Below are 922,746 nucleotides of genomic sequence, written 5' to 3'. Positions count from 1 at the left end.
TATTTTAAGTCTTGAAGGACATGATGTTGCTACTAATTTAAAATGGGTGATGTCATCTAATTCTATTGCTGTTATGCCTACTCCTGAGTATGAAACTTGGTTTATGGAAGGAACCTTGATACCTGACTATCATTATATTCATATAAAAAAGGATTATTCTGATTTAGATGAAAAATTGAATTTTTATCTAAATAACCCAGAAAAAGCAGCGGAAATTATAAAAAATGCCAATGCTTATGTGGATAATTTTAAAGATAAAAAACAAGAAAGGTTAATATCACTTTTAATTCTTAAAAAGTATTTTGATCTTAACAAGTAAGTGTTTCCAGCCATCCTTTATGGATGGCCGGGGTAGTATTTCTTTTATAAAAAATGACGTTCTTTTTTATTTATTTGATTGGTAGTTATTTAAGATAATATCATATATTTTTTTTATTTGAACTGGTTGGTTGTAGTTTTTTTCAATATGCAATCGTCCATTTCGACCCATTTCTTTTGCCTGGATAGGATTTTTACAAATTTCGATCATATATTTAGCCATGCTATCTTCATCGTTTTCTTCAATTAAATAACCTGTTTTGTTGTGTATAATGGCCTCTTTTATACCTCCATGCAGAGTACTTACTACAGGTAGTCCTGTTGCACTGGCTTCTAAAATACCTAATGGTGTTCCTTCCATATCTCCATTGTGAGCAGTGATGGAGTGCTGAACAAAAGCCAATGAAGATCTCATTAACGCAGCTATTTCATGGTGTGGCAGTGCTCCTGTAAAAATTACAGAATCTTTAATTTTTAATTCTTGTACCAATTGTTCGCATTTTTCAAATAGACCTGTTTTTTTTCCTACTATAGTAAGTGTAGCGTCTGGGAATTTTTTTAATACTTTACTAAATGCCGAAATTGTTGTGAGTGGTGCTTTTTTTGCGGTTAAACGACCCACTGCAAGAAATTTTTTCTGTGTAATAATTTCGTTGTTGGGTTTAAATTTAGAAATATCTACACCATACGGAATTACTTTAATTTTTGAAGGGTTCGCATCCAGCGCAATAAGTTTCTTCTTCATTTCTTCTGATACAGCTATGATACTTGAAGCGTAGTCAAAAAGCTTGTGGTACTTTTTTCTAAATTTTCGGATGATTTTGTTTTCTGTGGCATCATATCCATGAAAAATGACAATTAATGGAATATTTAATGTTTTGCATACCGGAACCATATATGAGCCTGACATTCCATAATTGGCAAACACCGTATCAATTTTGTTTTCTTGTAAATATTTTTTTACGCCGTAATTACCGAAAAAATTGTTTCTACCAACAAAAACTTTGACAATTTTGTGCATGATCCATAATGGCTTGGGACTTAAGAGACTGCCATCTTCTTTTCTTTCAGGGTATATTCCTCTGTATATTGTATATATATCTGCTAGTTTTGAAAATTGGGTAATCTGATCATGTATAAAGGTTTCTGAATACGCCTTTTTAGCCGTTCGTGTAATACAAATACGCATGTTATTATTTATTAGGTTTTAAGTGTGTTGAATTAAGTTTAAAGCTTTATATCTTATTAAAATACTTATTATAAGTTTGTTTTAAAAAAGTATTTTTGTAGAACCAATAAGGAAATCAGATCTTCTCTTTCTTTGTTTTTGAATTGATGAATGTATTTGTTGGCATTTTTACGTATTTCCTCCGTTTTTTCAGGGTGGTGGATATAGTAGTTCAGTTTATCGTTTAAGTCTGAATAATCGTCCTTAATGTGAATATAATGGTAGTCTGGAATAAGTGTCCCTTCCATAAACCAGGTCTCGTATTTGGGAGTTGGCATTACTGCCACTGAATGAGATGACATGATCCATTTTAAATTGGTTGCCACATCGTTTCCTTCCAGCGAAAGAATAAATTTATAATTTAGTTGTTCCACTATATTTAGTTTATCAACTTGCCATTTACTTTCTAGGTCTGCTTTATTTACATGGCCAACATTACAAAGTGGATTGTTAAAATGTTTTTCTAAAAACAGTATTCGTTGGGGTTGGTGTTTCCAAATATTACCTCTCCATACGAGTTGATCTTTTTTTTTGGAGAGAGACTTGCTTTCATTTACATAAATAAAATGACGTATTTTGTTTAAGTTTAATAAAACCGCATTTTGATTTTTACCGTTGATGGGTCTACTTTTTACAATAGCGGGTTCATCAGGTATTTGGGTGACATCTCCAAATCTATAGGCAAATTTATATTCTGGTTTAAAAAAACGGGTGTATTTCCAAGTGTCAAAAAAATAAGTTTTTTCTTTTCCATCAAATATAAATTCTTGTAATGTGCCTGTACTTTTTTTTAAGGCAGTTTCATTTTCAAGTTTATTGTAATAGTTGACTCTATTTTGAATATAGTTTATATCGAATTTTTTAATTTTTTTTAATTTTTTATCTAGCTTATTATGAGTGAATTGTGGTAGTATTTTAAGCTTTAAAAAGTTTTTTAGATAGTAAACAGGCTTTAAATTCTTGTGTTTGGCTGTTACTATGTTGGTGTATGTTTTTTTTAAGCTGCTCATATCTAAATCATATTGTTAAATGGAGGATTTTGAAAATACAGAAATATTTTTTTTAATTTCTTCTACAATTTGTTCTGGTGTAATATCTACCAAACATTTTTTAATTTCCTGCAATTTACATTTGGTATTTCCATGTTTACTACAAGGTTGACATGGTAACTGTAAATCAAATATTTTCATTTTTTCTCCTGTTGGATAGCCAAAGGCTGTTGGTCCTATTATGGCGCAACCAGGAACATTAAAAAGATCTGCAGCATGTAAAAATCCAGTATCGCCACTTACCACGTATTGAGCTTTTGAGGTAACACAAAAGCTTTCTAGTAAAGAGGTTTTACCGGCTAAATTCAACACTTGTTCGGGTGCTGTTTCCGCTATATCGTTACAAAAGTTATCTTGAGGTCCGGCTAATATGGTAAAATGAAAATCAGGTAGTAATTCTATCAATTTTTTCCAATAGGAAACTGGCCAGCGTTTTAGTTCCCAAGCGGCCGAAGGCACCAGGGTAATTGTTTGTGCAGGTTGATTTTTTAGTAGTTGCCTACATTTATCTTCTGTTTCTGTGGGAAATACCCAATTGTTTTGCGGGGTGAAGAAATTATGAATACCCCATTTTATTAATGGCTTTCTAAATGATTCAAATGCTCTGAATGGTTTAGGAAGTAAGTTAATTCTGAAATTGAACAATAGTATTCTTTTCAGTCTGCTTTTTTTTCGGGTAATTTGTTGAATATGTGTTAGTGGCGGACAAATAATAGCCTTTAAAATATTAGAACGTATGTTGCTGTGTGCATCATAAACGTGCGTATATTTTTCTTTTTTTAGCTGAAAAGCGAGCTTGATAAGGCCACCTATCCCCTCTTCGCGATCAAACGCAATGAGCCGATCAATCCTGGGATCGATTTTTAAAAGTGATGCTAAATCCTTACGTACAATCCAATGTACCTCTGCATTAGGATGGTGGTTTTTAAAACCTCCTGTAATCGACATGCATTGAATGATGTCCCCTATGGAACTTAATCTGATGATTAATATCTTTTCCAAAATATATTGTTTACAAGTACCCGTATCCATTATGTAATTATTTGGACACTTTCGTGAATATGGTGTAAAGTTAATTGTTTTGTATGGAATATTAGATTCTTTGTTTTTTTAAGCAAAAAAAAGCCGTAATCGGGTGTGATTGCGGCCTATATATTCAATATAATGTTGATTGTTATTCTTTCATTGAGCTCATCAATATGGACGCTTTATTGTTTTTACATTCAAAAACACCACCATTACAGTTAAAAAAATGTTCTTTACCATCTTTGGCAAATATTCTTATTTTACCTGGAACTAAGGTTGAAACAATGGGAGCATGGTCTTTTAAAACGGTAAAACTTCCATTAAAACCTGGTAATTGAATAAATCCCACATCGGCCGAAAAGAGTATTTTTTCGGGTGTTATGATCTGTAAATTTAAGTCCTTCATAATAGTTAGTACTTGTCAACTAATAATTATATTATTTTGCTTCTGCCAATAGTTTTTCTCCTTTTTCGATGGCTTCTTCAATGGTTCCTACCAAGTTAAATGCAGCCTCAGGATATTTGTCTACTTCTCCATCTATAATCATATTAAAGCCTTTAATGGTATCTTCAATGCCAACGAAAGTACCTTTCAATCCGGTAAATTGTTCGGCAACATGGAAAGGCTGAGATAAGAAGCGTTGTACCCTACGAGCTCTGTGGACTACTTGTTTATCTTCTTCCGATAGTTCTTCCATTCCTAAGATGGCTATAATATCTTGTAGTTCTTTGTAACGTTGAAGAATTTCTTTTACTCTTTGTGCAGTGTTGTAATGTTTATCTCCAACAATATCAGGTGATAAAATTCTGGACGTAGAATCCAATGGATCAACGGCAGGATAAATACCTAGCTCTGCAATTTTACGACTTAGTACGGTGGTTGCATCCAAGTGGGTAAATGTGGTGGCTGGTGCCGGGTCAGTAAGGTCATCAGCGGGTACATATACAGCTTGTACAGAGGTGATAGAGCCACTTTTTGTAGAAGTGATACGTTCTTGTAACTCTCCCATTTCTGATGCCAATGTAGGTTGGTATCCAACCGCAGAAGGCATGCGACCTAATAAGGCAGAAACTTCAGAGCCAGCTTGTGTAAAACGGAAGATATTATCAACAAAAAGCAGGATATCTTTACCAGTTCCGGTACCATCACCATCACGAAAACTCTCGGCAATACTTAAACCTGATAAGGCAACACGGGCACGTGCACCAGGGGGTTCGTTCATTTGGCCAAACACCATGGTTACCTGTGATTGATCCAGTGCTTTTTTATCTACCTTGGATAAATCCCATCCGCCTTCTTCCATACTTTTCTTAAATGCTTCGCCATAGTCTACGATGCCTGCTTCAATCATTTCCCGGAGTAAATCATTACCTTCACGGGTACGTTCACCAACACCTGCAAATACTGATAATCCATCATATCCTTTGGCTATGTTGTTGATTAGTTCTTGAATAAGTACGGTCTTTCCTACCCCTGCTCCTCCAAAAAGACCAATCTTACCTCCTTTGGCGTAGGGTTCAATCAGGTCAATTACTTTAATACCGGTAAAAAGAATTTCAGTTTCAGTAGATAATTCTTCAAACTTGGGAGGTTCTCTGTGGATGGGTGTACCATTTACTTTTGTAATATCTCCAATACCGTCAATGGCTTTTCCGGTCACACTTAGCAATCTACCTTTAACTGTATTGGCAGGAGGCATTAATATTGGTTGTCCTGTTGGTATTACCTTCATGCCACGTACCAAACCGTCCGTGGTATCCATTGATATACACCTGATGGTTTGCTCTCCGATGTGTTGTTGACACTCAATGGTAACTATTTCACCATTCTCGCGACATATCTCGAGTGCATCTAAAATACTAGGAAGTTCTTGATCTTCTAAATCAAAACTAACATCAATGACAGGACCTACTATCTGGATGATTTTTCCTTCTAATTGTTTCATGTGTCAAAAATTTTGTTTTTCAACGGCCACATGAAATTCCCATGAAATTATTTATCCACTTGGGTGTCAAAATTCCTTGGCATGGTCGTTTCATATTGTAAGTTTACCTTTGTGGCAACCAGAATTATATTGGTTAATTACTGCTTAAAGAGATGTAAATAATCTTTTAGCAATGCTATAATGTGGGCAATGCTAAAATAGCAAGATTATTGAATAAGAACTAATTAATTCTTTGCATTAGTTGTGAAGCAAAGTTTTTTAATTCTTTTTTTACGGACTCATTCCCCTTAATTTCTCCTAGGCATTGAATCGCTTTTTCATAATACTCGTTCATTTTGTTTTTTGAATCCGTATCAACTGCTAATTTTTGATATATCTTTTTTACCTCTTCAATTTTTAAGTTATGATTGTCATGTTCTACGGTAATCCAATTAATTAGGTTTCTTTTATCTTCTTTTTCTGCCTTTTTTAACGCGGTCAACAGTAAAAAAGTTTTTTTATTGGCAATAATATCACCTCCTATTTTTTTGCCAAAAGTGTCCTGATTTCCAAAAGTATCTAAATAGTCATCTTGTAGTTGAAAGGCCAATCCTATATTCATTCCAAATTGGTAGATAAGGTCGGCTTCTTCTTCGGAAGCATTGGCTAATATGGCTCCCATCTTTAGGCTTCCGGCTAATAAAATAGCGGTTTTGAGGCTGATCATTTTAATGTAGTCTTCTACCGAAACATCTTTGCGTGTTTCAAACTCCATATCGTATTGCTGACCTTCGCAAACACCCAAGGCTACTTCATTAAAAAGTGTGATAACTTTGGGTAATTTAGAGTCCTCACAGTTGCAAATAAACTGATGTGCTTTAATCATCATGGCATCTCCTGATAATATAGCTGTATTGGTGTCCCATTTTTTATGTACGGTGGGATTGTTCCTGCGTACTTCAGCATTGTCCATAATATCGTCGTGCAACAAGGTAAAATTATGGAATATTTCCAGTCCTAGTGCAGGGTATATGACTTTTTGGGGTGCATGACCGAATAATTGTGCTGCCATAAGACATAATACGGGTCGAATACGCTTTCCACCTTGTGCAAGGGTATATTCTATAGGTGCATATAGTGCCAGAGGCTCAGTTGTAAAATTTATTTTTTTTAGTTCAGCATTCACCAGTTGCTGTGTTTCTTTTATATTGAGCATTTTTGTTGTGTCTGTTTAATTTTCTTCTATTGAGTTAACTTTTTCTTTTTCTATTTTCAACTCGTTAATTTCAATATCTTCATCTTCATTGAAGATATGAAGCAATGGTTCTCTAAAGGATTTATTGGTAATTTGTTTTTCTAATGTTAATAGTAACGAAGGTAACAATATTAAGTTTGAAACAAGGGCTATTAATAAGGTTACTGCTACCAGTATACCCAGTGCTACAGTACCTCCAAACTCTGAAAATCCGAAAATACCAAAACCAAAAAATAAGATGATGGATGTATATATCATGCTTACGCCTGTTTCCTTGAGGGCTAGGACTACCGCTGCTTTAATACTCCAGTTTGTTTCGCCTAGTTCTTGACGGTATTTGGCCAGATAATGGATGGTATCGTCCACTGAAATACCAAAGGCAATACTGAAAACCAATATAGTTGATGGTTTGATGGGAATGCCAAAGTAGCCCATTAGGGCAGCTGTCATTAGTAAGGGTATTAAATTAGGTATAAGTGAAACGATAACCATACGTTTTGAAGAAAACATCCAAGCCATAAAAGAGGCTATTAAAATGATGGCCAATAGTAAGCTGACAAATAAATTACGAATAAGATATTTGGTTCCCTTAAAAAATAATACACTGGCTCCAGTAACCGAAGTGCTATACCTCTCTTGTGGAAATATTTCGTGCATGGTTTCACGTATTGATTCGTTGAGCTCAGTCATTTTTGTGGTACCAATATCTTTTAGACGATAACTCAGCCTTGTTTTTTGTTTGAGGGAATCGATAAAGGTACTAATAACCTGCTGTTGTTCTCCTTCTCCCTTGGATACGTAGGATAATAAAAAGTTTCTCTCTTGATTACTTGGAATGCCATAGTATTTAGGATTACCGTTGTAAAACCCTTGTCGTGCAAACTTAACAACCTCTGTTAGAGATAGGGCATTGGATATATCAGGGTGAGAAGAAAGCTTTTTATTTAACAAGTCCATCTTTTTTAGGTTGCTTGCTTTAAGAACACCATTGGGTTTTTGGGTGTCAATCATTATTTCCAGCGGCATTAAGCCATCAAAGTTTTCTTCAAAAAACTTAAGATCGAGGTAGAGCGGATCTTCATGTGGTATATCATCGAGCATGTAACCCGTCGTTTTAATCTTAGTGATTCCTATAATACCGAGTATCAAAATGACTCCAGTGGTAATGTACACTGTATTTCGATGATTTAATGATATATAAACTAGTTTATCTACTATTTTATTAACGGCTTTGTTATCCAGGTGGTTGAGATGTCGTTTTTTAGGAACTGATAAAAAACTAAAGATAATGGGTATCAGTAGTAATGATAGGATAAATACACCAATAATATTGATGGCAGCGATGATTCCAAATTCAACTAATATACGGCTACTGGTAAATATAAATGTTGCAAACCCTGATGCTGTTGTAAGGTTGGTTAAAAAGGTTGCATTCCCTATTTTACAAATAACACGTTGTAATGCTTTTATTTTATTGCCGTGTTTCCGATATTCCTGATGGTATTTGTTAAGGAGAAATACTGAATTAGGAATACCAATTACAATAATAAGTGGAGGTATCATACCTGTTAGTATGGTAATCTTAAAGCCAAATAAGGCTTGTGTGCCCAGTGCCCATATAACAGCCATTCCTACCACTAGCATTGAAAACAACATTACCTTAAAGGACTTGAAAAACAAAAATAGAATGATGGCTGTAATTCCTAAGGCCATGAAAATGAACATATTCAGTTCTTTTTTTACCATTTCAGCAGTGGTAACCCGGATGTAAGGTAGTCCTGAATAATGAATATTTATTTTTGTTTTAGAAGTGTACTCATCCCCCATTTTTACGATTTGTTCAATAAGGCCTACCCGTTCTGGACTTTCTAAAATATGAGGTTCTAGGGTAATGGCCATTAAATATGCGTCCTTACTTTTATTGTAAATGTTACTCTGGTAAAAAGGCAGTTGATAAAACTTATTTTTAATGGAGTCAAGTTCATATTGTGATGATACCTTGCCTGCGAATAAAGGCTCTATTTCAAATCGTTTTTCCTTGGTGTTTTTAATGAGGTTATAGGATTCTGAAACAGAAAATACAGAGCTGACACCTTCGATAGAGTCAATACGGGCACTTAATCTGGTCCAATTTTTATAATTGTTCAGTTGAAAGAAATCTTTGTCCTTAACACCTATTACCATTAAGTTTCCTTCGTTACCAAAAACTTCAGCAAAGGCTTCGTATTCAATATAGGCAGGATCGTCTTCAGGTAAAAGAGGCGCATATTGGTACGACATCTGAATATCTTTGGCATGGTAAGCCATAAAAGCGGTAAACAGCGATAAAAGGGTTAAAAACAATATTCTGTTTTTTAATATGGTGCGAGCAATAAAAATCCACATGTTATTTAAACTGTATTTTAGTGATAATATAAGCGATTCTGGTAAATATTCTAATTAATACGAAATTAACCCTTCCATTTCTACTAAATTATGATGTTGATTCAAGGCTGGACAGGTGATGACCGTTTCAACATTAGGTAATAGTCCTTTGATTAATTCTTCCACTGTTTTGCAGTCCTCGCTGTTTTTAATTTTTACTTTAATAAACTTACAATGATCCTGAATATTTGGCTCTACCTTATATTTCTCTTTTAAGGTGAAAATATTTTTTAATGTTTGTATGGTTTGTTGCTCAATATCATGTGAAATATGGTCATGATCTGATGCACTTGTAAACCAATACTCATGGCTGTCGTTGTATATAAATTTGCTCTTTATACCTGTATTTTCTTGGGTATAATTTTCCTTGTCTTTCAATTTTGTATGGGTGTTTTCCGGATACGGACCCAATGCATTGAAATCGATGGATAGCCTGCGGTCTAAATTATTGATATCGCTTTCCAATGGATTTCCGTTAATTAACAAGGCTTCTTCGAAAAATATATTTTTTATTTCGTTAAATATATAAATATTAGCTCTTTTTTGACGGTCGTAATCCGATAAACCATTTATTTGAGGAATATAATTCCACTGTCGATAGATATGACCAAAATTTAAGTCTTCAGCCATCAAAATCTGTTCCGCAAAATCAAAACATCGTTGTGCAGAAAATAAAAGTGAGTCTTCTTTGAATGATATAGCTCCCGAAAATAACTCTATTCCAGCGTCATGTTTTACTGTAACGTAGTGATGATTTAGTAATTTTTTGTATTGAATATTTGTATTTTCATATACTTGGTAGTGTATGACAAATTCTTCATTTCCGGGTATATGCTGAAAAACAATGGAGTGGGCAGGCATCTTATCTTTAAATACGGTTTTCATTGTCTCCACAAAACACTCGTATTCTTCATTAAACTCCTCTTCCACCTCATTATTAATGATGATATCCAGTTTTACAATGGCCTGTTTGTTATCTTCTTTTAATATATGATGGAGTGTGTTTTTAATCCTGCTCTCAAATGTATTTCCGGCTTTTGCGCTTATAAATTTTACAATTCTCATTCCTTAAATATTAATACGGGGCAAATTTATTTGTTTTATTGATTAAGGTATCATTTAGTGTAGTTAATTTTTAATACTTAGGGTTTTTTTCAACATTTTATAAACAAAAAAAGTAACCTATTCATCATACTAACCGTAACAGGGGGAGGAAAACAAATATAAAAAGTGTTGTGATATGAGGAAAATCTTACTGCTCTTAATACTTATGGTGGCGGTTCCAAAGATTGGTTCCAGTCAAGTTGAAAAGTACAAGTCTGTATTTACACTAAACTTTATCCGTTATATAGGATGGCCAGATGATGCCAAACAAGGTGACTTTGTTATTGGTGTCTTAAAAAATTCGAAAATTGCGGATTGGCTGGTTAAACAATCAGGTGGTAAAAAGTTCGGTTATCAGAATGTAGTCATTAAGCAGTTTAATTCTGTGGATGAAGTGACTGATTGCCAGGTGTTATATGTTTCTTCTAGTGTTAATTTTTCGCGTCATTCGGAAACTTTGTTTTCAAAGATTGGTAAAAGTTCACTGGTAATTACCGAGGCCGAAGGGGCTACCAAACACGGTTCAGTTATTAACTTCGTAGTTAGGGATAATAATTTGAAGTTTGAAATTCATGATTTAAACGCAAAAAATTTAGGTCTTAGTATAAGTTCCAAACTTTCTAATATGGCGGCTGCTATTAAAAAGTAGGATTAGATGAAAGGGGCTGAGAGTATTTTTTACATTGAAAAATTTCTTATGACCTGATTCATGTGACCATTGAAAAACAATTTTAGACAAATGAAAATAAAATTAAATATCGCACAAAAACTGATTGCTGGTTTTAGTATTCTATTGCTGGCAATTCTTATTAATGGAGTTTCTACTTATTTTACCCTAAATAATAGTCGTTCTTTAAGTGATCAGATTACCGGAGTGTATAGTCCGTCAGAACAAAATATACAACAGTTGAAGGACATGGTTATTAGTTCCAAGGCTTTGATAAAAAGTTGGGTTTTTATTGACAGACAGCCTGGTACTTCCGATAAGGTAGTACTTGAAAATTTGCACACAAAAGATTATCCTGCTTTAATTGAAAAGCTTACTAAAAATCAAAAGCAGTGGGATAAATCTGATCAGGATATCTTTAACTCAATTAAGTTAAAAACCGATTCATTGTTTACCAAACATCAATATATCATGAGTAGTTTGAACTCGTTTGAGGCTTATGATGATGTTATGGTGATATTTGAGGTGGAACCTATGGTTCAGGAAGACGGTGAAATCATCACATTGAGTAACGAAATTGTGGAGGAATTAACGGTATTGGTTGATAAGTTTAATGGATTAAATACTGCATCTCTTAAAGAAATGGATGATTCATTTGCTTGGTTCAACGGATTTGTGTTGATGATGGTTATTATTTTGGTGGTTGTTTCTGTTGTTATTGCTTTTTGGTTGTACAAGAGTATTGTGGAGCCTTTAACAAAAGGAGTTGCTTTTGCGCAGGCCATTGGAAAGGGTGATTTAACAGCTGAACTTGAGATTGAGCAAGATGATGAAATCGGAAAATTAGCTGATGCTCTTAAAGCTATGGCTTTAAATATCAAAAATATTGTAATAGCAATTAAAGAGAATGCAAACGATCTAGTATCTAGTGGAAAGAGCGTTAAAGATAGTTCAGTACAGTTGTCAAAAGGATCTGCTGATCAAGCAGCCTCCGCTGAGGAGGTGTCTACCTCTATTGAAGAGATGGTTGCCAATATTGATCAAAACACGGAGAACGCTGTTCAAACAGAGAAAATTACTGTTGAAACCGCACAAGATGTAAATGTAGCAGATAAGCTGTCGTCAGAAGCAGCTAGTTCTATGAAGAGTGTGGCTGAAAAAATTACGATTATTGGGGATATTGCTTTTCAAACCAATATATTGGCACTGAATGCTGCCGTAGAGGCTGCTCGTGCCGGAGAGCATGGTCGAGGTTTCTCTGTAGTAGCTGCCGAAGTACGTAAGCTGGCTGAGAGAAGTAAAGTGGCTGCAGATGAAATTCATAGCCTGGTGAATGGCGGACTAAAAGTTTCACAAGAAGCGGGTGAGAAATCGCGCTTATTGGTGCCAGATATTGAAAAAACAACTCAGCTCATTAAAGAAATTTCAGCAGCAAGTTTAGAGCAAAAAACAGGGGCCGAGCAGATTAATATGGCTATGCAGCAGTTAAACCTGATTACTCAGGAAAATGCTTCTTCATCTGATGAGTTAACACAAAGCGCCGAGCAGTTGGCCGAGTTAGCAGATAGGTTAAAAGAAGCTGTTAGTTTCTTTACCATCGGCGATGAAGGTAATGAACAGACAAGTACTGTTAATCAGGATTTGGATAGTCACGCGGAAACAAAGAAAAAAGCGTCAGGTGTACAAAAGAAACCTCGCCAAACCAATGTGTCCGGAGGAAAAGATGACTTGATTAACCTGGAAAGAGAAATGGATATGGATAATTATGAAAAATTCTAGGGCAATATACTATTAAAGCTGCTATATGGAGAAACCATTTTCACTTGAAATAAAGCATGATGACAATAAGCAGGAAGTGATTCTTTCCGGCGAATTGATCATTAACCATGCGGATATTATAAAAGAAGAGTTGATGAAAACAATTGACTTTTCAAAACATCTTAATGTAAAGGTTGACAACCCAACCGGAATTGATATTACCTTTATACAATTTATTCTTTCGATTAAATTGGCTTATGAAAATAAAGGGCTCCCATTTAATTTGGAGGGAACATTCAGTGATGATATGTCCGCTCTGGTTGTAAATGCAGGTTTTAGAGACCTTTTTAAACTATAGAAAAATATTAACAAAATTATGGCTAAAACAGTTCTTATTGTTGACGATTCTGAAAGTATCAGGGAAGTTGTAAATTTCACCTTGCAAAACGAAGGGTACGAAGTTTTGGTAGGTATTGATGGGGAGGATGCTCTTCAGTTTTTAGATGGAAGAACCATCGATATTATCATTACCGACTTGCATATGCCTAATCTAGATGGCTTGGGTTTAATACGTAAAGTAAGGGAAATAGATGCCTATAAGCATATTCCTATTTTGTTTCTGACAACAGAATCGCAAGCGGCTAAAAAGATGGAAGCGAAACAAGCCGGTGCGACAGGGTGGATTATTAAACCATTTGTTCCAGCTAAACTATTAAGTGCTATTTCAAGAGTTTTAAGATGATAGAAAAGATAAAAAAAGGTTTTATCAACGATACGCTTAATGATCTAAAGACCATCGAAAATGATTTAAATGCCGATATGGCAAACAATGCACCTGAGGGTGTTGTTGAAAAGGTGTTTATGACAGTGCACAAAATTAAAGGTACTGCACCAATGGTTGGCATTGAAGGTCTCGATGATATTGCCGTGAAAATGGAACGGGTCTATAATGCGATCAGAAATGGTAACCTTTCTTTGTCAGAGGAAATAGTATCCAATACGATGAAGCTTATTCCTGCTTTGAAAGCAGAATTGAGCAATATCCAACAGAATAACCTTGATTCGGAAGACGTTAATAAATCATTACGTTTTTTTGAGTCTCTAATCTAGTAAAAAGCAGGCGGATGATTGATAAGTTTAGAGCCAAATTTGTTGAAGAATCACTCGACAATGTGCATGACCTCGAAGAAGCTTTGTTGCTACTTGAAAATGATAGGTCAGACAAAGAAATAATTGAACGTATTTTTAGAGCTATGCACTCTCTGAAGGGTGGTGGAGCTATGTTTGGTTTTAATGATTTGAGTGAGTTTACGCACCATTTAGAAACTGTTTATGACTGGGTTAGGAATGGAAAACTGGCTGTTTCTGAAGAGATTATTTCGGTCACTTTTAATGCTATTGACCAAATAAAATATCTGCTGGATGTGGGTGATTTATCCGATAATTCAGATAAACAGGAATTGGCAGCATTAACACGTAAAGTACAAGGATTAGTATCCGATTCTGCGGTGGAAAAACCGGTTGAAGAATCCAAGGATAACAATATTTCGGAAGAGAAGCCTTCTGATCACTCCAAAACATATTTAATCAACTTTAAGCCTCATGCAAACATTCTGCAAAATGGAACCAATGTTATGTTTTTGTTGGATGATTTACATGCCTTGGGTAAGGCTGTTGTCTTGTTCAACGATGAAAAGGTTCCTGAGTTAAGCAAATTAGAAGCACAAGAATGTTATGTTAGTTGGGATATAGTTTTAAATACGAGTGAGGCACTTAACGAAATTCAAGATGTATTTATCTTTGTGGAGGATGAGTGTGATTTAGTGATTACAGAGGTATTTGATGGTGATATTATCGATCATGTTTTGTTTGAGGAGATTATATCTAAGTGCCAACGTAAGGAGGAGAAATTAAGTGCTGCATTACTTAAAGGAATATCCTGGGGAGGAGAAGAAAAAAAAGTATCCGCTGAAAAAGCAAAGAAACCGCAATTAAAGGAACATAAGATTTCCAGCATCAGGGTGGCATCCAATAAAATTGATGAACTGGTTAATTTGGTAAGTGAGTTGGTGACCATTCAGGCACAACTAAATTTGTATGCAGAAAAGAAAAGCGGTGATCCACAAATCATTATGCTTTCTGAAAATATACAGAAGTTAACTCGACAATTGAGGGATAATGCCTTTGAAATTAGCCTGATTCCTATTCAAAATGATTTGATGAGGTTTCAACGGCTGGTGCGTGATTTATCTAAGGAACTGAATAAGGAAATAGATTTTATCATTGAAGGTGGCGATATTGAGTTGGATAAGAATATTATTGAGCACTTAACCGATCCATTACTTCATATGATACGAAATTGTGTGGATCATGCCATTGAGATGCCTGATGAACGTATTAAAAAGGGAAAGAATCCCAAAGGAAATATCATATTCAGGGCCTATTACGAAGGTGCTAATGTAATTATAAAGATTATTGACGACGGTAAGGGTATTGATCCTAATTTCATCTTGAATAAGGCCATTAATAAGGGGCTGGTTGAAGAAGGGGTTGAGCTAAGTAAAAAGGAGATTCTAGATTTGGTTTTTAAGAGTGGATTCTCTACCAAAGAACAAGTATCAGACCTGTCGGGTCGCGGTGTTGGAATGGATGTCGTTAAACGAAAAATTGGTGAAATAAGGGGAGAAGTCTCCATTGATTCAGAAGTGGATAAGGGGACTACAGTAACTTTAGAGTTACCCTTAACGCTATCTATCATTGATGGACTACTGGTTACAGTTGCTCAATCGCAATATGTCATTCCTATTTCTGCGATTGAAAAAATTTATCCTTTGGAAAAAGAGGATAAGAAAAATATTTTCAATGATGTGATTACTTTAGGTGGAGAACAATTCCCTGTCATTGGATTGAGGAGTGTTTTTAAGGAAGCGATTACGGATGAAAAGGAACACATTATTCAAGTCAAATACGAGGATAGACAAATTGGTTTAATAGTAGATGAAGTAATTGGAGAATACCAAACAGTGGTTAAACCATTTGGAAGGCTGTTGAAAGATCAGGAAGTGATTTCTGGAGCTTCTATTATGGGGGATGGTTCTGTTGCTATGGTGATAGATACTAATAGGTTAGTTCAATTTCATTCGAACCAAAAATTACATAAATAACTATGGAAGGTGAATTTGTAACAATAATTTCCTTTGGTCTTGGCGAACAAACATTTGCTTTTGATAGTCTTAAGGTACGTAATATACTCCCTTACGAAGGGAATTTGACCAAAGTGCCCAATACACGTGAGTTTATCTTAGGTGTTATTAATCTGCATGGTAACATTGTACCAGTGACAGATATGAGAAAAATAATGGATATGGAAGATGCGGAACGTACAAAGGATACGTCTATCATTATAGTGTCGCCTGAAGATAAGTTAGAATCTCAATTCGGTATTATGGTTGACATGGTTAAAGAGGTTTTTGAAGTACCTTTGGATCAAATAAAACCAGCCGTATTTGAAAATAAAATGGGTTTGATCGAATGCTTTGAAGGTACGGTTAAGGTAAAAGATGAATTTGTTCATCTGATTGATTTAACGCATGTTGTATCACAAATTGAACGAAAAAATTAATTGATATGGAAGATATTAATAATTCATATCTGTCTTTTAAGGTGGGGTCGGAGACCTTTGCAATTCATGTAAGCAAGGTGAATGAAATACGCGAATATGAAGTGCCGCGTAACATGCCAGAATCTATTTCCTTTATGACTGGTGTTATCGATCATAGAGAAGAAGTGATTCCTGTGATTGATACAGGTGTTAAGTTTGGGATGAAACCCATTGAAATAACACCTTTGACCTGCATCATTATTATTGATGTTAAAAGAAAAGATGATGATTCTACTTTAAAAATGGCCATTCTTACAGATGCCGTAAGCGATGTTTTTGAGGCTGAAGAGAAAGATTTTAAGAACATTGATAATGATTACAGTCCTAATTATATTCAGGCTGCAATTAATATAGATGAACAGTTTTATTTGATTTTGAACTCAGATGAGGTGTTCAGTCAAAATGAGATTATAGAACTAAGCAGAATTGTTGATGAAATAAAAAAATAGTGACAGATCCAAGTAATATATATTCAAATGAACTTGATTGTTTCAAGGCTGAACTTTCTGAAAAAGACTTTTCAGCATTTAGTAGCTTCATTTTTAATGAGTTTGGTATTAAAATGCCACCCGTTAAAAGAGTGATGTTACAGGGACGTTTGCTCAAAAGAATCAGGCAGTTGAATATGAAGTCGTATAGTGAATATAAGGATTATTTATTTAGTGCAGAGGGCCAAAAGGAGGAAATATTCAATTTTTTAAATGTGGTAACAACCAACAAAACTGATTTTTTTAGAGAACCGGTTCATTTCGATTTTTTAAAGAATGACGTTTTGCCTATGTTTACTGAACGTGGAACAAGAGAAACCTTTAAAATTTGGAGTGCTGGTTGTTCCAGTGGTGAAGAATTGTATACCATTGCGATGACCTTAAACGAGCATAAAAGGGAAAATGCCGGATTTACCTATAAAATGTTGGGTACTGATATTTCTCAGAATGTGTTGAGTAAAGCAGCCAAAGGTATTTATGCCAGTAATAAGGTGGATATTGTTCCCTTGGAACTTAAGAAAAGATATTTACTAAAGAGTAAAGACAAAGAAAATCCTACTGTAAAGGTGCGTCCTGAATTACAAAGTAATTTAAATTTGAAGTATCTAAACTTAATGGATTCAAATTATGCCAATATTAATGAGCTGTTTGATGTGATATTTTGTAGAAACGTTTTAATATACTTTGATAGGGATACACAAGAAAGTGTAATCAATAAATTAATTACGCATCTAAAACCAGGAGGAATATTTTTTATAGGACATTCGGAATCGTTGACCGGAATGGATGTACCATTAGAACATATTAAACCAACAATTTTCAGAAAAAAACAAAGCACAAAACTACAACCATGAATAATTTATCTGACAGACAATTGCTAAAGGAGCTCAGACAACGGCTTGAAAAAGGAAAAAGCAGCGAAAAGGAGATTAAGGATCTTACATTAGAATTACAAAGTGTTTCTAAAAAGCTGAAAGATTCGGAAGCATTAAAAAGTCACTTTATATCAAATATATCAAATGAAATAGTTAACCCCTTTACATCTATTCTCGGGTTGTCAAAAGCCATACTGTCTGTTGAAAAACACGATTGGAAGAAAGTGGTGTCTATGGTTGCTTTGATTCATTCAGAAGCGTTTAACCTGGATTTTCAGTTGAAAAATATATTTGTAGCGGCTAAAATTGAGGCGGGTGAAATAGCACCTAATATTGCCAAGGTAAATATCAGAAGTTTGCTTCAAACGGTGGTTGATTCATTTAATATCATTAGCCGTAAAATGGGTATCTCTTTTGATATTCAGTTTAATATTGATCATGGTTTTGGTAAAAACTTTTATTTCAAGACTGATTCAGAAAAATTGAAACTTATTTTAAGCAATCTTATTAATAATGCTTTAAAATATAGTTATAAAGATAGTAAAGTTATCATATCTATTTGGTTAGACGATGATGATGTATTAAAGATCTCGGTTCAGGATTTTGGAACTGGTATCTCAGAAAAAAATCAGCAAACCATTTTTCAACGTTTTAAAAGGTTGGATACCGGCATTAATTCTATCAACCGGGGTCATGGTTTAGGACTGTCAATTACGAAGGCTCTTTTGGATGTATTAAGTGGTGAAATAGAAATTTCAAGTAAAAAAGGAGATGGCTCAACCTTTACCATCAGTGTTCCGGAGGCCAAAAATATTGTAGATGGTTTTAGTGGTGATGGTAACGATATATTCTTCGATGAAGAGGACGAGATTTTTTAAGGATAAATAGATGAGTCAATATTTACAACATTTTTTATATCCTTCCTCTTTGTTTGCAAGTAAGGAGCCACACCTGGTTAAAACAATACTGGGTTCGTGTGTGGCGGTGTGCTTGTGGGATTCTAAATTGAAAATTGGAGGTATTAACCACTATATGTTGCCCAACTGGAATGGTAATGATTTGGCATCTCCAAAATATGGCAATATAGCTATTGATAAGTTAATTGATAGGATGCTTTTTTTAGGATCAAAAATCGAAGACTTGCAGGCAAAAGTATTTGGGGGAGGTGAAATGATGCAGACAGGGAGTTCTAAAGCCAAGATTGGCGAAAGAAACATAAGGCTGGCTATGTTAATGCTGGAGGAAAGAAAAATTCCGGTGGTGGCATCCAGTACTGGAGGTAGAAAAGGAAGAAAAATAATATTTTTTACCGATTCTGGTGAAGTAAGACATAAGCTGTTGGATAAAAATAAGGATTAGAAGATGATCCTTAGGGCGAACAGTTGGATTATGTGAAGCAAATGACTTTTTAACGTTGTGATATGAGGATGAATAAAATACGGGTATTAGTAGTGGATGACTCAGCGGTAGTTAGGCAGAGTCTTTCATCAATATTGGGGTCTGACCCCGAAATTGAAGTGATGGGGACAGCGGCAGATCCGATTATAGCAGTAAAAAAGATCATGAAAGAGGTGCCGGATGTTATCACCTTGGATATTGAAATGCCTAGGATGGATGGATTGACATTTCTTAGAAAGATTATGTCGCAGCATCCTATTCCGGTGGTTATTATTTCTTCATTAACGACCGAAGGTACCGAAGTTGCCATGAAGGCATTGGAGTATGGAGCATCTGAAATTATTGGTAAACCTGCCATGAATGCAGCTAAGTTTATCAATGAATCAAAAATATTAATCTGTGATGCGGCAAAAGCTTCAGCTCAAGCTAAACTGTCGCGTAAAAAAATTAATGGGGGTATATCAACTAATCCTCAACCGAGTACGCCCAAGGCCCGAAAGCCGGCAACACGCCTGCTAGAGGTTGCTCCCAAGTATTCAGCCGATGTTATTTTGGAAAGAGGATCGGCTTATGATAGAATTGCTATTACAGAAAAGGTTATCGTCTTGGGCGCTTCCACAGGTGGTACTGAAGCCATCCGAAACTTCTTAAAGAATTTACCGGATAAAATGCCGGGTATTGCTATTGTTCAGCATATGCCAGAGGGGTTTACCAAGTCCTTTGCTAATAGCCTTAATAATATCTGTCAGCTGGAAGTGAAAGAGGCCGAAAATGGTGATAAATTATATCAAGGTAGAGTTTTGATTGCCCCAGGTAATCACCATATGTTGTTGAAAAGGGTGGGTAAAGAGTATTTTGTGGAGATTAAAGATGGTCCGCTGGTTAATAGACATCGTCCTTCGGTGGATGTTCTTTTCAGGAGTGCAGCACGGTATGCTGGAAAAAATGCTACAGGATTGTTACTGACAGGGATGGGTAACGATGGAGCCAAAGGCCTTCTTGAACTTAAAGAGTCTGGAGCTTATACTATTGCACAAGATGAACGTAGCTCTGTTGTTTACGGAATGCCGAAAGAAGCAGCAAAATTAGGTGCTGCCAGTAAAATATTGTCCTTAGATGAAATGGCACCGAGCCTCTTAAAATTATTATAAAACATTACCATTACTTTTGAGTGGTATTGTGAGAAAGTTTATAATTTCGCCGGGCTTATAAAAATAGGTCTGTAATTTTTAATACAATCATCGTGAAAAAGCTTGAATTATCGCGTATTTTAGGAAAATATACTTTTAGGGGAATCTTATTTGGGTTGATCGTTGTGATAGGCGTAATCTTAATGAATAGAAACTCTGAAGTTTTTTTGCAATCCAATAGGAGCATAGCTGATATGTTCTATCTGTTTCCAGGAATGTGGTTATTGCTGTTGTTACCTTTTGCCACAGGTGCCATAGGGTATGCACTTGCGCTGTCTTTTACAAAAATTATTCGTAAACAACGTAAGTCTATCAAAGCGGAAGCCAAACGTTCTGATATGGTACTTAAGTTTATTAATAACTTGAGACAAGGGAATCTGGATACTGTAAATATTGGTTCTGGAAAGAAAGATCAATTGAGTAAATCCTTACTAAAGCTGCGTGACTATCTGATAAAAAGTAAAAAAGAGCAGGAGCAAGGAAGGCTGGAGGAAGAACAGAGAACCTGGATTACGCAAGGATTGGCGCAGTTTGCCGAAATTTTGAGAAGGAATAATGATAACCTGGAAGTCTTATCCTACAATATTATTAGCTACATGGTTAATTATTTGAAGATAAACCAGGGAGGTGTGTTTTTGGCTAATACCAATAATAGAAATGAAAAAATTTTTGAGCTCACGGCCTGTATTGCTTTTGATAGAAAAAAATATGCCGATAAGTATGTGCCATGGGAAGATGGTTTAATTGGTCGCTGTGCATTAGAGAAGGAAACCATTTATATTACTGATTTACCTGATGATTATATTAATATAACATCTGGCCTTGGAGAGGCAAACCCTAAGGCTTTGTTAATTGTACCGCTAAAGGTTAATGATGAAATTTATGGTGTCATTGAGCTGGCCTCATTTAGTGAATTTGAGCCTTTTGAAATAGAATTCGTGGAGAAAACAGCAGAAAGTATTGCTTCTACCATTTCTACGGTTCAAATAAATATTCAAACAACTAAACTGCTACACGAAACACAGATTCAGGCCGAAAAGATGTCGCAGCAAGAAGAAGAGTTACGTCAAAACTTGGAAGAGATGCAAGCTACTCAAGAGGAGTCTGATAGGCGTGAAGTGGAGATGAAAGGTATTTTGGAGGCTATTGATAACTCGGCTATTAGTTGTGAGTTTGAAACGGATGGATCACTTATTTCGGTGAATCAGCTGTTTCTACAAACTTTTAAATATCTCCCCGAAGAGGTGGAGGGGCAGAACCTGCGTATTTTCTTCTTTCAGGATGAGGTGGAAGAACTTACAAATATATTATCAGACTTAAAAAGTGGTCGTAACTTTAAAGGTAGGGTGCGTAGAAGAACGAAATTGGGTGAAGAAATATTTTTGTTAACCACCTATACCCCTGTTATTGATAACAATGGCGATATTGTTAAAATATTAAGTCTTGAGAATGATGTGACTGATCAGGTTCGCATGGAAGAGCAAATGAAAAGCTCTAAAGAAGAGTTGGGTGTTCTCTTGGAACAGGCTCGCGATGAGATGAAAGAACAGTTTAAAGAAATAGAATCGGTTAAAATACGCAATGAAAAAATGTTAGAGGGAGCCCTGGATGCCATCATTACTACCAATAAAGAAGGTATTATGGAGTTCTTTAACGAAGCTGCTGAAAAACTTTGGGGCTACGAAAGAAGCGAAGTGCTCGGACAACATATCTCCATGTTGTTTGCTCCCGAAACAGCTAAAAATGATGCCTTTGTTCATGCCTATGTTACGACTGAAGAGAATAAGGTGATAGGAGAACGTAAAGAGGTGCCTATTAAGAATAAATTTGGAGATGAGATACCTGTTCTGTTCTTACTTTCCGAGGCGCAGGTGGGTGATGACCACTCGTTTACAGCGTTTATCCAAAATGTGGAAGTTGAGTTGTTTTAATTTTACACCAGAGGAAAGTGAGTAATATTACATTTAGAGATTTCCTTCAGGAATTAAAAAGACATACACCTTATAATTTTTGTGATTATTCTGATAATTCCATTCAAAGGCGTATCGATAAAATCCTGAAGGATCAAAATATAAGTATGGATGAGCTCTTAAATAGGGCGAAAAGTGATGGGGAATTTTGTGAGCAGTTGGTAGATGATATTACTGTAAATACAACAGAACTTTTTAGAAATGAGGAAACATGGGAATATTTATATAAAAATGTTTTTCCAGCACTGAAACAAAAAAATAAAATCAATATTTGGCATGCAGGGTGCTCCACCGGACAGGAGGTGTATTCTAATTTAATTTTATTCAATGAGATGAACTTATTGGATAAGGTAAACGTGGTGGCTTCCGATTTGAATAATAAGGTGCTGAAGGCGGCCAGGAAAGGGGAGTACGACTTAAAATTTAATGCGCAATATATTGATGTTTATAATGATTTAATGCATAAGATTAAACCCAAAGGAAATCCCTTTGAGCATTATTTTGAGGTGGATAGGGAGAATGATAAAATTAAAATACGGGATTTTATGTCCGCTATTCCTAAGTTTAGAAGGCATGATTTAGTGGTGGAAGAAATTCCTTTTTATCAGAAATTTGACATTATTTTTTGTAGGAATGTTCTCATATATTTCAATCCAGAGTTGCAACTAAAGATTGTTAGAAAGTTCTTTGATAAGTTATATGATGGTGGTGTGCTTATTTTGGGTACCCACGAAGCTTTGCATGGTTTTTTTAAAACACGCTTTGTTAAACATGGAATGGTCTATACTAAAAGTAGTACTTTTCATTTAAAGCTTAAATAGTAAAATGGCTATTGGTCCAACGATTAATGATATAAGGGAAATAACCTCTGTGTTATCTGAAAAGCTTAAGATGGATTACAGCAATTATGCATTTTCGTTTCTAAGGAGAAGATTTGCTTTTTTGTTTGAGGAGCTAAAGGTAAAAAATACCAGGTGTTTTTTGGAGGCATTGGATAGTAATGACCTCATGGATGAATTTTGTTATTTATTTCCTGTGGAAGAGAAGGAAATGTTTCGAGACCCTTCGTTTTGGAGAACCTTACGGGGGAAAATTATACCCGAAATACAGAAAGAAAATTTGTCGTTTTGGTTTCCTGAATTGGTTTCAACGGAGGAGCTTTTGTCTTTAATAGTGATTTTGGATGAACAAAATTTGCTGCAAAAATCAACCATATATTGTAATGTGGGTAGCTCTAAACGTGTTGAAGTAATAATGGAAGGGAGAATACATGGTAAGTTTACTGAGCTTAATAAAAGTAATTTTAAGCGTTTAGAACTAGCTTGTACTTTTGAAAAGTATTTTGTTGAGGAAACAGGGTATATACGTATGGCTTCTGATAAATGGTTAGATCATGTGGTCTTTTTGTCGGGTAATTACTTTAATCATTTGCCTGATAAGGAGGTAGATGTAACTTTTTTTAGAAATAGAATGCTATATTATAATGCTAAATTACAGGCAGAGGCCGAGAGACAGTTGCATCGTAGTTTAAATAAAGGTGCTTTTGTGGTTTTAGGTATTAAAGAAAAAATATTGAAGGAGAACGAATTGAATTTTGTTCTTTACGATCGTGGGGAACAAATTTACCGTATTTCTTAAAATTGCTTATGGTATTAGCTAGGGAAAGATATTATAAAGGTATAGTTATTGGAGGATCGGCAGGAAGTTTTTCAATTGTGTCTAAAATCCTCTCGCATATTAATGCAGATTTTAAGTATCCGATTATTATATGCATGCACCGTTTAAAACATATACGTTCCGGACTGCTGGAAGGATTAAACCTTAAATCTAATTTGCCGGTTGTGGAGCCTTGTGATAAGGATAAAATAGAGGGAGGAAAAGTGTACTTGGCTCCTTCTAATTATCACATGTTTATTGAATTTGATGCAACGTTTAGCTTAACAACCGAAAATGTGTTTAATCATAGTCGTCCTTCCATTGATTATACCTTATCCTCGGCAGCTAATGCTTTTAGAGATAAGATGGTGGGTATTATATTGACTGGAGCGAATAAGGATGGCGCCAAGGGAATGAGAGATGTGAATTTAAAAAAAGGGTATACTATTGTTCAAGATCCTGTTACCTGTGATGTGGATACAATGACAAAATCTACCCTTCAACTTTTTGAACCCAACGAGGTTTTGTCGCCAGATGGTATCATCCGTTTTTTAAACAGTCTTCATTGAGGTATGTATACAAGGATAAAGATCAGCTATTCATGAGTTGAATGTATAGTAAGCATAAATGTGTTTGAAAGAATTCATAGGACGATTGAAAGAAAATATAAGCATATGAGAAAAGCATTAAATAGATTATATTATTTTTCTGCAGGAGCATTTCTATTGGCTCTGGTTAAGTATTTTTTTGTGTATGAATTTGTGTTCATGCCTAAATTTTATATTGTAGAGTTTCTTTCTTTTGGTTTTTTTTTAAGTATCGTTTATCTTTTCGACCGTCATATCCGTGTGAGTTTTAAGGAAAATTCGCAACATGAAGAGCTGCTTAAGTCAAAAGAAGATGCGCATGCGCAGGAGATAGCCAAGCTCGAAGAAGAGATGGCTGCTATAAAAAATGAGGGTAGTCAAGGGAGTACCAGTGAGAAGGAGTTTGTGAGATTAGGCGGGATTTTATCAAAGGGTCTTAAAGAATGCGACAGTGAGACTGCTTTTGCAAGACTGCTTTTGAAAAATATGGCCAAGCTTTACGAAGTTGGATTGGCCGTTTGTTATATTTATGACGAACCTTCTGATGGTTTTAGCGTAAAGGCTACTTACGGTCTTGGTCCCGACATGCAACCGAAAAAAATTGTATTAGGAGAAGGATTAAACGGTCAAGCAGCTAAGGATATGGAACCAATGGTCATTGAAGATGTGGATCCGGATTATTTTAATATAGAGTCGTGTTCTGGATCTTCATTACCAAAATATATTTACCTTTTACCTATTGTAAAGGATAACCATTGTATTGGATTAATAGAAATTGCCACCTTTGGAAATATTTGTATCAACAGCCAATGGGAACAATTGAATAATTATATTGCTGACGCAATGTCTTTATAAATTTGAATTATGCCTGCTAAAAGGATCAGTAAATACATACGAGATTATCTCAACTTTGCACTCATCAAAGAGCACGAAAAGTTTTTTATCACTGTTTTTTTAATGGTGATATATTTGGTGATATGGGCCGGATTCATTGATTTCATGCGCTTGCCCTTTTCCATGAAAACGATTGTTAAAATTCATACTACCTGGTTGGTGTGGTTGGTGGATTTTTTAGTCGCCTGTGTTTCATTGGGAGCTGTTATTTTTATTAATCATGATAGGAATATAAAAAACAAACAGAAAAAGGAATTGGCTAAGCTTAAGAGCCAGTTGGAGTCTAATCACCAAGTTGCTGAGCTGATTCGTAAAGGGGAGTACAATAAAATCATGCACATTACCGATCATCATTCCTCGTTGTTAGATCTGGCCAAAAACTTAATGGAAACCAACCAAAAGGAAGAGGCGGTCAAATGGATTACCAAAGGAAAAGATATTATCAACGAGGTTTTACGTAAGTATCGTAAAATTGACGAACTTTCTATTGAGATCATTAAAGCCATCATTCAATATACGGATGCCATACAGGGTGCTTTTTATTTGTTAGAAAATGATAAATTGGTGAGCAGAGCAACCTATGCTTTTAATCGGCAGCGTTTCGTGAAACAAGAATTTGAAGTGGGGAGAGGACTGGTTGGACAGGTGGCCTATGAAAAGGCAATGATATACCGTACTGAGATTCCAGATGATTATTTTACCGTCACATCCGGATTGCTCAATGATGTTAAACCTAAAAGTCTACTCATTTTACCTTTAATGCAAGAGGATGAGCTACAAGGTGTTGTGGAAGTTGCTTTTTTACAAGACCATATACCAAGCTATAAACTCGATTTTGCCGAAGAACTTAGTTCTATGATTGGTAGAACTATTTATGCTCAAAAGATCAATGCTAGAACAGAAGTGCTGCTTAAGGAATCGCAGGAGATGACTGTTACTTTGCAACGCAATGAAGAGAAGTTAAAAGAGAATGCCAGAGAAATGATGATTGCCCAGGAAGAGCTGGAACAATCAAATGAATTATTAGAGTCTAAAATACAGGAGGTTGAAAATGGTCAAAAAAGAATGGTGGCCTTACTTACCAATGCTTCAGAATTTATTTCTATATATAACGAAGATCAACAACTTGTTTTTGAAAGTCCTTCTGTAAAACGAATTTTAGGTTATGCAGATGATGAAAATATTGTGGGAATGGATCCTGAATTGATGACACCTAAGGGATACAAAACCATTAATAAGCTATTTGAATATCTTAAACAAACGCCTGGAGGGGAGAGTGTGGCTCAGTATGCCTATCTTAAAAAATCAGGTGAGAAATTGTTTTTGGAAACCAAAGGGAAAAACTTGTTGCATGACCCTGCCATAAAAGGTATCATCTTTAATACGCAGGATATCACCGAACGTATACGTGCCGAGAAAGAGGAAAGGATGAAAAGTAGAATGCAGTCACTTTCTGAAAACTCTCCGGATATGATTATCCGTATTAATACGACAGGAAAACTGGTGTATGCCAACCCCGTGGTATCTGAATTTATGGGGCTTTCTATTCAGGAGATCACCAAAAAACGAATCAACGACTTGCATATTGATGAACGTTTCATCGAGTTTATCAATAATGTGCTCAAAGAAATTAAAAATAACGAAGAGCAAATTATCGATGAATTGGAAATTGCTGCACCAGAAGGTAGCAAGATTATGCAAATCAAAGCGATACCAGAACATAGCGAAGACAACGTGTTGGAATCTATATTGTTTGTGGCGCATGATATGACCGAGATTAAGATGATTGAGCAGGAAATTAAGGAGAAAAACAAGAAGATTTCCGATAGTATCAATTATGCGCAAAGAATACAAACTTCTATTTTACCAGATACTTCGTTTATTCAACGTCACTTCCCTCGCTCGTTTATTTTTTATCGTCCAAAAGATGTTGTCAGTGGTGATTTTCCATGGTTTGTAAAAAAAGATGAAACTTTTTATGTGGCAGCCGTAGACTGTACTGGTCATGGTGTACCAGGCGCTTTGCTTTCTTTCATCGGTTATTTCTTGTTGAATAACATCGTAAATATTGATGATAATTTTAATGCAGCCAAAATTTTAGATCTGCTGCATGAGGGTGTAAGAACTACCTTAAAGCAGAACGAAGAAGGAAACAACGGGCGCGACGGAATGGATTTGGCCTTGTGTAAAATAAATAAAGAAAATAAGACCATACAATATGCGGGAGCACATAATCCTTTATATTTGTTGCGAAAAGGTAAGCTTATCGAGTATAAAGGAAGTCGTAAAGGTATTGGCGGTAAACCATTGTTGAAGAAAAAAGAAAAGGAATTTGAGAACCACGAGATAGCTTACGAAGAAGGAGATAAAATTTTTATATTTTCGGATGGTTTACCTGATCAGTTGGGAGGAGAAAGAAGACGTAAGTATCAATCTAAGAGAATCAGAGAGGCGCTGACTGAACGCGAAGATTTGAGTATGGCACATTTTGAACGTCACTTTTCGTCTGACTTTTATGAGTGGATGGGAAAAGAAAAACAGGTGGATGACGTTCTTTTAATTGGAATTGAATTGTAAATTTGCATTTTAAATAATTGTTACAATGGGAAATATTGATAACCATAGTTTTTTGGATTTTGCCTACCAGCTGTATCGAACTATGAAAACAAATGAAATTAGTTTAGTATACGAAGGGGAAGTAACGCAAGATATCACTAAAACATTTACCTCGTTAACGGAAAGAAATTTGGCCAAGAGCGAGGAATCTAATGCTGTTCAACGTAAAGTGTTCAACGTTATGGTTGAATGTTTGCAAAATATTAGTAAGCATGCTGATTCAATGGGCGGGGAAGATGGAGAAGAGAGACGAGGCATTGTAATGGTAAGCAAAGGAGATGATTCCTATAATATTATTACAGGTAATATTATAAAAAATTCTAAAGTGCCGGGGCTTACTGAAAACCTGGAACAGGTAAATTCTTTGGATAAAAAAGGCCTGTCGGAACTTTATAAGAACCAAATGCGAGATGGAAAACTCTCAGATAAAGGTGGAGCCGGATTGGGACTGATAGATATAGCCAAAAAGACCGGTAGTACACTGGGCTATCAGTTTAAAGAACTGAATGAGGAAGTTTCATTTTTTATTTTAACATCGACAATTAAACGAAGTAAGTAATTAACACATAAAAAACTAACCATGGAAGTTATCAATATTCAGGGAACCGATGATACTCCTAATGTAATTCTTGATAAGGACAACGGAAAATTCGAAATTTCAGGGCGCTCATTACCAGAGGACGTAAATCAATTCTATCAACCAATCCTGGATTGGATTGATGCGTATGCTGAAGGCGGACCAAATGAAGAAACACGTTTTAATTTTAAATTGGAGTACTTTAACACGGCTTCTTCAAAAATTATATTGGATATTTTATTGAAGTTCGAGGAGATTGTGGAAAGCGGTAAAAACGTTAGAATTATTTGGCATTATCACGAAGAGGAAGAAGATATGTTGGAAGCAGGTGAGGAATATGCCGATATCGTTGAGATTCCTTTTGAATACGAAGTTTATACAGACTAACCCGATTAAGTAGTTGTTGATCATTTAACATATGAGTGAGGAAATATTAAAAGCCCTAATGCAGCTGTTTGGTTTAATTGCCAAACAGGACGGTGGTGCACAGGATACCGAGATAGAGTATGTAAATAGCTTTTTAAAAAGTCAGTTAAGTGCCGAAGCTGTTGAGGAGTATTTTGCTTTGTTTCAAAAACACTCTGTTGATAAAAAAGTTAATAGTAATCGCAACGAAGAAGGTAAGGTAAAGCTTACCTCCATGAAGGATTCCGTAAGAATTATCGGGATCTGTAAAAAAATTAATAAGCAGCTCAACAAAGAACAAAAAGTAGTTGTGCTGGTTCGGATGTACGAATTGATTAATGCCGATAGAAGGTTTACAGACCAACGAATGGCCATTATTAATACGGCAGCCGATGTTTTTAGAATGCCCGAAGAAGAGAAGAAGGGCATTGAAGCTTTTGTGGTTAATAACAACCTTCAAGATCTCGATATTGAAGGTTTAATGGTTATTAACTCCAATGAAGATAATGGTGTAAAACGCGAACATATACAGTGTGGTAAGCTGGATGGTGATGTCTTTATATTAAGAATAAAAAGCGCCGATCTTTACTTTTTGAGGTATACCGGTAGTCAAGAGATATTTTTAAATGGACTTATTATCAACCAGCGGAGAATCTACTTATTTCCTAAGGGTAGCTTCTTAAAATTCCCTACAGGTGCCCCCATCTATTATACCGATGTGGTCGGACATTTTATGAGTGATGCTTCTACGGCAAAAATATCATATGTGGTGGATAATTTGGGTTTTACTTTCAAAAATGGAGGCATTGGTCTGCGTGATGTAAACCTGGCAGAGGAACACGGGCGATTGGTTGGTATAATGGGCGCCAGTGGAGCCGGAAAAACCACCTTGCTTAATGTACTATCAGGTACAGAATCCCCAAGTGCAGGTGAGGTTCGGATTAATGGACTTAATTTACATACAGAGAAGGAAAAGCTGGAAGGTGTTATCGGGCTCATTCCTCAGGATGACTTATTGATTGAAGAGTTAACCGTATTTGAAAATCTTTATTACAATGCTAAGCTTTGTTTTAAGGATAAAGGTGAAGAGGAAATTACCGGAATGGTGAATGATACACTGCAAAGTTTGGGCCTCTTTGAACGTCGTAACCTAAAAGTTGGTTCTCCATTAAATAAGATGATTAGTGGTGGGCAACGTAAGCGTTTGAACATTGCTTTGGAACTGATTCGTGAACCGGCTATTTTGTTTGTTGATGAACCTACCTCGGGATTGTCATCCAGAGATTCAGAAAATGTAATGAACCTTTTGAGAGAGCTTACCTTAAAAGGAAAGTTAATATTTGTGGTGATTCACCAACCATCCTCCGACATCTATAAGATGTTTGATAAGATGTTTATCCTTGATACGGGTGGTTATCCTGTTTATTATGGTAACCCAAGTGAATCACTGATCTATTTTAAACAACTCGACGAACAGATTAATAGCGATCAGGGAGAATGCCCACAATGTGGTAACTTGAACCCTGAAATGGTGTTTAATATCATTGATGCCAATGTGTTGGATGAGTATGGTAATTACACCAATAAACGAAAAACGAGTCCGCAGGAATGGAATGATTTTTATAAGAAAAATATAAAGATACCAGAGGTGGAGGAGGTTCATTCGGCTCCCCCACAATCATTAAATATACCGGCTTGGTTTAAGCAATTTAAGATATATACACTTAGGGATTTTTTCTCTAAAGTGGCCAATAAGCAATATATTTTGCTCAACTTGTTAGAAGCACCTATATTAGGGCTTATTCTATCCTTTTTGATTCGGTATATTGTGGATCCCGACTCTAATATTTATATCTTTAGAGATAACGAAAATATTCCTCCCTACATATTTATGGGTATCGTGGTGTCTTTGTTCTTTGGTCTGATTGTGAGTGCCGAGGAAATATTTAAGGATGCTAAAATATTAAAAAGAGAATCGTTTTTGAATCTTTCCCGATCGAGTTATTTAGTATCCAAAATATTGATATTGTTTACTATATCTGCATTGCAGATGGCGCTGTTTGTGGGAGTAGCCAATACTGTTTTGGGTATTAAGGGTATGTATTTTGAGTTTTGGTTGGCCTTGTTTTCTGTTTCGGCATTTGCCAATATTCTGGGACTTATTTTGTCGGCATCTTTTAACTCTATTGTTACAATCTATATTCTTATTCCGTTGGTGATGATACCACAGATGGTATTGGGTGGAGCTATGTTTACTTTCGATAAGTTAAACCGAGATATATCCAGTGCCGATAAGGTTCCATTGATTGCTGAGTTTATGCCATCGCGATGGATATATGAGGGACTTATCGTTGACCAGTATAAAAATAACAAGTTTAAAAAGTTATTTTTTGACGTTGAGCAAGAGGAAAGTGCCACCGATTATAAAATTGTACATTACCTTCCTGAAATGGAAGATATATTGGATGCCTGTAAAAAGTATGTGGATAATCAACAATCCAGTGAAGAAGCGGAAAGTTTTGAACAGGATTTAGCCCTGTTAAAAAATGAAATAGGGAAAGAGAATGTTCGGGTCAAAGAAATACAATTTGCTGATCTCGATAAGCTTAGTTCAGCCGGTTTTACCCCGGAAGTTTATTCCTTATTGTTAAGCCATATTGAAAAACTGAAGGATTATTATACACAACGTTTTGTAAAAGCCACTACCAAGAAGGAGAAAATGATTAACTTGGCAATGGATAAATATGGTAAAGAGCAGTTTAATGCTGTAAGAGATCAATATCTCAACGAAAGTATATCAGATATTGTTCGTAAAGTTTTTGAAAAGAATAAAATTCTTAGAGAAGGGGATAAACTGATTCAGAATGTAGATCCCATATACCAGATGCCTGAACCAGAAAATGCACTATCGATGCGTACTCACTTCTTTGCACCGCAAAAGCATTTTGCAGGTCATTATTTTGATACGCTTTGGTTCAATATCTGCATGGTTTGGATATTTACTATCTTCATGTATATTGTTCTTTATTTCGACCTACTTCGCAAGTCATTTAAGTTTTTTGGAGAATTAAAGTATCTTAAAAAGTAACCTTTTACTAGGTTTTATAGTATAAATCAGAAGTTTTTATTATTTAAACAAGCTATATCATGCTAAAGAAATTATTTTTTACAACAGCTATATTTGGTGGAATTTTGTTATTTTCTGCTTGTTCAGGAAATTCAAGTAAAAGTCAGGAGTCGAATCAAGATGATTTTTCTTTATCTGACTCTGACGTGAATAGTAGTGATGCGCCATTGGAATTGTCTGAAGAAATTATGGGCGATGTAATTCAAAATATCTCTTCTCCTGTTGAGATGGCTTCGCTTATTAAAAAATCCGGTGCTGGATTCTCTCAAAAGACATTGAATAAGCCTGAAAAGGTAGACGACTATAATACCAGTTTTAAAAGAGCACTTAACTTGGGTGTTTTTAGTGCCGATTTGGGTTACATTAATACTTTTGATAAAAATAATATTGTAGTTTCCTATTTGTTATCTGTAAAGGAGTTGGCTGAAGGGATTAAGGTTGGTCAGTTTTTTGATTTTGCCGCTTTAAAAGAAATGGCTAGCAGTAGCAGTAACCTGGATTCATTAATGGAAGTTTCTATTAATAGCTTTAATAAAATGGATTCTTACCTTAGAGATCAAAACAGAAGTAACGTGAGTACTCTTATTGTTACAGGTGCTTGGGTCGAAGGATTATACATTTCAGGTAAGGTTATTCAAGAAACACAAAATGAAGATCTTATCAATCGTATGGGTGAGCAAAAAGATATTATTGATATCTTGTTAATCATTCTGGAAAACTATAGTGCGGATCCTAACTTTGCTGAACTTGTAAGTAGAATGGAACAGATTAAGCAAGCGTATGCCGAAGTTAAAATTACTACTGAGTTTGGAGAACCCAAAAGGATTGAAAAAAACGGTACATTAATTATTGTGCAGGATGAAATTAGTCATGTAGAAATTACCCCTGAGCAGATTAATAAGATTGTTGTTGAAATTACTAGCTTAAGAGACTTCATTGTTTCATAGATATTTTATTATAAACAACTATCTTTGCCAAGATTAATAAGCAAACGATATCCTGTTGATATTCACATTTGTAATTGATGTTGTTGGTTTATATGTTTATTAGGTAGAAAAATAAATTTGAGCAGATGAAAAAATTATTAGTTATAGCAATCCTTTTAGTAACCGTGTTTTCGGCATCAACTTATGCGCAATGCGGTGACGATTTGCTTAAGACAGCTTTGAAAGAAATGGGCGATGCCCAATATATGAAGGACTTTTCTATTGATTTAAAAAAGGCCAAAAAAGATACCAAAACCGGGTTTGTGAAGTTCAGTGTGATATTAAACAGTAGAAGCCATTATCGTTTTAATACGGTTAATGGTGCAGGTAACCCTGAAAAGGTAATTATGCAGCTTTACGATGGCGATAAAATGATGGTTAGTAATTTTGAAGCTGGAAAGATGTATGGTTCTTTTGAGTTTGTTTGTCGAAAATCAAAAGTTTATAATATTGTTTTCTCGTTTAAAGGTGGAGAAGAGGGGTGCGCAAAGGCTGTGATGTCTTTAGTGAAACAATATTCTGCTGAAGAAATGAATTTTTAAGAGCTTAGAGATCGAATATATAGAAAGATATTAGGATCTATATAAAAAAAGTCGGGAACAACTTCCCGACTTTTTTTATGCTTATATTTTTGTTAAACCCGGATGATGCTGTAGAGCTTCGTAATAGATTTTCTACTGCATCATCCGGGTTCATTTGTTTTGTTTCATGATTCGGTATGAGATAGTGGATATGTTATATTCTTGTGTAAAAATACGGCGAGTAACGTTTCTACAGTCCTTCTTTCTGGGTTTTAATCTTACAGTATATCATTCTTTGCATACGGATTATCATTAAAGGAGAAGCCTTAGGGTAACGAATAATTACATATATCCAGTTATTGTATACTTGGGGCATTAAAAGGGAAAATCTTCTTCTAGAGGCTTATATTGGCCTTTTTCCTCCTTGGGTTTTTGAGCCATTTGGTGAATGGTATTTCCTTCTACATATATGGCCTTATGTGGATAATCCACCGGACAGGGATGTTCACAGGCTCCACAGCCAATACATAAATCCTGGTTAACTTCTGGAATAACCAAACCATCGCGGTAGGGAACCATTGTTACAGCTTTTGTTGGACAATGTTCTGAGCAGGCGCCACAATCGGTTCCGTCTCTATGAACCACACAATTACGTTTTACAAATACTGCTTTGCCCAGTTGTGTTAGTTGCTTTTCCTCTATCGGCAATGGTAAGATAGCACCTGTAGGGCATATATCACTGCATCGGGTACAATCAAAATTACAAAAGCCGGCGTGCGCATAATTCATATGTGGTTGCATAAAACCTATTAATCCATATTCCATAATAGCGGGTTGTAACACATTGGTGGGGCAAGCTGATATACAAAGACCACAGGCTGTACAAAGGCTGTTAAATCTTTCTGTACTTTTTGTTCCTGGAGGAGTAACGGGATGTTCTCTTTTGGATAGCTTATACGGAGGGCGATGGCCAAATCCGCCTTTTCCTTTACCGTGTTGATGGCCTTTTCCGTGTTCATGTCCTCTTCCATGTTGTGCCAAAATTGTTGTGCTGGCAGTAATAGCAAGAAGTGTTGTAAGCGCCCCCCTTCGATCCATTTTTTTTTCGCCTTTTATAAGGTTTATTTTTGATGTATTGTTTTTGGAAGGAAGTGAGTAACGGATCGCATTATCTTTACAAACAGGGAGGCAGTTGTAACATGCTACGCACCTGGAGTAGTCAATTACCTGATTTTTCAAATCGATACATTCGCTTTTACAAGCGCTTGCACATTTTCCGCATTTGGTACAGCTATCTGTTGAAAGACGCACTTTAATAAGGGCGTTCTTAGAAATCAATCCTAACAAAGTACCCACCGGACAAATTAAATTACAAAATAGTCGGCCTCGTTTGTATGATAGATAGGCTATGCTCAATAAAAATAGTAGCACATAGCTTGTGATGGCCCATGATGTTTGAAAAAGTTCAATAATATGAAAGCTGTATATTTTTTGTTCTTGTAGTATCCCCGCAACTACATTATTTATCCACACAAATACGGGTTTAACGAGGTAGGTAAATATACGCCCGGCGTTACTGTAGGGATCCAGTAGGTTTATGAGTAGTGAGCTACCAGCTATAAAGCTTGCTATTGCGATACTTAATAATACATAACGTACATAAGGGTACGCTTTCTTGAATTTGAGGAAAACCTTTTTTTTATTTCTTTTTCTGGCCACAAAAGTAAACATGTCCTGCAATATTCCCAGTGGACAGATAGTAGAACAGTATACACGCCCCAACAGGAAGGATAGTAAGATAACCACTATAAATCCACCTGCTGATAATGATAACACTTGAATGAATCGAAGGACAGAAGGCGCAAATTGTATGAATATTATATTTGAAGTCCATGCTTCCGGCATAAACTCATACATATCTATAAATGAAAATAGAGTAAGTGAAAAGAACAAGAGTGCGACAATGATTCTTGTTTTTTTTAAAATCGAGTAATGCATTCCTAATTATATTTTAATGCGATGAATGTTTAGTTCCTGAAGGTTTTTATTTCCTAAGCCCATTTGGTGTGCTATTTTTATGTGTCCTACATCATCGGGTTCAAGACCAAACATTTTAGTGGCAGCCGCATCTGTGGCTACTATATCAGTGGAGGCAATCAAGGCTTTCAAATTGACCACGTCAGCGGTAGAAACGCCTCGTGGACCATTTTTGGTCATCATATTATAGCCGTCAATAATGGTTAGATCTGGTTTACGGAATGAAATAAAATCCGCAATGCATTGGTGAAGATCGTTACTGTGGTAAAATTTTCGATCCCAAATAACGCCCATTAGATTTTTCATGCCCAAGGACAATTTGGTGGAGGCGTGGTGCTTTAGTACTGGTACGTTAATAAATACATCGCTGCTTTGTACCAAATTATGTACTTTCACGCTTTTAAGGCTTTTTCCTGCGGGCACTTTTACTTCCTTGTAATAGCTTTCGGTGTTGCCGGGCACCATTGTTCCGCCTGCTTGTTTTACATATTTTTCTATTTGACTATTGCTGTAGCATCTATCCCATTTGTTGCATGTTTTGTCGAATACGTTTACTTCGGAAGCGCCTACTTCATAGCAGCGTTTTACAATATGTCCCACCAATTTGGGATTTGTATTGGCTGCTCTTTCTGGTGGAGCATCCCAACCTATGTTTGGTTTAACAAGTACCGACTGCCCTTTAGAAATAAATTTGTCCAAGCCACCTAGCGCTTCCATGGCCTTGTCAAACATTTCTTCGGGTTCACCTCCTCTGACAGCTGCCAAGTCTGTTTTTTGCGTGTTATTATTTGCTACTAATGTATCCAATCCTCCCCAGAAGGGGGCGACTCCTGTTAATAAACTTAATCCTACCCCTGTTCTTAAAAAGTCTCTGCGTTCCATATGTGAATATTAAAACTCCTTTATTATTAATATATTGGAAAGTTATAATTTTTATGGATTCTTCTTACAGATAAGCAGCAATTTATAAATGGTTTAAATAAAAAAGAGGGAGATAAAACTTATCTCCCTCTTTTGGTATTTAATTATATGTTTAGAATTCTTTTTTTTCGGTCAGTTTACCTTTTTCATCATAAATCTTCCATACACCTGACTTTTTACCATTAGCATAGAACATGTCATATCTTAAAACGCCATTTTCGTCGTATATTTTCCAAGCACCGTCTTTTATACCTTGTTTATAACTGGCAACAGCTATCTTGGTTCCTTTTTCATTCCATGTTTCCCATAGACCATCCATTTGGTTTTGGTCATACGAACGAATTTCTTGTTTTGATTGATTGTCAAAGTAATAGGTAGATACGCCTTGTTTTTTACCTTCCACTACTTTCATCTCAACCCGTTTATTACCACTTGGGTAGTACTCTACATAGGTGCCACTATATAGCACCCCGTCGGCATTGTAGTAAAGTCCGTCTTCTTCATTCAGTGTTAACTGAGCTTGGCTGAAGGTCACTAGACCCACAAAAAGCAATAATGTCATTAATATTCTCATGGCTTTTAATTTAAATTGTTAATAATAAAAGCCTCCCGGATTTAAAGTAGCTGTGTACTACTTGTAGATTAAATCCTCATGTGTACCATAATATTAACTTCAAATTAACATGAAAGTTACATTAATAGCAAGTTATCCATGTTAAGTTTTAATGTTTTTCTATGGTGTTTTTTTTATGTACTTGGTTATCAGTAAAAAAGCCATCTTTATGCAGATGGCTTTTTATTAATTGCATGTTAATTTATTGTTAACTCAGTGTTGTAGAGAGTCACTTTTCTTTTTTGGGAGCTTGGCTCTTCCATATTTTTGGTTTAATGGTCATTTTTATTTGTTGGCTTGTTTCATTTTAAAGGCTATGTGGTTATGGGTACTTGCTTCTACTTTTAGTTCGCGTCCTTTAATTTCATTGTATGATATTAATTTAGCATTGACAGTATATTTTCCAACGCTTACTCCATCGAAAGTAAAATGGCCATCAAAATCGGTATATGTTTTTAAATCGGTACCTTCCAATATTACTTCTACGCCTACCAGTGTCTCTCCGGTGGTCTCATCCATTACAGAACCATTAATACTCGTTTTTGCCACTACGGTAGCTTTGGCCTTATTGTTTTTTTCTCCAGTGAAGCTACTCATTGACATAAACGTTACCATTGCGAATAATAATAGTGCTTTTTTCATTTTGCTTTTTTTATTAGTATGTGGTTTTTTATGTTTTTGCCTACATTAATCATTTTCATATGACAAACATATGCCTTAATTGTTAGCTATAGATTATGCTCTTCTTACCTGTTCATTAATAAATTGTAAACATTTGTGTTCTTTTTGAAAAATGCTTAATTTTTTAAGGTATAACTGCTACCAGATATGTAAACTACATGTTATGAACTATATCAGTGATTTTTTTCAATTGTTTTTTCCCAGAACTTGTCCCATCTGTCATTTGGCGCTGTTTAAGCATGAGAAAAGCATCTGTACCAAGTGCTTGCGCAAATTACCGCGTACCTATTTCCATTTAGCGAAGCATAATCCCTTGGATTCAATATTTTGGGGCAGGGTAGATATAGAAAAAGTTGCTTCTTTTCTGTTATATACTAAGGGTAGTATGGTTAAGTATATTTTGCATAGCCTTAAATATAAAAATCAAAAAGAATTAGGTTATGAACTAGGTAAGCTATATGGGCATGAATTGGCCAAAGTGAATTATTTTGGACCCATGGATTATTTATTGCCTATTCCTTTACATCCTAAAAAGCTGGCGCAACGAGGATACAATCAAAGTGAATGGATAGCCCGGGGTTTGGCTGAACATATGTCGGCTCAGCTGATGATAGATAATTTGTACAAATGTACTTTTACCAGTAGTCAGACCAATAAGGGAAGATATAGGCGTTGGGAGAATATTTCCAATAGCTTCGATATCAGAAAACCTTCCTTGTTAGAGAATAAAAGAGTACTATTGGTGGATGACGTGTTAACCACCGGTGCTACCATAGAAGCATGTGCTGCTCAGCTGACCAATATCAAAGGAGTTAGTGTGAGTGTGGCAACCCTCGCATATGCCACAACCCAATGAGCTTATAGAAATTGGCGTTCAGCTGGTGCTTTATGGGTTAATATGAATTATTTTTTATCTTTCTAAGTATTTTTGCATTGATCATCTTATATATAAATGGACGAATTAAAACTATTAAATAATTATTTAATCAGGGAGGTTGCTGAAAGGAAACGGGCCGAATTATACGCAGCAGAACATGCCAACAATTATAGAACACTTTATAATAACAGTTACGATGGGTATCTTATCTTGTCAGAAGATTATCGCGTTATTGAATTTAATCAGGCTTTTACTGAAATTACCGGCTATACCGAAAAGGATTTGGTGGGGAATTGTATTTTAGATGTAATAGGGGATAATTATGTGTCTATTATTGAAAAAAGAGGAAAATTGTCGTTGGCACAAAAGAAAATGCCAAATCTCACTTTAGATATCAAAGATAAAAAGGGGGATAGATTGGTTTTACAGACTCAGCGGGTTGTTATCAATCAAAACAATGACAGCTACGTTTCTTTGGTGATACTAAAAGACGTTACAGAGCAAACCATAGCGACAGAAAAATTGGCGCGCAGTGAAGTGCTATATAGAACCTTGTATAGAAATACCAATGATTCCATTTTAATTATGAACAACGATGTGCTTGTTGATTATAATATAATGGCTCAAAAACTCTATCCTAATATACAGGTTAGTAATAAAGACATCCCTTATGTAGATGTAAATAAGGATTTTGGCGTGTTAAATGAGAGCGTTCATCTTGGCCATAAACTTTCATTGGCTTTTCGAGGTAAGACGCAGATATTTGAATGGGTGCATACCCATGTTGACCCTCAAAAACCGGTATATACCCTGGTGAATATTACCCCATTAAAGGAACTTGGCGATTATTTTTATATGGTGGTTGAGCGGGATATCACAGAAAGTAAAAAAAGTCAGAATCTAGTGTTGAATTCTATTATTCAAACCGAAGAAAATGAACGAAAAAGAATTTCCTCGGATTTACATGATGGAATTGGGCCCATCCTCACAACAATTAAGTTATATACCCAGGCCCTGATGGATGAAAGTTCATCGGATAAAAAGGAGTTCATTAAAACTAAATTAACAAGCTTGGTGGATGAAGCTGTTAACTCTATTTCTGAAATCGCTTTCAATATTAGTCCACATATATTGGTTAATTATGGAATAATTGCTGCCATAGAATCGTTTATAGCTAAACTAAATTTGTCAGAGAAATTTAAGATTATATTTTCGCATAATGATGTTCAACGTTTGGATAAAAACAAAGAAATTACTGTTTACAGAATTTTTACCGAATTAATTAATAACGCGATTAAATATGCCAAAACTACCAAAGTGACTTTTCATATAGAAGAAAATCAATATGGGATTAACCTACATTATAGAGATAATGGTATTGGTTTTAATAAGGAAGAGATTGGAAAGAAAAAGGCTGGTATGGGATTGCAAAATTTAAGGAATCGGGTACAGTCTTTTAATGGTAAGTTTGTGTTAAATAGTGAATTAGGTCGAGGTGTTGAAGTAAAAATGTGGTTACCCAAAGCAAATAGACTATGATACGTGTTGCAGTAGTAGATGATCATGAACTGTTTAGAGAAGGATTGGTGTTGGTTTTAAATCAAATGGATGATGTAGATGTATGTGCTAATTTTGGTTCAGGTCTGGATTTTTTAAATGCTATTGATGGTTTGAATATTGATCTGGTGTTAATGGATATTAATATGGAAGCCATGAATGGAATTGAAACCACCCAAAAGCTGAAGGCAATAAAGCCTGACGTAAAAGTGATTGCGGTAACGATGTATACCGAGGATTCCTATTATATGCAGATGATCAATGCCGGAGCCCATGGTTTTGTACTCAAAAAAGCCGGTAAATATGAGCTCGCACAAGCGATTCATGAAATTCATAAAGGTGGCAATTATTTTTCACAGGAGATCCTGCAAAAAATGGCCCTTAAAGCCATTGCTAAACCTGAAGAAAATGAATTAAGTGTGAGAGAAATTGAAGTGTTGCAGTTGATTTGTAAAGGTCATTCAACCAAAGAAATTTCAGAAATGCTTTTTTTAAGCCACAAAACCATCGAAGTACATCGATCTAATATTCTTCGTAAGTCAGGACAAAAGAATGTTGCCCAGCTTGTTATGTGGGCACTCAAAAATAATTATGCAAGCATTTAGCTTCATTTTCATATGTCTAAATTTATCTTTCAATGCTCATATGGAACTTGGCTAGCCTAATCATTCCCCCTGCGTGTGAAACAATTTCCATGACTCGCTTCATGTTAAAATAGCATTTATTATAGAAACTTCATTTATGTACTAAGGGTAAACCCTTAATGCTATTAGGTAGTTAATTGCCTAAAATGCAGATTTATCCTATTTCACACTTTTATATTCTGTTGCACCTTTGCAGCGACAAAAGATAAGGTGATGAAACAAGAAATAACAGTTAAGCTAGGGGATGAAAATTTATATGCATCCACAATGAGTTAGCAGAACTTCTTATGAACTCTATTTTGCAACTATCAATTTATCAATAAGTTGTCTGGATAGGTATGCCAAGACACGATGAGGTAGTTATTCAATTAATAAAATACAACACAGCAATTTTACTAGGTAATAGAAATAGTGCTTTACTGCTACTCAAGTGGTAAGTGGTTGAGTATATTATAAATTATTTTGAAAGATTACTATTATTAAAAACGTAAATATGAGAACGATCAAAAAACAATTATTAGTACTTACGGCTGTTTTGGCTTTTTTTGGTGTGCAAATAAATGCACAGGATCAATGGGAGCCTCAAACCAAAATCAGCGGGTATCTCTCTACTGAGTTTAATTACTTTAATGACCTTGATGGTTATGATAAAGAATACGGAGTAGCGCTTTCTGAAGCAGGAATCTTAGCCAGTTACCAACCTCTGAAGGACGTTTCCTTAAAAATGGTATTTGTGTATCGCCCTGATTATTCTATAGATCAAATGATTAACGAAGCGAATATTCAGTATCGTCTTTCTCAAAATGTGAATTTCAAGGTGGGTCGTTTTCTTACGCCACTAAGTCCTATGAACACCTACTATTATGCGCCTGTTAATATTAGTGCTACTTTACCTGTATTAATATCAAATCATGAATTTTTCCCTTTAAATATGGATGCCATTTCTTTAAATGGTAAGTTCGGAGATGATGTGAGTATAAGCTACGATGTGTTTGCAGGGGGATATAACAATGCAATGTGGTTGAATACAGGTGCTGTTGGATTTTTTGGTAACGAAGTGTCCTATTATGGAGCCTTATTGAACAGCCCCTTCACCATAGATGATTCCTATAAAGCAACCCGTAACCTGGCTGTTGGTGGTAATATTCGTTTTGCGTATCAAGATTATGTAAATATTGGTTTGAGCATGTTTAACTCGCAAAAAGAAAAAGTGCCTGCTATGGTTATGGGTAACAACTCTGTACTAATTTTTGACTCAGAACGATTTAGTTATGGCATTGATGCCAAATTATCCTATAATAACACTCAGTTGATCGGAGGATTCTGGAATTCTGATCTTACCATTAATAATAAATTTATAGACCATAAAGGCGCTTTTGTAGAGTTAAATCATTCTTTTGTTAAAATCACACCTTATGTGCGATACGAAGATCAAACTTCATTTTATATCGAATTTCAGCGTTATACGGGTGGAGTGATGTATAAGCCTAGTTTCGAAACCACGCTTAAATGTGAGTATTTACATTACGAGCAAGAAGTTCAAAATCTAGATGGCTTTGTTGTATCGCTTATTTATTCCTTCTAATATCTTATAGACTAATTTAAAAATGAAGAAATTAACGGTATTATTTATATTGGCTGTGAGTTTGATGCTAGGTAATGTTCACGCTCAATCTTATAAGGTCATTGTTAATAACATAAATGAAATTGGCTCTATTAGTAAAAAGGAGCTAGCGATGGTTTTTTTGAAGAAAAAGAAGAAGTGGGAAAATGGGGTTATGATTATACCTGTTGATCAGTCAGTACGCGCTAAAGTAAGAGCTTCTTTTTCGCAGGATGTGTTTAATAAAAGTGTGGCGGCTATCCGAAGTTATTGGCAACGCGCTATATTTTCGGGTATGGCGACTGCTCCTGTTGAAAAACCGACGGACAAGGAAATAATAGCGTTTGTTAAAAATAATAAGGGAGCTATTGGCTATGTTTCATCCGCTACCAGTACTGCCGGCGTGAAAACATTGGTCATTAAAAAATAAATATTATGAGACTGTTAAAGGCATTAAAAGTACGTGCTAAAGTAGCTGTCTTTCCAGGACTTTTTGTTCTTGTTATCGCTATTCTTTTTTGTATTATTCAATGGAGTAATAACAATAGTCGGCATCACTTGAACGAGATCCATAGTGCATATATACCTTATAATGAAATTTGTAACAGTTTGTTAATCGTTCAGGAAAACATGCAACGGTCATTTCAGGATGGGGTGGCTGCTATGGATGAATCTTATATTGATGCAACTATCCAATGGCACGATGAATTCTATTCACTCTGTGATAGTGCAGTACAATTACTTGAAAATGTAGAGAGTGTAAAAATGGATAGCGCTCTTCTTGTACTTGATAAATATTATCCTTTGGCAGTCTCCACCTCTAAGAATATGATAGCTGGTAACATGGGTGAGGAGGTGAGTCGTGATATGGAGTTAATGATCACAGAGCTGAATATATTTAAGCGTTTGTTGAATGAAATGGCGGTTTCGTCAGAAATATTATTACAACAGGCTTTTGAAGAGGCTAATGCGCAATCCTCTAACTTAGCAATGATTATAAATGGGGTATTGCTGTTTAGTTTAACTATTTTTATTACTGTATCTGTAGTTATATCCAGATCTATCGTGAAGGGTTTGAAGTTGTCTATTAATTATCTGCTCAGGTTGGCAAAAGGTGATCTAAATTTTAGAATAGATGATGAGATAACGAGTAGCAAAGACGAAATAGGAGATATTTCCAGGGCCATTAACATGCTTGTGTCAAAGCTTTCTGAAATTATTGTTGGCGTTCAAGAGGAAGCCAATGAAATTAATAAGGTTAGTGGGCATTTGAGTGTTACTTCTGAAAAAATTTCAACAGGGTCTAATGATCAGGCAGCATCGGTAGAGGAAATTTCATCTACGATGGAAGAAATTGCAGCCAATATTGATCAAACATCAGAGTATTCCGTAAAGACTGAAAAACTTGCTGTTTCGTCTGCTGATGATATGCGGCGCGTCAGTGAAGCAGCCCTTAAAAGTTTGAATTCTGTTACTTCTATTGCAGAAAAGATCAATATGATTACTGATATAACTTTTCAGACGAATATTTTGGCTTTAAATGCTGCCGTGGAAGCGGCGAGGGCAGGAGAGCATGGTAGAGGTTTTTCTGTGGTGGCTACAGAAGTACGAAAATTGGCCGAAAGAAGTAAGGTAGCAGCTGATGAAATAGTGGCTCTCGCAAGATTAAGTGTTGAACAAACCACAGACTCCAAAGACCTAACAGAGGGTTCTATACCTCAGATAAAGACTACTGCGGATTGGATTCAGGAAATCACATCGGCCAGCTTAGAACAAAAGAATGGTGTTCGTCAGGTGAATGAAAGCGTTCAGCTTTTGAGTGTGGTGGCACAAGAGAATGCTTTAAGTTCGGAGGAGATGACATCTACCTCTGAAGAATTGAAACATAAAGCAGAGAAGTTTTCAAAATTGATCGGCTATTTTAAGGTCTCGTAGTATATTGAGTGCTTTAATCGGTGTTAAATTTTATTTGCCTACTGGTTAGTGTTTTGCCTAAGTTGTGATGGATCATATTTTGAAAATAAAGTCGATAGGTACCATTGGCTTTGAAAGTGGGGAAATAATGATGCATCAGGGACAAGCACTTGGGAATCAATAGCATAATACAGTAGCGAAAGAGAGGGAGAAGGGAGGGTTCTCCCTCTTATTGGTTATTGTTGGGTATATATTCATGTAATTCGTGCTTAAAATGATACATTTGTTCAAACGAATTTGTGATGTTAAAAATTATTGCCGATAACAAAATTCCTTTTCTGGAGGGTGTACTGGAACCCTATGCCCATATAAGCTATTTACCAGGAGCAAAAACAGATGCCTCTGTTATAAAGGGTGCCGACGCATTAATTACGCGCACACGTACTAAGTGTGATGAAAAAGCTTTATCTGATAGTGGTGTGAAAATGATTGCAACAGCCACGATTGGTTTCGATCATATAGATACTGCTTATTGTGATAAGAATAATATAAAATGGGTCAATGCGCCCGGTTGTAATTCTGGTTCAGTATTGCAATACATAGCGGCTACTATTGCTACACTGACCAGCAAGCTGTGTATAGATGCTACACAACAAACCATCGGTATTATTGGGGTAGGTAATGTGGGTAGTAAAGTGGCTGGTTTTGCCAATAGTATTGGAATGAAAGTGCTCCAGTATGATCCCCCTAGAGCCGAAAAAGAGGGGCGTGAGCAATTTGTTGACTTGCCTGAGTTACTTGCTCAGGCAGATCTGATCACTTTTCATGTACCGCTTCAGCGTACTGGAATATACAAGACTCACCACTTGGGTGATGCCGCTTTTTTTGAGCAATGTAAAAAGAATGCGATTATTATTAACAGTTCCAGAGGAGAGGTAATCAATAATGATGATTTACTAGCTGCTTTAAACAAGCAAACCATTGGTCATGCCGTGCTGGATGTATGGGAAAATGAGCCTGATATTAATAGAGGTTTGTTAGACAAAACAATGATAGCTACTCCTCATATAGCTGGTTATTCAGCCGACGGAAAAGCAAATGGTACTTCCATGAGCGTTCAGGCTATTAGTCGACGTTTTGGATTACCGTTGGAAGACTGGTACCCCAGTAATATTCCTGCACCTGCTCATCCGACCTTACAAATAGATGCACAGGGTATGACAGATCAGCAAGTGTGGTCCAAAGCCATCCTTCATACCTATGAAATATTAGAAGATGATCAACGTTTTAGAAGGGAACCAGCGACCTTTGAATATCTGAGAGGATCATATCCCATTCGTAGAGAATTTCGGGCCTATTGCATTCAGTTAAAAAATGGGTCGGAGAGATTGGTGGAGATGTTGAACAAAATAGGATTCGGGCATGTTGAATTAATTTAAAAAAACTAGATAATATGGCTTAAAACCTTAAATTTGAGCTGATATAAATAATTTACTAAAATGAGCAAAAAAGCAGATATAGGATTGATTGGGTTGGCCGTGATGGGCGAGAACCTGGTTTTAAATATGGAGAGCAAAGGTTACACCGTGGCTGTTTATAATAGAACCACCGAGAAAGTGGATAAATTTGTAAATGGACGTGGTAAAGGAAAGAATTTTGTTGGAACACATTCCATTAAGGAACTGGTGGATTCGCTGGAACGTCCCCGTAAGGTGATGATGTTGGTTAAAGCAGGTAAGCCTGTTGATGCGCTTATAGATCAAATTATTCCTCATCTAGAAAAAGGTGACATTATTATTGATGGTGGTAATTCCCATTTCCCTGATTCCATACGTAGAACTAAATATGTTGAGGAAAAGGGTTTGCTATATGTGGGATCAGGTGTCTCTGGTGGAGAAGAGGGCGCCTTAACGGGACCATCATTGATGCCGGGAGGTTCTCCGGAGGCTTGGCCTTTTATTAAAGATATCTTTCAGAATATATCAGCAAAGGTAGAAAATGATGTTCCCTGCTGCGATTGGGTTGGTCAAGATGGTGCTGGTCATTTTGTGAAGATGGTGCACAACGGTATTGAATATGGCGATATGCAGCTTATTAGCGAAGCATATCATATCATGAAAGATTATGTTGGCTTGTCGCACGACGAGATGCATGATATTTTTGAAGAGTGGAACAAAGGAGATTTAGATAGTTACCTCATTGATATTACGCGTGATATAATGGCTTACCGTGAAAATGGAGAGCCATTGGTTGAGAAAATATTGGATGCTGCTGGACAAAAAGGAACAGGTAAATGGACCGGAATATCAGCATTGGATTTGGGAGTGCCATTGACTTTGATTGGAGAAGCTGTTTTTGCCCGCTGTTTGTCTGCTCAAAAAGAAGAACGAGTGGAAGCAGCCAAAGTGTTGGGGTCTCCCATTAAAAAGTTTCAAGGTGATAAAGCCCAATTTATCAGTTATATTAAAGATGCTTTGTTTGCATCTAAAATTGTATCTTATGCACAAGGTTATGTGTTGATGCGTGAAGCGGCCAAAGAAAATAACTGGGATCTTAATTATGGAGGAATCGCTTTGATGTGGCGTGGTGGTTGTATCATACGTTCTGTGTTCTTGAAGAATATTAAGGATGCATTTGACAACAACCCTGAGTTACCTAACTTATTGCTGGATCCTTATTTTAAAGATAAGGTTGCAAAGGCCTTGGCAGGATGGCGTCAGGTGGTTGGCCAGGCCGTTATGAATGGTATTCCGGTGCCAACTTTTTCCAGTGCCTTGAGTTATTTTGATGGCTATCGTACAGCTAGCCTGCCAGCTAACCTTTTGCAGGCGCAACGTGATTATTTTGGTGCTCATACCTATGAGCGGGTCGATAAACCTAGGGGTGAGTACTTTCATACCAACTGGACTGGTAGAGGTGGTGATACGGCATCTTCTACTTATGATGTGTAAGGTTGGTCTTTGTGAATATTGACTAAAGAATGAATGATGGGCTGTTCATTTTTTGAAGAGCCTTTGTTATGTTCTGATTATAGCTTTGTATATGACAAAAAAAGACCTTGGTTGACTAAATAACCAAGGCCTTTTCATATCTAATTGTCAATCTATTATCCAGCAATATATTTTGCCAACCAATCACCTACCTCTGAGGTTTTATAAGGTTTTTCTTTGTTGATATCTTCGGTTACGATACCTTCTTCCAAAGATTTATTCACGGCTTCACGTACCAATTGAGCTTCTTCCAATAAATCAAGAGATTCCAATAACATAGCTGCAGAAAGAACGGTGGCTACCGGATTGGCGATGTCTTTACCAGCTGCTTGTGGGTAAGAACCATGTATGGGCTCAAATACAGAAGTGTGTACGCCTACCGAAGCTGATGGCAATAAACCAAGAGAACCAGTAATTACAGAAGCTTCATCACTGATGATATCTCCAAACATATTTTCAGTCACTATCACATCAAATTTCTTAGGCCATTGAATCAATTGCATGGCTGCATTGTCTACAAACATATAGTCAACTTCAATGTCTTTATAGGCCGGTTCCATGGCTTGTGCAGTCTCTCTCCATAGGCGTGAGGTAGCTAACACATTTGCTTTGTCAACTACCGTTAAGCGTTTGTCTCTTTTACCAGCATAAGAAAAGGCCAATTTTAAAATGCGTTCAATTTCTTCTGTGGTATATGTGCAGGTATCAAATGCTTTTTTGAGGTCTTCGGAGCGACCTTTCTCGCCAAAATAGATACCACCGGTTAACTCACGAACAACAACCATATCTGCTCCCTCTACAATATCTAGACGCAGGGGGCTCTTGTCCAATAAGGATGGAAAGGTAGCAACAGGACGAATGTTGGCATATAAACCCAGTTTTTTACGCATTGCCAAAAGTCCTTGTTCAGGACGTACTTTCGCCTTGGGGTCATTGTCAAACTTAGGGTCACCGATAGCTCCAAATAAAACCGCATCCGAATTCATACATACTTCATGGGTGGTTTCCGGGTAGGGGTCACCAAGCTGGTCGATGGCAGTAGCTCCTACCAATGCTGGCGAGTATATTATTTCATGGTGGTACTTGGCTGCAATGGCATCCAATACTTTTTGTGCTTGTGTTACTATTTCGGGACCTATCCCATCACCGGCTAATACCGCAATATTTAATTTCATATGTTTATAATTTGTTTCTTAATGGTCATATGGAACTCGCCGTGATAATCATTCACCTGTGTGAGAGATCACTCTCATGGCTGGTTTCATATGTTTAATTTTATTTTATACTCTATTTTTTTAGGGTGAGAAGAAGCTATTTATTCCTTGAATATTGACTCCTATTCTCATTTTGACACTATTTTGCCATTTTTTCTTTCCAGTCGGCTTGCCGTGTCAGGGTACCTTCTTCAATAACATTTAGTACTTTTATGGTGGCTTCTATGGCAGCCTCTGTCTGGTCGGCAGAAAGGCCTCTCGACTTAATTTCGACACCTTTGTAATCCCATGTTATCATTGTTTCTACCAGTGCATCAGTTTTTCCTCCAGGGGGAATACTCACCCAGTAATCTACCAACACAGGATGTACTTTTTTCAGTTTATTGTAAATACGCCATAAGGCCTTCATAAATGCATCATACTGACCATCACCTACGGCCGTTTCGTCATATCGTTTACCATTAATCTCCAGACTAATGGAAGCTAAAGGACGTAAATCATGGGCAAGAGAAAGGTTATAGTTTCTTATTTTGATGGCATCTTTAACAGATGAACTTTTTAATACATCAGAAATAATAAAGGGTAAATCCTCAATGGTAACCATCTCTTTTCTATCACCCAATGCAATGACTCTCTGTGTTACTTTTTTCATGGCCTCAGCATCCAGTTCTATACCGAGTTCCTCCAGGTTCTTTTTAATATTAGCTTTGCCGGAGGTTTTCCCTAAGGCATATTTACGATTTCTGCCAAAGCGTTCAGGCATCAGGTTATTGAAATATAGGTTATCTTTGCTATCGCCATCAGCATGAATACCACTACACTGTGTAAATACATTATATCCTGTAATGGGCTGATTCTCCGGGATTCGTAATCCAGATAGTTGTTCAACGACCTTACTTACCTTAGTGATGTTTGATTCATTGAGCTTATTTTCCAGTTTAAGGTGGTCATTCAAAATACCGATTACACTGGCCAAAGGTGCATTACCTGCTCTTTCTCCCAGGCCGTTTACGGTGGTATGGATACCTTTGATTCCTGTTTTTAATGAGGAAAAAACATTGGCTACGGCCATGTCATAATCGTTATGGGCGTGAAAATCAAAATGGACATCGGGAAAGCGGGTTACCATGTCGGTGCAAAACTGAAAGGTTTGATCAGGATTGAGCACCCCCAAAGTATCCGGCAGCATTATGCGTTTTACATTCATTTTTTGTAATTCACCAATCACGAAATAAACATATTCCGGAGAAGAAATCATTCCATTGCTCCAATCTTCCAGATAAACATTTACCAGCATGTCCATTTTACCAGCTGTTTTCACCAGTTTTTGTACATCTGCCATGTGTTCTTCCGGTGTTTTATGGAGTTGACCTTGTACGTGCTTTAAAGAGCCTTTGGTAAGCAGGTTGATTACTTTTGCTCCGGCATCATGAATCCATTTCAAAGAAATATCTCCATCAACAAACCCCAGTACCTCAATTTTCTCCAGGCAGTTTCTTTTTTTTGCCCACTCAGTAATTCGTTTAACAGCCGCAAATTCACCATCTGATACCCTGGCAGAAGCTACTTCAATCCGATCTACTTTTACTTCTTCAATCAACAGACCGGCCATTGCCAGTTTTTCTTCTTCGTTAAATGAAACTCCGGTGGTTTGTTCCCCATCTCGGAGTGTTGTATCCATTACTTCAATTTTCATGTTTACCTTCATTGAATGATGAACACAGAATTACTGCAGTACAGTGTTTTTTAAATATGTTATCTGTAGCAAATTCTGCTTTTATATAATTAATTGCGGTCAAGATTTATAAAATAACGACATAAACATGTTATTGTTTATGTCGTACATTATTTATCAACCCCTATTTTGCTCGTAAGCTTCTATCTCTTCTTTTGAATTAATCAGATAATCAATGTCGTCATAACCATTTAATAGGCAATTTTTCTTATAGCCATTAATTTCAAAAGACTCGGATTTACCCAATGCTGTGTTGGTAATTGTTTGATCTTTTAAATTTACAATCACCTTATTGTTTTCGTCAGCAGCAAATAACTCAGCCAAGAAACTTTCAGAAACTACTACCGGTAATATACCGTTATTGAGAGAATTGTTTTTAAAGATATCGGCAAAAAAGCTGGATACTACCACTTTAAAGCCGTATCCATGAACGGCCCATGCGGCATGTTCGCGGCTTGATCCTGACCCAAAGTTTTTTCCTGCCACTAACACTTCACCTGAATATTTGGGGTTATTCAATACAAAATCAGGCTTAGGAGATCCATCTTTATTGTACCTCCAGTCAGCAAATAAATTATCGCCAAAGCCTTCTTTGGTGGTTGCTTTTAGGAAACGGGCCGGAATAATTTGGTCGGTATCCACATTCTCAATGGGAAGAGGCACGTATGTTGACTCCAATGTTACAAATTTATCTATTGCCATTTTCTACAGATTTAAAAATTATAAAGTTCGAGGATCAGTTATTACTCCGGTAACAGCACAGGCTGCAGCAGTCAATGGACTTGCCAATAATGTTCTGGAACCAGGTCCCTGACGGCCTTCGAAGTTACGGTTGCTTGTTGCCACCGAATATTTTCCTGCTGGCACCTTATCATCGTTCATAGCCAAACAAGCCGAGCAGCCCGGTTGACGTAATTCAAAACCGGCCTCTTCAAGGATGTCTTTCAGTCCTTCAGCAATGGCTTGATCTTCTACTTGATGTGAACCAGGAACGATCCATGCAGTAAGGCCTTCTGCTTTCTTTTTACCTTTTACGGCGTGTGCAAATGCCCTTAAATCCTCTATGCGTCCATTGGTACAACTACCTACGAAGATCCAATCTACTTTTTTTCCAAGCATCACTTCTCCGGGGGCATAGCCCATGTACTCAAGTGATTTTAAATATGTTTTTTGGGATGATTTTTCAACCTCATCCAATGTTGGAATATTTTGCGTGATACCTACTCCCATTCCTGGGTTTGTGCCATAAGTAATCATGGGTTCGATATCAGCAGCATCAAAGTTGTACACTTTGTCAAATTGAGCATCCTCATCACTTACTAATTTGCGCCACTTAGCAACAGCCTTATCCCACTCTTCACCTTTGGGGGCGTACTCGCGACCTTTTACATATTCAATGGTTTTTTCGTCGGGTGCAATTAATCCACCACGGGCGCCCATCTCAATGCTCATGTTACAAACGGTCATACGGCCTTCCATTGATAAGCTGTGAATGGCTGAACCAGCAAATTCAACAAAGTAACCAGTCCCACCACCGGTTGTTAGTTTAGAAATTACATATAAAACAAGATCTTTAGCTGTGACTCCGTCAGTTAGTTTCCCATCAATATTAATCTTCATGGTTTTAGGACGAGGCTGCATGATACATTGTGTAGAAAGTACCATTTCAACTTCAGATGTTCCTATTCCAAAAGCAATACTACCAAAAGCGCCGTGGGTAGAGGTATGGCTATCTCCACAAACAATGGTCATACCAGGTTGTGTGATACCATTCTCTGGTCCAATTACATGTACAACGCCATTTTTAGGATGTCCCAGACCAAACAGCGTTACCGCATTATCTTCGCAGTTCTTTGTTAAAGTATCCACTTGAAAACGTGAAATCTCATCTGCAATGGGAAGATGCTGGTTGATTGTTGGAATGTTGTGATCAGGTGTAGCAAAGGTGTTTTGCGGTCTGAATACTTTAATTCCTCTTGCCTTTAACCCTGCAAATGCCTGCGGGCTGGTTACTTCATGAACCAAATGGCGGTCGATATACAATACGGAAGGACCATCCTCGATAGTCTTCACTTCGTGCATATCCCAAATCTTGTCGAAAAGTGTTTTCCCTGCCAATTTTCTAATATTTAAAAGTTATTATTTATTTTCTTTTTACTGACTGAAATCAAATAAGGAGATGGATAAGCTATCTTGTACCTCCAGGATGACCTTGTTATCGTCTTATATTATTTTTGAAAGCGCATCCAAATAGGCCCAGACAGAAGCTGTAAGTATGTCCACATTAGCACCGAAGCCATGAACCGTTCTTCCATCTTTGGATAGTTGAATATGTACTTTTCCTATTTCGGAAGATCCTCTGGTAACAGCCTGTACCAGGTATTCTTCTAGTACAGCATCTTCTACTTGAAGCATGGTTTTAATGGCCGAAAAAGCAGCATCCACAGGTCCATTACCGATGGCATTGTGCGTCATGATTGTTCCGTTATGGTTAATGGTAACTGTGGCCGATGGAATGCATGACTTTCCACATATCACTTGAAAATTATCTAATTTCAGGACGCGTTCTTCTTTCTTCTCATGGCCAACCAGTACTTCTATATCTTCATCACTGATATCCTTTTTTGAATCGGCCAATACCAAAAAGTTCTTATAGACATGGTCTAGCTTGTCTTTGTCTAACTTATATCCAAGTACTTCGAGGCGGTGTTTGAGGGCCGCTCTTCCGCTTCGTGCGGTTAGTACAATGCTGGATTCTTTTACCCCTACATCAGCGGGATCTATGATCTCATATGTCTCACGGTTTTTTAGTACACCATCCTGGTGTATACCTGAAGAATGAGCAAATGCGTTACGTCCAACGATGGCTTTGTTGGCCTGAACAGGCATACGCATTAAGGTAGAAACCAACTTACTGGTCTTGATGATTTGCTTGGTGTCAACACCTGTCTCATAGTCGAGGTCTTTGTGGCTACGTAGGGCCATTACTACCTCTTCCAGGGCTGTATTACCAGCTCGTTCTCCCAGTCCATTGAGCGTTACTTCCACTTGTCGGGCACCATTCACTATACCAGCTAAGGTATTTGCGGTGGCCATACCCAAGTCGTTGTGACAGTGCGTTGAGATGATGGCACGATCGATATTGGGTACATGATTTACCAAGTATGCAATTTTTTCGCCGTATTCTTTAGGTAAGCAATATCCTGTTGTGTCGGGTATATTTACCACTGTGGCTCCTGCTGCAATCACAGCTTCAATTACACGTGCTAAATATTCGTTTTCACTACGTCCGGCATCCTCTGCATAAAACTCCACATCATCCACAAACTGACGGGCATATTTGACTGCCGCAACGGCACGTTCTATAATTTCCTCTGGATTAGAGTTTAATTTTTGGTAAATATGATAAGGCGATGTTCCGATACCTGTATGGATACGACCCCTTTTTGCGAATTTAAGGGCCTCGGCAGCCACTTCAATATCTTTTTTAACAGCTCGTGTTAAAGCGCATATAGTGGGATTACTGACCGCCTTTGAAATCTCTACAACCGAATTAAAGTCGCCGGGACTTGAAATTGGAAACCCGGCCTCTATGACGTCAACACCCAGTTTTTCCAGTTGCTTAGCTACTTCTATCTTTTCAATAGTATTTAACTGGCAACCGGGGACCTGCTCCCCATCTCTCAAGGTGGTGTCGAAAATATAAATTTTATTGCTCATAACTTTATTCTAATATTTAATGGCAGAGGCCGGGAAGACCCCTTACCGATATTCATTAAAATGTTTCTATACCTCTAATTTTATTTTCTGTCCTAAGTTTCTTTAGGTATTTTTCGAGAAGTTCGGTTCTTAGCTTGGTAATGGCCACTCTACCAGACCGAATAAATTGAAGTACTCCGTATTTATCTAGCTTAACAAATAGTTCTTGTGTTTCTGCCTTGTGTCCTGTTTTTTGTATCACCGTATATTCTGGTGTTACTTCCATGATTTGGGCTCCATAGTTACGGACGATTTGCTCAATCTCATTTCCATTTAGTAAGGCTTCTGTTGGTACTTTGTATAAAGCAAGCTCTTGGTGAATGATTTCGTCGTTGGTAAATACAAATACCTTGAGTACGTCAATCTTTTTTTCCAGTTGTCCGACCAATTTATCCATTTGTTCGCGTGTGGTGAATACCACAATGGTAAATTTATGAATTCCTTCAAGTGATGATTCTGAGGTGTTTAAACTCTCAATATTGATGCTACGACGGGTAAAGGCTGTAGTTATCTGGTTGAGCAGACCTACGTGGTTTTCGGAAAATATGGTAATTGTGAATTCTTGTTGCATAGTTTCAATCTTTTTTTGGCTGAAATAAAATACTACTCTAAACGTATATCGGATACGGAACTGCCAGCCGGAACCATTGGGAATACATTACCTTCTTTTTCAACTTTCACCTCCAGGAAGAATGGCCCTTCATGTTTGGCCATTTTATCAATGGCTGCATCCAAATTTTCTCTCGAGTCCACTAAGGCACTTTTAATTCCAAAGCCATTGGCAATCATCTGAAAATTAGGGTTCACCAATTCTGTTGATGCATATCGTCCATCAAAGAACAGTTCTTGCCATTGACGTACCATACCTAAGAAGTTGTTGTTCAGTACAATGATTTTTACTGCAGCCTTCGTTTGAAAGATGGTTCCCAACTCTTGAATGGTCATTTGAAAACCACCGTCACCAATAAACACACATACATCGCGATCCGGGGCACCCAGTTTGGCACCTAATGCAGCAGGAAGACCAAAACCCATGGTTCCTAATCCGCCGGATGTGACATTACTTCTGGTCCGTTTAAAGTTAAAGTAGCGTGAGCCCATCATTTGATGTTGCCCCACATCCGTTACTAGAATTGCATCGTCATCAAAGGCTTTGGATACCTTATGAACCACTTCGCCCATGGTTAATCCTTTCTGTGTTGGAAAAACTTCATTGGCAATCACCTTTTCGTTTTCAATTTTATGACAGGCTTTAAACTCCGATAACCATTCAGGATATGCATTTCCATTGACTTCTTTTGTGAGTGCAGGTAATGTATCTTTTACACTTCCTAAAACAGCCACATCTGCCTTTATGATTTTATTCACCTCCGCGGGGTCTATTTCAAGATGTATGACTTTGGCTTGTTTGGCATAGGAGTTAACATCACCAGTAACCCTATCGTCAAATCGCATACCGATGGCAATCAATACATCACATTCGTTGGTTTTTACATTGGGACCATAGTTTCCATGCATGCCTAACATACCCACATTTAATTCGTAGTCTGAGGGCATGGCCGATAGTCCCAACAAGGTCCAGGCTGCCGGAATACCTGTTTTATCTAAAAATGCTTTCAGCTCTTCTTCAGCGTGACCTAGGATTACGCCCTGGCCAATGAGCGCAAGAGGTTTCTTGGCAGAATTGATGATCTCAGCCGCATCCATAATAGAATCCGGTTTTGTGAGTGGAACAGGAGTATAGCTTCTAATATGTTTTACCTTTTGGTAGTTGAATTCCACTTCACCAAACTGAGCATCTTTTGTGATGTCGATCACCACAGGTCCTGGTCGGCCGGTGGCTGCAATATAAAATGCTTTCGCGATAGCCTCAGGTATCTCCTCTGCTGTTTTTACCAAATAATTCCACTTGGTAATAGGTTGGGTGATACCCAGTACATCGATCTCTTGGAAAGCATCAGTGCCCAGCAGGGGTGATGCTACCTGACCAGTGATCACTACCAGTGGGGTAGAATCGATCATTGCATCCGCTATTCCGGTTACCGTATTGGTGGCTCCGGGACCTGAGGTGGCAAAGCAGACGCCCACTTTGCCTGTAACTCGTGCGAATCCTTGGGCTGCATGAACGGCTCCTTGTTCATGGCGAGTGAGTACATGGTTCAGTTTATCTTGATAATCGTAAAGGGCATCATATACTGGCATGATGGCGCCTCCAGGATATCCAAAAATTAAATCCACACCCTCACATAATAATGACCGAAGCACTGCTTCTGAACCGGAAATTCTCTCTTTCGCGTTCTTGTTCTTTTCCATGAGTAATTGGCTTTGTGGTTCCATAATTTTATTAGATTGTTAGTCATCAGATTAAGATATCATAAGCTATTTATATTTTACTTGTATGTTTGATTCTTAAAATATGATGGTCTGTTAATCTCCTTTAATATCTATATTATTCTTACTGCCCCTTTATCGGCAGAACTTACTAAATGTGCATATGCCTTTAAAGCTTTAGAAACCTGTCTCTCACGAGGCTCGGGCATAAATGCATTATTTCCTTTTGCTTCTTCTTTTTTTCTACGGACTGTCAATTCCTCATCGCTGACCAATACGTTGATTGATCGTTGGGGAATATTGATCTCTATTTCATCGCCTGTTTGTACCAATCCAATGTTACCGCCTGCTGCAGCTTCTGGAGATACATGTCCGATTGATAAACCAGATGTTCCGCCCGAAAACCTTCCATCCGTAATCAAAGCACATTTTTCACCTAGGTGACGCGATTTGATGTATGAAGTAGGGTAGAGCATCTCTTGCATACCTGGGCCTCCTTTGGGGCCTTCATATATGATCACAACCACTTCTCCTGCCTTTACTTCTCCCGATAATATACCATCACAAGCGGCATCCTGAGATTGATAGACCCTGGCTTTCCCTTTAAATATAAAAATAGATTCGTCTACACCTGCTGTTTTTACAACACAGCCATCTACTGCAATATTTCCTTTAAGAACAGCTAATCCTCCATCTTTGTTGTAAGCATTTTCAACAGACCGTATGCAACCTCTTTCTCTATCTAGGTCGAGTTGTGCATAATGTGTTTTTTGTGACCCCATTTTTAGGTTGCGAATACCTGCGGGGGCACTGGTGTATATATCTTTTACATCTTCTGGAATAGAAGGCTTGGTTACATCGTATTTGTCAACCGCTTGTTTTAATGTTAAACCATCTACTCTGGATACATTATGGTCTAATAGTCCTGCTCTATCTAATTCTGCCAATATACCTAATATACCTCCTGCGCGGTTTACATCTTCAATGTGGTAATCTGAGTTAGGTGCTACCTTTGATAGTACAGGCGTTTTTCTGGATATCTGATCAATATCATCCATGGTAAAGTTGACACCGGCTTCGTGGGCAATGGCCAGAATATGAAGAACAGTGTTTGTTGAACCTCCCATGGCCACATCCAACGTCATGGCATTTGTAAAGGCTTGAAACGTAGCTATATTACGCGGTAATATGGAAGCATCTCCGTCTCGGTAGTACTTGTAAGTATTTTCTACAATTATTTTGGCAGCTCTCTCAAACAGATGTTTTCGATTGGCATGAGTGGCAACGATTGTTCCATTGCCAGGTAAAGCTAGTCCGATGGCCTCATTTAAGCAGTTCATGGAGTTGGCTGTAAACATGCCTGAGCAAGATCCGCAAGTTGGGCATGCGTTTTCTTCTACGGCACTTACCTCTTCGTCAGAAACGTTATCGTCTGCTGCCATTACCATGGCGTCGACCAAATCAAGTGCCTTATCACCTACTTTTCCTGCTTCCATTGGACCTCCGGAAACAAATATGGCCGGAATATTTAAACGCATGGCAGCCATTAACATGCCGGGGGTAATTTTATCGCAATTACTGATGCATACCATGGCATCGGCACGGTGCGCATTACACATGTATTCAACACTATCGGCGATGACATCGCGTGAAGGTAAAGAGTACAACATACCATCGTGCCCCATGGCTATGCCATCATCCACTGCGATCGTATTAAATTCGGCCGCGAAACAACCTTGGGCTTCAATTAGTTTTTTAACCTCTTGTCCTATCTCGTGCAAATGTACATGACCTGGAACAAATTGGGTAAAGGAATTAACAATCGCAATCATAGGTTTTCCGAATTGTTCTTCTTTAACTCCGTTTGCCCTCCACAAGCTTCGTGCTCCAGCCATCCTTCGGCCTTCTGTTGTTGTCGCACTTCTTAATTTGTGTTTCATATGTTTATAATTTTCTTTCAATGGTCATGGGGCATGCTTAAATTTTGTTGAACATCCCAAATAAAAAAAAGGCCTTCCTCAACATTGTGAGAAAGGCCTATATAAAATATCCTATATGATTATTTTATGCACAGCATCCTCACGTTCGCTTGGTAATGACCAAGAGAATGACGTTAATGAGAATGAGTGATAAAATATAATTCATTTCGTTTTGCTTTTGTTGACACCAACGATTACAAATGTAGCGTTTTTTTTCAATCCTCAAAAAAAATAACGCAATTTTATGCATCTGATCTTACTCTCTTATCGCCACGTTTCAAGCAATTTCGACATTGAATTGTATATTTTTCCATTTTCAAGTGCGTTCCATGCATGTTTATGCAATGTCTTTAAATGCTGTTTAGCGCCCTGATGATGCGGTTTTTAACACATGACAAAAGTCATTTTTATGCAAAAAAGAAAGCTCTTTAATAATGGAATAAATAAACCAATAATTCAAAAAAGTATTATTTTTTTCACCCATCCTTTTCATGAAAAACTCCTATTTTTTTTCAATAGTTTGGATAAATGAAACCCTGTTTCGATCTCATCATCAAAACAGGGTTTGTGTATTCATTGTAACCTTTAGATAATTGCTTTCATGGCGGTCATTGCGTCGCGTAGCTCTGCACCCACCATTTCCACATCGTGGAATCGGATTGCTTCGTTTACTTCTACCAACTCCTTATTGCTAACACTGGCTTGTAGTCCTTCGTTAAAGTTTTTACCAATGACATTGGTTTCTACTTTTTTCATAAAATCAGCCAGTAGTGGTTTGCAAGCATGGTCAAACAGGTAACAGCCATATTCAGCTGTATCTGAAATAACGCGATTCATTTCGAACAGTTTTTTGCGTGCAATAGTATTGGCAATCAAAGGTGTTTCGTGTAATGATTCGTAATATGCGCTTTCTTCTTTGATACCTGCTTCTGTCATTGTTTCAAAGGCCAACTCCACACCTGATTTAACAAAGGCAACCATTAGGGTACCGTTGTCGAAATACTCTTGTTCACTGATCTCAACATCTCCAGCCGGTGTTTTCTCAAATTCAGTTTCGCCTGTTTCGGCTCTCCAACCCAATAGGTTTTTATCTCCATTGGCCCAGTCTTCCATCATGGTAGAAGAAAATGCTCCACTCATAATATCATCCATGTGCTTTTGAAACAGTGGCCGCATAATGACTTTTAGTTCTTCAGCTATTTTAAAAGCTTCTATTTTAGCAGGATTGGATAGACGATCCATCATATTGGTAATACCACCTATTTTTAATGCTTCGGTGATTACTTCCCAGCCGTATTGAATTAATTTGGAGGCATATCCTTTATCGATTCCTTTTTCAACCATTTTGTTGAACGAAAGAATGGAACCTGTCTGCAATAATCCACAGAGTATGGTTTGTTCACCCATTAAATCAGATTTTACCTCAGCAACGAATGAAGAGCGTAAGACCCCGGCTTTGTGCCCACCTGTAGCCACTGCGTATGCTTTTGCTATTTCAAGCCCATCTCCATTGGGATCATTTTCGGGGTGAACGGCTATGAGCGTTGGAACACCAAAGCCTCTTTTGTATTCTTCGCGTACTTCAGAACCAGGTGACTTAGGAGCTACCATAATCACCGTGATGTCTTTTCTTATTTGCATTCCCTCTTCAACAATATTGAAGCCGTGTGAGTATGATAGGGTGGCTCCTTGTTTCATCAATGGCATGACTTCTTTTACCACATTCGTGTGTTGTTTATCTGGTGTAAGGTTTACTACCATGTCGGCCGTTGGAATCATTTCTTCATAGGTGCCAACTGAAAAATTGTTTTCTGTGGCATTTTTCCATGATTGACGTTGCTCTTTGATGGCCGATTCGCGTAATGTGTAGGAAACATCTAATCCTGAATCTCTCATGTTAAGACCCTGGTTAAGACCTTGTGCTCCACAACCAACAATCACTACTTTTTTGCCCTTTAGCTTCTCTACTCCATCGGCAAATTCTGAGCTATCCATGAATTCACATACACCTAGTTGGTTTAATTGTTCACGTAACGGTAATGTATTAAAATAATTAGCCATTTTGATGATTTTTTTATGTAATTTATTTCTTGATATCTAACACTAAATACCTCGTATTTGGCGCTCATTTTTAATGCGCTAACCAAGATACGTAAGTTCATGATACAAATCAACAGATAAATACATTAAGAAATATCGTAAAAAAGCTCTTTTTTTAGGTACTTTTCATGGATATTATAAATATACAGTGCTTGTGTATATATTTTCATCGTTCAAATTTGCTCCTGAATTGAATGGGTGTAATGCCAATTTGTTTCTTAAAAAACTTGGTAAAATAAGACTGATCTGCAAAATTTAGTTGGTCAGAAATTTGCGTGACTGTAAGGTTTGTATGGACAAGTAGCCTTTTTATTTCAAGGATCTGTTTCGATTGAATGATTTCGTTGGAAGTGCGCCCTGTGAGTTGTTTTAAGGTTTGGGTAAGGTGGTTGGGGGTGATAGCGAGCAATTGAGCATAGCTGTTTACACTTAAATTATTTTGGTAATTTTCCTCTACCAACTGAAAAAATCGTTTTACAATCAAATGTCCTTTCCCGGATGCCAGTCCTTCTTCCTCGGTGGGATATAAGCGTGCGGTATAGTTTAAAATGGTATCCAATAGGGAACGAAGCAAGTCGATGTCTCCTCCGTCTTTTCTACCTACTTCTTCTATACCTTTCACAAATAATTGTTTTAAAAATTCTTGGTCAGACTTGTCCACTAATTGCAATGGTGGGTTATCTTGATGTATGTTAAAGAAGAAAGGAAACTCCAGCAGGCGGTTTTGGTTATTCTTATCAAAAAGATAAAATTCGGCTGCAAAAATAAATAGATATCCTTCTATGTCATTAGAGAATTCAATTTTATGTGCCTGTCCTGGCGACATATAAAAAACACAAGGGGGATTTATTTTGTATTCGCTGCTATCAATTATATGATAGCCGGTACCTTTGGTTAAATATAAGACTTCGAAAAAGTCGTGGCGGTGCGGATAGCTTACTGTAAAATGTCGATTGGCTTCAAAAGGTTCCACGTGAAAATGTCGACTCGCATGTTGCGGATGACTAAATGATCGTAGTCCGTATGTTGGTATGTTTTGCTCTTTCTTTGCCACGGAGTATACCTGAATTGAGGTTTATAATAAGCTGCGTTTTATATGTAAAAGATATTATTTTTTTGCTAGAGAATCTTTGTCAGTTCATCGTTATTGCTGATGTAGCAAAGTTAGTAAATTATATACAAAGCCTATGGTTTATGCCTTATGTGAAGCAAATAGTCGATAAGTAGCTTACGTGTGTGTTGTTCAAAGAGGCTGTGGACGTCTATTTGTTTTTTAATGAGTGGGATGGGGGCCTAATCAACTATCATATTCTATTTCTAACTGATGTTTGTGTAGTAAGCCTTCGAGGTTGAAGGCAGAAAATTTTGCTTTTTTCAGTTTGTTGGTCTCTGTATCTATTGAAAAGTTGTTTGCAGTTCTAAAATCTGCCTTTTCTAGTATGGTTCTTGAAAATATGGTTCCGGATAAGTCACATTCAGAAAAAACAGAAGCTGTTAGGTTTACTTCTGAAAAATCCGTTTCCCTCAATGTGCACTTGTTAAATTTTGTTTTCTGTAATTTTGTCCCAAAAAAGTTTGAGTAATCTAAATGACAATTATGGAATGAAAAAGAGAACATAAATTTATTGCATTCAGAGAAGTCGACACCTATAATCTTGCAATCTTTAAAGCTGGCATTTCTAAATCCAGCCCCTTGAATTTTGGTCATCGAAAAGTTGCAATTTTCAAAAGTACAGTCTTCGAAATCATTACCGATAAGGTCACTGTTTGTGAAAATACAGCCTATAAATGTACATTTATAAAATTCTCTATCTCTTAGTGTTTTTCCTGTATAGTCTATTTTTGTAAAGGTTTTTCTTTCGTGATTTGTTATTTCACCCGTCATATGGCTTGTTTTAGTATGGATGTGTTTAAATGAGTATACAGGTAATCGTCCGTATTTAATACTTTTTTAATATTATACTTTTTGTGAAATCATATAAGCCACGGCGAGTCTTAGTTCTCCATAGCTAAATTCCTTACCCAATTCTTTTTTAAGGGGTGTTAAAGCAAAGGTATCCAGTTTGTGAATAGTTTTTTCAATCATGGCGAGTTTACCCTGCCCAATAAAATCGAGTACATTGAGTTCTCCAAGCTGAACAAAGTGAGCCAGATGACCTTCTATCGTACTTTCGGTTAGAGAACGTTTTTTTGCTATTTCTTTTATGCTTTGTCCATCTTTATATAGTTGATAGCTAATTTGTTTGGTGTCTTCTTTTTTTTCTTTTTTCTCTTTGGGTAGCTTTTTCTTTGGTGTAATATTTTCACGGCTTTCGGTAAAGTCAGGTTTTTTAATCGTATTACGGTCAAATTCTGTTCCGTCAATGGCTGTTTTGATGAGGGTTTGTGCTTTGTAAATCATTTGAAGTTGACCATAATACAAGTTGGATAAATCGATTAGTTCGCTGTGGTATGTTTTGGCTCCTTTTACACCTTTAATTTCATTACACAATGTTCTAATATGATCGTGAATACTTTTAATAAGAGGTTCAAAGTACCCGGCTGCTTTATTGACTCTTTCCAGTAGATGAGGAAGGTAATTGACATGATCGGTATTAATAATCCGATTCACCTCTACTCTAAATGAATCTGCTACCTTACGTAATGGTTCTGTTTCTTTCATCCATTCCAATGCCTTGGACTGGTGTTGTTGTTTAATGGAACGTTTGGCATCTTTGGTGTAGGACGAGATATGAAAACTTAAATCTTGCATCAAGCCTGAAAAATCAAAGGCCTGCGCTACAAAGTGATTAAAGTAACTTCTGGATTCCTTTTTTAGAAGGGGCTGTAAATCTTTTTCATCTTTTTTTAAACTAGCGAAGGTTTCCAATGATGGATCTAAGTTAAACCCTTCTTTAGGTATGGGAGAGGTTAGTATCAGTCCGTCCAGACTCCGGAGTCTGGAAAGTGCCACATAAATCTGGCCTGGCGCAAAAGCATTCTGTACGTCGATGATGGCCTTGTCGAATGTCAGACCTTGACTTTTATGCACTGTTATTGCCCATGCCAATTTAAGTGGATATTGTTTAAAAGTGCCAACGATGTTTTCTTCAATTTCGTTGGAGTCTTTATTTACCGTATACTTTTTGTTTTCCCAAATGTATGGTTCAGCAATGGCTGGTTCATCCCCGTTATTAAAACTTACCTCAATCTCATCCTTGTGTAAACGGGTAATGGTGCCTATTTTGCCGTTGAAGTATTTTTGTTCTCCCGAGTAGTCATTTTTGGTAAACATGACCTGTGCACCTTTTTTAAACTCCAGTTGTGCTTCGGTAGGGTAGTTGTGTTCAGAGAAATCACCAATGACTTCAGCCTTAAAAAAGACCGATTTTTCTTTTATGTTTCGTAGGGCTTTGAGGTTTTTATCGTTGGCAATTCTATTGTGCGTGGTTAATAGAATGATTTCTTCATTGCTTTTTTGTTGATAATTAGGTCGGTAATATTTATTAAGAAGCTTCACATCAGCATCGGTCACTATATTGTTGCGTAGATTATTCAATAAATTGATAAAAGTATCATCCGACTGACGGTATATTTTTTCGAGCTCAACATATAGAGGGGGATTTTGTCTTAATACCTGTGAATGAAAAAAGAAAACGCTGGGGTAATAGGCGCCAATGGTCTTCCATTCATCATCTTTAACAACGGGAGGTAACTGCAATAAATCACCGATGAACAATACTTGTACGCCTCCGAATGGAAGATCTCTTTGGTGTCGAACACTACGTAAAATCAAGTCGATGGCATCCAGTAGATCGGCCCTTAGCATACTTACCTCATCAATGACAAGCAGTTCCATTTTTTTGAGCATATTACGCTTGTTCTTATGCATTTGAAAAGAACTTAATAGGGTGCGTGGAGTGTTGATAGGAGTGCTGATTGTTTGCTGAGGCAAGCCATTATTATCGGGAACAAAAGCACCAAATGGCAGTTGAAACAAAGAATGCAGGGTGACCCCTCCGGCATTAATGGCCGCGATACCTGTGGGGGCAGCCACAATTACACTTTTATGAGTGTGCTGGGTAATACTCTTTAAAAAGGTTGTTTTACCGGTACCTGCCTTACCTGTCAGGAATATGTTTTGCTGGGTGTTATTAATAAATTTGGCCACTAATTGTGGCAATGAATCTAACTGCTGGCTCATGCTATTGGATTACTGTTTATGCAAACTGCAAATTAAGAAAAGATTTTGCATAGGTCAATCTTTTTTTTGCTGAGATTTTTAGATTCTATAATGAGATAAGCATGTGATTGTTACAGCTTTTTAGTCTGCCTGTGCGCATTAATCTGTAGGCAGTACAAACCAGTCTTCTTCACCTTTTAAATCTTTAAAGTTAGCAGAGGCTCTTAGGATGGAACTTAATAATTCGTATTCTTGCATTTGGTAATGAAGGTGATAACTGGTATTAAGAAATACCATGAATGAATCCAGGCATGTACCTTTGTAATCTGTTAAGCGCGCTATGTTGTCACGAGATACAAAATAATTAAATCTTTTGCTTTTATCTTGAATATCCAGCAAACGATCTACTTCTTTTCTTTGTGCTACTACTTTATCTTTGGTGCCCATCGATAAACTTACTCCAAAAGTTCCACTGGCCACCTTGGCATCAGATTTACCCCAGGCAATAGCATCTGCAAAACTTTTCTGCCAAGTATCAACTTTTTCTTTTGCCTTTTCTTTTTCTGTTTTTTCCAGTTTTAAATCTTTAAAGGCTTGTTTAAAATGTGCATATGAATAATATCGAACCACGTTTACTTCACTTAAGGAGTAAATATTGGGCTGTACTTTTAATTGTATATCTTCTTCCATGGCAAACCAAATACCTGGAATGATCCATGTGGTATCTCTATAGCCCAGACTGTGAAAACGCAAAGTATCTCCCACAGATCCGTATATTTCAAAATATCCTTCTTCATTGCTGAGGGTTACCTCTCCTGTTTTTATATTTTTTACAGCGCCAAACTGAACCGCTTCTTTGGAGGGGTCTTCGTTAAGATGGGCGCCAAATAGTCTTAACTCACTTTTTTGAGCGATGGATACGCTGATTGTTGTAAAAAAGATACTTATTACCAGGATAGTTCTTATTCTCATTTTCATTCTATTATTGGTTGTTGTTCTTGGGCTTCAAATTTTTCTTTTAATTTTAGAATGCGTTCTTTCACCAGCAAGGCATTATCACGGGAGTTAAGGTGAAGGTTTACATTACAGTATACAATAAAATCATTTAGTTTTTTCCCTTCTTCGTAGCCCGATACTTCTTTTATAATGTCTCTATTATAGAATACATTTATTTTCTGCTGTTCGGCGTCTTTAGCTAATTCTTTTATGGCATTACGTTTTCTTTTTTCCTGTTTGCTGGTATAGTAATGAATAAAACTCAGGGGATTAAAAACGGCTGCTAAGACTGGAGGTTTGCTTGAAAAATTTCCGCTTCTTAATGCTATAGGTTTATCATCATCCTTTTTCTCGGCCAACTTGATATCGCTGGGAAGGTGCAAGTGTAATTCTTGTTTGGCGGGAACATCTACAGAACGTATCATATAGGTGCGTCGAGCCAACTCCAAGGTCAATCCATCTTCGATATTTTCAAATTGTTTTACTTTAATCACCACTGCCTCATAGCCCAAACCAAATACTTTTAGGGAGTCTGTGGCGTTAAAAACGTTTCGGAAAGAACCAAGCGAATCTGTTGCGTAGATATGCATGGTTTCGTAACTAATGACTTGTGCATTTTCAATAAAACGATCATCTGTTTTATCTTTTACGATGAGTTTAACCCAGACGGTAGAGTCCATACTCGTTTGTCCGTACAATATATACGAATAGAAAAGAAGAAGAAAAAAGAAGCACAAGCGCATAAATCAATGGTTTCTACAGTCGAAATTAAAAACAAATGTGGAGTTTAAATGTTTTTGGGGTAAAATTAACCAAACTTTAACAAAAATGTTTTGTTACAAAGCCATACCTTACCAATTATTTGCATATGGAAGGCTTTCATTATATTTTAGCATCAAATTATTAAATACGAACAATCATGTTAGATGAATACAAAGAAGTTGTTGAGCAAGCCTGGGAGAATAGGGATTTGTTAAGCAAGCCTGAAACACAGGATGTTATCCGTGAGTTAATGGAGATGTTGGACAAGGGAAAGATTCGGGTGGCAGAACCCAATGGTAACGACTGGAAAGTGAATGAGTGGGTTAAGAAGGCCGTGATATTATATTTCCCAATACAAAAGATGGAAACCATTGAGGCCGGTCCAATGGAGTTTCATGATAAAATGGCCCTTAAAAAAAATTATGCTGAACTAGGTATTCGTGTTGTTCCGCATGCTGTTGCTCGCTACGGTGCTTATATTGCGCGAGGTGTTGTTCTGATGCCTTCTTATGTGAATATTGGTGCTTTTGTAGAAGGTGGTACGATGGTGGATACTTGGGCTACAGTGGGTAGTTGTGCACAGATTGGTAAGAATGTTCACCTAAGTGGTGGTGTTGGTATTGGTGGTGTGTTGGAACCTATTCAAGCGGCTCCGGTTATCATTGAAGATGATGCTTTTATTGGTTCTCGCTGTATTGTGGTTGAAGGATGTAGAGTGGGCAAAGAAGCTGTGCTAGGTGCCAATGTGGTACTAACAGGCTCTACCAAAATTATTGACGTAACAGGAGAGGAGCCGATTGAGTATAAGGGATACGTTCCTCCACGGTCAGTGGTGATACCAGGAAGCTACACTAAAAAATTCCCGGCAGGCGATTTTCAAGTTCCTGCAGCATTAATTATCGGAAAACGTAAGGAATCTACTGATAAGAAAACCTCATTGAATGATGCCCTTCGTGAAAATAACGTGGCTGTGTAAGTTAAAAATAAGGATATGGAAGATGGGAGATAAAAAGGCGATAGCTGGTCTGTCATCTTCTGTCTCTTCTATTTAAAATCCAACGCATGATTGACGATATAAAGAGAGCCGTTGAAGTATTGCAACAAGGAGGCTTGATACTTTATCCCACTGATACCATATGGGGTATAGGTTGTGATGCGACTAATGTGGAGGCTGTTAAAAAAGTTTACCGACTGAAAAGGAGAGAAGATAGTCAAAGTATGTTGGTGCTGCTGGATAAGGATGCCAAGCTAAACTCTTATGTGACTGAAGTGCCAGAACTGGCATGGGATCTGATTGATCTTAGTACGAAGCCAACCACTATTATCTATCCCAACGCTAAAAATTTGGCTGAAAACCTTTTGGCAACAGACAAGAGTATTGGTATTCGCATAAGTAAAGAAGAATTCTCTCAGAAACTTTGTGAGCGGTTCAAAAAGCCTATTGTTTCAACCTCGGCCAATATAAGTGGAGAACCCGCACCTGCCCATTTTGCCGATATCACGGCGGATATTATAAATGGAGTGGACTATGTGGTAGGCTTTAGACAAGATGATAATTGTAAAGCTGTTCCTTCGAGCATCATAAAACTGGAGGTTAATGGACAGGTAAAAGTAATTAGAGAATGAGTGAAGAAAATATAGACTTCCGTCATCAAGATTCTATTCAAATACGTTTTAATGATATTGATGGTTTGGGGCATGTGAATAACACCACCATACAAGAATATTTTGATTTGGGACGTTTGGGATATTTCAATAAGGTGTTTGATAATAATGTTAACTGGTCCCGATTTGGAGCTGTAGTTGCTTCCATTAAAACAGACTTTTTAGCTCCTGTTTTTCTTAAAGAATCGCTGGTTGTGAAAACCAAAGTGAAAATGATAGGAGATAAGAGTATGCAACTAATACAACATATTACCGACAGTGAGGGGGTAATAAAAGCTACTTGTAGTTCGGCAATGGTAGGTTATGACCCTAATACGCACACATCCCGTGTGATTCCGGAAGATTGGAGGAAGCGTATTGGAGATCTGGAGGGATGGGAGTAAAAAACACCCTTACGAAACGACTTTATTTTTTAAGGCGATTGGGATTTTTTCCGATAAATTCTTTCCAACTCTTCACCGATTTACCGGTGTTTAAAGATTGGTTTTGAAAGAAATGGCATAAGGCCGCAGCAACTCCATCGGTGGCATCCAGGTATTTAGGTGTTGTTTCTATTTTAAGATATTGAGAAAGGATGCGAGCTACCTGTTCTTTACTGGATGCGCCATTTCCTGTGATAGCCTGTTTGATTTTTAGAGGGGCATATTCAAATACAGGAATGTCTCGTGATAGTGCAGCTGCCATTGCAACGCCTTGGGCACGTCCTAGTTTTAGCATCGACTGTACATTTTTACCGAAGAAAGGAGCCTCAATCGCCAATTCGTCCGGATGGTAATGATCACAAAGTCGAACGATGGTTTCGTATATCTTTTTTAGCTTGATATAATGATTGTCGTATTTTTTTAGTTCGACAACGCCCATGGAGACCAAAGATGGTTTGTTGCCAACTATCTTTAGAATACCATACCCCATTACGGTGGTACCTGGGTCAATGCCTAAAATAATACGTTCTTTAATCACAAGGTAAATTATAATGACTTTAATATAGTGCTGAAATATAGGACATCTTGTCCAAATTCAGAGCTCATTTGTCCCAATACCATGGGAGATTGCTTGTGGATGGTTTCTAGATCGGAGGGAGTGCTTACTTTGCATTGCACAGATACGGTTCTTTCGTCTTTGTTTTCGCTTGTCATTACCTCGTATGTTCCGATGTCGCACATGGGTATCATATTCTTGGTGAGTGGCTTATATGTGTTGTTCAGCCATTGTTCCCATTGTTGAAATTTACTTGCCTGGATAACAAAAGTAGTATTAAATACAAACATTTATTTTAGCTGTTAATTAAAAAAAAGGAAAGCTTTTTCAACAGTAAAATCGTTTGTTACTCTTGAAAAAGCATTTCAATAATTTTGGGGGTGAACCCTGTTATTTTATCATGTCAAAGCCACAATAAGGGACCAAAACATCTGGTATTTTAATTCCTTCGGCTGTTTGGTTGTTTTCTAATAAAGCGGCCAGAATACGAGGCAAGGCCAGCGCACTTCCGTTTAATGTATGTACCAATTCCGGTTTTTTCATGTCCTTACCTTTGTATCTGCATTTTAGACGGTTAGCCTGATAACTTTCAAAGTTGGATACGGAGCTGACCTCCAGCCATCGTTCTTGTGCTGCAGAAAATACTTCGAAATCAAATGTTAAAGCCGATGTAAAGCTGATATCACCTCCACATAATCTTAAGATACGATATGGCAATCCTAGTTTGTTTACCAATCCTTCGACGTGTGCTACCATACTTTTGAGTGCTTCATAAGATTTTTCGGGATGCGAGATTTGTACGATCTCCACTTTGTCGAATTGGTGTAGTCTGTTCAGGCCTCTCACATCAGCGCCCCATGAACCAGCTTCTCTTCTAAAGCATGGTGTGTAGGCCATGTTCTTGATGGGTAGGTCATCTTCCTTCACTACTTCATCGCGGTACATATTGGTTACTGGAACTTCAGCTGTGGGTATCAGGTATAAATTATCAGCGGTTGCATGATACATCATTCCCTCCTTATCGGGCAATTGGCCTGTACCAAAACCAGAATCTTCGTTCACAACAATTGGAGGAAGTACTTCTTGGTAACCGGCTTTCTCTCCTTCATCTAAGAAGAAACTAATTAAAGCACGCTGTAATCGTGCACCTTTGCCTTTGTATACAGGAAATCCTGCTCCTGTGATTTTTGTTCCCAACTTAAAATCGATAATATCATACTTCTCAATCAATTCCCAGTGGGGTAGCTTATCTCCTTCAATGGCGGGTAAATCTTTTTCCCAAGCCTTTTCTACCAAATTATCTGCATCGCTATTTCCTTCAGGTACAGAGGGATGAGGTATATTGGGCAGTTTTACTAACTCAGCCTCCAAAGAAAGCGTTGTTTCATTCAACTGGCCGTTTAATTCCTTGATGGTTTCTTTTAGATCGGCTGTTTTTGATTTTGCCTCATTAGCTTCCTGTGTCTTCCCTTGCTTAAAAAGCATACCAATTTCCTTGGATAGGGTGTTCATTTCGGCTTGTCGCTGATCAAGCGAGCTTTGTGTTGCCTTGCGGGTATCATCAAGGTTTATAATGGCTTCAACCACCTCTGTGGCTTCGAAGCGTTTTATTTTAAGACGTTTAATCACCTCGTCTTTGTTCTCGAGGATAATTTTTAGCGTAAGCATTATATGGTGTTGTTTTTTTTGTAATACAGATAAAAAAAAATCTCCTGAATCCGTTACGAAAGTAACAAAAACAGGAGACTCTTAAAATCTTTACAAATCTTTTTTATTCAGCAGCAAAAGGCTCAACTGAAACGTAAGATCTGTCGTTTCTTTTTTTACGGAATGTTACTTTTCCATCAATTAAAGCAAATAAAGTATGGTCTTTTCCCATACCTACATTATCACCTGGATGATGTTGAGTCCCTCTTTGACGAACGATAATGTTACCGGCTTTGGCAGACTGGCCGCCAAAAATTTTAACACCTAAACGTTTACTTTCGGACTCCCTACCGTTTTTCGAACTACCGACTCCTTTTTTATGTGCCATCTTATTCTAATTTTTTTAATTATCCAACTAAAATGTCTTCAATTTGAATTTGAGAAAATTGTTGACGGTGACCGTTTTTCTTTTTGTAACCTTTTCTTCTTTTCTTTTTGAAAACGATTACTTTATCACCTTTAACGTGTGATAGTACCTTAGCGGTAACTTTCGCTCCTTCAACAACGGGTGCTCCTACTTGAACAGTTCCATCGTTGTCGATGAGCATCACTTTTTCAAACTCAACAGCAGCTCCTTCTTCTTGAGCTAGACGGTGTACATAAATCTTACTGTCTTTTTCTACTTTAAATTGCTGTCCTGCAATATCTACAATCGCGTACATCACTAATTGTTTAAAATTTTGATCCAGGAGGCGGGCTTCTATCTCACAATCAGCCACTTTACCATGCCCCTCGGGAAACATTGGAGTGCAAAAGTACACATTAATTTTATTTCTGCAAAAATAATTTATTTAAAAGCATGAATCTCAATACCGTTGGCCCATTGTTAAAGTAGTTCTGCGGTGCGTATAAAGTTTCGCAAGAGTGGATGGTTTTAGCTTGCTGAAACGAAGGGTTTTGTTGATGGGAACTGTCTGTTTTTAGCTTATATGAAGGTTTGTATAAGCGTGCATGAATGTGTCTTTTGTGTGTTGTATACTTTTAATCCATGGAGGATGTCCTTTTAAAACTGCTGATATATGTTAGAACTTTGTTAAAAACATTTTGTTATATTTGTTCTTATATTATAAATAATATGTGTCTTCGCTATCGAAGTTAGTCTATGAGCAAAAAGAAAATTAAACTGAATATACTTGGCTTGTCCTATAGTCAAACCCAGTCGGGTGCTTATGCTTTGGTTTTGGCCGAAGAAGAGGGGGAAAGAAGGATTCCAATTATTATTGGAGGCGTAGAAGCGCAATCTATTGCTATTAAGCTGGAGGGGCTTGAACCGCCTCGTCCACTTACGCATGATTTGTTCTTAAATTTTTCTCGAGCGTTTGACATTGTCGTTACAGAGGTGGTGATATATAAACTGGAAGAGGGTATTTTTTATGCTGAGTTGGTTTGTAAAAAGGGTGATGAAGAGTTAAGGATTGACTCTAGAACTTCGGATGCCGTGGCTCTATCGTTGCGCTTTAATTGTCCTATTTATACCTATGAATCGATTATTCAATCTGCGGGTATTGTGTTGGATGTGAGTAAGGATCAGGAGATTGAATTAGATGTGGATGAACATGCTGCCAAAGCAGGAGAATCGAAATATGCAAATAAGTCCTTGGACGAACTTAATTCCTTGTTAAATGCGGCCATTGAAAGTGAAGATTATGAAAAAGCTTCAGAGATAAGGGACGAAATTCAGAAGAGAAGTGCTTCTTAAAACTTAATATCATCATAAATCTCATATAAAGGTATTCATGAGCAAAAAAATGTTTCCGGCTATTGTTGTGTTTTCATTGCTACTAGCGCAACCGGCTATGGCCAACTCAGTGGTGGATGTAGCACAAAGTGACGGAATATCCATGATCAGTATTTTTAGAGGGATCTTGGGTATGATAGTTTTGATTGGCATAGCCTGGGTTTTTAGTAGTAACAAAAAGGCGATTAACTGGAAGGTTGTTGGAATCGGACTTTCTATTCAGCTCCTGTTGGCTGTTTCTATTCTGAATATATCTTTTGTGCAATCTTTTTTTGAAATAGTAAGCAGAGGATTTGTACAGGTTTTAAATTTTACGGAGGCCGGAACTTCTTTTTTATTTAAGAGTTTTGGGTCGGGTGAGATTGAGTCTCCCTTGTTAAACTTTGCTGTTACCATATTGCCTACCATTATATTCTTTTCGGCTTTAACCAGTTTATTGTTTTATTATGGCATTATCCAAAAGGTAGTTTATTTTTTGGCCTTGGGTATGACTAAGCTCATGCGATTGTCAGGTGCAGAAAGTCTCTCTGTAGCTGGTAATATTTTTCTTGGACAAACAGAATCGCCCCTTATGATTAAAGCATATCTGGATAAAATGAATCGTTCGGAGATGTTATTAGTCATGTCTGGTGGTATGGCTACTCTAGCGGGAGGCGTTCTTGCTGTTTATATTAAAATTTTAGGGGGAGGGGATCCTGTTCAGGAGGTGATGTACGCCAAACATTTGTTGGCAGCTTCTATTATGGCAGCACCAGGTGTGGTGGTAATATCAAAGATATTATTGCCTCAAACAGAAAAAATAAACAATGAGGTGGTTGTTAGTAAAGAAAAGATAGGTAAAAACGTGTTGGATGCTATCTCAAATGGAACAACGGAAGGATTGAAGCTAGCTGTAAATGTTGGTGCCATGCTATTGGTCTTTATCTCATTTATTGCTATGGCCAATTATATTTTTCTTAAAATAGGATATTATTCCGGCCTCAATGAAACCATCGCCGAGGCCACAAATGGCGAGTACGCTGCTTTGAATTTACAGTTTATACTTGGGTATTTGTTTTCTCCTTTAATGTGGCTCATCGGTGTTTGTAAAGAGGATATGGATCTGGTGGGGCGAGTGTTGGGAGAAAAACTTATAATGACTGAATTTATTGGCTATGTCAGTTTGGGTGATCTGAAAGATGCGGGCGCTTTTGTGCAGCAAAAATCTGTCTATATTGCTACCTACGTATTGTGTGGCTTCGCTAACTTTGCATCCATAGGTATTCAAATTGGTGGAATCGGAGCCATTGCTCCAAGTCAACGTGTAACTTTAACTCAACTGGGAGTAAAGGCTTTACTGGCTGGTACCTTAGCTTCATTGCTCTCGGCTACTATCGTTGGAATGATATTGGGTTAGTTGCTATGTTCGACGAGCTTCTTATATGATTTGAAAAATTCTTGGATAGTTGGAACTGCTTTTATTCTTCATAACCCCACTGGACGTTATTATATATTAAATGTAAATTTAAGGTTGCTTTATAGAATATTTATTTTTTACTTTTCGGTATCCAGATAAGATATAAATATTTTGCAGCTTTGGAAATCAGAGAGATAAAGCAGTGCTTAAGCATCTTCACAGTACTGAAACACTACGGTTTGTACCCCTATAAAAACAACATGTTAAAATGCCCTTTCCATGCCGATGACAAACCAAGCTTGAAAGTTTATCCCAACACGAACACTTTTAATTGTTTTGGTTGCGCTGCAAATGGTGACCGGAAACAGCAAAAAACTTATCAATAGCAAACTAAGGAGTATCAGGAACTTTTATGAATATCTTCAAAAAGAGAATGCAAACATTATTAACCCTGCAGCAAACTTGGTTTTAAAAGGTGTAAGACAAAAACTACCATCCAATATTATCGACTTTACAGAACTTGAAAATATTTACCAATCCTATCCGTCAAAAGCCGGACAAGTTAAAACCAATGGTAACCGAAGCAAAAGAAACAAAGTAACCTTAGGTTTATTGGTTTATCAAGGTCTGACCACAGAAGAACTGCACCAATTAGAGCCGGAACATCTAAAACTCAAACAAGGTAAAATCCATGTGCCAGGCAACAGGAAAAGAAACGGCAGAACACTTGATTTACAACCTTGCTAGATACTGGAACTACACGAATAAGTAAGTAAAATAAGGCGTAAAATCAAGCGCTTAAACAGCAAACAACTCTTTGTGAGTATGGAAGGAAACAACAACCTTAAGAACTCTTTGCATCATATGTTTAGAGCCATTAAGAAGAATAACCCTGAAATACTTCATCCCAAACAAATCAGGTCATGCGTGATAGTCTATTGGCCTAAAAACTATAATCTCCGAGAGGTGTAATATATGGCAGGACACAAGTATGTGAGCAGTACAGAGAAATACCAGATAAACAATGTATTTAAGCTACAGGGAGAAGTAAACAAATATTATCTGTTAATCATGAACAAATGAGACCGATAAATCGTAACTTGGTAGAAAATAGAATGATTACATAGCCGAAGACTCTATTCCTGCAGCCAGAAAAGTAAAGAAAACCCTATAGAACAAACTAATCATACAGAAAACTTGTCTGGTCACTGCCGGATATGGACCAAGATATTTACCTACTTTAAAAACGGTTTAAATACCGGAACTACCAAATGCTGTAAAGAGTATCTTGTAAGCAGAGCCTTTAACGTAAATATGTGGTTTGCTACATATTCCAAAAGATTCCAGTAGGACTTAGAGGATTCCAATGCTTAAATCGTTCTCCCGAATTGTAACTTTCTTTTTGGGTGCAGCGTCTTATGTCCATATGTATATTTTTTTAAATCTAATTTTTTAATCATGCAAAAACTTAAAACTTACTTAATCGTAGTTGTTGTTCTATGTTCTTTAAACAGCTGTATTATTAATAATGTGAGTGGTCAGGCCAAGATTGTTATTGATCAGGCCGAGGCCAATTTCGAAAGTGTGTCAGAGTTGGTGGTAAAAGGTTCATTTTGTAATGTGAATATAGATAGCCATAGTTCTGAAAAAATACTCTTTAAGGGTGAAGTGAAAGCCAATAAAGAGCGTGATGACATCAAGATTAGGTATAAGCAAGATGGTTCTTCGTTGGAAGTTTGGATTGAAAGACCAAGATCGTTGCGGGGGTCATTTGGCGGTTTGCTTGGTTTCAAGGTGCCATCTGGTACACACATTCGGGTTGACAATACATCAGGAAGTGTTCATGTGGCGAATATGGTGTCTAGTAAGGTTCATTTGATGGCTAGTTCAGGCAGTATTAACGCGGAGAATATGGACTGCGACATAAGTGCCAAAACCAGCTCAGGAGGTCTAAAATTGACCAATATTAATGGTGATTTATCTTGTATATCTTCTTCTGGTAGTCAGTCCTTCACAAAGATTAAAGGTAATGTTGTTTCTAAGCTATCTTCCGGAAGAATTAGTATGGAGGAGATCAATGGTGATGTGGATTCAGAGAGTTCTTCCGGTTCGCAAAGTATAACGATGGTCATGGGCAATGTACAGGCCAGTGCTTCATCGGGTAGTATTAAAATGAGTGATGTTCGGGGAGACGTACAGGCCCGTGCCAGTTCAGGCAGTATAAAACTATATAATATAAATGGTGCATTGAATCTTATTACTTCCAGTGGAAGTCAGTATGGTGAGGAAATTATGCTAAGTGGTAATTCTTCTTTCAAAGCCTCTTCGGGCAGTGTGAAGATGAGTTTGAGTAATCAAGCAGATGAATTATCTTTTGATTTAATGGCCTCTTCTGGTAGTTTAAGTGCCAAAGGGATGAGAGGTAAAAAACAATTAAACATTAAAAAAGGAGAAATTTTAGTACTTGGTGTTTCTTCGTCGGGAAGCCAACATTACTATTAATTCTTATGACGAAGTTTTAATCCAGCTTGGGGGTAATGTTTCCAGCCGGTGTACTACTATCTCAAGTATGTTCAGGAAAGCATTTTGCCAATGTCGCTATGCTTCTTATTGTTTTGACCAACCTGGTAGTTGGTGAGGGTGAGGATTGGTTTTGTACATTGTTTTTTATCTAAATAGATGGTAAAAAAACGAAGCCCGAAGATATGTCTTCGGGCTTCTAATATAAATATTCTATTGTCTAAATACCAACTATTACAATTTTGCTTTAATAGCTGCAGTTTCTGCTTCGAACCCTGGTTTTTCCAATAAAGCAAACATATTCTTTTTGTAAGCTTCAACGCCTGGTTGATCAAATGGGTTGATATCTAATATATAACCACTAATACCACAAGCTATTTCGAAGAAATACAATAACTGTCCCAAGTAATACTCATTGAGAACTGGGATTTCAACTTTGATGTTAGGAACACCACCGTCAACATGTGCCAATAGGGTACCTAGCTCAGCCATCTTATTCACATCATCCACCCTTTTTCCGGCCAAGAAGTTAAGTCCATCAAGGTCTGCTTCATCTGTAGGTACTATCACCGTTTTGTTGGCTTTAGAAACGGTAATGATGGTTTCAAATATGTTACGAACGCCCTCTTGAATCCACTGTCCCATAGAGTGAAGGTCGGTTGAGAAATCAACAGCAGCAGGGAATATACCTTTATTTTCTTTTCCTTCGCTTTCGCCATATAATTGTTTCCACCACTCTGCCACAAAGTGCAGTTTAGGTTGGTAGTTCACCAATATCTCTGTTGCTTTTCCATTTTTGTAGAGCTCGTTACGAACGGCGGCATAAGTTGCAGCAGCGCTGTTTTCACCTTCTTTGGCGGTAATTTCTTCCATGTCTTTGGCGCCTTTTACCAAAGCGCGGATATCAATTCCTGCCACGGCAATAGGCAACAAACCCACAGGAGTTAATACAGAATAGCGTCCACCCACATCGTCAGGGATTACATAGGTTTTGTATCCTTTTTGATCTGCCAGAGTTCTTAGTGCACCTTTTTTTGCATCGGTAATAGCCACAATGCGGTCTTTGGCTTCTTCGGCCGAATATTTGCTTTCGAGCAAGTCTTTTAGTAAGCGAAATGCCAATGCAGGCTCCGTTGTGGTTCCTGATTTAGAGATGACTACCAAGGCAAATGATTTATCCTTTAAAAGTTCTAATAATTCAGCGGTATAATCTTCTCCAATATTTTGACCAGCATAAATAACAACAGGGTTCTTTCTCTCGGTTATTAAATGATCAAAGCTATTTGACATGGCGTCGATCACAGCTCTGGCTCCCAGGTAACTGCCACCAATTCCGATGACCACTACCACGTCAGCCTTGGATTTTAAGTTTGCAGCGGTAGTTTCAATATCAGATAGTTGTGCTTCATCAATGCTAGATGGCAGGTTTACCCAACCAAGGAAATCGCTTCCTCTTCCTGTTTTTTCGTATAACGACTTGAGGTGAGAGGCGACCTGACTTTTGTATCCGTTTACTTTTTCTTCAGATACAAAAGTGAAAGTTTTTGAAATATCAATTTTTAAGTTTTCCATTGTGAAATTGATTTTTATGAATAAGGACTATTTTTTATCGTAAATTTTCTATGAGCAAGCGTATTTCGATAGATGGCGAAATGCGTTCGTAAATAATATTATAAACAGCATCGGTAATGGGCATGTTTACCTTGTATTTTTCATTGATTTCCTTAATGCTTTTAACTGCATAGTATCCCTCGGCCACCATCAACATTTCCATTTGTGCATATTTCACAGAGTATCCTTTCCCGATCATTGTTCCAAAGGTACGGTTCCTACTAAATTGCGAATATCCTGTCACCAACAAATCGCCCAGGTAAGCAGAGCTTTTTATATCGCGTGTTATGGGATGAACCGTATCCACAAAGCGCTTAATTTCTTGAATGGCATTAGACATTAATACGGCTTGAAAGTTATCTCCATATCCCATTCCGTGGCAGATTCCAGAGGCCACAGCCATAATATTTTTTAAAACAGATGAAAATTCCGTTCCGTAAATGTCGTCAGAAATTGATGTTTTGATATAACCGCAACTTAAAAAAGAAGCAAAAGCACGGCCTTTCTTCAAGTCCTGACTGGCAATAGTCAAGTATGAGAGTCGTTCAAGCGCCACTTCCTCCGCGTGGCAGGGGCCCGAGATAACGCCAAAATTATCCAGAGGTACATCATAAAATTCATTTAAAAATGTACCCACAATCATATTCTCCTCAGAAACCAGTCCCTTCACTGCTGAAACCATGTATTTATCCTTCAAAGATACCGACAAATCGCTTAAGGTATTCTTTAAAAAGGCTGACGGAATAGCAATGATAAGTACATCACTCTCTTCAACAATGTGATTGATATCTGAGTAAAAATGTATCTTATCGGTCTCAAAATCAACACTAGTGAGATAATTAGGATTGTGTCCATGCTTTCTGAACTTCTTAACATGTTTAGGATTTCGGAAATACCAATTAAACTCCAGCACATTGTTGGTGAGCATTTTAGCTATTGCTGTAGCCCAACTCCCACTACCAATTATACCAATTCTAGATGATTCGTCCATATATTGTGATTATCCGCTCCTTGAAATTAATACTTACCCCCATTACTTGTTGCTGTGTTGTTTTTTGTCAGCTTTCACCAATCATTTGGGTTCATATCAAGCAAACCAAGCCTTCACTTCATCTTGCGAAGGGTTTTTATATCCTAATTTATTTTTTTTGTTGTACCCACAAATATCCTGATGTAATTTGGTATGTTTTACTTCTTTAACATCATCTATTTTTTTGTATCCTAGTTTAATGATTACTTCAGCCCATTCTTCGGGGACGCCGATGGCTGTATATTTTTCTACTCCATCTGCCTCCACTTTTTTCTCTGGACGCATCTGAGGGAAAAGCAATACTTCCTGAATGGAATGCTGGTTTGTCATCAACATAGCCAGGCGATCAACGCCGATACCCATACCTGAGGTTGGGGGCATACCGTATTCAAGTGAGCGTACAAAATCCATATCGATAAACATGGCTTCGTCATCTCCTTTCTCCGATAATTTCAACTGATCCTGAAAACGATCTAGTTGATCAATAGGATCATTTAATTCTGAGTAAGCATTGGCCAACTCTTTACCGTTCACCATTAATTCAAAACGTTCTGTTAGTTCAGGGTTTTCACGGTGTTTCTTACACAATGGCGACATCTCCACTGGGTAGTCGGTGATAAAGGTGGGTTGAATATAGCTACCTTCACATTTTTCGCCAAATATCTCATCAATTAATTTTCCTTTTCCCATGGAAGGATCGGTTTCTACACCTAGTTCGTCGCATACTTTAAAGAGCTGTTCTTCATTCATGCCATTGATGTCAATTCCTGTATGTTCTTTGATAGAATCTATCATCGAGATACGTTTAAACGGACGTTTGAAATCAATTATATTTTCACCCACCTGCACTTTTGTTGTTCCATGTAGGGCGAGTGCTACTTTTTCTATCATCTCTTCGGTGAAATTCATCATCCACTTATAATCTTTATAAGCCACATAAATTTCCATTACCGTAAACTCCGGGTTATGGGTCCGGTCCATTCCTTCGTTTCGAAAGTCTTTCGCAAACTCATAAACACCATCAAAACCACCCACTATGAGTCTTTTTAAGTAAAGCTCATTGGCTATACGTAAGTACAGGGGTATGTTTAAAGCGTTGTGATGGGTTACAAAAGGACGCGCTGCGGCACCTCCCGGTATTGCTTGTAATATAGGTGTTTCTACCTCTACGTATCCTTTTTCATTGAAGAAGTTACGCATGGTATGTATGATCTTTGTTCTTTTTAAAAAGGTATCTTTTACTTGGTCGTTCACAATCAAGTCAACATAACGTTGACGGTAACGTGTTTCAGGATCTGTAAATGCATCATAGGTTTTTCCATCTTTTTCTTTGACGATGGGAAGCGGTTTTAGGGATTTGGTAAGTACCTTGAATTCTTTAACATAAACAGATGTCTCACCCATTTGTGTTTTAAAGACGTATCCACGCACACCAATAATGTCGCCAATATCCAATAGTTTCTTAAAAACAGTATTGTACATGGTTTTATCTTCTCCCTCACAAATATCATCGCGTCGGAAATATAATTGTATGCGGCCTTGTTTATCTTTGATTTCAGCAAACGAAGCATTACCCATAATCCTGCGGCTCATGATTCTTCCCGCCATAGTAATGTCTTTCAGCCCTTCTTCATCTTCCTCAAACTGCTTCTTGACATCTTCTGAGTAATGGGTAATTTTAAATTCTTCTGCGGGGAAAGCATTTATTCCCAATTTGTTTAATTCTTCCAGACTATTTCGTCTGATAAGTTCTTGTTCGCTTAGTTCAATGGCACTCATACCAATTATTATCGATTAATATATTTAAGTCTTCTCGCTGCAATTATGATGCTTTGAAAGCAAATAATCAGTGAGATAGCATGTGGGATTTTTCTTTAAATTTACTGAAAAATCGATGCAAAGATAATCATTACGGGTTAATATTGAAGACATAAAACAATCCAGACATTGAACTTTAACTTATTTTTTAATGTTTAAGGTTGATATTATGCCTTGTATATGTAGGCAAAGCTAACAAATTTCATAGGTATCACTGAACAATTTTTGTACTATTGTATATTATAAATATCGGTATTATACCTAGCAGATAGGCGCAAGTTATTTGGTATTAAAAATAAAGGCCTTTTAAAAAGAGAAGTGTTTGAATGATGATTTGGATTGCTTCGGGCCATATTGCTGTTTTTAAAAAAATGAAGAAATGAATATAACAAAAAGAAAGCCTGATTGGTTAAAGATACAACTCCCTAATACTGCTGATTATAAATGGATGAATCAGACGATACGGGACAATAAATTACATACCATTTGTACCAGCGGAAAATGTCCGAATGCTGCCGAATGCTGGGCTGCAGGAACGGCTACGTTTATGATTTTGGGTGATATTTGTACCAGAGCCTGTAAATTTTGTAATGTAAAAACCGGGAAACCATTGGCAGTGGATACCAAGGAGCCATTACGCATTGCTCGATCTATAAAAATAATGAAACTTAAGCATGCAGTTATTACCTCTGTTGATCGTGATGATTTGGAAGACGGTGGTGCTGGTATTTGGCACGAGACCATATTAAAAGTTAAGGAAATGAGTCCAGGTACAACGCAGGAAGTTTTGATTCCGGATTTTAATGGACTTCATCATCTTATACAAAAAGTAATTGATGCTAAGCCTGAAGTTGTTTCGCATAACTTGGAAACCACGCGTAGGATAACACCTATTATCAGAAGTAGGGCCAAATATGATATCAGTTTGGATGTGTTAAAATATATAGCTGATGCCGGCGTGGTGGCAAAAACCGGTATTATGGTGGGTATTGGTGAAACAGAGGAGGAGGTATTGGAAACGATGCGGGATGCTTATGCTGTTGGGGTTAAGGTGTTTACTATCGGACAGTATCTTCAACCAAGTAAGGAGCACTTGCCAGTTACGGAGTATGTTACACCTGAACAGTTTGCAAAATACAAAGCAGCAGGTTTAGAAATGGGCTTTAAATATGTGGAGAGTGGCCCCATGGTGCGCTCATCTTATCATGCCGAAAAACATATTAATGCTTTAAAAGATTAAATATGAATGCAAATACCATATTTGAGGACCTTGGTCTGATTGAATATAAAAAGGCCTGGGACTATCAAGAAGAGAACTTCAATGCTATCATTGACGCTAAGCTTTTTAACCGTGAAAATATTGATACACCTCGTGCTATTACACATAAATTATTGTTTTGTGAGCATCCACATGTGTACACTTTAGGTAAAAGTGGAGCAGCTAATAATTTGCTTATCAATGATGCTTTTTTAAAACAGATTAATGCCTCTTATTATAAAAGTAATCGAGGAGGAGATATTACCTACCATGGACCCGGGCAAATAGTTGGATATCCTATTTTTGATTTAGAAGAAATGGGATTAACGGTGAGGTCATATATAAATAAATTGGAAGAATCCATCATTAATTGTATAGCCGATTATGGTATAAAAGGAGAGCGCTTGGCGGGCGCAACGGGTGTTTGGATTGATAAGGATGTGCCAGGTAAAACACGTAAGATATGTGCCATTGGTGTAAAAGCTAGTCGTTTTGTGAGTATGCATGGTTTTGCGCTCAATGTAAATACCGATCTTAACTACTTTAATCATATCAATCCATGTGGATTTATCGATAAAGGGGTTACTTCTATGCAAAAGGAATTGGGCGAAAAACAAGATTTTGAAGTGGTGAAGACGAACTTATTGGGGCAACTGGAAAAAGTATTCCAATTAAATATAAATAAACAATAATCTACCCTAAACAGTTGATAGTGCTTTGTTTATCAAAGGACTTTTGGTGATTATACGGTTATATAAAAAGTAAATGACGGCATCAGGTTTTGAAAATCCATTTTTTTTGGGAAAATTTAACCTCGGAAAAAAGCCCTCATAAATAATATGGAGAAGAGATGGAATATTAAAGAAACTGGTGACAAAGAAAAGGTGGAGCACTTGTCAAAGGTTTTAAACATAGACAGGTTTCTATCAAATTTACTGGTGCAAAGAGGGGTTGAAACATTTGATGAAGCAAAGGCATTCTTTCGTCCGTCGTACGAGCATCTTCACGATCCTTTCTTGATGAAAGACATGAACAAGGCTATTGACCGGTTAGAGCAAGCGATAGAAAAGGATGAGAAGGTGGTTGTTTACGGCGATTATGACGTGGATGGAACGACTTCTGTATCGTTGGTATACTCGTTTTTAAAGCCTTACTTTAAGAATATTAGTTTTTATATACCGAACCGATACGAAGAAGGCTATGGGATATCCTATAAGGGAATAGACTATTTTGCGGAAGAAAAGTGTACGTTGGTGATTGCATTGGATTGCGGCATTAAGGCCGTGGATAAGATGATTTATGCCAAGGAAAAAGGTATTGAATTTATTATCTGTGATCATCATACCCCAGGAGATATACTGCCGGAAGCAGCTGCTTGCCTGGATCCCAAACGACCTGACTGTAATTATCCCGATGAAAACCTTTCGGGCTGTGGCGTAGGTTTTAAATTCTTGCAGGCATTTTGCAAAAGAAGAAATCTGGATCATGCTAAATTATATGACTATCTTGATTTGGTGGCGGTTAGCATTGCATCAGATATTGTACCTATTGCTGGAGAAAACAGGGTGTTAGCTCATTTTGGATTGGAGAAGTTGAATACAAATCCCAGTATGGGATTAAAGCATATTATCAAGGTGGCAGGGATGCAGGGACGGGAGATTACCATCAGCGATATAGTGTTTAAAATAGGTCCAAGGATCAATGCGGCTGGTAGAATCGATTCGGGCAATGATGCGGTTAATCTGCTTGTGAGCACCAACGAAGCAAATGCCTCAAGTATGAGCATCGACATTGACAAGTGCAACGATACCCGCAAAGGATTTGATAGAGATATCACCCAGCAAGCATTGGATTTAATAGCCAATGATGCAGATTTAAGAAACAGAAAGTCAACCGTACTATATGAGCCGCAGTGGCACAAAGGTGTGATTGGGATTGTGGCATCCCGGTTAACCGAAACCTATTATCGCCCTACTGTTATACTTACGGAATCAAAGGGCTTTGCCACTGGTTCTGCTCGATCTGTGGAAGGTTTTGATTTGTATAAGGCGATTGATGCTTGTAGCGATTTGCTCGAAAATTTTGGAGGACATATGTATGCGGCCGGTCTCACTCTAAAAATAGAAAATATTCCTGCTTTTAAGGAGCGGTTTGAACAGTATGTGGCAGAAACAATCACTCCCGATCAAATGATACCTCAAATAGAGGTAGATGAGGAAATTGGACTGAAGGATATCAATGATAAATTTTTTAGGATACTTAAACAGTTTCGTCCTTTTGGACCAGGAAACCTGAGACCTGTTTTTGTTACAAAAAGGGTATTTGATTATGGTACCAGCAAAAAAGTGGGCAAGGATCAAGACCACCTTAAGGTGGAACTCATTGAAGAAAAATCCGGTTCTATTAAGCAGGGCATTGCTTTTTCCATGGGTGATTATCTCGATAAGTTACAAACCGGGAACCCTTTTGATGTATGTTATACCATAGAAGAGAATGTATACAATGGACGTTCTACTTTACAAATGATGCTAAAGGATATGAAATTTCCTTATGCTGAGGAATATTCTGATTAATTGATAATTTGTTGGAAAAATAAAACAACAAAAATCAATTTCTTTTTGAAATAAATTATATTTGTAGCTAGTGATAGTGAGCTAATAAATGAATTACTAATTAACCGCTGTCAAAAAACGCTGATTTTACTTAAAGAGTAATACCTACACATATGAAGAATACTATAAAGTTTTGGGGTTCAGCCTCATTGTTGTTAGCCGTAATGATCGGTTTTGCATCGTGCAACAGCTCGTCCAAGAAAAGCAAACAGTCTAAACCTGCTCTTGTTGAAAAGGCCGAAGTAGAAACCAAAGTGAGAGAATTTGTTTATCCGCTTCCTACTTCTTACGAAATTGTTGAAATGCTTAACAAGATTGAAGCCGGTTATATTTTTGATTTGGCCAATAACCCAGCCAATGCCGATAAATATTCCACTGAAAAATCCATGGCACTTAACCTGGGTGTATTTGGTGGTGACCTAAGTTATGCCAGTACTTATAATCAAAAACAAGAAACTGCCAATTTTATTGAAGCCTCCAGAAAAATGTTGGAAGGACTTGATTTGATGGCGGCTGTTCGTGAAGATTTGCCTGAGCAGGTAGAAGCCAATGAAGACAATAAAGAAGCATTGGTGAAGTTGATTACCGACTCGTTTTATGATACCTACGATTTCTTACATAGAACAAATAGAGCACCCGTATCTGTGTTAATCATGTCGGGAGCTTGGGTCGAAGGGTTGTATATTGCTACGCATATTTCGGAAGAGACATTTAACAGTAAAGAGATGGTTGAAATCATCCTTAAGCAGAAAGAACCATTGCTTAAATTAATGGAAATTTTAGCTGAATATAAAGATGATCAAGGAGTTGCGGAAACAATTGCTGACTTGTCTAATATAGCCAATATCTATGCAGGTATTGAAAGTTCAGCCATCACTCAAGAGCAAATGATTCAAATTGCCGAAGAATCATTAAAAATTAGAAAGAAATTTATTGCTACCAAGTAAGCATAACAAATAAAATATCTTAAAAGCGATCAATCTTTGGTCGCTTTTTTTATAAATACCTATATATTTACAGGTATATTGTATTTTTATACCAGAAACTTCGGTTAACCAAGTATAATAATGTTATGAGTGAAACTTTACTGGATGCATTAATGAAATTATATGCTTTGCTAACTAACGTACGCAAAGAGAGTAGATTAGATAGTGCACGTAAGCTGATTGAACAGGAGTTGCTCCGCAATTTTAACAGGGAATATGTGGATCAATATCTGCAACGATTCAATTTTTACATTCAGTCTTTTCATAAATATACATACAGTCCCATCAAATCGAAGGCTGAAAAGCAATCCTCGGATAATTATAACCAGCTGAATTCAATTTGCGATGAGTTAAACAAGGAACTGGAAAGCGAATCTAAAATATGGCTTTTTGTTCAGCTCTTTGAGTTCATGCGCAAAGAGGAGAAAATTAGTACCATTGCTAATGAGATAGTGGATAAGCTATCCAATGGAATGATGATTGACCCAATGGATTATCAGTTGTTGAAATCGTTCATTCTGCAAGGTCCCATGGAGGTTAGCAATCCTGAAAAAGTGCTTATTATTAGTGGACAGGAAGAGCCCCCCATGCCCAAATTTAAACATATATATAATCCTAAACAGCAGGTGTATGTATGGGTATTACATATAAAAAGCACGCACACTTTTATTTTTAGATATTCAGGTGATAGAAACCTTTATTTAAATGGCCATAAAGTTGAAAGAAATAACTCCTACATATTGTCTGTGGGATCTGTTATTAAAACTTCGAGGATGGCGCCGGTGTATTATGGTAAAGTGGCCGAAGTTTTTGTGCAAAAAGCTGAACGCGGAAGAATAATGCTTAAAGCTCGTGATATTGTTTATAAATTCAATGATAAACAAACCGGCATTCATCCCTTTAGTTTTACAGGTAGGTCAGGACAGTTGGTGGGTATTATGGGTGGTAGCGGAACAGGCAAGTCTACCTTGCTGAATGTGCTTAATGGTAATTACAAACTCTCAGAGGGGTCCTTACATATTAACGGGCTTGATGTGCATAAACATAAGGATGCACTTAAGGGTGTTATTGGGTATGTACCGCAGGAAGACCTTTTGATTGAGGAGTTAACGGTTTTTGAAAACCTGTACTTTAACGCCCAGTTGTGCTTCAGTAATTTTAGCAAGGAAGAAATAGATGAGCTGGTAAATAATGCCATTAAGGATTTTGACCTTCTGGAAGCACGAGATCTGATTGTGGGTAATCCGCTCAATAAAATTTTAAGTGGAGGACAACGTAAGCGTTTGAATATTGCACTCGAACTAATTCGTGAACCTTCCATATTGTTTGTGGATGAGCCTACTTCCGGTCTTTCTTCTATGGATTCGGAAAAGGTAATGATCTTGCTGAAACGGCAAACGTTAAAAGGTAAACTGGTGATCATCAATATACACCAGCCTTCATCCGATCTTTATAAGTTACTGGATAAGCTGTTGATTATTGACAAAGGAGGATATATCATTTACAATGGTAATCCGATGGATGCTATTGTGTATTTTAAACAGAAGGCCCAATATGTAAATCCTGAAGACAGTGAGTGTTACCTTTGTGGTAATGTGAAGGTGGAGCAGCCTTTACGTATTATAGAAGGTCGTATGGTTAACCCCAATGGTAGGCTGATTCGTGAAAGAAAAATTAAGCCCCAGGAATGGTACGAGAACTATATTAGCGATATTGAAAGTAAATTTGATTGGAAGGAGGCAGAAAAGCCTGATAAAGTGGAAGATCTTCCTCCTAACCTTTATAATATACCCGGTAGATTAAAGCAGTTTATTATATATACCTACCGGGATAGTCTATCTAAATGGAAGGATCGTCAGTATGTGATGATTAATTTTTTAGAGGCACCTATACTTGCCTTGATCATAGGTTTCTTTACCAAGTATATCGTTGGTTCAGATGCGGATCCTAGCCTTTATATTTTTAGTCAAAACGATAATATTCCAGCCTATCTGTTTATGGCAGTGGTGGTTGCTTTATTTTTGGGTTTGAATGTAAGCGCAGAAGAAATTATAAAGGATAAGAAATTATTACAGCGCGAGAAATTCTTGAATTTAAGTAGGTTTAGCTATTTGAATAGTAAAATTACCATTCTCTTTGGAATTTCGGCCATTCAAACCCTTAGTTTGGTTCTGATTGGGAATTATATCTTGGAAATTAAAGGTCTTAATTTTAGTTATTGGTTGATATTATTTTCTACAGCCTGTTTTTCAAATATGCTGGGGCTGAATATTAGTAGTGGTTTAAAATCTGTGGTGGCTATTTATATATTGATACCATTAATTTTGGTGCCACAGCTTTTGTTAAGTGGGGTGATCGTTAATTTTGATAAGCTGCATAGTTCCATCGCTACCAAGGATTATGTACCGCGTATAGCAGATGTGATGACGTCACGCTGGGCTTATGAAGCTCTGGCCGTAAATCAGTTTGCTAACAATAAATACGAAAAATATTTTTTCGAAGATGAACAAATAATTAGTCAGGCTTCATATTATTTGGCCTTGTTGATTCCTAAGTTGAAACAGCACAACAAAATTTGTAAAGACTTTTTAAAGGCCGGTGATGTAGAAAGAGCAGAAGCCAATCATGCACTTATCATGCATGAGTTATCTAAGATTAATGATAGTAAGGTTGTGGATTTAGAAGAGGTGATGGTTGTGCAACCTTCTAATCTAAGTGAGTATTCCATCGAAAAAATGGGCAGTGTATTGGATAGTCTGGAGTCATTTTTTCAAACGCAGTATAACACTACCCGAAAACATAAGGATGATTTTTTCATGGAACTGGAAGCGCAATTAGGTGGCTCTGATAAACTTTTTGAGATGAAGCAACAATACCAGAATCGAAAATTGGCGGCTTTGTTGCTGAACAAAGGTGAATTAAAGCAGATTATCTTTAAAGATGGTGAGTATATTCAAAAGAAAGATCCGGTGCTGAGAGATGGTGCTTCGAATTGGGGAAGGGCACATTTTTTTGCGCCCAATAAAAAAATGGCAGGTATTAAGATACCTACACCTCTGTTCAATGTTCTTGTTATATGGTTAAGTACATTCTTTTTGTATATTACCTTGTATTTGGATATACTGAAACGTATTATTCGTTATTTCGAGAAATTTAGGTTGCGGCGAAGTTTTCGTGTTCATTTAAATAAAGTGTAGCTACCATCGTAGTGATGGAGTTGATGGGAAGGGTTGTTGAATTTTATGATCATTCAAGATCTGTGTTAGACAGGGATAGAAAGGTATGTGTATCAATAGCAGGTATTTAAGGTAGATTTGTAGCGTTAATGAAGTTCTGTTGGTTGGCGTTTGTTAATTTGACTTTTGTATAATTCCCATTTTTTAAAGTAATTTTGCCCACAAACAATTTAGTATATAATGAAAGTTTATTCCGATCCGGAATCATTTTCTGGCAATAATGTAACGGTAACTATTGGTATGTTTGATGGGGTGCATTTGGGGCATGCCAAGTTACTTCAACACTTGGTGCAAAAGGCAAAAGAGAATAAGGGACAATCCGCTGTTTTGTCATTTTGGCCGCATCCCAGGTTAGTGCTCAATCAAGAACCTGAATCGCTCCAGTTTATTACCACGCTGGAAGAAAAAACTAAAATAATAAGCCGTTTTGGAATTGATCACCTGATTCTCATTCCTTTTAACAAGGAATTGGCCAGCTTAACAGCTGAACGATTTATCGAGGATTTCCTTATTGATAAAATAAAAATGAGTCATTTGGTGGTGGGATATAATCATCGGTTTGGTAAGGATCGTTTGGCGGATTTTAATGTTTATACCAGTTTGAGCAAAAAGTTAAATTTTGGTATTTCGCGGGTCGACGCCGTTTATATGGAGGGAAAAGCCATTAGTTCTACCGTAATACGCCAATTACTGAATGAAGGAAAAATAGAAGAGGCCCGAAGGATGTTAGGCTATGATTATTCTATTTACGGAACCGTTACGGGAGGACAAAGATTAGGTCGTAGGTTGGGCTATCCAACAGCTAATATTAGACCCAATGAGAATTATAAATTAATACCTTCATCAGGGGTTTATGCTTGCACTATTCAAGTAATGGGTAAAAAATATGGAGGTATGTTGAACATTGGTGTACGTCCTACAGTTGATAGTAATAATGAGCTTACCATTGAAGCACATATCCTCGATTTTAATCAGGATATTTATTCTGAAGAAGTGGAAGTAACTTTTATTAAAAAGATAAGAGAGGAAAAGAAATTTGATGGTGTGGATGGTTTAATTGAACAGTTGCATAGCGATGAAGTAAATATTCGAAATATTTTGCGTTCGCTGGCGTTATAATAAGGTGTAAAACAACTGAGTTTTATTACATTTGCTCAGAAAATAAAAAACGATAATATGTCTGGAGTATTAACGGATACACTTCCTTACAAAGTGAAAGATATGGCCGAAGCAGATTTCGGTAGAAAAGAAATTGAGATTGCAGAAAAAGAAATGCCCGGTCTAATGGCTTTGCGTGAGCAATATGGCCAGCAAAAACCACTCAAGGGAGCCAAAGTAATGGGGTCGTTGCATATGACTGTTCAAACGGCTGTTTTGATTGAGACTTTGGTTGAGCTAGGTGCAGATGTGCGTTGGTGTAGTTGTAATATTTACAGTACCCAGGATCATGCCGCAGCGGCCATTGCAAAAAGCGGTGTTCCGGTATTTGCATGGAAGGGAGAAACATTGTCGGAATATTGGTGGTGTACTGAGAGAGCATTGGATTTTGGTAATGGAGAAGGGCCTGATCTTATCGTTGATGATGGTGGTGATGCTACTATGATGATACATTTGGGTCGCGAAGTGGAATTGGATAAATCAATTCTTGACAGAGATTATAGCGCCGAAGGCGAAGATTATAGAGAGCTCGTGGCTCGTCTTAAAACGGAGTTTGAAAAAAATCCTACTCGTTGGACAAAAGCAGCAGCAAAATGTAAAGGTGTGAGTGAAGAAACCACCACAGGAGTTCATCGTTTATATCAAATGATGGAAAAGGGTGAGTTGTTATTCCCAGCAATCAATGTGAATGACTCAGTTACCAAATCAAAATTTGATAATCTTTATGGATGTAGAGAGAGCTTGGCCGATGGTATCAAGCGTGGAACGGATGTAATGGTGGCTGGTAAAACGGTGCTGGTATGTGGTTATGGCGACGTGGGTAAAGGATGTGCGCAGAGTATGCGTGGTTTTGGTGCTCGTGTGCTTATTACTGAAATAGACCCAATATGTGCACTGCAAGCTGCTATGGAAGGCTTTGAGGTAACAACTACCGAAGATGCGCTTTGTGAAGCTGATATCTACGTTACAACCACAGGTAATAAAGATATCTTGACCATCGAACACATGGAGAAAATGAAGGATCAGGCTATTGTTTGTAATATTGGTCACTTCGATAACGAAATTCAGGTTGAGAAACTGGAAAATTATCCAGGTATCAAAGAGAAAAATATTAAACCTCAGGTAGATATGTTTGAGTTTCCTGATGGACACGCTATTATCCTACTCTCAAGAGGTCGTTTGGTGAATCTGGGTAATGCAACAGGGCATCCTAGCTTTGTAATGAGTAACTCATTTACCAATCAAACATTGGCTCAATTAGAGCTTTGGCAAAAAGATTATAAAGTGGGTGTTTACACCTTGCCTAAACGTTTGGATGAGGAGGTAGCTCGTTTACACCTTGGTAAATTGGGGGTTAAGTTAACTCAACTAACAAAAGAACAAGCAGACTATATTGGTGTGCCACAGGAAGGACCTTTTAAGCCTGATCATTATAGATATTAATATCAGAATCTGTAAGTTATTAAAAATGGCCAGTGATCTCTCACTGGCCATTTTTGTAGTGTGCCTGCATGGTAACTAACTAGATGATGCAAGTTCATTAGGTGGGTTTGTAGTAGCCATCCATTAGCCAACGGCAAGGGTGCTTACCGTGAGGTATAATCTGAAGGAAGCCCAGTCATAAATGGACCGAATCACAGAAAGAACGAGCCAATATCTTATTCAATGTGTATCCAGACATAGAATATAACATATGATTTATCACATCATCTGTATTTTATTTACAGCCGAAATATTACTAAACCCGTTGTCATGACTCATCTGGCAAAATGGTTTAATCAAATAGAATTAACAGATATAGATTCTTTTCAAATCCTCAGAAGAACCTTTGAGAATCATTATCAGAACATCATTAATTTCTTCGATAACAGAAGTACCAATGCTGCAGCAGAATCTTTCCATGCAAAAGTAAAGGATTTCAGAAGACAATTTAGAGGTATTAAAATGATTGGACATTCTGTTTTATTCGGACACCCATTCCGGTTTTATCCGGACACTTTTTAGGTCTGCGATTTTTTCAAAAATAGGTATTATTTTTTTAACGTTTTGCTATCATTTTTCTCATTGATTCGCCTTGCATTTCGATACGGTATGACCCGTTAACCAACCTATCCATTACTGCATCGGCAACCACGGGGTCACCTATGGATTCAAACCACTGTTTTAAAGGAACTTGAGATGTTACCATTGTTGGTTTTAGGTTATGTCTGTCGTCAATAATTTCAAGCAACATATTTCTTGAGCCGGTGTCCAAAGCTTTGAGGCCAAAATCATCTATAATAAGTAAATCACATTTAAGTATTTTCTTTATTTCTCTGGGGTAACTACCATCTGCCTTGGCATACATCAACTTGTCAAAAAGCTTGTTGGCCGTTACATAAAGAGTACTCATCCCATTGGTGCAGGCATGATATTCCAGGGCGCACGCAACAAAGGACTTGCCCACGCCCGTAGATCCCGTTAATAGGATGTCGCGGCCTTTTTCTACCCATTGGCACATCTGGAGTTTTACCAAAAGATTTTTGTCCAGGTTCCTGTGGGTATTAAAATCAACCTGATCTATTGATGCGCTTTGTTTCAGGTTGGCCATTTTAATATAGCGTTCGAGCTTTCTATTGTACCGTTCGTCATACTCCGCATCGATTAATATAGCGAGCAGTTCGTCGAAGGTTAGACCTTGACTGCTGCCTGATTCGAACACTTGGTTGTACGCTCTTTCTATACCGTACAACTTCATTTGCTTTACTTTTTCAATAGTTTGTGCGTTCATCTTTTTTAGTTTAATATGTCCAGTCTTCTGGTTTCGTTATCATCCATAATTCTTCGTATCTCCTCCTCGGCATCAAGGTTAAAGGTTTTATATTTCAGTGTGTTGCGGATAAATTTGCAGGTGTAAACTTTCATCTCCAGAGCCTTTTTGCATGCCCTTCCAAAATCTTCGGGTGCGTGTTTCTTACTTTCCGATAGTATGCCCATACATGCTGAGAAGGCCTGTTCTGGGTGTGCTTTGCTTTCTATTAGTTCCTTGATGAAGGATTCCGTTTGGGGTGATACCTTGGCAGCCCAGCGGATAAAACGGTCGGCATCCCATTCCGACACGAATTTGTGTTGGGATGGCCTATGTTCCCCGTCTGTGGTATACCCGTAACGGTGCGGGTTACGTTGGTGTATGGCCACACGTACGTTGTTATAGCTTACCTCCACCACACGGCTGTTGTAACTGAGTTGTACTTTTTTCCCCGTCAACTGGAAGGGCACGCTATAATAGTGACGATCTTCCCTCAGGTATACATGGTGGTTGTATTGCACTTTGACAATGGCAAAAGCACGCAGGTCGTAAAACGACACGGGCAAGGGCTGCAGCTCCTCCTTTTCAACAGTATCGAACAAATACTCGCGGGAGTAGTCCTTGCCCTGAAAAGGCATCCCGTTGTGCTTATCAAGCTCTTCCCACATGGCATGGTTGCACTCTTCCAGCGAAAAGAACGGTACGTTGCGTAAGGGTGCAAAAATTCGGGTATATGCTGTTTTTACAAAGTTCTCGGCCAAGGATTTGTCCTTGGGGTGCAAGGCCCTGGCAGGCAAGATAACCGTGCTGTAATAGTCGCCAAAGTCTTTGTAGGTCGCATTAATCTGAGGCTCGTACCGATCGGCCTTCACAACTGCCGACTTGAGACAGTCGGGCACGATGCAGCGCGGAACGCCCCGAAAGAACCGCAATGCATTCTCGTTGACCTTTATCCAATCCGCCTTTTTCTGACTCTCGACGGCTTCTATGTAAGCTTTTTGGCTGCTGCCCAGAACACCAACAAAGACCTCTGCCTCCCTAATTTCACCAGTTGCGGCATCTATAATCTTCTGCTTTACCCCGGTAAAATCGACATATAGTTTGTCGCCTGCCTTGTGTTCCATGTGCATCCCCACTTTCTGCTTCTTGGCCCATTGTTGATAATGGAAACAAAATTGGGAGTAACTGTACGATTTTTCACGTGCTGCAAAAAGCTCCTGCCACAGAAGCTGTAGAGTAACACCCGGACGTAAGAGTTCTTTTTCTATATATCCGAAGAGGGAAATCAAATGGGCATAACGTTCGTTTGCCTGCTTTCCGTTGGGTCCGGTTATGGCCTATAGTAATACACTGTCGGTCAGCTTCGACATTTTATCCAGTTCTATCCCGCTCGTTTTGAAGCCGCTGACATACTCGCTGGCACTGCTCTTGCTCATGCCGGCAATCTTGGCTGCCTGACGTGAACTATGGCCTTGGCCAATAACTAGATGCAATAATTCGCGTACTTTTTTCATGTCTGTTTTTTTCATCGCTTTCCCTTTTTTGGAAAAGCAAGATAAACAGACCTAAATCAATGTCCGGATGTTTCCGGAACGACTGTCCGAATGTTTCCAGAATGAGTGTCCGAATAATTCCGGAATGCCTGTCCGGATGTTTTCAGAATGGGTGTCCGAATACTTCCAGAATATGCACATATGGATATGCCTCTTGAAAAAAAATAATTATTTATTTGTTTTAGTCTTAGAATACGGGGGGGGTTACAACCAGCCATTCTTTATTATTTTTCTATAATAATATATTATATAAAATCCATGCAAGAACAATAGTAAAAAGAATCTGACTATGTTTTTATCTTTGTTCTTCCAAACAATTATACACTTTATTAATAAGATAAATAATAACAACAAGGAAACACCTCTAAGTGAAATTGCTAGAGGGCTATAGAATACAGGTTTAATTATATCTACATCACTTAATATTGATGAAGATACAAGCATAACCAATGTCAAAATTGTAGATACATAACATATATTAAAAAATATCAATCTTCTTTTCATACTAAAATTAATTTATTCTTCTTTCTTTTCTTCTTCAGTACTTTCTTGTACAGACAAATTTATTCCTATTCCAGCTCCATAAAATGCATTAACTTCAGGATTTAACCCAAGAGCTGCCTTATATCCCTCTCCTTCTTTTTCCGTCCCAGTATAGATCCCAACAGTACCTTCTCCGACATCTTTGAAATCTTCATCTTCTATTTTATCTGCGTCTGAAACAAATTCACCTTCTTTAAAATTAAAACCAATTTTCACTTCGCCTCCTGTTTCCTTTTCCGTTGTTTCTCCACCTCCAACAACTCCACCTGCTGTTAATTCATCACCTCCTTTTTCTCTTTGCAAACCAGCTCCTCCTATAGTAAACTCTTTTGTAACTGCATCAAATGAAATATTAATTGACACTTCGTACTCTTTAGCACCTTGGAAGCTATACTTAATTCCTAATGCTTTTATTCCAATTCCAACAAAACCAGAATTAAACTTTAGATGGCCTTGTAATTTATATTTCTCTTCTCCATTAGGATCTACAAAAAGAATAGGATTATTCCCTGCATAAATAAATGGTGATTCGTGAAAATATTTTTCTGCTTTAGGATCTATCACGTGCCACCTCCCCAAACTCGGGTCATAGAACCTAGCTCCATAATCGTAACTATTTAGGCCAGCTTTTCACTACTTTTTCAAGCTCTTACCACCTCCAAAACTGCATCTCAAAGAATGTCCAACGCCACCAAAAATAGTATCTTTTTTCTTTTAATTGAGGTTTTTAATTGAAGATTATGTTTTCATATATTCAGTTAAAAGAAAAAACAATGTGCTGCTTGTGGGTCGGACAAAAAATAAAATAGAAGGGTTGGCGCAGGGGAAGGACAGAGGGATTCCGAGGCATTTCGGAAGGCTGGGTTTTATTTGCGGGGAAGTGGATTGAATCCTTTATTTATGGCCGTAGTGTCCCCAGGTACTTAATACATGAACTGTAATTTTCTCTTCTTCAATCGAGTATACCAAACGGTGTTTACCATTGATTCTTCTGGAATATATTCCTGTTAGACTATGTTTTAACGGCTTAGGTTGACCAGTTCCTATAAGGGGTGCTCCATCAGTTCTTTAAGTAAGTTGTCCATTTTTCTCAAAACAGCCTTGTCGCCTACCTTTCTATGCTTTTTGATATCTGCCAATGCCGTTTTCGTAAACTCTAAAACATAACTCATAGTCCTAATAAATCGCTTATTCCCTCAGGTGTTGTAACTTGTTTTACTTTACCCTGTTTTACTTCTTCTATGCTTTGTTTTATTTTCTGCAGCATTTCTGCATTAAAATAAATATCATCCTCATTGACTGGCGTTAAAGCATAAGACTTATCTTTTCCTCTTTGAACTATAATTTGTTCTCCGCTGTCAGCTCTCTCAAAATACTTTTTTTGATTTTGCCTAAATTCTCTACTACTGATTACTAACATGATATTTCGTTTTGATGTGTACCAACATGGTACAAAGTTAGTAATTATTACGCATATTACATTCATAATGTTTAGGTTATTTGGACTTCCTTTTCAAATCATTTTCTCTTATAAATTTCTGCAAACGTCTTATTTATTCTGCTCTTTCTTTGCTAATCATTATTTCATGGGCATTACCATCCAGTGTTATGGTGGCTTTTACTGCTTTCTATTCCATATATTTTACCTTCTTTGAGTTTTAGGTGGTTTGGTTCAAGTTGTTTTATATACCCACCCCCCGATTTTAAATGTTTTTCAAGAAGCTCTCTAAAAATACCCATCTCTGAAAACCGACCTTCAGGAGCTTGTTAAATTATTAAAGGAAGAACCTGATTCAGGTATCCATTTAGGACAAGCATACATGATTGACTATAACCTCTAAAGGCAAAGGAAAATCTGGGGGTGCAAGGGTAATCACTTATTTGATTAGTGAGGACAACAAAGTTTACCTTACATACATTTACGACAAGAGCCAGCTCGAAAACATTACCAAAGAACAAATTATTGAACTGCTTAAAAAAGCAGGTTTTGTTTTATAATAATGCAATCACCAAGAATCATTAATAGTCAGTAATATATATTTTTCTACTAACATACCACTTTCTTTCATTCTTATTTGCAAAAACTAATGCATCCCAATAATCAGGACCTTGCCCTCCCTCTATAAAAAAACAAGCATTTTTATTATCATTAGATATATAAATATGAGAAATAAAAAAAACTATCCTTTTGCTTGGTTTTATTTCTTTGATGATATCATCACTTATTAGACCATATTGGTAACCACAATTAGAAATTAGTTGGTTAGTATCTAACTTAGTATTTACTCCTAATGATTTGATAAATCCTTCAAATGTATTTAATTCTAGGTCGTTTAACTTTATAGAATTAACATTAAAAAACTCCCTGTCTTTGATGTCGGTTGTCAGTTCTGCATCGAAAAATACAACCTTCTCATTTGTTGGAAGCTCAACCCTATGCTCAAGATAAAAATCTTGTTCAACAGGTAATGAATCTATTCTTTCACAAAATGATATATAACTCTCATATTTATAACCTTCTCCAATTACATCACAAAGCACATCATTTAAAATCAAATAAGATTCATCTGGTTTAGAGCAGCCAATTATAAATACAAATAGAATTGTAAAACTTATTATTTTTGTCATTTATCGGTTCCTCCATAATTAAAAGCATCATGTTTAATTGACTCTTTTGATTTTTGTGTTTTTAAGATACTATGTACCTTATAAACTGCAGGTAATCCAATTCTTCTAAATCTAGAATTGGTTTTCTTTGCATTATCATGGTCTAATTTTGCATTTATAACCGGTTTTTTACCTAAAGATGCAGCATCTATATCCTCAAGGCCATGTATTACTAATTCGTGTATGATAGTTCCTGCTCTGCTCGCTACATAAAGCATTCTTGCAGCTTCAGCATCTTCTGCACTAACATTATTCTTACCGTATTTATATTGTAGACTTTTATTATTAAATTCACTTGCAGCATCATTACGACCTACGTTTAATTCTGTATTTAGACGGATTTTAGCTTTCCATCTTCCACCTTCATTGTTCATCTCCCATGAACCATTAGGGCCGTAATCACCTCTTTTTTTCTGTTTTTCTGTGGGACCTGCAAAACTTAAATCAAATCCTTTATCATGTAGTGCTCCATTCTTCTCATATTTAACACCCAACTCGCTTATTTCCTGCCCCTTTTCTGCAAAAAGAGAAAGATATTCTGAACCTAAGTCTGTTTGAGCAAAAGCTAAAAATGCTTGAGCCAATTCAGGCCTTTTGTATTCGCCTTCCTTATTCTTCTTTAGAATCCAGTTCAAATCTAATCGCATTCCGTCTGGGTCTATAAAAAGGATAGGATTATTAATTGCATAAACATATGGCCCATAGTTTAAGTATTTCTCAGCTAGCGGGTCAACAGCATTCCAGCGTCCAATCGCCGGGTCATAAAACCTAGCCCCATAATCGTACCAGTCCAAACTCACGCCTCCAAGATCGTCATCCTGAAGTTCTTTTCCGTTGTAAAGATATTTGTTTTGTTGGTAATTTGCACCTGCTGTATTGTATTTTTTTTGCGCCATGACCATTCCAAATGGATAGTAACTACTTGTTTGCACAATGTCGGCACCTCCGGGTATCATACTTCCTCCAAATACAACACGGGTATTTCCTAAGTGATCTTTTAAATTGTACTCAAAGTGCCAGCGAGTATTATCGCCTTCTTTTATAGGAACAGCTCGTCCTTCTTCTGTGGAGAAAAAACTCTTTTTACCATCAGTATAAACCAAGTTGTCAACATAATCAGTAGACTTATATGTTCCATCATCGTTAATATATTTGGCCAACTTGTTTCCTGCCGCATCGTAATGATAAAAAATCTTTCGTGTGTCACTAACTTTAACTTCCTGAGGTAGATTTAAAAAGTTATACTTGATCACCATTCCCCTTGATGGATCATATTTCATATTGCCAGCATCGTCGTACTCATAATTTCGGCTTGGTTGTTCCAACTTAAAATCTGCCAGATCTATATCGCCAGCCATAGCTGTTATATCTCCAGCAGGATCGGTAACCTTCTTCAACCTATTACTTTTTTCATTCGTATTTTCGTAGGTGTAAGTCAAGTCATCAGCTAGCATACCATTAAAATAGCGCTTTAATGTCTGTATATTACCATTCTTATCGTAAGTAATATCACTCACATTATTCTTATTCTTGTTATTGGCTAATGCACTTCCCTCACCATAGCGAGCATATTTTAAACGGTTTAAACTATCGTAATCATATCCAAACCCATGTACCTGGCTGTTTTCACCCATTGTTCCGCAAACCATTGCAGCAATATTACCATTAAACTGTTGGCTTGCAGTTGGCACAATAGACTGGTTTAACGAACCTAAATTATTATAATATAGTTTCATTCCAAACAAATCATTGTCCTCGCTTAAGTCTGGATCGTTAATCGAGGTTAACCAACCACGGATGTTATAACGATAGTTTACTTCTTGCACAAATGTTTTAGAACTGCTATTGCTAGCATCCTCTGAATGCAGGTATTTCGTAACCAATTCTCCTAACTCATTGTAGCGTGATGCATTGAGCACAAACTTATCTTGGTTATTCACCTTACAGGTGGTTTCCAGCAATCGCCCCATATGATCGTATTTAAAACCTTTTACTACTGTCAAATCTTCCTGGTTAGGAATTTTATGCACTTGCGTGGTTTCTTCTACTTCATGAGTTATTTTTTTATATTTACTACAAAGCCTGTCAACACCACCCTTGTGGTTTGTTTTAGCAATCATAATGACGTTGCCATATTTATCGAAATAAGATACAGTAACTAGCGTTGTGTTAGCCATAATTAAGCCCGATCCTCCAACTGGAAGTGCTTTAACCATGCTTCCTATAGCTACTCCCTTGGTATAACTCGATTTGTTTTGCTCATAACCATCAGGCATGTAACTTGAGTTAAATTTTAGCTCATCGCTATAACCAAGGTTTTCGATAAAATCATAATCCTTATCATCATACCATGTTACCGTTAATATATCGATGGTATTATTATCTACCGCCAATGATGGATAACTCTGACTTGTCGTATAGCCGTATGTGTTCTTATTTTTGCCTTTCTGGTATTCTTCATACATCTTTTCGGATGATACATCTCCATAATTATCAAAATCAGTTCTTAATTCAGAAAGGCTTTTCTTAGCCACAATGGTTCCAGTTAACACCGGACGATTCAACTGGTCGTACTTAGTAAATAGGTATTTGTTTCCGTTTTCGGCGCGCATATTACCATCTTGAGTCAACACTAGTCTGTCCCTGTAGTCATAAACCATATTAACTATTTCTGCCCCAGGTATCTTTTTACTTATCATACGCTTACGTCCATCATAGCAGTAATAATAACAAAGGTCTTCATCTTCTGGAGAATCCGCCAATGGCGGCACAACTATACGTAACAATCCAAAATCATCGTAGATATAATGAGTCCTAAGGGTTTCTGATTCATTCATAGATTCCTTTAAAATAACCTGTCCAAGTTTATCTTTGTACTCTTTAGTGACATGCCCATTTTCATCCATTATTTCTGTTACATATAAAGAGTATTTTCGGTAAGAAAAAGCTCTTCGTTCTTCATCCCATGAACTAACTGTTTCTGTATTGGTAGTATATTTATAATTTACTGCCTTATTTTTTGTATGCCAGTCACTTCCTGCTCCCAGCTGGCTTTCAACTCGGTTTAGCGGTGAGTTTTCAAAACGAGTAAAAGCAAAAGGATTAGAGTCATGTTCTTTACCTTCAATTCTATTGGCTGTTTTATAAAAGTTTACACATTCTGATACTGCATTTTCAACAAACGCCCCGTTGTTATTAATATCAATATACGGAAGGTATTTTTTTGCTTCTCTTCCAAAATCATCATAAACAATGGGCTGCACAATATCATGACCTTTGGGTGATGCATCTACTTGTATTATTTGGCTAGGCCTGCCCAGTCCATCAAAATACTGTATCTCTTCGGTATGAGCATAACTTCCTGAAGGAATGCTTGAATGAGGCTCCCTGAATGCAATGCTTCGAATATAGTTTTGACTTGTAGTCGTGGAGGTTCCGCCAACAGTTACAGATGTCGTTGCTGTTGATGTTGGGTTAGGCGATGCCGCAGAAGCATCGGGGTCAATATAAGCATGAAAGTCCGCTCCTGCTACCGCATGAAATCCAGGCTGTAAAACGATACTCTTTTGAGCCTTTAATATGGTCTTCCCTGTTATCACATCATCTACTGTGATATGCTCCTGAGCTTGCGAGGGTAACAGATCTACCAACAGGAACATGAGTATAATATATATTTTATTTTTCATTTATTTCTACTTTAGTATAAAAGCTTAAACATTTTTCCCTTAAGCACTTGTCTTTATAAGAGCACAAGATTCTACACACAATTTTATCAGAAGAGATAATTATCAGCCTGAAAGCATTTTGTAATACTCTCTAGTAGTACATATCAGGTAATATCAGCATTATGCTTGTTATCTTTTCCTATTATACTTTTATTGTATATCTAATTTTTAACAAACTTCTTAGTTAATCTTTTACCATTACTTATTATAGTAAAGAAATAGATACCTGGATTCAAGTTTCTGGCTTCCACTTTTTTTTGCTCACCGGGTAAATAACGATCAATCTTTTGATGGTAGTGTATAATTCCTGCTCCATCTACAATCTCTACTGTCATCTTTACTTCTTCCGTAGTTTCAAATCGCCATGTAAATGATTCTTTTACAGGAATTGGGTATATAGTTACCAGACGTTCCCCTTCAGTCAAGTCAGCATAATCTAGTTCCTCGTAAAACTCTATACGAATACTATCACTCCACTGACATCCGAGGCTATCGGTTATTGTAAGCTTATAGCCGTAAATTCCAGCATGGTTATTGCTATAGGCAATCTGGGTTTGAAGGTTCGTATTATCATTCCACAAATAGGCAAAGGCATTGTCAGGACCTATCAACTCAAGTTTTTCGCTTATAAGCATAGCGGTATCGCGACCCAGACTAAACTCTAGAGTTGGTACTTCTGTAATGGTAACTGTATCAGATATTACACAGCCTCTTTTATCCACCATGGTAACATAATAATCGCCCGGGGCATCGATATGTATAGATTCCACATTCTGGAGTGTATCATTCCATATTATATTCATATATCCTTTTCCTATGCTTAACTCAGCTATACTACCTTGACACAAATATCCTGGACTGTTTATTGCTGAAGCTACCGGAGGGCAATTGTAATATTTGGCCACAAAAATATCTTCATCGCCCAGTGTTTCTATTTCGGAGCCCCCGGCACTTAGGCTGCCATTGAAGCTTCCCATCAAATACAAATTACCTTTTGTATCCAAAGCTCCACCATTACTGGCGCTGCCACCTTTACCATGCATGGCTTCTGCCCAAATTACCATACCCGATGTATCTAACTGTGCAATAAATGCTTCAGAATATTCACTCACGGTATTTATCTGTATTGAATCCATCTGCAAAGTATCATTAAAGCTCCCGGTTACCATGGCGCCTCCAAACATATTCAATTTCAGATCGCGACAACGATCGCTATATTTACCTCCAAAGGTTTTTAGCCAATTTATATTTCCTGTTGAATCAGCTTTACATACAAAAAAATCTGTTAGTCCCTTACTGTCAAACTGCAGGGTATCCACCAACAGTTCCTGATTAAAACTGCCCGATAACAGCAATTGGTTTTGTTTGTCACAAGCCATTCCCGTTATATCAACATATGAGGGACTGTTAAAAGGTTTTGACCATATGCCCATGAGCATACTATCCAGCTGCATGATAAAACTATTGCTTTTTTGTTGTTTACTGCTTGCTGTAATTTCCAAATAACCAGCTTGAAAAGCCTTTTCGTTTTTGCCTGCAATATAAATATGGTTTAGACTATCTACGGATAGTGCGCTCAGCTTTTCCTTTCCTTCCCCGCCCAATTGCACAATATTATCTACTGTTCCGTCTGGCATTATGCGGGCTACAAACATGTCGTTATGCCCTTTACTGATCAAATCTCCAGTTGCACAATGGAGCGTATCGCTAAATACTCCTCCAACAATCACATTGCCCTGAATATCCGCATCCATCAAATATCCAGATGCTGCATAATAAAACGGAATGGTATGAACCCAATCGGCCTTACCTCGCTTATTAATACGGGCTACAAACAGCTTTTTGCTTTCGCCTTGTATCTTTTGCTTGCCAAACTTCATCTCTCCTTGTATGATTCCAGTTATGTATAGGTCATTATCGGGTGCCGGATAAATAGCCGATATATTGTCCATATATAGCCCTCCGGCCTGCCAAAGCCACTGCAATCTGCCGTCTTGAGTAAAACGAGCTACATAGATATCGTGATTTCCTTCGCTTTTTATTTCCTTTTTGTTGCATTGCAGCCTTTCAGTAAAACTCCCTGCCACGTAAACATTGTTTTTGCTGTCGGTGGTTATACTTGTGGGTATGTCCCAGCCAGGCCCTCCTAATTGCTGCATCCAGTGGTAGATTTTCTGAGGGTTTTGCGCATTAACTGTAATGCTAAGCATCAATAATATCCCAACCCAAATTGGTGTTAGATTTTTCATATTAGGTGTTTTAGTAAGATGTTTCTGTAGCATATTTGTAATCGTATTTTTGAAGGATGTTATGATCCTGATCTTTGATATATTCTAAACGACCGAAAGAATCGTACTCGTAGTAAGTAATTCGGCCGTTGGGGTCTGTTATACTGGTTATACCTATAAGAGGATTGTAGGTGTAAGTGGTAACTAAAGCACCTGGTATTTTTCTTAAATTGGTATTTTGAATATCATTCAACCCTCCACTTCCAACACCATCGCTTAAATGAGTCAGCCCCAAAGCTCCTTCGACTTGGGATATTGCTGCGTTAATAATTTTTGCAACTGGGTATTGGTTATTGTATCCCCATACATAACTCGTTATTTTGCCACTCTTGTCTTCCATCTGCAGAACTTTACCCTTATCATTATACTTAACAAACTCCATCTCTGGAGTTTGGTTATATTCAGCTTGAACACTTCCTGAAAAATTAGAAAATCCAGATATTGGTTTTGCATTATTCAATGTATAACGCTTATATGGTAAAAATAAACCGTTAGCCTCTTGGTAAGTGGTTAAATTACTATCTACTAATTTACCATCGACATATCTTCTGATTTCAACTGGAAGTTCGATCATGTTTGCTGTTTTCATCCCTTCATATACTCCGTTGTCATCAAGAATATCGCAAGTATATGTAATTTCTTGGGTCGCAACTCCACCATCACTAATTGGATTAGTAATTTTGTTTACTAGAAGATTCTCTTCGTTATATAAGTACTGATATACTTCTTGGATACTATCATTTGATAAGCTGTAATTAGTCATCGTTTCGGATTCTAATTTCCACCATTCCGAAGAAAGATTATAGTCAGCCAATAAACAAGCTTCTTTATCTGGCCCAAAGTATTTTTGTAATACTATTCCCTTTACATATTGATTAAAATTTTCTGATTTTTTATAGACGTTTATCTTTTTTCGTAACAAATTATCAGATTCATCGAAGATATATTCTTTCCTTAAAATCCCATTGCTTAAGTTAGCAGTACTAGGCACTCCTGGTATGTGTCTATACTGATTTTGATCAGCAGTGTTCAAATAGAACATGACTTTTTTTCCTCCTTCTCCACCTTTAAAAGATTCGGAGACACAAGAATAACCAATACTTGAACCAGCAGCAGAATACCCTATAGGAGTATAACTATTTGACATTCCTACCAGATATTTATATCCTGTTGTAACATTCATTACCCCAGTTGTTCCATAAAGATATATTGTACTCATATACAGATCTATATATGATATGAATTCAGGGTCTGTCATTAATATTCCACTGGACTCTTGCCCATACAATGAAGAATTATAAGTAAATTCGCGCTCAATTTGTTCTTCCCCTGTTGTATCTGTAATTTTCTTTATCCTTAAACCTCCTCCTTTTTCATTTATATTAGGAATCAGGGTAGAGTCAGAAACATAATTTAAACGAACAAAATTACCCTCAAGGAATACACCCCTAGCCAAAACTTTATAAGTTCCTGCCTCAAGATAGGTTGAGTCCACGTCCACAAATTCCCATAATAAATTCTCACAAATCGTCGTTTCTTCAAATAGATATTCGCCAGGATACATACTGTATGATCTTATCGTATCGACAGACTGATCATCATTTATTTTTATAATAGCTCCATATTTTCCTCCAACCAATAATGTGAAATCGCAATAACCTACTTCTTCAGCACCTATTGTTAATTTGGCCATCTCACTTTCAAGAGCAGTGAATCCATGTTGGATTTTTACAAACTCTTCTTTTTCCAGTGTAAAATAATCCTCATTTTCAGGAATACTACCTATTGCTCCGTTTGTTTTAGCATAACTATTCGTCTCTTCATACTCATAGTAAGACTCTTCTGGATCGAAATAGTCGTTTGTTTCGTACTCGAACTCACTATTGCCTCCTGTGGGATATGTAATAGATTGCAAAATTCCCATTTGATTATAGACAGTATCAACATCTCTATCAGCTCCATAAATTGTTTTGGTCTGTCCCTCCTCTCCTGTATAGGTATATTGAGGGATTAAAGTTCCTCTACCTGGATTATAAGTAGGAGAAGTATACCCCCATTTATATAGGTTGCCAGTACCATTATTATAGTAGCCCCACGTATCAATTTTTACTGTTGTCTTAGATGGCCAACTAAAACTTTTATTATATGTAAATAAGTATGAGTTACCGTTAATACCCTTATTATATTTATAGATAGAATCTAATAATAGCCTATTACTTTCATAACTGAAGTGTAACTTGTATTGCATTATGGTATCAGTGTCAGTCAAAACAATAATCTTATCTAATTTATGAGCTTTACCACCCGTAGTTGTATACGGAGAACCTGAATCCAAATCATCTCTATCAGTTACTTCAAAGCTAACTTTACCCCCCTTAAAAGTGATTTCTCTTAAACATAGCTCTTGATGTTCTGTACATGAAACAGAATATGTACTAGCCCTCATAGGTAGTACCGAAGGATAACCGCGTTCCCCTCCTAACCAAGTCCTAATTACATAACATAATTCACTATAGGATCTTGGTGTTTTGAACCAATGTTTGTTTTTTATATATGAAAAATTAATTGAGTCGCCTATTGAAGAAACAATGGCATCCAAATACCATGAACTTACAGCGTCTGGATGATCGGAATGCAATGGTAATACAGAAGGATTATACGGAAAGGAAGTCGTCATACCTAGGCTATGAGCTAATTCTGTGCTTTCAAAATAATACTTATTCCCTTCTCCATCAATTATTACCCACCTTTCTTCTTCTGGATAATATTTTATATCTAAATTGTTTCTTTTTTTACATATGGGGACTGCATAATCTTCTGTACTATTTCTTTTTCTGTCAAAATAAAATGTCCCGGTAAAAGTCGCAAAATTAAAATAAAAAACATCTGGTTGTGAATCATAAAGACCATTGGCCATGTTTTTATAATATGCTAGATCGACTTGACTTATATCAGTTAAATCAAGATCCTCTGTTCCATTCTCAGTACCAGGAAAATCCTGGTTGTAGTAGTAGCCATAACTAAAAGCATTTTCAACGAAATTAGGATTCTCAAAATCATTATACCCCACTATTGATCTTGTTATGACACCCCCTGAATTTAAGACCCAACCTAAACCTACCCAAGTTGCATCCTGATTAGGTCTAATACCTCCAGCATAATAACTTAAAGATAACGGTAATGATAGAGACCCTGATTTGATTTCATATAATGGTATGCTTATATTAGGAACACCTGTATAATAACCTACTGGAGTACTTCCATAAATCCCTAAGCCTGATGCATTGGGAGAAGGTGAAATAATTTCATTTTGAGAGAAGCCAAATGTTGAAAAGCAAATAATCAAAATTAGATGTATCGTTTTTTTCATAATGTAAAAATTTATTTTTTCATATCTGTGATAGATTTTGAAAATTCATCAAAGAATTTAGCAAATTTTCCTACTCTCTGGGTTCCTTTAACTGATCTTCAAACACTGTAATGTAGCCCGAATACTACCTATTTACAATCAACCGCTCGACTGTTTAACAACACAATCTCCAACCTTTCTAGCCTTTCTTCTAGATTCTCCCTTTCTTTTTGTTCCTTGCTTTTCGCGTTGTCTAACTCTATTGCATAAAGCGTCAACTCCTCCACCTTCTGCAACAACAGTTTATTCATCTCCGCCAAATTCACACCTTGCTCTTCCATTTGGGTAGCACTAGGTATATCCGGTAAGTGTTTATGGGTAAGAATGTAGTTTTCCACTTCGGAGAGAGGAGCTAGGTAATAATCATCTGCAAATACAAAGTCAGCGGTTTCACCGTTAGCGGTAACGATGATATTGTTGGCGGCTAGGTTGCCGGCAAGGTTAAGGTTATTGGCAGCAATGTCTTCTACACGGATTTCTTCTGCAAGGATATCTCCTGATACGTGAAGTTTCGCTTGCGGTGAGGTTGTGCCAATACCTAGCTTTGTGCGAAAATATCCAATCCCAGAACCTGTTATTGAAAAATTTCTATACCATTTATAACTTTCTAAATAGTAATTATATCCAACCTCAAAAAGAGAACTTGATTCATCACCCATTCTAAGTTTAAGCGTAGCGGCATCTTTTGAATCATCATTTCTATAGAGATAGGTCGGATCTGTATTATCTGAACCGTCTGAGTTAAGCCAAATTATTTTGTCAAGTGTTTCTGATTGACCTAAGACGTTTATTGTTGCAGTGACAATACATAATAGTGTAAATAATTTCCTCATTTTTTCTATTTATTGCTTAATATAATTTTTTCTAATTTGGCAAGTCTTTTTACCATTTCCTTCCTTGCTCTTTGTCCTTTGCTCAATACTTCGTCCAATTTCTCTTTTCCCTTTCTTTTTTCTTCTTCCAGACTTTCGATTTCTGCCTCTAATCGTTTTACTTCTTTTTCTTTAGTAATTTGGTACAGCACAAGCTCCTCCACCTTCTGTAACAACAGTTTATTCATCTCTGCCAAATTCACACCTTGTTCCTCCATTTGGATAGCATTTGGGATACCTGGTAAGTGTTTATGGGTAAGAATGTAGTTTTCTACTTCGGAGAGAGGAGCTAGGTGATAATCATCTGCAAATACAAAGTCGGCGGTTTCACCGTTAGCGGTAACGATGATATTGTTGGCGGCTAGGTTGCCGGCAAGGTTAAGGTTATTGGCAGCAATGTCTTCTACACGGATTTCTTCTGCAAGGATATCTCCTGATACATGCAGTTTCGCTTGCGGGGAAGTGTTGCCAATGGATACATTTCCAGATCCATCAACATATAAATTGTCTATTTCATATCTTGGTTCTGACATAAGCTGTTCACCTTCAACAACAACAGAATCCGGATCTCCCAACGTAATATCGACTCCTCCTGCAACTTTTATGAGATTAATTCTCATTGCCATATGATTATACGGACAATTAGCAATTAAGTGAATCTTAGAATCGGTTATCTTTCTTAATCCAAGTATGATTTTTGAAGTCTTTTCATTTTGCACTAAATCATATGCAAGTCCTCCTGAAAACCTGACATAAAGTTTAAAATCTGAGACAGAGGGAAGATTATACCCCCAATTACCATTATTGTCAACTATCTGCCCAATTATTGCAACACCAGTATATCTCCCGATTGTGCCCGCATCTAAAACTGCAACTATTCGTTCTCCAGCCTTACTGCCTGTATTTTTAACATTCCATTCAAACTCCTGTGCATGTAGTACTATTGTGAAATTTATTGACAATAATAATGGTACAAATAAGCATTTCATTTTATGTTGTTTGATGTTATAATTTGTTTGATTTTTTGAAGATCTTCTTTGACATTTTGCAACTCTTTATCTTTCTCAATTAAGTGTAAAGTCAACTCCTCCACCTTCTGCAACAACAACTTATTCATCTCTGCCAAATTCACACCTTGTTCCTCCATTTCGGTGGCACTTGGGATATCTGGTAAGTGTTTGTGAATTAAGATGTAGTTTTCTACTTCGGAGAGGTTGCGAAGTTGATAGGAGTCGGAGAATACAAAGTCGGCCGTTTGCCCGTTGGCTTCAACAAGAATTTCTTCTGCCCGAATGGTTCCGGCAACATCGAGTTCATATTCTGGTTGATTTTTACCAATTCCGATTTTCCCAGTGTTTCCATTTATAAATAATCGCTCTATACCAGCTCCTGCTGCGAAAATTAACGAATTAAAAGCTTCGCCATTCTCACCATCGGATGAACGGATATACGCTCGATCATCACCATTTTCTTTCTCTAGAAACTTGAATCTATAGGTTCGAGACATTGCAATATCTCCATTAACTTCAAACTTAGCTATGGGATTATTAGTCCCAATACCAACATTACCGCCTGCGTCAATAATCATTTTAGTATTTCTGTCAATAAGTTCTTTGTCGGTCATTGTTTTGCCACCTTTATAGGTATCATCATGATGAGAAATAAAACGAATGTTAGAGAAGATATCCATGTTGATTAATCCGATAGACGATCGAGCCCCATCCCCATATAGTTTCCAAACACCATTTTGACGAATTCCATTTAAAGCAACAGATGAATTAGTATGACCTAAACTAGAATTAAACCATTCAAACAGGGCCACTCTTTTTGTTTTCAAATTTCCAACAATATCTAATCGTTCAGATGGGTTAACTGTTCCTATTCCAATATTTCCATTTGTATTAACTCGTAACCTATTCTTACATTCTGTAAAAAAATCAATACCGAAAAAACCTGACAGATAGGCATTTCTTCCATTTAACGCACTGCTGTTATCTCTAAAATCATGAAAACCAAAACCATAATTATTTAGATATTTACCATCATATAAAAAATCATCATTTAATCTTACTGTAATCCCAGGCGAGCTATTATCAATTGAATTGGCCATTTCAATTTGAACAAGTCCATTTAATTTTTCCTGCTGCCCCCATACACTAAGATTCAATAAGATCATTACACCAAATAGGCTAATTTTTTTCATCATAATCATTATTAAATAAGCACCAAACACTTACACGACTGATTCATCACAATTAAACACTCTTTTTTGTATCATATACTTGATGCGAATAAAAAATTCGCCAGAATTGCACAAGAATAGCAATATGGTTTGATCAATGTATTTCACCTAAACATTTAAAATCTATTTCAACTTCTTACTTAGTTCTACTTTAACAGATTAAAATGATCACTGAAAAAACGATAATTTAGTATTGTTTTTCTTTCGTAATAAACAGTAAATTAGTATATTGCAATTGAAACAAAGAACAAAACTCAAGTTTGCAATGGGTAACGGGCGAAAAACTTAAAAAAATATACGAATAATGGTAAAACACTGCTAGCGGTCAACAACCGACTTGAAGTGTATTTATCTGAATTTCAGCACCATTTTAAAAATAGAACAAAATCCAACTTCGACAAAGCTACTCAATACGTCGAAGGTCTAGCTTTAAGCGATTTGAAAAACATCGAACGCATCACTGAGACATTAAACGCAGACTACCATAAGATGCAGCATTTTATCACCGAATCCAATTGGGATGCAAGAGCTGTCATCGACCAAATAGCAAATCAGGTAGACCAATCACTCCCAAACCAAAATTAAAAGGATTACTCATAGACGAAAGCGGATGGGTGAAAAAAGGTGACAAAAGCATTGGTGTTGATCACCAGTATTGCGGGAACGTTGGGAAGACTGCAAACTCGCAGGTTGCAGTTTTTGGTTGCTTGTGCACGGACAAATATGCAGCGTTGGTCGACACGAGACTGTACCTTCCAAGGTCATGGTGTACTAACAACGCCAGGTGTGAAACTGCTGGCATCCCCAAAGAGGACAGGGTTTTCAAGACAAAACCGGAGCTGGCTACAGATATTGTGAAGCACCAACTGGAAATGGGTATCGAGTTCGATTACGTTGGGGGGGATGGACTTTATGGCAATGACCTTGCGTTTACCCGTTCGGTTGAGGATATGGGTTTGGTGTACATGCTTGACATTCATAGCGATCAAAAAATCCACCTTGAAAAACCAGAACTACATATTCCAGAGCGAAAGAGCAATCGTGGGCGCCCACCCAAAAGGCCGAAGGCAAGCACCCCATCGGTAAACGCTAACGAATATATAGAAACGCTTACAAACAAGGACTGGAAAAAGCTTGACATTCGTGATTCTGCCAAGGGAAAGCTGAAGGGATTGTTCCATTTTAAGACAGTTTACATTTGGGATAAGGTTCAGAACATTGTTGAGAAACGGTTGCTGGTCATTTCGAAAAGAAAGACAAAGCAGGGAGTAGAAATAAAATATTCGTTCACTAACGCAGAACTTGCTCAATACACGCATCAGGCGCTGGCATACATGCAGGCACAACGCTTTTTCATTGAGCATAGCTTCAAAGAGCAAAAACAGATAGTAGGCTTGGATCAGTTCCAAACCCGCAAATGGCTGTCATGGCATCACCAAGTAGCCCTCAACTTAATGGTGGGCAGCTTTATGCTGAAAGAAAAACTATTGAATCAAGACGAAGTCCCATTGTTGTCGGCAAGAGACATTATGGATTTTATGGTATACAAATTTTATCGTGAAATGACCGATGAACGGATGCTGGAAAAACTGCAGCAGCGACATGAAAAGCGACAGCGTGACATAGACCTCTGTTATTCAAAGCAATAAATCTGTTAAAGTAGAATTAGTAATAAGTCTTTTAATCAGTGCGTCCAATTCGTTTAGCTTTTCACCTTGAATTACCAGTTCATTCTCCAACTTCTCCCGCTCCTTTTTCTCTTTATTCCTAGCATCCTTCAACTCACGAACCTCTTTATTTTTTGCAATTTGGTACAAAGTCAACTCCTCTACCTTCTGTAACAGCAGCTTATTCATCTCCACCAAATTCACACCTTGTTCTTCCATTTCTGTGGCACTTGGAATATCCGGTAAGTGTTTATGGGTAAGTATGTAGTTTTCCAATTCGGAGAGGTTGCGGAGTTGATAGGAGTCGGAGAATACAAAGTCGGCGGTTTGACCGTTGGCTTCAACAAGAATTTCTTCTGCCCGGACGATTCCTGCGATTTCGAGGCTTGAAGCATAAATCCCCTTCTCAGAAGTTATATTCCCACCAACAACAATACTTGGGTCAGATTTATCCCCACCTCCAATACAGTCTTTAAAATAGAATGTATTCGATTTATAACCTATAAAATCTTCTGAAGTTCCCGGGTCTCCAAAAGAGATATAATTATCATTTTTATAGTACGCCTCATCGGGTGAGAAAGAACCTTTCATGCGTACACCGCCTGCAAATGCTAAATGTCCTCCTACACTATTAGAGACCAATTTTAATATTGCCAAATCATTAGCCTTTGCTCCACCACCATATTCAGTATCGGTATTTTTAATCCGAAACTCAATACAGCCAACGGACTCATCATTTTGATATAAGAAGTGAAGTTTAGCATCTTGAAGATACGTTCTCAATGATTCACTATCATAATGAAACCTTCTAATAACAAAAGGTCTATTATCTTCAGGTTCTGAACCTTTATTTGCATATGTGTTATTTAAAACAAAGCCTGGCACACCAGCTGCTGATAATGAATTATAAATCTCAAATTTGGCAATAGGATCAGAAATACCAATTCCAACATTTTCATTCTTAATATAAATGGGAGTAGTAGTATTGTTCTCATCTTTTATATTGGTCTGTCCCAAAACTGAGGAGCCTATAACTCCAAACACCAAGAGTGTTAATATTCTTCTCATATTTATATTTATACGAATTAATATTTAAGTAAGTATTTAATCGGTACAATTTGCAATCATGATCGCATATCCCTTAAGTATTAGCTCCTGACATTCCGTCTTTATATACTCTATTTTTTATTTATAATCAAGAGTTGGACAACAGCAATCACTTGATCATGAAGGAACAATATCCGTAAAATGTATCTCATCCCTACTTTTAAAATAGTCAAGTCAAATACAATGGTCTCTGGCGTACAGCCTTCGCTTAAAATTATAGCTCCAAGATTATTGTATATTAGTTTGCATATAGATCAAAAACATAATACAAAAATACTTCCTAACAGTATAGGTATTTTTTTGTAAAAAATCGATTCAGTAATTACATAGAACATATTCGTTCAGCCTTTAAGTTAAAACAAGAGAATCGTTTATATAACAAGCTTGAAGTGAATGAAAAATATAATCGGTTAGAAAAGTTACAAAAGATATTCAAGTATAGAAGTATCATTGGATTAAAGTGTGGTTTTCAGTTAAGTTTGATTAGTAAAAAATAAAAGTTTATTGTGATAATATAATTGATTATTTGATTCAGTACAAATAAAGTTAAAAAACATAAATAAACCAAATTAATCATCTCATAGACTAACTAAACAACTTTAAATTAGATGATTTGTATTATGAAAATATATAATAATATTTTACATTGTTAGACACTGTAAACTCAACTCTGTCCATAATTTTGAAATTATATTATTTCAGAATTATCAATAAAAACATATTTGTTGATGTAACTCATCAGTTGCCACCTTATGGTAGACACCATGTTTTTTAACAGACCCAACTTTGCTCTTTACAAACGTAATTAATAAGTCGGCCAACATTGTCTCCCACATCTTTATTTCATCTGCGTTTTCTTTGTTCCCTAAGCACTCCGTCTTACCTTTTGTTCCTGCGCTTTGTTCTTTCCCTAATAAAGAACTACTTCTTCACCTTTTGCGTAAGTCTTCGGTCTTTCACATATTGCGACCTTCATACTAGAGCTGTTTCTTTGATGGCAAAAAATGAGAATGACATTAACAACATTTAAGCGTTTGTATAAGGATTACCAGGAATCAGGTTTGAACATAAAAGATTTCTGTACCAACCAAGATTTGGCTCCTTCCACTTTTTACTATTGGCGAAATAAATTGGAAGAGGCATTAGCACATGAGCCAGATAGCTTTGTTCCACTAGAATTTGACAGTAATCCGTTAACGACGAATAACCAATCGAGTCCATCTATCATCAAGAGTAAGCCTACTTTAAACAATGATGCTCCCATTGAATTCGTATTTCCCAATGGCACCAAGATGCTACTAAGGGATAATATAAACACGCAAGTATTAAAAACAATTGTTCACTTATTTGATTAAGTCTGATGTTTCATTTACACGATAAACTTAAATACTTTCTATATCCGGCACCAGTGGATATGCGTAAAAGCTTTTACACACTCAGCGGCATTGTAAGCTCCTTAATGAAGCGTAATGTTCAGGACGGTGAAGTTTTTATATTTGTCAACCGTAGGCTGACCACCATGAAAATACTTCATCTAGAACACGGCGGGTTGGTAATTTACCATAAGAAGCTCGACAGTGGTGTTTTCAAACTTCCTGCATTTGATGAAAGCCTCACATCTCACATTATAAGTTGGCACGATTTAATGTTGATTGTACAGAATGTGAAGCCAAAAAAAGGCTTTTAAAGAGGTGACAAAAAGAAGCAATTTTTTAGGATTTTTAGATCGATAAAATTGGCTATAAGCCTTGATTTTACTATCTTTAAGCTCGTAATTAAGCAGTGATAAATGAGCGATTTTTCAAGCAATAAAGATGTGTTAATACAGGAGCTTCTCCAGGAACGTGACGAGATGTTTCAGGAGCTTTCCCGCTTGCGAAAAAATGACAATAGGGTTCTGGACACTTTGGAAGCTAAAAACAAAAAATTAGAGGCTATAGTCGCTAAAAAAGAGCAGCAAATTAAAAAGCTGATCGACCAGCTTGCTTGGTTTCGCCATAAGTTTTTTGGCAATTCTAGTGAAAAGCATATTGCCGAAGATCCCGATCAACGAAAGATCGATTGGGACGGACTGGAGGTCGTTGCAGAAGAGAAAGCTATCATTGAAAACGCAGAAAAAGAGCTTATCGAATATGAGCGCCGCAAGCCTGTAAAAAACAAGCAGAGGCCAGTTCGTCAACCACTTCCTGACCACCTTAGACGAGAGGTAGAAGTTATTGAACCGGAAGGTAAACAAGATAACTGGGTGCGTATTGGCGAAGAAGTAACAGAAATACTCGAACACAAGCCCGGAGAGGTATATGTACGTCGTATAGAACGTCCTAAATATGCAGTAAAGCAAGAATCAGTATCACCGGATATTGCTACAGATCAAAACACCGAAGAAGCATCAGCTATCCGTATTGGTTCAATGCCATTATTGCCTTTGCCACGCAGCAATGCAGGGCCTTCTTTATTGAGCGAGCTGATGATGAATAAATATTATTTCCACCAGCCTTTTAATCGCCAAATGGCCATGTTCAAAATGATTGGTATAAAATTACCTGCATCCACCATTAATGGTTGGTTTCAAGGAAGCTGTGATTTACTAAGAGCTCTTTATGCACGTTTAAAAGAAATTGTTCTAAAATCTGATTATATTCAGGTTGACGAAAGTACCATTTCGGTTATTAGCAACGAAAAGCACAAAGCACAAAAGGCTTATCTGTGGATGGTTCGATCAGTAATGAATAACTTGGTTTTCTTTCACTACGACAAAGGCTCCCGAGCACAAAAAGTGATACTTCCTTTATTAAAGGATTTTCAGGGAGCTCTTCAAACCGATGGATATCAGGCATATTCAATCTATGAGCAAAAGAAAGGTGTTTTGCTTCTGGGTTGTTGGGCTCATGCGCGCAGGAAATTCTCCGAAAGTCTAAAAGAAGACAAAACGGGGGCTGAATACGCATTGGCACAAATTGCTAAAATCTATCAAGTTGAGCAAATGGCCACCGATCAGAACATGAATTACAAGCAAAGAGCTGAACTACGAAAGCGCTTGGCTTATCCAATCATGCGTGCTTTTGAAAAATGGATCGAAGGCTATTACCCCAAAGCGCTACAAGGAGGAAAGATGAGTAAGGCGCTGGCTTATACATACAATCTTTTCTTACGTCTGTCTCGCTATCATCTTGATGGCCGATATCTGCCTGACAACAACGGAGCTGAAAATGCAATTAGGCCGGTAGCTGTTGGAAGAAAAGGCTATCTGTTTTGTGGCAACCATGATGCCGCAGAAAATGCAGCAATTATGTACTCACTACTGGGATGCTGCAAAGCCAGTGATGTAAATCCTCGCGAATGGCTTACAGATGTATTTTCTAAGATTGCGTTATACAACAGCAATTATGATTTAGACTTGGCTGATCTTTTGCCGCACAATTGGAAAAAGTCTAATAGTTGTCAGAATATTCCAAAAAACACCCACTAATTTCGATTAATTCCAAAAGATTCCAGTAAAACTTAGAGATTTCCAACGCTCCAATCGACATCCGGATTGGAGCATTTTTTTACTTTGCAATATGTAGCAGACCGCATATTTACCCTTTTGCCACACCAGAGTCGGCATCATCTGAAATATCAAATTCCTCCTTTGACTTATATTAAGCATTAAACTCAATAGGGTCACATAGCATATATGTTTCTCAAAAATGCTTCATAACGTGAATAATCAACACATGCTTTTTCAAATGTAATGATTAAACTTGAATGCAAATTCATAACCTCATTTAGAAAAATACTCTTCTGTCTTTCCTGCTTCGCTATCCATTCACACCAAGCAAGGTACATTTTCGCTTGCTTTTATTATGGTGTTTACTTCAACACCTCTCCTTCTTGCTAATTGCCAACTGCTTAGGATATTCTTAAAAAAAAGGGTTATGATTGTTAAATCTTTGATATAAGGTTGCTTTAATTCTACGTCGCTAAAGCAGCTATCTACTATACTTGACAAATATTTCTTATACACATTCATGTAGATGTCCTAAAAAACCTTACTACCCTGTCATTTATTTACCTCAGAAAAGATACTGCATCTTACCAACCAAACAGCTTAACCCTATATAAGATATTTATAGGCATCGGCAAGCAAATCTAATATCACTTTCGCGAGTCAAATGATAACCTTCAAAAACGATAAACAACATAACTACAAAACAATAATATATTAATATTTTTTATGCAACATCAATAAACATATTATCTAACTGTCTTACAGCCAAGCACTATTAACAAACCCTAACACTTAATTAAATATAGATTGCCCACTAAAATTTGCACTTAGAACTATGTCTTACTATTTCTGTTGCAACTCTATAGTCAACAAACCGAGTAGTTCTTGGAGATATTTTGCATAGATAATTCTTAATAGACACTAGTGATAATTATATTCTATTTTTTTTATGATGTTCCAGTCTTGGTCGCGCAAGTTTATTAGCCTGCCAAAACCGTCGTAACAGTAATATATTGTTCGCCCATTAGGGTCGGTTTGTGAGGTCATACCCACCAAAGGAATATAAGTGTAGGTGGTAATTGACGCACCATCAGGCAAAGCATTCCTGATGTCGTTGTTGAGATCAGTCAAGTCAGACTTGTTTGAAATATTAATTTCACCGAAAGTTTCTAATTGGTCGAGATATTCTTTTAGCATTGGGTCATTATCGATTACCGTCGATTTTAGATTATCCATCTTAGCCATAACATAAGATGAACCGTGCCCCCAATAATACGAAACTAGCTCCCCTGTTTTCAACTCGATCTGCCTCGTTTTACCATTAAAGAAATACTGGACGCAAAGCTCGGGCAAGCTAGGGTACTGAATCTGGTTATCTCCGTTAATTGAACTGTTCTGTAAGTCCTTTTTGAAAATATCCCGAACATTTATGTTCTCGTTATGCTTGGCAAAAACGTAAAATAAAGATTCTTTGAGGCTGCCTCCCGATTTACGGACTACCTCAACAGGACGATCTACCATGTTCTTTCCTACCATATCCTGCATTATACTCAGGTTGGCATTGTCGTCCTCGTATAACATTGCAAATCCGTTCGTGTAATCCAAAGGATATTTCCATATGGTTTCCTTGGTTGCCCCTTGGCTATCTATTGTCTTTGTTCTTCCCGGGAAAGAATAATTTGGATTGTCATAATAACTATAGTTACGAACAACAAGGTTGCCATCTTCATAAATATTGGTTACCACTGTACTATCAAGATGCTTCCAGCCCGAAATATAGTCAAACTGTACCGGATGCTTATATGCCGTATAAAAAGCTGAGCAACCATTACATTTTCCTTCGACCGAACCGTCTTTTATCAGCCTAAAACTAGACGATTTGGAATTTTGTCGGAGATCTATACTATAATAGTTTGATATCATTTTAACCGAATCGTAAACACCTTCATTATTCTTGTAAATAGTTTCCCGTATTAATTGTCCCCTCTTCCAACTATTGGAAACAATAGGGTATTCTTCACCTATATACTTATCTTTACATATATCAAACTCATAGTTTACATATCCAGTGTTATTCCCTTCTGAATCTTTATTAAAAACCTGAACATATTGGTAATTAACACAATTCGAATACAAGCCGCTTATCGGGTTACTGTGACTGAGGATAGTTGTATTTACCGCCAGTCTACATCCGGGTATAACCGACGGATTATCTAAATCTGATTCTGAATAGTCTGGCTCCACCCGTACATCATGTCTACTCGAGGTAAACGTTAAAGTTCTTAAGTTGTTGAGCATCCCACTTGACTTATTTGTATTGGGAATGAGATAAGTGAAATTTTGTTCGTTAATCTTCGCACCATTGGTATCACGATTCACAATATTCTTGATTCTTAACCCACCTATTGGGTAATTATACTTATCATCAAAATAGTCATTCCCAGCATAACTAAAGTAGATACTACTTTTGATGTTATGGCAATTGGAACTAACACGAAAGTAATATTTATGCCCTTTAATAATATTCACAGTTCTCGTTCTTGTAAAATCATTGGCTTCCCTTGTTGCGGATATTAATGTCCTCCCCTCTGTCAAGTCACTGATCTCAATTTCAGCCTGATCATATTTATTGTGCTGATTATTGTAGTCAATTTTACGTTGAATGCTATATGTAACATCAATTGATTGAGAATACCTTGCTGTAAACAAGTAGAAATCACTGCCAGGGAATTTTACAACGCTATCAATTGGCAATAGAATATCTCCATCCTCACAACTTAATCCTTCGGGATAACCTGTTGTCATTGAAACGTCTTGCGCATTTTTTTCAACAACTATAGGATCTTCTTCACCGTACCTGTTAGACTCCCATTCAAAAACCGTCCGCCCACCTGTCGGATAAATAATCTGCAACAGACTACCGAATTTTGATGAACTTTCATCAACATATCTGGACTGAAAACCAACTGTGCCCGGAATAGGTGACATATTGTTCACACCGTTGTAATACCCCCAGTAATCCTTTGAAAAGCTATTTTTATCGGGACAGTAATCTCCTGAATAAACAAAAGAAGTGACTTCTTTTTCGGTGTCTCCTGATCCATATGCCAATTTTGAAACACTATCCAATTTAAGACGTAACTGGTCTATTTGTTCCGAATCAGGAGAGGAAGTATAAAAATATGAATAATGAAAATCAAAACTATGATGTGGGATATAATCATTTCCAATTTTATTTTCTATAAGGATTTGCTTTAAACGTCTTAATGGAGGCACCGCACTCGCACTAATGGGCGAATATGCTTCAATATCCTTTCTTTGTTCAAGTATAAACGTGACCCTTCCGTTAGGAAATGTAATCTGGTATGGTTTTTGGGCCTTAACCATTTGGTTGGAAACACTTTTTTTAAAAGATATAAGTGTTTCCTTCGGCAGTATGTTATACTTTGAGCATTCATATTTCATAACAGATTTACCTTGGCTATACCCAAATGTTTTGGTCGTGATGCTCCCGTCGGGTTGGTAAACATAGGAGATCCGATCATCTGTTCCCTGACCTATTATCTCTTTAACATGCCACGTTGAGATATATTCTGGAATGCCTGCATGAATAGGATAAACAGATGTTCTATCAACACCATCGTCATTAAATAGGTATCTAATTCCGTTAGGGGCAACGATAATATCATTTCCCGACTGTTTCTGAAATAAATAATTACCAAACGGTATCTGCATTTTTTCGCCAAAGTTATTATAAACAAAAGATCCATTATACCCCGCTAGATTAAAATGGAAGACATCGCGGAGGAAAGAATAAGCTGGTGATTTCTCACCTGAAATATTGTCCAAGTATAGGTTGTCGTCAGAATTTACATTCTCCAAATAATCAACCACTTCGTTAATATCCGGGATAGACCAGTTTTGGCTCGGTTCATCTGGATAACCGTTCACCTCTCTTGTGATTTGACCTCCGTAAAACAAGTCCCATCCCAATCCAACCCAGGAAGCTTCTTGGCTAACCTTTATTCCACCTCCATGATAACTCAGCTTAATCGGAACTTCGATATCACCCGCCCTTATCGTATAAAGAGGTATTTCAATTGAAGGTAATCCTGTGCTATAGTTAACAGGGTAAGTACCATATGTGGCTATACCCGCAGCAGAAGGCTCTATAGGTTCCAGATGTCGCTTAATTTCTAATATGTCGTCTTGTGCAGTTATGCCTGCAAAGATGTTTATAATCAAAAAAAATAGAACAATGTTTTTATTTTCCATAGAAAATATAGATTTAAGAGTTTGTAATATTTATTTTTTTCGTTAATACATATTAATACCTAAGATATTTATATAAAAACACATATCCCTATATATGAACATATTAAATTTACAACACTTATTCATCCTTTAGTAATAACTCTTCCAATCTCACTATCCTCTCTTCCAATTTAATTCTTACTCTCCGCTCTTCCTTCAAAGCCTTATTTAAGACCTCCATTTCCCCCTTGTTCTTTATACGTTCCTCTTCAATCTTTTCAATCCTTTTCTCCTTTTTAATAGCATAAAGCGTCAACTCCTCCACCTTCTGTAGGAGTAACTTATTCATCTCCGCCAAATTAACACCTTGTTCTTCCATTTGTGCAGCAGATGGTATTCCGGGTAATCGTTTGTTAGCGTTGATAAAGGTTTCTACTTCGGAAAGATCTCGCAATTGATAGTTTTTATCGAAAACAAAGTCGGCAGTATTACCATTGGCTTCAACAAGGATTTCTTCGGCTTGTATAAGTCCACTAACTCTTAATTCCGTCATTTCTACCCTGGTTGATCTCTGACCAATAACACTTGCTAATTTAATTGCATTACTTAAATTATCAGGCTCTTCCGCATCAATAAGGATGCCTCCTTTTTGATATTCTGCTTTAATATGTGGAATCCACCCCTTATGAATGTTTTTATATTCACTCTTCCACCAAAGATGAAAATGTAAATTACCTTCCAATAAATAGTAAAAAGTACCACCAACATTATTATACAATTCATTTAAAGAAACACTCCTCCCCCACCTTCTTCCAATTAAAATTTTCCATCCATTGTAATTCGCATCATATCCTTCGATATTGGCAGATAGTTCATATGCTCCAAGATAGAATTTTCCTATATAAAAAACGCCTTCGGCACAGTCCTCTTCTGGCAAATCATACTCTACAACCTTCCCATTTTCAAGCGTCTGCGCCAACGTATTCCCTCCAATAAATCCAATAAAAAAAAGTACAATAATGCTTCTCATATTTTTAAATATTATCAAGTCCTAATCTTATAAAAAACTTATTCCTGACTATTTCCCATGTCTTTTTTCTTCAATCAATACTTTATTATAGCTCTATTAACATTCTGAACCAAGTCATTTTTAAAATTTCAGAGAATTTAATATTCATGCTAAAATCTGAAACAGTTTATAAATTATATCCCACAATTACGATTATCATCAACTGCTTAACCAATTATTGCAACTCCATCATATCTATCAATACGATTAGCATCAAGTATTACAACAACTCTCTAGCCTGGATTAGATCCTATATTATCCAGTACTCATCCAAACTCTTGACCTTTAATTTCTAAAAAGACAATAAAATCATAACAACAATATACGTTCTGCATACAACTTTAGCATGAAATATAGTTGCTATAACTACATCAATATTGCATACACTATTTTATAGGATAACATTCAAACATGAAAACACGACACAAAACACCTCTATGAACAGAATACATTAATTAGTTAAATCCAATTCAACAAATAGGCAATCTACAAAAAAACAACCTCTACTTCACCACAAAACAGTCTACTGTAAATTACACTTGAAACCAATAGAAAATATAATCTAACAAAAAACTTTCGGAAAATATTTCGGTAAAAAAAATATAGTTTGGTTAAAATATTTCATTCTGGAGCTTAAAGTATAGTTGATTTAATTATATGAAAAGAACCTTCATTATTTTTTAACAAAAGAGATTTATTTTGTTCGACACAAATAACGTAAAAAATAATAATAATACAAAAAAACATTAATATATCAGGTCGAGTTAAGAATAGTTAAATGATTTACTGCAAGGTTAAATTCACTTCAAAGCCTGGCTTTTCATATAATCACTCTACAGGTATAATATAAATGCGAATCAAGGGTTGAAAATTATTGAATATCATTCGTGTAATAAAATGGTAACAACCCAGGTATCAAAGAGTACTTCGGAGAAAAACAAAAAGGTAAACACACTGTTTTTCCACTTGACCATTATTTTATGAAAGGCAGCCAGCTTTTTAAGGTAAATTTTTGGTGAAGAATCCAATAATTTTTGAAACTCCTGCAATATTTCATCCCGCATCTTTAAGGACTATAAATAATGAGATTGACATAAATTCTTTTTGAAGTCGATGGCTTTCATGAACAATTCTTTCATCTGAACAGGTCATTTATTTTCTGTAACTTCAATAAAGTCGTTAGGTTCTCAGAACACCTGATCCAGGCACAACAATTGTGTGTAGGCTCTTGTTTTCAAATGTGCACTTAATGAATCTGACACCAACACGGCATTGGCTAACCCTTGCGGGAACTCATTTTCAATCACACTTTTTCAACTCAGAAACAAATAACGCAAGGAAACCATGTTACTTATATTTGGTTTTTGCTTACTGAGTAGTTACCCGAAGGTATATTAGGGGTCTGCAAGATACAGCGATCATTCCAAGTTGAACTACAGCCTATTTTTAATACTTACCAAAAATTTATTTTTTTCAGAATCTTTTTTTCTATTAGCATAGAAGAGAAATGTTGTGCGCATCCCTGGAGTTACTAATGTTTCAACAATTTTTAGGAATATACTCACTTTTTTATGAATATTTCAAATTAGAGGGGTATTTTTGAAAAACAAAAATGCTGATATTGTACATAAGTATGATCAAATAAGAAAGATTAATAATACGCCAAATAACCGGACAACAATATGAAACAATATACGAAATGAGAACGATAACATTATTAGCTCTAATTTTTATGAATATAATAAAAATAAATAGTCAAACTCTAAAAGGTGATAAATTGGAGTTTAATTCTTCAGCAAATAAAAAGATAGAATGGTTTACATCTAGTTATGAAAATGGTTTTGGTCATAAAATTTATAATTCTGACCCAGGAGGTAAAACTCTTTTAAATATTGACGCAAGGCATAACAGTAATACTTGGACTAATGCATTGACAATAACCTCACAAGGAAAAATAGGAGTCGGAACAATGGATCCTGCATATTTGTTTCAAGTAAATGGAACTGCAAGTTTCTTAAATATTGTCACAATTAATAATAAGCTTGGAATAGGAACTAATGAACCTGCTGCAAAACTACATTTATATGAAAGTCAAGAATTAGGTTCTAATTTGAATGATACAAAACTATTGATTCGTATTTCTGGAAAGTGTGGAGTAGGAAATACAGTTATGAATAATATTTGGTTAAAAAGAGATTTTCAAGGCTCTGATTGGTTATCTACTCGATTGCATAATGGTATTTCGATTGATGCCTCGTATCTATCCCCAGGGACTGATACGAGGACGTGGTGGGAAAGAGATCCATATAATAATATACAATCATGGGGGAATGGAAATAAAGTTTATATGACTTTAAAGTCTGGTAACCTAGGATTAGGAACAGAAGAAACAGGTCCTCATAGATTTGCTGTTGAAGGTTCAATTGGCGCAAGAGAAATTCAAGTGGAAGCAAGTGGTTGGTCAGATTTTGTTTTTACAAATGAATATGAGTTAATGAGTCTCGAAGAAACAGAACAATTTATCTTAAAAAATAAACACCTTCCAGACATACCAAAAGAATCAGAAGTTTTAGAAAAAGGCATTAATCTCGGAGAAATGGATGCCAAATTATTGCAGAAAATTGAAGAACTAACCCTATATATTATTGAGCAGAATAAATTAAACCAAATTCAGCAAGTAAAAATTAAACAACTTGAGAATAAACTAAATTCCCTAAAGAAAAAATAAAAGCGATAACACAACTGTAACAAGGCAGCCTGAACTTCATAGAATATTGTAGGTTTTATTCTACCCTGTCAGGCCGATTGGTCTGAAACTTTTGTAACTTGAAGAAATATGTATTAGAACTTCGTTATGAGGGTTGAAATGGCAATAAAAGCAGACTTTTCTGAGACGAGGCATAGCACCGCTATGGTGAGTTGAAAAAAAGAAACAAAATGCCCTTTTTAACCATATAAAACAAAAACCCGGTCATTGCCGGGTTTTTGTTGTTTTATCTTATTCACAATGTATTAGTAGAAAAGTATAAAATGAAAGTTAATTGGTTGTCCAATCAACGGCATTGTTCGTGTGAAAGCGTGGGGTTGATGTAAAGTCCTTCTGGTTTAAGCCAACTTTACTTCAAAATTTTTTCTGAGAAATCAACAAAGTCAATGCCTGAAAAATTACCAGAACTCATAAACAAAAGATTGGTATTTTCCCATGTTGACTGGAGTAATAATTTTTGTAGTTCAGTTGTATTGGAGAAAACACTTACATTGTTTGTGCCAAATGCATCATGGACCAGGGTCTGGTTTATTGCAGGAAGATGTTTGTGTTTAAGTACCTCCGGATTAAAATATACGTAGGCTACATCGGCCGCGGCCATCGTGTCTTTGTATTGGGGTAAAAAATCTTTGTTGAGACTACTAAAGGTGTGTAACTCCATACAGGCCACCAATTTTCTTTCGGGATACTGAAGTTTTACAGCTTCAACGGTAGCTTTTAGTTTCGATGGTGAATGGGCAAAATCAAGAAATACAGCTGTATTCTTTTTCTCCTTTAGTGTTTGTAGCCTCTTGGCAGCACCTTTAAATGAGGATATACACTCAAAAAAATCATTATCATTGATACCCAATTCTGCACATATCATTCTGGCACCATTTATATTCTGAAGGTTATGGGCTCCAAAGACTGACAGCTCATAGCTAGTGTTGTTAAATGTGACTATCGATTTTCCATTTTTCAATTGTGCAGGCAATTCTTTATAGGCCAGGCTTTTGATATCTTTTCGCAGGTCTTGGGAGATATCTTGTAGCTCTTTATCCATGGTATACCAAATGAAAGTTGCATTTTTTGATAATGAATCTGCAAATATTTTAAACTGCTCCACATAATTCTCCCAAGTAGGGAATACATTAATATGATCCCAAGCTACTCCAGTCAATAAGGCCACATGAGGTTTGTACCAATGGAACTTAGGACGTAGATCAATGGGAGAAGACAAGTACTCATCTCCTTCAAAAATAGCAATAGGGGCATCGTGCGATAGCTGAACCATGGTATCAAAACCTTCAATCTGTGCGCCTACCATATAATCGAATTGATAATCGAGTTTCTTGAGCACATGCATCACCATCGAAGTGATGGTTGTTTTTCCATGGCTACCTCCAATAACAATGCGTTTTTTATCTTTGCATTGTTCGTATAAATATTCCGGATAAGAATATACTTTTAGTTGAAGTTCCTGTGCCTTCAATAGTTCCGGATTATCTTTTCGGGCATGCATTCCTAATATTATAACGTCAATATCCTGATTGATTTTATGGGGAAACCAACCATATTCAGGGGGCAATAGGCCGTATTGATTTAAGCGACTGCGTGAGGGATCAAAAATTTCATCGTCTGATCCAGTCACCTGATACCCTTTTTTATGTAATGCGATAGCCAAGTTGTGCATAGCTGCACCTCCAATGGCAATAAAATGAATATGCATAGTAATATTTCTATCTTTGTTGATTAGCTTATAAGTTGGTATATCCAACAAATAATAACAAATATAACCAAATGCAAGTAAAACCATCCTACATAAAAAAAACAATCGCATTTATATTGCTGGCTGTGACGGTGCTGTTGCAAGTATTTTTTAAAAATAATGCGGCTTATACCGAAGAAGTTTATTCTCATGGTATTTATCCATCTATCGCTTATGTGTTATCTAGTGTTTCTGCATGGGTACCCTTTTCTTTGGATGATGTTTTTTATGTGACTCTTGTACTTTTTCTTTTGATTGGCTTGTGTATGGTTGTTTTTCGCAAGTTAAAGTTATGGAAGTATTTGCTCTTTGTTTTTCAAACAGGGGCAATGATTTATGTTTTATTTTACTGTTTGTGGGGTTTTAACTATTATCGTGAGCCAGCCCATCAGCGTTTTCAGTTAAGTCAAAGTGTGGCCAATGATTCGGTATTCATTTCGGTATTCAAGCAGGTTATAGATCATACCAATAAGAGTTATACTTCTACCGCTTTCTTTGAGAGGGAGACAGGTAATATTGCGTTGGAGAAATCTTACCGGCAGATGGCTGCCTATCTTCATTTGCCTCGTCGCATGCCCAGGTGGAGCGCAAAGTACGTTACCTTTAGTGATTTTTTTGCGAAAGCTACCATACTTGGGTATTTTGGACCGTTCTTTAATGAGATACATATCAATAGATATTTAACCGCCTGGGATATACCGGTGGTGACTGCTCATGAGAGGTCTCATCAACTGGGTGTTACCAGCGAAGCTGAAGCTAGTTTTTATGGGTGGATCATTTGCGTGAATAGTGATGAACCTTTTGTGCAATATTCGGGTTGGTTATATGCCTTGGATTACTTTTTGTATCAATCTAAGCACCTAGAAACGAGGGCGGAGCTTATCAAACAGATCAGACCCGAAGTGGTGGAAGATATTAAAAGTCAGCATAAGCATTGGCGTCACTGGCGAAATGCTGAAATAGACAAAGCTGCTTCTAAGGTGAATGATGCTTATTTAAAATCGAATAATATTAAAGAGGGGATTGACGATTACAACGGTGTTGTGCAGTTGATTATTGACTATACACTTCAAAAAACATTAATATATGGTGCAGATTAAACTAATTGTAGCAGACATGGATGGTACTTTATTGAACTCCAACCATGAATTGTCTCCTAAATTTGAAGCTACCTATAAGCAATTAAGGCGTCTGGGTATTCGATTTGTGGTAGCCAGTGGCAGACCTTATTATACCTTGTTGCCGCAGTTTGAACATATGGAGCATGATATGATTCTTATTGGAGATAATGGTGCTTACATTGGTACGCGCCCTGAACCTGTGGTGATGAAGGCGTTTGCGCATGATGAGGTGGCTGAAATTGCGGCTTTGGGACGTTCATTAGAAGATGTGTATCTGGTGATTTGTACTCAGGATAGGCCCTATACCGAATCGGACGATCCTTATTTTATAGCTGAGGCCAAAAGGTATTATCCTACATTAAAAGTGGTGAACAATACGGATGAACTGGAGGAGAAAGTTCTGAAAATCGCGGCGTTCGATGCCAAAACATGGCAGTTGAATAGTGGAAAAGCCTGGGACGTCTTTCAGGATAAGTATGTGGTTGCTAAATCGAGTAATGTTTGGATTGATTTAATGCCACTGGGTATTAATAAAGGGGCCGCAGTTAAATACCTGCAAGAACAGCTTGGAATCAGTAAGGAGGAGACCATGGCTTTTGGTGATTTTCATAATGATATAGAAATGCTGCAAATGGCGCATCATAGTTATGCCATGGAGAATGCCCATGATGATGTTCAACAGGTAGCTCGCTTCAAGGCCCCAAGCAACGACCGCGATGGTGTAATAAAGGTGATTGAAGAAATTGTGTTGAAGAAGATATAGCTATGGGTAGCTTTTAGGTAGAGGTGGTGCCTAACTACTTAATATTAAAGAAAAGAACATGTTGTTATTATAAAAATATTACTTACATTTGCAGCCGCAAAACAGAGTTTTTGCATCATTTGTTAAACAAATAAAATTTAAACACATGCCAGTAAAAATTAGACTAGCAAGACACGGACGTAAAAGGCATGCTTTCTACCACATTGTGGTAGCTGATAGCAGATCACCACGTGATGGTAAGTACATTGAGCGTATTGGATCTTATAATCCAAATACCAATCCTGCTACTATCGACTTGAACTTCGACAAAGCCTTAACTTGGTTAAGTAACGGAGCTCAACCTACTGATACAGCAAGAGCAATCTTGTCGTACAAAGGGGTTATGATGAAAAAACACTTGCTTGAAGGTGTTAAAAAAGGCGCTTTTGATGAGGCTGAAGCTGAAAAGAGATTTCAAGCTTGGTTGACTGAGAAAGAAGCTAAAGTTCAGGCAAAAGTTGACGGACTTGCAGGAAAAGCTGCAGACGAAGCTAAAGAGCAATTTGAGCGTGAAGCTAAAATTAATGCTGAAAGAGCTGAGGCAATTGCTAAAAGAAAGTCGGAATTGGCTGCAGAAGCTGAGGCTGCTAAAGCACCAGAAGCAAGTGCTGAAGGTGAAGAAGCTGCAGAAGAACCAGCTGCTGAATAAGCAAACGATCTTAATAATCTTTTATAAAAGAAACCCTCATTTTTTATGGGGGTTTTTTTATGGCCCATAATTATCTACTTTTATATGCTCAATAGTTTATGATATGCTTTTAAAAGAAAATACTGTTCAAATAGGTTTTATTCAGAAAACACATGGTGTTAAAGGAGAGTTATCTCTTGCTCTGATGGATGGGTTTTATACTGAGGATATGGATTGGGAGTTTCTGCTCCTGGATATTGATCACGGATTGGTTCCTTTTTATGTAGAATCGTACCGCGTGAAAAGTGCTCAAAGTATGTTGGTGAAGTTGGAGAGTATTGATAGTGAAACAAAGGCTAGTGGGGTGTGTGGTACGCAAGTGTATGTGGAAAAGTCAGAGATGGAAGAGGAGCAGGAGTTTACTAGTAATGCTTTTGTAGGGTATAAGGTATACGATAAGAGCAAAGCTTTTATTGGTGAAATAGTTGAGGTTCAGGATATATCCAATAACCCTTTGTTTGTATTAGATTACGAGGGTAAGGAAATACTTGTCCCTATCAATCCTGATTTTATTAAGGAGGTGGATGCTTCACAATCGATGTTGAAGGTTGATTTGCCTGATGGATTGGTTGATCTGTATCTTGATGAAGACAATGATGAGCTAGACATGTGAAGTTATACCTGAAAATGCATTAGAAAATCCATTGCAAAGGGCTAATGATTCATCGAATTAAAGTGTAAGATAAAAAAAGGTTGAATGTTATTGACATTCAACCTTTATCTATAAAAATATATTTCAACAAGCCCTATAGGCATTGCTTAATCTTTTGGGCGATTTCATTGAACTGTTCAGGGCTAAACTTAAGTTTGGGGTTGGAAAAATTAATGTCACCCTCACCCTGAAGAGGAACCAGATGGATGTGAGCATGAGGAACTTCCAGTCCTAAGACAGCCACACCTACCCTTTTGCATTCCATGGCTTTGTCCAGTGCCTGCGCTATTTTTTTAGCAAACACATGTAAGCCTGCCAATGTATCGTCATCCAGATCAAAAATGTAATCTACCTCATTTTTAGGAATTACCAGTGTATGTCCTTCTTGTAATGGGTTAATATCTAAAAACGCAAAGTACCTGTCGTCCTCCGCGATTTTATATGAAGGAATTTCTCCTTTCACTATTTTTGAAAAAATGGTTGACATAAAGTATGAATTAAATAGATATTTCTACAATTTCAAAAGTCATAAGCCCTGAGGGCACCTGAATTTCGGCTTGGTCACCAACTTCTTTCCCTAATAAGCCTTTGGCGATGGGCGTAGAAATAGATAACTTACCTTCTTTGAGGTTTGCTTCACTCTCGGGAACCAGGGTATAGGTCATTTCTGCATTGTTCTTCAGGTTTCTGATTCTCACTTTATTCAGGAGTTGAACCCTTGAAGTATCAATTTTAGATTCGTCAATAATCCTGGAGTTAGCCAATATGTTTTTTAGCTTGGAAATTTTCATTTCCAGCAGTCCTTGTGCCTCTTTGGCCGCGTCATACTCTGCATTTTCCGACAAATCTCCTTTATCTCTAGCCTCGGCAATCTGTGCCGAAATACTGGGTCTTTCCACCGTCTCTAATTGGTGAAGCTCTTCCTTTAATTTTTTTAAACCCGCTTCGGTAAGATAACTTACATTTGACATCTTTATTCCTCCTTTATGTATTCTATATAAAAAAATAAAGAATCCCGGAAACCGAAACTCTTTGTTGCAAAGATATAAATTATGTGATTAAATTGAAATGAACTTTTTATTTAAAATTCTGGTCGCTTAAGAATTTCGGAATAGATAACAGCTTGTTTTAAGTCAAAGTCCATTGTGCTTGCTTCGAGATCGGCCTGTTCTTGCAATTCTACTTCCTGGACTTTTTGTTTTGTCGGGGTATTTTTTACCCGGGTATAGCTGTTGGCCATCTGTTTTTTCTTTTCTATCATCGCTTTATCCGGCTCCCGTTGTTTTGCAGGTTCCCTGACAAAAAAATCTTTTGGACGCTCTGAATATTTACTCACCGGTACTTCTTTCTGAAAAACCGGGGTTTCTGTTTCTTCCTTCTGGATAATAAGTGGTTCTTCGTCCCAAAAATCATCCTCCTCAGCTATGATTGGTGGGGGTGTTTCTTGCGCTTTTTTGTTGTTCTTTTTCGCAATACTATACACAATTCCTATAATGGCAACAATGATATATAAAAAATCTCCTAAGTCTTCCATTTATTTTAATTTACGAACAATAAAAATATAAAAATATCTGTTGAATTTATAATAGTCATTGTCCTTTTTTTAGCAAGATACATTATACTAGTGGTTTTTTAATAAATTTGTATTGAATTAAACTTTTTACATCATGAAGTTCAAGTTGTTTTCAGCCTTCATTATTGTTTTTTTGTTGGGTACGCATTCTTGTACCGATACCGAAGAAATTATACCTCAAGTTAGTTTTTTTGCACGGCTTAAGTTTATAGCAACTGACCCAGCATATAACCAGGAGAATCCTTTTGTTGTTAAAATTGATTCGTATAATCAACTGATAGGAAATGCCGGCGTTGTAATCTATAGATTGAGTGACCAGGAGTATTATGTCTTTGATTTGATGTGTCCCAACGAAAAAAGTAGGAGTAGCCTGGTGGAAGTGACGGAGGATGGTTATTGTAAGTGCCCCACCTGTGGTTCTTTGTTTGCTGTTTCTATCCCCGATGGGGCTTTGTTAGATGGCCCCTCGCATTACGGACTCTATCCGTATAACGCTGAAGTTGTTGATGGTAGCTTGCAAATAAGTAACTAACACATCTTTTTACCATAAGGATTATGGAGTTGTATGAACGATTTCTTATTATTGCTCAGGCACAAGTAGGTCGTTTGTTTTATCTTTTGCAAGGGGGTGGTAAATGAGGGTAAAGCGTCTGTGCCGTCTCTTCACAAACGGCACAGTTATTTAACAATTATTCTTATTGATTTACTTTTTCCCAATGATGTGTTTCGCTGGATTTAAACACAGCGTCAATCACTTTCATATTATACACTGCATCTTCCGGTTCAACCGGGCTTGTTTTAGCGTCCATAATGGATTTAGCAAAAGCATCAAACATCAGCCCGTATTGGTCACATACATCAAATGTTACTGTTCTTTCACCTTGTCCGGTAGAAATAGTGATTGCTGCGCGTGTATCCACGTAAGTATTAAATGGTATCTCAATACGTATGCGGCCTGCACTACCAATGATTTCCACAAACTGATTTGCATGACTTAGTGTAGAGACAGTATAGCAGGCATGTGTACCTTTAAAATCTAGTATGGCTGAGCTGAGTACATCTGTGCCAAATTCTGCATGTTTTTCATGTATGGAAATTACCTGAGAAGGCTCTTTACCTATAATAAAACGCGAAGCAGAAATTGCATAGCATCCGATGTCCATGAGTGCACCCCCTCCAAAGTCCTTTTTATTTCTAATATTATCAGGTGCTGGATTATTATACGCAAATGATGCGTTTATATACATTAGCTTACCCAATTGGTTGGTTCGGATGGTGTTTTTTGCATGTATCCAAAGGGGGTGGAATTTGTACATAAAAGACTCCATGAGTTTAACATCCTGTTTAGAGGCTAGGTCTGCACATTCCTGTGCTTCTTTTGCATTTAGTGCCAGTGGTTTTTCACATAGAATATGCTTTTTGGCCATGGCTGCTTTTTTTATCCACTCTAGGTGTAAGTGATTTGGTAAAGGGATATATACAAAGTCAATGTCAGGATCCTGCAATAAATGCTCGTAACTATTATGCACTTTGGGTATACCAAACTCCTTGGCAAACAGATCTGCTTTCTTTGCGTTCCGGGAGGCGATGGCGTAAAGCTCGCAATGTGTGGTGTTTTGTAGCGGTAGAACGATGCGTTTTGTTAAATGGTTTGAAACACCAAGAACTCCAATTTTTAATTTTTTCATATGATTATATTTATTTTTCAATGGTCATATGGAACTCACCAGAATTAATGATACTCCTGTGAGTGAATCCATTCCCATGGCTCGTTTCATATGTTGGTTCTGATGACTAGATGCTGCGTTACTCTATTTTATAGTTGTATAAGTAATTATTGGCACCACCAACAATCAGGTTAAATTTAGTACTTTCATTATTTAAAAAGCCTATACTGAATCTTGATTCCCCCCTTAATGGGAAATTTTTATAGATGGTACCATTACTGTTAATGAGATATATTTTGTTATTTTCTTTGTCAAATACTCCAATTTTTTTATTGTTACTTGAAAACAGATAGCTATCCGCAGTAGGTAGTAAATCGCCGTCTATTTGAACCTCAAAAAGTTTTTTTGAGTTGGCTTTATAAGTGTATACCTCTTTACGGGTCACAATAATGTATTCCACCCCCTTGTCTTTTGTTATGTCACGGGCTATAAAATGATGGTCTTCTTTTGAATGAAGGAGTTTAGTCATTTTGCATTCGCCTGTGTTTAAATTAATTTTACGCAAATTTCCGTTGGTGTCGGTTGTCACCAGTGAAGGAATATTATTTTCTAATAATAAGTAAAATAAGCTATTTTCATTACGGACAAAATCTGATTGGATGAGAACCCTATTTTCTCCTTTTCGATTCAATATATAGTTGCGTTTGTCATCTGCAAATACAATGTAATCTTTTTTCAGTGCTCTAATGTGTTGAATAGGCTGACTAACCTGACCTTCGGTTGCCTTAGCTTTCCAACCGGTAATTTTTCTTCCATATTTGTCAAAGACATAGGTTTTTCTATTGGCACATGCCACAAATATTCTGTAGTTTCGGTTTTTGTCGTAATCAAATACGGCGATTGAATTAGTGGCTTTATGCGCTAGGTCGATGGGATATTTTTCAACGTTATTTCCATTTCTGTCCAATAGGTAAATCCTGTTTTCGGTGTTGAAAATGTACTGTAATTTATTGTTTCTGTAAAAATCTATTTGGGTGACTTCGCCTTTTATTTGTGCATCCAGTTTCTTTTTCCATAACACCCTGCCCGAGTTTGATAATAGGTAGAGCATGTTAGACTTGTCTTGAACCATGATCTCTTTTTCTTTGGTATAATGGTTGATGACCAGTGCAGGTTTTCCAATAATGGTGCTGTCAAGTCCACTTTGCCATACTGTTTCAGGCTCGCTTTCGCGCATGGGCATGTAATGCACACAGGCATTTAAATATATGAGGTAGTTTGCTGCTGTGGTCAGTTGAATACCCAAACCATAAAACTGGTTTAGGCTTTCTTGCTGTGTTCTTGTAGGATTAAGAAGTGTTAGATGACTGGCTCCAGGTAGCAGCGATTTTATTTTTGAAATGTCGCAATAAACAAACATATTTTGTTTGTATGAAAACATATCGGTAAAATCCTGGTGGTATTTGCTATTGCCTAAGGTCTTATTTAAAATATGGGCATAAATTAGATCTGACAGCTTTTGGGTAGAGTTGGAGAACACCAGGTAATTATCTACGAATGTGAAATATTTTTGAGGGGGTTCAGGACAAAAAGGACTTAGCAGAGTGGGGAATACTTGCGCTGCTTTGGATTGATAAATGGGATACTTGACCTGTTGATCTAATTGGTAATATGTTATTGGTTCTATGTCTGAATTTAGCAAGTTCGTTAATAGCTTCATGGTTTTTGACTTGCTTTTGGTGCGTACAATAAGATAGCTATTGTGATTGTTTTCAGTGTCGTTGTTAACGATGTAGGAAAATTCTTTGTCAATGATGTTAAATACTTTTTGCTGTGTTGATTCCAAGGGGTCTTTTAGGTCCAGGTTCTTATAGTTACTTTGAACAGCCTGATATGAACCGTTTTTTTGTAGATAACTTTTTAGGTTGATGCGTAATTGCTCGTTGTCATCAAAACTGTATGACTGCACAAAGCTTGCATTGTCGGGTATTACCTCATTTATTTTTGTGGAACCTGGATCTATATCCTTAAATAAAGCATTTATTTTGGTTTGGTTTTCATCTGTATATAAAAAACCATTGGATAATATATGTGTGTCGTTGAGGGTGAGGTCAAATTCTCCCCAAGAGGCAATGTGAGATAAGAATGATAGCTTTTTTTTGTGCGCTGGACTAAAAGCTTTTGACAAGGTATGTGCGATGTTGTTGAAATTAATAAATAGGTTTGCGTCGCTATTGTTTCCTATTGTTTTAAAAAGCTTGGCAAATGTTTTATCCGACATAAGTGAGAAGTCGGATCTAAGTTGTCTCAGGGCATTTTCTATGAGCAAGGAGGAAGGGCTAATCATTAGTAGTCCTCGATAAAAGCTGACATATAACTCAGTTTTTATGCCTGTGGGTTTTATAGAATAGATAGTGGAAGTATTGTATTTTCGTTTATGAATGATCCATTTATCCGGATTTTCCTCAAGGTAATTGATAAATCCATTTTCTTGTGCTTTGTTACTGATAGAGTAGGTGAACAGAGGTTTCACATCATCTTTACCAAGTGGGTGAAGTGATATGGTGATGGGTTTAGATTTAATAAAGTGAGAGATGTGTTCATTTAAAATAAGCGTATCCCCCTGCGCTTCTTTTAAAAAAGTAAAGAAGCTTTTGAACCAGTGAAACTTAAGGAGAGGCTCGTTATAACTGATGCCATTTAGTATGATGTTGCTTACACGGCTGGGTTTTTGCACCTGTATAATAAGCGAAGCATCGGTGGGTATGGCCTGAATGGTTTGGTTGTTTTTAAAGTTCTTAAGATTGGAAAAATGAACATATGAATAAACAAGTAATCCTACAAGAACTATTGATATAATTATAAATGTAATTCGTCTGGTCATAAAATACTTATAAAACTTTTAAAGGTTACTAAGGTACAAGTAAAATATTTTTGGTTCTTATCTGATGATCATTATTTTGGTTACCATTTTATTGGAACCCTCATCGTCGGTTGCAAATACGAGGTAAACACCACTACTGACTTTTTCATTGTATGTGTTTTTGCCGTCCCAAACCATTTGACCACCTGTTGAGTTTGCCTGATATACTATTTTGCCACTGATGTCAGTGATTCTTACCTCCGAGTCTTCCATCAAGCCTGTTACAGTAATTAAGCCTTGGTATTCTGGTTGAACCGGATTGGGAAAAGCTTTTGCATTTGAGAAGTTCGTTTCTCCTTCAGTTGCTGTTCCTCTGTACGACATAATTCCTTTGTCTGTACCAATAAATACCTCACCACTTTTGGGGTTGATGGCCAGAGAAATGATTCTGTCAGATAATAGAGGGCTGTTGTTTGTGTTGAACTCTTCAATCGTTTCTGTTCCGTCGGCCGATATTAGATATACACCATTGGATTCAGTGGCAATCCATTTTCTGTTGGCGCCGTCAACTGCTATAAAGTTAACTTGCACATTCTCTAGTAGATAGTCTGCAAGGCCACTTCCATCGTTTCTGGATATCTTAATCCGAGATGCAATGGGTTTGTCTATATCAAAAATGTCTCGTGCACGATAATAAACCACGATTCCGCTGCTTGTTCCTACCCATATATATCCGTTTTTATCTTCGGCCAAACAGATGGGATCCATATTTAATACATTACCGTCTTCGTCCCAGAGTAACAGTTGGTCATTGCCTGAATTGTTCACCTCGCCGGCATATCTATAATTATCGTCACTATCTGTTTGTATGGTATTGGCCGTGTCATAAACAAAAAGACCTACGGGATTACGGGCTGAAATGCTCCATAGATGTCCCCAGGAGGTGACAATTGTTTGCCATAACCATGGATCAGAGTCGGCAATGTCAGATGTTTCATAGTCATACAGATACCATCCGTAATAGTTGGCGCTATCGGTGTTTAATAAAACATCTGGTTTTACAATAACAGGTATAGAGTCGCTCATGTTATTGGCATATAAATTACCATTCTTATCCATTACTACACCGTTTACGATGCTCCATATGTATGCCAGGTCGATGGGGGCATTCTTTTTTTCCCGCATATAATGGTTTACAATTTCATCATCCAGCCATTCAAATATACCTGTATGTGCACTGCTGATGAAAACATGATTTTCATTTCTTGGATCTATGGCAATGTCATTAAGGTTATATGCGTCAGTTAGATACGTATTGTTTTGTTTTGTAAAGTGTTTCCACTCATTGTTTTTTAGGAGGGAACATTCGGCGGGGTGAAATTCAGGAGCTACGTAATGATTAATACCAGCTACCACCCATAAGGCATTCTCTGATGCTGCCATTTTGTAGGCCGTGTTGGAACTAGGGCCATCCGGAACCAGGAGCAGGTCATTGGGACTAGATATTTGAATCAAGCCATTGGATGCATCGCCCACCCATTGATGATTAGATTCGTCTATGTAAATAGATGAAAAATCAGGGCTGATCTCTTGTTCCTCAAAGGAATATTGTTTAATACTATCGAGCAGATTTAGATTTTTATCGTATATATAGATTATTGAATTACTAATTATATATGGCTGCGAATTATAAAACTTTAGATCAACAAAATTTGTATGCTGGAATAAAGACTCCCATTGACCGTGATTGTATTGCATGATGTTACCGGAGTTATTATTTTTTTTGACAGCAATTAATTTGTCCTCGTTGGTAACTATGGCTAGATATTCCTCGTTATCGGAACTCACGGTTTTCCAGGTTTCATAGAACGAGAGTGAATTACTCTCCAAAGGTGCACCAAGAACTCCATTTTTAGTGCTGGCGAAAATGGAGTCAGTGGTTGTAGTTATTTGGTTTACCGTTAAAAAGGTTGAGTTGTTACCTAGTAAATAGGTATCGGCTATTTCCTTTTTTATCAGATTGACTACTATAATTCCAAAAGTTGTAGAACAATAGGCCAAGTTATCGTGAATATGTATATGGTTAATTTTTTTCTCTGTTACAAGTGCCTTCATTTTAAGGTCAGGAATATTCCATACCTCATCGTCAATAAGCAGATCAATATTGCCGTTGTTGTAACCAATAATAAGTAGGTTTAAACTGTTTGATTTGGCAATGGCTGTTACTTCGGTATCCGATAAGCCATTGAGTTTGGTGAACTTTTCAATTACATTTTCTTGTGTGTCGTAAACAAGCAGTCCAATGTCAGTAGCTGCATATACCTTGTGGTTCAGCTTCTCTACGCTATTAACATGGGTAAAGGACAGATAGTCTTGCCAGCTCCCAACCGCTACCTGAGCCTTACATATATGAAGACCAAGTATAAACAAACAAAATGTTATGAATAATTTCATAGTAAAAGATATTGTATCTATCGTGTTTTTAAAAAATGAACCAGTTTTTCAACGGCTCTAGCGCGATGACTTATTTTATTTTTTTCCATTGAATCCATTTCGGCAAAAGAAATAGGATATCCTTCCGGTATGAAAATAGGGTCGTAGCCAAATCCTTTGGTTCCTGATGCCTCGGTTTTAATAAGTCCATTGACGATGCCTTCGAATTGGTACTCCGTTTGGTCTATGATCAACGAAATAACAGTTCTGAATCTTGCTTTTCTGTTTTCTATGCCTTGCATCTTATGCAGAACTTTATGCATATTTTTTAGTGCATCCTTTTCTTCGCCAGCATAGCGGGCGCTGAATACGCCCGGCTCACCATTTAGTGCTTCAATCTCCAGTCCTGTATCATCTGCAAAACAGTTGAGATGATAGTTGTCGTAAATATATCTTGATTTCTGGGAGGCATTTGCTTCGAGGGTCATTCCTGTTTCAGGAATCTCGGTGTTGCAATGAATATCATCTAAGCTTTTTAAAGCTATCGCTGTGCCCAAGATTTCTTGAAGTTCTTGGAGTTTATGATGATTGTTGGTTGCAAAAACAAGTTTCATGTTAATATAGATAACGTTATGAATGAATGCAAAAATATTTTATTACTTAAAAAAAAACAACGACTGCATGGTCGTTGTTTAAGGATGATCATTTTTTCTTAAAATTAAAATCCACCTCCGTAACCATATTTCATTAAATCGGTTCTTGGGTTTATCACCATAACAGGTACTTTGTAGCTATTGGCGATGATTTGTTGTTCGTTGGCTCCAAGTATATAATCATGAAAAGCAATGTCTCTGGTAGTCATGATTATGATGGCAGCCGCCTCAATGTTGTCCGCAAAATTAATGGTTTCTTGTGCAAAGGAGCCTTTACCTTCCGATAAGGATAGTTCGTAGTCAATACCCTTTTCTTCGAAGAATTTTTTACAAAAAACCAAGTTAGCTTTTGTTCTGGGTTCTATAACACCGTCTTTTGTGGAACTGCTTAAAAGATATATTTAGGTGTTAACTAGTTTAGAAATAAATTCTGCCCAGTATAATTTTTCTTTATTTTCGGTTTTAAAATCTACGGGGAAGACAATTTTTTTCACTTCGCAGTCGATCGGTTTTTCTTGAACCACAAAAAATGGTATTTTAGAACCAACAATAACCTTTAGAGCCCAGCTCCCGGTCAGTTTTTGCATTCCTCGGATACCATGTGTTCCCATAATAACCATAATAGCATTCATTTCTTGCGCTACTTCGTTGATGGTTTTAAAGATGGTTCCCTCTCTTACAATACCTTGGGTTTCTATGTTGTATTTATCCTTTATAAGAGCCGTTTCTTCGTTTAGTTTTTGAAGGGAAGGTTCAATGTCGCTATCTTTTTTAACAATATGCAACAGGCAAATTTTAATATTGTTTTTGCTTGAGATAGACTTGGCATGGTCTACTGCATGCATGGCAACTTCGGTGAAGTCATACGGTACCAATATTATGTTTTCAGAGTTCTCCATGAGGTTTATTTAAAATATACGGTTTATTTTGCGAAATAAATATACTACTTTTGGTAAAAAATCAAGAATTATAGATTAAAACAATCTGCTGTGACTAATAAAGTTTTAATCAAAAGTGCCCGGAGACTTGTTTTAGTTGTTCTATTTCTCTTAACATTACAGGACTATAACTGCTTTGCAAAGGAAGGTATTTTTAATAAGAATATAAGAAAAAAAATAATAAGTTCTATTATTCTTTGTGGAGATACCATTCCGTTATCAAGGATATCGGACACAATAGAGGTAAATGCGAATAAATTTACATTTGTGGAGTTCAATTTTGTGCCTCCCGATATTAATCATGTGCAGTTGGTGCGCTATTATCTGAAAGGATTGGATGCGGGATTTGGGGAATGGACATTAAAAAACAGTGTTAGCTATGGTGGTTTAGATCATGGAACATATGCATTTGTGCTGGAATCAAAGGTTTGTACACAAACTGTTTACTTGGAAATAAAAGCACCATACAACAGATATTTGTTTTCGACTATTCTATTGTTGTTGCTGATTGTTTTTGGGATTACGATCTTAAAGATAAGTTTGAGAGGTAAAGGTGATGCCCATTCCTGGCAACGTGATTCCATTGCACCCTTGTTAAAAAAGTATATTATTCGTCCTCAGCCTCCACTTACAGAAGTGCCCAAGTTAACACAAAGGGCATCTGTTAAGTATGAAAAGACAACAGTTTTGTTTGCCGATATACAAGGATTTACAAAGATTGTGGAGCATATGAATCCGGAGAATTTAATTGATGAGCTGGATCGTTTTTTTGTACATTTCGACGAGGTAGCAGATAAGTATAGGATAGAGAAGATAAAAACCATAGGCGATGCTTATATGTGTGCCGGTGGATTACCAGAGAAAAATAGGACCAACCCCATTGAGGTTGTGATGGCAGCCATAGAAATGCAACGTTTTATGCAAGAGAAGGGGCAGAATGCACCCAAAAGTGGAAAAGATTTCTGGGAGCTACGCGTGGGTATTCATACCGGTCCGGTAATTTCCGGTGTGGTAGGGCGAAAGAAGCTGTCGTTTGATATTTGGGGTGACACGGTAAATATAGCCAGTAGGATGGAGTCATCAGGTGTGGCAGGCAAAATAAATATTTCAGGTGTTACATATCAGCTGGTGAAAGATTTTTTTGAATGTGAATATAGGGGTAAGATGCCTATTAAATATAAGGGAGAAACAGATATGTATTTTGTAAAGGGTATCGTGCCACACCTTTCTGTCAAAGGTGAAGGTATTTATCCCAATGAAGATTTTTTTACGAAGCTTCAATGGATTCGTTATAATGATTTGGAGGAAGTGGTATTGGGTCAGTTGCGTATGGAGCTTCCTTCGTCTTTTAAATATCATAGTATAAAACATACCATCGATGTTTGTACCCAAGTGGAGGTTTTGGGTAGAGCTGAAGGCTTAAATAGTAAGGAGTTATTGCTGGTTAAAACCGCTGCTTTGTTCCATGATACAGGTTATATGATGAACCCAATGAAGCATGAGGTTCAAAGTGTGAGAATTGCAAAAGAAATATTACCTCATTTTTTATATACTAAAAGTGAAATTGAAGCCGTTAGTCAATTGATTATGGCCACCGAAAGTAATACTGAACCAACTTTGTTGATGGAGAAAATTATTAAAGATGCAGACCTTGACTATTTGGGAAGGGCTGATTTTATTCCATTATCAGAAAAGCTTTGGGAAGAATTATGTAACTATAAGGGTAAAATTTCACAAAAGGAATGGAACAAAAAGCAGCATGCTTTTCTTAGTAAGCATGTGTACTATACCGAAACCGCTAAAAAGTTAAGGCAGGTGAATAAAGAAATGCAATTGAACAAGATTGAGAAATTATTAATGTAAGATAAGGTATGGATAGCATAGAAATACTTTTGATAGGTATTTTTTAAGGGAAGTATATTAATATTACATCATTTTTTTATTTTCTTTGACATTGGAAAAATTATAAGCAACAATTAAAATCATAAAATATGGCAAAGTCTTACGAACCCGAAACTAAATTACATAACCTAATTGGTTCAGGTACTAAAATTATAGGTAATATCGAAACCACTGAAAGCATCCGAATTGACGGTGAAATAGAAGGTAATATTGCATCTAAAGGAAAAGTGGTGATTGGTGCTAAAGGAAAAGTTAAAGGAGAGGTTAATTGTCTTAACTCAGAGATTGAAGGTGCTTTAGAAGGTAAAGTGATGGTGAAAGAATTGCTTTCATTAAAGGCAACATCAAAGTTGGTGGGAGACATCGAAACCAGTAAGTTGACCATTGAGCCAGGCGCGGTGTTTACTGGTAAATGTCAAATGGGAGGTAGTTCTGGTATGGTAGAACCTCAGGCAAACAGTGCTAAAAAATAATCATAGCACATATAGTAGATGGCGATTGCCCCTCTATTACCTGATACTTTTTTTTGTATTACTCTTGTTAAATGGTGTTGTCACTTATTTTTTCTACAAGGATTTATGGAAAATTGTATTGGAAGGACAGATATTTCTCTTTCTGATATTTGTTTTAACAGCTCTGCTCACCAAATATCGCAACAAAAAGATTATTATATATAGCGTTAGCGTTATTTTGGCTGGAGTTGTTATAAAAATGGTGGCCGCGCTTATTTATATTCTTCCCTTTTTATTGGGCGATCATCACCAAAAAGAGGGCATTGCTTTATTTTTCATGATAAATTATTTGGTTTATCTTAACTTTTCGGTTGTTATTGTCGTAAGAAATGATTGAAATAAATGTTCGATTGATTTAAAATTGTGATGAGGAAATTTCTTTGTGTACTAATGTTGCTCGCGAGTGTCTTTTATTCAAGCATGTATGCTTCCGAAGAAGAGGTGCCTTCAGAACCAAGTGAAAAGGCTTTTGATCCAACCAGTTTGATTATGCATCATATATCGGATGCGCACGTATGGCACATCCTTTCATGGGGTGAGGGTGAGCACGAGAAGCACATTGAGATACCTTTACCTATTATATTATACGATCAGGGTCAAGTACATTTTTTCTTATATTCCAAGTTTGACGATGACACGCATATAGCCGAAAGTAAAGGGAGTTACTTTTTGTATCACCATGGTAAGATTTATAAAACAGATGCAGAGGGTACTATTTATAAAGATGCGTTAGGACATATTAGCAATGATGTGCCATTGGATTTTTCTTTGAAACGAAATGTTTGGTCCATGTGGTTGTCTATTGCTTTGATTATATGGATATTTGTGGCTTCGGCAAGGGCCTATAGAGCTGGTCCGGCAAAGCCCAAAGGAATACAGGCATTTGTGGAGCCTATTATCTTGTTTGTGAAGGAGGATATTGTGGAAGCCCAAATTTGTCCTCAAAAGGCACATAAATTTGTGCCTTACTTGCTGACTGTTTTCTTTTTTATATGGATTAATAATTTGTTGGGTTTAATACCATTTTTCCCTGGAGGAAGTAACTTTACTGGTAATATATCGGTAACGATGGTATTGGCTGTTATCACATTTTTATTGACTAATATTAATGGCAGTAAGGGCTACTGGAAACACACATTAACAGCTCCGGGAGTTCCCTTTTTTGTAAAGTTAATATTAGTTCCCGTTGAAATTATAGGACTGTTTACGAAACCATTTGCACTGATGATTCGTTTACTGGCTAATATAACAGCCGGACATATCGTTATATTAAGTTTGGTTTCACTCGTCTTTATTTTAAAAACAATTTATATTTCCCCGGTATCCGTTATATTGTCTGTGATTATGCTATCACTTGAATTATTGGTAGCTGTTTTACAAGCTTATATTTTTACATTGTTATCGGCTTTATTTATTGGAATGGCGGTTGAAGATTATGAACATTAAGGAATCATTTAATATACATTTATAAAATTATAAAATTATGACACTTTCTCTTACAGCTGTAGGTCTGGGAATTATCGTATTAGGTGCAGGCCTAGGAATTGGGAAATTAGCTTTCGGAGCGATGGAAGCAATGGCACGTCAGCCCGAAATTTCCTCAAAAATACAAACTGCTATGATTATTGCAGCTGCACTTATTGAAGGATTAGCCCTATTTGCTATTGTAGTTGCTCTTCTTAAAGGATAACTTTCTTTAGGTGTTTGATTATTTAAAACGAGGCGTATGGATTTTATATTAACACCCGATCCGGGTTTAGTTTTTTGGACTACTCTTTCTTTTGTTTTTTTGGTATTTATCCTAAAGAAATATGCATGGGGACCTATCTTACATGCTTTAAATGTTAGGAATGAGACCATAGAGCAATCGCTGCAAGCTGCCGAAAAGGCCAAGGCTGAAATAGATAATCTGGTCAAGGTTAGGCAGGAGATGATGGATGCTGCTAAAGATGAGCGAGACGAGCTGTTGAAGGAAACCCGTGAGCTGAAGGATAAAATCATAGCGGAGGCTCGCCTTGGTGCAAGTCAGGAAGCCGATAAAATAATCGATTCAGCGAGAAAACAAATAGTGGCAGAAAAGGTAGCTGCCATGAAGGAATTAAAAAAGCAGGTGGCCGAATTGTCGGTTGATATTGCTGGTCTTATCATCCAATCTGAATTAAAAGACGACAACAAGCAAAGAGCTATTATTGATAGCTACCTTGAGAATGTAAAATTTAATTAATTACGGAGTGGGGAAATGATATAGCCTTAAGATTTAATTTTTAGCCTAAGTTTTAACGCTGCAGCATGTGACCTTAAATGCACAATAAATAACACATGAACAACAGTTTAATTTCCGTAAGATATGCAAAGGCTTTATTTCTTTTGAGTAAGGAAAAAGGCCAGGTGGAGAATGTGTATAAAGACATGACTATGCTCTGGGATTATTGTAATAATACAGAGGAGTTTAATGAGCTTTTGAAAAGTCCGGTGATTACCCCCAGTAAAAAGAAAAAGGCGCTAAAAAATATTTTTGATAAGTATGTAAGCGATTTAACCATGAATTTCTTAAATATCATGGTGGATAATAGGCGCGAACTTATGTTGGCTTCTATAGCCCGAAATTATGTTGACTTTTATAAGGAGGAGAAAAATATTAAGTCTGTATCGTTATATACTGCTTTTGCGTTGGATGAGGACTATCTGCTGGCTATTAAAGAGTTGCTTCATAAAGAGTTGGGGTCTCAGATAGAACTGACAGTGCGGGTTAGGGATAACCTGATTGGTGGTTTTATTTTAATGGTGGATGGAAAGATGATGGATGCTACGGTGGCCAATAAGTTGAAGCAAATTAAAAAGAGACTGTTGAGTTAGTTAATTACTACCTGTTAAAATTGTATGAATGGAAAATATTAGACCTGCCGAGGTTTCGGAACTATTAAAAAAGCAAATACAAGGTTTTACAACAGAAACTAACCTGGAAGAGGTGGGTACAGTGCTCCAGGTGGGTGATGGTATTGCGCGTGTATACGGGCTTAACAACGTGAGAGCTAATGAGCTGGTTGAATTTGAGTCCTGCAAAGGTGTTGTTTTAAACCTGGAACAAGATAATGTGGGTGTTGTACTTTTGGGTGCGTCACATGAGATTAAAGAAGGGGATATTGTAAAGCGTACCGGAACAATTGCTTCTGTTATGGTAGGTGATGGTATGTTAGGCCGTGTGATCGATACCAATGGTGACCCGATTGATGGTAAAGGTAGTATTGACGGAGCGTTGTTTGAGTTTCCCTTGGAGAGAAAAGCACCAGGTGTAATTTATCGACAGCCTGTTCAAGAACCTTTGCAAACAGGTTTGAAGGCCATTGATTCAATGATTCCCATCGGTAGGGGACAACGTGAGTTAATTATTGGAGATCGTCAAACAGGAAAGACGGCTGTAGCCATTGATACTATTATCAATCAACGTGATAATTTTGAAAAAGGAAAGCCTGTCTATTGTATTTATGTGGCCATCGGACAAAAGGGTTCTACGGTGGCTCAGATTGTAAAAACACTGGAGAAGTACGGGGCAATGGAATATACCACCGTGGTGTCTGCTAGTGCTTCTTATCCTGCTGCCATGCAGTTTTATGCCCCCTTTACGGGTACTGCTCTTGGTGAGTATTTTAGAGATACGGGTAGAGCTGCCTTAATAATTTATGATGATTTGTCGAAGCAGGCTGTATCCTACCGTGAAGTTTCCTTGTTGTTACGTCGTCCACCTGGTAGAGAAGCTTATCCGGGTGATGTGTTTTACTTACACTCTCGTTTGTTGGAAAGGGCTGCAAAAATTATCGATTCCGATGAGATTGCTGTTCAAATGAATGATCTACCGGAGTCTATCAAAGGGAAAGTAAAAGGAGGAGGTTCTTTAACTGCGTTGCCTATTATTGAAACGCAGGCAGGTGATGTATCTGCTTATATTCCCACCAATGTGATCTCCATTACTGATGGTCAGATATTCCTGGAGGGAAATTTGTTTAACGCAGGTATTCGTCCGGCGATTAACGTGGGTATCTCAGTCTCACGTGTGGGTGGTAATGCACAAATAAAGTCCATGAAAAAAGTGTCGGGTACTTTGAAGTTAGATCAGGCACAATATAGAGAACTGGAAGCTTTTTCTAAGTTTGGTTCAGATATGGATGCAGCTACTAGAGCTGTTCTTGACAAGGGAGGTAAGAATGTGGAGTTGTTAAAACAGGCGCAATATGCACCGGTAAAAATAGCACACCAGGTGGCATTGATCTATTGTGGAACGCAAGGGTTGTTGTCGGATGTGCCTCTGGTAAAGGTTAAAGAGTTTGAGCGAAGCTTTATCGATGACCTGGAAATGAAACATAAGGAAGTGATAGAGGCTCTTGGAAATGGAATAATATCTGATGCAGAAACCAACGTTCTTAAGGAAGTAGCTGCCGATATAGCCCGAAGATTTAAGGTGGTTGAAGAGGAATAAGAATTATAATAATATGATTAGCTGATGGCTAGCTTAAAAGATATACGTACACGCATAGATTCGGTTAAAACAACTCGACAAGTGACCAGTGCCATGAAACTGGTATCCGCTGCTAAGCTGAAAAAAGCACAGGATAATATTGTTCGAATGAGACCTTATGCAGATAAACTCAATGAGATTATCTACGACCTGATTAACTCAGTGGAAGATGATAGTATAGAAATTGATTTGGCCGATGTGAGAGAAACCAAGCGGGTGCTTGTAGTAATGATTACTAGTAACAGGGGCTTGTGTGGTGCTTTTAATTCCAATGTTGTGAAAGAGGTAACAAAGCTGATAAAGGAAGAATATGCATCGCTCTTTAAAAATGCATCTTTGGATGTGCTGGCTATTGGAAAGCAAGGTGAAAAGCTCCTGAAATCTGCAGGTATTCTTTGCGTAGATGAAAAAAATGATATCTATAATCATCTTAGTTATAGTGCGGTGGAAGATATATCAAACCGTATTTTTGATGACTTCCGAAAAAAGAAGTATGACCGTGTTTTTGTTGCGTATAATGAATTCGTTAATGCTGCAGTCCAAAATGCTACGATCCAACAGTTTCTCCCCCTTCAGTTACCTGAAAAGGATCCGAGACATGCATCTGTATATTTATATGAGCCAGATGAAAAAACGATTGTGAGTGAGCTTATTCCGAAAGCCTTGAAGACTATCTTTTTTAAAACTGTGTTGGATTCTGTGGCTGCTGAGCATGGTGCCAGAATGACTTCGATGCATAAGGCAACCGATAATGCTTCAGACTTGATAAGTGAATTGCAGTTAAGTTATAATAAAGCGCGACAAAGTTCCATTACAAATGAGATTCTTGAAATTGTTAGTGGGGCAGAGGCCTTAAGGAAATAAAGTTATATATTAAGTAAGATATTTAAAGGTTGGTATTGATTGCCGCCTTTTTTTGTGCGCTAAAGATTGATATTATGAGAATAGAAAATGAAATTAAATTAGGTTTTAAGGATGTTATGTTTCGGCCTAAACGATCTACATTAAAAAGTAGATCACAGGTTTGTTTGGAACGAACATTTAAGTTTTTGCATAGTAGTGTGCAATGGACAGGTATTCCTGTGATGGCAGCTAATATGGATACTGTGGGAACCTTTGAAATGGCCATTGCTTTGGGTAAGAAAAAGCTTTTTTCTGCGATTCATAAGCATTACACAGTGGAAGAATGGAATACGTTTATAAATAGTGCTCCCAAAGGAATAGAAGATTATATCGCGGTAAGTACAGGTACCGGTGAGGCTGATTTTGATAAAGTGACTCAAATATTAGACTTTAATAAGTCGTTAAAATTTATTTGTATTGACGTGGCCAATGGTTATTCAGAACATTTTGTGTCTTTTGTAAAGAGAGCAAGGACCCAATTTACTGACAAAGTGATTATTGCAGGTAATGTGGTAACCGGAGAGATGGTAGAGGAACTTCTGCTGGCAGGTGCTGATGTTGTTAAGGTGGGTATAGGACCTGGTTCGGTTTGTACTACACGGGTTAAAACCGGCGTGGGATATCCTCAGCTTTCGGCAATTATTGAATGTGCAGATGCAGCTCATGGTCTGGGAGGGCTGATTATCAGTGATGGAGGTTGCTCTGTTCCAGGTGATGTATCTAAGGCTTTTGGTGCCGGAGCTGATTTTGTGATGTTGGGAGGTATGTTGGCCGGTCATGACGAGAGTGGTGGCGAAACCATCGAAAAAGAAGGTAAAGTATATAAGCAGTTTTATGGTATGAGCTCTGCCACTGCCATGGATAAACATGTGGGAGGTGTTGCAGAATATCGAGCTAGCGAAGGTAAGACGGTGGAAGTAGCTTATCGTGGCCCTGTAGAACATACGCTGCAAGATATTCTTGGTGGCCTGCGTAGTACATGTACATATGTGGGTGCGTCAAAATTAAAAGAGCTATCTAAACGGACTACTTTTATTCGGGTAGCGGAACAAGAAAATAAAGTGTATTCAAAATAAAACAAAGCCCTGGTGAATTGTTGTTCATCAGGGCTTTGTTGATGGTGTTGATGGGCTGCAAGACTTTATTCTTTTTTTTCGGAGAATAGTCTGTTTCTAAGTCTGACAGCTACTAAAAACATAACTGGCGACATGATCAGAGTGAGTACGGTAGAAGTGCTCAAGCCAAAGATCACAGTCCATGACATAGGTGACCAGAAATCGGCGTTGTCACCTCCAAAATATATGTGTGGGTTTAGTTCGTTGAGTAAACCAAAGAAATCGAAGTTAAAACCAGTGGCCAAGGGTACAAGTCCGAGTATGGTGGTGATGGCTGTGAGCAGAACCGGACGAAGTCTTGTTTTACCGCCTTTAATAATACATTCCACTTCATCTTCCATGGGTAATCTTTGGTATTCTTTCAGTCCTTTTTCTTTCTTCTTTTCTTTTCGTAGAATATCGATGTAGTCGATTAGGACAATACCGTTATTCACCACGATACCAGCCAATGAAACAATACCCACACCTGTCATCAGAATTACGAAATCCATTTTAAAAGTAGCCAGACCCATAAATACGCCGATGGTGCTTAAAAGTACGGTTCCTAGGATAATCAAAGGTTTAATGGCTGAGTTAAATTGGGTGATAAGTATCATGGATATCAAGGCAACGGCCAATAGCAAAGCTCCCACCAAAAAGTCAGAAGTCTCTTGTTGGCTTTCTTGTTCTCCTGTCATCTTCCACTTGCAACCCTTCGGTTTGGGGTAGTCGGCCAATAGTTCTTTGATGCGTGCGTTAATTACATTGGCATTGTATCCTTCGTTAACATTAGAGTAGACTGTTATGACCCTTGAATTATCAATGCGATTAATTTTTTCGTAGGTGGATGTGTATTTATAATCAGCCACTGATGAAATAGGCACATAATAGGGTGTTCCGTCATGCTCCACTCGTATCTTTAAGTTTAAGAGTTGGGTGGTACTGCTGCGGTATTTTTTTGCCAGTCGCACCATCATTTCAAATTCATCTTCTCCCTCTTTGTATTTATCTACATTGCTACCGTATACGGCAGTACGGATAGTGCTGGCAATCATAGATGTTGATAAACCGAAACGGCGCGCTTTCTCCCGGTCGATCTCCAGTAGCATTTCGGGCTTGTTGGGGTTGATATCCATTTGGAGTTCTTCTATGCCAGGTATTTTGTCTTCATTGATGAGGCGTATGATATCCTGCGAGGTAGCAATGAGCTGCTCAAAATCATCCCCAGACACCTCTATATTAATGGGTTTGCCCACTGGAGGTCCTTCGTCTTCTTTCTCGATAAATATTTTGGCACCCACAAAACCTTGAAATGATTTGGTGAGTTCTTGCATAATAGCGGTAGTGCTAATTCCATGTCTGTCTTCGTACTCCACAAAAGTAATGGTGGTTAACGATTTATTAGGTGAGCGGTCGCCTTCGAACAAACCGCCTTTGCCTTTACCGATCGTTATACCAACCGACTTAACAATATGTTCGTATTGGTTGAGTGTTTCGTATATTCTATCCTCAACTTTCAGAGTCAAAGAATCGGTCATATCCAAGTCTGTACCGAGGGGCAGTTCGGCTGTTACGTATATTGTTTTGGGTTCATTCTCAGGGAAAAATATGACGTTGGGGTTGCTTCCGCTGAAAAATATGATGGAGAAAATAAATAACAGAACAGAGGAAATCAGCAATATAACGGATGTGTTTTTAGTCAATGCCTTTCTTAAAGTTTTCTCGTACATATTCTCCATGAGAGGAATGCCTTTTTCCTGAAACCATATGGCAAAAGGTTTTGTGGCCAATATATTAATGGAAGTGATTAGCAGGGGGAGTATAAAAATATTGCCCCAAAGTATGGATCCTAAAGTGTAAAATATCAGACCCAATAGGGCCATTCCACCAACGATAGAAAATAGTACTTTTCTGTTTTTCTTGGCTCTTATGTCTTCAATTTTCATGAAACGGGCTGCAAAAACAGGATTTAGAATCAAGGCTACAAAGAGTGATGAAGACAGGACTATGATGAGGGTTATGGGCATATAGCTCATAAAGTCGCCTACGATACCAGGCCAAAACAGCAAGGGTAAGAAGGCGGCCAAGGTGGTTGCTGTGGAGGAGATGATGGGAATTGCAATTTCACTGACTCCATTTTTAACCGCTTCCATTTTAGACAAGCCTTCTTCGTGTAAACGGTATACATTTTCAACCACCACGATGGCATTGTCTACCAGCATACCCAGTGCCAGTAACAGGCCAAATAAGATCATGGTGTTTATTGTATAGCCAAACTGTGATAGCAGCCAAAAAGAAATAAACATAGACATGGGGATAGCCAGTCCCGAAAAAATAGCATTTCGGATACCCATAAAAATGTAAAGAACCAGTATTACCAATAGCATTCCCATGATGATACTGTTTTCAAGGTTACTGATCTGGTCTTTGATGCTGGTACTTTGATCGTCGGTGATAACGATCTTAATATCTTTAGGGAGCAAGCCATCGGCTTGTCGCTCGTTTATGATCTTATAGATCTGTTCTGTGGCATCCAGGAGGTTTTCTCCGCTTCTTTTTACGATAGATAGTGTGACCACAGGCTGTCTGTTTAGAACTGATATGGAGGTTTTTTCCTCAAAACCATCCACCACTTCTGCTACATCTTTGATGTAACGGATATGTCCTTCTTTTGCGCTGACAATGGTGTTTTTTATTTCTTCGATGGATCGATAATCGGCCTGAGTGGTGATGGATCGTCGGGTTCCATCTATCCGGAGCTCACCGGCTCCTATGGTGACATTTTCAGCGATGAGGGCTTGCTCCACATCGTAAAATGTAAGATCCATGGCTTCTAGTCTGAATGGGTCTACATTGATTTGAATCTCTCTTTCGTCCACCCCAATGATGTCCGCTTCTCTCACTGAACGTAAGGCTTCAAAGTCATCTTGCAGGTCCTCGGCAAACTTTTTTAGTTCGTAGATGGAATAGTCTCCCGAAAGATTAATATTAAGGATGGGGAATTCGGTGAAATCAATATCATCTACAACGGGGTCTTCGTCTAAGTCATCCGGAAGCTCTGTTTTCGCTTTATCCACTTGGTCCTTGACATCTTGTAAAGCTTGTTTAACTTCTACGTCTGTTTCAAATTCAACAACAATTAAACTATAATCCTGGTAAGAGGATGATGACATTTTTTTTACGCCGTTCAAACCTTTTAATTCTTTTTCTATGGGTCGTGTGATCAGATTCTCCATGTCTGAGGGACTGTTACCTGGGTGAAGCGTACGGACCATAATATATGGAATGACCACTTCAGGAAACAGTTCACGCTCCATGGATTGATAGGAGGTGATACCGGCAATAAATAGGAAAAAGGTTAATAGATATATGGTGTTTTTATTTTTTAAGGCAGCAAAAGTGGGCTTAAATTTTCTATAGCCATGCTCTTCTACATCCTCGTCTTTTCTTTGAGCCATAACAGTATTGCTTAATGGTTTACAATTGATATTTCGGTTCCGTTCACAATTTGGTCGTAGCCTTGGGTGATAATGGCATCGCCATCTTTTAGTCCTTCCTTAATAATAGATTTGTTATCGGAGTTAAAAACAGATTGAACGTATTGTTTTTTTGCCCATGTTTTTCCGTCCTTTACCTCAGCTATAAAAATAAATTCGCCTTTAAAATCTTGTTTAACCAGTATGGATGGAACAATAAGCACATCTTTAGCTTTATACACCTTTAGTTTCACAACGGATATCAGATTTGGTTTGATCACATGATCTGTATTTTTTAGGTTAATGCGTACCCTGAAAGTTCTGGAAATATCGTTGATTATCATCGACGATCTGAAGATGGTGGCATCAACAGTTTTTTTGAGGGCTGGAAAATATACCGTTGTGGTGTCTCCTTTATTGATTTGGCCTAAGTAACTTTCACCCACCTCCGCATTAATATAAATATCATCGATATTTACGATGCGAGCAAAAGGTATTGCGGGTCCTGCAATTTCCCCTTTTTTCTGAAAAACCTCGTCTACAATACCTTCTATTTGAGATTTTACAGTTGACATGGCCAGTTGTGCTTGTAACGCTTTTAGGTTTTGCTCTTGCGATTCTTTATTGGATTTGGCCTGTAAGTATTCTATTTCGGATCCGATATGTTGATCCCAAAGATTCTTTTGTCTATTGTAGGTGGTAACGGCCAATTCTACACCTGCCTTGGCCTGCATAATTTGGCTTTCTATGGCGTCGGTATTTAAATATGCCAATACTTGTCCTTTGCGCACCTTGTCACCTTCCTCCACTAAAAGTTGGGTTATTTTACCGGCGCCTTCAGGACTGATAATTGTATTTTCGTCGGCCTTTACCTTACCTGTCACTTCGATATAATGGTCATAGGTTTTAGGTCGTATGATGTCTGCGGTCACGTTTACCACGTTGGCAGATGTTCCTTCTTCTGCTTGTAATTGGTTTTCTAGTGAGGATATCTTCTTTTTAAGTTCAGTCATTTGTTTTTTGTATGCCGCAAGTTCTGTAGGTTTGTCTACAGAGGAGCCACATGCCGATGCCGTCATTATCAGTATCGTAAGTATGGTGTTTTTTATAAGGTTTTTCATGAGGTAGCGTATTTTTATAATATTACAATTGCGATGTTATCTTTTGATAATTGATATACATATTAAAATAATTGGAAGAGGCTTGGCTTAGCGTGATAACAGCCTCTATCATGCTATTTTCAATTTGCGATAGTTGGAGACTGTTCATGATACCATTTTTGAATTTGACCAAGGATTTGTGATATATTCTGGTTGAAATATCCAGTGCTTCTTTTGCGTTGTCATATTGTATTTTTCCGTTTTTGAGGTTGGTCTCTGCAACCAGCAAATCTCTTTTTAAGCTTTGTTCCAGCATTTGCTTTTCAACAGTTAGCTTGGTGAGTTCCAGTTTTTTTTGTTTGAGTTGAGCAGATCGTGAGCCGCTGGAAAATATGGGTATACTCAAGGTTAGTCCGATAGCTGCTGCATCCGTATTGATTAGGTCGTTTAATTGATCGCCCAGCATGGTGTAATCATAACTTGCAAAACCTGTTAACCTGGGCAGTGCTAGTGTTTTTTGGTTTTTAATATCCAAGCCCTGAATGTCTATCTGTGTGAGCAGTGTTTTATAATCAATGTGAGTGTTCATTTCAAAATCTAACTCCGGATTGAGAGGGATGGGAGACAATAATTCGGTAACGCTCTCTGTAACTATTAGTGGCTTGTCAATGTCGTAGCCCATTGAAAATTTCAGGATGGCCATTGTGATGGCTTTTTGTCGCAGGGCTTCTTGGTACAAACGTCTGGATTCATTTACCATTAACTTGATTTGATCCACATCAATATCCTCTTTCATACCATTGTCAAAGTAGACCTTTGTTTCCTGGTATGTTTTCTCGTTTATTTTCAGACTTCTTTCAAATTCTTGGATGTTTTTTTCGGCCATGGAGGCTAAAAAATATACCTCAGCAACAGCTTGTTTAATTTCGATATCGGTCTTTTCTTTGGCATTGTCTGATAAACGTACGTATACTTTGCTAGCTTGTAGACCAACTAGATAAGAGCCATCAAATAATAGCTGTTCTGCACGTGCTCCAAAGGAACTGCTGTAATTGGTTCCCATTTTAAATCGTTGGGTTTGTCCGTCTATCTGTGCAACGATTTCTTGAATAAGCAAGTTCTTGGTTAGGGAACCACTGGCTGTTATCTGCGGTAAACCAATAGAAATGGTTTCATTTACTTTTTTTTGTGCTATTTCTATGTCGTGTTGCGCATTGATACTCTGGTAGCCGAACTCGGTGGCATAGGCCATGGCTTGTCTCAAAGAGACTTTTAATGTGTCTGATTGTGCACTTCCTTCAAGGGAAATGCCAGCTATCCATAGAATAAGCAGTAGTTTGATATTGGATGTCATATCTTGTTGGTTTATTATATGTTTAAAGCGAATCTTTATGTATTAGTTCATTAAATAACTTGCGTCCTTTTTCAGAACAAATACCATTCATATGATAAATAAAAAACTGATTGGAAAAATGTTTAGATGTTAGGTCTGCTTCTGATATGGTGCTGACTTCAGGATAAAATACTGCAAAAGCCAAGGTTATGGACAGCTTACTTATAAAATCAGCATCTAAATCCTGTCTGATGAAACCTTGATCTTGCCCTTCTTCAATAAATGATCTGGTTGTTTTTATGATCATTTTATTTTTGTGTTCCACAAAATCGGTGAATATTTGCGGGTAAAATTTTTTTAAATCAAATAAATATGTCGGTTTAATTTTTAAGTAGGTATCTATGTATTTTTTACGTTGATGGACCTCCTTCTCAATGACATTTAGAGAGGAATTGTTAAACTCTTCTATGATTTTGTCCATCTCCTCAAGAATATGGTTAATGCTTTTTTTTACTAGCTCTGTTTTGTCACTATATATTTGGTAAAGTGTTTTTTTTGAAATCCCCAGTTCTTTGGCTATGTCATCCATGCTCACACTCTTAATACCATATTGTAAAAAAAGCTGGGTTATCTTTTCTATGTAATCTTTCTTCTTCATTGTGTGTAAATGTAAGAAAGGTATTTCTAATTGGAAACTATTTTTACACTAAAAGTTTTTAGAGTTTTTTGTGACTTGAATGCAGAAATTCTTGTATTCGTTAAAAAGGAGGTATAGACTAGTAATTTGTTGATGATTGTTTTTTGTCTAAAATCCATCAAAATATTTTGGTTTTCTTTTCGTTTTATTAACTATGTAATATTATATAGGGTGTAATGATGATGTAACGGGTCTGTAGGCTTTGTAACTTTGAAGGAGGACTATGCGGATGGTTAAATGTCAGGATGGTTTCATCGAAATAAATGGATCGCTAAAACTACAACGGGATGAATAGTTCATTTAAATTGTTTTTCATGGTACTGGTGCTGCTTGCCAGTCAGCATTCCTTTTTAATGTCGCAAAGGAGGAATAAGGGAACCAGTAAACGCGAAATTCGAAAAAGACAGGAGGACGCCAATAAAAAGAGTGAATATAATAAGTTTAATCCGCTGCAGCCGATGGGCTATAAGGCTTCCAATGTTCGTACCGATTTTGTTTGGAGTTATGAGACAGCTGGTGTGGTTCCTCAACGGGCCGGTGATATTAGTATTATTATGCCATCACGGTTTTCTGTCAGAAAAGGTGTTGAGTTTGGTACTTCATTGGCTGGTTTGGGAGTGGTACCGGCTTTTTACGTAAAAAAAGAATGGTTGGGGGGTGAATGGTATTTTGCTTCACGTCATCAAGTGTATTCGTATGCTCCCATGTTATATTGGGGACAAAAAATGGAATACTCCAGCATATTTCCACTGGATAGAAATTTGCCTATTAGTATTGGGGTTAAGAATGAACTTATTTTGAGTAAGCCTTTTTTAAAGGATATTCAGTGCGGAAGTGTTGAACAGGCCTATATTGTTGTTACGGGTGCCATTGCCTATGATTATGGGTTTGAGGTAGAGAAGACTGATGTTGAATATATGCAACGAAAACTCCTTCGCCAACGAAGCAATGTGATTCTGGGGGGAGGTGGTTTTGGCTCGGCTAGGCTGCAAGGCGATTTTTATGTTCGCAAAAATTTGTATGCCACAGTGGCTGTAAGAGCTTTGTTCTCTGATGGTAGTGCAGGCAATTCTCTGGAACAGAATTCGTCGCTCAGATTGAAGATAAGTCCTCATTTTTCACTGATGGCTGGTTATTGGCTCACCTTGGGTAAGGGAACAGAAACGCCTGTATTGCCTATTGTAGACCTGACTTATCATTTTGGACTTAAACAGGGGCGTGAGGAAGGACTCTTCAAAAGATAATTGCTTGAAGGCTGCCTTTTCATGTTTAACTTTGGAGACAGCCTTCGGTCTTTTTGTACTATAAGGCTATTAAAAAAATAGCTGCCATTAGCACGAGCACTTGTAGTAGTAGGAATCTTACGGGGATGTCTAATTTGTTGATTTTGAATAATTTTGTAAATAGGACATTTTTCATAGTTGGTGATTTTTTTAAATGGTTACAGTTACTTAGACTTGTATTTTTGTAAAAGGTTGCGTTATGAAATTAAAAAAAATGGAAAAGCCTATTAAATAAGATGATAAACTCTTTTATTTGTCTTTATTATTTCCTTTATTTGTGTAAACGAAAATTTATTGTGATTCGTATAAATTATATATCTACTTCTACTAATGCCAATAGCTTTGGTTCAAAGGCTATTACAAATCATTCTTTTATGGTATTGGATATGATGTGTCGAATGATGATGACATTGTAATGTCGCGACGCATTGTATTTGAATAATAAAAACAAATAACTTCTTAATATAATGCGTCACGCATTCAGAAGTGGAATTGCTATTGTTTTATTATTTATTAAATATTATATATCATGGCTGATTTAAAATTTGAAACGCTACAATTACATGCAGGACATCAGGTTGATTCTGACACTAATTCGCGTGCTGTACCCATTTATCAAACCTCATCTTTCTTGTTCAATGATTCGGAACATGCAGCTAACCTGTTTGGTTTGAAGGAGTTTGGAAATATCTACACGCGTATTATGAATCCCACTAGCGATGTTTTTGAAAAAAGAATGGCGGCTCTTGAAGGGGGTACAGCTGCCGTTGCTGTAGCTTCAGGACAAGCGGCGCAGTTTATTGCATTAACCAACATTTTGCAGGCGGGAGATAACTTTGTGTCTACCTCGTATTTATATGGGGGTACTTTTATTCAGTTTAAAGTCCAGTTTAAACGTCTGGGTATCAATGTTCGTTTTGTAGAAGGTGATGATCCGAAGGATTTTGAGGCTCGTATTGATGAAAATACAAAGGCTATTTATGTTGAAACCATTGGTAATCCAAGGTTTAATATTCCTGATTTTGAAAAACTGGGTGAGATTGCCAAACGTCATGGTATCCCTTTGATTGTTGATAATACCTTTGGAGCAGCGGGTTATTTATTTCGTCCGTTGGAACATGGTGCTAATGTTGTTGTGGAATCTGCTACTAAGTGGATTGGTGGTCATGGAACATCTATTGGAGGAGTGATTGTGGATGGGGGTAATTTCAATTGGGGCAATGGTAAGTTTCCTTCATTGACCGAACCTAGTGAAGGTTATCACGGACTGAAGTTCTGGGATGTTTTTGGTGAGGGTAGTCCATTTGGAAATATCGCCTTTGCTATTCGTTGTCGTGTGGAAGGTTTGCGTGACTTTGGTCCTACATTGAGTCCTTTTAACTCATTTTTGTTGATACAAGGACTGGAAACGTTGTCGTTGCGACTAGACAGAACAGTGGAGAATGCCCTGAAAGTTGCATCGTGGTTAGAAGGTCATGCGGAGGTAGAATATGTAAATTATCCAGGATTGGCTAGCTCGAACTATCATGAACTGGCTAAAAAGTATTTGAAACGTGGTTTTGGTGGCGTTATGACTTTTAAGATCAAAGGAGGCAACGATAGAGCCGATAAGTTTATTGAGTCGCTAGAGTTGGTGAGTCATCTAGCAAATATTGGTGATGCAAAAACACTCATTATACATCCCAGCACAACCACTCACGAACAATTATCTGTTGAAGAACAAAAGGCAGCAGGTGTGGAGCCCGGATTGCTTCGTTTGTCTGTTGGTATTGAGCATATTGATGATATATTGGCTGACTTAGAACTAGGTTTTAAGAATTCATAATTTTCATGGGGTATCATCAAATGATTGTACCCCATATTATTCTTAATTTAATAGATTCATTATCCTGATAAGATGAAAAAAAAATTAAAAATTGGATTGGTCGGTTTCGGCGTAGTTGGACAGGGCTTATATGATGTGCTTCAAAAAAGTCCGGCTTTGGATGCTGAGATCGTAAAAATTTGTGTAAAGAATAAAAGGCAACGTGCTTTGCCTGAAAGTATGTTCTGCTATTCTGGTGAAGAGTTGGTGAAGGATGAAAATATTAATTTGGTTGTTGAGTTAATATCGGATGCAGATGCTGCGTTCCATATTGTCGCCGCTGCTTTAAGAAATGGGAAAGATGTCGTTTCGGCTAATAAAAAAATGATTGCAGAAAACTTGGCGGAACTCATCAAGCTTCAAGAAGAATATGGGGTTTCTTTGCTGTATGAAGCTTCTGCTTGTGGTAGTATACCTGTTATTCGCAACCTGGAGGAGTATTATGACAATGATTTGTTGCTGTCTGTTACCGGAATTCTTAATGGATCCTCAAATTATATACTGTCAAAAATATTTGAAGAAAACAAGGGCTATGCTGAGTCGTTAAAAGAAGCGCAGGAGTTGGGGTTTGCCGAGGCGGATCCTAGTTTTGATGTGGATGGTTTCGATTCCTTATTTAAGCTAGTGATCTTAACGGCCCACAGTTTTGGTACGGTAGTGAATCCGGAAGAAGTGCTTCATTATGGCATTTCGAATATCTCGGATTTTGATATTCGCTTTGCCCGAGAAAAAGGTTACAAGATTAAGTTGGTGGGGCAGGTTGAAAAACTCGAAGAGAATAAGATTTCTTTGTTTGTATTGCCTCGCTTGGTGAAGAAGGATAAGTATATATACAATGTGGAGGATGAGTTTAATGGTGTTGTGATTAAGGGATTAGCTTATGATAAGCAGTTTATGTTTGGTAAAGGAGCTGGAGGTTATCCAACCGGTTCTGCTGTTCTGTCTGATATTACTGCCATTGGTCATGATTATAAATATGAGTACAAGAAAAAGAATTTTTATAAAGAATTTTTATATGTGCAGTCGGGCGAGATCGAAATCTATCTTCGGTATCGAAAGGATGAAGATTTAGCTCACTTTAATTTTATTAGTATATCAGAGGAATATACAGGTCCGGAATATAATTATAAGATTGGCTTAATTTCTATTAAGGAATTGTTGGCCATCAAAGATCACCTTAGGGAGATGGATATTTTTATTGCGGTGACCCGAAAGACGTTAAACTATTAATTAGAAAATCTGTTTCGAATTAAAATTACTGCCAGTCAAGTAGGCAGTTAACTTGTTTCAATTCACCATAGCGGTGCTGTGTCTCATTTTAATAAGTTCTTGATTGATTGTGTGTTTAGTTCTCGAGAAGAACTAAAGGAATTGGTTTCGGGTGCAAAGAAATGCTTTGTGTCTATTGTCCACAGAAGAATGCTTGTTTTAGGATGTAAAACAAAATATTTTGCCGTTTTAACAAGCAGTATCTGTGGACAAAATATTATAATTTAGCGCTTGGTTTCGAATAAGGCCTCAGATACATTGATGGCGTAATTTCCAATTTTCTCACATTCGTGAAAAATATCGGTGAAAACAATTCCTTCATCGTAGGAGTAATCGTCATTTTTTAGGCTTTCCAGGTGTTCAGACTTTAGTTGGTGGTAGTATTGGTTAATTTGTTGTTCAATTTTATTGGCTCTTGTCAGTTCAATTTTTTTCTCTTCGGTGTTTAAATTCTGTCGCATGGCTGTTAAGGATTCTTCTACCAAATTAAACATCAAATCTAATTTATCCATCATGGTGGGTGAAAATTTGATGTGGTTTTTATGCATGCGATTGATGATACGGGCCAGTGTAAAGCTGCTATCACCGATACTTTCCAAATCACTGACCAATTTTAACATGGCTCTAATTCTTGCGCGGCTTTGTTCGCTGAGTTTTCCCTGTGAAACTTTGGCCAGGTAATTGGCGATTTCCACTTCCACATCGTCACTGATTGACTCATATTTTTCTATATTGGCATAGTGTCTGTTAAATTTCTTTTCGTTTTCCTCCAGTAATAATTTTCTGTTGAATCCTAGCATTTTATTGGTATGCTTGGCATAGGACTGTAATTCTTTTTTAGCTTGTAAAATAGAAAGTTCGGAGGTGGAGAGCATGCCAGTGGTAATATATCTAAGTTTAAACTCTTCTCCTTCTTCACCTTTATGAGGAACAAGTTCAATAATGACGCGGTGTATGAATGGAACAAAGCCTATAAAGAGAAGTAGGTTAATGATGTTAAAGGAGGTGTGAAACAGGGCCAGGGCGAAAGGAATAAGAGCCTGTGGGTTTTTTACAGAAACAGCATTAACGTTACTAAGGCTGTCTTTAATAAAAGAAGTATAGGGTGTGAAAACGCATAACATCCAGACCACGCCTAGTAGGTTAAATAACATATGAACGCGAGCAGTTCGTTTGGCCGAGATATTACCTATGGTGGCTGCAATATTGGGGGTTATGGTGGTTCCTACATTTTCGCCTAAAATCATTGCTGCACCAAGTTCATAGGGTACCCATCCCTGGCTACAAATGACAAAGGTAATGGCTATGGTAGCGCCTGAGGATTGTACGATGATGGAAAGTAGGCTGCCAATAAGAAGAAAGAGTAGGATGGATGCAAAGCCTAAGTTGGTATAGTCGGATAAGAAACTTAAAATTTCGGGGCTGCTATTGACGTCCGGGAAGGTGGTTTTGATGAAGTCAAGACTCATAAATAAGATGGAGAAGCCAATAATGGCTTCACCCCATGACTTATGACGGGTACTCTTGGAAAATACCAGAGGAAAACCTACAGCCATTAAGGGTAGTGCATATTCCGTAAAGTTAAACCTAAATCCGAACAAAGATATGAGCCAACCGGTAATGGTAGTGCCCACATTGGCTCCCATTATTACACCGATAGATTCCATCAACGAAACCAAACCGGCATTTACGAAACTAACGACCATTAAAATGGTGGCACTGGACGACTGGATGGTAGCAGAAACTAACAAGCCAGTTAGTACACCCAAAAAACGATTGGAGGTCATCGCGGCAAATATGCTTCTCATCTTGGAGCCTGCAACCTTCTGAAGGGCTTCGCTCATGAGCTTCATTCCATACAGGAAGAGGCCTACAGCTCCTATCAGTTTTAGTAAATCTATTAACGAATAATCCATTTGACAATTTTAATCGTGAAGTTGGCGCTATAAAAATAGTAACATTTTCAGATTGAAGTTGTTTTTAAAGATAAATAGATGATGAATTATTCAGAAAAGTTTACGATTCGCTCTTATTTTGGGGCTATATGTACGAAAGATGGCATTTATTCATAAACAGTATGTTAAAGTAATATAAAATTTGTTGTGGCTGTGGTTTTATCCTTGGCTTCCATACCTTCGTGTTTGATATGAAATATATTTAATAAGCATCTTCATGATAGCGTTCTTCTTGCATGAGTTTGTCCATATCTTCTGATGTTCCGGTGAGTAATGCTGTTAGGGTATGTTTTACATCGGCGGCCATTTTCATGGAGCCACATACATATAGATGGGCACCTTGCGATAAGTAGTTAATTATTTCGTTGGTATGAATGGGTAATAGATCTTGTACATGTTGTCTTTTATTTCCGTCTCGTGAAAAAACAAGATCCATGCGTTGCAGTATTCCTTCTTTTTTAAAGTGTTGAAGTTCATCTTTATATAAATAATCGCAGGCGTGGTTCTTGTCGCCCCAAATAAGCCAGCATTTATTTTTAATATTTCTGTGTTGATAATTCTGTAAGAAGGCTCGGAATGGTGCAATGCCGGTGCCTACACCAATCATAATGAGCGGGCTATCTTGTTGGGGAAGCCTGAACTCCAAATTGGGGTAGTGTTTGAATGTTAATGTATTTCCCTCCTTTAGTTTTTCTGTTATCTGTATGGATGCGGCTCCTTCGTGTATGCTGTTGTTAAATAAATAGCGGATAGCCTTAACTGTGAGGTGTATTTCGTTAGGATAGGTTTCTGTGCACGAGGCAATCGAATAATAACGATTTTTAATGCTGGGAGCGATCTCTTTTAGCTTCTGAAAATCCAGGTGGGCAGGGAAGTCATTTAAAAGATCTAAAAAATTAGCCTTTGATAAATAGCGCTTGGCTTTGTGCTGATTGTTAAGCAATGCTGCTAAATCCTGATTTTCTGATGCCTCGCAATAGCGGCGGGCCGTTTTTTCTGAAACCGAAGTTAGCTCTACATTCTTTTGTAAATACATGTAAGAAGGGGTTGCGGTCATAATGCCTATTTTTTCACCCAACGCTTTTACAATCCAATGTGGATTTTCTGGTTTTATTTCAATAGAATCACCAGGTTTTATATGGGTGAGGCTATCATGTGTTTGTAAAACAAGATGATAACAGGGTTTCTCAGAAGTGCCATTGGTAATGGGCTGTACTTGTTTTATCCTTGCAACTTGTTCGGAGATAGCGTTTATCTTTATATCCTTTGATAGGGTGTTGTTGTACTCGTTGTGATTAGTTTTTGCTACTACTTCTTTGATCCAGGCCGTAGCTGGTTTTGCGAAATCTGTATCACAGTCTACTCGCGATAATATTGCTGTGCCTCCTAGTGCTGAGAGTCTGGTATCTAGCATTTTACCTGCCTGACAGAAATATGCATAGGAGGAATCACCCAGTGCACATATTGCATAATTTAACTTGTCTAAGTTAGGTGTGTCATGATCCAGATAGTGAAAGAAAGCATTGGCCGATGGAGGCGGAACGCCTTCTCCATCTGTACTGATGACTATAAATAGTTTGTCGAGGTGGGGTATGGTGGTCAGATCAACCTTGGATATACTTTTGCATTTTATTCGTATTCCGTGATCTGAAAAATGCTGTTGTGCTTTTTGAGCGACTAATTTTGAGTTTCCGGATTTGCTGGCATAGGCTATTAACCAATTGTCTTGAATATTTTTATGTGTCTTTTTTGTTTGCGTATGTGATTTGGCTGGCATTTGAAGTCTCCATTTGTTTTTGAGGCGTTTATACCATAGCCAGGTTCCGGTAACCGGTAATGACATTGCTACCAAGCAGGTTATAAAATAGAGTATTAAGCTTGGCCAGCCTAATATTTCTCCTGTGTGCATGGGAAGTGACAATGCAATAAATTGTTCGCTGAGGGACTTGTCTCTGAATAGTTCCATGTTTTTGAGCTCTCCTTTTTTGTTGAGTTCAATAAGGTCTGGAAGTAAAGCGTTTAAAACGTTTTCACGGTTTATTTTTGTTACGCTTATCCAGCTATTGTCTTTATCCGGTAGCTTTATGGTGGTAATAGCTTGGTAGGGTAGTAGTTTGTTGCTAATGCGTGTAATACTATCTAAAGAGATGATGGGCTGTGGAGTTTCCTCTTTCGCATCTTCTTTTTGTGCCATGATTTTGGCCAGAGATTCTGCAAAGGATGCCGAAAGTTCACTGTTTACCTGAGCACGTTCGTCTCCGGTACTTTGTGATATAACCGGATTTCCACCTAGGGCAACAATCAGTGCACTTTTAACCCAGGGAAAGGATATATACAGACCTAAGATGGATATCCAAAGCATTACAGGAATAAAGTAAAATCCCAAAACATTGTGTAAATCAAGAATAAACCTGGAGTTTCCTTCTTTTCTTTTGATTGTTAGTGCCCTTCTTAGTCCTTTCCATCTTTTGGGAAACCATAATATCCATCCAGATAATAGCATAAAAACAAATATTAAAATGGATATGCCCACGATTGTTTTGCCTATGTTGTTTATCAATAGGTTTTTATGTAAGGATAGTATGAGGCTGAAAATATTTCCCAATGATGTATTTCGTTTGCCTAATATATCTCCCGAATAGGGATCTATAAAATACATTCCTGCGTTTGCTCCTTCAATCGAACTATAATGGACTTCAATACTCCTGTTTTTAGCATTGTAATTGGTGATGCTGTTTATATGGAGTCCTTGTTGATGAAGCCTTGACGAAATGCTGTCTAAAGAAATAAAGGCCTGATCCCTTGTTTCTATATAAACTTTTTTATAGTTGATGGCATTTTCTATTTGGGTTCTGAAGGTATATAAAGCACCTGTTAAGCAAACTAGAAATATAATTAATCCGGCTGCTAAACCTAAATATAAATGCAGGTTGTATATTGTTTTTTTGATGGAGGGTGGAATGTTCATCACTTTCGGGGCATGGATGTTAAAAGTTTGTACTGTAGGTGTTTAACTTTTCTTTGTATGATAGACTCGTTTGCTGCAACAAAATCTTGATACATAAGTAAGAAAAGCAATATCCCCCAAAGTCTATTCATTAAACCCGAATGAGGCATTAGAACTTCGTAATAGATTTTCAAAGGCATTTTACGGGTTAAAAATATGAATAGATTTTGGGGTGGACTAAGTAGTTAAAATAATAATAAGATATTATTGTTTTCCGTGTTCTCCACGAAAGCTAACCTCTTGTACAATTTTTAAATACTGATTGTATTGTTCTTCGTTGAGGATATTTTTAATGGCATCCTTACGGTTTTTGTCAAATTGCATCCAATATGCTTTGGCTGCTTTGTGATCGCCGTGATATTTATCGTGGGCATTCACATATGATTTTTCAAATGCTTGATCAACAGCCAGCACTATTTCATATTGTTCTTCGGTCAGTTGGAGTTCAGATTTGATTTGAGCCAGTATTTTTTTTGTGTAACCAGCTTTACCAGGGATATTGTTTTCCATAAAATCAGCATATTTTTCGAATTGTTCTTTATTCAATATCTTATGGATTTCTTCCCCTTGGTCTGCAAAAATCTGTTTCATCTGTGCCATCACTGCTTCTCTGTTCATGTTACCGGCAGATCGAGCAGCAGCAAATGTTTCTTCACGTTTTTTTTGATACGCTTCGGTTATGTTGTCAAACTGTTTTTCTTGTTCAGCATTTAACCCTAGTTCTTTTTTCACGACAGCATAATCAGGTCCTCTTTTGCCTTTCTCTGAAGAACAGGCCAGCATGCTTAATACAAGCATGGATATGATCACAATATTTTTCATATGTTTAAATTTATCTTTTAATGGTTATATGGAACTCGCCTAAGTGATTCATTTTTTTGTGAGTGAAGTATTTATCATGGCTCGTTTCATGTCTTTTTATTTTATAATCAAAAATGTGTGTATCTTCTCAAAATGCTAATACACACCTATGTAAAATGAACTTGCACCTGTAGTCACCGAGGCTCCTATTTCAAATCCGTCGGCACTTTCAGAGGTGGTATCAAAAATATATACGTTTCCGCTACCGCCGATGGGCGCAAGAACCATATAAACTTTTCCATCTTCAATCACTACATTTTGGTATTCCAGTAGGTATAAGCCGGTTGGAACATTTAACTCGATGGCTGTTTTATTGATCAGATCTACCCTTGCTACACCCCAGTAAATGTTTTCATAATCTCCACTTGTTGAGTTGTATTCGTCCACATCATAGTAGGTGACATAGCCAATGCCATCACCGGCATAGAACCATCCTGTAGAGGCTATATTTCTGCTGAGTGCCTCATTCAGATTAAATGAATAGCTATTGTCGTAATCTCCGTTGCTAAGTTTTAAAAAGTGTGTATCTTTTCCTTCCACCTTATGAACCAAAGGACCTGCGCCAGTTAGTTGATATACATCTCCATTTTCACTGAGGTGCATGGTAGGAGTTCTGTATCCATTGGTAGCCCCTACGACACCGTCGATAGTTGATTCTATCAGCACCGGATTCTCCAACGAAGGGTAATCAAGTACCATGGTTTGTATGTTTAGATGGTTTCCTCCAATGCGGTTTCCATCGGCATCATACTGATATCTTTGCATCCCGTAATAGACCTTATTCCCAGAAACAATGGGTGCGTCAATCCGAAAGGTGTAAAAATCGTTCTCTGTATCCGTTGTACTTTTGGGAATTGTAAACTCCTGAATAGAACCAAAAGAAAGGTCTTCCAGATTCACTGACATAATACGGGCTGTTGCTACTTCCTCCACATAATTACCATCTTGGTCTGTTATGGTTTCTGTAGATACGTTGTGCATGAGGGCAGTGGTGCTGCTCACTGCTTTCCAACGTGGGAAGGCAGTGCCTATGGCATATTCTGCAGCGGCTTCGTCTTCAATAGAAAAGTTGGTGTTTGTTCCCACCGAAAGTTTGGAAATATCTGCGCTACCATAGTCCATGTTATAGATGAACCCATCGTTTACAGAAAATAAACGGGCTGCATTGGTTGACTGTATCTCGAAACCATTGCTGGCCACATTGATATTTGTACCGGTTGTTAGGTCTGTAAAGCCTTGCAAATATGCTGTGGCTGTATTGTCTCCATTGTTGATCTCCTGAGCCAGGGTATAAATTTTTGTGGAATCATCTTCTTTATCAGCTGCGTCCTCATCGTCACTACATGCGCTATTTAAAATTAGACATCCCAATAGGGCTGCATATGCAAAGGTTCTAAATGGTTTTGTTTTCATGATGATAAATATTAATGAATTGAATAATTAATTTTAAAAAAAATAGCTCTGCCCGGTTTCTGCAGGGCAAAATTGTCGTATAATGTTTCGTTGAAAATATTTTTTGCATCCAGACTTATGGAATAGTTCTTTTGTGGAAAAGAAATGTTAATGCCGACATTATGCGAAAGCTGAGAGGGAATCATATCCTTATTGGCAGAACCACTACTGGAGTAGTTCCTGAAATACTCATGTATGTATTTTGCGCCGTAAGAAATATTGGTTTGGCTATGATTGAATATGATATTCTCCAATGAATATTTTATGCCGTAGTTAAAATGAAAATAGGGTTCATTTCGGAGTCTGTCTTTATAGTAGGAATAGGCGGCACCATTTTCATCATACTGTGTGTTGAATCTGGCGTTTAATACAGACATGGCCATCTTAATGCTTAGCTTTCGGTTGTACATGTAGTTGAGGTCTAAGTCAACTCCAGTGCTTAAGACATCATCTAAGTTTTCAAAGGCGTAATCTTCATCACTCACCGAGTTGGCCTGACGTATCATGTCCTTTGTATTTCGGTAGAAAAAGTTTGTGATGAACGATAAGTAATGTTTGTTGATGGCTGAGGTGCTGTAGTTAAAGCCCATATTGGCATTCAAACTTCTTTCGGGTTTTAGGTTATAGTTGGTGGTGATATTTTCTGTGTTGTTGCCAAATATTTCTTCAGACTCTGGCAGTCGGACACCATTTTCGATCGAAAACTGCCCTATAAAATCTTTGAATATTTTATAGGATGAGGCCATACCAAAGCCTGTGTTTTTATAATTATTTTTTACATGTTCCTGTTCAATGGCATTGTTGAAGTCTGAATTTCTGTATAAGGCGTTCACATCCAGGTTGTAATATTTTATAAAAAATGAAGATGTGAGACCAGGGATGAGTTCATTCGTTTCAACGGTCAGACCTGCCACATTTTTAATGTAGCCTTTGTCATCTAGTAGTTCTCGTTCTTTGAGCGTTAATAGTACATCGTCTCCTGATCTGTTAAAGTCGGTTCTGATGTAATTAGCACCAAGTTTTAGTTGGTGGTTTAGCTGGTAGGTGATGTTTATACGATTGATTAAACTGGTTTCTATGTCTTCGTTTAATGTGGGATCACCTGCTTCTCCTGGTGTTGTATAGTCAATAATGTCACTGTGTATACGTCCGCTCCAGTCGTACTCCTGAGAGGTAGTATCAACAATTTGACGTGTTAAATGAGAATACATCGTAAATAAGTTGATATCTAATCCCTCGGTTAAGAAGTTGGACTGGATATAATTAATGCCTGGAGCTATGGTAGACGAATTATATTCTCGTTCACCATATACTACTTCCATGGTTGATCCCGTTTGGATTTCTTTATCCATATGGGAGAATACTAAATTGAACAAGAGCTTGTCGGCCCATTTTTTACCAGTAAAACCAATGTCAAATTTTCCGCCATAGGATAGGTATCCGTCGTTAAACCGTTGGGCATCTATCCGTTTGATTCTTCCAAGAGCAGGATCGCCATCGTAGGCTTCCACATCTTTAACCGTGTAGTTGTTGTCGGAGTAATTGTAAAATGCATTTCCTTTAATAGTGAATCCTGTTTTGTTATCTCTTCGAACTCCGTTGATAGATGCCTGATGGGTATTAAAAGAGCCGATGGAATAGGAAAAATCTAATCCGTTTTTGGCATCATCTTTTGTGGCAATGTTGACCGCTCCGCCCAAGGCATCATTGCCTAGTTTTACGGGTACTACGCCTTTGTAGACTTCTATTCTGTTAATGGAGGAAGGCGGAATGCTACTTAAAGAATAGGAAGGTCCAAAGTAGTCCATGGGGATGCCATCGATAAAGAAACGGATTGCATTTCCACTTAAGCCATTGAGGTTGTAGGAAAGCCTGGAACCCAGTCCTCCTTCCTGTTTCACCTGAATGCCTGCCATCCGATCTAAAAGTTCATTGGATTGTACGCTCTGTAAACTAGCGCCTTTGGTTTCTACTGTGTTTACAGCGAAACCTTTTTGTTTGATGAGTGTAGATTTGCTTTTGGTACTTACCACTATCTCATCGATGTCCTGAGTGCTTTCTTCCAGTGTTTCGAATATGTTTATGTTCTTACCTTTTTTGAGGTTAATGGTTATGGTCTTTTGTTTGTATCCCATGCTTCGGATGGTAAGGCCTGCTTTGCCATCGAACTGGGTTGCTAGCTGAAAAGTGCCTTGGGCATCAGTCACTGTTCCATTTCCTGTGTTATTAATGGCAACGGTTGCGAATGATATGGGTAATCCTTTTTGATTGAGAATGGTTCCTTTTACGACACAAGGCTTGTTTTGTGCCTGTATATTGAAGCAAAACACACTGCCAAGTAAGCACAGTAAGAGTAGGTAGTACATCCGGTTCTTCATCATTGCGATCATGGTGATTTGTAGAATCAATCTAAATAAGTTAGGGCAAAAGTAAAGGAGTGGTTCAGAGTGATCAATCCCAATAAATAGGTATTTCATTACCTAATAGTAATGATGCTCAAGTGATGGGCAATATGAATGGAGGTCTTTGTGTCTGTAAAACAGTCATATACGAAAGTGGTGGTGATGGCTAATAGTGGGGAGGAGGAAGCTGATTGCATGCTGCATAAAGAGATACGTAGCTTGCTATTGCAATGGAGCAGACTTAAATATGTTTATCTGATTATTATTAAGAAGTGATATTCTTGTCCTAATTATTGATTAAATGTATAAAATATGTCATTATTGTAGGTGTATACATTTATTGAATGAATCAGGATATTGAATGAAACATATTTATTTAACTTTAATAGTGCTTTTGATTTTTACGAGTTTGATGGGTCAAGAGCGAGACACCATTCGTTTATGGAGCGGAGAGGTTCCAAACGAACCCTTGCCCAAAGGTGCAGCTGTGGTGAGTGATAATGATAAAGGAAATGTACTTCGATTGTCGCAGATTACTGATCCTGCAATGGTAATTTTTGAGCCGGAAATGGCCAATGGTAGCGGTGCAGGCATCATTGTTTGTCCTGGCGGAGGGTATTCTATTTTGGCAGTGGACAAGGAAGGATATGAGATTGCAGAATGGTTAAATAAACTGGGTTACACTGCCTTTGTATTGCAATATAGGATACCAAAAAAAAGGGAGGCTGCATTGATTGATATTCAACGGGCCATTCGAGTGGTTCGGTCTAAAGTTGATATATATGGGCTTCATGCTGATAGAATAGGTGTTATGGGATTTTCTGCCGGAGGAAGCTTATGTGCTAGAGCATCAACTCATTTTAGTGTAGATACTTATGCGAAAAGTGAAGCGTTGGATAGTCTATCTTGTCGTCCTGATTTTTCCTTGTTGATTTATCCTGCTTATTTGGATGAAGGATTGAATAATAGTTTAAGTCCCGAATTGGATATCACAGAGCAAACACCTCCATTTTTTATATTTGGTACAGCGGATGATAGGTATGGAAATAGTCCACTGGTGTTTACAAAAGCTTTGAGAGATCATCAAATACCTGTTGATCTTCATATAATATCGAAAGGTGGTCATGGCTATGGTTTGCGACCAGGTAATGTGGCTGCTCAAACATGGCCTGCATTGGCTGAAAAGTGGTTGTCAAGAACTATTCGCTAATGACAATCATACTGGATTGTGCATGAAATTACACTTGCAGAATCAGAACGATGTATTGGTACTTCGTAATACATTTTTTGGCTTAAAGAATGTGTTTTTTAATTTGTTTCATATGATGTTGAATCAGGTTAGAGAGGATCATGTTTATATCGGAAATAACTTATGATTTGTGCTGAGTAGAGATGACTAAAACGGTGTAATTTGTACTGGGAAAAAGGGATGTTTCAAGAGAGTATTGCTCTGGATATAATCCTTTTTGGGCATCTTTAAATCCTAGCTTATTATAAAAGAGAAGAGCCCTTTTATTGGAGTTCAATACGAGCACTACTAATTCTTTAAGCCCATTTTCTTTTCCCAGCTGAAGGCATTGCGCTATTAAGGTTTTTCCTATCCCGAGGCGTCTGAACACCGTTGCTACTCCCAAAGAATAAATGACTCCGTAGGGATAATGATCGGCAGAATAATACCGGCCAATGGTTAACCATACCCATCCAGCAATCTTTCTTTTAGCAAAAAGGGCATGGATCTGGATGCCATCTTGATTTTGGCCTGCAATATTCTTCTTTTTATTAAAAGAATGTACTTGCCAAGGGATGGGAAATAAGTAATTTATAATTCTTAATAAGTAATTACACAACCAACGAACATATTTCATACACCAGCTTATAAATAAGCAAAAGTAAGATTCTTTATATATAAATGAGCATATTTTAGCATCGTATTGGGGTTTCACTCATACCTCAATGCTTCCACAGGATTTTTTGTGGCTGCACGCCAGCTTTGCCAACTAACCGTGAGTAGAGCAATGGCTAAGGTGATGACTCCAGCCAAGGCAAATATCCACCCATTGAGCGTTGTTTTGTAGGCAAAATTTTGGAGCCATTGAATGGCCCATAAATAAGAGATAGGGATAGCAATGATTAATGCTATGAAGATCCATTTCGTATATTCTTTTAATAGCAGAACTATAATCTGGTAGGAGTCGGCTCCATTGACTTTACGTATGCCCACTTCCTTTGTTTTACGAAGAGTGCTGTAGGATGATAGTGTATACATGCCGATGGATGATATTAGAATGGATATACAGGAAAAGATCATGATTGCATTTTTTTCCTGGTATTCATTGCGGTACATTTTGTAATATAAATCTGGTAAGAATTGATAATCAATAGGGTATTCTGTGTTTATTTTTGACCATTCTTTTTTTATTACTTGTAAAGCTTCTTTTTTTCGATGAGGATCTATCTTTATTATAAAGGTGCTATTCATGATTTTTTTTGCAGTCAAAACGATGGGCTGTTCTTTTGAAAATATGTTTTGATAATGAAGATCATCAATTACCCCAATGATTTCACCTTTGGGTAGTAGGTATGGAGCTATAAATTCGGGTTTTAATTGTTTACCTATTGCATCAATGGCTTGTTGTATGTTAAATAATTTTAAAGCTTCTTTATTGATCACATACTTTTCTATATGGCGTCCATGTTCTTGGTTGTATTTTTCTAGAATCTTCACGTATTCTATGTTTTTTGTTTGCACATTGTTTGCCTTAATAGCTATATTTTCCCATTCGTAACAGGAAGTTGTTCCCATGTCTAGTGTTCCTGCGATGGGTTGTATGTCAAACAATAAAAAGAAATCTTTGTCTATAGAAAGTAGGTTTATTTTTTTTGTTGGGTCGCAGGGAGCACCATCCAGGCTATAAGGACAATTAAAAGCAAGTATGGCCCCTGGCTCAAGTAATGAACCACTAACGTTTCTTATTACAGAATGTTGTAATAAGTTAGACTTGAATGTTTCATAACGTCCGATAGCTTTGTATGGAACATTGGGTATAATTATAATGGATTCCTTTTCTTTTCCAGGATGAAGGTTCCCAATTAATTTTATTTGTTGAAAAATAATGATTGAAAATATAATGGCTGAGGAGGATAAAGCTATCTGAAAGATGGTGGGATAAATAAATTTTTGTGTGCCATATGTGGGTTCACCATAGAAGTTTTTCTTTACCTTTTCAGATAGGAGAGGTAAAAATGAAATCGCTGCATACAAAAGGTAGAATCCCAAAGCGCTGATTGTGATCCATTTGATAGGGCTGGAAAATAGAAATGAATAAGGCGTTGAGTAGGATATATAACAGATAATGATAGTTCCAATTATGATGGCTGTTGACGTTTGGTATAATGATTTTTTAATGACGATTTTTGCAATGTTAAAAAAAGAAGCCCCATTTATTTTGCGAATTGTATATTCTTTATGGTCTATGGTAAATCTAATATAATTGAGGTTTGAACTATTAATGAGTGCTGTTAAAAAAACAACAATGGCCCCGCATAGTAGTACAAATAAAGTATTTATACTTCCATTTTGTTCTAATTCATCCCATAAATTACTTTTCAAGTGAATATCTTGTAACGGTTGTAAAAGGAAGTTAGGTTTTGTTTCGTTTGCTCTCGTTTTTTCTTCCCAATAGTGATTTAGTGCTGAACTAAAATGGTCGATTTTACAATTCTTCTTCAGTAACAAGTAAGTGTATGCAAAATTATCTTCGGTCTTTATTTCTTCTTCTGGATAAGACAATAAGATTTCTGCTTTAAAATGTGAATTGGTAGGGAAATCTTCCAGAATAGCCATGATTTGGTACGTGATTGGTTCTTGTTGCCATTGTGTTTTTATTTGCAATGTTTTTCCAGTCACATTCTCTGTTCCAAAATATTTTTTGGCGGCAGAACGGCTTATGGCAGCTTCTCTGGCGTTGTCAAATAAGTTCTGTTTGCTCCCATATATAATGGGAAAATCAAACATTTTAAAGAACGAATGACTTGTTTTAAATACTTTTGTAGGATAAAATTTTTCGTCTCCACTTATGAGGATAAGATGTTGTGCAGGTATAATCTTTGTTATGCTTTGAATATCAGTGAATTTATCGTATAGTGGTTGATTGTACTTAGTTGATATTCGACAGGAAAATTCACCGTCTTTATCTTCGTTTTTGTCACATATTATCCTATAAATAGATTTGTATTGAGTGTGAAATTTGTCATAAGAGAGTTCATTGCTAATTCTTGAAACAGTGAAAACCGTGATCATAAAGGCCAGAGATATACCAATGGAATTAGCAATGTTATATTTCTTTTTTTTCATCATTAGTTTTGTTTATTTATTTTAGTCCTGTGCTGTGTAATCGTTTTTCATTTTGTTAATTATATCACTCATACCTCAATGCTTCCACCGGATTTTTTGTGGCTGCACGCCAGCTCTGCCAACTAACCGTGAGTAGAGCTATGGCTAAGGTGATGACTCCGGCCAAGGCAAATACCCACCAGCTTAGTGGGGTTGTATAGGCAAAGTTTTGGAGCCAATCATGGGCGATATAATAACCGATGGGAAGAGCTATGATAAAGCCTATGATCACCCATTGCAAGGTGCTTTTTATCAGCATCCAAACAAGTTCATGTATTTTAGCTCCATTGGCTTTACGTATGCCTATTTCTTTGGTTCTGCGTTGTGTGGTGTAATGCGTTAAGGCCACTAAGCCTGTGCTGGTGATCAATAGGGCAATCATCATTCCCCATGTGACCATTTGTCCTGATTTTATCTCGTGCTCATATAGCTGATAGTAGGTCTGATCCAAGAAATGATATTCAAAATCAAGGTTTGGATTATATGTCAACCATTGTTTTTTCAGGGCTTTAAGGGCTTTGGGTGTATTACCTGTTGTTTTAATTAGTATAGGGTAGGATGATTTTACTGTGTCTGTGGGTATGTAAATCTGAGGATCTGTTTTGCTGTGCAATGATTTGGTTTTTGCATTGGCCAGAACGCCTTTAATGATCATGGGTTCATCATACACAGTAATGCTTTTACCGATGGGTTCGTCAAGCATCAATACTTGAGCGGCACTCTCGTTTATCCACACATAATTCTTGCCTTCGTCGTGCCTGCTTATATCTTCTCCTTGAATTATTTTAAACTTCAATACATCCCAATAGTTAGCCTTAATTTTACAAATCTCCATTATATATGGATCCTTTGAAGAGCCGGGAACTGATACTGCACTTCCTGTTTTCCATTCGTTTGGCAAACAGCTTTTGGAACTTACTTGTGCTATATAGGGGCTTTTTTCTAATTTCTGCTTGAATGATTGGTAATGACTAGAAATATCTTGAGCAGTGCTTAAGTAGATGATGTTATTATGATCAAAACCCAGGCTTGTGTGCTGCATGAAGTATACTTGTTTTTTAATGGTTATCATCGTTATTAACAGTACGATGGAGGCGGCAAATTGTATGATCACTAAGCTTTTTTGAAAGCCAGAGAATACTTTGTTGGCGCTTTTGCCCTTTAATGTGTTCACTATATTGAGTTTTGAAAGTGAAAATGCCGGAAATGCACCTGCAAGTAGCATGGTTATGAGGCCTATAAGGCCTAAAAACACATAGAGCTTTGGACTCAGGAGATGGAAGCTTACTTGTGAATTCACCAGTTGGTTAAATACTGGTAAAAGGTTAATGGCTAAGAGTAAGCCTATCACTAACGATAATAGTACGTACAAAGAAGTTTCGCTGAAAAATTCAAAAATCAATTGCACTTGAGTGGCTCCATTGCTTTTTTTGATGGCAATGGACTTGGCGCGAAGGAATGAAGTGGATATATATAAGTTGGTAAAATTGATACATGCAATGCATAAAATGGCCAAGGCCATAAACGACAAAATAAATGAAAATCGTTTATCACCTTTTTTTACTGAATCAAACCTAAAATATTGGGTGTCGAAATAGATATCGGTGAGGGCCTGTAGCTTATATTCAATGGGTATTTCTCTAAAAGGAGGTATTGCCTGATGAAGTACCTTTAACATATTTTTTTCGAGTAAGGGTATAGAGGTGTTGGGTGCTAGTTTTATATAGGTCTTGTAAATATCATTGCCTCCCCATTGTTCTTGGTTGATCCTCGGTATTCCGGTAATGGGTACCAGAAGATCAAACTGCAAATGGGAGTTGGTAGGCACATTTTTCATAATAGCCGTAACCGTCCAAGTTTTTCCTTCATAGGTGATTATCTCGCCCATACAATTCCCATTTGGGAAGTATTTTTTTTGTGCTTTCTCTGAAATTACTATGGATGAAGGAGACGACAAACAGGTGTTTTTATCGCCTCTTATTAAATCGTACGTAAAAAAATGAAAGAAATTTGAATCAACAGCAAATACAACATCTTTGCCTTTTATTTGGTTTACTTGTAACTTAGCCTCAAATTGATTGACTACCCTGACTACTTCTTGTATTTCTGCAAATTTTTGTTTAAACGCTGCTGCTTCTTTTCCGTAACAAGAGCCTATTTTAATAGACTCATTATTTATGTATCCGGCTCGACAAATGCGATATATGGAGTCTTTGTCTTGGTTAAATTGATCGACACTGAACTCATGTAAGCTCCACCAGCCAATGATCAGTGTGGTGGCCATGGCGATACTTAAACTTCCGATACTACAAATACTCGTTTGTTTATATCTCCAGAAATTTCGTAGGTATTGTTTAAAAATAGTCATTCTGTTTGTTTAGTAAGTGTTTTTCGTACTGGTAACCATGTGAAGGATGTTTGTAAATTGATTTTTTTGAATGACATTGAGAATGTTGGAGCCATTTACATCAAGGCGATGTCTCCAATTTCTTTTTTCATTTCTTCGGTTATCACTTGTCCGTCGAATAGGTTGACTACCCGGTGAGCATAGTCTGCATCGCGCATGGAGTGAGTTACCATTACTATGGTGGTTCCTTCGCGATTTAATTCGGTGAGTAGTTTCATCACTTCTTGTCCGTTTTTTGAATCCAGATTACCTGTGGGTTCATCAGCCAATATTAGTTTTGGGTTGGCGATTACCGCACGAGCGATGGCCACACGTTGTTGCTGTCCTCCAGAAAGCTGTTGTGGAAAATGCTTGCGACGGTGTCCTATCTTCATTCGATGTAGTACTTCTTCTACCATTTCTTTGCGTTCTTTGGCTTTGTATTTTAGGTAGATCAACGGTAATTCTACATTTTCAAACACATTGAGTTCATCAATTAGGTTAAAGCTTTGAAATACAAAACCAATGTTTCCTTTGCGGAGTTTGGTGCGGTTCCGTTCTTTTAATTGCCCTACTTCTTCTCCGTCAAATAAGTATTTTCCTTCTGTTGGGTTGTCTAACAGTCCTATCACATTTAGGAGTGTAGACTTACCACAGCCCGAAGGACCCATAATGGCCACAAATTCACCCTTGTTAATATGGATATTCACATTGTTCAGCGCACTAGTTTCAATTTCTTCGGTGCGGAATATTTTCTTTAGCTTTTCTATTTTTATCATTTTTTTGTTTTTGGTTAACAAGATAATAATTTGCAAGCGTGCATAGTCGCTTTTTTTATTGTGTTTTACTTTATTGTAAGTCTATTTTGTCATTGTCTCCGAATAATTCGTAGCTCGAGGTAATTACCTTTTCACCATCTTTTAAACCTTCTAATACTTCGTAATAGGCGGGGTTTTGTTTGCCAATCTTGATGTTGCGTTTTACTGCTTCTGTTTCATTTTTGTTAAGTACAAAAACCCATTGTCCGCCAGTGCTTTGAAAAAATCCGCCTCGGGGAACTATAATGCTCTGTGTGGGCTGTCCCAATTCTAATTTGATATGGTAGGTCTGGCCTGTTCGAATGTTGTTGGGGCGTTGTTGCTTGAAAATGAAGTCTACTTTAAATTGACCATTTCTTACCTCGGGATATACTTTTTTTATACTTAAACCATAATGTTCATTATTTCTTTGAAAGGAAGCGTTGAGTTTGCGTTTTACACGGTCGATATAATGCTCGTCAATTTGGGCATTTATCTTATAATCGGTGAGTACATGTACAAGACCCAGACTTTGTCCCCGTTTAATGGATTGGCCAATTTCTGCATCCAGCAAACCTAGCTGGCCATCCACAGGCGCTTTTACGTGTAAGTTATCTAGTCTTTCATGTGCCATTTGCAGACTGCGTTGGATATTATTTAAACTCACATCCATTTGTTCCTTCTGAAGTGACATGAAAATGGAGTCCTGAATCATTTTTTGATATGCTAATTCTTGTTCTTTTAATGCCAACTCGTAATTTTCTTTCGCCTCTAAAAAGTCATTTCGGGCAATCAGATCATCTTTAAAAAATTGTTTATATTGTGTATAGTGCCTTTGGGTCTGAATCACTTTTAAGTCGTATTGCAGTTTTTGCTGTTTGTTGGTAAGCAGTTGTTGCTCCATTAGAATTTGTGTGTTGCGCATTTCGTTGGCATGATAGGCCAATTGTGATTCACTATTCATGATGGAAGTGTTTAAATCGGTATTTTTAAGTTGAAGTATTATATCTCCTTTTTTTACCATTTCACCTTCTTCTATAAATATTTCTACTACCTTTCCACCTTCTTCGGCATCCAGATATATGGTGGAGATTGGTTCTACTTGTCCTATGATTGTGATATAATCATTAAATAGTCCGTGGGTGACTGTACTAATGGTCAACTTGTCTTTTTCGGTTTTATATATGGTTTCACCACTGTTCAATACTATTTGTGCCATTAATGTTGCAAACAGGAGAGCTCCTATGCCCCAGAGGATGTGTTTCTTTTTTAGGCCTTTTTTCTTTTCTATAATCTTATCCATTGACATCCATTGATCATTTTTATTTCTAACCTGTGCTATTCATAAATCTGCTGTTACCAACATTCATGAATAATTCAGGTTAGCTGATAAACCAAAGTGATGCCAAATTTATAAGTGGCTATATGTGAGCGTTATAGGAAATTTAAGAAAAAGGGTGTGTTAATTTATTTTACAAACGAGTGTAAAAATAAATTACAGTCATTTGTCTATACGAGGGGCTTGCTATACATTTGGGAATAAATTTTTTAACGAGATGAAGGGAAATATATTAATTGTTGATGATAACAAAAGTATATTAAGTGCCTTGGATATTTTGTTGTCTGCTCAGTATGATTATGTAAAATGTCTTTCTTCGCCTAATCAGTTGATATCGGAGTTGCAAAAACACGATTATCAAGTGGTTTTGTTGGATATGAATTTTAAGACAGGAGCCAATACAGGTAACGAAGGTTTATTTTGGTTGCGAGAAATAAAAGATCAGTCACCGGCTTGTTCGGTGGTTCTGATTACTGCCTATGGGGATGTGGAACTGGCAGTGAAAGCCCTTAAAAATGGTGCAACTGATTTTGTTTTAAAACCCTGGAAAAATGCCAAGCTATTGGCTACCATTCAATCAGCCATCCAATTGAGTTTTTCTCGTCATGAGGTGAATCATCTTAAGCAAAAGGAAAGGGAGTTAAAGCGGGAGATGAATACGAATGAAAAATTTATGATTGGTTCGTCGCCTGAGTTGATGTATGTTCTAAAAATGGTGCAGAAGGTTGCACGAACCGATACCAATGTACTTATTACCGGCGAAAATGGAACAGGAAAAGAGCTGGTTGCACGTGAGATTCATCGTTTGTCAAAACGAAATAATGAGATGATGGTTTCGGTGGATATGGGAGCTATTACAGAAACGCTTTTTGAAAGTGAACTTTTTGGTCATGTGAAGGGTGCTTTTACGGATGCGAGGGAGGCACGTTGTGGAAAGTTTGAAGTGGCGAATCATGGTACTTTATTTCTGGATGAGATAGGTAATTTGCCCATTCATTTGCAGGCCAAGCTTTTGTCGGTGTTGCAAAGCCGAGAGCTAACGCGTATTGGATCCAATGAATCGGTTTCTATTGACATAAGGTTGGTATGTGCCACCAATAAGAATCTTTCACAAATGGTGGCAGACGAGTTGTTTCGTGAGGATTTGCTTTATCGCATTAATACCATACATATCGAAGTTCCTCCTTTGCGTGCACGAGGAAATGATATTTTGGTTTTGGCCGATTTCTTTCTGAAAAAATATGCGTATAAATATGATAAAATAATGCCCCGCTTAAACAGACAGGCGCAAGATAAACTATTGAAATATCAATGGCCTGGCAATATCCGTGAGTTGGAGCACTGTATTGAAAAGGCCATTATTTTAAGTGATCGTCATGTGTTAAAACCCGATGACTTTTATTTGCGTCCTCTGGCTGGTGATCCGATGGATTCTAGGTCTTTAAATATTGAAGTAATGGAACAACGACTAGTGGCTAAGGCCTTAGATACACATCCTGGTAATATTTCTGCGGCAGCACAGGAACTGGGAATTACACGTCAGACCCTTTATAAAAAAATAAAAAAATACGGTTTGTCATGAAGAATTATTTTGGGTGGCAGTTGGTATTTCGAATACTCATTATTCTGGCGTTGACAGTAGTTGCTGTTATCTGTTTTGTGAATCAGGGTTTGTATACGGTTTTGGGGATTCTGAGTTTTTTAGTGCTTATTTACTCAATTGTTAGTTTTGTGAAGTACTTAAATCGTGTGCATGAGCATATTAATTTTTTCTTTGATGCAGTTTTGAATGAAGATTTTAATTCGGTTTATTCTTTTCATAGCAAGAGTAAGGTTTTTACGCAGTTGAATTATAAATTGGCAAAATTGAATCATAAGATTCAAGATGCTTTGATGGCCAATGCGCAACAAGAACAGTATTTTAGGGCCTTGATTGAACATATAGGAACAGGAATATTAACGTGTAATTCAGATGGATTTGTGATTGATGCCAATAGCGGAATGAGACAATTGTTGGGACTGGATCAATTGACCCATACCAAGCAATTGAAAAAAGTGGATGAGGGACTTATGTGTGCTGTTTGCAATATAAGACATAAGGAGCAGAAGGTGGTCCGTTTTAAGGGGGGTGTACATCAAAGTGCTGTTAAAATATTGCTTAAGGCAGTAGCTTTTCAAACAGGAAAGGAAAGGCTGATGTTGATTTCTGCCCAGGATATTAATAAGGAGTTGGATGAAAATGAGCTGGATTCATGGACGAAGTTAATTAGGGTGTTGACGCATGAAATTATGAATTCCATTGCCCCTATAACATCACTGTCGGAATCCATTGCTTCGTTCTATACGAAAAATGGAATGCCTGTTGCTCGTGAACAAGTAACTGATAAAACCATTGAAACAACCATCCGCGGATTAGATGTTATACAAGAACAAGGAAAGGGATTGATTTCTTTTGTGGAGTCCTACCGATCGCTCATGCGTTTACCTAAACCTAAAAAGGAAAATATTGATTTGTATTCCTTTTTGGAGAATCATATGATCATTCATCAAAAAGAAGGGGTGACCATGTGTTTGCATTGTGCCGATGAGGACCGCGGATTAGTGTTAAGTGCCGATAAAGATCAAATATCTCAGGTGCTGGCTAACTTGATCAAAAATGCATTCTATGCGCTGAAGAAACAAGATCATCCCTTGTTGGAGCTTAAGTGTCGCTTGAACGATAAAAAGCAAGTAGAAATAGAAGTGAAAGATAATGGACCCGGTATTCATGCTGATATCCAGGATGAGATTTTTATTCCTTTTTTTACTACCAAGGATGAAGGGAGCGGTATCGGATTAAGTATATCCCGACAAATTATGCGCTTGCATGGAGGGTGGTTAAAAGTGTATTCAACAGTGGGTTTAGGAGCTCGGTTCGTTATGTTGTTCCCAAAAGAAGATGTTTGTTAATGGGTGCATGCGGAATAGGACTTTATGAATATAGGTCGTTTGTTTTATTTTGGGATGATTAAAATAATGATTATGTTACAGCTCTGTTGTCTATTTATTGGGAAGGTTGAAATTCAAAATGATTGATTAACGTAGTATTTTACAAATGAAAAGATTGGTCTTAATAGCTTGTTTTTTTGTAGTGTGGTAAATAGCCAAGGGCAAGAAAATAATTTAGAAAACAATTTATTTGGAATACAAATAGGTATCTATCCTTTATCTGTTTATAATGAATATCGGATCAATAGAGCATTGGTTTTGAGAAGTGAGCTGGGTTTTTCATACGCTTGGGTAGGAGGAACAGGAATAGATGGTTCAGATCAATGGGCATTAACTCCTGATGTCGTCTTAGAACCAAGATTGTATTATAACATAAATCGACGAATTAGTAAAGAGAAAAGAATAGACGGCAATAGTGGTAATTATTTGGCAGTTCATTTAGGATATCGTATTGGAGAATTAGCCATTAGGTCTAAGAATATTACTGTATTCCCTTCTTTTTCCGTTTTACCGATGTATGGATTAAGACGTAATTTGGGAAAACATTTTAATTTTGAGTTTGCCTTTGGGATTGGGCATTCGTGGACTTTTCAGGAGTTTGACTATGTTGATTATATGACGAGCGAAACAGAAACCTATAAAGGAACGAACTCAGAGCTTGTTTATGGGCTTAGATTGGCTTTTGGATTTATATTTTAGAATTTTTTCTGGATCTGCTGCACAGCTTCAACCCACATAAATCGTAAAATTTTTTGCTTTGTTCGCTATGATAAAGTTTCAACTTTAGTGTATGCAGGTTCTGATAGTTTGTTTTTTAAAATCTATTTGGTATTTTTGCCAAATAGAAAAATGCTTATTAGATGAACTACTCATAAGAATACCGTTCTTACACAGGAAGATGTTTAAGCCTAGTAAGATCCTTGTTATTTGAAAATTATATTTAAGCGCATGAATAAGGATATAGAAATAGAATTTGCAGAGAAAGCAGAGCTATTTAAAGCATTAGCTCATCCTACCCGTTTGTTTATTGTTCATGCAGTAAAAGATAAAAAATTGTCGGTAAAGGAACTTACGGAGGAGGTGGGTATTGATATCTCAACCATGTCAAAGCATCTTGATATTCTTAAACGACACAAAATAATTGAAGGAGAAAAGGATAAGAATTTTGTATATTATCGTTTAGCGATTCCATGTGTGCTTGATTTTATGAGCTGTGCAATCAAAGTCATCAATAAGAAATAAAAAATTTTATACATCTATTTGGCTATTACGCCAAATAGGAAATTATTTATTATGCATGATTTAGAAAAAGTAATTGAAAAAATGGATTTCCGTTATTTTGGTACAGGACAACACAAGATGGAAGCGGAAACTTTTCTTGCATCAGAAAATGCTGTTTTGCTCGACGTAAGGGCAAAAGAGGAAGTTGAAACGATAAAACTGACTTTGGTTCATCATGTTCAAGTTTTGGAGATTCCTACGCATGAAGTTCCACAGCGGATTCATGAAATACCCAAAGACAAATTGATTGGGGTTTTTTGTTCGGCAGGAGTAAGGGCTGTCATTATTTTCACCTATCTAAAAAGCAAGGGATATGAACAGGTAAAAATAGTTCTTGGGGGCTATCCTCCGTTGATGGAAGCTGTGATGCCTGGGAAACTTTATAAAAAATTGAATAAATGAATATTTGGTTATTGGCAGTCGTAATAATGCTCATTGCATTTATTATGACTATGACCGGACGGGGAGGTGGGAATTTTTATGTGCTCACACTTGTGTTCTCCGGTATTGGTATGAACCTATCGGCATCCACAGGTCAGTTTATCCTGATGTGTTCGTCATTAATGGCTGCTATTTTATTTAGCAAGCAAAAAATGAATCATTGGAAATTAACCATTTTGTTGGGTATATTTATTTTTATATCAGCGATGGCAGGTGGTTTCTTTGGACATTGCTTTAATGAAAAGGTATTAAAAGTAATTTTTGCTGTAGTAATGTTTATTGCTGCATTACTAATGTTATGTAAACCCAAAAAGAAAATGAAGGCTGATTATAAATGGGTTGTTTCTTTAACATCCAATGGAGATACATTTGATGTGAATTTATTAGTAACCGTACCCATTGTACTTTTAGCTGGTTTTTTATCTGGTATGGTAGGTGTTTCGGGAGGGTCTTTTTTGGTTCCTCTCATGCTGTTGACGATGAATGTGCCCATGCATATTGCTGTAGGTGTATCAACTTTTTTGGTGTCTATGTCTGCGGCAGCTGGATTTTTTGGACATTGGGAAGCCGGAATCTTTGATTTCTCCATGGCCATACCTTTAGCTTTGGGCGGAGTTTTGGGTGGTTTTGCAGGGGCTAAAATGGCGCTTAAATCAAAACCTAAAAACTTAAAATATCTTTTTGCAGGTACCCAGTTGCTTGCTTCTGTCATCATGATTTTTAATGTTATATACTAAGTGTAATCGTATGAGAAGGCAGTCCCGAAAAAGGCATTAGAAAATTAACGACCAATTAAAATCGTTCGCTATCATTTTTTTGTGTCTTTTTTTAAATAAAGGCTTTAATTGAGAATATTCTCACTATTTTTATATCATGAAATGTTTCAGACCTCATGTTCATGTTTTGAGTGTACTGTAGAAACTATAAAAGTATCGTTATGAAACGAGCCATGATAAAGTAATTCACACACTGGGGATGATTAATTATGGCGAGTTCCATATGGCCGCTGAAAGATAAATTTAATCATATGAAACGAGCCATGAGAGTGATCTCTCACACAGGGGGTTGATTATCACGGCGAGTTCCATATGACCATTAAGAAACAAATTATAAACATATGAAAATTAATAAAGCCCAATTAAATCTATCGATAGACATGCTTATGTTTATTTTGATGGTTCCCATTGCAGGTATCGGTTTTTTAATTAAATACGTACTTGTTCCTGGATTTAAGCGTAACGCCATATATGGTCGCGATGTTGAACTATATTATTGGGGAATGGATCGACATCAATGGGGAGCGATTCATTTAATATTGAGTTTTATTTTGCTATTCCTGTTATTGTTGCATATTGTGTTTCATTGGAAGCAAATTGTAGGGATATTTAAAAGGATGGTGCCTGTGAAGGCATTAAGAGTTATTCTTAGCGTCTTATTGGTGATATTTACTTTTGTATTTGGAATCAGTCCTTTTTTTCTTACACCAGAGATTAAGGAAAATGTTTGGAATCATGAAGAGCATTCCGAAAAGGGCAAAGCTTACTCTTCAGAAGAAAGACAGCATAAAAAGCGAATAGAAGCACAGCCTGTTATTGATAAACCGAAGGAGGCTGTGTTCAATGAAAATACGCCGCCAAAGCGGGAGAATCACCAGCATAAACACCGCGCTGAAATAGAAATATATGGAAATATGACCATTAATGACGTGGCCCAAAAATATAATGTTTCTGCGCAAGAACTGGCCAAAATTATACATGTGCCGGATGGCCATAATAATGAAAGATTGGGGAGGTTGAGAAAAAGCTACCCTTTTCAGCTAAATGATTTGCGTGACTTTATAGAAAGTGAAATTAAATTGAAAGCTATTTCAGTGCCAAACAATCGCAAATGAATCGCTTGCTTAACCTTGTATAAGCAAATTAAACGCGGATGATGCATGAGAATTTTGTCATGAGCATAAAAAAAGCAAGCCCTTATTGAGCTTGCTTTTTATGATTATCTGATATGATATTCACCATTGATAGAATATCTTCATCAGTTTGCTTTATATATGTTAAATGAAAGTTATTGATGGACTTTCATTATTTACTCAACAATTCAACAACTTTGTTGAAAACATTTTCAGCGGTGAAGCCGAATTTCTCATCGAGCACAGTATAAGGGCCAGAATAACCAAAATGGTCTAATCCCCAAACGGAGCCATTGGCACCTACTAGGCCTTCCAGTGTAACGGGTAAACCAGCTGTTAAACCAAAGCGAGGCACATCATTGGGTAGTACTTCAGTTTGATAAGCTTTGTCTTGGTTACGGAATACACCTTCTGAGATGACAGAAACAATTTGTATTTTCAATCCTTTTTCAGCTCTTAATTTAATGGCGCCTTCCACCAGTGTTGCCACTTCAGATCCGCTGGCCAGTAAAACCACGTCAGGTTTGTCAGCATCTTTTTCCACAATGTAAGCACCTCTTTTGGCTTGGAGAGCTTGTTGGTAATTGCTTCCGGGCAAGTTTTTGATGTTCTGGCGTGATAGGATTAGTGCCGTTGGTGTTTGCGTGTTATTCAATGCCATTTCCCATGCTACAGTTGATTCTTCCACATCTGCAGGACGAAGAACCATCATTGAATTATTGCCATGGTGATTTTTTAATTTCTCCATCAAACGTATTTGCGCTTCTTGCTCAATTGGCTGATGAGTAGGACCGTCTTCTCCCACGCGGAAGGCATCGTGTGTCCAAACATATTTAACAGGTAATTGTTGCAATGCCGCAATTCGTACTGCCGGCTTCATGTAATCAGAGAACACAAAGAAAGTACCCACAACCGGAATTACTCCTCCGTGAAGTGCCATACCATTTGCTATAGATGCCATGGTTAACTCGGTTACTCCCGATTGTAAGAATTGACCTGAGAAGTCACCTTTTTCAAAGGCTTTGGTTTTCTTCAGGAAACCATCTGTTTTATCTGAGTTAGCAAGGTCGGCTGAAGAAACAATCATATTCTCCACTTGATCGGCAAATACGCCCAGTACGGTTGCAGAGGCAGCTCTTGTAGCAGCTCCCGCCTTTTGCTCAATGGCACTGAAGTCTACTTCGGGAGCTTCACCGGAAAAGAACTTAGCGAATTTGGCTGCTAATGCTGGATTGGCTTTTTCCCACTCTGCCTGTTCTGCTTTTTTTGCAGCTGCATAGGCTGCTTTTTTTTCATTCACAGAAGTGTAGTATGCTGCCACATCCTCAAAAACTAAGAAAGGATTTTCTGGGTTTCCGCCTAAGTTTTTAATGGTGTCATCAAAGGAGGCTCCAGCGGCAGACAATGGCTGTCCGTGCGTTGAAACCATTCTTTCGAATGAAGAACCGTCTGCTTTAACAGCGCCTTTACCCATGATGGTTTTTCCGATGATAAGGAATGGTTTTTCGGTTTCTGCTTGAGCAGCATCCATGGCTTTGCGTATTTCATCGGCATCGTTACCATCGATTGTCATTACTGACCAGCCCCAGGCCTCATATTTTTTAGCAGTGTCTTCGGTTGTTACCGCATCCGTTTTGGTGGATAATTGGATGTCGTTGGAGTCGTAGAACATCACCAGGTTATTTAAGCCAAGGTAACCTGCTATACGGCCAGCTCCTTGAGATATTTCCTCTTGGATACCACCATCCGAAATAAAAGTGTAAATGTTGTGGCTCATCCATTTTCCGAAACGCTCCACTAAGAATTTTTCAGTAATAGCTGCACCTACAGCCATAGTATGTCCTTGTCCCAATGGGCCGGAAGTGTTTTCCACACCACGAGAGAAATCCACCTCTGGGTGTCCGGGAGTGGGACTTCCCCATTGACGAAAATGAGCGATTTCTTCCATGGTGTATGCGCCGGTTAAAGCCAACTGGGCATATAACATAGGCGACATATGACCCGGATCTAAATAGAAACGGTCTCGGTTTACCCAATTCCTGTCATTAGGATCATAGTTAAGGTATTCAGAAAAAAGAATGTTAATAAAATCGGCACCGCCCATTGCACCTCCAGGGTGGCCTGATTTTGCTTTTTCTACCATGGCAGCTGATAGAACTCTAATGTTGTCTGCTGCTCTGTTCACAGTTACGTTACTCATCTTTAAATAATAATTATGGGTTTAACTTTCCATCTACGGTTTTTACCCCTATGATCCTTGAAATGAAAATCGTGACAAAGTTAATTTTTTTTTGTGATTGAGAAATTTTATAACTGTCTATCTTGTGTTTTCATTCCGCTAAGAGCCCAATTTTAGGTGGATCGTTTTGTTATTGCTCCATAGTGGGTGGGTAATGCTGAGTAATGACTGTAGGGACTACCATCCGGAAAGGATATTTATACCAAAGTTAGCCTTATGTATTTTACCTTGATGGTATGGAAAGGCATAGTATGGTTCGATGATCAGAGAGCCCAGTAAGTTGATTCTTATTGCAGCACCTGTGCTCATGATTGGTATTCTCTTGTTTTCGTTTGTGGTAGTGAGACTCCAGACGAGTTCTGAGTCATTATCCCAAGCCAAACCAGCATCGTAGAAAAGGGCCAACTCTGAAAATAGAAAGTTAGACCTGATCCAGGCGTATTTAGCGGGGCCGGTAAAGGGAATGCGCATCTCAAAGTTAGAAACCATTACCTTGGATCCCAGCAGTTGGTTGGTTGATATTTTGCCTTCTTCTTCACTACCATAGAAATTTCCAGTCTCGTAACCTCTTACATACCATGGATAGCCAATGTAAATACCCAATAGCTTGTCGCTGTCACTTTCTTTTCCATATCTTCCATAGTGGTAAAAACGGAAGGCAAAAGTGTAGGGTTTAGCCCTAAAGTATTTACGGTAGTCTACCAAGAGGGTATTTATATTAATGCCGTGCAGATATCTTTCATAAGCGAGTCTTATTCTTTTGCCTTCGATGGGAGAGGCCAATCCGTACTTTGAGTTATCGATGACATACGCAAGGTCAATAATACCTACTCCAAAAGGCGAGGGGGAATCAATGCGATGTTTCTTTTGTGTGCTAGTGGAGTAAAAGGAGGTAGGGTTGTCGATGCGCTCAGTTCTGTAGCTATAGTGAGCTGCAGATATTCCTGCTTCGATGCGGTGTGCCTTGTTGATGGGATAATAGCTAAATAGAGTGAGCTGATCTACAAAGGTACGCTGAAAGATATAGGAAAGCTCGTTTTCTTCATCGCTTTCATTTCGATAATAACCCGTTCGATAAGGAATGTGTGATATACTCATTCCTAACTTAATAGGATGTTTTTGTTGAACATAAGCAACTTGAGCGCCGAAATCATAAATCTCTCCGTTGATATTTATCCCGCTATAAATGACATGCTCACTTAGAATGTCACTAAATCGGGCCTCTATGCTGCCTGCCATGCCCGAACCAAACCTGCCAGTCATCACACCTACTCCTGTGTTGCCAATGTAATCGAGTTTGAACTTGGCTTTCATATGATCCTTGTAAAAGCTATCTGAATCAGTGGGTTGAATCATATTGTTGACCATTAGGTTAGCGTCAACCTCCGAAGGAAGTGTTGAATAGGGCATCAATCGGCATGCGTAATCATTATAGTAATGGTTGTTTACGTCAATGGCTGTTTTTTCTATCTGACTTAAATTTGTTTTAAGGATCGAGAAACGTCCTTCCCATAACATGTTATAATATAAATTTTTACCTGAAATGGATAAGGCAGGGGAGAGCATGGTCATCCCTGTGATGCCCGTAGGGTATTGGGTGAGTTGTTTGATAGAACCTGAATGAAGATGGAGTACATACAAATTGCGCTTACCGTCACGATCTGATAGAAAATAGATTTTTGAGTCCTTTTCATCTATTATAGGATTTACATTTTGTGCACCATCGAATGTGGTATAAATTTTTTTAAGGCCCGTTTTTAGATGAATAGAAGCCAAGTTATATCGCTGAGGCCTATGTTGATTTGCACTGGGCGAAGGAGCGTCTGTAACATAGTATAAGCGGTCTGCAGTGTGATTCCATACTGCCTGTAGATTACATGCAGGATCGTTGGTGATATTACGTAGTTTTTTTGTCCGCATATCATATACATATAAATCGGATACCCCATTGTTAAGTCCGGTAAAGACAATTTTATCGCCGAGTGGCGACCAGGCCGGATAGGCAATCCCATCCACATCCTCAAAAGAAATGGTCTGCGATATGTCACCACTTTGTGTATCGAATATTACTAATGCACTTTTACCCTTAATGAATGCTACGTAAGCAAAGTGTCTACTATCATTGGACCAGGTTCCTGCCGTTTCTAGAAAACTAAGGGCATCAATTTCATCGCTGTAGGTGGATGTGTATATCTTTTTTATCAGCTTACCATTATGTGCATCAGCTATAAAAAGGTCAAGACTAAATAGATCTCTTTCTGATAAATAGACTATTTTTTCACCATTGGGACTCACCGAGGGTGCAAGATTATAGTTGCCGCTGTTTTTGTGTGATATTATTCGTTCTCCATGAATTGAGAAGGTGGAGTCGTTCACGTTTTTGAGTAAATGACTTTTAAGTTTGTTCTTCCAAGCGGTCGAAAGGGAGTCCATGGACAGCATGAATACATCTGAAATGGCTTTTTCTACTCCTTTGTTGGCGGTTTCCAGCATGAGGTGTTTAATATATTGTTCGCCATAGGTGTGTGCAATATAGCTCCAAAAGGCCTGGCCGTAACGATAGGGTGAATAGTTGTAATTCACCGTCATCTGTTTTAATGTTGGAAATGTATTGTGAATTAAGGCATCACGCATCCATAAAGCGGTGTGGCTATCTGTGTTCCCGATGGAAAGGTATTCTGCCATACCTTCTATCATCCATAGGGGTATATTTTGAATGGCTGAAAGACCTAAATTGGCCTGCTCTTGAATCATGTGATATTGAAAGGCATGTACCATTTCGTGCCCTAAAACATGGTTGGTTTGTTGTGCCGAAAAATTAACCGGCATCACAACTCGGCGTTTCATTCCTTCTGTAACCCCACCGGTTCCTACACTGATGTGACCACTAATGGCTGTGGTCTGTTGAAAATCAGCGTGGTTGCTGTAAATAAGTAGAGGGTTTCTGAGATGAAAGGTGTCTTGTAGTATCTGTTGGTGGTAGTGATACCATTTCTCGCTTTGTTGGGCCAAAGACTTTACCAAGCTGTCAGACTGAAAATAATGGTAAATTTCAAAGTGAGGTGTTTTGTATAACTCAAAATTAAATTGCTTGTAGTGTGGTTTGTTTTGTCCAAAATATTGCGCACCCAGCGTGAATGGTAACCATAGAGTTATCCATGAGAGTATGTATTTTAGACTGTTGTTCGGCATGGTAAAATTAACTTGTTCAACTAAGGTACAACCGGAAAGCCTTATACGCAATATGAGTGCCTAGGTTTGTTTTGAAAGGAAGAAGCTTTCATCTTTTTTGATTCTAATTGGTGGTTCACGTGAGTATTGGTATTAAATATTGACAAAATAAGGTATGTATTTGTTAAAAAAGGTAAATACAGATATACGCATCTTTAACTACATTTGAATACCAAATCAATCATAATGCTTGCAGCTATGTGTTGAGACAATTTTTGAACATGTCTTTTTATGGTGGTAGGTTTTTTATGTAAGTAATTTAAAATATGAAATGAGCCATTAGAATTGTTTCACACACAGGAGCATGATTAATTTCGGCGAGTTCCATATGACCTTTGAAAGATAAATTTGAACATATGAAACGAGCCATGAGAGTGATCTCTCACACAGGTGAATGATTATCACGGCGAGTTCCATATGACCATTAAGAAACAAATTATAAACATATGAAAAAAAGTACGATTTCAGATCCCTTTGAAGATGCGCGTAATCAAACAGGCTATCGTGACATGGATGATCAGGACGATTCAGTGAGTATGATATTGAGACATAAAGATGTACGCAAGTCTGCTCATGATTGGAAGACATTTCAATCGGGGGCTAAACCCGGACGAATTGTTGTGCCATCGGAAGTACACATACGCACCTTGCGACAAATTCCTTTTGAACTTGATCCCCCTGAACATACTGGATTTAGAAATCTGGTAGAGCCTTGGTTTAAAAGACCTCTGGAAAAGGAATACCAAGCGAAATTAAAGCCGATTATTGAATCAGAAATTGACCAGGCCATTGCTAAAGGAACTGTTGAGGTGGTTCATGATTTTTCTTTACCCCTGCAATCGAGAGCGCTTACGGTATTGTTAAATATGCCCGAGGAAGAAGCCGAATTATGGATTGGTTGGGGAACGCACGTCTTTCGTAGTGAGGGAGATCCTCTGGATAGTGATAAAGCCAGCGGCTTAGCCGAGTATTTGGATATGAAAGTGGAAGAGTTGAAGAAGAATCCAGGAGAGGATTTGTTTTCGGTATTGCTCGGTTCAGAGGTGGATGGGAAGAAGTTGACCGATGATGAAGTGAAAGGTGTTTTGATGTTAACCTTTGCTGGAGGTAGAGATACGGTCATTAATACCTTAACCAATACCATTGCTTACCTGGCAGATCATCCTGAATCGATAGAGAAGCTACGTAATGAGCCGGAAACTATTGAAATGGCTATTGAAGAGTTGGTGCGCTATTTTTCACCACTGACCCATATGGGGCGTGTTGCTACTGCCGATACCACCGTTTGTGAACATGCCATAAAAAAAGATACCCGGGCTTCGTTGTGCTGGGCCTCAGCCAATCGTGATGAAAAAGTATTTGAAAGGCCGAATGAGGTAATTCTAGATCGTAAAATGAATCCTCATGTAGGATTTGGGTTTGGGGCTCATAATTGTCTGGGTGCTACCCATGCCAGAACCATCATGAAGATATTTATTGGATTGCTGGTGGAAAAAATTCAATCCATGGAGATTTTAGATTGTGAGGATAATATTGAGAACCTAGATGGTCTTGAACGCAAAGTTGGCTTCCATAAGATTCATGTAAAATTTAACCAAAGAAAATAAGTGATGGTGGTGCTTGGGGCACCGTTATATTAATTAAAGTAGAATATAAGATGGCAAAAATAACTTTTATTACCCGTGACAATGAAACCATAATTGTTGAAGGAGAAAGTGGCTCTGTAATGCAGCTGGCTAAGCAGAATGGTATTAAGGGCATTGATGGAGAGTGCGGGGGTGTTTGCTCGTGTGCGACATGTCATGTGCATGTGCAGAATGGTGCTTTTGACAAAACGGGAGAACAAAGTGTCAATGAACAAGATCTGTTGGAGTTGAATGAGCATGCCGACGAAAATAGTCGTTTGTGCTGTCAAATGCAATTGCATGATGGCTTGGATGGACTGGTACTTAAGGTAGCAGAGAAAAGTACTTTTTAGATTGGAATTAAATCACAGAAAAATGGATACATCCAATTTAAAATGTGTAATCATAGGAGCCAGCCAGGCCGGAGTCAGCTGCGCATTTGCTCTCAGGGAAGAAGGATGGAAAGGTGAAATCAGGCTATTTGATGCGGATTCGAAATGTCCTTACTCTCGTCCTCCATTGTCAAAAGGTGCACTTACGGGTAAAGACAATATGGATGACCATGTGTTAAAGCCATTGCATTTGTACCAAAAAGAAAATATTCATCTTCATCTGGGATCCAAAGTAGTATCGTTGGATCCTATTGATAATCAGATTGTATTAAGTAATCAGGCAGTTTATGAGTTTGATAACTTAGTGCTTGCTACCGGGGCAAGGGCTTTTGTTCCGCCTATTCCTGGAATTGATTCTGTGGAAAAGGTATTTGTTTTAAGAACCCAGAGTGATGCAGAAAATATTAGGAGAGAGGTAAGTCATAGTACTGATAAGGAGGTGCTGATTATTGGTGGTGGTTATATCGGGTTGGAAACGGCTTCTTCATTGAGTGCGATGGGTGCTAGAGTAACAGTGCTGGAAAGAGAACAGCGCATTCTGGAACGAGTGACTGCACCTGTGATGTCTGCTTTTTTTATGCATTTACATACCCGTCACAAAGTGGATATAAAACTGAATAAAAATGTCGTCTCAGTGGATCAGGAGGATAAGTGTCGGGTAGTTTGTGAAGATGGTTCTACTTATCAGGCTGATATTATTGTTGTGGGGGTGGGTGTTATGGTAAATACAGAGCTGGCAGAGCAAGCTGCAATCAAAGTGGATAATGGTATATGGGTGAATTCATCCATGCAAACGAGTCGTAAAAATATTTATGCCATTGGTGATTGTACGCGCCATTACAATCCTTTTTATGATAGGTATATTCGGCTTGAGTCTGTACAAAATGCCAATGATCAGGCAAAGATAGCTGCTGCTTCACTGTGTGGAAATAAAGGGGTATACGATGTGCTACCCTGGTTCTGGTCTGACCAATACGATGTGAAACTTCAAATTGTGGGACTGTCAGAAGGCTACGATAATCTCGTGGTAAGACATGAGGATGGAAAGGAAAATGCTTTTTCGGTGTGGTATTTCCATAAAGAGCAATTATTGGCCGTTGATGCGGTTAATAATGCCAAAGCCTATATGATTGGAGCAAAATTTATCAGACAGAAGATTGGTGTTGATAAAAATAAATTGGGGGATAGTCGTATTCCTTTAAAGCCTACCAACCTATTAAAGGAGTAGCTATAAAATAAATATCAGCTGTACTTAATGGTTGAATTCATAGGAGCGCCCGTATTCTTTTTTATAATGATAGGGGGTAATGGATTTGTATTTTTTAAACTGCCGATGAAAGAAGGGCAGGCTATCGAAACCACTTAAATAACAGGCTTCCGATACGGTTACGTCCTTTTCTTGGAGAAGCTTACAAACTCTTTGTATTCGGTATTCATTCAGAAAAGAGAAAAAGGGCTTGCCCATGGCCTTGCTGAAGAATCGGGAGAAAGCTGATTCCGATAAACCAACAAGTTTGGCCAACGTCTGTAAGTGAATCTTATTTTGATAATTAGACTCTATATGGCTAAAAATGGTGTTTAAACGGTCGCTTGTTGTGGTGGTGATCTTTTGGCTTCTGATGGAGCTGCATATAAAACGTTTGTGAGCATAGGTGCTCAAAATATATAGTAACTGTAAAAATAGAATATGTTGATGAAGCCCTCTTTCTTTTATTATCTTTTCCATAAGCTCGATGATAGAGGGGGATGCTTGAATTTTTAAGCCTCGTTGACTGTCTTGTAATAGAGGAAAAAGGTCTGATAACTCAGGTCTGTCATCCACCAAAACCGGTTTCCATTGTATCACCAGTGATTGACACCTGGAAGAAGAACCTACCTCGTTTTTCCAGCAATGAACCATGTTGGGAGACATTAATACCAAGTCTCCCTTTTCAAAAGGCTCAATTTTATCGCCTACATATCGTGTCCCGGAACCCTCCAGGATATATACCAACTCGTATTCGGGATGAAAATGTAATGGATCAACAAAATTATCTTGGCTGTATTGGTAGGCTAGTAATAAGGCTTCTTGATCGATGGCTATGTTTTCTAGTATTGCTTTCATGTAACAAGGGTTGATCTTTAAATAATATGATACTATTATATAACAGTTTTGTTATAAAAAGGTTAAGCTTTATAGCTATAAATCATGCAATCTCAACGAGTGTTGAATGAAGAGTATCATTGACATAGCCACAGGATAAAAACTGGAACATAAATTTCTCGACATTCTCGCTTAAAAAGCTAACTTTGTGAGTTGAGTTCAATGCGAACTGTTTGACTATAAAGAGCTGATATACAATGTTTTTAATATTTGATACTGAAACTACTGGACTTCCTAAGAATTGGAAAGCACCTATAACCGATACTGATAACTGGCCCAGAATGGTACAGTTGGCATGGCAATGTCATGATGTGGAGGGTAACTTCTTGTTTGCCAAAAACCATGTGATTACACCTGATGGGTATACTATTCCTGAGGATGTGGTAGCAGTGCATGGTATCACCACTGAAATAGCCTACGAAAAGGGTATTCCTTTGAAAGAGGCGTTGGAGGATTTCATGGCCGATGTGGAAAAAAGTAAATTTATCATTGGTCATAATGTGAACTTCGATATTAATATTGTTGGTTGTGAGTTGATTCGCTCTGAGATGGATGAGCAGACCTTGGTGAATGCGCCCATGATTGATACTATGACGGGTAGTAAGGAGTTTTGTGCTTTAACACGGGGCGGGAAACTTAAAAATCCAACACTTACGGAGTTACATATAAAGCTTTTTAAAGTTCCTTTTGAAGAAGCGCATAATGCTGCGGCCGATGTGGAGGCTACTTCCAGGTGTTTTTTGGAGTTGATTCGGGTAGGAGGACTGCCTTTGCAGATGCTGCAAATGACAGATGCTGAGCTGGAGGCTTTTAGGAAGAATAATCCCCGTGAGATTGCTTTGGTGGGTATTAAGTACGAATCTTTTAAAGTGGATGTTTTTGAAGATATTCCCTTGGAGGAAGAGGAACGTATCATTACCGAGGCCGCTAAAGATGCGGAGATATGGCCCTTTGTTCATCTTCATGTTCACACACAATATTCTATTTTGGATGGAGCCAATAAAACAGGTGCCATCGCTGCTAAAGCCAAGGAAGATGGTCAGCCTGCTGTGGCTATTACCGATCATGGAGGTATGTTTGGTGTGAAAGAGTTTCATGAGGCATGTAAAAAGAACGATGTAAAGCCAATTCTTGGTGTTGAAGCTTATGTTGCTCAACGCGGCCATCTGCGTAAGGATGACAAAACAGATTCCTCAGGACATCATATCATATTATTGGCTAAAAACTACAAAGGCTATCAAAACCTATTGCAGCTCACTTCCATTGCACATACCGATGGTTTTTATTATAAACCACGTATTGATAAGGAGCTGCTTGAAAAATATAGCGAGGGTATTATTGTTACCAGTGCTTGCCTGGGAGGAGAGGTGGCTCAACATATTATGCAGGGAAACCTGGATAAAGCCAAGGAAACCATTCGGTGGTTTAAGCGGGTGTTTGGAGATGATTATTACCTGGAGTTGATGCGCCATATTAATAATGATCCTATTTTAAGGCGTGATACCTGGCAAAATCAAGCCAAGGTGAACCGTGTGCTGATAAAATTGGGAAAAGAATTGGGGGTGAAAGTGGTTGCGACCAATGACAGTCACTTTACCAATGAAGAAGACGCCGAGGCGCATGATATGTTGGTATGCTTAAGTACCGGTCGTGATTATACCGATCCTACACGCATGCGCTATTCTAAGCAAGAGTGGTTTAAATCTTGTGAAGAGATGAGTAAGCTCTTTGCTGATATTCCGGAAGCGATTCATAATACCATTGAAATAGCCGACAAGGTTGAGTTCTTTGAGCTGAATAGTGATCCTATTATGCCTCCGTTTGATATTCCTGAGGATTTTGGAACTTATGAAGGATATTGTGAAAAATATGATGAGGCAGCACTGATCGAAGAGTTTGGTGAAGATTCGTTTAAGCGTTTGGGTGGATATGAGAAGGTGGTGCAGATTAAACTGGAAGCTGATTATCTAGAACATCTAACCTACGAGGGAGCTAAATTGAGATATCCCGATAATTTTACGGAGGAAAAAAAGGAACGTATTGTCTTTGAGTTAAATACGATCAAGACCATGGGTTTTCCAGGGTATTTCCTGATTGTGCAGGATTTTATTAACTGGGCCAAGGATAACGGCGTTCTGGTGGGACCGGGAAGGGGTTCTGCTGCCGGAGCCGCTGTTGCCTATTGTATTAAAATTACGGATGTGGATCCCATTAAGTATGATCTGCTGTTTGAGCGTTTCTTAAATCCGGATCGTATCTCCATGCCCGATGTGGATATTGATTTTGATGATGATGGCAGGCAAAGGGTGTTGGATTATGTAACTGGAAGGTATGGAAAAGATAAAGTAGCCCATATTTGTACTTTTGGTACGATGGCTACTAAAAGTTCCATTAAAGATGTGGCCAGGGTGCTGAACCTGGATTTGTCGGAGGCAAACCGTCTGGCTAAGATGGTGCCAGAAGCTCCTAAGATGAATTTTAAAAAGGCCTTTAAAGAAGTTCCCGAGCTGGAGCTGGAGAAAGAGTCGCCCGATCCTTTGGTGGCTCAAACAATGAAGTTTGCGGAACAATTGGAAGGAGCCGTTAGACAGACAGGCGTGCACGCTTGTGGTGTTCTGATTGGTAAAAATCCTCTGGTGGAGCACCTGCCGGTGATGCCTACCAAAGGGGAAGAATTGCTCACAACGCAGTACGATGGACGTTTTGTGGAGAATATCGGTTTGTTAAAAATGGACTTTCTGGGACTAAAGACTTTGTCCATATTTAAAGAAGTGTTGGGTAATATCAAGCTGTCCAAAGGAATCGATGTTGATCTGGCAAATATTCCTTTAGATGATGAAAAGACTTTTGAGCTCTTTGGTAAGGGTGAGACAACGGCCGTATTTCAGTTTGAGTCTCCGGGCATGAAAAAGCACTTGCGAGGATTGCAGCCAAACCGTTTCGAGGATTTGGTGGCCATGAATGCCTTGTATCGTCCGGGTCCTATGGAATATATTCCTTCATTTATTGAACGTAAGCATGGACGAGAGAAAATCATATATGACCATCCTTTGATGGAGCCCTACCTAAAAGATACCTATGGTATTACGGTGTATCAGGAGCAGGTGATGCTCCAGTCGAGAGCATTGGGTGGCTTTACAAGGGGTGACTCCGATTCGCTACGTAAGGCCATGGGTAAGAAGGTCATTGCCATGATGGATAAGCTGAAGCTTAAATTTATTGATGGCTGTTTGGCGAGTGAGGACTTTGTGAATCCTTGTAAGAATGGAGAAACAACCATTAGTAAGCCCGAAGATCTCATTGAAAAAATATGGAAAGACTGGGAGGCTTTTGCCAGTTATGCCTTTAATAAATCCCACTCCGTGTGCTACGCTTTTGTGGCTTATCAGTCGGGATATTTGAAAGCGCACTATCCTGCAGAGTTTATGGCCGGGGTTTTGAGTCGTAACCTTACCGACATTAGCAAGATTACCACCTTTATGGAGGAATGTAAGCGGATGGGAATGGAGGTTTTAGGTCCTGATGTGAATGAGAGTTACCGTAAATTTACCGTAAATAAAAGTGGAGCCATTCGTTTTGGAATGGCAGGAGTAAAAGGTGTGGGAGCTGGTGCAGTAGAAGAAATTATCAGGGTACGTGAAGAGGGCGGACCTTTTAAGGATATATTTGATTTTGTGGAGCGTGTGAATCTGCAGACAGTCAATAAAAAGAACCTGGAGGCCTTGGCCGCTGCAGGTGGTTTTGATGGTTTCACCGATTTACATCGAGCGCAGTATTTTGCTTCGTTACCCGGAGAACAAACCACTTTTGTGGAAAACCTAGCCCGTTATGGTAACTTGTATCAAAATGATCAGGCCACAGCGGCCAGTTCTCTCTTTGGTGCAGCTGGCGCCAATGCGGCCATTACCAAGCCGGTAGCACCGGTCTGTGAAGAGTTTTCCATACTTGAGAAACTAGCCCGTGAAAAGGATCTGATCGGAATTTACCTTTCTGCACACCCACTGGATGTTTACAAGCTGGAGATAAATCATTTTTGTACAACCAAATTTAAAGATTTGGAAGACCTGGAAAAGATGAAAGGTAGAGATGTGACTATGGGCGGAATTGTGACGGCGGCTCGTTCCGGTACCACCAAAAAAGGGAATCCATATGGTATTATGACAGTGGATGATTATACCGGATCGTATGAGTTTGCCTTTTTTGGACGAGATTATCCTGAATTCGCCAAGTTTATGGTAGAGGGATATTACATTCTTATTAAGGGAAAGGTGCAGGAGAAACAGTGGAGTAAGGATGGAGAGCTAGAGGTGAAAGTTAATAAAATTGAGATGTTGGATGGGGTTCGTGAATCTCGAATATCGGGTATTAACATTCAGATCCCCTTGCAGTCGCTGGACGATGCTTTGGTGACCGATTTGGCTGAACTTACCAAGGAAACCGAAGGAAATGTGACACTTCGCTTTTCGATATATGATAAGGAAGACCAAACACAACATGCGCAGTTTTTTTCCAGATCAACAAAAATAAATCTGAGCGATGAAATAGTGGATTATTTGGATTCCCATCCCGAAATATCATTTTCATTATCTTAGTAATGAGGGTGCTACGTTGGACTTCTGCGCTTGTTTTGTAGAGAGCCAATGTAAGATGCTCGCAGAGAGAAAAATGTGGAGGTGTGAAATAATTTTTTATTTTTGTGACTCATAAAAAAGCAGTACTTTGTATGTCTGCTAAACTTGGTAAATAACTATGCAACAATATCTTGATTTATGCCAACATGTGTTGGATCACGGTGTTTCAAAAGGAGACAGGACGGGGACAGGTACCATTAGTGTATTTGGACATCAAATGCGCTTTAACTTAAAGGATGGTTTTCCCTTGGTGACTACCAAGAAGCTTCACCTTAAGTCCATTATTCATGAACTAATTTGGTTTCTTAAAGGTAGTACGAATGTTAAGTATTTGCAGGATCATGGTGTTCGTATCTGGAATGACTGGGCTAAGGAAGATGGTGAATTGGGGCCTATTTATGGTTACCAATGGCGTTCGTGGCCCATGGCCAATGGCGAGTATGTGGATCAGATTAAAGAAGTGATTGAATCCATAAAGAACAATCCCGATTCTCGTCGTCATATTGTAAGTGCCTGGAATGTGGGACAGCTGGATGAAATGCAATTGCCACCTTGTCATATCTTGTTTCAGTTTTATGTGGCCGAGGGTAAACTGTCGTGCCAGTTGTATCAGCGAAGTGCTGATTTGTTTCTGGGTGTTCCGTTCAATATTGCATCTTATGCCTTACTCACTATGATGGTGGCACAGGTTTGTGGCTTGGAGTTGGGTGATTTTGTGCATACCTTGGGTGATGTGCATATCTATAAAAATCATATAGATCAGGTTAAATTGCAGGTTTCACGTGAAACGCGCCAGTTGCCTACCATGACTATCAATCCTGCCATTAAAAGTATAGATGATTTTAAGTTTGAGGATTTTACATTAAGTAATTATGACCCTCATCCACATATTAAAGGAGCTATCTCCGTATAAATTAATTTAGCCAATGACAAAAATTTCAATGATTGTAGCTATAGCCAAATTGCAGGCTATAGGTCAAAATAACGATTTGTTAGCTTATATTCCCAAAGACTTAAAAAGGTTTAAAGCACTCACAACAGGGCACACCATCATAATGGGTCGTAAAACATTTGATTCATTGCCCAATGGAGCATTACCAAATCGCCGAAATATTGTGATATCCAGAAATGAAGCACTAAAGATTGAGGGTGCTGAAGTTGTGCATTCTCCTGAAGCTGCCATTGAACTCTGCAAGAATGATGAGGAGGCTTTTGTGATAGGTGGTGCAACTGTTTATGAAGCTTTTTTACCCAAGGCAAATAAGCTTTATCTTACCTTGATTGATCAGTTTTTTAATGATGCGGATACTTTCTTTCCTGAGTTTGATGAATCTGAATGGAAAGAAACGTATAGGGAAGAGGTGGCTGATGATCACCAAAATGACTTTAGTTATACCTTCTTGGATTTAGAGCGTAAATAGCCGCTTGTTAGCCACGGTCTGGCATTATTACTATAATTTTTCACCACAGAATTTACAAAAACGCGCGTCTTTATCATGTCCTTCTTTTAAACACGAAGGGCATACCTGTGTGGTGGTATCTGCTTCTCGTTTGCGTGAAAGCTCAGCGGTAACAATTCCTGTGGGTACGGCTATGATGGCATAGCCCATAATCATAACCAAGCTTGATAGGGTTCTTCCCAAGGCGGTAATGGGTGCAATATCGCCATAACCTACGGTGGTGAGGGTAACAATGGCCCAGTAAATACTAATGGGGATGCTGGTGAAGCCGCTGTCGTTGTTTGATTCGATGATATACATCAGGGTACCTAAAATAACAACCAAAATCAATACGGTGAACAAAAAAATGCCAATCTTTTTTCGGCTGGCCATCAGGGCTTTCCAAAGCTGAGATGATTCGTTGATATAACGTGTTAGTTTCAGTACTCTAAAAATACGTAGTAAACGTAAGGCTCTTAAGACCAATAGCATGTGTGTGCCACTAAATATTAGTCCTAAAAAAGTGGGTATGATGGCCATAAAATCAATAACACCATAAAAACTAAGAGCATATTTAAGGGGTTTTCGAACCACCCAGAGACGTGTCGTATATTCAAGCAAAAAGGCAAAAGTCACTATCCATTCCAGTATTTCTAAACGGTGGTAAAATACATCCGATTGATCTTGAAGGCTTTCCAACATCACGCTGGCAACACTTAAAAGAATAAGAACAATTAAAGAGATATCGAATATTTTACCTGCTTTGGTGTCTGCTTCAAATATAATGTCGTATAGTTTCTGTTTCATTTGATTTTTGTGTGTCAAAAATGTATTCTTTATCCTTATTTATTTTCCAGAACAAAATCACATTGTATATTTACCAAAAATAGTAACATTAATGAGTATAGACAGCATAAAAAATAATTTTAAGGAGTCCAGGCGCGTATTGACCGATTTTATAGAGGATGACAATAACTGGGAAAACATGAAGTTGGCCGGTGATATCATGGTGGATTGTCTTAAAAAGGGAGGTAAAATAATTTCGTGTGGCAATGGTGGTTCGATGAGTGATGCTATGCATTTTGCCGAAGAGCTGAGTGGTCGGTTTAGAGAGGATCGCAAAGGACTGGCTGCAGTCTCTATTTCTGATCCTACACATATTACCTGTGTGGGTAATGATTATGGGTTTGATGCTATTTTTTCGCGGTATGTGCAGGCGGTTGGAAAACCAGGAGATGTGTTGCTGGGTATTAGCACAAGTGGTAACTCTGTCAATGTGTTAAAAGCAGCTGAAGAGGCCAGAAGAAGTGGAATAAAAGTTATTGCTTTAACCGGAAAAAAAGGTGGAAGGCTCAAAGACCATTGTGATGTGGAACTCAGGATTCCGCACGATAATTATTCTGATCGTATCCAGGAAATGCATATTCAAATAATCCACTCTTTTATTCAATATATTGAGATGGAATATTTTAAGTGATTTTTTTCGCTTACGAACATACTAGAACTGCAAATTGTTTGTTATTAGTTAAATGGCATTTGTTCAATTGTATATAGTATGATTTTCAAAGAAAAACTTATTGCGCTGTACTTAATGGCACTTTGTGCATTGTTGCAAGCTTGTGTAAAAGAAGACTTAAGTAAAATATCTTCCGATTATGAATGGAATGGTAAAGTTTCATTACCATTGAGTGCCAAAGAAATTACCTCTGATGATTATGTTGGTATTTCGGGTTTAGTGGATGATTATATTAACTCGGGAGGATGGGGAGTGGTGCTAACTAGTTATGCCGACTTTAACTTTTCGGATAGATACACCCAGCCTACGTATGTGGATAGTATGATGCTCCGCTTTGAAATAAGCAATAATTTTCCGGCTAATTTAAAGATGGGTTTGTATTTTATGGATGAATCCACCATTCTTATGAATGCGGTGTCTGATTTGCCTTTGGTAATGGAAGCGCCTCTTGTGAATGAGCTAGGAGAACTCAACTCTCCACCTTATCTCATGATTGATCAATGGTTTGCTGGTGATGATATTGCCACATTGATGAATGCAAAGAAGGTAGCTGTCCGTATTATTATTTCTGATATTGACTTAAGAGAGGTAGTGACTGACCAATTGGAAACATATGGTATAGATGTCCGTATTGCCTTACGCTCAGTGGTAACCATGCCCTTGGATGAATTGTAAGCTGATGAAGCAAGCTCTGGTAATGGTTTTCACTCATAGGGGGGTGATTAATTTCGGTATATTCCATATGACCATTGAAAATGAAATTTAAACGCATGAAAAAACTTCTACTGGCTATTCTCTTGTCTTGTATCTCTGCTGCGTTTTTCGCACAACAGAATAACACGTTGTTTTTGATGCACGAACTTCCTCAGTCCAATATTGTAAATCCGGCGGTGCCCATCGATTGTAAGTTATTTGTTGGTTTTCCTCTGGTGGGATCTACCCATGTAAACGCCTACTCATCTGGGTTTGCTTTAAGTGATATACTTGTTTCGTCCACGGACGATTCATTGAAGGTGGACCTGGATGGGGCGCTTTCAAAAATGGATGTTCGTGAAATGATCGCCACTGAAATTCATCTCTCACTTCTTTCTGTTGGATATATGTACAAGGATCATTATTTTACCCTGGGTATCAATGAAAAGGTAAATACCTATAGTACTTTAAATAGAAATGCAGTACTTCTTGTGAATGGGGGTAATACGCCGTTTGAAGGGCAACGAACCCAGATGGATGGGACTCGTGTGAATGCTATCCACTATAGAGAATATGCATTGGGGTGGGCGCGAGAATGGAGCGAAAGCTTTAGTTTGGGTGTGCGGATCAAATTTCTGTTCGGAAAATCGAATATATATACCAAGCCGGCACAAGTGAGTTTATATACCGATGCCATTTCTTTTGATACCTATGTTGCTGGATCCATGGAGGGAAATATGTCTTTACCTGTGGATGTGAATAGGGATGCCGATGGGCGGTTGGATAATTTTGTTAAGCGTGATGAGGTGGCGCTGGGGGATTATTTGATGAATAAAGAGAATAAGGGTTATGGTGTTGATTTGGGTTTTATTTACCAGCTCAACGATAAAACAACCTTATCCGGAAGTCTGTTGGATTTGGGTTATGTGAATTGGAAATCGGATGCTTATGCCCTAAGCAGTGCTGGCTCTATGGATATTACAGGGGAAGCGGTAGAAGAAGGATTGGGTAATCTGGATGCTGTTATTGATTCTTTGGCTGAGGTGTTAAATCCAGAGGTGGCTGACCAAGCTTATTCTTCGCCACTGGTGCCTACTATATACCTGGGCATAAGTCGACAAATGAATTCGTGGCTACAGACCGGTGCGGTTCTTCATACTGAATTTTATAGAAATAGCCTTCATTCATCATTTAGCCTCACTGGCAATGGCAGGATTGCTTCGCATGTATTCGGTAGCTTGTCTTATACCATACAAAATGGTCAGTTTAATAATGTAGGTGCGGGAATAGGCGCCCAATGGGGATTTATTCACATTCATGCACTCAGTGATAATATCCCGGCTTTTTTTAATTTGATGGATGCAAGAAATGTTAATCTTCGCGTTGGTATTAGTATGTTATTAGGGTGCGGAGGAGAAAAGAAAAGCTATGGTAATGATAAAGGAATACGTGCTCTTCCTTGTGTAGGGGATCCTTATAGTGCCATTAAAAGCCGAAAGAAAAGAAGGCGAAGATAGTGCGACGCTTGTATACCACATGATGGGGTTCTAGTAATTTTTTTGGGGTGTAGGTGTGTATAGCCCAATAAGCTCAAAAACAGGTAGTCTTTTAAGGATTAACTTCAACATAGCTTTATTATATGCTATGTTGAAGTAAGGATTTTGTTGATGTCTGGCAGGTTGATTGTGTCCCGGTTTGTTTTTAGGACGGTTTATAAATGGTGAATAAAGTCATCGATCATCTGACTGAGTGTTGGGTTGCCAATCACCTGCAGCGAATAATGCACCCTGGTATAGGGTTTCTTAATTTTGATCATGGAGCCTAAGTCTATGGGTGTTGCAAGAACAATAGCATCGCAAGGTGTGTTTTCGATGCTTGCTTCCAGATCTTTTATCTGCTCTTTGTTGTATCCTATTGCCGGCAGTACCTTGCCTATTTCCGGATATTTTTCGTAGGTTTCTTTGATTTTTCCCACGGCATATTCTCTGGGGTCGATGATTTCTGCTGCTCCGTATTTTTCACTGGCCATAAGTCCTGCTCCTATCTTCATTTCTCCATGGGTGACGGAGGGGCCATCTTCAATAATCAATACCTTTTTACCCTGAATGATGTGAGGGTTGTCTATTTCTATGGGTGAGGCAGCTTCAATAATGATGGCCTTGGGATTGATCTCCTGTATATTTTTGCGCAACTGAATTATATCGGCAGCATCAGCACTATCTATTTTGTTGATGATCACTATGTCTGCCATGCGAATATTTACTTCTCCGGGGTAGTAATTTTTTTCATCTCCAACCTTAAGGGGGTCGGCCACTGTGATCCACAAATCAGGTTTGTAAAAAGGCATGTCGTTGTTACCTCCATCCCATACGATTACATCGCATCCGTTGTCGTCATCTTCGGCTTCCCTTAAGATATCATGGTAATCAACACCTGCGTAAATGACATTACCATTCATTATGTGGGGCTCATATTCTTCCATCTCCTCAATGGAGCATTGGTGTTTTCGTAGGTCTGAGAGTGTTGAAAAACGTTGAACGGTCTGTTTTCTCAGGTCTCCATAGGGCATTGGGTGGTGGATTGCTACCACTTTTTTTCCACGACTGGTTAAAAAGTCAATCACTTTACGCGTAGTCTCGCTCTTGCCACATCCGGATCGTGTGCCACAAACGGCAATGACCGGTTTGAGGCTTTTTAGCATGGTGTTGTCTGGTCCCAGCATCCTGAAGTCTGCTCCGGCTGCCTGTACCACTGAGGCCAGACTCATTATGCGTTGATAGGATATGTCGCTGTAGGAGAATACACATACATTGACGTTGAATTTTTTTATCAGGTATGGTAAATCGGCTTCTTCCTTAATGGGTATGCCATAGGGGTAATGTTTACCTGTTAGTTCTAAGGGGTAGGTTCTGTTTGCAATATCAGGAATTTGTGTAGCTGTAAAGGCTACTACTTTATAACTGTGGTTGTTTTTAAAATAGACATTAAAGTTATGAAAATCGCGTCCTGCGGCGCCTAAAATAATAACATTCTTCATTGTTCATACATTTGGCAAAACTACCATAACCGTAAAATGTTTATACTACTTTTAGTAGCTTATGGTTATGTAGCTTTTTGGTTGGTTCTCAATTATAGTGTTTAAAGTAAATAAATTTATTTGTTAGAGATTATAATTTTGGGAGTAAATTTTTATCCTAGTGTATTTTGCTGGGCGATATTTCTAACTTTACATCATGAATTTTTTGGCACATATCTATTTATCGGGTGATCCTGGGCCTTTGATGATTGGTAATTTTATAGGCGATTATGTGAAGGGGAACCAGTTGGAACGTTTTTCTCCTGAGATTCAAAAGGGGATTCGGTTGCATCGTATGATCGATGATTTTACCGACCACCATGCGATTGTTAAAAAAAGTACGGCGCGTTTTAAGCCTTGTTATCAACGTTATGCTTCAGTGGTAATAGATGTGGTTTACGATCACTATCTGGCAAAAAACTGGGAGCATTATTCTTCGGTGCCATTGAGTACTTTTGTAAACCAAGTACATGCTTATTTTATTCGTCATTATTTCACCTTTCCTAACAGGGTAAAAGGTTTTCTTCCTTTTCTGGTAAAGAGCCGAAGGCTAGAGAATTATAAGCATATTTGGGGTGTTGAAACATCCTTGTCTATTATGTCTAATCATACTTCATTACCTGCAAAATCAGCCTGCGCTACTAAGATTATGCTAGAACAATATGAGGCTTTGAATGCTGAGTTTGCTGCCTTTTTTGAAGAGGTCCAGCAGATGGTAAAAGACCATCTTTGAAGTTAAAAACCAGCCTTTACCATTCGGTCTTTACCAAACAAATCCTTACGCAATTCAATCGATGTAAAGCCAATTTCACGGAACAAAGCACAGGTTTCCTTGCCCAATGCTTCATTGATTTCGACATATAAGAAGCCATTGCTTTTTAAAAACTGATAGGCCAACTGAGCTATCTTACGGTAAAATATGAGGGGGTCGTTGTCAGCTACAAATAGAGCCAAGTGAGGTTCGTATTGTAATACATTGTGGTGCATCCATTCTTTTTCCAGTATTCGGATATAAGGGGGGTTGCTGACTATAATATCTAGTTTTTGTGTGGGAAACACAGTGGGTTGTAGCGCGTCGTTTAATTGATAAGTTATTGTAAGGTCGTTTATTCTTGCATTGTCTCTGGCAATGCTTAGCGCCTCGGGCGATATGTCCCAGGCACTTACTTCTGCCTTAGGTAAATTCTTTTTTAGAACCACGGGAATACATCCTGAACCAGTACCAATGTCTAATATGCTGGGTGCGGGAATGGTATTGTCTTGGAGTATCCACTCTACCAGTTCTTCTGTTTCGGGTCGTGGTATTAATACATGGCGGTTTACCTTAAATGTCAGGCCGTAAAAAATAGTGCTTCCTATGATATGCTGTATGGGTTCGTATTGCGTTAGTTGATGCAGTGCGTGACGGCAGAAATCTTGCTGCTCTGCATTGAGCGTTTGTGTTTCCTTCATCATAATATCTGTTTTTGTGAAACCAAGTAGGTGCTCAAATATGATCCAGATGAAATTTCTTATCTCCTCTGGAGGATAAATACCTTCCAGTTCTTTTTTAAATTGGGCAGATATCTGTTTGATGTTGGAAAAATCCATGAATTACAGCTAATGTTTTTGTAGTGGCGCAAAATTAACCATTTTTGTATAAGATTATGCATTGATCTTTTATTTCTAACAAAGTAAAGTACTTGTGATGGATACCAATATGATATATATGCAGCGTTGCCTTCAATTGGCGCAAAATGGATTGGGAAATACCTACTCCAATCCGATGGTGGGCTCGGTGATTGTTTATGACCATAAGATAATAGGCGAGGGTTTTCACCATAAAGCCGGGCAAGCGCATGCCGAAGTAAATGCCATTCATTCTGTAAAGGATAAGGAACTGTTAAAGAAATCTACCTTGTATGTCAACCTGGAACCTTGTGCGCATTACGGTAAAACACCACCCTGTTCTTTGCTTATCAAAGAGAGTGGTATACCCAAAGTGGTAGTGGGTTGTACGGATACTTTCTCAGAGGTGGCTGGAAAAGGTATTGAGATGTTGCGCCAAGCTGGTGTGGAAGTTATCGTTGGTGTGTTGGAGAAGGAAAGTCGGGAGCTGAACAAACGTTTTTTTACTTTTCATGAAAAAAAAAGGCCTTATGTTATTCTAAAATGGGCTCAAACGCTCGATGGCTTTATTGATATTGATCGAACAGTAGAGCATTATGGCCAGCCCACATGGATCACCAATGAAATAGCCAAAAAATTGGTACACAAATGGAGGAGTGAGGAGCAGGCCATACTGGTGGGAACAAATACTGCTGTAAAAGATAACCCATCACTGACTACACGTCAATGGCCCGGTAATAATCCACTCCGGATACTCATTGACAGGCAAGGTAAGGTGCCGAACGGTCATCATATTTTAGATGGAGCCACTGATACCATTGTTTTTTCTGCGCAGAAGGCTGGGGTACACGGAAAAACGAAATATGTACAGATAGATTTTCGGCAAAATATTATTCCTCAAATACTTCACGTCCTGTATGCACATCAACTTCAATCTGTAATTGTTGAGGGTGGACGGCAAGTATTACAAAGTTTTATAGATGGTAATTTGTGGGATGAGGCGCGGGTATTTATTGGAGATGTGATGTTTATAAATGGTGTTGAAGCTCCAAAACTGAATGTGTTGCCTTTTCATGAGGAAGAGGTGGGTAATAGCAGATTGCAATACATGAGAAATTTCAGTATGCAATAAGTGGTTTTAACCGTAATTAGTTTTATTTTTAAGATCAAAGAATTTATAACCGTATCTGTTTATTATGTGGTGGACCGAAAATTGGGATTCTTTAGTCTATTCTTTAGTCTTGCTATCTTATCTGATATCTATTCTTGTGGTTATTGGAGTGATGGTATTGGAAAACCGTAGCCCCTTAAAGTCGCTTTCGTGGATATTGGTGCTTTTGTTACTACCCCTGCTAGGTGCTGTGCTGTATTTCTTTTTTGGGCAAAATTTGCGCAAACAAAAAATTATTAGCCGCAAAGGACTTAAAAATCATGACTATATCAGAGAAGTGGCCGATTTGCAGACCAAGGATCTTTCGCAGTTTTATGGACTAAATGATGAAATACTGGAAGAGAAAAAGCGAATTATTCAGTTACAGTTGAATAATAGCCATTCGGTGATGACTGCGGGTAACAAGGTGCAATTGTTGAACAATGGAGGGGATAAATTTAAAGTATTGTTTGAAGAGCTTGAAAAAGCCAGACATTTTATTCACTTGCAATATTATATCATTGAAAAGGATGAGGTAGGTAAGCGTTTAATGGATTTGTTGGTGCGTAAAGCCCAAGAAGGCGTGGAGGTGCGGGTAATCATGGATGATGTGGGTTCTTGGGAATTTAAGAGAAAGGATCTGCAGGAGCTGCGGGCATCTGGCCTGGAGATTTATTCTTTTTTGACGGTGCGTTTTCCAACCTTTACCAGTAAACTCAATTATCGCAATCATAGAAAGATAGTTGTTATTGACGGTTTGGTTGGTTTTTTGGGTGGTATCAATGTGGCCGACCGTTATATTCATGGCGATCCTAAATATGGAATATGGCGCGATACCCATTTGAAAGTCGAAGGTGATGCGGTGAATAGCCTGCAAACGATCTTTTCTATCGATTGGTATTTTGTAAGTCAGCAGGAACTCTCTGATGAAAAATATTTTCCAGCCAAGGAGCCTTTGGGTAATAAGATGGTGCAGATAAGCTCCAGTGGTCCAGATACGGATTGGCCTGGTATTATGATGGGGTTTTTCAAGATTATTACCACCGCCAAAAAATACGTATATATTGCGTCTCCTTATTTTATGCCCAGTGAAAGTATCCTGATGGCTTTGAAAACGGCCGCCATGGGAGGTGTAGATGTTCGGATTATCATTCCTGAAAAATCGGATGCTTATATTACTAAGCTGTCGTCCATGTCGTACCTGAAAGAGATGATGCTAGCAGGGGTGAAGTTTTATTTTTATAAGAAAGGTTTTATTCATTGCAAACTGATGGTGTCAGATGATATGATTGCCTCGGTAGGCTCTGCAAATATGGATTTTAGAAGCTTTGAGCAAAATTTTGAGGTGACCGCCTTTGTCTATGATAAAGACTTTGCTTTGGAAGTGAAAGAATCTTTTATGGGGGATTTTGTGGATAGCAATGAAGTGGTGTTGAGTGAGTGGTTGAAAAGACCTGTCAGGCAGAAGGTCAAAGAATCACTGGCTCGCCTGTTAAGTCCTTTGTTGTAATAGCATTACAAGGGAAATTATGATGACTTATCGTTCTGTGTGTTTGTGCTGTTTGTGCTGTTTTTAGCTATGAGAGCTGCTACCACGGCAGCTCGTAGACCTCCGTCGATATTCACCACGGTAAGATTGGGAGCGCAAGAGGCTAGCATAGATGTGAGTGCTGCTTCCTTGGCCCTGAAACCATACCCCACGGATGTGGGAACACCAATGGCCGGTAAGGAAACTAGTGAAGCTACAAATGGCGCCAATGCTCCTTCCATACCTGCTACCACAATAACGGCTTTCACATTTTTTTTGATGCCCTCTTTAATCGCTTCCAAAACACGGGTGGGGTGCGCAATACCTCTGTCTTCGAAGACAATGGGGTTTACGCCAAGCGCCTTTAAAACTATTTCACACTCCTCACATATCGGATGATCAGCCGCTCCGGCACTTACCACTAAAATATGGCCATAGGCCTGAGGAAGTTCACCTATAACAAGCACTTTGTCCCCTTTTAGGAGCGGATGATGATTGTCAAAATGTTGAGCTACTTCATCATTAAATGGACTACGGGATATCACTACACGAGGATGTGTGTTTAGGATCTTGCTTGCGAGTTCAATAGTTTGATCTAGCGATTTATATTCCCCATAAATAATTTCCGGGATATTGGTGCGCATCCCTCGGTTTACATCTAAAATAGAACGACTGGCTGTTTCCATCCACTCTAGGCTAAAATGCTGTTGGGCCTCTTCTTTACTGATTTCACCTGCTTGTATTTTATTGAAAATCTCGTCAAATGTCATTTTATGGGTTTTATCTATACTTTGATGCTGTTTCAATTCCCTCTTGGCCAAATTTAGTGAATTTATAATACATTTTTCGTTCATGGAAAAATATGGCGTGGTTTATAATCCGAAATATCTGTTCGAATGATAAAAGGATGTATAGCTATCAGGGCTAGGTCGCTTAATGAATAAAATAAATTTGAGCTATGAACAAAGTAGTTAATAATTAGTTAGATACGAGTGGTTGCTTGTTAAAATGTTGATATTATCTTGCTTTATTGCAATGGTTTTGCAATTTTTGACGCCCCTATCCCGAGAGATAAATTATATATTATGGAGAATAACGGATTTATTGGTATGGTTGAGCATGCCTTGAAAAAATATGGAAATCGCTCAGCCTTTAGTGATTATCAGGGGCAAACATATACTTATCTTCAAGTTAGCGAACGGATATATTGGATACAGGAACTCCTAAAGAAGTGTGATATTCAAAAAGGAGATAAGGTAGCGCTTGTAGGGAGAAACCTCAGTAATTATGCCATTACCTATTTAGCCACCGTATCCTATGGAGCAGTGGTTGTTCCAATATTACCGGATTTTGGAAGTAACGAAATTCATCATATCGTCAGCCATTCTGAATCAAAACTGTTGTTTTCAACAGAGTTGATCTTTAATAAGGTGGATGAAAGTAAGATGAAAAAAATTGTGGGTATAGTCAATATAGAAAACTTTAAACCTTTGGTGAATTGTAAGCTTCATCTTGGAGAAGTGATCGATTCTATAAAGATACCTGCAGATTTTACACCCGCGCTTATTGATTTTGCCAGCATAGATGCAGAGGAGATGATGGTATTGTCGTATACCTCAGGGACCTCTGGTTTCTCAAAGGGTGTGATGTTACCGCATCGCAGCATATGGTCCAATGTGTTATACGCTCAAGATAACCTGCAATTAGAAGTAGGTAGTAGGATGGTATCGTTTTTACCTTTGGCGCATGCTTATGGTTGTCTCTTTGAATTTTTGTGGCCTTTTACCGTGGGTTGTCATATCACTTTTTTAAGTAGAACTCCTTCACCTCAAATTATCACAGAGGCGTTTCAACAGGTGAAGCCGCATTTAATTTTGGCAGTGCCTCTTATCTTGGAGAAAATATTTAAGAGGCGTATTCTTCCTGCACTGGAGAAAAATCCTGTGAAAACCCTTAGCAAAATACCTATCTTAAATCAGTTGGTTTATCAAAAAGTTAAAAATCAACTGACCGAAGTCTTTGGTGGCGAATTCCAACAAATTGTTATCGGTGGGGCGGCATTGAATAAGGATGTGGAGGATTTTTTACGTAAGATAGGTTTCCCTTTTACCATTGGTTATGGTATGACCGAGTGCGGTCCTCTTATTAGCTATGAAGCATGGGATGCTATTCAACCCCGGTCGGCGGGTAAGTTGGTACAGCGGATGGATGTGATGATTGACTCCTCCGACCCTTACAATGAAGTGGGAGAGATATTGGTGAAAGGAACCAATACCATGTTGGGCTATTACAAAAATCAAGAAGCTACTGATGCATCATTTGATAAAGATGGATGGTTGCGTACCGGTGATCTGGGACTTATAGACGAGAATAACTTTATATATATTAAGGGACGGAGTAAAAATATGATACTCAGCGGTTCTGGCCAAAACATTTATCCGGAGGAGATAGAAGCCAAACTGAATAGCATGGATTATGTTCAGGAATGTTTGGTCAGAGATATGGGAGATGGAAAATTAGAGGCGCTCGTTTATCCTGATTATGAACGTACTGATGCCGAAAACCTGTCAGAGAAGGAGATCGTTACGACTATAGAGGGACTGAAAAAACCATTGAACGATGAGCTGCCCGCATATATGAACCTTTCAAAAGTGACTTTATTCCCCGAGGAATTTGATAAGACTCCTAAGAAGAGTATTAAGAGGTATAAGTATATGAAGTAGTATCGCTTTGTTACAAGTGCATGTTTAAACGAGATGAATAGAAAGAAATTATCTTGATGATAGAGATAGAAAAAGAGGTTGCTCAAACGAACAACCTCTTTTTTAATTTTAAATACCCGTGTTTTTATTAGAGTTTATATTTTACACCTATGCTAAAAGACTGACCAGGACTGTATTTTTTAAATGTTTGATCTTGGGCTTTGTAGGCTTGATATACTTCGTCATAATCATTGTTGAGCAGATTAGATACTTTAAATTCTATCAGTAATCGTTGTGTTTGTCCGAATTTTTTATTGACACTAAGATTTAGGCTATTAAAGGGTTTTACATATACATCCGGAAATATGCCTCCTCCTACAATAGATAAGGTTTCTCCTTTTACATTGTAGAAGATGCCTGCATCGAATCCTTTTGAGCGCAGGCCATAGGTAATACCCGCATTTATCACATAGGGTGCTTGTCCGGCCATTACACGTTTATTATCGATGTCTTCTCCGTTTCGTTCCAGGCTTTTACGAGAGTTGTATTCTGTATCAGTCATTTCCACTTTTGAATCCACTAGGGTTAAGTTACCACTCAGGTTGAGGTTGTTAAGTGACATAAAAGCTAGGTTTTTCCTGAATTCCAATTCCAGTCCCATCAAATTTCCATCTCCCACATTTCGAGGTTGGTACTCTGTACTGGTTTGTTGTTCTGGAATACGTACCAATTCAATGGGGTCTTCAAATTGTTTATAAAAGCCACTCACGGAAAACATCTGACCTTCCTTTAAGAATACTTCCCAACGGAGATCGTAATTGTTGATATATGTAGCACTTAGGTTTCCACCGCCATCACCATAAACATGTAGAGCTCCATTAAAAATAGTATTGGATAGAGGATCAATGATTTGTGCAAAAGAAAGCTCTTTGAATGATGGTCTGGCCGTCGTTCTGGAGAAGGATGCACGTAGGTTTTGCTCATTACTTAATGTGTATATTAAGTTGATGGAAGGGAACATGTCAAAGGAGTTTAGTACTTTTTCATTTTTCAGTACCTTTCCAAAGGAGCTTCCTTGAGCGCCTGCTTGATCCCTGCCAGTATGGTTCATCACAAAGCTCTCGAAGCGAAGACCTAATGTGGTCTTCAGCTTAGCGAAGACATTAAATTCATTGGACAGGTAAAAAGCTATATTGCTGGAGTTTGCACTGTATTCGTTGGGGTTAGGGTTGCTATAGTCGGTTTGGTAATAGAAGTTTGCCCCATAGGGATAAATATTTTCAGGAATGAGTACCAGATTTGCGTCAAGAGAGTTCCAGGTGGGCTGTCCTCCAAAATTGACCAGGTCATATTTGATAATTTCATAGTCCCGATCCTTATAGGTATAGCTAGCCCCGAATTTTAAGGAGGCATCATTGCCTTTAAACTTGTATTTTTTGGTAATGTCAAATTTACTGGAGAGGCTGATTTCCTTCAGCTCTCTCCAAATTCGTGTTGGATTACCGCCGGCACCGGCACTAAAGGTGGTGTCATTTTCTCCGAAGGTAAAGGCAGTTTTTCTTATGTCAGGATCATTGGAAATTGATAGGGTGGGCGATATACGCCAGTCTACTTCCCAGCCTGTATTGTTTAGTACGTGCTTGCCATTAAGCAAAGCGTTGGTCAGCGATCTCTCGTTGTATTGAAGGTTATTGGCATAGGCGAGATAGCCAGACTGCCCCAGTGCCAAACTGTTGTTGTCAATGTAAAACTGTCCGGCTTTGCTTTCACCACTTTGTAATCTCATTACGGTGAACCTTAGTTTGGATAGATTTGTTTTGTAGGCTACGCCTCCAAGTAGTCCTATAAGTACTTCATGTTCTCCTAGTCTGCCATCCTGGGTGGTGGCATTGACCATTTCGAATTTACTCTTATCCTTGTTCAGTTGATAATCACCGTACTCATACTGGTCGTAATACTTATACTTTGATTTATAGGAGGCGGAAAAAACATAACCTAGTTTTGGTGCTTTGTCAGCATAGTTTTCTTTGTTGCTACCTAAGTCTATTTGGTTTCCATAAGAAATACCTATGCTAAAATCAGTTGGACTGGTTTTGCTTTTAGCGCCCAGTTCCGGATTAAAACTATTGATAAAAGCATTGGCTTCCTCGCTGCTGTGTCCACTTATGGGAGATGGAATAGCTTCTTGTCTGGCATTTGATGGGAGCTTTCTGGTGCCATCATCCATGCCTAAAAAATCAAGGTCTCCACCCTCATAGGTCAGGTAATCAGCGTTGAAATGCATATCCGGGTTGTAAGAGGTACCCACCGATACGCTAAATATTTTTCTCTCGGGGAAGTCCTTTGTTTCTACATTCATGACTCCTCCAGTAAAATCGGCCGGGAGATCAGCCGTAAAGTTTTTGCTGACCATCATATTGTTGATCAGGTTGGTTGGGAAAATGTCCATTTGGATACTGTTCTTGTCGGGATCAAGACCGGGAATATCCATTCCATTGAGTGTGGTTTTTGAATATCTGTCGCCCAAGCCACGAACATAAATGTATTTCCCATCTTGTATGGAAACACCAGTAATTCTTTTTGCTGCCTCCACTGCGGTAGCATCTCCTATTAATTGAATTTTACTAGCAGAAATACCGTCTAACATAACGGTTGATTTTTTTTTCATCGTTTGTAGTGCTGTCTCCGTTGTTCTCATGACTTTGGCTTTAATCACTACCTCTTCAATATCTTGTACGTTCTGTCCCAGATGCACATCATTCATCACTGTTATATCGTTGGCTTTTACCTCTACTCCTTCCACAATAATTGTTTCATATGAGATATAAGAGATCTGTATATCATAAGTTCCGGCGGCCAGATCAATTGAATATTTGCCATCCAAATCAGTAATTGTCCCAGTGGTTGTACCTTTCACAAATACAGTTACTCCCACCAGTGTTTCTCCATTAGTACCATCGATAACCGTACCCCTAATTTTTCCATTCTGGGCTTGAGCCCATACAGAAACTAAAACAAAAAAAACAATGAATAAGTTTTTCACAGTGTAAATTATATGTGTTTTAAATAAATGAAGCAGACCCGCATGAGTATGCGAGCCTGCTTTTGAATATCTTATTGTGCGTGATATAATCGCATATTAAAATTTTCCAGCTATATAAGCCCAAGTCCATGAAAATACAGATTTATCTACTGTACTGGTTGTTCCGGCTGTTACTGTAGCTGGTACTTCAGTAGCATCTTCCAGGTGAAGAAGAAGGTCTTCCTCTGCTACGTCTAAGACAATATTTGAAATACTCACATCTGCAGCTTCTAATATGTCGGCATCTATTGTTTGCGTGTTGATAGCTGTAAAGTTGATATAACTTAAAGAAACCATAGAGTTTGCATCTCCATTGATCAAATCTTCACATTCACGTTCAACTTCACCCTCTGAATCAAATTCACTCGCAATTACAGTACCGTTTGAAATGGAGTGAGAAGCAAAAACAGACTCGTCGGATCCTTCAGGTCCGTCTAATTCGAAAGCATGACCAGCAGGTGTAATAACAATAAAGTTATCAACAGACCCAGACCAGGCTTGATCGGTATCCAGACCGTCGTCACCTACGTTCCAAACAACTACGTTTTTAACATCCACTGATCCACCAAACCACTCGATACCATCATCCTGGTTGGCTACAATCTCAATATTTTCAATGGTAGTTTTGTTTCCAACTCCACCCAAAGAAAGTCCGTTAATTTCATTTCCTGAACCGATATTCGCACCACCGTGACGAATGGAAATATATTTAAGTATACCAGAGTTATCTTCTTCATCGTTACCTCCATAAAGACCGTTGGTGTCAGATGTAGGTATTCCTTCAATCTGAATTTCAGTAACGTCTTCATCGCTTTCGTTGGCCGCTGATATTGGTGCTTTCCCCAATACAATCACCCCGCCCCAAAGACCGTTGATGTCATTGTCTAGGTTCGGAGAAGCAAAGTTACCTGCAGCGATATCTTCGGGTAATAGTTCGTCGGCAACGGATGTAAAGATTATGGGAGCCGATGGAGTTCCTTCTGCTAGTAAGGTGGCACCGCGAGCTACCAAAAGAGCTGTTGCATTTGAACCGGTACCTGCTTCTCCTTTGATGATGGTTCCTGGCTCTATTGTTAATGTTACGTCATCAAGAACCGTGATACGTCCGCCTAATTGGTAAACGCTGTCGGCATCCCATGTGGTGTTCTCGGTAATGTTTGAGGATACCTTTACGATAATGCCATTGTCTTCGATAATTTTCTCAACAATTTTTTCATCATCTTCACTACAAGCAGTAAACAAAGTGGCTACTGCCAATCCGAATAATAAAAATGTCTTCTTCATTTTCTAATGATATTTAAAATATTAGTTGTTTCAATTTTTACTCCTCACAATCCTTTTCATGTGAGTTTTAATTTCGTTAGCAAAAATATGTTCCTAAAGTGGGCAATCCGATAAGTGAATATTAAGGGTGTATGAAGTATGTGTTAACTACAAAGGTGTTATATGTTGTTGTTATTCAGGTGTTAGTGTGTTTTTTGCTTTTGTTTCTATATGTTAATAAATAGCGCACTTAACGTTTGCGTAATCTTTGGGTAACATTTTGTGCTATTCGGTTACTTTGGAGCTTATTTGAGTTCTTTATTCTGCTATTTTCGACGCCCATGACGAAGGTTCCATAAATCTTTCTGGGACAATGAGCGGGGATGTATTTTTGGGAAGGGTAATGGTTTAGTATACCAATTGGGGAGCACTCCTGTTGTTTTGATCTCACTATTAGAATGCTGTGAAGTGTATTGGGGTGAGCAGGATGTGTTGTTTACTTGCTGGACGTGTAGAAGGTCCCACTGGTAATGGTGTATGAATTAGTCTGGACGCCTCATTAATGCTCTTTTGAATAGCTGGCATGGAAATCGCGATGTGACTTCAACAAGTTAATGGTATACAGAATGAGATTTTTTGATTCTGCATAGCATTCCAATAAAAGAATACTCGAGCGTGTTTTGCCAACTCCATCCATGATACGTTTAATCTGTTTTTTGCGTAAGTCCTCGATTAAATCAACGATGTATTTTTGCTTTTCAATCATCTCAGGAACCGAATCAAACTTTTGCTCTTTTTCTATGTGAACGAGATAGTTAAAAAAACCTGTTACTTCTTCCAGTAGAAGTAGGATGTCTTCTTTTTGGCTTTTAGAAAGTCCTTTGTGTTGATTTTCGACATGATTAAAAATAGGAACTGCAATTTGTTTCAAGGTGCTGGATAGCTCGCCCAGATAGTCTATGGCCTGAATAAAATAGTGGCTTGAATTAAAAGCCCCGGCATCCATCTTTGAGAAGGTCTCAAACAAATCTTCTTTGATGTTTTTCGATACTTTTTCCAGATATTTAGACTTCTCGCAGGTTTCTTTAAGCTGTTTTACATTCTCATCTACAAAGCCTTGTATGATTAAGATGTAAATTTTTGAGGTCTCTAGGATGTGTTTTCGAATTCGTTCTCTTCCGAGGCCTGCCATATTTTCTTTGTTATCGGCTATTTGTTGCTTTCTTTCGCTTTTTAATTCAGTGCGCTGTAGGCGTGCTTTTTTATGTATGCCATTGGTTTTGTACAACACATAGGGAATGATTAATGTGAGTAGTATAACCGCATATAACTCTCCCCACCAGATAAATACAGTAAGCACAAATGCTCCTACAAAACCAGCGCTGGCAGTAATAAACCATCCCCCCAAAACAGAGAGCACACCGGATATCCTATATACTGCACTTTCGCGTCCCCAAGCTTGATCGGCCAATGATGTACCCATGGCTACCATGAAAACCACAAAGGTGGTAGATAGCGGAAATCTAAGGTAGGTGCCAATGGCTATTAGAATACTGGCTACTACCAGGTTTACGCTGGCCCTTACAGTGTCAAAGAAAGCTGGTGTTGTGGTGCCGTCGGTCATTGCTGGTGCGGCATCGCGCTCATATCTCTGTGAAAAAAAGGAAGTGATTTTTTCGGGCATTTTATTGCGTATGTATGTATATAGCGTTAAAAATATCCTAACCAGAAGCTTTGATAGATGCGATGGTTCAAAAGATTCTTGTCCGGATTCCTGTTTGCCCAAATATAATTCAGTATTGGTTACCGTGCGTGCTTTTCGTGAGTAGAAGAGTGCGATGGCCATGATGAGACCGGCAGCGAGATAAATAAAACGATACGTACCTTTTTGCCAAGAGGTGTTGGCCAATATTCCATCACCCCAAATATTCATTAAGAAATGGCTGGCATCACCACTCCCCTCAGCGGAAAAAATATGGATGCCTTCAAGCGCTGATAAAGGAACTCCAATGAAATTGACTAGGTCATTGGCTGCAAAAGAAAGTGCGAGGGCAAATGTTCCGCAGAAAACAACAATGCGGGGTATGTCCGCATTAAAAACGTAGGCAAGAACTGTAAACAAGGATAACGATAGTGCAAAGAATATCGCTAAGACGGTAGCTAAATGCTCATGAACAAATGTATCCATGGCGCCAGAAAGAAGATTGGCAAAGGCAATATCTTGTTTTGCCAATAAAAAAACAATGGCGGTCAGAGAAACGGCACCGGCAACGGAAAATAAAAATTTAAATTGGTTTTTATATTGGAATGTAAATATTACGCGTGTAACAAACTGAACAATGGCACCTGTGATGAATGCCAAAAAGATGGATATGACGATGCCTCCTAAGATGGTAAATATGCGTTGGGTATTTATAAGGTCGTCAATGATCAGCTTGTCAGGATTATCTCCTCCGATGATTAAAAGCCCCATCGCCAAAGCAGCACCCAGCATTTCGAATACAATTGCGATGGTAGTAGATGTGGGAAAACCAAAGGTGTTAAATAAATCCACCAATAATATATCGGCTATCATCACCGCTACAAAAACCATGAGTAGCTGATTTAAATAAAAGTGTTCGGGGTAAAAGACTCCTTTGCGCGCTACTTCCATCATTCCTCCTGAAAATCCCGCGCCAATGAGTAAGCCGGCTCCTGCTACCAAATACACATAATGCCTCTTGGCTACTTTTGAACCCATTGCTGCGTTTAAGAAGTTAACGGCATCATTAGAAACCCCGACTACCAGATCTACAACGCCCAGTAACAACAAGATCACAATTATAAGGTATAGGTACTCCATCTATCTATTAAATATTAGGTGCAAATATAATGGTGTAAACCAACAAAGTTACTATCATTTTTTCAAAATGATAAAGCTTTAATGATTTAATCACATTGCATGGTTTTTAATTCACATAAAATTCACTTTGCATCCATGTAATAGTTGGTTATTTCGTGTTACATTTGCCAATTAATTGTTATATCTTTTTATTGTCAAACATTTTTATTTTCATGGGAGTTCCGTATGGCATTTGAAAATTAATTAAATCATATGAAGAATATTACGTCTAAAAAGTTAATTGCCCTTTCATCATCTATCTATTTTTTTCTTACCATATCTTTCTTTCTGGTTAATTATTTTTCGTCCAATATCATTGTGTCATTAATCATATCTATTCCGGCTTTGCTATTTATTTATGTTTTTTATGCCGGATATTTTATCAATAGTTTTATTAAATCTAAGGTAAAGCCAATTTATAAGACCATACATCATTTTAAGCCTTCTGCATTAAGTATTATACCTGATAATAATAAAGATCCTTTTACAGAGGTGAATCGTCAGGTAGCCAATTGGATGCAAGGTAAAACAAAAGAAATACAACAGCTCCGGCAGATGGAGAAGTATCGGAAAGAATTTTTAGGCAATGTATCGCATGAACTGAAAACTCCGATATTTAATATTCAGGGTTATATATTAACTTTATTGGATGGAGGAATTGAGGATAAGGATATAAATATGTTATATCTTAATCGGACAGAGAAAAGTATAGATCGAATGATCTCCATCATCGAGGATCTAGAATCTATTTCTAAACTGGAAGCCGGTGAATTGGAAATAAAAATGGAGGATTTTAATCTGTTTCAGCTGATTGAAGATGTGTTCGACCTCCAGGAGATACGGGCTACGCAGAAGAAAATAGAACTAAAGCTAAATAAATCGGGCGAAAAGCAGTTGATGGTTGTGGGCGATAAGCAACGCCTGTTTCAAGTATTCAGTAACTTGGTTGTTAACTCCATCAATTATGGTAAGCGTGGCGGTAAAACAAGTATTAACTTTTACGATATGGATAAGCGTTATTTAATCGAGGTTAAGGATGATGGAATAGGAATTAAGGATTCTGATCTGCCGCGTATCTTTGAACGTTTTTATAGGGTCGATAAAAGTAGATCTCGAGAACAGGGCGGTACCGGATTGGGATTGGCTATCGTAAAACACCTCATAGAAGCACATAATCAAACCATTAACGTTACCAGTACTTATGGAAATGGAACTAGCTTTACCATCACATTGGATAAGTCTAAAAATTAGACTTTTATTTAATAGAGTGCTTGATGTTTAAATTATATAACAATATATTTACGGTCACTTAACAATGCCAAAGTGTAAAATTAAATCATTTACGTACCTTACCGGCCGAATTCAAACGCCTTAGAAATGATAGAAGCAGATAATTTCAAGATCTTATTAGTAGATGACGAACCAGATATTTTAGAGTTTGTCAGTTACAACTTAAAAAAGGAAGGTTTTCAGGTTCTTACTTCTCAAAATGGAAGTGAGGCCATAGAGATGGCGAAGAAAGAACTTCCTCAACTGATTATTCTCGATGTGATGATGCCTGAGATGGATGGTATAGAAACATGTGAAGAAATTAAAAGAATACCTCTATTGAAGAACACGATTGTGGCATTTTTGACTGCAAGGGGCGAAGATTATTCTCAAATTGCAGGTTTTGATGCCGGGGCTGATGATTATATCTCCAAGCCGATTAAGCCAAAGGTGTTGATATCCAGGGTTAAGGCGCTGCTGAAGAGGTACAATCCGGAAACGAAGACGGCTCAGGAAGAGAAGTCGGATGTGATACGCATAGGAGAGCTGGTGATCGATCGTGAGAAATATATCATTATTAATAAAGGTGATGAGCTGGTATTACCCAAAAAAGAATTTGAGTTATTGATGCTCTTGGCTTCTAAACCTGATAAGGTGTTTACGCGCGATGAGATATATCACTCTGTTTGGGGTGATAGTATTATCGTAGGGGACAGAACCATTGATGTTCACATTCGAAAAGTGAGGGAAAAAATTGGCCAGAATCATATTAAAACTATAAAAGGTGTTGGTTATAAGTTTGTTGAGTAATGACGTGAGCGAGAATAATGTGTGTTTGTAATGTTGGTGGACGCTGAAAAATGTTTTTACGACGGCTTCTTTCTTGTGTCTGCTTTAAAAAAGCAGTAAATTAGCCTTATCTGAATTTATTTTCTATTTTAGAAGTCTTAAATGAACACATGATGACAAACAAACTAACACTAATACTGATGATTTTTACTGTTGCTTTTTTTAGCTGCGGTAAAAAGAAAGAAGAGCCTAAAAAGGTAGTGCAACGCGAAGTGATTAAACCGGTGGAGGAAAAGAAAGATACTATTATACCGGTGCCGGAACCAGAGCCGATTGTGGTGGAAAAACCAGCAAATAAATATTTTTTAATAGCAGCCAGCTTTGTGAAGGAAGCCAATGCTATTTCCTTTAAAGATAAACTGGTAGAAGAGGGATTTGATTCTGAGGTAATTGTTAGAGACAGAGGTTTAAATAAAGATTTCTACAAGGTCTCTTATAAGGGGTTTTCCGATAGGGAGTTGGCTTACCGTGAATTGAGAAATGAGAAAAAGCAGCCAGATCACGAAGATGTTTGGCTACTTATAAAGAAGTAAATATTTGTGGTTATGTTATCAGTAGTCAGTGCTTACTGACTTACTGATAATTGTTCAAGAATTAGCTTGTCCATGCGTGATACCCATTGATTGGGATATTCTACCAACCAAGATTCAATACCTAGGCTTCTTGCCATCTCAACGTTGGCGGGGCCATCATCTAGAAAAAGAGTCTCTTCTGCTTTTATATTAGCACCACTCAGTACCGCCTCAAAAATATCCCGATTGGGCTTGCTCATGTTCATCTCATAACTGTAGTATAGCTTGTCAAAAAGCTTATCTAGGGAACCTACGATAGGTACCCGATCGGCACATGCTTTGATATGAAATTCGTTGGTATTACTTAGTAGGTAAACATGGTGTGTTTCTCTTAGCTTTAAGATGGTGTTGATGCGTTCCTCTTTGTAATCTCCGATAATGGCATTCCATGCCTCTATCACATCATTATCACTTACACTTGCATTCATCTGTTCTTTGATTCCTTTCACAAAGTCCATTGTTGTGATCTTTCCTACTTCGTAATCGTGAAAAATACCGTCTTGTTTGTATTTGCCTAAAAAATTTCCATGCTGCTTAAAACCGAGTTCTTTAAATCGTTCTATGGTGGTATTCAGGTGGATATCGACTACTACATTGCCTAAATCGAAGATGATATTTTTTTTATTTTTTAAATTTGTCATAAAATATTAAAAATGTATTTGATAAATTGATATAACTTACTATTTTTGCATCCGCAATATACGAAATGCTTTTCGTATAACAATGCCGGGCCTATAGCTCAGTTGGTTAGAGCACCTGACTCATAATCAGGTGGTCCCTGGTTCGAGCCCAGGTGGGCCCACCGAAAAAAAAGCAGTTACATTAATTTGTAACTGCTTTTTTTATTTTGATGCATAAAAGTGGGAAAGCTAATTTTTGGTTTGTGTATAAAAGGACGTGGGTCTATAGCTTATCCGCACCCATGGAATCGCCAAACCCCAAATACACACAAATAAGTACAAACCCTTGTTGATCCATATAAATTCATTAAAAACTTTAGTGCTCCACAATCATATTTATATGTAGATACCGATGTCCCCTTTTTAAACACAGAAGATCTAGAAATACTATAGTGAGATAGAAAAATGGTTGAATCGTACAATCTTGAAAACAGAGGTTAATGTAAGCGATATAGTATAGTAGGTGTAATAATGCTTAATCTACATGAAATATATTTGGCAGTTATATAAATAATCCCTTTTTTTACAAAAAAGTTTAGCTCTAACTAAACATTATGACTAAATTTACGTTAAACCCTATAGAAGAAATAGATGGAAAACAAGATATCTATAAGATACAAATAGATGATGAGTGTTTGTTTGATAATTTTGAAGATGAAATTGAAAAACGGGGTCAATACGAAGAAGAACTCAATTCAATATATAGCTTAATTGAAGATGTAGCAAACAATAAATTACTACCCAAAACAAAATTCAGAGACATAAGCATTAGCAAAAAGGATACGGTCAAAGAATATGAATTTAAATCAAAACACCTAAGGGTGTACCCCATTAAAGCTTCCAATGGCAAAATAATCATAATGGGTGGTTACAAGAACAATCAAAAAAAGGATATTAAAAAATTCCGCAGTATCAAAAGTGAATACGTAAAAACTTTGGAGAAATGAAACGGGAAAAACTAATCAGAAGCAAAGGATATAATGTTACTAAAATTCAAAATGAATTATTCAGACAATTAACATCATATCTCGAAGAAAACAATATGACCCAGAGTGCTTTTGCCAAACAATTAGGAGTATCAAAAGGCTATGTGTCACAAATATTAAATGGAGATTTCGATTATAAACTTTCAAAATTAGTAGAACTTTCTTTGGCTATCGGTAAGGTTCCTCAAATTAGCTTTGAGCCTATTTCAAAAGTTTCAGAAAAGAAAAATACGACAAAAATAATTCAATTGGGAGAGAAAAAAATAAAGAATTCGGCAGCTAGAGTGTAAATATGCGGTCTGCTACATATTGCAAAGTAAAAAAATGCTCCAATCGGGATGTCGATTGGAGCCTTGGAATTCTCTAAGTTTTACTGGAATCTTTTGGAATTAATCGAAATTAGTGGGTGTTTTTTGGAATATTCTGACAACTATTAGACTTTTTCCAATTGTGCGGCAAAAGATCAGCCAAGTCTAAATCATAATTGCTGTTGTATAACGCAATCTTAGAAAATACATCCGTAAGCCATTCGCGAGGATTTACATCACTGGCTTTGCAGCATCCCAGTAGTGAGTACATAATTGCTGCATTTTCTGCGGCATCATGGTTGCCACAAAACAATGCGTATTCAGCCCCCGTTTTGTCTTCTTTTAGACTTTCGGAGAATTTCCTGCGCGCATGAGCCCAACAACCCAGAAGCAAAACACCTTTCTTTTGCTCATAGATTGAATATGCCTGATATCCATCGGTTTGAATAGCTCCCTGAAAATCCTTTAATAAAGGAAGTATCACTTTTTGTGCTCGGGAGCCTTTGTCGTAGTGAAAGAAAACCAAGTTATTCATTACTGATCGAACCATCCACAGATAAGCCTTTTGTGCTTTGTGCTTTTCGTTGCTAATAACAGGAATGGTACTTTCGTCAACCTGAATATAATCAGATTTTAGAACAATTGTTTTTAATACTTGCGTGTTTATATTATCCCTTAATAGCATCTTGGTGCCATTGGGAAATACGAATTCAATGGTGGGAGCATTATTATTTAAAGTAGGCTTACTCTTATGAGAGATTGACTCGTTTGGTTATTCGTCGCTAACGGATTACTGTCAAATTCTAGTGGAACAAAGCTATCCGGCTCATGTGCTAATGCCTCTTCCAATTTGTTTCGCCAGTAATAAAAAGTTGAAGGAGCCAGATCTTGGTTGGTACAGAAATCTTTTATGTTCAAACCTGATTCCTGGTAATCCTTATACAAACGCTTAAATGTTGTTAATGTCATCCTCATTTTTTGCATCAAAGAAACAGCTCTAGTATGAAGGTCGCAATATGTGAAAGACCGAAGATTTACCGTCTATCGATAAAAAACGCCCCATGTTATCGGGAAATATTAAATAATCTTCGGCATGTTCCTTTTGGTCCCATGTGCTGTAGTCACTAAGTTTATGCTTGTATTGTTGTTGAAATGTACTTGCGTTGATACCAAAGAAAATCTTTAAACTTTCTGTGCTAATTGCATTACAGTCCACCAATACCTTTTAAAAAAGAGGCATACTCCGGATCTAACCGTGTGCCCTTTGCTACACTCTCCCAATTTCTACTCCTTTTTTGATATCGACCATCTAATAAAACATCCCATCTTCGACACTTGACACTCAGCGTAACCAAATTACGACGTATGGGACAGTCTTTTATTAACTTGGGCGGCATAAAACCACTTGCCTTATATTCTTTGTCTGAGTATTCTTCCGGAATTTCTTTTTTCTCCTCCAGATATATAGTCAGTTTCTTAGTATAGGCTTGCTGACCACTGGACTCTTGATGTAGGTCAGTTATCACAAAATGGTCTAGAATCCCTTCGGGTAATATCAGTTCTAATAATTGAGTATTGATGTCGTGCACGGCAATCTTTTTTGTTATATTATTCAATGCAAATCTAACATAACAATTTATGAAAACCCAAAATTATGGGGTGATCCATAAAGGACCATAAAACAGGATTTTTATGCAAAGGTTTTTATAACTAAATTAATTGAGATACTCTCAAAAAGATTAGAAATAAGAAGACCCGGAAGATCATTTAAAAGACCTGATACATCATCAGGTGAAGACGTAAAGGTTTATATATAAAGGGATATGACCTTAACTTAACGACATTGCACGTGCGGGATGGAGGGGCGCTGATAGTCTACTAATTATTATTACTTTTGAACAAATAATATGAGTAGCCTATCAGGCTCTACACTACGCTATAATATGAAACAAAGATTATCATTTACATATTTAATTTTTATTTTTATAAATACTCTTTTTGTAGTTAAATATGCTAGCAGAATAGATGCTTTTAATGGCTACGTAGTAGCCTTTATTTATACATTATTGATATCAATAATTAGTATTGTATACATTCGGTTAGATTTAAAGAATTATTATAAATATTTGTTTAATATTACTTCTATATTCTTCTTTGTTTTTACAATTTATATAAACATTAATGTAGATGGTAATTCGCTTATGGTAGACAGATGGTCTGCAATGGAAGTTGGTATAAAAGCTCTTTTAAATGGGGAGTACCCTTATTCTGCAGTAGACCATTTAAATGGAAGGACTTCAAATTTGCCTACCCTTCTTCTCATTGGAATTCCATTCTATTTTTTAGGTAATATTGGATTTTTGCAATCCTTTGCATTTTTATTATTTATTTATATTATATCGAAAGTATTTAGCACCTATAAGGAAAGACTATTATGTTTATTACTTTTAATATTTTCACCCTCATACCTTTGGGAAATATATGTTAAAAGTGATTTGATGTCTAATTTTATTATAATTTTAGCTGTTGTTGTTTTTATGCAAGATAGAATTTTTAGAAACATAAAAAATAACCCACTATTTGAATCATTTTTATTGACATCTTTGGTAATGACTAGAATTACTGCTGTTATTCCAATCTCAATATTATTTTTTAAGCATTTTTACAGATTTTCCGTCCAAAAAAAGATGATTTTTATAGCAGTATCTTTGGCTACCGTTATATTATTTTCTTATATCTGCTTTAACAAAGTTAGCAGTTTTGAACACTTTTGTAAACATAATCCTTTTGAACTTCAAAACAGACAATTACCTATCTTATTGAGCCTTATTTTAATTATAACGCCAATGATATATTCTTTTCGAGCAAAAAACATAAAATCAATCCTATATTTGACAGTTATTTTTCTATTACTACCTGTATCAATAGCATTCTTTACGTCAATTTATTATAGTGGGTTTAAGGCAACTCTATTTGACTCAAATTTTGATATTAGCTATTTTAATATGGTATTGCCCTTTTTATTATTGTCTTTGACATTTGATTATAAAATATTATTGCCAATAAATAGGAATATGAGCAGTCTGCAAGACCCAGCGATTATTCTAGGTTGAACTACAAGCCGGATTCTCACTACCCATGTATTTTAAGAGTGATTTTTGTTTGGGTGATAGCCTTTGTATACTGTGTTTAGAGTTTTAGCATAGTTAGAAGCTAAGTTAAGGAGGTCTATTTTTATAGCTGTAGATGCTATTTTACATCTCAGATCATCCCAAAGCTACAATTTAGGCACTAGTGTTTTAGGAAACTAGCGAAGCTTGTTTATGAGGGGCTTTAAAAAATATGGCAAAAGTAAAAAAAACGCTCCAATCCGGATGTCGATTGGAGCGTTGGAATTCTCTAAGTTTTACTGGAATCTTTTGGAATTAATCGAAATTAGTGGGTGTTTTTTGGAATATTCTGACAACTATTAGACTTTTTCCAATTGTGCGGCAAAAGATCAGCCAAGTCTAAATCATAATTGCTGTTGTATAACGCAATCTTAGAAAATACATCCGTAAGCCATTCCCGAACATTAATACAAATCCCTAACTTCGATTGCTTTTATTGTTGGCGCAATTTATATTTTGGGTTATATGGCAATTAGTTCAAAATCATCACGCAGGTTTTTCGGTTAAAATCAAGATTTCGTCAGTCACTAAGTTTATCCTTCTCAAGCATGTAAATAGCTCCATTTCTTATGTAGTTAATATGTTTTAGTCATTTAAACCTTGATTTTCAAAGCCCTTTCAATCTGTGTGTTAACTTGTCCATTGTTCTGTTTCACTCTGAACAAGCGATGATGGCGTCTTTTTGTGCGTATTTTAATAGGTTTGGAAAAAATATTAAAAATTAATAGAGTTTTGTCGTTTAAAAGTAAATCAAAATATGTATATACACATGAAAAAGTCACTGTTTTTGTTAGTCCTTGTTGCCATTCTTATTTCTTGTCAATCTAAACATTCGGAGATGGAATCTCCTCGCCAAGTTAGTGGTATCTACCCGCATTTGGCCATGTATAATAGTCAGGGGGAGTGTGGAACGGGTGCTATTGTATCCTGGGCCGATCGTCTATGGGTGATAACATATGCCCCTCATTATCCTGTTCGTACAGATGATATGCTATTTGAAATTACGCCCGACTTGAAACAGATTGAGAGAAAAGAAAGCATTGGAGGAACTCCTGCTAACCGTATGATTCATAAAGAAAGTCAGCAGCTTTTTATAGGGCCTTATGCAATCGATGCCGATAGAAATGTTCGCGCGATTCCTTATACAGATATGCCAGGTCGTCATACGGGGAATGCCCGTCACCTTACTAATCCCCAACATATGATATACTATGGTACCATGGAAGAGGGATTTTATGAAGTGGATGTGCACACGCTAAAACATAATGAATTGTATAAAGACAGAAATAATGAGAAAGGAAAGATTGCCTCTAGACCTAAGCTTAGTGCTAAGCAAAGACTTGCTAATTTACCCGGGGCGCATGGTAAGGGATTATATTCTGGTCAAGGAGTGATGGTATTTTCCAATAATGGAGAGGCCGGTAAGAAAGCGAAAACCGATTTTGATACAGAAGCTGGAGTTTTAGCAGAGTGGGATGGTAAAGACTGGAAGGTGGCACGCCGTAATCAGTTTGTTGAAGTTACAGGGCCTGGAGGGATTTATGGAAACGAGAATCCAGAAAGCGATCCTATCTGGGCAACGGGTTGGGATTCTAAGTCCATTATTTTAGGTGTCAGGAATGCTACAACGGGATGGGATTTCTATCGTTTGCCCAAAGCCAGTCATAGTTATGATGGTGCGCATGGTTGGAATACTGAGTGGCCGCGCATCAGAAATATTGGTACGACAGAAAAATCTGATTTTTTAATGACCATGCATGGTATGTTTTGGAAATTTCCAGGAAACTTTACTGCTGAAAATTCTGCAGGAATTCGTCCAAGGTCTTCTTATTTAAAGGTAATTGGTGATTTTACCCGATGGAATGATCAATTGGTTTTTGGCTGTGATGATTCTGCCCAAAAGGAATTTCTCAATAAAAGAAAGCAGAAAGGAGATATTGAAGGACCCGGACAGTCCAACTCAAACTTATGGTTTACCTCCATTGATAAACCTGACCACCTTGGACCTAATACGGCATCTGGTTCAGTGTGGTTGAATGATGAAGTAGCTGCCCATGAAACGTCGGAACCTATGCTTTTTTCTGGATGGCCCAAACGAATGGCTTGGGTTTTGAATGGAGGCGACTTGGATACTAAGTTCGTTTTTGAAGTAGATAAGATGGGGAATCAGCATTGGGAAGAACTAAAGACTATAGCCCTAAAAGCAGGAGCATCGGCAAGTGTTGAATTTACTTCACAAGAAAAGGGAGAGTGGATTCGTGTACGTTCTACATCTAAAACCTTGGCAACGCTTAGCTTTAATTATAGTGATATCGATGAAAGACAAACGAAAGCTAGTCCCATGTTTACTGGTTTAGCAAATGTCAATGAAACCAACGTATTGAGTGGCTTGTTATATGGTTTAGGTGATAATAGACGCGCCCTTGGTGTTTGGGCTAAGACTTTTGAAAATGGTGTTGAAAAAGAATCGGGATACTACGAATTGGATGATGCTTTTCATCTTGTGAAGAAAGAGGATACTAAAACCAAGGCTTTTATCAAAGAAAAGTTTGCAATACCCGAAAATGTGATTGATATCCAGGAGTCATCGGTTTTAATTGTTGACGATAAAGATCGCAGATGGCGTTTGCCATTGGGAAATGAGGGGTATGAAGCATTAACCAACAAGGCACAATTGAGAATTTGCCGCGAGGTTGCCACCGAACGAGATCTTTTTAGCTGTTCCGGTACGTTTTATGAGCTGCCAGCTGAAAATGCGGATGGCTTTGCCAAGATAAGACCTATTTCATCTCATAATTTTCGTATTCATGATTACGCATCGTACCGTGGAATGTTGGTGATGACAGGTCTTCATCCTAAAGTCAATGAAGGAGATCACATAGTTCGATCTGAAGACGGCAAAGCAGCCCTTTGGGTCGGTGCTATTGACGATTTATGGGAAATGGGAAAGCCTGTAGGTAAGGGAGGTCCCTGGAAAAATACAGCTGTAAAAACGGGTGAAGTTTCAGATCCTTACTTAATTGCCTTTTATGACAAAAAGGAATTAACATTAAGTCACAATTCCAATGATGATGTGACTTTTACAATTCAAGTAGAGCCAGTAGGACATGGACCTTGGATGGATTATAAGGAAGTGACAGTGAAAGCAGGTGAAGAGTTTAATTATACTTTTCCAGATGCATTTCAAGCCAGGTGGATACGTTTTAAAACTGATACAGATTGTACAGCCACTTCATGGTTGGTTTATAGATAGTGGCTGTAAGAAAACTACTGTTTTTTCTGTCTTGCCAGGACTAGATAATATTTTAAGTGTTGAGTGGTGTTATAGTAAACGTTTAATTGAAATTATTTCTGCTGCTTTTGTTTTTTTATATTTGACACATGATGCGTTTAAAATTAAAATATATCTTATTGGGCTTCATGAGTTTGTTTCTCATAGATAGTTTTGCCGTAGCGTTTCCTGATATAGCTAAGCTGAGTGCCCAATATAAAAAATACAATGCCGTAATTTCAAATATGCACACTACCTATTTGATGGATTGGGTAGATGATTCGCTTGTAATCACGCAGCAAAATGTAAAAGAACTTGTGATACTCAATGATTTTTACAAAGGTCTGGCAAAAGATTATATATTTTTAGGTAGTTTTACTACGATTCAAGAGAAAGAGGCTTACACCATGGTTCCAAAGGGCAATGGCTTTGAGCAGGTAGCTGTGAAGCAATTTCAAGAGAGGCACAACACCGATGGAGGTATCTTTTACGATGATTCTAAACTTTTACAGTTCACCTATCCGGCGCTTCAAAAAGGAGCTGTTACTCATTTGAATTACACCATTCGTTATCACAACCCTAAGTTGTTGGATCAGTCGTATTTACAGTCGTTTATTCCCATCGTTAAAGGCAAAATTACGGTAAAGGCTCATAAAAACATTGATCTGGGTTTTAAAAATTTTAATTTTGATAAAATACAGCCTCAGTTTAAGACCTATAAAAAGGGTAAGTACAATTATTATGAATGGACGGTAGAGGATGTGCCACCCTATCCTTATTATTCGGATGGTTTTTATTCGCCCAGTTACTTTAGTCCGCACGTGACTTTTTATGTGGAGCGTATGAATGGTGAACCATACTTTGGTACCCTGGGTCAATTATATTCCTTCTATCATGATTTTATCAGTCAGGTAGATACTGTTGGGGTGGATTCGTTAAAAGTCATGGTTGATAAAATCACGGATGGCTTGGTAGATGAACGTGAAAGAGCGCGGGCTATTTATTATTGGGTTCATAAAAATATCAAGTATATAGCTTACGAAGAGGGGTATTCTGGTTTTGTTCCTACCTCTGCCAAAGAAGTCCTTGCTAAAAGGTTTGGCGACTGTAAAGGCATGTCGTGTCTAATTAAAACCATGATGGATTTAGCCAATATTCCCACTTATTATACATGGGTAGGCACTCGGCACAAGCCCTATGGGTATGAAGAACTACCACTTCCCTTGGTTGATAATCATATGATAGCCACGCAAATAGTTCATGATTCTGTTGTCTGGTTGGATGGTACCTTTGAATACCTTGATTATGGGGTAAGTCCTTATCATATTCAAGGCAAGGATGCCATGGTTGGTATCAGCGAGGATACGTATAAGATCTTCAAAATACCAATCTCTCCAGCCGCTTATAGTGTGACCATTGATTCTGTTAAGATTCAGCTGAGAGATGGCAAAGTACTAGGCCATGATAATATCCAGTATTCCGGATTTAATAAATTGGAATTGGCACATGCGTTTAATGGGGTAAAGCCAGCCAGTTATAATCGGTTCTTGTCGCATTATTTTGCCATGGGTAATAATAAATTTGTGGTGACCGATAACCAAGTAGGTAATTTGTTTGAATACAATCGTCCTGCCAGTTTACAATTTAATTTTGAGATCAGTGATTATTATAAGTCTATTGGTAATGAATTATATTTGAACTTAAATTTAGATAAATCCTATGGTCAGATGACTATCGATACAACAAGTAGTACCTTTACGCCATTGGAAAATGATTTTTATTGTACCAAAAGATATGTGGTTGAATTGGAAATACCAGAAGGATATGAAGTTACTTATGTTCCCCCAGCGAGCAGTTTTTCGAATAAAGATTTTCAATTTAGCATTCGGTACACCTTAAATGAAAAATCTGTGATTCTGGAAAAGGAACTTAAGTTTGAGTTTCTCATCTTGCTGGAAAATAAGATTGAAGATTGGAATCAGATGATAAAATTATTAAGCAAAAGCTATCGAAATACACTGGTTTTAACCCGAGAGTAGTTTTTTTTATACGCAAAAATGATTCATATGGTCAGTTGCTTATGGCCATTGAAAGAAAATTTATACAGATGCAAAATATAATATTACTGGTATTATTCGCACTCACGATGGAGCTGAGTGCACAAGATAGCGATAGCATTGTGTGGTCAATTGAGCCAGAATATTCTTCTATTAATGAAGAAAGCAAAGGTGAAAATGTATTGGGTATTTTTCACCAAGAAAAGTACGAGTACTTCTATACTGCGGAGGAGGGCTTATTGATGAATCATACCACCCATAAAAAATTTCGTTTGAACAACGATGAAGCCATCGATAGATTTAATAAGATATCTGTTGCCTTAGACGATGTTATGGCTGTAGTAGATGTGAAGGCTCGGACAATCAAAGCCAATGGTCAGGCCATAGAATTTGATAAGGACAATATTAGAGAAATGACGGATGTTGAAAGTGGTAATAGTTATAAAATATTTGCCATCGATGGTATTGAGGTAGGTGACGAAGTGGAGTATTACGTGGTTCGGAAAATGTATGCCCGTAATTTTGGTCGCCATTTTTTTCAGTTTGACTTTCCTTTAAAAAGGGCTTCTTTCGAAATTATATGTCCCAACACTTTGGTTTACGATATTAGGGGGTACAATGGCTTTTGTAATGGAACAGTCTCGCAACTGGATGGCGAGCGTAGTCGTTACGTATGTGAAGGTACCCTGATCCCGGCCATTAAAAGTGAGAAATTTTCTTATGTCAATCCACGAAGGCAGCGCATAGAATATAGGTTAGATTATAATTATTCGCACGATACAGCACAAAAGCTTACCTGGGACGATGCAGCAAAGGGTGTGTATAGATCTACCTACATGACCGCTAAGTCTAAGTCCATTGATAAATGGATGGATTTGTTGCAAGTTGAAGGAAACACTGACGAAGAAAAGGTAAGATATGTAGAGGCATTTTTAAAAAAACAAATTTATGTGGAGACATTTAATGTGGATGCATTCTCCGATTTAGATTTTGTGCTCGAGAATAAGGTGACTGGCAGCCGCGGGATTGTAAAGGTATATGCTAATATATTCAAGAGATTGGGAATTGAACACCAATTAGTGTTGACCTCAGAGCGCGACAACGTTAAGTTTGACGGAAGTTTTCAGTCATGGAACTACCTTGATCAATATTTAATTTACCTCCCTAAATTGAATCAATATATTGATCCATCCAATGCCGGTTATCGCCTAGGTGAGGTCAATGGTAAACTGACAGCTACCGACGCACTTTTTATTGTTCCTGTGCAAGTGGGAGACTCTGAAACGGCTATGGGTGAAATAAAGTATATCCCGGCTACTCCATATGATCATAACTACGATAATATGCTTATTGACATGAGGGTGGATGTGGATAATGACCAGGTTCGTATGATGACAGAACGAGGACTTAAGGGTTTGAGTGGTGGGTTTTTTATTCATTTTTATAGGATGATGGATGAAGAACAGCAGCAAAACACACTCAAGCAAATGACCGCGACACAGGGCTCTAATCCTACCTTTCATAAGTTATTTGTAAGAGACTCTAGTGAGCTAGCGCATTTGAAAGATGCCGAGTTTCTGGTACATTCTGATTACAGTAGCACCTCATTTCTAGAACGAGCGGGTTCGAAACTGTTATTAAATATAGGTGAAGCCATAGGGTCACAAGTTGAGATGTATTTTGAGGAAGACCGGCATTCCAAAGCGGAGAATGATTTTAACCGTATGTACTATCGAGAAATTAACCTACATGTACCTGTCGGATTTAAGATCGTTAATCCCGAGGCAGGTAAATTGAATGTGTTTGAAAAAAAAGATGGTGAAAAAATATTTGGCTTTGAGTCTAATTACACCTATAGCCATCAAACATATAAAATTGTAATTGAAGAATATTACAAGCATATTTTTGTGGATGAAGATTCTTTTGAGGGCTTTAAGAAGGTGGTTAATGCCGCTGCCGATTTTAATAAAGTAGTATTGATTCTGGAGGAGGAATAAAAAGTCACTCAAGAAGGTATTACTTTTGCACCATGTATTACGGGTGGTAGTGAATATTTTTTAGCCGGACGATACGTTAACTTCGTAATAGATTTTTCCATGCATTTTCTGGGTTTAACCAAAGAAAATATAACCAATCACAATGGCTGCAATAATTCCTGCAAAATCGGCAATTAAGCCACATCCTATGGCGTGGCGTGTGTTCTTGATACCGACTGAGCCAAAATAAACAGCAATAATATAAAATGTTGTATCGGTAGCTCCCTGTACCGTGGAGGCTATTTTAGCTGCAAAAGAGTCCACGCCAAAAGTATTGAATGTTTCTACCATCATTCCGCGAGCACCACTTCCGCTCAAGGGTTTCATGAAGGCGGTTGGTAAGGCGTCCACAAAGCGGGTATCCAATCCCAACCATTGGCAGCATATTTTGATTAGGTCAGTGATGTAATCCATGGCTCCTACCTCTCTGAAAACACTTACAGCCACTAGGATAGCAATTAAAAAAGGTATGATTCTGATGGCAATTTGAAATCCTTCCTTGGCACCCTCCACAAAGGCATCATACACATTTACTTTTTTTGTAGGTAGCCATGGCTACAAATAATATCATGATGGTAAAAAGAATAACGTTACTTCCCACATTGGATATTACCTTCACTTGTTCTTTGTCCAATAAGGAAACACCATAAATGGTTCCTAGAACCAAGAGGGTCATACCCCCCAGGTAAGCCATAACAACGGGATCGGCCAAACGTATTTTTTGAACATAAGATACGGCCAGAAGTCCTGCCAGGGTAGAAAAAAAGGTAGCCAAAAGTATGGGAAGAAAAACATCGGCAGGATTTAGAGCGTCATATTGGGCTCTGTACACCATAATGCTGATGGGAATTAAGGTTAAGCCGGAAGTATTCAAAACCAAAAACATGATCTGAGCATTGCTGGCCGATTCTTTGTCGTGGTTTTCCTTTTGTAATTGCTCCATGGCTTTTAATCCCATGGGTGTTGCCGCATTATCCAGTCCTAGCATATTGGCGGATAGATTCATGATCATGGTTCCAAAGGCCGGGTGACCTTTGGGTAGGGTAGGAAACAGGCGGTTAAAGAGTGGAGCAATTAGTCGACTAATTACCTGAACCATTCCGCCCTTTTCTCCTATCTTCATTAAGCCCAGCCATAAGGAGAGGACCCCTGTTAGCCCCAATGAGATTTCAAATCCTGATTTAGCAGCTCCGTTAACGGCATTCACCAGGTTGGGGAATACTTCCATGTCTCCCCAAAAGACCAATCTGATCAATGCAACCACAAAGGCAATTAAAAAGAAAGCTATCCAAATGTAATTTAAAACCATATGCTTTAATCTTAGATAAGAGATTAAAATTAACAGACCATCATATATTCAGTATGCCTTTTGCAGGCATTGACACGCAGCTTAAAAGCTTCTACGCACCGTACCATCACCTTGGTACTTTTCATGTGGAGCACCAAATTCCTTACAAGTTACGTGATCAATAGGTACCTCCCAAATTTTAACGTTCCGAATAGCGGGGCCAGAATACTTGAATTTCTTTTCAGAATACTGCTCCATCATGATATTCAAGGCCTCCTCTTTCTTTTCAAAATCTTCTTGAAATTGCACTTTACCCCAGGCCACCACACTTTTTGATTTCATGCGATAACTACAGGCTACCTCAGGATGTTGGAACGCCAATTCATGATCAGTACTAAAAGTAATGCAAATATTCTTATTTTTCTCTAAGATATTGATGATTCGTCCCCCTGGTGCGGAGTGTAGATAAATTACATTGTCCCTATAGCCAAAATTCATAGGTAGCACATAAGGCATATCGCCATCTACCACACCTACAAAGCAAACATCACATTTTTTGATGATGGCTTCTATTCTTTCTTTGTCTAAATGTTCTACGGTTTTCATGCTTATTTGATAAAATATTTTGAAACAAGGGAACGCCTATCTTTGGCAAACCGGGATCCCTATTTTTATTGGTTTAAACTTCTCTTTCACGTAATTTATACAATCGTTCTATCCCCCAATTCTTTAGATAATAGTGATTGTAACTGTTGCAAACGGACCATGGTTTGCATAATTTCTATCATTTTTTCTCCATCCTCCTTTTGTTCTGCTAATTTCAGTTCGTTCCTATACTTATCTATCAATGCTTTAACTTTCTTCAATTTCAGTTCGTTGACTACTTTAGGAACCAACCTATCTAGGATACTAGCCTCATCCAGATCACCAGCCCCAAACCGTTGATGAATCTTGCTTAGCGGATACTCCTTGCTCAACAAATCGGTAGCCAACCTACTTACATCCTGTTCCATATGACTTACAAAAAACTTAACAGCCTGAAAACCCTTTTTTTTCTTATTTTCTTCGTATAGCTTCAGTATTTTATTATACAGGGGGTTTTCACATTCCAACTCATCTTCTCTCAGTTGTTCCAGGATATAATCTCCCACAGTAATTTCCTCTTCCTCTTCTTCTTTTCCCTCTTCCACCTCCACCATTTGAATATCACCGTATTTTATCATAAAACGGATTAGTTCTTTCTCTTCCTCCTCAAAGAGATTCAGTGTAGTGAAAGCCGGACTAGCTGTTGGAGAACTCGGCACTTGAGGCACCTGAATACTGGGCGTATTACCTCTATACTTTTCTTCTCTGCTTTTTTTTGTGAGCTTAGCTATCTCATTATAGAGTACCTGTTCTGTAACGTTCATTAATGCACTGCATTCCTTCACATATTCGCCCCGTACGATGGCATCGGGGATTACAGAAATGGTTTTTACAATATCTTGCAATAGACCGGCACGTTTTACCGGGTCGTTTTCGGCATCCTTTAAAAGAAGACCTGTTTTAAACTTGATAAAGTCACCCTCGTGTTTGGTAATATAGGCTTGTAGCTCTTCAGCACTGCGACTCTTGGAAAAAGAATCAGGATCCTCACCCTCGGGAAGCAAGAGCACTTTTACATTCATTCCCTGCTCTAAAACAAGGTCAATTCCTCGTAGCGAGGCTTTGATTCCCGCTGGATCACCATCATAAATAATTGTGATATTGGGTGTAAAGCGGGCTATCAGTCTTATCTGATCCACTGTTAATGCAGTCCCTGACGATGCCACCACATTGGTGATCCCTGCCTGGTGAAACGAGATTACATCTGTATAACCCTCCACCAAAAAACATCGGTCTTTTTTGGTGATTTCAGTTTTTGCATGAAAAATACCATAGAGAATTCTACTTTTATGATAAATCTCGGATTCCGGTGAGTTGAGGTATTTGGCAGTTTTTTTATCGGTCTTTAGAACACGTCCGCCAAATGCTGTTGGCTTGCCCGAAATACTGTGTATGGGAAAAATTACTCTGCCTCTAAAGCGATCGGCTTTATAATTGTCTCGCACAATGGTGAGACCTGCTTTTTCCAGGAACTCAAGTTTATAGCTGTTCTTAAGTGCCTCGTCGGTTAAGGCAGTCTTGGCTTCGGGCGAATAACCCAGTTCGAATTTTTGTATAATATCATCCCGAAAACCACGACTGCGAAGGTAAGACAGTCCTACCGAGCGCCCTTCGTCAGACTTGAGCAACTGGTTCGTGAAAAATTTTTGTGCAAAGCCGGATACAGCCATCATACTCTCCCGGTCATTTTTTACCTGCTGCTGTTCCGGACTCAGCTCCACTTCCTCTATGTGAATATGGAATTTCTTACCCAACTGCTTGATGGCGTCGATGAAAGAAATCTGCTCCACATCCATCACAAAGTTTACTGCATTTCCGCCCTTTCCGCAGCCGAAGCATTTATAAATACCTTTGTGGGGTGATACCGTAAAAGAAGGAGTCTTCTCATTGTGAAACGGACAGTTTCCCAGGTAATTAATCCCTCTTTTTCGCAGTGTCACAAATTCAGATACCACATCTACTATGTTCGCCTGCGAAGTCTCTACTATTCTATCAACTGTATTTTGATCGATCATTGAAATGTTACCCTTCTAAAAAATGAGAAACACAAAGATAAAAATTGATTGGACAAAGTGTTGCTGTATGTCGCCTTAGTTATAAACATTGCATCGCGGTTTAATTGAGTTGAGGCAGTGAAGCATCCGGAAGTTTTATTTACATCCCTTGTCAGGCCTGTCCAATGGGTGCAAAAGTAATTTTTTTGTTGTTTAAAGATAGGGAGATAAGCACTCTGTACCAGCACCTATGATGAAATCATCACCTCCATCCGGAGGTAATGCCATTGGCCACTTTTTGCAGGCTATCACTTATGCCACCTTTCTTATTCAGGAAATCGATAAACGCTCCTGCCCATTGGGCTAGCATATCGTCACCTCCCGCACCATAGGATGCAGCACCTATAGCGTATAGTATAAATATCAAGTATAAGATAAGCAAATATAACACATGTCTCTTTTTAAGTTCTTTAGAAAAATAAAATACAGCCATGGTAATGATGGTTACCACAACCAACATGATACGAATATCAATTAAAGTTGGGCCTGCAGCTCTAAAGTCAATCCTTTGCCCAGTAACCAAAAGGTAAATAGCCAAAGGCAGACCCATGCTAATGGTTATATCAAAGATGTTAGATCCCAGTACATTAGAGAGCGCATCGTCGTAATTTCCCTTTTTGCCATCTTTAATGGAGATGATGGTGTCCGGAACACTGCTGGCAGCCGCAACCAATACCAGTGCAATAAATAACGGATTTATTTTCATGGCGTCGGCCATTCCGATACAGCTTTCCACCAAGCCGGCACAGGTAAGCGCTATGATAGCTGTAGAGCCCAACAGTAACAGCCAACTGCGACCTGTTCTTCCCTTGTTGTGCTTTAGCTGAAAATGGGTGTACCAATTTTCGGCTTTAAAATGAATTATCTCCTTTTTATGAAGATCCTTTTTCATGGATAACAAGGTGTAAGACAAATACACCAGATAGAACATGGTAAATACCCATCCATGCCATTGGGTGATGTAATCACTTGATAAAAGGACCAGTAAAATTAGTTCAGCGGCGATCAAAAAAAGGCCATCCCGTAAAACCACTTTTTTGGCAATTTTAATTCCTTTTACTCCGGCAATTGTAGCAATTACAATCCATATCACTAGCATGGGAATGACAATACTATTAAAAATGGCCGAACCCGTATTGCCACCAACACTGGCAGCTAAATCGCGCCCTAGATGCTGACGACTGGCCAAAGCCAAAAAAAATACCGTTGTAAGTAGTTCTGGCATAGAAGAACCGATGGCATTGATCGTTGCTCCTTTAACACCCTCGCTGAGGTTTCTTCCTAAATAATCAGATGATGCCTCAAATACATCACACGCTTTAGCCATGATGATAGATGAAATGACCATCAATACCAGACCTCCATACCAAGTATGAAAAAATAATTCGTAAATGCCCATTCGTAATAGATTAAAAGTTTTTCATGGCAAAGATACTCTTTTATAATTTTAAGGTTTCCTTCCTTATATATCATTTCCTATCTTTATTCAATCTACATTAAAATGCCAAATATCAGAATAACGAGCTTTAATTTTTATTATATTGAGCATTGGAAAAGCAAACACCTGAAAATCCCTTAATTCCTTAGGTGTTTATCCAGGAATTTAGCTGAAAGGCTCTAATGGGAGCTTTCGTTTTGATTTTTGTTGATTTTATTTTTGATTATAAAATTTTCTACTCATATAAATCAAACACAAATTAAATCTACTATTATTATGATTACACAATTATTTTGGATCGTACCTGTCGCCTCAGTGGTGGCACTGGTGTTTGCCTGGTTCTTTTTTAGAACTATGATGAAAAGTTCAGAAGGGACAGACAAGATGAAAGAAATTGCTCAATATGTAAGAGATGGTGCAATGGCTTACTTATCGCGGCAATATAAAGTTGTTGGAATTGTTTTTCTTGTATTGTTGGTAATATTGACTGTCCTTGCTTACATGGGTGTTCAAAATCCTTTTGTACCCATCGCTTTTTTGACCGGAGGCTTTTTCTCGGGACTCTGTGGATTTTTAGGAATGAAGACTGCCACATTTGCTTCTGCACGTACTGCACAGGGAGCTTCGGAATCGCTGAACAAGGGACTTAAGGTGGCTTTTAGAAGTGGCGCAGTGATGGGACTGGTAGTGGTAGGTTTTGGTTTGTTAGATATTTCGCTATGGTATGTGATATTAACAAAATTTGTGTACACGACTGAGCATATGGCCAATGGTTTTCAATTTTTAGGTCTTGATTTGGTTCATCAAGGGATGGATGAATCTCAAAAATTATTAGAAGTAACTGCCACTATGTTAACCTTTGGTATGGGAGCTTCTACACAGGCTCTTTTTGCCCGTGTGGGAGGTGGTATTTATACCAAAGCAGCCGATGTGGGGGCCGACTTGGTGGGTAAGGTGGAAGCTGGCATTCCAGAGGATGACCCGCGGAATCCAGCCACCATTGCTGATAACGTGGGTGATAACGTGGGTGATGTGGCCGGAATGGGAGCCGACCTGTATGAATCATATTGTGGTTCTATACTAGCTACAGCTGCCTTGGGTGCCGCCCTGACCGTGAATAATACTGGTGCTGACATGTCAGGAAAAGTGATTGCTCCCATGTTGGTGGCCGCTATTGGTATTGTACTCTCCATTGTGGGTATCTTTATGGTTCAAACAAAAGAAGATGCCAATGCTAAAAGTCTTTTAAATTCTTTACTCATTGGAACGGGAGGTAGTTCTGTTTTAATATTGGCAGCTATCGCAGGAATGGCTGCATTGGATTGGATCACTTGGGGTATTTTTGGTGCGGTGGTATCTGGCCTGGTGGCTGGGGTAATCATTGGTCAGGCAACAGAATATTATACCTCAGATGGATATAAGCCCACACAGGGCATAGCTAGGCAAGCACAACAGGGGCCTGCCACCACTATTATTGATGGTGTGGCAGTAGGTATGTATTCCACATGGATTCCAGTGGTTACAATTGTAGGCGGTATTATTGCTTCCTTTGGCTTTGCCGGAGGCTTTGATAACTTTGCCGAAGGGGTTTACGGTATTGGATTTGCAGCCGTGGGTATGTTATCTACTTTGGGTATCACATTGGCTACCGATGCATTTGGACCCATTGCTGATAATGCCGGGGGTAATGCAGAAATGTCTAACCTTCCGAAAGAAGTGCGTGAGAGAACGGATGCGCTTGATATGCTGGGTAATACCACGGCCGCTACTGGTAAAGGTTTTGCCATTGGATCGGCCGCTTTAACCGCAATGGCATTGATGGCTGCTTATATGGAAGAAATTAAAATATGGCTTAAACGAGGCCTTAACGAAGGAGATACCGTTGTTCAAAACTCCATTCAATTTGTGCTGGACTCGTCGACTCAGGTAGGTGAGGGCATTAAAGCTGTGGTTATTTCAGAGGCCACATTGAAAGACTTCTCCTCTTTTTACGACTTGTCGTTATTTAACCCTTTATTATTAGCAGGTTTGTTTATTGGAGCTATGATGGCTTTCGTTTTTTGTGCTATGACCATGAAAGCGGTGGGGCGTGCTGCTGGTTCAATGGTTGATGAGGTTCGCCGTCAGTTTAAAGAAATACCTGGTATTCTTGAGGGTACAGGCACGCCTGATTATGCCAAGTGCGTGGCTATCTCCACCAAAGGGGCTCAGCAAGAAATGCTATTGCCATCTTTATTGGCTATTATTGTTCCTATTGCAGTGGGATTAGTATTTGGTGTTGCAGGTGTCATTGGACTTTTAATGGGAGGCTTGACCACCGGCTTTACCTTAGCTATATTTCTGAATAATGCGGGTGGGGCTTGGGATAATGCGAAAAAGTTTATTGAGAAAGGAAATTATGGTGGAAAAGGTAGTGATGCTCACAAGGCTGGTGTTGTGGGTGATACTGTAGGTGACCCATTTAAAGATACTTCGGGTCCGTCGTTGAATATCTTAATTAAGTTGATGACCATGGTAAGTGTAGTAATGAGCGGATTAACGGTTGCTTTTGCCCTCTTTTAATCCGACCTACGAGTGCTTTGCTGATTGTTCCAAAAATGAAAATAACGCAGTGTTTGGAGTTTTCTTGCAAAGACTATTTAGCCATTGATTGTATCACCGTCTTTATTATTCTCGCTTATAGAACCTCCTGCAAACCATGCAAAGAAGTTTGTGGGAGGTTTCTTTTATTTTTTTTATGTGATATGTTTTATTTCAATAAGTTTTAGGTCGGTTGTACGTCTAATTCTCATGGTGAAGTTTTAAATACTGTGGGTGTCAGTTTGCATTTAATACCCTAGGAATTGTATCTTGCAACTTCTATTATAATAATTAGATGATTCAACATGAATTTACCTACTTTTTCAGATATTGAAGACGCATACCTGCGTATTGAAGCCCAAACCCATATCACACCTGTTTTAACCAGTCGTGCTATTGATAAGATAACGGGAGCCGAGATATTTTTCAAGTGTGAGAATTTTCAGAAAGTGGGGGCTTTTAAATTCAGAGGAGCATGCAATGCCGTATTTGCGTTAAATGCTGAAGAGCTAGCCAGTGGAGTTGCTACCCATTCTTCAGGCAATCATGCCGCCGCCTTGGCACTGGCTGCCCAACTGCGACAGACACAAGCACATATTGTGATGCCACAAAATGCCCCCGAAATTAAAAAGAAAGCAGTTGTTAGTTATGGCGGTTTGATTACTTTTTGTGAACCCACATTGCAGGCACGGGAAGAAACATTGCAAAAAATATTGGAACAGACAGGTGCGCAAATGATTCATCCTTATGACCAAAAAGAGGTGATTGCCGGACAAGGTACCTGTGCCTTGGAGTTAATACAACAGCAAGATGATTTGGATGCTATTGTGACACCTGTTGGAGGTGGTGGGCTGTTGGCGGGTACTTCTATTACTGCTAAATATATAAATCCTGAGATGGAGGTGATTGGGGCAGAACCCCAAGGAGCTGACGATGCTGCTCAATCTTTTCAAAAGAAACAGCGTATGCCATCTCTTCATCCCAATACCATTGCCGACGGCCTGTTAACCGCACTGGGGAAACTTAACTATGAATTAATCATAAAAAATGTAGATGATATCATCACCACTCCAGATAGTACCACCATTGAAGCCATGCGACTGATATGGGAGCGCATGAAGATCATTGTTGAGCCTTCCAGTGCTGTTTCTTTGGCCGTTATTCTGGACAATAAAGAGGCTTTTAAAGGTAAAAAAGTAGGTGTTGTTTTAAGTGGAGGTAACGTTGATTTGCAGCATTTGCCATTTTAGTCTTCTCTTTTTCACCTATTTTTTACCATATAAACGGGAAACAGTTATGCAGAAGTGGAGATGATATCCCAATGCATTTCTACTTTTGCATGACATACCTGTTCCAAAACTTGGTATGGTCATTTGCCTGTTCACCTATATTAAAAATCCACCAGTTTTCAACACAGTCTGAATAATCAACTCCATTGTAATGGATGTAAGACCATTCTTCCGGAAAGCCTTCAGGAAATTTGTTTGCAATAATGTCTTCAGCTGTTGCCCATAATTTACTGGCTTTTTTGTTGACAGATGATTTTGCCAGCTCCATCCATTTGCTGTCCTTATTTCGGTACTCTGGTGTGGGATATGGACCACGATCTCCCCATTCTGCATTGGTAGGCGCATTTCCATCATCCAATGAAAAATAGGAGGTTTTATCTTTTACATAAGCCAAGTCGGTGGAGTCGGTTTTGTCTTCATTCCAGTTACTGTGCTGAACGACCAAAACATTTGATTTTACCACTTGGGCCGCTACTGTTTTTAACACTTCCTGAACCCAGTCTGCTGTAATGTTAGATTGTCCTGCCTCTTGAACCCAGACTTTTCCTCCTTTTTGGAGAATGGGAATTACCTGATTTGTTATTTTTTGTACTGATAATGCCCAATTGGCATGTGCATCTGTCCATTTATTGCCAAAGATCATATTGAACAACTCTTTTGAATCAATATATTTTCCTCCTTGTGTGCCAACCGCACCTGCTACAGCGTAATATTTTACTCCTTTTAGATCTTTATGCAGTAGCATGGATCCCAAGGCGGCCTGGGCATGAATATCATCAGGATCTGGTTTGCTATCAAATTGTGCAATTAAAATGTCCTTTTTTTTATCAAAGATGGGGCGCGCAAAGCTGCTTACTACTGCAACATTGAGAATGATTGCTACAATAATCATTTTTTTTATTTCCATACGATTTCTTTTTAATGGGTATATTTTTTAATAAACTGGAGCACAAAGTAATGTATAAATTTAAAAATAATGTTTGATCCATGCCAATGATTTATTGGATATTGCTTATTATTTCTAAATTTTTAATCACTTACTTTTCAAGTGAATCATCATTTCCTGGTTTCCGTTGTATATGATTTTTAAAGTAGCTTCTTGTTCTGTCAATTGGCCAATGTGTTTGATTTTTAGTGCTATGTCATTCCCTTTTTTAATTAAACGGTTGTTGATATCTATGTCTGTTTTGAATTGCTCATTATCCGTACCCATCAGTTGAGCCTGGGAGATAAAGATTCCGGTATTACCTTGGGTGTTTTTAAGTAAGATGGACTTGGTGGAGCCCACGGGAATTGTAAGCTCAGATGGAGCCTTCAGTTTTGATGGCCTCAGTGCATGTCCTTCTGGCTTGTCTTCACCATAGACCTCCATATTTCTTTGTCTGCCGCCACCTCGTACAGGTGATCCGGCGGCAATGTAAACGCCTTTCCCAGAAAGAATAGCTTGTGTGCCATGTCTTGCATAATTCATGTCTGCTTTACGTGACCATTTTTTGGTGGATGGGTTATAGGCTTCTACTCGTTTAAAAGCAGGGCCTGACACTTCTCCTTCGCCTCCCATTACTAGCAATTCATTGTTGTAGACAATAATGCCGGGAGCGGCTCTGGGTGTAGGCAAGGGTTCGTCTAGCACCGACCATGATTTTGTGTTGAAATTGTAAATGTCAACAAGGGCGGGTAAGGGCGAAAATACGCCACCTTTACCACCAGACTGTCTTCCTCCGGCAGCATAGAGTGTATTTCCAATGACTGCGGCATGAAAATGATCACGGGCCTGTGAAGCGCTTTCTAAAACAGTCCATGTATTGGCTGTGGGATCATATTCATCAAACCAATCTACATAACCTCCATCATGTCCATTTGTATTGCCCCCCAATACATAAAACTTATCTTTATAAACAACCAGTCCTGCACCTCCACGTCTTCTTTCCTTTGGTATCTCGGGGCCTTGTATCCAGCAGTTGTTGGGTGGATAGTAGAGCCAGATATTTTCCTCTGGTACTTCGCTTGGAAAACTATTTGTTTTATAAGCTGCAACTACCCAGACAAAGCCTTCGTAGGCAGTTGCCTGAAAATGATTAAACTCCTTAGGGGCACTTGTGCCTGTATTCCAGGTATTAGACGTATAATCATATACATCTAATTTCTGAGCAGATTCTCTTCCTCCGAACAGAATGAATTTTGTTCCAATTTGTACAAAAGAGCATTCGTGTCTGGCTACATAATTCTCGCTTTCTTCTTTATCTATCCATTTAGTATCTTCGTTTTTGCATTGGGAAAATAACCCAAGTGGAACTAAAAATAGTAATAGACCATTGAAAAAATAGCTGCTAAATTTCTTATACTTCATAATCAAATATTTTAAAAGCTAAATTTAATATGATTAAAAATGATTGAAACTTCACGAAACTGTGTAAGTTTTAATCATTCAACTGTGTCTCATTATTTATGCTGGTTATGGCAGTTTCTTATGGTTATTTTTTTTAAAACGCATTTTTATTGGGTATGCCGTCACCAATGAAAGTTTTAAATTTTTCAGGACTTCCGTTGTCATCTCCAACGAGTAAATAGTAAAACATACCGCAATCTGAAATGTCGGCATGTCCACCGCTATGCGCTTGTAATCGGGTATACATCCATCTTATATTCGGATCTTTGTGATCCCTCATCCAATACCAAACAGAAAAATTATTCATGGAATGCCAGAGATGATGGGGATTTGTCTTGTCGTTTTGGTCTTGAATCTTTTTATAATGGATGCGATGGCCACATAGCTTTTGTACATCGCTCCAGGTATGATGATAAGCACGTCTTTTTTCGTTTTCATTAAATTTACTATGGGATATAAGATATACGTGGTTCAATGCCTCCATATTGCCATTGTCTATAACCAATTTTACAACCTGGTACAAAAATTCAGAAAGTCCTGCATGGATAAAATATAAGGGGTCTTCTGCTGTTGATTTACCCATTTCGGCAGCAAGGTGTGATCTTGCTGCTTCTAGTTGAGTGGTGACATCAAAAAATACCTTTCTGTTAAATCCCCAACGCTCAATACAGCCATCGGCACTTATTTTTAACTGGTTTTCATCATCAGGTCCTCCCGGTGCGTCTATGAAATTATTATAAGAGCAATGTACCAGTTGATCTTGAAGTTGAAGTTTCGCCATAATGGCACATGAGGCAACCAATGCACCCCAATCATCCGGATCGCCTGTGGGCCATTTGTATTGGTCATCAGGCTCACTGTTTCCATCAAAACTTACCGCCACCCGGTTGTTATTATACCCCCATGCTGACTGAGCATGTAAGGCTTCTGAACAAAATACAAATGACATCATCATTGTAAACATATACAAAAAAATCATCATCATGCTTTGTGAAGAAAAAATATAGGTCTGTGACTTATCTAAATTAATGCGATTCCTATTCATGGTCGTCTATTTATGATATTCAATAAAATGATTCTTTGATCTTATAACTTGCTTCGGTAAAATTGAGCATATTTGCTTTTATTAAAAAGGATATCACCTTAGCAAAAACTTAACAATTTGAATTTTTGAACTGTATTAACCTTTACAGTCTACAAATAATGATATCTTTAGGAAGGATTCTTTTATAATGGATTGAATGATTTGTAAATAGCTATTTATGAGAGTGGTAGTGCGGTATTTGGAACTTTTGTTGTTGTGTTTTTTGGGGCAATATGCCTATGCACAACGTAGTTTAGTTATACAAGATGATAGCTTATGGGTTATAAACAAGCTTTACAATAAGGCCAATCTTTTAGTGGCATCTGATCCTGATTCGGCACGTATGCTTTTTAAGGAATGCAAGTCTCATTATATACAGAAATTGGATACGACAAGTGTTAATAGAGTTTTGGTAGCATTGTCTGATCTTGAAAAAGCCAAGGAAAGTTACAGTCTGTCCTTCGATTACTTATGGGAAGCAATGTCCTTGGTAGAATCTACTGACAATAAGCTGCAGCTATATTTGATACACGATAGGCTAGGTATGTTGTACAGTATTTTTGAAAAGAGCCAGGAAGCATTAGCACATAAGTTGAGCACCTTGAAATTAAGTAAGGATTTAATACAAGAAGGAAAGCTTCATGCGGGTGCGCTTTTGTCCAGTTACTTTAGTATTGCTCTCCATTATCGTAAAACCTCTAACTTTGAGAGGGCTATCAGCTATTTAGACTCATGTAAAATTGTGGATCAATCAATCAATAAAGGCAAACAAAACAATGGTTTTATCATGGTTGAGCTGGGGTATATAAAAATGATTTTAGGTGATTATGCCAATGCTGAGTCATTGATGAATGAAGCCATAGCTCAATTTAGCGCTGGGGATGATCATTATCTTGTTTTTGCCTATGCATATCTGGCCGAGCTAAAAGAGCTGCAACGTCAGAATAATGCCGCCATTGATAACTATTTAAAATGTTTGCAAACAATGGAACGCATTAATACACATGTTGACCTAAGATCCGGTATTTTAGATTGTTTATCTAGGCTATACCATGAGGAACATAATTATTCTAAAGCCTATACGTATTTACGAGCATCAAAAAGTATAAACGACAGCCTGTTTAATGTTAAAGGTATCAGTAATCAGTTGTTTCAAATGCGGAACAAATACAACGAAGCCATCGAGCTTAAAAATCAACAACTCAAGTCCAATGAGTTACTTTTGGTCAAAAAAAGTCAAAGCAACCTGCAACTTAAAATATTTCTTTCTTTGTTGTTACTTATACTCTCTGTTATTGTTTTTATATTGATATATAACCTTCAGAAGAAGAAGTATTTGCATGAGAAAAGAGAAACCGCATTAAAGAGTTTGCACGAAAAGGCGAGGGCCAAAGAAATACTAGATGTGAAGAACAAAGAGCTTACGGCCTATACCTTGCAGCTTATTGATAAAGATCGCGTTGTTAATGAGCTGTATCAATATATACAAACCCATATTCCCGACCCCAAAGTTACCAATCACATCAAAAGAAGTATCTCCGGAAATAATCAGAAAATGTGGGATGAGTTTTACTTGCGTTTCATTGCAGTTAATGCCGATTTTTATACCAAGTTGGGAGAAAGATTCCCCAAATTAACCCCGACAGAACGAAAGTACTGTGCGCTTATTAAGTTAAGATTTTCTAGTAAAGATATGTCCCAATTACTCCAGGTTACCGTAGAAAGTGTCCACATTACCCGACATCGATTAAGAAAAAAAATGGGACTGCCTCGGGGAGCAAGCCTGAGTAATTTTATTGCAGAAATATAAGTGTTATATGTGAATATCTTTACGTTAATGTTGTGGAGTGGTGAGCAAAATTAGGATTTTTTAACATCGGATATTGTTTTTGCAATTTCCACATTCAATACCTCATTGCTCTTAGGAACCTCCCAACGAACCGTTATGGCCGCATTTCTTAAAACATTATAATATTCAACTTTGATATCATATGCGTGACCACCTTTTAAATCTAATGTTCCTTTGGAAGTAAATCTTTCTTAATCAATACGCTATTGGGTGATTGTTGCCACCAAAGAAATTCTATTATAGGGTCGACACGGGTATATTTTGCATCACCTGTTAAATCTTTGTTGTTATAGAAACGTCCCAGTAAACCGGGATGCTTTTTCCCCTTATGGTCGATGTGGTACAAGAAACGTGGTTCAATAGCTCTGTTTTCTCTAACCGCGATAGGACAAGCTTGTGCGTAGGTTATCTCGGTTTCCGGACCAAGCTTCTTTTTAATGCCCTCAAGTACGGTAACGGGATTCGAAGCATCTCCGTGATAATTAGCTCTTAGTGCAACCAGGTTGTTGGTCTGTGGAATATAATATGGTACAAAGCCCAACGTAAATAGTATATATACGACTAATGATGGAAGTAATATTGATTCGGTATTAATACTATATGTTGCACAACATAGGAATATAGTGCCGTATGAATAATTCTGAATTGCTAAAAAAATATCTTATTTAATTTATCTCATGTTACACATTGTTGACTTAATAAGGAGTGGGATTACAAAAATATTATTAGTTCTTTTACCAGGCTATACCTTATAACAGATGGGGAAGGCTATATATTTATGGGGGAACACAAAATAAAGCTGCGTAAAGGTTATTTGTATCTGATTCCAAGCTTTGTTCATTGTACCTACTTGTGTGAGGACTATATGGAAGAGTATTACGCAACTTCTACTATTCATCTGCCTAATGATTTTAGAAATAATTCTTTTCGCTAAATGATAACGTTCAGCACCACCAACCTTGAACATCGAAATCTTATCGGAATATTTTGATACCCCGTCTTTACGAAGTTTATGACGATAAGTGAATGGTTCTGCTGCTTTAGGTTTTACTTGAAAAAGTCCTCTATTAAAAAGCGATAGGTAAATTCAGTATTCTTATTTGCTTTTTTTAAGTTAGACATGCAAGTTTTAGTGATTAGTTCAGGGTGAGAATCTAAATATCGAAAATAGAGTTTCAGTTGATTCCTGGTCATATGATCTAGGTATTTCGATAGTATTTCTACAGCATCTGAGTTTGCTGATTTTAATTGGTCGATTAATAGAGTCCTCGTATTGATATCCACTTGGAGAAATTCATTGTAAAAATGAGCTGTTGTTTCTTGTTCGGATAAAGCATCCCTGGGTATTTTTTTTAGAATGTAAGCTTGGGTTAAGCCATTGGTTGTTTTAAATATGTTTATAATTTGCTTGGAGTGTTCACTAAATTCCACTTGATCTAATCGTTTTAAAGCATACATCTGGTAATCGGCATAGGGCGCATATAAAAAATATGACATAAGTTGATCTGAATTTATGTATTCCAGGTGTTTTTTTATTTTTTCTTTGACTTCTCCGTGAATGATGTGCCATATTGTATAGCATGAATACAAGGCTCCTTTAACGATTGATTTTTCTATTTCTTTTTTTGTGGCTCCGGAAATGGCATCAATTTCATTAGAGTCTGTAGCAGAAGATGGAGCTGTTGTTTCATCTAATAAATCAGACATTTTTCGTCTTTTGAGAATAGAATTATCATCCAATAGTAATTGATGAAGTTTTGCATAGTCTTCCGTATTGAAATGGTTGTGTTGCCACTTTGTTAGTGGCAACTTGGGATCTATGTCATAGCCTACGTAATTACCGAGTAAATTCCAGTATACTTTGATATGAGTAAGTTTGCACATTCCATCTGCGCACACTGAAGTTTTTATGTCCGCAAAATACAGTAGGGGTTCCCCTTCTTTATTGGATAGTAAACGCACCTTGTATTTTGTCTCTGTTGTATCTATGGTTTTGACTGTAAATACAAAAGCTAACTCATCTTTACGAATATTTTCAAACGCGCGGTCCATGGTAAAAAACAGCGGGTTATAAGCAGGATCTTTTTGATTTTGAAACCCGCTGATAGCGCTGATAGTAAATAATATGGCTATGTATTTATGCACTATTGCTGTTTTTCAATTAGCTCAAGGTACTCCTGGAGATATTTTGTATATACCTCTCTGGGAGTTGCATGGTGTTTTTTACATATCGAGGCAGCAAGTCCCACGGCAGCACCCATTTGCCCGGTTGTAAGCATAACTCTCGGCCCTCCTAAGCCAATGTGGGAACAACTAAAATTTCGGCCGGCCAGAAATAGGTTTTTTATATTTCTTGAATACAGACATCTATAGGGGATATAATACTTTTCGGTTTTGTAAAAAAGGGCTTCTGACAAAAAATCAGGATTTTTGCTGTCTTTTAAAATTCTTTGGTAATGAACGTCCACTGCTCTTTTTTCTTCTACGACCGCATCTTCAAATTTTGTATGGTTTTTCACATCATTAAAGGTATATATATAATCGCCCATTAACCGTCTGGATTCTCTCTTTCCTACTAAATAAGAAACCCATTGTAATTTATAGTTCTTATTTTTTTCCATTTTTTTTGCATTGGCAAAGGATCCATAAATAGCTCGTAACATATGATCTCTAATTTCTTCAGCATCATGAATTTGATGAAGGTCATTTCTTGAAAATTCCCAATACCATTCTCCGGCAATGGCATGATGATCTTTAGCGATATCGGCCGCCCATGGTAATGAAGGAAATAAATGTTCTTCGTTTGTCTTTTCGTTTTGCCAGAGAACGGATGCTCCCATTACTAAATTATCACCTTCTTCGGGGCTCCATAATTCACCTTCTTTTTCCCATTCTTCTCCGTAGGTTTTTGAACTTTCCCTGCCGTATGAAAAATCTGCTCCTGCCCAAAAACCAATCCATCCATCTCCCGTAGAATCGAGAAAGTGGGGTGCTTTAAAACGTATACGTTCTCCGGTGGCAGTATGCCTGGCATCCACATGTGTAATATGGTCGTTTTCTGACCGAGCATCGTAGGCCCTCCAATTTAAAAAGAGGTCTATGTTTTTAAAACGCTTCATGTTTTTATCTCGTTTCTCTTGGTCGTATTTTGCTTTAAACGATCCGTTTGGATAGTGTTTGGTGTCAATCATTTTTAATATTCGTTCATATTTGCCGTAAATGCCTAAGCTATGCACACGAACTTCTTCACTGGCATTACCTCCTAAAACGGGTCTATCATGAATTAAAGCCACCTTTAGTCCTTGTTCTGCAGCCGAAATTGCAGCAGCACACCCGGCAAGCCCACCTCCTGTTATGACTAAATCGTAATTCTTTTGTTGTTCTGGAATAGTACTTTCTCCTAATTTCGTTTTTCTCCACGAAGTCAGATTTGTCTCTGCCTCCAGTGGCATCTTTTTAGATTGACTGAAATAAATAGCATCGCATCTGCCATTAAATCCAGTAAGGTCTGATAATTGAATTTCAACGTTGGTTGATTTTATGGTGACTTTACCTGCATATTCCCATGTCCATCCAGCGGTAATGCCTAGTGTTCTTTTTAATGTTATGCCATTAACTGTCATTTTAAATTGTCCAGGGGCCTCCCAATTTCCCGGAGCCCAATTCTTGGTTCTGGCCCAGACATGATATTTCCCTTTTTCCTTAAAATTTACATGGGTAATGGCATTTGCAACTGGAACACCCATGCCATGAGCCATTAGATAGGGTGAGCCCATTTGTTCTACAAATTGGGGGTCAATAACCCATCCTCCCTTATCATTAAAACTTTCGGCTTCAATGAATACATCTTGTGCTATACCTGTCATGTATAGTGATTGGATACAAATAATAAGAATAAATGATAGTGTTTTCATATGTTTATAATTTGTTTCTTAATGGTCATATGGAACTCACCGTGATAATCATTCACCTGTGTGAGAGATCACTCTCATGACTCGTTTCACATGTCTAAATTTATCTTTCATAGGCCATATGGAACTCGCCGACATTAATCATTGCCCTATGTGCGAATCTGTTCTTATGGCTCGTTTCATATTGAATATTGTATTTTTTCTGAACCTTGGTGCTGTTGTTGAATACTCTTTTCTGCTGTTAATATCTTTCCAAACTTATTAAAATGTGCGCAAAAATTGCCATCTTCGCTTGTTCAGAGTGAAACAGAACAATGGACAACTTAGTGTTCTGATTGAAAGAAGCTTAAAAATTATGGTTTTGGTGACTAGACAATATAAGAGACGTCTTAACTACATAAAAAATGGAGTTATTAACAAGTTTGGGAAGGGTAAACCTAGCCACTGGAGAAATGTTGATTTTAAAGATTTAAGTTTTGAAATTAAGTTAGCCAGTAATATTTTAATCAGTGCCAGCACTTTAAAAAGAATATTTGGAAAGAACAAGACGCCTGACACCTATTATCCCCAGGAATCTACGTTAGAAGCGATGGGAAAGTATGCCGATGTTCATGCTGATGATGAAAAGACGATTTTTCTTTTCTTAAAAAATACCTATTTCTTATTGCTTGCGGTATTTGTTTTGATCGTAGGGATTTTATGGTTTTACGGAATATTTGCCTCTTCTTCTGAGAAATTGATACCTGTAAAGTTGGAATTGCAAAAAGTGGATGGGGCTAATCCGGCAACGGCTATCTTTCATTATGAAATTCCAGATACAGAAGACTCTCTTTTTATTTCCTTTGGCGATGGATATCCATTAAAGCATCTTGTGGCGGAAAAGAAATTGATTTCTCATTATTATAAATATCCCGGGATTTTTAATATAACCATATGTACCAGGAAACAGGTATTATCTGATACTCTTAAGCTTTTTATCGGAACTGATGACTGGCAAACATTGGCCCACTATTATCAGCAAAACCACAATGAAAGGTATTTTCCCATACCATTGGAATATGCAACAAATGCTGAAGAATTTCATCCTACACGAAAGATTTTAGCAAATATTGGTATGGATACGACTCGAATCATTGTGTTACGTTTGGATAACTTTAGGCAAACAGGAAAAAATGGAGATGCTTTTCAGTTAAAAACACGACTAAAAAATATAAGCTATTGGCCGGCTGTTCGTTGTTATTCTGCTTACATCCATGTTGTTGGAAGAAATGGATCCATTAAAATTAAACTGGCTAACGAGGGATGTAGTCAATACGGAAATGTTACTTTAAGTGAGAAAACAATACAAGGGATTTATGCCGACTTAAGTAACTTTTCGTTGGATATCAAGAACTGGAACGAAATTGAAATTATCAATAATAATAAGCAAGTTGATATTAAGATCAACTCCACTACCATTTTCCATGAAGCGTATAATACTTCTATTGGTGAGCTGATGGGGGTAACATTAAAGTTTCATGGGAGCGGTTATGTGGATTATTTTATATTACAAGATAAGGGTTATTCGCCCATCTTTGAAAAGCAGTTTTGCAATAAAAATTAATTTTTCAGACAGGATAAGTTATTTGTTAAATCCAATGTATGGAAGATCTATTTTGAATTTCAAATTGCTTTTAATTCATGGGGTAATTATAACCATTGGTTGAATAATCTGAATATTTGGTCATTCTTTCTCATAAAGACCTAAACATTTTTCGTATTACAAAGTTTAGTACGGTAATCGTTATTGTTTTATATCAATATGTTGTATAAACTGGCATAACTTTTTATTCACGATGCTACTTCTTTGGGTAGTTAATCACATTACTATATGCGAAAAATATTATTGGTTAGTTTTTTTGTTGTGTTTTGTCTAGAGGTGCAAGGTCAAAGCAAATATTTGGAAGATTTTTATACAATTTATAATGGGAAAGGCGATGCGAATGGTGGAGAGTATAGCTATAAGGCAGATGTTAGCTTTCGTGCGGATGCGCCTGGTTTGGGTGATATTAGAATGCAATGTAGTATTTCATCCTATCAAATTGAAGGCCTCGTTTATAAGGGTAAATTGCACAGTTATGGTCGAGGTGTAGAAGGAATGCCTATAGTTATCACTAATGGACAATTTGACGTTGCAGCTACAGCAAAATTTAATAATACAACCATTAGTGGAGATTTGGGTGTGTATATTTCGTTTACAATAAGTGGTGTAAGAAAAGGGGCGATGGATTATTATTACTTATCGAAAGAAGAAGTCAAGGAAATTACAAATACTTTAGGTCTTAAAACATCTTCAGATTTAAATAATTTGAGGATAACTATAACGCATTGCGAATTAAAAAAAACATATTTTGAAGAACTTTCAGAGTTTATAAACCAAATAAAAGAGGAAGAAAAAATGGCAGAGACTTCCACTTCTTCCAGTAAAACATCAACATCTTCTAGTGTCAGTAAGAATCAAAATAATAAAGAGAATGAAATTCGTGAGGATGTAACAAATGAAGATGATAATGGTGGGCATGATAATGACGAAAGTGATGATGATGAAAGAGATTATGAGGCAGAAAAGGCCATGCATGATGCTTTAAAGAAAACAAACTATTACAATTATGTCTATTCTGGGATAGATCAAGATGCGGCCTACCGAATGGTGCAAGACGATATAAACAGAGAACTGCATTATAAAGAAATGGAATCCTCTTTAAATGCTCTGGGTTCCTCTGTGTATTCTCTCTTTGAAAATAGAGCTAACCGTAAAGAGGCCGAAAGGGCAAGTGAACGGGTCAGGAAAAAAGCGTATAAGGATGAGCTAAACGCTAAGATTGCTAGGATTTCTAAAGCCAACTCCAAGTTTCGTACTGATTTAATGCAGGAAATAGATGCTAACTATCCCTTATCTTCCAATGTGGAACAAATGAAAATGCGTATTCGGGCGATTATTTATGGCTACGATAACTATATTTATCCTCGTAATTTTAGAGGTAGATACGATCCACACCTTGATCAAATTGCTTCTATGGTTGAGGGTAGGCCTGTTACAGGCAGTAGGGAAGATGTGCGTGGATATGCGCAGTTAAAAATAAATAAAGTATGGTTTAAGGGAGAGGTTTTAAATATCGATGTGTCGGAAGAGATGGTGGAAACCGAGGCTGATGTTACCTATGCACCCCATAAATATATGGTTCGTTCTCTTATTGCGTATAATGTTGTCACTAATACATCAGACATTAAGCGACGTATCATTTGGGCCAATGAAACAGCGCTTCCACAAAGTGGTTGGCTAAACAACTCGGATTTTAACGATCATTTACAAAGAATTAATGATCCGAAGTATATTATTCCAGATAAAATTAAATTTTCTAAAACCGATATGGAAGGTTTAGCCTTTGCGTACGACGCAAAAGCATCTATTCCTCCTTTAGAAAAAGCAATGCAGTTGAATTGGCGAAGGAAACAGTTGGCCAAGCCTGATTTTATTAATCACTATGCGGAAACACTTAAAAATGACTTAGATTATTTTAAGGGAAGTAAATACGAGCCAATACCTTATGTGTTTTTTAATGATGAATTAAAATCTTCAAACCCCAATGAAATCAGAGTCTTGTATCTTTTGAAAGATAATAAATACCTTATCTTTTCATTTCCTGAAAAAGAAAAGTTAGATATTTTAGTGGAACCTACGCTTTGGACTACAAGGCGAGAAGACCACGATAAATCAGTAGAATACTATTCGTTTGGAACACAAAAATTCAGGCCTAGCAAGGAAAATGCTGATGTTTATATTGGAGGAGAATCAGGCGAAGATTTATTAATTCCCAATAATAGTAGTAATAGTAAAAAAATAGCCCTTTATACCAATTATAGGGATGGGCTTTTATTGAAACAAATAGGGTATCGACAAGAAAGTGATCGAAGCAACTGGAGTCCCAAAATAGAAATTGGTACCTACAGTTTACACTATGACAAGGATATTAGTATAGATCCAGAACTACAAAATAAATTAAATGAATTTGGAGCCAAAGCATCTTCTAGCTCTTACCATTTGGGTTTAAAAATACTATTTCATTCTGAAAGAAGCGGATATTTGAACCCTATTAAGCTTAACGATTATACCTATGCTCAGCAGAAAATTAACAGAGGTGGGTTTGCCGATTTATACTATTATAAGTTGAATAATAGTAGTAGTAATAGTAATGCACTTAATCTTTACGAAAGTTATAGAATCTATGGTGAGGTACCATTTAGTAATTTAAAACAGTACAAAGAACTTAGTCATCTATATAGCAGTTATTACTCGTTTGAGCTAATGAATACTTACTATTTAAGCCTTAAAAAATTTGAGGTGGGAAGAGAAAAGTTCCAGGAGGTTTCTAATAAAGGTACAATAAACACTCTTTTAGGTATTATGAAGGAACTAAGCCAGTTTGATTATGCTTTGACAAGCATTGAAAATGAAGGCAGGATAAAATATTATCATGAAGATGGTTCTGTTAAGGCATTAGGACTGTTAGTTAACAATAAAAAATATGGAGAGTGGGAAGAATATCATGATAATGGAACGGTAAAAACGCGCATCAATTATAGGAGAAATGAGTTGCACGGTAAATATGATGAGTACGACGATAAAGGGAGATTAAAAATATCAAAGAATTATTATTATGGCGGAATTGAGGGGGAGTATTTCAGTTATGTATACTACAATGATGAATTCCATAAGAAGTTTAGCCATAATGTTGATGGAATTAAGCATGGAACAACAACAACCTATCGTAACCATGTTCGCTTTGCCACTCAGGATTATAATGAAGGATTGCCTGAAGAGTATATAACATTTTATTATCCCAACGGTAATATTAAATCCAGAGGAGAATACATAAATAGTAAGTTTCAAGGTCATGTTCAATTATATCGCGAGGATGGTACGCTAAAAGAGGAAGGAGAATGCATAAATAATAACAAGGTAGGTCAATGGAAAGTGTTTGACCATCAGGGTAAGTACTTAAAAATTAGAAATTACGATAACAACTAATTACAGAATTAATAAACCTCATATTCTTATGAAAACAACAATATTTTTATTTTCAATATTAGTGTATTTAGCAAATACAGTCTGTACTCAGGCACAAAATGTACCTTTTTGTGATAGTCCTGATTATTCTTATAAAAGAGTCAGTGGGGAAAAAGATGCATTAGGTAATAAAACAGGGGTATGGAAAGCTTATAGAGCGGATGGTAGTTTAGTTAAAAGTGCAAATTTTGCGAATGATAAGATAGATGGTACATCTACCCTTTATTGGGAAGATGGCACAGTCTATTCAACAGGAGATTACATAAATGGCAAACCTACTGGTGTTCATAGAACTTACTATAAGTCTGGAAACATATATGAATCAGTAAGCTATCAAAATGGTGTAAAACATGGTCTAAAAGAAATTTATTTTAATAATGGTAATTTGTTTCAAATGGAGAGTTTCAGTAATGGTATGCTTCATGGAGCTAGTAAAATATTTAGAAACTCACAATTAGATGAAGTTATTCATTATTATGAAGATGTTAAGCATGGAGAGTATATAGAGTATGATGATGGTAAAATTCAAATTACAGGACAATATGAAATGGGTGTGCCTGTGGGACAATGGAAAACCTATTTTACAGATGAAGAAGAATTGCACAATGTAGTAGAAAGAGAAATCATGTTTGTTAATGGGAAGCCTCAAAATCCGGTAAAAATTTATGAATTAAGTGATGATTATTTTGAATACTCCGAAGGGTATTCGGATAAAGTAGATAAAAAGCCAAAACAGAAATACTATTGGTTGGGTAATGTTGATGTTTCAGATTTAAATGAGCAGTATATTTCATCTAGACTTGATGAAAGGGGTGAGTGGAAATTGTATGATATGTCTGGAAATATGATTGCAAAAACCTTATATAATAATGAAGGACAAGAACTAGAGGAGTTTGTGTATTACTGGAATGGAAAGCTTGCGGAGAAAAATGTTTATGTGATTGATGTGTCAAAGGAATATAAAGAGTTTTACATTAATGGAGATCTTAAAAGGCACGCTAAGTATGATTATAATTTTGGGGGTAATATTAAGGACAATATTTCCGTTTCATATTATCCTGATGGAAAACTAAGACACGAAACAAAAGCGTTCAAACAAACATTTTACTTTAATGATGGATCTATCGAGATGGAAAAGTTTAGCAAAGTTAAATATGAATTCAGGCTCCCGATTAAAACAATCGAATATTATCCTAACGGGGAAATTAAAAGTCTATTTACAAATAACTATTTGGAAGATAGAAAGTTGGAAGAGTATGTAAGCAAAGCGTTTTATGAAAGTGGTAAATTAAAAGAAATGAGTGTACACCTTTATAATGATGATAGATCCTTTGATGAAGATGTAGATACATATTATGATGAAAATGAAAAGCTAATAAGGCTTGTGAAAGAAGTAAATGGCAAGCTTGTTAAGGATGAAAAATACTAACTAGTTTGTTGAAAATATAACTTGGGCAATCTCGCTGGGCGTTACCCTCCCTAGATGCCTCTGGATTTTGGCCATCTCGAATAAATGGCATGGTATTTCCCATCCTTTCCTTTCAGTATGTTTGTACCCCAAACGTTATAGTCGTCTTCAGAAATAATATTTTCTTTATGGAATTTTTCAGGAAGTCGATTTGCAAAAGAAAGATCACTAGGGGGATTACAGCCAGGTAAACAAAATAAGCTGATTGTGAAATGGAAAGTGTTGCTTCCGTATGGACGCAAAAAAGCCGGAATGAAAATCATCCCGGCTTAATTTAATTCTTTAAGCAGTAAATACTACTCTAATTTCCTCATTAAAGTGGTATAAATATATTATAATACTCTAACGTTCACTGCGTTCATACCTTTACGGCCTTCTTTAAGTTCGAATTCAACGGCATCGTCTTCACGAATTTCGTCGATTAAACCTGATACGTGTACGAAATACTCTTGGTTTGTTTCGTCCTCTTTGATGAATCCAAATCCTTTAGATTCATTGAAAAATTTTACTGTTCCTTTATTCATTACTATAATTAAAAAAAATATATTCATCAAAGGTAACGTAAAATATGACAATCCCAACAATTGTATCTATTTATTTTGTAATATTTTAAATTGTGATTCAAAATATAAGCCTAATTTCTGCTCCTGAAATTTGCTGGATGATCTCGCATGGCAGTGTGGTACTAGGTTTTAAATAAAATACCATAGCAAGGATGGCTTAGTATGGTTCAATGATTTAATTTTAGATTATTTTTAGTTATCCATCTTTGATGGCTTTATGTGCGAAAAATTGAATTCCATTTACGCTTGGTATTTTTATGTTATTCTATATTATTCTGAGATATTAGGAATATATTTACAGCACAATTCTTCATTTGAAATTGCTACACTTGGTTGATCTTAGTAATGGGCGAAAGATTCATAAACGAGTCTCTTGTTTAAAGAGCAGTGGTGTAATGCGTTTTTTTAATATACTATATGATGGAAATAACTATTCTGATGGACAATGAGAAAAACGATTTAGTATATCGTAGTGAACATGGTCTTTCTATGTTAATAGAATGGAATGGGACAACTGTTCTTTTTGATACTGGTAAAAGTGATGCATTTATGCAAAATGCCAAGTTGTTGGGTAAGGATCTTACCAAGGTAGACTATGTGGTTTTAAGTCATGGACATTATGATCATACTGGAGGTTTAGAGGCTTTTTTAATTTTCAATAAAAAAGCCAAAATTATCCTTAAGAAGGAGGCATTGGACGAACGTTGGAGTGTTTCGCAGGGGTATAATCGTAAGATTGGTTTTCCCCTTCGTAAGAGGTTTGAACAACTCAATGAACGCTACATGTTTGTGGATGAGACACAGGAGATTGTTCCCGGATTAATCGTCTTTACCGATATTGCCAAGCAGGCTGGACATACCTTTACTGATTCCTATTTATTTGTACAGCAAAATCATACCTTGGTGCCTGATACCTTTAAGGACGAATTGTTTATGGCTGCTGTGCATAATGATAAGCTGACCGTTTTTACTGGCTGTGCTCATAATGGAGTAGAAAATATGATTCGTACCGCCATTGAGTATACTGGAATTAAAAAAGTGGAGTTTGTTGTGGGAGGTACTCATTTAAATAGAGCTTCAGAGCAACAGGTAAAACGGACCATCATGGAACTCGGGAAATTTGATATTGAAAAGGCGGCGTTTAATCACTGTTCAGGCTTACAAAATATTCCACGCATGGCAGCTAGTCTGAGGGGAGATATTGAATATGGCTATGCCGGCACACGTTATGTATATTAATGTTTATCTTGGTTTTGTTTCCATGCTTATGGATCTCATAGAGCCTCTTTGTTCTATGAATTGCGAAGGAGTCATGCCATACTCTTCTTTGAATTTTTTGGTAAAATAAGCGGCTGAGGAAAAACCTACCTCAAAGGCTACTGCGTTTATATTGGAATGTTGTTTAAGTAATAAGTCTTTGCTTTTTCTTAACCGGTATTTATTGATGAATTCCGAGGGCGTGTAATCTGTTAATGCTTTTACCTTACGGTAGAGGTGGATTCTTGAGAGTCCTAGTTGTCGACCACATTCTTCAACACTGAAATTTGCGTCGCTGTACTTAGATTCAACCATCAGAATTAGGTTTGATAAAAACTTTTTGTCCAAGGGGTTTTGATTAGATTGTTTGATCATCTCAGGGTTCAGCATATTATTTTTGTGGTATTCCCGAAGAATGGCTCTGGATTCAATAAGTTTTCGGATTCGAACTAATAAGTAAGTTGTCGTAAAAGGTTTTTCTATATAGGCATCGGCACCTGTTTCTATTCCTTCAATCTTTTGGTCTTGTGTACTCTTAGCAGTGAGCATGATTAAAGGAAGGTGACAGGTTTCGAGATTGGATCTAATTTTTTTAGTCATTTCAATACCGTTTAACTCAGGCATCATTAAATCAGTGACAATAATGTCAGGATGTTCTTCTTGCAGCATTTCCAGTGCTATCTTTCCATTCTCTGCGCTTTTAACAAAAAAGTATTCATCTAGTAGGTTCGTTAGGTATTCCCTTAGCTCAATATCGTCTTCCACAATTAGTACGGTGTTTTCTTTATGGCTATTATTAGTGAGTAGAGGCTTTTCTTTATTATGATATAAGTTGTTTGTTTCGGGTGTTGTCTTTATTTCCTGTTGAATTTGGATTATTTGTTTGGTACTAAAATGTTCTTTCCCTTTGGGGATAGAAATGGTAAATATACTGCCTTGTGAATCGCTTTTGCTTAATGCCAGTGCACCATGGTGTAATTTCATAAAACCTTTTGATAGCGATAATCCGATGCCAGTACCCATAGATCGGTGTTCACTTTGTTGATAAAATGGCTCAAATATATTACCGCTTTCTTTATGGGATATTCCAGGGCCGCTATCTGATATTTCTATTAATACATATTTATCGTGGTTGGTTTTTATGCGAATAACAATGACTCCGTCTTTAGGGGTAAACTTAAAAGCATTTGATAGTAGGTTAAAAAGGACTTTATCTATTTTGTCCACATCAATCCAAACATCGTATCTTGTTTCTTCTTTTTCTAAGTGAAAATCAATGTTTTTTTGCTGGGCAAGGGGCATAAATGATTGATAGATGTGCTTGCATTCATCTATTATATTAACCTTGCTGATGCTTAAGTCTGCCTTGCCTAATTCTACCTTTCTAAAATCCATTAACTGGTTTACCATACGCAGCAAGCGATCAGTATTACGCTGTATCAGATTTAAACTGCTATTTACAGACGATGGTAGGTTTAGTTTGTGAGCTTGTGTCATCATTGTCCTTACCGGTGCTTGTATCAGCGATAGGGGTGTGCGTATTTCGTGACTGATATTGGTGAAAAAAGTGAGTTTAGCTTGGGTAGCATCTTCTACTTTTTTGCTCATCTCGAGTATCTGTTCGTTTTTCTTTTCTAATTCTTTCTTTTGACGCTCAATAGCTGCATTTTTTATGGCTAATTCATGATTCTTTTTATTGATTCTAACAAAGTAGAAGGCCAACCATAATGCAGCTACCACTAATAAAAACAAACTAATGAGTGTTACATGGAGTAAGGTTCGTTGGTCATTGTATTCTTGGTTTTGGGCTTCAATTTTTCCAATTTGCTTGTTGATGGTAGACTGTTGGTTTAATACTTGTTTTTGTTGTAGTTGTATTACTTTTACGTTGCTTTCGTCAACAACGGATGTTTCTAGTTCGTTGATTCTTATATATGGTTTATGATGAAGTATTTGGATGGCTAAATCTATGGCCAGGTTACCTCCGGTAGGATATATAAATGAGGCCTGAAGTTCTCCTTCGTAGACTTTCTTAATACCGAGTGAAGGAAGGGCGTCTACGCCCACGAAAAATAGATGAGATAGCTGTTCTTTGGGTGCGAACTTGCGTGCGCCTAAGGCCATTACATCATTATGAGCAAAAACAATGTCGAATGAATCTTCCTTAAACTTCGTCATAGCTATCGCTCCTGCTATTTCAGGTAACCATTGACCTTCTTCACTGGCTTTCATTTGTAGGTGAGGATGACGTTCTAGACCTTTCAAAAATCCTTGGTGGCGATCGCATCCTGGACTGGATTTGTCAAGACCCCTGATTTCGAGGATGCTCTTGCGCTGGTTCGAAAATAAGTTGCCCAAATATTCGGCTACGTTTTTTCCTATCTCGTAATTGTTGGCACCTATGTAAGCTGTGTAATTATCAGAATTTATCTTTCTGTCAATAATTATTGTGGGTATACCTCTGTTATATGCTTCTTCTGCAATCTTAGTGATGGGCTCGGATTCATTGGGCGATATGATTAATAGATCTACGCCCATATTTATTAACTGTTGAATTTGAATATTTTGTTTCTTGTTAATCCCGTCAGCATTTAATATCGTTAGCTTAATATCCGAATATAACGAAGCCTCTACACGCATCTCCTGATTCATTGTTTGACGCCATAAATCCTTATCTGTACATTGAGAGAATCCTATGTGAAAAGTTGCCTTTTGCCTCTTCCTGCAGGATGATAAGGTGAGTAATGATACGCTAAGAAATATATAAATGATAATTGTCCGCATATTGGATATGTTTGGATGTCCAAAATAATGAAAATCGGGGAAGAAATTTGAATATAGCAAAGTAAATTGTATTAAATCCTTGACTGACTAATTGACTGGGTTTAAATAGTAAGCAAAGAAACCTTCTAGGGAGAATAGGAAGTTCTAATATTCGTATCATTCTTTTCTTTTAATTTTTGTTGATGCTGTTAAAAAATGTCATAAGATCTCAGTTTTTTTACCTATCACTTATGTTACCTCTCGGTAACGTCAGTGATAGATGCGCTCTGTAAAATCAGGGTATGTAACCTGATTGATATACCTTGTAACTTCTGTGATATCGCATAGATGTTCACTACCTTAAGTTTGTGTTAAAGATTATTAAAAAGTGGTGATTGAATATCTTGATCGCCCATTACTAGGTAAGTATTCTAAATCTATTTATTATGAAAAAAAACAGTGTCTTTAGCAAAAATTGTAGAAAGCTGATTTTAGCATTCATGATGCTAATGTTAATTCCTCAGATAATTTTTGGGCAGGAATTAATAAATGTTACGGGTACCGTCGTCGATCAAACCGGAAACCCTTTGCCAGGGGTGACTGTCGTTGTTACAGGTAGTACCACCGGGACGATTACCGATATAGAAGGAAATTTTTTACTAAAAGCTCCGGTTGGATCAACGGTGACATTCTCTTTTATTGGTATGAATAGTCAGGTGATAGATGTAAGTGCTAATATGACTGCATTAAATATTACATTGAGAGATCAGACATTAGACCTCGAACAAGTAGTAGTGACCGGTTATTCTTCCATGCGTAAGGCCGACTTGACAGGTGCTGTGGAGGTAGTCAAAATGAAATCCATTGAAAATGTAAGTCTAAGCTCTGGTAATCCGATGCAGGCTTTGCAGGGTAGAGTGCCTGGACTTTACATTGAAAAGTCTGGTTCGCCATCAGGTACCAATAGCCGTATCCTTATACGAGGGGTAAATACCTTAGGGGATAACAACCCCTTATATATTATTGATGGCGTTCCAACTAAACGACCAGAAGTTTTTCAAGGTATCAGTCCCGGCTCTATTGTCTCAGTTCAGGTATTGAAGGACGCATCTGCATCATCGATCTATGGATCCCGTGCCTCTAACGGTGTTGTGATTGTGACAACTAAAAACGGATCGGATAATGAGGGGAGGGTAAAAGTGCAGTTTAATTCCAATGTGTCTATTCAAAGTGAAAAACGTCAACGTTTTGATATGTTAAATGCTGAAGACAGAGGGCGCGCTTTGTGGCAAGCGTCTGTTAACGATGGTGTTGATCCAGTCAGTGGATATGGTGAGATTTATAATTTCGATTGGAATGGAGATTATAATAACCCTGTTTTAAATAGTGTTTCTGTTCAGCCCTATGTGGGTGGAGATACCAATGTTCCGGTAGGGGATACAGACTGGCAGGATGTAATGTACGAGCCAGGGTATGTGATCAACAATGACCTTACCATCTCAGGCGGAGATAAGAAGTCCTCTGTTCTTTTGAATCTTGGTTATATCAAAAATACAGGTATCTTGAAATATACCGATTATGACCGTATTACATCACGTTTAAACGCGCATACAAGTATGTTTGATGAGAAGGTTAAGGTGGGTATCAATACTACTTTTGTGACTTCCAATGAAACTTTAGAAACGCCTGACTTAGGTTCTGCACCAACTCCCGGTCTGGCGGTTACCTTGGCGCCAACTATCCCGGTGTATACTAATACAGGGGAATTTGCAGGCCCCTTGGGTTCTGGTTATTCTGACCGTAACAACCCACTACATATGCAGTATATTAATAGATGGGATAATACCAAACGTTCTTATTTGTTTGGAAATATATTTGCTGAATTAGAGTTGGCGAAGGATCTGAAATTTAAAACAAATGTAGGTCTTGATTTCTCAATGATTAAAGATAAAGATATTGAACCGGCATTTACAGAAGGTTTTATTGCTCGTGCGGTTAATAATATGACCCAGATGCAAAGTGATTTTACCAGCGTTACATGGTCTAATACGCTGAATTATAAACTGGATGTGAATTATCATAGCTTTAAGTTTCTGTTGGGCGTTGAATCGGTAAAAGATGATTTTAATGCGATAACAGCTTATAAAGAAGGATTTTCAGTGCAGACGGAAGATTATTTTGTGTTGGATGCAGGTACTACAAATGGAAATAGTTTTGGAAATGCCACCACTAGTACCTTATTCTCTCAGTTTGGTAAAATTGATTATACTTTCTTTGATAAATACCTGGCTTCTTTTACGCTCCGTCGTGATGGATCATCTAAGTTTGGAGAGGATAATAGGTATGGTTATTTTCCAGCAGCAACCTTCGGCTGGAGAATTACTGAGGAGCGATTTATGGAAGACATAGATGTGGTTTCTAACTTGAAAGTGAGAGCCGGCTGGGGGAAAGTAGGTAACCAGGATATTGGAGATTTTGCCAGTCTGGGACTGTTTGAGCCTCGTTACGGATCTACAGCTTTTCAAGTGTCTGGTATTGGGCATGATGATTTCTTTGACCGATACTGGAATATCGGTTCTGCCTATGATCTTGCTGGTTCTAATTCAGGAAATTTATCTTCTGGTTTTGTTTCTGTGCAAGCCGCCAATGCCGGTGTAAAATGGGAAACCACAGAGGAGCTTAACCTTGGACTCGATTTTGGATTGTGGGATAGTAAAATTGTGGGGTCCTTTGATTATTTTACCCGTACTACAAGCGATATTTTAATTCAGCCTCCGGTGGCTTCCGCCGTTGGTGAAGGGCAGATGCAATGGCTCAATGGTGCAACAAAAGAAAATAAAGGATGGGAATTGGCTTTGAGCTATTATAAGGCTAAAGAAAATGATCTTTCTTATACAGTAACGCTCAGTGGTAGCCAGTTTAAAGATAAAATTACTGAGCTTCCTGAAGAGGTGAGAACAGCCTACCCTGGAAATGCTGAGAAATCTATTGTCGGTCATTCTCAATTGTCAATCTTTGGGTATAGAACCGATGGTATCTTCAAAACTCAGCAGGAGGTAGATGAGCATGCAGACCAGCCAGGGAAAGGGATTGGGCGTATTCGTTATAAAGATTTAAATGGAGATAATAAAATTGATGCGCTTGATCAGGATTTCTTGGGGACTACCTTGCCAAAATTAGAGTATAGCTTAAAAATAGATGTGGAATATAAAAACTTCGATTGCTCAATCTTTGGTTCTGGTGTTGCCGGTAAAACAGGCTATGATCCTTATGTCTATTTTAATGATTTCGTTAGAGGAAGAGATAACGTTGGGCCGGGCGTCTTTGATGCATGGACACCACAAAATATGGACTCCTCAATTCCCGCATTGAGTTTGTCAGATAATAATAATGAAACCAGAGTCTCTGATTATTACAATATTAATGCTTCATACTTCAAGTTAAGAAATGTACAACTGGGTTATACTTTTAATAAATCGTTTACAGATAAGATTAAACTTGAAAAACTGAGAGTCTACTGTATGGCCGATAACCTTTTTTGGATTAGTTCAAAAGAATTCAAAGGTCCTGATCCGGAAAGATTAGATGTTAATACCATTCCAATTCCAAGTTCAATATCGTTTGGCGTAAATGTTACATTATAAAATTATTAAAGCTAGAATTATGAAATCCAAATTTATATATATTGCATGTTGCATGTTGGCAGTTGTTTCTGCTATTTCGTGTACTGATTTTCTGGAGGTAGATCCTCAAGGTGCTGTTACCGCAGGCGCACCTACAGCCGAAAGTGCGGATGGACTTGTTACTGCAGCTTATGCAGCTGTGGGAAATGATGATATGATTGGCCCTATGACCAGTATGTGGGTATATGGTAGTGTTCGTTCTGATGATGCCTATAAAGGAGGGGGTGGCGTTGGTGATGTTGCCGATATAAACTTTTATGAACAATATAACCTAACACAAGCTGATCAGAATTGGATGCATCCCTATACCTGGGAGAACTTTTATACCGTAATATCCAGAGCAAACTCTGCTCTCGTCGCGCTGAATCAATTGAGTGATGACGACTATGAGTTGCGAAAAGTAAGAATTGGTGAGGCCCGTTTTATTCGTGGACATGCTTATTTTATGTTGAAAGTTATGTTTAAATATATTCCCTACATAAAGGAAGGCTTGACCAAAGAAGAGATTCTTACTATTTCTAATAGAGAACTTACCAATGATCAGCTATGGGATAAAATAGCCGAGGATTTCCAGTATGGCGTGGATAACTTACCTGAAACCCAGGATCAGGTGGGTAGAGCAAATTATTATGCCGCAGCTGCTTACTTGGCTAAGGTGAGACTATATCAGGCATATGAGCAGGATGAACAGAACCAGGTTATTGATATCAATACAGATAAACTGCAAGAAGTTGTCCGTTTAACGCAAGAGGTTATCGGTTCTGGAAAGTACAGCCTTCAGCCGGATTTTGGAGAGAATTTCTTAGATGGTTTTGATAATGGTCCAGAATCTATTTTTGCTGTTCAATTCTCCATCAGTGACGGTACCGCCGTAGGACGTTTAAGTTTTGTTACTGGATTGAATTATCCGCATGGCGCAACTCAGTTCGGATGTTGTGGATTTCATGCGCCTAGCCAAAATCTGGTGAACGCTTTTGCAACGGATGTTAATGGACTTCCTAAGTTTGATACTTTTAATGAAGTAGAGTTAAGTGCTGCCGATATTACGCCAACAGGGGTTACTGTTGATCCTCGTATTGATCACTCCGTTGGTATTGACGGTCATCCATATAAATATCGAAATGAAGAAGCCTATATATTTAATAACAGCTGGGTGCGCGATCCTGGTGTATATGGATTCTTTCAGAGTATGAAAGAACAACAGGCTGCTGACTGTTCTTGCTATAAAAAGGAAGGCTCTTTTATTGGAACGTCAAAAAATATCGATATCATCCGTTATGCTGATGTATTGTTAATGCAAGCCGAGGCATATATTGAGTTAGGTGAGCATGATAAGGCTATGCCTTTGATTAATAAGGTGAGAGAAAGAGCTGCCAATAGTACTGCTCGGACTAAATTGGCGGATGGTACATCCCCATCTAATTATATGATTGGTGCCTATGATGGTGTTAATCTACCATGGACCCAAGAGAATGCGCGTAAAGCCCTGCAGTGGGAGAGAAGATTGGAGTTTGCCTTGGAAAGCCCCCGGTTCTTCGATCTTGTTAGATGGGGTATCGCCGAACCAACATTGAATGCCTATCTGGCTAAAGAAAAAACAAGAAGAGATTTCTTAAAGGAGGCTCAGTTTACAGCTGGAAGGGATGAGTATTATCCAATTCCTCAAAGAGAAATTGATTTTACTAAAGGTCTTTATGAGCAAAATGTAGGTTACTAATATTTGAGTAGTGCGTAGTTTATCATGGAGAGATTTAATGTAACTCTCCATGATTTTTTTAAGGGATAATTAAATTACGGTTTATGAGATGGTTTCAGTATGTAGTTCTGGTGTTTTTGGGGCTGGCTGTTGCGTGTTCTTCACGTAAAACGGCTGAGCATGATTGTGGGGATGATCACTTTTCGGTAGGGGATAGCCTTCAATTGGGGTTGGCAACTGAGTTGCTATATTATAAGAATGAGTATCATTTGTTTTATCAATGTGAAAATGCCGATGGAATGGCATGTTGGGGCCATTCAAAAAGTGCGGATTTGTTAAAGTGGAAGCAATTCCCACGGTTGATAAATGCTGGCCCACTTCAACATATGGGCGCTGGATCTGTTGTGGTTGACTATAACAATACCAGTGGATTAGGTGAGGGGCATTCTCCTTTAGTGGGTATATATGCTGATAATCAAAGTGGTAAGGGGCAGCAGGTTTCTGTTGTTTATAGTACCGATGAAGGGAAAAGCTGGAATGACTATTCTAAGAATCCGCTTGTTATCAATCATGGCTTTTACCCTGTGGTTGATCCAAAGGTTGTTTGGCATGAAGAATCTCAACGATGGGTTATGCTTATTGTTGCTGGTTATCAGGTGCAATTTTATGGCTCAGAGGATTTGCTTAACTGGATTTATCTAGGTGAGTTTGGTGATGTATATGAAGAAATGGGAGAATGGAGTCATATTGAATTTTTACCTGTGAATGTGGAAGAATCAGGAGAAAGGAAGTGGGTCTTATTTATTGCTGGTGACCAGGGAGCTCCCAATGCTCGAAAAGGAACCCGTTATTTTGTGGGAGACTTTGATGGGTATACATTTATGCCCTTTAAAAAAAAGGGGCTGTGGTTGGATGGCGGAACCGATACTTATGCAGGTGTTGGTGCGTATGTTTATGATTCCCATGCTGAAACCACAGCTTTTATAGGATGTATGACAGATGGAGAAACAGTCTATACTTCTCCTAGAAATATTGTATTAAAGAAGAGATATAATAATTACTATTTAGCTGCTAAGTCTTTAGTGGTACCTCCCAAAAATAGCAAAACTATTTTGATGGATAGCAGGGAGATCTTCGAAAAAGAAGATTTTGATGGGCATTTTCGTTTACCCGTAATGCTGGATTTAAATTATGAGGTCAATAACCGTAAATACCTTGATTTTGCCGAGGCCTATGGAATCATATTAACGAACGAAAAAGGAGATGAGCTTACTGTTGGTTACCAAAATATGAAACGGTATTTCTTTATTTCTATTGGAGGAAATAATAGGCAGGAAAGTAGCGGTGATAAATTATATTTTTCACCTTACATCATCGATGGATCGAAAATGGATGTCAAGTTAATCATTACAAAATCATCGGTGGAGTTATATGTGGAAGATGGTTTTTTATGTATGACCCAGCAATTCCCAATTTCCTATAAATTTAATCGCATTCAGTTTTTCTCTGAGGGTGGAAAGATTAAACTTATGAACGGTAAGTTAACCGAATTATAAGAATGACAATAACTAAAAATATTTGTAATGAATAATCAATTTTATATCCGAATATTTACCTTGTTAACTTTTATAGGTGCAATGGTAACTAGCTGTGTGTCTACACATAAACAGGATAGTGCGCAACAGGTATCTGCTTACTACACTGAGCCATATCGTCCACAATATCACTTTACCCCAGATTCGATGTGGATGAATGATCCTAATGGTATGGTTTTTTATGATGGTGAATATCATTTGTTTTATCAATATTATCCTGATTCAACGGTTTGGGGACCAATGCACTGGGGGCATGCCATAAGTACTGATCTAACCCACTGGGAGCATCTTCCCATTGCTATTTATCCAGACTCTCTTGGTTGGATATTCTCAGGAAGTGCAGTGGTGGATTGGAAAAATACCTCTGGTTTAGGAAACCATGAAAACCCTCCTCTGATCGCCGTTTTTACGTATCATTTCAGTCCGGGACAAAAGGCTGGAAAGATAGATTTCCAAACGCAAGGAATGGCGTATAGCCTCGATAAAGGACGTACATGGAAAATGTACGAAGAAAATCCGGTATTAAATAATCCAGGAATTCAAGACTTTAGAGATCCGAAAGTTTGTTGGTATGAGGAAGGCCAGAAATGGATCATGACTTTAGCAGTAAAGGATCATATTTCATTTTATTCATCTGCAAATTTAAAATCATGGGTACATGAGTCCGATTTTGGTTTCGGTGTGGGGGCACATGGTGGTGTTTGGGAGTGTCCCGATTTATTTAAGATGAAAGGACCGGATGGCGTAGAGAAATGGGTGCTGTTTGTGAGTATAAATCCGGGAGGTCCCAATGGAGGCTCTGCCACCCAGTACTTTATTGGTGATTTCAATGGGTCTGAATTTATCAATGAAAATCCCTCCTCCGATCCAGTTTGGTTAGATTGGGGTAAGGATAATTATGCAGGTGTTACCTGGAGCGATATACCCAAAGAAGATGGAAGACGAATTTTTATGGGGTGGATGAGTAATTGGCAATATGCGACTGTTGTACCTACGCAAAAATGGCGTAGCGGAATGACCATGCCCCGAACCGTAAAGTTGCTCTATAAAGATAGTATGTATCTAATTGCTGCAGAACCTGTTGAAGAAATAGAGGCGGTTTTAAAGCATGAGCAAGCTCAACAAGTCGCAGGCATAGATATAACACAGCAATCTACTGAAATATTTGAATCCAAAGTAAGGGGTGGTGCATGGATGAGTGTGTTGAAAATGAATGCTATGGATAGTAAGACTATCCGTTTAACTATGAAAAATGCAAATAATGAAGAGGCTTCATTGATACTTCATGTGCCCGATGGTAAGGTGGAGTTCGATAGAACAAAGGCTGGAAAAAGAGATTTTAGTGAGGACTTTGCTCAACCTATCATAGGAAATTACGCATTTGCGGATTCTACAGTAATTAAGGTAGAAATGTATTGGGACGAAAATGGATTTGAAATATTTGTAAATGATGGTGAATTCCAAATGACTAATCTGGTTTTTCCTAATGATAACTGGAATTGTATCGAATTGTCGTCGGATGATAGGGCACAACTTGTGGAGGCTTCTTATATACCTATCAGAAAGACTTGGGTAAGGTAAATGGCTGTTTAGCATGCGCTTTTTAAGCTTGCTGCACCTTAAAATGGAAAATAATATTTAAGATATGGATATGACGAATAATAAATTGAATTATGCAATGTTAGCTCCGGTGATGTTGGCATTTTTTGCGATGGGTTTTGTGGATTTGGTGGGGATTGCTACTAATTATGTGAAGGCGGATTTTCAGCTGTCAGATAGCGTGGCTAACTTGTTGCCTTCCATGGTCTTCTTTTGGTTTTTGATTTTTTCAGTCCCCACAGGGATGTTGATGGACCGAATAGGGCGTAGAAAGACCTTGGTAATTAGTCTGCTTGTGACCACTTTATCCTTGTTGATTCCTATGGTTGCTTATAATTATACTATGATGTTGGTTTCCTTTGCATTGTTGGGTATTGGAAATGCCCTGATGCAGGTTTCTATTAATCCATTGGTGTCTAATTTAATTCGTGGCGATCGCTTAGCCAGTACCATGACTTTTGGCCAGTTTGTGAAAGCAATTGCTAGTTTTATTGCCCCAATCATTGCCGCATGGGCCGCTTTTCAATGTGATGACTGGAAAATTCTATTTCCTGTTTTTATGATCGTGGCAATAGCGGCAGCCATATGGCTCAGCTTAACTAAAATAGAGGAAGAAAAAGTACTTGGTAAACCTTCAACCTTTGGCCAATGTTTTTCTTTACTGGGGAATGGTTTTGTCTTCCTTTCTTTTCTTGGTATTGTATGTCATGTGGGTATTGATGTTGGAACAAATGTTACCGCTCCTAAGGTTTTAATAGAACGTTTGGGAATGGACTTGTCTGCGGCAGGGTATGCAACCAGTGTTTACTTTTTGTTTCGGACGGTAGGCGCTTTAACTGGAAGTTTTATTTTGGTAAAATTTTCGGCTAAAAAGTTTTTTATTATCAGTGTAGTAATGCTTACCATGGGTATTTTGGGACTTATTTTTGCCTTTAACCAATGGTTTATTTATATGTGTGTGGGACTGATTGGTTATGGTAATTCAAATGTTTTCTCGATTGTGTTTTCTCAGGCACTGTTTCATAAGCCTGAAAAGAAAAATGAAATATCGGGTTTAATGATCATGGGATTATTTGGAGGTACGATTTTTCCATTATTTATGGGTCTGGTGTCAGATGCAATGTCTTCGCAGATAGGGGCAATCGTTGTGATGCTTGGTGGGGCTGTTTATCTGTTGTCCTTCATAAGAAAGGTGAAGTATTAATGAGGAAGGCATGAGAATCAAATGGAATCTATATCGGCTTGTGGGTATTTTTTTATTGGGAAGTTTACTCATGGGAATGAACATGGCAGGAGTGTCGGGAGCAGTGTCTTTTGTAAGAGATATTTTTGTGTTGGATAATATGGAACTTGGCCTCGTGGTGAGTTCTATAATGGTAGGATGCTTGCTTGGTGTACTAATAGCGTGGGGGCTGGGTGAAAGTTTGCGTAAAGAGGTCGTACTGTTGTTTGCTGCTATATTTTTTGCTGTTTCGGCATTGGGTAGTGGTGCCGCACAAACCATATGGCATTTAATAACGGCTCGTATAATCGGTGGGATGGCTCTAGGCGCTGTTTCGTTTGTTGTGCCTACTTATTTGTATCAATTGATGCCTGCTTCTATTCGGAGTTTCGTTGGTGCTATTCACCATGTAGGAATTGTGATTGGTATATTAATAGCCTATGTTATTAACTATGCAGTGGTTGATATGCAAGATGCTTGGAGATATATGTTGTATAGTCCCTTGATTTTTGCTATCCCATTTTTCTTATTGTCTGTTATTGGTTTATCTGCATCAATACGAAGCTTAGAGGTAAAGGAGGTGGGGAAAGGGATGGTAATGAAAAGGCCGATCCATGGCGCAGGAGAGGCGAGAAAAGTAAGTGTCATTCAGAAAATGTATTGTTCTGTGCCTATAGAAAGAGAACATGCGTCTTTCGTCGGTTTGTTTAAAGGAAATATGACCAGATTTATGGTGGTTGGATCATTGTTGACCGTATTTCATCAGGTTTCAGGTATTCATGCTATGATTTTTTATGCACCAACTATTTTTGCCAAAGTGGGTGTTGGAGGTGATACTGCCTTGTTGCAATCTATCTTCTTGGGGGTAATCTATTTGGTGTGCTCCTTAGGGGGTGTTTGGTTAATTGATAAGGTAGGTAGTAGGCAATTATTACTCTGGGGAGAAGGGGGTATGATGGCGAGTTTAAGCTATGTTACCAGCGCCTTTTGTGTAGATGAAGGTACTGGTATTGGTGTGTTTGTTGCGATGCTTGTTTATGTTGCCTTTTTTGCTTTGTTTTTTGCATCCGTGGTGTGGATGATCATATCTGATATTTACCCGACTAAGTTAAGAGAGTTAACAATGTTTTTTTCTACCCTTATTTGTTGGTCTTGCACATTGTTGGTGGTACAGTTTTTTCCATTTGTGTTAGAGAATTTGGGTGGTGGCTTTTCCTTTGGATTGTTCTTGATGTTGAGTGTATTCGCCTTTGTGTTTACCCTGATTCAGATACCCAAAACATAAGGAGTAGCATACAAACAAAAGGGTAATGTGTATGTCTCTTCCCGGTTTAAGTAGTAAAGATACTCTCTAAGGGAGAAAGGAAAAGTCCCTCAGAAAAATCATCGTATTTGTTTGATAAGTTGAAGTCCTGTAAAGATGTGTCTTGTCTTGATGCAACTTAGGCATGCAGTCAGATGATGAAGAGAGTGTAGGATTGATTCATTAAAAATAAAAAGAAAAACATTAAATATGAAGAAACATATAGTTATTGGTATTGGCGAAATACTTTGGGATTTATTGCCTGTGGGAAAAGTTTTGGGTGGAGCTCCGGCTAATTTTGCGCATCATGCCATGCAATTAGGAGCAGAAGGAGTGACCGTAAGTGCCGTTGGAAATGATGATATGGGAAATGAAATAAGCAGAATCATAGAAAGTGAAAATCTGATTAATGGACTTTATATAGCAGATAAGCCTACGGGCACAGTTGGTGTTGAATTGAGTAATGGTATTCCTAAATATACCATCTATGAAGATGTCGCATGGGATCATCTAGAGCTGACTGATGTGGCCAAAGTGTACTTGGAGAAAGCAGATGCTATTTGTTTTGGTTCTCTGGCCCAACGTAACCATGTGTCGCGCATCGCTATTTGGAAAGCATTGGAGATGGTTCCTGCATCGTGCCTAAAGGTGTTTGATATCAATTTGCGACAGGGGTATTATTCCAAAGAGCTGATAAGTAAGTCTTTGGAGTTTGCCGATGTTTTTAAAATTAATGAAGAAGAAATCGTTCTTTTTAAAGAGTTATTTGGAATGAATGGCACAGAGGAAGAACTGTGTCAATTGCTTGTGGAAAAATTTGATTTAACTCTTTTGGCTTTAACAAAGGGGGCAGAAGGAAGTTTGTTGGTAGCTAAAGATACAAATTCTTTTATTGCTACACCCCGGGTGAAGGTGGCAGATACTATTGGAGCTGGTGATTCATTTACTGCTAGTATGGTGATGGGATTGCTGTATAAACAGCCTTTAGCCGTTTTGCATCAAAAAGCAGTGGATGTTTCAGCTTTTGTTTGTACGAATAGTGGGGCAACACCTCTATTGCCTGAAGAAATAAAATATTGCTTTGATTAGTGTTCTGATTTTCTAATGTATCATCAAACCCTTAACTTCTTAACTTGCCAACTTAAAAGCCCCTCTGCTAAAAAGATAGTAGAGGGGCTTCTATTGTATTTTGTTTGTTATTAGCTAGCCTTCAGGCGTGCCAGGCTTTCTTTGTCAATTTTAGCTTTGGCATACTCAACGGTAATTACGAGTTCTTTCTCTTTGTTAGAAGGAGCTTCAAACATCATGTCCATCATAATGGTTTCGCATATCGAACGTAAGCCACGTGCTCCCAACTTAAATTCCACAGCCTTATCCACAATATAATCCAATACATCATCGGTAAAAGTCAAGGTAATGTCATCAATACCAAAAAGCTTTTCATATTGTTTGATAATTGAGTTCTTAGGCTCCTGCAGAATTCTTCTTAAGATATCGCGATCTAATGGGTTCAAATATGTTAATACAGGCAAGCGGCCGATGATTTCAGGAATCAATCCAAATGATTTTAAATCCTGGGGTGCCACATATTGCAACAGATTTTTTTGGTCAACTTTGTCTTTTGCCTTGCTGGCCGTATAGCCAACTACTTTTGTATTTAAACGCTGTCCTATTTTACGTTCAATACCGTCAAAGGCTCCTCCGCATACAAATAGGATATTTTTGGTGTCTACGGGAATCATTTTTTGTTCCGGGTGCTTACGTCCTCCTTGTGGTGGAACATTGACAATAGAACCTTCCAATAGCTTCAAAAGACCTTGTTGCACACCTTCGCCTGACACATCACGAGTAATACTTGGGTTATCACCTTTACGGGCAATCTTATCTATTTCATCGATAAATACGATGCCTTTTTCCGCAGCTTCCACATTGTAATCGGCCGCTTGTAAGAGGCGTGTTAAGATGCTTTCTATATCTTCACCTACATAACCAGCCTCTGTTAATACAGTTGCATCAACAATTGTAAAAGGAACATGAAGCATCCGAGCAATTGTACGGGCCAAAAGAGTTTTACCAGTACCTGTTTCTCCTACCAGTATAATGTTGGATTTTTCAATCTCAATGTCATCCTTGGTCTTGCGTTGTTGCAACCTTTTGTAGTGATTGTAAACCGCCACTGACAAATATTTTTTTGCCTCATCCTGACCAATAATATATAGATCCAGGAAGTTCTTAATCTCGGTTGGCTTTAGCAGAGTAATTTCGTCCACATTGAAACCACCTTTTTTCTTAAATTCTTCCTCCAAAATACCATGTGCCTGTTCTATACAGCTGTCGCATATATGACCAGAAACCCCTGCTATCAGCAGGTTAGTATCCTTTCTCTCTCTTCCACAAAACGAACACTTATCCATAAATTACCCTTTGAAAATATAACAATGATGCTGCATGGTGTGCCGCATGGTTGTTACTTGTTTTTTATCTTACTTTTTATCTCTGGTCAACACTTCGTCGATCATTCCATACTCTTTGGCTTCTTGGGCCGTCATCCAATAATCACGATCGGAGTCTTTCTCTACCTTTTTGAAGGTATTTCCGGAATGATCGGCAATAATGGTGTATAATTCTTTTTTGAGTTTTTGAATCTCTCTGGCTGTTATTTCTATATCTGAAGCTTGTCCTTGTGCGCCACCCATGGGTTGGTGTATCATAACACGCGAATGAGTAAGTGCTGAACGTTTCCCTTTTGTGCCGGCTGTTAACAAAACAGCGGCCATAGAAGCGGCCATGCCGGTACATATGGTTGCTACATCCGACGAAATATATTGCATGGTATCATAGATACCTAACCCTGCATACACTGAGCCCCCGGGGGAGTTAAAATAAATTGAAATGTCTTTTTGAGGATCGGCTGATTCAAGATACAATAACTGAGCTTGAATAATGTTGGCCACAGTATCATCTACAGGTAATCCCATAAAAATAATTCGGTCCATCATTAACCTTGAAAATACATCCATTGAGGCAACGTTTAACTGACGCTCTTCAATGATGGTGGGCGAAATATAGCCACTGCTTACAGAAGTGTACTTGTCTAATGCAAGACTGTTTATGCCAATGTGTTTGGTGGCATATTTTTGAAAATCTTTTGGATCTATCATGGTATTATTTTTTTCTTTTTGTAAAATATATTAGATAGCTAAATTAAAAAAAAATAATGTCTTATTGCAAATGAACAAAGCCTTAAATGCATATTGCAATTTAAGGCTTTGTATTTTGTTGATCAGCAGAATACTACGGCTTTCGTTTTGTGGGGAGGACTTTGCTGTGTCCGTCCTATTTTTTAGTTATTTTCGAAAAGCTTGTTGAATTCTTCCCGGTTTACTGTTTTCTCTTCAATTTTAACCGACTCTTTAATGAAGGCTAAAACCTTATCTTGCGCAGCTGTCTCTGACATATTTCTACGTTGTTCTTCCTGGTTCATGATGTCTTTTGCATAATTCTCCAGGTGCTCTTCCGGAATATTTGATAAGCCGTATTGCATGAACTGCATTTTTGCAGATTTTTTGGCCACTTCCAATACATCTGCTTCTTCTATTTTTATTTCGTTCACTTTCAGAATCTCATTCTTGATCAACTGCCATCTTAAATCATCTAAATATTTAGGCATGTCTTTTTCAAGTGATTCAGGAGTGATCTCTTCTTTGTCGTGATTGATTGTTAAGATCCAACGTTTCAGAAAAGCTTCAGGTAAATCTATTTTTACTTTCTTCATCAACTTTTCTTTGGCATCTACAGAGAATTTGTACTCGCTTTCAAAGGCCAAAGTTTTTTCAAGATCTTCTTTTATTTTAGCTACAAATTCTTCTTCGTTGGTAGCTACGTCTTTGCCTAATACTTGATCGAATAATTCCTGGTTTAATTCAGCTTCCACATAATTTGTGATTTCTTTTACTGTAAATTGGAAATCACCATCTATTTGTTCGGCTTCTTCAGCAGAGACCTTTAACATATATGAAATTTGCGATGCATCTTCGAAGGCTTTTTTAGGCGAAATAATAATTACTTCACCTGCCTTGGCTCCAATTAATTTGGCTTTTGTTTCTTCGTCTTTTATGGAGACAGCTGAAATCACCGTGTCTTCTGCAGTGATACCACCTTCTAAAACCTTGGCTTCCTGATCTAACTGTACTAAATCGCCCTTGATCATAGACTCTTCAGTGGCCTCTTCAGCACTTTCGGATGTGCCAAAACGACTGGTCGCTTGTTTTACTTGCTGATCAAGCATCTCATCTGTAACCTCGATGGTATAGTATGGAAGCTTTTCTCTTTTGGATAATTTAATTTCGAATGCTGGTGCGATGGCCACATCAAAGTTAAATTGAAAGTTTTCTTGTGTTTCAAAATCAATGGTTTCCTGTGTTTCACTAGGAAGTGGTTCTCCCAAAATATTCAATTTGCTCTCAAATAGATATTTTGAAATTTCGTCAGAAACAATTTTGTTCACTTGTTCGGCCAACACATGTTTACCGTACATCTTTTTAATCATGCCAAAAGGAACTTTTCCAGGGCGGAAACCAGGCATGTTGGCTTTTTTACGATAATCTTTTAGTACCTCGTCAACGCGGCTCTCGTAATCGTCTTTCTCTACAGTAAGCTTTAGTACTGCATTTAAATCATCAATGTTTTCTTTTGAGATGTTCATCAGCTAAACTATTATTAGTGAACTTTTTGTATGATTACTGTTTGACCTAATGTTAGGTCGTTATCAATTTTCTTAATTTAAAAAAACCGTCTTACTACCGATTTACATCGTAAGTGAGACGGTTTCTGTATTTTCTGAATTGGTGCGGATGAAGGGACTCGAACCCCCACGCCTCTCGGCACTAGATCCTAAGTCTAGCGCGGCTACCAATTACGCCACATCCGCGTTATTTTTTTGCGATGCAAAGATAAGTCGTTTTTAATCTAATTTGCAAATAAAAACATGAAAAAAATAAAAATAATTTCCTTTTGTCTAAAAATCAATTGCCTACATTGAATGTTCTGCGCTTTAACTCAAAGTCGTTGCCCAGATATAGCCTGCGAACCTCCGGATCTTCTGCTAATTCTTCGGCAGTTCCAGCCTTTAATATATTGCCTTCAAAAAGTAAGTAGGCTCTATCTGTGATCGAAAGTGTTTCATGTACATTGTGATCGGTGATTAAAATGCCAATGTTTTTGTATTTTAGCTTGGCAACAATTTCCTGGATGTCTTGAACTGCGATAGGGTCAACGCCCGCAAATGGTTCATCTAGCAAAATAAACTTGGGGTTGATGGCCAGTGCTCGAGCGATCTCACACCGACGCCTCTCACCACCCGATAATTGAATGCCCAGACTCTTGCGAATGTGTCCAAGACCAAATTCGTTTAATAATTCTTCTAATCGTTCTTTTTGGTATTGTTTCGAAAATTTGGTCATCTCCAGTACTGCTTTGATGTTGTCTTCAATGCTCATCTTTCGAAATACCGATGCTTCCTGTGCCAAATAGCCGATGCCACGTTGTGCCCTCTTGTAAACGGGTTCCTTGGTGATTACTGTGTCGTTCAGGTATATGTCACCTTCGTTGGGCGTTACCAGACCAACAGTCATATAAAAGGTGGTGGTCTTGCCTGCTCCGTTAGGACCTAATAATCCAACAATTTCGCCTTGCTCTACTCGTACAGAAACACCTTTAACAACGGTTCTGTTTTTATATCTTTTTACCAGCTTGTCGGTATGTAATACCAAATTTTCTTCTGCCATCATTGTATTTTTAAGTTCTTAACTTCGCTCAGCTTCTTCTTTCGTTCTTTTGCGTTCAACATTCTTAGCAATTAATATGCCGCCTTCGTATAAAAATATCAAAGGTACGCATACCAATACCTGACTAATCATATCAGGAGGAGTTATAATGGCTGCTAGCAAAAGACTCACAACAATAGAGTGACGTCTGTATTTTTTTAATGTTTCAGCAGATACTATGCCGATTTTAGCCAAGAAATATATTAATATAGGTAATTCAAATATGAGTCCGCCCGCTAGTACAATTGAGGTTATGGTAGAAATGTATGAGCCGAGGTTCAGTATGTTTTCTACCTTATCGCTCACATGGTAAGTGGCCAAAAAATGAACCGATAGGGGACATATAATATAATAGGCGAATAGTATGCCAACGGAAAATAGAATGGAAGCAAAAAAAATGGCACCCCTGGAGTGTTTGATTTCTTGTTGATACAAAGCGGGTTTTATAAAACGCCAAAATTCCCAAAATATATAAGGGAAGGCAACAACGATACCTGCTATAAAGGATACTTTTAGGTGCATGGTAAATTGTCCTGCCATTAAAATATTCTGAAACTTAATGGTTTCCTGATTGATTCTCAGTGCAGGCATATTGAATTTGTCGGCTATCTGTGCCAATAGGTGATTGGTGAAGAAGCCCGGATTGCTGGGACCGAATATGATCACATCAAACAATATATCCTTATAGAGAAATGCCAGTATCGCCACCACTACAATAGATGCAAAGGACCTAACCAGATGCCATCTTAGCTCCTCCAAGTGTTGCAAAAAAGTCATTTCTTCATTTCCTGATTCTGCCATTGGGATTGAAATAAACAGTTTTTTATAATGTAAACATTATTATTACTTAATGTTTGCGAAGATAACACAGTAATTTCATAATGACAATAAATAGAAATGAAGACTTTTTTTAGAGTCGATATTTTTAAATAACCCTGATAATCAATGCTTAGTGTACTCGGTTTATTGAAATCATACTTTTGTTAATCATATTTTTTTCAATAAAAGGACAAAGTTTCTCCAAGAAAAAGTATTTTTGTTTAAAGTGTTTGTTTGGAATAAGAAACTTTTTTAGCGCTATTTCGTTTAGCGGTATTGAGAGGATAATGAAATTTTGTTATGGGAAAAAAGGTCGATCTTGGCGTCCATTTAAAGAAGCATTTTGGTTTTGATACCTTTAAAGGAAACCAGGAAGAGGTTATAGAGAATGTTCTAAAAGGGAATGATACGTTTGTTTTAATGCCAACAGGAGGAGGTAAATCGTTGTGTTATCAACTTCCTGCTTTAATATTACCCGGTACGGCAATAATTATTTCTCCCCTAATTGCTTTAATGAAGAATCAGGTAGATGCTATCCGAAATATTAGTGAGGATGATGGTATTGCGCATTTTCTTAATTCTTCTCTTACCAAGGCAGCTGTTACCAAGGTAAAAGAGGATATGATGTCCGGGAAAACCAAACTGCTTTACGTGGCACCTGAGTCGCTTACTAAAGACGAAAATATTGAGTTTCTGAAACAGGTGGAAATTTCGTTTTATGCGGTTGATGAGGCGCACTGTATTTCGGAATGGGGACATGACTTTAGACCTGAGTACCGTAGAATAAGACCTATCATTGAAGAGATTGGAAGTAAGCCTTTAATTGCATTAACAGCTACTGCTACTCCCAAAGTGCAAAGTGATATCCAAAAAAGTTTGGGAATGGTGGGTTCTATGGTGTTTAAATCATCATTTAATCGTCCTAATCTTTATTATGAGGTTCGCTCTAAAAAACACGCTACAAAGCAAATTATAAAAATATTAAAAGAGAACGTAGGTAAGTCTGCCATCATATATTGTTTAAGCCGTAAGAAAGTGGAAGAACTGGCCGAAACGTTGGTAGTTAATGGCATTAAGGCCAGGGCTTATCATGCGGGTATGGATGCTACTAAGCGTGCCGGTAATCAGGATGCTTTTCTGATGGAAGAAACGGATGTGATTGTGGCTACCATTGCTTTTGGTATGGGTATAGATAAACCGGATGTGAGATTGGTGATTCACTATGATATCCCTAAGAGTTTAGAGGGGTATTATCAGGAGACTGGTCGTGCCGGTAGAGATGGTGGGGAAGGAAAATGTATTACTTTTTATAGCTACAAAGATATTCAAAAGCTGGAGAAGTTTATGCAAGGCAAACCCATCGCAGAACAGGAAATTGGTAAGCAGCTTTTATTCGAAACCGTTTCGTATGCAGAGTCTTCTATTTGTCGACGTAAGATCTTACTTCACTATTTTGGAGAGAAGTATAACGAAGAGAATTGTGATACTTGTGACAATTGCTGTCACCCCAAAGAGCAAAGTGAAGGAAAAGACAATGTGCTAACCATGTTAAGAGCAGTTCTTGAGCTGAAAGAGCGCTTTAAAGCTGAATATATGGTGGCCTTTCTAACGGGGGAAGCTAATTCTGCTATTAAGTCGTACAAACATCATGAGCATGAGATGTTTGGTGTAGGAAAGGATAAGGACGGTAAATATTGGAAGGCAGTTGTGCGTCAGCTATTGGTAGCTGGCCTCCTGGTTAAAGAAATTGAGAATTATGGTATCTTAAAGGTGAGTGAGGAGGGGAAAGAATTTATCAATAAGCCTCGGTCATTTATGATCACCCAAGAGCATGACTTTGATACCGAAGATGTGGAAGAGAGTAGTGGAGGAGGAACTGCTGCCGTAGATCCACAGCTCTTTAGTATGCTGAAAGATTTGAGAAAAAAAATCTCTAAAAAGAAAAATTTACCTCCGTTTGTTATTTTTCAGGATCCTTCATTAGAAGCAATGGCCATTCATTATCCTATCTCCTTAGAAGAGATGATGAATATTCCGGGGGTAGGTTCGGGTAAAGCGCATCGTTTCGGGAAAGATTTTGTGGAGCTGATTAAAAAGCATGTGGAGGAAAATGAAATTGAGCGTCCTATTGATATGGTCGTAAAATCAGTGGCTAATAAGTCGAAAAATAAAATCGCCGTTATTCAAAGTATTGACCGTATGATTCCCTTAGACGATATTGCTGAATCACGTGGTCTGGATATGAACGAGTTAATTTCTGAAATAGAGTCCATCGTGTATTCAGGAACGCGTGTGAATATCGATTATTATATCGATCAGGTGATGGATGAGGATCGTAGGGATGATATCTTCTATTATTTTAAGGAGGATGCTGAAACTGATGATATAGCTAGTGCTCTTGAAGAACTGGGTGAGGATGAGTATTCTGAAGAGAATATACGCTTAGTGAGGGTGAAATTTTTGTCGGAAGTGGGTAATTAATGTCTGTGTTGTGTTCAATTGTGCGTGACTCGCTTTGTTTAAAGCTTTATCTGGATTTGCATGCGGATGTTAGTGCGTGATTGACCAGGTATGGTTTGCAGACCAGAACCAATTTCATCTCGGTCGTAGTAACGGGTTCGCCCGGCTTTTATCCATAATTTAATCTTCTTGGCCAGCTGATAGCTTACCATGCCGTAAAACCTGGATCCTTCTCCTTGAAATGCCGGCGTGTAGAAGTTGTAAAGCAGGTCGTTTTCATAGGCATACAAACGGGTGTTGTAATTGTCTGTGTCGAATACGCTGTAACGTAGCCAGCAGGACATCTTGTTTTGTGTGTATTTGATACCACTATATGCTAGAATGCCTTCTGAGCTACCCTCATTTGTTTCCTTGTAAAAAGATTTTTCTATACGCATTTGTAAAGTCCAATTGGCATCTACTTCAAAGTCTGTGTGTAACCTTATTTTTCTCGTGTTGCTGGTTGTGGTTGTGTAGTCTGGTAAGTCTTGGCTTGTACTATTTTTTGATTTTTCTTTTTCGCGGTAACGTACGTATAGTTTAAAGTGTTGGCTAAATTCATAATCCGCTTGAAAGGAAACGTCATATCCGTTGAAAGGTCCATCTATATTATATTTTGGGCAATTGGTTTTGAATATGTCCACATAGGCCAATAGTTGTGTTTTGGACAAGGGCAGTGCTTTTATGCCCATGTAAAAACCCGATTCTCCGGCAGGAAGGGAGTTTTCGGATATAGCATTTGTCCATGGTGAATAATATTTATTGGAGAAATATCGATATGATAATGCCAGAGAAACATTATCGACCGGTCGGAGTAGTAAACCGTTTGTAAGGGCTATGTCTCCATTGTCATCCATGGCTAGTTCGCCAAAGGAGAGTGCTTTGTTAAAGGCGTAGTGATAGCTTACCCAATAGTGTGAAGTTTCTGTTTTTTCATGTGCCGTAAGTTGATATAGTTGCTTTACAGCAATAGAGTCCGCATCATAGCGTTGAGAGAAGCCACCCATGGATAAGGAGAACTTTTTGTATTGGTATTCTAAATTTGCGCCAAAGGTGGATTGGCCTAGTTTGTTTTTTTTGTTGATTTCGTTTGGTGTACGATGATAACCTGTTGTGGGCATGGATTCAACAATATGTAGGGAGGAGTCTTCGTTTATTTTTATATCTGCATCTCTGTTTTTGTGAGAACCAAACAACGAAAGTTCCATGTTCTTGTAGGCGAGGGTGGTGGCCACTCCTCTAAAAAAGGCATATTCATTGGATGAGGCGTATTTGTTGAAGCCGTTACTCCTTTTGCGTACACCGAGTGCTTCGCTTGTTTTTCCCATGCTTGTGCCGGTCCATAAAGCCAGACCTTGACCAAAGTTTGCATGGTAATCGCCAATAATCAGAGTCTTTATGAGTTGGTCGCTTTTACGCATGGCATAAGCCGAGATAAAATCCATCGGGAATAAGCTTTCTCCCGGATCCTTATCCAATACAGCCCCGGCTGACCAGTGATCGCCGTACTGAAGTTGCATTTTTGCATAGCTGTGATGTCTGTTGCCTTCATAGTGAGTTGCTGTGGTGTCTATTGTGTATCCTCTTGCTTTTTCCACATCGAATTGGTTTCGCAGGATGAGCTGTCCATTGATATATCTATAAGGTGTTTGTATGGTGTATTGCGGCTCCATTTTCACAAACATCATTAATCTTTCTATGTCGGTTCTGGTGAGGCCAGGAATGGCTTGCAATTGAAATTTTGAGTGTACAGGCCCCATCTTTTGCACATAGTCTTTGATGCGCTGAATTTGTAGATCTGAGAGAAATATGAGTTTCTCCAAATCAGATGTTTTCATGGTGTTGATGTTGATAGGTCTCTCGTAGAGCTCTATGAGCTCATCAAATAGCTGCGACTGATCGTTCAGGTTGATGTCCTTTTCGCTGATCGATTCCAATATTTCTTCAATCACCTGGCTTGGATCTCGTGGCGTTTGGGCATGTAAATTAATAATGAAGAGTAACAAAATGAATGTGAGGAGTTTTTGTTTCATGGTTTTTGTTTCAATAAATAAGTAATTCCAATGCAGGATGAAAGGCCAAGGATGTTATGGTTGGTCATTCCTATATCCAGTTGAAAATCAAAAATATGAAGTCCTAATCCCAATGTGTAGTTCCATGGTTTGCCAAAGACGCCGGTTCTTAACCATACTGTTTCAATTATTTCATATTGAAAACCTAATTTGAAAAGACTTTTGTAATCGTCTTGCTTTTCCAGTTCGCAAGAGATATCAAAGTTGGAGGATGGTCCCCAGTTAAATCCCAACACAAATAGCGAAGGTAGTGCTGTGGTATTGTCTTGAATCGTTATGGTAGATTGTTCCGGGTTGACGATTGCAACGCCTACCCGTATATGCTCGCTTGCTTCATAGATCAAACCCATATTGGAGAAGAACTGATGCCCTGATCCGCTTTGTGATAGTCGGTTGTTTTGTATGTTAAATTGAAAAGCAGCGTGTAGTTTTGGCGTGAGGGATTTGGAATAGGCTATGCCAATGCTATTTTCCTGATATGATGAATTGCCAAATTGTTGGAAATGTGTGGATAGTACACCCCATTTAAAAGGAAGTAGAATGAGGGCATTTTTGGCGCTAAGTTCATTTATGAAATACGGAAGGTAATAGGATGCCGATGCTCCTGTTTGTGAATGTTTGGATGTTCCTGCGGGGTTGGATAGGCTAGCCCAGCTATCAAAAGTAGATACCCCTGTACCTCCTTTTCCCATGGCTGAAGGGGAGTTTAAATATGCCGATTGCCCTCTTGTTACCTGAGCGAATAGCATGAGGGCAATCCAAATTAAAAACTGGTTTGGACTCATCATAAAAGGTAACTAAAGATTTTACCCCATAAGTTACCTTATTTATAATACGTTGACAAGTTTTCGGTAAAAAAAATTAAAAAGCCAATGTGAAATTACTAATTGGTTTTAAATTCATATTTTACTTCGCTTAATTCTTTATTGGCTTTTTCAATTTTCACCTTTAGTTTATCCTTAAAGTCTGCTACTCTGGCAGCCAATGCCTTATCTCCCAGTGAAATCATCTGGGCAGCTAAGATACCCGCATTTTGTGCGCCATTAATTCCTACTGTGGCCACAGGGATTCCGGGAGGCATCTGAACAATTGCCAATAAAGCATCCAGTCCATCCAGTGAAGCCTTGATGGGAACACCAATGATTGGCAGTTTGGTCATGGAAGCAATCACACCAGGGAGGTGAGCGGCCATACCAGCAGCAGCAATGATTACTTTTATTCCTCGTTCTTCTGCTCCTTTGGCAAATTTTTCTACCGCCTCTGGGGTTCTGTGTGCCGATAAAGCATTGATTTCGAATGGAATTTTTAAATCGTTCAGCACCTGGGCTGCCTTTTCCATAACGGGCAAGTCGGACGTGCTACCCATAATAATACTAACTACTGCTTGCATACGAATGATGTTTGTAATAAATGATTAAACTAGCGTAAAATTAATAAGTTATAAAATAAAATGGCTCACGCACGGTATTTTTTTGTATTTTTGCGCCATTAATTAAAAAATTCCCCCAATTAATGAAGCGTATAAAGTTATTAGACAGAGAGTTTGAGCTGTCTATACCTTATCAGGAGATCGACGAAGCAATTGAAAAAATTGCAGTTAAGATGAACAAGGAGCTGGCAGGCACTGATCCATTAATGATTTGTATCTTAAATGGGTCATTTATGTTTGCTGCCGATTTAATGAAAAAAGTGGATTTCCCATGTGAGATCAGCTTCGTTAAATTGTCTTCGTATGAAGGAACCGGAACAACTGGTACGGTCAAAGAACTGATCGGTTTAACCGAGAGTATTGAAGGTAGAACTGTTGTTATTCTTGAGGATATTATTGATACAGGTATAACCATTGAAAAAATTGTGAAACAGTTAGATGGATACAAGCCAAAGGATATTAAAGTAGCAAGTATGCTATTTAAACCTGATGCGTGTAAGGCAGATATTAATGTGGATTATGTTGGTCTGGATATTCCCAATGATTTTATAGTTGGTTATGGTTTAGATTATGATGGTTACGGAAGAAATTTGCCGGATATCTATACCGTGGTAGAATAAAATTAAATATAGTTAAAATGTTGAATGTAGTCATTTTTGGCCCTCCGGGGTCGGGTAAGGGTACCCAAAGCGAGAATATTATTAAAAAGTATAACTTAGCTCATATTTCAACCGGAGATTTGTTAAGGGCCGAAATTAGCGGACATACTCAATTGGGTACTATCGCAAAAAGTTTTATCGACAAGGGAGAGTTGGTTCCTGATGAGACGATCATTGGAATGATTGACAACAAAATTGAGTCCTTAGCTAATACGAATGGTGTTATTTTTGATGGTTTTCCTCGCACGGAAGCTCAAGCCGCTGCTCTAGATCAGTTGTTGGCCGAATATAAAACAGGAGTGTCTGTAATGGTTAATCTTGAAGTTCCTAAGGAGGAGCTGATTGAACGTTTGCTCAAAAGAGGAGAAACGTCAGGACGTTCTGATGATAATTTGGAAACCATCGAGAAAAGAATTTCCGTTTACGAAACACAAACAAAACCTGTTATTGATTTTTACAAAAAGAAAAAGGTGTATCAGTCAATACAAGGGGTGGGAAGTGTTGAAGAAATTTTTGAATCAATCTCCGCGGCTATTGATTCAGCTAAATAAAGAATTGTATTATATTTTATATAGAGCCACGGAGGTAATACCTGTCCGTGGCTTGTTCTTTTAAAAACGAGGTTATGGCAAGCAGCAATTTTGTTGATTATGTGAAGATTTTCTGTCGCTCAGGAAAAGGAGGGCCTGGCTCAATGCACATGCGCCGCGAAAAGTTTATTCCTAAGGGGGGACCCGATGGTGGGGATGGAGGAAGAGGTGGGCATGTTATTTTAAAAGGTAGCCGCAATCATTGGACCCTGCTTCATCTTAAGTTTCAACGCCACATCTTTGCGGGACATGGTATGTCTGGCAGTGGACAGGGGAGTTTTGGTGCTCAGGGAGAGGATAAGACTATTTTTGTGCCGCTGGGAACCATCGCTAAAGATGCGGAAACTGGAGAGGTAATCTGCGAGATAACTGAAGAGAATCAGGAGTTTATCATAGCCAAAGGAGGCCTTGGTGGTAGAGGAAATATGCATTTTAAAACGTCTACCAATCAAACGCCACGTTATGCCCAGCCAGGGCAGGATTCTGTGGAAATTGCCGTTGTTTTGGAATTGAAAGTATTGGCTGATGTGGGCTTGGTCGGTTTTCCTAATGCTGGTAAGTCAACTTTGCTTTCTGTGGTGTCTGCTGCAAAACCTGAGATTGCTGATTATCCATTTACAACACTCGTTCCCAATCTAGGGATTGTGAATTATCGTGATTATAAGTCCTTTGTAATGGCTGATATTCCTGGTATTATTGAAGGTGCCAGTGATGGAAAGGGATTGGGACTGAGGTTTCTGAGGCATATAGAACGGAATTCTATTCTGCTTTTTTTAGTGCCAGCTGATGCTGATGACATAAAAAAGGAATATGAGATTCTGTTGAATGAACTGAGAAATTATAATCCGGAACTGCTCGATAAGGAAAGACTTTTGGCCATATCAAAATGTGATTTGCTAGACGAGGAACTGATGGATGAAATTAAAAAAGATCTTCCTGAAATTCCATATACTTTTATATCTTCGGTGGCCAATATGGGTATTACCGAGTTAAAAGATATGATATGGAAGAAACTGGAGGAATCCAACAAGGATATATAGATTTAAAACAGCTGTATAGCGAACGAGCTCTTTATTTTACCAGGCAGGTAAAAATAGTGTCAACCAGACTAATTCGAGGAGGTTGGTTACGTCTCTTGTTTTTTGTTTTATTATTTGCGGCTCCTCTGTATGTTTTAAATTATTCGGCCATCGCAGCCGTTCTTCTCTTTGTTGGTTTTGCTGTTACTTTTGGGATACTTGTAAAAAGATCCATTGCTTATCGAAAATTGAAAGCAGAATTGGTACTGCTGAAAATGCTGAATGAAAATGAGGAAAAAGTGCTGGAAGGAGATTTTTCATCCTTTGATTCAGGAAGTGAATTTATTGACCCTCAACATGATTATTCCCACGACCTGGACTTGTTCGGAGAAGGTTCATTTTTTCAGTATATAAACCGAACTTCCACCCTTGTTGGTACTTGTACGCTTAAAAATAAATTGTGCGCCCCGCATACTGATCTCGAAAGAATTGTTGGAGAGCAGAAAGCGATCAAAGAATTGTCAGAGAAAATTGACTTCCGTCAGCATTTTTTTGCCAAGGGAAAAATGTTGAATGAAACAAAAAATGATATAGATAGAATTAATTCGTTTAAAACTTATAAGCCCTTTGTTAAGTCAAAGGGTAGGTTGTTTGGCTCCTTGCTTATTGCCATGCCCATATTGTTTTTATGCGCTGTGATTTTTTCTTTTTGGGAACTCCCATCTGCTGTGCCCGTAATTATATTTCTGATTAATTTGCTTCTTGTGGGCTTAAATTTAAAAGAAATTAATAGAATAAATGGACAGTTTTCATCACTTACCGGCATCCTCCAAAAGTATGCTTTGTTGATTAATCTCATCGCCAAGGAGAATTTTAGTACAATAAAGTTAAGTGATTTACAAACTCGTCTTCTTGCTGAAAATACAGAAGCAGCTCAAATTATTGCTACTTTAAGTAAATATATGAGTCAATTTGATCAGCGAAATAGTATGCTCATGGGGGTTGTTTTGAATGGTTGCCTCCTTTGGGATTATAGGTATGTGAATAAGATTGAATTGTGGCTTGAAAAGTATGGGGGGGATATTGACAAGTGGATAGAAGTAGTGCACGAAATTGATGCCTTAAATAGTATGGGAGGATATTCGTTTAATCATCCTGATTTTGTGATGCCTGTGCCGTGTACTGATATGGTATTGAAAGCGAGTCATCTAGGGCATCCCTTGCTGGATAGGAAGGATCGTGTTTGTAACGATTATGATTTGAAGGATTCTATATTTTCCTTGATCACGGGTGCTAATATGTCGGGGAAGAGTACTTTCTTACGCGCGGTAGGACTTAATTTGGTGGTGGCTAGATGTGGAATGCCTGTGTGTGCTCGCTCCATGTATTTTAAACCAATGTCATTGATAACCAACATGCGTACTTCTGATTCGTTGATGAAAAATGAGTCCTATTTTTTCGCGGAACTTAAACGGCTGCAATATGTCATCTCTCAACTGAAATATGGGAAAGATGTGTTTATTATTTTGGATGAAATATTAAAAGGTACCAACTCTAAAGATAAAACTTACGGTTCAATGGAGCTTATTAAGCATCTGCTTTCACTGAACGCCTATGGAATGATCGCTACGCATGATCTTGAGTTGGGAGTGCTTGAGGAGCAAACCAAAGGGAAAATCGTTAACCGTTGTTTTGAGGTGGAAAATACCGGTAATGAGTTGCATTTCGATTATTTGTTGCAGGCTGGGATAACTCAGAATCATAATGCAACATTTTTAATGAAGCGGATGGGTATCATTGTTACTGAATAGTTCGTTGTTTTTTGTGTGAGAATGAAAAAATGCCTAAAACACTATGTTTTAATGATTTTTTTAATTTTTTTTACGCTAATTTTACTCATTCTCCTTTGGGATGGATTACTATGATTTATTGATGAGGAGATTTATTACCGTTAAGTTAATTTTCGGTTCACAAAATTTGCAATAAACGGGTTCCTTCATCTGAACCCGTTTTTTGTCCATCATAATATTTTACAGGAACAGGTGTAATTTCTTACAATAAAAAGAGATTCAGGAAACTTACCAACCAGGTAAACACAATAAGCGTTTGCCACGGATCAGCATTGTACTTCTTATTGTTGAAAAAAGAATTGCCAAACAATATCCTGTTTTATTATATTTGGGAGATTTTTGATACACCTGAGTAGAATACTCATCGTTCGGAACAACGAATTCTTTAAAAAATAAATTAGCTATGTCGCAGCAATATTCAGAAGACGCTATTAGAACATTAGATTGGAAAGAGCATATTCGCAAACGTCCCGGAATGTACATTGGTAAGTTGGGTGACGGTTCTTATCCTGATGACGGAATCTATGTGCTCTTAAAAGAGGTTATGGATAACTCCATTGATGAGTATATGATGGGGTTTGGGAAAAAAATTGACGTTACTGTGCAGGAGGGGGAGGTTACTATTCGCGACTACGGGAGAGGTATCCCCCTGGGTAAGGTGATTGATGTGGCTTCTAAAATGAATACAGGGGCTAAGTATGATTCTAAAGTGTTTAAAAAATCTGTGGGACTTAATGGAGTCGGTATTAAAGCGGTGAATGCATTGTCCATAGAATTTAGCGTGACTGCCTTTCGGGAAGGAGAATGTAAAAAGGTTGACTTTTCACAAGGTAATATCACCCGGGAATATGATGTAGTGCCTACTGAAGAAGAGAATGGTACGTTTGTTACCTTTAAACCGGACCCTTTAATTTTTGAGAAGTTTACCTATAGGGATGAATATATTGAACACCTGCTCAAGAATTATACCTATTTGAATGCCGGGTTAGCTATCAATTTTAATGGCAAAGTGTTTAAATCAAAGCATGGCTTACTGGATTTGCTCCATGATAATATGACATCGCCGGGTATTTATCCTCTTATTCATCTTTCAACGGATGATTTAGAAGTGGCATTTACGCATAGTAATCAATATGGAGAGGAGTATTATACCTTTGTCAATGGGCAACATACTACCCAGGGGGGTACTCACCAGATAGCCTTTAGGGAGGCACTTGTAAAGACCATTCGAGAGTTTTATAATAAGAACTTTGATGTTTCTGATATTCGGACCGGTGTGATTGCCGCAGTGAGCATAAAAATTGAAGAGCCGGTTTTTGAATCTCAAACAAAAACCAAACTGGGCTCCAAAGATATGGGCGCTGAAGGTCCTAGTGTTAGAAATTATGTGGTGGATTTTGTGAAAAAAGAGCTGGATAATTTTTTACATAGAAACACCGAGATCGCTGAACAGTTGATGAAGAAGATACTGGAGTCTGAGAAAGAGCGAAAAGCAATATCAGGAATCCAGAAATTGGCTCGTGAGAGAGCGAAAAAAGTAAGTCTGCACAATAAGAAATTGCGCGATTGTCGTGTTCATTATAGTACGAACAAGGAGGATGCACCTAACTCCTCTATTTTTATTACCGAGGGAGACTCAGCCAGTGGTTCCATCACGAAGGCACGTAATGTAAATACTCAGGCTGTTTTTAGCTTAAAGGGAAAGCCCTTGAATTCCTATGGCTTAACACGAAAGGTAGTGTACGAGAATGAGGAGTTTAATTTATTGCAAGCTGCTCTTAATATTGAAGATGGACTGGAAACTTTACGTTATAACCATGTTATTATAGCTACCGATGCCGATGTGGATGGAATGCATATTCGCTTGCTGTTAATTACCTTCTTCTTGCAGTTTTTCCCCGAATTGGTGAAGAATGGTCACCTGTATATTTTGCAAACACCATTGTTTAGGGTGAGAAATAAAAAGAAGACTGTATATTGTTATTCCGATGAAGAAAAACAAGCTGCCATGAAAAAGCTCGGAGCTAACCCTGAAATAACCAGGTTTAAGGGACTGGGGGAAATTAGTCCAGATGAGTTTAAGCACTTTATCGGGAAGGATATACGACTGGAATCAGTAAGGATGAAAAAAGAAGACTCCGTAAAAGAATTGCTTACTTTTTATATGGGTAAAAACACACCAAACCGTCAGGAATTTATTATTGAAAACCTCGTAATAGAAGAAGATCCTGCTTAATTTTTATAATGCACCAGAAGAATGAGCGACGAAATTAATACACCAAACGAAGACGATTTAGAGCCAAATAACGAAGAGTTCAATTCCCAGGAAAAACAAAGTGGTGATAACCCGCTTGGACAAGCCCGGATTTCAAATCTGGGTGGTATGTACAAGAGTTGGTTTTTAGATTACGCATCCTATGTGATTTTGGAACGTGCAGTGCCACATCTTAATGATGGATTAAAACCGGTACAGCGAAGAATTCTTCATGCCATGCGAAGGATGGATGATGGAAGGTACAATAAGGTGGCGAATATTATCGGTTTTACCATGCAGTTTCACCCGCATGGTGATGCTTCTATCGGTGATGCCTTGGTACAGTTGGGGCAAAAGAATCTGCTGATAGATACTCAGGGAAACTGGGGTAACGTAGCTACCGGTGATGGTGCTGCGGCTCCGCGTTATATTGAAGCCCGTTTGACCAAGTTTGCACAGGAGGTTGTGTTCAACCCCAAAACAACGCATTGGAAGATGAGTTATGATGGGCGTAACAAGGAGCCTATCACTTTGCCTGTTAAATTTCCTTTGCTCTTAGCTCAGGGCGTGGAAGGTATTGCCGTTGGTTTGGCTTCTAAAATTTTACCTCATAATTTTAACGAGTTGATTGATGCTTCTATCTGTCACTTGGAAGGTAAGGATTTCGAGATTTTTCCGGACTTCCCAACAGGAGGGATGGCAGATGTATCACGTTATAATGATGGTCTGAGGGGCGGTGCTGTGAAGGTGCGCTCTAAAATAGTGAAAGAGGATAACCGAACGCTTAATATCACTGATATACCCTTTGGTAAAAATAGTACAACCCTTATTGAGTCTATTATAAAGGCCAATGACAAAGGGAAAATCAAGATCAAGAAAATTGATGATAATACCGCTGATAAGGTTGAGATTCTTATTCATCTGCCCAATGGTGTTTCGGCCGATAAAACCATTGATGCTCTTTACGCTTTTACCGATTGTGAGGTGTCTATTTCGCCCAACTCTTGTTTGATTGAGGACAATACACCTCGCTTTATGCCCGTTTCGGAGATATTAAAGCGGAATACCGATCATACAGTGCACCTCTTAACAAGGGAGCTGGAGATTCGTAAGGGTGAATTGGAAGAGGCATGGCATTTTGCATCGCTCGAGCGCATCTTTATTGAGAATAAAATTTATCAAAAAATTGAGGAGTGTGAAACGATGGAGGCCATCATTCAGACCATCGATCATGGACTGGATCCGTTTAAAGTAAAATTGCGCCGGGCAGTGACTCGTGATGATATTATTAAGCTTACCGAAATTAAGATTAAGCGTATCTCGAGGTTTGATGCTAAAAAGGCTGATGAGTATATTTCGTCTATTGAGGAGGAGATGGAACAGATCGATTATAACCTGGCGAATATTATTCCATTTTCGATTAATTATTTTAAACATATTAAAAAGACCTACGGGAAAAAGTATCCCCGTCAAACAGAAATCAGAAGTTTCGAGAATATCGAAGCTAGTAAGGTGGTTGTAAAAAACGAGAAACTGTATATCAATCGTAAGGAAGGATTTATGGGTACTTCGTTGCGACGTGATGAATTTGTCTGCGATTGTTCTGATATTGATGATATTATTCTCTTTTATAAAGATGGTCGTTACCTGATCACTAAAGTAACGGATAAGGCTTTCATCGGTAAGGGGGTATTGCACCTGGCAGTGTTTAAAAAGGCAGATACGCGTACCATTTATAATGTGGTTTATCGGGATGGTAAGGCTGGTTTTGTATATGTAAAACGTTTTGCTGTGACGGGTATTACCCGTGATAAAGAATACAATGTCACCAAGGGTACTAAAGGTTCTGATATCTTATATTTTAGTGCCAATCCCAATGGGGAAGCTGAAGTGCTTAAGGTTATTCTTAAACCTAAGGCCCGAATTCGTAATGTGATCTTTGATTATGATATGGCTACACTGGCCATTAAAGGTAGGGGAGCCATGGGTAATATTCTTACCAAGTACGAGGTGCAAAAGGTAGCCCTACGTAAAAAAGGTGTATCTACACTGGGAGGACGAAAAATTTGGTTTGATAGGGATGTGCTCAGGTTAAATTCTGATAGTAGAGGTGATTATCTGGGTGAGTTCCAGGCCGATGATCTCATCCTGGTGATTACCAAAGATGGTCATTTTTATCATACTAATTTTGATCTTACCAATCACTACGAGGATAATATCTTGCTCATCGAAAAGTATCAGTCTGATAAGGTATGGTCTGTTGCTTATTATGATGCTGACCAAAAATATTTTTACCTTAAGAGATTTCAGATTGAGGTTTCAAGTAAGGCGCAAAGCTTTATAGGGGACAATAAAAAATCTTATTTGGTGAGAGTGACAACCGTTGATTATCCTCGTTTGGAAGTGAGATTCGGTGGTGAGGATAAGGAGCGGGATAAAATGATTGTTGAGGTAGATGAGTTTATTGGTGTTAAAAGTTATAAGGCGAGAGGAAAGCGTTTAACCACTTATCAAGTATCTAAAATTAATGAGTTAGAGCCTCTAATTAAAAAGGAGGAGCCTGAAAAACCTGATGAACCTGATACGGATGATGAGGGTGAGGGTGAAGATACGGATCAAATGTCCTTGTTTTAGTCATGAGCTGGTGTAATTAAAAACGAAGAAATGACCCAAAGAGTTTATTTAATAGGATTTATGGGAAGCGGAAAATCCACCTTGGGCCGTTGGTTGGCAAGTGCCATGGATGGGTGGACTTTTTTGGATCTGGATCTTTTTATTGAAAATAAGTATCATAAAACAATACCTCAAATATTTGAGGAAAGAGGTGAAGATGAATTCAGAAAAATGGAGTCTTTTTGTCTTCAGGAAATTAGTAGTTTCGAAAAAGTGATTGTGGGAGCCGGGGGGGGGACACCCTGTTTCTTTGATCATATGGAACTGATGAATCGTTCGGGCTTGTCCATTTACCTGCAGCTTAGTCCGCAGGGCATATATGATAGGTTGCAGACTTCTAAATCGCAACGTCCTCTGTTACAGGGTCTGGATGGAGATGAGCTGCTTGATTTTATATCGGTGAAGCTGAAGGAAAGAGAACCCTTTTATAAAAAGGCAATGCTGATAGCTGATGCGGAGAAATGGAAGGTGGATGATTTTATAGATGCTATCCTTAAATACGCTTAAGGCGCATTTTAATAGCTATTCAAGAATTAAGATTTAATAAAGAATATGCAATTACATAAGATAGAGGCTGGTAACTTTATGGCTGATGGAGGTGCTGTTTTTGGGGTTGTCCCCAAGGTGCTCTGGGAAAAGAAGTATCCATGCAACAGCAGTAACTATTGTAACCTGGCTATGCGTTGCTTGCTTGTGGAAACTGACGATAGGCTTGTTTTAATAGATACAGGGATGGGTAATAAGCAAAGTGAGAAGTTTTTCTCGTATCATCATCTAAATGGGGATGATTCATTGGAAAAATCTTTCTTAGCTCTTGATGTACGGTTTGAAGACGTAACGGATGTAATTCTTACTCACCTGCATTTTGATCATTGTGGAGGAGCTGTTCAAAAGAATGGGCAGGGTGGCCTGAAGCTCGCTTTTCCTAATGCTACTCATTGGCTTAGTGAGGCACAATGGCATAACTTTAAACAGGCTAATGTGAGAGAGGGATCGGTGTATTTTGATGAAAATATACAGCCTATTGTGGATGCCGGTAAACTTAACTTGTTGAAGCAGGATGCTTGGTTGACCGAAGATATCCAGATGAGATTGTATCATGGACATACCAAAGGTCAAATTATTCCTTTTGTTAAATTTAATGGTCATACGCTTGTTTATATGGCTGATCTGATTCCTGTGATGGCCAGCATTCCTGAAGCTTGGGTTGCAGCTTATGATATTGAACCTCTTACTTCTATGAAAGAAAAACGTGATTTCTTAATGGAAGCCCTGGAAAATAAATATGTGCTGTTCTTTGAGCATGACTTATATAATGAATGTTGTTATCTGGAAAAGACAGAGAGGGGCATTACACATACAGATAGCTTTAAGTTGACAGATATTTTAAGCTGATTTTTTATGAATTGGGATAATAGATAATTGGGGAATAACTAGGCTACTGGCAGTTTAGCTTTACTATGGTTTTTCTAAAAAATATGTTAAGGTATTTAACATTTGCTAGGATTTGCTTCCAGTGTATTTAAATGCTTAAAAAATAGGGGTATAAATGTAGTCGCTGGTTCAAAACACTTCTTATTTTGCTAAAATATGTGTTAAAAGCTTGTTAAAAAATAAAAATAAACTTTATATTAGCGCTCGGAAAATATATTACCCTTTTCCCTTAAATCAGATAAAAAAAATCCGAAAAAAAAAGACCCGTTGCCCTCGGGTCTTTTTTTATTTAATTACTTTCTTAATGAACCAATAGTACATTAGCATTGTTAATGGCTAATGATGGATCAATATGTTTAATGTTATCTAATTTTTGCCAATTAGTATAGGTTCTGCAATTAATGGATGCCCGGGATTAATTAATATCACTCGCTCCAGTACTTCATGTAATTCCTCGTCACTGAATATTGGCATCCAAACACTGTTTGTATAGCCAAAATACTTATTGTCTTTTTTTGTTTTCTTCATCTCTACACAATTAATCTTACTCATTGGAAAAAATGAAGTCAATTTATATGCCAAAAATAAATTGATGACACTTGGATGTTAAAATAACGAGACTTTATTTTCTATGAATAATAAAATAATATGGATTCTACGGTAAATTAAATAAATAGATTCATAAAACTAAAAATAATGATGAGAATAATTGCATATGATAAATTAAATGATCATGGCAGTGCATTGGTCTAAAGTAAAATTCTATAAAAGAATTTTTGCATAATATTTAATAATGGTATTTTTGAACGAAACTGAAATAATGGAGAATAAAGATAATAGTTGGGAAGAGTTGTTGTTAAAAGTCAGCAAAAAGTTTAATGTTCTGGCAGATTTTGATTTTTTGCTATTTTTAATTGGTATACAGGAACGGGGAACTGGATATATTAAGTATTCCAAGGATGAAAAGATGGATTTAATTAACTTGGCGAGATGCGTGCTGTTTGAACGTAAAGGTTTTTATAAGCAGGACGGCTGTGATGAAGCCGGATGGCCTATTTTTTCTGTGGTGAATGTTATTGATGATATTCCACCCTCAGAACGTGAGCGTATTTTGAAACAAGCTATGGTTGAATACCTGGACGAAAAATTATAATATAATGAGGAAGATACTTTTTTTTTATTGGCTACTTTTTTAGTAAGTGTTTATGGTTGTTCTCCTAAGTCAGGAGAAGCTGTTGTGCTGATGAAGACTGATTTTGGTGATATTAAATTTAAACTTTATAATGAAACGCCTGCACATCGCGATAATTTTTTGAGACTTGCGAAGGAAGGATATTTCGATGGTACATTATTTCATCGTGTTATTAAAGATTTTATGATTCAGGGTGGTGATCCTGACTCTAAAGAGGCTGAAGCTGGGGCCCATCTGGGTGAGGGTGGTCCTGGTTATACCTTGCCTGCCGAATTTGCTTATCCGACTATCTATCATAAAAAGGGAGCTTTGGCAGCTGCTCGTCAAGGTGATCGTATGAATCCTGAAAAACGTTCATCGGGTTCCCAGTTCTATATTGTGCAAGGAGAGGTGTTTGGTGAGGATAAGTTAACGAAAATTGAAAATCAAACACGTGAGCGTAAGAAAAGAGATATATTTAATGGTCTCTTGACCAGCTATAATGATTCCTTGAATCGCCTTCAGCAAACGGGAGATGAAACTAAAATGCTGGCCTTACAGAATATGATCATGGCCGAAGTGAACCGGGTATATGCACAAGAACCTGAGTTTTCTATTCCTGAAGATGTGAAAGAAGTCTATAAAACAGTGGGCGGTACGCCACATTTGGATGGTAATTATACGGTTTTTGGTGAGGTGATAGAGCAGAAAAATTGGATGGAAAAAATTGGTGCCCTTTTCGGTAAGCATTATGGTTTTGAGGTGATTGATCTGATAGCTGAGCAAGAAACGGATGCAAGAGACCGACCTCTGAAGGATGTGCATGTTAAAGTAGAGGTTATTCGAGAATAGTTTTTTAGTGATGGTGAGCCTATATGGTCATTGAGTGAGTGAGGTATGGATGGGTGTTTTAACCCAATGGGTCTATTATGTGTGAAACAGAGGAGTAAGTAATGAGAACAGTTATTTTATTAGTAGTATTATTTTTTTACGGGCTTATAAGTGAGGCGCAAAGTAGGCATGTGATCATATCTACCAATATGGGCGATATCAAAATTATGTTGTACGATGATACCCCTAAGCATCGTGATAGCTTTTTGAAACTCGCCAAGGAAGGGCATTACGATGGTACTTTGTTTTATCGGGTGGTCAAAAATTTTGTGATACAAGGTGGGTCCTCCGACTCAAAAAATGCACCGGCTGGAAAACATATTGGATATGGAAGTGCAAAGCTTAATATTGATTCTGAGTTTAGAGAAAATCGCTTTCATAAAAAAGGAGCTCTTTGCGCACCGAGACAACCGGAAGATATCAATCATTTTAAAATGTCGGATGTGAGTCAGTTTTATATCGTCCATGGTAAGGTATATACCGACCAGGAGCTGCAACTGTTGCAGAAAGCTATCAATAACCCTATTAAACTTCAACTCAAAAAAAAATTCTATGTGCCACATAAGGAGGAGCTTCAAAAATTGAAGGTGGAGAACCCAAAAGAGTTTAACCGACGTTTGCGCGAAATAAAAGATAAAATCGCTGTTGAATATGCTTTGTCTCATAAATTAGAGTTTACTGAGCAACAGAAGGAAGTTTATACTACGCAGGGCGGCTTGCCTGAGCTGGATGGTGATTATACAGTCTTTGGAGAGGTGGTAAGTGGATTTGATGTGGTAGAAAAAATTGCAGCGCTCAAAACAGATAAGAATAGTAGGCCTTATACAGATGTTAAATTGGTGGTTAGAGTGTTGTAAGTTGTGGCAGAAAATGACTGGTTAACGTGTAATTGTATAAGTTTTTTTTAAGTATGAAGTTTTGATTGGAGGATGTTTTTTATGATTCGCTTGGTGTGCGTTAAGATAAAAGTCTATGTTGCTATATTATGGCTGGTTCTGTTCTCTATGCTTGCTTGTCAGCCTCGGCAGCAGAAGTCTACCATGTCGCAAGAGGAACGTATGCGTCCAAAGGGGTCTTATCAGCGTAATATTAAATCTGTTGTGACCATCGAGTGCTATGATCACTATAATCGTTTGTTGAAAAGAGGTTATGGTTTTTATATTTCGCGTAATAGCTTGGTCACACATCTCGATCTAATTAAAGGAAGCTATAAGGCAAAGGTGACGCCGGTGGGTACTGAAGACTATAGTGATGTGGCTGGTTATCTAGCTTATGATATAGAGAACAATCTGGTCATACTGAAGACCTGGAAGGAAAATTTGCACTACCTGCATCTGGAGAAGTCTATTCGTCATATTCCTGATTCTATTGCCGGTTTGTATCGCAAGTCGACAAAGATTTATGCCCCCAAAGTAGAGGTTGATCGAATAGAAGTTGATTCTACGATTCATTATTTTCTAAGTAAAAAAATAGCATCCGGTCTTCCGGCTTTTACTTTTCTGCATCATCCGGTGGGAATGGTCCTGAATCAACAAACGGATAGTGGAAAAGTGTGCGCCTTGATACCTTCGGCTGAAATATTGGCTTTGAATAAAAGACGGCTCAAGCGGGAGAAGTCTATTTATGATCTTCGTAGGAAAACCAATAAAGTATATCCGTCTTATAAGGAAATAAAGGGGTTTAGAATTGAAACAACAATGGGTAACATAGATATTGTGTTATACAACCAAACGCCGGTGTTTCGTGATAATTTTATTCGACTGGTGTCTGATCATTTTTATGATAGCCTTTTGGTGCATCGTGTGTTAAAGAATTTTTTGATTCAGACAGGCGCTGCCGATAGTAAATATGCAGGTAAGGATGATCTTGTTGGATGGCAGGGGCCTGGCTATAATTTAAAAACCACGACTGTACCTGGTCTGTTTCATAAGCGGGGGGCTGTGGCGGCTTCAAAAATGCCACCCGAACGTAATCCCAAAGATCGCTCCGATGGTTCTCAGTTTTATATTGTTTCTGGTAGAATCTTTTCGCGTGATGAATTGAAGGATATTGAAAAGCAGAAAGGCATTCGGTTTACGCCAGAGCAAATAAGTACGTATAACACTCTTGGCGGAGCTCCTCATTTGGACGGTGATTACGTGGTGTTTGGAGAGGTGAAGGCAGGTATGGATGTGGTGGATAGAATCGCTGCTGTAGAAACCTATGCAGTGGATAGACCTGTTGACGATATTCGGATTATGCATATCGATATCTTAAAAAAGTAAGTCCTATTTTTACCGTTTTACGTAAAATGACCTGTTAGTGATTGGGCGTTTGGGCTTCTTATTTGTACTTTTATGTAATTTTCTATTCTTCTAATCCATTCCTTTTATTAAATTTGCAGATTCAGAATAATATACAAAAGAAGCCAATAATGCTGGATAAAATAAAAGCTTTACGCGAAGAAATAAAGCAACTCACTGCTCAAACAGCCGATGAGGCAGAACATTTACGTATCAAATATCTTAGTAAAAAGGGTATTATATCGGAATTGTTCAATGATTTTAAAACGATTCCTAGCGAGCAAAAACGTGAGGTAGGACAGGTTATTAATGTGCTAAAAAATGAAGCGCAGGAGTTTATTAATGGTCTGAAGGAGCAATTTGCCGATACCCAAGTCAAAGGGGCGGGAGTTGACTTGACTCTTCCGGGAACGGTTATGAAACTGGGTAGCCGTCATCCCTTGTCGTTGGTTAGAAATGAGATTGTGAATATATTTGCCCGTTTGGGTTTTAATATTTCTGAGGGGCCTGAGATCGAGGATGATTTTCATGTCTTTACAGCATTAAATTTTCCTGAAGAACATCCGGCCAGGGATATGCAGGATACTTTTTTTATTGAGAAAGATCCGGATGTATTGTTGCGTACCCATACCTCTTCTGTTCAGGTGAGAGTGATGGAAAAAACACAGCCGCCTATTCGTTCTATTTTTCCGGGACGTGTGTTTCGTAATGAGGCTATCTCAGCTCGTGCGCACTGTATCTTCCATCAGGTAGAGGGATTATATATTGATGAGAATGTTTCTTTTGCCGATTTAAAGCAGACTTTGTTGTATTTTGCCAAAGAGATGTTCGGTGAAAAAACACAGATACGTCTGCGTCCTTCGTATTTCCCTTTTACAGAGCCGTCGGCTGAAATGGATATTTCTTGTACGCTTTGTGGCGGAAAGGGATGTAACGTATGTAAATATACCGGCTGGGTAGAAATATTAGGTTGTGGTATGGTGGATCCGCATGTGTTGGAATATTCAAATATTGACAGTGAGAAATATACTGGGTTTGCTTTTGGTATGGGTATTGAACGTATTACTATGCTGAAATATCAGATTAAGGATATTCGTCTGTTTTTCGAGAATGATGTTCGTTTCTTGGAACAGTTTAAAGCTAGTATATAATTTTGGTGATGACAAATATGTGGCCTTTGTGTACGTAGAAGTGAGCTATGGTCGCTGATTGCATGGCTAATGACCGGGCCTTTATTATATGAGCGAGAAAGATTTATTGAGCCAACCGTGATCAGGTTGGCTCAAATTGTTTTTTGTAATCTATTATGGGCGCAATAGAAGATTTTATCCATGTATGAGCAGCAATTCTTTCAGGATAGTGATCGTTTGATGCTTTGGTTAATAAATTTGTTGAAAGGGTGCAAAAGTCTGTATACTGCTTCAATTTTTTGATCGATATTTTCTGATAGCACCTCTTCATCCGATAGGTGACTTATAACTGTATATGATTTGTTTTGAACGAGGTGTATGTTGGGATCTGTTTTGTCAAAGCCTTTGGGAGCCGTTTTAAGTCTTTCACCCCATATCTCAGGAAATACTTTTTTAAATGCACTGTCTTCTATAATGGATTTATAGCTTTGCGTATTTTCTATGATGGCTTCCCTTACCGATTTTAAAACCTTGGGTGATGGGCAGTATATTCCTCCTCCTATAAAGCTGTTGTCCGGTTCTAGATGGAAGTAATAGCCTGCATAAGTACTTTTTCTTCCTCCATGTGAGATATAGGCTCCAAAGTTATTCTTATAAGGGTCTTTGTTCTTTGAAAATCTGGCGTCTCTATATATTCTGAAGACGCAATCTTTGGCCGCAGGATGACCTATACTTGGGTCTATGGTGTTTATCAGGGCTATTAATTTGTTTGTGTATGCTTCAAAAGCCTCCTTGGCACGCAGGTACTTTGGTTTGTTGTCCTGAAACCATTCTCGGTTGTTGTGAATGCTGAGCTCCACCAAAAAATCAAATATCTCTTTCGGTATCATGACAAATAATGGTTTAATAGTTTGTGCCAATTTAAAGCGAAAAGATAGCATTTGCAACAATTATATTCTTAATTGCCTATTTGTGGTGGGCTGTAATTATGTATTTGTTAATTTTGGGATCCAAAGCGAGTTATTTTAGATCTTTCAGTGTGCGGATAAAAAGTATGATTGGATCTATATGACCATTGAAAGATAAATTAAAACATATGAAAAAATCTGTTATCATTGTGGCTGGAGGAAGTGGAAGCCGTATGGGAAGTGAGCAGCCTAAGCAATTTCTTAAGTGGTGTGGTAAGCCTATTTTAATGCATACGATAGAACGGTTTGTTAGCTATGATCGACATATGCGCATCGTATTGGTATTACCCGCAAATCAGGTAGGTGTCTGGGAAAGACTTTGTGAGCAATATGATTTCACCATTCCTCTGGAAGTGGCTTTGGGTGGAAATACGCGCTTTGATAGCGTTAAAAGTGGTTTGGAAGTGCTCACAGAAGAATGTTTGGTTGGGGTGCATGATGGGGTACGACCGTTGGTGTCATTGGAAACACTTGAAAATTGCTATGTAACAGCTGCAAAGTGCGGGTGTGCTATTCCTGTGACTGATTCGTTTGAATCGATCCGGGAAATGAATGAATCAGGTAGCAGATCGGTTAATAGAGCACAGTATAAAATGGTACAGACTCCTCAGGTTTTTGTGATGTCTGTGCTTAAGGAAGCTTATGAGTTACCATTTCAAGATTCATTTACGGATGATGCCAGTGTTTATGAAAGTGCCGGTAATGAAGTGATTCTTACTGCTGGTAATCGCGAAAATATAAAAATGACCACACCTGTTGATTTGCTAGTGGGTGAGGCTCTTAAGAAAAATGGTTTGTAGATTTCATTATTTTGCTGCTTCCTTTTAGTAGGACCCAAACCAGAACCAGGGTGAAAATGATGATGGCACCCGATGGTAAATTAAAGAAATATGAGCCTATTAATCCTAGTATCATACCCATAAATCCAAAACCGATGGAATAGTATATCATCTTTTTAAAATCATGGGTGAATATGGCCGCTATTGCCTGGGGTATGGTAAAGAGTGATAAAACAAGTATGATTCCGGCAATTCGGATACTAAATACGATGGTCAAGGCCACCATGGCGGCTGTTACATATTTGATAAACTTGACGTTTAATCCTGTTGTTTTGGCGTACTCGGCATCAAAGGCAGTATATAATATGGGACGATAAAAAATGATGATGCAAGCTGTGATGAGGATGGTTAAGGCAAGCATATAATAGATATCACTGAGCGTTACTGTGAGTATGTTTCCAAATAGAAAGCTCATTAAGTTTGGAGTGTAACCGGGTGTTAAAAAGACAAAGATGATACCAATGGCCATACCCAATGACCATAATATGGCTATGGCACTGTCTTCGCGTATATTAGCCTTGGAGGTGGACCATTCGATACCCAGTGCTGATAGCACCCCAAATACAGCCGCTCCTAGGAATGGGTTGAGACCAAGGAAGTAGGCTAAGCCAATGCCTCCGAATGAAGCATGCGTGATTCCTCCGCTAATAAATACTATTTTTCTTGAAACAATATAGGTGCCGGCTATGCCTGCTAATATGCTTGTTAATAGACCTGCAATAATAGCGTTTGTAAAAAAAGAGTACTGGAATATACTGAGTAATTCTTGCATTGTATATGAATTAGTGGTTGTACAGAACCCGATGTGGTACCTTGCCATGGGTGATTAGCTCAATGGGACAATTGTATGTTTGTAATACCTGATCGTTGATCTTATTGGAAAGGTGATAATGTAACTCTTCGTTGACGCAGGCAATGGTTTTAATGAAGGACGAAATGGTTCCTATGTCGTGTGATACGAGTAATATCGACATCTTTTTGTTAAGGTCTTGAAGTAAATCGTATAGCTCACCTTCAAAGTGCTTGTCGACAAAGTTATTGGGTTCGTCTAGTATCAGGACTTGTGGATCGTTGATGATGGCGCGGCATAAGTATACGCGCTGCATTTGTCCCCCCGATAATTCGCCAATAGCACTTTGTGCATGTTTTTGCAGGTTTACAAAATGCAATAGTTCCAAGGCCTTGTTTTTTTCTTCTTTTGTATATCTTTTTAATAGCCCTTTCTTGCCCATTAAGCCAGATAGCACCACGTCAATAACTCTGATGGGAAAGGATTTGTCGGCTAAATTTATTTGAGGCAGGTATCCAATACTGGCCGGAGTCTCCAAATGATAGGTTAATTGACCTGACAAAGGTTTCAATAAGCCGAGTATAACTTTTAAAAGAGTTGATTTGCCTCCTCCGTTGGGGCCTATGATTCCAATGAAATCTAGATGGTTCACTTCCAGGTTTACCTCCCTAAGCACAGGCTTATTAGGCTCGTAACCGGCATAGATGTCTTTTAAGCTTATTAGTGGTGCCATGGCTATCGCAGGTTTTTTTCTAATTTACCTAAAAGCAAATTCATTTCTGTAAACCAATCTTCAGATAGGGGGTTAACTTTAACGATGGGTATGTTCAGTTCGTTAGAAATGATTTCTGCGTTTCTTTGATCGAATTCTTCCTGTATGAAAATCGCCTGTGTCTCTTGTTCTTTTCCCTTGTCAATGAGTTGTCTTAACCACTGGGCACTGGGCTCTTTACCTTTGTCTTCAATGGAGATTTGTTGTAGACCATAGTCTCTTGCCAAATATGTGTAAGCTGGATGGAAAATGTAAAACCTTCTTTTTTGTACAGTCTCCAGCGTATGTGCGTATTTTTCATCTAGCTGACTTACTTTATTTAGTAGTGCTTTGCCATTCTCGATAATATTTTCTTTGTTTTGGGGGAAGGCTGTTGTTAGAGCTTCCTGTGTGTTTTTGATGACTGTGATCATTGTTTTGGGTGAAGTCCATATGTGTGGATCGATACCGCCCTTGTGCACATGATCGCCATGATAATGATCCTCTCCGCGTATATAGGATATTCCTGTTGAGGTGTCTTCTATCTTTAAATGGGGATTGATCTCCTTGATCCTTGGGATCCATGCTTCTTCAAAACCAATGTGTCCTATCCGTAAATAAAGAGTGGACTCGCTGAGACTTTTTATTTGTGATGGACTGGGGGCATAAGTGGCAGGACTGCTGCCTTTGGGTATTAATACATTAATGGGAATGGTGTCGCCCATTAGTTGTTCTACGATATATTTCTGAGGTTGAATGCTAACACTAATACCACGGATGGATGTGGGTTTTGGGTTGCAAGCGGCCATGCCCATAATGATGAGTGCTATGACTACTGTGCGTGTGAGTATTTTTATGGTGTTTTTCATGTGAGTTATGCTCTTTTATCAATCTTAAAAATTACTTGTTTTTATTGCTGCAAAGCTTGCAAATGCCATTGATGATTAATTTGCTGCTTTGTTGTATATAACCTTCGGGTAACTCGTATTGTTTGATCTTACATTGTGGCATGCATGTGATTTGATGGCATATGTTACAATGAAAATGCAGGTGCTCTGTGTCGTATTCAGTGTTGAAGATGTTTCGGTTAATGCTATATGAGGTTATGCTACCGTTTACTTCAATTTTGTGTATGACTTCATTTTTTACAAGTGATTTAAGATTGCGGTATATGGTTACTCTATCTGACTGTCCGGAAAGTGTTGCCTCAATGTCTTTTTGATTCATGGGATGAATAGCCTCTTTTAATAGGGTGACTAGCTCAAGCCTGTTTTGTGTGACCTTCAGTCCTTTCTGTTTTAGAATATTTTCCGCATCCATTTTTAATATTGCTTAGTTTGTTCTGGTGCAAATATAGCAATTTTAATCTAAATGCAACATTGTTGCATTTGTGTATTTTTTGTGACCTGATAAAGGGGGGGAGCGGAGAAGTGAATGTGTTTCGTTTGGCCTGAGTGTAGACTAAGACTCTCCGAATAATCTGAATATTTCGTTCATATATGTTTTTGACAATGGAACTTCAATGGGTGGGTCAGTATCCATTTCCAGTACGTGAATACCTTTATCTCTCCGGATCAGTTTTATTTTTTCAAAATTAACCATGTAGGACCGGTGGCAGCGTGCTATAGGAAGGTGTTTTATTTGATGTTCTAGGTTTTTGATGGTATTCCGAAGGAGGAATTTGGAGATTGTATTTTTGCCTTTGTAGAATATGGAAACATAATTGTCTGTGCCTTTTAGGTAAAGGATGTCGTCAAGTATCAGTGAAATACGCATGGTACCTTTTTCGTCCTTGAAGGGAACCATTTTTTTGCCATCAATAACAGTTGATTCTTCTGATTCGGTTAGTTCCTTTATCTTGTGATTCTTATCTTGCCACGAAAAATATAGCCACAATACAGCATAGGGCAATAATAGAACCAAGGCCGTGTTCTGCAAGGATACTGCAAATACTTCAAAGAAATCCCTGTGGTCGTTTTTAATAAAAGCCGATTCGTAAATGGTGTAGAACAACGACATAAATATGATTTCTAAACCAATGATCAACAGAAATGCCCAAAGTTTTGTACGTATCTCTTTTTTATTGTAATGGTATAGTAGTACCCTGGATACTACCGCCACTAACACACCTGTAAGGATAATTAAACTGGAATAAAAAAGGAGCTCTTGAGACTGTAATTGAAGCCCAAACCAATTTCTAACATCAAAGGGCGAATATAGGTTGATAAACAACAGGGCAAAGCCTGCTGTAAATAGAATCAGCCTGACAATATTCTTTTTTGATATGAAGTATGCTGGTATTTTTTGATTTAAATCCATCTGATACGAAAGTAATGATAAATTCAAATTTCAAAAATAATTTGATTAAAAAAAACTTATTTTTGGCGGTTAAATTTTCACCCCTTATATGAAATTTTCACCCCTAAATACAAATTTTCGTCCCGTTCAGCTGTGTGTTATACCATTAATTTGTAGAATACTCTCAAGTTTTGTTGGTTTGTATTGCGATCAACAATAAGTGTTTTGATTGCAATTTATCCAAAGGTTATTTTTTATAGTGGCCTTTGTTAGGATGAGAATGATATTAAAAAAATAACTACTATTTTTTTACCCTTTTCGATTTTGCTAGTGTAAAAAAGCTGTTACCAAAACGTTGGAACAGCTTTTTTGATTTTTAAGGCTTTGTGTAAAACAGGTCTGCTGTATGAGAGGTAAGTCAAAGTGATGTGGCAAACCCGTGGATCGTGATTAGTAATTGGCATGATACGCGATTTTCATGATGCTTGGTTTTACCAGTCTTTCAAAGTCAGCATATTTCATTTGAATCAGCATGCTGTGCGTTCCGGCGTTAAAGGCAATAAATACAAATTCAGTTAAAGCTTCGGCTACATATACGGGCATATCGTATAGATTACCAAAGGGGGGCATTGCACCTACTTCGCAGTTGACGAAAAGATCCTTAAATTCTGCTTCGGTAGCCAGTCTTATTTGATGGGCTCCGGTGGCTTCTTTTAACAGGTTAAAATCAATTTGCATATCACCGGGTAATACAATCATACACATTTGTTCATCCAGCTTCATAATGACAGTCTTGGCAATTTCTTTTCCTGAGATGTGAGCATTGGCTGCAGTCTCTTGTGCTGTGAATGTTTTGTGGTGAATAATTTTGTTAAAAGAAACATCCTCATTTCTTAAAAATGATTCCAATCGTGATAATGGCATAGTCATTTCCTCCTTTTTTATGGTTCAATGTACTTAAGATAAGATATTATTTAACCAAAGTAAAGGGTAGTAGATGCCTAATTGATAAAAAAGGGTTTGGGGTGTGGATGGAATAGAAGTGGCTTCTGATGGTAATTGAATTGGGATAGAAAAATATCATTAGGCAAATGCCTGTTAAAGCAAATGTCTAATGAATAGTTTTTTATATGCTAGTATTTGGAAAGGGCGTTTCGTAGGTTGTCAAACCTGGAGTCGTAGTCAAGTGCTGATAACTTAATGACTTCTTTTGCCTCTTCTGCATTATAAATGTGGGTGATTTCACAATCTGCATCTAAACCGGGCATGTCTTTATAGGTTAAAAAGTAATGCTTAAGGCGGTTCACTACGAGTTCTGGAAGCTCAGTGATATCTTTCATATTGCCATAAACTATGTCTCCTTTTAATACTGCAATGATTTTGTCGTCGGCCTGGTTGCCGTCAATCATCCTGAAGCCCCCGATGGGTGTTGCCTGTGCGATGATGTCGCCATGGGGAACTTCTTTCTCTGTTAGAACACAAATATCCAAGGGATCACCATCGCCTTGTATTTCCTCCCTGCCGGATTTTTCAGCACAGAATTTTCCAATCCTCGGACCACAGTAGGTTTGGGGTACAAAACCGTAAAGCGCAGGAACTACATTGGAGTACTTCTGTGGACGATCTATTTTTAAGTATCCTGTTTCTTTATCTATCTCGTATTTGATGGTATCTGTAGGAACCACCTCGATAAAGGTATTCACTATTTCTGGAGCTTTGACGCCAATGTTAATGCCGTGCCAAGGGTGTGATTTGTATCTTAAGCCCATTAAGCGACCTATGGGGTCCATTAAGCTGTTGGTTGTAAACTCATCTGCCATTTTACAAATTGTATGTTAATTATTTTGGTTTTAAATGTGGTTGCAAAAATAGGGAAGTAATAAATATCTGCAGCACAAGTGATGAAATTTAATCATATATTTATAGTAAAACTACTTTTTGGTGTAAAAAATGGCCAATTAGTTTATCCTACCCAACCTGCTTTGTCCAGATTCCTATATTGAACAGCTTCGGAGATGTGATTGGCTTGTACTTGTTCTTGACCATCTAAGTCGGCAATGGTTCTGCCAACCTTTAGTATCCTGTCATAGGCTCTGGCCGATAAGTCCAACTTTTCCATGGCATTTTTTAGAATCTCCATCGCTTCTGTTGTAGGTGTGGCATATTTGCGTTGTAGTTTTGTTGTTATTTGAGCATTGCAGAAGACGTGATCAATGTTTTTATATCTTTCACTCTGTATTTTACGTGCACTGATCACCCTTTTTCTGATGTCGCTGCTTTTTTCGGAGGTAACAGCGGTGGTTAGTTCTTTGAAGGGAACAGGAACCACTTCAATCTGAAGATCAATTCGGTCCAGAAGGGGACCAGATATGCGACTTAGATAGCGCTGTACTACACCGGGACTGCAAACGCATTTCTTTTCTGGATGGTTATAGTATCCACAAGGACATGGATTCATACTGGCAATAAGCATAAAGCTGGCAGGATAGTCAACGCTGAACCGGGCTCGTGAAATGCTAATGATTCTGTCTTCTAAAGGTTGACGCATAACTTCTAATACCGTACGCTTAAACTCAGGAAGCTCGTCTAAAAAGAGTACTCCATGATGGGCCAGCGAAATTTCACCGGGCTGCGGAAAGCTGCCTCCGCCCACCAGTGCCACGTCGCTAATGGTATGGTGCGGACTCCTAAAAGGACGTTGTGTTAGTAAGGCTGTGTTGTTTTGTATTTTGCCTGCCACAGAATGTATTTTTGTGGTTTCCAACGCTTCGTCTAATGTTAATGGGGGTAATATGGATGGCAGACGTTTGGCAATCATTGATTTCCCTGCCCCGGGAGGGCCAATCATCAATAGGTTATGCCCTCCTGCAGCGGCGATCTCCAAGGCTCTCTTTACAGACTCTTGCCCTTTTACATCCACAAAGTCAATGTCGTCATGTAACAGTTGTTCGTAGAATTCCTTATCGGTGTCTACTGTGGTTGGCTCTATTTCTAGGTCGCCGTTTAAGAAAGATCCTACTTCGGTGATGTTGACCGCCCCGTATACATCGATGCCCTGAACAACAGCTGCTTCCCGGGCATTTTGTATGGGGAGAATAATGCCTTTGAAGCCCTCTTGTTTGGCTCTCACAGCAATTGGTAAGGCCCCCTTTACTGGCTGTAGGCTTCCGTCAAGAGACAATTCACCCATCATAATGTATTGAGATAGGTTTTCGGATGATATTTGTTTTGATGCAGCCAAAATACCCATGGTTAAAGGTAGATCGTAGGATGAGCCTTCTTTGCGAATATCGGCCGGTGCCATGTTGATCACGATTTTTTTCCCGGGCCATTTGTAGCTTTCAGATACGTTGAGAGCTGCTTGCATGCGTTGTTCGCTTTCCTTTACAGCACTGTCGGGAAGACCTACCATAAAAAATTTGATTCCCTTGGAAAAATTAACTTCAATAGTAATGGTTACTGCATCTATTCCAGTAACAGCTGCTCCAAATGTTTTTACTAGCATAGAAAATTGTTAGGATTCGTAATTTCCCATGAATTTACATAAACTATTTAAAAAATGAAATACATAGCGCACAAAACAAAATTAATACATAATAAAAGCATTGTACTATAATAGCGCTTTGTGGGTATGGTCGCTTGCTTGGCCGGACTGTACCTTTTGGTTGTATTCGTTAATGAGAGTGTTGATATCCCGGATTACACAGGCATAGACTGGGTTTGGCTGTATCTGTTGCATCAGCTCAATGAATTTGAACATGAGTTCAAAAGAGTTTCTCATGTCGGTACAGGCGCAGTTATCCTGAGTAGGGCTGTTTTCAATGTTGTTTCGTAAAGCCAGTTCAAATTTGTTTTGAGCCTCGCTTAATTCATCAAACCAAGTTTGCATGTGCAACTTCTGTATTGCTGAACTTAGCTGGGGAATTTCTTGAATGTCTTTTAGTAAGGCCTTGATTCTTTTTGTTTTTTCTTCCATGCTGGCCGACTCTACATACCAATGGTGTTTTTTTATGGCCTCGTTTATAAATTTTGAGTGGGCTTTCCATTCTGGTTGTATTTTTTTTTGACAGGCCTGTAAATAGTTCTTGATGGCCACAATGGCATCACTTCTGATGGCATCGGTATTGATTAGTGTGGAGTTACAGGCTGTATTCTTTTTGGTTTGGATGGCCTTTTGTATTGTGTAAAAAGCTCTTTGAGCAGTGGACATAGGTTTGGCTAAACCCAGTGTTTCAACCTCGAGTTGCTCAAGAATGGGAAATAAACGTTTACTGAAATTTAAGTAGTCAATGTCTTGATACTTATAGAAATAAGGGTTTTCGATAGTCATAAGTGGAGTTGTTTCGTTTTGGCATTATTTAGATAAATATAATGAAATATGGAGGATTTGTCAAGTTATTCTTTCTTTGTTTCGATATGCTAATCTTTCAATGGCCATATGGAACTCACCAACTTAATATCCCTTCTGGTAAAAATAGAGCCGGTAGCTCCGGTGATAATTCTTCTTTCACAGTTTATTTTATCCGTTTTTATTTAGTCTTTGAAGCTTTCTTATCAAAGACAGAAAAAACAGTCGTTTTCTTGCAGCCACTATTTAACAGACCCAATTTTTGTGCGTGATTCTTGAATGTTCTGTTTTACGATATAATTTAAAAAAAATTGGACATAAAAAAGGCCGTTCAAATTGAACGGCCCTTGAAATATAGAAGTGTCTGAATATACTATACTAAAATTCTCATTTTAAATTGAGAATAAATGGTTTAGATATTTTTATTTACATAATGAAAGTGAGGGCCGAAACGATCAAAGGCTGCTTTGTCCAGTTCTTCCTGGTGATCAGGGTGGGCTACAGAAGTAATGAGTCTGGCTCTCTCCTGCATTGTTTTTCCATAAAGGTTCACAGCTCCAAACTCAGTCACGAACCAGTGCATGTTAGCTCGCGTGGTTACAACGCCCGAACCCGGTAACAAAATAGGAGAAATTTTAGACAATCCTTTGGCTGTTACTGATGGCATGGCAATGATAGGTAAACCCCCTTCGGAATATCCTGCTCCTCTAATGAAATCAATTTGTCCGCCTACACCCGAGTAATGTTTGGTACCAATAGAATCTGCACACACCTGACCGGTAATGTCAATGGCTAAGGCCGAATTGATAGCTGTTACTTTATGGTTTTTACGGATTACATCCACACTGTTGGTGTGTTTTACATCCATCATAGCTACCATAGGGTTGTCATCCACAAAATCGTAAAGTTTTTGAGAACCCATAAGGAAAGAGGCTACCATTTTCCCTTGGTCTATTTGTTTGCGTTTTCCATTTACCACCCCTTTTTCTACCAAGGGAAGGATACCGTCGGCAAACATTTCTGTGTGTACCCCTAAATCTTTGTGATTACCCAATTGGGCCAGTACGGCGTTGGGAATACCGCCAATACCCATTTGAAGACAAGCTCCGTCTTCAATCAATTCGGCTACATTTTTACCAATGGCGATATCTGTTTCGGTTAATTGACCCATGTCGTGAATAAATAGGGGGCTATCATCTTCAACAAAAATGTCAATTTCACTCATGTGAAAGATAGCATCACCCCAAGCACGTGGAACATTAGGGTTCACTAAAGCAATAACTGTATCAGCAGATTCAATAGCTGCCTTAGTGGCATCTACGGATGTTCCTAAAGAAACAAAACCATGCTTGTCTGGAGGTGAAACCATCACCATGGCTACATTTACTTTTAAATAGCCTTCACGGATTAATTTTTGCGTTTCACTTAAAAATGCAGGTATGTAATCGGCATATCCTGCTTGTGTTTGCTTGCGCAAGTTTCCTCCTACGAAAAATTGTTCTGAAACAAAAACTCCTTCGAACTCTGGATTAGCAAAGTCTACCTTGTCTTCGATGTGGATGTGTTGGATTTTTACATCGTAAAATTCCTTGTTGCGGCCACGCTCAACCATGGCCTTAATTAGTTTATGGGGAGTTACGGCCACACTACTTAAATGTACCCTGTCTCCCGTTTTAATTACTTTTACAGCTTCTTCTGCACTTACACTTTTATACTGCATTTTAATTTATTTAGAGATATTTTTCTTTAATTGCTAGACGATGTGCAAAAGTATAATAATTTGCTCAAAATGTATGGGTTGAAAAATGTATTCTACAACATATTGCGAGCCCCGTTGTTAAATACATTTTTGATTCGTAAAATGCCTTGTTAGTGTGATGAGATTATGATATGCCGGCTTGTGTGGTCATTGAATGTAATTGAAGAGATGGTAAAATATGATTTTTGGTGGCTTCTTGGGGGATGTTTATGTGCACTTGTTTGTTTTTTCTTATCTTGTGCAAGGCATGGTGTGTGTTAGTGTTTGCTATGCAAAATAGTGTAACTTTTGTGTGTGGTTTAGGGTTTTAACAGATATGAAATATGGTAGATATGCAGCCTACTAGGATAAATAAATACCTGAGCGAAGTGGGGTATTGTTCACGTCGCGAAGCGGATAAATTAATTGATGCTCAAAAGGTGACCATTAATGGAAAGGTGCCTGTAATGGGAACAAAAGTTTGTGAGGGGGATGAGGTGCGTGTGAGGGGGAAGCTGGTTGCTGAAACCAAGGATAAACCAGTTTATATTGTGTTTAATAAACCCATAGGTATTGTTTGTACTACCGATACACGTGTTGAAAAGAATAATATTATTGATTATATCAATTATCCCAAGCGAATTTTTCCCATAGGCAGACTTGATAAGCCGAGTGAAGGCTTGATTTTTCTCACCAGTGATGGTGATATTGTGAATAAAATCCTTCGCGCAAGAAATAATCATGAGAAAGAATACCTTGTTCAGGTTGATAAACCGCTAACGGATATGTTTTTGAGACGGATGAGGAATGGAGTGCCCATATTGGATACGGTTACCCAGAAGTGTATGGTTGAAAAGACGGGGAAGTTTGAGTTTAGAATCGTGCTTACTCAAGGGCTGAATAGGCAGATTAGAAGAATGAGTGAATATTTAGGTTATGAAGTAACAAAACTGAAGCGAGTAAGGATTATGAATGTGAAGCTGGATGTGCCTGTTGGTAAATGGCGCTATTTGAGTAGTAGGGAACTGAATGAAATTAATAAATTGGTTTCGGGATCCGCTAAAACACATTTGTAGTTGATTGTTGAGTAATAAAGTTTAAATATAAAACCGGTATGGCGTAGTATATGATCAGGTACAGTAGGGTGTGCTTGTGATTTGCGTAGCTTATTAAGGTTTTGCAAAATTAGATAGTGATGAAGTTGTTAATAGATCCCAGTGGAGGAATGGCAGGCGATATGTTTGCGGCTGTTCTTATCTCGGCGGGTGCAGATGAGTCTAGGATGATAGAGGCAATGTTGAGCGCTGCCAAGAGAATAGGTCAGGCTACTATTAGTGCTGTTAAAACGCATGATGATGCCATCCGGCTTAGTATGTGTATGAATCATAATCATGGTCATCTGGCAGGTTCAAAGGCCAAAGCCTTGTTGGGTGAGTTGTGCGAAGAGCTGAAGATTGAGGGAGACTACAAAGCTTTTGCATTAAAAGTATTGGAGGCTCTTATAGCCGCAGAAAAGCAAGCTCATGCAGAAAATACTTTTTTAACAGACCATATTCATGGTCACCATCATGATCATCATCACAGTCATCCTCATCATGGGGATGATCACCATCATCATGATGAGGAGGAGGCTTGGTTGCACGAGGCGCAGGATATTTTGATTGATATTATTGGTGCGGCGATGGGGTTGCAATTGCTGAAGGCACCCGTAACAGCTAGTTTGATAAATCCTGTTTCATTGGGTGGAGGAAGCATTAAGTTCTCGCATGGAGAGATGGATGTTCCAGCTCCGGCGACAAAAATTATGATGCACAAATATGGAATAGCACATGTGATGGGTCCCATAGATGTGGAGCTTTGTACCCCGACCGGAACCGCTATTTTAGTGGCGTTGGGTAGTGACTTAATGACAGATGCAATGGTGTCAAAAGTGATTTGTAAAGGCAGTTCTCGAGGAGGAAAAGATTTACCCATTCCTCCATTAAAAGTATGTCTTACAGAATAAAATAACCAAAAAATGGCTGCTGTGGAGGGCGGCCATTCGTTTCTATATCAGCAAAAACTACACATAAACATTTCCTATCTTAATTAATTTGGGAATATTAAGAAGCTTGATTTTCCTGCCGTTCAATTCGATTAATTTGTCGGTCTTAAACTCCGAAAGCAGTCTTATGACAGATTCGGTTGCAGTCCCTACCATATTAGCTAATTCTTCGCGGGTTAATGAAATTTGTAAGGTGTGATCCTGATCCAATTCAAATGTGTCCATCAGTAATAATAGTACTTCTGCCAGTCTCTCACGTACCGTCTTTTGTGCAATATCAGTGAGGAATTTGTTAGACTCCCCAAGTTCTTTGCACGTAAGCTTCATCAATGACATGGAAAAGTTGGCGTTCGATTTTAATAAGGAGGCCAATACTTCACCCGGAAAATAACAAAGAATGGTGTCTTGGATAACTTTGGTGGTGCTGCAGGCCAACTCATCGCTGATGACAGATCTAAATCCGATCAGGTCGCCTCCTTTGGCAAATCGAATGATCTGCTCTTTCCCGTCAAAGCCAGTTTTAAAAATCTTTAATATCCCCTCTATAACTAAAAATGTGCCGTTGATTCTGCTGCCTTCATGGTAAATAGTACTTCCTCTTTTATGGATAGTACTGCTTATCGATTGATTTACCATCTCAACTTCTTCTTCAGATAATCCTTTAAATATCTCAAAAGCACGAAGATCCACAGGCTCGTTGTATGGAACACTTTGAACATTCTTCATTCCTTATGTTTTAATTTTTTTCACTTTGCAAAAATAATGTTAATTCAGTATAAAGCTAATGTTTTATTGTAATGTTGAAAACAAGAAAAAGTATTATTTAGCCTTTTGTTAAGTAAAATGCCTTTTTTGTGTAGTTATTTTCATTAATTTACCTACAAAGATATAAATATTGACGTATATTTATGGAAATCATGTATCTAAATATATAACTATGGAATGAATGATTGTTGTATATTCAAAGATATAGGAGATACGTATAGTGGATTGAGTACAAATGTAAATTAAAATGATAGACACATGAAAGCTACAGTTGATTTAGAATGGTTAGAAAATATGACTTTTCAGACCGAAGTAAATGGCCATAATATTAAAATTGATGTGGGAGAAGAAAACGGAGGGAATAATGCTGGTCCTTCACCAAAACCATTGATGTTAGTTGCGTTGGCAGGTTGTACGGGGACGGATGTGGTATCTATTTTGAAAAAAATGAGGGTTCAGTATGATAGTTTGAATATTGTGGTTGAGGCCAATTTGAGAGAGGAACATCCGAAGTACTATGACAGCATGAAGGTGGTTTTTAAATTTAAAGGAACCGAACTTCCTATGGATAAACTGGAGCGTGCGGTTCAGCTTTCGGAAGAACAGTATTGCGGGGTTTCGGCGCTTTATAAAATGGCTATCCCGGTTACTTTTGAAATAAAAGTAAACCAGGATTAATGATCATAGCCTTTCCCGGAAAAATCTAAGTTTTGGGAAAGGCTATGGAAGTGTTGTTGGGGTATGTTTTATTTGGTAGGGTGTGCTGTATGTCGTATCGTGTGATGATCCATAAAATGTTGCAGCGTATTTTGGGCCTCTGCTAATTTGTCTTCCCAATGTTTGATGGAATTTTGTCCGATAATGTCGGTGACGCATTTGATGCCGGCAAAGGGTATGTGGTGTATTCGGCACGCACGGGCAATGGCAAATGATTCCATGTCAAAAACATCTCCCGTACCATCTGCGCTTGTGAGAAAGGTGTCGCCGGTGTTGCAAATGCTATCGAATGTCCAATCATGAAAATAACCACATTCTTCTATTAGATCGCTAAAGTCTTCTTGGTAGGGGACCCCAAAGTCGCTCAGTTTTTCCATGTCTCTATCCACAAATTTGTTACACAAATGTATGGAGCCTAGGGCATGCTTTACGGTGCCTGCTGTGCCTATGTTTAATACGATATGAGGCTTGTGTGTCTGTATGGCTCTTTCAACAGCCAAGGCGGCCGCTACTTTTCCTACTCCTGTGCAGCAATAATGTATGCTGCAACCGGGAATCTGTATATGTACCCTTTCTTCTTCAACAGCATATGCAATTAAAATATGAATCATCATTTACCTTTTGGGGTAAAAATAGAAATTATACAAGAATCATGGGGTGCTTATTTTAATTTCTTAGTAAATAATTTTCTCAAATACCATATTACATTTCATTTTTTAATATTTTGTGCTCATCATAAAATATGGACCATTCATGAATTTTATCTTTTACGCCAATATTGTTATCGTTAATATTGTGGCATGGCTCGCCATTAGTTATTTCTGGAGTTTTTGGAATTTTAAACTGTTTAAACCTTATCAGTGGTTGGAATCTGTAAAAAGAAAAACAGTGTCTCGTGTAATTGTTCATAGTGAACGTAAGTTTAAAGATCGTAATCGATTTTATACCATCTGGTTTGTGTTGGAGGGATTGAGAAAGAAAAACATTGAAGGGGATCTGGCCGAGGTGGGGGTCTTTAAAGGGGAAACAGCCAAAGTGATTCATCACTTGATGCCAGAAAGAAGCTTGTATTTATTTGATAGTTTTTCTGGTTTGCCTGCCCAAGTTATTCGTGAAGATTGTGATGGAACTGTTCGTCCTCAGACAGTTAATTTTGAACAAACCAGCAAAGAGGAGGTGGAGAAATATATGAAGGGTAATCATCGGGTGGAAATCCGGGAAGGAATTTTTCCTGATACGGCAGCGGACTTGAAGGAACATACCTTTGCTTTTGTGCATCTGGATGCTGACTTATATAAGTCTACCCTTGACGGCTTGCAGTTTTTTTATCCCCGATTAGCGCCAGGAGGATCTGTTTTAGTGCATGATTATAACCATAACTGGGAAGGTGTGAGGAAAGCAGTGGATGAATTTGAAATGACAGTGCCGGAGCAATTTGTGGAGTTATATGATATGTATGGTTCCGTGTTGTTGACAAAAAATAAACTTTAAAGAATCATTATGCCCAGAGTATTTGCCATTATTGCCTTTTTGTTTTTAATTGCCTTTACAGTAGGTGGTCAGGAAGTTTTTACGGAGAGTGACAGACCCAAAATAGGTCTTGTTTTAAGTGGAGGTGGAGCAAAAGGGATGGCACATATTGGTGTGTTAAAGGTGCTGGAGGAACTGGATATTAGACCCGATTATATTACCGGAACGAGTATGGGTAGTATTATGGGAGGACTGTATGCCATTGGTTATTCTGCCTATGAGCTGGATTCTATTGTTCGTTTGATGGACTGGAATACTATGTTGAGTGATCGGATTCCTTTGTCGGAGGTGGTGCCTGAAGAAAAGCATGATTATAACCGTTTCCTGTTTCAGTTTGACCTTACTCCTACAGGGCCTAAATTGCCGAGTGCCGTTGTTGAAGGACAAGCTATTTCTGAGCTAATGAATTATCTTACTTGGCATGTGGCAGGGGTGGATGATTTTGATGATTTTGAAATTCCTTTTCGCTGCGTAGCATCCGATTTAATATCAGGGGAGCCCTATGTCTTTAAGGCTGGTAATCTGGGTACTGCGATGCGTGCCAGTATGGCTATCCCTTCTGTTTTTTCACCTGTACGTTTAGATACCATGTTGTTGGTGGATGGTGGGGTATTAGATAATATTCCTGTGGCGACGTGTCGTGAGATGGGCGCCGATATTATTATAACGGTCAACGTAGGTTTTAGAGAAAAGCCTAGTTTTGATAATTTTAATTCCATTGGCGATATCTTGATGGGATCAGCTATGATCAGAAGTAATTACGAAGCAAAAAAATCCTTGGAAGAAACGGATATTCTTATTTCACCTGATTTGTCCGGCTATAGTTCTGCTAGTTTTTTTGATGGTGATGCCATCATTGAACTGGGTGAAATAGCTGCCAGAGAACGTTTTGATGAGCTGGCTTCTCTGGCCGACTTTCTGAGTCTTTATCCCCAAAGATCCATGACAAAGCCTGAGATGCTGGATAAGATTTATATAGAAGATGTTAAGGTGGGAGAGCTTAAATACTTGGAGCGCACTTTTGTGTTGGGTAAATCGGGGTTAGAAAAAGGACATTACTATACAAAAGAAGAAATTAATAATGGTCTTCATCGTTTAATGGGCACGCGTTATGTGCAGAGCATTAGTTATACACTGACTAAGGGCGAAGAGGGTTTTGTACTGACCCTGTTACCTAAGGAGGCTTATCGAAGTAAATATAATTTTTCGATACAGTATGATAATATCTATAAGGCTGGCGCCATTTTTAATGTGGCTTTTCGTAATAAGTTTGTCAAAGGATCAAAAATTGCCATGAGCCTTAATTTCTCGGAGTATCCTATTTTTAATGCAGAGTTTTTGGATTACAAGGGACAGCGGCAAGTGATAGGAAATTACCTGAAAACAAGATGGGAATTTAATTCTGTACCTTTTTTTGCAGATGATGGCGACGAAGTGGGGCGGATGAAACAAAGTTATTTGAATGTGGAAGGTGGTGTGCTATATGCTCCTAATACGAGTAGTGTAGTGCGTGGAGGTGTTTACTTTAGAAGACAGTTAAGTAGTTCCGGGAAAGGTCTCCTGAATCTGTTTGCAGAGGATGTGGATAAGATAGGTAATAACTGGTGGGGGTTGACATTGAATTATAATAAGAATTCTTTTAATTCTACTTTAACAGATTTATTGCTTTGAATAACAGAGGTCTATGTCACGCTGTCGCTTTTCATGTCGCTGCTGCAGTTTTTCCAGCATCCGTTCATCGGTCATTTCACGATAAAATTTGTATACCATAAAATCCATAATGTCTCTTGCCGACAACAATGGGACTTCGTCTTGATTCAATAGTTTTTCTTTCAGCATAAAGCTGCCCACCATTAAGTTGAGGGCTACTTGGTGATGCCATGACAGCCATTTGCGGGTTTGGAACTGATCCAAGCCTACTATCTGTTTTTGCTCTTTGAAGCTATGCTCAATGAAAAAGCGTTGTGCCTGCATGTATGCCAGCGCCTGATGCGTGTATTGAGCAAGTTCTGCGTTAGTGAACGAATATTTTATTTCTACTCCCTGCTTTGTCTTTCTTTTCGAAATGACCAGCAACCGTTTCTCAACAATGTTCTGAACCTTATCCCAAATGTAAACTGTCTTAAAATGGAACAATCCCTTCAGCTTTCCCTTGGCAGAATCACGAATGTCAAGCTTTTTCCAGTCCTTGTTTGTAAGCGTTTCTATATATTCGTTAGCGTTTACCGATGGGGTGCTTGCCTTCGGCCTTTTGGGTGGGCGCCCACGATTGCTCTTTCGCTCTGGAATATGTAGTTCTGGTTTTTCAAGGTGGATTTTTTGATCGCTATGAATGTCAAGCATGTACACCAAACCCATATCCTCAACCGAACGGGTAAACGCAAGGTCATTGCCATAAAGTCCATCCCCCCCAACGTAATCGAACTCGATACCCATTTCCAGTTGGTGCTTCACAATATCTGTAGCCAGCTCCGGTTTTGTCTTGAAAACCCTGTCCTCTTTGGGGATGCCAGCAGTTTCACACCTGGCGTTGTTAGTACACCATGACCTTGGAAGGTACAGTCTCGTGTCGACCAACGCTGCATATTTGTCCGTGCACAAGCAACCAAAAACTGCAACCTGCGAGTTTGCAGTCTTCCCAACGTTCCCGCAATACTGGTGATCAACACCAATGCTTTTGTCACCTTTTTTCACCCATCCGCTTTCGTCTATGAGTAATCCTTTTAATTTTTGGTTTGGGAGTGATTGGTCTACCTGATTTGCTATTTGGTCGATGACAGCTCTTGCATCCCAATTGGATTCGGTGATAAAATGCTGCATCTTATGGTAGTCTGCGTTTAATGTCTCAGTGATGCGTTCGATGTTTTTCAAATCGCTTAAAGCTAGACCTTCGACGTATTGAGTAGCTTTGTCGAAGTTGGATTTTGTTCTATTTTTAAAATGGTGCTGAAATTCAGATAAATACACTTCAAGTCGGTTGTTGACCGCTAGCAGTGTTTTACCATTATTCGTATATTTTTTTAAGTTTTTCGCCCGTTACCCATTGCAAACTTGAGTTTTGTTCTTTGTTTCAATTGCAATATACTAATTTACTGTTTATTACGAAAGAAAAACAATACTAAATTATCGTTTTTTCAGTGATCATTTTAATCTGTTAAAGTAGAATTAATGACCAGTTTTTTGCCTCAAAGGGTAGTGAGCTGGATATACGTTTTGAATATCCGTTGGGCTTCGGTACCATCTACAAAGGGTCTGATAGCTCCTATGTTACTTTTGATGATCTCCTGGATATACCACAGGAGAGTTATCTAAAAGCGAGGGCTACCTTTGAGCATATGATACCTGTGAATTCAAAGCTGAATGTCTCATACTCCTTGGCTGCAGGTGGAGCTACCGAGCGATTGGGTAGTGCTCAGTACTTTGCTATTGGGGGGATTAAAGCAACCGCAAGAAGTGGTGATATACCTTTCCCTGGTATGGTGTCAAAAGAAATTTCGGCTCGGCAGTTTGTTTTGGGTTATGTTAATCTGAGGTATCAGGTGTTGAATAATTTATATGCCAAGTTGTCGGGAGGTGTTCTGGACTATAATACCGAGTTTGAAACCTTAAGTTTTATTCCTGTTCGTGGACTTACTTCGGAGGATTTGGTGTTGGGACTGAATGTGATTCTTGCGTATAATTCTATTATTGGACCCATAGAAATAGGTTATGGAAGGTCTAGTTTGCAAAATGATAGCAGATATCACTTTGCGGTTGGATTTCCGTTCTGATAAACTTTTTAAGGTGTGTGATGTTTATTGCTTATCTAATAAAAACGCCATGAATAGAGATTTGTCAGACATAAGGAATGATTTTGTGAAGAAAGAGTTGTCGGAGGAACATTTGAGCAGTGATGCCATCGAGCAAATGAAAGACTGGCTAAATGAGGCCATTGAGAATCATGAGCCTGAGCCAACAGCCATGACACTGTGTACCGTATCTTCTTCAGGTGTACCTTCAGCTCGTATTGTGCTTCTTAAAAATATCGACGAAAGGGGAAATCTGTGGTTTTATACAAACTATAGCAGTAGAAAGGGGACTGATTTAAAGGATAATAATCATGCTGCAGTTAACTTTTTTTGGCCCGGTTTAGAACGGCAACTTAGAATTACCGGGACAGTTGAAAAGTTAGCGGCTGAAATAAGTGATGGTTATTTTGAATCTCGTCCTGTGGATAGTCAGGCAAGTGCAATTGCCTCTCCTCAGAGTCAAGTGGTGGATAGTAGAGCCCAGCTAGAACAGTGGTTTAATGAAGCCAAACAAGGTAAAATGAAAAGGCCGGCAAATTGGGGTGGATATCGCTTACAAGCTTCTGAAATAGAATTCTGGCAAGGAAGGGCAGGACGTTTGCACGATAGGGTAAGGTATCGCCATGAAAAAGAGGAGTGGGTCAGAGAACGTCTAGCTCCATAGGTGTGAAGCGAAGCTTAGGTCTACGTTTTGCTTTTTTACTTTTTATTGCTGGTTAATTCTCTAAAAACGTCTTCCATGCTTTTTTGATCTTGGGTGAGTGTAATGATTTTTTGCCCATGACTCACTGCACGGTCAAATATTGTTGGTCTAATATCTGAGGATGCAATGATTCGGTATTTGGTGTTGGTTAGGCTTTTTACTTCAATGAGCCCTTCTAGGTGATCAAAAATATCTTTTTTTACTGGCGTTAAGAATTCACAGGTGATTTCGTGCTTGTTTCTTAGTGAAGCACCTGTGAGTGAACTGGCTTTTTCATTGGCCACAATATTGCCTTTGTTAATGATAATAACGTTTTCACAGATTGCTTGAACTTCTTGCATGATGTGGGTGGATAGCATCACTGTTTTTTGTTTTCCCACCTCTTTGATAAGGTCTCTTACTTCTATAATTTGGTTGGGATCCAAGCCTGTTGTGGGTTCATCTAAAATGAGAACTTCTGGATCAGGAAGTAGTGCCTGTGCCAGTCCAACTCTTTGTCTGTAGCCCTTGGATAAAGCAGATATTTTCTTTGTACTTTCGGGTGTCAGTCCCGTCATCTCAATCATCTCTTCTACCCTTTTTTTTGATTTTCTTCCGAGTTTGTAGAGGCTTGCTATATGGCCTAAGTATTCCTTTACATACATATCTAGGTAGAGCGGATTGTGTTCGGGGAGATAACCTATTTTTCTTCTGTATTCCATGGTGTTGTCAGTCACATCGAGGCCGCAGACCATCACCTTGCCGGAAGTTTGTGGTAAATATCCGGTAATGATTTTCATCATGGTAGATTTACCTGCTCCATTGGGCCCTAAAAAACCAACTACCTCGCCCGAGGCTATTTCAAATGATACTTCATTTAAAGCTTTTTGTGTACCGAACTTTCGGGTAACTTGTGATACTGATATTGACATACGCATGTTTTAAATGGAAGGGTAAAGTTAATGGAATACCAACGACAATAAAAATGTACCTTGTTTTTTTTAGTGATCTAAGTTTAATCCTATTATTTATGGTTATTTACGAAGGTGCTAGCTGTGCATATTTGTAGTTTGTTTCGTTACTAGGTCTTGTGTACTCTAAAAATATGGAATGGTGTAATAATTATAAGCTTAAAACTGTACTTTTGTGAAGTTTTAAAACAAAATAAAATGAGCAAGTCGCATTATTGCATTGATATATTTAATTATACGAGATATCATACCTCAGAGGTGCAAATTGGTAATTTACGTTTAGGAGCTAAACATCCCATTGTGGTTCAGTCTATGACAACCACCAATACCAACGATACAGAAGCCACCGTTCATCAGATAAAAAATATTTTTGATGCCGGGGGGCAGATGGTTCGTATGACAACCCAAGGGCAGCGCGAAGCTGGTAATCTTAAGGCAATCAAAGAAGAGTTAAAGCAGCAGGGGTACGATGGTCCCTTGGTGGCCGATATTCATTTTAATCCCAATGCAGCTAATATTGCTGCCCAGCATATTGAGAAGGTAAGAATTAATCCGGGTAATTTTGTGGATGGAGCAAAGAAATTTGAATCTATTGAATATACCAATGAGTCCTATTACGAAGAGTTGGAGCTGATTAAAAGAAAGTTGATTCCGCTTCTCAATATTTGTAAGCAAAATAATACGGCCATCCGGATAGGTACTAATCATGGTTCTTTATCTGATCGAATAATGAGCCGTTATGGTGATACGCCCTTGGGTATGGTAGAATCGTGTATGGAGTTTTTGCGTATCTGCAGGGATGAGGAGTTTGGTAATGTTGTTTTGAGTATAAAAGCTAGTAATGCACGTATTATGGTTCATACGGTGCGGTTATTGGTTCAAAAGATGCATGAGGAGGACATGTATTATCCCTTGCACCTGGGGGTGACGGAAGCTGGAGAAGGAGAAGATGGAAGAATTCGGTCGGCCGTAGGCATAGGAACTTTGTTGGCGGATGGTATAGGGGATACTATTCGTGTGTCGTTGACCGAAGCTCCTGAAAATGAGATTTCTGTGGCAAAAGATCTTATTGCTTATGTGGAGCAAAGAGCGAATCATGAGGTGATTGAAGCGGTGTCGGATGCATCTTACTATCCCTTTAAATATGTTGAGCGAGCATCAAATGTGGTCAGAAATGTGGGCGGACATCATGTGCCGGTTGTGGTAGGGAATATGTTTACGAAGAATGATCGCCCTGACTATGTTTTTTCAACAAAGAAAAGAGGTGAAGGTTCTCGTATAGTGGCATTAGAACAGTGGAGAGAGTGTGATAATAAGGATCGTTGTTTTCCTCTACTAGAAGCTTATCAAATAGAGGAACTGGATAAGTTGGATGTGGAATTGGCGTTGTTACGTGTTTTTTATGCTGACCTTACTTCTGAGGTATTGAAGAAGCTAAGAGGGTATCAAAATGTGGTGCTTGTATTAAAAGCAAAGCATACAAATAGTGTTGCGGAACAAAGAGCTGCTTTTCTCCTGTTGGGCGCCGAAAAAGTTACCTGTCCGGTTATTATTTATAAAAAATATGAAGGACTGTTTAATAACTTGACACAGCTGAATGCAGCTTGTGATTTTGGACCTCTTTTCTTGGATGGTTTTGGGGATGGTATCTGGATTGATTATGACCAAGAAATGGAGACCGGATTGGTTAATAAAACGGCTTATTCTGTTTTGCAGGCCGCTAGGGTGCGTTTTGAAAAGCCTGATTATATCTCATGTCCTGGCTGCGGTAGAACCCTGTTTGGTTTGCAGGAAACCACCGCACTGGTAAAAGCTCAAACAGCCCACCTCAAAGGACTGAAGATTGCTGTCATGGGGTGTATTGTTAATGGACCTGGAGAAATGGCAGATGCAGATTATGGTTATGTGGGATCTGGTCCCGGTAAGATTACTCTGTATCATCAACGAGAAGTGGTGAAAGCCAATATCAAAGAGGAGGATGCGGTTGGAGAACTTATTCAATTGATTAAACAAAAGGGAGATTGGATTGATCCTGTGTAGCTGTAAAAAGTATGAAGATTACAGACTTTTTCTTTGGAAGCATAGATCATTATCTTGTAAAAGGGTGGTTATTTTGGATTTGGCATTTGCGAAGGATGATTTTTGATAGTAAAAAGTATAGGATTCATCACGTACAAAACAAGAATAGTGTATTTTATGCATTAGTAAGGTATCTTTTTTTGCACGGTTGATTATGTTTTTCTAAATTGCAATTCTCTAGATAAACCCATTACTGAAATCCATGAAACGATTGTTATATATTATTGTGCTCTTTGCATTTATGTTTTCGTCCGCTAAATCGGAGGAGATTGTACTTTCCGGTACTTTTCAGGGTGATAACCTATTTGTAAAAAACCCATTTGCGCCTAGTGGTGTTGGTTTCTGTGTGTATGAGGTAGCTGTTAACGGACTTACATCGACCGACGAAATTAATTCAAGTGCATTTGAAGTGGATCTTTCTGTTTATGGTTTTAAGTTGGGGCAAGCACTTACAGTGACCATTAAGTTTAAGGAAGGTTGTCAGCCAATTGTTTTAAATCCCGAAGTTTTAAATGCGCGTGCCACCTTTGAGGTTACGCATTTGGCCGTTGAGGGAAATAAAGTGAAATGGTCTACCGTGAAAGAAGCCGGTAGTATACCTTTTATTGTGGAGCAATATCGCTGGAATAAGTGGATAGAAGTGGGACAAGTGAATGGGGTTGGCGTTGGGCAAGAAAGTGCCTATGAAGCAATGGTACGTTTTCACTCGGGAGAAAATAAATTCAGGATTAAACAAACAGATTATAGGGGAAAGCCAAGATATTCTAAGGAGGTAAGGTATGAGTCTGCTAAACCTGAGGTGACATTCTCGCCCAATAGGGTGGAGGACATGCTTCATTTTTCTGCACCTACGATGTATGAAATTTATGATGAGTATGGTGGAATTATTTTTAAGGGCTTTGGACAAAGTGTGAAAGTGTCTGGATTAAAAAAAGGAAAGTATTATTTGAATATGGATAATAAACTAGCTGTTTTTAATAAAAAGTAGCTTGTGAATAAGATATGACAGTAGGCTGGATGAAAATCCGGCCTTTTTTCGTTAAAAAAAATCAATAATTAGGGACTTAACTCAAACTTTAACAAACAATTCATTAATTTTACGACCTTTAAAAATAAGTAACAGCAAATGGAACAAATACGCAGAACAAAAGTAGCCGATGTCCTTCGACAAACGGAGATCGGAAAAGAAGTGAATGTAAAAGGATGGGTAAGAACCCGAAGAGGTAATAAATTTGTAAATTTCATTGCCCTTAATGATGGGTCTTCCATTCATAATCTGCAGATTGTTGCCGATGTTCCAAAGTTTGATGAAGAGCTGATAAAAAGGATTACAACAGGTTCTGCGATTTCGGTTAACGGAATTTTGAGTGAATCTGCTGGGAGCGGGCAAAAAGTTGAAATACAGGCTGTAAGCATTGAGGTGATAGGCGATTGTAATGCGGATGAGTATCCCCTGCAACCCAAAAAGCATTCGTTGGAGTTTTTGCGTGAGATAGCACACTTGCGTTTTAGAACCAATACCTTTGGTGCGATTACTCGTATTCGCCATGCTATGATCTTTGCCGTGCATAATTTTTTCTCGCAAAAAGGTTTTTATAATATTCATACTCCAATTATTACTGCGTCGGATGCTGAGGGGGCAGGAGAAATGTTTAGGGTAACTACCTTGGATGTTAATAATATCCCCAAAAATGAAGAGGGAGCTGTTGATTTTAGTCAGGATTTCTTTGGTAAATCAACCAACTTAACTGTCTCCGGACAGTTAGAAGGGGAGTTGGCAGCTTTGGCCATGAGTGAGATCTATACCTTTGGCCCTACCTTTAGAGCAGAGAACTCCAATACAACACGTCACTTGGCTGAGTTCTGGATGATAGAGCCAGAGATGGCATTCTACGATTTGAATGATAATATGGATCTGGCTGAGGAGTTTACCAAATACCTGATGAACTATGCACTCGAAAATTGTATGGAAGATCTGGAGTTCTTGAGTAAACGCCTTCAGGAAGAAGAGAAAGGAAAAAAAGCGGAGGATCGCTCCATGGAACTGATTGAAAAATTGCGTTTTGTGGTGGAGAACGATTATGTACGTCTTACTTATTCTGAGGCAATTGATATTCTAATGAATTCTAAGCCACAGAAGAAAGGAAAGTTCCAATATCCGGTAAATGGTTTCGGAAGTGACCTGCAGGCAGAACATGAACGCTTTCTGGTGGAAAAACACTTTAAGAAACCTGTTATATTAACTGATTATCCCATGTCCATTAAGGCTTTTTATATGAAGCAAAGTGATGATGGTAAAACCGTGAGAGCTATGGATGTCCTTTTTCCACAAATAGGTGAGATAATTGGAGGTTCACAACGTGAGGAAAGTTACGATAAGTTGTTGGAAAGAATGAGAGCGCTTCATCTTCCTGAAAAAGAAATGTACTGGTACCTCGATACCCGTCGTTTTGGATCTGTGCCTCATAGTGGATTCGGTTTGGGATTTGAACGATTGATGTTGTTTGTTACCGGAATGACTAATATCAGGGATGTAATACCATTTCCCCGTTCACCAAAGAATGCTGAGTTTTAGTATAATTTGCATGAAAATAAATAATAGGAAAGCAGCTTTCGGAAACGAGCGCTGCTTTTTTGCTTTCAAAAATCAAGCCAATTTAAAACTAATCTTTCTTGTTATTGGAAAAAAAGGGTTTATATTGATGCGTATGTGATTGAATTATTATAATTTTGTTGTGATGCGGAACATGATTTATTTATACAAGTAATTTATTGTTGAATATCTTGCATCTTTCAACAGGTTGAAGAAAGGAAATTATGTTAAAACAGAGCTTACAGCAAAAGTTGCTTCAGAAATTATCACCTCTACAAATACAGGTGATAAAATTGTTGGAGATTCCTGCGGCTCAATTGGAGCAACGTATCAAGAAGGAAATTGAGGAAAATCCGGTTTTGGAGTTGGAGGGAGAAGGCCGAGATAATGATTCTGATGAGCCCGAGGTGAAAGAGCAGGAAGTTGAAAAGGATGAACTTTCTATTGACGACTATATTCAAAATGAGGATATTCCTGCTTATAAATTACAAGCCCGTAATTTTTCCAAAGATGATAAGCATGAGGATATTCCATTTTCGGATGGGACTAGTTTTCATGAATTCTTGACTGATCAATTGGGATTGCGCATTTTGGATGAACGGCAGCGTTTGATGGCTGAGCATATTGTAGGGAATATTGATGAGGATGGATATCTGCGTAGAGAGGTGGATGAGATTATTGATGATATTGCTTTTAGCCAAAATGTGGAACTGGATGAGCGAGAAGCCTTGGATGTGCTTGAAATAGTTCAGGATTTTGAGCCTGCTGGGGTTGGTGCACGCGATTTGCAAGAGTGTCTGTTGCTCCAACTAAAGAAAAAGGACAAAACCATTCCTGCGGTCAATGATGCTTACAATATAATTAAATATCATTTTGAGGAGTTTACTAAAAAACATTACGATAAGATTACCAAGCGCTTGCATTTGGAAGAAGAGGATGTGAAAGAAGCCATGGAGGAAATACTAAAGCTGAACCCAAAACCAGGAAGTTCATATAGTAATCCTATGCATCGAATGGTTCAACATATTATACCAGATTTTATTTTAGAAATAAAGGATGGTAATCCTGAATTGTCCTTAAATACTCGTAATGTGCCTGAATTGAGGATCAGCCAGACTTATTCAAATATGCTGCAAGACTATTCGGGTAACAAAAAAAACCGGTCTAAGGATAAAAAGGAAGCGGTGATGTTTGTTAAGCAGAAGCTTGATTCGGCCAAATGGTTTATTGATGCTATTAGACAGCGGCAGAATACGCTGTTGATGACGATGAATGCCATTCTTGAATATCAAAAACAGTATTTTTTAGAAGGTGACGAAACCAAGTTGCGCCCTATGATATTAAAGGATATTGCTGAAATTACCGGGCTGGATATTTCAACCATATCAAGGGTGTCAAATAGTAAATATATTCAAACTCATTTTGGAATATTTCCCTTGAAGTTTTTCTTTTCAGAAGGTATGCAGACTGATTCAGGAGAGGAGGTATCGACGCGTGAGATAAAAAAAATATTGTCGGAGTGTATCGAGAGTGAAGATAAAAGAAAACCTTTGACAGATGATAAACTGTCGAATATATTAAAGGAGAAATCCTATAATATTGCCAGGAGAACTGTTGCTAAATATCGTGAGCAATTGAATATTCCTGTAGCTAGATTGCGCAAAGAGTTATAATTGGTAAAGAATTGTTTTAATGGCCAAAAGAGTTGCTTTCATTGTTTCTTTGTTGTTACATCCCCTTCTGATGCCTACGATTGGCTTATTGGTGATATTTAGTACACAAAGTCATGTAACGTTTATCCCCTTTGAGTATCGTAGGATGGTTACCATTATTGTGCTGGTAAGTACTTGTATTTTACCCCTAAGTATCATGCCTTTGTTTTTGCAGATGGGGATCATGAAAACCATGCAGATGGAGACTGCAAAGGAGCGTATTGTACCCTTGTTGACTACATCGGTCTTTTTTCTTTTGGGTTATTTCTTTCTAGGAAAATTTCAACTACCTACTTTTATTCCGGTATTCATCTTGGGTACCTTATTGGCTGCACTGCTTTCTATGTGTATATCATTTTTTTGGAAGATAAGCATTCATATGGTTGGTATTGGTGGTCTTTGGGGAGCATTACTTTCCTTGTCTGTGAAATATGGTATTAATACCTTTTTATGGATGCTAGCGGTTATTGCCGTAGCCGGAATGGTCGGAAGCTGTCGATTGATACTCGGCGCTCATACGCCTAAACAGGTGTATGCTGGTTTTGGTTTGGGGCTAATGGTTATTTGTTCTTTGGTATATGTGTACTATTGAAACATAGCACAAACCCTCCAATTTAATGATCATCCTACTACGTACTTCATGATGGGTGTTTATCTGTCTTTTACCTGCCTTTTCGCATCCATCGTGGGCCTACTGCTCTTGAAGCGGAAGGGGAAAAAGAATCGCTGTCTGAATTGACTGCCCTGACATCTTCGATAGAGTAAAATGCTTTGGGGTTAAATTTTTTTATGAGAGGTATTACGTGTTTTATCTTGCTACGTGGAACCACAGCGAAGACAATATGTACGGGGCCATTTTTGCCGGTAGCTTCAATGGAAGTGACGGCAAAGCCTTTGGTCCTGAGTATTTCAATCAGTGTGCTGGCATCGCGTGATGTTACCGTGCGGATCATTTGTATGCCCAGTGCCATCTTTTCTTCAATGCGTAATCCTACGTAGTTACCCGTGGCAAAGCCTCCCGCATAGGCTACATAGCATGTCCAGTTGTCTAGGTTTTCAAAGATGCGAGTGATGGCCATCAACCATATGAGCATTTCAAAGAATCCTAGAATGGGGGCAATCACTTTATTTCCTCTTGATACAAATATGATACGTATAGTATCCATGCTTACATCCATGATTCTGGCAAAGAATATCATGAAAGGAATGACTATATAAGTAAATAGAAACGAATCATAAAAGGAAGCATCCATGAGTGTGTATGTTTGAATGTTAGGAGTTACTATCGAATAAGAAAGGCCGCCAAAAATGGCAGCCTTTAGATTATTATTTGGTGTACGATTACATAAGTGCGTCAAGTTTAGAAGCCAAAATAGTTTTTGGAACAGCTCCCACTTGTTTGTCAACAACTTCTCCGCCCTTAAAGAAAAGGATGGTTGGTATGTTTCTGATACCAAATTTAACTGATGTGGCAGGGTTGCTGTCTACATCCATTTTGGTGATTACTGCTTTATCTCCATACTCCTCTGCCAATTCTTTTACCACAGGAGCTACCATTCTACAAGGACCACACCATTCAGCCCAAAAGTCAACCAATACTGGTTTGTCTGATTTTAAAACTAATTCTTCAAAGTTTTCGTCTGTTACTTCAATAGCCATAACGTTATATTATAAAATTTGTACTTTAATTCTCAAAATGTTCTAACGCAAAAATAGTAAATAAGTTTGTCCCTAAACAAATTACATGCAAACTTTTATATATATAATTCCCTATATATTGATAGCACATATTTTACGCGTTTTTTTTCACTGTATGAAGATACGAAATAAAAAGAAGTAATCAATTTACTTCAATAGTTGCTTTGTGTGTTTATTCATTTTTGCTGTTGGGTATTTAGCTCGAGTAAGGTTGTGATGGGATAATGGTCACTGTAGTTGATTTTCTTTCTCTCGTAATTAAAGCCTCTAAATTCAGGGGCGTGAAAAATAAAATCTATCCTGAAGGACGGTAAGTTACCATTGTATGTTCCTCCAAAACCATTTCCTGATTCCATAAAAGCATCTTTTAATGAGCCGCGTACTTTTCGGTAAACATACGATACCGGGGTGTCATTAAAATCACCGCATACGATGGTTGGGTAGGGTGAGTTTTTGATATGGCGACCTATGGTTTCTGCCTGTGAGGCGCGGTGTGCAAACGCAGTGTTTAGTTTGGTAAATATTTCATAGACTCCTTTTCGTCTTTCTTTGTCGCTCTTAAATTCTAAACTGTCGATAAAATTGTAGTTTTCACGTTTTAATCGAATAGATTCTAGGTGGTTATTAAATACCCTTATTTTTTGTCCGTTGACATTGATGTCGGTCTGTGAACTGAGATTGGTGGTGTTCTCAAATGCTAAAGGCTTTTTAAAAATGATGGGGTACTTTGAGAAGGTGGCTAAGCCATATTTTTTTCCTGATCTGGTTTCTATATTGTATTCGAGGTGCTTGTATTTGAATTGCTTAAATTTTGAAATAATATTGTTTTCAGAGTATTGCGGATTGTTGTTGTTGATATAAAACTCCTGAATACACAGTATATCTGGATTTTGACTTTTGATGAACTGATAAATCTTTTGGGGTGTTGTTTTGTCTTTTGTCCAGACATATTTGTCAAACATGCGCACATTGTACGACATTACTTTAATGGGATTTTGCAGCTCCGATCTATTAACTTCCTTGCCTGTATTGAACGAAAAAACAGCATGCCACTGTGCCCATGTTAAGATGAGAGCAAGTAATGAAAAGACGAATCGTTTTCGTTTTTTTAAGGCCCAGTATATAACAAAAAATAAGTTGCTGATCCACAATAAAGGGAAAGCAAAACCGATGAAGGATAGAAAGCTGATGTGTATGGGGCTTACATAGGCTCCCAAATAGGCCAGTGCTATCAATACTAGTACGATTGTATTGATGAGTGAAATGAGGGAGCGTGTTATTTTATGAAATAGTTTTGGCATTAATTATTGCTAGCGTTAAACAAATCGTCTTTTTCTTGTTTGGTTAGACTATCATAACCACTGGTTTTTATTTTGTCCAGAATTCGATCGATGTTACTTTGTTTCTTCTTTTTGTTGGCATTATAGTCCATGTCACTCACCGGACGTTTGGTGCGTGAGTGGGTAACCCTCATCTTGGGTTTGCGCGAGAAGAGAGAGGCTAGATTGTCCATGAAATGATTAAAACGCAAGGTAATGTCTTTGCCTTTTACTGCTCTTGAGGCAAAGAACATGCCTAATAAGGCACCTCCAATATGGGCTAAATGACCACCTGTATTGGAAAAAGAAGGAATCGAAATCAGATCCAAAATTAATAATCCGATGGCTAAGTACATGAGTTTGATAGGTCCCAATAAAACTAAATGAACCTTGTAGTTTGGTGAATAGCTGGCAGCGCTAAATATGATGCCCATTACGGAGGCGGATGCTCCCATCATAATGGGGGATTCGGTGAAATTATTTAATGCAGGAAATATATTGTATGAAAGAATGTATAACAGAGCACCTGCCAAACCACCCATGAAATATACTCCCAAGAGCTGGCGTGGATTGAAGAATTGTAAGAATATTCGGCCAAACCAAAATAAATAAAGCATATTGAAAAGAATATGCATAAAATTAAAGTGTAGGAACATATAGGTAAAGATGCTCCAGGGTTTTAAAAGTAATGCGCCAGGATCGGCAGGTACAGAGAACCAGCTTTTAATCATATAGGCCCATTCGGCATGTTGAGCCAATGAAAAGAAAGCATCTAATATTAGAAATACCAGAAAAACGCCGATGTTCACATAGATAAGTCTGGTGACTACACCACCTTGTCTAAAAGATTCTTTTATTTCGTCTGCAATTGCCATATACTAAAAATAAGTATTTCGATGAATTAATATTAAAAAAAGAGACTAAAATTGTTTTTTTCTCCAAAACCTTATCAAAATAAATCCGAACAACATTCCACCCAAGTGTGCCAGGTGTGCCACATTATCACCAGGGTTGTTTTGCATTAATAGAAATAGTTCAATTCCGCCGTATCCTATGACAAAATACTTGGCTTTTATGGGCACAATCATATAAAGGTATATTTGTTCGTTGGGAAACATCATACCAAAAGCCAGTAACAGTCCAAATACTGCTCCCGAAGCACCTACCATGGGCGCGTTAATTAAATGATTAAGTGTGGCAGCGGTTTCGTTGACATAGTTTTTGCCTTCCAGTAAAATGGAGTGTCCTTGGGTATATATTTCAGCAACAATTTCCGGTGGTAGACTGGCAGCTAACATTTTTGCCCTGATAAAAGCTACCAAAACGTACAAAACACCTGCACCGATGCCCGTTGCTAAATAATAAAAAAGGAATTTCTGAGGTCCCCATGTTCGTTCCAATATTCGGCCGAACATAAAAACGGCAAACATATTAAAGAATACATGAGTGAAGTCCCTACTGCTATGCATGAACATATAAGAGAGGTACTGAAAGAAGTTGAATTGCTCGCTACCTGGGGTATATAATCCAAATATATTGTTCAGATCAACTCTCGTAAAACCAATTCCTGGAATAGTAACTCCCTTTATAAAGAAATAAGTTGCCAGGAATATTAATCCGTTAATGATAAGCAGGTTTTTAACGACTGGTGGTATGTTACTAAAAAAGCCTCGTTGTTGATACATATATTTATTTTCAAATTTGTAACAGATATCTAACAAGCATTAAGCCAAATTGATTTGAGAACCCTTAAATATGCAATTATTCATTGAAAGGAGATGCTCAAAAATTACTTATTCTCGTTCTTTATGTCTCTTCTTGCTCTCTACTAAGCACCTTGTTTATAAAAGCTTCAGCCTCCTATAGTGGGACTGAGATAGTTGTGTGCTGAATGACTTGTTGTTAAGGCGCCATTTATTTTTAAAGTTGGCAGGAATAAGTGCCACTTTGTCATTTAAAGCGCATATCTATCTCATCATTGGAAAGGATGGAGATCACTGGTTTGCCGTCTGGAGAATAGTTGGGAATCTGACAGGCGAAGAGCTGACCTATTAGTTCATCCATTTCTTGAGGGCTAAGGAATTGTCCTGATTTGATGGCCGACTGTTTGGCAATGGAACGTGCAATGCGTTCTTTTAAATCGGCCTCCAGGTTGATTTCTCCTGCCTTAAAATCATTGATAATCTCATCGAGTAGCATTTTAGGATTCATCTTTTCCATATTGATAGGCATGCCTTTCACCTCGTACGTGTGGTCGCCAATTGCTGCCATATCGAAACCAAATAGTTTGAGATCTCCAAGGAGCTCTTTTACTACCATGCTGTCTTCCACATTAAATTCTAGCTGCTCTGGGAAAAGACTTTGTTGTGTCATGCTTTGTTTGTTGGTGATGGATAGCATCAGTCGTTCAAATAAAATGCGTTCGTGGGCTCTTTTTTGATCCACCATCATTAATCCTGATTTACCAGAAGTGAGAATGTATTTGTTTTTAAATTGAAAGCACGAGGCACCTGTTGTAGCTTTTACATTGGAGTCTTCACTGAGGAAGGTCTGTTGTTGGGGCTCTGTGTTTGATTCCCAATTGGAGGTGGTTATCGTTTCGCTGGGATCTGGAGTGTCAAAGGGCATGCTGCCTTTCTCGGCCTCAAACTCATTGTATAGTTGTTCCCATCCTTTGGCTCCCGGTGATGCAGCGCGTGTCTCTTGCCTGTTGCTGGAACTTGTAACTGAGGACCCTGCTCCGAAACTAGAGGGGTCTGGCGTGGGTGTATCAAAAGGATTAAAATATGGGTTGACTTCTATTTCGGGCATTTCTTTTTCTTTTTCCTGATCGCTAACAGGAATGTTTACCATGTCGGCCGTGTCAAAATCAATGGTCGGAATCATATTGTGTTTGCCCAAGCTTTCTTTAATGGTTGCATTTAAGATATGCCAGATGGCACGTTCGTCTTCAAATTTAATTTCCGTTTTGGTAGGGTGTATGTTGATATCGATGATTTTGGGATCCACCTCAAAATACAAGAAATAGGCAGGAATAGTGTTGGGCAATATAAGGTTAGAATAGGCTTCAGTGATGGCTTTGTGTAAGTATGGATGACGCATATAGCGTTGATTTACAAAGAAAAATTGGTCGCCTGAAGATTTTCGGGCTGCCTCTGGTTTACCTATGAAACCATTTATCTTTACCAAGGTGGTATTGGTTTCCACTGGTACCAACTGGTGGTTCATGTTTTTTCCCGCTATGTTAATGATCCGTTGTCGTAGGTTCGAAACGGGAAGCTGAAACAGAGGCATGTTGTTGTGTTCCAAACTAAAACTTATGTCTGGGTTGGCCAGTACGATTCGTTGAAATTCGTTGATGATATGACGAAGCTCAGTGCTGTCTTTTTTTAAGAATTTGCGACGTGCAGGTACATTATAAAATAGGTTACGAACTATAAAGTTGCTTCCTGTTGGGCAGCTGATCACTTCTTGACTTTCAACCTGGGAACCGGAGATTACCAAGTGCGTTCCCAGTTCGTCACCATGTTTTTTGGTTTTTAGTTCAGTTTGAGCAACGGCAGCGATAGAGGCCAATGCTTCGCCTCTAAAACCCATGGTGCGAATAGCAAACAAATCATTTACATCTTTTATCTTTGAAGTGGCATGGCGCTCAAAAGCTAGTCTGGCATCTGTTGCAGACATCCCACAACCGTTATCAATAACCTGAACCAGAGTTCGGCCTGCATCTTTAATAATAATTTTTATATCGGTACTACCTGCATCAATGGCATTCTCAACCAGTTCCTTTAGCATGGAGCCGGGACGTTGAATTACTTCGCCCGCTGCAATTTGGTTGGCCACAGAATCGGGCAATAGCTGAATTATATCTGACATAAACTAAGTTTGTATATATAAGAAAACATCTGCATAACAGATGTTTTCATTATCAAATAGTTATTGGAAAAAAATAAAATATCGAATCTTGCTTGTTGATGATTAGCTACATGTATTTAAGAATCCATTCTGAACTTGACATGAGTAGGTAGTAAAATACAACCATTAACCCGATGAGTATGAATGCTAACCTTATATTTGATCTCCGCTTTTCTTTATGGGCCACGTCAAAGCTACCTTTTATCTTGCGGCGCATTTTTCCTCTAATACGGTCTTCGATGCTTCTATTGTCTGCTTCAACTTCAACACCAAGTTCCGATTTAATTCGTCTGGCTCTTGCTTCACGTTCTTCTTTGGCTTCATCATAATAAATAGGTGTGTGATGAAACGTTCGATGCCGGGCTGTTTTTATAAAGGAAAACTTCATTGTTATATCTTTGTTGAATATGTGTAAAGTATTGAGCTTTTATGGTGTAATATAATCGTTCTGTTTGTGTTACGCTCCAATATTATTTCAATATTTATTTTTAATAATGAATTACAAAGATACAAGTATTATTTTTTATTTGCATCTAATGTTGATAACTACTCCAGTAAATCGTATCCCATATTCTTGCCTTTTTCAATAGCGGGTATTCCGTATTGCATCCATACGGGGGCCGGTTTTCCTTTTAGATAATGATCGAAAAACTGCATCATTCGTATGCTTAAGTCAATGGAGTTTGCTCTGCGGGTCAGATTATGTTCTTCATTATTGTAGGTTAGCATCCATACCGGTTTATTGAGTCTTCGCATAGCCATAAACATTTCTATTCCTTGGTACCAGGGTACAGATCCATCGTTATCATTATGCATGATCAGCAATGGTGTTTGTATTTGTGGAACATAAAAAATAGGCGAGTTTTCAATGTATTTTGGGAATTTTTCCCAAAGTGTTCCTCCTATTCTTGATTGGGTATGTTCGTATTGGAACATACGACTGATGCCTGTTCCCCAACGGATTCCTCCATAAGCACTGGTCATATTACTGACGGGCGCTCCTGCCATAGCAGCTTTAAACATATTTGTTCGGGTTATCATAAAGGCAGTTTGGTATCCGCCCCAACTTTGGCCTTGTAGACCTATGTTTTTTTCATCGATAAAGTCATATCGTTGGGTCATGCTCATCACACCTCCCATAATGGCCTGGTAGGCACACAAGCCCGGATCTCCCGTGGTGTATGTGATATCTGGTATAAAGATGACGTACCCATTGCTCGCATACATGGTCCAGTTAATTGTTGAACGACTGGGTTGTGGCGGATAGTAGTTGTTTAGCCTACCTGAACTTCGTTCATAATAATAAACAAGCATGGGGTATTTTTTACTCGGGTCAAGATTTTCAGGTGTAACAAGTAATCCCTGGTGTTTACTGCCATCTAAGGCAGTGTAATCGACCAGTTGTATGTGACCCCAAAGGTATTCTTTTTGCTGGGGATTGGTATTTGAGATCATTGTTTCATCGGTGAAATCCATGGTGCTATGATATAACTCGGGATAGTTGGTGAAGGTGCCTTTTTTCCATATTAGATGATTCGCTTCTTTTGCTTTTATGGGGGTGCTAATATATGATGATTCATCTAAACAAGTATTTAGCTTTCCGTTCTTGAACCATGTGTATCCCATGTTTTTACTAGATTCGTTAAAGGTGCTTAATAATATGCCTTCAGATTCGTCGATGTATATAATATCATCATCCAGATTTTTATAACGATATTGGGTGTTGCTTTTGCGCCCCAGACCTTGCGTTAGGTTGAGTGGCTCTTTTTTCATTTGGGTATCGAATTTCCATATGTCAAAACGATCATAAATATATACATATTTGCTTTGTGGACTCCAACCTGCAACGCCATATGCCTTAGGCGAATGAGGCATGTCGTTTATTTCATCATAAAAGGCAATGTTTAATTTTTTGCTTAAGGTAATTTGCTTGTTTTGGTCTATGTTTTTTAGATACCAAATACTGTCACCAGGGTTGTACCAACAAAGGTACTTTCCATCGGGTGAAAAGCTGTATTTGCTCGATACTTTCTGCTGAATAATCTTTTTTGTTCCCGTTTCTAAATCAATGGTATAGATATCTTGTGCAAATACGGCATTCCATGACGAAGCTTTTTCGTAGGGAGCTTTGTCGTATCCGATCGCAAAATCCCAGTTCCCTTTGAATGGAATACTAACCGATGGGAGCTGCTCTGTTTCTAATTGGGTTACAATGTCGTCCTTGCAATGATAGACCGCCATATAGGACCTGTCTTTTTCTTTTGAAAGGTTCTTCTTTTGCATCGGCTGAATCCGTGTATCTTTCCAGTTCCATATGTCAACATATACCTTTTCTTCTTTTAGAAGAGTGTCTTTGGCTGCTTCTTTCGGGCGTTTACCGGTTCCGAAAAATAACTTGTCGCCTTTTTCTGAGAACCACAGCCTTCCTTTGGAGCTTGCACTCCACCCATCGGGAATATGATGGTGCAGCGTGTCGGTCACAGTTGTTAACTCTTTCTTTTTTTGACTCCAGTGGTATAAACGGTAGGTTTTTATTTTACCGGTGTCCGGACTAAATAAAAAGCCTAATTGCTCCGCCTTGTCACTGGCAGTGAGTGATTGCAATTTTCCTGATTGATGAAAGAGACTATCTGTATGTAAAAGGTGTGTGTTGAGTCTTTTTATCTGTGTTTCTTCTATGCTGTCGCCTACTGATTGTACGATAAATAGGGCATCACCATATTTAGGAACAAAATACCTAGTTACTTTTTCAAAAGCAATACTATCACCCGTTGTAGGGTTCAAATAAACAAGTTGTGTTCCTTCTGACTTAAATTTCTTGGCTGTTTTTTTGATGTCTTTTGTGGCCTTTGTTTTTTGGGAAGGGGAATTTTTGTGGGGGATCTTCGAGATTTGTGTTGAGTCTTGTGCTGTACTATCGTTGTGTTCTCTTTTGTTTTTTTCAGTGTCTTTGTGAAAGTGAACCGCAAGCCAGTTACCTTGCTTGGATGGAACCGTAAAGGATCTTACCCTAGCATAGGTTTTTTTTTGTCCATTGCGTAAATTCCAAATGCATAAAGAGTCCTTGGGCATTTTACTGCTCTTTGCTTTTTTTAGTTTAAGGGCCTTTATTGTATCTGCTTGGGGTGTGATGGTGAAGGCAATGAAGTCATTTTCAGGAGAAAAGATGGCTTGTTTGCCTCGAGCAATGGAGTCTAGTTGGTGTGAGTTTGTGTTGTATATGTATAAGTAGCCGTCTCCTTTTTGTGGATTAATCTCGTATGATATCCATTGTCCATTGTTCGATATTTTTTGTTTAGCAAGAGATTTCCAATGGTCATAATCATCGAAGGAGAGTGCTTTTTTTTGTTGGGCATTGCTAAAATTTAATATGAGTACAAATGCAAAAATGAAAGAGAATTTTACTTTAATCGCCATGGTTATTGTTTTAAGAATCAAATATAATTAATTCTGCTACAATACCATATGCTTTCCGCTTTATCGCTGCGATTGTTCTCTTTTAGTTGGTCCAATAAGATATATTTATATAAGCTCCGTATAATACCATTTCGCTATTGCGAATATCTGTACGTAGATGTCCTTTGATTTGTATTACCCTGACAATGTTGTTGCTATCAACGATTCTAACCTGAATTATTTTGGAGGTGTCACCATTTATCCACGCATTAAATCCTTTCACAAAACGCGGAATGTCCGCTCCTATAATGATGGATTTGAAACTGCTAAAAGCGCACTGGCTGTATTTGTTCAAGCCTAAAATGTGTTTAATCCTTTGGGGAAGACGGAGTGTATCTTCTTGTACATTATACATCCAATATCCAATAGCTCCCTCTAAGTTAGGTGACTCATTGTATTTTTCCTTTTCTAACACTTCGGGAAATATTACTTAATTTTACAGGTATTTATCTATAAGAGCATTTCTACGGCAGTAATACGGAAAAGGTTACGCATAAAATGCAAAAACATAATATCTATACTGATTCTCACTTTATTAAGTAAGTATGAAAGGAAACAAAAAGACCTTTATTAACGTAGTAATATACTTAAATGGTTTGGTTTTTTCTTTATCTTTATCTTTATCTTAAAATTGAACTGGTAGATAATAATTGAAAATTCAATCTAATAGAATAAATGTCAGTTTTTGAGTATGAATAAAAAACTATATGCCAGTTGGAACAATCAAATGTTAATGCTTCAGAAGCTAACGGATGCTACAGAGATTTTTGTGGCTGAAATATGTAATGAATCAGCAAAAGTTGTGGTTTGTGCCGGAGGTGCTGTAGGAACGTATGGTGTTGGACTTGAATTAAGTTTGCAGTCTTTGAGCTTGGATAGTGCTATAAGTGAAAGGAAAACCATTGATGCCATTAAAAGCCATTCTTATTATACTTCGCCTATTGTACTTTCCAATCATTGTGTTTGGGGTGTAATGGTATTGTTGTTGCCCGAGTCGGTGCATGATGCTGCTGCTATCTCTTTACCGGTGTCCACATTTAATCGTGTATTATGTGATCAGATTGAGTTGTCCATGTTTGAAGATAAGCGCAACAGTACCGCTATGTGTAATATGGATAGGTTCACTGCTGGATATATGAGGGGGTCTTCTATGGGCGTGCCATGGTGTTTGGATGTTAATAGCGAAGAGTTTACATATATTGGAGAACAATCGCTGCAAATAATTAGCTATACAGATCAGGATTGGAAGTGTTTAGGGGATTGGGTTCAAGCAGTACATCCTGAAGACAGGGAGCGAGTTAAAGACTATTATTTGCATATGAAAGATGCAGATAAAGATCATGTTGTTGAATATCGCCTGGTTAAAAAGGATGGCTCTATTATTTGGATTCGAGATGTAATGAAGGGGACGTTGTGCGAGGATAGTGGAAATAGAGAACTAATGGGCTTTATGGTCGACATCAGCTGGGCCAAAGAAAAAGAACAAGGCTTGACCTTTATAAATAATCAGTTGCGTAAGGTTTTAACGGTAACGAATACCGTTCTTGTGATTAATAATGAGGATGGAGATGTTGTTTTTCACAGTCATAAAGATGCATCGATGGTTCCTAAGAAGTGTTACCACTATTTGCGTGGTGCTTTAAAAAGGTGTGGTGAGTGTCCTTTGAGTGGACCTGTGAAAAGGGAATCAATATTTTATTATCGGGATAAAGATAGAACTGTTCAGGTTAGTGCTTTTCCCTATGAGGTAGAGCCAGAGAAGTGGTTTGTTGCAGAGATGCATGTGAATATCTCAGATCGTATATCTAAAGAAAATGAAACTGCTTTATTAAAGGATAGGTTGGAGTTAAGTATGAAATCAGGAAGTATCGCCTATCTGGAGTTTAATCTTGCTACGAAAATACTTAAAACCAATACCATATTTGAGGAGATTACGGGGCTTAATCTGAATAATAAAATTGTGGATTTGGAATGGGTGATGTCTCGTGTACATGAAAAGGATTATGAATATGTGAAGGATGTTTATGACTTTGCATTGAATTCCAGAGATAAGAAACTGTCCATTGAATTTCGTTTTTTGAATGTTGATAATAAATATGTTTGGCTACGGTTTTCTGGTCAGGTGTTAATAGATGAGCATGGAGGCATCGACATAGCAGGGATTCTGATTGATATTTCTGATACCAAGGAATTGATGAATGCCCTGATGTTGGAGCGCAACAAAAGCCTGCAGGCCAGTGAGGCTAAGTCTATGTTTTTGGCAAATATGTCGCATGAGATTCGTACTCCGATGAATGCTATTATTGGGTTTTCTGAACTGCTAAGCAAGCATATCGTTAAAGCTCCATTGAATGGATATTTAAATTCCATAAAGGCCAGTGGTAAAGTGTTGCTGGCTTTAATCAATGACCTGCTCGATTTGGAGAAGATTGAGGCTGGTAAGATGATTATTAGAAAGGAAAATACCGATTTTATAGGTCTGTTGAAAGAAATAGAACAAACTTTCTCTATGAATTTTGCAGAGAAACAGATAGAACTTCTCATGAAGCCCCAGGCCAAGTTTCCAAAATTAATATATGTTGATTCGCTGAAAATAAAGCAAATATTACTTAACTTGGTAAATAATGCCTTAAAGTTCACCAATAAAGGAGAAGTAGAAGTGCAAAGCTTTTTTAAATTTGATAGTGGAGGAGAAAAAGGTACCTTATCTTTTAAAGTATCTGATACGGGAATTGGTATAGCCAAAAATAAACAGGAGAGCATCTTTGAGCCTTTTGTTCAAGATAAAGACCCAAATGAGAAAGATCATCAGGGCACAGGTCTTGGTTTATCTATTGTTCAAAAATTGGTTCGTATGATGGGCGGTGTTATTTCATTGGAGAGTGAGGCTGGTGTAGGAAGTACTTTCTCTATTATGATTCCTGATGTGGAAGCGACGGATGATCCGTTTTCTGAGATGGAAGGTGAAATAGAAAGTAATGTCAAATTCAATCAGGAAAAGGTGCTGATAGTAGATAATGTGGAAACCAACCTGGAAGTGTTGAATGCCATGTGTAGTAACCTTAATTTAAAGAGCATCACCTGCACCCACGGGAAAGAAGTGCTGGAACTGGCATTGGTGGAGAAGCCTGCGGTAATTATTATGGATTTACGTGTGCCAAAACATAATGGATTTAAGAGTATTAAAGATATTAGACAATCGGAGTTGGTCAAGGATATTCCTGTGATAGCTATTTCTTCTTCTAGCAATGTGAATGAAGAGAAATTGGCTGACAATGAGGGTTTTGATGGTTTTATCTCAAAGCCAATTCCGGTATATAAATTGATTCAGGAAATCAGTAGATTTGTAAAACCTGTTGATGAAGAGGAGGTTAGCTCTCAGTTGGAGCGTGAGGATGCGGCGACAAAATTGAGTGATGGAGACAAAAAGGTAATCAACCTAGCTTTTAAAGAAACGATACTTCCTTTATGGCAAAGTTTAAAAGATATCTTATCGTCAGAAAAACTGAATACAATGCTGTCTGTGCTTAAAGAGCTTTCTGGTCAGGTGTCGTGGCCAGCATTGGATAGATATACGGAAAAGATGGATATTGCAATCAAATCATTTGATTTTGAGACTATTCAGAAATTGATTAATCGGTTCGACTCCCTGTTGAAGGAGTTGGAGTGATAAAGAGATAGATGTGATAAGAGCAATATACCAGGTTGTTAGATGAGCGGTTGTAATGCTGCGTAGACTTGTATTTTGCTTGTTTTTAACTGATAAAATAGATAATTAGAATTTATGAATGATAGAGTATTAGTTGTTGACGATAATCCGAAAAATCTGCAAATAATTGCAGCTTTACTTTCAGAAAACAACTACACTGTTGAAGTTGCACTGAATGGATCAAGTGCAATCAAATGGTTGAGTGGAGAGAGATTTGATGCTATTTTGTTAGATATTATGATGCCTGAAATGAATGGCTTTGAAACTTGCGATATCATAAAACAAAATCCTGATAATGTGAATATCCCCATTATTTTTCTTACTGCTCGGCAGGATATAGAGAGTATTACTGAGGGATTTGAGAAAGGAGGGGTGGATTTTATCACTAAGCCTTTTAATCAAAAGGAGTTGTTGGTGCGCTTGAGTACCCATATTGAATTGAAAAAATCGAGGGAGAAACTGATTGATGTGAACGGATGGCTGAGTAGTGAGGTTGAAAAGAAAACCCTAGAGCTGAAGAAATCAAATGATAAGTTGAAACTGGCCAATGAAAATCTTAAGGTGCTGGATGTGGCTAAAAATGATTTTTTGAACTCTATTAGTCATGAGTTACGAACTCCTTTAAATGGTATTGTGGGTTCTATCAATCTGTTGAAATCTCTCACGCATGATGAGTATATTCAAGAAATTGTTTCTTTATTGGACTCATCGGTAAATAACCTGGAAAAATATTCTTATGCGGCGCTTCAGATATCTAACCTTCAGCTGAAAGGTGAGTCGCAACTGGATTTAAAACCCATTGATTTATTGCCGGTTGTCAGAACTGTCTTATTGGGTTTTTGTGAAAAAGCAAAGCAAAAAGGATTGGATACGAAGTTTGTAGCTGAATGTACCGAGGGTATTGTTGAAGCAGATCAAGAGTTTATTCAAAATGCCGTTCTTGCTTTGCTGGAGTGTTCTCTTATTTTTACTAAAAAAGGATTTATTGATGTGGTTGTTTCTAGTAACGAGGACTATATTATTGTTAAAATCGTTGATTCAGGGAGTTCATATGAAGGACAAGAGTTAAATCATTTCTTTAAATCAGTTAGTAGTCAAAATTATCGATTTGAGAGAAATAATGCCATGGAACTATATTTGGCTAAAATGATCATCTTGTTGCATAAAGGTAAGGTGGAATTTGAGAATATGGAGGATAATAGCGGTGCTGCTACTATATTTTATATGCCGCGAAAAATGATTTAGAAATAGATGGGTATAAGAAGGGTATTTTTTTTAGTGCTGTTGTGGCTAATGTTTGCGGGGCAGTCTTTGTTGGCTGAACGGCATCCAAGAGTATTGTATATTAGCTCCTATAATTCAAGTTTTCCAACCTATTTTGACCAGGTGGAAGGGGTGAGATCTGTTTTGGATACGGTGGATGTTGAAATTGATATTGAATCAATGGATAGCAAACGTTTTCATTCACCAAACTGTCAAGGACTGTTTCATAAATCGTTGAAAAATAAAATAGATCAGGGTCTTAGATATGACGTGGTGTTGGTTTCTGATGATAATGCGTTTAATTATGTGTTAAATCAAAAAGATAGCTTGTTTAGTGGTATTCCCATCGTTTTTTTTGGGGTAAATAGTGTTGTAAAAGCAAAACTACAAAACTTTGAATCTAACATTACGGGTATCGTAGAGACTGTTTCTATTGAAGAAACGCTGGATGTAATGCTTGAATTGTTTCCTGATGAAAAAGAATTGGTTGTTCTATCCGATAATACTTTAACCGGAAATGCCGTTTTAAGACAGTTAAAAAAAATTACCTTTTCACTAAATGATATTCATGTAAATGTATTGTCATTGACTGATTATACCTTTGAAGAAATGGAGGGTGAGCTTCGTCGTATTGACGAAGATACACCTGTTCTTTTATTATCTTTTTTAAGGGATAAAGAGGATCGTATCTTGGGTTTTTATGAATCATTAAAGCTTATCAAGAGAAATCTGCAGGCGCCTTTATTTCACTTGTGGGATCATGGTATCAATCATGGTATTTTGGGTGGCAAGCTTGTGTCTCATAGGCGCCAGGCAGAGTTGGCTTCCTTGTGTGTGTATGATATATTGAATGGGAAAAATGTGGATAGTATTGTCGTGAATACGAATGCTGGCAATGAATATATCTTTGACTTCAAAGAAATTAAAGAGTTAGGTATTGATAAATCACTTTTGCCTGCAGGTAGTTTCATGGTCAACAATCCTCAGAAGGAATTTATCAAGACTTATAAGGGAGAACTGATAGTTGGGCTTATTTTTCTTTTTATTCAGGCTATCCTTATCTTTTATTTGCTGGGCGCTATGAAAAAGAAAAATAAGGTGGAAGAGGATCTTAGGGGCCGGGTTGATGAGTTTTATTATTTAAACGAAGAATACGTTAGTCTGACTGAAGAGTACCAAAAAACCAATGAAGAGCTTCGGGATGCTAATATTGATTTAAAGGAGGCAGAAAAGAAACTTAAAATTAATATGGCGGAGTTGGCTCGTAAGCGTGAAGAGTTGAAGTTGAGCGAAGAACGTTTCCGGTTAGCTATAAACGGTACTAATGATGGTATATGGGATTGGAACCTGGAAACAAAAGAACTTTTTTTGTCCACCAGGTGGAAAGAAATGGTGGGGTATAAGGATGATGAACTGACGAATGAAATCGGAACCTGGGAGGAGTTATTGTTTGAAGATGATAAAGGGGGGGCTTTGTCTAAAATCGAGAGCCTGGTGAGTGATAAATTGGATAACTATGAGGCTAGATTTAGAATGAAACATAAATCAGGTAAACTGATTCATATCTTGTCGCGTGGAGTAGGTATGAAAAACAATGATGGTGAGGTATATAGGATCATAGGGACGCATCAGGATTTAACGGAGAGATATCTTTATGAACAACGTTTAAGGGATCAAGTGGAAGAGAATCTTTCTATGTACGAAGAATATAGAACCATCAGTCTCGAATTAGATGCTAAAAATAAGTATCTGCTGGAGGTTGAAGAAGAGTTGAGGGTGTATATTGATAAGCTGAATCAAAAGAATGATCAGTTGGCTGAGAGTGAAAGAAAGTATAGGCAACTATTCAATAATTTGTCGGAAGCCTTTGGTTTTTATGAGATTGTTCTGAATGAAAATGATCAACCCTCAGACTATATTATACGTGATGCTAATCCAAAATTATTGGAGCTTTTTAGTTTGTCATATGACGATGTGGTTAATCAGAAGGCGAGTGATGTGTTTGTTTATGAAATAGATCATTGGTTAAAGGAGTTTGGTGAAGTGGCTATGGATGGTGGTACTAAGAAGTTTATTGAGTATTTGCCGGAGTTGGATAAGTATTTTGAGGTGCATGTATTTTCACCTCAGACTCATTTCTTTGCCGTTATATTCGATGATATAACAGAAAGTGTTCAGGCAAAGAATGCCTTGATGATAGAGAAAAGTAGGAATGAGGATATTTTAAAAGGAACCAATGCCGGCACCTGGGACTGGAATATCAAAACATCTGAATTGATCATCAATGATCGATGGGCGGAGATAGCAGGGTATGCTCTTGACGAATTAGAACCTATTAATGGGGATTTACCTCTGCGACTGATGGATGCTGAAGATATTCCAATTTTCAATGAAGCTTTAAACAAAGTATTGGTGAAAGAAGAGGATTATTATGATTCTGCTTTTCGTTTTAAGCATAAAGAGGGACACTGGGTATGGATCCATTCAAGGGGAAGTGTTGTGGAGTGGGACAAGGATGGAACTCCTATCAGAATGACCGGTACGCACCTTGATATCACAGAGAAGAAAGAGGTAGAACTTGCCTTGGTTGCCAGTGAACAACGGTTTAAAACAATCTTTGATAAGAGTAAAACCATCATGCTGATCATTGATCCTGAGAAAGGAGAAATAGTGGATGCGAATGATACAGCTGTTGAATTTTATGGTTATGGAAAGGACGAGTTGATCGGGACTCAGATGAGTAAGATCAATTTAAATGGAATGGAGAAGATCAAGGTTGAAATGAAAAAAGCTCTGAGTGAAAAAACAAACCACTTTAAGTTTCAGCATATTCTTAAATCTGGCGATTTAAGGGATGTGGATGTTTTTTCTAGTCCGGTTTTGGTGAATGACAAAGAGTTATTGCACTCCATTATTGTAGATAGTACTAAGTCGGTGGAGGCTGAGTCGCAGATAAAACAGGTCAATAAACGATTTATGGGCCTCGAAAATATTATTCATTATAAAGCTAACTCTATTAATGACCTGTTGGATTTTACCTTGAAACAAAGTATTGATTTTACAGGAAGTGATATAGGTGCGGTTTACCATTACGATCAGGCACGGGGAATATTTTACCTCAATAACTGGTCCGAAGATGTAAATCTGACACACAAATTTAATCATTGGGAAGAAGATTTTGAAAATATGGATTGCCTGAGCAAAGCAGTTAGACTAAAGGAAGCTGTTATACTCAATAATCCGGAAGTTAATTATCCTTTTCAAAAAGCATCCTTGCTCAATGGTGGGCTGCTTAAATCTATAACGATCCCGATCTTATCTGAGGATAAAGTAGTCTCCTTATTTTGGTTGGCCACAAAGAATAGCTTATACTCTAGGTTTCATGCGCAACAGCTCATGTTATTGTTGGATACAGCGTGGATATTGGTTGAAAAGCAACGTTTGCAGGATCAAAAAAGATAACACGTTTGTTAATGAGGTATTTAAGCCTTAACTTGCGCTACTTAAAAAAAAGAATTTCGAGATGAGTATTTTATCTCGCTTAAAAATACTAACCGTTATTCATTAACCGATTAGCATTCTGAATATAAATACCATGTGTATTTGGCCAGAGACGGAACTGACCAGTAAGTAGACTTTCTATGTATATGTAGGCATAGTTAGGGACTTATCTAAGATGTAAGAATTTAATGGGTATAATCCTTTGATGATGAAAGTGAAAATTATTTTGGCGATGATGGTTTCTTTGGGAACCATATGTATGTTTGCCCAACAAAACACAACGACGAAAAGAAAAAAGATATATTGTTTTTTAAGCAATGATATTAATAAAAATGTGTCCAACAAAGATACCTTGGTATTTATAAAGGGAATGGATAGGCAGAAAGCGAGTATTAATCTGAAAAGTACTTCTCAGTTTGTAATTGATTACCATGTGGTGCTGGACACTGTTGTAAAACGTATGTCTGATGGGAGTTACGTGGAGAAAATTGTAGCGAAATCGGATCAGATAAATGGATTTTGGAAATCTAAAGATCCTGTTACTCAAGTTGAATTGATATTTAATGATGATGTAATAAATGATTATGATATTAAGGAAGAAGGCGAACGGATTTATTTTATAAAAAGATAAAATATTGAATTGCGCGTATAATGAAAAAGCCATCCCGGTTCTTCGGGATGGCTTTTTTGTATTAGAATTTTAGAAAATACGACTATTTAGTCTGCTGCTTGAAGTAATAGATTCAAGATTTCGGTAGCAGCTTTAGATACAGATGTTCCAGGTCCAAAGATAGCTACGGCTCCTGCTTTGTAAAGGAAATCATAATCTTGTGCGGGAATTACACCACCACAGATAACCATGATATCTTCACGTCCTAGTTTCTTAAGTTCCGCAATGATCTGAGGAACTAAAGTCTTATGACCTGCAGCTAATGAAGAGACTCCCACTACGTGAACGTCATTTTCAACAGCTTGTTTGGCCGATTCGGCAGGAGTCTGGAATAATGGTCCCATATCCACGTCGAAACCTATGTCAGCGTATCCTGTTGCTACTACTTTGGCACCACGGTCATGACCGTCTTGTCCCATTTTAGCCACCATAATACGAGGTTGACGACCTACTTTCTCTGCAAACTGCTTGGCTAAACCACAAGCTTTTTCAAACTCTTTGTCTTTTCCTGCTTCGCTGGAATAAACACCACTAATAGAACGGATCACAGCTTTATATCTACCTACGATTGTTTCACATGCATCAGAAATTTCACCTAGCGAAGCACCTTTTTGAGCAGCATCAACTGCTAATTCAAGCAAGTTGCCTTTTTCTGTTTCTACAGCTTTGGTGATGGCAGCAAGCGCGGCTTGACAGTCTTCTTCGTTACGCTCAGCTTTTAATTGTTTTAAGCGTTCTATTTGAGAAAGACGTACAGCAGAGTTGTCAATATCCAAAATGTCGATTGGATCTTCTTTTTCCAAACGATATTTGTTGGTACCTACAATGGTCTGTGTTCCGGCATCAATTTTTGCTTGCGTGCGCGCCGCAGCTTCTTCGATACGCATTTTAGGTACACCACTCTCAATGGCTTTTGCCATTCCACCTAGCTCTTCAACTTCTTCAATTAATGCCCAGGCTTTCTCTACTAGTTCGTTGGTCAATGATTCAACATAGTAAGAACCGGCCCATGGATCAACCGATTTGGTGATTTGCGTTTCTTCTTGGATGTAAATTTGTGTGTTACGAGCAATACGTGCAGAGAAGTCTGTAGGTAATGCAATAGCCTCATCAAGCGCATTGGTGTGTAACGACTGTGTATGTCCAAGGGCAGATGCCATGGCTTCGATACAAGTACGACCTACGTTGTTGAATGGATCTTGCTCTGTTAATGACCACCCTGAAGTTTGTGAGTGCGTACGTAAAGCCAATGATTTGGGATTCTTAGGATTGAATTTTTTTACAATCTTAGCCCATAACATACGGCCTGCTCGCATCTTAGCAATCTCCATAAAGTGGTTCATGCCGATAGCCCAGAAAAAGGATAAGCGAGGTGCAAAGGCATCGATGTCCATTCCTGCATTAACACCGGCACGTAGGTATTCTAAACCATCGGCTAATGTATATGCTAACTCAATATCTGCAGTTGCACCCGCTTCTTGCATGTGGTAACCTGAGATAGATATAGAGTTGAACTTAGGCATGTTTTTAGATGTGTACTCAAAGATATCAGCAATGATTTTCATGGAGAATTTTGGTGGGTAGATGTAAGTGTTACGCACCATAAATTCTTTTAGAATATCATTCTGGATTGTTCCGGAAAGCTCTTCCAACTTAGCGCCCTGCTCTAAGCCTGCTACAATATAAAAGGCCAATACCGGTAGAACGGCTCCGTTCATGGTCATGGATACCGACATTTTATTTAATGGAATACCATCAAATAGAATACGCATGTCCTTGATAGAGTCGATCGCTACACCTGCTTTACCTACATCTCCTTCTACTCGTTCGTGGTCTGAATCGTAACCACGGTGTGTGGCCAAGTCAAATGCAACAGACAATCCTTTTTGTCCGGCAGCAAGGTTTCTTTTATAAAAGGCGTTGGATTCCTCCGCAGTGGAAAATCCAGCATACTGACGAATAGTCCATGGACGCATGGCATACATACCTGAGTATGGTCCGCGTAGGTATGGAGGAAGACCTGCTGCATAATTTAAATGCTCCATTCCTTCCAAGTCGGTTGCTGAGTATACACTTTTTACAGGGATGCGTTCTGGGGTTACCCAGTCTTTTTTTATCCCATGTTTTTTCTCCCACTCTTTGGCTTTAACACCACCACAAGGAGAACTTTTTTTGAAATCTATATTTTTAAAATCTGGTCTTGCCATTTTGTTTTAGATTATTAGATGAACACTGAGGTGCAGTGAAACAGAAAGAAATGTTTATTTATTTCTGTGTTGCTGACTCCGTGTTCGATTTACAAACCTAGTTCTTTACTAAATCCTTGAAGTGTTTCAAGAACGTTAGAGCGTACATTAATAAAATTAGTGATGCCTTGTGCTTTGAGATCGTCAGTGCATTTGGGTGCGCCGGCAACTACAAAGATAGCGTCTCCATTAATAGCTTTAAAGGCTGCTGGAGCAGCATCTACATATTCGTCATCTGATGAGCAAAGAACAATAATATCGGCTTTGGCAGCCTTGGCGGCTTCAACTCCGGCTTCAACAGTATCAAAACCGTTGTTGTCAATAATCTGATAACCAGCACAGGCAAAAAAGTTCGCAGAGAACTGTGAACGTGCCAAACGCATATTCAGATTACCATAAGTAAGCATAAACACTTTAGGTGTTTTACCTGATTTTTCAGTGGCTAGACGAAGGGCCTCAAACTCTTCGGCACCACGGAACCTGACAATAGGCTCAATGACAACATCACCTGATGAACATTTGTCACCGTGTGCTTTGTTGTTGGCTAATACATCTGCAACTCTTTCAGCAGCATTGGGGAACTGGTTGGTTCCTAGTAGGTTTTCGCGACGTGTAGCAATCGCTTTTTTGCGCTTATCAGCCGTTTCTTTAACTTTTGCCTGAACAAATCCTTCTTTTAAAGCAGCTAAATATCCGCCTTTTTCTTCTACTTCAACAAATAGAGCCCAAGCTTCTTGTGCAATACTGTTGGTTAAATTCTCGATGTAGTAAGAACCTGCAGAAGGATCCGTAATTTTGTCGAAGTGCGACTCTTCTTTCAATAGCAATTGTTGGTTGCGTGCAATCCTTTCAGAGAATACATCCGATTCTTTATAGATTGCGTCGAAAGGAAGTATGGTTAACGAGTCAGCGCCTCCCAATGTGGCAGACATTGCCTCTGTTTGTGTGCGAAGCATATTTACATATGGATCGTATACCGTCTTGTTCCATTGTGATGTCTCACAGTGGATCATCATTTTTGTAGGCTCTAATCCGGCAGGACTGTATGATTTAACGATGGTAGCCCAAAGCATACGTGCTGCACGTAACTTGGCTATTTCCATAAAGTAGTTGCCACCTACACCAAAGTTAAACTTCATCGATGATGCTGCTTCGTTAACGGAAACACCTCTGTCGCTTAGTTGTGTCAAATACTCGTTACCCATGGATAGTGCAAATGCTAGCTCCTGAACAATCGATGAACCTGCATTGTTGAAAAGACGACCATTCACGCAAATCGTTTTGAAGTTAGGAACATTCGCTCTAACTTCTACCATCTCCTTGGCGTGATCAAACATCTCCTCAAAACTTTTGCAAGATTTTCCTGAAGTAGTAAGGCAACCTAAAGTGTCAAAGTTGATGGAGCCTTTAATACCTGATAGATCCCTGTTTGTCTTTTTAAGATAAGCAATCACAGCTTCAGCTAATTTTTTGCTGCCATGGCTTGTCGAAAAGTTTAGTTCTACCGCTTCTGAAATAATGTTTTTCAATAATTTCTCTACATGCGCGTCTACATCTTTTACTTCTTCACATAACGTAAAACCTAAAGAAGTAACTCCTTTAGTTAAAACATCCAGTGCTTTTGCGTTGGCTGCCTCTGCGTCAACTGCATGAATGTCCTGACGAACATACCAGTCGTTGTCTTTTTTTGTTCCGCGTACATACGGGAACTCTCCAGGTAGACTGTCAAGATATTTTATCTCGCTTAAGTCTTCTGAACGATAAAAAGGACGTACGTTAAAACCTTCGTTTGTTCTCCAAACCAGCTTTCTTTCAAAGTCAGCGCCTTTTAAATCCGCTGTGATTTTTTCCATCCACTGTTCTGTGGTAATGGCTGGAAAATCACTTAATAACGGTTTTTTAGTTTTATCTGCCATAATATAACTGTATAACTGTTTGTTTTTTTCAGACCGCAAAATTAAGGCTTTTCAATAAATTAATGAACTAAAACATGGGTTTTATATCTGTTATGTAGCATGATTATCAGTATGGTAAGTTTTTTTGAAGAATTTTTTCTTTAATGAGGGGCGTGTAATGGTATGATTGATAGAAGAATGGAAGACCATTTTGGAAGGCAAGAATTGTTGAGAGATTAGATTGTTTATTTTGATAGGATTGAAAATGATCGAAACTTCACTAGTCAGTACAAATTTCGATCATTCACCTGTGTGTCCCACCATTTGCACTGCCCATGGCTGTTTTGAATGTAACTCTCGTATTAAAGGTTGCTGCCTTGTGTTATCGGGAGGGGGATGCCGCCTTTTCATCGACATAAAGGTTCCATCCGTCGATTCTCTTTCTTCTTTCTTTATTCGTGTAAGTATATTCGTATCATTCATTTGAAAAACTGGAAAGATGAAACGAAAAAATAACAAAATGATTAAGTGGAGCTTTTGGGCTATGGCCTTGACAGGAATATTATTGACTTCCTGTGATGATACGGACGATGTAGAAGTGGATAGTGGAGCATTTTCTATTTATGATTATGTGCAGATTGCTACGGGACAAACCATATTATATGATAATAATGGAGATGTGGTTTCTTCTTTGGCTGAGGGAGATGCCTTTTACGGACAAGATGCTAGCTACCTGAAGGGTGCTTCTATGAATTATGTGGATAATGGGGATAGTACCATTACCGATAATAATACGGGTTTAATGTGGGAAGAGATCCCCATTCCAAGCTCGTTAACATATGATGAAGCAGTAGCGTATTGTGAAAATTTAGTACTGGCTGGTTATGACGACTGGCGTATGCCGAGCTTGAAGGAGCTTTTTTCAATTAGTGACTTCGGTAGAGGTTGGCCTTATTTGGATACTACTTATTTTAAATTGGCTACCGGAATAGTGGATAAGTCGGAACAGTTTTGGTCCAGTAATCGGTATGTGGGTGTTACCACTGAAGGTCAGGATAATGCGGCTTTTGGGGTGAATCATGTGACCGGACATATCAAAGCTTACCCTGCTGCTTCGGTCATGGAGGGCGATGAAGGAGGTCCGATAGGTGGTGGTCCGCAAGGTGATAGTGGTGATGCGCCAGGTGATGAAGGTGATGATGTGGTTGTTGGTACGCCTCCTCCAGGTGGTGTTGAAGGACAAGTGATGGATAGTCCTTTGGCTAAGCATGTTAGAGCGGTACGAGGAGATGTGTATGGAGAAAACGACTTTAAGGACAATGGGGATGGAACTATCTCGGATGATGGAACCGGATTGATGTGGTCACAGAACGATAGTGGAGAAGGTTTAAACTGGGAGGACGCATTGGCCTATGCTGAGAACGCTGAATTAGGAGGGTATACCGACTGGCGTTTACCCAATGTGAAAGAATTGCAGGGCATTGTGGATTATTCTTACGCGCCGGGAGCTACTGATGTGAACAATGAAGGACCAGCTATCGATCCAATTTTTTCATGTACTCCAATTATTAATGAGGCTGGATTAGATGATTATGGGTATTATTGGACAGGCACTTCTGCTAATTTTACCAAAGATGAGCCTTATTATTATGCCTGGTATGTGGCCTTTGGTAGAGCCGTGGATGGTGATGGCCATGATACGCATGGAGCCGGAGCTGTTCGTTTTGATACAAAGTATGAGGGAGGTCCATTGGGCGAAGGTGGAGAGAGATACTACAATTATGTGCGTCTAGTGAGAAATATGAGTGAATAATAAATGTAAAAACCATGAAAAAAGTAATGAGTAATAGTTTAAAGGGTATATTGATGATGATGGTGGCTTTATCGTGCAGTTTGGTCTCTGCACAGCCACAAGGTGGAGGTCAGGGAGGTGGACAGCAAGGTCCCCCTCCGGTGCCTTCAACTAAGGAAATAAAAACCATGGTGAGTAGCTTGGCTCAGCAATTGAGTATGACTGAGGAGCAAGAGGCAAAAGTTTTGGTGTTATACAAAAATCACTTTGAAGAAATAAAAAGTGAAATGTCATCTAACTCCAGACCAAGCAGGACTGAGATGGAGAACAAAAAAGCAGCTTTTGAAACCAAAGTAAAAGCAGTGCTTACAGAGGAACAACAAACAAAATATGCGGCTTATCTTAAAGAGCAGCTTTCTAAAAGACCTTCGCGAAGGTGATGTCTGAGCACAACTGATGATCCTTGCTGTGTGTAGATTAAGAATGAGAAGGATTATCAGCATAAAGTTATAAGTGTAGAGTAATATTTGTTTTCCAGACAGCCTTGTTTTTTGAAGCAAGGCTGTTTTTTAGTGTGCGCATCCTTGAGCCGGATATATTGGGGTGCGATGTTTGTCATCTATTCGTTTAATAGTAGGTTCGGGCTTGGTCTGCTAGCTAATTTGGTAGATGGAAACAGGGTATCTGTCGATTCGTTTTTTATTCGTTTTTATATTTCTGTTCCTTTGGTGTATTGTTTTATGTAAGTGAGCTATTTGCTAGTATTGTTGTCTGATGTTAGTCGCTAAGAGATGCATGTTTAGAAGGTGTAAGTAATTTTTCCAATGATCGTGTGAGGGTGGTGAAATGAGGAATGGTTTAGTGATATATTGCTTAAATTTAAAGTTATGGAGATAAAAAGATTAACCATGTTATTGGATGCGTTGACAACATTTCTTATCACCCATTATTATGGTAGGGGCAATAATGTTTATCAAGATCAAAAGGTAATGCTGAGTGCCGAGGAAGTAAAGGAAATGGTGGACTTTGCCACGAAACAAAGCAGTTTAAACGACCAACAGAAAAAGCAGGTTGGTGAAATTTTTTTACAGTTTTTTGATCGTGCCTCTATGCGCATAAAGCAGTGTGTTCCAGATAGTGAGGAAATGTTACGCTTGAAGAGTGATTTCGAAAAAGTGATTTCGTGTTACTTTGAGGAGAATAGTGTATGGATGAAGTAATGTTAGGACTGTGAAAATTTTGAATGCAGCGTATTGTAGATGTGGTGTATGAGTAGCTTTGCTCGCTTTAACTTTATATTTAACCGCCTTTGGGACTGAAATCCTGTAAGACGGTTTTTTTATGCATTTGTATCAGGTGTTTTTTTGAGTGTCCTCGGTAAATCGAAGAGACCATTTTACTAGGAATCAACCTTTGTGATTTATATGCAATTTGCTTGTTCGTTGATTTAGACCATCCCGTCTATAGATTTCGCCAATTAGTAGATTCTCTTCTTTATATTGCTTTATGTACAATACTTTTAACATAGAAATAACACGAAAGTAACATAGGTGTGGAGTGGCCATGGTTAATTTCTTTGGCGAGTTCCATATGACCATTAAGAAACAAATTATAAACATATGAAAATAAACATATTTGATTCTATTCAGCTAAGAGAGATGGAAAAAGTGAAGTTGATGAACAGGGTTGATAAAAAATACTGGTTTCATGTAAGCAGACTCTCTGCCTTGTTGGAAGAGATAAATGAAAGCTATTTCTTACTGGATATGGACGGACAAAGCTTATTACCATATTCTACGGTATATTTTGATACACCCGAAGATCGTATGTTTATTGCGCACCATAATGGAAAACTCAATAGGTATAAAATTCGACGAAGAAGCTATGTCTCTTCGGGAATCAGCTTTTTTGAGGTGAAATTCAAGAATAATAAAGGACGAACAATCAAAAAACGTATTCCATCTGATTTTATGGAGCCAGGTTTTTCTTCTCAAGAAATTGATTTTATACATGAAATGACACCTTTTTGTCATCAGGAGTTAAAGAGATCGCTTGTCAATCATTTCTCACGTTTGACCCTGGTTAATAAAAATTTTAAAGAGCGTTGTACCATAGATCTCAATCTTCAGTTTCAACAAGCCCAAAATAGTGTTGGGCTGGGTGATTTGGCGATTGTTGAAGTGAAGTCGGATGGTCGTTCTTCTGTGTCCCCATTGCTGATGGCACTGCGTAACCAGCGTATTAAACCTGCTGGTTTTAGCAAATACTGTGTGGGACGTGCCATTACAAATAGGCATTTAAAACGTAATGCTTTTAAGGAAAAAATAAGAAGTATCGAAAAGGTATTGCATACAGAAAATAGGCTTTATAATTAAATATGAAAATTTATGATTGATTTGAATAGCATTGCGGACAAGGTTCCCGGTAAAGTGATCAATAGTATGCCATCAAAACTTGAGATGTGGGAGGATGGCTTTCGTTTTCTGGATATTAAAATAATAAACGTATCTGATTTTACGGAGCTGTTGGTGCGCTTTGCTTTTAATACAATACTTTTATTCTTGGTTGTGCACTTTATGTACGCCAGAAATAGCAGACGAAAAGATTTTTACTTCAGTTATCTATCTATTGGTGTAATCGTTTTTCTATTGAGCTTTTTGCTGAATAGTGTAAAGCTTGAATTGGGCTTTGCCTTGGGCTTGTTTGCCATCTTCGGAATTATACGCTACAGAACCGATGCCATTCCCATAAAGGAGATGACCTATCTATTTATCGTGATTGGTATATCTGTTATTAATGCGTTGGCTAATAAAAAAGTGAGTTATGCTGAGCTGATTATAACAAACTTTGTGATTGTTTTTGGCCTATGGGTGCTTGAAAAACGCCTGATGTTAAAGCAGGAAGGTTCTGTCAGACTTGTTTATGAAAAGATTGAAAATATCCATGCTTTAAAAAGCGATATCCTTCTTCAGGATTTAAAAGATCGTACAGGAATACAGATTAAGCGTTACGAGATACAAAAAATTGATTTTTTAAAGGATGTGGCTGAAATAATACTCTATTTCAATGTGAATGGACAGGATAAACACAAGGCTAAATCTCTTGGTGATTTGCAATCGTAATGTCTTGGTGGTGAGTATGTATGAAATATACTTTGAGTGGGGAAATGGTATTGTAACTTAAATCTTATAAATAATGAAAACTTCTAAGCATATAAATGTGGGGTGCTGGTTGGTAGTCCTCTTGCTGGTGGGCAATTATGCCATAGCACAGGATGTGGAAAATGAATACCAGACACGTACCGAACTGAAATTGAGCTTTAAACCCTGGAAAAAGGTGAAGGTGAATGTTTCTCCTCAATTGCGTTTTGATGAAAGTTTTACCCTGGATAAAAGTTTAATAGAGGGTGAGTTGGAGTATAAAGTGCTGGATTTATTAACGTTGGGCGCTGCATATAGGTTTATTGCCAACCAAAGAGAAAAGAAAGATACAGAATATTTAAGCCGCTACTCGTATAGTGCAACAGCAGAAAAGGATTTTAATCGTTTTGAAGGGGCATTTAGGCTAATGTATAGTAATTATGCTGACGATGACGATGATGATGTTTTGGATTTTTTACGATATAAATTGTCTATTAAATATGATATTGCCAAATGTAAAATAACACCTTCTGTGTCTACTGAGCTATTTCAGGAGCTCAATGGATCGTCTGTTTATAAAATGAGATATTCTGTTGGAGCGGATTATAAGTTGTTCAAGGGTAATTATCTGGGCGTGGATTATAAATTCGATTATTATAAAAGTGAATATCGTAATAAGCATATTGTAAGTGTTGGATATAAAATAAAGTTTTAAACTTATGAAAAAAAGTATTTTAATATTATTTACCATCATGTTCATTACTTTTACGGCTTGTCGTAATGATGATAATATATCGGAAGATATTGATGATGAAGAAGAAGTTCTGGAAGAGGAAGAACTAGATAGAACGGATTATAGTGATTGGACGGAATTAACACATAGTAATGATGTTGATCCTGACTATGCTACTGTTTTTAATCAATCGGAAGTATTGCGTTTCGATATAGAGATAAGTAGTTCTGATTGGTCGTCTATGCAATCTGATCTATCATCATTGTTTAATACCGGTGGCTCGAGGCCGGGAATGACTACTTCTTTTGATGATCCAATGTGGGTAAAATGTTCTTTTAAGTTCAATGGTAAGGAATGGTATAATGTAGGTATTCGTTATAAGGGTAATTCCAGTCTTCAGTCGGCTTACCAGTCGGGAAACAATAAGTTGTCCTTTAAACTTGATTTTGATGAATTTGAGGATGATTATCCTGCGTTGAAAAATCAGCGTTTTTATGGTTTTAAACAGCTTAATTTGAATAATAATTATGATGATGCATCGCTCATGCGAGAGAAAGTGGGTGCCGACCTTTTTCGTCAGTTTGGTCTGGCCGCTTCTCAAACAGCATTTTGTGTGGTTTATCTTGATCATGGTGATGGTTCACAGTATTATGGTGTATACACCCTGGTGGAAGAAGTGGATGATACGGTTATAGATACTCAATTTGCCGATGGATCCGGAAACTTATATAAACCCGATGGTGATGCTGCCTCTTTTGCCAGTGGTACTTATGATACGGATGAGATGGAACTGAAAACAAATGAGGAAACAGCTGATTATTCTGACGTACGTGCGCTTTATGATGCCATCAATAGTTCCTCGAGAACAAGTGATGTGGAAGCATGGAAAGCTAGTGTGGAGGGCGTTTTCGATGTGGATAATTTTTTAAAATGGTTGGCAGCCAATACGGTTATTCAAAACTGGGACACGTATGGTAATATGACGCATAATTATTATCTGTATAATAACCCGGAAAATAGTCTTCTAACATGGATTCCGTGGGATAATAATGAAGCTTTTCAGGACGGAAAGCAAAGCGGTGCGCTTAGTTTAGCGATGTCGGAAGTTAGTAGTAATTGGCCTCTTATTAAATATTTAATGGATCAGGATGATTATCAGGCGATTTATGAAGGGTATTTGTTGCAGTTCGTAGATGAGGTGTTTGAACCTTCGGTGATGATAGATACTTATGCGGATTATTATGATATGTTGAAGGAATATGCTTATGCGGAACAGTCGGGTTATACTTATATTTATAGTGACTCTTACTTTGATAGCGCAGTGTCCTATCTAAAATCACATGTGCAGTCTCGAAATGATGCTGTCAATAGTTATCTGGACAAATAAATGATACCTGCCCTTTAATATAAATGTGTATTTAAAAAGGAATATATGAAGGTAGATACTTAGCAGCTTCATATGAAACAGGACTATGTCTTGATGGTTTTAGTCCTGTTTGTACTTTTATTCCAAGAACTATTCTGGCATTGAATGTATGCTGGAGTAGTTCTTTTTTTTGTCCCGTCGATAAAAAAGAGCTTTTTGCCGATTGCTTTTTTCGCTTCGGGCGTTTCTCTCTAAATTCGAGGGTGTTAATAATTATAAGCTATAGTTTTATCTAACATCTGATTAATATGTCAATAAAATCAATCAAAGGTTGTATCGGTTGTGGTACCTGTGAAAAGACATGTCCCACGGATGTGATTCGGATGGATAAGCGTTCCGGTAAAGCGGTCATCATGTATCCTGCCGACTGTCAGATATGTCATTTGTGTCGCATGTATTGTCCGGTAGATGCGATTACTATTTCGCCGGAAAAAACGATACCAGTCATTGTTTCATGGGGTTAATATGATGGAAAAATTACTTAGAAAATATAATACGGCCACAATGTTGTGTGTCTTTATTGGTCTGCCCATCGCATTTTGGGCTTTGGATGATTCTTCTGGAAGGGCCTGGGTGAAGGAAGCCATTTCAATACTTACGATTTTATCATTCTCGATGATGTTATTGCAATTTTATTTGACACGCAGTAATAAGAGAGTGTTGAAGGTGCATCGTATGGGCAAGGTGGTAAAATGGCATAAGTTGGTAGGGTATGTGTTTGTGCCTATATTGTTGGTTCATCCTTTTTTGGTAGTGGTGCCGCGGTATTTTGAGGCTGGGATTGATCCTACTGATGCCTTTTATACTTTGATCACCTCTTTTAATAGCACGGGAGTTGTGCTGGGAATGATTGCGTGGTGCCTAATGTGGATTATTGCACTGACTTCTTTGTTCAGAAATCGTTTAGCTATGTCTTATCGTATATGGCGTGTATTTCATGGAATCTTATCCATCGTTTTTGTGGTGATTGCCGCCTGGCATGTAATCGATTTAGGGCGACATTCCAATGTTTGGATGACTGGTTTTATAGTGTTGGTGGCCAGTGGTGGAGTGTGCTTGTTGGCTGTTGTTTATTTTTCAAAATCGAATCAAGGAGGACCTAGTAATGAGTAAAAATGAGATGTCACGACGCAAGTTTCTTGGGCTAACAGGAGGCGTGTTGGGAGCGGCTGCCTTGGGTTCTATGGCTTTTTCTGGTGATGGATGGAGTGAGGAGAAACCTTCATTTGATGTGGGCGATATGGAGAGTGAAGATGTGGAAGTCGACGTGTTGGTAATAGGAAGTGGTATGGCCGGATTGTTTGCAGCGGTAAAAGCGCATGATGCAGGTGCTAAGGTGATGATGGTTTCTAAGGGGCGGCTGGGCTCATCAGGACAAACACCCTTTGCAAAGGGTATTTTCGTTTATGATGCAGCAACGGCTGAATATAGTTTAGATGAATATGTAGATGCAGTATCCTACTCTGCGATGGGTACCAATAATCCCATTTATACTCGTCAGGTGGCAGAACACTCAAAGGCCCGCGTGCAGGAGCTACGAGAATGGGGTTTCTTTGATTCCCCTTTGTATCACAAAGCATTTAGTAAGCCCATTCGAGAACGAAATATACCCGTCATTGAAAGGGTTACGATTACCCATCTGATTAAAGAGGATGAGAAGATGGTGGGAGCAGCGGGTTTTAGTATCGATGAAGCTAAAACTTATTTTTTTAATGCGAAAAGTGTTGTTCTTTGTACTGGAGCGGGAGGTTTTAAACCCAATGGTTTTCCTATTTGTGATTTAACACATGATGGGACTGTGATGGCTTATAATATCGGGGCTAAAGTTACAGGTAAAGAGTGGAATGATGGGCATCCCGGGAGAGCTAAAAATGCTGCAGCATGTTTTGATGGTTGGGGTGATATGTTCTTGCAAAAGCCTAATACAGTTGGTGTGGGTATTCGTCATGATTTAGGTGTGGATATGAACTACATGGCTTATATGAGTGGAGGTGCAGCTAAAATGGGACCTCCGGGGGATGGTGCCAGTAAGCAAGTTGCTGGTGGACCATATCGTCCTGAAGGAATTGGAGGAGAAAATACCCGAGGCCATGAAAGGTCTCATCCTCAAAATAAAAGGCCTGAAAGGGATAGTCCAGCGGGAGATAGGCCAGAAGGAGGACGTGCTGCTGGGGCTAGGGAGAAGGAAGGAGAACGGAAGGGACCTCCCCCGGGTATGGGTGGTAATCCTGTGGGAGGGGCCTCAGCAGGTATGGCGATTCATAAATCAGAGGGCTTGGTTCCAATCAACGATCAGTGCGAGTCTAATATTACCGGTTTATTTGCGGCAGGAGATGCCTTGGGGTCATATATGTCCGGAGCTATCTACACTCAGATAGGATCTTCATTGGCCGGATCAGCAGTTCAGGGAGCCATCGCAGGAGAGGCTGCAGCTGTCTACTCAAATGGGATTCAAGGACTGTCTGTATCCGCGAAAAAAAAGAAGGATATCACAAGTGAGATTCAAGCACCTTTGCAAAGAACGTCTGGTTATAGTCCTGCTTGGGTTACACAAACCTTGCAAGGTATCATGATACCTAATTTTGTTCTCTATATAAAAAAAGAGAGCTTGATGCGCGCTGCCTTGGCTTATGTCGAAGAGTTGCGAGATCATCATTTGCCTATGCTCAAAGCAAATGATTTACATGAACTACGCCTGGCGCACGAGACCGCTAATATGGTTATTAGTGCTGAGATGAAATTAAAAGCATCGTTGATGCGTACTGAGAGTAGATGTAGTCATTATCGGTTGGATTATCCTGAGGTGGATCACCAAAACTGGGAGGCTTGGATAAATATTTATAAAGGAGAAGATGGAAGTATGCAGTTGGAAAAACAACCGTTTAAAGCGTAAAATCAATTATTTTAATACATTTGAACATCAATTAGTGCCTATAGAAAAACAATTACCTTCAATGATACGACTTAAAATAGGACGAATTCAGCAGATCATTACATTTTTTGTATGGGCACTGATATTTTTTATCCCTCTAATGTTTGGCGATTTTGAGGATGAGGTTAACTGGGATCATATTCTTCGGATATGGTTAGAGTATGTGATTATCTTTTTCATATTTCTGATCAATAGGATGATTTTGCTTCCTATGCTGTTTTTTAGGAATAAACGCCTGAAATATTTTATTTCTTTGACAGCTATTTTATTGCTTTTTGTTTGTACAATGTATATGCGAGAAAGGTATGTGCGTGGAGGTGTGCCAGAAAGGGGTAGCGTTGTTGAGCACCCATTTATGGATGGCCCTCCCATGGATCTGGGGCGGAATAATATGCAGCGTCCCGAACGTGGAATGGATAAAATAGAAGCGATGGGGCCTCCTCGGGAATTTATACCTCCATATGTTAATTTGTTGGTGCTGACCATATTGTTGTTGGGTTTTGATACCGGCCTAAAGTTCTCTACCAAGTGGTTGGAGTCGGAGCAAACAAAGATTAAGTTAGAAAAGGAGAATGTGGAAAATAAGATGGCTTTCTTACAAAATCAAATCAGTCCGCATTTTTTTATGAATACGCTTAATAATATTCATGCTCTGGTTGATATTAGCGCAGAAGAGGCCAAGGATGCCATCATTAAATTGTCTCGTATGATGGGTTATATGCTCTATGAGTCAAAAACGGATAAGGTTCCTTTGGCCAAGGAAATGGAGTTTATTAGAAGTTATATCGAGCTGATGAAAATACGCTTTACCAAGGAGGTGAACGTAGAGTTGGATATCCCCGATGTTTTACCCGCTGTACATATTCCTCCTTTGTTGACTATTTCGTATATTGAAAATGCTTTTAAGCATGGAATAAGTTATTCTGAACCGTGTTTTGTGCGTATTTCCTTTTGTTTTGAAAAGGATAGGATGACTTTTGATGTCATCAATAAAATATTTGAGCGAAAAGCAGAGAATAAGAATTCAGGAGTAGGGATCGAAAACAGCCGAAACAGGTTGGAACTTATTTATGGCAAGGATTATAAACTGGATATAGGTAAATTGCCCGATAATAAGCTGTTTGCAGTAAATTTAAACGTACCGATATGATAACATGTATTGCGATTGATGATGAGCCTTTGGCTTTAAGGCAAATTGAGGGGTATATTACCATGACTCCCTATCTAAAATTGTTGGGTAGCTTTTCAAATGCCCTAAAGGCCATGGAGTTTTTGAACGATAACTCGGTTGATCTGATGTTCGTGGATATTAATATGCCCGATTTAACTGGAATGGAATTTGTTAAGGCACTTTCTAATCCGCCCAAAGTTATATTTACAACGGCTTATCGAGAGTATGCCGTTGAAGGGTTTCAAGTGGATGCAGCAGATTATCTGGTAAAGCCCATCGCTTATGCCGATTTTTTGAAGTCAACAGATAAAACAAAGGAACGTTTTTTCTCAGATAATAAAGGAGCTGAAACGGTTCATAATAATGATCAGTTTTTGTTTATTAAATCAGAATATAAGATTATAAGAATCAGTTACAAAGATATTCTTTATGCTGAAGGAATGCGGGATTATGTGCGTATTCATTTGGAGAATCAGAAACCTGTTATGGCTTTAATGAGTATTAAGAAGATGCAGCAGCACTTGCCTGACGAGGCTTTTATGCGGGTGCATCGTTCGTTTATTGTACACCTCAATAAGATTACAACCATAGAGCGTAATCGTATTATCTTTGATGGTAAGGTTTTTATTCCTATAAGTGATCAGTATAAGGAGCAGTTTCAGGATTTTTTGGATAATAATTTTTTAAAGTAGCCTATTGGGGGCTCAATTGAGTTAAGTTGCTTGTTGGAGTCGCCCAGTAGATGTTTTTCTTTTCCATATATCTTTTGGCTACGCTAGTTTGAAAAACGAAATAACATCATTTAGTTTTTTTATTTCTTCTGAAAATGATTCTGTGAGCTGTGATATGGTGTCAGCTGCAGATGCATTCCCCTGTGATACGCTGTCCAGTTCTATAATAGATTTGTTAATTTGTCGAGCTCCTTCGTGCTGTTCTGCTGACGAAGCTGATATTTCAACAGCCAGATTGTTGGCTTTTTGTATATTAGGTATTAGTAACTCGAATATTTCTCTGGCCCTTTCTGCGGCTTCAACCATATTTGTAGTGCTCTTGGTTATCTCGTTGGCAGATAGTCGGCTACGTTCGGCCAGTTTGCGAACCTCTGACGCTACTACTGCAAATCCTTTTCCTTCTTCACCTGCTCTGGCTGCTTCAACGGCTGCATTGAGTGATAGTATATTGGTTTGGTAAGCTATATCTTCAATTACTTGTATCTTCTGCGAGATAGATTTAACGGCTTCAAAGGCCTTACTTATTTTCTCACCTCCTTCAATTGTATTGTTGTATGCTTGATTCATTATTTGTTCAGAATGCTTTGAATTATCTGCATTTTGCTCAATGTTAGCACCCATTTCTTCCATGGAAGCAGAGACTTCTTCTGAGGAGCTGGCTTGTTGCATTGAACGGCTGGAAAGTTCATTGGCCGAATGGGCTAGTTGCTGACCTCCTTCGGAGATGTGCATACCTGTGTTTTTTACTTGTTTTATGACATCTGAGATACGATGCTTCATTTCATTAAAGGTGGCAGATAGCTGTCCTATCTCATCTTTACGTTGTTTTAAATCCTGATCAATATGTACTCTCAACTCTCCATTGGAAAGTAAGGTGGCTATATTTTTTAACCTCAATATTGGGTTGGTAAGTGATCGGGCAATGGCATAGGATATGATAATGGCCAGTACCAAAAATATAAAGCCAATAATGATAGAATAGTTTCGAATGGGGTTTACCAAACTTGCCAATTCGCTACTGGGGAGGGTGAGGATTATCTTGTGATGGGTGGCACCTATATCCATAGCTGCAATCTCATATTTATCATCGTTTAGCTCCGTATCAGATAGCAGTATTTTTCCTTTTGACTGATAAATTTGCTGGGCAATGGAGCTGTTAAAAATACTATCTAATTGATTGTTAATGTGATTCTTGTTCTGCGACAATTTAATGGTACCTGAATCGTCGATAATGCATAAATAACTATTTTTGCTAAATCTCTTGGTATTCAGGGTGTTTACCATTTTTGATGGATTCAGCCCAATGCCGGCGATACCTGTGGGATGAGCAGGATCACCCATTAATACATTAATCCATAATGCGGTTTCATTTAACTCTAAATTAAAGTCAAAGTTAGTGGTTACTTTAAGGCCTTTTTCTAGGGTAGTGAAAAACCAGCTGTCATCGGGATCGGATTCGTTAAGGACTTCTAATAGCTTACGGTCTCCTGTCCAGAAGTTATGCGTTTTTGCATTGGCTGCGAATATGGCCATGTAGCCAAAGTCGTTCTTGATGGCATTTAGCTTATCGAGGGTTAATTGCTTTAGCAGTTCATCTTTTTCTCCACCTTCAAACCACATGCGTATGCCGGGGTCTGATGCGATGGTGATGGACGATTCTATGGCTTTTTCAAATACCGTTCGCAAATCGGCTTGGGAGGCTTCGAGAAAGTTGAATAGTTTGTCGGTGCGGATATCTTTTTTTAATGTGTTGCTGATGGTGTAGAAGAACGTAGTACTCAAGGCTATTACCACTACTAATACAAGAACTCCAAAACTCACTAATATTTTTGAACGAATGCTGCTTAAATTCATATTAAAAAAATGGAATTAAGCTGCCTTCTACGCAGTGTTCAATATATAGTTGTGAAAATTAGCAATTTTTTTACCAATGTAATGTTTGTTTGTCTTAAAGGATTAATACTTCTGAATCATAAATATTCCAGCTAGTAGGAGGAGTATTCCAATAACTTTTCCAGCGCTTATGGTGTGTACTGTAAAACCAAAGAAGCCGTAGTGGTCAATGATAGATGCAGCTATTAACTGTCCGGCAATGGATGCAGCCAGTACTGTAGTAACACCTATTTTGGGAATAAAGAAGATGACGGATGATACGAAGATAGCACCCAGGCAACCACCTAAGAATAAGTAGATAGGAGCAGTTTTTACATGTGCCCAATCGGGTATATGCGTCTTGAAAATAATGTTTAGGCCAACCAACGTTATTGTTCCCACTAAAAAATTAACCAATGCCCCCTGTAAGGGATGTTTCAAATATGAGGTGAGTTGTGTGTTGATACTTCCTTGTATGGCCAAAAAACAACCTATTATTAAAACGATGAGTGTATATATGTATTTCACAATATGTAATGTTAAATCGTAAACACGAAGGTAGATATTTGAAATAAACCTGCAAACATATTTTAGGGGGTAATATGTTTTTCTGTCTTGGGTGATCATATAAAATTAACACGGGTTCATCATTCATGTTTTCTTTGCTTTTAGTTTACACTAAGTTCTTGTGCGACATTTATTTTTGTATGAATAAATGTTGAAGAAATAATGAGTTCAAAACAGAAGAAGGCGCCCAAAATGATGAATACGGTTGTTATTTCCGATATGCATCTGGGAACACGTAGTTGTAAAGCGAAAGAATTGCTTGGTTATTTGAAATCAGTTCAGCCCCAGACCTTGGTGTTGAATGGTGATGTCATAGATATTTGGCAGTTTTCAAAGTCTTACTTTCCAAAGTCTCACTTGAAAGTTATTCGTCAAATTATAAAAATGATGGAGCAAGGGACTACAGTGTATTATATTGTAGGTAATCATGATGAGGCTTTACGGCGTTTTGTGGGACTTAGTATCGGTAACCTGTTTGTGGTTAATAAAGTATTGTTGAACATGGATGGTAAAAAGAGCTGGATTTTTCATGGCGATGCTTTTGATGTGGTGATGCATCATTCTAAATGGTTGGCTAAACTTGGGGCCACTGGTTATGCCATACTGACCATTATTAATAAAACAGTCAATGACCTGCTGGCTTTATTCGGACAGCGCCGTATCTCTTTGTCGAGGGATATTAAAAGAATGGTGAAGACAAGCCGGAAAACGGATGTTACCACACGTTTTGAAAAAACAGTGAGTGATCTGGCCATTAAGAAACGTTATCACTATGCTATTTGTGGCCATATTCATTGGCCTGCACAAAAGCTTATATCCAATGCACAGGGCTCTGTCATGTATCTGAATTCAGGCGATTGGGTTGAGAATCTGACGGCATTGGAGTACGCTGATAATCAGTGGGATTTGGTGTATTATAAGCATGAAGACCCTGTCGAAGACGAAGATGAGGAGGCAAAAGTGAATTACTTATTTGGCTCTGATAAAGTGTTGTTTAAATCTATGTTTAGAGATGTTCTTAGTGATTAAAATGCAAACTAGATGGACATGAAAATTTTATATGCCCTACAGGGAACAGGGAATGGGCACATCGCCCGGGCACTGGATATCATTCCCATTTTAAAAAATTATGGAAAGGTAGATATTGCCATAAGTGGAAACCAGTGCGATATTGAGTTGCCTTGGGATATTAAATATCGCTTGCATGGAGCGGGTTTTATTTTTGGTACAAATGGAGGTGTTGATTTTTTTAAGTCGGTGGCGAATATGCGTGTGATGAACTTTGTGGCAGATATATTGACAGTGCCGGTTTGGAATTATGATTTGGTGATAAATGATTTTGAACCTGTTGTTGCCTGGGCTTGTAGGCTCAGGGCTAAAGAATGTATTGGCCTTTCGCATCAGTCGGCAGTACTGCATAAAGGGGCTCCTAAGCCTAAGGTGAATAGCTGGCTTGGTAGGTTTGTTCTTAGGTATTATGCTCCAGCTAGCTGTCATTATGGTTTTCATTTTAAAACATTGGGAGATGGTTTCTTTACTCCGGTTATTCGAAAGGATATTCGTTCTATTCAGCCTGAAGTGAATGAGCATTACTCCGTTTATTTACCTGCCTATTCGGATGAAGCTATTGTTGATTTTCTGACCCAATACGATGAGGTAAGCTGGCAGGTGTTTTCGAAACACAATAATAGGTCCTTTGCTTATAAAAACGTATTTATTCAACCAGTAAACAATGGTGAATTTGTTCAAAGTATGGCATCTGCAAAAGGGGTACTGTGCAATGCAGGGTTTGAAACGCCCGCCGAAGCATTGTTTCTGAAGAAAAAGCTTTGTGTGCTACCTATGCGGGGCCAATATGAGCAGCTGTGCAATGCAGCTATGTTAAAAACTATGGGAGTGCCTGTCTATACTTCTTTAGGGCAGGTGGATGAGTCTTCTTTTAGAGCCTGGCTTAAAGATGATCAGGTGGTGGAAGTAAATTACCCGGATAATACAGATTGGATCATTTCGTCTATTGTAAAACCTGAATGGTGTATTAGAACTACGTAGTCTTTGCAAGAAAACTCCAAATACTGCGTTATTCTCATTTTTGAAACAGTCATTTACAATCAGTAAACTCCTTGGTTTCAAAAATATCGAAAGCCTTGTTTTTGAAGAATTCTTATCAAAGACAGAAAAAACAGTCGTTTTCTTGCAGCCACTACCTAATAGATTTTCTAACGTTTTTTCTGGTTACGTGTATGGGCTAAATGTGATGAAATCTGTTATGTATGAAAGATATTTGCGCAGTTTTACCAAGCAGTACAAGTTATATATTTTACTTTTTGTATTTAATTATTTGCATTGGCTATATCAGTCTCTCGTCCCTTTAGTGGAGAGGGGAATGAGCCCATATAAGGATGTTTATTTTGAGACCTCTAGGGGATGATGAATAATAATTCATATTATTTGAACGAATATTTATAATGTCAAAAAATAAATGGGGATGATTGATCTTTATCTAATACTACGATACCATTTATAATCATATTTTTATGTCTATTTTAAGGATGATTTATACCTGTTCGCAAGATAAGTTATATATGACCATTAAAAAATAAATTTAGACATATGAAAATTCAACAAATCGCAATTTTAGGATTATTAATAGTAGTAGGTTGGGGATGTACTACCCCTACCAACAAGATGAAATTAGAATATATTGGTGTAGCTGCCGAAAATAAAGGCATGCACGTGTGGGGCTCATCGCCTGTAATGGATAAAGAAGGCAGAGTGCATTTGTATGCCGCCCAATGGCCCATGAATACACAACCTAATTTTAGTGGATGGTTCAAGGATTGTGAAATAGGCCATTACGTGAGTGACAGTCCGGAGGGACCTTTTGAATATGTTGGAGTTGCAGTTGCGGATAGAGATAGCTTATTTAATTCGCCACATAATCCAACAATTCATTATATGGATGGACGTTACGTGTTGTGTTTTATTGTTAATGAAAATAGTAAATTAAAAACCCAGCGAATTGTCATGTATGTGGCAGATGACTTGAGTGATAACTGGCGTCCAGCCAGTGGTGCTGAGCCGGATGGTACCATCTTGCGAAAACCCCAAGATTCTACCTTATGGAACTACAAAGCTAAGTTAGGAGTATCTAACCCTTCATTGATCAAGCATAATGGGAAATATCTTTTGTATCATAAATCGGTTATTCCTAAACAACCTAAAGGTTCGGCCTATACCTATGGTGTGGCTGTTGCCGATAATGTGGAAGGACCGTATACTATCTTTCCCCAGAAGGTGACGCCTCCCAAAATGCAGCTTGAAGATGCCTATGCCTTTGCTATGAATGATTCAGTCTATCTTATGAGTCGCGATTTTGTCGGTTCTTTGGGGAATAGTGGCGGTGGACTGCTATGGCAATCGAAGGATGGTTTTTACTTTGATAGTAAAAATACAAAAAGAGCTTATGAAGATTTAGCACACTATTTAGGAGAAGAATATTTGAAGGATGCCACTGCCTATAGGGGGAAAAAACATGGCCACCTTGAACGTGCTCAATTGCTCTTTATAGATGATAAACCGGCTTATTTGTACCTAGCTACAGGTGTTCAGGTGAAACCAGGTTATGGGAGTAGCTCGCATGTCTTTAAAATAAGTTTTGAGTAGTGATTTTGTGCTATAAGCATATACCGGCAATATGTAACGAACATGTAAATTCAATGATATGAAAGCATTAAGTACGACCGTCTTTTATACCTGTTTTATTTTGCTATTGTTTACCTCATGCTCATCTCGTCCTGTGATGATAGCTTGTGTTGGAGATAGTATAACAGCGGGCGCTAAGCATAAGAAACAAAGTGAAACTGCCTATCCAAAGGTTTTGGACAAACTTTTGGGGGATGGTTATAGCGTGGTTAACTGTGGGAGAAGTGGAGCGACTGCATTAAAAAGGAGTAACTTTTCTTATTGGAATTGTAATGAGATATCCAATGTGTTTGCCCTTCGTCCTGACATAATTACAATAAAACTAGGTACGAATGACTCAAAACCTGGTAACTGGAATGCGGAACGGTTTAAGACTGATTACCAGTGTTTGATAGATACTTTTCTAAGTATTAAACCAAAGCCAAAGATTTATCTTTGCTTGCCTGTCCCGGTATTTGATCATCATAATTTTAGAATTCGGGGCGAGGTTGTAGCCCACGAAGTTATACCTATTATTAGAAGCTTGTCTGAGAAAAATCATTTGCCGCTTATTGACCTTTATCAGCCTTTTATAGGTAAAGCAGCACTGGTTCCTGATGGAGTGCATCCAGCTGAAGAAGGTGCTGCATTTCTGGCAAAGATTCTTGCACAACAAATTAAAGAATAGTTTAGATGAAGTTATATATGAGTAAGGTAAACCGGACAAAGAATAGGTATGACATCGTAAAGCGGATGATACTGTTTCTTTTCGGGATGTTGTTCTTATGCGGATGTAATACTATTGAAACAAAGGAAGATATACCATTAAAGATATGGTTTGATCAGCCCACTTCAAAATGGAATGAGGGTTTGCCCATTGGTAATGGTAGTCTGGGTGCTATGATTTATGGAGCACCCGCTCAGGAAGTCATTTGCTTGAATGAAGAAACGATTTGGAGCGGAGAAAAGAAGTATCATGATAAGAAGAATGGGTATAAAGCCTTGGATGAGATTCGCCAGTTATTGTTTGATGGTCAATATGTGAAAGCAGAACGTGTTGTGGCAGAAAAGCTCTTGTCTACACGTTTACCTTCTGGAACCAATGCCTATCAAATGTTGGCTAATTTGTTGATTGAAAATGCGGGCATGGATAGCCTTGAGAATTACAGGCGTGAATTAGACTTGAATTGTGCAAAGGTAAGTACTTCGTTCGAAAAAAACGGAGTGAAATACAAACAGGAGTACTTTTCTAGTTTCCCGGATAAAGTAATGGTTTTTAGGTATTCTGCCGATAAAGACCATTCCATTAGTCTTTCAGCCCATGTGGAAAGGACGGAGAATACGAAAATAGAGTGGGTAAATAATACCATTCACTTTTCTGAACATGTGGGGCAAGGCGTTGGCGTTATTTTTCATGCGGCCATTGATTTTGAAACCAAGGGCGGATCAACCCACGTTCAGGATGGTAAGCTTGTGATAAATAATGCAGATGAGGTGCTGATTAGAATAGCGGCTGTGAGTAATTATAGAGGCGGTGCTCCCAAAACTTTGTGCCAGCAGCATTTAGATGCTTCGTTGACCCTTGGTTTCGATGAGTTAGAAAAGAGGCATATTGCCGACTATCGTTCGTTGTTTAAACGTGTAGATCTTCATCTTTCAGACAACGATGGAGAGGATTTGCCTACAGATAAACGATTGAAGTTGGTAAAAAAAGGTGGAGTAGACAATTATTTGACGCAGCTTCAGTACCAATTTGGACGGTACTTGATGATTAGTAGTTCAAGGCCGGGTACCCTTCCCGCTAATTTGCAAGGGATATGGGTCAATGGTTTTAAGCCGCCATGGAATTCAGATTACCACATCAATATCAATGTTCAAATGAATTATTGGATGGCAGAGATGACCAACCTCTCTGAGTGTCATCAGCCATTTTTAGATTTTATAGGTGATCTTCGGCAAATGGGTAGAATAACAGCCAAAGAAACTTATGGTTGCCGTGGCTTTGTGGCACATCATACCAGTGATGTTTGGCATAACACCTTTGGGTTTGAACGTGCACGTTATGGTATGTGGCCAATGGGAGCTGCTTGGTGTTGTCAGCATTTATATACCCATTATGAATTTACCGAAGATAAAGACTACCTGCGAACTTATGCTTATCCGGTGATGAAAGAGGCAGCACAATTTTTTGTTGATTTCATGGTGCCTGATCCTAAAACCGGTTTATTAGTTACCGGCCCTTCTGTATCGCCTGAGAACAGTTTTTTTGATAAAGACGGTAAGATGGCGACCATCAGCATGGGGTCTACGATGGATCGCGAAATTATCTTTGAATTGTTCCATAATTGTATTGCATCAGCTGATATTTTAGGAGTAGATAAAGAATTTAGTGAAGTTCTGAAAACTAAACTGAAGCAAATGCCACCGCTGCAGATAGGAAGCGATGGTCGATTGATGGAATGGGTGGAGGAATTTCCGGAAGAGCAACCGGGGCACCGTCATATCTCTCATTTATATGCCTTGCACCCTTCTAATCAGATATCAAAAACAAAAACACCAAAGCTGTTTGATGCCGCAAAAAAAACTATTGAGTATAGATTGGCTCATGGAGGAGGCCATACTGGCTGGAGTCGTGCATGGATCATTAATTTTTGGGCTCGCCTCCTGGAACCTCAAAAAGCTTATGAGAATATTGTGGCATTACAACGAAAATCTACTTTGCCTAACCTTTTGGATGTTCACCCTCCTTTTCAAATAGATGGTAATTTTGGAATGGTCTCAGGTGTTACTGAGATGTTGCTGCAAAGTCATGACGGAGTGGTGAATATATTGCCGGCTTTACCTCGGGAGTGGGCAAATGGTTTTGTCGAAGGAATCATGGCACGAAAGGGTTTTGAAGTGAGTATGGAATGGGAGGATGGAAAATTGAAAGCGCTTGTTGTACACTCTAAGTTGGGGAATACCTTACAATTGCAATATGGTCATATACTTAAAAGTTACGACACCCAAAAAGGAGATGTCTTACGTTTTAATGGGGATTTAAAGCCTAGTGATGCATCCTAAAGGGAAATTGGACTAAATATATGTAAGTGCCCTGTCTATGTTCTTATTTTGTTGGGTAATAGACTTGTTTAAGGAGGTGGGCATTGTTTTTTACGTATGGTTCATCAGGTATAGGTAATTGAAACTAAATTAGATTAATAATTATCATTTATGAATAGTGCACGTATATTATTTTCAACTTTACTGCTTTGCTTTATTGTTTTTATTTCTTGTCAAGATAAAGGAACTAAGAAAAATGCTGGGAGCAAAGCACAACATACAGAAGCCTCTTGGGAAGGGCCTACTGCTATTGCTGATCATTGGAAATTGATTGGCGAAGCGGTCAATGAGCCGGGTTATGATATCTGGGGAAGTTCTCCCATAAGAGATGAGCAGGGGAATGTTCATCTTTTTTGTGCACGATGGTCCTCAGAAGAGCCTTTTAAAATTGCGTGGCGCTTCAATAGTGAGATTGCACATTATGTGTCAAAAAGTCCAGAGGGTCCCTTCCGCTTTGTGGAAGTGGTAGGAAAGGGAAGAGGGAATGACAGGTGGAATTCCGCTGGTTTTCATAATCCTAGTATTAAGAAAATTGACGATAAATATGTGTTGGTATATATCGCCAATGATGGAGCTAAACAGCATGGTCCTAACCAGAGAATAGGGATGATGGTGAGTGATGATATCAATGGGCCATGGACGGATATACCGAATAGGAATATGCCCTTATTAAGTCCTCCTACTGATAGTACTATATGGTGTTTTAATAGTGGTTTGGGCGTGAATAATCCGAGTATCATAAAACATCCCAATGGTAAATATCATTTGTATTTTAAGGCATTGTCTGGTCCCCGACCTAAGGGAAAAGTGAGTATGGGTGTGGCAATTGCTAATAAACTGGAGGGACCTTATATTATTCAAGCAAATCCTATTATAAGCAATGAAGTTAGAATTGAAGATGGTTATGCATTCCTATGGAGAAATCATATTTGCCTGTTAACTACAGATAATCATGGAATCCTGGAAAAAGGGGGTGGCTTACTTTGGGTATCTGAAGATGGAATTACATTTGAAGCGGAACCATTATCCGGATTTCATAATTGTCAGAATTTTTACCTCAACGGAATCGTTCCGGATGGTGCGAAGGCCCGTTATGGTAAGAATGTCAAATTTGAGAGACCGCAATTGTTGATGGATGGGAACAATGAGTTGGAATATCTTTATTGTCCAAGTGGTGTAGCTTTGGATGGTAGTGATGGCACCAATAGTTATGTGCTGAAATATCAAAAATAGTTGAAAGGAACCGTGTGTAAGTTTTCGCTAATTCATGCGAATGATTTTTGTGATGTAATTACATCTGACAATATATAGTATTATTAATAATAAAGAGATGAGAAAAATATTGATTTTATTTTTTGCATTTGTAGCTTTATCGGCTAGTGCAAAAAAAACAACTGCGCCAAACATTGTTTATGTGCTGGCCGATGATCTAGGTTATGGTGACGTGCAATGTTTTAATCCCAATGGGAAAGTTCCAACACCTAATATGGATGCCATGGCCGCTAATGGAATAATGTTTACAGATATGCATACGAGTTCTGCAGTCTGTACACCAACTCGTTATGGTATTTTGACAGGGCGTTATAACTGGCGGTCTACCTTGAAAAGTGGTGTTTTGGGAGGGTATTCGAAATCGCTTATTAAGCCAGGGCGTACTACGGTAGCCAGTTTACTTAAAAAACAAGGCTATACCACTGCTTATATTGGAAAATGGCATATGGGTTGGGATTGGAAATTGTTGGAAGAGAGTACAAACATCAATAACCTGCATAAAATTCAGAAAGTGGATTATTCAGTGCCCGTGTCCAATGGCCCCAGAACGCATGGGTTTGATTATTCTTATGGCTTTTGTGGTTCCTTGGATATGCCTCCTTATGTATGGATAGAGAACGACAAAGCAACCATGGTTCCGCATCGGATGACGCATTCGGTGGATGCTAAGACAACCTGGCGTAATGGTCCTACATCTGAGGACTTTAACCATGCTACGGTCTTGCAAGATGTTACGGATAAGGCAGTGGAATATATTAATGAAAGGGCAAGAAAGAGTAAGCCTTTCTTTTTGTATCTACCTTTACCAGCTCCCCACACACCTATACTTCCATCAACGGAATTCCTCGGAAAGAGTAATACCAATATGTATGGTGATTTTGTGATGCAAGTGGACGATGTTTTACGTCAAATACGTCAGGCGCTAAAAGATAAGGGTATTTCAGAAAATACCTTATTGGTGTTTACCAGTGACAATGGTTGTTCTCCTAAAGCTAACTTTGACGAGCTTAAGCGTGTGAAACATAATCCAAGTGGTGCTTTTAGAGGAGGTAAGGCTGATATTTTTGAAGGGGGCCATCGTGTTCCTTTTATTGTAGAATGGCCTTCGAAAACAGGAAAGAATAAGGTGGTGGATCAAACTTTGTGTACAACAGACTTTTTAGCTACTTGTGCAGAGCTTACAGCTTATAAATTAGCAGACGATGAAGGAGAAGATAGTTATAGCATGTTGCCTTTGATTATGGGTGATAAAAAAACAATACAACGTACTTATACTGTTCATCACTCTATTAATGGCTCATTTGCTATACGTAGAGGAGAATGGAAAATGTGTTTCTGTCCTGGCTCTGGTGGCTGGTCCGCACCTAAACCTAATTCTTTTAAAAATGCAGGTGGTGATGTTCCAATGGAACAACTTTATAACCTCAAAAATGATGTGGCAGAAACCACTAATTTAATTGATCAGTACCCTGAAATAGCTAAGGAGCTGAAAGCGGCTATGACAAAAATTATTATGGATGGACGTAGCACACCAGGCGCAAAACAAAAGAATGAGGGTATGGATAATTGGAAGCAAATAGAAAAGTTTTTGGGTGAATAATTTCCAACTGCTTTGATGCGCAATGGATTCATATTATTGTAAGAATAATTACAGATGATTGGATTGTATTATCAGGAATAGGTGGACTGTATGCTGTTGGTATTTTAGTGCACTATATTCTAGGTGATCTATGAAGTAAACTCGAAAAAAATGTATAAAAAGCAAATTCTTTTATTATTCGTGAGCTTGTGTTCTTGTGTTTGGACATATGCCCAGGAAAAAGTCATGTATAAACAAGTTGATTCTACGCAACTATTTATGGAGGTGCGCTATCCGGAAAAATTAGGCGATGACCATAAAACGGTAGCCATGATTTTCTTTTTTGGAGGAGGTTGGAATAGCGGATCTATCCGACAGTTAGAGCCTCAGGCTAAGTACTTCGCTCAGCGCGGTATCACGTGTTTTTTGGTAGATTATAGGGTCAAAAAAAGACAGAAAACTAGTCCTTTTGAATCATTGAAAGATGCCAAGTCAGCCATAAGGTATGTGAAAAAACATGCGGATGATTTTGGTATTGATAGTGCTAGGGTGATTGCAGCAGGGGCCTCGGCAGGGGGGCATCTGGCAGCTGCAACTGCCATGATTGAAGGTTATGACGAGTGTAGCGACGACTTATCGGTGAGTTGTGTTCCGGATGCATTGGTTCTTTTTAATCCAGTGATAGACAATGGACCAGGTGGCTATGGGTATGAACGAATAGGTGATCATTACAAAGATTTTTCCCCTCTCCATAATATTAAAAAGGGTGCACCTCCTACCATATTATTCTTTGGTACCAAAGATCGCTTCGTGCCGGTGGAAACGGCCAAGTATTATCAAAAGGTGATGCAAAAAGTGAATAGTATCTGTGAGCTTTATATTTATGAAGGACAAGAACATGGTTTTTTTAACTATAAGAACTTTGAATATTATAAAGAGACAGTAACTAAAACGGATGAGTTTTTACAAACTCTGGGGTATTTAAATAAAGAGCCCATCATCGAAATTAAATAATAGAATTTATTTTTTTTGACTAAAATATGGAGAAAAAAAATAGTCTTAAGGGCGAAAAAAAAATAAAAGGGAGTTTCTTTAATAACCTATCAGTGAAGAAAAAGTTGATGCTTGGCTTTGTAATATCTTCTTTATTTATTTTTTTGATAGGTGGCATTAGTCTCATTGCTATCAATACTGCCAGGGATGCTTCTGTACTGCGAGCAGAACTCGAACATCAGGTGGCCTTGATTAGGAATGTTAGAATGCACTTATTGGGGTTTGGTTTTGATCATGCCAAATATCGTACTAATATTGTTAGAAGAGAGTTTAATACCTTGTTAAAGACAAATTTAAAATTGACTACTCTGCTTGAGGATCAAGAGAAAAGTAAAATGGACTCCATTCAGCAAGACCTAAAAAAAAGGCGAAAGGTTATCAATGATTATTTGAAGAATGCCATTGTTTATGATAGTATTACGTCGGTTATGGCGAAGAAAGCAGATGTAATCAATTCATATATCAATAAGGGAGATAATAAGTTCAGAAGTATGGATCCTAAGCTGGCGATGAATACGAATGACAAGTTAAACTGGACGCAAAAGCGTTTTTTATATGCTAAGTTACGTCCCGGTAAAGCCAATTATAAGAGTTATTATTCGCCTGTTCTTCAGTTGAATAAAGCGGCGTCTTTGATGGGTGATAGTAGACTTATGATGATGACTGACGAGCTTTTAAGTATTGTCTCTGATTTTGAAAATTTATTTGAGAAAGACAAGGAGCTTGGAAAGCTCTCTGACGAAGGTTTTTCTAAAGTGGTAGTTTATACTAATAGTTTGATAAAAAACCACGGGAAGAGTAATGAAGTAAAATTAACTTTTATTTGGAATTTAGTGATTGTAATTGCTTTATTAGGTGGTTTGTTTGTGTATTTTGTGTCAAGGATCACTTCCTTGTCGACGATACGAGGCATTGAAAAATTAAATAAATTGTCTTTGTTTGTGACAGAAGGGAAAATTGGAATACGTATTTCTGATGATTTATTAAGTAGGAGAGACGAAATTGGTGCTTTGGCTAAGTCCTATGAAAATATGCTCGTCAAATTTCGTTATGTGATTGGCGAGATTGCTGGTAGTGCAAAACAAATATTGAGTGCTGGAAACGAATTGAAAAGTAGTTCTCAATCCATATCCGTATCGTCCAACGAACAGGCAGCATCCTTAGAGGAGATTTCAGGTACCGTGGAAGAAATAGTGGCCAATATTCAGCAGAATGTTTCCAACGCGCAATCGACTCAGCAAAAAGCTCGTGCTTCTGCAGAAGGCTTAAGACAGCTGAAAGTACAAAATGATAAGGTATTTAAATCATCTGTGGATATTGATAACAACACAAAGATTATTAATGAGATGGCATTACAGACAAATATTCTCTCATTAAATGCCGCTGTGGAGGCTGCCATAGCCGGCTCTTATGGGAAGAGTTTTGGTGTAGTTGCTGCAGAAGTTAAAAAATTGGCTGTAAAAAGTAAAGATGCTGCGGGGGATATTGTTAGGTTGACTAAAGAGGGAACGGAATTGACAAAGACTGGAAGTAAACTGGCGGAGAAATTACTGCCTGAAATGGAAATGACTCATGATTTGGTAAGTGAAATTGCTGCAGCCAGTAAGGAACAACAAGTCGGGGCTGAACAAATTAATATAGCGATTAGTGCACTCAATAATGTGTCACAGGAAAATTCAAGTCGTGCCGAACAATTGTCTGAAAATGCGGCTTACCTGAGTAAACAGTCGGACAAACTGAATGCGGTTATAAGTTTCTTTTCTGTTGAGGAAATGGAGGATGAAGCAGCATCGGGTAACAAATTGTTGAGCCGGATTTTTGGGGTGTTTAGGCGTAAGACAGCCAAGGAAGGGAGCCTGAATAGGTTGGAATAAGACCTCTATTGAAACGCTTTTGGCAATGGTATTTTGAAAAACTAGAACATTTTTATAGGAAATATGTCTTTATTATAGGAATATAGAATATAAATTTGTCGACAACCAAAGGTGTCACAGTAGTAATTCAAATGTGTCCTTAGGTATTTTTATAGTTGCAGGAGTAAAAAAAACAGTGAAATACTATTTACTTTTAATATTTCTAAGCATTAGCTTTCTCGCTTCTGCTCAGTTGGTCAAGTTCCAAAAGCTTAGTATGGGCGATGGCTTGTCCGACTCCCGTGTGCGTTGTATAGGCCAGGATAGGTACGGTTTTATGTGGCTAGGTACTTCTCATGGCCTAAATATTTATGATGGTACTCAATTTCGACATTTTTTTTCAGATGCCGAGGATAGTGCCTCTATTCCTGGCAATGATATTACTAAAATGGTTTTTCAGGAAGATTCTATTTGGCTAGGAACTCGCTTGGGGCTAGGCTTAATGAATGTTGTCTCAAAAGAATGTAAGCGTATTGATTTGGGTACTAATTTTGATGTAAGGACTTTATTCTTGGAAAAGGATAAAAGCATACTGTGGGTTGGAACAAGTACGGGATTGATTAAGTATGATATTAGAAGTGGAAAAATACAAGAGTTTAATACGCATAATAGTAACATTAGTCATAACACGGTTAGGTCCTTGTATAAGGATACATCAGGTAATTTGTGGGTGGGTACATTTGATAAACTCAATAAATTGTCACTTAACTCTACTGTGTTTGAGGTGGTGGATCTTAAGCAGGATTATAATCCTAAAATTAAAAATGACCTTGTTTTAAGTATCCTACCAGATGATACTACCAATGATTCTATTCTATGGATTGGTACGCAAACTGGATTGGTTCATTTTAATCGTTTTAAACGAGAAATGCGTTTTTTTCGAGATGACAATTCTAAGCTTGTAAACTCAGTTTCGAAAACATTACTGAAAGCTTCTGAACATAAATTGTGGATTGGTACCGACTTTGGCTTGGGGGAAATGAATAAGGATTTTGATATTCAACTCCATTTTCACGATCCTTTTAATGCAAGTTCACTGGCGAATAATACGGTCTGGGATGTGTTTGAAGATGATTCCGGCACCATGTGGTTTGCTACAAATAACGGAGTAAGTATTTTGTCACGCAACAATAATCGATTTCAATTTTATCCCCTGGTTTTTAATCAGGCCAATAATGTTATCGGGTATGAGGTTCGGGATATGATTGAAGATTCTGAATGTAATCTTTGGTTGGCAACACAGTCTGGGGTGGTGAAATTTAATTCCGAAAAGCAGCTGAAAGAAATTTTTAATGCAGAACAAGCGCTTAGTAAAAAGTTAATTTTAAATGAAACCAGGAGTGTTCTGGAGGATAGAGAAGGTAAAATATGGATTGCCACCAATGGGGGGGTGGCTGTCTGGAATCCGCTTACAAAGACCTTGTCTCATTATACGGCTGATTTTGAGGCAGGATCTGGATTGCGATCCAATTATATTACAGGTTTTTTTGAGTTGGATGACCAAACCATATTGGTGAATAGTTATAGGGGCTTGCATCGTAAGGTGGAGCATAATGGCCTAACTGGATTTGAATTTATAAGAAATATACCCAATGTTTCAGCTTTTCACGATCAGTTCCTATGGTCTTTCAAAGGATCTAAATTGCTGAAAACAAATACGAAGTCTTTTGAGACATTTGAAGAGGTCGATTTTAGGATGAACGATAAATTGTTTTTAAAATCAATTTTGTTCTCGGAGAATGATATAGTTTGGCTAGGTGTTAAAAATGGATTGATTAAGTATGACTTAGGTTCCAAAAAATATGAATTTTATGAAATAAAATCCAACAAAACATTTTCTTTGATAAACTTATTGGCGGATGATGATGGAAGTATCTGGGCTTCATCAAGCTCTGCCTTATTGAAATTTTCGCCTAAAACAAAATTGTTTGATATTTACCCCAATGGTAAGGAGGTGCCCATAAGCCGCTTTGTTGAGGACTGTTGCTTAAAAAGAAGCAATGGTGAACTGATATTTGGTGGGCAGGACGGTTTTATTAAATTTTCTCCCGCTGATGTTACTAAGTCCAATTATAGAGCCCCAGTTAAGTTTACCAATCTTTATATATCTAATAAGAGCATTTCTGTTGGAGAAAAGGTCAAAGGAAAAATTCTCTTGAAAAAAGACATTTCTTTTACCGAAGACTTGGAATTGGATTATGCGAGTGGCTCTTTTTTGATTGCATTTTCTTCTTTGCATTTTGGCGACCGGAACGGAATACGTTACGCCTATAGGCTCGAGGGTGAGGATTATGACTGGAATTATATCAATAGTAATGTGGGACAAGCCTCTTATGCTAACTTGCATGCAGGTAAGTATAAGTTACGGGTAAAGGGAACGAATAACGATGGGGTTTGGAACCCTGAAGAAGCAGTGATGAACATCCGGATTCATCCTCCGCTTTTGGCCAGTCCATTTTTTATTGTGATTTATTTTATCTTACTGGTTTTTATTATTCTGGCTATCTTTTATTACTATTCCAGACAATCAGAAATGCGAAATCAGTTGAAGATTATTCGTTTGGAAAATCAACATGCTGAGGATATTGATCGATCGAGACAACAGTTTTTCACCAATATTTCTCATGAATTGGCAACGCCATTGAGCCTGATTATTGGATCGATAGAAAAGCTTGGCAAGGCATCTGAGTTGAAACAAAAAAGTAAGAAGTACGTGCAAATTATAGAAAATAATGTACGTCGTTTGCTCTGGCTAAATAATCAACTTTTTGATTTTAGAAAGCTTGAAAATAAATCTTTGAGCCTGAAAATATCTGAGTTTGAGGTAGTCGAATTTTCTAATAAAGTTTTTGGTTTATTTGTCGATAAGGCAGAGCAAAAGAATATTGCCTATACTTTCATTAGTGATATGGATCATTTGCTGGTGAAAATGGATTTTCGGAAATTGGAAACCATACTTTTTAATTTATTGTCCAATGCTTTTAAATTTACTCCCTCAGGTGGAACCATCACACTGACCATTGGTTCTGATGATTTGGAATCAGGTAATAGTATGTTTATTTCAGTCAAGGATTCTGGTGTAGGACTGTCTGAGGAGGATCAGCAAAGAATATTTGAACGTTTCTACCAATCGGATGATGCAAAAAAAATGGAGCGAGGCTCTGGGATAGGTTTATCATTGGTAAAAGAGTATGCTAAAATGCACGAGGGTAAGGTTGTTGTGAATAGTCAGTTGGGGCAAGGTTCTGAATTTAAGGTTTTTCTGTCTCTTCAACTGGATTATGATAGGAGTGAACCATTTTCTACTGGTCAGGACAACAGTGAGCCTTTGTTAAAGCCACAAACGGATGTAAAGATTCACGACACCATTGCAAATGAATCAACGGGTTATCCTACTATTCTTTTGGTAGAGGATGATAAGGAAATAGCGGAGTTTATACAGTTTAGTTTAAAAGATAACTATAAGTTTAGTGTGGCTTCCAATGGTAAAAAAGCTTTTCAGGTCATCGCAGAGACTATGCCTGACCTTGTTATTAGCGATGTGTCTATGCCGGAAATGGATGGTATTGAGTTTACCAAAAGGTTTAAAAGTAATTCAAAAACCGCCCATATCCCATTGATCTTATTGACTGGTAAGTCTGAAAAAGAAGTGCAAATAGCGGGATTTAAAAATGGTGCTGATGCTTATATCTTAAAACCATTTGAAATTGATCTATTGGAAATTCGTATCGAGAATTTATTGAAAGATCGAGTCAGGTTTTCGCAACATATGAAAATTGATCGTATCGCCAAGCCTACCGAAAAATCAATTGTATCGGCCGATGAGAAGCTTTTAAAACAAATTGTTGCCTGTATTGAGAATTTTATGACAGATTCTGAATTGAATGTGGAGAAAATTTGTAAAGAGACGGGCGTGAGTCATTCTACCTTATATCGGAAGGTGAAGAACTTGACAGGACAAAATGTAAATGAACTTATACGCACAGTGCGTGTAAGGCGGGCTGCTCAGCTTTTGGCAACTAAAAAATTCTCTGTAGCTGAGGTGATGTATGAAACAGGTTTTTCAAATCACTCCTATTTTTCTAAATGCTTCCGAAAGCTCTATAAGGTTTCTCCTAAGGAGTATATTGATCATATCTAAATGCGCTTTGAGCAGTATATTTATCTCTATTTTAAGCTTGCCTTTCCGTTAAAAATCATCAACAAATCTTAAAATCTTAACGTAAACTCTCTTAAATAAGTGCATTTGTCTCTCCTGTTTGTTGTGGTTGATGACTTGTGATGTAATTGACTAGTAATGAATATTTAGTGTTTGTTTCGTGAATGATATATGCTCTTATATGACTATATTATTTCCTTTATTGGCTGAATAATTTGTGTCTTTAGACTAATCTCTGTTTATATTTTTTCACAATTCAACGCATATTTGAGTGATCAACCTTAGAACAAATGAAGCTACATATTGGAAAGCATAAAATAGTACTTAGCGTACTTGTAATTCTATTGATTTTTGTTTTTACCATTTTGGTGAAGTCTGTTCTGGTATTTTTCTAATTTTTTAAAAAGCATCAACGATTATTAAGTAATCAAAAATTGTCTATACATGAAAAAAATTATTCAGATTCTATTTCTAAGTTTTTGTTTGTGGGGCACAATGCTGGCTCAAGAACAAACAATGAACGTGTCGGGTAAGGTCACCGATTCAAAAGGAGAACCTCTGCCTGGAGTGACAGTTCTTGTTGAAGGAACGCTCCAAGGAACCATAACCAGTTTTGATGGTACTTTTAATTTTGAAGTGCCTGCGGGTTCAAAGAATTTGTCCGTTTCTTTTATTGGGTTTAATACTCAAATCATTCCTATTGGTAGTAATGTTCATTTTAATGTGGTTCTTACCGAAGAACTAGTGGGCTTAGATGAGGTCGTAGTTATTGGTTATGGATCCCAAAAGAAAGAGAGTGTTCTGGGGGCTATTAATCAGGTTAAATCAGAAACTATTCTTGAAGCTGGAGCCTCTAATTTGTCCAATGCTTTGAATGGACTTTCTCCAGGTTTGGCTATTGTTCAGTCTTCGGGACAACCTGGAGCGGATGATGGGGAATTATTTATTCGTGGTAATGCTGATCCATTGATTTTGGTTGATGGAGTTGAGGTCTTAGGGGGTTTTTCTAATATTGACCCTTCTGATGTGGAGAGCATCAGTACTTTAAAAGATGGTGCTGCCACATCCGTTTATGGTATTCGTGGAGCCAATGGTGTGGTCATTATTACGACTAAACGTGGTAAGATGGGAAAACCTAAGGTGAGTTTTAAATCTGAAATTACCTTAAAGGATTATGTTGAAGGAGAAGATGCTATGGATGCTTATACCGCTAAAACTGCTTGGAATGCAGGTTCTTTAAACGAACAAGTATATAGTTCGTATTATGGTGACGAAGCACTACAGCATTGGAAGGATGGTGATTTGCCGTATATGTATCCGGATATTGATTGGGTAGATTTTATGACCAAAGACTTTGCAACAAGTTATAACCAAAATGTCTCGGTTCGAGGTGGAAATAATTTTGTTACATATTTCGCCTCCGCAGGGTATTTAAAAGAGGGAGATATTTTTAAGACTGAACAGCTTTATGATTATGATCCCGAATATTCATTCAAACGTTATTCATTTCGTGGTAATTTGGACTTTCAACTATCGAATACAACTAAGTTCAAAACTAGTATTAGTAGTCGCTTAGAGGATTTATCTAAACCAAAAGAGACGGTTACAACCAAATTGTTATATATTGCAGATCCTGGAGCTACAGTGCCTTATTTCCCAGAGGAGGTGATGGAAGAATATCCGGACGCTAACTTTCCAGGTTTGGTAGAAGAACGGTTTGGAGCTGGTGTAAATTTGTATGAAAATTTGAATGCTAGTGGTAATACGCAGACTAAGACGACGATTTTTTCTGCCGACTTTGAATTGGAACAAAAATTAGACTTTATTACACCAGGGTTAAAATTTACTGTCAAGTACAATTATATAGGTAAATATGGAAGTAAGAGTGAGGTAAAATTAGATCAGGCCACATGGGCCAGAATTAATGAGTATACGCTATATCCCGATGGTACTTGGGAAGCTCAAGATGGAATTGACCAAGAAGCACCTTATGCCCCGTTTATACAAGGTGGAGAATCGATAAATAGTAATCAGGATATTACATACTATCGTGGTCAGTTTAACTACATGCGTTCTTTTGGAAACCATAACGTAACCGGATTGGCACTTTTTAGCCGTAATAAAAAAGTTACTGGTACTTCGTTTCCATATTATACAGAAGACTGGGTAGGTCGTGCTACTTATAACTATGATACAAAGTATTTTGCAGAAGTTAGTGGCTCCTATAATGGAGATGAGACTTTTGCAGAAGGATATCGTTTTAAGTTTTTTCCGTCTTTTGGATTAGGTGTTAATCTAGCCAGACATGGATTTGTAAAAGAATTACTCCCCACATTAAATAATCTAAAAATTCGTTATTCCTATGGTCAAACAGGTTCAAAATCAGGTTTAGGAACTAACCGTTGGCAATATCTAAGTTATTATGATTATAATTCTGCCAAAACTAGTGGGGATACTAGGTATTGGTTTGGTTACGATTTGGACGAAGAAATGACCGTTATTTCAGAGTCGCAGATTGGTAATCCTACCCTAACATGGGCTACGGTGACCAAACAAAATATTGGTGTTGATTTTGGTTTCTACAAAAATAGATTGTCTGGTTCTGTAGAGTTTTTTAAAGATAAAAGAGAGGGTTTAATTGAGGTATTGTCGGCAGCTGTACCTACTTTCTATGGTTCTTCTGCTTCTCTGCCATTTGCCAATACAGGAGCTAAAGAGAGTCATGGTTTTGAAGTTTCTCTAACTTATAAAAACAGAACATCCAGCGGTTTTGCGTATTCAGCTACGGGATTTTATGCATTTAATGAAAATCGTATTATCAGTAGTGCAAAGGATGGAGCAGGTACTCCATCTTATGCTACATTGGCTGATAAACCAGATGGAGCCTCTTCTCTTTTGAAAGAGAATGGTTATTTTCAGAATATTGATGAGGTGGTTAATTATCCTAGTATCGTTGGTGGTGCTGCTTTGGGAGATTATAGATACATCGATTATAATGCCAATGGAACCGTGCTTGCGGGAGATTTACAAGATAATGTGAGATTTGACTTGCCCGATTCTCCTAAAAATACTTTGAGTTTACGTTTGGGTTGTTCTTACAAGGGTTGGTCGTTGAGTGCCCTTCTAAGTGGTACTATTGGACATGAAGGTCTAGTGGATGAAGATTTAGCCTATGCCCTATCTTCTGGTAGCCCCTCAGGTACCTATTCTCAGTTGGATTATTGGACACCTTCTAATACAAATGCAGCTTATCCAGCTTTACATACTTCTACAACCAATCCTAACTTATTAGATAATACGGCTATGATCATAGACTTGGATTATATCAAATTGCGTAGTATGAATTTGGCGTATGATTTTGATATGAGCAATAGTAAAAAAATTAGCCAGATGCAGTTGTATATCAATGGTAATAACCTACTTACATTCTCTCATCTAGATTATGGAGATCCAGAAGGTAATAGTCCTGGATCATACCCTATATTGCGACGAATCAATCTTGGTTTTAAATTGACTTTTTAAATAAATAATGATGAAAATTAAATTATATATACTTCTCTTTATTTTTGCTCCCTTGTTTGTGAGCTGTGAAGATTATCTTGATAAGCAGCAAGATCAAGACGGGATGGATCAATATGATGTATTCGAAGAGCTACTGACTGCTAAAGAATTTTTGAATGGTGCTTATGCCGATCTGATCACAGAGGTGGATGCCCTTGGCTCAAGTGCAGATTATTTGCCCGGTATGACCATGTCAGGAGAAGGTCACCCTGGGAGACTTAGCGATATAGGAGCTACGGATTTCTTAAGTGTTTATCCCGCTTTTTCTGCAGGTGAGTACTTGAGTTTAATGGACAAAGGTTCAAATTATCCTAATTTTGTAGGTAGATATAAGAGAGCTTGGCAGAGTATAAGAACTACTTGTAGTTTTCTTGAAAACTGCGACTTAATAGCAGATGCGAGTTCCGATGAAGTGGACCTTTTAAAAGGACAGGCTTATTTTTTGAGAGCTTTTAATTATCACCTTTTGACTAAACGTCATGGTGGACTTATCTATTTGAAGAGTACCATTGACCTGAACGAACCATTTAATCAGACCAGAGAGTCCTATGAGAGTAATTATGAGGATATGATTGAAGACCTCGACTTGGCTATTGCTTTGCTTCCTGTTACTTGGGAATCTGGTGAATATGGTCGTCCAACAAAAGGTGCCGCCATGGCATTGAAATCTAGAATTTCGTTATTTAGAGCTAGTCCATTGGTGAATGAAAGTAATGATGTTACCAAATGGGAGGCTGCTGCTGAAGCTGCTGGTGATCTGATTAACTATGCCGCAGATAATGGATTATATCCTTTGATAGATGCAAGTGCGGCCATAACGATGGATGTAGATCATAATGGTGCCGACTTATATGTTCCTGAACATGAGCTTTTAGAACCTTATAGAAGTATTTTTGTGGGTCCAGGGAAAACAAAAATTGTGCCGGACGAAGTGATCTTTATGGTCGCCAATAACAAACTTCCTGTTATAAATGGGGTGTTAGGGTTTCCAAGTACTGCCCTTACCAATGGGTTTACCTTTATGAAGGGTAATCAAAAACCAATGGGTATTGGAGCGACTGCTAATTTTGTGGAGAAATTTGAAACGAAAAATGGCTTGGCCATTGAGGATGATCCTTCTTATAATCCCCAAGAACCATTTATTAACCGGGATCCTAGATTTTACAATAATATCTTATTTGATGGTGTACCCTGGATAGAAGAGACTCAATATAACAAAACAGGTATTATCGATCTGGCTACGGTGAATGAGAATGGGGCTAGTGGATTAGATAGACATAATTATGCGCTAACCTCTAATGCAGACCTTTATAAAGTGCGAAATCTAACAGGTCTACTAATAAGAAAATGGCGTCCTCACGGATGGTTATGGTCTTCAAATCGTAATTTTCATGTGAATGAGAATGTATTTAGAATGGCAGAAGTGTATCTGAATTATGCAGAAGCTGTGAATGAAGCATATGGTCCTAATGGTACTTCATCAAACTGCACGCTTACAGCGCTTGAGGCAGTGAACATGATACGTAATAGAGTGGGAATGCCCAATGTAAATTCAATTTATACCGGAGATGTTGCATCTTTTAGAGAACGTATTCACAATGAACGTGCGATAGAATTATGTTTTGAAGGAATTCGTTATGATGATATTCGACGTTGGAAGACCGCAGGTGATGATGAGAATACCAAAGTGGAGTATTTAGAACAATATTGGCAAGGGGTTTCTGAGACTTATCCTACGGGTTACAGGTATAGTACCGAAGAACAGCCTGCACTGAAGAAAACGTTTTCAGAGAAGCATTACTGGTGGCCAATACCTACTTCAGAGATAGAAGCAGTTCCTTCATTTGGTCAAACACCAGGATGGTAAATATCTTCTAACCCATAGAATAATAAGGATATATTCGGTTTAAACAAAAAAAAGAAAAAATGAAATTAACCATAAGAGAATTGAAAATATTTATTTTCAGTATGTTTTCTGCTTTGGCTACCAATGTGGGTGTAGCTCAAACTGCACCCGCAGGTGGTGTGGCTATTGAAGATACGGCTGAGGTTCGTCATAATGATGAGATTCTAAAAACGCCTTTTGGCACTTTTAATCTGAGTCAATCTACAGGATCTATTTTTAGAATCTCAGGTGAAGAACTTCGTAAAACACCAGGAACTAAACTGATCGAAGCGCTAAGGGGAAGGGTTCCCGGTTTATTGATTAAAAGAACATCGAACTCACCGGGTGCCGGGGGATATTCATATTCTTTGAATGGCGGTACACCTTATATCTTAATTAATGGACAGCCAAGAGGTTTGGAAGTTGATTTGCGTGAGGTTCAAGAGGTGATTGTATTAGGTGATGCTACCTTTAACTCTTTACTGGGTAATCTGGGTGATAATGGACTTATTTATGTTGTAACCAATGGTACAAAATTAGGAAAACCAACAATTGAAGTTGATTATCAATATGGTATTCAAACACCTACTTATTTACCTGAACTTTTATCTGCGTCGGAATATGCTAAGGTGATCAATCAAGTGGCTAATAATGATGGTTTAGGGGATATATATAGTGCTGAAGCAATAGCTGCTTATGCGGATGGCTCGGACCCTGTTCGTTATCCGAATATCGATAATCAGGATACCTACTTGGCTGACTTTTCGGCCACAAATACCGCATCTTTAAATGTGTATGGAGGTGAGCCTGGTTTTAAATATAGCGCATTTGCCGGTTATAACGATTGGCAAGGCCTTGAGAAGGTGGGGCATAAAACGGATGGACGTGAGTTAACCTTTCGAACTAAAATTGACACCAGAATAAATGATTTTATTAGTGCCAATGCCAGTGTTTTTGGAAAGTTTTCAAACAATGATCGTAATATATTAGGACCGGACGCTATCATGTCTTCTATTTCGACTACGCCCGCTAATGCGCATCCCCTCACCTACGGAGATGCTTATATTGTGAGCCCCCAATATCCAAGTAACTTACTCTCTGAACTTGAAAATGGTGGTACACATACAGATTATGTTTCTAATATGATCTTTGATGTAGGGTTAGAATTTGATCTGAATGAGTATGTGGCTGGATTAAAATACAGCACTTATGCTATCATGCATACTTATAATGCACATAGCTTAAAAACTAATAATGCCCCAGGTCTTTATACCTTAGAGAGTCTTCAAGGTTCAGATGGTCAGGATTCTACGGGGCTTAAGTTGTATCAAAAAGAAGTAATTGACTTGACTGTGGGAAGAGACAATGGGGGTATTCAACGTAATTTTACCTATGGAGGTAACGTGAGTTACTTGAAGACATTTGATGAAAGTATTTTGAATTTGAATTTGAGTCACCTGTTGTACTTTGAGCCCAATACCACAGCAACCCAGGCAGATAAACGTAATCTTACGTTTAATCTAAATGCTTCTTATGCATTGCGCAATAAATATATTGCATATGCTAACCTTAATTCAAGTAGTAGTGCTAAATATATTGGTGAGAATAAAACAAAATTCTTTCCAACGGTTGGCTTAGCATGGGTTGCTTCAAATGAATCTTTTCTTGCCGATAATGAGCTGATTGATAATTTAAAGATTAGAGCTTCTTATGGTAGAGTTGGTACAGAATATACATCCACCTCTTTGTTGTATAATGATACTTGGGGTGGTGGTTTGAAAAATGGTACCACCTATCTGGGTACAGGAACAACTGATCAATATCAATTTGGTTATAGACAAACGGCTACTGGTAATGAAGAGATTGATTGGGTGTTATATGATCAATTTTTTGCGGGTGTAGAATTGAACGTACTTAAAAAGATAAACCTTCAATTCAATTACTTTAATATAGCCATTAGTAATATTATCTCAAAAGCGAGTGAGCAGTATGCCAGTGCTTTAGGCGGTGATGTGTATTTGCCGTCATTGAATTTCGAAGAGAGAAGAAATACCGGCTTCAATGCAAACATCATGTTTAGTGATCGTGGAGAAGACTTTAGTTATTATGTAAGTGGGAATGTAGGGAATAATAAAATAGTGGGCGAAAAAATATCGGAAGTGCAATACCCTGATCAATATCGACTGCAACAAGGACAAGCTATTGACCAAATCATGGGTTATGAGAGTGATGGTCTTTTTACAGCTGAAAACATAGCCGATGCACTGCCTCAATTTGGCGAAGTTCAAGTGGGGGATGTTAAATATGTTGATCAGAATAATGATGGCGTCATTGATGCGAGGGATCAAAAGGAGATTGGGAATAGCACACCTCGATTTAACTACGGAATTGCATTTGGTTTTGAATATAAAGGCTTTAATCTGGATGTTTTGGGTAATGGTGTCGCAGGTTATGATATTAACCTTAAATCATACGACTATTATACACATAGTGGCCTGGGTAATTATTATGCGAGTGTAAATAAAGATCTACCCAATGGCAATGCGAATCCTCGTCTGAGTGTTCTAACAAGTAACAATAACTACGAAAATTCTGATTACTGGCTGGTAAATGGTGGTTATTTTAGAATATCAAATGTCGAGTTAGGTTATACTTTGCCAAAGTCTTTTATTTCTAATAGCTTGTTCTCTAATGTAAAACTTTTTGTGCGAGGAAGTAACTTGGCTGTAATCAGTAAGGTGAAGGATTTAGATCCTGAAGATATGAATGCTGGAGTGTCGGAGTACCCTATGATGAGAAGTTTTGTTCTAGGTGCAACTTTGAAGTTTTAATTCGTTAATGCTAAAAATACAGAATGATGAAATTTAATTATATAATTTTTCCTGTCATTGCTTTATTGTTTGTTACAGTGGGTTGTAGCGATTTTTTAGAGGATGATCAGCAGTATACAGAGGAAGAGGTGGTACTTACCTCTGGCCAACGATCCCGTGGTCTGATTGATGACCTTTATAGCTTCTATGATTATGAATATTTTACTGATTTTTCTAGGGAGTACCTTACGGATAATGCAGTTCTAAATTCTAATGAATCTGCGCTGGGAAGCGGCTATTGGGGGCCTACTAGCAATCCTTATTCTGATACCTGGGAGCAATCGTATGATAACATGCGTCAGATATTCCAGTATATCGATCTTGTCCATAACAAAGGGCTGTACTATATCAATGGTGAGGCATTTGAAGATATAAGTGAAACAGTAATTCGTCGCTATTACGGAGAGGCCTTCTTTTTAAAGGCTTGGGCAGAGTGGGAGTTGCTTAAGGTTTATGGAGGTCCTGATAACGAGGGTAATATGCTTGGTTTTCCTATTGTTAATGAAATACTAGAAGACGAAGAGTATGCTTCCTTATCAAGAGATTCTTATGATGACTGTGTGGCACAAATCATGGCTGATTTGGACGTGGCAATTGATAGCTTGCCGCTTACTTACTCAGGTAGCGATGCATACATAGGTAATGTGCAGATAGGACGAGCCAGTGGTCTGGCAGCTTATGCCTTGAAGGCTAAAGTGGCTTTGTATGCCGCTAGTCCCGCTTTTAATCCAACAAACGATTTATCTAAGTGGGAAGAGGCAGCCGCATTGGCCCATGAGGCCATTATGCAAAATAGTGGTTCTTTAAAGTCTTTACAAGATTATGATTATACTTCCACAACCAATGTAGATCATATCTGGAGATTGAGAGATGCTAACCTTAAGAAGGATCTGGAAGAAAGATTATATCCTCCTACTTTATATGGGCAGGGCGAGGTCAATCCTTCGCAAAACCTAGTAGACGCTTTCCCTGATTCAAAAGGATATCCCATTAGTATGTCAGTTGAGTATGATCCTGCTAATCCTTATGCCTCTAGGGATGATCGCTTTTATAAATTTATTTTTTATAATACTGATCGTTCTTTTACTTCTGAAACAGGATCTGACTACGATTCATTGCAGATTTATGAGGGAGGTTTAGACAATTATGGTGGTTTCATGCGTACAGAAGGAACGCGTACAGGTTATTATTTAAAGAGATTTCTTAATAAGTTGAATTTTGATCCTTCTGTTGATAATGCAACAACTTCAGCTGCAAGAGTATATGTACAATTGGGATTGACAGAACTTTATCTCAATTATGCTGAAGCAGCGAATGAGGCTTTTGGCCCAGATATAATTCCTGCTGGATATAATTTTTCTGCTAAAGATGCGTTGGCACAGGTACGAAAAAGAGCAGGTATTACTTCTGATGAGTACCTAGATTTGGTTGCTGCAAATAGTGCAGACTTTAGAACTTTGCTCAAAAATGAACGACGTATTGAAATGTGCTTCTCTGGAGAACGGTTTCATGACTTGCGTCGCTGGAATGATATCGTGGCAACGGAGGATGTGAGAGGAATGAAAATAACAAAAAATGCTGATGGAACATTTTCATATCAAGAAGTTGAAGTTGAAAATCGAACTTATGAAGCAAAAAATAGTTATTTGCCACTACCCTATGCTGAGCTGATATTAAATAGTAATTTGAAACAAAACCAAGGTTGGTAAAATATTAAATATAATGATGATGAATAATAATAGATTTAAAGTAATATCCCAGATGATGGTATCCTTGATCATCATCGGACTGACCTTCTCTTCTTGTGGATACGATGACTTTGTGGAAAATGAGTTTGATTATACAGCTGTTTACTTTCCCAAAGAAACTATTGCCAGAACTTTTATCATGGATGAAGGTATGCGTATTGGTGTGGGTGTCGTATTGGGTGGTGTATTGTCCAATACCCAAGATGTTGATGTGGCATTCTCATTGTCTGATGATGCTGAGGTGAACAATGCTGGATATACAGTTTTGCCAGAAGATTATTATGAGCTGGTTGATGCCGAAGGTAATCCCAGTAATAATGTGATTACTATTCCAGCTGGCTCTGTTCAGGGATTTGTGTATGTGCAAGCCGATTCTGCTAAGTTTTTATCAGATCCACTGTCTTTGGGTAATAACTATGCACTTTCTTTTGGGATAGAAAGTGTGGAAAATGCTGATTCGATATTGTCAGACTTCTCTTCTACCTTGATTACTTTTTCTTATATTAACCAACTTTATGGTTATTATATACAAAAAGGTCAGTATGTAAAAAGCGATGCCGAAGGTAGTGAAACGTTTTCTTATCCTGAAGGGATTGATGATGTGATTCTTCTGGAAATGAAGTCTCCTACGACAATGAAAACGACTTCGTACTCTACTGCCTATAGCGCCGAAATGAATATCGTGTTGAATGACGATAACTCTTTGTCTATTATGGGCGCAGATGCTTCTTCTACGATTGTTGATGAGGGCGGTTCTTATTATGATCCCAGTACGCGCACTTTATTCCTTAATTATTCGTATTCGTCAAATGGTAATACCTATAAAGCCACTGATGAACTACTTTTTAGAAATAGGGTGGTTGATGAGGTGAATCAATATAATGAAGATCTTATCCAGTATTAAATTTGTCTAATATATTTCTTAAAGGGTTCTCTTTCGTTTGTGTATTCATACACAAACGAATAGACCCTTTTTTGTCATAGAGGTAGCCTAAGAGCTTCTCTACCCACATTGGCGTCTTAAAAAATAAATCAAAATTATATCAACATCTGATTTTCTATTTGATATGGGTATTGCTAAGCGAAAGCTTCAAGTGTGATGTTTATATCGGTAGGTTGTTGTGGTGTTACGCTTTATGTGATCATTGAAAAAAAATCTATAGATGTGAAATCGACATGACCGGATAAAATAATCAGACTATACAGGTGCATTGCGAATGTTGTGCTGGTTATTGTGGATTGGTTAATTTTTATACAGTTAAAAAAAATAAAAAAATGAACTTCCGTAATTATTTACTTTTTATACTGATAGCAGTATTAGGATGCGCCCGTGGATATTCGCAAAGAGCAACCATAAGTCTCGACTCTGGCTGGCATTTTATTTTACAAGATGATCCTGATTTCTCAAAACAGGATATGGATGTTTCGGGATGGCAAGAGGTGAGTATACCTCACGATTGGGCTCATGTAGAGGGTGTTTCAAAAAATGGAGCTCAAGGTGGGAGTGGTGGATATTATGATGGTGGAATCGCTTGGTATCGCAAAAGTTTTACTGCTCCGGAAAGTTGGAGTTCTAAACTTGTTCAAATTGAATTTGATGGGGTTTATATGAATAGTGAGGTGTGGGTGAATGGACATTATCTGGGAAAACGGCCTTATGGTTATATTTCTTTCCGTTATGGGTTGTCTAAATATCTAAAGCCGGGAAATAATAGTATTGCTGTTCGGGTGGACAACTCCAGAGAGCCTTCGGCCCGTTGGTATCACCCCTGTGGCATTTATGCCCCTGTGCACCTTATTGTTACCGGGCAGCAACGTGTTTGTCCTAATGGTATTCATATTACTTCGGATATGGCTACTTCTGAAAAGGTGAATGTGAGTGTGAATGCTGTTCTAATGAACCATTCTTCAGCTAAAGTAAAAGCTGTCTTGAAAACAACTATTACCAATGCGTCGGGCGAAGAAGTGAAAGTGAGCAAAAAAAATATTAAGTGGAGTCCTAAATCAAAGCTTAGTATAGATCAGGAATTCACCATCGAAAAGCCTGCCTTGTGGAGTCCTGATTCGCCTTATCTTTATACCGTTACAAATGGGTTGTGGGTGAAAGGTAAATTGGTGGATCACGTGGAAACAAAGTATGGTGTTCGCAATATTGAATGGTCAACGGATAATGGTTTCTTACTTAATGGAGAAGTGTGTAAGTTGTTGGGGGTATGTGAGCATTATGAGGGTGGACCTGTGGGGGGTGCCTGGACTTTGCCCCTTTTGAAGTGGAAGTTGAGCTTATTGAAAGAGATGGGGGTAAATGCTATTCGTACAGCGCATAATCCTGCTCCACCAATGTTTTACGACCTGTGTGATGAAATGGGTTTTTTAGTGATGGATGAGATTTTTGATGGGTGGATGCGTAAGGCCAAAATGGATTATGGTGCGCAAGCATTCAATGATTGGTGGGAAAGGGATATGACAGAATGGTTGGAGCGAAACCGTAATCATCCTTCTATTATTATTTATAGTTTAGGTAACGAAACAAAGGGCGAAATTGCCAAAGAGCTAGTGGCTAAATGTCATCAGTTAGATCCTTCTCGTTTGGTTACTTCAGGTCATAGTGCATCTGAATATATGGATGTGTTTGGCGTAAATGGAGGAAGTGAGAAGCAGGGTTTTTATCAGAAAGAACGACCCCTTAAGCCTTTTGTTGCCACAGAGGCACCGCATACTTGGCAAACCCGAGGTTATTATCGTACAAAAACCTGGTTCCGTGATGGTTATCCCAATAAAGGCCAGCAGCCATTCGCTTTACCTGATCTGACCCAAGAGGAAGTATTTAGTTATGAGTGGGCTCCTAGAGATCAATGGGTAAATCGAAAGCAGCATTTTAACTCATCGTATGATAATGCAATGGTGCGCATATCTGCACGTAAAAATTGGGAGCTAATGCGGGATCTGCCATGGTATAGTGGTCACTTTAGATGGACTGGCTTTGATTATTACGGTGAGGCTTCTTATGTACATGGAGGATGGCCATTTCGTCTTTTTATGGGCGGGGCGCTAGATGTAGCTGGTTTTGAGAAAGATTTGTTTTATTTCTACCAAAGTCAATGGACTAAAAAGCCAATGGTGCATATATTACCTCATTGGACCCATCCAACACTGGATAAGGGTACTGAAATCCCTGTTTGGGTATATTCTAACTGCGATGAGGTTGAGCTTTTTGTGAACGGACGATCGTTGGGGAAAGATAAACCTGGTACAAAATGGGATGAAATGCAATGTGAGTGGATGGTTCCTTATGAAGAAGGTACCATCCTGGCCAAGGGCTATGTAAATGGAAGAGTAGTTTCCTCCACAGCGTATACTACCGCTGGGCGTCCAGCAAGTATCCAATTGATGAATGATTCTACGATTGATATCTCAAAAGATAATATTGCTATTGTTACTACTTCAATTACAGATTCTTCTGGTGTGTTTTATCCTTATGGTGAGAATTGTATTTACTATCATATTGATGGTGATGCGCAGATCTTATCGCTTGAAAATGGAGATCCGGTGGATACTACCAAAAATGTAAATGTAAACTATCGAAGAGCCTTTATGGGTCTTACACGTGCTTTTTTAAAGGTGGGTAAAGAGGCAACGAATGTTGGTCTGACTGCGGCAGCTATTGTTGGTGAAAAGCAAGGGCTTACATCTAATAAAGTTTGTATTGATGTGAAATCAATGACCATTTTAGGTCAATGGCAAGCCCAGCCAACACAGATATATTATACATTGGACGGAAGCTTACCTACCGTCAAAAGTAACTTGTACAAGGGAGCTTTTCCTGTAGAAATGGGAACAATCGTAAGAGCTATCGTGGTACAAAATAGAGAAGTGATCCTTGAAATGCAAGAGGAGTTTGATGTAAATACTGGACTTTGTTGGGACGATGCTACTCTGCATCCTCAGGTTAATGAAAGTGAAGGTGGAATGAGAGCCATCGATGCGGACTTTTCTGGAGCCACTGTTCAAACGAAGAATGGGGTGAAGTATCTGGATTTTAACGGACAGGAAGGTCATGTGGTTTGGTATCAGGAAAATGACGGTAGTGCCGGTTCTTTTACTTTGAAAATAAACTATGCTAGCAAGGATCAAAAATCCTTGCGTCCTATGGATCTTATCATCAATAGTAAAAAGGTAGCCAGGCTCAAGTTTACATCTACTGATTCTTGGAATGCCGGTTGGAAACAAATTGTTACAAGCCAAAAACTAGAAGCAGGGGCCAACTATATTGAGTTACGTAGTGTAGGACAAAGTGCTCCCAATATATTAATGTTACAAGTGGAGTAAAGATGAACCTCCAATTATATAAGCCTTTAAAATTAGTCTACTCTTAAGTATAAAAATTTAAAAAAATGAAACATTCTACATTATTCTTTTTCTTTTTAATAGTTGTTTTTTCTATTAATGCACAAAGTACTATTTATACCAATGACATGGATTATGTGTTGGGAGATGTAAAGCAGGCTTTTATTTCTGATCAAATTACCACAGAAACGCAAGCCGACAATCTCATTGAAGGGATGAAGAATTTGGGTGTAAATGGGATACGTATTCCTATTTATGCCGAAGGGCTGAATCCCAACAAAGAGATGTTTGATTACTTTTATAACAAAGCGGTTGATGAAGGTTTCCTTATTTTTGCAAACCCAGCTCAGTCGAGTGGAGGCCATCGTATTGCCAATGGCATTTTAAATGGAGATATGGTTTCTGTTTTGGATGATGAAGAAGCCACCAATACGCTTATTAATAGAATCAAGGATTTTGCCGCAGAATATCCTTGTAAATGGATTAATCCATTTAACGAAGATGGTAGGCCTGATGTAGCTTGGAGTACAGCTCAGATGAATACGATCTATGCCTCTCTTTATAATAATGTTAATGGAGCTGAGCTCATAGGGCCTTGTGTTTGGGGTATTCCAGCAAGTATAGATGTTTTTAATAATACGGATATAAGTGATTATATTACGGTGGCTGCTACGCATAATTTGGGTTTTAATCATAGCTCCTGGCCCACTTTTATTGCTGCGGCTGAAGCCAAGAATTTGCCGGTATGGGATTCCGAAGTAAACCATAATGATGCCAAAGGGAATGGTACGCGTTTAGAAAAAGCTCTGGAGTATGAAGTGGATGGGTTGGTTTTGTATAATATATGGAATACAATTAGTTTGACCGATGGTTCCATCAGTACAGCTGGTGACGAAATAATGTCCATGTGTTTGAAAAATTATACAAAAGGAGTGAATCTGGCGCTCAACGGAGTGGCTACACAATCAACTACAGGAGCTAACTCTCCTGCCTCGTTGGCTATTGATGGGAATACAAATGGTAATTGGGGAAGTGGATCTGTTACTGTTGCCTTTGTGGATACGGATGGTTCCAACCCTTGGTGGCAAGTGGATCTGGGCTCAAACCAAGTCATTGGTGATATTAAAATATATAATCGCACTGATGATTGTTGCCAGACCAGATTGTCAGATTTTACGGTTTCTGTTATGAATAGTGAAGGTGTCATTACCCATAGCGAAACTTTTACATCTTATCCTGATTTTGCGGTGACAACAAAGGCGGAGAATGTGTCTGGGCGTTTCGTAAGAGTGCAGATGAATAACGAAACGACTTTAAATTTAGCTGAGGTTGAAGTTTATCAGGGTGATATAAGTAATGATATTTATTCGGCTAAAAAAGGGGCTGAAAATATGATTTATCCGAATCCAGCATCCAACTATTTTGTTGTAAAAGAAGTGAGAGGAGCTACCTGTGAAGTTTATAATAGTTTAGGAAGTCTGGTGCTTCGTCATTCCGTTGAAACGGATGAATGGACAGTAAATGTGAGCAAGCTAAATCCAGGAATTTATATTGTAAGAATTAATTATAATGGACAGGTCTCAAATCATAAAGTAATGATACAATAGAGCAGAGGTTTCTAGTGTTTTCCATGCAGTGAAACAAAGTTGTACTTATTGGTGCCTTTGTTCACTGCATGGAATTATTTTATATTACTTCTTCTATCTTTTCGGTGGGTCTGCCTACAACAGCTTTGGAGCCATTGATGACAATAGGGCGTTCTATGAGTTTAGGATGTTCAACCATGGCATGAATCAACTCTTCGTCAGAAAAGTCTTTCCCCTTGATCTCTTTCTTGAAATAATCTTCATTGGTTCTGATTAGTTCCAGAGGTTTCATATCGAGCTTTTGCAATATCTGTTTTAGCTCTTCGTAGTTTAAGGGTGTGTCAAGGTATTTTACTATGATGGGCGTAATGCCTTTTTCTTTTAGGTATTCCAGTCCCATACGACTTTTGGAACACCGAGGGTTATGAAGCATTGTTATCATCTGATGTGTTTTAAAGTTATTAGAATATGTTTTGATAAATAAGCTTATTCTTCCTTTTTGCCGCTAAATTCCATTAAATAGGCTTTTGTAAATAAGTCGATATCGCCATCCATCACAGCTTGTACATTGGATGTTTCTACATTGGTGCGTAGATCCTTTACCATTTTGTACGGTTGAAAAACATAGGATCGGATTTGTGAACCCCATTCTATCTTCATCTTGTTGCTCTCAACTTTATTTTGCTCTTCCATCCGTTTACGTAGCTCCATCTCGTAAAGCTGGGACTTTAAAAGTCGCATGGCATTTTCCTTATTGCCCAGTTGAGAGCGCGATTCGGTGTTCTCAATGGTGATTCCTGTTGGCGCATGGCGTAAGCGTACGCCTGTTTCTACTTTGTTTACATTTTGACCACCGGCACCTCCTGATCGAAATGTCTCCCAAGAAATATCCGAGGGATTAATTTCAATTTCAATGGTGTCATCGATCAAAGGAGTGATGAAGACTGAAGAAAAGGAGGTCATCCTCTTATTGGCAGCATTAAATGGTGATAGGCGAACAAGTCGGTGTACCCCATTTTCGCTCTTTAAATAGCCATAGGCAAAATCTCCTTCAAATTGTAGCGTGACCGTTTTAATACCTGCATCGTCACCTGCTTGATAATTTACTTCCTTTACTTTGTATTTGTGTTTTTCCCCCCAACGAATATACATTCGCATGAGCATCTCAGCCCAGTCCTGACTTTCTGTGCCTCCAGCACCTGCATTGATTTTTAAAACAGCACCTAACTTATCCTCCTCTCGACGAAGCATGTTTTTAAGTTCTAAGGCCTCCGTTTTTTCTAAAGTGTCAACAAATAGGGTATCTATATCTTCCTGCCCGGCTTCTCCTTCCTTTAAAAAGTCGAATAGCACATGAAGATCTTCTATTTGTGTTTCGATTTCCTCGTAGTCTTTAACCCATGCCTTGAGCTCGCGGAGCATCCGCATATGGGTTTCTGCAGACTTTGCATCATTCCAGAAATCAGGAGCCTGCGAACGCATCTCCTCTTCTTCTATCTCAATTTTTTTGCGGTCGATGTCAAAGATACCTCCTTAACGCCAGCTGGCGTCCCGCTAAATCTTTTAGCTGTTCAATAGTTGTCATTATATTGTTTTTTGGCAAATTTAGTCTTTTTTTTTAGCTAAAAGAATACTTAGCGCTGACTCCTTCTGATGGGGGTTTTATTGCAGTATCTGGATAGGTATTTGGTGGACTTGTAGTGGCCCAATTGTCCTGCTGTATCCCAGTCTTTACAGCTCTTTTGTTTCATGCCTAAGTTATAATAGGCCAGGCCTCTGTTAAAAAGTGCATGGGTGTCGCTTGGATCAATGTTAAGAGCCTTGTCCAGATCGGTGATGGCTTCCAAATAATTTTCAGATTGTATTTGTAGGGTTCCTCTGATGGTAAAGGCTCCGGGTAAACGACGGTTTAGCTGTATGGCTCGGCTAATGTCTTCCATTGCGGTTTCTTTGTCGTCGAAGTATTGTATCTTCAAACGGGACCTTTCGTAAAAGCCATTTGCATATAAAGGGGTGGTTTTGATGGCCTGGTCGTAGCATTTCATGGCTGTTTCAATGTCATTTCTTAGTTTAATAACCAATAGTCCAAATTCAACCAGAGCGGGCGAAAAATACTCATAATTTTCGATGCTGGCTATGAGACTGACAAACGCTTCTTTGTCGTTTTTGTTTCTTATATGGTCCAGGGCTTCATAATAGTGCATTAGAAAGTGATCTGGATGTAGGTGCTTGACGTAGTCATAATCTAATCGCATGCCAATGAAATTTTCATAACGCCTTCGGGCTTCGCCTCTGAGTATGTGGGCTGCTACATTGGTGCTGTCGTTTTTGAGATAGGATGTGAAGTCTCTGGCAGCATCCACCCATTGCAAATGGATGAAATGGGAAATGCCATCCAGCATGTAGGAGTGTAACTCAATGTCTTTTTGTCTTTTTAACGTCTTCCAGTTCTTTGTTGTGGTATGGTTTGCCCAAAGGGTGTCGTTTAAAATATGGGTGCTCGCAAATAGGTGCATGTTGCCTTTCTTTAAGAAGTGGGCGATGCCTATGAGTTCGCCAGTGTCGTTGATTACCGGAGCTCCCGAAGAGCGCTCTCCATAGTCGGAATCTATTTTTACCAGACGGTTCAGGTAGGGTGCTTGAAAAACCTGGGAAACAACTCCCAGACTTACCCCACCTTGGGCTTCTTTGGGATCGCTGAATATTAGAACCTCGTTGTTCTCGTTTTCAGTACTTTGGGAGGGAATGATGTAATCAAAACCCTTCCCTCTATGATCAAAGACCTTAAACATGCTTAGATTAGCCATCTCGTGGGAGGATATCATTTGTGCAATTCTGTAGGTCCTGCCATTTCGGAGGGTAAGTGATATGGAGTCTGTATCTAAAAAGATGCTGGAAGGTGCCAAGGCAATACCATCGTTGCTGATGAAAAATCCTGTGCGAGATCTGATTTCATGGGCGTTTTTATCGTAAGAGGTTATGGTAAATACCGCTTCTTCGAGTTTCGATATTTTATCCAGGACATTCTGTGCTTTTGCCAGCGTGTTCAGTGTTAGTGTTAGAAGGCAAATGCTGGCATGGTATAGGATGGCTCTCATGTGGTACTTTCAATTTAGCTTGAACAATATAAATAAAAATCTGATATGCTCTTATTTGTTCAAAAAGAATCGTGTTTTGAGCAAAATAAAAAAAAGGTAGCCGGTAAAGCTACCTTTGTTATTTTGCCAAGGAGGTGTGTAATCAATGCCGATTTTCTCGTCCTTAAGCAAATGTATGGTGTATTTTTGACGAAGTCAAGGAACTGCTTCGTATATTGGACAAATAAAAACAAAAAACGCAGCTTTCTGATTCGAAAACTGCGTTTTTTTGTTTTTGGGTGAAAGACCGGTCTCGAACCGGCGACCTCTGGAACCACAATCCAGCGCTCTAACCAACTGAGCTACAATCACCATCTTTTGCTAAAAGCGATGCAAAGATAATATTAAAATTGCTAGATTTGCAAGTGTTTTCTTTAAAAAAAATCAATAAAATTGTGTCTGGTGCTATTTGTGCTTGAATTTTAGTTAATTATAACATATTAGAAGAATGAGATTTTATATGCAGGATGATACATCCAATAAAGTGGACGAGATAATACGGCGCTTGAAAAAGCTTATGGATGGAGATGTTTCTTCACAGATGAAGGAGCGGGGGTTGGATTATCAGCTAAATTACGGGGCCAGTATTTTATGGCTTAGAAAGGTGGCCAAAGAATATGGTGGTGACAATAAATTGGCAGATCGTCTTTGGAGTAGAGAGGTTAGGGAAACCATGATCCTGGCCACTATGATCGCAGATCCGTTACCCGATAATAAAAAATGGATGGAAGAATGGGCATTGCTTTTGCACCATGGCGAAATTGCAGAACAGTTGGGTTCTAATTTGTTATGGCGGCTGCCCGATTTGAAAATCTTGGCAGAAGATTGGTTGAAGGGTGATCATGCATTTTTGATGGACTCGGTTTGGGTAGGCTTAGCTGTCTTTTTGCAACGAGGAGGAGGGATGGACTTGATGGAGGTGAATAAGTACATAGGTTTGATAGAGCAGCGTCTTTCTTCTAGTAATCGATTTACTCAGAGAGTTCAAGGGCGATTTTTAAGGCAGGTATGCAGGAAATCTGCTTTGTGCATGACCCGGGTCGAAGATTTTGTTACAGGATTGTCGCATCCTGTAAATGGAGCATGGCTTATTGAGGATGTGAAGACCGAAATAGCTTTTGTGAAAAGTGGTGGAATATAAGAGGGTGTGTAGTATTAGAATGTCGAGATCATAATAAAAATCAGTAATTTTTCCAGTTAGCATGTCTATCTTTAAGGCAAAATATTTAACTTATGCTGAAGCACGAAGCGCATTTTAAGAAGTATCGAGAAAATACGATTGGTTATGATGCCCAAATCGAAACGCCTTTGGGTATGAAGCCTCTTTTGTATGCCGATTGGATTGCCAGTGGAAGACTCTATCTGCCCATTGAAAATATTCTGAGGGATAAGATAGGGCCGATGGTGGCCAATACCCATTCCGAATCCAGCGATACGGGTATGATAATGACTAATATCTATAAGCAATCGCATCATATCATCAAACAACATGTAAATGCCAATGACGATGATATTATCATTACTGCGGGTTCGGGTATGACATCCGTTGTTAATAAATTGCAACGTATTCTGGGAATGCGCGTTCCTGAACAGGCACAGCGTTATTACAGTATTCCTCCCGAGCATCGTCCGGTGGTGTTCATTACGCATATGGAACATCATTCTAATCATACCTCCTGGTTGGAATCAAATGCCGATGTGGTGGTGTTGGAACCTAATAAAGAATTATTGGTTAACCCGGAATCTCTAAGGAAGGAAATCGTAAAATACGAAAACAGAACATTGAAGATAGGAGCGTTCTCGGCCTGTTCTAATGTGACTGGTATTGAGGTGCCCTATTTTGAATTAGCACAGATAATGCATGAGCATGGTGGATTTTGTTTCGTGGATTTTGCAGCTTCAGCACCATATGTGGATATTAATATGCATCCTGAAAACCCGATGATGGGGCTTGATGCTATTTATTTTTCACCGCATAAATTTTTGGGAGGACCTGGTAGCTCAGGAGTGCTGGTATTCAATAGTTCTATTTATCACAATCATGCACCAGATAATTCTGGCGGTGGTACTGTGGATTGGACAAATCGTTGGGGTAAATACAGGTATGTGGATGATATTGAGGCACGTGAAGATGGAGGTACGCCCGGTTTTTTGCAATCCATTAAAGCTGCCTTGAGTATTAAACTGAAGGAAGAGATGAACTGTCAGAAAATGCGTGAACGGGAAGAAGCTCAGGTGGCCAGGATATTGAAGGCCTTCCGTGAAATTCCCGGAATGCACATTCTCGCGGATAATATGGATGAGCGTATTGCCGCCATATCTTTTTACCTCGAAGGTTTGCATTTTAATCTGGTGGTTCGCTTGTTGAATGATTATTTTGGGATTCAGGTGCGTGGGGGATGTTCCTGTGCGGGTACTTATGGGCATTATTTGCTCCACGTGAATTATTATACCTCAAATAAAATTACCAGTAAAATTAATAAAGGAGATTTGTCTGAAAAGCCTGGTTGGGTTCGTTTGTCGGTGCATCCAACTACCTCAGAAGAAGAAATAGACTATATAATTGAGGCCGTTAAGCAGGTGGCTCATAATGCGCTAGAATGGGAGCGTAATTATGAATACGTTGCTGCAAAAAATGAATATTTTCATAAAGGAATACAGCTTAAATTTCCATCGAGTTATAATTCGTGGTATAAATTCTAAGTTTTGCGGGTTACATGTTTTTGTAGGAGGTACAATTTTTATAGCTTTATGCGCTCAAGGGGTGATGCCTGCCAATTATCTTTCAAATATATCTTTTCAGAGTAACAAATCTAAGCATTTTGATATGTAGTATTTGTCTTTATAATTGGCTTTGTGGTTATTTAGCTCTTGTTGTAAAAATAAATTTAGTTTCAATATGCAGATTTTAGTTGTTGAAGATAAGGCCACAAGAGCTGGTTTTTTAAATGTGGTTGAGAAAATATATAAGGGGGATAAACATTATGTGAGACCCTTAAATTCCGACATTGAAAATATTTTTAACCCAAAGGTAAATGTCTTTTTTAAACAAGGTTCTGCGATTCGTTTTATACTTAAGGATAAAGGTGAGGTGATTGGACGAATAGCGGCTTTTGTAAATGAAAAAAAAGCCTACGGGTATGAACAGCCTACAGGAGGATTGGGTTTTTTTGAATGTGTAAATGATCAGAAAGCAGCTTTTACATTGTTTGATGCGGGGGTGGAATGGCTAAAGTCGCAAGGTATGGAAGCTGCGGATGGTCCCATTAACTTTGGAGAGAACGATAATTTTTGGGGTTTACTGGTGGAAGGATTTACAGATCCTACCTATGGAATGCAATATAATCCTCCCTATTATAAAGCTTTTTATGAAGCCTATGGCTTTGTAAATTACTTTGAGCAGGTGACCAATAGACTGGATTTGAAAAAACCGTTTCCGGAAAGATTCTGGAAGATAGCCGAATGGATAGGTAAAAAGCCAGATTATGAATTCAGGCACTTAACCTGGAATCAGAAGGATAAATATATCGAAGATATGATTGAGATATATAATGATGCCTGGAAATTTCATGAAAATTTTACCCCCTTAACCAAGGAAAAGGTACAGCCTTCATTTGATAAAGCCAAGCCCATTGCCTTGGAGGAATTGTTGTGGTTTGCATATTACAAAAATGAACCTATTGGTTTCATATTGATGTATCCTGATGTCAATCAGATTTTTAAACGTTTTAATGGAAAGCTGAATTTATTAAATAAACTGAGGTTTTTATGGCTAAAGCGTAAAAATACAATGACCCGATTACGGGTCGTTATTCTTGGTGTAAAAACCAAATTTCAAAAGTCGGGCGTGGAGTCCGGGTTGTTTTATCATTTGCGTAAGCCCGTTTTTTCCAGGACTTGGTATGATGAGATGGAATTGTCGTGGGTAGGGGACTTTAACCCAAAGATGAGGGCCCTACAGGATTCAATGGGTGCTGAGTTTTCAAAAAAGCATATCACCTATCGTTTAATATTTGATCCAAGCAAAAGAAAAAATGTCAGAGCATCAGCCATTCCTCGCGATGCCAAGGAACGGGTGGTTCGGTCTAAGGTGTAATAATTGGCTGTGAGTGCTGCGTCTTTATTGGGCTAAAGGCAAATCAGGCAATTCTTTGTAAATATTTGCTTTTTCTTTTGCAGGTTAGATTTTAATATTTACCTTTGCAGTCCGTTAAGTTTTTTGAATATTAAAGAGTTAAGAAAATGAAAAAGGAAATTCATCCGGATAATTATCGCTTGGTTGCTTTCAAAGATATGTCAAACGAGGAAACTTTTATTACTCGTTCTACAGCAAACGCCAAAGATACAATTGAAATTGACGGAGTAGAGTATCCATTGGTGAAACTTGAGATCTCTAATACATCTCACCCTTTTTACACTGGTAAGATGAAACTTGTTGATACAGCAGGACGTGTTGATAAGTTTAGAAACAGATATCAAAAACACATGGATAGCAAAAAAAAATAGGCTTATTATAGCTTGACTTTCTTGAAGCTTCGGTATAACCGAAGCTTTTTTTATACCTATCATTCTGGTATGATCTTCTTTTTGTAACATTAAATTGGTGTGTGGAACTGCGAAAAATTATTTTGGCATACCTATTGCCAATACAACGAACTGTGTTGAAGTTGCCAATAGTGTGACAACATGACACTGTTCAAGACATATTGCAATATTATGAATGAAATTAAAATCTCAATAGATAATTTAGGATTAAATGAGGATTATGAGTCGGATGCGGAATTTATTCCTATTGTTTCCGATGAGGATGAGGGGGATGTGACTGATTTCGAGATGCCTGATACCATGGCTATCTTGCCGTTACGAAATACGGTGTTGTTCCCGGGTGTCATTGTTCCCATTTCTTTAGGGCGTGAGAAATCGATGAAGCTGGTAAAGGAAGTGCAGCGTAATGGCGGCGTTTTTGGTGCCGTGGCTCAAAAAGAGGTCGAAGTGGAAGATCCTAAGGAAGAGGATCTGTATAAAATAGGTACGGTAGCTAAGGTTATAAAAGTGCTGGAAATGCCTGATGGTTCTACATCGGCTATTATCCAGGGAAAGGTTCGTTTTAAAGTGGAAGAATTTGTGACCACAGAACCTTATCTTAAAGCTAAGGTGTCGCAACTGCAAGATGTGACACCCGAAGATGATAAATCTCGTGATTATGAAGCGCTGGTAGGTTCATTGAAAGATTTGTCATTGAGGATTATAAAGTATTCGGCCAATATCCCGCCAGAGGCATCTTTTGCCGTGAAAAACATAGAAAACTCATCTTTCTTAATCAACTTTATTTGTTCTAATACCGAAATATCGGTTAAGGATAAGCAAGGACTTTTAGGGATTGATGAGTTGAGAGATAGAGGAATGAAGTTGCTGGAACACCTGACTCGTGAGGTGCAACTATTGGAACTTAAAAATGATATCCAAAGTAAAGTGAAGTTGGATATTGATCAGCAACAACGTGAATATATGCTTCATCAACAGATGAAGACAATTCAGGATGAGTTGGGTTCCAGTCCTATTGAGCAGGAGGTGAGAGAACTCAAAGAAAAGGCCAAGAAAAAGAAGTGGGGAAAAGAGGTGTCCGAATTGTTTTACAAAGAGCTTGATAAGCTGGAGCGTTTAAATCCTGCTACGGGTGAATACTCGGTTCAATATAATTACCTGCAAACATTATTGGATATTCCGTGGAATGAATATACCAAGGATAAGTTTGACATGGATTCCGCAGAAAAAATCCTGGATAGGGATCATTTTGGCCTGGATGGGGTGAAGGAACGTATACTGGAACATCTGGCAGTGCTTAAACTGAGGGGTGACCTAAAGTCTCCTATTATATGTCTGTATGGCCCTCCGGGGGTTGGAAAAACATCTTTAGGAAAATCGGTAGCTGCTGCTTTGGGTCGAAAATATGCCAGAATGTCACTTGGTGGCGTGCATGACGAGTCAGAGATCAGAGGGCATCGAAAAACCTATATTGGGGCTATGCCCGGACGTATTATTCAGAATATTAAAAAAACAGGGAGTGCAAATCCTGTTTTTATTCTGGATGAGATCGATAAGATTGGAAGTAGTGCCCATGGTGATCCGGCTGCCGCTTTATTGGAGGTCTTAGACCCCGAGCAAAATGAAAATTTTCATGATAACTTTCTGGAAGTGGATTTTGACTTGTCTAAGGTTATCTTTATCGCTACAGCCAATACCTTGAGTACCATATCTCAACCATTGTTGGATAGGATGGAACTGATCGAAGTGAGTGGATATATTTTGGATGAGAAAACTGAGATCGCTAAACGGCACCTTTGGCCTAATCAGCTTGAAAATCATGGTATCGCAAAAAGTAAAGTCTCATTATCTAAAAAAGTAATGGCCTTTGTGATTGAGAACTATACACGTGAATCTGGCGTGCGGGAATTGAATAAGGTCTTGGCTAAACTGGCACGTAAGTATGCCCTTAAAATTGCTACCAATAAGGAGTTTAAAAAGACGATATCGGTGGATGATATTAAGGAGAATCTAGGGGTGCAACGTTTCTCTAAAGAGAAATGGCAGGATACGCATGTTCCAGGAGTGGTTACCGGTTTGGCATGGACTGCGGTAGGAGGAGAGATTTTGTATATAGAATCTAGTCTGTCCAAGGGTAATGGGAAGCTTACATTAACCGGTAACCTGGGTGATGTCATGAAGGAATCGGCCGTATTAGCCCTGGAGTATATCAAATCAAATTGTAAAGTTTTTGGAATTGAAGCCAAAATGTTTGAGGAGAATAATATTCATGTGCATGTTCCGGAAGGTGCGATACCTAAAGATGGACCATCGGCCGGAATTACAATGGCAACTGCTCTTGTATCATCTTTCTCCGGAAAGAAAGTGAAAAAACGTATTGCCATGACCGGAGAGATTACCTTAAGAGGAAAGGTGCTCCCTGTTGGTGGTATTAAGGAGAAAATATTAGCAGCAAAAAGAGCTGGAATTAAGGAGATTATTCTTTCCAAAGATAATATGAAAGATGTGGGTGAAATTAAGGATGTTTATGTGGAAGGCTTGGAATTTCATTATGTAAATAGCATTAAAGAGGTGTTGGATGTGGCCATTGTATAATAGGAAGGCAATCTTTTAGTACATCGCTAAAATATACGTAACACCCCCGCTTCATATCTTGGAGCCGGGGTGTTTTTTTTAGGGGATAGTCTATATTTAACCCTTATGATGTATGTAAACTTCAATAGATTTTCTAAAGCACTTTTCGCATTTAATGTAGATTAATAGATATCTCCTTTTTTCCCATCAGTATCTTCAAATGTTTTTCCTCAAAAGCATTTATTAATCTTTCCATTTCGGGCGTTAAGCGATTTAACGCTCTGCGGATAATACTTCGGGGAATGTGTTTGTAATAAGCTTGTGCGATAGCTCCGGTAATGCCAGCAATAGTATTGCTGGGACCGCCAATAGATACGGCTTTACGGATGGCATTTTCGTAATTGTCTGACCATAAGAAAATAGTGATGGCAGCAGGTGCTGGTGTGGGAAGGTTTTTACTGGTTACTTCCTGGTGTAACTTTTCAAGACTGTTTTCTAAGTTGTATCCGAAGGCCTTTTCAATATATTTTTTTATATAACTTTTATTTTTTCCGATTTTTGCCAAATATATGGATGCCGTAACTGCTTTGGAAGCTTTTATTTTTACTGCTTGGTTGTGTGTTAGGGTCGTTACTTCTTCTGCCTTTGCCAAGGCTTCTTCTAAACTATTTGCTGCCAGTCCAATGGGGCTGATCCTTCGTGCAGCTCCGTCACCATTACCAATAAAGCGTCTAGGTGTATTGGAGTCTACCCATTCTTTGAAATTGCGTTGATAGCCTGCGTATGGGTATTTTTTAACCCATTTCTTTAGGCAGTCTTCAAACGATAACTCGTTAGAGATTGCTTCAGCTGTTGCCATCGTTAAAACAGTGTCTTGGGTAAATGAAGAGATGGGTTTGAATAACTGGAAGTCGGTGGGGGTCTTCTTGTTGTTAACAAATGCCGATCCGATGATGTCCCCGATAATAGCTCCTTTCATTGTTTGACGGTTTTTGGTTAATAAATATGTTATTATGGTTTCTGTAAATTTACCCCTTTTATCTTAATATTTAACAAAAATGTTAAAGAATATTAATAATTATAAAGGTGTTGATCGTTGTTTTTTCGTTGAAGACGTTGTTTTTGATGGTGTTTTTAGGTATATTTAAGAAGAGGAATTGGCTGTTGATTCGGTAGGAGTTAGCGTTTTGATGCATTGTTGGGGGAGTTATTTTAATCAGAAATAATAAGGAGGGATTGCTGATTGTTTGTGGGTTCATTTGTTTGTGCATTCGACTATGAAGGAAAACTTAAAATATATATTAGGTATTCTAGCAGCTGCTATAGGAATTTATTTGCTCTGGTATTTTAAAGCGATCGTATTCTTTGTATTGGTTTCTGCCATCTTATCGTTGGTAACCCGCCCCCTGTTCGATTTTTTTCAGGGTATGGGTCGGGATAAATCAAAGTGGAGGTTTGCTTTGTCAAAAGGTTGGAGCGCATTGGCTACTGTATTGCTTCTGTGGATGCTGATTCTGGGTCTGGGAAGTTATGTGGTGCCTTTTGTCGTGGAAGAAATGCAGTTCTTGTCAACGGTAGACTTTAACCTGATGTTGGAACGACTGGAACAAACCATTAGTCCTGTGGTGGCAACTTTGCAGGAATCTATGTTGGGCGACATTGGTTTTCCTATGATTAAGGAGCAGATGAGCGATTTCTGGGTGTCTATTTTTAATATAGGAAAGCTGCAGGAGATGGTGGCTTCTGTTGTGGATTTTGTAGGTAGTGTGTTTATAGCTTTGTTTTCAATTTCCTTTATCACCTTTTTTCTTTTAAAGGATGAGTGGTTGTTAATGGAGGGTATCAAATTATTTGTGCCTGAAGTATATTATGTGGGTGTTGATCATATGTTGTGGTCCATTAACCGCCTACTTAGAAGATATTTTATCGGCATTATAATACAAATCTCTTTGATATCTGCTATGATAACCATTGGCCTTCTGGCCATCGGATTGGAATTCAAGCACGCACTCATTATTGGGCTATTCTCCGGCTTTATAAATATAATACCTTATTTGGGACCTGTTATTGCTGTTTCTTTTGGGATGATAGTATCGTTGATGGTATATCTGCAAATGACCGCTCCGCCTGTTTTTTTTCTTTATTTTGGAGCTATCCTTGTTTTATATGTGTTGGTACAGCTAATGGATAATATCGTTTTTCAACCCGCCATTTTTTCTTCCAGCGTAAAAGCTCATCCATTGGAAATATTCTTGGTGATTATTATGGCAGGATATATGGCAGGAATGGCTGGTATGTTTATGGCTATCCCCGTGTACACAATTATTAGGGTAGTGGCCAAAGAATTTTTCTCAAAATATAATCTGGTTAAGAAGCTTACTGGTAAATTAGATTGATTTGTTACCTAAGGTTTATAAAAACTAAAAAATCTTAATAAATGATGAACATTATCTTAACTTGTTCCTTAATTACATTAGCAACAAATATTTGTTAGGTTGAATTTTGTTTGTAAATTGTAGAGGGAGATCGAATAGGCGGGGGTGGAGTAACTGTAAAACCTTGATTTAATATGAATATATTATCCTCGTTTAAACCTGTTAGTGCCAAGTTGATAGTGATTTTTTGCTTATTGTTTTCCTTTTTTCCATACTCCTCTTCTTCACAAGAGCACCTTCCTTTCAACCAATCGGAGGAGTATCATTTAATGATGGGAGAACGTCTGTATCATGGTTTGATCTCTACCGGAGGAGATAATCCTTCTTGTATATCGTGTCATGCTAAATTTACTGACGATAAGATCAACTGGAATCCTTCGGCGATGGAGATTGTGATGGCTGCCGATACTTTATCGGCAGAGCAGTTCAAATCTGCGGTCAATAGTCCTGCGGATGGTTTCATAGCAAAAGTACATAAGGGGTATCAATTAAATGACGAGCAGCTAAGCCAGATACGACTCTATCTAAAAAGTCTGGGAACAGAGGGGGTGGGTGAAAAACCAAAGAGTTATCCTCAATTGCTCTTATTTCTTTTGGTGGGTTCGTTAATGGCCTTGGCCATTGTTGATTTATTGTTCACTAAAAAAATCCGTTACCGGGCTATTCATATCCTGGTTATATTAGCAGGTATTACTGTTCATCTTAAGATGGCTTATTCTGAAGCCTCTGAGCTAGGTCGCAGTCAGGGTTATATGCCTGATCAACCGATTAAATTTTCGCACCAGGTTCATGCCGGAGATAATAAAATTGACTGTATGTATTGTCATTACAATGCAGAAAATGGAAAATCGGCTGGTATCCCGGGACCCGGTTTGTGTATGAATTGTCATGTGATCGTACGCGAGGGAAGCCGTTCGGGTAAATCTGAAATTGCCAAGCTGGTAAAACATTTTGAAGAGGGAAGTGATATTGAATGGGTTCGTGTTCATAATTTGCCAGACCATGTGTTTTTTAGCCATGCACAACATGTTAATGCTGGTAAACTCGACTGTACAGCGTGTCATGGAGCGGTAGATGAGATGCATATTCTTAAGCAGGAGAATGATCTTTCAATGGGGTGGTGTCTCGACTGTCATCGAAGAACCAATGTTCAGTTTGCGAATGATTATTATTCTATATACGATAAATACCATAACGAGCTTTCTGAGGGAGTCAGAGACTCTATCAAGGCTGTTGATATTGGTGCCAATGATTGTATGAAGTGTCACTATTGATGAGTGCACTTTTGCTTTCAATGCCTAAAACAAATCATCATACAAATCGTTTCGAATGAAGAAATACTGGAAAAGCATAGAAGAATATAAGCAAGGGGCTCAAGATGATCATGCACATTTGCCCAATAAAATCCAGGCTGACGAGGCTTTAAAGGCTTCTCGTAGAGATTTTTTGAAGTATTTTGGATTTAGTGTGGCTTCGGCTGCCGTATTGGCCAGTTGCGAAAGGCCTGTTAAAAAAGCGATTCCCTTATTGATTCAGCCTGAAGAGGTCCGTCCGGGTATTGCTAATTTTTACGCATCCACGTTTTATAATGGAGGCGAGGCTGTACCTATCTTGGTAAAAGTACGTGATGGACGTCCCATAAAAATAGAGGGAAACGACCTGTGTTTGATGACAGAGGGTGGAACTTCAGCCCAGGTTCAAGCCTCATTGCTAAATTTATATGATGAGTCTCGACCTAAGAATCCTAGTTTTAAGGGCGAAGAGGTCACCTGGGAAAAGGCACTTGGAGATATCTCAGCCGGATTAAAAAATGTTGGTGACGACAAGGAAATTGTATTTTTAACTTCAACGCTTATCAGTCCTTCTCAGAAAGCTTTGTTTGAAAACTTGTTGTCATTGTATCCCAATAGTCGACAGCTTACCTTGGATTCATATTCTTATTCAGGAATTCGGGAAGCCTATAAAGAGGCAGTTGGAGAAGCGATCATCCCTATGTATCATTTCCAAAAAGCAGAGGTGGTGGTTTCTTTTGGAGCTGACTTTCTGGGTACCTGGTTGATGCCTACATTTTTTACAAATCAATATGTGAAAAACAGAAAACTGGATGATGGACAAAAGAGTATATCCAAGCATATTCATTTTGAGGGTTTTATGTCGCTCACAGGTTCTAATGCAGATGACAGATATGTGATGAAACCATCGGAAGAAGGTAGATATGTGCTATCTCTTTATAATGAAGTGGCCCGTTTGATGCATTTGCCTACCCTGAAAAAGGGAGGATTGGAAAATGAAGTGAATAAGGTGGCGCAACACTTGGTCAATGCTAAAATGTCTTCATTGGTAATTTCAGGCTCCAATGATAAGAATATTCAACTTCTGGTAATTGCTATAAATGCTATGTTGGGAAGCTTTGATTCAACCATCGATATGGAGAATGAGATAAAACTTTATCAAGGGGATGACAATGCAGTAGCAGAGTTTGTAAGTAATTGTAAGGCAGGTAAAGTGGGTGCTTTGCTTTGTGTAGAGTCAAACCCCGCATATAATATGCCTGTTGACCTCTCCTTTCAGGAGGCTATTGATCAGGTTGATTTAACCGTAAATATCACTTCGCAGAATGAAGAAACAAGTAAGCTGTGTCAGTATGTGCTTCCTGCGAGTCATTTTTTGGAATCATGGAGTGACGCAGAACCAATCAGTGGTTTGTTCACTCTAACGCAGCCTGTTATTCGACCGATTTATAATACCAAGAGCGTTAGTGAGATATTGCTAAGTTGGTCGGGTGACGAAGCCAGTGCTTATGATTATCTTCATCGTTATTGGGATACGCATATTATTCCTGCGTCGGAGGATCAGCCATTTATCTCCAATTGGAAAAAAACACTCAGTGCTGGCCTACTGACAGTGGATGGTAGGGGGAAAGCGAAAAAATGGCAACTTCCGGAATTGAGTTCCTGTGCTGAAGGCGTGCTCTCTGAAAAAACGATGGACGGATTAGAGTTGATTGCTTATCAATCGGTGCCCATTGGAGATGGTAGAATGGCTAATAATCCATGGTTGCAGGAGTTGCCCGATCCGGTTTCCAGGGTCTGTTGGGATAATTATTTTTCGGTGTCGCCAAAGCTAGCAGATGAAAAAGGTTGGAGTCAGGGAGATGTTATATCAGTTGCTGGTATCGAGCTTCCCGTATTTATTCAGCCTGGTAACCACGATCAGGTGATTAGTGCTGCATTAGGTTATGGACGAACCATGGAAGGACCTAATCCGGAAGTAATAGGAAAAGACCTTAAGCCTCTCTTGAACAATAGTGAAGGACTTGTGAAATATTATGCTCCAGTAAGTAGTGTTAAAAGCACTGGAGGAACCTATGAGTTGGCCACCACCCAAACGCATCATTCTATGGAGGGACGAGCTTTGATTCGTGAGACTTCTTTAAGTGAGTATCTAAAAGATCCTGCCTCAGGAAATGAAATGCATGCCGAAGTAGAAAAGCTGCATACTTCTTTATATAAGGAACATGAGTATAATGGACACCATTGGGCTATGTTTATTGATCTGAGTTCATGTACTGGATGTAATGCTTGTGTGGTAGCTTGTTCTGTGGAAAACAATGTGCCAGTTGTTGGTAGGGATGAGGTTCGTCGTTCGCATGAGATGCATTGGTTGCGAATTGATAGATATTATACGCAGGCTCCGGATGACCCTAGTAGCTTGAGAGTTGTTCGGCAACCTGTCATGTGTCAACATTGTGATAATGCACCTTGTGAAAATGTTTGTCCAGTGGCGGCTACCAATCATAGCTCAGAAGGTATTAATCAGATGGCATACAACCGATGTATTGGAACCCGCTATTGCAACAATAACTGTCCATATAAAGTACGCCGTTTTAATTGGTTTGATTACAATGGAGCTGATTCCATTCCTTTCAACAGAGTGGATGTGACCGGAATGTCCAGCGACTTAAAAAGGTTAGTGCTTAATCCGGATGTGACTGTTCGTGCCAAAGGGGTTATCGAAAAATGTTCTTTCTGTATTCAACGTATCCAGGAAAAAAAAATGGAAGCAAAGAAAGATGGAGAACCATTGCGTGATGGAGAAATAAAGACGGCATGTGAGCAGGGCTGTCCTGCAAAAGCTATCACCTTTGGCGATATGAATGACAAGAATAGTGCAGTGAGCAAAATGATGAAAGACCCTAGAAGATACCACTTATTAGAAGAATTGCATACACTTCCAAGTGTTGCATACCTGACTAAAGTGAGAAATGTTGAAGAAAAAATTAATTCAGAACCTGAACATAAAACGCATAGCTAATGTATGTATCACCATTAAGGGAGCCTTTGGTTACCGGGTCCAAAAGTTATAAGCAGGTAACCGATGATATTATAAAGCCCATGGAAGGAAAGCCTGGGCCACTTTGGTATGCAGGTTTAGGTTTGGCCTTGCTGGCGCTTGGATTTGGCGGTTTTGCTATTTATGTTACCGTGTGGGATGGTATTGGAACATGGGGACTGAATAGAACCATCGGATGGGGATGGGGTATCACTAATTTTGTATGGTGGGTAGGTATTGGCCATGCCGGTACTTTTATATCAGCCATCTTATTGCTCTTTCGTCAAAAGTGGCGGACAAGTATCAACCGTAGTGCGGAAGCCATGACCATCTTCGCAGTGATGTGTGCTGGATTATTTCCTCTCTTACATATGGGTCGTCTGCCCTTGGGTTTTTTCGTTTTCCCGTATCCGAATACGCGAGATTTATGGGTTAATTTTAATTCTCCATTACTCTGGGATGTGTTTGCCATATCCACTTATTTTACTGTTTCTTTATTGTTTTGGTATATGGGCTTGATACCAGATATTGCTTCCATACGTGATCGATTAAAAGAAGGGCTTAGGAAAAAGATTTATACCTTGTTGAGTTTTGGTTGGACCGGGTCTGCTCGTCATTGGTCTAGACATGAGAGTATGAGTTTGATTTTAGCGGGATTGGCTGCTCCACTGGTATTGTCGGTACACTCTATTGTAAGTATGGACTTTGCTACTTCGGTTATTCCTGGATGGCATACTACTATTTTTCCGCCTTACTTTGTTTCCGGAGCGGTATTTTCAGGTTTTGCTATGGTGCTAACATTAATGATCATAACGCGTAAAGCCTTGAATCTGGAAAATTACATAACCGTAGGGCATGTGGAGTCCATGAATAAGGTGATCATTGCCACGGGCTCAATTGTGGGAATTGCTTATATCACGGAGTTATTTATGGCATGGTATTCTGGAGTCGTCTATGAGCGATATGCATTTGTGAATCGTGCTTTCGGTCCCTATTGGTGGGCCTATTGGATAATGATGACCTGTAATGTGATCACACCTCAGCTATTTTGGTTTAAAAAGATACGGCGTAATTTGGCAGCCACTTTTGTGATATCCATCTTTGTAAATATAGGTATGTGGTTTGAACGTTTTGTGATTATTGTGACTTCATTGCATCGTGATTTTCTGCCTTCCAGTTGGTCTATGTACTCGCCAACCTGGGTGGAAGTGGGAGTTTACATAGGAACTTTCGGTCTGTTTTTTACCTTGTTTTTCTTGTTTATCAGATTCTTTCCTGTAGTAGCTATTGCAGAAGTGAAGGGAGTGTTGAAAAGCTCAGGGGAAAACTTTATTAGGAAAGGAGGCCAGGATGAAAAATAATAAGTATGTAACCGGAATATTTTGGGACGATAAAGATCTCTTAGATGGGATAAAGGAAATTCAGAGCAAGGGCATTGCCATTTATGATGTACGTACGCCTTTTCCGGTGCACGGTTTGGATGATGTTCTAAAACTAAAAAGGTCGAGGCTGCCACGCTTGGGTTTTTTGGCTGGTGCCATAGGTGCTATTGTTGCTTTTTGGTTTCAAATGTGGGTGTTTACTGAAAGCTGGCCAATCAACTTTGGAGGTAAGCCATACCTGTCGGTGCCTTCATTTATTCCTGTGACATTTGAGTTGGCTGTATTGTTCGCTGCCATATCTTTGGTTTTCGGTTTTCTGATTCGTTCAGGAATAGGCCCGGGAGCTCCTACTATTATCTTTGATGAACGTACCTCGGACGATGCTTTTTTGGTAGTGATATTGGAAGATGAGGACAACGGATCGGAGCGGATTCAAGAGGTTCTGACGAGTGTTGGTGCGCAGGAAGTAAAGCATGTTGAACCTACTAAAATGCAAAGTGATGAATAAAGTGTTTGTCTTTTCAAAAAAACTAAAAACTATCCTAATGGCTGGTGCTGGTGCCGGGTTGGTGCTGGCTTTGGCGGGGTATTTTGTAGGAACAATAGATGGTCATCGTTTTTGGGCCAATGTCTTGCTCAATGGCTTTATGATTATTGGTCTGTGTTTGGGGGCTGGATTTTTTGTGGCGGTTCATTTGATTGCTGAGTCGGGTTGGCAAACATCGGTACAGCGTATTGCTGAAGCTATGGCCAGTAAAATTTGGTTGGGTGCTATCATGATGCTTCTTATTCTTTTAGGGGTGCATTCTTTATATCATTGGTCGCATACGGAACACCTGGATCATATATTACAAATGAAAAAGGCTTATTTGAATATGCCCTTTTTTATAATTCGTATGCTCGTGTACCTGGGGGGGTGGATATTTCTACTGCATAATATCCGTAAAGTTTCCTTGATGAGTGATAACAATCCTGACATAAAACTTTTTAACCGTCTTCGTACTTTATCTGGCCTGTTTATCGTCTTTTTTGCTATAACCAGTTCAACATCAGCCTGGGATTGGTTGATGAGTATTGATGCACATTGGTTTAGTACGCTTTATGGATGGTATACTTTTATTGGTATGTTTGTGAATTCTATAGCTGTGATCATTATTTTTTTAGTGGTGTTGCAAAAAATGGGTTATATGGATCATGTGAATGATGAACATCTTCACGATTTGGGGAAGTATCTGTTTGGCTTTAGTATATTCTGGGCTTATTTGTGGATCTCTCAATATCTGTTAATTTGGTATAGTAATATACCTGAAGAAACTACCTATTATGTTACGCGTGTAAAGGGGTTTGAAACGTTGTTTTATGTGAATGTGTTGGTTTGTTTTGTGGCTCCTTTCTTTGCCCTGATGGCCCGAGGTAATAAACGACGTACGGATTGGCTGTTGATTGTTTCTTTGATTGTGTTTGTGGGCCACTGGATCGATCTGTTTATCGCTATTATGCCGGGCGCAGTGGGTGCAGAAAAGGCTCATATTGGCCTTTTTGAAATTGGATTGACTATTTTGTATGTTTCGGTGTTTGCATGGTTTGTTTTTAAGGCCTTGACAAAAGGAAATCTGGTTCCTGAAAATCATCCCTATTTTAAAGAAAGTTTTGACTATGAAAATATTAAGTAAAATATATCTGGTTCTGCTATTTAGCTTGACGGCGGTTGCGTGTGATAATGATCGAAATAAACCGGGCTATAGTTATTTCCCTGATATGGAGCAGTCCAGGAGTTATGAGACTTATTCTGAAAATCCTGTTTTAGAAGGTGGAGTAACGAATCTGATGCCCGTAGAAAATACGGTTCCTCGTGGCCAAATCCCGTATGAATTTGAAAAAACAGACGAAAATAGGAAGCTGGCCGGACAAGTATTGCACAATCCTTATATTGGTACGGCTATGCAAGGAGATGCCGTTATTGAAGGGAAGCGTCTTTACAATATTTATTGCTGGCATTGTCATGGCGATAAGGGAGATGGTAAAGGTTTTTTGTATACCAGCGGCAAGTATGGGTATCCTCCTGCAAGTTTGCTGGCTGATAAAGTGGCTGGTAATCCTGATGGGGAAATCTTTCATGTGATCTCCGTTGGCTTTGGAGTGATGGGAGCACATCAAGGACAAATTTTACCTGATGATAGATGGAAAATTGCCACCTATGTGAGGGAAGTGCTGATCAATGGCGAAGGGGAGTTAGCTGAGTAGAGAAGAATTGTTTGAGCCCTCTCTAGGGGGGGAGCTAAAATTGAGCGACTTGAGATGCAGACCTTGTTTCTTTGTGCTTGGCCGAAATAGATTTGTTTTCTTTTCTGATGTTTTCCGGCAGATGTTCTAAAGGAATTCTTCTACCGTCTTTTGTTGCCATAATGAAAGAGTCAGCGAAACCCATTTTCTTTATATTGTGCCAAAATACCAATGCTTTCTCGTAATCCTCAAAGATGCCTAATGTATATTGGTATATGCTATCGTATGTTTCCTGATTAATTGCCACAAGGTTGGCTGAGTAGTCATTCAAGTCAATTTCCTTAAAAGCACCTATTTGAATACGGTATTTATAACCTGATTCATTGCGTTTCTCTTTGTTTAGGTTTGTGATTTTATTTAGACTGTCTTTGTATAGTGCCAATGTGGTATGCAGGGAATTTTGCTTTGAGGTTAATTCCTCGTACTTCTCTGTTAGTGATGCTATTTCTTGCTTGGATGAAGTATTGCCAGAGAAACTAATCATTCCCCTCAATAGAAAAACCCCCAATAGGGACACGAAAAAGAAGGCTTGAAAATATAAAGCTTTGCGCAGGTTTGTGATTTTTGCTGATTGTTTACGACTCATTTTTCGGAGACGTTGTATCTCTTTGTCAACAGCTTCCAGTCGTAGCTTGTCTTTTTTATTTTCGAATTCTAATTCTTGCGCTGTCATGTGTGTTATATTGAACGATTAAAATTAGCATAAAAATATAAAAAAATAACTTCACAACAGTGTAAACCCTGTAAAATCAGTGATAGCAGCTGAAAAAGTTGATGTTTTATGTATTATAATTCATCCAATACTTCTAAGATACTTGGATAAGTGTTTTGTGTTACCTCTTCAATGTCATTGGCTCGGATCCATTGCGCCTTTGTGATGTCTTCTTCCAGCTGAGGTGTAGGGCTAGCATTTCCTTTGTATTTCATCTCATACCAATAGGTTTTTTTTAGGATGAGCCGTCCTTTTAATGTATATGTATGGTAGGTGGGAGATAGTGGCCGGGTAATCTTTAATGGATTAATCGCACATTCTTCTTCCACCTCACGTAGTGCTGTTTCTTCCATTGTTTCTCCTTTCTCGGCTTTTCCTTTGGGTAGATCCCAAACACCCAAGCGATGGATAAATAAAATCTCCTTGTGGTCGTTGAATACCACACCTCCGGCCGCATTTATATTTTTAAAGCAAGCGGAAAATAATTCCATTAGCTCATTGATGTCATGGTGGTAGATATAGGCTTTCTTTATTTCTTGTTTTCTTTCGAAGTTTAAAATAAAGTCAAGTAACTCCTTGTGGTTTGAGTATTTGAATATTGCATCGAAATCCGGACTGAGATCCCTTTCAATATCCTCTGTTAAAAAAACAATTCTATCCTTAAAAAAAACTTTATACATTTGCAGCATGAAAAAAGTATCAGAAACTATCGCAAAACAATTATTGCAAATTAAGGCAATTAAATTGCAACCAGCAAACCCATTTACGTGGGCTTCGGGATGGAATTCTCCTATTTATTGTGACAACCGAAAAACATTGTCATACCCAGAAGTGAGGGATTATATAAAGTCAGGATTTGTAGCTTTAGTGAATGAATTATATCCTCAGGTGGATGTTATTGCCGGTGTAGCTACTGGAGCAATAGCACAAGGCGCCTTGGTGGCAGATGCCTTGGATAAACCTTTTGTTTATGTGCGCTCTTCTCCGAAGGGGCATGGAATGGAGAACCTGATTGAAGGTGATATTTCTGCAGGTAAAAATGTAGTGGTTATAGAAGATCTGATTTCCACTGGAGGAAGTAGCCTAAAGGCCGTGGATGCATTGCGTAAGGAAGGTTGTCAAGTGTTGGGGATGGCCGCTATTTTTACGTATGGCTTTCAGGCTGCGGTAGATAATTTCGTTGAAAAAGAAGTGACGCTTCATACCTTGAGTGATTATCAAACTTTGATAGAGGTGGCCGTACAAAGCGGGTATGTATCGTCTGACGATGTGAAAACATTGTCTAACTGGAGAAATGACCCTGCACATTGGGGTAAATAACCTGCTGGGACAAGAAGTGCTAACTGATACTTTAAACTTGAAGAAAGAATACGTGACATGACAAAGTTCGAAAGCGAAATTAAAAAAGCATTATATAGCCAAGAGAAAATTTTTTCCTTCATATCCAATTTTAATAATTTTAAAGATCTGATACCTCAGGATAAGATTAAGGATTGGCAAAGTACTGAAGATACTTGTCGATTTAAAGTGGATGGAATAGGTGAAGCCGGTCTTAAGATTGTGGACAAAGAACCTGTGAAAACGGTCAAGTATTCAACCGATGGCAAAGTGCCTTTTAACTTTTATTTATGGGTGCAACTTAAGCAAGTGGCGGAAAACGATACGCGCATAAAACTCACCCTAAAAGCTGATTTGAATGCGATGATGAAGATGATGGTGGGTAAGCATGTGGATAAATTTCTGAATATGTTAGGTGATGCCATTGCCAGCTATGATTATGACGGTCATTGCTAAAGTATTAGTGGTATTGTTTTCTTGAGATATCTAATGAATGATAAATGTAACTTCTTTAAAAGCGTAAGTTCTTTTTTCGCCGGTTTGGGTTTTGAGTTGTAAATGTCCATATTCATTGATGCCGGTTATTTGTGCCATAAACTCACCATGGTGATCTTTGTATAGATGAAAACCTTGCCTGCGGTATAGATTGTTCAGGTACAATTGGTTTAACTTTGCTGAGTTTCCGCATTTTATGTCATTAACATACGCAGTGATGGCATGTACTACCTTTGATAGGATGGTAATAAGCTCAAAGTCTTGCCCGCTGATGTTTTTTAAAGAAATAGGGTTGGGAGCATCACTGGTGAAATACTCTTGGTTGATGTTTAAACCAATGCCCACTATGGAATCGCTTATGGTAGTCCGTGAGATGGTGTTTTCTATTAAGATTCCGCCTATTTTTTTGTCGCGATAATAGATGTCGTTGGGCCATTTGATCGAAAAGTCTTGTGAGAAGTCCTTAAATACATGAATAATTCCCAGCGCAACCGCTTTTGAAATGATAAATTGATCTTGTATTTCAATATAAATAGGTTTGAGCAGTAGGCTGAAAGTGAGGTTTTTGTTAGCTTCGCTTTCCCAATAATTGCCTGCTTGGCCTTTTCCGGCTGTTTGCTTGTCTGTAATTACTATCGTGAATTCAGGAACATTCGCTTTTAATGCCTTCAGTTTGGTGTTGGTTGAAAGTAAATGCTCGAAATGTAATATGTTATTGGGTATTTGTACTGACATAATATAAAAATAATTGCGCCAAATTGTCATCGTGGCAGGTGATTCTAAATGAAGGTACAAAAGTAGTTAGTAAAAGCGAATATAAAAAAATAGTATCTTTGTGTTTTTCTAGTAAATTAGCACCTTTAAAGGTCGATATAACAAAAAAAACTTATAGATTTAATGACAAGTAAAGAAAATAACGCAGCTGAACAATTGGTAGATGCGGTTGTTGAAGGTATTCAAGATAAAAAAGGCACAAATATTGCTATTTTAGATATGCGTGAAATTGACGGCAGTGTCTGTCAGTTTTTTGTTATTTGTGACGGGGACAGTAATACACAAGTTGGTGCGATTGGTGATTCGGTAGAGGATTTGGTGAGAGAGAAGTTGGGAGAAAAACCGTATCATATTGAAGGGAAAGAAAATGCAGAATGGGTTTTAGTAGATTATGTGGATGTAGTAGTGCACATATTTCAGCGTCCCATACGTAGTTTTTATAACCTGGAAGAGTTGTGGGCGGATGCCCGACGTACCGACATAGAAAACATATTTTAGTCAGTTATTTATTATTTAGCGAATGAGCGAAGAGCAAAAACAAAAGAACGAACCTGTTAATCAGGGAGGAAACAATTCAAATCCAAAGTTTCCAAAGTTCAATGGGTACTGGATATATGGCATTATTTTACTTCTAATGATTTCCTTTTTTATGGTTAATCAAGAGGAGGTAGTGAAGAAAATGCCTTACAGTAAATTTACGGATCAGGTTTTACCATCAGGTGATATAGAAATGTTAACGGTGATTACCAATGAAAGTGCATTGGAAGTGACTATTAAAAGTGATAAGCTGGAAAACTACAGAGATGAGTTTGGAGATAATTTTTCTTCACTGATGGAAGGAGGCCCTCATTTTTTAGTGAAGGTGCCTTCTGTGGATAGCTTTGTGGAAGATCTGCGTCGTGTTGAACAGAGTCAGCAGATATCTATTCCAAATCGTTATGAGCAACGATCCAATTACTTTAATGAGGTGCTGAGTTTTCTTTGGCCTCTGATATTATTGTTGATTATTTGGGTTTTTATTTTCAGAAGAATGGGTGCCCAAGGTGGCGGCGGTGGTGCTGGAAATATTTTTAATGTTGGTAAATCCCGCGCTAAGGTTTTCGATAAGGAATCAAATATTAATGTTAATTTTCTGGATGTGGCTGGATTGGCTGAGGCCAAGCAGGAGTTGGAAGAGATAGTGTCTTTTTTGAAAAGACCGGAAAAATATACCAACCTCGGCGGTAAAATACCTAAAGGAGCATTACTAGTAGGTCCTCCCGGAACGGGAAAGACTTTGTTGGCCAAGGCTGTGGCCGGAGAAGCTAATGTGCCATTCTTTAGTATGTCGGGTTCTGATTTTGTGGAGATGTTTGTGGGAGTGGGAGCTTCCAGAGTGAGAGACTTGTTTAAAAAAGCCAAGGAAAAGGCACCTTGTATTGTATTTATCGATGAGATAGATGCCATAGGTCGGGCTCGTGGTAAAAGTCCTAGCATGGGAGCCAATGATGAACGTGAGAATACACTTAATCAATTGCTGACCGAGATGGATGGTTTTGGTACTAATTCTGGCGTGATTATTTTAGCTGCGACAAACCGTGCCGATATTTTAGATCGTGCATTGATGAGAGCGGGTCGTTTTGACCGTCAAATTCATGTGGAGCTGCCTGATATAAATGAAAGAAAGCAGATTTTTGAGGTGCATTTACGCCCATTAAAATTGAGCGAAGAGGTGAAATCTGAGTTTCTGGCCAAGCAGACTCCTGGATTTTCTGGAGCCGACATTGCCAATGTATGTAATGAAGCGGCGTTGATAGCTGCCCGTGGTGATAAAACAATAGTGGAGAAAGAGGACTTCTTAAGTGCAGTGGATAGAATCGTTGGTGGCCTTGAAAAGAAAAATAAAATCATATCTAAAGACGAGAAAAGAGCCATCGCTTATCATGAAGCAGGTCATGCCGCCACCAGTTGGTTGTTGGAATATGCCCATCCTTTGGTTAAGGTTACTATTGTTCCAAGAGGTAAGGCATTGGGTGCAGCCTGGTATCTTCCCGAAGAAAGGCAATTAACAACTACCGAGCAGATGTTAGACGAAATGTGTTCTGCATTGGCGGGTAGAGCAGCTGAAGAACTTGAGTTTGGTAAAATATCTACGGGTGCTCTGAATGATCTTGAAAAAGTTACAAAACAGGCTTATGCAATGATCGCCTATTATGGTATGGGTAGGGGATTGGGTAATGTGAGTTATTTTGATTCCAGTGGACAAAATGAATATGGGTTCACAAAGCCTTATAGTGAAGATACAGCTCAGGTGATTGATCAAGAGGTGTCTAAGCTCATTGAAGAACAATATCAACGCGCAAAAGATATTTTAAGGAGTAATAAAGATAAGCACGCACAATTGGCTAACCTGCTTCTTGAACGTGAGGTTATTTTTAGCGAGGATTTAGAAGCTATTTTTGGGAAAAGAAAGGTAAATAAACATATTGTTCAGTTAGATGATAACGGACATGAGTCTTCTGAAGCGCCAAAAAGTGAAACGGATCAAAGTAAGGATGCCTCTCCTGATACAGAAAGTGAGAAGGAGTAGGGTCTGGTATAAAAGCGCAGAAGAGCGTATGGCTTAAGTTTAGAGAATAAAAAAAGGAGGAATGGTATTGATACTGTTCCTCCTTTTTTTAGTGTGCCGTGCATGGTATTTAACGTGATTCGCTTTATAGAGAAACATCTTTACCTGAAAGTAAATAGGGATAAAACATCGGTGGTTTACTACAACCGTATTAAGATTCTGGGTTACTCCTTTTATAAAACAAAAGGCGAAACTCGATTACTCCTTGGTTTTTAGCTTCTTGAATTTGATGGGAGATTTATTGCAGAATGGATGACTTTTGGTGGACTTGTGATCAGCTATGCGTGTAGGGTAGAGCTTAGAATAAACAAAGTATTGTGGTATCGCTAAAGAAACATGGGGGATGGAAACGCATGGATCTAAAGAATTATTTGTTTTTATTGCCAAAAATGAATGAAAATTGGTTTAACTGCTTATTTTTGCAAATGTATCAATCCATTACAAATGAATAATTTTTGGCAACGAGTTCTTACGGGTATCCTTTTTGTTATTGTAGTAGCAGGTGGAATTTTTTATCATCCATTCTCCTTTTTTGCTGTATTTTTTTTGGTTGTAATTGCCGGAATATACGAGCTTAATGGCTTGCTGGAAGCTGCCCAAATAAAAACCAATTTTTTGTCTGCTTTGTCCATCGGAGTTTTTGTGTATGTAGCTACCTTTCTTACGCAATCAGGAATATCTGATTTCGCTGTCTTTTATTTGCTTATACCTATTGTATTATTGGTTTTTATCAAGGAATTGTTCGATATGGATGATAAGCCATTGGAACGTATTGGCTCTAGTTTGTTGTGTGCTGTGTATATTGGTGTACCATTGGCCATGTTAAATTCATTGGCTTTTGTGAAAGGGATATATCATTTTGAATTGCCGCTCGCTGTGTTTATACTGGTTTGGATAAACGACACGGGGGCTTACTTGTCTGGTGTGAGCATAGGCAAACATAAGTTTTTTGAAAGAATATCTCCTAAAAAAACCTGGGAAGGAACCGTAGGTGGTTTTTTGCTTACATTGATGGGCGGTTATGTAATATCCTTATTTTGGAAAGATTTAAATGTGGTACAGTGGATTACGTTGGGAGGTATTGTTTCTATAATGGCGGTATTGGGGGATCTTATTGAATCCTTGTTTAAAAGAAGTATTGGTATTAAAGATTCGGGTAATATTTTTCCAGGACATGGAGGTGTCCTAGATAGGTTTGATGCGGTAATATTTGCAATTCCCATGGCCGTTTTCTATATAGAAGTGATTGTTAGATAAACAATACGCTCATCCAATCGTCGCATTAATCTGTTTGCACAATAATTTGGTGGTTCTTTTGCCTCTTTATTGCAAATGTGTAATATTTTATCGAATTTGTAAGTGCGTTTCTTTATTACGTTTCTTTAAAATATATATACATGAATAACTCTTCTATTTGTTCGGTGTTAGATACAAAGGTTCGGATTTTTAATTTTTTCGCTTTTTTGTTTTTTGGGGGTCTGGCTGTGTTATTTCTCTATTATAAAACATTGGGTGGTATTGGTTTTGCCATGGCTAGTGGTTTTTTTGGACTGATGCAAGGCCTAATAAGTATTTTCTTAGTCTGTTTGTCATTATTGGGAACTTATGTACTATGTAAAAATAGGGGTGGAAGAGCGAAGCTTATTTTAGCCCTGGTGTCTGTATTGTTGTTTGCCTTTGCACTTAATCAGGCTATTATATGGAAATTTAAGTATGATGAAGGCCTGTTTTTTGGCGGGGATGTTCTGACTAAGTTGAGTGTAGATGATATGTTGTATTTTACCCTTTATTATTTCATTACTTTTTTTCAGTGGCTATTCGGGATTGTTTTAAGTCTTTCTTTTATGATCAGTTCCGTGAATGGAGAAAGCACTGCAAACTACCTGAATAGGGCGCATTTATTTTCCCTATTAAAACCTTTTGTATTCTCTGTTTTCTGTGTTTTTTTATTTTTTCATTTGTGGACTTAAGGCCGAAAACTGCATTCGTAAAATCTATTACCTATTCACATTGTTGCCAATCGAGATGCCAGCTAACTTGTTTCAATCACCAAAGCTGGTGCTATGCCTCAATTGCTATTGTATTTTTTATAAAGGATTTATTTATGCCGAATTTAGAGTTTTATCCCCATGAATAATACGTCGTCTATTTGTTCCAGGTCTCCTTTCCAATTATTAAAATATTCTTTAATAATTTTACCTTGACTGTCCATTGGTTTTTTACGTATTTCTTCCAGTAGGTTCTTGACACCTACCTTCATTATTTTTTTGCCTTTGGGACCTCCAAATTGGTCGGTATAGCCATCTGAGAACAAGTAAATGGAGTCTCCTTTGGAACAATTGTATTCGTAATTTAAGAATTTAGATTTTTGAGTAAGTGCATCATCGCCTATGCTTCTCCTTGTTCCGTTGTATATGGATAGTTCATTGTTGATATATACAAATACAGGTCGCTTGGCAGAGGCGATTCTCACTTTGTGGGTGTTTACATCAATCTCAATCACCGAGATGTCCATTCCGTCTTTAGCATTCTCACTATTTTCTTTTTGAAGTAATACTTTAATGTTGCTATCTAGTTTTTCAAGAATATCAGCGGGAGATTGTACTTTTTCTGTTTTGTTAATATCGTTGAGTAAGGTAGTTCCAATCATTGACATGAAAGCGCCGGGAACACCATGTCCGGTGCAATCAGCGCAGCATAATAAGAATTTATTTTTATTCTTGCTAAACCAATAAAAGTCACCACTTACAATATCTCTAGGAGCAAAGAATATGAATGATTGAGCAAAGGAATTTTTTAGTTCGTTCACCGGTGGTAGGATAGAGCTTTGAATACGCTTGGCGTAATTAATGCTAGCTGTAATGTCTTTATTTTTACGCTGTATTTCATCTTTTTGTTCTCGCAGAACTATGGTTTGTGAATTTACTTCTCGTTGTAATGCCTCTTTTTGCATCCTTAACTTTCGTTCCCTGATTTTGATAATCCAATAGAATATTAACCCCAGTAGAGAGATTAAAACGAGGTAAAACCACCATTTTTTCCATATGGGTTCAGCAATTTCTATTCTAATTGACAGAGGGTTATTGTTGGGTACACCATCGGCATTAAATGCGCGAATTTTTAAGTCGTATTTACCGTCAGGCAAAAATTCGTATTCCTTAAAATTAGTGGTTCCTAGGTCGATCCATTGGGATTCCTCGTTGTCATTTCTAATTAATTTGTATTGGTAGCTCACGCCTAGGGGGTCCTTAAAGCTGATGCCAGTGAAATCAAATCTGAATTTAGCATACCTCCTATTGTAAGGATATGGCAGCTGAATGGGTTTGTTCAAGGGGTAATTGATACCAGATACATTTGCTTTATTGAGGTTAATTTTAGGCGGAACCGTATTTTTCTTGTCTCTGTCCGGAAAGTATTTAATGATACCATTACTGGATGCAAACCATATGTTTTCTTCTTTATCTTTCCATATATCATAAAAATCACCGCCCATGTCTTCTTTAAAGCCAAAGGTTCTGATTTGTTTTGTGTTTAGGTCGATGGTACTGATACCTGGTTGGTGTGCAATCCAGAGTCTGTCATTTTTGTCACATACAATATCGTAGCAGTAGTTTTTGGTAAGTCCATCTGAAATATCGATGGCCATCAAAGTGTCTTGATTGTACTTTAATACTCCCTTACCAATGGTCGACAACCAAAAGTTCCCTTTGGAGTCTGTGGTCATACCTGAAACATCCAATGGTGATTTAGAAAGTCTGTGAACTTCAATGCTTGTGCTGTCCAGTAGGCAGATGCCACTGGATTTGGGTCCTATCCATATTTGTTGTTGATCGTCAATGAATACGAAATTAATATTGTTGTGTGGTAGTTGATTTTCAGTGGTTAACAAGGTTGTTTTGGGTGTTGTTGGGTTTATGCGATAGAAACCGGAAGTGGTTGCCAGTAAAATATCTCGGTTAACAATAGCCATATCATTGATCTTTGGCTCGCTCACTCCTTTGGTGTATGGATATTTTTTAAATCTTAAATCTCCTTTTTTTCTGAAGTATAACCCGGATTCAAAGGATGCTACCCAAAAGGTGCTATCTGAATCATATTCAAAGCCAGTAATCTCGTCGTTGGGTATTCCCAGTGCTTTGTCATAGTATTCATGGTCCGTGAAACAAAATGGATCGGTGTGCAATATGCCATTGTCCAGTCCTATCCATAGGTTGGAATGGGTGGCCATGACTGATTTAGCCTTGCTTTGTTTAAAGCCAATACTCTCCAAGTCATAATGGATAAAATAGTCGCTGAGTAATACAGAAACACCGCCTCCGTAGGTGGCAAACCAATAGTTATCTTCTCGGTCACCTATGATGGCCCTAATGAAGTCGTGGTTCAAGCCATTTTCAGTGGTGAATTTAAATGATTCGGTGAAGCTTTGTGTTGCAGCATCTAAAAATAATTTGATAACCCCGTTCCCCCAGGTGGCAAGTAGTAGATTGCCATCTTTTTCTTCGTAAATATCTAATATATTTTCGTATTCTATATTAAATTTAATGCATAGGTTGTTGTTGGCATAATGTTTGGCTGTTTGCTCATCATAGCGAAATAAGTAGAAACCTTCGTCCTCGGTAGCTATCCAGTATTCTCCTTCTATGGCTCTTCGTTTTACGATGGTATTTATTTTAGCTGGTGGAATATTTCCTATTTCATGTACAGAAGTGATCTCTGCATTCTGATTCAGTTTCAAATGCATCAGACCTTCAGAGGTGCCCATTAAAAAGTTGAATGGATCAACGGACTCTATTGAGTAATAGAGTTTATCCTCAAATATATCCGCTTGAAAATATGGTGTTACATTCTTTTGTTTGTTGATCTTTAATAAGCCGTTATTTTGTACGGTTGCCCATATGTTGCCCATGTTATCCTGGCAGATGTCGTTGATGCGACTGGTGGCTTTGGGGGTGGGTATTATTTTATGGAAGGTGCCGTCTTGTAAGTAGGATAATGTACCGTTGTTGTGTCCAACCTATAGTATTCCATCCAGGTCTACAAATAAAGAGTAAATAAAGTCTGAAGACAAAGAGTCTCTTTGTGTATAGGTCTTGAAGTGGATACCGTCGTACCTCACCAAACCTTCGCCGGTGCCTATCCAAAGGTAGCCATTGTGATCCTGTGCCAAGCAATACACAAAGTTTTGCGGCAGACCCATGTCTGAATCAAAATTTTTAAAGTTGAATGATTGAGCTGTAGCGTGATTGCTGCAACTGTATAGCACAATGATAATTAGTAGGGTTGTTAACCTTTTAACGCTGTATGTCATATCCCACTCTAGTTATGTATAGTTTTCGGTTTCATTCCAATGCTGTATTTGTATTTTGGGATGCCTCCAATAGGAACACTGTAAAACTCAATTAGTTCGTCATATTGATTTTTTAGGTATATGACTACATTGTTGTTTTTGATATCTGCCCCTTTCTTTTTTATCATTTGAATATCGTACGACTTGTTTTTTTCTGAGGGGTGAACCTGATGCAGACTATTGGCCCAGTTGTCATCGCCAGAAATTTTCATAAACTCTCCATTTTTGGCCACAGAGATGATTCTGATAATGCCGTCGTTATCCCAGTCGAAGTTGGATTGTTTTACTGATTGAACATTTTCGTCGATAAATGGATAGATATGGGAAATCTCGTTAGCGTTATCGTGTAATCTGAATTTATATTTGTAATAAAAAGCAAAAGCCCCTTCTACTGGTTGGTTTTCAGTTGGTTTGTTGCTTAGAGATAAGTTGTATAGGTTTCCGTCATCACCTGATATTCCTTCAATGATTATTTTAAATACATAGCCACCATATTCGTCCGGTAAAAACTCTCCTTCAGTGGGGTTAATGGGACCGAAAGTATACCATTTTTGATCATATTTAGGATGGGCAGTGAAGGATTTTGTACCTAATAATGTGCCGCTTTTGTAGTTGCCACTTAAATTAATATTCTTTGCATCCTTGGCAGAGCAGGCGTTTTTTCCGCCATAAATACTGTATTTCATTCGGGTATCCCATTCTCCTTTCTGTTCATCTATCTCTCCTCCTGTATCGGGGTCATATACCCTGATAAAAATGGGTTCCGTATGATCTTGCGGAACGGAGTAAAATATGACCTGACAATAATCGTTGTCGCCCCATGCTGATTCTCCATCTTTTCCAAATGTAACAAGGTGGGGTATGTTCTCGTCAATGGCTGGTACGGGTTGGGCATTGGCACTCAACGAAATTATTATAAATGTATAAAATATAGCTAATTTATGCATGTGTATTGATTATTCTATGACAACAATCTGTCGTGTTGAACTTCGTTTATCTGTAGGGTCAAGTTTTGAAATGGCACCACAAGTAATTGTGTATATACCCTTTTTTCGAAAAATATGATGAATAGTTACACCTTTGGCTTTATTACCGTCTCCAAAGTCCCAAAAATATTGCGTAGGAACGAAATCTTGGAGTGTTGATATATCTGTGCTAAGCTGAAAAGAGGTGCCAATATTGACCGTATCTGGAGCTGTAATGTATATTTGAGGGGTGCGTTCTAGGTTTACTTCGTAGCTTGCAACGGTGTATAGGTCTTTGTTGGCCAGTGTGTCAACTACGTTTAATTCTACCAGGTATTTTCCGGGTCCTGGAAAGCAATGGTCCACTTCGAGCCCGTTTGCTGTTGCTCCATCTCCAAAATTCCATTTGTATTTGTAAGGCAAGGTATCTGAAACGTAGGGGCCATTTTCGAATAAGGTAAAACAAAAGTTGTCTTCAATTTGCGGACTTGCATCCGGAAACTTAGGATAGGTGTCATTAAATTTGAAAATATCTGCATTTCCTGTGCGGTCGGATGCAAAATAGCCTTCGGTCTGGGAATCGTAGATGTAGCATGAAAAATCGTTGCTCTCAGTGTTGATGGGATATTCCAATTTTATTGGTGCACTCCAGACGCCATTGTTCTTGGAAGTGTAAAAGATATCTAGCTTGCCCGTGCTGTTGTGCCCTTCTGAAGAAAAATATAGCTTGCCCGACGAATGATAAAAGGGAAAAACTTCGTTTCCTTCTGTATTGACTTTTCTGCCCAAATTCACAGGTTCGGTCCATTCTCCGTTTACCAAAGATGATTCATATATATCTGCCTTCCCAATCCCACCTGGTTTGTCTGAAACAAAATAGATGGTTTTTCCGTCGGGTGTGATGGTGGGGTGTACATTGGAATAGTTCCTTCGGGAATTATATTTGAATGCGGAAGGTCTGCTCCATTCACCCTTTTTATTGGTGATGAAGAATATGCCCAAAAGATTTTGTCTTCCTTTACTCCGTTTAACGGTGCTGTATTGGTTTTGTGTAATTACAATTGTTGAGGTATCAGCTGACCAGCAGATGGAAGCGGTATTTAGCTTAGAAAGCTGAGGGTTTTGAAGGGGTGTCTCCTTCGCTTGTGCTTCGTTGGGTAAAATATCTGATTTGTATAAGCGATAAACCCACTCATTATCTCGGTTGAGGTAGGTTTTTATTAGTTCGTGTTTTCTGTTTGTAGTGAAATATAGTATGGAATCTTTTACGAAAGGGGCAAAATCATTTTTTGATGCACTGTTTGTTTCTAGGTTTACTATGTTAATTTCTTGGGAGTAGACCGAAATATTTAGTATTGCTACTAATGCAAGCGTGATAAGATATGTTGATTTATGTGTAAGCATGCTTAAAAGAATTTTGGATCAGGTGAGTTGACTTTGAAACCAAAGTTGAATTGTAAAGCTACCTCATGTGTTCCTCCGTTATAGGAGCCAATGGGGTCAGTGTTATAATCGTAACTGTAGGTACACCTGAATTGCGGGGATATTTGAACCCCGGCAACACCGATGATTTGATGGGTGGTACGATAGGAGGCTCCTAATATCACGGAACGCATTATAAATGTGGTAGCACTTATATCGGCAAAAGTTTCATCATCCATATTTAATCGGACGAATATGGATGGCTGCAGGGTGAAGTGATCACTTATTTTATAGATGTATCCAGCTGTCCATAAATAGTCTATTTTTGTATGTTCTAGTGTGCTTTCTTCGCTTCCAAACCTGTCGTAGTATAACAGGGAAGGTATTGATAGTCCTGCATAATATTTGTCGTGATAAATGGCGGCACCAAAGCCAATCCATGGAGCCATTGTTTGTTCGCTATGACTAAATTCTATATCGACTTTATCGACTAGCAGAACATCGTTCCAGTCATATTTGTAGTTGATCATGCCTGCTGATATTCCTAGACCCAGCTTAGTTTCTTTGTTGAGCTGTATGCGGTAGGTATATGAAATATTAAAGCCGGTATTTTGCGAAGAGATAAATTGATCATTGAAAAACTGAAATCCTAAAGCTAACTTTTCATTTTTAAGAGGGCTGTTGACCGTAAAAAGTCCTCCAGACGGTGAATTTTCGAAGCTTGCATATTTTTTTCGATAGGAAGCGTAGGCTGAAAGGGTCTCGTGTGATCCTCCAAAAGCCGCGTTGATACTGTATTTGTTGTGCATGTATTGACTCATAATCAGCTCTTTCTGCGCAGTTGCTGAAACTGTCAGAGTGATCAGGATCATTATTGTTAGGCTAATCTGTTTCATTGTGTTGCTTGTGTAAATCTAGTATTTGACTGTGATATAGTTTTTGACTGTGGAGATGCCATCTCCTTCAAATACATAAAGATATATTCCCGGCTTTGGAATTTCATACCCAAACTTCTTGTCGGGCCATCGTTTGAATTCTCCTTTGCTTTGATCCCATGCTCCGTAGTTGGTGATGGAAATTACTTGTTTGCCGTTTTTGTCGAATATGGATAGTTTATTGTTAGGGATATTTTCGGCTCCCATAATTTTTAATACATCATTGGCTCCGTCATCGTTGGGAGATATGCCTGTGGGTGCCAAAAGTGAATTTGTTTTTATATAAACATTGTGTGTTTTCTCCCGGCATGCTTCTGGTGCTGAGGCTAGAGTTGCCTTCCACTGAAGGTGATAATACTCACCTGTGTTGAAATTGTAAAATTTTGATCGGTATAAACTGGCGTCTTCAAAAATAGCTCCGCTAACAGCAGGCTCAATAATGCTCCACTGCCCTGTTCCAACTTGTAGACTATCGGCTGGCAGAATGATGTATTTTGAAGCGTAAATAACAGTGTCCGTCACTTCCTTGACCGGATAGGGGGTGCCAAAAAAGCTTACCTTAACAGTGTCGGTGTCTGTACAGCTTCCGTTGGTTTCTTTCCATATTAAATCTAAGGTTCCGGTATTGTTAGCCGTAAATTGAGCGTGTGGGTTTCGTATATCATCAAAAGTTCCTTGACTGTATAACCATTTGCTGTCTTCGTATTGTTGCACAGCGAGTAGGTCTACGCTTAAACCACATGTGTCTATGTCGGGTCCGGCATTGGCTGTAGGCATTTCATAGACCCATACGTCCTGTGATAGATCAATATTGGTGATGCAGCCATAGTTGTCTTCTATTTCACTGAAATTTATGGTGTTGTTTTCAAGGGATAATTCGGGGCGTTGGAACGTTAAGTTTGTACCAGTGGAGGTTAAAGGAATTGTTTTTTTGTTTCCATCTATTTCATATGTTAGGTTGAAAGGGCTATGGCCTTTTAAAGTAAGATCAATGGTGGTGGTTTTATCTTCGCATATCTCTTGGTTCATAGTGGAGTTGATGGCAAGAGTGGGTTTTTTTATAAATTTGATTTGCACCTCGTCAGAATCGGAACACTCAAAACCTTCGGTTGTTGTTACTGTTTCTGTCCACTGTAGGGATGCCGTTTTTTCTATTTCTCCTTCTTCAAAGCTGATTGTAGCTACTGTGTTGGCTTGTGTATTGTCGGCAAAGTCAACATCTGAAGCCAACGCTTGCCATTGTCCGGTTGCTCCCACACTGGGTTCAGCTTCCAGTGTGATGGTGCTGCCACAGTTGGGTGGAGTAATGTGATCTGGTCCGGCTTTTGTGTCTGGTTTAATATCAATAGCTTTTCGTTGTCCTATCATATCTGTATCATCGGCCTTGCAGCCATTGCTATCTTCGATGGATTGGAATAGTATGGTTTCAGATTCAGATACAGGCAGCGTGATATTGCTTTCTGATTCGCTTGTTATAAAAGTTCCTTTGGTGGTGCCTGCATCATTTTTAAGGGTGTAGTTAAAATCACCATTACCTTCAAATTTTAAGTTCAGAGGAATGGAGTGTGTGGCTCCATCGTTTGAGCAAAAGGTCCAATCGCTGATGTCACCAATGGTTCCTTTGGGGCGCCCGTTCAATGTTACTTGTACCTCATCGTATAATGCATCATTACATGCGCGGTTTTCTGCATTTAACCGGAGGGTATAAGTGCCGGGAGTAGTGGCCTTAAATGACGAAGTGGGTGAAGTATTATCTCCAAAAACAGCTCCCGAAACCGGATCGCTCCACCATACTTTGGTGGTAGTGCCTGTTACCTTTGCGTCCATTGTGTATTCATATCCGCAGAGAACAATGTCACCGCCGGCTTCAATGGTTGGTTTTTGATCAATAAAGATGTTAAGGGTGCCGGACACCTCCGTTGAACCCTCGCCAGAAGTAGGGTAATTCTTATCATATACTTTTAATAGCTCAAATGTGGTGTTTTCTGTAATGTTGGAGAAAGGAAAGTTAAATTCATATTCACTTGTAGAAGCAGATGTACTCGTTGCAGGGCCTACTTTGTACTGAAAAGAAAAAGGAGGGGCTCCTGTAAACTTTACTTTAAGAATGATCTCTGCCGATTCGCAAAAATATAAATCTTCACTGGTAATGGTTGCTGTTGGTTTTGGGGGGTCTTCAGCAAAAGCGCTGTTAGAGAGTAGAGTACATATGAATATAAGTATAAATAGAAAAGGTTTCATTGGTTTAATATTAGATACTATGGTCATTTGTCTGATTTTAATTCATACCATTATATACTAATGTTTTAGTGAAATGGTTCTACTATTGTCATTTTATTTTCTTTTTTTTCTATGAAAAAAGAAAATGCAAAAATATAGTGAGTGAGTAAATGACGGATGTTATCAAATAGTACAAAAATAGCTATTTTTCTTGTGGAAAAAGCGATGTATGATCTTGGATTAAGTTTATTTGTCTATGGATTAAGTCCATTTGTCAAATAAGCGACTATTGGGGCTTTGACTTCACTCCCATATTAGGCATGTGGTCTACAAGTCGTAGATCGTTCTATTTTTAGGTTTGTTTTTTCTAAGTTGTTTCCTGCGGAAGTTATTATATATCTCTGCAAATACTTCGGCAAAATTTTCTTCAGGAGAAGGGGCAGGGGACAAAACCATATTTCCTTCGGGATTTATTAAGTAATAGGTTGGTAATGCTTTGATATTATAATCTAAAAGTATTTTTGCATTTTGTCCAAAATGAAGAAAATGCCAGCTGAACTTATTGTTTTTAACATATTCCATCGCTTCATCCGGGTCTTCATCGGTTAAAATGGTCACAATTTCCATGTCTTTCTTGTAGGTTTGAGCCATTTGTTCCAGTACCTGAAAGTCTTTTTTGCAAGCGTAATTTTTTGTGTTGGCAAAATTCAGATAAACAAATTTTCCTTTGTAATCTTGGAGTACGATTGTTTTGGATCCGGATAGATTTTCAAGTTCAAAGGCAGGAGGTGCCTCTCCAATATTTAGTTTGGTTATTTTGTCTAATATTTCAGATGCAATTCTGTTGTTTTCATCATTGACACAACTGTCTTTTGCACTTTTAACGATGTTAGTGATTTTTAGTTTGGAATACTTGTTAGAGAAATAGCCAGTATATAGATTTTTGAGTATGATGAGCTCTGCCAATTCTCTGTTTTTGAAGAGGGTATCTTGAGATAGTGAGCGTGTTATCAGTTTAAAGGATTCTGATTTATTCCACGTGTTTTTAAAGCTTTGACCTTCTTTAGAAGATAAGTAATAGTGAAAAAAATGATTAAACTGACGGTTGAATGAGGCCCAGTAAGTATCAAGGTTATACAGGACAGGAATGGTGGAAAAACCATTGTGTATAGCGCGTCTTGGTTTGCTAGAATAAGCGTATTCGTATAGGTTCTGGTATTTGAAATGTTTGTAGTAATAGAACCAACTCCCGTTTTCTGCAGGAAATTCCACATCTATTTCGTCTATAATTTTAAACAGATCCTTTTTGTTACCGGTTAAAATGATTCGTTTAATGTTTTTATTAAAGAGATAATTGTATTTCTCTTCAAATGCTGTTGTCTTACGGTTGATTTCCTGTGGCGAAGAGTTTTGTACACCTAGCACCACAGACCCGGGTGTGAAGAATGGGTTAAGCTTATCCTCCGGTTTTAATGGTCGGTATAAGGGCAAGGTAACCAGATATGTTTTGCCGGGTTCTACATAAAGATGGCCTCTTAATTCACCCAGGCTAATATATATCTTAGTGATTTCTTCAACCGCAAAGGAAGCACTAAAGTTACCTTTGGGATCGACGGTGAAAGTTGCCAGATCCTGAAAGCTTCGTGTGATATAATTGCTTTCACGTTCAATGGTCAAATGCATGTTAGAATAGCCAGGTGCATTGCCCCATAGGGTTACCGTGTTATTTTGGGCATAGGTAAAACCCCAGTTTATCAATAATATGACTATCCAAATTCCTCTCATTGCTTATCGGTTGTATTGAGCCACTTTAAGTCTAATTTTTTGCGGAATAAACTGGCTGGCGTCTCCATCATGACGGATAATATCTCTAACAATGGATGAATTAACAGGAGTGTGTTCGGGTGTTGTCAATAGAAATACAGATTCGATTCCTGTCATTGTCTTGTTTACTTGAGCAATGGCTCTTTCATATTCAAAATCAGCAGCGGTACGTATCCCTCTGAGTATGTAGCCAGCATTGACGCTTTTGGCAAAGTCAACGGTTAACCCTTGGTATTTGGATACTTTGACATTGGGTTGGTCGTTGAATAAATAATCAACCCACTCGATACGTGTATCCACGGGAAAAAAGTCACTTTTGGATGAGTTATATCCGATGCCAATAATTATTTCATCAAATAGGTCAACTGCTCTTTGTACAATATTTTCGTGACCAATGGTGAAAGGATCAAACGAACCTGGAAAAATTGCTATACGTTTCATGGCTGTAAATATAGTTTTCTATTTTTAAACGGAATAACATTCGGGTTAACTTACCTATTTAAGGCAAAGAAACAACGATTTTGTTGATACTTGCATTTAAGAGGTTCGTTTTATTTGAATTAATTTATTTTAAACGTCATCGAAATACCTTCCTTAAAAGTCATTTTCTTCTGTGAGAATGGCTTCTGAATGGTTTGTTGCATATAATTATGCCCTAGGGTATACAATAAGTATGCCTCTTTATAGCGGGCGTAAAGTTGTGAAATTACCTTTATTTCACAAAGCACAATTACCAAAACTTAATTTTAAATGTGGCAAAGGTCACCATGCGGAGTAGAATGATGCCATGTTTAAAGCGACTTATGTTCGTATCTCCATATTTTCTTTCGCGGTATCGAATGGGAAGGTCAATGATCTTTAGGTTTAATTTATAGGCTCCAAATAATAGGTCAAAATCACCAAAGGGGTCAAATTCACCAAAGAACTTTCTATTGGCAGCTAGTTTTTGATAGTCGGATCTGAACATCACCTTTGTTCCGCATAAGGTATCTTTGATGGGACGTTCCAATATATAGGTGAAGAACTTGCTGAAGAAATGATTGCCAATGGTATTTAAGGGGCGCATGGCGTGTTTCTCCATGGGGTATACCAATCTAACCCCATTGATGAATTCTCCTTTGCCCGCACTGATTGCATTATAAAACTTAGGTAGGTCTTCGGGTGGTACGGTTAGGTCGGCATCGAGTATCATCAGGATATCTCCGGTGGCGTGCTCAAATCCTTTTCTTACAGCATCGCCCTTACCTTTGCCGTCTTGCTGCATGATTCTGATATTATGCGATGACTTGTATTTCTCCTGAACGCTTTTAATTGCTTCCCACGTGTCGTCGGTTGAGTTGCCTTCTACAAATATGATTTCAATGGATTTGCCAAACTGAGGCATCCGGGCTATGGCGTGTTCAATATTCTTGGTCTCGTTTCTGGCCGGAATAACTACTGTTGTGGTGTATTTTTGATCCAGTTTTTTGGAGGAGATCGTTTGGGGAATAGGACGGGCAAAAACAAATTGGTTCAGTCCCATCTTATTAAATAATGGCAAGCGGCTCAAAAAACGATTCATAAAGGGCGATATCAGTGGTATGTAATAGGGGAGTAACATACTTCTGTTTTCCTTGTAGGATTCAAAACCAGAAAGGTAGAGTAGGTTTTGTATGTCGTTGGACGATAGCCAATTCTGTCGTGGAGAGCGTCTTTTGACTCCGATGATTTCAGCGAAGCGGATAAAGGGTTCCCACATACGGTTGTAATAGGTTACTATGATGCGTGTTTTTTCGTGGGCGACATGTGCCAGTTGTAAAAATACAGATTCTACATCAGGTAGCACCCCTATGATGTTGGATAGGATAATGACATCGTATTTTTTGTCCAAGGTGATGTTTTCAGCTGCCATTTCATGGAACTGTATGTGTGGGTACCTGTTTCTCCCTATCTCTATCATCTTAGGTGAAAAATCAATGCCTGTTTTGTCTTTTCCATTGATGGAGTCCAGGAGGTCGCCTTGTCCGCACCCTACCTCTAATATAGAACAGTCGGGATGAATGAAATAATTGCAGTATTTGGAAATAGAGTTCCAATAGTATGACCTCTTTTTTCGGTATTTAATCCATTTTTCCGAAAAGTCATCCCAATAATTTTTTATTTCACGACTACTGTATATGCTCATTGTTTGTTGTATTGTTTTCAGCTTGCATTGCTGCGTAGTTTATTTTAAATAAGTAGGTAGGTTCCTGTGTTCCAAATCTTTTAACCACCTTTATTGAGTTTGGATATTTCTTTAAGATGACACTTAGAAAGCGTTGTATAGTATTGATAGATTGTCCGGTGTACATTTTAGGATTTTTTCTTAGGCTTGCCATCATCACGTGGCTAATATTTCGTTTTTTTAGGTATTGAACTAACTCGTCTGCTTCTTTTGACGGTATGCGATAAATACCGTGGAACTTTTTCCCCTTGCCATATATACAGGCCATATTGGGCTTTCTGCATGCAACAAAACTTTGGGGGTCTAACTCATTATGGCAGTATTCGGCCATTTTTAAGTAATTGATCCAATCAGGGGTATATCCGTACAGCTTGTCGCCCTTTAAATTTTTTTGTAATGTAGTAGTATCTACGGTTTTAAAACTATGATTCGTGGATAAGGCCAAGGAAATGACGAGTACTGTGATAAATAGGTTATTAACAAATTGCCACTTTCTCCCTTTTTTAGGTAAAATCAAACTCTCGCTAAGCATAAGTAATGCCATGGGAACAAAAGGGATGATTAGTCGGTATTGATCCCATTTTTTTTGTAAAGAAAAAAAAGTAATGCCTAGCATGATGGCCAGATAAATGGCAGTGAAGAATAGTGGCTTGCTTTTTCGTGCAAAAACAACAATACCAAGTGCAAAAATAATATATAAAATAAGGGTGAGGACAGGACGCGTCTTTCTATCTGAGCTTGATGTTAGGCCTGTAATGTGCATTAAATGTTTCGAAAGATAAAGGTTCGAATTGTCCTTGAAGCGTATTAGAAACCCTTTGAGATCCTCTTTGCCTTTTGATTTGTTATATGGATCTTTCTGGAGTAATTGTAATGATTGTTCTCCTGATCTAGCCGGAATATCCCAAGCAGAGGCTCTGATAGTGAAGAAGGAAACGAGCATAGCTGTAAATACAACTGTAATATAAAAGGTTCTGGCATATTGTTTTTGTAGTATATAAAAAACAGTGATGGCTAAGATCGCGCCAAAGCCAACTGTTCTGGTCAGGAATAGAACTACACAGAGCAAGGCGGTAAGGACTATCAGACAGACCTCCTTTGTGTTTGGTTTCCAAGAACTGCTTTTGTGTGTTATCCCTTTGAAAACAAGGTAAAAAAAGATGCTCTGCAGAAAAATAAAAAATGCTTCGGAATAGGTTTGACTTGAGAAATACAAGAAATAGTTGCTGGTACTTAAGATGCCAATTGTATAGAATAAGGAGATATATGATATCTTGTTTTTAAAATTCTTGTAAAAGAGGATAATAAAACCAATCATAAAGACGGTTGATGTCAGTTTTAGTATCACTAGGTTCATGCCGGTAATCCATATTATCAGGGATAAAAAAAGTGGATAAAGCGGGCCTTGGTAGGTTGGGAATTTATCGGATTCTAAAAAATGGATGGCTCGTATGATATAGGATGAATCATCACCTGCAATGCTGGGTTTAATATTGAAATATAATAAACTGAACAGCATGTAAAAAAACAATAAGATGTAAAATATATAATTGGATTTATTTTTTAACCAATTTTCTATTTTAAGTAAGTTGGTGTCTAAGTTGTTGTGCATTGATATAGTCTGTCTATATAGATTATTCTAGTTCTTTTTTACGATACGCATTTACAAACAAAATATTGCCCATGCCATCGTATTGTGTAAATCTTTCTGTTCCATTTTTAATATCTTCTGATGAAAATCCGATGATAGTAAGATCTGCATCATGACTTTGTTTGCGTACTATATTCTCTTTGTTGGCGCCTTCGTTAAATGGGACCATTCTTACATTGCCCGGAGCTATGGGTAACCTACCTGATTTGATGAGGTCGAGCCATTTCTTCTTTTCTCCATCTATGTCTTTGGATGGAGCCAGCGAATATATTTTAATAAAACCTTTATTCCATTCTGGGTGGCCTAAAATAATATAGGCCAACAGTATCATTAGGTTGGCATTGTAAAAGTCGTGCCTTCCTATCCAAACATGAATTTCTTTTTTATAGCCGAATCCTTTTAACGAGGTGTTTAGGAAGCAGACATCTAAATTGCAGGAGTTGAATAATGCATAGTTGTCTAAGGCATTTTTTAACGATGCGGGGTTGTCACTGGGGAACTCAAATAGAATCAGGTTGCTGCCCTTGCCTGAAATACCAGAAAGCTGTATCACCTGTGCTATAGCACTGGTGTAGGAAGGGCTGATGATAGTGTCTATGTAAACCCTGGTTTTTCGACCTTTGGCTCTGGATATCAGTCGTTCCAGTGTCTTCTTTGACTCTAGGTTAGTTTGATAGTTGAGGAGTCCTTGGATGTAATGAATGTATGTTCCAAAGCCATATTTGTGCGAGATCCAGCCCAAGAGATCAAAGGCAGATTGTCGTTCAAAAGTATCGGCACTGACACATACGGCAAAAGGTCTCCAGTTGTATTGCTGTTCTTCTTTGTTGGCGCGTTGAACAAAGATTTGAATTTGTCGGCTTAACTGAAAGGCTACTCCTTTAAATAGTTTTTCCAACCCCCGGCGTTCGGGTCTGTACTTGCTGATGATTAGGTAGATGATGCCCATGATGCTCAGTGATAGAAGGGCGTATGTTAAGTTCATCTGAAACATCAGCCAAAATGAAAATATGGTTCCGGCTAGCGAGTAGTACCATCTGTTGTGTTTAAAGGTAGGGCGGTATGAGGGGTCTGCAGCAAAATGTTCAAGGAAGCTGATGAGGCAGATTACACCATAGGTCACCATAAAAAACATGGAGATGATCTGCGCAACAAAGTTAACGTCACCAATGCCAACGAAGAAGAAGGCGATTACGATGGTGACAATTGTTCCGTTGACAGGATCATTGTCTTTTTCTTTTCCTTTGGCTAGCCACTTGTTCAGGTTCGGATAGGGAAGGATATTGTCGAATCCGATGGCCTGCAATGTGCGGGGTGCTACCAGTATGGAGCCTATGGCAGAGGATAAGGTTGCTGCCGCTAGGCCAATGGGTATAATAGGTCCCCAAAATGCAATGCGCTGCATGATGAGCTGGTCCGCAGCCAGCTCATCGGGTGAAGCCGAAATGGTTAGTTTGTATGCAATGGCCACATATATTATCATGCCTATTAGTGTGGCCCATAAAGTGCCTTTAGGGATGGCACTTTTGGGATCTTTAAGATCGCCTGATAAACCTAGACCCGCTGCAATACCTGTAAATGCAGGAAAAATAATTGTAAAAACATAAAAGAAGGGTTTGGGGTGGGATGTGGTTGTATTAATGAGAAAGGTGTGGTCTTCGTGGGTGGGGGAGCCCATGAAAAAGAAGATGATGGACAGAAATAACATACCTACCACTACATAGAGGGCTTTCATTCCTATGTTAGCCCCTCTAATCAAAACTACCGCACTCAATAAGCCCATCATGATAAGTGTAATGATTTTTTTGAATAGTGCTGGTGCAATGGGGAGTTGTATATATGGTGTTATGGCATCAAAAGCCTCTCCAAAAGCAATGATGTAAAATGCTACACTGATGGCCTGTGACAAATACAGTGCAATCCCTATGGAACCCCCTATGTTGAGTCCGAATGATCGGGATATTATAAAATATGCGCCGCCTCCTTGTACCTTCTGATTAGTGGCAATTTCAGCGACGGCTAAGGCTGTGGGTATGGTCACTAAATGACCTACTATAACAATTGTGATTACACCTAAAAATCCAACGTTGCCAACAGCCCAACCAAAACGTAAAAAGAGGATTGCCCCAAGTATAGTTGAAATGGCTGTCATAAAAACAGGCATTGATCCAAAGGATGCGTTGGGGTTTGTCAAAGTCTTTTGCATATGTGTTTTGTTTGATATTTTCAAAAATAGGAAAAAATATATTACCCCACCTTTATTCTAATTTATTTATAATATTGTGTATGGATTGTATTGGGGGCTGTTTTGTGTGCTTTGTGTTTGATCTTATGTTCAGTGTTGATGTCTGAAATCATGGTTAAAAATCATGGTTTTTTCAATCTAAAAAATTGAGAGTGAGCTTTTAAATTATTATCTTAGTGGCACTCTAAATAGGTTTGGATTACACAGAAATCTTTGAGGAAGCCGGAAAGTCAGGGGTGTCTTTCCGGCTTTTTTAATGGCGTGAAAATTAATATATTAACTTTCCTGAGTTGTGGACTCTTATTTATTTTTTTACTTTCGCACAAAATTCCAAATTGTAATTTATGAATTCACAAAATCAATTATCGCAGCCAAAACAGATCTTGTTAGGGGTGCAATTTCTTTTTGTTGCCTTTGGCGCTACTGTGTTGGTTCCGTTACTAGTAGGTATTAATCCATCTATAGCTCTTTTCTCTGCGGGCGTGGGTACCTTAATTTTTCATTTAATAACCAAGGGTAAAGTGCCTGTTTTTCTAGGTAGTAGTTTTGCTTTTATAGCGCCCATTACGGCTGCCACTGAAAAGTTCGGCTGGTCAGGTACCCTGTCGGGTATTGTTGCGGTGGGGGTTATTTATTCGTTGGTGTCTGTGCTGGTGAAAATGAAGGGTGTTGGGTTTATTAAACGTATTTTTCCTTCTGTCGTTGTAGGTCCCGTTATTATGGTTATTGGCTTGTCCTTGGCTTCGGTTGGTGTTGACATGTCAAAGGGAAATTGGGTGATTGCAGGGGCATCTTTGTTGTCGGCCATCATTGCTGTGGTGTATTTTAAAGGTATCATTAAGCTTATTCCGGTCTTTATTGGTATCGTGGTTGGGTATCTGTTGTCTTTGTCCATGGGAAGGGTTGATTTTGCACCCATACAGGAGGCTGCCTGGTTTTCGTTACCGGAATTTACGCTGCCCACGTTTAGTTGGGAGGCTGTTTTGTATATGATTCCTGTGGCTATTGCTCCTTTAATTGAGCATGTGGGCGATATTTATGCTGTTGGGGCTGTTGCCGAAAAAGATTTTATGAGTGATCCGGGATTGAATAAGACTATGCTGGGCGACGGTGTTGCTACTGGTTTCGCCGGATTGATGGGTAGTGTACCGAATACTACCTATTCGGAAGTGACAGGAGCCATAGAGCTAACCAAAGTGACTAATCCACGGGTTTTGAGAATATCTGCCATAACGGCCATTGTATTTTCGTTGGTTGGTAAGGTAAGTGGTTTCTTAAAATCTATCCCTTCTGAAGTGCTGGGTGGTATTATGTTGTTGTTGTTTGGAATGATTGCCAGTGTAGGTGTTAAGACCTTAATAGAATCGAAGGCTGATTTTCATAAGACACGAAATATGGTGATTGTTTCCGTGATATTGACCGTTGGTATTGGGGGCGCATCCATTGATTTTGGAGGATTTTCGCTGGCAGGTATTGGCCTGGCTTCGGTTGTTGGTGTATTGCTTAACCTAATATTGCCAGGAAAATCAAAGGAAGTAAAAATGCAAGGTGAGGATGATTAAATCCTGTGGGTATTAGGATGAACAAATAATCTTTTACCTTATAAGTGTAATATAGGGCCTTCTCTTTTTAAGAGAAGGCTATTTTTTTGCCAATTTTTCAAAGTCTTGTGAGGGACGTATCCATACGTCATGGATATCATTGTTTTTTAATATCTCTTTTTTCATTGCCAGACAGGCTTGGTAGCTAATAAAATTGCCGGAGGTGTACCGGGTGTATTTGTCTTTACAATAATATACATTTATGTCTATTATATGCCGGGTTTCGAAATAACTTAGGTCTGGTAGTGGTCCTTCTTTAAGAGCCATAAGCTGAAGTGTGTAGCCTTTGATTTGTGTTGGGGCAATGGGGGATATATGACTAAGTGTGTTATTTTTTTCTTCTTTGTTGTACTGTCTTGTTTCTTCAATACGAACACTTGTAGGTTCTGTTTTGTTATTTGTTTTTAATGTAGAACTGACAAGGCGCTTTTTATTGGGTGTTTTTTTATTCTGGTTTAAACTGGAATCTTTATTTGTGTTTTCGGGTGTTGTGTTTTGCTCTTTCTTTTTTTCCAGTTCCTTTTCAATGGAGTTACGTACCTTGTCTATGACTGTTTCAATGGTTTTAACCAATGGAGCATCCATTGCTACATCGGTGAATTTAACAGCACGTTTGGAATTTACATAACGCATGTTGTCGGTTACGTTGATGTAGGATATTTTTTCTGCTTTGGCTGTATTTGTTTGTTTTACCAGATATTCATGACCGTTTTCAAGAAACATTAAATATTTTCCTGTGCTAGGCTCTGGTCTGTAATCCCCTACTAAGTGATTGTCTGTTGTTCGGGTTACCAATATACGTATCTTAGTGTAGTCATTGCCCATGGCATTATCTACTTCTCCTTCAATGACTGCTAGTTCAGTATTGGTATCGGACTTGATTTCTACGTGATAAATATCAGATCCACCGTAATTATCTGTGAACTTAGAGGAGGCGTAATAAGCATGACTTTTACTGATGGTGGGAACAAAGAAAAAATCATCGTCCGGAGTGTTGATGGGATAGCCCATATTCACGGGAATTGACCATGTGGAATCGGTTGCCATCTGACTGTAAAATACATCTAATCGTCCCATGGTATTGTGGCCTTCTGAAGAAAAATATAAGGTTTTTCCGTCGTAGTGAATCATGGGTGTAACTTCGTCAAATTCGGTATTGATATCGGGTCCTAAATTTCGAGGTGTACCCCAAGTACCGTTGGGCAGCTTCTTGATCATATATATGTCCAGACCTCCATAGCCGCCTTTTCTGTCGCTGGTGAAAAATAATGTGCTTCTATCGGCCGAAATACATCCGTGTGTTTCTTCCGAATTACTGTTGATCGGATATGGAAGTCTCTCGGGTGTAGACCATGATTCCCCATTGTAATTGCTGAGGTACAGACTAGTACCTTGTTGGTCATTTCTAAAAAGGATCAGCTGATTTCCATCCGGAGATATGGAAGATGCTGCTTCGTGCTCGTTTTGTTCAAAAAAGACTTTAAGCATACGCGCTGACTCGTAGTTATCACTGCCCAAGGGGGCAGTATATATCTTTTCGGCATATTGTCCATCCCTAAGGAGATTTAGTCTAAGCCAGTTTCTTCGGGAGGTGAAAAATATTTGGTTTTCATTGACAGCAACGAGCGGACTATGGTCGTCGTATCTTGAATTAATCTTGCTGCCCATGTTTGTGATAGTTAGGTTGATGGGATTCTTTATCAAGAACTGTGCATGGTGGCAGATTTGAATCTCTCTCTCAATTTCCTTTATTAAGGAGGTGTTCTTGGGGTTGGAATTCGCAAGGAGTCCTTCGTAAATGGTGATGGCCTTCATCGGTTGCAGTAATACCTGGTAGGCTTTTCCCATTGAAAGGCCAATTTCGGTTCCCAGATACCCCTCTTTTTCTTCATCGTTGAGCATATCTAGTCCTTTGCTGAAGCAAACAATGGCGGTGTCAGCGCCGTTGGATGTGTTTAGGTAAGAAAGACCCAGGTTATATAAGGCATCTAGATCTGTGGGATCATCTTTAATAATTACTTTAAATATTTCGATGGCCTCTTTATAGTTTTCTTGATTTGCGATGGACATAGCATTTCTGAACAGCTTTGCATTTCGGCTGCTTTTTGTATGTTGTGACGATTGACTATTGGTGACTTGTGCAAATAACCAAAAGCATAGCAAAGACAAGAGATGTTTTGAGACTGTCTTTTTCATTGATTGTTTTTTAATTTAATGGGTGTTAAATGGTGGCGTGAAATTTCTATTGTCTTACAATAGGAGAAAAATATTATTGTTAACTAGATGTCTTTCAGTACATAACCTACACTTGGTACGTTCTCAATGCTAATATGGTTATCTTTTTTTAGGTATTTTCTCAATTTGGCAATAAAGACATCCAGACTTCTGCTGTTAAAATAGTCATTATCGCCCCACAGACTCATCAAGATATCATTGCGTTTAACCAACGAGTTTTTTGAGTTGGCTAACATTTTTAATACTTCGTTTTCTTTTTGGGTAAGACGCTTTTGTTCTGAATGAATAGTGAGCAATAGGTTTTGTGGATCGAAAATGAAGTCTCCTATTTTAATGGTTTTGAGGTCTTGAGAGTAGGTGGCACATCTGCTTAATATGGCTTTTATTCTACAAAGCAATTCGTCTTCATCAAAGGGTTTTACAATATAGTCATCCACTCCGATGTTGAAGCCTTGTAATTTGTCTTCTTTTAATGTTTTGGCGGTTAAAAAAACAATGGGTATGGTTTTGTTTTTTTTACGGATGCGTTGAGCTATGGAAAAACCGTCCAATCCGGGAAGCATTACATCTAATATACAAAAATCATATACGCTTTGATAAAAGGCATTGATGCCTTGGAGTCCATCATTGTAAAGTTTTACATCAAAACCATTTGACTCTAGGAAATCCACAAGCAGAAATCCCATGGTGGTATCATCCTCTACCAGTAATATTTTGGTTTTTGAATTCATTAGCTGTTCGTGTATTTAAATGATAATGTAAACGTACTTCCTTTGTCCAGTTTGCTGTCTAAACTAATGGATCCGTGATGGTTTTCTACCACATTTTTCACAAAGTCTAAACCTAAGCCAAAGCCTTTGGTATTGTGTATGTTTCCATTGCTAACCCGGTAGTATTTTTCAAATATACTTTGATAATTATCAGGGGCAATACCTATGCCGTTATCTGTAATGGAAAGATAAAATTTATTTTTCTCATTATAGGTTTTTATGCTAATAATTGGATGTGATGGGGTGTATTTCAGTGCATTGTCTATTAAATTAATAATGGCGTGACTTATATATGGAAGCTCTCCTTTAATAACATATTTATCGGCATTTAGTTTTATATCGAAACGTCCACCTAGCTCATGGATGGAATCTTTATATAGGAGAAGACTTTGTTCTATGACCTGATGCATATTCACGTTGCGCATAGGTGTTTTGCTGGTTGTCATTGCAGCTACGCTGAGTATGTCTTTTACCTGGCTCTCCATCTTCGTGTTCTCATTTTGAATGAGAGATGTGTAATGACTGATTTTTTTACTGCTTATGCCGTTGTTGGTGTTTTTTTGAATAAGATTCGAAGCGAGTTTAATATTGGCAATGGGCGTTTGGAATTCATGAACCATGTTGTCAATGAAGTCTTTGGTGTTATTTAAAATGCGTTTTTCTTTTCGGAAAAGGCGTGAGGTAATAACATAGGATATCATTACAAAAATAATGGCACCAATTGAAACATAAAATATTATACCAACTTGTGCCAATAAAAATTGCTTGTGTTCGGGAAATACAATAATGAGTTTAATACCATTTTGCGCCAAGAGTCCATTTAGCGATTGCTCATAACAGGTGGAATGTTGTTTTTTAGGAGCTTCTTTTTGTTCGTTTATGAATTCAAAGGTATAGTCCAGTTCGATTTTATGGATGGCAAGATTCGATTTGATAATGCTGTCAGCTATCTGAAAGTTGATGTGTTGTTGTGCACTGGTGCATTGGTTACCGCATACATAATTGTGCATGTGGTTGCAGGCATTGGCTTCGCGAGCAATTTCATTGCGGGCTTCGCGTAAAGCGAGTATTACTCTGTGGTTAAAATGCTTCTCTTCTAACTTGGCTGATTTGGCTAGAAAAAGAAATTGAATGACAATAAGACATAGAAGTAGGCTAAAGGTAATGCTTGCCAGTAATGATTGTTTATCTATTTTTTTTGCCATGCTGGTTTTTCAAATGAATTTTATCGTGTAAACTCCTAAGCTAAGCAATTCATAAATGATCTATTACGAACCTATACCGCTTTGTCTTTTTACTTTGTTTTTTTGATCCTCATTACGATACTCCATGAATAATTCAGGCTAAAATCGTATGCAAAGTTACCAATAAAAAAGCAATAGAATACTTTATTAACATGTTGTTAACATGCTATAACAGGTAAATAACATATATTGCCATTGTTTCATTGAATATTTGCAATGATAAAAAAATCAATTATTAATAATAAAAAACAACGCATTATGAAAAAGTCAATTGCAGTATCGTTTCTTTTTATGTTTATGTTAGCTATTGCTTCTCCAGTAATGGCAACTGATACTATTCAAGAACCACAAAAAACAGAGAAGAAAGCTAAAAAATGTGGTGATGATTGTAAAAAAGAATGCTGTGCTGAGAAAAAATGTAACGGTGAAAAGAAAGCTGAATGCAAAAAAGAATGCACAAAGAAAAAATAATAGACATTACCTAAATTTAGTGAAAGCCGTTCATACTATTTGAGCGGCTTTTTTTATTTCCTGCGTTTATTATTTCTATTTGTTGCGGAACCCTCATGGAAAATCATTATTCGCCAAATTTTATATTTAAAGGTGTTCATGAACGCGATGTATTTTATTCACCATTGTAAAAAAATGAATAATTAAATTTTACATGGTTGTTTCATATAATTGGTTTACTTTTAAGTTCAAATTTAAACCCATGTATGATCGTTTTATAACTTTAATAGTAGTCTTGTTTGTTTTTTTCTTGCCGGTGTTTCCGCAACAAGACTATGAAAGTATGAGTGATTTTGATGCGATGTTTGATGATGAGTTGGAACAGATGCAGCAAATGGCCATAGACATTGTATCTACCGAAACTGATAGGGCGGATGAAATAGCGCGCGAAATATTATCTCAGGCAAAAAAATCACAAGTAAAATATAAAGCATTAGGTTACTATATTCTCGGCGAAGCTGAATATTATAGGGAGCATTATGATCTTGCATTGAAATATTACAAGAAAGCGGAGCCGTATTTTGAGATGGTAAGCGACAGTGTTCGAATGGCGGCCAATTACAGTAATCTGGGTCTTATGTATTTATATAAGGCCAACTATAAAAAATCTTTGTTGTATTACGAGAAAAGTTACGGATTAGAGAAGCTGATGAACGATACAGTTGGTATGGCCACTAGTTTGCAAAATATGGGTTTGATAGTGGGGCATTGAGGAAAATATGAGATGCAAAACTTATATTATAAACAGGCATTGGATTTATATGAGCAGTTAGGTGATCGGGGTTCGGTAGCCGATATTGCATTGAATCTTGGAGTTTCAATGGTTTTACAGAATGAATTGGATGAGGGGTATACGTATTATCAAAAGGCGCTGCAGACCTATGAAGCGTTGAACGATAGCGATAGGATCGCCTCGGTATATACCAATTTGGGGCATTATATGGTAAAGGTGAAAGAATTTGACAAGGCTTTTGATTATTTTAATATGGGGATAACGATCTTTAAGTCCTTGGATAAGAAAAGTGGATTGATCCAGGCTTACACCGGAATGGGAGACTTATATGCAGCGATGGATGAGAGAAGAAAAGCTGTTGAAATGTATCAAAAATGTGAGCATGTAAATAAAGAAGTGGGCCTGCTGGATACACAGGGAGAGAATTTATTTAGTTTGTATGAAGCCTATAAAGCACTGGGAGATATGGAGTCTGCTTTGCGTGTTTTTGAACAGCATCAGGTAATCAAGGATAGTATATTTAATTTGGATCAGTTTGATAAAATATTGGAACTGGAGAATAAGTATATGTTGCAAAAGAGCAAAAATCAAATTACAGAATTAAAGGCCAAGAACAGATTGTATATCATCTTTTCGTTGAGTGTTGCTTTCTTTGTGGTTTGTGGAGGTGTTTTTCTGTTTTTTTATAGTAGAAACAGAGGTATGAGAGAAAAGCAGCGACTTCTTCGCTTGGAACAGAAAGTTTTGCGTACGCAAATGAATCCTCATTTTATATTCAATTCATTGTCGGCTATACAGTGCTATATTCTTGAAAATAAGGTAATGGATGCTGTTGATTTTTTGGCTGACTTTGCCAGTCTAATGCGTATGGTCTTGCTTTATTCGCAAGAGGAGTATATCACCTTGGCACAGGAAAGAGAAATTTTGGATTTTTATATTGATTTGCAAAATAAGCGTTTTGGAGATAAGGTTAAATATGAAATTATTGTAGATGAGGAATTAGATAGGTCTAATATTATGATTCCCCCTATGTTGGCCCAGCCTTTTATTGAAAATTCTTTTGAGCATGGTGAGCTTTGTAAAAGGGATGATGGAAAAATTTTGGTTAGCTTCAAGAAAAAGGGGAAAAGTTTGTCTTATGTAATAGAGGATAATGGTGTGGGAATCTACTCTAAACGCAAAGAAGATGCAACTGTGACTTCAAAAAAACATAAGTCTTTGGCGCTGAAAATAACCAAAGAAAGGCTTAAGCTGATTAATAATAATCATATGGGTAACAGAGTGGCTCTATTGGTGGAAGATAGGGTAAAGTATGGTAAAAGTGGGACTCGTGTTGAATTTACGATTCCACTTAGGGAGTTAAATTAGCCGTGTTATCTTACCTTGAGTGGGTGATTGGTTGCAAGATAAGTCGTTTGTTTTTACTTCGACGCACCACAGCGTCTGCTATGGCTCGTCTTAGTAAGTTGTTGGTTGGGATAGTCTGCTATTTTCTTCCAAAATCTGCAGGTATCTCTCCCCACTTTTGGGTGTCCCATTTTAGAATAGGCTGGGAGTATTTATTATTTTTCAACCAATCTTCGGCTCTTTTTATTACCTTAAATAAATCCTGCGTCTGCTGTGTTAATGGAAGTTTAGATCGACACTTCTTGGCTTTAATCCAGCTCAAGGCAATTTTTGAATCGGTATAGATGGGAATGTTTAACTGGTGCTTTTGCTGGTAAGCCAAGCCATGAACAATGGCCAGAAACTCACCAATATTGTTGGTTCCAAGTGGGAATTTTTGTATAAACACTTGCGTCCCAGATACGGTATACACTCCTTGATATTCCATAACGCCGGGATTTCCACTACAGGCTGCATCCACAGAAAGGCTGTTATTAATGATATCTGGGTTTTGGTCAATAGACTCAAAGGAGCTTTCTTTTTGTGCTTTATTACCCCAGTATTTATCAGGAGTCTCTGCATATGCTTGTTCGGCTTCCACTAAAGTAGGGAAGCCTTTGTAACGCACGTTGCTAACTCCGCTGATGTTTTTTTGACATTCAGTCCAGTTGGTATAAATGCCTGGGCTGTGTCCATTCCATACAACGTAAAATTTGTTTTTTTTTGCCATTAGCTATCCTTTTAAAGCTGGAAGAAATTGGGTTAACAGATCAGCAAAGTTTGAAAGGAACAAACGAATGGACATGGCCAAAAGAATGATCCCAAAGAACTTTTGAAGAACATAAACGCCTCCTTCTCCTATTATCTTTTCAACGCTACCTGTTGATCTTAGAACGAAAAATACAATGACAATATTTAATAGCAAAGCGATAATTATATTTATCGATTCAAATTCGGCCCTAAGTGACAGGATGGTGGTAAACGAACCGGCTCCGGCAATCAAGGGGAATGCAATGGGTACAATGCTTGCGCCAGCTGGAGAATCGTGTTTGAAGATATGAATGCCAAATATCATTTCAAAGGCCATCACGAGTAGTACAAATGAGCCCGCTATGGCAAAGGAAGATATGTCAACGCCAAAAAGACCTAATAAGGGTTCTCCAAGAAAAAAGAATACCAATAGGATGATTAATGAGGTTGACGCAGCTTGAAATGCGTTGATTTTGTTTCCCTTCTTTTTTAAATCAATAATCAGTGGAATGGAGCCTAGGATATCGATGACTGCAAAGAGTACGATAAATGCTGAAATAATTTGTAAAATCTGAATGTTCATTTGTGTATTTGTAAGGTTTAAATGAAGTAATAAAAGTACACAATAAAAAAGGGGATGTAACGACATCCCCTTTAAAAATATTTTTGGGATGTGATTATTTCACCAGCGTCATTTCATCTATTAGATTGGTTGCTCCCGCGTACTTATCAATGATGAAAAGTACATACCTGATGTCGACGTTAATACACTTCTGTAATTCCGTTTCAAAAGCAATATCTCCACTCATGGCTTCCCAGTTGCCATCAAAAGCCAAACCGAAAAGCTCACCGTTGGCGTTGATGACCGGACTACCCGAGTTACCACCTGTGATGTCGTTATCTGTTGTAAAGCAAACATGCATGGTTCCGTCCGCATCAGCGTATTGGCCATAATCTTTACTTTCATATAGATCCATTAGTTTAGCCGGCACTTCAAATTCAAAGTTTCCTGGCTGATATTTTTCCATCACACCGGTAAGTGTGGTGTAATGCTTATAGATAACAGCATCTTTGGGTTCGTAGTTACCTACCTTGCCATAGCTTAATCTCATGGTAAAGTTAGCGTCTGGATAGAATACTTTGTCTGATTTCATTTCCATCAAACCTTTTAAAAACAGTCTGTTGTTTTCTTCTTCCAGCGAATTGGCCGCGATCACTTTCCCGTATAACTTACGGTAGGTTTCAATCGTAGATTTGGCTGCGATAAACACAGGGTCTTTACGTAGCTTTTTCAGGTTGGGTGCTGCTAAAAAGGCCTCCAGATTTTCTTGGTTCACAAACACCGATTTGGCAAAGACAACATCTGCATATTTCTTAAAGTCTCCTTTGTATTTTTTTACAACTACATCTTTAAAAAAGTCAGGGTGATATTTTTCATTGATCTCGTCGTAGTACAACTTGAGCATAGCGGCGAACACCTTATGGTCTGTAGGTGCACTGTAATCCTTAAAGAACGCATCTAGTTCAGAGGCTATTTTTTTTGCTGTTGAAAGCGCTTTCTCTTGGTCATCACCTTCTAAGTCTTTTTCCAGTTTAAGTGTTTTGCTTCCCAAGGAAATGATTTCAGTTCCTCTGAGCATGCATTCTATCAAATAACTTTGGGCTTTTAAGTCGCCTGCTCTTTCGGCGTAGGCTTGTTTAAGGTTGCCTAATACTTTACCATATAGTTTAGTCCTTTCTGGTGAAGCAGCTACCCATTGTGCAAAATCTTTTTCAATTTCCCTTTTTTGAGCAACTACATTCAGTTTTTTGAGTCCGCGGTTCATACCAATACTGTTTTTCCAGTAGTTAGAACTGCGACTGAATTTAGAAGCGTATTGAATATTTATTTTTTCATCCGCCAGCATATCTTCTTGCCAAAGGTCTTGTTTCAGTCCGCGAGGAACAATGCGTGCGTCGTTCACAATATTCATTCGTTCTTCAATGCCCCAGGATGTAAGGTATCTGTTGGTACTTCCCGGATATCCAAGCGTCATGGCGAAGTCGTTAAGCTGAACCCCTTTTAATGAAATAGGTAGGTGGTGCTTAGGTTTTAAAGGTACATTATCCTTTGAGTAGGCAGCAGGTTTTCCGTCCTTGTCTGCATATACCCTAAACATACTAAAGTCACCTGTGTGACGAGGCCACATCCAGTTGTCTGTATCGAAACCGAATTTTCCGATAGAGGATGGAGGAGCACCAACGAAACGAATGTCGTTATACTTTTCATACTGTAATAGGAAATATTGGTTGCCTTCAAAGTAACTCTTTACTTCAATAGAATAATCGTTGTCTTTTTGTGCTTCCTTTTTTATAGCCTCTATATTATTTATTATTAGCTCGTTACGCTTAGATGTTTTGGTGTTGTCATCTATTCCTTCTAAAACTTTTGCGGTAACATCTTCCATTCTTTTAAGAAAGGTGATAGACAATCCTTCGGCAGGTAATTCCTGGTCAAGCGACTTGGCCCAAAAACCATCTTTAAGGTAGTTGTGATCCACAGAACTTAATGCTTGAATATTACCATACCCACAATGGTGGTTTGTCAAAATAAGTCCCTGGTCTGAAATGATCTCAGCAGTACAACCTCTGCCAAAAATCACAATAGCATCTTTTAAGCTTGAGTTGTTGACACTATAGATGTCTTCTGCTGTAAGCTTCAGACCCATGTCGTTCATCTTGTTCATATTTAGCTTCGAGATTAATGGAAGAAGCCACATTCCTTCATCTGCCTTGGCGGTTCCGGCGAAAGCCATCACAAAGGCGATGAATAAAACCGTTAGTTTTTTCATTCGTTATGTATTAATGTTATTGATAATTCAACAGGACAATGAGTTGGTTTACAACTAAAGGGCGAATATAATCATTTATTCAGAATAGAAACAATGATAATTATTACATATGTTGGGATGGGTTAAAGCTTAAGCTTTAATTGGGTATCCAGTAACTTAAATGTGAGTCGGTGATAGGGGCTTATACCAAGTTTCTCAATGCCTGCTCTGTGTGCTTTGGTGGGATATCCCTTGTTCTTTCTCCACTGGTATCCGGGGTATTGCTCATGTAATTGCTCCATCAATTCATCTCTATGTGTTTTGGCCAAGATACTAGCTGCCGCAATGGATAAATATTTCCCATCACCTTTTACGATACATGTATGTGGTATGTTTTTATAGGGTTTAAACTTATTGCCATCTATAAGAAGGTGCGCCGGGGTAATGTGTAGTTGTTCAACGGATCTCTGCATGGCAGTGATGGAGGCGTTGAGCACATTTATTTCGTCAACTTCCTTGTTGTCTACAATTGATACGGCCCAAGCCAGTGCTTCTTTTTCGATGATAGGTCGTAATTTCTCCCTTTGTTTTTCACTAAGTTGTTTGGAGTCATTAAGTAGTGGGTGGTCAAAGTTCTGGGGTAGTATGACGGCGGCAGCCACCACAGGGCCTGCCAGACAACCTCTGCCTGCCTCGTCGCACCCAGCTTCTACTTTGTCTTTGTGCAGATAGGGTTTTAGCTTACTTTTTTGTTTAACACTCATTTTCTATTGATCTTACTTCCTGAGCTGGTAGTTGATCAGTCCAGGCAGGTTATTGTTCGCTGTAAATAAATTCAAGAACAGTTTGTCCCACTGCCTTTAGTGTGTTCTTATCGATAATATCCATGTTGTCGTTATGTGTATGCCAATAACTGCCAAAGCTTGAATTTGTTGATGGGTCATACTGGATTACATCGATACAGGGAATGTTCAGGTGTTTGTTCACATACACATGGTCATCGGTGATGGCGCCTCCATCTTCAAAAATAAAATAGCTTCCATATCCTATTTTATGTGCTGTGTTCCACATTTTTTTCAAAATGCGGGGCGCAAAATATTTAGAGTTTATTTCCTGGTAAAATTTAGCATTGGATGCACCTACCATATCTAAAAGAATACCATAACGGGCATAATAATTTTTCACATGGGGGTTTTTTCCCCAGTGTTGTGATCCTAGACACCAAGTGTCTTGCTGAGGGTTTTGAATCTCTATGTGATCCGGATTGCCATAGTCCTCTGCGTCAAAAAAGATGATGTCTACACCAAAAGGTAAAGTGTTATTGTTTAGCTGTCGTGCAATCTCCAGTAATACGCCCACGCCACTGCCGCCGTCGTTGGCTCCTAGTATTGGTTCATTTCGTCGCTTCTCGTCGGGGTTATGATCAGCAAAGGGTCTGGAGTCCCAATGCGCAAAGAGTAATACACGGTCTTTGAGCTCCGGTTTATATTGTCCGATAATGTTCTTAGCCTTTAGTAAAGTGTTATCAAATGCAGTTAACTCTGCTTGTTGTATGATCACGTCAGCTCCGAAGCTCTTTAGCTTTTGTTCCAGATATTCGGCACATAAATCATGGGCTTCTGTGTTTGGAACACGTGGTCCAAAGTCAACTTGATGCTGAATGTATAAATAGGCAGAGTCAGCATCAAATGTTGGCGTTGTAATCACTGTTTTCTTCTTTTTGCTACCGTTGTTCTTGGCAGGTGAAAAATCGCAACTGGCAAAAATAACAATGGAAATAAGTAGTATATGTTTGACCATGAATTCTGATTGATTAAGTGTATATTTTATTTTAGTTCCCAGCTGGCACCGTCGCTACTGTCTTTAATGATAAAACCTAGATTGTTTAATTCGTCCCGGATCTTATCGGCCATGGCCCAATCTTTATTAGACTTGGCATCGTTACGCATGGTTAATAGTAGTTGCATAACGTTGTTGAGTTGATCGTTATTGTCTGTGTTTTGTGAGGATGTTACTTCCAGACCTAGTATTTCATGGACGAACAGATGCATAAAGGAAGTCAGCTCGTTCAAGTCGGACTGAGATATGGTATGGTTACCCGATAGCAGGTTATTGATGATTTTAACACCGTCGAATAAGTGAGCTATTAGGATGGGGCTGTTTAAGTCATCGAGAATGGCATTGTAGCATTTTTCTTTAAGAGAAGCAATATCCACATTGGAGCTATTGGAAGCTTTTATCTTGTCCAGATTGGATATGGCTTCCATTAGGCGGTTAAGTCCTTTTTCGGCAGCCAACAAGGCCTCATTGCCAAAGTCAAGTGTGCTGCGGTAGTGTGCTTGTAAAATAAAAAAGCGTATGGTCATGGGGCTGTAGGCCTTCTCCAGTTTGTCATGTTTACCGGTGAAAAATTGTTCCAGCGTAATAAAGTTACCCAGTGACTTACCCATTTTTTGTCCTTCAATGGTAATCATATTGTTGTGCATCCAATACTTGGCGGGGATGACGCCATTGGCAACGGTGCTTTGTGCTATCTCGCATTCATGGTGGGGGAACAGCAGATCCATGCCGCCTCCGTGAATATCAAATTGTTGACCTAAGTATTTTTTGCTCATGGCTGAACATTCCAAATGCCATCCAGGAAAGCCATTGCTCCATTCCGAAGGCCATCTCATTATATGTTCAGGAGCTGCTTTTTTCCATAACGCAAAATCAAGACCATCGCGTTTTTCGCTTTGTCCGTCAAGAGATCTGGTATTGTTAATCAGGTCTTCTACTTTTCGTCCAGATAATATACCGTAGGGGTACTTTTCATTGTATTTTTTCACATCAAAATAAACAGAACCATTGCTTTCGTATGCATAACCTTTGTCTATGATCGATTGGATCACCTGGATCTGCTCAATAATATGACCGGAAGCCTGAGGTTCAATGCTGGGACTTTTTACGTTCAGCATCTTCATGTAGTCGTGGTACCTGTTGGTATAGTGTTGTGCCACTTCCATTGGTTCCAGTTCATCAAGCTTGGCTTTTTTTGCAATTTTATCCTCTCCTTCGTCAGCATCATTTTCTAAATGACCAACGTCTGTGATGTTCCGCACATATCTAACCTTATATTCCAGGTGAGTCAGTAAGCGGGTTAGTAGGTCAAAAGTAATGGCCGGACGTGCATGTCCCAAGTGGGGATCGCCGTAAACGGTGGGTCCACATACATATAAGCCTACTCTCTGAGGTATTAGTGGTTTAAAAATCTCTTTCTCTCTGGAGAGTGTATTGTAAATATATAACTGGTTCTTCATTTCAATAATGGTTGCATTATTTGACCTCAAAATTACAAAAAACTACCTATTAGAATTCAAAAAGAAGCAATATATTAGCCTTATGGGTGTAGTGTTCTCATTATCAATTGGGTATTGTTAAAAGAGGATGTGGTAGAGATTGGATATTTCGAAGATGTATTGTTTTTAACGTTTGAAACGGGTTATTTATCAAAAAATTCTAGCCATTAGCGGAGCTTTTCATTTCTTTGGGTAACTATTCAGCAAGGATTTAGTAATTAGTAGTATGGCAAAGCAAAGTTATCAGGAATTTATAAGTCAACATTTAAAGTTAGATCATGATTTGGAATCGTGTATTTATGAGCTCTTTAACCCCAATAATGTCATGTTGGGGGATGATTTTTTTGTGGCGAGTGCATTGTCCATGTGCACTTATTTAAATGCTGACTACGCTTTTATTGCACGTATTAATCCAAGAGAGGAAACGTTGGAAATGCTGGCCAATTGCCATAAGGGTGAGATAGTTCAGGGTTCTGTGCTCCAGTGTGATGATGAGCCATGCAAGCAGGTGATTGCAGATAATATTGTTACTTATAAAGAAAGTGTTCGAGCGGCTTTCCCCGATAGTAAATTGTTGAAAGAATGCGAGGCTGAGGCTTTTTGTGGTGTGCCATTGTACAACGCTTCCCGTAAGCCGATTGGTGTTTTATTGACGTTGTATTCTCATAAGATTTCAGATGCAAAGAAAATAGAGACATTGATGTTTATGTATTCCTCTAAGGTTGGATCGGAGCTTGAGCACCGCGATAGGCAGCTGGAACTGCGTATGCATAATATGGAATTGTTGGTGTTCAAAGAAGAGCTTATTAGTAAGAATAGGGAGTTGGATCAGATAAATAATGAGCTTAAAAAGGTCACACTAAAGGCCGAGGAGGGCAATAAATTGAAATCCTCTTTTTTAGCGAACTTGAGTCATGAGATACGAACCCCCATGAACGCCATTATTGGGTTTACCGAACTTTTGAAATCAAATAATCTCAGTGTTGAAGAGAAAGATGAATATCTGAATATTATTTACCAAAATGGTAATCAATTGATGCGTGTGATGGATGCTTTAATTGATATCTCCAAACTGCAGGCCAAAGTTTATGTGGAGCAGAAACAAAGAGTGCGTGTGAATAAAATGGTTTCGGAGCTTCATCGGAATTATAGTCAGGAAATTAAGGCGATGAGGAAAGATATACGTATACTGATGCTGCCGGGAGCCGCGGATGGTATGGATATCTTGCATACACATAAGGAAGCTTTATGCAAAGTATTCGATCACTTAATAGATAATGCCATCAAGTTCACCCATCACGGAACTGTATATATTGGTTATACAGTGGGGGATGGTTGCTATGAGTTTTTTGTGAAGGATACCGGTGTGGGTATCGTGAAAGGACAGGAGGAGAATATTTTTGATTTATTCAGGCAAGGTGATGTGGAAAAATCACGAGAGTTCGGTGGTAACGGCATTGGTCTGTCCATTGTAAAAAAGTATGTTGAGATTATGGATGGCAGCGTTTGGGCCGAGTGCAACCAAAAAGAGGGTGCGCTCATTAAGTTTATTATTCCAATGAAATAAGTTGTATCTTTCGGCTTAAAAAGCAGCCATTAATAGGCCAATATCCTTAGATGGTAGTGAAAATGTTTCGCCAATATAATGATTGGTTAGAATGCCTTTGTACACGTAAATACCATGACTAAAGCCCGCATTTTCTTTGATGATATTATTGATATTTCCGGCTTCGGCCATTTGTAATATCATAGGAGCAAAGATATTACTTAGTGCGATGGTTGCTGTTCGAGCCACATGAGAGGCCACGTTGGGTACGCAATAGTGGATGACTCCATGCTTGATAAATACAGGGTGAGCGAAGTCAGTGCAGATGGATGATTCAAAACATCCTCCTTGTCCCATGCTAAGGTCAATTAGTACAGAACCTTGTTTCATCTTTGATACCTGGTCTTCGGTTACCATATAACTTAGGCCCGACTGCAGATAACGAAGGTTTCCAATGACGGCGTCGGCCGACTTTAAGGCTTTGGTAAGTGCTTTGGGGTATAATACCGAGGTAAAAATACGTTGCCCTATATGAAGTTGTAATTCCCTTAAGTTCTTAAAGGAATTGTCGAAAACTTTCACAGTAGCACCGAGACCCAAGGCAGCCCGTGCGGCACTCTCGCCCGCGGTACCAGCGCCTAAAATAACTACTTCGGCAGGAGATACCCCTGTAATGCCTCCCAATAATACGCCTTTCCCGTTATGGGCTTTGCTTAGGTATTCGCTGGCAATCATAATGGATGCTGCACCTTCTATCTCGCTCATGCTGCGGGTTACCGGATAGTACCCGTTGTTGTCTTTGATGAGTTCAAAAGCAATGGCGTTTACTTTTTTACTCAACATTTTTTTGATGAGCTCGCGTGATTGTTGATGGAGCTGAACCAGAGAAATAATCGTTTGCCCAGGAGATAACAAGTCTAGCTCCTCATCAGTAAAGGGAGATATTTTAAGTACTATTTCTGCTTTGAATATTTCGCTATTGTTTTTGACAATGCATGCTCCACATTCCGCAAAGTCCTGATCGGATAAGTTCGCTGCCTGACCAGCTCCGGACTCAAATAATACGGTATGACCATTTTCTACCAACAACTCAATTCCTTGGGGGGTCAGCGCAAGACGATTTTCAAATTTAGATTTCTCCTTAGGCATCCCTATGGTGAGTTTTTTACCCGTCTTTTTTACTTCTAACATTTCTTCCTGTGGCATCAAACCTGTGCTATACAGCGGAAAATTTGACTTGTCACCTATACTTGCCATTTACACCAATTAATCAGAACAACATTTATTGGGAAAGTTAATAATTATTTCTTGAATAATATAATAGCTTTAAAAAAGTGTGTCTTGTTAAAGTGCTCCCTTAGTGCTGGGTAGGGTATTGTTAAAGACATCTTTTTTAATGGCCATTTTCAATGCTCTGGCCAGGGCTTTAAAGATTCCTTCTATTTTATGATGTTCGTTGTCTCCTTTGGCTTGTATTTGAAGATTGCTTAAAGAGGCATCTGAAAAGCTCTTAAAAAAATGCAAAAACATTTCGCTTGGCATGTCACCTACTTTTTCTCGTTTAAAATCGGCCTCCCATACCAGCCATGGTCGTCCTCCAAAATCAAGTGTCACCAAAGCCAAGCAGTCATCCATTGGCAGACAATAGCCATAGCGTTCTATTCCTCTTTTGTCTCCAAGCGCTTCTTTAAAAGCTTGACCTAAAGCCAGGGCTGTATCTTCAATTGTGTGGTGCTCATCTACGTGCAAATCGCCATTGACTTTTATGCTTAAATCGCAGCCAGAATGCTTGCCAATTTGTTCTAACATATGGTCAAAAAAATGTAAGCCAGTTGATATGTTGCATTGGCCTGATCCATCAAGATTGAGCTGAATATCAATTTCTGTTTCTGATGTTTTACGGCTTACATGGGCTGTTCTTTCTTTTGCAAATAAAAATTGGGTAATCTCGTCCCAGTTAGTGGTACATAGTGCGCAGATGTCTTTTAGCCCTTGTGATTCAATTTCTTTGTGCGCATTATCGTGATTCTTTAGAAAAATAGCTTTACAACCCATGTTTTTGGCTAGTAGAACATCTGTCATTCGGTCCCCAATAACATATGAGTTGGCCATGTCGTAAGACTCATCAAAGTATTTGGTAAGCATGGCTGTGCCGGGCTTCCTTCTTGGAGAATTTTCTTCCGGTAATGAGGGATCTATGAAAACCTCGTCAAATAGAATGCCTTCTCCCTTGAGGGTGTTCATCATTTTATTTTGCGCTGGCCAAAAGGTGTTTTCAGGGAACGAAGCAGTGCCCAGTCCATCTTGATTGGTGACCATAGCTAGTTCAAAATCTAGGTCATTGGCAATTTTGTGCAGGTTGGTAATCACCTTAGGATAGAAGGCTAGTTTTTCAAGGCTATCCACTTGAAAATCGGTTGGTGGTTCTTCTATGATTGTTCCGTCGCGGTCAATAAAAAGTACTCGTTGCATTTATTTTGAAGTATTAAAATCGTTATTTATTTTGATATTGATCCAGTGCAGCATACAGTGCATTGTTTTCTTCTTTTGATCCAATGGTTACCCTTAAACAGCCTTCGCAAAGTGAAACAGTTGAGCGATCCCTGACAATAACACCCTGGTCTACTAAAAAGTTGTATATCTCTTTGGGGGCTGTTGTTTTTATTAAAAGGTAATTGGCGTCAGAGGGAAATATCTTTTGAATAAAGGGATATTGCTTCATCTTTAAGGACATTTGTTCTTTTTGTCTTAGTAGTTCCTGAACCCATGTGTTTTTATCATCCGCTTTCTCTAGTAATTGTAGTGCAGTTTGTTGTGTGAGTATATTAATGTTGTATGGGTATTTGATATGGTTAAATATGTGGATGATTTCTGGAGATGTGAATGCCATGCCTAAGCGGATTCCGGCCATGCCCCACGCCTTGCTGAATGTTTGTAGGATGATGAGGTTTGGATATTTCGCTAAATGTGGTAGAAAACTCTTTTCTGGCGCAAAGTCAATGTAGGCTTCGTCTAGTACCACTATCCCATTAAATTTATCCAATAGACTGAGGATGTCTGTTGCGGGAAAACAATTGCCAGTGGGATTATTGGGAGAACAGATAAATAATATTTTTGAATTTTGATCTGCGGCAGCCAGTAGGCCATCTACATCCAGTTGGAATTCTTTGGTGAGCTTAACTTTGCGTATCTCAATGTTATTGATGTCGGCAGCTACCTGGTACATGCCATAGGTTGGGTCTATGGATATAACATTGTCGATTCCTGGTTCACAAAAGGACCTGAATGTAAGGTCTATGGCTTCATCGCTTCCATTGCCCAAGAAGATGTGTTCGGCTTCAATGTCTTTAAGCTCTCCTATTTTTTTCTTGAGCTTGCGTTGATAAGGATCCGGATAGCGGTTGTAAGGTTTGTTAAAAGGGTTTTCGTTGGCATCCAAAAAGATGGCTTGTTCGCCTGAAAATTCATCCCTGGCTGATGAATATGGACGAAGGGACTTTATATTGGGGCGGATTAATTGTTCTATTGTTTTCATGTGTTCGAAAATTAGCAAATAGCTGACATTTATATGTTATTTCAAAGTGTTTAATCGGATGGTGACAGCATTTTTATGGGCATCCAATTGCTCTGTAGCTGCCATTTCTTCAATGGCTGGGCCGATGTTTTTTAATCCTTGGGGTGTGATTTTCTGAAATGTTATTTTTTTGATGTAGCTATCGAGGTTAACCCCACTATATGCTTTTGCGTAACCGTGTGTTGGCAGTGTGTGGTTGGTGCCAGATGCGTAGTCGCCTGCACTCTCGGGCGTATAATTGCCTATGAATACCGAACCTGCATTGGTGATTTTATTGGCTACTTCATCGTCGTCACGCATGGCTATTATCAGGTGCTCAGGAGCGTACATATTGGTCATTTCAATCATCTCTTGTTGGTTGGATAATAGTATGATGCGACTGTTTTGTAAGGCTTTTTCTGCAATTTCCTTTCTGGATAATTCTTTAAGTTGATTGTCCAGTTCTATTTGAATTTGAGGAATCAGTTGTGGGCTGTTGGTGATCAGGATGACTTGACTATCTACGCCATGTTCAGCTTGACTCAGAAGGTCAGAGGCAACAAAAGCAGCATTGGCTGATTCGTCAGCCAGTACTTCTACTTCAGAAGGACCTGCGGGCATGTCTATGGCCACATCTTTTAAGCTAACTAGTTGTTTGGCTGCGGTTACGTAGCTGTTTCCTGGGCCAAAAATTTTATCCACTTTAGGAATGCTCTCGGTACCGTAAGCCATTGCTCCGATGGCTTGTACACCACCTAGTTTAAATATGTTGGTGACTCCAATCAATGAGGCGGTAAATAATATGGCAGGGTGAATTTTACCTTCTTTGTTGGGAGGCGTACAAAGGACGATTTCTTTACATCCGGCAATGATGGCAGGAAGTGCCAGCATTAATACTGTAGAGAAGAGTGGAGCAGTGCCCCCGGGGACATATAGACCTACCTTCTCAATGGCAACACTTTTTTGACGGCAAATAACGCCTGGCATTGTCTCTACCACCTTTTCGGGTGATATTTGTGCTTGGTGAAATTTTTCGATATTTAGCTTGGCTGTATGGATGGCTTGCTTTAATTTGGAGGAAACCTGCAAGCATGCTTCCTCAGTTTCTTTTTGAGATACTAAAAGGTTTTCGGCAGCAAAGCCGTCAAATTTCTCAGAGTATGCTTTGGCTGCTTTTTCGCCGTTCTCTTTGATGTCGGTCAGAATGCCTTGAACGGTCTGGAACAAGGTGCTCAAATCATTCTCGGGACGTTGAAGTAGCTGCGCCCAATCGCTCTTTTGTGGATATTCAAATACCTGCATGTGATAGAATTAGTACGGGCTGAGTATAAATATACCCAGCCTGAATTATTTAAATCTTGTTTCTAAATGGGTGTTACAGTATCATTTTTTCAATGGGAAAAGTTAAGATACCCTCTGCACCATTGTCCTTTAACTTACCAATGATCTCCCAAAATTGTTTTTCGGAAATCACAGAGTGAATAGAGCTCCATCCCTCTTGGGCCAATGGTAATACTGTGGGACTCTTCATTCCGGGGAGTACCTTAACAATTTCATCCACCTTGTCGTTGGGTGCATTTAATAGGATGTATTTGTTGGAGCTAGCTGCCATTACCGCATTGATACGGAATAGTAGCTCCTGAAGCAATGCCTTTTTTTCGTCGGACATGTCTTCAGCTTGTACCAGAAGTGCTTCGGACTGCATGACTACCTCTACCTCTTTTAATCTATTCGCTACCAATGTACTGCCTGAGCTTACTATGTCAAAGATACCGTCGGCTAAGCCGATGCCAGGAGCTATTTCCACTGATCCTGCTATCTCGTGTATGTTGGCACTGATATTTTTTTCGGCAAAGTATTTTTTTAGAATAACCGGGTAAGAAGTTGCTACTTTTTTACCCTGAAAATATTCCAGTCCAGGGTACTCATCGGCTTTGGGGATGGCCAATGATATCCTACACTTACTAAAGCCCAGTCTTTTGGCAATCGTTAGTTTGAAATCTTTTTCTTCTACTTCATTTTCACCTACCACACCAATGTCCGCTACTTTATCTGCGATGGTTTGAGGAATATCATCATCACGCAAAAACAAAACTTCTATGGGAAAGTTAGGCGATTGTGCCACTAGTTTTCCACTTCCTATGTTGAATTTTATGCCAGCTTCTTTTAAAAGCTTCATCGAATCGTCGTGTAATCTTCCTTTTTTCTGTAAGGCAATTCTTAATTTCTCCATTTTATTTTAGTCTTTTTAGATAATAGATGTGAGACATCATGTTGGGGTATAAGTCAGCTCAGATCTAGAACACAATTATTATTATCAAAAAAAAAGAGGGCTTCCCATGCGGTAAGCCCTCTTATATTATTATTTATCACAACAATCCCGGACCACCTATGGTAGGTTAAAATGATGCCCGTGATGATGTGTGAATTTTATCATTGTTTTTTATTGAATCGATACAAAATTAAATGTAATATTTTAAAATCCAAATATAAGTTGGCTAATTAATGTTAATTTATCATTGCAAAGGACCTTATGTTTATTCAGATTAGGTATAAATTGATGTCTATAGTGAATTGTTAAAAAATATTGAACTATTTTAAAAATTGAAATTTATATATTCGGCATTGCAATACTTAAATAGGTGGTAGTAACTTAAAACATAAACTTATATCATGAATTCTGATCAGTTGAAAAAAAATGAGCCGGCCAAATCAACCGGTAAAAATTCCAGAAGGGATTTTATGCGTAAGCTTGGGTTAATAGGAGCTGCTGCCACAACAGGGGCAGTTGCTTCTGGCTTCACATCTCAGCGTACTCCCGAAGAAGAGTATGTGAAGGTGATGACATCCGACAACAAATTAGTTGAAATACCTAAATCGCAGGTTAAAGAAGTAAAGCTGGATACGGAGGCTTTACAGTCGCGTGGAAGGTTAGGGATCGCAGGCAAGAGGTGGGTGATGGTAATTGACTTGGCCAAATGCAGGAATGCCCGGGAGTGTATTAAGGGGTGTCAGGAACATCACCACTTACATCCTTACCAATATCATATCAATACTTTGGTGATGCAGGATAATCCGCAATCGGCTCCCTATAATATGCCAAAGCCTTGTATGCATTGTGATAATCCGCCATGTGTATCTGTTTGCCCTGTGGATGCAACCTTTAAGCGTCAGGATGGTATTGTGCTTATTGATAATGAGCGTTGTATTGGATGTAGGTTTTGCATGGCAGCCTGTCCGTATTCTGTTCGTGTATTTAACTGGGAAGAGCCTTTTCAAGCGCAGCTTTATGAAGCGCAGCCCATGGAGTATGATGTGGAAGCAAATATTCCGCAGAAAAAAGGAACCATTACAAAATGTTTGTTTAGTGCAGACTGTCTTCGTGGAGGCGATCTGCCTACCTGCGTGCGTTCGTGTCCCAACGAGGTGTTTTATTTTGGTGATGAAAATGAAAACGCTGTAACCAACGGAACAACGCGTGAAACAGTAGTCCTAAGTGAGTTGCTTGAGAAAAATGCAGGGTACAGGTTGATGGAGGAGCTGGGTACGAAACCGCGTGTATATTACTTACCTCCTAAGGATAGGGTTTTTGAAGCCCCAGAGAAACCGGATCATCATAGCTAATCATTAAACCCAGAATATGTCCGAACATAATATTAAGATTAATAAAGAAAAGCTTGATAAAATAGCAGAAGATGTGCTTAAGCCGGTTGGTTTTAATAATGCGTACATCAATTGGATGTTATTTTTGACTGTGGCCTTAATGGCCTGTATCTATGCCTATGTTATTCAGTACCGAGAGGGATTGATCGTAACGGGTATGCGCGATATGGTAAGTTGGGGGATGTACATTGCCAACTTTGTGTTTTTTGTAGCCACCGCTTTGGTAGGTATGCTTATTAGTGGTGTGATAGGTTTGCTGGGGTATACGTGGATCAAGCCCATTACCCGAATAGCCGAAATGATAGCAGTGGCTTTTGCTGCCGTAGCCGGACTGGTGATTGTTTCTGATATGGGGCGGCCAGAAAGGTTGCACCATGTGTTTTTATACGGAAGGGTGCAGTCACCTATTCTTTGGGATGTAACAGTAGTGACAACCTATTTGGTCATCAGTACCTTGTTGTATATGCTTCCATTGATTCCTGATTTAGCTATTGCGCGTGGGAGAATGAAAAATGCTCCTCAATGGATGTTGAAATTATATAAAATTCTATCCTTTAATTGGACCCACCATCCCAAACAGTACCAATTACTTTTTAAGGCCACCCGTTTACTGATTATTTTAGTGATACCCACAGCCTTTGCTATTCATACGGTTACCTCATGGTTGTTGGCGGTAAATTCGCGTAGTGGCTGGGATAGTACCATCTTTGGTCCTTATTTTTTAACAGGGGCATTTGTAACGGGTATGGGAGCAGTTATCATCGCTGTTTTCTTTTTTAGGAATAACTATAAGTTGAGAAGTTATCTTGATGAGCCTTTATTTGATAAAATGGGGAAGTTATTGGAGTTTGTATGTGTGGTATATTTTTATTTTAACCTGAACGAGTTTGTGGTGCCTGCCTATAAAATGAAGGAGTTTGATGCGATTCATATTCATGAGTTATTCTTGGGTAAGCACGCTTTGATGTTCTGGTTTTGTCAAATCTGTGGGTTGATTGTTCCTATGATTGTGCTTTTGTGGAAGCCTTTCCGTAAACCGGTACCCTTGTTCGTTATTTCTTTGTTTGTGTTGGTAGGGGCCTGGTTCAAACGTTATATTATTGTGATTCCTACTATGGAGCATCCGTTTTTACCTGTGCAAAATTTGCCCAATGAGTGGGTTGTATATCAACCAACTGTTATTGAAAGTGCTGTAACAATAGGTTCTATCATCATGGGTATCATGATTATTTCGGTACTGGCAAAGCTCTTTCCTGTTATCCCAATTTGGGAAATGGCCGAAGAAGATGAAGAAACAAAGTCTAAAATCATTTAATAGCAGTACAATGAACAAGTATTATTTAATCGTAGTTATTTGTGTTTGTGCTGTGTTAAAATCATCAGCGCAAAGCTCTTGGCTAGTTCCGCAGGAGCAAAAAGAAAAGTTAAGTCTGGTTGAGTTTACCGATGCCATGAGAGCTTCTGGTAAAGAAGTGTTTTCTGTTAAGTGTACCGCTTGTCATGGGATGCCGGGTGAGGGTACTTTTAATGCCTTGCTGAATCCTTCTCCTGGAGATCCTGCGTCTGAAAAGTTTCAGATGAATACCGACGGTGCTCTTTTTTACAAGATAAGTGAGGGGCGGGTAACCATGCCTTCATTTAAGAATGCCTTGAGTAAGGCCGACATTTGGAATGTGATCGCTTATTTGCGCAGCTTTAATCCTGTCTATGTGCAGGAAACAGCCGAAAAAATTGAAACCAATATTGCTCCGGGAACAGTCTTGTCATTGGGGATATCTTTTGATGAGTCAAAGAAAGCTGTGGCGGTTCAGTTAGTCGGATCCTTAGAGGGTGAAAAAAATAGCATCGGTGGGGTCGGCATAAAATTGATGGCCAAAAGATATTTTGGAAATCTGAATATTGGAGATGTTAAGCGCACGAATAAAGAAGGTTTGTCTTATTTTTCATGGGATCATTCTTTGCCGGGTGATTCATTGGGTAATGTGCAGCTGGTAGCCCAGGTGGATCAGGCAGAGGTGTATGGGGATGTGAAAACTGAAGTGACGCTACCTATTGCGCAGGTGACCAATAAGCCGCCTTTGAATAAGGATCGGGCCATGTGGAATACGGTTAAGAAAGCACCCATATGGATTATTGTTGGGTATACAGGCGGTGTTGTAACGGTTTGGTTCTTTATTTTTTATGTGCTCTTTATAATGAAAAAAGTGTTTGCTTTGGGTAAAGAGCCCATTACAGAAGAGGAAAAAGTTATTTAAAATAAATAGTCATGAACATACTTTATTTATTGGTCGGGGTTAGCTTGTTGGCAGCACTGTTTTTTTTAGGGCTGTTTGTGTGGGCTGTTAAGTCGGGGCAGTATGAAGATATGTTCTCCCCATCGGTTCGTATTTTGTTTGATGATGATGATCATTCCCGGAGCGATGAAACCAGTGACGAGAAAAATGACATTGAAAAGAATAAATAGTAACCCTATTGCATAGAATAATGGAGATACAAAAATTTAAATACGACAACGCGATTGTTAAAAATTTTACGATTGCAACAATAGTGTGGGGAGTGGTGGCTTTAACAGTTGGCTTGCTGGCTGCTTTACAGTTGGCCTGGCCTGCTTTTAATCTGGGACTGGAGTATACATCTTTCGGAAGGGTGCGTCCCGTGCATACCAATGCAGTGATATTTGCTTTTATAGGTAATGCCATGTTTGCAGGTATTTATTATTCGCTGCAACGTGTACTGAAAGCACGATTGTTTAATGATATTATCAGTAAGGTTCATTTTTGGAGCTGGCAGCTGATTATCGTTTTAGCGGCGGTTACCTTGCTCCTGGGTTTTACTACAGGTAAAGAGTATGCCGAGCTGGAATGGCCCATTGATATATTAATTGCTGTTTCTTGGGTGTTGTTTGGATGGAACATGATAGGAACCATTATCAAACGCAGGGTTAAGCATATTTATGCTGCCGTGTGGTGGTATCTGGCTACTTTCTTAGGGGTGGCAGTTTTGCATATTGTCAATTCTGTTGAAATACCGGTTTCTTTGTTAAAGAGTTACCCGGTATATGCTGGTGCTCAGGATGCCTTGGTGCAGTGGTGGTATGGACATAATGCGGTGGCCTTTTTTCTAACAACACCATGGTTGGGTTTGATGTATTATTATCTTCCTAAGGCTTCTAACAGACCTATCTACTCTTATCAATTGTCCATAATACATTTTTGGACCCTGATATTTTTGTATATGTGGACAGGACCACATCATTTGTTGTATAATGCATTGCCTGACTGGCTTCAGGCTTTGGGTGTTACCTTTTCAATCATGTTGATTGCTCCTTCGTGGGGAGGTATGATCAATGGCTTGTTGACACTTCGTGGGGCGTGGGATGCTGTTCGTGATCGCGCTGACCTTAAGTTTATGGTGGTGGCATTGATAGCCTATGGTATGGCTACCTTTGAAGGTCCTATGATGGCGCTTAAAACGGTGAACTCCATTAGTCACTTTACAGATTGGACCGTGGCCCATACTCATATTGCCGGAATGGGGTGGAATGGAGGTCTTATTTTTGGAATGATGTATTGGCTCGTGCCGCGATTATTTAAAACAAAGTTATACTCTAGTAAGTTGGCCAATGCTCACTTCTGGATAGCTACATTAGGCATTTTGTTGTTCGCAATCCCTTTGTATTGGGCTGCCATCACGCAATGGTTAATGCTCAAAGAGTATACCCCAACAGGTTCTCTTGCTTATCCTAACTTTTTAGAAACGACCATTCAGATTTTACCCATGTACGCATTTCGGGTTGTAGGCGGGGTGTTGTTTTTTACGGGTTTCTTACTTTTCTTATTTAATATTGTCAAAACCATGGCCATTGGAAAAATGGAAGCCAACGAAGATTCAGAGGCTCCTGCTTTGGTGAATCCTCAAAAGAGAAACGTGGCCGGGGAAACAGTGCATAGATGGCTGGAGCGGCGTGGCGTTCGATTCTCCATTTTCGTATTTATTGCGGTAGCTATTGGTGGTGCTGTGGAGATAATACCACTCTTAAGTGTTGAATCCAATATTCCCAAAATAGAGGCTGTAAAGCCATATACTCCTCTGGAGTTGACGGGTAGAGATATTTATATATCTAATGGTTGTTACAATTGTCATTCGCAACAAATAAGACCTTTGAGATGGGAGACGGATCGTTATGGTGAGTATTCCAAGATTGGAGAGTTTGTGTATGATCATCCTTTTCAATGGGGTTCGCGAAGGACAGGGCCTGATTTGGCTAGGGCTGGATATTTGGGAGACGTGTCTATTGGTGGATCTACTACTTATAAAACGGCGGTATGGCATTATAACCACTTTATGAAACCCCTGGAAATGAATCCACAAACCATCATGCCAGCCTATCCGTGGTTAGCCGAAAATGATGTGGTACTGGATCTGATTCCTAAGAAAATTAAAGTGATGAAAACATTGGGTGTTCCCTATGCGGATGGCTTTGAGGAACTTGCCATTAATGATTATATGAAGCAGGCCAATGGAATTGTGCAGGAACTGAAAGCTTCCGGTGTAGAAGTAGAGCCTAATAAGGAGGTTGTTGCTTTAATTGCTTATTTGCATAAGTTGGGTAAGGATATTTCAGGCGTGGATGAGGATGAATAGTATGCTTAGAATGTGGGTAGGCGCATAGCTTGTGAGTCATCCTTATGCATGTAAGCCTCTGATGTGAAGGCAATGTTGTTTATTAAGTATTAGAAGTTATGGGATTTGTAAGTGAAGTATTAAAAGATGTGGATGGTATTCAATGGTACTATATTATTGGAATATCTATTTTTATCATCTTGTTTGTCATTATAGTTTACAGAACTGTGCGTACTCCAAAATCTAAACTTGTGCAATACAAAAACGCGATTTTAGAGGATGAGGAGGATCTTGAAGATGACATGTGAAATGCCAAAAGTGAAGGAGTTTGAAGAGTTTCCTGAATACCCGGAGACGAACTGGATTCAAGCACGTTGTTTTTGTTGATGACCGATTTATCGTACCAGGAAATATAAGAAATTAAACCAATTGAATTACAATGAGCCAAGATAACAATAATAAGCCCCAAGAATTTCATGATGATATTGAGTCTCATGATTATGATGGAATTAAAGAACAAAACAATCCCGCACCATTTTGGATAACACTTTTGTTTTTGGTGACCGTAGGTTTTTCTTTGTTCTATTTTGTTCATTATTTTGGATATCCGGGAAACAAACGGGATCAAGCTAGTGAATATGAAAAATCGCTTGCTGCGTTTGAGGAGAAGCAAGCTGCTATACAGGCTGCCAATAAAGAGAGTATGCCGCAGCTGAGTAAAGCCGAAATGGTTGAAAAAGGAAAAGCTCTTTTTGTAAAGAATGCCTGTATGGCCTGTCATGGTGCTAACGGAGAAGGAAATAATATAGGGCCTAATTTAACGGATGAATTCTGGCTGAACGGTTGTAGTGAGGAAGACCTGATGCATATAATAGCCAATGGTAAGCCTACCAAAGGGATGACGCCTTACAAAAGCATGATGCAGGAAGAAGAAATTAAGTATGTAGCCAACTATATATTAAATGAGCTGGTGGGGTCTTCACCTGCTAACCCTAAGGACCCACAGGGTGTAAAATGTAATTAGTTTTTGCAAGAAAACTTAAAATACTGCGTTATTCTCATTTTTTGAAACGGTAGTTTTCTTGCAGTCACTAATTAGTGCATAATTTTTTAGTATGTAATATACTGGCTGAATGTTATTAGTATGGTTTGTATTTAAAGTAGCCCATGACATCGAAACAGAATAAGACATTTAGGGAGCGCCCGGATAATATTGATGAACACGGTAAAAGAAAGCGGATAAAGGCCCGACAACCTAAGGGTAAATGGTATACTCGTAGAACCATTGTAGCTTTTTCTTTGTTGCTGTTTTTTGTTCTTGCACCCATTATAAAAGTGGGGGGCAATCCTTTTATGTTGTTGGATATTGTTCATAGGAAGTTTCACCTGATGGGGGCCACTGTATATTCTCAGGATGGTGATATTATGGCCATTGTAATGGCTACTGTTGTTGTTTTTGTAGTTCTTTTTACGGTTGTCTTTGGTCGCTTTTGGTGTGGCTGGGCATGTCCGCATACTGTTTTTATGGAAATGATATTTCGTAGAATCGAATATCTGTTTCATGGAAATTATCAAAGGGGGAGACGAAGTAAGTTTCCGGGTAGAGTTGCGCTTGCTTTAAAGCATGTGATTTATTTTGTGGTTGTGCTCTTTTTTACCAATGTGTTTATCATGTGGTTTACAGGTCTCTCTGGTTTGATACTCATCTGGAAGAGTCCCTTGATTGATTATTGGCAAGTGTATGCTGCCATGTTGGTGGTAACTGTTTTTTACTATTGGATATATGCATATGTGCGTGAAAGTGTTTGTACCTTGTTTTGCCCTTATGGTCGGATGCAAGGGGTGTTGATGGATGCTAAAACAATAACTGTAGCATATGATTATAAAAGGGGAGAGCCACGTAGGTTAAAAGGTGATTGTGTTGATTGTGGGGGATGTGTGGTGGTTTGCCCTACTGGTATTGATATTAGAAACGGAACACAGCTGGAGTGTGTTAACTGTACGGCCTGTATTGATGAGTGCAATATTATTATGAAAAGGATGAAGCGAGCACCTAATTTAATTCGCTTTGCTTCTAATTATAGTATTGAAACCGGGAAAAGCAGTATTAAAAACTTAAGGACTTTTGCTTATAGTGCTGTGTTGCTTGTTCTTTTGTCGGCACTTGTGGTGTCCTTATGGGGTAGAACCGAAGTGGATGCTTCTTTGTTGCGCATGCCCGGAACCATGTATCAGGAGGTGAGTGTAGATAGTATCTCTAATATTTATCAACTGAAAATTGTTAATAAAACAGAAGGTGTTAAAAATATCAGATTAAAATTTTTAAAACCAAAGAATAGTGCTTTCTTCCTGTCGGAATATCCCATTGTGTTATCTGAGGATGGTAGTTTTGATGGTGTTATTGTACTTAAGAGAGCTAGGTTTGATATGAAGAAGGGAAATGCACCTGTGGAGCTGGGAATTTATGATGAGGAAAGAATGCTGGAAACAACAAAGGCAACTTTTATAGGTCCCAAGCCGGGTAGTTAATCATTGCTTATGGTTTGTTTTTACATGCGTTGGGTGTGGGGGCAATGAGCTAGGTTGTTTGTTGATGGATGATAAATACTTAATAGAATAATATGAAATTTAATTGGGGACATGGAATCATCGTTTTCTTTGTGATTTTTTTTACATGGATCATTTCTTTTGTGATCTTTACTTTAGGAGAGAATAATGATCTGGTTACTAAAGATTATTATCGACAAGGGGCTGAATATGGATTAACAATGAAAATCAATAAACGTTCTGTGATTTACCAGGATAGTGTTTCTGTTGTTAATGTAGATGACGGAGCATTGGTGATTTTGGCGGCCAGTGTGGCCAATCTTCCATATGATAAAACCGTTTATTTTTATCGACCTTCGGGTAAAGAAGATGATGTTACCTTGCTGCTTGCTCAAGGAGAAAGGGAATTAATGGTGCCGGACGGTGACCTAAAAAAAGGTAGGTACCAGGTGTCGATATCCTGGGTGGGGGATGGTAAAAAGTACAAGGTGTCAAAAGATTTTGTAGTCAGATAAATTCAGATATGGAGATAATATTGTCAGGCTTTGTTTTAGGTATAATGGGGAGTTTGCATTGTGCAGGTATGTGTGGACCTATTGCCCTTAGTTTACCTTTGTATGGTAAGGGAGTCCTTACCAAAGTTACGGGTGGTGTATTGTATAATATGGGCAGAACTGTCACCTATGGATTGATGGGAGCGGTTTTTGGCTTAATAGGACAAGGGCTTTCGTTGGTGGGTTTTCAGCAATGGATTTCGGTTGTCATGGGGGCATTGATGATTATATCGGTATTACTACCTTCTTTGTTTAAAAAAGTAAAGGGCGGGAATATTCCTTTAGCAGGATGGGTGCGTAAAGGCATTCAAAAGCTTTTTATGAAAAAATCATTTGGGCGGCTTTTTTTTATTGGCTTGCTAAATGGTCTCTTGCCTTGTGGACTGGTTTATCTGGCAATTGCGGGTGCTATTGGAACGGGTGATGTGGGTACCGGTACTTTGTTTATGATATTGTTTGGATTGGGAACACTTCCGCTGATGTTGGGTATTTCTTTATTGGGCGATATGGTTAGTGTAAGCCTTCGTAAGAAAATGAATAAGGCCATTCCTGTACTGGTGGTGGTCATTGGTGTTTTGTTTGTAATGCGTGGCTTAAGTTTGGGAATCCCGTATTTGAGTCCGCCGGAAAAAATGTTGCACCCTAAGGCTCATGTTGAACATGTGCAGGGGGATCAAGAGGATGCGGTACAGAATTCCTGTTGTCATGCAGAAGATGAGTAATTAACAGAGGGGTATAGATGTCAAATAATAATTGTGTTCATTGCGGTGCCGATTGCGGTAAGGTGCCAACGGAATGGCAAGGAAAGCGATTTTGTTGCAACGGCTGCTTGTCTGTTTATCAGCTGTTAAATGATAGTCAGATGCAACAGTATTACGCGTTTCAACAACAACCGGGTATTCGATTAGATGAAGCCCCTCATTTAAGTAAGTATGCTTATCTGGATAAGGAGGAAGTGAAGGAAAAGTTGTATGAGTTTTTTGATAATGGTATAGCTAAAGTTACTTTCTATATTCCATCTATCCACTGTGCTTCGTGTATATGGCTGTTGGAGCACTTGAATAAATTAAACCCGGGGGTGAGTTATGGCGCTGTTAATTTTGTGCAAAAAAAATACACGGTTAGCTTCAATACCCATATTATTTCCCTGCGGCAACTGGTGGAATTATTGGTCTCTATTCATTATGTTCCGGATATATCGTTGCAGAACCTTGAAGAAAATGATGAGGGTAAGGTGCAGGATAAGAAGTTGTTGTATAAGATTGGGGTGGCCGGATTTGTGTTTGGTAATGTAATGCTCTATAGTTTACCTGAGTATTTTAATGGCGGAACCATTGAAGGATCTTTTGGTACTTTTTTGTATTATTTGATGTATGCTTTAACTTTTCCCTTGGTGTTTTATAGTGGTAGTGACTACCTTATTTCGGCAGCTAAAAACCTGTTAAAAGGCATTGTAAATATTGATTTGCCAATCGCAATTGGAGTGTTGGCCTTGTTTTTTGTTACCAGTTACGAAGTCATTACTGGACGCGGCCCTGGCTATTCCGACAGTCTCTCAGGTTTTATGTTTTTTTTATTGCTGGGGAGATGGTATCAGAGTAAGACCTATCAAGCCTTGGCATTTGATCGTGATTATAAATCGTATTTCCCCATAGCGGTAACGCGTGTGAACGGATCGGAGGAAAGTATTCTTCTGAAAGATGTGAAAGAGGGGGATCGCTTATTGATAAGAAATAAAGAATTGATACCGGCCGATTCGGTTTTGTTGGATGGAACGGCATTGGTTGATTATAGCTTCGTTACCGGAGAGTCGGCTCCTGTGTTAAAAAAGAAAGGTGACTTTTTGTATGCGGGAGGTGTGCAAACGGGAGGCGCCATTACTATTTGTGTAACAAAAGAAGTGGCTCAGAGTCATCTTACCCAATTATGGAATCAAAATAAAAAAGATGATATTTCATCTAAATCACTTACTTCTATCGTAGATAGAATCAGTGGAAGATTTACTTTGGCGGTTATCTTTATTGCGTTGGCTGGTTTTGGCGCTTGGTTGTATTTGGATAGCTTTAAGTCTGCCTTATTGGTATTGACTTCGGTGCTGATTGTGGCTTGTCCATGTGCATTGGCTCTTTCTATTCCTTTTACTTTTGGAAGTGCCATGCGGATTTTTGGAGAACAGGGTTTTTATATTAAAAATGCTGATGTTATAGAACGCTTAACACATATAGATACGATTGTCTTTGATAAAACAGGGACTTTAACAAAACCGGAGGAAAACAATGTGACTTTTGTTGGACTTGATCTGCGTCCAGATGAGTTGTCCAAGGCTGTTTCGTTGGCCAGGCAGTCAACTCACCCCCTGAGTAATGCCATCAGTACTTTTTATTCCGATGTAAAGGTATATGAAACAGTGGGCTATACCGAAGTTTCGGGAAGAGGTATATTTTCAACAATTGATGGTGAGCGTGTTAAGTTGGGTGCGTTGGAGTATGTTGATGAAGGGCGCGATTTGAATATTAAAGCGGCTGCTTCTTCGGTTTATTTATCCATTGACGGAAAAATGAAGGGTTATTTTAAGATTGGGAATAAATATCGACCAGGGATAGAGAATGTGATTCATACCCTTAAAAGTAAGTATCGTCTGTATTTGCTGTCTGGCGATAATGATGGGGAGAAAGAAAATTTAAGGGATATGTTTGATGATGATAAAATGTTTTTTAATCAGAAGCCCCAGGATAAAATGAATTTTGTGGCCGAATTGAAACAAAGGGGTAACGCTGTGTTGATGACTGGTGATGGTTTAAATGATGCCGGTGCCTTTTTAAATAGCGATGTGGCGCTCTCTCTGGCTGATGATATCTACCATTTTTCTCCCGCCGGAGATGCAATCTTGGATGCTTCTAGGTTTATGAATTTTCATCAGTATATTCGTTTTGCACAAAAAAGTTTGACGGTTGTTAAGCAAAGTTTTTTAATTTCGTTTTTTTATAATGCCATAGGTTTAGGTTTTGCGATTAGTGGAAACTTGTCACCTGTTGTTGCTGCCATATTAATGCCTGTAAGTTCAATTTCGGTGGTGCTTTTTACAACATTTCGTACGCGTATGGCAGGCGCCAAAATTTTAAAATAAAGTAAAAGTGTTATTGTTGTTGAGATGATACTTTGCTGCTAACTGTTTATTGTTGAATTATGTCTATTACAAAACATGTCCCCAATTTTATTACCAGCCTCAATTTGCTTTGTGGCACCTTGAGTGTTTTTACTGCTTTTCATGGAATGTTAATGGAGGCTTCTCTTCTGCTGTTTTTAGCTTCTGTGTTTGATTTCTCGGATGGCTTTGCTGCCAGGATATTGAAAGCCTATTCTCCGATGGGTAAGGAGCTGGATTCTCTGGGCGATATGGTGAGCTTTGGTTTAGCGCCTATGGTGATGTTGCATATGATGCTTTTTAAAGTAGTGTTGGGTAGTTATGAGGCGGATCTTTTTGCGCAGAATATACCTACTCAGCTATTGATCTTATCCCCTTTTGTGGTGACCGTATTTTCTGGTTTGCGTCTGGCAAAGTTTAATGTGGATACGCGACAGTCGGAAAGCTTTATTGGTTTAACAACTACTGCCACTGGTATGTTTTTGGCTTCCCTGGCTTTTGTGTTTGATAACGGCAGTGGCTGGCTTTTTGATTTGTTGCAGAGTCAATGGTTGTTGTTGGCTTTTGTTCCCGTGTTTTCTTTTCTGCTGATTTCGGAAATTCCTATGTTTTCGTTGAAATTTAAAAGCTTTGGTTTGATGGGTAATGTGGATAAGTATACACTGTTGCTCGCTAGTTTATTCTTTCTTATTTGGTTGGGAGTGGGAGGTATTGCTATTACAATAGCCTTGTATGTCTGTTTTTCACTGGTGCGACTGGTCGTAGGAAGAGCGTGATGCCTGGAGTGTAATAAAACTCATTTGACTTGTTCTCTTAACGTTTTAAATAGAGGCGGTAGCAATACTTAAAAAGTTTTGAGACCGCCTCCTGATCTTAGAATAATTATTGTTGATGATTAAATATCAAAATAATCAGAACCCTCTGATTTTTCGATGTTCGTTTTTTCAAATTTTTTAAGGACCCATTTTACGGCCTGATAACTGATGACAATCAGTACAGGCCAGCTGAGGTACCAAAGTATTTCGTGTAAGTATTTCATCGGTTTAAAAATTAGCGAAACTTCACGAGTCAGTACAAATTTCAATCATTCATCAGTGTGTATCATTGTCTGCTCTGGTCATGTGCGTTTCGTATGATTATAATTTAATTTCAATGTTCACAAGGAACTCGCCAGGACTAATTTATCCCTACTTCTTTGCCAGGGTATCTTTGTGGCTCGTTTCGTGTGCAAGGCTTATGTTTTAATAGATGTGAATATCGTCTGATTCAATTTCCTCCTGATCTATTTTTCGGTTATTGATAGCTCTCCATACATACCATATATAGGCTATCACGAAGGGTATCATGAGTGATACATAGCTCATGGCTGTTAAGGTAAAGTGGCTGGAGCTGGAATTTTCGATAGTCAGAGAACTCTGTAAGCTACTGACAGATGGATAAAAGGAGGTGTTATTATAACCGGCCACTAAAAATAGCGTTAAAACAGTAAGCATTGTTCCTGCGCCACTATACCATATTCCACGCGTGTTTGGCTTTAGGTAGCTGGATATAATGCCATACAATACCAAAAGAACACCCACCAAGAAACCAATGCCTACCAAGGGCATTTCTATCAGGTTATTGAAATATTTAAAAGGCTGCATAATGATTTGTTTGTTGTCGGGATTCACTGCAAATCCGTCTCTTAACAAGAGCCATATCGTAAATGTGAGAAACAAAAAGACAAAGGGAATACCATTGTACAGAAGCTGTTTTTTTGCTCGTGTCATGATCTCTTTATGGTCCACCGCATTCATAAAATACAGTATTGCCAGTACTCTGGCCAGAAAGAAGACGGTTAATCCCAATGATATATTGTGCAGATTTAGAGCAGCTTCGAGCCCATGAAAACTGTTGTCCCATTGTGATTGGTTGTATTCGTTTACTGAAAAATTAGAGCCAGTAAAGAAGGTCGCTACTGCTGTTCCTATAAATATGGTTCCGATGAAGCCATTGATGAATAAGAATGTTTCGTATGTTTTGGGGCCGTAGACATTGCTGGGCCTATTACGAAACTCATAAGAAATGGCCTGTATGATAAAGGCAAACAGTATAATCATCCAAACCCAATAAGCGCCACCAAAACTGGTACTGTAAAACAAGGGAAAGGATGCAAAAAAAGCACCTCCAAAAGTAACCAGTGTGGTAAAGGTGAATTCCCATTTTCTGCCCAGGGCATTTACTAAGATGGTTTTCTCATCTTTTGTTTTGCCCAGGACGGATATGAGTGTCTGACCACCTTGTACAAACATTAAAAATACTAGGATGGCTCCCAATAGTGAGATGAGAAACCACCAATATTGCTGTAGTGCTAAATGTGATAAATTTTCGAACATTACTGAAGTCTCCTTTCTTTTTTGGGTCCTATTTTAATTTGTTTGGTCAATATTCTGATTTCGGCAATCAATAGTGCCGTAAAAGTGATGGCAAATAAGAAAAAGGTAATGATTACGGAACTTGAGTCTATTTGAGAAACGGCTTGCGCTGTTGTCATTAAGTCCTGAATGACCCAAGGTTGTCGGCCAACCTCCGCGACTACCCATCCGGCCTCGGAGGCGATGTAGACCAAGGGTATGGTCCATAGGGCTGTCCATAGTACTATCTTATTGTTTTCTAATTTGTTTTTAAATAGAAGCCAAAGTATGATGATAAATAATATTAAGAAATGACCACCCAAAATGACCATGATGTGAAAAGCATAAAAGGTAAGAGAAATGGGGGGTACCATTTTAAAGGCATTTTTTTCTAGTTGAGCTGGATCCGGGTCATAGTAACTTCCGTAACCAAAGTATTTGAAGTAGTTATTGATCCATTCTTCGTCGTTAAACTTAGCCCTTAGTTCCGCCAGCTTAGGACTGTCAGATTTTTTCGTGGCCTTATAGGCAATTAAGGTTTGTTGTGCTTCGTAACCGCGACGTATTTTTTCTTTATATGACATGATGCCTCTTGATTCGTTGCCCAGGATTAGATCCTTGATTCCTGCCACATAGGCATCCGGTTTTAAAAAGGCCATGTATGAAAGCATGTTCGGAATCTCTATTTTGATTCTAAAGTCACTACGTGCTGTGCTGTCCATGGGGTCGTCTTGAGGATCTCCGATAATACCAATGGCGATTAAGGGGGCATTGGTAGTGCCCTCGTACAATGCTTCCATGGCCGCAAATTTCATGGGTTGTTTTTCGGCCATCTCCCGGGCTGAACTATCACCAGAGGCAATGAGCATGATGGAGGAGAGAACCCCGAAGGTAGCTGCTACCACCATACTTCTTTTGGCAAATAGTATTTCTCTTTTTTTAAGTATAAACCATGCGCTTACGCCTACCACAAAGATAGCAGCCAGGACAAAGCCTGAGGTGGTTGTATGCAGGAATTTGGTCACGGCACTTGGGGAAAGAATGATATCCCAAAAGTTGACCATCTCGTTGCGTGCTGTGTCAGGATTGAATTTCATCCCCCGCGGATCCTGCATCCATGCATTGGCCACTAATATCCATACTGCGGAAAGGTTGGCTCCGATGGCTGTTAGCCATGTAGAAGTCAGGTGAAATCTTTTGCTCACCTTTCCCCAGCCAAAAAACATTACGGCAATAAAGGTGCTTTCCATAAAGAATGCCATGATGCCTTCAATGGCTAGGGGCGCTCCAAAAATATCTCCCACAAACCAAGAATAATTACTCCAGTTGGTCCCGAATTCAAATTCAAGAATAATTCCTGTTGCCACTCCAATGGCAAAGTTGATTCCAAATAGTTTCATCCAGAACTTCGTTATTCGCTTCCATTCGGGATCTCCTGTTTTAACATAGATGGTCTCCATAAATGCGATGATGAGTCCCAGTCCAAGTGTCAGTGGTACAAAAATCCAATGGTACATGGCGGTTAGCGCAAACTGGGCTCTGGACCAATTGACCAATGATAAGTCTACAGATTCTAACATGTAATAATTTTTTTATGGTGTTGTAATTTGTTCAATAACGTGATTGGCTCTTTCTGTATCAGTTTCAAAATCTTTTTTCAATTTATTCTGAAAGAAAAATACCTTGAAGACAACAAACATAATAAATAGCTTTAGCAGAATGATAAACCAAATGGATCTGGCCCAGTCGGGTAAATTTTTAAAGCCATTGATGTAAAAGTCGACAATTTTCTTCATCACTTGTGTTATTATTTGTCATGAAAAAACAACCTAGAAGGATATTTGTTTTTTAAAACAAAAGAAATTAAAGATTTTTTTCTGTAATCGCTTAGAAAGTGGAAAGTTAGTGCATATATTTTTATTTTTATCAAAGAGTGCAAAAAAAAAGCAGTCGAGATTAATCCCGACTGCTTGCATCAAATATTAAAAGCTATGGTTATGTGCGCTATTAATTGTAAGAACTTTGACCGTGTTCGTGAATGTCCAGTCCTTCTCTTTCTTCTTGTTCAGAAACTCTAAGTCCAACAGTTGCTTTCAGAATTTGGAATAAGATTAATCCTAAACCAAAGGCCCAGGCGCCAATTGCAAGAATACCGATGGCCTGGCTTACCAATAAAGAGGTTCCTCCACCATATAAAAGACCTCCTTCGGTTGCGAAAAAGCCTACTAACAGGGTACCCAAAGCACCACAAACACCGTGAACAGAGATAGCACCTACCGGGTCGTCGATTTTTAGTTTTCTGTCGAATAGTTCAATGGAAAATACGACTAATAGTCCGGCAAGGGCTCCTATAATTGCTGCGCCGCCAGGACTAACGATATCACATCCTGCTGTTATTCCAACAAGTCCGGCTAGTGCACCGTTTAAAGTCATTGATAAATCTGGTTTTCCGTAGCGGAACCAAGTCACAAACATGGTTACAACAGCACCCGCTGCTGCAGCTAAGTTTGTAGTAATAAATATTTTTGCCACTGCGTTTGCATTGTCGCCACTGATAGCTAACTGCGATCCGGGGTTAAATCCAAACCAGCCCATCCAAAGGATGAATACACCCAGTGCACCTAGTACCATATTGTGTCCAGGTATGGCATTGGTACCACCGTTGTATTTACCTAGACGAGGTCCGATGGTCCATGCACCAGCTAAGGCCATCCATCCACCTACAGAGTGTACTACGGTAGAGCCTGCAAAGTCATGAAAAGGAGTTTCCATGGTAGATAACCAACCACCTCCCCAAACCCAGTGTCCTGAGATAGGATAAATAATAGCGGTAATTACCACTGTGTATATGAGGTAGGTACTAAATTTTGTTCGTTCAGCCATAGCTCCCGACACAATGGTGGCTGCAGTAGCTGCAAAAACGGTTTGGAAGAATAGGTTGTGGTAATCTCCTTCTACGTTGTAGAAAAAATCAAATGCTCCAAAAAAGGCGCCTTCTCCGCCGTACATGATACTGTAACCAATGATCCAGAATAATAGGGAGCCAAAGGAAAAGTCCATGAAGTTCTTCATGATAATGTTTCCTACGTTTTTCGCTCTTGTAAATCCTGCCTCCACTAAGGCAAATCCTGCCTGCATAAAAAATACTAAAATACCGGCTACCAGTATCCATAATATATCTAAAGCTGCGTTTGCATCCATAATATTTTTCTTTTAATGTTTTTTTTAATCAGATTAATTTGGGGTGATTTATTTGAGGTAAAGAGTTTCAGGTCCTGACTCCCCGGTGCGGATTCTGTATGTTTCTTCTATGTCTGAAACAAATATTCTACCGTCACCAACCTCCCCGGTTCTGGAAGCAGACATCAGTGCCTGTACTGTTTTTTCCAGGTTTTCGTCACGGACGATGATAGAAACTAGACGACGCTCTATAATACTGGTGTCATATACGGTACCACGGTATAGATGTCCTTCTCTGGCAGTGCCTGTTCCTCTTACATCCCAGTATGAGAAAAACGTAATGTCTTGTTCTTCGAGTGCTTTTTTGGCGCTCTCGTATTGTGTTAATCTGATGATTGCTTCAATTTTTTTCATGATAATTTTTTTATAGTTGGTTGAACTATTATGTTTTATTAAAAGAAGGTGAACGGTCGATCTGCACTTTGAAACAAAAGGTGGAAAACGATCCTTTTATAATTTAACGCATGTTGGAGAGAACAATCGCTTGGTTTTCAAGTGTTGAGAAATGATGGCAAAAGCGACGGAATTCACCTTCTTTATAATGTTTTTGTATGATTATAATTCAATTTTCAAAGACCTTATGGAACTTGCCTGGATGAATGATCCCCTTGTTGGTGGGACAATTTCCATGGCTGGTTTCTTATAGTGAAAATCCAACAACTAGATGAAACATTTCGGTATTAGGATTCAAAATGGCCTGGCCGAAGATTGGTAAAGCAAATTTGTCTGTAATTTCTAAGTCTTTAGAAACAGTAAGTGCTATGTTTGATACCTGAAAATCATCTCCTCCTGTAGCAGTAACCCATCCGTTACCTCCGCCAATGGCTAAGGATACATTGTCTGTAAATGCGTATCCAGCTTCCAGATAGTAGGTTCCGTCTTGTGTGTTGGTGGAATTATTCATGATGTAGTTGGCTGCAATGCTAAATGCGCCTGTCTCATATCCTGCATTTAATTCAAAGGAATGTACTGAGATATCTTCGTCTGTTTCGAAAAACGACGTCCCCGGGTAGTAGTAGTCTGTTAGTCCAAAGCTTAATCCATTGTCTAAACCATACGATAAATAAAGATCAGCTTCCTGAAGCATTCCTGTGGAGGTTCCATACGATCCCCATGCACCAATGGCAAAGGACCCAGAAGAATATTCGATTCCCGGTTGGATAGCACCTTTTCCTCCGTCTTGTACGGCTCCTCTGAAAATGTAGTTCGAAACAATGTCTGTTCCTACTGAAAATTGAGCCTGCGCTGCTGTGGCAGCTAAAACAATCGCAAATAATAAAATTACTTTTTTCATTCTAATAGGTATTAATATAGGTTACACATGTATTATGTAGTTATTAAAAACATAGGGTGTTTTTGTTGGGGGTGTTTGTGATATAATAGGTATATTTTCCTATTGGGGTATTCGTTTTTAATACTTACACTGCAAAAATGTAGTTTTTTTTCTTCATACCCAAATAATTTGTAGGTAAAATTGCAAAAAAGATGTTAAAATTATATTTATACCCCATAAAAAGTAGGGTTTCGTAAGTGAAAAGTATAAAATCTAAGTTTGTGACTCTGTTTTTTATGGGGTCTTGTGAAAAAATACAATTGCGTGCAATTTTTTAACCCGGATGTATTAGAACTTCGTTATGAGTGTTAAAATGGCCACCAAAGAAGGCTTTTTGAGGTGAGGCATAGCACCGCTATGGTGAGTTGAAGATAAGTAATGAAGTGACTTGTTTTGAAGCCATTTAAGGCGTAATATATTTTCTAATGCATTTTCCCGGTTGAATGACTCCCTATAATATTGTAATGTGAAGTGTACCTGTAGATGAGAAATGGGAACTGAAATGTTTTGTGTAAAGGATAGTTGTATATATATGCGTTGCGAGTGTATTTTATGCAAAATACATAAGTGGCTATAATACAGGGATTAAGTATGTTTGTGTCTACGTTCTTCATGATAAATATCAGTAAAACATATGCGAAATGGTCATCTTTTAACGTATATTAAAGCTCGTATCTTGGAATATATAATTAAAAATGCTATTTTTGCTTCGTTTTCAAAGTAAAAGTATTGAAAAAATTATAATTATCATCTTATGGGGTGTTGAGTCTGTTGGATTGACTTGCGCCGATGGGATGATGGGATTGGGAGATTGGCCGCTTCGCTTGGTGGATCAGGTTTCAGTATTATTCCTTCTTTATTTAATATATAGATATGATGCAAAAGAGATTTCCAAAGGCAGTTGGGTTGTACGACCCCGCCAATGAGCATGATAACTGTGGGATAGGTTTTGTGGCTAATATCAAAGGACAGCAGTCGCATGATATTGTCAACAGGGGTCTTGAGGTGTTGGTTAACATGACGCACAGAGGTGCTGAAAGCTCAGATAATAAGTCCGGTGATGGAGCCGGAATATTGATACAAGTACCGCATGAATTTTGTAGTTCTTTAGGTTTTGAACTTCCAGAGCCTGGTAAATATGGTACTGGCTTGCTATTTTTGCCCGAAGAAAACAGAGAGGCTTTGCTTTGTCAGGAGGTGTTGAATGCCAGTTTACTGGAAGAAGGTCTAGAGCTTATTGGATATCGTGATGTTCCTGTGGATAGCAGTGTTATAGGAGAGATTGCCAAAAGAACAGAGCCCCGAGTGCGTCAGGTATTTGTAAAAGGTAATTATGAACAGAATAAACTGGAGCGTAAGCTATATATCTCCCGTAAGGTAACTGAAAGAAAAATTCGTGAATCTGAATTGAAGGATAAGGACGCCTTTTATATTCCATCTCTTTCGAGCAAGATATTTATTTATAAAGGAATGTTGACGCCTGCACAGGTGGGTGCTTATTATTTAGATTTGCAGAATCCAAAGTTAAAGAGTGCCATCTCATTGGTTCACTCACGCTTTAGTACCAATACCTTTCCTGCATGGGATTTGGCACAGCCTTTCCGTATCATGGCACACAATGGTGAAATCAATACCATTAAAGGTAACCGTCTGTGGATGCAAGCGCGAGAATCCTTGTTAAAATCTGATCTCTTTGGAGATGATTTGAAAAAAATATTCCCAATTGTGGAACCCGGAAAGAGTGACTCTGCTTCGCTGGATAATGTATTGGAGTTTCTATTTCTTACCGGAAGAAGTCTTCCTCAGGCATTGAGTATGCTTATACCGGAGTCTTGGAATGATAAAAACCCTATTCCTAAAAGCTTAAAGGCTTACTATGAGTTTCATTCAACAATTATGGAACCATGGGATGGTCCTGCGTCTATCGTTTTTTCTGATGGTCGTTATATTGGCGGTACCTTGGACAGGAATGGACTACGTCCTTCACGTTATGTGATTACTAAGAACGACATGATTATTATGGGTTCTGAAGTAGGCGTGCAGACCTTCAAGGCCGACGAGGTAAAAGAAAAGGGACGATTGAAGCCAGGAAAACTATTGTTGGTGGATACTAAGTTGGGTATCATTATTCCTGATCAGGAAATTAAAGCACAGCTTTCACAAAAGTATCCCTTTGAAAACTGGCTGAAAGAAAATCGTATCCGTCTGAAGGATATCGAGGTAAAGCATCGGGTAAAATCATCCATAGATGATTACCATACCTATCTCAAAACATTTGGTTATTCCAAAGAGGATGTGGAAACTTTGATCACACCAATGGCCAAAACAGGAATGGAGCCTATTACCTCAATGGGGAACGATACGCCTATTGCGGCCATGTCGGAAAAGCCACAGCGTTTATTCAACTATTTTCGTCAGTTGTTTGCACAGGTAACCAATCCTCCTATCGACCCGATACGTGAGGGACTGGTAATGGCTTTGACCAATTATATAGGTTCTGCTTCTAAAAATCTTCTGGAGTATACGCCATCTCACTGTCGTTTGATTAAATTTGAGAGTCCTATTGTTACCAATACTGACTTGGGTAAAATAAAAGACTATAGAAGAGAGGAATTTACCCAGGAAACTATTCCGATGCTGTATCCCGTGAAAGAAGGTGGTGATGGAATGAAGAAAGCCGTTGAAGACATGTGTGCTGCCGCAGAAAAAGCGGTAGATAATCAGAAGAACTTTATTATATTATCGGATAGAAATATCAACAAAGATATGGCACCGGTACCCTCATTGTTGGCCGTAGCCGCGGTACACCATCATCTGATTAAAACGAAAAAACGGATGCAAACGGGGCTTGTGGTTGAAACAGGTGAGGCACGTGAAGTAATGCATTATGCATTGTTGTTAGGCTTTGGTGCTAGTGTTATCAACCCGTACTTGAGCTTTGCGGCCATTGATGATTTGGTGAAGAAAGGCGAGATCAATATGGATTATGCCGATGCTAGAGAAAATTATATAAAAGCTGTAGATAAAGGATTGTTGAAAATTCTTTCTAAAATGGGTATTTCTACCTTGAGAAGTTACCATGGTGCGCAGATTTTTGAGGCAGTGGGTATCTCTCAAGAGATTGTGGAAAAGTATTTTACTGGTACATCTTCTAAAATTGGCGGAGTAGGCTTTGAAGAATTGGCTCGGGAAGCTGAAATGTTTCACGAAAAAGCTTATGCGGTGGCATCAGCGGATGAGGTGTTGAATAGTACAGGTAACTATGCTTACCGTAAATATGGTGAAAAACACGGCTGGAACCCTGAAACGATTGGCCTATTGCAATGGTCAACTACCAATGGAGATTATGGTAAATTCAAAGAATACAGTAAGATTGTGGATGCCGATAATAAGTCGCCACTGTTCTTACGTGGATTATTAAAGTTAAAAGATAGAAAGCCAATCGATATTAGTGAGGTGGAACCGGTTGAAAATATAACCAGAAGGTTTGTGACGGGTGCCATGAGTTATGGTTCTATCTCCAAGGAGGCACATACTGCTTTGGCTATGGCCATGAATGAAGTGGGTGGAAGAAGTAATACGGGAGAAGGAGGTGAAGATTCTGAAAGGTTTAAGACCAATGCAAGGAGTTCCATCAAACAGGTGGCATCCGGAAGATTTGGAGTGACCAATAATTACCTGGTCAATGCCGATGAGCTTCAAATTAAAGTGGCTCAAGGTGCTAAGCCTGGTGAGGGAGGTCAGCTGCCAGGCTTTAAGGTGGATAAGATTATTGCCAAATTGAGAAACTCAACACCGGGTATTACCCTTATTTCGCCTCCTCCACATCATGATATTTATTCCATAGAGGACTTGGCTCAATTGATATTTGACCTGAAATGTACGAACCCGACTGCTGATGTAAGTGTTAAGTTAGTTTCTGAGTCAGGAGTGGGAACGATCGCGGCCGGAGTAGCTAAGGCGCATGCCGACCTGATTGTGATCGCTGGTACTGAGGGAGGTACGGGTGCTTCACCAACAAGTTCGGTGAAGCATGCGGGTATGCCCGTTGAGGTAGGTCTGGCTGAAACGCAACAAACACTAGTGATGAATAATTTGAGGGGTAGGGTTAAGTTGCAAACCGATGGACAGCTGAAAACCGGGCTGGATGTTATTAAAATGGCCATCCTGGGTGCTGAGGAATTCGGTTTTGCCACCTCAGCCCTGATCACTTTAGGCTGTGTGATGATGCGTAAGTGTCATCTCAATACTTGTCCGGCCGGTATCGCCACGCAAAATCCTGAACTTAGAAAACGATTTATCGGTAAATATAAGTATGTGGTTAACTTTATGAACTTCATTGGTGAAGAGGTTCGTGAATATCTGGCTCAACTGGGTTATAAGTCGCTGGATGAGGTGATTGGTCGTACCGACCTGATGGAGCAAAATCCTGCTGTTGGTAACTGGAAAACAAAGGGAATTGATATGAGCAAGTTGCTTCATTTCCCAGATGAAGCTAAGATATATCCATTGCATCATACTACAGCCCAAACACATGGTATTGGTGATGTGATGGATTGGCAATTGATTGAAGAGGCACAGCCTGCCCTGTTAAACCAATCTAAAGTATGGATCGCCAAAACCATTGGTAACACAGATCGTACGGTTGGTGCTATGTTATCAGGAGAGGTGAGTAAGCGTTATGGTGAGGAGGGATTGCCTAAAAATACCATCAACTGTAAGTTTAGTGGCTCAGCAGGGCAAAGCTTTGGAGCCTTCTTGAGCAAAGGAGTGGCCTTTAAATTAGAAGGTGATGCCAATGATTACCTGGGAAAAGGACTTTCGGGTGGTAAGATTATTGTTGTGCCTCCGTCGGGCTCTACTTTTAAGCCAGAAGAGAATATTATTATTGGTAACACTGTGTTATATGGAGCAACATCCGGTAGTGTATACGTGAGAGGTGTGGCCGGTGAACGTTTTTGTGTGCGGAACTCAGGAGCTGCCGCTGTGGTTGAAGGTGTTGGAGACCATTGTTGTGAATATATGACTGGCGGTAGGGTTGTTGTGATCGGTAAAACAGGTAGGAACTTTGCTGCAGGTATGAGCGGAGGTATTGCTTATGTGTTGGACGAAGAAGGTAATTTTGAATATTACTGCAATAAAGGATTGGTGGAGTTGTCTCCTGTAGAGGATGCAGCTGATGTGCAGGAGCTGCAGTTTTTATTGAATAAGCACCTGTTACATACCAATAGCGAAAAAGCACAGGATATACTGGTGAACTGGAACAAGTATCTGCCTAAGTTTGTTAAGGTTATACCTTTTGAGTACAAGAAAGTACTACAGGAGCGTAAAATCAAAGAACTTGAGCAAAAACTGAAGGAAACGGAAGATGCTCCTTATGTGAATGAATAATATTTTATCAATAAGTATTGAATGTAGAAGTGAGTCCACTGTAGTGAGGTATCCTGTAGAAGGTATGCCAGGTGGACGAGCTTTAAAAAAAATATAAAAATGGGTAATCCAAAAGGTTTTATTGAGGTAGCTCGCAAGGAGAGTGGCTACCGCCCCGTAGTAGAGCGTATAGATGATTATGGTGAGGTGGAACAAACGCTGAACGAACAGGATAGAAAACTACAGGCTTCCAGGTGTATGGATTGCGGTATTCCGTTTTGTCACTGGGCTTGTCCTGTAGGAAGTAAAATTCCGGAATGGCAAGATGCTATCTATAAGGGAGACTGGAAACTGGCAAGTGATATATTGCATTCAACCAATAGCTTTCCTGAGTTTACAGGACGTATTTGTCCTAACCCATGCGAGAAATCGTGTGTGCTAGCTATCCATAAAGAAGCGGTGACAATTCGCGAAAATGAAGCATCTGTTGTTGAAAAAGCCTTCGCCGAAGGTTATATACAACCTCGTATACCTAAAGTTCGAACTGGTAAAAAGGTGGCTGTAATTGGCTCCGGTCCTGCTGGTATGTCTACAGCTGATGTGCTTAACCAAATGGGGCATACTGTGACCGTGTATGAGAAAGATGAGGCTGTTGGTGGATTGATGCGTTTTGGTATTCCCGACTTTAAGTTGAATAAGAAAATTATAGACCGCCGTGTGGAGATTTTTAAACAGGAAGGTATCCAATTTAAAACCAATCAATATGTTGGGTTTGATGTGAAAGGCGAAAAGTTATTGAAGGATTTTGATGCCGTTGTTTTGGCCATTGGAGCTATGCAGCCACGCGATTTGCCGGTGGAAGGACGTGATCTTAAGGGCGTATATTTTGCCATGGAATACCTTACTCAACAAAATAGAGTCAATAGAGGCGACAAAATAGCCAATAAGGACCGGATTGATGCTAAGGGTAAAAATGTATTGGTTATTGGTGGGGGAGATACCGGATCGGATTGTGTTGGTACATCTAATCGACATAAAGCCAAAAGTGTGACGCAAATAGAAATTCTTCCTAAACCACCCGAGGAAAGAGGTGCAGGAAATCCATGGCCGTATTGGCCCACCACTCTTAAGACATCGACTTCACATGAGGAAGGATGTGAACGGAGATGGAGCTTGTCAACCAAAAGATTTATTGGATCAAATGGCAACCTTAAAAAAGTGGAACTGGTGGAGGTTGAATGGACCAAAGATGAAAAAGGAGCCTGGAAAATGAATGAAGTGCCGGGATCTGAGCAAATAATGGATGTGGACTTGGTGTTTTTATCCATGGGCTTTGTGCATGCTGTGCACAGAGGCCTGGTGGAAGAGCTGGCCATTGAAATTGATCAAAGAGGTAATTTAAAAGTGAATAGTCATTATCAAACAAGTGTCGATAAGGTGTTTGCTGCAGGTGATGCGCATAATGGTGCTAGCTTAGTGGTGACGGCTATTCAAAAAGGTAAAGAAGCTGCTCAGGCAGTAAATGAATTTATGATGGAGTAAGCGTTTTATTTTAAATGGATCATATAGAAAAAAGGAAGACCTGGTGGCCTTCCTTTTTTGTTTTGGGAATATTCAGTCTCAGCAAGAAAACCCATGTTTTTAAAATAGGCGAGTTAAATGGATTAATCCCAAAAGTTGGAGCTGTTAAAAAGTATTTATTTAGATGTTAAATAGAAACAGACAAAATAAATTGTAAAAGAAAATTATCATATAAGTTAGATACATTGCTCTCAATTAGATAACGGAAGTACCAATGTTGCAGCAAGATCTTTCAATGCAAAAGTAAAGGATTTCAGAAGATAATTCGGAGGTGTTGTTGATGTAAAGTTCTTCTTGCTCAGTTTAATAAAAATATTTGCATGACAACTATAAACAACATTCATACTTAACTTTTGGCACTGACCCATAAATTGTTCAACAAACCATCGATTGCATGAATAAGGGGTATTCGCTTCAGCAAACAGTGGATCATGTTAAACTGCCCGATTCTTTAATTAATCAACCTAATTTACAGGAGTTCTATGGTTCTGTGGCCTGGGGGGAGTGCGTTCTATATATTTTCATTATGTGGGTTGGATTGATGAGGAAATGATAAATATTGTATCTTTGGTGTGCTGTGGAATTGTATACGTACCAAACTAGTATGGACAGAGTAAATAATTGGACACATAGGTGAATGATTGAAATGAAAATTATAAACGCATGAAATCTATTTTTTGCTTGTTTGCCTGGGGCGTGCTGAATGTGTTAACGGTATTCGGGCAATCTTATACGGGGCCAATACAGAAACCGACCAGTGGCTATGGCGCAGAGGGAAGTTACGCCGTAGCCATACAATCTTTTCCGAATCCAAATTTTTTGGGTCATGACATAGTAATATATTATCCTGAGGGCATCACATCTTCTGTTCCTACGCTATTTTATAGTCATGCTTATGGCGGAAATAATCCTGCTAATATTTCAGGTTTCCTAAATTTTGTAGCTAAAAAAGGTTATGCAGTCGTTTTTGTGCCGTATCCAACAGTGGGAGCAACAGTTGGAGAGCGGTATGCCAATTTGTTAGATGGTTTTATACAGGCAGCGCACGACTATCCAGATATTATTGACACAACAAAAGTGGGCTTTGTGGGGCATTCTTTTGGAGGGGGTGCTGTTTATGCCAATGCTTATTATTGCTTCGCTACCTTGAATTGGGGGCTTTCTGGACGTTTTATTTTTTCGATGGCACAATGGTACACTTTCCATATTTCTCAAACGGAGCTGGAAGCATTTCCCAAGGATGTAAAGTTTTTGGCTATTGTCTATGAGGATGATGTAAGCAATGACCATCGTATGACAAACGATATTTTTACAACCATTGGTATTCCTTCCTCAGAGAAAGATTATCTGATGATACCCTCTGCAAACATTGGGGGGTATGATTATGCTGCCGACCATCAGGTCCCCAATAATACAGCCTTTGATGCACTGGATTATTATGCTTATTACAGACTATTGGATGCCATGTGCGATTATGTTTTTAACGGTAATGAAGAAGCAAAAGATGTAGCTTTAGGCAATGGGAGTGAGAATCAAATTACGATGCCTGAAGGTATGCCAGATTTGATACAGAGTGATGTGCCAAACTTTGCGAATGAACAAAGCACTTACCTGTTTCCTTGTGATTCGCACAATAACCCAAGGCAAGCGCATTGTGATGCGGTTATTTCAGTAAGTACTAGTGTCAAAAACACGCATATTTCATTGACCCCCAATCCGGCTAACACATTTTTTCATGTGGAGACGGAGCAGATAATTTCTCAAATTGATATTTTCAACCAGCAAGGACAACTTGTGAAATCAGCAAGTACGAAAGATGTTTCCATTGCAGAATTGTGTAGCGGGCTTTATTTTGTTAGGGTTGGTTTGGTCAATAATCATTTAAAAGTGTGCAGACTGATTAAGGAATAAGTCCGAATGCCACTATATAGTCTTTGCAAGAAAACTCCAAATACTGCGTTATTCTCATTTTTGAAACAGTCATTTACCATCAGTAAACTCCTTGGTTTCAAAAATATCGAAAGCCTTGTCTTTGAAGCTTTCTTATCAAAGACAGAAAAAATAGTAGTTTTCTTGCAGCCACTATATAAGTATGTTATAACAGATGGTTGCGATGGTCAAGTAAAGAAACATGCCGATAATATCGTTGAGTGTAGTAACGAAAGGACCGGTAGCCACCGCAGGGTCAATATTCATTCTTTTCATTAATAAAGGAATAAATGTGCCGAACAGTGAAGCAAACACAACCACCGAGAAGAGCGCAATGGATACGGTGTATGTTAACGCAAGGTTTTCACCTATGATCAGGTTATAGCCTAAAATGATGGCCGAAAGAATGGTGGCGTTTATAAATGCGATTCCCAATTCTTTAAAAAGTTTTCCCCACGTAGTATCAAGTCCCATGCTACCCGAAGCCAAAGATTGCACGATGATTGCGGATGATTGCATACCAATGTTACCTCCCATCGCGGCAATTAAGCCCATAAAAAAGGATAGTTCCGGATGTGTCTCCATGAGGTTCACAAACCCGCTTACTACCCTGGAACTAAGTACGCCGCCTATCATACCTATGATAAGCCAAGGCATGCGCGCGCGCGTATGCACCCATACTCTGTCGGATGTTTCCACATCGTCGGTAATACCAGAAGCCAGTTGGTAATCTTTTTCAGCTTCCTCACGAATGAAATCCACCACATCATCAATGGTGATTCTGCCTACCAGGCGATTGATGCTATCGATAACCGGGAGCGCCACCAAATCGTATTTTTCCATGATGGCACTTACCTCTTCAGCCGGTACATCGGTTCTAACCGAGATTAAGTCGTCGTTGTAAATGTCCTTTACCGTTTTGTGGATGGGGCTCAGTAGCAATCTTTTTAAGGACAATGTGCCTTTTAGAATGCCATCGTTGTCTACCACGTATACATAATATACCTCGTCCATTTCTTCGCCCTGTCGTCGCATACTTCTCAGACAGGTTGTCAGATTCCACGATTCTTTTACTTTGATAAATTCCTTGGCCATTAAACCACCGGCTGTATCTTCATCGTATGACAATAGATCAGCAATGTCGCCAGCCGATTTAATATCGTCCATATGTGACAATACCTCCTGTTGGCGATCATCATCCATTTCTCCAAGCACATCGGCGGCATCATCCGACTCCATCTTGTCGATAAAGCGCTTGGCAATGACTTCACTGGGCAAGGAATCCAGAAATCTTTTCCGTTCATCTTCCTCTAATTCAGTGATGACATCGGCTGCGGTTTCGTCATCCGCAAGTAAGTATAAATATTTGGCCTCCTCAAGGTCCAGCTCTCTGAATAACTCAGCAATGTCGGCTGGGTGTAGCTCACTTAGATTGTCAAGGATGCTATTTTCTTCCTTGAGCTCTATTTTATCTCTTATTCCATCTACGTATTCTCGGGTTAACTTAAACTTAGCCATAAGCTATATGGTATTAATGGGTATTCTAATTTTGTTGTAGGTTGGCTTCAATAAACTGTGTGAGTTCAACAAATTCCTGCACGCCTAGTTGTTCGGGACGTTTGCTAAAGATGTCCATGTCAGGTATCTTTTCCCGGTTGAACTGAATGGATTTTAATGAATTGCTCAGTGTTTTTCGCCTTTGGTTGAAGCCTGTTTTTACAACTCTGAAAAATAATTTTTCATCACAATCCAGCTTTTGGGTTTGATTACGAATAATACGTATTACACCTGACTTGACTTTGGGAGGAGGGCTAAAGACATGCTCAGGGACAGTAAATAGATATTCAACATTGTAATAGGCTTGCAAAAAGACACTTAAAATGCCGTATTTCTTACTTCCGGGAGGGGCAGCTAATCTTTCAGCTACCTCTTTTTGTAGCATACCTACTACTTCTGATATTTGCTCTTTGTAATCCAGTACCTTAAAAAAAATCTGGCTCGAGATATTGTACGGAAAATTACCTATGATGCTAAGTGTTTCGGTGCTAATATCGTGTAGATCCATTTTTAAAAAATCACCCAAAATAATACGGCCCTTTAATTGTTCGTAATTTTCTTCAAGGTAAGTTACTGATTCTGAATCTATCTCTATTACTTTTAGGTTGATGTCTTGCTGGGTTATAAGGTATTTTGTAAGTACACCCATTCCAGGTCCAATCTCCAATACATTGGTTTGGTGATTTGTAAGACTGTCGGCTATTCTTTTGGCGATATGCTCGTCCGTTAAGAAGTGCTGACCCAGGTGTTTTTTTGCTTTAACCTTTTTCATATGATTCTATTTATTTTCAATGGCCATATGGAACTCGCCAGAATTAATCATCCTCCTGTGTGTGAATTTATTCCCATGGCTCGTTTCATATGCTTATAATTTTCTTTCAATGGTCATATGGAACTCGCGGGGCTTAATCATCTGCCTTGTGAGAACGTTGTTTTTATGGTTTGTTATATCGTTGCTTACCAGTTAGTATTTGTTAGTAGCTATGTGCCTTTTATTTAATTTGTTTGCGCTAATTATAAACTAATGTTAAAACGTTTTGGTCAAACAAATAATCTTTTATAAAATTGCAGTCGCAAAATCTGCGGCAAAGGTAAAATTTTAAATCTATTTATCCTTTAATATTACTGAAAGGGTCGGTTATAATTACAACGCATTGAAGAAATCATTACTTAATACACTTAAATTCCTGATTTATTTATCTATTGGGGGATTTTTGATGTGGTTTGTTTATCGTAATTACGATATGCAGGAAATTCGGGCAACGCTAAATAAAGGAATCAATTATTGGTGGTTGTTATTGTCAATGTTGGTTGGATTGGCCAGCCATTTTAGCCGGACCATCAGGTGGCAGATGTTAATTGAACCCATTGAAAAGAAGACACATATCACCAATACTTTTTTTGCGGTGATGATAGGGTATTTTGCTAATCTGCTGATTCCTCGTATGGGGGAGATTTCCAGATGTGGAGTTCTAAGCCGTTATGAAAAGGTGTCGGTATCAAGATTGATTGGTACGGTTGTGGTGGAGCGGCTGATGGATGTTATTATGCTTATTATTTGTCTATTGCTGGTATTGGCCTTGCAGTTTAGTGTGGTTACTGAATTCCTTTTTAAAAATACCGATTTTAGTAAGTTCTCCAATGTTTTTACTTCTGTGTGGACCTATGTGGTTATTTTGGTTCTTATTTTGGGAGTGCGTTTCTTTAAAAAATGGTTCTCGCAAACATCGCCATATATTAAATTAAAAGGCTTGTGGGCAAAGTTCTCGGAAGGTTTTTTGGCGGTGAAGAATATCAAAAACAAGTGGTTGTTTGTAATGCATACCATCTTTATATGGATCATGTATTTTTTAATGATCTATGTTTGTTTTTTTGCCTTCGAGTTTACTTCACATCTAACACCTTTGGCCGGATTGTCGGCCTTTGTTCTGGGTAGTCTTGGTATGGTAGCTCCGGTGCAGGGAGGTATGGGGCCATGGCACTTTATGGTTATTGCTACCTTGCAAATGTATGGAGTGTCTGAAAATGAAGGGGCTGCTTTTGCCCTGATTGTATGGAGCTCTATTAATGCAATGATTGTTGTGCTTGGTATTGTTTCTATGATTATTCTTCCTTTGATTAATCGTCATCAAGCAGATGGGCAGTAAGCTCACTAAAGGACGATGGGGAGGGGCTGTTATTGCAATAGCCAGTTTTGTTTATATTGCCTTTCGGTTACATTCCTATGGGGATCATTGGGATGCTATCTCGATACAGAATGAGAAATTAAAATGGCTGCCCTGGCTGTGCCTGGTTCAATTGTTTCTTCTCAGTCTTAATATATGGTTTGAATCTAAAAAATGGCAGGTGCTACTGCGGCCTGTAATCCGAATTCAATCGGCATTGTCCATTAAGATGGTTTTAGCTGGTTTTGCTTCGGGGATATTTACGCCTGCAAAGATAGGGGAGCCTATTGGACGTCTGATGTTCTTGCCAAAAAAAGAGTGGGCTAAAGCCACGATATTACATTATCTGGGCGCTGTCATCCAAAATGTAATTATTTTTGTTGTGGGTATGGCAGGTCTTGTTCTTAGCTGGAACTATTTTTCTATACATCTATCGCCTGCTACCTGGATTTATATTCTGGCCTTATGCGCGCTGGTAATTGTGACTCTTGTTTTGCTTTTTCATAAGGCATGGGTTAAAAAAGCCTTGCTGAGATGGGGCTATATCCATAAAATAAAGGACTTGGTGGAGGAATTAGGATCCATTCCTTTATGGTCTGTTGCTCCCGTATTTTTATATAGCTTTTTACGTTTTGTGGTTTATAATTCGCAATTGTTTATGTTGTTGTGGTTCTTGGGATATGACTCTTTGTGGATGGGAATCGTAATCATACCGGTTTATTTTATGTTAATAACTGTGGCGCCTTCGTTTTTTTTGGCGGATATAGGTGTCAGAGGTTCTGTGGCTTTGTTTGTGTTCGCAGAGTTAGGCTTGTCAGATGTAAATATTGTATTGATAGTGACGGTGTTGTGGTTGCTTAATCAAGTAGTGCCGGCCTTGTTGGGAAGTGTTATGGTGCTTTTGAAAAAGAAGCGATAAGAAAGTTTTAGTATGTTAAAAACTAAAGTTTTGCCATAAAATATCTTTAATTCTCAAAAACTCATTATCTTTAGTTCGATTTTTCCTGATAATAATCTTGAAAACCGATAATACGCTATAATGGAAAAATATATTCTAGAATTAATTTCACATAACAATAGAGTTATTATCCCTAACTTTGGAGCATTCATTATCTCAAAGGAACAGGGAGCAAGTATCTTGTTTAATAATTTTTTAAGTTTTAATGACGGGCTGCTGGTTAATTATGTGGCCAAGCAAAAAGATATTGATACGATTGTTGCAACCGATCAGGTTTTTGAATACGTTGATAAACTTAAGAAAGAACTGGATGAGTCTGGCACATATGTCATCGATAGGTTAGGATCTTTTAAAAAGGATTCCAATGGTATCTTGCGGTTTCAGCAGTCAGAGGACTTTGCTGATTTATTAAATGAAGATTCGATCAATCCGCCGGACAGGAATACGGATGATAAAAGTGATGTAGTGGATGAACCTAAGAAAAAGGTTTTTGTGTTGGATGTGGATGAGCCAGATGATAAAAGCGAAGCTATACCAACCAGGAAGAAGGTAGAGGCTAAAACGGATGTGGGGGCTGTTGAAACGAGTGAGGCAAAAAAGGTAGTTGTGCCTCCCGTAGCATCTGCACCGGAAAAAGAGAAGGTGGAGGAGAAGAAAGTACAGTTGAAGAAGAACACTCCGGTTGAGGATCGTCATAAGAAAAAAAACAATAGTGGCTTGGTCATTTTTCTGATTATTACGGCCATTATCATCATTATTTTGGGTGTCTATTTCTTGTGGTTAAAGAAACCATCAGAGAAGCAGCCGAAGATCGTAGAGAAAGAAGTTGTAAAGCCTGTAAGTAAGCCTGCTGTAGTAAAGGATACTGTTGCGGTGAAGCATACGGTTCAGCAAAATCAGAAGCCTGTAAAAGCAAAGCCTTCGGTGGTGCGACCCATGAAAGGACAAATACATATTATTGTAGGTGGCTTTGCTGAAGCTGCTAATGCTCATAAAATGGTAGATAAGCTTAAGAAACAAGGGTTCTCAAATGCTCAGCTCATCACCAAAGGGTCTATGCATTTGGTGAGTATTGATTCTGGTACTTCGTATACTAAGGTTGAAGCTCGTCAACAGGAGATCCTTGACCAAAGGATTGAGAGCTGGTTGTATACTATCAAGTAGTTTACATATGTTATATAGTGACTGTAAGAAAACAACTGTATTGTCTGTCTTGTAAAGACTATATATATTCCCGGATCCGTTGTGTGGTCCGGGATTTTTTTTATCCGTATTTTATAGTTCTGATCTATTATCATGTTTTTTTTAGTGTTTATCATTTTGTTATCGGTGATCTTGGGAGCTTATATTTTTACAATTGTACGCTTTGCGAGCGGTTGGGATATGATAAAAGAGTATGATCGCCCATTGGGAGGCAAGGCCGTAGATTTGTCCTGTGTCATTGCATTTCGTGATGAGTATGAGTGTATCCCGCGCTTAATAGAGGGATTAAAGAGGCAGACTGTGACTCAGTGTGAGATTTTGTTGGTGGATGATGGTAGTACCGACGGTTCCTTTGAATTGGCCAGTCTTTTAACGGCGGAATTAAGTCATATTAGATTACTGAAAAATGAAGGAAGTGGTAAAAAAGCAGCTCTGACAACAGGCGTTCGGGCGGCTCAATTTGCTTATGTTGTTTTTACGGATGCTGACTGTGTTCATCCGCCCAACTGGTTACGTAATATAGCTTATTTTTTAGGTGAATATAATACGGATTTATTGGTGGGGCCGGTAAAGATTTCTCCTGTGAATAATCGTTTCCACTTGTTTCAGTGTGTTGATTTTTTGAGCTTGGTAAGTTCGGCGCTTGGTTCAATAGGGCAGGGGAAAGCGATTATGTGCAATGGTGCAAACCTGGTCGTTAAAAAGGAAGTATGGTTAAGTGCGCAACCGCAACTTAAAAATGAATATGCCTCGGGTGACGATATTTTTTTGATGCAGTTTTGTGTTGCCCATAATAAAACAATCCGCTTTCTTAAAAACCGTCAGTCTGTGGTGGAGACTTATCCGCAAAAGACGATGGGAGACTTGTTGAAACAGCGTGTGCGGTGGGCTTCTAAAAGTAAAGGCTATACTGATTTATTTACCTTATATGTGGCCTGGCTCGTGTTTTTGTCCAATCTATTGGTGGCGATGATTCCGGTGATGCTGGTGCTGGACCTGCGTGTGGGATTGTGGGCTGTTGGTATGGGGGGCATGAAAATGATAGTGGATTATTGGCTCATACGCAAAGGTGCCGTTTTTTTTAATGTGGCTGTAAGGCTGCGTGATTATTTATGGATAGCCTGTGTTTATCCTTATTATACGGTATTGTTGGTGTGTAGAGCTTTGCAGGGGCAGCCAGCGGATTGGAAAGGAAGAGGTATCTATCATAAACGAAGTTGATATTTATTCGGGTATAAATTTATCGGGTATTATTTTGTTGGTCTTGGCTCCTAGTTCTTTTATCTTTTGTGCCTTTGATATAAGATTTCCACGTCCATTCTGTAGCTTTTGCATTGATGCAGCGTAATTGCTTTGTAATTGGTTGATGTTTTGTCCTATTTTATCCAGATCGACCAGGAAATTAACCAGCTTATCATATAAAGCTCCACTTTGTTTGGCAATTTCGTGCGCATTCTTGGTTTGGTTTTCTTGCTTCCAAATAGACGATATTGTCTTTAGGGTGGCTAATAGGGTAGAGGGAGTGACAGGTACTATCTTACGGTCCCAGGCATATGTAAATAAGTCGTTGTCGGCTTCTATGGCAACAGCAAAAGATGCTTCTACGGGAATGAACATCAAAACAAAATCTGGTGAGTTGATATTGGCTGCTGAGGCATAATTTTTTTCGTGTAGGCCTTTGATGTGCTCTCGGAGACTGGCTTTGTGTTTCTTTATGGCCAGTATTTGTTGCTCTTTGGATTCCGCATTGACGTATTGATCGTAGGCAATAAGCGATAGCTTGGAATCAATAATGAGGTGTTTGTTTTCGGGTAAGTCGATGATGACATCGGGGCGGATGGAGCGGCCTTCTGCGTTTTTGTCGTCCACTTCTCTTCTGTATTCACGGCCTCTGCTGAGTCCTGACTGCTCCAGAACACGTTCGAGTATCATCTCGCCCCAATTACCCATTTGTTTTACATCTCCTTTGAGTGCTCGGGTTAAGTTACCTGCTTCCTGGCTTATCTTGTGATTTAGTTCAAACAGCCTTTTTACCTCTGCCTGAAGGCTTAATTTATCTCTTACTTCCTTGTCGTAAGTATCTTCAACTTTCTTTTCAAACTGCTGAATTTTCTCTTTTAGAGGCGTTAATATATCTGATAATTTTTGTTGGTTTTGCTCACTGATCTCCTGGCTGCGGTGGCGTAGTACTCGGTTGGCGATATTCTCGAATTCCAGGGTTAGTTTATCCTGGAGTTCTTTTACCTCATGGATTTTTTCCCGGTTACTTTTAATGAGATGTGTGTTCTCGGTATCTACTGCTGTAACATGTAGTCTGGCCTGAATGAGTTCGTTTTTTACCTTGTTTAACTCTTGGCTCAGTTGTGTGTTGTTTTGGCGTAGTTGTTCGCCTTCAAGCTCCAAGCGGATATGTTGGCTGGAGAGTTGATTTTTTTTTGCATTAAAAAATAGAATGACGATTATGGAAGCCAAGGTAGCTCCTGCAATAAATCCTATGGTTATTTGTGTGATGTCCATTGTTCAAAAATAAAAAAAGGATATTCAATTTAGAATATCCTTTGGTTTTTATTTACCCTAAAGCGTGTGTAATGTTGAGCAACTCCTTGTTTTATTGGTGTAATGCGTCTAAGTGGTCACAAGGTGATTAGGGCATGCGATACATGTATGCGTTAATGTTCATTCCTGCTCCAATGGAAGTCATCATCACATAGTCGCCACTTTCCAAGGAGTGACCATTGAGTTTTCCTCTGACGATTAGGTCGAAGAGCGTAGGCACCGTTGCTACAGAGCTATTTCCTAATGTTTGGATAGTCATTGGCATAATATCGTAATCAACATCGCGCAGTCCGTATAGGCGATATATGCGTTTTAGAATTGCTTCGTCCATCTTGGCATTGGCTTGATGGATAAGTATTTTCTTTACGTCAGCTAGTGCCAGCTGGTTGATTTCCAGACATTCTTTGGCCAATAAGGGTACATGGGTGAGTGCATAATTATATAGTCTTCGTCCATGCATCTTAAGATACATATGATCATCCTCCGGATTGAGATGATAGGAATTACCCATTTGTAATAGGTCCAGGTATTCCTCCGTGTCAGTTCTGGCCGTATGTTTTAACATACCTACCGGCTCGTCGCTTTCCACGGCTTCAAGGACTGCTGCACCTGCGCCATCGGCAAAAATCATAGCATCCCGGTCGTAAGGATCCATCATTCTACTTAAAGTATCTGCTCCTATCACCAATGCGCTTTGTGCATCTCCCGATTCAATAAAATATTTGGCCTGTATCATGGCCTGTGTCCAACCCGGACATCCAAAGGTGATGTCATAGGCTATGGTCTTGGGATTTTTGATCTTTAACTTTTGCTTTACGCGTGAAGCTAAGGTAGGAAGTGTGTCAGGAAAGTGACTGCCATGTTTTACATCGCCCAAATTGTGAGCAACAATGATGTAATCAAGTTTTTCACGATCATATTGAGCCGCTTCTAGGGCCTTCTCTGCCGCAAAGGTGGCAATGTCTGAAGTAACATGTTTATCTTCTGCACATCTGCGTTCTGTAATATTGGTAATCTGTTCAAATTTCTGAACAATCTCTTCGCCCGGCGTCTCAATTTTACTACCATCACTATTTAAAAATAGTTGATTGGCAAAGTCAATATTTTTTACCACTACCGGCGGTATGTATGAGCCTGTGCCAGTAGCAACAGCATAAATTTTCATTGTATTCGATTTTTTGCTAATGAATATCACTGGTTATTTATTTACCGATTAATTAACCCTGATATTTATAATTGTGCTAACACAATTAAATAAACTACTACTGTAAAAATTTTAATTCAAATTTTGTACCATCCCAAACTCCATAGGAGCGGTGATTTACCCAGTCGCCCAGGTATATGAAGTGACTGTTGTCCATGAAATCTTTGTGAAAGGCTAAATGTCTATGTCCAAATACAAAATAATCAAAGTGTTCTTTTTCTAAGATGTCCCTGGCATGTAGCATCAGCCATTCTTTGTCTTCACCTAAAAATTGAGATTCGTCCGAATTTTCATTTTTAAGTCTGCTTTGTTTCGACCATTTGCGGGCAAAACCAACTGCGAAATTGGGGTGTATGCGCGCAAACATCCATTGTAAAAACTTATTGGTGAATACCCACTTTAGTCTATTGTAGGCTTTGTCGTAGGGTCCCAGGCCATCACCGTGGGCCAAATAGAACGATTTGCCGTTGAGTTCAACCTTATAGGGGTCGTGATGAATGATCATTCCTGTTTCTTTGGGGAGATAATCAAATACCCATATGTCGTGGTTGCCCGTAAAAAAGTGTACAGGAATACCGCTATCGGTAAATTCGCAGATCTTACCCAGAAAGCGGCTGAATCCGCGTGGAACAACGTGTCGGTATTCAAACCAAAAATCAAAAATGTCGCCGAGCAAATATAATTCTGCGGTGTCTTCTTTAATGGAATCTAACCAATTGACAAATATCTTCTCGTGTTTTTTACCATCTTTTATAGATGGAGCACCTAAATGAACATCCGACGCAAAATATATTTTCTTCCCTTTTTTCAATGTTATCTATTTCATAAACAAACGCACAAAGATATTAGATTTATTAGATCAAAAAAGGGAAATTCAATTCGAATTTCCCTTTAAAATATTCTAATGTAGGTATTTAGTTCAGTAAGTCTGCCAATTTCTCATCCAAGATTCTTCCAAAGAGGTCTTTGCCAATAATCTCACCTTCTTTACTGATGAGGTAGTTAGCCGGTAGTTTTTTAATATTATATATTTGGGCAGGATACGAATTGGTATACTGAAGGTCGCTCACATTGACCCATGGTAGTTTGTCTTGTTGTACCGCTGTTTCCCACAGTATCTTACTTTTGTCGAGGGATACCTGATAAACGGTAAATCCTTTGGATTTGTATTTGTTGTATATCTTAAGAAGTTGCTTGTTTTCTTGTCGCGACTTGGCGTCCCACGAGGCCCAAAATGATAGTAATACCATTTTGCCTTTTAATGATGATAACTTAACCTTTTTTCCTTGAAGATTTTCTTCTTCAATTTCAGGAATGGTGGCTGTAGTTTTTCTTTCTTTCAACAATTTTTCTGTAAATTCTTTTGTTCGTTGTTCTTTTCGGATTCCCAATACAAATTGTTTGAGCTGTTTTACACGTGGCGACTCAGGAAATTGAAGGTCTAAACTCGTGGCAACAGTGGCAAACATATTAAAGTCCTTTTTCTCATTCGGGTTTAAAATAAGATTTCCATCATCAAAGCGTTGAAATACCGCGTAGTAACTAGCAAAGGAGCGCGGGTTCGTCATCACGAAGTCAAAGATGAAGTCCTTTTGTTTATTTACTATCTCTTGTAGTTTGTCGCTGATTTTCTTTCTTTCTTCCGTATTGGCTACTGGTATTTCTTTGTAGATGGATATCAGGCTATCAATTTCGTTTTTACTTGTCTCTAATCTACGGTTTAGAGTTTTAACATAGGAGGAGCCCATAGAGTTCTTAACATTATAGCTATCAATTAAGTTGTCACTCTTGGCATTGACTATTATGTTCTCAGTGGAATCAGCCAGTAGGGTAATTAAGTTGTTGTCGCTTAACTTTAATAACAAAAATGTGGGATGTTCTAATCGAGGAAGTGAAAAATTGAATTTTCCATTTTCTTTGAGTGCTATAGAATCTAAGTCCACTGCCCCATCTAAATTGAGTTGTTGAAAATAAAGAGTTTTCCCCTCTGCTCCTTCAATTTTTCCACTGACATTCAATTGGTTTTTATTTGTGCAGGCAGTGGCAAAGAGTATGAGTCCTAAAAAGAGTATAATTCGAGATGTATTCATGGGTCCGTCTAATGTTTTTGTGTTATCCTTTAGTTTTTTGGTTGTTCAAAGATATGATTATTTTTCAATATTGCTACGTATTGTCAGCTCAAGCTCCTGCCCCCATATGTCCCTGTTTATGATAGTTCCAATACTATCTATCACGAAATTACAGGGGAGTGAACGTACCCCTATTTTTGGTAAATCAGGAGATTGTAACGATAGGGTATCTACTAAGTGCCAGTACGGAAGTCGGTGTTTTTTGATGTTGGATAACCATTTGTTTTTATTGTTGGTATAGGCTATCATTATGGTTTTTAGTCCTTTGGATCCATAGCGATACATCATTGCTTTGCTTTGCTTTAGCTTGGCTTCGTCTCGTAAGTCCTCTCCCGACCATAGGATAATGTGGATTGGGTTTCCGTGAACTGTATTTAATTGAAGCGCTTCGTTCCAATTGGTTCGGGCTCTGAGTTCGGGAAATTGTTCGCCTTTTTGATAATATCCTTGGGCCCTGATCAAGGAATAGGCCTGCATTATTTTTTTGTCGTAATCGGCAAATAGTGCTTGCGTTTGTTCATCGTTGGTGAGTTGTTCTGCGTTATCCACAAATAATTGCAAATCGGATTTCATGGAAAATAGTGATTGGTTACCTGCTTTTATGTTTAGCATGATAAAGTCGATGATGGGAGAATTGGCTTGTTCGGATATCTTCAAACACTTGTCTCTTAGTTGTTGGGCAAGCTTGTTTCTTTGGGTGTGTAATGCTTTATAGAGGGAGTCGTTTGGTTCCTGTCCACCCATCTGACTTAGTTTTGTGGAAATTTCTTTTAATCCAGTGTTGAAGTTCAGGTTTATCTTTTCCAACGACCAGTAGTTGCTCAGTAATTTTGAATTATTGCTTTGACAAGTTTCTAGCAAATGTTTGGCATCGGCTTGAAAATGAATATAGTCACTGGGTCTGAGGAAAAAATTGATGCGCCCACCATTTTCTAGTCGAAGGTAATAGAACCCTGCTTTTTCAATGCATTGTTTTGCTACACTAAAAGTGCCATTGGCATCCATTTCTATGGTATCTAATGGTATGTCAGGTGTTTCATCGGCATAAAGATATGCTTTGTGACCACTGTAATTGGATATCTGGCCTTCTATGAGAGGAATTTGTTTTACCTTTTTCTCGGAGCAAGAGACTATGATGACCAGAAGAGCCGCAAATATGTAGCTTAATTTTCCCATTATTGATGTAAGTAATTAAAATCTTTTAACAAGTCTTCTAAAAATTTTCTGGCCGATCCGTTGATGTCCTGTATCTGTAATTTTTGTTTGAGTACCTTCTGTAATTTCAGATGCATAGGGTGGTACTCAATATCGGAGCCAGTGTTGTTTTCTTTGTTCACAAAATTTAATACCTCTTTGATGGTATTGGCATCTTGGTCGCTTAATAACTGCGATTGCGGGTATGCCGTTGTGTAGTCCTGGGGTACTTCCATGAAGGTGGTTGATTCCCATAGGTCTTTTTGCGCGATCTTCACTACGGTAGTTCCCGAGGCCAGATCGCCCAGGCGTTGCGATTTTTGGCTTACTAACATGCTAATGATTGCAACAGACCCTGAAATAAGCCATATATCAATGATGCGCAATACCCATCTGATAAGGCAGGCCCCCAGTGTGAGTTCAGATCCGTCCAGCTTGACCACTTTTATTTTAAGCACCATTTTTCCAAATGTTTGTCCGTTTAAAAACAATTCGGAGAGTAAGCTGTAAAACATAACAGGCAAGATAAAAACGATTTGCCATGGGTGATAGCCACCCAATTGGTATAAAACGATAGCCCATAAAATACCCCATGAACTTACTACCAGTAGGTCGAAGCCGTAGGCTAAAATGCGATCGCCAATGCCTGCCATTCTGTATTCTAAGTCAATATTCTGGGTAGTGGAAACATTAATGTACTCCATGAAACAATTTAATTTGTTAAATTAAGACACGCCAAATGTAACAAATTTACATCTATTACTTATATTTGACTCGTGAATGCAACCAATTTTTAATTGAGCTTAACATTATTGTGAAAGAAATAACCTTTATAAACCGCAACAGATCTCGCTGGCAAAGTTTTGAAGAAAATATGAAGAAGGGCGATAAGTTGAACCCGGATGAGTTAGCTGATCAGTTTATTCAACTGACGGATGATTTGGCATATGCTAAAACTTTCTATCCAAAATCAGCCAGTATTGCATATCTTAATTCATTAACTGTTAAAACACATCAGGAAATTTACAAAAACAAAAAGGAGAATGCTGGTCGTTTTAAAACTTTTTGGACCAGAGAACTTCCGCTGGAATTATACGAAAGCCGTAAGTATTTTCTATTATCACTGGCTATATTTATAATAGCTGGCATGTTGGGCGCTGTTTCAGCTTTGAATGATGATGGTTTTGTGCGTTTGATTTTAGGCGATAGTTATGTGAATACAACACTGAATAATATCGAGAAAGGTGATCCAATGGGTATCTATGGTTCAATGGATGAGTTTGAGATGTTTCTGATGATTACAAGTAACAATATCTGGGTTTCTTTTTTAGTCTTTGCTTGTGGTATGCTTAGCGCCCTTGGTGTGGGCTTTATGTTGGTACGCAATGGTATTATGATAGGTGCTTTTCAGGCATTTTTCTACCAAAAACAGCTCTTCTCGGTCTCCTCTCTCGCTATCTATATACACGGAGGATTGGAGGTTCCCGGACTTGTGATAGCGGGAGCTGCCGGAATTATTCTAGGTAATAGTTTTTTATTCCCGGGTACACTTCCTCGTCTTACGGCCTTGGGAATAGGCGTTAGGCGAGGTGTTAAAATTATGGTAGGACTGGTGCCCATTTTTATGATGGCGGGTTTTCTAGAGAGTTTTGTTACCCGGCATTATGATGCCATGCCACTGATCCTTAATTTGTTAATCATTCTGGGTTCCTTGACTTTTATAATCTGGTATTTTTTTAGCTATCCAAGCCAGGTACATAAAAAAGTAATGAGCGAAATGGATCATCAAAAATAAATTAACCTAAATAATTATATATGTTAGACGAGAAAGTAGAACTAAGACAAAAGAGAGATTTTAGCGATGTTTTGAATGCATCGTTTGCATTTATCAGGCAGGAATATAAAAACCTGGGGTATGCATTGCTTTTGTATGCAGGTATCCCAGTGCTTATACAGGCTATATTAAGTGGTATTTATGTGGATACCTCCTTGACTAACTTTTTTAATAGTATGGGCAACGCTGGAGCTTCCGAAGAGTTCGTTAGTACCATGCCCGGTAAAGCCATGTTGTTTAATTTGATCAATATGGTTGTGCAAATATTCCTGACCGGATTGGCTTATTGTTATGTGGTGTTGTACGTGGAAAAAGGAGCAGGAAATGTGGATGTGAAGGACGTTTGGGCTAAGTTTACTTCCTTGTTTGCCTCTTATATAGGCTTTAATATCCTTTCGGGATTGGTGGTTATTCTGGCTTTGGTTGCGCTGATTATTCCTGGCCTCTATGTAATGATACCCCTGTCCTTAATCCTTATTACTAAAACGGCAGAAAATAAAGGTTTCGGAGATTCTTTTTCCCGCTGTTTTTATTTAGTGAAAAATCACTGGTGGCAAACATTTGGGTTGCTATTTATTGCATCTATTATTATGTTGATTTTAAGTGCTGTTTTCGGTGTGCCTGCAGGAATTATTGCTGGAACACAGGGTATTTTACAAGAGAATGTGACGGGTGTTTCTTTTCCTTTTATGATTACGGCTGTTATTTCAACCATTGGAACTGCCATTGTAACGCCGCTCCCATCGATTGTTATATCCTTTCAGTATTATAGTTTGGTGGAACATAAAGATAATTTAACATTGTTGGATAAGATTAATAAAGTTGCAGAGGAACCAACTATTAAAGATGAATAATAAACTTTTTTATACAATTCTATTGATGAACCTGCTTCTTTTTATAGGGGCGGGTTTATATGGCCAGGATTCTACCGTTGTGGAGCCTTGGGATAGAAGCAAGGTGGATTACAGGCCTGCTTCTGTCGAAGCAATGGAGGCGTATAAGTTAATGCCCAAGTATGTGTACGATAGGTATGTGGAACCGGAATCTATCTGGGATAAGATCAAGGATTGGTTGTGGACGCATATTTTACGAAGTCGTATCAATGGAAAAGTGGTGATGTATGTGTTTATTGGAATAGCTGCTTTAATATTGCTCTTTATTATTTTAAAACTTCTGGGTATTAAGCCATCGGGCTTGTTTATTTTTGCGGGTAACACCAAGGTCACCAACCTTCGTTTTCAACAGGTGGATGATGATATTTATAACGAAAACCTGGAGGATATTTTACAAGTAGCCATAAAAAATAAGGCGTATAGAGAGGCCGTGAGGGTGATGTATTTGTTAAGTTTGAGACATCTGGATAGCGCTGGTGTGATTCAGTGGGAGCCCTGGAAAACCAATAGGGATTATTATTATGAGCTGAAATCTGATTCTAGCAAAGTAATGTTTAAACAATTGGTGCGTAGCTATGAATATATATGGTATGGTCAGTTTGGTATCGGTGAAGAAAAATTTAAGATGGTTCACGCTAATTTTGATGAGTTTGAACAGCTTATTCATCAAGGAAAAATGTCTGTTTAAGCATGGGAAAAGGTATGAATAATAAATATCTGGTGTGGGGGCTGTTATTATGCTTTATGTTATATATAACTGTTTTAATTATTACTCCCGGAGAGATAGATTGGAGCCTTAGTTTTTCAAAATCGGATGAAATTCCATTTGGTAATAGTATTTTGTTTGAGGAATTAGAGCAGCTGTTTCCTAAAGACAGTATCCAAACGTCACACTCTCCGATTGCAAATTTTCTGGATGATAGGGATTTGCAAGATGGAAGTGTCCTATTTATTAATAATCGTTTTGAGCCGGATAAATTTGACTTTAAAAAAATGTTGAATCTTGCGGAGTTGGGTAATCATATTTTTATAGCGGCGGTGTATTTTTCTCAACAGGTGCAGGATACCCTCGGATTTAAAACGGAAGGAAACTTTTCTTTTGAGTTAATGAAAGAAGACTCCATATGTTTAAATTTGGTGAATCCAAAGCTTAAATCACCATGGGGGTATTACTATAAAAAAGCCTACAGTAATACATTTTTTCAGTCGTACGACACATTGAAGACGACGGTATTAGGATTGGGTGATAAAGCGAAGACTAATTTTATTCGGATTCAGTATGGGAAAGGATATTTTTATGTAAATACAAATCCGAAGGCTTTCACCAATTACAATTTGTTAATAAGAAATAATTACGAATATGTCTTTAAGTGTTTGTCGTATTTGCCACAACGAGCGCTTATTTGGGATGAGTATTATAAGCAGGAAGCTCCTATTTCAGGATCGGAGTTCAGGTATATTCTTTCACAAAAGAGTTTGCGTTATGCCTGGTATATATTGTTTTTTGGAATCCTCATTTATATGGTGTTTGCGGCAAAACGACAGCAGCGGATGATCCCTATTGTTAAGCCTCCGGAAAATTCGACTTTAACTTTTGTTGAAACAATAGGGCGTTTGTACTTTAGAAGGAAAGATCACCTGGATATTGCAAAAAAGAGATATCGCTTTTTTTTAGAGTTTTTGCGTACACAGTATTATGTGGATACGGCTTCTCTGAATGCTGAGACCTACGATGAGATAGCAACAAAGTGTGATGTGCCCTTACGTACCGTACAACAGCTTTTTGATATGGGCAAAAGATTGGTTGAGGTGAAAAGTATTTCGGAAGAGGATCTGGAACAGTTTAATAAGAAAATAGAATTTATCTACGATAAGTGTAGAGACGAAAAAAAATAAAAATAGTCAAGATATGGAAGATCAAACGCCATTTGAAAATAGGTTGGGATTGGAAGAATTAAATCGGGCCGCATTTCAAATAAAGAATGAGATAGCAAAAATTATTGTAGGTCAAGAGAAAATTATAGACCTGATGCTCACTGCCTTGTTAGCTAATGGTCATGTTTTGTTGGAAGGGGTTCCCGGGGTGGCAAAAACCATGTTGTCTAAGTTGGTTGCCAAAAGTATTTCTACCGGGTTTAAAAGAATACAGTTTACGCCCGATTTAATGCCTTCGGATGTGTTGGGAACTACCATTTTTAATGTGGGTACCTCAGCTTTTGAATTTAAAGAAGGCCCTATCTTCTCTAACCTGGTTTTAATAGATGAAATTAACCGGGCTCCGGCAAAAACACAGGCAGCTCTCTTTGAAGTAATGGAAGAGCGACAAGTGACCATCGATGGCGACTGCCGAAAAATGGAGGCGCCGTTTATTGTGTTTGCAACACAAAACCCCGTAGAACATGAAGGTACATACCGACTGCCAGAGGCCCAGCTAGACCGTTTCTTGTTTAAAATTGAGCTGGATTATCCCTCGTTGGATGAGGAGGTGAAAATATTGAGTAATGCCCAAGAACGGGAAAATACGAATGAATTGTCATTGGTGAATCCTGTTGTGTCGGCAGCGCAGATCGTGGCTTTGCAAGAGCTTGTTAAAAAGGTACTGGTAGAGCCCGACTTGATCAGATATATCGCTCAGATAGTGGAGAAAACGCGTCATTCTAATGCTTTGTTTTTGGGAGGTAGCCCAAGAGCTTCGTTGGCCGTGTTGAATGCAGCCAAAGCATATGCCGCTATTGAAGGGCGTGACTTTGTAACGCCTGAGGATATTAAGTTTGTGGTTATTCCTGTATTGACGCACCGCGTTATATTAACGCCCGAGAAGGAGATGGAAGGGGTGAAAAGCAATACGGTGATTCAGCAAATAGTGGATTCTGTTGAAATACCACGATAGACAAGGTCTGTTTTTTTTATATCTAATTTATTAAGCAGGGAATGCGTAAATTTTGGAAGTCTCTTTTTATTACAAAACGTTTCTTTGGCTCGTTGGCATTTATGATGGTGTTGATGATTTTGGGACAGTATTACCAACTGTTTTTTGTGGCCGGACAATTATCGTTTTTTCTTTTTGTATTATTACTTTTTGTAGATGCGGTTTTAATGTATGCAGGTAAGAGTTCGTCAAGGATTAGAGCCATGCGGGTTTTGCCGGTGAGGTTCTCGAATGGTGATGTGAACCTGGTGAAGCTTACTTTTAAAAGTCATTTTAGTTTTAAGGTCTTCATAACCCTGATTGATGAGCTGCCTATACAATTTCAAAAAAGAGATTTTAATGAGCGATTTGTATTGACTCCGCGGCAAGAAGAACAGTTCTGCTATGAACTCAGGCCTGTTAGCAGAGGAGAATATCACTTTGGAGCTTTGAATATATTTGCCAGGTCACCCATATCCCTGATCTCCCGAAGGTATATTTTTAATCAGGATGCCATGGTAAAAGTGTATCCTAGTTACATCGAAATGCGTAGATTCGAATTGATGGCTATCTCGAATCGCCTTACAGAAATTGGTGTTAAGAAAATTAGGAAGATTGGCAATCAGATGGAGTTTGATCAAATCAGAGACTACATTAATGGGGATGATTATAGAACTATCAACTGGAAGGCTACGGCTCGTAAGGGACATCTGATGGTGAATCAATACCAGGATGAAAAATCACAGCAGGTTTTTAGTCTCCTGGATATGGGACGTACTATGAAGATGCCTTTCAATGGAATGACTTTGCTGGATTATGCCATCAATACTTCACTGGTCATTTCTAATATTGCCATGCTAAAACATGATAAGGCAGGACTTATTTCTTATAGTAATACGATTCACTCAACGCTTCCTGCTGCTCGTAATGGTAAACATTTGCAAAGTATTATGGAGGTTTTGTATAATCAGGAGACTGACTTTAAAGAGGAGAACCTGGCTTTGTTATATGCCCAAATAAAGCGTAGTATTCATCACCGTAGTTTAATGATGTTATATACCAATTTTGAAAGTTTAAGTTCGGCACGAAGACAAATTCCTTTTTTACAGCAGTTAGCCAAGAATCATTTATTGGTAGTGGTGTTTTTTGAGAATACAGAGCTTTCGAAATTATCTGCAAAAAAAACACATAACATTGAGGATATATATGTGAAAACCATTGCCGAGAAATTTTCTTTCGATAAGAAACTCATTGTGCGCGAACTAAAACGACATGGTATTCATGCCATTTTAAGTGCTCCTGATGAGTTGACCGTGAACACAGTCAATAAATACCTTGAGATAAAGTCGAGGGGATTGCTGTAAAAAGAAGAACATATTGGGTGCTCGTATCTTTCTCAGAACATTTGAAACAACAAAAGCCAGTCCTGAATACAGGAATGCGGTTTGAGGCAAGTGGTGCTGATCGTTTGATTTCAATTATTATTGTGCGACGTGTTAATTGGAGTAAAAGCTTAGGCGCTACTCTACTAAGCAATATGTGGAAAAATAGATCTGTTGAATTATAGTGCTTAAGTTTATTCCTACATGTTGCTAATACTATTTTACTATAGCTCAACTTGGAATAATGAAAAAAATAATTTAAGGGGTTAAAAAAATAAGATGTGGTTATATTCTATATTAAGTAATTTTAAAAACGTGTTTTGTTTTTAATATTTATTTAAACTGTATGTGGGGTGATATAACTTTCACTTAAGATCTTTAAGGCTGCAGGGATGTAAGTTTGTTTGATTTTAATTCAAAAACTTATATTTCGTAAATAATGAAAAGAATTGTTCTAGTTAACCTTTTGTTGTGTATTACTGCTAACTTTATTTTTGCACAGTCTCAATGTATATTAAAAGGTAAAGTGACCGGCCAGGGTCATGAGCCTATCGTTGGAGCTAATATTATTATTGATGGGCAGACGAAGGGAGCCATTTCGGATGTGAATGGAAATTACCTACTTACTGATCTAACAGCGGGTAAAATTCAAATTAAAGTGTCATTTATAGGCTATTCTACTCAGCAAGTAACGGTGCAGCTTTATCAAGGTGAAAATTTGCAGAATTTTATGTTGGAAGAGAGTGCCATGCTACTGGAAGGTTTAGTTGTAACGGCACAAAAACGCGAAGAACGTAACATGGATGTTCCTATCGCTATTACCTCTGTTGGAAACTCATTTATTGATAATATTAATACAACTCAATACGATGGTTTATCCGACTATGTTCCAGGTTTGCAGGTGCAGTTACAGAGTCCAAATAATCCGGGCATTGTAATTAGAGGTATTACGAGTGATGATGGAGATTCAAGAGTTGAGCCGCGGGTATCTGTATTTCAAGATGGAGTATCTATTAGTAAGTCCAGAGGTTCTGTTGTTGAATTGTTTGATATTGAAAGGGTAGAGATCCTGAAGGGGCCACAGGGGACCCTCTTTGGTCGTAGCGCGCAGATTGGAGCGATGCATATTATTCAAAATAAAGCAAAAAGCGAAACCTCTGGTAGTCTTAAGTTGGGTTATGGTAATTATAACAAAAATTTAGTGAGTGGGTATTTTAATACACCCCTACTTAAAGATAAGTTGTTTGTTAGAGTGGCGGGTATTTATAATGCGTATGATGGTTATATTGAAAATTTGTCGGGAGGTACACTTAATGGAAAAGAAACCTTGGCTTTTCGTACCTCCTTGCGATATATGTTAGCCGAAAAAACACGTTTGGATGTTATTGCTAACTGGCAGCAAGATACACCACCTGGAACTTCCTTTAAAAGTGGTACCTATGCCCCGTTGGGAGGAGATACAGATCCTACAAGCTTTGCGGACCTGGATATGGGGGAAGATCTTGGGTTGGATAGAACCGTGTGGGGTGTTACCGGAATCTTAAAACATAGCTTTAATGATACTTGGGATCTTACATCTACTACTGCGTATCGAAGGTTTGATTCTGATGAGGCATTTGATGCGGATGGTACGGCTGCTCCTGTTTTGTTCTTTCATGAGATCTCTAAGGGAGAGCAGTTTAGTCAAGAGTTTCGTTTTAATTTTGATAATGATGATCGCTTTAAAGGTTTCTTGGGGACGAACTTTTTTTATGAAGATGGCTCGCAGCGTGTTCCTCTTGTTACCAACGAAGGAAGTTATTTGGTTTTATTGCTAGATAACCTATATGGTACCAATAATTTGCTTGTTGACGGTGTTCCTGTAATTTATGAAAATTACCCGTATTTAGGGGATGATTATGCGCAACTCACGGGTCTTCCATTTAATCCGGCAAATACCGAGGCTTATACAAATTATGGAGAAAATTATGCGGCAGATATATTTGCCGATTTTACCTATGACTTTACGGAGAAGTTTGGTGTTACCTTAGGTTTAAGGGCTACTTATGAGGATATAACTGTTGGATATAAAGTAGATGATGCCGAAACAACTTCGTATTTGGGAATGTTGTTAGGTACTTTCCCCAATAACCTGTATGCTTCTACCGGAGGTGAGAAGTTGACCCGCAACGAAAGCTTCTTGTCTGCAGTAGGCCGCTTAGCTGCCAACTATAAAGTAAGCAACCATATTACCACTTTTGCAAACGTGGCTAAAGGACGTAGGCCAAATGTTATTAATTTGGATGCAACAAATTCAGAAGTGTTGAATGATGAGATCGTTTGGTCTTATGAAGTGGGTATGAAATCCTTGTTTTTGAACAATCGTTTGCAGTTTGATTTAAATGGCTATTATTATGATTATAATCATTTTCAGACTGATTATGTGGAATTGTCGGACAATGGAGGAATTGAGATGTTTACGGATGATGCGGGTAGTGCTTCTGCCTTAGGTTTTGAACTGGGTTTTCAGTTTGCCTTTATGAAAAGTAGTAGTTTGTTTGCTAATTATGCCTTTATAGATGCCACGTTTGACGATGAGGACGCCCATGGTAATAAGCAAGAATATGCTGGTAATACTTTTAGATTAACGCCCAAAAATTCTTTTTCACTTGGCTTTAACTTCAATCCTGCTGTTTCTAAGCAGATGAGTGTTTACTTGAGACCTTCGTATGCTTATAAATCAAAGGTTTACTTTGATGAGGATAATGATGAGAATATCGCACAGGATGCTTATGGTTTGTTGAATTTTAAAGCAGGGCTGATGTATAAAAAATCGTTGGAGCTGGGTTTCTATATGAACAATGCGCTGGATGAAAAATATATTATTGATGCGGGTAATACGGGTGATGCCTTTGGTATCCCAACTTATATTGCCGGACCTCCAAGGTTTAGTGGAGTGCAAATATCCTATAAATTTTAATGTGGATGTGGTATTCAATATTCGTAATAGATGTTTCTAATGCACTTAGGTGTTTTAGCACATGTTTGAAGAAGCTAACTTTTGGGGGACATTAAAAAACAGTAAGGATGTTATGTAGATTAAAGATTCTTAGTAGTTTGTTATTGTTGTTTTGTCTAGGAGTCTCTTTGTCAGCACAGTTGTTGGAGAAGGAAGGAGCTGTATTGCAACAATTGGAGGAGAGACTTACAACACGAGAACTTTCGCACGAGGATATAAAGCCGGGGAACGAAGCTAAAATAATTTGGAGTAGTACTTATCCATATAAAAAATCTCCTATTGCCTTTTTGTATTTGCATGGTTTTGGAGCTTCGCATCGCGAAGGTGAGCCTATAATGAGTATGCTCTCTAAAGATTATCAGGCCAATGTGTATATGTCACGACTGAAAGAGCATGGTCTAAACCGAAGGGATGGTTTTAAATACCTTACCGAAGAAAATTATATTGCTTCGGCGAAGGAGGCTTTGGAGTATGCTAAACTGATTGGAGACAAGGTGGTTATTGTATCCACATCCACAGGAGGAACCCATGCTTTGATCTTAGCAGCCACTTATCCAGATGTGGAAGCAATTATTTTGTATTCGCCATTTATTGGTCTTCCTGAGGGTTCAAAAGGAGATATGATAACCAAGCCGGGAGGAAGGGCATTGTTTAAGATAACTAAGTTTGGTGCCATACAAAGAGTAAAACGACCCGGGGAAGTGGGTAAATTCTGGTCAACTAGCTATCACCTTAAGGGCTATGTGACGCTTATGAATTTAGTGCGTCATAGTATGTGCACCGAAATATTTTCGGAGGTTACTTGTCCTGTTTTTTTAGGCTATTATTATAAATCAGAAAAAGAGCAAGATAGAACGGTGGGAGTTCCTGCCATGCTTCATATGTATGAAGCATTAGGCACGCCCGATAGTTTGAAAATGAAAATGGCTTTCCCGGAAACAGGGAATCATGTGATTGGTTGCGATTTGCGTTCCCGCGATTGGCAAACTGTTTATAAAGAAACAAAAGAATTTATCGATCAAAAAATTATAAAAAAATAGACGAATGAAACGAGCATGACCATAATGGTTTGTCATAACAAGAACATGTATAAACTTTAAGTCATGTGAGTTCCATTCGACCAATAACTTAGATAAACTTTATACGAATGAAATTTTTAGGAATTATTTTAGGACTCGTATTGCTGTTTTCTTGTAGCAATAAAAAAAAATCTATGCAGTCTGGTGTAAAAGCCGAAATGACGAAGGATACCCTTTGTTTTGATGTGCAAGGCCATCGGGGAGCAAGGGGTTTGGCTCCCGAAAATACCTTGCCTGCATTTAAAAAAGCATTGGAAATTGGAGTCAGTACACTGGAGCTTGATTTGGCAGTCACCAAAGATGGGAAATTATTGGTTTCTCATGAACCATGGTTTAATCGTCATATCTGTCTGGATTCTCTCGGAAATGTCATTCCTGAGGAGGACTCCATTCGTTACAATATTTATGAGCATACTTATGCCGAAACACAAAAGTATGATTGCGGTAGTATAGGGAATCCTCAATTTCCTCACCAAGAGAAACAAAAACTCACCAAGCCCTTACTCAAAGAGGTAATAGAAATGACTGAAGCATATTGTCAGGAGAATGATGTGGAGGTATCTTATAATTTTGAAATTAAGAGTCTTCCACATGGGGATAATCTTTATCATCCCGAACCAAAGGTTTTTTGCGATTTATTAATTGAGGAAGTAAAAGACCTGATTCCTATTGATCGTATAGTGATACAGAGTTTTGACTATCGACAGTTGGAATATTTACATGCTCATTATCCTGAGTATAAACTGGCCGCTTTGGCGTATAAAGGGCAGGCCGAAAGTAATTTAAGTCGATTGAGCTTTGTGCCAGCTATTTATAGTCCTGATTTTAATTTGCTGACAGAGGAAGATATTCACTTGCTAAAGGAAAAAAATATCACCATTATTCCGTGGACTGTTAATCAAATAGAAGATATGAAAAAGCTTGTGAGCCTGGGTGTTGATGGAATCATAACTGACTATCCTGATAGTGCTATGCTTTTTTTGACACCTTGTGGCCAATTGCGACGATAACATTGTTCAGTTCTTTTGCTGTTTGATTCATAAGTAAACTAACGTTGTCGATAATACACTGATATCTGATCTTTTGCTTTTCATACCCAAAGCTGCTCTTGATGCCCATTACTTGGGGTATAAGGGTATGGTGATTGGCCATGTTGTGTAATTATTTATAGCTGACATTCTGATACAGATGAGCTTGTGACAATATAAATTTGGCACAGATCCATTCCGGGACGACTTGTATGCTTCTTGTTTGAGAGTATAGCCTTGTTCAATATACCAGAAGGGGTATATTTTGTAAGCTTTGCCGTAGTAGAGTGCTTAGATGTTTTTACCAGAAACGAGTATAAAGATATTTTACTTGAGAATTTTAGGCTATTGTCAGAAACATAAAGGTATGGAGATGTATGCTTGGTGTATCATGAGTAATCATATGCATTTAATATTTAGGAGTACGGATGGATTGGACATTCTGTTTTATTCGGACACCCATTCCGGTTTTATCCGGACACTTTTTAGGTCTGCGATTTTTTCAAAAATAGGTATTATTTTTTTAACGTTTTGCTATCATTTTTCTCATTGATTCGCCTTGCATTTCGATACGGTATGACCCGTTAACCAACCTATCCATTACTGCATCGGCAACCACGGGGTCACCTATCGATTCAAACCATTGTTTTAAAGGAACTTGAGATGTTATCATTGTTGATTTTAGGTTATGTCTGTCGTCAATAATTTCAAGCAACATATTTCTTGAGCCGGTGTCCAAAGCTTTGAGGCCAAAATCATCTATAATAAGTAAATCACATTTAAGTATTTTCTTTATTTCTCTGGGGTAACTACCATCTGCCTTGGCATACATCAACTTGTCAAAAAGCTTGTTGGCCGTTACATAAAGAGTACTCATCCCATTGGTGCAGGCATGATATCCCAGGGCGCACGCAACAAAGGACTTGCCCACGCCCGTAGGTCCCGTCAATAGGATGTCGCGGCCTTTTTCTACCCATTGGCACATCTGGAGTTTTACCAAAAGATTTTTGTCCAGGTTCCTGTGGGTATTAAAATCAACCTGATCTATTGATGCGCTTTGTTTCAGGTTGGCCATTTTGATATACCGTTCGAGCTTTCTATTGTACCGTTCGTCATACTCCGCATCGATTAATATAGCGAGCAGTTCGTCGAAGGTTAGACCTTGACTGCTGCCTGATTCGAACACTTGGTTGTACGCTCTTTCTATACCGTACAACTTCATTTGCTTTACTTTTTCAATAGTTTGTGCGTTCATCTTTTTTAGTTTAATATGTCCAGTCTTCTGGTTTCGTTATCATCCATAATTCTTCGTATCTCCTCCTCGGCATCAAGGTTAAAGGTTTTATATTTCAGTGTGTTGCGGATAAATTTGCAGGTGTAAACTTTCATCTCCAGAGCCTTTTTGCATGCCCTTCCAAAATCTTCGGGTGCGTGTTTCTTACTTTCCGATAGTATGCCCATACATGCTGAGAAGGCCTGTTCTGGGTGTGCTTTGCTTTCTATTAGTTCCTTGATGAAGGATTCCGTTTGGGGTGATACCTTGGCAGCCCAGCGGATAAAACGGTCGGCATCCCATTCCGACACGAATTTGTGTTGGGATGGCCTATGTTCCCCGTCTGTGGTATACCCGTAACGGTGCGGGTTACGTTGGTGTATGGCCACACGTACGTTGTTATAGCTTACCTCCACCACACGGCTGTTGTAACTGAGTTGTACTTTTTTCCCCGTCAACTGGAAGGGCACGCTATAATAGTGACGATCTTCCCTCAGGTATACATGGTGGTTGTATTGCACTTTGACAATGGCAAAAGCACGCAGGTCGTAAAACGACACGGGCAAGGGCTGCAGCTCCTCCTTTTCAACAGTATCGAACAAATACTCGCGGGAGTAGTCCTTGCCCTGAAAAGGCATCCCGTTGTGCTTATCAAGCTCTTCCCACATGGCATGGTTGCACTCTTCCAGCGAAAAGAACGGTACGTTGCGTAAGGGTGCAAAAATTCGGGTATATGCTGTTTTTACAAAGTTCTCGGCCAAGGATTTGTCCTTGGGGTGCAAGGCCCTGGCAGGCAAGATAACCGTGCTGTAATAGTCGCCAAAGTCTTTGTAGGTCGCATTAATCTGAGGCTCGTACCGATCGGCCTTCACAACTGCCGACTTGAGACAGTCGGGCACGATGCAGCGCGGAACGCCCCGAAAGAACCGCAATGCATTCTCGTTGACCTTTATCCAATCCGCCTTTTTCTGACTCTCGACGGCTTCTATGTAAGCTTTTTGGCTGCTGCCCAGAACACCAACAAAGACCTCTGCCTCCCTAATTTCACCAGTTGCGGCATCTATAATCCTCTGCTTTACCCCGGTAAAATCGACATATAGTTTGTCGCCTGCCTTGTGTTCCATGTGCATCCCCACTTTCTGCTTCTTGGCCCATTGTTGATAATGGAAACAAAATTGGGAGTAACTGTACGATTTCTCACGTGCTGCAAAAAGCTCCTGCCACAGAAGCTGTAGAGTAACACCCGGACGTAAGAGTTCTTTTTCTATATATCCGAAGAGGGAAATCAAATGGGCATAACGTTCGTTTGCCTGCTTTCCGTTGGGTCCGGTTATGGCCCATAGTAATTCACTGTCGGTCAGCTTCGACATTTTATCCAGTTCTATCCCGCTCGTTTTGAAGCCGCTGACATACTCGCTGGCGCTGCTCTTGCTCATGCCGGCAATCTTGGCTGCCTGACGTGAACTATGGCCTTGCCCAATAACTAGATGTAATAATTCGCGTACTTTTTTCATGTCTGTTTTTTTCATCGCTTTCCTTTTTTTGGAAAAGCAAGATAAACAGACCTAAATCAATGTCCGGATGTTTCCGGAACGACTGTCCGAATGTTTCCAGAATGAGTGTCCGAATAATTCCGGAATGCCTGTCCGGATGTTTTCAGAATGGGTGTCCGAATACTTCCAGAATATGCATTTGCAAAGCCTAAAGCTCTCAAGTCTTCTTCCAGCTTAATATGAGCTGTTTTAGAACGCAATTCAATTACGCAATCCACATCAAGCGTTGGTCTAATATCTGATAATTCAGGATTACTCGCATACAATTCGGCTACTGCTCCTCCTACAAATACCATATCATCTTTCAAACCTCTCAAACCAGTTGCCACTGTTTGTAGCATTTCAATATTTGTACTAGCCATGCTTTAATCGTTTTTCAAGTTCTGTTTTAGCTATGTTTATTTCTCTAACTCGTCCAACCCTTATTGTGTCAACAATAGCCAGTAATTCATAGAATAATATGTCATCTTGTACTATCTGAGGAATTGATTTAAAAAGAGGTTCTATTGATTGTCCACGATGAGTTCCTTTGGCACTTGACCAAACATAAATATCTGAACCACTTGAAATATGCTCCTTAATCGGTGATGCCGAATGCGCTGTAGGAATTCCTTTTACTATAGCACCTGGTTGAGTAGGGAACACATATCTTAATCCGTAGATTAAAAATTCCATAAAGGAATTAATATTAACCTTACGTTTTTTTGTGTCTATTAATCCTGCAATTTTGCATCTATTCAAAACTTCCGATATTTCAGATGGACTGATTTTTAATGATTGTGCTAAATCAGAATTATACCAATCATCGTGCTTAAGTGCAATAATTTTCAATAAAACAACTATATCTTGGGGGCGCATCCCATTATGTTTCTTCATATCACTTGTTTTCAATTCGCGATTCGCGATTCGCGAATTAAGAATAGTCAATTATATAGTAAGTCTTCGGTCTTTCACATATTGCGACCTTCATACTAGCGCTGTTTCTTTGATGGCAAAAAATGAGAATGACATTAACAACATTTAAGCGTTTGTATAAGGATTACCAGGAATCAGGTTTGAACATAAAAGATTTCTGTACCAACCAAGATTTGGCTCCTTCCACTTTTTACTATTGGCGAAATAAATTGGAAGAGGCATTAGCACATGAGCCAGATAGCTTTGTTCCACTAGAATTTGACAGTAATCCGTTAACGACGAATAACCAATCGAGTCCATCTATCATCAAGAGTAAGCCTACTTTAAATAATGATGCTCCCATTGAATTCGTATTTCCCAATGGCACCAAGATGCTACTAAGGGATAATATAAACACGCAAGTATTAAAAACAATTGTTCACTTATTTGATTAAGTCTGATGTTTCATTTACACGATAAACTTAAATACTTTCTATATCCGGCACCAGTGGATATGCGTAAAAGCTTTTACACACTCAGCGGCATTGTAAGCTCCTTGATGAAGCGTAATGTTCAGGACGGTGAAGTTTTTATATTTGTTAACCGTAGGCTGACCACCATGAAAATACTTCATCTAGAACACGGCGGGTTGGTAATTTACCATAAGAAGCTCGATAGTGGTGTTTTCAAACTTCCTGCATTTGATGAAAGCCTCACATCTCACATTATAAGTTGGCACGATTTAATGTTGATTGTAAAGAATGTGAAGCCTAAAAAAAGGCTCTTAAAGAGGTGACAAAAAGAAGCGATTTTTTAGGATTTTTAGATTGATAAAATTGGCTATAAGCCTTGATTTTACTATCTTTAAGCTCGTAATCAAGCAGTGATAAATGAGCGATTTTTCAAGCAATAAAGATGTGTTAATTCAGGAGCTTCTCCAGGAACGTGACGAGATGTTTCAGGAGCTTTCCCGCTTGCGAAAAATGACAATAGGGTTCTGGACACTTTGGAAGCTAAAAACAAAAAATTAGAGTCCATAGTCGCTAAAAAAGAGCAGCAAATTAAAAAGCTGATCGACCAGCTCGCTTGGTTTCGCCATAAGTTTTTTGGCAATTCTAGTGAAAAGCATATTGCCGAAGATCCCGATCAACGAAAGATCGATTGGGACGGACTGGAGGTCGTTGCAGAAGAGAAAGCTATCATTGAAAACGCAGAAAAAGAGCTTATCGAATATGAGCGCCGCAAGCCTGTAAAAAACAAGCAGAGGCCAGTTCGTCAACCACTTCCTGACCACCTTAGACGAGAGGTAGAAGTTATTGGACCGGAAGGTAAACAAGGTAACTGGGTGCGTATTGGCGAAGAAGTAACAGAAATACTCGAACACAAGCCCGGAGAGGTATATGTACGTCGTATAGAACGTCCTAAATATGCAGTAAAGCAAGAATCAGTATCACCGGATATTGCTACAGATCAAAACGACCGAAGAAGCATCAGCTATCCGTATTGGTTCAATGCCATTATTGCCTTTGCCACGCAGCAATGCAGGGCCTTCTTTATTGAGCGAGCTGATGATGAATAAATATTATTTCCACCAGCCTTTTAATCGCCAAATGGCCATGTTCAAAATGATTGGTATAAAATTACCTGCATCCACCATTAATGGTTGGTTTCAAGGAAGCTGTGATTTACTAAGAGCTCTTTATGCACGTTTAAAAGAAATCGTTCTAAAATCTGATTATATTCAGGTTGACGAAAGTACCATTCCTGTTATTAGCAACGAAAAGCACAAAGCACAAAAGGCTTATCTGTGGATGGTTCGATCAGTAATGAATAACTTGGTTTTCTTTCACTACGACAAAGGTTCCCGAGCACAAAAAGTGATACTTCCTTTATTAAAGGATTTTCAGGGAGCTCTTCAAACCGATGGATATCAGGCATATTCAATCTATGAGCAAAAGAAAGGTGTTTTGCTTCTGGGTTGTTGGGCTCATGCGCGCAGGAAATTCTCCGAAAGTCTAAAAGAAGACAAAACGGGGGCTGAATACGCATTGGCACAAATTGCTAAAATCTATCAAGTTGAGCAAATGGCCACCGATCAGAACATGAATTACAAGCAAAGAGCTGAACTACGAAAGCGCTTGGCTTATCCAATCATGCGTGCTTTTGAAAAATGGATCGAAGGCTATTACCCCAAAGCGCTACAAGGAGGAAAGATGAGTAAGGCGCTGGTTTATACATACAATCTTTTCTTACGTCTGTCTCGCTATCATCTTGATGGCCGATATCTGCCTGACAACAACGGAGCTGAAAATGCAATTAGGCCGGTAGCTGTTGGAAGAAAAGGCTATCTGTTTTGTGGCAACCATGATGCCGCAGAAAATGCAGCAATTATGTACTCACTACTGGGATGCTGCAAAGCCAGTGATGTAAATCCTCGCGAATGGCTTACAGATGTATTTTCTAAGATTGCGTTATACAACAGCAATTATGATTTAGACTTGGCTGATCTTTTGCCGCACAATTGGAAAAAGTCTAATAGTTGTCAGAATATTCCAAAAACACCCACTAGTTTCGATTAATTCCAAAAGATTCCAGTAAAACTTAGAGAATTCCAACGCTCCAATCGACATCCGGATTGGAGCATTTTTTTACTTTGCAATATGTAGCAGACCGCATATTTACATTATATAAAATTATACTGAGAATAGCATTTTTGAATACAATTCAATTGAAGTTAACTTTCCATAACCGACCTTTTCCTTATAGACACAACCTGTATCAATGTTTATTACTTGCTTATTTTCATCAAATTGTTTTATACAAAGTTCTATTGAAATTGGTCTATGCCCGTGAACGATAATCTTATTAGTAAGTAGGGGGCTAGTATACGTAGCTTGACTTTTCCACAACATCGAATAAGTATCCTGAAATGGATTAACTACTTTATCATTACATCCTGCATGAACAAACAAGAATTCTTCGAATGAATAATAGTTCTGCAGATTTTTAAAGAATTCTAAATATTTGGGAGAAATATCGTTGACTGATTCAATATTAAAGTTTTTTAGTGTTTTGACTCCACCATTTTGAATCCATTTAGATAAATTCTTTTCATCTTCAAGAGTTTCTAAAAGTAACATTTCATGATTCCCAAGAAGCGGAATAATATCAAATCCTTTTTCTTGTAGGTCAATGATATAATCAACAACCTCTTTGCTCTTATTGCCTCTGTCAATATAGTCGCCTAACAGAATAAGTTTATCACCTTTGTTTAGTTGAATTTTGTTTTCAACTAACTCTTTGAGAGAGTCAAAACAACCGTGGATATCACCTAATGCGAAGAGTCGCTTCATGTTAGCAGTATTTTGAGCGATGGCAAAAATTGCACTCTTGCCGATTTTTCTTCGGCATGTGTGCAATGTGAGTGGGCTTCCCCAACTGTCCCGAAGGGCAGAAGCGGGCGGGCAAAAACTGTTTTTTTCTTGCAGTAACCTTCAATCAATGAGCTTATATTTTCAATCAAGATTTTCAAATTACAATTCATTATATTATAGTCAACCTGCTCATTCTGCCTTGCATACAACGTTATGCGTATGAGTAGTGCGGAATTTAACCTACAACTGCTTTAAATAACTATGTAGCCAAAACTACGATTTTATAGCTAACTTTTAAATTTTAAAGCTAGTCAAATCGTAGATTTGGCGGAGGTCAAAAACCGTACAAACCCTAGTATACACAGTATTCCCAGCATTACGTATTAGCTTTTGTGTGTGCCCTGCATGTGCTGCAGTACACCCACACCCGAAGTTGTTGAAAAAGTTTGAAAATACAAATTATCTTCAATAAACCGCGGAATGTGGAGTATTATTTAATATCCAGAGGGTGCACTGTCTGTCATCAGGCAGAAAGTCCCATCACGGGCGGAGGTAACGCTTCGAACCGTTAGCAAGTGACACTTTTTACGAATGTAAAAACGTAGTGGTATGGGGTGACCTATGCAGTGAAGATTATTTTGTGAGCGATTAGCGCAGCAAATATTATATATAGCACTTACCAGGGGAGAGCTCTGTAATTACGAGTTAATAGAGCAGAGCAGTCAGCAAAAGCCATAGTAGCTTTGGAAAGCGAGCCATTCTTACGAATACCACGCAAAGCATGGAGGTCTCATAGATAAGTGAAGGGCTGAACTTTACATCGCTATTGATCTTTGATGGAAGTTAAAGGATTAAAACCTTTCTAGCCCCAAAGAGATATAGCAGGGAATTAAGAAGAATAAGTATGAAAAGAAGAAAACGGAACACTAATCATTTAATTGAACGGGTACTTTACCCTGCAAACTTAACCATAGCTTGCAAGGGAGTGGTAAGCAACAAAGGAGCGGGCGGTGTTGATGGTATGAGAGTTTCCGAACTTAAAGACTATCTCGACCAAAATCGTAAGCAACTGGATTAACAACTTCAAATATGCCAATATCAAAACAAAACTGGAAGAGTTGGATGGCTGGCTCCGTAATCGTCTTAGATACTGCATTTGGCATCATTGAATTGGAGCAAAGCGGAAATCATGAACACAAAAAATGAACACTTGTGAATAAAGAAGCCGGAACGGAAACGCAAGAACCTGATACGGTCTGGCGTAGAAGCAGGTATGGTGTATGCTTGGAGCAGAATTAGATTTGAGGAACGAAATCATGAATGCCTTAAAGCATATACTTATATTATGAATAATCGGTGGGTGGTCTATCGCCCAATTGTAACGCAGTGTAAATCGCCAACAAAAATTAAATTAAACAGATTGTTGGCAAAGTCCTATTTTAGGAACCGCCATCACTATCGACCGCCTCAAAAAGAGAGGCTATGTTCCTCTGGCAGGGCTACAATCCTGTCGGCCACCTATTCGATTGTAAACGCGTGTTTTATTCATTATAACCTTGCATATATAAATCCCAATTAGGACGAATTATCCTTTTATGTGAAACTTCCTCAAGTGCGTGATATAATTTCCCGACAAATACTAAGGTTTCCCAAAAATCTGGAAGGCCATTCCTCTGCTCAATTATTTTAATGTTACGTAAGTCTTCGGTCTTTCACATATTGCGAGCTTCATACTAGCACCGTTTCTTTGATGGCAAAAAATGAGAATGACATTAACAGCATGTAAGTGTTTGGCTTATGGATGTATTTTCTAAGATTGCGTTATACAACAGTAATTATGATTTAGACTTGGCTGATCTTTTGCCGCACAATTGGAAAAAGTCTAATAGCTGTCAGAATATTCCAAAAAACACCCACTAATTTCGATTAATTCCAAAAGATTCCAGTAAAACTTAGAGAATTCCAACGCTCCAATCGACACCCGGATTGGAGCATTTTTTTACTTTGCAATATGTAGTAGATGGCTATTTCGGAGTGACCATGCCAACGATTTCGGAGTAACCGTGCCACTTTAAAAGATGCTGCAATAATAAGAAAAAAAATGTTATTCACTCACTAAATATCCTTTTCTTAAAGATTCTCCTTTGAGATCTATACGATGTGATGAGTTGACCAGACGATCTAAAATAGCATCGGCTATGGTACCTTCGCCAATAATATCGTACCAGACAGAAACAGGTATTTGTGATGATACTATGGTTGATGTTTGATTATATCGATCATCTATTATGTCCATTAGAGCTTCTCTGGCATGATTATCAAAGGCCTGCAATCCAAAGTCATCAAGGATAAGTATATTAGCCTTAGATAGCTTCTTTAGCTCCTTTAAATATGTACCATCTACCTTAGATAATTTAAGCCTGGTGAACAATCGGGCCGTATTGGCATAAATTACCTTATAACCCATTAAACAAGCTTGGTGTCCCAGAGATTGAGCTAAGTAACTTTTCCCAACGCCAGAAGATCCGGATACAATTATATTTTCCTTTTTACTTAAAAAGTCAAGTGATGCCAAGCGCATAAACATGTTTTTATCCAAGTTTCTGGATGGACCATAATTAATGTCTGCCACATTAGCTTTTTGTTTAAAATCAGCTTGGGCAATCAGCCTTGCAATTTTACTGTTTTGCCGATATTCCCACTCCTGATCGGTAAGTAGAGCCAAATATTCATCAGGTGTAATATTTGTTAATTGATTGTTTTTCATATGCTGAAGATGTAAATCAGCCATAGCTCCTAGGCGCATTTGCCTGAGCTTTTCAATTGTTTGATTGTTGTTCATTTTTATTTATAAGCCGAAGCTCCATGTAAATTTTCGTGTGTAGGAATGTGTGGTGTATTGGACGCTTGCATTTGCTCCACAGTACCTTCTTTGTCCAAATTATTCTTTAAGATATTTTGTATGCGCTTGTAGGAAAAGGCACCTGCCTCAACAGCTCTCTTACAAGCATTATTGAGTCTCTCGGAGCTATAGGTGCGATGAAGTTGAATAATGCCCATAGCCCTTTTATAGGCAATTTCAGGATAGATACTATTACTTATTACACCTTGAATGCAAGCTACTACATGGACACCATGCTTAGCGGCTTTTTTCTCAAAATAAGAAGGGCTCCATTCGGTATATGCCTTGTGCGTACTGCTCAAATGGTTTTTGTTGGTAATGTAAATGCCCATCGCAGGATTGCGCTGATGAGATGCTATTCGTTCATGATTATAAAAGACCTCCACAGTTGATTTTGTATAATGAATCTGTGTTGATTTTCCAATATATCGATGCGGAACACTGTAATAATTTTTGTCGGGAGAAAAATATACATAGCCCATCTTTTGCACCTTGGCTCTACGATAATCTTTAAGTTCGTAACCCAACGATGGAAGTGGCTTTAAGTAACTTCGCTCAATAGATTGGAAGAGCTCTTTTCTGCTGGCTCCTTTTCGTGCTAGCAGGCGGTTGTTATAATCGATAAGCCGTTTTTTAATTTCCAGATTGAGCTCTTCCAACGAAAAAAAAGTCATTTCTCTAATGGGATAATAAATACGTTGATAGGCCAATTGAACGGCGTTTTCGACCAGTGCCTTATCTTGCGGAGCATAACTTCGGGTAGGGTTAATAGCACAGTTATAATGACGCGCAAAATCTTTAAAGGATCGATTGACATCAGGTTCATACTTACTAGCTCTTGTGACTGCTGATTTGAGATTGTCGGATACAATAGCCTTTGGAACACTGCCATAATACGATAATGCGTTGCCCATGCTCGTAATCATATCTTCTCGTTTCTGGCTCATAGAAGCCTCAACATAGGTATACTGACTATTGGGCAAGATGGCTACAAATACTTCAACAGGAACCTGCTCTCCAGTTTCTTTATCTACAATATGAAGTTTCTTACCTGCATAATCAATAAACACCTCATAACCGGCTTCATGCTCAAGTTTCATAGAACCTTTAATTTTGGCATGTTTTCGATTGTAATGCTCCATAAACTGGGTATAACCATAGGGATCTTTAGCCTGTTGTTTATACTCGTTATAATGAAAGAGAAAAGTAAAGCCTGGATGATTTATTGCTGCATTAATGCGTTCAAAATGCTGCATTAGTTCATTGTAGCGGTCATTATCAATGGTCGTATGAGAAGGGAATAGCTCTCTAAGTTTAATATTATCGAACAAGAGCAGTTCGTCAAAGCTATAGGCACAGGCCTTGAAGAGCTTCATGTATGTATTAATGGTATTGCGTGAGATACCGAGTAATGACTCAATCTTACGATTGCTCACTCCATCTTGATGAAGCGTAATTATCTGTTTTAAATCCATGGGATCAAGTTTATTGGCCATACCGCTTTTTTTAGCGATATAGTAGTTTTTACTTGATCTTTCAAAGTGGCACAAATTGAACCGAAACAAATGGCACAATTAGAAACGTGCCTCGAATTACTTACTCGTTGTTAGTGGCACAGTTTAAACCGAAATCACTGGCACAATGAATCCGAAATGGGTGGCATAAATCGAACCGCTGTATCCAGTAGTAGACCGCATATTTACTATAAAGTAGGCTTATGGTGTGGAGTTGGTTGTGTTTGGTTATGGTTTGTCGTGATTGGTTGGAATTGGTTATTTTTTGTTGAATGGTACAGAAAAAGTCGGCACTACACCGACTTTAATTTCAACATGATGGAAAGATATTGAAGAAATATTCCTTCCCTAAAAAGTTAGATCTTAGAAAGTACCTTCTCTGTGTTGCAACATTTTTTATTACGTTTATTTTTAGTAACCTCACTATCAGCAGCGCTTGCACCGCTTACTAGCATTGCTTTTTGATCTACTAATTGATTAGGTTCCAATGTTGCTACGAAGCTTTTAATTTTTTCAATTTTTGACATAGTGAATTCATTTATTTGTTAATAATACATCCAATATAGTAATGATAGTTAGATGTATAACATAGTGTGCGATGTAATCTATAAGCGTGTCTTCTTGGTCGATAAGTGAACTTCTCATAAACGATCTAATTCTTGAGAATTATTGCTATCTGTATTAAAAATATCCTTGAAATTTTTAAACGTATATTTAACGGATATCCTAACAATTCTATTATCAAAATCATTTTTCCCACCATTTGTTATATATTCATAGTTATCTTCCCAATTAATATTATTAGAATTTAGTATGTTATCCATATCTAATGATATTACCAATTGTTTGTCCAATAGTTTTAAACTAGCACTTGCCCATAAGTTATAATAACTATCATAGGTTGTTATTGCATCAACACTTTTGCTATAATAATCAAAACTTGAATAAAGCATGATTTTGTTTCCAATGCTAATGTCATTATTTATGGATAAGTACCAGCTATTTGTTCTTACTTGTTTTGTTTCTCCTAGATACGGTATTTTAATAAAAGGAAATTCTATTCCTCCAGATATACTATAGCTATGTATTTTACCATCATAAGCTTTGATTAGGCCAAGAAGAATTCTTTCTGATTCATCAATATTTATCGGAGTATATTTAATAATATCTGGATTTTCTGAATCATTGGTTGCAGCAAGAACAATCATATTAGTATAACGGGTATATTCAGATGAGAGAGATAAACCCCATGGCAATTCAACGTTTAAAGCCAAGTTCTTCTTTATAGTTGGTTTTAGAAAGGGATTGCCCTGTCTGTAAGATAGTGAATCATAGTATGTTTGGGTAGGGTTAAGGTCTGAAAAATACGGACGTTCAATTTTGTGATTATAGTGCATACTTATACCAAATTTATTTGAAGGAGAGTAAGATGCTAATAAGGATGGGAATACATGAATATATGAACTGTCTATAATAACCATTTCATTAAGGTTTGCATGTGTATTGGTATGTTCTGCTCTTAATCCAAATTCATAATCAACTTTATTTTTACTATGGTTGTATGAAAAATATATTGCTGATACAAGATCTTTGGTAGTTTGTTTATCCCAATAATTGATTTGCTCCTCATCTAAATTAACAGAAGAAGTAGTTCCGTTATTATTAATAAATGCAGCTCTCAGACCTGCATTTATACTAGTATTTTCATTTAGTCCATTATTGTAATGGCTGTTAAATGTAAAAACATTGTAATCATCTTTATTCTTGTTTTGGGTATTAATTAGATTTGTTGTTGCTTCTTTAATATTAGTATTTTCCTTACCTACTACCTTGGCATAATCTGTTGAAACATAAAGTGAACTTGATGGAGAAAAACTCTTAGTATGATTAATGCTAATATTGTGTTGATATGTTTTTTCTATGGTATTTAAGGAAATTTCTCTGTGAACCGTATCTGGAGAATTGCTTTTTATGATTTGCTGGAGGGTAAATTTAGAAAAGTCTTCATTATATCCGTTAAAGTGATATAATATTCTTGTTGTATTAGTTGAATCATGGTCGTATTCTATTCCTGTCAGAAAGTTGTGAGAAGAACTAGACGGATAGTTTTTGGAGTATGTAGTATTTTGTATTTGGTAATCGGACCTATTGTTTATATCATAATCATCATTATAATATTCTTTATTGTTCTTATAAAAGCTGTACGAAATTATATTTCTTATTTTTTCATATGGCTGGACAATATTTATCCCTGTTTTATTACTAAATTTTCTTCCAAAATAGGAACGGTTATAGAGTTCTGCGCTAAAATTACTTTTATTTTTTGTGGTTATTTTTATAACAGAGCTTACATCCGATTTTGTTGCTACTGATGGACTCTTATCTACTTCAATGGTTTTTATATTAGAAGATTGAAGGATATCCAACTCATGTGTTGAACTTATTTCGCGACCATCTATTATGATTAAAGGTGAGCCTTTTCCGAATATGCTTATTTTTCCATCATTATTTACTTGAACAGCGGGAGTGTTTTTGAGTACATCTATGGAATTTCCAAGTTCCTCTAATGCGGTACCTTCAACAGAAATTATAGTTCTACCTTCTTTTTGTTTTATTTTAGGTTTTCTTGCAGCTACCACTACTTCTTCGATGTCTAAGCCATTCATTTTAAATGTGCCTAGATTTAGGGAGTTATTTATCTGTATTAATTGAAGAATTTGTTGATATCCTACACTTGATATTTGTATAATACAAGAATTAGTATCGTTATGTTCGATATTAAATTTTCCATTCAAATATGCTCCCCCAGTTATAATACTGGAATCACTATTATTTAATAATGCTACTGTAAAATAATCTATCGGTATATTCTGCGTATCAACTACATCACCTTTTAGGTGAACCTTTTGTGCAATAGTGTTTATGTTATTTATAAGAAGTAATAAAAATATTAAATTATACTTTTCCATTATGTTAGTTTAGTTAAGTTGTATATTCTAATTGTAATTGATTTTTTACCAGAGAATAATAATGATTTTGCGTATTATTTAGTAAATCATTATGAGTTCCTTGTTCTATTACACTCCCTTTCTTCATGACTAATATATTATCGGCTTGCTTAATTGTGCTTAACCTATGAGCTATAATAACCACCGTTTTATTATAAAAATAATTGATGAAATTTTTGCTAATTTCCATCTCATTTCTAGTATCTAAAGCATTTGTTGCTTCGTCTAATATTAATATTTTAGGGTTCTTATAAATAGCTCTTGCGATTAATATTCTTTGTTTTTCACCTCCACTTAAACATATTCCATTATTTCCAATTATGGAATTATATTCCATAGGAAGAGACTCTATAAATTGATCTATACATGCAATCTTAGCAGCTTGTTTTATTTTGTTAATATCAACACTGGTAGATGTCATAGAAATGTTTTCTATAAAGCTGCCGCTAAATATATATCCTTCCTGAAGAACTACTCCACAACTTGATCTCCAAGAATCGATGTTAATATCAGAGATAGGATGATGGTCAATGAAAATATTCCCTTTCGTTGGAGGATAAAATCCGAGTAGCAATTTAGAGATTGTTGTTTTTCCACTTCCGCTTTCACCAACAATGGCATTTATTGTACCTTTCTTTATTTCAAGATTTATATTTTTTAATATGTAGTCTTGATTATTCGTTGAATATTTAAAATATACGTTCTTGAAAATTATATTCTTTGAAAGTTGTGTTTGTCTATCTGGATTATAACGATCTAGTTCTTTTGAGGTATTGTTGATATCATTTAACCGATCTAATGATATCTTTGCATCTTGGTAATCTCTTGAAAAATTTGTAAAAAATCTCAGTGTTCCTCCTAACTGACCAAGTATGTAATTAATACTAAGCATTTGCCCTAGGGTTAACTTATTTTCAATTACCCAATATGAACATAAACCAAGTATACAGACATTTCTTATAGTGTCCAGGATATCAGAGCCAACCGTTTGATAATTTTCAGTTTTTAAAGTTTTTAATTGTAAGGAGTTTATTTTATTTAAAACAGATTGTAAATTATTAATTTTTATTTTACTTGCGTTGTTAACCTTGATATCTGGCATACCTGTTACTAGCTCAAAATATTTATTTTTATATTCCGAATCTACTGAAAACCTGTTGTAATCAAGGATTTTGCGCTTTTTAAAGAAAAAACTTATCCAAAAGAATACAAGAATATTTGAGCATATATATATAGATGCTATTGCCATATTATAGTTCGATAATAATACTATGAACATAATAAAGTTTGCTAAGGTGATTAAGAAACTAATGGCATGGTTTGTTAAAAACCTTTGTAATATTTCAAGATCTTGTATCCTTTGGAGTAAGTCTGAACTTACTCTTTTAAGAAAAAATGAGATAGGTAGTTCTGTAACTTTGGTTAGGAAACTTCTTAGAAAGTTAATAGATAATTTGAAGTTAACTTTTAATAAAATAAACTCATATAGAGTTATAAATATAATATAACCAACAGAACAAGCTAATTGACCAAAAATTAAAATTTGTACTAAATTAACGTGCTTTTTTTTAATACCATCATCTATTACTCGTTGAAATATGGTGGGAATTAACCAGTTCATTAGCAGGGCTAATCCCATCAGTAATAATGCAACGATGTAAGATTTAGTATTGTTTGCAAAAATTGAATAGATATATTTTAAAATACTATTCTTAGGTTTTATTTTATTTGAAGTATTATCTGGACGGTTAAACTCTCTCTGAGGTTCTAATAATAGAACAATCCCTCTCTCATTTTGGGTGGTAGATACACCTAACCAGTTTCTAATAAAGTCTTCTTCGTTTAATTTTGTTAAACCAAAAGAGGGGTCAGCGATGTAATACCTTTTCTTTTTTTGATCAATTTTATATAGAACAACGAAATGATTTTGTTTCCAGAATAATATTGCAGGTAATGGCATTAATACCATTTCTTTTACATTTATTTTTACTGCCTCTGAGTCTATTTTTAATTTCGAAGCGGCAGAGCATAAATCTTGCAGTGTAATACCTGAACTACTTACGTCAACTAATTTTCTTATGTCTTCTATTGATATTTTTTTTCCATAATATTTAGATACCATTTGAAGACAAGTAGGTCCACAATCGTTAGAGTCTAACTGATGATAATAAGGAAAATTCATACACTTACCCTTTCGAATATTTGGGCATAAAACCTATTAAGTATTAATTCATCTTTCTCTTTTTCATCATAAGGACATCCATTAACACCATTTTCTAATGTTTTTTGAGCACATCTTTCTGTACATATGTGAGCTATTCTACATTCAAAACATAGGGAACTTGAAAATAGAGCATTATATCTAGCATCTACTTTCTCTTTATCCCAAATAATTTCTCCTTTATCATCTAACTTTCCTTCTTTTTTTTCTGATTGAAAGTCTCTGGCTGTACATTTGAAGACTTCACCATTGTAATTGATGATAGAAGAATTTAGTTTATTTCCTTCGCACCACATTGGGGTAGCTAGATAGTCTATATCATCAATAAAGAAACCTTTTTCTTCAAATTGCTTTTGTACTAAATTCATTAGATCTTTAATATCTCCATTGTCATAATCTTGCCATACTCGCTCGAATGCTAAATCCATTCTCTTTCTTTGGATATCATCGATGCCTTCAATATCGGGTAATACCTCAATTAGACTTGAAAGATTTTCTTTTGTGCAGTTGAATCGAAGTGTAGTATGAATATTTTCTATGGCAACTAATTTCTTAATATTGTTAACAATAGTGTCATAGGTACCTTTTTTGTTCTGTAAAAATCGTGTTTGATTATGTAGCTCTCTATTGCCATCTAATGTTATTTGAAAAGCTACTTTTGTTTCTCCTTTCAAATCATTTATAATGTTATCATTTAAAAGATAAGCGTTGGTTGTAAAACCAATGGTTAATTCAATATTGTTTTTTTTACATAGAAGTTTTGCTTGCTTTATACATGGCTGTATAATCGTTTTATAGCAAAGAAGAGGCTCTCCGCCAAAAAAGGATAATTCAAACATTTTAAGTTCCTTAATATTTTCAATGGTGTTCTCGATAAATAATAAGACAGAGTTTAATAATTTATCGGACATTTTTCCAGTATCTTTTGTTTCATAGCAATACCAGCAATTTAGATTACAGTTTAATGTTGGATTTATTGTAAGGATATATTTGCTTTTGTCGGCATATAAACTTTTACGATGCTCAATTAGTGAGGTAGTCTCATTGTAGTCGTCATCTAGAAGTAAAAAACCTCCTTTTTTCATATTTTCTTTCAGCTCACTGGGGAGTTTGTAAATACTAAGATTGTTGAAATCACTAATATATATAGGATCAAATATCAGATATTCATTACTTTTAGAGTTAAATAAAAATGCCTGATCTTCAGATAGTTTTATATATGAGTTATAAATGCTTAATTTCATTATTGTTATATTTTATAATTTTTATAAGTTAAAAGAGATGGCGCTTAAAGTGTCTTTTACAAGCTTTAGGTTTCGATGAGAAACAGTAAAAGTGATATTTCCCTCAAGTGTAATTTTTCTTGATTTATACCTAAATTCTTGAATATGTTCAGAATTTATAATGTAATTTCGGTTAACTCGTATAAAATAATCTGGAAGTTTTTTGCTTATTTCATTCAAAGATTTAGATAAAGAGAATGATGATGTATCATTTAACATGAAGGTTGAACAATCTCCACAAATTGAAATGTGAGTTATATCAGAGTATCTTACTTGCTTTATGCAGGTTTCGTTTTTTAGAAGCACTTTTTCCGTATTCATAATGATTGTGTCGAAATATTTAAATCTTCATATTCTTTGCCTGTATCAGAAAAGTCAAGCAGGTAATCATAAATAAACTAAACGTTTTTCTCATTTTAAATGGATTAAAGGTCAATAAAATATTCTAACTAAAAACAGTTTAAAGATATAAAATTATCAGATATAATAATTATATATTACTAATTGAAAGTGCAACTTATTCGTAATAATCTCATAGTTAGGATTTCTAAAAGTATTAAGAATAATCCTTTCGCACTTATAAATATGTTTATCTCAAATAAAAGGATCCTGAAAGAATCCTTTTATTTAAAATTATTTATTCAATATTGATCAATATCAATATTGGTTATCTCCATTATTTCATCTCTAGTCATTCCCTTACTACGAAGTCTTAATGCTATCTTCTCAACCTCGCTAACCTGCTTATTTGTTTCGAATAGCAAATCAATTAGCCAGTCAAGTGTTCTAATTAATTCATCCTTATGCTTTTTTTGAGTAAGGTCAACTTCACAGAAAGGGTATTTATCTTTATGAATGGTTACATAATACAAGCCACCAAGTATAATAGATAAAATAAAATTGAAATTTATTCCGCAATTACCAAGGATGGTTTTGCTTTGCTCTAGTATGTTTTTAGAATAAATTTCACGCTTAACCGTAATTGGGGTAGCTATCCCATCTTTGTCTGCCAATTCCCATAAGATTAACTGACGAAACTCCTCACTTTCCATCAAGGCTTCTGCTTGCTCCCTAATGAATGTTTTGGCAAGCCTATTCATGTCATCAATTTCCCTATTGCCATATTTCTTTAACGACTTCAGCCAAAATTCTTGCTGGTCGATATAAGCACGTAGTAAATCTTCAAAGTTTGAATAATACCTGTATATAGCAGTTTTATCCATTTTAGCCTCAGCAGCCACGGTATTAATTCCTAGCTTTGCAAAACCATGTTTTTGCAAGGCTAAGCCAACGGCATTGAGCAAATCCATTCTTGCCTTAATGGCATTGCTTTCTCTTTTGCTTATCATATGTCCTGATTCCCGATTTAAACAATAAGATGTAAAAATAAGCTTACATTCATAAACTACAAAAGATTACAACGCTTTGGTGTAATCTTTTGTCTGTAATCAATAGCGTCCTAAATAAATTTTTAAGCGAGGAGACATCGAGAATACAATGGGTTTAGAGCTCATAGAATTCATATTTTAAAACAAAACCCCTTGTATGGCATTAGGTCTATTCTCAGGGGGATCCTCAAAAGGTTTATCTAACCATTTTTGAAGATCAATTTTCACAAAGAGATTCAAGCGAATAAAGGCAACAAGATTTGATAGTCTCCATCCAAATTCAGAAAGAGCTTTTAAGTATTTTCGGACAAGTATGGTAATTAAGGCTGTCCAAACCTGAATCATTACAGCATTTTCACTTGTTCCGATTAATGATTTAAGTGCAGAAGCTGTTTTGTCTCTCTGAAGAATATCTCAATAATTTCATCTACAAGTACGTGTTGGTGCCTATTGTCGGGTAGTTTATTTTCTTTTATCGTTTTGAAATTCAAGTTTTCTTTATGGCGAACTACAAAATATACAGAGTTACTGTCTTAAACATCTAAAAGAGAGAAGTCGTTATAATACCTGTTAGTAACGATTACACTATTGGCCAGTAGCGGCACGTTATACGCCCCTTTATTATCAGCTGTTTTGCCATTGGTAATATTAATATAGGCTGTTAAATTTCCATCATAATCAAGCAATCTGTGCATCTTTACTGCATCTTTATTTGTTTTATATTTTGCCCAATCGAATAAGTTTAAACAAAGGCTTATGGTTGATTAGTCTAGCAGAAATATTTTTGACTTTATACGGAATTTTGTGTGTCTGAAATTTGTCTGCGGTCCTAATTGCGAGAAAAGCTTAAGATAGTAATTTTTAAAAAGTTGCTAGTCTCGATTCTTGTTTTGATAGCTAATTGTAGGCTTTGGGGGTGCTTTGGGTATCCCTAAGTGATTTAAATTGCCTGTTGCGGATTTTAAGCCATGCTTATACTTCGTACTGATTGACTTTTCGCAAATTGGCAAAAAAGCATTGAAGCTAGATGTGTCCAGCTGCTATAACCTTTTTGATGCTTATCTGTTTCGCGTTCCTTTACTATCGAATTAAACAAACCGCGATCCAGTTTTGAAATAATCTGAGAGAATAAATTTATCTTTGACATATGAGAAGATTTTTTTGTTGTGCAACTCAAAGATAATTTGAGATACTTAATATTCTACTCACATTTTTTAAATCGTTTAGGATGCTATTGGTCTGTAATCTATTTGAACTCCATTTCCTTGTTTATGCAATTCAATTGCTCGCAGAAATAATCTATATCAGACTGCGAGTGTGTCGCAGATACGTTCATCCTCAATCTTGAATCCTTTAGCTTAACAGCTGGGTAGGTAGCGGGGATAATGTAGACCCCATTTTCCAATAGCTTTCTAGCAATAACCTTTGCTTTCATATCATCCCGAACCATAATAGGAATAATGGGAGATTCTGAACGTCCCAAATCAAAACCATTTTCGATTAAAGTTTTCCTAGCATATTTTGTGTTCTCCCATAGTTTCTCGATAATCTGAGGTTCTTCAGAGAATACATCAATAGCCTTTGAAGCTGAGACGGCCACAGAGGGTGGTAATGATGCAGAAAATATACTAGGGCGTGATAAGTGTCTTAGGTATTTTATGAGCTGATCTGAACCTGCAACATATCCACCAATAGCTCCAATAGCCTTACTTAATGTACCTGTTATTACATCAACTTCATCCGATAGGTTAAAATGACTACAGGTTCCGTAGCCATTCTTACCAAGTACACCAACTCCGTGAGCGTCATCAAGAAAAATATATGCTCCATACTGTCTGGATAAAACACAAATCTCCTTAAGCCTTGGTAAATCTCCATCCTGAGAATAAACACCATCCACGATAACGATCATATTTCGGTAATTTCCTTTGGATTTCTCCAATACCATTTCTAGATACTTTAAATCATTATGACCAAATATCTTTACATTTGTATTGGCTAGGCCATCATACATACTAGCATGTATAAAGGTGTCAACAATCGCAATATCGTTTTTATTAAGCAAGAATTGCGCTACACCAACATTGGCAGCAAATCCGGAGGAGTATGTTAAAGATGCTTCTTTGCCATGCATTTTTGCAATTTTCTTTTCCAATTCTGCATGTATATCCAAATAACCACCAATTAACGGCGTAGTACTAGTTCCGACTCCATATTCATCAATAGCACACTTTGCAGCCTCTTTAACCTTTGGATGCATATTCATCCCTAAATAATTCGAAGAAACAAAACTAATAGCTGAAAGCTCTTTTCCACTATACTTATCAACCACCTTTACCTTACTTCCTGTTGGTGTAGTTGTTGTAATATCAAAAGCATTAGCTCTTTCGTTGTCCATCTGATCAATGAAAACCTGAAAATAATCAGCACTTTCATAAATATCTTTCCCTTCTACATCGATAAAATCTCTTGGGGTAAATAATTTTTTCGTTTTCATTCAGTTTTTTATGTTTGATAAAGGTTTAATCGTAATCCTATTTTTTTCTCGAAAGTACACGTTTGGTAAATAATAAATTAAAAGTGCGTAATTTAAATAATTTCAATCGTTTACTATTGTAAAGAATAAATTATGATTTGTATTATTGTAAATAATTTCAAATAGGAACAAATGTCAATCCGTTACATCATCAGCATAAATACAATCAAATCTGTGTTTTAATTAACATATCCAATACATAACACTCTGCGTATCTTTACTCCAAACATTTCGAAATTATTGTTAATCTATGCTAACTCTATAAGAGCTTATGATAGAAATGTCCTATTTAGTCTTTGCAAGAAAACTCCAAATACTGCGTTATTCTCATTTTTGAAACAGTCATTTACAATCAGTAAACTCCTTGGTTTCAAAAATATCGAAAGCCTTGTCTTTGAAGTTTTCTTATCAAAGACAGAAAAAACGGTCGTTTTCTTGCAGCCACTATCTATGATCATCAAGTAAATTCACGATATTACTAAACAATCATTTTTTTAATGTCGATTCTGTTGTTTGCATTTTTTGTCGCAGATAATTCTGAGGTACTTGCTTTTATATCAGAACTTTGACAAGCTGACCTAATTCGCTTATTATCTCCTTTTTCAAAAGGTACTTGTTTTGGTTTGATGATGACATCGTTTCTTTGCTAGAGCTTTATAAGTAAGGATTGGTATTTATTCCGCATATTTTGAAATTCAACGGCAGTTCCTCCACTTATGTTTCAATCAATTTTTTTGTCATTATTATTGATTTCTCCGATGCAAGATAATCAACAAATCCATGTTTTCTATAAAATCCGTATGCAAAATTCTCTCTGTCAACGCTCAACGAAACTCGTTTTAACTGTTTGTCTTTTAGTCTGTCAATCATAACTGTTAATAATTGTTTCCCAATTCCATTACCTCTGTGTCCATTTAGAACGGCCATGCTCAATTCTGGGGTTTCATTATCAACAAAACCATAACCTTTGATAAACCTAACCCAAATCGCACCTAAGAGTTTTCCATATTGTTCCGCAACAAGACAAAAGTCGCGAGTTTTCCCGAAATCTTGAATGTATTTTATCAAATCAGGTTGTTCAATAATCTCACGTGGCAAAACAATTTTCTTGTCAGCAACGAAAATGGCTTGATATAGCATTTCGTTAAGAAAAGAATATTCAGTCGGTTTAATTTCCCTTATTTCCAAGTCTTTCTCAATATTCCTCATTCTTTAATCTTTACATATCTAATCTCATCATAAATCTCGCTGTTTTTACAAACTGATTTCTTGAAAACAGCTTCTTTTATGTAACCACATTTCTCTAATACTCGCTGTGATGATTTATTAAATTCAAAAATCCCTGCATGAATCCTTACAATATCAAGGTTTTCAAATCCCCAACTTGTTATCAGATTTACTGCTTTTGTTGCAATTCCTTTATTCCAAAATGGTTGTCCAATAAAATATCCAATCTCCGCACTTTTCCTGTAAATATCGTCTCCAACTGAAAGGCTAATGTTTCCGACATATTCACCTTGAAATTCAATTGCAAAAAAAGTCTTTGGATTTTGTGAATCAATCATTTTTTTGAAATTCTCCGCATCTTTCAAGGTGTATGGTTTAGGAAATGCGTCTCTCAAATTAATACTCACTTTTTCATTATCTGCATACTCGGATAGCTTTACTAAATCTGAATCAATTAATTCTCGAATTTTTACATCCCCACTTTCAGCTGCTATAAGTTTATTTTTCATAAATCGTTATGAGTTTGTCGGTTTGTTATTTCTAATGCATGGTAACCTGTGCTCTATATGAGCAGCAGTGCACACAGCCGGAAGTCGTTGAAAAAGTTTGAAAATACAAATTATCTTCAATAAACCGCGGGTTTGGTTGTGTTTATTTTATCCAGAGGGTGAAACGAAGTTCACGAATGCTTTCATATAAATATTTGTATTCGTAAAGTCCCATCATGGGCGGAGGTAACGCACCGAACCGTTAGCATGTGACACTTTTTACGAATGTAAAAACGTAGTGGTATAGGGTGACCTATGCAGTGAAGATTATTTGTGAGCGATTAGCGCAGCAAATATTAATACAGTAATTATCAGGGGAGATCTTGTCAACTACGTGTTGGTTATGGCAAGAAGTCAGCCGACGCCATAGTATTCAACAGTAACGAGCTGCAATAAGATATGCAGAGGACTCACAAGTTGAAGAAGGGCTGAACTTTACGTCGCTATTGATCTTTGACGGAGGTAAAAGGATTTGAACCTTTCTAACCCCAAAGAAAGATAGCAGGGAATTGAAAAGAACAAGAATGAAAAGAAGAAAACGGAACACGAGCAATTTAATTGAACGGGTACTGCACCCAGCAAACTTAACCATAGCTTGCAAGGGAGTGGTAAGCAACAAAGGGGCGGGCGGTGTTGATGGTATGAGAGTTTCCGAACTTAAAGACTATCTCGACCAAAATCGTAAGCAACTGGTAGAACAACTTCAAATATGCCAATATCAAAACAAAACTGGAAGAGTTGGATGGCTGGCTCCGTAATCGTCTTAGATACTGCATTTGGCATCATTGAATTGGAGCAAAGCGGAAATCATGAACACTTGTGAATAAAGAAGCCTGACAAGAATGAAAAGGCGTAGCCTTATTCGGTTGGGCGTTGAAGCAGGCATGGCGTACGCTTGGAGCAGAAGCCGCATGGGTGGTTGGACTATCGCTCAATTGGAGCAAAGCGGAAATCGCTAACACCAATAAAACATAATCTTTGTTGGCAAAGTCCTATTTTAGGTACAACCATTACGGTGGAAAGACTCCAAAAACGAGGTTACATTCCCTTAGCTTCTATGTACAACCAAATTACTTCTGCTTTACCTACTAAATCAAATACACTATTGGCTCCGCCGATCTTCGATTCCCCATGGTATAAGGAACCGCCCAGTACGAGACCCGTATGCTAGGTGGTGTGAGAGCTTCTCCGATAGGCTAATTAATAGCCTATCGGCTGGCTACTCGATTGTTTTTCAGTGCTTTATCTTCCGAAGTCTGTCCGTGCGATGGGGCAGCCATACTCTTTGACAAGTTTTGATTTGTGGGGTGGCTCTTTGAGCGACTTGGCAATGTGTATGGTTGCGAAGGGTTAGGAATTTGCATCATATGACTTTAATAGCTTTTCTAATTCTTCTTCTTTTTCTGTATCATATATTGTCTTGTTTTTCTCATTATCTGACAAATAGTATTCTTTAAACGCATAATCCAAAAGTTCGTCACGGAAATTATCAATAATAAGAATAACAATATTTTTTAATCTTTCAACATCCTCAATTTCAAGAACTAAATCTCCTTCGTTACTGTCTTCATACTTACTCCCATGACCAATAGGATTGATTCAATAAAACGTGTCTTTTGAGTATCATTCCATCTAAATAACCTTTGAAATGCGGGATTTAAAACTAAGTCACCGTCTTTATACATATTGATTATTTCACCAATACTCATATGGTAACTGTCAGTTTTTATTTCTTTGCGTCCTGATTCAAGTTCTAAAAGTAATCTTTCTATTTCGCCCATAATTAAAATTATCTCGGTCCTAAAAATCTGTCACCGTTAAAGTGAATCATGTGTTCTGGGAAATCCATTATCCAAACTTCAGTATCCCAAGCAATGTCATTGGTATGTTTCTTAAACTCTGAAAAGTCAGGGAACGCAGAAACATAAATTTTACCCGCCTTGCAATCCTTTAGGAAATCTTCAAGTTCAACAATTCGTTTTGGCGACATTGGTCCGTGTGATGTAACTGCTTCAATTAAGTATAACCAATTTTTATCCTCGTCATAAATAACTACATCAGGTAATTTACTATGTTCAGTAATCGGAATGCCAATACTTTCAAGCTTTTCCTTTTCTATGTGCAAATCTTTGTTTTCAGTATCACCAACGTAGAGTAATGTTGAACCTTGCGCAAACCTCGAAGCAAATTCTTCAACTATTGCAGCTTGAACTTCATTGTGTTTTCCTGGTGATAACATCAATACTTTTCCATTCGCAAGTTTCAAAGGAACTCTTGACATTTCCCGTTCCTTACTGTACTTTTCTTTTAACTCCCCAATTTGAGATTTAAAGTTTGCAACCGCTTTCTTCCAACCTCTTGTTCTGTATGTTTTTATCGTTTCCAATGCGATTTCAGATACTGCGTAATGTGCTCTTGGGCTATTTACTGGCAAATCAGGAATATCTGGATTGTAATCAGCAATACCAGCCTGTACAAATTGATGAAGCACTTGTCTTCTAAAAGTTTCACGGGTGTTCGGAGCATATTCCTTATCGTAATTCTCAGAAATAAAAGTCATTATTCCTTTTGTTACTCCGTGACTTTGCTTAAATGCTTTAGACCATTTATCTTTTTCTTTGATATTACACAGTGCTAAAAGTGTATAACCAGATATTTCATTTTGTTGAGCATCAGGCAACCCCAACTCGTTCAAAATTGCTTGAGCTTCTTGTATTTTTGACATAAATATTTTCTAATAGTACTTCACTAATTATTTTATCAATCTCCTGTTTATTGTGGTTTTGTAATTGTTTAACTTTATTTCCAATAACCTCAATATCTTTAAGCGGGGGCATTTTAATTTGTTTTAATTCAGATGCACCAACTTGGGTATTGCCATTAAAGGTTCTGAAAAATGTATCAAATAAACTACTGCTGTAAAGCGCCGAAATTCCCCAAATTTCATTATCATTTAAATCGCCATTTGGTCGATGAATATAATTGATGTGATTTTCTACACCTACCATTTCTGTGTCAAAGCTTTGAGCGAAATAAGGACAACAAACCAAACGGCTTTTATCGTCTTTTGAGCTAAAACGCCTTAAAAAAATGTAGTTTTTGTTTTTTAACAGTACTTTTCGTGAATCTTCATTGTTTTCAATAAGACTTGGCTTGTTACCTTTTTGCAAAGGATAAGCAAACTCCATTTCTTTGACGTTATGAAGCCAAACCAAAGGAGCGATAGCTCCATTCACTTGACCTTCGTTTTTTAAATGGTCAGTACAACGGAATGCCACAACAGGACCAGTTGAAATCTGAATATTAAAGTCATTTAAGGTATTATTCCACTTTTTGAAAATCTTGATTGTATCAGATTCATTCTTATTTGATGGAATAAACAATACCTTATCTACAGACTTTAAATCAATAAGTTCGTCTGTGGGGTAAAGATATTCTGTAGGATTGAACAATCCTTTATCACATTCTGAAACTGTTACTTTGATTGAGGAATTTTTTGTTTTTGTAGCCCGTAGGATAATATTTTCCTGTAAAACATTATCATTCTTGAACATCTTATCACGTGATTCGAAAATATGAATATCAGAGATGCTTACCTCCTTAAAGAATGATTGTCTAAAGGCTTTAAAATAGTTTCCTGCTGCAAAACTTCTCGGAGTAATAAAAATAAGTTCACCATTGTTTTTGAGAAGTTTAGCTGACAATCCCATGAATATCGAATAAATATTTGGCTGACCGTAAACTAATTCTTTGGCAACAGAGGCTCTTTTATCCGCTTTAGATATTTTAAAGTATGGTGGATTTGAAATTATATAATCAAACTGTTTTACATTCTCTGTTCCGAATAGTGAATTTGAATTAAAAGCTTCTGAATTATCAAGTATAAAATCTAACTCAATTATTGTGTAGTTAAATCCTATATTCTGTTTTTTTAACCAATCGGCAAGATATTCAGCAACCGATTTTGTTTGTATCACTACACTATTATCTGTTTCGTAAAGTATTAATTCTATTTCTTTTATATCGGAATCCGATACAAGTTTTTCAATCAGAGAACATGACAGTATTGCTGTGCCACAACCAGGGTCAAGGATAGAAATCTTGTCCGATTTTGGTTTGGCAAGATTCGCCATGAAGTCAGAAATCTGTTTTGGTGTAAAAAACTGTCCATTATCCTTTTTATGCTTGTCCGATGTAGAAGTCGCATAAGTAAGCCCAATGTAATCAGCATATTCTGACGGTAAGTTATATTTTTCATTTAACTCTATCATTCTACAAAGGTAACGATTCTTGTGCGCGATGGCAAAAAATTGGCTCTTTTGCAAGCTGAAGCATCAGCCTGTGGGTTAGAGCTTGTAAATGTGCCAAATGTGCGTTGGCATTTCGTGCACTCTCTTAGCATTAAACACAACGGTAAATTGTATGAGTAGTGGCAGATTGCGTTGCACTTTCTTGTCAAACCGCTACGCAGTTTGAGCGGGCTACAATCCTTGATATTTGGCGCTTTTCCTGCCATTACGTATATTTATTGTGTGTGCCCTGCATGTGCTGCAGTACACCCACACCCGAAGTTGTTGAAAAAGTTTGAAAATACAAATTATCTTCAATAAACCGCGGGTTTGGTTGTATTTGTTTTATCCAGAGGGTGAAACGAAGTTCACGAATGCTTTCATATAAACATTTGTATTCGTAAAGTCCCATCACGGGCGGAGGTAACGCTCCGAACCGTTAGCAAGTGACACTTTTTACGAATGTAAAAACGTAGTGGTATGGGGTGACCTATGCAGTGAAGATTATTTGTGAGCGATTAGCGCAGCAAATATTATATATAGCACTTACCAGGGGAGAGCTCTGTAATTACGAGTTAATAGAGCAGAGCAGTCAGCAAAAGCCATAGTAGCTTTGGAAAACGAGCCATTCTTACGAATACCACGCTAAGCATGGAGGTCTCATAGATAAGTGAAGGGCTGAACTTTATATCGCTATAAATCTTTGGCGGAGGTAAAAGGATTCGAGCCTTTCCAGCCCCAAAGAAGATTAGCAGGGAACAGGGATTAGCTAAGAAATGAAAAGAAGAAAACGGGACACTAATCATTTAATTGAACGGGTACTTTACCCTGCAAACTTAACCATAGCTTGCAAGGAAGTGGTACGTAATAAAGGTGCAGGCGGTATAGATGGTATGTCAGTTTCCGAACTTAAACACCATCTAGATTTACACCGTAATCAATTGGTTGAAGAGATGCTGACTTGTGCATATTTGCCACAATCCATCAGAGGCAAAGAAATACCCAAAGGAGGTGGTAAAACCCGTCAACTAGGTATTCCTACTGCTATTGACCGTATGCTGATGATTTTAGCATCTATTGCAAAACGAAATCGCAGGCTAGGAAGGTCGGAAATGACATTTACATATTTCTTAGGGATAAATTAAAACTCCCTATCAATAGAGACAAAAGTGGCATCAGACGACCAGTAAACTTCCAAATACTCGGCTTCGGTTTTGTACCGATCTATAAGAAAGGTATCAAGGGAAAATACTAATTGGTAGTTGCCCCAAAAAGAAGGAAGAGTTTTAAAGCAAAACTTAAAGAAGTCACTCGAAAGACTACTCCAATGAGCTTTGATGAACGCATTAGTAAGTTAATTGAAATCCAACGAGGTTGGATTAACAACTTCAAATATGCCAATATCAAAACAAAACTGGAAGAGTTGGATGGCTGGCTCCGTAATCGTCTTAGATACTGCATTTGGCATCATTGAATTGGAGCAAAGCGGAAATCATGAACACAAAAAATGAACACTTGTGAATAAAGAAGCCTGAGCGGAAAAGGAAAAACCTGATCCGATTAGGCATTGAAGCTGGTATGGCCTATGCTTGGAGCAGAAGCTGAATTGAGGAACGAAATCATGAATGCCTTAAAGCATATACTTATATTATGAATAATCGGTGGGTGGTCTATCGCCCAATTGTAACGCAGTGTAAATCGCCAACAAAAATTAAATTAAACAGATTGTTGGCAAAGTACTATTTTAGGAAGCACCATCACTATCGACCGCCTCAAAAAGAGAGGCTATGTTCCTCTGGCAGGGCTACAATCCTGTCGGCCACCTATTCGATTGTAAACGCGTGTTTTATTCATTATAACCTTGCATATATAAATCCCAATTAGGACGAATTATCCTTTTATGTGAAACTTCCTCAAGTGCGTGATATAATTTCCCGACAAATACTAAGGTTTCCCAAAAATCTGGAAGGCCATTCCTCTGCTCAATTATTTTAATGTAAGGTTAGTCTTCGGTCTTTCACATATTGCCACCTTCATACTAGCACCGTTTCTTTGATGGCAAAAAATGAGAATGACATTAACAGCATGTAAGTGTTTGGCTTACGGATGTATTTTTCTAAGATTGCGTTATACAACAGCAATTAAGATTTAGACTTGTCTGATCTTTTGCCGCACAATTGGAAAAAGTCTAATAGTTGTCAGAATATTCCAAAAAACACCCACTAATTTTGATTAATTCCAAAAGATTCCAGTAAAACTTAGAGAATTCCAACGCTCCAATCGACATCCGGATTGGAGCATTTTTTTACTTTGCAATATGTAGCAGACCGCATATTTACAATAATGCAGCTCGTTCTGCCGTTCAGAATGATCCTGAATTACGCATATATTATGATCGAAAAGCAAAGGATGGTAAGGAGCATGGGGTAATTATGAATGCGATTAAATTTAAGCTTATTACTAGAGTTTTTGCTGTGATAAATAGAGGAACTCCATTTGTGAAAATACGCTAGGCAGGTTAATTATATTCGGAAAATAGGATCTTAAGGGAGTTGTTCGGCTCCTTTTATACAGGTTCGATGCCTGTGTAAAAGGAAAAGGTATGCCTTAAATAAAGCATACCTCAATGCAAAGAAATCTTCGGTATAATAATCACCATCGGTCGCTGTTCGGCAAGAATAAAGTTAGAAATTAATTCTTTAAAAATGTTTGTTTAAGTCCTAGAATTCGATTAGGTGCGTAATTATTCATTCCATTCTCTTATTTTACTTAAGAGATTTTTTAGATTCTCGTTTAAATCTAAAATTGCAAGCGAATCTTTATCAATGTAGTCTGCAATTTCAGAGGAGAAAACAGTTTTGCTTAAATTATATTTTAAATTTATTGTCTTACTTGAATTTGCAATATTTTCTTCAAGTTTTGTGTTTTTGTCATTGGTAAAGCTTGTTTTAAATCCATGCTTATCTAAAAGCCAATCTGAAATAGTTTTATCAGATAGATAATTTTCGATTTCTCTTCCTTTTGTAATCCAACTATTGTTTTCTCCAATTTCTTTAGTAATTCTATTTTTAGTATCGTTTATTTTAGCATTCATTGTTTTTCCGTCTCTATCCAATACAACAAAGGCATTCTTATTAATTTTTAAAAGTGGTATTACCTCATTATTAAACCACTCAAAATCAAATGACAAATTAGCCAACAATCTACCTCCATAAAACATTATTGAATAATGTAACCCTTCTTTTAAATCAGGAGCTAAAATTCCAATCCATCTATTTATATAATTTCTGTCACTTGGTCCTTCAACCCAAATAACTCCATTACATTGTAGAATATCACTTGCCTTAATCCCCAAATCGTTTAAAATTTGTTTCGTTCCATTATATGATAATATTGTTGTAGAATTTGATTTATCACCATCATTGATAACATGAATTAACTGAGAATTCTTGTCAGTACCAAAAGCATCTATTACTACATTTGAGTGTGTTGTAAGGAAGAAATAAGATGAATGATTTTCAGAATATTTTCGAATATAATTATACAATCGTCTTTGTAGAGAAGGGTGTAGATTATTTTCTAACTCTTCAAAAGCAAATACGTATGAATTCCGGTTTTTATTTTCAATTACAGGTCGGACAACTAAATTCAGTAATACTAATAAAACAGTCTTGATACCACTTCCCATTTTTGAAAGAGCAATACTTTTCTTGTTTGCATCCTCAAAAAAAATTTCCCAATGATTATTATTTTTTAATTGTACGAGAATCCGTGTAAATATTATATCGGGGTTAATAATTGCGTTTAATTCATTTAATAATTCTTGCTCTATCAATCGACTGTCTCTATTTGTCCGATTAATAATTTGTTGAATTGCATTTGTAGCTCCAGAACCATTTGGTGTAAAAATAATTTCAGCATTTGTTTCTTCTGGCAGTATATCTCTTTCAGCAGCAATGTTGCAGAAAATTTTATTTGCTAAAGGCTCATTAATTATTCCTGCTAAAGCATCAATCTGTTTTCGAGCATGGGTTACAAATTCTGCATCAAGATGGATAAATGTTTTCTTTCCTTTTTCTTCTAATTTGTAAGTATATGTTTTATCAATGAATTGCTTCCCATACTCAAAAAAATTCCTTCCAGGAATACCACCTCCACTTGTTCCGGATGGAAAAGCTCGTAAAATTTCTTGTTCCGTTAATTTGTGCTCAATAATTACCTCTGGGTTTGAATTATCTCTTCCACTTTCAATAATCTCTTTCTTTTTTTCGATAATGAATCTAATCAAATCAACAAGACTACTTTTGCCAGAATTATTTTTGCCAATTATAAGATTGATAGGTGAAATTTTTTCAAAACCACCTCCAGATGAATCAAAACACTTATAATTTTTAACTAATATTTTATTATTGAGTATCATGTCTGTTTTTTATGGCACCTAACGGTAAACTGGATGAAGTCGTAAGGGAGGAAAAACGAGTTGTCCTTTCCGAAGTCTAGCAGAGCCAAATTTACGTTTTGATAATAACTTTAAAACTAGCAAAATTTTCTAAACGAAAATTTGGTGGGAGGTGTTTCCCCCGAAACAGCTTCCAATACTCACTTGCTCCTTATGCTTTATTCCAGAGTGTTTGTGCCCTGCATGTGCTGCAGTACACCCACACCCGAAGTTGTTGAAAAAGTTTGAAAATACAAATTATCTTCAATAAACCTCAGAATGTGGAGTATTATTTAATATCCAGAGGGTGAAACGAAGTTCACGAATGCTTTAATATAAATATTTGTATTCAAAAGTCCCATCACGGGCGGAGGTAACGCTCCGAACCGTTAGCAAGTGACACTTTTTACGAATGTAAAAACGTAGTGGTATGGGGTGACCTATGCAGTGAAGATTATTTGTGAGCGATTAGCGTAGTAAATACCGACGGCAAATTGGCTCCGCCGATCTTCGATTCCCCATGATGTAAGGAACCGCCGTATATGCTCGAATAAATTAAAATAGTATTTTAATTTGTGAAGAGGAATAACGAAGTTACCCGTACGTACTTTTTATGGAGTAAAAAGTCGTGCTGTGAAAGGTGCACTGGCAGGGCTACAATCCTGTCAGCCACCTATTCGATTAGCTTTTGTTATTTTGTTTCTACTTCATCGATTACTCTTTTCCATTCGACGGTTAACATTTCTTGAGTCAACATAGACAGTTTATTAATATCAACATTTGAATTTTTGGATTTTAAGTCAATTATTGAATATTCAGAAATAATTTCTCCTAACATGTCTGACATTTCTTTATATTCCTTTAATTCTACTTTAACAGATTTATTGCTTTGAATAACAGAGATCTATGTCACGCTGTCGCTTTTCATGTCGCTGCTGCAGTTTTTCCAGCATCCGTTCATCGGTCATTTCACGATAAAATTTGTATACCATAAAATCCATAATGTCTCTTGCCGACAACAATGGGACTTCGTCTTGATTCAATAGTTTTTCTTTCAGCATAAAGCTGCCCACCATTAAGTTGAGGGCTACTTGGTGATGCCATGACAGCCATTTGCGGGTTTGGAACTGATCCAAGCCTACTATCTGTTTTTGCTCTTTGAAGCTATGCTCAATGAAAAAGCGTTGTGCCTGCATGTATGCCAGCGCCTGATGCGTGTATTGAGCAAGTTCTGCGTTAGTGAACGAATATTTTATTTCTACTCCCTGCTTTGTCTTTCTTTTCGAAATGACCAGCAACCGTTTCTCAACAATGTTCTGAACCTTATCCCAAATGTAAACTGTCTTAAAATGGAACAATCCCTTCAGCTTTCCCTTGGCAGAATCACGAATGTCAAGCTTTTTCCAGTCCTTGTTTGTAAGCGTTTCTATATATTCGTTAGCGTTTACCGATGGGGTGCTTGCCTTCGGCCTTTTGGGTGGGCGCCCACGATTGCTCTTTCGCTCTGGAATATGTAGTTCTGGTTTTTCAAGGTGGATTTTTTGATCGCTATGAATGTCAAGCATGTACACCAAACCCATATCCTCAACCGAACGGGTAAACGCAAGGTCATTGCCATAAAGTCCATCCCCCCCAACGTAATCGAACTCGATACCCATTTCCAGTTGGTGCTTCACAATATCTGTAGCCAGCTCCGGTTTTGTCTTGAAAACCCTGTCCTCTTTGGGGATGCCAGCAGTTTCACACCTGGCGTTGTTAGTACACCATGACCTTGGAAGGTACAGTCTCGTGTCGACCAACGCTGCATATTTGTCCGTGCACAAGCAACCAAAAACTGCAACCTGCGAGTTTGCAGTCTTCCCAACGTTCCCGCAATACTGGTGATCAACACCAATGCTTTTGTCACCTTTTTTCACCCATCCGCTTTCGTCTATGAGTAATCCTTTTAATTTTTGGTTTGGGAGTGATTGGTCTACCTGATTTGCTATTTGGTCGATGACAGCTCTTGCATCCCAATTGGATTCGGTGATAAAATGCTGCATCTTATGGTAGTCTGCGTTTAATGTCTCAGTGATGCGTTCGATGTTTTTCAAATCGCTTAAAGCTAGACCTTCGACGTATTGAGTAGCTTTGTCGAAGTTGGATTTTGTTCTATTTTTAAAATGGTGCTGAAATTCAGATAAATACACTTCAAGTCGGTTGTTGACCGCTAGCAGTGTTTTACCATTATTCGTATATTTTTTTAAGTTTTTCGCCCGTTACCCATTGCAAACTTGAGTTTTGTTCTTTGTTTCAATTGCAATATACTAATTTACTGTTTATTACGAAAGAAAAACAATACTAAATTATCGTTTTTTCAGTGATCATTTTAATCTGTTAAAGTAGAATTAAGTCCAACCTTAATCTAACCTGCGTCGCTTTAATAACAATTTCCGCAGGTGTCAAGCATTTCTCAATTGCTAAGTTTATATCATTGATTAGTCTTTTGCTATTATAGTTATCCTCTAATTCATCGTCTTCATAGGTATCTCGCATTGTCAGATGATTAACATATTCTAATCTTTGGGATTCAAATTCAGTTTCATGCAATTTTTCTTTATTATCCTGTAATACAAGAATTGAAGTAATAAGTATAGAGAAATCATTTCTTAATAAATTAATCCATTTGATACGCTCAGTAATTATTGTTTCAATATATTTTGTTGTCTTCAAATTTCTACGCGTATACTTCAAGGTCAAAAAACTTGTTAATACAGAAGCAATGGCTCCTATAAAAGCAGATGTACTTATTATTGTCCAAATATTTTCCATTGTATTATTGTCTTTTTAAGTCCATGCTTATAATAAAAGTAAATGCACTATAGTGCATATATATTTAATATATCATGATTAAAAGTGCACAATATATACCATATAAGGTAGTATTGTGCACTTTTTTGTTTTACGTCGAATTCCATAATTCATCTTCATATAAATTAAGTTCACTACGTCTGAGACCTGCAGAATAAATGAATGATAAAATACATCTGTGCCTGATGATGTACGTATTCATTGATTTCGTTAATACCTATTTCTGAAAGATCATCATTCTTAAATGCAGTACAAAATCTCTCATGTATTTCGAATAAGTTCCTATGGTACGCTCGCTATATCTAAGTCTTTATAAATTCGCCCAATAGTCTTCGGGTAAGCTTATTTGTTTATTTGGTTTCTTGTTTTATTTGTATTACTTTATGGAAATAATGTTCATAAAATTAAAAAAGCTAAATCAGTAAACAAAATAATTGTTGGTTATCCTTACTTAAAATGGCCTTAAATTATAAGAGAAACCTATTGATTCTATTAATTTTATGCTCGCCGAATTAATGAAATTTCACCTGTTATGGCGCTGTTATGGCATAGAATCGGTAACTTATGCCGTTCAAACTATTTAATAAATCCTATATAAAGCTATGAGACCTAATGGAAATAAACAACAGCTGGAACCTTGGATAGGGGTGTTTTATTTTAACCGAAAAGATTCAAGGGTCATTGTTCCTAAAAAAGTAGTAGGGGTGGGGTGGACGCTAAATTTTGCGAATCCACGTACATACGTATTTATAATTGCAGTTATTTTAATTGTTTTTATTTTTAACTACCTATCTTAATTCGATTATTAAATATTATTGAATGCAGTTTACCCATAAGGGTATTTCAATAAAATTCCTGATGTTTAAAATGTGGTAAAGTGTCACCAATTTAAAGTTCAGGAATTCTATTGTGATGTAGGTCATTAACTCTTGGGTCTAATCTTTAGTTTTTGTCCTGGATTGATTTTAGAAGATGCACTGAGTCCATTTAAACGCATGATGTCGTTATTGGAAATGCCAGGGTACCTCTTGGCAATCGACCATAGGTTGTCGCCTCGTCGAACCGTGTAATACTCGTAGTTGGCATCAACGGACGAGGATGAGACCGTGCTTGGGGTTGACGATGGGGCAGTGGAGGCGCTGATTGTCTTTCCGTTTGCTGCTTGCTTTTGAGCGTAACTCATCGTATTAAACTTCTGGTAATAAGAAGCCTTGTCTTTAGGTACGTAAATAACCAGCTTTTGTCCTACTTTAATGAGGTTTCTACGGATGTTGTTCCAGTAACGTAAATCAGAAGTATAAACGTCAAACCAGTCGGCAATTAAACCAACAGCATCGCCCGACTTAACGGTGTAATACACTTTTGCTTTGTTTTTAGGTGCAGAAGGAGCATTGTAGTTGTTTGACGGACTGACCACCAGTCGGTTGGAGGCAAAATATTTCTCGCGCTGGTATCCGAAGATAGAATCTTTGAATGCGATAAACTTTTCGGTTGCTTCAAATGGGAGTTTTAAGCTGTAAGGTTTTTTCTGGGCAGGAACGACGTCTCTGCGGTATTGCGGGTTGAGCGCGCGCAATGTTTCGATGGGTAAACCTGTAACAGCCGATACCTGATTAAAGTGTAATAAGTCAGATATCATTATGGTGTCGGTCGCCTGAACAATATCAGCAGGTTTAGGCTCAATCATATGTTCTTTGTGGTAGGTCATGGTATAGGCGGCAGCAATAAAGGCTGGCACATACCCACGGGTTTCACGGGGCAGGCGATAATAGATTTGCCAGAAGTCGCGTTTGCCTCCGGAGCGATAGATGGCTTTGTTTACATTGCCGGGGCCGCAGTTATAAGCTGCAATAACCAAGTACCAATCGCCATAGGTTTCGTATAAATCTTTCAAAAAGTTAACCGCTGCTTGGGTTGCTTTGATAGGATCTCGTCTGTCGTCCACGTATGAATCAACTTGCAGTCCGTACATTTTTCCTGTTCCATACATAAACTGCCAGAGTCCAGAAGCGCCAGCTCTGGAAAAGGCTCTCGGATTCAAGGCGGACTCAATAATGGGTAGATATTTTAGTTCCAACGGTAGGTTGGCCGCATCAAGAGCTTCTTCAAACAAAGGAAAATAATAATCAGATAGACCGAGCATGATTTCAACTTGTTTTCTTTTTTTCTGAGTGTATAGCTGGATATATGCTCTGACTTTTGAATTATATGGAAACTCCAGGGGAGAGGCCATTTCTTGCAGTCGTTTAATGTAAACCGAGTCAGGTAGATCCTTTGGGTAGCTCAAAGGAGTGGTGCTCGCTTCTGCTTTGGCATTCACCTTTAGTGTATCCAGGTTTTCAGTAAAAAAGCCTGTTTCTACCTTGTTATCTAATTTTACCGAGTCTTGTTGTAAAGTATCTACAACTGTGGTGGTAAGCGAGTCTGTTATTTCTATTTCTTGAGCTTGAATAGAGTTAAATGCTGTAATCGCTACTGCACCAATCATCAAAAACCTTAACATTTTTCTATCTTTTATTGTTGTGTTGATTAATCTATATTAAAAAGTAAATCTTATTTGCATGCCTATACTGTTATACCCCCCATACATGGGAGTTGTTGTTGGTTCAATATGCATGCTGAGATCGTTGCTTACGTCAAATGTTTTAAAGTGGGCATCCACACTGGCATCCACTAAGTTTAATACATATACCAGCGCCAATCCTACATAACTCAGGTCTCTGTATTTCTTGTAATAGTCTCTTTTATTTTCCAGTGCCGACTCAAACCAATCAGCGTAGGAGCTGTCTGTTTCTAGCAATTCCTTAAACTCTTCTAGAGAAGTACTACGTGGGCGAACATTATCATTCAAATAACTTTGGTTGCCCGGGTCTTGGAGCAAATAATCACGATAGGCTCTTCTGTATTTTTTATAATTACTGGAATTAAAATCCAGGCCATAAATGACACCACCAATACCGGCATATAAAATGGGAATTTTCCAATATTTTTTATTGTAGGCTTGTCCTAATCCAGGTAGAATAGCTGAATAAAACGTGGCTTTATGAGGAGAATGAGTCTTGACAACAAGCGGTTTAGATACCACAGGTGTTGATACCACTGTATCTGCCGAAACAATGTTAAACTCATTATTTTGAGCAGAGGTTTCGTGGGAATAGCCAAGCATCGTCACAAAAAAAATTGCAACCAAGAAGATCAGTTTATTTTTCTTCACCAATAAAAAATTCAAATACATATTTTTCTACAACAGATGCTCCTACAGCAAAAACTATTCCTTTGTGTTTGCTTTATCTAAAATGGCTATAATTCTCTCCAGATCTTCATCTGATTTAAAGGGTATTACAATTTTACCGTTTCCTTTTTCGCTGCGGTTAAATTGTACTTTGGTATTAAATACGGATGAGATCTGATCACTTAACTGCTTGTATTCTTCCGGTAGCGCTGCTTTATCTTTAGCGGGTTCTTTTTCGGCTTTAGGGGCATTTAGCTCTCTAACAACCTCTTCCACTTTACGCACGGAATAATCATTGGTTACGATTTCTTCGTAAATTTTAATTTGTGTCTGTGGATCTTCGATACCAATAATTGCACGGGCATGTCCCATTCCAAGTTTTTTGTCACGTAGTCCCAGTTGAACCTCTGCGGGTAGTTTGAGTAAGCGTAGGTAGTTGGTGACAGTTGCCCGTTTTTTACCAACGCGTTCCGACATGCTCTCTTGGGTAAGTTTACACTCATCAATGAGGCGTTGGTAACTGATGGCTATTTCTATGGGATCAAGATCTTCGCGCTGTATATTTTCTACCAATGCCATTTCGAGCATGGTTTCGTCATCGGCGGTACGCACATAGGCTGGTATTTTTTCCAGTCCTGCTATTTTTGAAGCTCTAAACCGGCGCTCACCAGCAATCAGCTGATATTTATTGCCGCTCTTACGCACAGTCAGCGGTTGTATGACACCAATTTTTTCTATTGATTTGGCTAGTTCATCTAATTTTTCTTCGTCGAAGCGAGAGCGAGGTTGCCATGGGTTGGCTACAATCTTACTCACTTCAATTTCGTCCATTCCCTCTAAAGGTTTACCTCTGTTAACCTCATCTGCATTATCAATAAGAGCTCCCAGCCCTCTTCCTAAAGCGTTCTTTTTTGCCATTCTAATACTATAATAGTTGTTCGGAAAATACCGAATAACTTATGATTTAGTTTGTTGTTTGTAATGACGAAACCGTTCTTGTTGCTTTTTGCAAGTAGAGAACGGCTTCCCTGTATGTTGAGTGTATCGACTACTTGATCACTTTATCTTGGTTGTCGATTTTGGTCATATTGTTTTTTTGTAAAAGCTCACGGGCCAGGTTAAGATAGCTAACCGCACCCTTGCTGGATGCATCATACTCTACCACGGCTTTACCGTAGCTGGGTGCTTCGCTCAGTTTGATGTTACGGGTAATCAAGGTGTCAAACACCATATCTTGAAAATGTCGCTGTACCTCTTCTACTACCTGATTCGATAATCGCAAACGTGAATCATACATCGTTAATAAGAAACCTTCTATTTCTAAGGTCTTGTTAAGCCTGCTTTGAATGATTTTAATGGTGTTCAGTAATTTACCGAGTCCTTCCAAGGCGAAATACTCACACTGAACCGGGATAATCACCGAGTCGGCTGCTGTTAATGAATTGACGGTTATTAAACCCAGCGAAGGAGAGCAATCAATAAAAATAAAGTCATATTGGTCTCTTATTTTGTAAAGCACATCTTTTAAAACGTTCTCTCTGTTGGGCCTATTGAGCATTTCAATTTCGGCACCTACCAAATCGATGTGCGAAGGCAAAATATCCAGTCCTTCTATCTCCGTCTTTAGCAATGCATCTTTCGGGTCAATGCCGTCAACGATACATTCGTAAATACTTGCTTCAATTTCTCTTAAGTCGAAACCGTAACCAGAAGTGGCATTTGCCTGTGGGTCGGCATCAACAACCAAAATTTTGTATTCTAAAACAGCGAGACTCGCTGCTAAATTAATTGCTGTTGTTGTTTTACCAACACCTCCTTTTTGATTTGCCAGAGCAATGATTTTTCCCATATTACGGAAATTAAAATGATAATTTAATTCTATAATTATTAGTTAACCGTGATCGTATATTGTTGTAAATTAAGCTGTATGATCTTTGTGATAAGGATCAATATAGCTTAATATTTTTTACTATAAAAGTCAGTCAAAGTTAAACTTTTAATTAAAAAATCATATACCCAAAAAGGTTTAAAAGTTTTACTTTAACAATAAAGTTATAAACAATTGTTATTTACAAGTTTATAATTCAATATTTTGTATGCACTCCTGAAGGAGTAAGTTCCTGTTAATTGGAACAACGCCTGACTCTTCGCATACCAGTCCGCCTGCCATATTAGCTATTCTTGCTATCAGGCTGGTCTCCATTCCTTGTATAAGACATAGGGAGCTAACACTGATGACAGTGTCGCCGGCTCCTGACACGTCAGAGATACTTCTTACTTCAGCAGGTATCAGAATCGCTTCATCATCTTTGGTGTTGATGAAGACCCCATGTTCCGACAGGGTGATCATTAAAATCTCTATGTTTTGCTCTTTCTGAAATGCTTTGCCGGCTGCTATCAGTTCTTCCGTATTGCCTTTACTGAGTTCTAGTTTGCAGCCCTCATTAAATTCTTTAAAGTTAGGTTTAAAAAATGTAACACCTTTATAATCATTAAAGTTTCTTTTTTTGGGGTCTACCAGTGTGGGAATACCTTTGTTATTGGATAGGTCTACCACCTTTTTTATCACCGAAGGTGTAATAACGCCCTTGTCATAATCTTCAAATATGATGGCATCTACCCGTATTGTTTCTGTTAGTCGCCTTAATTTGGTCAATAATTTTTCTTCTGAATCCTGATCAATGGGGGTACAAATCTCTTCATCTACCCGCAATAGATGTTGGTGTTGACTGATGACTCTTGTTTTTACTGTGGTCATGCGATCCTTGCAGGTGACAATTCCTTCTTTGCTTAGTTTTTGATTCTTGAGTAACTTAAAAAAGTCGTGGCTACGGAGGTCATCTCCAATAACGGAGCACAAAATGGGGTTGGCACCCAGTGCCTGAATATTGAGTGCCACATTGGCTGCTCCTCCTAATCTGTTCTCTCTTCCAATTCCCGATAAAATTGGCACCGGAGCTTCCGGTGAAATGCGGTTTACATCACCCCATAGGTATGAGTCAATCATCACATCGCCCAGTATCAGGATGTTTTTATCGTTAAAAGACTGAAATATATTTGCAAAATAGTCTTGTGACATGTTCTTGATTTTGCACAAATATATAAAAAAAGGGCAAGTGCTTATGGGTATTTATCATCACTTTCATGTTTACCTGAACCTATTAATGGCAACTTCGGGATATAACTCTTTTTCCTTGTGTAAATAAGCGATCATTTGCTTGGCAAAGTAGGGCCCCAACATCACGCCTTTTGTGCCTAGTCCGTTGAAATAATGTACGTTGTTGTATTTTGCATGGGTGCCTAATACGGGTCTTCGGTCGCTCACTGTAGGCCTGATGGCAGTCTTATGGCTTTTTATTTTAAAGGGTTTATGCAGAATGGCAGATATTTTTTCTTTTAAATAATTTAGATCTTTCGGATGGAGTGAAAAATCAAGGCCACTCCAGTTGTAGGTGGAACCACATAAAAATTCGCCTTTTTTCTTCTCTAAAAGAAAAGCCATTTTATTAATGATATGATGTAGCTCGATGTCTTCCATGTCCAGGGTTAGTACATCTCCTTTGGTCAGTTTATAGTTGACTTCGGTAAATAGGGGATTGTTGATTGCAAAAGCGCCTTCGCAGAAAATAATATTTTTGAAGGGAGTGCCTTTCCATAAAATATGGTTTTTGTGTATGCTTACATCTTTGTGTTCGAAATGATCATATGTTAAGCTGTTTTGGTGTGCTATTTCTTGGTGAAACTTTGTTAGTAAAGTCTGCAGATCCATATAGCCGCTATGTGCAATGGTGGCAGAGGCATAAAATGGGTGTATGCCTTCGATGTGGTTTTCTCTTTCTAGTTTTTGGATGTACTTGCCTACGTCAGTGTCTTTTTCTTTTTTGACCCATTGTGGGTATTCCTCCTGGCTAATTAATTTTACGATGGGATGCGGGTAAATAAGTTTAGCTTTAAGTCTTTCTTCTAACTGCCTAAAGGTGGTATACATCTCGGGCAATAATTCATCTACCATCCAGCTTTTGGTGATTCTGCGAAATACCAAGGGGTTGAACATGCCTGCTGCTATTGTAGTAGCCGCTATTTGTTTTTTGTCAGCAACGGCCAAAAATGATTGCTTATTTTGTATAAGCTGATTTGCTATCAGCATTCCTGCCAGTCCTTGACCAACAATTAAATAGTCCTTCAATGTATTCGTATTTGAGCGTGTAGGATAAATAACCTATGAGGAGCTAAATTGTTGTGCATGTCTGATCGATTTTTTACATTGGATCTACATCGGCCTGGATGATTACCGCTTTAAATCCGGGGTGGGAGACCACCGTGTTAATGGCGTCACGAACCATGGCTTTTACTTTATGGAGAGATACACCTCCTTCGATCTTGAGCATGATTTTACGGATATGCCAGTTCTGTATCTTGCTGATGGTAGGTGCCTGGGGACCCACAACGCGTTCGTTAAAAAGACCACGAAGATATTGTCCGAAGTAATCTGAGGCCTGATGAACGGTGTTGGGATTTTTGTGTTTAATGGTCAGGTGAATTAAGCGATAAAATGGTGGGTATTTAAAAAGCTCTCGCTCTGCTAATTCTGATTGATATTGGTTTTTATAATTATTGTTGATTACGTTTAATATGACAGGGTTGTCTGGGTTGGAAGTTTGTAATATAACCGTTCCTTGTTTGTGTTTACGTCCCGCGCGTCCTCCCACTTGTGCCATCATCTGAAAGCTGCGTTCAAAAGCTCTGAAGTCGGGATAGTTGAGCATGCTGTCTGCATTTAAAATGCCGACAACACTTACATTATCAAAATCCAGTCCCTTTGAAATCATTTGCGTACCTATGAGGACGTCCACTTCGCCACGTTCAAAGCTTCCAATAATATTTTCATGTGATCTACGTGTTCTTGAGGTGTCCAAATCCATGCGAGCGACTTTGATATCGGGGAAGATAATTTTGATGTCCTCTTCTATCTTTTCGGTACCGAAGCCTTTGGTTTGTAAAGAGGGTGAACCACATGCCTTACAGGTCTTGGGAAGGTAGCAGGAATGGCCACAATAGTGGCATACCAACTGATTGATGTGTTTGTGGTAGGTTAAACTTACATCGCAATAATCGCATTTCGGAACCCAGGAACATTGGGTACATTCCAGATAGGGAGAGAAACCTCTTCTGTTTTGAAACAGGATGGCTTGTTCTCCTTGTTCAATGGCTTTTGTAACATGGTCGATCAGGGTGGCGGAAAAATGGGAGTGCATCTTCTTTTTTCGTTGTTCTTCACGCACGTTAACGGTAATGATTTGTGGCATCTTGATGCCCTCAAATCTTTCGTTTAGCTCTACCAATCCATATTTGCCCAATTGTGTGTTTCTATATGTTTCAATAGAAGGAGTGGCCGTTCCCATCAGTACTTTGGCTTTGTGCAAATGTGCTAGTACCATTGCTGCATCCCGGGCATGGTAGCGGGGCGAAGGGTCAAATTGCTTGTATGTGTTTTCATGTTCTTCATCCACAATGATGAAGCCCAGCTTGTCAAAGGGAAGAAAAATGGAGGAGCGCACACCAATTACCACCTTGTAATTTTTTTTGTGTAGAATGTCGTTCCATACTTCTACGCGCTCGGCATCACTGTATTTGGAGTGATAAATGCCTATCTGGTTGCCAAATACTTTTTTTAGGCGAGATGTGATTTGGGTGGTTAGGGCAATCTCTGGTAGCAGATAGAGCACCTGTTTGCCCTTGTCTATTTGTTCTTTTATCAGATGGATATATATTTCGGTCTTACCACTGGAAGTGACTCCATGTAGCAGTACCGCATCTTTTTCCTGGAAGAGCTCTGTTATTTTTTGTTTGGCATTTTGTTGAGCCGGGTTGAGTTCGTGTAATCCATCTGTTGTTAATGCGTCGGTCTGCAATCTTGAGATAGCAGTCTCCACTTCCAGCAGGATGCCTTTTTTTATTAATTCACTGAGGACAGATGTTGAAACACCACTTTTTTCCTTTACCAGGTTTTTGTCTATTGCCTTACTGTAATTGCTTTCGTGAGCTCCCCCGATTAGGGTGAGAAATAACATAAGAACCTCCAGTTGTTTGGGAGCCCGGGCTAATTCTGTAAATACGTTTTGTAGCTTTTGTTCGCGGCAATAGTCAGGTGCCAGTTGGAGTAACTTTTTGGTCTTGGGTTTATATCCGTCTTTTAAACGCTCACTGACAAAGAGGGCTTCTTTGTCGAGTAGAGACTTGATGACCGGTAAAGAGCTTTTGAGCTCGGTAATGTTATTGATGTCCTGTACACTTGCTGTCTTTTTTTCGGATAGAAAGTCTAAAACCAAGGATTCTTTGGCACTTAGTTTCTCCTTAGCAACCCAGTTTGAATTGTAGTGCACTTTGGTTTCGCTTTCCAACTTAAGCCCTGAAGGTAAAGCTGCTTTATACACCTCTCCTAGAGTGCACATATAGTATTCAGCTATCCATTTCCAAAAATGCAATTGTGTTTCAGATACTACCGGCGCATTGTCAAGTATCGATATAATTTGCTTGGTTTCGTATGCTTCTGGTTTTTGGTCGTGCAAGGCGTACACAATGCCTGAATAATATTTCTTTTTGCCAAAAGGAACAACCACGCGCATACCAATTTCCACCATGTTTATCCATTCTTCCGGAACCTCGTAGGTGAATAAGCGGTGCAAGGGTAGTGGTAATATAATATCTGTGTAATATGTGGTCTCCATATAAAAAAGAAAATTCTCACAAATGTATAGAAATTTTAGCTGTTGAAGGTATCTGCCGGCGAGGAAAAAGATCATTTGTGAAAACTTCAAAAGCAAGATCGTTATCAAATTTAAAATCGCTAGGGGTAAGTACAAGTTTTCTACATGCCTTTTTTCGCATTAAGTAAGGGTAACATCTGATGAAACGTTTATTTATCTGGTTAAAATGTCTATTTTTGCGCTTCAATTTTTGTGGTCTATGTCAAAAGTAAGTACAGCATCTGTTCTATATATTATTGGATCTATGATTTTTTGGGCCTTTTCCTTTGTGTGGGTAAAGGTGGCTTATGAATCCTTTGAACCTGTTTCTACCGTTCTTATTAGGTTAATTATCAGTTCGGGTCTGTTGTTTTTATTTTTGCTGCTTACTGGAAAGATGGCTGCCATTAAAAAAGAAGATTATAAGCTTATTTTATTGCTGTCTTTTTTTGAGCCTTTTATGTATTTTATGGGGGAGAGCTTTGGTATGCAGTTGGTGTCCAGTACCCTGGCTGCTGTTATCGTATCTACGATTCCTTTGTTTGCCACCCTTTTTGCTTTTCTGTTTTTGCGAGAAAGGATAACTGTATGGGCTATATTGGGAATGGCTATTTCTTTTTTAGGTGTGGGAACCATGATATTTGAAAATGGATTTGAACTGAATGCCTCTTTGCTTGGTATCATGCTGATGTTTGTGGCTGTATTGTCTACTATAGGTTATTCGTTGACGTTGAAGAAGTTAGCGCATAGGTATACGGCGGTTAATATCATAGCATATCAGAATTTTTTGGGGATATTTATGTTTTTGCCCTTTTATTTTTTGTGGGAGCATGAAAATTTGATGCGTTCCACTCTTTCTGCTGATTCTTGGTTAGCTATTGTACAGCTGGCAGTTTTTGCTTCTTCGCTGGCTTTTATCTTTTTTACAAAGGCCTTAAAAGTGTTGGGGGTAGCCAAATCGAATATGTTTATTAACCTGATTCCTGTTTTTACGGCTGTCTTTGCCTGGTGGTTGCGGGACGATGTGTTGGATGGGCAGAAGGCTGTGGGTATTGTGATTGTGGTAAGTGGACTGTTTGTGGCACAAATTAAAAGAATAAATGATGAGGCTTGATTTGGAGCGGTACAAAGAATTGGCCCATAATAAAGCCAAAGAAAATAAAGCCTTTGTTACACGGTTGCGTAAGAAAAAGCCTAAGACGCTGGATGGTACTGTTCTGGATGCCCATGTGGAGGTGTTTGAGCGCTTGGATTGTTTGGACTGTGCCAACTGTTGTCAAACAATTAGTCCTATTGTTACCGATCGTGATATCGATCGAATGGCTAAACACCTAAAGATGAAACGGCCTGCATTGATTGATCAGTATTTTGAATTAGATGAGGATCATGATTATGTTTTTAAAGAAACCCCGTGCCCCTTTTTAATGAATGATAATTATTGTATGATCTATGAAGTGCGGCCACGAGCTTGTCGGGAGTACCCCCATACAGATCGAAAGCGTTTTTATCAGATATTGAACCTTACTTATCGAAACTCTTTTGTATGTCCGGCTGTTTATGAAGTGTTGGAGACCATGAAAAGGGTCTATTAGAAGATATGTATGTGAGCCTATGTTTTTCATTATTGCATAAGGTAGCATTGTGGTGATTGGAGATGCGTGATGTTTTAAAGCCTGCTTGTTGCCGGTTTTCAATGCATAAGCGGTCTTAAACTTCTATCTGTTTGTGTTTCATAAGCACTAAAACTTTATATTTGTCGTTTTCAAGGTTAGTAAGGAATAAGTAAATATATATGCAAAAGTATTTATACATTATAATGTGGTTGGGAATAGCTCAAACAATTGGGGCGCAGCGAGGAGGAGAAAGTACATATGATTTTTTGAATTTGACCAATTCGGCTCGTGTGGCTGCATTGGGCGGTGCTAATGTTTCTATTCCTGATGATGATATTAATATGGCCTATCATAACCCAGCTTTGCTACAAAAGGAGATGGATGGAGCCTTGGTGTTGAATTATGTGCCTTATATGACCGGAATTAATTATGGTTATGTGGGTTTTGCCAGACATTTCAAAGAGGTGGGTACCTTTAGTTTAGGTATTCACAATGTTAATTATGGCGATTTTCAAAGAACCAACAACGAGGGGGAAGATATGGGGATAGCTAGTGCTGCCGAATATTCCTTTAATATGACTTATGCCCGTCAGTTGTCACCTGCTTTTTCTATGGGTTTGACTGTGAAGCCTGTGTATTCAAAGTTAGATGTGTATAGTTCGTTGGGGATTGCAGCTGATTTTGGGGTGCACTATAACCTGTCTGATAAACATTTCTCCATGGGGCTGGTGTTGAAAAATGTGGGATCACAAATCTCTTCCTATGACCAAATACAGGAGGACATGCCCTCTGACTTGCAGATTGGATTTACTAAAAAATTGGAACATGCACCTTTTCGTTTTTCATTAACCTTGCAAAGTCTTTTGAATTGGGATTTGACCTATAGTCCTTATGATGCAGAGAATTCGAATAACTCTGGTTTTGTGGACAATACCGAGGATGCCGGCTTTGGCGACAAGGCCTTGCGTCATATGGTGGTGGGTGTGGAATTTATGCCTTCCAAGAGCTTTCACGTTGATTTTGGTTATAATTATCGGAGAAGACAGGAGCTAGGGTTTGAGAATCGTATGTCAACGGCAGGGTTGTCCTGGGGATTTGGTTTCCGGGTATACAAGTTTTTGTTTTCTTACGGATCGGCTCGTTATCATTTGGGTGGTGCTTCCAATCATTTTTCGGTATCGACTAAGTTGTCAAATTTCAGATAGGACTGTCATAATTCTTTTTTATTACTACACATACTGTGCTTGAGGGATTGATACAGGTGAGTCTCCACGCCTATGAAATGGTGCCATGCATTCAAAGAGTGATTCTCATATATATCAGCTATCAATAAACGACCGCAGGGTAGACCAGAACAATAGCTGTGTCCGGCGGTGGAGAGAGGTTTTGAGATGGCGAGTTGTGGAGTTGTCGTAGTTGTTTAAGTTGTGGAGTTGGTGTAGTTGTTTAAGTTGATGAGTTGTGTTTCTCAGAGATAGTGATCTATTGTTCTAAACTTTCTCGCGTTTTTTTCGGCTTTAATTTCAGAAATTTGTACCATCAGTACACAAAAATAGTATTTTTACGGGCTCAAATATTTTATTAATGACTGATACGAACTCAAAAGTGGTAATTGCCATTGATGGTTATTCCTCGTGCGGAAAGAGTACTGTGGCCAAAGACCTAGCTAAATTGTTGAATATCATTTTTATCGATTCAGGAGCCATGTACCGCTGCGTTACTCTCTATGCATTGGAGAATAATATTATTAAAGGAGGGGGTATAGACGAGGATTTGTTACAAAAAGTCTTGAGTGAGATCACCATCTCTTTTAAGTTTGATGCCCAAACGAAAGCCAACGATACTTATCTAAACGGTAAGTTAGTAGAAGATAAAATTAGAGGTTTGGATGTGAGTAATCATGTGAGTGCAATAAGCGCCTTGGGATTTGTGAGGAAAAAAATGGTTGAACTACAACAAAAGATGGGTGAAACCGATAGCATTGTAATGGACGGACGCGACATTGGTACCGTGGTTTTTCCCCATGCTGATTTGAAGTTGTTTATGACAGCCTCGCCGCACATAAGAGCAGAACGTCGGTTTAAAGAATATAAGGAAAAAAATGAGCGCATTAGCTTTGAAGAAGTATTGGAAAATGTAAGAAAACGTGATCATATTGACGAAACACGCAAGGAAAGCCCATTGAGAAAAGCAGCGGATGCGATTGTATTGGACAATGGAGAGATGAGCAAAGAAGAGCAACTCGATTTTATTGTTCGGGAACTAAGAAATAGAAAGTTGATTCAGTGAGGATGGTGCATATATGTTAAAAAGGATTCGTCGAGGATTTCTAACTTTTGTGCACAGCACCTTTCATAGCGTAAAAAAAATATCCATAAAATGTCATCTTTACACATCGAAATTGATCCTGCTTCAGGTTTTTGCTTTGGAGTTGTAAAAGCGGTAGAAGCAGCGGAAACAGCGTTGGAAAATAATGATATCCTTTATTGTTTGGGGGATATTGTTCATAATAACATGGAGGTGGAGAGACTCGAAAAGAGAGGGTTGAGATCGATAGCTGATATTGCTTTGCAAAGTAAGGTAAGTAAAAAAGTGCTGATAAGGGCACATGGTGAGCCTCCTGCTACTTATCAAAAGGCCAAGGATCTGGGCCTTCAACTGATTGATGCCACTTGCCCCGTTGTATTGAAACTTCAAAAGAGAATTAAAAACTCATGGATGGAGTTGAAAGAAAAGAATGGTCAGGTAGTTATTTATGGTAAGGCAGGTCATGCCGAAGTGGTTGGTCTGCTTGGACAAACAGAAAACGAAGCTATTGTAATAGAATCGATGGACGAGATTGAAAAAATCGACCTTAGCAAGGCGACACATTTGTATGCGCAAACAACCAAGAGCATTGATGAGTTTAAGCGTATCTCAAGCTATCTGAAAGAAAACATCAGTGCTCAGGTCGAGTTTAAGTCATATGATACCGTTTGCCGGCAAGTGGCCGGTCGACTACCAAAGCTCGTGCTTTTTGCCCAAAAGCATGATGTAATGGTTTTTGTGGGCGGAAAGAAAAGTAGTAATGCTAGGATGCTTTTTGCTAAATGTCTGGAGGCGAATCGCTGTTCGTATTTTGTGAGTGACGTGGATGAATTGAAAAAAGAATGGTTTAGTCCTGCTATAAGATCTGTTGGCATTAGCGGCGCTACCTCTACGCCCCCTTGGTTAATGGAAAATGTAGCCCGACAAATTAAAATGATAACAAAAGACAAATAAACTTTATGGGACAAGTTACAAAAGTGGGAGTGTTGACCTCGGGAGGGGATGCTCCGGGAATGAATGCTGCTGTTAGGGCAGTCGTGAGAGCTGCCATATTTAATAAGCTTAAAGTGGTGGGCATTAAACAAGGGTATCATGGCATGATTCAGGATAGAATGGAGCCAATGACTTCCAAGTCGGTAAGTAATATTATTCATCAGGGCGGTACTATTTTAAAATCGGCACGGAGCGAAGGGTTTAGAACACCCGAAGGTCGTAAAAAAGCCTTTGAGAATTTGAAAAAGAGTGGTGTGGATGGCCTGGTGGTGATTGGTGGTGATGGAACATTTACCGGAGCCCGTATCTTTAGTCAGGAATATAATATTCCTATTGTTGGTATTCCTGGAACCATTGATAATGATCTTTTTGGCACGGATTATACCATTGGTTATGATACAGCTTTGAATACGGTTGTTCAAGCCGTGGATAAAATTAGGGATACAGCCAGTGCACATAGCCGACTCTTTTTTATTGAGGTGATGGGGCGTGATGCTGGTTTTTTGGCGCTTCGTAGTGGTATTGCCTCAGGAGCAGAGGCTATTTTGGTTCCTGAGATAGATACCGATTTTAAACAGTTGTATACCTTTTTAGAAAAGGGATTTAATAAGGATAAGAGCAGTAGCATTGTTTTGGTGGCAGAAGGAGAGAAAATTAGCGGAGGTGCTATTCATGTGGCCGAAAGGGTGCAGAAGGAATATCCCGATTATGATACCCGCGTTACCATCCTGGGACATATACAGCGTGGAGGATCACCAACGGCCTTTGATAGAGTGACTGCAAGTCGTATGGGGGTTTCGGCCATTGAAGCACTGGTTGATGACCAAAAAAGTATTATGATTGGATTGGTGAATAAAGAAATTACCCATATTCCTTTTAATCAGGCCTTGAAAAATAAAAAGAAACTGAACCCTTCTTTGGTGGAGTTGACTAGTATATTGTCCATCTAATCCGGAAAATATATTGCGGATCTTTGTGTTCTATAAATACATAGTGGCTGCAAGAAAACTACTATTTTTTGTCTTTGATAAGAAAGCTTCAAAGACAAGGCTTTCGATATTTTTGAAACCAAGGAGTTTACTGATTGTAAATGACTGTTTCAAAAATGAGAATAACGCAGTATTTGGAGTTTTCTTGGAAAGACTACATAAGAAATCTTCCGGAGACACAGGCTTGTCGCCAGAAGGTTTCTTGTATATAATCAATTGTTGATGGCGTCCACCGGATTTAATTTACTGGCGCTATTGGATGGTATATATCCGGATATAATGCCCAGGAATATGGATATAAACAAAGCGCGAAAGATATTCCAAAAAGTGAGTGGTATGCTTAAGTCAAAGAGAGAGTTGGCTATCTGTATGATGATAAAGATTAGGGCCAGGCCTGTGGTTCCTCCCAGGAGACTGAGAAAGATGCTTTCAAATAGAAACTGCCATAAGATAAATCTTCGTTTGGCACCCAAGGCTTTTTGAATCCCTATGATACGTGTTCGTTCTTTTACCGATACAAACATGATATTGGCAATTCCAAATCCCCCCACTAATATGGCAAAGAATCCAATAAAACCACCCGCGATATTTAATATGCCAAATAAGTCGTCAAATTGTTTTTGGATAATGCTCATTCGATTGAGGGCAAAGGTATTGCCCTGCTGGGGTTTTATTTTTCTCTCGGCCCGCAATATACCTTCCAATTCACTCATTAAGTCTTCTGTGTTAACCCTCTCTTTGGCCTTGACTACAATAAATGGTTGAACGCGCTCACTGCGTATGTTAAAAATATTTTTGGCATACTGTATGGGTATGATAATGTTGGTGTCTAGGCTATTGCCAAAGATGTCTTTTCCTTGTCTAAGGATGACACCCACTACCGTTAACTGCCTGCCCGCCATCTTTATCCGCTTGCCAATGGGATCTGTGTCCTGGAATAGTTCATCTGCAATATCAGCACCAATAATTGTAATGTTACTTCCTTTACTGGATTCAAAAGAGGTGAAATAGCGTCCGCGGCTGATCTCAAAATTCCAGTTTTGATCAAAGCTATTGCTTACTCCAAGAACTTGGACCTTGTCGAAGGAATTAGCTTCAAAAATTATTTTCTTTTGTGCCGATATGGCAAATGTGGAAGAAGCGGCCAGTTGCGAATGACGCTCAATCACCTTTTGCTCATTGAGTGTGGGCAAGGGACGGTTCATATAACGCCACCATGGGTATTCTGTTTCGCCTTCCGGAGGTGTCCATGGCCATTTTTGCACGTAAACCACATTGTCGCCCAGTGATTGAATGCTATCCCGGATGCGACTTTCCAGATAATCTATTAAAGTAAATACCGAAATGATGGAGAATATGCCAATGGTAACCCCACTTAAAGTTAGAATTGTTCTAAGCTTGTTTGAAGTGAGTGCATTCCATGCAAAAAGTAAGCTCTCCTTTATAAATTTAAATACGATTATCATATCACCTTTTCTTATTCACCATAAAACTATCAAGAAAATTAATTACTACCTTGATAAATGTGCTTATTTTCTTAATTTTGCCCGAAGTGAAGCATTTTTACGTATTTATTTGTGTAACAAAACATATAAAGAAGACGTATCTATAGTTTCTACTTGAAAAATGCTTCGATTCAACATTAAAAATTTTCAATATCGTATAATATTTAAAAAATGAGTAGCTCAAAAAGAATAAAATCAGCGCTTATTTCTGTTTTTCATAAAGATGGATTAGACGAAATCATTCAAACGTTGGATAAGCTTGGTGTTCAATTATACAGTACCGGTGGTACTAAAACTTTTATCGAAGATTTAGGTGTTGAAGTAACCGCAGTTGAAGATATTACAGGGTATCCATCTATTTTGGGTGGAAGGGTGAAGACTTTGCACCCAAAAGTTTTTGGAGGTATTTTAGCTCGTAGAGATAATGATTCAGATAAAAATCAACTCAATGAATTTGATATTCCAGAGTTGGATTTGATTATTGTTGATTTGTATCCGTTTGAAGCTACTGTTGCATCGGGAGCAGCAGAACAGGATATCATCGAAAAAATTGATATAGGTGGTATTTCACTGATAAGGGCCGCAGCCAAAAATTTTAAAGATGTTGTAATAGTGCCATCAAAAGCACAGTATGACATGTTGGCTAAAGTATTAAAAGAAAATGATGGCGTTACAACGCTTGAGGAACGAAAAGCTTTTGCAGGGGCAGCCTTTGCAGTCTCTTCGCATTACGATTCGGCCATCTTTAATTACTTTAATCCCGATGCCGAAGATATGGAACGTATTAGCTTGAACGATGGTGAAGTTCTTCGGTATGGAGAAAACCCTCATCAGAAAGCTACTGTTTATAAATATAATAATACAAAAGAGGGCGCTTCGCTTGCCAATGCCAAGGTATTACAAGGAAAGGCGCTGTCGTATAATAACATGCTTGATGCAGATGCTGCATGGAAAGCTGCCAGCGATGCTTATCACTCCGTAAGTAATATTGAGCATAAGCAGGCTGTTGCAGTGGTGAAACACCTTAACCCTTGTGGTCTGGCTGTAACCCATGACATTACCAAGTCTTTGGAGTTGGCATGGGCAGGTGACCCAATCAGTGCTTTTGGTGGTATTATTTGTTTCACCGGAACAGTGACAGGGGCAATCGCTCAGTGGTTCTCAAAACGATTTGTTGAAATTATTATTGCGCCTGAGTTCACCGGCGAGGCATTGGAAGTCTTTGCAAAGAAAAAGAACCTGCGCCTGTTGCAGACACCTATCAAAAATGAAGTGACTGGAGAAAAACTGATTCGCTCTGTGAGTGGAGGTATTCTGGTTCAGGATGAAGATGAAGGTGTGGATACTGATTTTAAAAATGTAACGAAACTGGCCTTTGATGCTACTAAAATGGAACTGGCTAAGTTTGGTATTACCGCATGTAAGCACTTGAAGAGTAATGCAATTGCTATTGTTACCGAAGACGAAGATGGTTCTTTTTGGTTGACAGGAGCAGGGATGGGGCAGCCTAACCGTTTGGATAGTTTGCGTCACCTAACCATACCTCGCTTTAACTTGAAGGAAGGTGTTAAAATAGAAAACTCAGTAGTGATATCTGATGCATTTTTCCCATTTCGCGATAGCATAGAAGCGGCTAATGAATACAACGTTAAATATATCGTGGAGCCTGGAGGTAGTATCAGGGATGAGGAAGTCATTGAAGCATGTAATGAATTTGGAATAGCGATGCTATTCACAGGAAAACGTCATTTTAAACATTAAATAAATCCAAACCCAATGGGATTCTTTTCTTTTTTATCTCAGGAGCTTGCCATGGATCTTGGTACGGCCAATACAATCATCATTCACAATGATAAAATTGTGGTGGATGAACCTTCAATAGTAGCACTTGACCGCAGAACTGACAAGTTAATGGCGATCGGTGAGAAGGCGCGCCAGATGCATGGTAAAACACATGATAATATATATACTATCAGACCTTTACGAGATGGAGTGATTGCCGACTTTAATGCTGCTGAGCAGATGATTAGAGGGATGATAAAATTGATTAATACATCTTCCCGCTTATTTGCCCCCTCCTTAACCATGGTTATTTGTATTCCTTCGGGAAGTACAGAGGTGGAGATCCGGGCGGTAAGGGACTCTGGTGAACACGCCGGTGGCCGTGAGGTTTATATGATTTATGAGCCGATGGCAGCTGCTTTGGGTATTGGACTTGATGTGGAAGCGCCACAGGGTAATATGGTGGTAGATATAGGTGGTGGTACAACCGAAATTGCAGTTATCTCCTTGGGAGGAATTGTAACCAATAAGTCTATACGCATTGCCGGGGACGACCTAACCGCCGATATCATGGAGTATATGCGTCGTCAGCATAATATTAAAGTGGGTGAAAGAACGGCCGAAGAGATTAAAATTCATGTGGGATCTGCTTTGCCGGAATTGGAAGAGCCTCCAACGGACTATATTGTTCAGGGGCCTAACCAGATGACTGCATTGCCCATTGAGGTACCTGTGTCGTATCAGGAAATCTCCCATTGCCTGGAGAAATCTATCTCAAAAATTGAGACGGCCATCTTGAGTGCGCTGGAGCAAACACCTCCTGAACTGTATTCTGACATTGTGAATAATGGAATCTACTTAGCTGGTGGAGGTGCCTTATTGAGAGGTTTGGATAAAAGGTTGACGGATAAAATTAATATCCCATTCCATATTTCTGAAAATCCGCTGCATGCTGTTGCCAGAGGAACAGGAATTGCCCTGAAGAATAGACATAAATTCTCATTCTTGATGAGATAAGTTTTTTATAAAAGTATAGTATAACCCGGTTTGGAATGGAATTTTCGAACCGGGTTTTGTATTTTCATACAATAAATAGGATTTTATTGGGGTAATTCAATATGCTTATTAACAAAAAAAACTAACTTTATCGGACTTAAATCGTAGCAAATAATTAAAAGCAAGCAATTGCCTTAAAAATCGGAAAATATTACAACTGAATGAGAAATTTTTTAAGGTTTATACTAAAGCATCATTTTACATTTCTTTTTATACTACTGGAGTTTGTCGCTTTTGTTCTTGTTGTTTCGTATAATCAGAATCAACGTGCTTTGTACTTGAGTTCCTCATCTCGAATAGCTGGAGGTCTTTTTGAAAAGGTAGATAATGTGGAACAGTATTTTGCCCTTAAAGAGATTAACCAAGAACTGTCAAATGAAAATGCTTTTTTACGTAGTCAAATGCCAACTTCTTTTAGGCAGTCCAATGATTACTTTTCAATGGTAGGTGATAGCGCCTCCATGCACCAATATAAATATAGAGCATGTAAAGTAGTGAATAATACTGTTCGAAAGCATTTTAATTATGTGACCTTGAATAAGGGTACTAAGGATGGTATTAAACCAGATATGGGCGTGTTGTGTAATAGAGGTATCGTTGGTATCGTTATAAAATGTAACGATCATTACAGTACGGCACTATCGGTTCTTAACCCTCGGCTCAAAGTGTCTGCAAAGCTCAAAGGCTCTGATTTTTTTGGTTCGGTTAGTTGGGATACCAAATCTATATTGTTTGCTACATTGGACGAGATTCCGGAACATGCCAATGTGAGTTTGGGAGATCAGGTGATTACAAGTGGTTATTCTTCCACTTTTCCTGAGGGTATCCTGATTGGTACCGTGGATGAAGTGTTACATCCGGATGGTGAGAGTTTTTATAAAATTAAAGTGAAGTTGAGTACCGATTTTGCTAAACTGAGTTATGTGGAAGTGGTGGAGAATATTCTTCAGGAACAACAACAGCAATTGGAGGAGGATACAAAATTATGATTAGTCTGATACCAAGATATATATTTAACTTTTTGTTTTTTGTGTTGCTTCAGGTTCTTATCCTGAACAAGATGGAATTCTCGGGTTATTTGAATCCTTATTTATATGTTATTTTTATTTTGACACTGCCCTTTGAAACTCCAGGGTGGTTATTGTTGATGCTGGCCGGCTTATTGGGTTTGAGTATTGATGTCTTCTCTAATACCATGGGGATGCATATGGCTGCGTCGTTGTTTATGGCCTTTTTACGACCCTTTATATTAGTGCGCTTTGCACCACGAGAGAATTATGAACCCGGAACGCTCCCTTTGCCTTCGTATTATGGTTTTGGTTGGTTTTTTAAGTATGCTGCTATTTTGGTTTTTATTCATCACCTTTTTTATTTTGTAGTGGAATCTTTTTCCATAGAAAATTTTGTGACGATCATGGTTAAAACAGCAGGAAGTACGTTGTTCACACTTATAATAATGGGGGTTACCCTGTTGTTTACGTATCAAAAAAAACGAAGAATTTAAAGGAATTGTAACGTGGAAAATTTAAGTAGAAGAACCATAGTTATTGCCCTTATCTTTTTGTTCATTGGTGTTACCTTTGTCATTAAGCTATTTATTCTTCAGGTATATGATCCTTCCTATAAGTTCTCGGCAGAAAGTAATACCCGACGGGAGATCATTAACTTTCCAGCTCGTGGTTTAATTTATGATAGAAATGGAAAACTGGTTGTTTCGAACCAGGCTGATTATGACCTGATGGTTGTGCCCCGAGAACTTAAGCCTATTGATTCACTGGACTTCTGTAGGGCGTTGGAGATTGAAATGGAGGATCTCAGAGCTTTGTTTCATGATATGAGAAGTAAGCTAAAAAATAAAAAGATATCCTGGATAAAACCTTCCATCTTTTATAAACAGCTGTCGGCTAAACAATATGGCTATCTGCAAGAGAAACTTTATAAGTTTGATGGTTTCTTTGTGCAACGCAGAACTTTACGTAAGTATGAGTATCCCAATGCAGCTCATATTCTGGGTTATGTGGGGGAGGTAGGTCCGCAGGATATAGAACGGGATGATTATTATATACGCGGTGATTATCATGGTATAAGTGGAATTGAATCTACCTATGAGAAATACCTCAGGGGTGAAAAAGGCTATAAATATGTGCTGGTAGATGTGCATGGCCGAGAAAAAGGGGCATTCAGAGATGGTGCCTATGATATTCCAGCTGTGGCCGGTAAAGATATTAAGTTGACCATTGATATCGAATTGCAAGAATATGGAGAAAAGCTGATGAATAATAAAATAGGAGCTATTGTGGCAATAGAACCCCAAACCGGTGAGTTGCTCTCTATGGTCTCGGCTCCTAGTTACGACCCTTCTTTGTTGGTGGGTAAAAAACGAGCCAGTCATTTCTCTGGTTTAAGTATGGATACGCTCAAGCCTCTTTTCAATAGAACTATCATGGGGTGGTATCCTCCCGGTTCTACTTTTAAAACGATTAATGCACTGATCGGTCTGCAGGAAGGAGTGATCACTCCTCAGACTACTTTTGAATGTCATATGGGCTATACTGTGGGTAGGTTTCATTTGGGCTGTCACCACCATACTAGTCCGCTGGATCTGAAAAATTCAATATCTCACTCTTGTAATGCCTATTATTGCCATGTTTTTCGGGATATCCTCGATAATCCTAAAAATGCCTCTGTGCAAGAAGGGTTTGAGCTCTGGAAGAATTACCTGGTTAAATTTGGCTTTGGTTACCGCTTGGGAGCTGATGTGGCAAACGAAATTCGTGGGTTTGTACCTAATAGCAAATACTATGATAAGTATTATAATAAAAGTTGGTCTTCTTTAACGGTGGTGTCTTTGGCAATTGGACAGGGAGAGCTTTTGACAACTCCTTTGCAGATGGCCAATATGGCTGCAACTTTAGCCAATAGGGGAACTTTTTATACCCCCCATGTGGTGAAGGATATTGAAAATGATACCATAGCTGCTAAGTTTAGAACAATCCGAAATACCGGTATAGATACAGTGCATTTTGAGCCGGTTATTGAAGGAATGGAGATGGCCGTATGGGGTGGGCCGGGTAGTACGGCTACCATAGCCAGGATTCCGGGCATTAGTATTTGTGGAAAAACAGGAACGGCACAGAATCCTCATGGCGAAGATCATTCCGTGTTTATTGCTTTTGCACCTAAAGAGAACCCTAAAATTGCCATAGCTGTATATGTAGAGAATGGCGGTTTTGGAGCCAGATGGGCCGCCCCTATCGCTAGTTTGATGGTGGAAAAGTACCTGAACAAGGAAATAGATCCATCCCGTAAGTGGACAGAACAACGAATGTTAGAAGGAGATTTGATTCATGATGAGAAATAATTATGATAAAAAAGCGGATTGGGTAACCATTCTTATCTACATTGTACTTGTGGCATATGGTTGGTTTAATATTTATGCCGCTAACTACAATCCAGAGAATCCGGTATTCTTTGATCCGGGTAAGGAATATGCCAAGCAATTGATCTGGATTGCCCTATCCATGATTATTATTTGGATCATCTTTATGACGGATAGTAAGTTTTATGTGGCGTTCTCCTACTTCTTATATGGTCTGTCGATTTTTCTATTGTTTACGGTTATTTTTGTGGGAAAAGAAATCAATGGTGCCAAATCGTGGTTTGAGATTGGGCCCCTTAGGTTTCAACCAGCCGAATTGGCCAAGATTGCTACGGCCCTTACTTTATCCAGAATAATGGGACGTCATGAGTTTTCGTTTGGAAAAACCAAGGAGCTTTTAAAAATATTGGGGTTGTGGGCATTGCCTGTGCTTTGTATCTTCCTGCAAAATGATACTGGTTCGGCTTTGGTCTTCTTTATCTTCGTATTGCCGTTTTATCGTGAAGGCTTATCGGGTAATATATTGGTGTTTGGACTTATTGCTGCAGTCGCTTCTGTGCTGACGCTGGTTTATCCTAATATTATTTTGTTGACACTGATTGTTTTGGGTGTGTGGGTGTTTCTGTTTTTTCAAATAGATAAGAAAATGGCCTTGAAAGGTTTGTTATTTGTAGGAGGCGGATTCTTGTTGTTGTTAACGGTGTTTTATATAGCTGGCTTGACCTTGCGCTGGGATCTGTTCGCTTTGTTCGGAATAGTGGCTTTTACCGTTTACCTGCTGTTGAGAAGTTTTGCAAAAAAAATTAAATGGATAGTTCCTGTCGTTATTTTTATGTGGGGCGCCGTTGGTGCAACTTTTTCTGCTGATTATTTTGTGAATGATGTGCTGACGGAATACCAACGAAATAGAGTATATGTGCTGCTGGGCTTTAAAGATGATCCCTTGGGTGCAGGTTACAACGTTAATCAATCGAAAATTGCCATCGGTTCTGGTGGACTTACAGGTAAAGGATATTTACAAGGTACGCAAACTAAGTTTGACTTTGTGCCGGAACAGAGTACCGATTTTATTTTTTGTACTGTGGGCGAAGAATGGGGGTATATGGGAACTTTTGCCGTGGTGTTCTTGTTCTTGTTTTTGATTTTGCGCTTAATCCTGTTAGCTGAAAAACAACATTCTGCCTTTAGTAGGATATACGGCTATTGTGTGGCTTCTATTTTCTTTTATCATTTTACCATTAATATTGGTATGACCATTGGCCTGGCTCCTGTTATTGGTATACCGCTGCCCTTTTTTAGCTATGGCGGGTCTTCGTTGTGGGGCTTTACTACTTTGTTGTTTATATTCTTAAAATTAGATACGAATAGAGCTGAACTTATCAGGTAATAGACCGTAGTGTTCATTTATTTGTAATGGCACTGCCAGTGACTGTTTGTGGTGTATAGGACATGTGTTACTGCCAATTGTCATGCTAATTTAGGAAGTGTAGTATGTAATTTCTTACATATTTTTGCTATTTTTGTCACCGATTTAAAACGAACGCCCATAACTATCTTTAATACTGATAGTTACCTTTTGTATCAATTGAAAGTTGGATGATTGCCAAATCCGTATAATTTTCGTATTTTTAGTATAATCTGTCTTTTGGGGTGTAGAGACATCTTATTTTTATGGTATGAAACGAGCATGTGAAATTTAATAATTCAATTTTTTATACTGGTGAGTGAAATACATCGTATTTAAGAACGCCGTTGAACATATTTGGTGAATAATAAATTTTCTTGGGAGTTACATGCAGCAAATGAAAATTATAAATGCATGAATAGATTTACTCTTTCCAATTGAAAGGGACAGATGGATTATCGCAATTTTTTGGGCATTTTGAGTTTGTGTTGAGAGATTAGAAACTAATAAAAACTGTGTGACAATGAGGTATCAAACTTACGCATTGCATAATTTTAAAAGTATTCCGCAAATCGAAAGATTGTCGGATGATGATTTATTGAATATTGAGGTTGTAGGAAATGTGCTTCCCTTTAAGACCAATAACTACGTTGTTAACGAGTTGATTGATTGGGATAATTTCCGCGACGATCCAATGTTTATTTTAAATTTTCCCCAGAAGGGTATGCTAGCGCCTGATGATTTTAATCACATGGCTGCTCTGATTCGCTCTGGTGCTGATAAAACTGTAATAAGACGGGAAGCAAATATTATACGGGAAAAGCTAAATCCTCATCCAGCTGGTCAGTTAGAGTATAATGTGCCAGAACTAAATGGTGAAAAGTTAAATGGTGTGCAGCATAAGTACCGGGAAACCATGTTGTTTTTTCCTTCGCAGGGACAAACTTGTCATGCATATTGTACTTTTTGCTTTAGATGGCCGCAGTTTACCAATATGGATGGAGACCTTAAGTTTTCTATGAAAGAAGCCGATTCTATTGTGGGATACTTAAAGGAGCATACCGAAATTACCGACCTGCTTATCACTGGTGGTGATCCTATGGTGATGAAAGCCAAGGCCTTTGATACATATATCTCTAAAATATTAGAGGCTGATATTGCTCATCTTAAAACGATTAGAATCGGATCTAAATCATTGAGCTTCTGGCCATACCGTTTTCTAACAGAGCCAGATGCCGATGATCTGTTGGCCGTGTTTGAACGTATCACCAAGGCTGGTAAATCCATATCTTTTATGGCACATTTTAATCATCCGCAGGAGCTTAGTACGGATGCCGTTAAAAAAGCCGTTCGTAGAATTAGAAATACCGGAGCTGTGATCAGAACCCAGTCTCCTGTTCTTAATCATATCAATGCGAGTAGCTCTGTTTGGGCTGAAATGTGGCAAAAACAAGTGGGCTTGGGAATGATACCTTATTATATGTTTATTGCCCGCGATACGGGTGCGCAAGATTATTTTGGAATTCCGGTGGTGAAAGCATGGGAAATTTTTCAGAAGGCTTATACCCAAGTAAGCGGTATTGCACGTACGGTGAGAGGACCAAGTATGTCTTGTACGCCGGGGAAAATTAGAGTGATCGGACTTGCTGAAATTAAGGGAGAGAAGGTGCTGGCCCTCGAATTTATACAAGGTAGAAATAGTGACTGGGCTGCACGTCCGTTCTTTGCTAAGTATGATAGTAAAGCGATGTGGATCGATGACCTGAAGCCTGCCTTTGGTAGTGAAAACTTCTTTTATGAGGAAGAACTGGCAGAAATGTTGCTGAAATAAAGATTAAAGATGCTATGGGTATTTATTTATCCATCATCTTTTTGCTTGGTCTTTTATCTTGCCTGATGTATTCATGGTTTGTCGTAGTGGATAATTGATGAATAGATCAGGTTTGGTGCTTTGCACTTGTTGTAAAAGAATATGATCAGTCCGTTGTTTGTTTTTTTACGGATGGTTTTAATAGATAATGTGGCATAAAATAAAAGTGTGCTGGTACGTAATTTATATACAAGGAAGTTAAAGCTTAGTTAATAAATTATTATAATTGTAAATTACCATTACTTTTGTTCGGAATATTTTATATAAAAACTTCTGATTTTGTCGTACTTAAAGAAGCATGCTAAAGCAATAAAATTTGTTGCTAAAATAATTTTATCGATTGCCGCATTATATTATGTTTTTTCAAAAATTGATATAGAACAGACCTTTGTTGCCATTAAAGGAATTAATGGGGGCTTATTGTTATTGTCCATTTTTATTTATGCAGTATCTCAGGTTGTGTCGGCATTCCGACTGAATACTTTTTATAGATACGTACCGGTTCAAATAAGTACAACCGTCAATATGAAACTTTATTGGATGGGGATGTTTTACAATTTGTTTTTGCCGGGAGGTATTGGTGGCGATGGTTATAAAGTGTACTTAATCAATAAGTATTACCATACTTCGATAAAACGATTGGTGGGCACTGTATTGGCTGATAGACTGAGTGGTTTATCTGTAATCTTGGTCTATCTATGTGCCTTGGTTTATTTTATCGATTATGATCTTTCTGTAGTGGCGGTGCCGGAAGGAGGAATTAAGATGATTCATGATCTGCTGCGATGGGTGAATCCTTTTCTAAATTATTTTGTGCTGTTTATTCCCCTTGTCGTATTGGGCTATTTTATGTATTTACGTCTTTTTAGTCGCCATTTAACGGGAGCTACCTGGAAGGTGCTTTTGCTTTCGATTGTTATTCAGGGACTACAAATGATTTCTGCTATCATTATATTAAAATCAATGGGGACTGAGCTGGCTGGTAGACAGGATGATTACGTGTTTTTGTTTTTATTGTCTAGTGTAATGTCGGCCATTCCTATTTCATTAGGAGGACTGGGGTTAAGGGAAGTTACATTTATGTTTGGCTCTCAGTATCTGGGATTGAACCAGGATCATGCGGTGGCCATGAGTTTATTGTTTTATTTTATTTCGCTCTTTGTGTCAGTGTTTGGTGGTTACTACGCATATCGACCCAAGGCCATCTTTGCGGATTGATGATGATATGCCTTTGTGTGTCTTGATGGTGCATGTTGTTTCCTGCGCCTCAAGCATATTCTTTCTTATCCTGTTTTCCCTCCTTGCAAAAAAAAAGTTAAAAAACATTACGGTTCCAATGCGCGCTATTTTGGTCCTTTTTATGGCAATGATAATGACGAAGTTATCATGAGGGCCTTTAAAAATAAACCTCTCCGAATAAAAAGGACATATCGATAAGCAGCAAGAACAAGGTATGTATTAAAAGAATCCATCAATCCTCTCCATACAGAAAAAATATTTTCCATCTAAATACCCAACTTTTGACACTGACCCGGTTTTGTGACTATTCTCTCCATAAATAGTTTATCCATTTTGTTTGGATTGTTCGTCTTTACAATAGGGCCACAATGTATACACCTCCTTAGGGTGTTGGTTTCTGTTTGATTGTGGGCTGATCTGTTATTCTTACAAGTTTACCTGTTCCATTTTAGGGAATATTTCATCGATTATTTTTTGCACGCTTTTTTCCCGAACGTTCTTTAATGCGTATTCGTAACTGCGGGGTTGCATTCCTCTTAAGCTATCGAAGCCGTCGGCGAATATCTCCATCTGTGTTTTGTTGTCGGTAACAGATATGTGAAAGTCGGAAAATACAACAAAAACAGAATATCCCTTTCCCTTTCTCTCTCCTCCTGCTGTGAATTTTGCATTGATAGTAACAATAAAGTCCGCATTGTTTTTGTCCTCGGTGATATTAAAATAACTTTGTGCCAGTTCCGATCGTATGGCATTTCCTAAAGCGCCATTTGTTGTAGCCTGGTCAAATACAAGCTCATTCATTACCACATAAGCTGTAGATTTTTGTACTTCAATATTGAAACGAGTCTTAGGTAAGTATTCATCATGAAAGAAGGCTTTTAAGAGAACTTTGTCTTCTTCGGTTTCTTTTTCAAGAAATAAATCCAAATTAAATTCTGCCGTTATTTCCTGGTTTTTTCTTTTGGAAATTAATCGGATAATATCACAGTTGGCTTTTCCGTCGCGATCTGTGGTTCCTGTATTTGTGAGTTCACCCTCTCCTTTGGTGAAGTAAAAAGCCAAGGGTAAGTTGGCGATTGGATGTTGATTACCTGCGGTGGATGTGTAACTTGCTTTTAATGCTAAGGGTACTTTTATTTGCTTGCTAAATTCTAATACGAAGGATGATTGTAGCGCTTCCAGGTTAATCTTTCTGAACGCATCCTGTATGGCGCTAAAAATATCTGATCCCAGGTTTAAGTTGCCGTCGATATCTCTATAGCTCAGGTCTTCTGCAGTGTGGTTTTTAATGGCTTTGATGGCTTGTACGTAAAAAAGTAAGCCTTCGTAGATATTCCCTTGGGCAACCGCTTTTTTTCCGTCGTAATAATAGGTGGCGGACATTTTTTTTGCATAGTCCAGTTTTTGTTTCTTGAGCATGGCATATTTGTCCTTGTTAAGACGAACCATTACCCAATATTCCTTTTTGTTTTCCCATGTGAGTACCTCATAGCCTTCTAAGGTGGCTTCTACCGACTCATACGTGCTTGCTTCAAACTCTTCTTTTACCTGATAATTATGTTCAAATTGCCGTAGAATAGAATTGGATGAGATAGTCACCTTAATTTCAGAGCTAAGTTCTTTTAATGCTTTATTACGCGCTTCTGTCCGGAAAGAAACCTCACCATCTAGTTTTGAGCTCATGGCCCTGCCATAATAGTAGTTTGTGTCGGTGGGACGTTGATTGACCCAAGAGGGTTTTCTTTTGGCCTCCAATGAGAAGAAAGAAAGTGTAAATATCATCATGCAGAGTATTAGCCTGCTAAGTGACTTTGGTAAGTTAAAGAGGTTCATAGGTTCATGTTTTATTTGTTATCGCTCATTACTTCATTGTCTAAAATTTGATATATCAACGGTGGTTCAAAGCCACGTGATGATGCATATCTGATCAGTGAAGCTTTTGTTTTAAATGGATCATCGTTTTTTATTGAACGTTTTTTTTGTATCAATAATTGCGCCAAAGCCTGCCTGTATTCTCCCATATTAATCTGTTCGAGCGCTGTGTCTACCTGCTTGCCGGATATCTGTTTTGCCTTCAGTTGCCACCTTATTTTTATTTTTCCCCAGCGGTTAAATAAAAATTTATCCTTTACATAAAACCGAATATACCTCTCTTCGTCAATAAATTTTTCCTTGATCAACTGGTCTATTACCCGTTGGGCAATATTAGGTTCCACCTGCCAGTCATTGAGTTTTTTTTGGATATCAAAAATACATTTCTCTTGGCGGGCGCATATATGAGAGGCTTTTAGTAATGCTTGTTCAAATGTCATTATTTAATATATACTGTTTTGATGTTAACGAATTCGTGTAAGCCATAGATGGAGAGTTCGCGGCCATATCCACTATCCTTGATGCCACCAAAAGGCAGCCGGGGGTCTGACTTCACAAAATCATTTACAAAGCAACAGCCGGCATCCAGCTCATGTTCAGCGATGTATTTTCCTTTTTCAACATCAGCGGTAAAGATAGCAGCGCCCAATCCATAACTAGTGTCATTGGCAATATGAATGGCTTCTTGCTCTCCCTTTACTTTGATAAGGGATGCTACCGGACCAAACAATTCCTGGTTATATGCTGGCATTCCGCTTTGTACATTAGATAAAACCGTGGCAGGGTAGTAGAAGCCTTCAACGTCGTAATTGATCTCGCCTCCGCATAATAGATGGGCTCCCATCGATATGGATTTATTTACTTGGCTCAGAAGGTCTTCTCGTATGTTGCCTCTTGCTATTGGACCCAGTTGGTTGAACTCATTGAGCGGATCGCCCATGGTTACTGCTTTCATCTCTGCTACAAAACGTTGTTCAAACTCGTCATATATTTTTTCGGTTGCGATAAATCGTTTGGCACCAATACAGCTCTGTCCTGTGTTTAGTAGGCGGCCTTTAACGCATGCTTCTACCGCCATGTCCAAATCTGCATCATCTAAGATGATATAAGGATCACTGCCACCCAATTCTAAAACGCATTTTTTGAGGTAGGTTCCTGCTGTTTGTGCTACCGCTTGTCCGGCTTTGGTGCTTCCTGTGAGGGTTACTGCAGCAATGCGTTTGTTGGCGATTATACGCTCTACTCTTCTGTTGGAGGTGAGCACAGAGCGGAATATGTCATCCGGAAAATCAGACTCTAGAAATAAATCTTCGATGGCGATGGCACAACCGGGTACATTGGAAGCATGCTTTAACACCATTGTATTTCCGGCCAGAATGGATGGGATAGCACATCGGAATACCTGCCAGAGAGGAAAGTTCCATGGCATAATGGCCAGTATCACGCCCAGTGGCTGAAAGGAGACATAGGATTCAGTGGCTTCGGTAGGTATAGACTTGGACCTCAAAAATTCATCGATATGTTCACAATAATAATTACATAAGCAGATACATTTCTCGACCTCGGCCCTGGATTCCTGAATGGGCTTACCCATCTCAATGGTCATGGTGTGGGCTAAGTTTTCCTTACGAATGTCTAGGAGGTGGGCTAATTTTTTGACATGATCAATACGCTTTTGTGTGGATGTCTTTTTCCATGAATGAAAGGCATTTTTAACACTGCGGATAGTGGTGTCTATTTCTTCCCACTGTGACTCAGGGTATTCGTGTACAGTTTCACCGTTGGCCGGATTAATGGATTTAAGTAACATGGTTGCATAAGTTTTATGCGGTAAATATGATAACTCTTGGTGATATTTCGTATAAAGTTAATATGAAATTTGTCAAGTTATACCTTTTAGCTTGATGAATTTATGAATATTCATTGCCAAAAAATCCGATTCATGGCATGAATCGGATTTAATATTGGTATTGGTTTCTATGTCTTAATAGATAGCTTCGGCTACTTTTCGGGTGCTTTGGGTTGCCATCATGGTATAGAAGTGAATGATGGGTACGCCGTTCTTTTTTAGGTCAAGAGCTTGTTGAATGCACCACTCAATTCCCACTTGTTTTACCTGTTCATTGTCCTTGCATTTACGTAACTCTTTGGCGAAGTCTTCGGGGATATCACAACTAAATATTTTGGGCAATACCGTGAGTTGGTTGGCTGTTGTAATGGGCTTAATACCCGGAATGATAGGAATTGTAATACCCATGGCTCTGCATTTATCAACAAAGTCATAATATTTTTGGTTGTCGAAAAACATTTGTGTCATTACATATTCGGCTCCAGCGTCCACTTTGGCTTTTAGGTATCTTAGATCCGAATCCATGTTGGGTGCTTCTTCGTGTTTCTCCGGATAACCTGCAACTCCGTAAGCAAAAGGTGTGGTAAAAGCATCGTTGCTTGTGCCGTCCAGATAGATTCCTTTGTTTAGGTTGTTAACCTGTTCAGCCAGCTCAATGGCATATTGATTGCAGTCTTCGCTTCTCTCTGGATATTTATCTTTGTGGGCATCATCTCCTCGCAATAACAATACATCGTGGATGCCCAAAAAGTTAAGGTCTATTAAGGCATATTCTGTTTCTGCTTTGGTAAAGCCACGGGAAATGATGTGGGGGATTACTTTAATGCCGTATTTATTTTGTATGGAGGCCGCAACAGCTACTGTACCTGGACGTTTGCGTACTACTTTTTTCTCTACATATCCTTTGTCGTTCGTTTCAAACTTATACTCCTCGCGGTGTGAGGTGATGTTGATAAATTGAGGATTGAACTCTTTTAATATATCGATGGTTTTAAATACTTTATCGATGTTATTTCCTTTTAAAGGCGGTAGTAGCTCAAATGAGAACTTGGTTTCTTTATTTTTTAAAACTAACTCTGCAGCTGTCATTGTATGTGTCTTATTTTTTTATGAGGGTTCTGATACGAAGATATACGTTGTTTATGAAGCAACGAATCCTGTTTTATCTATAACTTAAATTGATGGGAATCCATTTTTCCATTTCGTCAGTAGAGATTCCTTTGCGTTGGGCTAAATCTTCCACTTGATCTTTGCCTATTTTACCAATACCAAAGTACATGGCTTTGGGGTGTGCAAAATACAATCCGCTAACGGATGCATTGGGGTACATACTGAAATGTTCGGTGAGAGTGATGCCCACATTTTTTTCCACTTCCATTAGGTCAAATAGTGATCTTTTTTCGCTATGATCCGGACAGGCAGGGTATCCCAATGCCGGACGGATGCCTCTGTAACGTTCACGAATGAAGTTGTCAGTATTAAAATCCTCGTCAGGGGCATAGCCCCAGAACTCTTTGCGAACCCGAAAATGCAGTAGCTCAGCAAAGGCTTCAGCTAACCTGTCGGCCAGTGATTTTAACATGATAGCACTAAAATCATCGTGGTCGTCCATATACGCTTTTTCCCACTTTTCAATACCGATGCCTGAAGTCACGGCAAAGCCTCCAATATAATCTTTTACACCCGAAGAAACAGGTGCAATGAAGTCGGATAATGCATGAAAGGTTTCTTTACCGGGTTTGTCTTGTTGTTCTCGTATTTGATGAAACCTGGTTTTTTCTATCGTACGACTTTCGTCTGTGTAAACGATCACATCATCTCCTTCACTGTTTGCCGGGAATAATCCAAATACAGCTTTAGGGGTTAACATTTTATCACGCTCAATTTTATCGAGCATAGCTTGTGCATCTCTCCAGAGTTTCAGGGCTTCTTTGGCTTTGGCCAGGGCGTTTTCTGTTTTATATTTTTTGAGCCATTCGGTTTCCTGTTGAGCTGTTGTTACTGTCTCTATCCCATCGTAGTTACCTGTAAGGTTCCAGGCCTGATAAAAGAAGGTCCAATCAATAAACTTTCTAATCTCAGCAATGGAATAGTCGTCAAATACCTGAATACCCATGGTGTTGGGAGTGCATATTTGATCCTGACTCCAATCTATTTTAAAGCCTTTTTCTCGGGCTTTACTTATGGGAGCAATGACCACAGGTCTTTTGTTGGCATTGCGTTCGCGTAGGGCAGCATACTCTTCTTTTGTTTTGTTTACAAATGCCGCTTTGCCTGTTTTAGAAAGCAATGCACTCACTACCTGTGCACTTTTAGAGGCATCTTTCACATGAATGACCGGCTCAGTGTACTGTGGCTCAATTTTTACGGCCGTATGTACTTTTGAGGTGGTTGCACCTCCTACCATAAGTGGTACTTCAAAGTTTCGGTTTTTCATCTCTTTGGCTACATTCACCATCTCTTCCAAGGAGGGTGTTATCAGTCCGCTTAAGCCAATGATATCAACTTTTTGGTCAATGGCTTCTTGAAGTATCTTTTCGGTAGGAACCATCACGCCCAAGTCAATTACCTCGTAATTGTTGCAGCCTAAGATTACACCGACAATGTTCTTTCCAATATCATGAACATCACCCTTAACTGTCGCCATAAGTATTTTTCCATTACTGGACGAGGCTCCTGTTGATGCTTTTTCTTTTTCGATGATGGGCTGTAAAATGGCTACTGCTTTTTTCATCACCCGTGCCGTTTTTACCACCTGGGGTAAAAACATCTTTCCATCACCAAAGAGGTCGCCCACCACATTCATGCCATCCATGAGAGGTTGTTCAATGATATCCAGTGCTGTAGGGTATTTTTCCAGTGCTTCTTGAATGTCAACTTCTAAAAAGTCACTGATTCCCTTAACCAGACAATGGCTTAGGCGTTCCTCCAGATTACCCTCTCGCCAAGCAGCTTGCTTAACTTCACCCTCTTCTGGGGTGATGTTTTTGATGGTTTCGGCATAGTCAACCAAGCGGTCGGTGGCATCTGGTCGTTTGTTAAAAACCACGTCTTCAACATAACCCAATAGTTCTTTGGGTATCTCGTCATATACCTGAAGCATTGCGGGGTTTACAATGCCCATGTCTAAGCCTTCTTTAATGGCGTAATATAGAAATACAGAGTGAATAGCCTCGCGTACCACATTGTTGCCTCGGAAGGAGAATGATAGGTTGCTGATGCCACCACTAATGTGTGCGTGGGGCAGATTCTTCTTTATCCATCGGCATGTATCAATAAAGTCAACGGCATAGTTGTTATGTTCCTCAATACCGGTTGCAATGGCCAATACATTGGGGTCGAAGATGATGTCCTGTGGAGGGAAGTTAACCTTTTCTGTAAGAAGTTTATAGGCTCGTGAGCAAATTTCTTTACGACGCTCTAAGCTGTCGGCCTGTCCTTTCTCATCAAAGGCCATCACCACTACTGCAGCACCGTAGCGTTTGAGGGTTGTTGCTTGTTGTAAAAAGATCTCTTCACCTTCTTTCAGACTGATACTGTTGACTACAGATTTGCCCTGAAGACATTTTAAGCCAGCTTCTATGACTTCAAACTTGGAGGAGTCGACCATGATAGGTACCCGTGATACATCAGGATCAGACATGAGCATGTTCAGGAAAGTGACCATCTCCTCTTTGGCATCTAACATGGCATCGTCCATGTTAACATCTACAATCTGTGCTCCGTTTTCAACCTGGTGGCGCGCTATGTCAACAGCCTCTTCGTATTTTTTTTCTTTGATGAGGCGAAGGAACTTACGTGATCCAGCCACGTTACATCGTTCTCCTATGTTTATAAAGTTAGTATCTGAACGCATTTGTAAGGACTCTAGTCCACTTAGATGCGTGATTTCAGGAGGCTTAACTTTTTGGTGTGTGTGGTATTTTTCTGCTGCTTTGGCTAAGGCTGCAATATGTTCGGGCGTGGTGCCGCAACATCCTCCAAGTATATTTACTTTGCCCGCTTCAAGCCACTTGCTGATAAGCGCCGACATTTGTTCGGGCGTTTGGTCATATTCGCCAAATTGGTTTGGTAAACCGGCATTGGGATGGGTGCTGATATAAAAAGGCGCTTTCTCCGATAATTCGGTCACATAGGGTTCTAATTCCTTGGCTCCTAAAGAACAGTTTAAGCCAATGCTGAGGATATCCATGTGCGAAACAGAGTCAATAAAGGCCTGCAGCGTTTGTCCCGACAGCGTTCTTCCACTGGCATCTGTGATTGTTCCAGAAACCATCACAGGTAATTTCTTACCCATCTTGTCGAAAATTTCATCAATGGCCAATAGGGCTGCCTTGGCATTGAGGGTGTCAAAGACGGTTTCTATCATCAAAAGGTCAGCGCCTCCCCTGATGAGTGCCTCTACCTGTTCCAAGTAGGCTGCTTTTACTTCATCAAAGCTGGCGGCCCTGTATCCAGGGTTGTTTACGTCTGGCGAGAGCGATAGGGCCTTGTTTAGGGGGCCAATAGAACCACAAACAAAACGTGGTTTTTCCGGCGTTTTGAGGGTGTATGCATCTGCTGCTTCCCGGGCTATCTTGGCCGACTGATAGTTGATGTCCCAAACAGCTGCTTGCATATCGTAATCGGCTTGCGATATGGTGGTGGCATTAAATGTGTTGGTTTCAATGATGTCAGAACCCGCTTCCAGATATTTAGTATGAATCTCTTTAATCAGTTGTGGCTGGGTAATGGAAAGAATATCGTTATTTCCTTTGATGGGCATGTGATGATTCTTGAACCGCTCGCCCCTATAATCTTCCTCTTCCAGTTTATAAGTTTGAATCAAACTTCCCATTGCACCATCCAATATCAGAATTCGCTCCTGTATTGCTTTATATAACTTTGTTGTTCTGTCCATATGTTTATCTGCTTAGAGATATTAACTGCTTCACTTAATATTTGTTCGTTGCACAAAAATATGACTTCTGTCATTAGTAAACGAAAAACAAGGCGGAAAAATAGTAAATAATCGTGTTTTTATTAAAAAGGGATGGGTGCATGTGTTGAAAAATCGGTCAATCAATAATTTAGTTTGATTCTAAAGTGTGCTTTTTTTCTTCGAAAACGTATCCAATTTGTTTTTTGGCAGTAAAACGGAGACTCCATGTCTAACCTTTACCATGCAAACATTAACAAAAAGAAAGATTGATGAAATTTCAGCATGTTAGCATCCAAAAAAAAATCATGTATGGTTTAGGCATGATTCTGGTCATATGTATGATTGCTTTTGTAACGACCATCTTGTCAGTAGCCCGCTTAAGTGAAAATGTCACTAAAAACTTCAAAGACAAAGATTTAAAAGAGAATTTGACACATGCCTACCTCGATCACATGATTTGGGTGAATAAGGTAAATGAGATTTTTACAGACTCTACTGTGGATCATATCCAGGTACAGATAGATGCGCATCAATGTGCGTTTGGACAATGGTATGATGGGAATAAAGAGATGATTGCATATGCATATCCTGAAATAGCGCCTCTGCTGGAAGGCGTTGAGAAACCGCACCAAGCATTGCATAGGTCCGTCATGACCCTTAACAATATATTGGAAGAGAATGCCGAGGATAAGTTCATCCGTTTGCAATATGCTTATGAAAATGAGACGGCGCGCGCAATAGATGAGGTGACGGATAATTTTGATGTGATTCTTCAAAAGGTGGATGCGGTAAGTATTAGTAATCAGGAAGTGTTGAAAATCGGAAAACAGATAGACCTAACCTTAATGATTACCACCATCATATTGCTTTTGGTTATTGTAGGTATTATTTACTGGGTTGTTCAAACCATCAGCAAACCTATCAAAAGCCTGCTTCCTTATTTTTTGAATATTTCAAATGGTATTTTAGGTCAGAAATCATCCATTAAAGGTAGAGATGAAATAGGTCAATTGGGAATGGCTTTTAATCGCATGAATGAGAAATTGAATCATATTGTTGATGAGATTAATAATAGCGCCGAGCAGATTGTAACCGGAAGTACTGAGATCAGTGCCGCTTCTCAAACACTTTCCTTGGGAGCTGCTGATCAAGTGCAAAGTGCCGAAAATATTTCTTCTGCCATTGAGGAAATGACCGCAAGTATTGGAGTGGCAAAAGACAATGCTGATCAAACCATGTCTCGTTTTGTTCAGGCCGAAAAGGAGATGGAACAAATGCATTCGGCCAGTATTGATAGTGAAGAAGCCATTGAGTTGATCCATGAAAAGATTAATATTATTAATGCGATTGCCCAACAAACCAATATCTTGGCCTTGAATGCTGCCGTGGAGGCAGCCAGAGCCGGAGAGCATGGTAAAGGCTTTGCTGTGGTGGCTTCAGAGGTTCGTAAACTGGCCGAAAATAGTAAAAAAGCAGCTGTGGAGATGAATGTACTGTCGCAAAAAACATTGGATGTGACACATTACTCGCGTGCGATTTCAGAGAAGCTTTCTGTTAGTTTTCAGAAATGTGTTGATTTGGTAAATGGCGTAGGAACAGCTTTGAGAGAACTGAATAGTGGCGCCCGACTAATTAACGATGCTACTACTCAAATGAATATAATTACCCAGCGCACTTCTGCATCCTCTGAAGAGCTGGCTGCGTCCTCGGAGGAATTTACCAGTCAGGCTGAGGCTCTAAAAGAAACCATCTCCTTTTTTAGTAACGGACAAGCGGATGGACAAGGGGATGTAATACGTGAGGAACTTATTGCATGGGGACCACAATTTTATATTGGATTAAAAACCATAGATGAGCAGCATAAGGTGCTTGTTGATTTAATTAACCTTACTTATAGCTATTTTGGTAAAGGAAGTAGTAAGGCTAAGTATAAAAAGGTATTTAAAGAATTGCTGGATTATACCGTGTACCATTTTGGAGTGGAAGAAAAATATTTTGAAGCGTTTGGCTACGAGTATAGTGATGCACACAAAGCAAATCATGAAGAGTTTATTGAGAAGATAAGAAATTTTAAAAATGAGTTTGAAGCAGGAGATGCTACCGTTTCTTTTGAAATCATCGAATACCTGAAAAACTGGCTGTTGGAGCATATTTTGGAGAAAGATAAAAAGTATGTGGCCTTTCTGAAGAAAAATGGCGTGCAGTAGTTGAGAGATTGTGTAAGGGAAAGGGATTGTTGTGTGGGTTGGGTATTTGCGTATTTTACTAAATTTTATATGTATGAAAGATAATGATACTTTTGTGTATCTTAATTCGTGGTGTAACGTATTTGTTCCATAGGATTAATATATTTGTTTTTGATAAATGACAGAGTGAATGCTCAAATGTGTTGTTTGCCTATGAGAAATGTAATTTAATGCATATATGATAAAACCACCTAAAATATTTTTATACTATATGCTTGTTCTGATGCTGTTTGGAGCTCTAGCCTATTTTATACCTGATGAAGGCATTGGTTTGGGGAATACAGGGTATCGGATACGTTGGTTTTCTGTAAAACATATATTAGACGGTTGTAAATCAGGAGAACCTATGGTGCAAGCCAGATCTGGTATTAATGATTCTCTTGCCATGGGCAGTGTTGTAGCACAGGACAGTGCTTTGTATACGAAAATAGACTCCCTAAGTGCTGATTCAATAGGTGTAGTCGCTTCTTTAAAAGAGGATTCTATTGTTCAAAAACTTAAAATGCAATATCCGTCTTCGTTTAAAAGGATGTTGTATTCTTTTTATCGGAAAATAGAATCGGCACAGGAAGATAATAAAGTGATACGGATATTGCACATGGGCGATTCGCAGATTGAAGGGGATCGTATTACTAAATTTTTACGGGAGCGTTTTCAAACTAATTTTAAAGGCTCAGGCCCTGGTCTTATACCTTTATATGATCCGCAAAAACAGTTTTCTTCGGTATGGATTACCAACAAAGGCGCCTGGAGTCAGCATGAGGTGTATAAATATCCGCGTTTAATTAAGGGATATCAATATGGATTGATGGGAAAGGTGGTGAAAATTGATTCCATGAGGAAATCCAGGGTTCTGGTGAGTAGGTCCTATATGGCTCAGCCCAAGGCTTCCAAGTTTTATAAGTCGCGCTTGTTATTGAAAAACATAGAAAAACCATTTGTGGTAAAGGCTTATTGGGGAGATGACTTGATAAGTTCCGATTCCTTGGAGACAGACGATAATATTACGGAGGTCAGTTGGACCTTTGCGCGTGCTCCTCGTAAATTTGCGCTGGACTTCGAGTGTGAGCAAAGCCCTTTGTTTCTAGGTATGAGTCTGGATAGTTTGTGTGGAGTGGCCGTGGATAATATCTCCATGCGAGGACAGTCTTCTCCCAGACTTGATAAAACAGATACTTTGCTGTATAAATCGATGGCTGAATATATGGATATTGGTCTGGTTATTTTGCAATACGGTACCAATATGGTACCTACTATTACTGAGAATTATGGTTTTTATAGCTTAACATTTTACCGTCAACTGGAGATACTCAAAAAGACGATGCCCGGGGTGCCTGTTTTAGTTGTTGGAGTTGGTGATGTGGGTAGGTTGAAAGGCGGTAAGGCGCAGGCTTATTCGCATATATTTAAGATTAAAGAAGCGCAAAAACAAGCTGCGTTTAAGGCCGGATGCGCTTTTTTTGACCTTTTTGAAGCCATGGGCGGGGAAGGATCCATATTAAAATGGGTGACTGGTCATCCTAAATTGGCCATGTCTGATTATACACACTTCAACAGGGCGGGCGGTAAAAAAGTGGCAGCTTGGTTGTATAAAGCCATCATGAGTGACTATGGTGATTATGTAAAAAATGAACATTTTGTAGAAGAAAAACAAACGATTTTAAGTTCAAATTAACATACGAATAGAAGTTTGGAAAATATTATTGGAATATTAAAATATGACCCTCAGTCAAGTTTTGTTTTTACGCATTATTTGTTTTGGGTGTTCTTTGGCGTCGTATTGTTGGGTAATGCACTCTTGTTCAATCGCAGTGTTTTACGCAATGCATTTCTTTTTGTGGCCAGTATCTTTTTTTACTACAAAGCCGGAGGGTATTACTTTTTTTTATTGTTGTTCTCAACCATTGTTGATTATTGTATCGGGCTGGGGATTGGTAGTTCAAAGAAACAAAGGGTGCGGAAGTTTTTGTTGGTACTGAGCCTGGTAGTCAATCTTAGTGTGTTGGCATATTTTAAATATGCATATTTTTTTGCAGAGCTTTTATTTCAGCTTTTTGGACTAAAGGTGAATGTGGTCAATTATTTCTCGCTAATTACCAATGCTTTTTTTAAAACCGGACTGGCGACGAGTCATATATTGCTTCCAGTGGGTATTTCTTTTTTTACTTTTCAAACCATTAGTTATTCGGTGGATGTTTATAGGAATAGAATAAAGCCGGTAAGAAATATGTTGGATTTTGGTTTTTATGTGTCTTTTTTTCCCCAACTGGTGGCTGGACCCATTGTTAGAGCTTGGGAGTTTATACCGCAATTGCATCAAAAGTATGTGCTGTCCGAAAAGAGATTCTGGTGGGCTGTGTGGTTAATATTGGGCGGTCTGTTCAAAAAAATGGTTATTTCTGATCATCTGTCTGTCAACTTGGTAGATCGTGTTTTTGATGCCCCCATGATGTATAGCGGTGTAGAGCTTCTTATGGGTGCCTATGCTTATACCTTACAAATATATTGTGATTTTTCAGGATATACCGATATTGCCATTGGTGTGGCTCTTATATTGGGATTTAAATTACCCAATAATTTTAACCTTCCTTATGTGGCTACATCTGTTACCGATTTTTGGAGGAGATGGCATATCTCCTTGTCGTCGTGGCTGCGTGATTATTTGTATATACCATTGGGCGGAAATAGACACGGAACCATTCGTAGAGGATTAAACCTGATGATTACGATGCTCCTGGGAGGACTCTGGCATGGTGCCGGATGGTTGTTTGTTATTTGGGGCGCCTTGCATGGATTGGCCCTGTTGATTGAAAAAATGATGTTGGGGGTTTTTAAAAAAGTAAACTTTAAAATGCCCAAATTTATAGCTTTTTTACTTACTTTTCATTTCATAGTTTTTACATGGGTCGTATTTCGATCGCCCGATATGGAGACTTTGCGATTGTTTCTTATGCGCCTGACCTCTGCCTTTTTAATCTATAATCCCAGTGAATTATTTCATGCATATGCAAGTGTTTTGTTTGTGATCTTTTTGGGGTATATGCTTCACTGGTTACCTTCGGAATTGGAACGATTAATAAAATACAACCTTATTAGGGCAAATGTTGTTATAAAGATGATTGTTGTCGTTGTTTTTTCAGTAATTATTTACCAATTTAGCTTAATGGATATAAAACCATTTATATATTTCAGGTTTTAATCTTTTTCATTGTCTTTTTTTTGTAGCTTTTTGATGCATTCCTAATCATTAGATGATTTTGGGTGATAGGGGTGTTTAGTGATTTATTAAAAGGGAATATTTTGTATTTGTGCTGTAGATCAGTGCTGTGCGAGTATAGTGCTTGGTGGTTTATGAATGAGTGAGGTATATGAAGTTAAAGTTTGTACATATTGTTTTTGTTGTTTTTTTGTTGCCTTGTGTTCTCAATGGGCAGCATCATTTTTTTCGTCAATATTCCTTGGAGGAGGGGCTCCCTCAATCCGAGGTGAATGATATTGCTGAGGATCAGTTTGGCTATTTGTGGTTGGGCACCAATGGTGGAGGCCTATGTCGTTTTAATGGTATGCACTTTGATGTGCTGACCAAAAAGGATGGGTTACTTGAAGATCTTGTGATGGGTTTGTACTCCGACAATAATTATGATTTGTGGATTGGCTCACCTAAGGGTGTGATAAAATATAATGGAAAAGATTTTAAATACTACCTGAAATCGGATACGGCTATCTTTCAGGATCGTATGCAATTTATGGAGATGATGGATGGCTCGGTATGGTTGATGGCACGCAGTGTGAGTGGAGAAAAGGTTATTTATCGTTTTAGAGAGGGTGAAGTGACTGATTTTACGCGTGAAAATAAAGCTTTTTTTAAAGATAAAACGATCTTTTATATGTCGAAATCGGGTCCAAAGAAAATGATGATAGCCACTGATAAAGGAGTTTGTGAGATTGAAAATAATCAGGTGACATTATCGCATATGCAAGAGACATACGGCCTGGAGGACAAGATATTAATTCCCTTGTTGCAGGATAAATATAGAAATCAATGGGTTCTTGCTTTTGGGAAGGGTGATGGCACGCAAAATTTGTTGGTGCTGGGATTGAATGGCGATGTTAAAGATATTGACTGGCCCAAGGAAATACCATTGGATAGGGTTTTTAGGGCCTATGAGGACAGAGATGGAGGCGTTTGGGTGGCGGTTTCTTCGGGAGGAATAGTGTGGTTTCATGACGATAAAATTAAGTTGTTTAATAATAGCAATGGACTAAAAACATCATTGGTAACTTCTTTGGGCGAAGATAGAGAGGGGAATATGTGGTTCGGAACCAGTGGATCTGGAGTCTTCAAATATGGTGGTGATAAATTTGTTTCTTTTAATGAAGAGAGCGGATTGGGTGGGAATATTGTTAGGAGTATATTTCAGGATAGCGAAGGTAAAGTTTACCTGGGCGACGACAATAATACTATTTCGGTGTTTGATGGTGAAAAAGTTGAATTGTTGCAGGCGTCGGCGGATGCTAAGATGGCACAAGCACGCAGTATGTTAGAGCTTAAGAATGGAAATGTACTTGTTGCAACCGTTGGGGGTTTGTATGAATATGATCATAAGCGTTTTATTTCTGTTGGAGAAAAGTATGGACTGGATCCGCAAACGCCTGTTGTGGATATGATACAGCAGGGTGATACCATCTGGATGGGTATATATGGTAAGGGTTTGTTTAAATATGTGCCAGGGCAGCTAAGCCACTGGTTTACTCCTGCTAACTCGGGCTTGGTGTCTCCCTTTATCACCAACTTATTTGTCGATTCCAAACAGAATATATGGATTTCAACTACCAAAGGCGTTTTTAAATACGATCATATACACTTCGTTCATTTTTCTGATGTGAACCAATTGAATTCTTCTTGGGTGTTACAAACGGCAGAGGATAAGGTAGGTAATATATGGTTTGCTACATTTACGGGTGGGTTGAATAGGTATGATGGTCAAAGGTTTACATATTTTGATTCTTCTACCGGTGTTAGGTCTGACAATGTTTATTCTGTGATTGCCGATGCCGAAGGGAATATTTGGGCAGGAACCCAAAATGGGGTGGATAAGTTAACTTTGGATCAAACAGGAGAATTGGTGTCGATACAAAACTATGATAAGGATGATGGATTTATAGGGGTTGAGAATAATGGCGGGTGTAACTTGTTGGATAGAGATGGGAAGTTGTGGTTCGGAACCATTAAAGGAGCTATGGTATATAACCCCGATGCTGAACGTCCTAATTACCTGGAACCTCCCATTTACCTGCGTGATATATTGCTTAATTTTCAGAAGCCTAATTGGGATTCGGATTCTATACAGGCTGAATATGACTCCATTAGTGCTTGGTTTTCTTTGCCGCAAAATTTGAGCTTGCCCTACAATAGAAGTCATCTGGCCTTTGTTTTTGATGGCTTGAGTTATGCCGTACCGGAGAAAATAAAGTATAAATGGAAGCTGGAACCCCTTGAGGAGGAATGGTCGCCCGTTAATGATTTTAATATGGCTTTTTATCCTGGCTTAAGTCCTGGTAAGTATACCTTTAAGGTGTTGGCATGTAATAATGATGGGGTTTGGAATGAAGAAGGTGCATCTTATTCTTTTGAAATAAGACCCGCTTGGTATCAGTATGCACTTGTTAGAATGTTGGCCATTATATTACTGATGGGATTGGTGTTTTGGCCGGTGAGAGTGTGGATGAGTAAGGAGAAGAGCCTGAAGGATGAGCTGGAGAAAAAACTGAGTAAGCATAAACGTAAAATTCAACAGCAACAAACCGAAATTCAACAGCAGACAGAGATTCTGGATGTACAAAAGAAACAGTTGGCGTATCAGGCTAAGTCGTTGATGGATAGTAGTAAGGATATTGAGGTGTTAAGTGAGGTGGCTCACTTGCTTAGGTTTAAGTCATCGCTGGATCAGATCGCAGAGTTGTTGTATCAATCTGTGTCTAAGGTGATGTGTACGGATGTGTTTTCCATTGGAGTATTCAATGCTCGTGAAAAATCTATCGATTTTGCGCATGTTTACCTCTTGGGCGAACGGCAACCTTTTGTCAGGTATCTGATAGAGGATAAAGGGCGATTGGCTGTGTATTCTTTTTCTCATGATTTGGATATCTTTATGCGTGATTTTCATAAGGAGCATACCTTGTATTTGTCTGAGGTACGACCCGTTGCCAATGGAGAGGAGACGGAGTCGTTGATCTATATTCCGCTAAGGATCTATACTGAGGTGATCGGTGTTATTTCTGTTCAAAGCTTACAGAAAGATGCTTATTCGCCATATCATTTTCATTTTATGAAAAATGTTGGAGTCTACGCTTCGATGGCCATCGGTAATGCACTGCAATTTGCTAAGGAATAAAAGGCTGATGCTTGAGGCTCTTTTATAGGTATTGTGGTTGTTATCAGAAGTCTTGGGGTGAGGAGCTAAATGTCATGGGTGGCAGTGTTCGCTGCGAAAGTGGCAGAGGATTCTGCCTTCTTAACTGATTAGTCTTTACTTGTCATTGTAATTTAGGAGTGGCAAAGTTTTTGATTGTGAAATGCTAGTGTGTTATAAAAAAACGAGAGAATTATGTATGATCCATTTTTATTATTGATTTTTGGAGCTTTCTTCCTGTTGAGCTGGATAGTAAGCTCGAGATTGAAATCGAAGTTTAAAAAGTATGCAAAAATTCCTATGTCGTATGGAATGACCGGAAGAGACGTTGCTGAGAAAATGTTAAAGGATAATGGTATTTACGATGTAAAAGTGGTGTCTGTTCCTGGTAAGCTGACGGATCATTATAATCCGGCCAATAGAACGGTTAATCTGAGTCCGGAAGTGTATTCAGGACAGGGGGTTTCTTCTGCTGCTGTGGCGGCGCATGAATGTGGTCATGCAGTGCAACATGCACAAGGTTATGCACCTCTTGAGATGCGTTCTGCATTGGTGCCCATACAGAATATTAGCGGAAGCGTACTGAATATTATTTTTATGGTAATGATATTTGGTGCTTTTTTACTTCCGGGACTATTGCCTTACAAGTTGGCATTGCAGATTATTATTATGTGTTATTCGGTATTTACTTTGTTTGCCTTTGTTACTCTACCCGTTGAAATTAATGCAACACAACGGGCATTGACTTGGTTAGATAGCAGTGGGGTAGCTACCGGTGCTGTGCATGATAAAGCCAAAGATGCTTTAAAATGGGCAGCTTATACTTATGTGGTGGCTGCTTTGTCATCCTTGGTTACCTTATTGTATTACGTGTTGAGGTACGTAGGCATGGATGATTAGGAGTATAAAAAAGAATTTATTCGACCTCTTTATCAGTAATGGTGAAGAGGTTTTTTTGTGCAGTGATCACGTATAGGCATAAAAAAACTTCCCGTCATTTGTAGTGAGGGAAGTCTAAAGGTGAAATTTAGGGTTGAATGAATGACCCGGGCTTGGTTGATTAAAATACGTTAACTTGGTTATTGGATGCATAATAAAGTTTACCTTGGTTAATCATTGAAGTTACATAATTCAGCCCCTTGGTCTGAGATATTCTTAAAGTCTTGAATATTTCACCAATGTGAACAGGTTGTTTTTCGCTAACAAAGGAAATGATTTTCTCTTCCAAGTTTGTTTCAGTTCTCGCTTTTTCTTTGATCATAATGTTAAAAATTTTAATGATTAGTAATTCTTTTTGTTTTTCTCGTTCTATCTGTTATAAATATATCAATAATGTGTCCAAAAACCACATTTTTGCTGAAAAAAAATCTGTGTTTTTAAACATTTTAAATTCTTCTTGTCCTAGATAGTGTTAATGGTAAAGATATGAAATGATATGTCTAAGTGCTTGTAAATTTGAGGAATGTGCTATGTGTTGTGATGAGTGTAAGTGGTCTTAAATAATGGTTATTTTTACTTTAATTAATAGTGATCGGTAGCGGAGTGTTCTTTATGTATAAAATACACATATTGTAGAAAAAATGGGGCAGAATGTAGAATAATCTACATAAATGTAGAATTTTATGCGGCGATGACTATGTTAACCTGTTTTTTTAATGTGGGGTCATTCAAATGTAGAACTATTACTGTAGGATGATCTTCGTTAAATGTTATTTTGGAGAGTCAATGCAGGTCTTAAGCAAGTATTATACCGAATTAGCAAGGGCTGACCCGGTATAAACTGTATACGCTTTTTGAAGAGCTGGAAAGCTGTTGTGCTTCTATTGTTTTATTAGAGGCTCCAGTATTCCAGTTCGTTTATTTTTCCGCGGAATACGCCCTTGATGTCCACAAAGACCGCATCTTTTTTGGTGATCTTTTTAAAGTATGATTCGTCCAGTTTTAGATATTCTTTGTGGTTAACGGCCAATATGACTGCTTCATACTTGTCGCATATTTCCGGGATTAATTCATAGCCATATTCTTCAAGTAGTTCCTGGGAATTGGCATAGGGATCGACCACGTCTACATGGGCACTGAATGAAACCAGCTCGTTGTATACATCAGCTACTTTGGAATTGCGGATGTCACTTACATTTTCTTTGAAGGTAGCACCCATGATTAATATCTTGGCTCCATTAACGTTGTGCCCTTTTCTGATGAGTTTTTTGATGGTGGTTTCTGCCACATAGCTACCCATAGAATCATTAATCACCCTTCCGCTATCAATAATCTTAGAGTGGTATCCTAAGGCATTGGCTTTATAAGTCAGGTAATAGGGGTCCACACCAATACAATGGCCACCAACGAGCCCAGGGAAGAATTTTAAGAAGTTCCACTTGGTGCCTGCCGCCTCCAATACTTCGTAGGTGTTGATATTCATGCGGTCAAAAATCAACGAGAGCTCGTTCATCAGTGCAATGTTTACATCGCGCTGTGTGTTTTCTATAATTTTTGCTGCTTCCGCTACTTTTATAGAGCTGGCCTTGTGTATGCCTGCTTTAATTATAGATTCGTATACCTTGGCTATGGTGTCGAGTGATTCGGAATCGCTGCCGGAAACTATTTTAAGAATCTTGGTTAAGGTGTGTTCCTTGTCGCCGGGATTAATCCTCTCTGGAGAGTAACCTACTTTAAAGTCGATACCGAATTTAAGACCTGACTCTTGTTCCAGGATGGGTACGCAGTCTTCTTCAGTGCAACCGGGATAAACGGTGGATTCAAAAACAACGATATCTCCTTTTTTTAATGCTTTCCCAACAGTGCGTGTAGCACTGAGTAGTGGGTTCAGATTGGGTAGGTTGTGTTCGTTAATTGGTGTAGGGACAGCCACTACGTGAAAAGTAGCTTTTCTTACATCCTCAATATGATTTGTGAATTCAATATCGCAACCATCAAAATCTGTTTTGTTTAATTCCTTGCTGGGGTCGATGCCTTGTTTCATCAAGTCAATTCTATCTTGTTTGATGTCGAACCCGATGACCTTCATTTTCTTTGAAAACTCCAGTGCGATGGGTAAGCCCACATACCCTAATCCTATGACTGATAGTTTAGTTTCTTTGGCTAATAGTTTATCTAACATGTTATAACGTTTTGCGTAATTTTGTCTTAATTTCCAATTAATATCTTAGCTATGCTAACAGTTTTTGAATACCATACGTTTTTCTTTGACTGAGTATTGAAAACAGAGGATGTATCAAAAACGGATTAAGTAGATATTCCTTAGAATCCAAAGTTAAGTCCGAATATAATCATCTTATTATCATTTAAGTATGGCAAGGGGGTGTATGTCTCCATATCTTCCCCTGAAATATGATAGCTTTCTATTTCAGCATAAAGATAAGCATCGTTTATTATTTGGTACAATGCCTTTAGTTTTACTGCGTTTTTTTTATATCGTACAGTTTCCATAAAAGAATAGCCTGTTCGGCCGTCTCCCCACAGGTTCTCTATGGCTCCGCTTTCTTCTAATATTTTTTGGTTGTCTTTGCCTTTTCTGCTATGTGTATACGATAGCTGAATATCTAGGCCGCGGATGGGTTTATATCTGGCTGCTAGAAATACTTCATCTGCGTTGTCTTTAAGGTAATGACCTAGGGTGTAATGGTTGCTTTCGTATGTCAAAGAAGGAATGAAGTGCGTATAGGTGAAGGGGTTGGTTCGGGTATATTCAGCAGTGAGACTTATGTTAGGGAGTAGGTCTGTAACACGGGCTCCCAGTTTGATGCTGATAAAATTGGAGTGTTCGTCTTTGTTGAACATGTTTGATACGGAAATTTCATCAATAAAAATACTGGTGTATAGATGTGTGTTTTTTATTTGCCTGCTGCTAATGTCGAAAAACATTTGCGTATTGTGCCCCGCGCTGTTTTTTGATCCATTGTAACTGTGATCGGCTGATTTATAGAATAAAATGGGTATCAAATAGGTGGCATTAACATTGCCGTCGCTGTAAATAATACTGTTGCCGATTGAGAGATGTAATTTTTTCCAGGGTTGAATGGTGATGAGGTTGGCTGCGATAAATTTGTTGGCGTATACACGACGTGTATCGTTTAACAGACTATAGGAGGCAGCACTGTCTACCACCTCTGATGCCAGCCAGCCGTGCAAGTAATTGATTTCAAGCCATTGGGTTGGTTTTAAGTGAAGCTTAAGATGGGCAAAGCTGGGCGTGTGTCCCGAGAAAATATTAGATCCATTGTAATTATTCCCCCAGATAAAATGATCTTTAACAATGCCTATGCTCCCGGTGTTCCAGCTATATACTAGTCCGCCCCGAGCCTCACTGTAGTCTTTCTTGTCGGCCCCTAATTTATAGACTGCGCCCGGGTGTTGCGTCAGGTTGGTGGGTGATCCAATGGCCTCGCTCTCGTAGTTATCACGCAGACTGCCATAAAAAGAAAGCTTAGAGCCCATATATCCGAAGAACTGTGCGCCGTTCCACCTGTGCTGTTCAAAGCCGTTTGCGTTGGAATAGCCACGGCCACCAAAGATGGCGTTGACGGATAATTTAAAGGTGGAATCGCTATGGTAAAAGACGTCGAAGCGCTTATTGAAATCTTTATTAGGTATTAATTCTTTATTAAAGTCTTTTAAGTAAAATTTTATCTCTTGTCTTTGTCGGGGCGTTAGGAGCTGGGACTTTTTTGCTTCTGACAGAAAAAGCGCGATTTGTTTTCGTGAATAGGGTTTTACAGCACTGTTAATGTGGATAATATCTTTGTTGGCTAGTTCGTCAATAAAATCATATACTACCTCGTTGTCTATATGATATGGAGCGTCTTGCGCCTTTAGCGAAGAAAGAAAAAAAAAGCTAAAGGCGTAAGAAATAAGAATGACAGAGGTGTATTTTAACGGGTTTTTTGTATGGCTTACGTTTGCTCTCATTTTTTTGTATGTTCTTTTAAAACATTTTTGTATACCTCTAAAAGACGTTCCGAAATAAATTCTACGTCCATGTGTTTTACTTTGTCTCTGCCATTGGTTCTTTTGCCATAGAGCAGCGCTGTGTCAATAGCATTGGCAATTTCTTCCGGATCACTTTCCACAATGAAGCAGCCATCTACTTCTTTGGTGATGTCAGCTACATCTCCCACATCGGTTGAAACAATGGGTAGTGAGCAAGCCATGGCTTCTTTGATTACATTGGGAGATCCTTCCCAGCGTGATGTTAACAATAACACATCGGCAGCATAGTAATAGGAAGGGACCTTGTCTATCTCTACATTGTTGACAATGGTTAATTCAACGTCTTCTGTCTCTATAAAAGAGAAGGACTCTCTGGCAAGCGCAAAGTTTTTTTCCTTTCGTTGGGGGTCGGATACCCATAAAACATGTGCCGAAGAACTAAATCCTGCTTGTCGGCGCGCTATCTCCCTGTCAATGGGTTTGAATCGTTTAAAGTTAATGCCATTGGGGATGATTTTTGCATCTTTTATTTTTAGATTGTTAAACATCTTTTGAGATTTAACAATTGTGCAATCCCAAAATAGGCGTGCAAATAACCGCGTTAACCTGGATGCCATTCTTTCAAGCCTGTAGTCGGAGCCCATCAATGAAACGATCAGTGGCCTGATTCCGGCAAAGGATGCGGTGAATCCTGAGTAACCAAATTGAGCATGTATTAAATCGTAATTACCTTCCTTGGCAAATTTGCGTAGTTTACCTATGTGCGACACGTAATTCCACATGCCTACCCCCGGAATATCATAGTATTCAACGGTAGCACCTGTTTTTGCTATCGATTTGCCCTGTGTGGTAACCAAATGCGTTCGGGCCGATATTCCCTGACTACTGTATACGTATAGAATCTTTAGCTTGCTGAAATCCACTTTTTGATAATTAGATAATTGTAAAAATAACTAATTTACTTATAAAACAAGGGTTTGTTGTTGATTTGAGCAAATTAGTACCTTTATTTTATATGAAGGTATGTTTTTAATCAAAAAAATGGCATTTTTTGTGCTCAACATCTAAGCTATTCATAAAATATCTATTATGAATAGCTATAGCTTTGATAAAAAGCAAATGCAACTTTTCGACAATTCATGAATAAATCAGGCTAAAATACAAATAAAGTAAAAGTTGAAACTAAAAAAAACTCATCACGTACCATTTTGTAAATAAAGCTAGAATTATTAAACTATACATGGTATTTATGAGAAAACTTGCAATGGGATTGCTGGGCATTTTGCTTTGCGTCAATGGTTATTCACAAGAAAAAGCTATTGAAAAACAAAAGGTGTTCAAAGGGCTTGATAGAGTTGAAGTGAATGCAGATTTTTGTTCTTTAGTCCTTCGTGGACATAGTTCTGAAGAGGTTATTTTTCAAGGGGTGATTGAGTCACAGGAGAATTTAAATGCTTATGGTTTTGAAATCAATGAACAGGATGGAATTTTACGTGTCGTGGTCATGAAACCAGATGAATGGAAATCGCATTGGGGTGAGGTGATTTTAACCTTGCCAGCAGGTGTGGCTGTTGAGGCTGAAACTCAGTCGGGTAAGGTAGAGGTGACTGCATTGAAGGATTGTGATCTAAAGGTCGTTTCTAAATCGGGACATGTTTCTTTGAATGCATGTGAAGGGAATATAAGCGTCGTATCTCCAGCGGGTGATTTTAAGGTAGCGCAATTTATTGGTGATTTGCAGGCTAAAACAAAGACTGGTTCGGTGGATGTTAAGGGAGTAAATGGCAAATGTGATATAGCTTGTGCAAAAGGATCTATTCGGGTTAAAGATGTGCAAGGTAAATTATCTGTTGAAGGTGGTACCGGTAGCCTGGAGGTGGAAAATGTTGAGGGTGATGTTGCTTTGAAGTCTACCAGTGGCGATACTAGTTTGTCTGTTGCCAAGGGTAATATGGTGTTGAAGTCCTTTGATGGGGATGTGAAATTGTTTAATATCAATGGTGTGTTTGAGGTGCAGTCTTCAACAGGAAACATAACAGGAACACGGGTGGTGTTTACTGCTTCTTCGTCTTTTAGCTCAACGGAGGGAAATATCAAGGTTCAAATGAATGAGAAAGAGGACTTAGCTTTTCTTTTAAAATCGAGTAATTCATACTTGAGAGCCATGGGTAAATCAAAAAAGAAATCACTAAAGGTTGGTAAGGGTAGTATTGTTATAACAGGAAACAGTACTACGGGTAGCCAGTCTTATTATTAAAAAAAGCGGACGGACTGCTAATGTGTAAAGGACACAAGGAGTAAGCTGCGGCTTACCCCTTGTGTCCTTTATTGTTTGTGCAGGATGACTGGTAATTGCGATGCGGGCTTTTTAACATGGCTTTTTTCTATACGGGTATTTGTTTTATTGTGCATCTTCGTCTTGTGGATAATCATTGTTATCGGTATTCGAGGGTTTGTGTGTTTTTAACCATTCTTGCCCCTCTTTTGTTAAGAAAAAATCCATCCACAAGTAATACATCCTTTTATTTTCGTCTACACTAACCCAATGGCTTGAGCCAATGGGAATATGCAATAGTTCGTATTGCTTAAATGTTGTTGAAGCGCTGTCTGCGTGTACAACGACTTCGTTGTCAGTGAGTCCTAAAAAAAGTTGATCCAACATGGGATGCTTATGGGCACCTACCTCGTCAGGCCCCATTGCTTCTACCGTTCCCAGGGAGACGCGGGGGATGATGTCAGCCGGAAGTACTGTTCTGCTGGTAGTGTTGGGACTCTTGATCTTTTCGGTATAAGGTTCGCAATCGGCAAAGCGAGTGAAAAATAAATCGTATTTATTCTCTTCGGGGAAATTATTTAGGTCTTCAATGTCTTGTGTCGAAAGTAGTTTGGTGAATTGTAAAAAGTGAAGGGGTTCGCCTTCGGGTACTTCAATATGTATGCGCCTTGTGCTGCCCATCGGTATTGCAATGGATTCGGGTTCGATATTATATTTTAGGGTGTCCGACTGTAGCGAACCATATCCGCGAATAAATATAAACATATCGATATAACCTTCGGTTAATGTGATGGTGTGTTTGCTGGAGCCTACAAAGGCATGGTGGTGGATCTTTGTGTCGGCAATTTCTCCGGAGAGTAATTCTTCACTAAAGCTCTGCATCTGTGCAGGGACTTCCATCTGAAGAGGCTGCACTACGATTTCAGGTGACTTAGACTTGGTGGAGCAGGATATCATTATAATGGCCACTGCAAAGTAAAAACAAATCCTTTTCTTTTGTGATATCTTTAATACATTCATGATTTGGACAGTTTAATTTTTATTCATAAATATTTTCATTGTATAATGATCTTCATCTTGTGAACCCTTTACTTCTTATTCTTTATTGGCTGTTTCGCTTATGCAGCCTTTGTGTGTTGTGGGCCCATGAGCCAGTCAGAACCTTTGATGAGTGCTTCCTTGTAAATTGGTCGCCCAATCATTGGCAGACTAAAATGCAATATACTTTTTATTTTAGATGATTAAAAATTATGGTCCTAGAATTTAAAGGAGGGTTATTTTCTAATAACCACTGCTTTCTGTTGTTTTCCGTCCATGAGTATTTGTAATTCATGTTCAAATTCCACATGTGTAAAATACACTGTTTGGTGAATAACTTTCTGTTCTTTAAGGACATCAAAATTGACGTATTCATCTGTTTTGTTATGGTGTACCGAAAAATATCCAACATTCATGGAGGTCACATTATGAAAGAAGTGAGACCCCAGAGAGGCGTCCAAAGGAAAGTCTGCCAGTCCCATTTCAACAATTACTTTGGCGTAGGAAATTTGTGACCATAGCACTGGAATACCTGTGAATTTGTCGCGGGTTCCCCATCGTCCGGGACCTATTAGCAAGTATTCTTTTCCGGATTTTTCCATTTCTTTATTGAGTACGGCTATTTCTTTGGCCATCTCGTCGGTTTTGGTTCGCTTAAACATTTCTGGCTTCATAAAAATAACATCTTTGATGTATTCTATTTTGCCATTACCCATTCCCTTTTTTGAAGCAAGAATAGTTCTAGATTCATCCACTTGGTCAAAGTTTATTTTTGTGTTGTTTTCTATTCTTATGAGTGGTTTTATTTGGAGCAAATAAAATGCGGGTTTTTTATCGGCACTTAAATCCAAGGCAAATTCAATTTCCACCGGGGCTCCCATTGCCTCTTTAAAATACTTTAATAGTAGATCTAAGCACTTGGCGAGCGGTATATAATCATACTTGAGTATATTGGCAAAGTTGATGATGCGGGGTCCTTTTTTGTGGAGGTTATGAATGATTCTGTCGTTGTTGTAATCATATACAGAGGCGCACAGTCTAAGGTTGCCATCTTCTTCAGCTTCTTTAATGGAAAGTCTTTGTACAAAAGAGTGTTCTTGGTATTGTAGTAAGTCATTTTCTTCTGTGTTTAAATTCAGGGCGTAGAAGTGTGTTTGTGAATCTTTTATTTGATCATGAATGGCGTTGAGTTCCAGGTTGGGGTATTTGGGACAAAAGCGCCATGCTTTTTCGCCTCCAACAACATATTTGCCTAAGCCTACTCCCAGTACAGCAAAGCCATCCTCGGGTTTCATATAGGCAAAGGGGTAATAATTGTAACTTTGAGCTATTCCGCTGATATGTGGATAAAAACGGTTGTGTGCCTTTTCTCCTACTACCTTTTGAATGATGATAGCCATTTTTTCTTCTTCAATCTTATAATTGACTGCCTCGAAATAGGCCCTGGCTGAAGGACTGAACATGGATGCGTATACCAGTTTGATGGCAGTCTCTAATTGCTGGTAGCGCACTTCTGTGTCGGGGTGGTTATTGGGTAGCATAAAAGTTTCGTACACGCCTGCAAATGGTTGTAATAGAGAGTCTTCGAAAAGACCTGAGGAGCGAACTGCCAGTGGTTCGGTCATTACTTCAACATATTTGTGTAACTGATTTTTTATCCGCTCCGAAAAGGTGGCTTTTAGAAAGAGCGCACGTGCACTGTCGTATTTTTGTTGTACGTAAATCTTATGGTAAAGCTGGTTGGTTTGGATGAAATTGGTAAATTCATCGGCACCAATAATGGCGGTTGGTGGGATGTGAATTGCCAAGTCAGGAAAGAGTTTTTTAAAGTCGATGTTTTCAACAAAATGACTTAAAAAGGCCAGTCCACGTCCTTTGCCCCCAAAGCTTCCTTCTCCAATGCGAATAATATACCGGTCGCTGTTAACGAGTGAGGAATCAAATAGTACAACGCGTCCGCGTAACCTTTCTATGCGTACTTGCTCAAATACGTTTAAAATGGCTTGACGTAATTTGTTGGAGCTATCGAAGTCTTCAATGCTGTATGGTCGTAGTCTTTGTGCCATATTGACTTCTCCGCGAGCCATTAGCCAGGTGCTGATGCCATTTCTTCGGGCATGGTATAAGAGCGATTCTGCGGAGACCTGCTGTATGCAACGCATGAATTCTTTCAGGTTATGGGCCACGGATATTTGTATGCCTCTTGAATTTTTAAAAACGAAATTTCCAAAGCCAAGCTTGCGATGGATAAAGTCATAGATGTCTTGAGAAAGTGACTCTGAGTTTTTATCTATAAAGTCGGCTCCAATGTTTTGGGCTTTAAGTGCATTGGAAGGGTCGGAGGATTGTAATAGTGTGGGTAGGCTGGTAAGTGATTTTACATGTTTGATGAGTTCTACTCCCGCATTTTCATCATCTATGCCTTGGCGCTTGTATTTTACATCGGAGATCACACAGATGAGGTATTCTTTGTATTTTTCGATAATATCAATGGCGTCTTCATAATTACTTACCAATAGTATTTTCGGACGGGCACGCATTTTTAATATCTTATGTATTTGGTCATAGCCTTCCTCTGCCAATACTACCTGTGTCTGTTTCATGATAATGGAGTATAACAAAGGAAGGTAGCGTGTGTAATATTTTTGTGAATCTTCAACTAGCAGAATGACCCTTACATGACCTATTCTGGTGTCGTTGGCTACGTTCATTTTATCTTCCACATATTTGATCATGGCCAGAAATACCTTTGAGTCACCATTCCAAACAAAGACTTTGTCTATGTATTCAACATTGGGGCCTGCTTCGTCAAAGAAACGGAGGTCGCTATTGTTGTTAACCATAGCCAGTAAAGGCATAAGAGGCGCTTTTTGTTTGATGATTTTGCTGGTGCTAATGGGTGTCTTTTTATCCAGTCCCACCATTAGAATAACCATGTCGAAGTGACGCTTGTCTATTAGTTCCAGTGCTTCTGTGGCATTGGAAGCGGATGTTACTCGCGGAGCGGTGTATAGGTTTAACTGCAAAAATTCCCCATAGATACGGTCAAAAAAGCGTCCTTCGCGCACAATTGAATAAGCATCGTAATGGTTAGCGATGAGCAGGACCTCTTTAACCTTGAACTCCATTAATTCTGCAAAAATATCCTGGTCGTTTTTCTTTCGTTTGTATATATCGCTTAATTCCATGTGGGTATTGTTTTTTATTGTCACCTGTATTTTGTGAGCCTAAGGTACTAAAATAGGTAGATCATACTATGATCAATGTTAGTCGGAAAATAACATTTTGCATGGTGTGTTGTTAAGTGATTGTATGATGGAGCAAAAGAGAAGTGATATGGATCATCCTATTTTATTTTATGACGGAGATTGTGGTCTTTGTAATTTTGCTGTGCGCTTTATTCTTACCTATGAAAAGGAGGCCATTGTTAGGTTTGCTGCTTTGCAATCGGATGTGGCAAGCAGAATGTTGCCCCTTGAATGGCGGAAGAATCTGGATGCCGTTATTTTAAGGAAAAACGGACGGCTCTATGTAAAAAGCAATGCCTTGATTCAAATAGCTACTTATCTTAAATTCCCGTTGTGCCTATTGCGCCTATTAAGATGTATTCCCAGACCGGTGCGCGACTGGTTGTATGATAGGGTGGCTAAAAACAGACAGCGTCTTTTAAAAGCATATTGTTTAAGGGTGGATGAGATAACAGCTCGCCGGTTTATGAATCATTAAGTAGTGTCAACGTGAGGTCTTATTTATACGCCTGCTCTTGATTATTTTATCACATCTTACGAGGTAGGGTAGAGCGATAAACTGAAGGCTTGGGAATATATTTCAGCGATGAAACAAGCCATAAAATTATTGTTCTTACACGAGTAGATGATCCCGTCCGGCGAGTTTTATGAAATTGTAAATCCAGGCAAATTAAATGAATAACTCGCCCTTAAAGTATGTTTGACAAGTGCCTCCAATGAATACCCGGTCTCCTTTTAGTTCACAGGTTAAATTCCCACCTCTTTTGCTGAGTTGGGCAGCCGTTAATTTGTTCTTTTTTAGTCTGTCAGCCCAAAACGGGGTGAGTGTCGTGTGAGCAGAGCCGGTAACAGGATCTTCATTGATTCCGGTTTGAGGACCAAAGAAACGGGAGACGAAATCAGTGTTTTCTCCTGGGGCAGTGATGATTAATCCCCTGCAGTTCAATTGGCGGATGAGGGCAAGGTTCGGAAGGTATTCTTCTATGTCCTTTTGCTTATCCAGAACAAACATCAAATCTGTTTTTCCTTTGTACACCTCTTTTACCACATGTTGGGCGTCCAGCTTCATTAGTTCAGGTAATTCCTTTATCGCTTGGATGGTGTCCGCCGGAAAATCCAAGGTGAGGTTTTCAAAGTTGTTATAAACTTTTAAAGTACCGCTTTTGCTTTGAAAAAAAACTTGGTCTCCTTCAAAATCTTCATGGGTAAATAGTATGTGTGCGGCCGCCAGGGTGGCATGACCACATAAATCGACTTCGGTGGTTGGGGTAAACCATCTTATGTGCAGTTGATCAGCTATCGGAGCGATAAAAGCGGTTTCAGAAAGGTTGTTCTCTTGTGCGATTTTCAGCATCAGATCCTCGTCAAGCCATTTTTTGAGTTTGACAATCGCGGCTGGATTTCCTTTAAAAAGCTCGTTGGTAAAGGCATCTACATGATAAATATGGGTACGCATAAGCTTTGGTTTTTTGCCTGAATTACAGAATAATATATTTTTTAGCTGTGGGTGATTAGTGATAATTGTAAAAAAAAACTATTTGTAATGATAGGCTATTTATATCTGTAATATACAATAAAATAAGAAAATTACAAGGGTAAAAAGTCAATTTAGTGATGCTATAAGGGGGAGTTTTTTTGCCTGGAAGATGTAGTTTGGCATGTTTTATGGTTGAATGCATTGAACCATTTTAAGCTAAATCGTTCAATTTTTTTAATAGACCTTTCTGATGTTTGTTTCGGATGAAAACATCCATAACATTATAACATTCAAATATAAATTATTTAACGTTGTATGTTGATCTTTCTACCCCGGAAGAGTCAGGCAGTTTTACCAAAAATATTTATCATGTTAGAGCATCAAAAAAAAGTGTTGTTAGGGGTGGCAAATAACCCCAGACGTTTTAGAAAAGAGATTGTTAAGTCACTTGTGTGGCTGAGTGATGAGGAAAGTGAAGCGTTGTATTATTGGGTAAAGAAGGAGTTTGGATCGAACTATTCACAAATATTGAGTGAGGTGTTTTTGGGGATGTCAGTCTAGTGTTGGGTAATTAAAAAAACAATTTAAAAGCAAAATAAATTTTGATATTTCAAAAAATATCCTAAAATTTGCCCTTGCTAACAAATTATAAGCAAATGACAAAGATAATGAACAATACATGGTGGTGGCACTGGCTTTTTTCAAAGGAAAAGAGGTAGGACGCTACGCTATTATATAAAATATAAAAAATGGCTTGCCGAAACCTCGGTAAGCCATTTTTTTTTTCACTAGGTCAAACACTAAAAATCAGAAAGACTTATGAAGTCCATCAATATCATTAGTTCAACAAAGATAGTTCCAGCTAACATAGCAGACATCATAACGCCGGTCAGCATTTACTTAAAACTACGCGATTTATATCCCAATACAATATTATTGGAGAGTTCAGATTATCACGGTAACAACAATTCTCAATCTTTCATATGTTTTGAGCCAATTGCTGAATTTAAAGTAAGCCAAGGCGTAGTAGAAACAACTTCGCCCGAAGGAACGATCGAAAAAGGGGAAAGCCCTGCCATAAAGGATGTGCCTGCTCAATTGGATTCCTTTTTAAAGTTGTTTAATGTGGAGTTGCCCACCAATGCCCCTAAAGTAAATGGTTTATTTGGTTATTCATCCTATGATGCCGTGCAGCACTTTGAATCGATTCAGTTGAAAAATAAGGTAGATGAAGCATATGAGATACCGGAGATCAGGTATAATTATTATAAATATGTTTTGGCGTTTAACCATTTTTCAAACCAAATAAAGCTGATAGAAAATTTGCCTGAGGGTCAGGAAAGTGAGCTGGACGAAATTATGGAACTGTTGCATAATCGTACGGTGCCCAACTTTAGTTTTCATCCGGATGGGGAAGAAGTGTCTAATGTAAGTGATCATGATTATATAGAGATGGTGAAAAAGGGGAAAGAACATTGTTTTAGAGGAGACGTGTTTCAGATCGTACTTTCGCGGCAGTTTAAACGTAAGTATACCGGAGATGAGTTTAATGTTTATAGGGCTTTGCGTAATATTAATCCCTCTCCGTATTTATATTATTTTGATTATGGAAGTTATAAAATACTAGGTTCTTCACCTGAGGCTCAGTTGGTGATTCGTAAGGGTGAGGCGACGATTAATCCTATTGCCGGTACTTTTAAGCGTACAGGGAACGACATTAAGGATAAGGAGCTGGCTGAGCAGTTGAGCAACGACCCCAAAGAGAATGCTGAACATGTGATGTTGGTTGATTTGGCCCGTAATGATCTAAGTCGAAATTGTGAAAAAGTAAAGGTAAAGACTTACAAAGAAGTACAATATTATTCTCACGTTCTTCATCTTGTATCTGATGTGAGGGGGCAGCTCAAGAAGAGTTCCAATACTTGTAGGGTGATGGCTGATACTTTTCCTGCAGGAACACTTTCGGGAGCACCCAAGTATAAGGCTATGGAGCTGATTGATAAATACGAAAACCAAAACCGTGGATATTATGGCGGTTGTATTGGTATGTTAGGTTTTGATGGTTCTTTTAATCAGGCCATTATGATTCGCTCTTTCCTTTGTAAAAATAATACTCTGTATTATCAGGCTGGTGCGGGTGTGGTTTCGGCATCGGTTCCGGAAAGTGAGTTGGCAGAGGTGAATAATAAATTGGGGGCACTGAAAAAAGCAGTGGAGTTAGCTGCTGCGTTTTGATTTTTAATTGTTTTGAATATACAGACATGGAAAAAATATTAGTTTTTGATAATTATGATTCATTCACCTATAATCTGGTCCACTATATAGAGGAGATTGTGGGTTATAAGATAGATGTGGTACGAAACGACCAGATTTTATTGGATGAAATTGAAAAGTATGATAAAATATTGTTGTCTCCTGGTCCCGGTATTCCCAGTGATGCAGGTATTTTAATTCCCTTGATAAAAAAATATGGAGCCACAAAAAGTATCTTAGGGGTATGTCTGGGGCATCAGGCTATTGCAGAGGCCTTTGGAGGCTCTATCTCTAACTTGTCAACGGTATATCATGGTGTGGCCACGCCCGTATCTGTCATTGCAGAAGATGAGGTTCTTTTTAAGGATGTGCCCAATGAAATTAATGTGGGAAGATACCATTCATGGGTGGTGAACGAGGAGGATTTGCCAAGCTGTTTTACGGTCACTTCGCGTGATGAGGAAGGTAAAATAATGGGCTTGCATCACAACGAATACGATGTGAGAGGGGTGCAGTTTCATCCGGAATCCATACTTACTCAGCATGGAAAAAGAATGATCGAAAATTGGTTGAAGTCTTAATGAATCTATTGTCTAAAACCTTGTAGTTTGTAAAATTATGATTAAAGATATTCTAAAAAAACTCTTTGAATATAAAAAGTTGAGCCGTTCTGAGGCCAAAGAGATATTAATAGATATAGCCGCTGATAAATATAATGGATCTCATGTGGTTGCATTTCTTTCGGTTTATATGATGCGCCCCATAAGTGTAGAAGAATTAAGTGGCTTCCGGGATGCTTTATTGGAGCTTTGTTGTAAGGTGGATCTCTCAGATTTTGAGGCCATTGACATTGTGGGGACGGGCGGAGATGGAAAAAATACTTTTAATATCTCCACCTTATCTTCGTTTGTAGTGGCGGGTGCTGGATATAAAGTAACCAAACATGGTAATTATGGTGTTTCGTCGGCCAGTGGTTCGTCCAATGTGATGGAATATCTTGGGTATAAGTTTAGTAATGAGGAAGATGTTTTAAAAAGACAAACGGATAAAGCTGGAATTTGCTTTTTGCATGCACCTTTGTTTCACCCTGCCATGAAAGCGGTGGCTCCTTATCGCAAGGAGCTCGGTTTAAAAACTTTTTTTAATATGCTTGGCCCATTGGTAAATCCATCTTTCCCTAATAGCCAGTTACTGGGTGTGTATAGTTTAGAGTTGGCTCGTTTGTATCAATATCTGTTTCAGGATACCAATAAAAATTATACCATCATTCATAGTCTGGACGGTTATGATGAGATCTCGCTTACCGGAGATTTTAAGTCGATCACCAATGAGGGTGAACAATTGATTGCTCCGGAATATTTAGGTTTTAAACGGATTTGTCAGGAAGATATTTTTGGGGGAGATACGGTTCCTCAAGCAGCCCAAATATTTACAAATATATTAGATGGTAAGGGTACGGATGCGCAAAATTCGACTATTTTTGCCAATGCCGCTATGGCCATTAGTTGTATGGATAAGTCCAAATCAGTGGAGGATGCCATTGCTTTGGCTAAGGATTCTTTGCTCTCGGGAAGAGCCAAACAAACGCTAAAATCATTAGTCGCGTTAAGTGAATGATAGCGCATATTATTTTTAATGCAAGTTATCTGATGTGCAGATACTCAAATTCCGACACCATAAAAGATGAATATTTTAGATAAAATAGTTGCTCAAAAAAGAATTGAAGTGCTTCGTCAACAGGAATATACCACTGTAGAAAAACTGAAAGGTTATGATTACTTTCGGTCGGAAGTGCCTTCGTTGAAAGCTTTTTTACAGGATGAAAACCACAATGGTATTATATCCGAATATAAGAGAATGTCACCGTCCAAAGGCGTTATTAATAGTATGTCGACTGTTGAGGAGGTCGTGCCTATGTATGAGAGAGCTGGTGTAAGTGGTATCTCTGTATTAACCGACTCTGAATTTTTTGGGGGTAATAAGAGTGACTTGGTGGCGGCTCGTAAGGTGACTCGGGTGCCTATACTACGTAAGGACTTTATGATTTCTCCTTATCAGGTTTATGAAGCCAAGGCTATTGGAGGAAGTGCCATATTGTTGATTGCTGCCATCTTATCGTATCACGAAGCGGAAGAGTTATCCAAACTGGCCAAGGATCTGGGTTTGGATATCCTGATGGAAGTGCATAGTAAAGAGGAGTTGGATAGGGTAAACCCATTGGTAGATGTAGTGGGTGTAAATAATAGAAACCTAAAAACATTTGAGGTTAGTTTGCAGCAAAGTATTGATTTGGCAAAGGCCATGCCCCAGGAGATAGTGAAAATATCAGAAAGTGGAATTTATACTCCGGAGGATATATTTCTGCTGCGTGAACATGGTTTTCAGGGCTTTTTAATAGGTGAGAACTTTATGCGGGATAAGAATCCGGGACAGGCCTGTATGCAGTTTTCAGCGGCCATCAAAGCAACGGTGGGGCATGCTAATAAAAGAGAAGATGATTAAGCGGCCTAAAATAAAAGTATGTGGAATGCGTAATAGCGATAATATGAATGCGATTGCCACATTACGGCCTGATTATATGGGTTTTATTTTTTACGATAAATCGCCCAGATACATGGGTGATGATTATGCACCTGATAATATGTATCACCTTCCCAGGAGTATCCAACGTACAGGTGTCTTTGTCAATGATAAGGAACAGAAGATAGCGGAGACGATTGAGCGGTATGCATTAAACGCCGTTCAACTGCACGGTAATGAATCCGTAGCGTTGTGCAAGAAGGTGAGGCAAATGGGGGTTGAAGTGATCAAAGCGTTTCAGGTGGATGCGCTCTTTGATTTTACCCTTCTGGACGACTATGCCGAGGTGTGTGATTATTACTTGTTTGATACCAAGACTATTGGCTATGGGGGCAGTGGACATAAGTTCGATTGGAATATACTGAACCAATATAACAACCATAAACCCATTTTTTTAAGCGGAGGAATTAGCCATGAAGATGTGGATAGTATCAAAAAACTAAGGCATTTAAATGTTTATGCCGTGGATATTAACAGTAAATTTGAAACGGAACCGGCCTTGAAAGATGTAGCCTTGGTTTCGGCTTTTGTAAGTAAGCTAAGAGAATAAATACGTGTAATAAATGTTGCTGAGATATATGTGAAATTAGAATGATGCGGCATATTATACTTTGTGGATAGTTAAAATAATAAATGATGAGTTCAAAATATAATGCAGACGAAAAAGGAAATTATGGTCGTTTTGGGGGCGCATGGATTCCTGAAATGTTACAGCCTAATATTGATAACCTGAAAAAGAATTACCTAAAAATTATCAATACCGATAAATTTCAAAAGGAATATATTCAATTGCTGAAGGATTATGTGGGTCGCCCCTCTCCTTTGTATTATGCCAAAAGACTTTCAGAGAAATATAATACGCATGTTTATTTAAAACGGGAGGACCTGAATCATACGGGCGCCCATAAGATTAATAATACCTTGGGACAGATACTGTTGGCGAAGGAAATGGGTAAGGAGCGTATCATAGCAGAAACGGGTGCTGGTCAGCATGGTGTGGCAACGGCAACAGCGTGTGCTTTGATGGGGTTGAAATGTGTGGTGTACATGGGAGCCTTGGATGTGGTGCGTCAGGCACCCAATGTGGCGCGTATGAAAATGCTGGGTGCTGAGGTGATAGCTGCAGAATCGGGTAACAAAACATTAAAAGATGCTACCAACGAAGCTTTGCGCGATTGGATATGTAATCCGGAAGATACTTTTTATATCATTGGATCGGTGGTGGGCCCCCATCCTTATCCTGATATGGTTGCTCGCTTTCAGAGTGTCATTAGTAAGGAGATAAAGGAACAGCTTAAGGAAAAAACAGGAAGCGAATATCCTGATTATGTGGTTGCGTGTGTTGGAGGTGGTAGCAATGCTTCGGGTTCTTTTTATCATTTCTTAGACGACGAACAAGTGAAATTAGTGGCGGTGGAAGCCTCCGGCCTGGGTGTTGATTCGGGAGAAACAGCAGCCACCATAGCGTTGGGGGACGTGGGTATTATCCATGGTAGTAAAACTTTCTTAATGCAGGATGGGGATGGGCAGATCATTGAGCCTTACTCTATTTCTGCCGGGTTGGATTACCCAGGTATTGGACCGCAGCATGCGCACCTAAAGGATACTGATAGGGCTATCTTCTTGGATGCAACAGATCAGGAGGCCTTGGATTTTGCCATGGAAGTGACGCGCCTGGAGGGTATTATCCCGGCTATGGAGTCGGCGCATGCCTTTGTTGCCTTGAAAAAACTGAAGTTGAAAAAGGAAGATTGTGTGGTGATCACTTTGTCGGGTAGGGGCGATAAGGATATGAGTACTTATATGGAGCGTTTTAAATTGTAGTTTGATGGAACTGGAGGTTTTACTATCGTTTTTAGGCGCAGCCATGTTATTAACTATCATGCCGGGACCGGATAATATTTTTGTACTGACAGAGAGCATGACCAAAGGATATCGCAATGGAATAGCTGTTTCTATTGGTCTTTGTTGTGGTATACTGATCCATACCATTGCTGCTACAACGGGTGTCTCTATTATTATACAGAAATCAGCAATGGCTTTTGCTGTACTTAAGTATATGGGCGCAGCTTATCTATTCTATCTTGCTTACCAGTCTTTGAGAGAGAAGAAACCAACGATTCATCTGGAGGCCAAAGAGGGTAAGGGAGAGAATGGCTTCTGGAGATTGCTGCGAAAGGGCTTGCTGATGAATGTGCTGAATCCTAAGGTGGTGCTGTTTTTTATGGCGCTATTGCCCCAGTTTGTGGTTCAAAATAGCTTGCCGGTAGGCTGGCAGATGATGGTGTTAGGCGCTGTTTTTATGGTGCAAGCCTTGGTGATATTTAGTCTTATCTCAATTTTATCTGGCCGCCTGTCAACTTATTTGAATAATAGTCAATTCTGGAAAGTCACAAAATATAGTAAAGTAAGCGTTTTAGGCTTACTGGGACTGGGCTTGATGTTGGCCAAGAGATAAATAATACAATATAAATTTTGTTACTGAATACGGTGCCATGAGGTCTCTGTGTTCGAAGCTAAATGATGGTCGTTATGAATCGCATAAAACAATTATTTCAAGATAAAAAAGATATCTTATCTATTTATTATACGGCGGGTTATCCGCAACTGGGTGATACAGTGCCTATTTTAGAGTCCTTGGAAGAAGCGGGGGCTGATTTGGTTGAGATTGGTATCCCATTTTCCGATCCATTGGCCGATGGACCAACAATACAACATAGTGGTCAGCGAGCCCTTGAAAACGGGATGAGCTTACAGGTCTTATTTAAACAACTGGAAGATGTTCGTACAAAGGTGAAAATGCCGTTGGTGCTCATGGGCTATATCAATACCGTGTATAAGTTCGGAATTGAAAATTTTGCTAAACGATGTAGCGAGGTGGGAGTGGATGGAGTCATTCTCCCGGATCTGCCTTTTCAGGTTTATCTGGATGAATATAAAGAAACATTCGATCGATATGGAGTGAGCAATGTCTTTCTAATTACGCCTCAAACGCCCGAAGAACGGATTAAGCTGATTGATGAAAAGACCAATGGCTTTATATATATGGTTTCTTCGGCTTCGGTGACCGGTGCTAAAAAAGGTTTAAGTGATCAGCAGCTGGCTTACTTTGAGCGGGTGAGTAAACTGAAGCTGACGAATCCGGCTTTAATTGGTTTTGGAATAAGCGACCGGGCATCTTACATTGAAACTTGTAAGTATGCGGATGGCGCCATCATCGGGAGTGCTTTTGTTAAGCTGTTGGGAGAGGCCGGTGATATGCACGCCCATATAAAGTCATTTATTCAGGGTATTAAATGAGGTAAGCAGCGCTGAATGGAAGGTGCGGAGATATTAAACATGCGACTGAGAGGCGGTGGCCAGGGTGGTATGGCTTATAGCGCTGTTGGACGGTATGATTGTAATGAGGGTGAAAGAAGGAGGTATGACAAATGTCAGTTAATTGTTTTTGATGTTGCAATAAATAGCTAATTTAGCGGGCTTATAAAAATATTGTCTATGATGCCATTGGGATAGCGCCATTGGATTAACTGTTGTAGATATTAGAGAAATGGGTATTAAAATGGAAAATAATACAAATACAGCGATTGTTAAAATACATTGTCCTGACCAGAGCGGAATTGTGGCCAGGGTGACCGATTTTATTAACTTGCACCATGGTAATATTATTAGTGTGGATCAGCACGTGGATCATAATGAAAATCTTTTTTCAATGAGGGTTTCATGGGATCTGACCGATTTCAGCATGCCTCGGGAGGAGATAAGACCAACATTCCAAAAGTTCTTGGGTGACCCCTATCAAATGAAGTGGACATTGAACTTTACGGATGAAATACCACGAATGGCTATTTTTGTGTCAAAGGCCTCACACTGTTTGTACGACCTGTTGGCCCGTTACCAAAGTGGCGAGTTTAGGGTGGAAGTGCCCGTTATTATTGGCAATCATGCCACGTTGGAACCTATTGCAAAGCAGTTCGGTATTGACTTTGTCCATATTCCAATTACAGCAGATACCAAGGACGAACAGGAGAAAAAAGAACTCGAGATATTGAAAAAATATAAAGTGGACTTTGTGGTTTTAGCCAGGTATATGCAAGTGCTTTCGCAGAGTTTTATCAACCATTTTCCTGAAAAAGTGATCAATATTCATCATTCTTTTTTGCCGGCTTTTGCAGGAGCCAAACCTTATCATGCGGCGCATAAAAGGGGGGTGAAGATTATTGGGGCAACGAGCCATTATGTTACCACCGACCTGGATGCCGGTCCTATTATTGAGCAGGATATCAACCGTATTTCGCATCGTGATTCGGTTAGTACGCTTATTCAAAAAGGAAAAGATATTGAAAAAATTGTGTTGTCGAGAGCGGTAAAAGCCCATATTGAACGAAGAACATTGGTATATAAAAACAGAACGATTATTTTTAATTAGTTGGGTCATGAAGAATAAAATTACAACCTTATTATTGATACATATGATCTTTGTGGTTTCGTGTGTAACAAAAAAAGAGGATGACAGGGGTTATATTGTTAAGGTGGGGGATAAAGCGCCAGATTATACTACTGTGCTTGATAACGGTGATACCTTCCGCTTGTCTGATCATAAAGGCAAGGTGGTGATGTTACAGTTTACAGCCAGTTGGTGTGGAGTTTGCCGCAAAGAAATGCCTTTTATTGAAAGTGAAATATGGCAAGTGCATAGAAATAAGGATTTTGTTCTGGTTGGTATAGATAGGGACGAACCGTTGGAGAAACTGAATGATTTGTCCACGGCCACTGGAATAACTTATCCATTGGCTTTGGATCCGGAAGCTGCTATTTTTGGACTTTATGCGCTGAAAAAGGCAGGTGTAACCCGCAATGTAATCATAGATAGAGATGGTTCAATCGCTTATATGACGCGCTTATTTAATCAGGAGGAGTTTGATGCCATGAAGTTGAAAATTGAAGATCTCCTGAATAAGTAGTTGGAATGCGACCAAAGAGAGTGGGCCATTTATCGCTTTCATGATAGGTGTTGCATATAATAACGGTACTGTGATCAAGAATAAATTTTTATACGTGTGAAAATAGCCATCATAAAATATAATGCAGGTAATATTCGTTCGGTAAGTTTCGCTTTGGAACGATTGGGTGTGGAGTATGTTATTACTGCTGACCCGCAGGAAATCATAAACGCTGATAAGGTAATTTTTCCGGGTGTGGGAGAAGCCAGCTCAACAATGAAATATCTGAAAGAACATCATCTGGACGAACTGATAGTGAAACTGAAACAACCAGTTCTGGGTATATGCCTGGGAATGCAGTTGATGTGTAGCCATTCAGAGGAGGGAGATGTGGATTGTCTGGGTATCTTTGAGGAGAAAGTAAAGAAGTTTGACTTGCCAAAACCCAATCCCGATTTTATCAAAGTGCCGCATATGGGCTGGAATGCAATTACCAATTTGAAGAGCCGTCTTTTTGATCAATCACTGGAAGGACAGTATGTGTATTTTGTGCATAGTTTTTATGTGGCGCAGGGAGCGCATACGGCTGCTACAACCCATTATATCTTACCCTATAGTTCGGCATTGCACAAAGATAATTTTTATGCTACTCAGTTTCATCCTGAGAAGAGTGGAGATGTAGGTTCCCGAATTTTGGAAAATTTTGTAAAACTGTGATATGGCTTTGATAGATATAATTCCGGCGATAGATATTATTGATGGTAAATGTGTGAGACTTAGTCAGGGTGACTATGCACAGAAAAAAGTGTATAACGAACATCCGCTGGAAGTGGCTCAGATGTTTCAGGACCATGGAATAAAAAGACTTCATCTGGTGGATTTGGATGGAGCTAAGGCTAGTAGGATCATTAATTATAAGGTGCTGGAAACCATTGCATCTAAAACTAACTTGATCATAGATTTTGGGGGCGGCTTAAAGAGTGATGAAGACTTGAGGATTGCCTTTGAGAGTGGCGCCCAGATGATAACAGGTGGTAGTATTGCCGTAAAAAATAAAGAGGTGTTTACCGGATGGATAGAGAAATACGGCCCTGAAAAAATAATACTGGGAGCTGATGTGAAGAATGAAATGATTGCCGTGTCGGGATGGACTGAGACTTCTGATAGTGCACTGATGCCATTTATTGAAACATATATAAACAAAGGAATTTCAAAGGTTATTTGTACCGACATAGGAAAAGATGGGATGCTAACAGGTACTGCTACAGAATTATATGAAAAAATTCTGGTTGCTTTTCCGGATCTTTATCTGGTGGCCAGTGGTGGATTAAGCAGCCTGAAAGATATTGACGATTTGGTGGAGGCAAAAGTGCCTGCCGTCATCACCGGAAAAGCGATTTACGAAGGTAAAATTGAATTGAAACAATTAGAAAAATACGCATAATGCTGGCAAAAAGAATCATACCTTGTTTGGATATCAAAAACGGCATGACCGTTAAGGGAATTAAATTTGTAGGCATTAAAGAGGTTGGAGATCCAGTGGAATTGGGTGCCTTATATGCGAGCCAGGGAGCCGATGAATTGATGTTCTTGGATATTACTGCGAGTCATGAGGGGCGTAAAACCTTTGTTGATTTGGTGAAACGTATTGCAAAGCATATTAATATCCCGTTTACTGTTGGAGGGGGGATTAGCGAGCTGAAAGATGCTGAGGCCTTGTTAAATGCCGGTGCCGATAAAATTAGTATCAATTCGTCGGCCGTTAAAAATCCCCAACTTATCAATGATATGGCACAGAATTTCGGCAGTCAGTTTGTGGTTGTGGCAATTGATGCTAAGCATTTGGAAGCTGACCAGTGGGTGGTGACAGTAAATGGAGGACGTATTCCTACCGAGAAAAGACTGTTTTCATGGGCCAAAGAAGCTGAAGAAAGAGGAGCTGGTGAAATATTGTTTACCTCCATGGATCACGATGGGGTAAAGCAAGGTTTTGCCAATGAAGCACTGGCTAAAATGTCAAGCGAATTGTCCATTCCAATTATTGCCAGTGGTGGTGCGGGTAGTATGGCACATTTTAAAGATGTGTTTACCGCTGGTAAGGCGGATGCAGGACTGGCGGCCAGTATCTTTCATTATAAAGAAATAGCAATTCCTGACCTGAAGAGTTACTTGCGGCAGGAGGGTGTAAATGTGAGATTATAAATAGATAGGATATAAAATTACAATAGCTTTTAGCTTGATACTTAAAAGAAAATGAAAATAGATTTCGATAAATTAGGAAATGGATTGGTGCCTGCTATCATACAGGATGCCAGTACCAACAAAGTGCTTATGCTTGGTTTTATGAACCAGGAAGCATTTGATAAAACACAGGCCGAAGGTAAAGTGACTTTCTTTAGTCGTACCAAGAACCGATTGTGGACCAAAGGAGAAGAGTCGGGAAATTTTTTAAATGTTGTATCTATACTTTTAGATTGCGATGATGATACGCTGTTGATAAAAGCCAACCCTGTTGGGCCAACTTGCCATACGGGAGCCGATACTTGCTTTGATGAAAAAAATGTTGCGGACGTTACGTTTTTAAGCTTCTTGCAAGATTTTATCGATAAGCGTAAGGCGGAGATGCCTGAAGGTTCTTATACAACCTCGCTGTTTAAAGAGGGAACCAGAAGAATTACGCAAAAAGTGGGTGAGGAAGCTATCGAAACTGTTATTGGAGCAATGGCGAATGATGATGAAAACTTTTTGTACGAGGGTGCTGATTTGCTTTATCATTTGATTGTGTTGCTGACCCATAAAGGATATCGAATTGAAGATTTGGCGAAAGAGCTTAAAAAAAGACACCAATAATTAGTCTGTCTGAATAAAAAGTGTTTAAACATATGATGAGCGGGTGTTTGTTGGGGATGGATGTATCCTCATCTCTCGCTTTGAATCGCCTATTAGGCTGTTTTTACCTGATTGGTAGGGTTACACGAAATTCTGAACCAGCATTTATAGTGCTGGTGACGGATATGGTGCCTCCATTTAGTTCTATCATCTCCCTTGATAATGAGAGACCTAATCCAGTTCCTTTCTCGGATAAAGTACCTTGTGTAGAAATAAAATCGTCCAGGTTAAATAATATTTTGAGTTTTTCGGCCTGAATGCCAACTCCACTGTCTTTCACATATATCGTTATGGTATCAGGTTGGTCGGTGGCTATGGAGCCGCATTCTACGGTGGAGTTTGGGTGAGAGAATTTTATGCCGTTATGAACCAGATTTCTAATGACAAATTTAAACATGTCTATGTCTGCTTCAATGTTGAGTTGATCCAAGACCTTATTTTGTAACTGAATGTTTTTGCTGTGGGCATTGGGCAGTAGTGACTCAAAGCAATCATTAATAATATCGTGTGGGTTGAAAGCTATTTTGTTGACTCTAAGCTGTCCCAGCTGTGATTTTGCCCAAGTGAGTAAGTCTTCCAGTAATTTGTAGGTCTGCCCGCTGGCTTCTAGTATTTTCTGCGTAAACTCCCTGATTTCCCGGGGACCAAATTCATCAATTTTTTTGTTGAGTAAGGTTGAGAATCCAAGAATGGCATTGAATGGATTCCGGATGTCATGGGCAATGACAGAAAATAGTTTGTCTTTGGTGTTGTTGAGTTGTTTTAATTTTTTTTCACTGGCTTTGAGCTCTTGTTCCATACGGTATTTCTGGGTGATATCTATCACCAGTCCAACGGCTTCTGTATGTTTTTTGTCGGCAGTTGCGATAGCCGAAGCAAAGATATCCGCCCAAAATTCTTTGCCGTTTTTGGTTAGGAATTTTCTCTGTATGTTGAAGTTATCTAAGATTTTGTGCTCAAATATTTTTTTGAGGTTGGATTGAGCGTCAGAAATCTCTTCTTTAATAGCAAAGTTAAAGTAGTTGTAGTTGGTACCCTCTTTGTCATTGTTGAATTCAAACATCTCTTTCAGACGTGCATTGGCCATGCGTATATTTCCTTTATGATCTAATACCCCAATGCCCATAATGGAGTTTTCAAAAATTGCGTCTAATCTATTTTTCTGTTCCTCCAAGGATTTTTCGGTCATTTTTAATTGTGAAAAATCCATGCCCACAGACTGGTATTCTACTATGTTTCCTGTGGAATCCATCAGAGCACGGTCTACCCATTTTTGCCATCGCTTGCTGCCATCTGGAAATACTATCTCTTGCTGGTATTCGATAAAAGGGTAGCTGGGCGATAATTTTTCAAGTTGCTGTCTGTATGTTTTTGCTTCTACTTGCCATTGTAGCTCAAATATGTTATCTCCAATAAGTTGCTCCGGTGTTTTGTTGAAATAATTGGCATAGTAGCTATTTACATAGCTGATGATTCCCTTGGTGTTAAACCTTCTGATCAAGGCAGGAGAATCCTCAACCAGGGTAGAGTAACGAAGCTCACTTTTTTGCAGGGCCGAAATGTTGTTTTTATATTGTGTAACGTCATGTACATACATGCAGAATCGTTCATTTTCCAATGGAAATGTACGCATGTTTAAATGTTTATTGAGGCTTTTGAAATAGAGTTCAAAGTTCTGCTTTTCTAAAAGCATTTGGGTGGCTCGCGCTGTGATTTCGGGAAACTCAGGAATAAATTGCTTGAGAGATTGGCCCACCAAACCTAGTTGATTAAAGACTTTTCCTGCAATGGAATTTGCTTTTAGTACAATTAAATCGGAAATGGCGTCGTCGGTGTATAAGGGTTTAAAAAGTAATATGCCTACTGGCGCATTGTCAAATAATTCATCGAGTAAAAATTTTTCTTTATGGAATTGTTCTTCCAACTCTTTTTTATAGGTGATGTCATCTTTAATAGCAATAAAACCGTTCAGCTTACCATCTTTTTTAATGGGCGATATTTTAGCCTCCTCCCATATCAGTCTTCCCTTTTTTGATTTGTTGAGGAATATGCCTTCCCATGTTTCGCCGCTCAGAATGGTCTTCCATAGGTTCTTGTAAAACTGTTCGTCGTGGTAATCGGTTCTGATCATTCTTAGGTTGGAACCCATGCTTTCTTTTCGCGAATATCCATACTTAGATACAAATGCGTCATTAACATATCGTATGTTGCCCTTTGTGTCGGTAACGACAACGATTGTTTCTAGTTCGTTTAATGCCAATTGTAGTTCGTCAAATTGAATCATAATCCCCTGTTAGTGCAGTAAAACACGAATGATATACAATAACGTAATTTTATTGATATTGTGCAACATGATTTTGGTTTGCTGCCATACAAATTGTATGAAGCGCTTTTGTTCTTTTTTTGGGTACTGATTACGGGGTATGTATGATAAAGAATTATTTACTTTGTAAATAAAAATGGCGAAGGATAAACAAGCTCATATTGGTGTTTTTGGAAGGAGAAACTATGGTAAAAGTACGTTGGTCAATAAGTTGGCAGGACAAGAGGTGGCCATTGTTTCGGATGTGCTTGGGACAACCACTGATCCTGTTAAAAAATCTTTTGAAATACCTGGCTTTGGTCCGGTAGTATTTATTGATACAGCCGGGATTGACGATGAAGGTCTTTTGGGTGAAAAACGGATTGAGAAAACAGAGAAGATAATTGAGCAGGTTGATTTGGCTATTTTGTTGATTAGTGATAATATTTTTGAAAGTCAGGAGGATAGGGTCATTAAGAAACTTAGGGAGCGTGATGTACCTTTTATTATCGTGTATAGTAAGAGTGACCTTTCAACACCCGATGATTCTTTGGTAGAGAAGGTGCGTACGTTGGATAGTGCTGGTTTTCTTGTGATGAATAAGGATACAGAGACCGAAGAATTGATCCGCTGTATTCAAGGGAGTATACCAGAATCGGCTTATTCTAATCCGAGTTTGTTGGGTGATATTGTTCAGCAGGGCGATATCGTTTTATTGATTACCCCCATTGATATTGAAGCTCCAGAGGGACGTTTGATATTGCCTCAAGTACAGGCAATTCGCGATGTTATTGATAATGATGCTGTTTGTATAGTGTTGAAGGAGCGCGAGGTGGATGCTTTTTTGATGAAGACAAAGGTGAAGCCGGCTCTGGTAATTACCGATAGCCAGGTGTTCTTAAAAGCTGATGCATCCATCCCTCAGGATATTCCTTTGACTAGCTTTAGTATTATGCTAGCACGTTTTAAAGGAGATTTTTCCAATTACTTACAGGGAACCCCTCAATTGTCTGAACTAAAAGAGGGTGACCGGGTGTTGCTGCTGGAATCGTGTACGCATCATGTTTCATGCAATGATATTGGTAGAAGTAAAATACCGCGATGGATTTCTAACTTCACGGGAAAGCAGCACAAGTTTGATGTGGTTGCAGGTTTCGATAAGTTACCCGTACCAATTGAAAATTATGCAATTGTTATTCAATGCGGTGGATGTATGATCTCACGCAAGCAATTGGTGAATAGACTAAAGCCTGCAGTAGATGCCGGAATTCCGGTTACCAACTATGGGATGGCCATAGCTTATGTTTTAGGAATATACAATAGAGCTGTGGCTCCCTTTGTGCAGGTAGATAGAAATGCCGCCGATTATTTATAAGTACTATGCCTCTAAAATACTTATTTCGTCGTATAGATTATCCGTCTTGTTGTCAATGGATTTCCAAAGTTTATGTTCTATTAGATATTTTTTAAGAATGAGGTGATAGGTGATGGGAAATTCGTCTTTCTTCCATATCTGCTCGTAGTTTAGCAAGCCAAGTTCTTTGATAAACCGATCAAGTTCTGAAATGATGGCCTGACAAAATTCCATAAAATCGCAGCCACTTTCTAATATTACCTCTGCATTGCTTTCGTCAAATATGTCCTTGGTTGAAATGATTCTAATCTTTAAATCCTTGCCATCTGTGGTATTGAGTATCCACTTGATACAGGAGGTCTCGTTAAACCAGTCAACCCATATCGTGTTGTCCTCATCCCAAAGATGCCTGGGTTCCACAACCATAGATACAAGTCCTTTTAGTAAATCATATAGTGGATTGCATATATTGGTTATTTCAAAGGATGTGTTTTTATTACCCACCAACAGACTTCCGGTCGCTTTGCCTGGAGGATGGAGATGGTACGTAAATTGAACTTGATCGCTCATATAGATTATTGTAAAAGATTGGTTAAAAATAAGAAAGAAGTTTTAAAAATATAACAAATGGTTAAATTTTATTATCAATAACATCATTTAAACGGTAGCCAAGTTTTAAAAGTTGTGCTGGTTTTAAGAGATGATCTAATGTTTTTGGATCAACTAACTGAAGCTTGGTGTTAGCTTCTGATATGCTGCAATGTTCAGTATTCATAAGGTCTGCCAACTGGGTTGCTTGATGGTAGCCTATGTAAGGCGATAGGGCAGTAGTGAGTGATGGATTTTTTAATATAGATGCTTTGTCTGGAATCTTTTTAAATTGTAAGCCTGTCAGTAAGTTATCGGTAATGGTTCGGTTGCAGGTAATGAGCAGTTTGGTGCTTTCTATCATGGCGTGACCAATGGTGGGTAGATAGGCATTTAAATCTAAGCAGCCCTGTGCGCACAGACTGCTAACCAATTGGTCATTGGCATATATTTTATGTGCGGATGATATGATGTACTCGCTAATAACCGGATTTACTTTCCCTGGCATGATAGAGCTTCCTACCTGTTTTTGAGGTAAGAGTATCTCTCTGTTTTTAAATAAGTCAGATGCCATTAGCCTGAGGTCGGCCGCCATTTTTTCCATGTTTACGGCATGTGCTTTTAGGCTAGCGTGCACTTCAACAAGGCTATCTAGATTGGACGTGGTGTCTGAAAGGTTTTCGGAGCGTGTGATGGGGAGTCCGGTTAGGCGTTGTAGTTGGCTGACCACCTCCATGATGAAATAGGAAGGGATTGCGATGCCTGTCCCGATGGCCCCTCCTCCCAGATTTACTTCTTTAATGCGTTCTGAACATTTGCTTACACGCCACCAATCGCGCGATAAAGCGTTGCCATACCCGCCAAAGAGTTTATCGTACGATGAGGGAACTGCTGTTTGCATTTGCGTGTATGCCTGGCGTAGCCGGTTACGTGTGTTTGTTTCGTTTTTTTCCAGTGCTTGCGTAGTGCGGTTGATGGAAACATCCAACTCTTTAAAGAGAAAAATAAGGGCCACCTTTAAGGCGGTGGGAATTACATCGTTGGTTGACTGGTATATATTCGCATGTTCAATGGGGTCGATAAAGTGATACTCACCCAATTCTTTACCTAATTTTTGCAATGCGAGATTGCTGATTATCTCATTTATATTTAGGTTGATGCTTGTCCCGGCTCCTCCTTGTATGGCCGGAATGATGAAATGCTCAAAGTAGTTCCCTTTGGATATGTCAATGGAAGCGCATTTTAATGCCTCTATCACTTCATCGGACATGAAATGTAGGTTTTTTTCGGGGTATTTTTGCAAGGCAGCTTGTTTGTACTTCTGGTAAGTCTTATAACAAGCATGCTTTACGATGCCAACTGCTTTAAACCACTCCTTATGAAAAGCCGTTGAATTAGGAAAGTTTTGTTTTGCCCTGAGCGAGTTTATTCCGTAAAGAGCATCTTTGGGAATTTCACAAGATCCGATAAAGTCTTTTTCAATACGCATGGCTTCGTGGAACTATTTTTTTATCAATGGCTTTTTTGTGAGTGTGAATAAGGCTTACATCTGTGGAACCGCATAGGTTTTTACGTCAGCGGAGGTAATGATGTCTGACGAAAGAATGATTAACCTTTCTATTACATTGCGGAACTCACGAATGTTACCTGTCCAGTTCAGTTTTTGAAGTTCTTCAATGGCTGACTCTTCAATCTTTTTTTCGCTGATTCCTAGTTCGGCACATATGATCGTGTTAAAGTGCGCAGCCAGTAAGGGGATGTCTTCTTTGCGATCGTTTAAAGCAGGAACATGAATGAGTATCACGCTTAGTCTATGGTATAAATCCTCCCGAAAGTGATTGTTTTTAATCTCTTCTTTTAGGTTTTTATTGGTGGCTGCCAATATACGGACATCTACTTTTATGTCTTTGTCACTACCCACACGGCTGATTACATTTTCCTGTAATGCACGTAATACTTTGGCTTGAGCATTCAAGCTCATGTCGCCAATCTCATCTAAAAAGATAGTTCCTCCGTTGGCTTGTTCAAATTTACCTTTGCGTTGTTTGTGGGCTGATGTAAAAGCACCTTTCTCGTGGCCAAATAGTTCGCTTTCAATAAGTTCTGAGGGTATGGCAGCGCAATTAACCTCCACAAAGGGATGGTCGGCACGTTTGCTTTTTTCGTGCAACCAGCGGGCTACCAACTCTTTTCCTGTTCCGTTTCCACCGGTAATTAGCACGCGGGCATCGGTTGGTGCCACCTTGTCAATCATTTCTTTTACTTTTTCAATGGCCTCAGACTCTCCTATCATGTCGTAGGTCTTACTCACCTTACGTTTCAAGACTTTGGTTTCTACCACCAAATCTTTTCGTTCCTGGGCATTGCGTATGGTCACCAATAATCGGTTTAAGTCAAGAGGTTTCTCAATAAAGTCATAAGCTCCTATCTTGATGGCTTCCACTGCGGTGTCTATGTTGCCATGTCCTGATATCATCACAACAGGAATTTCGTGGTTTTTGCCTACGATAATGTTTAATACTTCCATGCCATCCATGTTGGGCATTTTAATATCGCACAATACAATATCGAATTTATCTTTTTCAAAAAGATCAATGCCTTCTTCTCCATTTTCGGCTAGTGTAACCTCGTGGCTCTCGTATTCCAAAATATCTTTTAGTGTATTACGAATGCTTTTTTGATCGTCAATTACCAATATTTTTGCCATGTATTCTTACTTTTTGTTGTTTATTATTTGATAGATAGCGCCTTCTTTAAGTGCGTAACTGCACTGGAATAGTTCATCTAGGCTTAAATGATCGAGCATGAATTTAATAAAAATAGAGGCCAGTACAATCATTTCAACGCGGTCAGGATCCATCCGTTTCATTTTAAGGCGTTGTTGAATGGAGCTTTGTAAGTATTGACGATGTAGGTTTTCAAAGTGAGGTTTGCTGATTTGATAACTGGTTAGCTTGCTCATATCTAGTAAAGGGTGCTCCACGGCTGCTATCATGGCAGCCATGGTGTCGAAGGAGCCCGATGAGCCAATCAGTTTGCTGATTTGATGGTGTTGAAGTTCTTGGAGCAGAGGAGCTATCTTGTGCGCAATGATTTCTTCCGCATGTTTTATCTCTTCTGTTTGCATGGGATCAGAGGGCTTTACCAGTTCAAGCATTCTGGCAGCTCCTAACTCAAAGCTGTGTTTCCATACTACACCATCTGTATTGGCAATGATGAATTCGGTACTCCCTCCGCCAATATCCATAATCAGTACTTTCTCTTGTCCAATGGGTAATACTTGTTTTACCCCGTCGTAGATCAATCCGGCTTCCTGTGAGCCTTGGATAACTTGTATGTCAAGGTTAAATTTTTCTTTTACCTTGGATACGAAATCGCCTCCATTCTCGGCGGATCTGATGGCGGAAGTGGCAAAGCAGTGTATAGCATCTACTTCGTATTGAGCAATGGTGTCTAAATGTGTTTGAAGTGCTTTTAGTCCACGTTCGAATGCCTCAGGGGTGATGGTTCTTTTTTGAATGCCTCCTTTGCCAATCTTGGCAGGATATTTTGTTTCTGATAGAATAGTATAGCTGTTATTCTTGTCCACTCTGGCTATTAATAGATTAAAAGTATTAGTACCCAGGTCTATAATTGCAATTTGCATATGTGTTTTCTATTTTCCGGCTTGAATAAACCATTTCCAAATTTCCTTGTAACTCACTTTTTTACCGTACATCAAAATACCGGTTCTGTACACTCTTGCGGCAAACCAAGTAAATAATATGAATGAGGCAGTTAATATACTCATGGATAAAATGAGCTCCCATGGGGGCACATCGTATGGTATCCGGGACATCATGACTACCGGTGAGGTTAAAGGGATCATCGAAAACCAAAAGGCAATGTCGCCATGTGGATTTCGGAATGCAAATAGAGCAACATAAATGGATAGTATCAGGGGTAGCAATACAGGCATGACGAATTGTTGTGTTTCTGTTTCATTGTCTATGGCAGAACCAATGGCTGCAAACAGTGCAGAATAGATTAAATACCCACCAATGAAATAAAATAGGAACATGCCTAGGATGAAAGGAAGGTTCACATCTCCTATGATGTTGCTGATCTTTTCGAATACTTGTGCGGTTTCATTGGTGTTGAGTTGTTCATTTACCATTTGCTGGTTGCTGATGGATTGCGTTATTTCTTGAGTATTGCCTTTGTCCGTAAGTACTGCTTGTGCGCTAAATAGAACTCCTATAGTAAGGATGATCCATAAAAAGAATTGGGTGAGAGCCACTAAACCGATGCCTATAATTTTACCCATCATCAGTTGAAAGGGTTTTACTGAAGATATCATCACTTCAACAATGCGACTTGTCTTTTCTTCAATGACGCCTCTCATAACTTGCGTGGCATACAAAACCATGATCATGTAGATGAGAAAGGCGGATGCCATGCCTATAATAATAGCTATCTCGGCACTGCTTTGTTTCTCAGAACCATCTTCGTCTAGTCGCGTAGTTTTTATTTCTACTTTTAGTTGGTTTAACTCTTTGATCTTAACATCGAGCCCTTCTATATGGTAACTCTCAAGTTTTAATTGGCGGATATGTGCATTGAGGTTGGATTTGATATTGTCAATGACATCCATGGTTACCTGGCCTTCGGAGTACAGATGAACAATGGGTTTGTTCTGAAGTAAATCATGCTCAATAAGCAAGAGTGCATCAAAATGTTGGGTTAGCTCTTGTTTTGTTTGTTGCGCCTCTGTTGGTGCAAGCGTTTGGTATTTAATGTACTGTGTGCTATTTAGTGCTTGTGCATATTGTTGCGTGGAGTCGTCAATAGCAATGATCTTTTCTTTGGTGTCTTCCTGAGAGCTTAGCCAGGCTGGAACAAAGGCTATGGCAGCAAATATAATGGGGCTAAGGAAAGTCATAATGATAAAACTCTTCTTTTTGACCCGGGTAATATATTCTCGTTGTATAATTAATGATATCTTGTTCATGTTTGATAACTAAATGGTTAATAGGCAGCGTTTGATTTTTCTACGGCTTTAATAAATACCTCGTCCATGTTCGGTAGTATCTCTTGAAACGATCTTATTTTGAAGTCCGGGAGGAGGGTTGTGAGTAGGTGGTTGGTTTTATCTTCAGAGGTTAATTTGATTTTGGCGATAAAGCTATCGTGTTTTTTTACCAGTGACTTAATTTGATAATCGTCGTTTAGCTTTGCCTTAAAAAGATTGTCGTCGCCATTGAATTCGATCATGACTTCATTGTTTTTAAACGCATGTTTTACTTCTTCAACATTACCTTTTAGGATGCTTTTGGATTTGTTGATTAAACAAATGTTATCACACAGCTCCTCTACTGAACTCATGTTATGGGTGGAAAAAATAATGGTGGAGCCTTTGTCTTTTAGCTCTAGTATCTCCTGTTTTAGCAGATTGGCATTAATGGGGTCGAAACCACTAAAGGGTTCGTCGAAGATGAGTAATTCCGGTTCGTGCAAAACGGTGACAATAAATTGTACCTTTTGCTGCATGCCCTTTGATAGTTCTTCCACTTTCTTATCCCACCATGCGGCTATCTCAAACTTCTCGAACCAGTACTTTAGTTTCTTGAAAGCGTCAGATTTTGACATGCCTTTTAGGCGTGCCAGATACATGGCTTGCTCGCCCACCTTCATCTTTTTGTAAAGTCCTCGCTCCTCGGGCAAATATCCGACTCTATAAATGTCTTCTGCATTCAGCGGAATGCCATCGAATAGAATTTCCCCTTTGTCGGGCATTGTAATGTGATTGATGATCCGTATAAAGGTGGTTTTTCCTGCTCCATTGGGACCAAGAAGTCCAAAGATTTTATTTTTAGGAACCTGAACGTCTAGGTTGTCAAGTGCTAGGTGATTAGCATATTTTTTTACTACGCCTGAAGCCTCCAGTAAATTCATAATGTGAATGTGATGTTAATTATATTTCAAAAATAAGATTTTAACTGGAACTTCGTAAGTATTATTGAATTTATCCTGCAAAATAGCTCTCTGTACCAGGAATAATATAGTGACTTAAAATAATGTTTGAAACAGTCATTTACAATCAGTAAACTTATTGGTTTCAAAAGTATCCAAAGCAAAGGGAGGCTTAGTCGTGTCCATTACGGAATTAAATGGCTGCCTGTTGATGTTGTTGGCTAACTTGGTTTAAATTATTTAAAAATTCAAAATGAATACACAAAGATACAGAAAACAACATGAAGATATTTTAGGTGCTATTGATAAGATTGATAGGAAGCTAGATGTGGAAATGCTCATGTTCAATGCTCGTGAAGTTAGGTTGTTAATTTCGGGTTTGTTTGGGAAGTTGAAATTTCATTTGTCGATTGAAGATAAGGTGATATATCCCACCTTACTGCGGCATGAAGATTCAAATATTGCTCATACGGCTCAGCGGTTTTTTGATGAAATGGGGGATATTGTAGACTTGTTAAATTCTTATGATAAAAGGTGGTCCAATGAGCATAAGATAAAAGAAAGACCCCTTGAATTTATGGACGAGACGCAAGCGATTTTTAAAAAGTTGGTATTACGTACCAATGTTGAGAATAAAGAGCTATATGCATTGGTAGATGAGTTGCCTTAATAGATTATAATAATGAAATTTTCCACTTGCTAGGTGTTCTTATTGATTGTTGTATATTGATCATGAGGGACTTTGAAATTGATCTCTCCGGGAATAAAGGGACGTTTAGAGACATGTCAATCTTTAAAACTGATGCGAGAAGATCATAGAAGCTCACAATTGGGCAATAATTATATTTGACGATTCTCAATAAATGAGTAATTTCCATTAGAATACTCAATTACCTGCAAATATACAGTAGAGGTGCCCAAAACAATACGCGGGGGCTGTGTTGGTAAGAGATGTGCAGTTGTGTATTTTTAGAGATGGTGGGTAGGTTAAAATTGTTTTCCGAATGATGTATTGAGCGCATCTATTGCAATGTGTTTAATACATCATTCGGGAAAACGGTGATTATTATTTTTTACTTTCCTCAATTAAGTGGATAAAGTCGTCGAATAAAAATTCGGTATCTGTTGGCCCACTTGAAGCTTCTGGGTGAAACTGAGTGGAGAAAAAGGGTTTGGACTTGTGTCTGATTCCCTCGTTACTTTGGTCGTTGATATGGATAAATAAAGGTTCCCAATCATCGGTTAAGGAATCATTATCTAAAGCATAACCATGGTTTTGTGAGGTGATATAGCAATTGTTGGTGCCTACTCTTATGGCAGGGTGATTATGGGCACGGTGACCATATTTTAATTTGTAGGTACTACCTCCGGCGGCTATACCTAGTAGTTGGTTGCCCAGGCAGATGCCAAAAATAGGCTTCCCTATTTCGATGGCTTTTTTAATGTTTTCTACCGTAATAGAGCACATCTCCGGGTTACCTGGACCGTTTGAAAGCATAACACCATCATAGTCCTCTTGTGTAAAGTCGAAGTCCCAGGGTACCTGAATCACGGTAGTGTCTCTTTTCAGGAGGCAGCGTAATATATTATATTTTGCACCTGTGTCCACAAGAACCACTTTGTGTTTTCCTTTGCCGTAAACTTTTCTTTCTTTGGTGCTTACTTGAGCCACCAAGTTATCCTGATTGGGATCGTATTGATCGATGTCTTCGTCATCGATCAAAATTTTTCCTAACATGGATCCTTTTTCGCGAAGGATCTTTGTTAATGCACGCGTGTCAATGTCAAATATACCGGGAACTTCGTTTTTTATTAACCATTCGCTAAGAGAGCTTTTGGCATTCCAGTGACTATATTCAAAGGAGTAGTCAGAAATAATCAATCCGGAAATATGAATTTGATCTGACTCGTAAAATAATGGAATACCATGTTCCTCTGTTTCGTCTTTAGGTACTCCGTAGTTACCAATCAAAGGGTAGGTAGAAACCAGAATTTGTCCTTTGTACGATGGGTCTGTTAAACTTTCGGGGTAACCGGTCATGGCAGTGTTGAAAACAACCTCTCCGGAAATTGACTTGTGGTATCCAAAAGATTTACCTTCAAAGACAGTTCCATCTTCGAGTACCAATTTAATTCCTTTTATTTCAGGCATAACATCAAGATAATCCATTATTTAATGCGGAGTAGCTACTGCGTTGTACATGCTTAAAACTCCGTAATTTGTTCCGGGCGCAAAGGTAGTAAATAAATATATTTCCAGGTGTCTAAAATTTGTTTTTTATTGGTGATATGGAGCTTGCTGCAGTCGTTATTGTCCTCGGTGATAAAAGTTTTATCCTAGCAGCTTTCAATGGATAAAAGAAAGGGGGCCTGATCACCGTCAAATTGAATATTTTTCCCTGTATTTATTTTTTTTCTTCCAGCGATTTTGTCCGGGCATTGCTATGGGTAATGATTTGATGAATGGTCTTAAAAAAGGTGTCGTAGTTGTTGTTGGTTTGTTGCATGCTGTTTAGGTAGTTTATCAGTTGGTTATTTATTGTGTCCAAGATAAGTCTTTTGATGCTTCTGGCACTTTCTTTCATGCCTATGCGTATCATTTTTGATTTTTCAAGTTTTAGCGCATTTTCAAAATCTTGTTGGGCTTGCTTAAGCGCATCGCAAATAGTTTGACATGATGGTATTTGATGTATATCAACTTGAATGTGAGGTTCATCTAGGTCTTTTAGTAAGGAATGTATAATAGATGATTCGATCGTATAACCTTCGTTGATCATTCCCATTCCATATTTATCGAACACCTGTTTTACTTTTGCACTTGCTTTTTGAATGTTGTTGTCTGGGTGGTGCATATGATCATTGAGGATGTTAAGTAATGCACGTATTTTGTCGTCGCGTATCAGGTCTTTTTCTTCTACGTCTGAATCTTCATTGCTTTGGTTCATTGCCTCGTATAAATCTTCATATTGAATGGTAAGTTTACCAAACAGGTTACTCAAGAAAACATCTGATTTTAACGGGCTATGATTGAATTCATCAATCATATGTTTGGTGCAGCAGGCTACTTCTGTATGGAGACTTTGATGAATTAACTTTTCCGTCATGGTTGGGTAGATTAAAAGATTTAAACCAGTTTCAATTTACAATTTTTTGTTTAGTAATTGAAAAAAAAGTCATAAAAAAGGCTGTCTGATGTTTCCCCCACAGACAGCCTTTTCATTACCCAATCAACAAAAACACTTATCTCGAATCTAATGGAAGATAAGTAGAGCGATCTATTACACACTTGTATGCCGGACGAATGATTCTTCGGCTCGAGAATGTAACCTCCTCTATGCGATGCGCTGCCCATCCTGCAATGCGGGCAATGGCAAATATAGGAGTATATATTTCTTTGGGGATTTTGATACATTCGTATACAAATCCCGAATAAAAGTCAACATTAGCGCAGACTATTTTGGCATTTTCTCCCTTGAAGCTATAAAAAACTTCAGGGGCTAGTTCTTCTATAAGGGTGTATAGGTTAAACTCATCCATACGGCCTTTCTCTTCAGCTAGCTCTCGTGCTTTTTCTTTCAACAATACAGCCCGGGGATCTGAATAGGTATAGATGGCATGGCCGATGCCGTAAATTTTTCCGGTGTGGTCAAAAGCTTCTTTCTTAAGCAGTTTAAGCAGGTAGGCAGATAGTTCTTTTTTATCACTCCAATCCTTGACATTTTCTTTGATATTATTCATCATGTCAATTACTTTTAGATTAGCGCCACCGTGCAGTCCTCCCTTAAGCGACCCTAAAGCTGCGGCAATGGCAGAGTAGGTGTCGGTTTGAGCTGAGCTAACTACCCGAGTTGTAAATGTGGAGTTATTACCGCCCCCGTGTTCTGCATGTATTACCAAAGATAAATCCAGTAAGTCAGCTTCAAGTTTTGTATACTCATTGCCCTTTAGCATATAAAGAAAATTTTCTGCCAGGCTTAGGTGTTTCTGAGGGTGGCGGATGATCAATGACTTACGCTGAAAAGAGTGACGCATGCCATAGTAGGCATAAGCAACAATAACAGGGAATTTAGCAATTAAACTAATGGCCTGTTTCATGATGTTTACATGGCTATAGTCCTCTGCTTCTTCATCTGCCGCATATAAACCAAGTACCGAACGAGCTAACATGTTCATAACGTCTCGTCCCCGCAGTGATAAGATCATGCTTTTGGAGAAGAAGGGCGGTAGTTCACTTTGTTCGGCAAGGTATTCCGTAAAGTCATTGAGTTCGGTCTGGTTGGGCAGCTGTCCTGTGAGTAGTAAGTAAGCTGTTTCTTCGAAACCATGACGGCCAGTGGATAGAAATCCTTTGGCCAGATCTTTAAGCTCGATACCACGATAGTAAAGTTTTCCTTCGCAGGGAACTAGTTTACCATCTTCGTTATTGTATCCGACCACATTTCCAATATGGGTTAAGCCAACCAGTACACCTGAGAAATCGGCATTACGCAAGCCCCTCTTGACCCCCATTTGGTCAAACAGTTCTTTTTCGATTTCGCAAGATTGTACGGCCATCTTAGCCAGATTTTCCAATAATATCATGTTCTCTTTCTCCTATTTTAGTTCCAATAAAGACTTTAATGCCTTGTTAACTTTTTCAAAATTGAAGGAATCAATGAGGCCTTCCATTTTTTGTTGAACTTGTTGATTGCAGAGATTTCCTATGCTTCCCTCGTGCGTGTGTGCTACGTTTATCTCGGGGTCAAACGCTCCATCTTCAATCATCTTTCCAATTTGTTTGTAAGCATCTCTAAAGGGGATGCCCTGCAAAACTAATTTATTGACTTCTTCAACGCTAAATGCATATTTGTACATTTCGTTTTGGAGTACATCTTTTTTTATGGTGATGTTATTTACCGCAAACGTAGCTAAGTCCAAACAGCTGATTAACTCATCAAAGGCAGGTAAAAAGTTCTCCTTAATAAGTTGTAGGTCTCTGAAGTAACCGGAAGGAAGGTTTCCTGTGATTATCCCTATGCTTTCTGGAAGTGCTTGAATTTGATTGCATTTGGCTCTGATTAGTTCAAAAACGTCAGGATTTTTTTTGTGAGGCATGATGCTCGATCCCGTGGTTAATTCTCCAGGGAGGGTTAAAAAACCAAAGTTCTGACTCATATATAAACATGCATCCATGGCAAATTTCCCAACGGTATATGCCACAGAGCTAAGTGCCATAGCTACATTTTTTTCTGTCTTTCCTCTTCCCATCTGGGCATATACTACATTGTAGTTCATGTTGTCAAATCCCAGTAGGCTGGTAGTTAACTGTCTGTTTAGAGGAAAACTGCTGCCATAGCCGGCTGCTGCACCCAGTGGGTTTTGATTGGTGATTTTCCATGCCGCCTTCAGCATCTGCATATCGTCGGTCAGGCTTTCTGCATAGGCTCCAAACCATAGCCCAAATGAAGAGGGCATAGCCACCTGTAAATGTGTATACCCAGGAATAAGGTAGTCTTTGTAGTTTTCGCTTTGTGTTTGCAGGGCTCCAAAGAAATCCTGAACTGCCTCTACAACTTCTTCAATCTTTTTACGGATAAAAAGTTTTAAATCCAACAGTACCTGATCGTTTCTTGATCTTCCACTATGTACTTTTTTACCGATGTCCCCCAGACGCTCTGTTAACATCATTTCCACTTGAGAATGCACATCTTCAATGCCATCTTCAATTTTAAAGTTACCCTCAAGTGTGGTAGTATATATGTTTTGTAACTCACTTAATAGTTGATCTAATTCGTTTTTTTGTAATAATCCAACGCTCTCGAGCATTGTGATATGTGCCATGGTTCCTAATACATCAAAAGGAGCCAGATACAGATCCATTTCACGATCCTTACCTACTGTAAAACGTTCAACTTTATCGTTTACTTTTATGCCTTTGTCCCAAAGTTTCATTTATCTCTATTCACTTTTTTGCACACCCCTTGCTTTTGGCAATTGGTTGCTTATTATTGATATTCTCCCCCCAAGTAATTTAAAAAGATGGTAATTACGGATTGTCAACAGCGTTATCACTATTTCTTATAGTTGAGGCAAATATAAGTTAATAAACTTATAAATTCAAATTGAATTGTTAAAAATATGATATTTATCACATGATTTTATCGTTTATGTAATGGTCTAATTGTAAGTCATTTAATAATTGAAAGTATATTTTAATTCCTTCTTCTATTTCGCTTATTCTGATATACTCATCTGCGGTGTGGGAACGTGCAGAATCGCCGGGTCCTATTTTTAAAGTGTTAAATGTCATCAGTGCTTGATCTGATGTTGTTGGTGAACCATAATAGTTTCTACCTAGTTCTAATCCTCGTTGAACCACTGGATGTTCCAAGGGAATATAGGAGCTGTTTAAGCGTACACTCCTTGGGCTAACCTTGCATTTTACCTTGCTTTGTATAAGGTCGGCGGCCTGTTGATTTCTGTATTTTTCGTTGAGGCGAACGTCCACTACAAATTTACAGCTATCGGGGACTACATTGTGTTGAGTGCCTGCTTGTATCTGTGTAACGGTCATTTTTACAGGGCCAAAAAGGTCTGATGTCTCAGGGAATTGGAAGGTTTTAAACCATTCAATATCGCACAAGGCCTGGTATATGGCATTGAGTCCCTCATTTCGGGCAGCATGACCTGATTTACCTTTGGCTTCACAGTCTAATACCAATAATCCTTTTTCGGCCACTGCCATCTGCATTTGAGTTGGCTCCCCAATAATACCCAGATCTATAGTGCCCAGCTCATCTAGTATAAGTTCTACTCCATTTTTACCCGATATTTCTTCTTCGGCGGTTGCTGCGTAGACAAGATTATAGGGTTGCTCTTTTTCTGATAACAACAAGAAAGTAGCCAGCAAAGAAACCAGTGGACCGCCTGCATCGTTGCTTCCCAGTCCATAAAGGGAATCGCCTTCTAATGTTGCTTCAAAGGGTGGATAGGTCCATTTGGATGATGGTTTTACCGTGTCTAAATGAGAGTTTAACAGGATGGTAGGTTTGTTGCTGTTTCTTTTGCTCGCCCAAACCCACACGTTGTTTTTTTTTCTATTAACGGACAGTTTTTTTTCTTTTAAAAAAAACTCCATTAAATCAGCTGCTTGGTCCTCTTGCCTGCTTAATGATTCTGTGTCAATCAGTTTTTTCAACAGTTCAATGACTTCCTTACTGTAGGTCTGGATGCTTTTCATGATTCATTCGTTAGTATGGTTCCGGTATCTATACCTTCCTTTAGTCCTTGTGTATTGGTGATCATCACCTTTTTAACCCCGTTTGTAAGTGCGTTAAATCCGTTATCTAGTTTGGGTATCATGCCTGCTGCAATAGTACCACTTTCTTGGTATTGTTTGAATAGTTTGTATGTTAAGTTTGTAATAACAGTGTCATCATCATCAGGATTGCTGAGGACGCCTTTCTTTTCGAAGCAATATATCAGTTGTACATCGAACTCTTGTGTCAGGGCGCTGGCTAACGAAGAGGCCATGGTGTCGGCATTGGTGTTAAGCATGTTTCCCTTGCCGTCGTGTGTTAAGGGGGCGATTACTGGTACAACATCCCTTTGGATCAATGTAGTTAGTTCTTTAATCTGTACTGACTTAACATCGCCAACGTAACCGTAGTCGATATCTTTAACAGGGCGCTTAATGGCTGTGATGAGATTGAGGTCGGCACCTGTTAAGCCTACAGAATTAACTCCTTTGGCCTGCAATGAAGCAACGATATTCTTGTTGACTAAACCGGCATATACCATGGTTACAACTTTGAGTGTTTCCAGGTCGGTGATTCTTCTGCCGTCGACCATTTGCGTTTCAATACCCAGCTGTTTTGCAATTTTGGTTGCCGATCTACCTCCTCCGTGAACCAGTATTTTATGTCCTTGTAGGGCTGCGAAATCATGAAGTAGTTCTTGCAGTGATTCTGGCGTTTCAACAACTTTGCCTCCCACTTTGACGATGGTTATTTTTTGCATGATATGTTTTGTTTTGCTTACAGACTTTCTAAAATTCTTTTGATCACGGTTTGTGCCGAAACAACTCTGTTGGCAGCTTCCTGTACTACTAGTGAATTTTCGCTTTCGATTACGCCATCGCTCACAATCATGTTTCTGCGTACAGGAAGGCAGTGCATGAATTTGGCTTGGTTGGTCAAAGCCATTTTTTCTTCGTCAACTGTCCAATCTTTGTCCTGTGAAATAACCTGTCCATATTGTTTAAAGGAAGACCAATTTTTGGCATATATAAAATCGGCACCTTCGAAGGCTTTACGTTGATCGTATTCTACTTCAACGCCAGCAGTGAATTCTTCGGCTAACTCATATCCTTTGGGGTGGGTGATAACAAATTCCACATCAGCTTCTTTCATCCATTCAGCAAATGAATTGGCTACTGCCTGGGGGAGGGCACGGGGGTGGGGAGCCCAGGTTAGTACTACTTTTGGACGCGCCTTAGATTTGTGCTCTTCGATGGTAATTAAATCAGCGAAAGCTTGTAAAGGGTGGCGTGTGGCAGATTCTAAACTGATGACAGGAACACCTGAATACTGGATAAATTGATTGATGACTTTCTCTGTGTAGTCATCTTCTTTGTTTTCAAAGGTAGCAAAAGATCGAACGCCAATCATATCACAGTATTGTCCAATTACCGGAACAGCTTCCTTGATGTGTTCTGGTTTGTCGCTGTCCATTACCACGCCCATTTCGGTTTCTAGTTTCCAACCGTCCTTGTTGATGTCAAGTACCATTACATTCATGCCCATGTTCATGGCAGCTTTTTGTGTGCTTAAACGTGTACGAAGGCTGGAGTTGAAAAATACCAGTATGATGGTTTTATTCTTTCCTAATTCTTGAAAAGCATAAGGGTTTTGTTTTACTTCAACGGCATCCTGTAATGCTTTCTTTAGGTCTCCTATATCTTCAACTTTTAAAAATCTTTTCATATGTTTATAATTTGTTTCTTAATGGCCATATGGAACTCACAGAGACGAATCATGCTCTTGTGTGAGAAATCCTTTATCATGGCTTGTTTTATGTGTTAATTATATTGTTGTTTAAGCTTGGTTTATGCAGGACGGATATTACCATTTCCTTTGATCAACCACTTATAACTAGTTAGTTCTTTTAGTGCCATTGGTCCACGGGCATGTAATTTTTGGGTGCTGATACCTATTTCGGCACCCAGGCCAAACTGAGCACCGTCGGTGAAGGCTGTGGAGGCATTTGCATACACAGCAGCAGCGTCTACTTCATTGAAGAATCGTGCAATTGCTTCGCTGTCTTCTGCTACAATCGCTTCACTGTGTTTGGAGCTAAAGGTATAGATGTGATTGAGCGCTTCGTCTAAATTGTCCACCGTTTTTATGGACATTTTATTGGATAAGAACTCTGTTCCGTAGGATGCTGGGGTTGCTTTTTGCAATAGCTTAGGAGGATAATTATCCTTCAGACTGGCAAAAGATGCATCGTCGGCAAATACTTCTACGTCAAAGGCTTTTAACTCCCTCATGATCGATGGTAGCTCTTTTAGTTGGCTTTTGTGTAGTACCAAGCAGTCTAGAGAATTACATACGCTCGGTCTTCTGGTTTTAGCATTGGCTACAATATGTGATGCTTTTTCAATGTTGGCTGACGCATCCACATAGGTATGTACGATACCGGCACCTGTTTCGATGACTGGAATATTGGCATTGTCGCGAACCGAATTAATAAGACCCTGCGATCCTCTGGGGATGAGTATATCCACATATCCTACTGCGTTCATCAGCTCGTTGGCTGCCGATCTGTCTGGTGGTAACAGTTGTAGTAACTCCGGATTCAAGCCTTGTTTCTCTAATACCTGATGAATTAAAGCAACAATGGCCTTGTTGGAATAATTTGCATCACTACCACCTTTAAGTACACAGGCATTTCCTGATTGCAGGCAAAGTGAAAAAACATCGAAAGTTACATTGGGACGAGCTTCGTAAATAACACCAATCACACCCAGTGGGACACGTACTTTTTGTAGAGTCATGCCGTTGTCCAGTGTTTTTTCTTCCAGTACTTCGCCAATGGGAAAGGGAAGCTTGGCTACGTTGCGAATATCTGAGGCGATGGCTTCTATTCGTTCCTTACTTAGCATCAGACGGTCGTATCTGGGGTCTTCCTTGTCCATACGCTCCAAATCCTTTTGGTTGGCCAGTAGGAGTGCAGGGATGTTTTTCTCCGCTTCGTCTGCCAATTGGTTCAATAAGGCTGTAATGTCATCCTTACATATTCTGGACAACCCGCGTGCGGCTTCTTTAACTTTTTCGAACTGTTGTAAACATTGCATGCTATGAGTGATTTAGAATTTGAACGTATAATTAAAATAAATACAAATAATCATAATGGATTAGCGGCTGATATTTATTATCGTGCAGATGTTCATCGGCCTTCGATCGGTCGTACTTGGCCCTTCCTATCCCTATTGCTTTCCCATCTTCAGACATAATTTTTAGCAAGTCGCCCTTTTTAAAGTTACCCTGCATATGTGTCACACCGGCCAATAATAAACTGGTAGCTTTTTCTGAATTTAAAGCTTCCATAGCACCCTGGTTAATATAAACCTGAGCATTGGCAAATGCTTCAGAGTAGGCCATCCATTTTTTTACAGCGGGGTATTTTTCTCCCTTTGTAAAATGAGTGTGTTCTACCTTTTTGGGGGCGTTATTTAAGTCAATCAATATGTTCTTGATGGTGCCATTGGCGATGTGGACCGATATGCCTGATGCTGCCGTCTTTTGCGCTATCTTACATTTGGTTAACATCCCTCCACGGCCGAAATTAGATTTGGTGGTGGAGATATATGCTGATAAATCGGTGTGAGCGCTGTCGATGGTTCTGATCACTTGTGTGTCCTTTTTATCGGGGTTTCCGTTGTAGATGCCATTGATATTGCTCAAGATAAAAAGTGCCTCGGAGTTCATCATGGTTGCTAAGAGTCCTGCCAGTTCATCGTTGTCGGTAAACATAAGGGCTGTGACAGATACTGCATCGTTTTCGTTGATGATGGGAACGATATCATTGTCCCATAAAGTTGAAAGGCAATTTTTCATATTCAGGTAGTGCTCTCTGGATCTGAAGTCTTGTTTGGTCACTAAAACCTGTGCGCATTGGATATGATGTTTCTCGAACTGTGTTGAATAGGTGTTGAGTAATTTTACCTGGCCAACCGAAGATAGTAGTTGACGAGAAGAAACGGTGTCTGTTTTTTTGTGTACCTGCACCATTGACCTGCCTGCCGCAACGGCTCCGGAAGAAACTAAAATGATTTTTTTGTTTCGGTCGTGCAGCTGGGCTATTTGGTCCACCAAGTGTGATACTCTTTGATCATGAAGAGTGCCGTCGTCTTTAGTGAGCACATTGGAGCCTATTTTTATTATAATGGATTTATACACTTTTTCTAAGATTGTGAGCTATGGGTTTCTTGAACTTACTTACCGTTCTCAATTTTATTAAATGATGTTAATACTCCTTTGATGAGGGCAGAGCTAAAGCCCTGGTGTTCCATCTCGTTTAATCCGGAGATGGTAACACCACGTGGTGTTGTCACCTTGTCTATTTCTTCTTCGGGGTGTGTGCCTGCTTTGATCAGAAGCTCAGCGGCTCCTTTTACAGTTTGCGCAGCCACCTGCAATGCCAGGTTTGAGCCAAAACCAATTTCTATCCCTCCTTGTGTAGCAGCACGAATAAAGCGTAAGGCATAGGCTATTCCGCAAGCAGCCAGAACAGTGGCAGAAGACATCAGTTCTTCGGGAATAATCAGTGCTTGTCCAACTTGCTCAAAAAGGGTAAGTACAATTTGTTCCTGCTCTTGGTTGGCATGGTGTGCCGAAATACAGGTCATTGACTCCCCAATGGCAATAGCCGTGTTGGGCATGGCTCTGAATATAGGGAGTTCTTTTTTGAAATATTTTTCAATGGACAAGGCGTCTATGCCAGTGGCCAAGGAGATAATGATGGTACCTTTTTGAACGTAAGGACTAATTTCTTCTATTACCTGTTGAATCTGATAGGGCTTAACAGCTAAGAAAATGATGTTGGCATCTGTGGCAGCTTCTATGTTGTTGGAGCTAATGCGGATGTCAAGCTCTTTTAGTGTTTGTATAAGATGGGTTCTGCGTCGGGTGACGGTGATGTTGGACGCAGCAACGATGTTTGAGTTAACAATACCTTTGGCTATGGCTTGTCCTAAGTTACCGCCACCTATAATTGCTATTTTTTTGTTTTTCATAATATGACTCTGTTTGATATTCGAGTTTCATTCACGAATAACAAGCAGATGGTCATTTCATGAACTAATACTCTACACCATTAATTTCTACTTTAACGTGTCCCCAATTTTCTCCCGATTTTATTCGGTATAGTTGCATCTCACTAATGCCAAACTGTTTGGCAATAATCTTTAAGCGTGATTTGCGCTTGGGGTCAAATATTTTTCGCTTCAAACGAATTACCTCGGTCGACGACAGTTTGTGTCCTTGAACCGTTTTTCGTCCTTTTTGTTTTTCTCTTGCCTCTAATACCGACGGGTTGTGCTGCTGATGTTTAAAAACTTCTTCCTTGGTACTCCATTTAAGATTCTGGATGTAGTTGTTGTTTTTGTTGTAATCTACATGAATCACAAATTTAGCATCTTCCCTGTCGTTTTCAATAAAATACTGAGCAACTAATTTATGAATGTAAAAAGTTTTAGACTTTCCAAACGGCCGAACCGGCAATGTGGCATAGCCTCTTAGTCTACCTCCTTTAATGAGATCTCCTTCTTCCAATTTGTCGATGTAACTGATTACTCTCCCGTAATTGGATATGGCGTACTTTTTTTTCAGAGCACCTTCTTCAAAATCAATGTCTTTCCACTCTTCGTTCCAGAAAAATTTAATCATAGCCTGTGTATGTTGATGTTCATTTAATAACGCATCAGGCTCCTAAATTATTGAACGCATTTTACCAATTTATCAATAAATAAATCTGCTTCCTCAATACTAAGATTTAATGGAGGTAAAATTCTTATGGTTTTAGTGCCTGATACTCCGGTAAATATTTTTTCTTCAAAAAGAAGTTTCTTTCTTAACGCTACAATTTCCTCATCAAATTCTAAGCCAATCATTAGTCCATACCCACGTACCTTGCATCCTTTTAACATTTTTTTAGCTTTGGCCAGTAAGTGACTGCCTACTTTCTGGGCATTTTGTATTAGGTCTTCCTTTTCTATTACTTCCAAAACTGCCAATGCAGCGGCACATGCCAGGTAATTTCCCCCAAAGGTAGTGCCTAGCATGCCGTACCATGGTTCAAACTTGTTAGATATTAATACGCCTCCAATGGGAAAGCCATTGCCCATTCCTTTGGCCATGGTTACCAGATGTGGTTTTACCTTGCTGTATTGAAATGCAAAGAATTTTCCTGAACGTCCGTAGCCTGATTGTATTTCGTCCAGGATGAGCACGGTATTGTATTGATTACATAGTTGTTCTAGTCCTTCTAGAAATTCTGCATCGGGTACGATGATGCCACCAATGCCTTGGATGCCTTCGATGATTACGGCGCAAATGTCATTGTTCTTTAATGCTTCTTCAACAGTGTCCAGGTTGTTAAGTTCGAGAATAACACTTTCGTGTTTACTGTTGATGGGTGCTATTATTTTAGGATTGTCGGTAACAGCAACAGCAGCCGAGGTGCGACCATGGAATCCTTTTTTGAAAGAGATAACTTTCTTTTTACCAGTGGCAAAGGAGGCTAGTTTTAATGCATTTTCATTGGCTTCGGCTCCAGAATTACATAGAAATAAATTGTAGTCATCCAGTCCTGATATCTCGCCCAGCTTCCGGGCTAAATCCTTTTGGAGCTGGTTCTGAACCGAGTTGGAATAGAAACCAATTTGATTTAATTGTTGCGTAATTCGTTCTACATAATGGGGGTGCGTATGACCAATGCTTATAACTGCATGACCTCCGTATAAATCCAGGTATTTATGATCGTTTTTATCCCAAATATAACATCCCTGAGCTTTTACTGGCTCAATGTCAAAGAGGGGATATACATCAAATAGTTTCATTCTTTTTTGTGTTTTTTCGATAAAAGATAACAGACCTTATTGAGGGTCCTTTTAAATAATATTCCTACAGGGTTTTGAAATACCCTGCAGGAATATCTACATGTCTTCATTGCATCCACATCTGAATTAAACCTTTTTATGCATTGTCTTTTTTAATCAGATGGGTGGTTCTTTCGGTACCGAAGGGTATCATTTATTGGTTGTGTTTCGGTTAAAAGGCCACGGATTTAAGTCGAAGACCTGCTTTTTCATCTACTCCGAACATCAAATTCATATTGTGTACGGCTTGTCCTGATGCTCCCTTCACAAGGTTGTCGATCATGCTGACGATGAAAATCTTGCCTTCATGTTTTTCAATAAATACAATTGCTTTATTGGTGTTGACTACCTGTTTTAGGTTGGGATTGGTGTCTGTAACAGTTACAAAAGGATGATCTTGATAGTAACGCTTATATAATTGAATTGCTTCTTCCTGACTAAGGTCGCTGTCGGTATATGCTGTGGCCATAATACCACGTGTGAAATTTCCACGTACCGGTACAAAGTTAACAGGCTTGTTAAAATCTTGCTGTAGCTGTTTGAGTGATTGCCTGATTTCACCCAGATGTTGGTGCGAAAATACTTTATAAACAGAAAGGTTGTTGTTGCGCCAGCTAAAGTGCGAGGTAGATGTAGGTTTTTGTCCTGCTCCAGTGGAGCCTGTGACAGCATTCACATGTACTTCGTTTAATTGCTTGGCTGCAGCCAATGGTAAAAGAGCTAATTGAATTGCTGTGGCAAAGCAACCTGGATTGGCAATTTTATTGGCTGTTTTTATGGCTTCCATATTCAGCTCTGGCAGACCATATACAAAATCGTTTCCCGGAGTTTCTATGCGGTAGTCATGACTTAGGTCGATGATTTTAATAGATTCCGGAATCCTATTTTCAGTCAAGAATTCTTTGGATTTTCCGTGACCCATACATAAAAATATGACATCTACTTTTGCTGTGTCTAGTTTCGGAGCAAAGCTCAGTTCTGTATCTCCCAGTAAATCGGTGTGTACCGCCGTTATAGGGTTTCCTGCATTACTGGTGCTTTGCACGCAGGTTATTTCTGCATGGGGATGGTTCAGTAATATTCTGAGTAATTCTCCTGCTGTATATCCTGCTCCACCAACGATTCCTACTTTAATCATATTTTCTGAATAATAGATTGTTAATAAGGGACTTGCTTTTGGGGGCTTGTCCCTTATTTTGATTTTTTTTTGCAGTGCTTGCCTTATTCAATGTCTAACTGGCCTTTATTGACATTGTTAAAGATCTTAAGCTGGTTGCCTATTATGGATGTAAATCCTTTAACATCATCACCGCTCCAACCTTTGTTTACCTCGCCGTAGTCGCCAAAACCGGAGTTCATCAAATCGTTGTCGGATTCAATTCCCACCAACTCGAAACGGTAGGGCCATAATTTAAGTTTAACTTTTCCGTTTACATTCTTTTGTGAGTTATCCAGAAATTTCTCGATATCTCTCATTACCGGCTCCACATATTGTGCCTCGTGTAATAGCATTCCGTACCAGTTGCTTAGTTGTTCTTTCCAGTACATCTGCCATTTTGTGAGCGTGTGTTTTTCCAATAGGTGGTGTGCCTTAATAATTAGCATAGGAGCTGCGGCTTCAAAGCCTACTCTTCCTTTGATGCCAATGATCGTGTCACCAATGTGGGTGTCTCTGCCAATGGCATAAGCAGAACCGATGGCTTCAATTTTTCGAATGGCGTCTACAGGAACGGCGAATGTTTCGTCGTTTACCGATGCTATTTCTCCTTTCTTGAATTCAATGACCAACTCAGTGGGTTCTTTTTTTTCTAGTTGACTTGGGTAAGCTGCTTCAGGTAGGTTTTTGTTGGATGTTAAGGTTTCCTTTCCTCCAACACTGGTGCCCCAAAGACCTTTGTTAATGGAGTATTCCATCTTTTTCCAGTCTCTTTCAACGCCATGTTTTTTCAGATATTCTATCTCTGCCTCACGTGACAGGGTTAAGTCTCGGATGGGAGTAATGATCTCTATTTCAGGCGCAATGATCTGAAATGTTAGGTCAAAGCGTATCTGATCGTTGCCCGCACCTGTACTTCCATGCGCAATGTATTTGGCACCTATTTTACGGGCATAATCAACAATGGCATAGGCCTGAAAAATCCTTTCGGAGCTTACAGATAATGGATAAGTATTGTTTTTAAGGATGTTACCGTAAATCATATAGCGGATGCAGTTGCGGTAATAAACGTCTGTAACGTCGAGTGTTGCATGCTTCGTTACTCCTAGCTTGTAGGCTCCCTCTTCAATGTTTTTTAATTCGTCATCAGAGAAGCCTCCCGTGTTAGCAATGGCAGAATATATATCCAGATTTTTTTCGTGCTTTAAATATTTAACGCAAAACGAAGTGTCTAATCCGCCACTAAATGCTAAAACTACTTTTTCCATTTTATTCTTATTTTTTTGTGCGAATCAACTTTCATCTCTTCGCATCTTTGTTTACGATATTAATTTTGTTTGCAATCTCTTAAAATAGGACACTTTGTTGTTGTCTTTCTTTTTGTTTCCCTTGAGGAAAACTGATTGCTTGAACCTTAACCACCTTCCGTATACACCAAAGCTCTTTTCCTTTTCTTGTCCTTGTGCCTTGGCAGGATCATAAAGCATTCCGGTGCATAAGCAATGTCTGCGGTTTGTTCTTACCAGTATGTCGTAGTTCACACAGCTCTGACATCCTTTCCAAAACAATTCATCATCGGTCAACTCTGAAAATGTGACTGGTTTGTATCCTAGCTCTGAGTTGATCTTCATTACTGCCAGACCCGTTGTGAGTCCGAATAGCTTTGAATTGGGAAATTTCTTACGGGATAGCTCAAAGGCCTTTGATTTAATGGCTTTGGCCAAGCCCTGTCCCCTATATTGATCTACTACTATTAAGCCCGAATTGGCCACAAACCTGTCGTGTCCCCACGACTCTATGTAACAAAAGCCTGCAAATGATTTATCGAGAAGAGCAATAATGGCCTTCCCTTCGTTTATCTTTTGTATAATGTAACCAGGACTTCTCTTGGCGATACCAGTGCCTCTCACTTTTGCCGCATCGGCAATGGTGTTGAGTATCTCATCTACATATTTTAAATGAGACTCGTTGGCAACCTCTATGTTAAAATCGTTATTCATTTATTTTTATACTCCTACATATCAACTACAACGTTTTGTTTTTTAATCCGGGAATGAACATGGCTAATACTTCTAGCATATGTCCCTTGGAGACACCTTCTCTGTTGATTAAAAGTATGGTGTCATCCCCGGCAATGGTTCCTAAAATTTCGTAGGGGTCGTGGCTGTCTATGATTGATGCTATGCCGCCTGCAAAACCTGGTCGCGTTTTTATCACCGCCAAATTACCGGTGAAATCAATGGATTCTACGCCACTAATGGGAAAGTCATCCTGCGTCTCATCAGTCGTTTTATTAACCCCGGAGGGTAGTTCGTATACATAGCCTTTGTCAAGATGTGGTACTTTGGCTACTTTTAAAAACTTTAAATCGCGTGACAGGGTGGCTTGTGTGGTCATAAAGCCTTCCTTCTCCAAAAGCATGAGTAGCTCCTCCTGACTACTTACCTTTTGCTTGCTAATGATGTTTTGAATAGTGGTTAGCCTTTGCGCTTTAATCTTCATTGTATAAATATTCAATTACATTGCAAAAATATACACTTTTTGAAAATATTCAAAAGGTTTTTGCAAAATATTTGTATTTTTGCAGACAATATATATTGCCAAAGTGTGTGTTATTGATTCATATACAGTAGATAGAGCTGTTTGAACGGGGGTTGGTTTTGGTGGTTTGTTGAGGATGTGCTGTGGAAATTCAGTAATCTGAAATTTCTGAATAGCTATTTTATTGAAAAAAAATGCATAAGAATACGATTACATCAATTTTATAATAGCCAATAACAAATGAGGAAAGACATTAAAAAAGTAGTAATACTTGGTTCGGGTGCGCTAAAAATCGGCGAAGCGGGAGAGTTTGACTATTCAGGTTCGCAAGCCCTTAAAGCATTAAAAGAAGAAGGTATTGAAACGGTTTTGGTTAATCCAAATATTGCAACTGTTCAAACTTCTGACAAGATTGCCGATAAAATTTATTTTTTACCCGTGACTCCATATTTTGTGGAAGAGGTCATTAAGAAAGAAAGACCCCAGGGTATATTATTGGCTTTTGGAGGACAAACAGCCTTAAATTGTGGAACCAAGCTTTATTTGTCGGGCGTATTAGAAAAATATAATCTGGAAGTGCTGGGAACGCCGGTGCAGTCGATTATTAATACCGAAGACCGTGAGATTTTTGCGAACAAGCTGAGAGAGATTGATGTAAAAACACCCATTAGTTTGGCTGTAACCTCTGTGGAAGAGGCAGTGAAGGCTTCTGATGAAATTGGTTTTCCTATCATTGTTAGGGCGGCTTATACGCTTGGAGGTATGGGTAGCGGATTTTGCTACAACAAGGAGGAGTTAATTTCGCGAGCAGAAAATGCATTTTCTTATTCGGATCAAATATTGGTTGAGGAATCGTTGAAAGGTTGGAAAGAGGTTGAATACGAGGTGGTTCGTGATAAGTATAATAACTGTATTACGGTCTGTAATATGGAAAATTTTGACCCATTGGGGATTCATACGGGAGAAAGTATTGTGGTTGCACCATCACAAACTTTATCCAACTCCGAATATCATAAGCTGCGTGAGTTGGCCATAAAAATTATACGTCATATTGGCGTGGTGGGAGAGTGTAATGTGCAGTATGCTTTGGATCCCGAATCGGAAGATTATCGTGTTATCGAGGTAAATGCCCGCTTGTCACGCTCCAGTGCTTTGGCTTCAAAGGCTACCGGATATCCATTGGCGTTTGTGGCAGCAAAACTTGGTTTGGGATATGGTTTGCATGAACTGAAAAACTCTGTTACCAAAACCACCACCACCTTTTTTGAGCCTGCCTTAGATTATGTGGTATGTAAGATTCCGCGCTGGGATTTGAATAAGTTTAACGGCGTTAGTAAGCAGATTGGTAGTAGTATGAAATCGGTGGGTGAGATCATGTCTATCGGTCGTACTTTTGAGGAGGCAATTCAAAAAGGGTTGCGTATGATTGGACAAGGGATGCATGGTTTTGTGGCCAACCAACCCTTGAAAGGAATTGATGTTAAAACAGAGCTGGCCGAACCAACGGATCAGCGTATATATGCCATTGCAGAGGCTTTTTCTCTGGGAATGAGTGTGGATGAAATTCATGACTTGAGTAAGATTGATCATTGGTTCCTGGAAAAACTGAAGAATATAAGTAATCTAGAGATAGAACTTAAAAAGTATTCGAAGTTGGAGGATCTCCCCGATGATTTGCTACGTAATGCAAAACGTATGGGATATTCCGATTTTCAAATAGCTCGTTGTGTCTTTAAGAGTACCAGCGAAGTGATTGGAAATGACTTGATAAAAGTGAGGGCCGAACGTAAAAAACGTAATATACTTCCGGTTGTGAAACAAATTGATACCATGGCGGGTGAGTTCCCTGCGCAAATCAATTACCTGTATATGACCTATAGCGGTAGTGAGCATGATATTGATTATGAGAAGGATGGTAAGTCGGTTGTTGTTTTAGGTAGTGGGGCTTATCGTATTGGTAGTTCGGTGGAGTTTGACTGGTGTAGTGTGAATGCGCTTAATACCATTCGTGAGCAGAAATACCGTTCGGTAATGATTAATTACAATCCTGAAACGGTGAGTACCGACTACGATATTTGTGATCGCTTATATTTTGATGAGCTTTCCTTTGAGCGTGTACTGGATGTTATAGACCTGGAGGCTCCTAAGGGTGTGATTGTTTCGGTGGGAGGACAGATACCGAATAACCTGGCTATGAAGCTGAATGGTCAGCAAGTGCCTATATTGGGTACTTCTCCCGAAAATATTGACAGGGCTGAAAACCGTCAGAAGTTCTCGGCCATGTTGGATGAGTTAAATATTGACCAGCCACGTTGGAGTGAGCTGACTTCTGTGGATGATATTATTGCCTTTTCTGAGGAAGTAGGTTTCCCGGTTTTGGTTCGTCCTAGTTATGTGCTTTCCGGTGCAGCCATGAATGTGGTTAGTAATAAGGATGAGCTGGAGCATTTCTTGACCTTGGCAGCCAATGTATCTAAGGAATATCCTGTGGTGGTTTCTGAATTTATTGAGGAAGCCAAAGAAATTGAGGTGGATGCCGTGGCTAAAGACGGTGAATTAGTGGCCTATGCAATCTCTGAGCATGTTGAGTTTGCAGGGGTGCATTCTGGTGATGCAACCATCGTTTTCCCTCCACAGAAATTGTACATAGAAACGATGCGAAGGGTGAAGAAAATCGCCAGGGAGATTGCCAAAGCCTTACATATTTCAGGACCCTTTAATATGCAGTTGCTGGGTAAAAATAACGAGCTGAAGGTTATTGAATGTAATTTAAGGGCTTCGCGTAGTTTTCCCTTTGTGTCTAAGATATTGAAAGTGAATCTGATTGATCTGGCCACACAGGTGATGTTGGGACTGGATGTGCAAAAACCCAATAAAAATTTGTTCGACTTGGATTGTGTAGGTATTAAAGCGCCTCAGTTCTCTTTTGCGCGTTTGGCCAAGGCCGATCCTGTATTGGGTGTGGATATGTCATCAACAGGTGAGGTAGGTTGTATTGGAGATAATTTTGATGAGGCCATACTTACTTCAATGCTCTCGGTAGGTTATACAATTCCTAAAAAAAATATATTGATTTCTTCGGGTCCATTGAGATCTAAAATGGAACTGCTGGAGAGTGCCCGCTTATTGAAGGAAAAAGGATTTAATATTTTTGCTACCGGTGGTACTCATAAATTCTTTGCGGAAAACGGTGTGGATACAACATTGATTTATTGGCCAAGTGAGCCGGATAAACGTCCAAACTCACTGGAAATGATTCGGGAAAAGGAAATCGATCTGGTAATCAATATACCTAAGAACCTAAGTACGAATGAACTAAAAAATGGGTATAAGATCCGTCGTAATGCCATCGACTTTAATATACCTTTGATTACCAATGCCCGTTTGGCCAGTGCTTTTATTCAAGCATTTTGTAAAATGGGACAGGATGAAATAAGTATCAAGAGCTGGCAAGAATATAAATAGTGGCTGCAAGAAAAGGACTGTTTTTTCAGTCTTTGATAAGAAAGCTTCAAAGACAAGGCTTTCGATATTTTTGAAACCAAGGAGTTTACTGATTGTAAATGACTGTTTCAAAAATGAGAATAACGCAGTATTTGGAGTTTTCTTGCAAAGACTAAATAGTCTTGCAGCTACTAAATAGGTCAGGCTAAATGAGCAGCATGCCAATGGAGCCGTTAAGATTTGTTTCTTAATGGCTTTATTTTTGTGTTAACTTTTTAGTATTTTACAAACCGTTTTTAAGTTAAAATTTTATGAAGTTAGTAAGTAATCTATTGTTAGCGGCTATTTGTTTGTCATCGTCTATTGTTACGGCACAACAAAAAATTCATTTTGAATCTATTGCAGAGGTTGAAACAACCCCCGTTAAAAGCCAGGGAAGAACAGGTACTTGCTGGGCTTATAGCACTGTTTCATTTATTGAATCGGAAATAATACGTATGGGGGGCCCCGCTTTAGATTTGTCTGAAATGTATATTGTTAAGCATGCATACCAGGATAAGGCACAGCAATATGTTTTGCTTCATGGTAAGGGCAATTTTAGTCAGGGAGGACAGGCACATGATGTGATGAATGTGGTTGAGGCGCATGGTTTTGTGCGAGAAAGTGACTTCTGGGGCACTCATGATACTTCACGAGTGCATAATCATGGTGAGATGGAGGCCGCATTAAAAACCTTATTGGATGGGTATATTCATCAAAAAGATGCGGCACCTTCTAAGCTGTGGTTTGATAATATTAATTCGGTACTTACAAATTATATGGGAGAGGTTCCTACACAGGTGCAATTTAATAAAAGAACCTATTCTCCTGTCCAATTTGCAAAGGGCTTAGGTATTGAAAGAAATAATTATGTGGAATTATCCTCTTATACGCATCATCCGTTTTATAAGAGCTTTGATTTAGAGGTGCCTGATAACTGGTCGCATGATAGGTATTATAATGTACCCATCGATGAGTTGGTAGCTACCATGAAGCATGCCTTGGAGCAGGGCTTTTCTATTGTGTGGGATGGAGATGTTTCTGACGATTTTTTTTCACACAAGGAAGGGTTAGCCATTGTTCCCATGGATGATTCAAAGGGTTTTGTTCCTCAAGCAGAAAAGTCTGTGTCGCAAGAGGATAGACAAAAGGCTTTTTATAGCTGGAAGGCAACGGATGATCATTTGATGCATATTGTGGGGCTGGTTAAAGATGAAAATGGAACGGTTTATTTTAAAACGAAGAATAGCTGGGGTACCCAGAAAAATCCTTACGAGGGTTACTTATATATGTCAGAACAGTATGTCAGAATGAATACTGTTGCTATTATGTTACATAAACAAACCTTGAGCAAAGAGCTGTATAAGAAACTCTTTAAATAAATATTTCTTTACTTATGGATGACTTGCAAGCGTCAATTTTGGAGCAAATAGAAGGATATGTCTCAGAAAAAATGAAGGGGGTGGATGCGAGTCATGATATGAGCCATATTTGTAGGGTGCTTAAGAATGCGCGAAGGATTAATGAGGAAGAACATGGGGATGTGTTTTTGATTGAAGCAGGGGCATTACTGCATGATATATGTGACGAGAAATTGTTTGATAAGAGGGGGGCTGAAAATCAACTTATGGATTTTTTTGAGCGCATAGGCTTGCCCATAGAAACGGGCGTATCTTTGCTTAATATTATAAATGCGGTTTCTTTTGGTGCCGGGATAGAGGGGGTTGAAACATTGTCGCTGGAACAAAAGATAGTACGTGATGCGGATCGTTTGGATGCCATCGGAGCCATTGGTATCGCGCGGACATTTCACTACGGAGGAAGAAAGAATAGGGAGATGTTTAATGATGCATACCCTCCTCAAACATATCAAACAAGCGAGGATTACCGTAACAATACCTCACCGACCATTCATCATTTTTATGAAAAATTATTGTTGTTGAAAGATAAGATGGAGACCCCAAGTGGTAGACGTATGGCTGTGGAGAGACATAATTATATGTTGGGCTTTCTAAAACAATTTTATCGGGAAATAGATGAAGAAGGTTTTGCTTTGGACGGATATAACTAAAGCATTGCGCCGTTTGTTTAATGCATTTAAGTTTTGATTTTCAACACACATCAAATGACCAAAAAAAGAACCACGCATAAAAGAACTGCGAAAAAATCATCTGTCAGAAGTAATCGGCAGTCTTCATTTCGAAAATATATAATTCCTTTTGTTTTAAAGGCTGTAGGCCTTTCTATTGGAGTAGCCTTTGTTTTTCTTTTGTTTGTTTATCTGGGTGTCTTTGGTCGCTTGCCTAGCAAGGATGATTTGTCCCAGATAAATAATGATATTGCTTCGGAGGTATATACCGAGGATGGGGTGCTCATGGGTAAATACTACTATCAGAACCGAATGAGTATTGAGAATAAGGTCATTTCTCAACATGCCAAAAATGCTTTGGTAGCTACCGAAGATAAGCGTTTCTTCCAACATAAGGGGCTTGATCTGCTGAGCCTGGGGAGAGTAGTGGTGAAAACGATACTTTTTAGGGATAAAGCGCAAGGTGGGGGAAGTACCATCAGTCAGCAATTGGCTAAAAATCTGTATCCCAGGAAACAATATGGTCCTTTTACCATGTTGGTTAATAAATCCAGAGAGATATTTGTGGCCTCGAGAATTGAAGAGGTGTATAGTAAGGAGGAAATCCTTAGTTTGTACCTGAATACAGTTCCTTTTGGGGAAGATGTTTATGGTATCGAGGCAGCATCACTACGTTTTTTTAGTAAGCACTCGTCTGATTTGGAAGCTAAGGAGGCAGCTGTATTGGTGGGTATGTTGGCTGCTAACACAGCTTATAACCCTCGTTTAAATCCCAAGCGCTCCACCAAGCGTCGAAATATTGTGTTGGACCGGATGACTGAGTTTGGTTTTTTAAATGAAAAGGAGTCTGCGGAGTTAAAACAATCGGACTTGGGGCTTGCTTATCATAAAATAGATCACAATACTGGTATTGCTCCTTATTTTAGAGAAATGATCCGAAAAGAGGCCTTACGAATATTAGAGGATGAATACGGGGAGCACTATGATTTGTATAAAGACGGCTTGAAAATCTATACTACTATAGATCCTACTTTGCAAGAGTATGCCGAAGAAGCAGTGCAGCAACATATGGCTGTGTTACAAAGGGAGTTTAAAAACCATTGGAAAAATCGTGACCCTTGGAAGATGCAACCATCCGTGTTTAGCCAGGCTTTGCATGCCTCTCAACGTTATAAAAGTTTAAAAGCAGCCGGGAAAACGGAGGATGAGATTCTTGCCAAAATGAAGGAGCTTACCCGCATGCGTATATTTGCCTATCCTGAAGAGAAAGATGTTAACTTATCTCCTTTGGATTCGGTGAAGCATTATCTAAAAATTCTCAATACCGGTTTTATGGTGATGGATCCTCATTCGGGCAAAGTACTTTCGTGGGTGGGGGGTGTCAATCATAAATATTTTCAGTACGACCATGTTACGTCACGTCGCCAGGTTGGTTCTACTTTTAAACCTATTGTTTATACGGCAGCGCTATTGGATGGCATGAAACCTTGTGAATATATCTCCAATGAACGTAGGGTTTATGAAGATTATGATAATTGGTCACCGACCAACTCTGATGGGATGCATCTGGGATACTACTCTATGAAAGGTGGATTGACCCATTCTGTAAATACCATAACTGCTGAGGTAATGATGCGCACCGGAGTGGATAAAGTATTAAATCTTGCCGAAAGGATGGGGGTGCAATCAAAGCTTCCGGCGGTTCCTTCTTTAAGTCTGGGCGCTGGTGAAATATCTTTGCAAGAGATGCTGACTGTATATACCTGTTTTGCCAATAGAGGATCTAAAGTGGTGCCCTTTGGCTTGCTTCGTATAGAAGATAAGACAGGAAAGGTATTGTATGAGCATACACCTGCTGTAAAAGGCTTTCCTGTATTGGATAGCCAAACGGCTGATTTGATGAATTATATGTTGAGGGGTGTGGTGGAGAATGGCACGGGAAGGGGATTGAAAACTACCTATGGACTAAATAGTCAGATTGCGGGGAAGACTGGCACTACACAAGACAATGCCGATGGATGGTTTATTGGGTATACGCCTAATCTGTTGGCGGGTGCATGGGTAGGGGCCGAAAGTCCTGTGGTGCACTTTCGTTCAACAGCGCTGGGACAGGGAGCACATATGGCCTTGCCTATTTATGGCCTGTTTATGAAAAAAGTGGAACGGAATCCTGCATATGATAAGTATACCAATCGTCGCTTCCCCACTTTAGAGAGTGACTTGTTAGCGATGGTTGATTGTGCTGACTATTCCGAGAATGATCCGGATCGTTCTTTCTTTGATATTTTCAGAAGTGGTAAGGAGCGACCCGATTCTCTTAGCTTGAAAGACTGGAGAGGTATCCAGAAGGAAGAAAGAGAACAAAGAAAAGATCAGCGAAAAGGATTACTTAATAGAATGAAGGATTTGTTTAGAAAAAAAGATTAAGACTATCTTAAAAATAAAAATGTTTTTACTTTTAAGAATAGTCTGATGGGGCTGAATTAACAACCTGATTTTACCATTTGTTCTACATCTTCAGGGTTGATAGGAATTCTTTTTCCCAGTATTCTACTTCCTGTTTCAGTAACTAATATATCATCTTCCAGGCGAATTCCGCCAAAGTTTTTGTAAGATTCTACTTGTGGGTAATTGATAAAGTCGGCGAATTTTCCTGTTTTTTTCCATTGATCTATCAGGGCAGGAATAAAATATATTCCTGGTTCGTTGGTTACCACAAAATGAGTTTCTAGTTTGCGTCCCATTCTAAGTGCGGAGAGGCCAAATTGACTGCTTGGCCGAACTTCATCGTCGTAACCTACCAGTTGTTGGTCGTAGTCTTCCATATCGTGTACATCCAAGCCTATCATATGTCCAAGTCCATGTGGCATAAACAAGGCGTGGGCTCCTTGGGCAACGGCTTCGTCCATGTCACCTTTCATCAAACCTAAGTCCTTAAGACCTGCTGCCATTGTTTTACAGGCTAGTAAATGCACTTCTTTATAGGTGATGCCTGGTTTTGTGGCTGCCAGTGCCTTGTTATTGGTGTTGACGACTATTTGATAGATTTCTTTTTGCTTTTGAGTAAACTGGCCCCCAACAGGTGATGTACGGGTGTTGTCCGTGGCATAGTGAAGAGGTGATTCGCTGCCTGCATCAACCAATAATAGGTCGCCTTGTTGTAGGGTGTTGCCATGATAGTGATTGTGTAATGTCTCTCCATGAATAGAGCAGATGATTGGGAATGAGACTATTCCTCCTCCGGACATTGATATTCCTTCCAAGGCTCCTGTGATTTCTTGTTCGGTTTTTCCGGGGTGTGCCATCTTCATTGCTGTGGTGTGCATGGCATAAGCGGTAGCCATATGTCTTTCCATCTCCTCTATTTCGCAGGGTTCTTTTACGGAGCGTAATGCTACACAGGCTTTGATTAGTTCTGTGGATGCTTGGTCTTTCACCTTGGCAGGATGAAGGTTTAATAGCGCACCCATTGCTATCATGTTTTTACCTCGGTATGGAGGTGTGAAGTGTATCGTTCGACCTTGTGAAAGGGCTTTTTGGATGACCTTGTTTAAGTTTGAAAGAGGATAACTTTGGTTGATGCCTACTTTTTCAGCATTTTCTTTTAGTTTGGGTTGGGGACCCATCCAGATAATATCATCCATCGTAAAGTCATCTCCAAAAAGCATCTCTTCACCACTCTCAAAATCGATTAGTCCAGCCAATCCTGCATGGTCTAATCCAAAGAAGTATAGAAAGGTGCTGTCTTGTCTGAAATGATAAGTGTTTTGTGGGTAATTCATGCTGGCATCTACGTTGCCCATGATAAGGGCAATTCCCTTATCTAATTTGCTTTTTAACCGCTTACGACGGTTTATATAGGTTTCTTTCGTAAACATGATGTATTATTTTACGGCAAGATATAAAATGATAGGGAATAAAAGTATGTGTATGGTCAGGTTATTAGTGGATAATGGCTACTAATTATTTTTTGTGAGAACGAATGAAGGAAGATAGCTGTACCTTATTTTATGGGTTTGTGCTTTATTTTTTAAGGGTACATCTTTAAGCCTTTGGGTTTGTGAAATTGACTTATTCATGCCTAGTTAAGCTTATCTTTTTAAAGTATGCGGATATTGTTGGCGTTGAATCAATGTATTAATTTAACGAAGTATGTGAAATTTGTATATAAATTAACAGATGTAATTGCCTATATTATAGTAGTATATGTTCTTTAGTATGGGTAATATTGAGGTGTGATTTTGTCTGTTGTGGTTTAATGAGTGTTATTTGTTAGGTATCACCATCTATATGTACCGATATTTGCGCTATTAACAATCTAAAATATGATCGAATGAGATTACTAATTTTAAATCTAATGCTTGTGCTGTTTGCTGTTACTGTGTCAGCCCAGAACATTGTTAATGTTTCCGGTCAGGTAACAGATCAAACAGGAGAGTCAATTATAGGTGTTTCCATATCTATAAAAGGAACGAGTGAAGGTACTATTACCGATATGGATGGTAACTATCATATAAGTGTACCATCGGATGCTATTCTTGTATTTAGTTTTATTGGTTTCGATACTCAGGAGGTACAGGTTAATAATCGAAGTATTATTTCTGTTTCTTTGGTGGAGTCTATGACAGGGCTCGACGAAGTGGTAGTGGTGGGTTATGGTACCCAAAAAGTTAAGGACCTCACTTCGTCTATTGTAACAGTAAAGGCGGATGAAATAACAAAATCGGCATCAGGACAAACGATGCAAGCTCTTCAGGGTAAAGTGGCAGGTGTGCAGATTGTAAGTGCAGGAGCACCGGGTAGTGAGCCTACAGTGCGAATCAGAGGCTTGGGTTCATATCCTGGCATTGGAGGTTCAACTCCATTGTATGTTGTGGATGGGATGTACTTTGATGATATTGATTTTCTAAATCCCTCCGATATAGAAAGTTTATCGGTGCTAAAAGATGCGTCGGCATCTTCTATTTATGGGGTGAGGGCAGCCAATGGAGTGGTGTTAATCACCACTAAATCTGGAAGCCTTAAGTCTAAAGCTTCCATAAGCTATGATGGTTATGTGGGCGTGCAGGTGGCCCAAAATGTTTTGCAAATGGCCAATGCAGAGCAGTTTGTGGAATATGTAAATCAGGTGGGTGACCCGGCAGATTTGCAATTTGTGGAAAATGCCATGCAACGCTTTGGAAGAAGCCGGATAAATCCCAATGTGCCGGATGTGAATACCGATTGGTATAAGGAGATCATGAACACCTCTGCTACACAACAAAATCATGCGCTTTCTGTTACCGGTGGTAGCGAAAAAACTGCCTATGCCATGGGGCTGAGTTATTTTGAACAGGATGGTTTACTGAAAGGCAAGAATTCGTTTGAGCGCTTAAATATCAGAGGAAAGTTAGATCAGAATGTGAATAAGTGGTTAAAAGCCGGGGTGAATGTGAATGTGAGTAATGCTACTAAATACATCGCTGATGATGCCGCTTGGTTTAAGGCTTATCATGCCGTGCCTATTTTACCAGTTTATGACCAGGAAAATTACGATGCACTTGTGGCCGCAGGAACTAATTTCCCCAGTGCCTACTCCAATGCTAAGCTGCTAGGTTATCGTGATACACAAAATCCATTTTTGGACCTTGAATACCGTGATCACCGCATGGATATACGGAAAGTATTGACTGGATTATATGCTGAAATGAGTTTATTGCCTGAGAAGTTAAAATTTAAGACGAGTTATAATATTTCACTCATACATTTGAGTGATAGAAATGTTGGTCTGCCTTATTATTTGTCTGCATCCGAAGACGTAAATAGGGAGCTGTCAACTATCAGTAAGTATCGTTCTCTGTATTTTAATCAATTTTGGGACAATACTTTAACCTATAACGATACTTTTGGTGGGCATCATATTTCTGCCATGGTGGGTACTGCCTATAGGGATGAGTTCTATGATACATTGAGCGGATCGGCTGAAGATATTCCTTTGGAGGAGAATGCATGGTATATTGGACAGTCTCTTTCTCAAGACTCTAAAAGTATAGCAGATGGAGCAAGCAGGTATTATGGCTTTTCTTATTTTGGCCGTTTAGCATATAATTACAATAGTAAATATATAGCTTATGCAACGCTTCGACGTGAAGGGACTTCTAAATATCAAGAGAAATGGGGTACGTTCCCGGCCATAGGTGCAGGATGGGTTATCTCCGAGGAAAGTTTCTTCAAGGAAAATATAGGTTTTGTCAATTATTTTAAGTTAAGAGCTGGTTGGGGTAAGCTAGGTAATGACAAGATACCCAGCCAAGCAGGTGCCAATACAACTTCGCCACAGTTTTTGGCAATAGATGATCAGAAAGTAAACGGAACAGTAACAACCAGTACATTTGGTTATTTGGGTTGGGAAACTGTGAAAGGAACCAATGTGGGAATCAGTACCCAGCTGTTTAATATGCGACTGGGTATTGAGGCAGATTATTATGTCCGAGATACCGAAAATGCTGCCATACCAGTTAGTCTTCTTCTTCAAGGTGGAAGTGTTACCAGAAATGTGGGAGTGATCAGAAATTCTGGATTTGAAGTGGCTGCCAATTGGAGAGGAACCATCGGTGAAGACCTGAAATATACGATAGGAGCAAACGTGGCTACCCTTAAAAATGAGGTGCGTGATCTCTTTGGACAGACCTATTTGAATGGTGGCTCTGCCGAGTTTAGGCAGCGTTCGCAAGTGGGAGAACCGCTCTTGTCATTTTATGGCTATGAGATAGCAGGTGTATATCAGAACCAGGCTGAGATAGATGCTGATCCTATTGCAGTAGCCAATGGCTTAGTACCTGGTGATCTGAAATTTAAAGACCAGGATGGAAGTGAAGTCCTAGATGATGATGATAAAGTGTTTCTTGGGTCTTATCTTCCTAAACTCACTTATGGAGGTAGCCTTGGATTGTTTTATAAAAAGCTTGAGTTCTCTATGAGCATTAGCGGTCAGGGCGGAAATAAAATACTAAATCGTAAGAGAGGAGAAATTAAATGGACCAATGACACGAATATTGATGCGAATTATGCTAGTAATTTGTGGAATGGAGAAGGTACTTCTAATAAATATCCTTCGGCTGCTGGTTTGAGACGAGGTTGGAACCAGGAATTTAGTGACCTGTTGTTAGAAGATGGATCCTTCTTTAGAATTCAAAATATTCAACTGGCCTATAACATCGATGGGAAAAAATGGTTGGGTGAAAATATGCCTAATGCACGCATTTATTTTACCGCTGAACGACCGCTCACTGTTTTTAGTTATAACGGTTTTAATCCTGAAGTGTCTGATGGTATTGATCGACAATTTTATCCTGTGGCCTCTGTGTATACGTTAGGTCTTAATATTAAATTTTAAAGTGAATTGATCTATGGTATATGGGCAGCTCAGGCAGCTTATTTGACAGTGCCATATGACCATTGAAAGAAAATTATAAGCATATGAAACGAGCCATGGAAATTATTTCACACTCAGAAGGATGACTAATTCTGGCGAGTTCCATATGGCCATTGAAAGACAAATTTTAAGATATGAAAAAGATATTCACATACTGTATACCTGTACTTATTGGAAGTTTTATGCTGCTCGCTATGAGTAGTTGCACCGATAAGTTCGATGATCCTTTTGAGAATACGTCGTTTACCAGTGATGTAAACTATGCAATTGGTGAGAATATGATACTACCCCTGTTGGGTGCCTATTATGGTTTATATACGCGAGGCTGGGAGGAACCCTTAACCTTGGGTGTGCGTGGAGATGATGTAAATGCCGGTGGAGATCAACCTCCTCTTCAGGAACAGGATAATTTTAATTATCTGGCGAGTCATTGGAATTTAAATACTTTATGGCAAGGACATTATAGTGATGTAATTAATGTTTTTTCAGCCATGGATGAGATAGAGAAATATAGGTTAGCAGGGGCCGATGATGTGCTGGCCGATCAATATATCGCAGAATGTCGCGTGATCAGAGCTTATTTGTACTTGAATATTGCGCGAAGTTTTGGAGGAGGTATCGTTATCGATCAATTGGATAATATTCAGAATATCCCGGTGAGCAGCAAGGCAGAGATGATGCAATATGTAGTGGAGGAAATGAACCAAGTTATTCCTTTATTGCCTGATGTTAATCCCAATAAACGTAGTGATATTAAAGGAGGGGTAACACGATTTACAGCTTATGCATTACAAGCGATTGCTTTTCAGGAACTAAAGGACTATCAGGGAGTGGTTACAGCTACCTCAGCGATTATTAGTTCGGGAGAATATGAATTGGCCTCCGACTTTTATCAGTTATTTAAAAAGGCGGGTAAGCTTGATGATGAGATAATACTTGAGTTTCAATATTCCGACTTTAATCAAGGAGAAGGAGATCAGTTCATACATAATTTTGAGCCCTTTGGAATTGGCGGATGGACGCCTGTGGTTGCTGGTGCAGGTGGAGGATGGGGTTTTTATGAGCCCACAACCAAGTATATCAAATTTATGCTTGATAGAGGTGAAACAGTTCGCTTAGAGACCAGTGTGGTGTTTACTCCGGATGGTATCTCGGAACTGGAGACTGAAGGACTGACTCTTCCTGCCTGGGTATCTAATACCAATAGAGAGGGGGATGTGTTTAATAACAATGTGCGTCTTCTTTTTGCCAGTGGAAAGCATATTCAACCTTCCACGGAGTTGGTGGACGGAAGAACAACACTGGGGAGTAATAAGAATTTGATTGTTATCAGATATGCGGAAATGTTGTTGATGTATGCAGAGGCCCTAACCAGAGGAGCTACCAGTGATATTTCCATGACTGCTGAGGAGGCTGTTAATATGGTGCGAAACCGTGCTGGTTTGACTGAGTTGAATAACGTGACAACAGAAGATGTGTTGGATGAAAAATTTGCTGAATTGGCCATGGAGTGGGGGAAAAGATACTATGACATGGTGCGAACAGAAAATACCGCAGAGCTGACTCACGAAGGTAAAGTGTTTTCAATGGATAAAGCCTATTTGCCATTCCCGGCGGATCAGGTATCAGAATTGCCTCAACTGGCTGAAGGAATCAATTAAAAGCTACAGAAAATGAAGATATACTATAATTTAATATTATTTGTACTGAGCATGTTTTTACTCAGTGCTTGCGATCAGGATTACATAGACGGAATATCGAAAGTGAATCTAGGATCTGATGAATCCGCCCCACAAATCACTGTTCATTTTCCACCCGAAGGTTATGAGTTGCAAACAAATGATGCGGTGGGAAGTATTAATTTTGATTTTGAAGTACGCGACGATATTGAGATCTCTTCCATTTCTTTAAAAGTGGATGGGGCTGAAATAAAAAGCTATGTTGATTTTAAGGATTATCGGATCGTATTTGAAAACTATCTCTATAATAAGGTAACTACAGGTATGCATGTTTTGTCGGTGCTTGCCACGGATGCCGAAGGGCAAACAAGTACTTTGGATGTGAATTTTGCCAAAGCACCTCCCTATGTGCCACAATACGAAGGAGAGATGTTTTACATGCCGTTTAATAATGAATTTAAAGATATGCTTAGCCTTTCTGATGCAACAATAGTGGGAAATCCCGGTTTTGGAACAGGGATTCAGGGAGGTAGTGCCTATATGGGTGCTGCAGATTCTTACTTGACTTTTCCTTCTGATGGGCTTGCCGCGGGAGATGAGTTCAGTGCCAGTTTCTGGCTGAAGATTGACGCGCAAGATACCCGGGCAGGTATTTTGTCTATGGCTCCGGCTTCGCCTGATAGTCCATCGGACAAAGCGAGTGGTTTTGGATTTTTTAGAGAGGGAAGTGCCGATAGTCAGAAGTTTGTGCTGTTGGTTGGAAACGGAAGCAATGCTACCTGGTTTAATCCAGGTGCTGCAGCTACTATTGACCCAGCTGTGGATAATGGATGGATTCATTTTGCCATCTCTATTTCTGCATCTGAGGCAGCCTTCTACATGAATGGGGTTCAGGTTAGTCAGGGAGCCTTGTCTGGATTCAACTGGACTGATGTGGGAGCGCTTTCCATCATGTCTGGTGAGCCTAATTTTTCAGGTTGGGATCACAAGGTGGAAAAGGGTGGAATGGATGAGCTGAGACTTTTTAATAAGGCTCTTACGCCGGATGAAGTTCGAACTATTATGTTGAAAGAACAGGCTGGTTTTTACATGGACTTTAACGGTGATTATAAGGAAGCCTTGAGTGGAGATGAAGCTACTGTTATTGGTAATCCAAGTTTTAACTATGGAGGGGGTATTCATGGTGATGCTTACCTGGGTGCTGCTGATTCCTACCTTACTTTTCCGTCTGCTGAACTGATTTCTGGAGATGAATTTGGGGCTAGTTTCTGGTTGAAAATAGATGCTTCAGATACGCGGGCAAGTATTCTTTCTATTGCGCCAGCGAATCCACTTAGTCCGTCTGATAAAGCGAGCGGTTTTGGTTTTCTGAGGGAAGGTGACGAAACCAGTCAGAAGTTTCTGCTTTTAGTAGGAAATGGAGTAAATGCCACATGGTTTAATCCTGGCTTGCCTGCAACCATTGATCCAACCACGGAAACAGACTGGATTCATTTTGCCATTTCAATTTCGCCTACAGAAGCTGCTTTTTATATGGATGGAGAGCAGGTTAGTCAGGGGGCACTTACTGGCTTTAACTGGTCCGATGTAGGTGATCTTTCTATCATGTCTGGCGAGCCAAATTTTTCGGGATGGGAGCACAAAACAGACAAGGGTCAAATGGATGATTTATATCTGTTTAATAAAGCACTTACGCCTGAGGAGGTTAGGTTATTGAGGAATGATGGGTTGTAGTGTATGACTGTGTACTGAGTTCCGATGATCTACGCTGGTCTTTGGGGGATTATCTCTTGTTAAATTAAAATTTTTTCTCCGGCTTTAATGTCGGAGAAAAACTGATATATGCTTGCGAAGAGGAGATGTTTTTCTTTTCGTTTGTAACGAACAATGTTTTTTCATTTATTAATCAACATTAATGGATCGTATTCTATTGGTTATATTGTCTTTGGGTATTGCTGTGGCCTCATGTAACAGCGATGATTCTATTTCGGAAAATAATTCGAAAGAACTAGGACTTACTTATGTTTATATAGGCGATGTGGAATTAAGTACATCCCTCGATAATAAGGATGTTAAAACGGATCAGGTAATAGAGATTCGTTTTGATAAATCGGTGGATGTGGTTTCTGTTGAAGGGAATATTCGATTGATGGATGCTACCGGTCAAGACCTTTATCTTGAATACTCTTTTTTGAATGAGAACAAGCTGCTTAAAGTTCATCATGAAACATTGCATGAGAATGCCTACTATCGTCTCGTGCTCTCAGATGAACTGCAAAGTTTTGATGGTGCATTTTTTGGAGGCCTGGAATTTTCTTTTTTAACTTTTTCTTCGCCCTTGATAATGAAAGCAATGGAGATGGATAGTGTGAAGTTAAATCCGTTGCATGTTATTAAGGATGTGTCTCGGGATCCATCTATTGTGTTTAAGTTTAATAGTTCCATTGCTGCAAATGATTTGGCGGATTATTTATCTTTTTCTACAAATAATTTACCTGTTGGTTATCATTTGACACAGGTAGATGATAAAACAGTTTCTTTTTCTGCAAATCAAAAGCTGATGGGGTATAAAAAGTATCAGTTGCGTATTGCTTCGGATATAGAAAGCCGGATTGGTAAATCATATGAAGGCTTGGATTTTAGTTTTTATACCGCGCTTGATTCTACCTATAAATTTCCAGAGATAAGCGATGACGAGCTCTTAACGAAAATACAGGCTCAGACATTTAAATATTTTTGGGATTTTGCGCATCCTGTGAGCGGATTGATAAGGGAGCGGAACTCTTCAGGAGAGACCGTGACTTCAGGTGGTTCTGGCTTTGGTCTTATGGCTATGGTGGTAGGTATGGAGCGTGGTTTTATTAGTCGCTCTGAGGGTGTTGAACAGTTACATACTATCATTGATTTTTTAGGGGAGGCAGATCGTTTTCATGGTGCATGGCCACATTGGTTGAATGGGACAACGGGCAAGGTCATCCCTTTTAGTCAGAAAGATGATGGAGGTGATTTAGTGGAAACGTCTTTTGTGGCAGCTGGTTTATTGACTGTTCGTCAATATCTGGATTCGACCGTAACCAATGAGAATAGTCTGATTGCTAAGATCAATGATTTAATGGATGGTATTCAGTGGGATTGGTATACACGAGGAGGTCAGAACGTGTTGTATTGGCATTGGTCGCCGAACTACAACTGGGATATGAATATGCAGATAAAGGGTTATAACGAAGCGTTGCTAAGTTATGTGATGGCGGCATCGTCTCAAACGCATTCTATAGCTGCTGAGGTATATCATCAAGGATGGGCCAATAATGGAGCTATTGTAAATGGAGAAAGCTATTATGACATGCAGTTACCACTTGGCACAGCAATGGGGGGGCCATTGTTTTTGGCACATTATTCGTTCTTGGGTCTCGATCCTCGTAATTTATCTGATACATACGCCAACTACTGGGATCAAAATAGAAGTCATACATTGATCAATCGAGCATATTGTTTAGAAAACCCCCAAGGTTATGTGAGTTATAGTCAAGATTGTTGGGGAATCACAGCAAGTGATAATCAATCGGGATACTCGGCCCATTCACCAACCAACGATAGGGGTGTTATTTCGCCCACAGCAGCGATTTCCTCCTTGCCTTATACACCTGAAGAATCCATGCAAGCCATCCGTTTCTTCTATTATATGATGGGGGATCAACTTTGGGGAGCATATGGTTTTTATGATGCGTTTAATGTAACAGAGGATTGGGTTGCAGACTCTTATTTGGCCATCGATCAAGGCCCTATGATCATCATGATTGAGAATTATCGAACAGGATTACTGTGGGATCTTTTTATGTCGTGTCCTGAAGTACAGGAGGGCTTAACAAAACTGGGATTCTCCTATTGATAGAATAAATGACCAAGGTAATAATCATAGATACTTTTAATATGAACAAACTTATAACAATATTTAGTCTTTGCAAGAAAACTCCAAATACTGCGTTATTCTCATTTTTGAAACAGTCATTTACAATCAGTAAACTCCTTGGTTTCAAAAATATCGATGGCCTTGTCTTTGAAGCTTTCTTATCCAAGACAGGAAAAGCAGTAATTTTCTTGCAGCCACTATTTATATCGCTCATCAGTTTTGCGGTATCCGCACAATACCAGGCAGATACTTATTGTAATCCTATAAATGTCGATTATACTTATATGATTTATGATTCCCACAAAGATAAATCATACCGATCAGGAGCAGATCCTGCGGTGGTCGAGTTTAAGGGAGAATATTATATGTTTGTGACCCGCTCTCTGGGATATTGGCATTCTAGTGATCTACAGAATTGGCATTTTATAACTCCTCAACGGTGGTATTTTCAGGGATGTAATGCCCCGGCAGCACACAATTATAAAGATTCGGTACTCTATGTCACAGGTGACCCTTCAGGACAAATGAGTCTGTTGTATACCGATGATCCACAAAAAGGGGATTGGAAAATTGTTCCGGCCATCTTAAGTGGATTGCAAGACCCAGATTTCTTTATAGACGATGATGATAAGGCTTATATCTTTTGGGGCTCTTCCAATACATTTCCCATTAGGGGAAAAAGGCTTCAGAAAAACCATCGTTTTATTGCCGAAGAAGAGACCACAGAACTGTTTGGCTTACATGGAGATATGCATGGGTGGGAGCGTTTTGGTGAAAATCATACAGATACTGTTATCCCCGGTTATATGGAAGGAGCTTGGTTAACAAAGCATAAGGGTACTTATTACATGATGTATGCTGCGCCAGGTACAGAATTCAATGTGTATGCCGATGGTGTTTATACGGCCAGTGATCCCATGGGGCCTTATACCTATCAGCCACATAATCCGGTGGTGTATAAACCGGGAGGTTTTATGAATGGAGCAGGGCATGGTAGTGTTGTTCAGGCTACGACAGGATCGTACTGGCATTTTGGCTCTGTCTCAGTATCTATCAACGAACGTTGGGAACGCCGGCTTTGCATGCATCCCCTCTATTATGATGAGGATGGACTGATGTACAGCAATACACGCTTTGGTGATTATCCACATTATGCACCTCATGCTAAGGAAAATGCAGGAATGTTTCGAGGATGGATGCTTCTGTCCTACGGTAAACCTGTTTCTTCTTCCACCGAAAAAGACAAGGCGAACATCATTGATGAAAATGTTAAAACATTTTGGCTTTCAGAAAGCAATAGTGGAGGAGAGTGGCTCACAATAGATTTGGAAAGACCAATGGATATTAATGCGCTGCAGGTGAATTTTCACGACTATCAATCAAATATGTATGGTAGGTATCCGAATCTAAGACATCGTTATACGATGGAGGCATCATTAGACGGGGTTCATTGGGAAATGTTGGTAGATAAATCCAATTCCTATAAGGATAGTCCTAATGATTATGTGGAGCTTCCTACAGCGCACAATGCCAGGTATGTACGATATACAAATATAGAGGTGCCAACGCCTTATTTGGCAATTTCGGACTTTAGAGTGTTTGGTAATGGTAATGGAAAGAGACCTTCAAGAGTTGAAAATTTTCAAGTTAATAGATACAAGGACAGGAGAGATGCCTTTATTACATGGAGTGCTGTTAAGGGCGCACAGGGTTATAATATATGCTGGGGTATTGCGCCAGATAAATTGTATAACTCATGGATGATATATGGTAAAAATGAGCATCTTATGAAGTCATTGGATGTGGATAAGACTTATTTTTTTAGTATTGAGGCCTTTAACGAGAATGGGGTGTCTAAACAAATTAAAGCGATAAAAATTAATTAGATGAATATATGTAAATGGGTTTTGATGTGGGCTGTTATTTCATTGATAGCTTGTAATAATCATTCAAATGGTAATCGTAATGATCGTAAGTCTATGGATAAACCTACTATTTATCAAGGACTGACCGATCAGCAATTGCTGGATACGATACAGTATTATACTTTTCAGTATTTCTGGGATGGAGCAGAGCCTAATTCAGGTTTAGGAAGAGAGCGGATTCATCTATCGGGTATTTATCCCAATAAGGATGCCCATGTGGTGACCACTGGAGGATCGGGGTTTGGAATCATGGCTTTATTGGTGGGTATTGAACGGTCTTTTATAGGCAGAGAGGAAGGTGTCGAAAGATTTGAGAGAATAGCTGATTTCTTGGAGAAAACTGAGCGTTTTCATGGGGCTTGGCCACACTGGATAGATGGTAGAACTGGTAAGATGGTGCCGTTTGGACAAAAAGACGACGGTGGAGATCTGGTCGAAACCGCCTTTTTAGCACAAGGTTTAATATGTGCGCAAGAGTATTTTAAAAACGGTTCAGATAGAGAAATATTACTGAGTAAGCGAATGAAGGCTCTGTGGCAAGGAATCGAGTTTAATTGGTATGAGAAGAGTAATAGCGAAGTGTTATTCTGGCATTGGTCTCCCAATAATGGTTGGGAAATGAATTTTCCCTTGCAAGGCTATAATGAGTGTTTGGTGACCTATATTATTGGTGCTGCCTCTCCTGATTATGCCATTAATCCTGCTTCTTACCATAAAGGATGGGCGCGTAGTGGCGATATAAAGGGAAGGGTATCCGGATATGGGCAAGCTTTAAAGATAAAACATAATGGAGATCCCTCGGCCGGGGGTCCTCTGTTTTGGGCTCATTATTCTTATCTGGGCTTTAATCCCAAAATAAGTAGCGATCGTTATGCTAATTACTGGGATATTAATGTGGCTCATACCTTGATGAATAGGGGCTATTGTGTGCAGAATCCGAAAGGATATAAAGGGTATGGTGAAGATCTCTGGGGACTGACAGCCTGTTATTCCATTAAAGGTTATCAACGATGGTTGGATAATGGCGGACGTGGACATCATGATTTAGAGGCGGACGCGTTGTATATGGGATATGCGGCACATTCGCCCGACCGGGATTATGGAATCATAGCACCCACAGCTGCATTGTCTTCTTTCCCTTATGCGCCGGAAGCCTGTATGAAGGTGGCTAAAAATATCTATTTCAAGCTTGGGGAAAAAGCTTTTGGGAAATATGGTCCCTATGATGCTTTTAGTGTAGAGGAAGATTGGTTCCCGGAAACGTATCTGGCCATTGATCAAGGTCCTATTGTTTGTATGATAGAGAATTATCGTACCGGGTTTTTATGGGATTTGTTCATGGGAAATAATGAAATAAAACAAGGATTAAGTCTATTGGAGTTTAATATCAGCCATTGAAAAAATGAAGAAGAGAAATGTGATTTATCTGTTTTTGTTTTTGTCATTTACTTTTTTGTCAGGACAAAAGAGTTTTGAGAAAAAAGAATGGGTGTTTAAGGGAGATACTTTGAAGTATCAGATCTTGTACCCGCAAAAAATGAAGGACGGGAAAACGTATCCTTTGGTTCTGTTTCTGCATGGATCAGGAGAACGGGGTGATGATAATGAAAAACAACTGACCCATGGTTCTGAGCTTTTTTTAGAAGAAAAGAACAGGAGTAAGTATCCGGCGATTGTATTATTTCCACAATGCCCCAAAGGAATAATGTGGACCCATAGGATGAAAGAAAAAACGAAGGGTGGAGACTGGGTATTTAATTTTCCTCTGGAGAATCAGCCTACTAAACCGGCCTTTCTTGTGAATCAATTGGTGGAGAGTTTATTGTTGTCTGGTAAAGTGGATAAACAAAGGGTGTATGTCATGGGATTGTCTATGGGAGGAATAGGAACGCTTGAGTTTTTAGCTCGATGGCCCCAAAAATATGCTGCTGCTAATGTTATTTGTGGAGGTCATGATCCTGCCTTGGCGAAAAAATATGGGGAGATACCTATCCGATTTTTTCATGGAGATAGAGATGAGGTGGTCCCATACAAATATTCTTATGGAGTGTACGAAGTGCTTCGACAATTGAATGGTAAAACAAGGTATACACTTTACTCGGGAGTGAACCATAATAGTTGGGATGTTGCTTTTGCAGAACCGGATTTTTTAAAGTGGATGTTTAAAATAAAGAAAAAATGAAGAGTATAATGCATATTTTTAAGGCACAGAGGCTTGTTGTTGTTCTGGCCATGGTGATGTTGATTAGTGTGACCTTATGTTCGTGCCAGGATCAAGCTCCTACGTTTAAAAGCTATAGCGGGGATAGATTGATAGAGGCAAAGGTGGATTCGTTATTGCGTCTGATGACCTTGGATGAGAAGATTGGGCAGATGAATCAATATTCAGGAAATTTTGCAGCTACCGGAGTAGTGAATGACAATAAATCGGGTGAATATCTAAAAAAAGGAATGATAGGAAGTACGTTCAATGTTTTTGGGGCAAAGCATTTGAGGATGTTGCAGGAACAGAATATGAAATATTCGCGATTGAAAATACCAATGCTTTTTGCCGCTGATGTGATTCATGGACTTGAAACCACCTTCCCGATTCCTTTGGCAGAGGCTTGTTCGTGGGATCTGGGTTTAATGGAGCAAACAGCACGCATAGCTGCCGAAGAGGCTACGGCTTCTGGTGTGGCCTGGAACTTTGCTCCCATGATAGATGTTAGTAGAGATCCCCGGTGGGGACGTGTGATGGAAGGAGCAGGTGAAGATCCTTATTATGGTTCGCTGGTAGCTCGTGCTAGGGTCAAAGGGTTTCAGGGTATAGACGATTACTCTGATCTGTCGAAGCCCAATACCATGATTGCTTGTGCGAAGCATTTTGTTGCCTATGGAGCGGCTCAAGCAGGTAGAGATTATCATTCTGTGGATGTTTCTCTACGTAGTCTCCAGGAAGTATATTTTCCTCCTTTTGAGGCCGCTGTTGATCAGGGAGTGGGGTCTTTTATGACTGCCTTTAACGATTTGAATGGTGTACCATGTACTGCCAATAAATACCTGTATTCTGATATACTGCGTCATAAGTGGAATTTTGGTGGTATCGTGGTGACCGATTATACAGCCATCAAGGAGCTGATTAATCATGGTGTAGCTAAAGACCTAAAGGAAGGAGCTGAGTTGGCCATTGATGCAGGTATCGATATGGACATGATAAGTGAGGCTTTTGTTTCTCACCTGAAGGAGCTCGTGGAAGAAGGGAAAGTGGACGAGAAGCAGATCGATTTGGCAGTGTCTCGTATTTTGGAAATGAAATTTTTACTGGGATTATTTGATGATCCTTATCTTTATTTCGATGAAGAAAGAGAGAAGCAGGTGTTGCTAAATGACGCTTATCTTCAAGTGGCACAGAAAGCGGCCCAGCGTTCTATTGTTCTTCTGAAAAATGAACACCATATTTTACCATTGAAAAAGGATGTTGCCAAAAAAGTGGCTCTTATCGGACCTTTTGTTCATGAGCGAAATAGCTTGAATGGAGAGTGGGCTATTAAAGGAAATAGAGAGCGTTCCATTACTCTGAAAGAAGGTTTGGACGAAAAGTATTCCAATAGCCCTGTCTCGTTTTTATATGCGAAGGGTGTCTCCTTGCCTGAGATAAATCCAAATACCAGACAGGTTTATGCTGCCAAAGAGACGGATAGAAGTGGTTTTTCAGAGGCTATAAAGATAGCCCAAAAGAGTGATGTTATTTTGGTGGCTATGGGTGAAGAGTATAATTGGTCGGGTGAAGCTGCTTCTAGAACGAATATTACACTGCCTGGCGAACAACGTAGTTTATTGAAGGAGCTTAAAAAAATAGGGAAACCCATGGTGTTGGTTCTCTTTAATGGAAGGCCATTGGATTTGTCATGGGAAGCCGAAAATATGGATGCTATTGTGGAAGCGTGGTACCCGGGTATGATGGCTGGGCATGCTGTTGCCGATGTCCTTTCTGGCGATTATAATCCTTCGGCTAAATTAGTGATGTCTTTTCCTCGTAATGTAGGTCAAATACCGGTTTATTATAGTACCAAAAGTACCGGGCGTCCGTTTAATGAGGCGGTGCCCAGCGATTATACATCATCTTATATAGATGTATCAAACTCACCTTTATATCCTTTTGGATATGGGTTGAGTTATACACGGTTTGATATTTCAGATGTTAAGCTTGATAAGGATGTGTTGAATTCAGGGGAATCCTTAACGATTTCAGCTACCGTTACAAATAGTGGAAGTGTTTTTGGAGAAGAGGTGGTGCAATTGTACCTGAGGGATGTGTATGCAAGTGTAACACGACCTTTGAAGGAACTTAACCCACATTGCAGCTAAATTGGCGGAGATTCTTGTTTTGTAGCCACTTGCGATTTTTTTATTTTCATTTTGTGTACTACAGATTTTTTTCGGGTAAAGGGAGCATATTTGTATTTCAGAGCATCATATAATTGTTTTACTTTTTCGTTAGGCTCAGAGCAACGTCTTATTGAAATAGTTTGATCCTCTACGTTTTGAGCAGTTGTTGTAACCGCCTTTTGTGTATTCATTATGCGGACGATTTCTTTCCATCCATGGTTTATCCCTTTACTTTTTAGTTGATACCTGATTGTATTCACTACCCAATATGCCAACAACCCAAGGTGCAGATGAGCCATTGTACTTGAATCGGTTTTGTGATAAATTGGGCGTAAATCAAGATCGGTTTTTAAAACTCGAAAAGAAGCTTCAATCTCCCGGATGGTATTGTAAAAACTCCATAAAACATCTTCATCATAGTTTTCAAGTGAAGTGCGCAGAAAATATATTCCACTACGAGCATTGATTTCAATGTTTTCTTTTACAGACCATTCTATTGACGAGGCAAGTGGATGCTTTTGTGTCTTCTTGCCCCTTGTACCTTTTTCTTCCGCAAGGGCATTGACTTCAATATTATAATATCTTTGTATCGATGGGTATTTCTGCTTTAACCGACCTATGCGTTCATGAACTTTATCCAAGCGTTTTACGCCTCCTTTTTTGCTCAGGCTTTCGTTAATTTTTCGAAGTCCTTCTTCGAACCTAGCTTGGAACTGCTCGTTCATCGAACGCTCCTTCAGCTTTTTTGCTTCGCTTTTTACTTTGAGGTAATAATCATTGTTTCTTTCTGATTTAACCCGGCACAATTCAATTTTACGTTTTTTATTATCGTAAACTGATACCGTTTTTGCATTTGCATCAATAGTGTATTTAGTAAGGTGTACACGGCTTACGCACAAATAATCATATCCTTTTGAGGCAATCATTTTCAGGTTGTCATCCGTGGCTATCCCCGCATCGATTACCACCAATGCTTTTTTTGATGATGTGGATGTTTTTACCCGAAGATTGTTGATCATGCCTTCAAGTGTTTTTGAATCGGCCATATTACCTTCAAGTATGGATGAATATTTTATAAACCCTTCTACATTTATCACCAAGGCAAGCACCACCAACTTTGCATCGCTCCGTTTCTCCTTGCTCCGGCCAAATTTCGCTATACTGCTGTGTTCTTTTCGTCCTTCAAAATAAGTATTGGTAAGATCGTACAATACGATTTTGTCCTTAATGTCGAATAGTTCGTTGGTTCTGACAGAAAGGTGGTTTTCCAAAGCTTCTTTTACTTCATATAATTTATTGGAAATCCGATACAGCTTATCTTTAGTAACTTTTCCTATGTCGGTTCCCGTAATTTCGCATACCGATGAGTTTTCTTTTATCCATTTACTTGTTTTAAGTTCGGATGCAGGATATACGGCTCGGCTAATAAGATGTGTTTTTGCCAGATTTATATCGTGGTCGCTCCATCCTTGTTTTTCAAGAAAGCCTCCAAACTGGAGTTGTTCCAATGCCTGGTGGCACATCCACTCTGAACCAATTTCGCGGACATCTTTATTTTTGATGCTATTGACATCAATATTTTGAATATCCTTGCCTTTGTTTGCCTGTTGTTTTTTGTTTGTTTTTGAAACAATGTCAATTTTTTTCTTAGCTACCAGAATATCGTAAAACTCATCAACATACTTATTTACGAGGCTATCGTCACTTTCTTGATAAGTGAACAAAGGGTTATTGCAGTTTTCGGCCTTTTCTGTGATAAGCTTTTGTATTATAACTAATTGATCTGCATTCAAATCATCTAAGTATCCGGCATTGACCATGGTGCGGTGGCATACCCTACCGTCTTCGTTGCGGTAGCTCTCAACCAATCGATAATAACCAGAGTAAACTCCAGTTTCTGGATTTTTGCGCATGGATACTTTGAAATACATGCCCCAAAGAAACTATCTAATTTATTCAAAATCAATACCCCCCTGTGTACTACAAATGGATTTTTGAAAAAGCTACAACTGATAACCAGCTACTTGCAAAATTAAACTGCCCTAAAACGACCGATTTTGCCTGAAAAAAAGCTGAAATTCGTTAAAAACGCTCAAAATGGGTTAAAGGGTTTGAAAAGGTAGCACTGAAGGCCGGTGAAAGCAAAAAAATTGTCTTTGAAATTTCGGAGGATGCGTTGAAGTTTTATGATATTAACATGGATTTAGTGGTGGAAGAAGGTGATTTTAAAGCGTGGGTTGGTACTAGTTCTGATGATGAATCCAATGAACTGAAATTTCGCTTTGTGCCATAGGGATTTTGACCAGATGTAACTGGTTGTAATGCCCTTTTTTCAGAGGGAAAACTTGTGCTTGGTCTGTTGCATGTATGAGATGACTTGTTAAGTCTTTAAAGTGTTTCAGATCAAGAAGTTTTTTCTTTGTTTGAATATCGCATAATGCCCCTTTGTCGGGTTTCTGTGCTGTCTTTTATTCTGCTATTAAGTGTGGGTTAAAATTCCATTATTTTAGAGGTTAAGTTTTCTTCGGCTTTTAGTCCCATTTTTTTTCGTAATCTATATCTGCTTACTTCTACACTTCTGACTGTTATTCCCAATAAAACAGCTATTTCTTTGGAGTTCATGTTCATCTTAAGAAGCGAACATAAGCGTAAATCAGCCGGTGATAATCCGGGGTGCTTTTGTTTGAGCTTATCGTAGAAGCCACTTTGTGATGCAGCAAAGTGTTGTTCGAAATTCAGCATATCTCTTTTTTGGGTCATCTGACTGTCAATCACCTTAACAATTTTATGATAGTCGCGTTGTGGAAATCGGCCTTCAAGCTTCTTATAGATTTGATGGAGTTCATTTTTGATGGTCTTGATTGATTTGTCCTTCTCCACCAATGCATTGGCTGATACTGTAAGTTTGCCTTGCAGGTTCTCTAATTCTTTCTTTAGTACATCTTCGCGTAACTGTGCAATGGTAGATTTATTTTGTTTGTGCTGGTCTTCGTGTTTTTGCTCAATTTCGGAGGTGCGTAATTTTATCAAACGGTGGTTGAACAGTAATAGAAATACAATGGAACCGATCATTATTGCGATCATTGAAAGTATTCCCGTCCTGGATGCATACCATGGCTGTAACACTTCGAAAGGATATTCTACTATCTTGGATGATTTTCCGTCAGAATAAACAGCCATTGCCTGAAAGGTATATTTGCCTGCGGGAATGTCATTGATGGTGATGGCGTTTTCGGTCCTGTTATCGATCCATGCATCCAAGAGGTTCACAACTCGGTATTGGTAATTAACTTTATTGGGACCAAAGTTTACTGCTGTTAAGCTAAATTCAAGTGAATTGTTTTTGTTTTTTAATTGAATGGGGGTATCGCTTTTTAATGTAAGTAACTTCTTTGTGTTGCGCCCTCTTTCTGGATTGTTAATGGCGGAGATGACCAGTGGTAGGTGCATGGAGGAATCAATATTGTTGATTGGAAGAACCGCAATTCCATTTTCAAGACAAAGTACACTTGCTTTGTCGTTGATTGAAATGTTCTGATATTTGTCTGGAAAAGAATAAGGTCTGTTCAGGGTTAGCGTTTGCTTGATTATCGTGCTGTCTGCATTGTTTTGCACGAGTGCTGCTTCATTGGCGGTGATGACCCAAAAAAGATTTCTGTCGGCATTGATTATTCTAACAGCTTGCTTAAACCTGCCCAATGCTTTATTTAATTTGTTGTATGGCAACATCTTGTCATTCAGGTCGTCGTATGTGTAAATTTCTTCTCCAGTGGTTACAACGACTCTGTTGTTGATCTTAAAAACATTCAATCCATAATCTGTAGGTAGTCCGTTTTTTATGCCAAACGAATCGATGGAAACCGCTGATCTTAGGTCGTCAGAGAGTTGTATTCTGTACAAGCCTTTGATTTCGTGGCTGATCCATATATAACCGGCGTGATCCATCTCTATAAAACGGCAAGAGCCTTGAAAGCCATCTACAAAGTGCGAAAATACCCATTGCTGGTTCTCTCGTTTGTGAAGTCGGATTTTATAATAAGTTGATTCCATCAGCCATTCTTCTCCCCCGTGATGAAAGGTCTTGAAATCCGTTCCCCCTGAGCTGATGGATAAAGCCTTGGCTGTACCTTTGTTAATTTTATATATACCGTCGTTATTGCCACACAGTAGTTCGTTATTTAATATATCCAGCTTCCAAATGTGACCGTAAATGCCTGTCAATGGTTTAAGATCTTGAAAGTTGAGTTGCGCAAGGTTATGCTGGAAGCGTGCGTAGAAAACGCCGTTATTTGTACCCACATATACGTAGTCGTGGTGTTCAATAACAGAGTAAATGGCGGAAGGCGCATAGTCCAGATCGATGTTATAATGTACGGGTGAATTGAGGTCTATATGAGAGATGCCATTGTCCATTGCTAACCATAAATCTCCACTGGGGTCTGTGTTCATGCCTAATACAGTGTTGTTTTCTAGTTTTGATTGGCGATCCAGATGCTTTAATATAATGCCGTCATCATTGATCAAATATAAACCACCTTTGAGGGTTCCGATGGCGTAAGTGCTACTGTCGATGACCAATGCAGAGTTTACATCCAGCGATTTGAGTACGTGGTTGGCTTCGCAATGCCAAGGTTTTAGTATACCATCTTTTAATATGTGTAAGCCTGTTTTTCCTTCCCCTACAATGATACCTCTTGGGTTGGGGAGGAAAAATCTAATGCTTGATTGTAAGGTGATTTTAGAATCATTGATGGTGGTAAATTTACCCTGGTCATAGCTTACGATTCCCCTGCCGCTCACCCAGGTATATACTTTGTTGTGCACCAGGTTCAGAAATAATATTTCACCTGCCGGATCAATGAACTTGACTTCTTTGTTTAAAGTGTTGTACGTGAATATCGATCGAAATGATTGAAAAAGAATTTCATGCTTGTATTTTACGATACTCCAAATGCGCTCGCCCGAAAATGAGAAGGAAGGAAGCTGATCGGCTAGTGATGTATAGGATAAAACGCCTAGACTATCCCTCTTCCAGTAACCAAAGTCTTCGTAACAGCCAGAGTATAAGCGTTTACTGTCTTTGTCAAAAAAGAGAGATCTTATGGCCGATTTTGACTTGTGTTGGTGTAGTAGCCAATTGTTTCCATCGAACTCCAGCACACCTCCGGAATTGCCAAAGTAAGCCCTGCCAATATCGTCGAAGGCTACAGCCCAATTTTGACTCATGGCCTTGTATTCCGAACGATTGTAATTGATGACAAATGGTTCCAGCGATGTGTTCCGACCAAAAGACCCGGAATAAGAAAGAATAAGCGTAACGATCGTTATGTAATATGTTATTTTCATTGCTAAACGCTCAATGTAAAAATAAATTTAGTAAAACTGTTTCAAAAATAGCTGATAGTTTAGAGTGTTGACTTAACTTGGTGCGCATAGGACTTATTTTACGGGCTAAAGATTCTTATATTTGGGTTTGATAATCGATAAAAATAATGAAACATGTCAAAAAAACGCTTTTCTTGCACAGGATTATGGCGATGGAGGCAAGTTTTCGCTAATTTTTAAATATGAAATACAACGTTTTATATTATTGTTCTCCACTTGTGGTTTTGGTTCCTCTGGCATTGTTTATGCTAAGGCCAGATTCATTACATCTTATACCTTATACCATTTACCATTCCTTTGATGGGAACTCCATGTCAGAACGCGAATTTATCATTTGGTTCGATATCATATTTCTAGTTCTTATGTATTGGTTGTTGTTGAGGGTGGTAAAGCAACTCGTTGTCGGGCCTTATTTTAGAAAAAGAAAAAAGTCATAAGTTATACTTATTAATATTTCAATAAATGGAAAGTACTGAAGGTGTTATTTCGAAAAGAATTTGGGTGAATAATAATATCTGTTTACGAGCTATTGAGTTGAGTGATGCCCCTATTATTTTTAATACAATTGATACACAAAGGGCTTACTTGTCAGAGTGGTTGCCTTTTGTGCGTTTGACTCTTGATCCTCAGGATACGGTGAACTTTGTACATACTGTGATGGAGGCTGCACAAAAAGGAGATGAATTTGTATATGTTGTTGAATTGAATGGGGAGTTTGTTGGTGTAATCAATATTAGAGTGCTGAGTAGTGCTAACCGGATAGTGGATATAGGTTATTGGCTTTCAGAGCATTTTCAAAAGAAAGGGGTGATTAGTAGTGCTGTTGTATCCTTGTGTAATTATGCTTTTGATCAGCTCAATATGAATAGAATTCAAATTCGTTGTGGTAAGGGAAATATGTCCAGTAAAAAGGTTCCGCAGCGTTTGGGCTTTACCTATGAGGGGATTATCAGGGAAGGTGAATGGGTGAATGATAAGTATATTGATTTGGAATCTTATTCATTATTGAAAAAAGAACGACATAAGCTTCCGGTCTGGTTGTTGAATACGTCTAAATAAGTCATCTTTTCGTTGAAATATTTCGCAAAAACGTCGTATTTTAAAACGAATTTTTTTAGTTGGGATTGAACAATATTTTAAGTTTGTTATTATCCTACTAGTTTTTTTTGATAAACCTCAAATGTTGTGATGAAGGAATATGATTTGATTGTTATTGGCTCCGGGCCAGCTGGTTTTTCGGCGGCTATGCGTGCATTGGATTTTGGACTGAAGATATGTATTGTGGAGGGAGCTCACTTGGGGGGTGCCGGTATTATGAATGGTGCCCTGACTTCTAAAACGATGTATGAGCTGAGTATGGATTATGCCGTTGCAGCCAGGACAGACCGGGGCTACCGCTCGGGGAGTTTAAGTGTTGATTTTGAAATGGTCATTAAAACGGTGATTCATGCTGCCAAGGAAAAGCAATATCAGATGCTTAGTCAAATAGAAACCTTCTCTGAAGAGAAGTCGAGTTCCGGTTCTCTTTGTCTGAAGAAAGGTTGGGCTAAGTTTGTAGACCCTTATACCATAACAGTGACCGGACATGATGCAACTGAAACACTGAAAGCCAAAAATTTTGTCATCGCAACAGGTGCTAAGCCTCGAAAAGCGCCGGGCTTAGAGATTGATCATGAACGAATCATTAATTCGGATGACCTGCTGAGTTTGAAGAAATTTCCTGAACGCATGCTGATCATCGGGTCGGGTATTATTGGTTGCGAAATAGCCACTATTTTTAGCAATTTTAAACAAACCGAGGTGCACCTGTTAGATCGTGCCAATCGTGTTTTACCCTATGAAGATGATGATGTAAGTCAGTTTGTTTCCAAAAACTTGGAGGATAATGGAGTGATTATTCATCATACGGCTCACCTTAGAACCATTAATAAGTATCCTGATCATTTGGAGGTTATTTTGGATTATGATGCGGGTAATAGTAAGGTGATAGAGGTGGATGTGGCATTGGTGGCCATCGGAAGGGTGGCCAATACCGAAAAGCTTGGGTTAAGTAACATTGGTGTTCAAGCCACCGAGAGAGGAACAATTGAAATAGCTGATCATTGTGTGTTAAGGGATGGCAATAATATCTGTCATATTTATGCGGCCGGTGATATATCAGGACATACGCAATTGTATAGTGTGGCTGAATTTCAAGGCCGACTGGCGGCCGAGCAAATAGCAGATACGCCCAGTTATCCATTGGATTATTCTCATATGTCGACTTTGATGTTTTTTAAACCAGAGCTTGCATCTGTGGGACTCAATGAAAAACAATTACGAGAGAAAAAGATAGCGCATAAAGTGGCTTATTATTCTAATAAGTTGGTAAACAGGGCTATTGCCATGAGGAGTACCAATGGGTTTATAAAAATTATTGTGAGTAATGAGGAGCAGCCTCGAATATTAGGAATGCGTGCTGGAGGACCTCAAGCTTCGGCTTATATTGTTTCTGTGGCTCACCTGATTAATCAAGGCAATAGCCTGCAGGAGGTGCTTAAGATTTTTTATCCTCACCCCAGCCTTGCGGAGGGTATTCAGGAATGTTTAAGAGCCTTGAGTGGAAAATCTATCTATAAGCCTGAGGCTTTCCCCGAATATATCAAATTTAAAGAGTGGGTGCCGGAGGATGAGCTTGTTTAATTTTTAAATAAAGGGTGTATATGATGCGAAAATTTGTCATTGGATGTTGTGTATTGGTTGGTATACTGGGGATAACTTATGCCTTCTTGCCATATTATGCACAAAACGCATTGGTCAACCTGTTTCCCGGAATTGATGACTATCACATATTTGATAATAGAACAGTAAGGGCCGCAAGGCCTAATCCTTGGGGCTTTTCACAAGATTATATGCAGTTTACTTTGCTGCCGCATGAGAGAGATAGCTTAGAACATTATGAGTCGGTTGCTTATCTGATCATACAAGATGACTCAATTGTGTATGAAGAGTACTGGGATGAATATAATGAGCAGTCATTGTCAAATTCATTTTCAGCAGCAAAAAGTATAGTGAGTTTACTGATTGGGGCAGCCATTATGGATGGGTATATTGATAATGTGAACCAATATGTGGGCGATTTTATACCCGAGTACAAAGAGAAACCCAATGATCAGTTGAAAATAAAAGATTTGCTGACCATGAGCTCCGGCTTGAACTGGCAGGAGAGCTATACGAGCCCTTTCTCCATTACTACGCAGGCTTATTATGGTAAACATGTAAATCAACTGGTGAGGGATTTAAAGGTGGTTGAAAAGCCCGGTGTAGCGTTTAATTATAAAAGCGGAAATACGCAGCTGCTGGCTTTAATACTGAAAAATGCAGTGGGTAAAAGTTTGTCGGACTATGCTTCAGAAAAATTATGGGTGCCGTTGGGCGCAGAAAATGATGCACTTTGGAGTATGGATCAATCCAAAGGTGATGAAAAAGCCTATTGTTGTTTTAATAGCAATGCCCGCGACTTTGCCCGTATTGGTAAAGTGGTGCTTCATAAAGGAAATATTAATGGTCAGCAGCTAATAACAGAAAAGTATATGACAGAATCCATCACCCCTGCCAGTTATTTAGTGGATCATGAAGATAAAGAAGAAGTGGATTTTTATGGTTATCAGTGGTGGTTGTTGAATCTTGAAGGAGAACAGATACCATATGCCAGAGGTATTTATGGACAGTATATTATTGTTCTTAAAAATGAAAATGCCATTGTAGTTCGCCTGGGACATAAGCGCAGCAAGGTTAAGATACATCATCATCCGAGCGATCTGTATGCCTATGTTTTAACCGCAAAACGGATATTACACGAAAGAAATCATCTTAAAAAATAACAAAAGGCTGCCATGCATTAACCATGGCAGCCTTTTGTGTTCAGAATATTTTATTAGTAGGCCCTGGCGTTTCGTCCTTCCATAAAGTTGATGAACGAAGTGTTGACCACTTTGTTGCCACCAGGTGTTGGATAGTTACCTGTGAAATACCAGTCTCCTTTGTCGTTTGGACATGCCTTGTGAAGGTTCTCCACCGATTGGTAAACGATACTTACTTCAGCATCTATGTCGTGCGGTTTGAGCATCTCGGCTATTTTGTCAGATACTTCTTGAGGGCTAAAAGGTTTGTAGATCTCACAAACGTAATTTACAATTTCTTCTTTGGGAAGGTTTTGTTGTTCCTTGCATTTTTTATAAACATCATCAATAATGTTTTTCATGCCTCTATCCTTAAGCAGCTCGATGGCTGCACGGAATGCACAGAAATCTCCTAGTTTGGCCATGTCTATTCCATAGCAGTCCGGATATCTGATTTGAGGAGCCGATGATACAATGATGATCTTTTTGGGATGTAACCTGTCTAATATTTTGAGGATACTTTTTTTCAGAGTGGTTCCTCTGACAATAGAGTCGTCAATGACTACCAAGGTGTCTTCTTGGTTTTTAACGATTCCGTAGGTGACATCGTAGACGTGAGCCACCAAGTCGTCGCGACTTTCGTCATCGGCAATAAAGGTCCTCATTTTGACGTCTTTGATAGCCATCTTTTCAAAGCGGGGTTCTACTTGCATGATCTTCTCGAGTTTTTCGTCGGTGATATCACTGCCCAGCTTCTTTATCTTTTCAATTTTTATTTTATCACAGGCATCTCTTACGCCTTCAATCATACCGTAAAATGCGGTTTCGGCTGTGTTTGGGATATAAGAGAATACCGTTTTTTCAAGATCGTAGTCTACCATTTTTAATAAGGTAGGTGCGAGTAACTTTCCTAATTTCTTTCTTTCCTGGTAGATGTATTTGTCACTTCCTCTTGAAAAATAAATTCTTTCGAAGGAGCAGGATCTACGTTCCTGAGGAACGCGCACTAACTCTTCTGATACTTCTCCATTCTTTTTAACGATGAGGGCATGACCGGGTTTTAATTCCTGAACGTCGCGTATGGCAACATTCATGGCTGTTTGAATGACAGCTCTCTCAGAGGCCACCACCACCACTTCATCATCGAGATAATAGGATGCAGGACGGATGCCCCATGGATCACGTGCAACAAAAGAGTCGCCGTGCCCAAACATACCAGCGATCACATAACCACCATCCCATCTGCGACTGGAGCGTTCCAGTATTTTTCGCACATCAAGATCGGTTTCTATTTTGTGGGAGATTTCACGGTTGGTATAACCTTCGTTTTTATATTGTCTGAATAGTAGTTGGTTCTCTTCGTCTAAAAAATGACCCACATTTTCGAGCATGGTCACTGTATCGGTAAAATCTTTGGGGTGTTGACCTAGGTCTTCCAGGTTTTCAAAAATTTCATCCACATTCGTTAGGTTAAAGTTGCCAGCTAATACTAAGTTTCTTGATCGCCAGTTATTTTCACGCATCACCGGATGAACGTAATCAATGCTGCTTCTTCCAAAAGTACCATAGCGAAGATGTCCCAGGTATAGTTCTCCACAGAAGGGTAGATTTTGTTTTGCCCATTCTGGATCTTTCATTAATTCAGTGGAGCTGCCATCAATTTTACCCATGGCCATGTTGATTCGTTTAAAAACCTCCTGGATAGGGTTTTGCTTATTGGAACGTTGTCTGGATAAATATTTTGTTCCGGATTTTTGATCAAGTTTTAAGCTTACCACTCCCGCGCCATCTTGCCCTCTGTTGTGCTGTTTTTCCATTAGTAAATACAGCTTATGGAGTCCATACATCCAAGTCCCGTACTTTTCTTTGTAATACTCCAGTGGTTTACGTAATCTTATTAATACGAAACCGCATTCATGCTTAATTTGATCGCTCATAACATTAAGTGACTAACTTCATTTTTAAGAAAGCGCAAATTTATTCTATTTTTTCGGTATACCCAACAAGAAGTACCCATTAATAAATGTTAAGCTATTTTCTATATGAGAATTCTTGACTGCAATAGGGGGTATGGTCGTTAGTTTGAAAAACTATTTATACTCATTTATGAATGGGTGGGCTTAGACAATAGTATCAGCGTAATTATTTTAAATTGCCAATAGATACATTGTCAACAGGTACCGGATAACAGCTGGGGAACTCTATTTTTAGTTTGCGGTATAGCGACAATGCTTCGTTTTTACTCCTGAAGTCGCCCACCTGAACTCTCCAGAATGGGGCTTCATACATAATGTATGGCTTCTCTTCCGGGAATAGAGATAAGAGTTTTCCTTTTATTTGGGTAGCCTCTTTCTTGGCATTTTTATTGGAGCCCAGGTATAGTTGAATCCGAAATCCATCAATACCTCGGCTTTTTTTATTGGCATCTATATGGATGCCTACAATATTTTCTAATCCAGGTTCTTGAAAAATAATTAAGCTTCCTGAATCTGTCTGCGCATCACAAATGTTCCTAAAAAATTGTGTGCCTGTATTTTCCTGTGACTTAAGGTTTGTAACAAACAAACAAAAAATAAAAGCAAACGTTATTTTGAGCATATCTAATATTAATAGTTTGAGCTCAAAGATAGCATTTCTTTTGTTGGAACAGCAAGGACAGGACAGTCTGATTCGTTAATTAATTGATTTACAAAGGGCTTTATGATGTTTTCAAATGGATTACCTGAGTGGTGCATGCCGGTTGCTAAAATATCGGCATCTATGGTGCTTGCATATTTTAATAAGACGTCAGCTCGTTTTCCTTCGGTAATCAATTGTGAATCAACTTTAATATCTGTATTTTTCTCAATGAATTTCACCGTTTGCTTTACAAAGACTTTAACTCGACTGTTGGCCAGACTATAACCTTTTTCTTTTACGCCTACCACATATATTTGGGCATCAAAAAGCTTGGCCAGTCCTACTACAGCCGGTACTTTTTGTCTGCTGGATTTACGTTGGCTGATGGGAAGTACAATTTTGTTGATGCCTCGCCATGTTCTTTCCGGCCTTATGGCTAGTACCGGAACTTCCGAAGCACTAACCAATCGGTACGCATTGCTACCAATGTATTTGTCTTCAAAACCTGAGGCTCCATGTGTCCCCATTACTATTATAGTGGTGTCGTCATACTTGGCTTGGTTCGATACCTCTTTAAATACATTGCCTTCTCTGATTTTATAGTCAATGCTTCCGCCAGGTACTAAATAGCTGGGTTTGTGTTTGATAATGATTTCATCTAACCAGCCTTCCAAGTCTTCGGTTAGCAAAGAGTCTATGTTCTTACGCAAATATTTCTGCGTCTGTTTTTGGGTTCTGACATGAATAATACGCAGTTCTGCATTTAACTTATTTGCAATTTGAATTCCATAATTCAATGCATTGAAAGAATTTTCGGAAAAATCAATAGGAACTAATATCCGCCTCATAAAAATATTGTTTTGTCAAAACACAACCCTGTTTTCAACAATGGCTGAAGTATTTCTTTCTTTAACAGTGATGCTGTTGGATGGAATGGACTTCATCTATGTTGGTTGATACGGCTATTGTGTATAACCGAATCTAATATACTCTATTGATTCATCCATTGATGAATCTTTCAGGTTGAATGGTTTTTATACGTTAATATATAATTATCTTAAAAATTATTAGTTAATACGTAAAAATACGGAAATGGTTATATGAAATGGGGCGTGTGTGATTTTTGTGAAAAGAAAATACCGAGAAATGCTTGAATTACAACAGTTCAAACATTCTCGGTATCAATCAACACAACACATCTTTAGTGTTTTTAGGCTGTATCTATTGGTATACAGCATCTATATTTTTTGATAAATTACCGAGAGTTACTTAGTTTGGGGACAAATCCAATTGCAACCCCCGGCATCAATCAACACAACACATTTTAAGTTTTACAAAGGTAGTATATAATAACCAATGGTCAAAATACGTCTAAATTGAAGTTGAAAAGTATGCCGGGAGATACTCAAGTGGGGACAAGAATTGTAGCTCCCGGCATTGATCAACACAACACAATCTTTATGCCATTAATAGTCCTTGCGAAAATGGCTTAGGTTCATCACAAAAGAAGAATAAGTGATCCACTTTTGCTAACCTTAATGCTTTATATATTTGGGCGTTAACATTGAATAGACTTACCTGGCCCCGGTTTATCTTGGATAATCGCTGTCCTGCTACCAATGCGTCTATCATTTCTCTGTTTATTTCTTTTACTTCGTTAAAGTCTACGATGATATTTGAATAGGGAAAGGTCAACTTAGAGATGAGTTGATCTCTGAATAAGGCTGAATTTTTCCGATTCAACTGAATGTTTTTTGCAAATGATACCAAAATGGTGTTGCTATATGTTCTGATTTTAATCATAACTTGCGTGTTTGTGTCTGGAAAGCATTCTTCAATTGGTGTGCCAAAAAATAAAGAGGTCTGATAATCAATGGTGTAGCTTATTGCTCATTTGTTTATTTGTCAATATTTGGAAAGTATTCCAAATATTGGAATTGAATATGGTACTTTTTACTAAAATAGAGTTAAAAGTTTCTTTTTTTTGCCGATTGTAATACTTTTGCAGAGAACTAAATTTATATATGCAAATATGGCAACGGATCAAGAATTTAACGAATTACGTCCATATCGCGATCACGAAATACATCAGGTTTTTCAGCAGTTATTAAAAGAAGAGTCATTTATTGAATTGCTAAAATACTTGTTTCCTCATGTTCCGATAAACGATTTCGTTAACCAACTGTTATCTATTAATACCATCAAGGAATTTCAAATAGGTGTGGTTTATCCTTTTATTAAAGAGATTATTAAGGATACTACAAAGGGTGTGACCGCTGAGGGTTTAGATAAGTTGGACCCCAATAAAAGTTATATCTTTATTTCGAATCATAGAGACATCGTGCTGGATTCAGCTTTTTTAAATATTCTCCTGCATGAGCATGGTCACGAAACTTCAGAAATAGCCATTGGTGATAATCTGCTCATTTATCCATGGATTACGCAATTGGTTAAGTTAAATAAGTCATTTGTGGTTCGTCGTAATTTGCCAGCAAGGCAAATGCTGCAAAGCTCAAATCTGATGTCTAAATATATCAGATATAATATAACAGAACGAAATCAGAGTGTTTGGATTGCACAACGTGAAGGGAGATCGAAGGATGGAGATGATCGTACACAGACCAGTCTCTTGAAGATGATCAATATGAGTGGGAATGGCGATTTTGAACAAAACTTTAAAGAGGTCCAAATTGTGCCTTTGTCCATTTCGTATGAGTATGATCCTTGTGATTATCTGAAGGCGCATGAGTTTTTGTTGAAAAGAGATAATCCTGATTATAAAAAGACCCAGGCTGATGATTTAAAGCACATGGGTTCTGGTATAAAAGGACGTAAAGGAAGGGTTCACTTTAAAGCTGCAGCTCCTTTGAATGAAGAGTTGGTAGGACTGAATGAATTAGATAAGCATGAGCGCCTAAATAAGTTGGCCGAAATAATAGATAATCATATACATAGTAATTATAAATTATGGCCAGGTAATTTTATTGCCGCTGACTTTGTAAATGGTAACAAGCTTTTTGCATCTAAGTATACAAAGGAGGATGCGGATGTATTTAATGCTTATATTAATGAGCATATCTCTAGATTGAATGCGGATAAGGAATTTATTCATGCTTGCTTGATGGAAATGTATGCCAACCCGGTTAAGAATTTTTATAATGGTTAGTCTTTTATTGCGGTGTAAGCTGTGATATATAGTAAAAAAAACGGATTCAATATTTTTAATCCGTTTTTTTAGTGTCTTTTTTGAACTTTTGCATATTTTCCAAAAAATGGAAAATGTTCTTATTGCTTGCTTTGTTTCATTTTAATGTTTAGTTCGTCCAATTGACTTTCTGCCACAGGAGAAGGAGAGTCTATCATTACATCACGACCAGAGTTGTTTTTAGGAAAAGCAATTACGTCTCGGATGGAATCGATACCGGCGAATAATGATACTAGTCTGTCGAAGCCAAATGCAACACCACCGTGCGGGGGCGCTCCGTATTTAAAGGCATTCATCAGGAAGCCAAACTGGTTTTCTGCTTCTTCTTCAGTAAAGCCCAGAAGTTGGAACATTTTGTGCTGAAGCTCGTCGTTATGTATTCTGATGGAGCCTCCGCCTATTTCAACACCGTTGATTACCAAGTCGTATGCATTTGCTCTTACTTTAGCGGGGTCGGTATCTAAAAGTGCTAAATCTTCATTTTTAGGAGAGGTAAAAGGATGGTGCATGGCATGGAATCTGTTGGATTCCTCGTCCCATTCCAAGAGTGGAAAATCTACCACCCATAGTGGAGAAAATTTGTTTTTATCTCGTAGGCCTAGGCGTTCACCCATCTCTAAACGAAGCTCGCATAGCGCACTTTGAGTCTTGCTCTTTTGTCCGGCTAAAATAAGAATTAGGTCACCCGGTTTAGCGCCAAAGGCTTCTGCCCATTGGTTGAATGTGGCTTCGTCGAAAAATTTGTCGACTGATGACTTAAATGATCCGTCCGTATTATATTTTACGTAAACCAATCCTTGAGCACCGATTTGAGGTTTACGAACGAAGTCGGTTAGTTTATCCAGTTCTTTGCGACTGTATCCAGCACAGCCTTCGGCGCAAATGCCACCTACGTATGGAGCATCTTCAAAGACTTTGAATCCGCAATTGGCTACCATGTCTTTCATCTCCACAAACTTCATTTCAAAGCGGATGTCTGGTTTGTCAGAACCGTAGTTTTTCATTGCTTCTTCGTATGACATCTGAGGGAATTGAAAGTCAAAATCTACATTTTTAGTGACCTTAAATAGATGTTTGGTCATTCCTTCAAATACTTCAAGGATGTCTTGTTGCTCAACAAAGGCCATTTCACAGTCAATCTGTGTGAATTCAGGCTGGCGGTCAGCTCTTAAATCTTCATCACGAAAGCACTTTACTATTTGAAAGTACCTGTCGAAGCCAGCCACCATCAGTAGTTGTTTAAATACTTGTGGCGATTGAGGTAGGGCGTAAAACTCTCCTTGGTTCATGCGTGAAGGAACAATAAAGTCGCGGGCTCCTTCTGGTGTCGATTTTATTAAAACTGGTGTTTCTGTTTCAATAAAGTTTTGTTGGTTTAGGTAGTTGCGGACTTCGAATCCCAGTTTGTGGCGTAACTCTAAATTTTTACGAACAGGATTGCGTCGAAGATCCAGGTAACGATACTTCATTCTTAACTCGTCGCCGCCGTCCGTTTCATCTTCGATGGTGAAAGGAGGTAGTTCTGATGGGTTTAATAATTTAAACTCATCTACTAGTATCTCAATGTCTCCGGTAGGAAGTTTGCCATTTTTGTTACTGCGCTCCTCTACTTTACCTTTTACCTGAATAACATATTCGCGGCCAAGTTTGCGTGCTTCCTCACTTAAATCTTTTCTTGATTCGACATCCAGCACTAATTGTGTAATCCCGTACCTGTCTCTCAGGTCGATAAAGGTCATTCCTCCCAGGTTGCGGATTTTTTGTACCCATCCGCTCAGTGTAACACTTTGATTTAAATTTGCAAGCCTGAGCTCGCCGCAAGTATGTGATCTGTACATTCTCTTAATCTATTATAATTCTATGGATATATACGCTGTACCGATATTTTATTACTTTCGTTTCCATATCGGAACCTACTTTATTAACATGCGAAAATATAAAGAAATTAAATAAAAGTACAGGTATTGACACATTTAAAGTAAAAAGATGACTAAAATCAATTTCTCAGATGAATATTTTATGAAGCAAGCCTTAAGAGAGGCTCAGATGGCTGCTCAAAAAGATGAAATACCGGTTGGGGCTGTTGTGGTGTGTAATGATCAGATTATTGCAAGAGCACATAACCTGACTGAAACCCTTCATGACGTGACTGCTCACGCTGAAATGCTGGCCATAACGGGGGCGGCAGAATATCTGGGGGGTAAGTATTTAAATGAGTGTACGCTCTATGTAACCCTGGAGCCATGTGTCATGTGTGCCGGTGCTTTAAATTGGGCTCAGATTAAAAAAGTAGTATTTGGAGCGAGTGATGAAAAAAGAGGTTTTATGAAGCATACACCCCCAATTTTTCATACCAAGGCACAAATACAAGGTGGAATTCTAGCAGATAAGTGTTCTGAAATGGTGGTTGATTTCTTCAAAAATAAAAGATAAATTTTTAAACAATTCTATTTTTTTGTAGTTTTGTTGATATGGATTTCAAAGATATTTATACCGAATTGGAAAAATGTGGTGCCGAAGAAAACAGAAAAGTCTTCAGGCGGCACGGTGCTAAAGGGGAATTGTTTGGGGTTAGTTTTGCCGACATGCGGAAACTGAAGGATGAAGTGGTTGCTCCTGATGGAAGAAAAGGAGTGAATCATCATATAGCAAGGGAATTATGGAATACGAGAAATATAGATGCTCGTATCCTGGCCTGTATGATTGCCGACCCTAAAATAATTACGCACAATGAAGCGAACCGATGGGTAGCCAATGTGCGGTATTATGTACTGGCCGATTATTTTGCTGAATTAATCGCCAGATCAAGCTTTGGTTTAGATATTATGTATCTTTGGATTCAGTCTCCCGATGAATACATTAAAAGAGTGGGGTTTTCAATATTAAATTATTTTGCAAAAAATGATCAGTCGAAAAGTGATTTGTTTTTTACTGGCTTTATTCAAAAAATTAAAAATGAGTTACAAACCTCTCCCAATAGAGCTAAAGAAGGTATGAATACTTGTCTGATTTCCATTGGAGGCAGAACGGAAGCTTTACGTGAAAAAGTGCTTCAAGCGGCCTCGGTGATAGGTCCTGTGGATATTGATCATGGGGAGGCCACCTGCAAGACATTGGTCATAGAGGAGTATGTAAATAAAGTATGGGCTAGAAAATAACCTTATTATCTTTCCTAATCTGATGTATTTATGCATTGTTGGATTAGGTAATTTATGAATAGCTCATGTATCAATTGCTTTCGGCTGGTTGTTCTTACAATCGGCCTTTTTTTATATGTACAGTATATAAAACAATTATAAATATCATTCTTATCTTTGGCTCAAATATTAAAACCATCATATTTTGAAGTTTTCTGAATTTAATTTAAATACAGTATTGCTAAACGCTCTTGGAGAAATGGGGCTTGAGGAAGCAACCCCTATTCAAGAGAAGGTGTTTCCTGTGGCTATGTCGGGCAGAGATGTGGTTGGCATCGCACAAACAGGAACAGGAAAAACTATTTCTTATGTTTTGCCCTTGTTGCGTAATCTGAAATTTAGTAAGCAAAAGCATCCCAGAGTATTGGTGCTTGTGCCTACCCGTGAATTGGTGGAACAGGTGGCTGGTGAGTTTCAAAAACTGACCGAATATATGAATGTGCGAATCGTAGGTGTATATGGCGGTACCAATATCAATACTCAGAAGCAGCTGGTGTATGCCGGACTGGATGTGTTGGTAGCTACTCCCGGGCGATTGATTGATTTAGCCTTGACTGGAACATTGCGTTTAAAATCCATTCAAAAATTGGTGATCGATGAGGTGGATGAGATGCTAAACCTGGGTTTTAGACCTCAGTTGGAAAGGATTATTGATTTGCTGCCTGAGAGAAGACAAAATCTCATGTTTTCTGCTACCTTGACTTTTGATGTGGAGACAATTATCAATGACTTTTTCTATGACCCGATTAAGGTAGAAGTGGCTGCCACCGGAAAACCATTGGATAAGATTTTTCAGTCGGCTTACGAAGTGCCTAATTTTTATACCAAGATTAACTTGTTATTGTATCTCTTGGATATTCATAGCGATATGGATAAAGTGTTGGTATTTGTTAAGAGTAGAGCTATGGCCGATTTGTTGTTTGCTCAAATGGAAGAAATTTTTGAAGGTGAGGTAGGGGTTATTCATTCCAATAAATCACAGAACTTCAGATTTAGGATGGTACAAGAGTTTACAAGCGGAAAGTTACGATTACTCATTGCTACGGATATTATTGCTCGTGGATTGGATATCTCAAACGTAAGTCATGTTGTGAATTTTGATATGCCGGAAGAACCTGAAGCATACATGCATCGTATAGGTCGTACCGGACGTGCAGAGGCCGAAGGTAGTGCTATTTCTTTTGTGGAAGAAGATGATGTGAGTATCTGGAGTAAAATCCAAAAAATGATGGATGTTCATGTGGATCTGGATTCTCTGCCTCAGAATGTGGAGGTGTCGGAGCTGCAGTTGGATAGTGAAATACCGGAAATACCCGGTAAAACAGTGGTTAAGACTCCTAAAATAGCTGCAACCAGAGGGACAGCTTTCCATGAAAAGAAAGAAAAAAATAAAAAGATCAATGAAGGAGGTTCCTATAGAAGAAAGCTTGCTGCTAAGTATAAGAAACCAAAAACCAGAGGTCAGAAAAGAAAGTAAAACCATCGTTTCATAAGTTAATATTGCTATTGTGAAATCGATGGGGATGTGTTTTTTAGTGTTGTGTTAGGGAGTTTTTGTGTCGAAATGTTTTTTTGATTTATTGTTGTATTTTGACATTTATCAGAAGGCAAATATAGAACTTAATTTTAAGTGTAATAATGAAGACCCAGAGCGAAAAAGAGCGGCTAGAAGATTGTGCAAATAAGCAGGTCGCATGGAAGAAGTGGGGGCCCTATCTAAGTGAAAGACAATGGGGTACTGTTAGAGAGGATGACGGAAGACACGATAATCCATGGGTTTCATTCACGCATGATCAATCGCGTTCGCGTGTTTACCGCTATGGAGAAGACGGAATAGCGGGTATAAGCGATGATAAACAGCATTTGTGTTTTGCGTTGACCCTGTGGAATAAGAAAGATCCTATCTTAAAAGAGCGACTTTTTGGATTGTCAGGTCCTAAGGGCAATCATGGAGAAGATGTAAAAGAGTATTATTTCTATCTGGATTCTTCTCCAACGCACGCTTACATGAAATATTTGTATAAGTATCCATTAAAAGAATTTCCTTATTTGGATTTGGTGGATACCAATGCTGCACGTACCAATAAGGATTTTGAATATGAGCTGCTGGATACGGATGTTTTTAAGGATAGCGATTATTTGGATGTTTTTGTTGAGTATGCAAAAAAATCGCCGGATAATATATTGATTAAGATAAGTGCGCATAACCGCAGTAAAGAAGATGCCAACGTTGTATTATTACCTACCTTGTGGTTTCGGAATACTTGGTGGAATTATAAGACAACGGAGCCAATGATTTCATTGTTGGATGATAACTCTGTAATTGCCAAAAATGATCTCCTGGGTCCTTATGTATTAAGCACCGAATTGTCTCCTCTTTGGTTGTTTACAAATAACGAAGATAATAATGAGCGTCTTTATAATACACCGAATCAATCGCCTTATGTAAAGGATGCGTTTAATGCGTTTATTATAAATAACGATAACGAAGCCATCAATCCTGAACATAAAGGAACGAAAGCTGGAGCTATGTTTGATGTCAATATTCCGGCAGGTGAAAGTGTGGTCATTAGAATGAGTCTCAAGGCAGGAAAGGCACCCAAATATAACTTTGATAACTTTGATAAAAAATTAGAACTCAGGAAGCAGGAAAACGAGACGTTTTACGAAAGTATATATCCAGCCAGGGTGAGTGAAGATGAAAAGAGGATCATTAGACAGGCTTTGGCTGGAATGTTATGGTCTAAACAGTATTATGAGTTTGATGTTTCTGAGTGGTTGAATGAATATAGGGGCGGGCCGCGCAGGCAATTGAGAAATAATGATTGGGAGCATCTTAAAAATAGTGATATTATAAGCATGCCCGATAAGTGGGAGTATCCGTGGTATGCAGTGTGGGATTTGGCTTTTCATACACTACCTCTGACCATGGTGGATCCGCATTTTGCCAAGAAGCAACTCACCTTGTTTTTGCAGAACAATTATCAGCATCCCAATGGGCAAATACCTGCTTATGAATGGAGCTTTAATGATGTAAATCCGCCTGTTCATGCATTTGCTGTTATTACACTTTATAAAAATAGTAAGCAAATGGACGGTTTTGTCGATAAGGAGTTTTTAAAAACGTCCTTTGACGGTCTCGATCGTAATTTTCATTGGTGGATCACCCATAAAGACCCAAGGTCAACCAATGCTTTTCAGGGTGGCTTTTTAGGCCTGGATAATATTGGGGTCTTTGACCGAAGCCACACTTTACCTACCGGAGGTCATATAGAACAGTCGGATGGTAATGCATGGATGGCTTTGTATTCTCAGAATATGCTTGAGATATGTCTTGAACTGGTGCATCTGGGGTATGATGAGTATAGAGATAAGGTGGTGGATTATTATAACCACTTCCTGGAGATTGCTTCTGCAATGGATCGTATTGGAGATAATCAGGATGAAATGTGGGATGAGGAAGATCAATTTTTTTATGATGTGCTACGTTTTCCTGATGGGAGTGCTACGCGGTTAAAAGTGCGTTCCTTAGTAGGTTTACTGCCTTTGTGTGCTGCAACCGTCCTGGAACCAGAGCACCTGGAACTGATGCCTTCTATTGCGAAAGAGCATAAGTATATGATCACAAGAACGAAAAGGTTATCAAAAAATATTGCCAATCCCCTCCAGAAGGGAAAAAATAACCGTAGACTGCTTAGTGTGGTCAATGAGGATAAGTTGAGGAGTATCCTGAAAGTGATGCTGGATGAGAAAGAGTTCTTAAGCGATTTTGGAATACGTTCCTTATCTAAGTATCACGAAGAAAATCCTTATGTGTTTAGCTGGAATAATGAGGAGTTTACAGTGAAGTATGTGCCTGGAGAGTCCGATAGCACCATGTTTGGAGGTAATTCAAATTGGCGTGGCCCCATCTGGTTTCCTGCTAATACCGTCATTATTCGTGCTTTGTTTCAGCAATATGCCTTTTATGGTGACGATTTTAAAATTGAGTGCCCCACAGGTTCTGGTAATATGATGACACTGATAGAAGTGGCGAAGGAAATTATTAGACGTCTGGAAAATATCTTTTTAAAGGATGAAAAGGGATATAGACCTGTTTATGGTTGGTATAAGGATTTTCAAGAAGATAAGTATTGGGAGAATAACCTGCTTTTTTATGAGTATTTTCATGGTGATAATGGCGCAGGAATTGGTGCGAGCCATCAGACTGGCTGGTCTGGTATGATCGCTTATTTGATGGTGATGTTCAGAACAACCAACTTTGATATGCTGATGGAAAAAGCGCATTGGGATAAAGATACCCGAATAAAAAAAGAAGAATAGCATCTCTTTTATGGAAGGTATGTAATGCGCTTCAAACAAGGGCGACTGATATCTGGGTATCTGCAGAGGATGTTTGTGGTTGTGAATGTAGTATACAGATCAGGTTAAACTTTTTTAATGGGCATTGAAAAAGGCTGTTTGGGCAACAGTTCTTGAATAGTCCTTTTTTACTATATTTGCGCAGTCATTTTAAGCATGAAATGATGAATGAACTGAAATTTAATTCCCCTTGCTTCTATGGAAGAAAAGGGTTGCAAGTAATTATTTTTTAGTCTAAACGCAATTAAAAATTAAATGCAACCATGTGTTTTTTTATGCATGGAACTAACTTAATTTGTATGAAAGCATTTGTATTTCCTGGGCAAGGTGCCCAATTTGTAGGTATGGGAAAAGACCTGTACGAAAATTCAGAAGAAGCTAAGGCGCTTTTTGAAAAAGCGAACGAAATTTTAGGTTTTAGAATTACCGATTTGATGTTTGAAGGCACTGATGAGGATCTTAAACAAACGAAGGTAACACAGCCTGCTATATTTTTACACTCTGTTTTGTTGGCAAAATCAATGGGTGAGAATTTTAAACCGGAAATGACAGCCGGTCACTCTTTGGGTGAGTTTAGTGCTTTGGTTTCAGCTGGTGCTATGTCTTTTGAAGATGGTTTGAAATTGGTTTCTCAACGTGCATTAGCCATGCAGAAAGCTTGTGAAGCAGAGCCTTCTACAATGGCAGCTATTGTAGGCCTGGAAGATGCTGTTGTGGAGGAAGTGTGCGAACGTATTGAAGAGGTAGTGGTAGCTGCTAACTATAATTGTCCTGGACAATTGGTTATTTCGGGCTCTTTTGCCGGTATTGACAAAGCTTGTGAAGAGTTGACAGAAAAAGGTGCTAAAAGAGCGATCAAGCTTCCTGTGGGAGGAGCCTTTCACTCGCCATTGATGGAGCCGGCACGTGCCGAATTAGCAGCAGCTATTGAAGCAACCGAATTTAAAGCACCCATTTGTCCGGTGTATCAAAATGTGAGCGCAGCTCCTTTTACTGATCCGGCTCAAATAAAAGAAAATTTGGTGGCTCAGTTAACAGCACCGGTAAAATGGACGCAAACGGTTCAGAATATGATAGCCGATGGAGCTACTTCATTTACTGAAGTGGGGCCTGGAAAAGTATTGCAAGGCTTGGTGAAAAAGGTAGATCGTAAGATGGAAGTAGCTGGAGTAAGCAGTTTATAAAAGACGCAAATAAATCGTTTGTCATAAAGAAAAAACCGAGCGTATATCTGTACTCTCGGTTTTTCTTTATATGATAAGTGCCTTGGAGATTCCTCTAATCAACAATCTCATTAATATTTACTTTTCTTTTGGCGTGGTCGTCATCGTAGTCAAATAGCATATCGCCATTATTGCTAAGGGTTACGGAGTTTAGGGGATACCAAACAATTGCTTTACCCACTTCTACCCCGTTTAAGAACTGAAGCTGAAACTCATCTCTTCCGGTTTCTTTTATTTGCATATTGCTGTTGTTTTTTATGCGCATGGAAAATAAAGAAACATTCTGACCTTTGTACGTTTGTACTTGTACGATGCCTCCTTTGTTGGCTACAAACTGCATGCTTAGTAGTCCCTTATATACATCGGGATTTTTCTTTCTAAAGCCAGGGTTGTTTTTCATCAGTAAATTACGTATAGTTAAGCCCGTCATGCTTCCTCCATTCTGAGAGAGTAGTTTAATGGCAGCAAAGAGGCTGGCCATGTGTTGGTTGGTAGAGCTATTTCTGTAATTTTTAAGGTATGATTCCAGTTGGTCTTCGGCACTATATTGGGCGCTTGACAGTGTGATAGGGACATCCTTGGTGAGTCCTTCAATTTCACCAACAACACCTCGAACTACCACTTCATTTTTTGAGTCTACCGTTATTTGAGATGCAAAACGAACCTGATCGATGGGGAAGGAGAGTAGGTCCACCTTGGTTCCGTCAGGACGATATTTACCATAGAAGGCCAGTTTTTTTCCGTCAGGTACTTCAAAGTCAATGTTTTCTGTTATGATGGGCTGTGCTTGGTTCGATAGGCCAAGAATCAGGTGAGCTGGTGTTTCGCTTTGGCATAATTTCCGTTGGTTAATGTGAAGTGAACCTGCATAGTTTATGAGTGCATATATGTTGCCCTGCTTGCCTACATTAAAAGCTTGGGTATAGCTGTAATCAGAGGATTGAACAGGTAGAAACCATTCCATACTGCCATTTTCTCCAAAGGAAGCAAACCACAAATCACGGGTTTCTGAAGCTGCTTGGTAGCTTTTGTCTCCAATGGTTACCTGGTCTGAAAACCATCCGGAGACAATGTATTTGCCATTTTCTGACATTTGTCGGTCGTTAATAAATATACGGCCTTCATTGTTTTTATCGATGGACTTGGCTATCATCTGCCAAATGTTTCCCAGTTGGTTATGGTTGTTAATTTTAATAGCTAAAGGTTTGTATCCTTCATATTCAGGCATTACAGCTCCTATGGGCGCATTGATGTAAGTAGGGTCGCATATGGTATATGTTTTACCAGCAACGTCAAAGTTGTAACCATCAATGGGCTGCGTAAATGAAACGGCTGCGGCCATATGACTAAAGTAAGTCAATGCTACCACGTCTAGCCCCAATAAGTCATTCACTAAACGAGTAAACAAAACAGTTCTGTCTTCGCAATCAGAATAAGGATAATAGAATATCTCATCCGGGAAAAACATTTTTTCTTTTCCAAACTGATCCCGGTCGGTTTTGTATTCGAATGAATGGTGTAGGTAGTTGAGTAAATATGTGACAGCATCTTTTTCTGACATACCATCGATTCGGGGTTTAATATATTCATATAAATCATCTTTTATAGAGCCCGACATGGCTGCGTTTAAATAAACAGTGTTATCTGTTTGTGGATAGCTAGCTAAAAAAGCCATGATTGTTTGATCCATATGGAGTTGGAGTGCATCTTTTTCGTTGGGTAATCGGGTGCTTTTGGTAACAGAATTTGATTCGCTGGTGAGGTTTAGACTATATGGTAAGTTCAGGTCAATTTTTTTAGAGGCCCCGCCAAAATTGTCTTCGTAGGTATAAAGACGGGTGTTGATTTGATCGTCAATTAGATAGTAATTATTTCCTGAAATGCTATAGTAAGGCTTTTCAAATACTTGTTGCATAAAGGGTAACATGAGGCATACTGTGTTACCGCTGTAGCCAATTTTAGCCTGGTATCCTGCTTGGTTGAGCATGGCCCATTTCCACATGTCGCGGTCGTTGTCAGAAGAAAATAGTTGTTTGGATGTTTGATCCATCAGCTGATAGATGCCCCAGTCGTTTAGGTTGGTTTCCTGGGCGTAGTGAAGCATGGACTCCAGGTATATTTGAAAGTAAGTAGCTGTAAATTCGTTCCAATAATTAGCAAAGGCCTTGGGTTTTACTTCTGATAGTTGTAGTTGACTTGTTCTATGGTCTATATAGAGTTTGGCTTTACTGCCAAAGAAATCAACAGTCAGTGCTTGTTTATAGGTGCTCATGCCTTGTGGACTGGCTATAATGGGGGAGATGGAGTAGGCTGGTGCTTCTTCTAAAAGTATTTTAGGCGCTTGTGTTTGGCTGGTTTTTAGCGATTTGCTTGGTAGATTCGCTTTGTCGATAGGCGTTGGTACAAATACCGGTTGGTCTATTGGTTTGGGAACTTCGACTTTTTTTACCGTTTCTTCATTCTGTTCCACCTCTGAAAATCCTTTTTTTAAATAATTTTCAAATGCCGCATTCATTTTTTTCATCCTTGACTCATACTCCTTTTGCATGCGTTCTGTTTTTTGCGCATAGTCTTGCTCCATACGTTGCATTTTTGCTTCGTACGCTTTGTTCATGCGCTCAAAAGGATCTTTTTCTGAAATTTGAGCAAGGCTCCATGTTTCGGCACAAAATATTAGTATGCTAAAAATTAAAAGATGCTTCATGGTGTATTTTTTTTTCTTAAAAATTTTCGTTGAAATCTTCGTATAAAGATATTGCGAAAATGGATAAAACAAAAAACGTTCCGTAAAACAAATTTTATTTTCTGGGCCAACCAGATTTATTTGTGAGTTGTCGTAATAGTTAGTTCATGAAGGGTTCAGCTTACAAAGGGATGTTTGTGCTTATATATTATCCACATAAATTAATATCATTACCCACAAGTAAAAGGAATTAAAATAGATAAACATCTTTCTAAGGTGAGAGGAATGACCGTCTTTGTTGGCTTTTATAGTGATGTATAGTGACCAGGCCATCATAATAACACTGGAGATGGTGAGTGGCCAGATGATACCCCGATGTCCTACTAAATGAAATGCAGGAAGAAATAATGCAGAAATATATGTGGCCAGAAACCAAATTAGGTTGATTCTAATAACTTGCTTTTTTGTTAATACATCGGTGATAACAGGAAATCCTGCTTTTTTGTATTGGTCTTTGTATTTGAGTACCAATAGCCAAAAGTGTGGCATCTGCCCGAGGAAAAAGAAAAATGCCAGAAAATGTATTCGTGCATCTAAGATAGAACCTCCAGCTGCTACCCATCCTGCTATGGGTGGTATGGCGCCAACAATAGCTCCTGGGAATACCGAAAATGCACTACGTGTTTTCATGGGGGTGTAAATGATATTATACCAAAATAGTCCAATGAAGCCCCATATAACGGCAGGCCATCCAAATGAGTAAAGGCAGAGGGTGCCTGCGAGTACAAAACTAAGTATAATAGCGATACCCGTTGATTTTGAAATGATACCGGTAGGCAGAGGGCGCTTGCGGGTGCGATCCATCTGGGCATCTAACTTTATTTCCTGAAGTTGGTTAATGGCAGATGCTCCTGCAGAAAGAAAAAATATGCCCAGAGAAGCTACTAGGCCTTCCCATGATAGCCTTTCGTCGAATACTACATACCCAGCGTAAGCCGTTAAGGCGATGGGAATGGAGATGGAGAATTTACCGAATGTTTGTATTTCTTTGAGGGCTATCATGTAAACAATTGTATTGGTGCGTTTTTGTTTAGTTTTATTTTTGATTGTGGGCAGCGGTGTGAGCAGCAAAGCGTAAATGCTGCCTGTCTCTGACCTATTTTACAGTCGCTTATATGAATTCTCTTGCTGAATACCCAGTGGTTCAAATGGATGCAGTGCTAGTCGCCGGATATTATTTCGAAGTATTCCAGAAGTTGCTGTATTTCATCTTCAGAAACCTGGTCTTTGTACGAGATCATCAGTCCTTCAGCAAAGCCTTTTACGACTTCTGCATTGGGGTCGTAGATAGACCGTCGAATGTATTCTGCATCTGCTTTCATCTCCATTTCCTGTCCATCCTTGATAACGGTTCGGGTTCTGCTCATGATGTTCTTGTATGAAGGTCCTACTAGTTTGGAGCCATCGGAGGTATGGCAGGCGTTACATCCGTATTTTCTGAATATTCCGTTGGCAGCTAGTCTGATGGCTACTTCAGGATTATCGGAAGCTATGGCAGAGGAATCTACCTTGTTCCATTCTTCAAATTCTTTCTCAGGAATCACCTTAACAACCGATTTCATATAGGAGTGCCGCAAACCGCAATATTCGGCACAGAAAATTTCGTATTCACCCAGTTTTTCTGATTCAAACCAGATATTGGCTTGTTTACCCGGAACCATATCTTGCTTTACTCTAAATGCTGGTATGTACATGCTGTGGATGACATCCTGTGCAATTAGATCCAGATTAACGGCTGTGTTGATGGGGACAATGAGCGTATCGGTAATTTTTCCGTTTTGATACTGGAAAGAAAAACTCCACATTCGAGCAACAGCCTTTATGGGCATGGCATCTTCAGGTATCTCCTTCTGACTTCTCCAACCTGCCCATCCATAGGAAAACATGATAATAACCAGGATGGTGGGTATGACTGTCCAAACGATTTCCAGTGTGTTGTTTCCTTCTATCTGTGTTGCTTTGGGGTTTTTGCTTTTACGGTAGCGAATGATATAGTAAACCATAAAAACCGTAATGGCAAAAAGAAAAAACAACGAAATACCAAATATAAAAACAAAAGCACTGTCTACCTCGGATACAAAAGTAGAGGCGTTTCTTGTAGTTTCTTCTATCATAGCTATCGGAAATTATAATCTAGGAATGTAACAATTAACACAAGGGTTACCAGTATAAATATGGTAGGTACGATGATCTGTATGATTCGATTATCAAACTTCAAGTGCATGAAATAGATCAGTACCAGTGTTGATTTGATCGATGCCAAAAGCAAAGTGACAAAAATCGTAAGTTGGCCAAATTCTACATAGGCTGCCCCAACTGTTATTCCTGTGAGTGCAAGTAGAATAGCTAGTATGTATAGGTATGTTTTATACGGAACAATATGTGATTCTGAGTGATTATCCATAATGCAAAGTTTAAGTAATGAGATATAATAATGGAAACAGGAATATCCAGATGATATCAACCAAATGCCAGTAAAGTCCTGAATTATCAAGTAATACTGGGTTTTCATGAGTCAAGCTGTTCTTGTTTACCCTTATGATTACAATAGAAATAAGAACCATTCCAACTACTATGTGGAGGGCATGCAATCCTGTCATAAAAAAGTAGAGTCCAAAAAACAGGGTATCACCATTTCCTAGTTTATGTAAGATATCACTACTGGGGAAGAAACCATGCTCCAGTTTTGCACTCCACTCAAAATATTTGTTCACCATAAATATAACAGCCATGATTATAGTGGTGGCTAAAAGTATTAAAGTGAGGGCTTTATTTTTTAAACGAATGGCAGAGCTGGCCATTGCTATGGTGGCGCTGCTTATTAATAATATAACCGTGTTGATTGTACCTACAGTTACACTTAGTTGTTGTGCGGCTAAATGAAAAGCTTCTGGGTTCAGGTATCTGTATACTCCATATACGATAAATAAACCTGCAAATAATAACAACTCGGTAAATATAAATAACCACATACCTAGCTTAGAGCCTTCGTCGTCTCTGTGCACATGTTCAATTGTTACGCTTGTGTCCATATTATAAATATTAACTGTAATCGTAAGGTCCCTTGGTTATTACTGGTATTTCTTCAAAGTTTTCCAGTGTTGGAGGAGAATCGATAGTCCATTCTAATGTTTTGCCTCCCCATGGATCTTTAGGTGCGATAGGGCCTTTCCTGGCTCCTCTAACAAGGTTGATGATGATAATAGCAAGTCCTATAAAGAGAACCCAGGAACCAACAGTAGAAACTACATTGAGTCCATGAAAACGGTCCACATAATCGTAATATCTGCGTGGCATACCTTGTATTCCCAATAGGAACATAGGGGTATATAGAAAACAAAATCCGGTAAAAAAAGCCATCCAACCTACTGTCGCTACTCTGGTGTTGTACATTCTTCCCCACATTTTAGGGAACCAATAGTGAATAGCCCCCATAAAGGCAAAGCCAACACCTCCAAAAACGATATAGTGGAAGTGGGCAACCACAAATGCTGTGTCGTGCAGGTGTACATTGGTAGCCAAAGCTCCTAAGGCAAGACCGGATAAGCCACCAACCATAAACACAAATAAGAAGGATGCCGCCCAGAAAAAGGGTGGCTCCAACTGAATGGAGGCTTTGTGTAAGGTGCTAACCCAGTTAAAAACTTTGATGGCACTAGGGATGGCAACTAAAAAGGTTAAGAGGGAAAATACATATAGAGCCGTTCCACTCATACCTGCGGTGAACATATGGTGACCCCATACGAAATAACCTACAAAGGCAATGGCTAAGGTAGAAATTACAATGGCCTTGTAGCCGAATATTGTTTTATTGGCAAAGGTTGGTATGATTTCAGAAATGGCGCCCATGGCAGGGAGTATCATAATATAAACCGCTGGGTGTGAGTAGATCCAAAATAAGTGCTGGTATAGAATAGGATCTCCTCCCAAAGCAGGATCGAAAAAACCAATGTTTAGTATCCGCTCTCCAACAATCATTAGTAGCGTGATGCCAACAATGGGGGTGGCCAAAATCTGAATCCATGCAGTACCATATAGAGTCCATGGAAATAAAGGCATTTTAAACCATGTCATACCTGGTGCCCGCATTCGGTGAATGGTAACAATAAAGTTGATGCCAGTTAGTATGGATGAAAAGCCTAAAATAAATGCTCCTATCACAGCCGGAAGCATGTTGGTGTTGGTTTTAAAACTATAGGGTGCGTAAAATGTCCAACCTGTATCTGGAGGACCGCCTGCCATAAACAAAGATGAAAGGGCAACAATGGCTCCCAAAGCATACACCCACCATGATAGGAGGTTGAGCTTTGGAAAGGCTACATCTTTAGCGCCTATCATTATAGGTAACATGAAGTTGCCGAAGATGGCAGGCAAGCCCGGAACAACAACCAAAAATATCATGATTACACCATGCAGTGTAAAGATGGCATTGTAGGTGGCTGCATCCATCACGGTTCTTCCAGGAGCCATTAACTCCAGCTTCATGAAAATACCAAGCACAACCCCGGTGAGAAAAAAGGTGATAATGGAATATAGATACAAAAGTCCTACTCGCTTGTGATCGGTGGAAAATATCCAGGCAAAAAGTCCTGTGTACTTCCCTTTTACATCCCTAAAGCTAACGTGACTTTGGGTTACTTCTTCTTGTGCCATATTTGGTGTAGATTAAGTGATTCTTTTTTTGGGTTTTATGGTTAGTACTAAAAATACCAGTCCGGCAATTACAATAATGAGTATTCCTGCCATTTTGGTAATGTTGAGTACATAGGATTGTCCTACGGGGTCGTAACTGTAGCAGAACTGAAGGATGCGGTTAACTGTTGGGCCGGGGATCCCTTTGGAGGATTCAATAACAGCTAACTTAAGCTCGAAAGGTAGAAAATAGGTGCCGTTGAGATATCTGGTTATCTTACCTTTGGGACTGATTAATATTAATCCGGCTGTGTGTATAAAGTCATTACCGGTTCGTTTGTAAGAAAAACCCGTGGCAGTCGTCAGCTTAGCGATGTTACTGCTGTCGCCTGTAAAGAATAACCATCCGTCTTCAAAACCTTCTTTTTCCACGATTAAGGAATAACTATTGCGTTTTTTCTTTGCCAATAGATAATCTTCGTTGTGATCGAAGCTGATGGTAACAATCTGGAAATCTTTACCCAGTGTCATGTCCGATTGATTAACCACCTCCGTAATGCCATCCATGAGGGGAGTGCATATGCCGGGACAACGGAAATAGACAAAGTTTAAAATAGTGGGTTTGTCTTTGATGATGGAGCTCAAAGGAATAGTATCCCCTTTTATATTGACGACTTTGATGTCTTGAGGGATATATTCATCTAAGTGTTCTACTATGCCAATTTTCTTGCTTTCTTCAGCTTGGGTGGGGAGAGCTGCAATGAGCAATAGACATAGAATGGTAAGATGCTTCATACTTAACTTTATTAAATGATAAAATTTAAGATAGCCTATTGCCTTAATGGTATGCAAGGTAATTGATGTTGTTTGTTAATAAATAAAATTAAAGCAACAAAGCGTGATTCTTTTTTTCACTTATTTTAACAACAAAGTATGAATAATGTTTATGCTGAATGGATTGAATTGAGTATTTAATGGTATGGTAGTCTTTAAACCCGCAAAATGTATTAGTAAATCTATTGCTATTTCATTTGATGGCAAGTGCTGGGTGTTCCAGCGTTTTTATTTCCTATTGGGACTTGCCTTTGTTGGATCATCGGGCCATTTGTGTTTGGGGTATTTGGCTTTTAGTTCTTTTTTTACCTCAAAATAGATGTTTGTCCAAAAGCTCTTTAAATCTGCGGTTATTTGAACAGGTTTAAAGCCCGGAGATAGCAAGTGCATTAATAAACTGACCTGTCCCCGGTTGATGGTAGGTGTGTGCTGCCATCCAAAGACTTCTTGCAGGCGCACTGCAAGTATAGGTGCGTCTCCGTTGGGGAGGTATTGAATGTTGATTTTTGAGCCGGTTGGCAGTTTGATGCTTGTGGGAGCCAATGTTTCTAATAACGATTGTTTTTCAAAATCGAGATGGTGTTGTAGGATGGATAATAAATTTATCTTTTTTAGGTCTTCCGGTTTCTTAATGTGCAGTAGGTAAGGGCTAAGCCACTCCTTGTTGTTCGCTAATAATGTGTTAGTTTCTACGTTGGGCCAGTTTTCATTAGGATTCCATTTTCTTAGACATAAGACCCTGTTTTGCCACTGAATAACTTTTTTGTTCCAATCTAATAAGTGTGCACCTTCTTTTTGAATGGCTTTGGATATGGCATCGGTTTTTAGTTCAGGGTCAAAGTTGTTAAGGGGTCTGGATTGAAGTATTATATTACCGATACATAAAATTTTACTGGCACTGAAACCTCCTCTTTTGGTATCCCATTCTACTTGCTCTTTTTGTTTTACCATTGGTGCCAGATCTTTGGGGTTAAGGGGAGAGGCCATGAATATTTTTCCAACTGTATTTCTCATGTTTACATGGGCTATGGCAAGCCATTCTTCATGTGCTAGGTCGTCTTTGTGTCCGGCTGTGGCGATGGCTCCATTGGCCATTTTAAATGGGGCATTGTTGCCGGGGCGGTTATGTGCTATTCGCTCTGGGTAAGCATAAACCAATAGTAAACCCGTTTCATATGGGTCCACTGTATCATTGTTTACTTCAACATTTAAAAGTCTTCGGTATTGGGCGGCTATTTTTTCTATTCTATTGAGTATTTTATTACTGAAGATGCCTTTTCTGCTTTTTCGCAATGCCTCTATTCTTAGGTTAATGTCGATTCCAACCTCTTTATCTAAAGGATCTCGTTCTTCCAGAATCGCGGCTAAATCGGTGGCCAGCTCAATGAGTCCTTCTTGATGGGCCATTAATAACATATGAGCGATTCGGGGATGGCAGGGAAGTGTGTTAACTTTTTTCCCGTGCGCGGTAATTTTGCCATCTTCCAGTGCACCTAGTTGGTGAAGTAAGTCGCTGGCCTGGTTGATGGCGCCCTGAGGAGGAGGTGTGAGCCATGTTAAGTCTTTGGGTTCAGATATTCCCCATATGGCCAGGTCAAGTACCAGAGATGTTAAATCGGCTTCGAGTATTTCGGGAGTTCTGTGTTCTTTTAACCTGGAATGGCTGGCTTTGCTCCACATGCGATAGCAAACACCTGCTTCCAGTCGTCCTGCCCGCCCTGCCCTCTGATCAGCAGCGTCTTTGGTGATATTTACCGTGAGCAATTTAGAGAGTGCTGAATTGGGATCAAATTTCATGGTTCTGCTAAAGCCTGAGTCAATGACTACTTTCACACCTTGAATCGTTAGGCTGGTTTCAGCTATTGAGGTGGCCAACACCACCTTTCGTTTCCCTGTTCGGTCAGGCATGATGGCTGCAAATTGTTTGCCGGGTGGCAGTTGGCCATAAAGGGGGTGAATGGCTAACTGTGCTAAGCTCTTTTTTAAAAGAAATTCCGTTTGTCTTATCTCAGCTTCTCCCGGTAAAAATACCAATATATCTCCCTGTTCGTTGTTGATCGCTTTTTTTACCAGACGTGCTGTTAACTCGGGTAACATCATAATATCTGCATCGCCCTCGTATTTGATGTCAACAGGATATTGGCGTCCTTTGCTTTCAACTATTTCAGAACTGAGGATAGAAGATAGTTTGGGTAAGTCTAAGGTGGCCGACATAATCAGAATACGAAGATCGGGTCTTAAAATTTGTTGTGATTCCCGGGCTAGCGCCAGTGCCACATCTGCAAATAAACTACGCTCATGAAATTCGTCAAATATGATCATGCCAATATTCTCCAGTGCATTATCAGCCTGAAGCATGCGGGTGAGGATGCCTTCGGTGACTACTTCAATTTTAGATTGGTCACTCACCTGGTTGTCGAAGCGTATTCTGTATCCTACTGTTTCTCCTACTTGCTGATTCAATAATTGCGACATGCGCATGGCTATGGTCTTTGCGGCCAGGCGGCGCGGCTCTAGCATAAGTATTTTCTTATCCCCCAACCATTCTTCCTGCATTAATGTGATGGGCAGAATGGTGCTTTTTCCAGCGCCGGGAGGCGCATGTACTATGAGGGTGTTGTTTTTTGCAAGTCCCTCTTTTACATCGTCTATTATCTCAGCAACTGGTAAGTCCGTTTTTTTGGCATCAAAACTCAAAGTAATCATCTTTATTGTTAGGCGGGCAAAGGTAATAAAAGTAAATGTCTTCAGTAGGAGGGGAGAGTTCTGATATCTATTTCACTTTACTTAAAGAATTGGATATATTATAATATTGAGAATATTCCATAAAGCGTCAGGGTGTGGTTTGTTCGTTGTCAGAAACAAGTCTCCTCTCAAATAATGAAACCTTGTTTAATCACGCATATGACTATGCAGATATTATTCATTTCTGTTTTTAGCCTCAATTTTTACATATATGATACAAATTTCATTTATATGGTAACTATTTACTAATTTAGCGGCCGATTTTTTGTTGTTGGAGATACGTGTATGGCTTTGTTCAATTGTCATAGGTACCGTAGTCTGGTTACTTGTAAGTCAATGTTTTCATAACAAAGTGATTTGGGCATGAGGAAATAGATGACAATTGATTGTGTTTAATTCAATTATCCTCATTAATTTCGCTGAAAATTATACGGCAACAACAACGTATGAAATGAGCACGTAAATTCAATCATTTGATTTACACAAAGGAGCATGAAATACCATCGTATTCAGAATACCTTTGGATATATAACCTAGTGAATAATGAATTTTCTTGGCGAGTTTCAGATGGCCATTGAAAGAAAATTATAAACGTATGAAAAATATTAAAGTGGGCCAACGGGAGTTTGGCAAAGACAAGCTTTTTTTAATAGCCGGTCCCTGTGTGATTGAAAAGGAATCGATCATGATGGAGACTGCCGAGAAGCTTAAAAAGATTGCAGAAAGGCTTGATCTTCCTTTTATTTTTAAATCATCGTATGTAAAAGATAACCGAAGTTCCTTAGAATATTATCACGGACCTGGATTGGAAGAGGGGCTAAAAATGCTTGAAAAAGTAAAAAATGCTTTTGATGTTCCTGTTATTTCAGATGTTCACCAAGAAGCAGAAGTGAATGCCGCTGCAGAAGTGTTGGATGTAATCCAGATTCCTGCATATTTGTGTATGCAAACATCTTTGGTGAGTGCTGCAGCAAAAACAGGAAAAGCAATCAATGTAAAGCATGGTCAGTTTCTGGCACCGGAAAATATGATTAAGCCAGTTCAGAAGATAGAGCATTTTGGCAATCAGAATATTATGGTGACTGAGCGTGGTTATACTTTTGGCTACAATGATTTGATTGTTGATCCGCGCAGTTTTTACGAGTTACAACAAACGGGTTATCCCGTAGTATTTGATATCACACATTGCATTCGTAGATATGGTATTCCTAGTTCTGATCCCAACGGCGGAACTCGTCAGTATTTAGGACCTATCGCACGTGCGGGAGTAGCTGCGGGAATAGATGGCATATTTATTGAAGCTCATCCCGATTGTACAAATGCCCTTTGTGATGCCGCCAGCCAGTATCCTTTGGATCAGTTAGAGGAGTTTTTAAAGCCTTTAATTGAAATTCATCATATTGAGAAAAAAAATAGAACAGAAATATAATATCACCAAAACAAATATTTTACCATGGAATTATATCTTGATTCTGCTGACATTAATGAAATTGAAGAAGCATTTAAGTTAGGTTTTATCGATGGCTTAACCACCACACCAACTTTTATGCATAGACACGGTATTACTGATATTGATGCCGCTATTGTGAAGCTCTCAAAAATGGTCCCCGTGCTTATGATTGAAGCATTGGGAGACACTGCCGAGGAAATAGTGGCTGAGGCCAAGCGTCTGTTGAGCTTAGGTTTGGATAAAAAAAGAACCGTATTTAAAATTCCGGCTTCGTTGGTTGCAGCTAAAGCTTGTAAGATGCTTCGCGATGAAGACATGATGGTGAATATTCACTTGGTGTATAATGTTCAACAGGCTTATATGGCCATGGCGGCAGGAGCTAGTTATGTTTGTGTATTGGTTGGTCGTATGCAGGACCAAGGTTATGATGCTTTGAAATTGGTGGAAGACTGTGTTAAACTGGTGGAGAAATATAATTACAATACCAAAATAATGTTCTCCTCTGTGCGTCATCCTGAGCATGTGAAGAATGCCATCGAAATAGGTTGTCAGAATATTACCATTCCATGGAAGATTATGAAAAACCTAAATAATAATAACTTCACAGAGATAGGTACACAGCAGTTTGTAAACCATACCCGACAAATGACCATGAAGGTAGGTGAGGTTGTTGGTAGCAAAAATCCAACCATTGGTTTAAATGCGAAAGTTACGGATGCCACTGTTGAAATGACCAAGTATGGTACAGGTGCTGTCTCTGTTGTTGATGCCCAAGGTAATCTGGCCGGTATCTTTACGGATGGAGACCTACGTCGTCATATGAATATTGACGGTGAAAAAATTTGGAGTATGACAATGGGTGATTTTGATATGAAGAGTCCCATTACCATTGATATAGAAGATAAGTTACATGCGGCTGTAGCAATCTTTAAAGAGAAACAAATCGACAACATTATTGCTGTGAGTAATGGTAAGCCCGTTGGAATGGTAGATGTGCAGGATTTGGTGAAGCTGGAAATTATATAAGATAAATGAATTGTTACTGAGGGTTTTATCCACGCTTGCCCCTTACCCCTTAAGGGGACGCCAACCGTAATTGTAATTGCAACACTCGCTAAGGAGAGTTGGAGGGTGTAAAGTGAATGGGTAACCATATATATTATACAAGGGGTAATCTGGTTGAAGGATGCCCCTTTTTACATTTTAATGGAGATGTTTTTTAATCTCTTATTTAATATTTAAAATCTTAAAGTTATGCCGGGTACAGAATTATTTGGTAAAGAGGAAAAAGAACAAGTAATGGAAGTTCTTGAAACAGGAATTCTATTCAGATATAACCATGATGAGCAACGAAAAGGTATTTGGAAAGCCAAAGAATTTGAAAAAGAGTTTGCCGATTATCATGGTGTAAAGCATTGTCATATGGTATGCAGTGGTACTGCTGCTGATGCGGTTTCATTGGCAGCAGTGGGTGTGGGAGCTGGTGATGAGGTGATTGTACCTCCGTTTACTTTTATTGCTCCGGTTGAAGCAGTTATTAACTGTGGTGCTGTGCCTGTGTTTGCTGAAATTGATGAGACTCTTTGTTTGTCTGCTGCCTCGATTGAAGCGGCCATTACTCCTAAAACCAAAGCGGTATTGTTGGTTCATATGGTGGGGGCTATGGCGCAAATTGATGAGATTGTAGAAGTGTGTAATAAACACAATATTATCTTGATTGAAGATACTGCCCAAGCATTGGGCGGATCATTTCAAGGTAAAATGTTGGGTACTTTTGGTAAAGTGGCTTGCTATTCTTTCGATTTCTTTAAGTTGGTTACTGCTGGTGAAGGGGGTGCTGTTATTACAAATGATGATCAAGTTTACACTACGGCTCATACTTGGTCCGATCATGGTCATAGCCATGAGGGAAATAATAGAGGCGCCGAAGAACATGCTATTTTGGGAACCAATTATCGTATAGGCGAGCTACATGCTGCCATAGGATTGGCTCAGTTCCGAAAAATAGATTATATGTTAGAAAGACTGCGGGCCAATAAAAAAGTGTTGAAAGATTATTTGAAGAAATTCCCTCAGGTGACTTTTCGTCAGGTGCCCGATGAAGCAGGTGATGCTGCTACTGTGCTGAATTTCTTCTTGCCTAGCCAGGAAGAAGCCAGAAAGGCTTGTGCTGAACTTAGTGCAGAGGGGGTTGCTGCGGCTTATTGGTTTGATAATAATTATCACTTTATTAAAAATTGGAATCATATTAAAGATTGTAAAGTGGCAGGTCCGGTAGGTATGCAGTTTTTGGATAAACCACAGGATTATAAGAACCTGGATCTGCCAAAATCCTATGATATTATTGGTCGCTTGGTGTCTGTTAATATGAGTATTACAACGACAAAAGAACAATTGGAGGCTATTTGTAAAGCTTTTGATAAGGTTTTGGCTTAGTCTGGAAAGAGCGTAAGTATCACCAAGACATAAAGTAAGTACTTGGTGTTTTACTATGTTCTGCATGCCTTTGTTGTTTTTTATAAGATATAAAAATCCGAAGTATTATTGCTTCAGATTAATTTTTGCGGTCATTTATAATGCTGGTAGTAGTTTGCTTATCAGCGGATGACCACTCACTAATGACTAATTATCATGCTATACGATTTTAGAAGTTTCGTTAATCCGGGACATTATGCATTTGGAAAAGGAAGTCTTAAACACCTGGGAGAACTTATTGAGAGAAGGAAAAATGAAAACAATGACTGGACGGTCTTTATGATTGATCATTATTTTCAGGATAAAAAGGAAACCCTAGATCGCCTGCCTATTGGGGAAAAAGATTTGGTGTTTTTTATAGAAACCAAGGATGAACCTAAAACAACCTTGGTGAATAAATACCGCGACCAGATATTGGCTCATCAAACTACTTTACCTGCTGTAATGGTGGGTATGGGTGGTGGTACCACCATGGATTACGCTAAAGCAACAGGTTTGATGGTGACTAACCCCGGTGATTCTAAAGATTACCAAGGACTGGATTTAATTAAGAACGAAGGAATTTATACCATTGTCATTCCTACAGTGTCAGGTACAGGGGCTGAAGTTTCTATGACTGCTGTTTTGAGTGGGCCTGAAAAAAAATTAGGTATCAAATGTGATTATACCATTCCCAATGAGGTGCTTTTTGACCCTGAGTTGTTGGCTACCGTGCCGGATTCAGATCGTTTTTTTACAGGTATGGATTGTTATATTCACAATGTGGAATCATTGACAGGTACGTGGATTAATTCTATGGGTAAGGCTTTTGCTGAGAAGTCCAATGAAATTTGTGTAAAGGTGTTTACGAACCAAATTGAAGATCGTTTGGAAGCAGACGAACAAATGATGGTGGCCTCTATTATGGGGGGTAATAGTATTACCTATGCGCAGGTAGGTGTTTGTCATGCTCTTTCTTATGGTTTGGCGGTGGTATTGGGAACTCACCATGGAGTAGGTAACTGTATTGTATTTAATCAACTCGAAAAATATTACCCCAAAGGTTATCAGTTGTTTAAAGAAATGCAAGCCTTACAAGGGGTAGAGATTCCTTCTGGTATCACTGCGGGATGCTCCGAAGAGCAGTTCGATCAAATGGTTGATGTAGCTTGGGCGCTTGAACATATGTGGAATAATGTGTTTGGTCCTGATTGGGAAAAGCATATTAGCAAAGATGAAATCAAAGCTTTGTTTAAAAAGATGTAGGTTTAATCAGAAATTTTAAGTCGGGGGATGATATGACGTGGGTATATTATCTCCTGGCTTCTTGTCATTCGATAGGTAAGGTGTTTCTTATCTTCTTAGTCAAAAAAATATGAATATAATAGGGATAATTCCAAGTCGATATGCTTCAAGCCGTCTGCCGGGTAAGCCATTGGCCATCATTGGTGATAAGCCAATGGTGCAGTGGGTGTACGAAAATTGTCAAAAAGGACTGGAGCAGGTGTTTGTGGCCACTGACGATCAGCGTATTGTGGAGGCAGTGGAGGCCTTTGGTGGTAAAGCAGTGATGACAAGACAAGATCATACCAGTGGCACCGACCGATGTGCTGAGGCTGCTGAAAATATTGAGAATAAGTACGGCGTGAAGGCTGATGTGGTTGTTAATATACAGGGCGACGAACCATTTTTTGAGGCAGCACAATTAGCGGATATTAAATCGGCCTTTGAAAATCCAGATACGCAAATAGCTACCCTGGTGCAGAAAGCCAAAGATTTGGATCAGGTCTTAAGTCAAAGTGAGGTGAAAGTGGTGCTGAACAACTGGGGTGAGGGAATTTACTTTAGTCGTTCTCCGATTCCTTTTTTACGTAATGTGCAACAAAATGAGTGGATGGAGCATCAGACTTTTTATCGTCATTTAGGTATTTATGCTTATCGTATGGATGTTTTAAGGGAGATTGTCAAGCTGGAGCAGTCTATTTTGGAGAAAGCTGAATCGCTGGAACAGTTGCGCTGGATCGAAAATGGTTTCCCTGTTACCTGTGTGATCACCGAACTGGAAGAAACCATGTGTATTGATACGCCCGAGGATTTGGCAAGGGCAAACGAATTGATTAAAAGTTTATAGATGGATATACAAAGCCAATTTGAAAGTATTGGAGGACGTTTTATAAAGCCTGTGGATGAGTTAAAAAAGAAGCTATCTGGTATAAAAGCTTATATCTTTGATTGGGATGGTGTTTTTAATAATGGAGCTAAAACAGGTTACGGAGGCAGTAATTTTGCTGAGCCCGATGCCATGGGTGTGAATATGCTAAAGTTGGATTATTGGCTTAGAAACGCTTGTTTGCCAGCTACTTTTATCGTTACTGGAGAGGAGAATGAGAGTGCGCAGTATTTGGCCAAGAGAGAACATATGAATGCCGCTTTTTATAGGTGTAAATTCAAGGTGCGTGCCCTGGAACGTATTTGTAAAGAACATCAGCTGCAGCCTGATGAAATTGCATTTTTTTTCGATGATATATTGGATGTTGAGTTGGCTCGTTCGGTGGGGGCAAGTTTTCAGATGAATAGAAGTGCCAACCCGCTTTTTAACCAATATCTGGAAGATAATAAGGTTTGTGATTATCGCACAGGAAGTGCCGGAGGTAATGGCGGGGTTAGAGAGGCTTGTGAACTAATTATCGGATTAACAGGTAGCTTGCCCAATGCTATCGAAACCAGGATAGAATTTACAGGTGACTATACACAATATCTTAACGAGCGCAATTTGATAGAAACGGTTTGTGAACCAGTGGAGTGATAGGTGAAAATATATAAAAAAGTCCTCTTTCATTTTTCTGAAAGAGGACTTTTTTGTTTTTAGGAATATTATCAATAGATAATGGTCTGAATACCATGGGCTGGTATCTCAAGTGAGGTTTCGTAATCGTCCACTATCATTTTGTATGATATGTTTTTAGGACTGTCATTCATGGTTATAGTTACCATTTTTCCGTCTTTATTCAAAAATGATGTACTGATCAGGTGACTTCTGCTGGTGGAGGTGCTCACTCTTTTGGCTCCGGGGCGGATAAACTTTGAGAAATGACCAATGTAATAATAGGATGGCGTATAAATCAAAGAGTCAGTCCGGGTGTCTGCATGGATAGGAGAGAAGCAGTAGTTACCAACATGGTTAGGTCCACCTGTATGATCCAATAAAATATTCCAGTCGGTCCACCCGGCTGTTCCGCAGTTAAAATCTTGTATCATAGCTCTACCATAGCGCTCACCATTAGACCAGCGTTGATATTCTGCTTCGTTGAATGCTTCAATGCAACCTTCCGTAAAAAGAAGGTTTTTGTTTGGGAACGATTCTTTGACATTGCGAAGGTTGTCCCACATGGACTGTCCGCCTGCCCATCTCTCGTACCAATGAAAGCCTATACCCCAGGCGTATTTTGCTGCTTCCGGATCCCCAAAAATGGTATTGGCTCTGTGAGAAATCAAATCGCGATTATGATCCCATACTACGATGTGTTTGTCTCCCAAGCCTTCTCTTTGCAATGTTGGCCCTAGATAGTTCTTTAAAAAATCGCGCTCTTCTTCTGCTGTATATACACAGGATTCCCATGTTTGCACGGCCATTGGCTCGTTTTGTATGGTCAATCCCCAGATAGGCATTCCTTCCGCTTCGTAGGCTTTTATAAATTTTGCATAGTAGGATGCCCATGACTGATAGTATTCAGGAAGGAGTTTGCCTCCTTTGAGCATGTTTTCTTTGCCTTTCATAAAGGCAGGAGGACTCCATGGACTCACGTAAAACAGCAAGGAGTCGGATGCGGCAGCCATGGCTGTTTTTATCATGGGAATGCGATATTTTCTGTCGTGATCGATGTTAAAACTACTTAGTTCTTTGTCGCCCTCGTTGATGTAAGTATAACTCTGTGAGCTAAAATCACAGCTGTGGATTGTAGTGCGCATAAGGCTGTAATCAATACCATCTTCACCGTAATATGCATCGATCAATTCCTTTTGTTTTTCGGGACTTAATTGGGCGTATACTTCGGCAGAAGCATCGGTGATGGCACCTCCAATACCAATAAATGTTTGAAATTGTTTTTCGGGTTGTACAAAAACAGCGATTTCTGTTTCCAGAGGTTGTGAAGAAGGACTGAAAGAAAGGTTTGGAGATAAGCTGAGTCTATCTTTTGTGTCCTTGGCTGTGGTATATACCATTATGGATTTGCCCTCGACAGTATAGGGCGTTGTTCGGTTTTTCTCGATTTTGCTTTGAGAACAGGCCATGAAAAATAAGGCCGTCATTAGTATACAAAAATGTTTCATATTTGTGGTGTATTATTGTTTCCAGACAAATGTGCCTACAGACTTGGAGGCTAATGTGACGGTAATCATTTCATCATTCCATTTCATATTCACTTCTTGTGTGGTATCGGAATCGTTTAAAGCAATGATGACTACCTCTTTATCGGGTGTTAGATAGGCTATGTTTGGTATGTTTGTGGGTATATTTGATTCAATACGCACAGATCCTGGCCTTACAAATTTAGAAGCATGTGCAATAATGTAATATGCGGGATTGTAGACTACGGCATCACCGTCAATGGTTAATGCTCCTAGGCATTCGGTACATCCTCCATCGGTATATGGTTCTAGCTTTGAGTCTGCTGCCAGATTCCATTCCAACACTGTTTTGCACCAATTGCGTGGAGCGCCAATGATTAAATGACGCGTGTGCCATACTAAATCATCTCCAAAACTACCCGGAGCTCCTATCCATTGTTCTGTGAAATATAAATTTTTATCTGGGTGTGCATTGTGTACATCTGTTAAGTTATCTATTTCACCTCCATAAAGATGAAATGCTGATCCATCAATGTATTTGTTGGCCTCAGGATCGTTTAAAATACTGATGGGATAATCGGTTCTGTCGGCATTGTGGTCATAGATGATGATTTTGGTGTTTATTCCTGCGGTTTCAAAGGCTGGACCCAAGGCTGTTTTTATAAATTCAGCTTGGTCATCAGCGGGCATATACATACTGGGGTTGTTACCCGGATGTAAAGGTTCATTTTGCACAGTAATGGCATCAATGACAATTCCTTCTAAAGCCATTTCCTGCACATACTTAACAAAGTATTGTGCATAGGACTGGTAGTATTCAGGCATCAACTCTCCACCTTTGGTAGCTCCGTTTGTTTTCATCCAGGTGGGGGCAGACCAGGGGGTGCCCAGAATCTTGATCGTTGGGTTGATCGCTAAAATTTCCTTTAGTACAGGAATGAGATATGCCCTGTCCGGATCCAAAGAAAATTGTTCCATATTCATATCGGTCTCTCCACTAGCTAAATCGTCATAAGAAAATGTGTACGCATCTAAATCGGATGCGCCGATGCTAATGCGCAGGTAGCTTACCCCAATATTATTTTGGTCGGAAGCAAATAGCGTTTGTAGCAAGGCAAGTCGTTGGGAGGAGCTCATATTGTATAGATGCATGGCGCTGCCTCCCGTGAGTGTATAGCCAAAACCATCCATTGTTTGGTATGTTGTGTGGGTGTTTACCGTAATGGTTGGGTGATTGTTTGAGCTGGCTTGTGTGAATGTTTGATCCTGTTGATTGAATTTGGCGATTCCATCATAAGTTGAAAGATAAAAAGATATGTCTAACGCTTCCAGTGTGGATGGAGGAGGAGCCGGTGTGTCATCTGAATCATTGGCGCATTGAATTACCAAGAGACTGATGATGGTAAGGAATATGGATATGAATGACATTTTTTTTAAATTCATGTGTGAAAAATTATATTAAAACATAAGGTCTTTGTTCTGTGTTTTTTACCGAATAGTTCGCAGACCTTATGTTTGTGTGGTTTTTACCTTGTATTGATAACCAAGTTCATTGTTTGCTACTGTGCTGTAAATGTATAATTGGCTGTCGAAAAGTCAGGCGCTACAGTTAAAGTGATATTGTAGGAGCCACTAGTGGTGATGTTGGACAGGTTGGAAGCGCCAGAATCATTGGTTACTGTTCCTGTTAAGGCAGTGCTATTGTCACTGCTTCCTGCACCAAACTGAATCTCCCAAGGTGAGAAAATCTTAGATTCAAAATTAGCTTGTAAATCGGCTGTTGACGAAAAAGTGTAAGGGTGTGTATAACTGAGTTTTGTTTCGCTTTTGGCATCCCACCCCCCTTCTGCATCATTATCCCAGTGGAATAACTTCAAGTTATAGTAATGCCATTTCAGCTCACCTGTTTTTATGTCCACCACAAAGCCATAGGCCTGGTCAATGGCTGGAGAAAAAAAGAGGTTGCTTTCTTCTAAGCTGATTGTGCCTTCAACTTTATCGGCGTCGCCTTGCTCCATGGCTCCAAGGATGCTATAGCTTATGCCATTGCCATCATCCTGAGTGTTAATCAGTATTTGGTCGCTAGTTTGTAATGCGATATAGCTGGTGGTGGCAAATAGGCCATCTCCAATCATGGTCATCTCATAGACATCGGTATTATTTGTAATGATGTATATTCTTTGTTCTGGTGCTTTTTCTAAATCTAAGGTGTACTTATTGGCTGTCATCGTTAGGGTTACTGTGTAATAACCAGCCTCTTCTTGTTGAAAGTTATCAAAAGTGTAGCCGTATGCAGTGCCAAAATCCTCAAGAATGACCTCGTGGTTACTTGCATCTACCTCTTTGATGAGTCCTTGCCAATCATTGTTTGCTCTAATGATGTAGCTTCCTGTTTTTACAAAGTTGATGTCAGCTTGCCAAACACCCATGCCTTTATAGTTGAGGGCTTCGTCAGATTCCCATGCGCCTGTTAAGGCATCTCCTATTAAAGCCAACCTGTCAATCTTAAAAAAAGAAATGCTCATCGCATCAAAATCGATACTTATACGGTATATGCCTTCGCTGTCAACCCTGATTGCTTGTCCGCCACGAACCAGTTCTCCTTCGTCATTCAGCCCATAAGCAATTGCATTTTCACTGCGTCCGTTATAAACCATGAAATCTTCGTTGGCCTTTAACTGGGTGTATGATTCATATAGGTTAAGTTTGTCTCCTTGCGCATTTTTTAAACGCTTCATCCATATCGCGTTACTTATGTTATTTCCTGTTTCAGTGGCTGAACCACACAGGTATAAGTGGTCATCATCATATCTAACAACTGTTAGGGGAGCAGTGTTAAGCACTGTTTTTGAAAGGCAGGATGCTTTTACAGACCACTGAACCTGAATATCTTCACCTGGTTTATAGCCAGCCATATATAAAGCTTGGTTCAATTCAGATACGGTAATGGTAACATCGTTACTCTTGCCGCCATTGTTTGCTGGTAATGATAGAATAGGGTGGTTAGGATCTTCTGCGTTTAAGGAGTCGATCAAGACATCATAATATACGCCATATCCGGCTGAGGATTTCGCAGCATCCCATTTGAACTCAACATTGCTGAAGGGGGTGTTTTCGTCAAGAATGATCTTATTGTCACTGTTGGGCTGAGTTAATGTGGGTGCACTTAATTCCCAATTGCCCTCGGGTTCAAGGTTGCTTTCTTCTTCACAGCTCCAGGTCACCAAGCCAATTAGAAGAGCCATTATTAAATGGATATTTTTAACTTTCATGTTTAAATTTTATTTTCAATGGTCATATGGAACTCACCGAAATGAACCATACTCCCGTGTGTCTAATTATTTGCAATAGCCATGCGTTTAGTGTATTTTAAATGCCGATAATGCCTATTGTAGATGTTTAACCCGTAAAATGTATTAGAAAATACCATGACGAAGTTCTAATGCATTATCTGGGTTTAAATGAATGAGTTCATCTCCACTTTTTAATTAGTTGGAGGGGTTCGGATCTAGGGCCGTGTTTCGATCAAGCTCTTGCTGAGGGATAGGCAGTAGTTTTTTAGCATCTGTCATATTGTACTCAATTGCCTGGTTATCCCTTAGGTCTATTTCTGTCAAGTTATTCATGGTTTCAGTGACCGTTCCGTAGCGCAGTAGATCATCCCAGCGCTGACCTTCTTGTGCTAACTCTAAACGACGCTCATTTAAAATGGCCAATCGTAAAGTCTCTTTGCTACTTGTTTTGTCACTGGTTAAGGGATTCAGATTTACACGAGCACGAATGCGATTCACCTCGCTTACAGCTTCGGATAGCTTTCCTGTTTCATTGAGCACCTCTGCTTTTAATAAGACAATATCACCATAACGGAGGATGTATTGGCGGTCGGTACTTGCCCAGCCCATTGCATTTTTCCACTTGTAGGCAAAAGGTATTGAAGTGCCCATGGCATTGCCCCAATACTCATCTACCCAATCATTTATTTCCTCAAATAAAAGGGTTGCATTCATTCGTATGTCATCACCTTCAGCCTCAAAAGCATTCACCAGGTCGTGGGATGGAGTAATAAACTTTCGCCATGTATCACCGCTTACGGATGGAGGTAGTAGCATTTGTGGTCCCCAATTGCCTTCGTCGCCTCCTAAGTACTGAATCTCAAGAATAGACTCTGCATTGTTATGGTGGTTACCGTCGAATAAATAGTTGTAATCAATCAGTTCGTAGTTGGCTTCACTGGCTTCTACCGCTGCAATGTATTCCAACGCTTTGGCGTAATTAGGGGATGGTTTTTGGGCACAGGCCTTGGCTGCCAGTGCATTGGCCGCCCCCGTTGTGGCCCGTGCTTTATTAATGCTGGCTTCATCTCCATATGTATCCGGAAGTAAGCTGATGGATGTATCGAGGTCAGCGAGTATTTGTTCATAAACACGCTCCGCAGAGGAACGCTCAATGTTTACATCACTTGCTTTTGTGGATGTGGTGGCTGTTAAAATAAGTGGTACTCCACCCCATAGATTTACCAGGTTGTAATAGTGATATGCCCTTAAAAAGTAAGCTTCTCCCTTTATTTGTTGTCTTCGTTCCTCGGTTAGTAATACATCATGCACATCGTCCACTTTTTTTAATACGATATTTGCTTTGAGTATGGCATTGTATATATTCGACCAGCTTTGATATACCTTTGAGTTGGTTGCCGATATATTCAAAAAGTCTATTTCGAATATTTCTGCATTGTCACCTCCCGCATAATGGTTGTCTGATCGTACATCTTGAAAAAGTATATTGTTCCACACGTAGGCATCTGATTGAAAGGATTCGTATGTTCCTGTCAGGGCAGCTTCAATCTGACTGTAGGAGTCATAGGCTGTGGCTGTGGTTTCTTCTGAAATAGGTTCCAAATCAAGGAAGTCGTCGCAGGACCAGAGAGAAAAGGCCATGCAGCTAATGATAATATATGCTTTTATATTCATGGTATTTATTTTGAACTTGTTAAAAAGTGACATTTAAACCAAAGATGATATTTCGTGTTTGGGGATAGGTGCCGTAATCAATACCTTTCATGGTGTTTGAGCCTCCATAGGCATTTACTTCAGGATCAAATCCTGAGTAGTCGGTAATGGTGAAGAGATTCTCTCCGGTTGCATAGATTTTAACCTGGTCGAGTTTTATGTTTTTCAACAGGCTCTGCGGAATGTGGTAGCTAAGTGTGATGGTTTTTATCCTAAGATAAGATGCGTCTTCTATAAAACGAGTTGAAATTCTTGAATTATCGGTGTTGGCCCAGCTCGCCTTTGGTATATGGGTGAGGTCGCCAGGTTGTCTCCATCTGTTATTAACAGTTGCCAATTGGTTTTTGGGGTCACTCATTCCTTCTGAATCTATTCGGGTGGCATTTAGCATGTCATTGCCGTAGGCTCCTTCTAGAAAAACGGTTAATCCCAGTCCTTTGTAATCTACTGTATTGTTCAGTCCGTAAAAAAAATCCGGATTGGCATCTCCAATAATGGTTCTGTCTTCGGGCGATGGCGAAAAGGTGCTTTCTCCATTTTTATCTATGTAATATCCATTTCCTGTGGTAGGGTCTACGCCGCCCCATATATACCCATAGAGTGTACCTAGGGCTTGTCCTTCTTGCAAGATAACGGCTTCTCCTCTCCCTGCTATATCACCCATAGGTAGGCTTTCAACCACCAGGTTGGTTACTTTATTTCGATTAAATGAGAGATTGATGGTGGAACTCCATTTAATGGCCTTGTCTATGTTAACGGTATTCAGACTAAATTCCAATCCTTTGTTTTCCAGGTTGCCGATGTTTTGTAAGGCATTGTCGTAGCCGGTACTATGGGGTAGAGGTGCATCTAGTAGCAAATCTTTTGTTTTGCGTAGGTAAGCATCGGCCGTAAGCTGCACTCTGCCGTTTAGCATGCTAAAATCTATGCCCACATTGGTCTGTTCTGATTCTTCCCATTTCAAGTTATTGTTGTCAATGGATGATGGATAAGTGCCTGGCATTGACTGTCCTCCTATGGGATAGTTTGCTCCAGAGCCTGCTAGACCATAGAAGGCGTAGTTGCTGGTCTGATCGTTTCCTACGATACCCCATCCCAATCGTATTTTCAGGTCGTTTAAAAAGCTTAGTTCTTGCATAAACGATTCTTGCGAAATGCGCCATCCTGCAGAAAATGATGGAAAATAGCCCCATCGGTTGTCAGGACCAAAAGAACTGGAAGCGTCGGCCCGGAAATTTGCTGTAAGCAGGTATTTGTCATCGAATCCATAATTTAAGCGGCCAAAAAAGGAGGTGTTTGTTTTCTCTGATTTCGTGTTACCTGCCGAAGTGATAATGGAGCCGGCATTGGTAGTTGTAACCCCGTTGCTGGAGAAATTTTCAGTGGTGATGTAGTTATTTTCCCAGAGGTATTTTTGTGCCACGCTTCCTAATAATCCTTCCAAAGAATGATGATTTATTTTTTTGTTGTAGGATATGGTGTTTTCTATCATCCAGAAGCTGGAACGATCAGTATTGTTGCTTGCGATACCACCTTTGGCAATGCCATAACTGGTTAGATATGGATCCAGAAAGTAATCATATATGCCGTTACTGTAGTCCACACCCAAATTACTTTTGAAGCTAAAGTCTTTTAAAAAGGCTACTTTCACAAACATATTACCTAAAAAACGATCGCTTTTATAAGCCCGGTCGGAGCCATCGGTGCTGGCAATGGGGTTTTCCCAGTTTTGAAAAGGGTTTGAAGTAAATGTGCCATCTTCATTGTAAATGCCTATGATAGAAGGTGTATTGAGTACGCCTGTTAAAACACCACCTTGGTTTACTGCATTGTTGTCATTTACATCCACGTCGGAATATTTGGTGTATGATATGCGGCTGCCCAGACTTAACCAATCATTTACTTCGTGGTTCAGGTTAATCTTGAAGTTGGCTCTGTCCATTTCGGAACTACGAACCGCACCCTCTTGCTGAACCCAACCTCCGGATATATAGAAGTTTGTATTTTCGCTTCCTCCAGAAACGGATAGCTGATAGTTCTGAGATATTCCTCTTTGAAATATTTCGTTTTGCCAATCTGTATTTTTGTTATATCTCTCCCAATCAGTTGACTGTCCCATCTCGGTCATTAAATCGCGGTATTGTTCGCCATTCAGTACAGCTAAGGTGTTCCATACCTCAGAGAAACCTGTGTATGTATCCAGACTGACAATGGTTTTTCCGCTCTTTCCTTTTTTGGTGGTAATAAGAACTACACCGTTTGCGCCCTGTGCGCCATAGATAGCCGCTGAGGAGGCATCTTTTAGGACAGTCATGGTTTCTACATCGGCAGGATTGATGGATCGGGTATCGGTGGTAGGTATGCCATCAATTACGTATAAAGGTTCGCTGCCCGCTGTAATGGAATTGGTTCCTCTTACTCGAATGCTCAAGCCTTCTGATGGTTTGCCTGATCCGGAAACCACACGTACCCCGGCAGCCCGCCCTTGAATTAATGAGCCTAACTGTGTGTTGGGGCGTGATGCCAGTTCCTCTGATTCCACCAAGGCAACAGAGCCTGTTATGTCTTTCTTTTCTTGTGTTCCATAGCCAATGACTACTACTTCATCCAGTCCGAGTGTTTCTTCATTGAGGGTAACATTGATGATGCTTTGTCCTGATATGCTTTTTTCCTGACTTTTCATCCCTATGAAACTATAGATGAGAATGCCTTCTGTCGGGAGGTTACCTGAAATAGTATAGCTCCCATCTACTCCGGTTATGGTACCTAAAGTGGTGCCTTTTAGAACTACCGATACTCCTGGAATCGGTTTTCCCAAGGAGTCAACAACTTTTCCTTTGATCAACGATTGTTGGGCTGTGATAGCTACGGACATGTATAGCCCTGCAACTAAGCATAAAAATATCTTGCGATATGCCCTTAATAAAGATTTATACATTGCGTGATGTTTGTTATGAATAAAAAAATAGATTCTTCTCTCTATGGTAAAGAGAATCTAAAATGAAGATGTCTCCCAAGGTGAGTAGTGAAAAAGTGGATGATTGGATTGTGTCAAAAAATGTTTCTTGTTGTTAATCAGGATGTAATGATTTTGACGTGTCTTAAAAAAAGTGGATGGAATTCACTCGTGTGTGAATGAAAATGGCAGTTATTTGCCCTTTGAGGCGGTTGAAGATGTGTATTTGGGTGTTAACCTCTTGAATGTTTTAATGCGTATTTGTCCGTAGACTGAAATGTAATTTGGTATTAATCTTTGACGGCATCGATGGTCATCACCTGTTGTTCAAAGTTCTCTCTGTTGCCTAGTGCTTTGTTTTTTACTTTAACCCGGTAGTTGTAAATTGTGTTTACCGAATAGCGAAGTAGTTTGGCTATTTGGGCACTGTCATTGATTCCCAGCCGAATGAGTGCGAAAATTCTAAGCTCAGTGTTTAAGCGTTCTTCTGATTTTAATATGATCTGTTCTTCGGTACGTAATAAGGCATTTAGTTCGTTAACAAAATTAGGAAAGATGTGAAGAAAAGCATCGTCAAAATTTTTATAAAATTCTTTGACTTCCTTGTCGATAAGTTTGTTTGATTTTGTTTCGGCCAGTAGTTCTTCTATTTTTCGGCTCGTAATTTTTTTGCTTACCTTTTTGTTCATCTGATCCATCTTGTCAATATAATTGGAACAGATACTTAAAAAGTTTCCGATGTAGTTTTCTTTTACATGATTCGATTCGGATAATTGGTCATTGGCTTGATTCAGTTTTTTGTTTGATTCGGCCAGATTTAGGTTTAACTTGTTGAGCTTTGAATTTATGTTTTTTAGTTCCTTCTGTGTTAGTCTTAGCGTTGCTAACTGGCGGTGAATAAAGAATATGGCGATGAGCAGTAGCAGTAAGAGTGCGCTAATGGCCATCAATGAGGTTTGTAATTTTCTTTGTTGTTTCTCGGTTTTGTGTTCGTAGGCTTCTGTTATAACAGGTAAGATTTCTGAAATTACTTTAAACCTTAGTTCAGAATTGAAAAAGGAAGCGTCATCAAAAGAAAATTTAATGAATTCATGTGATCTGTCGATGTCTCCTTTTTTATGTAATAGTAGTGCTAGTACGGTCAAAGAAGCATTGTCTTTTACCGAGGACTGGATGTCTGAGGTGGCGGATAAGATTAGGTATTTCATTTGCATTTCTTCATCCTTTTCCAGTTGGTATAGGAGTGATCGTTCAAAAGTAATCTGGGAGTACAGTCGATTTCCCATCTTGGTTTTGGACAAGCGTTGGGTATTTATTTTTTTGCATTCCAACAAGTTTCTGTCGTCTCGGTATTTTTTTTCGAGGATAGACAAATAATCGTCAGAGTTCTGATTTAAATAAGGAATTAAGGAATCCGTATAAGCTTCTACTTTTGAGTAGTATTTGTGATAGTTGGAAGATAGAGGTGCATAAAAACTTAGTTCATTGTATGTTTTAATAAATGCTTTGTAGTAGTCGATCAGTAATGGATCATTCAGCTCCTTCTTGTTGATGGAGTTCAGGATTTCAAAAGCCTCAAACAACCTTCCTGAGGAGGCCATGATATTGGCTAATTTGATGTTGTTTTGGTGGGTTAATCTAATATTATTTAATTTTTTGGATATGTTGATATTCTCATTTATAAAGTGAAGTGCAGAATCCAGTGTGTACGTTAGGTATTCTTCGATTAACTGATTGTTGATAAAAAAAATCTGTTCCAGGTTGTTGTTGTTTTTATGTGCTAATTCTTTTAATTGCGATATTCTATTTTCCTTTTTTTGATCGAATTGGTCGCGTTGAGCCATGGTTGCTTCCAGATGAGTTAGTAGGCTATCCATCTCATTGATGGCCTCTAGGGGTGTAAGAACGATAAAAAGCAAGTATAGGTAAAGGAAAATTTTCATCATGATTGAAATTTATAAATGATGGCAATGGTAATAAAAAAGAAAAAAATACATAAAGTTTGACGCATATATTTTTGGGGAATAAGGCCGTTCAAAAATATACTGATAAGTAACGATTAAAAGAGCAAGTTATGTTAGCATTGTCTGCTTGCTAAGTTTTCCACTAACAATTTGTATTCTAGTAAGAACACCGTGAAAGAATTTTTTAAAAATATTGCTATTATTTGTTCTTTTCTCGTTGGAAATTAGTACTTTTGCATCGCTTTTTGTCTAAAATTCGTAAAAATAACTGAGAATCAGTGTGTTTTATGGGGCGAAAAGTAAAAGTTATAAGCAAAGATTAAGAATTTTATTTTAAACAATTTTAGTTATATGCCAACGATTCAACAGTTAGTTCGTAAAGGACGCACCACATTGGTTGAGAAAAGTAAGTCTAGAGCACTAGATTCTTGTCCTCAACGTAGAGGTGTTTGTGTGAGGGTGTACACGACTACACCAAAGAAGCCGAACTCGGCCATGAGAAAGGTTGCAAGGGTTCGTCTAACTAATGGGAAAGAGGTGAATGCCTACATCCCAGGAGAAGGACACAATCTTCAGGAGCACTCTATTGTACTTGTACGCGGAGGAAGGGTAAAAGATCTTCCAGGTGTACGTTACCACTTAGTACGTGGAGCTTTAGATGCCTCAGGAGTTGAAGGACGTACCCAACGTCGTTCAAAATATGGAACCAAGCGTCCTAAGAAGTAATTTAAAGAAGTGTTTAACTGATAGTTTTGTTTATTGGTAGTTAAAACAGAAGGTTGAGTAAAAAGCAATACCTTGCTTTTGAAGACACAGAAACATTGACAGCCAATAATAAACTGATAAACAAGAAGAAATGAGAAAAGGTAAACCAAAGAAGCGAATATTGCTTCCTGATCCAAAGTTCAATGATACTTTGGTAACACAATTCATCAACAACCTAATGCTTGACGGTAAAAAATCAACTGCTTACGGTATTTTTTATGATGCATTGGACCGCATGGCTGATAAAGCAGAGAAAGAAGGAAAATCAGCTTTAGAAATGTGGAAAAAAGGGTTGGAAAACATCACTCCTGCAGTAGAGGTAAAGAGTCGTAGAGTAGGTGGAGCAACTTTTCAGGTGCCAACCGAAATTCGTCCTTCAAGAAAGGTTTCTGTAGCTATGAAGAACTTGATTCTTTTTGCTCGTAAGAGAAGTGGTAAATCAATGGCAGAAAAACTATCTGCTGAAATTGTTGCGGCTTATAACAATGAAGGCGGAGCCTTCAAGAAGAAAGAAGATATGCACAGGATGGCGGAGGCTAACCGAGCATTTGCTCACTTTAGGTTCTAATCATCTAATCTTTTAAGGGAAAAAATAAAATGGGAAATTCAGATTTAAAACACACCAGAAATATCGGTATCATGGCGCATATCGATGCAGGTAAAACCACTACAACAGAGCGTATTCTGTTTTATACAGGTATTACCCATAAAATTGGTGAGGTTCACGATGGTGCTGCTACCATGGACTGGATGGAGCAAGAGCAAGAAAGGGGTATTACCATTACTTCTGCTGCTGTTACCACCAACTGGAACTATAATAACGAATCATATAAGATTAACATTATCGATACCCCGGGTCACGTTGACTTTACTGTAGAGGTAGAGCGTTCCTTAAGGGTATTGGATGGTACTGTTGCCTTATTCTGTGCTGTAAGTGGTGTAGAGCCACAAAGTGAAACTGTATGGAGACAAGCTGATAAATATGGTGTGCCCCGTATTGGTTTCGTGAATAAAATGGACCGTTCAGGTGCTAACTTCTTTGAAGTAGTTCGTCAGGTAAGAGAGATGTTAGGAGCAAATCCTATTCCTCTTCAAATTCCTATTGGAGCAGAAGACGATTTTGAAGGAGTTATTGACCTTATTGAAAATAAAGAGGTTGTTTGGTTTGATGATGCCCAAATGGGTTCTCGTTATGAGTTAAGAGAGATACGAGAAGAATTGAAGGCAGAAGCCAAAGAGTGGAGAGATAAATTAGTGGAGGCTGTGGCCGAATCTGATGAGGAGTTGATGGAACGTTATTTTGAAGATCCAGAATCTATTACCAAAGAGGAGATGATAGCTGTTATACGTACTGCTACCATTAATCAAACGATTACTCCTATGATGTGTGGTTCTGCTTTTAAAAATAAAGGAGTTCAACGTTTGCTTGATTCTGTAGTAGCTTTCTTGCCGGCTCCAACCGACATTCCTGCTATTACTGGTACTGATCCAAACACGGGCGAAGAAGCTTCAAGACCTCACGATGTAAATGCTCCTTTTTCAGCATTGGCCTTTAAAATTGCCACGGATCCGTTTGTTGGTCGTTTGGCCTTTATGCGTATTTATTCCGGTAGACTAGAAGCGGGTTCTTATGCATTGAATACGCGTACCGGTAAAAAAGAACGTATCTCTCGTTTGTATCAGATGAAATCCAACAAACAGCTTCCCCAGGATGTGATTGAGGCTGGTGATATCTGTGCAGGAGTAGGTTTTAAAGATATTCGTACAGGTGACACGCTTTGTGATGAGAAAAATCCTATTACTCTGGAGTCTATGGATTTTCCAGAACCAGTAATTGGTGTGGCTGTAGAGCCTAAGTCGCAAAAAGATATGGACAAATTGGGAGTCGCTTTATCTAAATTAGCTGAAGAAGATCCTACTTTCCGTGTTCAAACTGACGAAGACAGTGGTCAAACAGTAATCAGCGGTATGGGTGAACTTCACCTTGAGATTATCGTGGATCGTTTGAAACGTGAGTTTAAGGTGGAATGTAATCAAGGTCGTCCTCAAGTAACTTATAAAGAGGCTATTACGCAAACTGTTGACCACCGTGAAGTGTTTAAAAAACAGTCTGGTGGACGTGGTAAGTTTGCTGATATTGTGGTGACCATAGGACCAAGAGAAGACGGTAAAGAAGGGCTTGAGTTTGTGAACCAAATTAAGGGAGGTAACGTACCTAAAGAGTTTATTCCTTCGGTAGAAAAAGGTATCAAAGAAGCCATGTTAAATGGTGTATTGGCCGGATTTGTCGTGGATAGTCTTAAGGTGGTACTTTTAGATGGTTCTTTTCACCCTGTGGATTCTGACCAGTTGTCTTTTGAGATCGCGGGACGTCAGGCTTTCAAAGCTGCATGTGCAAAAGCAAAACCAATTCTTCTTGAACCTATTATGAAAGTAGAAGTCGTTACTCCCGAGGAGTATATGGGTGATATTATCGGTGACTTGAATAAACGTCGTGGTCAGGTAGAAGGAATGGAATCTAAAGCAGGTGCTCGTGTAGTGAAAGCTAAGGTGCCTCTAGCCGAAATGTTCGGATATGTAACAGTTTTACGTACTATTTCATCGGGTCGTGCAACTTCTTCAATGGTGTTCTCACACTTCGAAGGGGTTTCTAAAGCCATTGCGCAAGAAGTAGTGAAAGAAGCTGAAGGTAAAGTTGAATTATTATAATAAGATCTCAAGATGAGTCAGAAAATACGAATCAAATTAAAATCTTACGATCATAACTTGGTTGACAAGTCAGCTGAGAAAATCGTTAAGACGGTGAAGACAACAGGAGCCGTAGTAAGCGGTCCTATTCCACTTCCAACTCATAAAAGAGTGTTTACAGTGTTGCGTTCAACATTCGTAAACAAGAAGTCGAGAGAGCAATTCCAACTTTCATCATATAAGCGTTTAATCGATATTTATAGCTCAACAGCTAAAACTATTGATGCTTTAATGAAGTTAGAATTACCTAGTGGAGTAGAAGTAGAAATCAAAGTTTGATAGAAGCAAAATAAGTTCGCATAGCTCGTAGGTCGAAGCACGGGCTGTGTGAATCGATTATTTAATATTTAATTTTTGTAACAATGCCAGGATTAATTGGAAAAAAAATCGGAATGACTTCCGTTTTCAGTGCCGATGGAAAAAACATTCCATGCACTGTTATCGAAGCTGGCCCATGCTTGGTTACACAGGTTAAAACTGTGGATACCGATGGCTATGAGGCTGTACAGCTGGCGTTCGACGACAAGAAGGAAAAGAACACTACTAAAGCAGTGTTAGGCCACTTTAAAAAAGCAGGCGTAACACCTAAAAGACGTGTTGTTGAGTTCAAAGGATTCGAACAAGAATTGAGTTTAGGTGATGAAGTAAAGGTTGACATCTTTGAAGAAGATTCATTTGTTGACGTTACCGGAGTCTCTAAAGGTAAAGGATTTCAAGGTGTAGTAAAACGTCACGGTTTTGGTGGTGTTGGTGGTTCAACTCACGGACAGCATAACCGTCTTAGAGCCCCTGGTTCTATTGGTGCCGCATCTTACCCTGCTCGTGTTTTTAAAGGTATGCGTATGGCTGGACGTACCGGAGGAGATAGAGTGATGGTAGAAAGCCTTAGAGTATTAAAAGTAATTCCTGAAAGCAACCTTATTATCGTTAAAGGTTCGGTTCCGGGAGCTAAAGGTTCATATCTAATTGTTGAAAAGTAATGGAACTAAAAGTATTAAGCATAACAGGAGAAGAGACCGGAAAAACTGTTGAGTTAACAGATGCAGTTTTCGGTATTGAACCCAACGATCATGCTATTTATCTTGATGTAAAACAGTTCCTAGCAAATCAACGTCAGGGAACTCATAAGTCAAAGGAAAGAGCAGAGATCGTAGGAAGTACACGTAAGATCAAAAAACAAAAAGGTACTGGTACAGCTCGTGCCGGTAGTATAAAATCACCTGTTTTTAGAGGTGGTGGTCGCGTTTTTGGTCCACGTCCACGTAACTATGGATTTAAATTGAACAAGAAGTTAAAAGAGCTTGCCCGTAAATCAGCTTTATCCTATAAAGCCAAAACCGGTAGCATTATCGTTGTTGAAGATTTCAACATGGAAGCTCCCAAAACTAAAGAGTTCGCACAAATTCGTAAGAATCTTAAAGTAGAAGGAAAACGTTCGTTGGTAGTATTAAACGAAGCCGATAAAAACGTTTACCTAGCTTCAAGAAATATTCCTAAATCGGAAGTAGTAACATTAGCTGAATTAAATACTTATAGTATAATGAAAGCCGGAGCGTTGGTTCTAGTGGAAAGTTCAGTTGAAGGATTAGGTAATCTTTAATTTAAAGCTTAAGGAGATTTTAAAATGCAAATATTAATTAAGCCAATAGTTACTGAAAAACTCAACGACATAAGCGAAAAGCTAAACCGTTTTGGTTTCGTTGTTAAGAAAGACGCTAACAAACTACAAATTAAAAAGGCGGTTGAGGAAATGTACAATGTAACTGTTGAAGGAGTAAACACCATGAATTATGCCGGTAAAGTAAAAAGCCGTTATACAAAAAGTGGTGTGCAGGTAGGTAAAACTGCTGCTTACAAAAAGGCAATTGTTACTTTGGCAGAAGGAGATAAGATTGATTTTTATAGCAATATTTAAGTAAAATGGCAGTAAGAAAGCTAAAGCCCACAACACCGGGGCAGAGACACAAAGTTATTGGTGCATTTGATACGATTACCTCAAGTACACCAGAGAAGTCCTTACTGAAACCCATCAAAAAATCCGGCGGTAGAAATAACACCGGTAAAATGACCATGCGTTATAAAGGTGGGGGTCATAAGAGACGTTACAGGGTAATCGATTTCAAGAGAAATAAAGACGGTGTTGCTGCTACAGTTGAGTCTGTTCAATACGACCCAAACCGTAGTGCACGTATCGCATTATTGGCTTATGCCGATGGCGAAAAACGTTACATTCTCGCTCCTAATGGATTAGAAGTCGGTCAAACAGTAAAATCAGGTGAAGGAGTTAGTCCTGACCTGGGTAATACGTTAACCCTTAAAGAGATCCCTCTGGGAACGATCATCCACAATATTGAGTTACGCCCCGGACAAGGTGGCATTATGGCACGTAGTGCTGGTACATTTGCTCAATTGGCTGCTCGTGACGGAAAATTTGCCGTGATTAAATTACCTTCTGGTGAAACTAGAATGATCCTGACTACTTGTCGTGCTACTATTGGTGCGGTTGGTAATTCAGACCATGCGCTTGAAAGATCTGGTAAAGCCGGTCGTTCACGTTGGTTAGGTCGTCGTCCTCGCGTTCGTGGTGTGGCCATGAACCCTGTAGATCACCCAATGGGTGGTGGTGAAGGACGTCAGTCTGGAGGTCATCCAAGATCACGTACAGGTGTATTAGCAAAAGGCTTTAAAACTCGTGATAAGAAAAAAGCAACTAGCAAATACATTATTGAAAGACGTAAAAAATAACGTGTAAGCAGAAGAAATTATGAGCAGATCATTAAAAAAAGGCCCATTTATCGATTATAAGCTTGAAGCTAAAGTTTTTAAGATGAACGATTCAGGTAAAAAAACGGTAATTAAGACCTGGGCAAGAGCGTCGATGATATCTCCTGATTTTGTGGGACATACTATCGCAGTGCACAACGGAAATAAATTTATTCCTGTTTACGTGACCGAAAATATGGTAGGTCACAAGTTAGGCGAGTTTTCACCAACACGTACCTACAGAGGTCATGGAGGTAACAAGAAAAGGTAACCTAACGGTAAAGTAACTTAATAAAGAGAATTAAAATGGGTGCTAGAAAAAGACTCAGAGCAGAACAAAATAAGGAAGCAAAAAAGCAAGTGAGCTTTGCTTCGCTTCGCAATGTGCCTACTTCTCCACGTAAAATGCGCCTGGTTGCAGATATGATTAGAGGTAAAGAGGTAAATTTAGCTCTTGACCTGTTGAAGTATTCGTCTAAAGAAGCTTCACGCAGAGTTGAGAAATTACTTCTTTCCGCTATTGCAAACTGGAAAGAGAAGAACGAAGGGGTACGCATGGAAGATGCAAATCTTGTGGTAAAATCAATTAATGTTGATTCAGCAAGGATTTTGAAAAGATTGAGACCGGCTCCGCAAGGACGTGCTCACCGCATCAGAAAAAGATCGAACCATGTAACCATTTATATTGATAGCAACGTGAATAACAAAGAAGAAATAAAAGTTAGCTAGATGGGACAAAAAGTAAATCCAATAAGTAACAGGTTAGGTATCATCAGAGGATGGGACTCTAACTGGTTTGGCGGAAAGAATTACGGCGACAAGTTATTAGAAGATACTAAAATCCGTAAATATCTGAACGTACGTCTAGCTAAAGCTAGTATTTCGAGAATTGTTATTGAACGAACACTAAAGCTGATAACGATTACTGTTCACACGGCTCGTCCGGGTATCATTATCGGTAAAGGTGGCCAAGAGGTTGATAAACTGAAAGAAGAGTTGAAAAAAATCACCGATAAGGAGGTTCAAATCAACATTTTTGAGGTGAAAAGACCCGAATTAGATGCTATTATTGTAGCTAATAATATTGCGCGTCAACTAGAAGGGCGTATTGCTTTTCGTCGTGCAGTAAAAATGGCTATCGCTTCAACCATGAGAATGGGAGCGGAAGGTATCAAAATTCAAGTTTCAGGTCGTTTGAATGGAGCAGAAATGGCCAGGTCGGAAATGTATAAAGAAGGAAGAACTCCTTTGCATACCTTCCGCGCAAATATCGATTACGCTCAGGCGGAAGCTCTTACCAAAACCGGATTACTAGGTATCAAAGTGTGGATTTGTAAAGGAGAGATTTACGGGAAACCGGATCTTTCACCAAATTTTGCAGCGAAAGATAATGGTGGCCGTAAAGGTGGGAATTTCAAGAAGAGAAGAAAGTAATCATCAGCTAATGTAAATGAGTTAGAAAGATGTTACAACCAAAGAAAGTAAAATACAGAAGAAGGCAAAAAGGTAGAATGAAAGGCGAAGCACAAAGAGGAGCTGAGCTAGCATTCGGATCTTTTGGAATTAAATCCTTACAAAGTAAATGGCTTACCGGACGCCAAATAGAAGCGGCACGTATCGCGGTAACCCGTTACATGCAACGTCAAGGACAAATCTGGATTAGGGTATTTCCTGATAAACCAATTACCAAAAAACCTGCAGAGGTTCGTATGGGTAAAGGTAAAGGTAGCCCAGAAGGATTTGTAGCTCCTGTTACTCCGGGAAGAATCATTATTGAATGTGAAGGAGTATCATACGAAACAGCAAAAGAAGCATTGCGTTTAGCAGCGCAGAAATTGCCTGTTACTACTAAATTCGTTGTAAGACGAGACTATGTTGAATCTAAAGCATAAGAAGTAAGATGAAAGTATCAGAAATTAATGAAATGGCGATCAGCGAGATCATCGAAAGGATTGATACCGAGCGTGCAGAGCTTATTCGTTTAGAACTCAATCATAGCATATCTCCATTGGAAAATCCATTGCAGATTAGAGACTTACGTAGAAATATTGCGCGATTGCAAACTATTTTGCGTCAAAAGCAATTAACCGAAAAATAGTTTAGTGATGGAAAAAAGAAACTTAAGAAAAGAACGTGTCGGTATCGTTGCTAGCAGCAAAATGGATAAGTCTATCGTAGTTGCTGTTGAGATTCGTGAGAAACACCCTATTTACGGTAAGTTCGTGAAAAAGACAAAGAGATTTCACGCTCATGATGAAAAAAATGACTGCAATGCTGGTGATACAGTAAAAATTATGGAAACTCGCCCTTTGAGTAAAACCAAACGTTGGCGATTAGTAGAAATTATCGATAGAGCTAAGTAATCATGATACAACAAGAATCCAGATTGGCTGTTGCCGATAATAGTGGCGCCAAAGAAGTACTCTGCATCAGAGTACTTGGCGGTACTAAGAAGAGATACGCGACCATTGGAGACCGTATCGTAGTAACTGTTAAAAGTTCACTGCCCTCAACAGAAATGAAAAAGGGTACAGTTACCAAGGCAGTAGTTGTTCGTACAAAAAAAGAGATCAGACGAGCCGACGGATCATATATCCGTTTCGACGAAAATGCATGTGTGTTGTTGAACCAAGCAGGTGAAATGCGCGGTACTCGTATCTTTGGCCCTGTGGCTAGAGAATTACGCGATGGCTACATGAAAATCGTTTCATTGGCTCCTGAGGTGCTATAAATTTTTAATAAAAGATAGCAATGGGAAAGTTACATATTAAAAAAGGCGATACAGTAATTGTGAACGCCGGTGAATATAAAGGACAAGAAGGTAAGGTACTTGAAGTCCTATTGAGTAAGAATAGAGCTATCGTGGAAGGAATCAATATGGTATCGAAACATGCCAAGCCGAACGCTGATAACCCGCAAGGGGGTATCGTCAAGCAAGAAGCGCCTATCCACATCTCTAACTTAAACCTTAAAGACCCTTCAAAAGGTGAGGCTACCCGTATTGGTCGTCGTAAAAACGATGAAGGTAAATTGGTAAGGTTTGCTAAAAAATCAGGGGAGGAGATCAAGTAATGAGCTATACACCTAGTTTAAAAACAATGTATAAGGAACAAGTGATTCCTGCATTGATGAAGGAATTTGAATACAAGTCTGTAATGCAAGTTCCAAAATTAGAGAAAATTGTGATCAACCAAGGTATCGGTCAAGCTGTGGCTGATAAAAAAATGGTCGATATCGCAATTAAGGAGCTAAGTGCCATCACAGGTCAAAAAGCTGTTCCTTGTCTTTCTAAGAAGGACGTTTCTAACTTTAAGTTGCGTAAAAAAATGCCGATTGGTGTTCGCGTAACGCTTAGAAAAAACAATATGTACGAGTTCTTGGAAAGACTTATTCGTATTTCTTTACCAAGTATCCGTGACTTTAAAGGAGTGAACAGTAAGCTTGACGGACGTGGAAACTATACCTTAGGTATTGAGGAGCAAATTATTTTTCCTGAAATAAATATTGACGAAGTTAGTAAGATTTTGGGTATGAATATTACCTTTGTGACTTCTGGAAATACCGATGAGGAAGCTTTTGCTTTATTGAAAGCTTTTGGTTTACCATTTAAAAACAAAAAATAGTTAGATATGGCCAAGGAATCAATGAAGGCTCGTGAAGTAAAAAGAGCCAAGCTTGTTGCCAAATACGCTGAAAAAAGAGCGGCATTGAAAGAAGCAGGTGATTACGAAGGATTACAAAGATTACCAAAAAATGCTTCTCCTGTGCGTTTGCATAATCGTTGCAAATTAACAGGACGTCCTAAAGGATATATGAGACAATTCGGTCTATCCAGGATTCAATTTCGCGAAATGGCGGCTGCAGGTCTTATACCTGGAGTAAAAAAAGCCAGTTGGTAGATAAATTAGGTTTCAAGTATAAATATTGTCCCGTCATCGGGATTAATTTAAACTTTTTAAAATGACAGATCCAATAGCAGATTTTCTGACTCGTATCAGAAATGCCATTATGGCAAAACACAAAGTTGTTGAAATTCCTGCATCAAATTTAAAAAAGGAAATGACCAAAGTTCTTTATGACAAAGGTTATATCCTTAACTTCAAATTTATTGAAGATAATAAGCAAGGAATTATCAAAATTGCACTTAAGTACGATACTCAATCGAAACTATCTGCAATCAAAACGCTTAAACGCGTAAGTACACCTGGTTTGCGTAAGTACGTTGGCTACAAAACAATGCCACGGGTGTTAAATGGTTTAGGTATCGCCATCCTTTCTACTTCTAAAGGTGTTATGACCGATAAAGAAGCTAGAATGGCTCAAATAGGTGGTGAGGTTTTATGTTACGTATATTAATAAAGGAGGAAACAGTATGTCAAGGATAGGAAAACAACCCATCTCAGTACCGGCCGGCGTTACCGTAACAGTTAAAGAAAACCAGGTAACCGTTAAAGGGCCCAAAGGAGAACTTTCGCAAGAAATTAATCCAGAAATGACAGTAGAGGTGAACGATGGACAAGTTGAGGTGAAAAGACCTTCAGAATCTAAAAGTCACCGTTCTCAGCACGGTTTATATCGTTCGCTTATCAACAATATGGTTGAAGGAGTATCAAAAGGTTTTGTGAAAAAAATGGAATTGGTTGGTGTAGGTTATAGAGCTACCAACCAAGGTCAACTTTTAGAACTGGCTTTAGGATTCTCTCACCCAATTCATATGCAGTTGCCAGCCGAAATTAAAGTGGAGGCTGTAACCGACAGAAAGAGTAATCCGATTATTACCTTGGAATCTGCAGATAAGCAATTGCTTGGTCAGGTTTGCGCTAAAATCCGTTCGCTTCGTAAACCCGAGCCTTATAAAGGTAAAGGTGTTAAGTTTGTGGGTGAGCAAATCAGACGTAAAGCTGGTAAATCTGCTAAAGTTTAATCTGATTAAAATTTAAAATTATGGCTTTTTCTAAAATAGAGAGAAGACTTAAAATAAAGAAAAGTATCCGAGGTAAGATTTCGGGTACTTCAGAGAAGCCCCGTATGTCGGTTTTCAGAAGTAACAAGCAAATTTCTGTTCAACTAGTAGATGATGTAAACGGAAAAACAATTTTGTCAGCCTCTTCGTTAGAGAAAGAGATCGCTGCACAAAAAGTTACTAAAACCGAGCAGGCTGCTAAAGTAGGTGCATTAATCGCCGAAAAAGCAAAAGGTGCCGGAATAGATACCGTGGTATTCGACCGTAATGGATTTTTGTACCATGGTAGAGTTAAACAATTAGCCGATTCTGCACGTGAAGCAGGTCTTAAATTTTAATAACTATGGCAGGAGATAATCAAAAAGTAAGAAGTAATAACGACCTTGAGTTAAAGGATAGGTTAGTTGCCATTAACCGTGTAACCAAGGTTACCAAGGGTGGTAGAACTTTTAGTTTTTCTGCTATAGTTGTAGTTGGTAACGAAAATGGCATCGTAGGCTGGGGCTTAGGTAAAGCTAACGAAGTAACAACTGCAATAGCAAAAGGTGTGGAAGCCGCTAAAAAGAATCTAGTGAAAGTTCCTGTTTTTAAAGGAACAATACCTCACGAACAGTATAGTAAGTTTGGTGGAGCTAGCGTTTTTATGAAGCCTGCTTCTCACGGTACCGGGGTTAAAGCCGGTGGTGCGATGCGTGCTGTACTTGAAAGTGTTGGCGTAACGGACGTTTTGGCTAAGTCAAAAGGTTCATCAAACCCACATAACCTTGTAAAAGCTACTATTAATGCACTTAAGGAATTAAGAGACGCTCAAACGGTAGCTCAGCATAGAGGTGTTACGTTAGACAAAGTATTTAACGGATAAGGATAGCAAAAATGGCTAAAATAAAAGTAACTCAAGTTAAGAGTAAAATCGGTTCTACCGAACGTCAAAAAAGAACTTTGACGGCTCTTGGACTAACAAAAATTAATGCAACCAAAGAATTTGAGGCAACACCTCAAATTCTTGGTATGGTTGAAAAGGTGAGACACCTGGTTAGTATAGAAAAATAATTGATAACGAATTAAGTTAAATTTAGATATGGACTTAAGTAATTTAAAACCTGCAGAAGGTTCTACCAAAACAAGAAAAAGAATTGGTAGAGGACAAGGTTCTGGCCATGGTGGTACATCCACTCGTGGACATAAGGGTGCCAAGTCCAGATCTGGTTATTCAAGAAAAATTGGTTTCGAGGGTGGTCAAATGCCTTTACAGAGACGTGTTCCTAAATTCGGGTTTAAAAACATCAACAGGGTGGACTACAAGGCAATAAATATTGACTTGTTACAACAACTTGCCGAAAAGAACAATTTGTCTGTAATTGACGTGGACGTTCTTCGCGAAGCCGGATTTATCAGCAAGAATGACCGGGTGAAGATTCTTGGTAACGGAAATATTACTGCCAAAATTGAAGTGAAAGCTCATGCCTTTTCTAAATCAGCGGTGAGCGCAATCGAAGCGGCTCAAGGAACCGTTGTTAAACTGTAAATCACAATGAAACTGATCGAAACAATTCGCAACATTTGGAAAATTGAGGATCTTAAATCTCGTATTCTTACAACAATAGGACTGGTATTGGTTTACCGTTTAGGTTCTTTTATTGTATTGCCGGGTATTGATCCAACTCAATTAAGTGCATTAAAAGACCAAACTGCTGAAGGCGTTATGGGACTGTTAGATATGTTCTCAGGAGGTGCATTCTCTAATGCATCTATATTTGGCTTAGGTATTATGCCTTACATATCTGCATCTATTGTTATTCAACTTCTAGGAATCGCTGTTCCTTATTTTCAAAGGCTACAGCGTGAGGGCGAAAGCGGTAGACGTAAGATTAACCAGATTACACGTTATCTTACAGTTATCATACTATTGTTTCAATCACCAGCTTATTTGGCTAACCTTCCTGATGTAGCCGTTTCTTCTAATGGATTGATGTTTAGAATTACATCAATTGTCATACTTACAGCAGGTACTATGTTTGTAATGTGGTTAGGAGAGCGTATTACAGAAAAAGGAATTGGTAATGGTATATCACTGATTATTATGATCGGTATTATTGCCAGACTGCCATTTGCTGCTGTAGCAGAATTCGTATCTCGTCTTGAAGAAGGAGGCGGTTTGGTGATGTTGTTGATTGAGATTGTAGTTCTTTTCTTTGTGTTTGCAGGAACAATTTTGTTGGTACAGGGAACACGTCGTATTCCCGTGCAGTACGCTAAGCGTATTGTCGGAAATAAGCAATACGGCGGAGTTCGTCAATACATACCTTTGAAAGTGAATGCTGCTGGTGTAATGCCTATCATTTTTGCTCAGGCAATTATGTTTGTGCCTATTACATTGGCCGGATATGTAGGAGATGGTGGTAATAGTTGGTTTACATCGATGTTTGCCGATTTTACCGGAATTGGGTATAATGTTACATTTGCCTTTTTAATCATTGCCTTTACATACTTTTATACAGCTATTACAATCAATCCAACGCAGATGGCAGAGGACATGAAAAGAAATGGCGGTTTTATTCCCGGTGTGAAACCAGGAAAAAAAACCGTTGATTTTCTGGATTCAGTTATGTCTAAAATCACGCTGCCAGGATCGGTGTTCTTAGCTTTGGTGGCAATATTACCTGCTTTTGCAATGATTGCAGGTGTGGATAGGATGTTTGCTCAGTTTTATGGAGGTACTTCTCTGTTGATTCTTGTGGGTGTTGTGCTGGATACATTACAACAAATAGAGAGTCACTTGTTGATGCGTCACTACGACGGATTGATGAAATCAGGAAGAATTAAAGGTAGAACTGGTGGTGGACCTGCTGTTTACTAATTAATGAGAGGTCGTTCTTAAAATGATATATCTTAAAACAGACGAGGAAATTGAGTTACTTCGACAAAGTAACATGTTAGTAGCTAAAACACTTGGTGAGGTAGCTAAAATTATCAAACCCGGTGTTACTACCCTGGAACTGGATAGAGTGGCCGAGGAATTTATTAGGGATAATGGTGGTATCCCTGGTTTTTTAGATTACCAGGGATTTCCCAATACCCTTTGTACTTCGGTGAATGAACAAGTAGTACATGGAATACCTAATAATAAGCCATTGGAAAATGGTGATATTGTTTCGGTGGATTGTGGCGTATTGAAAAACGAATTTTATGGTGATTCGGCCTATACTTTCGAGGTGGGCGAAGTAAGTCAAGAAAAAAGAGATTTGTTGTTGACTACCAAAGAAGCACTTTATAAAGGAATTGAAAATGCAGTGGCCGGTAAGCGCTTGGGCGATATTGGAAATGCAGTGCAGCGACATAGTGAAGCCAGAGGTTATTCGGTGGTGCGCGAAATGGTAGGACATGGGGTTGGAAGAAACCTTCATGAAGCACCTGAAGTACCTAATTATGGTAGAAGAGGTAATGGTACCTTATTGAAGCCAGGAATGGTCATAGCCATTGAGCCAATGATTAATTTAGGTAAGCGTAATATTGTTCAGGAAAACGACGGTTGGACCATCAGGACGATCGATAAAAAGATATCAGCTCACTTCGAACACACTGTTGCAGTGGGAAAAAGTGAGGCAGATATACTTTCTAGTTTTAAATTTGTCGAAGAAATATTAACTTTGCAGTCTGAAAATTAAAAAAAAGGTAATATATTATGGCTAAACAAGCCTCAATAGAACAAGACGGAACGATAATAGAAGCCCTTTCAAATGCCATGTTTAGAGTGGAGTTAGAAAATGGGCATATCATTACAGCGCATATCTCAGGTAAGATGAGAATGCACTATATTAAGATTTTGCCCGGAGATAAAGTAAAGGTGGAGATGTCTCCATATGATCTAACAAAGGGTAGAATTTCATATAGATATAAAAATTAATTCTATAATAAAATGAAGGTTAGAGCATCTGTTAAGAAGAGAAGCGCCGATTGCAAAATCGTAAAACGCAAAGGACGCTTATACGTGATTAACAAGAAGAATCCAAAGTTTAAACAACGTCAAGGATAATTATTAATATTATGGCTAGAATTGCTGGAGTTGATATACCAACCAATAAACGCGGTGTGGTATCATTGACATATATTTACGGAATTGGGCAGAGCGCTGCTCAAAAGATCCTTGGCGCTGCTGGGGTGGACGTTAACTTAAAAGTTAGCGATTGGACAGACGAACAAATTGCTAAAGTTCGTGAGATTATTTCTGAAGAATACAAGATCGAAGGTGAACTTCGCTCTGAAATTCAGCTTAACATTAAACGTTTGATGGATATCGGTTGTTACCGTGGAATCCGTCACCGTATCGGTTTACCATTACGTGGTCAAAAAACGAAAAACAACGCTCGTACACGTAAAGGGAAAAAGAAAACTGTTGCAAACAAAAAGAAAGCAACTAAATAATAATTGAAATATGGCAAAGAAGACAGCGAGTCAGAAGAAAAGAGTCGTAAAAGTAGAGGCTCAGGGAGAAGCACATATTCACTCATCTTTCAATAATATTATTATTTCTTTGACCAATAAAAATGGTCAAGTAATTTCTTGGTCAAGTGCTGGTAAAATGGGATTTAGAGGTTCTAAAAAGAATACTCCTTATGCTGCGCAAACAGCTGCATCCGATTGTGCTAAAGTTGCATTTGATCTTGGATTAAGAAAGGTGAAGGTATATGTAAAAGGACCGGGTAACGGTCGTGAGTCTGCAATAAGATCTATTCACTCAAATGGTATTGAGGTGACTGAGATTGTTGACATTACTCCAATGCCTCATAATGGATGTCGTCCTCCAAAAAGACGAAGAGTATAATTATTACTAGTTATTAACCATAAATTGAGCTTTTGGATTTTGAATTATGGATGATTATATATAGAACCTCCTCTCTATAATCTCGCGGCCTTCATATTCATAATTTGAAAACAAAAATTTAAAAACAAAAATTTAGAAGAATGGCTAGATACATTGGACCAAAAACAAGAATTGCCCGTAAATTTGGTGAGGCAATTTATGGTTCGGATAAAAGCTTTGAAAGAAAGAACTATCCTCCAGGACAGCACGGTAATAACCGTCGTAAAAAAACATCGGAATACGGTGTTCAGTTAAAAGAAAAACAAAAAGCTAAATATACCTACGGTGTATTAGAAAAGCAATTTAGTAATCTGTTTAAAAAAGCTTCTCGCTCAAAAGGTATTACCGGTGAGGTGTTGCTTGGATTACTAGAAAGCCGTCTAGACAATGTAGTATATCGTTTAGGCATCGCACCTACAAGAGCAGCTGCACGTCAGTTGGTGTCTCATAAGCATATCACTGTAGATGGTGAAATAGTAAATATTCCATCATATACTGTAAAAGCTGATCAATTAATTGGTGTTCGTCAAAAATCTAAGTCATTAGAGGCGATTACAGATTCTTTGGCAGCTTCTTCTGTGCATAACTTCTCATGGTTGGAGTGGGACAATGACTCTGTGACCGGTAAATTTTTGAATGTACCTTCCAGAGAAGATATTCCTGAAAACATTAAAGAACAATTGATCGTTGAATTGTATTCTAAATAATTAATTCTTATGGCAATATTAGCATTCCAAAAACCAGATAAAGTAATTATGCTAGAGTCGGACAAGCAATTTGGACGATTCGAATTCCGCCCGCTAGAGCCGGGATATGGTATTACAGTTGGAAATGCCTTAAGAAGAATTTTGTTATCCTCATTAGAAGGTTTCGCTATTACATCTATAAAAATCGAAGGTGTTGATCATGAGTTTTCAACGATACCTGGCGTAATTAATGATGTAGCCGACATAATTCTTAATCTTAAGCAAATCAGGTTCAAACAGATTGTTGAAGAGGTAGATAGTGAAAAAGTAACTATCAGCGTGTCGGGTAAAGATGAATTAAAAGCCGGCGAGTTGACCAACTTCATGACAGGCTTTGAAGTATTGAATCCTGATAAAACCATCTGCTTGATGAACCCCGATGTAAACCTTAAAATGGAATTGACCATTAATAAGGGTAGAGGGTATGTCCCAGCAGAGGAAAACCGTTCGGTAGATGCTGAGTTTGGCGTTATCGCGATCGACTCTATATATACTCCCATCAGAAATGTGAAATATGCGATTGAAAATTATCGTGTTGAGCAAAAAACTGACTACGAGAAATTAGTTATTGAAATAGAAACAGACGGTTCTATCCATCCTAAAGATGCACTGAAAGAAGCCGCTAAGATTTTGATTTACCACTTCATGTTATTCTCTGATGAAAGAATTACCCTGGATTCAGATGAGAAGTTTGGTAATGAAGAGTTTGATGAAGAGGTTCTTCATATGCGTCAGTTGCTTAAAACTAAATTGGTTGACCTTGACTTGTCGGTGCGTGCACTTAACTGCCTTAAAGCAGCTGATGTGGAAACACTGGGAGAATTGGTACAGTTTAACCGTAACGATTTATTGAAGTTCCGTAACTTCGGTAAAAAATCATTGACAGAGCTTGATGATTTGTTACAGGTGATGAACTTAACCTTTGGTATGGATATTACTAAGTATAAATTAGACAAGGAATAATTGCGATGAGACATAGAAAAAAGTTCAATCACTTGGGTAGAAAGAGCGCTCACCGTAAGGCAATGCTTGCAAATATGGCCAACTCTCTTATTATGCATAAGAGAATTAAGACCACCGTTGCGAAAGCTAAAGCATTGCGTATGTACGTTGAGCCGCTTATTACTAAATCTAAAGATGATTCAACTGCACAAAGAAGAGTTGTTTTTAGTTACTTAAAAAATAAAGAAGCCGTTTCTGAATTGTTTAGAGAGGTAGCGGTTAAAATTGGTGAAAGACCAGGAGGTTATACCCGTATCTTAAAATTGGGAAACCGTATCGGTGATAACGCAGAAATGTGTTATATCGAGCTTGTAGACTACAACGAAGGTATGTTGTCTGCTAGTAAGCCCGCTGCTGAGAAGAAAACACGTCGTACACGTCGTAAAAAATCTTCTGGTGAAACTGCTGCAGTGGAAACTACTGTTGCTGAAAAAGAAGACGCTAAGAGCGCTCCTAAAGCTGAGGATAAATCTACTGAAGCATCTTCAGATGAAAATAATGCGAAGGAATAGTGAATTTGTAGTTAAATACATGTATTCATGATAAAATAAAGGATAATTGCCTCGTGCTATTATCCTTTTTTTATAAAAAAGTAAACTCAATTTTTAAATAAGTCAATATTATGGGACAAATTTCAAATGTTCATGCTCGTGAAATTCTTGATTCACGCGGAAATCCTACTATCGAAGTAGAAGTAACACTAGAAAGTGGTTTTGTTGGTCGTGCTGCTGTTCCTTCGGGAGCGTCTACTGGTGAGCACGAAGCTCTCGAACTTAGAGACGGTGACAAAGGGCGTTACTTGGGAAAAGGTGTTCAAAAAGCGGTTGCCAATGTAAATGATGTGATTGCTCCTGAATTAATCGGTTTTAACGTACTGGATCAAGTTGGTGTTGATAGCAAAATGCTTGAAATGGATGGTACTAAAACTAAAAGTAAGCTAGGTGCTAATGCTATCTTAGGTGTATCTTTAGCTACAGCCAGAGCTGCTGCTGAATACCTTGGTATGCCTCTTTATCGTTATATTGGTGGTACAAATGCTTGTACGCTTCCTGTTCCAATGATGAACATTATTAACGGAGGTTCTCACTCTGATGCTACTATCGCTTTTCAAGAGTTTATGATCCGTCCTATTGGGGCTCCTACTTTTAAAGAAGGATTGCGTATGGGTGCAGAGGTTTTTCATGCACTTGCTAAAGTTCTTAAAGGTAAAGGCCTTTCTACTGCTGTAGGTGATGAAGGTGGTTTCGCTCCTATGTTAGGTGGTACTGAAGAAGCCATCGACTGTATCCTTACTGCTATTAAAAATGCAGGTTATAAACCTGGTCGCGCTGAAGATGGTGGTGATGTGTCTATTGCTATGGATTGTGCCTCTTCTGAATTCTTTAAGGATGGTGTTTATGATTATAGCATCTTTGAACCTAATGGTGTGAAAAGAAATTCTGAAGAGCAAGCTGCTTACTTGGCTGAATTAGTGGAAAAATTCCCTATCGATTCTATTGAAGACGGTATGGATGAAAATGACTGGGACGGATGGGTTGCATTGAATAGTAAAATCGGTGATAAATGCCAGTTAGTGGGTGATGACCTTTTTGTTACCAATGTGGATTATTTGAAAAAAGGTATTGAATTGGGTGCTGCTAACTCAATCCTTATTAAAGTAAACCAAATTGGTACTTTAACGGAGACTTTAAATGCCATCGAAATGGCGCACAGAGCGGGATATACTTCTGTTACTTCTCACCGTTCAGGTGAAACTGAAGATTCAACAATTGCTGATATCGCTGTGGCTACTAACTCTGGTCAAATTAAAACGGGTTCATTGAGCCGTTCTGACCGTATGGCTAAATACAACCAATTGCTTCGTATCGAAGAAGAATTGGGAGCTAGTGCTATTTATGGTTATGCAAAAGCAAAAAAAGCTTAATGGCTTTGCCATTATCAATTGTAAAGGTGCCTGATGGCACCTTTTTTTTTGCCTTTTTTTTACCCAATTATGGAAGCGTAAAATTTAAGTTGGCGAGAAACTATAACCCGGAAAATGCCTTAGAAAATCTATTACGCATTTCAACGCTCATGACGAAGTTCTAATACTTCACCCGGGTGCAATACAAAAGTAAAGGATTTCAGAAGACAATTTAGAGGTGTTGTTGATGTAAAGTTCTTTTCGTTCAGGTCAATAAAAATATTTGCACGACAGCTATAAACAACATTTATACCCAACTTTTGGCACTGACTCGTTTATAATTAGATGGATGTATTTACGAACAAATTGTAAAACTGTCTGTTCATATCGTGGTGGACTAAATTATTTTATATTCGCAATCGCAAAAATTGTTAACAAGTGCCTCATGATCTTCATGCATTTGTTTCATTATTTTGTATATTTATCAAACATCAAATATCATTCATATGGACTATATAAAACAGAAGCTAATAGACGTTGCTATACCTAAGGCCAATAAAGTAAGAGAGCTTGTTAAAGAACATGGAGATAAGGTCATTCAAGAGGTGACTATGGGGCAGGTGCTAACTGGTATGAAAGGCGTTGTTGGCTTAATGACATGTACATCTAAGCTTGATCCAGAGGAGGGGATACGTTTTCGTGGATATTCAATACCAGAACTAAAAGAAAAGTTACCTAAGATGCATGATGATGGGGAACCTTTGCCTGAAGGCGTTTTTTATTTAATGTTAACAGGTGAAATTCCCAGTGATGATGATGTTAAGTATATTAGTGAACAGTGGGCCTTGCGAGCGCAGGGAATTCCAACGCATGTGTATGATGTGATTGAGGCTTTGCCTAAAGATGCACATCCCATGATTCAGTTTAATACCGCTATATTAGCAATGTCTACAGAATCGCAATTCCGTAAGGCTTATCTGGTGGGTATGGACAAGAAGGATTATTGGGATCCTACTTATGAAGGTGTTATGGATTTGATTGCACGTTTACCTATCATTGCTGCTTACATCTATCGAAGAGTTTTTCATCAAGGGCGACATATTCAGGCCGATCCAAGTCTGGACTGGGCTGGGAATTTAGCGCACATGATGGGGCACGATAGTGAAGAGCTGAGGCGCTTGATGCGTTTGTATATGTTAATTCACTCTGATCATGAAGGTGGCAATGTGTCGGCTCATGCCACTCACTTGGTAGGTTCTGCATTGTCAAATCCATATTATAGTTTCGCAGCAGGGATGAATGGTTTGGCAGGTCCCTTGCATGGCATGGCTAATCAGGATGTAATGCACTGGTTAAATAAATTGAAACGTGAAATTGGCAGTGAAGATCCTAGTGAGGAGCAAATCAAGGCCTATGCCGAAGATACCATTCGCAAAGGGAGGGTGATACCTGGTTATGGGCATGCCGTACTTCGAAAAACAGATCCTCGATTTCAGGTACAGCTTGATTTTGCTAATAAATATATTCCGGATGCACCGTATATTAAATTAGTAAATAGAATCTATAATGTGGTTCCAGGAGTACTGACAGCCACCGGAAAAGTTAAAAATCCCTGGCCTAATGTGGATGCCATATCAGGATCCTTGCTCACCAGCTATGGTATTGCTGAATACCCTATTTATACGGTTCTGTTTGGTGTTTCAAGGGCATTGGGCGTATTGACACAGCTTATCTGGGATCGACTTTATGGATTGCCGATAGAAAGACCTAAGTCGCAAAATTTGCAGTGGTTTATTGATCAGGTAGACTAAGCGATTGTTGTAGGTGAGCGAATATATATAACTGATGAAAGAGGGGTGTTGGAAATCCCCATGTGGCTCCTTGTTGTACAGGAAACGAGGAGCTTTTTTATGGGGGGAAATAAGTTATTATTTTTGTGTTGCGAATGTTTCTTTCAGTTGTAATTAGTTGGCTTGTTCTTTATAGAAACGTCTGTCTCATAGTGGTGGTAATGGAAGGAGAGAGGTAGGTTAATTCCTGTTGGAATTAATATGATAAACATTATGTCTTTACTTCATGTTTTTTTTAAAAAGGAATATTATAATAAAGACATTTTGCTAAATTAGCGCTTCATATGAAAAGTCTATTTTTTCATGATAAATCCATGGTGATAAAACGATGCATTGTAATATTGGCATCCGTTTTTTTGTGTGCTTTAACGTCTAATGATGTGCTGAATGCACAGGGTGACGTTAGTGTGAGCTCTTATTCTATTAGTGAAGGATTAACAGGTAATGGTATTACTGCTATATTTCAGGATAGTAAAGGTTTTCTATGGGTGGGTACCCAGGATGGATTAAATATGTACGATGGGTACTCTTTTAAAGTTTATCGCCATAAACTGGAAGATAGTAATTCCATATCAGGAAACTACATCCAATGTATTAATGAAGATGTTGAAGGTAATCTTTGGGTCGGTACAATTGGTAATGGATTGAATAAATGGAGTCGGGATTTAGAGAAATTTACCTGTTATAGTAGCAAGTTGGATAGCGAGTGTGAATTACCCGAAGACAATGTGTATGGATTGTCTTTTGATGTAGATTCTGCTCTGTGGGTAAAAACAGATAATTACTTGTTGAAATTAGACCACGATCCTGTTTCTAAATCAACCTATGGATTGTATAGTAGTATTTTTAAATACCAAGAAAAACTCAATGTACCCATATTTTATAAAAGTCCGCATTTATTGTGGATTGGTACTAAGGATGGCATCGCTCAATTTAACTCTCAAGAGAGGTTGTATGAACGATTTATTGTAGATCCGGAAGAAGGTATTTATTCTAATCAATTGGGCGCTATAACCGGGATATTAAAACTTGACTCAAATTCCTTGCACTCTCCGGGTTACAAGGTTTGTATCACCTTATTCAAAAAGAAGATGGTAGTTATATCAATAGAAAGATAAAAACACTTTCGGAAAAAGAAAATGCAGTTAACTGTATCTTTCAACATTCTTCAGGTACTGTCTGGATTGGAACAAAGGCAGGGTTGCGTGTTGTTGAATATGACCATGGACGTGACCTGTTGCGTTATGACAAGGACTCCTTTTTTAACCAAAAACAAAACCGGATAACGGAAGATGAAGTAACCTTCTTGTACGAAGATAAATCAGGATTGTTATGGGTGGGTACACGGTATAGTGGATTGTTAAAGGTGGATTTTAAGCCCAAAAAGTTTAAGCGTATTATGCGGGGTGATAGCAAATATCCCGACCTCAATACCTTTGATATAAAAAGTATTTATATGGATGATCAGGGACTTATTTGGCTGGGAACAGCAGATAAAGGTCTGAAAATTCTTGATCAGCAAAGGGGTGATGTGTATAGTTATCCTGTGAATAGGGAGTTAAACAGCATAGGTGAGGATATGGTATTGGCTTTGTGCCGAGACTCTCAAGGGAGGATTTGGATAGGTACAGCAAGGGGTATATATATCTTTTACTTGAATAGTGGTACCATTAGTGAGTTTTCATATGCCGATAGCAGAAAAACTGAATCCTTGCTCAAGGAAAACAGAATCAACGCCATCGAGGAGGATGCCTTGGGAAATATATGGTTTGCTACACAGTTTGGTCTGTATAAATATGATGGTGAATCGGTATATAACTTTTTTGCAGAAGAAGGAAGTCGGAATGGTATATGCAGTGATGAAGTAAATGATTTGTTACTCGATTCGGAAGGTATATTATGGATTGGAACAAGTGATGGAGTAAACTTTTTGGATAGTAATAATGATGTAGTTAAAAAGATGGGCCATTTTAGAAATAGTGGAGACTCCATATCTGTGTTAAGTAATAATTATATTTTGTCCATCGCAGAGGATCAAGAGGATGGTATTTGGTTCGGAACGAGATCTGGTCTTAGTTATTATAACAAGCGGGAGGATGTGTCCAAATTTTATACTCATGCATCCGGAATAGCAAACGACATGATTTATGGTGTTATTTGTGATAAGAATTCAGGTGTTTGGTTAAGTACCAATAAAGGGATATCCTTAATCAAGGACAATAAGCAAATTTATAATTTTGATATTGCCGACGGTTTGCCCGGTTATGTATTTAGTCGTGGAGCTGTTGAGCAGTCCAGCTCAGGGATTGCTTATTTTGGTGGGGTAGAGGGAGTGGCTTTTATTGATCCTGATTCTATAACTTACAATTTACATCGTCCTGAGGTTGTCTTTACTTCCATTGAATTATACCACAAAGGAAAAATTATCGATAACTTTAAAGTAGATACCCAAAAAATTAGACTTAAGTATCGGAAAAGTTCCATGCTAAAGGTGAGTTTTGCAGCATTGGAGTTTTCTGAGTCAGCCAAAAATAAATATCAGGTTTATCTTGAAGGTTTTGATGATGACTGGAGGCCGGTAACATCAGAGAATATGATTGGGATATCAGATCTTCCGGCAGGTGACTATACCTTGCATGTGAAAGGTGCTAACAGCGATCATATATGGACTGAGATGCCGGTAACCATTGATATATCTGTTATACCACCTATCTGGATGTCGAGTTATGCTTATGCATTCTATCTCATTGCCTTGGTGTTTCTGATTCAGTCTATTATAAATTATCGAATTCGGAATTATAAAACAGCTTATAAGACCTTAGAGGAAAAAGCCGGTGATAAAAAGAAAATTGAGGCGCAACGAGAATTGCTGTCCAAAATAAACCAAAGCTTGACGGACAGTATTTATTATGCCAAGAGGATTCAGGAGTCCATACTTCCGTCCGAAGTGGAAATAAAGAAAGTGTTACCCGAATCGTTTGTGTATTATCGACCTAAAGATCTGGTGAGTGGTGATTTTTATTGGAAACATGAGGTGGACGATAAAATATTTATTGCAGCAGTTGATTGCACCGGACATGGAGTTCCCGGGGCTTTTATGTCTATTATTGCCTATGACATGCTAAAACGAATTGTTAAATCAGATATTGAATATTGCCCCGCTTATATTTTGGAACGTTTAAATAAAGAAGTTATTGATACGTTCAAAAAGAACAATAAGGAGGAGAAAAATAGTTTGTTGAGGGTGAACGATGGAATGGATATTGCGCTTTGTATTATCGATAAAAAGCAAAGAAAGATGGCCTTTGCAGGCGCATATAATCCCTTGTATCTGATTAGAGATAATGAGATATTGGTGTACAAAGGAGATCGTTTCCCTATTGGATATCAGGGTGAAAAGGAAATGAAATTTTCGAAACACGAAATTGCCATGGAGCAAAATGATATCTTTTATATTTTCTCGGATGGTTATGCCGACCAGTTTGGTGGTGATGAGGGCAAGAAGTTTAAATACAGACGATTTAGACATTTGTTACTGAATATCCATCGCTTGCCAGCTGAAGATCAAAAAGCCATTCTGCATCAGAAGATAGAAGAATGGATGGGAGACTTCGAACAGGTGGATGATATCATTGTGATGGGAATAAGGCCGCTAAAAGAATAGTGTTCCAATACTTAGTTGTTTGTTTTTTCATTTAAACACTATTCTTTAGCGAAGGGAGTAGTATTGATGCTTATACTAATGCATCATAGAGTATTTCTACAGGATGCAGTGCTTCTCTTTCTGAACCTTCCCTTATTTGGTGACGGCAAGAGGTGCCCGAAGCAGCCAACAGCGTGCTTTGTTTGGTTTCTCTTACGGCAGGAAGAAGTTTCATTTCGGCAATCTTCATGGAAATAGCGTAGGTGTCTTTTTCAAAACCAAAAGAACCAGCCATTCCACAGCATCCCGATTCTATTTCCTCGGCCTCGTAATTCTCGGGAAATGATAAGGCTTGCTGAATGTATTTTGTGTTGGAAAGAGCTTTCTGGTAACAGTGTCCATGAAAACGGATTTTCTTGGCTTCTGTAGTGAATTGATTCTTTTTAATCCTTCCCTTATTCATTTCATTGGCCAGAAATTCTTCAATGGTGAACGTACATTTTTTAATTTTTTGTGCTGCACTGAGCAATTCATCTTTGGCTAAGTTGAGGTATTCATCTCTAAAGGTGAGAATAGCCGAAGGCTCAATGCCAACGATAGGACTTGTTGACGAAACCATGGGGGCCAACATTTCGATGTTTCGGTTGGCAATTTTTCTGGCTTTTTTTAATAAGCCCTTTGATATAAATGTTCTGCCACTACTTAGGTGCTGGGGAATGAAAACCCTGTATCCTAACCTTTCTAGCAGAAGAATGGCTTTTATACCGATGTCGCTTTCTGAATAATTGGTGAACTCATCTGCAAAAAAGTAGACTGTTTTTTGTCTGGGGTTGGCCTTTTTGTGCCACTTGCTCCATGTCTTTAATGAAATGTTGTTCATGAGAGGAATGGATCTTTTGGTGCTGAAACCTAACATTTTAGGGAGAAGTACTTTTAATCCAGGGGTTTTGATGGCTAGGTTGTATATCCATGGAAAGGGAGAGAATAAGTGTTGTATACTGGGTAGGTAGCCAATCAGTAGTGCTTTGACTGGTGTTCCTTTTTGGCTGTAGTAATGCTGCAAGAATTCAGCCTTTAGTTTAGCAATGTCAACTCCTGAGGGGCATTCTGATTTACAGGCCTTACAGGAAAGACAAAGACTTAATGTTTCATGTACATCCTCTAGGTACAGTTCGTCGGATGCTAACCTTCCCGTAAAATATTCCCGTAAAATATTGGCCCTACCACGGGTTGTGTGTTTTTCATCACGGGTAGCCATGTAGCTTGGGCACATGGTGCCCCCAATGATATCCGATTTTAAACAGTCTCCTGAGCCGGAACATTTTTCGGTGGCTCTAACAATGCCTTCGGTATCATCCCATTTAAATACAGTAGTGATGTTTTTTAGCGGATTGGCTTGTCTGTACCGCAGTGAGGTATTCATAGGTGGGGTGTTGACAATTTTGTCGGGGTTGAACAAGCCTTCTGGGTCGAATATGTGTTTGATACGTAAGAGTAGCTTGTAATTCATATCTCCAACCATGAATGGAATGAACTCTCCTCTTAATCTACCATCTCCATGTTCTCCACTGAGCGAGCCATGGTATTTTTTTACCAAAAGAGCGGTTTCTTTTGCTATTTTTCTAAAGAGTATTACATCTTGCGGATCCTTGAGATTTAACACTGGTCTGAGGTGCAATTCTCCGCTCCCAACATGGGCGTAGAAAACACAATCTTTTCCAAACCCATTGAGTAATTGCTTGATGTCGCGGGCAAAGTGTGGTAAGTCTTGTGGTCTTAGCGCAGTGTCTTCAATTACACCCACAGGTAAGTTGTCTCCTTTCATATTCGAAAGCACACCTAATCCAGCCTTGCGAAGCGCCCATACTCTTTGTATGTTTTTACCTTCAATGATTGGATAAGCATAACCTAATTCCTTGCTTTTAAAATCTGCAATGAGCTTTTGTGTTTTTTTGTCCAATTTCTCTATGCTGTGTTCCGCAAATTCAATCACCAATAGGGCGGCTGGTTTACCCGATATGAAAAACCGATTACTTTGTTGTGCTGTACTTTGTCCTGTAAGTTCAATGATCTTATCGTCAATGAGCTCAACAGCTCTGGGTGCGTGCTTGAGTGCTTCAATGTTTGCATATAAGGACTCTTCTAAAGAATGAAAGTGAACGCAGATGAGTGCCTGTTTTTTGGGAGGAGTCGGCACGAGATTTAGCTTTACTTTACTAGTCAGCATTAGTGTACCTTCGGAGCCAGCTATTAACTTGCACATATTAAAAGGATCACCATCTTCTTTAAAAGGTTGCATTTGTGCCAAATAATCTAAGGCATATCCTGTGTTTCTACGGTGTATTTCTTTATGAGGGTATTCTCTTTCTATTTCCTGTATATGGGTTGGATTGGAGAGTATTTCGTTGATTTCCCGGTATATATCTCCTTCCAAGCCTTCTTTTTTGCATTTTTTATGAAACTCCTGAGGATCTAAGGTTTTAAATACAACTTCTTCTCCATTCGATAGGTAGCCGTGTACTTCCTGCAGGTGGTCGCGTGTGCTTCCGTAAACCAAGGAGTGCGATCCACATGAGTTGTTTCCAGTCATCCCTCCTATGGTACATCGGTTAGCAGTGGATGTTTCCGGACCAAAAAACAATTTGTGTGGGGCCAAAAACTTGTTGAGTTCGTCCAGTACAACTCCGGGCTCTACCATTACCCATTGTTCTTCTGTGTTTAACTCCAGAATTTTGTTCATGTATTTGGACGTGTTTACAACAAGTCCATTGCCTACTACTTGGCCTGCAAGTGAGGTCCCTGCTCCTCTGGGTATTAGGGCGATTTTGTTTTTGTTGGCAAAGTTCACAATTAAGCGAAGGTCGGCATTGTCGCGGGGCCAAACCACACCTGCTGGTTTTTCGCGATAAGCTGAAGCATCTGTTGCGTGTTGTGCTCTATCTAGGTTTTTTAAAGAGACTTCGCCTTTTAATAAAGAAGGTAATTGATCGAGTGATGATTGCAAATCGGAATTGTCCATTGAATGAAAGTTTCGTATTAGAAACCAACAAAGCGATCGTTTTTAAGTATATAGCACCCTATGCCGGATGTAGTTGACTTTTTACGGTGGCTATGCAGGTTGGGTGTAAAATTAGGAAAAAAGTTTTATAACTCTTCTAATCTTTCAAAAATTGCAGTTACGTCTTCACTGTGTCCACCTTTCTGGGCATGAGATGATTGTTTTAAGGTAAGCTTTCGTTTTTTTTATGATAGGCATACCAATATAGAGAACCTACAAAAAAAGCACCTCCTACAATATTGCCAAGGGTAGCTGGTATTAGGTTATCTACAACAAAGGCATACCAGGTAATATTGGCTCCCTGAAAAATAGCTAAAGGAATAAAAAACATATTTGCAATGGAATGTTCAAAGCCCATGGTTACAAAGGCCATTACGGGCCACCAGATAGCCATTATCTTGCCGGAGGTGTGCTGTGCTGACATTCCCATCCAAAGGGCCACGCATACAAGCCAATTGGCACCTATGCCCTTTAAAAATGTTTTGTAGAAAGGGTTTGATGTTTTGCTGTCTGCTATTTTTAATACCATATCTGACCAGGGAGCTTGGGCAACAACTTCAGTTAGGTGAGTCAGGAAGTAGGCAACAAAAATGGCTCCCACAAAATTACCTGCATAAACAAGTCCCCAGTTTCTTAGTGGCGCTTTCCAGCTTTGGGTTTTGTTAAGAACATTGGGCATAAAGTAAGCGTTGTTGCCTGTGAAGAGTTCTGCGCCTGCCATTACCACCATCATGAGTCCCACGGGGAAGGCAGCCCCAAAAACAAACTTGACGATGCCTGGGTTTTGTGCTGATATGGTGGGCATACCACCTGCTATAAGTATTGACAGAAGGCCCCCGAAGGAAATGTATGCACCAGCCATGAAACTAAGTGTAAGTATTTTTTGGACTGAATATTTGTCTTTTGCGATGGCAGCCTCGCCTGCAACTTTTAGTATTTCAGGTGGGGTATACAAACTCATTTTATTATGTTGTTAATTTTGTGGTTAGTTAATCTTTATTTCTCTAAAATAGGGATTGAGTATTTTTTTTACTTTTTCAATTTGTTCGGGTGTGTTTTCTAAGGCATCCTTAAGTTGGTATTTTTCACCTAATGATTCCCACTTGTGTATGCCTAATTTATGATAGGGTTGAATTTCTATTTTCTCGATACATTTAAAGTCTTTGTATCGTTCTCCCATCTTTATTAGTTCTTCAGGAGTGTCGGTATAGCCCGGAATAAGTACATATCTTAACCAGGCAGGTTTTCCTGTTTGTTCACGATGTTCAATGAGCTTGAGCGAAGAGCCAAAAGCATCTACGCCGGTAAGTTGTTTGTAGCCTGCTGAATGGGTGTGTTTGATGTCTACCATGATTAAGTCGGTATAAAGGTCTAAAAGTTCTTTGCTTTGGGTGGTTAGAATAGAGCCATTGGTATCAATGTTGGTGTGTATGCCTTTTTCTTTTAGTATTTTAAAAAAAGGTATCAATGCCTTGCTTTGTAATAATGGTTCTCCTCCTGACACGGTGACTCCCCCGTTTTTGCCGAAGTAAGATTTCATGTTTTCGGCTCTCTTTACCAGTGTTTCTAATTCATGTTCTGTTCCTCCTTTGATGGGTATGGTGTCGGGATTGTGGCAGTATAAGCATTTTAGGTTGCAGCCTTGTAAAAAAATAACCATTCTGATCCCCGGGCCGTCATGCGTGCCAAATGATTCAATGGAGTGAATGTTTAAGTGAGGCATTTCGATTAGAGATTAGAGAAAAGCAAAAGAAGTAAACACGGATAAAGGGAATACTTCTTTTGCTTATTTGTTAGTTGTAAATAATGGTGTTGTTAAATATTAAAAGTCAAAGCTCAGTTAACCATTGCTTTACATTGATTCGTGGAATGAACGAGACAATACTTCTTGTTGTTGTTCGCGCGATAAACGGGTGAAGTTTACAGCATATCCAGACACACGAATGGTTAATTGAGGATATTCTTCCGGATTTTCCATGGCATCTTTCAGGAGTTCTCTATTTAAAACATTTACATTTAGGTGCTGCGCATTTTTTTCAAAATAACCGTCTAATGCAGCCACTAGATTTTCAATTCTATCAGCTTGTGTAGAGCCCAATGATTTAGGTACAATGGAAAAGGTATTGGAAATACCATCCTGTGAATCTTCGTAATCAATTTTAGCCACTGAGTTTAACGAAGCAATGGCACCGTGGGTATCACGACCATGCATTGGGTTAGCGCCCGGAGCAAATGCAATTCCTTTGGCTCTGCCATCGGGAGTTGCGCCTGTTTTTTTCCCATAAACTACATTGGAGGTAATGGTTAATACGGATAGTGTGGGTGTGGCATTTTTGTATACAGTTAGTTTTTTTAGCTCCTCACTAAAGTGATTAACAAGGCCGCGCGCAATGAGGTCAACCCGGTCGTCGTCATTACCGTATTTGGGAAAATCGCCCTCTATTTGAAAGTCAACGGTTAATCCATCCTCATTGCGAATGGGTTTTACCTTGGCGTATTTAATGGCAGAAAGAGAATCGGCAACGATGGATAGTCCGGCGATACCGTAGGCCAAGTTGATTCTAGGGTTGGTATCAATCAATGCCATTTGTGCTTTTTCGTAGTAATACTTATCGTGCATATAATGAATGATGTTCATCGATTCGTTGTACACACGGGCTACTTCTTTCATGGCAATTTTAAAATGATCCATCACCTTGTCGAAATCAAGATACGCATCGTCGGCCATGGAAGGAATGCCATCGACCATTTGTGTTCCAGTGTTTTCGCAACGCCCGCCGTTTAGCGCTAATAATAGTGTTTTCGCTAAGTTGGTGCGTGCTCCAAAAAACTGTATGTGTTTTCCTAATTCCTGAAAGGAAACACAACAGGCAATGCCGTAGTCGTCGCTGTTTCTATGGCAACGCATGAGGTCATCATTTTCGTACTGAATGGAAGAGGTGTCGATGGATACTTTTGCACAGAATTCTTTAAAGCCTTGTGGTAAGCTGTTCGACCAAAGAATGGTGATGTTGGGTTCTGGAGATGGTCCTAGGTTGTATAAGGTGTTTAAGAAACGGAATGAAGTTTTTGTGACCTTGCTTCTTCCATCAACCAGCATACCACCTATGGATTCGGTTACCCAAGTTGGGTCTCCAGCAAAAATTTGCTCGTAGGCTTCCATGCGTAAATGACGAACCATGCGAAGTTTCATTACAAACTGATCAATATATTCTTGTGCCTCTTGTTCGGTGATGGCACCAGTCTGTAGGTCTCTTTGTATATATATGTCAAGAAAGGAAGATACGCTGCCGAGTGACATGGCGGCACCATCTTGCTCTTTTACGGCTGCTAGATAGGCCATGTAAGTCCATTGTACAGCTTCTTTGCCGTTTTGGGCAGGACGTGATAAGTCTAGACCGTAATGGTTACCCATGTCCAGCATTTGGTGCAAGGCTTTTAATTGTTCAGCCACTTCCTCTCTTAAACGAATGGTGTGGTCGCTCATGGGGCCTTTGATTTCCTTTAGATCTTCTTTTTTAGCCTCTATTAAGCGGTTAATGCCATATAATGCAACGCGCCTGTAGTCTCCAATAATGCGGCCTCGTGCGTAGTTGTCTGGTAGGCCGGTGAGGAAGCCCAACGAACGAAATTTTCTGATTTCATCGGTGTAGGCATCGAAAACACCATCGTTATGTGTTTTGGTATATTTGCCAAATGCTTCGGTTATAATATCTGATGGTTTTAAGCCATGCTCTGAAAGTGCTTTTTGAACAACTTTAAAACCTCCGTAAGGCTTCATCGATCTTTTTAATAATTCGTCGGTTTGTAAGCCAACAATCACTTCGTTGTCTTTGTCGATATAACCTGCAGTAAACGAATTTACCGTTGAAACAGTTTCGGTATCAACGCTTCTGAGACCATTGTTGGCTCTTTCTTCTTTTAGTGCCTGAAGGCAGATTTCCCATAGCTTTTTTGTCTTAGGACTAGCTCCCTGTAAAAAAGTGTAATCGCCATTATATGGTGAAATGTTTTGTCTTACAAAGTCTCTAACGTCAATGGCCTTGTTCCAATTGCCTGTGGCAAAATCTTTAGTTTCCATAGTTGTTTTTAAAATTTGTGCGAAAGTATAGCTTATTATTTGTATAAAAAATCCCAACTTGTTGAGCTAAGACGTTTTATCCTTTTTTCAAGTCGGGAGCTGTATTGTATAGTATTATAATTCAGGAGAAACTAGTGTTTGTGTATGCGAAGTCTAATGTTTGTTAAAAAACGATTCGAACAATTAGTTCCATTGTCTTTCTGATATATACGTTAGCTTTTTGATCATGATCGACTCCTCTTCAATCATTTTATATTCCTTAATAAATCGATATATGAGTGTTTTTAGTTCCTGTAGGTCTGTGGGAGATAATACTAGTTTAATGGCAGTGTTAGGGAAGGGGATATGTATTTTTCTTATGTACTTAGTTTTTCGATTGAGGCGCTCAAATTTGTCTCCTTGCAGTTTGCTCAGGTAGTCATGAAAGTTATCCAATATTTGAATGGTTGAAAAGTCAATGGCGATCTGATTAAATTCAAAATGAAATTTATTGCACTTATCACAAGTGAATAAGTGGCCATGTATTGTTCTGATATCTACTTTTTCCATACGCTTCCTTCTTTTTGTAATCGTTTAAAATAAAACAATTCGAACTTGCGAAATGTTTTATTTTTATTTAGATTAATTCTATAGTACAAAAATGGAAGAACAATTAAACACCAGCAATACCTAAATATAGGGATTTTGTAAACGTATTTATTCGGTACAGTCCTTTTGTTTTTATAGGCTTGCTTGCTGGCTAGTCATGGGTGTCGTTGGGGTTGTAGCTTTCTACGTGTCTTTCTGTTTTGGCTTTGTTAAATTCGTTGATGGTAATGATGATGCCTGTTTCTTCCACATCGCCAAAACGATCATTGACAGCAGTTCCAAAAGAGCGCATGGATGGGGATAGGTTCATATAAGCATTTACCAATGGAGGAATGGTTTCGCCAAGTTCTCTTACTCTTCTGTTTAAAATTTTATAGTCTTCAACAAAAGTAGGGCCTGGGAAGATTTCGTTAATCTTTTCTTGAGAGAGACTGACCTTAACTTTGTAATCGTCCAACGGATATACTAATTTGTCAGGGTCACCAAAGTATTTGTTCATAAAGCTGAGGATCAGGTCTCTGGCTTCCTGGTTGAAATGTGTATACATGGTCACCTTTCCAAAGAAATATTTCATTTGGGGGTTGTTTACAATAAGCGAACCTAGGCCATCCCATAGGTTGTCTAGTGCAAAAAGACTTTTGGCACCTTGCTTGCTTGACTGGTATTGGGGTTGAACAAATGACCGTCCTAACTCGATGGTGTGTGGAAAAAAGTCGTTTAAAAATTTATCCGAAAAATGAAAAAGACGTGAGGTGGCCAGTTTTACTTTGCCATTTTCGTCCTTGGGAACGTGATTTCCCATGATGTATCGATATCCGCCGAGTATTTCTTTTTCCTCGGGATCCCATACAATCAATTGACGATAAGGGACCTCTGCCGTATCGTAATCATCTATGTCTGCTTTTTTGCCCGTTCCACCGCCTGCCTGACGAAATGACTCCTCTCTCAATCGGCCTACTTCCAACATTAAGTTAGGCGCTTCATCTCCTCTGAAGTCGTATATTTTATTGCCGCCTTTGTTGGTGTTGCGAACAAATCTTTCTTTGGTCAATTCGGCTTCCAGCTTTTCTTTGGCTATTGGCTCAATTATAGGTTCGTTGTAATCCATGAAATTATTGATGTTAGCAAATGCAAAATTAAATTAATTTTGGTAAGCTGTAGACAGTTTCCTTTATTTTTTCGGCCCAAGTTTTAGGCGACTCCCCATTTTTTAATTTTGACCATGGTATGGGGGTTCCAAATCTAAGGGTTATGTTTTTGTCTTTTTGCTTAAACATCTCATCTACGAGATAAAGCATTTCAATGTTTGCCTTTATGCCAAGAAATTTGCGTAATCGAGCCAGATTGTAAAAAAAATTCGAGTTTCTTCCTTCTATATGAACCGGAATAATAGCTCGTTGGTGTTTGATGGCTTTTTTAACAAAGTTAGGCTTCCATTCTAAATCTTTGATGCCGCCCTTTTGTTTACGTGATACCAGTCCGGCAGGGAAGAAAAGAACTTGACCTTTGGAGGCAAATGCGTCTTCGATGAGAGTGGCTGCCTCACGGGAATGTCCGCCATGTTTGTTAATGGGTACAAAGATGTCGTTGAAGCGGCCAATTTGCAGTAAAATGTCGTTCACGGGGAATTTGATGTGGTCAAAAATGCGACTTACCTCGTTCATGAATATGATGCCATCTAGTCCCCCCAAAGGGTGGTTCGAAACAAATAAGTAGCGTCCGTCCCTGGGTATGTTTTCCAATCCCAGACTTTTGCTTTTTACACCGAAGTGGCGTGTGCAAATTTGTCCAAAATCCACATTGTACGAATGGGGATATGTGGTAAGCATTTCATTCAGGCTGTCTTGATGAATTACCCTTTTTAAATATGAAATCACAAAGCGGGGTATCCATTTTAGTATGGCAGGATTCTTATCGCGAAATACTTTTTCTATGTCTATGCTTATCGTTTCTTGATCTTGTGTTTTTTCCATGTGTTAAAAATGAAGTTCCAATTTTAGAAAAAAAATAATTAACAGCACGGTTTTTCTTAGTAAAAATCGGCGATTTGCAAGGAGATTATAAAAAACTTATCAACAAAGTGGATTAAAGTGGTGTTAAGTGGTTGATTGTGGTTTGGAAATTTTATACTTTTACAAAAAATAATTATCAATCCTAATGGCCACATTTATAGGTGATTTTGTTTGTAAAGCTGATGCAAAGGGACGCTTCGTATTGCCTTCTCACTTTAAAAAAGTGATGAATGGTATGGAGGAGAACCGTTTTGTTTTTCGGAAAGATTTGCATACGAATTGCCTGTTCGCATACCCTTATCCGGTTTGGGAGGCGCATATTGAGGATATTAGATCTAAATTGAATATGTATGATCGGGCTGATAGTTTGGCTTATCGTCAATATGTTCGGACAGCTACAGAGGTGTCTTTTGATGCCAATGGACGAATGTTATTGCCTAAACGGTTGGTACAGATTATAGGGTCGCCCAAAGAAGTGGTAATGGCAGGAGTGGACGATAAGATTGAGGTGTGGAATAGTGCGGATTATGGGGTTGGTGAAATGACTGAGAGTGAATTGGATGTTTATTTGCAAAATAAACTTGGAGAGAAATCAAATACTGAACAAAAGGAGGATGCTTAATGGAGGATGTATACCATGTGCCGGTTCTGTTAAAAGAATGTATTGAAGGTTTAAGTTTGAAGGAAGGTGGGGTGTATGTGGATGTCACTTTTGGAGGTGGCGGTCATACCCGTGAAATATTGAAGCATCTCAAAGGTGGACGCGTGGTGGTGTTTGATCAAGATGAGGATGCATACGAGAACCGTCCTGAGGATGAACGTTTAATTTTTGTACGGCATAACTTTCGCTATCTAAAACATTTCCTGAAGTATATGGGTATTGAAAAAGTGGATGGTATCCTAGCTGATTTGGGTGTTTCTTCGCATCACTTTGACACACCAGAAAGGGGATTTTCATTTCGTTTTGAAGGAGAGTTGGATATGCGTATGAATAAGCAGTCGGGGTTAACGGCAGCAAATGTGTTGAATGATTATGAAGAGCATGAATTGTATCGGATATTTAAAAATTATGGCGAAATAAAGAAGTCGGGAAAACTGGTTAGAGGCATTTTGGCTAGGCGTCAGGAAGTGCCTTTTCATATGATCTCTGATTTGTTGGAGATCGCCGAGACTTGTGTTCCTTCAAGGGAAAAAAATAAATTTTTAGCCAAAGTGTTTCAAGCCTTGCGTATTGAAGTGAATGGTGAAATGGAAGCCTTGAAAGAAATGTTGATGCAAACCAAGGATGTGTTGGACAAACAGGGTCGTTTGGTGGTGATATCTTACCATTCGTTGGAGGATAGGCTGGTGAAGAATTTTATGAGAACGGGTGATTGTGAGGTGTCACAGCCTGAGCAGGACTTTTATGGTAGGAGTATCGTTCCGTTTAAAGCCATTAGTCGTAAACCAATGTTGCCTTCGGATGAAGAATTGGAGCGTAATACGCGATCAAGAAGTGCAAAGCTACGAATCTGTGAAAAGATGTAGTGATGGCTAAAAAGAAAAGGAAAGATAAAGAGTTTGTGGGTTCTGGTGATGTTACTTTTAAAAAAATATCGTTGAGGGACTTTGTTTCGGGGAGGATTTTTACCCGTGAAGTAGTGGTGAAGCAGTTGCCTTTTTTTTTGTTTTTGACTATGCTGGCTTTTGCTTATATCTCTAATCATTTTAAAGTGGAGAAGTTGTTGAAACGAGCCGCTGAGTTAAATAAGGAAATTCAGGAACTACAAATTGAGGCGATCACGACATCCTCGGATCTGATGTATTTTAGTAAGCAGTCGGTTATTTCAAATAAAGTAAGGGAGGCTGGGGTAGAGCTTGAGGAATTAACGGAGCCACCACGGAAAATTATTGTAAAGAAAACAGATTAGCGCAAAGATAAATATAAATGACTATTAAAAGAGACATAACATGGAGAGTGGGTGTCATCTATCTGGCTTTGGTAGTGTTGGCCGTTTTTGTTTTTGGTAAGGTGGTGTACCTGCAGGTTGTTGAGGGGGCTGAGTGGCGGGCAATGGAGCAGAAGATGACCAATAAGGAGCGAAAAATTGAAGCCAATAGGGGAAATATATTGGCCAGCGATGGACGTAAGCTGGCGTGTTCTGTTCCTAGTTATCGCTTGTATATGGATTTGATGGCGCATGGACTTACCAATGAAATCTTTAACAGTAATATTGATAGTCTTAGTTATTGTTTGTCCAAGTTTTTTAAAGATCAGTCGGCATCTACTTATAAAAGACGTCTCACCAAGGCACGGCAGCAGCATAAACGGTATTTTCGCATTCATCACAGACGGGTTTCGTTTACGGAGTTGAAAGAAATTAAGAAGTTTCCGATTTTTCGCCTGGGAAAAAATGTGGGAGGCTTTATTCCTGAGCAGTTGGATCAACGAAAAAAACCATTTGGAATCTTAGCCTCTCGTACTATTGGTAAGCTGTACGAAGAGAAAGAAAAGGGGGGTATGGTAGGTTTGGAGCGTGCCTTCAATGAGGATTTGAAAGGCAAGAGTGGTGTGAGTACCTTTACGCGTATTTCAGGTCGTTGGGTGCCCGAGGAGGTAATGCCTCCTCAAAATGGAAAGGATATTCTTACTTCTATTGATATTGAGATTCAGGATGTGGCAGAAAATTCGCTGAAGCGGCAGCTGGTGAAGCATAATGCCCATCATGGGGTGGCTATACTGATGGAGGTTCAGACAGGAGCTATCAAAGCGATGGTGAATTTACATCGTAAGAGCGAAGGGGTTTATGTTGAAGATTATTTTAATTACGCCATCGGAGAGGCGACTGAGCCGGGATCTACTTTTAAGCTGGCCAGTATGATCGTTGCCTTGGAGGATGGCTATGTGAATCTGGATGATTCCATAGATACCGGAAAGGGTGTTCATAGATTTTATGATCGCACGATGAAAGATAGTCATTATGGTGGTTTTGGTAAGATTACTTACAGGCAGGTTTTTGAGAAATCATCTAATGTAGGTATCTCTAGAATGATTTTTGAAAACTATAATGCGCAACCGCAAAAATTTATTGATAGACTCTATTCTATGGGTCTGAACAAGAAGCATGGGCTGGAGATTAAAGGGGAAGGTGAACCAATGATTAAATATCCGGGATCAAAAAGCTGGTCGGGGGTTTCTTTGCCATGGATCTCTATTGGTTATGAGTCAAAGTTGACACCCTTACAAATACTGACTTTTTATAATGCAGTGGCCAATAATGGAAAAATGATGAAGCCTTACTTTGTGGAGGGGGTTTATCAGCATGGTGAAGAAGTAAAGTCTTTTAAGCCAGTTGTGCTGAATCCATCTATTTGCTCCTTGGGTACCATCGAAAAAGTGCATGATTTACTGGTGGGTGTGGTTGAGCATGGTACCGGAAATAATCTTAAAAATAATAATTATAAGATAGCTGGAAAAACAGGAACAGCTCAAATTGCCAAGGGTAGTGGTGGTTATAAAAATGGAGGCGTGGAGTATCAGGCCTCGTTTGTTGGATATTTTCCCGCTGATAGACCCAGGTATTCATGTATTGTTGTGGTGAATGGTCCTTCTAATAATGTTTATTACGGTAATGTGGTGGCCGGATCTGTGTTTAAACAAATTTCGGATCGGGTATATGCATCTGGATTTGATATGTTAGATGAGCATCCGGTGGAGGTTCCTAAAGAAGGGGTGCTGCCTTATTCTAAAGGAGGAAAGAAGGAGGATTTGTTGACGGTGTTTGAGGATATGAATGTAACCATCGATGGTAAGGATGTGGAGTCGGAATGGATATCGACCAATGCACAAGAGCATAAAGTTAATTTTAGCAGAAAAACGTTTTCCAATGGCTTGGTACCCAATGTAAAAGGTATGGGAGCAAAGGATGCGGTTGTTTTGCTTGAGAATATGGGTATGAAGGTGATTGTTTCTGGCAGGGGTAGGGTTATTGGACAGTCAGTGCCTCCCGGAGCAAGATTTAAAACAGGAACAAAGGTATTTATAAAGTTAGGATAGTAATGGCAAAGGTTTCGCAAATACAAGAATGGACCAGCGTAAAGCGGTTTGTAGGAAACAAAGATGTGGAATTTTCAGAGATCACTTTTGACTCTCGCATGGCTTCTTCGAATGCGCTTTTTGTGGCGGTTAGAGGGGTGCATGTGGATGGTCATTTGTTTATTTCAAAGGCGATTGAAGCGGGTTGCTCTATTGTTGTCTGTGAAGAATTACCCAACGGAGAATATGAAAATACCACTTTTGTGCTTGTGGAGGATTCGGCCTTGGCCTTGGGTGAGATTGCTGCTGGTTTTTATGGAAATCCATCGGAGAAAATGGTGTTGGTGGGTGTAACCGGAACCAATGGTAAGACCACGGTGGCTACCTTGTTGCATGGGCTTTTTCGTGATATGGGCTTTGAATCGGGCTTGTTTAGCACGGTGGCTAACTTTATTGGGAGCGAAAAATTGCCTTCTACACACACCACTCCGGATCCGGTTGCTTTGAATAAAATAATGCAACGCATGGTTGATGCCGGTTGTAAATATTGTTTTATGGAAGTGAGCTCACATGCCATTGATCAGAAGAGAATTGCTGGCTTAAGTTTCAAAGGTGGTATATTTACTAACCTGACGCACGATCATCTTGATTATCATAAAACTTTTGATGCTTACCTGAAGGCTAAAAAGGCTTTTTTTGATGGCTTGCCGAAAGATGCTTTCGCCATTGTGAATGTGGATGATAAAAATGGTATGGTAATGGTACAAAACTGCAAGGCGCATGTGAAAACATATTCCATACGATCGATGGCTGATTATAAAGCTAAAATTGTAGAGAGTATGTTTGAGGGAATGCAGTTGGTTATCAATAATGAAGAGCTATGGACTCCCTTTGTAGGTAAGTTCAATGCCCAGAATTTATTGGCCGTGTATGGTGCTGCTGCATCTTTGGGTTGCGATATAAGAGAAGTGCTGCTGAGTCTGAGTCGTTTGCATTCGGTAGATGGTAGGTTTCAGACTATGCGCTCAGCGTCTGGTATCACCGCAGTGGTTGATTATGCGCATACACCAGATGCATTGAAAAATGTGATAGAAACGATTAATCAAATACGTCAGCCTGAACAGGCATTGCTAACGGTTGTGGGTGCGGGTGGCGACAGGGATAAGACCAAGCGGCCGGAGATGGCTGGTGTGGCAGTGTCAGGGAGTGATAGAGTGATATTGACATCTGATAATCCTCGGTCTGAAGATCCTCAGTCTATTGTAGATGATATGATGGAGGGGGTGGATCTTCAGAGTAAAATAAAGGTATTGACGGTGGTGGATCGAAAGGAAGCCATTAAGGCTGCTTGTATGTTGGCCAAAAGAGGCGATATTGTATTGGTGGCCGGTAAGGGTCATGAAGACTATCAAGAGATACAAGGAGTAAAGCATCATTTTGATGATAGAGAAGTAATTAAAGAAATTTTTGATATGATATAATAAGCAAGTAAGCTTATTGTTATCCGCATAATATAGGTTAAAACAGAAAAGTATGTTGTACTATCTTTTTGAATACTTGGAGCAAATGGATATTCCCGGAGCCGGAATGTTTCAGTATATTTCATTTCGTTCGGGTTTGGCTGTGATTGTATCTCTATTGATAGGTACAATTTATGGTAAGCATGTAATTAATGTATTGCAGAAAAAGCAAATTGGTGAGGTGGTTCGTGATTTGAATTTGGAAGGGCAGTATGCAAAAAAAGGTACCCCAACCATGGGAGGTATTATCATTATTGCTTCTATTCTTATTCCAACTCTATTGTTTGCTAAATTATCCAATGTATATATTATACTTATGTTGGTGTCTACAGTGTGGCTGGGAGTGATTGGTTTTCTGGATGATTATATTAAGGTATTTAAAAAAAATAAGGAGGGCCTGGCAGGACGATTCAAAATCATTGGTCAAATTGGATTGGGACTTATTGTGGGGTTAACGCTTTGGTTTAGTGATTCTGTGGTAGTGCGTGAAAAAGTACCCGGCGAAACGATTGTGGTGCTCAATGAATCTGGTGAGCAAGTGGAGCGTCCGGCAACCATTGATGTAAAAAGTACCCAAACAACCGTTCCTTTTATGAAAAATAATAGGTTCGACTATGCCTGGTTTGTGGGTTTTATGGGTGAAGGAGCTGCCAAATGGGGATGGGTAGTGTTTGTTTTGGCTGTTATCTTTGTGATTACAGCAGTGTCGAATGGGGCTAATATGACCGACGGTTTGGATGGGCTGGCAACAGGTACCTCGGCTATCATTGGTACTACCTTGGGTATTTTGGCCTATGTTTCCAGTAATACTGTTTTTGCGGAATATCTTCATATAATGTATATACCTCAGTCGGAAGAATTGGTGATATTTATGAGTGCATTTATTGGAGCGACCATTGGTTTTTTATGGTATAATTCTTTTCCAGCTCAAGTGTTTATGGGTGATACTGGTAGTTTGACCTTGGGAGGTATTATTGCGGTGTTTGCCATTATTATTAAAACAGAGCTGTTAATTCCTATTCTTTGTGGAATTTTCTTAGTGGAGAATATATCAGTTATGGTTCAGGTTTCGTGGTTTAAATACACTAAAAAAAGATATGGAGTGGGACGAAGGGTCTTTAAGATGGCACCCTTACATCATCATTATCAAAAGAAAGGGTATACAGAGTCTAAAATTGTTACTCGGTTTTGGATTGTAGGTATCCTCTTAGCTGTTTTAACCATTGTAACATTAAAAGTAAGATAGGTGTCGATGTGTAAAAGAATTGTCATATTAGGTGCAGGAGAGAGTGGAGTGGGTGCTGCATTGTTGGCACAAAAGAGGGGTTGTGAGGTTTTTGTATCTGATAAAGCGTTTATTAAAGAATCGTTTAAAGATGAGTTGCAAGGGCATGGGATCGCTTTTGAACAGGGACAGCATTCCTTGGATAAAATTTTGTGTGCCGACCAGGTAGTGAAAAGTCCCGGAATACCGGATCGGGTACCTGTGATTATTGCGCTTAAGGAAAAGGGGATACCTGTGATTTCTGAAATAGAATTTGCAGCCCAATATACGGACGCTAAGTTTGTGGCAATTAGTGGGAGTAATGGTAAAACAACCACTACATTGCTTATTTATCATATATTGACCGGGGCCGGATTGGATGTTGGATTGGCTGGTAATATTGGCCAAAGTCTGGCCCGCCAAATAGCCTTGGATGCGCCTAAGGAATGGTATGTGTTGGAGCTGAGTAGTTTTCAGCTGGATGGTATGTACGATTTTAAAGCAGATATAGCTGTGTTGTTAAATATCACACCTGATCATTTAGATAGGTATGACTATGAAATGCAAAATTATATTGATTCAAAATTTAGGATTGTTCAAAATCAAACAAAGGATGATTATTTTATTTATTGTTTAGATGACGAGAATATTTTACGGGAGCTGGAGGTAAGAGATATAAAGGCTCAGCAGTTGCCGTTTTCCAATAAAGTAGAAGTTAGTGATGGAGCCTTTTTTCAAGATAACAAAATAGTATTTAATCTAAAGGAGGATGCTATGAGTGTATTTATTGAACAGCTGGCCATTCAGGGCCAGCACAATCGTTATAATACGATGGCAGCGGGCATTGTGGCTCGTTTGTTTCAAATCAGGAAACCTAGCATTCGTGAGTGTCTCTTGAGTTTTAAGGGAGTGGAACATCGTTTGGAAAAGGTGCTTAAGGTGAGAGGGATGAGTTTTATCAACGACTCTAAAGCTACTAATGTAAATTCATCATGGTATGCTTTGGAAAGCATGGGTACGAAGGTGATATGGATTGCTGGGGGCGTTGATAAGGGGAACGATTATGCAGAAATAAAAGAGTTGGCAAAGGAAAAGGTGAAGGCCTTGGTGTGTCTAGGTACCGATAATAAGAAGCTGTTGGAGAACTTTAAAGGTATTGTACCTACTATTGTGGAGGTCTCAAGTATGGCTGAGGCCGTTAAGTCGGCGTATTATCTGGGCGACAAAGGGGATGCCATCTTGCTCTCGCCCGCTTGTGCGAGCTTTGATCTGTTTGAGAATTACGAAGAGCGTGGTCGTATGTTTAAAGAGTGTGTTAGAAATTTGTAGTGCTATTGGTGCTGATTGAATTTATTTAAATGGGATTAAAGTCGACTTTGCAAAGGTATTTTAAGGGTGACCCTATATTATGGGGCGTGATTGCTGTGTTGGCGGCTGTTTCTTTGTTGGCAGTGTATAGTTCAACGGGTTCGTTGGCGTATAAGTATCAAGGAGGAAATACGTATTATTATATGCTCAAGCATTTTGTCTTTTTGCTGGTTGGTATTACGGTTATTTGGGCTATTCATCAGATGGACTATCGGATGTTTGCCAAGTATGCTACTCTGGCATTGTGGGTGTCCATCGGATTGTTGCTGATTACCTTGGTGACAGGTATGAGTCTAAATCAAGCTTCGCGCTGGTTAACCGTTCCTGGCATTGGTATCTCGTTTCAGCCTTCAGAATTGGCCAAGCTGGCATTGATCATGTATATTGCCCGAACATTGGCGCGAAATCAAGATGATAAACATGGGGCTAAAGAGGCGTTTAAGCCCATTGTGACCTATGTGGGAATTGTTTGTCTACTCATCTTTACGGAGGATTTTTCAACGGCATTCTTGATTGGTTTTATTGCTTTTCTTCTCATGTTTATAGGACGGGTTCCTTTTAAATATTTGTTGGGAACTGTGGGGGCGGTAGCTTTATTGGTGACTGTTTTGTTTTTGGCATCTCCCTATTTGCCTTTCCTTCATAGGGCTGAAACCTGGAAAGCCCGTATTGAAAGATTTATGGATGACGAGGGGCAGGAGTCGGAAGGTAGTTACCAGTCGCGGCAGGCTCAAATGGCAGTGGCGACGGGTGGTTTATTAGGGAAAGGCCCGGGTAATAGTAAGCAACGAAATTTTCTACCTCACCCTTATAGCGATTTCATTTTTGCCATCATTGTTGAGGAGTGGGGTGCCATGGGAGCATTTTTTGTTATCATGTGCTATGTGGTCTTCTTGTTTAGGGCAGGTGTGATTGTACGAGGTAGTACGCGTACCTTTCCTGCGTTTTTAGCGATTGGATTGTCTTATTTGTTGGTGTTTCAAGGCTTCTTTAATATGGGTGTGGCCGTAGGATTATTTCCTGTTACAGGACAGCCTTTGCCCTTGGTGAGTATGGGGGGAACATCTATTATATTTACCTGTGTAGCTATGGGTGCCATCTTGTCTGTGAGTAGAAATAACATGGAAGAGGCGCAGCGCTTAAAGGAGGATGCGCAGGAGACTGTTTAATTATTAAAAGAGATTTATAAAATGATAAGGGATTTGATTGGAACGTTGGGCTTGGCTTATCTTATTGTTTAATTATTAAGTATATGAAGGTTATAATAAGTGGAGGAGGAACCGGAGGACATATTTTTCCGGCAATTTCAATAGCAAATGCTTTAAAGGTCGCAGATCCCTCTGTGCAGTTATTGTTTGTTGGGGCTGAGGGTAAGATGGAGATGGAGAAAGTACCGGCGGCAGGGTATGAAATTGTGGGATTACCTGTGGCTGGTTTTCAGCGGAGGCTCACTTTTAAGAATGTGACCTTCTTTTTTAAGTTGGCCGCCAGTATGCGCAAGGCTAAGAAGGTAGTGCGGCAGTTTAAGCCTGATGTGGTGGTGGGTGTAGGTGGCTATGCCAGTGGGCCGGTGTTGCGCGTGGCAACTGCCAATAATATTCCGACCATTATTCAGGAACAGAACTCTTATCCGGGCGTTACAAATAAAATATTATCCAAGAAGGTGAGTAAGATATGTGTTGCTTATCCGGGAATGGAAAGGTTTTTTCCGGCGTTAAAAATTATATTAACAGGTAATCCTATACGTCAAAACCTACTGAATAGGGTAGGTAGAGAGGAGGCCGCTGCCTATTTTGGACTGGATCCCAATAGAAAGGTGGTTTTTGTTACCGGAGGAAGTCTGGGTGCAGGAACCATTAATGAGGGTATACAGGCTGGTTATGGATTGTTGGAAAAAGAAGGTGTTCAGTTGATATGGCAAACAGGTAAGTATTATTATAAAAAGATAAAGGAAGCAGTTCCTGAAAATAAAAATATTAAAATAATGGCTTTTGTTGATCGTATGGAGGCTGCTTTTTCATTGGCCGATGTGGTGGTTTCTCGGGCTGGAGCTTCGTCCATATCAGAAATTGCCCTCTTGGGAAAAGCTACTGTATTTGTTCCGTCGCCTAATGTGTCAGAGGATCATCAGACCAAGAATGCCATGGCCCTTGTGAAGGAGGATGCGGCTGAGATGGTCAGGGATGGAGATGTGGCGGAAGAGCTTGTTGTTAAAGTGCTGGCCTTATTAAATGATGATGGCAGGCTCGAAATGTTGAAGCAACATGTGAAGAAGTTTGCTATGCCCGATGCAGCAAAAGTTATTGTGGAAGAATTATTTAAGCTGGTTAAGAAATAGATAATGGATTTTAGTAAAGTAAAGAGTGTTTATTTTATTGGAATTGGTGGGATAGGAATGAGTGCCTTGGCACGTTACTTTAAAGCCAATGGTTATGCAGTAGCCGGATATGATCGTGCCCAAACAGTTCTTATTGACGAACTGCAAAAGGAAGGGATTGAAATCTGTTTTGAGGATGAGCTGGCACTTATATCGGATGTGTATAAAAATCCGCTCAGTACATTGGTGGTTTATACTCCGGCAGTTTCTCTGGAGCATGAGCAGCTTTGTTATTTCTCATCGCATTCGTTTACCATAAAAAAACGATCGGAAGTGTTGGGCTTGTTGACTTGCCGGAAAAAGGGTATTTGTGTGGCAGGAACACATGGTAAAACTACCATATCTACCATGGTGGCTCATTTGTTAAAACAATCAGCTGTTGATTGTAGCGCCTTTTTAGGTGGAGTTTCGCAAAATTATAAAACAAATTTATTGCTTTCAGAGAGGTCAGATTATGTGGTGCTGGAGGCTGATGAGTTTGATCGTTCCTTTTTGAAGTTGAAGCCTTATTTGGCATTGGTTTCAAGTGCTGATGCTGATCATTTGGATATTTATGGTGACGATCGTTCTGTTAAGGAATCGTTTGTAGAGTTTGGTGGCTTGATAAAGGCGGGCGGTATTTTACTTACTAAAAAGGAGATTGAACTGGAGTTTAAGGAGAGGGATGAGGTTTGTCATTTAAGATATTCTCTGGAGGATCAGGAAGCCGATTTTTTTGCAGATAATATTCGCCTGGTGGATGGCCTCTATTGTTTTGATTTTTATGCCAGAGGTGCCGTAATGAAGGATATGGTATTGGGTGTTCCAGGGATGGTTAATGTTGAAAATGCGGTGGGTGCATGTGCGGTGGCTTGCTTGACGGGTGTTGGTGAGGATGAGATGCGAAGAGCATTGTGTGGGTTTAAGGGTATTAGACGGAGGTTTGATTATAGGATTAAGCGTGATGACTTGGTGTTGATAGATGATTATGCACATCATCCTGAGGAGATAAAGGCCACGATACGCTCTGTAAGAGCCTTGTATCCCAAGAGGCGGGTGACTGGTGTCTTTCAACCTCATTTGTTTTCCAGAACCAAGGATTTTTACAAGGATTTTGCACGTAGTTTAAATCAGTTGGATGAATTAATCATGCTCGATATTTATCCGGCTCGCGAAGAGCCAATGGAAGGAGTGTCCTCGCATATTATTTTGGATCTGGTGGATTTGCCCGTGAGGAAAATAGTGGACAAAAAGAAACTGATAGACGAGATAAAAGCTGTAAATCCGGAAGTGTTATTGATGATGGGCGCCGGAGATATAGACAAAGAAATAGATAAGGTGGCAAATGCACTGAGGTAATTGTTGTTGCTGGCCTAAACCATTCTCTGCGATAGGCGTTTGGATAGTGAATAGAGGTGGTCTTGCGTAGTACGTTTGTTTAATGGACATGTTTTCCCATATTTTGGAAGCATCTATGGAATAATCGTTGATAAATAAAATTGAATTGTTTATAAAAAAGATCAGATAAATGATAGATAATTTTAATTATTCGAATATATTTAAGAGGGTTGAAGTAGGTAGAAGAAAATGATAGCTAAGGTTAAAAATATGATACTGTGGGGGTTGGTGATTGCTTACTTTCCCGTGCTCTTTGCTTTTGTTGCGAATGGTAAAAGTAAAGTGGTTTGTTCCGACATTCATGTGGTGGTAAACGACAGTATTGATGCCCGATTTGTTACCTCATCACAAATGCGTGATGTATTGTTGAAAAAATATACCAACATCCTTGGAAATAAGGTGGGAACCGTTGGATGTGATCAGATTGAACACTTTATCTTGAAACATGAAGCAGTCAGTAAGTGTGAGGCTTACTATACCATAGGAGGTCGATTGAATGTGGAATTGGAGCAAAGAAAGCCATTGTGCAGGATTTTTTCAGGACTTTCGTCCTATTATATTGATGTAGATGGTGAAAAAATGCCTCTGTTTGATAGTTATGCTGCGCATGTGTTGGTAATAAGTGGTCATGTAAATAAGTTAGATAGTTTGGATGAGGTGGTGGAATTTGCACGTTATATTAAGGCCAGTCCGTTTTGGAATGCTCAGATAGAACAGGTATATGTTGAGCAAAATGGGGAGTTCTCTTTGGCTCCTCGTGTTGGTGATCAGATTATTTATTTGGGATCGTTGGATAATTATCCGGTAAAGATGAGGAATCTTTATGCTCTGTATAGTAAAGGGTTGCATCCCAGAGAATGGAATAATTACAAAGAGATTAATTTAAAGTTTGAAGGTCAAATAATTTGTACAAAAAAATAATAGAATGAGTGATACATCCAATTTAATTGCTGCTATCGACATCGGTACCACAAAAATTGTAGCTGTTGTTGGACGGAAAACTGAAGACGGTAGGATGCACATTGTAGGTATAGAGAAAGTACCATCAACAGGTGTAAAAAGAGGGGTTGTGCTTAATATTGAGGAAACAGTAAATGCGATTAAAGATTTGGTATTTAATGTGGAAGCGAAATATGATGTTAAGCTGTACGAGGTATATGTTGGTATTGCAGGCCAGCATATTAAAAGTCTACAAAATAGAGGTTACCGTTATATAGAAACCAGTCATGAAATAACACAATATGATGTAGATCAGTTGTATAAGGATAATTTTAAGATTCCTTTGGAGGCTGGCGAAAATATTTTGCATGTTTTTGCCCAGGATTATGTGGTGGATAATGAGTCGGGGGTGAAAAATCCCATTGGTATGTCTGGTCGTCGTTTAGAGGGTAATTATCATATTGTTTTAGGAAGGGTCGCTTCGGTCAATAATATTGAGAAATGCATCAATCGCGTTGGGTTGAAGTTAAATGATTTGATACTGGAGCCGATGGCTTCGGCACGTTCGGTGCTTACTGCTGAAGAAAAAGAAGCAGGGGTGGTGCTGGTAGATATAGGTGGAGGAACCACTGATGTGGCCGTGTTTTATGACGGCGTGATCCAGCATACAGCTGTTATTCCCTTTGGAGGTAATGTGGTGACCTCCGATGTGAAAGAAGGTTGTGCTGTGTTGCAAAAACAAGCAGAGTCATTGAAGACTCAGTTTGGATCTGCTTTGGGAGATTTGGAACGTGAAGATATGGTGGTTACCATACCTGGTATTGAAGGATGGGAACCTAAAGAGATATCTTTTAAGTCACTGGCCTATATTATTCAGGCTCGGATGGAAGAGATTGTAGACTACGTGATGTATCAGATAGAGTGTTCTAAGCTTTATGATAAGCTGGGTGCTGGTATTGTGATTACCGGAGGGGGTGCTTTATTGAAAAATTTGCCTCAATTGGTTAAGTTCCGTACAGGACTGGAGGTACGTATAGGTATCCCCAATAAGTATCTGGTGGATAGTCAAATTGATGAAGTAAGCAAGCCCATCTATTCAACCAGTATTGGACTGTTGTTGAGTGCTATGGATAATCCAATAAAAAAAGTGGTCGAACAGAAGTTGTTTGATGATGATTTACAGGAGGATGAGGCGATGACAAAAAAAGCGGCTTCGCAGCCTCGAAAAGAGAAAAAACGTAGAGAAAAGCCTGAATATACAACAGGTGACCTGTTTGGTAGTTTTAAGAAAACCATTGCAGGTATATTTGATGAGAAGGATGTGGAAATGTAAATAGGGTGCTGCTGTTGGCATGTGGCTAATGGCGCAGACCTGTGCATATTATTTATCTTGTAATTATGTCTCCCTGCCTTTTTGCGGCGGGATATTTAAAAAGCAACAACATGAGTGAGGAGTTAATGAATTTCGATATACCTCAAAACCGTGATTGTATTATTAAAGTTATTGGAGTTGGAGGTGGTGGCAGCAATGCGGTAAATCACATGTTCAATCAGGGTATTAAAGATGTGAACTTTATGGTGTGTAACACTGATGAGCAAGCATTGGAAAATAGTCCTGTGCCTATTAAAATACAGCTTGGGGAGTCGCTTACAGAGGGGCGTGGAGCTGGTAATAAGCCAGAGAAAGGAAAGCAGGCTGCCATAGAGAATATTGGAGAGGTTGAAAAAGTATTGCAGGATAATACTAAAATGGTATTTATCACCGCAGGTATGGGGGGAGGAACAGGAACAGGTGCTGCTCCCATAATAGCTAAAGCGGCTAGAGATATGGGTATACTTACCGTTGGTATTGTTACCATACCATTTAAATTTGAAGGCAAATTGCGGATCAATCAGGCTTTGGATGGTATTGCTGAGATGGAGAAGAATGTGGATTCGTTGTTGGTTATCAATAATGAGAAGCTGCGCGAGATGTATGGTGACCTGAAATTATCCAATGCTTTCTCCAAAGCCGATGATGTACTATCTACTGCTGCTAGAGGGATAGCAGAAATTATTACTGTACACGGTTATATAAACGTCGACTTTGCTGATGTGGAAACAGTGATGAAGGATAGTGGAGTGGCTATCATGGGGAGTTCGTCGGCTGCAGGCGAAAACAGAGCCTTGTTGGCTATTCAGCAAGCCTTGGAATCACCACTGCTTAATAGCAATGATATTCGTGGAGCACAGAATATATTATTGAATATTACATCGGGCGTGGAAGAGATAACCATGGATGAAGTGGGTGAGGTGACTGATTTTGTGCAAGAGACGGTTGGTATGAGTGCTTCTATTATTTGGGGAACCGGATCTGATAAAAATCTGGAAGATAATGTAAGTGTCACCATTATTGCTACGGGCTTTAATACCAAAAATATTGCTGAGTTTTCGCAAAGAAATGAACCGAAAGTTCAACGTTTTGCTTTGGATGACGAGGAGGCAAAGATTGGTAAGGATGAGGAGGTGTTGGAGTTTGTGGACGATGAGCCTCAGGACCTGAATCAGGATGAACCGGAGGAGGGCGCTTCTAGGGTTATTGACTTTGACGCCATTGAAAAAGCAAAGGATGATCGTATTCATCTTTTTTATAAAGATACCGTACAAAAGAAAGTGGTAGAGGAAAGTGAAATGGATATGCCACTGGGCTACAGCCAGGGTCGAATATCTACTGGGGTGGGAGAAAGATTTTCTATTTCGCCGGAGGATATGGAAGATGACAGGTATATTGAACGTATTGAAAATGTTCCTGCCTACAAACGTAAAAAATCAAAACAGCTAGATGCCTCGGTGGAAGATGATTCTCGATATAAAGTATCTCGTTTTACAATTTCAGAGGGTAAGGATGGTAAGACCAAGATTGTACGAGATAATCCATATTTGCATGACAATGTGGATTAATCAAGGATACCGTAAATATTAAAATATATAAACAATGACATTACTTGAGCAAATAACGCAAGGTATTAAAACCGCTATGAAAGCCAAAGATAAGATTACATTAGAGGCTTTGCGCGGAATTAAAAAAGAATTGATCGAAGCTAATACTGCTTCAAGCGAAGATGTGACCGATGAGGCCGGATTGAAGATAATGCAAAAAATGGTGAAGCAACGTAAAGATGCTGCGGCTATCTATGTGGAACAAGGACGTGAAGACCTGGCTGAAAAAGAATTGGCAGAGGCTGAAGTAATTGCTCAATTTTTGCCTGAACAGATTACTGGAGCTGAACTGGAAAAACTGGTGAAGGCTATCGTAGAAAAGTCAGGTGCTACTTCCATGAAGGAGATGGGTAAAGTAATGGGTATGGCTTCCAAAGAACTGGGAGGTAAGGCCGACGGTAAAGAAATAGCCGACATGGTTAAAAAGGTGCTTCAAGCATAGTTTGACGCTATAATAATTTCGAATATAAACGCAGATCTCAGTTGAGGTTTGCGTTTTTTATTAAATAGTCTTTGTAAGAAAACTCCAAATACTGCGTTATTCTCATTTTTGAAACAGTCATTTACAATCAGTAAACTCCTTGGTTTCAAAAATATCGAAAGCCTTGTCTTTGAAGCTTTCTTATCAAAGACTGAAAAAACAGTCCTTTTCTTGCAGCCACTAAATACAAAATTTCTTTATTCCTCTTCATAAATTAAATACTAATTTAATTTATTCGTGCATATACGGCGGATCTCTACATCATGGAGAATCGAAGCTCCACGGAGCCACTTGTGAATTATCATTTGCAGGTAAAGAAGAAGTTATTCCATTGTGCATGGAAGCTAAAGTAATATAGCGGTGTTTCTGAAGTCTTTTTATCGAGATGGTAGTCTCTAATATTGGACTTTGCCAACAATCTGTTTAATTTTATTTTGTTGGCGATTTACACTGTGTTACAATTGGGCAATAGCCCAATCTCCCATTATTCATAATATACGTATATGCTTTAAGGCATTCATGATTTCGTTCCTCAATTCTGTTTCGACTCCAAGCATAGGCCATACTCTCAGTGGATTTTAATTTCAGCTGACACCCATCTTTTTTGAACTTGGTTCGGAAACTGTTTCAAAAAAAACAACCCAGTTGCTGGAGTTTTCTTGCAAAGACTATTTAAAATTCACCAATGTCATCGGTAATTATCATTAACTACTTACTCATCGCAAAGTTTGCGTCAAATTTATATTATCTCAGTTATATGTTAAAACCTAATAGCAATATCAACTTAATATGATAGATATAATTTTATCATAGCTATGGGCAATCTTATATTTAGTATGAACTCATAATATATTGAAGATTTATCGGTTGCTTGAGATTGGTATAAATCTTTTGAATAAAAATTATACTAAAAAAAATACAATATTTTAACAAAATAAATGTTAGATTTATGTAACTTATTTCATGCATTAGAATATAGTAGAAACGCAACAATTCATTATATTATTACATACACTTTTGTTATGATAATTAGTAAACTACTCACATTAGCTCTACTTTTTTTTGTATTAAGTGACATACATACGCAAATCAGGCCCATTTCATTTAATCATTTAAGTCTTCATGACGGTCTGCCTCACAACACTATTAATGATATAACTCAAGATAAACTAGGTAACATATGGATTGCTACTGATGATGGAGTTTCTTATTATAACAATAATCAGTTTAAAACATTTAAGTACAATAAACTCGATTCTAATTCAATCAGAAACAATCAGGTATTAAAATTACACATTGATAATAAAGGCAAATTATGGTTAGGAGGTAAAGTGTCGCTTGAGTTATATGATGAAATGACCGAAACCTTTCAGCATTTTTATCTACCTAACTTACCAATGCAAGAAAGAGTACATGTAATCGAAATTTACCAGCAAAATGATAGTACTTTGTTGATTGGTACTGATGGTGGAGGCTTACGTTGTTTCAATACCAATACGTATACTCAAAAAGAAGTGCTCCCTCTTGATTGTTGTGATAAAATTGGTCTCAGAGTTTCTGCTATACATATTGATGAAAAAGAAAGGATTTGGTTAGGAACTTTAGATAAAGGTTTATTTGTTTTTGACCCGAACAATAACAATATTAAAATCAAATCATTCTGCGCTAATTCTGAAATAAGAAACATTATAGCTTTTAAAAAAGATTACATATTAGTGGCAACTTATAATCAAGGATTGCTAAAAGTATGTACCCGCGACTTAACTCTAGAACCCTTTTTTAGTTCTAATGCTAATCAAGCTAGTCCCCAAAGGATATTTGACTTAGTAAGTAGTGAAAAATATTTATACATAGGGACAGATGGTGATGGTTTAATTAAATATAACTATGCAACAAAAGAAAATGAAGCATATAAAAACTATGGCACTAACACCAAATCAGTTAGTAATAATGTTATCCGTTGTATATTCAGAGATAGGGAACAAAATCTATGGTTAGGTCATTTTAACGGAGGTATTAGTTTAGCTCGAAATAAAAAATGCTTCACCAATCTAAACAACACCCCTCTAAGCAACAACTCCCTAAGTCATTCTGTTGTTACATCTTTACTAGAGGACAATGACCACAATATATGGATTGGAACGGATGGAGGAGGCCTTAACTTTATCAAAAATGGCGTTTTATACAATGCTAATAATGCAAATTCCAATAATATTATTAGCGATAAATTTCCTAAAAATATACTTGCTCTTTATCAGGACAAAAACTCTAATATCTGGCTTGGTTCATACCTACAGGGCATTTACATATATAACCCTAATGACCAGAGTATAAAAAGCTTTAATACATTATATCCTAAATTAAAACTTAGCAATAACGATATTCGATGCTTTATGCAAGATAGGTTAGACAAGTTATGGATTGGAACTAATGGAGGAGGTGTGAACATTGTTAACCTAAAAGATAAGACATTACAAATACTTAAAAAAGACACCAGCAACCTGAATAATTCATTAAGCCTAGATTGGGTTAGAACAATTTTTGAAGATGAATTAGGTTACATATGGATTGGAACAACATATGGATTAAACACATACGACCCCATAAACAAAACATTCCGCCACTATTTATATAATGAAAATGATTCTGGTTCAATATCAGGAGATATTATTTATTCCATCAATCAGGATGATGACAAACAAATTTGGATTGGTACAGAGGCCGGACTGAACAAGTACAACAGAAAAACAGATAATTTTACACACTACTCTGTAGAGGATGGTTTACCAAGCAACACTATTAACGCAATAATAAATACGCACAATAGGTATTTATGGTTAAGTACAAATAACGGTCTATCAAAATTTGGATTAAAGGATACCTCTTTTGTAAACTACAATATTACTGATGGGCTACTTTCTAACTCTTTTGTTAATGGAAGTTTTACTAGTTCGCATGATGGTAAACTATATTTTGGTTCAATTGCTGGTTTAAGCTACTTTAAACCCAAAGACATAAAGGCAGATACCATACAAATACCAACTATATTAACCGATTTCAAAATTCAGAATAGATCAATCGGTATAAAAGATACGATTAATAACAGAGTTTTATTAAACAAATCTATAACCTATACCGATACTGTAGAACTATTAAAAAAAGAAAACCTGATTACTATTAATTACAGTTCTCTTTCTTATGCTTATAATGATAAAGTTGAATATGAATATAGGCTTCTTGGGTTTTCGGATATATGGAATAATAATAAAAAAAAGAATTCCGTAACATATACAAACTTAAAAGCTGGAACTTATACTTTCCAAATTAGAGTTGTGGACAATTCCATAGAACATCCTATCCGTAATCTAACAATTATTGTCCTTCCACCTTTTTACGAAACAATTTGGTTTAAGCTAATTGCCTTAATATCTCTGATAGCGTTATTGAACTACCTGTATTTACTAAGGCTTAAAATATTAAAAAAAGAAAGGGATATACTACAATATAAATACACTATAAAAAAACAAGAGGCAGAGAAACAACAAATTTCTTTAAATGATAAAATAAATGATGCTCAAAAACAATACGAGAAAAACGAAATGGACTACAAAAGTGCACAGTTAATATCAACTACGGTGCTCTTAACACATAAAAATGAGCGGATGACTCAGGTAAAAAATAAGATAAGTACATTTTGTAAAGAGGCTGATGATCCTGCCTTAAAAGAAAATTTGAAAGAATTAATCAAAACAATAGATTCGGAATTCAAAGTAGAAGAAGATTGGGGCAGATTTGAAGAACATTTTAATAATGTACATAAAGACTTTATTAAACGTCTCAAAGAAAAATACCCTGAACTTTCCCACTCATATTTGAGACTTTGTGCTTATTTAAAACTTGATTTGTCAACGAAAGAAATTGCTTCTCTGATGAATATATCTCATCGGGGAGTTGAAAAGTCCAGATCACGTTTACGTAAAAAATTAAATTTAGCCTCTGAAATAAAATTAAACAGTTTTATAGCCAGTATTTAAATATACCCCTTTTTTATTATGGTAAAATATCAGGCCATACCTTTTGTCGCAGTTTTGTCTCACTAAAAAAAACGATTGTCGTAGTATTGTCGTAGTATTACATAACTTTCTTACAATACTTTAGGTTTATATTTGTCTTTAGATATTGCATGAAATAGACTTAGGTTTTTATGCAAAAAAGTTACAACAACATCGCATAGTAACTTTATTAAACCAATTATTATGAAACACAACTACAACTTAAAAATCATTAAATCAAGCTTCAGTATTATTATTGTTGTTCTACTTTCCTTAGGTTATTCTAATGCACAAACGCCTGTTGTGGCCAACGGAAAACTGAGTGTTTCCGGAGTAAATATGGTTAATGCAAATGGTACGCCTGTTCAACTCCGAGGCATGAGTTCACATGGGCCACAATGGTTCGGGAAATGCTATAACTTTAATAGTATTAACACTCTAACTACCGACTGGGGTATTGATATTTTTAGGTTAGCAATGTATGTTGAAGAAAACGGCTATACCACCAATCCAGACTATTGGAAACAATGGATAGATTATATGGTAGATATTTGTGAGCAACATGGAATATATTGTTTAATTGATTGGCATATATTAACACCTGGAGATCCCAATACTAATCTTGCTATAGCAAAAGATTTTTGGGACTATATGAGTAAAAAGCACAGTGGTAAAGAACATGTTATTTACGAAATTTGCAACGAACCCAATGGCATAGAATGGTCCAGAGTTAAGGAATATGCCAACGAAATCATACCTATTATTAGAGCAAATGATCCTAATACAATAATAATTGTAGGCACCCCTAATTGGTGTCAGGATGTTGATATAGCAGCAGAATCACCCATACAGGGCGACAATATTATGTATTCATTACATTTTTACGCTGGCACTCACCTATCGTGGTTAAGAGACAAAGCAATGAATGCTATCAATGCAGGCCTACCTATTTTTGTTACCGAGTTTGGCACTAGCCAAGCAAGTGGAGATGGAGGCCCCTACATAGAGGAATGCGATAAGTGGATGAGTTTCATGGAAGAAAACAAAATAAGCTGGTGCAACTGGAGTTTTTCTGACAAAGATGAAATATCTGCAGCATTAACTACCGGAGCTTGCAATTCTAATTGGAACAACACAAGTACTTCTGGAACATATATAAAACAAAAACTTCTTAGTCCCGCTGACGCATGGGCTAATACCGGAGGTAACATAGCTCCGGTAATTAACATTGAATCACCTAAAACAAATAGCTACTACGAAATTGGCGACAGCATTTTAATAACTACTACGGCGATTGATAGAGATGGGACAATTGATCATGTAACTTTTTATGCAAACAACTCAAGTATTGGAGTTAGTTCGCAGGCACCTTATACGTTAACATGGGTTCCCAATACAGCCGCACAATATAATATTAACGCTGTTATTACTGACAACGAATCTGCCCAAAATACATCTACAAACGTGGTAATCAATGTTGTAACCGAAATTATTCAGGATCCATACCCTAATGTTTTGTCACCTGCAAGTATACCCGGTACAGTATTAGCTGTTAATTTTGATACTGGAGGTGAAGGCATAGCTTACCATGATGCTGATATGGTAAATAAGGGTGTTGGAGGTATTCGCACTGAAGAAGGAGTTGATACTGAAGGAGGAGATGGAGTTGGTAACATAGGATATGTAGAAACCGAAGAATGGTTAGAATATACTGTTAACGTTATACAATCAGGAACCTACGATCTCGAAATGCGTTATGCATCAGAACCAGGCGGAGGCAAATTTCACTTAGAATTTGATGAAGTTGACAAAACTGGCCTTCTGAATGTAGGATCTTCTGGAAGCTGGGGGACTTACGCCAATATTGTATTTAAAAACATTCGTTTAAATGCCGGAATACAAGTAATGAGGATATATATAGATGCAGGCGACTTTAACTTTAGTAAATTAACATTCTCACAGGTTAGTGTGGAAGAAGTACCTGTTACAAATCTAACTTTAAGTGATTCCTTGATCAACATTGAAACTCAGCAAACCAGAACCATAACAGCAACCATTTCTCCTCAAGAAGCTACTGATAAAACTATTCGTTGGGTATCAAGTAACGAGTCTGTAGCCTCTATAGATCTTAACGGTACAGTAACTGCCTTAAGCCAAGGAGAGACTGTTATTACAGCCTACTCTTCTGCTACAAACATAAAAGACTCATGCCTTGTAATTGTTAATGCCAATAACGTTATCACGTATCTACTAAATATTAACACAAACGGAATGGGAGTAGTAAACTCCAGTCCGGCAAGTAACTCTTACCCACAAGGTACTATCGTAAAACTTATAGCAATTCCAGATACTAACTATCATTTCAATCGTTGGTCTGGCGATAGCAATTCCCTATCAGATACCATTAACATTATTATGGATACAGATAAATATGTGACCGCAATATTTACCCAAGATACCACTTTCAACGCATGTGCATTTAATACTCCGTTAGCTACACCTCTTGCATCAATTAATAAATCTTACAATAACATATATGTATTGGGTACAGGTCCAAATTTAGATAATATTACTAATTTTACGATCAATTGGGACTTAAATAACAATGGGTTATGGCAATTCTCAATAAGCACAAATAATGGAGAACCTGGTTGGTACAACAACTTAATTCCGTTGAGCATACAAAATTTCTCATCAGCAAATCCATCAATATCTCTATCAAACACCAATATAACTGGCCTTGACGGTGAATACTGGGTGACTACCGATGGAGATAACTTTGTAATGGCTCAAAAAACAGGAGTATTTACTATTTATTTTAGTAACAGTGACACTGCACCTTGTTTAAAATCAGCTTCGATAAGCAACACACCAATTAAATCAGCTTCATCACAGCTTGTTATATTCCCTAATCCAGCCAGTGATTATATAACTGTAGGAAGTGTTGAAAAAGGTAGCACAATAAGTGTCATAAATATGCGAGGACAAGTTGTTTTTAATAGAAGGGTTACTAAAAATGGGCAAGAAAGCTTTTCTATCAAACACTTAAATTCAGGTGGATACATTATTGTACTTAAAAAACCAAATGGAATGTCTGAAGCAAAGAAACTCTATATCAAATCTAATCAATAATTGCAACTATTGACAACAACTCGGTATTGATCACACTTTCAGTATTTTATTTGTGTTTTGTTTAGCATAGCCCTTCGGGGCTATGTATAAAACATCACAAACAAAAAAAACGAAAGTCTATCCAATACTAATTCAAAAGCCATCATAATTCATCCAGAAATAGAATTAATAAAGTAATGGTTATTCGTTAATAATCTAATCATAATTCACAGCACTTCAAGATAGCATTTGGTATATAAGTATTTATATCTGAGACCGTTCTTGCGTCTAATAATTTACTCAACTCTTTTTTTAACTACAACTTTAATTGCTAAAACAACGCTTAAGGTTTTTAATTCATTTAAAAATGAAACAATCATTTATTTTAATTGCATTTTTAATTTGTTGCACCTTTTCTAATTCTTTAGTAGCGCAACATAATTACGGAGAAGTTCTCCAGAAATCAATGTTTTTTTATGAGGCCCAACAAGCCGGTGAACTAAGTCCAAATAACCGCGTAACCTGGCGAGCGAATGCAGCTATAGAAGATGGTAGCGATGTTAATTTAGACTTAACTGGTGGATGGTTCGATGCAGGAGACCACGTAAAGTTCAACTTTCCTATGGCATATTCAGTTACAACATTATGTTGGGGATATCTTGAAAACAAAGACGTATATGCATCAACGAATCAAAAAGAGATATTCCTTGAGAATATTAAACACGTAACTGATTATTTGATCAAATGCCATACAGCACCTAATGAATTGTACGGTCAAATAGGTGATGGAGGCGAAGACCATAGCTATTGGGTGCCTGCCGAGGTAATTGATATCAGATCAACTCGTTTATCGTATAAAATTGATGCTGCAAATCCTGGATCTGATTTAGCTGGAGAAACGGCTGCTGCTTTGGCTGCAGCAAGTCTTGCTTTTCAAGATACTGATGCAAGTTACGCTGCTACTCTTTTAGATCATGCTAAAGAGCTTTATAGTTTTGCGGATAACTACAGAGGTAAATATACTGATGTAATTCCGGCAGGAAGCTTTTATAACTCCTGGAGTGGATATCAAGATGAGCTTTGTTGGGGGGCAATTTGGTTATATAAAGCAACAGAAGATGAAAGTTACTTATCTAAAGCTAAAACAGAGTATGCTTTACTCGGTAACCAGGGGACTACTTCAGATAAAGATTATAGCTGGACACTAGCTTGGGATAACAAGCAGTACGGATGTTATGTATTAATGGCTGCTCTAACTGGGGAAAGTGAGTACAACCAAGATGCAGAACGTCACTTAGACCAATGGTTTACAGATAGACCTAACGGAATAGGACCTAGCTTTACAGGTAGTGGTTTTCCTATCCTTGACGCATGGGGATCATTTAGATATGCTGCCAACACAGCTTTCTTACTTTTAGAACAAAGTGATAACATGACTGATGCTTCTAAACAAGCAAAGTACAGAGATAGAGCTAAAGAGCTCATTGATTATATGTTAGGTGATAATCCGCAAGATGTAAGTTATGTTATTGGTTATGGACCAAAATACCCAATGTATCCTCACCACAGAACAGCACATGCTTCGTGGTGTAGAGATGAAAGTGTACCTGTAGAAACGAGACACACTTTATATGGTGCTTTAGTTGGTGGTCATAAATCTGCCGATGATATGGATTGGACTGATGATAGAAGTGATTATGTATGGAACGAAGTTGCTACTGATTACAACTCTTTATTTACTGGTGTAGTTGCAAGATTGTGTGCTGACCATGGAGGATCTATACTTGCTGATTTCCCACAAGCTGAAACTCCCAATGGCGAATTCTTAGTTGAGGCAAAACTGAACGCTTCAGGTGATACCTTTTCAGAATATGCAATCTGGGTTCATAACAGAACAGCTTGGCCTGCCCGAATCCCTGGTAGTTTTAAATATCGTTTGTTCTTTGATATCTCAGAAGGTATTGACGCCGGTTATTCAGCATCTGACTATATTGTTTCTGCAAATGGTAGTAATGCTACATACTCAGAATTATTACCAGCTGATGCTGCTAATAGCATTTACTATGTAGAGGTTACTTATAATAGCGATCAAGTTATTTACCCTGGAGGTCAAAGTGAATCAAAACGCGAAACGCAAATCAGAGTTCGTTTACCTTATGAGGCTCCTGCTTCAGCATGGAATCCTTCTAATGACTGGTCATACGAAGGTGTTGGTTCAAGCCTTACTGGTGTTCCTAATATTCCTCTTTATGCTGATGGAGAATTGGTATATGGTAACGAGCCTGGTCCAGTTGAAGATGTTGACGTAACTGGTGTAACAATTAGCCCTAGTGCTTTAACAATTAACAAAGGTCAAACAGGAACTTTAACAGCTAGCGTATTGCCTACTAACGCAACAAATAAGAGCCTTACGTGGTCAACAAGCAACGAAGGTATTGCTACAGTAACTACTTCGGGTGTGGTAACAGCTATAGCTGAAGGTTCTGCAACAATTACTGCTACAAGTGTTGATGGTAATTTCGAAGCTGTATGTACTGTTACTGTAACAGATATAGTACTACCTACCTACACATTATCTACTGACACTCTAGGTAAAGGTTCAATTTCTATTTCTCCAACTGCCGATGTTTATGACGAAGGAACAGTTGTTACTTTAACTGCTCAGGCTGAAGCTGGATATACTTTCTCTGCATGGACTGGAGATATTACTGGTTCAGATAAAACAGTAACATTAACAATGAATAGTAACAAGTCTGTAGTAGCGAACTTTGTTCCTAATACATCTAGCGAAGGTTACACAACTATTTCAATAACATACAAGCACGATGGAGAAGGTGAATTTTATTGGGAAACTACTGATGAAATAGACTATGTAAACTCATGGAACTTAGCAACACTTGAAATAAATGGTGTTGATTTCACTAACACGTGGTCCAACTCTATGCCTGCGAAAATTGACGGAAAATATCAGATATATTATAAAGGTTCTTACGCGTGGTCACATGCAGAATTTATAAATGGTGATACAAAATCTGCTTCTGGAGCAACTAGTACTAACAAAACAGCCATTGTATCAGACATTAGTTTCTATCCGAACCCTGCTACTGATGTTGTCACTATTGACAACGTTGAGGATATGAAGTCAATTTCCATCTATTCTGTTACAGGAGCAAAAGTTGCAGAAGAGTTAACAAATAAAGCTAGCTCACTAACTATAAACGTATCTGATTTCAAATCAGGAATGTATATAATTAAAGCTCTTACTGTTGATGATACAACTATATCAAAAGTATTAATAATCCAATAATAACATTTTTTATTTGCTCGCGCTGGTGTTGCCATTTCTGACAACATCGGCTTTAATTAACACTATTAATTTATTTTAAGAACATGAAAAGACAACACATTCTCTGTTTCATTTTATTGGCAGCAAGTATGCTATCAATTAATGTAACTGCACAAAATGAGTACACGCAGCGATTTTTAGACTTGCGTGCAAAAATGAATGACCCTGATAACGGTTATTTCAGTAAAGATGGAGTGCCATATCACTCCGTAGAAACACTTATGTGTGAAGCTCCTGATTATGGACACGAAACTACTAGTGAGGCTTATTCATACTGGATTTGGATGGAAGCCATGTATGGAGGTATTACTGGGGACTGGACATACCTGAATAATGCATGGACAACCATGGAAGAAAAAGCCATTCCAACATCAGCTATGCAGCCTACTTCTAATGACTACGATCCTAGTGATCCTGCTGATTATGTTACTGAGAATCCTCTTCCAGATAATTATCCTTCTGCATTAGAGCCAAACATCCCTGTGGGTGAAGACCCTGTTTCTGCTGAATTAACAGCAGCATATGGCTCGGATGTTTATGCCATGCATTGGTTATTCGATTGTGATAACTTTTATGGTTATGGTAATATGGGAGACGGTAAAAGTACTCCAAGTTACATCAATACTTTTCAACGCGGTGAGCAAGAATCTGTTTGGGAAACAGTGCCACATCCATCTTGGGAAGATTTCTCATGGGGAGCTGACAATGCTGGTTTCTTGAGTTTATTTGTTGATGATCCAAATCCAACTAAACAGTGGAGATATACAAACGCTCCTGATGCTGATGCCAGGGCTGTACAAGCCATGTACTGGGCTGTTGAATTTGCTAAAGAACAAGGTTTAGATCCTAAAACAACTATTCCAACAGAAAAGGCTAGTAAAATGGGTGACTTTGTAAGGTTAGCCATGTTCGATAAATACTTTAAACCAATAGGGGCTCAAAATGTAAATGCTGCTGGAGCCACAGGTTACAACAGTGCACACTACTTAATGTCGTGGTATTTTGCTTGGGGTGGTCCTTTAGAAGCTAATAACTGGGCTTGGAGAATTGGTTGTAGTCATAACCACTTTGGATACCAAAATCCTGTAGCAGCTTACGCACTTAGTGAAACGGAAGAGCTTAAACCAGTAACTGCAAATGGAGCGAAAGATTGGGGTAAAAGTTTAGAGCGTCAGCTTGAATTTTATACCTGGTTACAGTCTGCCGAAGGTGGTATTGCTGGTGGTGCAACGAACTCGTTAAACGGTAATTATAGCGCATATCCTTCAGGAACAGCTACTTTTTACGGTATGGCTTACCAAGAGCATCCTGTATATCATGATCCAGGTTCAAACCAATGGTTTGGAATGCAAGCTTGGTCAATGGAAAGAATTGCCGAGTTATATTACATCGACAATAATGAAATGGCTAAAAAGCTATTAGACAAATGGGTCGCTTGGGTAAAAAGTGAAGTTAAATTAACTGATGATGGTGATTACCAAATTCCTGCTACTTTGAAATGGGAAGGTCAACCTGAAACTTGGAATCCTTCTTCTCCTGCAGAAAACACTAATTTACATGTTACGGTAACTGATTACTCACATGATGCAGGTGTTGCAGGTTGTTTGGCTAAAGCACTTACTTACTATGCAGCAGGTACTGAAAAATATGGTACGCTTGATGATGAAGCTCGTGAGTTAGCAAAACAAATTCTAGACCGTATGTGGAATAAATATTACGACGAAGATGGTTTAGGTATTACAGTAGAAGAAACTCGTAGTGATTACTCTCGTTTCTTCGAGCAAGAAGTTTATATTCCTTCTGGATACTCTGGTAAAATGGCCAATGGCGATGAAATCAAGTCTGGCGTTAAATTTATTGATATCCGTTCGGAGTACAAAAACGACCCTGCTTATGCTGATCTTAAAGCAGCATACGATGCTGGTGAAGACTACAAAGTTGCTTACCACAGATATTGGGCACAAGCAGATATCGCACTTGCTAATGCTGAGTATGGTAGATTATTTGGAGAGCAGAATGAAGTAGCGGCTACAGATCTTACTATCTCTCCATCATCATTAAACTTAGCGGTTAATAATTCTCAAACTTTAACAGCTACAGTATCTCCTGTAAATGCAACTAACAAAGACGTAATTTGGGAATCAAGTGATCCTACCACTGCTACAGTTGACGAAAACGGTAAAGTTACAGCTCTTACAGTTGGTAATGCAACTATCACAGCTTCTCTTGAAGGTAGTGAGTTGACAGCAACTTGTGAGGTTACAGTAACATTACTTAGTGATTTTGCTCAAAACGAGTATACACAGCGTTTCCTGGATTTACGTAACAAAATGAATGACCCTGATAACGGTTATTTCAGTAAAGATGGTGTACCATATCACTCCGTAGAAACACTTATGTGTGAAGCTCCTGATTATGGACATGAAACTACTAGTGAGGCTTATTCTTACTGGATTTGGATGGAAACTATGTATGGTGGTATTACAGGTGATTGGACATACTTGAACGATGCATGGACAACCATGGAAGAAAAAGCCATTCCTACATCAGCTATGCAGCCTACTGCTAATGACTACGATCCTAGTGATCCTGCTGATTACGTTACTGAGAATCCTCTTCCAGATAATTATCCTTCTGCATTAGAACCAAACATCCCTGTGGGTGAAGACCCTGTTTCTGCTGAATTAACAGCAGCATATGGCTCGGATGTTTATGCCATGCATTGGTTATTCGATTGTGATAACTTTTATGGTTATGGTAATATGGGAGATGGTAAAAGTACTCCAAGTTATATCAATACTTTTCAACGCGGTGAGCAAGAATCTGTTTGGGAAACAGTGCCACATCCATCTTGGGAAGATTTCTCATGGGGAGCTGACAATGCTGGTTTCTTGAGTTTATTTGTTGATGATCCAAATCCAACTAAACAGTGGAGGTATACAAACGCTCCTGATGCTGATGCCAGGGCTGTACAAGCCATGTACTGGGCGGTTGAATTTGCTAAAGAACAAGGTTTAGATCCTAAAACAACGGTTCCTACAGAAAAGGCTAGTAAAATGGGTGACTTTGTAAGGTTAGCCATGTTCGATAAATACTTTAAACCAATAGGGGCTCAAAATGTAAATGCTGCTGGAGCCACAGGTTACAACAGTGCACACTACTTAATGTCGTGGTATTTTGCTTGGGGTGGTCCTTTAGAAGCTAATAACTGGGCTTGGAGAATTGGTTGTAGTCATAACCACTTTGGATACCAAAATCCTGTAGCTGCTTACGCACTTAGTGAAACGGAAGAGCTTAAACCAGTAACTGCAAATGGAGCGAAAGATTGGGGTAAAAGTTTAGAGCGTCAGCTTGAATTCTATACCTGGTTACAGTCTGCCGAAGGTGGTATTGCTGGTGGTGCAACGAACTCGTTAAACGGTAATTATAGCGCATATCCTTCAGGAACAGCTACTTTTTACGGTATGGCTTACCAAGAGCATCCTGTATATCATGATCCAGGTTCAAACCAATGGTTTGGAATGCAAGCTTGGTCAATGGAAAGAATTGCCGAGTTATATTACATCGACAATAATGAAATGGCTAAAAAGCTATTAGACAAATGGGTAGCTTGGGTAAAAAGTGAAGTTAAATTAACTGATGATGGTGATTACCAAATTCCTGCTACTTTGAAATGGGAAGGTCAACCTGAAACTTGGAATCCTTCTTCTCCTGCAGAAAATACTAATTTACATGTTACGGTAACTGATTACTCACATGATGCAGGTGTTGCAGGTTGTTTGGCTAAAGCACTTACTTACTATGCAGCAGGTACTAAAAGATATGATACGCTTGATGATGAAGCTCGTGAGTTAGCAAAACAAATTCTAGACCGTATGTGGAATAAATACTACGACAAAGATGGTTTAGGTATTACAGTAGAAGAAACTCGTAGTGATTACTCTCGTTTCTTCGAGCAAGAAGTTTATATTCCTTCTGGGTACTCTGGTAAAATGGCCAATGGCGATGAAATCAAGTCTGGCGTTAAATTTATTGATATCCGTTCGGAGTACAAAAACGACCCTGCTTATGCTGATCTTAAAGCAGCATACGATGCTGGTGAAGACTACAAAGTTGCTTACCACAGATATTGGGCACAAGCAGATATCGCACTTGCTAATGCTGAGTATGGTAGATTATTTGGAGCACAAGATACCGTTGATGTAAGCGGACTTTCTATTAATCCAACGGTGTTGAGTTTAAGTGTAGGTAAATCTGAATCTTTAACTGCTACAGTATCTCCTATTAATGCAACCAACAAAAAAGTAAATTGGGTATCAAGTAATACATCCATTGCTACAGTTGATGGTAATGGCAAGGTTACTGCAGTAGCTCTTGGATCAGCTACTATTACAGCTACTACAGAAGATGGTGGTTTTGAAGCAACTTGCTCGGTTACTGTATCAACAACACCAAGTTATACTCTATTAATTACAACTACAGGAGAAGGTTCTGTTGAAATAGATCCTTTGGGTTCTGAGTTCTTAGAGGGTACATCTGTTACTTTAAATGCTATTGCAGGCGAAGGATACAGCTTTGTAAAATGGACTGGTGATCTAAGTGGATCAGAAATTCTTGCAACTATAGTTATGGATTCTAACAAAGAAATCAATGCAGTATTCGAAGAAGCTCCTGAAGGATGTCCTAATCCAATTTCAATTGGCTTAACTCATAAATATGACGGTGTAGGCGAGTTCTGTTGGGTTACTGACGAAGACATTTCTAATGTAAATTCTTGGAATGTTAGCAAACTTGAGATTAATGGTGTTGATTTCACTAATACATGGTCTAACTCAATGCCAGCAAAAGTGGATGGCAAATATGTAATTCAATATGTTGGAGAGTACGCTTGGTCTCATGCTGAGATTATTGGAGGAATCAAAAGTACTTTTGAAAGTAATACAACTACAGATGCTAAGGAGTTATTAGATAGCGAAATTAAGTTATATCCTAACCCTGCATCTTCTGAGGTAACTGTTTTTGGAGTAAGCTCGGTTAAACTTGTTAAGCTAGTAACAGCTTCTGGTCAAATGGTATTTAAAAGAAGTATGAATGGCGAATCGTCATTGGTTATTCCACTAGATGCTTATGGCAACGGTATGTATTTTATCTCTTTTGTTAATGTTGATGGTACGTCAACAACCAAAAAGTTACTTATTAAGTAATAAATAAGTTAATTTCAATATAGCACGCTCTGGTCCCTGTCTCTTTATAGTTTTTTAATTAGAAATTGGCAGGGACTTTTTTTACATTATTAGATAGCTAGTAGTTTCTACTGGCAGGAACGATCTAATTCATATGTAAGTGATTTTAAATTACTTGTATAAGAATGATTAACACTCAAAATAATAATGCTACAAACAACAATTAATGAAATGAAAAAGATATATTTACTAGTCTTAGCTTGTCTTTTTATAAATATTATTACTGCTCAGAAAGTCAAAATAAGCGGTAATAAATTTACTCTTAACGACAAAGAGATTTGGTTTAATGGAATTAACACCCCTTGGCATTTATTTGGCGATTTTGGAAGACAAGATTTTGTTCCGGAATGGTGGACTGAAGAGTTTGCTAAATACAAAGAAAACAACATTAATTTAGCAAGAGTTTGGGTTCATATGTCTGGTGAATTTAGTCCTAACATTGACGCTACAGGTAAAGTAACTGGCACCAATGATATTTTCTGGGATCATATGGATCATTTAATGGATGTATCAGAGCAGAATGGAGTGTATCTAATGCCAGCGCTCTTCTCTTTTGATATTACAAAAGATGGATATAAGACTACTGCTGAGTGGAGAAAATGGATTCAGAGTGAGGCAAATATCCAATCATACATTGACAATGTATTAATTCCATTGTTGAAACGATATGACAACAGACCGTATCTATTGGCTTGGGAAATTTGTAATGAGCCTGAGTGGATGTTTGAGAATACAGAGCATGGCCCTCAATCTTTTACCGATGTACAAAAAATGCATGCTATGTTAGCAGCAGCTATTCACGAAAACTCAAGCAAATTTGTAACAACAGGTTCGGCTGCTCCTAAATGGAATGCTCCTATTTATGATGATTGGGGCGATAATGAAGGTAACATGTTTTCTGACGAAGCTTTATCATCATGCATCAATAATCCTGAAGCCTATCTTGATTTTTACCAGTTCCATTGGTATCCATGGCAATCTGAATGGATGAAGTCTCCATTTACCATGACAACAGTGGAATATGGCGTTGACGACAAACCTGTAATTGTTGGGGAATCGGAAGGTAATGATGTATGCGACAAGTTCATTTGTCAAACAGTGAGTGAAATGTACGAAAGTGCTTTTAATAATGGCTTTGACGGAGTATGTGCCTGGAAAACGCCTCAAAATGATGGTCATGGAACGTTTGAAAACATTTCAAAAGCAACCAATAGCTTCTTCTCTAAATATCCTAACTTAATATATCCTGAAGGATATGAAGATGTTCCTGTTACTGGAATTTCTCTTAATATTGCTTCTGTAACTATAGAAGAAGGTAAAAAAGAAGAATTAGAAGCTATATTAGTTCCTAATAATGCCTCTGATAAAAGGGTAGAATGGAGTTCATCTGATGCTACTGTTGCGACTGTGGATAATGGAATAATTACTGCTGTTTCTGTGGGAGAATGTACTGTTTCGGTAAGTTCAAGCGATGGGAATTTTTCTTCAAATTGTATTGTTACAGTTACAGAAAGAGACCCAACAAACTCAACAAATATTGAATTAACGTACAAACATGACGGAGCAGGAGAATTTTTCTGGGTTACCAATGAAAACATTAACTATGCGAATTCTTGGAATCTTGACAAATTAGAAATCAACGGTGTTGATTACACTAACAAGTGGTCTAACTCAATGCCAGATAAAATTAATGGTACATATGAAATCTATTATGTTGCTCAATTTAATTGGTCGCATGTCGAAATTGTTGGAGCAAGCAAAAATGCTTCTGTAAGCAAAAGTGCTTCAGTAAGTAATGAGGATAAGGGCTTGTTAGATAATACTATTAAGTTATATCCTAACCCTGCTTCTTCTGAGGTAACTGTATCTGGACTTAGCGGTATTAAAATTATTAAGTTATTATCAATTTCGGGTGAAACATTATTAGAGCAAAGTATGAATGGGAAATCTTCATTGATTATTTCATTGGATGACTATTGCAATGGTGTATACTTTATTTCTTTTGTTTCGGTTGATGGTAAACTAACAACAAAAAAATTGCTGATTAAGTAATGTCAGCGACTACAACATTAAATCCTCTGTACCATACCTACCAGCCTGAAGCTTTTAGTTGACGAATAAGTATTCGGCTATTCAAAGATACTTATTTACTAAGCTAAAACTTCAGGCATTAAGTAGCACAATTATAGGAAAGTATTAAAAATCAGAATTGTCAATTCTGGTTTATTCAAATCCTTTCAGTGATTATGAAAAAATAACATTAAAAAAATATTGCATGAAAAAGATATGTCTATTATTAATAGTATGTGTTTTTTTAAGTATTACGAATGCTCAAATAGCAAAAACAAACAGTAGTAATTCGAATACACTAAAAACTGCCACCGAAACGTGTGTTAAAAACTATTTAACAACTAAAGGCAATAAATTATACGACTCTGGAGGCAAAGAAGTTTTCTTAAGGGGTGTAAATTGGTTTGGCTTTGAAACAGCTATGGGTTTCTTCCATGGTATATGGTCCAGAGATCATAAGAGCATGTTACAACAAATCAAAGATCAAGGCTTTAACTGTATACGCATACCTTGGAACAATGCTATTTTAACCCAGGATATTACAGGCGAAATTAATGCTTATGGTGTGGATCCGTATACGGGTGTTTCTCCAATGAACGAAGAAGAGGCTACCAAAAGTAGTCCACTTGAGATACTAGATATTACGGTTCAATGGTGTCAGGAAAATAACATGAAAATTATTTTAGACAATCACTCTCGCGAACCTGATGGATATATGGTTGAAGCGTTGTGGTATACTGCTAAAGTAAGTCACCAGAAATGGATTAGCGATTGGGTGTTTATGACTGAACGTTATAAAGATTACGATGCTGTTATAGCAATGGATATCAACAATGAACCTCATGGTGCATATGGTGCTGGTTCGCGTTGGGGAACCGGAAATCCGGAAAACGACTGGCGATTAGCAGCTCAAGAGTGTGGTAATGCCATACTTGCAGTCAACCCTGATGTGTTAATTATGGTTGAAGGAACCGAAGAATTCGGAGAAACAAGTTATTGGTGGGGAGGCAACCTTCAAGGTGCTCGTGAATATCCTGTTGTATTATCTAATCCTAACAAACTGGTTTATTCTCCGCACGAATATGGTCCAACGGTTCACAATCAAGAGTGGTTCTCTGCTCCTACATTTCCTGATAATTTACCCGATATTTGGGAAACTAACTTTAATTTCTTGCATACCAACAACACCTCACCTCTCTTTTTTGGAGAATATGGTATTAGAGATGCCGGAGGTAAAGATGAAATTTGGTTTGACAAGTTGATTGAATATATGGGAAATAAAGGACATCACTGGACATTCTGGTGTTGGAATCCTAATTCAGGTGATACTGGTGGTTTATTAGATAATCAGTGGACAAACGTTGTGGAATGGAAGATGGAAAAAATAAGACCTTACTTAGCGGATGAAATTCCTAACTGCCAATCCAGTGTGTCCGTTCCGGTACAGAGTGTTGCGCTTACGCCTGCAGCTGTTACATTAAACGAAACACAGGAATTTGTATTAACAACTTCGTTTACACCAAGTAATGCCAGTAATAAAAATGTAACGTATACATCCAGCAATGTAGCAATTGCAACTGTTGATGCTACTGGTACTGTGATAGCACAAAGTGTGGGTACCGCAACAATAACTGTAACAAGTGCTGATGGCAATTACACCGCAACAAGCCTGATAACTGTAAGCAATGAGGTAATTCCCAAATATACTTTAAGTGTATCTACTGAAGGGATGGGTACTGTAAGTATTTCTCCTGATAATACAACTTATACGGAGGGAAGCCAAGTTACGTTAAACGCCAATGCTACTGAGGGATATAGTTTTACTGGATGGAGTGGCGATGCAGCAGGAACCGAAGCAAACCTGAATATAGTAATGGATGGTGATAAAGTAATCACAGCTATCTTTTCCGCTTCTGACGAAATTTGCGATTCTCCTACACCTATAACTTTAAAATACTCACAAGATGGAGTTGGTACTTTTTGTTGGGAAACTGCTGAAGATATCGGTTATATGAACTCGTGGAACGTTGATAAGTTAGAAGTGAATGGTATTGATATTGCCAATGTTTATACCAGTTCGTTCCCTGATAAAATTAATGGTAAATATTATATACAGTATCAGGCATCTGTTGCATGGGCTCATGCCGAAATTGATAAAAATACAACAAAGAGCGCGACACAAACCACTGAGGTCAAAAATATGGCTACTACTGATAGCTTTAGTTTTTATCCAAATCCTGTTGAGCATCAAATAACTATTGTTGCTAACACAGATATTATTTGTTACGAAATATTTAATATTCTTGGCAAAAAAGTATTTGTTAAAAAGGTAAATGGTGCTAATAAGATAAATTTACAACCTGAACTTGCTAGTGGAATTTACATTCTTAAAGCGCTTAAAAAATCAGGTTCTAGTGAGTCAAAAATGTTAATCGTTAAATAGCGTTTGCAATAAAACCATCACTTTTTAAATCTTTGATCGGAAAGCTTCAAATACATTCCTTTTTTTTAATGGGGAGTTTACTTTCGAAAATGAGTGTTTTTATGACGAGCGTAACAAGGTCGTTGACTTTATAGACGAACACTAAATAAGGTTTAAATGATTTTAAAATTCTTATAATTTATTAGGGAGGCTTAGTCAATGTGCTAGCCTCCCTTTTTTATTTCGTTGCTACCAGAAAACCTTAACGAACTATTATACCTAAAACCTGTCTATAAATGACAAGATAACTACCCTTCTCTCTCAAGATATTTGTTCTTATCTACCCCAAAATATTTTCCTTATATGAACACGATCTGCGACGTCTTACTACTCAAATTTTTCCATCACCATATTTCGTAATTCTCAATAAATGAGTAATCCCCATTTAAACACCCAACTTTATGGACAGACATTACCCATACCATCACCCAAACATCATGATAACCATAAAAACACACTAATGTAGGGGGTATTTCATTCGTCACCCCTTTTCTGCTTAAAAGGAACCCTAAGGCCAATAAATAAATAATTATTTTCATCTTATCACCAGCTATAAAAAAATCTAAATCAAAATAAGGTAAAATGAAACCACTATTATCACTATTACTTATTGGTTTAGTACTGGCATCATGCGGTACGCAACCACAGGAGCAGAAAGAAGAAGAAGGAAAAAAGACAGATACCAAATACCAAGAAAACTGGGAGTCACTTTCAGCTCATAACGAAGCACCAGAATGGTTTTCTGATGCTAAATTCGGTATTTACTTTCATTGGGGCGTGTATTCGGTGCCCGCGTATTCTTCAGAATGGTATCCATACCATATGTACAGAGATGGAAAAGTAAAAGATTATCACATTAAAACGTATGGGCCACTATCCGAATTTAACTACCACGATTTTGTCCCAATGTTTAAAGGTTCGAAATTTGATGCTGAAGATTGGGCTCAACTATTTATGGATGCCGGAGCTAAATTTGCAGGCCCTTGTTCACAACATCACGATGGTTTTGCGATGTGGGATAGTGAGGTAAATCCTTGGAACTCGGTAGATAAAGGACCACATAAAGATATAACTGGACTGATGGCAAAAGCGATAAAAGACCGTAACATGAAGTTCATTTCCACCTTTCATCATGCGCGTAACTTACAACGTCATGGCGGAGATCCGGATAAATTTGACACTTATCACAGCCATTTTGCCCATGTTCCAGGAACAGCAACTGCTTCAACCGATAAAGAAATTGCAAAAATGTATGGCAATATTCCTGCAGGAGAATTTAACGAGTATTGGTTTGCGCAACTAAAAGAGGTTATCGACCAATACTCTCCCGACATTATTTGGTTTGATGTATGGTTAAGAATGATTCCATTAGAATACCGTCAAAAATTTGCAGCCTATTATCTTAACGAGGCCAAAAAGAAAAATCAAGATGTGATTATCGCTTACAAACAAGCAGCCCTGCCTAAATCGGTTGGTGTATTAGACATTGAACAAGGTGGTAAAAAAGACTTATCGGAATCTGTTTGGTTAACCGATATTACATTAAGTAACAAATCGTGGAGCTATATAGAAGGACAAACCTACAAAACACCTAAGATGGTGGTTAGAAACATGATTGATGTATGGAGCAAAAACGGTGTGGTACTGTTAAATGTTTCGCCAACCGCTGATGGTGTTATCAATCAAGAACAAAGAAGCACCCTAAAAAGAATAGGTGAGTGGATGAAAAAATACGCTGAAGCGGTGTATGAAACACGTCCTTATTTGATTAAAGGATTTGGTAATTCAAAGGTAGAAGAAGGAAAACACGGTGGTCAATCGGCAACTCAAAAATACACAGCAAAAGATGCTCGTTTTTTACAATCGAAAGACGGAAAGTTCTTATATCTTTTTGTACTTGGAGAACCTAAGCCAGGAAGCGTAATTTCAACAAAAGAATTAGGCGTACACAAATATTATCCAGAAGCCGGCATTAAAAAAATTACACTTATGGGATCAGATACGGAGTGTAAATGGGGCTTTGGAGATATCAACTTTGAGTTAACCGTTCCTGATGCAGAAATGGACGATATTGCGAATGTATTTAGAATGGAGCTTAACTAAGTTTCCTTTTCTACTAAACTTTATTTAAAAACATCCCGATATTCACTTTTGAGTCTCGGGGTATTTTTTTTAAATAAAATATAAATAATGTTTATTTACGACGAATAGAACTTCACGTACGGTTTGATGAAGGGGGCGCCGATTGTTTGCTTATTATTGTTACTTTTGAAAATAATGATAGGAGTGAGTTATCAGGCTCTTCTCTATGTTTTAATATAAAAAAGACCTATGAGAAACAAAGTGTTAATAATTCTAGTTACGGGATTTTTATTACAGGTAATTATTTCCTGTTGTGATTGTGGCGATCCACATACTTATGAGAATATTTATACTGGTGTAACAGTTATACCTTATGATAATTCAGGATTTTATCCGGAAATTGTTGTTGATACAGTTTATAAAAATGCCTTTGGTCTTGGCGTGCAGGTAGATTTTGAATCTAGGCAATACGCAAATCATATTAATCTTGGATTTACTTCAGCAATGGCATTTCAATGTGACTGTATTGAACCTGATTATTTATATTCAGACCCTATTAATCATATGGAGATTTTTATGATTATTCCAAATAGTCAAGTAGAAACGAATGTAACCGACCTTTTTCAAATTTACAATTACACAAATGAACTAATCTCATTGGATGACTTCTTTGCTCAACGAGAAGAGTGGCATGACGGATTTCAGATAGAACTAGTAAAGTATGAATCTATTCCTAAAAGTGTTATATTTAAAGTAGAAGTATTCTTAGAATCAGGAAATTCATATTTGGACCAAACCAATATCTTAAATTTTTATCAGTAAAATTTTGGGATAGCTCGTTTAATATTGTCGCCGAAACTTTTGTTTCGGCAAGTGAAAAGAATAAATTGCTAACCAAAAATTGGGTACAAAATCTGCATAAAAAACATACCGTATTACTCGTATTGGTATTTTTATTGATAGGGTTGTAGCTAGCTTATAAAAGCAAACCTATTTTCATTGTCGTATTCAATAAAATATTTGCGTGGCAATTTACATTGCTGGCCTTGTAAGCAATTAAAAAAAATCTTATTTCAATCTATTGAGTTCTTTTTTCACATTATCTATTTCCTTTTTTATACGGGCAATATCTTTAAGTACAAAAGATATTTCATATCCGTCGGCAATGGCTTCTTTATCAAATTTTTCCATCACGATGTAATAATTTTTTTTGCCCATAAACTGTACTTTTAATGGTTTGTTTACGTTTTGGGCAATAAAATCTATGATACCGTTGTCAGCTCCATTTTTGTAGTTCACCACTTCCCAATAGGTTCCTTGGTCTTCAAACTGTATGTTGTCAAAAGCGCCTTCCGGTATTTTTTCACTGGTAACAGATTGTCCTTTGTTGTAAACTTTTATTTTATTGTGATGTATATAGCTGTTTCCGGAATATCTACTGGATATATAAAAATTACCTTTCATATCCAGGTGGGCTCGCAGATATGTTCTGCTGTATGAGTTTTGAGGTTTTTGTCGTTTGTGTATGAGTATTTCTTTCTTACCATAGTCGTTACTCACAATAAAGTTTTTCATCAATGCTTTTAGTTCTTTTTCTTTTTTGCTGATGGCACTGTCCAGAAATGTCAGGTTTCGTTCCTGTTCTCCAATTTTAATGGTCCTCATGAGATCTTCAGCGCGGGCTACAAACTCTATTTCTTTGGGGAATTCGGAGATAATGGAATCTAGAACGATTTTAGCATCGTTAAATTGTTCCTGAGAAAACAGTTCGTGGGCTCTTTTAAATTTCTGCTGTGCTATTTCTTGTGGTGTAGGTCCACAGGCTACAGTTAATAGCAATGTTGAGATAAAAAGGAGCCGTTTTACCAGTGTATTGTGTTGTGTCCTCATCTTGAATGATTTTAAAGAATAGATGACACAAAAATAAAAAAACCGACCATATATGTCGGTTTTAATGTTAATAAGTTCTTGGTTATTTAGTTTAAAAACTCAAATTCCTTGACGGTTACTTCTAAACCAGATTGTACTTCGCCATCTTTGTTTTGGTAACCAGAGCTGTGCGGTTCTCCTTCGATGAGGATTTTTTTGCCTTTCTTAATGTATTCGGCAAATTTAATGTCAGAATCTTTGCCGCGCCATATGGCGGCTCTTATCCATTCTGTTTTTTCAACCTTTTCGCCTTTGGAATTTTTGTAGTTTTTGGAAACGGCTACATTAAAGTTGACCACTTTCCCGTTTCCTGTTTCTTTTACTGTGGCATCGTTGCCAACGTTTCCACATAAGATCAGTTTTAACATATCAAGCAATTTGTTTGATTAAACATTTATCCAATTTACTTGAAAGTTTAAAAAATGTCAATAGCCAGTTTTAAAAATCTTTTTCCAAATCTTCTTTGAGTAACTTCTTGGTGCTGAGCAATCCACAAGCTGCATAGATGTCTTCTCCTCTGGATTTGCGTATGGTGGTGATAACGCCTTTTTTCTCCAAAATATTTTTAAAAGCTTCCATGGTATTGTGTTGGGAGCCTGTGAGTGGGGTGTCTGGTATGGGATGGAATTTAATCAGGTTGACCCTGGATTTTAGTCCATCAACCAATCGGACTAGTTCGTTGGCGTGTTCTTTAGTGTCGTTCACACCCTCAAACATGATGTACTCGAATGATATTCTTCTTTGTCTGCCGAAGTCGTATTCTTTTAATGTTTCAATAACAGCTTCAATGGGGTATACATTTTCAATGGGCATCAGTTCTTTTCGTTGATCGTTGAATGGACTATGCATACTGATGGCCAGGTGGCATTCGCTTTCTTCAATAAAGCGTCGCATGGCAGGTACCACACCAATGGTTGATACATTTATTCTGCGAGGACTCCATGCGAAACCCCATTCGGAGGTGATGATCTCCAGGCTTTTGAGTACTTCAATAATGTTGTCCATAGGTTCACCCATGCCCATATAAACCAGGTTGGTTAATTCATCGCATTCGCTTATGCTTACCATTTGATTGAGTATCTCACCTGCACTTAGGTTTTTCTGAAAACCTTGCTTTCCAGTCATGCAGAACAGACATCCCATTTTACATCCCACTTGTGAGCTTACACATAATGTTTTTCTATTTTCAGAAGGGATATAGGCTGCCTCAATAAATTGTCGGGTGCTGGTCTGGAAAAGATATTTTTTAGTGCCATCCACCGATTCCTGTACATTATCAAAGGGACTGAGACCGATTTGGTATTTCTCATTGAGTATCTCTCGGTTCTTTTTGGAAAGATTGAGCATGTCGTCTATTGTGCTTACCTTTTTTTTATATAGCCAGTCTGCAATTTGTTTTGCGGTAAATGCCGGAAATCCATGTTCTTTTACAACTGTCTTCAGTTCTTCTAATGTTTTTCCGAATAATGCTTCTTTTTCCATGATCATCACTTATCAATAATACATATCATTATGTCGACAAAGGTAGTATTTCTTTTATTTTTATACTTACTTTGTTGGGGGGTTATGGTATATAACCAATTAAACTTTTGATACATTATCCGGGTTAAATGTGCTTTATAAAAGTAATAGGGTTATGAAAATTTTTACTCAGCCTATCAATATTAGGTTTTTCGATATAGACATGAACCACCATGTTAACAATTCCGTGTACTTTACTTATATGGAAAATGCACGTACAGAATTGTTGATGGATGAATTTTTGGGTTGTAAAGAGCAGGGTTTGACCTTTGTGATTTCTGAGACCTCATGTAAGTATAAAAATCCGATGCGCCTTGGGGATCGCGTCATATGTGAAATGGTATTTACCCTGAAACGACCCGTTCAATTTGAAGTGACCTATACATTTAAGAATAAAGATAGCAACCAGGTATATGCTGTTGGGTATACGCTGGTTGTGATGATCAATGAAGCTAAAAATAGACCAGTGCCCATTCCTCAGGAGTTTATAGATCTTTATGTTAATACGTGATTTTTTGCCTCCTGTTAAAAGTATATTTCGGCCATGATGTTTTCAAATTCCACTCCTTTGCTTAAAATAATGTCGCGAACCTCTACTACCATGTCCGGGTTGCCACAAAGGTAGTACTTAAAGTTTTTGGGTAACTCATCTTGTTCTTTAAGCCAATGGGTGAGTCTTCCTTGTATAATTTCTGGGCCGGTTTCTTTGGTGCAAAAACGCAGATAGTTGTCTTTTAGTTTTTCTTTGAACAGATCTTGAAACAAAAAATGATTCAAGGTTCTGGAGCCGTGGAGGAATTTTTGCGGTGATTTTATTCCTGATTCGAGCATTGACACAAAGGGGGCGATGCCTGTTCCGGTGGCGATCCACCATTCTTCACTGGTTGAAGGAGTGAATTTTCCAAAGGGTTCAGAAACCAGTATTTCATCACCTACTTGGGCAGTGGATAATAGCGGGGTGAGAAGTCCGTTTGGATACACATCAAATAGAATGCGCATGGTGTCGTTTTGGTTGCCTCCTGCAATGCTGTATAAACGGGGGTCATCCTGGTTGTTGAATGAAACAGCTACTACCTGACCTGGAATAAAGTCAAATTGACGTTTAAATGCAACTGTGAAATAGCCGGGGGTGATCTCATTGACTGAAGTAATGGTATGAGGGAATAGTTCTTTTCTTTTTCTTGTCATGGATTATTTATTTTTTGTTGAAACATTAAAAAGCCGCACTTTGTTTAACCATCCCTAAAGTATTAAGGAAGCAACTTTAATGATGAGGCTGCTGGTGTAAGTTCGTTTTTGGTGTGGCTTTAAAATGTTAACAGAACAGGATGCAAGGATCATTTTTATTTTATGGGCATATAGACTTCGGTCACCCATTTTCGTGGGTCAGGTTCATCTTGGGGTTTGTTTAAATAGATTTCGTAGGGTGGAATATCTTTGTTTTCTTTGATTTTGTGGGTTCTAGTATAGGTCATACCAGCAGCCCATGCATTGCCAATGTGTTGATAATCGCCCGTAAATTTTATTTTTAATGCTTTGCTTGCAGCAATATCTCCAGTATAAAATGGAGCCTCAGCTTCAAAACCCTCTTTGATGGGTATAGCGGCTGAATATTCTACCTTTCCTTTTATATAATCGAACACGTGGTAAACCGATAATGCTCTTTCGTGATCCATGGAATGGTTCATAATATAGTGGTTTAGTTTAGTGAATGAAGATTTCATATTAGATTCAACATCATCCATGGTACAGGCTACTTTTTCTCCCATGTAATGGATGGCGGGTGCGTCTACGATACCTACTATCTCCACTTTAGAGGCCACATATCCTTTTTCAGCTAATTCTTTGATCATCTTGAGTCCTCGTTCATAGTCCATGCCGATCCAAGTGTCCATCATCTGAGTCATAAAGCGTAGGTAGAATGGCATCTCACCTTTCATTCCCCATGTTATATTGGTTGTAGAATCGTTGATAGTGTTGAATTGCCAGTAGACAGAGGAGCGTGACTCCATGGGGGCCTTAAATAAAATCTCTTGTTCAATAGCTAGGCCTTGTTCTATTTTAGTATGGCTGATACTGCCTTCTCCAACTAGTTCTCCTATCCAGCTGTAGGTGTCGTTTATGCTTTTGCCACTGCCGGTTATTTCTACTTTGGCATCCGGCTCCATAGATAACCAAGGCGACCACGCAGTCCATTGGTTAAAATCCTGCACTAAAGGAAAAACTTTGTCCTGGGAGGTGTTGACAATGATAGAGCGCTGAACGTCATAGGTGCTTTCGAGTGAAGAAAGCCATATGGCTGCCGATCCAAGGGCAACGATGGTGACAACCAAGACGGTAATTAATAATTTTTTCATGATAATGGGTTTTTTAGATGATGTAAAAATATACCTTCAATAGCCGAGCGGAAACGAGCCATCATGAAATGATTGTTATGGCGAGTTTTGTAGAGCTATTGGTAGGCAAAATTAAACTTTTGAAATTAGGTAATTAATTTTATTTGTTCAATATTTAGGGTGTGATTTAAATGATTTAAACCGGTGTTGTGAAGATTAAGTTGGGAGATGATACTATGTTAATATTTTGTTTTTTAGGCAAAATACGTTCGTAAATACGTAACCTTATGAGTGTTTTTTTCGAACAAGTTAAACATGTACCTAGTACTCATTTTGATTTATGAACAAATCGCATAAATATATTGCATTCGCATTTAGTGCCTTGCTAATCACTTCGTGCCATTTCTTTCATTCCACAGAAAAGATTCCCTCTGTTCCCTTACTGTATTTTGATTTTAATGGAGATAATACCTCTTCGGGTATTGAACCCTTTCGTATATATGGCAATCAGGAGATGTCTTATGATAGAGGATTAAAGGATTCGTGTTTGGATTTAACGCAGACTTCGTTTCATCGAAAACCAATTGTCATTGAAACCAAAGGAGAGTTTATTCCGCAGCAGCAAAACGCCTTTTCAGTGATGGTGTGGGTGAAGATGCAAGAGGATGATCATGAAGTATATGGTATTATAGGAAATAAGAGTATTGGAATAGCTACCGAGAGAGGTTGGGCTGTTTCAACAACTGTAACGGGGGCCTGGCAGTTGGATGTTTCGGATGGTTTTCAGTTACATAAATTTACGGCAACACCTGTTCGTCAGCGTATTAATGATGGAAAGTGGCACCAGCTGGGGTTTATGATGGATAAGAATGAACAGGTGGCTCGTACTTATTTTGATGGTAAGCTTGTGGGGGTGTTGAGTTTAGATGGTATTCAGGGCTTTGATGCCGATTATAACCTGCACATCGGATGTAATGCAGGTTCGGTAGATTATACCATGGATACTTTTAATGGGATGATTGATGAAGTAGGGATATGGTCGCAAAAACTGACGGATGAACAGTTTGCAGAAGCCTATTCTTTTATTAAAAAGGAACGTTTAGGCATGCCTGATGAGGCAGGAGATTTCATAAAAGTAATGACCTGGAATATTTGGAATGGAGGCAGACAGCAGGGGAAAACGGTTGGGTTGGATAAAATAGCAGGCTGTATTCGAGAGAATGGAGCCGATATCATTGCGCTTCAGGAAGAGTTTGGGTCCGGAGAATATTTGGCCGATAAATTGGATTTTTATTTTTATAGAAGAAGTCGTAACCTGTGCCTCTTGAGTAGATATCCGCTGGGGAAAAGTTTTAATATTTTTAAAGCTATTAATGCAGGCGGTATTGAGGTCTTGTTGAGTGAAAACAAACACTTGGTGGTTTGCCCTGTTTGGCTAAGTTTTAAACCTAATATTAAAGGCCTCTTGATGAATGAAAGTATAAGTACCGATACTATACTTCACCTGGAGAACTCTACCCGTGGAAATGAAGTCCGCTTTATTTTAAGTGAATTGGGACAGTTGAATAATGAGTTTAATTCCAGTCCTTTAATATTGGCAGGCGATTTTAATAGTGGTTCACACTTGGATTGGACTGAAAGTAATAAGCAGAATAAATTTAATAAGGTGCTTCCTTTTCCTTCTACTCAAAAAATGGAACAGGAAGGCTTTATTGATGCTTTTCGTGAGATGTGGCCCGATGAATCTGCTGTCCTGGGGAATACTTATTCTCCTATTTTTAAGGAAGGCTATAGTGATCGCATTGATTTTATTTTCTACAAAGGTGCCAGGCTTAAAGCTACAGGGGCAGCCGTAATCGATAGCACAACTGCACTATTCCCCTCTGATCATGCCGCTGTTATTGTTACTTTTCAATTGCCGTAAAAAAGCGTAAATTAAGAGGCGTTCAGCAATATTTATTTTGTAGGATAGGGGTAAACGAGTGTTTCCTTTGTCTTATTATAAAGGTTTATTCTTGCATGCGTCAGTCTACTACTCAAAATAACGATCAAAGGCTTTTTAACCGGATTAAGGAAGGTGACGAGAAAGCGTATGAACAGTTGTTTAAGCAATACTATGTCAGTCTTACTGCATTTGCAAATACCCTTGTTCATGATCTGGATATGGCAGAGAGTATTGTGCAGAATGTATTTGTGAAGTTGTGGGAAAAGCGAAGGCAATATGAAATTACCGCTGTAAAATCTTATTTAATAATTGCAGTGAGAAACAGCTGTCATAATGAGTTAAAAAGAGTGCAGCATGAAAGAGACTTTAAAAATACGGTCTGTATGGAGGATGTGGTGGAGATGGTGAACTATTCCGACTCGGGTGTCATGGAACATATTGCTCAGGTGATAGAGTTATTACCGGAACAACGTAGAAGGATTTTTAAATTAAACAGGTTGGAAGGTCTGAAGTATCGTGAAATAGCAGAAAAGTTGAGTATTTCTCCTAAAACAGTTGAAGTGCAGATGGGGAAAGCGCTGAAGTTTTTGAGAGTGCACTTGTTAGACTTGAAAAAGCAAGTGTATTATGTTGATAACTGATGAATTAGATGCTAAATATAGTGTTGTCTATGGGTGTTTTAATGGTTTAATATGCGCGATAAAGCAATAATGATGAATGATAAGCTACATATAAATTGGGATTTGGCGGCTAAGGTGTATTCGGGAGAAGCATCGCAAGACGAAGTGAGAGACTTTGAAAAGTGGATGGAGGAAGGAAGTCATAGAAATGAGTGGCGTCAGATATCCGACAATCTGCATATGGTGGACCATACATTGGTGGGCAATAGCGTAGATCTTCATAAAGCATGGGATGATGTAAGGGCTAAAACCCTGGGTAAGCAGAAGCGTTATGTTCATCTGGTGTATGCCGCTTATGGGGCTGCGGTGGCCTGTGTGATTGCGTTGCTTATCTTGTTTGTCAATCCGTTTTCAAATGATGTGGGTAATAGTAAGCTTATTACAGCGAAGAGTGATGAGGCGATTGAGATAATTAGTTTGAACGATGGCTCTGTCATCGATTTAAATAGAAATAGTAGTATCGAGTATCTGCAGTCATTTGGTAAAGATGATAGGTCGGTTTCATTATATGGCGAAGCTTTTTTTCATGTGGCCGCAGATACAACTCGTCCGTTTGTTATCCATACCAGTCAAATTCAGATTAAGGTGGTGGGAACCTCTTTTAATGTGAAGGCTTTTGCGGATGCTCTGTACACAGAGGTAAGTGTGAATTCTGGAGAGGTGGAGGTGAGCTCTCTGTTGAATGTGAATAATCAGGTGGTGTTGCGTGCCGGAGATAGGGCCGTATTTAATGTGAAGGATCATTCGTTGGTTAAGATGCAGGTGGATAATGATAATTATATGGCCTGGAAAACAAAGAAGTTCGTATTTAAACGGGATAAGTTGGCGGAAGCAATCGTCTTGATTGAAGAAGTGTATGATGTGACCATAGAAATACCTGAAGGTCTTGATGTGGAGAATCATGTAATTAGCTCTACCTTTGATAGGTATGACATAGCGCATGTGATGGATGTTTTAAATGAACTTTATGGAGTTGATTTTCATTATCATAAAAATTAAATTCCTGAAAATTATTATATTAGTGTAGACGCTGTAGACTTGTTTTATGTAAGAAATGGGTGCACGAAAGGTATATCACCCTTATGGGCGTGGTTTTATTAGTAATGTGTAGCAGGATAATTATGACAGTATGAGAAGCGCAAAGCGAATAGTGTACATTCTGATAATTTTGCTTATATCCTCTGTTAGTTACGCGCAGGATGATGTTTTGGATGAAATTGTTGATGTCAGTTATGAAGGCATTAGTATGGAGGCATTGCTCGATTCTATGTATCTAAAGTATGCTTTTAATTTCTCTTACGATCCTTCTGCTTTACCGGTGGATTCTGTGCTGAATGTGAACTATAGTCAACATTCCCTTTATTCTATTTTGCAAGAAGTATTTAAAAACTACGATTTGAGCTTTAAGAGTGTTGGTCGGCAGGTGATCATATCTCACCAAAAAAGGGAAGTGGCATTAAGTAACTATATCACGCTAAGAGGAAGGGTTGTTTCTGCGGATAATGGACAAAGTATTCCTCTGGTGAATATTGCTGTGATGGGCGAGTCGTTGGGTACAAGTACTAATATGGACGGAGAGTTTGTCTTTTTAATTCCTCAGCACTTGGCCGGAGCTGCATTGCATATGTCCTCCATTGGATATAGCTCCTACAATATGGCAGTACCCCAACGTGATACTACTATGTTGGTGTTGCTTCGTTCGCAATCTGTTCAATTAAAGGAGATTAAGGTGCGTTTCATTCGTCCTCGTGAAGTTATTAAGCGTATGGTTGAAAACAGGGCGCGCAATTACTTTACAAGTCCCATGTTATTAACCGCTTTTTTTAGGGAGTCGATTCGACAGGATGGTAAATACATTGAAGTTTCGGAGGCGGTGTTGGATATTTATAAGAGCTCATATTTGAAGACTTCTGATAGAGAGGAAGCTCGTTTAGTGAAAGGTAGAAAAAAGGTGGAAGACGAAGATGTTTTTCTGGCGCGTTTAAAGCTGGCTGGAGGGCCTGCCTTGTTTTCAACCATTGATGTGGCTAAGCATCTGAATTTTATATCGGAGGAAGAGGATGATAACTATTTTTACATCCATAAAGGAAAAGGTATTGTTCGTGATAGAGTGGTGTATAGAGTGGGGTTTAAACCTATCGTTGAATTAGATGATATCTATTATGAAGGAGAATTATGTGTGGATGTGGAGACTTTTGCACTTATTAGTGCAGATTTTAGTATGACACGAAAGACGCTGCGTAAAAGTGATCAGTATTTAATTCGGAAAAATGCCAAAAGAATCAAGTCGGTGCCCGTATTTACCCGTTATCAGGTAGACTATCGTCCCTATGGTGAGAAATGGATACTGAATAGCGTACGTGGAGAGTTGATTATTAAAATGCAAGACAAGCGTAATAAAACCCGATCGGAATATCAAGCTTCTGCTGATTTGTTGATTACCAATGCCCAACAAGGGAAGGATCAGCGTATCAGATATTCAGAAGCCTATAAAATTAATTATGTGTTGGCAGACCAAATAGTGGGCTATGATCCGATGTTCTGGAAAGATTATAATGTGATTCATCCAGAAGAGGAGCTGATTAAAATATTTAAGTCAACACCTGTAGAAATAAACTTGGTTCCGCAACCTAAAAAAACCAAGCCGTAAAACTTGGTTCCCTGTTATTTATAATCTGACATTGAAAAGTACTAGGCGCAATGTTTTTGAAGGTATTCGATTGTGGATCCCACTGAGTTTAGCATGGATAGTTCCGAGTTCTCAATTTCAACCTCAAATTTGGTTTCCAGTAGAAATAGAAAACAAGTTAAATCCACTTCGTCCATCAATAACTCTTCGGTTAAGGCAGCATCTTCAACAATTTTGTTGCGGGGCACGCCAGTCTTTCTTAAAACTTTGTATAGATTTCTTCTTATTCTCTCTTGTTTCATGACTCTGATATATTTGGGCGTTTTAAGCTTATTTGTATATATGACAATCGACTGTAAAAATACACGTATAAGAATTGTGAATTTTTATTGATAAAGTTCAAAAAAAAATAATAAATGGGTATAATGTCTTGAGTGTAAATGTGTAATGAATTGTGTGTTTGGCGGGTGTTTGGTGTGTCTTGGGTAAAAATTATGGATGATGGAGTCGATTCTAACGGTTTCAAGTACTGATCACATTAAATTGAATTATATTTGCTGGCTTTAGAAAACAATTGTAACAAAAATATTATATACAATGAATACGTGGTTTGAGTGCAAAGTGAAGTACGAAAAGATAGATGAGCAATCGGGTAAGCAAAAAAAAGTGAACCTGCCTTATCTAATTGATGCTGTTTCATATACCGAGGCAGAAAGTAGAATACATGCAGAAATGGAACAATATGTTTCTGGTGAGTTTTCTGTTCCTTCCATTAAAAAGGCAAACTATACCGATTTGTTTTTTTATGATGATGGTGACAAATGGTATAAGTGTAAGGTGATGTTTGTTACCATTGATGAGGATGCAGGTAAAGAGAAAAAAGTAGCTAATCAAATGTTGGTACTGGCATCTGATTTAAAGGAAGCATATGAAAGAATCAATGAGTCAATGAGTGGAATGACGGTTGATTTTGATATTGTGGCCATCATAGAGAGTAATATTGCGGATGTTTTTCCTTATTTTAAAGATGAGGTGAATGAACCTATACCTGCAAACCTAAAGCCTTTGTCAGATTTTGAACAAGAGCGCAGAACGCAGGAGACAGCAGAAGATGGTGTGGTGGATGCCGATGATGTTTTGGAATAGGATGTGTTTAATTATATGATCTGTAGATCGGAAGGTATTTTCATCGGGAGGTATTTTTATAAGTTTAAGTTTTCTTTCAATGCTTATATGGATCTCACAAGAAAATTCAATCATTCTCCTGTGTGTGAATATATTCCCATGGCTCGTTTTATACGAGCTGGATAGTAAGCGACAAAAAAGACCTGTATCTGTTTGCAGGTCTTTGTATTAGTGTTGTTTCTGACGCTTGCTTGATAATTTTATGACTATTTCTGTCTCATTTTTAGATAAGATCTATTTTATACCTGTCGGGCATTGTTTTTTCTGTTCTAAGCCCTCCTATTTTCATTTCATCCTGTTTTTGCCTAAATCACCATAATTAGCTATTTAATAAATCATATTTTTCACCTACATTTACCTTTGTAACTACAATGATGAAAACTATTTATCGTTTTTTATTGTGATATTGTTAAAGGATTTATAACCATGATTTTAAATAGCAAAACTTAAATTTGCAATTCATAAATAATTTATTCTCATATATTGAGAATAGAAATTTTATGATCTAATTTAATTTCAGATTGTTTATTAGATGAGTGATTTAGTAATAATACAGAAAATAATTAAAGATTATTTCATGTTCTAATGAAGAAAAATATCTTTAATTGATTATTTTTGGCAGACGCAAATAAGAAGACATATAAAATCGAATATAATGAAAGAGGAAGTATTCAATTTAAAACCAACCAAGAAGGATCGTAAGGATATGATCCAGTACATCAACCTTCAATTGGCTGCGCTTGGTCAACCTCTGTTTCATGACGAAACTGATGCGATGAAAAAATTATCCAACGCACGGTTTTTGGATTTAACAGAAAGTCTGATCAGTAGCTTTAGAGAAAAATCAAGATTGCTGTCTGATCATCTTTCGCCGGTTGATGCCAGAATACAGAATTTTATCGATGATTATCTAAAAGATGTTGAAATTGATAAATCGCTACGTATTCCTAACAACACGTTTGTGCTGAACCAAAAAGGATTAGCGCGAGAAATCAGTTTGCCGCCTAATGGTGATACTTTTAAAAATGATTTAATCAACTCTTATCGTGTAAAACAAGGGATTTTGAATAATCCTTTTAATGATAAAAGAACCACAAAAGGAACTTTTCATATTGTGGAAGGTGGTCTTCCTGTGCCATTGGATAAAAAAGAAGTGCCTAAGCTTACTTTTGCACATCTATTGCATGCTGCCTTAAATCCTCCTGAGGACTATAAAGTGCTTCCTTTTACTTCTAATCAGAAGAAACAAGCAAAAGTGATGCTTTCTTTATTGATGCGTCCTGTTGTTTGTCCTAAGGTGGAGGGTTTTATTGATGAAAAAACCATGGAGATTCGTTTTTTCGCCCCGGGAAGTTTGTCCAGTAATCTTGACTTTGTGGAGAGTATTTTTGGTAACGCCGGTGATCATAATTTGGCTGAGAATGATGCAGCTTTGGACGTTGAACATTGGACGGGTCATACAGGAGCCGTTATTTTAGCGCCTCAACTGACAAAGCTAAAGAAGAAAGATGTTGGTTTGCCGCATGTTTCTGAAGCTACAGAGCGCCAAAAACGAGAAGGGATGTGTTGGGAGAAAGAAGATGAACTCTATAATGATGGTGGTGCTTTTAAGTGTACTTGTCGTGATGACAGGGGTGTGGTGGTTACATTAATAGCGGATAACTACTACGGCTATTCTAAAAAAGAAGTAAAAACGCAAATCGGATATTCTGCAAACCTATACGGATTGGTTGAGGAAGAACATGCTGGTGGAGCTATCGCCTTTCCGCGTGGAATCATGAGCGAGAACGTGTTTGGAAAGCACTTCTCCAGTAAGTTTGAATATAAGTATAATTTCCAGGAAGCAATGAAGCTCTTGGGTGATCGGGTAGAGGTGAAGCCGGAAGGTTATGCGGTGGATAAGAAATACCCGAAAATTGTTTACATACCTGAGTATGCCGATATTGATATACAGAAAAGTGCGGTTAGCTGGGATTATAAAGGGAGTGAGTTTAAATTGAAGCTTTCTCCTGAAAAAGTATATGTTCATCCTTCGGGAGATAAGTTCCAATTGGCGAAGCACCCGGCTCAACCATTGTGGAGAATTATTCATACCAATGCTGAGGGTATGTTTTGTCATAAGCCTTGTACGGTTTCTGGTGGAGGAAAATCAGAAATATCCAAGTCGTTACAAAACGCTATTAAGTATGGTACTTTTAATATCCATAACTTAGAAGAGGACTTTAAGCTGGCCGATGAAATCATTAATAAAGATTATTCCGACAGATGGCGAAATATTCGTCCTGATGCAGGAGAGTCACGCCCCTTCCTGAGTACGAAGAGAACATTGGGTTCTGCAGTTAAATTGCTGACTCCATCAGACCAATATAGCGATGAGTATAATGCGTTTTTAAGAAATATACCACAGCATATTCGTACACTCGTTCTTTTTGTGAAGCGATTGTATCGTAATGATACGGAGACCGGTAACTGGAAGGATTATATGACTGTGGAAATAGTGAATGGTAGAGCCGGAACTACTTTGATGTATAAGAATAATCCTGTTATTGGTAGTTATGTACGCATCGGGTTTAGTAAGGATCAAAATTGGTTGGTTCATAAACTGCGTTCTGATTTTGTTCCTAGTCATAAGATACAAATGGAAGATGATATTACCGCTTCTATTACTTTGCCTTCCAATAAAATAGAATATCTGAATCCTGAATACAAAAACAAAAGCGTTAAGATTACTGCAAACTGCGAGAATCACTTGTTTCAACGTCCGGATGAGGCCGTTATTCGTGGATATGATGTGGATGCTGAGTTTGATATCGTTCAAAATGGAACTTTCTTAACTAATTATGAACCTCTTCGTAAAGCTGATGCTATAGAGTTGGTGGAAGATGCCATCAGCTTTGATAGATATACACAGCCAGTGAAGGATCTGATTACCAAAGTGGCTGAGAGTGATAAGGATGGTTACTTTGTTACTCCATCTCATACGCGTGTTGTAAATGGTGAACCGACTAAGAATCCGCGTTATTTGCAGAAAAATGTTTATGCAGAGGAAACCGAAGATAGTTATTTGGCTGAAGTGGGCGTTCGTTTACGTAGAAGAATCGAACAGAATAAGCCTGTTATTAATACTGTAAATGCTGTGCTGCCGGGTCGTAGGAATAACCCTGCTGATAAAAAGGCAGGCGTTAGATCATTGAGCGTCTATAACCCGATTCACTATCAGGAGTTGCCAGAGCTGTTTATGGACTTTATTTGTAGTTTGACAGGTAAGTCGCCATCAACAACCGGTGCTGGTTCGGAAGGCGCATTGACAAAAGGACCTTTTAATATGTTGGCTCCTACCTCCGATTTAAATAATGCCTTGCTGTCTTATATCTTAACCGAGTATCAGGGTTTTACCTCTGCAGCCGGTTATGTGGGAAAAGATAGGTTTGACCATGATATTAGCTTGTTGATCCCTGAAATATGGGCACGCCTGGTGCCAGAGGATAGGGATCCTAAGTTGTTGATAGAAACAGGTTGTCTTGAGAAACTGGATGATTTTGAATATAATGGACAAAAAGTGCTCGCCAGTCGTTTAGGGTATAGAATCACAGAACATTTTGCATTTAGATGTATGAATCGCTTGTTTGACGAGCCTAAAGCTGTGTTCAGTGAGGAAATGTTAAAGCCTGAAAAGCAAGGAATAGAGGACTTTGTGGATGGAATCAATAATATTGTGGAAGCACAACAGAAAGTGGCTTTGGCTTACTTTGCTGACGGAAGTGTTGAGGCTGCTATTCCTCCTTTGAAAATATTGTTGAGTGTGATGGCTTATGGCGAGTATGAAGGTAAGGATATTAGTGACCCTGAATTACGTAAATACTTTGATAGGGATTATGTGATTGAAAGTGACTGGTACAAGGAGCGTTTGAAACGTAAGCAAACTAAAGAACTTGAGTTTACAACTAAACAGTTGGCTGACCTGGAAGAGTTTGCTAGTAAGCCTGAAAATCAGCTTTTGGTTAAAGAAATGGATATTTACAAAAGAATTTCTGTAGCTAAAGAAAGACTGAGCTATGTTCAATCGGATAAGTTTATTGATAGTATTGTTGGTACTATAGGATTGGATCCACTGTATAGAGGATAGTGGATTTGTATTAATTGAAGATTTAAAAGGCAGCTTTTTTTAAGCTGCCTTTTTTTTGATTATTACCCAGATGCAAGGTGTATTTGAATTGTGTATAAAAATCTTCTTCTTGATCGTTATAGCCTAATCCTATTAACTCATGGTTTAATAATTCTGAGTAATATTGATTTATATTTTGCCGTCTTGAACATTGATTGTACCCCTCCTGTGTATCTGCATTGTTAAAACTATTTATAAATTGTTTATTCTGTCCAATATGCGCTTGGGTATTTTATTCTCTTTCCCGTTGATTTTCATTAATTTTATGTACTTTTTGTATGCTTCTTTTGCATTTTCAAATTCTTTTAATCCCCAATAGGCATCACCAAGGTTTATATAGGCTACTGTTCTATTGGGTGAAATTTCCAATATCTTACTTAATAGATAAACAGCACTAAAATAAAAACCTTTTTGTTCAAGATAGTAAGCTGAGTTATTGTAGCCAACTATATCTTCTGAAATTGGTTCAAACGAACGCTGTATGGCCATTTGAATAACAATAATATCTGACAAGTTACGCATCGTAATTGTATCTTTATCAGAATAAGCCCTTTGTATTTGCTTGTTATAAGATTCGGCCACTTGATTACATTCTTCATTATTATAATTAAAGCATTTAAACAGCAATTTCAAACCTTTTTCATTCAGATAGTTTTCATTTTGAGGATGATAATTATATAATGAAACAGGCCAACAATGAAGTTTTTCAAATGCTTGAGTATATCTGTTTCCAGATAAAAAAAATGAAGATAATCTATAATAATTATCTTTTTCTTTTAATCTAAAAATATCATAAACTTTGTATGCTCCTGTATGCCCAAGTTTATCTGGGAAATAATATTCAATTATAAAACCATTCAAATATTTTATAATACCAACCCTCTCAAAAACATATGGACAATACTTATCCAATTCCTCAAGTTTAATGATTGGTGATTTTTGTTTAACTATAGAGTCTTTTACAATCAAACTGATAAAATTATCAATAGAATCTCTCTCTATATATATCGTATCATTTCCTAAAATTGTACTATCAGAGAAATCATATTCATAAAATGCTTTTAAATTAAGTATACTAGAATCAAATACCTTATTTTCCTGCGCCATTACACAACAACAGTAAAATATACACATGGAGGTTAATAAATGTTTTTTCATCAAAATTCTTTTTTTATTTTATCATATCTGTTTTTTGCATCATTCATATCCCTTGCTGGACCATACAATTCTAGAATTCTGTTTTCATATTGTAAATGCTTACTTCCCCAATCGTTAGGATTTCTTGATATTTTACTTTTCTTATCAGTTACATTTGTAACTGTTTTATTGAATTCTATGATCTCAGTATCTTTCTCATTAAAGAACGTAGTTATTGCTGCTCCAACATCTCGAGTTACATTTGCAGGAGCATTTACACTATGGTCTAATACAATAGCTTTACCAAGAGGGCTGTTAAAGTATTCTTTAATTTGATAAGAATATCCATTTGGTTTTTTATCACAATACTTTCTTATTCTCAATATAAAGTCATAAACCTGTTTTCGTATAAAGTCTTCATCTTTTCCTACTTTTATAAGGTGTGCTAACGGTTCATTAGGTAAATTCTGATTTAAACTATTAGCATCAAAGCCTGTACGTACAAGAGTGCGTAACTTACTACCAGTTATCTTTCCCTCTGAAGTTTCATAATACATCCTAATCCCATCATCTTCTTTTTCTACCGTCCAGCCACAATTTTCAAATAGAACTTTGTATTTCTGAGGATATTTTTCTTTAAACTCATAAACTTGTATAGGAAATTCGCCTCTGCCATCTATTCCAACAGTCTTTTGCATTGCTCCAACAGTAAGAATAACACGATCGTATGCTTGAATAGAGTCGCAATTCCCTTCATTTTTAGCCATTGCAATTATTATCTTTTTTTCATCTTCACTAACAACTGTATTGTAAACCTTCGTATCTATTGGAAACGGTTCTAAATCATTTTCACCCTTTGGCTGTGGGTTGCTTTGGGTTTCCCACGAGTACATTTTTCTGCTTTTGTCAAGCGTGGGGTCATATGTCCAGCCTTCTGGCATTTCATTTCCTGGTACTTTTACCTTGCTCCAAAAATCAAGGGCATTTACTTTGTCCTCAATTACTTTTAGGGAGTTTTCTTTTTGCTTGATAAAATGCTCTTTTATTTCTTCGTCTTCTTCCTGTTCGATGCCTTTATCGAACAGAGTTTCCAGTTCTTGTTTAAGGCTACTGTAGTTTACACCCCATTCGCTTTGGTGGTAGCAGACCAGTTTAGAAAGGCGTTCGCAAACATGCATATCATCCAAACCACGGCGCAGTTCCTGCGGACTTAACTTTTTATTGCCATCCGTGTCCATTTCTTTGAATACCGATTTGAGGAAATGAGCACGGTCAAGTTTACATATGTCTTGATCCGAGAGAAAAAAATATTAATTAATAGCTCCACCGGAAGATGGGCATTTTTTCTCCTTTGCATTAATCTTTCAGGCGAACCATTATTTATTCTGTCAAAAATCCGCTCTGGTATTTTACTATCTTCTCCTTGACTTTCATCTATAGACTTTTACAATTTTACTTTACCTCGTATTAATTTAAGGAAGATACTTATCCCAACCCACATTTTTATATTTTGGATTTGGCATAAATTCAGCTGTACCAATATCTAAATCTCCTGAGCATGGTATCCTGTATTGTCCCCAATTACAAGGAACTGTTTTCTCTGTTTTATAACTAGTCCATGTGCCTTTAAACAAATTATTACAGTATGAATCAGAAAAGTCTTCTAATCCATCAAAGCGAATAATACCATTCGTATCAAGAAACCACATGTTAAAAAATATTCCTTCAAAAAAGCCTGTAGATGTTTCATTTTTATTTTCGTAGAATTCATATCTGCCAATAATAAATCCTTGTTTTACAATACTATCTGTCATCCCATCTTCAATACCATATTTTATACGGGAATTAATATATACTGTATCTATTGAAATAATACCATGGAAACTTCGTAGATTATTTGCTACAGTCGTTTGTCCAGAAATAAAATATTTATTTTCATTTCTTGTGTTTTTTACGGAAGATAGGAATTCAATTTCTAATCTCTTTTTACTTACACCAATAAAACCGATATTAAAGTTTTTTCTACCAATTAGGGCATTGCTATAGTCATATTTTATATAATCTGAAATGTCATCAGCGATAGATATTTCGCCTGAATATCTTTTCTTTGTTTCTTGTAACCAACTTTCATTTGTACATTCAGTTTGAGAATATATTTTTGAAAAAAAGAGTAGTAATAATAAAATTCCAATACATCTATTGTTGTTCATAGTCTTCTTTTATTATAAGTTTAACATTTTGAATACCGACTTCTTCAAGAAATGCAATAAGTGTGTAAAACTGCTCAGGACTTTCTTTTACACCAATAATTGTTTGTTTTCCTCCTATATTGCTAGTTAGCTTTTCCTTACCAGGCAACAAACAACCTTCAGAATGTTCTCCTCTGACTCCAATATGTATCAATATTCCTCTTGATTTAGCAACACTTTCATTATAAAGTTTTGGAAATCCATAATTCAAACAAGGGTCATCCAAAGAACTAATGTATGAATTTGTCGAATTCACATATTTATCCTTTGAAAATTTGTTGGAAACATGCCACGTTAACTTATATTCTCCAATTGGTATTCGTTTATCTTTATTTTTTTGCGTAGTATCGGGTCCATACGGCTCAGTAATATAACCTGATATATTAGAATTGGAAACAGAAAAAGTACTAATAGTGGCGCTAGAACTATTCTCTCCTGACCAGTAGGTCCACTTACGTACAATTTCTATAACACAATTATTTACTCGCCTCATCTGCTCAACAAATGCATTAGGATGAAAATGATAAACCTTTGTATCTGTTGGGAAAGGTTCTAATTCGCCTTTGCCCCTTGGCTGTGGGTTGCTTTGGGTTTCCCACGAGTACATTTTTCTGCTTTTGTCAAGCGTGGGGTCATATGTCCAGCCTTCTGGCATTTCATTTCCTGGTACTTTTACCTTGCTCCAAAAATCAAGGGCATTTACTTTGTCCTCAATTACTTTTAGGGAGTTTTCTTTTTGCTTGATAAAATGCTCTTTTATTTCTTCGTCTTCTTCCTGTTCGATGCCTTTATCGAACAGAGTTTCCAGTTCTTGTTTAAGGCTACTGTAGTTTACACCCCATTCGTTTTGGTGGTAGCAGACCAGTTTAGAAAGGCGTTCGCAAACATACATATCATTCAAACCACGGCGCAGTTCCTGCGGACTTAACTTTTTATTGCCATCCGTGTCCATTTCTTTGAATACCGATTTTAGAAATTGCGGAGCATTTTTCTCTGTTTCATCGAATATGAAATTGTCGGGCTGGTCTTTCAATACTTTAAAACCAAAAGCTGTCCAGTCGTGTGCCGAAACCTTTGATACTTTTTCGTCATCGCTTTTTATATAGCCTTTACGTTCGCCACGACAATCCTGTAGCTTGATTTCGTACCATATAACGTTACCCAACTTTATTTCTTTAACTTCCTTTTTACTGATAATATAGTCGCCCATCAGTTCTGTTTGCTTTTCGGAATCGTTTGGGAAAAACGTAGAAACATAGTTTTTATTGGGTTTGCTTTCGAAAAGTTGGTTGATGTCGCTGTTTAGGGTAAAATATTGGCCCATCATGGTTACTCCAGATGGCAAATGATCTTTATGAACCCAGTAACAATGTTCGCCATTGGGCAAGCTATAGCTTACGTCACGGGATGTTTGCTCTTTTGCAATTTGCTCAGCATCTTCGTTAAGGGTTATTACCGAATCTTTGGTAATTGTTCCGTCAAAAGCTTCGTTAATTTTGTCAAGCTTAAAGTTAGTATATGTATAATTGCCTGTTTCTTCTGTTGGTGCTGTTCCGTTGCATAAATCGGATTTTTCAACTGTTCGGTATTGCTTGTGAAGTTTTATGCGTGAATATTCCTCTTCAACCTGTAATACCAATATTTCATCACCAGTTTTGAGCGTATATGGGTAATGATGGCTGAGCATTGCACCTTTGGCTATTTTTATATAGTCTTTGGTGTCAGCAATGTCGTCTTTATCGCCTTCTTTTCCCTTTAAAAACGCTGTTGGGTCGCTTGCACTAAAAACTTCGAGATGGGTGGTGCGATGTTGCTCGTTGCCAATATGTCCCATTGGGCCGGTAAAACCGATAATATCGCCTGCCTTTACAGGAATGTTGCAATCGTTTCCCGTGATGATTTCATCTAGGTTGTTTTCGTCAAAGTCGAGAACAAAACCATCTTCCTTACAGCTTTTGGCATAGATATAACCGTCTTGTTGTTTGCCGTTGAGGGTTTTGATTTTGTAGTAATTGCCCGATTTTTTCTCAATGGTGAACTTTGATTTGTTAGGGACTTGCATAACAAAATTTTCGTCAGGCTTTTCTTTGTTATATGTTGGTGTACTCCGTAGGTTCTCGTAATCCCAACATTTTCCTGTCTGACCATTGCCTACCACACGATACATGTTGTCGTTGATTTTTTCGAATTGGTCGCTATTTAAGTCCACATATAAATCGTCATATACCAGTCCTGAATCGGGATGTGTGAATATTACTTTTTTGAATTGTGTGTTTTTTGCCCAGTGGGTGAGGGATTTATCAAAAATGTCATTCTCTGAGTTTGGGTTTACAATAGAATTGACTGGCAATATCATTGTAAAACTTTTAGAGATACTTTTATATGCTGTTACCCCTTTTGCTTTATATGGTGTTTTACTGTTTACCTCGTATTGTTGGGTTTTAAACATATCGGGTACGTTGTTAAATTCTTTCAGCTCATCATACGGCATTAGGTGGTTATACAAAGAGTAAAAAGTTAATTCTCTTCCCTTCGGACTTCTGTATTGATGTTGGATTAAAACAAAACCGCTGTATCCGCCCGAGCAAATACTTATTCCTGAAGCAAACTTTTATCAATAAATTGCGGCAAAAGTTCTTTGAAATTTTCGGCGGGTGTAATGTGGATGTTTTCCATGACGTACTTTAGCCATTTTTGCGGATCAATGTCAAGTTTCTTGCAAGTTCCAAAGAAGCTGTAGAACATTGCGATATTTTTGGCAGCATCATGTGAACCGGCAAACAAATAGTTCTTACGTCCCAGAGCCAGAGGGCGAATAGAGTTCTCAACCAGATTGCTGTCTATCTCCAGTATTCCGTTGGTAAGATAGTTTTGCAGGCTTGTCCAGCGATTTTTGCAATATTCAAAAGCTTTGCCCAGAGGACTTCTTGGTATTACAGATCCTTTGTGCTTGTTAATATATGCTCCAATTTCGTTAATTACAGGCAGAGCTTTTTCCAGCCGCAGAGCATGCCGTTGCTCATGGGATAGATTTTGTTCCCGTGCAATGGCCTCAATGGCATAGAGAAGCTGAATGAGGCTTAGCACGTGCGAGGCCCGTTCCTGATCGTTCTTCAGTGCGGCATCAAAATACCGTCTGGCATGTGCCCAGCATGATAAATGAGTCAGTCCTGCTTTTTTTGCCAAAAAGGTATAGCCACTATAACCGTCGGTTTGAACAAATCCACGGAACGAACTCAAGTCGTCGATGGGGCCATTGGCCGATCGGCTCTTGTAGTACTCAAACAGCACGCTTTTTGACAATGGGGCATACCGAACCCACATGTACCCCTGATGACACGTTCCTTTTTGTTGCGATCCTGCACTTTTATTGGTGATTCATCGATCATCTGATAAATTTCCCTGAAAACATGTAATCGATGTACCACGTATAAAGGTCGCAATAAATTGGCTCCAAGTTTTATCCATGATTCCAGCGTGGACTCCGGAATGGTAACTCCCATTTGGATGAGCATCTGGCGGGTGCGGTAAATCGGTAAGTGGTAGAGGTATTTATTGGTAAAGATCATTCCCAGTAGATTGGCACTAGCGATGCATTTATGAAGAGGTCTGTTTAAAGGAGCAATTACTTGCTTTTGATCGGCTTTCTCGTCCTCTTTGGTAATAAACTTGTAACGGATGTAATGGTTCTTAAACAATTTTGCAGGTGTATAATCCAGCTCCTCAGTGACTTCCTGACCAATACATATCATACCTGTAGTGTCTTGCTCTGGCTCTAAAACAATCTCATTAACAAGCAATTGATCAGGCAGTTGCATACGGCCAGGATGTTCTTTTCTGACTTTCCTGCGTTCATACTCAACACGGATCTTTTCCTGCTCTTCTTTAACAGCTTTGGAAACAGCAGCAACCTCCTCTTCGAAAGACAATGTAAGTTGATCGGGATGAACCTGAGGAATGAAGCGTTCTCGTTTGGAACCGAATATTAAACGACGCATCTGATCATTCTGAAAAGCAAGATGTTCTACATCCTGCGTAAGCTTTTGTATGGAAGAGTCTTTTTCTGAAATAACAGCTTCTTTCTTCAAAAGATCCGCTTTCAGAGCCGATATTTTGGCCTCCAGTTGAGCAGTATTTTGGCTATGTGAAATGTGCTGTTTTTTCATACACAAATATAATATTAAATATTTGACTGACAAATATTTAAACCTATATTTTACAGTTATTTAATAACAAAAATCAGCTGATTTTAAATCGCTTTTTTCGTTTCAAATTTTTAAAGGAAAGACCTTCCAAAATCATCATCAACTCTTCCCGGGTAATGAGTCGTGATGGTGTTGTTTTATCCTGGTCTTCTAGAAAATATCTACCTCGCTCCAGACGTTTGTAAAACAAGGCAAAACCATCTCCGTCCCAAAATAACAGCTTTATATGTGTTCCGGTGCGATTTATAAAAATGAAAACGGAACCACTGACAGGATCCTGCTTCAATATATTGCGCACGATTCCGGCCAGTCCATCAAAGCCATTACGCATATCAACAGGCTTGCAGCACAAATAGTACTGCAAGTTTGCACTCAGCCCAATCATGAGCTAGTAAATTTTCAGGCTCATGCCGTTCGGAAAAGTAAGGCTCATTTGCGGCAATCGCTCATCCTGTAGCGATGAAACTGCCGTTGTTGCCGAAGATTCTGTTGAGGCGAAAGAATCAACCTGTGCATTCTGAAGACCGAATGAGTTAAGGTCAATAAATTTCAGGCTGGTGTCGCTTTCTGTTTTTTGAGTCTTTTCAAGGGCTTTGTATTTACCTACCCAGTATTGCATTTTCGAGCGTGTTACTCCAATTTGTTTGGCGTAACTTCCTATAGTTTGGCCGCTTTCCTGCTGTAGAACCACATGCTCAAACATGCTTCGGTTTAAGGATTTTCTGCGTTTCATGATTTTTTGAGGCAAAAATAACAGTCATTGGAATGGCAGGAAACATGGGGTTGGTGGGGTGGATACAAACCGCTTGAAAACTTCAATCCATTGTTAGTTTCAATAGGTTCTTTGTTAAGACGATAAGCAATTATTGTTCCGTCGGTAATGGCTTTTATAGCCGTATTTCTGTCTTCGTTAATGTGCATACCTCCATGCCAATTGAGCTGAGCTCCTAATGGGTATGTGCCTACTTGATTGCAAGCACCATAGCGTTTAGCTGGGGACTGCTCTATATCTGCGTATTCAAATTTCATGCGTTTGGTTTATTTGTCGCATGGAACTCGCAAGTGAAATCAAATATTTGTTGTTTAATGTAAGTTTCTCTTGCTCGTTTCATTGTTGTGTTAAATTCTGAAGAGGGTGAATTTTAGCTTATGTTTGATTTTACAGGCTAAAGTCAGCTTTTGACATGTAACCATGTTTTTTTGATTCTTTTTTAATTTCTGGGAATGATATTTCGTTGGGTGCTGTGGTTGCTGAGGGAAAAAGCAGTTGCTGAACCGAAGGTTACGTTTGGTTCTCTCTGAACAATTTGTCAGCCATGTGTTGTCATGCTACCAACTGTGGACACAGGAACTCCATTAATGAATACTCCAGCTTCACTTTTAACAATCGTATCAGTCGGTCCTGAACAAACACATATGTCTCCCATTAGGGCGACCGGTTTTCTGTTTACTAGCATGTTTGAGGAACCTGGTCCAGTTACCAGACCGCCCACATGTGGTACTGTTCCGTTACACATAGGACAAACATGCATACTGCCTATTGTTGCTATTGTTTTTCCTTTCATAGTTTATTTTGTTTTAAGTTAAAGTTAGTCTGAGCGCCTCGGTTTTGCCTTGGAGCTATGAATAGTTGTCGCTTGCGGTCTGTTTCCTGTCCAGTTGCAATGAACTTAAATGCGGGCCGTAAACCTTGAATAAACTACTAAACGGCAATTATTTATGAGCACGTGTGTGCCCTGCATGTGCAGCAGTACACCCACACCCGAAGTTGTTGAAAAGTTTAAAAATACAAATTATCTTCAATAGACAAAAGGCTGTGTTGCATTTTTATCCAGAGGGTGAAACGAAAATATAAATATTAATAAAGCTATTACTAGGTGAGGGCTCTGTAATCACGTGTTGGTTACGGCAAGTAGTCAGCCGACGCCATAGTATTCAACAGCAACGAGCCGCAATAAGATATGTGGAGGTCTCACAGTCTGGAGAAGGGCTGGACATTGGGTAGATAGAAATTTGGTTGGGAGGTATAAGGATTTGAACCTTACTAGCCCTTTCTTAAAGTATTGAAAAGCTTTTACTGGTGTAAAGAGCAGTTTGCGTATGCCTAATGAACCACCGTATATGCTTATCATTCTCAAATCTTGTTTCAGATAAGAATAGCTCATTTGATTCAAAATTAGCTTCGAACTCTTCTTTTGCTTCTTTTGAAAATCCATTCATAAGCTGGTAATACAAATATGTCACATTATTATGATTTTTGGTTCCCCAATAATAGTCATTAAGCATTTCTTTGTATTCTTCCTTTGAACCTGAAGATTCAACTATTTTAGGAAGCGTATTAAAAACTCGAGAGATTCTTAAGTTGTCAATTTCGGTCAAGCTTTTTGTATTATTTAAAACAGATATAGAATATTTTACAATCAAATCACGCTTACTTTGTTCGAGTAAATTTAAGTCTTCTTTGTTTATAAGGGGTTTTAAAATCCATATATTGCTTTGGATTTTCAAGTGGATGAAAATCAGTGCTTAGTTCTATGTCAATTAAATTATTCAATAGTTTCAAACGCTCGTTATAATTCTATTTCTCCACCAATTCCTCGAAAATCTTAATTGAAAGGTTATCATTTGTGATTTTCTGAATCACATCTTTAGCTATATGCGTTGTTGTGGGTAGTGATTGTATCTGGTGATATCTCTACAACTTTACCGTCTTTGGATATAATAATTGGAGAATTCTTATATTTTTTAAATTCAATCATTTTCTTATATGCTTTTTCTAATCCTTCTTTTATTTTTTCAACATTATCCATGACTAAATATTTTTATACTTATTCAATAATTCATTCCACCTTTCGGTGTTTTTAACTAAACTACTCTCAGTATTTCTATGGGCGATAATTTCATCAGCATTTACAAATTCTTCACAATCTAGTATTTCTGGAAGAATTGTATAAGAAGCTGTTGTTTTTCCAGCTCCGTTGCAACCTGATATGATAAAAAGTCTTTTCAATATATTCTATTTTTGACAAATTTACTTCTTTTGATTGGTTGATGCTAATTTGGGTCATTTTTTCTCATCACCCACAACTGCACGGCTATGAGCAGTGTGCATGTGTTGCGCCTGCGGTGGACATAAATGGATGGTGGATTGAAAGTCGAAAATATGCCAATATCAAAACAAAACTGGAAGTGTTGGATGGTTGGCTTCGTAATCGTCTTAGATACTGCATTTGGCATCATTGAATTGGAGCAAAGCGGAAATCGCTAACACCAATAAAATATAATCTTTGTTGGCAAAGTCCTATTTTAGGTACAACCATTACGGTGGAAAGACTCCAAAAACGAGGTTACATTCCCTTAGCTTCTATGTACAACCAAATTACTTCTGCTTTACCTACTAAATCAAATACACTATTGGCTCCGCCGATCTTCGATTCCCCATGGTATAAGGAACCGCCCTGTACGAGACCCGTATGCTAGGTGGTGTGAGAGCTTCTCCGATAGGCTAATTAATAGCCTATCGGCTGGCTACTCGATTATGGGCTTTTATTCAGTCATTATTGAATCTATTCCAACATAATCTGGACCATCGTAAATTAATTGATAATCATTCCTAATATATATATCGTTCAAATTATCTTTGGATGAGCCCAAATATAGTGTATCATTCGTCTCATTCAATATGTAATAACTTTCACTCTCCCATCTTCCATTTGTCCAATGTTTTGAAGTACTAGCAGTATAGTATTTTCCAATATCGTTTAAACCGTAAATTGTTAAATTATACCACAAACCATCCAAATTCGTAAACCCTGTGATTTGGTTATTGTTTATAAATGATGTATTACCGTAATATCCAGTACTCGTAAATATGACAAAACTACTATCCGCTTTGGGAGTGTCAATGTTGCGCCATGTACCGAATAAATTTTCATCTCTTTGAGAATTAGGGTCTGGAAAAAATTCTTTTGGTTCACAGGAAGTAAAAAACAAAAGAAACAAGTATAGAATACTAAAATTTTTCATAATCGTATTGGGAATGTTAGCTGAACTCTGTCCTGTTGTTTTTTTACGATTTCAAATTAACTCATTATTTTTCTTTTAACCAATTTCTAAAAGCTTCATCGGGGAGCTTATGATTTTTGCCAAGGGCGGCTGAGGTACGAAGCCGTTTATATACCCTTGGCAGAACTCATAAGCGGACCTACCTTCGCTTTTATAATTTGGTGTGTGCTCACAGATTGATAACAAACCTCCCCTCAAACATGATACAAAGCTGCTGGGCTGTCAATGCCCAGTTCTGTATGGGTTGAGTCCACTTTTTCGATATGTTTTCGGTGGCCAGATAAATGAGTTTCATCAAAGCCATGTCGCTGGAAAACGCACCCTTGGTCTTGGTTACCTTGCGAACCTGCCTGTGGAAGCCTTCGACGGCGTTTGTGGTATAAATCAGCTTCCTAATGGGGGCGTCATATTTAAAGTAAGCGGACAGCTCCTCCCAGTTGTCGTTCCACGAGCGCAGCACCACGGGGTACTTTTTGCCCCACGTTACTTCTAGGTTAATCAGCTCGCTCTCGGCTTGTGACTTGGTTGGGGCTTGGTACACTTTTTTCAAGTCCTTCATAAATTCTTTCTGGCCTTTGGAGACCACGTATTTGAGCGAATTCCGAATTTGGTGTATCACGCACTTTTGAATTTCTGTATCGGGGAATATGCTTAATATCGCCTGTGAAAAACCCGTCAGATTATCCGTACAGGCAATCAGGATATCCTTTACTCCGCGGCTCTTTAGGTCTGTCAATACCGACAGCCAGAAGTTAGCGCCCTCGCTTTCGGAAATGTACATCCCTATGAGTTCCTTCCTGCCGCTTTTGTTGATAGCCAAAATATTGTATACGGCGCGCGATACTACCCTTCCCCCGTCCCTTACCTTGTAGTGCATAGCATCCATCCAAACAATGGGGTAAACATCGTCTAGGGGTCGGTTCTGCCACTCCTTGACCTGTGGGATCACCCTGTCGGTAATGTTGCTCAAAACGGTTGGGGAAACCTCAACGTCGTACATGTCCCGGATATATGATCCGATGTCACGTAGGCTCATACCCTTGCCGTAAAGGCTAATAATCTTGGGGGCAAGGCTGTCTGCCAAAACGGCCTGCCGCTTCTTTACTATTTCGGGCTCAAAATCCCCGTGGCGGTCATAGGGCGGTTCAATGTCCACACTACCGCCTTCGGATCTAACCGTTTTGTTACCCTTGCCGTTGCGCTTATTGCCCTGGGAGCGCCGCTCGGAGGTCAAATGCTCGTCCATCTCGGCCTCCAAAGCGCTCTCCAAAAACTCCTTTATAATGGGTGCAAAAACTCCACCCTTACCCGTCAGGGATTTACCGCTCTTTAACTGTTCGAGTGCCATATCACGCATAGCTATATACTCGGGGTTCAATTCTCTTTTTTCCATAATCCTCAAAAATATAATTTCTAAATTATGGACAGAGTTGAGTTTACAGTCTCTGCTAAACATCTTACAGCATTCTCTAAATAGCAAACACGCTAGTTTGAGTTCCCAATCCTCAATAAGGGTGCAGGTTCGAGTCTTGTTCTAGGTACAAAAAACTCCCGATTACTTTATTGTAGTCAAGGGCTTTTGTATAAATATCTAAACTATTCTAAACCTAATACAGCCTCCAAAAGTCCATTAAAATCAATTGGCTTAGCAAGTATCCGATTTTCACCATCCAGTAAAAACATAGTAGGGGTAGCATACAAGTTATAAGCAGTAGCAACTTTACCATCCCATTTATTGGCTTCATTTAAGTTTATCCAAGGATAATCATTTTTGGAAATAGAGGTCTTCCATGCTTTTTTATCTTCGTCAATAGAAATTGCAAAAACTTCCAAATCAATATTCTTATTGAAGTACCAGTTTTTTAATGGTGGCAGAATTTTCTTACACATGGGGCAGCTTGTCTCCCAAAACAATATCAGTTTATAATCTGTGTCTGATTGATATAGCTTAAACTGTTCACCATCCCAATCGTCTAAAGTAAAATCTGGTATTTTATCCCCTTTTTTCATTTGTTGAAATGCCAATCGTCTTTCAAGCGTATTATTATCACCCGAACAACCATGAGGAATCATGTAGAAGTCTGAAATATGTGTTTGTAAATTGTCCAGACCAAGTTTCTCGAAGCCTCTCATTAAGTAGTCTACTATAAATGCCGATACATTAGGATTCTGACTGGTTTTATACAGAATCACATCAATGGCTTTTTTAAATTCATCTACTTTTTTTTCTTTTGACAATCCTTTTTGAGCATAGAGCATAAAATATTTAAAGACCTTATCGGTATATGCAGAGGAGTTCATTAATGATTCATCCGAAAAATCTATATTATCGAAGTAGTGTTTTTTTTGCACTTCCTCTCGTTCCTGCTCCGATAAATTTCCATTTAAAAAGGGTTCTTGTTTTATCTTAATAAGTTTGCTCGCATACAAGTTAGGATAATTTTGAGTCACTGATGCAATCAACTTATCTCTATCTTTTTGCAACTTATTATACTTCCCGATTATTTCGGTTCGTTTAGCAAGAGTATAATATGTATCATCATTCTTTTGAAAATGGTTTATTTGCATCACCAACTCTTTGACCTGTTCTTGGTATATCTTCTCTTTTCTCAAAAATTCAAACCAAATTTGGTTTTCTAATGACTCAATGTCTTTAGCACTATCCAGTGGCGCATTAAAATCCGTTTCTATCACAATATCCTCACCATTGAAAATAAAATCCAATTGTTGAGGTGGTTCGTTCATAACTTTTGCGATTGCGCTTTGTCCCAGAACCAAACGACAAACGCCATAATTTATATTGTTAGGCATATGAAACCTAACAAAATCATTGAAGAAGATCACCGTATCTCGTGGATAAAAGTGATCTCCTTTTATTGTACCCCAAATTACATTCTGATTAAGTTGATTAGCAACGAATATTTTAACGTTTTCTTTCTCCGCATTTATAATTGCAAAATTCAGAAAAAACAGAAGCAATAAGTACACTACTTTCATTGAATTTAATATCAAAAGGTCAATTTATTATAAATGTTAATGGGGTAAAATCATATAAATTTGATTTTACTATTCTACTTTTCGGAAAAGAGAATTCTGTTGCTAAATGATTTTTATAAGCATTATAAAATGACTGTTCCGCTCTAGGGTCAAATGCTATTTCATCAATTAACTCCATAGGATTAATTTGAAAACCTATAAGGTGATTTGGAGTCTTTTTAATTATTTTTGAATCAGAATCATCGGTAAAGTATAAAATCCGAGCTTCTTCTTCATGTTTAAAACTGTCTCTTTTTACACAGAGAGATTCAACTACACTTTTTTGTATGTTATTCTTACAAACTTTTTGGTTTGAAGCCCATTCCTCTATTTGTTCTATTGCTCTATATTCTACTTTACCTATATAAACGCTTGCATCAAATACGTAATTTAAACCAACTTGCATTGAACATGAAGAATTCAAACAGTTAAGTAGCTTTCTTAAAGTTGTTTTAATTCTTACTGACTGTTTATCATGAGAGTAAATACGCCACATCGCATCAGAATCTTCAATAAAAGACCAACATTGTCCAAAACAAAAATTACCTTCATCCTCTTCAATAGAGAATACTTCATCACCTTCCGAAAAATTAGATTTTAAAAAGAAGTTTTCATAAACATCTTCCCATGCTTTAATAGTTGGCATTACTAATTCTTTATTCTCGAACAACTGCACTGCCCTTTCTATAGGAAATATTCTATATATAGCTTCATCTAATTCACTCTCATTTAAATTTATAAAATTCTCTTTCTTTAATATCATTATTATTTGTTTTCTTATATCTCCTATACCTAATTTCAACTAAATTTAACTAATCTTTTATGCAACGTACCGATTTTCCAACCGATTTTCTGGTGTAGTCTCGACGCAAATTAACTTGACTATAGAGCAATACTCGAGTCCAAGCCCATTCATTCTCCGTAGCGCTCTTCGTTGATGACCACATGTATGCGTATTTTCCATCGCCATAGAATGTACCATATTCGTAATTTCGATAGCCTGTAGGTAAAGTTGTAAAACCAGTTCTGTTATTACTATTTTGACTATTACCAACAGTACCATTTGTTGTATTGATAGTCCAACCTGTTTTTGATGCTAATGATTTAGCTATTTTATTACTCTCAATTGTGCCATCATAATTAAAACCATACTTAATTAAATAATTTTCTAGTTCAGTCCATTCTATATCACTTGGCACATGCCAGCCTATTGGACACACACCCTGTACATTATTAGTACCATCATTCGGAGTTCCATTTACTGCTCCAGCATAGGTGTAAAATGCGCCATAACTCAAATTATTATTGTAAAAACAATAAGCTTTATCTGTATCGTTATCACCTAAATCATGCCAACTACTATTGTCTGTAATTAGAGGTATAGCTTCACCATCAGCATAATGAGTTACTTTTAAATTTTCAGCCATCCATAGTTGCTTGCCTAACCAAACCGTTTCATAGCTATTGCCATCATAATCAGTCGTTTGACTACTAGGTCCATCTTGTAGAAATTCGATTTCTACATCATCTTCATAACTATTGCAATCAGTACTTATTGTCCATCGCAGGATATATGTTTCATGTAATACTCCTGTAAATTCAGAATTAGGATTAGTTTCATCAGCAATGCTACCTCCTGTGCCGCTTAAAATAGTCCAAATCCCTGTACCGTAACCAACATTAGGATTATTTGCCGAAAGTGTAGATGTAGTTCTGCCATCTGAATACATTATATCATCACCTGCATTAGCTAACGTTGGAGTATGATTAAACTCAACATTTACATCATCATAAGAACTACTACAATCAGTACTAATCGTCCAACGAAGTATATAAGCAGCACACCCTTGTCCAATAAAAGCTGTATTATAAATTTCGTCATTTTCAAAGACACCACCCTCTCCACTTACTATGGTCCATTTGCCTACCCCTTGGTCAGCTTCTGGATTATTTCCTGATAATACAACTGAAAGTTCATTATTAGTTATCACCTGATCAACTCCTGCATCTGCATTAGCGGGGGTATGTTCGAATGCAATTTTCACATCATCGAACGTACTATCAAATTGAGTACTAATTGTCCATCTTAGTTTATATGACTCACAAATCAATCCTGTAAAAAGGGTGTTTGAAACAGCATCATTATCAAAACTACCTCCTTCTCCACTTATAATAGTCCACTTACCTTTACCATGATTTAATAAAGGTTCGTTTGCTGCTAACATAGTAGATGATGTTTCACCATCCGTATATATCTGGTCTTCACCAGCATTCGCATCAGTTGGTAAACCTAAAATATAAACGCGTGTTTCATCGAACGCATCGCCACCTTCATTATCTTTTGCAACAGCCTTTATTAAATGTTGCCCAACTTCCTCATCACTAGTATCCCAATTATATTGATATGGAAAAACAGTTGATGAACCTACTCCTACTTCATCAGCAAAGAATCTAACCTCAGTAACATTACCATCTTCATCATCTGCCTCTGCACTAATTGTTAAAATATCTCCAATTTGAATTGTATCATTTACAACAGGCTTAATTATCTTGCATACAGGTAATTTGTTTTCCCCGTTTTCTTTTTCGCATGCTGAAAAAATCAAAAGAAGTAGAAAGTACTTAAAAATGTTAGTTTTAAATGTTCTCATGTTTGAGTTTTATGGTTAAAATTATGATTTATATCGAAAAAGAATATTGTTTGGTTCACAAAGATTCTTTATAAAAGCAAAATATTCAGAGTACTTATTTTGGTTGCTCGTTGCCTTTGTAAACTTGGCAACATAAAGATTTTTAGTAGGCTCTTTAATCTCCCCAAATGTTCCTAGAAACATATTGTTTATTTTAATTTCTACCTTATCTTTTTTTATTTCAAAAAGTATAATAGTCCAGATAGTATTATCTGCCATCTCAATATGAATGCCTTTTTTATTAGGTATTTTACTACTTTCAAATAGCGATTCAATGTATTCTTTTAATGTATGTGAATTAATCATTTTGCTTTACTGTTAGGCATTTATTGGTTAATACATTTATTGCATGTGCTACACAAAAATAGTAAGATATTGTTATGATGAATTACCAATTAACATTATTTCATAGTTTATTTATAGCTGATTGAATTAATCCTCCTCAACCAGCCCTTTAAAAACTTATGATTTCGACCCCTTTGAGCTATGGTATGGTAATAATTAATTCGAGCTGATTTAATGGCATTAAATAGCGATTCCGCAGGACTAGAGTTTATTGCTTTAACTGTATTCTTCCCTATAATCCCATCCAATTTGAGGTCGTAATCAAAGAAGCGATTCAATACCTTTTGCACGCCACAGCTGCCCCAATAACCACTATTCACACACCAATCGAAAATGATTTCTTGTAACGAGCCTGAGACTACGTACCCAACTTTGTATTTGTCGTGGAAGGTTAGTTTGTAGAAATCCTTAACAAATTCAGTTAATCCAGGAATGTCAAGCATTGTATTCCGTTTTATTTTTCCAAACGTTTCTTTATATGTATCTATTAGTTGCCAACCGTCCCAATTTGGATGAAGATTACGGGCTACACCCATATATGTTTCACCACCTCTGTCTCCGGCAACATTGGCGTAGTATCCTTCGTGTTTTATCACTCGATCAAAGAGTTCATCAAATGTTTTCATGCTTTGCGTTTAGATTTGAGGTTTACATTATTTACACTGCTAATTGCACCACCGAAAAGAAAGTCAATAATGGTGCTTTGTTTGGTAGAGATGCCACCGTTAATACTACTTACAAATGCTATTTGCCAGTCTTCAAGTTGAATCGTTTTAAAAACGAAGTTATTGAGCATTATAAAAGTTAAAGTACACCAGGCAATCAAGAAAAATATGGCAAAAGCTTTTTGCAGCCAACTGTCATTGGAATACATTTCTCTTGCTGAATCCCGATCTGCTACTGCCATTTTAAATAGCTCCATTTTACCTTGAAGCTTTTCTTCTTTTGTGGTAAATATCTCATCAATGAGCTTCGTATCTTCCTTAATTGTTTCGGCTGTGCCTGCACTGATAAGTTTTTTTAATAGTTTCATTCGTCTTTTTTATTATCTCAGGCATTGCCTGTCATCGTTCTACAAATTTTAAGATGGTATCGAGCTTCTCATTTAGTTGTTTAATGGTCTGGTGAAATAATTCCTTACTCACATAAATCTCTTTGGAACTATCTCGTAAATCAGAGATTCGTTTATGCAGAACCACAAACTTATTTTCGCATGATTCTAACTCTTTTGTGAGGTGTGTAATGTCTTTCTCGAGTAAATCAGTTTTGGCTTCCACGGTTTCTTTGGTTGCATTTTTTGAAAGTGCATTTCGAATAATAAATGACAATACACCGTAAGTCTTCGGTCTTTCACATATTGCGACCTTCATACTAGAGCTGTTTCTTTGATGGCAAAAAATGAGAATGACATTAACAACATTTAAGCGTTTGTATAAGGATTACCAGGAATCAGGTTTGAACATAAAAGATTTCTGTACCAACCAAGATTTGGCTCCTTCCACTTTTTACTATTGGCGAAATAAATTGGAAGAGGCATTAGCACATGAGCCAGATAGCTTTGTTCCACTAGAATTTGACAGTAATCCGTTAGCGACGAATAACCAATCGAGTCCATCTATCATCAAGAGTAAGCCTACTTTAAATAATGATGCTCCCATTGAATTCCTATTTCCCAATGGCACCAAGATGCTACTAAGGGATAATATAAACACGCAAGTATTAAAAGAAATTGTTCTAAAATCTGATTATATTCAGGTTGACGAAAGTACCATTCCTGTTATTAGCAACGAAAAGCACAAAGCACAAAAGGCTTATCTGTGGATGGTTCGATCAGTAATGAATAACTTGGTTTTCTTTCACTACGACAAAGGCTCCCGAGCACAAAAAGTGATACTTCCTTTATTAAAGGATTTTCAGGGAGCTATTCAAACCGATGGATATCAGGCATATTCAATCTATGAGCAAAAGAAAGGTGTTTTGCTTCTGGGTTGTTGGGCTCATGCGCGCAGGAAATTCTCCGAAAGTCTAAAAGAAGACAAAACGGGGGCTGAATACGCATTGGCACAAATTGCTAAAATCTATCAAGTTGAGCAAATGGCCACCGATCAGAACATGAATTACAAGCAAAGAGCTGAACTACGAAAGCGCTTGGCTTATCCAATCATGCGTGCTTTTGAAAAATGGATCGAAGGCTATTACCCCAAAGCGCTACAAGGAGGAAAGATGAGTAAGGCGCTGGCTTACGGATGTATTTTCTAAGATTGCGTTATACAACAGCAATTATGATTTAGACTTGGCTGATCTTTTGCCGCACAATTGGAAAAAGTCTAATAGTTGTCAAAATATTCCAAAAAACACCCACTAATTTCGATTAATTCCAAAAGATTCCAGTAAAACTTAGAGAATTCCAACGCTCCAATCGACATCCGGATTGGAGCATTTTTTTACTTTGCAATATGTAGCAGACCGCATATTTACGGTGCAACGACTTCAAAAGCGAGGCTATATCCCATTAGCTTCTATGTACAATGAAATAACAGCTACTTTACCTACAAAGACAAATTCGCTATTGGCTCCGCCGATCTTCGATTCCCCATGGTATAAGGAACCGCCCAGTACGAGACCCGTATGTTAGGTGGTGTGAGAGCTTCTCCGATAGGCTAATTAATATCCTAGCGGCTGGCTACTCGATTACCGCAACGTGCTTTATTTTTTCAATATTTCAATTAGTTTTTTATTGATATATAATGTTTCTCTGCCTACTTTTTGAGATTCTAAAATGCCAATCTTTTCCAGTTCTTTTAAATATCGTGACGCAGCTTTTCTTTCTACTTTTAATCGATTAACAACAAATTCAATTTTTGAATATGGTTGTTCAAAAAGCAGTTCCACTAATTCTTTTTTATAAATTTTTGGTGCATTAATCTGAACTTTCTCAATTGTATTGTCAAGTAAGGCTCTAATTGTATTTATTTTTTCAATTGTTTGAATGGAAGTGACTTCAACTGCTTTTAGCATGAATATTATCCATTCTTCCCATTCCCCAAGTTTGTTTGTCTGATTCAATAAACGATAATAGTCATGTTTATTTTCAATGATGTATGAACTGAGATATAAAATTGGAATGTCAATTAAGTCATTTAAAATCAGATATAAAATGTTTATTATCCTCCCTGTTCTGCCATTGCCATCATAAAATGGGTGGATGCTTTCAAATTGGTGATGAAGCACTGCAAGATTAATTAAAGGCGAAATTTCATTTTGTTCTTGATTAAAATACTCAATGAAATTTGATAATAAGTCCAATATTTCCTGTTTGTCTTGGGGTATAAACAACTTCTCCTGTTGTATCATTTTTCAAAACAGTGCCAGGTGTATTTCTTATCCCAGCATTGTTTCCAATTAACTCATGTTGAATTTCTATAATATCATTTACTCGTAAAAATCCTTGTTTCTTAATTAAGTCAAATCCACGAAAAATTGCTTTTCGATAATTTACAACTTCTTTTGTTTCAGGTGAAATATTTGATTTGTTAATAGTGAGTGCTTTATAAAGTTCGTCCTGAGTTGTAATAATGTTTTCAATTTCAGAACTTCCTTTTGCCTCTTGCAATACAATTGCATTTACCAACATTGATTGGTTTGGAATTGTATTTGCAATTCCTTTCAATTCAGCTAAAGCAGCAGTTGCTTTATTGGTTTCTCTTAAAATTTCAAGAGTTTCAACTTTCTCCCTTTTAGGTGGAAGTTTATCTAAAATCCGATATGGTGCATCTTGTCCCATGTTTTTCTAATTTGTACCAAAAATACAAAAATTAGTACATATTTCGTTGATGTGCGACTTTTTTAGCATTTGCGGTAACGGTTGGGTATATGAAACGTTTGGCATTTCAAAGCTCCACACTATCGAACCGCTATATTTTTTATTAAATGTACTCATGTTCAAATTTAGCACTATCCGCCAAATGACCTATATTTATTGTGTGTGTCCTGCATGTGCTGCAGTACACCCACACTCGAAGTTGTTGAAAAAGTTTGAAAATACAAATTATCTTCAATAAACCATGGGTATGGGTGTGTGTTATTTTATCCAGAGGGTGAAACGAAGTTCACGAATGCTTTCATATAAATATTTGTATTCGTAAAGTCCCATCACGGGCGGAGGTAACGTTCCGAACCGTTAGCAAGTGACACTTTTTACGAATGTAAAAACGTAGTGGTATGGGGTGACCTATGCAGTGAAGATTATTTGTGAGCGATTAGCGCAGCAAATACCGACGGCAAATTGGCTCCGCCGATCTTCGATTCCGGTACTGACGGACAGAATTGTAGCGTAGCGGAAATCACGAAATTCACTAAAATTAGACCTTTTGAGCTAAATCGTATATGAGGCTTTGTAAACCGGATGAGCAAGCACATCATTGTGACGTCCAAACACCAAGGAGGTGAGTGTTTATAAAGTAGATGCGGCAGGCATTGGAGGTTATTTGTGAGCGATTAGCGCAGCAAATATTATATATAGCACTTACTGAGAATAGCAAATTATACATCAGCAATTTTTCGCAATAGTATTCCATCACTTATGATTAAAAAATATATTGCTAATCCCTTGCATGCTAAGAGAGCGTAGCGAACGAAGCATGCAAGGGATTAGTGTTCATGAGAAAAGATTGTTTTTCTGTTTTCCATCCGATAGCTTTTCCCTTCCAATTTCAAGACTTCACATCGATAAAGCAAGCGATCTAACAGTGCCGTGGCCAGGACTTCATCCTCGAGGGTTTCAGCCCATTGTTTAGGCGATTTATTTGTTGTAATAATCACAGAGGTCTGTTCATGTAGGTGATTTACAAGGTTGAAAAATGCCACAGCTTCATGTTTCTTAATAGGAAAAAGCATTATATCATCAATCGCAATTAAATGAGCTTTTGTCAGTCGGTTGTAAGCATTTAAAGCAGAAGATGTCATTTCTTTCATTTTAATATGGTAACAAGTTCTTCCATTGTGATGAAATAAGATTTGTACCCGGCAACTACAGCATCATGCACAAGGCCCGCCGCAATATAGGTTTTACCGGTTCCGGATGGTCCCATTAAAACCAGATTGTAGTTTTGTTCCAGCCACATCAACTCACGCAGTTGTTTTAGTTGGGGTTTTGTAATACCGTTGGCAACATTAAAATCGTAGTTATCCAGCTGATGTTTCTTCGGTAATCTGGCTAGTTTGAGTCTTCGCTCCAGATCGGTATTTTGCCTGTGAAGGACTTCTTTTTCAATAACTCCAGGGTGAATTCCGTATATGAAAGCTTATCTATTTGCGCCTGATGCAAGATTTCTTCTGGGGACTTCTTTGTCTGGGTAAGCCGCAACAATTCGGCATACTGCTTGATTTGTTCTATTTGCTTCATGATCTATCTCAATAATGTTTCATAAATTTCGATACTACTTTGGGCAGGAGCAATCGACTCCTTAGGGGGTTCCACATTCACTTTACTGATGTTTATTTTACTCGCCTCCGATATTTGTTTTTCTTCGTTTTGAAGATGGGCAAGTACCTCCGCAAATCGATACCCATTAAACACTTTGTTTTCGATGCAGAAGTTTAAAGTTTCCGTTTTTACCCGATCGTTCGCATTGTTTATAGCTTTTAAAATTTCCCTTATATTATCATGAAAATAACGCGGTTTGTCATTTTCCAGGTCAGCCAAATAGCTTTGTGATTCTGGTGTATTGCCAAAAGCGTTTAATAAAAGTTCATATCTCTGTTGTAGCGTCTTTGATTTTTCGCGGCAGTGATCCGTGTTGCGCACCAAAACACCCTTTCCCAGCGGAATCTTATGAGACGCAACAAGCGTATTTACATCAGATAACAAGTCCAGGGTATTCCCTTTGTCATCAAGAAGCACGGTTGTATCGGCATCTTTGTAAGTCCCTATTGGTAAACTGTAAAAATTTCCCTTGTAGGCAACGGTGTTGTCTTTTCGAACCTTGTAACCAGGCAGTAATATTAATGGTTTTTCAGGGGTGTCGCGGTAAGGTTCCAGATGTGATTGTTCAATCAACCATTGTTCATAAGGGACTTTCCTGATGGTTCCGTGAAGCTTGGCATTTGCTGTACGTTTAAGCCATGCCAGGCAATCTTCCTGAAGGGTGTTTTGATCCTGAAATGTACGACCTTTCAGGAAGTTATATTTGACATATTTCACCACATTCTCAACCTTTCCCTTGGATTCAGGATCTGCTTTCCTGCAAAAAATAGTTTCAAAAGAGTATTGCTGGCAAAAACTTCGAAATCCTTCTGTTAATAAAACATCACCAAGATTTTCCCCCTTTATAAATACTTTATCCTGATCGTAAATGATCTTACTTGGTATACCGTTAAAGTAATTAAAAGCTAACTCGTGAGCATATACCGCAGTTTGGGTGGTAAAAGGGCAGCGTTGACAATAAACGTACTTGTAGCGAGAACGCGAAAGTACCATGGCGAAGAAATACACTTTGATACGATGACCTTCTCCACTCTGCATAGTAATCTCGCCAAAATCAACCTGAGCCTCGCTACCATAAGCTACCTCAGGCAGCTTTTGATATTGACGGGAACCCACTTCTTTGTACTTATTGATGGCATGCTTCTCCCGAATCGTTTTTACGAAGTTATAGACCGTTTTGCTATCTACTTTCGGTAAATCTTCAAATGATTCTTTTAAACGATCTTCTACCTGGGCGGCTGACAAGTAAGGCGTGCTTTCGAGAAGTGTTTTTACATATTTATAATAACCAGAGAGCTTTTTTGACAGGCGATGCGGCTTATTTATCCACAACATAAAAGTCTGTTCATCCATTGCTAAATATTTACGGACTGTGCCTCTATCTATCTCAAGCTCTCTACTTATTTGACTCTTATTGAGTCCTTGTTTCCATAATTCATTAACTTTGTACCACATAAAAACTTTTTGGTTTTTATTCATAGCCTTTGTTTTTTTAGATTTCACAACCTAAAAATGGAGGCTATTTTTTATTTCTACAACTGGTGATGTTCTATTGCGAAATTTTGATGGTACTAATTTCCTATTTACAACTTACCAGGGGAGAGCTCCGTAACCACGGGTTGGTAGAGCGGAGCAGTCAGCAGACGCCATAGTACTTGCAAGTAACGAGCTACATTGAGGAATGTAGAGGTCTCACAACGCAAGGAAGGGCCGAACATTTGGGAGATAAAAAATTTGACTGGGAGGTATAAGGATTCGAGCCTTACTAGCCCTTTCTTAAAGTATTGAAAAGCTATAGATGGTGAAAAGAGCAACTATAGTAAACCAGATGAACCGCCGTATACGAGACCCGTACGTACGGTGGTGTGAGAGGTGCACCAGTGGGCTTAGCTCACTGGCCATCTACTCGATTATGGCCAGGTGTTTATTAATCCAAACCTGAATCCTCTATTTCAATCTGTCTTTTTATCAGCTAACTGAGATGATTCATTTTTAGTAAACTGTCTAAATATAGAGAATGCAAGTGGAATAATTATAGTCAATAAAATCTCCTTAACTTGAAAATTCAGTTTAAATAGCACAATTGAAAGTGCACAAAAAAACCAGACAATTCCTGTTGCAAGAAAATAATTGTAAAAAAAGTTCTTTGAATTTTTCATTGGTATTTCATTTTGGATTTGTTTATATAATCTGTCAATTGAATCTTTGAAATAAATCAATTTTTGATGTCTTTGATTTACCGTTTCGTTATTTATGTCATATTCAAGAGCATCAAAAATAATTTTAACAGTAAAATTCCGAGGGTTGACTTCTCCAGATTCAATTCGTTGTAATGTCCTCACATTTATATTACATTTCTCAACAAGTTCCTCTTGAGTCAAGCCTTTTTTATTTCGAAGTTCTAATATTTTCTGTCCTAATTCTGGCTGTTTCATTTATCATCAAAATCTTTGTCAAGGATACAATTTGTTTAAGAATTTAAATCATTTTCAGTTCGGATTTTCCCCGACATTAACCCGACTTTTAATTTATCTTTCTGAATTTCTGCCTCATACAATCCTTGAAATACTGCTTTCATTCACTTGGCCATAACGGATGGCGGTATGAAATCGTTGGGGATTGCGGGCTACTTTTCTGTCCAGTTTCATCGAACTTGATGCGTGGCAGAATGCTAGAATAACCACCTAAACCCCAATGTTTTATACCGCGCTGTGTGCCCTGCATGAGCAGCAGTACACACAGCCCGAAGTTGTGGAAAAAGTTTGAAAATACAAATTATCTTCAATAAACCTCGGGCTGTGCTGTATTTTATCCAGAGGGTGAAACGAAGTTCACGAATGCTTTCATATAAATATTTGTATTCGTAAGGTCCCATCACGGGCGAAGGTAACGCTCCGAACCGTTAGCAAGTGACACTTTTTACGAATGTAAAAACGTAGTGGTATAGGGTGACCTATGCAGTGAAGATTATTTGTGAGCGATTAGCGCAACAAATACCGACGGCAAATTGGCTCCGCCGATCTTCGATTCCGGTACTGACGGACAGAATTGTAGCGTAGCGGAAATCATGAACACAAAAAATGAACACTTGTGAATAAAAAAGCCTGACAAGAAAAGGCGTATCCTTATTCGGTTGGGCGTTGAAGCAGGCATGGCGTACGCTTGGAGCAGAAGCCGAATTGAGGAACGAAATCATGAATGCCTTAAAGCATATACATATATTATGAATAATGGGTGGTTGGGCTATCGCTAAATTGGAGCAAAGCGGAAATCGCTAACACCAATAAAACATAATCTTTGTTGGCAAAGTCCTATTTTAGGAACAACCATTACGGTGCAACGACTTCAAAAGCGAGGCTATATCCCATTAGCTTCTATTTACAATGAAATAACAGCTACTTTACCTACAAAGACAAATTCGCTATTGGCTCCGCCGATCTTCGATTCCCCATGATGTAGGGAACCGCCGTATATGCTCGAATAAATTAAAATAGTATTTTAATTTGTGAAGAGGAATAACGAAGTTACCCGTACGTACTTTTTATGGAGTAAAAAGTCGTGCTGTGAAAGGTGCACTGGCAGGGCTACAATCCTGTCAGCCACCTATTCGATTGTAGCTAGTGCATTCTCCATTCTTCTGTCAGTTCGTAATTTGTACTTCTACCTCCAGATTCTTCTTGCTTTAAAATTCCTTTTTCGATTAAATCCTTAATATCTCTAAGGGCTGTATCTGCTGAACATTTTGTAATCTTTGCCCATTTTGACGATTTTAGTTTCCCATCAAATCCATCGAAGAGTTTGTTTAAGATAAGTCTTTGCCGACTATTTAAAATAGTTTCCTTGTGTTTATCCCAAAAATCTGCCTTTTTGAGAACACGTTGCAAAGTTTCTTCTGTATTCTCTAATGCATGAAATAAGCAATTTAAAAACCATTCCAACCAATCTGTAATCTCTCCTGAGCTATGTTGCTCTTTCTGTAATATCTCGTAATATTTCTTTTTCTCAATAAGTATTTGGCTTGATAAGCTATAAAATCGTTGCGGACTTTCCTCCGAGCGAGCAAGCAACATATCTGATATTGCTCTTGCTATCCTGCCATTACCATCATCAAATGGGTGGATTATTATAAACCAAAAGTGTGCAATTGCAGCTTTTATAACACCATCAATATCGGTCTTATTATTTAACCAATCTAAGAAATCATCCATTTCCTTTTTTACCACCTTTGCTGAAGGTGCTTGAAAATGTATTTTTTCTTTTCCCATTGGCCCTGATACGACTTGCATCTCTCCGTCTCGATAGCAACCTGTAGCAATTCTATGCATTCCACTCCAACCTGTAGGGAACAATGCTGCATGCCATCCAAAAATCCGCTCTTGGTCAACGGGTTTGTAATATCTTTGAGTTGCGTCAAGCATCATTTCAACAACTCCTTCCACGTTTCTGTCAACATGGACAACTCCTGCATAATCCAGTCCGAGTCTTCTTGCTATAGAAGAACGAACTTGTTCATGATTTAAAAATTCACCTTCTATTTCAGATGATTTAAGAACATCGAGTGTCAAAGTTGATAGAATTGTTTCTTCCTTAATTGAAAAACCAAGTGCTCCCATTTGTCCGAAAATTTTCCCTTGCAGATGTCGGACTTTTCCTAAAATCACACTAATCTTTTTATCATTCCATGTGAACTCTGGCCAATTATCATATTCATAAATGTATCTTGCCATGAACTATTTTTTTCATTTTGCGGTAAATATACGAATTAATATCCGCATATTTAATGAGATTAATCCATTTTTTCTCCGCACGACTCTCTCTTGGCATTAGCTACAACTTATAAGGATTTTATCCTTTGTTCGACCAAGATAAGTAAAAAGTTGAACATTGATAAATATCCAAAATTATGATTGCTAATATTTATTAGTCATGAAGGATAAAATTACGTTGAACGAAGGCGGCCTAACCTATGCACATTTCATCTAGTTCTTTTTCTTTGTAAACGCTCTGATCCTAATATTTCTCTGTTATTTATACAACATTCTTTCATCAGCATGTTAATTTCGTTTGGTTTAAGGCATAACAATCCCGTTACACCCACATGAACGGTTGTTTTATTTGCATCCATGAAACAAAGAACGTTTTATCTGCTTAATGTCATTCTAGTTGGTGCAATATCCTTGTGCGAACCATTATGCCTTTATTGCATTTGGGGCATATGCAAGGATCCTTTCCTATTAATGCTCTTAACACTTCATATGAGGTAAGGCCTTCGAGGTTTGACAACCACATATTTTCACCCACTAGTGCAATTACCTGTTCTCGTTTACCATGTATATGTACCGTTGCAAGTATGCCAACATATCTGATTTTAAAGAATCCGCTAGGTAAGACGTGATGTATAAAACGCCTCACAAATTCAAGTTGATTTAAGGTCATTTGTTTTTGCTTGCTATTTTGTCTGTAATCTTTATAGGTAAAGCTCACTTGCTTGTCCGATAAAGATGTTAGCCTATTATTAGATATAGCTACCCGATGGGTGTATCTGCCCAAGTATTGTAATACACTGTTGATACCCCCAAACGCCTTTTTACAGTATACATTCCATCGTTTACTGTACAGTTCTGATTTCAACATTTGAGCTCCTTCAAACTCCTTAGGTAACCTCAGTTTTTCCTTGATCAGTAGTTTTTCGAGTTGCTTAACTAGTATACCTCTAAACATGCCAGACAATGCCTTTACGGGCACAAAGAACTTCTTGGGCGAAGCAACCCATTCCATACCATCCGTAGACAGGCCGCCAGCGGGAACCAGCATATGAATATGGGGATGATACATTAATGTTTGCCCCCAGGTATGCAGTACACATAGTGCTCCAACATCAGCACCTAAAAATGAAGGATTGCGTCCTGCATTTTGTAAAGCTTGGGAGGCAGAACGAAACAGTAAGTCATAACATGCTTGTTGGTTGATGTAAAACAATGGATGTAGCTCCCTTGGTATGGTAAATACAATATGAAAGTAGCGTCCGGGCATTAATCGACTAGTGAGCTTATTGACCCATTGCTGCTGCTTTAAATACTGACACTTGGGGCAATGTCTATTGCGACAAGAGTTATAGGACTGTTGACTGTAACTACAGCTGCTGTTATTACAATACGCAATATGACCGCCTGCTTCTGATGTACGGCACCTTGTTATAGCTTCAATAGCTTTTTGTTGTTCTTTGTTCAACCTTAACTTGGTAGCAATATCATCTTGACAGCTCCTCACAACATCGGCCACTTCTATTTTCTGTTTACTATTTTCGGTGTGACTCATGGCTGTGCCTGTTTTATTGGAATTAACAAATTGGGAACTTCGCCAAGGTAAGGGTGAGCCAAATGAAGATAACCTGAGGTTGTTTTTAGTGAACTGTGTCCCATCAGTAACTGCAACCGTTTCAAATTGATACCTCTTTCAAGCATATGAGTAGCAAAACAATGTCGTAACACATGAGGCGATACGCCTTTATTTATACCTACTGATAAGGCAGCACGTGATACTATCTTACGAAAACTTGTTGCGGAATATTTCTTCCCTTTTTTAAAGCCCTCAAAAAGATACTTCGAAGGACGATACTGTTTAAAATAAATTCTGAGTTGTTACTAATATATCCTCTGGAAGTGGTACTTCTCGGCTTTTATTACCCTTGCCCTTTATGCGTACAACCAAACGTGCCGAATCTATTTGCTCAGGCAACAAACTTAGAGCTTCTTCGCACCGCATGCCCGTTGCATAAGTCAACATCATTAATGTACGATGTTTGACATTATATGAACTTGTCACCAAACGATAGGCATCTGACTGAGACAAAACCGTGGGTAGTTTCTTCGCTACTCTTGGACGCTTTATCTTAATGCCATCCCACTTGTTCCCAAGTATATCCACCCAAAATATTTTCCAGGCACTAATCATTTGGTTGATGGTACTGTTCGAAAGCTTTTTTTCTTGAAGAAGATAATAGCAGAAATCTTTTACTTCCTGATGACTAAGTGTTGACGGAGACCTCCTGTAATACTTTGCCAAAATCGAGAGCATAGATACATAAGTATCTACAGTTCTCTCACTGTAACCGCGTAAGCGCATTTCTTGAATGACCTGCGCGCGTAATGTTTTTTTTCATCTTATAAAGTATTAATGAATAATACTTTAAGTTACCACTTTTCTAATTAGCGACGAAGGAGCTTTCGTTCAACTTGTTAGTAAATGCACTATAGTGCATATATATTTAATATATCATGATTAAAAGTGCACAATATATGCCATATAAGGTAGTATTGTGCACTTTTTTATTTCACGTCGAATTCCATAAGTCATCTTCATATTAATTAAGTTCACTACGTCTGAGACCAGCAGAATAAATGAATGATAAAATACATCTGTGCCTGATGATGTAAGTATTCATTCATTTCGTTAATACCTATTTCTGAAAGATCATCATTCTTAAATGCAGTACAAAAATCTCTCATGTATTTCGAATAAGTTTTTATAGTACTCTCACTATATCTAAGTCTTTCTAATTTCTCCAAATAGCCTTTGGGTAAGCTTATTTGTTTTCTTGTTTTATTTGTGTGCCCATTTACTTTAGAGAAATAATGTTCATAAAATTAAAAAAGCTAAATCAGTAAACAAAATAATTGTTTGTTATCCTTACTTAAAATTGCCTTAAAATAAGATTCTGCCACGTTTTAAAATGTAAGCAAGGTAGATTTTAATTTGTTACTGCTTACCGAAAAAGAAATGGGATTACAATGGTTTTTCTTGTCTGTAATTACCTGTAATGAAGCTAAATGCCCAATAAAGAAATGTGAAGAAAAAGAACCCGATACAAGAGTATTTACACACATTACCAATTTAAAAATGGACAGAGATAACTGTTTTACCATTTCCGACTCGGGACGATTTCACCATCGGTGATATACTTGTGTTTAAATTTCAATGGCACAAGGAACTTGCGCGTCTTCATCATATCATTGTGTAAGAGATCCTTTATCTTGGCGTCTTTTATATAACAATTCTTCAGTAACGGATCTATAAAACAAGTTGTTTGATATAGCATTACACAAGTATCTTTGGTTAATGATCGTGCTTGTTATTGAATAATGTACGAAAGCATAAAAATAATAGTCGGTTACATAGTATATTCAAGGCTTGTATTCTGCTCCGACTTTTGTGTGAATGATTTCAGATATTGAAGGGAAGTAAGTGTGTGCAAGATGGATTGGTAAGCAATAAAAAAGGCCATCTCATTTGAGATAGCCTTTTCTTATATAGTGCAGTATTTGTTTAAAAATACTTGAGTCTTTGGTCTTTCACTTCGGCTTTTTCTCTGATTGAACGAGATAGTCCATATGATTTACTGCTGTTGGCACTTTCAAGCTGTGTTTTAGCAGTATTTGTGTCCGGTGTATCGCTGATAGACTCGGAGGTTACTTTCACCACATAAACACCTAGATTTCCTTTTATGGGGATTGATATTTTGTCAACATCACTCATCGATGCCAAGGCGATCAATGCTGGTTCTACACCTGCGCCTGGTACTTGAAATGATCCGAAATTAACATTGGAGGCAGACTGAACTTTGCTGTTCATTTTTTGCGCTAATGAAGATAGACTTTGGCTTGATGCCGTATTGTCTTTGAATTTCTTCATGATTATTTCTGCTTTTTTATCCTTAGCTACAATGCTCCTAATTCTACTTTGTACAGAAGCATCATCAATGTCTTGGTATCCTTCTTCAGTAGCTTCTGTAACCACGGCAATTACAAATTGATTACCAAATTCGTAGATAGTAGGTGACATGTCGTCTACATCTGATTCGAAAGCCCATTGAATTAGTCTTCTTGAACTTTCCAATCCACTAACGTTTCTGTCAGTAGCTTTTAAGGTAGCAAAGCGAGGTGTTAAGTTTTCGCTTTTGATACCTTCTTTAAACTTCTCTGCAGTATTATTAGTAGCCGCAAATTTGTTGGCGTTAGAATATACTTGTTGGTAAGTTTTTGAGCTATACTTAACTTTACGTGCTAAGGTAGCAATGTTGTACTTGGTGGTTAGTTTACCCACGGCTTGTATCTCGATGATATGAATACCAAATTGAGTTTGAACTTTTACCACATCACCTTTTTTAGCATTGAAGCAGGCGTCGTTGAATGGTTGCACCATGGTTCCTTCTTTGAACCAGTTCAGGTCTCCACCATTGATCGCTGAGCCGGTATCTTTTGAATTGCTTCTGGCAAGGCTGGCAAAGTCGGCGCCTTTGTTAATGAGATTTATTAAACTATCTGCTATTGCATTTCCTTTGGCAGGGTCTTGTTCTTGAATTAGTATGTGTCGTGCTTTTACCGAATCGGGCATTTGTTTGATGGCCACAACTCGACTAAGCTTGTATGTTTCATCTTCAAAGTAAGGGCCATATACATCGCCTTCTTTTGCCTTCTCCACAAAGTCTTTGATAGCAATTCTTACGTCTTCAATTTTTAAGTTTCTGTCTTCGTAAGGCAGATCTGAGTTCATGGTTACAAATTGAGTTGCATCGGTTTCTGGTTTTGAGAACTCTGGTTTGATGTCGTTAATCCATTTCTCAGCCATCTGCTTATCTTCTTCCGAAGGGTTTACCACAAAAGTTACATACTGAATGGTACGTTCTGCATCTTGCTTAAAGTCATCCTTATTATCATTGTAATAAGTTTTTATATCGCTGGAAGATACTGTGACTGCAGTGTCGGGGATGGTATTATAATTAACAGCAACAAAGTCAAAGTCTACATTACGTAGTTTGGCATTTGCCTCGCTATTGATCTGGCTTGTTGTTACATAAAAACCTTTTTGGAATAGGTTAGTATATTTAGTATTTAATTTTTCATTCACCAGACTTTTTTGAAGAAATTGCCAGTAAAAATTTCTGTTGGGGTCTGTTTTACGTGCGCGCAAAAAGTTCAATACTGCCGCTTGACTAAAGACGCCGGTTTGAGGGTCAGTAAACATTTGTCGAATACCTGGGTGGGGGTTTTTTCCTGTTGCCATATCAATGACCTCGTCGGTGGTCACATTAATGCCTACATTTTCATATTTCTCTCCCATTACAATATTCATTACCATTTCTTCCCAAACTTGTTGGCGGATTTGGAATTGCATATTTTCGTCCAGACTGCTTTGTCCTGAACTTAATTTACGAAAGTCTTCTGCTTGAGTGATTTCGTTTTGGTAGGCATCATAATTGATGACGGTACCATTTACATTTCCAACTTCGATACTGCTTGGTTGCTGGCCTCCTCCTTTTCCACTAAAGAAATCTGTCAATATAAAAGCAAGTAAGGCGAATCCCACCATAAAAGCGACAAGGACTCCACCTTTTTTTCTAATTCTTTCTAATGTTGCCATTCTGTTTATTGTTAATTTTAAGTTCTCAAAAATTAGGATACGAATATACAAAAAAATGGGTAACGCCATGTGTGCTTGTGCATGGAATGAACAAAATCAATGAAAAAACATGGTGATCATTTTTTTTTACTTTATCCTATTGTGTAATGGTTAGATACATAGGTAGGTATGTCTACCGCTAGTATCTTTTATAAAAGCCATCTAATAGCTGATGTGCTATGAATGACTTAGTATTGTTAGATTGATCAGGTCTATTCTGTTGTCTGAAGCTACCTGAATTTTCATTTTGAAGTTTTCTATCTGGATTTCTTCACCGTTTTTGGGTATTGATTCGTTGTGATGAAGGATAAATCCTGCGATGGTTTCATAATTGTCTGATTGGGGTAGATTCAGGTTGTATTTTTCGTTGATGTAATCAATTTCAACTCTTCCCGAGAAAATATATTCATCTTGTGAAAGTTGTTTTTCTATTAAATCAGAAACATCATGCTCATCGTCAATCTCGCCAAAAATCTCTTCCAAGATATCCTCCATGGTTACAATGCCTGCTGTACCTCCAAACTCATCCACCACAAGCGCAATACTTCTATGTTCCTGAATGAAAACTTCCAGTAACTTATTGGCAGTCATTGTTTCCGGAACGATGGATAAGGGGTTGATGGCATTTTTAAGTTGTTTGGGTTTTTTAAATAACTCGGAGACATGAACATAACCAATGATATTATCAATGGAGTTTCGGTATATTAATATTTTGGAGTATCCGGTTTCTATAAAGCGCTGTTGTAAAACATTGAGTCCTTCTCCAATTTCTATGGCGGATATTTCTGTACGGGGAATGATGCACTCTCTGATTTTCACCTTAGAAAAGTCGAGTGCATTTTTCAATAGCTTCACTTCTTTTGCCACATCATCATTATTTTCCAGTTTTTCGTGATGATGTGATATCAGGTTATCCAAATCGATTCTTCCCAGTACCATATTTTGTGAGGTGTTCAATGAAGGTGTCTTTAGTACTTTTTTTAATAAAAAGTCACTGAGAAGTAGGGTCATCTTTGAAATAGGATAAAACAAATAATAAAATACCACCAAAGGAACGGCCGCTATGTTTAAAACCAAGATGGGGTTAATTCTAAATAATATTTTGGGAAGAAACTCTGCTGTTACCAATATGAGCAAGGTCGATAAAGCAGTTTGTGTAACCAGAATGCCGGTGGGGGAGTTTACATATAATTCAATAAGAGGTTCCAATACCTTCCCCATCTGGAGCCCGTAAACCACAAGGGCAATATTATTACCTACCAATAATGTTGATATAAACAAGCCGGTATTTTTTATAAAAATATCGATGATCTTACTCAGTGTTGGAAATTTATTCTTGTTTAGCTCTATTAATAATTTGTTGGAAGATATAAAAGCCATTTCACACCCTGAGAAGAATGCTGAAAACATTAAAGCAAGAATAATAATGTTGATGTGATCCATTTACTGCTACGTTATTTAAGACCGAAAATAGTAATTATAAGGGTTCAAATGAAAATATTTGAGCATGTTTGTGATTTTCCGTACTAGCCTTTTGCTGCTTACTCTTCATCCAATCCAATGGTTCCGCTCATTTTTTTGAGGGTATATTTCTTTAGATTCTCTGTTGCTGTAAGACCGTAACCGGTTATTATCTCATCTTCTGTGGTGATTTTAATGAATTTTTCAGTATAGATTTGTTGTTTTTTCTGGTCCCAGAAAAGTTGTTCTGTATTAAAAACAACACCTTCGTCGTTTACTGCTTCAACATTATTGCGTAAATCCCATAATTGTGGTTTGTCGTGAAAGATGGCATACTTACATTTTATTTGCGAAGTAATAACATTGAGTGAGTCGTAGGTCATAATGTGACCACCTTTGGGGTATTCTTTGTAGGGCTCTTCGGCATTGTCGTAGTTGAGTAGTTGAGGTGTTGTAATGTGGTATTTAATTCGTCCAGAGTCAGAAATAAAAGTTTCAAAATCTACAATTTCTAAAGAAGGCATATCCTGATTGGCTTCCAGAGCTTTTATCTCTTCTGGTTTATTAGATGTGCATGACAAACTAAAAAATAAAACTGCAAGTAGCAATGTACTTGCAGTTTTAAATATGTTGTTAATATTGATATGATGATCGTCGGGTTTCATTATTTAAAAATAACTAATTTCTAGCTCTAATCTTAGTGCTGACGCCAATCCATCCTCCAACAGAGTAGGTGTCGCCCACTTTAAATCCTTGAAAGAATATTTCTTCTGTTCCAGGGAAATGCTTAGAATATATTCCTATTAATTCATTGGCTTCGGTAGTTACGTCAGCATCAATGCTTTTGGCTTTGGCAAACATATCAACGGCTGCCCAATAGGCTGTTTTATGCTCGAATTCGTTTGAACCAAAGTTACTGGCAGAGGCAGCATAAAGTTTTCCGATTAAGATATAAGGAGCACCCCATTCTGGTTTTAGTTGAATGGCTTTTAGCGCTAACGCTTTGGCCTCAGCTAATTTACCCTGACTTTGTTTAATAAGTCCTAATTGATAGGTGTAAGTTCCTTTTTGTGCATCATCTTCTTCCAAACTAATGGCTTCGTTATAGTATTCGGTTGCCTTTTCAATGTTTTGTTGTTTTAAGTAACCACGAGCAATACCGTAGGCCGCAGAAGAGGATGGTTCAAGCGTGTACAAACTTTCAGATACATCAAAAAGTAGTTGTGCGTCTTCACAGTTTCCTCGGGCTAATAGCTTATTTACTAATTTTAACCAATCTTTGTTTTCTTTGTTTTCGGCGAATTGAGGACCGAATATTTTTTCAATTGTTTCACAGTCTGCAGCACCACTGGTGGCAAAAAGCTTCTCAACGTTTGCTTTAACTTTGTTTAAAACCTCTTTTGTTTTGGGTTTAGAGCTCGCGTTGATTTGTGTAGTTAGGATATCGCTTACCTTAACGTAATTTTTAACTACTGCCTCAGCGTTTGTTTGATCTGCTTTGTACATGGCAACCGTGTTAGTCATATAGGTGGCCAGTACCGCTACTTCACTTCTGTTTTTTTGTCCCGCAATTGATTTTTCAAACATTTCTTGTGCTTGCTTTCTGTATTCGGGATCAGATCTTTTGTAGGATAGCATTTTAGTTGCTTTACGACCTAAGATGTAGTTTTCGTTGTATTTTCTATGGTCGCCCATATATTTAATACGTTTGTCGTAAACGCCCATCAATTGTTGAAAAAGTTCTTCTTTTTTTGCTTTGTCTTTTTCATTCTTAATGCGCCAGTCCATTATTTTAATACCATCTGTATAAACTTTAGAGCTGGATAGTGGACATTCATTGTATACGATTTCCCACGAAGGAACTGCATCAGCATAGCTCTTTTGTTTTACATATTCAGTAAATAGTGATAAATTTCGGAGACATCTAAGACTGTCTTCACCGTGGCCGTATTTCGAGCCATCTTCAACTCCCTTTTGTGCAAATGCTTGAGCACCAATAAGAGTTATCATTCCCGCAATAAAAATCTTTGTAAAATTTCTTGACATGGTGTTATAGGTTTAAAATAATTGTTAATCAATTTGTCTTTGTAAAACCACAGTTGACCATTATGTTGAAATGATCTGTTGGTTTCTCGTATGATAGTTTATAATTGTTGATATTCTTTTTTATCCAACGCAACGGCTTGGTAAATGGAAGTATTAGATTCTTTTAATGCTAGTTCTAATCCAAAAGTTATGCCATAATTTTTTTGGCAGCTATTGGCTAACTGGTTTTTAAGCTTCTGTATTACTTTCATTTGTGTTTTGTTTGGGAAATGTTTTATGGCATAATGTGTTGTGTATGAGTGGTTATTGTTTGTTGTTCCTGTCTTGTCGTACGCCGAAACCAATAAGTATGTGGTTGTGTTTTTTAAGTCATAATATTTGTTTATATATCCTGCTTCAAACCATTTATTTAGCGAATGTCTATGCGTTTTTAACGATTCCAGCCCAGCACACAAAGGAGGAGAGTAAGATCTTTGTTGTGCTGCTAAATGAACGATGGGGTGGATGAAAAAAAATGTTAGCAGTAAAAGCGCTAATTTATTTGTCTTTAGCATTATATTCTAATATTGTATTTAAACCGGTTTGTACCAAATTAAGATTTACAAAGATGGGATTTTTTAGATTTTTGGCAAAAAAATATGCGTCTCCACCGGTTAAAATAGTTTTTGTGTTGATATTCAGTGTGTTAAAGTGGTTTATGTAGGCTTCTATCTCAAAAATAGCCCCATTTTGTACACCTGACCAGATTGCTTCATTGGTAGATAAGCCCAAAAATGGTGATTCATTGTTTAATTTTAGTAAAGGTAATTTTTTAGTGTTCTGGTGTAGTGCATTAAAGCGGGTTTGTATGCCTGGGGATATGTTGCCCCCTGTAAAAGTATTGTGGGCATCTAAATAGTCAATGGTAATGGCTGTACCTGCATCTATCACCAATTTAGGTGCTCCTTTGTGTAAACTATATGCGCCTACCAAGGCTGCAATGCGATCTTTTCCCAGGGTGTGGGGAGTTTTGTAGTGGCTATTGATAGGCAAATGAGTACTGTCGTCCAGAATGAGTAGCTCTACTTTGTCGTTCAGACCTAATTCCTGCCTTAACTGTTGCTTGTCAAAATTATCAGCCTGAACAGATGAAAAGATTGTTTTGTTAATAGAATATGTGGACTGGATGCTTTTAAAAATTGCTTTATCAATTTTTTTTAGGGAATCGGAATGAATCAAGTTACCCTTGTCAAAAACCCCTATTTTGGTAAATGTATTTCCCTGATCAATGACTAAATTCACGGATTGTTATGTTTTTATAGTATATCTGAAGACAGCTCAATTTTATATGTTATTGTTTTTTTGCAGTGAGACTGGCAGAATTTTGTAGGGGTAAAAATACAAAAAAAAAGATTTGTAACGAAACCAAATAAATGGGTATATACATTATGAGAAAAGTATTTATTGTTGAAGATGACCGTTTTATTACAGCAATTTTTACCATGTTTTTGCGCGACTTAGGGCACGAGTTGGTAGGGCGAACCAGTTCTGGTAAAGAGGCTATTGAGATGTGTAAGGAGCTTAAACCCGATGTTGTATTGATGGATATTCATTTAGAGGGTGATCTGGATGGTATACAAACCGCTGAAATGTTAAAACGCGAGTTAGAGGTGCCTATTATCTATATATCCAGTGACACTTCTTCTCCCGTTATAGAGCGTGCCATTGTATCTAACTCATATGGTTATTTGGTGAAACCTATTAATAAAAAGGAATTGGGAATTAGTATCGATCTGGCTTTTTTTAAGCATAAAGTTGATATTGAACAAAAGGAGCGAGAAAGGGGATATCGCGAGTTTATCTCGGATTCGCCCATGCCCATTATTGTGGTTAGAGATGGTAAGATAACTTATTTAAATAGGCTGGGATTAGATGTTTTTAAGACACATTACATTGAGGATGTGATGGGCTTGCCCATAAAAGACTTTGTTGCAGATAAGAGTTATAGTGAATTTTCTGATATAATAGATTCTTCTGTGTCTAAGGATGTAAGAATTGATCCCTTTTTGGCAAAGATGAAAACTGTACATGGCGACTATTACTGGGCCGAAATAACAGGGTCGAAGGTGAAATTCAATAATCATCAGTCTATTCAGCTAATCTTTAGAGATGTATCGGTTCGTAAAATTAGTGAGAGAAAGAATAAGGTATACGAAAAAGTTATTTTTGACAGGGATAGTATGAGCTTTGTGCTCAATGATCATTTTGAGATCGTGCGAAGTAATGCCTATTCTCAAAAGTTGTTGGGGGTTGATGGTCTTGAAGGAGTTGTGTTTAGTTCCTTATTGGATACTGACATTTCTTGGTTGGAAGAACTGAAAAAGGTAGATTGCAAATCACATAAAGGTCAGCAGGTAGAAGTGGTTTTCAAAAATAACTATTCATGTGTCTTTGACCTCTATGTGGTTTGCTCTATTAATGGAGAGTTGGATGAGATAATTCTTAGTCAGCGTTGTGGTTCACTTTAGAGAATATAGATGTGTGAATATCATTAAAAATTTTCTTCACACTGGTGATATTGTCTATGGAAGGAAAGACCATGCTTAGTTTTCCTCCTTTTTCTTGCATTTTTACGTTTTTTGCTTGTGTTTGGAGGTAAGCTAAAATACCTGTAAATACAGGAGACTGGTAATAGGGTGATTCTGGGTTGGATACGAAATGTATCATCAGTTTGTTATTTTTGAAGATGATTTTTTCAATACCCAGATCAATGGCATGCCATCTGATTTGAACTACCTGAATGAGTTCTAGGGTTGAGCTGGGGATTGCACCAAATCTATCTGTTAGTTCTGATTTGTACGCTTCCAATTCTTCTTCGTCTTTTAAGCCATCGAGTTTGCGGTAAAGCTGCATTCTTTCTGCTACATTTTCTACATAATCGTCAGGTAGCAATAGCCTGGCATCTGTTTCAATGGTGCAGTCCGATACAAATTGGATGTTTTTATCGGTCACCTGATTTATTTCTTCTTGGTATAATTCTTTGAATTCTGTTTCTTTAAGTTCGAGTATGGCTTCATTTAAAATTCTATGATAGGTTTCAAAACCAATGTCAGCAATAAAACCACTTTGTTCCCCACCCAATAGGTTTCCTGCACCTCGCAAGTCCAAATCCTGCATCGAGATATTAAAGCCACTTCCTAAGTCTGAAAATTCTTCTATGATTTTTAGTCGTCTTCGGGCTTCTTGTGTAACGGAGGTTAGGGGAGGAGCCAAAAGGTAACAAAAAGCTTTTTTGTTGGATCGCCCAACTCTACCTCTTAATTGGTGTAATTCACTTAATCCAAAATGGTTGGCGTTGTTAATGATGATGGTGTTGGCATTGGGAATGTCTAGTCCTGATTCAATAATGGTAGTGGCAATAAGAACGTCGTAATCACCATTGATGAAGTCGAGCATGATCTTTTCTAACTGTCGTCCTTCCATCTGTCCATGTGCCACTACGGTTTTTATTGTGGGCATAATTCGGTTGACCATGGCTTCCACTTCATAAATGTTCTGTACCCGGTTATGAATAAAGAATACCTGGCCATTTCTGTCTATTTCATAGGAGATTGCTTCTTTTATAATCTCGTCGTTGATGGTGTGTAATTCGGTTAAGATGGGATGACGGTTGGGAGGCGGTGTGTTTAGTATGGACAAATCGCGGGCCCCCATAAGCGAAAATTGAAGTGTACGGGGTATGGGGGTGGCTGTTAAGGTTAGTGTGTCTACATTAACTTTTATCTTTTTTAGTTTCTCTTTGATGCTCACTCCAAAGCGTTGTTCTTCGTCGATGATCAATAAACCCATATCTTTAAATGCTACATCTTTGCCTATCAGACGGTGTGTTCCTATTAAAATATTGAGTTCGCCTGTTTTTAATCTATTGAGTGCATGTTTGATCTCCTTGGGTTTACGTAACCGGCTGATATAGTCGATTTCACAGGGGAAATCTTTAAGGCGCTCGGTAAATGTTTTGTAATGTTGCATGGCCAATATGGTGGTTGGTACCAATACGGCTACTTGTTTATTGTCGGCCACCGCTTTGAACGCTGCACGTATGGCTATTTCGGTTTTGCCAAAGCCCACATCTCCACAGACCAGCATATCCATCGGTGTGTCTTTTTCCATAGCTTCCTTTACCAGTCGGGACGACTTCTCCTGATCGGGAGTGTCCTCATATATGAAGGATGCTTCTAATTCGGTTTGTAAATAACTGTCGGGTGAGAATGCGAAGCCTGGTTCTTGCTTACGTTTGGCATATAATGCAATCAATTCCCGGGCAATGTCTTTTACTTTCTTCTTGGTCTTGTCTTTGATCTTTTGCCAGGCAGCAGTTCCAAGCTTGTTGATGCGTGGGGGTTCGCCCTCTTTGCTCTTGTATTTGCTAATGCGATGCAAGGAGTGAATGCTTACCAATAATACGTCGTTGTCTTTAAAAACCAGCCGTATAACTTCTTGTTTTTTGCCATTAACATCCGAGGTGACGAGTCCTCCAAAGCGTCCAATACCATGGTCTACATGTACTACGTAATCCCCAGGGTTTAATCGGCTTATCTCTTTTAGAGAGATGGCTTGTTTTGCGATTCGGGCTCTGTCGGTTCGGAGACTGAACTTGTGATAGCGCTCAAAGATTTGGTGGTCGGTGTAAAAACAAAGTTGCAGATCGTGATCTATAAAACCTTCGTGCAAGGTTTTGTTCTGTGCCGCATAATTAACACGGCTTCCTTTGTCTTCGAAAATGGCTGAGAGTCGTTCGTGTTGTTTGGGATTGTCGGCTAAAATAAATGTCCGATAACCGCCTTCTTCTTTGCTTATGAGGTCTTCTTGAAGTAAATCGAAATTTTTGTTGAAGGCGGGTTGTGGTGTGGTTTTAAAGGTGATTGTCAGTGCATTCTTAAAGGTGCTTTTTTTTCCGAATTCGACGCATTGTTTGTGATTGAGCTGCTCCAGGATTGTTTCTCCATCAACAAACATTTCAGGTGAAGGGATGCTTTGGTCTTCTGATCGTTGACTATTGCGATGCACGATCTTGGTGTGTGCGTCCTTTATCTTATGGACGATATAATCGATGTCGTAAGCCCAGACGCGCGTTTCTGTATCGATAAAATCCAATAAGGATATGTTATCGTTATGGTTAGCTGTGCTTAAATTTGGTATGATAGCTATTTCGCTGAGTTTGGTTTTAGAAAGCTGGTTTTCTAAATCGAAGGTGCGGATGGTATCTACCTCGTCACCAAAAAAATCTATGCGGTAAGGGTCTTCGTTCGCAAAGGAGTAAATGTCAATAATACTACCTCTAACCGAAAACTGACCGGGCTCATAAACAAAATCTACGCGCTCGAATTTGTACTCGTTTAAAACCTCTGTTACAAAGGATATATCTAGTTGTTCGCCATTTTTAATGTTTAAAGTAGCGTCTTTTAATTGTGTGTTGTTAGGTACTTTTTCAAAAAAAGCAAGGGGGTAACTTACTACAATGCCTGGCTTTTTTGTATTCGCCAAATAATTTAAGGCTTCTGTGCGTAGTATAATGTTAGATGATTCCAAGTTGCCATATTCAGGAGAGCGCTTGTAGGTGGAAGGTAAAAAATATACATTTTCTTCGCCTATCAGCTGTACGAGGTCATTGTAAAAATAAGCAGCTTCTTCCTTGTCGTTCATTACCGCTAAATAGGAGTGTTTGCCCAAACACGTTGCCATGAGTACGCTTTTAAAAGAGCCGGTAGTGCCTTCGATGAAAATGTGTTGACGGGTGTCGGTAATGGCTGTTTTTACACGATCTATTAATGGATTGTTCTGATACTCCCTGAGGATGTTAGACTGACTCACGCTTTAAAATTTTTCTGCAAAAGTAATGATTACCGTACTCTTGTAACTATTTTCTTTAGAAAATGTGTGATATTTTCCCTTTTTGTTAAACGTTGGGCGTTTCGGCAATACATGAAGAACCTTATCGTGTGGTAAAGGATTTATATTATCAAAGACCTCCAATTCCGTCCTGCGCACTACCACCGCAAGTTATAACTTCTCGCCACCGCCGGCTACCGCTATTGTATTGGCCAACCCTGCGGTCTTTTTGTGGGTAGTTGGGGTAAGCCTTATTGATATGCCAAAGGAAAACTCAAGCAGAACATGTCTGCAAGATCATTAGCAATGATCATCACGTACGGTTCAGAGAGAGGATTAGGGGTGAAAAACCCCCTTTCCCTGCTCGATGGTGCATCGTTTTTATTCCACTATCAAATTTCTATATTTTGGATGTTTAACTGAATATCTTAATTCAAAATCCTTTTTATCATTTGGTTTTAATTCAAATTCCCATTTTATCTCTCCGGTTTCTGAATTTTGTTTTGCTCCTGATATATTCTGAATATTAACCTCAATCTCTTCTATTGTAGAAACAGGAACTTGGTCAAGGATTATCATGTTAATCGCTTGGCTTTTATTGTTTTTAACAGTTGTTTTCCATGCTCGGGTTTCTTCTTTTTTGTTTCCAATAAATTGTTTATTAGTGAAATTCTTTATTTTTTCACGATTAACAGATACTTTTTTATCGCGTCCCAACGAAATTTCTAATGTGTCAGAGGCGTAACGTACATCCAAAAGCGTCTTACCTACATAAGTATCCTCAAAAAATACATTTGCCTCACCTTCTAATAAATTGTATTTCTCCCAATCGATGATATTAGCTATTAAAAAAGCATCTTTATTGACCTTTGGCACACAATAATATTGATAAAATGCAGGTAAGTCATATACCTCCATATCAACGGTATAGTTTTTATTGTCAGATTTAATTGTATATGGTGTATTGATTTCGAAATCAACTGTTGTTTGATTTTCAACCTGTGCTGTTGGTATCGCTAAACTATTTGTACCTCTTATTTTTATTGATTTGTCAATATCAATACCAGCAACGCTGCCTCGTAACGCTTTTGATGCTTTTTTCTCTGAGCCGTATGCGGTTACAACTACTTCTTGAATATCTATTTCATTTTCTTCTAGGGCAATATTCATAACAGAATTTGTAATTGGTAAAGTCTTTGAATAAAAACCAATGTGTGCATATGTTAACAGGCTCGAATTATTCGGAATTGTAATAGAATAATTCCCTTCTAAGTCAGCTACTGTTCCAATAGTCGTACCTTGAACAAGCACGCTGGCACCTGGTAATGGTTCACCGTTACTATCAACTACTTTACCTCTTACATTATTTTCAGTCAATTTATATGATGGAGGTAAAGTATTATAATTTAAAAAATACGTTTGTAGTTCGGGTGCGATACTAGAAATGTTTGGGTCTGCAGATGAGAACTTTAGTTTGACATTTGACCAATCAACTTTTGTATCTTGCTTAACATTTGCCTTATAAATCAATTGTACTGGTTCATTTACATTTTTTGCTCTAATGTCGTACGATGGAAACCAACCTGCATTTTTAACCAAATATGTTAATTCCAATGAAAACTTATTAGTCTGTTTAGCATCTACTTTTACTAATATTTCTCCTGATGGGTATTCTTTTTTGCTTGTCAAGGTTTTTATTTGATTTTGTAAATCATTTTTTTGTGTATTTAATGACTTAAGCGTTTTGTTTCTCTCTATTTCCTTCATTTTCAATGAAGTCAACTTCTTACTGTAAAAATCTGATGCTTGTTGAAGGTTTGTAACACTAACTTGTTCGTTCTTCCCACCAATGTATTGATTCTTCTGTAAAAATGTCAGTTCTTCCTTAATTATTGACAAATAAGTATTTTCTAATTTAATTTTATCCTCAATCGTTTCAAGCTGTTTTTCTAAATCAGTCAATTCAATCGATTTTTCCATTTTATCCAAATAATTTTGCTGATGATTGACTGATAAAACAGTTAATTCTCCTTCAGCTTTTACCTGAACGCTTTTAGCATCAATAAACGGAGATAAATTAACAAATTTGATAATCGATTTGCCTTTTGTCAAATCAACTCCTTTTTTTCGAACTATTTGCGCTCCGTTAAGGAAAACCGTTACTTCAGTTACTTCGGTTTTAATTTCTTTTTCTAAAATCTCTTGTGAGAATACATTGCTGAAAATCAGAATTAATAGTAAAATGTTTATTGCTTTCATATGATTAAGTTTATTTTTTCAAAGGACATATGGAACTCGCCTAAATCAATTATTCTCCTGTGGGTGAAACCTTTTATCATGGCTCGTTTCTTAATATTTGTTTTCTATCAGGGTGCATAAGTTTAGTAAATTCCATAAATGTCTTCAAGAAACTATGCACAGCAGTGGCAATAAAAAGCGTTGGGTATTTCAAAGTACATTTATTTACTGTACCCCTTGCTTAATGTTGTATTGTTCAAATTTAGCACTTGACGCCCTATGTTTTTTATTGGTGTGCCCTGCATGGGCTTGCAGTATACCTACAGCCCTAAGTTGTTGAAAAAGTTTAAAAAACACAAATTATCTTCAATAAACCTTGGGTTGTGCTGTATTTTATCCAGAGGGTGCAAGTCCCATCAAATGGCGGAGGTAAGGCTTCGAACCGTTAGCAAGTGGCACTTTTTGCGAGTGCAAAAAAAACGTAGTGGTCAAGGCTGACTTTTGGACACTGGTGTAAGAAATATCAAATTTGTCAAAAGTTATTCAATAAGATTTTTTCCATATCTTGAGGCCTGTTTTTATTAGGACGACGCTTAGTAACATAAAATCTACATATATGAAGAGGGTAATTTTTTTTATTGTATTAACATTTTTAATAAGCATCTCATCGTTTGGGATTGATAAAGTATTTGCAGAATATAAAGTAAAAGAGTTTACATTTAAGGGGCATGAGGCGAGAATTGTTTTTCCTCATGCATCAAATAAAAACAATTACTGGATTTGGAGGGCCCGATTTTGGGGGCATGAACCGCAAGTTGATAAAGCATTGCTGGAGCAAGGATTTCACCTTGTTTATGTCGATGTTTCTAACCTGTTTGGGAATGATGAAGCGGTGGATTTGTGGAATGAGTTTTATTCATATTGTATATCAAATTATAAGCTTAATAAGAAAGTTGTTCTGGAAGGAATGAGTAGAGGGGGCTTAATTGTGTATAATTGGGCATCAAAGAATACGGATAAAGTTTTTTGTATTTACGCGGATGCGCCTGTTTGTGATATTAAAAGTTGGCCAGGTGGAATGTATAGAGGAAAGGGAAGTGCCAAAGCCTGGGAGACTTGTTTAAAGGTCTACAATTTAGACACGGTTTCTGTCAGAACATTTACGAATATTCCTATTAATAATTGCGTGAACATTGCCCAAGCAGGTATTCCTGTAATGCATGTATATGGGGATTCAGATCAGGTTGTGCCTTATGAAGAAAATACTGCTTTATTAGTCAAGAAATTTGAAGAGGCAGGAGGACACATTGAGTTAATCAAAAAAGAAGGTGTAGGACATCATCCGCATTGTTTAAAAAATCCAAAACCAATTGTAGATTTTATATTAAAAAGTGTGGCGTTCACTGAGTAAGGTGTAAATACTAACAGAAGGTTGGATGGAGTTAGAAGGTTGTAAATGATGTGTATAGTCTGTTAAGACTAGAAATAAGGTGATAATGTAACAGCGGATATAAATATGGACAGTAATACAATTAACAGTTTAAGAGAAGCATTGAAGCACTCTCCTGACAATATTCCTTTAAGAAAGTTGTTGGCGGATAATTTATTGATGTTGAATAGATTTGAAGAAGCAGAGGCGGAATATTTGGTGCTTTTAAAATGTACGAATGATGACGAAGTGAAAATTGGACTTGCGCATGTGTTTTTTAAGAAAGGTAGTTATTCGGCCTGTAACGTAATATTAGAGGAGGTAATTGGCAACGGAACTAAAGATACGGATGTATATACCTTATATGCCAAAGGACTTTTAAAAGAAAATGCAATCGATAAAGCAATAGAGGCCTATAAAAAAGCCTTAAGTATTGATCCCAGTTATTTTGATGAAGAGCTGGATCAGCAATTGCGACTAAGAGGTAGCAATGAGCTAAGCGAAACAGAAGAAGAGCTTGATAGTCGCTTTTTACAAAAGCCTACTATTAACTTTAGTGATGTGGGTGGTATGGATGTTGTAAAAAAAGAAATTGAATTGAAAATTATAAAACCACTTCTTCATCCTGAATTATATAAAGCCTATGGTAAAAAAATCGGTGGAGGGATTTTGCTTTATGGACCTCCGGGCTGTGGTAAAACCTTCATAGCTAAAGCAACCGCAGGTCAAATAAATGCCAGGTTTATTAGTGTTAGTTTAAATGACATTTTAGATATGTGGGTTGGTAGCAGTGAAAAAAATCTTCATGAAATCTTTGAGTTAGCTAGAAATCACACGCCTTGTGTTCTTTTTATTGACGAAATAGATGCTTTAGGAGCCAGCAGAAGTGATATGAAACAATCCAGTGGTAGACACTTGATAAATCAGTTTTTGCAAGAACTTGACGGGATTGATAGTACAAATGAAGGTGTTTTGGTCATTGGTGCAACAAACACTCCCTGGAATTTAGACTCCGCCTTTAGACGCCCTGGCAGGTTTGACAGAATTGTATTTGTATCGCCACCAGATGTAAAAACACGAGAATCCATTTTAAGATTAAAACTTCAGAATAAACCTGCGGGCACTGTCGATATTAAAGCCATAGCCAAGAAATCAGAAAATTATTCAGGTGCTGATATTGATGCAATAATTGATATTGCTATTGAGCAAAAAATGGAATCTTCCTTTGTTGATGGGATTCCAAAGCCACTTGAGACAAACGACTTAATGAGTGCTTTGAAAAAGCATAAGCCGAGCACGCAGGAGTGGTTTGCAACAGCCAAGAACTTCGCTATGTTTGCTAATGATTCGGGCATTTATGACGACATTTTAACCTATATGAAAATTAAAAAGTAACATGGCAGAAGATAGCAGACTATCGAAAGTTGAAATTCTTATTCAACAGAAGAAATTTGTGGATGCAGAAAAAATACTTTCAGAGTTAATTACACAGGATTCAGACAATGTTTATTTTTTGTCATTGCTTGCAGAGTTAAATTTACAACAAGATAAATTTGATAAAGCAAATAGTATCATTGAAAATGCGATTGGACTCTCGCCTGATGTTCCGCATTTGTTCTATGTTAAAGCTCGTATCTTAATACAACAGGATAAGTTTAGTGAAGCGCAAAAATATGTTAATCAGGCCATTGGGTTAGATCCTTATGATGCCGATTATTTTGCATTGTTAGCAAATATCGAGTTGGGAAGAAAATTATTTAATGAGGCTCTCGAAACGGCTAATAGAGCCTTGGAAATAGATGCAGAAAACTTGTCGGCCCTAAACGCCAGAAGCACAGCATTAAATAAATTAAACAGAAAAGAAGAATCATTTGAAACGATTCAAGATGCGTTGAGAGAAGATCCGAATGATGCTTATACACATGCCAACTATGGATGGGGCTTATTAGAAAAAGGACACCACAAAGAAGCATTGGACCATTTTAAAGAGGCTTTAGCAAACGATCCCTCCTTTGAATATGCGCAATTAGGAATGCTTCAGGCCATAAAGGCAAACAATCCTATTTATAGGGTGTTTCTGAAATATTCCTTTTGGATGAGTAATCTGACCGCTAAATATCAATGGGGAGTTATTATTGGTTTTTATCGGGAATGTTAGCTGAACTCTGTCCTGTTGTTTTTTTACGATTTCAAATTAACTCATTATTTTTCTTTTAACCAATTTCTAAAAGCTTCATCGGGGAGCTTATGATTTTTGCCAAGGGCGGCTGAGGTACGAAGCCGTTTATATACCCTTGGCAGAACTCATAAGCGGACCTACCTTCGCTTTTATAATTTGGTGTGTGCTCACAGATTGATAACAAACCTCCCCTCAAACATGATACAAAGCTGCTGGGCTGTCAATGCCCAGTTCTGTATGGGTTGAGTCCACTTTTTCGATATGTTTTCGGTGGCCAGATAAATGAGTTTCATCAAAGCCATGTCGCTGGAAAACGCACCCTTGGTCTTGGTTACCTTGCGAACCTGCCTGTGGAAGCCTTCGACGGCGTTTGTGGTATAAATCAGCTTCCTAATGGGGGCGTCATATTTAAAGTAAGCGGACAGCTCCTCCCAGTTGTCGTTCCACGAGCGCAGCACCACGGGGTACTTTTTGCCCCACGTTACTTCTAGGTTAATCAGCTCGCTCTCGGCTTGTGACTTGGTTGGGGCTTGGTTGGGGCTTGGTACACTTTTTTCAAGTCCTTCATAAATTCTTTCTGGTCTTTGGAGACCACGTATTTGAGCGAATTCCGAATTTGGTGTATCACGCACTTTTGAATTTCTGTATCGGGGAATATGCTTAATATCGCCTGTGAAAAACCCGTCAGATTATCCGTACAGGCAATCAGGATATCCTTTACTCCGCGGCTCTTTAGGTCTGTCAATACCGACAGCCAGAAGTTAGCGCCCTCGCTTTCGGAAATGTACATCCCTATGAGTTCCTTCCTGCCGCTTTTGTTGATAGCCAAAATATTGTATACGGCGCGCGATACTACCCTTCCCCCGTCCCTTACCTTGTAGTGCATAGCATCCATCCAAACAATGGGGTAAACATCGTCTAGGGGTCGGTTCTGCCACTCCTTGACCTGTGGGATCACCCTGTCGGTAATGTTGCTCAAAACGGTTGGGGAAACCTCAACGTCGTACATGTCCCGGATATATGATCCGATGTCACGTAGGCTCATACCCTTGCCGTAAAGGCTAATAATCTTGGGGGCAAGGCTGTCTGCCAAAACGGTCTGCCGCTTCTTTACTATTTCGGGCTCAAAATCCCCGTGGCGGTCATAGGGCGGTTCAATGTCCACACTACCGCCTTCGGATCTAACCGTTTTGTTACCCTTGCCGTTGCGCTTATTGCCCTGGGAGCGCCGCTCGGAGGTCAAATGCTCGTCCATCTCGGCCTCCAAAGCGCTCTCCAAAAACTCCTTTATAATGGGTGCAAAAACTCCACCCTTACCCGTCAGGGATTTACCGCTCTTTAACTGTTCGAGTGCCATATCACGCATAGCGATATACTCGGGGTTCAATTCTTTTTTTTCCATAATCCTCAAAAATATAATTTTTAAATTATGGACAGAGTTGAGTTTACAGTCTCTTTTTATCTCTTGTTCAGATTGCTCAGAATGATTGCCAGTAATAACGAAAGACTTGAGCCATACTTAACTCCCTTAATTGTTGTGTTGTCCTTAATCGCATTTTCTACCTGGATTATTGCTCCTGTTAGTAATTTGTTTTTAAGATTTAACACTTACGGTCAGTTGCTTCTGGATAAAAAGGAGAAGTTGAGTTCAAACTTTGTGGCTGCTAGCTTGTGCCTGTTTATTTGTGGACTGTTATTGTATTTTTTGTTGGGTGATGAAAGAATGCTGACCATTGCAGTGTTTGGTTTTGCAATGATGTTGCCTTTGGGGACAATGTTTTCGCCTTCAAAAAATAAATATGGATTACGGATGTATACTATTGCTTTGGCAGTTGTTGGGTTTGTGGCTATTGTACAGACATTTTTAATTGGTGAAATATTTAATTCTACGACAGTCGTCTTTGTTTTTGGGTTTGTAGGATTTCAATGGGTTGCGAATTATATGTTGATTAAAGAAGATAATCATTGATAACCTACTGATAAAGGGCCAGGCCTCTTACCTGACTTGAATGACGATTCCTGAGGCCTGTATCTTATTTTTTGTGGAGGCCTTTCCGGTAGTGAAAGCTGTGTTATCCAGATATATTTGTAGGTAATACAAGCCTTTTTTATCAAAAGAAAATTCCAGTTCGCTAATGCCTTCTGCATTGGTTTGGGGTAATTGCCATGGAAGTACTTTGTGTACTAAGTCTTTTGTGTAGTCGTCATATTTCATTTGTTTGTTGATGGATGAAATGCGCATGGCAGTGGGGAATGGCTCATAATATACCAATATCATATGTAAGTATTTGTTATGGTCAGGTTTAATGGATATTTTAATGGTTTCGTTCTTTCTATAGAAAGATTTAGTTTTGTTAAACGTCACATATTTATCTAAGAATTCCTCGTAATATCTAAACTGTTCTTTGTGTAAAGAAAAACCAATACCCACATAATTATGATTCGTATCTATACAATTTTGTTTGTGACCATCATTGGGTGCTTGTTCTGCCATAAAGGCATTATGTGCTTGTTGCATGTATTTTGTAATATCATTGGGTGTAGAAGGTAATAAATCAGAAGAAGAGAGAGCTGATGCATTTTCTGATACATGTGCTGTTCCACCAGCAAAAGCGTAACGGTGATAAGGTTTTTCTCCACGGAGATTAAAGTGTCCCATGAAATTTTCCCGGGCTGCTTCCTGTGCTGTTTTGTTGGCTACCCGTGAGGCCAATATGTCTAACTGAACAGGTGGCTTTTGATGTTGTTGTCGCGAAGCGTTTATATGGGCAAGCTGGTTTAGTTTTAAGAGAAGCGCATTTTTGTCATCCTTATATTCCTTTAAACGGGTTTCTTGATCATTTAATTGGGTGTATTTATCAAGTTCCTTCTGAGAAATGGAATAATTTTTTTGTGCATGAATCATGGTGCAGGTAATTATTAAGAAGCCCGCAATGATGCCCGTTTTTGATTTTTTACTTCTTGTTTTTTTCATTGTCTGCATGTATGGGTATGATAAAGAAAAATTTGCTTCCTACGTTTTTGCGACTTTCGATTTGAATCTTCGAATGGTGCATTTTGAGGATGTCATTACAAATGATTAAACCGATGCCAGCCCCTTTTTCGTTATGAGTACCTTTTTTGGTAATGTGGGTGTTTGGACTTAAAATCATTTTAATATCTTCTTTTGAGATGCCAATCCCATTATCAATGATGGCAATTTCCATTTCGTTTTCGGATAGTTGCTTTGCGGTCACAAATATTTCACCTTTTGTTTTGGTGTATTTAATGGCATTAAAAATTAAATTTCGGATGATCGTAATCACCATATCTTTGTCGCAGTATACCTGCGCTCCGTTGGGAAAAGAGTGTATGATTTTAATCTCTTTTTGTTTGGCTATCTCGCGGTATAAGGATCTGTTTTCTGAAAATATCTCGTTCAAAAAATATTGTTTGGGTTCGAAAACATATTGGTTTAATTGAGCCTTGCTCCAACTCAATAGGTTATTGAGTAGATTGTAGGTTCGCCTGGTGTGGAGGTATATCTTTTCTATATCTGATTTTTTAACCTTGAATTCATTTTTCTCGTTTCTTAATAATACATCGAAATAGCCAATCAATGCCGTAAAAGGACTTCGTAGATCATGTGAGATAATGCTAAAGAAACGATCTTTGGTTTGGTTCAGATTTTCAAGGTTGTCTTTTTGCTGGGTGATTTTTTCTTTTTCTTGTGAAATGTTTTTTTGGGCTTTATAAAGTTTTAATGAAAAGCGTTCTATTACGATGCCTGCTACCATAAATAAACCAGAGGCCACAATCACATATGTGGTTGAACTCACAAACAAAAACATATCAATGAGATACAGCTTGTGCACAAAAGATGAAATAAGAATAAATGTGCAGGCAGAAAGGCTAATGTATATGCAAATCAGCGTCTTACTACTCATGGATAGGCCGAGTGTGGCAATGGTAATAATGAGACTGGAGTAATAAGTGTTAAAACTTGTTTGGTATGGGCTTAAAGATGCATACATCGATAAGATGCTAATGCTCATGCCCAATAGTGCTGTTGCATTAATGATACGTATGTATGGCGTGTATCTTTTTACAAATGTGCTGATGTAGGCTACTAGTAAGAATGGTAAACTCGATATGAGTAGTGTTGAGGTGGACGAGAAAAAGGAACCTGATGCACCATAGTGTTCAATTACTGCGAATAAGGGATAAAAACTCATGTATAATAACAACAGGTTACGTATATAATGTTTGTTGCTATTAAATAGCCATAGCGCATAATCATGCTGGCTCTCCCCCCTCTTTCTGTTCCAAGTCATATCAAATGTATCTATCCCAAATATTGTTAAGTGCGCAAAGATAATTCTTTTATATTTATATAGGTAAAATTGTACTCATATACATAGTATTTTCAAGAAAACTACGAATACTGCGTTATTCTCATTTTTGAAACAGTCATTTGTAAACAGTAAACTTCTTGGTTTCAATAATATCGAAAGCCTTGTCTTTGAAGCTTTCTTATCAAAGACAGAAAAAACAGTAGTTTTCTTGCTGCCATGACATATGAGTGGCTAGTTTTTACGGCGTTAAGAAGAAGGTATATTCGCCGAATATGTGGGTTTTAATGCGGAGAAGGAGGGCAATGGTAGGTCGATAATAATAAGATAAACGTAATGATTTCTTAATTTACGGCGTAATAGTATTCTCTATTTTTGCCACTTAATAAGCTACAGAACATGCGCCATAGATTACTACTCGATAAAATACAGCAGGGAGATTCGGATACTTTTACTGATTTATTCAATGAGTACTGGGAGCAATTGTATCTTTTTTCTTTTAATATTCTCAAGGACGAGGGACTAGCAAAGGATGTGGTGCAGGACGTATTTATATCTATATGGAATCGCAGAGGAGAGTTGCAAATATCTAATTTGAAATCTTATTTATTCCAGTCTGTAAAATTTCAAGCCGCAAAAACTATACGTGATCATTTAAATCTTCGCATTTATGCTGATGTTTATGAAAATATAGAATCAAATGCATCTAATAACGTTGAGAATGAGATAAATTATAAAGAACTGTGCGGGGTTGTGGAGCAAAGTATGCATAAACTACCTAAAAAATGTGCAGAGGTATTTTATTTGAGTCGCCACGAAGGCTTAAGCAATCTAAAAGTTGCTGAACAACTGAATATATCCATTAGTACTGTCGAAAATCAGATCAACAAGGCCTTGAGGATTATTAAAAAGGATATGCATGATTATTGTTTGCTACTGATGGTCATGTATGTATTGAAATAAACAGCTAATAGCTGTTTGGGTTTTCTGTCTTTAAGGTAGCGTTAATCTTACTACAATATTAGCTACTTGTTAACTACTGCTGCCAGGGTTTAACAAATTGTAAAATCAATAAAAAGCCATAGGTGCAGGATGCTTTTTATGGTACTTATGGGTGTAATGACTCAAATACCATGAAGAATAGACAATTTAAACGACTGTTAGATTTATACATTTCCAACGAGATTGATGCGAAAGGAAAGAAGACGATGGATGATTTTTTTGTTTTTTTTCAAACAAAAAATGAACGCGATGCATTTGCCAATGTACAAGAAAAAGAATCCATCCGAAAGGAAATATTTAGCAATGTAGTTACAAGCATAAAACATCAAAAACGGATTCGTATTTTGTCTTGGTTTACCCGGATTGCTGCCTCTATCATGATCGTTTTCGGAATAGGGTATGGCTTGTTACGGAGCTTGCATAATTATTCTTCAACTTCTATGGTTACAGTGAATACCAGATATGGTGAAAGACGGACCGTTGTGTTGAGTGATAGTTCTGTTGTGGTATTAAATGCAGGAAGTAAGTTGATGTATGCGCGTGAATTTTCTACAACGCACCGGAAGGTAACTCTTGAGGGGGAGGCTTTCTTTGAGGTCACGAGAGATTCCCAACGACCGTTTATTATTCAATCGAGAGACATTACTACAACCGTATTGGGTACTTCATTTAGTGTTCATGCATACCCTGATGAATATTGCTGTGTGACAGTTAAGACAGGTCATGTAAAGGTTACTTTAAATGATGTAAATCATCAAAGCATTTATTTGCAATCGGGGGAACAGGCTTACTTAAAAAATAAGGGCGACGAGATGGAAAAGAGAGTCGTCAATTCTCAGCTTTTTACTGCTTGGCAAAACAATCATTTAATCTTTAATCAGCTAAGGTTTGAGGACATACTTAAAGTATTAGAAAGAAATTATGGTGTAAAAATACATTGTAGTAATCATGCCATCATGCAAAAACAGATAACGACTCAATATTTCAATGAAAGCTTATCAAGCATCATAAAGGACCTACAGTTTATGGTCAATTTTAAATATGAAATGAATGAAGATTATATATCAATCTATTAAAAATAAAGGATGCTTATGGGTAAAACTTAATGAAACGAAAAATCCGAAGTCTGTTCCAGCAGACTCCGGACATAAATGTAATGTTATACATGTATTATTTTAACAATTTTAAAAGTATGAATTATTCGATGATTAGGAAATCAAAAAGTAAAAATTATTCGAAATTATTGCGAATATTTTTATGTGGATTATGTCTGTTGGCTTTTGTAAGTGTCAATGTGGAGGCACAAGACGGAAGGAAAGTAAAAGTATCTATAGAAGTTAAGAACCAAACGTTGGTAAATATTTTTAAAAGTATCGAAAACCAATCAGGTTATCACTTTGCTTTTGCCAATAATGTGATTGATGATGATAAAACCTATAGTTTGAAGTATAGTGACGAATCTATTTATGTAGTCCTGGATTTTCTGGGGGGCATGGCTGGTTTTGATTATAAAGTCTCGGGGGAGAAGATCACTGTTCGAAAGATCTCAAAAATAACCCTAAGCGGTAAGGTGGTAGATGCTGACACTAGAGAACCTTTGGTGGGTGTTGCTGTGATGTTGAGTGGTACCACAACCGGAACGATCACGGATATGAATGGAGAATATTTTTTAGATGTTTACCCCACATCTACCATTACAACTTCGTATATAAGTTATGACGAGCAAGTTGTTAAATTGGAAGGAAGAACAAAGCTTGATATTGCGTTAGAACCTACGGTCAATGGTCTTTCGGAGGTGGTGGTGGTAGGTTATGCAAGCCAAAATCGTAAAGATGTTACAGGCGCTGTAGATGTGATTAATGCAGACTCTTTCAATGAGGGTGTAATGTCAAATGCAGAGCAGTTATTTCAAGGGAAAATATCAGGTGTTCGGGTCTTAAACTCCAGTGGAGAACCTGGCGCAGGGGTAGATGTGATGATTCGGGGGGCGGGTTCCATCCGTAGTGGAAATACCCCGTTATTTGTTATTGATGGGATGCCTTTGACCAACGAAAATGTTAGTCCTGGTGGTATCGACGAAGGGATCGGATCCTCCAGATCAAAGAATCCACTTAATTTTCTAAATCCTTCAGATATTGAATCTGTAAGTGTTCTGAAAGATGCTTCAGCCGCCGCCATTTATGGTGCGAGAGGTTCCAATGGTGTTGTTTTAATTACCACAAAAAAAGGAGATAAGGGTAAATCGCGTTTTACCCTGGATTCTTATAGGGGTGTTTCTAATGTTGCTAAAAAATTAGATTTGTTAACAGGGAGTGAATATGCTACCGTGAATCCGGATCAAATGTATGCTCAGGATGTATCAACGGATTGGCAGGAAGCGCTCTTTAGGAGCGCAATAACGACCAGTAACAATCTATCATTTTCAAATAATACAGAGACAAATCATTATTATATGTCCATTAGTCATCTACATCAAGAAGGTATCATTGAAGAAAATAGTTTTGAGAGATTGTCGGGACGGTTCAATGTAAAACAATCGTTTTTTGATGATGACAGATTAACCATCAGTTCAAATATTACAGCATCAAATACGAAGGATGTTGGTGTTCCTACCAGTGATAATACAAGTGCTACAGGTGAGTTGATAACCCATATGTTAAAAGCCAACCCAACTCGTCCGGTCTATGATGAAAACGGGGATTTGTTCGACTTTGATACAGAGGGAAGTTATAATCCTTTATATATGCTCGACTTTTATGATGATCAAACTCAAACATTAAGGGTGCTGGGTAATTTTGAGCTTAGTTTAAAATTGTTTAAGGGATTAGTGTATCGCTTGACCTATGGTGTAGATAAATCTAATTCGGAACGAAATACAACCTATTATCCTAATACTTCCGAAATAGAAAGTGACGGGGCTTATTATCAGCAAAATTATGATATGTATAATTATTTGATTGAACATTATATGACATATAATCTTGTGAAAGGAGCTCATAAGTTAAGGGGGTTGGGAGGTTTTTCTTATCAACGATTTAAAAGAACGGGAACCACGTTTGGGTTTATTGGCTTTGAAGATAATGGTGTTAATCCGGCCCATAATCCGAGTGGGGGTAGAACTCAGTTAGAAGGAGATGGTTTTGCAGAGATCAATGAGTTACAGTCTTATTTTGGACGGATAAATTATTCATTCAAGGATAAATATTTACTAACAGCATCTCTTAGGGCCGATGGTTCAACACGCTTTGGCAAAAATAACAAGTATGGTTATTTTCCTTCATTTGCACTGGGGTGGAATTTGTCTCAGGAGAAATTTATGCGCTCTATTGAAGCTATTAATAATATGAAAATAAGGGCTAGCTGGGGACAAACAGGTAATCAGGAGGTTCCTAATAAGGTAACCAAAGAAACCTATTCAGAGCAAGCTTCAACAGGTTACTATATGTATGGGCAGGATCAGGCAATCGTCAATGGAATTACCTTTACGCGTACTGCGAATGATGATTTAAAATGGGAGGTTGTTTCTCAATTGAATGTTGGTTTGGATTACAGTCTGTTCAATAATAAGCTATATGGCTCTGTAGATTATTATAATAAGACAACAACGGATGCTATTCTTTTAATTCCATCTACTCAGCCAAATATTTCGGATGTGTGGACGAATATCGATGGTGAGATTGTTAATCGTGGTATCGAGTTTTCCTTGGGGAGCCGTTTAGTTAGAAAAAAAGACTTTTCGTGGACAATAGACCTCAATGGAGCTACTCTCAAAAATGAAGTTAAAAACCTTCCTTTAAGTGAAATATTAACCGGAAGAGTCTCTGGGTCAGGTGTTACTGGAGAGACAGTGAATATTTATAAGAATGGCTATTCTGCGGGTTCTTTTTACCTGAGACATCATGAAGGATTTGATGATAATGGTATTTCAATAGTCAGTGATGAAAAACAAATTACTGAAAGTGCTTTGCCTACATTTACTTATGGAGTGAGTAATGTGTTGAATTATAAAAATGTGGATTTGTCCTTTAGTCTTGTGGGGCAGTCAGGCGCCTATCTTTTTAATAATACCAAGCTGGCAACCAGCGTGATGTCAAATTTGCTGGCAAGTAAAAATGTAACCAAAGATGTTCTTAACTCCGGTCAATCAGCAAATGATGCCATTGTGGTATCTGATTATTATCTCGAAAAGTCAGACTACCTCAAATTAAGCAACCTTCAATTGGGATACTCATTTAATACCGAAAAAATAAATTGGTTGAGCGAAGCAAGAGTTTATGCAACGGGTCAAAATTTGTGGACATGGACCGATTATTCAGGCTTTGACCCTTCGGTTAATACTACTAAAAATGTGGGAGGGAATTCCTCTTTGGGTATGGACTATGCTTCTTATCCCAGTGCAAAAACTATTTTGTTTGGTATAACAATTAAATACTAAAAAGATGATACATATAATATTTAGGTATATTGGTTTTTTATTAGTCGTTGGATTTTTGTTTTCTTCGTGTACAGATCTTGAAGAGGAAGTGATTGATGAAATTATTTCTGCAGATATAAATGATGTTAAACAATCGGGAGAAAAGCTGCTGGCAGCAACTTACGATAAAGGCGAAGGTATCTTTTGTAACTATAGTGGTATTTGGTGCTTGCAGCAAATGACGACTGATGAGACTGTTTTACCCGTGAGAGGAGAAGATTGGCGAGATGGTGGTAATTGGAAAACGTTACATGAGTTTACTTGGGATGCCTATAGTGTGAAGCCTGAAGGAAACTGGAATAATCTAAATGGTGCTATTGCTCAGGCTTTAACAACGATAGATGTGTTGGAGAATAGTGAAGAAGCAAATAGGGATATGTTTCTCGCTGAGGCCAGGTGTTTATGGGCATTGTATACCTATTATCTGGCTGATTTGTTTGGTCAGGTGCCTTATCGGGATCCGGCAAATATTGATTTTGCGGTATTGCCTGATATTCTAACAGCCGAAGAGGCGGTTAATAAGTGTATCGCGATTGTGGAGATCTGCATTCCCGATTTAGTCGCATTAGGTGACAACGGAACCCATGCTGGTAGGTTTACAAAAGAAGGTGCTTATGCTTTATTGGCTCATATGTATCTAAATAAAGCCGTTTACGACGATAGATATAATGAATCATCTGCTTTTGAGTTTACTACTACAAAGTATATGGATTCTGTTATTTTTTATTGCGATAAGATTATTAGTGGTGCTTCGTTTTCGTTGGAAGATGATTATTTTCAGATTTTTGATGTTGATAATCAGTATAATAAGGAGCATATATTTTCTATTATACAGGTGGCTACGGGTGATAATAGAGGGCAGAACGATTTTACATATCTAGCGATGGGACGTAACCAAAAGGCCAATCCTGATAATAATAGAGGGTCTAATGCTACCTGCACTACGCCTGAGTATTATGCTTTATGGGATAATAATAGGTCTGATCCTCGCTTTAGAAAATACACCTTGAAAAATGGAGGCGAAGTGTTTAAAAATGATGGTACTGATTATAGCCTTCCTTATGATGGGGTTTTTCATTTTAACAGAGGATTTCAGGAAGGGCAGCAGTATGGTCCTATAATTACTGATGGAGCCTTTGAGATGGATCCCTCCGATGCTTCCAGAGTATTGGTGCAGCAGTTGTATACTGAGAAAACGCCTGACTTGTTAATGGATTTTACACGGGAGCTTCATTTTGATGCAGCCTATGATGCTGCTTTTACACAAAATCAGATCAACCGGGGTGTGAGAATCTTTAAACATGAATACGATGCGGAGAATACCCGCAGCAATGGAGGTGTAGATATACCTGTATTTCGTTTGGGGCAGGTATATACCATGCGTGCAGAAGCTAAATTCAGAAACGGAGATGTGAGTGGAGCCCTGGATGATATTAACTTGTTGAGGTCTTCAAGGTGGAGTGTCGATATAGATGGTCATCCTTTTTATGGTCAAACGCTTTCTGTTCTTACAGAAGAAATTCTTTATAATGAAATTAGCTATGAGTTATACTGGGAAGCACAACGACGTCAGGAAATGATTCGATTTGGTAAGTTTGAAGAAGCTTATACCGCTAAACCTGCATCAGAACCCTTTCGTAGAGTTTTTGCCATCCCTCAGTCAGAACTGGATGTGAATGTAGATTTAAGGCAGAATAAAGGATATGATTAGTGTTGTAAAGGCTGGAACGATATGTTTCCAGCCTTTTTTATTTCGTCTTTTAATAGGTATGTCGCTTATCCAAATACGCGAATGAATTCTTCTACCTTATTAACCATGTTGGTTGATCCACAGTAAAAAGGTGTTCGTTGGTGTAGCGATGAGGGTTTTATTTCCATGGTCCGTTTGTGGCCATCGGTTGCCTTACCGCCAGCCTGCTCTATGATAAAAGCTATGGGATTACATTCGTATAATAATCGTAGTTTTCCCTTGGGTGCACTTTCTGTAATGGGGTACATAAATATGCCACCTTTCAATAGATTACGGTGAACATCTGAAACCAACGAACCGATATATCTGGATGAATATGGGCGTTGGGTGTCCACATCCTTTTCTTGACAATATTTAATATACTGCTTAACTCCTGCGGGGAATTTTAAATAGTTACCTTCGTTGATGGAATATATAATGCCGTCTTCCGGACTTTTTATTTTTTTATGGGATAAGCAGAATTCACCGATAGAGGGATCCAGGGTAAAACCATTGATTCCTTGCCCTGTTGTATACACTAACATGGTAGAGGAGCCATACAATATGTAGCCGGCAGCAACTTGCTCTGTACCCGGTTGCAAGAAGTCCTCCATGGTTGCTTTTTCTCCTTGTTTGGTTTTGCGTTTGTAGATGGAGAAGATAGTGCCAATGGATACGTTTACGTCAATATTTGAAGACCCGTCAAGGGGATCCATCAAAAATACATATTTTCCATTGCGAGCCATATCATCATCAAATAGTATGAAGCTTTCATTCTCCTCCGAAGCAATGGCACATACCTCTCCACAGGAGTGGAGTGAATTGATAAAGTGATCATTGGCGAATATATCCAGTTTTTTTTGGTCTTCACCTTGTACATTGCATGTCCCTATTTCTCCTAAAATATCCACAAGTCCTGCTTTGTTTACTTCGCGGTTAACAATTTTAGCAGCTGTTCCCACATGGTGTAGTAGGTGAGAAAGGTCTCCCTCTGCCTGAGGGAATTGTGATTGACTTTCTAAGATGAACTCATTCAGGGTAATTACTTCGTATTGATTCATAGAAACGATTTTAGATTTATTTTACTGGTAATTTACATTAGATTATTTTTTTCTTCGATGATAAAAATCACTTGTTATTGTTGAGTTTTGACTAGTTTTGAGTTGTCATGTCTATTATATTGAGTGGCGATTAATAAAAAAATATGATTCAAGTATATAAGTTTGGTGGAGCGTCCGTTAAAGATGCTTCAGGTATTAAAAATGTTTGTAACATTATAAAAAAAATATCCAATCCATTGGTGGTGGTGGTCTCGGCCATGGGAAAGACTACGAATGCCATGGAAAAACTAACAGAGGCCTTTGTCCAACAAAATCCTGTTCAAATGAAAACTTCATTTGAAGCTATTTTTGACTATCATAACCAGATAGTGCGTAAATTGTTTGAGAAAGATGACCCTTTTATGTCGAAGTTTGATCAACTCTTAAAAACTTTATGGGAAAGAGTGCAGTTGAATCCAGGGTTGAATTATGATTTTGAGTATGATCAGATTGTTTCTTTTGGAGAAATAATTTCTACACATATTGTGAGTGCCTATGCCAATTCTATTGGGATAGCGAACCAATGGCTGGATGTTCGGCATCTGATTAAAACAGACGAGAGTTACCGTGATGCTAATGTTAATTGGGACTTGAGTTCGCAGTTTGTACATGATAATATTGACTTTAAGCAACAACAGGTATATATAACACAAGGATTTATTGGTTCCACTATTAATAATATTACCACCACTCTTGGTCGTGAAGGATCTGATTATTCGGGTGCTGTGTTAGCGCATGTGTTGAACGCAGACAGTTTGTCTATCTGGAAGGATGTTCCGGGTGTTTTGAATGCGGACCCGCGTTGGTATCCTTTTGCTCAAAAACTGAAGGAGATTTCTTATTCTGAGGCTGTAGAGTTGGCTTATTATGGAGCACAGGTTATTCACCCAAAAACATTGAAGCCTCTTCAAAATAAAAATATCCCTCTATTTGTAAAATCTTTTTTGGATGAAGAGTTGGAGGGAACTGTGATTCGAACAGAGGAATCAGGAGAACTTGATGTGCCAGTGTATATATTAAAGCAAGATCAGCTTTTTATCACCATCTCACCTAAAGATTTCTCCTTTATTTTAGAGGATAACCTGAGTGATATCTTTGCTATTTTTAGTCGTAACAGAATTAAGATTAACTTGATGCAGAATTCAGCCTTGAATTTTACTGTTTGTGTTAATAATGTACGCGATATTAGTAAGCTAATTAGTGATTTACAAAAGGATTTTGTAGTAAAATATAATGAGCAGGTAGAATTATTGACCATCAGAAATTATACCGATGCTTCTATTCAAGAAATGATACAAGGGAAAGAAGTGGTAGATTCTCAATTAAGTCGTAAAACAGCAAGGTTTGTTGTTAAGGAGAGTGCTTGGTTGTTTCATTAGGGGGATTTATGAATTGGAGTTGTAAATGAACCTTTGGCTCATCAGTGGGAGACTTACATAGTGCGCCATACTACAGGTTGTAAGCTTAATGCACAGATGTAGTATGGCTAAGTAGACTGCTAGTCATTATGCAGAGCTTGCACGGTTACAAATCTTCGATAACAAAAGCCGCTTTGTAGCCTCTTAAATTATTGGTGTCATCATATAACTCATAAGCTAACAATACAGAGTGTATGTTTTTGATCCATTTTTGGTTTTTTTTATCAAAGTACCACGTCTCGGTAAACTGTAATTTACCTACTTTTTTTCTATTAAAACGTTGGTCTGCTTCTATTGCTTTTACTTCATCTATGCTTAATGGTTGATGTGTGTAATAGTCAGATGCCTTTTTTTTTGCCATTGTATACCATGGCGAAAAGGTCGTCAATAATTTGTCTTTGTTTTACGTTCTTTACCTTGGCCGTTTCCCATTCATTCGATGGGTCAGGATTTGAAACCAGAACCTCATATATAATGGTATCAGCCCAAAGCTCCATCTGATCATTCGATGAAGGCAGGGCATGTTGTCTGTCGTGACATCCTACCATAGATAAGAGTAATGTGGTTATGAAAGTAAAGCTACTAAGTAAGTGTTTCATGGTTATAAATGTTTAGAAGTGTGAAACAGGTCGATTAGCGGTTGAATAATAATCTCTCACCCATGTGTTTATCATTAAAGGTTCCATTGAGGTATGCCAAGTGGCCATTTACAAAGGTGTGACTTATGTGGTGAGAAAATTTTTGACCTTCGAAGGGGCTCCACCCGCACTTAGAGTAGATATTCTCTGAAGCAACTACCCATGGTGATTTAGGCTCTACTATGACCAGATCGGCCTTATAGCCTTCTTTGATAAAGCCTCGTTCTCTTACGCGAAATAGAATGGCAGGAGCGTGGCACATTTTTTCCACCACCTGTTCGTAGGTAAAAATACCCTGGTTTACCATCTCTAGCATCGCCACCATGGCATGTTGTACCAAAGGGCCTCCGGATGGAGCTTTGAAATAGGTTCCTTTTTTTTCTTCTTTGGTATGCGGGGCGTGGTCGGTAGCTACGACATCTAGATTTCCATTTTTCAAGGCTTCACGTAAGGCAGCTCGGTCTTTAGGTGTTTTGATGGCTGGGTTCCATTTTATGAGCGCCCCGTATTTTTTATAATCCTCGTTTGTAAACCACAAATGGTGTACACAGGCTTCTCCAGTAATTTTTTTATCCTCCAAAGGCATGTCTTTATCTAGTAACTCCAGTTCTTTGGCTGTGGTTAGGTGTAAGATATGTAAGCGTGCTCCGTGTTTCCTGGCCAAGGTTGATGCGCGTAATGATGATTTGTAGCATGCTTCCTCAGACCGTATAAGGTGATGCATCTCAAAAGGAACTTCCTCGCCGTACTTTTCTTTGTAGGCCTTTAGGTTAGCTTGAATCGTGTCTTCATCTTCGCAATGAGTAGCTATTAAAGTAGGAGCCTGTGAAAATATAGCTCCCAGTGTATCTTCATTGTCTACCAGCATATTACCTGTGGAAGAGCCCATGAAGACTTTGATTCCGCATACCTTTTCAGGATCTGTCTTTAACAACTCGTCCAGATTATCGTTGGTTGCCCCCATGTAGAAGGAGTAGTTGGCGATGGATTTTTGGGCAGCCCGATTATATTTATCTTCCAGTATCTGTTGGGTTGTGGCCTGAGGAGTGGTATTGGGCATTTCCATATAAGAAGTAATACCTCCTGCCACAGCAGCTCTCGATTCTGTATATATGTCGGCTTTGTGCGTAAGTCCAGGCTCACGAAAATGTACTTGATCATCAATAGCACCGGGAAGCAGTAATTTGCCTTCTCCATAGATGATATGATCAGCTGTGGGCAGAGTATCTCCGTCCTTATATATGCGTTCAATTTTATCACCGGAAATCAAGATACTACCAATATATGATTGTCCTTGGTTTATTATTTTAATGTTTTTTATCAATGTTAAGCTCATGGCCAAATTTTAATGAATGAATAAGTTATTAGCGTTGGTATTTTTTAAACCAACTTGCAATTTTCATTTTTATCACTCCCCAAACGGCTTCGTTAAAAATCCCGCCGCTCATTTTTGAAGTTCCTTTTTGTCTGTCAGTAAAAACAATGGGAACCTCTATAATGTTGAAGCCATACTTCCAAGTTGTAAATTTCATTTCTATTTGAAAGGCATAGCCCTTGAGTCTAATCCTATCTAGAGGAAGGGTTTCTAGTGTTGCTCTCTTATAACATTTGAAGCCTGCAGTGGTGTCCATGATTTTCATGCCGGTGATGAACCTTACGTATACTGATGCAAAATACGACATTAATACACGCCCCATAGGCCAGTTTACAACGTTTACGCCCGATTTGTATCTGGAGCCGATGGCCAGATCAGCTCCTTCTCTACAAGCGTCATATAAAGCTAATAATTTTTCGGGAGGGTGCGAAAAATCTGCATCCATTTCAAAAATATAGTCATACTTTTTTTCAATGCCCCATTTAAAGCCTGTTAAATAAGCTGTTCCTAAGCCTAGTTTGCCTTTTCTCTCTAATATATGGAGCTTGTTGGGATATTTTTCCGAGATTAATCGTTTTATAATGTCGGCGGTTCCATCGGGTGAATTGTCTTCAATAATTAAAATATGAAAATCCTTGGGTAAAGAAAAAACCACATTGATTATGTTCTCAATATTTTCCTTCTCGTTGTAGGTGGGTATGATAACTAAACTATCGCTCACGGTTGAATGTGTTTTCAAAATTAAGCTACGAATATAATAACAACATACATATCTTTTTGTATAAATGACCATGATAATTTGGTTTCTTGATGGTTTATCGCTCCCAAGTCTTTGAAAATCTATTACGAAGTTCTAATACATCATTTGGGTTGGTCACTGCGGGTTGATAGGGATCTATTGTTCTAGACCTTTTGGGTCCTTTTTATGGCAATGATAAAAAGAACATATGGAGACAGTTCAAGTATTGAAAAGACTTCAAGTAAAACAAAAGTAGTTACAACTCATTCCTAACCAGATTCAACATTTCTCAACAAACGATAATTCTCACTTAAACACCCAACAATCAGTAAAAGACCGCAGGGTTGGCCAGAACAATAGCCCCGGGGCCGGCGTTGGAGAGAAGTTTTCCTGGGCGCACTTGAGGTGGTAGTGCGGTTGGCCTAGCGCGAAAGAAGTGTGTGCCGGACGGAAAGGGAAGCTGATGCCGGGGAGGTAGCGATCTATTGTTCTAGACCTTTTTGGTTCTTTTTGTGGCAATGACAAAAAGAACATATGGAGACAGTTCAATATTGAAAAGACTTCAAGTAAAATAAAAGTAGTTACAACTCATCCCTAACCAGATTCAACATTTCTCAACAAACGATAATTCTCACTTAAAAACCCAACAATCGGTAAAAAGACCGCAGGGTTGGCCATAACAATAGCAGTGGCCGGCGTTGGAGAGAAGTTTTCCTGGGCGCACTTGAGGTGGTAGTGCGGTTGGTCTAGCGCGAAGGAAGTGTGTGCCGGATGGAATTATTACCCAAAAGCTGCATTAGAAAATCTATTACGCCTTAAAATGGCTTCAAAAGAAGTCACTTCGTTACTTTTCTTCAACTCATCATAGCTGGTGCTATGCTTCATCTCAACAAGTTCTTGATTGATTGCACTTTTAATTCTCATAACGAAGTTCTAATACGTCATTTGGGTTCGCTGATGCCGGGGAGGTAGCGATCTATTGTTCTAGACTTTTTTGGTTCTTTTTGTGGCAATGATAAAAAGAACAAATATAGAAATTTAAGGAGCAAGATATATGTCATATAAGTAGAGATATTACTCTCGCTTTGTAAACTATAACTTCCCATTTATAGACATAATTCGATTAAAAAAACAAGAAGTTACAGTTTATTCATAACCATATTCAATAACTCTCAATGTATGAATAATCCCCATTTAAAAACCCAACAATCAGTAAAAAGACCGCAGGGTTGGCCAGAACAATAGCCCCGGGGCCGGCGCTGGCGAGAAGCTTGAAGTTGGCGAGTTGTTGAAGTTGGTAAAGTTTTTAGCTTGTTAGCTTGTTAGGTTGGCGAGCCGGTAAAGTCGTGGAGTGGCTGAGTTGTATTTCTCATTTAATAGATATCTTCCATTCGTATATGAAACTATCAGTAAAAGACCGCAAGGCAGGCGAGAACAATAGCCCCGGGGCCGGCGTTGGAGAGAAGCTTGATGGTGGCGAGTTGTTAAGTTATTGAAGTTGTTAGCTTGTTAGGTTGGCGAGCTGGTAAAGTCGTGGAGTTGTTGAGTTGTGTCTCTCAGGTATTGCAAGCCTTCTTTTTTAATAGAACTTCAAGTACAGCATAGAATTTCTCAATTATAAAAATCTATATTTAAGCTCTCTCATACAAAGGATATCTTCTATTTATATCCAAAATTATCAGTCAAAAGATCGCAGGGTTGGCCAGAACAATAGCCCCGGGGCCGGCGGTGGCGAGAGAGCTATGAACCCGGAAAATGCATTAGAAAATCTATTACGCCTTAAAATGGCTTCAAAAGAAGTCACTTCGTTACTTTTCTTCAACTCACCATAGCTGGTGCTATGCCTCGTCTCAGAAAAATCTTCTTTTATTGCCATTTCAATGCTCATGACGAAGTTCTAATACATCATCCGGGTTTCTGGGCGCACTTGAGGTGGTAGTGCTGTTGGTCTAGCGCGAAGGAAGTGTGTGCCGGACGGAATTATTACCCAAAAGCTGCATTAGAAAATCTATTACGAATTAAAATTGCTGCCAATCAAGTCGCCAGCTAACTTGTTTCAATTCACCATAGCTGGTGCTATGCTTCATCTCAACAAGTTCTTGATTGATTGCACTTTTAATTCTCATAACGAAGTTCTAATACATCATTTGGGTTCGCTGATGTAGGGGAGGTAGTGATCTATTATTCTAGACCTTTTTGGTTCTTTTTATGGCAATGATAAAAAGAACAAATATAGAAATTTAAGGAGCAAGATATATGTCATATAAGTAGAGATATTACTCTCGCTTTGTAAACTATAACTTCCCATTTATAGACATTATTCGATTAAAAAACAAGAAGTTACAGTTTGTTCATAACCATATTCAATAACTCTCAATAAATGAATAATCCCCATTTAAACACCCAACAATCAGTAAAAAGATCGCAGGGTTGGCCAGAACAATAGCCCCGGGGCCGGCGTTGGAGAGAAGTTTTCCTGGGTGCACTTGAGGTGGTAGTGCGCCGGACGGAAAGATAACCCAAAAGCTGCATTAGAAAATCTATTACGAACTAAAATTGCTGCCAATCAAGTCGCCCGCTAACTTGTTTCAATTCACCATAGCTGGTGCTATGCCTCATCTCAACAAGTTCTTGATTGATTGCACTTTTAATTCTCATAACGAAGTTCTAATACATCATTTGGGTTCGCTGATGCCGGGGAGGTAGTGGATCTATTGTTCTAGACCTTTGGGGTCCTTTTTGTGGCAATGACAATGACGCAGTTATCATGAGGATCTTTAAAACAAGCCTTCCCGAATAATTCGGCGAAGCCTGATCATGAGGATCTTTTAAAATATACCTTCCCGAGTTAAAAGGACATATGAGGAAAGTTCAATTTTGAAATAGCATCAAGTAAAGCATAGAAGGTTGCAATTTAGCGAAAACCAAATTCAACATTTCTCAATAAATGAATAATCCCCATTTAAACGCCCAACAATCAGTAAAAGACCGCGGTGTTGGCCAGAACAATAGCCCCGTGGCCGGCGTTGGAGAGAAGTTTTCCTGGGCGCACTTGAGGTGGTAGTGCGGTTGGTCTAGCGCGAAGGAAGTGTGTGCCGGATGGAATTATTACCCAAAAGCTGCATTAGAAAATCTATTACGCCTTAAAATGGCTTCAAAAGAAGTCACTTCGTTACTTTTCTTCAACTCACCATAGCTGGTGCTATGCCTCGTCTCAGAAAAATCTTCTTTTATTGCCATTTCAATGCTCATGACGAAGTTCTAATATATCATCCGGGTTTCTGGGCGCACTTGAGGTGGTAGTGCTGTTGGTCTAGCGCGAAGGAAGTGTGTGCCGGACGGAATTATTACCCAAAAGCTGCATTAGAAAATCTATTACGAATTAAAATTGCTGCCAATCAAGTCGCCAGCTAACTTGTTTCAATTCACCATAGCTGGTGCTATGCTTCATCTCAACAAGTTCTTGATTGATTGCACTTTTAATTCTCATAACGAAGTTCTAATACATCATTTGGGTTCGCTGATGCAGAGGAGGTAGTGATCTATTATTCTAGACCTTTTTGGTTCCTTTTATGGTAATGACAATTCGGCGAAGCCTGATCATGAGGGCCTTTTAAAATATACCTTCCCGAGTAATGACGCAGTTATCATGAGGACCTTTAAAACAAACCTTCCCGAATAAAAAGGACATGTCGATAATTTCTAATCTTGAAAACAAATTCAAGTAAAACATAGAGGGTGACAACGTATCCATAACCATATTCAATAACTCTCAATGCATGAATAATCCCCATTTAAAAACCCAACAATCAGTAAAAAGACCGCAGGGTTGGCCAGAACAATAGCCCCGGGGCCGGCGTTGGAGAGAAGTTTTCCTGGGCGCACTTGAGGTGGTAGTGCGGTTGGCCTAGCGCGAAAGAAGTGTGTGCCGGACGGAAAGGGAAGCTGATGCCGGTGAGGTAGTGATCTATTGTTCTAGACCTTTTTGGTCCTTTTTATGGCAATGATAAAAAGGACATATATAGAAATTTAAGGAGCAAGATATATGTCATATAAGTAGAGATATTACTCTCGCTTTGTAAACTATAACTTCCCATTTATAGACATTATTCGATTAAAAAAACAAGAAGTTACAGTTTATTCATAACCATATTCAATAACTCTTAATAAATGAATAATCCCCATTTAAACACCCAACAATCAGTAAAAAGACCACAGGGCAGGCCAGAACAATAGCCCCGGGGTCGGCGCTGGCGAGAAGCTTGATGGTGGCGAGTTGTTAAGTTGTTAAGTTGATGGAATTGGCGAGCTGGTAAAGATGTTAGGTTGTTAGGTTGTTAGGTTGGCGAGCTGGTAAAGTCGTGGAGTTGTTGAAGTTGTGTCTCTCAGGTATTGCAAGCCTTCTTTTTTAATAGAACTTCAAGTACAGCATAGAAGTTCTCAATTATAAAAATCTATATTTAAGCTCTCTCATCCAAAGGATATCTTCTATTTATATACAAAATTATCAGTCAAAAGACCGCAAGGTAGGCCAGAACAATAGCCCCGGGGCCAGCGTTGGAGAGAAGCTATAACCCGGAAAATGCATTAGAAAATCTATTACGCCTTAAAATGGCTTCAAAAGAAGTCACTTCGTTACTTTTCTTCAACTCACCATAGCTGGTGCTATGCCTCGTCTCAGAAAAACCTTCTTTTATTGCCATTTTAACGCTCATAACGAAGTTCTAATACATCATCCGGGTTTCTGGGCGCACTTGACCCATTTTGAGCGTTTTTAACGAATTTCAGCTTTTTTTCAGGCAAAATCGGTCGTTTTAGGGCAGTTTAATTTTGCAAGTAGCTGGTTATCAGTTGTAGCTTTTTCAAAAATCCATTTGTAGTACACAGGGGGGTATTGATTTTGAATAAATTAGATAGTTTCTTTGGGGCATGTATTTCAAAGTATTCATGCGCAAAAATCCAGAAACTGGAGTTTACTCTGGTTATTATCGATTGGTTGAGAGCTACCGCAACGAAGACGGTAGGGTATGCCACCGCACCATGGTCAATGCCGAATACTTAGATGATTTGAATGCAGATCAATTAGTTATAATACAAAAGCTTATCACAGAAAAGGCCGAAAACTGCAATAACCCTTTGTTCACTTATCAAGAAAGTGACGATAGCCTCGTAAATAAGTATGTTGATGAGTTTTACGATATTCTGGTAGCTAAGAAAAAAATTGACATTGTTTCAAAAACAAACAAAAAACAACAGGCAAACAAAGGCAAGGATATTCAAAATATTGATGTCAATAGCATCAAAAATAAAGATGTCCGCGAAATTGGTTCAGAGTGGATGTGCCACCAGGCATTGGAACAACTCCAGTTTGGAGGCTTTCTTGAAAAACAAGGATGGAGCGACCACGATATAAATCTGGCAAAAACACATCTTATTAGCCGAGCCGTATATCCTGCATCCGAACTTAAAACAAGTAAATGGATAAAAGAAAACTCATCGGTATGCGAAATTACGGGAACCGACATAGGAAAAGTTACTAAAGATAAGCTGTATCGGATTTCCAATAAATTATATGAAGTAAAAGAAGCTTTGGAAACCACCTTTCTGTCAGAACCAACGAACTATTCGACATTAAGGACAAAATCGTATTGTACGATCTTACCAATACTTATTTTGAAGGACGAAAAGAACACAGCAGTATAGCGAAATTTGGCCGGAGCAAGGAGAAACGGAGCGATGCAAAGTTGGTGGTGCTTGCCTTGGTGATAAATGTAGAAGGGTTTATAAAATATTCATCCATACTTGAAGGTAATATGGCCGATTCAAAAACACTTGAAGGCATGATCAACAATCTTCGGGTAAAAACATCCACATCATCAAAAAAAGCATTGGTGGTAATCGATGCGGGGATAGCCACGGATGACAACCTGAAAATGATTGCCTCAAAAGGATATGATTATTTGTGCGTAAGCCGTGTACACCTTACTAAATACACTATTGATGCAAATGCAAAAACGGTATCAGTTTACGATAATAAAAAACGTAAAATTGAATTGTGCCGGGTTAAATCAGAAAGAAACAATGATTATTACCTCAAAGTAAAAAGCGAAGCAAAAAAGCTGAAGGAGCGTTCGATGAACGAGCAGTTCCAAGCTAGGTTCGAAGAAGGACTTCGAAAAATTAACGAAAGCCTGAGCAAAAAAGGAGGCGTAAAACGCTTGGATAAAGTTCATGAACGCATAGGTCGGTTAAAGCAGAAATACCCATCGATACAAAGATATTATAATATTGAAGTCAATGCCCTTGCGGAAGAAAAAGGTACAAGGGGCAAGAAGACACAAAAGCATCCACTTGCCTCGTCAATAGAATGGTCTGTAAAAGAAAACATTGAAATCAATGCTCGTAGTGGAATATATTTTCTGCGCACTTCACTTGAAAACTATGATGAAGATGTTTTATGGAGTTTTTACAATACCATCCGGGAGATTGAAGCTTCTTTTCGAGTTTTAAAAACCGATCTTGATTTACGCCCAATTTATCACAAAACCGATTCAAGTACAATGGCTCATCTGCACCTTGGGTTGTTGGCATATTGGGTAGTGAATACAATCAGGTATCAACTAAAAAGTAAAGGGATAAACCATGGATGGAAAGAAATCGTCCGCATAATGAATACACAAAAGGCGGTTACAACAACTGCTCAAAACGTAGAGGATCAAACTATTTCAATAAGACGTTGCTCTGAGCCTAACGAAAAAGTAAAACAATTATATGATGCTCTGAAATACAAATATGCTCCCTTTACCCGAAAAAAATCTGTAGTACACAAAATGAAAATAAAAAAATCGCAAGTGGCTACAAAACAAGAATCTCCGCCAATTTAGCTGCAATGTGGGTTAAAAATCCAAAATCAAAAACTTTCACCTTAAGGGTATCTTCCATTTGTATAAGAAACTATCAGCTAATGAACCGCAGGGCAGGCCAGAACAATAGTCCCGGGGCCGGCGGTGGCGAGAGAGCTTCAAGGGCGCACTTGAGGTGGTTGTGTGCCGGACGGAATTGGAGCTCGATGTAGGGGAGGTAGTGATCTATTGTTCTAGACTTTTTTGGTTCTTTTTGTGGCAATGACAAAAAGAACATTAACGGAAGTTTCAAAAGCAAGCAATGTTCCATGTACGTAGTAAAATATAGATCACTCTAAAGCGATGAGATATTTCATCTTAGGACCCGTTATGCCTCATCTCAACAAGTTCTTGATTGATTGCACTTTTAATTCTCATAACGAAGTTCTAATACATCATTTGGGTTGGTCGCTGCAGGGTAGGTAGTGGATCTATTGTTCTAGACCTTTGGGCTTCTTTTTGTGGCAATGACAATTCGGCGAAGCCTGATCATGAGGGCCTTTTAAAATATACCTTCCCGAGTAATGACGCAGTTATCATGAGGACCTTTGAAGATTAAACCTTCCCGAATAAAAAGAACATATCGATAAGCAGCAAGAGCAAGGTATGTATCAAAAGAATCAAGTTATCCTCTTTCATACAGAAACAATATTTTCAATATATGAACAATTTCAAGTAAAACATAAAAGTTTTCAACTTATAAAAATCCATATTCAAGAACTCTGATGTAAAAGATATCTTTCATATAAATACCCAACTATCAGTTAATGAACGGTAGTGTTGGCCATAACAATAGCAGTGGCCGGCGTTGGTCAGAAACCTTCAAGGGCGCACTTGAAGAGGTAGTGCAGTTGGCCTAGCGCGAAGGAAGTGTGCGCTGGACGGAAAGATAACCCAAAAGCTGCAATATAAAATCTATTACGCCTTTGTGTACTGGTTGTTTGACTGATTTGAAGAAACCATATTCAGTACGACATAAAAAAAGAATAAAAAAACATTTAGCTGTAAATACTTGACAATATATTGCTTAGGTATTACCTTTCAAGTTCGATTAAAAAAAAGAGAAGGGAAAGGTTAGGAATTACGAAATAAAGTCTCTTTCTTTGCACCCGCTTTGAACGAAAGGCGAGAGAAACAACTGAGATATTGAGGTAAAAGAAGGGATTAAAAAACATTGATAATAAGGTGTTTTAAGGACGGATGAGGAGTTAAAAAAGAGTCTGAAAAATATTTTTAAATTTTATTTTGTAGATTCAATAAAAACCTTTATCTTTGCAGCCGCTAAAACGGTAGCAAAAAAGGATAAAAAACTGATAAGAATGAAGTCTTTAAAACTGTTTAAATACAGGGGTTTGGAAAGGAATAAAGCGAAAAAATTAATTTTCAATTTTTCTCAAAAAACATTTGGAATTAAGGGAATAAAGTTGTTATCTTTGCATCCGCTTTTACAGCGATAAACTAACATCGGTTAGTTTTAACAAACAGATTGAACTTAGGTTTTAGACCTAAAAGATATAAAGACGATAAGGAGACTTATCGACGTTCTTTGAAAATATTGGAATGCACAAAAGGAAAAATAACAGAGTGATTCTTTGAGTAAGGCTCTTGTAAAGAATAACAGATATAGAAATAGTTTACTAGATCTATACAGATAATTTTTATACAACGAAGAGTTTGATCCTGGCTCAGGATGAACGCTAGCGACAGGCCTAACACATGCAAGTCGAGGGGTAACATTGTAGCTTGCTACAGATGACGACCGGCGCACGGGTGCGTAACGCGTATGAAACCTACCTTTTACAGGGGAATAGCCCGGAGAAATTTGGATTAATGCCCCATGGTTATATTTTACCGCATGGTAAATTATATAAAGCTTCGGCGGTAAAAGATGGTCATGCGTGACATTAGCTAGTTGGTAAGGTAACGGCTTACCAAGGCGACGATGTCTAGGGGTTCTGAGAGGAAGGTCCCCCACACTGGTACTGAGACACGGACCAGACTCCTACGGGAGGCAGCAGTGAGGAATATTGGTCAATGGCCGCAAGGCTGAACCAGCCATGTCGCGTGCAGGAAGACGGCCCTATGGGTTGTAAACTGCTTTTGTACGGGAAGAAACGTATCTACGAGTAGATATTTGCCGGTACCGTACGAATAAGCATCGGCTAACTCCGTGCCAGCAGCCGCGGTAATACGGAGGATGCGAGCGTTATCCGGATTTATTGGGTTTAAAGGGTGCGTAGGCGGACTAATAAGTCAGTGGTGAAATCTTGCGGCTCAACCGTAAAACTGCCATTGATACTGTTAGTCTTGAATTTAGTTGAGGTAGGCGGAATGTGTTGTGTAGCGGTGAAATGCATAGATATAACACAGAACACCGATTGCGAAGGCAGCTTACTAAGCTATAATTGACGCTGATGCACGAAAGCGTGGGTAGCGAACAGGATTAGATACCCTGGTAGTCCACGCCGTAAACGATGATTACTCGTTGTTGGCAATACATGGTCAGCGACTGAGCGAAAGCATTAAGTAATCCACCTGGGGAGTACGTTGGCAACAATGAAACTCAAAGGAATTGACGGGGGCCCGCACAAGCGGAGGAACATGTGGTTTAATTCGATGATACGCGAGGAACCTTACCTGGACTTAAATGTAGGCTGCATAGAGTAGAGATATTCTTTTCTTCGGACTGCTTACAAGGTGCTGCATGGTTGTCGTCAGCTCGTGCCGTGAGGTGTCGGGTTAAGTCCCATAACGAGCGCAACCCCTATTGTTAGTTACCAGCACGTAATGGTGGGGACTCTAACAAGACTGCCGGTGTAAACCGCGAGGAAGGTGGGGATGACGTCAAATCAGCACGGCCCTTACGTCCAGGGCTACACACGTGTTACAATGGCCGGTACAAAGGGCAGCTACATGGCGACATGATGCTAATCCCTAAACCCGGTCTCAGTTCGGATCGGAGTCTGCAACTCGACTCCGTGAAGCTGGATTCGCTAGTAATCGCATATCAGCCATGATGCGGTGAATACGTTCCCGGGCCTTGTACACACCGCCCGTCAAACCATGGAAGCCGAGGGTACCTGAAGTCCGTTACCGCAAGGAGCGGCCTAGGGTAAAACTGGTAACTAGGGTTAAGTCGTAACAAGGTAGCCGTACCGGAAGGTGTGGCTGGAACACCTCCTTTCTGGAGAGAGACTTACAATTATTAAAGATGAACAGTTATCAAATTTTGTGTATTCCACGTTGTCCAAAACGGGACAAAACGTACATTGACATATTGGCAAAACAATCAAAATCATAAGTTGGCCTTAACGCAGATCGTTAAGGATCAACCAACAAGAAAGTAAGCAAGGGCGCACGGTGGATGCCTAGGCTTTCAGAGGCGACGAAAGACGTGATAAGCTGCGATAAGCCACGGGGAGAAGCAAATATTTGTTGATCCGTGGATTTCTGAATGGGGCAACCCGTCCGGTTGATGACCGGTCACTCCGCAAGGAGGGCAAACCCAGGGAACTGAAACATCTAAGTACCTGGAGGAGAAGAAAATAATAATGATTCCCCTAGTAGCGGCGAGCGAACGGGGATTAGCCCAAACCTACAATGTTTAGGCATTGTAGGGGTTATAGGACCACAATATGAATATAAAATAGAAGTAGAACGTTTTGGAAAGAACGACCAAAGAAGGTGATAGTCCAGTACACGTAATATTTTATAGGATAGTGGTATCCTGAGTAGGTCGGGACACGTGAAATCCTGTCTGAATTTGCCGGGCCCATCCGGTAAGGCTAAATACTCCTGAAAGACCGATAGTGAACCAGTACCGTGAGGGAAAGGTGAAAAGTACCCCTAACAGGGGAGTGAAATAGTACCTGAAACCGTGCGCTTACAAGCGGTCGGAGCTGATTAATCAGTGACGGCGTGCCTTTTGCATAATGAGCCTACGAGTTAGTCGTAGTTGGCAAGGTTAAGGGCCTCAGTCCCGGAGCCGAAGCGAAAGCGAGTCTTAATAGGGCGAATAAGTCAGCTGCGCTAGACGCGAAACCAGGTGATCTACCCATGGTCAGGTTGAAGTTCCGGTAACACGGAATGGAGGACCGAACCGCCAGACGTTGAAAAGTCTTCGGATGAACTGTGGGTAGGGGTGAAAGGCCAATCAAACCTGGAAATAGCTCGTACTCCCCGAAATGCATTTAGGTGCAGCCTTGTTTTAGTTATACAGAGGTAGAGCTACTGATTGGACGAGAGGGCTTCACCGCCTATCAACTCCTGATAAACTCCGAATGCTGTATAATGATGAACAGGAGTGAGGGCATGGGTGCTAAGGTCCGTGTCCGAAAGGGAAAGAACCCAGACCATCAGCTAAGGTCCCCAAATATATGCTAAGTTGAACAAACGCGGTTTGATTGCAGAGACAGCTAGGATGTTGGCTTGGAAGCAGCCATTCATTTAAAGAGTGCGTAACAGCTCACTAGTCGAGCGATCGAGCATGGATAATAATCGGGCTATAAGCCATATTACCGAAGCTATGGATTGTTAATTTATTAACAGTGGTAGGGGAGCATTCCAATGACGCAGAAGCCGGATGGCGATAGTCCGGTGGAGTAATTAGGAAAAGCAAATGTAGGCATAAGTAACGATAATGCGGGCGAGAAACCCGCACGCCGAAAGACTCAGGTTTCCTGATCAACGCTAATCGGATCAGGGTTAGTCGGGACCTAACGCGAACCCGAAAGGGGTAGTGGATGGATAGCAGGTTAATATTCCTGCACTTCCTGTACAATAAAAGTGACGTATTGTTGAGACTGCTAGGTACTGACGGAATAGTACGTAGAGCCTAGGCTTCGGCCAAAGCGAAGCAGAGCAAACGGTACCGAGAAAAGCGAGTACAGGGACCCGTACCGTAAACGGACACACGTAGTTGGGTTGAGTATACTGAGGCGCTCGAGTGATTCATGGCTAAGGAACTCGGCAAATTAGCCCCGTAACTTCGGGAAAAGGGGCGCCAGTTTAGGCTGGCCGCAGAGAAATGGCGCATGCGACTGTTTATCAAAAACACATGGCTTTGCAAATTCGAAAGAAGAGGTATAAGGCCTGACACCTGCCCGGTGCTGGAAGGTTAAGAGGAGATGTTAGTTTCGACGAAGCATTGAATTGAAGCCCCAGTAAACGGCGGCCGTAACTATAACGGTCCTAAGGTAGCGAAATTCCTTGTCGGGTAAGTTCCGACCTGCACGAATGGTGTAACGATGTGCGCACTGTCTCGGCCATGAGCTCGGTGAAATTGTAGTATCGGTGAAGATGCCGATTACCCGCAACGGGACGGAAAGACCCCGTGAACCTTTACTGCAACTTAACATTGGTTGTGGGTAAGTAATGTGTAGGATAGGACGGAGGCTTTGAGGCTGCATCGCCAGGTGTAGTTTAGCCGCCCTTGAAATACGTCCCTTTGCTTATCTGTGGCCTAACGGATTAATCCGGACATTGTTTGGTGGGTAGTTTGACTGGGGTGGTCGCCTCCAAAAGAGTAACGGAGGCTTTCAAAGGTTTCCTCAGGACGATTGGTAACCGTCCGTGGAGTGTAATGGCACAAGGAAGCTTGACTGTGAGGCCGACAAGCCGACCAGGTACGAAAGTAGGACATAGTGATCCGGTGGTTCCGCATGGAAGGGCCATCGCTCAAAGGATAAAAGGTACTCCGGGGATAACAGGCTGATCGCTCCCAAGAGCTCATATCGACGGAGCGGTTTGGCACCTCGATGTCGGCTCGTCACATCCTGGGGCTGGAGAAGGTCCCAAGGGTTGGGCTGTTCGCCCATTAAAGTGGCACGCGAGCTGGGTTCAGAACGTCGTGAGACAGTTCGGTCCCTATCTGTTGTGGGCGTAGGATATTTGAGAAGACCTGACGTTAGTACGAGAGGACCGCGTTGGACATACCTCTGGTGCACCAGTTGTTCCGCCAGGAGCATCGCTGGGTAGCTATGTGTGGAAGGGATAAGTGCTGAAAGCATCTAAGCACGAAGCCTGCTTCAAGATGAGATATCCTTATTAGGGACGTTGTAGACTACGACGTTGATAGGCCGTAGGTGTAAAGGTGGTAACACCAAAGCCGAGCGGTACTAATTGCCCGAAACTTTTAGTTGGAGCATTAAGTGCCGAAATGTGATTTTGATTGTAGCCGATGTGACAATAAAAAAATATAAAGGAATATAATAATATTCAGGTGGTTATAGCGACGGGGCTCCACCTCTTCCCATTCCGAACAGAGAAGTTAAGCCCGTTAGCGCCGATGGTACTGCGTACAGTGGGAGAGTAGGTCGCCGCCCATCTTAAAAGAGAGCAATTGGATTTTATCCAGTTGCTCTTTTTTTTTTGCTTTATGGGTGTTGCAAGGCGCAAGACGCATGAGGTGGCGAGTTGTTATAGTTGGCGAGCTGGTAAAGATGTTAGCTTGTTAGGTTGGTGAGCTGGTAAAGTTGCGGAGTTGTTGAAGTTGTTATAGTTGTGTTTCTCATTTAATAAATATCTTCCATTAATGTACAAAGCTATCAATTAATGAACCGCAGGGCAGGCCAGAACAATAGCCCCGTGGCCGGCGCTGGCGAGAGAGCTATGAACCCGGAAAATGCATTAGAAAATCTATTACGCCTTAAAATGGCTTCAAAAGAAGTCACTTCGTTGCTTTTCTTCAACTCACCATAGCTGGTGCTATGTCTCGTCTCAGAAAAATCTTCTTTTATTGCCATTTCAATGCTCATGACGAAGTTCTAATACATCATTTGGGTTCGCTGATGCAGGGGAGGTAGTGATCTATTGTTCTAGACCTTCAACAAGAACCGCCTTTTTTGGCGGTTCTTGTTACCGTTTTTTTGGCAGCAAACAGCTTTTTTTTTAAAAACTTTGGTTTTCGAGCGATGGGATTGGTCGGTTTTTTAATATGCTGATTGTCAGTGTCGGCGTAGGTTGGGGAGCGTAAGCAATGCGGCTATTCTGCATAATACCTGTTATAAGGACAGCTTTGGTTTTTGTGGGTCAGCCTTTTTGAGAGGCTGAAATATAACTCGTATTATGTAACTTAGCTTGGGGTGATTTTTTCTGGCGTGTCTTTTTGTTTGTGGGTTGGGGCAGCCCTTTGACCACTTCCTAGCGTGGACAATGTGCTGCATGAGCGTTGGCACAAAAACTATGACGAAAAATAAAATAGAAGGGCTGGTGTAGCGGAATGGCAAAAAAGACCGTGCAAGCCTAGAGGAACGAGAAGCGGGGATTTTTTGCCCTGTGGGGTGTGATGGGTTGTGGGTTATTTATCGACGTAATGTCCTTTTGCAGAGATTACTTCTACCGTTACGATTTTATCATTAATTGAGTAAACAAGGCAGTTCTTTTTATCTATTCTTCTTGACCATTGCCCTGTCGGTTGCCTTTTAATTGTTCAACTTGTTCAGTTCCTGTCTTGGGATGCTCAATTAGTTCTACCAGAAGTTTCTCAATTTTATTGGTTACAGCTTTACCACCATTTTTTTTCAAATATGCAATATCCTTTTTCGCTTGTGTCGTAATATCTAAGGTGTACATATTTTATAAGCTATTCAGGAAGTTTTTAATATCATCAGTGGAAGTTAATCTAGCAGCAACCTCTTTGCTTTCAATTGCTTTCTTCACCTTTTCGACATTTCGTTTATCAGCCCAAAACATATCACCACTTGGGCTTACTTCGTAAGGGTTGCATCTAAACTCTTTTGGTATATCCATAAGCATATCATCATCACTTACAGGCACAAGTTTGTATGCACGATTTTTTCGTTTAACGATTATCTGCTCGTTATTATCTACCATTTCAAAGTATTTCTTTTGATGGTCGTGGAACTCACGGCTTGTTACTATCTTCATTTTTGTACATTTTAAATTGTGTACCACTTTAGGTACAAAGTTACTTAATTTTTTACGTTCATTTCCTTCATCTTGTTCTATTTTAATGGGTGATATTTCTCCAACTCCTTCTATAAATCCTCTAAATTATCAGTCCGGTATCTTTCTGTTAAAAGATATTCGTGCAATGGCAGTATTTGAAAGGGTTTTAAGTCTAATATTCTTTTGTTGGTTCTCTTTGTTGTAGGAATATATATTTTTCCTTTATCGGTGTTGCAAATGGGTAATCTCAAGCTTCTTTTCTGGTTTGCTTTTCTTCGTATAAATCTATACGGCAGCGGTATTTTAAGCCAGTTTCTAAATCTTGAGCATCAAGGCATACGACCATGCGGTCGAAGGTTTTGGGTAAAGATACTTTTATGATGTAGCAGGTAGTTTGAGTTTCTAATTGATCTTGTTTGGGGTGTTGGTATTTAACTGTTGAGACGCAAAATTTTGCGTCTGTACACTGCAGCAGCGAGGCTGCAGCTATTATGGCTTCGGTAATGATTAGGGTTTCTGTTTAGAACAGAAAAAGGTTTTTCGCAGGAAGCGTTTGCAAGAAAAATTGGTGTACATGTTACCAACCTCTCAAAATACGAAAGGAGCATTTCGATACCATCGTTGGAAATTGCTGAGAAAATGGCTGATACCTTGGAGATGTCTCTTGATGAACTTGTTTATGGGCAACAAAATGAAAAAGCCCGTGTCCGCATTGCTGACAACGAGCTTTTAAATCTTTTTAAGAAAACCCAAGATTTACCAGATGACCAAAAGAATACTGAAATTGTAACCTCTTTTTTTGAAAAGAATATCATTTTTTTAAACTTGAAATATTGAAAAAAGAGGATGTGTTTCTGGAAATTGCTAAAATGTTAGTATTTTCAGGATGTACAACAATACGCTCTAATGATCATGATAAAAAAATAACTATTCAAATTTTTTATGGCTACTAATTTCTTTCTATTTCATTAAAAAAAACCATCTGTTCGAACTTCACTCGAAGGTATTCGGTAAGGTCTTTGGTACATTCGTTACAGTGAAGGGGCATTCGTAAATGGGACATGAAAAGGTCGCAGTAATTATATTTTGTTTTAATGCAAAGGTTTTCAATTCGTTGATCAATTATTGTACAAATACCTTTATTAGTTATAATAAAATTTGAGAAATTTATTCCGCCAAATAAATTGATTTTCGAAGTAGAATATGTAATTTTCTTGCGCGACGATGTTTTTTAGCTAAATAAGTGAAAAATATTTATTCGGTCAGGTCTGGTAGAAACTAGGTTTCACTATTTGTTATTATTAATAACTCCGGAATTGAGTAAATTTTACAACCATATACAATAATGAAAAGTCTACACTTTACTGATTATGCTGATGAAATCCGTTTGTTTGAAGAATTTCGTGTAGATTCAGTTGAAGGAGCAAATAAAGAGGGAATCGTAAATGATTTATTAGAAGCTTTACATGAAATCGATAGTTTGCGCTTGAACTATGCAGAGAAACGCAAATTATTACATGCGAAGATAAATGTTTTGCGTCCGAATGCTTTTGGAATAGAGGCTGTTAAAAAGCTTGATCAACTTTTACAGATAGAATTAAACGAGAAAAGTATTACCGATGCGAACTCTCTCTTGAAAGACAGTGCCATCTCCGTTGGGAGTACGAAGATGGCCGTATGGCAAGGTGATATTTCTACTTTAAAAGCAGATGTCATTGTAAATGCGGCCAATGATCAATTGCTAGGTTGTTGTCAACCACTGCATATGTGTATTGATAATGTTATTCACACAGCAGCAGGTGTCCAATTACGCGATGATTGTAATATAATTATGCAAAAACAAGGTTTTTCCGAACCTACAGGGGAAGCTAAAATTACACGCGCCTATAACTTGCCGTCGAAATATGTTTTGCATACGGTTGGGCCTGTTGTAGTTGGACAAGTTAGTGATGAAAATAGAAACGATCTTGCTAAAGCTTATGTTTCTTGTTTAGAGGTTTGTAGAGAAATTTCTACCATCAAAAGCATTGCTTTTTGTTGTATTTCGACCGGCGTATTTGGCTATCCTGCAGAGCAAGCTGCGTTTGTCGCATTTAACACTGTTAAACACTGGCTCGAAAATCACCAAAGTAATTTAGATATAGTGGTTTTTAATGTCTTTCGTTCGGAAGATAAGGTAATTTATGAGTCGATTGTAAAATGTATGTGATTGATGTATTCTATACATACTGCTTATGGTGTTAAACACGATTTTGTATATCAGTAGTATATATTTTATTTGTTATTATTATTTTTATGATTTATAAAGCTGTTTGTACGGCTTTATATTTGTAAAAAAAACTACAGAACAATATAGCATTGAAAGAATTTCCTAAAGACATAAGATTTAAATATAATTGGGTAAGTTGACAATCCAAGGTATTTAATTGTTCGTAAAAATCTATTTCTTAAAGCAATCTCACAAAAAGATTATCACTCAGTTCCAGAGTTGATTGGGCGAAATAAAAAGAATGCTGAAGATCTGAAGCGAAAGTGGAATGAACTTGTTGGTGCTTGTGACTTAATATATACCAGAAGTATTGAGGGGAGAAAAATATTACTTCAATCCCGAATTGAATCTTTGTCTTTACAATTGGAAGAAAAGACGGAGCGGATTAATAAATGGAGATGATAGAGTAGGGTTGTGAGTTTTATTATGGCGGAAAAGGAAATAGTGTGGTTTTGATAACAACGGCTCAGTAAGTGCAATCTGTAATACTAAAGGTCAAGCTGGAAGTATCCAGTGGATGTAGGTATGCAAATAGGATATTGATTTTGAGGATTATTACTGCAGATATTCGTATTTCGTATGTGAATTTGTAGTATATTTTTTTATTTGCAGCACTTCAAGCAGATAGATTACCACTAGATAAGATGAACTACCTTATTTTATAAGGATAGAATTGTTTATGATTGCTTATTTATTAGATAGTTATGAAAAATAGTTGCCATCGATAATATATTTATTATTTTGAGAATGATATAAAAGTATGACTTTCCTTCCCTTTATAACTTTAACGAAATAAATGCGTATGTAATGACTGGACAAATAAACTAAACAAATATGAATAAATTATTATTAAGTGCATTTGTATTATCATTATGTACAGTGCTTATGGCGCAAAAGCCAGAGAAGAATAAAATTGAAGGATACTATAACAATATTCCAAAGCAGGTATTAAATGTGTCGGGCTGTAGCTTTGATTATACAACAGGGGTTTCTAAGACCTTTGATGAAAAAATGCCTGACAGAGAAGGTTTAAGTATTGATGGTTTTGGTAGTGGTGATGATATTAAAATAGTATTAACATCTGATGAGCCTGTTGTTACCGCTCGTGTTGCAGAGGAAACGAAAACTTCGGTAGATAATACACGTACAACCACTTACACTGCTTTAGTTGAAGCAAGAGCTAACACTAAAATTCTTTTCATTGATAAAAATAATCAGTTAATCGATTATTTCGATGTCATACCAGACTACAAATGGGTGGATAAGAGCAGTATTAGTAAATCGTCGTATGGCCTTGCTAAAGAAGATTTAAAACATATAGATACAAAATCTAATCGCAACGTTTGTAAATCGAATTATGTACGAATGGCTGTTGTAGCTGCCCAACAAAAGCTAAATGAGGATTATGGAAAGGGTGTTTTTTCAAAAAAGTTTAGAGTTTACACCATAAAAGCAAAGAAGTTTGATTACACTGACTTTAATGATGCTACCAATGCTTTTATTTCTGCTTTTAGCACAGCTGATATTAACACAGAGGCTAATAAGAAAGCCATTGATGATGCCATTGCTGTATGGCAAAACTACGAGTCTCAATACCTTGAGGGGAAGAAATCAAAGGTGTGCGATGTAAATATTGATGAGATATACATGAACCTTGCTGTTGGATATTTAGTAAAAGGTGATGGTGAAAATCTGAAAAAGTACTGGCAAAAATGCCTTGATTATAAAGGAAACCTTACGGCCGAGGGATATTTTAGAATGGTGGCTCCTCGTGTAATTGATAATTATGATTATTACCTAGCAAAGGGTAATAATGACCTAAGGCCTATTGATGATAGTAAGATTATTAGTGAAGTGGAAGCCTTTAATAATAAAGTGTTTTTACAAGGCATCTTTAGTGCATACTTAAGCTCAAAAACTAATCTTTTATACCCAGAAGAGCTATTTGCACCTAATAGCTTGTTTTTAGGAAAAGTAGAAAAAGAGATTCTTTATAAGCATGAAGACTTAAGTCAAAAACTAACTTGCACATATGGGTCTTTTGGTAAAATATCGAATGTAACGTTAAACACTAAGATGGCTCCGGAAGTTGATTCAGAGGGGCTATTGGCTAAATGCGATTTAGTGAAGGGTGATTCAATATTAAATTATAGATTTGTATATAATAACAATCGCATCGAAAGTATTCTGCTAAATAATAAAACCACTCTATTTAAGCTCCGCTATGACGATGAGGGATATATTTCGGGAATTTCGTATTATGGGATGTACAAAAGAGCTGTAACTTATGGTATTAATCGTCCGGATGAAACTGGAAAGATTGATATTAATCTAGCCTTAATCAATCGTTCAACTACGGATGTTCTAGAACGCCAAAAAGCATCTATTACTTTAGATGACAATGGGTTGATAAAAGATATTAGAATTGCACCTTATACAACTAAAAAAAGGGTACGTGTGCTTGAGAATGGCCGTATGGTCTATAAAACAATTAATGTAATGCCATTAAGTTCGCACGGTATTGAACATGATGAAAATGGTAATGTTACAAAGTTTACTTTTTACGATTTTGCTGATAACCCACAGGAAGTGAGTGTGACCAATGAAGTTGATGAACATGGTAATGCTATTAAAACATCGACTGATTTTAAGGAAATAAAGACTAGCTATACTTATCTTTTTTAAGATAGATGTGTAAAAATACAAAGGACGACATCAACGATGCTATGAACATGGTTGAGTGTTGTCCTTTTTTATTATAATTAACATGGTGGTATGGTTTAAACAATTTGCTTATTTTTGTGTTTTAAGCTCAAAAAATATGCAGATAGTTATTTCACCCGCCAAATCATTGGATTTTCAAAAAAGCTTCTCTTTTCAAGGGTATTCGGATTATAGGTTCTCCGATGAATCTATCGCCTTGATAAAAAAACTCAGTACATATAGTGTGGATAAATTGGCTGCGCTAATGAAGGTAAGTCAAAATTTAGCAGAACTTAACTATATGCGATTTAAAGAGTGGCATTATCCCTTTGATCCAAATGAGGGAAAACAGGCTTTGTTTGCATTTAAAGGGGATGTTTTTTTAGGTTTAGATGCATACTCTTTAGCCCATGAAGAGGTAGTGTATATTCAAAATAAGCTTCGTATTTTGTCTGGTCTTTATGGCTTATTACGTCCTTTGGACCTGATTCTTCCGTACAGATTAGAAATGGGGACCAAGCTTCCGATAGGCGGTAATAAGAATTTGTATGAATACTGGGGTAGTAAAATTACAGAATTGTTAAAAAATGATATGTTAGAGAATGGGTATAAAGTGTTGGTGAATTTGGCATCCAACGAATATTTTAAGTCTATTCAGGTTAAAGAATTAGATGTGCCCATCGTAACCCCTGTTTTTAAAGATTTAAAGAACGGTGAGTATAAAATGATTAGTTTCTATGCCAAAAAAGCACGAGGGATGATGGTGCGTTTTATTGTGCAGAACAGGATAGAAGATCCGGAAGAGTTGAAAGCATTTGACATGGAAGGGTATTATTATAATGCACAACTTTCCAAAGGAAATCAACCAGTATTCACCAGAGATCATTAAGGTGAAATAGGGGTATTTCAGATATACAGATGCTTTGTTGATTTATTGATTTTTTTATGTAACTTATTAGAAGTGAAAATAACCTAAATCAAAATGATCTATTATGACGAATTCTAAGATTACTGAGCGCTATGGAAACCTGCTTAAGGAAGAGCAGTTGGTAACGATGGATGAAAAGATAATGCCTAACACCTTTGTGTTGGAAGCTCCGGAGCCTTTTCCTGGATTTTTTAATTATTACAGTGAGTCGCCTATGGATTCGAAGCCTTTGTATATATATTTAGTGGTGGCTCAATTGTATACGCTGGAGCAGGTGACAAGGGCGAGGCAAAATATAAAGGCTTATTTTCCATCTGATTTTCATGCGGATGCAGGAACGGTTACTGTTTATAATAAAATGTATCACGTAATTAGAATACGTCATTTGCAGAAATACGACCAGATTAAAGATTTACAAACTGCTTTTATGGATGAAGGTATTGAATTCAAAAGGAAACCTTCAAAAAAAATAGGTGCTAAAGGTATTATTCGTTTAAAAAAGTTTTTTAGACTAAACGAAGTTGGTGACGGTTTATACCTGGATGAGGTTGAAAAGGATCATGGATATATCTGTTTGCCTAGATTTGTTAAGTGGGCAGAATTTGAAGAGTTAACACGGAAGGTAAAATACAATTGGTCTGGAAGTTTTTTTGATGCTGCGTTGGGGCATTTTCATCATAATTTTGAAATTGAAAATATGATAAGAATATATAATCCTAAGATAGACCTGGAATTATTGCATAAAGCCAAACAAAAATATCTGGAACAAATAAAGTAATCTATTTTAAAGCTCCGGATGGAGCTTTTTTTGAATTTGTTCGATGTTACTTTTTGCTTTTGTTAACAAGTTAATAACCATGGCTTATCGATATTGCAAGGTTTTAAGCTTATCTTTGAAGAAGTTTATACCATTAAAATAAATTTAAATATATGAAACGAGCCATGAGAGTGATCTCTCACACAGGTGAATGATTATCACGGTGAGTTCCATATGACCATTAAGAAACAAATTATAAACATATGAAATTGCATATTTTATGCGTTGCTTTGCTGTCATTATTTTGCTTTACTTTTTGCAAGCAAGCGTATACGGTAAAAGAGTATGGTGGTACGAATATCACTATTGACTCAAATTTTACTCCAGATAGTGTTATGAGTTCTATAATTGCTCCTTATAAAAAGGGTATTGATGCGAAGATGGATAGTGTAATAGGAGTAAGTGAAAAAGACTTGTTAGCTCATAAGCCAGAGAGTGAATTGTCGAATTTTGTTTCGGATGTGATTCAACAAAAAGCCAGAGAGTTTCTTGTTCTACATAATGCAGATTCGTTAAGATTAATGACTTTAATGAATATTAAAGGAATAAGGGCTCCTATTCCTCGTGGAGAAGTTACTGTTAGGAATATTTTTGAACTGATGCCCTTTGAAAATGAAATAGTGATTTTAAAGCTTCGGGGTGATAGTATTAAGTCTTTGTTTGACTTTTTGGGTAAAACGAATGGTGATGGTATTGCCGGAGCTTCAGTGGTGTATGAGAATCATGAAGTCGTCCAGTTGATGATAGGGGGTGAGATTGTTCGTGATAGTCATAATTATTTCTTGGCTACGTCTGATTATTTGGCCAATGGAGGTGATCATTATGGTATGATAATGAGGCCTTTATTTATGCAGGCTATCGGGTCAAAGTTAAGGGAGGCCATTATTGAGAGCATACAAGAGCTCCACAGTAGGGACAAAAAAATAAAGGCAAAAATTCAGGGCAGAATTATTTTCAACTAGAAGATTATGGACAAAGAAAGAAGACGGCTTTTAAAGGCTTTAACCTTGGGATCGCTTGCGGGAGTAGTTGGTTTACCGGCTTGCTCTATGGGTGGGGGTGCAGTTAAAATTACTATTTTGCATACGAATGATGTACATAGTCATATAAATCCCTTCCCCGAAAATCATTCGAAATATGCCGGTAAAGGTGGGTATGCCAGACGGTTTGCCTTGGTAAAGCATGTGCGTGCTCAGGAGGAGCATGTTTTATTATTGGACTCTGGTGATATTTTTCAAGGCACGCCGTATTTTAATTTTTATAAAGGAGAACTTGATATAAAATTAATGGGAGATATGGGATATGATGCTAGTACCATAGGTAACCATGAATTTGATAATGGGATAGAGGACTTGGCTTCTCAAATACGAAAATCAAAATTTCCTTTTATATGTAGTAATTATGACGTGGAAAACTCAGCCTTGAAAGGACTGACACTTCCGTATAGGATAATTGAAAAAGGACCCATTAAAATTGGGATTATTGGTTTGGGGATCGAACTGAAGGGGCTAGTTACATCTCTGAATTACAAAGGGGTGGAATATAAAGATCCTATACGAGAAGGGGATAAGCTGGCCGGATTCCTAAAAAATGACAAAAAGTGTAATATGGTGGTCGCACTGTCGCATCTGGGGTATGAGTACAAGGAAGATAAAGTAGATGATGTGGAAGTGGCAAAAAATACAAGGTACATTGATGTGATATTAGGTGGACATACCCATACTTTTTTAAAAAATCCGACTCTCGTGCAAAATATCAATGAGGAAAATGTTGTCATTAATCAAACCGGATGGGGTGGTATTAATTTGGGACGTCTCGACTTTGTTTTTGATCATGAAAAGCAAGCGAAACAATTGGCCTATCATAGTCAATTGTAATAGCGTAAAGTATGAGATGAAAAAAGTAATAAGGGTGGTGCAGTTACCGATATTGTATTTGTTGATGCAGAAGTATGGGGCACGTTTTATGGAAGGCTTTAAAATTAATGCAAGGCATGAAGTCCGCCATGAATAAGTCTGTTTTATGCATCTAAAAGATGGAGGTGATGCCTTCCAGATGACCATTGAAAGACAAATTATAAACATATGAAAATTCCAATTGTAGATTTAAATCTTGTTAATGTTAAGGAACTCAAAGCTCAAAATGAATGGAGTGATCATTTTAAATTAGTGGTTTGGCCGCGTATTTTATTTTGGCTAGGCCTTAAAGAGTTGTTTGTTGATCATAAGCAGCTGGATTGGAAGATTCATTTTACTCCTGATAATATGCATAATAATTTTATTTCGATGCATATTGTGGATGAAAAAGAGGTTTTTAATTTTTATTTTCAGGTTCCGCTGGTTGAGAGATTGTCTTTTAACCTTTATTTGGGAGATAACACATATAACTTTTTTGAAATTCACCCAGCCTTGATAGCAAAGGGAGTCATAAAAAAAGAGGAAATAGAAATCGGAGCTACTAGTAATATTTTACCTCATCTTGTATTGTCTACTTCCAATAGTAAATATGATAAAAGAATATTGTGGGATATTGATGAAGACAATTATTGTAAGTTGGTAAAATATGATCCGATCATAAATTTGTTAAATGCTAACTTTATTAGATTTATACCTCCACTCAAAAAGATCATTGATAATGAGTGGAAGTTATAAATTAGCTGTCTTAGTTCCTATTCATATTATTCAATAGGTAATTGTCTTTTAAATGTTTCTTCAAGAGAAATAATGGTTTCGGTAGACGAGATGCCTGTAATGGCTTGTAACTTATCGTGCAACATGCGTTTTAGATCCTCGTTATTTTTAGCATAAATTTTAATGAAAATAGCATATGAACCTGTTGTATAGTGGCATTCTGTAATCTGTGGAATGTCGTGTAGCATCTCTACTACCTTATTGAATAGGCTCGCTTTTTTTAGAAAGATACCCATAAACGCACAGGTGTGATAGCCTATCTTGGCTGGATTTACTATAAATTCAGATCCTTTGATCACCTCTAAGTTCATCAAGCGCTGTATGCGTTGGTGGATAGCTGCACCCGATACCTTACATTCTCTTGCTACTTCCAAAAAAGGAATACGTGCATTTTTGGTGATAAGAGATAATATCTTTTTGTCTAAACTATCAATTTGTTGGTTGTCCATGATTGATGTGATGGTTATGATTTGTAATTATTTGTGTGGTTTTGCTGATAAATCCGCACAAAAATATAAAATCAGTACCTAATATTCAATAATATTTGTCATTTTTATTCAAATATTAATCTATATTCCTAAATGTGACTAATGAATTATAAGCTGATTTTTCATAAGTCGCCCATATTATTTGTAAAAATGATGCAATATCCCTGATATTCAGAAATAAACTTCTATTCTTCAAATATTTGTTGATTTGAAACTTCTTCTGTCGGAAACTGAAATACACGTAAGTAAAATTCGGGAATAACAGCCAATATGTGATCAAAGATATCTGCCTGAATAGATTCGTAGTTTGCCCATTCTTGGTCCTTACTAAAAACATAAATCTCTATGGGTAGTCCTTTTTCGGTGGGTTGAAGGTGCCTTACCAAAAAGGTCATGTTATTGTGTATTTTGGGGTGGTGAGTGAGATAGCTTTCCAGGTATTTTCTAAAAACACCAAGGTTGGTCAAGTTTCTGCCATTGATGGCTGATGATTCGTCAATGTCAAATTGTTTGTTGTATTCTTCCAATTCGCTTAGTTTGCCTTGGATGTATTCTTGTAAGAATTTTACTTTCTTAAATTTTTTGATCATATGAGGTGTGCAAAAACTGACCGATTTCATATCGATGTTGATGGAGCGTTTTATTCGCCTGCCACCTGACTCTTCCATGCCTTTCCAGTTTGTAAAGCTCTCACTTACCAGTGCATATGTTGGAACCGTGGAAATGGTTTTGTCCCAGTTTTGAATTTTTACGGTGTTGAGGGTGATTTCCAATACTGTTCCGTCAGCGTTCCGTGAAGGCATGACAATCCAGTCGCCTGGCTTTACCATATTGTTGGCCGACAGTTGAATACTAGCCACAAAACCAAGGATGGTGTCTTTGAATACCAATATTAAAACAGCAGCGATGGCTCCCAAACCAGTAAAAACAACTGTTAGCTTTACATTAAAAATGATGGATATAATGGTGAGAATACCAATCAATGTAAATACCAGCTGTACACCCTGGACGTATCCTTTAATGGGCTTGTCTTTGCTGTAGGGTTGGGAATTGTAAATGTCTTGGGTAGCTTTTAAAAATGAGTCTATCATTAGTAAAACTACTATTATAAAGTAGGATGAGACTACATTATGGAGTATGGTATATATTTGAGGATATGGTTTGAAAAGTAAGTCCGTAAAACCATAGATGACAAATGCAGGAACCAGAAGGGCTGTTCTTTTGATTAATTTACGTTTTACAAAAAAATCATCGTATTTTGATTTTGTTTTCTCCATTAACCGTTCAACAGCATGGACCAGGTATTTTTTTGCAAAAAAATGAGCTAGTTTTGCCAATGTAATGGCCAGGATGACTAAGGTAAAGATTGTTAAGTAATTGATAAGCTCCTCGTTAAGTCCGGTGCGTTGCATTAGCTTGTCTAAGGATGATGTTAAGTTTTGGGCGTCATCCTGTGCTTTGTTGATGATATTTGACATGGATTATTATTTTTAAATTCTATTATTCGTACCTTGTAAATCTTACAAAAATAAAAGTAAAATCGTTCCTACATGAAACAGTCCGTAATAATTCTTCTATTTTTTTTTCTTTTATGTTTAAATGTTTATTCTCAGTACCAGCATTATTTCGACCAAGGAAGTTTAAGGATAGATTTTGTGTTAAGTGGTGGTGCGGCTGATACCCATGTTTCGCTTTATGAATTAAAAAAGGAACCACATTTTGGTGGGTCGTTGCAAAAAACGATTGACCCATTTGATTATGGACAGTTTAGGGTGGTTGTTAAAGATGTTGCAAGTAATATTGTCATTTTCACACGTGGTTTTTGCACCCTATTTGAAGAGTGGCAGACGAGTCAGGAGGCAGAAGTGTTGGAAAAGAGTTTTTTCAATACATTAACCATACCGTGTCCCAAAAATAATATTTTGCTTTCTATCGAGCAAAGAGACCGAAACGGCGCCTTTGTTAAGTTGTTTAGTGGAGAATTTAATCCGCAGGATTACAGTGTTTCTAAATCGCAGCTAAAGCATGTTGATACCCATAAGTTGATAGATAATGGGTCGACCGATGCGTGTGTGGATATTGTATTTGTTGGAGATGGCTATACAAAACGAGAAATGAAAAAGTTTCATAGGGATGTGCGTAAAATGAGTGATTATTTGCTCACTCAAGGCCCCTTTCATAAATATCAGAAGAAATTTAATATTTGGGTGGTGGATGCAATTTCTGAAGAGTCCGGAGTCTCTGACCCTCGTAAAGATATCTGGAAGGATACAGCCTTGAAATCGAGTTTTAATACGCTTAATTCCGATCGTTATTTGGCTAGTACATCTGTTTTTATAATTAGAGATTACGCTGCTTTAGTGCCTTATGATCAGATTTGTGTGATTGCCAATACGGATAAGTATGGAGGCGGTGGTATCTTTAATCATTTTTCTTTGTCATCTGTGGATAATGAGCGATCTTTAACCGTTTTTGTTCATGAGTTCGGTCATGCTTTTGCAGGTTTGGGTGATGAGTATTATACATCGGATGTGAGTTATAGTGATTATTTTAACCAGTCTATTGAGCCATGGCAGCCGAATTTAACGACTTTAATAGATTTTGATGGTAAATGGAAGGATATGGTGGATAAAAACATTCCTGTGCCTACGCCTGCTGAGGAAAGATATTTTAATCAAGTAGGTGTTTTTGAAGGAGGAGGTTATGTGGCCAAGGGAGTTTATCGTCCGGCTTACGATTGTCGTATGAAATCGAATGAAGCCCCAGAGTTTTGTGCTGTATGCCAACGTGCAATTGAAAAAATGATATTATTTTTAACTGATTAATATTTTATAGACTAAAAAATAGAAAGAGATGCAACATCAGGCAAGAAAAACAAGATATGACCAAATGTGTTATCAGCGATGTGGTAGAAGTGGAATTAAATTGCCGGCCATATCTCTGGGTTTATGGCACAACTTTGGATCTGTGGATGTTTTTGAGAATGGGAAAGCCATTATTTTTGAGGCTTTTGATAAAGGGATTACCCACTTTGATTTGGCCAATAATTACGGGCCTGAACCAGGAAGTGCAGAAGAGAATTTCGGAAAAATAGCTCATCAGCATTTAAAGGCCTATCGCGACGAAATGCTGATATCGACCAAAGCAGGGTATTATATGTGGCCTGGTCCTTATGGAGAATGGGGCTCACGTAAGAATTTAATTTCTAGTTTGGATCAAAGTCTAAAGCGGATGCGCTTGGATTATGTGGACATATTCTATTCGCATCGTTTTGATCCGGATACTCCCCTGGAAGAAACCATGATGGCTCTGGATCATGTTGTAAGACAGGGAAAAGCCTTGTATGCTGGTATCTCGAATTATCCGGCAGATAAAACGCGCGAGGCCGAGTCTATTCTGCGTGAACTGGGTACTCCTTGTCTAATTCATCAGGCACGTTATAGTATGTTTAACCGATGGGTGGAAGATGAGCTGTTGGATGTGGTTGATAAACGGGGTGTTGGATTAATCGCATTTTCGCCTTTGGCGCAAGGCTTATTGACCAATAAATACCTAAAGGGTATACCGGAAGGTTCAAGGATGATGCGAAATCATTTTTTAAAAGAAGAGCATTTGACTGCCGAAAAGTTGGAGGTGATCAGTAAACTCAATGAACTGGCGCTGGATCGCGGGCAGTCACTTGCACAGATGGCCATAGCTTGGTTGCTGAAAGATCCAAGGGTAAGCTCGGTGTTGGTTGGAGCTAGTTCTGTGCGCCAGCTGAATGATAGTCTGGAAAGTCTGAGAAATAGAGCATTCACCAGGGATGAATTGGATAGGATTGAAGGAATATTGAAAGCAATTGAGTAGTACGTTTTATCTTTTGAGCACAAAGACCATTGTAGTAGGCTTGTTCTAGGATGTGCTACAGTGGTCTAGGTGCTTGAGTGTTTTATTGGATCACACACAAAAGTTGGGTCTGTTAAAAAAGTGTTTATTTAGCTGTTAAATAGAAACGGATAAAATAAATTGTGAAAGAAGAACTATCATCGGAGCTACCGGCGGCTCTATTTTTACCAGAAGGGATATTAAGTTGGTGAGTTGTTAAGGTGGCGAGTTCAGAGGTTTGGTGTTTGAAGATAAGGGTGTAGGTATTTTTCTTTGATTAAATGGCTTCTTTTTACCATATCTGCTGATTGTAATATTTTACGTTTTAGATCGTCAGGATATCCTGGGTTATCTTTAAAAAAATAATCGATGATTTCCATGGCCTCAAAAGATCCATAGCCCCCCAAGGTATTATTTAGCCAGCCAATGGGGAAAAATATATCGCCAGTTTGTTGTATGGAGGATGTTAATTCCAGTGCCTGTTCTACATATTTTAGCGAGTGTTCGTTTCGGTAAGGGTGATGTAAAAAGGAGAGTGCGG

729 protein-coding genes, 3 tRNA genes, 3 rRNA genes and 11 pseudogenes (2 of these 746 cut by a window edge) are annotated in these 922,746 nt (G+C 38.4%); 396 read left to right on the top strand and 350 right to left on the bottom strand.

Annotation, left to right across the window (positions count from 1 at the left end; all coding sequences use genetic code 11):
• Nucleotides 1-319, top strand: partial view of a glycosyl transferase family 90 gene (locus CYTFE_RS0118080; RefSeq protein WP_052343283.1) — the final stretch only. Its footprint begins 665 nt before the window's first position; the window shows 319 of its 984 coding nt (coding positions 666-984); its start codon lies beyond the left edge, outside the window; the stop codon is at nucleotides 317-319.
• Nucleotides 320-385: 66 nt separating this feature from the next.
• Here CYTFE_RS0118080 and CYTFE_RS27150 read toward each other — a convergent pair whose 3' ends face one another.
• The 8 genes from CYTFE_RS27150 to CYTFE_RS0118040 all read right to left on the bottom strand — a co-directional run bounded on the left by CYTFE_RS27150 (nucleotide 386) and on the right by CYTFE_RS0118040 (nucleotide 10,290).
• Nucleotides 386-1,507 carry a glycosyltransferase family 4 protein gene (locus tag CYTFE_RS27150; protein WP_052343282.1) on the bottom strand — a complete coding sequence of 374 codons (1,122 nt, stop codon included), beginning with the start codon at nucleotides 1,505-1,507 and terminating at the stop codon, nucleotides 386-388.
• A 68-nt stretch (nucleotides 1,508-1,575) separates the two neighbouring features.
• Nucleotides 1,576-2,556 carry a glycosyl transferase family 90 gene (locus CYTFE_RS0118070; RefSeq protein WP_044262901.1) on the bottom strand — a complete coding sequence of 327 codons (981 nt, stop codon included), beginning with the start codon at nucleotides 2,554-2,556 and terminating at the stop codon, nucleotides 1,576-1,578.
• Between the two features lie 15 nt (nucleotides 2,557-2,571).
• A complete protein-coding gene (locus tag CYTFE_RS0118065; protein WP_027472957.1) occupies nucleotides 2,572-3,597 on the bottom strand; it encodes a glycosyltransferase family 9 protein in 1,026 nt (341 codons plus the stop codon).
• A gap of 172 nt (nucleotides 3,598-3,769) precedes the next feature.
• Nucleotides 3,770-4,027, bottom strand: coding sequence for an ATP synthase F1 subunit epsilon (gene atpC / locus CYTFE_RS0118060; RefSeq protein ID WP_027472956.1), 258 nt, complete (start codon nucleotides 4,025-4,027; stop codon nucleotides 3,770-3,772).
• Nucleotides 4,028-4,058: 31 nt separating this feature from the next.
• Nucleotides 4,059-5,567, bottom strand: a complete 1,509-nt coding sequence (atpD, locus tag CYTFE_RS0118055; RefSeq protein WP_027472955.1) for a F0F1 ATP synthase subunit beta — start codon at nucleotides 5,565-5,567, stop codon at nucleotides 4,059-4,061.
• 220 nt (nucleotides 5,568-5,787) lie between these two features.
• Nucleotides 5,788-6,762, bottom strand: a complete 975-nt coding sequence (locus CYTFE_RS0118050; RefSeq protein WP_027472954.1) for a polyprenyl synthetase family protein — start codon at nucleotides 6,760-6,762, stop codon at nucleotides 5,788-5,790.
• Nucleotides 6,763-6,777: 15 nt separating this feature from the next.
• Nucleotides 6,778-9,186, bottom strand: coding sequence for an efflux RND transporter permease subunit (locus CYTFE_RS27145; RefSeq protein WP_044212021.1), 2,409 nt, complete (start codon nucleotides 9,184-9,186; stop codon nucleotides 6,778-6,780).
• 54 nt (nucleotides 9,187-9,240) lie between these two features.
• Nucleotides 9,241-10,290 (bottom strand): hypothetical protein, encoded by a 1,050-nt coding sequence (locus tag CYTFE_RS0118040; protein ID WP_027472953.1) that lies wholly within the window; start codon nucleotides 10,288-10,290, stop codon nucleotides 9,241-9,243.
• A 175-nt stretch (nucleotides 10,291-10,465) separates the two neighbouring features.
• Between CYTFE_RS0118040 and CYTFE_RS0118035 the strand changes: the two genes are divergently transcribed.
• The 23 genes from CYTFE_RS0118035 (at nucleotide 10,466) to CYTFE_RS0117925 (ending at nucleotide 33,726) form a co-directional block, all read left to right on the top strand.
• Nucleotides 10,466-10,978, top strand: coding sequence for a YfiR family protein (locus CYTFE_RS0118035; RefSeq protein ID WP_027472952.1), 513 nt, complete (start codon nucleotides 10,466-10,468; stop codon nucleotides 10,976-10,978).
• Between the two features lie 90 nt (nucleotides 10,979-11,068).
• Nucleotides 11,069-12,775 (top strand): methyl-accepting chemotaxis protein, encoded by a 1,707-nt coding sequence (locus CYTFE_RS0118030; protein ID WP_044212023.1) that lies wholly within the window; start codon nucleotides 11,069-11,071, stop codon nucleotides 12,773-12,775.
• 25 nt (nucleotides 12,776-12,800) lie between these two features.
• Complete coding sequence (locus CYTFE_RS0118025) at nucleotides 12,801-13,112, top strand: hypothetical protein (RefSeq protein WP_027472950.1); 312 nt, start codon at nucleotides 12,801-12,803, stop codon at nucleotides 13,110-13,112.
• Nucleotides 13,113-13,130: 18 nt separating this feature from the next.
• On the top strand, nucleotides 13,131-13,496 hold the full coding sequence (locus CYTFE_RS0118020; RefSeq protein WP_027472949.1) for a response regulator: 366 nt from the start codon (nucleotides 13,131-13,133) through the stop codon (nucleotides 13,494-13,496).
• Entirely contained in the window at nucleotides 13,493-13,864 is a 372-nt protein-coding gene (locus CYTFE_RS27140) for an Hpt domain-containing protein (protein ID WP_044212025.1), read from the top strand. The genes CYTFE_RS0118020 and CYTFE_RS27140 overlap by 4 nt, the downstream gene beginning before the upstream one ends.
• A 14-nt stretch (nucleotides 13,865-13,878) precedes the next feature.
• The gene (locus tag CYTFE_RS0118010; protein WP_027472948.1) at nucleotides 13,879-15,918 is read left to right on the top strand and encodes a chemotaxis protein CheA; all 2,040 of its coding nucleotides are present in this window, start codon (nucleotides 13,879-13,881) and stop codon (nucleotides 15,916-15,918) included.
• A gap of 2 nt (nucleotides 15,919-15,920) precedes the next feature.
• Complete coding sequence (locus tag CYTFE_RS0118005; protein WP_027472947.1) at nucleotides 15,921-16,376, top strand: chemotaxis protein CheW; 456 nt, start codon at nucleotides 15,921-15,923, stop codon at nucleotides 16,374-16,376.
• A gap of 5 nt (nucleotides 16,377-16,381) precedes the next feature.
• Entirely contained in the window at nucleotides 16,382-16,864 is a 483-nt protein-coding gene (locus CYTFE_RS0118000; RefSeq protein ID WP_044212027.1) for a chemotaxis protein CheW, read from the top strand.
• A complete protein-coding gene (locus CYTFE_RS0117995; protein ID WP_052343281.1) occupies nucleotides 16,864-17,757 on the top strand; it encodes a CheR family methyltransferase in 894 nt (297 codons plus the stop codon). Before CYTFE_RS0118000 ends, CYTFE_RS0117995 begins: the two co-directional genes overlap by 1 nt.
• The gene (locus CYTFE_RS0117990; RefSeq protein ID WP_027472944.1) at nucleotides 17,754-18,656 is read left to right on the top strand and encodes a sensor histidine kinase; all 903 of its coding nucleotides are present in this window, start codon (nucleotides 17,754-17,756) and stop codon (nucleotides 18,654-18,656) included. Before CYTFE_RS0117995 ends, CYTFE_RS0117990 begins: the two co-directional genes overlap by 4 nt.
• A 10-nt stretch (nucleotides 18,657-18,666) precedes the next feature.
• Nucleotides 18,667-19,137, top strand: coding sequence for a chemotaxis protein CheD (locus tag CYTFE_RS0117985; protein ID WP_027472943.1), 471 nt, complete (start codon nucleotides 18,667-18,669; stop codon nucleotides 19,135-19,137).
• A 68-nt stretch (nucleotides 19,138-19,205) separates the two neighbouring features.
• On the top strand, nucleotides 19,206-20,327 hold the full coding sequence (locus CYTFE_RS0117980; protein ID WP_027472942.1) for a protein-glutamate methylesterase/protein-glutamine glutaminase: 1,122 nt from the start codon (nucleotides 19,206-19,208) through the stop codon (nucleotides 20,325-20,327).
• Nucleotides 20,328-20,419: 92 nt separating this feature from the next.
• Nucleotides 20,420-22,297: a PAS domain S-box protein gene (locus CYTFE_RS0117975; protein ID WP_027472941.1), complete on the top strand. Its 1,878-nt coding sequence runs from the start codon at nucleotides 20,420-20,422 to the stop codon at nucleotides 22,295-22,297.
• A gap of 17 nt (nucleotides 22,298-22,314) precedes the next feature.
• A complete protein-coding gene (locus CYTFE_RS0117970) occupies nucleotides 22,315-23,157 on the top strand; it encodes a CheR family methyltransferase (RefSeq protein ID WP_235207961.1) in 843 nt (280 codons plus the stop codon).
• A gap of 4 nt (nucleotides 23,158-23,161) precedes the next feature.
• A complete protein-coding gene (locus tag CYTFE_RS27135) occupies nucleotides 23,162-23,974 on the top strand; it encodes a CheR family methyltransferase (RefSeq protein WP_052343280.1) in 813 nt (270 codons plus the stop codon).
• 8 nt (nucleotides 23,975-23,982) lie between these two features.
• On the top strand, nucleotides 23,983-24,561 hold the full coding sequence (locus tag CYTFE_RS0117960) for a chemotaxis protein CheB (RefSeq protein WP_044212030.1): 579 nt from the start codon (nucleotides 23,983-23,985) through the stop codon (nucleotides 24,559-24,561).
• 105 nt (nucleotides 24,562-24,666) lie between these two features.
• On the top strand, nucleotides 24,667-25,434 hold the full coding sequence (locus tag CYTFE_RS0117955) for a GAF domain-containing protein (protein ID WP_027472938.1): 768 nt from the start codon (nucleotides 24,667-24,669) through the stop codon (nucleotides 25,432-25,434).
• Between the two features lie 9 nt (nucleotides 25,435-25,443).
• Nucleotides 25,444-28,050, top strand: a complete 2,607-nt coding sequence (locus CYTFE_RS0117950; RefSeq protein WP_027472937.1) for a PAS domain S-box protein — start codon at nucleotides 25,444-25,446, stop codon at nucleotides 28,048-28,050.
• A 25-nt stretch (nucleotides 28,051-28,075) separates the two neighbouring features.
• Nucleotides 28,076-28,648 carry a SiaB family protein kinase gene (locus tag CYTFE_RS0117945; protein ID WP_044212032.1) on the top strand — a complete coding sequence of 191 codons (573 nt, stop codon included), beginning with the start codon at nucleotides 28,076-28,078 and terminating at the stop codon, nucleotides 28,646-28,648.
• Nucleotides 28,649-28,669: 21 nt separating this feature from the next.
• Nucleotides 28,670-29,053, top strand: coding sequence for a DUF1987 domain-containing protein (locus tag CYTFE_RS0117940; protein WP_027472935.1), 384 nt, complete (start codon nucleotides 28,670-28,672; stop codon nucleotides 29,051-29,053).
• Nucleotides 29,054-29,084: 31 nt separating this feature from the next.
• The gene (locus tag CYTFE_RS0117935) at nucleotides 29,085-32,159 is read left to right on the top strand and encodes an ATP-binding cassette domain-containing protein (RefSeq protein ID WP_027472934.1); all 3,075 of its coding nucleotides are present in this window, start codon (nucleotides 29,085-29,087) and stop codon (nucleotides 32,157-32,159) included.
• A 59-nt stretch (nucleotides 32,160-32,218) separates the two neighbouring features.
• Nucleotides 32,219-33,145, top strand: a complete 927-nt coding sequence (locus CYTFE_RS0117930; RefSeq protein ID WP_027472933.1) for a hypothetical protein — start codon at nucleotides 32,219-32,221, stop codon at nucleotides 33,143-33,145.
• A 125-nt stretch (nucleotides 33,146-33,270) separates the two neighbouring features.
• Nucleotides 33,271-33,726 (top strand): hypothetical protein, encoded by a 456-nt coding sequence (locus tag CYTFE_RS0117925; RefSeq protein WP_027472932.1) that lies wholly within the window; start codon nucleotides 33,271-33,273, stop codon nucleotides 33,724-33,726.
• A gap of 354 nt (nucleotides 33,727-34,080) precedes the next feature.
• Here the strand turns inward: CYTFE_RS0117925 and CYTFE_RS0117920 are convergent, their stop codons facing one another.
• From CYTFE_RS0117920 to CYTFE_RS0117905, 4 genes are all read right to left on the bottom strand, one after another.
• The gene (locus tag CYTFE_RS0117920; RefSeq protein ID WP_052343279.1) at nucleotides 34,081-35,703 is read right to left on the bottom strand and encodes a 4Fe-4S binding protein; all 1,623 of its coding nucleotides are present in this window, start codon (nucleotides 35,701-35,703) and stop codon (nucleotides 34,081-34,083) included.
• A 6-nt stretch (nucleotides 35,704-35,709) separates the two neighbouring features.
• Complete coding sequence (locus CYTFE_RS0117915) at nucleotides 35,710-36,624, bottom strand: DUF362 domain-containing protein (protein ID WP_027472930.1); 915 nt, start codon at nucleotides 36,622-36,624, stop codon at nucleotides 35,710-35,712.
• Between the two features lie 151 nt (nucleotides 36,625-36,775).
• Nucleotides 36,776-37,237, bottom strand: a complete 462-nt coding sequence (locus CYTFE_RS0117910; protein ID WP_027472929.1) for a toxin-antitoxin system YwqK family antitoxin — start codon at nucleotides 37,235-37,237, stop codon at nucleotides 36,776-36,778.
• A gap of 324 nt (nucleotides 37,238-37,561) precedes the next feature.
• On the bottom strand, nucleotides 37,562-37,918 hold the full coding sequence (locus tag CYTFE_RS0117905) for a carboxypeptidase-like regulatory domain-containing protein (protein WP_027472928.1): 357 nt from the start codon (nucleotides 37,916-37,918) through the stop codon (nucleotides 37,562-37,564).
• A 202-nt stretch (nucleotides 37,919-38,120) separates the two neighbouring features.
• On the opposite strand from CYTFE_RS0117905, the gene CYTFE_RS0117900 reads away from it, so the two are divergent.
• From CYTFE_RS0117900 to gnd, 8 genes are all read left to right on the top strand, one after another.
• Nucleotides 38,121-38,813: a ComF family protein gene (locus tag CYTFE_RS0117900; RefSeq protein ID WP_027472927.1), complete on the top strand. Its 693-nt coding sequence runs from the start codon at nucleotides 38,121-38,123 to the stop codon at nucleotides 38,811-38,813.
• A gap of 96 nt (nucleotides 38,814-38,909) precedes the next feature.
• The gene (locus CYTFE_RS27130; protein WP_044212034.1) at nucleotides 38,910-40,373 is read left to right on the top strand and encodes a sensor histidine kinase; all 1,464 of its coding nucleotides are present in this window, start codon (nucleotides 38,910-38,912) and stop codon (nucleotides 40,371-40,373) included.
• Nucleotides 40,370-40,996, top strand: coding sequence for a response regulator (locus tag CYTFE_RS0117890; protein ID WP_052343278.1), 627 nt, complete (start codon nucleotides 40,370-40,372; stop codon nucleotides 40,994-40,996). Before CYTFE_RS27130 ends, CYTFE_RS0117890 begins: the two co-directional genes overlap by 4 nt.
• A gap of 532 nt (nucleotides 40,997-41,528) precedes the next feature.
• The gene (locus CYTFE_RS0117885) at nucleotides 41,529-42,620 is read left to right on the top strand and encodes a hypothetical protein (protein ID WP_027472925.1); all 1,092 of its coding nucleotides are present in this window, start codon (nucleotides 41,529-41,531) and stop codon (nucleotides 42,618-42,620) included.
• Nucleotides 42,621-42,642: 22 nt separating this feature from the next.
• The gene (locus CYTFE_RS0117880) at nucleotides 42,643-43,068 is read left to right on the top strand and encodes a hypothetical protein (protein ID WP_027472924.1); all 426 of its coding nucleotides are present in this window, start codon (nucleotides 42,643-42,645) and stop codon (nucleotides 43,066-43,068) included.
• A gap of 5 nt (nucleotides 43,069-43,073) precedes the next feature.
• Nucleotides 43,074-44,573, top strand: coding sequence for a methyl-accepting chemotaxis protein (locus CYTFE_RS27125; RefSeq protein ID WP_052343277.1), 1,500 nt, complete (start codon nucleotides 43,074-43,076; stop codon nucleotides 44,571-44,573).
• Between the two features lie 281 nt (nucleotides 44,574-44,854).
• The gene (locus CYTFE_RS0117865; RefSeq protein WP_044212037.1) at nucleotides 44,855-45,991 is read left to right on the top strand and encodes a 4-phosphoerythronate dehydrogenase; all 1,137 of its coding nucleotides are present in this window, start codon (nucleotides 44,855-44,857) and stop codon (nucleotides 45,989-45,991) included.
• 60 nt (nucleotides 45,992-46,051) lie between these two features.
• A complete protein-coding gene (gene gnd, locus CYTFE_RS0117860) occupies nucleotides 46,052-47,503 on the top strand; it encodes a decarboxylating NADP(+)-dependent phosphogluconate dehydrogenase (protein ID WP_027472922.1) in 1,452 nt (483 codons plus the stop codon).
• Nucleotides 47,504-47,658: 155 nt separating this feature from the next.
• On the opposite strand, the gene leuB is transcribed toward gnd, so the two are convergent.
• From leuB to CYTFE_RS0117780, 14 genes are all read right to left on the bottom strand, one after another.
• Entirely contained in the window at nucleotides 47,659-48,717 is a 1,059-nt protein-coding gene (leuB, locus tag CYTFE_RS0117855) for a 3-isopropylmalate dehydrogenase (protein ID WP_027472921.1), read from the bottom strand.
• A 178-nt stretch (nucleotides 48,718-48,895) separates the two neighbouring features.
• A complete protein-coding gene (locus tag CYTFE_RS27120) occupies nucleotides 48,896-50,452 on the bottom strand; it encodes an alpha-isopropylmalate synthase regulatory domain-containing protein (RefSeq protein ID WP_081736124.1) in 1,557 nt (518 codons plus the stop codon).
• Between the two features lie 156 nt (nucleotides 50,453-50,608).
• Entirely contained in the window at nucleotides 50,609-51,193 is a 585-nt protein-coding gene (leuD, locus tag CYTFE_RS0117845; protein ID WP_200871196.1) for a 3-isopropylmalate dehydratase small subunit, read from the bottom strand.
• 18 nt (nucleotides 51,194-51,211) lie between these two features.
• Nucleotides 51,212-52,609, bottom strand: a complete 1,398-nt coding sequence (leuC, locus tag CYTFE_RS0117840) for a 3-isopropylmalate dehydratase large subunit (protein WP_027472919.1) — start codon at nucleotides 52,607-52,609, stop codon at nucleotides 51,212-51,214.
• A 105-nt stretch (nucleotides 52,610-52,714) separates the two neighbouring features.
• Nucleotides 52,715-54,211, bottom strand: coding sequence for a 2-isopropylmalate synthase (locus tag CYTFE_RS0117835; protein WP_027472918.1), 1,497 nt, complete (start codon nucleotides 54,209-54,211; stop codon nucleotides 52,715-52,717).
• Between the two features lie 55 nt (nucleotides 54,212-54,266).
• Nucleotides 54,267-54,821, bottom strand: a complete 555-nt coding sequence (ilvN, locus tag CYTFE_RS0117830; RefSeq protein WP_027472917.1) for an acetolactate synthase small subunit — start codon at nucleotides 54,819-54,821, stop codon at nucleotides 54,267-54,269.
• A 32-nt stretch (nucleotides 54,822-54,853) separates the two neighbouring features.
• Nucleotides 54,854-56,563, bottom strand: coding sequence for a biosynthetic-type acetolactate synthase large subunit (ilvB, locus tag CYTFE_RS0117825; protein ID WP_027472916.1), 1,710 nt, complete (start codon nucleotides 56,561-56,563; stop codon nucleotides 54,854-54,856).
• 131 nt (nucleotides 56,564-56,694) lie between these two features.
• Entirely contained in the window at nucleotides 56,695-58,521 is a 1,827-nt protein-coding gene (gene ilvD, locus CYTFE_RS0117820) for a dihydroxy-acid dehydratase (RefSeq protein ID WP_027472915.1), read from the bottom strand.
• A 624-nt stretch (nucleotides 58,522-59,145) separates the two neighbouring features.
• Nucleotides 59,146-60,621, bottom strand: coding sequence for a ketol-acid reductoisomerase (ilvC, locus tag CYTFE_RS0117810; protein WP_027472914.1), 1,476 nt, complete (start codon nucleotides 60,619-60,621; stop codon nucleotides 59,146-59,148).
• Nucleotides 60,622-60,826: 205 nt separating this feature from the next.
• Nucleotides 60,827-61,714, bottom strand: a complete 888-nt coding sequence (locus CYTFE_RS0117800; protein ID WP_027472913.1) for an AraC family transcriptional regulator — start codon at nucleotides 61,712-61,714, stop codon at nucleotides 60,827-60,829.
• 243 nt (nucleotides 61,715-61,957) lie between these two features.
• A complete protein-coding gene (locus CYTFE_RS0117795) occupies nucleotides 61,958-62,545 on the bottom strand; it encodes a pentapeptide repeat-containing protein (protein ID WP_027472912.1) in 588 nt (195 codons plus the stop codon).
• Nucleotides 62,546-62,617: 72 nt separating this feature from the next.
• Nucleotides 62,618-64,843 carry a helix-turn-helix domain-containing protein gene (locus CYTFE_RS0117790; protein ID WP_044262897.1) on the bottom strand — a complete coding sequence of 742 codons (2,226 nt, stop codon included), beginning with the start codon at nucleotides 64,841-64,843 and terminating at the stop codon, nucleotides 62,618-62,620.
• 138 nt (nucleotides 64,844-64,981) lie between these two features.
• The gene (locus tag CYTFE_RS0117785; protein ID WP_152541650.1) at nucleotides 64,982-65,794 is read right to left on the bottom strand and encodes a hypothetical protein; all 813 of its coding nucleotides are present in this window, start codon (nucleotides 65,792-65,794) and stop codon (nucleotides 64,982-64,984) included.
• A 2-nt stretch (nucleotides 65,795-65,796) separates the two neighbouring features.
• Complete coding sequence (locus tag CYTFE_RS0117780) at nucleotides 65,797-66,498, bottom strand: hypothetical protein (protein ID WP_027472909.1); 702 nt, start codon at nucleotides 66,496-66,498, stop codon at nucleotides 65,797-65,799.
• A 239-nt stretch (nucleotides 66,499-66,737) separates the two neighbouring features.
• On the opposite strand from CYTFE_RS0117780, the gene CYTFE_RS0117775 reads away from it, so the two are divergent.
• From CYTFE_RS0117775 to CYTFE_RS0117765, 3 genes are all read left to right on the top strand, one after another.
• On the top strand, nucleotides 66,738-67,556 hold the full coding sequence (locus CYTFE_RS0117775) for a 2,3,4,5-tetrahydropyridine-2,6-dicarboxylate N-succinyltransferase (protein WP_027472908.1): 819 nt from the start codon (nucleotides 66,738-66,740) through the stop codon (nucleotides 67,554-67,556).
• A gap of 86 nt (nucleotides 67,557-67,642) precedes the next feature.
• Entirely contained in the window at nucleotides 67,643-68,206 is a 564-nt protein-coding gene (locus tag CYTFE_RS0117770; RefSeq protein WP_027472907.1) for an L-threonylcarbamoyladenylate synthase, read from the top strand.
• Entirely contained in the window at nucleotides 68,203-68,628 is a 426-nt protein-coding gene (locus CYTFE_RS0117765) for an acyl-CoA thioesterase (RefSeq protein WP_027472906.1), read from the top strand. The genes CYTFE_RS0117770 and CYTFE_RS0117765 overlap by 4 nt, the downstream gene beginning before the upstream one ends.
• A 22-nt stretch (nucleotides 68,629-68,650) precedes the next feature.
• Here the strand turns inward: CYTFE_RS0117765 and ruvC are convergent, their stop codons facing one another.
• The 5 genes from ruvC to rplU form a co-directional block, all read right to left on the bottom strand.
• On the bottom strand, nucleotides 68,651-69,205 hold the full coding sequence (gene ruvC / locus CYTFE_RS0117760) for a crossover junction endodeoxyribonuclease RuvC (RefSeq protein ID WP_027472905.1): 555 nt from the start codon (nucleotides 69,203-69,205) through the stop codon (nucleotides 68,651-68,653).
• A gap of 8 nt (nucleotides 69,206-69,213) precedes the next feature.
• Nucleotides 69,214-69,513 carry a DUF4286 family protein gene (locus CYTFE_RS0117755; protein ID WP_027472904.1) on the bottom strand — a complete coding sequence of 100 codons (300 nt, stop codon included), beginning with the start codon at nucleotides 69,511-69,513 and terminating at the stop codon, nucleotides 69,214-69,216.
• A gap of 100 nt (nucleotides 69,514-69,613) precedes the next feature.
• On the bottom strand, nucleotides 69,614-70,891 hold the full coding sequence (gene serS, locus CYTFE_RS0117750; protein WP_027472903.1) for a serine--tRNA ligase: 1,278 nt from the start codon (nucleotides 70,889-70,891) through the stop codon (nucleotides 69,614-69,616).
• Nucleotides 70,892-70,994: 103 nt separating this feature from the next.
• The gene (rpmA, locus tag CYTFE_RS0117745; protein ID WP_027472902.1) at nucleotides 70,995-71,258 is read right to left on the bottom strand and encodes a 50S ribosomal protein L27; all 264 of its coding nucleotides are present in this window, start codon (nucleotides 71,256-71,258) and stop codon (nucleotides 70,995-70,997) included.
• A 19-nt stretch (nucleotides 71,259-71,277) separates the two neighbouring features.
• Entirely contained in the window at nucleotides 71,278-71,592 is a 315-nt protein-coding gene (rplU, locus tag CYTFE_RS0117740) for a 50S ribosomal protein L21 (RefSeq protein ID WP_027472901.1), read from the bottom strand.
• A gap of 440 nt (nucleotides 71,593-72,032) precedes the next feature.
• Between rplU and CYTFE_RS0117735 the strand changes: the two genes are divergently transcribed.
• The 5 genes from CYTFE_RS0117735 to CYTFE_RS0117720 all read left to right on the top strand — a co-directional run bounded on the left by CYTFE_RS0117735 (nucleotide 72,033) and on the right by CYTFE_RS0117720 (nucleotide 76,566).
• A complete protein-coding gene (locus CYTFE_RS0117735) occupies nucleotides 72,033-72,629 on the top strand; it encodes a bifunctional nuclease family protein (RefSeq protein ID WP_027472900.1) in 597 nt (198 codons plus the stop codon).
• 37 nt (nucleotides 72,630-72,666) lie between these two features.
• Nucleotides 72,667-74,064: a NupC/NupG family nucleoside CNT transporter gene (locus CYTFE_RS0117730; RefSeq protein WP_027472899.1), complete on the top strand. Its 1,398-nt coding sequence runs from the start codon at nucleotides 72,667-72,669 to the stop codon at nucleotides 74,062-74,064.
• A 179-nt stretch (nucleotides 74,065-74,243) separates the two neighbouring features.
• Nucleotides 74,244-74,450 carry a CHC2 zinc finger domain-containing protein gene (locus CYTFE_RS32015; RefSeq protein WP_161636209.1) on the top strand — a complete coding sequence of 69 codons (207 nt, stop codon included), beginning with the start codon at nucleotides 74,244-74,246 and terminating at the stop codon, nucleotides 74,448-74,450.
• Entirely contained in the window at nucleotides 74,401-74,811 is a 411-nt protein-coding gene (locus CYTFE_RS0117725) for a hypothetical protein (RefSeq protein WP_152541651.1), read from the top strand. The genes CYTFE_RS32015 and CYTFE_RS0117725 overlap by 50 nt, the downstream gene beginning before the upstream one ends.
• Nucleotides 74,812-75,522: 711 nt before the next feature.
• A complete protein-coding gene (locus tag CYTFE_RS0117720) occupies nucleotides 75,523-76,566 on the top strand; it encodes a DUF4097 family beta strand repeat-containing protein (RefSeq protein ID WP_027472897.1) in 1,044 nt (347 codons plus the stop codon).
• Nucleotides 76,567-76,818: 252 nt separating this feature from the next.
• Here the strand turns inward: CYTFE_RS0117720 and CYTFE_RS0117710 are convergent, their stop codons facing one another.
• The 3 genes from CYTFE_RS0117710 to lysS all read right to left on the bottom strand — a co-directional run bounded on the left by CYTFE_RS0117710 (nucleotide 76,819) and on the right by lysS (nucleotide 81,004).
• Nucleotides 76,819-78,156 (bottom strand): glucose-6-phosphate isomerase, encoded by a 1,338-nt coding sequence (locus CYTFE_RS0117710; protein WP_027472896.1) that lies wholly within the window; start codon nucleotides 78,154-78,156, stop codon nucleotides 76,819-76,821.
• A 34-nt stretch (nucleotides 78,157-78,190) separates the two neighbouring features.
• Nucleotides 78,191-79,186 carry an NAD(P)H-dependent glycerol-3-phosphate dehydrogenase gene (locus CYTFE_RS0117705; protein WP_027472895.1) on the bottom strand — a complete coding sequence of 332 codons (996 nt, stop codon included), beginning with the start codon at nucleotides 79,184-79,186 and terminating at the stop codon, nucleotides 78,191-78,193.
• Nucleotides 79,187-79,282: 96 nt separating this feature from the next.
• Entirely contained in the window at nucleotides 79,283-81,004 is a 1,722-nt protein-coding gene (gene lysS, locus CYTFE_RS0117700; protein ID WP_027472894.1) for a lysine--tRNA ligase, read from the bottom strand.
• 418 nt (nucleotides 81,005-81,422) lie between these two features.
• On the opposite strand from lysS, the gene lipA reads away from it, so the two are divergent.
• The 8 genes from lipA to CYTFE_RS27115 all read left to right on the top strand — a co-directional run bounded on the left by lipA (nucleotide 81,423) and on the right by CYTFE_RS27115 (nucleotide 92,297).
• Entirely contained in the window at nucleotides 81,423-82,283 is an 861-nt protein-coding gene (lipA, locus tag CYTFE_RS0117695; RefSeq protein WP_027472893.1) for a lipoyl synthase, read from the top strand.
• A gap of 2 nt (nucleotides 82,284-82,285) precedes the next feature.
• A complete protein-coding gene (gene lipB / locus CYTFE_RS0117690) occupies nucleotides 82,286-82,993 on the top strand; it encodes a lipoyl(octanoyl) transferase LipB (RefSeq protein WP_027472892.1) in 708 nt (235 codons plus the stop codon).
• Nucleotides 82,994-83,140: 147 nt separating this feature from the next.
• On the top strand, nucleotides 83,141-84,874 hold the full coding sequence (gene recJ, locus CYTFE_RS0117685; RefSeq protein WP_027472891.1) for a single-stranded-DNA-specific exonuclease RecJ: 1,734 nt from the start codon (nucleotides 83,141-83,143) through the stop codon (nucleotides 84,872-84,874).
• A 152-nt stretch (nucleotides 84,875-85,026) separates the two neighbouring features.
• Nucleotides 85,027-85,860: a hypothetical protein gene (locus CYTFE_RS0117680; RefSeq protein WP_027472890.1), complete on the top strand. Its 834-nt coding sequence runs from the start codon at nucleotides 85,027-85,029 to the stop codon at nucleotides 85,858-85,860.
• A gap of 125 nt (nucleotides 85,861-85,985) precedes the next feature.
• Nucleotides 85,986-89,096, top strand: a complete 3,111-nt coding sequence (locus CYTFE_RS0117675; RefSeq protein ID WP_027472889.1) for an ATP-binding cassette domain-containing protein — start codon at nucleotides 85,986-85,988, stop codon at nucleotides 89,094-89,096.
• A gap of 219 nt (nucleotides 89,097-89,315) precedes the next feature.
• Nucleotides 89,316-90,254, top strand: coding sequence for a bifunctional riboflavin kinase/FAD synthetase (locus CYTFE_RS0117670; protein ID WP_044212047.1), 939 nt, complete (start codon nucleotides 89,316-89,318; stop codon nucleotides 90,252-90,254).
• Nucleotides 90,255-90,311: 57 nt separating this feature from the next.
• Complete coding sequence (gene ahcY / locus CYTFE_RS0117665; protein ID WP_027472887.1) at nucleotides 90,312-91,736, top strand: adenosylhomocysteinase; 1,425 nt, start codon at nucleotides 90,312-90,314, stop codon at nucleotides 91,734-91,736.
• A 243-nt stretch (nucleotides 91,737-91,979) separates the two neighbouring features.
• The gene (locus tag CYTFE_RS27115) at nucleotides 91,980-92,297 is read left to right on the top strand and encodes a transposase (protein WP_081736028.1); all 318 of its coding nucleotides are present in this window, start codon (nucleotides 91,980-91,982) and stop codon (nucleotides 92,295-92,297) included.
• 34 nt (nucleotides 92,298-92,331) lie between these two features.
• On the opposite strand, the gene istB (CYTFE_RS0117655) is transcribed toward CYTFE_RS27115, so the two are convergent.
• The 6 genes and pseudogenes from istB (CYTFE_RS0117655) to CYTFE_RS0117635 form a co-directional block, all read right to left on the bottom strand.
• On the bottom strand, nucleotides 92,332-93,063 hold the full coding sequence (gene istB, locus CYTFE_RS0117655) for an IS21-like element helper ATPase IstB (protein WP_027472885.1): 732 nt from the start codon (nucleotides 93,061-93,063) through the stop codon (nucleotides 92,332-92,334).
• 5 nt (nucleotides 93,064-93,068) lie between these two features.
• Nucleotides 93,069-94,370 (bottom strand): IS21 family transposase, encoded by a 1,302-nt coding sequence (gene istA, locus CYTFE_RS27110; protein ID WP_162150095.1) that lies wholly within the window; start codon nucleotides 94,368-94,370, stop codon nucleotides 93,069-93,071.
• A 48-nt stretch (nucleotides 94,371-94,418) separates the two neighbouring features.
• The gene (locus tag CYTFE_RS28965) at nucleotides 94,419-94,610 is read right to left on the bottom strand and encodes a hypothetical protein (protein WP_052343274.1); all 192 of its coding nucleotides are present in this window, start codon (nucleotides 94,608-94,610) and stop codon (nucleotides 94,419-94,421) included.
• Nucleotides 94,611-95,150: 540 nt separating this feature from the next.
• Nucleotides 95,151-95,786, bottom strand: a pseudogene (locus CYTFE_RS0117645) (RHS repeat-associated core domain-containing protein); the annotation flags it as partial.
• Nucleotides 95,787-96,071: 285 nt separating this feature from the next.
• Nucleotides 96,072-96,179 carry a type II toxin-antitoxin system YoeB family toxin gene (locus CYTFE_RS32010; RefSeq protein WP_407689946.1) on the bottom strand — a complete coding sequence of 36 codons (108 nt, stop codon included), beginning with the start codon at nucleotides 96,177-96,179 and terminating at the stop codon, nucleotides 96,072-96,074.
• Nucleotides 96,180-96,345: 166 nt separating this feature from the next.
• Entirely contained in the window at nucleotides 96,346-96,597 is a 252-nt protein-coding gene (locus tag CYTFE_RS0117635) for a prevent-host-death protein (protein ID WP_027472883.1), read from the bottom strand.
• A gap of 404 nt (nucleotides 96,598-97,001) precedes the next feature.
• Between CYTFE_RS0117635 and CYTFE_RS32005 the strand changes: the two genes are divergently transcribed.
• Nucleotides 97,002-97,175, top strand: coding sequence for a type II toxin-antitoxin system RelE/ParE family toxin (locus tag CYTFE_RS32005; RefSeq protein WP_152541897.1), 174 nt, complete (start codon nucleotides 97,002-97,004; stop codon nucleotides 97,173-97,175).
• 21 nt (nucleotides 97,176-97,196) lie between these two features.
• On the opposite strand, the gene CYTFE_RS0117625 is transcribed toward CYTFE_RS32005, so the two are convergent.
• The 7 genes from CYTFE_RS0117625 to CYTFE_RS28950 form a co-directional block, all read right to left on the bottom strand.
• The gene (locus CYTFE_RS0117625) at nucleotides 97,197-97,805 is read right to left on the bottom strand and encodes a hypothetical protein (RefSeq protein WP_027472882.1); all 609 of its coding nucleotides are present in this window, start codon (nucleotides 97,803-97,805) and stop codon (nucleotides 97,197-97,199) included.
• The gene (locus CYTFE_RS0117620) at nucleotides 97,802-101,530 is read right to left on the bottom strand and encodes a DUF6443 domain-containing protein (protein WP_027472881.1); all 3,729 of its coding nucleotides are present in this window, start codon (nucleotides 101,528-101,530) and stop codon (nucleotides 97,802-97,804) included. The genes CYTFE_RS0117625 and CYTFE_RS0117620 overlap by 4 nt, the downstream gene beginning before the upstream one ends.
• A gap of 200 nt (nucleotides 101,531-101,730) precedes the next feature.
• Entirely contained in the window at nucleotides 101,731-103,818 is a 2,088-nt protein-coding gene (locus CYTFE_RS0117615) for a T9SS type A sorting domain-containing protein (protein WP_161636329.1), read from the bottom strand.
• A gap of 10 nt (nucleotides 103,819-103,828) precedes the next feature.
• Nucleotides 103,829-107,227: an RHS repeat domain-containing protein gene (locus CYTFE_RS0117610; RefSeq protein ID WP_027472879.1), complete on the bottom strand. Its 3,399-nt coding sequence runs from the start codon at nucleotides 107,225-107,227 to the stop codon at nucleotides 103,829-103,831.
• 128 nt (nucleotides 107,228-107,355) lie between these two features.
• Nucleotides 107,356-108,099 (bottom strand): hypothetical protein, encoded by a 744-nt coding sequence (locus CYTFE_RS28960; protein ID WP_052343273.1) that lies wholly within the window; start codon nucleotides 108,097-108,099, stop codon nucleotides 107,356-107,358.
• A 5-nt stretch (nucleotides 108,100-108,104) separates the two neighbouring features.
• Entirely contained in the window at nucleotides 108,105-109,127 is a 1,023-nt protein-coding gene (locus tag CYTFE_RS28955) for a hypothetical protein (RefSeq protein ID WP_052343272.1), read from the bottom strand.
• Nucleotides 109,124-110,344, bottom strand: a complete 1,221-nt coding sequence (locus tag CYTFE_RS28950) for a hypothetical protein (protein WP_152541898.1) — start codon at nucleotides 110,342-110,344, stop codon at nucleotides 109,124-109,126. The genes CYTFE_RS28955 and CYTFE_RS28950 overlap by 4 nt, the downstream gene beginning before the upstream one ends.
• 296 nt (nucleotides 110,345-110,640) lie before the next feature.
• On the opposite strand from CYTFE_RS28950, the pseudogene CYTFE_RS0117590 reads away from it, so the two are divergent.
• Nucleotides 110,641-112,029 (top strand): annotated as a pseudogene (locus CYTFE_RS0117590) (IS701 family transposase).
• On the opposite strand, the gene CYTFE_RS28945 reads toward CYTFE_RS0117590, so the two are convergent.
• The gene (locus CYTFE_RS28945) at nucleotides 112,018-113,115 is read right to left on the bottom strand and encodes a hypothetical protein (RefSeq protein ID WP_052343270.1); all 1,098 of its coding nucleotides are present in this window, start codon (nucleotides 113,113-113,115) and stop codon (nucleotides 112,018-112,020) included. The pseudogene CYTFE_RS0117590 and the gene CYTFE_RS28945 overlap by 12 nt on opposite strands.
• Nucleotides 113,116-114,158: 1,043 nt before the next feature.
• Between CYTFE_RS28945 and tnpA (CYTFE_RS0117580) the strand changes: the two genes are divergently transcribed.
• The 3 genes from tnpA (CYTFE_RS0117580) to tnpC (CYTFE_RS0117570) all read left to right on the top strand — a co-directional run bounded on the left by tnpA (CYTFE_RS0117580) (nucleotide 114,159) and on the right by tnpC (CYTFE_RS0117570) (nucleotide 116,623).
• Nucleotides 114,159-114,509, top strand: a complete 351-nt coding sequence (gene tnpA / locus CYTFE_RS0117580; protein ID WP_027472601.1) for an IS66 family insertion sequence element accessory protein TnpA — start codon at nucleotides 114,159-114,161, stop codon at nucleotides 114,507-114,509.
• A gap of 5 nt (nucleotides 114,510-114,514) precedes the next feature.
• The gene (tnpB, locus tag CYTFE_RS0117575; protein ID WP_027472877.1) at nucleotides 114,515-114,841 is read left to right on the top strand and encodes an IS66 family insertion sequence element accessory protein TnpB; all 327 of its coding nucleotides are present in this window, start codon (nucleotides 114,515-114,517) and stop codon (nucleotides 114,839-114,841) included.
• A 102-nt stretch (nucleotides 114,842-114,943) separates the two neighbouring features.
• Nucleotides 114,944-116,623 (top strand): IS66 family transposase, encoded by a 1,680-nt coding sequence (gene tnpC, locus CYTFE_RS0117570; protein WP_044262892.1) that lies wholly within the window; start codon nucleotides 114,944-114,946, stop codon nucleotides 116,621-116,623.
• 942 nt (nucleotides 116,624-117,565) lie between these two features.
• Here the strand turns inward: tnpC (CYTFE_RS0117570) and CYTFE_RS0117560 are convergent.
• Together CYTFE_RS0117560 and CYTFE_RS28940 are read right to left on the bottom strand one after the other, a co-directional pair.
• Complete coding sequence (locus CYTFE_RS0117560; protein WP_027472874.1) at nucleotides 117,566-120,919, bottom strand: RHS repeat protein; 3,354 nt, start codon at nucleotides 120,917-120,919, stop codon at nucleotides 117,566-117,568.
• 118 nt (nucleotides 120,920-121,037) lie between these two features.
• Nucleotides 121,038-121,928 carry a hypothetical protein gene (locus tag CYTFE_RS28940; protein ID WP_052343269.1) on the bottom strand — a complete coding sequence of 297 codons (891 nt, stop codon included), beginning with the start codon at nucleotides 121,926-121,928 and terminating at the stop codon, nucleotides 121,038-121,040.
• 1,771 nt (nucleotides 121,929-123,699) lie between these two features.
• Between CYTFE_RS28940 and CYTFE_RS28935 the strand changes: the two genes are divergently transcribed.
• The gene (locus CYTFE_RS28935; protein WP_052522113.1) at nucleotides 123,700-124,695 is read left to right on the top strand and encodes a hypothetical protein; all 996 of its coding nucleotides are present in this window, start codon (nucleotides 123,700-123,702) and stop codon (nucleotides 124,693-124,695) included.
• A 388-nt stretch (nucleotides 124,696-125,083) separates the two neighbouring features.
• On the opposite strand, the gene CYTFE_RS0117540 is transcribed toward CYTFE_RS28935, so the two are convergent.
• Nucleotides 125,084-126,529, bottom strand: a complete 1,446-nt coding sequence (locus CYTFE_RS0117540) for a UDP-N-acetylmuramate--L-alanine ligase (protein ID WP_235208057.1) — start codon at nucleotides 126,527-126,529, stop codon at nucleotides 125,084-125,086.
• Between CYTFE_RS0117540 and CYTFE_RS0117535 the strand changes: the two genes are divergently transcribed.
• The 4 genes from CYTFE_RS0117535 to rimM all read left to right on the top strand — a co-directional run bounded on the left by CYTFE_RS0117535 (nucleotide 126,514) and on the right by rimM (nucleotide 129,705).
• Entirely contained in the window at nucleotides 126,514-127,581 is a 1,068-nt protein-coding gene (locus tag CYTFE_RS0117535) for a DUF3810 domain-containing protein (RefSeq protein ID WP_044212312.1), read from the top strand. The two genes, CYTFE_RS0117540 and CYTFE_RS0117535, sit on opposite strands and share 16 nt — an antisense overlap.
• Nucleotides 127,568-128,365, top strand: a complete 798-nt coding sequence (locus CYTFE_RS0117530; RefSeq protein WP_027472870.1) for an HAD family hydrolase — start codon at nucleotides 127,568-127,570, stop codon at nucleotides 128,363-128,365. The genes CYTFE_RS0117535 and CYTFE_RS0117530 overlap by 14 nt, the downstream gene beginning before the upstream one ends.
• 145 nt (nucleotides 128,366-128,510) lie before the next feature.
• Nucleotides 128,511-129,053, top strand: coding sequence for a 30S ribosomal protein S16 (locus CYTFE_RS0117525; RefSeq protein WP_027472869.1), 543 nt, complete (start codon nucleotides 128,511-128,513; stop codon nucleotides 129,051-129,053).
• A 103-nt stretch (nucleotides 129,054-129,156) separates the two neighbouring features.
• The gene (gene rimM / locus CYTFE_RS27060; protein WP_044212313.1) at nucleotides 129,157-129,705 is read left to right on the top strand and encodes a ribosome maturation factor RimM; all 549 of its coding nucleotides are present in this window, start codon (nucleotides 129,157-129,159) and stop codon (nucleotides 129,703-129,705) included.
• Nucleotides 129,706-129,838: 133 nt separating this feature from the next.
• Here the strand turns inward: rimM and CYTFE_RS0117515 are convergent, their stop codons facing one another.
• The 3 genes from CYTFE_RS0117515 to CYTFE_RS0117505 form a co-directional block, all read right to left on the bottom strand.
• A complete protein-coding gene (locus CYTFE_RS0117515; RefSeq protein WP_027472868.1) occupies nucleotides 129,839-130,231 on the bottom strand; it encodes an HIT family protein in 393 nt (130 codons plus the stop codon).
• Between the two features lie 10 nt (nucleotides 130,232-130,241).
• Entirely contained in the window at nucleotides 130,242-130,715 is a 474-nt protein-coding gene (gene greA, locus CYTFE_RS0117510; RefSeq protein ID WP_027472867.1) for a transcription elongation factor GreA, read from the bottom strand.
• A 110-nt stretch (nucleotides 130,716-130,825) separates the two neighbouring features.
• Nucleotides 130,826-131,278, bottom strand: coding sequence for a hypothetical protein (locus tag CYTFE_RS0117505; RefSeq protein ID WP_027472866.1), 453 nt, complete (start codon nucleotides 131,276-131,278; stop codon nucleotides 130,826-130,828).
• A 133-nt stretch (nucleotides 131,279-131,411) separates the two neighbouring features.
• Between CYTFE_RS0117505 and CYTFE_RS0117500 the strand changes: the two genes are divergently transcribed.
• Entirely contained in the window at nucleotides 131,412-131,849 is a 438-nt protein-coding gene (locus CYTFE_RS0117500) for a Rieske (2Fe-2S) protein (protein WP_027472865.1), read from the top strand.
• Nucleotides 131,850-132,012: 163 nt separating this feature from the next.
• Here the strand turns inward: CYTFE_RS0117500 and CYTFE_RS0117495 are convergent, their stop codons facing one another.
• The 6 genes from CYTFE_RS0117495 to CYTFE_RS31255 all read right to left on the bottom strand — a co-directional run bounded on the left by CYTFE_RS0117495 (nucleotide 132,013) and on the right by CYTFE_RS31255 (nucleotide 139,832).
• Nucleotides 132,013-133,005 carry a Gfo/Idh/MocA family protein gene (locus CYTFE_RS0117495; protein ID WP_027472864.1) on the bottom strand — a complete coding sequence of 331 codons (993 nt, stop codon included), beginning with the start codon at nucleotides 133,003-133,005 and terminating at the stop codon, nucleotides 132,013-132,015.
• Nucleotides 133,006-133,123: 118 nt separating this feature from the next.
• Nucleotides 133,124-135,868 carry a DUF3352 domain-containing protein gene (locus tag CYTFE_RS0117490; RefSeq protein WP_027472863.1) on the bottom strand — a complete coding sequence of 915 codons (2,745 nt, stop codon included), beginning with the start codon at nucleotides 135,866-135,868 and terminating at the stop codon, nucleotides 133,124-133,126.
• A 57-nt stretch (nucleotides 135,869-135,925) separates the two neighbouring features.
• Complete coding sequence (gene porZ, locus CYTFE_RS0117485; RefSeq protein ID WP_027472862.1) at nucleotides 135,926-138,301, bottom strand: type IX secretion system anionic LPS delivery protein PorZ; 2,376 nt, start codon at nucleotides 138,299-138,301, stop codon at nucleotides 135,926-135,928.
• A gap of 17 nt (nucleotides 138,302-138,318) precedes the next feature.
• Nucleotides 138,319-138,894, bottom strand: coding sequence for a non-canonical purine NTP diphosphatase (locus tag CYTFE_RS0117480; protein ID WP_027472861.1), 576 nt, complete (start codon nucleotides 138,892-138,894; stop codon nucleotides 138,319-138,321).
• Nucleotides 138,895-138,998: 104 nt separating this feature from the next.
• On the bottom strand, nucleotides 138,999-139,274 hold the full coding sequence (locus CYTFE_RS31260) for an adenine nucleotide alpha hydrolase family protein (protein WP_235208060.1): 276 nt from the start codon (nucleotides 139,272-139,274) through the stop codon (nucleotides 138,999-139,001).
• Nucleotides 139,275-139,334: 60 nt separating this feature from the next.
• Nucleotides 139,335-139,832: a universal stress protein gene (locus tag CYTFE_RS31255; protein WP_235208061.1), complete on the bottom strand. Its 498-nt coding sequence runs from the start codon at nucleotides 139,830-139,832 to the stop codon at nucleotides 139,335-139,337.
• 90 nt (nucleotides 139,833-139,922) lie between these two features.
• On the opposite strand from CYTFE_RS31255, the gene CYTFE_RS0117470 reads away from it, so the two are divergent.
• The 9 genes from CYTFE_RS0117470 to CYTFE_RS0117425 all read left to right on the top strand — a co-directional run bounded on the left by CYTFE_RS0117470 (nucleotide 139,923) and on the right by CYTFE_RS0117425 (nucleotide 148,777).
• The gene (locus CYTFE_RS0117470) at nucleotides 139,923-141,734 is read left to right on the top strand and encodes an adenylate/guanylate cyclase domain-containing protein (protein ID WP_235208062.1); all 1,812 of its coding nucleotides are present in this window, start codon (nucleotides 139,923-139,925) and stop codon (nucleotides 141,732-141,734) included.
• Nucleotides 141,735-141,862: 128 nt separating this feature from the next.
• Nucleotides 141,863-142,246 (top strand): bactofilin family protein, encoded by a 384-nt coding sequence (locus tag CYTFE_RS0117465; RefSeq protein ID WP_027472859.1) that lies wholly within the window; start codon nucleotides 141,863-141,865, stop codon nucleotides 142,244-142,246.
• A 405-nt stretch (nucleotides 142,247-142,651) separates the two neighbouring features.
• On the top strand, nucleotides 142,652-143,731 hold the full coding sequence (atpB, locus tag CYTFE_RS0117455; RefSeq protein ID WP_027472857.1) for a F0F1 ATP synthase subunit A: 1,080 nt from the start codon (nucleotides 142,652-142,654) through the stop codon (nucleotides 143,729-143,731).
• 37 nt (nucleotides 143,732-143,768) lie between these two features.
• On the top strand, nucleotides 143,769-143,975 hold the full coding sequence (atpE, locus tag CYTFE_RS0117450) for an ATP synthase F0 subunit C (RefSeq protein WP_044212316.1): 207 nt from the start codon (nucleotides 143,769-143,771) through the stop codon (nucleotides 143,973-143,975).
• A 36-nt stretch (nucleotides 143,976-144,011) separates the two neighbouring features.
• Entirely contained in the window at nucleotides 144,012-144,509 is a 498-nt protein-coding gene (gene atpF, locus CYTFE_RS0117445; RefSeq protein WP_027472855.1) for a F0F1 ATP synthase subunit B, read from the top strand.
• Between the two features lie 95 nt (nucleotides 144,510-144,604).
• Entirely contained in the window at nucleotides 144,605-145,141 is a 537-nt protein-coding gene (atpH, locus tag CYTFE_RS0117440) for an ATP synthase F1 subunit delta (protein ID WP_027472854.1), read from the top strand.
• 28 nt (nucleotides 145,142-145,169) lie between these two features.
• Nucleotides 145,170-146,759 (top strand): F0F1 ATP synthase subunit alpha, encoded by a 1,590-nt coding sequence (gene atpA, locus CYTFE_RS0117435; protein WP_027472853.1) that lies wholly within the window; start codon nucleotides 145,170-145,172, stop codon nucleotides 146,757-146,759.
• Between the two features lie 24 nt (nucleotides 146,760-146,783).
• Complete coding sequence (atpG, locus tag CYTFE_RS0117430; RefSeq protein ID WP_027472852.1) at nucleotides 146,784-147,662, top strand: ATP synthase F1 subunit gamma; 879 nt, start codon at nucleotides 146,784-146,786, stop codon at nucleotides 147,660-147,662.
• Between the two features lie 74 nt (nucleotides 147,663-147,736).
• Nucleotides 147,737-148,777, top strand: a complete 1,041-nt coding sequence (locus CYTFE_RS0117425) for a GMP reductase (protein WP_027472851.1) — start codon at nucleotides 147,737-147,739, stop codon at nucleotides 148,775-148,777.
• A 65-nt stretch (nucleotides 148,778-148,842) separates the two neighbouring features.
• On the opposite strand, the gene CYTFE_RS0117420 is transcribed toward CYTFE_RS0117425, so the two are convergent.
• From CYTFE_RS0117420 to CYTFE_RS0117405, 4 genes are read right to left on the bottom strand one after another with little or no spacing between them, the layout of a single operon-like run.
• Nucleotides 148,843-152,253, bottom strand: coding sequence for an efflux RND transporter permease subunit (locus CYTFE_RS0117420; RefSeq protein ID WP_044262888.1), 3,411 nt, complete (start codon nucleotides 152,251-152,253; stop codon nucleotides 148,843-148,845).
• Between the two features lie 11 nt (nucleotides 152,254-152,264).
• Nucleotides 152,265-153,392, bottom strand: coding sequence for an efflux RND transporter periplasmic adaptor subunit (locus CYTFE_RS27045; protein ID WP_081736023.1), 1,128 nt, complete (start codon nucleotides 153,390-153,392; stop codon nucleotides 152,265-152,267).
• 22 nt (nucleotides 153,393-153,414) lie between these two features.
• Nucleotides 153,415-154,725: a TolC family protein gene (locus CYTFE_RS0117410; RefSeq protein WP_027472849.1), complete on the bottom strand. Its 1,311-nt coding sequence runs from the start codon at nucleotides 154,723-154,725 to the stop codon at nucleotides 153,415-153,417.
• 22 nt (nucleotides 154,726-154,747) lie between these two features.
• Nucleotides 154,748-155,362: a TetR/AcrR family transcriptional regulator gene (locus CYTFE_RS0117405; RefSeq protein WP_027472848.1), complete on the bottom strand. Its 615-nt coding sequence runs from the start codon at nucleotides 155,360-155,362 to the stop codon at nucleotides 154,748-154,750.
• 326 nt (nucleotides 155,363-155,688) lie between these two features.
• On the opposite strand from CYTFE_RS0117405, the gene CYTFE_RS0117400 reads away from it, so the two are divergent.
• The 3 genes from CYTFE_RS0117400 to CYTFE_RS0117390 all read left to right on the top strand — a co-directional run bounded on the left by CYTFE_RS0117400 (nucleotide 155,689) and on the right by CYTFE_RS0117390 (nucleotide 159,778).
• On the top strand, nucleotides 155,689-156,645 hold the full coding sequence (locus CYTFE_RS0117400; protein ID WP_154665691.1) for a hypothetical protein: 957 nt from the start codon (nucleotides 155,689-155,691) through the stop codon (nucleotides 156,643-156,645).
• 568 nt (nucleotides 156,646-157,213) lie between these two features.
• On the top strand, nucleotides 157,214-158,509 hold the full coding sequence (locus tag CYTFE_RS0117395; protein WP_027472846.1) for an O-acetylhomoserine aminocarboxypropyltransferase/cysteine synthase family protein: 1,296 nt from the start codon (nucleotides 157,214-157,216) through the stop codon (nucleotides 158,507-158,509).
• A gap of 72 nt (nucleotides 158,510-158,581) precedes the next feature.
• The gene (locus tag CYTFE_RS0117390; protein ID WP_027472845.1) at nucleotides 158,582-159,778 is read left to right on the top strand and encodes a homoserine dehydrogenase; all 1,197 of its coding nucleotides are present in this window, start codon (nucleotides 158,582-158,584) and stop codon (nucleotides 159,776-159,778) included.
• Between the two features lie 263 nt (nucleotides 159,779-160,041).
• Here the strand turns inward: CYTFE_RS0117390 and CYTFE_RS0117385 are convergent, their stop codons facing one another.
• From CYTFE_RS0117385 to CYTFE_RS0117360, 5 genes are all read right to left on the bottom strand, one after another.
• Nucleotides 160,042-161,733, bottom strand: coding sequence for a Na/Pi cotransporter family protein (locus CYTFE_RS0117385; protein WP_027472844.1), 1,692 nt, complete (start codon nucleotides 161,731-161,733; stop codon nucleotides 160,042-160,044).
• 241 nt (nucleotides 161,734-161,974) lie between these two features.
• The gene (locus CYTFE_RS0117380; protein WP_027472843.1) at nucleotides 161,975-164,740 is read right to left on the bottom strand and encodes a sulfite reductase flavoprotein subunit alpha; all 2,766 of its coding nucleotides are present in this window, start codon (nucleotides 164,738-164,740) and stop codon (nucleotides 161,975-161,977) included.
• 243 nt (nucleotides 164,741-164,983) lie between these two features.
• Complete coding sequence (locus CYTFE_RS0117370) at nucleotides 164,984-165,601, bottom strand: hypothetical protein (protein ID WP_027472841.1); 618 nt, start codon at nucleotides 165,599-165,601, stop codon at nucleotides 164,984-164,986.
• A gap of 135 nt (nucleotides 165,602-165,736) precedes the next feature.
• Nucleotides 165,737-167,053, bottom strand: a complete 1,317-nt coding sequence (locus CYTFE_RS0117365) for a hypothetical protein (RefSeq protein WP_052343267.1) — start codon at nucleotides 167,051-167,053, stop codon at nucleotides 165,737-165,739.
• An 11-nt stretch (nucleotides 167,054-167,064) separates the two neighbouring features.
• On the bottom strand, nucleotides 167,065-169,569 hold the full coding sequence (locus tag CYTFE_RS0117360) for a TonB-dependent receptor (RefSeq protein WP_081736022.1): 2,505 nt from the start codon (nucleotides 169,567-169,569) through the stop codon (nucleotides 167,065-167,067).
• Nucleotides 169,570-169,855: 286 nt separating this feature from the next.
• On the opposite strand from CYTFE_RS0117360, the gene CYTFE_RS0117350 reads away from it, so the two are divergent.
• On the top strand, nucleotides 169,856-170,704 hold the full coding sequence (locus tag CYTFE_RS0117350; RefSeq protein ID WP_027472838.1) for an alpha/beta hydrolase: 849 nt from the start codon (nucleotides 169,856-169,858) through the stop codon (nucleotides 170,702-170,704).
• 160 nt (nucleotides 170,705-170,864) lie between these two features.
• Here the strand turns inward: CYTFE_RS0117350 and CYTFE_RS0117340 are convergent, their stop codons facing one another.
• The 5 genes from CYTFE_RS0117340 to CYTFE_RS0117320 all read right to left on the bottom strand — a co-directional run bounded on the left by CYTFE_RS0117340 (nucleotide 170,865) and on the right by CYTFE_RS0117320 (nucleotide 178,373).
• Nucleotides 170,865-171,359, bottom strand: a complete 495-nt coding sequence (locus CYTFE_RS0117340) for a GNAT family N-acetyltransferase (protein ID WP_027472837.1) — start codon at nucleotides 171,357-171,359, stop codon at nucleotides 170,865-170,867.
• A 74-nt stretch (nucleotides 171,360-171,433) separates the two neighbouring features.
• The gene (locus CYTFE_RS0117335) at nucleotides 171,434-173,851 is read right to left on the bottom strand and encodes an FtsX-like permease family protein (protein WP_027472836.1); all 2,418 of its coding nucleotides are present in this window, start codon (nucleotides 173,849-173,851) and stop codon (nucleotides 171,434-171,436) included.
• A 61-nt stretch (nucleotides 173,852-173,912) separates the two neighbouring features.
• A complete protein-coding gene (locus tag CYTFE_RS0117330; protein WP_027472835.1) occupies nucleotides 173,913-176,255 on the bottom strand; it encodes an ABC transporter permease in 2,343 nt (780 codons plus the stop codon).
• Between the two features lie 95 nt (nucleotides 176,256-176,350).
• Nucleotides 176,351-177,052, bottom strand: a complete 702-nt coding sequence (locus CYTFE_RS0117325; protein WP_027472834.1) for an ABC transporter ATP-binding protein — start codon at nucleotides 177,050-177,052, stop codon at nucleotides 176,351-176,353.
• Nucleotides 177,053-177,122: 70 nt separating this feature from the next.
• On the bottom strand, nucleotides 177,123-178,373 hold the full coding sequence (locus CYTFE_RS0117320) for an efflux RND transporter periplasmic adaptor subunit (RefSeq protein ID WP_027472833.1): 1,251 nt from the start codon (nucleotides 178,371-178,373) through the stop codon (nucleotides 177,123-177,125).
• 253 nt (nucleotides 178,374-178,626) lie between these two features.
• On the opposite strand from CYTFE_RS0117320, the gene CYTFE_RS0117315 reads away from it, so the two are divergent.
• From CYTFE_RS0117315 to CYTFE_RS0117285, 7 genes are all read left to right on the top strand, one after another.
• Nucleotides 178,627-179,991 (top strand): sigma-54-dependent transcriptional regulator, encoded by a 1,365-nt coding sequence (locus CYTFE_RS0117315; protein ID WP_027472832.1) that lies wholly within the window; start codon nucleotides 178,627-178,629, stop codon nucleotides 179,989-179,991.
• Nucleotides 179,988-181,358, top strand: coding sequence for a sensor histidine kinase (locus CYTFE_RS27040; protein ID WP_052343264.1), 1,371 nt, complete (start codon nucleotides 179,988-179,990; stop codon nucleotides 181,356-181,358). Before CYTFE_RS0117315 ends, CYTFE_RS27040 begins: the two co-directional genes overlap by 4 nt.
• A 168-nt stretch (nucleotides 181,359-181,526) precedes the next feature.
• A complete protein-coding gene (locus CYTFE_RS27035) occupies nucleotides 181,527-182,096 on the top strand; it encodes a hypothetical protein (protein ID WP_052343263.1) in 570 nt (189 codons plus the stop codon).
• 249 nt (nucleotides 182,097-182,345) lie between these two features.
• Complete coding sequence (locus CYTFE_RS0117300) at nucleotides 182,346-182,639, top strand: ArsR/SmtB family transcription factor (protein ID WP_027472831.1); 294 nt, start codon at nucleotides 182,346-182,348, stop codon at nucleotides 182,637-182,639.
• Between the two features lie 51 nt (nucleotides 182,640-182,690).
• Complete coding sequence (locus tag CYTFE_RS0117295; RefSeq protein ID WP_027472830.1) at nucleotides 182,691-183,080, top strand: rhodanese-like domain-containing protein; 390 nt, start codon at nucleotides 182,691-182,693, stop codon at nucleotides 183,078-183,080.
• Nucleotides 183,077-183,856, top strand: a complete 780-nt coding sequence (locus CYTFE_RS0117290; RefSeq protein ID WP_027472829.1) for a sulfite exporter TauE/SafE family protein — start codon at nucleotides 183,077-183,079, stop codon at nucleotides 183,854-183,856. Before CYTFE_RS0117295 ends, CYTFE_RS0117290 begins: the two co-directional genes overlap by 4 nt.
• A 380-nt stretch (nucleotides 183,857-184,236) precedes the next feature.
• On the top strand, nucleotides 184,237-185,010 hold the full coding sequence (locus tag CYTFE_RS0117285; protein WP_027472828.1) for a DUF4405 domain-containing protein: 774 nt from the start codon (nucleotides 184,237-184,239) through the stop codon (nucleotides 185,008-185,010).
• A 190-nt stretch (nucleotides 185,011-185,200) separates the two neighbouring features.
• Here CYTFE_RS0117285 and CYTFE_RS0117280 read toward each other — a convergent pair whose 3' ends face one another.
• Both CYTFE_RS0117280 and CYTFE_RS0117275 read right to left on the bottom strand, forming a co-directional pair.
• The gene (locus tag CYTFE_RS0117280) at nucleotides 185,201-187,228 is read right to left on the bottom strand and encodes a transketolase family protein (RefSeq protein ID WP_027472827.1); all 2,028 of its coding nucleotides are present in this window, start codon (nucleotides 187,226-187,228) and stop codon (nucleotides 185,201-185,203) included.
• 216 nt (nucleotides 187,229-187,444) lie between these two features.
• Nucleotides 187,445-190,459 carry a BamA/TamA family outer membrane protein gene (locus CYTFE_RS0117275; RefSeq protein WP_027472826.1) on the bottom strand — a complete coding sequence of 1,005 codons (3,015 nt, stop codon included), beginning with the start codon at nucleotides 190,457-190,459 and terminating at the stop codon, nucleotides 187,445-187,447.
• 485 nt (nucleotides 190,460-190,944) lie between these two features.
• On the opposite strand from CYTFE_RS0117275, the gene CYTFE_RS0117270 reads away from it, so the two are divergent.
• The 3 genes from CYTFE_RS0117270 to CYTFE_RS0117260 are packed head-to-tail and all read left to right on the top strand — an operon-like array spanning nucleotide 190,945 to nucleotide 193,743.
• Nucleotides 190,945-192,105 (top strand): cytochrome P450, encoded by a 1,161-nt coding sequence (locus CYTFE_RS0117270; protein ID WP_027472825.1) that lies wholly within the window; start codon nucleotides 190,945-190,947, stop codon nucleotides 192,103-192,105.
• Nucleotides 192,106-192,155: 50 nt separating this feature from the next.
• Nucleotides 192,156-192,476, top strand: a complete 321-nt coding sequence (locus CYTFE_RS0117265; protein ID WP_027472824.1) for a 2Fe-2S iron-sulfur cluster-binding protein — start codon at nucleotides 192,156-192,158, stop codon at nucleotides 192,474-192,476.
• A gap of 22 nt (nucleotides 192,477-192,498) precedes the next feature.
• Nucleotides 192,499-193,743, top strand: coding sequence for an NAD(P)/FAD-dependent oxidoreductase (locus CYTFE_RS0117260; RefSeq protein WP_027472823.1), 1,245 nt, complete (start codon nucleotides 192,499-192,501; stop codon nucleotides 193,741-193,743).
• A gap of 24 nt (nucleotides 193,744-193,767) precedes the next feature.
• Here CYTFE_RS0117260 and CYTFE_RS0117255 read toward each other — a convergent pair whose 3' ends face one another.
• Nucleotides 193,768-194,619 (bottom strand): AraC family transcriptional regulator, encoded by an 852-nt coding sequence (locus CYTFE_RS0117255; protein ID WP_027472822.1) that lies wholly within the window; start codon nucleotides 194,617-194,619, stop codon nucleotides 193,768-193,770.
• 236 nt (nucleotides 194,620-194,855) lie between these two features.
• Between CYTFE_RS0117255 and dnaE the strand changes: the two genes are divergently transcribed.
• The 3 genes from dnaE (at nucleotide 194,856) to CYTFE_RS0117240 (ending at nucleotide 200,710) form a co-directional block, all read left to right on the top strand.
• Entirely contained in the window at nucleotides 194,856-199,250 is a 4,395-nt protein-coding gene (dnaE, locus tag CYTFE_RS0117250; protein ID WP_081736021.1) for a DNA polymerase III subunit alpha, read from the top strand.
• Nucleotides 199,251-199,407: 157 nt separating this feature from the next.
• Entirely contained in the window at nucleotides 199,408-200,202 is a 795-nt protein-coding gene (locus CYTFE_RS0117245) for a thymidylate synthase (RefSeq protein ID WP_027472820.1), read from the top strand.
• Nucleotides 200,203-200,215: 13 nt separating this feature from the next.
• A complete protein-coding gene (locus tag CYTFE_RS0117240) occupies nucleotides 200,216-200,710 on the top strand; it encodes a dihydrofolate reductase (RefSeq protein ID WP_027472819.1) in 495 nt (164 codons plus the stop codon).
• 30 nt (nucleotides 200,711-200,740) lie between these two features.
• Here the strand turns inward: CYTFE_RS0117240 and CYTFE_RS0117235 are convergent, their stop codons facing one another.
• Nucleotides 200,741-201,535, bottom strand: a complete 795-nt coding sequence (locus CYTFE_RS0117235) for an ion transporter (protein ID WP_044262881.1) — start codon at nucleotides 201,533-201,535, stop codon at nucleotides 200,741-200,743.
• 91 nt (nucleotides 201,536-201,626) lie between these two features.
• On the opposite strand from CYTFE_RS0117235, the gene lpcA reads away from it, so the two are divergent.
• The 3 genes from lpcA to CYTFE_RS0117215 all read left to right on the top strand — a co-directional run bounded on the left by lpcA (nucleotide 201,627) and on the right by CYTFE_RS0117215 (nucleotide 204,454).
• Nucleotides 201,627-202,205, top strand: coding sequence for a D-sedoheptulose 7-phosphate isomerase (gene lpcA, locus CYTFE_RS0117230; protein ID WP_027472817.1), 579 nt, complete (start codon nucleotides 201,627-201,629; stop codon nucleotides 202,203-202,205).
• A 78-nt stretch (nucleotides 202,206-202,283) separates the two neighbouring features.
• Nucleotides 202,284-202,919, top strand: a complete 636-nt coding sequence (locus tag CYTFE_RS0117225) for a hypothetical protein (protein WP_027472816.1) — start codon at nucleotides 202,284-202,286, stop codon at nucleotides 202,917-202,919.
• A gap of 95 nt (nucleotides 202,920-203,014) precedes the next feature.
• Nucleotides 203,015-204,454, top strand: a complete 1,440-nt coding sequence (locus tag CYTFE_RS0117215; protein WP_044262879.1) for a DUF5723 family protein — start codon at nucleotides 203,015-203,017, stop codon at nucleotides 204,452-204,454.
• Between the two features lie 194 nt (nucleotides 204,455-204,648).
• Here CYTFE_RS0117215 and CYTFE_RS0117210 read toward each other — a convergent pair whose 3' ends face one another.
• Entirely contained in the window at nucleotides 204,649-205,974 is a 1,326-nt protein-coding gene (locus tag CYTFE_RS0117210) for a cyclic 2,3-diphosphoglycerate synthase (protein WP_027472814.1), read from the bottom strand.
• Between the two features lie 196 nt (nucleotides 205,975-206,170).
• On the opposite strand from CYTFE_RS0117210, the gene CYTFE_RS0117205 reads away from it, so the two are divergent.
• On the top strand, nucleotides 206,171-206,746 hold the full coding sequence (locus CYTFE_RS0117205) for an acyl carrier protein phosphodiesterase (RefSeq protein WP_027472813.1): 576 nt from the start codon (nucleotides 206,171-206,173) through the stop codon (nucleotides 206,744-206,746).
• A 2-nt stretch (nucleotides 206,747-206,748) separates the two neighbouring features.
• Here CYTFE_RS0117205 and prmC read toward each other — a convergent pair whose 3' ends face one another.
• Nucleotides 206,749-207,603: a peptide chain release factor N(5)-glutamine methyltransferase gene (prmC, locus tag CYTFE_RS0117200; RefSeq protein ID WP_027472812.1), complete on the bottom strand. Its 855-nt coding sequence runs from the start codon at nucleotides 207,601-207,603 to the stop codon at nucleotides 206,749-206,751.
• 97 nt (nucleotides 207,604-207,700) lie between these two features.
• Here prmC and ribD point away from each other — a divergent pair, with 97 nt between their 5' ends.
• Both ribD and cls read left to right on the top strand, forming a co-directional pair.
• Complete coding sequence (ribD, locus tag CYTFE_RS0117195) at nucleotides 207,701-208,753, top strand: bifunctional diaminohydroxyphosphoribosylaminopyrimidine deaminase/5-amino-6-(5-phosphoribosylamino)uracil reductase RibD (protein WP_027472811.1); 1,053 nt, start codon at nucleotides 207,701-207,703, stop codon at nucleotides 208,751-208,753.
• A 64-nt stretch (nucleotides 208,754-208,817) separates the two neighbouring features.
• Nucleotides 208,818-210,281, top strand: a complete 1,464-nt coding sequence (cls, locus tag CYTFE_RS0117190; protein ID WP_027472810.1) for a cardiolipin synthase — start codon at nucleotides 208,818-208,820, stop codon at nucleotides 210,279-210,281.
• 17 nt (nucleotides 210,282-210,298) lie between these two features.
• Here the strand turns inward: cls and larB are convergent, their stop codons facing one another.
• Nucleotides 210,299-211,069: a nickel pincer cofactor biosynthesis protein LarB gene (gene larB / locus CYTFE_RS27030; protein ID WP_044212333.1), complete on the bottom strand. Its 771-nt coding sequence runs from the start codon at nucleotides 211,067-211,069 to the stop codon at nucleotides 210,299-210,301.
• A gap of 315 nt (nucleotides 211,070-211,384) precedes the next feature.
• Here larB and CYTFE_RS0117180 point away from each other — a divergent pair, with 315 nt between their 5' ends.
• On the top strand, nucleotides 211,385-213,022 hold the full coding sequence (locus CYTFE_RS0117180; RefSeq protein WP_027472809.1) for an AMP-binding protein: 1,638 nt from the start codon (nucleotides 211,385-211,387) through the stop codon (nucleotides 213,020-213,022).
• Between the two features lie 127 nt (nucleotides 213,023-213,149).
• Here the strand turns inward: CYTFE_RS0117180 and CYTFE_RS0117175 are convergent, their stop codons facing one another.
• From CYTFE_RS0117175 to CYTFE_RS0117165, 3 genes are all read right to left on the bottom strand, one after another.
• Entirely contained in the window at nucleotides 213,150-216,044 is a 2,895-nt protein-coding gene (locus CYTFE_RS0117175) for a TonB-dependent receptor domain-containing protein (protein WP_027472808.1), read from the bottom strand.
• Between the two features lie 96 nt (nucleotides 216,045-216,140).
• Nucleotides 216,141-217,367, bottom strand: coding sequence for a hypothetical protein (locus CYTFE_RS0117170; protein ID WP_027472807.1), 1,227 nt, complete (start codon nucleotides 217,365-217,367; stop codon nucleotides 216,141-216,143).
• A 538-nt stretch (nucleotides 217,368-217,905) separates the two neighbouring features.
• Nucleotides 217,906-220,188: an inorganic phosphate transporter gene (locus tag CYTFE_RS0117165; RefSeq protein ID WP_027472806.1), complete on the bottom strand. Its 2,283-nt coding sequence runs from the start codon at nucleotides 220,186-220,188 to the stop codon at nucleotides 217,906-217,908.
• A gap of 252 nt (nucleotides 220,189-220,440) precedes the next feature.
• Between CYTFE_RS0117165 and CYTFE_RS0117160 the strand changes: the two genes are divergently transcribed.
• From CYTFE_RS0117160 to CYTFE_RS0117150, 3 genes are all read left to right on the top strand, one after another.
• On the top strand, nucleotides 220,441-221,478 hold the full coding sequence (locus CYTFE_RS0117160) for a sensor histidine kinase (protein WP_027472805.1): 1,038 nt from the start codon (nucleotides 220,441-220,443) through the stop codon (nucleotides 221,476-221,478).
• Between the two features lie 126 nt (nucleotides 221,479-221,604).
• Nucleotides 221,605-222,306, top strand: coding sequence for a response regulator transcription factor (locus CYTFE_RS0117155; RefSeq protein WP_027472804.1), 702 nt, complete (start codon nucleotides 221,605-221,607; stop codon nucleotides 222,304-222,306).
• Between the two features lie 179 nt (nucleotides 222,307-222,485).
• Nucleotides 222,486-222,878 carry an SPOR domain-containing protein gene (locus CYTFE_RS0117150; RefSeq protein ID WP_044212334.1) on the top strand — a complete coding sequence of 131 codons (393 nt, stop codon included), beginning with the start codon at nucleotides 222,486-222,488 and terminating at the stop codon, nucleotides 222,876-222,878.
• Between the two features lie 32 nt (nucleotides 222,879-222,910).
• Here CYTFE_RS0117150 and CYTFE_RS27025 read toward each other — a convergent pair whose 3' ends face one another.
• Nucleotides 222,911-223,558, bottom strand: a complete 648-nt coding sequence (locus tag CYTFE_RS27025; RefSeq protein ID WP_052343261.1) for an HAD family hydrolase — start codon at nucleotides 223,556-223,558, stop codon at nucleotides 222,911-222,913.
• Between the two features lie 87 nt (nucleotides 223,559-223,645).
• On the opposite strand from CYTFE_RS27025, the gene CYTFE_RS0117140 reads away from it, so the two are divergent.
• From CYTFE_RS0117140 to CYTFE_RS27020, 3 genes are all read left to right on the top strand, one after another.
• Nucleotides 223,646-223,719, top strand: a tRNA-Ile gene (locus CYTFE_RS0117140).
• A gap of 432 nt (nucleotides 223,720-224,151) precedes the next feature.
• Complete coding sequence (locus CYTFE_RS0117135; RefSeq protein ID WP_027472802.1) at nucleotides 224,152-224,544, top strand: hypothetical protein; 393 nt, start codon at nucleotides 224,152-224,154, stop codon at nucleotides 224,542-224,544.
• Nucleotides 224,541-224,873, top strand: a complete 333-nt coding sequence (locus CYTFE_RS27020) for a helix-turn-helix transcriptional regulator (RefSeq protein ID WP_052343260.1) — start codon at nucleotides 224,541-224,543, stop codon at nucleotides 224,871-224,873. Before CYTFE_RS0117135 ends, CYTFE_RS27020 begins: the two co-directional genes overlap by 4 nt.
• Before the next feature lie 109 nt (nucleotides 224,874-224,982).
• Here the strand turns inward: CYTFE_RS27020 and CYTFE_RS28930 are convergent.
• From CYTFE_RS28930 to CYTFE_RS0117115, 3 genes and pseudogenes are all read right to left on the bottom strand, one after another.
• Nucleotides 224,983-225,543: pseudogene (locus CYTFE_RS28930) on the bottom strand (IS66 family transposase); the annotation flags it as partial.
• Between the two features lie 80 nt (nucleotides 225,544-225,623).
• The gene (tnpA, locus tag CYTFE_RS27010) at nucleotides 225,624-225,866 is read right to left on the bottom strand and encodes an IS66 family insertion sequence element accessory protein TnpA (RefSeq protein WP_162150092.1); all 243 of its coding nucleotides are present in this window, start codon (nucleotides 225,864-225,866) and stop codon (nucleotides 225,624-225,626) included.
• Nucleotides 225,867-226,096: 230 nt separating this feature from the next.
• Nucleotides 226,097-226,480 carry an ISAon1 family transposase N-terminal region protein gene (locus tag CYTFE_RS0117115; RefSeq protein ID WP_052343433.1) on the bottom strand — a complete coding sequence of 128 codons (384 nt, stop codon included), beginning with the start codon at nucleotides 226,478-226,480 and terminating at the stop codon, nucleotides 226,097-226,099.
• Between the two features lie 354 nt (nucleotides 226,481-226,834).
• Between CYTFE_RS0117115 and CYTFE_RS0117110 the strand changes: the two genes are divergently transcribed.
• From CYTFE_RS0117110 to CYTFE_RS0117095, 4 genes are all read left to right on the top strand, one after another.
• Nucleotides 226,835-228,004, top strand: coding sequence for a hypothetical protein (locus tag CYTFE_RS0117110; RefSeq protein ID WP_152541931.1), 1,170 nt, complete (start codon nucleotides 226,835-226,837; stop codon nucleotides 228,002-228,004).
• Between the two features lie 826 nt (nucleotides 228,005-228,830).
• Nucleotides 228,831-231,314 (top strand): hypothetical protein, encoded by a 2,484-nt coding sequence (locus CYTFE_RS0117105; protein ID WP_211238189.1) that lies wholly within the window; start codon nucleotides 228,831-228,833, stop codon nucleotides 231,312-231,314.
• A gap of 128 nt (nucleotides 231,315-231,442) precedes the next feature.
• Entirely contained in the window at nucleotides 231,443-233,371 is a 1,929-nt protein-coding gene (locus CYTFE_RS0117100) for a DUF3857 domain-containing protein (RefSeq protein WP_027472799.1), read from the top strand.
• A gap of 68 nt (nucleotides 233,372-233,439) precedes the next feature.
• Nucleotides 233,440-235,386, top strand: a complete 1,947-nt coding sequence (locus CYTFE_RS0117095) for a DUF3857 domain-containing protein (protein WP_161636245.1) — start codon at nucleotides 233,440-233,442, stop codon at nucleotides 235,384-235,386.
• Between the two features lie 114 nt (nucleotides 235,387-235,500).
• Here the strand turns inward: CYTFE_RS0117095 and CYTFE_RS31250 are convergent, their stop codons facing one another.
• The 5 genes from CYTFE_RS31250 to CYTFE_RS27000 all read right to left on the bottom strand — a co-directional run bounded on the left by CYTFE_RS31250 (nucleotide 235,501) and on the right by CYTFE_RS27000 (nucleotide 240,811).
• Nucleotides 235,501-235,953 (bottom strand): spore maturation protein, encoded by a 453-nt coding sequence (locus CYTFE_RS31250; protein WP_235208099.1) that lies wholly within the window; start codon nucleotides 235,951-235,953, stop codon nucleotides 235,501-235,503.
• Complete coding sequence (locus CYTFE_RS31245) at nucleotides 235,946-236,734, bottom strand: nucleoside recognition domain-containing protein (RefSeq protein ID WP_235208100.1); 789 nt, start codon at nucleotides 236,732-236,734, stop codon at nucleotides 235,946-235,948. The genes CYTFE_RS31250 and CYTFE_RS31245 overlap by 8 nt, the downstream gene beginning before the upstream one ends.
• A gap of 81 nt (nucleotides 236,735-236,815) precedes the next feature.
• Entirely contained in the window at nucleotides 236,816-237,319 is a 504-nt protein-coding gene (locus tag CYTFE_RS0117085) for a pyridoxamine 5'-phosphate oxidase family protein (protein ID WP_027472797.1), read from the bottom strand.
• 95 nt (nucleotides 237,320-237,414) lie between these two features.
• A complete protein-coding gene (gene dnaG, locus CYTFE_RS0117080; protein WP_027472796.1) occupies nucleotides 237,415-239,373 on the bottom strand; it encodes a DNA primase in 1,959 nt (652 codons plus the stop codon).
• A 241-nt stretch (nucleotides 239,374-239,614) separates the two neighbouring features.
• Entirely contained in the window at nucleotides 239,615-240,811 is a 1,197-nt protein-coding gene (locus CYTFE_RS27000; RefSeq protein WP_052343258.1) for a sodium:calcium antiporter, read from the bottom strand.
• A 315-nt stretch (nucleotides 240,812-241,126) separates the two neighbouring features.
• Here CYTFE_RS27000 and CYTFE_RS0117070 point away from each other — a divergent pair, with 315 nt between their 5' ends.
• On the top strand, nucleotides 241,127-243,412 hold the full coding sequence (locus CYTFE_RS0117070; protein WP_027472795.1) for a sodium-translocating pyrophosphatase: 2,286 nt from the start codon (nucleotides 241,127-241,129) through the stop codon (nucleotides 243,410-243,412).
• Between the two features lie 323 nt (nucleotides 243,413-243,735).
• Nucleotides 243,736-244,680, top strand: a complete 945-nt coding sequence (locus CYTFE_RS0117065; RefSeq protein WP_027472794.1) for a pyridoxal-phosphate dependent enzyme — start codon at nucleotides 243,736-243,738, stop codon at nucleotides 244,678-244,680.
• 79 nt (nucleotides 244,681-244,759) lie between these two features.
• Here CYTFE_RS0117065 and CYTFE_RS26995 read toward each other — a convergent pair whose 3' ends face one another.
• The 3 genes from CYTFE_RS26995 to CYTFE_RS0117050 all read right to left on the bottom strand — a co-directional run bounded on the left by CYTFE_RS26995 (nucleotide 244,760) and on the right by CYTFE_RS0117050 (nucleotide 248,153).
• Entirely contained in the window at nucleotides 244,760-245,626 is an 867-nt protein-coding gene (locus CYTFE_RS26995; RefSeq protein ID WP_052343257.1) for a hypothetical protein, read from the bottom strand.
• Between the two features lie 126 nt (nucleotides 245,627-245,752).
• Complete coding sequence (locus CYTFE_RS28925) at nucleotides 245,753-247,069, bottom strand: Kelch repeat-containing protein (protein ID WP_052343256.1); 1,317 nt, start codon at nucleotides 247,067-247,069, stop codon at nucleotides 245,753-245,755.
• A 133-nt stretch (nucleotides 247,070-247,202) separates the two neighbouring features.
• On the bottom strand, nucleotides 247,203-248,153 hold the full coding sequence (locus CYTFE_RS0117050; protein WP_200871290.1) for a hypothetical protein: 951 nt from the start codon (nucleotides 248,151-248,153) through the stop codon (nucleotides 247,203-247,205).
• A gap of 217 nt (nucleotides 248,154-248,370) precedes the next feature.
• On the opposite strand from CYTFE_RS0117050, the gene CYTFE_RS0117045 reads away from it, so the two are divergent.
• Entirely contained in the window at nucleotides 248,371-250,002 is a 1,632-nt protein-coding gene (locus CYTFE_RS0117045; protein WP_027472792.1) for a tetratricopeptide repeat protein, read from the top strand.
• Between the two features lie 50 nt (nucleotides 250,003-250,052).
• Here the strand turns inward: CYTFE_RS0117045 and CYTFE_RS32000 are convergent, their stop codons facing one another.
• From CYTFE_RS32000 to CYTFE_RS0117030, 4 genes are all read right to left on the bottom strand, one after another.
• Nucleotides 250,053-250,178 (bottom strand): hypothetical protein, encoded by a 126-nt coding sequence (locus CYTFE_RS32000; RefSeq protein WP_407689945.1) that lies wholly within the window; start codon nucleotides 250,176-250,178, stop codon nucleotides 250,053-250,055.
• A 26-nt stretch (nucleotides 250,179-250,204) separates the two neighbouring features.
• Nucleotides 250,205-250,582 (bottom strand): hypothetical protein, encoded by a 378-nt coding sequence (locus tag CYTFE_RS0117040; protein WP_027472791.1) that lies wholly within the window; start codon nucleotides 250,580-250,582, stop codon nucleotides 250,205-250,207.
• A 506-nt stretch (nucleotides 250,583-251,088) separates the two neighbouring features.
• On the bottom strand, nucleotides 251,089-252,186 hold the full coding sequence (locus CYTFE_RS0117035; RefSeq protein ID WP_027472790.1) for a hypothetical protein: 1,098 nt from the start codon (nucleotides 252,184-252,186) through the stop codon (nucleotides 251,089-251,091).
• On the bottom strand, nucleotides 252,186-253,955 hold the full coding sequence (locus CYTFE_RS0117030; protein WP_027472789.1) for an FAD-dependent oxidoreductase: 1,770 nt from the start codon (nucleotides 253,953-253,955) through the stop codon (nucleotides 252,186-252,188). The genes CYTFE_RS0117035 and CYTFE_RS0117030 overlap by 1 nt, the downstream gene beginning before the upstream one ends.
• 361 nt (nucleotides 253,956-254,316) lie before the next feature.
• Between CYTFE_RS0117030 and CYTFE_RS0117025 the strand changes: the two genes are divergently transcribed.
• The 3 genes from CYTFE_RS0117025 to CYTFE_RS0117015 all read left to right on the top strand — a co-directional run bounded on the left by CYTFE_RS0117025 (nucleotide 254,317) and on the right by CYTFE_RS0117015 (nucleotide 260,488).
• The gene (locus CYTFE_RS0117025; RefSeq protein ID WP_154665688.1) at nucleotides 254,317-255,555 is read left to right on the top strand and encodes a hypothetical protein; all 1,239 of its coding nucleotides are present in this window, start codon (nucleotides 254,317-254,319) and stop codon (nucleotides 255,553-255,555) included.
• Nucleotides 255,556-255,822: 267 nt separating this feature from the next.
• Nucleotides 255,823-259,020 carry a toxin-antitoxin system YwqK family antitoxin gene (locus CYTFE_RS0117020; RefSeq protein ID WP_027472787.1) on the top strand — a complete coding sequence of 1,066 codons (3,198 nt, stop codon included), beginning with the start codon at nucleotides 255,823-255,825 and terminating at the stop codon, nucleotides 259,018-259,020.
• A gap of 28 nt (nucleotides 259,021-259,048) precedes the next feature.
• A complete protein-coding gene (locus tag CYTFE_RS0117015) occupies nucleotides 259,049-260,488 on the top strand; it encodes a toxin-antitoxin system YwqK family antitoxin (protein WP_027472786.1) in 1,440 nt (479 codons plus the stop codon).
• Nucleotides 260,489-260,538: 50 nt separating this feature from the next.
• Here the strand turns inward: CYTFE_RS0117015 and CYTFE_RS0117010 are convergent, their stop codons facing one another.
• Together CYTFE_RS0117010 and CYTFE_RS0117005 are read right to left on the bottom strand one after the other, a co-directional pair.
• The gene (locus CYTFE_RS0117010; protein WP_027472785.1) at nucleotides 260,539-260,790 is read right to left on the bottom strand and encodes a hypothetical protein; all 252 of its coding nucleotides are present in this window, start codon (nucleotides 260,788-260,790) and stop codon (nucleotides 260,539-260,541) included.
• Nucleotides 260,791-260,859: 69 nt separating this feature from the next.
• Nucleotides 260,860-261,051 carry a cold-shock protein gene (locus CYTFE_RS0117005; RefSeq protein WP_027472784.1) on the bottom strand — a complete coding sequence of 64 codons (192 nt, stop codon included), beginning with the start codon at nucleotides 261,049-261,051 and terminating at the stop codon, nucleotides 260,860-260,862.
• 456 nt (nucleotides 261,052-261,507) lie between these two features.
• On the opposite strand from CYTFE_RS0117005, the gene CYTFE_RS0117000 reads away from it, so the two are divergent.
• Nucleotides 261,508-262,329 (top strand): MBL fold metallo-hydrolase, encoded by an 822-nt coding sequence (locus CYTFE_RS0117000; protein ID WP_052343255.1) that lies wholly within the window; start codon nucleotides 261,508-261,510, stop codon nucleotides 262,327-262,329.
• Between the two features lie 3 nt (nucleotides 262,330-262,332).
• On the opposite strand, the gene CYTFE_RS26980 is transcribed toward CYTFE_RS0117000, so the two are convergent.
• Nucleotides 262,333-265,131: a hybrid sensor histidine kinase/response regulator transcription factor gene (locus CYTFE_RS26980; RefSeq protein WP_044212543.1), complete on the bottom strand. Its 2,799-nt coding sequence runs from the start codon at nucleotides 265,129-265,131 to the stop codon at nucleotides 262,333-262,335.
• Nucleotides 265,132-265,556: 425 nt separating this feature from the next.
• Here CYTFE_RS26980 and CYTFE_RS0116990 point away from each other — a divergent pair, with 425 nt between their 5' ends.
• The 7 genes from CYTFE_RS0116990 (at nucleotide 265,557) to CYTFE_RS0116960 (ending at nucleotide 277,297) form a co-directional block, all read left to right on the top strand.
• Nucleotides 265,557-268,754: a SusC/RagA family TonB-linked outer membrane protein gene (locus tag CYTFE_RS0116990; RefSeq protein WP_211238188.1), complete on the top strand. Its 3,198-nt coding sequence runs from the start codon at nucleotides 265,557-265,559 to the stop codon at nucleotides 268,752-268,754.
• Nucleotides 268,755-268,773: 19 nt separating this feature from the next.
• Nucleotides 268,774-270,510 carry a RagB/SusD family nutrient uptake outer membrane protein gene (locus tag CYTFE_RS0116985; RefSeq protein ID WP_027472781.1) on the top strand — a complete coding sequence of 579 codons (1,737 nt, stop codon included), beginning with the start codon at nucleotides 268,774-268,776 and terminating at the stop codon, nucleotides 270,508-270,510.
• An 83-nt stretch (nucleotides 270,511-270,593) separates the two neighbouring features.
• Complete coding sequence (locus tag CYTFE_RS0116980; RefSeq protein ID WP_027472780.1) at nucleotides 270,594-272,045, top strand: glycoside hydrolase family 32 protein; 1,452 nt, start codon at nucleotides 270,594-270,596, stop codon at nucleotides 272,043-272,045.
• 27 nt (nucleotides 272,046-272,072) lie between these two features.
• Nucleotides 272,073-273,665 carry a glycoside hydrolase family 32 protein gene (locus tag CYTFE_RS26975; protein WP_044262871.1) on the top strand — a complete coding sequence of 531 codons (1,593 nt, stop codon included), beginning with the start codon at nucleotides 272,073-272,075 and terminating at the stop codon, nucleotides 273,663-273,665.
• A gap of 64 nt (nucleotides 273,666-273,729) precedes the next feature.
• A complete protein-coding gene (locus tag CYTFE_RS0116970; protein WP_244880337.1) occupies nucleotides 273,730-274,887 on the top strand; it encodes an MFS transporter in 1,158 nt (385 codons plus the stop codon).
• 10 nt (nucleotides 274,888-274,897) lie between these two features.
• Nucleotides 274,898-276,190, top strand: a complete 1,293-nt coding sequence (locus CYTFE_RS26970; protein ID WP_044212546.1) for an MFS transporter — start codon at nucleotides 274,898-274,900, stop codon at nucleotides 276,188-276,190.
• Between the two features lie 228 nt (nucleotides 276,191-276,418).
• On the top strand, nucleotides 276,419-277,297 hold the full coding sequence (locus tag CYTFE_RS0116960; RefSeq protein WP_027472778.1) for a carbohydrate kinase family protein: 879 nt from the start codon (nucleotides 276,419-276,421) through the stop codon (nucleotides 277,295-277,297).
• 110 nt (nucleotides 277,298-277,407) lie between these two features.
• Here CYTFE_RS0116960 and clpX read toward each other — a convergent pair whose 3' ends face one another.
• The 6 genes from clpX to tatC form a co-directional block, all read right to left on the bottom strand.
• Nucleotides 277,408-278,622: an ATP-dependent Clp protease ATP-binding subunit ClpX gene (clpX, locus tag CYTFE_RS0116955; RefSeq protein WP_027472777.1), complete on the bottom strand. Its 1,215-nt coding sequence runs from the start codon at nucleotides 278,620-278,622 to the stop codon at nucleotides 277,408-277,410.
• A 69-nt stretch (nucleotides 278,623-278,691) separates the two neighbouring features.
• Nucleotides 278,692-279,369, bottom strand: a complete 678-nt coding sequence (gene clpP / locus CYTFE_RS0116950; protein ID WP_027472776.1) for an ATP-dependent Clp endopeptidase proteolytic subunit ClpP — start codon at nucleotides 279,367-279,369, stop codon at nucleotides 278,692-278,694.
• A gap of 182 nt (nucleotides 279,370-279,551) precedes the next feature.
• A complete protein-coding gene (tig, locus tag CYTFE_RS0116945; RefSeq protein ID WP_027472775.1) occupies nucleotides 279,552-280,913 on the bottom strand; it encodes a trigger factor in 1,362 nt (453 codons plus the stop codon).
• A gap of 140 nt (nucleotides 280,914-281,053) precedes the next feature.
• Nucleotides 281,054-281,138 (bottom strand) — tRNA-Leu (locus CYTFE_RS0116940).
• 94 nt (nucleotides 281,139-281,232) lie between these two features.
• Nucleotides 281,233-281,994: an LPS export ABC transporter ATP-binding protein gene (lptB, locus tag CYTFE_RS0116935; protein ID WP_027472774.1), complete on the bottom strand. Its 762-nt coding sequence runs from the start codon at nucleotides 281,992-281,994 to the stop codon at nucleotides 281,233-281,235.
• 18 nt (nucleotides 281,995-282,012) lie between these two features.
• Nucleotides 282,013-282,834, bottom strand: coding sequence for a twin-arginine translocase subunit TatC (gene tatC, locus CYTFE_RS0116930; RefSeq protein ID WP_027472773.1), 822 nt, complete (start codon nucleotides 282,832-282,834; stop codon nucleotides 282,013-282,015).
• A gap of 318 nt (nucleotides 282,835-283,152) precedes the next feature.
• Here tatC and recQ point away from each other — a divergent pair, with 318 nt between their 5' ends.
• On the top strand, nucleotides 283,153-285,333 hold the full coding sequence (recQ, locus tag CYTFE_RS0116925) for a DNA helicase RecQ (RefSeq protein ID WP_027472772.1): 2,181 nt from the start codon (nucleotides 283,153-283,155) through the stop codon (nucleotides 285,331-285,333).
• 38 nt (nucleotides 285,334-285,371) lie between these two features.
• Here recQ and CYTFE_RS0116920 read toward each other — a convergent pair whose 3' ends face one another.
• From CYTFE_RS0116920 to purE, 3 genes are all read right to left on the bottom strand, one after another.
• Nucleotides 285,372-287,384, bottom strand: coding sequence for a ComEA family DNA-binding protein (locus tag CYTFE_RS0116920; RefSeq protein WP_027472771.1), 2,013 nt, complete (start codon nucleotides 287,382-287,384; stop codon nucleotides 285,372-285,374).
• Nucleotides 287,381-288,211 carry a hypothetical protein gene (locus CYTFE_RS0116915; protein ID WP_044262868.1) on the bottom strand — a complete coding sequence of 277 codons (831 nt, stop codon included), beginning with the start codon at nucleotides 288,209-288,211 and terminating at the stop codon, nucleotides 287,381-287,383. Before CYTFE_RS0116915 ends, CYTFE_RS0116920 begins: the two co-directional genes overlap by 4 nt.
• A gap of 95 nt (nucleotides 288,212-288,306) precedes the next feature.
• Nucleotides 288,307-288,813 (bottom strand): 5-(carboxyamino)imidazole ribonucleotide mutase, encoded by a 507-nt coding sequence (gene purE / locus CYTFE_RS0116910; RefSeq protein WP_027472769.1) that lies wholly within the window; start codon nucleotides 288,811-288,813, stop codon nucleotides 288,307-288,309.
• A 122-nt stretch (nucleotides 288,814-288,935) separates the two neighbouring features.
• Between purE and hpt the strand changes: the two genes are divergently transcribed.
• The 8 genes from hpt (at nucleotide 288,936) to CYTFE_RS0116870 (ending at nucleotide 299,292) form a co-directional block, all read left to right on the top strand.
• On the top strand, nucleotides 288,936-289,472 hold the full coding sequence (gene hpt / locus CYTFE_RS0116905) for a hypoxanthine phosphoribosyltransferase (RefSeq protein ID WP_027472768.1): 537 nt from the start codon (nucleotides 288,936-288,938) through the stop codon (nucleotides 289,470-289,472).
• 17 nt (nucleotides 289,473-289,489) lie between these two features.
• Nucleotides 289,490-290,062, top strand: coding sequence for an adenylate kinase (locus tag CYTFE_RS0116900; RefSeq protein ID WP_027472767.1), 573 nt, complete (start codon nucleotides 289,490-289,492; stop codon nucleotides 290,060-290,062).
• A gap of 74 nt (nucleotides 290,063-290,136) precedes the next feature.
• On the top strand, nucleotides 290,137-291,141 hold the full coding sequence (gene obgE, locus CYTFE_RS0116895) for a GTPase ObgE (RefSeq protein WP_027472766.1): 1,005 nt from the start codon (nucleotides 290,137-290,139) through the stop codon (nucleotides 291,139-291,141).
• The gene (locus tag CYTFE_RS26965) at nucleotides 291,105-292,931 is read left to right on the top strand and encodes a MutS-related protein (RefSeq protein ID WP_052343254.1); all 1,827 of its coding nucleotides are present in this window, start codon (nucleotides 291,105-291,107) and stop codon (nucleotides 292,929-292,931) included. Before obgE ends, CYTFE_RS26965 begins: the two co-directional genes overlap by 37 nt.
• A gap of 442 nt (nucleotides 292,932-293,373) precedes the next feature.
• On the top strand, nucleotides 293,374-295,206 hold the full coding sequence (locus CYTFE_RS0116885) for a DNA topoisomerase IV subunit B (RefSeq protein WP_027472765.1): 1,833 nt from the start codon (nucleotides 293,374-293,376) through the stop codon (nucleotides 295,204-295,206).
• 21 nt (nucleotides 295,207-295,227) lie between these two features.
• Nucleotides 295,228-297,858 carry a DNA gyrase/topoisomerase IV subunit A gene (locus CYTFE_RS0116880; RefSeq protein WP_027472764.1) on the top strand — a complete coding sequence of 877 codons (2,631 nt, stop codon included), beginning with the start codon at nucleotides 295,228-295,230 and terminating at the stop codon, nucleotides 297,856-297,858.
• Between the two features lie 30 nt (nucleotides 297,859-297,888).
• A complete protein-coding gene (locus CYTFE_RS0116875) occupies nucleotides 297,889-298,404 on the top strand; it encodes a shikimate kinase (protein ID WP_027472763.1) in 516 nt (171 codons plus the stop codon).
• Between the two features lie 45 nt (nucleotides 298,405-298,449).
• On the top strand, nucleotides 298,450-299,292 hold the full coding sequence (locus CYTFE_RS0116870; protein WP_027472762.1) for an MBL fold metallo-hydrolase: 843 nt from the start codon (nucleotides 298,450-298,452) through the stop codon (nucleotides 299,290-299,292).
• 405 nt (nucleotides 299,293-299,697) lie between these two features.
• On the opposite strand, the gene CYTFE_RS0116865 is transcribed toward CYTFE_RS0116870, so the two are convergent.
• A complete protein-coding gene (locus CYTFE_RS0116865) occupies nucleotides 299,698-299,859 on the bottom strand; it encodes a hypothetical protein (RefSeq protein ID WP_154665687.1) in 162 nt (53 codons plus the stop codon).
• A gap of 274 nt (nucleotides 299,860-300,133) precedes the next feature.
• On the opposite strand from CYTFE_RS0116865, the gene CYTFE_RS0116860 reads away from it, so the two are divergent.
• The 5 genes from CYTFE_RS0116860 (at nucleotide 300,134) to pheS (ending at nucleotide 304,826) form a co-directional block, all read left to right on the top strand.
• Entirely contained in the window at nucleotides 300,134-300,484 is a 351-nt protein-coding gene (locus tag CYTFE_RS0116860) for a hypothetical protein (protein ID WP_235208102.1), read from the top strand.
• Nucleotides 300,485-300,511: 27 nt separating this feature from the next.
• Nucleotides 300,512-301,354, top strand: a complete 843-nt coding sequence (locus CYTFE_RS26960; protein ID WP_044262866.1) for a peptidylprolyl isomerase — start codon at nucleotides 300,512-300,514, stop codon at nucleotides 301,352-301,354.
• Nucleotides 301,355-301,455: 101 nt separating this feature from the next.
• Complete coding sequence (locus tag CYTFE_RS0116850) at nucleotides 301,456-302,250, top strand: peptidylprolyl isomerase (RefSeq protein WP_027472759.1); 795 nt, start codon at nucleotides 301,456-301,458, stop codon at nucleotides 302,248-302,250.
• A 93-nt stretch (nucleotides 302,251-302,343) separates the two neighbouring features.
• Entirely contained in the window at nucleotides 302,344-303,657 is a 1,314-nt protein-coding gene (locus CYTFE_RS0116845; protein WP_244880336.1) for a peptidylprolyl isomerase, read from the top strand.
• 149 nt (nucleotides 303,658-303,806) lie between these two features.
• Nucleotides 303,807-304,826: a phenylalanine--tRNA ligase subunit alpha gene (gene pheS / locus CYTFE_RS0116840; RefSeq protein WP_027472757.1), complete on the top strand. Its 1,020-nt coding sequence runs from the start codon at nucleotides 303,807-303,809 to the stop codon at nucleotides 304,824-304,826.
• Between the two features lie 200 nt (nucleotides 304,827-305,026).
• On the opposite strand, the gene CYTFE_RS0116835 is transcribed toward pheS, so the two are convergent.
• The gene (locus tag CYTFE_RS0116835) at nucleotides 305,027-305,695 is read right to left on the bottom strand and encodes a DUF2461 domain-containing protein (RefSeq protein ID WP_027472756.1); all 669 of its coding nucleotides are present in this window, start codon (nucleotides 305,693-305,695) and stop codon (nucleotides 305,027-305,029) included.
• A 206-nt stretch (nucleotides 305,696-305,901) separates the two neighbouring features.
• Between CYTFE_RS0116835 and CYTFE_RS0116830 the strand changes: the two genes are divergently transcribed.
• On the top strand, nucleotides 305,902-306,573 hold the full coding sequence (locus CYTFE_RS0116830; protein ID WP_027472755.1) for a 2-C-methyl-D-erythritol 4-phosphate cytidylyltransferase: 672 nt from the start codon (nucleotides 305,902-305,904) through the stop codon (nucleotides 306,571-306,573).
• Here CYTFE_RS0116830 and CYTFE_RS0116825 read toward each other — a convergent pair.
• From CYTFE_RS0116825 to CYTFE_RS0116780, 10 genes are all read right to left on the bottom strand, one after another.
• Nucleotides 306,554-307,384, bottom strand: coding sequence for a metal ABC transporter permease (locus tag CYTFE_RS0116825; RefSeq protein WP_027472754.1), 831 nt, complete (start codon nucleotides 307,382-307,384; stop codon nucleotides 306,554-306,556). The genes CYTFE_RS0116830 and CYTFE_RS0116825 overlap by 20 nt on opposite strands.
• 10 nt (nucleotides 307,385-307,394) lie before the next feature.
• Nucleotides 307,395-308,135, bottom strand: coding sequence for a metal ABC transporter ATP-binding protein (locus CYTFE_RS0116820; protein ID WP_027472753.1), 741 nt, complete (start codon nucleotides 308,133-308,135; stop codon nucleotides 307,395-307,397).
• Between the two features lie 2 nt (nucleotides 308,136-308,137).
• A complete protein-coding gene (locus CYTFE_RS26955; protein ID WP_044212554.1) occupies nucleotides 308,138-309,022 on the bottom strand; it encodes a metal ABC transporter solute-binding protein, Zn/Mn family in 885 nt (294 codons plus the stop codon).
• A 31-nt stretch (nucleotides 309,023-309,053) separates the two neighbouring features.
• The gene (locus CYTFE_RS0116810) at nucleotides 309,054-309,473 is read right to left on the bottom strand and encodes a Fur family transcriptional regulator (protein WP_027472752.1); all 420 of its coding nucleotides are present in this window, start codon (nucleotides 309,471-309,473) and stop codon (nucleotides 309,054-309,056) included.
• Nucleotides 309,474-309,614: 141 nt separating this feature from the next.
• Entirely contained in the window at nucleotides 309,615-310,472 is an 858-nt protein-coding gene (locus CYTFE_RS0116805; protein ID WP_027472751.1) for a LytR/AlgR family response regulator transcription factor, read from the bottom strand.
• A 429-nt stretch (nucleotides 310,473-310,901) separates the two neighbouring features.
• Nucleotides 310,902-311,381, bottom strand: a complete 480-nt coding sequence (locus tag CYTFE_RS0116800) for an aminoacyl-tRNA deacylase (protein ID WP_235208105.1) — start codon at nucleotides 311,379-311,381, stop codon at nucleotides 310,902-310,904.
• Between the two features lie 203 nt (nucleotides 311,382-311,584).
• Entirely contained in the window at nucleotides 311,585-312,271 is a 687-nt protein-coding gene (locus CYTFE_RS0116795) for an inorganic pyrophosphatase (protein ID WP_044212559.1), read from the bottom strand.
• A 143-nt stretch (nucleotides 312,272-312,414) separates the two neighbouring features.
• The gene (locus CYTFE_RS0116790; RefSeq protein WP_027472748.1) at nucleotides 312,415-313,956 is read right to left on the bottom strand and encodes a YifB family Mg chelatase-like AAA ATPase; all 1,542 of its coding nucleotides are present in this window, start codon (nucleotides 313,954-313,956) and stop codon (nucleotides 312,415-312,417) included.
• Nucleotides 313,957-314,061: 105 nt separating this feature from the next.
• Nucleotides 314,062-314,781, bottom strand: coding sequence for a DUF6261 family protein (locus CYTFE_RS0116785; RefSeq protein ID WP_027472747.1), 720 nt, complete (start codon nucleotides 314,779-314,781; stop codon nucleotides 314,062-314,064).
• A 430-nt stretch (nucleotides 314,782-315,211) separates the two neighbouring features.
• A complete protein-coding gene (locus tag CYTFE_RS0116780; RefSeq protein ID WP_027472746.1) occupies nucleotides 315,212-316,519 on the bottom strand; it encodes an acetyl-CoA hydrolase/transferase family protein in 1,308 nt (435 codons plus the stop codon).
• A gap of 362 nt (nucleotides 316,520-316,881) precedes the next feature.
• Here CYTFE_RS0116780 and rluF point away from each other — a divergent pair, with 362 nt between their 5' ends.
• Together rluF and larC are read left to right on the top strand one after the other, a co-directional pair.
• Nucleotides 316,882-317,613, top strand: coding sequence for a 23S rRNA pseudouridine(2604) synthase RluF (rluF, locus tag CYTFE_RS0116770; RefSeq protein ID WP_027472745.1), 732 nt, complete (start codon nucleotides 316,882-316,884; stop codon nucleotides 317,611-317,613).
• Nucleotides 317,614-317,732: 119 nt separating this feature from the next.
• The gene (larC, locus tag CYTFE_RS0116765; RefSeq protein WP_027472744.1) at nucleotides 317,733-318,542 is read left to right on the top strand and encodes a nickel insertion protein; all 810 of its coding nucleotides are present in this window, start codon (nucleotides 317,733-317,735) and stop codon (nucleotides 318,540-318,542) included.
• A 57-nt stretch (nucleotides 318,543-318,599) separates the two neighbouring features.
• On the opposite strand, the gene CYTFE_RS0116760 is transcribed toward larC, so the two are convergent.
• The gene (locus CYTFE_RS0116760; RefSeq protein WP_027472743.1) at nucleotides 318,600-319,307 is read right to left on the bottom strand and encodes a Crp/Fnr family transcriptional regulator; all 708 of its coding nucleotides are present in this window, start codon (nucleotides 319,305-319,307) and stop codon (nucleotides 318,600-318,602) included.
• Between the two features lie 297 nt (nucleotides 319,308-319,604).
• On the opposite strand from CYTFE_RS0116760, the gene CYTFE_RS0116755 reads away from it, so the two are divergent.
• Nucleotides 319,605-320,024 (top strand): OsmC family protein, encoded by a 420-nt coding sequence (locus CYTFE_RS0116755; RefSeq protein WP_027472742.1) that lies wholly within the window; start codon nucleotides 319,605-319,607, stop codon nucleotides 320,022-320,024.
• A gap of 68 nt (nucleotides 320,025-320,092) precedes the next feature.
• On the opposite strand, the gene CYTFE_RS0116750 is transcribed toward CYTFE_RS0116755, so the two are convergent.
• On the bottom strand, nucleotides 320,093-320,674 hold the full coding sequence (locus tag CYTFE_RS0116750) for a 5'-methylthioadenosine/S-adenosylhomocysteine nucleosidase family protein (protein ID WP_027472741.1): 582 nt from the start codon (nucleotides 320,672-320,674) through the stop codon (nucleotides 320,093-320,095).
• A gap of 142 nt (nucleotides 320,675-320,816) precedes the next feature.
• Here CYTFE_RS0116750 and CYTFE_RS26950 point away from each other — a divergent pair, with 142 nt between their 5' ends.
• Nucleotides 320,817-321,554: a TylF/MycF/NovP-related O-methyltransferase gene (locus CYTFE_RS26950; protein WP_052343252.1), complete on the top strand. Its 738-nt coding sequence runs from the start codon at nucleotides 320,817-320,819 to the stop codon at nucleotides 321,552-321,554.
• 9 nt (nucleotides 321,555-321,563) lie between these two features.
• The gene (locus tag CYTFE_RS26945; RefSeq protein WP_052343251.1) at nucleotides 321,564-323,264 is read left to right on the top strand and encodes a patatin-like phospholipase family protein; all 1,701 of its coding nucleotides are present in this window, start codon (nucleotides 321,564-321,566) and stop codon (nucleotides 323,262-323,264) included.
• Here the strand turns inward: CYTFE_RS26945 and CYTFE_RS0116735 are convergent.
• On the bottom strand, nucleotides 323,253-324,560 hold the full coding sequence (locus CYTFE_RS0116735) for an IS701 family transposase (RefSeq protein WP_027470370.1): 1,308 nt from the start codon (nucleotides 324,558-324,560) through the stop codon (nucleotides 323,253-323,255). The genes CYTFE_RS26945 and CYTFE_RS0116735 overlap by 12 nt on opposite strands.
• A 257-nt stretch (nucleotides 324,561-324,817) precedes the next feature.
• Here CYTFE_RS0116735 and CYTFE_RS0116730 point away from each other — a divergent pair, with 257 nt between their 5' ends.
• Together CYTFE_RS0116730 and pdxH are read left to right on the top strand one after the other, a co-directional pair.
• Nucleotides 324,818-325,363: a hypothetical protein gene (locus CYTFE_RS0116730; protein ID WP_027472740.1), complete on the top strand. Its 546-nt coding sequence runs from the start codon at nucleotides 324,818-324,820 to the stop codon at nucleotides 325,361-325,363.
• Nucleotides 325,364-325,412: 49 nt separating this feature from the next.
• Nucleotides 325,413-326,045: a pyridoxamine 5'-phosphate oxidase gene (gene pdxH / locus CYTFE_RS0116725; RefSeq protein WP_027472739.1), complete on the top strand. Its 633-nt coding sequence runs from the start codon at nucleotides 325,413-325,415 to the stop codon at nucleotides 326,043-326,045.
• Between the two features lie 35 nt (nucleotides 326,046-326,080).
• On the opposite strand, the gene gldA is transcribed toward pdxH, so the two are convergent.
• The gene (gldA, locus tag CYTFE_RS0116720) at nucleotides 326,081-326,995 is read right to left on the bottom strand and encodes a gliding motility-associated ABC transporter ATP-binding subunit GldA (protein ID WP_027472738.1); all 915 of its coding nucleotides are present in this window, start codon (nucleotides 326,993-326,995) and stop codon (nucleotides 326,081-326,083) included.
• 237 nt (nucleotides 326,996-327,232) lie between these two features.
• On the opposite strand from gldA, the gene ispG reads away from it, so the two are divergent.
• The 5 genes from ispG (at nucleotide 327,233) to CYTFE_RS0116690 (ending at nucleotide 334,010) form a co-directional block, all read left to right on the top strand.
• On the top strand, nucleotides 327,233-329,074 hold the full coding sequence (gene ispG / locus CYTFE_RS0116715; RefSeq protein WP_044211885.1) for a (E)-4-hydroxy-3-methylbut-2-enyl-diphosphate synthase: 1,842 nt from the start codon (nucleotides 327,233-327,235) through the stop codon (nucleotides 329,072-329,074).
• 241 nt (nucleotides 329,075-329,315) lie between these two features.
• Complete coding sequence (locus CYTFE_RS0116710) at nucleotides 329,316-330,101, top strand: hypothetical protein (RefSeq protein WP_044211887.1); 786 nt, start codon at nucleotides 329,316-329,318, stop codon at nucleotides 330,099-330,101.
• Nucleotides 330,102-330,239: 138 nt separating this feature from the next.
• Entirely contained in the window at nucleotides 330,240-331,688 is a 1,449-nt protein-coding gene (gene asnS / locus CYTFE_RS0116705; protein WP_027472735.1) for an asparagine--tRNA ligase, read from the top strand.
• Between the two features lie 242 nt (nucleotides 331,689-331,930).
• Nucleotides 331,931-333,379, top strand: coding sequence for an RNA polymerase factor sigma-54 (gene rpoN / locus CYTFE_RS0116695; RefSeq protein ID WP_027472734.1), 1,449 nt, complete (start codon nucleotides 331,931-331,933; stop codon nucleotides 333,377-333,379).
• 19 nt (nucleotides 333,380-333,398) lie between these two features.
• Nucleotides 333,399-334,010, top strand: a complete 612-nt coding sequence (locus tag CYTFE_RS0116690) for a hypothetical protein (protein WP_052343250.1) — start codon at nucleotides 333,399-333,401, stop codon at nucleotides 334,008-334,010.
• A 70-nt stretch (nucleotides 334,011-334,080) separates the two neighbouring features.
• Here the strand turns inward: CYTFE_RS0116690 and CYTFE_RS0116685 are convergent, their stop codons facing one another.
• The 9 genes from CYTFE_RS0116685 to CYTFE_RS0116645 all read right to left on the bottom strand — a co-directional run bounded on the left by CYTFE_RS0116685 (nucleotide 334,081) and on the right by CYTFE_RS0116645 (nucleotide 344,221).
• Nucleotides 334,081-334,776 carry a DUF2179 domain-containing protein gene (locus CYTFE_RS0116685; RefSeq protein WP_200871184.1) on the bottom strand — a complete coding sequence of 232 codons (696 nt, stop codon included), beginning with the start codon at nucleotides 334,774-334,776 and terminating at the stop codon, nucleotides 334,081-334,083.
• Nucleotides 334,760-335,077: a thioredoxin gene (trxA, locus tag CYTFE_RS0116680; protein WP_027472731.1), complete on the bottom strand. Its 318-nt coding sequence runs from the start codon at nucleotides 335,075-335,077 to the stop codon at nucleotides 334,760-334,762. Before trxA ends, CYTFE_RS0116685 begins: the two co-directional genes overlap by 17 nt.
• A gap of 215 nt (nucleotides 335,078-335,292) precedes the next feature.
• Nucleotides 335,293-336,417, bottom strand: coding sequence for an endonuclease/exonuclease/phosphatase family protein (locus CYTFE_RS0116675; RefSeq protein ID WP_027472730.1), 1,125 nt, complete (start codon nucleotides 336,415-336,417; stop codon nucleotides 335,293-335,295).
• Nucleotides 336,417-337,310 carry a rhomboid family protein gene (locus tag CYTFE_RS0116670; RefSeq protein WP_027472729.1) on the bottom strand — a complete coding sequence of 298 codons (894 nt, stop codon included), beginning with the start codon at nucleotides 337,308-337,310 and terminating at the stop codon, nucleotides 336,417-336,419. The genes CYTFE_RS0116675 and CYTFE_RS0116670 overlap by 1 nt, the downstream gene beginning before the upstream one ends.
• 45 nt (nucleotides 337,311-337,355) lie before the next feature.
• Nucleotides 337,356-338,120, bottom strand: coding sequence for a rhomboid family intramembrane serine protease (locus tag CYTFE_RS0116665; protein WP_027472728.1), 765 nt, complete (start codon nucleotides 338,118-338,120; stop codon nucleotides 337,356-337,358).
• A gap of 265 nt (nucleotides 338,121-338,385) precedes the next feature.
• The gene (gene mutL, locus CYTFE_RS0116660; protein ID WP_027472727.1) at nucleotides 338,386-340,311 is read right to left on the bottom strand and encodes a DNA mismatch repair endonuclease MutL; all 1,926 of its coding nucleotides are present in this window, start codon (nucleotides 340,309-340,311) and stop codon (nucleotides 338,386-338,388) included.
• A gap of 106 nt (nucleotides 340,312-340,417) precedes the next feature.
• Complete coding sequence (locus CYTFE_RS0116655; protein WP_027472726.1) at nucleotides 340,418-340,738, bottom strand: hypothetical protein; 321 nt, start codon at nucleotides 340,736-340,738, stop codon at nucleotides 340,418-340,420.
• Between the two features lie 158 nt (nucleotides 340,739-340,896).
• Nucleotides 340,897-343,767: a S9 family peptidase gene (locus CYTFE_RS0116650; RefSeq protein WP_027472725.1), complete on the bottom strand. Its 2,871-nt coding sequence runs from the start codon at nucleotides 343,765-343,767 to the stop codon at nucleotides 340,897-340,899.
• A gap of 82 nt (nucleotides 343,768-343,849) precedes the next feature.
• Nucleotides 343,850-344,221, bottom strand: a complete 372-nt coding sequence (locus CYTFE_RS0116645; RefSeq protein WP_027472724.1) for a hypothetical protein — start codon at nucleotides 344,219-344,221, stop codon at nucleotides 343,850-343,852.
• Nucleotides 344,222-344,497: 276 nt separating this feature from the next.
• On the opposite strand from CYTFE_RS0116645, the gene CYTFE_RS0116640 reads away from it, so the two are divergent.
• The 4 genes from CYTFE_RS0116640 (at nucleotide 344,498) to CYTFE_RS0116625 (ending at nucleotide 352,910) form a co-directional block, all read left to right on the top strand.
• Entirely contained in the window at nucleotides 344,498-347,476 is a 2,979-nt protein-coding gene (locus tag CYTFE_RS0116640) for an ATP-binding protein (protein WP_027472723.1), read from the top strand.
• 114 nt (nucleotides 347,477-347,590) lie between these two features.
• A complete protein-coding gene (locus CYTFE_RS28920) occupies nucleotides 347,591-348,760 on the top strand; it encodes a hybrid sensor histidine kinase/response regulator (RefSeq protein ID WP_027472722.1) in 1,170 nt (389 codons plus the stop codon).
• Between the two features lie 6 nt (nucleotides 348,761-348,766).
• On the top strand, nucleotides 348,767-352,240 hold the full coding sequence (locus CYTFE_RS0116630; RefSeq protein ID WP_027472721.1) for an ABC transporter substrate binding protein: 3,474 nt from the start codon (nucleotides 348,767-348,769) through the stop codon (nucleotides 352,238-352,240).
• Between the two features lie 244 nt (nucleotides 352,241-352,484).
• The gene (locus CYTFE_RS0116625; RefSeq protein ID WP_044262864.1) at nucleotides 352,485-352,910 is read left to right on the top strand and encodes a hypothetical protein; all 426 of its coding nucleotides are present in this window, start codon (nucleotides 352,485-352,487) and stop codon (nucleotides 352,908-352,910) included.
• An 86-nt stretch (nucleotides 352,911-352,996) separates the two neighbouring features.
• Here the strand turns inward: CYTFE_RS0116625 and scpA are convergent, their stop codons facing one another.
• Together scpA and mutA are read right to left on the bottom strand one after the other, a co-directional pair.
• On the bottom strand, nucleotides 352,997-355,156 hold the full coding sequence (gene scpA / locus CYTFE_RS0116620) for a methylmalonyl-CoA mutase (protein WP_027472719.1): 2,160 nt from the start codon (nucleotides 355,154-355,156) through the stop codon (nucleotides 352,997-352,999).
• Between the two features lie 89 nt (nucleotides 355,157-355,245).
• Nucleotides 355,246-357,111, bottom strand: a complete 1,866-nt coding sequence (gene mutA, locus CYTFE_RS0116615) for a methylmalonyl-CoA mutase small subunit (protein ID WP_027472718.1) — start codon at nucleotides 357,109-357,111, stop codon at nucleotides 355,246-355,248.
• Between the two features lie 478 nt (nucleotides 357,112-357,589).
• On the opposite strand from mutA, the gene CYTFE_RS0116605 reads away from it, so the two are divergent.
• The 12 genes from CYTFE_RS0116605 (at nucleotide 357,590) to CYTFE_RS0116550 (ending at nucleotide 368,976) form a co-directional block, all read left to right on the top strand.
• Complete coding sequence (locus CYTFE_RS0116605; protein ID WP_027472716.1) at nucleotides 357,590-358,903, top strand: Lcl C-terminal domain-containing protein; 1,314 nt, start codon at nucleotides 357,590-357,592, stop codon at nucleotides 358,901-358,903.
• Between the two features lie 14 nt (nucleotides 358,904-358,917).
• Nucleotides 358,918-359,322: a hypothetical protein gene (locus CYTFE_RS0116600; protein ID WP_027472715.1), complete on the top strand. Its 405-nt coding sequence runs from the start codon at nucleotides 358,918-358,920 to the stop codon at nucleotides 359,320-359,322.
• 447 nt (nucleotides 359,323-359,769) lie between these two features.
• Nucleotides 359,770-360,102: a hypothetical protein gene (locus CYTFE_RS0116595; protein ID WP_027472714.1), complete on the top strand. Its 333-nt coding sequence runs from the start codon at nucleotides 359,770-359,772 to the stop codon at nucleotides 360,100-360,102.
• A gap of 399 nt (nucleotides 360,103-360,501) precedes the next feature.
• Nucleotides 360,502-361,257, top strand: coding sequence for a polyphosphate polymerase domain-containing protein (locus tag CYTFE_RS0116585; RefSeq protein WP_027472712.1), 756 nt, complete (start codon nucleotides 360,502-360,504; stop codon nucleotides 361,255-361,257).
• A 12-nt stretch (nucleotides 361,258-361,269) separates the two neighbouring features.
• Nucleotides 361,270-362,004, top strand: coding sequence for a DUF4956 domain-containing protein (locus CYTFE_RS0116580; RefSeq protein ID WP_200871185.1), 735 nt, complete (start codon nucleotides 361,270-361,272; stop codon nucleotides 362,002-362,004).
• 73 nt (nucleotides 362,005-362,077) lie between these two features.
• On the top strand, nucleotides 362,078-362,737 hold the full coding sequence (locus CYTFE_RS0116575) for a DUF2490 domain-containing protein (RefSeq protein ID WP_027472710.1): 660 nt from the start codon (nucleotides 362,078-362,080) through the stop codon (nucleotides 362,735-362,737).
• A 4-nt stretch (nucleotides 362,738-362,741) separates the two neighbouring features.
• The gene (locus CYTFE_RS0116570; RefSeq protein ID WP_027472709.1) at nucleotides 362,742-364,142 is read left to right on the top strand and encodes a CotH kinase family protein; all 1,401 of its coding nucleotides are present in this window, start codon (nucleotides 362,742-362,744) and stop codon (nucleotides 364,140-364,142) included.
• Nucleotides 364,143-364,429: 287 nt separating this feature from the next.
• On the top strand, nucleotides 364,430-364,645 hold the full coding sequence (locus CYTFE_RS29585; protein ID WP_081736019.1) for a 4Fe-4S dicluster domain-containing protein: 216 nt from the start codon (nucleotides 364,430-364,432) through the stop codon (nucleotides 364,643-364,645).
• A 1-nt stretch (nucleotide 364,646) separates the two neighbouring features.
• Nucleotides 364,647-365,294, top strand: coding sequence for a ferric reductase-like transmembrane domain-containing protein (locus CYTFE_RS0116565; RefSeq protein WP_027472708.1), 648 nt, complete (start codon nucleotides 364,647-364,649; stop codon nucleotides 365,292-365,294).
• Between the two features lie 7 nt (nucleotides 365,295-365,301).
• Nucleotides 365,302-367,074 carry an FAD-dependent oxidoreductase gene (locus CYTFE_RS0116560; protein WP_200871186.1) on the top strand — a complete coding sequence of 591 codons (1,773 nt, stop codon included), beginning with the start codon at nucleotides 365,302-365,304 and terminating at the stop codon, nucleotides 367,072-367,074.
• Nucleotides 367,034-368,263 carry a sensor histidine kinase gene (locus CYTFE_RS0116555; RefSeq protein ID WP_027472706.1) on the top strand — a complete coding sequence of 410 codons (1,230 nt, stop codon included), beginning with the start codon at nucleotides 367,034-367,036 and terminating at the stop codon, nucleotides 368,261-368,263. The genes CYTFE_RS0116560 and CYTFE_RS0116555 overlap by 41 nt, the downstream gene beginning before the upstream one ends.
• Nucleotides 368,260-368,976, top strand: a complete 717-nt coding sequence (locus CYTFE_RS0116550) for a LytR/AlgR family response regulator transcription factor (protein ID WP_027472705.1) — start codon at nucleotides 368,260-368,262, stop codon at nucleotides 368,974-368,976. Before CYTFE_RS0116555 ends, CYTFE_RS0116550 begins: the two co-directional genes overlap by 4 nt.
• A 78-nt stretch (nucleotides 368,977-369,054) precedes the next feature.
• Here the strand turns inward: CYTFE_RS0116550 and CYTFE_RS28915 are convergent, their stop codons facing one another.
• Both CYTFE_RS28915 and CYTFE_RS0116540 read right to left on the bottom strand, forming a co-directional pair.
• The gene (locus CYTFE_RS28915; protein WP_052343249.1) at nucleotides 369,055-370,869 is read right to left on the bottom strand and encodes a methyl-accepting chemotaxis protein; all 1,815 of its coding nucleotides are present in this window, start codon (nucleotides 370,867-370,869) and stop codon (nucleotides 369,055-369,057) included.
• A gap of 102 nt (nucleotides 370,870-370,971) precedes the next feature.
• The gene (locus CYTFE_RS0116540; RefSeq protein WP_235207939.1) at nucleotides 370,972-371,415 is read right to left on the bottom strand and encodes a DMT family transporter; all 444 of its coding nucleotides are present in this window, start codon (nucleotides 371,413-371,415) and stop codon (nucleotides 370,972-370,974) included.
• Nucleotides 371,416-371,616: 201 nt separating this feature from the next.
• On the opposite strand from CYTFE_RS0116540, the gene CYTFE_RS0116535 reads away from it, so the two are divergent.
• The 17 genes from CYTFE_RS0116535 to CYTFE_RS28905 all read left to right on the top strand — a co-directional run bounded on the left by CYTFE_RS0116535 (nucleotide 371,617) and on the right by CYTFE_RS28905 (nucleotide 404,231).
• A complete protein-coding gene (locus CYTFE_RS0116535) occupies nucleotides 371,617-372,483 on the top strand; it encodes a UDP-2,3-diacylglucosamine diphosphatase (RefSeq protein ID WP_027472703.1) in 867 nt (288 codons plus the stop codon).
• A 12-nt stretch (nucleotides 372,484-372,495) separates the two neighbouring features.
• Complete coding sequence (locus CYTFE_RS26930; protein WP_211238187.1) at nucleotides 372,496-373,503, top strand: glycosyltransferase family protein; 1,008 nt, start codon at nucleotides 372,496-372,498, stop codon at nucleotides 373,501-373,503.
• 561 nt (nucleotides 373,504-374,064) lie between these two features.
• A complete protein-coding gene (locus CYTFE_RS26925) occupies nucleotides 374,065-375,117 on the top strand; it encodes a glycoside hydrolase family protein (protein ID WP_052343248.1) in 1,053 nt (350 codons plus the stop codon).
• A gap of 58 nt (nucleotides 375,118-375,175) precedes the next feature.
• Nucleotides 375,176-375,823: a GDSL-type esterase/lipase family protein gene (locus CYTFE_RS0116515; protein ID WP_044211897.1), complete on the top strand. Its 648-nt coding sequence runs from the start codon at nucleotides 375,176-375,178 to the stop codon at nucleotides 375,821-375,823.
• 5 nt (nucleotides 375,824-375,828) lie between these two features.
• Nucleotides 375,829-378,198, top strand: a complete 2,370-nt coding sequence (locus CYTFE_RS26920; RefSeq protein WP_081736018.1) for a glycoside hydrolase family 95 protein — start codon at nucleotides 375,829-375,831, stop codon at nucleotides 378,196-378,198.
• A 150-nt stretch (nucleotides 378,199-378,348) separates the two neighbouring features.
• The gene (locus CYTFE_RS0116505) at nucleotides 378,349-379,470 is read left to right on the top strand and encodes a glycoside hydrolase family protein (protein ID WP_027472700.1); all 1,122 of its coding nucleotides are present in this window, start codon (nucleotides 378,349-378,351) and stop codon (nucleotides 379,468-379,470) included.
• Between the two features lie 97 nt (nucleotides 379,471-379,567).
• The gene (locus CYTFE_RS0116500; protein WP_027472699.1) at nucleotides 379,568-381,109 is read left to right on the top strand and encodes a sulfatase family protein; all 1,542 of its coding nucleotides are present in this window, start codon (nucleotides 379,568-379,570) and stop codon (nucleotides 381,107-381,109) included.
• 225 nt (nucleotides 381,110-381,334) lie between these two features.
• Nucleotides 381,335-382,102 (top strand): alpha/beta hydrolase, encoded by a 768-nt coding sequence (locus CYTFE_RS0116495; protein WP_200871187.1) that lies wholly within the window; start codon nucleotides 381,335-381,337, stop codon nucleotides 382,100-382,102.
• 26 nt (nucleotides 382,103-382,128) lie between these two features.
• Nucleotides 382,129-384,015, top strand: coding sequence for a methyl-accepting chemotaxis protein (locus tag CYTFE_RS28910; protein ID WP_052343247.1), 1,887 nt, complete (start codon nucleotides 382,129-382,131; stop codon nucleotides 384,013-384,015).
• A 175-nt stretch (nucleotides 384,016-384,190) separates the two neighbouring features.
• The gene (locus CYTFE_RS0116485) at nucleotides 384,191-388,195 is read left to right on the top strand and encodes a hybrid sensor histidine kinase/response regulator transcription factor (RefSeq protein WP_152541640.1); all 4,005 of its coding nucleotides are present in this window, start codon (nucleotides 384,191-384,193) and stop codon (nucleotides 388,193-388,195) included.
• A 462-nt stretch (nucleotides 388,196-388,657) separates the two neighbouring features.
• Complete coding sequence (locus tag CYTFE_RS0116480; RefSeq protein ID WP_044262860.1) at nucleotides 388,658-391,735, top strand: SusC/RagA family TonB-linked outer membrane protein; 3,078 nt, start codon at nucleotides 388,658-388,660, stop codon at nucleotides 391,733-391,735.
• A gap of 7 nt (nucleotides 391,736-391,742) precedes the next feature.
• Entirely contained in the window at nucleotides 391,743-393,641 is a 1,899-nt protein-coding gene (locus CYTFE_RS0116475) for a RagB/SusD family nutrient uptake outer membrane protein (RefSeq protein ID WP_027472695.1), read from the top strand.
• A 59-nt stretch (nucleotides 393,642-393,700) separates the two neighbouring features.
• A complete protein-coding gene (locus CYTFE_RS0116470) occupies nucleotides 393,701-396,490 on the top strand; it encodes a SusC/RagA family TonB-linked outer membrane protein (RefSeq protein WP_027472694.1) in 2,790 nt (929 codons plus the stop codon).
• A 23-nt stretch (nucleotides 396,491-396,513) separates the two neighbouring features.
• Nucleotides 396,514-398,238, top strand: a complete 1,725-nt coding sequence (locus tag CYTFE_RS0116465; protein WP_081736017.1) for a RagB/SusD family nutrient uptake outer membrane protein — start codon at nucleotides 396,514-396,516, stop codon at nucleotides 398,236-398,238.
• A 13-nt stretch (nucleotides 398,239-398,251) separates the two neighbouring features.
• Entirely contained in the window at nucleotides 398,252-399,181 is a 930-nt protein-coding gene (locus CYTFE_RS0116460) for a DUF1735 domain-containing protein (RefSeq protein WP_027472692.1), read from the top strand.
• A 371-nt stretch (nucleotides 399,182-399,552) separates the two neighbouring features.
• Nucleotides 399,553-402,606: a glycoside hydrolase family 2 TIM barrel-domain containing protein gene (locus tag CYTFE_RS0116455; RefSeq protein ID WP_027472691.1), complete on the top strand. Its 3,054-nt coding sequence runs from the start codon at nucleotides 399,553-399,555 to the stop codon at nucleotides 402,604-402,606.
• Nucleotides 402,607-402,671: 65 nt separating this feature from the next.
• Nucleotides 402,672-404,231 (top strand): galactose-binding domain-containing protein, encoded by a 1,560-nt coding sequence (locus CYTFE_RS28905; RefSeq protein ID WP_027472690.1) that lies wholly within the window; start codon nucleotides 402,672-402,674, stop codon nucleotides 404,229-404,231.
• A gap of 79 nt (nucleotides 404,232-404,310) precedes the next feature.
• Here CYTFE_RS28905 and arsC read toward each other — a convergent pair whose 3' ends face one another.
• The 4 genes from arsC to CYTFE_RS0116425 form a co-directional block, all read right to left on the bottom strand.
• A complete protein-coding gene (gene arsC, locus CYTFE_RS0116445; protein ID WP_027472689.1) occupies nucleotides 404,311-404,652 on the bottom strand; it encodes an arsenate reductase (glutaredoxin) in 342 nt (113 codons plus the stop codon).
• A 44-nt stretch (nucleotides 404,653-404,696) separates the two neighbouring features.
• Nucleotides 404,697-405,795 (bottom strand): peptide chain release factor 2 gene (gene prfB / locus CYTFE_RS0116440; protein WP_152541641.1). Its coding sequence is split into 2 segments (ribosomal slippage): nucleotides 404,697-405,731 and nucleotides 405,733-405,795, totalling 1,098 coding nucleotides; the frame shifts between segments, so codons are not numbered across the junction.
• Nucleotides 405,796-405,844: 49 nt separating this feature from the next.
• Complete coding sequence (locus tag CYTFE_RS0116435; RefSeq protein WP_027472687.1) at nucleotides 405,845-407,308, bottom strand: S1 family peptidase; 1,464 nt, start codon at nucleotides 407,306-407,308, stop codon at nucleotides 405,845-405,847.
• A 276-nt stretch (nucleotides 407,309-407,584) separates the two neighbouring features.
• A tRNA-His gene (locus CYTFE_RS0116425) sits at nucleotides 407,585-407,660 on the bottom strand.
• Between the two features lie 135 nt (nucleotides 407,661-407,795).
• On the opposite strand from CYTFE_RS0116425, the gene CYTFE_RS28900 reads away from it, so the two are divergent.
• From CYTFE_RS28900 to lon, 5 genes are all read left to right on the top strand, one after another.
• Nucleotides 407,796-408,488, top strand: a complete 693-nt coding sequence (locus tag CYTFE_RS28900) for a DNA alkylation repair protein (protein WP_052343246.1) — start codon at nucleotides 407,796-407,798, stop codon at nucleotides 408,486-408,488.
• 92 nt (nucleotides 408,489-408,580) lie between these two features.
• Nucleotides 408,581-410,050, top strand: coding sequence for an aminotransferase class V-fold PLP-dependent enzyme (locus tag CYTFE_RS0116415; protein WP_027472685.1), 1,470 nt, complete (start codon nucleotides 408,581-408,583; stop codon nucleotides 410,048-410,050).
• A gap of 196 nt (nucleotides 410,051-410,246) precedes the next feature.
• The gene (locus CYTFE_RS0116410) at nucleotides 410,247-411,443 is read left to right on the top strand and encodes a hypothetical protein (RefSeq protein WP_027472684.1); all 1,197 of its coding nucleotides are present in this window, start codon (nucleotides 410,247-410,249) and stop codon (nucleotides 411,441-411,443) included.
• A 146-nt stretch (nucleotides 411,444-411,589) separates the two neighbouring features.
• Nucleotides 411,590-411,853 (top strand): type B 50S ribosomal protein L31, encoded by a 264-nt coding sequence (locus tag CYTFE_RS0116405; RefSeq protein WP_027472683.1) that lies wholly within the window; start codon nucleotides 411,590-411,592, stop codon nucleotides 411,851-411,853.
• A gap of 210 nt (nucleotides 411,854-412,063) precedes the next feature.
• Entirely contained in the window at nucleotides 412,064-414,487 is a 2,424-nt protein-coding gene (lon, locus tag CYTFE_RS0116400) for an endopeptidase La (protein ID WP_027472682.1), read from the top strand.
• A 151-nt stretch (nucleotides 414,488-414,638) separates the two neighbouring features.
• Here the strand turns inward: lon and CYTFE_RS26900 are convergent, their stop codons facing one another.
• On the bottom strand, nucleotides 414,639-415,445 hold the full coding sequence (locus CYTFE_RS26900) for an ADP-ribosylglycohydrolase family protein (protein ID WP_044211910.1): 807 nt from the start codon (nucleotides 415,443-415,445) through the stop codon (nucleotides 414,639-414,641).
• Between the two features lie 298 nt (nucleotides 415,446-415,743).
• Between CYTFE_RS26900 and CYTFE_RS0116390 the strand changes: the two genes are divergently transcribed.
• The 7 genes from CYTFE_RS0116390 (at nucleotide 415,744) to CYTFE_RS0116360 (ending at nucleotide 424,859) form a co-directional block, all read left to right on the top strand.
• Nucleotides 415,744-416,862 carry an AI-2E family transporter gene (locus CYTFE_RS0116390; protein WP_027472681.1) on the top strand — a complete coding sequence of 373 codons (1,119 nt, stop codon included), beginning with the start codon at nucleotides 415,744-415,746 and terminating at the stop codon, nucleotides 416,860-416,862.
• 173 nt (nucleotides 416,863-417,035) lie between these two features.
• Nucleotides 417,036-418,175, top strand: coding sequence for a cytochrome c3 family protein (locus CYTFE_RS28895; RefSeq protein WP_052343245.1), 1,140 nt, complete (start codon nucleotides 417,036-417,038; stop codon nucleotides 418,173-418,175).
• A gap of 55 nt (nucleotides 418,176-418,230) precedes the next feature.
• Nucleotides 418,231-421,215 (top strand): TAT-variant-translocated molybdopterin oxidoreductase, encoded by a 2,985-nt coding sequence (locus CYTFE_RS0116380; protein ID WP_027472680.1) that lies wholly within the window; start codon nucleotides 418,231-418,233, stop codon nucleotides 421,213-421,215.
• Complete coding sequence (gene nrfD, locus CYTFE_RS0116375; RefSeq protein WP_027472679.1) at nucleotides 421,215-422,594, top strand: NrfD/PsrC family molybdoenzyme membrane anchor subunit; 1,380 nt, start codon at nucleotides 421,215-421,217, stop codon at nucleotides 422,592-422,594. The genes CYTFE_RS0116380 and nrfD (CYTFE_RS0116375) overlap by 1 nt, the downstream gene beginning before the upstream one ends.
• Nucleotides 422,584-423,123: a DUF3341 domain-containing protein gene (locus CYTFE_RS0116370; protein WP_027472678.1), complete on the top strand. Its 540-nt coding sequence runs from the start codon at nucleotides 422,584-422,586 to the stop codon at nucleotides 423,121-423,123. Before nrfD (CYTFE_RS0116375) ends, CYTFE_RS0116370 begins: the two co-directional genes overlap by 11 nt.
• Nucleotides 423,116-424,288, top strand: a complete 1,173-nt coding sequence (locus tag CYTFE_RS26890; protein WP_044211912.1) for a hypothetical protein — start codon at nucleotides 423,116-423,118, stop codon at nucleotides 424,286-424,288. Before CYTFE_RS0116370 ends, CYTFE_RS26890 begins: the two co-directional genes overlap by 8 nt.
• A complete protein-coding gene (locus tag CYTFE_RS0116360; RefSeq protein ID WP_027472677.1) occupies nucleotides 424,272-424,859 on the top strand; it encodes a c-type cytochrome in 588 nt (195 codons plus the stop codon). Before CYTFE_RS26890 ends, CYTFE_RS0116360 begins: the two co-directional genes overlap by 17 nt.
• 34 nt (nucleotides 424,860-424,893) lie before the next feature.
• Here CYTFE_RS0116360 and CYTFE_RS28890 read toward each other — a convergent pair whose 3' ends face one another.
• Together CYTFE_RS28890 and CYTFE_RS0116350 are read right to left on the bottom strand one after the other, a co-directional pair.
• A complete protein-coding gene (locus CYTFE_RS28890) occupies nucleotides 424,894-425,571 on the bottom strand; it encodes a hypothetical protein (RefSeq protein WP_027472676.1) in 678 nt (225 codons plus the stop codon).
• Nucleotides 425,572-425,684: 113 nt separating this feature from the next.
• Nucleotides 425,685-426,290, bottom strand: a complete 606-nt coding sequence (locus tag CYTFE_RS0116350; protein WP_027472675.1) for an NUDIX hydrolase — start codon at nucleotides 426,288-426,290, stop codon at nucleotides 425,685-425,687.
• A gap of 7 nt (nucleotides 426,291-426,297) precedes the next feature.
• Between CYTFE_RS0116350 and pyrE the strand changes: the two genes are divergently transcribed.
• A complete protein-coding gene (gene pyrE / locus CYTFE_RS0116345) occupies nucleotides 426,298-426,930 on the top strand; it encodes an orotate phosphoribosyltransferase (protein ID WP_027472674.1) in 633 nt (210 codons plus the stop codon).
• Between the two features lie 57 nt (nucleotides 426,931-426,987).
• A complete protein-coding gene (locus CYTFE_RS0116340; protein WP_027472673.1) occupies nucleotides 426,988-427,404 on the top strand; it encodes a hypothetical protein in 417 nt (138 codons plus the stop codon).
• Nucleotides 427,405-427,434: 30 nt separating this feature from the next.
• Here the strand turns inward: CYTFE_RS0116340 and CYTFE_RS0116335 are convergent, their stop codons facing one another.
• Nucleotides 427,435-428,178, bottom strand: coding sequence for a biotin--[acetyl-CoA-carboxylase] ligase (locus CYTFE_RS0116335; RefSeq protein WP_044211969.1), 744 nt, complete (start codon nucleotides 428,176-428,178; stop codon nucleotides 427,435-427,437).
• A 162-nt stretch (nucleotides 428,179-428,340) separates the two neighbouring features.
• Here CYTFE_RS0116335 and rsfS point away from each other — a divergent pair, with 162 nt between their 5' ends.
• From rsfS to CYTFE_RS0116310, 4 genes are all read left to right on the top strand, one after another.
• Nucleotides 428,341-428,715: a ribosome silencing factor gene (gene rsfS / locus CYTFE_RS0116330; RefSeq protein ID WP_027472671.1), complete on the top strand. Its 375-nt coding sequence runs from the start codon at nucleotides 428,341-428,343 to the stop codon at nucleotides 428,713-428,715.
• A gap of 22 nt (nucleotides 428,716-428,737) precedes the next feature.
• A complete protein-coding gene (gene ftsH, locus CYTFE_RS0116325) occupies nucleotides 428,738-430,786 on the top strand; it encodes an ATP-dependent zinc metalloprotease FtsH (protein ID WP_027472670.1) in 2,049 nt (682 codons plus the stop codon).
• 483 nt (nucleotides 430,787-431,269) lie between these two features.
• Nucleotides 431,270-432,082, top strand: a complete 813-nt coding sequence (locus CYTFE_RS0116315; protein ID WP_027472669.1) for a phosphatidate cytidylyltransferase — start codon at nucleotides 431,270-431,272, stop codon at nucleotides 432,080-432,082.
• A 140-nt stretch (nucleotides 432,083-432,222) separates the two neighbouring features.
• A complete protein-coding gene (locus CYTFE_RS0116310; RefSeq protein ID WP_027472668.1) occupies nucleotides 432,223-432,795 on the top strand; it encodes a hypothetical protein in 573 nt (190 codons plus the stop codon).
• Nucleotides 432,796-432,938: 143 nt separating this feature from the next.
• On the opposite strand, the gene CYTFE_RS26880 is transcribed toward CYTFE_RS0116310, so the two are convergent.
• From CYTFE_RS26880 to CYTFE_RS0116260, 11 genes are all read right to left on the bottom strand, one after another.
• A complete protein-coding gene (locus CYTFE_RS26880; protein ID WP_235207945.1) occupies nucleotides 432,939-435,731 on the bottom strand; it encodes a SpoIIE family protein phosphatase in 2,793 nt (930 codons plus the stop codon).
• Nucleotides 435,732-435,839: 108 nt separating this feature from the next.
• Nucleotides 435,840-436,133 (bottom strand): two-component regulator propeller domain-containing protein, encoded by a 294-nt coding sequence (locus CYTFE_RS31240; RefSeq protein ID WP_235207946.1) that lies wholly within the window; start codon nucleotides 436,131-436,133, stop codon nucleotides 435,840-435,842.
• 8 nt (nucleotides 436,134-436,141) lie between these two features.
• Nucleotides 436,142-437,119 carry a hypothetical protein gene (locus CYTFE_RS0116300; protein WP_027472667.1) on the bottom strand — a complete coding sequence of 326 codons (978 nt, stop codon included), beginning with the start codon at nucleotides 437,117-437,119 and terminating at the stop codon, nucleotides 436,142-436,144.
• Nucleotides 437,120-437,128: 9 nt separating this feature from the next.
• Nucleotides 437,129-438,541, bottom strand: coding sequence for a PKD domain-containing protein (locus tag CYTFE_RS26875; RefSeq protein ID WP_052343243.1), 1,413 nt, complete (start codon nucleotides 438,539-438,541; stop codon nucleotides 437,129-437,131).
• 2 nt (nucleotides 438,542-438,543) lie between these two features.
• A complete protein-coding gene (locus CYTFE_RS0116290) occupies nucleotides 438,544-439,455 on the bottom strand; it encodes a PorP/SprF family type IX secretion system membrane protein (RefSeq protein ID WP_027472666.1) in 912 nt (303 codons plus the stop codon).
• Nucleotides 439,456-439,473: 18 nt separating this feature from the next.
• A complete protein-coding gene (locus CYTFE_RS0116285; RefSeq protein ID WP_044262855.1) occupies nucleotides 439,474-441,762 on the bottom strand; it encodes a T9SS type B sorting domain-containing protein in 2,289 nt (762 codons plus the stop codon).
• Between the two features lie 279 nt (nucleotides 441,763-442,041).
• Nucleotides 442,042-443,499 (bottom strand): TlpA family protein disulfide reductase, encoded by a 1,458-nt coding sequence (locus tag CYTFE_RS0116280; RefSeq protein ID WP_027472664.1) that lies wholly within the window; start codon nucleotides 443,497-443,499, stop codon nucleotides 442,042-442,044.
• A 3-nt stretch (nucleotides 443,500-443,502) separates the two neighbouring features.
• Nucleotides 443,503-443,979 carry a pantetheine-phosphate adenylyltransferase gene (gene coaD, locus CYTFE_RS0116275; RefSeq protein ID WP_027472663.1) on the bottom strand — a complete coding sequence of 159 codons (477 nt, stop codon included), beginning with the start codon at nucleotides 443,977-443,979 and terminating at the stop codon, nucleotides 443,503-443,505.
• 289 nt (nucleotides 443,980-444,268) lie between these two features.
• Complete coding sequence (locus CYTFE_RS0116270) at nucleotides 444,269-445,702, bottom strand: glycosyltransferase (protein WP_044211920.1); 1,434 nt, start codon at nucleotides 445,700-445,702, stop codon at nucleotides 444,269-444,271.
• The gene (locus tag CYTFE_RS26870) at nucleotides 445,686-447,260 is read right to left on the bottom strand and encodes a hypothetical protein (RefSeq protein WP_154665686.1); all 1,575 of its coding nucleotides are present in this window, start codon (nucleotides 447,258-447,260) and stop codon (nucleotides 445,686-445,688) included. The genes CYTFE_RS0116270 and CYTFE_RS26870 overlap by 17 nt, the downstream gene beginning before the upstream one ends.
• A 115-nt stretch (nucleotides 447,261-447,375) precedes the next feature.
• Nucleotides 447,376-449,598, bottom strand: coding sequence for an amino acid permease (locus CYTFE_RS0116260; RefSeq protein WP_027472661.1), 2,223 nt, complete (start codon nucleotides 449,596-449,598; stop codon nucleotides 447,376-447,378).
• Nucleotides 449,599-449,981: 383 nt separating this feature from the next.
• On the opposite strand from CYTFE_RS0116260, the gene CYTFE_RS0116255 reads away from it, so the two are divergent.
• Complete coding sequence (locus tag CYTFE_RS0116255; protein ID WP_027472660.1) at nucleotides 449,982-451,199, top strand: uracil-xanthine permease family protein; 1,218 nt, start codon at nucleotides 449,982-449,984, stop codon at nucleotides 451,197-451,199.
• A gap of 78 nt (nucleotides 451,200-451,277) precedes the next feature.
• Here CYTFE_RS0116255 and CYTFE_RS0116250 read toward each other — a convergent pair whose 3' ends face one another.
• From CYTFE_RS0116250 to CYTFE_RS0116240, 3 genes are all read right to left on the bottom strand, one after another.
• Nucleotides 451,278-453,434: a PD40 domain-containing protein gene (locus CYTFE_RS0116250; protein ID WP_027472659.1), complete on the bottom strand. Its 2,157-nt coding sequence runs from the start codon at nucleotides 453,432-453,434 to the stop codon at nucleotides 451,278-451,280.
• 83 nt (nucleotides 453,435-453,517) lie between these two features.
• On the bottom strand, nucleotides 453,518-454,204 hold the full coding sequence (locus tag CYTFE_RS0116245) for a response regulator transcription factor (protein ID WP_027472658.1): 687 nt from the start codon (nucleotides 454,202-454,204) through the stop codon (nucleotides 453,518-453,520).
• Nucleotides 454,204-455,448, bottom strand: coding sequence for a sensor histidine kinase (locus CYTFE_RS0116240; RefSeq protein ID WP_027472657.1), 1,245 nt, complete (start codon nucleotides 455,446-455,448; stop codon nucleotides 454,204-454,206). The genes CYTFE_RS0116245 and CYTFE_RS0116240 overlap by 1 nt, the downstream gene beginning before the upstream one ends.
• Before the next feature lie 297 nt (nucleotides 455,449-455,745).
• On the opposite strand from CYTFE_RS0116240, the gene CYTFE_RS0116235 reads away from it, so the two are divergent.
• The 3 genes from CYTFE_RS0116235 (at nucleotide 455,746) to CYTFE_RS28885 (ending at nucleotide 458,098) form a co-directional block, all read left to right on the top strand.
• Entirely contained in the window at nucleotides 455,746-455,958 is a 213-nt protein-coding gene (locus CYTFE_RS0116235) for a hypothetical protein (RefSeq protein WP_027472656.1), read from the top strand.
• 241 nt (nucleotides 455,959-456,199) lie between these two features.
• Nucleotides 456,200-456,709 carry a tetratricopeptide repeat protein gene (locus CYTFE_RS0116230; RefSeq protein ID WP_152541643.1) on the top strand — a complete coding sequence of 170 codons (510 nt, stop codon included), beginning with the start codon at nucleotides 456,200-456,202 and terminating at the stop codon, nucleotides 456,707-456,709.
• Nucleotides 456,710-456,721: 12 nt separating this feature from the next.
• Entirely contained in the window at nucleotides 456,722-458,098 is a 1,377-nt protein-coding gene (locus tag CYTFE_RS28885; protein WP_027472654.1) for a tetratricopeptide repeat-containing sensor histidine kinase, read from the top strand.
• 118 nt (nucleotides 458,099-458,216) lie between these two features.
• On the opposite strand, the gene CYTFE_RS0116220 is transcribed toward CYTFE_RS28885, so the two are convergent.
• From CYTFE_RS0116220 to cysS, 6 genes are all read right to left on the bottom strand, one after another.
• Nucleotides 458,217-458,846 (bottom strand): ribonuclease H1 domain-containing protein, encoded by a 630-nt coding sequence (locus CYTFE_RS0116220; RefSeq protein WP_027472653.1) that lies wholly within the window; start codon nucleotides 458,844-458,846, stop codon nucleotides 458,217-458,219.
• 3 nt (nucleotides 458,847-458,849) lie between these two features.
• Nucleotides 458,850-459,449 carry a MarC family protein gene (locus CYTFE_RS0116215; RefSeq protein WP_027472652.1) on the bottom strand — a complete coding sequence of 200 codons (600 nt, stop codon included), beginning with the start codon at nucleotides 459,447-459,449 and terminating at the stop codon, nucleotides 458,850-458,852.
• A 94-nt stretch (nucleotides 459,450-459,543) separates the two neighbouring features.
• Nucleotides 459,544-461,697, bottom strand: a complete 2,154-nt coding sequence (locus CYTFE_RS0116210) for a S46 family peptidase (RefSeq protein ID WP_027472651.1) — start codon at nucleotides 461,695-461,697, stop codon at nucleotides 459,544-459,546.
• A 122-nt stretch (nucleotides 461,698-461,819) separates the two neighbouring features.
• Entirely contained in the window at nucleotides 461,820-462,440 is a 621-nt protein-coding gene (locus tag CYTFE_RS0116205) for a ribonuclease HII (RefSeq protein WP_044262853.1), read from the bottom strand.
• A gap of 49 nt (nucleotides 462,441-462,489) precedes the next feature.
• Nucleotides 462,490-463,476, bottom strand: a complete 987-nt coding sequence (locus CYTFE_RS0116200) for a M28 family peptidase (protein ID WP_044211925.1) — start codon at nucleotides 463,474-463,476, stop codon at nucleotides 462,490-462,492.
• Between the two features lie 26 nt (nucleotides 463,477-463,502).
• Nucleotides 463,503-464,975: a cysteine--tRNA ligase gene (gene cysS, locus CYTFE_RS0116195; protein WP_027472648.1), complete on the bottom strand. Its 1,473-nt coding sequence runs from the start codon at nucleotides 464,973-464,975 to the stop codon at nucleotides 463,503-463,505.
• A 265-nt stretch (nucleotides 464,976-465,240) separates the two neighbouring features.
• Between cysS and CYTFE_RS28880 the strand changes: the two genes are divergently transcribed.
• On the top strand, nucleotides 465,241-466,581 hold the full coding sequence (locus CYTFE_RS28880) for a sensor histidine kinase (RefSeq protein ID WP_052343241.1): 1,341 nt from the start codon (nucleotides 465,241-465,243) through the stop codon (nucleotides 466,579-466,581).
• Nucleotides 466,582-466,596: 15 nt separating this feature from the next.
• Here CYTFE_RS28880 and CYTFE_RS0116185 read toward each other — a convergent pair whose 3' ends face one another.
• The 5 genes from CYTFE_RS0116185 to hisG form a co-directional block, all read right to left on the bottom strand.
• Nucleotides 466,597-467,817 (bottom strand): alanine dehydrogenase, encoded by a 1,221-nt coding sequence (locus CYTFE_RS0116185; protein ID WP_027472647.1) that lies wholly within the window; start codon nucleotides 467,815-467,817, stop codon nucleotides 466,597-466,599.
• A gap of 87 nt (nucleotides 467,818-467,904) precedes the next feature.
• Nucleotides 467,905-469,032: a bifunctional histidinol-phosphatase/imidazoleglycerol-phosphate dehydratase HisB gene (gene hisB / locus CYTFE_RS0116180; protein WP_027472646.1), complete on the bottom strand. Its 1,128-nt coding sequence runs from the start codon at nucleotides 469,030-469,032 to the stop codon at nucleotides 467,905-467,907.
• 22 nt (nucleotides 469,033-469,054) lie between these two features.
• Nucleotides 469,055-470,095, bottom strand: a complete 1,041-nt coding sequence (gene hisC, locus CYTFE_RS0116175) for a histidinol-phosphate transaminase (RefSeq protein ID WP_027472645.1) — start codon at nucleotides 470,093-470,095, stop codon at nucleotides 469,055-469,057.
• A 36-nt stretch (nucleotides 470,096-470,131) separates the two neighbouring features.
• Nucleotides 470,132-471,415: a histidinol dehydrogenase gene (gene hisD / locus CYTFE_RS0116170; protein ID WP_027472644.1), complete on the bottom strand. Its 1,284-nt coding sequence runs from the start codon at nucleotides 471,413-471,415 to the stop codon at nucleotides 470,132-470,134.
• Between the two features lie 73 nt (nucleotides 471,416-471,488).
• Entirely contained in the window at nucleotides 471,489-472,346 is an 858-nt protein-coding gene (gene hisG / locus CYTFE_RS0116165) for an ATP phosphoribosyltransferase (RefSeq protein ID WP_027472643.1), read from the bottom strand.
• 440 nt (nucleotides 472,347-472,786) lie between these two features.
• Between hisG and CYTFE_RS0116160 the strand changes: the two genes are divergently transcribed.
• The 12 genes from CYTFE_RS0116160 to CYTFE_RS0116105 all read left to right on the top strand — a co-directional run bounded on the left by CYTFE_RS0116160 (nucleotide 472,787) and on the right by CYTFE_RS0116105 (nucleotide 485,421).
• A complete protein-coding gene (locus CYTFE_RS0116160) occupies nucleotides 472,787-473,737 on the top strand; it encodes a 4Fe-4S dicluster domain-containing protein (protein ID WP_044211927.1) in 951 nt (316 codons plus the stop codon).
• A gap of 16 nt (nucleotides 473,738-473,753) precedes the next feature.
• A complete protein-coding gene (gene nrfD / locus CYTFE_RS0116155) occupies nucleotides 473,754-475,091 on the top strand; it encodes an NrfD/PsrC family molybdoenzyme membrane anchor subunit (RefSeq protein ID WP_044211929.1) in 1,338 nt (445 codons plus the stop codon).
• Between the two features lie 10 nt (nucleotides 475,092-475,101).
• Nucleotides 475,102-476,031 carry a c-type cytochrome gene (locus CYTFE_RS0116150; protein WP_161636204.1) on the top strand — a complete coding sequence of 310 codons (930 nt, stop codon included), beginning with the start codon at nucleotides 475,102-475,104 and terminating at the stop codon, nucleotides 476,029-476,031.
• A gap of 11 nt (nucleotides 476,032-476,042) precedes the next feature.
• Complete coding sequence (gene ccoS, locus CYTFE_RS0116145; protein WP_027472639.1) at nucleotides 476,043-476,240, top strand: cbb3-type cytochrome oxidase assembly protein CcoS; 198 nt, start codon at nucleotides 476,043-476,045, stop codon at nucleotides 476,238-476,240.
• 20 nt (nucleotides 476,241-476,260) lie between these two features.
• Nucleotides 476,261-478,420 (top strand): cytochrome-c oxidase, cbb3-type subunit I, encoded by a 2,160-nt coding sequence (ccoN, locus tag CYTFE_RS0116140; RefSeq protein WP_027472638.1) that lies wholly within the window; start codon nucleotides 476,261-476,263, stop codon nucleotides 478,418-478,420.
• Nucleotides 478,421-478,518: 98 nt separating this feature from the next.
• Nucleotides 478,519-478,707 (top strand): hypothetical protein, encoded by a 189-nt coding sequence (locus CYTFE_RS0116135; RefSeq protein WP_027472637.1) that lies wholly within the window; start codon nucleotides 478,519-478,521, stop codon nucleotides 478,705-478,707.
• A gap of 131 nt (nucleotides 478,708-478,838) precedes the next feature.
• Entirely contained in the window at nucleotides 478,839-479,423 is a 585-nt protein-coding gene (locus CYTFE_RS26855; protein WP_052343240.1) for a cbb3-type cytochrome c oxidase N-terminal domain-containing protein, read from the top strand.
• A 143-nt stretch (nucleotides 479,424-479,566) separates the two neighbouring features.
• Nucleotides 479,567-480,928 carry a cytochrome c oxidase accessory protein CcoG gene (gene ccoG / locus CYTFE_RS0116125; RefSeq protein ID WP_027472636.1) on the top strand — a complete coding sequence of 454 codons (1,362 nt, stop codon included), beginning with the start codon at nucleotides 479,567-479,569 and terminating at the stop codon, nucleotides 480,926-480,928.
• Nucleotides 480,929-481,020: 92 nt separating this feature from the next.
• The gene (locus CYTFE_RS0116120) at nucleotides 481,021-481,461 is read left to right on the top strand and encodes a FixH family protein (protein WP_027472635.1); all 441 of its coding nucleotides are present in this window, start codon (nucleotides 481,021-481,023) and stop codon (nucleotides 481,459-481,461) included.
• An 8-nt stretch (nucleotides 481,462-481,469) separates the two neighbouring features.
• A complete protein-coding gene (locus CYTFE_RS26850) occupies nucleotides 481,470-482,222 on the top strand; it encodes a sulfite exporter TauE/SafE family protein (protein ID WP_052343239.1) in 753 nt (250 codons plus the stop codon).
• A gap of 17 nt (nucleotides 482,223-482,239) precedes the next feature.
• Nucleotides 482,240-484,627, top strand: a complete 2,388-nt coding sequence (locus CYTFE_RS0116110; protein WP_027472634.1) for a heavy metal translocating P-type ATPase — start codon at nucleotides 482,240-482,242, stop codon at nucleotides 484,625-484,627.
• Nucleotides 484,628-484,686: 59 nt separating this feature from the next.
• Nucleotides 484,687-485,421: a CDP-alcohol phosphatidyltransferase family protein gene (locus tag CYTFE_RS0116105; protein WP_027472633.1), complete on the top strand. Its 735-nt coding sequence runs from the start codon at nucleotides 484,687-484,689 to the stop codon at nucleotides 485,419-485,421.
• Nucleotides 485,422-485,540: 119 nt separating this feature from the next.
• On the opposite strand, the gene CYTFE_RS30095 is transcribed toward CYTFE_RS0116105, so the two are convergent.
• From CYTFE_RS30095 to CYTFE_RS0116065, 7 genes are all read right to left on the bottom strand, one after another.
• Nucleotides 485,541-485,684 carry a hypothetical protein gene (locus tag CYTFE_RS30095; RefSeq protein ID WP_154665685.1) on the bottom strand — a complete coding sequence of 48 codons (144 nt, stop codon included), beginning with the start codon at nucleotides 485,682-485,684 and terminating at the stop codon, nucleotides 485,541-485,543.
• 202 nt (nucleotides 485,685-485,886) lie between these two features.
• Nucleotides 485,887-487,020, bottom strand: coding sequence for a cytochrome d ubiquinol oxidase subunit II (gene cydB / locus CYTFE_RS0116095; protein WP_027472632.1), 1,134 nt, complete (start codon nucleotides 487,018-487,020; stop codon nucleotides 485,887-485,889).
• Nucleotides 487,020-488,618 (bottom strand): cytochrome ubiquinol oxidase subunit I, encoded by a 1,599-nt coding sequence (locus CYTFE_RS0116090; protein ID WP_027472631.1) that lies wholly within the window; start codon nucleotides 488,616-488,618, stop codon nucleotides 487,020-487,022. The genes cydB and CYTFE_RS0116090 overlap by 1 nt, the downstream gene beginning before the upstream one ends.
• Nucleotides 488,619-488,630: 12 nt before the next feature.
• A complete protein-coding gene (locus CYTFE_RS0116085; protein WP_044211932.1) occupies nucleotides 488,631-488,834 on the bottom strand; it encodes a DUF4492 domain-containing protein in 204 nt (67 codons plus the stop codon).
• Between the two features lie 211 nt (nucleotides 488,835-489,045).
• Nucleotides 489,046-490,239: an ammonium transporter gene (locus CYTFE_RS0116080; RefSeq protein ID WP_027472629.1), complete on the bottom strand. Its 1,194-nt coding sequence runs from the start codon at nucleotides 490,237-490,239 to the stop codon at nucleotides 489,046-489,048.
• A gap of 48 nt (nucleotides 490,240-490,287) precedes the next feature.
• Nucleotides 490,288-490,632: a P-II family nitrogen regulator gene (locus CYTFE_RS0116075; protein WP_027472628.1), complete on the bottom strand. Its 345-nt coding sequence runs from the start codon at nucleotides 490,630-490,632 to the stop codon at nucleotides 490,288-490,290.
• Nucleotides 490,633-490,918: 286 nt separating this feature from the next.
• Nucleotides 490,919-491,572, bottom strand: a complete 654-nt coding sequence (locus CYTFE_RS0116065; protein WP_027472627.1) for a TorF family putative porin — start codon at nucleotides 491,570-491,572, stop codon at nucleotides 490,919-490,921.
• A gap of 912 nt (nucleotides 491,573-492,484) precedes the next feature.
• Here CYTFE_RS0116065 and gltB point away from each other — a divergent pair.
• The 3 genes from gltB to CYTFE_RS26845 all read left to right on the top strand — a co-directional run bounded on the left by gltB (nucleotide 492,485) and on the right by CYTFE_RS26845 (nucleotide 500,473).
• Complete coding sequence (gltB, locus tag CYTFE_RS0116055; protein ID WP_235207952.1) at nucleotides 492,485-497,002, top strand: glutamate synthase large subunit; 4,518 nt, start codon at nucleotides 492,485-492,487, stop codon at nucleotides 497,000-497,002.
• A gap of 99 nt (nucleotides 497,003-497,101) precedes the next feature.
• Nucleotides 497,102-498,523, top strand: a complete 1,422-nt coding sequence (locus tag CYTFE_RS0116050) for a glutamate synthase subunit beta (protein WP_027472625.1) — start codon at nucleotides 497,102-497,104, stop codon at nucleotides 498,521-498,523.
• A gap of 702 nt (nucleotides 498,524-499,225) precedes the next feature.
• On the top strand, nucleotides 499,226-500,473 hold the full coding sequence (locus CYTFE_RS26845; RefSeq protein ID WP_052343238.1) for a T9SS type A sorting domain-containing protein: 1,248 nt from the start codon (nucleotides 499,226-499,228) through the stop codon (nucleotides 500,471-500,473).
• Nucleotides 500,474-500,644: 171 nt separating this feature from the next.
• Here CYTFE_RS26845 and mgtE read toward each other — a convergent pair whose 3' ends face one another.
• Together mgtE and rsmA are read right to left on the bottom strand one after the other, a co-directional pair.
• A complete protein-coding gene (gene mgtE, locus CYTFE_RS0116030; RefSeq protein ID WP_027472624.1) occupies nucleotides 500,645-502,009 on the bottom strand; it encodes a magnesium transporter in 1,365 nt (454 codons plus the stop codon).
• Nucleotides 502,010-502,034: 25 nt separating this feature from the next.
• Nucleotides 502,035-502,820 (bottom strand): 16S rRNA (adenine(1518)-N(6)/adenine(1519)-N(6))-dimethyltransferase RsmA, encoded by a 786-nt coding sequence (gene rsmA / locus CYTFE_RS0116025; RefSeq protein WP_027472623.1) that lies wholly within the window; start codon nucleotides 502,818-502,820, stop codon nucleotides 502,035-502,037.
• Nucleotides 502,821-503,202: 382 nt separating this feature from the next.
• Between rsmA and CYTFE_RS0116020 the strand changes: the two genes are divergently transcribed.
• The 4 genes from CYTFE_RS0116020 (at nucleotide 503,203) to CYTFE_RS0116005 (ending at nucleotide 507,595) form a co-directional block, all read left to right on the top strand.
• A complete protein-coding gene (locus CYTFE_RS0116020; protein ID WP_027472622.1) occupies nucleotides 503,203-504,195 on the top strand; it encodes a lysylphosphatidylglycerol synthase transmembrane domain-containing protein in 993 nt (330 codons plus the stop codon).
• On the top strand, nucleotides 504,185-505,132 hold the full coding sequence (locus CYTFE_RS0116015) for a lysylphosphatidylglycerol synthase domain-containing protein (protein ID WP_027472621.1): 948 nt from the start codon (nucleotides 504,185-504,187) through the stop codon (nucleotides 505,130-505,132). Before CYTFE_RS0116020 ends, CYTFE_RS0116015 begins: the two co-directional genes overlap by 11 nt.
• Nucleotides 505,133-505,252: 120 nt before the next feature.
• A complete protein-coding gene (locus CYTFE_RS0116010; RefSeq protein WP_027472620.1) occupies nucleotides 505,253-506,335 on the top strand; it encodes an SPOR domain-containing protein in 1,083 nt (360 codons plus the stop codon).
• Between the two features lie 132 nt (nucleotides 506,336-506,467).
• Nucleotides 506,468-507,595, top strand: a complete 1,128-nt coding sequence (locus CYTFE_RS0116005; RefSeq protein ID WP_027472619.1) for a glycosyltransferase — start codon at nucleotides 506,468-506,470, stop codon at nucleotides 507,593-507,595.
• A gap of 3 nt (nucleotides 507,596-507,598) precedes the next feature.
• Here the strand turns inward: CYTFE_RS0116005 and CYTFE_RS0116000 are convergent, their stop codons facing one another.
• From CYTFE_RS0116000 to CYTFE_RS0115975, 6 genes are all read right to left on the bottom strand, one after another.
• Complete coding sequence (locus tag CYTFE_RS0116000) at nucleotides 507,599-508,891, bottom strand: DNA recombination protein RmuC (protein WP_044211938.1); 1,293 nt, start codon at nucleotides 508,889-508,891, stop codon at nucleotides 507,599-507,601.
• A 127-nt stretch (nucleotides 508,892-509,018) separates the two neighbouring features.
• Entirely contained in the window at nucleotides 509,019-510,095 is a 1,077-nt protein-coding gene (locus CYTFE_RS0115995) for a 3-oxoacyl-ACP synthase III family protein (RefSeq protein ID WP_027472617.1), read from the bottom strand.
• Nucleotides 510,096-510,192: 97 nt separating this feature from the next.
• Nucleotides 510,193-510,945, bottom strand: coding sequence for a UDP-2,3-diacylglucosamine diphosphatase (locus CYTFE_RS0115990; protein WP_044211939.1), 753 nt, complete (start codon nucleotides 510,943-510,945; stop codon nucleotides 510,193-510,195).
• A gap of 103 nt (nucleotides 510,946-511,048) precedes the next feature.
• A complete protein-coding gene (locus tag CYTFE_RS0115985; RefSeq protein WP_027472615.1) occupies nucleotides 511,049-512,224 on the bottom strand; it encodes a TlpA disulfide reductase family protein in 1,176 nt (391 codons plus the stop codon).
• A 57-nt stretch (nucleotides 512,225-512,281) separates the two neighbouring features.
• Nucleotides 512,282-513,439: a DUF4369 domain-containing protein gene (locus CYTFE_RS0115980; protein ID WP_027472614.1), complete on the bottom strand. Its 1,158-nt coding sequence runs from the start codon at nucleotides 513,437-513,439 to the stop codon at nucleotides 512,282-512,284.
• Nucleotides 513,439-514,161: an RDD family protein gene (locus CYTFE_RS0115975; protein ID WP_027472613.1), complete on the bottom strand. Its 723-nt coding sequence runs from the start codon at nucleotides 514,159-514,161 to the stop codon at nucleotides 513,439-513,441. Before CYTFE_RS0115975 ends, CYTFE_RS0115980 begins: the two co-directional genes overlap by 1 nt.
• Nucleotides 514,162-514,331: 170 nt before the next feature.
• Between CYTFE_RS0115975 and CYTFE_RS0115970 the strand changes: the two genes are divergently transcribed.
• From CYTFE_RS0115970 to CYTFE_RS0115930, 9 genes are all read left to right on the top strand, one after another.
• Entirely contained in the window at nucleotides 514,332-515,252 is a 921-nt protein-coding gene (locus CYTFE_RS0115970) for a stage II sporulation protein M (protein ID WP_235207953.1), read from the top strand.
• A gap of 20 nt (nucleotides 515,253-515,272) precedes the next feature.
• A complete protein-coding gene (locus CYTFE_RS0115965; protein WP_027472611.1) occupies nucleotides 515,273-516,145 on the top strand; it encodes a hypothetical protein in 873 nt (290 codons plus the stop codon).
• A complete protein-coding gene (locus tag CYTFE_RS0115960) occupies nucleotides 516,138-516,872 on the top strand; it encodes a DUF4129 domain-containing protein (protein ID WP_027472610.1) in 735 nt (244 codons plus the stop codon). The genes CYTFE_RS0115965 and CYTFE_RS0115960 overlap by 8 nt, the downstream gene beginning before the upstream one ends.
• Before the next feature lie 2 nt (nucleotides 516,873-516,874).
• Nucleotides 516,875-518,080 (top strand): DUF4350 domain-containing protein, encoded by a 1,206-nt coding sequence (locus CYTFE_RS0115955; RefSeq protein ID WP_027472609.1) that lies wholly within the window; start codon nucleotides 516,875-516,877, stop codon nucleotides 518,078-518,080.
• Nucleotides 518,081-518,093: 13 nt separating this feature from the next.
• Nucleotides 518,094-519,074: an AAA family ATPase gene (locus CYTFE_RS0115950; protein ID WP_027472608.1), complete on the top strand. Its 981-nt coding sequence runs from the start codon at nucleotides 518,094-518,096 to the stop codon at nucleotides 519,072-519,074.
• Between the two features lie 41 nt (nucleotides 519,075-519,115).
• Nucleotides 519,116-520,456 (top strand): DUF58 domain-containing protein, encoded by a 1,341-nt coding sequence (locus CYTFE_RS0115945; protein WP_027472607.1) that lies wholly within the window; start codon nucleotides 519,116-519,118, stop codon nucleotides 520,454-520,456.
• Between the two features lie 457 nt (nucleotides 520,457-520,913).
• Nucleotides 520,914-523,433 carry a TonB-dependent receptor gene (locus CYTFE_RS0115940; protein ID WP_027472606.1) on the top strand — a complete coding sequence of 840 codons (2,520 nt, stop codon included), beginning with the start codon at nucleotides 520,914-520,916 and terminating at the stop codon, nucleotides 523,431-523,433.
• Between the two features lie 107 nt (nucleotides 523,434-523,540).
• Nucleotides 523,541-524,512: an alpha/beta hydrolase gene (locus CYTFE_RS0115935; protein WP_027472605.1), complete on the top strand. Its 972-nt coding sequence runs from the start codon at nucleotides 523,541-523,543 to the stop codon at nucleotides 524,510-524,512.
• 107 nt (nucleotides 524,513-524,619) lie between these two features.
• Complete coding sequence (locus CYTFE_RS0115930; protein ID WP_027472604.1) at nucleotides 524,620-525,561, top strand: glycerophosphodiester phosphodiesterase family protein; 942 nt, start codon at nucleotides 524,620-524,622, stop codon at nucleotides 525,559-525,561.
• 541 nt (nucleotides 525,562-526,102) lie between these two features.
• Here CYTFE_RS0115930 and istB (CYTFE_RS0115925) read toward each other — a convergent pair.
• From istB (CYTFE_RS0115925) to CYTFE_RS0115910, 4 genes are read right to left on the bottom strand one after another with little or no spacing between them, the layout of a single operon-like run.
• Nucleotides 526,103-526,834, bottom strand: a complete 732-nt coding sequence (istB, locus tag CYTFE_RS0115925; protein WP_027472192.1) for an IS21-like element helper ATPase IstB — start codon at nucleotides 526,832-526,834, stop codon at nucleotides 526,103-526,105.
• A 5-nt stretch (nucleotides 526,835-526,839) separates the two neighbouring features.
• Nucleotides 526,840-528,381, bottom strand: coding sequence for an IS21 family transposase (gene istA / locus CYTFE_RS26840; RefSeq protein ID WP_044262850.1), 1,542 nt, complete (start codon nucleotides 528,379-528,381; stop codon nucleotides 526,840-526,842).
• A 41-nt stretch (nucleotides 528,382-528,422) separates the two neighbouring features.
• Nucleotides 528,423-528,767: a hypothetical protein gene (locus CYTFE_RS0115915; protein WP_027472603.1), complete on the bottom strand. Its 345-nt coding sequence runs from the start codon at nucleotides 528,765-528,767 to the stop codon at nucleotides 528,423-528,425.
• A complete protein-coding gene (locus CYTFE_RS0115910) occupies nucleotides 528,760-529,281 on the bottom strand; it encodes a helix-turn-helix domain-containing protein (protein WP_044214664.1) in 522 nt (173 codons plus the stop codon). The genes CYTFE_RS0115915 and CYTFE_RS0115910 overlap by 8 nt, the downstream gene beginning before the upstream one ends.
• Before the next feature lie 122 nt (nucleotides 529,282-529,403).
• On the opposite strand from CYTFE_RS0115910, the gene tnpA (CYTFE_RS0115905) reads away from it, so the two are divergent.
• The 5 genes from tnpA (CYTFE_RS0115905) to tnpC (CYTFE_RS31225) all read left to right on the top strand — a co-directional run bounded on the left by tnpA (CYTFE_RS0115905) (nucleotide 529,404) and on the right by tnpC (CYTFE_RS31225) (nucleotide 531,878).
• Nucleotides 529,404-529,754 (top strand): IS66 family insertion sequence element accessory protein TnpA, encoded by a 351-nt coding sequence (gene tnpA / locus CYTFE_RS0115905; protein WP_027472601.1) that lies wholly within the window; start codon nucleotides 529,404-529,406, stop codon nucleotides 529,752-529,754.
• A gap of 5 nt (nucleotides 529,755-529,759) precedes the next feature.
• Nucleotides 529,760-530,095, top strand: coding sequence for an IS66 family insertion sequence element accessory protein TnpB (tnpB, locus tag CYTFE_RS0115900; RefSeq protein ID WP_027470460.1), 336 nt, complete (start codon nucleotides 529,760-529,762; stop codon nucleotides 530,093-530,095).
• A 94-nt stretch (nucleotides 530,096-530,189) separates the two neighbouring features.
• Nucleotides 530,190-530,330, top strand: coding sequence for a hypothetical protein (locus tag CYTFE_RS31235; protein WP_244880335.1), 141 nt, complete (start codon nucleotides 530,190-530,192; stop codon nucleotides 530,328-530,330).
• The gene (locus CYTFE_RS31230) at nucleotides 530,306-530,878 is read left to right on the top strand and encodes an IS66 family transposase (RefSeq protein ID WP_052343237.1); all 573 of its coding nucleotides are present in this window, start codon (nucleotides 530,306-530,308) and stop codon (nucleotides 530,876-530,878) included. The genes CYTFE_RS31235 and CYTFE_RS31230 overlap by 25 nt, the downstream gene beginning before the upstream one ends.
• Complete coding sequence (tnpC, locus tag CYTFE_RS31225; RefSeq protein ID WP_081736013.1) at nucleotides 530,811-531,878, top strand: IS66 family transposase; 1,068 nt, start codon at nucleotides 530,811-530,813, stop codon at nucleotides 531,876-531,878. Before CYTFE_RS31230 ends, tnpC (CYTFE_RS31225) begins: the two co-directional genes overlap by 68 nt.
• Nucleotides 531,879-531,992: 114 nt before the next feature.
• On the opposite strand, the gene CYTFE_RS0115885 is transcribed toward tnpC (CYTFE_RS31225), so the two are convergent.
• Nucleotides 531,993-532,652 (bottom strand): metallophosphoesterase family protein, encoded by a 660-nt coding sequence (locus CYTFE_RS0115885; protein WP_027472600.1) that lies wholly within the window; start codon nucleotides 532,650-532,652, stop codon nucleotides 531,993-531,995.
• Between the two features lie 925 nt (nucleotides 532,653-533,577).
• Here CYTFE_RS0115885 and CYTFE_RS30080 point away from each other — a divergent pair.
• Nucleotides 533,578-533,751 carry a hypothetical protein gene (locus CYTFE_RS30080; protein ID WP_154665684.1) on the top strand — a complete coding sequence of 58 codons (174 nt, stop codon included), beginning with the start codon at nucleotides 533,578-533,580 and terminating at the stop codon, nucleotides 533,749-533,751.
• Nucleotides 533,720-533,842, top strand: a complete 123-nt coding sequence (locus tag CYTFE_RS31670; protein WP_081736118.1) for a group II intron maturase-specific domain-containing protein — start codon at nucleotides 533,720-533,722, stop codon at nucleotides 533,840-533,842. The genes CYTFE_RS30080 and CYTFE_RS31670 overlap by 32 nt, the downstream gene beginning before the upstream one ends.
• A 935-nt stretch (nucleotides 533,843-534,777) precedes the next feature.
• On the opposite strand, the gene istB (CYTFE_RS0115870) is transcribed toward CYTFE_RS31670, so the two are convergent.
• The 14 genes from istB (CYTFE_RS0115870) to CYTFE_RS0115810 form a co-directional block, all read right to left on the bottom strand.
• Entirely contained in the window at nucleotides 534,778-535,515 is a 738-nt protein-coding gene (istB, locus tag CYTFE_RS0115870; RefSeq protein ID WP_027472598.1) for an IS21-like element helper ATPase IstB, read from the bottom strand.
• A 2-nt stretch (nucleotides 535,516-535,517) separates the two neighbouring features.
• Nucleotides 535,518-537,071 (bottom strand): IS21 family transposase, encoded by a 1,554-nt coding sequence (istA, locus tag CYTFE_RS0115865; RefSeq protein WP_027472597.1) that lies wholly within the window; start codon nucleotides 537,069-537,071, stop codon nucleotides 535,518-535,520.
• A 374-nt stretch (nucleotides 537,072-537,445) separates the two neighbouring features.
• The gene (locus CYTFE_RS30070) at nucleotides 537,446-537,616 is read right to left on the bottom strand and encodes a hypothetical protein (RefSeq protein ID WP_154665683.1); all 171 of its coding nucleotides are present in this window, start codon (nucleotides 537,614-537,616) and stop codon (nucleotides 537,446-537,448) included.
• A gap of 114 nt (nucleotides 537,617-537,730) precedes the next feature.
• Entirely contained in the window at nucleotides 537,731-540,058 is a 2,328-nt protein-coding gene (locus CYTFE_RS0115855; RefSeq protein WP_027472596.1) for an outer membrane beta-barrel family protein, read from the bottom strand.
• Between the two features lie 13 nt (nucleotides 540,059-540,071).
• Nucleotides 540,072-542,279, bottom strand: a complete 2,208-nt coding sequence (locus CYTFE_RS0115850; protein WP_044214290.1) for a peptidase domain-containing ABC transporter — start codon at nucleotides 542,277-542,279, stop codon at nucleotides 540,072-540,074.
• On the bottom strand, nucleotides 542,276-543,562 hold the full coding sequence (locus tag CYTFE_RS0115845) for a radical SAM/SPASM domain-containing protein (RefSeq protein ID WP_027472594.1): 1,287 nt from the start codon (nucleotides 543,560-543,562) through the stop codon (nucleotides 542,276-542,278). The genes CYTFE_RS0115850 and CYTFE_RS0115845 overlap by 4 nt, the downstream gene beginning before the upstream one ends.
• Before the next feature lie 21 nt (nucleotides 543,563-543,583).
• Complete coding sequence (locus CYTFE_RS31995) at nucleotides 543,584-543,922, bottom strand: LytR/AlgR family response regulator transcription factor (RefSeq protein ID WP_027472593.1); 339 nt, start codon at nucleotides 543,920-543,922, stop codon at nucleotides 543,584-543,586.
• A gap of 320 nt (nucleotides 543,923-544,242) precedes the next feature.
• Nucleotides 544,243-544,950 (bottom strand): TetR/AcrR family transcriptional regulator, encoded by a 708-nt coding sequence (locus CYTFE_RS0115835; protein WP_027472592.1) that lies wholly within the window; start codon nucleotides 544,948-544,950, stop codon nucleotides 544,243-544,245.
• Nucleotides 544,951-545,127: 177 nt separating this feature from the next.
• Complete coding sequence (locus CYTFE_RS30875; RefSeq protein WP_027472591.1) at nucleotides 545,128-545,334, bottom strand: hypothetical protein; 207 nt, start codon at nucleotides 545,332-545,334, stop codon at nucleotides 545,128-545,130.
• 188 nt (nucleotides 545,335-545,522) lie between these two features.
• Nucleotides 545,523-545,684, bottom strand: coding sequence for a hypothetical protein (locus CYTFE_RS30870; RefSeq protein ID WP_200871473.1), 162 nt, complete (start codon nucleotides 545,682-545,684; stop codon nucleotides 545,523-545,525).
• A gap of 266 nt (nucleotides 545,685-545,950) precedes the next feature.
• Nucleotides 545,951-546,136, bottom strand: coding sequence for a DUF4372 domain-containing protein (locus tag CYTFE_RS30865; protein WP_200871474.1), 186 nt, complete (start codon nucleotides 546,134-546,136; stop codon nucleotides 545,951-545,953).
• Nucleotides 546,137-546,235: 99 nt separating this feature from the next.
• A complete protein-coding gene (locus tag CYTFE_RS0115820) occupies nucleotides 546,236-547,486 on the bottom strand; it encodes an aminotransferase class I/II-fold pyridoxal phosphate-dependent enzyme (protein ID WP_027472590.1) in 1,251 nt (416 codons plus the stop codon).
• 753 nt (nucleotides 547,487-548,239) lie between these two features.
• The gene (locus tag CYTFE_RS0115815; RefSeq protein WP_027472589.1) at nucleotides 548,240-548,734 is read right to left on the bottom strand and encodes a GNAT family N-acetyltransferase; all 495 of its coding nucleotides are present in this window, start codon (nucleotides 548,732-548,734) and stop codon (nucleotides 548,240-548,242) included.
• Nucleotides 548,731-549,261: a GNAT family N-acetyltransferase gene (locus CYTFE_RS0115810; RefSeq protein WP_027472588.1), complete on the bottom strand. Its 531-nt coding sequence runs from the start codon at nucleotides 549,259-549,261 to the stop codon at nucleotides 548,731-548,733. The genes CYTFE_RS0115815 and CYTFE_RS0115810 overlap by 4 nt, the downstream gene beginning before the upstream one ends.
• Before the next feature lie 563 nt (nucleotides 549,262-549,824).
• Here CYTFE_RS0115810 and CYTFE_RS30390 point away from each other — a divergent pair.
• Complete coding sequence (locus CYTFE_RS30390) at nucleotides 549,825-550,058, top strand: hypothetical protein (RefSeq protein WP_052343235.1); 234 nt, start codon at nucleotides 549,825-549,827, stop codon at nucleotides 550,056-550,058.
• A gap of 786 nt (nucleotides 550,059-550,844) precedes the next feature.
• Here the strand turns inward: CYTFE_RS30390 and CYTFE_RS0115795 are convergent.
• The 3 genes from CYTFE_RS0115795 to CYTFE_RS26815 are packed head-to-tail and all read right to left on the bottom strand — an operon-like array spanning nucleotide 550,845 to nucleotide 553,571.
• Entirely contained in the window at nucleotides 550,845-551,081 is a 237-nt protein-coding gene (locus tag CYTFE_RS0115795; RefSeq protein WP_027472587.1) for a DUF262 domain-containing protein, read from the bottom strand.
• A gap of 8 nt (nucleotides 551,082-551,089) precedes the next feature.
• The gene (locus tag CYTFE_RS0115790) at nucleotides 551,090-552,025 is read right to left on the bottom strand and encodes a BsuBI/PstI family type II restriction endonuclease (RefSeq protein WP_027472586.1); all 936 of its coding nucleotides are present in this window, start codon (nucleotides 552,023-552,025) and stop codon (nucleotides 551,090-551,092) included.
• Nucleotides 551,973-553,571 (bottom strand): Eco57I restriction-modification methylase domain-containing protein, encoded by a 1,599-nt coding sequence (locus CYTFE_RS26815; RefSeq protein ID WP_052343234.1) that lies wholly within the window; start codon nucleotides 553,569-553,571, stop codon nucleotides 551,973-551,975. Before CYTFE_RS26815 ends, CYTFE_RS0115790 begins: the two co-directional genes overlap by 53 nt.
• A 794-nt stretch (nucleotides 553,572-554,365) precedes the next feature.
• Here CYTFE_RS26815 and CYTFE_RS30860 point away from each other — a divergent pair.
• Together CYTFE_RS30860 and CYTFE_RS30855 are read left to right on the top strand one after the other, a co-directional pair.
• Complete coding sequence (locus CYTFE_RS30860) at nucleotides 554,366-554,734, top strand: reverse transcriptase family protein (protein ID WP_052343233.1); 369 nt, start codon at nucleotides 554,366-554,368, stop codon at nucleotides 554,732-554,734.
• A gap of 182 nt (nucleotides 554,735-554,916) precedes the next feature.
• Nucleotides 554,917-555,063, top strand: coding sequence for a group II intron maturase-specific domain-containing protein (locus CYTFE_RS30855; protein ID WP_244880334.1), 147 nt, complete (start codon nucleotides 554,917-554,919; stop codon nucleotides 555,061-555,063).
• Nucleotides 555,064-556,332: 1,269 nt separating this feature from the next.
• Here the strand turns inward: CYTFE_RS30855 and CYTFE_RS0115770 are convergent.
• The 3 genes from CYTFE_RS0115770 to CYTFE_RS0115755 all read right to left on the bottom strand — a co-directional run bounded on the left by CYTFE_RS0115770 (nucleotide 556,333) and on the right by CYTFE_RS0115755 (nucleotide 560,838).
• The gene (locus CYTFE_RS0115770) at nucleotides 556,333-558,009 is read right to left on the bottom strand and encodes an ATP-dependent nuclease (protein ID WP_027472585.1); all 1,677 of its coding nucleotides are present in this window, start codon (nucleotides 558,007-558,009) and stop codon (nucleotides 556,333-556,335) included.
• Nucleotides 558,010-558,908: 899 nt separating this feature from the next.
• Entirely contained in the window at nucleotides 558,909-560,216 is a 1,308-nt protein-coding gene (locus CYTFE_RS0115760) for an IS701 family transposase (RefSeq protein WP_027470370.1), read from the bottom strand.
• A gap of 187 nt (nucleotides 560,217-560,403) precedes the next feature.
• The gene (locus CYTFE_RS0115755; RefSeq protein WP_027472584.1) at nucleotides 560,404-560,838 is read right to left on the bottom strand and encodes a hypothetical protein; all 435 of its coding nucleotides are present in this window, start codon (nucleotides 560,836-560,838) and stop codon (nucleotides 560,404-560,406) included.
• 641 nt (nucleotides 560,839-561,479) lie between these two features.
• Between CYTFE_RS0115755 and CYTFE_RS26805 the strand changes: the two genes are divergently transcribed.
• Entirely contained in the window at nucleotides 561,480-561,674 is a 195-nt protein-coding gene (locus CYTFE_RS26805) for a DUF5808 domain-containing protein (protein WP_044214203.1), read from the top strand.
• A 125-nt stretch (nucleotides 561,675-561,799) separates the two neighbouring features.
• On the opposite strand, the gene CYTFE_RS0115745 is transcribed toward CYTFE_RS26805, so the two are convergent.
• The 7 genes from CYTFE_RS0115745 to priA all read right to left on the bottom strand — a co-directional run bounded on the left by CYTFE_RS0115745 (nucleotide 561,800) and on the right by priA (nucleotide 570,837).
• Nucleotides 561,800-563,380: a lytic transglycosylase domain-containing protein gene (locus tag CYTFE_RS0115745; protein WP_152541888.1), complete on the bottom strand. Its 1,581-nt coding sequence runs from the start codon at nucleotides 563,378-563,380 to the stop codon at nucleotides 561,800-561,802.
• 36 nt (nucleotides 563,381-563,416) lie between these two features.
• Nucleotides 563,417-564,112 (bottom strand): DUF5683 domain-containing protein, encoded by a 696-nt coding sequence (locus CYTFE_RS0115740; RefSeq protein ID WP_052343232.1) that lies wholly within the window; start codon nucleotides 564,110-564,112, stop codon nucleotides 563,417-563,419.
• A 33-nt stretch (nucleotides 564,113-564,145) separates the two neighbouring features.
• On the bottom strand, nucleotides 564,146-565,027 hold the full coding sequence (locus CYTFE_RS0115735) for a ParB/RepB/Spo0J family partition protein (protein WP_027472581.1): 882 nt from the start codon (nucleotides 565,025-565,027) through the stop codon (nucleotides 564,146-564,148).
• Between the two features lie 130 nt (nucleotides 565,028-565,157).
• Complete coding sequence (locus CYTFE_RS0115730) at nucleotides 565,158-565,958, bottom strand: ParA family protein (RefSeq protein WP_027472580.1); 801 nt, start codon at nucleotides 565,956-565,958, stop codon at nucleotides 565,158-565,160.
• Nucleotides 565,959-566,186: 228 nt separating this feature from the next.
• Nucleotides 566,187-567,188: a bifunctional heptose 7-phosphate kinase/heptose 1-phosphate adenyltransferase gene (locus tag CYTFE_RS0115725; protein ID WP_027472579.1), complete on the bottom strand. Its 1,002-nt coding sequence runs from the start codon at nucleotides 567,186-567,188 to the stop codon at nucleotides 566,187-566,189.
• A 69-nt stretch (nucleotides 567,189-567,257) separates the two neighbouring features.
• On the bottom strand, nucleotides 567,258-568,295 hold the full coding sequence (locus tag CYTFE_RS0115720; protein WP_027472578.1) for an NAD(P)/FAD-dependent oxidoreductase: 1,038 nt from the start codon (nucleotides 568,293-568,295) through the stop codon (nucleotides 567,258-567,260).
• Nucleotides 568,296-568,368: 73 nt separating this feature from the next.
• Nucleotides 568,369-570,837 (bottom strand): replication restart helicase PriA, encoded by a 2,469-nt coding sequence (gene priA / locus CYTFE_RS0115715; protein ID WP_027472577.1) that lies wholly within the window; start codon nucleotides 570,835-570,837, stop codon nucleotides 568,369-568,371.
• A gap of 238 nt (nucleotides 570,838-571,075) precedes the next feature.
• Between priA and CYTFE_RS0115710 the strand changes: the two genes are divergently transcribed.
• The 6 genes from CYTFE_RS0115710 to pfkA all read left to right on the top strand — a co-directional run bounded on the left by CYTFE_RS0115710 (nucleotide 571,076) and on the right by pfkA (nucleotide 576,718).
• Nucleotides 571,076-571,969 carry a DMT family transporter gene (locus CYTFE_RS0115710; RefSeq protein ID WP_027472576.1) on the top strand — a complete coding sequence of 298 codons (894 nt, stop codon included), beginning with the start codon at nucleotides 571,076-571,078 and terminating at the stop codon, nucleotides 571,967-571,969.
• Nucleotides 571,956-572,447, top strand: coding sequence for a YkgJ family cysteine cluster protein (locus tag CYTFE_RS0115705; RefSeq protein ID WP_235208347.1), 492 nt, complete (start codon nucleotides 571,956-571,958; stop codon nucleotides 572,445-572,447). Before CYTFE_RS0115710 ends, CYTFE_RS0115705 begins: the two co-directional genes overlap by 14 nt.
• Nucleotides 572,448-572,647: 200 nt before the next feature.
• The gene (porQ, locus tag CYTFE_RS0115700) at nucleotides 572,648-573,673 is read left to right on the top strand and encodes a type IX secretion system protein PorQ (RefSeq protein WP_044214204.1); all 1,026 of its coding nucleotides are present in this window, start codon (nucleotides 572,648-572,650) and stop codon (nucleotides 573,671-573,673) included.
• A gap of 379 nt (nucleotides 573,674-574,052) precedes the next feature.
• On the top strand, nucleotides 574,053-574,757 hold the full coding sequence (cmk, locus tag CYTFE_RS0115695) for a (d)CMP kinase (protein ID WP_027472573.1): 705 nt from the start codon (nucleotides 574,053-574,055) through the stop codon (nucleotides 574,755-574,757).
• A 90-nt stretch (nucleotides 574,758-574,847) separates the two neighbouring features.
• Nucleotides 574,848-575,729: a 4-hydroxy-3-methylbut-2-enyl diphosphate reductase gene (locus CYTFE_RS0115690; protein ID WP_044214205.1), complete on the top strand. Its 882-nt coding sequence runs from the start codon at nucleotides 574,848-574,850 to the stop codon at nucleotides 575,727-575,729.
• A gap of 5 nt (nucleotides 575,730-575,734) precedes the next feature.
• A complete protein-coding gene (pfkA, locus tag CYTFE_RS0115685; RefSeq protein ID WP_027472571.1) occupies nucleotides 575,735-576,718 on the top strand; it encodes a 6-phosphofructokinase in 984 nt (327 codons plus the stop codon).
• A gap of 251 nt (nucleotides 576,719-576,969) precedes the next feature.
• Here the strand turns inward: pfkA and CYTFE_RS0115675 are convergent, their stop codons facing one another.
• Nucleotides 576,970-578,223, bottom strand: a complete 1,254-nt coding sequence (locus CYTFE_RS0115675) for an ABC transporter permease (RefSeq protein WP_052343230.1) — start codon at nucleotides 578,221-578,223, stop codon at nucleotides 576,970-576,972.
• 210 nt (nucleotides 578,224-578,433) lie between these two features.
• Between CYTFE_RS0115675 and purH the strand changes: the two genes are divergently transcribed.
• The 8 genes from purH to CYTFE_RS0115635 all read left to right on the top strand — a co-directional run bounded on the left by purH (nucleotide 578,434) and on the right by CYTFE_RS0115635 (nucleotide 588,972).
• Nucleotides 578,434-580,023 carry a bifunctional phosphoribosylaminoimidazolecarboxamide formyltransferase/IMP cyclohydrolase gene (gene purH / locus CYTFE_RS0115670; RefSeq protein ID WP_027472568.1) on the top strand — a complete coding sequence of 530 codons (1,590 nt, stop codon included), beginning with the start codon at nucleotides 578,434-578,436 and terminating at the stop codon, nucleotides 580,021-580,023.
• A gap of 15 nt (nucleotides 580,024-580,038) precedes the next feature.
• Nucleotides 580,039-581,061 (top strand): rod shape-determining protein, encoded by a 1,023-nt coding sequence (locus CYTFE_RS0115665; RefSeq protein WP_027472567.1) that lies wholly within the window; start codon nucleotides 580,039-580,041, stop codon nucleotides 581,059-581,061.
• 200 nt (nucleotides 581,062-581,261) lie between these two features.
• Nucleotides 581,262-582,089 (top strand): rod shape-determining protein MreC, encoded by an 828-nt coding sequence (gene mreC, locus CYTFE_RS0115660; RefSeq protein ID WP_027472566.1) that lies wholly within the window; start codon nucleotides 581,262-581,264, stop codon nucleotides 582,087-582,089.
• A complete protein-coding gene (mreD, locus tag CYTFE_RS0115655; protein WP_027472565.1) occupies nucleotides 582,086-582,604 on the top strand; it encodes a rod shape-determining protein MreD in 519 nt (172 codons plus the stop codon). Before mreC ends, mreD begins: the two co-directional genes overlap by 4 nt.
• A gap of 12 nt (nucleotides 582,605-582,616) precedes the next feature.
• Nucleotides 582,617-584,461, top strand: a complete 1,845-nt coding sequence (mrdA, locus tag CYTFE_RS0115650; protein ID WP_027472564.1) for a penicillin-binding protein 2 — start codon at nucleotides 582,617-582,619, stop codon at nucleotides 584,459-584,461.
• Nucleotides 584,448-585,866 (top strand): rod shape-determining protein RodA, encoded by a 1,419-nt coding sequence (rodA, locus tag CYTFE_RS0115645; protein ID WP_152541805.1) that lies wholly within the window; start codon nucleotides 584,448-584,450, stop codon nucleotides 585,864-585,866. The genes mrdA and rodA overlap by 14 nt, the downstream gene beginning before the upstream one ends.
• Before the next feature lie 541 nt (nucleotides 585,867-586,407).
• Complete coding sequence (locus CYTFE_RS0115640) at nucleotides 586,408-587,715, top strand: KamA family radical SAM protein (RefSeq protein WP_027472562.1); 1,308 nt, start codon at nucleotides 586,408-586,410, stop codon at nucleotides 587,713-587,715.
• A 318-nt stretch (nucleotides 587,716-588,033) separates the two neighbouring features.
• Nucleotides 588,034-588,972 carry a lysylphosphatidylglycerol synthase transmembrane domain-containing protein gene (locus CYTFE_RS0115635; protein WP_044213567.1) on the top strand — a complete coding sequence of 313 codons (939 nt, stop codon included), beginning with the start codon at nucleotides 588,034-588,036 and terminating at the stop codon, nucleotides 588,970-588,972.
• Between the two features lie 447 nt (nucleotides 588,973-589,419).
• Here CYTFE_RS0115635 and CYTFE_RS0115630 read toward each other — a convergent pair whose 3' ends face one another.
• From CYTFE_RS0115630 to metH, 5 genes are all read right to left on the bottom strand, one after another.
• Complete coding sequence (locus CYTFE_RS0115630; protein ID WP_027472560.1) at nucleotides 589,420-590,778, bottom strand: LPP20 family lipoprotein; 1,359 nt, start codon at nucleotides 590,776-590,778, stop codon at nucleotides 589,420-589,422.
• Between the two features lie 59 nt (nucleotides 590,779-590,837).
• Entirely contained in the window at nucleotides 590,838-591,305 is a 468-nt protein-coding gene (locus tag CYTFE_RS0115625) for a regulatory protein RecX (protein ID WP_027472559.1), read from the bottom strand.
• Nucleotides 591,305-592,675 (bottom strand): NAD-dependent succinate-semialdehyde dehydrogenase, encoded by a 1,371-nt coding sequence (locus tag CYTFE_RS0115620; protein ID WP_027472558.1) that lies wholly within the window; start codon nucleotides 592,673-592,675, stop codon nucleotides 591,305-591,307. The genes CYTFE_RS0115625 and CYTFE_RS0115620 overlap by 1 nt, the downstream gene beginning before the upstream one ends.
• Before the next feature lie 174 nt (nucleotides 592,676-592,849).
• Nucleotides 592,850-593,803 carry a methylenetetrahydrofolate reductase [NAD(P)H] gene (gene metF, locus CYTFE_RS0115615; RefSeq protein ID WP_027472557.1) on the bottom strand — a complete coding sequence of 318 codons (954 nt, stop codon included), beginning with the start codon at nucleotides 593,801-593,803 and terminating at the stop codon, nucleotides 592,850-592,852.
• A gap of 73 nt (nucleotides 593,804-593,876) precedes the next feature.
• Nucleotides 593,877-597,614, bottom strand: coding sequence for a methionine synthase (gene metH, locus CYTFE_RS0115610; protein WP_027472556.1), 3,738 nt, complete (start codon nucleotides 597,612-597,614; stop codon nucleotides 593,877-593,879).
• A gap of 290 nt (nucleotides 597,615-597,904) precedes the next feature.
• On the opposite strand from metH, the gene CYTFE_RS26800 reads away from it, so the two are divergent.
• The 5 genes from CYTFE_RS26800 to CYTFE_RS0115585 all read left to right on the top strand — a co-directional run bounded on the left by CYTFE_RS26800 (nucleotide 597,905) and on the right by CYTFE_RS0115585 (nucleotide 607,194).
• On the top strand, nucleotides 597,905-599,842 hold the full coding sequence (locus CYTFE_RS26800; protein WP_044213570.1) for a bacteriohemerythrin: 1,938 nt from the start codon (nucleotides 597,905-597,907) through the stop codon (nucleotides 599,840-599,842).
• Nucleotides 599,843-600,092: 250 nt separating this feature from the next.
• Nucleotides 600,093-601,556, top strand: coding sequence for an SGNH/GDSL hydrolase family protein (locus CYTFE_RS0115600; RefSeq protein WP_044213571.1), 1,464 nt, complete (start codon nucleotides 600,093-600,095; stop codon nucleotides 601,554-601,556).
• A gap of 15 nt (nucleotides 601,557-601,571) precedes the next feature.
• The gene (locus CYTFE_RS0115595) at nucleotides 601,572-603,080 is read left to right on the top strand and encodes an MBOAT family O-acyltransferase (protein WP_027472554.1); all 1,509 of its coding nucleotides are present in this window, start codon (nucleotides 601,572-601,574) and stop codon (nucleotides 603,078-603,080) included.
• A gap of 169 nt (nucleotides 603,081-603,249) precedes the next feature.
• Complete coding sequence (locus tag CYTFE_RS0115590; protein WP_027472553.1) at nucleotides 603,250-606,276, top strand: ligand-binding sensor domain-containing protein; 3,027 nt, start codon at nucleotides 603,250-603,252, stop codon at nucleotides 606,274-606,276.
• A gap of 213 nt (nucleotides 606,277-606,489) precedes the next feature.
• The gene (locus CYTFE_RS0115585) at nucleotides 606,490-607,194 is read left to right on the top strand and encodes a zinc metallopeptidase (protein WP_027472552.1); all 705 of its coding nucleotides are present in this window, start codon (nucleotides 606,490-606,492) and stop codon (nucleotides 607,192-607,194) included.
• A gap of 160 nt (nucleotides 607,195-607,354) precedes the next feature.
• Here the strand turns inward: CYTFE_RS0115585 and CYTFE_RS0115580 are convergent, their stop codons facing one another.
• The 4 genes from CYTFE_RS0115580 to CYTFE_RS0115565 all read right to left on the bottom strand — a co-directional run bounded on the left by CYTFE_RS0115580 (nucleotide 607,355) and on the right by CYTFE_RS0115565 (nucleotide 612,167).
• Nucleotides 607,355-607,555, bottom strand: a complete 201-nt coding sequence (locus CYTFE_RS0115580; RefSeq protein WP_027472551.1) for a hypothetical protein — start codon at nucleotides 607,553-607,555, stop codon at nucleotides 607,355-607,357.
• 570 nt (nucleotides 607,556-608,125) lie between these two features.
• Complete coding sequence (locus tag CYTFE_RS0115575) at nucleotides 608,126-609,415, bottom strand: nucleotide sugar dehydrogenase (RefSeq protein WP_027472550.1); 1,290 nt, start codon at nucleotides 609,413-609,415, stop codon at nucleotides 608,126-608,128.
• Nucleotides 609,416-609,555: 140 nt separating this feature from the next.
• Complete coding sequence (locus CYTFE_RS0115570) at nucleotides 609,556-611,223, bottom strand: hypothetical protein (RefSeq protein ID WP_081736010.1); 1,668 nt, start codon at nucleotides 611,221-611,223, stop codon at nucleotides 609,556-609,558.
• Nucleotides 611,220-612,167, bottom strand: coding sequence for a glycosyltransferase (locus CYTFE_RS0115565; protein ID WP_027472548.1), 948 nt, complete (start codon nucleotides 612,165-612,167; stop codon nucleotides 611,220-611,222). The genes CYTFE_RS0115570 and CYTFE_RS0115565 overlap by 4 nt, the downstream gene beginning before the upstream one ends.
• A gap of 326 nt (nucleotides 612,168-612,493) precedes the next feature.
• Between CYTFE_RS0115565 and CYTFE_RS0115560 the strand changes: the two genes are divergently transcribed.
• Nucleotides 612,494-613,501, top strand: coding sequence for a DUF4097 family beta strand repeat-containing protein (locus tag CYTFE_RS0115560; protein WP_161636286.1), 1,008 nt, complete (start codon nucleotides 612,494-612,496; stop codon nucleotides 613,499-613,501).
• 144 nt (nucleotides 613,502-613,645) lie between these two features.
• On the opposite strand, the gene CYTFE_RS0115555 is transcribed toward CYTFE_RS0115560, so the two are convergent.
• Entirely contained in the window at nucleotides 613,646-614,539 is an 894-nt protein-coding gene (locus CYTFE_RS0115555) for a cupin domain-containing protein (RefSeq protein WP_052343229.1), read from the bottom strand.
• A 254-nt stretch (nucleotides 614,540-614,793) separates the two neighbouring features.
• Nucleotides 614,794-617,745 carry a PEP/pyruvate-binding domain-containing protein gene (locus CYTFE_RS0115550; protein WP_044262843.1) on the bottom strand — a complete coding sequence of 984 codons (2,952 nt, stop codon included), beginning with the start codon at nucleotides 617,743-617,745 and terminating at the stop codon, nucleotides 614,794-614,796.
• A gap of 124 nt (nucleotides 617,746-617,869) precedes the next feature.
• On the opposite strand from CYTFE_RS0115550, the gene CYTFE_RS26795 reads away from it, so the two are divergent.
• Nucleotides 617,870-618,283: a thiol-disulfide oxidoreductase DCC family protein gene (locus CYTFE_RS26795; protein WP_052343228.1), complete on the top strand. Its 414-nt coding sequence runs from the start codon at nucleotides 617,870-617,872 to the stop codon at nucleotides 618,281-618,283.
• Nucleotides 618,284-618,475: 192 nt separating this feature from the next.
• Here CYTFE_RS26795 and CYTFE_RS0115540 read toward each other — a convergent pair whose 3' ends face one another.
• A complete protein-coding gene (locus CYTFE_RS0115540; RefSeq protein WP_027472544.1) occupies nucleotides 618,476-619,261 on the bottom strand; it encodes a PhzF family phenazine biosynthesis protein in 786 nt (261 codons plus the stop codon).
• A gap of 390 nt (nucleotides 619,262-619,651) precedes the next feature.
• Between CYTFE_RS0115540 and CYTFE_RS0115535 the strand changes: the two genes are divergently transcribed.
• The 15 genes from CYTFE_RS0115535 (at nucleotide 619,652) to hisIE (ending at nucleotide 631,908) form a co-directional block, all read left to right on the top strand.
• A complete protein-coding gene (locus CYTFE_RS0115535; protein WP_044213578.1) occupies nucleotides 619,652-619,843 on the top strand; it encodes a hypothetical protein in 192 nt (63 codons plus the stop codon).
• Between the two features lie 258 nt (nucleotides 619,844-620,101).
• Nucleotides 620,102-621,517, top strand: a complete 1,416-nt coding sequence (locus CYTFE_RS0115530; RefSeq protein WP_027472542.1) for an anthranilate synthase component I family protein — start codon at nucleotides 620,102-620,104, stop codon at nucleotides 621,515-621,517.
• 26 nt (nucleotides 621,518-621,543) lie between these two features.
• Nucleotides 621,544-622,116 carry an anthranilate synthase component II gene (locus CYTFE_RS0115525; RefSeq protein ID WP_027472541.1) on the top strand — a complete coding sequence of 191 codons (573 nt, stop codon included), beginning with the start codon at nucleotides 621,544-621,546 and terminating at the stop codon, nucleotides 622,114-622,116.
• 37 nt (nucleotides 622,117-622,153) lie between these two features.
• Entirely contained in the window at nucleotides 622,154-623,152 is a 999-nt protein-coding gene (gene trpD, locus CYTFE_RS0115520; RefSeq protein ID WP_027472540.1) for an anthranilate phosphoribosyltransferase, read from the top strand.
• A 66-nt stretch (nucleotides 623,153-623,218) separates the two neighbouring features.
• Nucleotides 623,219-624,037 carry an indole-3-glycerol phosphate synthase TrpC gene (trpC, locus tag CYTFE_RS26790; RefSeq protein ID WP_044213579.1) on the top strand — a complete coding sequence of 273 codons (819 nt, stop codon included), beginning with the start codon at nucleotides 623,219-623,221 and terminating at the stop codon, nucleotides 624,035-624,037.
• Between the two features lie 25 nt (nucleotides 624,038-624,062).
• The gene (locus CYTFE_RS0115510) at nucleotides 624,063-624,665 is read left to right on the top strand and encodes a phosphoribosylanthranilate isomerase (protein WP_235208248.1); all 603 of its coding nucleotides are present in this window, start codon (nucleotides 624,063-624,065) and stop codon (nucleotides 624,663-624,665) included.
• A gap of 83 nt (nucleotides 624,666-624,748) precedes the next feature.
• Nucleotides 624,749-625,939, top strand: coding sequence for a tryptophan synthase subunit beta (trpB, locus tag CYTFE_RS0115505; protein WP_407689930.1), 1,191 nt, complete (start codon nucleotides 624,749-624,751; stop codon nucleotides 625,937-625,939).
• Between the two features lie 4 nt (nucleotides 625,940-625,943).
• Nucleotides 625,944-626,573: a LysE family translocator gene (locus CYTFE_RS0115500; RefSeq protein ID WP_027472537.1), complete on the top strand. Its 630-nt coding sequence runs from the start codon at nucleotides 625,944-625,946 to the stop codon at nucleotides 626,571-626,573.
• A gap of 74 nt (nucleotides 626,574-626,647) precedes the next feature.
• The gene (trpA, locus tag CYTFE_RS0115495; protein ID WP_027472536.1) at nucleotides 626,648-627,415 is read left to right on the top strand and encodes a tryptophan synthase subunit alpha; all 768 of its coding nucleotides are present in this window, start codon (nucleotides 626,648-626,650) and stop codon (nucleotides 627,413-627,415) included.
• Nucleotides 627,416-627,677: 262 nt separating this feature from the next.
• The gene (gene purU / locus CYTFE_RS0115485; RefSeq protein WP_027472535.1) at nucleotides 627,678-628,544 is read left to right on the top strand and encodes a formyltetrahydrofolate deformylase; all 867 of its coding nucleotides are present in this window, start codon (nucleotides 627,678-627,680) and stop codon (nucleotides 628,542-628,544) included.
• Nucleotides 628,545-628,551: 7 nt separating this feature from the next.
• Nucleotides 628,552-629,079 (top strand): TlpA family protein disulfide reductase, encoded by a 528-nt coding sequence (locus CYTFE_RS0115480; protein WP_027472534.1) that lies wholly within the window; start codon nucleotides 628,552-628,554, stop codon nucleotides 629,077-629,079.
• Between the two features lie 96 nt (nucleotides 629,080-629,175).
• On the top strand, nucleotides 629,176-629,775 hold the full coding sequence (hisH, locus tag CYTFE_RS0115475) for an imidazole glycerol phosphate synthase subunit HisH (RefSeq protein ID WP_027472533.1): 600 nt from the start codon (nucleotides 629,176-629,178) through the stop codon (nucleotides 629,773-629,775).
• Between the two features lies 1 nt (nucleotide 629,776).
• The gene (gene hisA / locus CYTFE_RS0115470) at nucleotides 629,777-630,502 is read left to right on the top strand and encodes a 1-(5-phosphoribosyl)-5-[(5-phosphoribosylamino)methylideneamino]imidazole-4-carboxamide isomerase (RefSeq protein ID WP_200871372.1); all 726 of its coding nucleotides are present in this window, start codon (nucleotides 629,777-629,779) and stop codon (nucleotides 630,500-630,502) included.
• The gene (gene hisF, locus CYTFE_RS0115465; protein ID WP_027472531.1) at nucleotides 630,502-631,260 is read left to right on the top strand and encodes an imidazole glycerol phosphate synthase subunit HisF; all 759 of its coding nucleotides are present in this window, start codon (nucleotides 630,502-630,504) and stop codon (nucleotides 631,258-631,260) included. The genes hisA and hisF overlap by 1 nt, the downstream gene beginning before the upstream one ends.
• Nucleotides 631,261-631,311: 51 nt before the next feature.
• Nucleotides 631,312-631,908: a bifunctional phosphoribosyl-AMP cyclohydrolase/phosphoribosyl-ATP diphosphatase HisIE gene (gene hisIE, locus CYTFE_RS0115460; RefSeq protein ID WP_027472530.1), complete on the top strand. Its 597-nt coding sequence runs from the start codon at nucleotides 631,312-631,314 to the stop codon at nucleotides 631,906-631,908.
• Between the two features lie 103 nt (nucleotides 631,909-632,011).
• On the opposite strand, the gene CYTFE_RS0115455 is transcribed toward hisIE, so the two are convergent.
• A complete protein-coding gene (locus tag CYTFE_RS0115455; RefSeq protein WP_027472529.1) occupies nucleotides 632,012-634,231 on the bottom strand; it encodes a PAS domain-containing sensor histidine kinase in 2,220 nt (739 codons plus the stop codon).
• Between the two features lie 175 nt (nucleotides 634,232-634,406).
• Here CYTFE_RS0115455 and hydF point away from each other — a divergent pair, with 175 nt between their 5' ends.
• Nucleotides 634,407-635,624 carry a [FeFe] hydrogenase H-cluster maturation GTPase HydF gene (hydF, locus tag CYTFE_RS0115450; protein ID WP_027472528.1) on the top strand — a complete coding sequence of 406 codons (1,218 nt, stop codon included), beginning with the start codon at nucleotides 634,407-634,409 and terminating at the stop codon, nucleotides 635,622-635,624.
• A 3-nt stretch (nucleotides 635,625-635,627) separates the two neighbouring features.
• On the opposite strand, the gene CYTFE_RS0115445 is transcribed toward hydF, so the two are convergent.
• From CYTFE_RS0115445 to CYTFE_RS0115420, 6 genes are all read right to left on the bottom strand, one after another.
• Nucleotides 635,628-636,173 (bottom strand): hypothetical protein, encoded by a 546-nt coding sequence (locus CYTFE_RS0115445; protein ID WP_027472527.1) that lies wholly within the window; start codon nucleotides 636,171-636,173, stop codon nucleotides 635,628-635,630.
• A gap of 61 nt (nucleotides 636,174-636,234) precedes the next feature.
• Nucleotides 636,235-637,680: a lyase family protein gene (locus tag CYTFE_RS0115440; protein WP_027472526.1), complete on the bottom strand. Its 1,446-nt coding sequence runs from the start codon at nucleotides 637,678-637,680 to the stop codon at nucleotides 636,235-636,237.
• A gap of 54 nt (nucleotides 637,681-637,734) precedes the next feature.
• Nucleotides 637,735-638,898 (bottom strand): sigma-54-dependent transcriptional regulator, encoded by a 1,164-nt coding sequence (locus tag CYTFE_RS0115435; RefSeq protein WP_027472525.1) that lies wholly within the window; start codon nucleotides 638,896-638,898, stop codon nucleotides 637,735-637,737.
• A gap of 6 nt (nucleotides 638,899-638,904) precedes the next feature.
• Nucleotides 638,905-639,837 (bottom strand): Ppx/GppA phosphatase family protein, encoded by a 933-nt coding sequence (locus tag CYTFE_RS0115430; protein ID WP_027472524.1) that lies wholly within the window; start codon nucleotides 639,835-639,837, stop codon nucleotides 638,905-638,907.
• Nucleotides 639,838-639,846: 9 nt separating this feature from the next.
• On the bottom strand, nucleotides 639,847-641,181 hold the full coding sequence (locus CYTFE_RS0115425) for an ABC transporter permease (RefSeq protein ID WP_027472523.1): 1,335 nt from the start codon (nucleotides 641,179-641,181) through the stop codon (nucleotides 639,847-639,849).
• Nucleotides 641,182-641,198: 17 nt separating this feature from the next.
• Entirely contained in the window at nucleotides 641,199-642,125 is a 927-nt protein-coding gene (locus CYTFE_RS0115420; protein ID WP_027472522.1) for an ABC transporter ATP-binding protein, read from the bottom strand.
• A 271-nt stretch (nucleotides 642,126-642,396) separates the two neighbouring features.
• On the opposite strand from CYTFE_RS0115420, the gene CYTFE_RS0115415 reads away from it, so the two are divergent.
• Nucleotides 642,397-642,813, top strand: a complete 417-nt coding sequence (locus CYTFE_RS0115415) for a hemerythrin domain-containing protein (protein WP_027472521.1) — start codon at nucleotides 642,397-642,399, stop codon at nucleotides 642,811-642,813.
• Nucleotides 642,814-643,209: 396 nt separating this feature from the next.
• On the opposite strand, the gene carA is transcribed toward CYTFE_RS0115415, so the two are convergent.
• The 16 genes from carA to argR all read right to left on the bottom strand — a co-directional run bounded on the left by carA (nucleotide 643,210) and on the right by argR (nucleotide 659,941).
• The gene (gene carA, locus CYTFE_RS0115410) at nucleotides 643,210-644,313 is read right to left on the bottom strand and encodes a glutamine-hydrolyzing carbamoyl-phosphate synthase small subunit (protein ID WP_244880333.1); all 1,104 of its coding nucleotides are present in this window, start codon (nucleotides 644,311-644,313) and stop codon (nucleotides 643,210-643,212) included.
• Nucleotides 644,314-644,548: 235 nt separating this feature from the next.
• Nucleotides 644,549-645,247, bottom strand: coding sequence for a DUF6261 family protein (locus CYTFE_RS0115405; RefSeq protein WP_027472519.1), 699 nt, complete (start codon nucleotides 645,245-645,247; stop codon nucleotides 644,549-644,551).
• A 136-nt stretch (nucleotides 645,248-645,383) separates the two neighbouring features.
• Complete coding sequence (locus CYTFE_RS0115400) at nucleotides 645,384-646,724, bottom strand: citrate synthase (protein ID WP_027472518.1); 1,341 nt, start codon at nucleotides 646,722-646,724, stop codon at nucleotides 645,384-645,386.
• A 12-nt stretch (nucleotides 646,725-646,736) separates the two neighbouring features.
• Nucleotides 646,737-648,074 (bottom strand): argininosuccinate lyase, encoded by a 1,338-nt coding sequence (gene argH / locus CYTFE_RS0115395; RefSeq protein WP_027472517.1) that lies wholly within the window; start codon nucleotides 648,072-648,074, stop codon nucleotides 646,737-646,739.
• 196 nt (nucleotides 648,075-648,270) lie between these two features.
• Nucleotides 648,271-649,362, bottom strand: coding sequence for a M20 family metallo-hydrolase (locus CYTFE_RS0115390; RefSeq protein WP_027472516.1), 1,092 nt, complete (start codon nucleotides 649,360-649,362; stop codon nucleotides 648,271-648,273).
• Nucleotides 649,359-650,141 carry an acetylglutamate kinase gene (argB, locus tag CYTFE_RS0115385; RefSeq protein ID WP_235208308.1) on the bottom strand — a complete coding sequence of 261 codons (783 nt, stop codon included), beginning with the start codon at nucleotides 650,139-650,141 and terminating at the stop codon, nucleotides 649,359-649,361. The genes CYTFE_RS0115390 and argB overlap by 4 nt, the downstream gene beginning before the upstream one ends.
• A gap of 17 nt (nucleotides 650,142-650,158) precedes the next feature.
• Nucleotides 650,159-651,106, bottom strand: coding sequence for an N-acetylornithine carbamoyltransferase (locus tag CYTFE_RS0115380; protein ID WP_027472514.1), 948 nt, complete (start codon nucleotides 651,104-651,106; stop codon nucleotides 650,159-650,161).
• Between the two features lie 122 nt (nucleotides 651,107-651,228).
• Nucleotides 651,229-652,479, bottom strand: a complete 1,251-nt coding sequence (locus CYTFE_RS0115375; protein ID WP_027472513.1) for a glutamate-5-semialdehyde dehydrogenase — start codon at nucleotides 652,477-652,479, stop codon at nucleotides 651,229-651,231.
• 31 nt (nucleotides 652,480-652,510) lie between these two features.
• Nucleotides 652,511-653,584, bottom strand: coding sequence for a glutamate 5-kinase (gene proB / locus CYTFE_RS0115370; protein ID WP_235208307.1), 1,074 nt, complete (start codon nucleotides 653,582-653,584; stop codon nucleotides 652,511-652,513).
• A 35-nt stretch (nucleotides 653,585-653,619) separates the two neighbouring features.
• Nucleotides 653,620-654,420 carry a pyrroline-5-carboxylate reductase gene (gene proC, locus CYTFE_RS0115365; protein ID WP_027472511.1) on the bottom strand — a complete coding sequence of 267 codons (801 nt, stop codon included), beginning with the start codon at nucleotides 654,418-654,420 and terminating at the stop codon, nucleotides 653,620-653,622.
• 64 nt (nucleotides 654,421-654,484) lie between these two features.
• Entirely contained in the window at nucleotides 654,485-655,072 is a 588-nt protein-coding gene (locus CYTFE_RS0115360) for an NUMOD4 domain-containing protein (protein ID WP_027472510.1), read from the bottom strand.
• Between the two features lie 47 nt (nucleotides 655,073-655,119).
• Nucleotides 655,120-656,244 (bottom strand): aspartate aminotransferase family protein, encoded by a 1,125-nt coding sequence (locus CYTFE_RS0115355; RefSeq protein ID WP_027472509.1) that lies wholly within the window; start codon nucleotides 656,242-656,244, stop codon nucleotides 655,120-655,122.
• 211 nt (nucleotides 656,245-656,455) lie between these two features.
• Complete coding sequence (gene argC, locus CYTFE_RS0115350) at nucleotides 656,456-657,421, bottom strand: N-acetyl-gamma-glutamyl-phosphate reductase (RefSeq protein ID WP_027472508.1); 966 nt, start codon at nucleotides 657,419-657,421, stop codon at nucleotides 656,456-656,458.
• Between the two features lie 83 nt (nucleotides 657,422-657,504).
• A complete protein-coding gene (locus tag CYTFE_RS0115345; RefSeq protein WP_027472507.1) occupies nucleotides 657,505-658,707 on the bottom strand; it encodes an argininosuccinate synthase in 1,203 nt (400 codons plus the stop codon).
• Between the two features lie 51 nt (nucleotides 658,708-658,758).
• Nucleotides 658,759-659,439, bottom strand: a complete 681-nt coding sequence (locus CYTFE_RS0115340; protein WP_027472506.1) for a GNAT family N-acetyltransferase — start codon at nucleotides 659,437-659,439, stop codon at nucleotides 658,759-658,761.
• A gap of 25 nt (nucleotides 659,440-659,464) precedes the next feature.
• Entirely contained in the window at nucleotides 659,465-659,941 is a 477-nt protein-coding gene (argR, locus tag CYTFE_RS0115335; protein ID WP_027472505.1) for an arginine repressor, read from the bottom strand.
• Nucleotides 659,942-660,220: 279 nt separating this feature from the next.
• Between argR and carB the strand changes: the two genes are divergently transcribed.
• From carB to CYTFE_RS0115315, 4 genes are all read left to right on the top strand, one after another.
• On the top strand, nucleotides 660,221-663,445 hold the full coding sequence (gene carB, locus CYTFE_RS0115330; RefSeq protein ID WP_027472504.1) for a carbamoyl-phosphate synthase (glutamine-hydrolyzing) large subunit: 3,225 nt from the start codon (nucleotides 660,221-660,223) through the stop codon (nucleotides 663,443-663,445).
• A gap of 290 nt (nucleotides 663,446-663,735) precedes the next feature.
• Complete coding sequence (locus tag CYTFE_RS0115325) at nucleotides 663,736-664,845, top strand: C1 family peptidase (protein WP_027472503.1); 1,110 nt, start codon at nucleotides 663,736-663,738, stop codon at nucleotides 664,843-664,845.
• Between the two features lie 14 nt (nucleotides 664,846-664,859).
• Nucleotides 664,860-665,534 carry an HD domain-containing protein gene (locus tag CYTFE_RS0115320; RefSeq protein ID WP_044214225.1) on the top strand — a complete coding sequence of 225 codons (675 nt, stop codon included), beginning with the start codon at nucleotides 664,860-664,862 and terminating at the stop codon, nucleotides 665,532-665,534.
• Between the two features lie 54 nt (nucleotides 665,535-665,588).
• Nucleotides 665,589-667,979 (top strand): penicillin-binding protein 1A, encoded by a 2,391-nt coding sequence (locus tag CYTFE_RS0115315; RefSeq protein ID WP_027472501.1) that lies wholly within the window; start codon nucleotides 665,589-665,591, stop codon nucleotides 667,977-667,979.
• A gap of 56 nt (nucleotides 667,980-668,035) precedes the next feature.
• Here the strand turns inward: CYTFE_RS0115315 and CYTFE_RS0115310 are convergent, their stop codons facing one another.
• Complete coding sequence (locus CYTFE_RS0115310) at nucleotides 668,036-669,430, bottom strand: aminopeptidase P family protein (RefSeq protein ID WP_027472500.1); 1,395 nt, start codon at nucleotides 669,428-669,430, stop codon at nucleotides 668,036-668,038.
• Nucleotides 669,431-669,885: 455 nt separating this feature from the next.
• Here CYTFE_RS0115310 and CYTFE_RS0115305 point away from each other — a divergent pair, with 455 nt between their 5' ends.
• From CYTFE_RS0115305 to bglX, 8 genes are all read left to right on the top strand, one after another.
• Complete coding sequence (locus CYTFE_RS0115305) at nucleotides 669,886-672,927, top strand: SusC/RagA family TonB-linked outer membrane protein (protein ID WP_027472499.1); 3,042 nt, start codon at nucleotides 669,886-669,888, stop codon at nucleotides 672,925-672,927.
• 173 nt (nucleotides 672,928-673,100) lie between these two features.
• Nucleotides 673,101-674,627: a RagB/SusD family nutrient uptake outer membrane protein gene (locus CYTFE_RS0115300; RefSeq protein WP_044214226.1), complete on the top strand. Its 1,527-nt coding sequence runs from the start codon at nucleotides 673,101-673,103 to the stop codon at nucleotides 674,625-674,627.
• 12 nt (nucleotides 674,628-674,639) lie between these two features.
• Entirely contained in the window at nucleotides 674,640-676,379 is a 1,740-nt protein-coding gene (locus CYTFE_RS0115295; protein WP_027472497.1) for a LamG domain-containing protein, read from the top strand.
• 181 nt (nucleotides 676,380-676,560) lie between these two features.
• Nucleotides 676,561-678,534, top strand: coding sequence for a glucoamylase family protein (locus CYTFE_RS0115290; protein ID WP_027472496.1), 1,974 nt, complete (start codon nucleotides 676,561-676,563; stop codon nucleotides 678,532-678,534).
• A 41-nt stretch (nucleotides 678,535-678,575) separates the two neighbouring features.
• Nucleotides 678,576-680,441, top strand: coding sequence for a family 43 glycosylhydrolase (locus tag CYTFE_RS0115285; protein WP_081736117.1), 1,866 nt, complete (start codon nucleotides 678,576-678,578; stop codon nucleotides 680,439-680,441).
• Nucleotides 680,442-681,878, top strand: a complete 1,437-nt coding sequence (locus CYTFE_RS0115280; RefSeq protein ID WP_027472494.1) for a glucoamylase family protein — start codon at nucleotides 680,442-680,444, stop codon at nucleotides 681,876-681,878.
• Nucleotides 681,879-681,882: 4 nt separating this feature from the next.
• On the top strand, nucleotides 681,883-682,662 hold the full coding sequence (locus CYTFE_RS0115275) for a carboxylesterase family protein (RefSeq protein ID WP_027472493.1): 780 nt from the start codon (nucleotides 681,883-681,885) through the stop codon (nucleotides 682,660-682,662).
• Nucleotides 682,659-684,830: a beta-glucosidase BglX gene (gene bglX, locus CYTFE_RS26785; protein ID WP_244880332.1), complete on the top strand. Its 2,172-nt coding sequence runs from the start codon at nucleotides 682,659-682,661 to the stop codon at nucleotides 684,828-684,830. Before CYTFE_RS0115275 ends, bglX begins: the two co-directional genes overlap by 4 nt.
• On the opposite strand, the gene CYTFE_RS0115265 is transcribed toward bglX, so the two are convergent.
• The gene (locus CYTFE_RS0115265; RefSeq protein WP_027472077.1) at nucleotides 684,827-686,782 is read right to left on the bottom strand and encodes an IS1634 family transposase; all 1,956 of its coding nucleotides are present in this window, start codon (nucleotides 686,780-686,782) and stop codon (nucleotides 684,827-684,829) included. The two genes, bglX and CYTFE_RS0115265, sit on opposite strands and share 4 nt — an antisense overlap.
• 176 nt (nucleotides 686,783-686,958) lie before the next feature.
• On the opposite strand from CYTFE_RS0115265, the pseudogene CYTFE_RS31560 reads away from it, so the two are divergent.
• A pseudogene (locus CYTFE_RS31560) lies at nucleotides 686,959-687,144 on the top strand (fibronectin type III-like domain-contianing protein); the annotation flags it as partial.
• A 197-nt stretch (nucleotides 687,145-687,341) separates the two neighbouring features.
• Here CYTFE_RS31560 and CYTFE_RS0115255 read toward each other — a convergent pair.
• Nucleotides 687,342-690,197, bottom strand: coding sequence for a helix-turn-helix and ligand-binding sensor domain-containing protein (locus tag CYTFE_RS0115255; protein WP_027472492.1), 2,856 nt, complete (start codon nucleotides 690,195-690,197; stop codon nucleotides 687,342-687,344).
• Nucleotides 690,198-690,698: 501 nt separating this feature from the next.
• Here CYTFE_RS0115255 and CYTFE_RS0115245 point away from each other — a divergent pair.
• The 3 genes from CYTFE_RS0115245 to CYTFE_RS0115235 all read left to right on the top strand — a co-directional run bounded on the left by CYTFE_RS0115245 (nucleotide 690,699) and on the right by CYTFE_RS0115235 (nucleotide 694,099).
• The gene (locus CYTFE_RS0115245; RefSeq protein ID WP_027472490.1) at nucleotides 690,699-691,295 is read left to right on the top strand and encodes a GNAT family N-acetyltransferase; all 597 of its coding nucleotides are present in this window, start codon (nucleotides 690,699-690,701) and stop codon (nucleotides 691,293-691,295) included.
• 129 nt (nucleotides 691,296-691,424) lie between these two features.
• Entirely contained in the window at nucleotides 691,425-692,918 is a 1,494-nt protein-coding gene (locus tag CYTFE_RS0115240) for a dihydrolipoyl dehydrogenase family protein (protein ID WP_027472489.1), read from the top strand.
• 20 nt (nucleotides 692,919-692,938) lie between these two features.
• Nucleotides 692,939-694,099 carry a serine hydrolase domain-containing protein gene (locus CYTFE_RS0115235; RefSeq protein WP_027472488.1) on the top strand — a complete coding sequence of 387 codons (1,161 nt, stop codon included), beginning with the start codon at nucleotides 692,939-692,941 and terminating at the stop codon, nucleotides 694,097-694,099.
• Nucleotides 694,100-694,152: 53 nt separating this feature from the next.
• Here CYTFE_RS0115235 and CYTFE_RS0115230 read toward each other — a convergent pair whose 3' ends face one another.
• From CYTFE_RS0115230 to CYTFE_RS0115215, 4 genes are all read right to left on the bottom strand, one after another.
• A complete protein-coding gene (locus tag CYTFE_RS0115230) occupies nucleotides 694,153-696,054 on the bottom strand; it encodes an amidophosphoribosyltransferase (RefSeq protein ID WP_027472487.1) in 1,902 nt (633 codons plus the stop codon).
• A 205-nt stretch (nucleotides 696,055-696,259) separates the two neighbouring features.
• The gene (locus CYTFE_RS0115225; RefSeq protein WP_052343226.1) at nucleotides 696,260-696,715 is read right to left on the bottom strand and encodes an SPOR domain-containing protein; all 456 of its coding nucleotides are present in this window, start codon (nucleotides 696,713-696,715) and stop codon (nucleotides 696,260-696,262) included.
• An 8-nt stretch (nucleotides 696,716-696,723) separates the two neighbouring features.
• Complete coding sequence (locus tag CYTFE_RS0115220) at nucleotides 696,724-697,584, bottom strand: universal stress protein (RefSeq protein ID WP_027472485.1); 861 nt, start codon at nucleotides 697,582-697,584, stop codon at nucleotides 696,724-696,726.
• Nucleotides 697,585-698,194: 610 nt separating this feature from the next.
• On the bottom strand, nucleotides 698,195-698,539 hold the full coding sequence (locus CYTFE_RS0115215) for an STAS domain-containing protein (protein ID WP_027472484.1): 345 nt from the start codon (nucleotides 698,537-698,539) through the stop codon (nucleotides 698,195-698,197).
• Between the two features lie 229 nt (nucleotides 698,540-698,768).
• On the opposite strand from CYTFE_RS0115215, the gene CYTFE_RS0115210 reads away from it, so the two are divergent.
• Nucleotides 698,769-699,902 carry a 1-acyl-sn-glycerol-3-phosphate acyltransferase gene (locus CYTFE_RS0115210; protein WP_027472483.1) on the top strand — a complete coding sequence of 378 codons (1,134 nt, stop codon included), beginning with the start codon at nucleotides 698,769-698,771 and terminating at the stop codon, nucleotides 699,900-699,902.
• A 119-nt stretch (nucleotides 699,903-700,021) separates the two neighbouring features.
• Here the strand turns inward: CYTFE_RS0115210 and aspS are convergent, their stop codons facing one another.
• Complete coding sequence (aspS, locus tag CYTFE_RS0115205; RefSeq protein WP_027472482.1) at nucleotides 700,022-701,779, bottom strand: aspartate--tRNA ligase; 1,758 nt, start codon at nucleotides 701,777-701,779, stop codon at nucleotides 700,022-700,024.
• Between the two features lie 148 nt (nucleotides 701,780-701,927).
• On the opposite strand from aspS, the gene CYTFE_RS0115200 reads away from it, so the two are divergent.
• The 5 genes from CYTFE_RS0115200 to fabD all read left to right on the top strand — a co-directional run bounded on the left by CYTFE_RS0115200 (nucleotide 701,928) and on the right by fabD (nucleotide 708,684).
• Nucleotides 701,928-702,374: a nucleoside deaminase gene (locus CYTFE_RS0115200; RefSeq protein ID WP_027472481.1), complete on the top strand. Its 447-nt coding sequence runs from the start codon at nucleotides 701,928-701,930 to the stop codon at nucleotides 702,372-702,374.
• A gap of 38 nt (nucleotides 702,375-702,412) precedes the next feature.
• On the top strand, nucleotides 702,413-703,099 hold the full coding sequence (locus CYTFE_RS0115195; protein ID WP_027472480.1) for a DNA alkylation repair protein: 687 nt from the start codon (nucleotides 702,413-702,415) through the stop codon (nucleotides 703,097-703,099).
• A gap of 184 nt (nucleotides 703,100-703,283) precedes the next feature.
• Nucleotides 703,284-704,615, top strand: coding sequence for a DEAD/DEAH box helicase (locus tag CYTFE_RS0115190; protein ID WP_027472479.1), 1,332 nt, complete (start codon nucleotides 703,284-703,286; stop codon nucleotides 704,613-704,615).
• A 161-nt stretch (nucleotides 704,616-704,776) separates the two neighbouring features.
• Nucleotides 704,777-707,461, top strand: coding sequence for an MGH1-like glycoside hydrolase domain-containing protein (locus tag CYTFE_RS26775; RefSeq protein WP_044262839.1), 2,685 nt, complete (start codon nucleotides 704,777-704,779; stop codon nucleotides 707,459-707,461).
• A gap of 338 nt (nucleotides 707,462-707,799) precedes the next feature.
• Complete coding sequence (gene fabD / locus CYTFE_RS0115180) at nucleotides 707,800-708,684, top strand: ACP S-malonyltransferase (protein ID WP_027472478.1); 885 nt, start codon at nucleotides 707,800-707,802, stop codon at nucleotides 708,682-708,684.
• 94 nt (nucleotides 708,685-708,778) lie between these two features.
• Here the strand turns inward: fabD and CYTFE_RS0115175 are convergent, their stop codons facing one another.
• The 8 genes from CYTFE_RS0115175 to hrpB form a co-directional block, all read right to left on the bottom strand.
• Nucleotides 708,779-711,427 (bottom strand): hypothetical protein, encoded by a 2,649-nt coding sequence (locus CYTFE_RS0115175; protein ID WP_027472477.1) that lies wholly within the window; start codon nucleotides 711,425-711,427, stop codon nucleotides 708,779-708,781.
• A 180-nt stretch (nucleotides 711,428-711,607) separates the two neighbouring features.
• Nucleotides 711,608-712,468, bottom strand: coding sequence for a protoheme IX farnesyltransferase (locus CYTFE_RS28865; protein WP_052343225.1), 861 nt, complete (start codon nucleotides 712,466-712,468; stop codon nucleotides 711,608-711,610).
• Nucleotides 712,469-712,626: 158 nt separating this feature from the next.
• Nucleotides 712,627-713,580, bottom strand: coding sequence for a cytochrome c oxidase subunit II (gene coxB, locus CYTFE_RS0115165; RefSeq protein ID WP_044212362.1), 954 nt, complete (start codon nucleotides 713,578-713,580; stop codon nucleotides 712,627-712,629).
• 2 nt (nucleotides 713,581-713,582) lie between these two features.
• Nucleotides 713,583-713,870 carry a cytochrome C oxidase subunit IV family protein gene (locus CYTFE_RS0115160; protein WP_027472475.1) on the bottom strand — a complete coding sequence of 96 codons (288 nt, stop codon included), beginning with the start codon at nucleotides 713,868-713,870 and terminating at the stop codon, nucleotides 713,583-713,585.
• Between the two features lie 10 nt (nucleotides 713,871-713,880).
• The gene (locus CYTFE_RS0115155) at nucleotides 713,881-714,498 is read right to left on the bottom strand and encodes a cytochrome c oxidase subunit 3 family protein (RefSeq protein ID WP_027472474.1); all 618 of its coding nucleotides are present in this window, start codon (nucleotides 714,496-714,498) and stop codon (nucleotides 713,881-713,883) included.
• A gap of 10 nt (nucleotides 714,499-714,508) precedes the next feature.
• A complete protein-coding gene (locus tag CYTFE_RS0115150; RefSeq protein WP_027472473.1) occupies nucleotides 714,509-716,119 on the bottom strand; it encodes a cytochrome c oxidase subunit I in 1,611 nt (536 codons plus the stop codon).
• Between the two features lie 12 nt (nucleotides 716,120-716,131).
• On the bottom strand, nucleotides 716,132-716,893 hold the full coding sequence (locus CYTFE_RS0115145) for an SCO family protein (protein WP_027472472.1): 762 nt from the start codon (nucleotides 716,891-716,893) through the stop codon (nucleotides 716,132-716,134).
• Between the two features lie 267 nt (nucleotides 716,894-717,160).
• On the bottom strand, nucleotides 717,161-719,638 hold the full coding sequence (gene hrpB, locus CYTFE_RS0115140; protein ID WP_044262837.1) for an ATP-dependent helicase HrpB: 2,478 nt from the start codon (nucleotides 719,636-719,638) through the stop codon (nucleotides 717,161-717,163).
• Nucleotides 719,639-720,272: 634 nt separating this feature from the next.
• Here hrpB and kdsA point away from each other — a divergent pair.
• The 6 genes from kdsA (at nucleotide 720,273) to CYTFE_RS0115110 (ending at nucleotide 726,387) form a co-directional block, all read left to right on the top strand.
• Nucleotides 720,273-721,106 (top strand): 3-deoxy-8-phosphooctulonate synthase, encoded by an 834-nt coding sequence (kdsA, locus tag CYTFE_RS0115135; RefSeq protein WP_027472470.1) that lies wholly within the window; start codon nucleotides 720,273-720,275, stop codon nucleotides 721,104-721,106.
• A 24-nt stretch (nucleotides 721,107-721,130) separates the two neighbouring features.
• The gene (locus CYTFE_RS0115130) at nucleotides 721,131-722,153 is read left to right on the top strand and encodes a transaldolase family protein (RefSeq protein ID WP_027472469.1); all 1,023 of its coding nucleotides are present in this window, start codon (nucleotides 721,131-721,133) and stop codon (nucleotides 722,151-722,153) included.
• Nucleotides 722,154-722,381: 228 nt separating this feature from the next.
• Nucleotides 722,382-723,563, top strand: a complete 1,182-nt coding sequence (locus tag CYTFE_RS0115125) for a DegT/DnrJ/EryC1/StrS family aminotransferase (protein WP_027472468.1) — start codon at nucleotides 722,382-722,384, stop codon at nucleotides 723,561-723,563.
• A 195-nt stretch (nucleotides 723,564-723,758) separates the two neighbouring features.
• Nucleotides 723,759-724,847, top strand: coding sequence for an iron-containing alcohol dehydrogenase family protein (locus CYTFE_RS0115120; RefSeq protein WP_044212363.1), 1,089 nt, complete (start codon nucleotides 723,759-723,761; stop codon nucleotides 724,845-724,847).
• Nucleotides 724,848-724,956: 109 nt separating this feature from the next.
• Nucleotides 724,957-725,712 carry a 3-deoxy-manno-octulosonate cytidylyltransferase gene (gene kdsB / locus CYTFE_RS0115115; RefSeq protein ID WP_027472466.1) on the top strand — a complete coding sequence of 252 codons (756 nt, stop codon included), beginning with the start codon at nucleotides 724,957-724,959 and terminating at the stop codon, nucleotides 725,710-725,712.
• The gene (locus CYTFE_RS0115110) at nucleotides 725,713-726,387 is read left to right on the top strand and encodes a hypothetical protein (protein ID WP_027472465.1); all 675 of its coding nucleotides are present in this window, start codon (nucleotides 725,713-725,715) and stop codon (nucleotides 726,385-726,387) included. It begins immediately after the preceding gene.
• Nucleotides 726,388-726,458: 71 nt separating this feature from the next.
• Here CYTFE_RS0115110 and CYTFE_RS0115105 read toward each other — a convergent pair whose 3' ends face one another.
• The 6 genes from CYTFE_RS0115105 to CYTFE_RS26760 all read right to left on the bottom strand — a co-directional run bounded on the left by CYTFE_RS0115105 (nucleotide 726,459) and on the right by CYTFE_RS26760 (nucleotide 737,839).
• Nucleotides 726,459-727,913: a glycoside hydrolase family 30 protein gene (locus CYTFE_RS0115105; protein WP_027472464.1), complete on the bottom strand. Its 1,455-nt coding sequence runs from the start codon at nucleotides 727,911-727,913 to the stop codon at nucleotides 726,459-726,461.
• A 12-nt stretch (nucleotides 727,914-727,925) separates the two neighbouring features.
• Complete coding sequence (locus CYTFE_RS26765) at nucleotides 727,926-729,374, bottom strand: glycoside hydrolase family 30 protein (protein ID WP_081736007.1); 1,449 nt, start codon at nucleotides 729,372-729,374, stop codon at nucleotides 727,926-727,928.
• 116 nt (nucleotides 729,375-729,490) lie between these two features.
• Nucleotides 729,491-731,203, bottom strand: coding sequence for a SusE domain-containing protein (locus CYTFE_RS0115095; protein WP_027472463.1), 1,713 nt, complete (start codon nucleotides 731,201-731,203; stop codon nucleotides 729,491-729,493).
• A gap of 216 nt (nucleotides 731,204-731,419) precedes the next feature.
• Nucleotides 731,420-732,898 carry a RagB/SusD family nutrient uptake outer membrane protein gene (locus CYTFE_RS0115090; RefSeq protein WP_044212374.1) on the bottom strand — a complete coding sequence of 493 codons (1,479 nt, stop codon included), beginning with the start codon at nucleotides 732,896-732,898 and terminating at the stop codon, nucleotides 731,420-731,422.
• A gap of 19 nt (nucleotides 732,899-732,917) precedes the next feature.
• Nucleotides 732,918-735,875, bottom strand: coding sequence for a SusC/RagA family TonB-linked outer membrane protein (locus CYTFE_RS0115085; protein WP_052343224.1), 2,958 nt, complete (start codon nucleotides 735,873-735,875; stop codon nucleotides 732,918-732,920).
• Between the two features lie 308 nt (nucleotides 735,876-736,183).
• Nucleotides 736,184-737,839, bottom strand: a complete 1,656-nt coding sequence (locus CYTFE_RS26760) for a DUF6377 domain-containing protein (protein ID WP_044212365.1) — start codon at nucleotides 737,837-737,839, stop codon at nucleotides 736,184-736,186.
• A 369-nt stretch (nucleotides 737,840-738,208) separates the two neighbouring features.
• On the opposite strand from CYTFE_RS26760, the gene rpsL reads away from it, so the two are divergent.
• From rpsL to CYTFE_RS0114895, 37 genes are all read left to right on the top strand, one after another.
• Entirely contained in the window at nucleotides 738,209-738,583 is a 375-nt protein-coding gene (gene rpsL / locus CYTFE_RS0115075) for a 30S ribosomal protein S12 (RefSeq protein ID WP_027472460.1), read from the top strand.
• Between the two features lie 130 nt (nucleotides 738,584-738,713).
• Complete coding sequence (gene rpsG / locus CYTFE_RS0115070; RefSeq protein WP_027472459.1) at nucleotides 738,714-739,190, top strand: 30S ribosomal protein S7; 477 nt, start codon at nucleotides 738,714-738,716, stop codon at nucleotides 739,188-739,190.
• 29 nt (nucleotides 739,191-739,219) lie between these two features.
• Entirely contained in the window at nucleotides 739,220-741,331 is a 2,112-nt protein-coding gene (gene fusA, locus CYTFE_RS0115065) for an elongation factor G (protein WP_027472458.1), read from the top strand.
• 12 nt (nucleotides 741,332-741,343) lie between these two features.
• Nucleotides 741,344-741,649: a 30S ribosomal protein S10 gene (gene rpsJ / locus CYTFE_RS0115060; protein ID WP_027472457.1), complete on the top strand. Its 306-nt coding sequence runs from the start codon at nucleotides 741,344-741,346 to the stop codon at nucleotides 741,647-741,649.
• Between the two features lie 83 nt (nucleotides 741,650-741,732).
• On the top strand, nucleotides 741,733-742,350 hold the full coding sequence (gene rplC / locus CYTFE_RS0115055; RefSeq protein ID WP_027472456.1) for a 50S ribosomal protein L3: 618 nt from the start codon (nucleotides 741,733-741,735) through the stop codon (nucleotides 742,348-742,350).
• Entirely contained in the window at nucleotides 742,350-742,970 is a 621-nt protein-coding gene (gene rplD / locus CYTFE_RS0115050; protein ID WP_027472455.1) for a 50S ribosomal protein L4, read from the top strand. The genes rplC and rplD overlap by 1 nt, the downstream gene beginning before the upstream one ends.
• Before the next feature lie 24 nt (nucleotides 742,971-742,994).
• The gene (rplW, locus tag CYTFE_RS0115045; protein WP_027472454.1) at nucleotides 742,995-743,285 is read left to right on the top strand and encodes a 50S ribosomal protein L23; all 291 of its coding nucleotides are present in this window, start codon (nucleotides 742,995-742,997) and stop codon (nucleotides 743,283-743,285) included.
• Nucleotides 743,286-743,290: 5 nt separating this feature from the next.
• A complete protein-coding gene (gene rplB / locus CYTFE_RS0115040; RefSeq protein WP_027472453.1) occupies nucleotides 743,291-744,115 on the top strand; it encodes a 50S ribosomal protein L2 in 825 nt (274 codons plus the stop codon).
• A gap of 19 nt (nucleotides 744,116-744,134) precedes the next feature.
• Nucleotides 744,135-744,404 (top strand): 30S ribosomal protein S19, encoded by a 270-nt coding sequence (gene rpsS / locus CYTFE_RS0115035; protein WP_027472452.1) that lies wholly within the window; start codon nucleotides 744,135-744,137, stop codon nucleotides 744,402-744,404.
• Between the two features lie 35 nt (nucleotides 744,405-744,439).
• Nucleotides 744,440-744,862 (top strand): 50S ribosomal protein L22, encoded by a 423-nt coding sequence (gene rplV, locus CYTFE_RS0115030; protein ID WP_027472451.1) that lies wholly within the window; start codon nucleotides 744,440-744,442, stop codon nucleotides 744,860-744,862.
• Nucleotides 744,863-745,567 (top strand): 30S ribosomal protein S3, encoded by a 705-nt coding sequence (rpsC, locus tag CYTFE_RS0115025; RefSeq protein ID WP_027472450.1) that lies wholly within the window; start codon nucleotides 744,863-744,865, stop codon nucleotides 745,565-745,567.
• A 29-nt stretch (nucleotides 745,568-745,596) separates the two neighbouring features.
• Nucleotides 745,597-746,025 carry a 50S ribosomal protein L16 gene (gene rplP / locus CYTFE_RS0115020; RefSeq protein ID WP_027472449.1) on the top strand — a complete coding sequence of 143 codons (429 nt, stop codon included), beginning with the start codon at nucleotides 745,597-745,599 and terminating at the stop codon, nucleotides 746,023-746,025.
• An 8-nt stretch (nucleotides 746,026-746,033) separates the two neighbouring features.
• Nucleotides 746,034-746,231: a 50S ribosomal protein L29 gene (rpmC, locus tag CYTFE_RS0115015; protein WP_027472448.1), complete on the top strand. Its 198-nt coding sequence runs from the start codon at nucleotides 746,034-746,036 to the stop codon at nucleotides 746,229-746,231.
• 7 nt (nucleotides 746,232-746,238) lie between these two features.
• A complete protein-coding gene (rpsQ, locus tag CYTFE_RS0115010) occupies nucleotides 746,239-746,496 on the top strand; it encodes a 30S ribosomal protein S17 (protein ID WP_027472447.1) in 258 nt (85 codons plus the stop codon).
• 2 nt (nucleotides 746,497-746,498) lie between these two features.
• Entirely contained in the window at nucleotides 746,499-746,864 is a 366-nt protein-coding gene (gene rplN, locus CYTFE_RS0115005; protein ID WP_027472446.1) for a 50S ribosomal protein L14, read from the top strand.
• Nucleotides 746,865-746,884: 20 nt separating this feature from the next.
• A complete protein-coding gene (gene rplX / locus CYTFE_RS0115000) occupies nucleotides 746,885-747,205 on the top strand; it encodes a 50S ribosomal protein L24 (protein WP_027472445.1) in 321 nt (106 codons plus the stop codon).
• Nucleotides 747,205-747,756, top strand: coding sequence for a 50S ribosomal protein L5 (rplE, locus tag CYTFE_RS0114995; protein WP_027472444.1), 552 nt, complete (start codon nucleotides 747,205-747,207; stop codon nucleotides 747,754-747,756). The genes rplX and rplE overlap by 1 nt, the downstream gene beginning before the upstream one ends.
• Before the next feature lie 6 nt (nucleotides 747,757-747,762).
• Nucleotides 747,763-748,032 (top strand): 30S ribosomal protein S14, encoded by a 270-nt coding sequence (gene rpsN / locus CYTFE_RS0114990; protein WP_027472443.1) that lies wholly within the window; start codon nucleotides 747,763-747,765, stop codon nucleotides 748,030-748,032.
• Between the two features lie 61 nt (nucleotides 748,033-748,093).
• The gene (gene rpsH, locus CYTFE_RS0114985) at nucleotides 748,094-748,489 is read left to right on the top strand and encodes a 30S ribosomal protein S8 (RefSeq protein ID WP_027472442.1); all 396 of its coding nucleotides are present in this window, start codon (nucleotides 748,094-748,096) and stop codon (nucleotides 748,487-748,489) included.
• Between the two features lie 16 nt (nucleotides 748,490-748,505).
• Nucleotides 748,506-749,057, top strand: coding sequence for a 50S ribosomal protein L6 (gene rplF, locus CYTFE_RS0114980; RefSeq protein ID WP_027472441.1), 552 nt, complete (start codon nucleotides 748,506-748,508; stop codon nucleotides 749,055-749,057).
• A 20-nt stretch (nucleotides 749,058-749,077) separates the two neighbouring features.
• Nucleotides 749,078-749,434 (top strand): 50S ribosomal protein L18, encoded by a 357-nt coding sequence (rplR, locus tag CYTFE_RS0114975; RefSeq protein ID WP_027472440.1) that lies wholly within the window; start codon nucleotides 749,078-749,080, stop codon nucleotides 749,432-749,434.
• A gap of 5 nt (nucleotides 749,435-749,439) precedes the next feature.
• Nucleotides 749,440-749,958: a 30S ribosomal protein S5 gene (rpsE, locus tag CYTFE_RS0114970; protein WP_027472439.1), complete on the top strand. Its 519-nt coding sequence runs from the start codon at nucleotides 749,440-749,442 to the stop codon at nucleotides 749,956-749,958.
• Nucleotides 749,959-749,969: 11 nt separating this feature from the next.
• Nucleotides 749,970-750,146 carry a 50S ribosomal protein L30 gene (rpmD, locus tag CYTFE_RS0114965; RefSeq protein WP_027472438.1) on the top strand — a complete coding sequence of 59 codons (177 nt, stop codon included), beginning with the start codon at nucleotides 749,970-749,972 and terminating at the stop codon, nucleotides 750,144-750,146.
• 28 nt (nucleotides 750,147-750,174) lie between these two features.
• On the top strand, nucleotides 750,175-750,621 hold the full coding sequence (gene rplO, locus CYTFE_RS0114960; RefSeq protein ID WP_027472437.1) for a 50S ribosomal protein L15: 447 nt from the start codon (nucleotides 750,175-750,177) through the stop codon (nucleotides 750,619-750,621).
• Between the two features lie 6 nt (nucleotides 750,622-750,627).
• The gene (gene secY / locus CYTFE_RS0114955; RefSeq protein WP_027472436.1) at nucleotides 750,628-751,953 is read left to right on the top strand and encodes a preprotein translocase subunit SecY; all 1,326 of its coding nucleotides are present in this window, start codon (nucleotides 750,628-750,630) and stop codon (nucleotides 751,951-751,953) included.
• A gap of 22 nt (nucleotides 751,954-751,975) precedes the next feature.
• Nucleotides 751,976-752,761, top strand: coding sequence for a type I methionyl aminopeptidase (map, locus tag CYTFE_RS0114950; protein ID WP_027472435.1), 786 nt, complete (start codon nucleotides 751,976-751,978; stop codon nucleotides 752,759-752,761).
• Between the two features lie 17 nt (nucleotides 752,762-752,778).
• A complete protein-coding gene (infA, locus tag CYTFE_RS0114945) occupies nucleotides 752,779-753,000 on the top strand; it encodes a translation initiation factor IF-1 (RefSeq protein ID WP_027472434.1) in 222 nt (73 codons plus the stop codon).
• Nucleotides 753,001-753,012: 12 nt separating this feature from the next.
• The gene (gene ykgO / locus CYTFE_RS29560) at nucleotides 753,013-753,129 is read left to right on the top strand and encodes a type B 50S ribosomal protein L36 (RefSeq protein WP_071792536.1); all 117 of its coding nucleotides are present in this window, start codon (nucleotides 753,013-753,015) and stop codon (nucleotides 753,127-753,129) included.
• A gap of 11 nt (nucleotides 753,130-753,140) precedes the next feature.
• Complete coding sequence (gene rpsM / locus CYTFE_RS0114940) at nucleotides 753,141-753,518, top strand: 30S ribosomal protein S13 (protein WP_027472433.1); 378 nt, start codon at nucleotides 753,141-753,143, stop codon at nucleotides 753,516-753,518.
• A 10-nt stretch (nucleotides 753,519-753,528) separates the two neighbouring features.
• Nucleotides 753,529-753,918 carry a 30S ribosomal protein S11 gene (gene rpsK, locus CYTFE_RS0114935; protein ID WP_027472432.1) on the top strand — a complete coding sequence of 130 codons (390 nt, stop codon included), beginning with the start codon at nucleotides 753,529-753,531 and terminating at the stop codon, nucleotides 753,916-753,918.
• A 140-nt stretch (nucleotides 753,919-754,058) separates the two neighbouring features.
• Nucleotides 754,059-754,664 carry a 30S ribosomal protein S4 gene (gene rpsD / locus CYTFE_RS0114930; protein WP_027472431.1) on the top strand — a complete coding sequence of 202 codons (606 nt, stop codon included), beginning with the start codon at nucleotides 754,059-754,061 and terminating at the stop codon, nucleotides 754,662-754,664.
• 9 nt (nucleotides 754,665-754,673) lie between these two features.
• Nucleotides 754,674-755,666, top strand: coding sequence for a DNA-directed RNA polymerase subunit alpha (locus CYTFE_RS0114925; RefSeq protein WP_027472430.1), 993 nt, complete (start codon nucleotides 754,674-754,676; stop codon nucleotides 755,664-755,666).
• A 32-nt stretch (nucleotides 755,667-755,698) separates the two neighbouring features.
• On the top strand, nucleotides 755,699-756,217 hold the full coding sequence (gene rplQ / locus CYTFE_RS31990) for a 50S ribosomal protein L17 (RefSeq protein WP_407689929.1): 519 nt from the start codon (nucleotides 755,699-755,701) through the stop codon (nucleotides 756,215-756,217).
• A gap of 110 nt (nucleotides 756,218-756,327) precedes the next feature.
• A complete protein-coding gene (eno, locus tag CYTFE_RS0114915; RefSeq protein WP_027472428.1) occupies nucleotides 756,328-757,629 on the top strand; it encodes a phosphopyruvate hydratase in 1,302 nt (433 codons plus the stop codon).
• Between the two features lie 485 nt (nucleotides 757,630-758,114).
• Nucleotides 758,115-759,419 carry a citrate (Si)-synthase gene (locus CYTFE_RS0114905; protein ID WP_027472427.1) on the top strand — a complete coding sequence of 435 codons (1,305 nt, stop codon included), beginning with the start codon at nucleotides 758,115-758,117 and terminating at the stop codon, nucleotides 759,417-759,419.
• Nucleotides 759,420-759,742: 323 nt separating this feature from the next.
• Complete coding sequence (locus CYTFE_RS0114900) at nucleotides 759,743-760,576, top strand: ligand-binding sensor domain-containing protein (RefSeq protein ID WP_027472426.1); 834 nt, start codon at nucleotides 759,743-759,745, stop codon at nucleotides 760,574-760,576.
• The gene (locus tag CYTFE_RS0114895; RefSeq protein ID WP_027472425.1) at nucleotides 760,525-763,122 is read left to right on the top strand and encodes a ligand-binding sensor domain-containing protein; all 2,598 of its coding nucleotides are present in this window, start codon (nucleotides 760,525-760,527) and stop codon (nucleotides 763,120-763,122) included. Before CYTFE_RS0114900 ends, CYTFE_RS0114895 begins: the two co-directional genes overlap by 52 nt.
• Nucleotides 763,123-763,192: 70 nt before the next feature.
• On the opposite strand, the gene CYTFE_RS0114890 is transcribed toward CYTFE_RS0114895, so the two are convergent.
• The 7 genes from CYTFE_RS0114890 to CYTFE_RS0114860 form a co-directional block, all read right to left on the bottom strand.
• Nucleotides 763,193-766,120 (bottom strand): FAD-binding and (Fe-S)-binding domain-containing protein, encoded by a 2,928-nt coding sequence (locus CYTFE_RS0114890; RefSeq protein ID WP_044212367.1) that lies wholly within the window; start codon nucleotides 766,118-766,120, stop codon nucleotides 763,193-763,195.
• Between the two features lie 202 nt (nucleotides 766,121-766,322).
• The gene (locus CYTFE_RS0114885) at nucleotides 766,323-767,120 is read right to left on the bottom strand and encodes a formate/nitrite transporter family protein (RefSeq protein ID WP_027472423.1); all 798 of its coding nucleotides are present in this window, start codon (nucleotides 767,118-767,120) and stop codon (nucleotides 766,323-766,325) included.
• A 24-nt stretch (nucleotides 767,121-767,144) separates the two neighbouring features.
• A complete protein-coding gene (gene pflA / locus CYTFE_RS0114880) occupies nucleotides 767,145-767,882 on the bottom strand; it encodes a pyruvate formate-lyase-activating protein (protein WP_044212368.1) in 738 nt (245 codons plus the stop codon).
• Between the two features lie 129 nt (nucleotides 767,883-768,011).
• Complete coding sequence (pflB, locus tag CYTFE_RS0114875) at nucleotides 768,012-770,240, bottom strand: formate C-acetyltransferase (RefSeq protein ID WP_027472421.1); 2,229 nt, start codon at nucleotides 770,238-770,240, stop codon at nucleotides 768,012-768,014.
• 183 nt (nucleotides 770,241-770,423) lie between these two features.
• Complete coding sequence (locus CYTFE_RS0114870; protein WP_027472420.1) at nucleotides 770,424-770,789, bottom strand: DUF6686 family protein; 366 nt, start codon at nucleotides 770,787-770,789, stop codon at nucleotides 770,424-770,426.
• Nucleotides 770,790-770,979: 190 nt separating this feature from the next.
• Nucleotides 770,980-771,936 (bottom strand): GNAT family N-acetyltransferase, encoded by a 957-nt coding sequence (locus tag CYTFE_RS0114865; RefSeq protein WP_027472419.1) that lies wholly within the window; start codon nucleotides 771,934-771,936, stop codon nucleotides 770,980-770,982.
• A 28-nt stretch (nucleotides 771,937-771,964) separates the two neighbouring features.
• On the bottom strand, nucleotides 771,965-772,801 hold the full coding sequence (locus CYTFE_RS0114860) for a 1-acyl-sn-glycerol-3-phosphate acyltransferase (protein ID WP_027472418.1): 837 nt from the start codon (nucleotides 772,799-772,801) through the stop codon (nucleotides 771,965-771,967).
• 184 nt (nucleotides 772,802-772,985) lie between these two features.
• Between CYTFE_RS0114860 and CYTFE_RS0114855 the strand changes: the two genes are divergently transcribed.
• The 22 genes from CYTFE_RS0114855 (at nucleotide 772,986) to CYTFE_RS0114740 (ending at nucleotide 812,368) form a co-directional block, all read left to right on the top strand.
• Nucleotides 772,986-773,462: a division/cell wall cluster transcriptional repressor MraZ gene (locus tag CYTFE_RS0114855; protein WP_027472417.1), complete on the top strand. Its 477-nt coding sequence runs from the start codon at nucleotides 772,986-772,988 to the stop codon at nucleotides 773,460-773,462.
• A complete protein-coding gene (gene rsmH, locus CYTFE_RS0114850; RefSeq protein ID WP_027472416.1) occupies nucleotides 773,462-774,367 on the top strand; it encodes a 16S rRNA (cytosine(1402)-N(4))-methyltransferase RsmH in 906 nt (301 codons plus the stop codon). Before CYTFE_RS0114855 ends, rsmH begins: the two co-directional genes overlap by 1 nt.
• A 2-nt stretch (nucleotides 774,368-774,369) precedes the next feature.
• On the top strand, nucleotides 774,370-774,750 hold the full coding sequence (locus CYTFE_RS0114845; RefSeq protein WP_044212369.1) for an FtsL-like putative cell division protein: 381 nt from the start codon (nucleotides 774,370-774,372) through the stop codon (nucleotides 774,748-774,750).
• 17 nt (nucleotides 774,751-774,767) lie between these two features.
• On the top strand, nucleotides 774,768-776,876 hold the full coding sequence (locus CYTFE_RS0114840; RefSeq protein ID WP_027472414.1) for a penicillin-binding protein: 2,109 nt from the start codon (nucleotides 774,768-774,770) through the stop codon (nucleotides 776,874-776,876).
• A 2-nt stretch (nucleotides 776,877-776,878) separates the two neighbouring features.
• Nucleotides 776,879-778,336, top strand: coding sequence for a UDP-N-acetylmuramoyl-L-alanyl-D-glutamate--2,6-diaminopimelate ligase (locus CYTFE_RS0114835; RefSeq protein ID WP_027472413.1), 1,458 nt, complete (start codon nucleotides 776,879-776,881; stop codon nucleotides 778,334-778,336).
• Between the two features lie 52 nt (nucleotides 778,337-778,388).
• On the top strand, nucleotides 778,389-779,621 hold the full coding sequence (gene mraY, locus CYTFE_RS0114830) for a phospho-N-acetylmuramoyl-pentapeptide-transferase (RefSeq protein WP_027472412.1): 1,233 nt from the start codon (nucleotides 778,389-778,391) through the stop codon (nucleotides 779,619-779,621).
• 6 nt (nucleotides 779,622-779,627) lie between these two features.
• The gene (gene murD, locus CYTFE_RS0114825; RefSeq protein WP_027472411.1) at nucleotides 779,628-780,968 is read left to right on the top strand and encodes a UDP-N-acetylmuramoyl-L-alanine--D-glutamate ligase; all 1,341 of its coding nucleotides are present in this window, start codon (nucleotides 779,628-779,630) and stop codon (nucleotides 780,966-780,968) included.
• A 29-nt stretch (nucleotides 780,969-780,997) separates the two neighbouring features.
• A complete protein-coding gene (locus CYTFE_RS0114820) occupies nucleotides 780,998-782,176 on the top strand; it encodes an FtsW/RodA/SpoVE family cell cycle protein (protein WP_027472410.1) in 1,179 nt (392 codons plus the stop codon).
• Nucleotides 782,177-782,259: 83 nt separating this feature from the next.
• On the top strand, nucleotides 782,260-783,345 hold the full coding sequence (gene murG, locus CYTFE_RS0114815; RefSeq protein ID WP_235208083.1) for an undecaprenyldiphospho-muramoylpentapeptide beta-N-acetylglucosaminyltransferase: 1,086 nt from the start codon (nucleotides 782,260-782,262) through the stop codon (nucleotides 783,343-783,345).
• 3 nt (nucleotides 783,346-783,348) lie between these two features.
• Complete coding sequence (gene murC / locus CYTFE_RS0114810) at nucleotides 783,349-784,722, top strand: UDP-N-acetylmuramate--L-alanine ligase (RefSeq protein ID WP_027472408.1); 1,374 nt, start codon at nucleotides 783,349-783,351, stop codon at nucleotides 784,720-784,722.
• Nucleotides 784,723-784,971: 249 nt separating this feature from the next.
• A complete protein-coding gene (locus CYTFE_RS0114805; RefSeq protein ID WP_235208084.1) occupies nucleotides 784,972-785,682 on the top strand; it encodes a cell division protein FtsQ/DivIB in 711 nt (236 codons plus the stop codon).
• A 4-nt stretch (nucleotides 785,683-785,686) separates the two neighbouring features.
• Nucleotides 785,687-787,033 carry a cell division protein FtsA gene (gene ftsA / locus CYTFE_RS0114800; protein ID WP_027472406.1) on the top strand — a complete coding sequence of 449 codons (1,347 nt, stop codon included), beginning with the start codon at nucleotides 785,687-785,689 and terminating at the stop codon, nucleotides 787,031-787,033.
• Between the two features lie 110 nt (nucleotides 787,034-787,143).
• The gene (gene ftsZ / locus CYTFE_RS0114795) at nucleotides 787,144-788,640 is read left to right on the top strand and encodes a cell division protein FtsZ (RefSeq protein ID WP_044212376.1); all 1,497 of its coding nucleotides are present in this window, start codon (nucleotides 787,144-787,146) and stop codon (nucleotides 788,638-788,640) included.
• Nucleotides 788,641-788,674: 34 nt separating this feature from the next.
• Nucleotides 788,675-789,121 carry a GatB/YqeY domain-containing protein gene (locus CYTFE_RS0114790; protein WP_027472404.1) on the top strand — a complete coding sequence of 149 codons (447 nt, stop codon included), beginning with the start codon at nucleotides 788,675-788,677 and terminating at the stop codon, nucleotides 789,119-789,121.
• 977 nt (nucleotides 789,122-790,098) lie between these two features.
• Nucleotides 790,099-793,194 (top strand): ligand-binding sensor domain-containing protein, encoded by a 3,096-nt coding sequence (locus tag CYTFE_RS0114785; RefSeq protein ID WP_027472403.1) that lies wholly within the window; start codon nucleotides 790,099-790,101, stop codon nucleotides 793,192-793,194.
• Nucleotides 793,195-793,416: 222 nt separating this feature from the next.
• Complete coding sequence (locus tag CYTFE_RS28860; protein WP_052343221.1) at nucleotides 793,417-796,344, top strand: cellulase family glycosylhydrolase; 2,928 nt, start codon at nucleotides 793,417-793,419, stop codon at nucleotides 796,342-796,344.
• Between the two features lie 346 nt (nucleotides 796,345-796,690).
• Nucleotides 796,691-799,630 (top strand): glycoside hydrolase family 9 protein, encoded by a 2,940-nt coding sequence (locus CYTFE_RS26750; RefSeq protein ID WP_044262832.1) that lies wholly within the window; start codon nucleotides 796,691-796,693, stop codon nucleotides 799,628-799,630.
• A gap of 128 nt (nucleotides 799,631-799,758) precedes the next feature.
• A complete protein-coding gene (locus CYTFE_RS30850; RefSeq protein ID WP_211238184.1) occupies nucleotides 799,759-804,873 on the top strand; it encodes a glycoside hydrolase family 48 protein in 5,115 nt (1,704 codons plus the stop codon).
• 210 nt (nucleotides 804,874-805,083) lie between these two features.
• Nucleotides 805,084-806,964, top strand: coding sequence for an Ig-like domain-containing protein (locus CYTFE_RS0114760; RefSeq protein ID WP_161636315.1), 1,881 nt, complete (start codon nucleotides 805,084-805,086; stop codon nucleotides 806,962-806,964).
• 223 nt (nucleotides 806,965-807,187) lie between these two features.
• The gene (locus CYTFE_RS28850) at nucleotides 807,188-809,425 is read left to right on the top strand and encodes a cellulase family glycosylhydrolase (protein WP_052343219.1); all 2,238 of its coding nucleotides are present in this window, start codon (nucleotides 807,188-807,190) and stop codon (nucleotides 809,423-809,425) included.
• A gap of 621 nt (nucleotides 809,426-810,046) precedes the next feature.
• Nucleotides 810,047-811,567 (top strand): alpha-L-fucosidase, encoded by a 1,521-nt coding sequence (locus tag CYTFE_RS0114745; protein ID WP_027472400.1) that lies wholly within the window; start codon nucleotides 810,047-810,049, stop codon nucleotides 811,565-811,567.
• A 228-nt stretch (nucleotides 811,568-811,795) separates the two neighbouring features.
• Nucleotides 811,796-812,368, top strand: coding sequence for a hypothetical protein (locus tag CYTFE_RS0114740; protein WP_027472399.1), 573 nt, complete (start codon nucleotides 811,796-811,798; stop codon nucleotides 812,366-812,368).
• 246 nt (nucleotides 812,369-812,614) lie between these two features.
• Here CYTFE_RS0114740 and CYTFE_RS0114735 read toward each other — a convergent pair whose 3' ends face one another.
• From CYTFE_RS0114735 to rlmN, 3 genes are all read right to left on the bottom strand, one after another.
• A complete protein-coding gene (locus CYTFE_RS0114735) occupies nucleotides 812,615-813,436 on the bottom strand; it encodes a hypothetical protein (protein ID WP_027472398.1) in 822 nt (273 codons plus the stop codon).
• Between the two features lie 86 nt (nucleotides 813,437-813,522).
• Complete coding sequence (locus CYTFE_RS0114730) at nucleotides 813,523-813,843, bottom strand: single-stranded DNA-binding protein (protein ID WP_027472397.1); 321 nt, start codon at nucleotides 813,841-813,843, stop codon at nucleotides 813,523-813,525.
• A 70-nt stretch (nucleotides 813,844-813,913) separates the two neighbouring features.
• Entirely contained in the window at nucleotides 813,914-814,957 is a 1,044-nt protein-coding gene (gene rlmN, locus CYTFE_RS0114725; RefSeq protein WP_200871436.1) for a 23S rRNA (adenine(2503)-C(2))-methyltransferase RlmN, read from the bottom strand.
• Nucleotides 814,958-815,111: 154 nt separating this feature from the next.
• Here rlmN and CYTFE_RS28845 point away from each other — a divergent pair, with 154 nt between their 5' ends.
• Nucleotides 815,112-815,507 (top strand): acyl-CoA thioesterase, encoded by a 396-nt coding sequence (locus CYTFE_RS28845; protein WP_052343218.1) that lies wholly within the window; start codon nucleotides 815,112-815,114, stop codon nucleotides 815,505-815,507.
• A 14-nt stretch (nucleotides 815,508-815,521) separates the two neighbouring features.
• Here CYTFE_RS28845 and CYTFE_RS0114710 read toward each other — a convergent pair whose 3' ends face one another.
• Together CYTFE_RS0114710 and CYTFE_RS0114705 are read right to left on the bottom strand one after the other, a co-directional pair.
• A complete protein-coding gene (locus CYTFE_RS0114710) occupies nucleotides 815,522-816,184 on the bottom strand; it encodes a ferredoxin--NADP reductase (protein ID WP_027472395.1) in 663 nt (220 codons plus the stop codon).
• Nucleotides 816,185-816,339: 155 nt separating this feature from the next.
• A complete protein-coding gene (locus CYTFE_RS0114705) occupies nucleotides 816,340-817,353 on the bottom strand; it encodes an SRPBCC family protein (protein WP_027472394.1) in 1,014 nt (337 codons plus the stop codon).
• 319 nt (nucleotides 817,354-817,672) lie between these two features.
• On the opposite strand from CYTFE_RS0114705, the gene CYTFE_RS0114700 reads away from it, so the two are divergent.
• The 4 genes from CYTFE_RS0114700 (at nucleotide 817,673) to CYTFE_RS26715 (ending at nucleotide 822,607) form a co-directional block, all read left to right on the top strand.
• Nucleotides 817,673-819,256 (top strand): endonuclease/exonuclease/phosphatase family protein, encoded by a 1,584-nt coding sequence (locus CYTFE_RS0114700; protein ID WP_027472393.1) that lies wholly within the window; start codon nucleotides 817,673-817,675, stop codon nucleotides 819,254-819,256.
• Nucleotides 819,257-819,351: 95 nt separating this feature from the next.
• Nucleotides 819,352-819,918: an RNA polymerase sigma-70 factor gene (locus CYTFE_RS0114695; RefSeq protein ID WP_027472392.1), complete on the top strand. Its 567-nt coding sequence runs from the start codon at nucleotides 819,352-819,354 to the stop codon at nucleotides 819,916-819,918.
• Between the two features lie 51 nt (nucleotides 819,919-819,969).
• On the top strand, nucleotides 819,970-820,956 hold the full coding sequence (locus tag CYTFE_RS0114690; protein ID WP_027472391.1) for a FecR family protein: 987 nt from the start codon (nucleotides 819,970-819,972) through the stop codon (nucleotides 820,954-820,956).
• Nucleotides 820,957-821,086: 130 nt separating this feature from the next.
• The gene (locus CYTFE_RS26715; RefSeq protein WP_044214089.1) at nucleotides 821,087-822,607 is read left to right on the top strand and encodes a carboxypeptidase-like regulatory domain-containing protein; all 1,521 of its coding nucleotides are present in this window, start codon (nucleotides 821,087-821,089) and stop codon (nucleotides 822,605-822,607) included.
• A 41-nt stretch (nucleotides 822,608-822,648) separates the two neighbouring features.
• On the opposite strand, the gene CYTFE_RS0114680 is transcribed toward CYTFE_RS26715, so the two are convergent.
• The gene (locus CYTFE_RS0114680) at nucleotides 822,649-822,888 is read right to left on the bottom strand and encodes an acyl carrier protein (protein WP_027472390.1); all 240 of its coding nucleotides are present in this window, start codon (nucleotides 822,886-822,888) and stop codon (nucleotides 822,649-822,651) included.
• A gap of 295 nt (nucleotides 822,889-823,183) precedes the next feature.
• Here CYTFE_RS0114680 and CYTFE_RS0114675 point away from each other — a divergent pair, with 295 nt between their 5' ends.
• Both CYTFE_RS0114675 and CYTFE_RS0114670 read left to right on the top strand, forming a co-directional pair.
• Complete coding sequence (locus tag CYTFE_RS0114675; RefSeq protein WP_027472389.1) at nucleotides 823,184-823,732, top strand: DUF4494 domain-containing protein; 549 nt, start codon at nucleotides 823,184-823,186, stop codon at nucleotides 823,730-823,732.
• A 694-nt stretch (nucleotides 823,733-824,426) separates the two neighbouring features.
• Nucleotides 824,427-827,897: a hypothetical protein gene (locus CYTFE_RS0114670; RefSeq protein ID WP_044214090.1), complete on the top strand. Its 3,471-nt coding sequence runs from the start codon at nucleotides 824,427-824,429 to the stop codon at nucleotides 827,895-827,897.
• Nucleotides 827,898-828,128: 231 nt separating this feature from the next.
• Here CYTFE_RS0114670 and CYTFE_RS28840 read toward each other — a convergent pair whose 3' ends face one another.
• From CYTFE_RS28840 to CYTFE_RS0114560, 21 genes and pseudogenes are all read right to left on the bottom strand, one after another.
• The gene (locus CYTFE_RS28840; protein WP_052343217.1) at nucleotides 828,129-829,094 is read right to left on the bottom strand and encodes a tetratricopeptide repeat protein; all 966 of its coding nucleotides are present in this window, start codon (nucleotides 829,092-829,094) and stop codon (nucleotides 828,129-828,131) included.
• Nucleotides 829,094-830,260, bottom strand: coding sequence for a hypothetical protein (locus tag CYTFE_RS0114660; RefSeq protein ID WP_154665682.1), 1,167 nt, complete (start codon nucleotides 830,258-830,260; stop codon nucleotides 829,094-829,096). Before CYTFE_RS0114660 ends, CYTFE_RS28840 begins: the two co-directional genes overlap by 1 nt.
• Nucleotides 830,261-830,545: 285 nt before the next feature.
• Nucleotides 830,546-831,283 (bottom strand): hypothetical protein, encoded by a 738-nt coding sequence (locus CYTFE_RS26705; protein ID WP_044214508.1) that lies wholly within the window; start codon nucleotides 831,281-831,283, stop codon nucleotides 830,546-830,548.
• Nucleotides 831,270-833,828, bottom strand: coding sequence for a DUF5675 family protein (locus tag CYTFE_RS28835; protein ID WP_154665681.1), 2,559 nt, complete (start codon nucleotides 833,826-833,828; stop codon nucleotides 831,270-831,272). The genes CYTFE_RS26705 and CYTFE_RS28835 overlap by 14 nt, the downstream gene beginning before the upstream one ends.
• 86 nt (nucleotides 833,829-833,914) lie before the next feature.
• Nucleotides 833,915-835,488, bottom strand: a pseudogene (tnpC, locus tag CYTFE_RS29540) (IS66 family transposase).
• A gap of 73 nt (nucleotides 835,489-835,561) precedes the next feature.
• Nucleotides 835,562-835,912: an IS66 family insertion sequence element accessory protein TnpB gene (gene tnpB, locus CYTFE_RS0114640; RefSeq protein WP_027471466.1), complete on the bottom strand. Its 351-nt coding sequence runs from the start codon at nucleotides 835,910-835,912 to the stop codon at nucleotides 835,562-835,564.
• 3 nt (nucleotides 835,913-835,915) lie between these two features.
• The gene (gene tnpA / locus CYTFE_RS0114635; protein ID WP_027471224.1) at nucleotides 835,916-836,260 is read right to left on the bottom strand and encodes an IS66 family insertion sequence element accessory protein TnpA; all 345 of its coding nucleotides are present in this window, start codon (nucleotides 836,258-836,260) and stop codon (nucleotides 835,916-835,918) included.
• Nucleotides 836,257-836,556, bottom strand: coding sequence for a hypothetical protein (locus CYTFE_RS0114630; RefSeq protein WP_027472385.1), 300 nt, complete (start codon nucleotides 836,554-836,556; stop codon nucleotides 836,257-836,259). Before CYTFE_RS0114630 ends, tnpA (CYTFE_RS0114635) begins: the two co-directional genes overlap by 4 nt.
• A gap of 281 nt (nucleotides 836,557-836,837) precedes the next feature.
• Nucleotides 836,838-837,044: a PAAR domain-containing protein gene (locus tag CYTFE_RS31210; protein WP_262505212.1), complete on the bottom strand. Its 207-nt coding sequence runs from the start codon at nucleotides 837,042-837,044 to the stop codon at nucleotides 836,838-836,840.
• Between the two features lie 538 nt (nucleotides 837,045-837,582).
• Nucleotides 837,583-838,035 (bottom strand): hypothetical protein, encoded by a 453-nt coding sequence (locus tag CYTFE_RS0114620; RefSeq protein ID WP_027472384.1) that lies wholly within the window; start codon nucleotides 838,033-838,035, stop codon nucleotides 837,583-837,585.
• A gap of 140 nt (nucleotides 838,036-838,175) precedes the next feature.
• Complete coding sequence (locus CYTFE_RS30505; RefSeq protein WP_162832589.1) at nucleotides 838,176-838,337, bottom strand: hypothetical protein; 162 nt, start codon at nucleotides 838,335-838,337, stop codon at nucleotides 838,176-838,178.
• A 2-nt stretch (nucleotides 838,338-838,339) separates the two neighbouring features.
• A complete protein-coding gene (locus tag CYTFE_RS31205; RefSeq protein WP_027472383.1) occupies nucleotides 838,340-838,537 on the bottom strand; it encodes a hypothetical protein in 198 nt (65 codons plus the stop codon).
• 536 nt (nucleotides 838,538-839,073) lie between these two features.
• Complete coding sequence (locus tag CYTFE_RS0114600) at nucleotides 839,074-839,553, bottom strand: hypothetical protein (protein WP_044214444.1); 480 nt, start codon at nucleotides 839,551-839,553, stop codon at nucleotides 839,074-839,076.
• Between the two features lie 208 nt (nucleotides 839,554-839,761).
• On the bottom strand, nucleotides 839,762-840,985 hold the full coding sequence (locus tag CYTFE_RS0114595) for an IS256 family transposase (RefSeq protein ID WP_027472380.1): 1,224 nt from the start codon (nucleotides 840,983-840,985) through the stop codon (nucleotides 839,762-839,764).
• 203 nt (nucleotides 840,986-841,188) lie between these two features.
• Nucleotides 841,189-842,589, bottom strand: a complete 1,401-nt coding sequence (locus CYTFE_RS0114590) for a TlpA family protein disulfide reductase (protein WP_027472379.1) — start codon at nucleotides 842,587-842,589, stop codon at nucleotides 841,189-841,191.
• 19 nt (nucleotides 842,590-842,608) lie between these two features.
• Nucleotides 842,609-843,430, bottom strand: a complete 822-nt coding sequence (locus CYTFE_RS0114585) for a DUF2971 domain-containing protein (RefSeq protein WP_044214352.1) — start codon at nucleotides 843,428-843,430, stop codon at nucleotides 842,609-842,611.
• 10 nt (nucleotides 843,431-843,440) lie between these two features.
• A complete protein-coding gene (locus tag CYTFE_RS0114580; protein WP_027472377.1) occupies nucleotides 843,441-845,279 on the bottom strand; it encodes an FISUMP domain-containing protein in 1,839 nt (612 codons plus the stop codon).
• 21 nt (nucleotides 845,280-845,300) lie between these two features.
• Nucleotides 845,301-845,624, bottom strand: coding sequence for a hypothetical protein (locus CYTFE_RS0114575; RefSeq protein WP_027472376.1), 324 nt, complete (start codon nucleotides 845,622-845,624; stop codon nucleotides 845,301-845,303).
• A 107-nt stretch (nucleotides 845,625-845,731) separates the two neighbouring features.
• Nucleotides 845,732-846,289, bottom strand: a complete 558-nt coding sequence (locus CYTFE_RS0114570; protein ID WP_027472375.1) for a glycoside hydrolase family 108 protein — start codon at nucleotides 846,287-846,289, stop codon at nucleotides 845,732-845,734.
• Entirely contained in the window at nucleotides 846,286-846,696 is a 411-nt protein-coding gene (locus tag CYTFE_RS0114565; RefSeq protein WP_027472374.1) for a hypothetical protein, read from the bottom strand. Before CYTFE_RS0114565 ends, CYTFE_RS0114570 begins: the two co-directional genes overlap by 4 nt.
• Nucleotides 846,697-846,727: 31 nt before the next feature.
• On the bottom strand, nucleotides 846,728-847,033 hold the full coding sequence (locus tag CYTFE_RS0114560) for a hypothetical protein (protein ID WP_027472373.1): 306 nt from the start codon (nucleotides 847,031-847,033) through the stop codon (nucleotides 846,728-846,730).
• Nucleotides 847,034-847,061: 28 nt separating this feature from the next.
• Between CYTFE_RS0114560 and tnpA (CYTFE_RS31985) the strand changes: the two are divergent.
• Both tnpA (CYTFE_RS31985) and CYTFE_RS31200 read left to right on the top strand, forming a co-directional pair.
• Nucleotides 847,062-847,238, top strand: a pseudogene (gene tnpA, locus CYTFE_RS31985) (IS66 family insertion sequence element accessory protein TnpA); the annotation flags it as partial.
• A gap of 144 nt (nucleotides 847,239-847,382) precedes the next feature.
• A pseudogene (locus tag CYTFE_RS31200) lies at nucleotides 847,383-847,907 on the top strand (IS66 family transposase); the annotation flags it as partial.
• 462 nt (nucleotides 847,908-848,369) lie between these two features.
• Here the strand turns inward: CYTFE_RS31200 and CYTFE_RS30840 are convergent.
• The 18 genes and pseudogenes from CYTFE_RS30840 to CYTFE_RS0114480 all read right to left on the bottom strand — a co-directional run bounded on the left by CYTFE_RS30840 (nucleotide 848,370) and on the right by CYTFE_RS0114480 (nucleotide 866,394).
• Nucleotides 848,370-848,969, bottom strand: coding sequence for a Fic family protein (locus CYTFE_RS30840; protein WP_211238183.1), 600 nt, complete (start codon nucleotides 848,967-848,969; stop codon nucleotides 848,370-848,372).
• On the bottom strand, nucleotides 848,944-849,447 hold the full coding sequence (locus CYTFE_RS30835) for a Fic/DOC family N-terminal domain-containing protein (RefSeq protein WP_200871483.1): 504 nt from the start codon (nucleotides 849,445-849,447) through the stop codon (nucleotides 848,944-848,946). The genes CYTFE_RS30840 and CYTFE_RS30835 overlap by 26 nt, the downstream gene beginning before the upstream one ends.
• A gap of 866 nt (nucleotides 849,448-850,313) precedes the next feature.
• Nucleotides 850,314-850,900, bottom strand: a pseudogene (locus tag CYTFE_RS31195) (ATP-binding protein).
• Complete coding sequence (locus tag CYTFE_RS30820) at nucleotides 850,879-851,067, bottom strand: hypothetical protein (protein WP_211238182.1); 189 nt, start codon at nucleotides 851,065-851,067, stop codon at nucleotides 850,879-850,881. The pseudogene CYTFE_RS31195 and the gene CYTFE_RS30820 overlap by 22 nt, the downstream one beginning before the upstream one ends.
• Nucleotides 851,068-851,070: 3 nt before the next feature.
• Nucleotides 851,071-852,627 carry an IS21 family transposase gene (istA, locus tag CYTFE_RS26675; RefSeq protein WP_052343214.1) on the bottom strand — a complete coding sequence of 519 codons (1,557 nt, stop codon included), beginning with the start codon at nucleotides 852,625-852,627 and terminating at the stop codon, nucleotides 851,071-851,073.
• A gap of 473 nt (nucleotides 852,628-853,100) precedes the next feature.
• Complete coding sequence (locus tag CYTFE_RS28820; protein ID WP_052343213.1) at nucleotides 853,101-853,583, bottom strand: helix-turn-helix domain-containing protein; 483 nt, start codon at nucleotides 853,581-853,583, stop codon at nucleotides 853,101-853,103.
• A gap of 1,182 nt (nucleotides 853,584-854,765) precedes the next feature.
• Nucleotides 854,766-855,875, bottom strand: coding sequence for a Fic family protein (locus CYTFE_RS0114525; protein WP_027472371.1), 1,110 nt, complete (start codon nucleotides 855,873-855,875; stop codon nucleotides 854,766-854,768).
• 427 nt (nucleotides 855,876-856,302) lie between these two features.
• A complete protein-coding gene (locus CYTFE_RS0114520) occupies nucleotides 856,303-857,466 on the bottom strand; it encodes an IS91 family transposase (RefSeq protein WP_027470237.1) in 1,164 nt (387 codons plus the stop codon).
• Nucleotides 857,463-857,780 carry a tyrosine-type recombinase/integrase gene (locus tag CYTFE_RS31980; protein ID WP_081736004.1) on the bottom strand — a complete coding sequence of 106 codons (318 nt, stop codon included), beginning with the start codon at nucleotides 857,778-857,780 and terminating at the stop codon, nucleotides 857,463-857,465. Before CYTFE_RS31980 ends, CYTFE_RS0114520 begins: the two co-directional genes overlap by 4 nt.
• Nucleotides 857,770-857,973, bottom strand: a complete 204-nt coding sequence (locus CYTFE_RS31555) for a tyrosine-type recombinase/integrase (protein ID WP_407689944.1) — start codon at nucleotides 857,971-857,973, stop codon at nucleotides 857,770-857,772. The genes CYTFE_RS31980 and CYTFE_RS31555 overlap by 11 nt, the downstream gene beginning before the upstream one ends.
• A 90-nt stretch (nucleotides 857,974-858,063) precedes the next feature.
• A pseudogene (locus CYTFE_RS31550) lies at nucleotides 858,064-858,285 on the bottom strand (phage integrase N-terminal SAM-like domain-containing protein); the annotation flags it as partial.
• A 239-nt stretch (nucleotides 858,286-858,524) separates the two neighbouring features.
• Nucleotides 858,525-858,656 carry a hypothetical protein gene (locus CYTFE_RS31185; RefSeq protein WP_407689928.1) on the bottom strand — a complete coding sequence of 44 codons (132 nt, stop codon included), beginning with the start codon at nucleotides 858,654-858,656 and terminating at the stop codon, nucleotides 858,525-858,527.
• Between the two features lie 817 nt (nucleotides 858,657-859,473).
• Nucleotides 859,474-861,567, bottom strand: a complete 2,094-nt coding sequence (locus CYTFE_RS0114505) for a peptidylprolyl isomerase (protein ID WP_027472369.1) — start codon at nucleotides 861,565-861,567, stop codon at nucleotides 859,474-859,476.
• A gap of 216 nt (nucleotides 861,568-861,783) precedes the next feature.
• Complete coding sequence (locus CYTFE_RS0114500) at nucleotides 861,784-863,049, bottom strand: hemolysin family protein (protein ID WP_027472368.1); 1,266 nt, start codon at nucleotides 863,047-863,049, stop codon at nucleotides 861,784-861,786.
• 98 nt (nucleotides 863,050-863,147) lie between these two features.
• A complete protein-coding gene (lptC, locus tag CYTFE_RS0114495; protein WP_044214169.1) occupies nucleotides 863,148-863,732 on the bottom strand; it encodes an LPS export ABC transporter periplasmic protein LptC in 585 nt (194 codons plus the stop codon).
• A gap of 13 nt (nucleotides 863,733-863,745) precedes the next feature.
• Nucleotides 863,746-865,113: a tetratricopeptide repeat protein gene (locus tag CYTFE_RS0114490; RefSeq protein WP_027472366.1), complete on the bottom strand. Its 1,368-nt coding sequence runs from the start codon at nucleotides 865,111-865,113 to the stop codon at nucleotides 863,746-863,748.
• Between the two features lie 98 nt (nucleotides 865,114-865,211).
• A complete protein-coding gene (locus tag CYTFE_RS0114485) occupies nucleotides 865,212-865,667 on the bottom strand; it encodes a hypothetical protein (RefSeq protein WP_027472365.1) in 456 nt (151 codons plus the stop codon).
• Nucleotides 865,651-866,394 carry a type III pantothenate kinase gene (locus CYTFE_RS0114480; RefSeq protein WP_027472364.1) on the bottom strand — a complete coding sequence of 248 codons (744 nt, stop codon included), beginning with the start codon at nucleotides 866,392-866,394 and terminating at the stop codon, nucleotides 865,651-865,653. Before CYTFE_RS0114480 ends, CYTFE_RS0114485 begins: the two co-directional genes overlap by 17 nt.
• 146 nt (nucleotides 866,395-866,540) lie before the next feature.
• Here CYTFE_RS0114480 and CYTFE_RS26660 point away from each other — a divergent pair, with 146 nt between their 5' ends.
• Nucleotides 866,541-867,620, top strand: a complete 1,080-nt coding sequence (locus CYTFE_RS26660) for an ATP-binding response regulator (protein ID WP_161636321.1) — start codon at nucleotides 866,541-866,543, stop codon at nucleotides 867,618-867,620.
• Here the strand turns inward: CYTFE_RS26660 and mfd are convergent.
• Nucleotides 867,595-870,963: a transcription-repair coupling factor gene (mfd, locus tag CYTFE_RS26655; RefSeq protein ID WP_044214170.1), complete on the bottom strand. Its 3,369-nt coding sequence runs from the start codon at nucleotides 870,961-870,963 to the stop codon at nucleotides 867,595-867,597. The genes CYTFE_RS26660 and mfd overlap by 26 nt on opposite strands.
• A 399-nt stretch (nucleotides 870,964-871,362) precedes the next feature.
• The gene (locus CYTFE_RS0114465; protein ID WP_027472363.1) at nucleotides 871,363-873,240 is read right to left on the bottom strand and encodes a DUF4139 domain-containing protein; all 1,878 of its coding nucleotides are present in this window, start codon (nucleotides 873,238-873,240) and stop codon (nucleotides 871,363-871,365) included.
• A gap of 595 nt (nucleotides 873,241-873,835) precedes the next feature.
• Here CYTFE_RS0114465 and CYTFE_RS26650 point away from each other — a divergent pair.
• The 3 genes from CYTFE_RS26650 to CYTFE_RS26645 all read left to right on the top strand — a co-directional run bounded on the left by CYTFE_RS26650 (nucleotide 873,836) and on the right by CYTFE_RS26645 (nucleotide 876,806).
• Nucleotides 873,836-874,630 carry an alpha/beta hydrolase family protein gene (locus tag CYTFE_RS26650; protein WP_044214171.1) on the top strand — a complete coding sequence of 265 codons (795 nt, stop codon included), beginning with the start codon at nucleotides 873,836-873,838 and terminating at the stop codon, nucleotides 874,628-874,630.
• A gap of 105 nt (nucleotides 874,631-874,735) precedes the next feature.
• A complete protein-coding gene (locus CYTFE_RS0114455) occupies nucleotides 874,736-876,043 on the top strand; it encodes an ATP-binding protein (RefSeq protein ID WP_027472362.1) in 1,308 nt (435 codons plus the stop codon).
• Between the two features lies 1 nt (nucleotide 876,044).
• Nucleotides 876,045-876,806, top strand: a complete 762-nt coding sequence (locus CYTFE_RS26645; RefSeq protein ID WP_052343211.1) for a tetratricopeptide repeat protein — start codon at nucleotides 876,045-876,047, stop codon at nucleotides 876,804-876,806.
• A gap of 188 nt (nucleotides 876,807-876,994) precedes the next feature.
• Here the strand turns inward: CYTFE_RS26645 and CYTFE_RS26640 are convergent.
• Nucleotides 876,995-878,229, bottom strand: a pseudogene (locus tag CYTFE_RS26640) (IS256 family transposase).
• Between the two features lie 27 nt (nucleotides 878,230-878,256).
• On the opposite strand from CYTFE_RS26640, the gene CYTFE_RS26635 reads away from it, so the two are divergent.
• A complete protein-coding gene (locus CYTFE_RS26635) occupies nucleotides 878,257-878,796 on the top strand; it encodes a hypothetical protein (protein ID WP_154665680.1) in 540 nt (179 codons plus the stop codon).
• 27 nt (nucleotides 878,797-878,823) lie between these two features.
• Here CYTFE_RS26635 and CYTFE_RS0114435 read toward each other — a convergent pair whose 3' ends face one another.
• Together CYTFE_RS0114435 and CYTFE_RS0114430 are read right to left on the bottom strand one after the other, a co-directional pair.
• Nucleotides 878,824-879,801 (bottom strand): CAP domain-containing protein, encoded by a 978-nt coding sequence (locus tag CYTFE_RS0114435; RefSeq protein ID WP_027472361.1) that lies wholly within the window; start codon nucleotides 879,799-879,801, stop codon nucleotides 878,824-878,826.
• Nucleotides 879,782-881,140, bottom strand: a complete 1,359-nt coding sequence (locus CYTFE_RS0114430; RefSeq protein WP_081736001.1) for a sensor histidine kinase — start codon at nucleotides 881,138-881,140, stop codon at nucleotides 879,782-879,784. Before CYTFE_RS0114430 ends, CYTFE_RS0114435 begins: the two co-directional genes overlap by 20 nt.
• Nucleotides 881,141-881,557: 417 nt before the next feature.
• On the opposite strand from CYTFE_RS0114430, the gene CYTFE_RS0114425 reads away from it, so the two are divergent.
• The 4 genes from CYTFE_RS0114425 (at nucleotide 881,558) to CYTFE_RS0114410 (ending at nucleotide 888,345) form a co-directional block, all read left to right on the top strand.
• Complete coding sequence (locus CYTFE_RS0114425; protein ID WP_027472359.1) at nucleotides 881,558-882,121, top strand: RNA polymerase sigma factor; 564 nt, start codon at nucleotides 881,558-881,560, stop codon at nucleotides 882,119-882,121.
• Nucleotides 882,122-882,291: 170 nt separating this feature from the next.
• Nucleotides 882,292-883,236, top strand: coding sequence for a FecR family protein (locus CYTFE_RS0114420; RefSeq protein ID WP_152541893.1), 945 nt, complete (start codon nucleotides 882,292-882,294; stop codon nucleotides 883,234-883,236).
• Between the two features lie 128 nt (nucleotides 883,237-883,364).
• The gene (locus tag CYTFE_RS0114415) at nucleotides 883,365-886,595 is read left to right on the top strand and encodes a SusC/RagA family TonB-linked outer membrane protein (RefSeq protein ID WP_211238181.1); all 3,231 of its coding nucleotides are present in this window, start codon (nucleotides 883,365-883,367) and stop codon (nucleotides 886,593-886,595) included.
• Nucleotides 886,596-886,599: 4 nt separating this feature from the next.
• A complete protein-coding gene (locus CYTFE_RS0114410) occupies nucleotides 886,600-888,345 on the top strand; it encodes a RagB/SusD family nutrient uptake outer membrane protein (RefSeq protein ID WP_052343209.1) in 1,746 nt (581 codons plus the stop codon).
• A gap of 65 nt (nucleotides 888,346-888,410) precedes the next feature.
• Here CYTFE_RS0114410 and fbp read toward each other — a convergent pair whose 3' ends face one another.
• Nucleotides 888,411-889,424, bottom strand: a complete 1,014-nt coding sequence (fbp, locus tag CYTFE_RS0114405; RefSeq protein ID WP_027472355.1) for a class 1 fructose-bisphosphatase — start codon at nucleotides 889,422-889,424, stop codon at nucleotides 888,411-888,413.
• A 143-nt stretch (nucleotides 889,425-889,567) separates the two neighbouring features.
• Between fbp and CYTFE_RS0114400 the strand changes: the two genes are divergently transcribed.
• A complete protein-coding gene (locus CYTFE_RS0114400; protein WP_244880330.1) occupies nucleotides 889,568-890,842 on the top strand; it encodes an aspartate kinase in 1,275 nt (424 codons plus the stop codon).
• A gap of 145 nt (nucleotides 890,843-890,987) precedes the next feature.
• On the opposite strand, the gene CYTFE_RS0114395 is transcribed toward CYTFE_RS0114400, so the two are convergent.
• From CYTFE_RS0114395 to CYTFE_RS30045, 7 genes are all read right to left on the bottom strand, one after another.
• Complete coding sequence (locus CYTFE_RS0114395; RefSeq protein WP_027472353.1) at nucleotides 890,988-891,242, bottom strand: hypothetical protein; 255 nt, start codon at nucleotides 891,240-891,242, stop codon at nucleotides 890,988-890,990.
• The gene (locus tag CYTFE_RS0114390; protein WP_044214219.1) at nucleotides 891,220-891,480 is read right to left on the bottom strand and encodes a hypothetical protein; all 261 of its coding nucleotides are present in this window, start codon (nucleotides 891,478-891,480) and stop codon (nucleotides 891,220-891,222) included. The genes CYTFE_RS0114395 and CYTFE_RS0114390 overlap by 23 nt, the downstream gene beginning before the upstream one ends.
• 34 nt (nucleotides 891,481-891,514) lie before the next feature.
• Nucleotides 891,515-892,855 carry a dihydroorotase gene (locus tag CYTFE_RS0114385; RefSeq protein ID WP_027472351.1) on the bottom strand — a complete coding sequence of 447 codons (1,341 nt, stop codon included), beginning with the start codon at nucleotides 892,853-892,855 and terminating at the stop codon, nucleotides 891,515-891,517.
• 28 nt (nucleotides 892,856-892,883) lie between these two features.
• Nucleotides 892,884-893,615 carry a polyprenol monophosphomannose synthase gene (locus tag CYTFE_RS0114380; protein WP_027472350.1) on the bottom strand — a complete coding sequence of 244 codons (732 nt, stop codon included), beginning with the start codon at nucleotides 893,613-893,615 and terminating at the stop codon, nucleotides 892,884-892,886.
• 798 nt (nucleotides 893,616-894,413) lie between these two features.
• Nucleotides 894,414-894,557: a hypothetical protein gene (locus tag CYTFE_RS30055; protein ID WP_154665679.1), complete on the bottom strand. Its 144-nt coding sequence runs from the start codon at nucleotides 894,555-894,557 to the stop codon at nucleotides 894,414-894,416.
• Between the two features lie 2,184 nt (nucleotides 894,558-896,741).
• The gene (locus CYTFE_RS30050; RefSeq protein ID WP_154665678.1) at nucleotides 896,742-896,885 is read right to left on the bottom strand and encodes a hypothetical protein; all 144 of its coding nucleotides are present in this window, start codon (nucleotides 896,883-896,885) and stop codon (nucleotides 896,742-896,744) included.
• A gap of 1,316 nt (nucleotides 896,886-898,201) precedes the next feature.
• The gene (locus CYTFE_RS30045) at nucleotides 898,202-898,348 is read right to left on the bottom strand and encodes a hypothetical protein (RefSeq protein ID WP_154665677.1); all 147 of its coding nucleotides are present in this window, start codon (nucleotides 898,346-898,348) and stop codon (nucleotides 898,202-898,204) included.
• Nucleotides 898,349-898,562: 214 nt separating this feature from the next.
• Between CYTFE_RS30045 and CYTFE_RS32175 the strand changes: the two are divergent.
• The 4 genes and pseudogenes from CYTFE_RS32175 (at nucleotide 898,563) to rrf (ending at nucleotide 906,861) form a co-directional block, all read left to right on the top strand.
• Nucleotides 898,563-900,517, top strand: a pseudogene (locus tag CYTFE_RS32175) (IS1634 family transposase).
• Nucleotides 900,518-902,197: 1,680 nt separating this feature from the next.
• A 16S ribosomal RNA gene (locus CYTFE_RS0114355) occupies nucleotides 902,198-903,719 on the top strand.
• Between the two features lie 153 nt (nucleotides 903,720-903,872).
• Nucleotides 903,873-906,674: ribosomal RNA gene (locus tag CYTFE_RS0114350) — 23S ribosomal RNA — on the top strand.
• A 77-nt stretch (nucleotides 906,675-906,751) separates the two neighbouring features.
• Nucleotides 906,752-906,861, top strand: a 5S ribosomal RNA gene (gene rrf / locus CYTFE_RS0114345).
• The 16S, 23S and 5S rRNA genes sit together here, the layout of an rRNA operon.
• A gap of 971 nt (nucleotides 906,862-907,832) precedes the next feature.
• On the opposite strand, the gene CYTFE_RS31975 is transcribed toward rrf, so the two are convergent.
• The 3 genes from CYTFE_RS31975 to CYTFE_RS26615 are packed head-to-tail and all read right to left on the bottom strand — an operon-like array spanning nucleotide 907,833 to nucleotide 908,422.
• Complete coding sequence (locus CYTFE_RS31975; RefSeq protein ID WP_407689943.1) at nucleotides 907,833-907,925, bottom strand: hypothetical protein; 93 nt, start codon at nucleotides 907,923-907,925, stop codon at nucleotides 907,833-907,835.
• Nucleotides 907,922-908,107 (bottom strand): type II toxin-antitoxin system RelE family toxin, encoded by a 186-nt coding sequence (locus CYTFE_RS26620; RefSeq protein ID WP_200871250.1) that lies wholly within the window; start codon nucleotides 908,105-908,107, stop codon nucleotides 907,922-907,924. Before CYTFE_RS26620 ends, CYTFE_RS31975 begins: the two co-directional genes overlap by 4 nt.
• Before the next feature lie 3 nt (nucleotides 908,108-908,110).
• Nucleotides 908,111-908,422 (bottom strand): hypothetical protein, encoded by a 312-nt coding sequence (locus CYTFE_RS26615; protein WP_044212338.1) that lies wholly within the window; start codon nucleotides 908,420-908,422, stop codon nucleotides 908,111-908,113.
• A 537-nt stretch (nucleotides 908,423-908,959) separates the two neighbouring features.
• Between CYTFE_RS26615 and CYTFE_RS31545 the strand changes: the two genes are divergently transcribed.
• From CYTFE_RS31545 to CYTFE_RS0114285, 8 genes are all read left to right on the top strand, one after another.
• On the top strand, nucleotides 908,960-909,280 hold the full coding sequence (locus CYTFE_RS31545) for a helix-turn-helix domain-containing protein (protein ID WP_081735999.1): 321 nt from the start codon (nucleotides 908,960-908,962) through the stop codon (nucleotides 909,278-909,280).
• Nucleotides 909,281-909,788: 508 nt separating this feature from the next.
• Complete coding sequence (locus CYTFE_RS0114315; RefSeq protein ID WP_044212340.1) at nucleotides 909,789-910,652, top strand: protein-ADP-ribose hydrolase; 864 nt, start codon at nucleotides 909,789-909,791, stop codon at nucleotides 910,650-910,652.
• 894 nt (nucleotides 910,653-911,546) lie between these two features.
• Entirely contained in the window at nucleotides 911,547-913,397 is a 1,851-nt protein-coding gene (locus CYTFE_RS0114310; RefSeq protein WP_044262826.1) for a hypothetical protein, read from the top strand.
• Between the two features lie 136 nt (nucleotides 913,398-913,533).
• Nucleotides 913,534-914,304 (top strand): peroxide stress protein YaaA, encoded by a 771-nt coding sequence (gene yaaA, locus CYTFE_RS0114305; protein WP_027472345.1) that lies wholly within the window; start codon nucleotides 913,534-913,536, stop codon nucleotides 914,302-914,304.
• A 103-nt stretch (nucleotides 914,305-914,407) separates the two neighbouring features.
• Nucleotides 914,408-915,121 (top strand): hypothetical protein, encoded by a 714-nt coding sequence (locus CYTFE_RS0114300; RefSeq protein WP_027472344.1) that lies wholly within the window; start codon nucleotides 914,408-914,410, stop codon nucleotides 915,119-915,121.
• 242 nt (nucleotides 915,122-915,363) lie between these two features.
• Nucleotides 915,364-916,122, top strand: coding sequence for a 5'-nucleotidase C-terminal domain-containing protein (locus CYTFE_RS26610; protein ID WP_052343208.1), 759 nt, complete (start codon nucleotides 915,364-915,366; stop codon nucleotides 916,120-916,122).
• Nucleotides 916,123-916,128: 6 nt separating this feature from the next.
• Nucleotides 916,129-917,037 (top strand): bifunctional metallophosphatase/5'-nucleotidase, encoded by a 909-nt coding sequence (locus tag CYTFE_RS0114290; RefSeq protein WP_027472343.1) that lies wholly within the window; start codon nucleotides 916,129-916,131, stop codon nucleotides 917,035-917,037.
• A 207-nt stretch (nucleotides 917,038-917,244) separates the two neighbouring features.
• Nucleotides 917,245-917,811, top strand: coding sequence for a hypothetical protein (locus CYTFE_RS0114285; protein WP_027472342.1), 567 nt, complete (start codon nucleotides 917,245-917,247; stop codon nucleotides 917,809-917,811).
• 26 nt (nucleotides 917,812-917,837) lie between these two features.
• Here CYTFE_RS0114285 and CYTFE_RS0114280 read toward each other — a convergent pair whose 3' ends face one another.
• Complete coding sequence (locus CYTFE_RS0114280) at nucleotides 917,838-918,299, bottom strand: Lrp/AsnC ligand binding domain-containing protein (RefSeq protein ID WP_027472341.1); 462 nt, start codon at nucleotides 918,297-918,299, stop codon at nucleotides 917,838-917,840.
• Between the two features lie 224 nt (nucleotides 918,300-918,523).
• Nucleotides 918,524-919,816 carry a mechanosensitive ion channel family protein gene (locus CYTFE_RS26605; RefSeq protein WP_244880328.1) on the bottom strand — a complete coding sequence of 431 codons (1,293 nt, stop codon included), beginning with the start codon at nucleotides 919,814-919,816 and terminating at the stop codon, nucleotides 918,524-918,526.
• 72 nt (nucleotides 919,817-919,888) lie between these two features.
• Here CYTFE_RS26605 and CYTFE_RS0114265 point away from each other — a divergent pair, with 72 nt between their 5' ends.
• Both CYTFE_RS0114265 and CYTFE_RS0114260 read left to right on the top strand, forming a co-directional pair.
• Entirely contained in the window at nucleotides 919,889-921,163 is a 1,275-nt protein-coding gene (locus tag CYTFE_RS0114265) for a M64 family metallopeptidase (RefSeq protein ID WP_027472340.1), read from the top strand.
• 28 nt (nucleotides 921,164-921,191) lie between these two features.
• On the top strand, nucleotides 921,192-922,187 hold the full coding sequence (locus tag CYTFE_RS0114260) for an aldo/keto reductase (RefSeq protein WP_027472339.1): 996 nt from the start codon (nucleotides 921,192-921,194) through the stop codon (nucleotides 922,185-922,187).
• A 248-nt stretch (nucleotides 922,188-922,435) separates the two neighbouring features.
• Here the strand turns inward: CYTFE_RS0114260 and CYTFE_RS26600 are convergent, their stop codons facing one another.
• Nucleotides 922,436-922,746: the 3' portion of a M1 family metallopeptidase gene (locus CYTFE_RS26600; protein ID WP_052343207.1), read on the bottom strand. Its footprint extends 2,314 nt past the window's final position; only the last 311 of its 2,625 coding nucleotides appear in the window; its start codon lies off the right edge, out of view — the gene reads right to left on this strand; its stop codon occupies nucleotides 922,436-922,438.

Source organism: Saccharicrinis fermentans DSM 9555 = JCM 21142, assembly GCF_000517085.1.
In the GTDB taxonomy this organism is placed as follows: Bacteria; Bacteroidota; Bacteroidia; order Bacteroidales; family Marinilabiliaceae; genus Saccharicrinis; species Saccharicrinis fermentans.
The sequence above is the reverse complement of the archived record's forward strand: the minus strand, read 5'-3'. Positions and strand labels throughout refer to the sequence as shown.

Coding starts and splice junctions, on each gene's coding strand:
- CYTFE_RS0117030 (WP_027472789.1), bottom strand. CDS start 253,955: ATGAAAACACTATCATTTATTCTTATTATTTGTATCCAATCACTATAC.
- CYTFE_RS0117180 (WP_027472809.1), top strand. CDS start 211,385: ATGGAGAATAACGGATTTATTGGTATGGTTGAGCATGCCTTGAAAAAA.
- CYTFE_RS0116465 (WP_081736017.1), top strand. CDS start 396,514: ATGATGAAATTTAATTATATAATTTTTCCTGTCATTGCTTTATTGTTT.
- CYTFE_RS0115755 (WP_027472584.1), bottom strand. CDS start 560,838: ATGGAAAATATTTGGACAATAATAAGTACATCTGCTTTTATAGGAGCC.
- CYTFE_RS0117625 (WP_027472882.1), bottom strand. CDS start 97,805: ATGACAAAAATAATAAGTTTTACAATTCTATTTGTATTTATAATTGGC.
- CYTFE_RS28885 (WP_027472654.1), top strand. CDS start 456,722: ATGCAAAACTTATATTATAAACAGGCATTGGATTTATATGAGCAGTTA.
- CYTFE_RS0117530 (WP_027472870.1), top strand. CDS start 127,568: ATGGTGCAGATTAAACTAATTGTAGCAGACATGGATGGTACTTTATTG.
- CYTFE_RS0116980 (WP_027472780.1), top strand. CDS start 270,594: ATGAGATGGTTTCAGTATGTAGTTCTGGTGTTTTTGGGGCTGGCTGTT.
- CYTFE_RS0117315 (WP_027472832.1), top strand. CDS start 178,627: ATGAAGGGAAATATATTAATTGTTGATGATAACAAAAGTATATTAAGT.
- CYTFE_RS0117950 (WP_027472937.1), top strand. CDS start 25,444: ATGCCTGCTAAAAGGATCAGTAAATACATACGAGATTATCTCAACTTT.
- trxA (WP_027472731.1), bottom strand. CDS start 335,077: ATGGCTATTGAAGTAACAGACGAAAACTTTGAAGAATTAGTTTTAAAA.
- aspS (WP_027472482.1), bottom strand. CDS start 701,779: ATGTACAGATCACATACTTGCGGCGAGCTCAGGCTTGCAAATTTAAAT.
- CYTFE_RS26925 (WP_052343248.1), top strand. CDS start 374,065: ATGAAAATTCAACAAATCGCAATTTTAGGATTATTAATAGTAGTAGGT.
- rsmH (WP_027472416.1), top strand. CDS start 773,462: ATGGAGGATGTATACCATGTGCCGGTTCTGTTAAAAGAATGTATTGAA.
- CYTFE_RS0116570 (WP_027472709.1), top strand. CDS start 362,742: ATGAAAAAAAGTATTTTAATATTATTTACCATCATGTTCATTACTTTT.
- CYTFE_RS0115290 (WP_027472496.1), top strand. CDS start 676,561: ATGGATCGTATTCTATTGGTTATATTGTCTTTGGGTATTGCTGTGGCC.
- CYTFE_RS0114520 (WP_027470237.1), bottom strand. CDS start 857,466: ATGAGTCACACCGAAAATAGTAAACAGAAAATAGAAGTGGCCGATGTT.
- CYTFE_RS26620 (WP_200871250.1), bottom strand. CDS start 908,107: ATGTACACCTTAGATATTACGACACAAGCGAAAAAGGATATTGCATAT.
- CYTFE_RS0118005 (WP_027472947.1), top strand. CDS start 15,921: ATGGAAGGTGAATTTGTAACAATAATTTCCTTTGGTCTTGGCGAACAA.
- CYTFE_RS0116370 (WP_027472678.1), top strand. CDS start 422,584: ATGAAAAATAATAAGTATGTAACCGGAATATTTTGGGACGATAAAGAT.
- CYTFE_RS0115570 (WP_081736010.1), bottom strand. CDS start 611,223: ATGAGAGCAAACGTAAGCCATACAAAAAACCCGTTAAAATACACCTCT.
- CYTFE_RS0116080 (WP_027472629.1), bottom strand. CDS start 490,239: ATGGATGCAAACGCAGCTTTAGATATATTATGGATACTGGTAGCCGGT.
- CYTFE_RS0117160 (WP_027472805.1), top strand. CDS start 220,441: ATGAAGAATATTACGTCTAAAAAGTTAATTGCCCTTTCATCATCTATC.
- CYTFE_RS0115790 (WP_027472586.1), bottom strand. CDS start 552,025: ATGTCAAAAATACAAGAAGCTCAAGCAATTTTGAACGAGTTGGGGTTG.
- CYTFE_RS27135 (WP_052343280.1), top strand. CDS start 23,162: ATGGCTATTGGTCCAACGATTAATGATATAAGGGAAATAACCTCTGTG.
- CYTFE_RS0115575 (WP_027472550.1), bottom strand. CDS start 609,415: ATGTTAGATAAACTATTAGCCAAAGAAACTAAACTATCAGTCATAGGA.
- CYTFE_RS0117340 (WP_027472837.1), bottom strand. CDS start 171,359: ATGAAATATGTTCGTTGGTTGTGTAATTACTTATTAAGAATTATAAAT.
- CYTFE_RS0116350 (WP_027472675.1), bottom strand. CDS start 426,290: ATGTATAAAGTTTTTTTTAAGGATAGAATTGTTTTTTTAACAGAGGAT.
- CYTFE_RS0116245 (WP_027472658.1), bottom strand. CDS start 454,204: ATGAATTCAAAAACCAAAATATTACTGGTAGAGGATGATACCACCATG.
- rpsG (WP_027472459.1), top strand. CDS start 738,714: ATGAGAAAAGGTAAACCAAAGAAGCGAATATTGCTTCCTGATCCAAAG.
- CYTFE_RS26845 (WP_052343238.1), top strand. CDS start 499,226: ATGAAATCTATTTTTTGCTTGTTTGCCTGGGGCGTGCTGAATGTGTTA.
- CYTFE_RS0115220 (WP_027472485.1), bottom strand. CDS start 697,584: ATGAGGCGGATATTAGTTCCTATTGATTTTTCCGAAAATTCTTTCAAT.
- CYTFE_RS0117495 (WP_027472864.1), bottom strand. CDS start 133,005: ATGAAAAAATTAAAAATTGGAGTTCTTGGTGTTTCAAACCATTTAACA.
- CYTFE_RS0115145 (WP_027472472.1), bottom strand. CDS start 716,893: ATGAAGCATCTTACCATTCTATGTCTATTGCTCATTGCAGCTCTCCCC.
- CYTFE_RS0116600 (WP_027472715.1), top strand. CDS start 358,918: ATGAAAAAAGTAATGAGTAATAGTTTAAAGGGTATATTGATGATGATG.
- CYTFE_RS0117535 (WP_044212312.1), top strand. CDS start 126,514: ATGCAAGTAAAACCATCCTACATAAAAAAAACAATCGCATTTATATTG.
- CYTFE_RS0117390 (WP_027472845.1), top strand. CDS start 158,582: ATGAAAAAAAAATTAAAAATTGGATTGGTCGGTTTCGGCGTAGTTGGA.
- ahcY (WP_027472887.1), top strand. CDS start 90,312: ATGTCTGGAGTATTAACGGATACACTTCCTTACAAAGTGAAAGATATG.
- CYTFE_RS0116755 (WP_027472742.1), top strand. CDS start 319,605: ATGAAAGCTACAGTTGATTTAGAATGGTTAGAAAATATGACTTTTCAG.
- CYTFE_RS0115690 (WP_044214205.1), top strand. CDS start 574,848: ATGTCATCTTTACACATCGAAATTGATCCTGCTTCAGGTTTTTGCTTT.
- CYTFE_RS0116360 (WP_027472677.1), top strand. CDS start 424,272: ATGAAAATATTAAGTAAAATATATCTGGTTCTGCTATTTAGCTTGACG.
- CYTFE_RS26870 (WP_154665686.1), bottom strand. CDS start 447,260: ATGCTGTTCAGTTTATTATATTTCAATATTAAACCCAGCATTGCAGGT.
- CYTFE_RS0115710 (WP_027472576.1), top strand. CDS start 571,076: ATGTCAAAAGTAAGTACAGCATCTGTTCTATATATTATTGGATCTATG.
- CYTFE_RS0117265 (WP_027472824.1), top strand. CDS start 192,156: ATGGCAAAAATAACTTTTATTACCCGTGACAATGAAACCATAATTGTT.
- lpcA (WP_027472817.1), top strand. CDS start 201,627: ATGAGTATAGACAGCATAAAAAATAATTTTAAGGAGTCCAGGCGCGTA.
- ykgO (WP_071792536.1), top strand. CDS start 753,013: ATGAAGGTTAGAGCATCTGTTAAGAAGAGAAGCGCCGATTGCAAAATC.
- CYTFE_RS0117500 (WP_027472865.1), top strand. CDS start 131,412: ATGAAGTTCAAGTTGTTTTCAGCCTTCATTATTGTTTTTTTGTTGGGT.
- CYTFE_RS0115390 (WP_027472516.1), bottom strand. CDS start 649,362: ATGAAAAGCATCCAGACCTACAGTAAGGAAGTCATTGAACTGTTGAAA.
- rpsQ (WP_027472447.1), top strand. CDS start 746,239: ATGGAAAAAAGAAACTTAAGAAAAGAACGTGTCGGTATCGTTGCTAGC.
- atpF (WP_027472855.1), top strand. CDS start 144,012: ATGGATTTTATATTAACACCCGATCCGGGTTTAGTTTTTTGGACTACT.
- CYTFE_RS0115380 (WP_027472514.1), bottom strand. CDS start 651,106: ATGAAAAGATTTTTAAAAGTTGAAGATATAGGAGACCTAAAGAAAGCA.
- CYTFE_RS0116455 (WP_027472691.1), top strand. CDS start 399,553: ATGAACTTCCGTAATTATTTACTTTTTATACTGATAGCAGTATTAGGA.
- CYTFE_RS0115745 (WP_152541888.1), bottom strand. CDS start 563,380: ATGTTAAGGTTTTTGATGATTGGTGCAGTAGCGATTACAGCATTTAAC.
- CYTFE_RS26945 (WP_052343251.1), top strand. CDS start 321,564: ATGCCCAGAGTATTTGCCATTATTGCCTTTTTGTTTTTAATTGCCTTT.
- rpsL (WP_027472460.1), top strand. CDS start 738,209: ATGCCAACGATTCAACAGTTAGTTCGTAAAGGACGCACCACATTGGTT.
- metF (WP_027472557.1), bottom strand. CDS start 593,803: ATGACAGCTGCAGAGTTAGTTTTAAAAAATAAAGAAACCAAGTTCTCA.
- CYTFE_RS0115315 (WP_027472501.1), top strand. CDS start 665,589: ATGACCAAAAAAAGAACCACGCATAAAAGAACTGCGAAAAAATCATCT.
- CYTFE_RS0117405 (WP_027472848.1), bottom strand. CDS start 155,362: ATGAAGAAGAAAGATTACATAGAAAAGATAACCCAGCTTTTTTTACAA.
- CYTFE_RS0114700 (WP_027472393.1), top strand. CDS start 817,673: ATGAACAAATCGCATAAATATATTGCATTCGCATTTAGTGCCTTGCTA.
- CYTFE_RS0114790 (WP_027472404.1), top strand. CDS start 788,675: ATGACATTACTTGAGCAAATAACGCAAGGTATTAAAACCGCTATGAAA.
- pfkA (WP_027472571.1), top strand. CDS start 575,735: ATGGGACAAGTTACAAAAGTGGGAGTGTTGACCTCGGGAGGGGATGCT.
- CYTFE_RS26715 (WP_044214089.1), top strand. CDS start 821,087: ATGAGAAGCGCAAAGCGAATAGTGTACATTCTGATAATTTTGCTTATA.
- ftsZ (WP_044212376.1), top strand. CDS start 787,144: ATGAGTGAGGAGTTAATGAATTTCGATATACCTCAAAACCGTGATTGT.
- CYTFE_RS30820 (WP_211238182.1), bottom strand. CDS start 851,067: ATGAAGCAAATAGAACAAATCAAGCAGTATGCCGAATTGTTGCGGCTT.
- CYTFE_RS0116690 (WP_052343250.1), top strand. CDS start 333,399: ATGGCCAAAAGAGTTGCTTTCATTGTTTCTTTGTTGTTACATCCCCTT.
- istA (WP_044262850.1), bottom strand. CDS start 528,381: ATGAAAAAAACAGACATGAAAAAAGTACGCGAATTATTACATCTAGTT.
- mgtE (WP_027472624.1), bottom strand. CDS start 502,009: ATGGCTAAGTTTAAGTTAACCCGAGAATACGTAGATGGAATAAGAGAT.
- CYTFE_RS0115325 (WP_027472503.1), top strand. CDS start 663,736: ATGAAGTTAGTAAGTAATCTATTGTTAGCGGCTATTTGTTTGTCATCG.
- CYTFE_RS28940 (WP_052343269.1), bottom strand. CDS start 121,928: ATGAGAAGCATTATTGTACTTTTTTTTATTGGATTTATTGGAGGGAAT.
- CYTFE_RS27020 (WP_052343260.1), top strand. CDS start 224,541: ATGAAACGGGAAAAACTAATCAGAAGCAAAGGATATAATGTTACTAAA.
- CYTFE_RS0117885 (WP_027472925.1), top strand. CDS start 41,529: ATGAGAACGATCAAAAAACAATTATTAGTACTTACGGCTGTTTTGGCT.
- CYTFE_RS0117365 (WP_052343267.1), bottom strand. CDS start 167,053: ATGAAAACAAAACCATTTAGAACCTTTGCATATGCAGCCCTATTGGGA.
- CYTFE_RS0114580 (WP_027472377.1), bottom strand. CDS start 845,279: ATGAGAACATTTAAAACTAACATTTTTAAGTACTTTCTACTTCTTTTG.
- CYTFE_RS0116255 (WP_027472660.1), top strand. CDS start 449,982: ATGAATTCACAAAATCAATTATCGCAGCCAAAACAGATCTTGTTAGGG.
- rplP (WP_027472449.1), top strand. CDS start 745,597: ATGTTACAACCAAAGAAAGTAAAATACAGAAGAAGGCAAAAAGGTAGA.
- CYTFE_RS0115535 (WP_044213578.1), top strand. CDS start 619,652: ATGTTAGAGCATCAAAAAAAAGTGTTGTTAGGGGTGGCAAATAACCCC.
- CYTFE_RS30505 (WP_162832589.1), bottom strand. CDS start 838,337: ATGGATAATGTTGAAAAAATAAAAGAAGGATTAGAAAAAGCATATAAG.
- CYTFE_RS0118025 (WP_027472950.1), top strand. CDS start 12,801: ATGGAGAAACCATTTTCACTTGAAATAAAGCATGATGACAATAAGCAG.
- CYTFE_RS0117675 (WP_027472889.1), top strand. CDS start 85,986: ATGAGTGAAACTTTACTGGATGCATTAATGAAATTATATGCTTTGCTA.
- CYTFE_RS26995 (WP_052343257.1), bottom strand. CDS start 245,626: ATGGAAATAAAAAAAATGATTATTGTAGCAATCATTCTCAATGTTGCA.
- CYTFE_RS0117330 (WP_027472835.1), bottom strand. CDS start 176,255: ATGACTATTTTTAAACAATACCTACGAAATTTCTGGAGATATAAACAA.
- CYTFE_RS0117705 (WP_027472895.1), bottom strand. CDS start 79,186: ATGGACGAATCATCTAGAATTGGTATAATTGGTAGTGGGAGTTGGGCT.
- CYTFE_RS0116090 (WP_027472631.1), bottom strand. CDS start 488,618: ATGTTAGAATCTGTAGACTTATCATTGGTCAATTGGTCCAGAGCCCAG.
- CYTFE_RS26645 (WP_052343211.1), top strand. CDS start 876,045: ATGGCAGAAGATAGCAGACTATCGAAAGTTGAAATTCTTATTCAACAG.
- kdsA (WP_027472470.1), top strand. CDS start 720,273: ATGAAAAATATTAAAGTGGGCCAACGGGAGTTTGGCAAAGACAAGCTT.
- CYTFE_RS0116760 (WP_027472743.1), bottom strand. CDS start 319,307: ATGAAGAATGTTCAAAGTGTTCCATACAACGAGCCTGTGGATCTTCGT.
- CYTFE_RS0114410 (WP_052343209.1), top strand. CDS start 886,600: ATGATACATATAATATTTAGGTATATTGGTTTTTTATTAGTCGTTGGA.
- CYTFE_RS26750 (WP_044262832.1), top strand. CDS start 796,691: ATGAAACAATCATTTATTTTAATTGCATTTTTAATTTGTTGCACCTTT.
- CYTFE_RS0115985 (WP_027472615.1), bottom strand. CDS start 512,224: ATGAATACATCTCGAATTATACTCTTTTTAGGACTCATACTCTTTGCC.
- CYTFE_RS0115120 (WP_044212363.1), top strand. CDS start 723,759: ATGCTATACGATTTTAGAAGTTTCGTTAATCCGGGACATTATGCATTT.
- tnpB (WP_027470460.1), top strand. CDS start 529,760: ATGTTTCATTTACACGATAAACTTAAATACTTTCTATATCCGGCACCA.
- CYTFE_RS0117235 (WP_044262881.1), bottom strand. CDS start 201,535: ATGAAACAGAAACTATACGACATTATATTTGAAGCAGACACCAAAGCA.
- CYTFE_RS0114385 (WP_027472351.1), bottom strand. CDS start 892,855: ATGAGCTTAACATTGATAAAAAACATTAAAATAATAAACCAAGGACAA.
- CYTFE_RS0114745 (WP_027472400.1), top strand. CDS start 810,047: ATGAAACCACTATTATCACTATTACTTATTGGTTTAGTACTGGCATCA.
- CYTFE_RS30870 (WP_200871473.1), bottom strand. CDS start 545,684: ATGCACAGATTGCTTGATTATGATGGAAATTTAACAGCCTATATTAAT.
- argB (WP_235208308.1), bottom strand. CDS start 650,141: ATGCAAAAAATAACCATCGTCAAAGTGGGAGGCAAAGTTGTTGAAACG.
- CYTFE_RS0117910 (WP_027472929.1), bottom strand. CDS start 37,237: ATGAGAATATTAATGACATTATTGCTTTTTGTGGGTCTAGTGACCTTC.
- CYTFE_RS0116585 (WP_027472712.1), top strand. CDS start 360,502: ATGAAAATAAACATATTTGATTCTATTCAGCTAAGAGAGATGGAAAAA.
- CYTFE_RS0117065 (WP_027472794.1), top strand. CDS start 243,736: ATGAATTTACCTACTTTTTCAGATATTGAAGACGCATACCTGCGTATT.
- greA (WP_027472867.1), bottom strand. CDS start 130,715: ATGTCAAATGTAAGTTATCTTACCGAAGCGGGTTTAAAAAAATTAAAG.
- CYTFE_RS0117010 (WP_027472785.1), bottom strand. CDS start 260,790: ATGATTTTCATTCCGGCTTTTTTGCGTCCATACGGAAGCAACACTTTC.
- CYTFE_RS0117615 (WP_161636329.1), bottom strand. CDS start 103,818: ATGAAAAATCTAACACCAATTTGGGTTGGGATATTATTGATGCTTAGC.
- CYTFE_RS0116630 (WP_027472721.1), top strand. CDS start 348,767: ATGGGTATAAGAAGGGTATTTTTTTTAGTGCTGTTGTGGCTAATGTTT.
- lipB (WP_027472892.1), top strand. CDS start 82,286: ATGAATGCAAATACCATATTTGAGGACCTTGGTCTGATTGAATATAAA.
- CYTFE_RS28920 (WP_027472722.1), top strand. CDS start 347,591: ATGAATGATAGAGTATTAGTTGTTGACGATAATCCGAAAAATCTGCAA.
- fabD (WP_027472478.1), top strand. CDS start 707,800: ATGAAAGCATTTGTATTTCCTGGGCAAGGTGCCCAATTTGTAGGTATG.
- prmC (WP_027472812.1), bottom strand. CDS start 207,603: ATGGATTTTTCCAACATCAAACAGATATCTGCCCAATTTAAAAAAGAA.
- istB (WP_027472192.1), bottom strand. CDS start 526,834: ATGAACGCACAAACTATTGAAAAAGTAAAGCAAATGAAGTTGTACGGT.
- CYTFE_RS0117275 (WP_027472826.1), bottom strand. CDS start 190,459: ATGCCGAACAACAGTCTAAAATACATACTCTCATGGATAACTCTATGG.
- CYTFE_RS0114465 (WP_027472363.1), bottom strand. CDS start 873,240: ATGAAAGCAATAAACATTTTACTATTAATTCTGATTTTCAGCAATGTA.
- CYTFE_RS0114525 (WP_027472371.1), bottom strand. CDS start 855,875: ATGGCAAGATACATTTATGAATATGATAATTGGCCAGAGTTCACATGG.
- CYTFE_RS0117020 (WP_027472787.1), top strand. CDS start 255,823: ATGCGAAAAATATTATTGGTTAGTTTTTTTGTTGTGTTTTGTCTAGAG.
- ftsH (WP_027472670.1), top strand. CDS start 428,738: ATGAGCGAAGAGCAAAAACAAAAGAACGAACCTGTTAATCAGGGAGGA.
- CYTFE_RS0115235 (WP_027472488.1), top strand. CDS start 692,939: ATGATGCGAAAATTTGTCATTGGATGTTGTGTATTGGTTGGTATACTG.
- CYTFE_RS31185 (WP_407689928.1), bottom strand. CDS start 858,656: ATGAGAGATTTTTGTACTGCATTTAAGAATGATGATCTTTCAGAAATA.
- CYTFE_RS28955 (WP_052343272.1), bottom strand. CDS start 109,127: ATGAAATGCTTATTTGTACCATTATTATTGTCAATAAATTTCACAATA.
- CYTFE_RS0115560 (WP_161636286.1), top strand. CDS start 612,494: ATGAGAAAACTTGCAATGGGATTGCTGGGCATTTTGCTTTGCGTCAAT.
- rpsS (WP_027472452.1), top strand. CDS start 744,135: ATGAGCAGATCATTAAAAAAAGGCCCATTTATCGATTATAAGCTTGAA.
- CYTFE_RS0115255 (WP_027472492.1), bottom strand. CDS start 690,197: ATGAAAATAACATATTACATAACGATCGTTACGCTTATTCTTTCTTAT.
- CYTFE_RS0115995 (WP_027472617.1), bottom strand. CDS start 510,095: ATGAAAATTTATGCTGTTGCTACTGGCACAGGCTCATACATACCGCCG.
- CYTFE_RS26760 (WP_044212365.1), bottom strand. CDS start 737,839: ATGATGAAAATTTTCCTTTACCTATACTTGCTTTTTATCGTTCTTACA.
- CYTFE_RS0116150 (WP_161636204.1), top strand. CDS start 475,102: ATGAACAAGTATTATTTAATCGTAGTTATTTGTGTTTGTGCTGTGTTA.
- CYTFE_RS0117525 (WP_027472869.1), top strand. CDS start 128,511: ATGCCAGTAAAAATTAGACTAGCAAGACACGGACGTAAAAGGCATGCT.
- CYTFE_RS0115550 (WP_044262843.1), bottom strand. CDS start 617,745: ATGGAATTAAGCGATATATACAAACGAAAGAAAAACGACCAGGATATT.
- CYTFE_RS0115355 (WP_027472509.1), bottom strand. CDS start 656,244: ATGAAACTATTTGATGTATATCCCCTCTTTGACATTGAGCCAGTAAAA.
- CYTFE_RS0116990 (WP_211238188.1), top strand. CDS start 265,557: ATGAAAAAAAACAGTGTCTTTAGCAAAAATTGTAGAAAGCTGATTTTA.
- clpX (WP_027472777.1), bottom strand. CDS start 278,622: ATGGATAAGTGTTCGTTTTGTGGAAGAGAGAGAAAGGATACTAACCTG.
- CYTFE_RS0115440 (WP_027472526.1), bottom strand. CDS start 637,680: ATGCGTATTGAAAAAGACTTTATCGGATCTTGTGAAATTCCCAAAGAT.
- CYTFE_RS0114820 (WP_027472410.1), top strand. CDS start 780,998: ATGGGATTAAAGTCGACTTTGCAAAGGTATTTTAAGGGTGACCCTATA.
- CYTFE_RS0115285 (WP_081736117.1), top strand. CDS start 678,576: ATGAACAAACTTATAACAATATTTAGTCTTTGCAAGAAAACTCCAAAT.
- CYTFE_RS0115435 (WP_027472525.1), bottom strand. CDS start 638,898: ATGGCAAAAATATTGGTAATTGACGATCAAAAAAGCATTCGTAATACA.
- CYTFE_RS0116335 (WP_044211969.1), bottom strand. CDS start 428,178: ATGTCAGTACAAATACCCAATAACATATTACATTTCGAGCATTTACTT.
- CYTFE_RS0115640 (WP_027472562.1), top strand. CDS start 586,408: ATGAGGTATCAAACTTACGCATTGCATAATTTTAAAAGTATTCCGCAA.
- CYTFE_RS0117505 (WP_027472866.1), bottom strand. CDS start 131,278: ATGGAAGACTTAGGAGATTTTTTATATATCATTGTTGCCATTATAGGA.
- rplU (WP_027472901.1), bottom strand. CDS start 71,592: ATGTACGCGATTGTAGATATTGCAGGACAGCAATTTAAAGTAGAAAAA.
- CYTFE_RS0117085 (WP_027472797.1), bottom strand. CDS start 237,319: ATGAAAACCGTAGAACATTTAGACAAAGAAAGAATAGAAGCCATCATC.
- purE (WP_027472769.1), bottom strand. CDS start 288,813: ATGCAAGCAGTAGTTAGTATTATTATGGGTAGCACGTCCGACTTGCCC.
- CYTFE_RS0115405 (WP_027472519.1), bottom strand. CDS start 645,247: ATGACGGAAAAGTTAATTCATCAAAGTCTCCATACAGAAGTAGCCTGC.
- CYTFE_RS0117105 (WP_211238189.1), top strand. CDS start 228,831: ATGAAAAAGTCACTGTTTTTGTTAGTCCTTGTTGCCATTCTTATTTCT.
- hpt (WP_027472768.1), top strand. CDS start 288,936: ATGAAGCGTATAAAGTTATTAGACAGAGAGTTTGAGCTGTCTATACCT.
- trpD (WP_027472540.1), top strand. CDS start 622,154: ATGATTAAAGATATTCTAAAAAAACTCTTTGAATATAAAAAGTTGAGC.
- CYTFE_RS0114890 (WP_044212367.1), bottom strand. CDS start 766,120: ATGGACAATTCCGATTTGCAATCATCACTCGATCAATTACCTTCTTTA.
- CYTFE_RS28880 (WP_052343241.1), top strand. CDS start 465,241: ATGGCAAAGCAAAGTTATCAGGAATTTATAAGTCAACATTTAAAGTTA.
- CYTFE_RS0115345 (WP_027472507.1), bottom strand. CDS start 658,707: ATGGAAAAAGTAGTTTTAGCATTTAGTGGCGGATTAGACACTTCGTTT.
- CYTFE_RS0116655 (WP_027472726.1), bottom strand. CDS start 340,738: ATGAAGTTTTCCTTTATAAAAACAGCCCGGCATCGAACGTTTCATCAC.
- ispG (WP_044211885.1), top strand. CDS start 327,233: ATGAGCAAGTCGCATTATTGCATTGATATATTTAATTATACGAGATAT.
- CYTFE_RS0116075 (WP_027472628.1), bottom strand. CDS start 490,632: ATGAAAAAAATTGAAGCAATCATCAGATTAACACAATACGAGAGCGCC.
- CYTFE_RS0114415 (WP_211238181.1), top strand. CDS start 883,365: ATGATTAGGAAATCAAAAAGTAAAAATTATTCGAAATTATTGCGAATA.
- CYTFE_RS0116960 (WP_027472778.1), top strand. CDS start 276,419: ATGAAGAAACATATAGTTATTGGTATTGGCGAAATACTTTGGGATTTA.
- hisF (WP_027472531.1), top strand. CDS start 630,502: ATGCTGGCAAAAAGAATCATACCTTGTTTGGATATCAAAAACGGCATG.
- cls (WP_027472810.1), top strand. CDS start 208,818: ATGTGGTGGACCGAAAATTGGGATTCTTTAGTCTATTCTTTAGTCTTG.
- CYTFE_RS0117135 (WP_027472802.1), top strand. CDS start 224,152: ATGACTAAATTTACGTTAAACCCTATAGAAGAAATAGATGGAAAACAA.
- CYTFE_RS0115175 (WP_027472477.1), bottom strand. CDS start 711,427: ATGAAGCATCTTTTAATTTTTAGCATACTAATATTTTGTGCCGAAACA.
- CYTFE_RS0115090 (WP_044212374.1), bottom strand. CDS start 732,898: ATGAATATAAAAGCATATATTATCATTAGCTGCATGGCCTTTTCTCTC.
- CYTFE_RS0115240 (WP_027472489.1), top strand. CDS start 691,425: ATGAAGGAATATGATTTGATTGTTATTGGCTCCGGGCCAGCTGGTTTT.
- CYTFE_RS0116260 (WP_027472661.1), bottom strand. CDS start 449,598: ATGCAAAAGACTTTGACAAACCCCAACGCATCCTTTGGATCAATGCCT.
- CYTFE_RS0117300 (WP_027472831.1), top strand. CDS start 182,346: ATGAATAAGGATATAGAAATAGAATTTGCAGAGAAAGCAGAGCTATTT.
- CYTFE_RS0114455 (WP_027472362.1), top strand. CDS start 874,736: ATGGACAGTAATACAATTAACAGTTTAAGAGAAGCATTGAAGCACTCT.
- metH (WP_027472556.1), bottom strand. CDS start 597,614: ATGGACAGAACAACAAAGTTATATAAAGCAATACAGGAGCGAATTCTG.
- CYTFE_RS28840 (WP_052343217.1), bottom strand. CDS start 829,094: ATGAAAAAACATTTATTAACCTCCATGTGTATATTTTACTGTTGTTGT.
- CYTFE_RS0117045 (WP_027472792.1), top strand. CDS start 248,371: ATGAGAGTGGTAGTGCGGTATTTGGAACTTTTGTTGTTGTGTTTTTTG.
- CYTFE_RS29585 (WP_081736019.1), top strand. CDS start 364,430: ATGTCAATAAAATCAATCAAAGGTTGTATCGGTTGTGGTACCTGTGAA.
- CYTFE_RS27150 (WP_052343282.1), bottom strand. CDS start 1,507: ATGCGTATTTGTATTACACGAACGGCTAAAAAGGCGTATTCAGAAACC.
- CYTFE_RS26900 (WP_044211910.1), bottom strand. CDS start 415,445: ATGAAAGGAGCTATTATCGGGGACATCATCGGATCGGCATTTGTTAAC.
- CYTFE_RS0115105 (WP_027472464.1), bottom strand. CDS start 727,913: ATGAAACATTTTTGTATACTAATGACGGCCTTATTTTTCATGGCCTGT.
- CYTFE_RS0117245 (WP_027472820.1), top strand. CDS start 199,408: ATGCAACAATATCTTGATTTATGCCAACATGTGTTGGATCACGGTGTT.
- CYTFE_RS28820 (WP_052343213.1), bottom strand. CDS start 853,583: ATGAAACAGCCAGAATTAGGACAGAAAATATTAGAACTTCGAAATAAA.
- CYTFE_RS0117360 (WP_081736022.1), bottom strand. CDS start 169,569: ATGAAATACCTATTTATTGGGATTGATCACTCTGAACCACTCCTTTAC.
- CYTFE_RS0114710 (WP_027472395.1), bottom strand. CDS start 816,184: ATGACAAGAAAAAGAAAAGAACTATTCCCTCATACCATTACTTCAGTC.
- CYTFE_RS30055 (WP_154665679.1), bottom strand. CDS start 894,557: ATGAGAATTAAAAGTGCAATCAATCAAGAACTTGTTGAGATGAAGCAT.
- cmk (WP_027472573.1), top strand. CDS start 574,053: ATGACTGATACGAACTCAAAAGTGGTAATTGCCATTGATGGTTATTCC.
- CYTFE_RS0117985 (WP_027472943.1), top strand. CDS start 18,667: ATGAGTCAATATTTACAACATTTTTTATATCCTTCCTCTTTGTTTGCA.
- CYTFE_RS0116110 (WP_027472634.1), top strand. CDS start 482,240: ATGTCAAATAATAATTGTGTTCATTGCGGTGCCGATTGCGGTAAGGTG.
- CYTFE_RS0115770 (WP_027472585.1), bottom strand. CDS start 558,009: ATGATACTCAATAATAAAATATTAGTTAAAAATTATAAGTGTTTTGAT.
- CYTFE_RS0117400 (WP_154665691.1), top strand. CDS start 155,689: ATGAATAGTTCATTTAAATTGTTTTTCATGGTACTGGTGCTGCTTGCC.
- CYTFE_RS0116000 (WP_044211938.1), bottom strand. CDS start 508,891: ATGGACATCACACAAATAACCATAGGATTTATTGCAGGAGCTACCTTG.
- rplC (WP_027472456.1), top strand. CDS start 741,733: ATGCCAGGATTAATTGGAAAAAAAATCGGAATGACTTCCGTTTTCAGT.
- CYTFE_RS0117320 (WP_027472833.1), bottom strand. CDS start 178,373: ATGGATAAGATTATAGAAAAGAAAAAAGGCCTAAAAAAGAAACACATC.
- priA (WP_027472577.1), bottom strand. CDS start 570,837: ATGGAGACCACATATTACACAGATATTATATTACCACTACCCTTGCAC.
- CYTFE_RS26765 (WP_081736007.1), bottom strand. CDS start 729,374: ATGAATTTAAAAAAAATGTCATTCATATCCATATTCCTTACCATCATC.
- rpsE (WP_027472439.1), top strand. CDS start 749,440: ATGGCAGGAGATAATCAAAAAGTAAGAAGTAATAACGACCTTGAGTTA.
- CYTFE_RS26660 (WP_161636321.1), top strand. CDS start 866,541: ATGAGAAAAGTATTTATTGTTGAAGATGACCGTTTTATTACAGCAATT.
- CYTFE_RS0115815 (WP_027472589.1), bottom strand. CDS start 548,734: ATGAGGAATATTGAGAAAGACTTGGAAATAAGGGAAATTAAACCGACT.
- CYTFE_RS28845 (WP_052343218.1), top strand. CDS start 815,112: ATGAAAATTTTTACTCAGCCTATCAATATTAGGTTTTTCGATATAGAC.
- bglX (WP_244880332.1), top strand. CDS start 682,659: ATGAAGAGTATAATGCATATTTTTAAGGCACAGAGGCTTGTTGTTGTT.
- CYTFE_RS0117295 (WP_027472830.1), top strand. CDS start 182,691: ATGCATGATTTAGAAAAAGTAATTGAAAAAATGGATTTCCGTTATTTT.
- lipA (WP_027472893.1), top strand. CDS start 81,423: ATGAATATAACAAAAAGAAAGCCTGATTGGTTAAAGATACAACTCCCT.
- larB (WP_044212333.1), bottom strand. CDS start 211,069: ATGACATTTGACGAGATTTTCAATAAAATACAAGCAGGTGAAATCAGT.
- CYTFE_RS0115275 (WP_027472493.1), top strand. CDS start 681,883: ATGAAGAAGAGAAATGTGATTTATCTGTTTTTGTTTTTGTCATTTACT.
- CYTFE_RS30865 (WP_200871474.1), bottom strand. CDS start 546,136: ATGTCAAAGATAAATTTATTCTCTCAGATTATTTCAAAACTGGATCGC.
- CYTFE_RS0115130 (WP_027472469.1), top strand. CDS start 721,131: ATGGAATTATATCTTGATTCTGCTGACATTAATGAAATTGAAGAAGCA.
- CYTFE_RS0114425 (WP_027472359.1), top strand. CDS start 881,558: ATGCGCCATAGATTACTACTCGATAAAATACAGCAGGGAGATTCGGAT.
- CYTFE_RS27025 (WP_052343261.1), bottom strand. CDS start 223,558: ATGACAAATTTAAAAAATAAAAAAAATATCATCTTCGATTTAGGCAAT.
- CYTFE_RS0117150 (WP_044212334.1), top strand. CDS start 222,486: ATGATTTTTACTGTTGCTTTTTTTAGCTGCGGTAAAAAGAAAGAAGAG.
- CYTFE_RS0116235 (WP_027472656.1), top strand. CDS start 455,746: ATGAAAAAGTCAATTGCAGTATCGTTTCTTTTTATGTTTATGTTAGCT.
- CYTFE_RS0118040 (WP_027472953.1), bottom strand. CDS start 10,290: ATGAGAATTGTAAAATTTATAAGCGCAAAAGCCGGAAATACATTTGAG.
- CYTFE_RS0117710 (WP_027472896.1), bottom strand. CDS start 78,156: ATGGAAAACTTAAAAATTGATATTTCAAAAACTTTCACTTTTGTATCT.
- rpoN (WP_027472734.1), top strand. CDS start 331,931: ATGTTAAAACAGAGCTTACAGCAAAAGTTGCTTCAGAAATTATCACCT.
- CYTFE_RS0114760 (WP_161636315.1), top strand. CDS start 805,084: ATGAAAAAGATATATTTACTAGTCTTAGCTTGTCTTTTTATAAATATT.
- CYTFE_RS0116675 (WP_027472730.1), bottom strand. CDS start 336,417: ATGCCAAAACTATTTCATAAAATAACACGCTCCCTCATTTCACTCATC.
- CYTFE_RS0116800 (WP_235208105.1), bottom strand. CDS start 311,381: ATGACTATGCCATTATCACGATTGGAATCATTTTTAAGAAATGAGGAT.
- ftsA (WP_027472406.1), top strand. CDS start 785,687: ATGAGTGATACATCCAATTTAATTGCTGCTATCGACATCGGTACCACA.
- rplR (WP_027472440.1), top strand. CDS start 749,078: ATGGCTTTTTCTAAAATAGAGAGAAGACTTAAAATAAAGAAAAGTATC.
- CYTFE_RS0117880 (WP_027472924.1), top strand. CDS start 42,643: ATGAAGAAATTAACGGTATTATTTATATTGGCTGTGAGTTTGATGCTA.
- lysS (WP_027472894.1), bottom strand. CDS start 81,004: ATGAGTGCCATTGAACTAAGCGAACAAGAACTTATCAGACGAAATAGT.
- hisB (WP_027472646.1), bottom strand. CDS start 469,032: ATGCAACGAGTACTTTTTATTGACCGCGACGGAACAATCATAGAAGAA.
- CYTFE_RS0114905 (WP_027472427.1), top strand. CDS start 758,115: ATGGACTATATAAAACAGAAGCTAATAGACGTTGCTATACCTAAGGCC.
- CYTFE_RS0116670 (WP_027472729.1), bottom strand. CDS start 337,310: ATGGCAATTGCAGACGAAATAAAAGAATCTTTTAGACAAGGTGGTGTA.
- larC (WP_027472744.1), top strand. CDS start 317,733: ATGAAGTTGTTAATAGATCCCAGTGGAGGAATGGCAGGCGATATGTTT.
- CYTFE_RS0117240 (WP_027472819.1), top strand. CDS start 200,216: ATGACAAAAATTTCAATGATTGTAGCTATAGCCAAATTGCAGGCTATA.
- CYTFE_RS26805 (WP_044214203.1), top strand. CDS start 561,480: ATGAGACCTAATGGAAATAAACAACAGCTGGAACCTTGGATAGGGGTG.
- CYTFE_RS0116200 (WP_044211925.1), bottom strand. CDS start 463,476: ATGGTCAAACATATACTACTTATTTCCATTGTTATTTTTGCCAGTTGC.
- CYTFE_RS0115125 (WP_027472468.1), top strand. CDS start 722,382: ATGCCGGGTACAGAATTATTTGGTAAAGAGGAAAAAGAACAAGTAATG.
- rplB (WP_027472453.1), top strand. CDS start 743,291: ATGGCAGTAAGAAAGCTAAAGCCCACAACACCGGGGCAGAGACACAAA.
- CYTFE_RS0115625 (WP_027472559.1), bottom strand. CDS start 591,305: ATGACATTTGAACAAGCATTACTAAAAGCCTCTCATATATGCGCCCGC.
- tnpC (WP_081736013.1), top strand. CDS start 530,811: ATGCCATTATTGCCTTTGCCACGCAGCAATGCAGGGCCTTCTTTATTG.
- CYTFE_RS0114560 (WP_027472373.1), bottom strand. CDS start 847,033: ATGAAGGTCGCAATATGTGAAAGACCGAAGACTTACGGTGTATTGTCA.
- rplN (WP_027472446.1), top strand. CDS start 746,499: ATGATACAACAAGAATCCAGATTGGCTGTTGCCGATAATAGTGGCGCC.
- CYTFE_RS30860 (WP_052343233.1), top strand. CDS start 554,366: ATGAAAAGAAGAAAACGGGACACTAATCATTTAATTGAACGGGTACTT.
- CYTFE_RS28935 (WP_052522113.1), top strand. CDS start 123,700: ATGAATATAATAAAAATAAATAGTCAAACTCTAAAAGGTGATAAATTG.
- CYTFE_RS0114590 (WP_027472379.1), bottom strand. CDS start 842,589: ATGAAAGTAGTGTACTTATTGCTTCTGTTTTTTCTGAATTTTGCAATT.
- CYTFE_RS0116875 (WP_027472763.1), top strand. CDS start 297,889: ATGACCCAAAGAGTTTATTTAATAGGATTTATGGGAAGCGGAAAATCC.
- CYTFE_RS26965 (WP_052343254.1), top strand. CDS start 291,105: ATGGAAGAAACTGGAGGAATCCAACAAGGATATATAGATTTAAAACAG.
- CYTFE_RS0116970 (WP_244880337.1), top strand. CDS start 273,730: ATGGATATGACGAATAATAAATTGAATTATGCAATGTTAGCTCCGGTG.
- CYTFE_RS28900 (WP_052343246.1), top strand. CDS start 407,796: ATGAGATTTTATATGCAGGATGATACATCCAATAAAGTGGACGAGATA.
- CYTFE_RS0114310 (WP_044262826.1), top strand. CDS start 911,547: ATGAATAAATTATTATTAAGTGCATTTGTATTATCATTATGTACAGTG.
- CYTFE_RS0114705 (WP_027472394.1), bottom strand. CDS start 817,353: ATGAAAAAATTATTAATTACCGTCTTGGTTGTCACCATCGTTGCCCTT.
- tnpC (WP_044262892.1), top strand. CDS start 114,944: ATGAGCGATTTTTCAAGCAATAAAGATGTGTTAATACAGGAGCTTCTC.
- rodA (WP_152541805.1), top strand. CDS start 584,448: ATGATGAGAAATAATTATGATAAAAAAGCGGATTGGGTAACCATTCTT.
- infA (WP_027472434.1), top strand. CDS start 752,779: ATGGCTAAACAAGCCTCAATAGAACAAGACGGAACGATAATAGAAGCC.
- CYTFE_RS0114740 (WP_027472399.1), top strand. CDS start 811,796: ATGAGAAACAAAGTGTTAATAATTCTAGTTACGGGATTTTTATTACAG.
- CYTFE_RS0115960 (WP_027472610.1), top strand. CDS start 516,138: ATGAATAATAAACTTTTTTATACAATTCTATTGATGAACCTGCTTCTT.
- CYTFE_RS0117980 (WP_027472942.1), top strand. CDS start 19,206: ATGAATAAAATACGGGTATTAGTAGTGGATGACTCAGCGGTAGTTAGG.
- hisC (WP_027472645.1), bottom strand. CDS start 470,095: ATGAAAACAATAGAACAATTAATCCGCCCCAATATAAAGTCCCTTCGT.
- CYTFE_RS0115500 (WP_027472537.1), top strand. CDS start 625,944: ATGGAACTGGAGGTTTTACTATCGTTTTTAGGCGCAGCCATGTTATTA.
- CYTFE_RS0115305 (WP_027472499.1), top strand. CDS start 669,886: ATGAGATTACTAATTTTAAATCTAATGCTTGTGCTGTTTGCTGTTACT.
- CYTFE_RS0116380 (WP_027472680.1), top strand. CDS start 418,231: ATGAAGAAATACTGGAAAAGCATAGAAGAATATAAGCAAGGGGCTCAA.
- CYTFE_RS0117990 (WP_027472944.1), top strand. CDS start 17,754: ATGAATAATTTATCTGACAGACAATTGCTAAAGGAGCTCAGACAACGG.
- CYTFE_RS0117395 (WP_027472846.1), top strand. CDS start 157,214: ATGGCTGATTTAAAATTTGAAACGCTACAATTACATGCAGGACATCAG.
- CYTFE_RS0115970 (WP_235207953.1), top strand. CDS start 514,332: ATGAAGAAGGGCGATAAGTTGAACCCGGATGAGTTAGCTGATCAGTTT.
- CYTFE_RS0114675 (WP_027472389.1), top strand. CDS start 823,184: ATGAATACGTGGTTTGAGTGCAAAGTGAAGTACGAAAAGATAGATGAG.
- CYTFE_RS0117755 (WP_027472904.1), bottom strand. CDS start 69,513: ATGTTTGTATTTAATACTACTTTTGTTATCCAGGCAAGTAAATTTCAA.
- istA (WP_052343214.1), bottom strand. CDS start 852,627: ATGAATAAAAACCAAAAAGTTTTTATGTGGTACAAAGTTAATGAATTA.
- CYTFE_RS30390 (WP_052343235.1), top strand. CDS start 549,825: ATGAAAAGAAGAAAACGGAACACGAGCAATTTAATTGAACGGGTACTG.
- CYTFE_RS26815 (WP_052343234.1), bottom strand. CDS start 553,571: ATGATAGAGTTAAATGAAAAATATAACTTACCGTCAGAATATGCTGAT.
- CYTFE_RS0114390 (WP_044214219.1), bottom strand. CDS start 891,480: ATGAAACACTTACTTAGTAGCTTTACTTTCATAACCACATTACTCTTA.
- CYTFE_RS0117935 (WP_027472934.1), top strand. CDS start 29,085: ATGAGTGAGGAAATATTAAAAGCCCTAATGCAGCTGTTTGGTTTAATT.
- CYTFE_RS0117410 (WP_027472849.1), bottom strand. CDS start 154,725: ATGACATCCAATATCAAACTACTGCTTATTCTATGGATAGCTGGCATT.
- CYTFE_RS0116560 (WP_200871186.1), top strand. CDS start 365,302: ATGTCACGACGCAAGTTTCTTGGGCTAACAGGAGGCGTGTTGGGAGCG.
- CYTFE_RS0114260 (WP_027472339.1), top strand. CDS start 921,192: ATGCAACATCAGGCAAGAAAAACAAGATATGACCAAATGTGTTATCAG.
- CYTFE_RS0115085 (WP_052343224.1), bottom strand. CDS start 735,875: ATGTATAAATCTTTATTAAGGGCATATCGCAAGATATTTTTATGCTTA.
- CYTFE_RS0118020 (WP_027472949.1), top strand. CDS start 13,131: ATGGCTAAAACAGTTCTTATTGTTGACGATTCTGAAAGTATCAGGGAA.
- CYTFE_RS0115150 (WP_027472473.1), bottom strand. CDS start 716,119: ATGGCACAAGAAGAAGTAACCCAAAGTCACGTTAGCTTTAGGGATGTA.
- CYTFE_RS0114835 (WP_027472413.1), top strand. CDS start 776,879: ATGGCAAAGGTTTCGCAAATACAAGAATGGACCAGCGTAAAGCGGTTT.
- CYTFE_RS0114870 (WP_027472420.1), bottom strand. CDS start 770,789: ATGGAAAAAGTAGATATCAGAACAATACATGGCCACTTATTCACTTGT.
- CYTFE_RS0117945 (WP_044212032.1), top strand. CDS start 28,076: ATGGGAAATATTGATAACCATAGTTTTTTGGATTTTGCCTACCAGCTG.
- CYTFE_RS0116810 (WP_027472752.1), bottom strand. CDS start 309,473: ATGGATGCGGAAAATATTCTAAAACAGAAAGGACTGAAGGTCACACAA.
- CYTFE_RS0115855 (WP_027472596.1), bottom strand. CDS start 540,058: ATGGAAAAGTATAATTTAATATTTTTATTACTTCTTATAAATAACATA.
- yaaA (WP_027472345.1), top strand. CDS start 913,534: ATGCAGATAGTTATTTCACCCGCCAAATCATTGGATTTTCAAAAAAGC.
- CYTFE_RS26650 (WP_044214171.1), top strand. CDS start 873,836: ATGAAGAGGGTAATTTTTTTTATTGTATTAACATTTTTAATAAGCATC.
- serS (WP_027472903.1), bottom strand. CDS start 70,891: ATGCTTACGCTAAAAATTATCCTCGAGAACAAAGACGAGGTGATTAAA.
- CYTFE_RS0115510 (WP_235208248.1), top strand. CDS start 624,063: ATGCGTAATAGCGATAATATGAATGCGATTGCCACATTACGGCCTGAT.
- CYTFE_RS0114680 (WP_027472390.1), bottom strand. CDS start 822,888: ATGAAACAAGAGAGAATAAGAAGAAATCTATACAAAGTTTTAAGAAAG.
- CYTFE_RS0117280 (WP_027472827.1), bottom strand. CDS start 187,228: ATGAGTAACGTAACTGTGAACAGAGCAGCAGACAACATTAGAGTTCTA.
- CYTFE_RS0115975 (WP_027472613.1), bottom strand. CDS start 514,161: ATGGAGTACATTAATGTTTCCACTACCCAGAATATTGACTTAGAATAC.
- istB (WP_027472598.1), bottom strand. CDS start 535,515: ATGAACAACAATCAAACAATTGAAAAGCTCAGGCAAATGCGCCTAGGA.
- gltB (WP_235207952.1), top strand. CDS start 492,485: ATGATGCAAAAGAGATTTCCAAAGGCAGTTGGGTTGTACGACCCCGCC.
- CYTFE_RS0115665 (WP_027472567.1), top strand. CDS start 580,039: ATGGGATTCTTTTCTTTTTTATCTCAGGAGCTTGCCATGGATCTTGGT.
- CYTFE_RS26890 (WP_044211912.1), top strand. CDS start 423,116: ATGAATAAAGTGTTTGTCTTTTCAAAAAAACTAAAAACTATCCTAATG.
- CYTFE_RS0117380 (WP_027472843.1), bottom strand. CDS start 164,740: ATGAACATTCCACCCTCCATCAAAAAAACAATATACAACCTGCATTTA.
- asnS (WP_027472735.1), top strand. CDS start 330,240: ATGGAACAAATACGCAGAACAAAAGTAGCCGATGTCCTTCGACAAACG.
- CYTFE_RS0118010 (WP_027472948.1), top strand. CDS start 13,879: ATGATTGATAAGTTTAGAGCCAAATTTGTTGAAGAATCACTCGACAAT.
- CYTFE_RS0115885 (WP_027472600.1), bottom strand. CDS start 532,652: ATGAAGCGACTCTTCGCATTAGGTGATATCCACGGTTGTTTTGACTCT.
- CYTFE_RS0117005 (WP_027472784.1), bottom strand. CDS start 261,051: ATGAATAAAGGAACAGTAAAATTTTTCAATGAATCTAAAGGATTTGGA.
- CYTFE_RS0116405 (WP_027472683.1), top strand. CDS start 411,590: ATGAAAAAGGAAATTCATCCGGATAATTATCGCTTGGTTGCTTTCAAA.
- CYTFE_RS0115280 (WP_027472494.1), top strand. CDS start 680,442: ATGAATATATGTAAATGGGTTTTGATGTGGGCTGTTATTTCATTGATA.
- CYTFE_RS0116900 (WP_027472767.1), top strand. CDS start 289,490: ATGTTGAATGTAGTCATTTTTGGCCCTCCGGGGTCGGGTAAGGGTACC.
- CYTFE_RS0115430 (WP_027472524.1), bottom strand. CDS start 639,837: ATGCAAATTGCAATTATAGACCTGGGTACTAATACTTTTAATCTATTA.
- CYTFE_RS0115630 (WP_027472560.1), bottom strand. CDS start 590,778: ATGATGATATTTACACTTTCTTTCTTCTCATTGGAGGCCAAAAGAAAA.
- argC (WP_027472508.1), bottom strand. CDS start 657,421: ATGATTAAAGTAGGAATCGTTGGTGGAGCAGGATATACAGCAGGAGAA.
- mraY (WP_027472412.1), top strand. CDS start 778,389: ATGTTGTACTATCTTTTTGAATACTTGGAGCAAATGGATATTCCCGGA.
- purH (WP_027472568.1), top strand. CDS start 578,434: ATGAGTAGCTCAAAAAGAATAAAATCAGCGCTTATTTCTGTTTTTCAT.
- CYTFE_RS0115675 (WP_052343230.1), bottom strand. CDS start 578,223: ATGATAATCGTATTTAAATTTATAAAGGAGAGCTTACTTTTTGCATGG.
- CYTFE_RS0117960 (WP_044212030.1), top strand. CDS start 23,983: ATGGTATTAGCTAGGGAAAGATATTATAAAGGTATAGTTATTGGAGGA.
- mutL (WP_027472727.1), bottom strand. CDS start 340,311: ATGTCAGATATAATTCAGCTATTGCCCGATTCTGTGGCCAACCAAATT.
- hisIE (WP_027472530.1), top strand. CDS start 631,312: ATGAAAATAGATTTCGATAAATTAGGAAATGGATTGGTGCCTGCTATC.
- CYTFE_RS0116015 (WP_027472621.1), top strand. CDS start 504,185: ATGGGCAGTAAGCTCACTAAAGGACGATGGGGAGGGGCTGTTATTGCA.
- CYTFE_RS0115425 (WP_027472523.1), bottom strand. CDS start 641,181: ATGAACAAGATATCATTAATTATACAACGAGAATATATTACCCGGGTC.
- CYTFE_RS0115340 (WP_027472506.1), bottom strand. CDS start 659,439: ATGAATAACGATTTTAACATAGAGGTTGCCAACGAGTCTCATTTAAAA.
- CYTFE_RS0116595 (WP_027472714.1), top strand. CDS start 359,770: ATGGAGATAAAAAGATTAACCATGTTATTGGATGCGTTGACAACATTT.
- CYTFE_RS0117290 (WP_027472829.1), top strand. CDS start 183,077: ATGAATATTTGGTTATTGGCAGTCGTAATAATGCTCATTGCATTTATT.
- CYTFE_RS0114600 (WP_044214444.1), bottom strand. CDS start 839,553: ATGAAAAATTTTAGTATTCTATACTTGTTTCTTTTGTTTTTTACTTCC.
- CYTFE_RS26975 (WP_044262871.1), top strand. CDS start 272,073: ATGAATAATCAATTTTATATCCGAATATTTACCTTGTTAACTTTTATA.
- CYTFE_RS0115445 (WP_027472527.1), bottom strand. CDS start 636,173: ATGAGCGATCAAGTTCAATTTACGTACCATCTCCATCCTCCAGGCAAA.
- rpsM (WP_027472433.1), top strand. CDS start 753,141: ATGGCTAGAATTGCTGGAGTTGATATACCAACCAATAAACGCGGTGTG.
- CYTFE_RS0117940 (WP_027472935.1), top strand. CDS start 28,670: ATGGAAGTTATCAATATTCAGGGAACCGATGATACTCCTAATGTAATT.
- CYTFE_RS0116795 (WP_044212559.1), bottom strand. CDS start 312,271: ATGGCAGATGAGTTTACAACCAACAGCTTAATGGACCCCATAGGTCGC.
- CYTFE_RS0116435 (WP_027472687.1), bottom strand. CDS start 407,308: ATGAGAGCCATCCTATACCATGCCAGCATTTGCCTTCTAACACTAACA.
- atpD (WP_027472955.1), bottom strand. CDS start 5,567: ATGAAACAATTAGAAGGAAAAATCATCCAGATAGTAGGTCCTGTCATT.
- CYTFE_RS0117610 (WP_027472879.1), bottom strand. CDS start 107,227: ATGAAAAAAACGATACATCTAATTTTGATTATTTGCTTTTCAACATTT.
- CYTFE_RS28865 (WP_052343225.1), bottom strand. CDS start 712,468: ATGATAGCCCTCAAAGAAATACAAACATTCGGTAAATTCTCCATCTCC.
- CYTFE_RS0116650 (WP_027472725.1), bottom strand. CDS start 343,767: ATGGCGATTAAAGTAAAATTCTCTTTCATTTTTGCATTTGTACTCATA.
- CYTFE_RS0114865 (WP_027472419.1), bottom strand. CDS start 771,936: ATGGATTACAACGAACCTATAATTGAGCCAATAGCCAAAGAAAAGCTG.
- CYTFE_RS0115160 (WP_027472475.1), bottom strand. CDS start 713,870: ATGGATAATCACTCAGAATCACATATTGTTCCGTATAAAACATACCTA.
- CYTFE_RS0114730 (WP_027472397.1), bottom strand. CDS start 813,843: ATGTTAAAACTGATCTTATGTGGAAACGTTGGCAACGATGCCACAGTA.
- CYTFE_RS0118035 (WP_027472952.1), top strand. CDS start 10,466: ATGAGGAAAATCTTACTGCTCTTAATACTTATGGTGGCGGTTCCAAAG.
- CYTFE_RS0114300 (WP_027472344.1), top strand. CDS start 914,408: ATGACGAATTCTAAGATTACTGAGCGCTATGGAAACCTGCTTAAGGAA.
- CYTFE_RS0114570 (WP_027472375.1), bottom strand. CDS start 846,289: ATGAAAACATTTGATGAACTCTTTGATCGAGTGATAAAACACGAAGGA.
- CYTFE_RS0115225 (WP_052343226.1), bottom strand. CDS start 696,715: ATGCTCAAAATAACGTTTGCTTTTATTTTTTGTTTGTTTGTTACAAAC.
- rplF (WP_027472441.1), top strand. CDS start 748,506: ATGTCAAGGATAGGAAAACAACCCATCTCAGTACCGGCCGGCGTTACC.
- CYTFE_RS30875 (WP_027472591.1), bottom strand. CDS start 545,334: ATGATTCAGGTTTGGACAGCCTTAATTACCATACTTGTCCGAAAATAC.
- lptC (WP_044214169.1), bottom strand. CDS start 863,732: ATGAAACCCGACGATCATCATATCAATATTAACAACATATTTAAAACT.
- CYTFE_RS0115845 (WP_027472594.1), bottom strand. CDS start 543,562: ATGAAATTAAGCATTTATAACTCATATATAAAACTATCTGAAGATCAG.
- CYTFE_RS27045 (WP_081736023.1), bottom strand. CDS start 153,392: ATGAAAAACCTTATAAAAAACACCATACTTACGATACTGATAATGACG.
- CYTFE_RS26635 (WP_154665680.1), top strand. CDS start 878,257: ATGGACAGAGTTGAGTTTACAGTCTCTTTTTATCTCTTGTTCAGATTG.
- CYTFE_RS0114280 (WP_027472341.1), bottom strand. CDS start 918,299: ATGGACAACCAACAAATTGATAGTTTAGACAAAAAGATATTATCTCTT.
- CYTFE_RS0116285 (WP_044262855.1), bottom strand. CDS start 441,762: ATGACCATAGTATCTAATATTAAACCAATGAAACCTTTTCTATTTATA.
- CYTFE_RS0117635 (WP_027472883.1), bottom strand. CDS start 96,597: ATGTTAGTAATCAGTAGTAGAGAATTTAGGCAAAATCAAAAAAAGTAT.
- leuB (WP_027472921.1), bottom strand. CDS start 48,717: ATGAAATTAAATATTGCGGTATTAGCCGGTGATGGGATAGGTCCCGAA.
- leuD (WP_200871196.1), bottom strand. CDS start 51,193: ATGGCAATAGATAAATTTGTAACATTGGAGTCAACATACGTGCCTCTT.
- CYTFE_RS0115580 (WP_027472551.1), bottom strand. CDS start 607,555: ATGATCAAAGAAAAAGCGAGAACTGAAACAAACTTGGAAGAGAAAATC.
- CYTFE_RS0117925 (WP_027472932.1), top strand. CDS start 33,271: ATGAAAAAATTATTAGTTATAGCAATCCTTTTAGTAACCGTGTTTTCG.
- CYTFE_RS0115530 (WP_027472542.1), top strand. CDS start 620,102: ATGAAGTCCATCAATATCATTAGTTCAACAAAGATAGTTCCAGCTAAC.
- CYTFE_RS0116215 (WP_027472652.1), bottom strand. CDS start 459,449: ATGAACATTCAGATTTTACAAATTATTTCAGCATTTATCGTACTCTTT.
- CYTFE_RS0114925 (WP_027472430.1), top strand. CDS start 754,674: ATGGCAATATTAGCATTCCAAAAACCAGATAAAGTAATTATGCTAGAG.
- CYTFE_RS0117775 (WP_027472908.1), top strand. CDS start 66,738: ATGTTAGATGAATACAAAGAAGTTGTTGAGCAAGCCTGGGAGAATAGG.
- rpsD (WP_027472431.1), top strand. CDS start 754,059: ATGGCTAGATACATTGGACCAAAAACAAGAATTGCCCGTAAATTTGGT.
- CYTFE_RS0114595 (WP_027472380.1), bottom strand. CDS start 840,985: ATGGAAAAAAGAGAATTGAACCCCGAGTATATAGCTATGCGTGATATG.
- CYTFE_RS0115795 (WP_027472587.1), bottom strand. CDS start 551,081: ATGGGCGAAATAGAAAGATTACTTTTAGAACTTGAATCAGGACGCAAA.
- CYTFE_RS0116830 (WP_027472755.1), top strand. CDS start 305,902: ATGAAAAAATCTGTTATCATTGTGGCTGGAGGAAGTGGAAGCCGTATG.
- CYTFE_RS28890 (WP_027472676.1), bottom strand. CDS start 425,571: ATGACAGCGCAAGAATTAGAATTCGAAAATAAAAAAGACAAGCTACGA.
- CYTFE_RS0116085 (WP_044211932.1), bottom strand. CDS start 488,834: ATGAAGAAAATTGTCGACTTTTACATCAATGGCTTTAAAAATTTACCC.
- CYTFE_RS0116505 (WP_027472700.1), top strand. CDS start 378,349: ATGAATAGTGCACGTATATTATTTTCAACTTTACTGCTTTGCTTTATT.
- argH (WP_027472517.1), bottom strand. CDS start 648,074: ATGAAACTTTGGGACAAAGGCATAAAAGTAAACGATAAAGTTGAACGT.
- CYTFE_RS0116580 (WP_200871185.1), top strand. CDS start 361,270: ATGATTGATTTGAATAGCATTGCGGACAAGGTTCCCGGTAAAGTGATC.
- scpA (WP_027472719.1), bottom strand. CDS start 355,156: ATGGCAAGACCAGATTTTAAAAATATAGATTTCAAAAAAAGTTCTCCT.
- CYTFE_RS0117350 (WP_027472838.1), top strand. CDS start 169,856: ATGAAACATATTTATTTAACTTTAATAGTGCTTTTGATTTTTACGAGT.
- rpmD (WP_027472438.1), top strand. CDS start 749,970: ATGGCTAAAATAAAAGTAACTCAAGTTAAGAGTAAAATCGGTTCTACC.
- CYTFE_RS0117420 (WP_044262888.1), bottom strand. CDS start 152,253: ATGGCTCAAAGAAAAGACGAGGATGTAGAAGAGCATGGCTATAGAAAA.
- CYTFE_RS30070 (WP_154665683.1), bottom strand. CDS start 537,616: ATGTCAAAAATTGAAAAAATTAAAAGCTTCGTAGCAACATTGGAACCT.
- rimM (WP_044212313.1), top strand. CDS start 129,157: ATGCTTTTAAAAGAAAATACTGTTCAAATAGGTTTTATTCAGAAAACA.
- CYTFE_RS0116880 (WP_027472764.1), top strand. CDS start 295,228: ATGAGCGACGAAATTAATACACCAAACGAAGACGATTTAGAGCCAAAT.
- CYTFE_RS0117890 (WP_052343278.1), top strand. CDS start 40,370: ATGATACGTGTTGCAGTAGTAGATGATCATGAACTGTTTAGAGAAGGA.
- mreC (WP_027472566.1), top strand. CDS start 581,262: ATGAGAAATTTTTTAAGGTTTATACTAAAGCATCATTTTACATTTCTT.
- hisA (WP_200871372.1), top strand. CDS start 629,777: ATGGCTTTGATAGATATAATTCCGGCGATAGATATTATTGATGGTAAA.
- CYTFE_RS0114785 (WP_027472403.1), top strand. CDS start 790,099: ATGTTAGATTTATGTAACTTATTTCATGCATTAGAATATAGTAGAAAC.
- CYTFE_RS28905 (WP_027472690.1), top strand. CDS start 402,672: ATGAAACATTCTACATTATTCTTTTTCTTTTTAATAGTTGTTTTTTCT.
- CYTFE_RS0117905 (WP_027472928.1), bottom strand. CDS start 37,918: ATGAAAAAAGCACTATTATTATTCGCAATGGTAACGTTTATGTCAATG.
- CYTFE_RS0114690 (WP_027472391.1), top strand. CDS start 819,970: ATGCGCGATAAAGCAATAATGATGAATGATAAGCTACATATAAATTGG.
- CYTFE_RS0117215 (WP_044262879.1), top strand. CDS start 203,015: ATGAAAAAACTTCTACTGGCTATTCTCTTGTCTTGTATCTCTGCTGCG.
- CYTFE_RS0114695 (WP_027472392.1), top strand. CDS start 819,352: ATGCGTCAGTCTACTACTCAAAATAACGATCAAAGGCTTTTTAACCGG.
- pheS (WP_027472757.1), top strand. CDS start 303,807: ATGCTGGATAAAATAAAAGCTTTACGCGAAGAAATAAAGCAACTCACT.
- CYTFE_RS0116010 (WP_027472620.1), top strand. CDS start 505,253: ATGGAAAAATATATTCTAGAATTAATTTCACATAACAATAGAGTTATT.
- dnaE (WP_081736021.1), top strand. CDS start 194,856: ATGTTTTTAATATTTGATACTGAAACTACTGGACTTCCTAAGAATTGG.
- CYTFE_RS0116555 (WP_027472706.1), top strand. CDS start 367,034: ATGGAAGTATGCAGTTGGAAAAACAACCGTTTAAAGCGTAAAATCAAT.
- CYTFE_RS0115725 (WP_027472579.1), bottom strand. CDS start 567,188: ATGTCACAAGACTATTTTGCAAATATATTTCAGTCTTTTAACGATAAA.
- rsfS (WP_027472671.1), top strand. CDS start 428,341: ATGACAAGTAAAGAAAATAACGCAGCTGAACAATTGGTAGATGCGGTT.
- CYTFE_RS0114265 (WP_027472340.1), top strand. CDS start 919,889: ATGAAACAGTCCGTAATAATTCTTCTATTTTTTTTTCTTTTATGTTTA.
- CYTFE_RS0116185 (WP_027472647.1), bottom strand. CDS start 467,817: ATGGCAAGTATAGGTGACAAGTCAAATTTTCCGCTGTATAGCACAGGT.
- CYTFE_RS0117165 (WP_027472806.1), bottom strand. CDS start 220,188: ATGGAGTACCTATACCTTATAATTGTGATCTTGTTGTTACTGGGCGTT.
- CYTFE_RS0116665 (WP_027472728.1), bottom strand. CDS start 338,120: ATGTATCAACAACGAGGCTTTTTTAGTAACATACCACCAGTCGTTAAA.
- CYTFE_RS0114845 (WP_044212369.1), top strand. CDS start 774,370: ATGGCTAAAAAGAAAAGGAAAGATAAAGAGTTTGTGGGTTCTGGTGAT.
- CYTFE_RS0116885 (WP_027472765.1), top strand. CDS start 293,374: ATGTCGCAGCAATATTCAGAAGACGCTATTAGAACATTAGATTGGAAA.
- CYTFE_RS0117835 (WP_027472918.1), bottom strand. CDS start 54,211: ATGAGCAATAAAATTTATATTTTCGACACCACCTTGAGAGATGGGGAG.
- rpsC (WP_027472450.1), top strand. CDS start 744,863: ATGGGACAAAAAGTAAATCCAATAAGTAACAGGTTAGGTATCATCAGA.
- hrpB (WP_044262837.1), bottom strand. CDS start 719,638: ATGATTACTTTGAGTTTTGATGCCAAAAAAACGGACTTACCAGTTGCT.
- CYTFE_RS0116410 (WP_027472684.1), top strand. CDS start 410,247: ATGCAGATTTTAGTTGTTGAAGATAAGGCCACAAGAGCTGGTTTTTTA.
- rplX (WP_027472445.1), top strand. CDS start 746,885: ATGGGAAAGTTACATATTAAAAAAGGCGATACAGTAATTGTGAACGCC.
- CYTFE_RS0117930 (WP_027472933.1), top strand. CDS start 32,219: ATGCTAAAGAAATTATTTTTTACAACAGCTATATTTGGTGGAATTTTG.
- CYTFE_RS26970 (WP_044212546.1), top strand. CDS start 274,898: ATGAGAATCAAATGGAATCTATATCGGCTTGTGGGTATTTTTTTATTG.
- tnpB (WP_027471466.1), bottom strand. CDS start 835,912: ATGATTGGGCTGAGTGCAAACTTGCAGTACTATTTGTGCTGCAAGCCT.
- CYTFE_RS0115295 (WP_027472497.1), top strand. CDS start 674,640: ATGAAGATATACTATAATTTAATATTATTTGTACTGAGCATGTTTTTA.
- CYTFE_RS0116340 (WP_027472673.1), top strand. CDS start 426,988: ATGACAAAGTTCGAAAGCGAAATTAAAAAAGCATTATATAGCCAAGAG.
- CYTFE_RS31235 (WP_244880335.1), top strand. CDS start 530,190: ATGAGCGATTTTTCAAGCAATAAAGATGTGTTAATTCAGGAGCTTCTC.
- CYTFE_RS0115940 (WP_027472606.1), top strand. CDS start 520,914: ATGAAAAGAATTGTTCTAGTTAACCTTTTGTTGTGTATTACTGCTAAC.
- CYTFE_RS0115585 (WP_027472552.1), top strand. CDS start 606,490: ATGTATGATCCATTTTTATTATTGATTTTTGGAGCTTTCTTCCTGTTG.
- mutA (WP_027472718.1), bottom strand. CDS start 357,111: ATGGCAGATAAAACTAAAAAACCGTTATTAAGTGATTTTCCAGCCATT.
- hisD (WP_027472644.1), bottom strand. CDS start 471,415: ATGCAGGTATTTGAATATCCACAAAAGAGCGATTGGGCGCAGCTACTT.
- CYTFE_RS0117480 (WP_027472861.1), bottom strand. CDS start 138,894: ATGAAACTTGTTTTTGCAACCAACAATCATCATAAACTCCAAGAACTT.
- CYTFE_RS28960 (WP_052343273.1), bottom strand. CDS start 108,099: ATGAGGAAATTATTTACACTATTATGTATTGTCACTGCAACAATAAAC.
- argR (WP_027472505.1), bottom strand. CDS start 659,941: ATGAAGATTAAAGCGCAAAGGCTAACCACTATTCAAAACATCATTAGC.
- CYTFE_RS0114670 (WP_044214090.1), top strand. CDS start 824,427: ATGAAAGAGGAAGTATTCAATTTAAAACCAACCAAGAAGGATCGTAAG.
- nrfD (WP_044211929.1), top strand. CDS start 473,754: ATGTCCGAACATAATATTAAGATTAATAAAGAAAAGCTTGATAAAATA.
- pflB (WP_027472421.1), bottom strand. CDS start 770,240: ATGGAAACTAAAGATTTTGCCACAGGCAATTGGAACAAGGCCATTGAC.
- CYTFE_RS0117425 (WP_027472851.1), top strand. CDS start 147,737: ATGAGAATAGAAAATGAAATTAAATTAGGTTTTAAGGATGTTATGTTT.
- CYTFE_RS0116005 (WP_027472619.1), top strand. CDS start 506,468: ATGTTTTTTTTAGTGTTTATCATTTTGTTATCGGTGATCTTGGGAGCT.
- CYTFE_RS30835 (WP_200871483.1), bottom strand. CDS start 849,447: ATGGGACAAGATGCACCATATCGGATTTTAGATAAACTTCCACCTAAA.
- CYTFE_RS0117765 (WP_027472906.1), top strand. CDS start 68,203: ATGAGTGAAGAAAATATAGACTTCCGTCATCAAGATTCTATTCAAATA.
- rplW (WP_027472454.1), top strand. CDS start 742,995: ATGCAAATATTAATTAAGCCAATAGTTACTGAAAAACTCAACGACATA.
- CYTFE_RS0115215 (WP_027472484.1), bottom strand. CDS start 698,539: ATGATTAAAATCAGAACATATAGCAACACCATTTTGGTATCATTTGCA.
- clpP (WP_027472776.1), bottom strand. CDS start 279,369: ATGATAGATCCAAAAGATTTTCAAAAATATGCCACCAAACACATTGGC.
- CYTFE_RS0118050 (WP_027472954.1), bottom strand. CDS start 6,762: ATGCTCAATATAAAAGAAACACAGCAACTGGTGAATGCTGAACTAAAA.
- CYTFE_RS0117385 (WP_027472844.1), bottom strand. CDS start 161,733: ATGGATTATTCGTTAATAGATTTACTAAAACTGATAGGAGCTGTAGGC.
- rplV (WP_027472451.1), top strand. CDS start 744,440: ATGGGTGCTAGAAAAAGACTCAGAGCAGAACAAAATAAGGAAGCAAAA.
- CYTFE_RS26955 (WP_044212554.1), bottom strand. CDS start 309,022: ATGAAAAACACCATAAAAATACTCACACGCACAGTAGTCATAGCACTC.
- obgE (WP_027472766.1), top strand. CDS start 290,137: ATGGCAAGCAGCAATTTTGTTGATTATGTGAAGATTTTCTGTCGCTCA.
- hisG (WP_027472643.1), bottom strand. CDS start 472,346: ATGGAGAAATTAAGAATTGCCTTACAGAAAAAAGGAAGATTACACGAC.
- CYTFE_RS0116270 (WP_044211920.1), bottom strand. CDS start 445,702: ATGAGCATATACAGTAGTCGTGAAATAAAAAATTATTGGGATGACTTT.
- CYTFE_RS31255 (WP_235208061.1), bottom strand. CDS start 139,832: ATGGAGAACTCTGAAAACATAATATTGGTACCGTATGACTTCACCGAA.
- CYTFE_RS26850 (WP_052343239.1), top strand. CDS start 481,470: ATGGAGATAATATTGTCAGGCTTTGTTTTAGGTATAATGGGGAGTTTG.
- CYTFE_RS0117900 (WP_027472927.1), top strand. CDS start 38,121: ATGAACTATATCAGTGATTTTTTTCAATTGTTTTTTCCCAGAACTTGT.
- CYTFE_RS0114885 (WP_027472423.1), bottom strand. CDS start 767,120: ATGAGTTTGTATACCCCACCTGAAATACTAAAAGTTGCAGGCGAGGCT.
- ccoN (WP_027472638.1), top strand. CDS start 476,261: ATGGAGATACAAAAATTTAAATACGACAACGCGATTGTTAAAAATTTT.
- CYTFE_RS0116640 (WP_027472723.1), top strand. CDS start 344,498: ATGAATAAAAAACTATATGCCAGTTGGAACAATCAAATGTTAATGCTT.
- CYTFE_RS0114490 (WP_027472366.1), bottom strand. CDS start 865,113: ATGTCAAGAAATTTTACAAAGATTTTTATTGCGGGAATGATAACTCTT.
- CYTFE_RS0115950 (WP_027472608.1), top strand. CDS start 518,094: ATGGAAGATCAAACGCCATTTGAAAATAGGTTGGGATTGGAAGAATTA.
- lptB (WP_027472774.1), bottom strand. CDS start 281,994: ATGGCAGAAGAAAATTTGGTATTACATACCGACAAGCTGGTAAAAAGA.
- recQ (WP_027472772.1), top strand. CDS start 283,153: ATGGGAAAAAAGGTCGATCTTGGCGTCCATTTAAAGAAGCATTTTGGT.
- CYTFE_RS0117225 (WP_027472816.1), top strand. CDS start 202,284: ATGATTTTCAAAGAAAAACTTATTGCGCTGTACTTAATGGCACTTTGT.
- ccoS (WP_027472639.1), top strand. CDS start 476,043: ATGAACATACTTTATTTATTGGTCGGGGTTAGCTTGTTGGCAGCACTG.
- fbp (WP_027472355.1), bottom strand. CDS start 889,424: ATGAATCAATACGAAGTAATTACCCTGAATGAGTTCATCTTAGAAAGT.
- istB (WP_027472885.1), bottom strand. CDS start 93,063: ATGAACGCACAAACTATTGAAAAAGTAAAGCAAATGAAGTTGTACGGT.
- CYTFE_RS0117490 (WP_027472863.1), bottom strand. CDS start 135,868: ATGACCAGACGAATTACATTTATAATTATATCAATAGTTCTTGTAGGA.
- CYTFE_RS27125 (WP_052343277.1), top strand. CDS start 43,074: ATGAGACTGTTAAAGGCATTAAAAGTACGTGCTAAAGTAGCTGTCTTT.
- CYTFE_RS0114735 (WP_027472398.1), bottom strand. CDS start 813,436: ATGAGGACACAACACAATACACTGGTAAAACGGCTCCTTTTTATCTCA.
- rlmN (WP_200871436.1), bottom strand. CDS start 814,957: ATGGAAAAAGAAGCATTATTCGGAAAAACATTAGAAGAACTGAAGACA.
- CYTFE_RS0115400 (WP_027472518.1), bottom strand. CDS start 646,724: ATGATATTATTGGAAAATCTGGCTAAGATGGCCGTACAATCTTGCGAA.
- CYTFE_RS0116750 (WP_027472741.1), bottom strand. CDS start 320,674: ATGATTCATATTTTAATTGCATATGCTGTTGAAGAAGAAAGGGTACAT.
- tatC (WP_027472773.1), bottom strand. CDS start 282,834: ATGGCAGAATCAGGAAATGAAGAAATGACTTTTTTGCAACACTTGGAG.
- CYTFE_RS0115735 (WP_027472581.1), bottom strand. CDS start 565,027: ATGGCAAAAAAGAACGCTTTAGGAAGAGGGCTGGGAGCTCTTATTGAT.
- purU (WP_027472535.1), top strand. CDS start 627,678: ATGGAAAATAATACAAATACAGCGATTGTTAAAATACATTGTCCTGAC.
- gnd (WP_027472922.1), top strand. CDS start 46,052: ATGAGCAAAAAAGCAGATATAGGATTGATTGGGTTGGCCGTGATGGGC.
- CYTFE_RS0115965 (WP_027472611.1), top strand. CDS start 515,273: ATGTTAGACGAGAAAGTAGAACTAAGACAAAAGAGAGATTTTAGCGAT.
- CYTFE_RS0117155 (WP_027472804.1), top strand. CDS start 221,605: ATGATAGAAGCAGATAATTTCAAGATCTTATTAGTAGATGACGAACCA.
- CYTFE_RS0116280 (WP_027472664.1), bottom strand. CDS start 443,499: ATGAGAGGAATTTGGATAGTCATATTATTGATAAACTGGGGTTTTACC.
- CYTFE_RS0116805 (WP_027472751.1), bottom strand. CDS start 310,472: ATGGATTTAAATCAAAAAATACCAGCATACTTCATATCAAAAAAGAAT.
- CYTFE_RS0117000 (WP_052343255.1), top strand. CDS start 261,508: ATGATGGAAATAACTATTCTGATGGACAATGAGAAAAACGATTTAGTA.
- CYTFE_RS0116310 (WP_027472668.1), top strand. CDS start 432,223: ATGAATAACTCTTCTATTTGTTCGGTGTTAGATACAAAGGTTCGGATT.
- CYTFE_RS0116820 (WP_027472753.1), bottom strand. CDS start 308,135: ATGGCACCACTAATAAGCTTAAAAGACATCTATGCCGGTTACGAGCCT.
- CYTFE_RS0116495 (WP_200871187.1), top strand. CDS start 381,335: ATGTATAAACAAGTTGATTCTACGCAACTATTTATGGAGGTGCGCTAT.
- dnaG (WP_027472796.1), bottom strand. CDS start 239,373: ATGATCGATCAAAATACAGTTGATAGAATAGTAGAGACTTCGCAGGCG.
- CYTFE_RS0118070 (WP_044262901.1), bottom strand. CDS start 2,556: ATGAGCAGCTTAAAAAAAACATACACCAACATAGTAACAGCCAAACAC.
- CYTFE_RS0114435 (WP_027472361.1), bottom strand. CDS start 879,801: ATGAAAAAAACAAGAAGTAAAAAATCAAAAACGGGCATCATTGCGGGC.
- CYTFE_RS0115200 (WP_027472481.1), top strand. CDS start 701,928: ATGACTAAAATCAATTTCTCAGATGAATATTTTATGAAGCAAGCCTTA.
- CYTFE_RS0115265 (WP_027472077.1), bottom strand. CDS start 686,782: ATGTATTTCAAAGTATCCATGCGCAAAAATCCAGAAACTGGAGTTTAC.
- CYTFE_RS0114840 (WP_027472414.1), top strand. CDS start 774,768: ATGACTATTAAAAGAGACATAACATGGAGAGTGGGTGTCATCTATCTG.
- CYTFE_RS0118030 (WP_044212023.1), top strand. CDS start 11,069: ATGAAAATAAAATTAAATATCGCACAAAAACTGATTGCTGGTTTTAGT.
- CYTFE_RS0114860 (WP_027472418.1), bottom strand. CDS start 772,801: ATGGAAAAAACACAAGATCAAGAAACGATAAGCATAGACATAGAAAAA.
- CYTFE_RS0115155 (WP_027472474.1), bottom strand. CDS start 714,498: ATGGACACAAGCGTAACAATTGAACATGTGCACAGAGACGACGAAGGC.
- CYTFE_RS0116105 (WP_027472633.1), top strand. CDS start 484,687: ATGTCTATTACAAAACATGTCCCCAATTTTATTACCAGCCTCAATTTG.
- atpE (WP_044212316.1), top strand. CDS start 143,769: ATGACACTTTCTCTTACAGCTGTAGGTCTGGGAATTATCGTATTAGGT.
- CYTFE_RS31995 (WP_027472593.1), bottom strand. CDS start 543,922: ATGAATACGGAAAAAGTGCTTCTAAAAAACGAAACCTGCATAAAGCAA.
- CYTFE_RS28945 (WP_052343270.1), bottom strand. CDS start 113,115: ATGAGAAGAATATTAACACTCTTGGTGTTTGGAGTTATAGGCTCCTCA.
- CYTFE_RS27040 (WP_052343264.1), top strand. CDS start 179,988: ATGAAGAATTATTTTGGGTGGCAGTTGGTATTTCGAATACTCATTATT.
- CYTFE_RS0116710 (WP_044211887.1), top strand. CDS start 329,316: ATGAAACGATTGTTATATATTATTGTGCTCTTTGCATTTATGTTTTCG.
- murG (WP_235208083.1), top strand. CDS start 782,260: ATGAAGGTTATAATAAGTGGAGGAGGAACCGGAGGACATATTTTTCCG.
- mreD (WP_027472565.1), top strand. CDS start 582,086: ATGATTAGTCTGATACCAAGATATATATTTAACTTTTTGTTTTTTGTG.
- CYTFE_RS0117050 (WP_200871290.1), bottom strand. CDS start 248,153: ATGAATAGGAATCGCATTAATTTAGATAAGTCACAGACCTATATTTTT.
- CYTFE_RS0116050 (WP_027472625.1), top strand. CDS start 497,102: ATGGGTAATCCAAAAGGTTTTATTGAGGTAGCTCGCAAGGAGAGTGGC.
- CYTFE_RS0115590 (WP_027472553.1), top strand. CDS start 603,250: ATGAAGTTAAAGTTTGTACATATTGTTTTTGTTGTTTTTTTGTTGCCT.
- CYTFE_RS0115850 (WP_044214290.1), bottom strand. CDS start 542,279: ATGAATTTTCCTTATTATCATCAGTTAGACTCTAACGATTGTGGACCT.
- CYTFE_RS26880 (WP_235207945.1), bottom strand. CDS start 435,731: ATGGGCAACATATGGGCAACCGTACAAAATAACGGCTTATTAAAGATC.
- CYTFE_RS0117095 (WP_161636245.1), top strand. CDS start 233,440: ATGCAAAATATAATATTACTGGTATTATTCGCACTCACGATGGAGCTG.
- istA (WP_027472597.1), bottom strand. CDS start 537,071: ATGGCCAATAAACTTGATCCCATGGATTTAAAACAGATAATTACGCTT.
- CYTFE_RS0115320 (WP_044214225.1), top strand. CDS start 664,860: ATGGATGACTTGCAAGCGTCAATTTTGGAGCAAATAGAAGGATATGTC.
- CYTFE_RS0116870 (WP_027472762.1), top strand. CDS start 298,450: ATGCAATTACATAAGATAGAGGCTGGTAACTTTATGGCTGATGGAGGT.
- CYTFE_RS0117335 (WP_027472836.1), bottom strand. CDS start 173,851: ATGATGAAAAAAAAGAAATATAACATTGCTAATTCCATTGGTATATCT.
- CYTFE_RS0115540 (WP_027472544.1), bottom strand. CDS start 619,261: ATGCGTACCCATATTTATCATGTAGATGCCTTTACCAACGAGCTTTTT.
- CYTFE_RS0117070 (WP_027472795.1), top strand. CDS start 241,127: ATGATTACACAATTATTTTGGATCGTACCTGTCGCCTCAGTGGTGGCA.
- CYTFE_RS0116515 (WP_044211897.1), top strand. CDS start 375,176: ATGAAAGCATTAAGTACGACCGTCTTTTATACCTGTTTTATTTTGCTA.
- CYTFE_RS28850 (WP_052343219.1), top strand. CDS start 807,188: ATGAAAAAGATATGTCTATTATTAATAGTATGTGTTTTTTTAAGTATT.
- CYTFE_RS30045 (WP_154665677.1), bottom strand. CDS start 898,348: ATGAGCGTTAAAATGGCAATAAAAGAAGGTTTTTCTGAGACGAGGCAT.
- murC (WP_027472408.1), top strand. CDS start 783,349: ATGGATTTTAGTAAAGTAAAGAGTGTTTATTTTATTGGAATTGGTGGG.
- secY (WP_027472436.1), top strand. CDS start 750,628: ATGAAACTGATCGAAACAATTCGCAACATTTGGAAAATTGAGGATCTT.
- CYTFE_RS0116475 (WP_027472695.1), top strand. CDS start 391,743: ATGATGAAAATTAAATTATATATACTTCTCTTTATTTTTGCTCCCTTG.
- coaD (WP_027472663.1), bottom strand. CDS start 443,979: ATGAAACGTATAGCAATTTTTCCAGGTTCGTTTGATCCTTTCACCATT.
- CYTFE_RS0116915 (WP_044262868.1), bottom strand. CDS start 288,211: ATGATGAGTCCAAACCAGTTTTTAATTTGGATTGCCCTCATGCTATTC.
- gldA (WP_027472738.1), bottom strand. CDS start 326,995: ATGTCAATATCAGTATCACAAGTTACCCGAAAGTTCGGTACACAAAAA.
- ilvC (WP_027472914.1), bottom strand. CDS start 60,621: ATGGCTAATTATTTTAATACATTACCGTTACGTGAACAATTAAACCAA.
- CYTFE_RS0116785 (WP_027472747.1), bottom strand. CDS start 314,781: ATGACTATCGAAAACCCTTATTTCTATAAGTATCAAGACATTGACTAC.
- CYTFE_RS0116850 (WP_027472759.1), top strand. CDS start 301,456: ATGAGAACAGTTATTTTATTAGTAGTATTATTTTTTTACGGGCTTATA.
- CYTFE_RS0114395 (WP_027472353.1), bottom strand. CDS start 891,242: ATGGCAAAAAAAAAGGCATCTGACTATTACACACATCAACCATTAAGC.
- ccoG (WP_027472636.1), top strand. CDS start 479,567: ATGACATCGAAACAGAATAAGACATTTAGGGAGCGCCCGGATAATATT.
- CYTFE_RS0115980 (WP_027472614.1), bottom strand. CDS start 513,439: ATGGGAAAATTAAGCTACATATTTGCGGCTCTTCTGGTCATCATAGTC.
- CYTFE_RS0115955 (WP_027472609.1), top strand. CDS start 516,875: ATGGGAAAAGGTATGAATAATAAATATCTGGTGTGGGGGCTGTTATTA.
- CYTFE_RS0114565 (WP_027472374.1), bottom strand. CDS start 846,696: ATGAAACTATTAAAAAAACTTATCAGTGCAGGCACAGCCGAAACAATT.
- CYTFE_RS0117100 (WP_027472799.1), top strand. CDS start 231,443: ATGATGCGTTTAAAATTAAAATATATCTTATTGGGCTTCATGAGTTTG.
- recJ (WP_027472891.1), top strand. CDS start 83,141: ATGGAGAAGAGATGGAATATTAAAGAAACTGGTGACAAAGAAAAGGTG.
- CYTFE_RS0115730 (WP_027472580.1), bottom strand. CDS start 565,958: ATGGGAAAAATCATTGCTCTGGCAAATCAAAAAGGAGGTGTTGGTAAA.
- CYTFE_RS30080 (WP_154665684.1), top strand. CDS start 533,578: ATGAAAAGAAGAAAACGGAACACTAATCATTTAATTGAACGGGTACTT.
- CYTFE_RS0115820 (WP_027472590.1), bottom strand. CDS start 547,486: ATGAAAACGAAAAAATTATTTACCCCAAGAGATTTTATCGATGTAGAA.
- cydB (WP_027472632.1), bottom strand. CDS start 487,020: ATGTTCGAAAATTTATCACATTTAGCACTACAGCAATATTGGTGGTTT.
- CYTFE_RS30050 (WP_154665678.1), bottom strand. CDS start 896,885: ATGAGCATTGAAATGGCAATAAAAGAAGATTTTTCTGAGACGAGGCAT.
- CYTFE_RS0116205 (WP_044262853.1), bottom strand. CDS start 462,440: ATGAGTGTTAAACAAAAAAGTAAGCTAAAACCCTATCTGCACAAAGAC.
- map (WP_027472435.1), top strand. CDS start 751,976: ATGATATATCTTAAAACAGACGAGGAAATTGAGTTACTTCGACAAAGT.
- tnpA (WP_027472601.1), top strand. CDS start 114,159: ATGAGAATGACATTAACAACATTTAAGCGTTTGTATAAGGATTACCAG.
- CYTFE_RS26950 (WP_052343252.1), top strand. CDS start 320,817: ATGAATTTTATCTTTTACGCCAATATTGTTATCGTTAATATTGTGGCA.
- murD (WP_027472411.1), top strand. CDS start 779,628: ATGTGTAAAAGAATTGTCATATTAGGTGCAGGAGAGAGTGGAGTGGGT.
- CYTFE_RS26775 (WP_044262839.1), top strand. CDS start 704,777: ATGAAGACCCAGAGCGAAAAAGAGCGGCTAGAAGATTGTGCAAATAAG.
- CYTFE_RS0118000 (WP_044212027.1), top strand. CDS start 16,382: ATGGAAGATATTAATAATTCATATCTGTCTTTTAAGGTGGGGTCGGAG.
- CYTFE_RS0117255 (WP_027472822.1), bottom strand. CDS start 194,619: ATGAAAGCAATACTAGAAAACATAGCCATCGATCAAGAAGCCTTATTA.
- CYTFE_RS28860 (WP_052343221.1), top strand. CDS start 793,417: ATGAAACACAACTACAACTTAAAAATCATTAAATCAAGCTTCAGTATT.
- trpB (WP_407689930.1), top strand. CDS start 624,749: ATGATGAGTTCAAAATATAATGCAGACGAAAAAGGAAATTATGGTCGT.
- CYTFE_RS0117285 (WP_027472828.1), top strand. CDS start 184,237: ATGAAAATTAATAAAGCCCAATTAAATCTATCGATAGACATGCTTATG.
- CYTFE_RS0117795 (WP_027472912.1), bottom strand. CDS start 62,545: ATGACGGGTGAAATAACAAATCACGAAAGAAAAACCTTTACAAAAATA.
- CYTFE_RS0114505 (WP_027472369.1), bottom strand. CDS start 861,567: ATGGCAACATTAGAAAGAATTAGAAAAAAAGGTGGAGTCCTTGTCGCT.
- CYTFE_RS0116415 (WP_027472685.1), top strand. CDS start 408,581: ATGCTGAAGCACGAAGCGCATTTTAAGAAGTATCGAGAAAATACGATT.
- ilvD (WP_027472915.1), bottom strand. CDS start 58,521: ATGAAACACAAATTAAGAAGTGCGACAACAACAGAAGGCCGAAGGATG.
- CYTFE_RS0115300 (WP_044214226.1), top strand. CDS start 673,101: ATGAAAAAGATATTCACATACTGTATACCTGTACTTATTGGAAGTTTT.
- CYTFE_RS26605 (WP_244880328.1), bottom strand. CDS start 919,816: ATGTCAAATATCATCAACAAAGCACAGGATGACGCCCAAAACTTAACA.
- CYTFE_RS0117915 (WP_027472930.1), bottom strand. CDS start 36,624: ATGGAACGCAGAGACTTTTTAAGAACAGGGGTAGGATTAAGTTTATTA.
- CYTFE_RS26705 (WP_044214508.1), bottom strand. CDS start 831,283: ATGAACAACAATAGATGTATTGGAATTTTATTATTACTACTCTTTTTT.
- CYTFE_RS28925 (WP_052343256.1), bottom strand. CDS start 247,069: ATGAAGTATAAGAAATTTAGCAGCTATTTTTTCAATGGTCTATTACTA.
- CYTFE_RS26930 (WP_211238187.1), top strand. CDS start 372,496: ATGGACATGAAAATTTTATATGCCCTACAGGGAACAGGGAATGGGCAC.
- CYTFE_RS0117515 (WP_027472868.1), bottom strand. CDS start 130,231: ATGTCAACCATTTTTTCAAAAATAGTGAAAGGAGAAATTCCTTCATAT.
- CYTFE_RS30095 (WP_154665685.1), bottom strand. CDS start 485,684: ATGAAATACTTACACGAAATACTTTGGTACCTCAGCTGGCCTGTACTG.
- rpsJ (WP_027472457.1), top strand. CDS start 741,344: ATGAGTCAGAAAATACGAATCAAATTAAAATCTTACGATCATAACTTG.
- CYTFE_RS0115455 (WP_027472529.1), bottom strand. CDS start 634,231: ATGATTCAATTTGACGAACTACAATTGGCATTAAACGAACTAGAAACA.
- ribD (WP_027472811.1), top strand. CDS start 207,701: ATGGATACCAATATGATATATATGCAGCGTTGCCTTCAATTGGCGCAA.
- CYTFE_RS0115420 (WP_027472522.1), bottom strand. CDS start 642,125: ATGAATTTACTGGAGGCTTCAGGCGTAGTAAAAAAATATGCTAATCAC.
- CYTFE_RS28965 (WP_052343274.1), bottom strand. CDS start 94,610: ATGAAAAAAACAGACATGAAAAAAGTACGCGAATTATTGCATCTAGTT.
- CYTFE_RS27130 (WP_044212034.1), top strand. CDS start 38,910: ATGGACGAATTAAAACTATTAAATAATTATTTAATCAGGGAGGTTGCT.
- CYTFE_RS0117370 (WP_027472841.1), bottom strand. CDS start 165,601: ATGAAAAATATTGTGATCATATCCATGCTTGTATTAAGCATGCTGGCC.
- CYTFE_RS26875 (WP_052343243.1), bottom strand. CDS start 438,541: ATGCTTACACATAAATCAACATATCTTATCACGCTTGCATTAGTAGCA.
- CYTFE_RS0114575 (WP_027472376.1), bottom strand. CDS start 845,624: ATGATTAATTCACATACATTAAAAGAATACATTGAATCGCTATTTGAA.
- rsmA (WP_027472623.1), bottom strand. CDS start 502,820: ATGAAAAAGGTTAAAGCAAAAAAACACCTGGGTCAGCACTTCTTAACG.
- CYTFE_RS0115910 (WP_044214664.1), bottom strand. CDS start 529,281: ATGAAGAAACATAATGGGATGCGCCCCCAAGATATAGTTGTTTTATTG.
- CYTFE_RS0115480 (WP_027472534.1), top strand. CDS start 628,552: ATGAAGAATAAAATTACAACCTTATTATTGATACATATGATCTTTGTG.
- CYTFE_RS0116065 (WP_027472627.1), bottom strand. CDS start 491,572: ATGAAAAAAGTAATTTTATTATTTGCGATTGTTTTAGCTGCCACAGCA.
- CYTFE_RS0116470 (WP_027472694.1), top strand. CDS start 393,701: ATGAAATTAACCATAAGAGAATTGAAAATATTTATTTTCAGTATGTTT.
- CYTFE_RS0117735 (WP_027472900.1), top strand. CDS start 72,033: ATGAGCAAAAAGAAAATTAAACTGAATATACTTGGCTTGTCCTATAGT.
- carB (WP_027472504.1), top strand. CDS start 660,221: ATGAGGAAAGACATTAAAAAAGTAGTAATACTTGGTTCGGGTGCGCTA.
- CYTFE_RS26615 (WP_044212338.1), bottom strand. CDS start 908,422: ATGAAGATAGTAACAAGCCGTGAGTTCCACGACCATCAAAAGAAATAC.
- CYTFE_RS0117170 (WP_027472807.1), bottom strand. CDS start 217,367: ATGAAGAAGACATTTTTATTATTCGGATTGGCAGTAGCCACTTTGTTT.
- CYTFE_RS0115600 (WP_044213571.1), top strand. CDS start 600,093: ATGCTTGTTCTGATGCTGTTTGGAGCTCTAGCCTATTTTATACCTGAT.
- CYTFE_RS0116390 (WP_027472681.1), top strand. CDS start 415,744: ATGAAGGAAAACTTAAAATATATATTAGGTATTCTAGCAGCTGCTATA.
- CYTFE_RS28915 (WP_052343249.1), bottom strand. CDS start 370,869: ATGAATTTAAGCAGCATTCGTTCAAAAATATTAGTGAGTTTTGGAGTT.
- CYTFE_RS0117015 (WP_027472786.1), top strand. CDS start 259,049: ATGAAAACAACAATATTTTTATTTTCAATATTAGTGTATTTAGCAAAT.
- CYTFE_RS26980 (WP_044212543.1), bottom strand. CDS start 265,131: ATGCGGACAATTATCATTTATATATTTCTTAGCGTATCATTACTCACC.
- tnpB (WP_027472877.1), top strand. CDS start 114,515: ATGTTTCATTTACACGATAAACTTAAATACTTTCTATATCCGGCACCA.
- kdsB (WP_027472466.1), top strand. CDS start 724,957: ATGAATATAATAGGGATAATTCCAAGTCGATATGCTTCAAGCCGTCTG.
- CYTFE_RS0114485 (WP_027472365.1), bottom strand. CDS start 865,667: ATGCTAAAGACAAATAAATTAGCGCTTTTACTGCTAACATTTTTTTTC.
- arsC (WP_027472689.1), bottom strand. CDS start 404,652: ATGATAACAATGCTTCATAACCCTCGGTGTTCCAAAAGTCGTATGGGA.
- coxB (WP_044212362.1), bottom strand. CDS start 713,580: ATGATAGAAGAAACTACAAGAAACGCCTCTACTTTTGTATCCGAGGTA.
- carA (WP_244880333.1), bottom strand. CDS start 644,313: ATGGATTATCTTGATGTTATGCCTGAAATAAAAGGAATTAAATTGGTA.
- CYTFE_RS28895 (WP_052343245.1), top strand. CDS start 417,036: ATGAATATATTATCCTCGTTTAAACCTGTTAGTGCCAAGTTGATAGTG.
- CYTFE_RS0114285 (WP_027472342.1), top strand. CDS start 917,245: ATGAAAATTCCAATTGTAGATTTAAATCTTGTTAATGTTAAGGAACTC.
- CYTFE_RS0117720 (WP_027472897.1), top strand. CDS start 75,523: ATGCAAAAACTTAAAACTTACTTAATCGTAGTTGTTGTTCTATGTTCT.
- CYTFE_RS27140 (WP_044212025.1), top strand. CDS start 13,493: ATGATAGAAAAGATAAAAAAAGGTTTTATCAACGATACGCTTAATGAT.
- CYTFE_RS0115415 (WP_027472521.1), top strand. CDS start 642,397: ATGAATACACAAAGATACAGAAAACAACATGAAGATATTTTAGGTGCT.
- fusA (WP_027472458.1), top strand. CDS start 739,220: ATGGGAAATTCAGATTTAAAACACACCAGAAATATCGGTATCATGGCG.
- tig (WP_027472775.1), bottom strand. CDS start 280,913: ATGAACATCTCAAAAGAAAACATTGATGATTTAAATGCAGTACTAAAG.
- CYTFE_RS0116835 (WP_027472756.1), bottom strand. CDS start 305,695: ATGATACCGAAAGAGATATTTGATTTTTTGGTGGAGCTCAGCATTCAC.
- atpH (WP_027472854.1), top strand. CDS start 144,605: ATGAACAACAGTTTAATTTCCGTAAGATATGCAAAGGCTTTATTTCTT.
- CYTFE_RS0115525 (WP_027472541.1), top strand. CDS start 621,544: ATGGAAAAAATATTAGTTTTTGATAATTATGATTCATTCACCTATAAT.
- CYTFE_RS0116160 (WP_044211927.1), top strand. CDS start 472,787: ATGAATTCTGATCAGTTGAAAAAAAATGAGCCGGCCAAATCAACCGGT.
- CYTFE_RS0114805 (WP_235208084.1), top strand. CDS start 784,972: ATGATACTGTGGGGGTTGGTGATTGCTTACTTTCCCGTGCTCTTTGCT.
- CYTFE_RS0117865 (WP_044212037.1), top strand. CDS start 44,855: ATGTTAAAAATTATTGCCGATAACAAAATTCCTTTTCTGGAGGGTGTA.
- CYTFE_RS0115705 (WP_235208347.1), top strand. CDS start 571,956: ATGATGAGGCTTGATTTGGAGCGGTACAAAGAATTGGCCCATAATAAA.
- CYTFE_RS0116230 (WP_152541643.1), top strand. CDS start 456,200: ATGTATGATCGTTTTATAACTTTAATAGTAGTCTTGTTTGTTTTTTTC.
- eno (WP_027472428.1), top strand. CDS start 756,328: ATGGGACAAATTTCAAATGTTCATGCTCGTGAAATTCTTGATTCACGC.
- rpsK (WP_027472432.1), top strand. CDS start 753,529: ATGGCAAAGAAGACAGCGAGTCAGAAGAAAAGAGTCGTAAAAGTAGAG.
- CYTFE_RS0116575 (WP_027472710.1), top strand. CDS start 362,078: ATGAAAACTTCTAAGCATATAAATGTGGGGTGCTGGTTGGTAGTCCTC.
- CYTFE_RS0117325 (WP_027472834.1), bottom strand. CDS start 177,052: ATGATAAAAATAGAAAAGCTAAAGAAAATATTCCGCACCGAAGAAATT.
- CYTFE_RS0117730 (WP_027472899.1), top strand. CDS start 72,667: ATGAGCAAAAAAATGTTTCCGGCTATTGTTGTGTTTTCATTGCTACTA.
- CYTFE_RS0115810 (WP_027472588.1), bottom strand. CDS start 549,261: ATGAAAAATAAACTTATAGCAGCTGAAAGTGGGGATGTAAAAATTCGA.
- CYTFE_RS0114855 (WP_027472417.1), top strand. CDS start 772,986: ATGGCCACATTTATAGGTGATTTTGTTTGTAAAGCTGATGCAAAGGGA.
- CYTFE_RS0117770 (WP_027472907.1), top strand. CDS start 67,643: ATGATTGACGATATAAAGAGAGCCGTTGAAGTATTGCAACAAGGAGGC.
- CYTFE_RS0116250 (WP_027472659.1), bottom strand. CDS start 453,434: ATGAAAAAGACAGTCTCAAAACATCTCTTGTCTTTGCTATGCTTTTGG.
- CYTFE_RS0115110 (WP_027472465.1), top strand. CDS start 725,713: ATGGATATACAAAGCCAATTTGAAAGTATTGGAGGACGTTTTATAAAG.
- CYTFE_RS0115935 (WP_027472605.1), top strand. CDS start 523,541: ATGTTATGTAGATTAAAGATTCTTAGTAGTTTGTTATTGTTGTTTTGT.
- CYTFE_RS26920 (WP_081736018.1), top strand. CDS start 375,829: ATGAAGTTATATATGAGTAAGGTAAACCGGACAAAGAATAGGTATGAC.
- CYTFE_RS0116220 (WP_027472653.1), bottom strand. CDS start 458,846: ATGGCAAAAAAAAACAAATTTTACGTTGTATGGAATGGACACAGCCCA.
- CYTFE_RS0115095 (WP_027472463.1), bottom strand. CDS start 731,203: ATGAAAGTTAAAAATATCCATTTAATAATGGCTCTTCTAATTGGCTTG.
- CYTFE_RS0115210 (WP_027472483.1), top strand. CDS start 698,769: ATGGCAACGGATCAAGAATTTAACGAATTACGTCCATATCGCGATCAC.
- CYTFE_RS0115620 (WP_027472558.1), bottom strand. CDS start 592,675: ATGTTACTTAAATCCATTAATCCGGCCAACGGTGAAACTGTACACGAA.
- CYTFE_RS31245 (WP_235208100.1), bottom strand. CDS start 236,734: ATGGTTTTAAATTACATTTGGATAGCTTTCTTTTTAATTGCCTTTGTG.
- CYTFE_RS26610 (WP_052343208.1), top strand. CDS start 915,364: ATGAAATTGCATATTTTATGCGTTGCTTTGCTGTCATTATTTTGCTTT.
- CYTFE_RS0116920 (WP_027472771.1), bottom strand. CDS start 287,384: ATGAAACAAAAACTCCTCACATTCATTTTGTTACTCTTCATTATTAAT.
- CYTFE_RS0117210 (WP_027472814.1), bottom strand. CDS start 205,974: ATGAAGAATGTTATTATTTTAGGCGCCGCAGGACGCGATTTTCATAAC.
- CYTFE_RS0117785 (WP_152541650.1), bottom strand. CDS start 65,794: ATGAGAATAAGAACTATCCTGGTAATAAGTATCTTTTTTACAACAATC.
- CYTFE_RS0116790 (WP_027472748.1), bottom strand. CDS start 313,956: ATGCTAGTAAAAACATTTGGAGCAGCTGTTACTGGAATAGATGCAGTA.
- atpB (WP_027472857.1), top strand. CDS start 142,652: ATGAGGAAATTTCTTTGTGTACTAATGTTGCTCGCGAGTGTCTTTTAT.
- CYTFE_RS0117670 (WP_044212047.1), top strand. CDS start 89,316: ATGAAAGTTTATTCCGATCCGGAATCATTTTCTGGCAATAATGTAACG.
- trpC (WP_044213579.1), top strand. CDS start 623,219: ATGAATATTTTAGATAAAATAGTTGCTCAAAAAAGAATTGAAGTGCTT.
- lon (WP_027472682.1), top strand. CDS start 412,064: ATGAATGAAATTAAAATCTCAATAGATAATTTAGGATTAAATGAGGAT.
- porQ (WP_044214204.1), top strand. CDS start 572,648: ATGCAAAAGTATTTATACATTATAATGTGGTTGGGAATAGCTCAAACA.
- CYTFE_RS0117680 (WP_027472890.1), top strand. CDS start 85,027: ATGAAGAATACTATAAAGTTTTGGGGTTCAGCCTCATTGTTGTTAGCC.
- rpsH (WP_027472442.1), top strand. CDS start 748,094: ATGACAGATCCAATAGCAGATTTTCTGACTCGTATCAGAAATGCCATT.
- CYTFE_RS0116605 (WP_027472716.1), top strand. CDS start 357,590: ATGAAACGAAAAAATAACAAAATGATTAAGTGGAGCTTTTGGGCTATG.
- CYTFE_RS0114420 (WP_152541893.1), top strand. CDS start 882,292: ATGAAGAATAGACAATTTAAACGACTGTTAGATTTATACATTTCCAAC.
- CYTFE_RS26800 (WP_044213570.1), top strand. CDS start 597,905: ATGAAATTTCAGCATGTTAGCATCCAAAAAAAAATCATGTATGGTTTA.
- CYTFE_RS0117920 (WP_052343279.1), bottom strand. CDS start 35,703: ATGCATTACTCGATTTTAAAAAAAACAAGAATCATTGTCGCACTCTTG.
- CYTFE_RS0116480 (WP_044262860.1), top strand. CDS start 388,658: ATGAAAAAAATTATTCAGATTCTATTTCTAAGTTTTTGTTTGTGGGGC.
- trpA (WP_027472536.1), top strand. CDS start 626,648: ATGAATCGCATAAAACAATTATTTCAAGATAAAAAAGATATCTTATCT.
- CYTFE_RS0115230 (WP_027472487.1), bottom strand. CDS start 696,054: ATGAGCGATCAAATTAAGCATGAATGCGGTTTCGTATTAATAAGATTA.
- CYTFE_RS0115930 (WP_027472604.1), top strand. CDS start 524,620: ATGAAATTTTTAGGAATTATTTTAGGACTCGTATTGCTGTTTTCTTGT.
- CYTFE_RS27145 (WP_044212021.1), bottom strand. CDS start 9,186: ATGTGGATTTTTATTGCTCGCACCATATTAAAAAACAGAATATTGTTT.
- CYTFE_RS0116985 (WP_027472781.1), top strand. CDS start 268,774: ATGAAATCCAAATTTATATATATTGCATGTTGCATGTTGGCAGTTGTT.
- CYTFE_RS0116290 (WP_027472666.1), bottom strand. CDS start 439,455: ATGAAACAGATTAGCCTAACAATAATGATCCTGATCACTCTGACAGTT.
- tnpA (WP_027472601.1), top strand. CDS start 529,404: ATGAGAATGACATTAACAACATTTAAGCGTTTGTATAAGGATTACCAG.
- CYTFE_RS0117110 (WP_152541931.1), top strand. CDS start 226,835: ATGAAACAAAGATTATCATTTACATATTTAATTTTTATTTTTATAAAT.
- rpmC (WP_027472448.1), top strand. CDS start 746,034: ATGAAAGTATCAGAAATTAATGAAATGGCGATCAGCGAGATCATCGAA.
- rluF (WP_027472745.1), top strand. CDS start 316,882: ATGGTAGATATGCAGCCTACTAGGATAAATAAATACCTGAGCGAAGTG.
- CYTFE_RS0116825 (WP_027472754.1), bottom strand. CDS start 307,384: ATGCAAGAATTACTCAGTATATTCCAGTACTCTTTTTTTACAAACGCT.
- CYTFE_RS30850 (WP_211238184.1), top strand. CDS start 799,759: ATGCTATCAATTAATGTAACTGCACAAAATGAGTACACGCAGCGATTT.
- CYTFE_RS0116300 (WP_027472667.1), bottom strand. CDS start 437,119: ATGCATAAATTAGCTATATTTTATACATTTATAATAATTTCGTTGAGT.
- CYTFE_RS0117780 (WP_027472909.1), bottom strand. CDS start 66,498: ATGGACTCTACCGTCTGGGTTAAACTCATCGTAAAAGATAAAACAGAT.
- pyrE (WP_027472674.1), top strand. CDS start 426,298: ATGAAAAAAGTATCAGAAACTATCGCAAAACAATTATTGCAAATTAAG.
- CYTFE_RS0114290 (WP_027472343.1), top strand. CDS start 916,129: ATGGACAAAGAAAGAAGACGGCTTTTAAAGGCTTTAACCTTGGGATCG.
- rpsN (WP_027472443.1), top strand. CDS start 747,763: ATGGCCAAGGAATCAATGAAGGCTCGTGAAGTAAAAAGAGCCAAGCTT.
- CYTFE_RS31240 (WP_235207946.1), bottom strand. CDS start 436,133: ATGACATACAGCGTTAAAAGGTTAACAACCCTACTAATTATCATTGTG.
- rplO (WP_027472437.1), top strand. CDS start 750,175: ATGGACTTAAGTAATTTAAAACCTGCAGAAGGTTCTACCAAAACAAGA.
- CYTFE_RS0114630 (WP_027472385.1), bottom strand. CDS start 836,556: ATGAAATTTGAATACGCAGATATAGAGCAGTCCCCAGCTAAACGCTAT.
- CYTFE_RS0116535 (WP_027472703.1), top strand. CDS start 371,617: ATGAGTTCAAAACAGAAGAAGGCGCCCAAAATGATGAATACGGTTGTT.
- CYTFE_RS27120 (WP_081736124.1), bottom strand. CDS start 50,452: ATGAAAATTGAAGTAATGGATACAACACTCCGAGATGGGGAACAAACC.
- CYTFE_RS31210 (WP_262505212.1), bottom strand. CDS start 837,044: ATGTGTAACGGAACAGTACCACATGTGGGCGGTCTGGTAACTGGACCA.
- tnpA (WP_027471224.1), bottom strand. CDS start 836,260: ATGAAACGCAGAAAATCCTTAAACCGAAGCATGTTTGAGCATGTGGTT.
- CYTFE_RS0116500 (WP_027472699.1), top strand. CDS start 379,568: ATGAGAAAAATATTGATTTTATTTTTTGCATTTGTAGCTTTATCGGCT.
- CYTFE_RS26795 (WP_052343228.1), top strand. CDS start 617,870: ATGATGGAGCAAAAGAGAAGTGATATGGATCATCCTATTTTATTTTAT.
- CYTFE_RS0116780 (WP_027472746.1), bottom strand. CDS start 316,519: ATGCAGTATAAAAGTGTAAGTGCAGAAGAAGCTGTAAAAGTAATTAAA.
- CYTFE_RS0116565 (WP_027472708.1), top strand. CDS start 364,647: ATGATGGAAAAATTACTTAGAAAATATAATACGGCCACAATGTTGTGT.
- CYTFE_RS0115360 (WP_027472510.1), bottom strand. CDS start 655,072: ATGATTAAATTTTTCTGGAACGAAGAGTGGAAAGACATTGATTTTGAA.
- ilvB (WP_027472916.1), bottom strand. CDS start 56,563: ATGGAAAAGAACAAGAACGCGAAAGAGAGAATTTCCGGTTCAGAAGCA.
- CYTFE_RS0116550 (WP_027472705.1), top strand. CDS start 368,260: ATGATAACATGTATTGCGATTGATGATGAGCCTTTGGCTTTAAGGCAA.
- CYTFE_RS0115835 (WP_027472592.1), bottom strand. CDS start 544,950: ATGATAAGCAAAAGAGAAAGCAATGCCATTAAGGCAAGAATGGATTTG.
- CYTFE_RS0115245 (WP_027472490.1), top strand. CDS start 690,699: ATGGAAAGTACTGAAGGTGTTATTTCGAAAAGAATTTGGGTGAATAAT.
- CYTFE_RS0116120 (WP_027472635.1), top strand. CDS start 481,021: ATGAAATTTAATTGGGGACATGGAATCATCGTTTTCTTTGTGATTTTT.
- CYTFE_RS28950 (WP_152541898.1), bottom strand. CDS start 110,344: ATGATGAAAAAAATTAGCCTATTTGGTGTAATGATCTTATTGAATCTT.
- CYTFE_RS0117270 (WP_027472825.1), top strand. CDS start 190,945: ATGAAAAAAAGTACGATTTCAGATCCCTTTGAAGATGCGCGTAATCAA.
- CYTFE_RS28910 (WP_052343247.1), top strand. CDS start 382,129: ATGGAGAAAAAAAATAGTCTTAAGGGCGAAAAAAAAATAAAAGGGAGT.
- rplE (WP_027472444.1), top strand. CDS start 747,205: ATGAGCTATACACCTAGTTTAAAAACAATGTATAAGGAACAAGTGATT.
- CYTFE_RS0115195 (WP_027472480.1), top strand. CDS start 702,413: ATGGATTTCAAAGATATTTATACCGAATTGGAAAAATGTGGTGCCGAA.
- CYTFE_RS26855 (WP_052343240.1), top strand. CDS start 478,839: ATGAGCCAAGATAACAATAATAAGCCCCAAGAATTTCATGATGATATT.
- pdxH (WP_027472739.1), top strand. CDS start 325,413: ATGAATAGAGATTTGTCAGACATAAGGAATGATTTTGTGAAGAAAGAG.
- CYTFE_RS0117620 (WP_027472881.1), bottom strand. CDS start 101,530: ATGAAAAATAAAATATATATTATACTCATGTTCCTGTTGGTAGATCTG.
- CYTFE_RS0115555 (WP_052343229.1), bottom strand. CDS start 614,539: ATGAATGTATTAAAGATATCACAAAAGAAAAGGATTTGTTTTTACTTT.
- CYTFE_RS0115740 (WP_052343232.1), bottom strand. CDS start 564,112: ATGTATTTGAATTTTTTATTGGTGAAGAAAAATAAACTGATCTTCTTG.
- CYTFE_RS0114900 (WP_027472426.1), top strand. CDS start 759,743: ATGAAAAGTCTATTTTTTCATGATAAATCCATGGTGATAAAACGATGC.
- cysS (WP_027472648.1), bottom strand. CDS start 464,975: ATGAAGAACCAGTTATATATTTACAATACACTCTCCAGAGAGAAAGAG.
- CYTFE_RS0114400 (WP_244880330.1), top strand. CDS start 889,568: ATGATTCAAGTATATAAGTTTGGTGGAGCGTCCGTTAAAGATGCTTCA.
- proC (WP_027472511.1), bottom strand. CDS start 654,420: ATGAAAAACAAAAAAATAGCAATTATAGGTGGCGGTAACTTAGGACAA.
- CYTFE_RS0115375 (WP_027472513.1), bottom strand. CDS start 652,479: ATGCAATGTTTACAACAGTTCGAAAAAGTTAAAGAAGCCGCACGCGGG.
- CYTFE_RS0116135 (WP_027472637.1), top strand. CDS start 478,519: ATGGGATTTGTAAGTGAAGTATTAAAAGATGTGGATGGTATTCAATGG.
- CYTFE_RS0115915 (WP_027472603.1), bottom strand. CDS start 528,767: ATGGCTAGTACAAATATTGAAATGCTACAAACAGTGGCAACTGGTTTG.
- CYTFE_RS0116625 (WP_044262864.1), top strand. CDS start 352,485: ATGATGAAAGTGAAAATTATTTTGGCGATGATGGTTTCTTTGGGAACC.
- CYTFE_RS0117465 (WP_027472859.1), top strand. CDS start 141,863: ATGGCAAAGTCTTACGAACCCGAAACTAAATTACATAACCTAATTGGT.
- CYTFE_RS0117560 (WP_027472874.1), bottom strand. CDS start 120,919: ATGGAAAATAAAAACATTGTTCTATTTTTTTTGATTATAAACATCTTT.
- CYTFE_RS0115310 (WP_027472500.1), bottom strand. CDS start 669,430: ATGTTTACGAAAGAAACCTATATAAACCGTCGTAAGCGGTTAAAAAGC.
- CYTFE_RS0114500 (WP_027472368.1), bottom strand. CDS start 863,049: ATGGATCACATCAACATTATTATTCTTGCTTTAATGTTTTCAGCATTC.
- atpA (WP_027472853.1), top strand. CDS start 145,170: ATGGAAAATATTAGACCTGCCGAGGTTTCGGAACTATTAAAAAAGCAA.
- ilvN (WP_027472917.1), bottom strand. CDS start 54,821: ATGCAACAAGAATTCACAATTACCATATTTTCCGAAAACCACGTAGGT.
- CYTFE_RS0117540 (WP_235208057.1), bottom strand. CDS start 126,529: ATGGTTTTACTTGCATTTGGTTATATTTGTTATTATTTGTTGGATATA.
- rplD (WP_027472455.1), top strand. CDS start 742,350: ATGGAACTAAAAGTATTAAGCATAACAGGAGAAGAGACCGGAAAAACT.
- tnpA (WP_162150092.1), bottom strand. CDS start 225,866: ATGAGGATGACATTAACAACATTTAAGCGTTTGTATAAGGATTACCAG.
- CYTFE_RS0116865 (WP_154665687.1), bottom strand. CDS start 299,859: ATGAAGAAAACAAAAAAAGACAATAAGTATTTTGGCTATACAAACAGT.
- atpC (WP_027472956.1), bottom strand. CDS start 4,027: ATGAAGGACTTAAATTTACAGATCATAACACCCGAAAAAATACTCTTT.
- rpmA (WP_027472902.1), bottom strand. CDS start 71,258: ATGGCACATAAAAAAGGAGTCGGTAGTTCGAAAAACGGTAGGGAGTCC.
- CYTFE_RS0114315 (WP_044212340.1), top strand. CDS start 909,789: ATGAAAAGTCTACACTTTACTGATTATGCTGATGAAATCCGTTTGTTT.
- CYTFE_RS0117260 (WP_027472823.1), top strand. CDS start 192,499: ATGGATACATCCAATTTAAAATGTGTAATCATAGGAGCCAGCCAGGCC.
- CYTFE_RS0116460 (WP_027472692.1), top strand. CDS start 398,252: ATGATGATGAATAATAATAGATTTAAAGTAATATCCCAGATGATGGTA.
- nrfD (WP_027472679.1), top strand. CDS start 421,215: ATGTATGTATCACCATTAAGGGAGCCTTTGGTTACCGGGTCCAAAAGT.
- CYTFE_RS0117955 (WP_027472938.1), top strand. CDS start 24,667: ATGAGAAAAGCATTAAATAGATTATATTATTTTTCTGCAGGAGCATTT.
- CYTFE_RS27000 (WP_052343258.1), bottom strand. CDS start 240,811: ATGGGCATTTACGAATTATTTTTTCATACTTGGTATGGAGGTCTGGTA.
- CYTFE_RS0116240 (WP_027472657.1), bottom strand. CDS start 455,448: ATGGCAAAAAAAATAGATAAACAATCATTACTGGCAAGCATTACCTTT.
- CYTFE_RS0115945 (WP_027472607.1), top strand. CDS start 519,116: ATGCGTAAATTTTGGAAGTCTCTTTTTATTACAAAACGTTTCTTTGGC.
- CYTFE_RS0117205 (WP_027472813.1), top strand. CDS start 206,171: ATGAATTTTTTGGCACATATCTATTTATCGGGTGATCCTGGGCCTTTG.
- CYTFE_RS30855 (WP_244880334.1), top strand. CDS start 554,917: ATGAGCTTTGATGAACGCATTAGTAAGTTAATTGAAATCCAACGAGGT.
- CYTFE_RS0116315 (WP_027472669.1), top strand. CDS start 431,270: ATGAATAATTTTTGGCAACGAGTTCTTACGGGTATCCTTTTTGTTATT.
- pflA (WP_044212368.1), bottom strand. CDS start 767,882: ATGCCTCACTTAAACATTCACTCCATTGAATCATTTGGCACGCATGAC.
- CYTFE_RS0116210 (WP_027472651.1), bottom strand. CDS start 461,697: ATGAAAAAACTAACGGTTTTATTCATCGCCTTTGTGATGGCTTTCGCC.
- CYTFE_RS0114430 (WP_081736001.1), bottom strand. CDS start 881,140: ATGACTTGGAACAGAAAGAGGGGGGAGAGCCAGCATGATTATGCGCTA.
- atpG (WP_027472852.1), top strand. CDS start 146,784: ATGGCTAGCTTAAAAGATATACGTACACGCATAGATTCGGTTAAAACA.
- hydF (WP_027472528.1), top strand. CDS start 634,407: ATGGCGAAGGATAAACAAGCTCATATTGGTGTTTTTGGAAGGAGAAAC.
- CYTFE_RS0117790 (WP_044262897.1), bottom strand. CDS start 64,843: ATGAGCCAGCAGTTAGATTCATTGCCACAATTAGTGGCCAAATTTATT.
- porZ (WP_027472862.1), bottom strand. CDS start 138,301: ATGAAATTATTCATAACATTTTGTTTGTTTATACTTGGTCTTCATATA.